We start from the raw sequence: 922,746 nt of genomic DNA on the forward strand, positions 1-922,746 counted from the left end.
GCTTCAAATGCTTCAAATGCTTCAAATGCTTCAAATGCTTCAAATGCTTCAAATGCTTCAAATGCTTCAAATGCTTCAAATGCTTCAAATGCTTCAAATGCTTCAAATGCTTCAAATGCTTCAAATGCTTCAAATGAAGTTATGTCTTCTACAGGATTTAGCCAAGTTGATGGAGTTGATTATGTCAATAATGAGTATTTGGAAAATCAAGAGTTTAATTTAGATGGAAAAAAACGTTTTTATACCATGCCAGATGGTACTGGACGTATGGAAACCATAGAAAGAAAAAAAGGGGTGAGTCGCTCAATATTAGATAAACTATTGAACCGTTCTCAACAAGCAACTGCACCCATTGCATTGTCTGGAACTTATGTGCGTTTATCGAGTGAGGACCTAAAATCTGCATTTGAAGATGATCGTTGTTTTTTAGAAGGTTATAAAAAATCGATCAAGACCTTGACACTGAAAAAAGATGTCGGACTATGGCCACGAAAACCATTGAAAGAAAAGTTTGAATATGAGGTCGTAAAACTGGATCCTGCAATTGAATATATGCAGATAGACTCTTATGCTTCAAACAATGAAAAACCTGTTTATTATTGGCCTCTTGTTGTATTCCTCAATGAAAAAGGTTGTATCGAAGAAGGCGTGAGTGGCTTTAAAAATAGTCAAGTCGCTGCGACAATGTTGCAACATTCTGCGCTTCAGGGTGTGATAAAAGTACCGAAAGACGCGCATTATATCATGATGACTCCTTTAGCATCGGCAGTGGATGTTTCTGAGCAAGAGCTCTCTAATCAAGGACAGATTAAAATTTCTGTTTTACAGTAAGTACGGATAGGATGAACCAATGATGAATAAAAAAATATTATTGCCATTTGCTCTTTCAACATTGGCTGTTTTTTTACATGGATGTGGTGGCGAAAGTAGTAAAATTAATGAAGACCCAAACAAGGGTGTAAGTGGAGTGACGACGAGTACAAGCTGTAATCCAACAGCAAGTAATTGTGTTGAGTTCATTTTAGACTACCCGATTGCGGGACTAAATTTTGATTGTAGTAGCGATACTGTAAATCACTTTGCAACAAAGGAGGACGGCGGTGCTGCTTCTGGCGCATGTAAGGTGAGCGATACAGTAAGTTTTTATTTTCAAGGTAAGGAATCTCGTAAAATCAGTCTTGGTGCTGTGAAGCTAGATGATATTATTAAGGTAAAAGATCCAGAAAATAGGTTAGCCCCGCCTGTAATCCGTGTGATTGATATGGCTAGAGCTTTAACAGGCCAAGCTTTGCCTCAATCTATTGAGCCAAGTAATGATACTATTCGTGTGGCATTGGCAATAATAAAAATATTCAATGGCATTAGTTTAGAGCAAGATGATAATGTCAAGGGTGATATTCAGCCTATTGAGCTCACAGCAGAAAAGAAAGATTTATTGTCTGTATTAAATCAGGATATTGGCGTTACTGAATTAAAAGATGGGTCTTATGTCAACATATTAAAACCTTGGGTGGATGTAAGCTCGATTTCGGATAATGATGCGTTGCTTATGCTCAATCAATTGCTTAATCTGAGCAACGCTGGGGTATGGCAAATTGAACGTCCAGTATTTAAAACCAGTAGTAATTTGACGACTGCTCTTCCAGATGGATTTTTTGGTTGTAATCAAGAAGACTATGCAAAGTGTATGGATCCGAAGTTAGGAACGGGCCTCATTCATTCTATGGGGCGTGCATTTTTGTTAACAGATCGTCAAGGCTATGCGATCGGGTCTGGAAGTCAATGGAAAGGTCCAGCCACGATTGTCAAAGATGCGAATGGGACAGATATTGTTTCAGCACCCTATATGTCGTTATCGACCAAAGTTAAACCAACAAGATTGCAAGTGAATGCACAAAACGCATGGTTTAATTCGATTACACAGGAAGTTAATTCTACTTCTCCTCTACAAATGAGTGTATCTGACAATGTTGCTGATAATTTGAAAATAACTGGAGGGAAACTGTTTAATGGTCATACCATTCCCGGTATTGACTCCATTTACAGAAAATTACTCAATTTAAAGGCGACAGATCCTGTAAATACCAATAATTTAGGACGTTGGACACAGACGATTGATGCAAGAAACTATTCGGGACGAGTTGAGTTCTATAAAGTGAATCCAATTCTCTCTCTTTCGAAGAATATTTTTAAAGTAGAAAGTAATGTGAAGGTGGGGGAGAAATACTATTTCCCACTCTATGCAACATTAACCTTTAGGTTTTCAGAGCCCAACCTGACTCCAATCGATTTAGGGATTGTGATTGATGAACATGGGGATATTCGAACCGATATTAAAGCAGGTTCAACTGATACCGATATGAGTGGTGTGTGTGGTACGGTTCAATCATTAAAGGATGATGGAACGATTTTAGACAGCAACAACCAAGTACAGTATCGTGTTGGAACAGCCACAGCAACTTCATTTACTGCTACTGATAAGTCCTTTCCAGTACGGATGATGTTTGCAAATTCTAAATTTGGTTTTATTAATGGAACGTATTTAGGATTGAATTTATCGGATGCTTCAGGCGCAAAAATCAATGTGAATAATTTAATTTCGGGACAATCTTCAAATATTAATCTCACGAGTTTTTCTGGCGGTGCGGCTACTTGGGATAATGGTTATGCTCGCGATATGTTCACTTACGTAAAACTCTATGATGCTTTAGAGAGTAAAAATAACTATGTACCGCCTAGCATTGAAGATCGTGAGTTTGCAAAACGCTACTTTGGTACAGTGACGTTACGTATCGCAGATCAAACTCTTCCTGCATGTAAAGCAATTAAGATCAAGTCTTAATAACAGAATAAAAAAAGACCGCTGAGGCGGTCTTTTTTTATTTAACCCGTATGATCGAGCCGTGTTCCCAGTGTTTCTAGGTGGGGAGGGAACTGTCCGGTTTTACGGTCAGCAAAATAATGTCGGAGGGTTTGTTCTACACTCGGAAAAGCTAGTTCAGTCCAAGGAATTTCATGTTCTTCAAATAGGCGACATTCAAGACTTTCCTCACCAGCACCGAATAAACCTTGTTTTAAATGCGCTTTAAATAGCACGTAGATTTGGCCAATACGTGGAATATTGTACATACAATACAGTTGTTCGATTTCTACTTCGGCCTCGGCTTCTTCACGGGTTTCACGTGCAGCGCCTTGCTCCATGGTCTCAAATAATTCCATATAACCAGCAGGTAAGGTCCATAGACCATAGCGAGGCTCAATTGCGCGGCGACATAACAGCACTTTATCATCCCAAAGGGCCAATGCACCACAAATCACTTTGGGGTTTTCGTAGTGAATGTTGCCACAATGAGTGCAGACAAGTCGTGTTTTATGATCACCTAGTGGAATTTTTGCTTCAGTTTGATGTCCACATGCAACGCAAAAGCTCATAATTATCATCGGCCGTAGAGATAGCTCAGCATAACTGAATTTTGATGACTTCGCATCATGATCTATGATTGCAGTTAAAATTTCGGCTATGATGCTGGATAAGGAAAAACAGAAAAAAGAGATGAGTCATATGGAAGAACCATCGTTAACACAGCTTTTACAACAACGGTTGCGTTTTTCCAAACGAATCCAGCAGGCAGATGCCGCTGTTTTGATTGCAATTACCCAAGAGCCGCAACCCAAAGTTTTACTGACCCGCCGTTCAATGCAACTGTCTCAACATGCGGGGGAGGTATCTTTCCCTGGTGGCAAACGGGATCCAAGTGATACCAGTAATATTGTGGTTGCTTTACGTGAGGCACAGGAAGAAACAGCCTTAAATCCTTTTGATGTGAAGCTGCTGGGAGATTTACCAATTCAGCGTGCACGAAGTGGTCTCTCGGTTAAACCGATTGTGGGATTAATCCCTGCTCAAGTTGAATTAATTGCTCAGCCGACAGAAATTGATCGAATCTTTTTTGTCCCTTTACAGGAACTGATTGATGCACCGCCGTTACCTTATGAGGTGCGTTTAGCTCGACAGTCGCTTTATTTTCCTAGTATGCAGGTTGAGAGCGAAATAGTTTGGGGACTGACGGCTCGGATGCTGATTTCCTTGTTTCAGTACGGATTGGGTTATCAAAAAAATTGGCCGTTTTTGGTGAACCCACCTCACTTTGGTATTGCAAAGTTCTAATTTTTAAAAGAGTTTTTTATCATGATGTATACCTATCAGGGATTGAGTCCAAAAGCTTTACATGAACCTTGGGATGGTTGGGTTGCACCCACGGCGACTGTAATTGGTCAGGCTGAATTAGGGCGACAGGTCAGCATTTGGTTTGGTGCTGTGGTTCGTGCCGATAATTGTGTGATTCGGATTGGCAACTTTTCCAATATTCAGGAAAATGCCGTGTTACATACTGACGCGGGCATTGAATTAAACGTGGGTGAATATGTCACGATTGGGCATAAGGTGATGCTGCACGGTTGTACGATTGGTGATAATTCCTTAATTGGTATGAATGCTGTGATTTTGAATCATGCGGTGATTGGCAAGAATTGTATTATTGGAGCCAATGCACTGATTCCAGAAGGGAAAGTGATTCCAGACAATTCAGTGGTGATGGGATCACCAGGTAAAGTGGTGAAAACCTTAGATGAGCAGGGGGCTGCCCGATTGCGTTTAAGTGCATTGCATTATGCAGAACATTATAAAAATTTCTTAGATTTAGAGCCGTTCCAGTTCTAATCATTCCAGTCAAAGAAGCCAAGTTGATACTTGGCTTTTTTATGGTGATAAAAACACAATAACTCGCCTATCGTGTTTGAGTGGAGTATGATACTCGACGTTTTTTATCTCTTTTTCTCTAAGGTTTTTGCATGAAGTTGCTTGCATTGGAAACTGCAAATGAGCAGTGTTCTGTTTCATTAATTGATGATACTCAAGAACTCTATTTTCAATTGGATGAGCGAACCAAGGCACAAACTCAAACTATTTTACCTTTAACTGAACAAGCCCTGTTGCAAACCAATACGCAATTGGCTGACTTAAGCGCGATTGCTTTTAGTCGTGGCCCAGGTTCATTCAGTGGTGTGCGGATCAATGCGGCGGTAGCACAGGCCTTAGCATGGTCACAAGATTTACCTGTTATTCCTGTTTCAAGTTTACAGGCTTTGGCACAGGCGGCTTATCGTCTTAATGGTCTAAAACAAGTGACGGCTGTTCTTGATGCACGTATGCAAGAAGTCTACATTGCCAATTTTAGTCTGGATGAGCAGGGCATCATGCAGGCCATTGATGATGAGAAATTGTTAAGTTATGAACAGGCCACAGCATATTGTCAATTTACAGCGATTGGTTCGGGTTCAGAATTAATTAAGCCAACTGCGATAGACTCGGAAGCGGCTTCCAGTCAGCACACGTCAAATGTCAACATCAAGGCAACGGCGCAGGATATTGCGAGCATTGCTCGAGTCTATGCGGCGCAGCAAAAATGGGTGGATGCTGAACACGCATTGCCTGTGTATTTACGTGATGATGCTTGGAAAAAAATTCCCGAACAAGGCAAAGCGAACTAAGGTTAATTATGGATCTTTTATTGCTATTTAAAGCAGCGATCATGGGGTTGGTAGAAGGGATTACTGAATTTCTACCAATTTCAAGTACAGGACATTTGATTTTAACTGGTCAACTGTTGGATTTCTGGACGGTTGAAAAACGAGATATGTTTGCGGTGGCTGTACAGATTGGTGCAATTGCAGCCGTGATCTATGAATATTGGGGTAAGTTGTGGGGTGCACTGATTGGCGCACTCACAGGACAAGAGCAAGGTCGCCGCCTAAGCCTGAATCTGATTATTGCCTCGATTCCAATTGTGATTATTGGTTTGACCTTCGGTGATGTGGTCAAAGCCTATTTGTTTAATGCCATTACTGTTGCGATTGCCTTGATTGTCGGTGGTTTTATTATTTTATGGGCGGAACGTCGTCCACATCAGATCGTGACTCAAGAAGTTGATGATTTGAGTTTTAAGCAAGCGACTTTAATTGGTTTGATTCAGTGTTTGGCTTTGATTCCAGGAACGTCTCGTTCAGGCTCGACCATTATTGGCTCATTATTCTTAGGCGTATCACGTAAAGCTGCGGCAGAGTTTTCCTTCTTTTTAGGGATTCCAGTGCTGATGGGTGCAGGCTTACTGGATATGTACAAGATGCGTCATGAGTTGCATAGCAATGATATGGCCGTGTTAGGCGTAGGAATCATTGTTGCCTTTGTTTCTGCTTTGGTGGTGATTCGCGCTTTGATTCGTTATGTATCCAAGCATGACTTCACTGCATTTGCTTATTATCGCATTATCTTTGGTTTGTTTATTCTTGCAACATGGTGGACAGGTTGGGTGCATTGGTAATGCAAATCGGGTGTTGGTATCAAACGGAATATGAACAGTCGTTTCAACAACTGCACACGCATTTGGCTGAACTGAATGTGCAGCTCAACGGGCAGGCGGTTGAAAAGGTGAATGCACGTTTTTTACGTTTGAATCCTGACATGGCATTGGTTTTGGATGAGGATGGACTTAGTCTTGCTGCCAATGGCATGAAAATGCAGCCGGATTGGCGTGCAGAAATTCCTCGCCTAAAAAGAGCCAGCCTGAAATCTGAAATGATTGCCAGAGCCTGTCAGTTAGGTGAAAAGCCAACCTTAATTGATGCCACTGCGGGGTTAGGTCATGACAGTTTACTCATGGCCTACCTTGGTGCGAATGTTCGTTTGATTGAACGTCATCCGATTCTGTTTGTGTTATTGGAATACAGCAAAGCCAAAGCCGAACAAGATCCATTTTTGCAAAGCTTTATGCAACGGATCGAGCTGATTTATGCAGATTCCAATACCTATTTACAGCAATTGGGGCAGCAAGGTGAACAGGTGGATGTGGTGTATTTAGATCCAATGTTCCCGCAGCGTGATCAGAATCAGCAAGCCGTAAAAAAACAGGCGCAAGTCAAAAAACAAATGCAATTGTTGCATATGTTGTTGCCTGAGGATGGCGAGATGGATTTAGGCGATCAACTGCTGGATCTGGCGCAAAAAATTGCCAAACGTGTCATTGTGAAGCGCCCACGCCATGCAGTTTATCTGGCAGATCAAACGCCTGATCATCAATGGCTTGGTGATGCTTGCCGTTTTGATGCATATTTTCCAAAAGGTCAAATTTGAATCAGAATTGAATGATTGTTTGGCTTGCGTCAATGCTCGGTAAAGATTTGTGATATAGTGCAAAAGCATGATTGCTAAAAAATTCTTGTCGAGCTTACACTACAGTCACGCATCGCGTCTTTTAGGAAAAGTACTGCGCATTCAATCATTAGAATGGCATATTTTCAGTTTAGGCTTGAAAAGAGAAACTCCCGAAGAATTTTATGATCGACCTCAAACCCTCTATTAATATCTGGCATGATTTTAAAAGTAACCAAATTGCTGGAATGTGGTTGTTCCTCGGGTCACGTCGTTCCTTGCAGGTCGTTCATCCCTCGATTACCCAGCTGATTATTTGGGGTATTTTAGGGGGCTGTACCAACTCTTTATATAGCTGGTTGGTGGCTGGACAAGTCGGAGAGTTTAATGCTCAAGGTCTGATTGGTTATGCACTTTGGCCGTTTATTGCGCTCATTGTTGGTATTTTCCTGTCACAACGCATGAACCAGCCGCGTCTGATGTTGGTGCCTGCCTTGTTATGGCTCGTATTGGATACCAATATTCTATTGTTGCAATGCGCCATTCAGTATTTGGGCTCAAACGGCTATCTTAACTTTATCCCTGACAGTATTTATAACGGATTCTTACCACCTTTATTTGTTGGCCTCTTTGTTTGGCAAAGTTTGGCAGTGATCTGGGTTTTTTCACGTGCCTTGAATTGGCCGTGGTGGGAACGTGCCTTGGTGTTTGTGGCAACCATTGCCACCATGGTGGTTTGGCAACTTTCAGTGAAAGATCAGCCGATTTGGAAAGTCGAGGCAACACCACCAAGTTTTGCAGAAGATGCTTTTTATACGCAAAGTCATTTATTAGATAAAGCGCTGGATCAGATTCAATATGGAGATATCGCCAAAAGCCATTGGTATTTTATGGGGGTGGCAGGTGATAGCTATGTGGATGTATTTAAATCTGAAATTGAGCGCATAAGAGAACAATTTGACACCCGTTTTGGCACTTTTGGGCGCTCGATTATGCTGATTAACAATCCAGCAACACGCTTGGACGTCCCAATTGCCTCTAAAACCAGTATGGAATTGGCTTTACGCCGTATTGGCCAGCAAATGAATCGTGATAGCGATGTGCTGTTTCTTTATATGACTTCACACGGCGAACGCAATCATTTTGAAATTGAAAATGCGCCTTTGAATTTAGATCAGGTTGATCCAAAATGGTTAAGAGAGACATTGGATAAATCGGGCATTCGCTGGCGTGTCATTGTGATTTCTGCTTGTTACTCAGGTAGCTTTATTCCAGCACTACAGTCACCTGATACTTTAATTATTACCGCATCTGCTGCAGATAAAACCTCGTTTGGTTGCAACAATGAAGCGGATTATACTTATTTTGGTCGAGCATTCTTTGATTTGGCGATGCGCGAACAATACTCAATGAAAACTGCATTTGAGCAAGCCAAGCAAACTGTGACCAAATGGGAAATAGCACAGGGTGTAGAGCCTTCTGAGCCACAGTGGGCGATTGGCCGCAATATGGAACTCATGCTGCCGCAGCTTGAGCCTTATTTATTTCCAACGCAAAATATCGCTTCAACAGATATAACCAAAACACAGGATGATGAACATGCAGCTACTGCAAAAAAACCGTTGTTTTGAGGGTGAGCAACGTATTTATCAGCTGGAGTCGCAACATTTAAAGGGAAGTAGCAAGGTGGGCGTTTATTTACCTCCTGCAGCTTTAGCGGGTAAGCCTTGTTCCGCTTTGTTTTATCTTGCGGGACTGACTTGTACCGAAGAAACCTTTGCCATCAAAGCACATGCACAACGAATGGCTGCTCGATTAAGTCTGATTTTGATTACGCCCGATACGTCTCCGCGTGGAGATAATGTGGCTCAAGGCGATCACTGGGATATCGGTCAGGGTGCTGGTTTTTATCTCAATGCCACACAACAGCCTTGGGCAGCACATTATCAAATGGAGTCTTATCTAGTTGATGAGTTGTATGCGCATGTCTTGCAAGAATTCCCCGTGATTGAAAACCAAATTGGTATTTTCGGACACTCAATGGGTGGGCATGGTGCTTTAACTTTGGCTTTTAAATACCCAGAGCAATTCAAGTCGGTTTCGGCTTTTGCACCGATTTGTGCGCCGAGTATTTGTCCTTGGGGGGAAAAGGCATTCACCCAATATTTAGGTGCAGACCAACAGCAATGGCTCGCGCATGATGCGACAGCTTTGGTACAGCAAAAGGGCAGTGTGTTTGATGAAATTTTAATTGACCAAGGTTTGGATGATCAGTTCTATGCGCAATTGAATCCTGAAAAGTTCAAGCAAGCTTGTCTGGATGCAGGGCAGCACCTGACGTTACGCCAGCACAAAGGCTATGATCACGGCTATTATTTCATTCAAAGTTTTATCGATGATCATTTACAGTTTCATGCGATTCAATTAGAAAAAAATTAACAACCAAAAGGTTGTTTTTAGGGGGCTGTTGTTTGAACCTATAACATAAGGCATAGCTGAAATGCCAACAGCCCCTAATTTGTTAGACGATTATAATTTTACTAATTCGACTCTTCTATTTTTTGCTTTACCTTCTTCACTCTCATTACTTGAAACCGGTTTGCTATCACCAAAGCCTTGCGCCTTTAAACGGGATGAGTCAATCCCTGCATCAGTCAATGCTTTGACGACGGCTTGTGCTCTTGCCTGAGAGAGTTTTAAGTTATGTGCTGACTCACCTGAGTTATCGGTATAGCCATTAATTTCAAGCTTGAGAGCACCATCATTTTTTAATAAATTCAGTATTTGGTTAATTTGTTCATCTGAATTTGCTAGCAGTGTTGCTTTATCTGTTTCAAAGTTAATTTGTATATCCACTTTATTATTTTGATCTAAAGCTGCTTTTAACTGGTTTGCCGATAGGGCTTGTGCGGTGATTGCTATAGGTCGGGTTTCTAAGACCAATAAACCCGCTGATAGTCCACTTTGAGTGATTTGAAACCAGATATTTCGATGATTTTGATGAATTACATAGCTTTGAGTTGGATTGTTATAAATATCACCTAATCCATCGACATAAGCGACGCCATATTTTTCTGAAAGTTGGCTAGCGAGCGCTGTCGGGATTTTACTGTCTGTAATTTTTTTCCCGCCTAAGCTGCTAATCACAGCATCTAAATTACGCTGTAACTCCAAGAAAGAGGCCGCTTTGTTATTCTCTTCCGCATCAATTCGTCCATTAAAAAGCTGACCTTCAACTTTCTCTAATCGATCTCCGACCCAAAATTCCATTTGAGCGAAGTTTTCAGTGGATTGATGAGCAAAATGATAGCCTTTAGGCAGTTGAATAAATGGAAAATCTCCAAGTTCAACATTCGAAATCGGAATTTGATTGATACTGAAGCTAGCTGTTTTTGACGGGGTTTCTGCTGATTGATGTTCTGTTGTCGCGGCACTTGTTTCGGCTGCCTCATGCTTTTCTTGTTTTTTGCTACAACCGACGGTTGCTAGGCTGATGATTGCCGTCATTAATATGACCGATGAAAGTTTCTTATTCATATGCTTTCCCTATTTAAGGCATACATGATATCCAAAACAAAATACTATTTTTAATTCATCTGATTTAAGCTGACAGATTGAATTGAAAGACTGATCTGCCAGCTGATTGAACACTTTCTTCAGTTTTTTAACTATGTCGCCATTCCGCTACAAATTCCTGTTGTGCCATACGATTTAAATGATCAATGACGACTTGTTCCAGACGAGCCACATCTTCTTGTTGATTTTCAATCAGTACAGTCAAATATTGTTCCTGTGGTGTGAGTGTTACAGTGGCAGTTGGCATGAAAATTTTTGAATGGGTTTCGGTTTCTAGGACTTCAAATTTATGTTTCCAATGATTCAGTAAACGCTTACTGATTCGTTTCCCTTCAGTGGTTGTGATTTGAGTCGTACTGTTCATGTTTAAGACATCCTCTTATTTCACTTGATACCATAGCAAAGCTGAGAAAAGATAAAAATAGTGCAGATGCAACGTGGTGTTGCAAGTTTGCAATGCCCTAATAATGACTTTGTAACAGACTTAAGTCCGCTAAATTTGCTATAATCGATGCATCATTTTCTTAGAGTTTGCCAGGTCATCCATGTCCAAGCCTTATTTGATTGCGCCTTCGATTTTATCTGCTGATTTTGCCCGTTTAGGTGAAGATGTAGAAAAAGTTCTAGCGGCAGGCGCAGACGTTGTACATTTTGATGTGATGGATAACCACTACGTACCCAACCTGACTTTTGGAGCAGGTATCTGTAAGGCATTAAAAAGTTATGGTATCAAAGCACCGATTGATGTGCATCTAATGGTTTCACCTGTTGATCGTATGATCGGTGATTTCTTAGAAGCTGGTGCAGACATTATTACCTTTCATCCAGAAGCAACCGATCATATTGACCGTTCGTTACAGTTGATTAAAGCTGGTGGTGCCAAAGCAGGCTTGGTGTTCAATCCTGCAACACCGTTGCACTATCTCGATTATGTATTGGATAAAGTCGATCAAATTTTATTGATGAGCGTCAACCCTGGTTTTGGTGGACAAAAATTCATTCCGATGACGTTGGAAAAGTTACGCCAAGCGCGTCAAATTATTGATGCCAGTGGCCGTGATATCCGTTTAGAAGTGGATGGCGGAGTAGGGCCAGCCAATATTCGTGAAATCGCAGAAGCAGGTGCGGATATGTTTGTCGCAGGCTCAGCGATTTTTGGTCAACCAGATTATAAAACGGTGATTGATCAAATGCGTGCAGAGTTGGCACAGGTTGGTGCAAAAGAAGTTTAGTATTTTCATTCTATTCTTCATATAAACTTGTGGATAACTTTGTTTATAACTCGGTGGATAACCGTGTTGATAACCAGGTGGATAAGATGTTGTTAAAATAAACAAAATGATTTCAGTTGCTTATATTGACAACAAAATGATGAAAAAAGGACAGTTTTCTGTCCTTTTTTTGTGCATTAACTTATTCATTTTGCTTTATTTTTGCTCATGGCTCTTGAGGTGCCGTTTAGCTTGATAAAACAGCATTTTGGCGCGATGTATGGATGGAATTATCGAAATTCAAACATAAAGATGGTTGTGTATAACTGCAAAAGAAATTATCCTACCCCTATCGAATTATTTTTTGATGATTGGAATAAGGAACATAAGTGCAACTTCTTAAGCGATACAAACGCCTGTGGTTTGTATTCCTGATGATATTTTTCATCGGGGGAAGTGGTGTGGCTGTTGCTGCTGTTCAAGCGATTCAATCTGAGCAAAATACTTCAACTTCTATTCCCACTACGGCATGCCATGATCAGCAAATGATGGATCAACATCATCATATGCCAAGTTCAAAAAGTGCCCCATTGAGTTTAGCACAGTGCCATGATGGGAAAATGCACAGTGATCAACATTGTCTGGACTGCAATAGTACCTCACATTGTCAAAGTATTAATCTAGGCTTAGATCAACATAGCCCAAGTTTAACATCATCGCCATTTTTAGAGTTGAGTACCCGTACCAATACGGCTTATCAAGCTCGACACCTTGCTGGTTATTGGCAAGAGATTTTACGCCCTCCTAAAGCCTAATCTGTCTTTATAGGCTCTTTCTGTCTATGAAAAGAGCAATTTGAAAAGTTAACAGATTAGGAAATTATCATGTCTTCAAAACTATATGCTGGTGTTGTTGCTAGCTTAAGTCTATTGTTTGCCCCTTATACGCTGGCTGCAATTAAAGAATATCATCTGAACATTAATGAAGGGACGGTGAATGTCACCGGCAAACCCGTCAAACGCATTACTGTAAACGGTAAATTTATCGCCCCGCTATTAGAGTTTGAAGAGGGTGATGAAGCCGTGATTCATGTGCATAACCAACTCAAAAATCAAGATACCTCTTTGCATTGGCATGGATTGTTATTGCCTGGGTTGATGGATGGCGTGCCTGGTTTTAATGGTTTCCAAGGGATTAAGCCAAATGGCAGTTTTGAATATCGTTTTAAAGTACGTCAAAACGGCACTTATTGGTATCACGCACATAGCAAGGGACAGGAACAAGACGGTTTGTATGGCGCGTTGGTGATTTATCCAAAAGGCAAGCAACCTGTTGCTGCACATGAGAAAGCTGAACGTGATTATGTAGTGATGTTGTCGGATTTCCATGAAACGGAAAGTGACAAGATCATGGCAAATTTGAAAAAGTCTGCTGAATACTATCAAAACCATCGTGAAACACTGGGTGATGTTTGGAAACAAGTTAAAACGCAGGGTATAAAAGCCACGTGGCAAGATCGTTCCGCATGGAATCAGATGCGTATGGCCAAAACCGACATGGGTGATGTAGACGGCTATACCTTCTTGGTCAATGGTCAGACCCCACAACAAAACTGGACTGGTGCTTTTAAAGCAGGTGAAAAGGTACGTTTACGTTTTATTAACGCATCGGCAATGTCTTTCTTTGATGTGCGTATTCCCAACTTAAAAATGACTGTGGTCAGTGCCGATGGTCAGCCAGTCAAGCCTGTTCCTGTGGATGAGTTCCGTATTGGTACAGCTGAAACCTATGACGTGTTGGTTGAACCAAAACAGGCCCATTATCAAATCGAAGCGGAATCGATTGATCGTACGGGCTTTGCTATTGCTTCATTGCACAATGACATGACACCCAATACCCAAGCAGTTCAAATTCCTAAAGCGCGACCACGTGCCTTGTTGACCATGGAAGATATGGGCATGGATCATGGTTCACATGGTCAGATGGATATGGGCAAGATGGATCATAGCCAGCACCAGATGCCACAAGACCAAGCGAAAACTGCAACAACCTCACAGCCAGCCATGGATCATAGTGCACATGGCCAAATGAATATGGCGAATATGGATCATAGTCAGCATCAGATGCCACAGGACAAGGTGAAAACTGCAACAGCCGCGCAACCTGCTATGGATCACAGTGCACATGCTCAAATGGATATGAGTAATATGGACCATAGCCAGCATCAATCAGCTGCAACTGCTGAAGCATCAAACGCGGATACTGTACAAGGTTGGGCCAATGCGGCAACGCCTGCGGGGCATAAGGCGTTAAGTTATGCAGATTTACAATCCTTAAACCCACAGCCTGAGAACTATAGTCGTCCAGCAGAACGTGAAGTGGTGATTCGTTTGGGCGGTACTATGGAGCGCTATATTTGGACCATTGATGGCAAGAAATTTAGCGATCCTGACTTTAAACCTTTAACCGTGCGTTATGGCGAGCGTATCCGACTCAAATTTGTCAATGAAAGTATGATGGCGCATCCGATGCATTTGCATGGCATGTTTATGCAGCTGGAAAATGGTCAAGCACCACAGGATATGCCAAATAAACATACCTTGGTTGTGCCACCAGGCAAGACGGTTACGGCTTTACTGACTGCGGATGAAATTGGAGAGTGGGCGATCCATTGCCACCTGTTGTATCACATGAGTGCGGGCATGATGAGTAAGTTGATTGTCGCTAATGTAGACGGAAGTACAGCTGCACCAGCAACCCCTGTTCAATCTTCTCAAGGAGCAAGCCATGCACATCACTAAGCGATCTTCTAAGATGAAACGTTATACGCAATTATTGGCGATGGGTGGATTGGTCTCTTCTTTAAGTACATTCACTTTTGCACATGAAGGACATGATCATTCAATGCAAATGGATATGTCAGCACAGCAGAATATGCCCATGAGCGCTTCTGCTGCGATGGATCATTCGCAACATCAAAACTCAACTATTCCTCCACAGACGAAAAATAAAGATGAACATGCGGGCCATTATAAGGAGCATGGTGGGCAGATCTATCAGGCGACACAGTTAGATACGCAATGGATGTTGGATGAAGATGGGCAGGGCACACTCAAATCCAAGTTAAAAACTTGGGTGGGAACCGATGAAAATAAATTATTCATTATTGCCGATTATGCCAAGGCCGAGTCAGAAAAATCGGAGCAAAGTCTGGCTGCGCTATATAGTCGGAATATTGCAGACTTCTGGGATGTACAAGCTGGGGTGAATTACCGCTATAACCCTGATCGTGAGATGGATAAGGAACAATTTGAGGGTGTCGTCGGCTTGCACGGTATGGCTCAGTATTTCTTTGAAACCGATGCACATCTGTATGTCGGACAAGACCAACAATGGCGCTTTGTGTTGGAAACAGAACGAGATCTATTGCTGACGCAAAAGTTGATTCTGCAACCATATCTAGAAATGGAGTGGGTACTGCGGGATGAATCCAAGTATGCGGCTAAAACTGGTCTTGCCGATGCGGAAGTGGGGATCAAAACCCGCTATGAAATCGTCAAAAACCGTGTCATGCCTTTTATTGATGTCGGCTATGGTTATAGCAAAGGGCGTAAAGAAACCAATTGGCAAACCGCCAGTGATTCTAAAACGGGTTGGGTTTATGGCGCAGGTCTTTCGCTAAAGTTCTGATATTTTGTTTAAAATGTCATTTTTTCGAGATACTGTTGGTTTATACTAACAGTATCTTTTTTGAGTCATTCATGGTGCATAAATGGCTTTAGAACAACAACACAATCCAATAATAGATAAAGCAAACTCGTCGACCAATTTACGAGAAAAAGCTGCACGTGTGTCGGCCTCTCAGCTTGAATTGATTCCTACCGATGGCAGTATGAATGTCAGTTTTTACTATATTCCCCATATGAGCAGTGCCGTAGAAGTGCTGCGCGTTAGAAAAGCATTACTCTCTTTTTCAGATCAATTGATTGAACACGGTATTGATTTAGAAGCGCGTCATTTAGCCCTCTATCATCAAGATGCCATTCCTGAGGTAACAGCAGCATTACAGCGTTTAAATCTCGGTGCAGAATTACAGCAGACCCTGCCACATTATGAACCATTGGAACTGTCCACGGCTCAACACGAATCAACTCAGAATAAATCTATGCCACCGAGTGAAAGTGTCTTGAGTCTGATGCAACAGTTTTTCTCTGCTGTTTTTGAGAAAGTGAGGTTATGGATAAAAGCGGTGAGAAATAAACAGGATCAATAAGATGCCAATATAACTGGCGTTGCAAGAGCTCACTATCTCGACAGAATACAGGCATTGGCGCATGTGAGTTGATGCGTGTCGATCAAATTATCTAGCAGTAACTCATCTCAATAGAAGGTTCATATTTTCAATATCTTAGTCATTTTAGATACATAACAAATCACATAATTTTCATGTTTTACAGTACACTGCTGCACCTAGGAGGACGACCTCCCTCGAAAGAATCACGTTGGGACGACCTGACAATCGATAAAGTTGAGCGTAATAAAATGGCATGGGCAATTTTAATTTTGGCAGGTATTTTTGAAGTCATTTGGGCATATTCCATGAAGATGTCTGAAGGATTTACCAAGTTAACGCCAAGTATCGTGACCATTGTTTTCATGATTTTAAGTGTGGTATTACTTTCCATGTCGATGCGGACTCTTCCACTTGGAACGGCCTATACGATTTGGACGGGAATTGGAGCAATTGGATCATTTGTTGTTGGTATTTTGATCTTGAATGAACCAATGACGGCTATGCGTATGATCGCAGCGGTATTAATCGTTTCAGGTCTTGTGTTGATGAAATTGTCATCAAATTAATGTTTTAGGAGAGTGTGATGCAACTGGTGTATATGTACATGGATTCTCCTGTCGGTGCATTAAAACTGGTTGCACATGATCAGGCGCTGGTCGCCGTGATGTGGGACAATGAAGATCATAAACGGGTACGGCTTTCTGAATTGATAGAAGATCGTCAGCATCCAATGCTGCATAAGGTTAAACAACAATTAGAACAGTATTTTGCAGGACAGCGTCAGCAATTTGATTTGCCTTTGGACTTTCAAGGCACCGCATTTCAGCAACAGGTTTGGCAGGCTTTATTGACTATTCCTTATGGCGAAACACGGAGTTATAAAGAGATCGCCGTTCAGTTGGGCAATGAAAAAGCCGTGCGTGCAGTTGGGGCAGCCAATGGTAAGAATCCGATTTCGATTATTGCGCCGTGTCATCGGGTGATTGGGTCGAGTGGCGCATTAGTTGGTTTTGCAGGTGGTTTGGATAAGAAGCAGATTTTACTGAGTTTGGAACAAAGTAAATCTACTTAGTTCATGGATAAAAACTCGATTTTTCTGATTATTTAGCATAAGCTTTTAAGGCAAGGTTTGGTATATAAACCTTAGTAGATTTTTGATACGCGGAAACGTCACCCGCAACCTGCCCGATTTAAAGAAGATGCAAATATTGTATTGATGATTGAAATTAGATAGATGCAAGAAATGAACAGGTTTTGCGGGTGACAAATGGTTTTGCCTACTTTTCCCGAAAGAAAAGTAGGTCGAGCCGAAGGCTTACCCAGAAATGGGATGAAAGTTCAATAAGACTCCGATGAAATAAATCTCTTAATTAAATATCAAACTAATATCTTTAAAGCTCAATTAATGGAAGTTTAAAAATGGCTGTTGGTGACGTAACAATGCCACTTATGCATGTGGTGCAGGGTGTAAAAATTGGCTCAACTGAGGCGTATGTACGTTATCCAAATCGACGAGATCTAGTCATTTTTGAATTTGCTGAAGGCTCGAACGTTGCGGGAGTATTTACCCAAAGCGCTTTTGCAGCTGCGCCTGTTCAATTAAGTAAAAAGCATTTGGCAGAAAACACACCACGTTATCTGATTATCAATACAGGCAATGCTAATGCTGCAACAGGCACAGTCGGTTATCAAAATGCAGAAGCCACTTGTGCCAAGTTAGCTGAATTAACGGGTGTTCAAGCCAATCAGATTTTACCCTTTTCAACTGGTGTGATTGGAGAGCAACTCCCCATTGAACGCTTAGTGCAAGGCATTCAACCTGCATTAAATGATTTAAATGCGGATCGTTGGGCAGATGCTGCATCAGGCATCATGACCACAGATACCACACCAAAAGGTGCATCTGAACAGTTTGAGCTGGATGGTGTGAGCTATACCATGACAGGAATCAGCAAAGGTGCAGGCATGATTCGTCCGAATATGGCGACTATGTTGAGCTTCGTTGCAACCGATGCGCCGATTCGTGTTGAATTGGTACAGCGTTTATTGCAAACCACGGTTGAGCATTCTTTTAACCGCATTACCATTGATGGTGATACCTCGACCAATGACTCTTGTATCTTTGTGGCAACAGGTCTAGCTGGCGGTGCTGAAATTCAAAGCCAAGACGATGCACGTTATCAACAAGTGCTCGATGTGCTTGCACGTATCATGAATCGTTTGGCGCAATTGATTGTACGTGATGGTGAAGGGGCGACCAAGTTCATTACCGTTCAGGTGGAAGGCGGAGCCAATACCCAAGAATGTTGTGATGTTGCTTATAGTGTTGCTGAGTCGCCACTTATTAAAACAGCTTTATTTGCCTCAGATCCAAACTGGGGTCGTATTGTGATGGCGATTGGTAAGGCGGGTGTACCAAACCTAGATAGCAGTAAAGTTCAAGTCTGGCTGGGTGATGTCCAGATTTGCCTAGATGGTGGGGCAAACCCAGACTATACCGAAGAAGCGGGCGCAGCCGTCATGGCTGAGAAAGAAATTAGCATTCGTATTGACCTCGGTCGTGGTACAGCAAAAGACACGGTTTATACCTGTGACTTTTCTTACGACTATGTCAAAATTAATGCCGATTATCGCTCATAAATTTGCGTTATAATAAAGCCTCCACAGTGGGGCTTTTTTTATAAGCTAGTTTGTGGATGAGGTGATTTTTCCCAAATGATCACGCCATTACCCACGTTAAAAGTTTGCAGTAATGCAAGCACGCAGGATAGAGAAGACGTTTTATGAATGATGCGAATTTAATTGCGAACGAAGCCAAAAATATTGTGCAGGCGCATTTAGATCGTTTGGGCGAGCCAAAGGACAATAGCCTTAGCCCAGAAGTGAAACAAGAAAAGTTTGCCCAAATTGCAGCCGAGTTGAAAAAGCGCAATGCAGTGCTAGTGGCTCACTATTACTGTGATCCGGAAGTGCAAGAGCTTGCCGAACTGACTGGTGGCTGTGTTTCTGATTCATTGGAAATGGCACGTTTTGGTCGTGATCATCCTGCAACAACCCTTGTGGTGGCAGGCGTAAAGTTTATGGGCGAAACCTCTAAAATCTTATCACCTGAAAAAACCGTGTTGATGCCAACTTTAGAAGCAACCTGTTCACTTGATTTGGGTTGCCCTGTGGATGAGTTCACAGCATTCTGCGATCAGCATCCTGATCATACTGTGGTGGTGTATGCCAATACCTCAGCGGCTGTGAAAGCGCGTGCCGATTGGGTGGTGACATCAAGTTGTGCGGTTGAGATTATTGAGCATTTAGATAGTTTGGGTGAAAAAATTATTTGGGCACCAGATCAGCATTTAGGGCGCTATATTCAAAAGAAAACCGGCGCTGAAATGTTGTTGTGGGATGGTGCATGTATCGTGCATGAAGAATTCCGTGCGCGTGGTATTGCGCAGATGAAAGCGCTCTATCCAGATGCTGCGGTACTGGTCCATCCTGAATCACCTGAATCGGTGGTGGATATTGCAGATGCAGTGGGGAGTACTTCACAGCTGATCAAAGCTGCACAGACTTTGCCGCATAAACAAATGATCGTGGCAACAGATCGGGGCATTTTCTACAAAATGCAGCAAGCAGCGCCAGATAAAGAATTATTTGAAGCACCAACTGCAGGTGAGGGGGCAACTTGTCGTTCATGTGCACATTGCCCGTGGATGGCAATGAATGAACTTGATGGCATTTTGCATGTATTACAGCATGCTGATCAAGAAATACACGTTGATCCAGCCCTAGCTGAACGTGCGAAATTACCCTTAGATCGAATGTTGAACTTTAGTGCTTCTTTGAAACGCTAAAATGTCTGAAAATGCTTGTTAAATATACATTTGATAAGGATTTATTAGTTTTTTAGAAAATAGGTGTTGACGTTCTAAGGCGTCGCGCCTAGAATGCACACCGTACCGCACGATGTGCGATACAATAAAAGCTGAAAAGAAATCGGAGCATAGCACAGCCTGGTAGTGCACCTGGTTTGGGACCAGGGGGTCGTAGGTTCGAATCCTACTGCTCCGACCATTTAAAATATGTTGAAAAACATAGTTTTAAATATCGGCGAAGTATCGTGATAGTATTATCATCGTTATGCGCCTGTAGCTCAGTTGGATAGAGCATCCGCCTTCTAAGCGGATGGTCACAGGTTCGAATCCTGTCAGGCGCGCCATTTGGCAGCTTGGTATATAGAATCAAAGTTTTGATGGTGGATGTAGCTCAGTTGGTAGAGCCCTGGATTGTGATTCCAGTTGTCGCGGGTTCGAATCCCGTCATTCACCCCAATTTCGGAGCATAGCACAGCCTGGTAGTGCACCTGGTTTGGGACCAGGGGGTCGTAGGTTCGAATCCTACTGCTCCGACCATTTCATTGATTATCAATGATTTAATTAAATATTCCCTCCTTACTGTAATAAATACCACATTGTATTTACGGATCTTTTATTCGATCACTAGAGCCAATAAAAGCATTCCCAGATTCCCATTTCATTCCCAAAAAATTGATTGATAAAGACTCAAATATCAGCAAATAGGGGGAAATTGATAATCCCATTAGAATTTTGATGTTAGTCAATTTTAGAAGTAATAAAGTAATATCTAATAAATAACTTATAAATTTCAACAAACTAAGATATGCACTTGATGTAATTTATTAGAAATATTTAAGTAATTACTTACTGTTAAAAAAGGTCATTTCACATATTTTATATATATATTAAAATCAATTGGTTATGAAAAATTACCTATCGTATTACAAAAAATTACTTAATTGTGTAATCAATAATAATATTTAAAAACAATTGTTTATATGTGTTTCTTACTTTATTACTTCAATCAAAAGGCGAAAGGTAGTACATGACGGATATCTGTGCTTTTTTTAAATTTAGGATCTGAATTTTGTGCTGATCATTTTTTGATGTAAGCATAACTTTTGCTTTAGAATATTTGATTTAGTCCCACACATGCACTTCGAATCTAGATTGTTCACCTAAATTCACTAAGCTTAATTTTCAGCTCAGTGAATCTAGATTGTTCAACCGATTTTAACGAGCTGAATTTTCAGCGCGTTAAATACTCAAGGGTTTAGTTATGAATTTCCAGTCTGTTCAAAAAGCGTTTGACGAATATATTTTGCGATTTGATTCATTTCCTGATCTGATTCTTATGGGTAGAGGTTTTCAAATAAATTTCTTAAATGAAAATCCAGCGCCTAACTGGAAAGTATTATTAGAATCAAAATCTGAAATTACCGAAGTAATGGGGTGTAAAGTAATTCTTGTTCCGTATCATGATTATGAATATAAATTTGGTTTTTATGAGTTTGATGATTTAGAGCAATATAAAAATCATGTAATTGATGATGCTTATAGAAAGTCTACAGATTCATTTCACATTTATAAAAATATGCCATCTAGTTCAGATATTAAGCCTTGGGAATCATTACCAACAAGAGGGGCTATCTGGGACCCTTATTTAAAAATTCCATTTTCAGTCCAAGAAACATTTAAAAATGCAAATATTTCAAAGATAGAAATTGAGAAAAGAAAACAGGATTACAGTATTAGAAAGGGCATCTATGAGCCAGAACCGAGGTTTTAGTATTTTGCAGTGAAATGCAGTATAAGAAAATTAGCCTAAGCAGTAGAACATCCTAATCGCAACGAGCCTATCAATCCATTTATCCAGTGACCCACCTTGCAGTAAATCAGCCCTATTTGTAAACCGCAGGTGGGGTGGGCAACTGCGCGGGGACGTCCAAGGCCTAGGGAGGGTTTAGATGATAGGCATTATCATTTATGTATTTTTACATAAAAAACAATGATTTACTTGGTTAAACTTGAGAGGGAAGCGAAAATACCTCTTATGAAGTTAGTTAAGTTGCTGTTTTTAGGGGAAATTGTAATGAATGAAGAAGTAATGAAAGTTCAACTAAACTTGTAGAGTTGAATGAATTGTTAATGCTTATTAAATCAGCTGAATTAGATCATTCTTATTTTATTGGTGATATTCAAAAGCTAAATTATGATATTGATATGATATTAGAAAGATTTAGACCATAAAAAAAAGCCCTCAAATATGAGGGCTTTTTTTTAAACTCCTTTATTTTATTTCAAGTTCTTTAAATCTAATAATTTCATCGCCAGCTAATTCATTAAATCTAAGCATACGTGTTTTTAAAGGTTCTATCTCATTTTGATAAAATGCATCCGTTGCCGATTTAATGTCACCAAAGCCACCAGCATTACTTGGGACGATGCCCATTAACTGTGGTGGAATTCTAAGTGAAGCTAAAACATCATCACGGGTTATAGATTTAATATGGGTGAAGTCATCCTTAGCAGCTATTTCTGAAGTTGGAATTACTTGGATGCCATCTTTTTTGCCATTCGGACTGTAAAAGAAAAGATTACGGAAGTTGCCTGGTCCTTTACTTTCTTTTAGTGCTTGTCTGAGTGCTGTAATGTCATTCGGATCTGAAGCTGGATCGTTCACATATAAAATGAAACCAGCATGTGAACCATTGTTGTAGTATTTGCGTCGAAACAAAGTAGCAGACTCATTTAACCAAGCACTCTGCAAAGCAGATATATATTCTGGTGTACCATAGATTTCTTGATCGATGTCAGTTTCACGGATTTGTAAAATTCGATCTGCAGGGAATTCAAATTCTTCATATCCCTTTTTGCCATGATTTAAATAGAAATACTGTCCATGTTCCCCGCCAGCTCGTGTGTATTTTGCCAAAGCTGGTTTGTATTCAATAGTATTTTTGAGTCGTGACTTTACGTCTTCCATATAAGCATTTCCGCACCATACATAGTCCAATGCCAATTGCTCAAAAGACATTTGACTTAAACGAGGGTGGGGGATGAATAATTTCGCTAAAAAGTTTCTTTTAAGGCAAATTCCACTACTTAGATATGGAGTTGATTTCCAACTCTTAGATAATCCCACCAAACTGACCTGTGGTTCATACCAACGGCCATTAAACCAACATTCCATATAATTTGATAAATCATTACCGTCCATGATTGGTACTGCATCACCGAATGAAAATGCTTCTACTTGTTGCTTTGCCCCCGATGATTGAGTGCTTTGCGGTAAATGATTGAGCGCAGTGGTTACCAAACCTTTTGCTATTGAAAAAGGGTTCATGAATAAATCTCCAACATAGATGTATTTGTTTCTGTAATTCCAGCCAAGGGCTCGTTATAGATGGCGTGCATGAGTGCCCATGCGAGATCCGCATGACCGATCTCTTCAGATCGTCCAGCCGAGAAAGTGATTTGTTTTTGACTTGAGGTTAAAGTCTTTTTAATACTCATTAATGATTGAGCGAGATCCTTGTCGCCAGCATCAAATTCAAGTCGGCCGTTACGGATGACATCCAGTGTCTTATAGACAAGTTGGGATTTCACTTCAGGCGAATAATTGAAAGTAGTGAGAGCAGGGAAGAATGCGCGGACTAATTCAGCAACCCCATACCCCATGCCAGTGGTATCGATACCAATATAAGTAACGTTGTACCTTAATGTGATGGCTCGGATATGTTCTGCTTGTTGTGAAAAATCATCACCTTTAAATTGATGACGTTCAAGGACGCGAAATTTACCACCAGGTACAGCTGGAGGAGCAACAACAACAAGACCCGCATTGTCTCCAGTCAAAGCTGGATCGTATCCAATCCAAACAGGTTTATTTGCGAAAGGCCTGTTATGCCAGACTTTGAAATCATTCCAGATTTCAAGTGTATCAACCATGCAGATCTGCAGCATGCTAAGTGGGAACATGGACTGGCCATCATCCACAAATTCACACATCAATAAGTTTGCATAATCTTCTGGCGAATATTCAAATTTGAGTTGTTTAATATCAAATAAGTCACAGCCACCCGCTACCGCATCCTCGACCGTAACAATTTGCCTCCAAATTCTGTCAGCACATTTTTTACCTTTGGCCAAGGTTTTATGCGTGATATCAATTTTTAAGTGGTCGGCTTTCGGTTTACCTTTATTGAATCGAGATCCTGTCCAATGTGCATAGGCTTCGTGGGTGATCGTAGAGGGTGTTGAAAAGTATGTTTTGCGCCATTTTTTATGCATGGCCATACCAGATGCAACTTTCTCTAATTCATTGAATCCATAGGTCCAGAAAATTTCATCAAAATATAAATTACCGTGATGTCCTTGGGCAGTCCTGTAGTTCGTACCTAAAAATAACAGTTCGGCACCATTAGATAAGACAATCGGGTCACCAGTGAGTTCTACACCACATACCTCAGAAGCAAAGGCTTTGATATAAAATTTAAAAATATGAGCTTGGGCTTTAGATGCAGACAAGAAGATTTGATTTCGTCCAGTTCTCAATGCATCGATGAGGGCTTCACGGGCAAAATAGTAAGTCGCACCAATCTGACGACTTTTTAGAATCATGCGTGAACGTTCGTCCATTGCCCGATACCAAGTCCATTGGTAATCGAATAGATTTTCTTCAAATGCGAGGATGAGCTCTTCGATTTGCTCTTCAGTAAAGTGATTGGGAATGCTTTTACGTTCTGTATGACGCTTACGAATATTGGGATTTAAATCCGCTTCAGATCCACCATTTCGATACTTTTCAACACGGGCAAATTCTTTATATGCTCGCATTAACATATCGATTTCTTTGATATCACCAGAAGTTTTTTTATTTTTTAAAATCAATGTCATTAAACGGACAGTTAATGCATTTTCAACTCTGTTTTCTGGTTTTTCCTTTTCCCAATCCTCGCGTGTTTTCCAAGCCTGAACAGTTCGTTCATTCTCGTTGAGTACTTCTGCAATATCGACAATTTTCCATCCAAGCCAGTAAAGGAATTTAGCCTTCAGCTTGTTGTCCATAATCAGATGCAAATTGGCAATGGGGGATAGATCATTCATTTAAAAATGTTTGCTGGATTAATCATCCGCAAACATTCGCAATTTCTTAACTACTATTCAGTCTGTACCAGTTGTATATCGGACTTTTACAACTTCAAGTGTTTGCAGCAGATATGCATGATTGCCCATTCTGCACCTATTCGAAAACGTGAATTTTTCCATAATTTCATTGATAGGTTTGCAAATGAGCAAAGAAGAAAAGAAATACAAATCGAAGTGGTTTCGTATTGCTGTAGCAGGGGATACCACTGACGGTCGTGAAATCCAATCTGATTGGATCATTCAAATGGCTCAAAGCTATGATCCAAATACCTACGGTGCTCGTATCAACATTGAGCATTTACGAAGTGTTTATCCTGGTGGAACTTTTGGTGCTTATGGCGATGTACTGGCTTTAAAAACAGAAAAAGTAACCATCAATGGTGAAGAAAAAGATGCTTTGTTCGCCCAAATCGAACCAACCGATAATTTAATTTCTCTGAATCAGCAAAAGCAAAAAGTCTATACATCGATTGAAGTTGATGAAAACTTTGCCAAAACAGGAAAAGCATATCTGATTGGTTTGGCCGTGACAGATTCACCAGCATCTCTTGGTACTGAAATGTTGGCATTTGCTGCTGGAGCTAAAGTAAATCCACTCAATGAACGTAAACAGCGCCCAGAGAATTTATTCACCGCTGCTGTGGAAACTCAAATTGAATTTGAAGAGGTCAAAGAACCTCAATCCTATTCCGCTGGCTTACTCGACAAAGTAAAAAAACTATTTTCTAAACAAGAAAAAAACGAGCAAAAGTCAGCGGAATCATTCTCTGAACAAGAAAACGCGATTATCGAAATTGCGACAGAAACAGCAGAGCAGGGCAAAGCCGTTTCTAAATTAGAGAATGATTTCAGCACTTTAAATACTGCACATGAGCAGCTTAAAAATGAATTTAACGATCTGAAGCAAAAGCTCAATGGTGAACCTGATTCTGAACCACGCCCAACCTCGGGTAACTCCCAATTCACCGAAGTTGTCGATTGTTAATCCCACGATAAAAATATAAAGAGTACATTCAATGCGTATCGAGACACGTTTAAAATTCAATGCTGCGATGCAGCAACTAGCCAAGTTGAATGGCATTCCAAAGGTTACACAAAAATTTACTGTAGCCCCGACCATTCAGCAAAAACTCGAAGACAAGATCCAGTTGTCCTCGGCATTTCTGCAGAAAATTAATATCCATCTGGTATTGGAACAATCGGGTTCGGCTGTAGGTCTTGGAATTTCACGTCCAATCGCTTCACGTACCAATACTGATACTACAGATCGTCAAGCCAAAGACCCAACGTCTATGGATGAACGTTTTTATATGTGCCGTAAAACTGACTTCGATACTGCGATTAAGTATCAAAAGTTAGATCAATGGGCGAAGTTCAAAGATTTCTATGCTCGCTTCAGTGGCCAGATTCATAAACGTCAGGCACTGGATCGTATCATGATTGGTTTCAATGGTACTTCGATTGCAGCAACGACTGATATAGTGGCCAATCCTAAGCTTCAGGATGTGAACAAAGGCTGGTTGCAAAAAATGCGTGAAGAAAACGCTGCCCGCGTTATGTCTTCAGGTGCAACGGTTGGAAAAATCAAAATTGGTGCTACAGGTGACTATCACAACGTCGATGCTTTAGTGATGGATCTTGTCAATGAAATGATTGATGAAGTACACCAGGACAATCCAGACTTAGTGGTACTTTGTAACCGTAAAACCGTTGCAGATAAATACTTCCCACTGGTGAATAAAGAACAAGAAAACAGCGAGAAATTAGCTGCGGATATTATTATCAGCCAAAAGCGCATGGGTAATTTACCAGTCTATGCGGTGCCATTCTTCCCTGAAAATGCAATTCTGGTGACGACTTTTGACAACCTTTCAATTTATGTTCAAGAAGGATCTCGTCGTCGTACTGTGATCGATAATGCCAAACGCGACCAAATCGAAAATTATGAATCTTCAAACGAGGATTACTACATTGAAGATTTAGGTCTTGCTGCTATGGCTGAAAATATTGAACTGGTGTAAACCATGACCTTAGCACGCAATCATTTCCAGAAGCATAGTGCCAAAGCAGCAGCCGAATCGGCTGCTGAGTTTGGCAATATGCAAGAGCAGACATTCTATGAGCTGCAACTTTCACAGTTGAATAATGATATTAATCGTTTGAAGAACATCCAATCGATTGAAGCCAAAATTCAACTTAAACAAGCTTTAGTTCCAACTTACTTGCCATATGTTGACGGCATTATCGAAGCAAATAAACCAGTTCAAGACAATGTTTTCATGACTGTTTTGGTTTGGTGTATCGATACTGGTTTTTATGAAAAAGCAGTTGAAATGGCTGAGTTTGCTTTACGTCATAGCATGATCATGCCTGATCGCTTTGAACGAAAAACTGCAACATTGGTGGTTGAAGAAATTTCAAATGCATTTTTGAAAAAGTTGAAAACCAATGCCGAGATTGATTTACCAATTCTTTGGGCATTAGAAACTTTGCTCGAGAGTGAAGATATTCCAAAAGAATCACTGGATATGCCAGACCAGGTACGAGCAAAACTGTTAGTCGCTTTGGCCAAAGGTGAAATTAAAGAAATCAATGCTGCGATTACCTCTAATTCTGGCGAGATTGATGACCAACTACCTGAATGGGTTTGGCACCATGCCAATCATGCAAAAGAGCGTTTAGAACGAGCGATTGAGTTGGATGATCGTTGCAATGGCAAGCAAGATTTAAAATCGTTGACGACTTTACTGAAGAAATTTCCAGAACCTAAAGCCACTGAAAATGCTTCAGAAGTCGAAACTCAACCAACCGAACAAGGTGAACCATTGCTAAACACCAATGGGTCGCAAGTCGTAGATGACCAAGGCAACTTGGCTTTTAAAACGACATAACCAAGTGCCCTCGCACCGCATGGGCGAACGATTGCGATGTCATTACATTGTGATACTCATTAAACAATCGTTCCCACCCGTGCACTAATAATTACAGCAGGGGAGATCTCATGGGATTCGTTGCAAATGGCAATATCACACCAAGTCAGATCATCATCAAGAATGACCCGTTTTTTCCGCAAATTGCTTTGGATGATATTCGGGAAAAAATCCGAATCGATGGCTCAGTCACAAACGAAAGATTAAAACAAAACATCATTGAAGAAGTGATCGATGTAAACCGTTTATTAAAGGCACTCAAATCCAAAGCATTACAATTATCAGATTTGTCTGAAGGCGAAGTCGATGATTTACCTGAAACGGATTATCTCTACTTCTCAGCGGTGTCGAATGGTGTAGCAGCAAAGGTAAATGAGAAATATCGGTCTTATGACAGTTCAAATGCTGGTTTAAAAAATCTCGAAGATTCAGGCCTTACGATTGATGAATATCGTCGGAATAAACAATGGGCAATTCAGCAGTTGCTAGGCGAAAACCATACGGTGGTTGAATTGATATGAGTAAAACAGTAACAGCTATCCAAAATGACACCGTTGATTCAATTTGCTGGCGTTACTACGGAAGAAGTTCTGGTGTAGTGGAAATAGTCTTAGAGGCCAATCCTCATTTATCAGAACTTGGCGTGATTCTTCCATTGGGTACTTCACTGATATTGCCCGACATTGATACACCGCAACAAACAAAACAAACCATTCAGTTATGGGATTAGAAAAATATGGCAGAACCAGCAACAACCACAACAATGACAGCTTTGACTATCAGTGCTGCTTCATTACTGCCATTTATTAATGGTAATGCTTTACTCGGGGCGGTCTTTGGAGCTGCACTATTTGCTACGACAAAGAAAGATTTAAGACCCTTACAACGTTTAACCACGATGATTCTAGCGACTGGATTTGGCTATTTACTGGTACCTGAAGTTATTGCCCGAACATTTATTACAAATGATGCAACGGCAGGAATGGCAGCAGCGATTTTTTCATTGCCAATCATTTTAAAGCTCATGGTTTGGGTGGATCAAACCAGTCTATCTGACATTTGGAATAAATTTCGTGGTGGAGGAACATCATGATGGAAATCCTATTTCAATTTATTGCTTTGCTGGCCTATATATTTTGTGGGCTACGCATCATCTGTTTTGACCCAGCTGGGTTACGCCATCGAAGATTTTATTCATGCATGGCAACGATCCTAATCGCTTCATTTATGGGTCAAAGTGTACATATTCTTTTATTTAAAGACCCCGTTACTTTATGGGATGCCATTTTTTCAATCCTATTAGCAGTCATCATTTATCGAGCAAAAGGTAATGTGGCCAAGGTAATCTGGAGTACATCATGATTTTAAAATTTGGTTCAAAAGGCGATGCAGTTGCTACCCTTCAAAAACAGTTAGCTGCATTAGGTTATAAAAATATTGGCGGAAAGCCACTTAATGTGGATGGCAATTTCGGACCAAGTACTGAAGCAGCCGTTATTCAATTTCAACGCAAACATGGATTGGTCGATGATGGAAAAGTGGGAGATAAAACTCGCAAAGCATTGATGGGGGGCAATACTGATAAGTTTTTAAAAGGTTCAGACTATAAAAATGCTGCAGTACGTTTGAAAGTACCTGAATTGGTCATTCGAGTGTTAGGGGCGGTTGAGAGTCAAGGTGTTGGATTTTTGGATAATGGTAAAGCCAAAATTTTATATGAACGCCACCGCATGTATTTTTATCTTGGCCAAGCCAAAGGTAAAGCTTTTGCTAATGATCAAATGAAGAAAGTACCAAATTTAGTTAATTCGGTATCAGGTGGTTATCGTGGCAATGAGGCTGAATACACCCGTTTAAATTTAGCCATGAATATCCATAAAGAGTCAGCGTTGATGTCGACGAGTTGGGGACAATTCCAGATTATGGGTGAAAACTGGAAGGACTTGGGCTATGCATCGGTACAGGAATTTGTAGACCAGCAACAAATCAGCGAAACCCACCAAATGGAAGCTTTCTTACGTTTTATCGAGTGGAAGCCTGGTCTTTTAACCGCATTACAAAAGCAAGACTGGCATACGGTTTTTACCCTCTATAACGGGAAAAATTATAAAAAATTAGGCTATCAAGCTAAATTCCAAAAAGAGTGGGATCACCTTGAGCCAATTTATGGCGAGGTTAAAGTCGCATGAAAAAACCAGAAAGCTTGCGTACTCACATGCTCGATGCTGTAAAAGAATTACAGCGAGATCCAGATCGATTGCTAATTCATACCGACAATGGAAAAATCCGAAGTCTTATGTCTAACGGGCTTTCGTTTGAGTATGAATATGAATTAGAAATCATATTGACTGAGTACGCTGGCGAACTGGATGCCGTGATGATTCCTCTTTTAGATTGGGTACGCATAAACCAATCAGATTTATTGGTAAATTTAGATAAGAACAAAAATGCGTTTAAGTTTGAAACCGTTCTTTTAGACAATAGTAAGGTGGATCTAGCACTCAATTTCCCAATTACTGAACGTGTCATCGTGAAGCGGTTGCCTGATGGCCAATTAGATATTTCGTTCCCGGGCGAACCACAATACGAAACTGCAGCTGAGCCAACACCATTTAAAATGATCGATCATAAAACAGGGGAAGTACTTGCGGAGTGGATGTCAGCAGATCCTGAAAATTTATTTTTTGGTAATTAATTATGGCGGAGTTACAGGCTCTTAGTGATCATTTAGGCGCAATGTTGATTAAGCTTTCGGATGTAGAGCGAAGAAAGCTTGAAATGTCGATAGGCCGTAAACTTCGTGGATCTCAAAAGAAACGTATAACTAAACAACAAAACCCCGATGGCAGTAAGTATGTGCCACGGAAAAATAAGCTACGCGACAAAAAGAACAAGATAAAAAACAAAATGTTCAATGCAATTAAAAATGCCAAGTGGATGAAAGTCCAAAGAACAACAGAAGGTGTGGCCGTTGGCTTTGCTGGCCGTGTTGCATTTATCGCCCGTGTTCATCAATTTGGTTTACGCGATAAAGTGGATCGTGATGGTCCAACAGTCAAATATAACAGTCGTGAATTATTAGGATTTACACCTGAAGAAATCGCCATGATTGAAAATGATGTTTTGGCCTATGTTTCAGGCTAGTTGTAAAACTTAGATATACAACTTCAATTCAGTGCAAATTTAAAAGCATTGCAACACGATTGCAGCATGAATGCTGATATCAATCGTCGTCTTGAAAACATTATCCGTTTAGGAAAAATCAAGACCTTTACACCGTCTCTACCGTTTCCAACAGTCACCGTCGATTTAGGCGAGATTACGACTGCGGAGATTCGTCTTTTAAATTTGAGGGCAGGCAACGACAAAACTTGGGACCCGATTAGTCCTGGTGAAGAAGTAATTGTTTTAAGTCCTTGTGGGGTGCTTGAGTTAGGTATTGCGATTGCTGGCCTAAATAATGAAGAAAATCCAGCCTTGTCTAATGATCCAAATAAGAATATCCGACTTTTTTCTGATGGTTGCTTGATTAGTTATGACACCAGTTCACATGTTTTAGAAGTGATTTTACCAGAGGACGGCACTGCCACTATTACTGCGAATGGTGGTGTCACAGTAAATGCTAATGGAGGCGTAACGGTAAACGCGAATGACGGACTTACCATAAATGCAGTATCTGGAGGTACTACTCACAATGGAAACCTTTTCATAAACGGAAGCAGTGTCACTACTGGAAATAATACCGTTGGCGGTAGTCAACTTGTGCAAGGCAGTAGCCATGCAACTGGTGACTTCAGTACAGAAGCTGATGTCAAAGCTGGCGATATCAGTCTCAAATTTCATAAAACTACTGAAGTTCAAAGTGGTAGTGATATTTCTGGAGTACCAACTTCATGATAAATAAAAATAATGGTCAATCTTTGAAATCTGAAATTCAATCACTTCAGCAGTCAATTCAGGACATTATTTCTACTCCCATTGGTTCCCGTGTAATGCGTAGAGAATATGGATCATTATTATTTGAACTACTTGATCAACCAATCAATGACAGTCTAATTCTGAAGTGTTACAGCACGATATATACTGCAATTACCCGTTGGGAGGATAGGATTCAGATTAACAAAATTTATTTATCCCCCTCTAAAGGTAGTCAGTTAGTTTTTGAGATAGATGGAAACCTAAGAATTTCTGGCCAACACATGAATCTGCGAATTCCTTTAAAAATGGGAGCTAGTTCATGAGTGTTGATTTTAATCTATTACCTAAACCTAATTTTGTTGATGAAGTTGATTATGAGCAGATATTAATAGAACGAAAGGAATATCTAATCTCGTTATTTCCTGAAAATGCGCAAATGGACATCCGTATTCAATTGAATCGTGAATCTGATCCTTTACATAAATATCTTCAAGAAAATGCTTATAGAGAAATGATTCTTCGCAACAAAATTAATCAGAAAGCCCTTGCTACGCTTTTGGCATTCGCAACGGAAGAAGATCTCGATGTTTGGGGCGCAAATTTTGATGTCATACGTTTAATCATTACACCTGCAGATCACTCTTTTGTTCCACCGATTCCAGCTCTCTATGAATCAGACGATGACTTTAGATATCGTATTCAAAAGAAGCTTGATGCTCTTAGTACAGCTGGCCCAGAATCATCCTATGAATACCATACTTTAAGTGCAGATGGGCGAGTTGCTGATGTGAAGTGTAGTTCCCCTTCGCCAGCGCATGCACTACTCACAATTCTTCAGCGGGATACTGAAAATAATGCTTCTACTGATGAGTTGAATTCAATCGTTTATAACTATGTATCTGGAGAAAAGAGACGTCCTACGGGAGACCGAGTATTAGTTCAGTCAGCTGAAATTGTTAATTATGAAATTGAAGCAATATTAGTGACAAAAAATGTCCCTGAAACTGAGCCTGTATTATCTGCAGCAGAAAATAATATTTTGGCATTCACAAAAGCTGCGAAACGATTAGGTAAAGGGGTTTATTTCTCTGATATTTATTCTGCTTTAAAAGTTTCGGGAGTTGAACGGGTTGAATTGCTTAAACCTTTTGATGAAGTATCAGTTTCACAATTTCAGGCAGCTTTTTGTACAAGTTTGAAATTATCAGTGAGGAGTGAATAATGGGTTTGCTTCCTCCAAATGCTACTGATTTTGAAAATAAACTGGTTGAAACAGCGTCAAAAAATACTGATTTAGATGCTGATTTATCTAGGTTGATTCGAATTGATGATGCACCAGCTGATTTCCTATCAATTCTAGCTTGGCAGTTTTCAGTAGATCGTTGGCAAGAGGATTGGCCTGAAGAAATCAAAAGAGCGCAAATTAAAAACTCTGTAAAAGTTCATACCTATAAAGGGACTAATTATGCTCTTCGATCAATTGTAGAAAGCTTTGGTTATTCATTAACGATCCATGAATGGTGGCAAGAAACACCAATGAATGTTCCAGGCACTTTTCAAATCACAATTGATACAAATGGTCGTGCCCTCACAGAGAAAACATCAAAAACATTAGTTGAGCTACTTCATGATGCAAAACCGTTAACACGAGAACTGAAAGCAATCGAAATTAACGTCATCAATGTTCAGGGTGAAACAAATGTTGCTTGTGGTTGTTATGGCGGTGATGACGTAACCATCTATCCCAAAGTAGATGATCCTAACTCTTTAATCTATCCAGTTTTTGCTTTTTATGAGCATGAAACAACTAGTATCTATCCTAAATAGAGAATAAAAATATGGCTGCACTTTATCACTCGCTATTTACTGAAATGGGTTTAGAGCTCTTACGAGAATCAATCCAAAACGGAACTAAGCTTGGTATCACTCATATGTCTTTTGGTGACGGTGGCGGGAGCTTACCAATACCAGATGCCACTTTTACCCAATTAATTAATGAAGTATATCGAGTTCAATTAAATCGTCTTTCCCCTTCAAAAGAAAACCCAAACTGGCTGGAAGCTGACGGTGTAATTCCAAGTGCAGTTGGTGGCTTCAATATTCGTGAGGTTGGTTTATGGGCTGGTAATGTGATGGTAGCTTATGCCAACTATCCACCGACTTACAAACCGAGCGGTGATCAGGGTACAGCCCAAATCAAAACTATTCGTATTGTTCTACAAATTGATAATACTGCAAATTTTGAGTTAAAAATTGATGCCAGTGTTGTAATGGCAACAATTCAATCAGTTCAAGAGGCAAAACTTGAGGCCATAAACTATGCAAATGATCTAGCTAAAACACAATTAGAAAATGTTGAAACAGTTAATGATTTGGCTAATGTGCAAAAGGAAAATGGTAAATCAGTTTTTGTTAAAGGGTTTGAGATTGGGAGTTCTGTAGGTAACGGAATATTTACTTATTATGAAGACCAAAAAGACATAAATGATGGGGGAGTAATCATTAATGGATGGTGCCGAAATATAGGAGAATTTATTTATGCATCTTACTTTAATGATGACATTATTAAAGCAGCAAACTATGCTGCAAAATCAGGTTTAAAACTTGTCTCATTAGAAAAAGAATATCCTGTAAATGAAGAATTTGTATTACCAGAAAATTTAGTCTGGTTATCAAATAATTCAACGATTAAACAAACTGGAGCTGCATCAAATAGTGCTACAGCTTCAGGAGTCGCGCCTCAATCAAATGTGACGATACAGGGACATCTTACGATTGACATGGGAGCTCCAACCGCAGGTTGGGGGGAGAAGTGTCATCTGCGTTTAGATAGTTTTAACAATGTCACACCTAAAGTTCGTGGTTTTTATTTTGATACCATTAAATTAAAAAATGGTCATTTTAATTGTAATGGCTTTGTCATGGCTGGAGGGGCATCATTAGTGCGTGGTAAACGCATTGAATGTGACGATACAAGCGTGATAGGACGTGTTTTTATGGCGCATTGGGGGAATTTCACCCAGCATTATAATGACAATGGAACATATCGACATGTTGAGAATTGGCAACCAACTACACACCCTCATGACTGTATTATTGATGAAATTGTTGCTGGGAATTTAACATGTAATACAACTGATTATTCTGGTATTGCGTTAGTCTCAGCTGGATATGACATTCATATCGGGAGCATTCGTGGCAATCTCTTAGATTCAACAATTTCAGGTAAAGGGCTTCTCTTTTTAACGCCTGGTGATCTTGCATTTGCTTATGCTACGAATGAAGAAAAGTCCCGTGGTATGAAGAATATAACGGTCGGAAATATCACTGGACAAACGTATGCCCTTGGCATTGGTCTTATCGAAAGTGCGTTATATGCAACTGTAGATGATTATTCTAATGTTCCTAATCCACCTAGTTCAAATGATTATCTGGCGAAAATCTCAGCAGTCATTGATTTTATGGATTGCAAAGGTAAGGTAGAAGTTGGAAATACATCAAATATTTTAATTAACGGTGGTAATGGCTTAGGTTCGTTATATGTAAAAAAAGCCATTGGCCAGTATTTCTATTCTGCACTTTATTTACGGAACCTTAGCGATAACGTTGTAATTGATGAATTAATTGTAAAAGATTCGAAAACTAATCCAGTTTGTATTGTAGGTACTGGAACTAACTCAACTAAATTACCGAAGAATACACATATTAAACGTCTTGTTTGTGAGAGATATGGCATTACTTCATCGAATACAACATACAGATCGGCAATTAGAAATGAAATGTCGATTAATACTCAAGTTGATGAGATTGTGGTCACTGAACATGGCAATGCATTCTGTGTTGCATCAACGAACAATACGATGGGTTATGGTTTTAAAGTGGGTTCGATCATTCAGAATGACCTAACCTATACGAGTACTTTTTTAGTCAATAACTTAAATACAGTAAATGATCCGATTCAACTTGATAATTTTATTGATAAATCAGGAAAGGTTACATCAGCAATCAGCGGTGGTGTTACAACACGTCAATATGGCCATATAAAAGAGTATATTTCAGCAGTATTCCCGACAGGTCTTGCTGTGAATTTTGGAGATACAATTACGATTCGTAATCCGCCTGCTGGAGGAGTCTACAAATACTTTGTAGTAACTGGTGGACTAGTGGGGACAACAGCCGAATTGCAAAAAACTGAAGCAAGGAAAACTTTTTTAACTCAAGCAGACAGTATTACGATTGCAGCCAATACATCGATGTTAATTCGTACTGATGGTGCGATTTCAGGACTGGTCATGGGTGATTTATTAAGGTTTACATATACTAAGAAATTATCTGGTTGTGTCTTATATGGCGATATTTATGAAGATGGCAAATTTCATGTCTATTTATATAACCCCACGAATGTTTCAGTAACGATTGATCCAGGTTTTATCTACATTAAACAATGTTAATTATATGTAAGTTGTAAAAGCAGCATATACAACTCTCGCCACATGAAATTATGAGAGTGATTTGTCAGCCTGTGATCTGAAAACAAAACAACAGATCACAGGCTTTTTTATGGCTACAGATTCATATTTTCATGGTGTACGAGTCATTGAGATCAATGGCGGTACACGTCCCATTCGGACAGTATCAACTGCAGTGATTGGGCTTTTAGCCACTGCAGAAGATGCAGATCCATTGGTCTTTCCTCTTGATACTGCAGTATTGATTACAGACATCCAGCGTTCAATTGAAAAAGCTGGAGTAAAAGGGACTTTGGCGCGTTCACTACAAGCCATTGTTGACCAAACCAATGCACTTGTAATTGTAGTGCGAGTTGAGCAAAAAACCACTGAAGCAGAGCAAACCACTGCAGTCATTGGTGGGCAAGTCAATGGCCGTTACACAGGCATGAAAGCCTTACTCACTGCAGAACAGAACCTTAAAGTCAAACCACGTATTTTGGGTGCACCAGGACTCGATACAGCTCCAGTGACTGCAGCACTAGGTGGTATTGCAGAAAAGTTACGTGCATTTAACTATGTGGGAGCCAATGGTTGTGACACCAAAGAAGAAGCCGCTGCGTATCGAGATGCAATTGGTTCACGCGAGACCATGATCATCTGGCCAGACTTCTTGGGATGGGACACAGTAACATCTTCAACCACAACATTTGAAGCAACTGCACGTGCGCTTGGTCTACGCGCCAAAATCGACAACGACACTGGCTGGCATAAAACTCTTTCAAACGTTCCAGTGAATGGGGTGACTGGAATCTCTAAGGATGTTTTCTGGCAACTGCAGTCTATGGAGACTGATGCGGGTTATCTCAATTCCAATGAAATTACCACGCTTATTCAGCGTGACGGCTTCCGTTTTTGGGGATCTAGGACTTGTGCAACAGATCCGCTATTTGCATTCGAAAACTACACCCGGACAGCACAAATCTTATCGGACACGATGGCCGAAGGTCATATGTGGGCAGTCGATAAACCTTTGCATCCATCTTTGGCCAAGGACATTGTTGAAGGCATCAATGCCAAATTCCGTGATCTGCGTACGCAAGGGTACATCATCGATGGCCTGTGTTGGTTCGATCCAGCATTCAACAGCAAAGAGTCTCTAAAAGCAGGTCGATTATTACTTGATTATGACTTTACCCCAGTGCCTCCACTTGAAGATCTCACATTGCAGCAACGCATTACAGACCGCTATCTCGCTGATTTCGCGTCACGTATGACTGCCTAAATAAACAGGAACGAACATGGCTTTACCAAAAAAACTCAAATTAATGGACCTGTTTAACGAAGGTAATTCATACCTTGGCGAGACAGGTGAAGTCACACTGCCAAAGCTTGGACGTAAGTTTGAAGATTGGCGTGGTGGTGGCATGAACGGCAACATCAAATGGGATGCTGGTCTCTCAGATGACATGATCGAGATGTCTTGGAAGCTTGGTGGTATTGATCCTTTGGTGATCCGCCAATTTGGTGCTGCATCTGTTAGTGCTATCGGTTTGCGCTTTGCTGGGTCATATCAGCGTGACGATACAGGTGAAACATCTGCAGTCGAAGTTGTTATCCGAGGTCGTCATGAGGAAATCGATTTCGGCAACGCCAAAGCGGGTGACGATACAGAAAAATCAATTAAAACCATCTGGTCGTATTACAAATTGACCATCGATGGCAAGGTTGAAATCGAGATCGATATCCCTGGTCTAATCGAAAATGTTAACGGGGTGGATTTGCTTGCACCACACCGCGCGAACATTGGCCACTAATTTTTCCTCCCTTCAGTAGCTATGCGCTGCTGAAGGTTTTTTATTTCATTTTTATATTTAAGGAATTTGCCATGCAAACTCAAGAACAACGCAACAACTTACAAACCATTCAAAATCCAGATGTCGAAGTCGTAATCCTTGATACCCCTTATAAATTAGGTGATATGACTATTACGCAAGTGGAAGTCCGTAAACCTTCTGTGCCTGCACTAAAAAAGGTCCGTATTGCAGATATCCTGAATGGTGATGTAAATGCCATTTGTACTTTATTGCCGTTATGCACAAATCCAACCATTACGGCTAGTCAGTTAAACAATAACGTAATTGATCCAGTCGACATCATTCAAATGGGTGGAGCGATCATTACTTTTTTGCAACCGAAATCAGTGCGTGCGGAAATTGCACTCCAACAGTAGAAGACGCAATCGCCAATATCGCTGTGGTGTTCAACTGGACACCGCAGACTTACGACACTATGTCACTAAGTGAATTAATGGAGTGGCATCAGAAAGCAATAGAAAGAAATGGGGCAGATGCTGAATGAAGCAATTAAGATTGGAAGTACTTTTTGGAGGGAAAAACAAGTTAAGTCCAGCCCTTAAAGCGATTTTAGGCAGCAGTAATGCTGCCAGTCGTGCATTAAAAAAGACTAGAGATGAGATTCGTTCCCTCAACGAACAACAGAAAAAAATAGACGGGTATCAAAAACAAAAAAAGGCCGTTCAAGACCAGGCTAAAGCCCTTCAGGATCTACAAAATCATATTAAAAACTTGCGTCAGCAAATGAAGACCAATCCCTCTGCAGATCTCACCCGTGATTTTGATAAGTCTGTGGCCAAAGCACGCAAACTAAAACAAGAATATGAACGAAACCGCATCGAGCTGCAGCGCATGCGGACAGATATGAATAATGCGGGATTATCTACAAATAGATTGGCAGATCATCAACAGCGACTCAGAACACAATTGCGCCAAGCCAATCAATCCATGCGTGAACAAGAACAACGTTTACAGCGTATGACGCAAATGCAGCGAAATTATGAACGGCAGTCGGGACATCTACGTTCTGCAGCTGGCTATGGCATGGGTGCTGCAATGGCGGGTGCTGGTGCAATGTACATGATGAGCAAGCCGATTAACGAATCTAAACGGTACGATGTCGAAGCCAATCGTATTCATGCACTAGGCCTAGGCGATCAAGTCAGTAAACAGGCGATTAAATTTGCTGAAAGTATGGATACTTTCGGGACATCCATCTATGACAATGCCGTATTAGTCCGTGACGGTATGACAATTTTCTCAGATTTGCATCATGCTGAAATGGTCGCACCGACCTTGGCCAAGATGAAATTTTCCAATCAAGCCATGTTTGGCCATGAGAAAGGGGAGGAAAACGAACGCGCATTTATGGACATGCTTAAGGTCATCGAGTTACGTGGTGGTTTAAAAAGTGAGAAGGCATTCCAAGACCAGGCGAATAAGATTCAACAAGTCATCACAGCCACAGGTGGACGAGTACAAGGGAATGAATGGCTGAATGCGATTAAGACTGGTGGTATTGCGGTCAAAGGATTAACGGACGAAGCACTTTATTACAAAATGGAGTCAATCGTTCAGGAATGGGGTGGCTTTCGCTATGGTACCGCAGCCATGTCTGCATATCAGAATATTTATCAAGGCCGTACCACTAAACGAGCAGCCAACAATATGGAGCGTTTAGGCTTAATCGAAGATGCAAGCAAATTAAAGCACGACAAAGCTGGCCAGGTAGCTTTCTTGGATGTGGGTGCGATCAAAGGTGCAGATCTGTTTAAGAAAGATCAATTTGCATGGATGGAACAGGTACTACTGCCACAATTGGCATCAAAAGGCATCACCGAGAAAGGACAAATTCTCGATGCAATTGGTAGTATTTTCACTAACCGTACTGCATCCAACCTTTTTGGTGATATGTACCTTCAGCGTGACATCATCAATAAAAGTGCCAAGATGAATGCCGGTGCAGACAATATTGACCAACTTTATGGTAAAGCAAAAAACACCGCTGCGGGTGAAGAACTAGAAACCAAAGCCAAGCTAAATGATGCATATCTACGCTTTGGCCAAGTCATCATGCCGATCTATACAAAGGCACTTCAGGTCGCTACAGGTGCACTCGAAAGCTTTACTGGCTGGATGGAACGTAACCCAACTTTGGCCAAAGCCTTAGGTCTCGGATTACTAGGTATTGCAGCAAGTATGATTGTGATCGGCGGTGCACTAGTCGTGTTCTCACCGCTTATCCTAAGTATGCTAAGCCTGCGCTTGCTCATGGCATCTACAGCTACAAGTGGAACCCTATTAGGACGTGTATTCGGCAAGGTCCCTGCAATTTTTAGCTTCGTTAAATCAGCGTTATTTGGCTTAGGCCGTGTATTTTTGTGGGTAGGGCGTTTATTTCTTACAAACCCTATCTTGTTGGCCATAGCTGCGATTGCGACTGCAGTCTATCTCATTTATAGAAATTGGGACTCTATTGGTCCTTGGTTTGCAGAAAAGTGGAACATGGTAAAAACAAGTGCTTCATCGGCTTGGGAGTCTGTTAAAACGGGATCTAGTAATGCTTGGTCAACTTTAACAACTACATTTGCCCCAGTGGGAAATTGGTTTGCAGCAAGATGGACTGAAATTAAATCAGCATTTAATGGAGGCATCCTTGGAGTATCTGCATTAATTGTGAATTGGTCACCATTGGGCTTGTTCTACTCAGCCTTTGCCAGTGTATTAAGATGGTTTGGTATCGACTTACCATCAAAATTTACAGGTTTCGGTACCATGATTATTGACGGGCTTGTAAGTGGTATTAAGTCAGGTTTCCAAAAATTAAAAAGTACGTGGACCGACATCAATAACTACATGCCCGACTTTATGAAAAAGCGGATGGATATCCATAGTCCATCCCGTGTCATGGCTGGCTTAGGTGGCCACATCATGACGGGTATTACGATGGGATTGGATCAAAACTTTCCAGCCCTGAAGGAAAAGTTCCAGCATGCATTGACCATTTTTAACCCACGGGCCAGCGAAGCAATTTCGAAAATTGATATCGCTCCAGCTTTAAATAAAGTAAGACCGGTGCAAGCAATTTCTCCATCTCGTAGTGAGGGGCAGTTCGTCATTCAAGGTGATCAAATCACGATCCAGATCACTCAAGCACCAGGACAAAACTTACAACAGCTTCAGGCCATGATTGAAAACGTATTAGATCGTCGTGATCGTCAAAAGTTAGCGCGTATTCGTAGCAGCTTCAAAGACCAGGAACATTAATATGATGATGATTCTCGGCATGTTCGTATTCTCAATACCAACGGCCACGTACCAAAGCCTTCAACGTTCAACCACATGGAATCATGTCAGCAATTCTCGTGTCGGTAGCATGCCTGCATATCAGTTTACGGGCAAAGGTGAAGACACGATGACCTTAGATGGATCTATTGTTCCCCAGTTTGGCTCTCAAATGTCGATTACCGCTTTACGTGTAATGGGTGATACAGGGAAATCATTTCCATTGATCGCGGGTAACGGCAAAATTTTCGGCCTTTGGGTAATTGATAGTGTTGATGAAACCCAAAGCTATTTTTTTAAAGATGGTACACCACGTAAAATCGAGTTTTCTATAAAGCTAAAGAAAACGCAAACTGTGGGAGTTTTAATGGGGAACGTTCTTGGCAATGTTTTAGGTAATATCTTATGAATATTGCTTCGACCGTTACCAATATCGCCACGGATGTAGATCGCGGTTTCAGTGATAGCTATCCCAATGCAATTTACCGCTTGATGGTCAATGGTACCGACATTGGTACCATGATTCAGGATCGGCTGATGCGTATGACCATTACTGATAATCGTGGCATCGAAACTGATTCAATTGAGATCGAACTAAGTGATCATGATGGTTTATTAGATATCCCGCCCAAAGGTGCGGAGATTGAAGCATGGATCGGCTGGAGCAATAGCGGTCTAGTTTATAAGGGAAAATACCTGGTCAAAGAACGTGGCCACCAAGGAGCACCCGACATCCTCACGCTACGTGCTGAAGCAGCAGATCTTAAAACAGCGTTTAAGAAAAAAAAGGAACGCAGTTTCGATCAAAAAACCATTGGTGATATTGTTCAAACCATTGCAAGCGAACATGGATTGATACCACGGATAAATGAAGAATTAGCAATTATTTTATTACCCCACCTCGATCAAAACGAATCTGATGCTAATTTGATCACCCGTATAGCCGATGAGCATGATGCAATTGCAACAGTCAAAAATGGCAATTTATTATTTATGCCTAAGGGTGAAGGCAAAACCATTAATGGCAATCCATTACCTGAGGTCGTGATCACAAGAGCCGAGGGAGATTCACACCAATATTCTGATACTGACGGGGCAGATGATGTATCTGGGGTAACGGTCTATTACTATGACAATACCCATGCCAAACGACAGAAAGTCACCGTAGGTATGTCAGATGAAAACACCAGGGAAATACGCAATATTCAACGGGACAAACAGACTGCAGAACATGTGGCCAAAGCTGAATTCAATAAAATAAAAAGTAGGTCTGCGACTTTTAGTTTTACATTAGCCTATGGTAGGCCTGAACTCATTCCTGAATCACCATTATCCTTTATTGGCTTTAAAACTTTGATCGATGACATCGTATGGCTTGGAACGCGAGTAATTCATGAGTATAACGAAAGTGGGGGATATACAACTAAATGCGAAGCTGAAGTCTATTTGCCCGATGCCGACAGTTTATCAGAGCTGATTGATAATAACGGTGGAACATACACGGGCATTTTGGCTTACTACAAAGACGGAAAAAATACGGGGACCATAACAAAAGGGGATCAATCAACACCAAAGCGATTAACCTATCTGTATAAAAATCGCCAAACTGCAACGGCAGCCGTGGATCGTGAATATAAAGCCTTACAAGATGAGAAGGATTAAAACTTCCATTGTTGGCCACGCCAAACAACAAAGCGCGCACCGGTGTTAAATTTTAGTTCCGTCCCTTCATAGTCATATACTTTGACGAGATTGCCTTTTCGGTCTTTTAAGCAAGGTAAATCAGCATTTTGACTATCAGTTAAACGGACCCGAATCCAACTTTGTTCTAATTTTTCTTCAGCCATAAAAAATCCCTCCTAAGAGGGATTAGTTTACGTTAAAAATTGGTGATAATTAACTCATTGCCATTATGTTCTTCATGAGCAGCTTTATTATTGACTGACCAGCGAATCTTTTTATGCTGGACCTTGTAGTCTTTAAATAACTCACGCACTTCAGGTGCATCATTCAAACTTAAAATAAATTTGCCTTGGATGCCGTCTAGCTGCTCCTTCAGCAAATAAAAATCTTGTTTTGACCAGATCCCTTTACCATAGACATTCTCACAATCCCAATACGGTGGATCGATATAGAACAATGTCTCTGGACCATCAAGACGCTTCAGCACGTAATCATAGTTAGAATTCTCAATAGTCACCTTTTGCAGACGCTCATGGATTCCCTTCAGATGTGCGCGTAATTCATCACCCAGTTTTAAACGCGCAGCGCGATCTTTGGAGTAGCTAAATGAACCATCTAACTGGCAACCAAAAGCTGCTCGAAGCATATAATAGAAGCGGGATGCACGCTGTAGATCTGTTAATCCCTGTGCCTCCGATTGCTTGAAATCATTAAACACAGTTCGGGACATGAGTAGAAATTCAAACTCATCCAAAAACGCTTCAAAATGGTATTTAAGTACTCGGTACAGATTGATTAAATCGTCATTAATATCGTTGATGACTTCGACAGGGGAAGGAGTCTTTTTAAACAGTACCCAACCCGCACCACCAAAAACTTCCACATAAGTTGTGTGCGAAGGCATGGTTTCTATGATTGTTCGTGCGAGTTGAGATTTTCCGCCAAGCCAGCCACTGAAGCTGTGGCCTTTAGGATTGTATTGTGGTGTTACAGAAGTGATTTGATTCATCTATCTTACCTGGTGTGATGAGACGCTCTGGGCATTCAGGTAAGGCACTCGGGGTGCTCTGGAAGTTATTTAATGTTTTACAACGAGGGCACTTTATTTCTAATTGATCAAAGTATCCCGTTTTCGCCAGCAGTTTTAAACAGCACTGGCATTTAAGGTTTTTCATAACTTTGGCTACTTCCAACAAAGTACGCTAATACTATTAAAAATTACTGGAAGGTACAAATATTTGTTCATATTTACTATAATGAACAAAATTACAACCATTGGGCAAAGCATGGCTTCAAAACGTCAATTCAAGTGTCCACATTGTGTTTCTGCTTTAGCGATACGGTCCAGTAGAGAAGAACATGCCATTTTGAAAACACTTTGGTTTCAATGTAGCAATGTGAACTGTGGTTTTACCTGTGGTGGGCATATTGAAATAACGCACACTATTTCTCCGAGTGCTATGCCAAATCCATCCATACACCTTCCCACCTTAAAAGAATTAATGGAGCTAAAAGCTGCCAATGATGAGGGGAGCGAAAATGCCAACTAAGACACTTAATGTTCAACTTTTCATAAATGATAGAAACGTCCTATCCAATTTTCCCGTGGATGAAATTGAAATCAATGTAAATGGTGGATACACGCACTGGAACAAATGGAAAGATCAAGCACAGGGCAATGGTTCATTTTTTATAGGTGTAGACCTATCAAGATTTGCAACATTGGCAAGAGATCAAGCAATTAATAGATCTATATTACCTGGTACGTTTATTTCTTCTTTTTGAGGACAGCATTTTGGATGATCCCCTTAAATTATTTGACCTCTTTTATCAGGATATTACTCCAGAAATGAATCCACCAGGCTTCCCTAAATATCGAAGTGAGATGATGCACTATTGGTGGCGGGAACGATTTTTGAATGCATTTCATGGGGGTCAAGAGCCAAACGGATTAAGAAGTTGGACTGAGGCTCCTCAAATGTGGCTAGCAGGGTATAAGCAAAGGACAGAATAAAAGCCGTTAAGCGGCTTTTTTTATTCAGAATATAATAAGCTGAATACTGATCTTCCATCACGATCATTCTTAATGAATGAATCAAAAATTTTGTGTTTAATCACTTTGTCCAAGAGTACATCATCTTCAATAGTTAAAAGGGAAATGATGTAAAGTTCTCTTGTACTAAAATCAGATATAAAAATAGATAATGCTAAATCTCTATCTTTATCATCAATACCTTCGAAGTTTTCAATAAAATTAATAATATATGAGAAATATTCATTATATTTTGAGCCTTTCAAATAACTATAAGAAAGAAGATATTGTGAACCATGAATCATTTCTTTTAATATTCTTACGATTTCATCTTTTTGATGAAAATCACTTCCGTAAGTTTTCTCAAAATTCTCATATGTTCTTATCGCTCCCAAATGTAATGCTTTAAAAGTACTTTCACTCTTAATATTCTCAAGTTGTGACGATGGACCAAAAACAGGCAATTTATCAGCTTCTTCGTAGTAAGTTTTTTTTCTATTAAATAGTGGAAAAAGTACATTAAAGAAATTCTGAACTTGAGCCTCTCGAATCTGTTTTTCTAAAAGTGTTGCTTGTTGTTCTGTTATCAAAGCTTGTTGTTCGGCTATATCATTACTTTTTTGAATTTCTAAATGTTGGTCCTGAACAGCTTTTCTTTGTAATTGTAATTCTTTCCTTTGAAGAATTAATGTGATGATAAGTGTTGCAAACGCTAGACCGCTAAATAAAGTATTCAGTGCTCCAAATGTATCACCAAAAGTACCAAAGTTGGGATCATCAGAGGCTTGTATGTTCCACTCTAACCATTTTGCTAAATGTGATAAAGCCCAAGGAAATAATAACCATATAATTACAATTCCAATGATAAATAATGCTATTTGCCATTTCTCTTTTTTATCTTGCTGAATTTGGTTGTTTTTATTCATCTTTTATCTAGCCACCTGATAACGACACATCGACTGGCCACAACGTGCATTTTTAATCACGGTACCATCTTCCAGATGCAGTTCATCTACCTTGCCACCTTTGGCAATATTTTCATAAAGCGCAATACCCGCTTGACCGCCTAACAATGCTCTGGTGATCCGTTGGCCATCTTCAAATACAGCAGTTGCTTTAATGGGATTTTTACTATCGTATTTCCAAGCAACATCGATATATTCTCGGCTCAAATCCAACTGCAAATAATTGGCTAGATCTTTACTGAAGTAATAACTTTGCATTTGCTCGCCATTTTGGTTTGTAGCGTCTTCCTGATCAGCGATTGTTTTGCCTACGGCTTTTAAAATGGCTTTATCGTCATGTAAACTCACCTTGGCCACAGCTTTTGTATAGTCAACCTTTGGCCATTCAAACTGTGGTCGATCTTCATCAGCCAATTTTTCATAATGTGCTTGAGCATTGGTTGCATTTTGCTTAGGGTCATCGGTCAGTTCAAACGGTGGCTTATTGTCTTCAGTTTTCTGGTCAATTTCAGCCTTAGGTGCATTAGTATTTTCTAATGATTCTTGAACACTTTTTTTGGTACCTTGTTCAACGGGGGGAGCAAATACACCAATCATAGCAAATGAAAAAAGACTGACAGCAACTCCATAAAGACTGATTTTGCCTCGACTTAATGGAGACTTTCCACGTACAGCAGTTAATGATGGATTGATCAATAAAACGATTGTTCCAATAGTTGAAGCCAAAAGCAGTAAAAAGAATAGAAGCGCCAAAAAATTCCCTCATTATTATAAAATAGTGAATCATTATATTGTCATAATGATTCACTATAAGAAAGTAGAATTAGACTTTAACCAGTTGTGCTTTCTGTTTTCGTGGAATTTACCTCTTCTTTCTTAGATGGAATTCTTTCAATCAGATTATTGACGATAGTTGTTATATTCGAAGATAAATCCACCTCATCGCCCTTACTTGCATACTTTCCATCATTTGCTTGGTTAAAATAGCTAGGAATAAGCCCTTTACGGATCTCTTTTTGTTCTTCTGGAGTCATACGCGCCATAAATGGTTCTAAAGCAGCTAGTTGTAAAAACGTTCTATGGTTCTCTTGATAACATTCATAATGTTTAGAGGCTTGTTTAGATAGGTATAATGCGAGAACAAAGAACATTAATGAAATTGATAGACGTGACACTAATAATAAATAGTTTGTTTCTACAACTTTTCCAACAGGTATCTGAGATTGTTCCCAAAATGCAAAAACAAAAACTGCAATTGTTGAAACGATTGCTGCGATAATTGACCAAGATGTATACTTTCTATAGTTCTTATACTCAATTTTTTCTTCATTAGCTTTTTCTTTATAATTTTTTGTCAACTCATAAATTCCAGCTTTTTCAACAAGTCCTAGAAGATCTGAGTGAGTGGTTTTTATCGCATTAATTTGATCATTAACTTCGTTAAATAATGTGTTGATATCTTCAGCTATATTTCCTTTAGCTACTTGAATCTCATTTTTAATCTTGTCATTTTCTGTTTTAATTATTTTTGAATATTCTAACTCAATGTTTTGAGTCCTTTCATTCAAATCAGCTAAGTTTTTTAATGCTGCATCAACTCCAGTAGTGAGCAAATCATGGCTTTTACCTAGTTTGTTACTATCTAATTTAATACTCTTATACTGATTTTCAAATTTTTTCGCTAAGTTTGCTACATCATTCTCAAACTTTTTTATAATCAAAGCAGTATCTTCTTTAAATCTAGTCTGATAACTACTATCAAAAATTTCTTTTTCTGTCCTTAATTCCTGCAACATTAGGCTTTTAATATTACTTAATACACGTAAAGATTCATCTAAAATTTGAGCTATTTCTTGGTTAATAGACTTCAAATTTTCAATAGTTTTTATAAGGAATGATTCAAGAGGTTTTAATACAAGGTTTTGTCCATCTTCACCTTTTAATTCTGGAGAAATTGTTAAACACAATTTTTTGAAATCTTCTACATGCGCTTCAGCTTTTTTAGCTAGATTGTAACAATAATTTGCATCCGTATTGTATTTTTCAAAATCAATATTTATAGAAGTTAATGAGTTATATTCAATGAACAAATTTTCAATACTATAAGTTAAGCCTCTAATCTTATTAGTAGTGTTGTTTATAAGCATTTTTTGATCTACTAAAATTTGTTTTGAATTTTTATTTTCTGTATTAATATCAAGATGCTCAGTTATTTGTTCTTCTAATTCATTATAAAAAAAAGTATAAGTTTTTTTATTGCTTAAATTAATATTTCTAATTTCTCCTAAATTTTGAATAAATTCATTTTTAATCGATTCGATCATTGCTAAAATCCTTTCCCCATAAAGTTTATTAAAAAAATAGTGAATCATTATATTGACATAGTGATTCACTATCGGCAACATGTAAAGACGCAGCAAAATCTGCGTACAGGCGTGGAAACCTGTCCAAACAACACGAAGAGCAGAAATCATCCGCTCAATAGCGGCTTTTTTTTGCCTAAAATGTCTGATCTGTTAGACTTCTATGGTAGATCGGGCAGGGCAGTCGAAAGGCTGGCCGTTTCTTCGTGTACGGTATTTCCACCCCTGTTCGGTCTACCTCCATTCCGTGGAAAGGATGGCGGTAGGTTTGCAAAGACTTACACGAAGGAATAAGTCATGAAAAAATCAATTCAAGCCATCGAGCACACACCGATCAATAACTGGCACGATTATCAACAACGCCAGAAGCAAAGAAAATTCGCCAAAATCCGTAAAAACTTTATTGATGGTTTTGCAGCCTTATGTACGGTTGTATTTACAGTTTCATTATTCTTTTTTGGAGGGCACTAATCCATGAATACAGAATTAATCCCATACGTGCCCATTGCCCCTCGCGTTCAATCAAAACATCGGAAGCTTGTCGGAATCTGCGTTTTGTTCTTTGAAATTGTAGACAGATCTGTATATTTATCTGTTAAAATCAACCACGTACATGACAAAGGATGCCTCGCAATTTGTCCAGATCAAATCAATGATCTAGCAGACGAGTTACAACTCAAACCAATCAATCTCCAAGAGTTAAAGAATGCTCTTGAGAATCTGATTTATCCCAAATTTTCTGGTGAAAAAATTATTCACAGCCCTATCTGGAACAATAAGGAGGTCACCGTATGGGAATTCCAATTAAATCAGATTGATAGGGTAGAGGAAATGAAAACGACTTATACAGATGCGTCACTTAATATTGATAGTTCACTTGGTGCTCTACGTGTTTGGAGAAAGTCGCTAGAAGCTTCCACTGGTGATAAAGATGTCATTTATAATAATAACGATTTAATCTTTCTGCTTCAGGATCTAGAACATAAACTGGAGAAGGTCCAGCAATATGTTGAAGATACCGAGTAAATAAAAAAAGCCTCCAAATTGGAGGCTTTTTTTATTCTATTTTCATGGCATTACGAAGGTCTATGCCTGTAAACACTGATTTATTAACGTCTACTGGTATGGCTTCCTTTCCTGTTATTGGAAAATTTATACTATTTTCAGCTTTAGATTGCCTAATAGGATCTGGAATATCCTCAACAAATGGAACGAGAGCTACTCCAACACGAGATCTATTTTTAGACATTTGTTGAGTTGAGTAAAATGACCCACCTACTTTCCAACCAGGTCCTGATACATCTAAATCAGATTTAACTCCTTGCATGACAGCATAAGAAGTATTGAGGATAGCAGCCGTCGAAATTACTTGTATTGATTTTAATTTCAATTCTTTTTGAAGGGCAAAGTTTTTTCTTACTTGTTTAGCTAAACTTTGAAATTTTTGCATATCAATATCACTGAGGCTAATATGACTTAAAGCACCCTGATAGAAACGATATTCAACTTTATAGTTACCTTGAAGTTGTGATTCTGCGAGTGGAATCCCAATACTTGCAGCAGATTTTGTATCGAGCAAATATGAATCATAATTATATTGGGATGGTTTTATAGCGGGTAATTTAGCTGTATCCTTTTTTATATAATTTCCATAAGGAAACAACAACGTATTGCCTTTATCATCTTCAGCAATAGCAACAAGTCTACCAGGTATATCGACTAACTGTTCGTCTTGAAAAATACTTTCTTCCAATAATATAAACCCTTTAAATGGATCAGCTAAATCACTTGGAATTAATTCACCTTGTTGATCTTTTTTAGGATTCGATGCTGAGTATCCAAACCAACCAGCATGCGCAGAAATGCTTCCAAATAGAAAGGTTAGTATGATGAGTTTTTTTAACTTCATTGTGTCTCACCTCGAGGTAATTGAATTTATTATTTGGGTGCGTAAGAGCCAAAATATATTGTAGTAATTTCTATCGTTGCACCTCAAATATAAACTAACTTTATAATAGAAAAAAATCAAATAGATATCGACAAAATAAAATAAAAAAAGCCTCCATTTTGGAGGCTTTTCTCATCCTTAATCATGTTTTTTCTATGTCCTTGGCATAGGCTTTGCTCAAACCTAAAAGGGCAAGCTGGCCGTCAGGAGACAGTTGTCTATACGCCTTTAATAACAAGCTTTCTTCACTGGTGAGACCAGCATAATCAGGATCAATGCCTAAGAGCACGTAGCGTATGTCCACACCATTCTTATGCAAATTATGTAAATACATCCATTGGTCAGGCACGTTTCCACGTACATACGCCCCTAAAGTATTGTCACTAGCACCGATTTCTCTTGATAGAGGTTTTGCTTTCAAATTCTTTTTTTCAAGCTCCTCTTTAAAACGTATCGCTATCTCCGCTTGAATAGTCGGGTCGATATCAGGCATAAAAATATTTCCTTTTTATGTTTAAAGGTAAAAATTCTGTGCTATAGTGATTCATAGCAAATCACTATGTTCTTAGGATAACGTATGAGCACAGAAAAAACACCTCCGTACCTTACCCGTGCCCCCAAGCTGGAAGAGCCTCGTAAGAGCGTCATTATCTATTTGCCCCTCAGTGAATATGACGAAATCACAGATTTAGCCAAAGCCACCAATCGCAGTAAATCAAGTATTGCTGGCGAACGCTACAACGCAGGCAAAGCACAAGAGGGTTAAACAGATGCACCATTTCAAACAAAAACGCGAACACCGATACAACGTCAACTTAAACGATGACGAGGCAAAGTTATTCGATTTACTGAACAAAATGACTGGCGAGCATACGGGGGTAATCATAAGAAACCTCGCGTTAAAGCAAGCACTTGCCTTATTAACCTCAGATGATTCGGTTGATTTTAGTCTAGATAACATCCTAAACAAAGGCACGCTTGAGCACCTCCAAGGGAGCTGAATATGCCGACAAATAAAACTGTAGCTCTCACAGAAAGAGAGAGGGTCATCATTGAAGAGGCCAGAGTTCAACTAGGACTCGAATCAATGGAAGAAACAATCGAATTTCTTTATCGCCAACGACTGAAAAACAAACTTTTTAGCCTCGCTGGACGTGAAATCGTCAAAAAGAAACGTAGCTTGTAGAAAAATTATGTATCCAGAAACGCAAACCTTAATTGTAGATCGGTTGTATAACGACTACGGTTTTAAAGTCAAAAACGGTAAATTACGTGGCGGTCGCTGCCCTGAATGCAATCACAAAGAGCGTTCGGCTTGGGCACATGCTGAAGCACCATGGGTCGTGTTCTGCCCACGTAAAGTTGAGTGCGGGAAAGAGATCTCTATACGAGATCTTTATCCCGACATTTTCGAAAAGTGGGAGAAACGTTTTAAACCCACTCAAGATGATCCCAACAAAACCGTGAATGCCTATCTAGTTGAAGGGCGTGGTTTTCCTCTGGAGAAACTTTCTGAGCTCACCTATTCACAGGAATACTATAGAAGCCCTGACCATGACCTTGGCTCTGTCACTTTACGTTTCCCAATTACCGATCAAGAGGGTAACGAGGGTTGGTGGCAACGTATTTTGGATGATCATGGAGTCCTTCAAAAAACCACAAACAAATATAAATGGGAATCTAAAACTCATGCTTGGATGACACCAAATACCAATTATATTGATTCAAAAGAGATTTGGATTACTGAAGGCATATTCGACACGATTGCACTCTGGCTTTCAGACATTACCAGTTTTTCTGCTTTAACAAGCAATAACTACCCCTCTATATTTCTTAATTTATTAGCCAGCAAATGTGATGGTTTAGGCAAACCTCGACCAAAACTGGTATGGGCGTTTGATAATGATCAAGCTGGCCATGATGGTATTTTTAAAAATTTAGCACTGGCTGCAGCAGATGGATGGGAGTGCGAAGTTGCATTACCACCTGGTGGACGTAAAAAGACAGATTGGAACGATCTCTATAAACAAAACCGCCTCACATTTGGCTATTTAGAAACCTATAAATATTACGGATCTTTGCTTGTAGCAGAGAAAGCTGTGGATAAAGGCATACTTATCTACAAGCACAAGGGGACTAAGTCCTTTCCTTTTGATTTCAATAATCAGGTTTATTGGTTCAAATTGGACATGGATAAATATGATGACTACATGAAGGGCATCAATTTTGAAGATAAAGACAATCAGGACTGGGCACAGGAAGAAAAAGACAAGGCAATAGAAGAACGTCGAGCAGCTGCCATACTTCATGCAGCTGAAGCGAAGTTAATCATGGATTGTCGACCACGTGGTTTGTATTACCAGTACATGGCTGAAATTGACGAAGCCGACTATTACTTCCAGATAGATTTCCCTCGCGGTGCAAAGACCATTAAAAATACCTTCAGCGCAGGGCACATCTCTTCAGCTTCAGAGTTTAAGAAACGTCTTTTACACATTGCACCAGGTAAATTTTACAAAGGGAATAGCAATCAACTTGATGCCTTTTTAGAGCGTGAGCTCACCGACATCAAGCGCGTTCAATTAATCAATTACATTGGCTACCATGCCGACCAGAAAGCCTATGTTTTAGGTGAATTAGCCTACCAATCAAGTAAGCAGTTCAAATTAAACAAAGAGGATTATTTTGAACTCCCAAACAAAACCAACTTAAAGTGTAAAGCTCCTTTTGCTTTAGAAATCAATCCGAAATTTACAGATTATAAAAATCAATGGATCACAGATTTTATCGATGCGTACAGCGTTAGGGGACTCATCACATTAACGGCATTTTTTGGCAGCCTATACGCCCAACAGATCCGCAAAATGCACAAATCCTTTCCATTCTTTGAAGTTGTCGGTGAACCGGGTACGGGTAAATCGACTCTACTTTTATTCTTATGGAAATTGTTTGGCCGTATCAAATACGAAGGTGTTGATCCCGTTAAATCGACCAAATCTGGCTTGATTCGTACCTTCAGACAAGTTTCTAATTTGCCAGTCGTACTGATCGAGTCAGAGCGTGAAAATGAGAAAGGGACAATCAAGCAGTTCGATTGGGATTCGCTAAAAACATTATTCGATGGTGGGTCGCTAGGCGCCCAAGGGATGAAAACGGGTGGTAATGAGACCTATGAACCGCCATTCATGGGCACAATCATTATCAGCCAGAATGCCGAGGTTGTTTCTACCACACCCATTATGGAACGTATTGTTCACACCAAGTTTTGGAAAAGCCAACTTACTAAAAACAGTTTATATGCATCACGCAGACTTGATAAATATGAGCCAGAGGATGTCAGCCAATTCATTCTGCAATGTTTATCAAAGGAAGCAGCAATATTAGAAGCCTACAAACTTGGCTTTGAAAAATACGATGCGATTTTGCACCAGGAACAAAACAACATTCGCAGTTCACGCGTGGTTCAAAACCACGCCCAATTTATGTCGTTATTCGATGCCCTTTGTAAGCATGTTTGTGAGGTTCCAATTGATATCCAAAAGCAAGTCCATGCCGAATTTATCTCAATGGCTCAGACACGGGACAAGGTGATCAAGTCCGATTCGATCATCGTTCAGAACTTCTGGAACACCATCGAAGAAATGGAAGATTCGATTAGAAAGGTTGAACACCATGACAGCGTGGTAAATCACTCAGCCAAAACTGACATTTTCGCAATCAATTTTGCCCATTTATACAAAGTCGCAGCGGATTATCGGTATTCACTGCCTGAAGTAAACGAATTGCAGACTGCGTTACGCCACAGTCTTCATTACCGCTTTGTCGAGGCCAACAAAGCCATTCAAAGCAAAATCACAAGTACTACCAAACGATGCTGGATCTTTGAAAAGCCAGTGTCATCACGGGACTAATCCCATTTTTAAGGAAAATCTCTATGTATAAGTTAAATATTTCAACTTCAGCATGTATGCAAGCTTCGTTGCCCATCTCAGCAGATGTTGGCCAGTTTCTAATAAGTCGATTGAATCAATTGGACAGGAAGACTATTCACCGCGATGACTTGTTAGAAAAAATTGGTTATCCAGTTGGCGTTGGCTCTAATTCAGGCTCTTTCTTACAGAGCGTTTATAACTTTGCTGATGCGATTCTGAAAGAATCAAATGCTCATCATTTCAAAGTTGAAATCGAAGCGATTCCAGCACATCCAAAAGTTGATTCAATTTTCTCAGAGGTATCGAATCTACCTGAACATGGTCGTTCAATCGTTGTGATCTTTAAAGATAAACAAGTTATGTCAGATGTTGAGTACTGCAATAAATGCAAAGAATGGCATACACCTAAAGGCAATTTAAAAGAAAGACATATTCATCAATGGGCATATACAGAGGATTTCTACAATTTATTAAATTTACCTGAATTCCCTAAAGCAAAATCTAACAACGGTGATAAAGCTGAAGACCTAGCAGATTCTTTGGCTCAGCTATTTTTACTTAAAGCTCTACTAGGTGCAGCGAAGTCTGGATCTGGAAGTTCACGTTCATTTTTCTAATTTTACAGGCACACATACAAAAGCGGCCACTTTTGTATGTGTCACACAATCACCGGAGAGCAATTATGCAAAACGATTCTACAGTACAAACCGAACAAGCGGAAATTCCTACACATTTACAGTGTGAACCACGTACATACGAAGTCATCTATGACAGGTTGAACCATTGCTCCCATATCGCAGTTTATTTTGCATCCATTTGTGAGGTGCTCAATGTCTAAATATCAATGTAAATGTGGTGGTCTTATCCTTCCAAACTTTGATTTATACAAGGTGGATGATGAAGTTAATTTCATGATCCAAAAAAGAAAGCGTATTGGTAATGGTGAAATCCTTGTCAACCAAACAGCCCACCAAGGAAGAATTACCAAAATTGATGGCGATGACATCACAGTTAAAGCTGCAGTACGTATTTATGTGCTGTCACGTTATGAAATAACTCCAAAAGATGCACCAGGACCAATCGAATATTTCCGCCTAGGTAAATGCCGATGTGAACTGGATCTTCAAGGAGAATCCGCATGAATATGGCAGTCTTAAATTTTATAAAGCAAGGTAGACCATCCAAAATAAAAAGCACCCATGGTACCTGGTGGGATTCAGAATTAATTGTTTTGGAAACGATGCTCGAGGAGCATAAATCAATTACTGAAATTGCAGATGTATTGGATTGTACAGTTAAACGAGTTCGCCAAAAGGTTGATTGGCTTAGAGTCAAGGGATTACCACCAACCAAAGGTGGTCGACCAAGACATGCATTTCGTCGTACTCGAGGCACTTGGTGGGACTGTGAAGTTGCTGTTTTAAAAGCCATGCTGCAGGAGAAATTCAAGGTTCCCTACATTTCTGAAGTACTGGATCGAGACACAAATTGTGTGCACACAAAAATCAAATATTTACAGATAAAGGGGGAGCTATGAGAGGCGTAAACAAAGTAATTTTGGTCGGCTCACTTGGAGCAAACCCACAGTCTAAAAACTTTCCGAATGGTGGCTCTTATACCCAATTCTCGATAGCAACTTCGGAACGCTGGCAAGACCAGCGTTCAGGGGAATGGCGTGAAAATACAGAGTGGCATCGTATCGTGGCTTATGGCCGTTTAGGTGAGATCGCAGTCCAATATCTTGCAAAAGGCGCAAAGGTATATATCGAAGGATCTCTTCATACACGCAAGTACACCGATGAAAAGCGAATAGAACGCTATGTGACTGAAGTAAAAGTAAGTCAGATGCAAATGCTCGATACTCAGCCGATCGCTAACCCAGTTTAAGGATAATAATGATGGATTTTCAAAATATAGTGATCGCACGTCAGGCGATCACGGACAAGCATGGTACCAATAAACCCCAATTAATCATCCAGAGTGAAATGGATTGTCCTGTGTGTACAACGGGCAAAATGCGTTATCAAATTAGTGCACACAATGGTCATATCGCTGCCGAATGTTCTACCAGTGACTGTGTAAGATGGATGGAATGATTATGAACTCAACTCAAGGTTTAATTTTCGACACTGAAACTCATAAACTACATGGCGACATCATTGAAGCTGCAGCTATGGAGGTTGGTTTTACTCCGTATTCAGATTTTCCAATCGTTCCTAAAATGTTTGAGTTTTCTAAGCGATACAAGCCAAGTGAACCTATTTCAATATCGGCAATGGCCATACATCACATTGTTGATGAAGATCTTATCAAATGTCCATCATTTACTAAGTTCCGTTTGCCCAAAGATGATATTGAATATCTGATTGGCCACAATGTTGATTATGATATTGATGCTGTAAATCGAGCTGGATGTGACACAACGAACATCAAACGTATTTGCACACTGGCTATGGCTAGATATCTTTGGCCACATTTTGAATCTCATAGTTTAACTGCTTTATCTTACCAGTTAAGTAGTGATCGTAAGGCCACAAGACGAGGTTTGAGAGGGGCACATTCAGCAATGAATGATTGCAAAACAACATATTCTCTCTTATTGCATATTGTTAGGCAAAAGCAGATAAAATCAATGGAGGAGCTTTATCAATTTTCTGAAATTGCCAGAACTCCAACCCATATTTTTTATGGCAAATATAAGGGTTATGCAATTTCCGATTTACCTGATCAAGCCCTCGATGACCTCATAGAAACATCAGATGGCTTCCTATTAAGTTCATTGCGTACCGAATCTTTCAGACGGAGTGAGCTCCCTTTCTAAACCTATAAAACACCTCAAATGCGCCTCCGAATGAGGCGCATTTTTTTTAAAATAAGTTTATGTAATTTTTAGGAAATATTATGGCAGCGGGTATCGAGTGTCGTGGTAATAGTTTACGAATGTGGATTCTCAATAAAGGTGAAAAAATTAATGAACCTTTAGAATGGCCAGCGACTCCAGAACACAAAGAACGAGCCAAGCAATGGGCTGAATTGATCACCCTAGAGATGAAAATGGGAAAGTTTGAGCTATCAAGGCATTTCCCTAATTCAAAAAATTTAAAGGAAAACCAGATCTCCTACTATGCAAAAATTTACTTAGATGACATTAAAAAGGAAGTGGCTCCAAGTACTTATGCATCGTATGAAGGGCATGTAAAAAACCACATAAACCCCAAATGGGGCAAATTACATCCCGAAGAAATTGAGACTAAACAGGTAAAAAAGTGGATTAAGCAGCTGAAGGAAACGCACAGCAGTAAAACGATCCGTGAAATTATCACGAGATTCTCTCAAGTCCATGCTGTATGGCGTGATGAGAATAAAGTGGCATTTGATCCATTCCAAAATATCACCATTCACCAGGCGGATACTCCAGAGCCAGATCCATTCACGAAAGCTGAAATAAATCGATTGCTTCAGACAGAAACAGATCTCGATATCGAAAACCTCTTACCATGCCTTTTCTGGACTGGCCTTTCCATGTCGGAACAGATCCCAATCGCATGGGAGGATATCAATTTGGAGAAAGGTACAATTCAAATAAACCGGTCTTATGTTCGTGGTGTATATCGAGTCACTAAAAATCGTCGACGTAAACGTGAAATTAAGCTGTTAGAGCCAGCTTTAGATGCATTGAAGGAGCAATATCACTTTTCAGGAAATGCACGAACACAGGTGATTGAAGTACTTCAGCGTGATAACCATAGCTATAAAGAGGAACGTTTAAGATTTGTCTGGCTCAATCGTGAACGGTCGACACATTTTGAGTATCACGAATTACGCTATCGATGGGGCAAACACCTCAAAAAAGCAAAAGTACGAAAAAGGGGAATCAACCAAGGTCGGCATACATTTGCGAGCCAATTATTATCTAGTGGCCAAGTTCCCCCGGAGTGGATTGCGGAGCAGCTAGGGCATGCAGATACATCTATGATCTATAAGCATTATGGCAAATTGATTGCTGAAGATATGCCAGACTATTTATCCAAAATTAACCAATATATTCAGCAGTAATAACCAATATAGTGATTCACTAAATAATTACTCTGAAAAGTAAACAATAAGTACCTGAATTGTTTAGGTACTTTTTTTTTATTACTCCATTACTCGGCTAAACATAGCATTCCATACAGCCACAATAACCCTTCAATTTTTTGCGATCGTTGTCCTGGTGCAATGGACATACCAAGGCTTACATATTCCCATATTTGCCCATTTTAAGACCTCTTAATTCCTAATTTATTGTTATATATTGAATTAATTTTAATTTGTGTGGGGTTCGAATCCCGTCATTCACCCCAATTTCGGAGCATAGCACAGCCTGGTAGTGCACCTGGTTTGGGACCAGGGGGTCGTAGGTTCGAATCCTACTGCTCCGACCATCATCTTAAAAGATGAGATAAAATACCGCTAAGTTAGCGGTTTTTTTACGTCTGGATTTTTTTGTTGAATTAGATTTATGGGACATTGAAAGATTTATGTTTTCTAAATAATTTTTTATATAAATCATCGATATTTAAATATAATAATATTATTAAAAATTAATAATTTTTTAAATTAATTATAATTTTTATTGTTTTTTATTTTAATTTTTTGATAATTATTTCGCATTTTTTTGCTTTATTTTCCTATTTTGTTTGTTTGGAAATATTTTGAGATTCTTTATTTTTATCGATTTTAAATAAATATGATAATTATTTGTATGATTCTTATTTTTGCCTAAAGTAATATTAATGGGGATTGTTATGGAATATGTAGATTTAAAATCATTTGCTGTAAAAGTAGCTACTAATGAATGTTTGTTACATTGGGAACTGAATAGTGAGAGTTATACATATCTTCAGTTCAGTTTATTAGTGAATAATTTAAGACATTGGTTGGCACCCACAGCTCATAGATTAGATATTGGATGTAAGATATTGAAAGGAGTTAAGAAAGAAAAAGGAAGTTATATAAATATAAAACAGATTATTGAGGCTTTTGAGCAAAATATTGCTGAAGAAAAAGGTCTTGATACTGGGCAATCACATGCTTTTTTATTTATTAAGTCAGTAGAAGCGTATAGTCAAACAATATTCAAGAAAAGGCCTATATATGAAAAGGGGTTGCCAGCAACTGTGAGGTTGAAAGCTAAATCTGAGCTATTATTTGGTGAAAATTTATATGTTATGCTAGGGGCAGCACTAGCTCAAGAAATACATGCTTTACCTCAATTAGAATTATTGATAAGTGGTGCAGAAAAGAATAGATCTAAATTTACAGATGAGCGCTGGAATGATGTGGCATATTTTTATGATATCCATTTGGATGGAACAGAAGAGAGGCATGCTGAAGATTTAAATAGAACAATTTGGAGTATTATTGATACTGATAAGAAACGAGAAGAGTTTTTGAAAGGTTTTTATGAGTTTTTAGATTTGCTAGAGCAATTCTGGGATGAGTTATATAGAGAGGTTCGCAATGCAAAACCTTAGTTATGTCTTTATTAGCATATTGGGAGGTGTGATCGTTCCACTACAGCTCGCAATGGTAAATACTTTTCGAAATACAAGTGGTGCTTCTCAAATCCAATCAACTTTTGTGCTTTATGTTGGTGGAGCAATTGCATCACTAATCATTGCATTAATCGTTGATGGTACGATTAAACCTCCGTTATACCAACAAGCCTCATGGTGGATGTGGTTTCCTGGTTTTCTTGGTTCTATTTATATTCTTTGTATGTTTCTTGCAGCTCCTCAAATAGGAGCAACAAATACATTGTTATGGGTTTTCTTAGGACAAATGCTCTTTGCAACGATTATTGATAGTACTGGACTTCTAGGAATGCAAATTAGAAAAATAGATGGATTAAAGCTGTTAGGTCTGTTTTTTATCCTTATGGGCGGTTTGATTCTAATTTATAATGAATATAAAAATATAAATAATTAAGTGAATGTTGATAAAATATATTCTAAAATTTTAGATCTTATTTTTTTGTTCTTAATAAATTAAATTTAAAATTACTGGGGAAGGAATATGCTTTTATACTTTATATTTTTCATTATTATTCTTTCTATTATCACTTATTTGAAATCACCATATTTTAAGGGAAGAATCGGAGAGCTGATGGTTAAGGCTCACGTAGAAAAGGGGTTAGGAGAGGAGTACATGTTATTAAACAACGTGACGATCCCTGATGGCGAGCAAGGTACAACTCAAATTGATCATATTTTAATAAGTCCTTATGGGGTTTTTATTATAGAAACGAAGAACTATACGGGGTGGATTTTTGGTAGTGTTCGACAGAAGCAATGGACGCAAAAAATCTATAAGAAAAGCTATAAATTTCAAAATCCTTTACATCAAAACTATAAACATAGCAAAGTGCTAGAGATAGTGCTAAATGACGTGTTAGATCCACAATATTTGCACTCGGTTATTGTTTTTACGCCTCGTAGTGAGTTTAAAACAGAAATGCCTGAAAATGTGTTTCGAGGTAAGACTTGGTTGAAATATGTGAAAAGTTTCAATGAGGAGGTGATCAGCCCCATGAAACAGAAAAGAATTCGCTCTCGTATTGAGAAAGAAGTATTGGAACCATCGTGGAAAACAGATCGTCAACATGTTGAGTATCTGAAACAGAAAAAATTAGAGAAAGAATCCATCCAGTAGTTTTGCAATTGGCTCTCTTTTTACAGCAACGTGACTGCTTGATTTGACTATTGCGCTTTTATTGCGTTGCAGTTAAGTTACTTTTATTGATATGAATTGGTTAGACAACAACAGTATTTAAATGCCAAGTTCGGCATAATGCGTCCACTTTTTAAAAAGAAAAAACAGAGTATAGCGATGACAGAAACAGCTTTTGATTTTGTAATTATAGGTGGTGGTTCAGCAGGTTCGGTACTGGCTGGTCGATTATCTGAAAATCCAAATATTTCGGTATGTTTATTAGAAGCTGGTGGTGATGGCAACAGTTGGTTGGTGAATACACCTTCAGCAGCAGTGATCAGTATTCCAACCAAGATTAATAACTGGGCTTTAGAAACCATTCCACAAAAAGGGCTGAATGGACGTAGAGGCTATCAACCTCGTGGAAAATGCTTAGGTGGCAGTTCTGCCATCAATGCAATGGTGTATATCCGTGGGCATCGTAGTGACTATGACCATTGGGCTGCTTTAGGCAATACGGGATGGTCTTATGACGATGTTTTGCCATATTTTATAAAATCAGAGCATAACGAGCGTATTCGTAATGAATATCATGGTCAACACGGACCATTAAATGTCAGTGAATTGCGTTCGGACAATCCGTATCAGAAAACCTTTGTTGAAGCTGCGAAGCAGGTCAATTATCCACTCAATGATGACTTCAATGGTGCAGAACAAGAAGGACTCGGTGTTTATCAGGTTACACAAAAAAATGGTGAACGCTGGAGCGCAGCGCGTGGTTATCTGTTTCCTTATTTAGGTAAACGCCCGAATCTACATGTGATTACCAAAGCTTTGGTGTCAAAAATTGTGATTGAAAATGGTCGTGCTGTTGGGGTCGAATATAAACACAATGGACAAAGCACGATTGTTCGTGCCAATAAAGAAGTGCTCTTATCTGCGGGTGCATTCCAATCTCCACAAGTCTTGATGTTGTCGGGGATTGGTCCACGCCAAGAACTAGAAAAACACGGTATCCCTGTAATTAAAGATTTGGCGGGTGTGGGTGAAAACCTGCATGATCATCCTGACTTTATTTTTGCTTATAAGACCAAGCAAATGGAAGGAACTTTTGGGGTGTCGGTTGGGGGAAGTGTTGATTTAGTCAAACAGATTGGGCGTTATCGTAAAGAGCGTCGTGGTTTAATCACCACCAATTATGCTGAATGTGGTGGTTTCTTAAAAAGTCGTCCTGAATTGGATAAGCCGAATCTACAGTTGCATTTTGTGATTGCGGTGGTGGATAACCATGCTCGAACCATGCATATGGGACATGGAATTTCATGCCATGTTTGCTTGTTGAATCCGCGTGCGCGGGGTTCAGTCAAACTCAGTGGTAAAAATGTCGATGATCCATTATTAATTGACTTTAAATTCCTTGAGGATGAGCAAGATCTGCAAGATATGGTTGATGGTTTTAAAGTCACGCAAAAGTTAATGAATGCACCCGCTTTAAGTGAAAAAATTAAAGAAGATATGTTTACAGCCAATGTGCAGTCTGATGATGAAATTCGTGAGATTTTACGGCACCGTGTCGACACGGTGTATCACCCTGTTGGTAGTTGTAAAATGGGTGTGGATGAGATGGCGGTGGTCGATCCTGAGCTAAAAGTGTATGGCATTGCAGGATTACGCGTGGTGGATGCGTCGATTATGCCAACCGTGGTCAATGGCAATACCAATGCACCTGCAATTATGATTGCTGAAAAAGCGGTGGATTTGATTCGTCAAACTTGGAAGTAAGTTCTAAGTTATTGAAGAGCTAAGCTATTTGCCTTAGCTCTTTTCATTTTCAGTGCTGTTGCGTGGCGTTTCCAGCATACGCGGAAAAGTAAAATGATAATCTTGCAGTGCATAGCGGAACAATTGAGCAGGGCGCTTGCCGACAATTTTTTGCTGTCCCGTTTCTTCAACGGCACCTGCTTCTTGCATACGCCGTCTAAATGATTTTTTTTCTAATCTATGACCTAAAATAACTTCATAAATCGTCTGTAATTCAGTTAGGGTAAATAACTCAGGCATCAGGCTGGCGGGTAAGGCGGTATAGCGGGTTTTATTGCCAAGACGTTCAAATGCCAGTTGTAGTAGCTGTTGGTGATCAAAGGCTAAATCTAGTTGTAATGCTTGATCGATCGGAAGCCATTGACGATGTTCGGTGGTGCTGCTTGTTTGAATTTCAAATTGGTCAAAATCAATCAGGGCAAAATATAAAGCGGTAATGGACCAACCACGTGGATCACGATGTTGATTGCCAATGGTTTCGACTTGTTCTAGATAAGGGGAGTGAATCCCTGTTTTTTCAAGCAGTTTACGGTGTGCTGTTGCCATTAAATCGGGATCGGTTTTTAAATCGACAAAACCACCCGGTAGCGCCCATTTGCCTTTTTCGGGAAAGTTGGAGCGTTGAATCATTAAGACTTGTAATTGACCTTTTGCTACAGAAAAAATTGCCATATCGACCGTAAACAGAGGCGTGTCATAGTCTGTTTTTTGATAGTGGGCAAGGTATTCCTGTTCGGAGGTATAGGTCATTTGGCGTTGTCTCATGGATGAGTGAATCAAGTATAAAGGTTTTTTATAGATTTGAATGAGCTGATGGTACATCCTGAGCGAAGTTCAAAGTCATACTTTGAACTTCGTGCAAGACAGTTAAAGAGGCAGCATCCATGCCGTCTATCAATGTAGCGTAGATGAATTTCAAATTTGAAATGAGTGATCTAGATATCGCTTTAGACCAATCTCTCCCGAATTTGATCAAGTGAGCATTCTCTTAACAATTGACCATTTTCAAATACCGTTTGCAGTGCGCCCATTTTCTCCTGTTCAAAGCTTTGTTGATCAAAGAGCTCAAAACCATGTTCAGTTTGTTCAACCCGTAACAAGCCTTTGGCTGACTTTTTAACACCTGAATCCGTTACAGGGTCTTTAAACAGTTCACGACCGACACCGTTAACCTGACCCCAAGTGGCTTTGACTGCAAAACCAAAGCTATCACGAGTCAAATAGTTATAAGTATAGCTGCCGATTCCAAAGACCAGATTATTTGAAGCAAAGCCTTTGGCCTCCAAACCTTTTAAGATATTTTGGGCACGTTCTAGGGTAATCGAGTCACCATAAATCAAGCCAACTCGTTCATTCAATACCTTATAGCCTTGAGCGGTTTCTGTGCCGCCGAAAATTTCCCATAAACATTGCACTGCACCTTTATAAGCGGGACTATCTCGCTCTGCATCAGGATCGCCACAGATAATTTTCACAGGATCACCTGAGTCAGGGCGAAACACCACTTTGGCGAGTCCGAGGGCATTCGGTTGGCGTTTTAAAATCTCTGCTTTTAATTCCACGCTAAACTCGGTAATCACACGCCAGAAATCCCAAGTATCTGAAACGATACTGACTACACCGGCAGGATAAAGCTCACAGATCAGACGTCTAAAGGTCTCGATTTCACTTTCTTCACTGCCCATACACATCACACTGTGTTCTGTTGCAGGTACTGAAACGCCTACGACACCTGTTGCGTTGTAATATTCTTCTGCATAATCAATAGAAGCAACTGAATCTGTCCCAATAAAACTGGTTAAGTGACCCACACCCGATTGGGCAGCATCATAGATCCCACTCATCCCTCGGCTACTAAAATCATGGCCTTGAACAGCAACAAAGTCTAAAGCTGCACCTGTTTTTTCTGCATATTGGGTCAACAAGCGTTTATATTCATAGGCAATGCTGGCTGTAGTACAGCTTTTCCATAGCTCGGCACTGAGCACGGTTTCGATGTAGTTGGTTAGCCAAAAGAAATTCGGGTCAGTATTGATAATAGTCAATACAGGTACTTTGATATTGACGCGGCTACCTTCTGGCAAGGCTTTAATTTTTAATGGTAAATAGCCGAGATCGTGTAAAGCTTCGATGTGCTCGACAGGCACTGCACCTTCACCTAAAGAATTGTCCATACGGCGTTTATAGGCTGCGACTACTTTGGCTTTAGGTTGATTGAAGAAGCCTTCATTCCAGGTTTCAATCAAAAAGTGTTTGATAAAGCCTTGTAGGCCAAAGAACACTATCTTGTCATCAAAATCCGGCAGCATTTTGGCTAAACGTGATGAACGCGGGGTAAAGTTGGCATAGACGTATTCAGTTCCCACTGGATACTGGCGACGGTGGTCGGCTTTATAGAAATCAATTGCATTGAGTGGGTTAATTTTAATACTCATTTTTATTGGCCTCGTGCTTTAAATCTTAGTTTTGAAAATTGATAATGTTGAGTTTGCTTGCTTCTGTTTGTGGCAGGCTATTGCTGGTAAAGACCTGATCGACCAAGCCATCAAATACCGCGATACCTTTGCTAAAAATGCCATGCGTGACATATAAAATAATGTTTTGGCAGTTTAGGCTGCGTAATTGTTTGGCAATACCAATAAAGGTTGCACCACCGTCACAAATATCATCGGTGATCACGGCTGTTTTTCCTGTCAAATCAGGGCTATCCACCGCCGTTGTTCTAATTTTTCCAGTGCTTGGATCACGTTTCTTTTCACAGTGAATCACTTCAATGGCCTGTTGGCGTTGCGGATTAATACCGTTTGCAATCGCTTGGGTGCGCTGTATTGCGCCTGCATCAGGACAGATCAATACGCTATTGTCGGCGCTTAAAATCTGCATCAATGCTGGGCTTTGCTGGATAATCTCAATCGGCTCAATATTGATCACTTGTTGGAAGCGGGTATTTTTACGTAGCAGCTCAAGGGTCACTGGGCTATGACAATCCCACACCACAATTTTCTGGCGTTGCCCTGCAAACTTTTCGCTATTGCTATTTAATAACTTGGTCATTAAATCCAATGAGAAGGCCTGACCTTGTGCACAGATACGGTCTTGACGTGCATAGGGAAAATAAGGGATTTCTACCGAAAGGTGAGTGTCTTGTTGCAACAACACATTTTCTAATAGCAGATAATCCATCACATCTGCACTGTTCTGTAGTGAGGCTTTGATCTGAGTGTCAGCTGTTAATTGGTTTAATAATTCAGGTTGCAGTTGAATATGACGCTCACCACCTGAAAACTGCAAAAACTCGATGGGAACATTCGCTTGAGCTGTCATAAGTTGAATCGTCATTTTTAATTTCTCTTTTATAGTGGCTTAAAGCCAGTAAATATATATTGGCATAATGACACTATTAAATGCAAGGTTTAAATTTGATCGTTTTAATAAAAATCGGGCAACAATTGAGAAAAATAGACTCATCTATTTGAAGTTAAAAGAGAATAATTTTTAATCTTTTTTCAATCAATCGAGCTATCCTAAAATACATCATTTGCTGACTTTATTGCTTCGATATATTGATATTTCGGTCATAGTTTTTGACAATTATCCTTGTCAGGATTGAGTCATGTGTTGTTTGCTTGGCACAGCAACGGGTTAAAGTGCTGAAGGTGAACAATGGGAATAAAACAAAAAAGGAAAGCATTCTATGAAATCTCTGGTTTGTCATAACGCTGAGCTGAAACTGGAAGACAGTGTTCAATTGGTCCCTGCTAAAGGACAAGTCCTGCTTGAAGTGGTGCGTTGCGGTATCTGTGGTTCGGATTTACATATGCAACATCACTGTGATCATATGCATGATTTGGCAGCACGCGTCGGCTTTAATGGGGTGGCAAAATCCTCAGATAAATTGGTTTTCGGGCATGAGTTCTGTGGCAAAGTCTTGGATTATGGTCCAAAAACACGACGTAAATTAAAAGCAGATACGTTGGTTTGCGCCATGCCCTTGTTAAATGTTGATCCGCAAGGCTATGTTCCTACAGGCTTGTCACCGAGTGCTTCCGGTGGTTATGCAGAGCAAGTCTTGGTGCAATCCAGTCTGATGTTTGAAGTGCCGAATGGTCTAGATGCGGACAGTGCAGCATTGACTGAGCCAATGGCTGTTGCACTGCATGCAGTACGTCGTAGTCGAATCAAGAAAAATGAGCCAGCGATTGTAATTGGTTGTGGCCCTGTCGGTTTGGGCGTGATTATTATGCTCAAGGCCGCAGGCGTTAAAACCGTGGTTGCCAGTGATTTTTCACCGAACCGCCGTCGCTTGGCTGAGCAATGTGGTGCAGATATCTTGATTGACCCTAAACAACAGTCTCCATTTAGCAGTTGGAAAGAACTGGGTTTATTGGGCAATGTCTCTGAAGCGATTAATATGGGGATGGGGCTTTTTGACAAGGTTCAAACTTACTCATTACCGTGGGTCAATGCCATGCGCGTGGGGGATAAACTTGGAATATTGCCAAAGCGTCCAGTGATTTTTGAGTGCGTCGGTGTGGCTGGAATTATGCAGCAGATTTTGGAAGGTGCACCACTGTTCTCACGTATTGTGGGGGTGGGCGTGTGTATGCAAAGTGATAAAATCGAACCTGCCTTGGCGATTAATAAGGAATTGGAAATCCAATATGTATTGGGTTATACGCCGCTTGAATTCCGTGACACGCTGCATATGATTGCAGAAGGTAAAGTCGATTGTTCACCATTGATCACAGGTGTGGTCGGTTTGGAAGGGGTGGGCAATGCCTTTGAGGCGCTGCGCGATCCAGAGCAACATGCCAAGATTCTGATTGATCCAAAACGTGCAGGTACAACGATTGAACTGATCAAGCCTTAATATCCAAGATTTTAAAAGCCGCTTTCAATGAAGCGGCTTTTTTTATGCCAGAAGACTTGATTCAGCTTGGATTAGAAGCTTTTGGTCAGTGACAAAGTTACGGTTGAATCAATTGGATTGGAGACTTTGGCGTTGGGATTGCCATTGCTGTATTGCTGATAAAAACCGTCTTTATCCCATGCTTTGCTATAGGTCAAACTGCTGGAAAGGTTATAGGGTAGCTCTTTGTTGACGGCAAAACTGGCATCTTGGAAGCTGGCAGCAGAAAAGTTTTTAATGCGTTGGTTGCCATAATGGGCATCGACTGACCAACCTTGTGTAATCGGTTGATGCCAATTGACATCCAAATACCCCGAGCCACGTGAATGCTTATTGTTGCCGACGCCTAAGGTATCCGAATTATTGCCGAAATAATCTTGGGTATAGGTAATCGCATATTTCACGCTGAGCGGGCCGTAACTGATTTCAGGAATAATTTCCCCATAATCAAAACGGGTATTGCCTGTATCCGCAGTGGTTTTTGCCCCAGGATAATAGTAATAGGCGACTTTAGTGCCGACGGTTAAATCACCAAAACTGCGGCTATAGCCAGTATATACATCCCATTCGACTGAAGCATCGCGAATAAAATGATCGCTTACGGTCGATGCCCATGTACCCGCATAAAAACCGCTGGCATGATTGTAGTCCAGTCCCCCTTGCAAGGCAGGTTTGCCCCAAGTTTGTTGAAAACCGCGTGAAACGTATTGGCTGGCCGCAGTAATATTGGCTGAGTAGGGGGAAGTGGTTTCAGTGGCGTGGGTGCTTTGAAAATAAAAAGCCAAAGGTGCAATTAAGAATAAAGTTTTTTTCATCATTTCTCCCTGAATGAAGTGGAACCCGAAGCTGAGCTTCGGGTATCCCCTGAGGAATATCTTCCTTATAGTATTGGACGTAACGGCGCTTGACGTACAGGTGCTGTACCCGCTTTGTAATAAGCCGCTTCAGAACGAGGGAGTTTTTTGCCACGGATTTGATCGGCAATTTTTTCTGCGATCATAATGGTGGTGGCATTTAAGTTGCCGGTAATGATTAGTGGCATGATGGAAGCATCGACCACACGTAAGCCTTGTACGCCATGCACTCGACCTTGGCCATCGACCACCGCCATGTCATCTTCGCCCATCTTACAGCTACATGATGGGTGGAACGCCGTTTCTGCATGGCTACGTACGAACTCATCCAGTTCTGCATCGGTCTGGATATGTTTACCTGGACTGATTTCTTCACCACGATACGGATCAAGCGCAGGCTGTGCCATGATTTCACGGGTGATACGGATTGCATCACGGAATTCACGCCAGTCCTGTTCTGTTGACATGTAGTTGAACAGAATACTTGGATGTTCAAACGGATCTTTGGATTTGAGCTTGATCCGACCACGCGAAGGCGAGCGCATTGAACCGACATGGGCTTGGAAGCCATGCTCTTTTACTGCATTACTGCCGTTGTAGTTAATCGCAACAGGTAAGAAATGATACTGGATATTCGGCCAGTCGAACTCTTCCGAACTGCGGATAAAGCCACCCGCTTCGAACTGATTGCTTGCGCCCACACCTGTGCCATTGAATAACCATTCAGCGCCAATGGCAGGCTGGTTATACCATTGCAGTGCAGGGTAGAGTGATACAGGTTGCGTGCATTGATATTGCAAATACATTTCCAAGTGGTCTTGCAGGTTCTCACCGACACCCGGCAGGTCATGTACCACATCAATATCCATCGATTTCAGGAAGGTACTTTCACCTACACCTGAGCGTTGCAAGATTTGTGGTGAGGCAATTGCTCCTGCACAGAGCAATACTTCACGTTTGGCTTGTGCCTGTTTCATATTGGCTTGGTCAGCACCAATAATATATTCCACACCGACTGCCTGTTTTTGATTAAACAAGATTTTATTGGTGGTGGCATGCGTGACGATGGTTAAATTCGGACGACCTTTGGCCATATCCAAATAACCACGCGCGGTACTTGAACGACGACCTTTTGGGGTCACGGTACGATCCATTGGGCCGAAACCTTCTTGTTGATAACCATTTAAGTCATCGGTACGTGGATAACCTGCCTGTACGCCTGCTTCAACCATGGCATGGAACAGCACATTATTGCCATTTTTAGGGGTTGCCACGGATACAGGACCTTTGTCGCCATGATAGTCATTGCCGCCAATATCACGGGTTTCGGCTTTTTTATAGTAAGGTAAGCAGTCGGCGTAGCTCCAGTCTTCCAAACCTTTCATGCTTGCCCACTGATCCAAATCCATGGCATTACCACGGATATAGCACATGCCGTTAATCAGTGAAGAACCACCGAGGCCCTTACCACGACCACATTCCATACGGCGATTGTTCATGTGGGGTTCAGGATCGGTTTCATAGGCCCAGTTATAGCGACGACCTTGTAAAGGAAAGGCCAAAGCGGCTGGCATTTGAGTACGGAAATCTAAACGGTAGTCTGGACCACCAGCTTCCAAAAGTAAAACAGTCACGTCTTTATCTTCAGTCAGACGTGTTGCGAGCACATTTCCGGCAGATCCTGCGCCAATGATAATGTAGTCATATGCTTGAGTATTCATCGTTATCCCTTTTTCTATTCTTGAGGATGCCGAGGCAATCATGGGATTGCTCGGCATTGAGGATTAATTTTGAGGGTGAAAGCTGAGGGCATTAGAAAATGCTGTGATACTCACCCAACTCAACTTGAACGGATTTGATACGGGTGTAATGCCCCAAAGTGGTTAAGCCATTTTCACGGCCAACACCAGATTGCTTGTAGCCGCCCACTGGCATTTCCGCAGGTGATTCACCCCAGGTATTGATCCAGCAGATACCAGCTTCAAGTTGATGAATCATACGATGCGCTTTAGTGATGTCTTGGGTCACCACACCTGCAGCTAAGCCAAAGGTGGTGTCATTGGCACGACGAATCACTTCTTCCTCAGTTTCATAGCTGAGAATGCTCATCACAGGACCGAAGATTTCTTCTTGCACAATCGCCATATCATCTTGGCAGTTGCTGAATACCGTCGGGAGCACATAAGCACCTTTGGCGAGATCACCTTCTGTGGCACGACCACCACCAATCAATAGTTTTGCACCTTGCTGTTTGCCTGACTCAATGAAAGACAACACTTTTTCCATATGCGGGAAGCTGGTGAGTGGACCGAAATTGGTTTGCTCAGCCATCGGATCGCCAATACGAATGCGTTTTACCCGTTCTACAACGGCGGCTTCAAAAGCCGCAAGCAGGGCTTTCGGTACAAACACGCGAGTACCATTGGTACAGACTTGGCCTGAGCTAAAGAAGTTTGCCATGACGGCGATATCCGCAGCACGGTCGAGGTTGGCATCATCACAAATAATCAGCGGTGATTTACCACCCAACTCCATGGTGACTTCTTTCAAGGTTGAACCCGCAGCGCTGGCCATCACTTTCTTGCCAGTTTCGACACCACCCGTGAACGAAATTTTTTCAATCACAGGATGTTCAGTCAGCCATTGACCGATATCACGACCCGCACCTTGAACCACGTTGAAGACGCCGTCTGGAACGCCCGCTTCCGTATAGATTTCAGCAAGTTTGAATGCGGTTAGCGGCGTAGTTTCGCTTGGTTTGAAAATCATGGCATTACCCGCAGCAAGGGCAGGGGCAGATTTCCACATTGCGATTTGAATTGGGTAGTTCCAAGCCCCGATCCCAGCCACTACACCAAGGGGTTCACGACGGGTATAGAAGAAGCTTGATTCACGAAGTGGCACTTGCTCGCCTTGAATGGCAGTTGCAAGACCTGCGTAGTATTCGATGACATCGGCACCTGTCACAATATCCACAGTCGATGTTTCGCTGTAGGCCTTACCAGTATCGAGGGTTTCGAGCTGGGCAAGTTCATCATTACGTTCACGTAGGATATTAACTGCACGGCGTAGGATGCGAGAACGCTCCATCGCAGTCATGGCTGCCCAGACTTTCTGGCCTTGTTGTGCGCTTTGAACAGCCGCTTCAATGTCTTGTTGTGAGGCTTGTTGAAGTGTTGCGATCACTTCACCGTTGGCAGGGTTAATGCTGTTAAATGTTTGACCACTGGTTGCTGCGACATAACGTCCGTGGATATATAACTGGTGAACTTGTGCATCACTCATTCTGTTTCTCCTGCAAAGGTTTGTTCGCAAATTGCAATTGCGTTTTTACATAATCGTAAGCAATGGAACGTGCCAACTGGCTGTCAAACTCATCATGACTGCTCAAACTGCCACGTAACCATAATCCGTCAATCAAAGCCGCCAATCCGCGAGCGGCAATGCTGGCCTGTTGTTTATCCTCTACCAACATCAAAAAATAATGCTTCAGGTTGGAGTACAGGCGTTGATCATTAATTCGTTGTAAACGTCCAAGCTCGGGCAAGTGCATACTGGCTGACCAGAAGTCTAACCAGACCCGCATGGCTTGTTTGTTGACCTGACTGATATCGAAGTTGGAATCAATAATGGCCTTGATCTGGCTTTCTGGATGCGCATCTGCTTCAGCTTTGTATTGGTCAGTCTTTTGACGCAAAACGTTGAGCATTTCCTGCATACAGGTATTGATTAGACCCTGTTTGTCACCAAAATAGTGACTCACGATACCGGTCGATAGTTCGGCCTTTTTTGCAATCTGTGCAATGGTGGTATTGGATAACCCCACTTCAGAAATTACATAAAATGCGGCGTTAATAATTTCTTCACGTCGCACATGCTCTGGTTTAACTCTACGCTTTGTCATGCTTATCCATTTCAAGCCCGGCCAAGGTGCTTTTTATTCAACATTTCTCGATGTAGAGCATCATAACATTTTTTTATCATACTTTTTATTGATTGAACGTTCAATCAATAAAAAGTATAATCTGTAAAAATCAATGAATTTTTGATTGGCAAGAATAGAAGTAGCGTAATAAATCAAAGATTCTTATGGATAAGGCGATAAGCAGAATTGAACACTTATCACATTATTTTTTAAGAAAAAAACACCAATTGCAAGGAGCAAGAACATGGTGTCAGAAAGTAATGAAGGGTCCCCATCTGAACCTATACGTTTAAATTTGTTTGTTTTTTGGAGCTCCGCAATCAGTATCGGCATTTTTGGCCTATTGTTTGTGTTGTTTCCACAGCGCAGCCAGTTCTGGTTGACCTATATACAAGGGCAGGCCAATCAATTGTTTGGTTGGTACTACATGCTGGTGATCGTGTTTTGTTTAGGTTTTGTTGCTTGGCTGGCTTTTTCACGGGTTGGGCAGATTCCTTTAGGCAAAGATGACGATAAACCTGAGTTTGGTTATCTGGCTTGGGTCTCAATGCTGTTTTCGGCAGGGATCGGGATTGCACTGTTGTATTACGGTGTAGCTGAGCCTGTTGATCATTTCCTGCGACCGCCTGAAGGTCAGGGTGGCACCATACAAGCTGCGCGTGATGCCATGATGTATAGCTTTCTGCATTGGGGCATTCATGGTTGGGTGCTGTATGCCTTGCTGGGTGTCACTTTGGGTTATTTTGCCTTCCGTCGAGATTTGCCGTTGGCCTTACGTTCTGCGCTGTATCCGATCTTTGGTGAGCGGATTCATGGTCTGATCGGTGACTTTGTCGATGGTTTCGGGATTTTAGCCACGGTGATTTCTCTGGTGACTAACTTGGGCATCGGGGCTTTGGTACTGGTCTCGGGTCTACATTATCTTCTCCCAGAAATTCCCAATAGCCAAACCACACTGATTGCGGTGGTGTTGTTGATGATGTCAGTGGCGACCATCACTACCGTGGTCGGAATTGAAAAAGGTCTGGCGTGGTTATCTCGTATTAATCTACGATTACTCTATGCCTTATTGCTATTCGTGTTCCTGACAGGCCCAACCAATCATTTGCTCAATGGTTTGGTGCAGAACATGGGCGATTACCTCGATCATTTTCTGGCAAAAAGCTTTGATATGTATCTTTATAACAGCAAGGCGGGTGAGTGGTTAGGTTCGTGGACCGTATTCTATTGGGCATGGTGGATCGCATGGGCACCATTCGTGGGTATGTTTATTGCGCGAATTTCCAAAGGCCGTACCATTCGCGAAGTGGTGTTGGGTGTCTGCCTGATTCCACTCGGTTTTACCTTGGCTTGGATCTCGATTTTTGGCAATACTGCAATCTATTTTATTCTAGAACAGAAGCAAAAAATCCTCGGTGACTTGGTGTTGACTGACCCTGCTTTGTCCTTATTTAAGCTTCTCGAATTTTTACCGTTCAATCCTTATATTGCTGGGATTGTTGTTGTGATTTGTTTCGTATTGTTTTTGACCCCTGTGGGTTCTGGTACACTCATGATCGCAAATCTGTCCTCGAAAGGGGGTAGCAATGAAAGTGATTCGCCGATTTGGTTGAGAATTTTCTGGTCTGTGGTGATTACCATTGTCAGTATCGGGCTGCTGTTGGCAGGGAGTTTTCACTCCATGCAAAGTGCCGTGGTGCTGTGTGGTTTACCATTTTCCGTTATTATTTTGCTGTATATGTTTGGCCTGGCCAAAGCACTAAAACAGGATCAGTTTCGTCCTACACCGCCGCAAGTGATAACGCAGGTAACTCAGTCATCACAAGCTATAACTGAAAAATCAGAAACATTGTAATTCGGGTAAATGACTTTTATTTTTCATTTTTTATTCAGACATGTCTTTTCATTGATGCAAAGGTGGAAAGACGTAGATGAATATTTTCTTTTTGTTCTCTAACTCCCTGAGGATTGTATGGCAACAGATAATCCAAGAGCGGTTGATGATTCTACATTAGCGAATAAAGACCATTTAAATCGTGTGGTCTTTTATGTTTCAGCTCTACTTATTTTAACATTTGCACTGGTTACGATTTTTTTTAATGACTTTGCCAACCACTTACTTAATGTGGTGCTGGCTTGGGTCAGTGATAAATTCAGCTGGTATTACTTGCTGGCAGCAACGCTATATCTGATCTTCGTGATCTTTATTGCCTGCTCGCGTTATGGTGATATTAAGCTCGGTCCGAAGCACTCCAAACCTGAGTTTAGCTTGCTGAGTTGGTCGGCCATGCTGTTCGCAGCGGGCATCGGCACAGACTTGATGTTCTTCTCGGTGGCTGAGCCGCTGTCTCATTATATGAATCCTCCAGTGGGCGAGGGACAGACCTATGAAGCTGCGCGTCAGGGCATGGTCTGGACGCTGTTCCACTATGGTTTAACGGGTTGGGGCATGTATGCACTGGTCGGGATGGCCTTGGGCTATTTCAGTTATCGTTATAACTTGCCGCTGACCATTCGTTCTGCCTTATACCCAATCTTTGGGAATAAAATTGACGGGCCGATTGGGCATACCGTCGATACAGCCGCAGTCATTGGTACGATCTTTGGTATCGCCACCACCTGTGGTATTGCGGTGGTGCAGATCAATTATGGTTTGCATGTACTGTTTGACGTACCTGAAAATCTATGGATTCAGATCGCCCTGATTGGTCTTGCTGTGATTGTCACGATTATTTCGGTGACGGCAGGGGTCAATAAAGGCATTAAGGTTTTATCCGAAATCAATATCTATGCCGCGATTGGTCTGATGTTGTTCGTCCTGTTCCTCGGCAATACCGAATTCCTGCTCAATGCCTTGGTACAAAACTTTGGTGACTATATCAGTCGTTTCCCAAGTTTGGCCTTGGAAAGCTTTGCCTTTGACCGACCAAAAGACTGGATGAACAGTTGGACCTTGTTCTTCTGGGCATGGTGGGTCGCATGGTCGCCATTTGTGGGACTGTTCTTGGCACGTATTTCACGTGGTCGTACCATTCGTGAATTTGTCTGTGGTACCTTGATCATTCCTTTATTGTTCACGATTACGTGGTTGTCTATTTTCGGGAATAGCGCTTTATATAACGTAATTTTTGAAGGCAATACGGCACTGGCACAAACTGTACTGACTGATCCTGCACATGGTTTTTATGACCTGTTGGCGCAATATCCAGGCTTTGCCTTTATTGCGGGGATCGCCACCATTACGGGTCTATTGTTCTATGTGACGTCTGCCGATTCAGGGGCTTTGGTACTCGGTAACTTTACTACCAAGTTCTCCAATGTCGATAATGATGCACCACGTTGGCTGAGAATCTTCTGGGCAACTGCCATTGGTTTGCTTACCGTGGCGATGTTGATGGCCAACGGGATTACTGCACTGCAAAGTGCCACCGTCATTATGGGCTTGCCGTTTAGTTTTGTGATGCTATTGGTGATGGCGGGCTTATATAAATCCTTGCGCTTAGAAGATTATCGTAAAGCCAGCCGTAGCCTGAATGCTGCACCTGTGGTCGGAAACGTGGATATTTTGAACTGGAAACAGCGTTTGTCCCGTGTCATGCATCATCCAGGCAGTAGCGAGACGCAACGTATGCTCGATAGCGTGTGTAAACCTGCGGTACAAACCGTGGCGGATGAGTTGGTGAAGCGTGGCATGAATGTCGAAGTGACGCAGGGTGAAGTCGAAGAAAGCGAAAGCCTGTATCATCTTGATCTCACCATTTACATCGAAGAAGAACATAACTTCGTGTACCAGATCTGGCCAGTCCGTTATATCGCGCCGACCTTTAGTGAGCGTGGTAAACGCGGCAAACAGTTCTATTACCGCTTGGAAACTTTCTTATATGAAGGTTCTCAAGACAATGACTTGGTTGGATACACCAAAGAACAGGTGATTAATGACATCTTGGATAAGTACGAGCGGCATATGACCTTCTTGCATATCAATCGTATTAGTCCCGGTAATCGTCCTTTGTACCCTGATTCGCAAGATTAATCGAGTCAATAAAAAAACCTCACGTCATGTGAGGTTTTTTTATGGGTGGACTTATAAAGCACCATATTTTTGCCATGTTTCACCAGTTTCATAGGGAGCATAATGGCTTTTCAGTTCATGCAGAGATTGGCTTTGGTAAATTGCAAAGATGATCATAATCAAAAACAGGCTGATCAACTTAATGGCGCGTTTATGTTTATATTCGCCCGCATATAAATAGAAAATACAGTAAAAAGCGATGATCAAATAGGTGCAAAATAAAGAGTGAAAGGCCAGATAGAGCAACAGTAGTGCTGTAATTGCCAGAGCAATTCGGTTTTTTAAGATGTTGGGGCGCAAGCTGAGTAGGTTCAGAATCAACAGACCCAAAGAAGTCCAGAACAGATAGGCTTGCCCCCCGATAATGACAATATAGGTCGACTGTAGCCACAATAGTACTAGCCATACAAAGACGGAAAAAATAATAAATTTAGAGAGGCCTGAAGATGCGGGCAAAGTGTGTTTCATATGATATTGGTTTTTTAAATAGCTGTTTGTTTGGGGGATTAAAAACGAAACTTCAATAAATCTTTGGTTTTGATCTTGGTCAGTAGCACACAGAACAAAGACAGTGAACCGCCAATCAACATGGCTGGCACCACGCTAAAAAAGCGTGTCATCACACTGGACTGCAATGCACCCAGCTCATTGCTGGACGTGACAAAGATGCCATTAATGGCAGCGACACGACCAAGCATGTCTTTGGGTGGAATCAATTGCAGTATGGTTTGACGAATAATTATGTTGATGCTGTCACATGCCCCCATGATAATGAGAACTGCGATGGAAAAATAGAGGTGTCTGGTAACAGCAAATAACAAAGTACACAGACCAAAGCCAGTGACCGCAATGAGCATCATCTGCCACGGTCTGGATTTAGGTGGATAACGTACCAAAATCAGCAGCATGATCAAGCCACCAAATGCAGGTGCGGCGCGTAATAGACCAAAACCATCGGCACCAACATGCAAAATATCTTGGGCAAAAATGGGTAGCAGCGCGATGATGCCACCAAAGAAAACCGAGCCGAGATCGAGAAACATCGCCCAAAAAATAATTTTGGTTTTAAAAATAAATTGTAGTGCGTCTTTTAGACTTTGAGCCACCGACTCCGTTTGGATTTGAGGAAACGCGCGCTTCTGTAAGCACCATAGAGCCATACTGCCCGTAAGAAAAAGCGCCACAATCACGGCAAAGGTAATATCCAAATCCAGATGCGCCAACAGAAAACCGCCAACCACGGGTGCAAGTATACCGCAAGCTTGCCAGCACATACTGGTCCATGTCGCTGCATTGGTATACAGATGCTCAGGTACGACAAAAGGACGTAAGGAGTTAAAGCAGGGGCTATAAATACCGCGAATACAGCCAAATAAAAACAGGATACTGAAAGTCGCAATCAGTAGGACATTGGCACTGAACGTCTGGGTGTTATACAGATCGAAGCAGATCCATAAGCCAACCGATAGGGGAATGGCAAGGCTAAAACTGATTTGTAAAATACGCTGCCGATTAAAACGGTCAGCAATATAACCGCCCCATAAAGACAGAGCGAGAAAAGGTAAGAAATCCATGATCCCAACTAGGCCGAGAATGAGCGGATTTTTGGTGATTTGATAGAGATGAAAAGCCACCAGCACTTCTTGAATGAGCACCGCAAACGTTAGGCAGCATTGATTGAGGGTCAATAACCTAAAGTCACGACTGGCAAATGCAGCAAAAGCAGAGTGGGGTGCAGCAGCGGGCATAAGGTGTTATGTATAAAAAAGAGATAAAGAAAAAGGGAGGAGCGAAAACTCCTCCCATTTTCAATGGGCTTGGCGTTGCTTATTGCGCAACAGCTTCCGCTTTTTCGACTTTCTTGGCAGGAACCAAGTTTGCAGGAGTCGTATAGTTCAAGCCTAAAGTTGAACTTGAGTACTGACGGATTTGATCTAACAACGCTGGATCAGTTGAAAGGTCTTTACCATAAGAACGCACGATTTCATGTAACTTGCCATTCCATTCACCTTTAGTTTGCTCAGGGAAGGCTTTTTCAAGCAAGTTGAGCATGATGTAAGGTGAAGTTGAAGCACCCGGAGAAGCACCTAACAATGCGGTTACAGACTTGTCTTTAGACGCAAAGATTTCTGTACCAAATTGCAATTTAGCAGGTTTACCCGGCTCTTTTTTGATGATCTGAACACGTTGACCACCTTGTTGTAAATGCCAGTCTTTTGGATCAGCTTCAGGGTAGTATTTTTTCAACTCGTTGAAACGATCAGCATCAGACATTAACACTTGGCTTACCAGATACTTAACGAGATCGGCATTTTGTAGACCAATTGCAGTCATAGGCAAGACGTTGTTTTTGTTGGTCGATGCAAGCAAATCAAATTGTGAACCATTTTTCAGGAACTTGTTTGAATAGGTTGCGAATGGGCCAAACAACACATATTTTTTACCATCAATATAACGGGTATCAATATGTGGAACAGACATCGGAGGCGCACCAAGATCAGCACGGCCATAGACTTTGGCTGTATGTTTTGCAGTGATTGCTGGGTTGTCAGTTACTAGGAACTCACCACCTACAGGGAAGCCCGCATATTGTTGTGCTTCTGGTAAGCCAGTCATTTGCAATAATTTAATTGCAGCACCGCCCGCACCAATAAATACGAAACGTGTTTTGACATGATCAACTTTGCCCGATTTCAAATCTTTGAAAGCAACAGACCACGTGTTGTCATCATTTTTGCTGATGCCCGTCACTTCAGTTGAAGTGCTGAGTTTAAAGTTAGGACTCTTTTCGAGGTTGTTGATCAACTGGGTCGTGATAGCACCGTAGTTCACGTCAGAACCAACGTCCATACGGGTTGCAGCCACTTTTTGTTGAGGATCACGACCGTCCATCACCAATGGTGCCCATTGTTGAATTTCAGCTTTGTCTTCACTTAATTTCATGCCCGCGAATAACGGATTTTGAACCATGGCAGCATAACGCTTTTCCATGAAGTTCACGTTATCGCCCCACACAAATGCAATGTGTGGTACAGGGTTAATGAAAGTGTTTGGTGTTTCGAGTACACCTTGTTTGACTTGGTATGCCCAGAATTGCTTGGCAATTTCAAACTGACCCGCCACATTCACAGCTTTAGAAATGTCCATTTTACCGTCTTTTTCTTCGGTATAGTTCATTTCCATAAAGCCTGAGTGACCTGTGCCCGCATTGTTAAAACCGTTTGAACTTTCTTGTGCAACAGCATCAAGACGTTCATACATGCGGATGTTCCAGTCAGGTTGTAACTCGTTGAGATAAGTACCCAACGTGGCACTCATAATCCCGCCACCGATGAGTACGACATCGACAGTAGGTTCGTTGTTGGTGGTTTTAATTGCCTTAGACGCAACTGGTCTAAAAAGAAAGGCAATTGCAATAATAATTAGTACCACGAGCAGTACTAATAAATATTTCCAAAATTTTTTCATTCAATTTACCTTAAAAATTAAATGACGCTCTATATGACAAACCATATAGAGAGAAAGAATTTAAATGATGATACAGGCGCAATAAAGGCACATCAGCAGGGCAAGGGATTGCCTTAACACTGATGTTGAAGAAGTTAGTTCATGAATTTTACTTTAATTTAGACGGTGTTTTAGTTGTACTAGTGTTTCAAAATGTATCAATCAAGTTGATTATGATTATATTTAAGATGGTTTATTGTTAATAATTCTAGTAATGTTCACCTTTATTGGGTAGGGCGAGAGTTTTCTCATCCTTGATACATGTTGTTTCTGACATTTAAATGATTAAGTAAATGAATAAACTAAATTTAATATTGAAAAGTGGGGTGGTTTTCGCCATTTGTTTGTTACTCCAGGCATGTGCTACAACGCCGCAATCAAGAGAAATGAATGCAGTGGCAAAAGATGTGTTCGCACCTGAGCAACAAGAAGAGAAATTATATCCTGTGGTCTTAAGTATCGGTTTTAATAATGGGATGAATTTTCCGTTTTTACTCGTAGAAAGTCTTACAGAAAAAACCATGATCCGGAAAAATAATAAGACCTATAAAATTGATGTTATTAATTCAGGAGTTTCACGTTCTACACTGATTTATAGTGGGAAATTACCTGCGGGGGAATATCGTGTTGTTGAGCTGAACAGCTTTATGCCGAGTGCAAATCCGATGCTGGCAGGGGCAACAAAATTTATCAATTTGGTGGATAATGAGCAAGCCAGTCAAGCCCGTACATTTAAAGTGGTTGAGAATACAACCACTGATCTTGGACGTATATTTTTGACGCATGCCAATGGTGCATATTTTTTTTCAAGATCTGAAAACTATCCATCCAATAAAAATCTAATCAATAAATTTGGAGATAAGTATCTGCAAGCGATTTATAAAGACAAGGTTTTAACAGGCTGGACTCAACCCATTACTGAGATAGAAAAACATTTTGGTAATGAAAATAAATTATTACCTTTTGGAATGCAGTGTTTTAAGGAAACACCAGACAATAGGGTGGTTGCAGCAAGTAAAATTGGTTCTATTTTTTCTTTTTCCTTAAACGATGATATCCAAGATAAAAAAGAAAAAGCCAAAATATTTCAAAGCCAAGAAGCTCTGTCTTTTGACTGCGTAACTGTAAAAGAAAATCGTCACTTTGATTTTTTAGCTTATGGTGAGATGAATAATTTCTATAAGCATCAAAAAGATAGTGATACGCTAAGTCCTGTTGATACGGGTAATTTGCCTATAGGAATCATTGCCTATGTTGTGGGTAACGATCAACAAGGTTGGTATTTAGCACATATTGTGGGAACTGATCTGACTATTTATCGTAGTGATCGTTTAGAAAAGGGGGATTGGAAACCAATTTCAACAAAAAAAATATTCAATGCTTGGTTAGGGCTGAATGGTTTCTGGATGTGGGAGGATGAGCGCGGTTTTGATTATGCTGATATGTATGGAAATATTAATCGCTATGAGTATGCAAGCAAAGCATGGAGCCAAAATAAGGTACCCGATAACGCCAATATCACGCAGCTGTTTGTTAACCCAGACCAGTCCTTTAGTTTGATTACTTCTAAAGGTGGTTTTGCAGGTGTTTTTGCTAAGCAATTTAATTCAAAAGATCATGGTGCGACATGGCAAAAAATTGATAGCCCATTTAAAGTCAATATTTGGCCAGCGCAATTTTCAAAGCAAGGCGATATTTATATTGCTTCTGGACCATTTAGCTGGGGTGAGTTAGCGGTTAAAGAAGAAGCAACACCCACATGGGAAAAACGTAAAATAATCCCGCAGAGCTATATCACAGTGCTTGACTCAGGGGCTCTTTTAAATACTTATTTTTCACCTTACTATGCCCTTGTTAATTTTTCTAAAGACAAAGGCAAGACGTGGAATCCCGTCTATTCAACCTATAGCAAAAAATTACATGAGCTACAGCAGAAACAAGATGCTTCAGCTCAAAAATAATGAATGAGCTTGAGAAAGAAACCGTCATTTATGACGGTTTCTCATTGATTCGAATTTACCATTTATGGCTATAAGACACTTTCAGCGTAATGCCATTTGCGAGTAAATGACTGGTATTGTTGCTGTTTCTCATCAGTTGGCTATACAGCGGGTAATATTGCTTGTTAAACATATTTTCGATACCGATGGTCATCGTATCTTTCTTGTTCAGTGCAAAGCTACTGAGTAAATCAGCGGTGGTATAAGATTTGACATCATAACGTCCAAAGCTATTTACGCCATTCAAACGATAATCCTCTGCGCCAAAATAAGTGGCTTGAATGCGGTTGGTCCAAGTATCAGTTGGACTATAAGAAATATAGCCTGTGACTTTTAACGGTGGGATACGGTAACCAGTCATATCTTGCTCAGTATGGGTATTTTGAGGGGTTTCGCGTCCTTTCATCCACGTCACACTCCCACCAGCCCCCCAGACTTTGGCATCTTCAAGATAATCAAGGGTCGCTTCTACACCAGTCACTTTTTCTTTGGTTCGCGCAAGCACCAGTCCATTATTAAAGGATTGCACACCCCCCAGATCAGAAGTGGAGTGGAATACCGCTAAACTAGAACTAAAATGATTAAAATGACCATTCCAGCCAAGCTCATAATTATCCACTTTGACAGGTTCTAAGAAAGAAGAACCTAAGTCGAAACCTACCCCTGCATTACGGATGATGACACCAACATCGGGGAGTTGGAAACCCTGATTAAAAGAGGCATAAATCGAGTGTGCATCGGTAGGTGCAAAGCTGACATTGGCATTGTAAAGCCATGCGTCTGCTTTGACTTTACCGCCTTGAACCGTATAAGGATTGGCTTTGCCGAGTTGAGACAAGGGAATAAAGCTGTCAATTTTGGCATAACTGTCTTCATAACGTGTGCCGATTTCTGCTGACCATTGCTCATTGAAACGGTGCTTCAATTGCGCAAATCCACCGATACTTTGCGTGGTGAGCTCAGGTAAATAAATCAGTTTGCCATTTTTGACAAATTCCAGACCACCTGACTGGTCATAAATTTGCGGGTCGAAGGTATCTAAAGGCATTTCACTTTTTTCACGGCTAAAATCGCCGCCCCAAACCAGCGAAGTGTCGCCTAAAAACGCAAGCGGTGTATTCACGGTTAAACGGCTGCCCAGCACATTATTTTCTTGATAGACCTGATCGACTTGTCCGCCACGGGTCGCAACTTTACGCGCATCAAAGGGTGCAAAGCGGGTAAAAAAGTCACGATAATACAGTTGCGCATCGACTTTATTGCCGAAGAAATCTTGATGACTATAGGTCAAATTGTAGATCTGATTTTCATTTTTATTCTGGTCTTTTAATTTCAGACCCTTGATTGCCTTCGCAGGCACAGTCCCCGCTGGCAGTTGAGCCACACTTGGATCAGAGGCATAGTTCGAGTCTTGTTCCGCATTATAATAATTTGCAGCAAATTGAAGATACTGATTGTCGTCCAGATGATAGCCAAGTTTGCTACCGATGCTATAGGCATCTGCATCAAACAGGTCACCTTGACTGGGTTCAGGTGCAACCCGTCTGCCACGTGCATCGTATGGACTGCCAATACGTTGGTAGCCAAAATCGAGCGCATAATCGAAGTTATTTAAGCTGCCAGAGAAATATTGATGGATGTCACCACTTAAGGCATCGGAACGAAAATTGGTTAAGCCCGTCTGCAGACCAATCACAGTTTTCGCGCTCGGTTCGCCACCAGCCGCTTTGGTTGTAATCGAAATGGTCCCCCCAGCTGCACCACTGCCATAAATCGCATTACTGCCTCGAATCACTTCGATACTGCTAATACTTTCAGGATCAATCGCAGAAAGCCCCCTTGAGGTATCACGGGTGAGATTCATCGGAACACCATCGACCAAGATCAGCGCATTACGGCCACGTAGGGTTTGTCCATAATCGGTAATGGTGCGACTGGAATCGGATAATCCCGGAACGACTTTTGCTAATACGGTGGCGATGTTGCCTGATGAGGCATTTTTTAACAGCTCGATTTGTTTTTCATCGAGCTTGGTGACTTGTTTGGCCGAAGAGGACAATTCATCTGCACGCGATGCCGTAATGCTAATGGTCGGCAGCACTTCGGAGGGCTGATCTTGATTGGCAACTTCAGCAGGCGTTGCTGCAAAAGATGAGTTTGAAAATAAGATAAATCCACCGATAGAGAGAAGGGGAATAAGAGGTCTGGCTTGTTTTTTTCGATTAAATACACGATCTTTTTTCATCTTCTGTCCTTTGATCTCAGCCTGAGATTGCTTTTTAATTGGTCTGAATTATAGTTGAGAATGAGAGCTATTCACAGTTTGATCAATTAATACAGCTTGCTTGTTATGTCCAGTCGATTGATTCAGCCCTTATGTAATTTTTATTGGTATCGTATTGATTTTTAATTAATTGAACTGGAGTTTTTGTCCTATGGTTTGTCTATATCCGCCCGAAATTCCCTGAGCGATATTCATCTGCAAAATTACCATCAATCGAGGATACTGAGCCATTTTCATCTCAGCAAATTTCTTAACGTGAATTTCATTCATTTTTGACTTAGATTAAATCATTTTTATTCAGCTAATGATTACGGTATAAATCACTCTATACAGAAATTCAGATTTATCTCAGAAATTAGGGTGGCGGATTAAAATGAGTAGCGCATTTAATTTTACGATCAAGAGTATTCGTTTTGATGAGAACTATTACCCATCAGAAAATACCCGTATTACAACCAACTTTGCCAATTTGGCTCGTGGTCAAAGCCGCCAAGAGAATCTGCGTAATACCCTAAAAATGATCGACAATCGTTTCAATACCTTGGCGCATTGGGATAATCCAGAAGGCGATCGTTATGCGGTCGAGCTTGAGATTATTTCTGTTGAGATGAAGGTTGAAGCGGGCAGCGATAGCAATGCATTGCCTTTGATTGAAATTTTAAAAACCAATATTGTCGATCAAAAAACCAATGAGCGTATTGAAGGTATTGTGGGTAACAACTTCTCTTCTTATGTGCGTGATTATGATTTCAGTGTGCTATTGCTTGAGCATAATAAAAATCAGTCTGGATTTAGCACACCAGAGAACTTCGGTGACTTACATGGCAACTTGTTTAAGAGCTTTATTGAGTCAGAGACTTACAAGGCAAACTTTAAAAAACCGCCTGTGATCTGCCTCAGTGTTTCCAGCAGCAAGGTCTATCAACGTACTGAAAATCAACATCCAGTATTGGGTACGGAATATCTGCAAGATGAATATTCATTAACGGATGAGTATTTCCAGAAAATGGGCTTAAAAGTGCGTTATTTCATGCCGCCAAATAGTGTTGCGCCGTTGGCCTTCTATTTCTCTGGGGATTTATTGGCGGACTACAGCAATCTGGAATTGATCAGCACCATCAGCACCATGGAAAGCTTCCAGAAGATTTACCGTCCTGAAATTTATAATGCCAATTCAGCGGCTGGTAAATCCTATCAACCAAGTTTGAGCAACCAAGATTATTCACTGACGCGCATTGTATATGACCGCGAAGAGCGTAGTCGTTTGGCAATTGAGCAAGGCAAATTTGTTGAAGAACAATTTATCAAACCTTATCAAAACATTCTGGAACAGTGGTCTGCCAGTTATGCAGCACAAAGCAACTCGCAAAAAAGTTACGCGCACTAATTTATTGAAAATATAAGGTTATTGATGATGAAAAGATTATTACCAACGTCGACTGCGGGTAGCTTACCGAAACCGTCTTGGTTGGCAGAGCCTGAAAAGCTTTGGTCACCATGGAAATTGCAAGAGCAGGGTCTGATTGAAGGTAAACAGGATGCTTTACGTTTGTCTTTGCATGAGCAGCAAGTGGCAGGGATTGATATTGTTAGTGATGGCGAGCAAACCCGTCAGCATTTTGTGACGACATTTATTGAGCATCTTACAGGTGTTGATTTTGAGAAACGTGAAACGGTGCGTATCCGTAATCGTTATGATGCCAGTGTGCCAACTGTAGTCGGTGCGGTATCGCGTCAAAAGCCTGTTTTTGTTGAAGATGCCAAGTTTTTACGTCAGCAAACCAATCAACCAATCAAATGGGCGTTGCCAGGCCCAATGACCATGATTGATACGTTGTATGATGCACATTATAAAAGTCGTGAAAAATTGGCGTGGGAATTTGCCAAAATCCTGAATGAAGAAGCCAAAGAGTTAGAAGCGGCGGGCGTGGATATTATCCAGTTCGATGAACCTGCTTTTAATGTATTCTTTGATGAAGTAAATGACTGGGGTGTGGCGACTTTAGAGCGTGCGCTTGAAGGGTTGAAGTGTGAAACTGCGGTACATATTTGCTATGGTTACGGCATTAAAGCCAATACCGACTGGAAAAAGACCCTCGGTTCTGAATGGCGTCAATATGAAGAGGCTTTTCCAAAGCTACAACAATCAAAACTTGATATCATCTCACTGGAATGTCACAACTCGCGTGTGCCGATGGATCTGATTGAATTGATTCGTGGTAAGAAAGTGATGGTGGGTGCGATTGACGTGGCGAGTAACACGGTTGAAACGCCAGAAGAAGTTGCCGATACCTTACGTAAAGCACTTCAGTTTGTCGATGCAGATAAGCTCTATCCATCAACCAACTGTGGTATGGCACCTTTGGCGCGTGATGTTGCACGTGGCAAGCTGAATGCATTAAGTGCAGGTGCAGAAATTATTCGTCAAGAACTGCAAGGCTAAAATGCACTGATGTTGTGAGGTTGAAAGGGCGAGTATGTGCGCCCTTGATACCAATGCAAAGCTCGGGTTTAATTGAGGAATAAAGTGATGGTTGAAGCAACAGATTTTAGAGATGCAATGTCTTTACTCACTAGTGCGGTCAGTGTGATTACCACCACAGGCATGTCTGGTCGTTATGGCTTTACTGCATCTGCTGTATGTAGCGTCACTGATACGCCTCCGACTTTATTGGTATGCATGAATAGAGCTTCGAGTTCGCATGTGCATTTTGTCGACAATAAAATCCTGAGCGTGAATGTGTTAAGCGCAGATCATCAGCATATTTCGAAAGCCTTTTCCTCTAAATTGAGTCCAGAAGAACGTTTTAAACATGGAGCTTGGTCAGCATTGGAAACAGGTGCGCCAGTTTTGGATGATGCCTTGGTGAATTTCGATTGCGAGATTGATCAGATTCAGGACGTGGGAACGCATACGATTTTTATTTGTCGTATTGTGGCGGTTCAACAAAGTGGACATGATCAAAGCTTGGTGTATTTTAACCGTGCTTATCACCAAGTTGGGCAGACCGAAGTCGCTTAAAGCAGTGCGCTTTAAGCCGACTGGTTGATTATTAAAATACATTTATATGATAATTTAAAAATAATAAATAATTTAATTGATTGAAAAATAATAAGAAAATCACTTTGGCCCAAAGTGTAGCATTGACACCCTTAGACCCACTGATTATTCTTTAAGCGCTGGCCTACATCGCCAGCCGGTTTTGACAGACCGTTTCCTAAGTGCATTGAAAAACCTAGTTTTTTTGGTGTAGACTTGTTCGTCCCTCTTTTGTAGCGGTAGGGCGAAAGGGGGACGCCTTCGGGCGTGCTGATTCTTAGGTTCAGTCTGTCAACCCTCTTTCTCCCTGCCACCATAATCTTTATGTCTTGGCAGCGTTCCGAATTTTGTAGGAGTTGGCCATGCACTGTATTTTTATTTTTCTCAATTAGTCTTTGACGCCGTTTGATTGCCTTTAGGCTTTTCAAGCGCTGCTTTGTCACGACTAAAAAATCATATCAACAATAAAACTTGAGATGCGCTCAGGCCGTCTTATCGGGTCTTTGCACGCCTTTTTTTCGCTTATTGCAGCATAAATGGCCGCTTGATCTGGTTGAGCAACAACAAAAAATTATTCAATCATGGAAATGCTATGCCACCTTTTGCTTTGACTTATCGTGCTTTAAAAGTCTTGGATACCTCGCAAACGCTGTTTAACCAAGATGGTTTTCATCATGTTGGGGTCGACCTGATTATTGATGAGTCTAAAATTGCCAAAGGCACCTTTTATAAATATTTTCACTCCAAAGAGCATTTGGTTGAAATGACGTTGAGCTTGCAGAGAACGGCACTCAAGAAAGAAGTCCGTTCAATTCTCTATGCCAATAAACATCTATCAGGGCGTGAAAAGCTAAAACGGATTTTCTTTCTGCATGCCGATGTAGAAGGGATGTACCATTTATTGTTTCGGGCAGTTTTTGAAATTAAAACCCGTTATCCAAAGGCGTATGAGATGGTGGTGGAGTACCGAAACTGGTTGATTCGTGAAATTTATATGTTGTTGGCAAGGACGGATATCAATGCTGCAAAAGCAGATGCACAGATGTTCTTGTTTGTGGTGGATGGGGCAATGGTACAGTTGTTAAGTGGGAATAAGGTGGATAAAGGGAAGTTGTTGGAGGGGTGGTTGGTGGGGATAGATTGAGTTTGCATGTAATTTAGGAAGATTATTGTTGGAATTTTAGAAATAGATGTTTATGTGTAATTAAATTAATTGATAGCTATGAATAAAAATCTAGACTTTTTATCGGTCAGGCTAATAATACTATGTTAACTGTAAACTAACAATGATTTACTGTTGTAAGCGTTTGAAATATAAATTATATTCTATGATAACTATTTCTAATATATTTTAAAAGTATGACCATACCAAGTAGTTTAATATCAAAAGCTAAGAATGATAAGTTAGTGATTTTTGTAGGTGCTGGCCTATCAATGAACTGTGGTTTACCAAATTGGAATAAGCTGACAATAGAAATTTTAGAAGGTTTAAGAGAATATGACGAAAAATGTGATAAATATATTGATGCAATAAATGATGATATTATGACACCTGTAGATGTCCTACAAAAGATCGATACGTTAAAAGTTAACGCAATTGAAATTTTAGAAAAAGTCATAAGATCTCATGATGATAAACTACCATCAGTTGCGCACCAAACTCTAGGTTCAATCTCTACAAAGATAATAACTACAAATTATGATAACCTGCTAGAGAAACAATACCAAAATTTTGAAATGGTTTCATATAGTAATAAATACAAGGTTTCTAAAATTTCTGGGTATGATAAATATATTTTTAAAATACATGGTGATATCAATGAGCCAGATAAATGTATTTACTTTCCTTCACAATATGAAGAGCTATATAGTACTGATGAACAGGTTTCTATTTTTGAACTAAAAAAAATTATAGCTGATAAGTCTATATTGTTTGTAGGTTTTAGCCTTTCAGATCCTTATATAAAACATGTGATGAACTTTATGGGTGAATTATATAATGGCTATACACAAGAACATTTCATTATTTCAACACAAGAAATTAAAAGTGAGAATGTTCGTTTAACTTCTATATTAATAGATTCATATGAAGACTTAGAAAATAAATTAATTCAAATAAAAGATAGTATTTATCCATTGCTAGGAAATCAATTAGAATCGGAGGGTGAATGTGAGATTGCAACAGAAATAGAAAAATCTAAGAATATAGATGAATATGATATTGAGATACCTCCAGCTAGTAAATTTTGGGTTGGTCGGAAAAAAGAAATTCAAAATTTATCAGTTGATTTTTTTAAGGTGGTGTTTATTACAGGGATTGGTGGTCAGGGGAAATCCGCCTTGGCTTCATATATTTTAAAAGATGCAATGCAAAAAGATATATATGAATTTGTGGATTGGCGAGATTTTAAAGAGGAAACTAATAGATTTCAAACTAAGTTAATTTCTTTAATACAGCGTCTAACAAATGGTGTTTTTAATATAAAAGAATATAATTCTATTTCAACAAATGAGTTGATTGATATATTTTTTAGAAATTTGTTTAATAGAAGAATATTATTTGTTTTTGATAATATTGATAGCCATATTGATCTAGAGTATTTTACCCCATCAGGAAGTATGAAGTATTTTTTTGACCAAGCACAAAAAACTGTGCATAACTCTAAATTTATTTTTACTTGCCGGCCATTTATTAGAGAAGCTGGTTCAGAGTTTTATCAGATTAAACTTGATGGGTTGTCAGAAAATGAATGTCTAGAAATTTTTGAATTATATAGAATTTCGGTTAATCGGAATCAACTAATAGAATTATCAAATAAGTCATATCAGCTAACAAAAGGTCATCCTTTGTGGATAAATCTAATTGCAGCTCAAGCTTCTAGAGGGATAGAAACAGTTAATAAATTCATAAAAAGTATTGAAGATAAAACTAAATTTAATGAAGAGGCATTTTCATCAATTTTATCTGAAAAAATTTTGAATGAAGTGTGGTACTCTTTGAATGATAAGCAAAGGAATCTTTTAAGAGGGATTGCTGAGTCTGTTAAACCAGAAACTACTCTTAATTTAAAAAAGATTATGGAGTCTGAATTAAATAGTAATCAGTTTGACAAAGCATTCAAAGTTTTGAAAAATTTAAATTTAATAGAAATTAAGTCATCTAGTGATAATGCTGATTTAGTGGAACTACATCCACTTGTAAAAGAATTTATAATATCAAAGTTTCCCGCTAATGAGAGGTCAAAATATATTACCTTGTTGGTTCAGTATTATGATAAATTTATTTATGTTTTAAAGTCACGGCTCAATGATGATTTAACTTTTTCAGATTTTCAAAACTGGATGTCTAAAGTTGAACTAAATATTAACAATGAGGATTATGTTTCTGCTTTAAGTGTTCTTGAAGAGGTTTACTCTCCAATTTTAATTGCAGGCTATACTGAAGAATACCTAAGGGTTTCTGAAAAATTATTTGGTTCAATAAATTTTAAAATAGCAGTTGATAATGAATATCCATATTTTCATAGTCTATTTTTTAGCCTAACTACTACATTGACCCAATTCGGAATTTTCGAAAAAAGTGAATGTTTATTAGAAGAATATGCCAAATTTATACCTGGAAAAGGTAATCATTTTTTATCTTATTGTAGTGAAAAATGTTACTCTTTCTGGTTTCAAGGGAAATATGTAGAGGCTATTGAAATAGGGGAGTATGGGGTACATTTATTAGATGAGTCAGGGGTTTCGGATGTATCTGTATTGCGTCATAATTTAGCCTTAGCTTATCGTGATTCAGGTAAAGTTGAGAATGTTAAATTGGCACTTAATCATTTTCTGAAAAGTGAGGACTTAGAAAATATTTTAAATAATATTAAAATTGAACTCGGAGGGGAGTTTTATGGAAATGTAGGTAAGTGTTTAGAATTTCTTGGAGATAAAGAAAACTCATTAACTTGTTATTTTATTTCATTTGATATTATAGCTAATGGACGAAATAGGAATTCAAAGTTGAACATCGGTTATGCTGCATCTTGGATATTTAATTTATTAAAGAGCACTAAAGAAAAGAAGAGTTCCTTATATTTTTATAATATGGCCTTAAGTAATTGGGAAAAAACTGCACCTCCGCAAGCTAATAGATTAAAAGATTCTATGGACTTAGTTTCAATTGATAGTCAAATTAAATCACAAATTGAAAATTTACCTCAGTGGAAAATTGATAGATATTGTAAAGATTTTGCAAAAAATGGGATGCGAAGAGGCTTTTTTCATTCTCAAGTTTTTGATAATACTTAAAATATAATTAAGTTTGACTTAATATCTTATATTATAAAGTATAGGGGATTTTGAAGGTTATATAAGTTTTACTTAATATGTCTAAATAAAAACTGTATAAAAAAACCGCCATCTCGGCGGTTTTTTATTAGCTGTTAATTCAACTTACCAGCTTAACGCACCACCAGTTTGGTAATCCGTTACACGCGTTTCAAAGAAATTCTTCTCTTTACGCAAGTCCATCATCTCAGACATCCAGCCAAACGGGTTGGTTACACCAGCAAACTGCTCAGGTAAACCAAGTTGCGCTAAACGACGGTTACAGATGAACTTCAAGTATTCTTCCATCATGCTTGCATTCATACCCAATACACCACGTGGCATGGTGTCACGCGCATATTCGATTTCAAGCATGGTGCCTTCAAGAATCATTTGAATCACTTCTTCTTGGAACTCAGCCGTCCACAAATGTGGGTTCTCGATCTTGATCTGGTTGATCATGTCGATACCGAAGTTCAAGTGCATCGACTCATCACGCAAGATGTACTGGAACTGCTCAGCAACACCGTTCATCTTGTTACGACGACCCATACTCAAGATTTGAGTAAAGCCACAGTAGAAGAAGATCCCTTCAAGAACACAATAGAACGCGATCAAGTTACGCAATAAACGTTGGTCGTTTTCAGGCGTCCCCGTGTTGAAAGTCGGATCACTTAAAGATTGAGTGTACTTCAAGCCCCACGATGCTTTACGCGCAACACTTGGAATCTCGCGGTACATGTTGAAGACTTCGCCTTCATCCATACCCAAAGATTCGATACAGTATTGATAAGCATGGGTGTGAATCGCTTCTTCAAATGCTTGACGCAAGATGTACTGACGGCATTCAGGGTTGGTAATGTGACGGTAAATCGCCAAGACCAAGTTGTTTGCAACCAATGAGTCCGCAGTCGAGAAGAAACCTAAAGAACGCATGATGATGGTACGCTCATCTTCAGTTAAGCCATTTTCAGACTTCCAAAGCGCGATATCGTGGTTCATGTTGACTTCTTGCGGCATCCAGTGGTTTGCACACCCGTCAAGATATTTCTGCCAAGCCCACTCGTATTTAAACGGAACAAGCTGGTTTAAGTCTGCGCGACAGTTGATCATCGCTTTATCATCAACCTGTACACGCTGTGCACCCATCTCAAGCTCTTCCAAGCCCGGTGCAGCATCTAAGTGTTCTAAGGCAGCAGATGCTCGTGCCAACGAATCGGTTGGATTTGTTGATCGCACGGAATTGGTTCCAGCGGGTTGTGCAGCTGCCACGCGCGGCGATGATTGCTCTGAATCAGATACCACTTGCGTATTAACCGTTTTTTGCGTGTCGATGGGCGCAGACTTGTGTTCAGGTGCAGTCGGTTTTTGCGAATCATCTTCAAAATCGTCCCAACTAAGGATAGACATATCAATTCTCTCTTCGTTGCTTTATATCTTTTATTTAGACATCTCAAGCAAGGAGATGCCCTACTATACGCTCAATTTGTGTAAGCAAAATTAAGTTTTATTGATTGAGTTTTTAAAAGTGACCAATGGACACTGACAATCCCTAAGACTTATTTTGATTACGCTGTTGTCTACGTATTTTAAAAAACGCGTAAACGAGGGGGATATAAAACACTAGAAAGGCACAAATCAGAACAATCACACCAAATTGATAATTATGACTGAGATGGAACATGATCGATGCCTCTATAGGAACCTCTCTCGCGGCGCTTTAGTCGCTCTTCACCTCTCCTAAAAGGAGAGGGAGTTTATGGAGAGAGGAATAAAATTACTGACAAGCTTCGCAGTCTGGGTTGTCAATTGAACACGCCAATGGCACTGGTGCTGCTGTCGTGAAACCATCTTCTTCAACCGCAGTTTCAGGTTTCTTCTCAGCCACAACTGCCGCTGGTGCTGCCGCAACCACAGGCGCTTCAACCGATGCTGGTTTAACTGCATTCAGTGCGCCAGTATTGATGGTTGATTTCTCAGCCGATGTTGCACCTAAAGCTCGGAGGTAATAGGTGGTTTTAAGACCACGTAACCATGCCATCTTATAGGTGATGTCAAGTTTCTTACCGTTCGCGCCAGCGATGTAAAGGTTCAATGACTGTGCTTGGTCGATCCATTTTTGACGACGTGACGCAGCATCTACGATCCAGCGAGTATCCACTTCAAATGCAGTCGCGAAGATTGCTTTTAATTCTTCAGGAATACGCGCAATTTTTTGTACTGAACCTTCGAAGTGTTTCAGATCATTCACCATGACGGTATCCCAAAGACCACGTTCTTTTAATGCACGAACAAGGTAAGGGTTGATCACGGTGAACTCACCAGAAAGGTTCGATTTCACATACAAGTTCTGGAAAGTTGGCTCAATTGATTGAGACACGCCACAAATGTTAGAGATGGTTGCAGTCGGTGCAATCGCCATCACATTTGAGTTACGCATACCGTCTTTTTGAACTTTAGTACGTAAAGTATCCCAGTCTAAACGTTGCGTGCGATCCACTTCGAACATACGCTCTGGACGAGATTTTGCAACGATTTCTAAAGAGTCGATTGGCAAGATCCCTTGATCCCACAATGAGCCTTTGAATGTTGAGTAAGCACCACGTTCAAGCGCAAGGTTGCTTGAGGTTTCGATGGCGTAGTAGCTGATCACTTCCATTGATTCATCAGCGAAATCAACCGCTGCATCTGAACCATAAGCAAGATTCATTTCATACAATGCATCTTGGAAGCCCATGATTCCCATACCCACAGGGCGGTGCTTCAAGTTTGAATTCTTCGCTTGTGGCACGGCATAGTAGTTAATGTCGATCACGTTATCGAGCATACGCACCGCAGTTTTCACTGTACGCGCAAGTTTCTCACGATCTAATACACCACCTTGAACGTGTTGTACAAGGTTGATCGAACCTAAGTTACATACCGCGATTTCATCTTGGTTGGTGTTTAAAGTGATTTCTGTACACAAGTTCGAAGAGTGAACCACGCCCACATGTTGTTGTGGTGAACGTAAGTTACATACGTCTTTGAATGTGATCCACGGGTGACCCGTTTCGAACAACATCGAAAGCATTTTGCGCCATAAGTCTTTGGCACGGACTTTCTTATGCAGCATGTTTTCTTGTTTTGCGACTGCTTCGTAGTGCGCATAACGCTCAGCGAATTCAGCACCCGTTAAATCATGCAGGTCTGGTGTTTCAGACGGGGTGAACAATGTCCACTCAGCATCTTCAAATACACGTTGCATGAACAAGTCAGGCACCCAGTTCGCTGTGTTCATGTCGTGAGTACGACGACGGTCATCACCAGTATTCTTACGCAGCTCTAGGAATTCTTCAACATCCAAGTGCCAAGTTTCGAGGTATGCACAGACTGCACCTTTACGCTTACCACCTTGGTTGACAGCAACGGCTGTATCGTTGGCAACTTTAAGGAAAGGAACCACACCTTGAGATTTACCGTTAGTGCCTTTGATATATGAGTTCAAGGCACGAACTGGTGTCCAGTCATTACCTAAACCGCCAGCCCATTTAGACAACATTGCGTTATCACGCATTGCGCCATAAATGTCGTATAGGTCATCACCGATGGTGGTCAAGTAACAGCTTGATAATTGCGGACGCAAAGTACCTGAGTTAAATAGCGTTGGTGTAGATGCCATGTAGTCGAAGCTAGACAATAAGTCATAGAATTCGATTGCACGGTCTTCTTTATTTTCTTCGTTAAGTGCCAGACCCATCGACACACGCATAAAGAATAATTGTGGTAATTCAAAACGCACGCCATTTGAATGGATGAAGTAACGGTCAAATAAAGTTTGTAGACCTAAGTAAGTAAATTGGTTTGAACGTTCTGGTTTGATCGCAGCAGCCAATTTAGCAAGGTCAAAGTTCAACAAGTCTTCAGAAAGCAGGTCAAGCTCGATCCCTTTCTTCAAGAAAGTTTCTAAAGCGTCGCCTTCCAAGGTTTCTGCTGGCAGACCTAAGAACTCGAGACCCGTGCTGACCAATTCGCTACTGAGTAAACGTGCAGTCACATAAGTATAGTTCGGCTCTTGTTCGATACGGGTACGCGTTGCCATCATCATGGTGGTCGCGATATCGCTTTCTTTTACGCCGTTGTATAAGTTCTTTACGGTTTCATCAAGGATGGCTTGAACATCAATCCCTTCTAGACCTTCACTTGCAGTTTGGATGGTTGCGGTAAGCGCATCCAAATCCAACGGTTGGAGCTGACCATTGGCATCTGTAATTTGTAGGGTAGGGTGATGGTTCGCACCAGTTTGCTGACGAGCACTTGCGCGTTGGTCACGATAAATCACATAGGCGCGGGCAACTTTTTGCTCGCCTGTGCGCATCAATGCCAATTCAACTTGGTCTTGAATCTCTTCGATATGAATCGTGCCACCAGACGGTAGGCGACGATTGAAGGTGTTCATAACCATTTCTGTCAGTTGCGTGATACGGTCATGGATACGACTTGAATCCGTACCTTGTTGACCTTCAACAGCTAAAAATGCTTTCCCAATCGCAACAGAAATTTTCTCGGCATTAAATGTCGCAATCTCACCGGTGCGCTTAATGACCTGAAGTTGGCCAGGAGTAGAAGTGATGATGCTCATGTCAGCATAGCTCCATTATCATCTATTTTTATGTTCATTGACCGTTTGAATCGAGCAAAAAGTATGCCACGATGTTTGAGGGATAAACACAATACTTAGTGGTTAAAGTTTATTTTCAACACAAGATACGGGATTTTTTGGAGTAGATCAATCCTTGACATTTTAGTAATTTTTTTTTCATGTCTTAACTGCTGAAATCACAGTCACATAGCATATCAAAGCCGTTAAAAAAGGCTTATAGATAACTCTGTGGATAACTCAAAAAACAGACACTTAAATTGTTTTGGGCGAATAAAGAAACAAATTGTTTAACATTGGCACAAAATCTATACTAAATATTCATCCTGTCGGAAAATGCATATATTTCTGAAAAATATATTAAAATTCATAATTTTAATAAAAAGATAACAAAACAGGGTAAGCGTGTATCAGTTTGGTGAACGGCTACTTGTTTACAATGTAAACGTGTGTATATTGCAAAACATAAACCAATGTATCTATCAGATTTTTATAGATGGATTCACTCAGATTTTAGGGGCAACAAATGAGCCAAGAAGAAAAGTTACCGAAGATTTTAATCGTAGAAGATGATGAGCGCTTAGCACGTTTAACACAAGAGTATTTGATTCGTAACGGTTTAGAAGTTGGAGTCGAAACTGATGGTAATCGTGCAATCCGTCGCATTATCAGCGAGCAACCAGATTTAGTGGTTCTTGATGTGATGTTACCGGGTGCAGATGGTCTGACCGTTTGTCGTGAAGTGCGTCCACATTATCATCAACCGATTCTAATGTTGACTGCACGTACAGAAGATATGGATCAGGTACTTGGTTTGGAAATGGGTGCAGACGATTACGTTGCAAAACCAGTTCAACCACGTGTGTTATTAGCGCGTATTCGTGCTTTATTACGTCGCACTGACAAAACAGTAGAAGACGAAGTGGCACAACGTATCGAATTTGATGATCTGGTGATTGATAACGGTGGTCGTTCAGTGACTTTAAATGGTGAGTTGGTTGACTTCACTAGCGCTGAATATGACTTGTTATGGTTATTGGCGTCGAATGCAGGTCGTATCCTGTCTCGTGAAGATATTTTCGAGCGTTTACGCGGTATCGAGTACGATGGCCAAGACCGTTCGATTGATGTGCGTATTTCACGTATCCGTCCAAAAATCGGTGATGACCCAGAAAATCCAAAACGTATTAAAACTGTACGTAGTAAGGGTTATTTATTCGTTAAAGAAACCAACGGAATCTAAACACGCTAAGCCTCCTGATCTCAGGGGGCTTTTCCCTTAATAGCAAGCTCTGTGCAGCGTGGTTGTTTAGGGAGAGGTGTTCACTAGCTTGGAATTATTTACCCAATGGTAAGTCGAGTACTAAAAAACAGCATATTCTTGCGTATTTATGCTGGTTTGGTGGTTTTGGTTGTTGTGGTTGCCGCATTTTGTTATTTGCTGGTGCAGATCATTAACTATCAACGTGCGCAAGAATATCGTGAATCTCTTACTGATGGTATTTCCTATGTCATTAGTGAAGGGGTGTCTCGTCAGCCAGAAAAGCAACAAAAGTTAGATTGGATTTCCGATGCTTCTGATTTGCTGGAATTGCCGATCTACTATGTGGATGCGGAACGGGTAGAACTGTCTCGTACTGAGAAAAAACGTATTGCTGAACAAAAGTCAGTGGTTCGGTATGATGCCAATAATGGCATCGGCTATATTATTATCGGTCTAAAAGACGATCCTAAACATTTCCTCTATATCAAAGTCGACAAAATTGGCGAACGCCAAATGAAGGCGCTGCCGATCTTTGTACTGGATTATTTGATTTTTTATCCAGGGCAGGAGCGGGAATATTTAGACAAAATCAAAAAACATTTCTATTACCCAATTGAAATTGCCGATATTAAAGATATCAATCTGGATTCAGAGCAGATTGGTCGTTTGCGTCAAGATCAAAGTGTGTTGTTGTATAAAGACAGTGCAACAGTACGCGGCACCACCATTTCCATTGTTTCGCCAATGCCGAATCATTCTGCACAAGTACTGATTTTAGGCCCTGTGCCGATGTTCAATTGGATGCCATTCCAGCTTTCTGCAGGCATTACCTTGTTTAGCTTGTTCTTGTTGAGCTTAGGGGTTTACGGTCTGATCTTGCCATTAGAACGTAAAATTCGTCAGGTTCGTTATGCTTTGAATAAGATGAAGTCTGGTGATTTGTCCTTACGTGTCCCGATTGAGGGCAGCGATGAAATGGCAAACTTGGCCTCCAGTTATAACAACATGTCCGACCATATTCAGCGTTTGATTGAAGCACAGCGCGAGTTGATGCGTGCGGTATCGCATGAGCTCAGAACGCCTGTGGCGCGGATTCGTTTTGGTATGGAAATGCTGGCGGAAGAAGACGACTATAATTATCGTATTCAGCAGGTCGACATGATCGATAAGGATATTGAAGCGCTCAATACCTTGATTGATGAGATCATGACCTATGCCAAGTTGGAGCAGGGTACGCCATCTTTAGATTTTGAGGACATTGTCTTGGTTGAAGTGCTTGACCAAGTCGCAATGGAAACCGAAGCGCTGAAGACGCAAAAAGAAATTGAATTGATTGCGCCACCATTGGCCTTGAAGGTGGATGCAGAGCGCCGTTATCTACACCGAGTGGTGCAGAATCTGGTCGGTAATGCGGTCCGTTATTGTGATCATAAGGTGCGCATCAGTGGTGGGATTCGTGCCGATGGTAATGCCTATGTCTGCGTTGAAGATGACGGGCCAGGAATTCCAGAGCAAGAGCGCAGTCGTATTTTTGAAGCTTTTGCTCGCTTGGATGATAGTCGTACCCGTGCTTCGGGCGGTTATGGTCTAGGTTTGTCGATTGTCAGCCGAATTGCTTACTGGTTCGGTGGTACCATTCAAGTCGATCAAAGTCCAAACTTGGGTGGCGCGCGCTTTGTTATGACCTGGCCTGCCAAGCGTTATAAACAAGTGATTAAGAAATAACTACCATGTAAAAAGGAATGATGCAGATCATTCCTTTTTTATATGCAGCAATAAAAAAGCCAAAGCGCAATGCTTTGGCTAAATCAGGTTTTTAAATGACCTTGTTTTATCGCTGCTTACTCATGAACAGAGGGGTCAGGTTCAATCAGGGGTTTGCCTGAGCGCAGACCTTGCAATGCATCCGCATTAAAATCAATCAGTAGGGCATTATTTTTAATATCAATTTTATAGCCTTTGATGAGTGCTTGATCTCCATTTAAGGTTTCGACTTTATAGCTGTCTGCAATATTCAAAATACTTTCTAGATTGGTTGTGGTTGCCGCAAAATCCTCTCTAAATACTTCGTAGATGTCTCTTAAATCAAAAATCGCATTATCAGCATCTGGATGTTTTCGAACATAACTTTCTATATGACGCATCAGCAGTTGTGAAAAAAAGAAATAATCCGAGTCGTGTGTGTATTCTAGATGCATGTTTTTCTCCTTTTGTGCTCATTCTAGAATACTCATCTATTCGCGCTGCTGTGTATAAAGATAATTAAAGTATTTAGCTGAATTGCAACATATTATGTCGAAATGACAACTTGGTTGCGACCCAGTCGCTTGGCTTGATACAGCGCATCATCGGCCTGTTTAAATAGTTGCTCTATTGAATGCTGATTTTCAGGTTCACAAATGCAAACACCGATACTGATTTGAATCGAAAAGGTCTGTTGCGCTGCATATTCAATCGGGGTTTGACTGATTTGCAGGCGAATTTTTTCCGCACACAGATAAGCCGTGTCGGCATCTGTATCGGTCATAAAGATGGCGAACTCTTCGCCGCCTAAACGGCCCAGTAGATCTTGTGGTCTAAGCAGGCTTTGAATGGTGTGTACACAGCTTTGCAAGGCACGATCACCCATCTGGTGTCCATAACTGTCATTCACCTGTTTAAAGTGGTCAATGTCGAGCATCAGAAAAGCAGTTGTTTGACCGGTGTGGGTTGCTTGTTGCTGAAACAGTTGCACCGATTGCAAAAATTGGCGTCGGGTCAGGCTGGAAGTCAGTTCATCATGGGCGATGGTGTGCTGCAGCTCTTGAATCAGCTTGGATCGTACCATATTGATACTGGAAACCGTGAGCGGGGCAATGGTCATCATAATCAGCCCAAGGCGGATTGAGATAGCATTGTTTAAAAACTGTTCGGGGTAAAGCAGCAGATAGTTTTGTGAGACATGATAAATCACAAAGGCGCAGCTGATTGAGGTAATTACTGCCACTGAAAAATGACGATAGCTCAAAGCGCACCAAATTAGGGCGGCAATCGGGTACAGCAGTGAACCGGGGCCTGCATCGTAGTAGCCAATCGCAATCGAAAAAATGACCGCAAATAAGGGCAAGCTTTCTTGCACGGTCTGGGTTTTAAATTCTTTCAGTTGTTGTTTAAACTCGGCGAAATGTGGTGCACTGATCATCGCAGGGAGCAGTAACAAGGCATTTTGGATTTCAGCAGTAAACCAATAACCAAAATCGGTCCAGAATGAGCCGAGCGCGAATTTGGTGTTGAGTAAAGGCAGGGTCAGCGCTGCAAATGACGAGCTGGCCAAAGCGCCGATACAACAGAAACTGAATAGAAAGAGATAAAAATAACCGTGATGCAGTGAGCGGATAAAGGCATTAAATTTGATATACAGGGTCAGTGTGGTGATGACATAGAGCAAATTGGCAGAGTTCAAGCAGATATTGAGCAAGAGAGGAGTGCCTTGCAAGGCATCAGCAAGTAGATAGCCGACAATTGCCCCGATAAAGCTGATCGGGTGCCGAGTTTGTGGAAAGCGAATCAGTAAACCCAGTAACACCGAGTTTGCAGGCCAAAAAGAGGCCAGAAAAGTCAGGTGTCTGGTGGCGATGCCAAGTAGGCAGCACAGCAGAATCACCCCCGCAAAGAGTAGAAATAGTTGTAAAAGCGAGCGTGGTTTTAATGCTGCATGAGCTTGGGGCATTCGGACATGGTTCTGTAGGGGAGAGAAGGTCGCGCTATTATATAAATTCTGCTTAAATTTTCATCATAAATTTGTATCAATGCAATGATTTAGTTCGTGCTGCAATAAATTGGGGCAGTGGATCAAAACACGAATGTTTTTTAAGGCCTAAATAAAGAAAAAAATGATCAACATGCTATTCTTGATTAGATAATTCGATTTTTAGGGGTGAATTAACCATGATCTTGGATATATCTGTAAATTTAAGGACAAAATCATCCGAAAGACTAAAGCGCTTCAACTAGCATGAGAAATTAGAAATCAGGTACAATTGGCGGGATTAATTTTGTGTTTGGTGTATTTGAAGGCCAATACATACATTCTTTGTTAAAAATAGGCCTGCCAGGAGTTATCCCCGCATGAGTGCCATTACTCCATACGAATGGGCAATAATTGCCTTCGTGATCGGCGTTACATTTCTTTGCGTTTTTATGCTGACAGTTCCCTTACTCCTCGGGGGTAAAGCATGGGGACGTGCAAAGCAAGAGCAGTTTGAATCAGGTGTAGTTGGTGCGGGCGGTGCTCGTATCCGCTTGTCAGCCAAGTTCTATTTAGTTGCAATTTTCTTTGTGGTTTTCGATCTAGAAGCCCTCTATCTCTACGCTTGGGCAACTTCAGTTCGTGAAGTTGGTTGGGTGGGTTTTGCAACGGCTGCCGTCTTTATTTTGGTTTTATTGATTGGTTTGATTTATGAGCTTTCTACGGGCGCACTTAACTGGGCACCTTCAGATCGTCGTAAAGCAGCTGGCGTGAAGACCAAAATCGGTTCGCCAAATATGAACATTGCAGACATTACGCGATTCAATAACATTGAAGAGTTAGTTGTCGATCCTACTGGTCATATTCCAGCACAGTCTTCTGGTCGTGTTAAATCTAAAACACCGACTACATCATTACTTGAAAAGGAGTAAGTCGGGATGAAATATACTTTAACCCGTGCGAATCCGGATGCCGATCAATATCCATTACAAGATCGTCAAATCGTCACTGATCCACTTGAGGAAGAAGTGAATAAAAGTGTGATGATGACACGTCTTGAAGATGTGTTGCATACAGCAGTGAACTGGGGGCGTAAAAACTCTTTGTGGCCATTTAACTTTGGTACATCATGCTGCTATGTCGAATATGCAACCACATTAACAGGTGTGCATGACTTGTCACGTTTTGGTGCCGAGGTAATTCGTGCTTCACCACGTCAAGCAGACTTGATGATTGTTGCAGGCACATGCTTTGTCAAAATGGCGCCTGTCATTCAACGTTTGTATGAACAAATGCTTGAGCCTAAATGGGTCATTTCAATGGGTGCTTGTGCTAACTCAGGTGGTATGTACGACATCTATTCAGTGGTTCAAGGTGTAGACAAAATTATTCCTGTTGATGTGTACATCCCAGGCTGTCCGCCGCGTCCAGAAGCATTAATCCAAGCATTGATGTTATTGCAAGACCAAATTCAACTTGAGCGCCGTCCACTTTCAGCGGTTATTGGTGATGATCTTCAGCCTGTGTATAAGCCAAAGATGATGCCAGAACGTGACCGTAAAAATGCGGAACGTATTGCGGTGAAAAACCTACGCTCTATGGATGAAATTAAATAATTTTAACGATGAATTTTTGACATATTTCATGATGAATATGGTCGTCGGGAAAATTGACAAAATTTGTATTAAATAGGAAGCCAAGCCAATGGCTGAAACTGACATTGCTATGCCAGAATCAACTCCAGTTGATTCACGCCCAGCATTTGCAATCGTAGAAGAGCTCAAAACCAAGTTTGGTGAGAACTTCTATGTGCAGGCGACTTTTGAAGAGTTTCCAACAGTCTGGGTTGAGCGCGCACGCGTGCAAGAAGTCCTTATGTTCCTCCGTAAAGTGGAACGTCCTTATGTGATGTTGTTTGACTTGTCAGCGGTCGATGAGCGTTTACGTGTTCACCGTGACGGTTTGCCAGCATCTGACTTTACTGTGTTCTATCACTTGTTATCGCTTGAGCGTAATAGTGATATTCGTATTAAAGTTGCATTGAATGAAAATGATTTAAGCATCCCAACCGCAACCAATATTTGGCCTAATGCCAACTGGTACGAGCGTGAAGCTTACGATATGTTTGGTATCGATTTCGCTGGGCATCCAATGCTCCGTCGTATTTTGTTGCCAACCTATTGGGAAGGTCATCCGTTACGTAAAGAATATTCTGCCCGTGCGACAGAATATACCCCGTATATGCAAGACCAAGCGAAGCAAGATTTCGAACAAGAACACTTACGCTTTGTCCCAGAAGACTGGGGTCTAAAACGCGGTAATGATGACGAAGACTTCATGTTCCTGAACTTGGGTCCGAACCATCCATCTGCGCACGGTGCGTTCCGTGTGGTGTTACAGTTGGACGGTGAAGAAGTTAAAGATTGTGTGCCTGATATCGGTTATCACCACCGCGGTGTGGAAAAGATGGCTGAACGTCAAACTTGGCATTCATTCATTCCGTATACCGATCGTGTTGACTACCTCGGTGGTTGTGCGCAAAACATGCCATATGTGATGGCTGTTGAGCAGCTTGCTGGTATTAAAGTTCCAGAGCGAGCACAAGTGATTCGTGTGATGTTGAACGAGTTATTCCGTATCAATAACCACTTATTATTCTGTGGTACAGCGATTCAGGATGCGGGCGGTATGACCCCAGTATTCTATATGTTCGCAGACCGTCAAAAAGTCTATGACATCGTTGAAGCGATTACGGGTTACCGTATGCACCCAGCATGGTTCCGTATCGGCGGTACCGCGCATGACCTTCCAAACAACTGGCAAAAGCTAGTGAAAGAGTTGTTGGAATGGATGCCGAAACGTTTGAACGAGTACTACACTGCGGCACTTAAAAACTCAGTCTTTATCGGTCGTACTCGCAATGTTGCGCAATACGATGCGAAATCTGCGTTGGCTTGGGGTGTGACAGGTACAGGTTTACGTGCAACGGGTATTGATTTTGACGTTCGTAAATATCGTCCATACAGTGGTTATGAAAACTTCGACTTTGATATTCCAGTGGAATATGAAGGCGATGCATACGCACGTGTCTTGGTTCACTTCCGTGAAATCACTGAATCATTAAAAATCATTCAGCAGTGCTTGGACAACATGCCGTCTGGTCCATATAAAGCGGATCATCCATTGGCAGTTCCACCACCGAAAGATAAGACATTACAAGATATTGAAACCTTGATTACGCACTTCTTAAGCGTCTCTTGGGGTCCTGTAATGCCAGCGGGCGAGTCTTCATTTATGACGGAAGTGGTGAAGGGTGCGAGTACCTATTACCTCACTTCTGATAAGTCAACCATGAGCTATCGTACCCGTATTCGTACACCAACGTTCACGCATTTACAGCAAATGCCTTCAGTGATTAACGGCAGTTTGGTTTCTGACTTGATCATTTATTTGGCAACCATTGACGTGGTTATGGCTGACGTGGATCGCTAGGGGTAAACGATTATGATGATTTTGACTGATAAAAAACCACGTGTGAATGTTGAAGGAATTTTGACTGCGGACGAAATTCATGACATTGAACATCACATTGATCATTACCCATACCCACGTGCGGCTTCTTTGGATGCTTTGAAGTGTGTACAGCGCCGTAATGGTTGGGTTGATGATGCACAAATGAATGCGATTGCACAGTTGTTGAGTATGAGTGTGGCGGATCTGGAAGGTGTTGCAACTTTCTATAACCGTATCTACCGTCAACCTGTGGGTCGCCATGTGATTTTATTGTGTGACTCAATTGCATGCTTCTTGATGGGTGCAGAAACTTTGGCAGAAGCGTTCCAGCGCGAGTTGGGTATCCAGTATGGACAAACCACAGCAGATGGTCGTTTTACCTTGCTCCCAATTTGCTGTTTAGGCAACTGTGATAAAGGTCCAACTTTAATGATTGATGAAGATACGCACGGCCTCGTGGACGTGTCATCAGTTAAACAGTTATTGGAGAAGTATGTATGAATACTGAACCAAAACCAATTTATGGCGACGGTAACCCAGAAACGCATCCATTGACTTGGCGTTTGAGCAAACAAGAGTTTGTTCGTGCTGCCGATGAATACGAAGCACTAGAAGGTTATGCTGGCTTTAAAAAAGCCTTGAGCATGCCACCAAAAGATGTGCTTGAAGTCATTAAAGCTGCGACAGTCAAAGGTCGTGGTGGTGCAGGTTTCCCAGCGGGAATTAAATGGTCATTGATGGCGCCCAATGATGGTGGCCCACGCTATTTGATCTGTAATGCCGATGAAATGGAACCAGGTACCTTTAAAGACCGTTTGTTGATGGAAAAACTTCCTCATCAATTGATCGAAGGCATGCTGATTGCAGGTTATACCTTAGAAGCAACTCAAGGTTATATCTTCATTCGTGGTGAATATGTCGAAGCAGCTCAATACTTAAATGAAGCATTAGAGCAAATCCGTGCCAAAGGTTACTTGGGTGACAATATCCTTGGAACAGGCTGGAACTTTGATATGCATGTTCACACCGGCGCAGGTCGTTATATCTGTGGTGAAGAAACTGCATTGATCAACTCACTTGAAGGTCGCCGCGCCAATCCGCGTACCAAACCGCCATTCCCGCAAGTTGCAGGGGCATGGGGTCGTCCGACGATTGTCAACAACGTTGAGACCTACAATAACTTGCCAGCGATCATGTTGCGTGGCCCAGAGTGGTATATCAACTTGTCTGCGGGTAAGTCGAAAGATCCGGGCACCAAGATTTATGGTGCATCAGGCAAAGTTAAATTCCCAGGTCTTTGGGAACTACCATTTGGTACAACTGCGCGTGAAGTGATTGAAGAACATGCGGGTGGTATGCGCGACGGTTTAACCTTGAAAGCATGGTTACCGGGTGGTGCATCAACGGATTTCTTGGCTGCTGAACACATTGATTTGCCAATGGATTCAGAGACGATCATGAAAGCAGGTTCTCGTTTAGGAACTTGCCTACTCATGGTGGTGGATGAAAGCCAATGTATGGTTTCTGCAACACGTAATTTAGAAGAATTCTTTGCGCGTGAATCATGTGGTTTCTGTACACCATGTCGTGACGGTTTACCTTGGGCAGTGAAAGCGCTTAAAGCACTGGAAACAGGCGAAGGTAAGAAAGAAGATATCGATCATTTACAAGAACTGACGCGTAAATTATGGATCGGTAAAACTTTCTGTGCTCACGCACCGGGTGCGATGGAGCCGCTTATGGGCGCACTTAAATATTTCCGTAACGAGTTTGAAGCTAAGGTTAAAACCCATGCTCCTGCTCTAGACGTAGAACAAGCTTAAGGAATTCGACTATGGCTACAATTCATGTCGATGGAAAATCGTATGAAGTCAACGGCTCAGAAAACTTGCTACAAGCATGTCTTAGCCTTGGCATCGACATCCCGTATTTTTGTTGGCACCCATCCTTAGGTTCTGTTGGTTCTTGTCGTCAATGTGCGGTGACTCAGTATGCGAATCCTGAGGACACACGTGGACGTCTGGTGATGTCATGTATGACACCTGCGACCGACAATACCTATATTTCGATTGAAGACAAAGAAGCAACGGATTTCCGTGCGTCGATTGTTGAATTCTTGATGACGAACCACCCACACGACTGTCCAGTCTGTGAAGAAGGTGGTCACTGTCATTTACAAGATATGACCGTCATGACGCAACACGATCGTCGTCGTTATCGCTTTACCAAACGGACTCACTATAACCAAGAGTTGGGTTCGTTTATTGCGCATGAGATGAACCGTTGTATCGCCTGCTACCGTTGTGTGCGTTATTACAAAGACTATGCGGGTGGGACGGACTTTGGTGTCTATGCCAATGCGTCACGTGTCTATTTCGGTCGTCCAGAATCAGGTACTTTAGAATCTGAATTCTCGGGTAACTTGACTGAAGTGTGTCCAACAGGTGTATTTACCGACAAGACTCATTCAGCACGTTATAACCGTAAATGGGACATGCAATATGCGCCAAGCGTATGTTTCGGCTGTTCTTCAGGTTGTAACATCTCTCCGGGTGAGCGTTATGGCGAAATCCGTCGTGTTGAAAACCGTTTCAATGGTTCTGTGAACCAATACTTCCTTTGCGATAAAGGTCGTTTCGGTACAGGCTATGTGAACCGTGAAGACCGTCCACGTCAACCACAGTTCCGTAATGGTGAAACTGTTGCAACCGTAACTGTTGATCAAGCGCTTGATCAAGTGATTACTCAGCTGAAAGGCAAGAAAGTGTTAGGTATTGGTTCTCCACGCGCAAGCTTGGAATCAAACTATGCACTGCGTGAGTTGGTTGGACAAGACAACTACTCAACAGGGATGTCTCAAAAAGAGCAGAACTTGGTTGAGTTAGCAGCATCAATCATGCAAACACAGGGGATTTATAACCCGAACATGCGTGAAATTGAAAGCTATGATGCGGTGTTGATCTTGGGTGAAGACTTAACTCAAACTGCACCACGTATGGCCTTGTCTGTGCGTCAAGCTGCGAAAAACAAAGCCAAAGAAATGGCTGCTGCAACACGTACACCAGACTGGTTGGCTGAACCGGTACAACGTATCGGTCAAGATGCAAAATCCCCTATCTATATCCTTGCGGCAACGCAAACGCGTTTAGCGGATGTGGCGACAGGTGAAGTGGTTGCATCGCCTAATGACATCGCACGTTTAGGTTTTGCGGTTGCTGCTGCGGTGAAAGGTGAAGCATTGACTGGTTTGGCAGATGATGCCAAAGCTTTTGCGCAAACCATTGCGGATACTTTGAAAGCGGCGAAAAAGCCATTGATTATCTCGGGGACTAGTTTACAAGATCCTGCAATCATGGAAGCTGCTGCTCAAGTTGCGCAAAACTTAGGTGGAAATGCGGGCTTGTCATTGACTGTTCCTGAAGTGAACTCAATGGGCTTGGCATTGTTTGGCGGTTTAAGCCTAGAACAAGCATTTGCACAAGATTTTGATGCCGTGGTTGTGGTTGAAAATGACTTAACCCGTCGTTTACCTGTAGCACAAGTCAAAGCTGCATTAGATAAAGCTGAAACTGTGATCGTCTTGGATCATAGTGAAACTGAAACCTTGAAACTTGCGGATATCGTACTTTCGGCAGCAAGCTTCGCTGAAGGTGATGGTACTGTGGTGAGCCAAGAAGGCCGTGCACAACGTTTCTATCAAGTGTATGACCCAAGCTACTACAAGCCAGAATATGCGATCAAAGAATCATGGCGCTGGTTACATGCCGTTGAGACAGGTCTTAAAGGCAAAGCAGTTGATTGGACATTGTTGGATGATGTGATTGAAGACATCGTCAAGAATGTACCCGTACTTGCTGCAATTGAAGAGGTTGCGCCAGATGCGGGTTACCGTATCCACGGCTTGAAGATCGCACGTGAACCACGTCGTTACTCGGGTCGTACTGCAATTCGTGCGCCGTTATCGATTCATGAACCGAAACAGCCGACTGATCCAGATTCAGCATTGACGTTCTCGATGGAAGGTTATGTCGGAACTCAGACGGCATCTTCATTGGTACCTTTCGCATGGTCTGCGGGCTGGAACTCACCACAAGCTTGGAACAAATACCAAGATGAAGTGGGTGGTCACTTAAAAGGTGGTGATTCAGGTATCCGTCTATTCGATCGTTTAGCTAAACGTCCTGCACGTAGCTATGTTGCACCAACAGCTGTGGTGGTGAACCCTGAAAGTTTCCGTCTTGTGCCAATGCACCATATCTTTGGTTCTGGTGAATTCACTATCAAAACACCTGCAATGGAATCTCGCATTCCTGAAGCGATGTTTGCGGTGGGTGAACAAGATGCAACACGCTTAAATGTTCAAGATGGTCAACGTATTACAGTACAAGCGGGTGAGACTAGCATTAGCTTGCCAGTACAAGTCATCGAATATTTACCAACAGGTTATATCGGTTACCCAATTGGTTTAGCACCAACAGTTTCATTGGCAGAGCCTGTGTCTGTGGCGGTAGGAGTGTAATTCATGAATCAAGAAATTATACGTCAAACGCCACTTTGGGCTGAGAACTGGCCAATCGCTTATTCAGTGATTCAGGCGATTGTGATCTTGCTGGTAGTGGTTTTGGTTGCTGCTTTAATGTCATTTATTGAGCGTCGTCTCTTGGCATTATGGCAAGACCGTTATGGTCCAAACCGTGTTGGTCCTGGCGGTATGTTCCAGATTGTTGCCGACATGCTCAAGATCATGTTCAAAGAAGACTGGACACCGAAGTTTGCTGATAAGCTGACTTTCCGTTTAGCACCAGCCGTTGCGATGGCAACTGCGGTACTTTCGTTTATGGTGATCCCAGTAAGTCCTACACTGGGCGTTGCAGATATGAGTATCGGTCTATTGTTCTTTATGGCAATGGCGGGTATCGCAGTCTATGCAGTGTTATTTGGTGGTTGGGCATCGAACAACAAATACTCATTACTTGGTGGTCTTCGTTCTGCGGCTCAAACCATTTCTTATGAAGTGTTCTTGGGTATCTCGTTGATGGGTGTGGTTGCGATTGCTGGCTCATTCAACATGCGTGAAATCGTTGAAGCACAACGTGATATGTGGTTCATCATTCCTCAATTCTTAGGTTTCTTGATCTTTGTGGTTGCGGGTGTTGCAGTTACGCATCGTCACCCATTTGACCAACCTGAAGCTGAGCAAGAATTGGCGGAAGGTTACCATGTTGAATACGGTGGTATGAAGTGGGGGATGTTCTTCGTTGCGGAATACGTCAACGTCGTTTTGATCTCGGCATTGATCGTGACTTTATTCTTCGGCGGATGGCTTGCACCATTTAACTTAGAAATTCCATTTGTTCCACCATTATTCTGGTTCGTGATTAAAACAGCATTCTTCGTAATGATGTTTGTCTTGGCGCGTGGTTCGTTAATGCGTCCTCGTTATGACCAAGTGATGAACTTTGGTTGGAAAGTTTGTTTGCCATTGGCGTTGGTCAACTTGTTAGTGACTGGTGCTGTGATTCTGATGAATCAGGCCTAGGACAGCAGGGAGTACAAAATGTATAAAATTCTAGCTGGATTCGGATCGATTGTACGTTCGTTGTGGATGGTGTTTAGCCATGTTACACGTAAACGTGACACGATTTTATATCCAGAAGTACCGGCTGAACAAATTGTGCCACCACGCTACCGTGGTCGTATTGTATTGACGCGTGATCCAGACGGTGAAGAGCGTTGTGTGGCATGTAACCTATGTGCGGTTGCTTGCCCAGTTGGCTGTATTTCATTACAAAAAGCGGAAAAAGAAGATGGACGTTGGTATCCAGAATTTTTCCGTATTAACTTCTCACGCTGCATTTTCTGCGGTATGTGCGAAGAAGCATGTCCAACGACTGCCATTCAGCTGACCCCAGATTTCGAATTGGGTGAATATGTACGTCAAGACTTGGTTTATGAAAAAGAGAATTTACTCATTTCTGGACCGGGTAAATATCCTGACTACAACTTCTACCGTGTCACTGGTATGGCTGTAAGCGGCAAAGAAAAAGGTCAAGCACAGAAAGAAAGTGCACCAGTTGATGTACGGAGCTTATTACCATGATGTGGCCATTTTATTTGATGGCACTTGTGGCCATCGTTTCAACGGTTCGTGTTGTAACTAACACGAATCCAGTGCATGCACTGTTAAGTTTGATCGTTTCTCTTCTAGCGGTTGCTGGTATTTTCATGATCGTGGGTGCGCCGTTCGCGGCTGCCCTTGAGATCATCGTATATGCCGGTGCCATCATGGTCTTGTTCGTCTTCGTTGTGATGATGCTGAATCTTGGACAAGAAACCATTGAACAAGAAAGTAAATGGTTGAGTTCAGAGGCTTGGGCTTTTCCTGCACTGATGAGCTTTTTATTGGGCTTGCTTTTGGTGTGGATGCTCGGTGGCGAATACACCACAATTTCTGCGCCGATGGGAGCAGAAGTTGTAGGTCCGAAAGCTGTCGGTCAAGCACTATTTACTCACTATCTATTATTGGTAGAAGTTGCCGCGATGTTATTGCTAGCAGCACTGGTTGCAGCATTCCACTTAGGCAAACGTGAACCAGGTGCAGAAGAGGATAAAGAATAATGGGACACATCCCTTTAGAACATGGTTTGATCGTTGCAACCATCCTTTTTGCACTGGGTTTTTACGGTGTAATGGTGCGACGCAACCTTTTATTTATGCTAATGAGCCTTGAAGTAATGATGAATGCCGCGGCTTTGGCATTCGTTTTAGCGGGTAGCGTATGGGCGCAGCCAGATGGACAGATCATGTTCATCCTGATTCTGACGCTTGCTGCAGCAGAGGCATGTATCGGTCTTGCGATCGTCCTTCAGTTTTATCATCGCTTCCATCATCTGGATGTGGATGCTGCTAGTGAGATGCGCGGATGAGTACATTATATTTAACCGTTTTATTTCCGCTCATTGGTTTTATCCTGTTAGCGGCAGGGCGTAACAAACTGTCTGAAAATGTCGCTGCCATTATTGGTGTCGGTTCAGTTGGTTTATCTGCGTTATTTGCTTTAATTGCTGGCCTTGCATTTACCAGCAGTGGCCAAACCGTTTTTGTTCAACACTTATGGACATGGTTCAGTGTTGGCGGTTTTGAGCCAGGCATTAGCTTGCACCTTGATGGTTTGTCATTATTGATGACAGGCATGATCACGGGTGTTGGTTTCTTGATTCACATCTTCGCATCTTGGTATATGCGTGGTGAAGAAGATTACGCACGTTTCTTCTCTTATTTCAACCTGTTCGTTGCCAGCATGTTGTTGTTGGTACTTGGCGATAACTTGGCGTTATTGTTCTTGGGTTGGGAAGGCGTAGGTCTGTGTTCATATCTATTGATTGGTTTCTACTACTCAAACCCTGCAAATGGTTGGGCAGCAATCAAGGCATTCACCGTAACACGTGTGGGTGACGTATTTTTACTCATCGCATTGTTCTTGCTCTATCAACAGTTTGGTACGTTGAATACACAGTACATTGTTGAAAATGCAGCGACTGTGATGACGCAAAGCTCATCATTGTCGATCTGGACAGCATTGATGTTGTTCTTGGGTGCAGCAGGTAAATCAGCGCAAATTCCATTACAAACTTGGTTAGCCGATGCGATGGCTGGTCCTACACCAGTTTCTGCATTGATCCACGCCGCAACAATGGTGACAGCAGGTGTTTACCTATGCTGCCGTATGTTCTCAGTGATGGAAATGGCGCCAGAAGTGATGCAATTCATTTCGATTACGGGTGCAGTGACCTTGCTGGTGGCTGGCTTTGCCGCATTGGTGCAAACTGATATCAAACGTATCTTGGCGTACTCAACCATGAGTCAGCTCGGTTATATGTTTATGGCGGTGGGTGCTGAAGCATATCAAGCTGGTTTATTCCACATGTTGGCTCATGCATTCTTCAAAGCGTTATTGTTCCTTTCTTCAGGTGCCGTAATTCTTGCATGTCACCACGAACAGAATATTTTCAAAATGGGTGGATTACGTAAAAAGATTCCATTCGTATTCTGGTGTTTCGTCATTGGTGGTGGCGCCTTAGCCGCACTTCCAATCGTGACCGTTGGCTTCTTCTCTAAAGATGCGATCTTGGGTGCAGTCTATGCACAGTCGACTATTGCAAATCTTCCGCTTTACCATACCTTGTACTGGGTAGGTGTTGCTGGTGCATTCTTAACGTCTATCTATACTTTCCGTTTAATCTGGGTGGTGTTCTTCGGCGAAGAGAAAACTCATGCGCATGCGATTCATGGCGTGACTTACTGGGCACCGCTTGCAATTCTTGCTGCGTTATCGACCGGTATTGGTTACTTCCTGCAAGCGCCAGTCGCAAAATTATTGACTGCGGCAAGCATTCCAAGTTTTGTGATTCCTGAAAGCTTAGAAGCGGCTGTTGCACATGCTGAACATTTAGCAAGTGGTGTGGCCCTTGTTGGTTTGGCTGTTGGTATCTTCTTGTTTGCCTTTGCGTATGGCGCAGTAAAATCGTTTGCTCAGACTTCTTTGGGTTCAGGCTTAGCGCATATCTGCCGTACAGCATTCGGTTTCGATGCCTTGTATGACATCGTATTTGTAAAACCTTATTTATTGATTGCGAAAATTTTAGGTCGTGATCCAGTTGACGGTTTATGGTTAGTATTGCCTGCCATTGTGAAGGGCGGGAATAGCTTTACCAGTTCGCGTCAAACCGGTTCATTACGTGAATACGCATCAAGCATGTCACTCGGTGTAGTGGTGTTATTGATGATCTTGATCGTGATTCAGGTTGTGGGGAAATAAAATGGAAAACAATTTAATTTTACCCGCACTGATTTTAGTTCCTTTCATTGCTGGTTTTATTTGTTGGCTGGTTGATAAATACGACCAACATTTACCGCGTTGGATTGCCTTGATTGGTATGCTCATTACCTTTGGTTTGGGCATTGCACTTTGGCAAAGTGGTACATATAGCTATGCTGTAGGTAGCCCAGCTCCCCAATGGGCTGCTGAATTCTACCTACCTTGGATTCAGAGTTTAGGTATTAGCATTCACTTAGCGGTGGATGGTTTATCTCTGCTTATGGTGCTGTTGACTGCCTTACTGGGTGTACTTGCAGTAGGCTGTTCATGGGGTGAGATCCAAAAGAACGTAGGTTTCTTCCACTTAAACCTCCTGTGGAGTTTAGGTGGGGTTATCGGTGTATTCTTGGCGATTGACTTATTCTTGTTCTTCTTCTTCTGGGAGATGATGCTTGTACCAATCTATTTCTTGATTGCGTTATGGGGTCATAAAGGCTCGAATGGTCGTTCACGTGTTTACGCTGCAACCAAGTTCTTCCTCTATACACAAGTTGCTGGTTTGATCATGTTGATCGGTATCTTGGGGCTGGTTGCTTATGGATACATGCATACACAAGAGATTAGTTTTAATTACTATTATCTCATGAGTATGGCGAATCACTTGGATAAAGAAGTACCAGCATTGGCATATGGCTTTATGGTGTGTATGTTCATCGGTTTTGCGGTGAAACTACCTGTCTTCCCATTACACGGCTGGTTGCCTGATGCGCATGCGCAAGCACCAACAGCGGGTTCTGTGGATTTAGCTGGTATTTTGATTAAAACAGCAGCGTACGGTTTACTTCGTTTCGTAATTCCATTCTTCCCAGCAGCGTCAGCACAGTTTGCTGATATTGCGATCATTTTGGGCTTGATTGGTATTTTCTACGGTGCATTCCTTGCGTACCAACAAACTGACATGAAACGTTTACTTGCGTACACGTCAATTTCACACATGGGTTTCATCTTACTTGCAATTTATGCAGGTAATATTCTGACTTTCCAAGGCCTAATGATCATGATGTTGGCGCATGGCTTATCATCTGCTGCATTGTTCATTATGTCGGGTCAAGTCTATGAGCGTGTACATACACGTGATTTACGCTTAATGGGCGGTCTTCGTGGTCAACTGCAATATTTGCCATTCTTCTTAATGTTCTTTGTTGCAGCGCTCGTAGGTGTACCAGGTCTAGGTAACTTTATTGGTGAATTCCTGATCCTTATGGGTTCATTCAAAGCCTATCCGACTTTCACGATTATTGCCGCAGTGAGTTTGGTGTTTGCGGGTCTTTATGGTCTGATTCTGATTCACAAAGCTTTATTTGGTGAACCGAATCCAGAACAAAAGCAGCACTACAAAACACCGTTAAAAGATCTATCTGCACGTGAAGTCAGCATTCTGATGATCTGTGTAATTGGTTTAGTTTGGTTAGGTATTTACCCACAAACTTTCTTGGATATGTCTCATTCAAGCATGCAGTGGTTGGTAAATAGTTATATGCCAGTACAAGAAGTTGTTGAAACTGTTCAACAGGCTGCAACTCAACTTGAACATGTGGAGATGCAATAAATCATGAACTTCACACTTTCTTTTTCTGAGCTTATGCCACTTGCTCCAGTGATGATTGTTGCTTTGACTGCAATCGTCGTGATGTTGTTGACAGCGATTAAACGTAATCACAACCTGATTGCGACAACTTCGGTTGTCGGTCTGAATTTAGCTGCGATTTTGATTATCTATACGATATTTAGTGGGAGTTTCATTCCATCAAATATCATGGGCATGTTTATGGTTGATCCATTTACCATGCTCTATCAATTTCTGATTCTAATTGCAGCCTTGGCTTGTTGTACTTTGTCTCATGCTTATATTGAGACCTATAAGGAAAACCGCGAAGAGCTTTATATCTTGTTACTGTGTTCAGTGACAGGGGCGATGTTATTAGTTGCGAGTACGAACTATGCATCATTCTTTATTAGCTTGGAATTAATGTCGATTCCTGTGTATGGCATGTTGGCTTATACCTATCAACGTAGTCAGTCTTTGGAAGCTGGGATTAAATATCTTGTGCTTTCGGCAACGGCTTCTGCAATGTTGCTTATGGGGATGGCCTACGTTTATGCTTATACAGGTAGCTTATCTTTTGCAGCCGAACCAAGCCGAATGTTTAATAGCTTTAGTCAGCCTGCTGTTGTGCTTGGACTTGGTCTTATACTTTTTGCAGTTGGGTTTAAGCTATCATTAGCACCTTTCCATAAGTGGACACCTGATGTGTATGCTGGTGCACCTGCACCAATGGCTACATTCTTAGCAACAGTCTCTAAAGTTGCCATGATTGGCTTATTTGCTAGATATGTTTTATCTTCAGGATTTATTCTTGCCGATAGTCTAAAATTAATGGTTACCATTCTGGCTGTCGTTTCGATCGTCGTTGGTAACTTATTGGCTGTTCGTCAAGTCAATCTCAAGCGTATCCTTGCTTATTCATCGATTGCTCATTTCGGTTATCTATTGGTCGCTTTGGTTAGCGCACAAAATATTGAATTTATTCAAATTCGTGGTTTCATGACCTTTGAAACAGTCAATGTTTATATTATTACTTATGTGTTGACCACTGTTGGTGCTTTTGGTGTCGTGACATTAATGTCGAGTCCTTATAACAATAAGGATGAAGCTGGTAGTTTAGCTGAGTATCGTGGTTTGTTCTGGCGTCGTCCGATCTTGACTGCGACTTTAACCGTAATGATGTTATCGTTAGCTGGTATTCCATTAACCGCGGGCTTCATTGGTAAGTTCATGGTTGTGAAAACAGCCGTAATGGGCGCACATTGGTTCCTTGCAGCAATGGTAATTGTTGGTAGTGGTATCGGTTTATATTATTACCTGCGTGTGATGGTTGTTATGTACATGACTCCACCAGATGTGCCTCGTATTGATGCTGATGAGCATTGGGGTACACAAGTTGGTGGTATTATGGTACTCGGAGCTGCTTTATTAGTCTTTGTATTAGGTATTTATCCTGACCCAATGATTTATTTAGCTAAGTATGCAGTTTTTGCAGTTTCACCAGAGTTACAAGAGTTTATTCTTACTTTGGTGCAAAAAGGCATTTATTAAACGTGTATAACTGATAAAAAAAAGCCCTAAAGTTAGGGCTTTTTTTTATTGACGAGTAAAAAACGTTTTATAATAGAACAAGATTAACATTACCTAGGTACTCACTCGTGTCGATTCAAGAAATTCGTCATCCGCTTATTCGCCATAAACTTGGCTTGCTACGTCGTTCTGACATTAGTACCAAGAACTTTCGTGAATTAGCGCAAGAAGTCACGATGTTACTGACTTATGAAGCAACAAAGGATCTTCCTGTTGTTGATCATGAAATTGATGGGTGGGCAGGGAAAGTCTCAACTCAACGTATCGCAGGGAAGAAAATCACCATTGTACCGATTCTGCGTGCTGGTATCGGGATGCTTGAAGGCGTTCTTAGCCTGATTCCAAGTGCTAAAGTCAGCGTCTTGGGGCTGGAACGTGATGAAGCGACCTTAGAAGTACGCACTTACTACAAAAAGTTAGTGCCAGATGTTGCCAATCGTTTAGCCATGATCATTGACCCAATGCTGGCAACAGGGAACTCTTTAATTGCGGCCATTGATGTATTGAAAGCAAGTGGCTGTAAAGATATTCGTGTCATGATTTTGGTTGCTGCACCAGAAGGCATTGCCAAAGTTGAAGCTGCACATCCAGATGTCCGTATTTATACCGCATCGGTTGACCAAGGTCTGAATGCAGAAGGCTATATTGTTCCTGGTCTGGGTGATGCAGGTGACAAGATTTTTGGTAGCGTGCAAAAAGACTAATTTTACCAGACCGATAAAAAGAGACTTGATCCATCCGTAGAACCTTTCAGGGTGGATTGAAAGTCTCTTTTTTATTTCGATATACTGTAATGATTACATTGAGAACATAGGATAAATGTCATGGCACAAGAGTTCTATCAAGGAAAAATTAAGCAATATAATCCTGATAAAGGATTTGGTTTTATTGCGACATCTGAAGGCGATATCTTTTTTCATATTTCAGATTTTCCTGCGGCAGAAGGCGAGCCGAAAAGAAATGAAAAAGTGAAATTTGTGGCGCTTGAAAATGGTGGGAAGTTTAAAGCAACGCAAATTGAGCGTGTTGATGCAAATCCTGCTAAAACCAAGAAGACCAAAATTGCCAATCACAATAAGTCGATTACAACCGAGTTGTTGTCGAACTTTCGACGTTAATTGCTTAAGTTGATATCTTTCAATATTCGCACTTAGTTTAGGTACATGATAAAAGAGGCTTTTTAGCCTCTTTTTGATTAGAATAGGGGCAATATAATAAGCGTGTGTTGATGATGTTGGTTGAGGGTAAAATTAAAAAATATAATGCTGAACGGGGCTTTGGTTTTATTGAAGTCGAGGGGAAGCAAAGCGATATTTTCTTTCATATTCGTGATTTTCCTCGAGCTGGAGGGGAACCTAAGCTTGGTGAAAAACTAAAATTTTCCATGGTGCACGATACCGATAAAGGGAAATTTAAAGCTGTTCAAATTGAACGTTTGGATCTAATGCCTACGCCTATTCGCAAAAGCACTATTGTAGCGCCTCAATCAAGTACTTCTTCTAAGCAGGGAGCAATCGTTACGGTCATTGGTGTCGTAATGATTGTGATTTTGGCAGTTTTGGTTTTCCAGAAATATCAGTCTTATCTGCAATCAGAACAATTAAAAACAGCTCAATTGATAGAGCAACAAAAGCGAATTGTTGAAGAACAGCGAAAAAAGATTGGGGATTTACCTGTAGTAAAGTTGTCTGAAAAAACAGAAAGGGCGTTGCAATATGATCCAGAACGGCCTATACAAGCAGCACGCTCAACAACTGCTGTAGGTGCCCAATTTAGCTGTGATGGGCGTGAGCATTGTTCTCAAATGCATTCTTATGAGGAAGCTGTCTTCTTTTTAAGAAATTGTCCGAATACCAAGATGGATGGTGATCATGATGGCATTCCATGCGAGCGGCAATTTGGCCGATAAAGGCAAGATATACTATCCAATAACGAGGTGAGAGCTTATTTATTTGGATTCTCATCATAAGACTTTCAGATTGACTAAATGAATGGTAATTATTTTGTTAATGATTTTTATTATCATTTGTTAATTTATCTTATATACTGTGGTCAAATTTTTATCGGGGTTTGATCACGTGAAAAAGAATATCTTATTTTTATCTCTTATTGCTTTGCCAATGTTCGCGCTTGCTGATGACAGCACAGTTTTACCGACCATTACCGTAAAAGCAGATTCACAAGAAACGGATGCGACAGGCAAACTTAAAAAAGATGCCAGTTTAGGGATACTCGGTGAGAAAGCGGTATTGGATACACCCTTTAGTATCCAGTCTTATACCGAGCAGGCGATTAAAGATAAACAAGCTGACTCGATTGCGGGCATTCTTAAAAATGACCCAAGTATTCGTACCACCACCAACAGTGGCCATTTAAACGAAAACTTTATGATCCGTGGTTTTCCAGTAACATGGGAAGATGCCAATATCAATGGTTCTTATGGCATGTCACCAAGTGGTCGTACCCCGACTGATATTTTAAGCTCAGCCAGCGTACTCAAAGGTCCAAATGCATTGATTGCAGGGATGGCCCCAGGCGGTAGTGTTGGTGGTGTGGTGATGGCAACCACCAAACGTGCCGATCGAGATTTGACCCAAGTTTCAGCCATGTATGAAGATGGCGGCTATTACAAATCAGGTTTTGATGTGGCACGTCGTTTTGGTGAAAACAAGGAGTTCGGAGCACGCGTCAGTGCGACTTATGGACAAGGTGAACACATTGTTGATGGCTTAGAAGATAAAAATAGCGCAGCGGTATTGGCTCTCGACTACACCACGGATCAAGCCAAAATTAATTTTGATGCCTATACCACACGTGATAGTCGTGAGGGTGGTTCACCGGCTATGATCTCTTTTTCAACGTTGAAACGTGTTTTAGCTGCGCCAGATGGCAAATTGAATTATTTTCCACATTTAGAAGGCATGCAAAGTGCCAATTACGTGGGACTATCTGGGGAATATAAGCTTTTACCGAATTTAAAAGCCTTTGCAGGTGCAGGTTTTAATGAACGTGAGTATCGTGGACATTTATTTGGGACACGTATGGTTGTACGTGACCTGCCAGCCAACTCAATGGGAATGAATAATCCTGCTTTGATTGGGGCGAATGGTGATGCACTGGCACAATATTATCGAGTTGGTTCAAAGGAACATAACACGACTTTTAATGCGGGTTTAGAAGGTCAAATTTTCACGGGTGATATTTCTCATACGTTGGCATTCCGTGCGGATTATCTCAAACGTAAATACAGCCAACATAAAGGGCGGGGGGCAACAGAGGTTTATTTCCCAACCAATATTTACAATCCAAGCAATGAAGGGCATATGCCGAATACATGGCCAGAGATTGTTCCTACTGCGGATGATGTATATGTCAGCTATAGTCTGAGTGACCAGATTTCCATGCTGGATGATAAGCTACAGTTTATTTTAGGTGTACGTTATCAAGACATGGATTTAAAAGCACTGACGACCAATATTAAATTAAAGGATGATAAAGTATCTCCAAGTGCAGCCATTGTTGTGAAACCTTTTGGTGAGGAAACCTCGTTCTATGCCAGCTATGTTGAAGGTCTGGTGAGAGGGGCAACCGTGAATGTGGCTACGGATGTAAATAATAATAAAACCTTTGCGCCCTTTGAAAGCAAACAATATGAAGTCGGTGCCAAATATCAAGGAGATCGTTGGTTACATACTCTAGCACTGTATCAAATTAAAAAGCCAAGTACGATGACAATGCAGTTGGCAAAAGATGATCCACGATATGTAGATGGTAAAACAACACAAATCACAACTGATGGTGCGAAGACCGAATCCAAAGGGGTTGAATATGGTTTTTCAGGTAAAGTCACTGAGGACCTGATTGTTTACGGTAATCTGGCTTATATCGATACCGAATATAAAAAAGCGATTTCAAGTGGTGTGAATCTTTCAGGGAAAACGATTGAAGGTACGCCTGAGTTCACAGCAGGTGTGGGTGTAGATTATCAAATCCCATTTGTTGAAGGATTAAGCGTGAATGCCTTTGCGACTTATGTTGATGAGCAATATTTAACGGCGGATAACACACTCAAGTTACCTGATTATACGCTGGTTGATTTGGGTGCGAAGTATGCGACCAAACTTGGTGGGGTCAATACAACTTTCCGTGCCAATGTTGATAATGTTGCAGATAAAAAATATTGGGATGGCGTGTTTACCAGTGGCTTTACCACAGTAGGCGCAGGCCGTACCTATAAATTGGGGGTCAGCTTCGACTTCTAATCATACATGCAATAAAAAACGCTTCTGACTAGAAGCGTTTTTTATTTTCAAAACAATTAAACTTTATTTTCACAGAACTGCAAAAAGGCTTTTAAACCTGGTCCTTGATACTTTTGACGGTGCACTAACATATAGAGCGGGCGGGTTAATTGCCAGAATGGAGTATCCAAGATTACCAGTTGGCCTTTCTCTTGAAGCGGTTCAATCGCGAGTCGTGACACGCAGGACATGCCTAAACCACCTGCGACAATTTTTAAGATCGCTTCATTATGCCCCAAAGTTAAACGGATATTGGCATCGGGCAGATCTTGCAAAATTGCATTATCAAACACTTCACGTGTACCTGAACCTTCCTCACGTAAAATCCATTCCACATCTAGAAAATCGGTTGGGCTGATTGGGCGATTCAGTTGTGCTAAGGGATGATCAGGCGCACAACATACAGCGAGCTCATCATCACGCCAATGGATACATTGCAGTTGAGGTAAATGACAAGAACCTTCAATCAAGGCAAGATCCAATTGGAACTGATTGACTGCTTCAATCATTTGACGGGTATTGCCCACTTGCAGTTGCAAATGTGCTTGTGGATGACGTTGTAAAAAGTCAGCCATCAAATCTGGCATTAAATAGTCACTAATCGTAAGAGTGGCACCTAAACGTAAGTCAATGCTTTGAAGTTCACCTTTAGCAGCTTGTTCAAAAGATTCACAGCGACCTAAAATTTCTAAGGCTTGTGGGAGTAAAAAACGTCCCAAATCATTGAGTTGTAATCGTTTACCTAAACGGTCAAACAGCGGTGCACCCAGACCATCTTCTAAATCAGCTAAGGCCATACTTGCCGCACTTTGTGTGAGTCGGACAGCATCGCTCGCTTTGGTAACCGTTCCTTCCTGAGCGACCGCCACAAAAACAGCCAACTGGCGTAATGTCATGCGCATGTTAAATAGCCTTAATGTTTTGAGTATCCATCAATTATTCGATCATGCTAACATGAGCGCACTGTTTCGTGCCACGTTCTCATCATGTCAATTGAAAAATTTAGCGTAGAAAAGGTTTTATCTGTACACCGTTGGACTCATAATCTTTTTAGCTTCACCATGACCCGTCCAGCACATTTCAAATTTACCGCAGGGCAATTTGCCCGTATTGGTTTAATGGTTGAGGGAGAATTGGTGGTACGTGCCTATTCTGTGGTTTCTTCACCTTTTGATGAAACTTTAGAATTCTTTTCAATCGTTGTGCCTGATGGTGCTTTTACCTCGAATCTGCAACACCTCAAAGTTGGGGATGAGTTGTATCTGGAAAAAATTTCCTATGGCTATCTAACGCTGGCACGTTATCAGCAACCTTTACCACAGGATTTATGGTTATTGGGAACAGGGACAGGACTGGCACCGTTTTTGTCGATGTTACAAGACTTTGAAACGTGGAATAAATACCAGCAGATCAATCTGGTGTACAGCGTCCGTACGGAATCTGAGTTGGCTTATGTCGAGCGTATTCAAGAGATTGCCGACTTATTTGGCGAAGGGCATACCGGCTTTAAGTTTATTCCAATTATTACCCGTGATCCGAATGCCGCTCTGCATGATCGTTTGCCTGTTTTAATTGGCAATGGTGAATTAGAAAAAGCAGCAGGACTGTCTTTTAACCGAGACAGTAGTCATGTGATGTTATGTGGTAATCCACAAATGGTGGAAGATACCAAAGAAGCGCTGAAGCAACGTGGTCTCATTATGAATCGTCGTGGTGAAGGCAATATTGCAGTCGAGAATTATTGGTAAAGCAAATACATCATCACTTTTAGTTGTTTTATAAGAAAAAGAAAAAGGAAAAAGAATAGGATGGAGGAGCAAGTCGGAAAAAAGGCAATTGGCAAAGTTCCTTATATCGCTTTTTTTGTAGGAATGCTCATCATGAGCATTTTACTCATCTACAGTTATACGACGACCTCCGTTGGTGGGTGGGGCGATTTAGGTCGAAATATCATGGTCGGGCTGACCTTATTGGTTGTTGCGGCATATAGTTTATGGTTTTTTCTTTGTGCACTGTATCTTTGGGTGATTTATCATAAACAGCCCAATGTGGATGTGTCTCCGGCAAATTGGGCTATGGGTTTACATGCTTCCACCGTGATATTTATCTTGTTATTGTTTTTTTCGGGTAGTTAAACGCAATAAAATACGATGTTGTGTTTGATCGTCTTAATGTACAAACATATCCATAAATTCACGAATTTCTTGAATGGCCGTGTCGACATCGGTGGTTAACCACGTCGGTTCGAACAAGCCGATATAGTGTTCCAAGCGATCCTGTGGGACGACCAGACGTACTGGACAATCTTCTTCTAGTAGACGCCATGGCAGAATAGGCACCTCATTATCCAGAAACGGTTGTACATTGCGAATATCGACAATCATGGCATTGATACAGTCGGGCAAAGGCATCACCGAAAATTCTTCGGTACGACGACGGAAGTACTCTAAATCGCCCCATTTTAAGATATAGCTCGGCTTATTGAACTCAATAATTCCAATCAAATGTTCATCGCGTGTGTGATGTAAAAAACATTGATGGGTGACATCAGTGTCTAATTCGAGGGAGATGCTTTGTTGGCTATAGGACATAAAGCAGAACGGTTGAGAAATGAGGCGCGTATTATAGCTTATTTTAACCCATTCTAAAACCGCCTATATTTTAAACAAAAAGAAGACCAATGAAAAGTAGAGTTCTGCAACCAGTGCAACGATAGTCCGAAGCTTTTTCACACAATGCAACAGTCGGTGTTGCTAATATAAAACTTGAAAAGTAAAAGGATGAGGGCTGCTATCATGCATGATTTTAGTAAGCCACAGCCTCATGTGGCCAGCAAAGAAGAAATTACCAAAAAGAGAAGATTGCCCGTTTATATTTTGATTATGGTGGGAATCTTCCTGATTGCATTACTTGTTTATATGGTTGCTGATCATTCAGCCAATCCAACTGCTCAAGTGACAATGGCACATATGCAGTCGGCTATTCTGAATGTTTAAGCAAGCATATCTTTAGACCAAAACCTATTCATCATAAAGCTCATTGATGTGAATCAATGGGCTTTTTTGCAAAATTATGAGACCTTTTTGTTGTATTAGTGATGCCATTGATTGATTGGAAAATAGACAAAAACTAAGGTGGAAGCATCCATAAATCATGTTCTTTATTGCAGAACGTTCTTGGGTGGATGTGTATCAAGATTTAAAACACAATATAAGGATAACAACATGAATGAATTTTTTAATGACCCCTCCAATCGAGGAGGATTTGATGCAATGTATTATTGGGATCAGTTTCATCCTATTTTTGCTGCAGTTGTCATCCTATTGGTGGGATGGATTGTTGCTTTAGTGATTGCAGCAGGTGTGAAAAAATTACTGCAAAAACTTGATACCAATCATAAATTGTCTTCTGCCACAGGCCGTACCCCAAATATCGAAAATCTGGTCTCCAAACTGGTGTTCTGGTTTGTGATGATTCTTGCTGTCGTTGGCGCACTGAATGTTTTAAATATCAGTGGGGTCAGTGATCCATTCAGCAATATGGTGGGTCGTGTGTTGGCCTACATTCCGAACTTGCTGGCAGCAGTCGTGGTGGGTTTTATTGGTTGGATCGTAGCACGTTTGGTTCGTGCGGGGTTGACCAATGTGCTTGCCAGAACGGAACTGGATGAAAAGCTCAGTAATGAAGTCGGTGTCAGTTCACTCAGTACCAATATCGGTGAGATTTTTTATTGGTTGGTATTATTACTGTTCTTACCAATTGTTTTATCTATTCTTGGTCTAACGGGCTTATTGATCCCTGTCCAGAATATGGTGAATGAAGCGATTGCTTATCTACCGAATCTGTTCATCACCGCTGTCATTATTTTCGTGGGATATATTCTGGCGAAAATTGTTCGTGGGATTGTCGAGGGACTCAGTAATAGTCTTGGTCTACAAGCACAAGCAGAAAAAGTTGGCTTATTTAAAAACTCCAATGTGGCCAAATTCTTAGGTTCATTCGTCTTTGCCATTATTATTATCACCACCTTAATTGTGGCCTTTGAAGCACTGGGTATCCAAGCGATTTCTCAACCTGCAACCGCCATGCTGAATCAAATCATGTATGCAATACCACAAATTATTGCAGCAGGTTTGATCTTGATTGTGGCCTATATCGTGTCGCGTTTTGTGGGACGTTTAGTAGCTGAATTGATTTCTGGGGCCGGGGTGGATGAAATCCCGATGAAGCTGGATTTACAACGCTTCTTGGGACAAACCCGTGTGTCTGATGTGGTTGGTTATCTCATTGTTTTCTTTACCATGTTATTTGCAGTTTCAGAAGCAGCAAACCGACTTGGCTTAGAGCAGGTCAGTGTACTGATTGCGATGTTTATCCAGTTCGGTGCCAGTATCTTGCTTGGTGCTGTGATTCTGGTGATCGGCTTCTGGTTGGCCAATGTGGTTGCCAATATTGTTCAACGTGGTGAATACAACAGCTCACGCTGGTTGGCAAATCTGGTCCGTATTCTCATTATGGGCTTAGTGATTGCAATGGGCTTAAAAGCCATGGGTATTGCGGATTCGATTGTGAATTTGGCTTTCGGTTTAACACTTGGCTCAGTTGCTGTGGCGTTTGCCTTGGCCTTTGGTTTAGGTGGACGACAACCTGCGGAACGTTTACTCAGCGATTTGCTGGATAAAGCCAAAGCTGAAGCAAAACAACCGAATCCTTTACATAAGGAAGAAGTTACGCCAACAAATCCTGTGAGTCCAACGGCACCAACATCTACCAATACAGTCAATCCGACGCCACCAACACCGCCATATTCGGATGAATAGAAAAAATAATCTTTGATTTTTTTGATCAATTCGACCACTCTAAGCAGGGTGGTCGTTTTGTTTGTATCAGCGCTATTGAGTGTTATTTGGGATTGTAATCGGGTGTTTTAAGCGGGTTCAAAGGCTTTAATGAAAAAATTTGACCTCAAAAGCAATTCATTTATCGCTCAAGTATCAATAGTCTCTAAATAAAAAGTCGATAGGAGAATGAAATGAAGAGGCCAAATCGAGTATTCGCACCGATTATTATTGCAGGGATTACGGTTGGATTCTTGGCGAGTGCTTATAAGTTTGTGGTTGCTAAATCAAACTCTTCGAAAGAGAAAAGTATTGAAAGTACGCAGCACATCACAACTTCAGAAGCGGCAAATTCTTCCGAGCAACGTAACTGAAGCGGGCTATACCGAATTAAGCCCGCAGTATGAGATTGCATTAAACGAATTGAGCTGCGGCTTGGGCAGAAGACCATGCCCACTGAAAGTTATAGCCGCCTAAGTGTCCCGTTACATCGAGTACTTCACCGATAAAATAGAGGCCTTTCTGTTTTTTACTTTCCATGGTTTTGGAAGAGACTTCGCTGGTGTCTACCCCACCGAGCGTGACTTCGGCAGTACGATAGCCTTCCGTGCCTGATGGTTTTACCGTAAAGGCATGCAATTGCGCCGCAATATGTTCGAGCTGTACATCACTGAGGTTGCCAATTGGCGTTTCACTTTGTTCTGCCCAAATCAGTTGTTGTAATTCAAGTACGATACTTTTGGCGGTAAATTCACTGATTAAGGTGCGTAGTAGAACTTTAGGCTGTGACTTTTTCTTATCTTTAAAAAATTGTGCAAAGTCTTGGCTTGGGAAGAAATCAATTTTAAAGCTTTCCCCAACATGCCAGTAGTTCGAAAGTTGCAGTGAGCTTGGACCACTGAGACCACGATGGGTAAACAGCAAAGCTTCGGTAAATTGATGACGATCGTTGACCAAAGTGGCATCTAAGGCATTGCCACTCAAGCGGGTGGTGACTTCTTTAAACTGGTCTGAGAAGGTGAAGGGAACCAGACCTGCACGAGTTGGGAAGACATGGTGTCCGAACTGTTGTGCCAGTTCATAACCAAAACCTGAGCCACCAAGTGTGGGAATGGATAAACCGCCAGTTGCCACCACCAAAGACTCACAGTGATAAGTCCCTTGACTGGTTTCAATGATAAAACTTGAATCCGCCTGAGCCTTCACTTGTTGTACTTCACAGTGGGTTTGAATCTGAACCCGTTTGGCTTTGTCACATTCTGCAAGTAAAAGTTCCAGAATTTCTTTTGAGCCTTTGAGGGTGAATAATTGCCCGTGTTTGCGTTCTTCATACTCAATGCCGTATTCACAGACCAAACCGATAAAGTCCCAGTTGGTATAACGGGTTAAGGCTGAGATGACGAAATGCGGGTTTTCAGACAGATAATTGGCAGCTTCGACCTCCAGATTGGTAAAGTTACATTTACCACCACCTGACATCAAAATCTTTTTGCCGACTTTATTGGCTTTTTCCAATACCACAACCGAGCGCCCACGTTTGCCTGCTTCTGCAGCCAACATCAAGCCCGATGCACCAGCACCTAAAACAACAACATCAACTTGATGAACCATGGGGAAATACTCAAGGGAGGAAAAGCGGGCAATTATAAAAGATTTAAAGCCTTTTGAGTATGCTGATTGTTTGATTAAAAAATATACTTTTAAAATCAAAGCATGTTATAAAATTGGTCTCAATAAAGGGGATAACAATAATGAATGATAAGACTTTTTTAGAAGACACACCGCCGAATCAGCAAGATTCACTCAGACAATATACCTTAATTATATATGGGCTTTATGCGGCCAGTATTTTTGTGGGATTGACCAGTATTGCTGCGATTATTATGAATTATATGAAACGCGATGAAGTTAAAGGAACATGGTTGGCTAGTCATTTTGAATGGCAAATCAAAACCTTTTGGATCACGCTCATTGCTGCAATTATTGGATTTATCTTGTCTTTTGTACTCATTGGCATTCCGATTCTATTCGCAGCATCAATCTGGTTTATTTATCGTATTGTCAAAGGTTTAGTGGTGTTTATGGACAATAAGCCGATTGGTGATGGCTGGTTTTAAGCACTTGATTCGATCAGGTGAAAAGTCACTTTCGGGTGACTTTTATTTTAAGCGACCTTGTAAACCACCAGTATGGATTGCCAGAATACGGCTATTTTCAGGAAAATATTGTTGTTGGATTAAATCGAATAGCCCCATCATCATCTTTGCGGTATAGACCTGTTCCAAAGAAATTGCATATTGTTGTTCAAAGTGCTGCATAAATTGCAGCAACTCAACGGTGGTTTTGGCATAACCTCCACAACAATAAGCATCGGTTAAAGACCAATTACTTTTATTGGTCCACTGTTGAATATCTCGTTTTAGGAAATCGCCCTTCAATGCAGAAAAGCCTAAAATCTGTTGTTGTTCTGAACTGCTTTCAATTAAGCCTGCAATAGTGCCACCTGTTCCAACTGCACAACAAATCACATCATAATTCTTTCGGTCATCTTCGCTCAAAATTTCCTGTGTTCCTTGCAGTGCAAGTGCATTGCTGCCACCTTCTGGAACAATAAAGGCTTGAGGATATTGCAGTTGTAGTTGTTGTATATACTCAGCCTCATGACGCAGACGATACTCGGCTCGGCTGACAAAATGTAGTTGCATGCCAAAATCTTGTGCTGTCTGTAGGGTAGGGTTTAAGTCACGGGTCGCAAGTTCTTCACCTCGGATCATGCCAATACTTTCAAAGCCAAAGTGCTGCGCGGCATAGGCAGTTGCGGCAATATGATTGGAGAATGCCCCCCCAAATGTGAGGACTTGGGTCAAACCTTGTTGTTGAGCTGCGAGCAGGTTGTATTTTAGCTTATAAAATTTATTGCCTGAAATCTGTGGATGAATCAGATCTAAACGCTTAATCGTCAGTTGAACCGAACTGGGAAACGCTAATGTTTGATAGGGGGTAGGAAAAGCAATGTGATCAAACATTTTCGAACAAGAGAAATGGATTTGATCACATTGTAAATGGATTTGATTGAGAATGTCAGTCTTGCATTAGGAGTCGGTGTCCACAGAGCTAATTACCGACATCCCAGGACGTAAGTTTTCGATACCTTTTTGATTTGGATCAATGGCGATACGGACTGAAATCCGTTGCACCACCTTGGTGAAGTTACCTGTGGCATTGTCAGGTTTCAGCACGCTGAATTCTGAACCTGCCGCAGGGGAAATTTGCTCGACATGTCCGGTAAATTTCTGATGATTCATCGCATCGACGGTGAAAGAGGCTTTTTGCCCAATTTTCATATTGGCAATTTGAGTTTCCTTAAAGTTGGCAATCACCCAAGTCTGTGTTGGAATCAGATAAAGCAGTTGTGTTCCCGCCGCCACATATTGACCAACGCGTGGATTGACCTCACCCAATTGTCCATCCAATGGGGCAACAATGGTGCTGTAGTCCTTGGTGGTATTGGCTTGGTCGAGTTGTGCCTGTGCACTATTGACTTGTGCTTTTAAACCTGTCTGCGCCACTTGTGCCGTTTTTAAGGCTTCTTGTGCCACCAAGATATTGGCTTCGGCCTGTTTCAGTAAGGCGTGATTATTTTGGGCATCTGCCGCGGCTTTGTCTTGTTCAGATTTAGATGCAGCACCGCTATCTCCCAATTGCTGGTAGCGTTTCAGCTGTGCCACAGATAAATCATATTGTGCTTTGACCTGATCCAGTTTGGCCTGTGCCGCGACAACATCGGCCTGACGTTGTGCAATGGCTTGGGTTTGATTGGCAAGACTGTTTTCGGCTTGCTCAACGCCAGATGCTGCCTGTGTGACCTTTTGATCATAGGTGGTGGCATCAATATGCATTAACACCTGACCTTGTTTGACTTGGTCAAAGTCTTTGACCAGCACATCTTTGATATAGCCATTGATCTGCGAAGACAGGATGGTGGTTTTGCCTTTCACATAGCTATTGTCGGTTTGTTCAACCGCTGTATGGAATGGACCAATGCGCCACGCCCATAAGATAATGGTGATACCCACCAATAATACCAATAGCATCCACCACAGGGTCGAGCGTTTGGTCTTGATTAGCTTACTGGTCGGCGGAGGAGGCGGTGGTGGCATTTGTGCCACAGTTTCAGGCGCCCTTGCTACTGGCGTTGTTTCATTTTGCTCCGTGGTTCGAGCATTATTCTCTTCGGGTTTATCTTGTTCTGACATCATCTTTTCTCAATCAAAAAGGATTAACTGGCTGCTTGCAAATTTTTGCGGGTTTTGTATTTATTGCGTGCGTATTTAAATAAGCCCCATAGCAGTAACACCACTGCAAAAATACCGTTCAATACGATCACATCGTTATAGGCACGGACTTGCGCTTCACGGGTGACCACTTTATTCAGGTTCTGCAAGGCTTGGTTGTTTTGCAGCACAGGATCATTGGTATTGATCATGGCACTATGCTGATAGGCTTGTAAACGCTGTGCAACAATCGGATCGGTGGGATCCAGATTGCTATTGATTTCCACTTTATAATCATAGGTATGGCGTTGCTGATAGGTGTTGAAGAAGGATGAGCCGACCAAACCACCAAAGTTCTGTGTCGCTGAAAACAGCACAATAAAGGTCACCACATATTGTGGACCACGTTGTAAGGTGCGCATAAAACCCATCAGCAACAGCGGGCCGATAAAGACCCCACCTGCAAAGCTGACTAAGAATTGACTGCGATAGAAGTTAGCAGGGCGCACATCACTGGTCAGGTGATAATCCAAGGCACAGGCAATTAAAATCAGGATTTCAGCAAGGAATAAATTTAAAATTAAACGTTCGCGATGGAAGGTCAGCGCGCTGAATACTGAACCTGCAATGGTGCCACAAAAGATCACCATATAAAGCGGTACAAATTGATCAGGGCCCATGCCCATGGTCTTGAGGAAATTAACTGCGGCATAACTTTGCTCTGACATGAGCAAACGTAAGGCAAAGGCACTGACTACAAAACTGAGTAAATCACCTGCCGCTAACCAACGGGTCATAATCAGTGGGTTGCTGCGGTAATGTTCGTAAGTAAGCCCTAATACAATCAAGCAAAAACCGACAATTAAGGTATAAGCCAGCCAAGGGCTATTGAACCACCATAAAATAGGCCCTTGGGTCAGTACGATACACAAACAAGCAAAACCAGGGGCGAGCAAGGCAAAGGTAAAAAAGTCCTGCTTCTCAAACACCTCTAAGCGTAAGCTGCGAGGCAGTTTTAATGCCACCACCATGGCAAAACAGCAAATTGCCAAACCCAATTCAAAGGTATAAATCACATCCCACTGATTGGCGCTAAGTAGAAAAGGCGAGATGATCCAAGCCAAAGGTAGACCAAGTTGCTGAAAGCCGAAAGCCAAATAAATCCCTTTGGCCATATCCGCCTTACCAAAAGCTTGCATGGTGTAATACATTCCCAGCGAACTCAGTGGTGCAGCAGCCAGACCTGCAATGAAACGTACAAATAAGGCCATTTCATAGGTTTTGACAAAGATATGCAGAATCAGTACACCAATAAAAACCAGCAAACCGATTTCAGAAAACAGGCGTAAGCCATATTGTTGCCGTGCTTTGAATAAGATGAGGTTGGAACTGACATTGGCCATCACATAGGCTGCAGGTAGCCATGCTGCCTGTGATGGGGTCAGGCCATACTCACCTTGGAAAATCGGCAAATTCGCAACGATAAAACCATTACTTAAACTGGCTGCAATACATATAAACAGACCAATAACGAAGTAAGCAAGACGTTTTGGTCTGGCATGGGCAATTGCAGCAGGCGAGCCGGGTAAGGTTGGGCGCTCATCAGCAGACCAATCTGGAGGTGTCTCAAGATAGCGAGGGCTTTTATCCATGTTATTTCCCGAACTAAACTTTAATGCCGTTTAATAATAATTCTATTGCTCGTTTGGCTAAGCGCACTTGATCTGATGTATTATGCCCTTGAAATGAAGACCCCAAGATCGCTGTGATCATTCCGAAATCTTGTGGAGTAAGATCAGGACGACAAAGCTGATGTTGTATGGCTTGATCAATCAGTGGCTGTAACGCTTTATCGCGTCTTTGATAAATGTTTAGCATGATTGGGTCTTGCCGATCAATAATACGCCAGTAATCAATCAGTACAACTAAATGCGGCAGTTGTTCGATATGACCTTCAATCAAACGAATAAAACCATCATTAAATGCCAGTAAAGCCTGCGACCGTTGTTCTAAACGTGTAATCGCTCGTTCCAACAAGGCAGCCACCAGCGCTTTACGATCTGCAAAATTACGATAAAACGTTGCACGTCCCACGCCCGCATGATCAATGATGGCTTGTAATGGCACATGAACCCCTTGCCTGCGGAAGATTTCTTCGGCGGCATTGAGGAGTTCATCACGATTATGCGCTGCCAATTGCTGACGTTTTGCCATGACCTAAATTTCTTGGGAGATATAGGGTGAATTAAACGGACATTTTTGTCCGAAGTAAATATGTCGAGAAACTTTATTTTGTTTAATTTCGGTAAAATCGCAGTTCTGAGTGATTTTTCTAAGGCAATACAGTGTTAAAAAATAAGGGTAAATTACTCATGCATAAAAAATACAAATAGGTGAAACATGCAAGGATTCATCCATCGTTTAGTGAAAGGAATCAAGTATCGACCATATTTGTCTGCGACTTTTTCTTTGGGATTGTTGATTTACGGGGCTTTGCATCTGTTCACGCAATGGCATTGGGCAACCTGCTTGCAGCTCGGTTGGAATATTGCGATTTGGCTGTATTTATTTCTGACCTTGAAAATGATGTGGCACTTGGACGCCACCCATATTTTACAACGTGCCAAACAGCAGGATGAAGGCAAGTGGATGATCTTGACTGTGGTGCTGATCGCTATTGTGATTTGTTTTATTTCGATTGTGGTGCAGTTGGGACATGTCCCTAAAGATCAACCTATTTTAAAAACAGTACTCATTTTACTGACCATCGGCACGATTTTCTCGACATGGTTATTACTGCATACTTTATTTGCCATTCATTATGCACATGATTACTACCTTGCCAAAAGTCGTCATCAAGATGCAGGTCTAGATTTTCCGAAAACCGATCAACCGGATTATCTGGATTTTATCTATTTCAGTTATATCATCGGTACTTCTGCACAAACCGCTGATGTCTCGATTACCAGCTCAGAGCTTCGACATCTGAATATTTTTCATTGTGTGTTGGCCTTTATTTTCAATACCGTAATTTTGGCGGTGGCGATCAACGTGGCGGCCAGTTTGATTGGTCTTTAATTGATAACTTATTTTTATTAATTTGTATAAAATTGATCATTTTTATTTTTGGTTGTTGTTGGTTATTTTGAATTTAGACCGACAACGCAAGGATAAGAACATGAGTACCCAGCATCAAGTCAATCAACAGCAATATCAAGATAAATCTCAAGCCTATTTAAACAGTAGTGTTCACGCACAAGGGATTGAGTTTGCAAAAATGCAGCACTTGATCCAGTCACAGCAATTGAAGACAGTGTTGGATTTAGGTTGTGGTGGCGGCCATGTCAGCTATCAAATTGCACCCTTTACCGATCAAGTGACGGCTTATGATTTAACGCCGTCAATGGTTGAATTGGTGGCTCAGCAGGCCAAGCAAAAGGGCTTTGATCATGTCAAGGCTGTACAAGGTGCAGCGGAGAGTTTAGCTTTTGCCGATCAAAGCTTTGATTGTGTGATTACGCGCTATTCAGCGCATCATTGGCAAAATGTGGCACAGGCGATGGCGGAAATTCGCCGTGTATTGGTGCCGCAAGGCAAGGTGATTATTGTCGATATTTTAGGGCACTCAAATCCCGTGATGGATACCTTCTTTCAGACCATTGAAACGATTCGAGATCCAAGCCATGTACGCAATTATAGTTTACAGGAGTGGATGCGCTTTGCTGAATATGCAGGTTTTAGGGTTGAGACTGTTGAAAAGCAATATTTAGATCTAGAGTTCAAGAGTTGGACGGAGCGAATGCAAACCCCTGAATATGCAGTCCAGACCATACGGGATTTACAGCAAAAGGCAGCAGATCAAGTTCAACAATATTATCGTATTCAAGCAGATGGTTCGTTTAGCAGTGAAGTGTTGTATTTGGTACTTTCAGCCTCATGTGAATGAGGCGAGCAATAAAACATTGAATTCCCAATTTATTCTAAGCAGAATAAGCTGTCTATTTTGTGGCACTTAGACCACGGCTTAAATCAATTGGGTATATTATAAAATGACAAGTAGATTAATTTTAGCAATCAGTGTGCTCTGTTGCAGTAGCACGCTATGGGCTAAAGCAGAAGTTTTGGCCCAAGCGGGTGAGGTCAAAATTATTAAACGAAACTGTAATGTAAAAACCGATGCCTGTGACTATATCAAAGTCTATAAAGGTCAAGAAAAGGTCTTAATATCGCAATGGAATAAGACGGCAAGAGCCTATCAATTCACCCCAAAACGGATTGGTTTTCAGTTGGGTGCAACTGGCAATCCGCATATCCTCACGGTGTATGATCAAGATAACAAGCAGCAGGAATTCTTTGAATTATTAAAAATGTCACCCGATCAAAAGTGCTTTGTGACCAAACAGCAATTGGACAAAGAACATGACAAAGTGGTGTTTTACCGGCTACCTGAACTCAAGCCTTATCTCAGCATCAGTAAAAAGGATCCAAAGTTTAGCGAGATGGGACAGATTGGCTATTCCACCTTCTTTGATGAGAGCGATGCTTCGTTTAATTTTGGCTATGATGCAGAAGAAGACGGAGAGAAATACTTTCAGGAGATCAAGGTCGAAAATCCATGTAGTTTAAAACCAAAAATCATTAAACAAGGTGATGAGTAAAATCAAAATGATGAAGCAAAATAAGATGTTGAAATGGGTACTGGCTGCCACGGTATTGGTTGCTACACAGACTGCTTTTGCTGCGGAAGATGTCAAGAAAACACGTTATGGGCAAGTTCAAATTAAAGTCAGCCCTGAGACTGGACAAGAAACGCTATATTTTAATCATAAAATGGTGTTGCCAAAAATTGAGGGCAATAACGGTCTGTCAATTGAAGGCATTTATAAACTACACATGGATGATGTGGTTTTGGTGCAAGACATTGGCGGCAGTGGTTGTCCGATCCAACTGAATTTTGTGAAAATCAGTCCGAATCAGAAAGTGACGGTTTCGCCTGTTTTTGGTTCATGTTCGGATCTCATCAAGGTTTCAGCGAAGCCGAATCAAATTATCGTGAGCATGCCTGACTTTATGGGGGCACCAGAAAGTGAGGAGCAAGAGCGAAAAGTTGCTCAGAAGAAAATGATTTATAGCTATGATGGAAAATTACTGAAAGAAAATGGCAAGCTGCTGCTGCAAGAATGAGCGCACTATTCAGCAAATTTGACTGAATTTTTGCTCATAGATCTAAGAGCTGATCAGGAGGATGAAGTAGATCATCAAGATCTACTTCATTTTTAGCCTTTCAAAATGATTTAGTGAAACACTGTTTCTAAGGCTTTTAAACCGACTTTGGGATCGAGCAAGCCGTTATAGATTTCTGGAACTTCACGATCTACACCTAAAAGCTGATAAATGGCGAGCATGGCGCCACGAATTGAATATTCCACGGTAAACACCACATCATCCTCGAGTTCCACAAATTGGCCCAAGAAGGCAAAATTAACGGCATTTTCTGGAATCAGTAAGGGACGATCGCCCGCTTTACGACAGGCAAACAGGGCAGAGGCATAGGGCATCATCACCGTGGTTATATCACTATGCGCCAGTACATGATCCAAGATATCATCGAATCCGAGTTGCTGAATTAACTCGATTACAATCTCTTGCCCAGTGGCTTCACTCATTGGTTTTTTGATGTAGTCACCGATGTGGTCAATTTCAAAACCATAGCCCCATAGGGTAAATTTTCCTTCAGGTAAATCGGCAAAATGTGGCTGTGCAGGCACCACGATGGATAAATGCCAGCCTGATTCAAACCATGTCATTAGTGCGCCTGTTCCTGGTTCATTGCCTGTGTATTCGATGATACGTTTCAGCAAGACATCATCATGCAGCGTCAGGGTAAAGGACTTCCATTTATGTTCGTCGATATTGCCATTAAAGGTCATTGGGCGACCAAAATCAGGTGCTTTTTGTGCAAGGGTTTCCCATAAGCGCCAGCCATGATCCTGTCGATCACGAATTAGGGCAGGCACATCATTTTGACTGCCATAACGTGAATCTGCTGTAATCGAACCTAAAGTGAAAAGTGCCAAATCATGTTCACCCAATACAATCTGTTCCGTGCCTTCTGGCAGGTTGAGATACAGTTTGCTTGCCTTACGCTCTTTACTCTGCTCATCTTCAACAAAATCAGCGTCAGTGACATAAGTACCAAAGCGGACATCCACGCCTTGTTCGACCAGCCAACGTTGTAAAGGATAAATCATCGAATCATATTGATTGTATTTGGTGCGTTTAACCCCAGCCAAGGTATGGATACGGGGTAATTCTTGAATAAAGCGTAAGAAATAACGACGTAATTCTGCTGCACTATGCCATTTCTGAAAGGCAAAGGTGGTGCGCCACATTCGCCAAAAATTGCTTTGGAAAAATGCATCATCAAAAAATTCATCAATACAACGACTGCCAATCCGTTCTTCTTTGAGTGCCAGCAGGCGTAGCATCTGTGCACGATTCAAGGTGGATAAACCAAGCTTTTCGGCTTCCGCAATCACATGATTCGCATCAATTAAACGGGCTTGGGCATGGGTTTTAATTTTTTCATTAAAATCGCGACATTCCTCACGGACAGAAATATTGGGATCTTCCAGTGAGGGGATGCTAGAGAATAGATCCCATGTGCAGAGATAGGTTTCATCGGTCAGCATTCGTCCGCCTCGCGTCACCCAAGCGTGATTGGGATTGAGTGGGTTATGTCCACCATCCATTGAACCACCTGAAACCTCAAGCTCTTCTAAAATATGAATGTTTTGGGCAGGTACTTTGGCGTCACGAATGGCAAAGGCTGCTGCCGCCATGCCGGCAATACCGCCGCCAATGATCCAGAGATGTGATTGTGAAGGGTCTAAAGTTTTCAGTTTTTTAGTTTGCATCTAATGTGCCTCGGTTATCGTTATTGATGAAAATGAATTTAATCCATAATTTTATTATGGGATTTGAGTTGCTAAAAATAAATGAAAGTTACACTAAAATGGATGACAAATTTTGATCATAAAATTAGTTTTATAGAAAAATCGGATACTTGATTTATGGCGGAGATGAATATGCTATTTTTAAGTGTTTGATATTCATTATAAATTGAGTCTTTGCTCTACTTTGTTGCTTTCTAATCAGATGACATCGCTTGGAGCTCTCAAAAATTGCTGAGATTAGTCAAAATTTTTATATCTTCTCGCTCTACTTTTTCAGTAAAATTAATATTTGAAAATTATTCTAATCTAGAGGTTTCACTTGGAATCGTTATTGATTTTAGGTTCAATTGCTTTGGCGTTAATGTTGGGTGCAATCAGCCCAGGCCCTACCTTTATTTATGTGGCTAAAAACTCAATTGCGATTTCTCGTAAGCATGGACTGTTTACCGCCTTGGGAACAGGGACGGGTGCAGCTTTATTTGGTTTGCTTGCGGTCATGGGCTTGCAAGCGATTCTATTGGCGGTGCCTTCTGCTTATATCGCACTAAAAATATTTGGTGGTTTGTACTTACTTTGGCTGGCCTATAAAATTATTAAACATGCCAAAGAACCGATGGAAGCAGTCAATGGCACTGTGAATCGCATGAGCTATGCACAAGCCTTTCGTTTAGGGCTGATTACTCAGCTCAGTAATCCAAAGATTGCGATTATTCTGGCCAGTATTTTTACTGCTTTATTACCGAAAGACATTCCAAGTTATTACTATGTGGTGTTGCCAATGCTGTGTTTCTTTATTGATGCCGGTTGGTACTCGCTGGTTGCAGTGGCGCTGTCAGCCGAAGGCCCGCGTAAAGTTTATTTAAAATCAAAATCGATATTTGATCGCATCGCGGGTGGTGTGATGACCTTGCTGGGATTAAAGCTGATCTTTGGTATGAAATAATAGAGCAGAAAAAGCGACCGAGAAGGTCGCTTTTTTATTGCCTAGAATTAGCTTGTTCAGCTTAATCTTTAAAGTGTACAGGAATCCATTGATAGCTCTTTCCATCAGCAGAATAAATATGCCCAATCCCCGGAAAAGGTAAATGCGGAGCTGCAATGGTTTGTCCATTCTTGGCAAAGTCAGCAAATTGTTTTAAGCGTGTAGCAACCGCTTTTTTCGGATCAATATCATATTCAATCGCAGTTTCAGGTTGATCAAATTGCACAGTATGTGAATGCACGATATCTCCAATAAATACTACGCTTTCGCCCTTAGTTTTTAATTCATAGCTAAAGTGACCGGGCGTATGTCCCGCCGTGTTAATGACTTTAAAGCCTTGAATCTCATCACCGAGTTTATAGGTCTTAAAGCGTTGTTGGGCTTGGTAAGGCGCAATCGCTTGCTTAATGTGCTTAACCGTTCCTTCATAACCCGCTTGTTGGTCTTTTGGAAGCTTGGTTGCCTGTTTTGGATCTAACCAATAATTAGCTTCATCACTGGAAACGTACACAGTTGCATTGGGGAAGTTGGCAACCCCATCTTTACTGATGCCACAGACGTGGTCGGGGTGTAAATGGGTGAGTAAAATGGTATCGACCTGTTCAGGTTTATAACCTGAAGCCTCGAGGTTTTTTAGAATCGAGCCTAAATGTGCACCAAAACAACTGGCTGCACCGCTATCGACGAGTACCAATGATTTTCCTGTATTGACGAGGAAAGCATTGATTGAAGTCTGTACGCCTTTGTCTTGATCAGCGTAATACTTTTTCAGGATTTGTTGGACTTGTTGTGGGGAAATATCTTTAAACAAGCTTGGGGACATAAAGTTGGTGCCATCGAGCAGGGCGGTAATTTGTACGTCACCGACTTGATGTTGATAGTAGCCTGCAACCTGTTTTTGTTGTTCATTGATCGGCAAAGTTTTGCTGGTTTCTGCGTGGCTGAGTAAAGGGAAGCTGCTCAAGAATGAGACAGAAAGGAGGAGGGCAGTTTTTTTCATAGAATCATTAAATTTATTAGAGAAAAACTTTTTTACCATGAATTCAAATAAAATTGGGTGTTTGAGCGCAGAAAAAAATCCGCTTTTGTAAGCGGATTTTATCGGATGTTCTCGTCTTAGCGTATGGCCTTACTGCTGGGTTAGCTTGGAAAAATCCACCATTTCAAACTCTTCAAGATCACAATTTGCCAGTGCACATTTCTGCTCAGTATAGGCCGCCTCACCTAAATTTTGTTTGGCCTTATTTGCCCAAAACTCAGCTTTTTTGGCATTTTGCTGCTCAACTGGTAGTCGAAATCCATATTCATCTGCAAGTGTCATTTGTGCAGCAACAGAACCTTGTTGTCCTGCTTTTTCGAGCAAGGGGATGTATTGTTCAGTACTTGAATAGTATTGCGCCAGCAAATAACTTGCATAAGCATCCTTTTGATTGGAAAGCTTTTGAATTGGCTTAATATCGATTTGTTCTTTTAATGCTGAATCCTGTGAAAATAAAGCAAATTCTAAAAGTGCAACGGATGCACTTAGGTCTCCTTGTTTGATGTAGCGATTCATCTGCTCTAAAAATAAGTTTTGTTGCTGATCGATATATTGTTTTGCCTTTTCCTCATTGTTTTGTGAAAGTAGCTGTTTTAATGTGGGATCAACTTTTATATTGGGGTTTTCATCATCCGATTGGAATAACGTATTGAATGTCAGTTGAATTTGATCTTTGGCTTGCTGCACTTGAGGACTAAATTGAGATTGGGTTTCCTGAGCTAAGGCGATTTGAAAAGAAAAAATGCTGAAAAAGAAGACGGTGATTATTCTCTGGAACATGTTTTACCTAATGTATTTATCGTTCATTTAATATTTTGGTTGAATTATAGAAATAAAAAAAGGGCTTCCGAAGAAACCCTTACATAAGTTTTATATATTAAGACACTTTATCGCCTGGTTTCGCGCCAGATTCAGGTGAAATCACCCAAACCCCTTCGCCATTACCTGCTGCAAGTACCATACCGTTAGAAATACCAAAACGCATTTTACGTGGCGCAAGGTTGGCGACCATCACCACCAATTTGTCTTTTAGATCTTCTGGCTGATAAAACTCACGAATACCACTAAACACATTACGCGGTTCAGCTTCACCCACATCCAAAGTCAATTGCAGCAATTTATCAGAACCTTCAACAGTCGCGGCTTCTAATACTTTTGCCACACGAAGATCGACTTTCATAAAGTCTTCAATGCCGATAATTTCAGCTTCACCTACTTTTGGCTCAGGCTTTTTCTCGGCTTTCTTTTCTTTTTTCTTCTCAGCTTTTGGCGCTTCTGCCGCCGCAGCTAAAGAATCTTTAGATGCATCTACCATTGCTGCAACCGCTTTGGCATCAACACGTTGCATTAAAGGCTGGAATTGCGCAATTTCATGTGCAAGCAAAATTTGCTGACGTGATGCAAAGTCGAAGCTTTCAAGTTGTAAGAAGGCTTGAACCTGTGCAGCAAGCGTTGGCAATACAGGCGCCAAGTAAATCGCAAGTTGACGGAATAAGTTAATACCCACTGAGCATACATCATGAACTTGTTGTTCCTGACCTTCTTGCTTGGCAAGTGCCCACGGTTTTTTCTCATCAATATACTGATTGGCACGGTCAGCCAATGCCATGATTTCACGGATTGCAGCTGAGAATTCACGTGCTTCATAAGCCTGTGCGATTGAATCACCTGCATCAATAAAGCTTTGAACCAGTTCAGACTCTGCACATGTATCTGACAACGTATTATTGAAGTTGGTGTTAATGAATTTTGCACAACGGCTAGCAATATTCACCACTTTACCGACAAGGTCAGAATTTACTTTTTGAACGAAGTCATCCAAGTTTAAATCTGAATCTTCAACTTTGTCAGACAGCTTAGAGGCAAAGTAGTAGCGTAAATATTCAGGATTTAAATGTTCTAAATAGGTTTCAGCTTTAATGAAGGTACCGCGAGACTTCGACATCTTCTGACCATTCACGGTCAAGAAACCATTCACAAATAAACCTGATGGGGTACGGTAGTTAGCACCTTCAAGCATTGCAGGCCAGAACAGCGCATGGAAGTAAACGATATCTTTACCGATGAAGTGATAAACTTCTTTGTCGCTGTCTTTTTTCCAAAAATCATCAAAGCTTAGATCTGGGCGTTTAGTTTTGATGTAGTTTTCAAAACTCGACATATAACCAATCGGTGCATCGACCCAAACGTAGAAATATTTGTTTGGCGCATCTGGAATTTCAAAACCAAAATAAGGTGCGTCACGCGAAATATCCCAGTCCGACAAACCCGCCTCAAACCATTCGTCTAGTTTGTTGGCAATCGAAACAGGTAAACGACCTTGGTCACGGGTCCATTTCTGTAAGTATTCTGAGAAATTCGGCAATTTAAAGAAATAATGATCTGATGATTTCTCAACAGGGGTCGCACCGCTCAAGGTTGAGCGTGGATTTTCTAATTCGGTGGCGTTATACGTTGTACCACATACTTCACAAGCATCGCCGTATTGATCTTCCGCTTTACATTTCGGACATGTGCCTTTAATGAAACGGTCAGACAGGAACATGCCTTTTTCAGGGTCGAACAGCTGGCTAACAGGACGAATGGCAATATTGCCTGCTTCACGGTTTTTAATATAGATTTCTTCTGAACGTGCTTTGTTCTCATCACTATTGGTTGAATCATAGTGATCGAAATGTACGCCAAAACCATCAAAGTCACGGATATGTTCTTTCTGAACATTGGCAATTTGTTGTTCTGGGCTGATGCCATTGGCCTCAGCGCGTAGCATGATTGCTGTACCGTGAGCATCATCCGCACATACATAAGTCACATCATGGCCCATTGCACGCATCGCACGAACCCAAATATCTGCTTGGATATAACCGAGTAAGTGACCCATATGGATAGGACCATTGGCATAAGGTAGGGCATTGGTGACTAAAATTTTACGCACGGATATTGTTCTCTCATTCGTATTTGCAAGGCAGATGATTTTACATGACTTGGCCCCGACTTGCACAAGGGATTCAGTGAAATCTTTTCAAGCCTCGTTTTTAATTATTCTAGAACTTCATTAAAGCTTCACTTGCACTTCAATCAAAACACATTTCCTTTACTGATAATGGCTGTATGGTCAATAAATAAAGGAGATAACAATGAGATCTTGGCATTTGCTTTGTGCATCTTTCTGCGCAAGTGTGACATCAGTTGTTAGTTTTGTGATTCCGTATTGTTTGTTCTTAAACTTTCAACAAAACCATTTATTGCATGTGGTCAGCAATGCAATGCAAGTGATGCTGTATCTCACCCCATTTCTCGTCGTGCTTGCTTTTATCTTCTACGTCATTGTTCTATCAGTATTGAAATTACCCAGCAAAATTTTTGATTTGGTGCAGTTCTTTAAAGTCAGTCTGGTCTTTTTTACGGGATGGATGTGCTTAGTATTGATAATTTTATTTGAAGATCAGGTCAAGGGCTTTGATTTTGAAACATTGGCCATGAGTCTTTTCATTTTTATTGCAGTTTTGCCCGTACTTGCAGTGGGTTGTATCAGTGCCAATTGTTGTTATGTGTTGATGTGCAAGAAACAGTATAAAAGTGTTTTTAGTTAAGTACTTTTAATTAACTGAAGCTTTTTTGTTTCGTGGTAGAAATAAATGCCGTAGCTTTTGAGTTTAGTTTGATGTCCATTCATGGTGAAATAACCTGAACAGGGTACTTGCCATTGCTTCTCTGTATTCTCAGTAAAGCCGATCCAAGCTTGGCCACTAAATATAAATGTACGATCATCTTTCATTGTAAATTCATCAAAATAGATTGCATCGCACCAGAATGTATTTTGACTAAAATCTATTTTAGAAAATTTCCAGCAACTTAAAAAAGCAATAAAGCTTTCTAAGTCTTCGCGTTGTTTATATGTTTTGAATTGAAGAATAGTATGGGCAATCTCACGCTCTATAGCCAAGACTCTACGTTGAATTCTTCTTTTACTGGAATAAACATAGTTTGACCACTTTGCATACCTTTCATCTTCTCGTTTTTGCAGTATAAGTTCTTCATTCATATTCGATGTTGAGTGGTTTTATCTATGAGTTTTTGATCATTGAGTTTTGAAAAAAGTATGCATCCCGAAGGATTACATACTCTGCATTTGTTTGACGGTCACACTATGCTTTGAATTTTTTCTTAAAGAGATAATCTTTCCTTTAGATAGGAAATGAATGTGATAGCTCTTTAAGCCACCCGTTTTCGGATCAAGGGTAATTTCAGCAAACATTGGTGTCTGCCAAAGTTCATCACTGCCCAAAGTTCCTAACCAAGCCTGTGCTTTTAGTGCCGCCGTAAATTCATCTTTGCACTCAAGCTCAGTAATACTGAGTTCACTGCACCAATGTTCGGTTTTAGGAAATTCAGCTTTAGAAAATTTCCAGCAAATGGTCAGCGCCAGACTACTTTCAACAGGTGCTTTATCGTCACTTTGCTGATCAATAACTGGAATTAACTGTTCAGCCAGATCCTTTTCAAACGAAAGAATCATGTTCTGGATTCTTCTTTTACTTGAAAGAATGTAGTTCAAGCGTTTTTCTTGGGCTTGAAGTTCCTGCTGAATTTCTAAAAGTTCATTTTCATTCATATTAGGTAATTCTGACAACGAGGTCTATGATTGAGATATTGCGGAAGTATATCCGAACTATCTCCTTATATTGTTAATAGTTTTTAATACAAATTTATTGGTTGTAAAAATGATCGAAACAGCCCGACTACGTTTAAGACAGTGGCAAGCAAAGGACTATGCTTCCTTTGCCGCAATGGGTACTCATCCACAGGTGATGGAATATTTTCCTAAACTCCTGACTCGAGCAGAAAGTGATGCGATGATTGATAAAATGAAATCAATTATCGACACGCAAGGCTGGGGTTTTTGGGCGGTTGAATTAAAACATAACCAGCAATTTATTGGTTTTACTGGTTTACATGATCAACCGACACAATTTTCATTTTCACCGTGTGTGGAAATTAGATGGCGACTCGATCAGGCTTATTGGGGACAAGGTTATGCACCAGAAGCGGCTCAAGCGGCACTTGCATTTGCTTTTGATCAATTGAAACTGGAGAAAGTGGTTGCCTTTACCACTTTGGAAAATGCTAAATCACAAGCTGTGATGCGAAAATTAAAGATGCAAAAAGTGTCTGAGTTTCAACATCCCGCTTTAGCGATGGAGCATCCTTTAAGTTGGCATGTACTGTATGAAATTTTAAGACATGATTTTATTGAATAAATAGGATGTTATTCATTTATATGATTTTTATATCTGAAAATGAATAGCTTTAACAATCCGCAATTAATTGAATCTTCCTGTATCCCATTTGTTTCAATTTGCAGCAATGGGCAAAAAAAAACTCCAAACACGGTATAACTAAGGTTGATCCAAACAATATGTTTTTTACCTATAGAGTGAGGAAATACCATGACAAACGAAAAACTTGATGAATTAAAAGACCAAGCAGCAGAATTGGGTAATGACTTAAAATACAAAGCAAAAGAAGCTCAGTTACAAGGTGAAAAAGCAGTTGATGACTTAAAGCATTCCGCAGAGGAATTAAAGTTAAAAGGCGAAAAAGCCCTTGATGATCTCAAGAAAGATGTTTCTGAGCAAAATGCTGAAGGTAAAGAGGCGGTTTCAAATAAAGTGGATGATCTTAAGGCCAAACTTGAAGATACCCAACACGCAGTTCAAGACAAGTTTGATCACTTTAAAGAAGAAGCTGGTCATAAATTAGATGATGCCAAAGCCAAAGCTGCTGAATTGAAAGATGAAGCGGCTGCCAAATTTGATGATCTAAAAGCTCAAGCCAGTCATAAGCTGGATGATTTAAAGAAAGCTGCAACGGATACTATCAATAAATTCAAAGGTTAAGCTTGCTAACCGAAGGATTGACTAAAGATATTCCTCAAACATATGTAAGGTATGTTTGAGGATTTTTATTTGAATCTTTTATAATTGTTGTCTATCAGGCCGTGCAAATGAATCGAACGGGTTGATTGATGGACATATCGGTATATTGTTGGCGTTCTAGATCGAAAATTTTATAAAAGGGCTGAGTGCGTTTTTGATCAGGAAAAAGCTGATTCATTAATGATTTTTCTAAGACTGGCTGAGTCTGTTGGTGATGTATTTTGCCTTCTTTATCGATGTAGAGTTTTACATTCAATCTGAAAGATTCACCTTCTAATGGAACACTTTTTTGTAAAAGCAAACAGGCCATTTCAGTTAAGGAAGACGGTGAGGCAACCCGTCGAATACGTTGTGTAACAGCTTGATCTTGCATGGAAATAAAAGAATAAACTTGCTCATAGTTTGAGAACAGGTGTCTGTTCGTGTGATCACGCTGTTCTGCCGAGGTCTCCTGAGTAGGTAAATCCTCTGGCTTTATCTGTTGCGCAAGCGCTAAGACATGGCGATTAAGTATGTCTGAATTGCTTGCTTTGAATAGTTGAATCTTTAATCCGTTTTTTTCTGGGCTAATTCGAATCGAGACCTTAATTTCCGATGACGCAGCTTGATCTTTGTGCTTATTTACCACAATTTCTGTTTGTGGCGGCAATTGATAAACAGCACGATGAATCGATTCTTGGGCAAATAGCGGGAAGCAAGCAAATAAACTACATATCACTAAATAATATCGTGTCATTAAACCCTCCCAAGTTAAGCATAAGCATCATGTGGCACAGCATATGATAAAAGAACAATCTGGTATTTTTTTATCATCGGCATGATTAGCTTAACAATATAACCCGATCCTGTGACAAGTATCAGTTGCTGCAGATTGAAATTTAAAGCAGAAAAGTTGCTATAAAAAATGAGCAATTATCTGTTTTGATATGAGCGTCCATTCTTCAATACTGCTAAACTAGCCAAACTCAGTGAAATGTTGATCTGTTTTTGGAGTAAACAAAATGTCGTGGCTTTCTTCCTTAAAATCTGTTTTTTCACCAGCACAAGAAGTGAAGGAAGACGAGATTCAAACAGTTCTACAAAGTTATGTACTGCCACATTCAGACAATGCGCTGAAAGATCGTATCAGCCAAGTCAATGTACAAGGTCGTATTTTACAACTTACCGTGAATACCTTTCCTGAAGAAAAAGATCATTTACAGCAAATCCATGATGAACTGGCCGAAGCTTTGGAAAAGTGTGGTATCCAAGAATTAAACTTACATATTATTCAACAAAAACATGCGGCACATGGTGAGGCTGGCCATAGTTGCTCATCTAAGCCAAAAGCAGGAAATAGCAATTTACCCCCTGTGATGGATGCTTCTCCTCAAGCAGAAGCTGATCCGAACAATCCACCGATTCAAAAAGCGGCACCACAACAACGCGATGTAGCAGCACATCCACGTATTCAAAATGTGATTGTGGTTTCATCTGGTAAAGGTGGAGTAGGTAAATCAACCACCACGGTGAATCTGGCACTTGCATTGCAACAACTCGGTTTGAAAGTCGGTGTGTTGGATGCCGATATTTATGGTCCAAGCATTCCAACCATGTTGGGTAATGCCGGTAGAACGCCGCAGATTGAAAATGAACATTTTGTGCCTTTAGATGCGTATGGCATGGCGGTACTGTCGATTGGGCATTTAATTGGTGCGCACAATACACCTGTGGCATGGCGTGGCCCGAAAGCAACAGGCGCATTGATGCAGTTATTCAATCAGACTTTATGGCCTGATCTAGATGTATTGGTGATTGATATGCCACCCGGTACAGGCGATATCCAACTGACTCTGGCACAACGTATTCCAGTGACGGGTGCAGTGATTGTGACCACACCACAAAATGTGGCGTTAATGGATGCAACCAAGGGTATTGAATTATTCAATAAAGTGAATATTCCAGTACTTGGTGTGATTGAAAATATGTCCACGCATATCTGTTCAAATTGCGGTCATGAAGAGCAGATTTTTGGGACAGGCGGTGGTGATCTGTTATCTGAGCAATATCAAATTCCTTTACTTGGTCATCTACCTTTAGATGCCAAAATTCGTGAACATGCAGATAAAGGCACACCAAGTGTGATCGCAAAAGATGCAGCCGCAGACAGCTATCTCAATATTGCACAAGCCGTGTTGCAGCAAATGGAGAAGTTACCAAAACGTCAGAAAGACGATAAACGTATTTTCTAAGTACACAGAAAACCCAACATGCTGATGTTGGGTTTTTGCTTTCTAAAGTAAATCACTTTTTATTTAGTCCATTTCAAAACTCACCTTAACAGCAAAGTAGGTACGTTACTTGCTTTGTATAGGGTTTCTTTTTTAAGACAGGTTAATGATGCAAGTTAAATATTTTATCGGTATCGCCAGTGTATGTACGGCTCTATTTTTAGGGGCATGTAATGGTGATGGCAATTCAAATTCGACTCAACCTCAAGAACAAGCGAAATTACAGCCGATTGTGATCCAAGGTGCATTACCAGTTGAATCAGAGCGAATGGCATCAAAACTAGACAATGTGACTGTAGAAACTATCGGCGGCTGGAAATTCTGGAAAGGCACTTATAAAGGCTATCCAATGGTGGTGTCTAAAACCCGTATGGGCATGAGCAACTCAGCCGCAGCAACAGCCATTGCAATTCAGCATTATCAACCGATTGCGATTATCAATCAGGGTACTTCGGGTGGTCATGATCCAGACTTAAAGGTATTTGATATTGTACTGGGCAAATACACCACCAATATTGGTGCATTTAAAACCCCAAATAAGCCAATTGGCGGTGGTTCTAACTCACTGGAGTGGAATGAAGCCTTTGATGTCTTACCAGAAGATGAGTCTGATCCAGAACCGATTGCTATTCGTAAATTCGAAGGGGATAAGGAGTTACTGGTCGCTGCCTATAAAGCTAAAGTGCATTACAGCAAAGGACAAGTCGTTGAAGGCACTATCGGTTCAGCAGATACCTGGAATAATGAATTGGATCGTATCAACTTTTTCCATACCAAATACGGAACTTCTGTAGAGGAAATGGAAGCAGCATCGGTGGCGCAGATCGCGCAACAGTTCAAAGTACCATTCCTTGGGGTGCGTATCTTATCGAATAATATTACCAATAATGGTGCCTATGACCCTGCAACAGGCGAAGCGTGTCAGGACTATGCGCTTGAGGTGGCTGAGCAATATATGAAGGCGAAAGCAGACGCTAAATAATGAATGTGATCGAGAAGAAATCATTTAAATGGTTTCTTCTCGCTGCTGTTTTTCACGTTTGCGCCAGCTGCGAATCACGATCCAGCGCCACAGCAGGTGAGTCGCTAAATAAAATAAAATGGCAAATAAAACAGCTTCAATCATTAGGCCAGAAACTAAGATCTTGGTCAAACTAAAATCAATATGACCATGCCCAAAGTTCTTAATCCAGTTTAAAATCTGATGTAACACTCCAAGCAACATCTCTTTATTGATCATATTGACGTGATAAATTTTGCTCCCAAACCAAAAGCCCAAATAAAGAATTGGCACCACGGTAAACGGATTGGTGAGCCATGCCATACAGAGGCCAATCGGCAAGTTCACTTCAAAAAATAACACCGTTAAAATGATGAATAAGCTATGAAATGGAACAGGCAAAATTCCCCAAAAGGTGCCTATAAACATGGCTTTTGCAATTGAGCGACGATTCACATACCAAAGCAATGGATTCAAGGCGCGGTCACCAAAAATTTTCATCAGCTTTAAGCTCGCGACTTTCTCTGATGAAGGCAGCCACTTGTGAAAGAATTGCTTAGGCATAAACGCGGAAATAAACCCAATTGAACAGATAAACAGGAAATTGTATAGAAAATAACACGATTTACTTAGTGAAAACTTAAAATACTGACAGACATTATTGCACTAATCATAGGCCTCCGATGAATAGCTTACATTTCTTGTATTTTAAATAGACGGTTTTTATGCTGTGACTGTTGAGTAGAGTCAACTTGTAATTTATAAAACATAGTTAAAACAGTTGTTTATATTGTTTTTGGTCATAACTGTTTACAGTTATTTTTTTGCTATGGTTTGTGAATTGGATTAATCTGAAAAATATCTTCTAGTGAGGTCATTCAATGATTTCATGGTTCTTTATTGGTTTAGTCATTACCATTTTGCTGACTCCTGGCCCTACCAACACCTTATTGGCATCTTCTGGTATTCAGGTGGGCTTGCGTCGATCTTTATTATTGATTCCTGCGGAAGCGGTTGGCTATATCATTGCAATTAGTGCATGGGGAATGTTGATTGGTAAAGTGTCTGCCACCTTACCAGCTTTACCGATTTTTCTGAAATTATTAAGTGCGGGTTATATCGTCTTTCTTGCGATTAAATTATGGCGCACTGCCAACCAAGAAGTGGCTTTAAATCAACCGACCATTCGACCTAGAGAGTTGTTATGTGCAACCTTGCTTAATCCAAAAGCATTGTTATTTGCTTCAGCGATATTTCCCGTTGCTGCATGGAAAAGCCAAGAGATTTACATGGCACATATGAGTACTTTTGTCGGCTTGATTTTGCCCATTGCATTATTTTGGATTTCTGTCGGTGCAATGTTAGCAACCAATAAAGTTGCATGGTTATCTCAATCAAAATTACAGCGCACTGCGTCTGTCGTTCTGATGGCTTTTGCCATTCCGATTAGCTATTCAGCATTAATCAATTTATAACTTTGGCAGCGTTATCCCCATAACAGGATAGTGCTGTTGTTTTCATTGATACCATTTTACGTTAAAGTACTCGCCAATTATTAACTTCGTCTATGGATAAAAAGTCATGGCAATAAAATCTGATCGTTGGATTCGTGAAATGAGCGAAAAACACGGCATGATTGAACCTTATGCAGAGAATCAAGTTCGTTTTGATGAAAACGGAGAAAAGTTGATTTCTTATGGGGTATCGAGCTATGGCTACGATGTCCGTTGTGCACGTGAATTTAAAGTGTTCACTAACGTTCATTCAGCAATTGTTGACCCGAAAAATTTCGATGACAAAAGCTTTATCGATATCGAATCTGATGTATGTATCATTCCGCCGAACTCATTTGCTTTGGCGCGTACGATTGAGTACTTCCGTATTCCACGTAATGTTTTAACTGTTTGCTTAGGTAAGTCGACTTATGCGCGTTGCGGGATTATCGTGAACGTAACGCCGTTAGAGCCTGAGTGGGAAGGTCACGTTACCCTAGAGTTCTCAAATACAACCAATTTGCCAGCGCGTATTTATGCGGGTGAAGGTGTTGCACAGATGTTGTTCTTTGAAAGCGACGAAGTGTGTGAAACCTCATATAAAGATCGTGGCGGTAAATATCAAGGTCAAACAGGTGTGACTTTACCGAAAACTTAATAACGATACATAAAAAAAGCTCACTCTGTGAAAATAGGGTGAGCTTTTTTTATGTGATCTGTTTAAACAAATACGATATTTATGGCCTAATTTGTTAAGTTAAATTAAACTTGTATTTAATAATAATTAAAATATAATTAAAAAACGATTTGTTTTTATACCAGCTCACAGCGTGTAAATAGATTAGAACCCTGTCTGTGGTTGATATAAGACATTATAAAAATAAACAAATATGGATGTTTTAAACACGGAGGTCGGTCATGCGACAGTTTAAATCTCTTCATCTAGCAATGCTTTTGTTCAGCAGTTCATGCTTAAATTTTGCATATGCCACGACGAGTACATTGAAAAGTATGACGGATAGTGAGCTGTCTGAAGCAGCGGGACAGGCATTACTGAGTATGTCTTATATTTCACCCACTGATTTAGCCAATAAAGAAGCACAACGCATCGGTGGAGATAATAGCATTGGTTTCTATAAGCTCGGTTTGGAAGCCGAAATGGAACTTAATGTAAATATCAAAAGCCTTCAATTGGGATGTGGTGGTGTCAATGGAGCAGGTGGCTGTGATATTGATATTGATTATATTAGTCTGAGTGGTTTAGGTAATTCGGCGACTTCAAATACAGATAGCGCCGCTGATCGTGCTGCCCGTGTAGGTTCATCCGCCGTGTTAAGCAATCCATTTATCGAGTTTGCAATTAAAAATCCAGATAAAGCCTCTACTCGACAGGTTGTAGGCTTAAACTTAAGTGCTGAAAAGGCATTGGGTTTAATTACGTTTGGGCTGGAAAATGGCCCTGAAAAGAGTGGAATTAATTCACTCAGTGGCTATATGGAAATTGCTGCAACCACTGGTGTTGCCAATGTTAATGGTTTCGGTAACAGTCAAGTGGCGGGAGAGGCGGATAGAGGCACCTTGAATCAGTCAGATGGTTATAACCCAATTTCAGGTAAAATATGTTCTACACCTTTACTCTGTATACCAACGATTGATTTTGAAACCACATCTTATGCACTCAATCTTCGAGATAAAGCCACAGGTAGTAATATTTTAAAAGGTGATTTAGTTATAGGGCAACAAGCGATTACAGGCAAACGTATTAACACTGCAAATTTGGCGGCGACTGCGAAAGTACGGGATGTTGATCTGAGCGGTAATATTGTAGCACGAGCCATTGGATTGAACCTAGATAAACAGGTGACGGGTACGATTCAGAACTTGCTGGTTGATGCAGCGATTAGTGAAAATTTAGGTTTTTTCCATAAAGTGAACTTAAATGGTACAGCTGCTTCACTTTCTTTACAGTCCCAAAATATTCAATGGACGAATAACAAATCCGTGTCTCAAAATGGTTGGTGGTTAGAGTTTAGTAATCCAATCGATATTGGTTTCATTGAACCTGTGTTTAATGTGGATATCCCCAAAGCCACGTTAAATGAAGCTTTTGCGCAAGTGTCTCAGTATTTGAATGATCACCCGATTGATTGTGGGGCATTGGGGGCGTTGAATTGTCTTTTGGGTGATACCGTTCCAGTCGGTACCGTGAATTTAATCAATGCAACTCGGCCACAAATGGGCTTAACCGATTTGCAATTGGCGACTCAAAACTTTACGCCAAACTGTTATGGCACTTTAAAATTCTGTTAGCGTGATTTAAATAAAATGAAAGCAGCTTAGGCTGCTTTTTACTTATATATTTTAATATGTTAACTCTAGGTTATAAATTTTATCAAAAATATAATTGCTTAGAGTGGTCTGCTCATTGGGGGATATAAGACTTTAAGCTTGATTGTTAATTTTCAGCGCTATTCTGCATCATTCATCATTTTTTCCCAAATATCCTATTGGATATTTTCAAAACAGGCCCACAAAGCTTTGTGCATGCGTGCATTTAGATGAAGTCTTTTATAAATCGTCTTGATTATTGTTTGATCTAAGTGTTGATGAATTACACTGCAATTATTTGCCGCAAATTCTTTCATTTTTTATTTTTCTTTAGGCTTAATGATCTATTTGATATTTATTACTATTATTTTTTCTGTGACAAATTTTTACCTTTATGGGCTATTTCTGTCATGAATTGTATATTATTTAACACTTTTCGGGTTTATAGTGAAAGTGGATATAGGGTTGATTATTAGTTTACTAATTTTTTGTCTACCCAGTTAGTGCGATGCAAAAAATTGTTTGGAACTAATATCTAGAATTAAAAAAAGGATTTTTTAAATGAAAAATAAAGGTTTATCCATAATTTTTTTAGGGATGGTCGGAGTTTTTGTTAATCCTGCATATGCGACGACGAGCACCTTGAAAAGTATGACGGATAGTGAGCTGTCTGCAACAACTGGGCAGGCCTTAATGAGCTTGTCTTATATATCACCCACAGATTTAGCCAATAAAGAGGCGCAACGTGCAGGTGGTGATAAAACCATCGGCTTCTATAAATTAGGATTAGAAGCTGAAATGGAACTCAATGTGAATATTAAAAAGCTTCAATTGGGCTGTGGTGGCGTCAATGGGACGGGTGGTTGTGATATTGACATTGATTATCTGAGTTTGAGTGGTTTGGGTAATTCTGCGACATCCAATACAGATAGCGATGCAGACAGAGCAGCGCGTGCGGGTTCATCAGCGGTGTTAACCAATCCATTTATTGAATTTGCAATTAAAAATCCAGATAAAGCTTCGACTCGCCAAGTGGTCGGTCTTAATCTAAGTGCAGAAAAAGCATTGGGTTTAATTACCTTTGGTTTGGAAAATGGGGCTACCAAAACGGGTATTAATTCACTCAGTGGCTATATGGAAATTGCTGCAACTACAGGGCTTGCCAATGTCAATGGTTTTGGTGACAGCTTAGTGGCAGGAGAGGCTGGAAAAAGTACTTTGAATCAATCAGACGGTTATGATCCAATTACAGGTAAGGTATGTAGTTTGCCTTTACTTTGTGTACCTACGATTAATTTTACAACCGATTCTTATGCACTTAATCTTCGGGATAAAGCCACAGGAAGTAATATCTTAAAAGGTGACTTAACTTTAGGGCAGCAGGCAATTACAGGAAAACGTATTAGTACTGCTAATTTAACAGCGACTGCAAAAGTACGTGATATTGATTTAAGTGGCAATATTGTGGCAAATGCAATCGGGTTAAAATTGGATAGACAGGTTACAGGTACGATTCAGAATTTGTTGGTTGATGTGGCGATTAGTGAAAATCTCGGTTATTTCCATAAAGCAGATTTGAACGGTACCGCTGCGTCATTATCGTTACAGTCTCAAAATATTCAATGGACGAATAACAAATCGGTGTCTCAAAATGGTTGGTGGTTAGAGTTTAGTAATCCTATTGATATCGGATTTATTCAACCAACTTTAAATGTCGATATTCCTAAAGCAACACTTAATGAAGCTTTTGCGCAAGTCTCTAAGTATTTGAATGATAACCCAATTAACTGTGGTACCTTTGGGGTGTTAAACTGTCTTTTTGGTGATACCATTCCAACAGGTACAGTCAATTTAGTTAATGCAACACGACCACAAATGGGCTTAACAGATTTACAGTTAGCGACTCAGAACTTTACGCCAAACTGTTATGGCACATTAAAGTTCTGTTAGTGTAATTTAAATAAAATGAAAGCAGCTTAGGCTGCTTTTTTATTTTTTTAAGGAAAATAATATGATGATTTGACCTTTATTAAATTGAAATTAATTTACCTTTATAGGTCATTTTATCGGATTTTGTTTATTATTTAACAATATTTTAGTTTATATTGTGATGACTTTAAGATCATAAAATGAAACTGAAGCATTTTAATAAGCGAATCTTTTAGGGGTAAGCATCTTATTTAAATGCTAAGGATTTAAATGGATTTCTATAATGAAAAATAAACATTTATCTATATTTTTTTTGGGAACTATTGGTCTGTGCTTAAATTCAGCATATGCCGCGTCTAATACAATGCAAAGTATGACCGATAGTGAGCTGTCTGCAACAACAGGGCAGGCATTAATGAGTTTGTCGTATATTTCCCCGAATGATCTTGCAAATCAAGAAACACATCGTCTTGGTGGGGATAAAAGCATAGGGTTCTATAAACTCGGTTTAGAAGCTGAAATGGAACTCAATGTAAATATTAAAAAACTTCAATTGGGCTGTGGTGGTGTCAATGGGCCAGGTGGTTGTGACATCGATATTGATTATCTTAGCCTCAGCGGTTTAGGTAATTCAGCGACCTCAAACTCGGATAGCGCGGCAGATCGTGCGGCTCGTGCAGGTTCATCTGCGGTATTAACCAATCCATTTATTGAATTTGCAATTAAGAATCCAGATAAAGCATCTACACGTCAGGTGGTCGGGCTGAATTTAAGTGCTGAAAAAGCATTGGGATTGATTACATTTGGTCTAGAGAATGGTGCTCAAAAGAGTGGCATTAACTCACTCAGCGGCTATATGCAAATCGCAGCAACTACGGGTATTGCCAATGTAAATGGCTTCGGTACAAGTCTTGTTTCAGGAGAGGCTGGTAAAGGAACATTAAAGCAGTCGGATGGATATGATGCCATTTCTGGTGAAGTCTGTTGTACCTTGGTTGGTCTAGGTAATATTCCATTTACCACAACCAACTACAACTTAAATTTACGAGATAAAGCCAGCGGCAGTAATACTTTAAAAGGTGATTTGATTTTAGGGCAGCAACCGATTGAAGGTAAGCGAATTACCAATGCACCATTAAAAGCGACAGCGTATGTTCGCGATATTTCCTTGACTGGAACAATTGATGCGACTGCTAGAGCTCTTGGTTTTATTAATGTGCCGCTAACTGGAAAAAATGTTACTGGTACAATTGAAAACTTAACAGTTGATGTGGCGATCAATGAGAATTTGGGTTATTTCCATAAAGCAAGCTTGAATGGGACTGCCGCATCTTTATCACTCCAGTCTCAAAATATCCAATGGACCAATAATAACTCTATTTCTCAAAGTGGTTGGTGGTTGGAATTTACTAATCCAATTGATATTGGATTTATTGAACCCGCTCTCTCTGTGGATATTCCTAAAGCAACATTGAATGAGGCCTTTAGGCAGGTCAGTGCATTTTTAAAAACGAAAGAAGGGCGAATTCAGTGTGGAGATAATTTAGCAAGCGAATGTCTATTTGGCAGTGATATTCCAGTTGGGACTGTCGATCTTCAGTATGCGACACGTCCGCAAATGGGGTTAACCGATTTAGAGTTAGCCACCCAGAAATTTACACCTAACTGTTATGGTACATTGAAGTTTTGCTAAAGTTTTTGATGAATTCGCAAGGCAGCTTCGGCTGCTTTTTTATTTTCCTATTAGAAAAGTCCTGTCCTTGTTTATCATCTACTGCATTGAAATCAATTTACCTTTATGGGTCATTTTTATCGGATTGTGTTTATGGTTTAACAAAAATTTAGTTTATATTAAGCTGAGTTATTGAATGGCATCGGATGAAGCCATTACGTTTTTATAAGTCATCTTATGGGGATAAGAGTCTTATTTAAACTTTCAGGATTTAAAAGGATTTTGAGAATGAAAAGTAGAGGTTTAGCTATATTCCTTATGGGAACTATCGGCTTGTGCTTAAATTCAGCCTATGCCGCTTCCAATACAATGCAAAGTATGACGGATAGTGAGTTGTCTGCAACAACTGGGCAGGCTTTAATGAGTTTGTCTTATGTTTCACCAACAGATTTGGCAAATAAAGAATCACATCGTTTGGGTGGAGATAAAAGCATAGGGTTCTATAAGCTCGGTTTAGAAGCTGAGATGGAGCTCAATGTAAATATTAAAAAGCTTCAGTTGGGTTGTGGCGGTGTTAATGGGCCAGGTGGTTGTGACATCGATATTGATTATCTGAGTCTGAGTGGTTTAGGTAATTCTGCGACATCAAATTCAGATAGTGCGGCAGATCGTGCGGCTCGTGCGGGTTCATCTGCGGTATTAACCAACCCATTTATTGAGTTTGCAATTAAGAATCCAGATAAAGCATCGACTCGTCAGGTGGTTGGGCTGAATTTAAGTGCTGAAAAAGCATTGGGATTGATTACTTTTGGCTTAGAGAATGGCTCACAAAAGAGTGGTATTAATTCACTCAGCGGTTATATGCAGATTGCACCGACTACAGGCATAGCCAATGTGAATGGTTTTGGCAATAGTCTAGTCTCCGGAGAAGCTGGTAAAGGGACATTAAAACAAACAGATGGCTATGATCCAATTTCAGGAGAGGTATGTTGTACATTGTTTGGTTCAGGTAATATCCCATTTACAACAACCAACTATAACTTAAATTTGCGAGATAAAGTCAGCGGTAGTAATACCCTAAAAGGAGATTTAATTTTAGGACAGCAAGAGATTACAGGAAAACGTATTACCAATGCGCCACTAACAGCGACAGCCAAGGTTCGAGATATTGCTTTGACTGGAACCATTGATGCAAATGCGACCGCGCTTGGTTTTATTAATGTTCCTTTAACTGGAAAAAACGTTACAGGGACCATTCAAAACTTAATGGTTGATGTGGCGATCAATGAGGATTTGGGTTATTTCCATAAAGCAAACCTGAATGGGACTGCGGCATCTTTATCGCTCCAATCTCAAAATATCCAATGGACCAGTAATAATTCTATTTCCCAGAATGGTTGGTGGTTGGAATTTACCAACCCAATTGATATTGGATTTATTGAGCCCGCTCTCTCTGTGGATATTCCGAAAGCAACATTGAATGAGGCCTTTAGGCAGGTCAGTGCATTTTTGAAAACGGACCAAGGTCGAATTTTCTGTGGAAATAATTTAGCGAGTGATTGTTTATTTGGTAGTGATATCCCTGTGGGTACAGTCAATTTAATCAATGCGACACGCCCACAAATGGGGTTAACCGATTTAGAGTTAGCCACCCAGAAATTTACGCCTAACTGTTATGGTTCACTGAAGTTTTGCTAAGCTTTATGCTTGCGATATAAAGCAGCTTAGGCTGCTCTATATTTATGCGCTTATCGGAAAAATGTAACATTTAGCCAGTTTGTTTTGCATTTGTGTAATTATTCGGCATAATAAATTCTGTGATGAGATAGACATGATTCGTCTATATTTTGAGTGATGCTAGGAAGCAGCGTTTAAAAATCACTCAGAGGGATGAAAGAAAAAATATAATGTAGGTGCGGAGCACTAGGTAATTAGGAAGGTCAAGATGGCTATACTCCAGATGGATTCATTTCAAAAGACGGTTTTAGCGAGCCTGATAGGACTATGTGTCAGTCAGTCTGCTTTTGCATTGCAAGAAATCTCAGATGAAGGTCTAAGCCAAACGATCGGTGAGGGCATTGCCTTACTTCCTCAGAATACTTATATGATTTTTCAGGGTGAAAAAGCGACGACGACGAGTGCGGACTTACTCAATCGACAATTAGATACGGGTTATATTAATTATGTACCTGTAGGACCACTCTCACTGACCGCAACGGATACCAATAAGAGTGGAGGCGTGGATGCTGGAGATCGAGCTGTCGGTAAGGCCGACTTATTTTTATATGGTTTAGCGGTTTCTGCTTCGAATTCAGCACGTACAACCAATAATAATGAACGCGTCGGTTTAAATACTACTGGAAATGCAATTAATGCGATTAGTAGTTGGGGAACCGCAAGTAATCCATGGCTGTTAAAAGTTCAATCTGAAGCGAATATCCCAACGTTTACACCAGACGTTATTACGTCGAATGGAACTACGCTCAATACAGATACGGGTGTAGTGACCTATATGGCTTTGGAAGCACCACTCTATGAATATTATAATGACAATACGAGTGGTACAGGTGCGCCTACTGTAATTAAGACAGGAGCCGATCCTGTTGGTGCCAGTGCTTATAACTTAAAGTTAGGTTTATGGGCCGATGCCTTTGTGCGTAATCCTAATAAAACTGATGGCGCATCGGATCAGTTTCAATATGGCAATAGTGTGGGGCAAGTTGGTACAGATATTGATGCCAATCGCGCTAACCGTCTGCGTTTGCAGGGAATCTGGAATGGTTTTAGTTTAAATGGTAGTAACTTAAAGGTTTTTCAAACTTTAAATGGTGCTGGAAATACAGGAGGATTGAGTCCGTTTTATAACAATACATTGGGCTTGTCAGGTGTATTTCGTTTTAACAGCGGTGATGGTTCGAATTTAAAAGCGGGTATGACGATGAATGCCCCAACATCAACAAAAACAGATACGTTGCCAACACTTCCCGCAGGTCAAACCTGTACTGCTTGTGGCTCTGGGTCTGATATCTGGACAGCACGTTATAGCCCTGATCAAACGAGTAATCCGGGTTCGACAGGCGTCGTTCAATATCGTATTCGTAGTCAAACGACAAAAATTACTTCAACAGGTAACTGGACCGCACCAACGGGTCTAAATGATCGCGTACTACGTTTGAGTACGAGAGAAACAACAGATACGAATAATTTGGCGACACCTGCGATTCAAGGCGGTAGTGCACCTACTTTCGATGCAAATGAAGGCATTTTCATTTATAACTTAAATACCAACCTGGTTTTGGGGAACTTATACCAACCTGTCATTTTGGGTTCAGATGGTAAGAACTTTAGTTTGGAAGTTGCTCGAATTCCAAATAAAGAAAGTATTTATAAGAAAATTTATACCGATTATTCAGGTTTAGATCAAAGCTATAAAGGTTCAACCTGTAATGTATACCAGTGTGGTAGCAATATTAGCTTAGGTGGGAAAACCTATCAGGGTTCTAATGCAACTCACAGTAGTATTAGTATCGGAACGGTATATAGTGATGATGCAGGGAAAACACTTCAGGCATTTAAAGGAAATAGTACACAAGACGCCGTTGGTATTTCTTTTGGCTCTTTGAGTACTGGGGCGGTATCGAAAGACCAGTATTTCTATCAATTGCAAAATCAACAACGCACAAGTGTGAGCTGTAGCGGTTTATTTTGTAGTGGCTACCGTTGGCAATATCGAACCAGTAGTGGATCAACAACAGGAAGTAATGGGGATTATGGTTTACGCTTTGACTCAACCAATGGGGTAAATTGGGTCGATATTGATAGTACCTCTCTCTATAATCCGACCACAGCCAATACGGGCTATACTCGACAAGATAATGGCAATACCAATTCAAAATTTGTTGTTCCAACAACTACCGGAGCATTACCGAATGCTCGTTTTGAAGATGGGAAGTGGTATACAACAAAACCAAATGCAGACATTAATACGTATAAGCTAAATACAGCTTCGCCAATGAACAATATGGGTTCAGCTGTGATTGATGGTGTATTGATTCAGCACCTTAAAATTACGACTACTGGGCTATAAAGGGAGTAATACGATGAAAAAAATCTCAACTTTACTTCTTTTATTAATGGCGACATGGACTCATGCTGAGTTAGAAGTTTTGGATAATGATGCTCTTCAAGCTGTTGAAGGACAGGCAGGGGCAGATCTATCCTTGAAGCTGTCTTTGAACCAAGTTTATAACACGACAACTGGAAAGTATGAGTTTGATAATGGTTTGGGTGGCGTTTGTGCAAATTTAGCCTTTTGCCATCTTGGACTTTCTGTAAATAAGCGTTTTGTTAGAAATGGCAATCAACCTGTCAGTGATCCAACGCAAGCGAATCCCGCCAATAAAGTTTGGTTAGTATTTAAAGGAATACAAGGGACCATCGATTTGCAAAAATTAGGTTTGGATGGCTTCGATTTAATTTACAATGATGACGGTGGTGCGGCAAAAACTAAACCAGCAATGCAATTAAGCATGGATGCGACAAAACCTATTTTAATCCGAAACTTTGGTTTCAATGCGCTTGCCATCGAGCAAGATGATTTTACCAGTTATTATGACAGTAATGGAAAACTAGTCGAAGGCTCTAATCCGACCACGCCACCAACAAGTGGATATGGTTATTTAAAAGCACCAACATATGCTGCTGATCATCCTTCTGTTTATGATCGTAATAAAGAAACAGGGTTTATGGGACTGAAAATGAATGGCAATTTAGCAATACAAGGAAATGTCATGATGTTTTCTTGTGATGCAAGTCATCCACGGTGCTAACCAAGTCTACTTTTCAAAGGATTGAAGTGATGAAAAATAAAAAATTAAATCATCGGACCATAAGTTTTGCTCTTAATGCTTTGGCTGCAAGTATTTTTTTCATTAGTCATTCTGCTTATGCATTACAAGCATTGGATGACAGTGCAATGCGCAGTGTAAATGGGCAAGACGGTGTCCATATTGAAACAACCTACGACAATATTAATGTCGATCAATTCTTTTGGCAGGACAATGCGGGTCGTGGAAGCGCAGATGCTGCTGGTACAACATTAAAAGCCGTTGCGAATAATTTTAAAATACAAAAAAATGCTTTAGGCGATCAGCTCGGTACAAATTATAAACTCAATACAGGCAGCAATGGCAATAAAACAGGTCTGGATATAGAGTTATCATCTAATCCCTCATTAATTACAATTGATTCATTCCAGATTTGTGATACCAACCGTTGCAGTAGTGATATTGGTAATTTAGCAATTCAAACAACCTCACCTTTAGATTTAAAGTTTAAGACCACAGATGGTTTATTTAGTAAAAATAGCCAAACATCTTTGGAGCTTGGCTTAAAAAATGCAACCGTCTATTTAGGACAGACTTCAAACAGTCAGCTCAATCAATTAATTTTGAAGAACTTTAACTTTAATTTTTTGGGTAAAGGTGTGATGTTTGTCGATGCCGTGGAAGGTATTAAGTTACAAACAAATAATGCATTGTTGAGTGGCGGCGCTGCAAATGCTTCATTAACTCAAACACCAAATAACGATTATGGCTATGTAGACTTTACCCGTGTTAAAGATACAGGTGCTGTGACTGCAGGTACATATTCTGATGCAGGGGTAGCAACAAACTCAGGCTTAAACCTAGAGATTATGTTGAATAAAAATGTAAACCCTAGCTCTCCTTACACACTTGATTCAACCAATACGCCATTGAATCAACAGGCTGCACCCAATAACAAAGCTCAAGGACTCATTCGAGTTGGCGCAAATGGACGTATGGTCAATGGTTCTTTACAGGTACGTGGTTTAAATGCAAATAATGCAGCGAATCCGACTTATGGGACCAGTTATGGTAATCCAAATAATACCAATATTTTAGGTAAGACGACCGATAATAAAGCAATCATGGGAGACACGGGTATCGCTTTCCGTATGAAAGCTGAATTCACCAAAGATGGTGACTCCATGTTGGGAAGTGATGGTAAAGCCACGACTTTAGAAATTGGTGGGGCTGGATTAAATACCTATGGTTTTGAATTCGGTAACTTAACTGGTTTACAGCTCGGTACACGAGGTTCTTTTGATACAGGCAATGTTTATATCAATTTAGTTGATGCTAAATCTGTATTTTTACCAGCGAATTATGTGTTTCAAACATCTAAATTTGGTAATGGGAGTTTCTTGACCCAAGATGCTGATTATATTCAGAATATCCATAAGGAGACAGGGGCAAACAATCCATTTAGTTTATTAATGGCAATCCGTGGTGCCGAGTTCCAAGCGATTTCAAGACGAGGGCGTTTTACCAATAGTGCTACAAGTAATCCTCAAAGTGGTTATGCGCCAATTAATGAACATACAGATAATAATTGGGGGTTGGCTTTACCTTTTTATAATCTCAATGCCAACATGGCGATGTATGGTACGCGAATTAATGCAAATGAAGCCTTTTATTTTGATAAAAATGGGGTGAAAAAGGCTGTTGCAGACAGTGGGACTACACCACGGTTAGGTTTTTCATTGGGGATGAGCACTACTGGGGTCGATCGTGATGCCAGTTATAAAGCATTAGGAAATAAAACCACTTCAATTTTAGTGATTGATGGTGCGAAGAATTATTATATGGGACTGCGTAACATTGACATGTTATTGAAAGGAACTGGCAGTATTGGTCTTGAAAATGGCAGTTTTAACGCAACACTTAAGGATATGTTGATTGTTATGGCGGCGGAAGTCGCTGCTGGATATTTACCTGGCGCAAGTTATAGTGGTGGTGTTGCTCCGAGTAATAATTTTGCTTTAAGTAGTGATGTATTATTTGGTTTAAAACTTCGTGTCGGTGGCGATATGAATCTTTCTCTTATTCCGAATAACGAATATAAAACTGATGGTACAGGCAACGCACTAAATATTGTGGGTGATCTAAAACTTAATGCAGCAAGCAATAATACGATTCAAATTAGTGATCCTGTGGATGGTTCAACCTTAGGTTTAGACAATATACAAGGTGATATTGCTTTTAATAATGCAATTCAAATTAATCGAAATAGCGCTGGCGAAGGTGTGGCAAGTTTTAATGCAGGACTGACATTTAACCCGAATCGGACCACTGATGGTGTGTTTAGAACCAGAGATATTAACCTTTATTCTCCATCGGGCAGTGCTCAACGGTTAGGTGAAATGGCAATTACAGGTGGACGTTTGACCAGTCAATTTTCTATTATGCCTCGAAATTAGGCGCTAGCAGTTGATAAAAGCATTCAGTTCCACTTGTCTATTTGCTAAGAAAGTGATTGTGCTTGAAAAAGGTTATGCTAAGCTATAGTACATATTTTAAACATTTGTCTACGGATGAGGACAATGAATAAAAACAAAAAATTTGGATGTTTGTCATTATTACTGTTGAGTCCTTTATCAATGGCAATGCAGCCTATGGATGATCAAAGTCTTTCGGCTATGACAGGGCAGGATGGTTTAACGATTGGTGTCCAAGCAAATATTCAATTCGATCAAATGGCCATTATCGATAATGATGGCTTATCCTACGGCGGTTATACCGCACCGTCTTATACCAATCGTGCAGGTTTGGTGATTGCTGGTGTTGCAGGACAATCGACAGCAGCTCCTGTCAAAGTGACAGGTTTGAATGGTAGCGCTGAGACTACTTTAGGTCTTAGAGCTGCGATTGATACGGACGCTGGTACTGCTTCCCGAGGTGGTGCATTTGCCAATATTGCATTGGCTTTTAATAACAACGTAACAGGGCTTCGAATTTCTCCTTTATCGATTTATACCGCTGGTTCTTCATCCCTCTCTAATTTGAATGGCAGCACTTATACGCGCAATACGATTTTTAATTCAGGCACATTACTTAAAAGTGATGTAAAAGAGTTACTCCGTGTGGGTGGAATTGATATTGTTTTTGCTTCGAATAAGCCAACCATGAATATTCAGATGGGTGCATCTCCACAAGGACATATGGTGATGTTTGATGGAGCCATTGAGTCGATCTGTGGCACGGGTACGGGCTGTAATATTATGTTGGTGTCGGATTATGCAACATCTGGTGACTCGACGACTGCACCTGTTGGCGCAAGCTTTAATTTCAAATTGACCGGAAATAATGGTAATCCCTTTGGTTTAAAAGGCTTCTATGCTGGAATTTATGGTCCTACTGGGACGACGGATAAAGGTGGCGTAATTTTCGGAAATACCGGAACAAGTAATAAATTTGACTTACAGCTCAACAATGTTTTGTTAGGTACGAATAATGCTCAACAAGCAGGGACATTTAATAACCTGCCTAATGCTTCGATTGGAAATATTGGCATGACAGGTGCATCTATAACCAATTTAAAAATGAAAGTCAGTGGAATGTAGCGACTACATTCATTAAAAAAGCGGCCGAGGCCGCTTTTTTAATGAAGAGGTATGAATAACAATCAGCTTTGTTTTAAATACTGAATGATTTCATCAAGCTGTTTGATTTTTTTCACTTGTCCCCATAAGGCTTGTGCTTCTGGATAAGCTTTGGTCATCATCCCTAGCCATTGTTTATAACGTCCCACCATACCAATTTCAGTCTTGTATTGGCCGCTTAAGAAACGTAGTTGTAACTCCACTAAATCCTGCCAAGACAAAAGCGCCTGATCCATATTTTGGCGGATACACAGGGTTAAATCAGGGGTGGTGACTGCTCCACGTCCAATCATCAAATCTTGGCAATGTGATTGTGCTAAACAGGCTTTAGCATCGGCATTGTTCCAGATCTCGCCGTTGGCGATCACATTGATGTTTAAGGCTTCTGTAATGGGCTGAATTTTTTCCCAATAGGCAGGTGGGGTATAACCATCAGCTTTGGTCCGCGCATGTACAGTGAGCCAGCTTGCACCTGCGTCTTCAATCGCATGGGCATTATCTAGCGTATGATTTTCATCAAGGTAGCCCAAACGCATTTTGGCTGAAACAGGAATATGCGCAGGCACAGCATCGCGTATCGCTTTTACCAGCAGATGTACGGTTTCAGGCTCATCCAATAAAACAGAACCACCGCGATGGCGATTGACTGTTTTGGCTGGACAACCGAAATTTAGATCAATAGCTGGTGCGCCCAGTTCTACGACTTTGGCAGCATTGGCAGCGAGCATATCGGGGTTATTGCCAAGAAACTGTACATGTACAGGTGTACCTGCTGCAGTTTTACCCCCATTTTTCAGTTCTGGACAAAAGCTATCGTAGATATGATCTGGTAGGATGCTATCGGTAATCCGGATAAACTCAGTCACGCACCAATCAAAACTGCCAACATGAGTGAGCACATCACGCATGATCGGATCAGTCAGACCTTCCATTGGGGCGAGTACAAGTTTCACGATTTATTACCTAGCGAAGCGAAAACAGCGTTATACGCATTTTAAGATAGGCTGTCTAGTTTTTATTAAAATGTAAAAACTAGCGCCCTAAAATCATTTCTAATACAAATTTACTGCCCATAAAACCAATGGCAAGCAGGACAAAACCAGTAATGGTAAAACGAATGGCTTTGCGTCCACGCCAGCCGAATTTGTAATGTCCTATGAGCAAGGCGCCATATAAGAACCATGAAATAATACTAAAGGCGGTTTTATGTGCCAGATGCTGGGCAAAGAAGTTATCAATGGTAAAGAAACCAAACAACAAGGCTGCTGTCAGCAGACCAAAACCTGTGATAATCAAGTCAAATAGCAGGGATTCCATCACTTGGAAGGGCGGCAATAAGTTGACCCAGATCCGTCGTTTTTGTTTCTTTTTTAGTTCTCGATCTTGGAACCATAACAATACCGCATGAATGGTAGCCATCAGTAGCACTGCATAAGCAGATAGCGAAAGAATGATGTGTAAATCTAAGCCCAAGCTATGCTGTTCAATAATTTGATTGGGTTGGCTAAAGGCAAAGCCCAAGATTAGGCCAAAGGCAGCAACAGGTGTACCGATCAGGTTCAATGGCAGAATTGGGCGGATCAGGCTCAAAATCAAACTCAGCGCTAACATCAGCCCTGAAGTAAATGACATCAGGTTAAAGACATCATAGTTCACCCCAATCGGCGTCATCATGTCTTGGTAGAGCACAGTACTATGCAGTACCAAGCCTAATCCAACCATCAGACCATAACACCAAAGATTTGGACTACGTTTTGACATCAATCGAATAAATAAATACCAAAATGAACTGGTATAGGCGATGAGTGCCAAAATTGTGTAAACCAAGGGGAGACTGATCATGTCAAACCTTTTTTAGGAGGATGAATAATATTCACCATATAAGATATAAATTCGCTTCGAACTACAGTATCCTATAGCATCTTACGCATAAATTTTCTATTTTAAGAAAGATTTTTTTGCAACTAGCCATTTTAAGCGGATTTCGCAATGTTTGATACCTTAACAGAACGACTCACACAGAGTTTAAGAAATGTTACTGGCTCAGGGCAGCTGACCGAAGACAATATTAAAGATACCCTACGTGAAGTACGTATGGCACTTCTTGAAGCCGATGTGGCGTTACCTGTAACTCGTGAATTTATCGCGAAGGTGAAGGAAGAAGCGCTCGGTCAAGAGGTTATGACTCAGCTTTCTCCTGGTCAGGCATTTGTAAAGATTGTCTATGATGAACTCACCAAGATGATGGGTGAGGCAAATGAGACACTAGATTTAAGCGCAAAGCCACCTGTTGTTGTCCTACTTGCGGGTTTGCAGGGTGCGGGTAAAACCACAACAGCTGCAAAATTAGCGCGTTTCTTAAAAGAACGTCAAAAGAAAAAAGTCATGACTGTTTCTGCTGACGTATATCGTCCAGCAGCGATCAAGCAGTTAGAAACCGTATCCAATGAAGTGGGTGTTGGTTTTATTGCTTCAGAAGCAACTGAAAAGCCAATTGATATTGTCAATCGTGCCATTGAGCAGGCAAAAATCCAATTTGCTGATGTCTTGATTGTCGATACTGCGGGTCGTCTGCATGTCGATGAAGACATGATGGATGAGATCAAAGAATTACATGCTGCGGTGAAGCCGACTGAGACGCTATTCGTCGTTGATGCGATGACAGGTCAGGATGCTGCCAATACAGCAAAAGCATTTAACGATGCTTTAGCTTTAACGGGCGTGATTCTGACCAAAACGGATGGTGATGCGCGCGGTGGTGCAGCACTTTCTGTTCGTGCCATCACGGGCAAACCAATCAAGTTCTTGGGGATTGGTGAAAAGCTAGATGCACTTGAGCCATTCCATCCAGATCGTGTTGCACAACGTATCTTGGGTATGGGTGACGTCCTTTCTTTGGTCGAAGAAGTTGAACGCAAAATCGACAAAGAAAAAGCCGAAAAAATGGCGAAGAAATTGCAGAAAGGCGGAACCTTCAACTTTGAAGATATGCTGATGCAATTTGAGCAAATGAGCAAAATGGGCGGCATGATGGGCTTCTTGGACAAGTTGCCGGGGATGAGCAATGCGGGCATTCAGGATGCAATTGAAAAAGCCAACCCTGAAAAGCAAGTGAAGCGTATGGAAGCCATCATTCAGTCGATGACGATCAAAGAGCGTCGTAATCCTGATTTGATGAATCCGAGCCGTAAAAAACGTATCGCAGCAGGTTGTGGTATGGATGTAGCTGAGGTCAATAAGTTGATCAAGCAACAAGCACAAATGGCGAAGATGATGAAGAAATTCGCCAATCCATCAGGTATGAGCAAAATGTTGAAATCATTAGGCAATATGCAAAAGCAATTTGGTGGCGGTGGAAATATGGGCCCTTTATTTGGCAGCAATGACCAGAAAAAGTAAGTTCTAAACTTCCTAAAAAGGCGCGTGATGCGCCTTTTTTAATGCGGGTGTGTTGTATAAATTTAATACAAAATATCAACATTCAAGGTGCTTTAAAAAGAAGAAAATTAAAAATAAGTCTATGTTTTACATTGAAAAGTAGTGTTAAATATGTCACATAATTCAAAAAATAGCGTATTTATTCTGCATTGTGAAAATGCTGACCCAGAACAGCATTGGTATGCATGGTTAGAACAACAACTGAAAAGTGAGGATGTTTTCGTTGAACGGGTTTTTCTTGCGGATGCCAATCATCCTGAAGCAGAGATTTGGCAAACTTGCTTGGATGCACAGCTCAAGGGGTTAAATGAACAGAGTATTGTGGTGGCACATGGCTTATCTTGTGTGGCTGTGGCTCGATTTCTCGCCAAACGACTCAAGCAGCATGCCGTAAAAGCAGGCATTTTTATTGCCGGTTTTCATGATCCTATTTCAAAACATCCTGAGTTCAACAGTTTTCTTGAACACTCCCATTTTGAAAGTGGTTTATTGCGTGTCAATATTCAAAGACGTCTGGTGTTTTTTTCCAGTAATGATCCAGTGGTTCCTGTGCCACTCACCTTTAAATTTTCCAATTTACTCAATGCCCAACTGATTGAGGTGGCTCAAGCTGGGCATTTTCGTACAGAAGATGGGTTTAGTGAGTTCCCTCAATTATTGCAAGTTGTTCAAACTTTGCTGAAAGCTGAGTTTAGTTGAACATAATGGCGTAAGCCTTTGAGTAATAAATCAGATTCAACTTGCGGTTGATAGTGGCTAAGGAATTTTGCAAATAAGCTCGCATCGCCACCAGTCAAAATCAGCTTCTTCGGCGATTGTTGCATAATTTGATCAATGCTGCTGATCAAGCCGAGCAAGATGCCGTGATGTACTGCATCCACTGTGTTATGACCAGGTTTTAAATTATCAAAAGCAGAGTCTGGAATTTTAATGCCTTTGGTATTTTGAATCAGCGAATCTCGTTGTAGATATAAATTTGGCAGAATATAGCCGCCCAGATGTTGCAATCCTTCGACCAGATCAATGGTGAGGGCAGTGCCACAGCCAATCACACAAAAGTTTTCATTGGGTTTTGCCATGGCGAGGACTTGCAACCAACGGTCAATCCCGAGTTGGCTTGGCACATCATAGCCGCAGTGCAGTCCCGCATATTCAGCATGCACTTTGGCAAAAATAATTGGAATATCCAAAATGTCGAGAATCATGTGAATACGTTGATTATTTTCCGAATCCAAAACCGAAGAAATGCCGACACGACTTAAATTCTGATGACGAAAGTGCTGAATCAAACCGAGCAATAAATCGGCAGGTGACTGTAGGTGTAACTCGGCAGCATGTTCAATGACTTGATCATGTGCGGTGATCCAGTATTTTAAGCGGGTATTACCAATATCCAGCCATAAACTTTTCATTGCATCATCACTCTTTTAAATCGAGGCAAGACGTAAACGGCCTTGATAGAATTGTTGAAGCTGATCGGTTTTGATCAGTACCGCGCCGTCATTGGAAATCCCTTGAAATAGCCCCTGAACTTTACCGAGGGTATGTTCAAATTCGACCTGTTGATTCAACCAAATTGCATGATGGTTAAAACGTTCAGCTAAATTATAACTGCCATGTTCGAACCATTGTGCTGCTTGTTGAATTGCGGTGTAAAGTTCCGCAATCAGGGTTAAACGATCTACATGGGCTAAACCGAGCATGGCTAAAGAGGTGATCGGTTGGTCTGCATTTTCAACAGGGGGAGTACTTAGATTCATCCCTACACCGACAATGGCTTGATTGGGTGAAAGTGGTTCTACCAAGATTCCGCCCCATTTCCCCTGAGGGCTGTATAAATCATTGGGCCATTTGACCTGTAAGTTCAAGCCATGCAAGCTAGGCATCTGTAAGATATTTAACGCAACTTCAAGTGCTAAGCGACCATCCAGTGCTGTATTGGTTTGGATCAGTGTGCTTAAATAAATGTTGCCCTCAGGAGAGGCCCATTGTCGCTGGTGCTGACCACGACCTTGGGTTTGCTGTGCACTACAGACCAATCCTGTGGTCATCCCTTTCTGCGCAATTTCACGCATATCATCATTGGTCGATGTTGTGGTTGTTTTAAGCAGCACCACTTCTGGAAATTGATTTTTTGCGTTCAATAATTGCTGAAGCTGGCGGGTTGCGAAATCATCCATCATTTTTACAAGTAGAGTGGTCATGTGTTTATGGAGTTAATCATATATTTGCTGATTGGCGCAATTGCTGGATTTGCTGCGGGGCTATTTGGTGTGGGCGGTGGTCTAATTATTGTGCCAATTTTATATATTGTGTTCACTCAAATGAATTATGACCCCAATGTCATTATGCATATTGCAGTTGGAACATCCTTAGCAACCATTATTGTGACCTCGATTAGTTCGGTGATGGCACATCATAAAAAAGGGGCAGTGTTGTGGCCCGTATTTCGTAATTTGGCACCGGGCTTGGTGTTGGGTTCATTCCTCGGTGCTGGGGTGGCTGATTTGATGTCAGGGCAGCATTTACAGTTGGTGATAGGTGTCTTCGCCGTCTGGATGGCCTATAAGATGTTTAGAGGGGCAAATGCAGTGGTTGATCCAAATCGTCATCTTCCTTCAGCAGCGTTACAACTTGCTACGGGTGGCGGCTTTGGTGTGGCATCCGCGATTTTTGGTATTGGGGGGGGCAGCCTTACCGTACCTTATCTCAATCGACATGGCGTAGTGATGCAAAAGGCAGTGGCAACTTCGGCTGCCTGTGGTTTACCCATTGCAGTGGCGGGGGCATTAGGCTTTATGTGGTTTGGTGCTAAAGAGCAGATTGAAGTGCCGAATACGATTGGTTATGTGCATATCTATGCTTTCTTGGGCATCAGTGTGATGAGCTTTATCACCGCAAAATTTGGTGCCAAAGTGGCACATCGTCTGTCACCAGCCATGCTAAAAAAATGTTTTGCAGGCCTATTGGTGGTGGTTGGCAGTTACTTTATTTATAAAGGTTTGCTCTAAACCGTTTTAGTGAGTGAGACCATAATGTACTTCAATGGTGGCAATCAACGTTTCGACCAGAACAAGTACATCATCTTGCTGACGTGCATCAATAAAGAATAGTGGGTAATTCAGTTCTTTGGCGGCCAGCCAGTCACGATACATGGATAAGGTGCGTTCTGGCATACGATCAATATGGGTAATTGCAATCACAATATTATGACCAAAGGGCTGAAAGGCCTGAAGATATTGCTCTAAATCTAATAAAGGGTTTTCGGCAGCGTGATCAATCATGACAATAGTGCCGATTGCACCTTTACAAATCACTGCCCAAATAAAATCGAAGCGATCTTGCCCGGGTGTGCCATATAAACCGACCTTGAGCCCGTCCTCCAAAGTCAGTTCGCCATAATCAATCCCAACAGTGGTCAGTAACTTGTCATGTGATTCGGTATCGGTGTTCAGTGCTTCGGTACTGAGGACTTCAATTTCAGATAATGCTTTGATTGCCGAGGATTTACCTGAACCCATGGTGCCACCGAAGACAATTTTATATTGATGTAAAATCATAAGGATGACCTTAATTAAAAGCCTAAACGATGGCGTAAGCGACCAAATAGTTTTTTCATAAAATGTTGTTCTGTTTCGCTTTGCTGAGTTTGCGGGCGATATTTTGCCTGTTGATCTTTAATTAGTGTTCCACACTGTGCGCCCAAGCATGCTGCAACAAAGTGCCTGACTTTCTGTTCGGGGAGGTTAAGTTGTTGGGCAACAAGGCTGATCTGTGCGCCTTGGGCAAAACAAGCAGACATCCGTAAGATATCTTGGCGGTCAAGCTTGTTTCTGGGTTGTGGCCAGAACTGCAGATAAAAACTCGAGGCAGAGGCGGGACATAATCCTTCAAAGTCCATGGAGGTCCAGAGTAAATGCCAGAGCCATTGTTTTAAGTCTTGCTGCGGTGCATCTAAAGTCCAATGCAGATCATTTTGCGTGGCATAGGTGTAGTTCAGGCTTGGGTCGGTTTGAAAAGAATCAAATTCAGGATGTTGCCATAGCCATTGATTGCGTGGATCGGCAATGGCGAGTAGTCCTTGGTTATCAAACAGCTGAATCTTGCCATTTTTCGGATTCTGGATTTCTTGTAATACTTCTTTAATTTGTTTGCGCTGAAAGGTCGGGGTACCTTCAGTTTCGATATTTTCTGAGCTTTGATTTAAGCGTTCATTTAGATGAAGGCTGAGCCAGTGATGCAATGAATGGAGATGGTTCAAGGGCAGAAATAAGGTGTCATCTTCAATGGCGCTATTTTTATCAAGGTCATTGGCAATTTTCAGCACATTGATTTTATTGTTTTGCAGCAAGCTTTTAATATTGGGGGAATCAAAAAATAGCTGATTGATCATGAGGATATCCAGCTGCGGCTCGGCAATATTGCTCCAATTGATTTGGACATGATGTGGCACAGCCGTTTCAACCTGTTGTTTTAACTCATTTAAGGTTCTGAGACTGAGCCCAAAAATAGCAATATTGACCGCTTGATGAACACCCATGTTATGACTCATCTATATGTGTACTGAGTAATTCAGTAGGAGAATTAAAAGTGCGATATTTTTAATGAAAATATTATTTTTTGTGACTTGTATCAATTAAAAAGCGATGAAAGAAAATCTTTTCAGATGTGTGGTTAAGTTTCACTTGAGTACATAAATATTTGATATTCAAAATAGAAAAACTAACTTTTTAGTACATATTGAGAATCATATTGCGATTTTTTCGCGTAATTGGCTTAAAAAGCAATAAAATTGTCAGACAATGATATAGAATTTATAGGGCGAGATCAGTTAAAACAAAAAAGCGCAAACAGCATTGTATCAATGCGTATAACAAAGATAGCGAGGGACTCATGAATCTCGAAGAGGCTGATAGTCTTTCTGAACAGATTGCAAAGTATATTAGTGAACAAATTATTAGTGGTGAGCTGGTTGAAGGTGAACGCATTCAAGAGTTGCGCATTGCCAAAGAATTAGATGTCAGTCGTGGCTCGGTTCGTGAGGCACTGTTGTTACTGGAACGGACTTATTTAATTGAAATTTTTCCGCGTCGTGGCGCGATTGTCTCTGAAATGTCAGCACAACAAGTCAAAGCCTTATTCGACACCAATGTGATGGTGCTTGGGCATATTGTGCAGCGGATTAGTGAAACGTGGCGAGTCAATGAAGCAGAACAACTACAAACTTTATTGGATCAACTGGTCGAATTTGTTCGCGCAGGCGATATCGAAAAATTTTACGATGCCATTTTTAAATATCTGGCAGAACAGCATGACATGGTGGCGAATCCTTATTTGATGCAATTTTATAAAGAACTGTTGCCGTCGTTACGCCGTAGTTATTTTTTGACCTTGAATACTTCGCGTCGAGAGCTACAAGAATCATTTACCCTATTCAAGTTGGTGATTGATGCTATTTTGATCCGAAAATCACAACAAGCTGCTTTATTTATGGAAGATTTTTGTCGACACTTGCGCAACCTTGTGTTGGAATCTCTGACACGTATGAAACAGATTGAATTGGCTTGGGCTAGACGCTCACGCCGCTAGTTAGGGCAGTATGCGTTTAAGCAGTTTAAAACTTTCAGGCTTTAAATCTTTCGCCGATAGTACAACATTACATTTTAAGGCCAACCGTACTGCGGTGGTTGGGCCGAACGGTTGTGGTAAATCAAATGTCATTGATGCGATTCGCTGGGTGATGGGCGAGTCCAACGCACGCCAGTTGCGTGGCGGCAGTATGCAGGATGTTATTTTTACCGGGACCGCCAAACGCAAACCCGTTGGGGTTGCCAGTGTCGAACTGCGTTTTGATAATACTTATGGCAAACTCGGTGGCGCTTATAATGCCTATAGCGAGCTGGCCGTCCGCCGCCAAGTCACCCGTGAAGGTAAATCTGAATATTTCCTGAATGGCACCCGTTGCCGTCGCCGTGATATTACCGATATTTTCTTGGGCACTGGTTTAGGGCCACGTTCTTATGCGGTGATCGAACAGGGCATGATTAACCGTCTGGTTGATGCCAAGCCAGAAGAAATGCGTGTGTTTATTGAAGAAGCGGCAGGAGTGTCCCGTTATCAGGCACGCCGTCGTGAAACCTTACAGCATTTAGAACATACTGAACAGAATCTGGCACGTTTAGACGATATTGCGGCTGAACTAAAATCTCAACTCCGCAGCTTGAAGCGCCAGTCTGAAGCTGCAATTCAATATAAGACCTTAGAAGGGCAGATTCGCACTTTAAAAATTGAAATCCTTTCGTTCCAAGCCAATCAAAGTCAGAAATTACAGCAAGAATATACCGTTGAAATGACGGCACTGGGCGAAAACTTTAAACTGGTTCGTTCTGAGTCACAGACCATTGAGCACGATCTTGAAGCCACCAGTGCTTTATTTCAGCGTTTAATTCAACAGTCTTCACCGTTGCAGCATGAGTGGCAACAGGCTGAGAAAAAGCTGTCTGAATTAAAAATGACTTTGGAACAAAAACAGAGTTTATTTCAACAAAACAGTACCAGCTTGCTGCAACTTGAACAGCAGAAAGTACAAACCAAAGAGCGTCTGCAACTCTCTGAATTACAGGTTGAAACCTTAAGCACTCAATTTGATGAGCAAAATGAAAGCTTACTTGCCTTAGAGCAGCAGACACAAACGGCTGAGCAAAATTTTACTGATGTTCAGGCACAGCACAAGCAAGCACAACAGCAATTTGATCAACTGAAAACTCAAGTCGATCAGCAACAACAAAAAAAGTTGCAGATGGCGGCGCAAATTGAACAGCTCGGTAAGAATGTGCTGCGGATTGAGCAGCAAAAGCAGACCTTGCAAACGCAAACCACTCAGATTCGTGCTCAGGTTCAGGATGATGAACAAGCGCAGTTACAACAATTGCAGCAACAACTGCAACAGGAAATCATTGCGTTAGAAACGGCAATTGAGCAATTACAGCAGGATGTTCAAACACAGCAAGATCAACAACAGTCGAACAAAACGGATCTGCAAAGCCTGAAAACAGAAATTCAGGTTTTATTGGCTGAACAAAAGAACTTAAATCAGCTCGTCGCAAAACAAAGTCCGAAGCATGATCAAAATGCAGTTCGATTGATGCAAAGCCTACGTTTAAGCGCTCAAGCTAAAGCGCATGCAAGCATTATTGAGAAGTTCTTAGCCAAATGGTTACAAGCGCAGTTGATTGAGAATGGGCAAGCCTTCCAAGAGGGCATCTCACGACAGTTAAAATCATCACCACAGCAGCCTATTCAAGTTGCAGAGCTGACCTGTTTGAGTGAATGGATCGAGGCACCACAATCTTCTTTATGGGCCAATGTCGCCGTTGCAGAAGATTTAACCACAGCTTTGCGATCTCAAGTGGATCTCCAGCACGCACAATCCATTTTAACGCTGGATGGTTATCATGTCGGCTCAGACTGGGTGATTGCTTTGCATTACGATGAAGACAGCCAAACTGCGCAGGGTATGCTTAGTCATCAAGTCCGTTTAGAAGAAATTGAACAGCAACTGGCACAGCAACAACCACAGCTGGATAACTTGGAACATCAGTTTTCTCAACAGCAGGAAATGTTGCAACAGCAGCAACAGCATTTGCAGCAACAACAGCAAAGTTTGAAGCAAAAGCAAAAAGAGCTGCAGCAACTGGATGTGCAAATTGCCAAACTACAAAGTACCGCACAGGCCTTTGTGTTGCAGCAACAACAATTGGCCGATCAGTTGAAACAGCTTGATCTACAGCTTGAAGAAGATGCCATGCAGCGTGATGATCTGGAGATTGATCTGCATGCGCTGGCATTGAAATTAGAATCGGTGTTGCCAAATTATAAGACTTTGCAATTTCAGGTGGAAAACTTGAATGAGCAGTTGGATGAGCAGCAACAACAGTTGACTCAACAACAGCAGCAACGTGAAGCTTTGCGTCGCCAGACTTCGCAAGCCAATCAGCAAATTGAGTTGTTAGAGAAAGATATCTCGTTCCTAAAAACACAATACCGTCAAATCATTGAACAAATCGAACAGGCCAAGAAGTTTGTTGATCCGATTCAGCTTGAACTACCCAACTTGGAGTCACAATTCCAACAGCAATTCCAGCAAACCGAAAAGCTGCAAAAAACCTGGAATGAATGGCAGCTGGAACTGAATCAAGTACAAGAGAAGCAGCAGCAACTGACGGAACAACGCCATCAAGCACAGCAAAAAGATGAGCAGGTGCGTGAGCAGTTAGAGCAAAAGCGCTTGGCTTGGCAGGCGGCGAAATCAGATCGTGAACATTATTTAGAGCAACTGAAAGAACTGAATACAGACGCTTTATCTGATGTGTCGATTGAAATTAAAGATCATCAGCAGAAACTGGAAAAAGCCCAGCAGCAATTTGAGAAAATCGGTGCCGTGAATTTAGCGGCTTCACAAGAATACGAAGAAGTGTCACAGCGTTTTGATGAACTGAGTCACCAGATGCAGGATCTACAAAATACCGTTGATCAGCTCAAAGACGCGATGAAAAGTATTGATCAGGAAACGCGTAAGTTATTTATGACCACCTTTGATCAGGTCAATCAAGAACTGCAACTGTTGTTTCCAAAGGTATTTGGTGGTGGTGAAGCGACTTTAAGCCTTGAAGATGATTGGCAGTCTGGGGTGAAACTGATGGCGCGTCCACCTGGCAAGCGTAACAGCTCTTTGGCCTTGCTTTCAGGCGGTGAAAAGACCTTAACGGCTTTGGCTTTGGTGTTTGCCATCTTTAGATTGAACCCTGCACCGTTCTGCGTACTGGACGAAGTTGATGCGCCACTTGATGATGCCAATGTACAACGGTATTGTAATTTGGTAAAAGAGCTTTCTGAACAAGTGCAATTCATTTACATTACACATAATAAATTGGCGATGACAATGGCAACTGATTTACTTGGAGTCACCATGCCAGAGCCAGGTACATCAAAATTAGTGACTGTCGATTTAGAACAGGCAAAAGAATACGGGTTAGTTGCGGAGTCTTAGTATGGAAATGAATACAATAATAGGCATTGTTGCCGCCGTTGCGATTATGCTCGTTGGTTTAATCATGATTTTAAGAAAACCAAAACCAGTTGAGCCATCATTAGAAGCAGATTTACATATTAATCCTGAAAGTCAGCAACCTGTGATTCCACGTCATGTACGTGACCAGCTTTTACAAAAAGAAGTGGTGACCACAACTGAGCGTGTTGAACCAAGTTTAAATACTGAAGCAATTGTAGTGGAGCCTGTGGCAGAGCAAGCCATTGATGCGACTAGTGTTGAAACAAAAACGACGGAAATCGAACAAACTGCTAAAGCAGATGAGGCTGTTGAAACTGTAGTAGAACTGGAAGCGGCTCAAAAAGATCAGACAGCAACGACTGAGCCAGAAACAACAGTGGCCTCTGAAAATGTAGAAGCTACAGAGGAAAGCAAAGCGGAAACTGAGCTCAGCTTAAATCCAAATATTGAAACGGTTGCGATTGAAGAGTTTGATGGCGAAAGTAATATTCTGGATGTGCATTTACATGAACAGCAGCGCTATGATGATGAAAGTGCTTTAGCAACTGCAGAACAAATTATTGCCTTGAATGTTTATCCGAACCCACGCCGTGCCTTATCAGGTGATAAAGCACTTAAAGTATTATTGAAATACGGTCTACGTTTCGGTGAAATGTCATGTTTCCATCGTTATGAAAACACTGATGAGCCAAGTGCCTTGATGTTCTCTGTGCTGCGTATGACGGATAATGGACCAGCAGGTTTTGATTTAGAAACCTTATCTGGCGAACAAGTACAAGGTCTAGCATTTTTCCTTGCATTGCCAAATAGTAAAGCAGTCACGGGTTATGACATGATGACCAGTATTGCGGGATTAATTGCGCGTGAAGTCGATGGTAAAGTCTATGATGAAAACAATTTAGAGTTTACGCCGCAGTTGAAAGAACATTGGCGTCATCATGTGATCGATTATCGTCCAAATCAGGCGACGGTTTAATTAGTTGCTTTTTCATAAACTGATTAACATGTTTTTAAATTTGAAAAATAAAGAACTTAACGGAGTCATGTTCGGTTCTCATCCTATTTTAGGTTAAACCTTCGGTTCGACTTACTTTTGTTTCGACAAAAGTAAGCAAAACCATTGTCATCTGCAAAACCTGTTCACTACTTTCATTAAAGTGATTTTATTGCAAAAACATTATCTTGTTTAAATCACGCAGATTGCAGATGACATTTCTGAGTATCATATTTCATGTCTAACTCAGGTTCGATATACTAAATTTAGTAAAAATTATAGGGCGGTTTTTCCGCCCTTTTATATGGTGAAGTTTAAATGGAACACAACTCAGTTATTGAGCAAATGCGTCAGTTGATTCAACTAATTGCAAAACACAATCATGCTTATTATGTGATGGATCAACCTTCCATTTCTGACAGTGAATATGACCATTTATTTCATCAGTTGAAAGCACTAGAACAACAATATCCAAACTGTATTCAGGCCGATACCCCGACCAATAAAGTGGGTGGTCAAGCGCTATCAAAATTTGAAAGTGTGACTCATGCAGTGCCAATGCTGTCATTGGGCAATGTCTTTAATCAGGAAGACCTGTTTGCTTTCGCCCGCCGTATTGATGAGCGGTTACCGAATCAAAAAGTCCAGTATGACGTTGAACTGAAACTCGATGGCTTAGCGATTTCACTGTGGTATGAACATGGCGTCTTGGTTCGTGGCGTGACACGTGGTGATGGTGAGACAGGTGAAGACATTACTCAGAATGTTAAAACCATTCGAAATTTGCCGAAAGTATTATCCAGTCAGTATCAAGCGATTCCAGCGTTTCTTGAAGTTCGTGGTGAAGTATTGATGCCAAAGCAAGGCTTTGAAAAGCTTAATGCCGATCAAGAAGCCAAAGGTGACAAGACCTTTGCTAATCCACGTAATGCAGCAGCAGGAAGCCTTCGTCAGTTAGACCCAAATATCGCCGCTTCACGTCCATTGGCGTTCTATGCCTATGGGATTGCCCAGTGTCAGCCCAATCATGGCCTTGAGACCATGCATGATAGTTTGCATTGGCTCACCAAGTTCGGTTTTGAAATTGCTGAACGTCAATTCCTGTGTGCTTCGATTGAAGAAGTACAACAACGCTATGAACAGATTCAACAAGAGCGTCCAGATCTTAAAGTTGAAATTGATGGCATGGTGATTAAGGTGGATAGCCTTAAACAGCAACAACAATTAGGTTTCTTGAGTCGTGAACCACGTTGGGCAACGGCTTATAAATTCCCTGCACAGGCAGCACTCACCAAAGTTGAGAATATTGACTGGCAAGTGGGGCGTACAGGAACACTGACACCTGTCGCACGTTTAGCCCCTGTCTTTGTTGGTGGGGTGACAGTATCCAATGTGACCTTACATAACATTGGTGAAATCCATCGTTTAGATGTGCGTGTTGGCGATACCGTTAGTGTTTACCGTACCGGTGATGTGATTCCAAAAGTTGAGAAGGTTTGGGCTGAGTTCCGACCTGCCGATGCAGAGATGGTGCATCTCCCGACCAATTGTCCTGTGTGTGAATCACCTGTGGTGATGCCAGAAGGTGAGGCCTTGGCACGTTGTTCGGGTGGTTTGTATTGTGCTGCGCAACGGATTGAAGCCATTCGTCACTTTGTTTCACGTAAAGCTTTGGATATTGAAGGCTTAGGCGACCGTTGGGTGGAGTCACTTTTACATCTCGAACTACTTAAAGATGTGGCTGATATTTATCATTTACATGAGCATCGCGACACTTTATTGACCATCGAAAAAATGGGTGAGAAATCGGTTCAGAACCTGATTGATGCGATTGAAGCAAGCAAGAAAACCACTTTGGCACGTTTTATTTATGCCTTGGGAATTCGTGGTGTCGGTGAGACCACCGCACGTATGCTCGCCAATACTTTCCAGACGCTTGAAGCATTGAAAGCGGCCGATATTGAAGCACTCAAGAAAACCCCTGATGTGGGTGATATTACTGCTGAGTGGATTGCGGATTTCTTTCAAGCACCGCATAACATCGAAGTGTTAGATCGTTTAATGGCGGCAGGTATCCATTGGGATGCACCGACAGCTCCAACACGTCAACCATTGAATGGTGAGAGTTGGGTGGTGACAGGAACATTGGAAACCATGGGCCGTGATGAAGCAACCCAGAAGCTTCAAGCCTTAGGTGCGCGTGTCAGTGGCAGTGTGTCCAGTAAAACCAAATGTGTGGTTGCAGGTGAGAAAGCGGGTAGTAAGCTGGATAAAGCGCAGAAGCTAGACATTCGAGTCTTGAATGAGCAAGAGTTTTTAGCGTTTTTAAAGCAGTATGAAGCTTGATGATGTAGATAAAGAAAGTGCTAAGTTAATCATCATGTATTGCTTAGCACTCATTCTTCCTTTTTTTGTGATGCTTGCTTATTATCGTTATGATAATGCAGTTAAATGCAATCAAACGAAAGTGCTAGGTAGTGTACAAGAAGATGTCAATACCCAGCTTTTAAATGCTGTATTGGAAAAAATTGAATTAAGGCAACGCTTGTTTTTCGATTTATTAAAAGCGCAAGAAATACAAAAAAGGTCGGCTTGTCTACAGAAAAGTCATGAGGATGCAGAGAGATGCTGGAGAGAATTTCAGTTAGACGTCCAAAGCGAAATCAAGATGTTTGATCATGCGGTTGAGCAGTTCGCTCACGTGAAACCGCATCATCTGATTGCTTCTGATTCTATTTATGATCAAGGGTTGTTAAAGTCAAATGTGTATCAGCCTAATCATATGGTGGAGTTCGCTTATCAGCAAATAAAACGATATTTAGTCGATCAAATAGATCAAGGGGATGCTTCACTATCTCAACTTGATTTTGAGTTACGTTGGCAATTAAGACAGAAACTCTATCAATATGCTGATTTAAGGTTGGGTCAGGTGAAAAGCGTTGAGTCTGAAAATAATTCACAAAAAATCTGTCATGTGAACGTTGAGTTTCAAAAAGGTAAGACTGCTAAACTTTTCTATCAACCTTATGAAAAGCTTGAATCCGCTGGTCGACATGGGGCAAGAAAAGAATATGTCGCGTTGCTCTATTTAGAAGACCACCATGGTCATCATTATAAGGATATTGGTGAATACATCTTAGAAGCATTTAAGATGAAATAACGGTGAGCGAGGCACCTCTCAATGATGAAATTGAGAGGTGCTTTTTGATTAAATATATTTTTTCACAATGCCATCATCCAGCAATTGCTGGAAATGTTCGCAGACACTTTCACGCACATCGCGATATTCAATCCCGAGTTCATTGACACTACGTTGTGCATTAAAATAAATTGGATATCCCATATTCAATTTTACAAATTCACGTGAATGGCCGAGGATTGGTGCGACAAATGAAAAGGCAGTTTTTGGCACAGTAAAATGCGGGAATGGAAACTTATAGCCAAATTTCTGAGTAAGTGCCTTACCCATATCCAATAAGCTGAGTGTGCCACCACAAATGATATAACGGCCTTGTGCTTTAGGATTTAGGGCTGCTGCGACATGCGCATCGGCAACATCACGGACATCGACAATCCCATTCCACATTGGCGGTACACCAAACAAGGTGGTGCCATTACCAAACTGTTGTAACACTTCAATACTGCCTGACTGACTCGCATCGGTGAGGGAAGGCCCCATCACTAAGGCGGGATTAATACAGACTAAATCCCAACGATTTTGTTGTTCAGCCATGTCCCATGCTTTGCGTTCTGCCGCGACTTTTGAATAAGGGTAGGGCTGATGTGTTTCGCTGCTGGTATTGTTCCAATGGCTTTCATCAAACTCGTTGTTGGCAGTATTTTGAATCTCAATCGCATCACCATAGGTCGAGGCAATACTTGAGGTCAGCACCACACGTTTGACCGACTCGGTGCGATTAACACTGTCTAATACATTTTCTGTGCCTTTCACCGCAGGCTCAATAATGTCTTTGACTGCATCTTTATAATTGGTCACCACAAAAGGAGATGCGGTATGAATCACGATTTCACAATCTTTCATTGCATCATCAAATGAACGTGGTTCAAGCAAATCGGCTTTAAAAAATTCAATCTTGCCAGAAGATTGCTCTGCCAGATCGTACAAATGCTGAATCTTATTTTTCTTCGATGGATCACGCACCGTTGCATGAACCGTATAGCCTTGATTCAACAGACGTTCAATAATCCAGCCTGCAATATAACCCGTCGCACCAGTGACCAAAATTGGTTTACTTTTATCCATTGTGGTTTCCACATTATGTTTTTGTGATTGCTGTTATTTACCGAATTTTGCTCAAACAAACAACAGCTGAACAGTCATTTTTCATGATTTTTTGATCAAAACATCAGCGGAATAAGAAGCATTGCTAATGGTTACAAAAAATCAAACAAATGATTTTCAATAGGATTATCCCTTTTTAAAGCTATAAATGATATGCAAAGGCTTATTTTATTTAGATAAATTCAGCCAATTCGAATTGTAAATGCGTATGTTTCTCATTTTAATTTTATAAAAATCATAAACTTACACACATTTGTTTTTGCAATTCTAGTGTAACTTGGCCATAATATTGTCATTCGATAGGAGTAAGTATTATGCGTGGCAATCCAGAAGTCATCGACTATTTAAATATGCTCATTGGCGGTGAATTGGCTGCTCGTGATCAATATTTAATTCATTCAAGAATGTACGAAGATTGGGGCTTGAGCAAAATCTACGAGCGTATTGACCATGAAATGCAAGAAGAAGCATCTCATGCCGATTCAATCATTCGTCGTGTGCTGTTCTTAGGTGCTCAACCGAATATGCATCGTGAAGACATCAATGTGGGTCACGATGTGGTGAGCTGTCTCAAAGCAGATTTAGCCCTTGAATATCATGTGCGTGAAAAATTGGCAGTGGGTATTAAACTGTGTGAAGAAAAAGGCGACTATATTAGCCGTGATATGTTGCGTCAGCAGCTTTCTGATACAGAAGAAGATCATACCTACTGGTTAGAAAAGCAATTGCGTTTAATTGAATTGATTGGTTTGCAGAATTATATTCAATCACAAATTTAAGTGATCCATCCGACTGAATTCGTAATGAAAAAAGAGAACTTCAAATGAAGTTCTCTTTTTATTTGAGCGGAAGAAACTGTTTACTCAACCATCAGGCTAAGACTTAGAATTTTTTACTGTAGTTGACAAATAAGCGGTCTTCACCAAAGTCATTGCCATGTTTCACATCATAGTCAATGCGGATGTATTGTAGGGCAAAGCCTTTGAGATAAGGCTGCTGAAAAGCATAGTTCAGAATAATATTGGACTCAGTTTCATGGTTTTGATCGCCATTGGCGGCCTTAAAATCATGACCATAGACATATTTCACCATCGCATTTAGCCCTGGTACATAGTCCTTAAAATCATAGCCATACATCAAGTGATAAGACTTTTCATTCTTCTTGAAGAAGCCTGTGGCATTCCAGTTGATAAAATAAGTTTCAGGTAGGAAACCATCAGGCAATGGATAGGCCGACTCACCGATAATCTGTTGATAGCCCAAACCAAAAGACTGATTATTCACTTTCAGCATTTCCAGTATTCCAATATTTTGCGCATCAATATCAAAGTTGTTGCCATCATTTTTAGCATTGAAATATTTAAACTTGGAATTCAATGAGAAGTTCGGTTGTTTCCATGTATGCTCTAGCCCAACATAGTGTTTGTTGTAGAGGTCTTCTAAATTGCCGAAGTAGTATTCGGCCTTCAATGAGGGCGTCAGTTGATAACGCAGATCCAGATAATTCAAACCATCCGAGTAAACGGTTTTGCCATTCGCAGTAAAAGAAAATTTCTTAAAATCTTCTTCATTACGCGGTGACACTTTGGTCACTCGGCCTATTTCGGCATAGAGCTGATCAGAAAGTTGTGACTTTAAGTTGGTGCCCCAATACGATGCCAACAACTGGCGACTGGCATCTACCGCCGTCACAGGAAGATCCAGCCAGAGTTCACCGACACTGAGCAGTGTTTTGTCATAGCCCAGTTTTAAGGTCGCACCATATTTTAAATAGTCAGAGGCTTGCGATTGTGTTTGGGTGTCGAATGGCAACACAGTATCCGCCACATGCTTATCTTGACTCAAACGTACCGCATATTGCACTGAAGCATCCGCACCAATGGTGATCGGTTTATCTGCGATTTGTAGTGGGGTATCCCGCATATTTGATTTGTAAAATAAAGATGCCGCTTGAGACCAGCTGCCTGTATTTTTAAGGCTCGGGTTGTCATAGTCGCGGTTGATATAGGCATTTTTGAGGGTAAATTTCCATTCATCTTGAGCTGGCTGGGCTGTTTCAGCAGCGAAAACAACCGGGCTAGACAAGCCACTCATTGCCAATAGGCTTGCAACTGTTAAACGCGTAGGGCAAAAGCGCTGTAATAATTTCATAATCCATATCCGAAGTCAGTGCGCCAATCCTCGGCGCACTTATTGTTATTGCTGAGTGAGCGAAGTTTGTGGGTTAAAGTTTGGAGCTGTTTGGGCTGCAACTGAAACTTTTAAATTGACCATAAAGATGGCAAGCGCCGCGATAATGCCAGGGATGGCAATTGCGAGAAAATTCATTTGGTGAGGCAGTTCAAAGGTGAGCAAAGCACCTGTTAGGACAGGGCCGATGATAGCGCCAATTCGCCCAATACCCGAAGCCCATCCCATCCCAGTTGAACGTACTGCGGTTGGATAGAATTGCGCCACAAAGGTATAGAGCAGAATCTGTGAGCCAATGGTTGCTGCCCCTGCGATGGCAATCAGGCTATATAAAATGAATTGGGGGCTATTAAAACCCAGCAGAATCAGGGCGGCTGCACCAATCACAAACATGCTGGTAATCACGGGTTTTAAGTGGAATTTATCAGCCAGTGCACCACCGCCAATTGCGCCGACCATGCCTCCAATATTCAGTGCAAATAGGAACAACATACTGGCACCTAAAGAGTAACCTGCTTGTAGCATGAGTTTAGGTAACCAACTGCCTAGCGCATAGACCATCAATAAGCACATAAAGAAGGCAATCCAGAACATGAAGGTACTAAAACTACGACCTTGCTGAAACAGTGCACGCACAGGCGCTTCGGTGCTGGTACTTTCATTTAGAATCAGTTGAGTATTGCTGGTTAATTCAGTTTCAGGTGCGATTTTAGTGACAATCATCTGGGCTTGATCGTGATGATTCGATTTCACTAAAAATGCCAGAGATTCAGGTAGAAATTTCCAGATCAGTGGAAGAAGTAATAATGGAATGCCTGCAATTAAAAACATGATTTGCCAGCCCATGTCTTTGACCAACCATGCACCCAGTAAGGCAGAGCTCATTCCGCCTATGGCATAGCCACTAAACATCAATGCAACCAAAGTGCTGCGGATTTTCTTCGGGGCATATTCGGTCATGAGTGCAACCACATTTGGCATCACCCCACCAATGCCAAGTCCCGCGATAAAACGTAAAATTGCAAATTCAGTTGGACTTTTCGCAAATGCCCCTAAGAAGGTAAAGCCACTGAATAAGGTGACACAGATCAGAATGGTTTTTTTACGACCCAGTTTGTCTGAAAGTGTGCCAAAAATCATGGCGCCAAACATCATCCCGAATAAGGCTGCGCTGGCAAGCAATCCAGCTTGCACGGCAGTCAGTGACCATTGCTGCATCAATAAGGGCAGTGCCACACCATAAATTACTAGATCGTATCCATCAAAAATAATAATGATTAAACACCAGATTAAAACTTTCCAATGAAAAGCGGTAAAACGCGCTTTATCAATTATGTCATTAATATTGACCTTGTTTGTATCCATTGCTTCACCTCCAATTTGTGAAGTACCGAGTTATTTTTTATTAAGCTATTTTGTTATTGGATCAGAGTCAAAAACCTAATTGATATATCTTTATGTCTTTAAAGTATTGTGATTTTATTTGGTTAATCTATTGAAATTTATATTTTTATTTTATTATTTAATTCGGTTTGTAGAATTTGCATTAAATATTAAATGGTGAGAATTTTGCTGATTTTATGCTGCGTAAATGTGTTTTTTTTAAACGATAAAATCATTTTTAAATAGGAGGGATGTTTTTAATTTGGATGTATTTTTTTATTTTACCAATTGGTTTAATTGATGTTGGATTGATTTTAAGTATCTAACTGGACCTCATAATTTTATATTTTAAAGTGAGGTTTAAAAATTGCCTTGCTGACTTTTTAAAAACACAACTTGATGTGACTAAAGTCGGCTTTGATATGACAGCAAGGCGGAGAGTCGGAGGAGTTGTTTTCTTTTTCTTAAGCCGATTGTGTTGCAGCGCGTTGGGTGAGAATGAGATGGGCAATCACCCCAATACAAATTCCCCAAAATACCGAACTTAATCCAAGAAAATGCATCCCTGAAGCTGTCGCCAGAAAGGTAATCAGTGCGGCATCACGGTGTTGAGGACTCTGCATGGCAGCAGTAATATTGGTTGCAATTGCGCCGAGCAAGGCTAAACCTGCTAACGCGGCAACCAGCTCTTTGGGCAATAAGCTAAACAGCATCACAATACTGCCAGCAAATAGTCCGCCAAGAATATAAAAAATCCCATTGGCAATCCCTGCGATATAGCGTTTTTCTTTCAGTTCATGTGCATCTTTGCCCATACATAGCGCCGCCGTAATAGATGCGAGCACGATGGTAATACCGCCGACACAGGCCACCGCTAAAGAGGCAATACTGGTTGCAGTAATAATCGGTTTGGCAGGGGTGTCATAACCACTCAACTTCATGATCGCCATCCCCGGTAAAAACTGACCCGACAGACTGACCAGAATCAAGGGCAGTGCCAGATTTAAGGTGGAGTTCCAAGTCCATTCCGGGCTGATCCATTGTGGAATCGCTAGATGAAAACTGACTTCTACAGGATTCATTTTTCCCAAGAATAAACTGAGTGAAATACCAGCTGCCAATACCCAGATCATGGTGTAGCGCGGCATCAGCCGTTTGGCAATCAAAAACACAATCAGCATGCTGAATACAATTAAAGGCATGCTGTCCGAGGCGGTAAACAGGTTGATTCCAAACTGGAATAGGATACCTGCCATCATGCCAGCAGCAACATCTTGAGGAATCCATTTGAGGAGTTTGTCAAAACAACCCGTAATTCCAATCAGAAAAATCACAATCGCAGAGGTGATATAGGCCGCGATGGCTTCATTCAGAGAAATGTCAGGAAATAGTGTCACCAATAAAGCGGTCCCTGGCGCAGACCATGCGGTAATAACAGGGGTTTTGTATTTGATCGAGAGATAAATCCCCGCAACAGCTGCACCGATGGAAATGCCCCAAATCCATGACACCATCATCTCTGTCGAGACATGGGCACGTTGTGCTGCCTGAAAGAAAATAATTAGTGGCCCTGAATAGGAAATCAGCACCGCCAGAAAACCAGCAACCGTGGCTGAAATAGACCAATCTTGTTTTAATGTTTTGAATAGTGTTGTCATTGGGTGATGGCCTCCATGCACATCCTATACTTTATCTGAAATGCAAAAGATCAGGGCTAACCCTGATCTCCACCTCCCACAGGAATGACACTACCCGTGATATAGGAGGCATCATCGGATGCAACAAAGACAATGGCTTTGACCTGTTCCTCAATACTGCCATAACGGCCCATAAATGTGCGGTCGATGGTTTGATCGACGACCTGCTGCATCCAGTCTTTTTCATTTTGACTGAGAGGATTGTGATTGCGTGGTACTTTGCGTGGTGGGGCTTCGGTTCCACCTGTGGCAATGGCATTGACGCGAATTCCATCTTTGGCATGTTCAAAGGCCAGTGATGCCGTCAGTGCATTGACGCCACCTTTGGCTGCAGAGTAGGGAATACGGTTAATGCCACGAGTGGCAATCGAAGAAACATTGACGATCACGCCTGCCTGTTGTTGAATCATTGTAGGCAAGACTGCTCGGCAACACCATAAAGTTGGAAAAAGTGAGCGATTCACTTCCTTGATAATTTCTTCTTCAGAAAATTCCTGAAAAGGTTTCATCCAGATCGCACCGCCGACATTATTGATTAGAATATCGACTCGACCGAACTGTTCAATCGCTTTGGCAACGACACTTTGTGCACCCGCAAAGCTTTCCAAATCGGCTTGGATGGTGATGGCATCAGCACCCAAGGCTTTTACTTCAGCCAGCACATCCTGCACATAATCAGAACGATCTGCTAAGACCAGTTGTGCACCTTCGGTCGCCAGTTGTAGCGCCACGCCACGGCCAATGCCTTGAGCACTGCCAGTGACAATCACTACTTTATGCTTAAATCTTTGTGCTTGAGACATAGGTTAATTCTCCAGTAACCATCAATTCGCAGAGAACTTTTCGAATAGGAAGTGAGCAGGTTTGATCTGTTCTGCCTCTAACCAACCACGGACGGCTTCGACCATTGGTACAGGCCCACAGAGATAAATATCAACATCGCCACTGTTTAGCCATTCCGATTCGATATGGCTTGTGACATAGCCTTTACGCGCATGTTGACTGTCTGGATGGGCAACCACAGTCCGATATTCAAACCAAGGGAATTTCGCTTGTAATTCTGCCAACTTTTCCAAAGCCACCAGATCAAAATCGTTGGTCACGCCAAACACTAAGCGCACAGGTTGGTTAGAACCTTTTTCTTCCAGTACTTGTAGCATCGACATGAAAGGGGCAATGCCTGTACCACCCGCCAGCATCAGTACAGGACGCGTGACATTACGGAGATAGAAACTTCCGAATGGTCCTGTAAAAGTCATCTTGTCACCCGCTTGAGCGGTTTTACTCAAAAAGTCGCTCATTTTGCCATTTGGGACATTACGAACCACAAAGCCTGTTAAACGGTTACCGGGCTTGGAACTAAATGAATATGAACGGGTTTCGCCTGTTGCTGGAATAGCAACATTGACATATTGCCCTGCAAGGAAATGGATATCGGGTTGCCCATCATCCAGTTGAATATCAAAAGTAATGGTGGAATCAGACAGGTTTTCAACGCGGGCCAAAGTCCCTTGGAAAGAATGAATTTCAGTTTTACAGACATCAGATGATGCTTGAATCTGGAATACAGCATCTGAGCTTGGGCGGCATTGGCACGCCAGAATATAACCTTGCTCTGCTTCTTCAGGCGTCAAGGCATCTTCGATATACGTTTCTTCTGGCATATCATAACTGCCAGATTCACAGAAGGCACGGCAGGTACCACAGGCACCGTCACGGCAGTCCAAAGGAATATTAATTTTTTGGCGATAGGCTGCATCGGACAGGGTTTCGCCTTGAGCGACACTAATAAAACGTGTCACACCATCTTCAAATTGAAGTGCTACATTGTGGTTTGACATGAGATGTATCCTACAAAATAATTTAAATTTGGGACCCCAGCCAACAGTCCGTTTGACTGAGGAGACCTATTTTTTAGAGGTGGTAAATATCAATCACTTGATTGATATAGTCATTTTTTAGTACCACATATTTGCTTAAGATTTTGGGTTGATTGTCAGAGCAATCAATCACATAGCGTGACATACCAAAGTAGCTATAGGTGGTTTTGTAGCGAAAGCTCAAGGTATTCCAGTTAAAGCGAACCGTAAGCTTATCTCCGTCGCGCGCAACGATTTCAATGTTGGCAATATTGTGACAAGTGCGGGTATCGGGCATGGTGGCAGAAGAACGTTCGGTCTTGATACGGAACACACGGTCTTCCAAGCCTTGGCGATCAGGGTAATAAATCAGTGAAATTTCAGCTTGTGGATCTTCAGTGAGTTGATCATTGTCATCCCACGCAGGCATCCAGAAACTGGCTTCAGGGGCATAACAATTGAGCCAATCGTCCCATTGTTCATCATCTAAAAAGCGTGCTTCACGGTAAAGAAACTGGGCAATATTTTCCAAGCTGCTTTTGTCTTGAATACTCATGCGTTTTCTCCTTGAGCCGCGATTTGCTTCTCAGCGACAATGGCGTGTTTCATGGTCTGCAGCCAGTATTGATGTTGCGCCAGATAAAGGCCTTCATCTTCGGTTTTAATTCCGCTTAACATCGGTTTAAGGCCAATTTCATTGGCTGCATCATCAGGGCCATAAATCCAGTGTTTTGAACCGCGGCACATATCATTCCATTCCAGTGCAATACCTGCATAACCAGCCTGACAGGCACGGAATTCTTCCAGATCATCGGGTGTGGCCATACCAGAAGCATTAAAGAAATCTTCATATTGACGTATACGACGCGCACGTGCTTCAGGGGCTTCACCTTTCGGCGCAATACAATAAATCGTCACTTCAGTACGATCGACCGAAATCGGACGTAACACCCGAATTTGAGAGCCGAACTGATCCATCAAATAGACGTTTGGATAGAGGCAGAGATTACGCGAGCGTTCGATCATCCATTTCGACATGGCTGCGCCGTATTTCTCGGTATATTCGTCTGCCTTCGGAAAATTCGGACGATCTTCTGGATTGGCCCATTGCGTCCACAGCAGCATATGACCATTTTCAAAACCATAAGAACCACCGCCTTGCTTGCCCCAAGAACCTGCGCTCATGGCACGAATATTATCGGCAGCTTGAGTCTCTTTGCGGTGTTGGGTGGTTGCGGCATAGTTCCAATGCACTGCTGAAACGTGATAACCATCGGCACCATTTTCAGCGGTGAGTTTCCAATTCCCTTCATAGGTATAGGATGATGTGCCGCGTAGAACTTCTAAACCATGCTCGGATTGATCGACAATCATGTCGATGATTTTGCTGGTTTCACCCAAGAATTCTTCAAGCGAAGGCACATCTGGATTGAGGCTGCCGAACAAGAAACCTTTGTAGTTTTCAAAACGTGCGACTTTTTTCAGGTCATGTGAACCTTCTTGGTTAAAGCAATCTGAATAACCTGCTTCACTTGGGTCTTTAACTTTGAGGAGTTTGCCTGAGTTGTTAAAGGTCCAACCGTGGAAAGGGCAGGTATAGGTAGCTTTATTACCGCGTTTATGGCGGCAGAGTTGGGCACCGCGATGGGAACAGGCATTGATCATGGCATTCAATTCGCCATTACGATTGCGGGCGATGATGATGGGTTGACGTCCGATATGGGTGGTATAGAAATCATTATTATTGGGAATTTGACTTTCGTGGGCCAAATAAACCCAATTGCCTTCGAAAATATATTTCATTTCGAGGTCGAATAAAGCTTGATCGGTAAACACTGAGCGATGAAGTTTAAATTCACCCGTGTCGATATTATCGACCAGTAATTCATCAATGCGGTCAAGATGGCTGGTATTGATTACAGGAATACGTGGCATGTCCGTTCTCCGACTTTCCAAATCTGTGGAAGTCATCGAGTTACGCTTAAAGCGTCTCGATATCCTAATATGTTGTGTGGTGGCTTGAACCGATAAGGATGAATATGGGCAGCTGGAATCTAGCGGAAGCGATTCATAACTTCATCGGTTTATCTCTTGTCTATACCTTAAAAGAATGAGTAAACTGTGTCTAAGACTGAATTTATATTTTTATATATCTTAAAGGTATGGAAACCTCATGGAATTACGTCATTTACGGTATTTTGTTGCGGTTGTTGAAGAACAGAGCTTTACCAAGGCCGCAGAAAAACTATTTATTGCTCAACCCCCTTTGAGTCGGCAGATTCAAAATTTGGAAGGCGAGCTAGGAATTCAATTGTTTGAGCGAGGCAGCCGACCGTTACAAACCACACCCGCAGGGCATTTCTTTTATCAGCACGCGATTAAACTTTTGTCTAATGCAGAAGAAATTAAGAGTATGGCGAAACGGATTGGACTGATCGAACGCAGTGTCACCATTGGCTTTGTCGGGTCGCTGTTATATGGTTTATTACCCCGAATCATCTATTTGTTTAGGCAGCAGCAGCCACATCTCAATATTCAGTTAGTTGAAATGAGCACCACAGAACAACTGCAAGCCTTAAAAGAAGGTCGCATTGATGTGGGCTTTGGGCGCTTGCGGATTAGTGATCCTGCGGTTAGGCGAATTTTATTGCGCAAGGAACGATTGGTAGTGGCGGCGCATACCAGCCATCCGATTGCACAGCGGACGGAAGGGGTCTATCTGGCTGATCTGATTGATGAAAAGATGTTTATGTATCCCACTTCGCCGAAACCGAATTTTTCGACTCAACTGCTGAATATTTTTGCCGAGCATAGTTTAGTGCCGAAAAATATGCATGAAGTGCGGGAAATTCAATTGGCCTTGGGTCTGGTGGCCGCAGGTGAAGGTTTATGTGTGATTCCTGCCAGTGCCGATACTATTCGTTTTCCACATCTCAATTACATTCCGATTCTGGACAATGGCGCGGTTAGCCCAATTTTTCTGACTGCACGGGCAATGGATCGCAGTGAAGACCTACAGCTGTTATTTGATTGTGTTTATCAGGTCTATGATCTGGAAGGCATTCCGTATCAGCGGACTGTGTTTACACTGGATCAGAATCCGATTGATGATTCCAATGGCATTGATTTTTAAAAGCGTATAAAAATGCCTAGACTTCAAATAGCTAGGCATAAAAGCAATCAATAAGCTGATTCAAAATCTTCAAAGCGATTATTTACTTTGTAAGGTTTTTAAATCTTTCAACACTTGATCCGCATGGGTTTGTGTATTGACACTGGTATAGTGATACATCACTGCGCCTTGTGGATTGATTAAAAAGCTCTCTCGCTTGGCAATTTTAGCAATACCCAAATTTCGGACAATGCCAAATTTACTGGCCAGTTCACCTTGATCATCAGCAAGAATCGGGAAGGGTAGGCCAAGTTTTTCTGAGAATTTTTGATGTGATGCGACATCATCTAGACTGACACCCAGCACCACCGCATTGGATTTAGTAAATTGAGGATACAGTGATTTAAATTGATTAGCTTCTTGAGTACAGCCCGCCGTGTTGTCTTTAGGGTAGAAATATAGCACCACCCATTTGCCTTTATATTGATTTAAAGTATGCCATTTTCCACTTTGATCTTGCAGTTTAAAATCTGGTGCAGACTGTCCAACCCATTCTTTTTGTGCGGTATCTTGCTTTGAAAATAAGGTACTTTGTGCGCTACTGAGCGTCGGTGAGCCGAGTAAAAAAAGTGAACTACATAAAACGAGAACTTTGGACTTTATCGTATTCATCATGTTGATCTCAAAGTGTAATAGCAGCTACTTTAGCAAATTTAGACATTAGATGTGTTAGAAAATTCTTTACAGGGTTTTGCTCTGCTTTATATATTTCAATTGAATAGCGATTTAGAAAAAGAAAAGGAAAATCAATGGATGTTGGTGCAGTTCTGATTAGATTAAAAGCCAATACACAGGCGAAAGTCGAGGCTTGGCAGCAAGAAATTCAACGACGTAAAGCAGAAGCCATTCAAACACTGCAAGCTGAAGGTGTAACCGTTGAATCTTGGTTTCAACTTGAATTGAATGGGGAGCACTATTTACTTGCGTATATGCGTGCTAAAGATCTTGCTTATGCACAGCAGGTGGCGAGAAAGAGTTGCTTTGATATTGATCAGGTGCATCAACAGTTCAAGCAACATTGGGAGCAAGTGATCCCAGCACAGCTTTTGGTAGATTTGGAAAATAATGAGCAGTGTTAATCAGGGTATACTGCGTTGAAGTTTTTGGAAATGAGCAAGCACGTGATCTATAAGATTCTACTCATCACGGGGTGGGGCGGTGGTGCCGAATTATTAAAACCTTTACATGAGGCTTTAGAACAAAAGGGACATAGCGTTGAACGGCTTAATATCTTTAATGCGCTAAATGATGACATTTTGCAACAGCAAGTTGAACTCGCAGTGAAATTTGATGTGATTGTGGGATGGTCGCTTGGTGGACAATTGGCAACATTACTGGTCGATCAAATCCAACATCAATATGCTGAACAGAAAGTTTTAATCACTTTAGTGTCGAATCCCTGTTTTGTCGCCCAAGCAGATTGGGCGACTGCGATGCCTGTTGAAACCTTTATGCAGTTTAAACAGTCCTTTGAACAGGACGCGATTAGTACTTTAAAGCGTTTTGGTTTGTTGGTCTGTCAAGGTGCAAGTTCGGCAAAGAAAGATTTCGTAGCCATGCAAAAATTGATTCGTCCACAACCGATTGCATTGCTTCGGGACGGATTGCAGTTGCTGGAGCAATTAAATCTGGTTGAGTTGTATGAAAACTATCAGGGTAAACAGTTGCATGTCTTTGCAGAGCATGATGCTTTAGTTCCTTACCAAGTTGTGCAAAAAACAAAGGATTTAGCTGCAAAAAATCTATCTGTTGTATCGGTCGATGGAGCTTCGCATGGTTTTCCATGTTTTATGGTGGAGCAGACTGTGCAAATAATTGAAGATTTTATTCAATAGAGGGTTTAATCTTGCTTGAATTGAAAGTTCTCGCAATATATTTTAGCTTTTGACAAGTTTAAGATAAAGTTTATTTTATAGGCCTAACGGAATCGTGCCGAGTTCTCATCCATTTTAGGGTATGCCTTCGGCGACCTACTTTTCTTTCGGGAAAAGTAGGCAAAACCATTTGTCATCTGCAAAACCTGTTCACTTCTTTCATTTTTTTGTTTTGATCTAGTGTACTAAGCCTTGTATCTTGTTTATACCACGCAGGTTGCAGATGACATTTCCGAGTATCTAAAAGCGTGATTAGGCTGATGGAAAATTTTGAAATAGCAGCAAATGAGGTAGAGGATGACCGATTTATTTGATTTAGAACATATATGGCATCCATATACTTCGATGTTAAATCCACTGCCAACTTTTAAAGTCAAATGTGCCTATGGTGCGACCATCGAATTAGAAGATGGGCGAACTTTGGTTGATGGCATGTCTTCATGGTGGTGTGCGATTCATGGCTATAACCATCCTGAACTGAACCAAGCAGTTACAGATCAATTGCAAAACATGGCGCATATCATGTTTGGCGGTCTGACCCATGAACCTGCGATTGAATTAGGCAAACTATTATTAAAAATCACGCCGCCGAGTTTAGATAAGATTTTCTATGCCGATTCAGGTTCTGTTGCTGTAGAAGTGGCCTTGAAAATGGCAGTGCAGTATTGGGCTGCGTTGAATCAACCCGCGAAAACCAATTTTATTACCACCCGTTCTGGCTATCATGGCGATACATGGAATGCGATGTCGGTGTGTGACCCAGTCACAGGCATGCATCAGATTTTTGGGACAAGTTTACCCAATCGAATTTTTGTTCCCGCGCCACAAAGTCGTTTTGATGGTCAATGGAATCCGCAAGATATTCAAGAACTCACGCAGCAGGTTGAACAGCATCATCACAGTATTGCTGCTCTGATTATTGAGCCAATTGTGCAGGGCGCAGGCGGCATGCGTTTTTATCATCCTGAATATTTGCGCCAAGCCAAGGCCTTATGTGAGCAGTATAATTTGCTGTTGATCTTTGATGAGATTGCTACAGGTTTTGGACGTACAGGTAAAATGTTTGCTTGGGAACATGCCCAAGTTGAACCTGACATTATGTGTATTGGTAAGGGCTTAACAGGCGGTTATATGACGCTGTCTGCGACCTTAACCACCAAGCAGGTGGCTGAAACCATTAGTCGTGGTGAAGCGGGTGTGTTTATGCATGGCCCGACTTTTATGGCGAATCCACTGGCTTGTGCGGTTGCTTTAAGAAGTACCCAACTATTGGTTGAACAAGATTGGCAAACCAATATTCAACGAATTGAAAAGATACTTACTCAACAATTAATAGATTTAGCCCAGCTTGACCATGTTGCGGATGTACGGATTTTAGGTGCGATCGGGGTGGTGGAGTTAACCACAAATGTCGATATGAAAACCTTGCAGCAACAGTTCGTTGAACGGGGTATTTGGGTACGGCCATTTGGAAAATTGGTCTACGTAATGCCGCCGTATGTGATCACAGATGACGAACTTCATTATTTATTAGCACAGATGAGCGAAGTGGTGAAAAATATGCAAGGAGCAAATGCCAATGTCCTTGCTTGATCATTATGCCGAGCAGCTTGACCAGTTCAAACAGCAAGGTAATTTCCGCCAATTTACTTCAAATCAACAGCAGGGACGATGGATCACGATTCAAGATCGAAGCATGTTGAATCTGGCATCGAATGATTATTTAGGCTTGGCCGCTGATTTAAGTTTAAGAGAAGAATTTCTGGATACGCTGAAAATTGAACGAGCGCTCTTTAGTTCATCTTCGTCACGCTTGCTGACTGGTAATTTTGCAGAATATGAACAATTTGAAAATAGCCTAAGTGAAGCCTTTGGTCGTGCTGCCTTACTTTTTAATAGTGGCTACCATATGAATATCGGTATTTTACCAGCCTTATGTGATAGCAAAACCGTGATTCTGGCCGATAAACTGGTACATGCCAGTATGATTGATGGCATTCGACTTTCGACTGCTCAATATGTTCGTTATCGTCATAATGATTTGCAGCATCTGGAACAGTTATTACAAAAGTATCATCAAGATGAGCAAATTGAACGCATTATTGTGGTGACTGAAAGTATTTTTAGTATGGATGGCGACGAGACAGATTTAGCTGCATTGGTGCAGTTAAAGCAACGCTTTGCCAAAACCATGTTGTATGTCGATGAAGCTCATGCGATTGGGGTCAGGGGGGAGCAAGGTCTGGGTTGTGCTGAACAATATGGTGTATTGGATCAGATTGATTTCTTGGTGGGAACCTTTGGTAAAGCAATTGCCTCGGTGGGCGGCTATATCATTTGTGATTCAATCATCCGTGATTATCTGATCAATAAAATGCGCCCTTTGATTTTTAGTACCGCTTTGCCTCCAATCTCGATGGCATGGTCAGATTTTATTTTTAATAAAGTGCTGAGCATGCAGCAACAGCGTCAGCACTTGGCAGAGATCAGTCAGTATTTACAACAGGCGGTGATTGCAAAAGGTTTCTCCAGTCCATCCAGCAGTCATATCATTCCAGTTATCGTAGGTGAAAGCCAAGCGGCCATTGAAAAAGCACGCTATGTACAACAACAAGGTTTTTATGCCATGCCAGTACGCCCACCAACAGTGCCACAGAATAGTTCACGCTTGCGTATTTCCTTAACCTCTTTGGTGCAAAAAGCTGAATTGGAACAATTGGTGGAGTGTTTGTGAGCATCAATAAAGCATTGGTTGCACGACGTTTTGCCAAAGCAGGGCAAAGCTATGTTGAGCATGCTGTGGTACAAAAGCAAATTAGTGCGCAGTTATTTGAATACCTTAAAGTGTATTGTCCGCAGAACTTAGCCTCTGTACTTGAGATTGGTTGTGGATCTGGCAATCTCACCCACTTACTTCAATCTCATTTTCAAGTTGAGCAACTGTTTTTAAATGATTTATATGCAGATGTGGGTCAGCATTTTCTCAATTTTAAACATGTAAATTGGTTGATCGGAGACATTGAACAACTGAATTTACCGCAGTCCTTAGATGCAGTGCTTTCCAGTTCAGCATTGCAATGGATGGTTGATCTGCCTGCATTATTACGGCGGATTCACAAAGCCTTAAAACCCAATGCATATTTCGGTTTTTCTACTTTTGGGCCAGATAATCTAACTGAAATTAAGCAGTTGACAGGACAGGGCTTAAATTATGTTGGCTTAGAATCTTTAAAGCGACAGCTTGAACAGCAAGGCTTTGAAATACTACTCATCGAGCAAGAACTGAAGCAGGTATATTTTGATCATCCAAAAGCGGTATTACAGCATTTAAAAGCGACAGGCGTGACTGCAACAGCAAAATCACATCGCTGGACCAAGCGATCCCTGCAGCAGTTTTATTCGGATTATCAACAGTTTTATGATGAACAGGGTTTTAGCCTAACTTATCATCCGATTTATGTGATTGCACGGAGAGCAAAATCCTTATCTTTAGGTGATGAATAGAGTCATGTCTGACCGGTTAACACCCAGAAATAATGTAGTGCATGGTTATTTTTCACTAAGCATAAGTTTAATTTTTCTGATGTTTTCTGCTTTTCCGTGGGCATTAATTTGCTTGATTTTGGGTGTTTTACTAATTGGCTTGGGATATGTACGGGTTTGGAAAAAAGACCAAATCCCCAATCCTGTTGTAGAAGGAGCGGTTTTGCTGATGATTCTGTTCTCTTTTTGGTCAACGAGTTGGATAACAGATTATATTAACCAAAATGCACCAAGAAAGACGATCTGTGGTTGGGCTAAAAACATTGAAAAACCAGGCAGAAGTAGTGGTCAGTTTTTATTGGTGAATGACGAAACGAGTCAATCTTTTTCCTATACTCACCAGATGCAAATACAAGCAATCAGTGAAATCTGTATCGAATACTCTTTAGATCAACGTTTGAATGATTATCCTTATATTCATGAAATTTACCCTAAAATTTCAACAATTCAGAACAAGGAATTTAAGTAGATGAGTCGAATTTATTTTGTCAGTGGTATTGATACTGAAATTGGTAAAACGTATGCCACAGGCTATCTCGCCAAACTTTGGACCGAACAGGGACAGCGTGTTATTACCCAGAAGTTGGTACAAACGGGGAATGTCGATATCTCTGAAGATATCGAAAAGCATCGTGAAATTATGGGTAGTGGCTGGTTTCAGGAAGATCACGAGAAGCTGACCATGCCTGAAATTTTTACTTATCCTGCCTCGCCGCATTTAGCCACACGTTTGGATGGACGTGATCTGGATTTTGCCAAGATCGAAGCAGCGACCAAGGAATTGGCTCAGCGATTTGAGGTGGTATTGTTAGAAGGGGCCGGTGGTTTGATGGTGCCTTTAACCACAGCGTTGTTGACCATTGATTATATTGCTCAGCATCAATTTTCTGTGATTTTGGTGACTTCAGGACGTTTGGGCAGTATTAATCATACTTTATTGAGTTTAGAGGCATTAAAGCAGCGTGGTTTGAGTTTGCATGCTTTGGTGTATAACTTAAAGGATGAGTCGAAAGATCCACTTATTTCGAAAGATACCGCAGATTATTTAAAAGCTTATTTGGCAAAGCATTTTCCAGAAGCAGAATGGATTGAATTGGAAAAGTTTAACTAACTTTAGGTATTTATTGTCTAGTAAATATCTACGATCGTGGAGGGCGGCAAGGATGCCGCCAAGTTAGACTGCCTTGCGCTGCTTTCAAAGCCTTGCTTTGAAATTGCTCAGGACGTACCGTCAGTCTAACAAAAGATTTTTGTTACTTTTCATCTTTGAAAAGTAAGATGATATTCCTGTGATTAGATGAGAGATCGAGAAGACTCCGCTAAGATTACTTTCAGGTTTAATCTCTAAAGGAAAATCATAATGAATAAAAAGAAATTTATTTTTATAACACTCTGTCTATCAAGTCTAATCTCGGCAACTCATGCTGCCGTGCCAACAGATAAAACCATCATCAGTTGGATTACTAATTTACAAGATTCAAATGCCAGTCCACCTCAAGCCATTCAGATTGATTCAACCGAAGCCGTAAAACTGATCTCGGGTGAAGAAGCCTATTTATCTGGCGTAAGTTTTGAAAATGCAGGACGCAATTTTTGGGCTGGCTATGTGTTAACCCGTCCAAAATTAAAACAGGCTCGAATCTTAAAAGAGTTTGGTGGTCAATCGAATAGCTTTAAAGTGCATTCCACTGTTTATAAAGCTAAACCGATTCAACTGATCGAAATTGAAAGTGCGGGCTCAGGACAGGGCACAGTCGAGTCGAGTAAAAGCTTAGTTTATTTCACTCAGTGGACCAGCAAACTAATTACAGAGGTAGAAGAGTCTTCTTATAACGGGCGCTATAATGAAAAACTGGGTGCGGAAGATTGTCGTACTGGCCGAGACAATTCAGGCTATTTAAATGTGATGCCTTATTCACCTTATGTGATTCGAACCACAGTGACAGGAGATGCCTGTAATAACAAACCGCAAGGCTATAAAGTGAGTAGTAAACTGATTCCGATCATAATCAGTGAGATCAGATAAAAAAGCTAACAAGCGAACTTGTTAGCGCTGGAGTAATGTTTAATTATCTGATTAATTTTTTGTTTTTATTCTTTAGTTATTACTGACGATGCCGATTTTAGTGACATTGCTCTGTTGAGCCAGCGCCATCACCATCGCAATATTTTTATATTCAGCCTGTGCATCAGGTTTAAATTTGATTTGATCCTGATCGGCTTTTTGTGCAACTGAGTCAAATAAAACCTTGAGTGCCTGGCGATCAGCTACGGCTTGATCATTCCAAAAAATATGTCCTTGCGCATCAACCCGTAGATTGATGGTCTCAGGTGGTTTTTGCTCAGTTGGTGGTGGGGGGCTACCATTTGGCAAATTAATGTTAATGGCATTATTTGGAATCGGAATCGTGATGATGAACATAATCAGCAGCACCAGCATGACATCAATCAATGGTGTCATGTTAACGTCGAGCATTACATCATCTTCATCATTTTTTGAACCCACATTCATACCCATGTGTGATTCTCCTGTTATGGTGTAGAAGCAGGGGGAGTGGTAACAAAAGCGATTTTACCAATCCCTGCTTGCTGAGTTGTACTGATCACCTGATCTATTGCTGCATAGTGAGTCTGTTGATCGCCTCGAATATGAACCTCAGGCTGCGGTCGTTTTTGCGCTTCAGCTTGTAAACGGGCAAGTAAGGTTTCTTTATTTGCAACGTATTGTTCATTCCAGAAAATATCCCCGGTTTTATTGATGGAAAGCTGAATATTTTGTGGGGTGGTGGCATAAGGGGTATTTTTTTCTTCAGGTAGTTTTACCGGAACAGTGTGCGTGACCACTGGCACTGTAATTAAAAAGATAATCAGCAGCACCAGCATGATGTCGACCAGCGGGGTCGTGTTAATCGTCCCGATGACATCATCGTCACTTTGATCTGAATTCATCATCATGCCCATAATGCTGTTCCTTATTTAGAATCACGGTTTGGGTGATTACTGTTTAAGTCACCGCTGAGGAGTACCGCATGTAGGTCTGAACCAAATGAACGGACATTGTCCATGACTGCTTTATTGCGACGGGTTAACCAGTTGTAGCCCAATACAGCTGGAACAGCGACAGCCAGACCAATTGCGGTCATAATCAGTGCTTCACCCACAGGACCAGCCACTTTATCAATTGATGCTTGGCCTGAAATACCGATCGCAGTAAGCGCGTGATAAATCCCCCAAACGGTTCCAAATAAGCCTACGAATGGTGCGGTTGAACCGACCGTTGCAAGGAAGGCCAAGCCATTGCTTAAGTGACTTTGTACTTTTTCGATGGCGCGTTGAATTGAAATCGTCACCCATGTGTTGAAATCAATACGCTCTAATAAGGTGCCATCGTGATGTTTGGTCGAACGAATGCCTTTTTCAGCAATATAACGGTAGCTACTATTGCTATTTAAACTTTCTGCAGCGCTATTTAAAGACTCTGCTTCCCAGAAATGACGTTCAGCTTCTGTGCCATGGCGTTTGATTTTACTTTGTTGGAACACTTTCGACAGAATGATGTACCACGTGCCAATCGACATCAGTACTAAGATAAATAGCGTTGATTTTGCAACTAAATCACCTTCGCGCCAGAGCGCTTCTAAACCATAAGGGTTATGTACTTTTTCAGCGGTTGCTGGTAATGGCGGTGGTGTTGGTGCAGCTTGGGTTGTAGCATCTGTACTCACACTTGTGACTGCGGTGGTTTGCGTGGTTTCATCCGCCCATACGGTTGCAACAGGCAGTAATGTACTGCCTGCGATGAGGCCTATTGCTGCGATTTGAGAAATACGTTTTACTGTGTTTGTCATGTTTAAATTCTCCAAAAAATTTGTTTGTTCAATGCATTTAATTAGGAAATCGTGAATGGATATTCGATCTCGTACCATTCTTGTTGTGGTACACCGTCTTTCATTGCAGGTTTAAAAGTGCACAGGCTATAGGCTTTCACAGCTGCTTTATCTAGGCTTTTACTTCCACTCGATTTTTTAACTTTTGAGTCGATCACTTTGCCTGAACCATCAACCAGTACACGAATACGCACCGTACCTTCTTCTTCATTCATCAAGGCTTCACGTGGATATTCAGGTTTTTGACATCCTGCCTCACCCTCAGAAACACCGCGCGAAATTCCTGCGGGTTTTGCTGGCGCCACAGGTGCAGCGGGTGCTGTTGGAGCAGCAACAGGACTCGGGCTGGCTGCAGCAGGCGTGGGTGTTGGTGTAGCAACAGCCGTTTTAGTCGGTTGAGTCGGTGCTGGTTTTTGTACAGGGGTGACTTTCTCCACCTGTTTAGGTGGGTCAGGCATCTTGGCCACTTTTTCAACCATCTTTGGTGGCTCAGGTGGCTTTTCTTTGGGTTTCGGTTCCTCAGGCTTTGGAGGAGGTGGTGGTTTGATGTCCTGAATAATCTGTAGTTCTACAGGTTTATCAACAGGCTTGCTAAAGTCAGTCGCTAAACTTGTCATCAGAATATAGGCGATAATGAGATGTAGAAATAACACCAGGCCAATACCAACAAGGCGTTTGGCAGGTTGATTTTCATTCTCAGAAAAGGGGATGCCCATAATTACTCCTGAAATTGTAATCAGTAATTCATATCCATTCGATACGGCTGATATCGATTTAGACTGATAAAAACCGCTTGGAATGTGATGAAACAGAGGATTACGGTGAATCACTACGACAGAACAACATTCATGTCGTAGTGATGAAACGCATTAAAATTTATAGGTGCCGCGGACAAAATAGGTGCGTCCTGTAGGATCGCTATAACGTGGGTCATAGCCATACTGAAATAGTGCCAGTGAGTTTGAGGCAGCAGGTTCCTCATCAAAGATGTTTTTAATACCAAAACTCAACTCAGTGTTTTTGAGGCCACGATACGTCCCAGAGATGTTATAGACGCTGTAATCACTTACACGATGGTTTCTAAAACCTTCTTTGATATTGGCGGAGTTCTGATCCTTATAGCCTTGAGTAAACTGTTGCTGAAAGTTCAGCGCCCAGTTTTCATAGCTCCAGTTTAGGTTAGCAACATGTTTCCAACGAATGGTTGGACCCCCCGCTGCCCCACCAACAACAGGAGGACTGTTATCTTTAAAGGCACCTAAATTACTAAACCACTCCCCATTTTTTTCAGTTTGATAATCAAACTTTGTGACGTAGGTTCCGTCGATCCCGAAACCAAAGCGACCCGTTGAAGTTTGTGGTGTGAGATAGTTCAGTCCAATATCAAAACCTTGTGTTTTGATATTGCCCATGTTTTGATTTGTGGCAATCACATAATCAATTGAACCATTTGCTTTACGAACGAATTTATCCGCATATTTGCTTGGGTCTGCAAAGATACTGTCGGGACTGAGTGCAGAGATCTGGTTTTTCACTTCGATATTGTAATAATCAACAGAGAAAACGAGATTCTTGATTGGTTCAAGTACAAAACCTGCTGTGATTGAGGTTGATTTTTCTGGTTCTAGATTCTTATTTCCGCCATTTTGTTGATAAAATTGTTGTCCGCAATCTCGTGTTGCATCACCTTTGTCTGGAAGTGGCTTTCCGCCAGGGCATAAGATTGGATCATCATTAATGGGTGAGTTGGTTAAGGCATTGCCTGTATTTAACTCAGCAAGCGTTGGTGCCCGAAAACCGGTGCTATATGAGCTGCGGAGCATTAACTGTTTAATTGGTTCCCAGCGTAAAGCAAATTTAGGGTTAAATGTGCTGCCCACATCACTATAGTTATCGTAGCGGGCTGCCAATTGAGCCTCTAGCGTTTTATGTAATGGAATATTGAGTTCAGTGAAGACTGAGCTAATATTACGGTCACCACTATCATTCGGCTTTTCTGCATCAACACCCGTACTTGGCGCTTGTGCTGCAATATTACGGTCTACTTTATATTTCCAATTATCATAGCGATAGCTCCCTCCAAAAGCGAAACCAACATCACCAGCAGGTAGGCTATAAATCGTGCGGCTTAAAGTGAAGTCAAAGATCGTTGAGTCAAGCGTTGCATCTAGATATTTGCCTTTCACATTAAGCGTATTCCAGATGTTGGGATCATCGCCTGCTGCTTGTGGTCCGAAGGGGTTGAGAATTCCTTTGTCTAATACAGTTTGTAATTGGTCCTTGTTAATAAAACCACTTTGCAAACTTTCATTGCTATTACTACGGGCATATGTAACCCCAGTATTTAAATCCCATCCAGCAACTTCACCTTCAATCCCTGTAAACAAACGGTGGGATTCGTATTGAGATTTTTTCTCACGATTCCCTGCTTGTGAGCGAATTCTAAGTTCTAAGGGTTGACCACTTAATCCGTCTACAGCAGGTACAATACCATTACCAGGGAAGTATTTACTTTGATCATTGATGGTTACGGTATCGACAAAAACATCGGGTGCAACAGAAGTATTGACTTGATTACGTGAATAAATATATTCACCGATTGCATTCAAATTATCACTGAGCTTGAAGGTGATATGCCCGAGTGCAGAAATATCCTCCGTCTTTGGTGTAATACCAATCGAGGATTGGGTATTGAGTCGGCAATTATTACCTACAGCGGTTGTATTTGCATAACCAAGGCAGCCTGTCTTCGCATATGGATTACCGCTTGCATCTTTATTACCTGGATCAACAAAGTTCGCTGGAAATGCGCCAATACTGCGAGATTCAAGACCTAGTTCTGGAATGACTCCTCCACGTTTACTGACTTTACGGTCCTTTGCCCAAATTTCACTACCACGACGATAATCAATAACACCAAAAATATTAAAGCGATCTTCATCTAAATCACCATAGCCACCAAAGACACTAATATTTTGTGTATCTCCGCCACTTTCTTCTGGTTGAGTTAATCCCGCACTGAGGTTTAATCCTGTAAATTGTTTTTTGGTGATAAAGTTAATAACCCCACCAATTGCATCAGTCCCATAAATTGCAGAAGCGCCATCGCGGACAATCTCAATACGCTCAAGCATGGCAAGGGGGATAATATTTAAATTGGTCACACCACTATCAAAGGCATTTGCAGCCAAACGACGACCATTGAGTAAAATGAGCGTTTTATTTGCTCCAATCCCTCTTAAGTTGGCAGTTGCCCCAGCAGTTCCTGAAAAACCAATACTTTGGGATGTGTTTAAACCTGACTGATTCGCTGTAATTTTAGAAAGCGCTTCCTCTGTAGTCGTTACCCCTTGTTTCAGAATTTCGTCTACTTTGACGATGGTAATGGGGGATGCACTCTGGGCTGCAACGCCTTTGATGGATGAACCCGTGACTGCAACTTTTACAACTTTGGCTGCTTTTTCCTCGGATGGTGATTCTGCCTCAGCAGCATGAGCCATGGTTAAACACAGCATACTTAAACTAAGCGTACTAAGTTTGAGTATGGTTTTGCTCGTTTTTGACGTAGCGTTTGGTGGAGCGAAATTGGCATTTTTCATTGTTTGTTTAACCCCTAAATGGTTTGCCACTCTAAAATTCGATCAATCCGTTTTAGCAAGACCTGTGCCAAGCCCTATTTTTAGATTTCGCTTAATGTAGAATAAATTATGTAAAAGTGTTTTAGTTTTTATATATAAGCTTTTCATATTTTTACTAAATATTAAAAATATTGAAATAATTAAAAATCTAGGTTTGTTGTCATAAAGTTCCAAATAATGCATATTCATGTAATGTGTTAAAATGAATCATAAAGTTTTATTTTTGCTTTTTTCTGGTGCAAATATCATTTTGTTGCTATAAAACATGTAGTTTATTGTTTTTATTTCATTGAAATGGAAAATAATATATAAAAATATGATTTGGCATAAAGTTACTTTTATTTAAGATGCGTGAAAATCGGATCTGCTATGAATACGGCTTGATTAAAAAGTAATCGCGATTTTTTTATTTGAAAAGTGGCATGAAATTGGCTAGGTAATTTTCAATCTTGAAGGGGTTTTTCTTTGGATTTGATTTTTCCAATTGGTAAGAAACATTAAATAAATGATTTTTTAATAAAAAATTGGAATAAGAATCGTTGGAAGGAAAACGGTTGTAGTGTTGAATGCTATGCGAAAGTCTAGTATTTATTAAAAAACGATGATGTGAGCACTGATTTGAAGTCAACTTTTTTTACGGTCACTGTGTTATCAACTGTTATTGCATTTATGCCGATGGGCTATGCGAAAACACCCGCTCAGGCAGATAAAGTACTCCGTGTTGCTTTTGAAGCGCCAGATGATGGTTTTGATATGGTTAAAACTTTCAATTTTTATAGTGGTAGTGTTGCCGATGTGATTTTTGAAAGGTTGCTTCAATATGATTATCTCGCGAGCCCAGTTAAGTTAATACCTGCAACGGCAGAGAGCTTACCTGTTGTTGAAAAAAATGGTCAGATTTATATATTCAAAATAAAGCCAGGTATTTATTTTACTGATGATCCTGCATTTAAAGGCAAGCGCCGAGAACTGGTGGCTGAAGATTATGTCTATTCAATTAAGCGGATATTAGACCCCAAAAATCATGCCTCAGCATTTTCTTTTATTGATAATAAAATTGTGGGTGCCAATGCGTTGGTTGAACAAGCCAAGAAAACGGGTAAATTTAATTACGATGCAAAAATTGAAGGTATCAAGGCACTGGATAAATATACAATTCAATTTACGCTGACACAACCTGATTATAATTTTCCTTATATTCTGGCCTATAGCACCTTTGGTGCGACTGCCCGTGAAGTCGTTGAATATTATAAAGATCGTTTAGCCATGCATCCTGTAGGAACAGGGCCTTATATGCTGAGCAAATATGTACCGCGCAGCAAAATTGAACTGGTTGCCAATCCAGATTATCGAGGGTTTGTCTGGAATTTTAAATCGACAGGCACGGCCTGGGATAACCAACTGGTTAAAGAAATGAGTGGCAAGCAAATGCCGCAAATTGGCAAAGTCAATATCAGCATTATCGAAGAAGAACAATCACGTTGGCTCGCTTTTCAGTCCAAGCAACTCGATTTTGATAAAGTCACTGAAAATGCAATCCCAAAAGTACTGGATCAAAATAACCAGTTAAAAGCAGCCATACAAAAACAGGGTATACGCCTTTATGCGAATAAAGAAGCAGAGATCACCTTTTCAATGCTGAATATGCGTGATCCTGTGGTGGGTGGAAATAGTTTAGAGAAAGTGGCGTTAAGACGTGCAATTGCAATGTCTTTTAATGTGCATGAATATATTCGGATTTTAAGAAAAGGGCAGGCGGTAAAGGCAGAAATGCTCGTGCCAGCAGGGATCAGTGGTCATAATCCGAATTATCGCAGTAGCATCGGCTACAATCCGGTACTCGCCAATAAGTTACTGGATCATTTTGGCTATAAGAAAGGGCCAGATGGCTATCGTCATCTTCCCAACGGTAAGCCTTTTACCTTAAAAATAAATACAGAAACGGGATCAGCCAAGGTGATTGCCTCTGAGCTTTGGAAAAAAAGTTTGGATGCAATAGGCGTTCGTTCTGAGTTTAAAGTGAGTAATTTTGCCGATAATTTGAAAGCTTCAACCCAGTGTCAATACATGATGTGGAGTGGGGCATGGCATGCGGATTATCCAGAGGGTGAAAACTTCACACAATTGCTTTATGGCCCGAATGTTGGACGTGGTAACCAATCCTGTTATCAGTCAAATGCTTATGACAATTTGTATAAACAGGCAATGCAGCAACCCCCTGAAAAACGCATGCCATTCTATGAAAAAATGAGTCGCCAAATTGAAGCTGACAATGCATGGATTTTACAAGACACACGAATTCGGAACTGGTTGATTCAACCAGAAGTACAGGGGTTTAAAGCTCATCCGATCATGAATACCAATTGGCAATACTTAGATATTGTTTCACCAAATCAAAAATAAGTGATGCGTTTATGATGAAGCAAAATTTAAAACTTTCGATGCAACGGAGCTGTCTGGCACTGCTACTGGGGACAACACTGAGTTTTGGGGGCTCGCTTGCAGAAGCGAAAAACCCAGCCGATCCTAAAAAAGTCTTACGCTATGCCTTTCCAGTGGCAGAAACAGGATTTGATCCCGTAGCGACACAAGATCTATATTCAGCACATATCTTGTATTCTATTTTTGAAACGCTCTATACCTATGATTATTTAGCTTCGCCCGCCAAGTTGGTACCGAAAACGGCAGTGGCCTTACCTGAAGTGAGTGCGGATGGGTTGACCTATACCATTCGGATTCAGAAAGGGATTTATTTCACCCCTGATCCTGCATTTAAAGGCAAGCCACGTGAGCTCACCGCTGCGGATTATGCGTATTCATTCAAACGTTTACTTGATCCGAATTTGCATTCTCCAAACAGCTGGTTGTTCGAAGATAAAATTGTGGGAATAGAACCTTTTATTCAACAAGCCAGTAAAACAGGAAAATTTAATTACGATCAGCCGATGGCTGGGATACAAACACCAGATCGTTATACTTTGGTCATTCGTTTAAAAGAACCGAATCATAATTTTCCGATGCTGTTGGCACATCAACCCACGGGTGCAGTGGCACGAGAGGTGATTGAAAAATATCGGGATAAGGCGGGCTATGTGATGGGACGGCCTGTGGGAACAGGTCCTTATATACTGTCACATTGGACACCAGGTTCACGGATTATATTGAAGGCAAATCCAGACTATCGTGGTTTTACATGGGACTTTAAGGCCAGCAGTCCAGAGGATCAAAAAATCGTACAACAGATGCAAGGCAAAAAAATGCCACAAATCGGTGTGGTCGATATTCAGGTGATTGAAGAATCACAATCGGGTTGGCTGTCATTCCAAAAAGATGGTTTGGATTTATTTACACTTGATGGTGAATTACCTGCACAGGCTTTGCAATCTGATGGTTCATTAAAACCTCAACTTGCCAAGAAGGGCATCCAACTGTCTCGTATCTCAGATCCTTCGATTGATTATTTGTATTGGAACATCCAAAACCCCGTAGTAGGTGGTTTTAGTAAAGATAAGATTGCATTGCGTCGCGCGATGTCCATGGCAGTTTCTAAAGAAAAATTTATCACCGTCTTGGCCAAGGGGAATGCCAAAAAATTAGAATCACCGATTCCATATGGTGTCGCAGGGCATGATCCAAATTATAAAAGCAGCATCCCTTATTCGGTGAAGGCGGCCAATTTATTACTCGATCGCTATAATTATAAAGTGGGTCAAGATGGCTGGCGGACCTTACCTGATGGCAAACCTTTAGTGATTGAGTTTATGCCATCGACCAGCAGTGCACGAAGTATGCAAATGGCCGAGTTACTCAAGAAAGATTTAACCAATATTAAAATTAATATGGTGTCGAAGCCTGTTCCTTTCGCGGAAGGTTTAAAAGCGGAGAAACAATGTAAAACCATGTTTAAGGCTTCGGCTTGGATTGCAGATTATCCTGACGCAGATAATTTTGTGCAGTTGTTTTATGGCAAAAATATTCATGCAACCAATCATACCTGCTTCAAATTACCTGAATATGACCGTCTCTATGAGCAATCATTGAGACTTGAGGATGGCCCTGAACGCGATATGCTGTATCGCAAGATGTCACGGTTGTTAGAGTTTTATTCACCCGTGCAATTTATGTCGACCCGTTACCGTACCGTGGTCGCGCAGCCGCGTGTGATGGGTTATAAAAAACACCCTGTTCTGCCAGCAGAATGGATGTACATCGATATTCAAGATAAGAAATAACAAACAGATTAAATTGGAGAAAGCGCATGGCGAAACAAATATTGAAGTTGTCGACACTGGGACTGTTATCAATGGCGGTTGCGGGAGTGAGCCAAGCGATTTGGGCTGAAAATACAAGAACCACGTTACCGATCTTAAAAACCAGTGAAAGTGCTCAATGGTGTGATGCCAACTTGCAGACATTTAAACAGCGGATTGCTCAACTGGAAAAGCAAACAGTAAAACCCCAATCTGATGCTACACCTGTATTGGCAGAGTGGGATCAGTTGATGGCAAGTTTTGAAGATTTTGCAGGGCCGATTAGTTTATATAGCAATGTTGATCCCGATGCCAAATTACGTCAAGCTGCTGAAGATTGTGAAGTTAAGCTGAATCAATTACAAACTGAAATTTATCAGAATCCAAAACTGTATCAACGTTTTAAAAACACCAAAGCCAACGATGCAATCGATACTAAGTACCGCCAAGATATTCTGGATGCCTTTGAAGATACAGGGGTACAACTTCCTCCTGCAAAAAGAGCACGGGTCAAAACAATTTTTGATGAGTTGACCAAACTTTCACAAGAATTCTCCCGCAATATTCGGGATAACCCAGAAAAATTAGAATTTACGCCTGCCGAGCTGAAAGGCTTACCAGACAATTATATTTCAGGCCTAAAGAAAAATGATAAAGGCAATTATTTATTAGGCTTTGAATATCCAGAATACCAACCTTTTATGGAGTTGGCCGACAGTGATGATGCACGCAAACGTTATCAAACTGCATTTACACGTCGCGGTACAGAAAAGAACTTAGTCTTGCTTAAACAGATTATCGACTTACGTTATGAACTGGCACAGCTGTTTGGCCAGCCAAGCTATGCCGATTGGGCTTTGAAGAAACGTATGGCGAAAACGCCAAAAACAGTGAATACCTTCTTGGCAGATGTACACAAAGTGGTTGCACCACTTGAGCAAAAAGAAGTGGAGGAGTTACGTGCATTCAAAGCCAAGACCTTGAACACAACTGTAGAAAAAGCTGAAATTAACCGTTGGAATGTCAATTATTGGAGTGAAAAACTCCGTAAAGAAAAATACCAAATTGACCAAGAAAAACTGCGTGATTATTTCCCAACCTTAGCAGCACAAAAGTGGCTATTTGCGATTTCATCTGATCTTTATGGCATTGAATTTAAGCCAGCCAAAGTCGATGCATGGCAAAATGAAGTGGAATATTATGACGTCACTGACAAAAAAACAGGTGAAGTCCTTGGTGGCCTATACATGGATAAATTCCCACGTGAAGGCAAGTACGGGCATGCTGCGGTCTGGGGTGTATATGGCGGCAGTACGCTGAGCAAACGTAAACCCATTTCAGTGTTGGTCACCAACTTTAACCGCAAAGGTTTAAATAGTGACGAACTAGAAACCTTTGTGCATGAGTTTGGTCATGCCCTGCATGGCATTTTATCGAAAACTCGCTATTCAGCTCAGTCAGGCACCTCGGTAGAGCGCGACTTTGTTGAAGCGCCATCACAAATGTATGAAGAGTGGGCACGTCGTAAAGAAACCTTGTCTAAAGTAGCCGATTATTGTGACCCCGCTTGTCCACGCGTAGATGATGCGCTGATTGAGCGTCTTAAATCAGTACATAACTATGGACGTGGTCTACGTTATGCGCGTCAAACCCTATATGCACAATATGACATGGCTTTGCATGGTGCAGATGCACTCAAAGTACAGCCGATGGATGTCTGGAAAAAAATGGAATCGGCAACCGCATTGGGCTATGTACCGAACACTGAGTTCCCTGGTCAGTTTGGCCATTTGATGGGTTATCAAGCGGGCTATTATGGCTATATGTGGTCTGAAGTATTGGCCTTGGATATGTTGTCGGCTTTTGGCGATAACTTAAATAATCCAGAAGTAGGACAGCGCTACCGTCAGGCGATTTTGTCACAAGGCAGTCAAAAGAATGCAGCGCAACTGGTCAAAGACTTCTTAGGCAGAGAGCCAGATAACAAAGCCTTCTTTAATGAAATTACAGGTCAACGGGTCAAATAAGGATTTGCCATTATGCTTGCTTATGTCGTGCGTAGACTATGGCAAATGATCCCGACCATGTTGGGTGTCATTTTGCTGATTTTCTTCTTGTTTAACTGGGTGGGGGGCGATCCTGCATATATTTTGGCAGGAAAAATGTCCAACCCTGAGCAAATTGAAAACATCCGTAAACAGTTGGGGGTCGATCAACCTTATTATGTACAGCTGTGGATTTTTATTAAACAGATTCTGACTTTCGATTATGGTGCTAGTTGGAGTACAGGCGAATCTGTCTCACAGATTATTCTGACCCGATTAGGCCCATCATTGACCTTATTGATTCCATTGACCATTTTACAAACCGTGATTTCAATCATCTTGGCATTGGCGGTTGCATCAGTGCGTGGTTCATTGACCGATCGCATGGTGATGATGCTGTGTACCATTGGCATGTCGATCAGTATCTTGGTGTATATCATTATCTTCCAATATGTGTTGGCCTATCAACTCAGTTGGTTCCCTGTTCAGGGCTGGAGCGATAGTTTTAGTCAAAACTTATTCCATTATGCCTTGTTGCCGATCTTGATCATGTTGGTGGTGAGTATTGCTCCAACGCTACGTTTATATCGCAGTTTCGTCCTCGATGAAATTAACCAAGATTATGTGCGGACTGCGCGCGCTAAAGGTGTAGGCGAGTCTCGGGTCCTCGGTGTACATGTATTGCGGAATGCCTCGATTCCCATTGTCACTGAAGTGATGGCCAGTCTGCCAGCCTTATTGATTGGTGCTTTCCTGATTGAACGTTTCTTTGGTATTCCAGGCATTGGTCGAGAAATTATTATTGCGGTTGAGCGTAGTGACTTTCCTGTGATTAAAGCCATCACCGTATATATCGCTGCGATCACCATGATTTTTAACTTGATCGCTGATCTGATTTATAAGCTTCTCGATCCTCGTGTACAGTTGAAATAGGAGGATAACGATGCTCAGTACAATTTTTAAAGGCAAAGCCTCCCCAAATGAATCTTCTGCATCAACAGGACTCTGGCATTTGGCCTTGAATCGATTGAAGTCAGATCGAATTGCCGTGGTGTCTTTTTTGGTGGTGTTATTTTATTTCATCTTGCTCGCTTTATCGATGACAGGGGTAATTGCCTCAAACTGGAATAAAGAAGTTGCAGTCAGTTATGCACCACCGACATTTTTAGGCGCAGATTCAGAGTCAGATCAAATTAAATCCAATAGTGAAACCACAGCCGCTTTGCCTGAAAATCCAGTCGATCCCTTGAAAGATGTGATTCAGCAGCTTAATGCCGAAATTCAGGCTGAACAGCAAGGTGGTTCAGTCATTGATAATTATGGCATGGTTGATCCTTTGGCTGAGGATATGCAGCAGATTGATCAGCAACTCGGTGGGCATTTACTCGATCAAAAACAAGAACTCAAAACCACTTTGCCTTTTGGGGCGGATAAGTGGGGGCAAGATATCTTGTTAAAAACCATCAAAGGCGCTGAAACTTCAATTCTGGTCGGTTTATTGTCGGCATTATTGGCGGTGGTGATTGGTACTTTTTTGGGTGCAATTGCAGGTTATTTTGGCGGTTGGGTCGATGATGTTCTGAACTGGTTCTATAACATTTTTACTTCGATTCCTTATCTGTTATTGGTATTGGCCATTGCGGCAGTCCTACAACAAAAAGGCATTCTGTCGATTGTGTTGATCTTGGGTTTAACGGGATGGACGGGAGTATTTCGTCTGATTCGTGCCGAATATATGAAACATAAATCGCGTGAATATGTGTTGGCAGCCAAAGCCATCGGTGTCAGTCATCTGCGCCGTATGTTCGTGCATATTTTTCCGAATGTGAGTCATATTGCTTTGGTGCAGATTTCGATTTTGGTGGTGTCATTCATTAAATCAGAAGTGATTCTGAGCTTCCTTGGTTTTGGTGTACCTGTTGGCGTGGTGTCTTGGGGCAGTATGTTGAATGAAGCACAAAGTGAGCTGATCTTGGGTAAATGGTGGCAATTGGCTGCTGCATCCATCGCAATGGCTGTGTTAGTCACTGCATTTTCGATGTTTACCGATGCCTTACGTGATGCTTTAGATCCTAAGTTGAAATAGCGGAGAGACAAATATGCAATATCAGAATGAAACAACGCTATTACGTGTCGATGATCTCCGTGTCAGCTTTAAGGGTGAAAATAAGCAGTGGATCGAAACAGTCAAAGGCATTTCATTTTCAATTCCTAAAAATAAAACCGTAGCACTGGTTGGGGAGTCGGGCAGTGGTAAATCGGTCACTTCCTTAGCCGTGATGGGGCTGTTGCCAAAAGGGCAAAGCCAAATTGCTGAACACAGTCAAATTTGTTTTGAAGGTAAAGACTTACTTAACTTATCGGCCAAAGAGATTCGCAAAATTTGTGGTAAGGATATTGCCATGATTTTTCAGGAGCCGATGTCCTCGTTGAATCCTGTCTTTACCGTGGGAGATCAAATTGCTGAAGTGTTGTGTATCCACTTAGGCATGGGGCGCAAGCAGGCCAGAGTACGGGTACTTGAATTGCTGAAAGAAGTGGGTATTCCTGCACCGGAAACCAAGATTGATGCTTATCCGAGCCAGCTTTCAGGTGGTCAGCAGCAACGGGTGATGATTGCCATGGCGATTGCCTGTGAACCGAAGTTATTGATTGCCGATGAGCCGACCACAGCCTTAGATGTCACCATCCAAAAGCAGATCATTGATTTATTAGAATCTTTACGACAACGTCATGAAATGTCGATGCTGTTTATTACCCATGATTTAGCCTTGGTGGGTGAAATCGCAGATGAAGTGATTGTGATGCGTCATGGTGAAATTCGTGAAAGTGGCCCTGTTGAACAGGTGCTGGAACAACCACAAGACGTGTATACCCGTGCTTTGCTGCATTGTCGTCCACAGTTGGCCACTCGCCCATACCGTTTGCCTGTGACCAGTGATTTTATGAAGCAGGACGAAAATGGACAACTGATCGAAGCCACCAATCTATCTGATTTAAATCTGAGACAACGTGCTCGTGGTCTGACTGGTGATGAACCCATTGTTTTAGAGGTCAAAGACCTGAAAAAGTCGTTTTATAGTCGTAAGGGCTTGTGGGGACGCGAAGAATTTCAAGCGGTGAAAGGTGTCTCTTTTCAACTGGCGAAAGGTAAAACCTTGGGACTCGTTGGAGAGTCGGGTTCAGGTAAAACCACCATCGGTTTACTGTTGATGCGTTTGCATGAGGCAACGGGTGGGCAGGCTTTGATTGGTGGCAAAGATATTCTGGCGATGACTGAGAAAGAGTTTTGTCAGTACCAACGCAAAATTCAAATCATTTTTCAGAACCCTTATGCTTCACTCAATCCACGCTTTACCATCGGGCAGATTTTATTGGAACCGATGCGGATTCATGGTGTAGGACAGAATGATGCTGAGCGTAAAAAGATGGCATTGGAACTGTTAGAGCGCGTCAGTTTGCCTGTGCAAGCCTATGATCGTTATCCACACGAGTTTTCAGGTGGACAGCGACAACGGATTGCGATTGCACGTTGCTTGACCTTGAAACCAGAGATTTTGATTTGTGATGAGTCTGTTTCTGCACTGGATGTGTCGGTACAGGCGCAGGTGTTGAATTTGTTGCAGGACCTACAAGACGAGTTTGGCCTGAGCTATATCTTTATTTCGCATGACTTATCTGTTGTGAAATACATTTCTGATCAAGTGATGGTGATGAATCATGGCGAATTAGTTGAAATTGCCAATTCTGATCAACTGTATTTACATCCTCAACATGAATATACCAAGAAGTTGTTAGCCGCAATTCCGCAAGGAGGTTATTTAAACTAGAAGTAATGAAAAGTTAATAAGTATAGGTTTATGCATGAGAGATAGAGGCTATTTTCTCTATCTCTATATTTATTTAAAAATCAATTTCTGAAAATGGTTTGAGCTTTTCAGCTTTCTCTTGAGCTATTTTATCTTGTTGGTTTTTTTGATATTGCTCTGTAACTTCTTGAGAATAAGCTGTAATTCGTTCTACCCATTTTCCAAAACGGAAGTCAGTAACATAGAGTTTCTCATTTATTGTTTGACTACGAAAGATAATAGTTCCATCAGCCATTGTAATACTTGCTGTTGGATAGTTACCACTATGATGTTTGAAGTTCTCATATTTATTAAAACTTAAAGTACAATTTTCCCATTCCGTTGTCCTTGCTTGTCCTCCTTGTAATGTAAGATTTGCACCTCCGCAGGTAATATTACGAATAATTTCATAAATTTTTAGTTGTTCCGCATGTGTTTGCTTTTTTCTTATTTCTGGATCATTAAAAACTTTTAAACTATTTTCAACTGAATATACTGCTGCAACCGATGATACTGACGACCAAATATTCACTTTTAACTTCCTTATAAATTTAAATTTTTAATTTTAACAAAGCAATTAGACAGGTGGTGTCTCAGTATCTAAATATTTTATTATTCAAAAAAAATGCAAGGTTATTAACCTTGCATTTTTATCTTCAATTAAAACTTCTTAAAGCCTTTATTGAAGCCAATGGTTTTACGACCATTGTTATTGTTGGTATTGCCGCTTGGACGTTGTTGCTGTGATTGATCTTGTTCATCATCACGACGTTGCTGACGCAAGTAACCGCCACGACGTGCCGCCATTGGCTTTTCAGACATACGTTCAGTACGGCGTTTTGCCATACCGAATAAACCTGTACCTTGGCGTGGTTTCAATTCCACTGATTTCGCCAAGTTGTCGATATCGCTTTTATCCAATTCCATCCAACGACCTGTACGTAATTCACGTGGCAAAATGACGGTGCCGTAACGAGTACGTAATAAACGGCTGACTTTTAAGCTTTGTGATTCAAAGATACGACGGACTTCGCGGTTACGACCTTCTTTAACCACCACTTGATACCAACGGTTGATACCATCACCACCGATTTCAGAGAATGATTCAAACTTGGCTGGACCATCTTCAAGCTCAACACCTTTCAGCATGTTATTGCGAATTTGTGGGGTAACTTCGCCCATCACGCGAACAGCATATTCACGCTCAACTTCGTTTGAAGGATGCATTAAACGGTTGGCAAGCTCACCATCATTGGTGAATAACAATAAGCCAGTACTGTTAATATCCAGACGACCCACCATCACCCAACGGTCGTTGGCGATTTGAGGTAAATGATCAAATACGGTTGGGCGTTTTTCAGGGTCATTGCGTGAGCAAATTTCACCTTCCGGCTTATAGTAAATTAATACGCGACGACGAATTTCATCTTCAATTTGGAATTGTACTTTACGACCATCGATACGGAGTTCATCACCTGGTTCGATACGTTCACCGACTTGGGCAATACGGCCATTAATGCTGACACGACCAGCAGCAATGACTTCCTCCATATAGCGACGCGAGCCTAACCCGACTCTCGCTAAAACCTTTTGTAATTTTTCACTCATGACAGCACAACCTTAGACATAATGATCAACAGTTCACCTTTCTCAGGACTTCGGCGCATGTGCGTCGAGTGTCATGAATGCTTCCTTGGCGTTCTGCAGGGGAGGCAATTGACCTAGCGAAGCTAGACCAAAAGCATTTAAAAATTGGGGCGTTGTAATCAACAACGCAGGTCTTCCAGGTAAATCTCTGAAACCAGCTTCTTTAATCCAGTTCCAGTCAAAAAGCGTTCTTAAATTTTGGCTATTATTGGATACACCACGAATCTGCTCAATATCGGCACGTGTGACGGGTTGATGGTAAGCAATCACTGCGACAGTTTCGAGTAATGAGGGTGACAACTTGGTTGGGCGCTCTGGCCAAACCTGCGCAATAACATTTCGATATTTAGCACGTACTTGAAAGCGAAAACCTTGTGCCGTTTCAATCAACTCGATTGAACGACCATGTTGTAACATTGCCAGTTGCTGTAAAAACGTGCGTAATTGTTGCTTATTATATTGGTTTTGAAATGCTTCTTTTAGACGTGCAAGCGAAACTGGTGAGTCACTGGCAAATAAAATCGCTTCAATCTGCAATAAAACTTCATGATGAATGTCTTCAAACGACATGCCTTCATTTTGCTCAAACTGATCTAAACTCATGCGCTCACTCCTTGAATGGTTAAAGGAGCTTCAATGCCTGTATGGATAATCTGAATTCTTTGCTGACGTGTCAGCTCAAGTACTGCCATAAATGTAACGACCATACCCATCCGACCTTGCATGGGGTTTAATAATTCAATAAAACTCAATGCCTCACCTGATGCGAGTTGGCTTTCAATAAAGGCAATACGTTCTTCTAATAGCACGGGCTCTTGCGCTACCACATGGGTGATCGGTTCAGGCCGGTTGAAGACACAAAATAAAGCATCGTGTAAGGCAGCAACATCATAGCCTTCATAAATCGGAGCGATGTGTCCAATACTGACATTGGTACTAAAAGTATCGCGCTCGAAGATCGGCATTTGCCCCAATCGTTCAGCAGCTTGTTTAATACGTAAATAAGTTTCCAAACGATCAATCAATTCTTGTTTTGGATCTTTTTCGAATTGATCGACAGCAGCTGGTTTAGGTAGCAGTAAGCGTGATTTTAAATCTGCAAGCAATGCAGCCATCACCATATAGTCAGCAGTCAGCTCGATATTCAGCGATTTCATACTATCCATATAAGATAGATATTGAGTAGCAATCGGGGAAATATCGACTTGTAATAAATCAAAGCCATTTTTTTGAATCAGATAAATCAAAAAGTCCAATGGACCTTCAAACTGTTCCAGCAAAATTTCAAACGCGGCAGGCGGGATATACAAATCTTCAGGTATGACTTCTTGCCACTCGTCAAGCACGCGAATGGAAGGAGTGGACTCCAAAGTTTGGGGGAGAATTTGGTTCATTACCGTTATAAGCCACGCGAATTTTCAAAAGCATGAAAGATATAATTTTTTGTGCAAAGAGAGGCACATGCTACCAAGAGCAGGCCTATTGTAATCGAAATTGCCAATTTAATAAATTGCTGACTTACAAAAACCTTAAATTTCTCAGGGTATTTTATTTATTTATGTGCAGTCGGCTAGGTCATATAAAAAACTTATGCTTAAATTAACAACGAAAACCGTTCTTTCTTTCAATTATAAATCATCATGAAACATTATTTAAAAACACAACAGAATCAGTTTGGGCAAACGGTTGGCTTTGCTCTAGAGCATCAATTTTGTCAGCCAATTCAACATCATCTAGATGGGCAATATGTCAAATTGATTTACATCGTAAATGAAATCTCTGATCAGGCTGCAAGTCAAATTTGGGATGCAGTTGCAACCGAAGAAAATGCTGCTTGTTGGACGTATTTGCCATATGCTGCACCGCAAAACCACGCTGTGTTAAAACAGGATTTACAAAATCTATTTGGTTTTAAAGCTTCCTCGCATTTTTTAATTGAAATTGATGGTGCGATTCAAGGTTGGATTGCGTTGTTAAACCCAAGGTTAGAGCAGGGTGCCATTGAAATCGGTAATGTCTATTTTTCTCATCGAATGAAGAAATCCAAAGCCTCAACGGAAGTGATATTCCTATTATTACAACAATGCTTTGCTCATGGTTTTAGGCGTGTAGAGTGGAAGTGTGATGACTGTAATGCACCGTCTAAAGCCGCAGCCTTACGTTTTGGTTTTCAGTATGAAGGCTTATTCCGTCAAGATCGAATCACTAAAGGGCATAATCGGAATACGGCATGGTTTTCAATTATTGATGAAGAATGGCCTGATTTAGAAAAAGTCTATCAACAATGGCTGAGTCCAGATAATTTTGATGCGCAAGGTTTTCAGAAGCAGCGATTGTCTGACTTTTTGATGGATTAAAGATCAGTGCTTACTCAAAAGCACTGACATCACCGACACCACGACGTACGATTTCAGGATTTTCTCCAGATAAGTCCACGATACTGGTGGTGGATAAGGTACCGAAGCCGCTGTCGATAAATACATCTATGCGTTTGCCTAACTGGTTTTCAATATCATAAGGATCATCCAGCGGATCTTTTTGGTCAGGTAAAATCAGGGTACTGGTTAACAGCGGCTCACCGAGTTCTTGTAATAAAGCTTGCGCAACAGGATTGCTTGGAATACGTAACCCAATGGTTTTTTTCTTTGGATGCATTAAACGCTTTGGCACTTCGCTAGTCGCGGGCAAAATAAAAGTCGTAACCGCTGGTGTATTATTTTTCAATAAGCGATACATGGCATTATCAACTTTGGCATAGGTTGCAATGTCAGATAAGTCACAACACATAATGGCATATTGATGCTTAGGGCCTAGGCCACGAATTTGTGCAATCCGTTCCATCGCACTTTTATTCCCGATTTGGCAACCAATGGCATAGGCTGCATCGGTGGGATAAACCACAACATCACCCGCACGAATACGCTCAACGGCTTGGGTGATTAAGCGAGCCTGTGGATTCTCAGGATGGATATGTAAATGCAACATCTTTGAACTCCCTGATCTATATGGCTAAATTTAGTATGAAACGTGTTGAGGTCAAGTTGCAAGCATTAGATGTGACAATTTTGTCTTTTAATCAAGGTCTTCGCGTTTAAATTCATTCAGTTGTAATGGTGTGCTATTTCGGGTGCAATGACAGATGTAATCAATGAAATGCGCTGCGTCTCGAGGCAATTTAGCTTTACCAGAAAAATAAGCTTGTACTTGCGCAAAGACATGATCTTTAAATTGCTGACCGTTGCCGCCATCGCCGGTTAAATTATCCAAAGAGACACGAAATTTCCGACCAAATGCAGTCGCAAATAACCATTCAATTGCTTGCGGCTTGATTTCCACTTGCTCAAATAAGGCTTGCTGTTCGGCGGTTCGCCCATCTGGAGCATACCAATAGCCTAGATCTGGCAATAGGCGGCGTTGTGCGCCAGAGATGCTCCAATGGCTGATTTCATGCAGGGCACTATTAAAGAAACCATGGGCAAATTGGATTCTTGCAGCGTGCTCATTGGTCGCTGGGAAATATTCTGGTTCAAAATCACCTTTAACTAGTGTGACATTATGGTGGGAAAACCAGTGATTAAAGTGTAAAATAAGCCAATCGACCTGTTCTGGTTCTGATGTTAACTTTTGCCAAGATGAGCGTTGCACTTGATCTGGCGTTAATGCAGGAGCAGAGGTTGAATGGGTGCTTACAAGTAATGAAGTTGTTACTTCAAGTTGCGGCTGCAACAGGTGCATTGCTTAATTTACCCCGAGTTCTGTCTAAAGAAGTGCAAAATTGTATCTTAATCTTTGACAGAGTACCGATGAATTTGTAGAATTGCCGCCTTAATTATGTCAGCAAATACCTTTCCGGCACAGATTGAGCCGTTTAAATGGGCTGAACAGGGCTTTACATGGTCAGGCACACTGCCATTGTCTCGCTTTGCTCGTATCGCTCGTGAAGCTGTTGGATCAATTAATGATCGATTGATCAACGTAGACTGTAAGCTATCAATGGATGCATATCATCGCATTGTATGGCTAGATGGACATATTGAAGCGAAAGTTCCAATGGAATGCCAACGTTGTTTGGATACTGTTGAAACTGAACTTACTTCAAGTTTTCATTTGGCTTTGATCGATGATGAGTCACTGATAGAGCGCTTGGATGAGGATGCTGATTTCATCGTTTTAGGTGAAAGCGAGTCTTCGAAAAAAGGTGATTTTGATACACCTGCTTCGATTGATTTGCTCGCACTACTAGAAGATGAACTGTTATTGTTGATGCCTTTATCTCCCAAGCATGATGTTTGTGAGCATAAGCATCGACCTACCATTCAGGACGTTGTCGAAGAAAAGCGGGATAACCCGTTTGATGTTTTGGCAAGTTTGAAGGGTAAACTTAACTCATAATTTGTGATATAATGTTGAGTTAAGACAACTGAATTTGTTTCTGATCCATTTTTTCGATCTTTGTAAGGAGCCATCATGGCCGTTCAGCAAAACCGTAAAAGTCGCTCTCGCCGTGACATGCGCCGTTCACATGACGCTTTAACCGAGAATGCATTATCTGTAGACCAAACTACTGGTGAAACTCATCGTCGTCACCACGTGACTAAAGACGGTATTTACCGTGGTCGTCAATTATTCGCTAAAGCAGCTGATGCTGAATAATTGAACCATATGCATTAAGCGTTAGCTTAAAGTATAGAAAAAATGGGAGCGAAAGCTCCCTTTTTTGTTGTTTTTCGCAATTAAAAAACGATTTAATCAATGGTAAATTGCCGCATCGGGAAAGAGTCTATTGTCATTCTCATGTAAAATCATGCGTGTTGATGAAATTGGCGATAGACCATTTTAAGGATTTTTATATGTCGACTAAACGACTTGAGCAGGCTGCTCAAGCAACAAAAACAGCATTTGTTTTTCCAGGTCAGGGCTCACAAAAAGCGGGCATGCTGGCTGAACTTGCAGAGCAGTTTAGTGTCGTTAAAGATACATTTGCAGAAGCATCAGAAGCGCTAGGTTTTGATCTTTGGCAGATTGCCCAAAGCGGTGAGGGTTTAGACCAAACTGAAAATACCCAACCTGTGTTACTGACTGCAAGTATTGCCTTATGGCGTGTTTGGTTGGAACTGGGTGGTATTGCACCGAAATACTTGGCTGGCCACTCTTTAGGAGAGTACAGCGCATTGGTTGCAGCAGAGGCAATGACTTTGGCTGATGCAGTGAAATTGGTGCATTTACGTGGCAAATTGATGCAAAGTGCCGTTCCACAAGGGACAGGCGCAATGGCTGCAATTCTTGGCTTAACAGATGAAAAAGTGATTGAGCTTTGTCAAAAAGCCAACGCTTCTGCTGCAGGGCAAGGTTCGGTTGAAGCGGCAAATTATAATGCACAAGGTCAAGTTGTGATTGCGGGTAGCACTGCTTTAGTTCAGCAAGTGATGGCAGATGCAAAAGAACAATCAGGAAAGGCCATTGCGTTGCCTGTTTCTGTACCATCACATTGTAGCTTGATGAAACCTGCTGCAGAAAAGTTTGCTGAAGCTTTGGAACAAACTGCCATTGAGCTACCACGCCTTCCTGTAATACAAAATGTCAACGCGGAAATCGCGACAGATGTTGCTCAGTTAGGTCAGGCATTAACCGCTCAATTGTACCAATCGGTACAATGGACACGGACCATGCAATATCTGCAAGATCAGGGTATTCAGTACGTGGTCGAATGTGGACCAGGTACGGTACTGAGTAATCTTGCCAAGCGATTACCGAACATAGAAAAAGCATTTGCGATTGATAGCAAAGCACGTATGGAAGATGCCCTAAACGCAGTGTTAGTGGCAGAAGGAAAAATTGCATGACACAACAACGAAAAGTTGCGTTAGTGACAGGAGCAAGCCGTGGTATTGGCGCAGCGATTGCACAGCAACTCATTCAAGACGGTTTTTTTGTAGTAGGTACCGCGACTTCTGAAGCAGGCGCGCAAAAACTCACAGAAAGCTTTGCTGAGCATGGAGCAGGCGCTGTACTCGATGTTCGTGAAGGTGAAGCCATTGATGCACTGGTATCAGACATTGAGCAAAAATACGGTTCAGTGCTGGTATTGGTCAACAATGCAGGCATTACCAAAGATAACTTGTTGCTTCGGATGTCTGAAGATGATTGGGACGATATTCTCAATATCCATCTGAAAGCTGTTTACCGCTTATCTAAGCGCGTATTGAAAGGCATGACCAAAGCACGTTTTGGTCGCATTATTAATATCAGTTCAGTGGTTGCACACTTTGCCAACCCTGGACAAGCGAACTACTCCGCAGCAAAAGCAGGGATTGAAGCGTTCAGTCGTAGCTTAGCCAAAGAGATGGGGAGCCGTCAGATTACAGTGAACAGTGTTGCACCTGGTTTCATTGCCACTGAAATGACTGATCAGTTAAGCGAAGATATTCGTAAAAAAATGACTGATCAAGTAGCTTTAAATCGTCTAGGTGAACCTCAAGATATTGCTGATGCAGTGAGTTTCCTTGCCAGCGATAAGGCTAGTTACATTACTGGTACAGTTTTACACGTAAATGGTGGTCTATACATGGCCTAACTGGCGATGTATAAACTTTTAAAAAATCTTATATTCAATTAAACTAGTGGCAAATTAAAACGCCACAAGCAATGAGGAGAATTCCTGTGAGCGATATCGAACAACGCATCAAACAAGCGGTAGCTGAACAATTAGGTATGCGTGCTGAAGAGATTAAAAACGAAGCATCTTTCATGGATGACTTAGGTGCTGACTCTTTAGATTTGGTTGAACTTGTAATGTCTTTCGAAAACGATTTTGACATCACGATTCCAGATGAAGATTCAAATGAAATCACAACTGTTCAATCTGCAATCGATTACGTAACTAAGAAACTTGGTTAATCATCTTGCATGATCAAAAGCCACCGTCAGGTGGCTTTTTTGTGTCTATAAATTTTACAACAGTGTGTTTTTCATTAAGTTCTAATGCATATACATATATTTACAAGACCGCGTTAAATTGAAACTCGAGTGTTTTATTTTTTCTGTATAACTAGATATAAGTCTATTTTGACGATGAATGCGGTTAATAATTACAGAGGAAATAACAATGGGTCTTTTTGATTTTGTTAAAGGTATTGGTAAGAAAAATACAGCGCCTGCAGAGCCTCAAGCTGCGCCAGCAACACCAGCTGAACCCTCAGCTCAAGAGATTGCAAATAAATTATTAGGTTTGATCAAAAGTTTAGGTCTTGGGGTAGATGGCTTATCGGTGACGTATAACGGTAATACTGATACGGCAACCATTAAGGGGCAAGTGAAGAGTCAGGCCGATAAAGAGAAGATTGTACTTGCGGTCGGAAATATTGATCATGTTGCACAAGTGGATGATCAAATGACAGTCGAAACACCTGAGCCAGAAAGTAAATTCTATACGGTGAAATCAGGAGACAATCTGTCGAAGATTTCGAAAGAATATTATGGTGATCCAAACCAATACAATAAAATTTTTGAAGCCAATCGACCATTACTTAAAAATGCAGATGACATTTTCCCTGGTCAAGTACTGCGTATTCCACAATAATCTGTGGAGACTAAAAAGGCGCGAGATGCGCCTTTTTTATTGAACTTAGATTCGAAAGTTCATTGTTCATGACACAGGTTAAAAGCGTTTTGGTATCTTTTGCCCATTCGGTACTGGGGTTTCTGCATGTTTTAACACACCAAATAACCAGGTTTCAGCATGTTGAACTGCAATTTTTAACGAATCACCCAGCGCCAAACGTCCTGCAATAAAACTTGCCAGTGAACAACCAGAACCGTGATATTGACCTTCTAAGCGTGGACAGCTGCTTTCTGCAAGCATTTTACCATCGGCATAAAGCACATTACGGATATGATCAGGGGTATCTTCATGGCCACCTTTGACCAATACCGCTTTTGCACCCATTTCAAACAGTTTTTGGGTCGCTTGTTCAATATCATCCAGACCCGTTAAGGCCCTTAGTTCAACCGTATTTGGCGTGATGACTGTTGCCAGAGGTATCAACTCTACAAAAGCCTGAACTAAGGTTGCTTGGTCACCGAGCGAACCTCCACTATTTGCGACCAATACTGGATCAAGCACATAGAGATAATCGGGATGTTCACGCAAAAACTCAGCCAGTGCCGCAATATTATCTGTTGTGCCGAGCATACCTGACTTCACGCATTTAATCGGCAGGTCACCGACTACAGCATTGGCTTGCGCCAAGAGTAATTCTTTTGAAGTGGCTTCAAAACCAAACACTTGTTGCGAGTTTTGAATGGTTAAAGCGGTACAGGCAATGGCTGCATGTGCACCACTTTGTCCAATTGCTTCAATATCGGCCTGTAGGCCAGCTCCACCCGATGGATCTAAACCTGAAAAACAAAGTACGGTTGGACGCACTGCAATTTCCTTTTATTCTTCAATCTACGGTAGTATAGGGAAGTTTCGAGAAACTCTCGACTCTGTTGTGTAAGACTGCAAGAGATTGAACGAATGACGATCAAAAATATTCTCATCGATTTGGATGGAACCTTAACCGATCCTAAAACTGGGATTCATGGTTCAATTCGTTTTGCGCTAGAAAAATTAGGCCAACCTGTCGCTGATGATGTAGATCTGGATTGGACCATTGGGCCACCCCTCAAAGCATCTTTGGCAAAATTACTCAATACTCAGGATGATGACTTTGCTGAGCAAGCGTTACTTGCCTATCGAGAGCGTTTTTCGGTGACAGGTTTATTTGAAAATGAAGTATATCCAACCGTGGTGGATACTTTGCAACAGTTGCAGGCGCAGGGCTATGCTTTGTTCTTGGCAACGGCTAAACCAATTATCTACGCCAAGAAAATTTTAGCTCATTTCCAGTTGGATCAATATTTTACCGAGATGTATGGCAGTGAGTTGACTGGTGAGAGAACTAACAAGGCGGATTTAATCGCTTATATTCTTGAACAACAGCAATTGGATGCTCAGCACTGTATTATGGTGGGGGATCGCCAATATGACATTATTGGTGCGCGTGCCAATGGCATTGAAACCATTGCGGTCAATTATGGCTATGGTCGAGCAGAAGAGTTGGCACAGGCGCAGCCAGTGACGCAAATTTCACAGTTTAGTCAGCTCATTGAAACAGTGGCTGAACTGAACGCAGAACGAAAAGTTTCATAAAACGAATTGTAAAAAGCCTCGATAATTCGAGGCTTTTTTATATCTAATCAGACATTATGTTTTAAGCGGTATTGCACCAATTCTTCGATGCTAATCACAGTTAAGTTATGTGTTTGTGCATAAGCAAGCACTTGAATCCCTGAAGCCATTGAGCCATCAGGATTGGTCAATTCACACAGTACCCCAGATGGTTTTAAACCTGCCAGACGTGCTAAATCAACAGTCCCTTCAGTATGACCGCGGCGACTTAGCACACCGCCTTCACGTGCACGTAAAGGGAATACATGACCTGGACGACTGAGATCACTCGCCACAGCACCTTCTTGGGTGGCTGCCAAAACAGTGGTGACACGGTCTTTAGCAGACACGCCTGTGGTCACGCCTTGTGCCGCTTCAATGGTTACGGTAAATGCGGTTTTAAACTGACTAGAATTATCGACCACCATGGGTGGAAGTTCTAAATGGTCAGCCAAGGCTTCGGTTAGGCATAAACAGACAATACCCGAGCCATCTCGAATCATTTGTGCCATCGTTTCAACAGTCAGTGTTTCGGCAGCAATAATAAGATCTGCTTCATTCTCACGGTCGAAGTCATCCATCACCAATACAGGTTTGCCTTGGCGGATATCTTCTAAAGCTTGTTGAATACGTTGTTCAGCAGGGGAAAGGGCTGAAAAGAACAGTTCGGGTTGGATTAAACTAGACATAATGAAACGCTCTCGTAAATAGGATACGGTTGAACATTTCAGGACTGATGTAAAAAATAAGCGTACACCAAAACAACGCAAAAAGCGTATTTCGGTGGTTTCGTCTTCTTTCATCCGGACTATACCGTCGGCTTTGGTTTCTCACCAAATCTGCGAGTATATATAAATATATATACAGGCTCGTGGGCTGATTAGGTCATTGCAATGTGATGCCTAACTTACCACCGGTGGGGAATTACACCCCGCCCTGAAGCGATGTGTCTTGATTATAGCCAGATTTTTATGAGAAAAGGCAAGTTTTTATAGAATGAATCGTTCTATAAAAATGAAAAAATAAGCTGAGAACTTGTTCATGTTTTTCTATTTATTGGTGAAACTGGTAATCGATTTAAATTGAGCATACACTCGAAAGATAAAACAACAATAATGCGGAGGGTTTAAGGATGGAGAAATCCGAGTTGGAACAATTAGCACAACAATTACATCGGCCTGTGATGAGTCTTAAAGCATTTTCTCAGCTCCCCCAACAGGATTTGGCTTGGCTTAATCAACAATTACAACATACCTTAGCGAATGAAGACCAGAAAATGAATCAGAGCTTGTATCAAACGCCTTTTTTTCTACGTTGGCTGTTCCGAGATAAAGCATAGGGAGTGCAGCCATGACTCGACTTGCGGTACAGGCAGAGATTATTAAATTGGCGCGTATTTTGAAGGTTACCGAAGCTGAATTGGCTTTTATGCAGCCCTTGGCACCAGAAAGTTTAAGACAATTACGTTTTGCCATATTAGAGCGATTACAAAATCAGCAAAAAAAGCGTTTCCGTTATTTGGCTGCATGGGTGAATTGGTTACCGCGCTGGATTAGTGTGTTTATGGTGAAGCATTTTTTAGAACCCTTTATCGTGGCTCAAATTGCGGTGTATTTATCGACAGAAAGTTCTTATCGCATCGTAAAGCATCTGCCTGCTAAAACGGTTGCAGCAATTTCAGTGTATTTAGACCCACGCTTGGCAAGAGAGTTATTGGGCTATCTCACCACCCATCAGATTACCGACATCACCAAAGTTCTACTGGAACAACGTGATTTTGTCACGATAGGTCGCTTTGTCAGTATGTTGTCTGATGTAGTTCTACAAGATGTGGCGCAAGTCGTTGAGAGTGAAAGTGATCTGTTAGAGATTGCTTTTTTTATCGAGTCACGTGAGCAAATCGACCATTTGGTACATGTATTGCCCAAACAGCGGATTGAGAAAGCCTTATTGATTATTGGTGATCCAGCACAGCGCTTAGTTTGGCCCAAAGTTTTGGCCTTGATGAGTTATATCAGTTATGGGCTGAAGCAGGAGTTGGGCGATTTAGCAGTTTTGCAAGGCGAGCCTGTGGTCAATGCCATTATTCAAGCCACACAGGAAGATCAGTTGTGGGAAGATATGTTACCTGTGGTTGCTTGCCTGTCGGCACAAGCACAGCGTTTCGTAGCCAATTTGCCTGCATTGAGACAGGTAGAGATTATTCAGAGTATCGTCGAGGCAGCTGATCGTTGCGATTTATGGACCGATATGTTGGTGATTGTGAATTATATGCAAGATGAGGCTAGAGATGTCGTTGCAACCGCGATTGCACAAATTGATGAGCAAGTCCTGCATCATATTGCTTATGCTTCATTATTGCGCTCACAATGGGAGGTGACTTTTGACATCATGCGTCGCATGCCTGTTGCAAAGCAGCAACAATGCCACCGAATTCTAGATGGTTATATGCAGCAATTAGATCCGGAAACCTATCACTATTTAGATATTTTACTAGATCGTTATCAGATTCGATCTGTACAGTTGTCATAGTTCAATCTAGTGGCTTTATGCATTAGGCAATGTTTCGCGAATGGGTAACAACATCTCAATGGCGTGGTTATAGCCAAGCTCAACCAATTCATCCAGTTTATGCCAATCAAACATCCCGATGCCTTCGATCGGCATGCGAACATGTAAATTTGCCCGCTCAATTGCAGCTGTTTGGATCATGGTATCACTGGCAAGAGTCGCGGTACGCATCAAGATTTCTGCCAGTCGTGGTGCGTGCAACAGTTTATCTTTAATAATTTTATTCCAGTTAAGCAGGGCGCTCTGATCTGGTTCTTCCAAGCCAATTCCAGGAACTCGAATGTCATCGTGCAGGCTGACATTACTGGCAATTATGGTCCCTCTTTCTAGGTTTTGCATGACATCTGTGGGGAGGTTGTTAATCACGCCGCCATCGCAGAGCAGATTTTCATGCCAAGCGACGGGTGGTGCAACACCCGGCACACTCATACTGGTACCGACCCAAGTCGCCAGTTCACCTTGATCATGAATCACGGCTTGACCTGTAGTAAGGTTGGTTGAAATACAGTAATAGGTCTGTCTGAGCTCTTCAATTCTGCGACTTCCAAAGATGGCATGCAGACGACTGTGGAAACGTTGTCCCCGAATGAGGGAAACCCGTGGCATGGTGTAATCATTGAGATAATTACGCGCCACAAAAGTCTCATAGGCAATATGCGTCATTTCGACACTGTCAAAACCACAGGCCACTAGCGCCGCGACAAAAGCTCCCATACTGGTACCACCGACAATATCAATCGGGATATGCAGTTGTTCCAAGGCACGGATCAAGCCGATATGGGCGAAGCCGCGTGCACCACCGCCGCCAAGCACCAAACCCACCCCTTGACTGGAAATCTGTCGTGCTACCGCACAAATATCATTCTGTGCCCAAGGATGGACAAAGTAATGGGCACGAGCATGATAGAGTTGTTTCCAGATCAGGGTGTGCGGTGAAGGATCACCTTCGGAACGCAGTAAGACCAATTCAATTGGGCTTTGCCAGTCATGTTGGCTGAGGACATGCGAGAGTGGGGTTTGGGTCGGGGTTTGATTGGCTTCGGCCAGAATCAGAATCCGATCTGCCTGATGTAAACAGCGTTTTGACCATTCATCTTCACTGTTATCGGCAGCATAAAGGACATAGCAATGCTTTTCTTCTAAGCTGGCAAGCCATTGTCTCAGTTGTAAATCCTCAGGGCTATAGTCCAGTGGGGTTTGGCTGAAACCTGTCCCAAACAGGGCATCAATATGTGCTGCAGTCACCAAACGCACATGCGGCCAGCGCTGTAAATGTTCAGTTAGTTTTTCTGCCAAATGGGTGGCGGGAATATGAGCGGAGACAGGAATGACTGAAAGTGTGCGACTGCTTCCCATCACATGGCAATGCTGTTGATCGGGCTGGGAGCGGTTGATGATCAGCCGAGATAAAGCGAATAGGACTTTGGGGTGTAGGTGAATAAAATCCAAAAATTGCTGCTGTGGAATTCCAATAAGCGCTGTATCCCGAACAGCATTGACTGTGCAATGATGAGGCTGATTGGAAATCACGCCAGTTTCACCGACAAGTTCATGACGACCATAATAGGTCAGTAATCCTGTTGTGCTGGTGAGTTTGACACGCCCATAGGCAACAATATAGACATGATCGGCAATGTCATGGGCGCAATATAGTTGTTGTCCCGTTTGCAGATGACGTATATGGCAAAACGGAAGCAATGTTTCAAGCATTGCATGATCTAGATCAGCAAAGAGGCTAACTTTACTTAAAATATTAATAATATCCATATTGTTCAAATTATCTTTATTGTCTTTTTATTGAACAAATTCTGGTGCAATTTTACAAGTTTGCTTGCGTAAAACTTGGCCTTATTTTTCAGTGTTTTTGTATTTTTGTTCAAGTGCATGAGCGGGTTGTATTCATGCAATAAAAAAGCCATGAGCTGTGGCTCATGGCTTTTTAGGAATCTTTTATGGCTTATGCAATTTGTACAGGAATACAGTTTGCAGTGTGGTTCACTGTATTGTCTGGGTTTGCATAAACTAAACGTGGTTTGTGAAGATTGGCTTCGACTTCGGTAAAATCGCCGAAAGTTGCAATAATCACTAAATCACCAACATCAGCTTGGTGTGCTGCGCCACCATTGACTGAAATAATACCTGAGTCATCTTCACCACGGATTGCATACGTGGTGAAACGTTTGCCGTTAGTGACGTTCCATACGTGGATTTCTTCGTATTCACGAATCCCTGCTAAGTCCATTAATACGCCATCAATTGCACAAGAACCTTCATAATGAAGCTCTGCATGAGTCACAACTGCACGGTGAATTTTACATTTTAATAAACGAGATAGCATGGCTAGCGTCTCCTGAGTAAGACCTAAGATGATTATCTTATGGTTGACTTGTCACGTTTTCCGCGGGCTATAGGCGGTTTGATGCGCATTTTGCGCTTAAAAATGCAATATGGCAAGCGGGATTGATCAACAATTCAGTTTAAGCGGGTTTGTAAGCGTTAATTTGATTCATTGCCTGAGACACTTGTCCACCAACAAGCATTTTCACCTGAGATAGGGCATGGTCAATGGCTGCATCCATTAAGCCTTGTTCACTGCTAGGCGCTTTACCAAGCACATGACCAGAAACGCGTTCTTTGGCACCCGGATGTCCAATTCCAATACGTAGACGATGGAAATTAGCACCGATATGCGGGACGATATCGCGGAGACCATTGTGTCCACCGTGTCCGCCACCTGTTTTCAAACGAATAATGCCAGGATTCATATCCAGTTCATCATGCGCGATCAGGATTGCTTCAGGTGCAACTTGATAAAATTTTGCGAAAGGGACAACACTTTGACCAGAACGGTTCATAAAAGTGGTAGGGAGTAATAAACGGACATCATGACCTTCGATTTGGCCACGACCACTGTATCCATGAAACTTAGGATCAGCTTTTAAAGAGATGCCATAACGATCTGCAAGCTGTTCAACGAACCAGAAACCTGCATTATGGCGGGTTTGGGCATATTCCTTTCCAGGATTGCCCAAACCAACAATTAGCGAAATATTTGACACTAATTTACGCCTTTAACACTTATGCGCGTTTGAAGTCAGCGTGCATAGGCGTGTTTTTAGCTGGGTGACGTTGTAACGCTTGGATTTTAACGTTTTCAACTTTGTCACCGATTTTGATTTCGATTACTTCTTCGAAGAAAGCGTTGTTTTCTAAAGCTTTAACGATTTCACGAAGCTCTAAAGTAATGGTTACAGGCTCAGCGCTACCACCGTAGATGATTGCTGGAATTTGTGCTGCATGACGAAGGCGGCGGCTCGAACCTTTCCCTTGTTGTGCTACTTCACGTGCTTGAGCGTTTAATACGAAGTTTGCCATGGGCATATCCTCATTGAGTTTAATGAACTAAACTTGCGACCAGTTTAGTGATAGAAAAACCCTAGCGAGCTAGGGTTTAAGAAAAAAAGCTGGGCTATTATAGATAACTATCGAACATTGCGCTAATAGATTCTTCGTTATTGATACGACGAATTGTTTCAGCAACCATGCTCGCAACAGATACTTGGCGAATTTTGCCTAAGCTCAATGCTTCATCTGAGAGTGGAATGGTATCTGTAACAACCAATTCATCAATCACAGAATTACGAAGGTTATCAATCGCTTTGCCTGATAGAACAGGGTGAGTTGCATATGCAACAACACGGCGAGCACCAAATTGTTTCAGTGCATCCGCAGCTTTGCATAGCGTACCTGCTGTATCCACCATGTCATCTACGATGACACAGTCACGATCTTTTACATCACCAATCAAATGCATCACTTGTGATTCATTTGCTTTTTGGCGACGTTTATCGATAATCGCTAAGTCGATATCACCCATTTGTTTTGCAACAGCACGGGCACGAACAACACCGCCAACGTCAGGTGAAACCACCACGAGGTTATGATGTTGTTGTTGACGTAAGTCAGCCAATAGCGCTGGCGTACCGTAAATGTTGTCAACAGGAATATCGAAGAAACCTTGAATTTGGTCTGCATGTAGGTCAATCATTACCACACGGTCAATTCCAACGGTTGTTAGCATATCTGCAACAACTTTCGCTGTAATTGGTACACGAGCAGAACGCGGACGGCGATCTTGACGTGCATAACCGAAATAAGGAATGACAGCAGTGATACGACCAGCACTTGCACGACGCAAAGCATCTGCCATGACCAAGATTTCCATGAGGTTATCATTGGTAGGCGCACAGGTAGACTGAACGATAAAAACGTCTTTACCACGAACATTTTCAGTAATTTCTACTGAAATTTCACCATCAGAGAACTTGCTTACAGAAGCAGCACCTAAAGGAATGTGTAAATGGCTTACGACTTTTTGAGCGAAATGTGGATGAGCACTTCCACTAAAAACGACAAGATTGGGCATGAAGCACCCTTGGCGGTTGGCTTATAATGAATTTGGATGGCAGGGGCGGCTGGATTCGAACCAACGGATGCCGAGATCAAAACCCGGTGCCTTACCACTTGGCGACGCCCCTAATGCGGCAGAACTTTAATAGTTTTACAGGATAATGTCAATATATTTGATCAAATATCAATATAAAACAAGTCTGTCTTAGATATGGCAGGGGCGGCTGGATTCGAACCAACGGATGCCGAGATCAAAACCCGGTGCCTTACCACTTGGCGACGCCCCTAAATTCGATGATATGTAATGGCAGGGGCGGCTGGATTCGAACCAACGGATGCCGAGATCAAAACCCGGTGCCTTACCACTTGGCGACGCCCCTATATATTACATATATCTATCTACAGATGAAAATTGGCAGGGGCGGCTGGATTCGAACCAACGGATGCCGAGATCAAAACCCGGTGCCTTACCACTTGGCGACGCCCCTATCAGGTAACTTTAAAATGTCTAAGAGGTGATTCTGCTAAACTATTGACCAAGTAAGCTTTACAAGGCGCGTTTTGCAAAATTTGCTCTATATCCATTTCATTGGTTACTTCAGTAAAAACACAAGCACCTGTACCTGTAAGCTTTGCTAGACCAAACTGATCTAAATATTGCATTGCTTCTTCTACTTCAGGGTATAACTGTCGAGCCAGAGGTTCAAAGTTATTTCCAAATTTAGAAGGTTCTATCTGATAGGCGCAAAATGTAGTGATCTTAGAATCTCTTGTCAATGTTTTTTGCGAAAAAAGCTGTTGAGTGCTGATAAAACAGTCAGGTTTTAAGATTATGAATTTTTTTTGAGCTAAGTCTATGAATGATAAATGTTCCCCGATGCCTTCAGCCCATGCATTTCGACCTAAAACGAAGATGGGAACATCCGCACCCAGTTGCACAGCATACTCGGCCAATTGTTGCTCATTTAGATCGCATTGCCAGAGTTGATTGAGTACAAGTAGGGTAGTGGCGGCATTGGATGATCCGCCACCGAGACCCGCACCCATAGGAATATTTTTTTCAATGGCAATATTTAGGCCACAGATTTTTTTTGCATGAGGTTTGAGCAGTTGTGCTGCACGATAGATTAAGTTTTGCTCAAGAGTGACTTCGCTTAGACCCTCAATTTGAATGGTTGGCTCTGCAATCGGTTCAAACGTCATCCAATCATATAAATCAATCAGTTGAAAAATAGTCTGTAATTCATGATAACCATTGTCACGACGACCGGTGATATGCAGAAATAAATTCAATTTGGCAGGAGAAGGCACTCTAATCATATACACAATCTAAATTATCGGTTTTGAATAACCATTGTAATACGGTTTTCTTTGTCATCGGCAAGCGCTTGCTTCAACAAAAGTTTATTGGGAAGGGGTTGCGCATCATTATAGCTAAAATCAACCGTCCAGCCATCTTCAACCAATTGCTTTAAACGGTTACTTTCATCTTTACTGGTTTGGGCATTTTGAGTGGCTGGCTTAGCTTGTACCCAGTAGGCAAGATGCATAATCGGAGCTTGCCAACCTGTTGCTTTTTCGAGTAATTCTTCAGGTGTTTCAGCCGTAATCAGGCCTGTTTTGGCGCTGTTTAAGGTCACTTGCCCTGGTTTCCCTTCAATTTGGGTTTTACCCACGCCTAAAATTCCGGTGAGCTCAATATCAAACTGATCTTGTTGTTGTACCCATGTAAAAAAAGCACTGCCAGATTGTTGAGGGGTGCGCACACCAATTTTGCCTTGCAGGCTAAAGTTGTTTTCATCTTGCACTTGAGGGGAAGTCACGACTTTATTTGGCTGGCTGAAATGTTGACAGCCCGTTAATAATAAAACGCTGCTGCTACATACCGCGACGCATAATTTTGAAAACAAGCGCATGGATTTAACTCTTTTTTACGGTGATGGGTAAGATTAAGCTATCAAGTTGTTGTAATTGTGGGGCATTGGCATGTTTTTGTTTCAATTGCTGTAACACCTCGCTAAATTGCGTGAGTGCGCCTTGCATATACAATGCTTTGGCATAACGAATGCCGATATTGACATTTTCACTCAATGAATAGGCTTGGCCTAAGACTTTGGCGGCAGTATCAAAATCATTTTGCAGGAAGGCAATATAGCCCAAAGTGTCGAGAATTGAGGCTTGCTCAGGGGCAAAATCCAGTGCTAATTCGGCATATTTTCGTGCCTCTTTGAGACGACGATTTTGCAGCGCTAAGGTATAGGCATAGGCATTCAGATAGGTTGGGCTGTTTGGCTCAATGGCTAAAAGTTGCTTGAGCGTTTTGTCTAATTTATCACGATCAGTATAAGGATCGAGTAATAACACCTCGGCATAAATCAATTCTGGATCGTCAGGTAGACTCTTAATCGCTTCATCTAGTAAGGCCAAAGCTGCCTTTTTATTATCCATCTTCTTTAAAATATCAGCCTGTGCCTGATACAGAAAGCTGGCATGTTGAGGGTAGTTGACTCGTTCCTGCGTCAAGAAACGTAAGGCATCATTGAGTTGCCCTTGTTTCTCAAAAATCGAAATCATATTGCGTCGAGAAACAATATATAAACTCCCATCCACCAGACGATAATAGGCTTTTGCGGTTTCATAATGCTGTTTACGTTGCGCATTGATCGCAAGGTAGTAATACGCTTCATTCTGATATTTTGCCGATGAACGCAATTCAACCAGATATTGCTCAGCTTTTTCGTATTGCTTTAAGTCAATACTGGTTAAGCCTGCAATGAACAAGGCTTCTTCTGCCTTGGGATGGTCTTTGATAATATCTTCAAGCTTATCGAGGGCTTGTTGCTGTTGATTGATTTGAATGTAATAACGCGCTTCCGCCATCCGAACATCAACATTATTTTTATTTTTACGGCTGGCTTTTTCAAACCATTCTTTCGTTTCTTCATCATTCTGCAAAGCCATTAATAAGTTGGCTTTCATTAGAATAAAACTGGTCGATTTTGAGCGTTTGCGCAATGCACGATTGATGTTGTTGAGAGCTTGTTCATACAAGCCATCTTGTGCTTCTAAACCTGCAATCAAGGCCAGAATCGAAGGATTATTTCGTTCTTCGCTGGCACGTAGGGCATTCAGTAAAATCTCGCGATCCTGAGCTTGTTCAGGCGCAATCCCCGCTAAAATTTCTTCCAGATCGGCGGTGGGGTCAATATTAAGAATCTTATCTAGTGTTTTTGCTGCCAACTCATATTCATGAGTCTTGAGGGCAATATGAGACAAATAAAACAGTGCGGGAACATCTTTCGGTTCTTGTTCAACCCAATGCGTGGCAATGTTTAAAGCTGATTGCAAGTCATTGTATTCTAATGCAATGTCTAGGGCGCGCTGTTTGATTGTGGTTGAATTACTGCGAATCGCAAGTACCGTATAATTGTGTAATGCGGTTGCAATATCATCATAAGCAAGGGAAAATTCAGCCACCATGCTTTGTTGTAGCGCATGCTCAAAACTCTTGTCTGCATACATGTCGTGTATTGCTTGTGCAGAGACATAAGAGCTCATGCTACCTAACAACAAGATTGTGGTAGAATACCGTCTAATCGTCTTGCCGCTAAAAAGGGTACGGCGATATAGCTGACGCAATTTTTATTGATCCAAAGTAATGCTTTTTATGACACCGATGTTGCACAATAACATAAATTTAGCGAAATGATGATCTGATATGTCTTTCTTTGCATTGGGCGTCAACCATCAAACAGCTTCTGTTGAACTTCGCGAACAAATTGCTTTCAATGCAGAGCGATTAGCTGCGCTATTGCTTGAACAAAACCAACATTCATCGCTGAATGATCTGGTGGTGGTGTCAACCTGCAACCGCACCGAAGTCTATGCCATGACAGAAGATGCGGATAGCGTTCTGACTTGGCTGGCCCAAGTGAATAATATTGATGTAAAACAGTTAATTCATCATGTTTATCGTTACGAGAATGCCCAAGCAGTTACACATCTGATGCGTGTTGCCAGTGGTTTAGACTCGCTGATGCTGGGTGAGCCACAAATTTTGGGGCAGGTGAAAAGTGCATTGGCGCTGTCCAAAGATGCAGAAACCGTTTCGCCAGAATTAAACAGCGTATTTGAATATGCTTTTTATGCAGCAAAGCGTGTCCGTTCTGAAACTTCCGTAGGAAGTCATGCTGTTTCAATGGGTTATGCGGTTGCGCAGTTGGCTTCTCAGGTGTTTAGTCATACTGAAAAACTGACGGTGATGGTGGTCGCAGCAGGTGAAATGAATAGTCTGGTTGCCAAACATCTGGCAGAAATGGGGGTGGCGAAGATCTTGATTTGTAACCGTAGTCGAGAGCGTGCTGATCTTTTGGCCCAAGAGATTGCCCATCAAGTTGATGTGGAAATCATTCCTTTTGCAGAACTTGCACAAAACTTGCATAGAGCGGATGTGGTCTCAAGTTGTACAGGTAGTTTGCATCAAGTGATTGAATATTCAGACGTTAAAGTAGCCCTTAAAAAGCGCCGTTATCAACAGATGTTGATGGTCGATTTAGCTGTTCCACGTGATATTGACCCCAAAGTCGAATCATTGGATAACGTCTATTTGTATGGTGTTGATGACTTACAAAGCGTGATTGATGAGAATCTGGCACAACGTCGTCAGGCCGCGGTTGAAGCTGAAATTATGGTGAATCAATTGGCGACCCAATTGATGACCCAGCAAAAAGTCAAAGAAGCCAGTGGTACCATTCAGGCATATCGCCAACATAGTGAAGAAGTCAGCCAAAAAGAGTTGGCGCATGCTTTGGAAGCACTGCAACATGGTCATGCAGCAGAACAGGTGATGCAAGAGTTTGCGCATCGTCTGACGCAAAAGCTGATGCATCCCACTTCGATTTTACTGAGAGAAGCGGCAAAAGCTGAAAATCCAGATTATTTCGAATGGCTACAGCAGCATCTGCAAGATGTGTTTGAACATGAGCGGAAGCCACGTCAGTAATCATCGTTATGACAATAAACGCAAGCTAATCTGTTTGGTCAACTCATTTAGTTGTTGACGCAAATTACGTGACTCAATCAAAGAAATGGGTGATTTGAGCTTTAAACGCAAATATTTCTCTTGTAGACCTAAGGCGTATTCTTTCGCCAGTTTATCTGCTATTTCAGGTGCTTGGGTTAGTGATTGAATATTGGTTCGCTGCATGATATCCGCCAGTTCATGGCTATAACTGCTACATGCACCGAGCACATAATAAGTTGCCAATTCCTGATCATCTGGCAAGTCATCAAACACAATATTCAGTGCTGCCAGAATCTTGGCCAACAGTTCATTTTGATCAATCACTGCCCGTAGCTCTTCAAAATGAATATAAAGAAAAGGGTGGTGCATCAAGATTGCCACTGCAAAATCTTCATCTTTGGTCTGAATATTAAATGACAAAGAAGCATCATGGCTGATTTGTGGCGTAAAGCGTTTACCCAGACCGAGCTTTTCACGAAAAGACTGACTCAGTAGATAACGAAATGAGCCATGTTTAGGCAATAATTCCGTTAATTCACGTAGTTCCCCCATCACCAGACTTTTACCTTCTGGCGTACTGACATCATGCTGTCCTGTTAGATGGGCAAACACAAAGTCAGATAACAGCGGCGCTTGTTGTAAGAGTTTTTGGAAGTTTTCTAAGCCCTCACGACGAATCAATGAGTCAGGATCATGTTCATTCGGAAGCACAAAGAATTTCAATTCACGACCATCATTGAGTAATGGCAGGGCAATTTCTAAGGTGCGTCGAGCCGCTTTTTGACCTGCGGCATCTCCATCAAAGGCAATGGTAATTCGAGAATTTTGTTTAAACAGGGTGGTTAAGTGATCAGCATTACTGGCGGTTCCTAGTGTTGCCACCGCACCATTAATCCCATATTGCTGCAACGCAATCACGTCCATATAACCTTCGACCATCAACCAGTCATTGGCCTTGAGTTTACGGCCTTCGTATAAGCCATAAAGCAATTGGTTCTTATGGAATACTTCCGAATCAGGCGAGTTGATATATTTGGGCTTAATCTCATCGTTTAAGGCACGACCACCAAAACCGACCACACGACCTTTATGATCGCGAATCGGGAAGATGACACGTTCACGCAATAAATCGAAATCTCGACCACTGTCACTGGAACGAATCAGGCCAAGTTGTTTTAAACCTTCAATATCTTGCGGAAAGGCTTTTTCCAAATGCTGCCAGTCTTCAGGGGCATAACCCAAACGCCAGAATTGAATGGTCTGTGGGGATAAGCCACGCTGTTTAAAATAGTTCTGTGCCTTTTGACTATTTGGGAGTTGGCGTTCGTAGAATTGCGCTACATTTTCCAATAAATCGTAAAGATTACCTTCCTGTACCTGTTCATCGATAATATTGAATGAGGGATCGAACTGGGCAAAAGGATCATCCATATAACGATCCATATCGACAAAATGTCCGTCGATAAATTCCTCAGTCGCAGGTGCGGGGACGGCATTCTCGACTACAGGTACAACTGTTGGCTGTGGAGCCGCAACTTGCTGAGGGCTACGTCTATAAGAGAGTTTTTTATTGTCCTGATTGTCTTTGGGGAGTTCGATGCCTGTCTTATTCGACAGTTCTTTCATCACATCGACAAAATTACGACCATCAATATCCATCAAGAAGCGAATGGCATTGCCGTTGGCCTGACAGCCGAAGCAATGAAAATATTGCTTATCACGATAAACATGGAAAGAGGGTGATTTTTCTTGATGGAAAGGACAACAGCCCGAATAAGTACGTCCCGTCTTTTTTAACTTCACACGCTGACCGATCAAATCGACGATGTCGGTTCGATCTAAAATTTGATCAATCGTATGTTGTGGAATTGCCATGTGTGTTTAACCATTTAAGACGGGGGAGTAGAACATTGTTGCATTGCAAAATGTCAGGAATCATTGTTGCATAAAATAAAAAACAGGCAAGGGAGACTTGCCTGTTTGATGTATCAGGTGATTGCAAATTAGTTTGCGGCATCGTCCTCAGATGTATTGTTCGCTTCTGGCTTATCGAGTAAGCCAAAGCTTAAACGGTTTTTCCAACTCGGTTTATTTTCCGTGGTTGCTGCTGGTGCTTCAGGTGCTACCACTGGAACAGGTGTGGCTTGTTCAGCTTCAGGCTTACCTAATAAGCCAAAGCTGAGACGATTGGTGAGGCTACGTTGTTCAGTATCGCCTTTTGCTTCATCTTTAACTTGTACAGTTTTTGATTCACGTCCGAGTAAACCGAGTGTGGCGCGGTTGACCCAACTGCCTTCTTTACGTGCAGCACGTAAATTCACTTCACCATTCGATTTGACCAAGTTTGGATAGTTGAGTTTTAAAATCTCAATATATTGTTGCGCAGTCGCTTGATCGCCCAACTTTTGATAGCTATACGCCAAAGTGGCTAAAGCTTCAGGTGTTTGAGGTGTTTGCGGATAATGTTCAATTACCCATTGTGCACGCTCAGCTGCTGCTAGCCATGCTTTACGCTCAATGTTGAAACGTGCAGCATTCATTTCGCTTTCAGCCAATTCTTGACCGATAAATTTCATGCGCTGTGCTGCATCGACAGAATACTGACTACTTGGGAAGCGACGGATTAACTCGACAAAGTTTTGATAAGCCAGTTTGACATAGCTCACATCACGGTGTGATTGCTGTAAAGAAGTATAACGAATCAAGCTATCGTAGTTCATTTCCATGTTGGCTACACCACGAACATAGTAGGCATAATCGACATTGGGATGTTGTGGATTTAAACGAATGAAACGATCTGCAAGTGCAATCGTACCTTCATAATCTTTTTGTTTAAATTTCGCATAAAGCAGCTCAAGTTGAGCTTGTTGCGTATATTGCCCCGTTGGATAATAGGTATCTAAAGCTTCAAGTGACTTGACTGCATCGGTATATTGGTTGCGTTCAAGTGATTTTATCGCTTTTTCAAAATAAACTTGTTCACTCGATTGTGGTCCTTTATCAACCACTTCTTTCTTACTTGGATTGCTGCTACAGCCCACAAATGCAGACGCTACACCTAAAGATAGTGCAAGCACCGTAATTTTATAACGTGGTAGCGACATAAAAACTCCTCTGTTATTCTGGGCAATGAGCTACAATGGTGCTATTAAACCATTTTTGTACCGATCATCAAATGACTTCAGCACAATCTTCCAATTCAAACTTCTCTGAAACAGATTTCTTACTCGAAGATTCTGTCGATGCAGATAATCATAATTCCGACTCAACTGCAACACGTTTATCGTTGCAAATTCAACTTGATGAAAACTATTTAGGTCAACGCATTGATCAGGTTGCCGCAATGGTTTGGAGCGAATTTTCTCGTGAAAAACTCAAGCAATGGATGAAAGATGGTCATCTGTTGGTAAATGGTAACATTGTTAAGCCCAAGTACCGCTGTGAAGGGAATGAACTGCTCACGCTTGAAGTCGAACTTGAAGCGCAAACCTCGAGCCAGCCAGAAAATATCCCCTTAAATATTGTCTATGAAGATGACGATATTATTGTCATCAATAAAGAAGTCGGCATGGTGGTTCATCCAGGCGCTGGTAATCCAACTGGAACTTTAGTCAATGCCTTACTTTATCATGCCCCAAAATTAGCTGAGCTTTCTCGCGCAGGTTTGGTGCATCGTATTGATAAGGACACCAGTGGCTTATTGGTGGTTGCGAAAAATCTAGAAGCACAATTCTCACTCAGCAAGCAATTGGCTAAGAAAACGGTTTACCGTGTTTATGATTTGATTGCCTATGGCAACATCATTGCGGGTGGCACCATTGATGAACCGATCAAACGCCATCCTGTCGATCGCATCAAAATGGCGATTTTACCAGGCGGACGTGATGCAGTAACGCATTACAACGTGAAAGAACGCTTCCGTGACTTTACGCGCGTTCAGGCGCAGCTGGAAACAGGTCGTACCCATCAGATCCGCGTGCATTTTAGCTATCTAGGTCATGGTTTGGTGGGTGATCCAGTGTATGTCAATCGTGTGCGTTTCCCCGCAGGTGCTTCAGAAAAACTGACGGATATGTTGCGTAGTTTCAAACGACAAGCCTTGCATGCTGCAAAGTTGGGGCTGGTACATCCTCGTACGGGTGAAGAAATGATGTTTGAAGCACCGTGGCCAGAAGACTTTACCCAATTGCTTGAAGTCCTGCGTAGTGAAAATGAAGCGTATTAAGTAAAGCGCTACCGCCCTCTAAATCTACCTCCTTAAAAAAAGAGGTGGATTTCCGTGAATTCAATGTTTTAGAGTGCTTTAAATTCCCTCTCTTTTTAGGAGGGGGGCGGGAGAGGTTGACGGTAGACAATATAGCTCAGGAGATATTTATGGAATTTGTACAAGGTCTGCCGAAAGGGGTCTATGTGGCTCAAACACGGATTGAACATCCTCAGAGCATTGCAACATCCAATCAAAATCTATCCGGATTTAATTTGGCTTTGCATGTCAATGATGATGCGCAACGTGTTCAGCAGCATCGCATGTTATTACTGAATCAGTTATCTGCATTTGGTGTGGATAAAATTACATGGATGACGCAAACACATAGCACCATTTGTCATACCATCAATGAACAGATTCCATTTGTAGCTCTTGAAGGCGATGCTTTGGTCACCCAAAAAGCAGGTCATGCCTTAATGATGATGACGGCTGATTGCTTGCCTGTGGTTTTGGGTAATGCCGAAGGGACAGAAGTTGCCAATTTACATGCTGGTTGGCGTGGCTTGGCTAATGGCATTGTCGAAAATACAGTGGCTGAAATGCAGTCTCAACCCACTTGGGCGTGGTTAGGTGCTGCCATTAGCCAACCTTGCTTTGAAGTTGGTGCTGAAGTAAAAGCAGCTTTCTGTGACAAATACCCTGAATTGGCTTCGGCATTTATTGCGGGTCAAGTTGAAGGGAAATACCAAGCTGATTTATATGCGATTGCTGGCTTTATTCTTAATCGCTTAGGTGTCAAGACTGTTTTGGGTGGAGATCAGTGTTCTTATCAACAGGCCCAAGACTATTTTTCTTATCGCCGTGATGCAAAAACGGGACGGATGGCAACGCTGGTATTTATGCAGTAAAAGACATTCTTGGCATGCTTGATTCGCCTTGTAGCCTTTAAAAATGTTAAACTTGATCTAATTCATTGGTTTTTAAATTTTCCATGTCTGTGATTGAACAAGTTAGTTCCCAAGTTAAAGTTTGTGTGGTCTATCATAGTCCTTATGGACATACGGCCAAAGTTGCGCAATACATTGCTCAGGGTGCGGAGCAGGCAGGTGCGGAAGTACATCTACTTTCTGTGGCTGCACCCCAATGGGATTTACTCGACCAAGCCGATGTGATTGTGATGGGCTGTCCGACCTATATGGGAAGTCTCACCTCTGCGCTGAAGCAGTTTATGGAGGATTCTTCTAAACGTTGGTTGGCGCGTACTTGGCAGGGAAAATTGGCCGCTGGTTTTACCAATGGTGGTGGTCTCAGTGGCGATAAGCTGGCTGTGCTACAGCAAATTAATTTATTTGCGATGCAGCATGGCATGTTGTGGGCTGGTTTACCGTTTATGCCAACAGGACGAAGCCCTTCAGATATTAACCGTATGTCGAGCTTTTTAGGATTGATGACCCAGTCTGACAATGCCAGTGTAGAAGTCACTCCACCTGAAGGGGATCTGGAAACTGCGCGCAAGTTTGGGAAATACTTGGCGGAGTTACGGTTAAAACATATTCCTATTTAATTAAGAATGATAAAAAAACCTCCAATTGGAGGTTTTTTTATTACTTATGCAGCAGACGAGATTTATCACGTTGCCAGTCACGGTCTTTTTCAGTGGCACGCTTGTCATGTAATTGCTTACCTTTCACCAGTGCAATTTCAAGTTTGACCAAATGGCCTTTCCAATAACATGCCAAAGGTACACATGAATAGCCTTTTTGATTCACTGCACCCAAAAGCTTTTCTAGCTCACGACGAGAGAGCAGTAATTTACGCGTACGTGTTGCTTCTGGAACCACATGCGTTGAGGCAGACAACAAGGGCTGAATTTGTGAGCCCAATAAAAAAGCTTCACCATTCTTAAAAATGACATAACTTTCAGTCAAGCTCATGCGCCCAGCGCGCAGGGATTTTACTTCCCAACCTTGTAGGGACATGCCTGCTTCAAATTTTTCTTCGATAAAGTAATCGTGGCGCGCTCTTTTATTTTGAGCAATCGTGCCACCATTATGTTTTTTTACAACTGTTGCTTGCGCCATAATTTAAACTTCCACAATTGGCTCTATTGTGCCGTAAAACGCAACCTTTTTCCAATGTTTAGGAATTTCGCATTTAGAGCCAGCATTTGTTAAAATACACGCCTTATCTCATTAACTAGAGTACAACGCATGTCTAAAACACGTGTGATTTATCCGGGGACTTTCGATCCAATAACCAATGGGCATGTTGATTTGGTTGCAAGAGCATCAAAAATGTTTGATGAAGTTGTGGTTGCAATTGCGATTGGTCATCATAAAAATCCAGTGTTTAGTTTAGAAGAGCGTGTTGAATTAGCAAAAGCATCATTGAGTCATTTAAACAATGTTGAGTTTGTTGGTTTTGATGGCCTATTGGTCAACTTTTTCCGTGAACAGCATGCAACAGCTGTACTCCGAGGTTTAAGAGCAATCTCAGATTTTGAATATGAATTTCAATTGGCGAATATGAACCGTCAGCTTGATCCACATTTTGAATCGGTATTTTTAACTCCATCTGAGCAATATTCATTTATCTCATCGACATTGGTAAGAGAAATTGCTCGCTTAAAAGGTGATGTGACCAAATTTGTGCCTGCCGTTGTGGTTGAGGCCTTTGAACGTAAACATCAACAAGGTTGGTAGCGTGTCCTTATATATTACAGATGAATGCATTAACTGTGATGTCTGTGAACCTGTTTGTCCCAATGAAGCCATTTATATGGGTGAGCTGATTTATGAGATTGATCCTGCACTCTGTACAGAGTGCATCGGTCACCATGATCAGCCACAGTGTCAGTTGTTTTGCCCTGTTGATTGTATTCCGCTCGATCCCCAACATGTCGAATCGCATGATGACTTGATGGCGAAATACAAAAAGTTGACTGCGCAAAAAAATACGAGCAATTAACGGCGAACTTTGATAAGATGCGCCACGAAGTGGGCTGGACGGTCGCTGCTGTGGAGGTCTCCGTGACTGAAACAGGGGAGGAAAGTCCGGGCTTCATAGGGCAAGGTGCCAGGTAACGCCTGGGCGGCGAAAGCCGACGGCAAGTGCAGCAGAGAGTAGACCGCCTCATTCGTGAGGTAAGGGTGAAAGGGTGCGGTAAGAGCGCACCGCGTGTCTGGTAACAGTTCACGGCAAGGTAAACCCCACCAGAAGCAAGACCAAATAGGAATCCTGAGGCACGGCCCGTGCTGGATTCGGGTAGGTCGCTTGAGCGTATGAGTGATTGTACGCCTAGAGGAATGATCGTCCTCGACAGAACCCGGCTTATAGGCCCACTTCTTAAATTTTTTAAAATTGTGCTTGACGTGTGTATTGAAAGTTAAGATAATGCGCCCACAGTTTTCGGCTATGTAGCTCAGTTGGTTAGAGCACCGCACTCATAATGCGGGGGTCACAAGTTCAAGTCTCGTCATAGCCACCATTTTATAGACCACGCTCCTGCGTGGTCTCTTTTTGTCTGCAGTTTTTGTAGACTTTAAAACAATCTTTATGATGTGAAGTTTTCGATTATGTTTATTTGAATAGCAGCTCAGTCACGATTCAATTTCGTGGTTGAGGCATAGATGTGTTGAAATTTGATCAATTAAAGATTAAAAGCCTAAAAACTGTTCATATATTCTATATTTTCAAGGCGATAGACTTGACCCATTATGCGGAACACTAGATAATGCGCACACAGTTTACGGCTATGTAGCTCAGTTGGTTAGAGCACCGCACTCATAATGCGGGGGTCACAAGTTCAAGTCTCGTCATAGCCACCATTTTAAAAACCACGCTCCTGCGTGGTTTCTTTTTATCTAGATTTTGCTTGAAAAAATAATACACCAGACATGCAAAAGCCTGTAAATGAGTTATTCATTTACAGGCTTTATTTTTTATAGATGCTTTTCGATGGTGGCTAGGGTTTGTGGGCTTTCATAGAACGGTTTTAGGATCAACGTAATGATCGGTTCTAATACGCCGTGCTCATCTAATGCTTTCACAACTTTTGGATAGAATCGTACAGCCTCATTCAGCAGATCGGTTTCTTCCAAGCCAATTGCTGTGAAGACATCTGCTAGACTTTCATCTTTATAGAAGTCATAAAATACTTTAACACCGTATAAAATCAAATCTTGTATGAAGGCGGACTGGCGTAATTCTTTCCAGTACTCATAAATCATGACAAAGAATTCTTCGACGTCGAGTGGTGTTACTTGTTTGGTATATTCGGAGAGGGGCTGAGCTTTGTTGTCATCCCAGATATTGCGCGCAAGACTCTCAAGGTCGTCATTTGAAAGTAGGCTGAGATCGACCAGTTGTTCTTGAATGAATCGGCCAATGCTTTCTTCAATTTTTTGTTCAATACGTTGTTGTTGGCGATGTGAAAAGCTTTTGAGTTTTTGTTGCCATTCATATTTGCTTGCAGAAATCCGATCTTCATCCGATTGAGCAAACAGTTTCGGTAATTTGTTTTGTAGTGTTGTGGTGGCAATGTATTGGCACAGTTGCTGAATCGAAGGGCTTTCTTTTAAAAACTGATTTAAATAATGGCGAATATTTTCCAGCTCTAAAAACTTGGACAGCCACATTTCAAACTGGTGGTCTGAGAATACATCTTGTAATTGTGCCGAGGATTGCAGTGAAAACACATGCAGTCTTTGAGCAATTTCCCCAATAAATTCTAATAAGCCTGCACCGAGCTGCATTTCAAAGGCATAGCGTTTTACTACAGCCTGAATTTGGGCGAGTTCAACCACTTCCTTAAGTTGAATATTGGGTGCATGTTGGAGAAAGAGTTGAATAAACTGCTGGAAGAAATCAGCAGAAAGTTGGGTAGTGAGTTGGTTTTTATAAAATGCAACTTGCTCAAGCATTAAAGCTTGAGCAAGTAATTGTGACTTTTCAGAAACAATTTTTTCAGTCATTCGCGGTCCATCCGTTGACGATAGGATAGCGTCGTTCGCGACTGAAGGCACGTGAACTAATACGAGGCCCGATCGCGCCCTGACGACGCTTGTATTCATTACGATCAACCAAACGAATCACTTTCTCGACCACCTCGGTTGGGTAACCTTTGGCGATAATGTCTGCTTGGCTGAGATCTTCCTCAATATAAGCATATAAGATGGCATCAAGTACATCATAAGCAGGTAAAGAGTCCTGATCTTTTTGATCTGGGCGCAGTTCTGCCGATGGTGGACGTGTAATGACACGTTCTGGAATCACAGGTGTTTCTTCTAGTGTGTTACGGTATTTTGCCAGTTCAAAGACAATGGTTTTGTACACATCTTTGAGCACAGAGAAACCACCAACCATGTCGCCATACAGGGTGCAGTAGCCCACTGATATTTCAGACTTGTTGCCTGTAGAGAGCACCAGATTACCAAACTTATTTGATAAGCCCATCAATAGCGTGCCACGAGTACGTGCTTGTAAGTTTTCTTCAGTCGCGTCAGCAGGTGAGTTGCCAAAGAATGGGAACAAGGTTTGCATAAAACTATTCACGATTGGGTGAATTTCTGCAATACCAAAAGTCACACCCATGCGACGAGCTTGTTCAGTCGCATCTTCGACACTCATTTGTGAGGTGTAGGTATATGGCATCATCACCGCTTGGACTTTCTCTGCACCAATCGCATCGACTGCAATGGCCAAAGTTAGGGCTGAGTCAATTCCACCTGATAAGCCTAGAATCACACCAGGGAAGCCTGAACGTTGTACATAATCACGGGTTGCCATGACCAGTGCTTGATAAATCTCGGCAAAGGTTTCTAAGGCTGGAATCGCTTCGCTTATTTTATATTGCTTTTGTTCAGCATTGTATTCAGCATAAGCCAATGCTTCTTGGAAGCTTGCAATTTGTAATGCCAATTGACCATTATTATTGCTCACAAAACTTGAGCCATCAAAAATCAAATCATCTTGTCCACCCACTTGGTTGACATAGATCAAATTGAGATTTAACTGTTTTGCCAGTTCATTTAAGGTCTGAATACGGTGTTGTGGTTTACCCACTTCATAAGGTGAAGCATTTAACACCAGCACAGTTTCAACATTCAGCTGGCTGAGTTGTTTGACGGTATTGAGTGACCAAACATCTTCACAGATCAACACACCGAACTTGTGACCTAAATATTCGAACACAAGGTGTTGGTGACCTTCTTGGAAATAACGTTTTTCATCAAACACGCCATAATTTGGCAGGTTTTGTTTGTTATAAACCCCTAATACTTGCCCATCTTTCATGACAGCAGCAGAGTTATAGCGATGACCATCCTCAGTTTGGTGCACAAAACCGAACACCATCAAGATATCTTTTACTTCGCTGAGCTGGGCAAACGCTTTTTGAGTGCGTTTTTGTAGATTGGGGCGGAGTAATAGATCTTCAGCAGGGTAACCTAGCGTAGAAAGCTCAGGGAAGATGATCAAATCAGCCTGTTGTTGTTTCGCTAAATTTGCTTGCTCAACCATCTTTTGAGTATTTGCATCAATATTGCCAATGTGCGGAGAGAATTGAGCAAGGGCAACTTTAAAATTTTTCATTCAAACCTAATCCTGAGTTTTAACAAGTTCTGATATACAAGTTTTTGATTTATATGGGTATAGTTATTAAAAACAAGTGTATATCATGGCGCCAAACATTTTATATCTTAAAGAAAAATGACAAGTTTACTAATATATACTAAATGCACATTTTTCTGCGTAAAAATAACAAGTTTTTCTGTATAAAACAGCAACATTTCTCAATGTTTGCGTGATTATGGTGCATGATTGTGAATAAATTGAATAGAGCAATATAAAGTTTTTTTCATGCTATTTTTGCATCTGGGTGTGACACATCAATTACAGAGTCGATAAATATAAAAAATCTGAGAAAAAATAATTACTTTCACGTCTTTATTTGCTTTATAAGAATATTGAGTACATGTGTACTTTTTAAAAAAATCAATTAATTCATTGCATTATCTATTTGTTGTGCGTTTTTTATACCGTTTATCGGGAATATCTTTGCGACACTTGAGTGTACATTTGTGCACTGCTATTATCCTAATTAATGTGAACAGGCGTACACTTTGATGCTAATCCAGTGTACTCAAACACGAAAATGAAGAGGTAACAACAATGTCCGTTTTATTATTTCCTGTGATTGCTTTTGGATTGGCTGTTGTGGTTGGTCGTGTAGGCACCGTAATGTTCCAAGAAAAAGATCAGCAAGTTTAATTGATCGCTCAATTTTGATTGATTCATACATGAGGTAAAGACAATGTCGGTTTTATTATTTCCTGTGGTTGCATTTGGTTTAGCAGTGGTTGTTGGTCGTATTGGGACAGTGATGTTCCGTGAGCAAGATCAACAATCTTAATTTATTGATTTTAATAAGAGGTAACCCATTATGGTTTCAACAATTTTATTGCCTGTCATTGCCTTTGGTTTGGCCATTGGTGTAGGGCGTGTAGGTACCATTGTTAAGGATGCAATGCGCGTAGATTTTTCGACTGATATGGATGATAGTCATGAACACCCAATTGAGACTGGTAAAGGCACTGCAGCATAAGTTCAAGTGCGAATTACTCACTTAAAAAGCCCTGTAAATGCAAATTACAGGGCTTTTTCATTTTTGAGAATAATATTGGGAATTCTGTTCAAAAAGATATCGCGTGCAATATCACCTTGCTGTTCAATATTGTAACTAGAAAAAGCTTTACCTTGGATCAAGTGATATTGATAAGGGTTATAGTGTTTAAAGCTGAGATAATAGCCCGCCTGAAGGATTGCACCTTTGACAATCACATTGGTGTGCTGTTGAAACTGTAAAATATGTGCCAATTCGTGAATAAAAATTCCCTGCAAGGAGATGGAGCAAGTTGAGTAGTCTTCGTGGAAATATTTTTGATGGACGAATAGGTTGCCATTGGGTGCCATAAAAATATTGACAGGTTGCCAAGGTAAATAGGGGATATTAAAAATTTTGACTTTTGTATAATCAATTAACTGCCCAAAGATGGGACGCGCCATTTCGATTTCGCCAGAAGTCAAACCACGATATTGAAATTGATTCATTTTGAGATAAAAGATTAAGCTGGAAATGAATCGAGCTTTTAATCCTTGTATCGTGTGCTGAATTGGTTTGTTCATCTGAACTGGGCATCTGAAAAACGTGAAATCTGGTTTATTCTAAAATAAAAGTGAACTGAGCAGGGTGAATTTTGGTATGCGAAGCATTAAATTAATGGTTCTTTCACTCTGCTGGGTGAGCAGCGCAGCTTATGCGGATTTAGGGATACAGCACTATAAAAATTGTACGGGATCATCATTGAAAGCCTTACAAGCTGATAGCACGCTTTTTTTCTTAACCATTGATGCTTATAAAAATAACCAATACAACTACGCTGCAATCTTGGATGCATCTGAAACTGAAATGACGCAGTGTCTTATTGTGGATCAAAACCGAAACGTGATTTTAGATACGATACCCAGCATGATTTCTAACAGTTGCAGTGGACAATGGGATAAACAAAGTCGTACACCTGTGTGGATGGCAGATATTGGGGGTGGGAAAGATGGGGTTAACTATTTTCCTTATTTAGCCTCGGAGCAATTAAAGCAAGTCAATAAAAGTGATGTATCGGGGATCAAGCAAATTATTAAAAGCATTGATTGCCAATTATCGACCTATAAAAAACAGGATGCAGCCGAGCTAAATGATGCTGCATTTTTTCTCTATCAATTGGGTTATTATGATACTTCATTAAGATTGTTAAACTATGTCATAAAGTTAGATCCGAATAGAGCTGTGGCTTACTTAAATCGAGCGGATGCTTATTTAGCTTTAAAAAATATAGATCAAGCCAGAAAAAATTATAGGATGTATGCTGATCAAATGAAAAAGTTGGGCTTATCCAACAAAGTCCCGTTAAGAATAAAGAAATATTTATAATCTGAAGATAAGAGCAGAAATATAGAGCAGTCATTGCTAGCAAGAGATGAAATGAATGATGAAACAAACTTTATGGTTGTGCCTATTTTTATCTGTGTGCGTACAGGCCGATGCAAGTAATGAATATTACTGTTTTGCGGATGGCAAAAAATCAATTTTATTGGTTTCACCAGAATATCAAAAGATACAGTCGATTAAGTATTATCCTTATCTCAAAAATATCAAGCTTTCTGAGCCAGTCCATATTGAAGCGGTTGAGATGGGTGAAGTCGCTCAGCCAGAAGTGTATAAAACCATGAATGAGCTGATTGATGGCAAAGTGACAGGACAATATACCTTTGTGTCGCAAGGCTATATTCTTTATGACGTCAGCTATCGAAATTTGAAAACAAAAAAAGAGACCCACTTTGAGCAAGTGTCTTTAAACTTGAATGGGATAAGCTGTTTGTAGTTTGGATTGGGGTTAATGCTGTAGTCTAAGCTACAGCATTAGAAAAAGAACAGTGCTGTTGAGTTAAAACTGAGGTTTTACCACGACTAAAATGACTACCGCAAACAAGATTAGGGTTGGCATTTCATTAAAAAAGCGCCAGAACTTGTGCGACTTATAGTGAGCGTTGCCAATCAGTTTTTTACGGTAATAACCACAGACAAAATGGTAAATCACCAATAAACCGACCAGACCGACTTTGAGGTAAAACCATAAAGCTTCATGATAATGTCGGCTTGCATCGCCCCAGTCGACCAGAAAGTGGGCGGTAATGAGTGTGGCAATCATAGACGGCCACATAATACCGCGATACAACTTACGTTCCATGACTTCAAAGCGTTGATGACTGACGGCATCTTCGCTCATGGCATGGTAAACAAAAAGACGTGGTAAGTAGAACAATGCAGCGAACCAGCACACCACAGCAATAATATGTAATGCTTTTACCCACAAGAAAGCATCAGAAGGTGCATCCATCGATAATCCTCAGTGGGGGCGTGGGTGTGTTGATATTTCGACTATGCTTGCGTTATAGACTAAAACGACTTAAACAAGGCATGGAACGTAGGCAATGGTGACTCCATTGCCAAGTTTCATAACGAAGTTTAGGGAAGTTTTAGTCATAACCCTTCGGGACAGGGATATTTTTTTGCTGCTACTACGTTATGTTTCACAGCATTAGTCGCTGTTTATCACTTAGAATGACTAAGTTTCATAAGTCATGCCTTGTATTAGCTAAAAAATATCCTCTGTCGCAAGCATCTGTGAAATGTCAACGGACCCTCTACGCATCCCACTTCTTGAAAATGAGGCAAGCGTTTACGCCGCCAAAGCCAAAACTGTTACTCATGACAGTATTCAGTTTTGCATCACGCTTTTCAAGTACAATATCGAAACCTTGTGCGCCTTCATCCAGCTCAGTCACGTTGATGTTTGGCGCAATAAAGTCATTTTGCATCATTAATACTGAGTAAATCGCTTCCTGTACACCCGCTGCACCTAAGCTATGACCTGTCATCGATTTGGTTGAGCTGAGTGGAGGAACTTGTCCTTCACCAAATGCACGCTCCATGGCTTTAAGCTCAGTCACGTCGCCCGCTGGTGTTGAAGTACCATGTGTGTTGACATAGTCAATTTGCTCTACACCATGCTGTTTTGCTTCATCCAATGCCATGATGATACAACGTGTCGCACCTTCACCACTTGGCGCAACCATGTCAGCACCATCACTGTTTGCCGCATAGCCAATCACTTCTGCTAAAATATTCGCACCACGTGCTTGCGCATGTTCAAGCGATTCCAGCACCACGAAACCACCGCCACCTGCGATCACGAAACCATCACGGTCTTTTGAATATGGACGTGAAGCCGTTTCTGGTGTGTCATTATATTTTGAACATAAGGCGCCCATCGCATCAAACAACAAGCTTTGTGACCAATGATCTTCTTCACCACCACCCGCAAGCATTAAATCTTGTTTGCCCAATTGGATCAGGTTGTAGGCATAACCAATGGCATCAGCAGACGTTGCGCATGCACTGGTAATTGAGTGCGCAACACCTTGCAGTTTAAAAGCAACCCCAACGTTCGCAGTAATGGTATTACTCATATTACGAGGTACAAAGAAAGGACCGATTTTACGCGCGCCTTTTTCTTCTAATAGTTTGATCATTTCTGCAACAGATGCAGTTGAGTTGCCGCCAGAGCCGCCAGCAATACCGTAACGTGGATTGTTTGCCAAATCTTCTTGTTTCAGTCCGGCATGTTCAACAGCTGCGACAGCTGCGTTATACGCATACATCGCACAGACGCCCATAAAGCGTTTGAGTTTACGATCAATGCCATCAAAATCTTGTTCAGCGGCTGCACTGACATGGCTCTTGAAATTCAGTTCTGCATAAGTTGGGTTTAAACGTGTGCCTGAGATTCCATTTTTTAAAGAATGAGTGACCTCTTCTAAAGAGTTACCGATACATGAGTTAATGCCCATACCAGTGATTACAACACGTTTCATTTACAGATCCCTTTTATGGTAATACTAAGCCTGTGCATCTCGCTATGAATACAAGTCAGGAGAAAAATAACGATTAAAATGGCTTATGAGTGAATGACACCATGATAGCAGAAAGGTTTTTTATTTCTTATGGCAAATTTTATGCCTATTTTCAGTTGTGTAAATATTCGTAAATATTCGCGATGTTGTGACGAAACGAAATGAAAGTACACAGATAAAAGTTGAGATAAATCTGCATTCAACCTAGTATTTACCTAGACATGCACAGATTACACGACAGAGGTACTTGATGACAAAATCTAAAAACAAGCAATCTTCAGGTTTATTTGCACAAGCCTTTGGAGTGGCTAAAAAGCTCAGTTCTGAATTACAGAAACTTCAAGTTGCCCCAACCACTTCTGGTGCAGAACTTGCAAATTCAACTCAGATTGTTGAAGGCAAAGCACGTTTCAAAAGTCCATTTGAAATAGAAAAATATGAGAGTCCACAGCAAATGCTACGTCAGCAGTTTCCAAAACTATCTCATCAGCTGTTAGGTCGTCATTATGCTAGAGTGAATAATGTGGCGTCATTTGTCTCGCCTGATTTGGGAGAAAAGGTTTCTGATTATTTATTCCAATGGTTGAATGAGTTTAGTTCGAATAGTTCTCTGACTGAAAAAATCCTGGAAGAAGCAGGGGTCAAGGATATTATTGAGCTAACCCAAGATACGGGGCGTTCGCAACGTTTAAGTCAAGCCCTGATTGAGCAGAATAAATTGCTCGCAGCAGCTCAAGGTGCTATTACGGGTGCGACAGGCGTATGGGGTGCGGCGATTGATATTCCTGCTTCGATTGTATTGGCGCTCAGAACGATTTATCAAACGGGTCGTTCACATGGTTTTGATTTAGCTGAAGATGCAGATCAAGACATTGTTGCCTTTATCTTTAAAGAAATAGATTTAAGTCTGGTGGCGGAAAAACAAACTTTATTGCTTGCCTTAAAAGCTTTGAAATCAATGCTTGAAACCCATGATTTGCAGCAGTTTCAACAATTGTTAGGCTCGAATAATGATATCGAGTTAGTGAAAAAGTGGCTGGTGGATGAAAGCGGTCAGTTTAAATGGAATTGGTTAAACCGTATTCCTCAGGCATCGGTGATTGGTAAGTTGACCCCAGTCGCAGGTGCCGCACTCGGTGGTTTCTATAGTTGGAGACTTTTAGAAGACGTTGGACATAAATCTCAATCTGTTTTTGGTGCGGCGCGTTTCTATATGAATGAACATCCGCAGGAAAAGCTTTCACCTTTAGAGGCTTATTTTAAAGCCGAAGCGATGTCGAAAAAGAGTCCACGTTTATTAAGTGCGACCAGCGTTGAAACCAATAAAGCCCCATCTGATGAACAGAATGCCGTGATTACCAAGGTCACCGTTCAAGTCAAAGAACATACAGCGGTTACGGTTTCTGTAGATGATAAGGTTGAAGAGGGAATTCAGCAATTAGCTGAGCAGCATGTGGTTGAGCACCCGCATACTGAACAGCAGCCTGCGCTAAAGCAGCAAGAGCACCTGCCGGTAGAAGAGAGTAATGAAATGGGTACAGAAACGAAGGCACTTGATATCGAACCTGCATCAACAAAACCTAGTTAAGCGTTGTATGCAATTTTAGATATCAAAACACAACAAAGCCAAGAAATGGTCAGCACTAACAATGTTGACCATTTTTACTTCTTAGCTTACAATTATGTGCCCTTAAAAAGAGGTTATTTTCTTTTTTTAAGGTTGTTTAATAACGGGAGAATTGCCAAATGGCAACAACAAATCAGTTGATCCGTAAGGGTCGTACGACTTTGATTGAAAAATCAAAAGTTCCTGCGTTGAAGGCTTGTCCACAACGTCGTGGTGTATGTACACGTGTTTATACTACTACACCTAAAAAACCTAACTCAGCAATGCGTAAGGTTTGCCGTGTTCGCTTAACTTCAGGTTTTGAAGTATCTAGCTATATCGGTGGTGAAGGTCATAACTTACAAGAGCACAGTGTTGTTCTTATCCGTGGTGGTCGTGTTAAAGACTTACCAGGTGTACGTTACCATACCGTTCGTGGTTCTTTAGACTGTGCTGGCGTTAAAGATCGTAACCAGTCACGTTCTAAATACGGTGCTAAGCGTCCTAAGAAGTAATTCTAGGAAACTAGCCCAAACAACCCTTTAGCGTTTCGCTTGTTTGAATTCTTCATAGATTTGTAATTCAAGCGACGTATAGTAAGGCCAGCGTCGTGTACATGACACTTGTACAAACTGCTGGATTATCCTGAAGTGTCATATTATTAGGTGTATTAAAATGCCAAGACGTCGCGTAGTCGCTGCTCGTGAGATCCTTCCAGATCCAAAATTTAGCAGCCAAACAATCGCTAAATTCATGAACCACGTAATGCAAGATGGTAAAAAATCTATTGCTGAAAGTATCGTTTACGGTGCTTTAGACCGCGTTCAAGAAAAAAACAAAGTAGACCCAGTTGAATTTTTCGAGACTACTCTTGAAAAAGTTCGTCCTATGGTTGAAGTAAAAGCACGCCGTGTTGGTGGTGCTACTTATCAAGTACCTATGGAAGTACGCCCATCCCGTCGTACTGCTCTAGCTATGCGTTGGTTAGTAGATGCTGCTGCTAAGCGTTCTGAAAAAACGATGGCTTTACGTCTTGCTGGTGAGTTGCTTGATGCAGCTGAAGGTAAAGGTGCAGCGATCAAAAAACGTGAAGACGTGCATCGTATGGCTGAAGCCAACAAAGCCTTCTCTCACTACCGTTTCTAAGCGGATAAAACAGTCCCTAATCAGGAGAATATTCATGCGTACCGCAGCTCGATTCAACATCGCTCTTTACCAAAGTGGGGGCTTTGCGGGTATTTAAGTTGCCTGCTTGGATATTCGTGCGCATCAATTTAATTGGTGCGTCCTGTTTTAAATATAACATTTAGGAATGTAGACATCATGGCTCGCCAAACCCCAATTAGTAATTACCGTAACATCGGTATTTCTGCGCACATTGACGCAGGTAAAACAACTACAACTGAACGTATTTTGTTCTACACAGGTGTATCTCACAAAATTGGTGAAGTACACGATGGTGCAGCAACAATGGACTGGATGGAACAAGAGCAAGAGCGTGGTATTACAATTACCTCTGCTGCTACAACTTGTTTCTGGTCTGGTATGGCTAACCAATTCCAACAACACCGTATCAACGTAATCGATACACCGGGACACGTAGACTTCACAATCGAAGTTGAACGTTCTATGCGTGTTCTTGACGGTGCGTGCATGGTTTACTGTGCAGTTGGTGGTGTACAGCCTCAGTCTGAAACTGTATGGCGTCAAGCGAACAAATATAAAGTGCCTCGTTTAGCATTCGTGAACAAGATGGACCGTACTGGTGCAAACTTCTTCCGTGCTGTTGAGCAAGTTAAAACTCGTTTAGGTGGTAATCCTGTACCTATCGTTGTGCCAATCGGTGCAGAAGATACGTTCACAGGTGTTGTTGACCTTATCGAAATGAAAGCGATTATCTGGGATGAAGCATCTCAAGGTATGAAGTTCGAATACGGTGATATTCCTGCTGACCTCGTTGAGACTTCTCAAGAATGGCGTACTAAGATGGTTGAAGCTGCGGCTGAAGCATCTGAAGAGTTAATGGACAAATACTTAGAAGAAGGTGATCTTTCTAAAGAAGAAATCATCGCTGGTCTTCGTACACGTACATTGGCATCTGAAATCCAAGTTATGCTTTGTGGTTCAGCGTTCAAGAACAAAGGTGTTCAACGTATGTTGGATGCTGTAATTCAATTCTTGCCTTCTCCAACAGAAGTTAAAGCAATTGAAGGTATTCTTGACGACAAAGATGAAACTAAAGCATCTCGTGAAGCATCTGACGAAGCACCGTTCTCTGCACTTGCGTTCAAAATCATGAACGATAAGTTCGTAGGTAACTTGACCTTCGTACGTGTTTATTCTGGTGTTCTTAAACAAGGTGATCCGGTTTATAACCCAGTTAAATCTAAGCGTGAACGTATCGGTCGTATCGTGCAAATGCATGCGAACGAACGTCAAGATCTTGATGAAATCCGTGCAGGTGATATCGCAGCGTGTGTAGGTCTTAAAGACGTTACAACGGGTGATACATTGTGTGATGAGAAAAACATCATTACCCTTGAGCGTATGGAATTCCCAGAGCCAGTAATTTCATTGGCTGTTGAACCAAAAACTAAAGCTGACCAAGAAAAAATGTCTATCGCTTTAGGTCGTTTGGCTAAAGAAGATCCATCGTTCCGCGTTCGTACAGACGAAGAATCTGGTCAAACCATTATTGCTGGTATGGGTGAGCTTCACCTTGACATCATCGTTGACCGTATGAAGCGTGAATTCGGTGTTGAAGCGAACATTGGTAAACCAATGGTTGCTTACCGTGAAACGATCAAAAAGTCTGTTGAACAAGAAGGTAAGTTTGTTCGTCAAACAGGTGGTAAAGGTAAATTCGGTCATGTATATGTTCGTTTAGAACCTATGGATGTTGAAGAAGCTGGTAAAGAATACGAATTCGCTGAAGAAGTTGTCGGCGGTACTGTACCTAAAGAATTCTTTGGTGCGGTTGATAAAGGTATTCAAGAACGTATGAAGAATGGTGTATTGGCTGGTTACCCTGTTGTGGGTATCAAAGCGACATTATTCGATGGTTCTTACCATGATGTCGATTCTGATGAATTGTCGTTCAAAATGGCTGGTTCATATGCTTTCCGTGACGGTTTCATGAAAGCAGATCCTATCCTTCTTGAACCAATCATGAAAGTTGAAGTTGAAACTCCAGAAGACTACATGGGCGATATCATGGGTGACTTAAACCGTCGTCGTGGTATGGTTCAAGGTATGGACGATCTTCCTGGTGGAACAAAAGCAATTAAAGCAGAAGTTCCATTGGCTGAGATGTTTGGTTACGCGACTCAAATGCGTTCTATGTCTCAAGGTCGTGCGACGTATTCTATGGAATTCGCTAAATACGCTGAAACTCCACGTAACGTGGCGGAAGGCATCATCGCTAAGTTCCAAGCTGGCGGTAAAAAAGGTGACGACGAGTAATCTTTCGATTACTATATTACCCAACTAAAATTTAGTTAAAAAACCAAGTGCTCATGGGCGACCCTCATGAGCAGTTTATAAAGGAAGATCATCATGGCTAAAGCCAAGTTTGAACGTAATAAACCACACGTAAACGTGGGTACAATTGGTCACGTTGACCATGGTAAAACAACTTTAACTGCTGCGATTGCAACTATCTGTGCAAAAACTTACGGCGGTGAAGCGAAAGATTACTCACAAATCGACTCAGCTCCTGAAGAAAAAGCACGTGGTATTACAATTAATACATCACACGTAGAATACGATTCTCCAATCCGTCACTACGCTCACGTAGACTGCCCGGGCCACGCCGATTATGTTAAAAACATGATTACTGGTGCTGCTCAGATGGACGGCGCGATCCTTGTATGTGCTGCGACTGATGGTCCAATGCCACAAACTCGTGAACACATCCTTCTTTCACGTCAGGTTGGTGTACCTTACATCATCGTATTCTTGAACAAGTGTGACCTTGTTGATGATGAAGAATTACTTGAATTGGTAGAAATGGAAGTTCGTGAACTTCTATCTACTTATGACTTCCCAGGTGATGACACTCCAGTTATCCGTGGTTCAGCACTTGCAGCACTTAATGGTGATGCTGGTCAATATGGCGAATCATCAGTTCTTGCTCTTGTTGAAGCGCTTGACTCTTACATCCCAGAACCAGAACGTGCTATCGATAAAGCATTCTTGATGCCAATCGAAGATGTATTCTCAATCTCAGGCCGTGGTACAGTAGTAACTGGTCGTGTAGAAGCGGGTATCGTAAAAGTTGGTGAAGAAGTTGAAATTGTAGGTATCAAAGATACGGTTAAGACAACTGTAACTGGCGTTGAGATGTTCCGTAAACTTCTTGACGAAGGCCGTGCTGGTGAGAACTGTGGTATCTTACTTCGTGGTACTAAGCGTGAAGACGTACAACGTGGTCAAGTACTTGCTAAACCAGGTACAATCAAGCCGCACACTAAATTCGATGCAGAAGTATACGTACTTTCTAAAGAAGAAGGTGGTCGTCACACTCCATTCCTTAACGGTTACCGTCCACAGTTCTACTTCCGTACAACTGACGTAACTGGCGCGATCAAATTACAAGATGGCGTTGAAATGGTTATGCCTGGTGACAACGTAGAAATGTCAGTAGAGTTAATCCACCCGATCGCAATGGACCCAGGTCTACGTTTTGCGATCCGTGAAGGTGGTCGTACTGTAGGCGCTGGTGTTGTTGCTAAAGTAACTGCATAATCGCTTAGAGTGATAAAAAAACACCCCTTTGGGGTGTTTTTTTTATTGGAAAAAATATGAATACATTAAAATCTATACCCAATAAGAAAATAACCTATTGTTTACGTGTAGTTTATTTCGTTTTATTTACATGTGCTATTAATATAATGATCATGTTGCCCATCACTTTTTGTAAATCATATCAATGGCTTGAAACATACTTTTTATTTTTCATCATATTGTCTTTTGGATTAAGTACTTTGATTTGGTGGTATGTCTTTAAAGTTGTAAGCGCAAGAATCCTCTTTAAGAACCAAATTTGCAGCTACTCAATTGATGATTTTGGATTTCATTATCATTTATTCAGTGGAAGGAAAAGATCAATTTTATTCAGTCAACTAAGTCATGATTCAAATAGATCACATCCTGATATTTATCTTGTTAATTATTCCAACTTACCAATTTCGCTTTATGTTTATCTCAATACTGCAAATACAAATAAAGTTATCGTCGAACAATTATATTTTCAATTAGGTGGGTTTCTTGGCGAATATATAATTAAAAACTCACATGAACTTGCTTGTGAGTTCTTTAAGCGCGTGCGTCAACAGCGACCTGATATTACCGTCTCTCCTGAGATTTACTATCAACTTAATATACATCCCGAGCATTTCAATTTTGATCACGATGTTGAACATCTGAAAAAGAGGAATAGAAGGTGGGTATTTGGAATAGTGACTATATTTTTGATTGGTGTTTGTTTATTTATATACCATAAGGATCGTTTTATACAAGGAGGTTAGATTGTCTGATAATTTTCGCTAAAAGCTGTCCTAAACTGATAGCACGCTGTCCCAAACTGCACTTAATTGATTCGCATAAAAACGTAATATAAAACTCAAGAAAACGAACAAAAGTGCTCAGTGGAGATATTCCACTGAAAAGGAGTAGGCAGCATGAATGCTAAAGTAAATGTTTCGAATCGTGCAGGTGCAAGTTTCCCAGTACGTCGTATGAATTTTGATTTTAATGAAGTTCCTGAATATTGGGTCAGTGGTTCTGCCGGTTTAACTCACTTTATGACAGGCTTATCTGCATTGTTTCCAGATGGTGAAAAACTATTTATCGACTCAGTGCGTGCTGTACGTTATCACCCAGCGATTAAAGACAATGAAAAACTGCAAAAAGAAATCAGTGCTTTTATTGGTCAAGAGGCGATGCACACGCAAGAGCATGTGAACTTTAATGTTTCCGCTCAGAAATATGGGCATGACGTTGAAACATTGGAAAGAAGAACAGGCGTTGTGATTCAAACGGGTCGTAAACTATTTGCTAAATTGGTCAAGCCCTTTGGTATGACACAAGAAATGGTGGATTTGACGGCAACGACAGCACTTGAACACTTTACTGCGACCATTGCTTCAGAATTATTGCGTAACCCGCATATTCAAGCATTGATGCAAGACAAGACCATGGAATATATGTGGTTATGGCATGCGGTAGAAGAAAATGAGCATAAAGCAGTTGCTTATGATGTATATGAGGAAATTTTTGGTCGTGGCGTAAAAGCATACGCATTACGTAATACTGCACTGGTTGTTTCGATGGTTGCAATTTTCCTCACTCAATCTTCATTTGTCTTAAAGCTCTTGAAAGATGATGGAAAATTAAACCTGAAAGAATTGGGTATGATTTATCAATATGCCTATAGTCCATCAAAAGGAATTATCTCTGGAATGGCGGGTGAAATGTTGGCGTACTTTAAGCCTGATTTCCATCCAAATGATTTAGATACCGTACAGTTGTTGCAAGATTGGAAGGCAAAATTGGGTCTGTAAACGTTCTTTATTCTGACCTGGTTACTCCTAAAAAGGGACAATAAATATTGTCCCTTTTTTATTTTAATCGTTCATTTCATACATGATTTTCAACGTGATGACATGTCCTAAGATGATGCTTTTCTGACCTTATTTGCACTTATTCGATGCACTGAAAAGGGCGTATAAAAGAAGTATCAACGATGGTTTATGCAGAATATTCACGGATAGGAGAACAAGGTATGAATGCTAAAGTCAATATTTCAAACCGAGCTGGCGCCAGTTTCCCTGTACGCCGAATGGATTTTGAATTTGGTGAGGTGCCACGTTATTGGGCCAATGGTGATGCTGCTTTAACTCATTTTATGACTGCGCTTTCAGCACTGTTTCCAGAAGGTGAGCAATTCTTTGTGAACAGTACTCGTGCAGTACGAAATGATCCCAAACTTGCAGATGAGCGACTTCAGAAAGAGATCAGTGCATTTATTGGTCAAGAAGCCATGCATTCCAAAGAACATCTTGCATTTAATGCTTCAGCACAGGCCTATGGTTATGCTGTGCGTGAAATGGAAGGGCAAACAGGTCGTTTAATCAATCGTACCGTTGGTGTTGCTTCAAAAATCCTTAAACCTTTTGGTTTTAGTAAAGAGATGATCGGATTAACGGGAACTTGTGCGTTGGAGCATTTTACTTCAACCATTGCAGAAGAGTTGTTAAGCAATCCAGACATTCAAGCGATGTTTATGGATCAAACCATGTACCATTTATGGATGTGGCATGCTGTAGAAGAAAATGAACATAAGGCGGTCGCTTTTGATGTGTATGAAGCCATGTATGGTCAAGGTTCTAAAGCCTATTTTATGCGTTCACTGGCTCTGGTCATTGCAATGGGTCTCATCTTTATTACCCAATCTTATTTCACCGCAAAACTTCTACAAACTGATGGCAAGCTGACATGGCGTGATACCAAATACATGATCAAATTTATGTATGGTTATAAAGGATTTATGACCTGTCAAATCCCGACCTTATTAGATTTTTTAAGGCCGAAGTTTCATCCAAATGATCAGGATACGACTGAGTTGCTGAATAAATGGCGTGCTGAATTAGGTTTTAATTTGAGTTAACTTCAACGGGCAGTCAAAACTGCCCATTTTTTTATTCAAATTTTGCTTTAAATTGCGGATAATCTGCAGCAGTATTTTATAGAGTGATAGATCGTGATTCGATTGATGCAGGAAAGCGATTTGGATAGTGTTGCTGCAATTGAGCGCTTGGTGCAAACCCATCCTTGGAGTAAACAACAGTTTCAGGAATCTTTAGCCTCGTATCAATGCACGGTTTATGAACAAGCTAATCAGGTCGTAGGATTTTGTATTCTGCAGCCGGTCTTGGATGAAGCAAATTTATTATTAATGGCGATTCACCCGAGTCAACAAGGGCGGGGACTCGGTTATATGTTATTGGATGACTCCATTCAGCAATTAAAAAATAATCCGATCCAGATTTTTTTAGAAGTGCGTGAAAGTAATACTGCTGCCATTGGTTTGTATGAAAAAACAGGTTTTCATCAAATTGACTTACGTAAGAATTATTATCCAAACCCTGATGGCTCGAGAGAGCATGCCGTGATTATGGTCAAGACATGCACGGATGATTTTGCAGCGTTATTTAATAATTAAATTGTTCCACTCGGAAGGCAGTGTACTCATCAATGAATTGCCGAGCTGATGGATTTCATGGTCTGAAAGTGGGCGATTGAGGCGACGCCATTGTCCATCGAGCAATAATTCCAGTGGCGTATATTGCGATTTATAATTCATTTTGGATGAATGTGGTACCCAATAACCAAGGTAAAGATAGTCTAGATTGAGTGTACGTACATATTCGATTTGTTTGAGGATGGCAAAAACGCCGAGTGAGCGACGTTGTTCATCTGGATCAAAGAAGGTATAGACTGCTGAAAGTCCATCATCCATTAAGTCGCAGGTTGAAACAGCAATCAGTTTTTGATCTTTCCATAATTCGATAAAGAAGCTTTCTGTGCAGCTATGCACCAGAAATTTTTCAAACTGGTCTAGGCTGGCTGGGTACATATCGCCATCTGCATGACGTTCATTGATATAACGTTCGTACAGATCATAATGCTGCTGAGTCGCTTGCGATGTTGGCAAAATACTCATTTGCAAATCTTGATTGCGTTTCCATGCCTTTTTTTGGCTGCTGTTCATTTTAAATTCTTGAACAGGAACACGACAGGATAAACACTGGCGACACAGATGACATTCAGGGCGGTAGACAAAATCGCCACTACGACGAAACCCGACACGAGAAAGTTCTGACAAGGTCACCACATCGATACGGTGAATTGGATCTAAAAACACCATCCGCGCCGATTTGTTATCAAGATAACTGCAGTCGTGCGGTGGAGTAATATAGTACTGTAAGTCATTTAAAAGGGACTTGGGTTGATATGATTTCATTAATCTGTCCCTCCAAGGTGCTAATCCGTTAACCGTCTAATTTTGCAAAAACTGCAATTGTTTTACTTGAAAATACACGTTCTTGATAACTTTTCCAATTGATAGAGGGGGCAATAATTACATCTTGTAACGATTTAAGATAGTCTTGGCGAGAAAGTGTACGTGCACCAAGGCTTAAAAGATGATCATTGACCAATTGACAGTCAATCCATGGCAACTGATTTTCCTGTCCAATCAGCATTAGGGTATAAAAAGCCATCTTGGAAACATCGGTTTCGGTACTAAACATCGACTCCCCAAAGCAGCCTTTACCAATACTGACACCATAGAGTCCGCCAACCAATTTATCCTGCTGCCAGACTTCAACACTGTACGCATATCCTGCTTGGAATAATGCACAATAGCCTTCGATGATATCTTCACTGATCCATGTTTCATTGGCATAGCTTCGAGGCAATGAACAAGAACGAATCACATCTTCAAAGGCATGGTTAATGGTAATTCGATAATCATGTTTCTTCATATTCCGAAGCAAGGATTTACTCGGTTTGTAGGTATGAGGTTCGATAATGCAACGGGGTTCAGGACTCCACCAACAAATCGGTTCATCTTCATTGAACCATGGAAATAATCCATGTGTATAGGCTTCGAATAAGGTAGAAGGGTGAAGGTCGGCGCCAATACAGATAAATCCTTGTCCTTCAGGATCGGCTTCGATTGGATTGGGAAAAATATAGTGTGAGGGTGGGAGTTGTTGCATAGTGGAAGAAATCAATCAGACTCATTCTAAGCTAACTGAAGTTATCGGGAATGGCAATCTTTGTCGTTGCCATTCCCAAAACAGCTTTAACTAAATAAGCGCAGCTGTTTCGCAATCTGTAGTTTTTTGCTGTCCAAGAAAATTTGTGCTTTACCTTGAATAATTTCAAGACTTTTTTCTTGGTCAGAGACGGTTTTGCCATCTTTATCTAAGACCAACCAATTGAGTTGGCTGATTGCATCTTGTACATATTGTGCAAATTCACTTGCTGACTCTAAACCATCAATAAAATGTGCGCGATAGAACAATTGATGGAAATGTTCCGTCGGGATGCCAATACCAGTAATTGGGCTGATCAGCACATTATAGTTCTGGTGAAAACTGGCTTGTTTGAGTAAATAATGGTTCAGGCGCTGACATTGCTCTAGTGTCTGTTGTTTGGGTTCCAAGCTTTGGCAAGGTTGTGCCAAGCCTAAATGCGATAAAATCACCAGGGCATTGAGGATTTTTGCATAGCTTAATGTCGGTAAGCTTTGTTCTAGTTCCGCAATCGTTAGGGCTTGATAGTTTTCCTGTGCGAACTTATCACCAATCGGTTGGTAGATTTCCTCAATTAAATTGAAGGTGCCTAACAGCCCACTGATATTGGTGGGGAGTTGCTCTTTGGCAGTGAGCAATACAAAAGCAGTTTTACGTAGCCGTTCTTGTACTTGTAGAGGGGTAAGGGTGTTTTTACCTCGAATAAACAAATCACGTCTAAATTGAGTGTTGGCAAAATAGTCGCGACATTGTTCTTTAAAAATAGGGTGTTCAATTTCATTCAAAAAAGCTTGATGCTGTTCTGAAAAATTAATGTTATCGAGATGAGTACTTAAATCGGTAGAACCCGCATAGGATAACTTGATTTCATCCAGAATACGGACAATTTGCTGGAAAGAAAAACATTGCCAATCTTGATTCAGATATTCGTGAATCAAATAATTCGGATTTTGCTGTTTTAAATCAGCGACTTTTTGTACGGCATTGGGATTACGTTGCGCAAAAATTGGATTCTGTTTAAGTAGATCTTCACTGAAGGTGAGGGCCTCATTGACCTTTTGCAGTGGATTGGTACTTTTACTGTTGAATTTAAAGTGGCTATGGAACAACTCGCGAATTGGCATATTAGCTGCCCAACCAGTAACGCAGTTATAGCTGATATAGACAATCCCGTTGGGTTTTAGGAATTTTCGGATAAATTTGAGAATAATGTACTGATTTTCATAACTAATCCAGCTCCAGATACCATGCAGACTGATGGAGTCAAACATGGGGAGGTCAGAACGATTCAACAACTCTTCAAAACTGTCATCATAGAAATAATGTTCGGTCTGGCTCTGTTCTGCCAGTTGATTGGCATGTGCGGCATGGGCTGGGTTAAAGTCCGTCCCGTAAAATGCCGCTTCATTACAGGTCGCATGAATATTGACACTCACACCTTGTCCAAAACCAAGTTCGCAATGATGGTGATTTTCCTGAAAGTCGGGACTATCGATACCATTTAACAGCAAGCAAAACTTTTGGAAATTCGGGCTGAGGTCACGATAATAACCGTAGGTATAATTTACTTCTGTTTGGTAGCCATTCGTCCAGGTCGTTGTCATTGAAATATCCTATAGACTGATCGTTGATGTGTTTAAAAAGTCGTCATTTTTTTGATTGTATGGATACTGGCAAAAAAAAACCACCAAAGATTGGTGGTTTCTTAATATTGGCCTAATTAGTTTAAATTATCGAGATATTTCTCTGCATCTAAGGCTGCCATACAACCTGAACCTGCTGAAGTAATGGCTTGGCGGTAGATACTATCTGCGACATCACCTGCAGCAAATACACCTTCTACAGAGGCAGCAGTGGCGTTGCCCGCAGTGCCACTATGCACTTGGATATAGCCATCACGTAGATTCAATTGACCATCAAACATGCCTGTATTTGGCTTATGTCCGATTGCAACAAACAAGCCTTGAACTTGAATGTCTTGAGTGCTTGCATCTTGGGTTGATTGGATACGAACTGCAGTTACACCAGTTTTATCACCCAAGACTTCATCCACTTGATGGTTCCAGATAATACTGATTTTGCCTTCTTTTTCTTTGGCAAAAAGATGATCTTGCAAAATCTTTTCAGAACGTAAGCTGTCACGACGGTGAACAAGGGTCACATGCGCTGCAATATTAGAAAGATAAAGTGCTTCTTCAACTGCAGTGTTACCACCACCCACCACCATGACATTTTGGTTCTTATAGAAGAAACCATCACAGGTTGCACATGCGCTCACGCCTTGGCCCATAAACGCAGCTTCAGATTCAAGACCTAGGTATTGTGCAGTTGCACCTGTTGCAATAATCAACGCATCACACGTGTACTCTTCCATATCGCCTTTGAGTACGAATGGACGAGTTTTAAGATCTACTTCATTGATATGATCGTAGACGATTTCTGTACCGAAACGTTCTGCATGAGCTTGCATACGTTCCATAAGTACAGGACCAGTTAATCCTTCTGGGTCGCCTGGCCAGTTGTCAACTTCAGTGGTCGTTGTTAATTGACCACCGAGTTGCAAACCCGCAATCAGTGTTGGCTTGAGGTTAGCACGTGCAGCATAGACTGCTGCGCTATAGCCTGCAGGACCAGAACCCAAAATAATTAACCGTGAGTGACGAGCGCTCATTAAAGAACATCCTTTTTATATCAAAACTGCTAAAATTATACGTGAATCCAGAGCGGAGTGGTTTAAATCCATCGGGATAATATTGATTAACTCAATCGAATTGAGCTATATCCGAGCAGGATGTTAACAACAACAGTAAACAATCGTGCATCTTTTTTGTAAGAACGAGTGCATAATATAAAACTTATTGATTAAGGTAATTTAGACCTTAAAAGATACCAACAAATAACGAATCGGGTTACAGGACTGTATATGACTGCGGTGTCAAGTGTTTATGCACAACGCTTTTTAATGACATTATTTTTGATTTCTTTTGGCATTTATTTATTTCTTGCCACAGTAACCTATACACCGTTTGATCCGGGTTGGATGCACATTTCCAGTGATACCCAGCAGGTTTCAAACGCCAGCGGTGTAGCAGGCGCTTGGATCGCAGATTTACTGTTCGGTTTCTTGGGATGGGCAAGCTTGCTGATTCCTTTATTTTTGTTTATTGAAGCCATTCAAGTCTGGTGGCCAAGAAGCTTTCTTAACCGTCCATTTCGTTATGCTGCCCAGTTTTTCTTGATCCTGTCCATTTCCAGCCTCTTGTATCTGCACTGGAATACACCAGCAGATACCTTGGACAATGCGGCTGGAGGAATCATTGGTTATGAATTGGGACAGAGCTTATCGCAATTACTGACCATTTATGGCGCAACCTTGTTCCTACTTGCATTCAGTATCTTATTACTGACCTTAGCTTTTGGGATTCAGTGGAACAAGACCTGGGCTACATTGAAAAATACGCCTGCTTATTTACAAGATTTATTTTATAAAAATGTACCTCAGCATGAGTCTGCGTATGACCTGACTGAGCAATTGGCAGCCGCTGATACACCAGCAATTAAGAATAAAACCCAAAAAGCGTCTGAACCAACGTCTGAAACCGAAGAAGCTAAAGCCAATCAGGTTCAGGCAAAACTGATTAAAATTGATGATTCACATCATCAGTTGATGGCAGAAAAACTGTTCGCTGATGTGGTTGCAAAAGAACAGCAACAAAGTACTCAACCCGCACCAGCGGAACAACTTGAAGATTTTGAGCAAACCTTACAGCGCGCGCATCAATTTGAAAATGAAAGCCAGCGTTTAGTACAAACTGGTGAAGTGTGGCGTGCATTGCAACGCGATGATGCAAGTCATAAGCAAGAGATTGATGCCTTATTAAGAGCGGCGGATGATTCTGCCAATGCGGCTCATCCCTATGCAGCGCCTACTGCACATGTTGCAACGCAGACGACCAGCCACAGTAATTTAGATTGGAATGATGATCAAATCTTTGATGAGTTATTGGCTGCTGTTCCAAATAGTAAGACGGCGACAGACTTACACACCCCATTTACCCAAGAGCCTCAGGCACATTCTGCCCCTCAGGTTACTGAGGTCGAATTTGAAGCAGATATCGAAGCATTGATTAATGAATCTGCAAGACCAGCAGCTGTACAGCCTGAGACTGCACCGATTCAAAATGTAATACATCCTATCCAAGAGGATGTTCATCGCATCACTGGGCAGCAAGCAGACGATTTTAGCGATCTTATGGTTGAAGAAGAGCCTAAACAAGTGCCTGCTCGAAGCACAAGTTATGCGCAATCCTCTGCTTTTGTAAAAGCACCGATTGAGGTTTCAGCGGCGCCGAAAGAAACCCTGTCTAAAGAAGCCTTTCTCGAAGCATGGCAAGAAACGGCAGGTAAAGCTGATCCAGATGTGGATTTAGATATTGAAGATGATTTTGATCTGGATGCGCCGTTAACAGATGCATTTGGTCGTCCGATGTCACGTGCCATGCAAGTTGCGCAAAAACGCCGTGATCTACCGACTTTACCAGGTCTGGAATTGCTGGATGAAGTTGATCCAAACAAAAAGGTCAATTTTACCGCTGAGCAACTCGCACGTCTTTCTGAGCTTTTAGAGATTAAACTACAAGAGTTTAATGTGAAGGCTCAGGTGGTCGAAGCCCAGCCAGGACCCGTCGTAACACGCTTTGAACTGGATCTTGCACCAGGTGTAAAAGCCTCTAAAGTGACCAACATTTCACGCGATCTAGCACGTTCAATGTCGATGGCATCTGTCCGTGTGGTTGAAGTGATTGCAGGAAAACCATATATCGGAATTGAAGTGCCGAATAGTAGCCGTGAAATGGTACGCTTGATTGAGTTATTGAAAACGCCAGCTTTTGAAGACCCTGCGGGTTTGCTTTCTATGGCGATGGGTAAAGATATCTCAGGTAATCCTGTCATTACTGACCTCGGTAAAGCGCCACATATGCTGGTTGCGGGGACCACAGGTTCTGGTAAGTCGGTTGCAGTCAACTCGATGATCCTTTCGATGTTATTGAAGTACACACCTGATCAGTTACGTTTGATTCTGATCGATCCGAAACAGCTCGAATTGGCTAACTATAATGATATTCCACACTTATTAACGCCTGTGGTCACTGACATGAAAGATGCGGTCAGTGCTTTAAACTGGTGTGTCAATGAGATGGAACGCCGTTATAAATTGATGTCCTTCTTGAAAATTCGTAAGTTGAGCGACTATAACCGTAAGGTCGAAGAAGCGATTGCCAATGGTGAAGACCTTATTGATCCAACATGGAAAGCCAGTGATTCGGTTGTCGGTGAGCGTGCACCGCGTTTGACGCCGTTACCGTCGATTGTGATTGTTGCGGATGAGTTTGCTGACATGATCATGCAGGTCGGTAAAAAAGCGGAAGAAATGATTACCCGTTTGGCACAGAAATCGCGTGCCGCAGGGATTCACTTACTGCTTGCAACACAACGTCCTTCGGTTGACGTGATTACAGGTTTGATTAAAGCCAATATTCCAACCCGTGTTGCATTGCGCGTAAACAGTAAAATTGACTCACGTACAATCCTTGATGCAGGTGGCGCAGAAGACTTGCTCGGTCATGGTGATATGTTGTTCTTAGGGCCTGGTAAAATCGAGCCTGAGCGTGTGCATGGTGCCTTTATTAGCGATGATGAAGTGAACCGTATTTGTGATGCTTGGCGTGAACGTGGTGAGCCGGATTATGTTGATGAAATCCTGACGCCATTTGATGAAGAGCCAAGCTCACGTGGTTTTGAAGATGGTGATGGTGATCCAAGTCGTGATGCGCTGTACGATCAATGTGTATCGTTCGTTTTAGAGACACGTAAAGCATCGACCTCATCGCTACAACGTAAATTTAGCTTAGGTTATAACCGTGCGGCGCGCATTATCGACCAAATGGAAGAGAATGGCATTGTCAGCTCAATGGGTGCCAATGGTAAGCGGGATATTCTGGTTTAGAAATTATCTGCTAAAAAAAGCCTCTATTGATAGAGGCTTTTTTATTGATTAATCTTTAGGTTAGGGCAAACGATATTACTTTATGCTGATCCCATCAATAGGCCCGCGAGTACTAATAGCCACAATAGTGAGCCAATAATAATGACAACCACATGTGCAGTACTAAACTTTTCTTGGATTAGGCTATTAACTTCATCAGACTGTGTTTTGGCATAGTTAAATGCAACAAAAGCAGGAATCATGAAAATAAAATTGAATAGGCTAATCAACCAATAAGGATCAGGCAGATTACAGGCAAATGTTATGAGTAGATAGCCAACAAACATCCATGCTGCTGAGAATGATCGCGTATAGCCATTTTCTTGGGCATAGCTTTGAATCTTATTAAACAGCGAATATAAGAAGAAGATTGAAAAAATGGCACGCACGGCAGGCATAATTTTTAAATTATCTTTGATTGCAAAAAATCGCCATGCTTTAAACATCCACCAAATTTGATATAAACCAAAAGAAATGATGGATAAGACGATAAACTTCTTCATGCTGATAATTTTCAGATCAGCAAGGTGGTGTTTTATTGGTGGGGCTTCAATTAAATCAGTGTCTGAGTTTGTCATTGTCTTTCTTGGAAAATAGGTTGCTGAAAATAGAATTGTTTTGGTCTTATTTTAATAAATTGAAAAATAGTTAGATGGCAGTCTTTAGATGATGCCACATAATTGAAAGTCTGAGTATAAGTAGTACAGATACATTATGTGGCTTTATTCGAGAAGTACTTAAGCAAACTTTGCCAAAACTTCCAAGAAACCATCTTTTTGGCGTGGGAACTGCGCAATCACATCATGAATGCGTTGTCCTTCAGGATTGGTTGCATTGAGATCACGACCATCTGCCAAAAACTGGGTAATCAAGCGCTCATAGTCATTTGGACGCATATGTTTGAATGCATGATAAAGCACATGAAAGTCAGCATTTACGCCAGTTGGAGGAAGTTGGTTAAGGTAGGCAAACACACGCTCATCTGACCATTCTTCATTGAAAGTTGCTGGCTGTGATAATGCCATGACAATCTCCTCAGTCTTATAAAATAATAAAGGCAAAATACTTGGAGTGGGGGGAAGTTCTACTTTCCAAATCCACCCGCGTATTCTGCCTTTATTTGCGAAAAATCGCTAATGAAAAAACTTCTATCGATCTTCAGGTAAATTGATATTCATTTCTAACATTTCGATATTTGCTTCTGAACGAACTTGCATTTGAATATGCTGTTCATCCACACCACGAACATAACGACTCACCACCTGCATGATTTCTTTTTTCATTTGGTCGATTTTGTCTTGGCCTAGGCGACGACCTAAACCTTGTTCAGAGGCAACAATCACCTTTAAACGATCTTTGGCAGTTTGTGCACTTGATGGTTTTTCATCACTGCTAAAAAGTTTACTCCAGAATCCTGCCATAATTACGCTCCAAATAGTCTAGCTAACCAACCTTTTGGCTGTACTGCAATGTGTCGATAAGGACGGTCTTCACCAAGGAAGCGAGCCACTAAGTCATCATAGGCTTGACCCGCTTTTTCTTCTGCATACAGAATCACTGGCTTACCTTCGTTTGATGCTTGAAGCACGCTTGGACACTCAGGAATGACGCCCAATGTCGGCACTCGTAAAATATCTTTAGAAATATCGTCAATCGTAAGCATTTCTTGACGATCAGCACGTTCAGGGTTGAAACGCGTGATACATAGATGCTTACGAATACGACCTTCGTTTTGTTCAACTTTCTTGGTCTTGCTATCGAGCATGCCAATAATACGGTCTGAGTCACGAACCGATGAGATTTCAGGGTTGGTAACAATGATGGCTTCATCAGCATGATACATTGCTAAAATCGCACCGCGCTCAATACCGGCTGGTGAGTCACAGATGATGTAATCGAACTCTTGAGAAAGTTCATCAATCACACGTGCAACACCTTCATCGCTCAAGGCATCTTTATCACGGGTTTGTGATGCAGGGAGAATGTACAAGTTTTCAATATCTTTATCACGGATCAGCGCTTGTTGTAAGCGTGCTTCATTATTAATGACATTGACGAAATCATAAACAACGCGGCGTTCGCAGCCCATGATCAAATCTAGATTACGTAAACCTACATCGAAATCAATCACAACAGTTTTATGACCACGTAGGGCTAAACCTGTTGCAAAAGATGCGCTTGTTGTAGTTTTACCTACACCACCTTTGCCTGACGTTACGACAACAATTTTGGCCACCGAATCCACTCCTATTTATGGTCATACGCCCCTAAAAGGGCTTATTTGGTGCTTTAAAACTCAATTCAATAAATTAAAACTGCAAGGCTTCAAATTCAAGTTCTTGCTTGTTATTTAAATAAATATGTACAGGCTTTTTGATCATATCTTTGGGAATATCATCTGCTACACAATAGGTTCCTGCAATCGAGATTAATTCTGCTTCTAAAGAGTGACAGAAAATACGTGCTGCAGCTTGCCCACCTGCACCTGCAATGACTCTACCACGAGCATTGCCATAAATGTGAATATTTCCAGATGCAATCACTTCTGATCCACTATTCATGCCCGCATTTAGGATAATATCGCCTTGATCTTGGACCAAACATTGGCCTGTCCGCAAAATCTCATCATGATAAGAGGTGATATATGCATTCGATGTGTTTTTTTGTGGTGTTTGTATTGCAGCATTATCCGCTGTTTTTACAGGAGCATGATCAACCACTTGTTCTTTAGATGCCTTGATGCGCTGTAAGGGCTGATCGGCAGGTAGAACAGGGAATTGGATCGCCCGAGCTTCATCACCCAAAATGCCATCAATGACGGCCATCGGTTGTAAACCTAAATCAATTAAAAGCTGAATTAACGCAATCAGCTCTTGTTCTACGGTACTGTCAATAATGACGAGTGTACCAACATAAGAACCTTCATTCAGTGTACTACTCAGTTGCTGTCGGATTGCATTATGGTCATTAGTGTCAAAAGTCAGACGACTAAAATTCACCATTCTGCCCGTAATCCGTATATCAGCCATAATTTATCCTTCAGGGCTTTTTAAGCGCTCTATTGTGTTGAAGCGTGTTGTAAATAAAAGCAAATGCTAGAACAAATTACACGAATTCTCTAGCTTGATTGGTAATTTTTCTTGTAATCATTCTGCTTTTTTATCCAATTGATCAGATTCTTGCAAAGTTTGCTGCCATTGTTTGACTTTGACCTGTTTCCGAATCGCTTCAAGGCTTTCAAATACGACGGATTCGACCAATTCTTCTAGGTAGTGATTGTCAATATTTAGCTCACTGACCTGTTGTGCAATATATTGATAATTTTCGTTCGGTCTTTGTGCTGAACCAGAAGTAAATGGTTCAATTAAACCTGCACTGATGTTTTCACCTAAGCGTTGCCCGATACTTTGTATTTGTTGTTCGATACGTCCACCCACAATCGGGATCAGACGCAACAATTGGGTGAGCTCAGGGGTATCTTCAATGGCTTGATTGACAATAATACCGACTTTTTGAGTGATCACGGGTTGCTGTTGTTGTAATGCGGTCGCCAAGGACTCTTGTAACATTGAGCTCAGTGTCACGGTAAAGAGTTGTCGATGATGATCGACCAGATCATGAATAATTTTTTTATGGCTAGAGCTGGTTTGTAATTCGTGTCGAATGCCATCAATCACCGTAATCACAACACGATCAGACAGCTCTTCCATCACCACACGATAATAGAAAATCGCTTTGACCCGAATGCCATCGGGGACAACCTTATAACCGAGTTCATGGAGTCGATAAGCGATGATTCCAGCACGGAATAAACGTAAAAAACGTAAATGTGGAATAATGGCTAAGATTTCATACCAGTGAATAAAGGGGAAAAACCACCAACGGGCATGATGCTTTTGTGCAATCGAAATAATCCAACGCACAACCAGTTCAACAATCAAAAAGATAATGAACCATGCTTCAGTGGTAATCACCCAAGGGTGTAAATGGGTGCGATAAAAATCCAGCACACTGGAGAGATGGATAAAGTTGAAAAACCACGCCCCGATATTACTCATCAGGAAAAAGTTCATACCTAAGCAGAACAAGTTAAAAACAATAATAAACACCATGAAAATGTCATAGACGAGAAACAGCTTGAAAAACACACTGTTCGGATTGACATAGTTATATTTAGAGTTTTGTCCTGAGTCCTGTTGGGTCATGTCTTTACTCAATTCCTGATGAGAATATTAATTATATTTTGCTTTCATTTGTGAAATCAGCTGGTCTTTTTCAGTCCAGATTTGATCAACCCATTTTTGGAAACGTTCACGGTAAACAGGATCATCTTCATAATTGCCACCGAGGACCCAGTCTGGAATTTCTATTTTACGTAAATCGACGGCAATACGAGAGACATCGCCCAACCAAAACTCACCATAACCGGGTGCACCATCAGGATAGACGATGGTCATATCCACCAAGGCATCAATTTGATCCCCCAGAATATTGAGTGCTAAAGCGAGGCCACCCGCTTTGGGTTTGAGGAGATTTTGAAATGGGGATTGCTGTGCAGCATGTTTTTCAGCAGTAAAGCGGGTGCCTTCTAAATAATTTAATAAGGTAAACGGTTGACTCAGCAACTGTTCACAGGCCTTACGCGCTTCCAGCATGTCTCGTGATTTCAGCTCTGGATTTTTGGCAATTTGTTCTTTGCTATGCCGTTTCATCATTGGGAAGCCCAAAATTTTAAAGGCTTGCCCCACAAAAGGAATAAAAATAAGTTCCCACTTGGTAAAGAAACGGGTGAGGGGCATACGAGTTAAACCAAAATACTGATTCACCGTCGTATCGACCCAACTTTGATGATTACACATCATCAGGTATCGCCCCTGCAAATTCAGATCAAGTTGTTCATCAATACTAATGTCCCATTGTAAATTTGGCAGGACATTGTCAATTAACCAGTTGTTTACCCCTAACCAACTGTTGGTAATTTGAATATTGGTTTCATCCACTTTGGCTGATTTTTTAAATAATTTAGTGAGACCGAGTGCCAGTACGGGAGGACCATGAAAAAAGGTGCTGCCTGTAATCACTGAACTAACGGTTAATCCTTTACTGACTTTTTGCAATAGGGATGCTTTTTTATTAGCGGTAGCCATAAATCGAACCTTGAGTGCATATGTTTGAAAAAAGAGATGTTCCAACTATAAACAACAGATGTTGAAATACAACTGTATATTTTCAGATATTGACATTTTTTATAGATTCAAATGCGTAGATTGGTTTTTATTGGTAAGAGATAGAGACTATATTGTCAAGTTTGCTTGTAAATTGCGCGCTTTTATTTTGTGATGTGAGTCTCATTATGGTTTTATTCTGAGAGAAGTGTAACAATGAAGAAATTATGTTGGTGTGATCAAGTAAAATGCATCAAAATATTACAAAACTACTAATAAAGTGTTTATTATTAACAAAAAATCAATGGTCTAGCGCCATTTTCTCATTCATCATTTGTCCAGACAACAAAATACATAGACAGGAGCAACGCAATGCGTGCATTAGTAATTTCAACACTCGTAGGGGCTGGATTGGTACTTTCTGGTTGCCAAACGACTGGTAATAACATCGGTGGCGTTGAATACGATAAATCTGCTTTAGGTGCGTTAATTGGTGCAGCAGCAGGTTACGGTGTATCTAAGGGTAACGCAAATACAAGTAAGCAAAACAACCGTGCTGCAGCAATTGGTGCGGTACTTGGTGCAGCTGGTGGTTTATATCTCGATAACAAAGAGAAAAAATTACGTGAACAAATGGCGGGTACTGGTGTAGAAGTTGGTCGTAACCCAGATGGTTCGGTTCAATTAATCATGCCAGGTAGCATTACGTTTGATACTAACAAATCAAACATCAAACCTAACTTCTACGGTACTTTAAACAAAGTAGCGCAAACTTTAGGTGAAGATAACAAGAGTGCGATCTTAGTAACAGGTTATACAGATAACACAGGTAATGATTCAATCAATATCCCATTATCTCAAGCACGTGCTCAATCAGTGAAGAACTACTTAGCTGGTCAAGGTATTTCTGGTAGCCGTATCGATGCACAAGGTTTAGGTTCAGCGAACCCAATCGCTTCAAACGCGACTGCTGCTGGTAAAGAGCAAAACCGCCGTGTAGAAATCAGCATTTATGCTAAACAGTAATTTTTACTGATTTCAAAAAAGCCACCTTCGGGTGGTTTTTTTATTGCAAATCAAAATAGGCGACAGGCTACGGCGTGTTATTTGGATAAGGCATCATAATTTATACATATCCCTAGATTTACTATTGGGATTCTAAAACAGAGATGTCTATAATTGTGCTCGAAAAATCAGGCTCGGAAACGAGAGAGGTATAACCATGTCATCTGCCAGTCAACTTAATGACAAGCAACTTGAGGCCATGAAATATGTTCAGGGGCCATTGTTGGTACTTGCAGGTGCAGGTTCAGGCAAAACCTCTGTAATTACCCGAAAAGTTGCCTTTTTAGTACAGCAATGTGGTATTCCTGCCTATCGTATTACCGCAATGACCTTTACCAATAAAGCCGCCCGTGAAATGAAAGAGCGTGTCGGAAAATTGTTGTCACGTGAAGAAGCCAAAGGGCTTTCGGTCTCGACTTTCCATACGTTCGGTTTAAATTTACTCCGTCTTGAATTAAAACATTTACCGCTTAAAAACAATTTTTCGATTTTAGATGCCGATGACTGTAAACGAATCTTGATGGATTTGATGCAGCGTGACAATTTATCGGGTGCTGAGAGCAAAGAACTTCTTGCCAAGGCGATGAAGAAAATTTCAGACTGGAAAAATGATCTGATTGTCCCCGAACAAGCACACTCAACTTGTGAAACGGTTGAAGATGTCCAGTTTGCACATCTATATCAGCTCTACGAGCGCAATTTGCGTGCCTATAACGCCGTTGACTTTGATGACTTGATCGTGATGCCAACACGTTTGCTTCAGGAAAATGCAGAAGTGCGTGACAAATGGCAGAACCGTGTTCGTTATTTATTGGTGGATGAATATCAAGATACCAACACAGCACAATATACCTTGGTGAAGTTGTTGGTTGGGGTGATGGGGCAGTTTACTGCGGTAGGTGATGATGACCAATCCATCTATGCTTGGCGTGGTGCAAAGCCTGAAAATATGGCTTTGTTAAAAGACGATTTTCATAATCTCAAAGTGATTAAGCTGGAACAGAACTATCGCTCGACCAGTCGTATCCTAAAAGCAGCCAATGCGGTGATTGAAAATAATCCGCATATTTTCGATAAGAAATTGTGGAGTGATAAAGGTCACGGTGAAACCATTCGTGTCATTACCTGTTTGAATGATGATGATGAAGCGGAACGTGTGGTGAAAGACCTGATCACGCATAAGCTGATGAATGGTAAAAACTGGAAAGATTATGCGGTGTTGTACCGTGGTAATTTCCAAGCGCGTGTGATTGAAACCCAACTGCGTCAGATGCAAATTCCGTATAAGTTGTCAGGTGGTCAATCCTTCTTCGCACGTGCTGAAATTAAGGATGTGATGAGCTATTTACGTCTCATCATTAACCCAGAAGATGACAGTGCTTTCTTACGTATTATCAATACGCCTAAGCGTGCCATTGGCCCAGTCACGTTAGAGAAACTCGGTTTATTTGCCCAAGAAAACACCTTGTCTTTATTGACGGCATCGTCAGACCAACGTTTAAGTATGGTGTTACCGAAAAAAGCAGCAACACAATTACATGAGTTCGCTGATTTTATCGCGACCTTCACCCGTGAATTGCTTGATGATGATGAGCCGATGCCGAAAGTGCGTCAGATGATCAACGAAGCTGGTTATATCGACTATATCCGTGAGCAGGCAGCGACTCCTGCGCAAGAGAAAACCAAGCTCGACAGTGTCGAAAGTTTATATAGCAGTATTCAAAATTTATTGAATCGTACCGATGATGTCGATGAGAAAAATATTGAAAGCGTGATTCGTAAACTAGTGCTGTTGGATATGCTTGAGCAGCAACAGGAAGAAGAAGACACCGATAAAGTGAACTTACTAACCTTGCATGCCGCCAAAGGTTTGGAGTTTCCTTATGTGTATATGATTGGCCTAGAAGAAGAGTTGTTGCCACATAAGAATTCGATTGCATCGGAAACCATCGAAGAAGAACGCCGTTTGATGTATGTAGGCATTACTCGTGCGCGTCAAGGTTTGACCCTGACTTTGGCAGAGCAACGTAAGAATGGTGGGCAAATGCGTCAAATGACACCAAGCCGTTTCTTGGATGAAATGCCGCAAGATGATTTGGAGTGGCATGGTCGTAAAAAGAAACTGGCGCCGAATGTCGATCCAAAAGAACAAGCTCAGCAATACCTTGCCAATTTAAAAGCATTATTGAAACGTTAAGAAATTGTAAGTAGGAAATTTTAATGAAAGTTCAAGTTAAAGTATTAGATGCCCGTTTAGGTCAAGAGTGGGCTTTGCCTTCTTATGCAACCACAGGTTCTGCAGGTTTAGATTTACGTGCCTGTTTAGATGAAGCAATTGAGATTGCTGCGGGTGAAACCGTTTTAGTGAAAACTGGCTTGGCGATTTATATCGAAGATCCAAACTTTGCGGGTTTGATTTTACCGCGTTCAGGTCTCGGTCATAAACATGGGATTGTGTTAGGTAACTTGGTGGGTTTGATTGATTCTGATTATCAGGGAGAGCTCATGGTGTCAGTTTGGAACCGTGGACAAAATAGCTTCCGTTTAGAACCAGGTGAGCGTTTAGCGCAATATGTCTTGGTTCCAGTGGTACAGGCAGAGTTCGAACAAGTGAGCGAATTTGTTGCGACTGAGCGTGGTGCGGGTGGCTTTGGACACACTGGAAAACAATAAACTTTTCAGTAATTATCACTTTAAATGCAATGTTTTGCTGAAAAACGTTGCATTTTTCATATTGATTGTTGCCTCGATATATATTACAAAGCAGCTGATTCATTATTTTAATTTTGCTGAATAAGGGTTAATTAATTTCTTAATAGTTTCTGCTTTTTTTATGGATCATAAGATTATAAAAATAGGGGCTTACAGTGAATATACAACATACATTTCCGCTGAGTATTTTCCGTGCTTATGATATTCGCGGAAAGCTCAGTAATTTAACACCAAATATTATTAGCTCGATTGCCTATGCTTTAGCTGCACAATATAAAAATGCTGAACAGACAGATGTGGTGATTGGTTATGACGCACGTTTAACCAGCCCAGCTTATGCTCATATCATTCAACAAATCTTTGAACAGCAAGGATTAAAGGTCATTAATATTGGCTGTTGTTCATCGCCAATGATGTATTACATTGCTCGTGATTTTGGTGGCAATGGGATTATGGTGACCGCAAGCCATAATCCAAAGTCTGATAATGGAATTAAATGGATTCTAAAAGGAGAACCACCTACACCTGAAGTTATTCAGCAAGTTGGGCAATTTGCACAGATTTCGTTAATACATCGAAATGATTCACTGCTTTCAGAAAATTTGACACATCAGATTATTTCTAAATACTGTTTGCAATATCAGCAATCATTATTGACCGATATTCAGTTAGCACGTCCTTTAAAAGTGGTTCTAGATGGATTAAATGGTTCGGCAGGGCGGTGTGCCAAATTGGTTTTAGAAAAATTAGGTTGTACGGTGATTGCTTTGCGCTGTGACGCCAATGGCCATTTTCCCGACCATGCCCCAGACCCCTCCCATGCTGAACATTTAAGCAAGTTACAAGTCGCGATTGTGACTGAAAAAGCCGATCTTGGGATTGCTTTAGATGGTGATGGTGATCGTGTGGTTTTACTGGACGAGAATGCGCACATCATTAGTCCTGATCGCTTATTGTCATTATTTGCCCAGATTTGTTTGCAACAGCATCCGCACAAAGAAATTGTATTTGATGTGAAATGCTCAAGTATGGTGGCAGATACGGTGCAGCGATTAGCTGGGCAAGCCAAAATGATTCGTACAGGCAGTAGTTTCTTACGTGCTTATCTGTCTCAATCTCAAGGGACAGCGGTCTTTGGTGGGGAGTATGCTGGCCATTATGTGTTTAATGATGGTCGTGGCTTTGGCTATGACGATGGGCTATATGCCGCATTGAGAGTGATGGAGTACCTGACCCAATCTAGCGCAGCCAACCTATCTGAATTATTGGAGGCTTACCCAGAACGCTACTGTACTGAAGACACCTATATCAGTACCCATGATGTCAATCCACAACAGGTTTTAAATGATATTGAAATTTTAAGTCACCGTTTGGGCGCACGTTTAAGTAAAATTGATGGTGTAAGACTTGATTTTGACGATGGATTTGGCATTATTCGAGCATCAAATACTGGCGAATATTTTACCGTGCGGTTTGATGCAGATAATCAAACCCGATTAATTGAAATTCGTCAGACCTTTGTTTCTATGTTGCAAACGCAATATCCGCAGATTGCACAAGAACTCGCACTGGCTTAATAAGGAGAGACGCATGCCACATGAGCATATCGGCATTGATAAAGCAAAAATTTTGATCGAAGCTTTGCCGTATATCCAACGTTTTGCAGGAAAAACGCTGGTTGTAAAATATGGTGGTAATGCGATGACAGATCCAGAGTTGGAAAGTTCATTTGCCCGTGACATCGTGTTGTTAAAAACCGTGGGTTTAAACCCGATTGTGGTGCATGGTGGTGGTCCACAAGTGGATTCACTGTTGAAACGCCTTGGACAAGAATCTGATCGTATTGATGGGATGCGCGTGACTGATCAAGCCACCATGGAGGTGGTTGAGATGGTGTTGGGCGGTAGCGTCAATAAATCGATCGTGAATCTAATCAATAAGCATGGTGGCCGCGCCATTGGTTTAACGGGCAAAGATGGCAATTTACTGCGTGCACGCAAATTGCTGATGGAAAAACAGGAAGTAGACGGTTCGATTTCACAAATTGATTTGGGTATGGTCGGTGAAGTCACTGGCGTAAAAACTGATGTGCTGGAAATGTTTACCCAAAGCGATTTTATCCCCGTGATTGCACCATTGGGTGTGGATGAAGAAGGCAATACTTATAACATCAATGCGGATCTTGTGGCGGGTAAAGTTGCAGAAGCATTAGGTGCAGAGAAGTTGATTTTGCTGACCAATATCACAGGGGTATTGGACGAAAATAAAAATCTATTGACTGGTCTAAGCACACAAGAAGTTGATCGCCTGATCGAAACGGGTGTGATTTATGGCGGTATGATTCCTAAAGTGGGTTGTGCATTAGATGCCGTTAAAGGTGGTGTAGTGAGTGCGCATATTGTAGATGGCCGTGTACCACATGCAAGTCTATTAGAGATTTTTACCGATCATGGTGTCGGTACATTGATTACCAACCGCGCCAAACATTAATTCACTCTATTGATTTTAAAAGAGACCTTGAGAGGTCTCTTTTTTCGTCATGAGTTGTTCATGTTTTAGTCATTGCAATGTCATTTAAGCGCTTTAAGGTAGGTCTAGTCATAAGGAGCTTTCATTATGCTAGAAAAATTAAATCAATATCGCCAGACATTGACTTTACCTTTACGCCACAAACCAGCTCAAAATCAATTCCGTTTTGAATGGGTGGATAATTTAAAAGAATTACAAGAAGTACAACGCTTTAGAGCGACACAATTCAGCCATCAATTTGGGATGCGCTTTGAAGACGGTTTAGACCAAGACTTATATGATTTCGGTTGCGAGCACGCGGTATTACGTGAAAAATGGACAGGCGAAATTGTGGCCTATACACGGCTTAAATTGTTCCAAGGTCATGAAATCGGGCAGAGCTATAGTGCTCAAGAATTTGAAATCGTTCCACAATTCTCTCATTTACCCAGTATTCTCGAAATTGGACGAACTTGTGTTCATCCAAAGTTCCGTTCGGGTAAAGCGCTCTCTATGCTATGGTTGAATCTGACGCCTAAAGTACTGTGGTCGATGCGAGCCAAGTACTTAATGGGCTGTGTCAGTATTCATTTAGAAGATAATTTGGCGCGTGCCTATTATACCCATCGCCAGATTCAGCAGTTGGGTGAGCATCAGACGATTGATATCCGCTCAAAACGTAGCTTTGAACCCGAGCGTCCTGACTATAGTTTTCCACAAGATGAACGCATGCCAAAGCTTTTCCAAACTTATTTGGGTATGCAATCGAGATTGTCAAAACAAGCATTTTATGATGAAGATTTTAAATGCTTGGATTATTTTGTTTTCCTTGAAGTGAATAAGATTGCCACTTCTTTTGTGATGAACAAAATGGTGCAACGTTAGTACCTTATCATTCTTAATCTAATAGTGAGCACATATTGAGATTTACAAGGTATCTCTCCCTCATGCACAATAGGCATAGATGTTAGATAGTTAAAAGATATGTGCCAGCTATTAGGAATGAATTGCGCCACCCCGACAGATATTACATTTTCTTTTCGTGGGTTTTCACAACGCGCAGGGGTGACCTCTGACCACTGTGATGGTTTTGGGATCGCTTTTTTTGAAGATAAAGCCTGCCGATTATTTGTGGATAATCAATCTGCAGTCGAATCTCCTATTGCTGATTTAATTCGTAATTATCCAATCAAGTCTCGTAATGTGATTGCGCATATTCGTAAAGCTACGCAAGGTAAAATCAATTTAGAAAACTCACATCCTTTTTTACGTGAGTTATGGGGCAGACATTGGATTTTTGCCCATAATGGCGATTTACATGATTTTAAACCTGAGTTAAGTGGCCGTTTCGAGCCAGTAGGTAATACTGATAGTGAACTGGCATTTTGTTATTTACTGGATCAATTTGTTGAAGCCTTTGGCTACACCGAACCCAGCCTAGAAGAAATCTTTGCACTATTACAGCGGATTGCTCCGCAGATTGCAGAGCACGGCACATTTAATTTCTGTTTATCAAATGGCAAGGCGCTATTTAGTTATGCCACAACCAAACTGCATTGGTTAGTCCGCGAATATCCATTTCAACCTGCCCATTTAATTGATCTCGATGTTGAAGTCGACTTTAGTCAAGTAACCACGCCTGAGGATCGGGTTGCCGTGATTACAACGGAGCCTTTAACGCATAATGAAGCATGGACAGCATACCAAGCCGGGGAAATGATTTTATTTCAGCACGGTAAGCCGATTCTGCATGCCTTGACTCGAGTGGAGCGTTTAATCCGCGAGGCAGAAAACCCAGCCTTAAAACGAGTAACTAAAGCAGACCAGTATTAATATTTAAAAAGGTATTAATAATATATATATTAGATATACCTTTTATGGGTAAAACCTTCTTATTTTTTAGTTATTCTAATAAAATTAGATAGATATTTTTTCTAACTGGTTAAAAAATACTTGAGCGTTTTGATTGGTTAAAATATTAAAATAAATATAAAACAAGGGTTTAATTTATTTTTCTTATAAATAGTTAAAATCTGACAAAAATGCTGTGTTTTTATTTAATTGCTTTGTCGATATTATATTCTTATTCAATAAATCAAATATGGTTTGGGGTTCGATCTGGGTATGAAATGGTCTGTCGAATATAATACAGGAATCGAGGTGATTGATGATCAGCATCGTCGTATTCTCGATTATATTAATGAAATTGATGAATTAAATGAGGGCGATGATCGGGCAAAATTAAAAGGTATTTTGGATAATATCATTGATTATACCCAGTCTCATTTTACTTTTGAAGAAAGCTTACAAGAAGAAGCAAACTATAAATATCGCGTACCACATAAGCGTGTACATGACTTATTTATCAAAAAGATAGAGACTTATCGTCAACGTTTTGAGTTGGGACAAGAAATTGATAGTGAGCTGCATGAAGCACTATCAAAATGGTTAATCAACCATATCCGCCATGATGATGCAGATTATGTGGGCGCTGTAAAGGAAAATATGATTGGAATCATTAAGGAAAATGAAAAGAAAAAAGGGAAAAACTGGTTTTCTCGATTCTTCTCATAATAATAAGACAATAATAAAAGACCCCTTATGATAAATAATAATAAGGAGTGGTATGAGTGAACATAAGGGGTTTACTTAATAATATAATAATTCGTGCGCAGCAAATCATCGTAAGGTGATTTGCTTCTTTCTTTCGATATCTTTTGTTTTGATTTTCAGGCGTGAGAAAGGCAAAATAGATTGAATATTTCATTGCAAACTCCATAAAGCGCAATGAGCTCAAAGATTTTTCAAGGAATGCATTATGCAGGACACAACTCTGTCACGCTGGCTTGCACCAGTGATGGCGTTTTGCCTATCTTTTGTCATGATTACCACATTGGCGCCTACTGTTGGAATCCAGATCGATCGTCAATTCGATTTCTGGCTACTGTGGTTAGGCACCATGATTTTATTGGCATTACCTATCGGTTATCTTGAAATTGCTTTAGCTAAACGTTCGCAAACGACTGCATTACAGGCACTTTCTAGCTTAACACGTGATGCAGATGCGTCACCAAAATGGCGTATTGTGGGATGGTTGGCGGTTGTTTTTGTCCCATTTTTTGCTGGCAGTATGCTGATGACAGCAACACAGGTGACCAGCCAACAACTTGGATTAGATCTCTCAAGCCAAGTGGTTTTTGCGATTTTTGCGGTTGTGGCATTGGCACTGTCTTTTATTCCTCGTCAGTTTTTAATCGTTTTAACCCTGCTCGGGGTACTCGCTGCACTCGTACTTGCCAATGTGATGGGAACCCATTTACAAGCATGGCATTGGACGGGTGTCGAGTTTAAGGAGTGGGGCAATGCGACAGTACTTGCTTTGGTCGCAAGTGGTTTAGGCCTCGGTTTATATTGGCAGAGTAGTTTAGCAGCAGTGAAGCAGCAAGATGCCGCTACAACTGCGGTATTGCCGATTTGGGTGGCACAACTGCTTGCGGTGATTGCATTTGGCTTTTTCTCAGTTCAAACACAGCTTCCAGCGTTAGTATGGGTTTTTGCGGCAACACTGTCTGCTGCCTTATTAATTCAATTTGCCAAAGAGCAATTGGCGCAGCGTCAACTTGCGATTGTGATGCAATGGCTCATTTTACTAGCGGCAATTGCTATTTGGGCTGTGCCACAAGTCGAGCAAATTTTTAATACCTTGTTAATGTTATGGGGACTAGTGATTTGCCTAGTTTATGCATTGTTTGCTGGCTGGATTATGAAGATTAGCCATTTGCGCAAAGCGATGGGCTTTAGCAATGAGCTGTTTTATAACCTCTGGCGTATTGCCATCCGTATCGTGTTACCACTTTCAATTGTGGTGGCAATGATTGCAGTGATTGGGCAAGTGCTGTAATGGAGCAGGTTCAACAGGTTTGGGTGGCTTATGCATCACCTGAGCAGCAATTTCATCTCGCAGTTCGTTTTCATGAAGGTATGACGGCGCAACACGCGATTGATGCCAGTGGCTTAGCTGAGCAGGTAAGCTTGCCAGAGCTTTTGCATTTGGGAATATTTGGTAGCAAGATTGAAGCAGATACCGTGTTGCATGCGGGTGATCGTGTTGAGATCTATCGCGCGCTTACCATTAACCCGAAAGATATTCGGCGTAAGCGGGCGGCGAAGAATCCAGTTGGGCGATTTATTAAAGGTAATCGTTTTAGACCATCAAGCTCATAAAGAAAACCCCTCACGATTGATTCGATGAGGGGTTTCTTTTTACGGGAAAGCCGTTATAGTGGTGGCGCAGTCAAAATCGCTTCTTTTGATGCCGGTAAACCAGGTTGTGACTCTGGAATCGTATCTAAACCTTCCAGGCGTTCGACATTACCATTCGCATCAAAATAAACTTTTAGATGTTGACCGTGAGCCGCAGGTATTTTTGCTTTTTTCGCATAAGTACCTGGGATATAGTTGTAGATGTAGTCCCAACGTTGTGGATTCAGTGGATCTGTCACTGTTGGACTACCAAGCAAGAAACGGACTTGCTGAAAGCTCATGCCCACTTGTACTTGAGAAGCTTGTGCTTTGGTTAATGGTGTTCCCTGTGGAATATCAACTTTATAAACACCAAAGACTGAACAACCGCTAAGTACTGAAGTGACGAACAACGCCAGCATGATTTTTTGCATTTTGCTACACTATCCTGATAAATGATGATGCATTTGGTTCAAGGATAGATCATACTGCATCTAAACTCTATTGCCTATTCCAACTTAAGATTTGTTGAGAGACCTTTTTTTATGCCGATTTCCAATCAAGACTTACGCAAAGCTGGACTTAAAGTTACCCTTCCTCGTATTAAGATTTTGGAATTATTAGAAAATTCAAAACAACATCATTTAAGTGCTGAAGATATTTATAAAACCTTGCTTGAACAAGGTGAAGATGTTGGCTTAGCGACGGTTTACCGTGTGTTAACACAATTCGAAGCTGCAGGTATTATTCAGCGTCACCATTTTGAAAACAATCACTCTGTTTTTGAAATCATGCAGGAAGATCATCATGATCACCTTGTTTGCTTAAATTGTAATAAAGTTATTGAATTTACAAATGATATTATCGAGAAAGAGCAACATTCAGTTGCAGACCAACATGGTTTTGCTCTAACTGGACACTCTTTAAACCTATATGGTTACTGTAGTGATGCAGAATGCCAAGAGGCTTATCGTAAAAAATAAGCGCGATTGCGTTAAAATTTAAAAGTTCACGAAAATTGAACAAATAAAAAAGGGAAGGTTACAAAAACCTTCCCTTTTTTAATGGCTTAATTTGAATTATTGACCATCAAAGGTGATATTGCGGCTAGCACTCAATAACTGGTCTGCGCCTTCTTCTGACAGTTTGATGGTCAGGCGTAGGTCGTTTGGTGAATCCGCATGCTTTAAGGCATCTTTGTAGGTAATTTGCCCAGCTTTATAAAGATCAAATAAGGCTTGGTCAAAGGTTTGCATACCCAATTCGCGTGAACGTTTCATCAGATCTTTAATCTCATGAATTTCACCTTTACGGATATAGTCAGCCAAAAGCGGCGTATTAATCAAAATCTCAATTGCAGCGCGACGTGAATTCCCATCTGGTGTAGGAATCAATTGCTGTGCGACGAGTGCTTTTAAGTTCAGCGACAAGTCCATATATAATTGACTATGACGATCGGCTTCAAAGAAGTGAATGATACGATCGAGAGCTTGGTTGGCGTTGTTGGCATGTAGGGTGGCAAGTACCAAGTGACCTGTTTCGGCAAAAGCGATGGCATAGTCCATGGTTTCTCGTGAACGAATCTCACCAATCAAGATCACATCAGGTGCCTGACGTAGCGTATTTTTCAGTGCAATTTCAAATGAGTCAGTATCAATCCCAACTTCACGCTGTGTCACGATACAGCCTGCATGTTGATGTACAAATTCGATCGGGTCTTCAATGGTGATGATATGACCTTTCGAGTTTTGGTTACGGAAACCAATCATGGAAGCCAAGGAGGTAGATTTACCTGTTCCTGTTGCACCAACGAAGATGATGATGCCACGTTTGGTCATCGCCAATTCTTTGAGGACTTCAGGTAGCTTCAAATCGTCCATGCTTGGAATATGCGTTTCGATTTTACGCAGTACCATGCCTGGCATATCACGTTGCTGAAAAGCACTGACACGAAAACGGGCTGTCTTTTCACGGTTCATGATCGCGAAGTTACATTCACGCGTCTCTGCAAACTCTTTACGCTGCTTGTCGGTCATGATGGATTGAACCAGTTGACCTACAATTTCCCCTGAAAGTTTCGATTTAGAGACAGGCACGATCTGCCCGTTAATTTTCATTGAAGGTTCAACATCCGCAGTGACAAATAAGTCCGATGCATTTTGTTGAATCATCAAATTGAGTAAATCATTAAAGTCCATGATATTTCTCTAATCCATTTATTTTTATAGGAATGATTCAGGTTGTTTGGCGACAGTACGTGCAGTTTGTGGGCTAATTAAACCTTTAGATACCAATGTTTTGAGGCTTTGGTCCAGTGTGGTCATCCCGTAGTTAGCACCCGTCTGAATGGCAGAATACATTTGTGCAACTTTGTTTTCACGCACAAGGTTACGAATCGCTGGAATACCGATCATGATTTCATGTGCAGCAACACGACCACCACCATTCTTTTTCAATAGTGTTTGAGAAATGACGGCCTGTAGAGATTCAGACAGCATGGCACGTACCATGTCTTTTTCTTCTGCAGGGAATACGTCGATAACACGGTCAATGGTTTTTGCTGCAGAAGTGGTATGCAGTGTACCAAACACCAAGTGACCCGTTTCCGCAGCGGTCAACGCCAAGCGGATGGTTTCTAAGTCACGCATCTCACCGACCAGAATAATATCAGGGTCTTCACGCAGTGCTGAGCGTAGTGCTGCATTAAATCCGTGTGTATCACGATGCACTTCACGTTGGTTGATCAAACACTTTTTCGATTGATGGACAAATTCGATTGGATCTTCGACAGTTAAAATATGGTCATAACGGTTTTCGTTAATATAGTCGATCATCGCTGCAAGGGTCGTCGATTTACCCGAACCCGTTGGGCCTGTGACGAGTACAATTCCACGAGGATAATCACAAATTTCTTTGAAAATTGAGCCTAAACCCAAATCTTCCATGGTTAACACTTTAGATGGAATGGTACGGAACACCGCACCGGCACCACGGTTTTGGTTAAATGCGTTAACACGGAAACGGGCAATATTCGGTACTTCAAATGAGAAGTCAGTTTCTAGATCTTCTTCAAAATCACGGCGTTGTTTATCATTCATAATGTCGTACACCAAGCGATGTACATCTTTATGTTCAAGTGCTGGTAAGTTAATACGACGAACTTCACCATCCACACGAATCATAGGAGGCATACCCGCTGAAAGGTGTAAATCGGAAGCACCGTTTTTAACTGAAAAGGCGAGTAATTCTGTAATATCCATAATTTCCCCGAAACAAACTAAAATGTCTCATTATTTTGTAGAATAATATAAGGCTTTCATTCGGGCTTACCAACACCTTAAAGAATGGAAAGCAAAAAAAGATTTCGTAAATGAGAACTGTGTCAATGAATCAATCGTTACAATCCCGCCAATCTGTTTTAAATCAAATAGAAAAAGCTTGTCAGCGTGTACAACGCGATCCTGCAACGGTGCAATTGTTGGCTGTTTCCAAGACACATCCTAGTGCTAGCCTTCGCGCAATGTATGCAGTCGGGCAACGTGGTTTTGGTGAAAATTATTTGCAAGAAGCGCTAGAAAAAATTGAACAACTACAAGACTTAGAAATTGAATGGCATTTTATTGGTCATGTACAACGTAATAAAACCAAACATCTGGCGGAAAAATTTGATTGGGTGCATGGGGTTGATCGTTTGATTATCGCTGAGCGTTTATCTAGTCAACGTTTAGATGCTCTACCACCGTTGAATATTTGTCTGCAAGTGAATATAGATGGTCAAGATTCTAAAGATGGTTGCCAACCTGCTGAGGTGGTTGAGTTGGTTCAGCACATCAGCCAGCTTGCAAATATCCGTTTACGTGGTTTGATGGTGATTCCTACACCTGAAAATCATGCTGCATTTACTGATGCTAGAGTGCTATTTGAGCAAGTGAAAGCTCAACATGCGCAACCGCAAGACTGGGATACCTTGAGTATGGGCATGTCCGCTGATCTGGACGTTGCAATTGCGGCGGGTTCAACTATGGTTCGGGTGGGAACTGCATTATTCGGAGCAAGGGATTATTCAAATTCATCTAAAGTGAATTGAATAATAAGGTGTAGAAATAAAGAACAAATTACAATTATATAAAATATCTATGCTGCTGAAAAAAATGGCATAAATTAGAATGACATGGTGATTCATTTATATTGAAGCTCAATATAAATGAATCACCATTATTTTTACAAAGATAAAAATTGTATTTAGGATCACGTTTAAAATGAAAAAACTCTATTTTTTAATCTCTTTTATTTTATGTTTATTTTTAGCAGCGTGCAGTAAAAAACAGAGTGATGTGGCTGCAGAGGCTGCCGATAGTAATGCTCAAGTGGCTGTAGATGAGAAACTGGGTACCAAATGGGGCGATGAGATTAGCTCTCATGTGACCGAGGTGAATTTAAGCCGTTTAACCGAGCAACCGATTGCTGAATCACAAGTCCGTTATGCCAATAAACAATACCAAGGCAAGACCGTAAACAGTATTTCTTTGGCAGCAGGGAAAATTAGTTTTTCTATTGTTGATGATCTTGATCAAGCATTTGCTTTATCTCGGGATGGTGAAAACTATTATCTCTCGGCAAAAGATGGTCAAAGCTATCAATTAAAATATGAAAACCATACCGACAATACCTATGAAATCGTCGCAAGTGTTGATGGAATTGATGTTTTAAATGGTAGGGCAGCTTCCCGAAATAATGCTGGTTATGTGCTCTATCCACATCGTAAGCTTACAATAGATGGTTTCCGTAAGAGTGACTCTGCTGTTGCTTCTTTTACTTTTAGTAAGCCTGAGGATGCTTATGCGGCAAATTCGGATCATGGCTCAATTCAGAATACGGGTATTATTGGAACAGCGATTTATCAAGTTGAATCATTGAAATCCGCTGATGCAGCCGCAGAAGAAAAGCCGTCTAAATATGCTCCTTCACCAAAGGCTTTTCCAGCTGATAAGAATGAATAATGGATGAAAACATCCCTTTCAGATTCATTATCTTGAAGGGGTGTTCCTACTTAAAGAAATAAGAATTTCTATAAGACGTTTAAAATCATATAGATTTTGATCAGCCAATAATCAATGAATAGAAGGCAATCTAGTCTCTGCTATTTAAAATGTAGGTATATAAATGAATATCGCAAAATGCATATTGACTGTTTTAATTGTCGTTATATGTGCTTCTAGTAAAGCAACCCCAACCCCTGAAATTGAAAAAGCGGTTATTTCAGAGCATAAAACATATCAAGATTTTAAAGAAACCTTTATGTTTTTAATTGCAAAATTAGCTGAAGAGGGAGGTGCTAGCTCGCAAGAAGATGAAGTCATGGAAGTACATTGGGCCTGTGTACATCAGAACCAAATTGTTAAGATGTTTAATAATAATCAAAAATATAGAAAACAGTTTGATCAGGAGTTTGCCAAAGAATATACAACATTTGATGATACTTTAAAGGGCTTTCAAAAGTCTGTGCTCGAAACCCAATCTGTTTGTGCTGAGATGAAAGCAGCCTACGACAAAATTTAAATTTCGAATTGGGATGGGTTAACTTCTAATTCATCTCTTAAATCACTTCGAACTTGCTCAAATGGTGATACCTGAAGTTTTAAAAGGCTTGGTGCATATTGTATTTTTAAAGTCATTCATTTTATGGCAACCATTTATTCTATGTATTTTAATGTGTCGATGAAGTTTTTAAAATCATGAAGATTTTGATCGGCTATTGCTGAGGAAATTGTTGGATTGGGGTGAAAGAAAATGCTTTTCATCCCAACAGCTTTCGCACCTTGTATGTCTGCCAGTTCATTATCTCCGACAAAGATACAATCTTGTGGGCAAACACCAAGCTGCTGACAAGATAATAGAAAAATTGCGGGATCTGGTTTTCTCAGTCCGACTGCCTCGGAAATAATGATGCTCGAAAAGAATTCAGTCAAACCTAACGCATAAAAATTATGTTCTTGAAAGGGTGTTCTGCCATTAGAGATTAATCCAATTAAATAGCCTTGTTGTTTTAATTGGATGATGGCGTTTTCTACATGTTCAAAGCAGCATGAAAATTTATTAAAATCATTGATATAACTGGTTAAAAGAATTTCTTTAGAATGATGTTGAATTGAAAATTCCTGAATCAGATTCCCATAAACACGATCTTTCCAAACTTTGCCATTATCATCTAATTCAAGAAAGCGTTGGATAAATCGCTCTCTATCATTGGCAGCAAGCAATTGAAAGAAATTAATCTGCCACGTGAGGAATTTGATTAATGATGCCGTCCGATCAAGTAAGGTTTGATCGAGGTCGAAAATAACCGCTTTTTTCTGATTCATGTGAGTTAAGAATAGTGATTATTTAATCATCATAATGCTTTAACCGACAATTTCAATCCGACTCGAACCTGACCCAATCGGTTGTACTTGAATTTGTACAGGAATACGCTCATGCATTTCCTGAATGTGTGAAATTAACACCACTTTACGACCCTGACTTTGCAGCTGATCTAAGGCATTCATCACCATATGTAAAGAAGAGGCATCCAGCGTCCCAAAGCCTTCATCAATAAACAGTGATTCGATTTTCATAGAACCTGAAGCCATATTGGCAATTGCCAAGGAAATCGCAAGGGCAGTCAGGAAAGACTCACCACCAGACAGTGAAGCCACTGAACGGGTTTCTCCATCCATATCATGGTCAATAATGGCAAGACTGAGGGAGTTCTCTAAACGCTTTAAGGTATAACGCTGTGACAACATACTGAGTTGTTGATTGGCATATTCAAGCAGAATATCCAAATTATATTGCTGGGCCAAATCACGGAAATCTTTACCTTTAGAATCACCAATCAAACTGGAAATTTTATTCCAGCGATGTTCCTGTTGCTGAATCTGCTGGATTTGATCTGCAAATTGTTTTTGCTTGGCAACATTTTGTTGATGGAGTTCCAATTTTAGTTTGAACTGATCGCGTTGTTCAGCTTGCTGCTGTAAGTTCTCATGATTGAGATGGATGTGTTCAAGCAGCTGAGTCTGTTCAATTGGCGGCTGTTGTTGCTGATGAGCATCTAATTGCTGTTGCAGTGTTTTGAGTGCGGAGGCTGCTTCATTGAGTGAGCGCTCTGCATTGTGTAGTGATGTTCGAATCTGCTGTTCTTGCTCAGCACGAATGGCAAGTAAATCTGCGAATAGATGTTCTTCAAACTCAGGATGCTGGCTGAGCCATGCTCGAGTTTCGGTTTTGGATTGGGCAAGGCTAGCTTGCTGCTGCTGTTGTTGAGCCTTGAGCTGTTGCAGTTCATTTTTTTGCTGTTCAAAGCTTTGACGAGCCTGTTCAAAAGCTTGCTTGATCTGCTGATATTGATTTTGGAGTTGCTGACGCTGTTGATCATGCTGATTTAACCATTCATTGGCTTTAAGTTCGGTTAAACCTGTCATCGCCACAATCAATTGATGTGCTGACTCGGTATTGTGTTTGCCTTTAATCTCGATGTCTTTGAGTTGTTGGTTAAACTCGGTATGTTGAGTCAGTAAACCAACTAAATTGGACTTTAATAAATTCAGTTGCTGTTCGAGTTGGTCTTGTTGTTTGTTGAGTGTTTCAGCTTGTTCAAGGCGTTGGGCACGTTGTTGTAAACGCTGCGCGAGCTGTTGTGCGTAGGCTAAGGTTTGTTGCTGCCATAGGTTTTGTTCATCGCTACTCAGGCAATCTATAATATGCTGAATCTGTTGTTGTGACTGCTGTACGCTTTCCAGTTGATAGCGGATATTTTGAATGGTTTGGTTCAGGTGATAGTGGTCTTTATTGGCCTGATGCAATTGCTGTAACTCAAGTTCGATCTGCTGTTTGAACTGGGTTGTCTCATTGATGCATTGCTGTTGAGCTTTAGCCATTTCCACATGCGGCTGAGTTAAATCTAAGGGGACGTCGAACTGTGCTGCATGTTTGACTAACTCCTGATGTTGCATTTTGAATTTATCATCCGCTTGTTGCATGGCAGATTGCAATTGCGTCAGTTCGGTACGAATCTGGGTAAATTGCTGCTGTGTGTTTTGCCAAAGTTGAAAGCAGTGTTGCTCTTGTTGAATGGCCTGTTGCTCTTGCTGTTGTTGAAGTTCATACAAGGCTTTAGAGAGCTGACTGGCATCATCACGGTAGGGGTGTTCGGTGCTGCCACAGACCAGACATGCTTCGCCGTGTTTGAGTTCAGCACGTAGATGTTCAATATTTTCAGCATGTAATAAGCGCTGTTGTTGCAACATTTGCTGCAATTTTTCCCGTTCAGTTTTGGCAGACTGGAATTCACCTTGGCTGGTTTGTAGTTGTTGTTCAAGCTGCTGGTGTTGTAGCTGTGTGCTACTGAGCTGAGGACTTAGTTCATCACGTTCTTTTTTAAGTTCAAAATAATGCTGCAATTTTTGTTGAATGATATCCAGTTGATTTAGTTGAGCCTGTTGTTGCTCTCTGAGTTTTTGTTTCTGCTCAATTTGGTTTTCAATCTGTTGTGGTGTGCCAAATTTTTGAATGAGCTCATTCAACACGATCTGATCTTGTTCAAGCTTGGACTGAGCCTGTTGAATCGAACCTAAATTCTGTTCGACTTTTTGGTATTGCTGAATAAATTGCTTGAGTTGCTGCAGATGTGCATTCAAGCCTTTATCTAAAGCGGAGAATTGTGCGCTCTGTTGCAGCTGTTCAGAGCAACTTTGTTGTTGTATAGATAGGCTGTGGCGACTTTGTTCAAATTGCTGCTGTTGCTCAAGCAATGGTTGCTGTTGCGCTTCGTTTTGGTTTAAGCGGACTTTGGTTTTCTTATATTCATCAGCAATATATTCACGTTCCTGTACATATTTACGCACTTGAGTGAGTTCATGCTGATGGTTTTGTTCAAAGCTTTGAAATTGCTGTAAGGCTGTTTCAGCTTGGGTATAAGCCGTTTTTTCTTGCTCAAATTGGGTGCTTACAGCGCTAAAGTGCTGCTGCTTGTATTGAATCTGCGGTTCAAGCTGTTGCAGTGCTTTTTCCAGTTGTTGCTGTTGGAACACAACAGGACGAATGCCTGAAAAGGTTTCGAGTTGGCTGAGTCGACTGCGATCTGCTGCTAAAGCCTGATGTGCTTGAATTTGAATGTCATGCTGTTGTTGTTTCAGTGTGATTTCAGTTTGAAGTTTCTGTCGCTGCTCAAACCATTGTTGCTGTTGATTGAGCTGAACTTTGTCGGCTTCCAACTGCTGAACCTGTTGCTGTACCTGCTGGAATTGAGCCTGTAATTCGGCAATTTCTTCATCTGAACGAATTTCAATATGACCGAGCACATTTTCGAGTTGCTTGCGCTGGTTACTGATTTCACGGGTCTTTTCAAAAGCCAGTTGTCCAATTTTGGCAAAAATACTGGAGTTGGTCAGATATTCGAGTAATTCACCACGTTCATTATCGCGTGCCTTTAAAAATGCGGTCACTTCGGACTGCGCCAACAGTACCGCACGAGTAAATTGCTCAAAACTCAGTTGGGTAATTTGTTGAATATGCGCTTCAACCGCTTTGGTTTTATCTGCAATCACCACGCCATCGGTCAGACATTTGAGTGAACGTTGTACACTTTGTAGTTTGCCACTGGCATTTTCACGGGCACGTTTAATTTCCCAACGTGCGAGGTAATGTTTCTGGTCTTGCGCCACAAAACACAGCTCGGCAAAACCATGGCCTGTGCCGCGACGTAAAACCGTTAAGGGGGAGTTGGTCAGCAGTTCTGAACCATCGACATCTAACAGCTTACCGTCACTTTCTTTGAGGCGTGGAATTTTATTAAATAAGGCCAGACACATGGCATCTAAAATGGTGGATTTACCTGCGCCGGTTTTTCCGACAATGGCAATCAGTCCCGCACTGGCCAAAGGCTCAGTTTCAAAATCAATAAAATGCTCATCTGCCAGAGATGCCAAATTTTTCAGTCGAATTGATAAAATTTTCATGGCAGGTCCTTAAACAGTCTGATCATCTTCAAGTTGCTTTTGTGCTTCTGCGACCAAACTCATAAAGTCTTGAGTGACTTCATCATCGGCGTGATAGCCTTTTTTCTCCCAAATTTGCTGAAATAGTTTTTCGGGTGTCGGTGGTTCTAAACTAATACTTTGCTTGCGCTCTGCATTGCTTTCATTGGAGAGATATTGTCTGGAAATGCGCACCAGTCGATAACGATCTTTGGGCAGGGCATCTTCAAATTGTTGTCGTAAATTGGGTTGTGGGGGCGTCGTGGTGTGATATTCGATATCGACATATTCACGGTGCTCCAGATTTTCGATCGGTTCATTTGGTAGATTGCGCAGACGTTGCATGACTACACTGAGTTCATCTTTAATTTTATGCAGTTGAATACTTCGGGGTATTGGCAACGTTTCAAAGCTAAACGCATCTTCATTTTTTTTAGGATCAATGCTGACTTCAACCACTTGATGTTTATAGTTGATTTCACTAAATGACAGTGGAATTGGTGAACCGCTATAACGAATATGTGGATGCTGTACCTTTTGTGGTTTATGTAAATGACCCAGCGCCACATAATCAATGCTGTCATCGAACAGGGCTGTAGACAGTGCCTCTTCATTGCCAATGATAATCGGCCGCTCTGAATCGGAAGTTTCACCACCTTGCATATGTGCATGTGACATTAGAATTAAGGCTTGATCATCAGTTTTACGGCGTTTGGCTTCTTCGATTAACTGTTGGTGTAAATAAGCAATCGCATTTTGACTGTTGGTGGTGTGTTCATTAAAGCCTGTAATTTCGGCTGATCGTAAGAATGGCAGGGCAATACACCACGCCACAATCTGTTTTTGTTGATCATAAATCGGCAAAATTAAACGTTCTAAATCGAGGCTTTTATCTTGATTCCAACGAATCACACCAACGGTTTTGGCATTGTATTTTTCTAATAATGGCTCTACTTGTTCAATCCGATAACCTGAGTCGTGATTGCCTGCAATCATCAAGGTTTGCATCTGTGGGGCAAGCTCATGTGCATCGGCAAGGAATTGATACAGTTGTTTTTGTGCCTGTGAGCTGGGGTTGATCACATCAAAAATATCGCCTGCAATCAATAAGGCATGCGGTTGTTTTGCTTTGATTTGCTCAAGTAACCATGCCAGAAATTGTTCATGTTCGTAGTGGCGGGAATGATTATAAAAAAACTGCCCCAAATGCCAGTCAGACGTATGAAAAAAACGCACAGTCATAAATGAATCTAAAAATAAAAATAAACCAGAATAAGGTAGCACGTATTCAGAGGGAAGGGAGAGTCTTACTCAGCAGAAAAGCACTACAAGATGCCGCTTGATCATTTTTAAGCGATGCTCTAGTTTGATCTCAATGCCATTATTTTAACAATGAGGAATATAAAATGAGCTTAGGTCAAGTAAGCCGCGAAATTATTGATCACATCATGTTGATTGGCTTGGATCGAGTCGCAAAGCGTAATGCCTTTGATAGTCATATGATTCAGGATTTATCCCTTGCTTTAACCGAATATGAAAACAATGCTGAATTACGCTGTGCTGTGATATTTGCGCATGGTGATCATTTTACTGCGGGTTTAGATTTGGTTGAATTACAGTCTAAAATTTCACAAGGCATTTTTAATTTTGCAGCGGATCAAGTGAATCCGTGGGGAACAGGCGGTCGACATCGGACTAAACCGGTGGTGGTGGCTGTACAAGGGATCTGCTATACCGCTGGGGTAGAGTTAATGCTGAATGCCGATGTGGTGATTGCCAGCGAAAATACAGTATTTGGTCAGTTGGAAGTATTACGCGGCATCATGCCATTTGGTGGTGCAACAGTGCGCTTTGTACAAGCTGCTGGTTGGCAAAAAGCCATGCCTTATTTATTGACGGGGAAGACTTTTAATAGCAAAACGGCATATGAGCTGAATCTCGTCTCGGAGGTGGTGGCGTCAGGGCAGCAACTTGAACGTGCCTTGGAAATTGCCAAAGAGATTTGTAGTGCCGCACCGTTGGCAGTGCAAGCTTTATTGGCATCTGCAACTGATGCAGTCGTGGAAGGGCAAACAGTTGCATTTGAAAAAATGAACAATTATTTAATGCCGCTGTTTGTATCTGAAGATGCTCAAGAAGGCGTTCGAGCCATGGTGGAAAAACGTCCACCGCAGTTTAAGGGGCGGTAATCATTTAAATTTAACTTGAATTTAGCAAGTTACTGCGCCTGTTCATCGATTTCACAAATCCCAAAGGTATTATGATCGAGGTCGATGAAATAGCCTTGCCAGCAGCGGTTCGGTATCGCAAATTTTTCCATGGCGATAATCCCACCTAAACTTAAAATTTTAGCTGCCGTTTCATCGAAATTTGCCACCTCTATACTACAGGTAAAGGCATTGGTTCCACATCCTGTTGCTGGGGTTGCTACAGGACGCTGTAATAAACCGCCATGAATTCCAGTGGTTGCGATACGATGATATTCAATCGGTAGGCCTTCTACTTTTTCAAATTGCCAGCCAAATACGGATTGATAAAAGTGAATGTCACGTTGTGGATCTGATGACTGAATTTCAAAATAAATAATGTTGTTCATTCAATCTGCCCTTAATTTTTATAGTCTTAGGATTATTCTAAAGAGATATGGAATTGGAAGATGAGAGATTTATGTAAGCAGGTGCGCATTTTGCGGTTTGATCATAAAATCGCATTGAATACATTTGAGTAAAGTATAAGAGGTTAATCCTGCATTGATGAAGATTATTAAATTAGCGAATCATCCTGAATTGCGAGAACAGGCTGCAATCTGGTTTTCAGATAAATGGGAGATTCCTGTTGAGGCCTATCGAGACAGTATACAAAGCTCGATTGAACAGCCAGAAGGAATTCCGCAATGGTATGTGATTCTGAATGAACAACAGCACATTATTGCTGGCACTGGGGTGATCGATAATGACTTCCATGAGCGCAAAGATCTCAGTCCAAACCTATGTGCCTTATTTGTAGACGAGGCTTACCGAAAGCGAAATATCGCCAAACAGCTGCTGGATTTTGCCCGAGTAGAAATGAAAACATTAGGCTTTGAAAAGCTTTATCTGGTGACTGACCTAGATGATTTTTACGAAAAGTGTGGCTGGACATTTTTAACCACGGTGACAGAAGATGAGGGTGGACTGATGAAAATGTATGTAGCCAATACCTGATCAACCCCAAATTGCAGGCAAATAAAAACCGACGATTCGAGTGATGATAAATCGTCGGTCAAAATCTTTTTCAATGGTTCTGGCTGCTAACACAACCATTGTTAAAGATGGAGAGTCATAATGAAAGGTCACCGAAAACATCGCGGATGCCGTGCAATGTCCAATCGGTTGCTGCGACCTTATACCTTATATAACGACACTGGTTGAGGATTGGTTGACATAAAAATGAAAAAAAAGTGAAAAAAATTTATAATTATTTTCTAAAGCCAGTCTAATTAGGTTTATCTTTATGATTTCATTGCGTTTGTACTATCTCTGGTTTTTTATAATTTGTTTTACTGCAACATTGTTGGCAGGTGTACTGGCCGCTATTTTACCCAATAGTATTGGTGGCGTGTTGACTGCGGTTCCTTATTTAATTGCGATCATTGTTATTTTATTCAAATTTCTCAAGCAACAACGCCGTGCACCGACGCCACAGGAAAGGAAACATTTAAGCATTGGATTTAGTCTGATCTTTTGGGGATACAATGTCTGTGGCTTATTGTTAGGGCTGTTTATTTTTGCACGTAAAGATCCCGAAGTTTGGCAAAACTTCTTGTTATATCTAAAACAACCTGCATTTCTGCTTAGTATTTTAGCAATGTGGTTTGTGATCGCCGTGCCGCTCTTCTTAATTACCTATTGGTTCTATGGGCCGCAAGCACAAAGAATGGCCAATAAAATGTTTAGCTAGTCGAATAAAGTTCACTTGTAATCTACTTTTATTCTGCTAAGACTGAGATATGGAGCTGGATCAATATCAAGCGGGATGAGAGTGGGATGCAAAAACAGACAGTTTTAATCACAGGCGCAAGTGGCTTTATTGGTTCTCATTTGTTGCCTTTTTTATTGGAACGACAATTTCAAATCATTGCACTGACCCGACAGCCGAATTTAGTTTCTCAGCATTCAGACCTACGTTGGGTGAATGATCTTGATCAAATTGAAACGCAACAGATTGATTATGTGATTAATCTGGCGGGTGAAAATATTGGTGCAAAACGCTGGACGGAACAACGTAAACAGCAATTAATACATAGCCGTGTTGAGGTGACAGAGCAACTGTATCAATGGTTGGAACAACGGAAAATTTTTCCGAAATGTATTATTTCTGGTTCTGCGATTGGTTATTACGGTATTGATCCACAAGAACAATGGAAGCTTGTTTGTGATGAAAATACAGCACCGCAAGCGATTTTTATGTCTGAACTTTGCCAGAAGTGGGAGCAAACCGCTTTAAAATTTAGCCAACAAAATACCAAAATCATTCGTTTGGGTGTGGTTTTTGGGCAGGGCGGGATTTTGCCACAAATGCTGTTACCGATTCGATTGAATGCGGTTGCAAAAATTGGTTCGGGACAACAACCTGTGGTGTGGATTCATATCCAAGATGTACTAAATGCTATGGTTTTTCTATTGCAATCCAATCACAGTCAAAAGGTGTATAACCTTGTCGCACCTGAACAAATCAATCAACAACAATTTGCTCAAACGGCTGCCCACATTTTAAAGCGCAAACCTTTTATGCGAATGCCTAAGTGTGTATTTATATCGATGCTTGGCGAGCAAGCGCAGCTTATTTTAAATGGCCAATATGTGGCGCCCAAGGCCTTGCTGGAACAGGGTTTTCAATTTCAATATCCAGATTTAAATGTGGCATTAACTGCAATTTTAGCAAGAAATTAAATCCTGTCGCTTTAAGCGCAGCGGTGAATAAGCATTCGGATCAACCAGTGTCTCTTGCCCTAATATCAGCTGACGCAGCAGACGTGCTGAACCAGCGCCCATGCATAGACCATTGCGGAAATGTCCAAAATTGGTCCAAAGATTTTCCAGTTCAGGCATTGCGCCGATATAGGGAATGCCCTGTGGAGAACTTGGACGTAAACCTGCCCAGCGTTTTACAATTGGAAATTGCGCTAATTCAGGCACCATCTCTAAACAGGCAGTGAGAATATCCTGTTGAGTATGTTCATCTACGGCAGTGCTAAAACCAGTCTCTGCCATACTGGAACCACAGACGATGTGACCATCTTGACGTGGAATTAGATACATTACCTGATTCATACACATGGTCGGTAGCCAGTTTTTAGGGGTCTTAAATAACAGCATTTGTCCTTGTACAGGATGCACGGGGATATTACGTTGGATTTGTTGCTGCCATTGCTGGCTCCATGCCCCAGATGTAATCACGACATAATCTGCGCTAAATTTCTGACCATCTTCGGTTTCAATCCCTAGAACTTTTTTATTTTGAATCATTAATTTTTCAACAGGGCAGTGTTCAAAAAAACGTACTGCAGGGTGTTGTTTTAAGTAGCAAATTAATGATTGTAATAAACGTGGATTACGAACATTCGAGAGTTGTGGGAAATAGATGGCTTGTTGGAATTTCTGGGAAATATAGGGATTAATCTTTTCGAGTTTGGGGCGATTGAGCAGTTCGCATTGCTGCATCGGTTCTTGGTAGCGAGTAGCATAATTCAAGCCAACTTCAAAATCGTCCTGATCAAAAATCAGCATGCCCGTATCGTGGATTTGAAAATCAATACCCGTAACAGGCAGCAGTTTTTCATTCCATGTTTGGTAGAGTGCCTTGCCATATTGGGCCAGCTGATTGACTTCGGGCGCATAACGCCAAGGATACATGGGTGAGAGAATACCTCCACCCGCCCATGAGGCAGCTTGACCTGCAAGCTGTTGGTCAAAAATATCGACAGAGCAGCCTTGTTCAGCAAGTTCCAATGCTGACATTAAGCCACTAATACCCGCACCAATGATGGCAATATGCATAATAAAGTTAAGCCAAGTTAAAGATTCCCCTCTTTATCAAAGAGGGGTTAGGGGAGATTTTATTTCATCTCTTTTAATTTACGTGCTGCATCTTCTGCAAAATAGGTCCAGATCCCATCTGCACCTGCACGACGGCAACACATCAATGATTCTAGAATCACGCTATCAGAGAGCCAACCGTTTTGAATCGCACCTGCAAGCATGGCGTATTCACCACTCACTTGATAGATAAAGGTTGGGACACCGAAGGTATCTTTAACTTCACGAACTACATCCAGATAAGGCATACCTGGTTTAACAATCACCATATCCGCACCTTCTTGCAGATCCAGCGCAATTTCATGCAGGGCTTCAGCACGGTTGCCAATATCCATCTGGTAATTGTATTTATTGCCACCTTTCAGGTTACTGGCAGAACCCACCGCATCACGGAAAGGTCCGTAGAAGCTTGAGGCATATTTGGCTGAATAGGCCATGATGTTGGTGTAGATAAAATCGTTTTGCTCTAATGCTTGACGAATCGCACCGATACGACCATCCATCATGTCACTTGGTGCAATTACATCGGCACCAGCGGCAGCATGACTGAGTGCTTGTTTCACTAAGCATTCAACGGTTTCATCATTCAGTACATAACCCGTATCATCAATAATACCGTCTTGACCATGTGTGGTATAAGGGTCCAATGCACCATCGGTAATCAGAACCATTTCTGGCAATTCTTTTTTAAGTAGGCGACAGGTCGTTTGAACCAAGCCATTGTCGTCCCAAGCAGCTTCTGCGGTTAAGCTTTTATCTTGTTGTGGGGTGACAGGGAATAAGGCAAGTTTTGAAACCCCGAGTTCAAGCAAGGTTTCTGCTTTTTTTAGTAATAAATCAGCCGACAAACGTTGCACATTGGGCATGCTTGGAATGTCTTGGGTTTGTTGTTGTCCTGGTAGTACAAACACTGGATAAATCAAGTGATCTGCCGTTAAATGAGTTTCGCTGACCATGGCACGAAGTTGGTCATTTTTACGGATACGGCGCATGCGAGTCGCAGGAAAAGCTGGACGATTGAACGTATAAGTCATAACAATCTCGATGTTCAGTATTACACTATAGGAATAATTGAGGTATTAAGTCACGCTAGGGAGAGCTTAGCGCTGTTGCCCAATTACAGAACCCCGCTATTGTAGCCCCATATTTTTAGATTTGTGCAAAATAATGGAAAGTTATTCTTTCCATTGAGTGTAGGCCGCGTATGAATGATGTAAAGAGAAACTGGACTGGGAATATTCAGCTAGGTGCCAAGGCAGACCACCAAGTGGTGTTGAAACAGCTGTGCAAGGCATTCAATGCCTGTCCATTTTTTAACTACAGTGGCATGGTCATGCGAGTGGTCGATGATCAAATTGAAGCCTATGTTGAGATGCAGCCAGAACTGGTGGGGAATGTGGCATTTCAGATTTTACATGGTGGCGTTGCTGCCACGATTCTGGACAGTATTGGTGGGGTGGTTGCGATGGAGCAGCTTTATCGCCGTGCTACCCCAGAAGATTTACCTGATACTATCAAAAAAGTATCGCGTTTAGCGACGGTGGATATGCGGGTCGATTATCTGGCACCTGGGCGGGGAAAATTCTTTATTGCCCGTGCGGAAACCTTACGTCTAGGTCGTAAAGGATGCACCATGCGTATGACCATGGTCAATGATGAAGAGAAAGCGATTGCAACCGCAATTGCGTCTTATGCCTATTAATTTAGATGGCACAAGCTCAACTGTCTATTAGGCAGCAGCTTCTGTCCTGAACACCGCTTCCTTTTTTCGTGTTGATATCGTATTTCTATCTTGAACGATTTAAGCGTCAGAAAAGGGAGCTTCATTGTGGCAAAGCCAATCCATCATTTCGATTTTCTCAGCCATAATCGTGCAGCTTGGGATCAGCAGGCGAGAGAGCAGCAAGCTTGGTCACGTCCTGTCAGTCATGAACTGATTCGCGCAGCTCGTCATGGTGATTGGGAGCTACATATCACGCCAAGACCATTATCCAAAGCATGGCTCGGTGATATTGTCGGAAAAAACATCCTGTGCTTAGCCTCTGCAGGTGGTCAACAAGCACCTGTGTTGGCGGCTGCGGGCGCGAATGTCACGGTCTTTGATCTTTCTGATCAACAATTGCAGCAAGACCGAATGGTTGCTGAACGGGAAGGACTTCAGCTCAAGACCGTTCAGGGAGATATGTGTGATTTGCAGGCATTTCAGGATGCTGAATTTGATTTGATCATTCAACCGATTTCAAACCTGTATGTTGCCGATGTTGAAGCAGTATGGCGGGAATGCTATCGGGTACTGAAACCGCAAGGGGTTTTGATCGCCAGTTTTTATAATCCTGTGGTTTTTATAGCAGATCGCAATCCTCAATATGCCAAACAGGGGCTGATTCACCCGATTTATAGATTACCTTATTCCGATCTTCAGGATCTGAGTGCAGAGGCACTCAATGCTAAGCTGCAAGCAGGTGAGGCGGTGGTGTTTGGACATAGCCTAACAGATTTAATTCAGGGGCAACTGGCCGCAGGTTTTCTTATTCAAAGCTTTTATGAAGATGATCAACCACAACCACGTTTTTTAGTGGATCAATTCATGCCAACCTTTTTGGCAACACGGGCGATTAAAAATTAGCGGCCTATCTTCCCTAAAGTATGATTCGATGAGTCGGGTTGGGGTGCGAATATTTCTACCTCAATTGGCTGCATCATCTTTCTATAAAACGATCTAAAAATAATTCACACACTGGATAGAGATCTGGAAAAAGTGGATAGAGCTGGGCCATAAATCAGGCTTCAATCATGAAAAGGTTTTTATGGATTGGAGGAGATGAAAATGGCTCCACGTAATATTGCAGAATGGCAAGATTTCATCACAGGATGTTTGGATTTTCGCCCGAACGATGGCGTATTCCGTATTGCACGCGAGATGTTCACAGAGGCTGAGCTTTTCGATTTGGAAATGGAATTGATCTTTGAAAAAGTCTGGATCTACGCCTGTCACGAAAGTGAAATTCGCAACAATCATGATTTTTTAACGGTTCAGATTGGACGCCAACCGCTGATTATTAGCCGTGATGGTCAAGGTCAATTACATGCCATGGTCAATGCCTGTGAACATCGTGGTGCGACCTTAACCCGTGTGGCCAAAGGCAATCAATCTACCTTTACCTGTCCGTTCCATGCGTGGTGCTATAAATCAGATGGTCGTCTGGTCAAGGTCAAAGCGCCTGCGGAATATTGTGAAGATTTTGATAAATCCAGTCGTGGTCTCAAACAAGGACGCATTGCCAGTTATCGTGGCTTTGTTTTTGTCAGTCTGGACACACAAGCAACAGACACCCTTGAAGACTTTTTGGGGGATGCCAAAGTATTCCTCGATTTAATGGTGGAACAGTCGCCAACTGGTGAGTTGGAAGTCCTGCAAGGCAAGTCTGCTTATACCTTTGCAGGAAACTGGAAGCTGCAAAATGAAAATGGTCTGGATGGCTATCACGTCAGTACCGTGCACTATAACTATGTCTCAACCGTACAACATCGCCAACAGGTTAATGCAGCCAAAGGCGATGATCTGGATACCTTGGATTACAGTAAATTAGGTGCAGGTGATAACCAAACCGATGATGGCTGGTTCAGTTTTAAAAACGGTCACAGTGTTCTATTCAGTGAGATGCCAAATCCCGCGGTGCGTCCTGGCTATGACACGGTGATGCCTTATCTGCTGGAAAAATATGGTGCTAAGCGTGCTGAATGGGCGATGCATCGCCTCAGAAACCTAAACCTCTATCCAAGCTTGTTCTTTATGGATCAGATCAGTTCTCAACTGCGTATTGTCCGTCCTGTGGCGTGGAATAAAACTGAAGTGATTAGCCAATGTCTGGCAGTAAAAGGCGAGTCGACCGAGGCACGTCGTAACCGCATTCGCCAGTTTGAAGACTTTTTCAATGTCTCTGGCTTAGGTACGCCTGATGATTTGGTGGAGTTCCGTGAACAGCAAAAAGGCTTCCAAGCACGTTTGGAGCGGTGGAGTGATATTTCCCGCGGACAGCATAAATGGTGTTATGAGCTGACGCAAAATGCACAGGATTTGGGGATTCAACCTGTGATCACGGGCTGTGAACTGACGCATGAAGGCCTCTATGTCAATCAGCATGGTCAATGGCAACGTTTAATGTTGGATGGCTTAAATCGGAAAGCCTTAAAAATGCAGGATATCACCTACCAGTTAGATACTGTGACAGAGGAGGTCTAAGCCATGACTGCTGAATTACATTTTGCTGTTTCACAATTCCTTTATCAGAAATCAGAGCTATGCGACCGTTATGATTGGGATGCCTATCTGGAATTGTATGATGAAGATAGTGAATATCACATTCCGCAATGGATTGATGACCATCGTTATGTCGAAGATCCGAATCAGGGCCTGTCTTATGTCTATTATGCTGATCGCTCAGGTCTGGAAGATCGTGTGTTTCGTATCCGTACCGGCAAAGCGGCATCAGCCACGCCCTTACCCCGCACGCAGCACAGCATTCAAAATGTACAGGTCAAAACCCTGCCAGAGGGTTTGATTGAAGCCAAAGTCGGTTGGAGCACTTTATATAACCGTCAAGGTCTGGAAGGTTGTTTCTATGGACATGCCACTTATCTGTTAAGACCTACTGCAGAAGGATTCCGTATTCGCCGTCAGCACACGATTTTGCTGAATGACAAAATTGATTCGGTCTTAGATTTTTATCATGTTTAAGGGAGCATCATGATGGGACATTCAGTTGCACTTAATTTTGCCGATGGGAAAACCTTTTTTATTTCAGTTCAAGAGGATGAGTTACTGTTGAATGCAGCAATTCGTCAAGGCATCAATTTACCCTTGGATTGTCGTGAGGGCGTGTGCGGAACCTGTCAGGGCCAATGCGAAACTGGTATTTATGAACAGGAATATGTCGATGAAGATGCGTTGAGTGAGCGTGATTTGGCTGAGCGTAAAATGCTGGCTTGCCAAACGCGGGTCAAATCCAATGCGGCCTTTTATTTTGATCATAGTTCTGAAATCTGCAACGCTGGTGAGACACTGAAAATTGCCAGCAAAGTGACCAAGCTTGAACTGGTGTCAGAGAGCACCGCCATCCTGCATGTCGATGCCAGTTCATCTGCCAAGCAACTTGAGTTTCTACCCGGTCAATATGCCCGTTTGCAAATCCCTGAGACAGAAGATTGGCGTTCTTATTCCTTTGCCAATCGACCCAATCCAGACAATCAACTGCAATTTTTAATTCGCTTATTGCCTGATGGGATCATGAGTAATTATTTACGTGAACGTTGCCAAGTGGGGCAAACCATCATGATGGAAGCACCTTTGGGCAGTTTCTATTTACGTGAAGTAGAGCGACCGCTAGTGTTTATTGCAGGCGGCACAGGTCTATCTGCTTTTTTAGGTATGCTGGACAATATTGCCGAGCAAGTCGATGCACCCGCAATTCAGTTGTATTACGGGGTCAATCAGGCAGCCGACTTATGCGAGCAATCGCGGTTACAGGCCTATGCAGAACGGATGCCGCATTTTAACTATCAACCTATCGTCACCCAATCTTCAGAGACGTGGACAGGCAAAACAGGTTATATCCATCAGCACTTAAATCGGGAGCAACTCGCGGAACAAGCTTTTGATATGTATTTATGCGGGCCACCGCCGATGATCGAAGCGGTCAAATGCTGGCTGGATGAGCAAGCATTAAGTAATTACCGTCTCTATAGCGAGAAGTTTTTACAAAGCAACAGTGCACGTATTGCACTCGATGCTTAATCGAAAAGGGGTGGAACATCGTAATGACCATCCCTTTTTTCATTCATCAAAAACATCATCCTCAACATTAGAAATATCGGATGTATGCAATCAGACGACTCTGAAGGAGAGATTGACTGCACATATTTAATTGATCCAACCAACAGAAGTTTTAACAGAATTTGCTTTTAAGGGAATAAAGATGAAGACAGTTGATGTTAATACCGTAATCAATCGTGACCGCTTATCGCCACTACAATGGCTGGTCTTTGCACTAGGTTTCTTGGTGTTTTTTTGTGATGGTTTAGATACTGGAATTATTGGTTTTATCGCACCTGCCTTACTGGATGATTGGGGCATCAGTAAACCTGAATTGGCACCCGTACTCAGTGCAGCGCTGGTGGGGATGTCGATCGGTGCAATTATTTCAGGACCATTGGCAGATCGGTTTGGGCGTAAAGGGGTGATCGTGTTCACCACTTTATTATTTTCCATATTTACCATCTTATGTGGTTTTGCTTCTTCCACGCAGGACTTGATGATTTACCGCTTTATTACCGGCGTGGGTTTGGGTGCGGCGATGCCAAATATCAGTACGATTGTTTCAGAATTTATGCCTGCGAAACGTAAAGCCTTTCTGACTGGTTTGGCGGGTTGTGGATTTATGTTGGGGATTTCCTGTGGCGGTCTGTTGTCTGCTTATTTACTGGAAAATCTGGGTTGGGCCAAAGTGGTGATTTTAGGTGGCATTATTCCGTTGTTCCTCGTGGTGGCTTTATTACTGAAATTACCTGAATCAGTGCCTTATCTGATCAAACGAGAGCAGCAAGCCAAAGCGCAACAGATTCTGGCAAAGATTCAAGGTCATGCTTTTGCTGATACAGTCAAAATTGAGCTAGCGCATATCGATGTGGATCGTAGTGAAAGTCCCGTCAAAACAGTTTTGGGCAAATATCTATGGGGTTCAGTGATGTTATGGCTGTGCTGTTTTATGAGCCTGTTGGTGTTCTATTTGCTAACCAGCTGGATGCCGACTATTTTAAAAACCGCAGGCTTTAGCACACAACAGTTTAGTTTAATTGCTGCAATATTCCCTTTTGGTGGGGTGATCGGGGCCATTATCATGGGCTGGTATATGGATAAACTGAATCCAACTCTGGTGATTAAATATGCTTACCTGACTGCATTTATCATGTTTATCGTTGCGGGCTTCGTTAGTTCCAGTATCTTATTGCTTGGCATCAGTATTTTCCTGATCGGGGCATTGCTGACAGGGGCGCAATCGTCTCTATTGCCTTTGGCCGCTTTATTTTATCCATCGCAGTGTCGTGCGGTAGGCGTGTCATGGATGCATGGTATTGGTCGCGTCGGCGCCATCTTTGGGGCATTCTTCGGTTCTTATATTTTTACTTATGAGATCAGTCTTGGCGGAATTTTCTATCTGTTGGCTTTGCCGACCTTGATTGCTTTTATTGCTTTGAGTTTAAAAGCCATGCGTCAGAACAATAAAGCCAATCCAGTGTTAAGCACCAGTTAATGGAAAAAGCCCAGTATGTTGACTGGGCTTTTTTATATTTAAGAGTGTTCACTCATGTTTATTTCGGGTTTCACTTGGTTTTTCCCCAAATTCATCCTTATATTCCTGAGCAAAACGGCTGAGGTGGTTAAAGCCCCAATCATAAGCCAGTTTAGAGATGGAAATTTTTTGATGCTTAGCGGCATTGCTCAATATTTTATAGATTTGCTGTAGGCGATATTTACGTAGATAGGCCATTGGACTCAGGCCATAATGCTGCTGAAATTCTTCATAGAGTTTGGATTTAGACACACCTGCCAACGTGTGTAAGCTTTCAGCATTGAGGGCTTCATGGGCATGCTGAATGATAAAGTTTTTTACTTTACGCAGATAGGCAGGCTCAGCTCGGTTGCAGCGTTCATGTAGCGCCGCAGAATAATTATTCTCCTGAGACAGTAGCAGGGCTTTTATCACAAAATTTTCATAGTCCTCGGAAAACATGGGTAGGCCTGAGAAGTCAGCATAATGCGATTTTAACTGCAAGAAATTTTCAATATTGTGCCACCATGCTTGCATCAAGCCAGTCATCGACAAGGAAATTTCAGGGTTAAATACGATGGCTTCTTCAATTGGTTGATTGAGAAGTTCGGACAGCACCAGTTGCAAGCTATTTTCAGGAATGACCACCTGAAATTTTTGACAGTCCTGATTGATGACCAAATCCTGTAAGTCCTGATTGGAGACAATCAAACCAGTTTGTGCATCGGATTGGTATTTTGCGCCACGGATACTGAGCGTTTGTTTGCCGTGAAAGGGCAGGCTGATGCTATAGGCTTTTAGGTTGGCAATATTGATGGCGACATTGGCTCCATAGCTGATGGTCCCGATTGCCATTTTTTTATGCGGTAAACGAATCCCGTCATAATGAAAATCGAGTGTTTCTCGACATAGGGTATCCAAGCGGTGTTCACCACAGATCATTGACATCAGATCTTGAGCAAAGTCGGCCTGATGGGAATGATGGATAAGATCCATATTTTGGCTGAGTGATGTCATCGTCCTTTCACCTAGCGAAGTGTTTGTTGTTTTAGCAGCAAGAAAAATGCCATTCTGATCCATAAATGACCGCGTTTTTCTCGCGTGGAAAAATGAATTGATGTGCAAAAATCAATATTCCACCTGAGTTCATTAGAACAAATCCAGCCAAATACACAAGCCTATTCCACATATATCTTCATGCTTTATAGGTATGTTAAGCATTGTGGTGTCTGAGGAGACGACGAAGATCACATGCTTAGAACCCAAACTTTAAGTTTCTTATTATCATTAAAATATCAATTTATAAGAATTGAACGCATCAGTTATTTTTTTTAATCTCGTCATATGATTTTTTATCGTTAAAATGCGAAATGGTTTTTGTTCTTATTTTTCATTTTGGGTTTTTTTAACATTCAGTTAAGTTTTCAAAATTAAACTGATCGGCTGATTAAACCAAAAGTTAAAAATCTCTTTAATTTTCAGGAATAACTTATGACTGACGCTCAAGCCAACCAGCAGGATGCTGCTTCAGATTCGGCATCAGATGATGCAATGAAAGCAAAACGTAAAAAATTCCTTGGATTTTTCGCACTCATTCTCATTCTCGCTGCAATTCTGTATGGCATTTGGGCGTTATTCTTTAATCATTCGGTTAGTACAGACAATGCTTATGTGGGTGCAGAAACTGCACAAATCACCTCAATGGTCAGTGGGCAGGTGGCTGAGGTATTGGTTAAAGAGACCCAACAGGTCAAACAAGGCGATGTGTTGGTGCGTATTGATGAACGTGATGCCAAGATTCAATTGGCACAGGCGCAGGCAGAACTTGCTAAAGCACAACGCCAATATAAACAAAGCCAAGCCAATAGCAGCTCATTAAACTCACAAGTGGTGGTGCGTAATGATGAAATCACCAGTGCGCAGGCGCAAGTGACCAAGGCACAAGCCGATTATGATCGTGCTGCACTGGAGTTGAATCGTCGTAATGAACTGGCTGCATCGGGTGCAATTTCTAAAGAAGAATTAAGCAAGGCACAAAGTGCGGTTTCAACGGCAAAAGCCAGTCTGGATTTGGCTCAAGCAGGCTTGGCACAAGCGACCTCAAGTCGTAAAGCGGCTGAAAGTACTTATGCTGCCAATGAAGCTTTAATTCAAGGTTTCAATGAAGCCTCTACACCTGATGTTTTAGTTGCAAAAGCGCATGTGGAGCAAGCGGCATTGGATTTAGAACGGACGGTGATTCGTGCACCTGTTGATGGTGTCATCGCACGCCGTAATATCCAGATTGGACAACGGGTTGCGCCGGGTACAGTAATGATGTCGGTGGTACCTGTCTCTGCACTGTATGTCGATGCCAACTACAAAGAAAGTCAATTGGCGAAAGTCAAAGCCGGACAGCAAGTGACTTTACGCTCTGATTTGTATGGCGATGACGTGGTGTATCACGGCGTTGTACAAGGTTTTTCTGGCGGTACAGGAGCGGCATTTGCCTTGATTCCTGCACAAAATGCCACAGGTAACTGGATTAAAGTGGTCCAGCGTTTACCTGTACGTATCAGCCTTGATCCAAAAGAACTTGCAGAGCATCCATTGCGCGTTGGTTTGTCGATGCAAGCAGATATTGATCTTGCATCGAAGTAATCAGCCATGAAAACGCAAAATCCATTTGCAGAACTCAGTGGCGGGCGCTTACTGCTAGCAGCATTTGTTATCGCCCTATCAAATTTTATGGTGGTCCTAGATACCACCATTGCCAATGTCTCAGTCCCACATATTACTGGAAATCTTGCAGTTTCCAGTTCCCAAGGCACATGGGTGATTACCTCCTATGCTGTTGCAGAAGCGATTTGTGTACCGTTAACGGGTTGGCTCGCAGGGCGCTTTGGTACGGTTCGTGTATTTGTGTTCGGGTTGATTGGCTTTACCATTTTTTCATTCCTGTGTGGTTTGGCGACTTCATTGGAAATGCTGGTGTTTTTCCGTATCGGACAAGGTCTCTGTGGTGGTCCACTCATGCCACTCAGCCAAACCTTATTGATGCGGATTTTCCCACCTGAAAAACATGCACAGGCGATGGGTCTCTGGGCGATGACTACAGTCATTGGGCCAATTTTAGGGCCAATCCTTGGTGGCTTAATCAGTGACAATCTCTCTTGGCATTGGATTTTCTTTATCAATATTCCTGTCGGGATCTTCTGTGTTTTAGCCGCGATACGTTTATTGTCTGTGGCTGAAACCAAGACTGAAAAACTGCGAATTGATGCGATTGGTCTAGGCCTGCTAGTACTCTGGATTGGCGCTCTGCAATTGATGCTCGATCTCGGGCATGAACGTGATTGGTTTAATAGCAGCAGTATTATCATGCTGGCTTTGATCGCAGTGGTTGGCTTTATCGTGTTTATGATTTGGGAGCTGACCGAGAAGCATCCCGTGGTCAATCTGTATGTGTTCCGACATCGGGGCTTCGCCGTGTCTGTATTGGCATTGGCCTTTGGCTTTGGTTCCTTTTTTGGCAGTATCGTGCTAATCCCACAGTGGCTGCAGATCAATTTGGGTTATACCGCTACTTGGGCTGGCTATCTCACCGCCACCATGGGCTTTGGCAGTCTGACCATGTCGCCAATTGTGGCCAAGTTGTCAACCAAATATGACCCGCGTGCCTTGGCGAGTTTTGGTTTAGCCTTGCTCGGTGTTGTAACTTTGATGCGAGCTTTTTGGGTGACTGATGCCGACTTTATGTCTTTGGCATGGCCACAAATCTTGCAGGGCTTTGCAGTGCCATTCTTCTTCATCCCACTGTCAAATATTGCAATGGGCTCAGTCTTGCCTCAGGAAATGGCATCGGCTGCTGGTTTGATGAACTTCTTGAGAACCATGGCAGGGGCGATTGGGGCTTCAATTGCTGTGACGATCTGGGATGATCATGCCAAAGTGGCGCGCAGTGAAATGGTGAATAACTTACATCCGCAAGAAGTACAAAATACCTTATTGCAGAATGGATTCTCCTCTGATGCGACACTCGCCACGATTGCCAATTTGGTGGACAAAGAGGCGATTACCATGTCTGCCAATCATGTATTTATGCTGTTGGCGATTGTATTTGTGTTTGCCAGTGCTTTGATCTGGATGAGTCCAAAGCCGAAAGGCAATACGGGTGGTATGCCAACGCACTAGATATTTTGAAGAAAAAAAGCATCTCTTAGGAGATGCTTTTTTTATGTATAAAAATACTGTTTAAACTGAAATTGATAGATTTTGCCTATTTTTTTCTAAAGAAAGTATGCCAGAATCCAGTTGAAAGTGATAAGGATTATATTGTAATGACAAGGAAGGATATTACTGGGCATATCAGATAAAGACTAGAATCATTGAATATTATTAAAAGTTTATTTTTATCAAAGATTAAAACCTCTATACCTGAAAACAAATAAACTAGCATGAAAATTGCATGGATAGGCAGGTATATATAATGGAGTTATCACGTGAATCATAGATATTCATTTTTTTTCAGCAGCTTATTGGCTGTTGGTATATTACAGGGATGCGGAAATGACACCTCATCAGATCAAGCAAGCAAAGATTCAAATACAGATCAGCCTTCAAATTCCAATCTGATCATTGATCAAGACCCTAGCAGTTGCAGCAAATTGGCACAGGATGGCTCTAGTGTGGTGGTAGGTTCCAATCAGAATGGTGATCCAGCAGCACCCGAAGGTGCATCTGGTTATCGATTAAATAATACGGTGAAATATGCTGATAAATATATGGTGGTCGCGAATACGCCGTTGGCAGTAAAGGCAGGCTGCGAAATTTTAAAAGCAGGTGGAAGTGCGGTGGATGCTGCAGTTGCTGTTCAAGCAGTTTTGGGTTTAGTAGAACCGCAGTCCAGTACCATCGCAGGTAGCGGCTTTATGATGTATTACGATGCGAAAAGTAAAACTGTCACTGCCTATGATGGGCGAGAGACTGCACCTGCTGCGGCCAATGAATACTATCTGATCCGACAGGACATACATGATCCAGCATCTCCTGCACCAGTGCCAAGTACTCGCCGTAGTGGACGTTCGATTGGAGTACCTGGGGTAATGCGTTTATTGGAACAGGCACAACAGGAACATGGCAAACTGAAATGGGATCAGCTTTTTAATCAAGCCATTGATCTGGCCGATCATGGTTTTCGCATTCCGGGGCGTCTGGCCGATGCTATTGCAAGTAATGCCGACCATTTGGCACTGGATGCCAATGCGGTAGCGACTTATTTCTACCCAGATGGTACGCCTCGTAAAGTCGGTGAAACCATGACCAATAAAGCCTATGCCAAAACGCTGGAAGCACTGGCAAGTCAAGGTGCGAAAGCCATGTACAGTGGGGCGATGGCAGAGAATATCGTGGCAAAGGCTGGACAAACAATCGGAGATGATGCCGCCCGTACACCGATTACCCCAAGCTTGATGACTTTACAGGACTTATCTAATTATCAAGTTAAAAAGCGAACGCCAATCTGTAGCACTTACCGTGATCGTTACTATGTCTGTACCATGCCACCACCATCATCAGGTGGAATTGCAGTTGCACAAACGCTGGGCATTTTAGAAAATTTTGATATGAGTAAATATCCACCCCAAAATCCAGAAAATGAGGGTGGGATCCCTGATGTTATGGGCGTGCATTTGGTTTCTGAAACGGAACGCTTGGCCTATGCAGACCGTGACAAATATGTTGCAGATACTGATTTTGTGCCATTACCAGCAAAAGGTATTACTAGTCTGATTGATAAAAACTATTTAAAACAACGTGCTGCACTGATTAATCCGAACCAAAGTATGGGCGTTGCGCAAGCAGGTCAATTCGACTCAAATTCAGGTGTTGATACGACAGTAGAGCATGGCACCACTCAGTTTACTATCGTCGATGCCTATGGGAATGTGGTTTCGATGACATCGACGGTTGAATCCAGTATGGGGTCATTCCATATGGTGGATGGCTTCTTGTTATCCAATCAGCTAACCGACTTCAGTGCCAACCCTGTCGATCAAACAGGTGCTTTGTTGGCGAATCGGGTCGAAGGTGGTAAACGTCCACGCAGTACTATGGCGCCCACTTTAGTATTTAAAGGCACCACAGCTGATGAGTTTTATATGGCTACAGGTTCACCGGGTGGCGGAACCATTATTCAATATGTGGTCAAAACCTTGGTTGGGGCATTGGACTGGAACCTGAATGCACAGCAGGCGACATCGTTGGTGAACTTCGGCGCAACCAATAGCCCAAACACCAATATTGATAGCTCAAATGACCAATTATCCTTGCTTGAATTGATTGATGGCTTAAAAGCCAAAGGCCATGGCATTTCCAATACAGCACAAACCAGTGGTATTGCCACGATTATGAAAGTCAAAATTGATAAGCAAAGCAAATATGCTGGTGGAGTCGACCCACGCCGTGAGGGCATTGTGTTAGGTAATGGTGCATTATAAGCTCAAATTTAGAAGCTGTCCTAGTGGCAGCTCTTTCTAAAAAGAGTCCTTGAAAACGCAAGTTTCGCAACAATATAGGTTTATAAGTGCATATTTTGCTCGATGCTTAGAAATTAGCATTTAAATTCTAGTCATCTATGCTATGATTGCGCTGTACTTTGGGGATGTTTCTGGCTTCGACGCTGGTAATGAAACTCATAGATGCATGCCGAGAGCGCATTTCCTCTCGTAAATCAAATTTGCATTTTTTAGTCGCAAACGACGAATCATACGCTCTAGCTGCCTAAGGGCAGCTTGTCCGCTTCACTGAATACTTGTGGTCAGTGAACCCGACTGAAGCGCACGCACACAAGTCCGTATAAAGCCAAGCCTCGGGGCTTTGTACTAAATTTAGAGGATCGCGATTTGTACCCTGTTCGTCGGGTCACAAAGAGTTAAAATAGTAGACGATATCTAAGCATGTAGTATTCTCGAGCGTAGTGCTGGCGGACGCGGGTTCAACTCCCGCCATCTCCACCAAAATATTATTCGAGATTGTTCGATCCGATATAGAAAAGCCTTTAAGTTCAATGCTTAAAGGCTTTTTTATTTGCCTGTTTGTCCGATATCATCCGACTTGATTTGACCTTATTTTTGCCTTCTCTGGGTAATTATTGGGAAAATTTACTCACAAGATTCAAAATGATTGAGGCAGGAAAAAAGGCACTAACTGATGTGGAGTGCAAAAAGGCATTACCTAAAGAAAAGCAATATCGATTATCAGATTCTAATGGGTTGTCACTCATCATTGATCCCAAAGGGGGTAAATATTGGGCGCTTCGACTTACAGTTGATGGGCAAAGAAAATCTAAAGCATTAGGGCAGTATCCTGATCTAGATTTGAAAAAGCCCGTGAAATTGCTTTAGATATAAAATATAAGTTTTCTCGTGTAGAGGCTGTTGATGAGTTAAAACCACTTTTTAAAGAGGTGGTTGAAGACTGGTTTGAGAATTAAAAAGAGACATGATCATTCAAACATATCAGTAATGTGCGAGCATCTTTAGATGAGCTGTATATTGCTCTGGCCAATAAACGAATTAATCAAATTCAAGCACCAGAGGTATTGCAGATAATCAAAAAAATCGAATCTAGGGGCTCATTAGAGGTGGCCAAACGCACCTTGTCACGTTGTAGTATGGTCATGAAATATGCCATAGCTCATGGCAATAGATATGATAATCCAGCAAGTGATTTGGTCTACGCACTTAAAAATAAAAAAGTGAAGAACTTAGCTTCATTATCAGAAAGCGAAATGCCTGAATTCCTTAGACGGATCAAAACCTATCCAGCAGATGAAACCCATCATGCAATTATTCTGATTATGCTTACTGGCGTTCGAGTAAGTGAATTACTGCAAGCGTGTTGGGATGAATTTGATCTAGATGAGCGTAGGATATCCCTGCTGAGCGTATGAAGAACGGTTTACCCCATAGTGTACCCTTTTAACAGGCATTATGATCGATGAACTTCAGGCATTGCGTCTGACACATAATCAGGATCTGTTATTTCCACACCGACTAAATAACAAGCAAGCTATGCTTATTGAGTCAATTTTGGCTGGGAAAGCCTTATGGGCGGCTTTACATCAATCTAGATAAGACAAATGAGTTGGATTTGTGCATTTTTAGAACCATAACCTTGAACATTCCATACCTTGGTAGCAAGGCTACATTATTACAGTGCTGTATCAGGTAATCTACTTTCATGTTTACTATTAAAACTGACCTTACGAGGTAAGAGTACTGCCTAGAGTTACCATACTCCGATCTAATAAATGGACTTAACTTTAAGTAATGGAGTAAATCTTAATGATCCCATTACTTCAGCTAAGCAAATTAACGAACAAAGTAAAGAAGCAGGATTTTATCAAGAGGAAGTAGCTCATAAGCACAAACTGCAAATCAGTTTGGGAGGATTATATTTTTGAATTTGAAAATAATAATGCTTAAAGGGGTAGTATAAAAAATTAATTTTTAAATTATTGGTATGAGACTTATTTTGTTCTAATTTGAGACATATTTAAAATATAGGTTGTTAATTATTTAATTGTGTTGGTAATATTAAGTCTCTGAATTATTCTTAGCATTAATCAGTGAGAGTGAGTGAAGTCTCGGTGCCAAATGAGACAATGAATCTTGTTCTGAAAGGCCTGCCTTAGGCAGGCCTTTTTATTATCTATATAAGTTGGATAGCTGTAATGTATGATAAATTAATTTCGGGCTTTGATGCAGCTGGGTTGTATGCAAAAGGTGTTGAAATTGAGTATGTCCATCGGGGGGTATGGTATATTATGACAAAAAAGCAAGAATATTTATTCTTATCTGATTTGTATATTTTTAGGGAAAAAATAAATTAATTCAGTACAGTGTAGTTGTGTCCTAAATTGAAAATTTAAAAATAAATAATAAAGATATATAAGATAAAAAAGTCTAATTAATTTTTATGTATGAAATTCTTTGAAATGGTATTTACACAATCATGTGGGAACTGCTTAAGAGTTTTTTTTAGGCATAATAATGTTTTTACACGTGAAAAATTTATTAAATTCATCCGATCTGAGTTACTTGCTGAAATTGAAGTGGCTTATTTCCTCTGTACATCAAATAAAGATCAAGGATTACTTACTATTTATACTGAGATTTATCTGGATAAATGTTTTTATTTGGATCTATTAGCAAAAGATTTTATAGAGTGTGGGTTTGCAGAACGTGACTTAACTTCAATAAAAGTCATAGTAAGGGCGTTTAAGGATAATATTTGAACAATTTTTTATGCTAGTAATTCTGTATAGGTTTTACCAGTACTACTTGTATGTCCCAAAATAAAAAATGATATGACCCAAATGAGAAATAGGTGGTTAATTTCAGCGTGATAACCTTACAACTCCTGTTAACCAATTAACATTTTATGGTGTTTGTTATGAGAAATATCACAAAAACTGCTTTAGCTGTTTTATTAGTTTCAGGGTTTGTTGCTCAAACTCAAGCTGCTGTAACTGGTCAAGTTGATGTTAAATTAAATGTTTCAACTGGCTGTTCTGTAGGCGGTTCAACTACGGAAGGAAGCATGAACAAATTTGGTACTCTAGATTTTGGTAAAACAAGTGGTACTTGGACTAACGTTTTAACTGCCGAAGTTGCTTCTTCTGCTACAGGTGGTGAACTTGAAGTGACTTGTGATGGTACTGATCCTGTGGACTTTACAGTTTCTATCGATGGTGGTGAGCGTAGTGACCGTTCTTTGAAAAATACTGTAGCAGATGACCTTGTTTCTTATAATGTTTATCGCGATGCTGCACGTTCTAATCTTTATGCTGTAAATCAACCGCAAGCATTTACTGCGGTAGGTGGTCAAGCAACTCCAGTTCCTATTTTTGGTGCTATTGCTCCAAATGCGGGTACAGCAAAAGCGCAAGGTGATTACAAGGATACTTTATTAGTAACTGTAAACTTCTAACTTGTTGTTAGCTAGATGGGTTTGTTCCGTAGGGAGGCAAACCCATTTAAGGAGGGGAAATGCATTTTATTCGCGCTTTGTTTATAACGCTTTTAGGTTATTCGGTTGATACGGTTTATGCGGGTGATTTAGGCGCAAAATTAAATACACAGATAGAATTATTACCTTCATGTTTTATTAATAATAAGCCTATAGCTGATGGAACTACAAATATTAACTTGGGTGAAATAGATTTTGGTGAAACAAATGCTTCATTTAATGAGGTCATCGAATCAAGTTTGATCGGGGAAAATGGTGCAGGTATTCAAATTCAATGCTCTGGAATATCTCAAGTCAAATTAACTTTTGGTTCGGGTCAAAATGATGTAAATGTACCATCTGGTTTTTCTGGAAATTATTATCATGCCCTAACCAATGGGAAAGATTTTGTTGCTTATAATTTGTTGTATGGTGAAAATAAATTGATAATAAAGCCGAATGATTTTTTTGTTTTAAGTAATGTCAATCAACCTCAAAATGTAATTGTGTTTGGTCGAGCCATAAATAATGGTACTCGTATTTCTATGGGAAGCTATAGTGATATAGTTCCAATCGTTATTGAGTTCTAAAATGAAGAGAATAATATTTATTGTATTGCTTCTAGGTTCTGGCCAACCTATTTACGCAGCAGCACCGCAAACTAAATCCTCATTTATAGTTCAAGCAACTATTGAAAAAGGTTGTAGCCTAGTAAATAGTGAGCAGAACATGGATTTTGGGCAGCATTCAGCTTTGTCACAAGAGAAAATAACTTCAAGTATTATAAATACAAATACAACCTGGAGTATAAAATGTACTGAAAGAATGCCTGTTAGTGTTATGTTGGATGCTGGGGAGTATTTTGATGTGAATCATAATCGCCGTATGAAAAATAGCAGTTCATCAGAATATATAAATTACAAACTATATACATCTAGTAGTTTAAATACGGAGTATATGGCTGGGAATATTTATCCATTGAGCCCTACAACTGCTGCAAATTCTATCCTTGATTTTTCAGTTTATGGTGTGGCTGATCTTGATAATAATAATCAGTTTAGATCGGCGGGAATTTATAAAGATACAGTCTCAATTTTGATTTCATGGTGATTATATGGCTTATTTTCTTTCAAAAATAAAATTATTGTCGATTTCTTTCGCTTTAATTTTAACAACCTGTCTTGTATCTAGTTTTTCAATGGCGCAAGCAACATTTTTGATTTGGCCTATTTATCCAAAAATAGAAGCAAATGAAAAAGCTGTCGCTATTTGGCTTCAAAATACGGGGAAAACAGATGCAATGGTTCAGGTCCGTGTTTTTAAGTGGAATCAAAATAATTTTAAAGATGACTATAGTGAGCAAAATGAAGTCATTCCTAGTCCACCGGTGGCAAAAATAAAAGCTGGTGAGAAGCATATGTTGCGTCTTACTCAGGCAGGATTAGTTCCAGAAGGTAAGGAAATTGCTTACCGTGTCATTGTTGATGAATTACCCGTAAATTTACAAACTGAGGGTGAAAGTAAAGCATCTAAAGTTAGTTTCCAAATGCGTTACTCTATTCCATTATTTGTGTATGGTAAGGGTGTTGGAAGTGGCTTAACAGAAGAAAGTCAAAAAATAAATGCCAAGAATCCTTTAGCGAAACCAATGTTGTCATGGTATACACAAAAAAATGTACAAGGTAAGACCGAATTATTTTTGAAAAATGATGGGCAAAAATTTGCAAGACTGTCTGCAATTAAAACGACACAAACTGGTAAAGAAGTTGCTTTAGGCAAAGCTGCATTTGGTTATATTTTACCAAATTCAACAATGAAATTTGAGGTTGAACCTGGTATATCACGTGAATTACTCAATTCCATTAGCATTTATGGTTTGGATAGTTCTGGTGTAAAACAAGAGTTAATTGAAATAAAAAAGGGGGGTGGTTAAATGACTCTCCAATATAATTATTTATATAAGAGTATTCTTTGTATTCTAGTCACGGGCGGGGCTTGGATTTATCCTAAGGCATTAATTGCTGGGGAATTGCCTCCTGCTCCAAAGGGGATTGAAGAAGTTAATCAGTTATTCAAACTGTATTTGGATTTGAACGTAAATCAATATCCCACACGTCAGGTTGTACCGATTCTTGTCAAGAATAATGATTATTTTATTCAGAAATCCAAGGTCATAAATGATTTAAGTATCAGTATTCCAGAAGATGTAATGTACTCAAGTGCTTCTTCTTTGACTGATCAGGATGTCTTGACCCTTGGTTTTTCTGGTGACTCTTCTGACTGGTTAGCATTAAATACAATTCCAGAATTAAAGTATGAATATAATTCCGCTAGACAGTATTTTAATTTAGATGTGCCTGCTAGTTGGATGCCGACTCAAATGGTAGGAAAAGATTCTTGGTATAAACCTGAGCATGCACAGTCAGGGATAGGTTTATTGAATAATTACGATTTTTATACTTATAAGCCAAAGTTTGGTAATACTACAAGCAGTTTATATACTGAACAGCGCTTCTTTTCGCCTTATGGGGTATTTAAAAATTCAGGAGTGTACGTCAAAACCCATCATGAAAATTCTGGGGAAAATTCTAACTCGAGAAATAATGATGGCTATAAACGCTACGATACAACTTGGCAATACGATAATCAAAATAATGCAACCTCCTTATTGCTAGGGGACATTATTACAAGTAATAAAACGACTTGGGGGAGTTCGGTTCGTTTAGGTGGCCTTCAACTGCAACGAAATTATGCTACTCGACCTGATTTAATAACTTATCCTCTACCTCAGTTTGAAGGACAGGCTGCATTACCAAGCACTGTTGATTTAATTATCAATGGACAAAAGGCAAACTCTACAGAAGTACAGTCTGGCCCCTTTATTTTAAATAACATTCCTTTTATTAATGGTAAAGGTGAGGCTGTTGTTGTGACGACTGATGCTGTTGGTCGTCAGGTTGCAACGACTGTTCCCTTTTATATTTCTAATGCTTTATTAAAACCAGGTCTCTTTGATTATTCTCTTTCACTGGGACAAATTCGTGAAGACTATGGAATAGAGAATTTTTCTTATGGTAAGTTCGCCAGTGCTCTTGATGCACGATATGGTGTAAATAACTGGCTTACAGCTGAAGGACGATCTGAATTTTCAAGTGATTTACAGTTAGTTGGTGTGGGGTCGATTCTTAAACTTGGCAATTGGGGGGTATTAAATGGCTCTGTAACCAAAAGCTGGGCGGACAAATCTCTTTCAGAAAAGAAAAACGATAATTTAAGTGGGGAACAATATACAATCGGTTATAGCTATAATCGGAACCGTTTTGGCTTTAACATTAGCCATACAGATCGTAATGATGAATACTTTGATTTATCAAGATTACAATATTCAGATCTAATCTCAGCAAACAGTAATCGAAGCACGACTGCAAATACCTATTTTGCTACGAAAAAGTCTGGAACATTTGGGATTGGGTATATTGAGACTGAATCTAATAAATTTGAAAACAAACTATTAAATTTGTCTTGGGCTCCAGTGCTTCCTTCTTATATGAAAGGAGCAACAATCTCTCTTAGTGCCAATCATGATTTTATTGAGAATGAATGGAATGCTGCTTTCCAGATATCAATTCCATTGTTCCAGAGAGCTTCTACTGTAAATGCTGGCTATTCCTTTGATCCTTCAGGAGATTATGGCTACGTTAATTATAATCACATGACTCCATCTGAAGGTGGGTTTGGTTATGATCTAACCAGAAGGTTTAATGAAAATGCAGAAGATTTAAACCAGGCGCAAGTCAATTATCGTAATAAATATATTAATTCGAACTTTGGTCTTTCTGGAAATCATGACTACAACTATTGGTTCGGTGCTTCTGGCTCTTTCGTTTACATGGAGAATGGCCTTTATGCTGCAAATCGCCTAGGCGAATCATTTGCATTAATTGATACCAATGATGTTCCAGACGTGAAAGTCCGTTATGAGAATAATTTAATTGGTACGAGCAATAAAAGAGGCCGTATTTTTGTGCCTTCTGTAACCCCTTATTATGCGGGTAAATATAGTGTGGACCCAATTGATTTACCATCGAATTATACCATTACCAAAGTTGAGAACAGAATCGCTGCCAGACGCGGTTCAGGCGTAGTGATTAAGTTCCCAGTTAATAATTCATATTCAGCAAATGTGTATTTGGTTCAGGAAAATAATCAGCTAGTACCAGCAGGTTCAACAGTGCATAGAGCAGATTATGAATCCAGCTATGTGGGTATGGATGGTATTGCTTATATGGAAAACCTTACAGCTGAAAATTCAATAACAGTACAACTCCCGGATCAAACGATTTGTAAAGCAGATTTTTCAGTGGATCTCGCACAAGCAAAAAACCAGATTGTTGTAATTAAGCCAGTGATGTGCCGTGAGGTATCTAAACCATGAAATTCAATTCGAAAAAGATAATGAATGTTAGTCTTTTGGCTTTTAGTTCAGTTTTATTCATAAGTCATACGCATGCAAGTTGTTCAGTTTCGAGTACAAATAGAACTATTACTATAACTGTACCTTCAATATCACTTTTTGAAAATGGAGAAGCGTCAAGTCAATTTGAATCAGGTATGTCATGTGAAGGTTTTAGTGCAGCTTTCGCAAATATGACGTATTTAAAATATAGAGTTGAGCAAATGTCGAATACTTTTAAAAATTCACAGACTGGTGAACAACTTTACGCTAATTTATACGATACGGATAATGGAGCAATTTCTTCTGGTTTAGAAAAAGACATGAGTCGTTTTTCTCTACTAAACTTCTTTTCTGGGCCTAATGGCAGCTTACCGTTTTATTACCAGCTTCCTGCGGGACAAAACGTTTCACCAGGTATATATGATACAGATGTGCCATTTAGAATACGATGGTATTATTCAGTTCCAGCGTTTGCAGCTGCGGGGCTCGGATTTTTCTTTGAAAGTCCAAAATTTAAGCGCGGAGCATTGGGGATTGGTTTTAGATGGGGGGATGGAGTTGAGTCAGTCCAAACATTAAGAATTAGAGTACTACCTGATTGTCGAATTCTTGCGCAGAATGTCAATTTTGGGACAGCAGCATTCGCAGGACAATTTGAACCCATACAAACCTCAATGGGAATTCGCTGTTCAATTAACACGCCTTATATTGTTAGTCTAAATAATGGTCTTTATCCGCAAGATGGTAATCAACGTTCAATGAAATCCCAATCAAGTAATGATTTCATGAAATATGAAATCTATAAAAATGCTACATCTGAACGTTGGGGAAGTGGTAGTGAAAGCTGGTCTAGCTTAAATGCAACAACAAATCCAGGTATCCATGATGCAATAACACAACAGGGGTATGTATTTACCACTAAAGTTCTCGATAGTAATTCGGATAACTTACCAGCAGGTATTTACCAAGATACAGTGACAGTTGAGGTTTCATTTTGATAATATTTCTTAATTAAAATTTAGATATTCAATTTTTAAATATTAGTATTGTGCAGATTTACAGCTGTATTCTATTAGTTTGCTAGGATGTTTTAACTGCAAGGATGCAGGGGAATGTTGTAGGGATAAATGTGGAAAGTAAGCAACAAAGTAAAGTTCGTTTTGAAGTTATTAAGTATATTTTGAATAATTGTGAGAAGCTAAATATCCAACGTTCAGATCTAATAGAAAAATCTGGATTGGACGAAAATTTATTAGAAATAGATCCTTTATATGTCCCATTAAGTTATTTTGAAAAAATTGTTATATACTTAGATGAAAATCTAAAAGACCCTCTGTTTTTTTTGAAAGTTTTGTTAATTAATAATGGCCCATCAATCGCTGTTTTAGGATTGCTGATGACAGTCAGTAATAACCTGGACGAAGCTATTGTTACAGCCTGTAAATATAGAGAGATAAATGGAAATATAGGGGATGAAATGGTTGTTGGTGAAGATGAAAGTCAATTGTATTTAAAACTTATAAGCTGTTCTGATAACTTGACTTATATTAGGAGGGTTGTAGAGTTTAGGTTTTTGTGGTGGGTAGATTTTATTAAAAAGACTTGTGATAATGGTGGTGATTTTATTAAGTGTATCTATTTTGAACATAGATTAGTTAATGTTGGGGAAGAAAAGTTATATAGTGAATTTTATGGATGCCCAGTATATTTTAATATGGGTGTGTCAATGTTGGTGGTTTCGAAAGATGCTTTGAAGATACCATTTAGGTCGGCAAACAGAGAGCTATATTTAAGTATTGAAAAATATGTTTCAAGCTTATTAGATGTATATGTAAATGATGGATTTATTTTAAACAAGATAAAATCACTTATATCATTTCAATTGCAGAACGGAGTGGTTTCTCGTGAGATAGTCGCCGAAAGGTTAGGACTTAATATTCGTACTTTAACTAGAAAACTAAGTGCAGAAGGAACTACATACAGTAATTTATTAGAAGAAGTTAGGCTGGAATCAGCTAAGGAATACTTGAGTGATTCAAATATGAATATTGTAACTATTTCAAAGAAATTAGGTTTTTTTACTAGCAATGCTTTCATTACATGGTTTAAGATTTTAACTGGCAAAACACCTAAAAAATATAGAGATTATCAGAAAACGAATAAATAATATTTGTAATTTGTTTTTATTAATTATTTTTGAAAAATGCCTAGGCTGATTTTCTATTTATGATTTAGATTTCTCTAACAAGATGTTTTATAAATATAATTTTTTCTTAAAATCCATCTATTTTATTTTGGAGGGGTTGATTTCATCAGAGGCTAATTTTTTATATTATTTTTTGAATGATTTTGATGTTGTTGAAATAGCGCTTAATTAAATTTTGGATTAGGTTTTTGTTGAATAGTATTTGGAAATTATGTATTTTTTAAAGAAATGTAGGTTTTTTATTATTTTTTAAATTTGAATATTGTGAGGTGAATATGGACGGAAAAAGATCTCTGAGAGTTCGTTTTTCAGCTTTTAAATATTTTGTTGAACATTATGATTTTAAAGACCTTGATAGAGTTGAAATTTTAAAAGTTGTTGGTGTTGATGAAGAGTTCTATAAAAAAGAAAAGCAGTATGTATCACTGGAAATTTTTGAACGTTTAATAATATATTTAGATAATAACTCTGATGACCCTTTATGGTTCGTACATTTTTTGTTGAAAGATGGAGCGCCGCTTATTGGTGTGTTAGGAATGCTATTAAGTGTATGTAGTAACTTAGGTGAAGCACTAAATGTCGCATGTAAGTATAGGGAGATAAATGGTGATGTTGGAGAGAAAATGGTTGTGTCAGAAGATGATTATTATATTTTTTTAGAATTTATTAATGTTTCTAACAGTTCTTTTCTTATACAAAAATCTATAGAGTTTAGATATGCCTTATGGATAGATTTTATTAAATCTAAACTAGGAGGTAATTCTCAATATGTTAAATATATTCACTTTAAGCATAATGTAAAAAATTCTGAAGTGAAGAAAGTGTTTGATAGCTATTTTAATATTCCTGTTTCATTTGGTATGAATCGAAACCTACTAGCTATATCAAAAGATGCTTTAAAAAAAACATTTAAGTCTGCAGATCAAGAGCTTTATTTTAATTTGGAGAAGTATGTAGTAAATGTTATTGGACAGAATAAGCCTGAAGATGAAATTTCAAATAGAGTTAAATTTATTATATCATTTCAGTTGCAAAAGGGTGTGATATCACGAGAAATTGCTGCAGAGAAATTAGGGCTTAATATTCGTACATTAACTCGGAGATTAAATGATGAAGGAACTACATATACTAAGTTGTTAGAAGAGGTTCGTCTAGAAACTGCTAAAGAGTATTTAAGTAATTCAAATGCATCGGTAATAATTATCTCAAAGAACTTAGGTTTCTTTACAAGCAATGCTTTTATTACTTGGTTTAAGTCCTTAACGGGCGTTACTCCTAAAAATTACCGAGAATTGCTTGCTAAGTGATGATAACTTATGGGTGTAAATATCCTTACAGCCTTCACGAGAATAATCTATCTGATAGGTTAACCAGTCATGGAGGGGGGAACTATGTTAATGGTCATTTGATTTTGTTTAAGATAGTCTGAGCAGCGAAATTATTAGTGAGCATTTTAAAGTTTAAATTATGGGCAACTTACCATCGTTATGTGTAATCCCGAATAAGTGCTGTTACAACATGTATAAATTGCTCGATTCCCTCATAAGTTTGTTTCAGTATAAATCCAGACAGTCGAATTTCAGGAATTCATCATGGTAGTCAGGCATAGTATCTTTTTTAAATATCTTTCTATTTTAGGTTTTGCGACAAGTTCTGCTATCACAAGTGTGATGTGACTTTCGCAAGTCCGGAACAGGCATGGAAAAATCATGAGCAGGATATCAAATCGGCTCCTGAAAAAGCCAGTCAGCTTAAAAATGCTAAGGCAGTGAGTAATGTTATGTTGTTTGAAGACCGTGTAGGATACTCTGCACTCTTGATTCAGGGACAATATCCACGAGCACATATGAAGAATAAAATTGGACAAGAGCTCTGTTTGTGGAACAAAACTAGCAAGAAAGCTTATTTAACTGAGGCAAACATGAAAGTGCATTAAAAAGTACATATGCTACTTTTAATCTTATGCAGTAAGCATTTTTAATCCATCAAAAAATGTACCAAAATTTAATGGGTCAAAATTGGGTGAGTTTGAGTTATATTAAAATAAAATTTAAATAAAACAGTGTTTTATTGTTTTGGTTCAACTGACGTCATCTTCACCAAAATTCGGAAAAGCCCTGAAATGAAAGTTTCAGGGCTTTTTATACTAAAATTTAAGTATATAAAATCTAGATAAAATATTATTTATTTCAACTGGTTAGATCTTAAAAATAATAGCCAATATTAACGTTGACTTGATTTTCCCATTGATTGCTTCCACCTGCAGCAAGACTCTGTCCATAACTACTACCACCGATATAAGGATTATTTTTTCCAAATAACCATTCAGCGGCAATATACACATTTTTCTTGTAGGTAAAGGCGGAACCTAATACCAGCTGCTCTGAGTCTAGAAATGCTTTTTTTGCTTTATCGTATCGACTGTAATGCAGATACACATTGAAATCATTGATCTCCTTTACATTAAATTCTGGAATCTTATAGTTGAGATCTAAGCTGTAGAGCACACCTTTGTTGGCGACATTAAAAGTTCCATCATAAGAGCCGAAAGTCGTCTGATCATAGGGAGTATCAATCTGATTAAATATGCTGATAAATTTAAGCCCTAGACGATCTTTATTTAGCCCATAATGCAGTGCGTAGACGCCACGATGACCTTCTTTATCCTCTTTTAGTTTTGACTTTAACTGAGCATAGTATGCAGAGATCCCATAGTTTGCTGACCAACTGTCATTGTTTTGAGTATAGTTGTATTGTAAGGCAACGGCATCTTGCTCTTTAGAGTGCGTGCCATTCTCGAGATTTTCATCGGCAGGAATAAGCTGATTAGAATAATATGCCCCTTGGCTTGTTCCTTTGCCTTTCCACGGATTGGCGGCATAGTAAGCCGCATAGATTTCATGATTGTCTTTTTTATAATTATATTTTGCACCTAAGCGATATAAGTCTTCAATTCCTGCGATATAAGCCATCGACTCAATGACTGTACTGGTGTAATAGGGCTGAAAACCAATTGGAACCTGATTTAAACCGACTTGAATTGATTGCTGGGGATTTACTGCATACTCAAGATAGGCTTTTTTAGTGAAGTTAACATCACCAATATGATCAGTATAATCATAAGGATATGCACCACCCAAAACACGATGCTCGATGTGACCTGAGAGTTGGTCATAATAAAAATCGAGATTCACGATTGCTGTATCAAAACTTAACTTGCGGATATCTCGGTCAGGATCGTAATCCAAGCGCATACGAACAGCTCCGCCAAGGTCTACACGATTTTGGGAGACTTGCTTGGCATTCATTGTTTCATCGGCAGAACTTGCAGCACTGAAAAGTATGCCTAAATTGAACAAAATAATGGCTGAAATGGTCTGTGATTGAAATGTTTGAGTCGATACAGTACGTCGCATCAGGGATGAGCTATTTGAAAAATGTTGCATATTTTGTCCTTAAATTAGTTTGATCTGCCTTCCAACGGCAAGACTTATTCCCTCGAGAAATCGAGTGTTTTAAATTAGTTTTTGAAGATAAAGAGAGTTGTCCCGATCAAATCCTGTTTAATCGGGAGGAAATAACAACTTACTCGACAGGTTTGTCGTAGAAAAAGGTTTTAATAATTGAGAGCAGTTGCAGCATAAAAATAAACAGGACACAGAAGCCGCCACAAACGGCTAAATATTTAATTCCATCAATCCCTTGTCCACCGCCACCAAAGGCACTCATGATGATGGCAATAGAACCAATTAAAACACCCCAGATAATACGTTGGTACGATGGCGCTTCTTCACCAATCGGGACATTTTTGCTACACATACCTGCGATTGTAGTCGTAATGCTGTTTGCAGCAACGGCGGAAGAAAACAGAGTTAAAACCAGAATCAGCGGTACGATGACGATACCTAATTTAAATGGAAGGTGCTGTAAGAACGCCCATAGGCCAGACACTGCACCGTTATCCTTAATAATTTGGACTAAATCCAATACACCGCTTTGCTGTAAATAAAGCGATGTGCCTCCCCAAACTGAAAACCAGACGAGGGCAAAGCAAGAAGGCATAATCCAGTTCACGATAATGAACTCTTTTAAGGTACGACCGTATGCGATCAGCGCCAAGAACATTCCCATCAATGGTGCATAAGCCACCCAAACCGCCCAGTCAAACAGCGTCCACCATTGGGTTAAGGCTGGACCACCAATATCAATTGGATCTAGACCCCAAAGGAAGAAATTATCCAGCCAAATTGCCATACCCGCAGTAGATGATCTCAGGATGTAAAAGGTTGGGCCAGTAAGGAATAATAAAATCAGCAAGAAATATAAAACTTTCGATTTAATACTCGCTAGAATTTTAAAGCCTTTGTCTAAACCTAAATAAGATGAGAAGGTGAATAAGAAGGTGGTTAATGCACCTAACAGTACCCATAAAATCGTAGTGGCGTGATAACCATAAGCGACTTTTAGACCTGTGACCACGACAGTCAAACCCGTACCTAGGCCCGATGCTAAGCTGAGGACGATTGCCATGGTTGCAAGCACATCAATGATATCTGCAATAATCCGATTCTGAGCGTATTTTCCGAGTAGAGGTTCCAAAGTTGCAGCAACAGATAAGCCTTTTTTCTTGTTGTAATACATATAAGCGGCGATTAAACCAGAGAGGGTATACATGGAGTAAGGGATAAAGCCCCAATTGTAAAAGACACGGCCCAGACTCCAAATCGCAGCACTATGTGTCAATGGTTCTACCCCGACTTGGTTCAGCTCTCCATACACATTACCAAAATAGATAATCGGTTCGTTCACCCCATAGGTGATTAAACCAGTTGCAACGCCACTGCTGAGTGCCATGGCAAACCATCGACCAAAGCTGGTGCTGGCTTTGGCATCTTTTCCCCCGATACGGATATGCCCATAGCGAGATACCAATATGATTCCGACCAAGATGAGCGAAATCATGGAGACCCATTGATATAACCAACCAAAGTTTTGTAGTGACCAGTTAAAAAAATCTTTGGTCAGGTTAATTAACGCTTCGCTATGCGAAATGCCTAAAACAACAGCGGAAGACATTAATAAAAATAAGGGAACGAAGACACCCCAGCGTACGGTTTTTACCTGTTTTGAAACACCTTCCATATACTCATCCTTATGTATTCGGTGGGAGTAGGCTTATGACTTGCCACGGAGATATCCATGTGGCGATTGTTTTTTGCACAAGATAAACATTACATGCTTTATCATGTATATACAACTAAAGTTTGAATTTTAACCCTATGTTTTTTAATGGGATTAAATAATTTAAGCGAACAAGATTCTATCCAAGTGAATTGAATAAATGGATGTTGATCAATGAGGCTTTGATCTTAAAACTCAGTTTGAAAATAGAATAAAAAAAGACTTTTAAGTTTATAGAGCTTAAAAGTCCTGTTGATTTAATCTAATTTTTCAATTTTATCTTCAATGATGTTTAAAAGCGTACCATCGTGAATCATTCCTTTGATTTCATTGATAAAACTGTAGAGATAAGTATCTTGGTCTGAGATTTTGATACGTTGCTCTAATGCGTCGATCATTGCCTGCATCGCAGGACTTCGTTTTTTATCTTTTGACAGAAATTGATGAGCGTAATATCCCGATAACAGCTCAATGGCCAGAATGTATTCTAGCTTGTCGGCAATGGAGATTGCTTTTTTTGCGGCATTATAACCCATTGCCACATAGTCTTCTTGATTGCCACAAGTCGGGGTATTATCAATGGTTGCAGGGTGGGATAACATGCGCATGTCATTCAAAAGCGCGGCTTGCGTATATTGTGGAATCATCAATCCTGAATTTAATCCAGGTTGTTGAATCAGGAAATATGGAAATCCAGACAAACTACCATCAATCAAACGGTTATTTCTGCGTTCAGACATTTTGGCTAAATTTGTAGCCGCAATTGCTGCCGTGTCCATTGCCATGCCCACATAAGATGAGTCTGGATTACAGGCCGAAATGATTTCTTGCTGATTTTGATCATGCCAAACGATAGGATTATCGCAACATGCATTCATTTCAATTTCAATTGTGATTAGCGCATCATTTAAAACTTTCTTGGCAGCACCATGCAGTTGTGGGATACATCTGAGTGAGAGTGCATCTTGTAATTTGGTTGGATGTTTAAGTAGGGCCAGTTCTGAATCTTTTAGTAAACGTCGAATATTTGATGCCGTTTGTGCCTGCTCAGGATGAGGGCGAACCTTCATCACGCGTTCATCAAAGGCAATCAGGATTCCTTCCAATGATTCGAGACTAAGAGCCGCAATAATATCCGCAGACTTGGCCGCATTTTGCAGGTCATATAAAGCTAAACTGGCAAGGGCGGTAGTCGAGGTAGTACCTGAGATTAAGGCTAAGCCTTCTTTTGCTTGCAACTGTAGTGGTGGGATATTTTCCGCTGCTAATACCTCTTGGGTTGCACGTAACTGTCCATGGTAGTAAAGCTGACCACGTCCCGTGAGCGTCAGTGCTAAATGTGCCTCAGGCGCCAAGTAGCCAACCGAGCCTTCTTTGGGCATCCAAGGAATTAAATTCAGGTTTAAAAATTGGCGAATCCTCTCGAGTACTTCAAAACGTACACCGCTATAACCTTGACCTAGGTTTTGTAGAATCATCAGCATACAGGCGCGTGCTTGCTCTTCGTTGAATGGTTCACCAACGGAAACGGCATGAGATAAAATTAAATTTTCTTGTAATTCTGCGGTTTGTTGTTGAGAGATTTTTTCTGAACACAGTGCACCAAAGCCAGTGCTAATCCCGTACATCGGTTCATCACGAGACATCATATCTTCTAGAACGGCTCGTGATTTTTTGACACGTACAACGTAGTCTTCGGAGAATTCAAGTGGGGCTTTAAAGCGGGCAATTTGAATAAAGGTCTCTATATCAATTTTGTCGCCTAATTGAATGGTCATCGTTTCGTCCTGATACGTTGCTTTCATGTTTGCAAACAGATGCATTTCTTTTTGATATTGCCTAAGAAAAGCATTTCCCTTGCTCTTCACTATAGGAAGGTTTTATTTCCTACGCTTGTGCATAAAACACAGTTTCTTTATATACCTACTTTGATCTCGGCATTGTAGGTCTACAGCACATACACTTTTTCCATAAAAACTCAGAAAAGAATGATGATGAAAGATTTGGATGTGTTTACTTGTATATACATATGTATACTAGATTGGGTTTAAATTGAAAACAAATTTTTAAAATTATTTAATATCATTTTGATTTTATAGATTAAATTTTTATGATTGAGCTTTGTTTATAGTTCTTCGTAAAGTGAAAGTCATTATTTAGGAGGATTGTTTATATGTTGCTGTGCTTAGAACGCAAGAAGGGGTATTGAAAGAAAGGAACTCGATTTGAATTTTTAAATTAGCTCGTTTTAGGAAATATCTAACAAAGGGCTTTGCAGGAAATTTACATGATGTCCGAGTGTCGTACTGGTGGGTGTGGGGTCAACTATCGCTAAAATTTAAGATTATGGAAAGCCTCTAGGAATAAATAAATTGGCTAAACCCAAACTGACTATGGCCAATAGCAAAAAAATTACACATAAAGCAAATCTATTTTTTGCGATTTTAGAAAACTTTTCAGGTGCAATGGGTGCATAAACAGCCAATATAAAAAATAGGGGGACTAGACATCCAAAAAAATAAACAAGAGCATCGGTAAAAAAGTTTGAATGATCAATCATAGTTTTCTCTTACTTCGACAACTTCTCTTCATCAATTAAAGCTTTCTAGTTGTATCCAAAAATAATTCGTTCATTCTTGTATGCTACACGTTGCTGCCACATATGATTGCTCTGATGTAGTGGTCTTAGATCCATTCATCAAAGGGCTGGCATTCGTTGTATGTCCTATAGCGAATGATTGTGATTTAAAATCCAAAAGCCTTAGCCTGTTGGAAAAGAATAATGATAATTCCAAGCATGTACATGATTGGGAATAGGAACAATATAAGTAAGATAAATGCTCCTTCGAAACGAAATTTTATTATATCTACACGCTTTAACCCTTTAAAAGTTTTTAAAATATCGCTTGTTTTATTATCTTCTTTTTCAGGATGTTTCATCAATCGGATACGGTCAAAATTTTCACTTTGACGCCATAAATAGTCGCGATAATCATTATATAAAATAGAGGCATTGCTTAAGGCTAAATATATAGACCATAGCAATAGCAAGAAACCGACAATATATAAATTGAAAAATTCATACCAAATTAAATCAGGTTTAGTATCTGCTCGATATAAAAAAAGTAAACCTGTTCCTCCACTGAGAATTTGAAATGCGATATTTCGTGAAAATGATTGCAACTCTTTATTCATTGTATTGTCAAAAAGCATAGTGTACCTATATTTCTAATTGTCTTAGCTAAAGTAACTTACTCATTTGGAAAAACAAGTTGAGCATATAAGTAGAACGTCAAATAAAGTCGCAATGATGATTGTTTGATAAAATATGACTTAAAAAAAAATGATAAATATGCCAAAGTATCCACATTCTAAAATGATGATTTTGGTTACTTTTTAACATGACTCAAGTACAGCTCCAAGAACTGCAAAAACAACTATGGAATATTGCCAATACTTTGCGCGGCAAAATGGGCGCAGATGAATTTCGTGACTATATTTTAGGTTTTATCTTCTTTAAGTATTTGTCTGAGAAAGCCGTTAATTTTGCCAATGAATTGCTTGATGGTGAAGACATCGGCTTTTTAGAGCTTGATGAAAAGAATGCTGAGCATGTGCCATACATCAAAGAAATTAAAAAAAATGCCATCGAAGAAGTAGGTTATGCGCTGACACCAAAACAACTGTTTCATACGCTTGCAGAACGTGGCCGTAAAGGTGATTTCATATTAGATGATTTGGCTGCAACGCTAAAAGCGATTGAACAAAGTACGCTGGGTTCTGACTCTGCCGATGACTTTGCCAATTTGTTTGAAGACCTCGACCTAAACTCGACCAAGCTGGGTAATACGGCAAGTGACCGTAATGAGTTGGTGGCGAAGGTGCTGAGCCATTTAGATAATATTGATTTTGATATTTCCAATAGTGAATCTGATATTTTAGGTGATGCTTATGAATATCTGATTGGTGAGTTTGCTTCAGGTGCAGGTAAAAAGGCAGGGGAATTCTATACGCCTCAAACGGTATCAACCTTACTGGCGAAGATCGTAACCCAAGGTAAAACTCGTTTACGTTCAGTCTATGATCCAACTTGTGGTTCTGGTTCGTTGTTGCTCCGTGTAAAGCGTGAAGTGCAAGATGTGGATATGATTTACGGTCAGGAGATGAACCGTACCACCTACAACTTGGCACGTATGAACATGATTTTGCATGATGTGCATTTTGCCAAGTTCGATATTAAGCAAGAAGATACCTTGATTCGCCCGCAGCATTTGGACAAACGTTTTGATGCGGTGGTTGCCAATCCGCCCTTTTCGGCAAAATGGTCTGCTGATCCGTTATTTTTACAAGATGAGCGTTTTGCCACTTATGGCAAGCTTGCGCCAAGTTCTAAAGCGGATATGGCATTTGTTCAGCACATGCTGCATCAACTGGATGAGCATGGCACGATGGCAGTTGTGCTGCCGCACGGTGTTTTATTCCGTGGTTCGAGTGAGGGTGTAATTCGTCAGTACTTGATTGAACAGCTCAATGTGATTGATACCATTATTGGTTTACCTGCCAATATTTTCTATGGGACGTCGATTCCGACCTGTATTTTGGTGTTGAAGAAAAACCGTGGGCATAAAGACAATATTTTGTTTATTGATGCCAGCAACGAGTTTGAGAAGCAGAAGAATCAAAACAAGTTATTGCCTGAGCATTTGGACAATATTATTGGCGCATTTGAAAACCGTCAGAATATTGAAAAGTATGCGCATGTAGCGACTTTAAAAGAAGTGAAAGAAAACGACTTTAACCTGAATATTCCGCGTTATGTCGATACTTTTGAAGCTGAGGATGAGATTGACCTCAATGCAATTGCGCAAGCCTTGCAGGCTTTAGAAGTTGAAAGCCAAAAAACCGATACTGTTATAACTAAGTTTTGCAAAGAGCTAGGAATTGCTTCACCATTTGAGGAGGTGAAGTAATGTCTGTTCCGAAGTTACGTTTTAAAGAGTTTGATGGTGAATATAAGCTACAAAATATTAAGTCGATTGCTAAAATTTTTGTGGGGCGGGATCTTATTGAAGATGCTTTTTCTCCTGTAAAGACTGAAACACATGTTTATCCTATCTATTCAAATAGTGTTGATAATCAAGGCTTATACGGGTACTACAATCTTGAAGAGTTTAATTTTAGTGATGATGCCTTAACGGTTGTAGGCAGAGGGGCGGGGTTAGGTACAGCTTTTTATCGTCAGGGAGGGTTTGGTACTATAGGTCGTCTTTTATGCTTAACTCCTGAGAATAAAAAATTTCATCCTAAATATTTGGCTGATTATATTAATGATAAATTGGTTATTCATAATGAATCAGGTGGTATCCCTCAATTACCAAGATCATCGTTAGAAGGTTATGAAGTTACCCTTCCTAACCATGAGGAACAAACTAAAATCGCCACTTTCCTTTCCGCAGTCGATGAAAAAATTAGTCAACTCACTCAAAAACATGAGCTGCTTAGCCAATATAAACAAGGCATGATGCAGAAGTTGTTTAGCCAGCAGATTCGTTTTAAAGCAGATGATGGGAGTGAGTTTGGGGAGTGGGAGGAAATAAAATTTAAAGAAGTCATTAAAATTAAATATGGTAAAGATCACAAGAAATTAGATGATGGTGGCATTCCTGTTTTAGGTACTGGCGGCATTATACGCTATGTTGACTCATACCTTTATGACGGGGAAAGTATTCTGATTGGTCGCAAAGGTACAATTGATAAACCTCAATTTATATCAGGTAAATTTTGGACTGTAGATACATTGTTTTATACGGAAATAGGTGAAAAAATACTACCTAAATTTGCCTTTCAACAATTACTTTTAGTGAATTGGTTAAATCTGAACGAAGCTACAGGTGTGCCTAGTCTTAATACGACTTCCATTGGAAATATTGAGTTAAAAGTTCCATCTCTAAAGGAACAAACCAAAATCGCTAATTTCTTATCTGCGATTGACCAAAAAATTGAAGTCGTGGCACAGCAAATTGAACAAGCCAAAATGTGGAAAAAGGGCTTGTTACAGCAGATGTTTGTTTAATATTTTTATATCAGCAAAGTGAGAAAATTCACTTTGCTTTTTAATTTTTTATAAAACTTAAAATAGGATCAAGATGAAAAAACTTATACTCGTTGCTTTTATGACATTGCCAATCTTGGCACAAGCTCAAAGCTTTAAATATCAGAAAGATATTTCTGGTTTTAAGCACTATAAAGGAAGTGTGACCTTAACAGGAACGTACTCACGTACTTTAGACCCTGAATATTTAGATTATATGGGTGATGCGATTTGCTTTGAACCAAACAAGACATCATCGGCAATTATCCCTCGTCCAAAAGGTGATGAGCGAACTGCATGGTTCTGCTTTAGCAATTTTGAACAAGCAAAGAAAACATTTAAATTGCCAGATAGCATTAAAAAAGACTTTTGCAAGTATGAAGGTAAGGCAACCATCACCATTAAAGACTACAACTTATTCGTGGAAGAAACAGAAGGTTTTGATTTAACCCAACTTGTTTCAGCAAAAAATATTACACCTGCGAAAGCAGTTAAATGTGAAACCAATAATTAAATTTCATTGTCTATATTGGCGATGGGAAAACTAAATTTTAGGGGAGTATTTTGAGCTGATACTAAAATGATCAGTTCAAAATATATAAAAATCTGTGAGAGCAGATAGGGACGTAGAGCAAAAAAATGCAGGAAATAGAAGACCAACTGATTCAAAAATATGAGAATTTATTGCTTAAAGCCCAGCAATATAAAAAACCTGAACGGGAAATGACGATTTTTGATACAGCATTGAACAATCACCATGAAAATCCAATCACTGAACTATTGGCTTTCTTTCTCAATCCAAATGAGAAACATCAACTAGGGGATTGTTTTTATCAAGGTTTTATGGCCGCTCTAAAACAGTATGAGCAATATCAAGACTTTGAGTTTGGAGAGTTTAAGCAACTCTCTACACAACAGGTGACAGATCAAGGCAAATTTATTGATTTATGGGTGGAGACCGATAACGCTTTAATCATTGTAGAAGTGAAAGTGTATCATCATCAAAATAACCCTTTTAAAGAATACGAAGCTTGGGCAAATAAGAAAATTGAGTATCAAAATCGACAAGATCAGGAAAAACGTCTCATCAGCATTGTGTTATGCCCGAATGGTAAATGTACGGTAGCAAATTGGTTAGGTTTGTCCTATACCCAACTGACGACATCGATTAAACCGCATGTATCACAATATGCATTTAATCAAAATTTAAACAAATGGGCTGTTTTTGCCCGCGATTTTTTATTACACCTAGATAGCTTTAATTATTTATTGGACATAGATATGAGTCGTTTAAATTTTGTTGTCGATAATATGTATAAAATTCAAGAATTAATTGATTTAAAGCAAAGCGTTTTTCAAGATATTATTAGGCATATTAATACACAACTACAGATCGCATTAGGTGAAAATTATCAACCAGAAGTTAAGGAAAGAACTTGGCCAAATGGTCCAGCTTTCTATTTTAGAGGGCAAAGTTGGAAAGCTGCTTCGAGTTCAATCTTATATTTGCGCTTAAATAATAAGCCAATGAGTTGTTCTGTTCGTATGTACGTTCACAAACCTACGAGCGAATTACGAGAGCAGATTAAAATATTATTAGATGACTCTAAATACATGCTTTCAGGTGAATGGGATGAACAAAATAGTAAATGGTGGTGTCTGAAGTGGGATTTTTCAGAATTTGATTTAGATACAGTCACAGATCATATTATCTTTACGCATAAAATTTTAAATCGTGTTGAGCTTGAGTGGAAAAAATAGATTCTCTAAAATAATATTTGACTAGATAATATTATATTTGAGAATGCTTAATGCAGCAGAAAATAAAGCACTGTTTCTTATTTCAATTAAGTAACATTTAAGAGGGGGAAGTATGGCGCATGGGAAAAGTATAAAAATGTTTTTGGCAGATGGGTCTCCGAATGGGATTCTTACAGCCGAAATCATTAACTGGACGGGTCATGTACTTTCCGCACCGCGTACAAAGCTATCAGAACTTATTCAACGTGAAGAATGTTCACGGACAGGTGTATATTTCCTAGTGAGTTATGATCCTGAGAATCCACTTTATCCGAAAGTGTATATTGGTGAATCAGATGATGTTGCAAATCGTTTAAAGCAGCATAATCGTACTGAAGAAGCAGGTGGTAAAGATTTTTGGGAAAAAGTTTGTTTGGTTACAGGTAAAGATCAAAATATTACTAAGACGCATATAAAGTATTTGGAGAGTCGTTTAATTGAGATTGCACGAAGGAATGGTCAATGTCAGTTAATGAACGGAACATCTCATGATTACAGTAAATTACCTGAATCTGATACAGCAGATATGGAATATTTTCTTGAACAAATTCAAGTGATATTACCAGTTTTAGGCTATGAGTTTTTGAAAGAAATTAAACGTTCAAGTTTTAACTCCTTAGTTCCGAATGTAATGACTGGCGATGTTGGAGCTGATTTTTATCTAGCCATCAAAGATGTAAATGCAAAAGCAAAAATAGTTGATGGAGAGTTTTATGTTCTTCAAGGGTCTCAAGTGCGTCGAGAAGTAAGTCAACCTACCCACAACTATATGAAAAATCTAAGACCCCGACTTTTTGAAAATAATATAATTTCTTCAGATACCTACACATTTAATCAAGATCATTTGTTTTCAAGTCCTTCAGCGGCAGCAGCAGTGATACTTGGCCGCTCAAGTAATGGACGAAGACGCTGGAAGCAGTTAGGGACAGATTTAACTTATGAGGAATGGCAGCAGAAACAAGTAGATGACATTCAAATTTAACTATTAATCATCACCATAATATCAAGGGGAACTTTATGAAAATTGAACTGAATTGGATGGAGCCAATCGAATTAGGTAGCTCTAGTACCTTACGAGAAAACATTAAAAATTTAGACCTAAAATCTATTCCAGATATTGCTGGAGTTTATATTTTTTATCGAGAATATGGTGGAAAACAATACGCGCTGTATGTAGGTAAGTCTGAGAATATCCGTACTAGAATGAAATCTCATTTTAACAGCTTAAGTTTGATTGAGGGTTTAGAAAATACACCTCAAGGCGCAAAAAAGTTAATTTTTGCTGAAGTCAAAACACGTTCTGATTTAGGGCGAGCGTTGAACCAAGCTGAAAAGGGTTTAATTCAATATTACATTGATAAAGGTCATCCTTTACTTAATAAAAAACTGATGGCAGATCATTTCGATGAAATTATGCCTAAAGGAGAGGTGATTGATTTGGTTAATGAAGAGATTTGGGTTTATTCAACTCAAAGTACACGCTAATAATAGATTTTGGTATAGAGGTAAAAATGACAGTACAAAGCGAATATCAACTTGAAAATGAGCTGATTGCACAACTACAAGGGTTGGGTTATGCAACCGTCGTGATTAAAGATGAAAGCCAATTACTGTCTAATCTAAAAACACAAATTGAACGTGCTAATGGGCTTACAGCATTGTCAGAAACTGAGTGGAAGCAGGTCATTAGCTTTCTCAATACAGGCACAGTATTTGAACGCGCTAAAAACCTACGTGACCAGTTTCCTGTCAAATTTGATGATGGTTCAAGCAAGCACATTTTCTTTTTATCAGATGACCCAAGCAAAAACGTATATCAAGTCACCAATCAAATCACGGTAGATCATCGTGATTTTAATGGTCGAACCAGCCGTTTCGATGTCACGCTCTTGGTCAATGGTCTACCCTTGGTGCAAATTGAGCTGAAAAAGCGCGGCATGGAAATTGCCGAAGCCTTCAATCAGACGCAACGCTATATTCGTGAAGCGTATTGGGCAGGGCAAGGGCTGTTTGGTTTTATTCAGCTTTTTGTCATCAGTAACGGTGCAAATACTCGCTATTATTCAAACGGTACGACTGGAATTGAGTTTGCCTTTCCTTGGGCAGATGTTGCCAATAAACATATCAATGAAATTGTCGATTTTGCGGATGCATTTTTAAATCACACACATCTTACAGATATGCTGACCCAATACATGGTGATGTTGGAAACCAGTAAAAGTTTGATGGTGCTGCGTCCTTACCAAATTTATGCTGTGCAGAAGATCATTACTCATGTACAAACTTCACAGCAAAACGGCTATATCTGGCATACCACAGGCTCAGGTAAAACGCTGACATCATTTAAAGCCAGTCAGCTCATCATGAACATGCCCGATGTGGAAAAGGTATTGTTTGTGGTGGATCGTAATGACCTTGATACTCAGACGTCACGAGAATTTAATGCTTTTAAAGCCGAGAGTGTGGATAGCACAGACAGCACGCACACTTTGGTTAAACAACTCGATCAACGCCATGACAAGCTGATCGTGACCACCATTCAAAAGCTGAATCGTGCGATTAGCACGGACCGATATTTAGAACACATCAATTATCTAAAAGATAAAAAAGTGGTGTTCATTTTTGATGAATGTCACCGTAGCCAATTTGGTGATACCCATCAAAACATTAAAAAATTCTTTAGCAATGCACAAATGTTTGGATTTACGGGCACACCGATCTTTGAGGAAAATAGCCAATCTAAAGCAGGTTTGAAGCTCACTACAGAATACTTATTCAATCAGTGTTTGCATCAATATGTGATTGTGGATGCGATTCGAGACCGCAATGTATTGCAGTTCCAAATTGATTATCGTGGCAAATATACCGCCAAGGGGATGCAAAATAATCTCGATAATGGGGATGAGGTTGAGGGGATAGATACCCAAGAGCTTTATGACAATCCACAGCGATTGGAAATGATTGCCCGTTATATTGTTGAGACGCATGACACCAAAACCAAGAACCGTGAATTTACGGCAATGTTTTGTGTCAATTCAGTGGATACCTTGACGCAGTATTATGAGTTATTTGAAAAAGTACAAGCCGAGAAGCAGCAGCAAGATGAAGAGCTAGGTCGATTATTTAAACCACTCAGTATTGCGACTATTTTCTCTTATGCTGCAAATGAAGCGGTTGAAAATCTTGATCAAAATGGATTGATTCAAGAAGAATCAACTGCTACACCGAGTCAAATAAATCAGTCTAGTCGTGACAAACTGGATCGGTATATTGCCAATTACAATGCTCAGTTCGGTACGAATTATAATTCGGGCGATGGATTCTATGCTTATTACCGTGATATTGCAGAGCGAGTAAAGAAAAGGCAGATTGATATTTTACTGGTTGTAAATATGTTCCTTACTGGCTTTGACTCAAAGCCTTTAAATACCTTATATGTGGATAAAAACCTTAAATATCATGGTTTGATTCAGGCTTTTTCACGTACTAACCGTGTCTACAATGATAAAAAACCATTTGGGAATATCATCAGCTTCCGTAATTTAAAACGTGCTACAGATGAAGCATTGGCATTGTTTTCAAATAAAGAGACTCGAAAGACTGTCCTTGTCCCAAGTTTTGATGAAATAAAACAAGACTATGAGTTAGCAGTTGAAAAGTTATTGAGTATCACGCCTGATTATCTGGCTGTTGATGCTTTGATAACAGAAGAGCAGCAATTGGATTTCATCAAGGCATTTCGAGAAGTCATGCGCTATAACGCTCAGCTACAAACTTTTGTTGAATATGACCAAGATCAAACGGGATTAGATAAACAGCACTTTGCAAATTTTGCGTCTAAATATGCAGATCTATGTCGAGCGATTCGTAAAACCACCAAGAAAGAAAAAGTCTCAGTACTCGATGATGTCGATTTCCAATTGGATTTACTGCACAGTGATCGTATCAATGTGGGTTATATCCTGACACTGCTACAGATGGCAGTGAATGCTGAAACAGAGGAACAGCGTAAGAAGTATGAAGCTCAAGTACATGACCTGATTGGTGGTGATATTAGTTTGCATGACAAGCAGGACTTGATACAAAAGTTTATTGAAGAAAATATGCCAAAAATGATCAATGGGCAAAGTGTTCAAGTGGCTTTTGCTCAGTTCTGGGATATAGAAAAAGAGCAAGCCTATCAGCATTTTTGTGAACAAGAAAATCTAAAACCTGAAGCAATGAAACAAGTTTTAGATAATTATGAATTCAGTAAACGCTTACCAAGAAAAGAAGAAATGAAAGAGTTGCCAAACTACAAGGTCAAGCTATTTGAGCGAGACAGTGTATTAACCAATTTGTTGGTGAAAACACGTCAATTGATTGAGAAGTTTTATGTGGGGCTGTAACTTATTCATCAGATTCGGGTTTTAGGATTTTCAAAAAACCAGACCTATAAACTATAGAATAAGGGAGTTACAAACTCCCTTATTTATTGGCTAATTAAGAAGAAGTAGCTTCCTCTCCATCCTCACCCGAAACATAAACAGGTGACATCTGTCTGGCATCAAGAGGCTGCTTGCAACAATCACAAGTTAGACTTGGACTGGTCACATGCCCACAGCTTTTATGCAGATAACGTAACTCAGGAAATTGCTTATTTTCATTTTGCCAAATATTGCCCCAGGTACTCATGGTGACAATAATCGGATACAGGGCTAAACCCTTTTCAGTCAGCTTATATTCATAACGTTTTGGTGCTTCATGGTACAGCACCTTTTCAAAAATCTTGTGTTCCACCAAACGGTTAATACGCTCGGTCAACAAATGACGGGTGATACCCAACTGCTTTTGAAAATCATCAAAACGACGGGTTTTCATAAAGGCATTACGAATAATCAGCAGGGTCCAACGGTCGCCAAAAATTGACAAAGTCCGTGCAATAGGACAATTCATTTCACCGAGTTCATGCCATTTCATCGCAATACCATTTATATGTCTTTACAGGAAGCAGGCTGTCATTTTAGGACAACTTGAATGATTAAGATATCCACTTTATTGACAACTTATCATAGCAGCTATATTTTTCAATTAAGTTCTTTTTTGGAACTTAATATTTTGAGATCTATTCTTGAGGTGAGTTATGTCTGCGTCAGCGTTAAAAGAAAAATCAAAGCAAAAGATACCTGCATCATTTCCAGTCCGCCGTATGGATTATGAATTTCAGGACATGCCTAAATACTGGTGTAATAATGAACCAACCTTTACCCATTATTTCACAGGCCTTTCCACCCTATTTCCAGAAGGAGAGTCTTACTTTGTCCGTTCGGTCAGGGCTTTACGTGATCAAGTCAAAAGCAACCCGCAGTTGGATCGTGATATTGGGGCTTTTATTGGTCAGGAAGCGATGCATTCCAAAGAGCATCATGCCTTTCATGTCAGTGCACAACAATATGGCCTAGACCCTGAATCACTGGAAAAAGTCACAGGCATCATCCTTAAAGCCATTGAACGTACCTTTCCGAAAAAGTGGAATCTCTTGGTCACAGTTGGGTTGGAGCATTACACCGCAGTATTGGTGGTGGAGATGATGAAAAACGTCAATGAATTAATGACTGATACCACGATCCGTAATTTATGGCTGTGGCACAGTGTCGAAGAAACCGAACACAAGGCAGTTGCCTATGACATGTATGAATATCTCTATGGTAAAGGTTTGGATGCTTATATCCCACGGGTTGCGATTTTTAGCTTGAGTTTGGTCCTCATCACAACTTTTTCAAATGTTTACCAAGTGGTGTTGATGTCCAGAGATAAGCAATTACTCAATTTGAAATCGTGGGCTAAATTTGCAGGCTTTACCGTGCAGGCCTACCGAAAACTGGTGCCACAATTTTTCTCTTATTATCGTCGTGACTTCCATCCCAATGATACCGATGAGTCAGATATTGTGGCAAAAACCAAAATCAAAATTGGTTTATCGCCTGAACAATCGACTTTTATTCATTAATCAGCGCGAAAAAAATCACCCGCGCTTACACATCACCAAAGGGATAAATATCTGTAAGATAAGTTGAGCTCGCTTTGCGTTGCTGGCTTATCATCCAGATCAATTCAATAAAAGATGGAAATATAACAATGAGTACAGTGGTCTTACATCAATGGGAAATTTCACCGTTCTGCAAGAAAGTTGCGCGGATGTTGCAGTTTAAAGGCATTGCATTTGAAACTGTAAATTATAACGGCGTATTGGGGGCTAAAGTCCCAGGACTCAGCAAAGTCGGCAAAGTCCCTGTGCTGGATATCAACGGACAACGCATTCAGGACAGTACTAAAATTGCCCGTTTTCTAGATGATGCTTATCCAGAGTTGCCCCGTTTATATCCTACGGATCCGCTGCAAAAAGCCTATGTGGAATTGTGGGAAGACTGGTCGGACGAATTGTTATATTTCTATGAAGTATATTTTCGGGTCAGTGATGCCGATGCCTTGAATCATGCGGTGGCGATTAGTGCGGAAGGTCGTCCTAAGCATGAGATTGTATTAATGAAACCTTTGCTTAAAGCCGCGTTGAATCTGCAAGTGAAGATGCAAGGTACAGGACGAATGGCGAAGGCGGATATCGAGGCAGAATTTACTCGGCATTTAGAACGCATCGAGTTGGTATTGGGTCAAACGGGCTGGCTCGTCGGTGAGAGCAAAACCATTGCCGATATTGCAGTGGGTTCACAACTGTTAGAGGTAGTACGTACCAGTAAAATCTGGGGACCTAAAATTAACAGTTATCCGCATATTCAGCATTGGATACAACAATTATGAATCGGTCGAAGCAAGAGATAACGCAGCCAACTGCGATTGTTGCGGTGGTTGGTGTGGGTGCTGAGCAAGGCATTGGTGCAGCAGTCTGTCGTCGTTTTGCTCAGGAAAAATTCAAAGTCTATGTGGTGGGGCGAAGCTTAAATAAGGTCGAAAAGGTGGCGGCGGCGATTCATCGCCAAGGTGGGCAGGCGGTGGCTTATGCACTGGATGCTGAAAATGAGCAGCAGCTGCAGGCCTTGTTTGATCATTTAAACGATCAGCCAGAAGCATTGGCAGCGGTGATTCATAATGTGGGCGGTAATATTCCTTCGATCTTTTTACAAAGCAGTCTGAAGTTTTTTAGCCAAATGTGGCGTTCCACCTTTTTATCCGCAGTGTTGGTGGCGCAGCGTAGTTTAAGCATTTTTCAAAAACAGCAGCAGGGCACATTGATTTTTACCGGTGCCAGTGCTTCTTTGCGAGGTAAACCTTTTTTTGCAGCATTTACGATGGGTAAGTCTGCGCTCAGAAGCTATGCCTTAAATTTGGCTGAGCTCTACCGCCCGCAAAATATCCATGTGGCGCATGTGGTGGTGGATGGCATGGTCGATGGTGATCGTGTTAATAAAGCCTTATGGGGCTTGGGACGGCTAGCGCGGTTAACCCGTGGTACGGGTGGTTTAAATATTGAGGCAATTGCTGAAAATTACTGGATGCTCTATCAGCAAAATGTTGATTTATGGACGCATGAACTGGATTTACGTCCTTATCAGGAGAAATTCTAAGATGAGTAAGTTGCTGCCACACTGGTTGAAAGCCCAACAAAAAATGCAGGGCTGTGCGGTGATCGTGGGTAATGATGTGCAGGCGTTAAGCCCGCTTTTTAGCCCTGAGATACCTGTTTATCAACTTCAGCATGATGTAACCCAAACACAGCCACAGCTTGAGGTTCAAGCACAGAGGTGGATCCGTGTACGACTGAATTTACTGGATGCGAGTGCGCTAAAAAAATGCATGCAACAGATTCAAACAGCAGGGCATTTTGTCGATTTATGCATCTTTCAACCTGACTTTGTGCTGCCTGAAAATAGCCATACATTGTCCGCTGAACAGCTTGAGTCCTATTGGCAAAACACAGGCTTAACCGCAGTGAGTATTGCTCAAGCTGTGATTCGACAAATGCTCTCCAAACAACATGGGACTTTGATTTTTTTAGGGCAACAGCAGCCTATTCAATCTGAGCGAGATTTATTCAGTCAAAGCCTGTCTGCCAGTATTCGAGCTTTAGCACAGTCATTGGCGCGAGAGTTTCAACCGAAGGGAATTCATGTGGTCTATTGTATGCTGTCACATTGGCAAAGTGCTAACCATGCGTTGATGCAATCGCTGCAACAGACCTGTTGGCATCTGTATCAACAACCCAAATCGACGTGGAGTCAGGAGTTACGCTTAGGATTATAAAATCACGCGTATTCAATCTTTGGACTGAAATGCAGTATAGAGCAGGCTAATGATGTTTGAAATTTCAGTTTCATTGATGGCGGCATAGCCAAAACGGATATGAAAATGCTGATTTGAGGCTTGGCTTTCAGCCGCAAAATGCGCTTCAGCATCAATATGCAACTGATTCAGAAGCTCGTTATATTCAGCACGATAGGGAAATTTGAACTTGACCCATAGCGCCATGCCTCCCAACGGAGGGTTAATGTCTACCCGATCGTTAAATACCACTTGGAAGCGATTCACTGCAAAATCACGTCGTTGTTGATAAATTTTGCGCATCTTACGGATATGGCGCTTAATTTCACCTTGTTGCATCAGTTCCGCCATCGCCAATTCAGTGATGATATTGCCTTGTTTATCAATCAACAGAATCTCCTGATTCATGGCCTGGATGATGTCTCGATTGGCGACCACATAGCCAATCCTTAAACTTGGGGCAAAGACTTTAGACAGTGATCCAATATGAATAACTTTTTCTGCATGCGGCAAGCTAATGAGCGGTGGAATCGGGCGGCTGTCATAATGAAACTCATGATCGTAGTCATCTTCAATAATATAAAAATCAAAGCTTTTGGAGAGTTCCAATAATTTTAAGCGCCGATCCATTGCCATGGTCACGGTGGTTGGATATTGATGATGCGGGGTGGTATAGATTGCAGCCACATCATATTTTTTTAGTAGTTCTTCAAGATGCTCAATATCAAGACCGTACTGATCCAGCCCAACTCGAACGATGTGATAATGATGCGATAAAAAAGTTTCAATCGCAGGTGGATAAGACCATTGCTCCACCACAATCACCTTGCGTTGAGCAGACTGCCCAGCCAGTACACGAGCCGCTAAAAAAATCCCCATTTGGCTGCCACGAACCACACCAATATTGTCGATTGTGGTTTTAATAAAGCGTTCCATCGACAGCATTTGCAGCAATGCCTGACGTAACTCAATACTGCCTTGTGGGTCGCCATAGCCCATGATTTGAGAACGGGTCACTTGAATTAAGGCATGTCGATAGGCTCGTGAAAATAATTCATAGGGAATTAGACGCGTATCTGGAATGCCGTCATTTTTAACTGCTGTTGGACTTGCTGTACTCGGTGACGGATTGAGCTCTAGCGCAGCATTGCTCTTTTTATGTTTTAACTCAGGTAGGTTCTCTGCCACAAAGGTGCCTTGTCTTGGCTTGGAGATCAACCAGCCTTGTGCTTCTAAATCTTCATAAACCGACTGTACGGTTTTACGATTAATCTTTAATTCTTCCGCAAGCGAGCGGGAGCCAGACAGACGTGAACCTGAGCTGAGCCGTCCAGACAGAATCTCTTCAATAATCTGATTGGCCAACTTGAGAAAGATGGTTTTTTCTTCTCGCTCTTCAAGATGAAGACGAATCTTCCACGGTTGCTGCATGCTGATCTGGACCATATAAGTTTTATAAACTGGATATTTTAACTCATCCACTGACTTCGTATTCTGCATCTGTCCCATCCACAAATCAACCGTAGCGAGGTGGTCTTATGCAAACCGCATTACTCAGCAAACAGCAATTGATGCAAACTGCACAGCAGAATATGAATTTGATCCAAGAGGTCAGTTATACGGATCGACAGAAGTTAGCTTTAACTTGTCGTATTTTATTTGATCATGGCCATGATGCAGGCTTGGCGGGGCAAATTACCTGTCGTGCCGAACAAGAAAATACCTTTATCACACAGCGTTTTGGTTTGGGTTTTGACGAAATTACCGCAGCCAATTTATTGGTGGTTGATCAAGACCTCAAACCTTTAGATCAGCAAGGCATGGCCAACCCAGCCAACCGTTTTCATACTTGGATTTATCAGCAACACCCTGAAGTGAATTGCATTATCCATACCCATCCCACTCATATTGCAGCCTTGTCGATGCTACGTGTGCCACTGGCCATTTCGCAAATGGATACCTGTGCCTTGTATGAAGATTGCTCTTTTGTCGGTGAATGGCCGGGGGTGCCAGTCGGCAATGAAGAAGGCATTTTTATTTCTGAAGCTTTAGGAAAAAATCGGGCGGTGTTGTTGTCTCATCACGGTCAACTGGTTGCAGGCAAGAGCATTGAAGAAGCTTGTAATTTAGCGTTGTTGATTGAACGTGCTGCACGTTTGCAATTGTTGGCGATGTCAGCAGGGCAAATCCAGCCGATTCCACATGAACTGGCAAAAGAAGCCCATGACTGGTTGTCTACTGATAAGCGCAACAAAGTTAATTTTGCCTACTACGCACGTAAGGCGTTGAAAAACCATCAAGATTGTATTGAGGAATAAATCACATGAAAATTGAAGGCATTATTGCTTATCCCGTCACGCCATTTAAAGCGGGCGGGCAACAACTTGATCTTGAGGCCCTAACGATCAGTCTCAATGCATTGCTTGAATCACAGTGTGATGCGATTGCACCTTTAGGCAGTGCAGGGGAAAGTGCTTATTTAACTTGGCAAGAATGGCAGCAGGTGGCACAAACCACCATTGAGGTGGTGAATCAACGTGTTCCTGTGATTGTTGGAATTTCTGAACTGACCACTGCGATGGCGATTCAAAAAGCCAAGAAAGCAGAAGAATTAGGCGCAGATGTGATTATGGTGATTCCAGTGTCGTATTGGAAACTCACCGATCAGGAAATTTATGATTATTATCAACAGATTGCCGCATCGGTAAAATTGCCAATTATGGTCTATAACAATCCTGCCACCAGTGGAATTGATATGTCACCTGAATTGATCGTGAAAATGTTTAATGAGATCGACAATATTTGCATGGTCAAAGACAGCACCGGTGATATTCAGCGTATGCATAAATTTCATGCTTTAACGCAGGGGCAGTTGCCATTTTATAATGGTTCTAATCCATTGGCGCTAGAAGCCTTTTGTGCTGGGGCGGCAGGTTGGTGTACGGCAGCACCCAATTTGCTCGGTGACTTGCCAAAGCAATTATATCAAGCGATTCAACAAGGCGATCTGTCAAAAGCGCAGGCGATATTTTATCAGCAACTCCCTGTGCTGAGTTTCATTGTCAAAGGGGGTTTACCGAAAACAGTGAAATCGGGGCTCAATCTATTGGGCTTTTCGGTCGGGGTGCCAAGACCACCTTTGCAAGGTGCGACAGGGGCTGAAATTGAGCAGTTAAAAGGCTTGATACAAGCGGCTGTAAAATAAGCATGTTCAAGTCAGGTCGAGATTGATCGACCTGACGTCACTTGTTTGTGCTCTAAATTGGGTTTTGACGAAATTGGCTCGGTGTTACACCACTCCATTTTTTAAAGGCACGGGCAAAGTTGGCAGGCTGTAGATAGCCTAAGTACAGTGCAATATCCTGTATTTCGATATGATTGTTATGCAGAAGTTTTTGTGCTTCTTGATATCTGATTTCATCTAATAGACCCAGATAGGAATAACCGGCTTCATCCAGATGTCGTCGTAAGGTGCGACTCGACATATGCAGACGTTCCGCAACTTGATCTAGACTTGGATAACCTTTTTGCGGCGTGAGAACTAATTCTGTTTTAACACGTAAGCCAATATCTTGAATGGTTTCAGAAAAACGAATTTGTTCAGCTTCACATTGCGCTAAAGCCTGTTGAAAAGCAGTGGGATCTGCCATTTTGGTGACATGGTTGAGGATGGATGCTGGGTAGCAAATTTGGTTTTGGGCTTGATCAAAATGGATCTGAGGAAGTTGAGCTTGAAACTGTTGATGGTAAGGTGGTTCAGACCAATCTACCTGAAGTTGGACCTCAGCAAAATCACGCTCGGTTAATGAGCGTCCCGTTTGTACAATGCCAATCATCAGGCATTCATAGAAAAAACGTCTTAAAATTTCCGCCTGTTCAGCATGCTGACTGACGACGGGGTGAGTCTGCTTGATTTCAATGGTGGAGTGTTGTTGGTGTTCAAAAAAATCAATTCGGTAATCTTTGAGCCGCATATTAAAAAATTGCGTTGCAAGTTCAATCGACTGTCGCAAAGAAGGGCTACTCATTAGCGCATAGCCCATTGGACCATGGGCGGTGAGACGCAGTTTTAGCCCATATTCGTAGCCTAAACCAGTATCTTTGGCCAAACTTAAACAGATCCAAGCCAATTTTGACCATTGTTTGGGACTGATACGCGCATCTAATTGATGCAGCAATGCCGAAGCTATTTTACTTTGCTGCAGAATCTCGGAAGCAGAGAAGCCTTTTTCAACCATAATTTCCAAGAGTAAATGCACATAAGAAATCGGAATACTGGCTTTGGATAAGCCATAGGGATCTTTCATTTCTTGTTTTAATTTGGCCGAAAATGATTAGCAGTATGGCTGAATTACCGCTCACGCTCAAGTTTTAGCTCTTAGATACTAGGATTATTCTATTGATCTGAGTATGGATGATGAGTTTAGCACCCCCTTTAAAAGATTCCCCAGTTGTGATTACCGGTGCTTCTTCGGGTATTGGAGAAGCATTGGCACAACAATTTGCAGCACGAGGCTATTCACTTATTTTGGTTGCACGACGTGTCGATAAACTAGAAGCACTTGCCAGTCATCTACGTGAAAAATACCAAGTCGAGGTGACTTTACGTCCATGTGATCTTGCGGATCGCCAAGATAGAACCACTTTCCGCAAAGAGTTAGAGCAGATCAATGTCGCTGTGTTATGCAATAACGCAGGCTTTGCCACTTTCGGACGTTTGCATGAGTTGGATGCGGATCGGGAGCGTGAACAGACCGAAGTGAATACGGTGGCAGTGCAGGATCTGACTTTAGCGGTATTGCCGAAAATGATTCAGCGTCGAACAGGTGCGATTCTGATTGTGGGTTCGACCTCGGGTCATCAACCGACACCAGCCAACGCAACCTATGCTGCAAGCAAAGCCTTTGCCAATTCTTTTGCCGAATCACTCCATAGTGAGCTGAACGGCACAGGCGTGAGTTGTACCTTATTGGCACCGGGCCCAACCAAAACAGGGTTCAATGAAGTGGCAGGCATCAGCAAAATTGACGGCATTGGAGGCAATCTGGTCTGGGTGTCGGCAGAACGTGTTGCCAAAGAAGCCATTCAAGGCATGGCTTGCAATCGTCGGATTGTGATTCCTGGATGGCTTGCCCAAGCCCAGACTCTTGGAGGACGCTATACCCCACGCATCATCCTATTACCGATATTAAAGCAGGTCTTTTCGAGGTTAAAAGCATGAGACAGTTGATAAATGACCTACGCACACCTATTGGTCTCGCCAATTTAGGCAATAAGCTCTATCACAATGCCCAATATTTAACTGCGGTGGTCGAGGTGAATGAAAAGGCGATGGCCCGTTGGTTACCTGCTGGCATGAAGTTGGCCAAACCTGCCAGAGCGGATTTGTTTTGTGCCTATTTCCCCGAAAATGTCTATACGGGGGCGTATCACGAGGCAGGCTTATTTGTACATATTCAGGTCGGTAATAAAACTGGCATCTTTTGCCCGTGGATGATCTTGGATGATGACCGTGCCATGATTATTGGGCGGGAATTGCTGGGCTATCCGAAAAAAATCGGGGAAATCAGTTGGGACAATGATGGTTCACGGATTATCAGTCAGGCATCGCGCCGTGGAACGGTCTTGATTGAAATGGAAGCCAAACTGGGTGAGCTAATAAAGGACGCACCCCCCATTTTAGGTTTGCCGCATCGCAATATTACAGGCGGTTTAGGCTTAGGTTTACCCCGAGAAGTGCGATTCACGCCGAAAGAACATCCTGTTGAAGTACGTCGTGTTGAAATGAAATTATGCTTTAGGGGGACGGTGAATGATCCTTTGCATGAAATGGGCTTAGGCAAAGTGGTGGATGCACGTTTGCATCGGGTGGACTTATCAGGTGGTCTTATTCCACCGATTCAGATTCCACGGTTACGCACCCCATTATTTTTACTGCGCCAATTTAATCCGCGTGTTTTATAGCTGAGGGCCACCTGATGAATCTTGTTGCTGTTTCTTCAAAGCCGACGGTTGCTGACTATCGTCAAGTTTCTGCTTCGATTGATATCCAAGTACGTAACATGGATTTTGCTTTTCCAGATGACATTCCAGAATTTTGGTTTCACCAGAATCCTTTACTGAGCATGTTGCTGACCGCCTTATCCAGTGCATTTCCTGAGGGAGAGCGGCAGTTTATTCATAGCGTGCGCCTTTATCAATCACAGATCAAAGATCCTGTCTTACTGAAACAAGTGCGTGCCTTTATTGGTCAAGAAGCACATCACGGTAAAGAACATGATGGATTGAATACCATGATGTTGAAAAAAGGTTATCCAGTCGATCGAATTTATAAGCGATTTAAAAAGATGAATCGATTGATGCAGACACAATTTTCTCCTGCGCATCAGTTGGCGTGTACGGTATGCATGGAGCATCTAACAGCAATTCTTGCAGATTATTTTATCGCGACTGCACCTGAGGATTTGGCTTTATTTCATGCGCAGGTGAGAAAAATCTGGGCATGGCATGCCATTGAAGAAACCGAACACAAAGCGGTGGCCTTTGATGTGTATCAAAGTTTGGTTAATCGACCTTATTTCCTAAGGTTGGTGATGTTGGAAACAACACTTTCTTTTGTGATGATCACCACTCGCGGAACCATCGAGCTTTTACAGCACTCAGGCCAACAAGGCGATTTAAAAGGGGTATACCAAGGGCTTCATTATCTATTTGGACGTAAAGGTTTAATCAGAAGGATAAGCAGACCCTATCTCGACTTTTTCTCAGCAGATTTTCATCCTTGGCAGCATGACAACCGTGATCAAGTGAATCGGCTTAAACAGCAATATTTAGCATGAGCTTCTGGCAGCGCATTGGCTCAGATCAGCATCGCGCTGCTTAGCTATAGATTAATATTTTAGGAACAATGAAAATGACAGCATCACTATCCTCAAATTCTGCTTTACAACAACCACTGCAGTTGGCATGTGGCATCAGCATCCCAAACCGAATTGCAAAGTCAGCCATGAGTGAACAATTGGCAGATCGACATGGCTCGCCTACCACGGATTTACAGCAGCTTTATGCCGCATGGGCCAGAGGTGGAACAGGTCTGTTAATCACCGGCAATGTGATGATTGATCATCGTGCCTTTGTTGAGCCAAGGAATGTGGTGTTGGAAGACCAGCAATTCTTGCAAGCGCATAAACTTTGGGCCCAAGCAGCACAGGCCAATGGCAGCAAGATTATTATGCAAATCAACCACCCCGGTCGTGTTGCGGTTTTACCCTTATTAAAAAAGCCGATTGCACCCTCAGCGGTGGGGTTGGATTTGCCTGCAATGAATCTGATTCGCGTGCCACGTGCGATGTCTGAAACAGAAATACTGGAACAAATTCAGCGTTTTGCAAAGACGGCAGCACTTGCTGTGAAAGCAGGTTTTGATGGGGTACAAGTCCATGCCGCCCATGGCTATTTGTTGTCGCAATTCTTATCCCCTTTGGCCAATACCCGTAGCGATCAATGGGGTGGAAGCCCAGAAAATCGTCGCCGTATTTTGATTGAAACGGTTCGGACTGTGCGTCAAGCCATTGGTAAAAATAAAATTCTCAGTGTCAAACTGAATTCAGCCGATTTTCAAAAAGGGGGCTTGAGTCAGGAAGAATCGGTGCAGATTGCTTTGGCCTTGGAAGCTGAAGGGATTGATTTACTGGAAGTGTCAGGTGGAAATTATGAGTCACCCGCGCAACTGGGATATGCGCCTGAGCGTCAGGCTCTGCGCGATGCCTATTTTCTGGATTATGCCAGTGCTTTGCGCCAACACGGCAGATTACCGTTGATGCTCACGGGTGGGCTACGCAATGTCGAGCTGATGAATCGTATTGTGGCTGATGGTACTGTAGATTTGGTGGGACTTGCTCGACCATTTGCAATGCAACCTGATCTAGCCAAACAGCTCTTGGCTGGTAAATCCGTTGTTGCTGATGCAAAAATTCCAGCACTTGGCTATAAGCCCGTCGATGCCTATCTGCAACTGGCTTGGCATGCCGCTCAATTCCGCCGTATCAGCAGTGGCCAGAAACCAAAGGCGATTAAGGGTCTCGTCCGTACTTTGCTGGCATTTGGACCACGGATGGGTTTTAACATTTTGACGCAGGAATAGTCGTCACGGTTATTTAGATAAGGAGTTGTCTTATGCGTGGATTAATGAAAGAAACCCATTCAATTATTCCTCGACGCCCCATATTTGATTTTGCAGCAACACCGAGCCACTGGATCTATGATGATCCAATGGCATCGCAGATGCTCAATGTGATTAATCCGATTACACCTGCACCAGAACGCTGGTTTTGTCAGACTTTTCGAGATGCGCTGCCTTTCGTTCAAGATCAACAATTAAAAGCAGCTGTGATGGCTTTCATTAAACAGGAAGGTGCGCATAGCTATGGACATACTTTAGGGACGCGGCATATCGAAGCCTTAGGGATTGATTTAATTCACTATAGTAAAATGATGAACTGGATATTTAACGACCTACTTGGCCCAAAACCATTGGGTTATACATTAAAGCATGCTCGGTTAAAATCCATGTGGTTAAACACACGCCTTGCCATGGTCGCAGCGGCAGAGCACTTAACGGGGGTGCTGGGACATTGGGTACTCAATGCTGAGGGACTACAGCAAGCACCTGTTGATCAACAAATGCTGCGTTTATTGCTATGGCATGGTGCAGAAGAAGTAGAGCATCGTGAAGTGGCGGATGCGATGTTTCGGCATTTGAGCAATAATCTTGTATTAAGAACAGGCGCGGCAGTTTTTACGTTTCCTTTATTTATTGTCTTGGCCTATATAGCTGTGGAAACTCTCGTCGCAAAAGATCCTCAATTACCACATCGTTTCCGCTATAAAGATTATTTTCGTGCAGCGAGACAGGATCGCGTGCCGCGAGCAAGCTATATTGCACGTGCCTGTTTACGCTACTTCCATCCCAAGCATAGTCCCTTAAATGAAGGCTCAACAGCACAAGCCTTGGCTTATTTAAACAATATGCCTGAGTTTAAGCCAACTTAGATAGGAACGCTTCTTTCACTTTAGGCGATGCCTGCCATCATCATTTGAATAGCAGCATCGCTATATTTTTTGAGCACATCAGAGTCAGCAGGCGCGGATAAAAACTTAAATGCACCCGCAATAATCATCCCGACAATAGCATGTCCGGTCATTTCGGTATCCAGATCCGCTTTTAAATAGCCGCACTTAACGCCATTTTTTAAATAGTCTGCGGTAAGTAAGCCACCGAGGTGTAACAGGTTATGCACCTGTGCTGTCATTTCTTTATCAATTGAAGTGGCTTCGAGCAGAATTAAGCGCACAGCGCGTGGATTATCTTTGGCAAATTCCTGAAATTTACTGGAAATCCTTTCACATTGTGTTCGATAAGCGTCTAAGGTCGATACTGCATCTGGCGCATTTTCATCGGCCAATAAGGCGGTAATTTTAAACATGGTATCGACAATGACTTTATCCAGAATGTCTCGCTTATTCTCAAAATGACGATAGAAAGTGCCATGACCAATCCCCAGTCTTTTGGCAATGTCAGAGATCGCAGTTTGATGATAACCGCGTTCAGAAAATTCCAAAAAAGCAGCTTCAATAATTTCTGCTTGTAATTGAATACGTTGGCGTTCAGCACGCGAGAGAGTTGTTTGATCATTCATGCTAAAAATTTTATCAGAACTTTATCGGAAATACGATAAAACAAAATTTAAGAAAATTGACACATCATTCCGTAAATGACATTATGTTCCGAATTGGTGATTTTTTGACTAATAAAAGGAACTGCACATGGGAAAAAAATACAGTTTTTTAAACAAAGTAGTGCTGATTACAGGTGGAGGGCGAGGGATTGGTTTAGCCACCGCCGTTGCCTTTAGAAAACTCGGTGCCAAAGTGGCAATTGGCGATATTGATCTAGAACTGGCTCAGCAGGCCGCCACTAAAGTGCAAGGTTTTGGTGGCTATTTGGATGTACGTTCACAGAACTCATTTCATGACTTGATTGTGCAGATTGAAAAAGCACTTGGGCCAGTAGATATCTTGGTCAACAACGCAGGCATTATGCCAATGGGGGCGATGGTCGAGGAAAGCCAAGCCATCACCGATGCGCAAATTGATATTAATTTACGTGGGGTGATTCATGGCATGAAAGCAGTACTGCCCAAAATGCTGGCGCGACAAACAGGTCATATCGTCAATGTCGCTTCTCTGGCAGGTAAATATCCGATTCCGGGTGCCAGTATTTATTGTGCAACGAAATTTGCAGTGGTTGGGCTGACCGCTTCTATGCAACAGGAACTTAGAGATACGCCGATTGGTGTATCCGCAGTGTTACCTTCTAAGGTCTTAACCGAATTGTCCTCTGGAACAGGAGACAGTTTGCCGATTCCGACCGTAGAACCGCAAGATGTAGCGAATGCGATTATTAAAGCAGTAGCGCATAATCTGGCTGAAATTGCGGTGCCGAATTATTTAACCCATAGCCCGAAAGCGTATGGATTGGTACCGCACTGGTTGAATACAGGGTTTCGTAAATTCATCGGGGATGATCGCATTTTAAAAGGTCTCGATCAGAATGATCGTAAAGCATATAGCCAACGTTTAAGCCAACTGGCACAGACAAAATAAGGATTACAACTCATGGCGAAGATCGAAAAATTTCATGTGGTGATTATTGGGGCTGGCTTTGCAGGGATTGGCGCAGCGATTAAATTACAGCAAGCGGGTTTTACAGATATCGTAATCTTGGAAAAAGCTGATGAAATTGGTGGTGTCTGGCGTGCCAACACCTACCCAGGTTGTGCTTGCGATGTCCCATCAGCGTTGTATTCCTATTCTTTTGCACCGAATCCACAATGGAGTCGGGTGTTTGCACAGCAGCAAGAAATTAAGACCTATATACAACATGTTGCGCAGCAGTTCGATGTGCAAAAGTATGTGCGCTTTGGCTATGAAATGCTGGAAAGTGCTTGGGATGATCAGGCCAAGCATTGGGTAGTGAAAACCAATCAAGGTTTCATCCATGCCCGTTTTGCGATTATGGCAGGTGGACCAATGCATCAGCCTGTATTGCCGAAAATTAAAGGTTTGCAGACCTTTAATGGGGCCCAGTTCCACTCGGCAGAATGGAACCATGACTTTGACTTAAACGGTAAAAAGGTTGCAGTTGTTGGGGCAGGTGCTTCGGCAATTCAATTTGTACCTGAGATTCAAGCTCAAGTGGAGAAACTCACTTTGCTACAGCGTACCCCACAATGGGTATTGCCAAAAATGGATCAGAGTCTACCCAAGCTTGCACAGGTACTGTTTAAAGTGCTTCCAGTCACACAACGTTTAACCCGTTATGGTGTTTATGGCGTATTTGAATCGTTAAATTCCAGTATGCACCATCCAAAATTGGTCGGCCAGATTGAACGCTTAGCCAAATTGAATATTCATTTAGGGGTGAAAGATCCAGCATTAAGAGCAAAACTTCTGCCTGATTTTACCATTGGCTGCAAACGGGTGTTACAGTCTAATCAATGGTATCCCGCATTGGCAAAGCCGAATGTCGAGGTGTTGCGCTGTGGGGTAGAAGAAGTGCGTGGCAATACGCTAATCGCCAGTGATGGATCGCAACATGAGGTCGATGCGATTATTTTTGGTACAGGTTTTGAAGTGAGTAATCCGCCGATTGCCAAACAGATTCGCAATAAACATGGCAAAAGCATGGACGAAGTCTGGCAGGGTAGTGCTAAAGGTTATCTCGGTACCGTGGTTGAAGGTTGTCCGAATGCCTTTGTGATGTTTGGTCCTAATATTGCCGTGAGTTCATCCGCACTGATCATCATTGAGGCGCAATTGGCGTATATCTTGGATATGTTGAAGAAGGTACAGGCACAACAGATTGAAACTATTGAAATTCGTGCTGAGGTATTGGAACAGTACAATGATGAAATCCAAGCTGCATTAAAAAATACGGTCTGGAATACCGGCGGATGCAGCAGCTATTTTATCGATCGGAATGGACGTAATAGTACCTTATGGCCGTGGACGACTTTTGAAATGCGATCTCGCTTAGCACATTGTGATCTTAACGATTATGTACTTGGTTTTACTGAGTCTGAAACTGATAAAAAAGCCAGTTAAATGATGACTCGGTGATGTCATGAATAGGAGCACATGATGCAGCAAAAAATAATGGAAACAGGTCTGAAAATAGGTTTGCGACTGAGTTTTAAACTGGCCAGTGGTCTGGCTTTACCTTTTCCAGTGTTGCGTACTGCTATGGAAGTCGGCTCAACTATTTTTAAACCTAGAGCCGATGTTTGGGTCAAACAGATTAAATTAAGAGACGCACTGGATCAGCGTATTGTGTTCGCCGAAGTGGCAACCCCTGAAAATGAAGCGCAAGGGGTACTCTTACACTGTCATGGTGGGGCATTCTTTGCAGGTTCGTCTCGGACGCATCGTGCTTTATCGACCGAGTTCGCTGCACGGGGCAAGCTCATCGTATATATGCTGGATTATCGACGTGCGCCTGAACATCCTTACCCAGCGGCATTGAATGATGTGAAGTCGGTCTATCAACATTTATTGAATGATGGTTGGAAGCCTGAACAGATTATTTTGGGGGGAGATTCCGGTGGTTGTGCTTTGGCCTTAGCTTTAGCCGTTGAACTGAGATCGGCAGGAGATGCTTTACCTGCTGGAATGGTGATGATCTCGCCTAATGTCGATATCAGCTTAAGTTCGGCTTCTGTTTATAACAATGCCAAACGAGATCCAATGATTCGCGCCTATGCCTTAAAACGTGGTGGCGATGGATATCGTGGGCAACTCCAATCCAATGATCCACGCATTTCACCTATTTTTGCTGATTTAACTGATCTTCCACCGATGTTGGTTCAAGCAGGCAGCGAGGAAATTTTGGTCGATGATGCGATCCATTTAGCTGAACGTGCCCAGCAATCGGGTGTGCAGGTTCATCTGCATGTTTATGAAAATATGTGGCATAACTTTCAGATGTTTAATCGCTTTATTCACAAGTCTGAACAGGCCCTAGATGAAATTGGGAGCTTTATGCAGAAGGTCTTAATCAAGGAGAAATAATGGTTTCGCTTTTAACTTAAATTTTTAACAACGGTTCATTTTAATTTTAAAGTCTATATTTTTGATTGAGATTAAAGCCATTATCATTTTAAAAATAAAAACAAGTATGTCACTCGAACAGATTTAAAACGCATCACTTTGCTGCACCTTTCTATTCAGGCCAACGCTTAAACATGTTGCTTATTTGAGAACATATATAGTGCTTCAAGAATAGCCTAAGCTATCCTTGAAACATCCTATCGTTATTGTTGTGCGAGACCTCCACCCAAGACTTTATAGAGTTCAATCTGATTATTCAGTCGTGCCTGTTCTAGCACTAGTAAACTTTGCTCAGCAGCATAATGAGCGCGTTGTGCATCCAAGACACTTAAATAGCTATCAATCCCTGCACGAAAACGGGTGTTTGAGAGCCGATAGGTGGTTTGTGTCGCATTGACCAAACGCCGTTGTGCTGAAATTCGTTCGTCCATATAGGCACGCGTAGCAAGGCTGTCGTTGACTTCTCTAAAGGCTGATTGAATGGATTTTTCATAATTCGACAGCGCAATTTGCTGCTCGATTTTTGAAATTTTGAGATTGGCCTGACGGGTGCCCCAGTCAAAGATTGGCAGATCCAGACTCGGGCCAACCGACCAGACCGCATGACCTGATTTAAACAAATCACTAAGTTGCGTCGATGCATAACCTGCTGTGCCCGTTAAACGAATACTGGGAAATAAGGCTGCTTTGGCAACCGCAATATTGGCACCCGCTTCGTGCAATTGATACTCAGTCAGTTTGAGGTCTGGACGATTATTCAGTAAATCACTGCTTAAACCGGTGCTTAATACTGTGGTGCTGCTGATGTTTTGAACCGGTTGTTGTGGCAAGAGATGCACTGGAAGCGGCTGACCGACCAATAGGTTAAGTAAATTCTGCGCCTGTGCCAGCTGAGTTTGATAGTTGGCCGCATCATGACGTGCAGTTTCGACCGAGATCTGTGCCTGACGCAAGGGAATTTCACTGTCAGTGCCAGCATTGAAACGCTTTTGATTGAGCTGATAAGCATTCAATTGTGCCGCCAGTGTTTGTTGAGCAAGTTTGAGCTGCGCATTGCTAAAGGCATAATCTAACCATGCTTGGCTGACTTGACTGACCAAACTGATTTGCATGGCATCACGCGCACTTTGGGTCGCCAGATAACGATCCAATGCTGCTTCTTTCAGATTGCGAACCCGTCCCCAAAAATCTAGCTCATAAGCGGTAAGGCCTAAGCCGACTTGCAAGCTTGAACTTGGATTGTGGGGATCAAGTGTCGGGGAGACTTGGCGAAGCAGATCGGCACGACCAGCAATCATTGGAAACTGATCATTTTTGCTGATCTGATAATATTGCTGTGCGCGCTGAATATTCAGACTTGCGCTGCGTAAATCACGATTATGACTGAGGGCTAGTTCAATCACTTGCACTAAACGTGGATCGGCAAGAAACTGTTGATAGCCTTGACTAGCAATGGAGTTGCCTTGAATCGAATGATCATAACTGTTCGGAATATCGGCACTGACAATAGGTGGTTGTGGTTGAAGGTTTTGGCAGCCACTGAGTGACAAGGCCAAAGCGGTCATCATCAGCCCAACACTGACAATTTGCCTGTATGCACGATGTTGAGAGGTTGTGGTGAAGGCGTGGGTGTTATTCATGCTTCGTACTCCATCGCATCAATTTTCTGTAGTTCCTGTACACGAGCCGAACTTTGGTTATGTTGACGTGCCAGCAGACTATAAATGGTGGGCAATACAAACAGGGTAAAGAAGGTACCAATCAACATGCCGCACACGATCACGACACCAAGACCAAAACGGCTATGTGCACCTGCTCCAGTGGAAAACAGCAGTGGAATAAGACCAAATACCATTGCTGCCGTGGTCATCAGAATCGGGCGTAAGCGAATTTGTGCTGCTTTGAGAATGGCGGCCCGTTTATCCAACCCTTCATGCAGTTGCAATTCATTGGCAAATTCAACCATGAGAATGCCATGTTTACTAATCAGACCAATCAGGGTGACCAGTCCAATTTGGGTGTAGATATTGACAGTGGCATAACCTAAAGCCAAAGGAATCAAAGCACCACAAATCGACAGGGGCACGGTAATTAAGATAATGAACGGGTCGACCAGACTTTCATATTGCGCGGCCAAGACCAGATAAATCACCACCAAGGCAGCCAAAAATGCAAATAACAAGGTATTGCCTTCCTGCATATATTGGCGGGCATCGGCTTGCCAGTCATGGCTAAACCCTGTGGGCAACTCAGCAGTGACTTGTTCAAGGAAGGCCAAGGCTTGACCAAGTGAAACCTCAGGTGCAGGAATGGCTTGGAAGGTTGCTGCATTTTGTTGGTTGAACTGGGTCAGCTTATTCGGTTCAACGGTTTCGTTTAAATGCACAACAGTAGACAGGGGAATCAGTGTTCCTTGATCGGTGCGTACAAATTGTTGGGTCAATGCTTGCGCAGTCAGACGCTGGTTTTTGATGCTTTGCGGAATGACATCATAAGCACGGCCCAACATACTGAAACGGTTGACATAGTTTTCACCCACGAGCGTGGCGAGCGCCTCGCCAATATCCTGCATTCGAATGCCCAAGCTATTGGCCTTGGCACGATCGACTTCAATTTTCAGCATCGGATTATTGAAATCAAGATCACTGTCTACCACCACAAACAGACCACTTTCACGGGCTTTTTGTTTGATATTTTCCATGGTTTGATAAATGGTGGCATAGTCTTGCGCACTACGCAGCACCATCTGAATAGGCAGTCCACCTGTTGAACCAGGCAAGGCTGGATTTTGGAAGACAAAAATACTGCTTCCTTCTACAGCGCCCACTTTGCTTTGTAGTTCCTGTTGAATCTCATCTGCAGAACGGTTACGTTCAGCCCAAGTGGATAAGGTGGTACCGCCAAAACTGGCTGCTGGGCCATCGGTTCCATTAATAATCCAAGTGGTACTGGTTTCAGGTAGCATCCAGAACACTTTATCCAATTCCGCGTTGAAGTGTTCGGCATAGTTTAAATTGGCATGCTGAGGTGCTTTAATTGCAGTGAGGACACTGGCTTGATCTTCTAGTGGTGCTAATTCCTTTTGTGGGAGTTGATAGAGCAGAGGCAGGCTGGCAAAAACAGCAACTGCAAAGACCACAGTGATCCAACGATGCTGCAATGAAAATTGCAATACCTGATGGTAAATGTGGGTCAAGCGTTCAAAAAACCATTCTGCAGCTTTGGCCATGCGGCCTTCGTCCTGCTTGGATTGCAGCAGATAGGAACTCATTACCGGGGAGAGCGTCAGGGCAATAAGTCCAGAAACCAGAACAGCACCTGCGAGTGTTAAGGCAAACTCCTTAAATAATGAACCCGTTAGTCCGCCCATCAGACCAATTGGCGCATAGACGGCAGCAAGGGTGATGGTCATGGCGATCACGGGACCTGCCACTTCTCGCGCACCCACCAGTGCGGCAGCAATAGGCGACAAGCCTTCTTCAATATGACGGTGTACATTCTCCACCACCACAATCGCATCATCCACCACCAGTCCAATTGCCAGTACCATCGCCAATAAGGTCAGTAAGTTAATACTAAAGCCAAAAATCAGCATCAAGCCTAAAGCACCCAGCATTGACAGTGGAATTGTCACCACAGGAATCAAGACACTACGCAGCGAACCAAGACAGAGATAGATCACAGCAATGACAATAATCAGGGCTTCGATAAAGGTATGCAGCACTTCATCAATCGAAGCATCAATAAAACGTGCCGTTTCATAAGCCAGATTGGCTTTGACACTGGGTGGTAAGGTTTTCTGGATCTCAGGTAATTTATCTTTGATGCCTTGTACAATCACCAGTGGATTGCCTGTTGGGGTGGCTTGCAGACCAATGAAAATTGCAGCCTGACCATCCATCGAGGCACTGGTTTCGGTGGATGCTGCACCAAGTTCAACCGTAGCGACATCCTGCAAACGAATCAGGTTCTGCCCATCATTACGAATCACCAGATTTTTGAAGTCTTGAATACTGGTTAGCTCGGTTGACACATTGACATTGGAAACCACCAATTCACCTTTGATTTGGCCCGGCGCGGCTTGGTAGTTATTTTGACGAATGGCATTGGCGACATCGGCGGCGGTGACACCCCGACTGGCCAAGCGGTCTGCATCCAGCCAGATCCGCATTGCCAGACGCTGGCTGCCGTAGGTTTGTACTTTTGCCACACCTTCAATGGTGGATAGCATCGGTTCAACCACTCGGGACAGATAGTCGGTTAGCTCAGGCATAGAAAGTTGTTCACTGGAAAAGCCGATATAGGCCACATCGGTTGATTCACCAGAGGAGCGTTCAATCACGGGGTCGAATGCCTGTTCGGGCAATTTGTAGCGAACTTGATTGACCTTGGCCATGACTTCGGTCAGGGCCTGGGTGGAATCTCGGTTGAGTTGCATACGCAGGGTAATTACACTGCGACCTTGCACCGAGGATGAACTGAGGTAATCAATGCCTTCAACTGAAGAGACTGCTTGGGCAATCGGTTGTGTGACGAAACCTTGCATTAGCTCAGCCGAAGCGCCCGGATATTCGGTGCTGATGCTGATGGTTGAACTTTCTAATAAGGGATATTGGCGAATCGGCAGTTTATTTAGGGAGAATAGACCCGCCAATAAAATCAGGGTACTGACCACCAGAGCCAATACAGGGCGTTTTACAAAAAGATCGGTAAATTTCATCTGTACGTCCCCTTACACTTTGGCTTTGCTTGGGGAGGAGGGCGACTGCTGCAAGGTATTTTCTGTGGGTTCAACTTGCATACCATCACTGAGTCGGACTTGTCCTGAAACCACCACTTGGTCACCAGCTTTGACACCAGATTGCACTTCGACCCAACCTTGATGACGTTCGCCGAGTTCGACCGCAACACGTTGAACTGTCAAAGTGTTGTGGTCTTTTTTGACCAGAAACACGGTATTGCCATAGGCGGTATAGGTAATCGCTGTTTCAGGGATCACCAGACTCGGCAGATTGGCTTCCTGTATTTCCAGTTTTGCGTACATGCCTGGTTTTAACTGTTGATGCTGATTATTGAGCAGTGCCTGTCCCATCATGGTTCTGGATTTACTCACCATCGGATCAATCGCACTCACCACCGCAGAAAAACTTTGTTCAGGAAAGGCATCTATTTTCAGTTGAACGGCTTGGCCGGTTTTTAAGCGTGCAGCCAGTTGTTCATCCAGTGTGAAATTGGCAAGCAGTTGCTGTGTATCGACCAGATTGGCAATACTGCTGCCTGCTTCCAGATATTGCCCTTGATGCACTTGGCGAATCCCGATTACACCAGAGAAGGGCGCACGGATGGATTTCTGTTCAATCAGGGCTTGTAGTTGCTGGATTTCAGCACGGGTCATATCTCGATCCGCCAATGCCGTATCCATTTCAGCGCGTGAAATAGCATTGCTATCAATCAGTTGTTTGGTGCGGTGATAGGCCATTTCGGCCTGTTTGAGTTTGGCTTGTAGCCGCCCTAAATTGCCTTGCTCGACATTGGTTTTTAGTTGAACCAGTAATTGTCCCTTTTTGACGTATTGTCCTGATTGAAAATAAATCTGTTCAATCACGCCTGTGGTTTCCGCAGACACTTGCACTTGACGTACTGCTTCTAACTCACCAATACTGGACAGAATACGGGGCGTGACTTGTTGCTTGACGGTGGTCAGCGCGACCTTGACCGGTGGATAACGATAGCTGGAAACATGCTCGGCTGTGCGGGATTTAAAATAAAAATAAGCAGCTACAGCAATGATGATTAACATGCTGATGATCAGCACAATACGCAGTTTGGTTCTCATGCGATCACTCCAACATCTTGAAGCTGTTGACGAAAATGGCTGGCAATCGCAATGCCGATTAAACCTCCAATCACTGAAATATGTTCAAGTGCAAAATACAGCGAGATTTGTGCTTGTACCCCTGACATATTCCAAAAGCGATGTACCAGTACAATCGTAATCACTAGAAAAACAGACAGCAGTGCAGCACCTAACCAGAGGTAGCGATCAAATAAAACACTGTAACTGCCCACCAGTAAAATCAGTGCCGAGGCATAATTAAACAGCCAAGCGGGTTCTAAACCTGCCGCTTGCATTTCTTGAAAGCCTGCATCGACATCCAGCACTTTGCTGAGACCTGAGCTAAAAAATAACAGTGCCAGACAACACCGGCTAATGATCCATAACCATTGACTTTCTAAACTTGATTTAATGAAGTACGGCATAGGCGTATTTCCTGAGTAGATTCAGACTGACTGCTGAAAAACATTAAAAATGAATTGCTTAATTGCATTTGATAATGCAGTGCCAAGCAGTCTAAAACCTCAAGTTATATTGAGGTCAATGGGGTGAGCTCGAAAATTAAAGTCTGGAAAAAGGCATTTTTAGCAGGAGTGTCAGCACAATTTGTGTCGATGCTTCTGCATTTTTTATGGAGCTGAGCTTAAGCAAATGGCTTGTTTTTGACTCATGATGGGAGGCTTTAAATTGACAAACTACTTTGCCATAAACTATAAAACCTAAAGTAATCTTGAGATATTGAACCATGACACCCGAACGAAAAATTGATATCAATCGGATGCTGACGGTTGGGGAAGTGGCTAAACGAAGTGGTGTCGCGGTTTCAACCTTGCATTTTTATGAGTCCAAAGGATTGATTAAAAGTATTCGAACCAATGGCAATCAACGTCGTTATCCTTTGGCTGTGCTGCGCTATATCGGAATTATTAAGGTTGCGCAAAAAGTGGGCATTTCATTGGAGGAGATTAAAAAAGCGTTGAGTGTTTACCCGATAGGCAGCAAGTTAACGGCGGAGCAGTGGGCAGAATTATCCACTTGTTGGCGTAAAGATTTGGATGAGCGAATCCAGAAGCTGACTCGTTTAAGAGATGAAATGGATTGGTGTATTGGCTGTGGTTGTTTATCTTTGGAACAATGCCGTTTGCGTAATCCAGAAGATATCCTGGCAGAGCAGGGCTCAGGTCCGCGTATTTTAGAGCGCGAGGATGATTCAATCATAGAACTTTAATTTATTGAAAAATAATAATTATAAATAGCATTTAAGCTTAGCTCTAGGAGACTTTAATAGCATCACCAAAATTGTCTATTGGGGTGAGCCACGTAATCTGACGTTATCGCTACGTGCAAGATTCTAAGCCATAAAATAATAGGAATTTGTTGAAATAAAAATCAGGGCATATCGCTCAGGATATGCTTTGATTAAAAATAATAAAAATGAATTGAGTAGAATTCTCGTCTTTGTACAGGTGACATTAACTTGATCGGGAATTCATCGTTAAATTAAAACAAGCGCTATTATTTTTTTGTTTCAAGCAACGCTAATGTCCCAATAATTAAAGCCTGCATACTGTCCATAAATTCGACCTCCATTTCAGCCTCTTCACTGGCACGGTCTGGTGCTTGAGTGGGTGCTTTCCCTGCCACCGTATAGATCGTATCCGCCACAGCAATACAGTGAAAGGCGATGGTGGAATTGAGCCAACGGGCTTGATCAAGCGACAACGAGTAGGCTTGAGCAACGACTTGGTGATGCGTACTAATTTTAGCCACCATCGATGGGGTGGAAGCCATTCTACGAATTAAGTAAGGCGTCAGTCCTGGGTTTGACTTTACCAGTTCACGAATAGAGTGCATGAATTCAAGCAGATAATCTTTGAGTGGCACAGCACGGGTTGCAGATGGTAACGGTATTTGCCATCGGGTGAAAATCTCTTCAGCAATCATGTACTTGAGTTCTTCAAGGCTGGAAATGTGTTTGTACAAAGCCATATGGCTGATCCCCAAAGCCGCAGCAACGCCGACAAAGGTGATGTTGAGTAAACCGATCTCAATACCTGCATTCATGATGCGCTCATGTGTAATTGTCCTTGGGCGTCCGCGTGCGGGAGATTTGCTGAGAGAGGTCATCTGTATTCCATAAAATTCAATTTTTTCATGTTGCCATGACAATGTTAGAGGGTCAAATCGTTTACTTTATTTAATTAGTTTACTACAATGCAACTAAATCTATTGATATTAATTCTCATTTGTATTTATGGGAGGTTGCTGCTTGTTGGTATGAAGGATGAGTGGCAAAACTTGAATGAAAAAATGAGCAAACACAGGATTGATGCTGCTATGTGTGCAAGTCGTGTAGAACAAGTTCGGCCCCAAGATTCCAATCCTTTAAATTTCATATTGAAGCCAATACGTGGGTATTTAGTTTTAGCCTCATTGACTGCGGCACTGGGGGCGATGTTAAGTTTGGTTCCTGTGATCGGTGTTGTTTATCTGGTCAAAGCACTTTCAGTCGATATCAGCATTCTAGAGACCGGACAAATCACTGCCGATACCGTCACATGGATTGTGCTGGGAATATGCTGTTTGCTGATTGGTATGCTTTTGATCACGTTCAGTGAGTTCATTGCTCATTTGGCTGACCATAAAATTACTGGTTTATTGACCCAGAAAATTACCCAACGTTTGACTCAAGTTCCGTTGGGTTGGTTTACCAGTCGAAACTCTGGCGAAGTGAAACAGCTGATGCAGGATGATATTGGTTTACTGCATAGTTTAACGGCACATTTTTTTCCAGCATTTGGTCGAGCCATTGGCACGATTTCAATCGCTGCCATTTTTCTATTCATGATGGATTGGCGTATGGCAATTTTAGCCTTATTGCCATTTGTGGGCTTTTTCTTTTTCTTAGGCAAAGCTTTACATGCTAGTGAAAGCAATATTCAGGAGTTTGCAACGCAGCTTGGTCATATTAATAGTGCTGCGGTTGAGTTTATTCATGCAATTCCAATTGTAAAAACTTTTGGTCAGATGGGACAGGCCTCTGCTTCTTATCAACAAGCTGTGTATTCATTTGCTCAGGCCTTTAAATCCTTTACTCGTCCACTAATAAAGTCTATGGCACATGCGCACGCGCTCATTTCACCGATTACTATTTTGGGTGTCGTGTTGATCTGTGCTGCTTTATTTACTTATTTAGGTTGGTTACATCCGCTTGATGTACTGCCTTTTGTGCTGGTTGCGCCAGCGATTTCTGCGCCTGTGCTACTGCTGCATACCTTGTTGCACGATGTGCATGCCAGTCAGGGGGCGGCACAGAGGGTATTAGCACTATTAAAAACACCCATATTAGATGTTGTTTCACCGCAGCAATCCTCGCCAATTCAGGACAGCCAGATTTGTTTTAATCAGGTGAGTTATGCCTATGATGCAAAGCATCCTGTGGTTTCTCAGCTGAATTTTTCGCTTGAGCCTAACACTGTTACTGCAATTGTTGGACCTTCTGGGGCTGGAAAGTCAACCATTGCCCAATTGTTATTACGATTTTTTGATCCAACTGAAGGGCATATCACATTGGGTGGTGTTGATCTTCGGGAAATTGCGCCATCTGTGCTGTATCAGCATATTGGCTTTGTGTTACAGGACACACGACTGATTCATGCCAGTATTGCGGAGAATATTGCACTCGGGCGTTCGGCTGCGACTCAGGCAGAAATTGAGCAGGCTGCAAAAGCTGCAAATATACATCAACGTATTATGGCCGAAGCCAAACAATATGCTGCGATTGTGGGTGACGATATTCAGCTATCGGGTGGTGAACGGCAAAGAATCGCGATTGCCCGTGCAATTTTGTTGAATTCACCAGTACTGGTTTTAGATGAAGCAACAGCAGCAGCAGATGTCGAAAATGAAATTGCCATTCAAGAGGCACTTGCAGTTCTGGCACAAGGGCGAACGGTTTTAGTGATTGCACATCGTTTGAATACGATTATGCATGTAGATCAGATCATTGTGCTTGATCAAGGCAAGGTGATTGAACAAGGGACACATACCACACTGTTAAACAACCGAGCCTTGTATGCCCAATTATGGACGCATACAGAAAAACATGCCTCACGCTTACAGGGAGTGGAGACATGCTAAAAACTTTTTCTCGATTACTGGGCGATGACATAGCTATTTTTTATCGTTACATCGGCATCACTGTATTCTATGGCGTGATTTGTGGTGTGAGCATTCTGCTATTGGCCTCTATCTTGTCACAATTATTGCTCGGACAGTTTGATCAAATTATGCTGTGGCTGAGTGTATTGGTGATCATTGTTATTCTCTGTTGGTTGCTCCGACGGATTGTAGAGCAGATGGGCATACAGGTGGGGATTGCCGTTTTAGAGCGTGCGCGTTTGGGTCTTGGCAACCATGTCGCTGGCTTAGCGGTGGGCTGGTTTAATCCGCAAAATACGGCAAGTTTTAATCATCTGGTGACGCAGGGCATGATGTCTGTGGCGCAACTGCCTGCACACGTTTTTACCCCCTTAATTACAGGCATAGTTACGCCACTGATTATTGTCATTGCTTTATTGGTGACCCATAGCCTGCTTGGATTGATCGCACTCATTGCAATTCCTGTTATGGTCGTGGTGTTCTGGTTAAGTTCAAAAATTGCGCATCATAGCGATCAGGTTTATCAACAAAGATTTGCTGAAACAAGTCAACGGATGGTGGAATTTGCACAGGCTCAATCGGTTTTTCGTGCCTTTAATGGAGAATGCGATAGCCAGCGATTTTTAGACGATGCAATCAAGCAGCAACGTCGCTCAAGTCTCAAACTCATCATATTGTCATCTTGTGCAGCCGTTTTAAATATCTGGGTGATTCAAGCTGTTTTCATCTTGATGTTGATGACGGTAGTGTTCTGGTTGCCGTTTCAAGCCGTTGATACCACCACCGTGGCTGCATTTGCCAGTCTGGGTATTTCTTTATTATTGATTTGCCGATTTGTTGATGCCTTGCTTGAGCTTGCTGGTTACAGCGAGATTTTACGTCATGCCAAGAGCCAACTTGAGGCAATACAAGCTATTTTAAATGAACAACCCTTGCACGAATCCCATGCTGTTCAATCCTTGTGTGATCACTCGATTGAATTTAAGGATGTCTATTTCCGCTATCAAGATGATCAGCCTTATGTATTACAAGGCGTAGATCTACAAGTTGCCTCTGGCGGTATGACCGCACTGATCGGGGCATCAGGTTCAGGTAAAACCAGCTTAACTAAACTGGTTGCCCGTTTCTTTGATGCAAACCGAGGGCAGGTTCTGATCGGCGGTGTCGATGTAAAGCAATTGCCTTATACGCAACTGATGGGGCAGATCAGTCAGATCTTCCAAGAAAATTATCTGTTTGCAGGCAGTATCGGAGAGAACATTCGGATGGGTAACCCGAGTGCAACAGATGATCAAGTCATGCAGGTGGTTCAGCAGGCGGGAATCGCAGAAATGCTGGCCCGTTTGCCTGAGGGGCTCAACACGCTGGTTGGTGAAGCAGGTGTGCGCTTATCTGGCGGTGAAAGACAACGGATCGCAATCGCCCGTGCTTTGATTAAAGATGCGCCGATTCTTTTGGTCGACGAAGCAACAGCGGCTTTAGATGCCGAAAATCAGGCCATCATCTGTGAATTGTTGAATCAGCTACGCGGTCAAAAAACTATTTTGGTGATTGCACATCAGTTGGCCACGGTCGCTGCTGCAGATCAGATTATTGTGTTGGATCAGGGGCAGGTCGTTGAGCAGGGAACCCCTCAACAATTACGTTTGACGCATGGGCATTATTCACGTTATTTGCAGCAGAGCCAGATGATTAAAGGGTGGCAGATTGGACAAAGCCCTCAAGTTGCGGGACAACAGCAATGCCCTTGATTTTGGTAATCAGCTTTTGTCTGCTGTGTATCCTTTCACTGTTGATTGGTGCTCAGCAGCTAGAGTGGTCTGCATTGTTTAGCCAGTCCAGTGATGCTTGGCTGACCTTGACGGCGAGTCGAATCCCTCGCTTGCTTGCCATTATTTTGACTGGGGTTGGTCTATCGATCTGCGGTGTAATTTTGCAGCATGTTGTGCGAAATCGCTTTGTTGAACCTGGTACAACAGGAGGGTTAGATGCAGCAAAGCTTGGCATTCTGATCTCCTTAACACTAATTCCGACAGCAACGGTCATTATGAAAATGATTTTTGCAATGTTGTTTTGCTTGTTAGCCAGTGTGCTTTTTATTGCAATCATCCGTGGTATTCGATTTCGAAACACCGTATTGATTCCAGTTATTGGCTTGATCTATGGCAGTGTTCTGAGTGCATTGGCTGAATTCTATGCCTATCAAAATAACATTCTACAAAGTATGCAAGCTTGGCTACTCGGTGATTTTTCCCGTGTAGTACAAGGCCATTATGAAATCATTTTCATTATTTTTCCGGTGGTCGTATTGACCTATGTCTTTGCACATCGTTTGACAGTGCTTGGTATGGGCGAGGACATGGCAACGAGTCTTGGTCTTGGCTATGCAAGCACGGTGACCATCGGTTTGTTTTTGGTGGCAATTACCATTTCAGTCACGGTCATTACCGTCGGTGCCATTCCTTTTGTTGGCTTGGTGATTCCAAATTTGGTGGCATTAAAATATGGAGAGAATCTCGCCAAAACATTGCCGATCGTGGCACTGAGTGGCGCTTGCTTACTGCTCTTTTGCGACATTATTGGACGCAGCATGCTCTATCCCTTTGAAGTCCCGATTGGACTGACCGCTGGTGGTGTCGGTGGTCTGGTCTTTCTCATGCTGATTTTGAAAGGGCTTCGTACATGAACAACAATAAAAAGTTGAGTTTGATTATTGTCATGGCGACTGGGTTGGCGATTGCATTTGTGTTTATGGATTCAGGCTTTGATTTTGACCATGTTATTCCTAAACGTCTGTTGCGGCTGGCTACGATCATATTAGGCGGCATCTGCGTGGCATTTTCCTCGATTATATTTCAGACCCTAGTCGGCAACCGTATTTTAACGCCCTCCATTATGGGCTATGAAGCGGTTTACTTGCTGTGGCAGGTCATGCTGCTGTTTCTGATGGGAACGCAAACATTGTCTTGGTTTGGAGTAGAGGGGCATTTTTTTGTCTCGATCTTGGTCATGCTGCTTTATTCATGGCTGATACATCGGTGTTTACTGACACATGAGCAGATGGATGTGTTTCAACTGTTGCTGATTGGTTTGGTATTGACCATGGTGATAGGCACTGCAACACAGTTTGTTCAGCTCAAAATCAGCCCCGGAGAATTTTCTGTTTTTCAAGCTTTGAGTTATGCCTCATTTAATCGTGTACAACCCACAACACTGATTTATGCCACCCTGATTGTATTGGTGATCTTTTTATTATTACGCAAAAGGTTAGCCACTTTAGATGTCTTGGTTTTAGGGCGTGAACAAGCGATTTCTTTAGGGATTGATCATCATCAAGCCATGCAATTTTATCTGGCATTGATTGCGTTATTGGTTGCAATTTCGACCAGTTTAATTGGTCCTACCGCATTTATGGGTGTATTTATTGCCAACACAGCCTATGCGCTTGTGGGCACGTTAAAGCATAAATTTAGCTTGATGGCGGGAAGTGTCATCGCAATTAGCATCTTTCTTGTTGCTCAGATCTTGGTTGAGCATGTTTTTAATTACAAAACCACGGTCAGTATTTTGGTCAATCTGGTCTGTGGTATTTATTTCCTAACACTGATGCTTCGTGCCAGAGGTCTGACATGATTAAAATTCACAACCTGCATAAATCGTATGGCAATAAGCCTGTCATTACCAAGCTCAATCTTGAATTCCCAGCACAACAAATCACCTCGCTGATCGGTCCGAATGGTGCAGGTAAATCAACCTTACTGATGATGATGGCTCGGTTATCTAGACCTAATCATGGTGAGATCCTGTTTAAGCAGAAAAACATTACTGAGATCAAGATTGCAGAATATGCCAAGCACGTTGCCACGCTGCGCCAATCACCTGATTTTAAGCTACGAATGACGGTTGAAGAATTAGTGGCATATGGCCGATTTCCATATAGCCACGGCAAGCTGACAGCAACAGATCAAGATCAGATTGATGAGGCGCTTCAATTTTTAAACTTGGAAACACTACGCAGATCTTATCTGGATGAATTGAGCGGTGGGCAGCGACAAATGGCTTTTTTAGCCATGACCATCGCACAGCAAACCGATGTACTGCTCTTGGATGAACCTTTAAACAATTTAGATATGAAGCATGCGGTTCAGATCATGCAAGCCTTGCGGCGTTTGTGTGACGAGCAGGGGCGTACGATTATTTTAGTCATACATGATATCAATTTCGCAGCCAATTATTCAGATCATATTGTCGCATTAAAGCACGGCAATCTTCGTTTTAGCGGTTCAACTCAACAAGTGATGACAGAACAGCGCTTAAGCGATCTGTATGAACTTGATTTTGAAATTAGCAACAGCACACGCGGCTATATGTGCAATTACTTCAACTCAGCTGGAGTTTGAAAATATGAAAAGAAATATCAAATTATGGGGGCTGGCAGGTGCAGTGAGTGCTGCAATTTTACTGTCAGCATGTCATCCACCACCGACGGCATCGACGCAGACTGAACAAAAAAGGGAAGCTCCGCTTATTGTCAAACACCAATTGGGCACAACACGGATTGAGTATTATCCGCAGCGTGTTGCGGTGCTGGATATGAACGAAGCGGATTTTCTCGATCAACTTGCTGTTCCGATCGCAGGCATGCCTAAAGATTTTATCCCGCACTTCCTGCAAAAGTATCGGGATCAACACAATGTGCAAGACTTAGGGTCAATTGTACAACCTAATATGGAGCGGATTTATACGCTTAAACCCGACCTTATACTGATGACGCCATTGCAAGCAGATAAGTATAAACAACTAAGTGAAATTGCACCGACACTGCACTATGACATTAATTTTAATAATAGTCAGCAACATCATATTGAAATGATTAAAGCTCATTTACAGACGTTGGGGCAGATTTTTAATAAACAGAAATTAGCGGCTGAAAAAGTTGCTGAATTAGATGCCAAAGTTGCACAAGTACGCACAATAACCGCGGATCGCCCTGAAAAAGCCTTGGTGGTTTTACATAACAATGGCGCATTTAGTCATTTTGGGGTGCAGTCACGTTATGGCTTTGTCTTTAATGCTTTGGGGGTAAAGCCTGCCAGTACAGTGGCTGATACCAGTTTGCATGGACAGCCGATTTCCAGTGAGTTTATTCAACAGGCTGATCCCGACATTCTATTTATTGTAGACCGAACTGCGGTGATGGAACATCGAGCCTCGATCAATGCTGACAATGTTAGTAACCCCTTATTACGTCAAACCAAAGCATGGAAAACTGGAAAAGTCATTTTTGTAGATGCCGATGCTTGGTACACCACAGCCGCGAGTCCGACCGCGATGCATATCTTGATCGATGATGTGATCAAAGGATATCAACCATGAGGCAATAATTTAACGCATCCCGTTGTGAGGCTTGCTTCAGTCTAAAGCCTAAACCACCGATTGAAATCTTCTTGATGAACATACTTTTTTAATCAAAAAAAGTGTGTGGTCTAAAGTCATGCTCAAAAAAAGCCAAAGGAGCTTAAAACCATGAAAAATTCAATGCCTGACCCAAGTATCCGTATATCTAAACAATGTGGAAATGATCATCCTCAATTTAAATTAAAACATTTGGTTGTCAGTCAAATCATGCTGGGTTTGGGGTTATTTCCGCTGACTCCATTGCATGCTGAGGATTTAGAAAAAACCGCACAGACAGATCAAAACATCGCGACCTTAGCCACCATTCAGGTTCAGGCCGATAAAGAAAACCAGAACGATTTAGGCGGGCAAATTGCATCGCAAGGCCAGATTGGTTTTTTAGGCGATAAAAGCTTGCGGGACACTCCGTTTAGTGTCATCAGCTACACCGAGAAATATATTGCTGATCGGCAAGCACGGGATATTACTGATGTGATTGTTGCGACTGATCCCTCTGTCTATTCAACGGGTGCTTTTGGGGTCATCGCGGAAAGCTATACCATCCGAGGTTTTAACTCCAGCAGTACGCCCGCAGGTAAAGATACTGCTTTTGGAGGTCTATATGGTATTGCTCCGCTTTACCGTGCATCGCCTGAAATGTTTGAACGGATTGATGTATTAAAAGGACCTTCGGCGATGTTAAATGGTATGCCACCTGGCGGGACATTGGGGGGCAATGTCAATCTTGTGCCTAAGCGGGCAACGGATACACCAATCAATCGATTGACCACAAGCTATATGTCTAATGCTCAATTTGGTGGGCATCTGGATATCGGTAGACGCTTTGGCCAAGATCAGGCCTTTGGTGTTCGATTCAATGGTGTTTATCGGGATGGTGAAGGTGCAATAGATGATCAAGATAAAAAGACGCAATTAATGTCTTTGGGACTGGATTGGCGAGGTGAGCAAGCGCGAATTTCAGCAGATCTATATACCAGTCAAGATCAGAATGACGGGATCAATCGTGGGGTCACACTGAAAACTGGGGTGAAGGTTCCCAAGCCACCCAATCCTAAAACCTTATTAAATCCAACCTGGACTTTTTTTGACACCAAAGATAAGGGAATCATGTTACGAGGGGAATATGATTTCAACCCTGAATGGATGGGATATGCCGCCGCAGGCATGAGTAAGACCGAATACAGTACTTTGGGTGCAGCAAAAGGCGAAATCCAGAATGAAGCTGGAGATATCCTGTTTAACATTGCGCACTTAGGTTTTGAATACGAACGCAAGTCAGCAGAAGTGGGGCTACGTGGGAAGTTCAATACAGGTAATATTGGGCATGCTCTATCCCTCAATGCAACACACTATCGAGAGCTTGATGATGAGTTCGGGATTCGTCAAGGCTTTAAAACCGACCGCTTAACCAATATCTATCACCCCAATTGGGGTGCAAAGCCAGATCGAGCTGCCATTGCTCCGATCTTTAGCAACAAAGAACGTTTAACCAGTTATGGTCTAGCCGATACCCTATCTTTTGCCCAAGACCAGCTCCAGCTGACGTTAGGTATACGTCATCAAAATATCGTTACGGAAAGTTTGAACGCAAATGGCATACGGAACCTAAATGGTCTATATGATAAAAGTGCATGGACACCCGCTGCAGCGATATTGATCAAAGCCAATCCTCACCTTTCCTTTTATGCCAACTATATTGAAGGTCTAAGTTCAGGTGGCGTTGCATCTTCAAATTTTGAAAATTATGGTGAAATTTTTTCACCCTATAAAACCAAACAAAAAGAAGTCGGGCTTAAATTTGATGTCGAAAGCTTTAGCAGTAGCTTGAGTGTGTATGAAATTACAACACCGAGTGGTTATTCGACTCCAAATCAGGACAGCAGTAAAAAGCCGATTTACTCTATTGATGGTGAGCAGAGAAATCGTGGGATTGAATGGGGATTTTGGGGAGCACCTTTACAAGGACTACGTGTGATGGGGGGCGTAACTTATATCCAGCCTAAACTGACCAAAACACAAAACCCAGATGAGCTTGGTAATATGGCAACAGGTGTACCTAAGCTACAAGCAAAATTAGGTTTAGAAGGGGATATTGACTATGTACCAGGTCTGACTTTAACCGCAAATGCAACTGCTGCCTCTAAACAATATATCAATCGTATCAATACGATTTCAGTTCCTGGCCGAGAGGTGTATAGCATTGGGGCACGGTATTCAACTCAGATTGCTCAGTTTCCTGTGACATTTCGTGGAAGTGTAGAAAACCTGACCAATCAGGCCTATTGGTCGATGCCTCAATTTACCAGTTTAATGCTAGGCGCACCTCGCACATACTTATTCTCGGCATCTTTTGACTTTTAGTTATTGAAAGCTCAAAGACAACATAATTGAGCGATGTATATGATGTATATATTGTCGGTTGATACTGATTTTCATTGAGTTCGACTTAATCAGCTGTTTAACTTGTTTTAGAGAGCTGATTAATTATTTAAAACAATGAATCAATCAAATTCTGATTCTGACTATTCATATTGCAAGGTTCGAAGTTTTAAAATAAAACAAACAAAAAAGTGACGCAAATTGTCATAAATAGACGGTTCTGTATGGACATTAAAACGATATTTTGAGTAAAATGCGCTAAATTTAAGTAGATAATCTATAAAAAAAGATGGCGAATAATATCTTTCAAGCTTTAGAAAGCTTGGGCCTGACAGCACAAAAACGTGCGATTCACGCCCAATTTTCCAACACATCTTTAAATAATCAAGTTTTCTTACAACGTATAGATGGTCTGCATCAGCTCAATCATGGCATTGATCTACAATTACTCTGTCTTTCAACCAATGCGGTTATTCCTTTAAAAAGTTTTATTGGCAGTCAAGTGGCCATTGATATCGTGACCGATAAAGCGGAACTGACACGTATCTCAGGCATTATTACCCAAGCTGATATTGGGGCCAGTGATGGTTCGCTGACCATTTATCGTTTAGGTGTACAAGACCCGACCGCCTTGTGGAAGCATCGTCGTAACAGCCGTGTTTTTATGGCGAAATCTGTCGTGGATGTTGTGCAGACCATTTTTTCTGAATGGCAGCAACGCAGTCCCTTATTTGCTTCCAGCCTGACTCTCGATAAAAGCGGACTCACTCAGGACTACGATGTCAGGCCGTTCATCATGCAACATAATGAACGAGATTTTGACTTTATTCAAAGGCTTTTGGCTTCGGAAGGCATTAGTACTTTAATTGATGAAGCACAGCTGAAAGTATCTAGTTCAAGTGAACAGATTCAGCCGCAGAAACTCAGACTCATTGATGACAATAATCAATATAAGGCCCTAGAGCGCCGTAATATTCGTTTTCATCGTAGTAGTGCGACTGAAATACAAGATAGCATCACTGCATTTGTGGCACAGCGTTCCCTGCAACCAAGTGCGGTACATGTACAGCGTTGGCAAGCGGATGCCTTAGAACAAGAAGAAGGAGCAGGCAGTGTTCAGAGTAAACATTATCAGAGCGATCAACATGATAACCAACAGCTTGCGTTAGAACAGGCATGGCATTTTTCACCTGCTTGGATTCAGGATTTAAAAGGTGAGGATGGCGCGACCAAAGCGGGTAATGCTCAAATTGAAAAACTGAATCAGAACTTAAGTCAGTATTATGACTCACAGGCCAAGCAGTTTGTTGCGACATCAACCGTTCGCGATACTCCAGTGGGCTATTGGTTTGAACTCAATGAACATCCTGAAATTGATCAGCATCGGGGTTCAGATAAAGAGTTTTTAATATTTTCTAAAACTTTTTATAACCAAAATAACCTGCCTAAAGATTTAACGGATCAAGTCGCAGCTTTGCTTCAACAAAGCAATTGGCAAAGCAGCCCTTTTCAGCATGCGGTTTCGGATGAACGCCAAGCCAATCAATTGATATTACAACGACGTAATATTGGTCTGGTTCCTGAGTATAATCCGTTACAACATCGGCCTGCGACCCATCCACAACGTGCCAAAGTGGTAGGGCCAAGCGGTGACGAAATTTATGTGGATGAATGGGGGCGGATTAAAGTTCGCTTCCTGTTCACCCGAGCAGATGACCACAGTCATGATAGCGGTGCCGGTGCCAATGACAACGATACTGACTCTGCATGGGTGGATGTATTAACGCCGTGGGCAGGTGAAGGCTACGGTGCACGATTCTTGCCTAGGATTGGTGAAATCGTAGTGATTGATTTCTTTGATGGCGATATTGATCGGCCCTTTGTGGTTGGGCGGATTCATGAAGCACAGCGTAGCCCGACCAAGTTTGACCATGCCGGTAAACTACCTGATACCAAAAAACTGGCAGGGATCAAATCCAAAGAGTATCAAGGTGAAGGCTTTAACCAGTTACGCTTTGATGACACCACAGGACAAATCAGTGCGCAACTGCAAAGCAGCCATGCCACCAGCCAACTGAATCTGGGTAAACTCAGCCATCCAAAAGATAAGGCTGAAAGTGAAGATCGGGGTGAGGGTTTTGAGCTACGGACCGATCAATGGGGGGCAGTGCGTGCAGGCAATGGTTTACTGCTCAGTACCCAAAAGCAGGATCAGGCGCAAGGAGAGCATCTCGATGCCGAACCCGCCAAGCAACAGCTAGAAGGCAATCAGAACAATGCCAAGGCTTTAAGTGAAGTCGCCAAAAATCAGCAAACCGATGAAATTGAGTCTTTAGAACAGTTAAAAGAATTTGCAGAACAGATTGAAGCAAAGATTGCCAAATTTAATAAAGCATTGTTGTTGCTTCATTCGCCAGCAGGTATTGGTTTAAGCAGCAATGAAGATATTCATGTGTCTGCAGATGGGCAAATCAATCAGATTGCAGGCGATAGTATTAACCTGAGTACGCAGAAGAATCTGATTGGCCATGCTCAAAATCGAATTAGCCTGTTTGCTGCTCAGAATGGGATTAAGCAGGTGGCTGCCAAAGGCAAGTTTGAGGTTCAGGCTCAGTCAGATGGACTAGATTTGCTCGCCAAACAAGGCATTCAGATCATTTCCACTGAAAGTCAGATTCAGATTAGCAGTCCGAAAGAAATTGTGATTACCGCAGGCGGTTCTCAAATCAAGCTGAATGGCTCAGGTATTTTTCCTGTGACGGGTGGCAAGTTTGAGGTGAAGGCGGGGCAGCATTTGTTTATGAGTGGCTCAAGCGTCAGCGCTCAATCCAGTTTGCCACCACCACCAAAACGCGGGCAAGGTGTTTTGGAACTTATCCATGATTATGCACATGGCGAATTTGTAAAAGGTGCAGGCTACACCGTGACAGATACTTTAGGGAAAGTCGTTAAAGGTAATTTGGATGATAAAGGCTTTGCTCGAGTTTCAGGCTTGGCAACAGGTGCAGTAAAAGTTGTATTTGAAGATGATCAACGTGATCCTTGGGATAAGTCGAGTGATTTTAAACGTGAAGTTGAATGGCCTAATAAAAATGATGAAGATTTAGAACAATCTGAATCACTTTTAGCCAGTGTGAGTAAAAAAGCTCAAACTGCATTAGGTGGTTTTACCAAGCAACTTACTGACCCCAAAACCTTAATGAAGAATATTCAATTAGCACAAAAAATTAAATCTGATGGTGCTAAAACTTTGCTACCAATGCTCAATAATCAATTACAGGGTGTGGTATCAGAGAAAATTTCAAGTTTATTACCGAATACAAAATCAAATGGTAGCCTAGCTAGTTTAGGTGGGGGATTTGTTGCTTCGCAAAAAAGTGAAGTTAATCCTTCAAATATCAGCGGTATAACAACAAATGTTTTACCGCAATATTTAAAAAGCCCATTTGATAAGAACTAATAGAGAAAAAATACAATGGCTCAACCAAAAACAGAAGTTGTAAAACCCCTCAATGAAGTATCTATTAAAGATATCAATAATTCAAAGCAAAAAATTGATAAGTGGTTACTAGACCATACTCACCAACTCGTTGGTTTGAACTTAGTTAGCAATGTATTAGGGACTGTACCGATTATTGGGAATGTTATGGCTGCAATTGATGTAGTTACAGACATTTTCCAAATTTATGAAAAAGGTTATCAGAATGCTGATGTTTTTGATTGGACAACTGTAGGTATTGATTTAATAGGTGTTGCTCCTGTACCAGGTACAACAGCAATTCGTACCTCAGCTCGACCTGCATTGTTTTTAGTACGCCAGGAAGTAAAGAGGGTTGGAAAAGCTGCGTTAGCTGAAGCGGTAATTACTGTTATTGGTAAACATTTAAATGATCAAGTTGCAGGGAATATTGAAAAATTTTGTGCATCGGGTTTGACGCAACTCAACTCTATTTTAGGATCATGTGGAAATACCATTCAAGGAGCAACTACTGAAATTAATGGAGGAATTGTTCGTGTGGTGACACAGGGTAAAGTGTTTACCAATGCTGGTGCAAATGCGACACGGGCACAACAACAAGCTGCAGGAGTTGCTAAAGGATTAAAAAGTGGAGATCTTGTCCGAGCAGGTAAAAACTTAGTTTATATGACTGAAAACTGGGGTAAGGCACTGTTTAAAACTAATGTAAATAACAATGCTAAAGTCGTTTCAATGCTTGTTCCGCCACATTTAAAACAGCCCGTTTTAAATGTGGGTGCAACAATCAGTAAAGTAGGTGTGACTGCCAATGCCAAAATCAGAAAACTCGGAAATAAAGCTGAACCGCAAACAATAGGATGGTTATTTGAGATATTGAGATTAGGCGCTTCTCGATTCAGAAAGACGAAGTCAACTCAAGTGAAAAACACACAGACAACGCAGGCAAAAAATGCAAAGAACAATAATAAATTAGAAAAATCTAGGGATGAACATCCTGCAACTAACAATGCCAATAAATGTAAAAACTGTAAGGGTGGAACAGGCGGTTCTATCTCATTTGCAATGGGAACTGAGTTTTTAACGCATGATGATGCACTGATTCATCCATTAGTGGTTGAGCCACTGGCTCGTTCTTATATTTCGAACCTATATCAGTATGACCAATCCATATTTGGCGCACGTTGGACCACGCCATTTAGCAGTAAAATTGTACAATGTAGTCAATATAATGAAAAAGAACCAAAACAAAATATTGAACTGAAAGGTTGGGAGTATATTGGAATAGATGGTCGTCCTATCAAGCTACGTGAATTAAAGGTTGGGCAAAGCTTTTACGATGAAATTGAAACTTTTACCTATACAGTAGTTTCTGATGATATTCGTGCAATTACATTTGGTTCAAATGAATCTCGTTATTACCAAAAATATAAAAATGAATTTAGACTAGTTTCTATAGAGCGCCAAAATGGATTTAGCGTAGGTTTACGTTATGATCATCGCATTGATGATGAAAGCTATTTATCCGATATTATATTTAAACAAGAGCAAAATATCTTAGCGCACCTTGCTTTAAAGCTGAATCAAAACAAATTGGTTGATGAAATATGGTTGGTGAAGGATGGGCAATTAGAACGTCAGTTATCTGCATATCTATACAATGATCAAGCTGATCTGATCCAAGCAACCAATGAATTTGGTGCTTCTTACCAATATACCTACCAACACCATCTTCTTACTCGTTATACAGACTTGACAAAACGTGGTATGAATTTGAAATGGGATGGAAAATTACCAAGTTCAAAGGCTATTGAAGAGTGGGCGGATGATTATAGTTCGGCAAGAAAACTTGAGTGGGATGAGAATGTACGTGTTACTACCGTAACTGATATAGATGGTAATGTGACCGAACATTACTACGGCATTACAGGCTATACCTATCGTATTATTTATCCAGATAATTTACAGGAATGGTTTTTTAGGGACGATGCAAAAAATATTACCTCACATGTGGCTACAGATGGCACAGAAACAGTTTATAGCTATGATGAACGAGGTAATGTCCTTACGACAACGCAAGCAGATGGTGCAACAACTTACTTTGAATATGATGACAAAGATAATTTGATTGGGATGGTCGATGCAGAGCAAGGTCGCTGGTTTAAACAATACGACGGTTCGGGTAATTTAATCAAAGAAATTGATCCACTAAAACATGAAACAGCCTATGCCTATAACGCAATGGGGTTAGTGACCAATATCACTGATGCTAAAGGCGGACGTAAAGCTTTAGAATATGATGATCAAGGCAATTTACTGAGTTATACCGATTGTTCAGGCAAAGTAACCCAATGGCAATATGATGAGCGAGGACGAGTTAAGTCTGTTGAAAATGCATTAAAACAAAAAGTTGAATATTTCTACACTGAATTGACTACAGAAAAACGTGAACCTTTGATCAACGGTTTAGCCTTAAATGCCTTTGGGCAATTAGAAAAAATTAAGCATGCTGATGGTTCTATAGAACATTTTGTGCATGATGCTGAAGGACGATTGCTTGCTCATATAGATCCGAAGCAACACATCACGAAATATGAATATGATGCAGCTGGATTAATTAGCAAACGCACAGATGCTTTAAATCATACTTTAAAATATCAATGGGATCGTTTAAGCCGTTTAAAGCGATTAACTAATGAAAATGGTGCAAACTACGAATTCATTTATGATGCAGGCGGGCGCTTAGTTAAAGAAATCGATTTTGATGCTAAAGAAACTCTTTATCAATACGATGAATTGAATGGTCGTTTGACTACAAGTATTGAAGTTGCATCTGCCTATGGGCAAGATCTGAAAGATCGTGCAGCACCCAAAGATCGAATTCAACAATTCATTTTTGACAGTATGGGACGTTTGGAACAACGAACAGCAGGCTATGGTCACGATGGTTTAGAGCTTGAAGCAAAACAAACCGAAGAATTTGCTTATGATTATTTAGGTAATCTCATACAAGCAAAAAATGCCGAGAGTAATTTACAGTGGTTCTACGATGCTGCTGGCAATGTAATCAAAGAACACCAACAGGATTATAAAACGCATAAGACAGCGGTATGGAAGCATAGTTATGATGAAATCAATGATCGAATCAAAACCATACGCCCTGATGGACAAAATATAGATTGGCTGACCTATGGTACAGGTCATGTACAAAGCCTGATTGTGAATGGACAGGATTTAGTGAGTTTTGAGCGAGATGACCTACATCGTGAAGTTGTTCGCCACTATGCAAATGGGGTTAGCCAAGAGCAACAGTTTGACTTAGCAGGGCGATTACACAGCCAAATCATGCTCAATGAGCATGACAATGGTTACCAAAACCAATACAAAGTCCCAAACCAAGAAAAGAACAATGCACTACAACAAACTAGCCAATTGGTACAACGACTATATCAATACGATAAAACAGGTGAGCTGACAGCGATCAAAGATACACGTCGTGGCAACATTGCATATAAATATGACCCTGTTGGACGCTTACTTGAAGCCAGTAGTAAACTCGGTAAAGAAACCTTTAGTTTTGACCCTGCCAGCAATATTATTAATCGTTACAACGATGATAAAGCCAAAAGCCATCAACATATAGCGGAACAAAAAGGCTATGGTTATAACCGACTCGTCAACAATGTTGTAAAGGAATACTTAGACCAACAATACCAGTATGATGCATATGGGCAATTGATTCGACAAAAATCCAGTCAGGGTGATTTAAACCTTGAATGGGATGTTTACGGACGAATGATCAAGAGTCGAAACAACCAATTTACTGCAGAGTATCGCTACGATGCGTTAGGTCGTCGTATCCAAAAACGTAGTAAGCAGCATCATACAGGGGATGAACATAACATCATCTATGGTTGGGATGGCGATACACTTGCCTATGAATCGACAGAGCAAGCAACTAAACACTACATTTACGAAAAAGACAGCTTTGTGCCGATGTTACAAGCGGTGTATTCAAGTCCGATAGAATTGCATCAAACCCCAGATTGGACAGATCAGCAGTATAGTGTCTACAAAGATCCCTTGTGGAAAACGATGAAACAAAGCCGAGACTTTGATGCTATCTGGTTCTACCATTGTGATCATTTAGGTACACCACAAGAAATGAGTGATGACTCTGGTGCTGTCATTTGGAAGGCGGAGTATAAGGCGTGGGGTGAGTGTAAGACTGAGAAGGCTAAATCCAATTTCTTTGAAAACTCAGAAATCATCAGTAATAACATTCGTTTTCAAGGGCAGTATTTTGATGAAGAAACTGGGCTGCATTACAATAGGCATCGTTATTATTCACCTTATGTGGGGCGGTTTGTTAGTAAAGATCCCATAGGGTTGCTTGGTGGTATAAATATTTATGCATATACTGCTAACCCAGTACAGTGGATAGATCCATATGGATTGGCACCTTGTAACTTAGTGAGATATAAGCCTGATAAAGTCACTCCAATGGCTGGAAGTAGACAGGATGCAATTGATAGGGCATGGGCCTTAGAAAAGCAGTTGATCCAAACAACAGGTAGTGGAACAAGAGATTGGAGTGCAACTGAATTAAGTGCAATATTACGTACACCTAGTGGAAGTGGAAAAGGAAAGTTGTCTTCGGTAATGTCAAATTTAGGTTATACAGGACATCATATCAATAGTGTAAAAAATAATGGAGCATTAGGAGAAAATTGGAAAGGTGACCCAAGAAATATTGTATTCTTAGAAAACCCAAAGCATCCAAATAGTAGCCCTATGCCAAATGCATATAATGAGCATTTTCATTCAAATCAAGGTCATAGAGGAAGTACCACAAATGTATCGCGTGGAAGACTAATTGATCGCGAAACGATGATTAATCAGTTTAACAAAGGCTGTAAAATTTAATTTTTAGGAATAGATATGAATCTTATCAATTTATTGGAAAAAATTAGTATAAATAATCAAAAGATATATGGTGAATCATCATTTTTGATTAAGAAAAGTGAGCCAGATAATGATCAATTTTTAATTTATAAAAATTCTATTCCTGAATGTGATTTCAATATTGATATTGGAGGAAATATTAATGATTTTCTAGGAAGTGATTCTATTCAAGAAATTCAGTATATGTTTAGTGATATATTCGATAGAGATAGTACAGTGTTTTTAACACAGCATGATACTAATATTGTTTATATTGAGAATGAATCTGGAAAAGTTGGAGCATGCATTGCAGGTGACACACTTCATATTATTTCAAAAAATATATATGGTTTCTTAGAGGCAATTAATTTAATTCAAGAGCTAATTATTAATAAATATAATTTAAATCCTAGAAAAGATAGTGGTGGGTATGTTGAAGGATTTATTAAAGAAGTTAGGGCGAATTTGGAAATACAAGCGGCCGTTGAAGATATAGAATATTTTATAGAGTTTTTTTATGAATAAGATGATCACAGGTGTAAGTCTATTTACTTTCGTTTAGCTATTTATAAATACAATAAACTCAACAATGCTTCTGTCTAAACAGGTGGAAGCATAAATTTTATGCTATATATTTTAAAAATCAGCTCAATTCACCATTAATGCTTTACGTTATCTCAAAATAAGCTCCACGTAGGTAAGCAGCCTTTACTAAAATGGAAAGATTTTAGTAAAAATGCTAAAAGTTCAAATAATTGTGGTAAGGGACATATTTTCTTTGATAGTAAAGGTGCAGTACCTCCGTTAAGGAAAGGTGAATAAAATGAATAAAGAAGAATTGTATAACCTATCTAAAGAAAGATTGTATATAATATATCAGGATCTAAAATCATCAAATGTTGATAAACATATTTTGAATTCTATTCAATTTTTTGATGTTATACCTAGCGAGTCAATTTGGGAGAATTATATTTCTAAAAATGAAAATAAAGTAATTCATTTTGATAATGATTTGATTTTAAGTGAAAAATATAGGAATTACACTGATTTTGAAAAAGCATTAGATGATTTAAAGTGGTTTTCTGATGATAATAAATTGTTTTTTTTATTTTATAATAAGAAAAACGCTATTTTATTTGATGTTGTTTTTTTAGATTTAATTATAAAAAATCAAATTTTTTAGATAATGAGGATTATTTGTTATATTGTTTTGATACGAAAAAAATTATTACAGGTGGGTGGCAAGGTTTTGCAATTTGGGAAAGGGTTGCTGATTAATTTGAATATTTTGGTTCAATGTTTTATGTCTGTAAAATTTAAAGTATCACCTCTTGAAGAGGAAGTGATCGCATATTACAATAAAAATTGATTTTATATAAATAAAAAAACCAGTTAAAATACTGGTTTTTTTTATTGCTAGTTCTAATTCAAGGTCAATGTTTCGACTAAGAAATAGGATTACATCACAATTTCTATCGTTATTATTAGCCGTATATGGGATGATTCGTTAGTCGTGATTCTATTGGGTTAGATGGTGGCATTGATTCCTATCAATATGCTCCAAGTTCTACACAATGGATCGATGTATTAGGTTTGAATAAGTGTTTTATTGGGAGTATAAAGCAGATGCCCAATAAAGCATTTGAGCTGAAACGATTAACTCCACATTCTAAAGAGTGGATGGAAGCAATTGTTGTCGTGAAAAAGCAATAGCTCTATTAATAGTGCAATTAAAAATGCAGCAAGAGGAGCTTAAAATGACTAAGCAATTAGAAGAAAATGTTAATTCATTAATTATAAATTTTTTAGAAAATGGTGGTTTTTTGGAAAATCCATTAAATGAATCAAAATTAAACTTCGAATACCTCAAGATTAATGATCCGATATTAGCGGATAACATTTTTAATTTTCGAATAGAAAGCTATGGGCAAGTAGAGCTTCAAGAGTGGGATGTGGTTAGATCAGATGAAATTGTAAATATGGATGAGTTGTATATGGAGAAAAATAATGATATTGATGGTTTAACAACTAAAATTTTTAACTTCGTAGGAAAAAAAATGAATGAAAGAGTTATTCATGATCCGAAGTTAAATGAAGCTATCCCATACTTAATTGATAGCATTTATGATGATTTTACAAAGATTATTTTTAATGACTATACAAAACTAAATAATAATTTTTTTAATGAAGTACTTGCAGTCTACTTAGCAGGAGGCTGGCCATGTGGATGGGAGGGGAAATACCCCGAAGGCCGTTTAATAGTATTTTCAAATGAATAAACTGAAAGACTGAACCCATATGTTTTAAATTATACAAAGCTCAGTGATAAGTCATTGAGCTTCTTTATATTGGATAATTTATTGTGGAAAGCCACAAAAAAAGCCGAGGCTTTGAGGCCATCTGATTCTACCATTATGATCATTTAGGCACGTCACAGGAAATGAGTGATCAGTCTAGTACGATCATTTGGAAGGCGGAGTATAAGGCGTGGGGTGAGTGTAAGGCTGAGAAGGCTAAATCAAATTTCTTTGAAAATTCAGAAATCATCAGTAATAACATTCGTTTTCAAGGTGCATGAGTAAAGACAGAGCATTGCTCTGTCGGAAGCGCAATGATCAAAAAACAGGCTTGTTGCATTACAATGGTTATTACTCGTTTTATGATAAGTAAAGGCCGATTGAGCTGTTAGGGGGAAATAATACGTATATGTTTGTTAAAAATCCAATTACAGGCACATCATATTATTCCTGAGGAAATTTGGGCTAAACCTAAGGGCTTCCTAGATGATATTGGTATTGGTGGGAATAGAGTTAAAGCTGAAAATGGGGTATTAATGCTAGATAGTGAAGCTAAAGCGAAACAGATGAAACGTAAATTATATCATTGCGGATCGCATCCACTATATTCAGCAGCAATTAATCAAAAGCTAACACAGATTGAAAGAGAGTTTGGAGATAAAAAATAACTGCTTCACAAGCTAGGTATCAAGTTGCGAAATTACAAAAAAGTATGAGACTTGCTTTATCAGTACTAGGGTCTAAACCAATTAGATTAAGTTAGGTTTAATAATATGAATTATTATGTTTTAAGTGCTACACAGAGTGACATCTGTCCAATTTCACTTTCTGAGGAAGCTGTTCTATATAATCATAAAGAGCAGATTGATTCTGAATTTGAGTATGGTTCTCTTCCATGGTATAGCTATAAAACTAGCAAAAACTGTGAACTACCAAGACATGGTGTTTTAGTATTAAAAAATAAAAATACTAAAATTTCTTTTAGAAATATCAATGCTGATATTTATGTTGTAGATAGTTTTTTTAAAGAAATTTTGCAAAATTATATTAATGTTGATTTCTTTGAAGTTGAACTGGTTTCCAGTCAGTTGGATAAAATTGATAATAATGATTATTATATTTTTAGGTTTAACGAATTTTTAAATTATAGTGATGTTTTTGATTTAAATAAATCTGTGTATAGGTTGGATGGAGATTTCTTGGTTTTGGAAGAACCTCATTTGTTGGAAGAAGTAAGTGTAAATATATTTAAGATAAATAAAATTGACTCAGCACAAGATACTTTTTTTATAAATGAAACTGTTAAAAGTGAAATTGATAGAATTAATTACAAAGGTATAAGAGTTGAAGATGTTACTACTGCAAAATGGAGAGATTCTGGTGATTTTAGTTTTATGCTCTTAGAGGAAAGTGAGGTAAATGAATTTATATGGCCCATCTGATAGACTAAATTCATAAGCCTGACGCTTTACTGTTACTAAAGATACGTGTGTGGCTAAAGGTAGAACAGCTGCTAATCCTCATTTAGGTGCAGGAGGCGGAACGCAATACTTTATCGAAAACTCAGATAAAATGAACTTAGTTTCTACTGGGAGAATTATTGGGTGTGAGAGGTAATGAATTGAATTTAGATGTTTTAATTGACCAAAGGGTTTTAAGGGTTGGGAATTTTTTTCTTGATTTTGATGTTGAAAATGACCGAGGAACAATTAGGTCTAATTTAGTAAATAAAGATGATTTAGATAGCCTTATCTATTTGAGTGATAATGTATGTGTGGAAATTCTTAGTGAACAAGGAAGAACTATTTATATTTTATTTAATACGCCTGAGTTCTTTGATGCTAATTTACTTCACTCAAAAATTTTAAAAAGATTTAAGAAGAAGTATAAATTTAATGATGAAGATTTTATTGTTATTCATCCTGCGAGAGTTGCTTTGAAGCAAGATAAAACGAAATGGAATAAAGTTGAATTAACTTATGATCCCAAGCAGGGAGATATATCTTTAATACTTGAATATTAAATGTTATCTGTGAATGGAGTGTAAATTTGTTCAGTACGATGCTTATGATTAATTGGTACGTCAAAAGTCATCTAAAGGGGACTTGTACCTTGAGTTGGGTGTTTTTGGACGATTGATCGAATGCCGTAATGCAGAATACACCGCAGAGTATCGTTATGATGCTTTAGGACGACGTATTCAGAAACGTAGTAAGCAGCATCATACAGGTGAAGAGCAGAATGTGATTTATGGCTGGGATGGCAATACTTTGGCCTTTGAATCCAATGATCAGATCACCAAGCATTATGTGTATGAGAAGGATAGTTTTGTCCCTCTATTGCAAGCAATCTATCGTGAACCGATTGAGCTTGTACAAACACCTGATTGGACAGATCAGCCTTATCATATTGCCAAAGATCCTTTATGGCGTAAGACCGCCCCAGCAAAATCTTTAAATGATATTTGTTTTTATCATTGTGATCATTTGGGCACGCCTCAGGAGATGAGTGATGCTCAAGGTCAAATGGTCTGGAAAGCTGAATATAAGGCATGGGGTGAGCGCGTATCGGCAAAGTCCGCATCTAACTTTTTTGAAAATTCAGAAATCGTCACCAATAATATCCGTTTCCAAGGTCAGTATTTTGATGAAGAAACAGGTTTACATTACAACCGTTATCGATATTATTCGCCATATGTAGGACGTTTTATCTCTAAAGATCCGATTGGGTTGTTGGGTGGTAACAACGTTTATGCTTACGCGCCAAACCCTGTAAGTTGGATTGATCCTTTAGGGTTAACGGATGAACAGTATAATGGAAATGTATACCGTGGTATGAAGGTAGATGCAGAAGGTAAGCCAATAGTTTATTCTGGGCCAACAACAAATACACAAAATGCTGCAAACTCATTAGGAGTAAGGCCTGGAGAGGGGGGGATGTCTGGTGCTACCACTATTGATAGCCTACCTCCTCATAGAAAACCTGTACAAGATGGTGGTACGATGAAAGGAGCTAAGACCTTTTCTATTGAATCGAATGATTTAGATAAACATGGTCTTAAAGCAGTTAATGATCATCAAAATCATATTAGTATTGAAAGAAAAAATACTAATATGAGTCAAGAAGATTATGAAAAAGCTTTAGCTAATACAAAAGATCAGTGGGTGCCTTGTGGAAATTCTTAATGTAAAAGATAAAGTTGGAAAATATCTAGGAAAACTAGATAATTATGATGACTTAAAAAAATTTTTTAATTTCTTAATTAAAGTAAAGAATGTTAATTCTATTAGAAAAGATGATTTATATAAGGCTCTTCTGTTGCTAACTGAGGATTTAGATCAGGATTCAATACAGTATGCAATATTAACAGATACTATGGATTATTTTGTTGGCCATTATTCTGTTTTAAAAGAAAATAGTGATGAGTATTTTTTTGTAAAAAGTCTGAATTCTTGAAAGTTGTTAATATTTTTTAATTTTTAGCTTTTCTTTTAAATAAGTTGATTAAGAAGTTTTTAAGTTAAAGAGAATATTTGAATAATGTGGAAAGTCTGCTTAATTGAGATTTAGTAGAAGATAGCTTGCAATTTTCTAAAGATCTTATAGGGAATAAAATGCTTATGCCCCGAATCCAGTGGAATGGGAAGCTCCGAGAGGATTAATGAAAAGAAAAAGCGATAAAACCACGGGAAGTGGAAGTACTTCTAAGAAAACTTCTCCATGTCCTAAAAAACAGATCCTTGTAATGGTAAAGATCTTTTAACCTATGATAGCGAATGCTAGGTCTACAAATAAATATGGTGGAGATGATCATAGATGTTAAGGTTTTATTTTGATACTGTTCCAGATTTTATCGATATACCCGATAATTTTAGAAATAACTCTGGAGTTATTATTATTGGTGAAAAGGGTGATTTGTTTAATTTTTTTGATTTAGAAATTAATAAATATTTTTTGAAAGAAAATTTTTTAGTTAATTATTCTGTAAGAATTAGTGATTTTGATTTTTTGGAAAAAATTTTGGATTTTAAAGGTGCTTTTGGTCAAAATAAATATTTGAATTACAATAAAAGTAAATTTTACAGTGAAAAGTTTTATATTGGTAAGAGTCTTTATTATTATGATGTTTCAAAGTATAAGGATTTTTTTGATGAAAACCTAAATTTATTCAGAAGTGGTTTTTCTGGTTTTTGTTTTTTTTCAGATAAACTGGTTGGTGATAAGGTTAAATATGTGTTTCCTTTGGATTTTGTAAATAATTATTACGGAAATCTATATCTTAATTTCCCTGAGAATTTCTTGGATAATTGTAACCTAGTTAACAGGGTTGATGAGTTTCTAATTAAAAAGGAATATTTGAATGGAACAGGAAAGGTGCTAGGGATTGATTTTTATGCAAAGTATTTGATGGTCGATCGGAATGAGGTGATGGTGGTTAAAAGTTTAAGTTGATTTTTTACTGTTTTTAATTTCTTTTTAGACAATTTTTTATAAATACGGCTATTTAATTATTGGTTAATTAAAAAATAAATTCTTTGTTATTTTGAGGAGGATTGTAGTGGAGGTCGACGAGAAGGGAATTCTGCATTTAATTGATAAAAATATATGTGAATACAGTGAGCTTCAATATGCAATTTTAAATGGTGATGGTAATGTTATTTCTGAAGGTTATTCTATGTTTTCGCACAGAATTGGAAAGTATTATGAAAATTCGAAAATATTAGCGAATAGATTAACTTATGATAATTATCTTTCTTTTTAAACAATGAAAGTAAAGACGTAAGATGTTCTATTTTGACTCTTATTAGGGATAGTTTTACACTGCATGATTCTAATATAAGTTTGATGGAGTGTATTTTAAATATTTCTATTGATGGTAGTGATGAGGAAAGAGTGATAGTTAATACAATACTAAATGAAGAAATAGTAAATTTTTATAAGAATGAAGTTGATCGTATTTTAGTTGGCTTTGTTGAAAACTCTGGAAGTAAATATTTTTATGATTACTATACATTTAATTATTTGTATGAGTTGTTGGTTAGATTTGAGAGTAAGGATTTAATAGATAGGCTGCTCATGATAGGGAAGAGTAGTAATATAAGTGAAATCAAAGAAGCATACGAAGAAATAATTGAGGATTTAATAATAAAAAATATATGAAGATGATATTTTTCTAAATTTTTTAAAGATTTTATTTATGATTAAGTTTTCTTGAAATGAATATTAACAATCTGAAGTTAGTAGTGTTTACAAGCTTTTTAGGTGCTATTGCAAATAATGTAAGAGCAGTAGCATTCGACTTTAATGATGAAACTATATTTGTTTATGTGTATTTAGATGTTGAACCCAAAGATGAAGATTATGAAATAATTGATATTGCTGTTACAGAAATAATGGCAGCTTATCCACAGTTTTTAAAACAAAAAAATTCTTTAGAAAAGTCAGAAAAGCCAATAGGCAAGTTGCTTTCATATAAAGGTTGGGTTTTTTGTCGATATGAAGAGTAAAGCTAGTCTAGTTATGGTTAAGTTTTTTTATGAAGCTGGAACAAATTGAAACTGCAGATATGGATATAAAAAGTATAAAGATTTATGGTGATAAGTTTTATATTTTATTTTCAGCAGTTTATGATATATGTTTAAAACAATATGTGGAAAATGTAGAGTTGATTTTTTTAATTGGACTTCATTCAATGTTGAAATGTATGATAGTAGTATTGAAGAATACAAACAACTTGATTTACTTGAAATAAATAAAGGTAAAGATTTATTTACTTTAATTCAGGTTGTAAATATCTCTGATGATAAGGTTGAGTTAGAGGGCTTTAATGACGATGGTGCGTGGAATAAGGTTGTCTTTTTCAATACTTCTTATAGTTTGAATGTTATTGATATTGCTTGATTAGAAGTAAATATGAGTGTATTAAATTTTAAAAATAAAATAGTTCAGCTGTTAGAAAATAATGGTAGTGATGAGGATGTTGATAATGTATTAACTGACTACATTAATGAAGGGGGACGAGAAATGAAGTTTATAAATCTTTAAATGAATTTTTTTTGATGGAAGAAAGTATGATTCAAAAAAATATAAAATTACAAGATCAATTCGATTATTTGGGTGAGTTACAAACAACAATCATAGGATATTGTTCACCTAATTCTATTGTAAAATTTAAAAATGAACCTACCACTAATATGGATGATTTTTTAAGTTATGTTCGAGGTGAGAAATGGAAGGTTTAAAATGGTATATGAATGATAGATAAAAATATTGAATTGAATATCTATAAAACTGTAGATTTTTTTCTGAAATGCATTAATGAAAAAAATAAGGATAGTTTGTTATCTGATTTTGAGGTTACCTTAACAATGTATCAAGAGTTAGAGGATACTCTTAACAATTATTTTGATGGTGATTATAAGCTATCATTGATTCCTTTTGATGAAATTCATTTAAAGGAAGTAGAAAATATGCCTATATTTGAATTGAATGAAATGGACGATGGTGAATATGTTTTAGAGTGTGTAGTGTATAACTATGAAAAAGATACTTCATTGATACTTCAAGGGAATGTTGATTTAACTAATGGTAATGTACATTTTTTTGATCCTTTGTTTAAGTCATGAGGTGATGTTTTTAATAAGGAAGCAAGGACTAAGTTCTAGTTTAGAAGAGCTTTCGATAAGAACGTGACAAGTAAATGGTAAAGTTGATACATCAACTTTACCGACAAGGCTTAGTTATGAAAATGATCATTTAAGTATGTTTTAATATATCCTGCAAAAGATATAACATTTGGTGAATACCAGTCTAAATTCAATTCCATAGCAGTGAAGATAAAAATGATAAGTTTTAAAATGGTTAATTATTTAAAGCAAAAAAATGCTTGGTTTGAAGATGTAAATATCGATTGTGAAAGATATAGGGAGATTCTGAAAGAGTTGAATTTGGATACTAGCTCTGATTTTGGCATTTTCTATACACATGCAGAGGAAAATCCAGGAGGTTTTTATTCAAAAAAATTTGAATTATGGCAAATATGTTGGATGTATGAAAATAGTGATTACAGAGTCATTAATAATAGTTTAAGAAGAAGTTTGAGTTTAAATGATAATTATTATGTAATTTCAGAGTTTGAGGGAGAAAGAGCATATTTTTATAATAAAGAGGAAAATAGTGTCGAAATAATTGGTTACTCTGAAAATGGAGTGGATGTTATTGAAAAGTGGGAATCATTTAATGATTTCTTAGAATGGTATTTTGGGGTTTAATTTAGCTTTATAAGAGTCAATTGATCTAGAAACTGAATATAAGGCGTGAGATGAACTCGTTTCTGCAAAGTAACGCTTTGCACAAGTGCAAGACCTTGCGTCATATGATTCATATGCTCAAAGCAGCAAAGTCAGCATCTAACTTTTTTGAAAATTCAGAAATCGTCACCAATAATATCCGCTTTTAAGGTGCATGAGCAAAGACAGAGCATTACTCTGTCGGAAGCGCAAGGATCAAGAAACAGGTTTATATTACAACCGTTATCGTTATTACTCGCCTTATGTGGGGCGCTTTGTAAGTAAAGATCCGATTGGGCTGTTGGGTGGATTTAATGTCTATGCTTACGCGCCGAATCCTGTAGATTGGTTGGATCCATTGGGTTTGAAAAAGCATTGTGGTACAGTTTATAGAGCATTAACGGAAAATCAGACTAAAGAAGCTTTGGCAAAATTACCTCTTACACCTAAGACTACAAACAACCCTCATACAGTCCAAGAACATGTTGAAAATGGGAAAAATAGGACTCAATTTATATCAACTACAAAGTCAATAGTAACAGCTCAATTTTACGCAAAAAGACATGCTGCAAAAATTGTCGCTATTAATTTATGTAAAATAGATGATTCTAAAGTAATTGATATATCCGATGGGGCAGGGTTGACAAATAAAGGAAAACAAAGAGCAAGAAATTGGGCAATTAAAGATCAAGAGGTATTGATTAGAGGCCCGATTCCATCTAACGCATACCGAATTATAAACTAAGGTAATTAATCATGAAATTTGAAGAGTTTAGTCAACTTATAGATAGCCTTTCAGAACAGGAAGAGTATGAAAAAGTTGATACAATTTTAGATGAAAAAATAAATGAAATTGTAAATTTAGAACCTGATGAAGTTAAAAAATATTTAGCACTTTATGCATCGTTAGCTGGAGATACAGAATCTTTAGATCGGTTTGACCGATTGTTTAATAAAGCAGTCCTTTTGGGGAGGGTTCAAAAAACTGAATTAAATAAATATGAAGCTTTATCCCCTTGTAATAGATGGTTGTAATGAATAAACATGAGACAAAAAAGATAATATATAATCAGAGACAAAATTGGAGATTATTTTTTAATAAAAATGATCTCCAAATTAATGATGAGCTTTTGATTTTTATCCAGAAACTTCAATAATTTTACAAAATATTGAACTAAAAGAAACTCTTAAGATAGAAAGTGGAAGAGAGGTTGAAAGGATTTTTTTTGAAAACTATCTAGATAATTTTAATGATGATGAACAACTATATTTGGTTTTTCCTGATGTTACATTAGGATCTAACTTTTATAATACTAATCTTCCTATTTTGAAGGATGTGAAAAATAATTTAAAAAAAATATTAAAAATATTCAATTGATAGAAATTGATTATTTGGCAATAACTAATTTGAATTTTTATAATTTTGTTAAAGTGGAAGGGTATGCAGATTATCCAAATGAAAGTAATGGTTTTTATGATGGAATTATATATGATTACTTCATTCAATCCAATTAAATGCAAAATACCTTGTCAGTTTTTATAAATTCTATTCTTTAAACTGAGACTTTCTGTGGAAAACGATGAAACAAAGTCGAGACTTTGATGATATCTGGTTCTACCATTGTGAACATTTAGGCACACCACAAGAAATGAGTGATGACTCTGGTGTTGTCATTTGGAAGGTGGAGTATAAGGCATGGGGGAGCTCGTTTTTGCAAAGCAACGCTTGAGTGTAAGACCTTACGTTATATGACTCATATGCTCGAAGTGGAAAAGCTGAAAAGGAAAATACGACATAAATAATGATAACATTTCTTGAGCTGATCAGAGAATAACTATGGCCGCAAGATTAAAGAATCGTTGCCATAAGTCATATTTAGGAACACCAAGCGGGAAATTTAAAGTTAACAGTCCAAAAGGCGATTATGAGTTATGAGTAATAAAGAGTGGCGCGAACTTTTTAATAGAAATGAGTATCACGAAATCACGGGATCTTATCTTTTAGTTATTGAGGATGCTAAGCGAAAATTTGAGGAAATTTCCAAAGGGGAATGGGATCTGAAGAAATATGTAGTGTGGTTACAAATTTCAAATAATCAAAAATATGCATCAATAGGTTTTATTCCAAACGTTGAAAATTTTATTGATGGAATACCATTTGAAATTCCTAATCAAGGAATGTATCAAAACGGACGGGGTGTACAGTTTTATTACGAAATTTATAATGTAGAACTTAAAGAAACTGTCTTTATGAGGTGATTAATATATAAGAGTGAACGATCTAAAAGTAAGCCAGCCATATGAAAAATCATTTTGTGGTTGGTTTTTTATAAAATTTATTTCTAAGATTTTTTTAATTTTTATTTTCATGATGTGTGATTTTTAGTTAAAGCTTAGAAGTAAATGTGAATTGGTTTTTTTGATATTTTTATATTTATATTTATATTTTAGTTTATAATGATTTGATTAAGTTGCTGATACGAATTTTATGCGAAAAAGATCCTGAAAATTATTCTTGTTTTGATGTCATGTAAGGAAGTTGTGATAAATCGCATGTTGTAAAACTTCATAGTAATGAAAAAAATTTATAACTCTTTTGAAGAGGAACGCGTAGTGATTATTCCTTCATTTATTGATAAATTTTTATTAAATAAAGTTGAATTGAGTACTATTGATTTGGAACAAAGAATTATTAGTTTAGGGTTGATGGTGGAAAGCTATGGTGTTATTAACAGTGAAACAAATAAATTGTTTTTAAAAGTTGAAGATGATAGAGAAACTATTATTAATATTATATCTGATTTTTTAACCACAAAAAAATCTGATGAAATTGTTCAGGTGTTTTGGTCGAATTTTAATAAATATTCTATTGTGTGTGATATAGAATTTGTTATTGAAAATATAAGTAATATTTTTGATGAGGATTGGGATTTTTGGATAATACAAAGAGATAATCAGTGGGTGGTTGAGAATTATCATGAGGAGATATTGTCTATCTATGTGATAATTTGATTTTTAGTTGACCTATTTAAAAAATAGAGTTTGAAATTTTATATGAATTTAGAGTTTTGATTTTCTTGGTGTATTGAAAAATACCCAACAAATACGTGTATAATTTTTCAGAAAATTGACTAAGATGATTAAGAGAATTTCTACAGTAGATTTGAAGTTAACTGATATTCCAGTAAGTTATAGTTGGGGGTATTGCTGTGGAAGAGGAAAAGTTAAATACCCTACTTGATTACTGGTTTGTTTTTGAAAATAAAAACATAGGAGTTAATGATGATTTGAGAGATTTTTTAAAGAATAATGATTTTAGTGATATTGTTAGAAATTCAGAATTTTTTTATGAGATTGTTGTTTTGGGTAGGTTGGGAAATAATAAAATATATAACAATTCATACATATCAAAAAAAATATTAAAATATTTTGGCATCTTTGAGGATGTGGGGGAGATGAAAAAATAATTTATATAAGTGCCCATGCTGTGATTTTTTTCTTTGAAGAAATTATCTGAATATGAAGTTTGTCGTGTTTGTAAGTGGGAGGATGATGGAAGTGAAGAGTTAGCGTATTCCTTTTCAAAATGAGTACTTAGTATGAGTATAGAAGAAAATTTTTTAAAATAATGAAAATTCTTTATTGGAGCAAAGATTTATTAAGTAGTCTTTTATGGGGTGTATTAGTTTTATTAAAAATAATATTTATTTAAAGGCGCATGAGAAAAATAGAGTAGTGCACATGGCGGTAGAATTTTTGAGACAGGTAAAGCTTTTGATGATGGACGAGTAAGTGATTTTGACATAGCAGTAATTCAACCCGAATTATTTGAAAAAGCAAAAAAAATGGGCTTAGCAAAAGGTAATCGTACATTACCTATAGAAGCAAAATCAGTAGAAGCAAATAAACTTGGTATTAATAGTGTGCTTTAAAAGATGTCAAAATTAGCAGGTGGAAGGGATGTAAACATTATGATATTTGATAGTCCAGAAAGTGCAAAAGCAAAAGCAGAAGGCACAAGAATTCCCGCTAATTGTATGTAAGGTACGAAATGAAAAAAACTTTTATTTAACATATACTTCAAAGATAAAAATAGTTGAAATATCAAATTTTTTTGAAAAAAAATTTGATATTTCATTTGTTGAACATAGTAGTGATTACTTAGAAGATTATTACTCGTATGAGGGGTTGTTCTGCGATGATCTTAAATTATTAAATAATAAATTGCCTGATGATGATTTTCAGATAACCGATAGTGAAGTCATAACTATTTTAAAATTAGGATTTTTTAATGGGAAAAACAAAGAAAAGCAAAGTAGGTGTGAATTTATGAAGGGACAATTGGAGAATGTAGATGAGTTAAGTCTATATTCATTTGATATTTTTGAAGAATGATTTTTTAGGTGTATATTTTTTTAATAATATTTATTTTGTGGTGTCAAATTTTTTAGTTAAAGCGTATAAATAAATATGAATTGGTTTTTTTGATATTATTGTATTTATGTTGAAATGTTGTTTTTCGTTGAAGGGAAAACCACCCAATATATGAGAATAGAAGTCTCATCAACGAATGAATTTCATTGGCATCCCATTTCGAAGCAACGTTATGATAGTTATATGAAAAAGGTAGTGAAATGAACGCAAATAACTTGGAGTTTTTTTTAAATAGCCAGCAATTAGTACCTTTGAAAATTTTATCTAATTGGGTGGTTGTTAAAAATTATCTTTATAATATTAATCTTGATTGGTTAAATAATTTGAATGAAGATGATAAATTTCAAATGTCAGAAATTTATTTGTACAAAAATATTTTTTATGCAAAATTTGATAGAAAAATAAATAACTTAGCTTATAGTTTTCTTGTTGATATTTCGATTTACCCTGAAGTTGATGGTGAGACTTACAAAAGTTTTGAATATGAACTAGGTTTAGGTTTGTATGAAGTCTCAAAAAAAATAGATTGGTTGTTATGAAGACTTATACATTGAATAATATTTTAGATGTAGCATTTTTTTTAAATCTTATCTTTCTGGATGTTTATCATAAGTTAGATGACTATGTTGCTGATGGAAATAACGATTTATTTGTTAATATAGAGAATTTTATAAGAAATAAGACTTCTTAGTATAGTAGTTTCTATTTTTTAAAATATATGCATAAACCACTATGTAGGGAATGAACATGAAACTTTCTATGGTTGGAATGGAAATGCATTTGTAAATACAATATATACGGGGAATAGAACTTTGTGCAAATATTATAAATGGTGTCTTCAAGTTCGATAGAATTGTATAAAACACTAGATTGAAAAATTAGTAATAATAGTGTATTTGTAAATTTTCATCAACGAAAGTTCCATCAAATGGGAAGTCTAAATGAGGTTTTTAAATGAAAAAATTGAAATATCAACGTTAAAGGAATGGTTGAGTGATGAGTTCTTTGAAGTTTGGGTTCACCCTAAGTTAGTTGCAGGTTTTGAAAAAAAAGATATAGATACTGCTGAGTTAAAATATATTGAAAATCACTATAACTCTTCTGAAGAGATTAGTGATGATTACGAAGTTGTGATAACTGATTATTTGTCTGGCTGTTTAACACACGATAGTTTTAATTTGGTTAATGGAATATACATTAAAGACTTTATATCAGCAGTATTGTACTTAATAACTAAGTTATATTTTTCTTATGCGGCATATCCACTTGCTTGGAATGGTGTTTATTTGGTTAATAGAGATAATCTGGATTTTGTTTTTTATGAAATATATGAGGAATTTTACTCATTAGATAATAAACATTTAAGAAATATGTTAAGAGTTTTTTGTATCGAGTTGTTAGGGAGTTATGTTGGTGGGTTAAATGATGAAAACCAAAATAAGTATAAAGAGATAGAGAACTATAGAACCGATAATACTTATATGTATTAGCAATTTTTTTTAAATTCTGATTTTAGTAAATTTTAAGAGTTAGATTAAATCATGAAGGAATTTGGTGGTTTTGTTAAGAGGCTTTATGATTGAATTTAAATCACTGATCAAAATTAATGAAGGTTATATTGATATAAATGAAATTACATCATATCAACAAGTTTCGGGTGTTGGTTGGGACTATGTTGAAGGTAAAATTAAAATTATTTTTTATGGGCATGAGATTTTTGGATCTAATGTTGTAGATGATATTAATTGGTTTTGGGGGGGTGTTGCTGATGGATTTGAAGATTTTTTTGAAAAAGGAATTTATGATGTTGGTTTTCCTTCACAAGCCATAAATTTTACTTTGATTAAAATTAAAGATGATATGGTTGATCTTGAAATATCGTCAAAAGATACTGTTTATTTACGTAAAAAATTTATTTGTTTTGAGTTCTTTAAGTCATTTTTTGAAAGTGCCATTAGTTATTTTCTTTTTGAAAAGAAGTTTAAAGAAAATGAAGCTAATGAAGTGGAGAGAAAAATTTGCTTGATAGAATCATTTAATAAAAAAATAGACTAATATCATTTTTCTTTATAAATATTAGATTAAGCTATGTTGGTAATGAAATTTTTACACATAGCTTGACTAAAAAATTAAAAAAACGGTATTCATAAAATTAATTGATAAAATAATAAAAAAGTTAGAATGTTGATATTTTTATTACTAGTATCCTTGCTTAACCACAAGAAATGAGTGATGACTCTGGTGCTGTCATTTGAAAGGCTGAGTATAAGGCGTGGGGTGAGTGTAAGACTGAGAAGGCTAAATCAAATTTCTTTGAGAACTCAGAAATCATCAGTAATAACATTCGTTTTCAAGGGCAGTATTTTGATGAAGAAACAGGGCTACATTACAACCGTTATCGATATTATTTGCCTTATGTAGGATGTTTTATCTCTAAAGATCCGATTGGGTTGTTGGGCGGTAATAACGTTTATGCTTACGCGCCAAATCCTGTAAGTTGGATTGATCCCTTGGGGCTGAATAAAAATTGTCCTCCAACTACATTATCAAATGATATTCCAGATGAATTTAAAAAGCCAAATGGAGGTTCAGATAAGGCAGATTTTATTACACCTCACTCAGAAAAGCATTTGTATGATGATTCTAAGACCTCAACAAAAAATAAATCTCAATTTGGTCAGGATATCAATGTTAAAGCATTGAGAGAAGATACAATGCTGACAGGAACAAGTGTATATAATGCTGAGCACAATGTTACAAAATATTCAAAGTCATATGACTTTAATATTAGTACAAAAGACACTCCGACTGGTGAAATGAGAGTTTTTATCAGCCATGATAAACCTACAAGGTCTACACAATTTCCATATGTCGATAGAGGTAATAAATGAATCAATTAGAATTAAGATTAGATATTTTGGGTTCAGATCAAAAGATTTATATTGATAATATTGAATTTTCTAATTGTGCTTTAATTAAGCTTAAAATAGATTCTAGACCAATCGAATTTACAGAAGAGGCAATGATTGTATTTAGTGAATTACTTAAATCAATAAACTCTGATGGTAAGTTTTTAATTTTTACTGATGCTTCTGGTATTGCTGATGATGGTGGCTGGGAAGGGGTAGTGGTTAAGCATTACGGGGAAAAAGTTGTATGGAATTTTGAGTATGAAGATGAAAATTTTCATATAGAATTTTCTACTGAAAACTATGAAGATCAAATATTAAATCTAAAAAGTCATATAGATAAGTTACCTAGCCATATTATTTTAGAACCCCAAATTGTTTTTTTCCCTGAACAATGGTGAGCAAACAATATTTTGACGTCGGACTTGTAAAAAGATGATTTACATCTTGAGTGGGATGCTTGTGGGCGGTTAATCAAGAGTCGTAATACAGAATACACTGCGGAGTATCGTTATTTAGATCGTCGTATTCAGAAACGCAGTAAACACCATCATACAGGTGAAGAGCAGAATGTGATTTATGGCTGGGATGGCAATACTTTGGCCTTTGAATCCAATGAACAGATCACCAAGCATTATGTGTATGAGAAGGATAGTTTTTCCCTCTACTGCAAGCAATCTATCGTGAACCGATTGAGCTTGTACAAACCCCTGATTGGACAGATCAGCCTTATCATATTGCCAAAGATCCTTTATGGCGTAAGATTGCCCCAGCAAAATCTTTAGATGATATTTGTTTCTATCATTGTGATCATTTGGGTACGCCTCAGGAGATGAGTGATGCTCAAGGTCAAATGGTCTGGAAAGCTGAATATAAGGCATGGGGTGAGCGCGTATCGGCAAAGTCAGCATCTAACTTTTTTGAAAATTCAGAAATCGTCACCAATAATATCCGTTTCCAAGGTGCATGAGCAAAGACAGAGCATTGCTATGTCGGAAGCGCAAGGATCAAGAAACAGGTTTACATTACAACCGTTATCGATATTATTCGCCCTATGTAGGGCGTTTTATCTCTAAAGATCCAATTGGGTTGTTGGGTGGTAATAACGTTTATGCTTACGCGCCGAATCCAGTGGGTTGGATTGATCCATTAGGTTTAGATAAAGAACAAAAAGAAGTAATAACTCCATCTGGGTCGAAAGAAATATATACAAGAAGAAATGCGACAGGTAATGATAAAACATTAACAACTTCAAGGGCAGCTAGAAGAGAAGCAATGCGTTCACAGAATATACCAACGTCACAAACATATCAAAGTCAAATACATAAAGATTCGACCCAATCGGCTTTATCTTTAAAGCAGTCGGGGCGCTTACATGTTGAAGAAATATATAGAGATGGTCAAAAGGTTGGTACAATTGGGGTTCATAAAGATGGACATGAGTTTCATGATGATAAGACATTTGAAAAACCACATTATCATGGTAAAAATGGGGAGCATTTTTCATACGAGAATGGAAACCCTAGAAATACTAATAAATACGTAGGTGGTTGCCCAACATGATTATATCTAAGATAGAAAAATCAAGTTTATTTAAAATCATTTCTGGTGAGGAAATTCAGTCAAAATATTTCTTTTATATAAAGTCTGATAGTGAAAAATATGAAGATTGTTTTTTGTTGTTGCAAGAAATTATTGAAAAATATGGGGCTTTAAGTGTTGTAGGTTTTGGCTTTGAAAATAATGTTTATAATAGAAGTAAACTTATTATGAATAAGATTGGTTACTTCGGGCAAAATGATTTTAAAGGTTTTTCCTTGAAAAACAGTTTAAATCTGAGAAGTGATATAGGTGGCAGAAATGTTTATCTGTCTCATTATGTAGGTCCTTTTAGTGATTTGGAAACTTTTTATAAGGTAATTCATAATAAGGATAGAAGAATTTATCTGGAAATTATTGATTTTAAATGTGATAGTGAAAGTAAGCTATTACTAAAAGGAAGTTATGTTGGGGTTGATTCTTATTCATGTATAAGATTGTTATTCGGTTTTGATATAAAAGAAAATCTGTATTTATTTTTTTTAGGTGATAAGGTGTTTTTAGATTTGCTAGTTGAAGATTTAAATTTTTGTGTTGAAAATTCCTTTGAAAAAGTTGTTGTAGACCGTATTACTTTTTTGGAAAAAAATAAAAATGAAATGTTAGAGATATTAAATGTTTTTAAGGATGAACTGAATGTTTGATTTTTATTTAATTTTAATTCGTGAGTTTTAAATATAAATACCTTTAAAGGCCGAGTGTAAGGTGGACAACTCCCGAAGAGATACAAAAAAGAAGAAAATTTACGTAAGTTTTCAACAACAGACGCAGGTAAATCTATATGTCCGAATCAACATTCTTACCCATACAAACAAAATTTGGAATTTTATGTTCAAGAACAGATTTTTGGTTAAATAATTTTGTTTTTGATGTGAATGGGAATAGTCTAGAGATTAATATTAACTTTAGTATGGTTAAAAAAAATGAAGATGGGAGTGATTTTAGAATATCTGAACCTTTTTTAATAAGGTTTAATAATGTAAAGAGTTTTAATTTGATTCAATATGATGATTTTGAAGGAAAATTTTCAAATGTTTCTGGTTCTAATTTTGATCAGTCTAATAGTGATAGTAGTGGATTAAATATATATCTTTTGTGGACATATGATCATTGTTTTGAAGTGCATGCAAAGGGATATTCATTTAAATAGTTTATTTTTTATGGCAAGTAGAAATTCAATAATTTTTGATGAAAACCTATATCCAATAGCATGGCATTTTAACTCTGATGATTGCTCTTTATTAGATAAGGAAAAGAAAGAAATTTTTTCTTACGACAAAACATTCTTTTGTGGAGGTGTTCTTAATGAGTGATAATTGGTTAGTGTTGATTAATTGATGTATTTTAGTTTTGTATCGAAGTTGAAAAAATGAACCTTATTAAAAGTAATGGTATTTTAGGGGGTGAGGTGAAGTTTAATATTCTTAATAAGTTAAATAGGCTTGTGGGAGATTCTTTAAGTACAGATTCTTTATTTGAGGAGCTAGGTGAAATTTCAGATCTGTTTTCTCCTTATTTGAATGAGAAAATATTTGAAAATGATGTTTTAATTAAATTGTGGGATGTTTTAGTATATGTATATATTAATAATCCACAGAAGGAAAATAGATCGGATGCTTTATCTGTTATTTATGATGTTTATATTTATGCTGTGAATATAGGTTTTTCTATAGATAAGAAAAAACTGATTAAACATTATCTGGAGTTGAGTGGTAACGATAAATTAGATCAAGAATCTAAAGAAATTTTAGAAGAAATTTTATTTGATATTTAATAATTTTAAAAGTTTGCTTAATTGAGGTTTAGTGATAAATAGCCTGTAATCGAAGAGGGGGCTGTGGTGGATGCCTATTTATTGGATAGATTATCAAAGTTCTATAAAGATAACCCAGAAATGAAAGGGGTTCCATTAACTTTGGATGATATTAATAATGTGGAAAATATCTTGAGAATAAAGCTTCCAGAGGACTATAAGCTATTTGTTAGTACATATGGTGGTTCATACGCAGGTTTAGCTATATATGGTTTGAAAAATGCTGAGATGATGGGGGGTGAAACTGTTATTGAATTAACTAATAGAGCAAGAAAACTTTTAGATGATTTGAAAGTTGATAACTATATTTCAAAATCAGTAGTAGTTTCGGATGATGGTGCAGGGAACCCTATTTTTATAAATATAAATGGAGAAGTATATATTTATTATGTAGATAATGGCGAGTATAATAAGTTGGGGGATTCTTTGGGTGATGTAATAGAAGAAAATTTCCATGAGTGGTAACTATTGAAGAGAAACTATATATGTGAAAGATTATGGGATGCAGGTTGTGTTAAATATTGAAAAATGAGTATAAATGAGAAAAAATTGTTAGATGTATATCAGTTGATAAATCAGTTCTTAGATTATTTAAATCAAAAGGATCAGCATCAACTTGAAGAAAAGTTTGAGTTGTCATCAGCAATGTATGAAGAAATTATTGAGGAATTAGAACTGAACTTTGATAATAATTCGTATGTTTTATCTTTGATACCTTTTAGCGAGATAGAAAGTGTAAAAGTAAAATCTCCTAATAGACCTATTTTTGAAATAGAGGATACCGATGAGGATGGCGAGTTTATTGTTGAGTGTAATATATACAACAAATCAAAAATAACTGATTTAATTTTTCAAGGTTATCTTGAATACGAGGATGGAATATTGAAATTTACATTGCCATTATTTAGGTCTTGATCTTAAAAAGCAAAAACTCATAATAAGTTACTGGGTTTTTGTTTAATACAACATAGATATCGTTTATGATCTTGTAGAGTAAATTACTCTTAAATATTACAATGAAGTATCGGGTAGTGAGATATTTATACTTGTCAAAGAAATTATAGGCTATAACACTGATCAAAAAGTAGAAATTAACTGTATAACTTAATGACAACGGAAATTAATTTTTAGAGTGCCAGAGATCAGAAGGCGGTCAATTAAGTCATACTCAAACATATCGATCAGACATTGGTTTAAACTATTAATATATCAATATGGGACGATTTGGTATAGGAGAGCTATAAATGTCTTTTAAAACAAAGTTACATCTTTGGTTGGGTTTAACAGAGATATCTGAACAAGAGTATTGGGATTATTTTGATGATTCACATGGATTACCAAAATTTTGCAAAGAGGTTGGTCTAGATTGGTTAGACCAAGACTTTATGGGATATCATTTTGATGAGCAGGCTAATGATGTAAGATCTATTATAGATGAGACACCTGAACCTGATCATCATGAAAAAATGTTAAAAGACTCTTTGGATAAAGGAATAAAAAATGCTAATGCTATGTTTTATTACTGGGGTGATGATCCAATAAAAGTTGATAAAGATAAGCGGTATAATACTCTAACTTATATTGGTTGTTATGAATGGGATTAAATTCCTATATTTTACATAAAATTTTATACAAGCCAAATTTTCATAAATTTGATTTTTGGCTTTTTTATTAAATATAGTGAAATTCTTTTATGAAGAAACACTTAAAGCAAGTCAATATTTGACAGGTAATGGAGTAGATGTTGTTGAAAAGAGGGAATCATTTAATGATTTCTTAGAATGGTATTTTGAGGTTTAATTTAGCTTTATAAGAGCCAACTAATCTAGAAAACTGAATATAAGGCGTGAGGTGAGCTCGTATCAGCAAAGCAACCCTTTGCACGAGTGCAAGACCTTGTGCCATATGATTCATATGCTCAAAGCAGCAAAGTCCGCATCTAACTTTTTTGAAAATTCAGAAATCGTCACCAATAATATTCGCTTTCAAGGTGCATGAGCAAAGACAGAGCATTGCTATGTCGGAAGCGCAAGGATCAAGAAACGGGTTTACATTACAACCGTTATCGATATTATTCGCCCTATGTAGGACGTTTTATCTCTAAAGATCCGATTGGATTGTTGGGTGGTAACAACGTTTATGCTTACGCGCCAAATCCTGTAAGTTGGATTGATCCTTTAGGATTAATGGGAATCAGAAAAGAAAACTATCCAACTCGAGTCAGAAAGCCTAAGATGAAACAGTTAGTTGAAAATGCGACGGACTCAAATGGTATAACTAGGTGTCAAAAATGTTCTTGTGATTTAACTGGTCAAACAAAAACTGTACAACATGAGCCACCTCTTGTTGAGACAGACAATACTTTAGGCTATGACACAGATCAAAAAACTAGGAATGATCTGTATAACTCAACAGCAACAGAAATCCATTGTTTAGAATGCCAGAGATCAGAAGGCGGTCAATTAAGTCATACTCAAACATATCGAACAGACACTGGTTCAAACTATGAGGCAAGAAAGCCAAGAGGGAAAAAATGAAGTTTGATAGCAAAGAAAGCTTGATATTAGATATATATCGTTCTCAAATTTTATCTTTGTATATTAGAGAGTGGGGGCAGCCGGAGAATAGATGGATTTTTAAAAAAGAAAATGATATTCCATTAGAAATATATTTTTTCCCTAGGAAAGATAATGATTCTATATCTCGTATAGTAACAATTGGTATAGGGCTTATTAGTCAATTCAAGAAGCAAAAATTTAATTTTGAGTATCTTTTTGCCTTACCATATGATTTTGTAGAGAAAAATGAAGAGATGATTGTGAAATACTTATTAGATATAGCGCTGCATCTTTCTAAGTCAGAGGCAGAAAGTGATATTAGAGTTATTTCAGAGATTAATGTTGCACCGAATTGTTTTTTGCAAAAATCAATTCTTGTTGATGAGGCAAGAGGCGAAGCAGAAGAACTTGCTGATATCTTTATAGCAGAAAAATTTAATAACGTTGCTTTGCGATGGGTAATCCCAGTCTATAAGGATGAAGCAGATTTTATATTGAAAAATGGAATAGAGGAATTTGATTGTTTAGAATCGAGTAGTAATCTTAGTCTAGTTGATATTAATAGAAATTCATTTTTAGATACTCTTATAAATTGAAAATTACTGAAATATTTTATTATTTTTATTGTGTGCTTGGAAGTGTTTGATAAATGGATCGTAGTTTAAGCGTATTAAATATTTATGCAGGAAAAACTAGCTCTGGTAATACTAAAGCAGAGGAAGTCCTTGTAGAAGATATAGATGTAAACACTTATAAGCTACTATCTGCCCCAGGCTTAGCTCTAAATTTAGCAAAAGGTGATATTTTTAAATTTTTTAATAGCGAAGAACCCGTAAAGGTTATACATCGAGGTGGGAATTTTAATATACATATTTATGAGGCGAATTTAACTCTTGAGGATTATGAAGATTTTAAGAATGAACTTTTAGACTATTTAGAAGGAACTATAGATGGTTTGAGTGGGAATAATATGGCTATTACAGTTTCCTCAACTCAAGGTATCCAAAGAGTAAATAGTTTTTTTATAAACTTCAGTGAAATATCAGGTAATAACTGGGCTTTTACTAATATTTATAAGAATTATGAAGATTTTGATGATGAAACATTACTGGATTGGTGGGATAAAAAGTGTTAGTTATAAATTTTTAATCAGTAAATTTTTTGAATAATTAGGTTTTTGTAATTTAATGGTAAGTGATGAGCAGCTGTAACTTAAGTTTTATAAACTGGCTTGGAGTATTTTTAAAAAATAAATAACTTTATAGTGTTGGATTGATTTTTGAGATGAATGTGGATGCTAAAGTTTTATTTTGATACTGTTCCAGATTTTATCGATATACCCGATAATTTTAGAAATAACTCTGGAGTTATTATTATTGGTGAGAAGGATGATTTGTTTAATTTTTTTGATTTAGAAATTAATGAATATTTTTTGAAAGAAAATTTTTTAGTTAATTATTCTGTAGAAATTAGTGATTTTGATTTTTTGGAAAAAATTTTGGATTTTAAAGGTGCTTTTGGTCAAAATAAATATTTGAATTATAATAAAAGTAAATTTTACAGTGAAAAGTTTTATATTGATAAGAGTCTTTATTATTGTGATGTTTCAAAGTATAAGGATTTTTTTGATGAAAACCTAAATTTATTCAGAAGTGGTTTTCTGGTTTTTGTTTTTTTCCAGACAAACTGGTTGGTGATAAGGTTAAATATGTTTTTCCTTTGGATTTTGTAAATAATTATTACGGAAATATATATCTTAATTTTCCTGAGAATTTCTTGGATAATTGTAACCTAATTAAAAGGGTTGATGAGTTTCTAATTAAAAAGGAATATTTGAATGGAACAGGAACGGTGCTAGGGATTGATTTTTATGCAAAGTATTTGATGATTGATCGGAATGAGGTGATGGTGGTTAAAAGTTTAAGTTGATTTTTATACAATTTTTTATAAATACGGCTATTTAATTTTTGGTTAATTAAAAAATAAATTCTTTTTTATTTTAAGGAGGATTGTGGTGGAGGTCGACGAGAAGGGGATTCTGTATTTAATTGATAAAAATATATGTGAATATAGTGAGCTTCAATATGCAATTTTAAATGGTGATGGTAATGTTCTTTCTGAAGGTTATTCTATATTTTCACACAGAATTGGAAAATATTATGAAAATTCTAAAATATTAGCGAATAGATTAACTTATGATAATTATATTTCTTTTTTAAATGATAAAAGTAAAGACGTAAGGTGTTCTGTTTTGACTCTTATTAGGGATAGTTTTACATTGTATAATTCTAATGTAAGTTTGATGGAGTGTATTTTAAATATTTCTGTTGATGGTAGTGATGAGGAAAGAGTGATAGTTAATACGATACTAACTAAAGAAGTAGCGAATTTTTATAAAAAAGAAGTTGATCGTATTTTGGTTGGTTTTGTTGAAAAATTTGGAGGTAAAGGTTTTTTTGACTACTACACATTTAATTATTTGTATGAGTTGTTGGTTAGATTTGAGAGTAAGGATTTAATAGATAGACTGCTCATGGTAGGGAAGGATAGTAATATAAGTGATATCAAAGAAGCATACGAAGAAATAATTAAGGGTTTAATAATAAAAAATATATGAAGATGATGTATTTTTTAATTTTAAAGGTTTTTTATATATGATTGATTTTTTTGAAATGAATGCTAATAACCTGAAGTTGGTCGTGTTTAAAAGCTTTTTAGGTGCTATTGCAAATAATGTAAGAGCAGTAGCATTCGACTTTAATGATGAAACTATATTTATTTATGGGTATTTAGATGTAGAGCCCAAAGATGAAGATTATGAAATAATTGATATTGCTGTTACAGAAATAATGGCAGCTTATCCACAGTTTTTAAAACAAAAAATTTATTTAGAAAAGTCAGAAAAGCCAATAGGCAAGTTGCTTTCATATAAAGGTTGGGTTTTTTGTCGATATGAAGAGTAGAGCTAGTCTAGGTATGGTTAAGTTTTTTATGAAGCTAGAACAAACTGAAACAGCAGATATGGATATAAAAAGTACAAAGATTTTTATCAAGTTTCAGGTCGTAATCACGGAGATTAAATGATGTCAGCTGAGTTATATATACAATTCAATGATAAAGAGTGGTTTGAGGGAAATAAGTTAAAAGTGATTGATAAAATTAAAGAATTTAAAAGTTTTTCTGTGTTTGATCTGGAAAAGAAAGTAGTTTATTTGAAAGATGAAAGTGGAGATAATGGTTGGGTTTATGATGTTAGATTCTTCTTTCATGAGAATTATATTTTTTTTGAAGTATCCTCACATGGAGAAACTGTAACTTCAGATTTAATTAGATTTTTTGGCTGGTTACGTAATAATACAACTATTTCTATACAAGATGAGGATGGAGAACTTTCAAGTTGGTGAAATAGGGTGGATCGTGAGTAGCTATCCATTTAAGTAGCTTTTTTTAGTATATTTTTATGGTGAATAGAATCCGATGATTGTTGAAATAGAAATTCCCTTTTGGCAAGATTCCCAATGTCATGTTTTTACCCAACATTATCGGGATGATTTAATTACCTATTTTACATGTTGGGATGACAATGCTGAGTTGATAAAAAACAAACTCGGAGAGATTTTTTTTAATGATGTTTTAAGTTTCAAAATTGAAACTAAAATTAGAAGTTACCTAATAGATGAGCCCGAGTATAGGTCATCTATATATGAGATTTTAGATTCTAAAGTGATAAGAAAATACTTAAAGAAAAGAGAGAAATGGGAGTATACTAAAGTTAACATTAAAGATTATAGGTGTTTTGTTGTTAATAGTCATGATTATCAGATTGTAATTATAGCAAAAAAATATACATTTAAACTAATTTCAGTTGATCCGCATACAGAGGTGATATATAAAAAAATTTTAGAGTTAATTTAGCAATAAGCTAGTAAAATTTAACTTGCCCAATATAACCGAGAAAATCTACATCCTTGTATATTTTCCCAATTTAAGCCTTATTGCCGTACCAACTCCACTTGCCCTGTATACCATCCACCACCTAAGGCCCGAATAAGATCTACACTGGCAATCATTCGACTACCATGAAGCTGAGTAGCCAATTGCTCTTGCTGCAAGATACTCCGATCCGAATCAATCACATCCAGATAACTAATGCTGCCTTCACGATAACGCAAATGTGAAAGCTGATTGGCATGTCGGGATGACGCAAGTGCTTGACCCTGAGCCTGTATTTGCTGATCCAGAATACGCTGATCAGACAAACCATTTTCAACCTCACGGAAAGCATTCAGCACGGTCTGCCGATAATTGGCGACACTCTGCTCATAGCCTGCACGTGCCTGAGCAACGCCCGCCTTACGTTGTCCACCATCAAATAAAGGTAAAGATAAAATTGTGCCCGCTACAGGGCCGAGTAAAAAAGTTCGACTCGACCATTTCCCCAAATCGCCTAAACTTGATGATTCATAACCCAGCGCACCAGTGAGATCAAGTTTTGGGAAAAAGGCAGCACGGGCAATACCAATCCGTGCATTATCGGCGGCCATAGCCCGTTCAGCAGCAGCGATATCGGGACGACGTTCAAGCAAGCTCGAAGGCAAACCCGCAGGGAGACGAAGCGCAGTAGCGGACAAGGGTTGAATCGCTAAGCTAAATTCGGCAGGTGGTTTGCCGAGTAATACCGCCAGAGCATGTTCGGTATTGGCGCGATTCCGTGTAATGCTGAGTGCAGTGCTTTGGGCGGTAGAGAGTTCCGTTTGCGCACGAGAAACATCCAGATCACTGGCAAGACCATTGCGATAACGTGCTTGAATCAAATTTTGATTCTCTGTCAGTAACTTGATGTTTTGCGTATAGATGGCTTGTTCAGCATCGAATTGACGAATTAGAAAGTAAGCCTGTGCCACATCTGCTTGCAGTGCTAACAGTGCAGAATGATACAAGGCTTCCTGTTGTTGTACATCTGCGGTCGCTGCATTGATACTGCTGGCAACCCGTCCAAATAGATCCAGTTCATAGGAGACATTGGCTTGCGCCCGTCATAAGGTACGTGCAGATGTGGATGCATCCGAATCAAGTCCTAAAGATGCAGGTGATGGCTTTTGACGGGTGGGCCCAAAACCTGCGCCAATGCTGGGTAAACGTTCAGCTTGTGCAGCAGACCTTAAAGCGCGTGAGGCCTGAATATTGGCTGCGGCGGCCTTTAAATTCTGGTTACCTGCAATGGCCTGCTGTTCCAGATCATTCAGTTGCGGATCATTAAAAATCCGCCACCATTCACCGCGAGACTGTGCATCGGCAGGTTGCGCGATGGTCCAGTTGGGATCATTCAATTGAGCATCCGCTTCCTTGAATTGCAACGGAATAACCACCTTGGCTGGCTGATATTCTGGTGCCAATGAGCAGCCTGCAAGCAGCAGGCTTCCCATGAGTGAGGAGAGTATCCAGTGTGGTTTGAATCCTATCATGGCCTGCTCCTTAGTGATCGTGTGAACTGTGCAGAGGTGCTTCATGCACCGCAGCTGAATGCAGTTTATGTTTGCTGTTCAGGGTACGAATCAATACATAGAAGGCAGGGGTTAGGAACAAACCAAAGAAGGTCACCCCGATCATACCAAAGAACACCGCAACGCCCATGGCATGACGCATTTCAGCACCCGCACCTGTTGATGTGACCAGTGGAACCACACCCATAATGAAGGCGATTGAAGTCATCAAGATCGGACGCAAACGTAATCGACTGGCTTCAACTGCAGCATTGAATGCGGTCGCGCCTTGCATTTCCAGTTCTCGGGCAAATTCCACGATCAAGATGGCATTCTTACAGGCCAGCCCGACCAGTACCATCAAGCCGATTTGGGTAAAGATGTTGTTATCACCGCCTGTGAGCCAAACTCCTGTTAGTGCCGCCAAGATACCCATTGGCACAATCAGAATCACGGCTAATGGCAAGGTCAGGCTTTCATATTGCGCTGCCAAAACCAAGAATACTAACAATACACTGATCGGGAACACCCACAATCCGGCATTACCGGCCAAGATTTTTTGATAGGTCAGATCGGTCCATTCAAATTTCACCCCACGTGGCAAGGTTTCAGCGGCAATTCGTTCAACTGCTGCTTCGGCTTGACTGGATGAATAACCCGGAGCAGGACCACCGTTAATATCCGCTGCGGTATAGCCGTTATAGCGCACCACCATTTCTGGGCCATAGGTTTGAGTGACATTGACCAGAGAAGACAGCGGCACCATTTGCCCTGCATTGTTACGGGTTTTAAGCTGTAAAATATCTTCAGGATTGGCACGGAACGGCGCATCGGCTTGGGCACGGACCTGATAGACACGACCAAAGCGGTTAAAGTCATTCACATATTGTGAACCCAGATAAATCTGCATGGTATTAAATACATCGGTCACGGCAACGCCTTGCTGCTTGGCTTTGACCCGATCCAGATCAACATTTAGTTGCGGTACATTGATTTGATAACTCGAGAACATTGGCCCCAATTCAGGTGCAGATTGTGCCGCCTTCATAAAGGATTGTGCTGCGTTGTTTAACTCGGCATAGCCTAAAGCACCGCGATCTTCGAGCTGCAGTTTAAAGCCGCCCATGGTGCCGAGACCCATCACTGGTGGTGGCGGGAATACCGCAATATAAGCATCTTGAATCGCGGCGTATTTCTGATTCAAAGCACCTGCAATGGCATTGGCAGAAAGATCAGCTGCTTTACGTTCCGCAAATGGTTTTAAGGTCACAAACACAATCCCTGCGCTGGAACTGTTAGTAAAGCCATTAATGGATAAGCCAGGGAAGGCCACCGCACTTTCTACACCGGGTTGTTTCAGCGCGGCATCGCTCATTTTACGAATCACGGTTTCGGTTCGATCCAGTGAGGCACCATTGGGTAATTGGGCAAAGCTGATCAGGTATTGCTTATCTTGTGCGGGCACAAAGCCACCCGGAACGATATACGAAATTCCAATGGTCAGACCGAGTAAAGCTGCATACACCCCCATCGCTGAAGCTTTATGCGAAATCACCCGACTAACGCCACGACCATATTGATCCGATGCACGTGAGAATACGCGGTTAAACAAGGCAAAGAAGCGTCCGAAGACACGGTTCATCACACGAGTCAGGAAGTCAGGTTTGGCATCATGACCTTTCAGCAACATGGCGGCCAACGCAGGTGACAGAGTGAGGGAGTTGAATGCCGAAATCACAGTGGAGATGGCAATGGTCATGGCGAATTGTTTATAAAATTGCCCTGTTAACCCTGTCATAAAAGCCAGCGGGACGAACACGGCAACCAAGGTCAAGGCGATGGCAATAATTGGTCCACTGACTTCACGCATGGCACGGTAGGTGGCATCTCTTGGACTGAGTCCTGCTTCAATATTCCGCTCGACATTCTCCACCACCACGATGGCGTCATCGACCACGATCCCGATGGCGAGCACCATCCCGAACAGTGACAGGGCATTGATGGAATAACCAAAGGCCAGCATCAAGGCGAAAGTACCAATGATGGAAACAGGTACTGCCAGTAACGGAATGATTGAGGCACGCCATGTTTGTAAGAACAGAATCACTACCACAACTACCAGTGCAATCGCTTCAAGCAGGGTATGAATCACCGCTTTGATACTTGAGCGTACGAATTGGGTCGGGTCGTAAACGATGTCGTATTTAATTGAAGATGGAAAATCTTTAGACAGTTCCGCCATGGTGCTACGTACTTGGTCAGAGACCTGTAAGGCATTGGCACCCGGAGCTTGGAAAATTGGAATCGCCACCGCCTGTTTATTGTCCAGTAATGAACGCAAGCCATATTGTGAAGCGGCCAGTTCAACACGCGCGACATCACCCAAACGCGTTACTGCACCATCCGTAGCCGTTTTTAAAACAATATCGGCAAATTCCTGTTCGGTACTTAAACGACCTTGTGCATTCACCGAGAGCTGTAAGGGTGAATTATTGGGTGCAGCACCAATGGTTCCTGCAGCCACCTGAATATTCTGTTCACGAATCGCATTGACGATTTCAGTGGCGGTGAGATTGCGTTGTGCCACTTTTTGTGGATCTAACCATACGCGCATGGCATAGTCACCCGAACCAAACAGACCCACTTCACCGACACCTTGTAGGCGTGCCAGACGGTCTTTGACATTGAGTACGGCATAGTTACGCAAGTAGGTCATGTCATAGCGATTATCAGGTGAGGTCAGATGCACCACCATGGTCAAGGTTGGTGAGCTTTTTAGCGTGGTCACACCGAGACGTTGTACATCTTCGGGCAAACGCGGCAAAGCTTGAGAAACTCGGTTTTGAACCAGTTGCTGTGCTTTGTCGGGATCAATGCCGAGCTTGAAATTGACGGTAATGGTCAGGTTGCCATCGCTATTGGCCTGAGACTGCATATACAGCATGTTCTCTACACCATTGATGGATTCTTCCAAAGGAGAAGCAACCGTTTCAGCAATGACTTTCGGGTTGGCACCCGGATATTGGGCACGTACCACGACAGAGGGGGGCACCACTTCTGGATACTCAGAAATGGGTAGTTGGAAAAGGGAGAGTAAGCCCGCCAGTAGAATCAGGACGGACAGCACCCCAGCAAAGATCGGGCGATCAATAAAAAATTTAGAAATATTCATGCGGATTAACCTTTTGCCGAAGTTGAGGTTTTATCTGTAGGCTGAGGTTGTTGTACTGTGTTATCGGCAATAATTTGAGGATTCGGCATAGGGACCAGATGTGGACTGACAGGATCACCCGGACGGATACGTTGCAAACCATTGACCACGATTCGGTCACCCACTTGCAGGCCGCTATTGATGATTTGCAAGCCATCTTGTTGCGCACCCAATTTAACTTCACGATATGCGGTTTGGTTTTTGGCATCGACCACCACCACAAAACGTTTGTCTTGATCGACACCAATCGCCGTTGGGCTAATCAGAATCGCTGCACGAGGTTGCCCACCGCCCAGACGAATACGGGCATACAGCCCAGGAAGCATCACCCCTTTGGGATTATCAAAGGTGGCGCGGACACGGATGGTGCCTGAGGTGGTATTTAAATTATTGTCGATCGAACTGATATAACCTTCACGGCTAAAACCAGACTCATTGGCGAGACCTAAATAGACAGGCACTTGGGCTGAATTGCGTTGATTGCTGATGTATTTTAGATAAGTTTGTTCATCAACATCGAAAGACGCATACAGACGTGACACCGAAACCAAACTGGTGAGGACTTGGGCGCCATTGCCTGCGGAAACCACATTACCCACAGTGACTTCGGCACGGGAAATACGTCCACTGACAGGGGCGGTAATACGAGTATATTCCAGATTTAAACGGGCAGTTTCGACAGCGGCTTTAGCGGCTTGCAAGTTGGCATTGGCTGAACGTGCTTCATTTTCCGCTTGATCAAGCTCTTGATGGGCAATCGCGTTACTTTGAATTAAGCGCTGGTTACGGCCCAAATTTGCTGAAGAGTAAGTGACTTGTGCTTCCGCAGAAGCCAGTTGCGCTTTGGCGCGATTCAGCTCTGCTTCAAAAGGACGTGGGTCAATGGTGAATAATAAATCTCCTTTGTTGACCAAGCTACCATCTTTGAAGTGAACGGCAATCAGTTTACCGGAAACTTGGGGTCGAACATCAACCTGATCAATGGCTTCAAGCCGCCCTGAATATTCTTGCCAGTCGGTGATGGTCTGACTGACCACACTGGCGACATCAACGGTTGCAGCAGGCGGTGCACCTGCTGTTGGAGTGGCTTTCGCATCTGCATTTTCTTGGAAGAGAATAAAACTGCCACCCGTTGCAAAAATAGCAAGAATGACGGCAGACAGCGTCAGCTGTTTGCGAGAAAGTGACATGGGATGCTCCTGGTTATTTGAATCCCTGTTTTCAGACTTTTTGTTTTGGTCTGTATGGGAGAAACAGGTTTATGGAATGAAAGGAGCATAAAAGTTTGTCAATTACGAATAAATATACTAAATTTGATAACACTATTCGTATTTTTATAATAATTGTTGTGTGAAACAGAAAAATGCAACAATGAGGAGTGGGCGTGTGGATCTATTTCATGCAATGAGAGTCTTTAATAAAGTGGTTGAAACCAACAGCTTTAGTTTGGCTGCCGATAGTCTGGGACTACCGCGTGCTTCGGTGACCACCACCATTCAGGCTTTAGAAAAACATTTACAAGTTCGCTTACTGAATCGAACCACGCGTAAGCTCAGTTTAACCCCCGATGGCGCAGTCTATTATGACCGTAGTCTGAGAATTCTGGCGGATGTTGAAGATATTGAGGCGTCCTTTCATGATGAGGAGCGAGGCCCAAGAGGGCGCCTAAGGATTGATGTGCCTGTCTCGATTGGTCGTTTGATTTTAATTCCAAGATTGCGAGAGTTTCATAACCGCTATCCCGATATTGATCTGGTTATAGGCATGAATGATCGTCCTGTAGACTTGGTTGGTGAGGCGGTGGATTGTGCGATTCGGGTGGGAGAATTACAGGACTCGAGCTTGATTGCCCGCCGTATTGGTACGTTCCAATGTGCAACAGCAGCATCGGCATGTTATTTAGAAAAATATGGTGAACCGAAGACACTTGAAGATTTACAAAAAAATCATCAAGCCATTCATTTCTTTTCCAGTCGTACAGGGCGCAACTTTGACTGGGATTTTGTGGTCGATGACCTGATTCAAAGTGTCAGTGTCAATGGACAAGTGTCTGTTAATGATGGCGATGCTTATATCGATTTGGCCTTGCAAGGCTTTGGTCTGATTCAAGGTCCACGTTACATGCTGACCAATCATTTTGAGGCAGGAACGTTAAAAGAAGTATTGCCAAAATGGACGCCTGCACCGATGCCGATTTCAGTGGTGTATTTACAGAGCCGCCATTTATCTCACAAAGTCAGAGTCTTTGTTGACTGGGTGGCGGAACTGTTTGCAGGCTGTCCATTGCTTGGTGGCAGTGCTTTGCCACTGGATCAGAAATGTGAATTTGCCTGTGATCAGAAAACCAATCATGAATATACCATTCGGACTTTGGTGGAGCAGCATAATATTGCTGAGGCACGTGCCTTAAAGACTTAAAAATCATGAAAGCTGAGATAGATTCTTTTGGGGTTTGATCTATCTCATATATCGAATACCATGTTCATACATAGACGAGATCCTCTTACTTGTATTACAACAATAAAAAAGGAGATTAATCATGTTGCCTCAATTGAAATGCGCCCTATTGGGAAGCAGTATTGTTCTCGTGCTTTCAGGTTGTAGCGCCGCATCTAAATATCCGATTTCAGCAAGTTATGGCCAGCAACCGGTATTGCCCAAACCGCAGTCGAGTTTAATCCCGACCGTCAATATTGCCCCAGCTAAGGGTTGGCCTAAAGGGGTAATGCCGACGCCTGCAGAAGGTTTAAAAGTTCAGGCATACGCCCAAGGGCTAGATCATCCAAGATGGTTGTATGTATTACCAAATGGTGATGTGTTGGTAGCTGAAACCGATGCACCACCTAAGCCTGATGATACGAAGGGGATTCGTGGAAAAATTGCGAAAATGGTGATGCAACGTGCTGGAGCATCTTTTCCTAGTGCCAATCGTATCCGTTTATTGCGTGATCTCAATGGTGATGGGATTGCCGATAAAAATACGGTTTTTCTGGAAAATTTAAATTCTCCTTTTGGTATGGCTTTGGTCGGCAATATGCTCTATGTCGCCAATACCGATGCCTTGATGCGTTTTCCTTATCAGGATGGCGCGACAAAAATTACGGCGCAGGGAACGAAAGTTTTGGATCTACCCGCAGGAAAACTCAATCACCATTGGACCAAGAATGTGATTGCAAACCCAGCAGGGACAAAACTATATATCTCTGTTGGCTCCAATAGTAATGCGGCTGAAAATGGCTTGGATCAAGAAGTTGGTCGAGCACAGATTGTGGAGTTTGACATTGCCACTGGCAAAGCAAGGCCTTTTGCGACAGGACTCAGAAACCCGAATGGCATGGGCTGGCAGCCTCAAGGTGGTCAGCTCTGGACGGTAGTAAATGAGCGTGATGAGTTAGGCAGTGATTTAGTGCCTGACTATATGACCTCGGTGAAAGATGGCGCATTTTATGGTTGGCCCTATAGTTATTTTGGTCAGCATCTCGACACGCGAGTAAAACCACAAAATCCAGATATGGTCGCTCGTGCGCTTAAACCTGATTATGCGCTGGGAAATCATACCGCATCTTTAGGCTTGGCATTCTATGCCACTGAGTTAATGCCACAATATCGCGGTGGCGCATTTATTGGTCAGCATGGTTCATGGAATCGTAAACCGCATAGTGGCTATAAGGTGATTTTTGTACCGTTTAGAAGTGGCCAACCTGCTGGGGAACCACAAGATGTATTGACGGGTTTTTTAAGTGATAAAGGCCAAGCCTATGGACGCCCAGTCGGTGTGGCCATAGATTTTTCAGGTGCACTGTTGGTGGCTGATGATGTCGGGGATGTGATTTGGCGAGTGTCACCGATTGCTCAAACCACTTATGAAAGTCCTATGCAGGAACGAAAAACGAGTGTTTTGAAATGAGAATAACGATTCAGCCCCTATTCTAAAGTCTGTTTTTGCTCGGAGCATTTAAAGTGCTGGGTAGACAGTTATGTATTGTTTGTGTGACTTAATATGTATTTTGATACTTAAGATGTGATATAAATTACATTATTAGCGATAGTTAATATCGTAGTCCCATTCTCTTCCCCAAGAGTCTGGGATTTTTTTTATCTGAGAAATCATTGCTGCCTATTTTGGACGTTTTGATTGGGAGTCAATCTGCTTTAGATGGTTTTTGGTGGCAGATCTGAAAAAATATTTTCCAGACCTGATTTTGAAAAGGGCTGCGTTTATTTCTTTAGTTTAAAACGATATTTGCATTTCAGACAGCGATAGTCCTGAAAAATATTTTTGTCGACCATGATACCTGCTTTTTTCCCAAATATATTTCCAACCACACCACCTGTGATTCCTGCACTGATTGCACCAACAAAAGTGCCTACCGTACCACCGACAATCACACCTAAGGGCCCAGCAACCGTACCAATTGCCGCACCGATGGAGGCACCACCTGCAGCACCACCGACTGTACCCGCAGTTGTACCTGCGGCCGTCAGTAATACACCGCCCGTAGTTCTCAATAATTTGTCATGATTACGTGTTTCAATTTCTGTTGAACCACATTTAGGGCATTCGATAGGTTTTTCCATAAAACGATTTATCCTGTCTTTCTTTATTGAGTCACCCAGTTGACTGTGCTCGCGCAGAACTGTGAGCCAAGATCATACTTTGGAAGAAGATATGTTTCTGATGAGAAAAATCAGCGACATCACTTTTTCAGCTTTGATTTTAGCGGAACAATGCCATAAGTATTTATAGTTCATGTAAATCATCTGAGCGTTTATCTGCCCGTATTTTCTAGAAGTGAAATAGCTTAGGGAGGTGGTGTGATACAGCGATAGATTCAGTAGAAAAGAGATCGTTACTGAATGGGATGGCTCAAATAAACAATAAAGCTCCTGTTGTGACAAGAGCTTTGTTGCTTGCTCAATTTTTAGGGTAAAAATGTTTCTTGCAAATAACTCCAGACCATTTTTCCGTTAATTTCTTCAATCAATGCGCATGAGCGTCGAATCAGAACACCAGACGCTTTGGTATGCTTTTCGGTATAGGTCAAAACAATCGCATCGGGCTTTTGCATCAAAACTTGTTCGTCATAGATTTCAATCTGGATATCAGGCATTTTACCTTGATTATTGGCAAATAGACCTTTCACTTGTTCGAGTGAAAACTGTTTTCCAGCCGCACCGACCATTTCAAAATGATCCGCAAAATAATCAATCAGCAGGGCAAGGTCTTGTTCTGCATGTTTGCCACTAAAAATGTTTTCAATCAAGACATGCATGCTATGAATGCTTTCGATTGCTTGTTCTTTAATGAGTGCCATATCCTTTTCCATTGAAACTAATGATCTCAGTTTATTTTAAATCAAAATTAAATGTAAAATTCAATATAATTTTAAATTAATTTAAACCTGAATTTTTTATAATTGTTCATTTTTATCATAAAAACATGCATTTTATCATTTGTTTATATTGAATTTAGGGATATTTTATGCAGCACAGGTTTTCCATCATGGCAAAAAAGGTATAACTTTATACCTGAAATATTATGGAAAATTCCATGTAAAAATAATAATTATATAAAAGGATTATTTTCCTTATTGAAGACAGAACAGGAAATGGATTCTGGTCGTGTGGTCTCCAATAAGAAGACGCATTAGAAAAAAGACATGGACAAGGAAGCAAAATGGATACGCAATCTACTGAGCCGAAACCAGCTCAATCAAATCTCTATGCATGGTATGTGGTACTACTGTGCATGTTGGCTTATATCTTTTCATTTATTGATCGACAAATCCTCGCGCTGATGATCGAGCCGATTAAAGCGGATCTCGGGCTTTCGGACACGCAATTTAGTTTATTACACGGTTTAGCATTTTCCCTGTTTTATGCCTTTATGGGCCTACCCTTGGCATATCTGGCAGATCGTTTCTCCCGTCCAAAAATTATTGCCATCGGGGTGGTCTTTTGGAGTATTGCAACGGCATTTTGTGGTCTGAGTAAAAACTTTCTGCAACTATTTTTGAGTCGCATGGGCGTCGGAGTAGGTGAAGCCGCGTTGTCTCCAGCCGCCTATTCAATGTTCAGCGATATGTTTAGCAAGGATAAGCTTGGACGCGCTGTTGCGGTTTATTCGATTGGCTCTTTTGTCGGCGGCGGGATCGCTTTTCTGGTCGGCGGCTATGTGATTGGTTTGCTCAAAAATATGGATAGCATCATGGTTCCAGTTTTTGGTGCGCTTAAAGCATGGCAAGCGGCCTTTATTATTGTGGGTCTGCCGGGTGTCTTTATTGGTTTATTGGTTTTACTCACAGTGAGAGAACCACAACGTAAAGGTCAGCGTCTCAATGCACAGGGGCAAGTCGAAAAAACCAGTATGAAGGATGCATTCAAGTTTATTAAAAAGCATGGTCGCACCTTCAAATGTCACTACTTAGGTTTTACTTTTTACGCGATGGCCTTGTATTGCCTGATCAGTTGGTCGCCTGCATTTTATATGCGCAAGTTTGGTCTCACGCCAACTGAAGCGGGCTATATGCTCGGGAGTGTGTTACTGGTGGCCAATATTCTAGGCGTATTTTGTGCGGGTTGGCTGAATGACTGGTTTATTCAAAAAGGCCGTAAAGATGCGCCGATGATTACTGGCGTGATTGGGATTGCGGGCTTAATTATTCCGATGATGATTTTTACTCAGGTGAATGAGTTATGGTTATCGGTAGTGTTTTTAGTGCCTGCGATGTTCTTTGCTTCATTCCCAATGCCGATTTCAACCACGGCTATGCAAATGTTGGCGCCGAACCAGTTACGCGCACAAATCTCAGCGGTATTCCTATTGATCAGTAATTTGGTTGCCGTTGGAATTGGCACCACATTGGTGGCCTTGATTACCGATAAGGTGTTTGAAAATCCACTCATGGTTGGTATGTCACTGTCGATTGTGGGTACGATTTCTTGTGTGCTGGCTTTTATCCTATTGAAAAAAGGCTGTCAGGCATTTAGTGACAGTATGCAGCAGGAACATGCATCTTGATTTGATGCTGCACTGAGTAGATCACAGGCCCATTCATTGTAATGGGCTTTGTGCTTGCTTTGATTGATTCATCACAAGGGAGTGAAATGATGCAAACAACTTTGAAATTGGATCATCTGCATTATCTGGATGAGTTGTTATTATTTAAATCTAATGATTATCAAACCATTAAAGATCGAATCAGTCACTACCTCTGCCCACATCGCTTTGATGTCGAGACACATGAGCCATTGAATACTCGATTAAACGGTTTTAGTTTTGGTCGTGGTGCTTTGTATGATCTGAAATATAGTGCGCCCGTCATGATCAACATTGAGGATAGCGCCGACTTTTATTTATTTCGAATCACACTGGAAGGACAATGCCAGATTGGATTTGATCAGCACAAAATCATGCAATCGGTTGGGGTGATGTCAGTGACTCATCCGCATACGCGACAGCAGATCATTACCAATCAGCATTGCCGTAATATTATTTTAAAATTGGCACAGCAGGATATCGAGACTCAGCTGTTTAACATGTTGGGGCATTGTAGCCAAGACCCCCTGCGTTTTGATCCATCTTTGTCATGTAGCGCGGAAGGGATGGATGCGATCATTGAAACGCTGAATTATCTGTGTCATGCCTATTATCATATTCAGAACTGGAGCTTTATTTCAGCCAGTTTTAGCCAGTATTTGATTGAACTTATTTTGTTGAAAATTCCGAATAATTATACCGAACGCTTGAATGCTCAACGACAACAGCTGCTACCAAGTTATATGAAAAGAGCACAGCAATATATTCGAGAACATGTACAACAGGCCATTTCATTGTCTGATCTAGGTCAGTATTGCGAGGTGTCGATAAGAACCTTGCAAAAAGGCTTTAGCCAGTATCTACAGCAAAGCCCAGTGGAGTATATTCGTGAGCAACGCTTGGAGCGGGTGCATTGGGCTTTGCAGCATGCACAGGCAGATGAAACTGTCACCGATATTTTACTGGATCATGGCATCCAAAGTTTTGGGCATTTCTCCAGCCTATATAAGAAACGCTATGGTTGTCTGCCATCGTACACCCTCAAAAAAGATGCTGCGCCAGTCAGTCAAATGCGTGCGTAAATGGAATATTCACTGCGCATTTGGATAAGCCATCAGGCTGTGATCGTTCTATGCTGAATGACAAATCAATCAGCAGGAGCGCACATGAAAATTACAGTACTCGGTGGTGGACACGGATGTTATGCCGCAGCGGTGGAAATGGCAGAAAAAGGCCACGAGGTGGTGTTATGGCGTCGTGATAGAGAAGCTTTGCAGCAGCTTGCCGCAACGGGCGAGCTTAAGATCAAAGATTATCAGGGTGAGCGCTCAGTGAGTGTTGGCTTTGAGAACAGCCAGATTAATCTCTCGGATCATTTAGAAAAAGCCATTCAGCATGCGGAGCTGGTCATTATTCCTTTGCCTGCCACCACGCATCAGGATTTGGCCAAGCAGGCGGCGCCGTTTTTTCAAGCAGGACAAGTGGTGTATTTACCACCTGCGACCTTTGGCAGCTTTATCTTTGCCAAGGCCATGCGCGAGGCCGCTAACAATGCCCAAGTGGCTTTTGCCGAAACTGGGACCTTACCGTATTTGGTACGTAAGCATGGGGTCAATCAGATTGTGGTCAGTGGTTATGCGACCCGTTTACCGACTGGGGTTTTTCCAAATGTCTTGTCTGAACATGCATTTCAAGTTATCAAACAGGCTTATCCAAGTGTAGAACCGATTGAAGACAGCCTCAGCGGTGCTTTGATGAATGCAGGGCCAATTATTCATCCACCATTGATTTTGATGAATGCTGGACCGCTGGAACATTTTGAAGCTTGGGATATTCATCATGAGGGTACACAGCCCTCAATCCGCCGTGTCACCAATCAGTTGGATGCAGAACGTATGCAAGTTCGGGAAGCACTCGGCTATGCTGCACCGCATTTCCCTTTAGCCGATCACTACAACAAAGAGGGTGAAGGTAAGGAGTGGATGTATGGACGCGGTGCACATGGCAAATTAACCGATAGTGGTGACTGGCGTGAAGACATCGACCTGCAGTCACATCGCTATATGCTGGAAGATACGCGTCTGGGATTATCCTTTCTGGTTTCGGTCGGGCGTTGGGTGGGGGTGGCTACCCCTGTAGCAGAAGGATTATTAAATATTGCTGCTGCGGTGACTGGCAAAGACCTATATCAGCAGGGTCGGACTTTTGAGAGCCTAGGATTGGCAGAGAAAAGCAAAGCCGAGTTGCACGTGATTTTGCAGCAAGGGGTCTAGGATGAACACAATTCAACAGGTTGCGGTATTGGGTGCTGGGCGAATGGGCAAAGCGATTGCGATAGCCTTTGCCTATGCAGGACTGAAAGTTGATTTGATTGATGCCAGAGAGCGTAGTGAAGTTGAGTTCGGGCAATATCAGAGCCAGATTCAAGCTGATTTGCAGCAGGAGTTAGGGTTACTTGAACAGATTCAATTTATTCAGCCTGAACAACAGCTTTTTATTTTGGATCAGATTACGATTCTGAGTCGAGCTGGCTCTGTACAGCGCTTAGCAGGCTGTGAGCTTGTAATGGAAGCCGTGCCAGAAGTGAAACAGGTCAAACAGGAAATTTTTGCTTGGTTAGATCAATTTATTTCACCCCACTGCATTGTGGCATCGACTACCTCTACTTTTCTGGTCACTGATATTGCAGAGATGATTTCACATCCAGAACGGGTGTTGAATGCACACTGGCTGAATCCTGCCTATCTCATTCCACTGGTGGAATTAAGTCGTTCAGAGCAAACTTCTGAGCGCGTGGTTGCGCAACTGAAAAGCTTTTTACAGTTGATTGGGAAAGTTCCTGTGGTGTGTCATGCCAAAGCAGGCTATATCGTGCCACGGATTCAGGCCTTGGCAATGAATGAAGCGGCGCGGATGGTGGAAGAAGGTGTAGCCTCGGCGGAGGATATTGATATCGCGATTCGGACAGGTTTTGGTTTACGCTTTTCGGTATTGGGCTTACTGGAATTTATTGATTGGGGTGGTGGCGATATCCTGTACTATGCCTCGCAATATTTACAAAAAGAGTTAGGTGATCGTTATCGAACACCTGAAATTATTGCCGAAAATATGCGACAGCAACGCAATGGCCTACGCGAGCAGCAGGGCTTTTATGACTATCAGCAGGTCGATATTCCTGCCTATAAGCAACAGGTTTTGCATACTTTTTCAGATCGGATTGCCGCAAATCAGCTTAAGCCGCCGTTTAATATTTTAAATCAGTAATTAGCTTGGTCCGCACTTTTGCCCATCTCTGCAAAGACATGGGCTTTTGTTGTTGCCTTAACTTGAGGGCATTAAATCAAACAGCTTTTTCAATTGACCATTAAGCTGATGCAGTTCAGCATCATCAAAGGCATTGAGAATCCCAGATAAAGTGACCTGACTAATTTGGTTAATTTGCTCAACCATTTCTTTCCCCTTGTCAGTGAGTTTCACCATTGAAATACGTTCATCTGATTCAGATGAGAATACTTGCACAATATCATCTTCGACCAGACGGTAAATGGCTTTGGTTGCTGTGGTCAGCTTGAGGGTAGAAAGGTTGGCAATCTCGGTGATACTGGCTTGTTCGAGCGCATTGGTACTTAAAATAATTTTACGACGTGTATTGTCGATACCTAATTTTTTAATTGATTTTTCAATAAGTTGTGTGTATTTACCATTCACTTGCGAGATCCAGAAAAAAGGATAGCTCTGTAAGCTGCTCGGTTCATTGTTGGGTAGAAATTGTTCTAAATGAGTAAGCATAGCCAAGTCATTACTTTTATAAAAATGGACACCCAGCATTATACAAAAATTAGAAACATTTTCTTGATTCTTCGTATCTAAAAATACTTGACAATTACATTACTTTTTCCGATATTTGTATTAAGTATAAAAATACATGGAAAAGTGAATGAATATTATTGTACAAGAGGTACAAAAAGGTACAGGTGCTTTGAAAGTCATGGTCAAGGATTCCATCGATATTCAAGGCATACAAACCATGGCAGGTAGCAAAGCCTTAATGCACAGCCAACCTGCAAGCATAAACGCGGACGTGGTGGATCGTATTCTCGCTGCTGATTGTCAAATTACTGCAAAGACCAATCTGCACGAACTGGCTTTTGGCATCACAGGCATTAATCATGTGTTTGGTACGGCCACGAATCCAAAATATCCAGAACTGATTCCAGGTGGTTCTTCAAGTGGTTCAGCAGCGGCAGTTGCAGCAGGTCTGGCTGATTTCACCTTAGGCACAGATACAGGTGGTTCCATTCGTATGCCTGCGGCATGTTGTGGTGTTTTTGGTTTAAAACCAAGCTTTGGCCGTGTCAGCCGTGCAGGCGTACATCCAGCAACCAGTTCATTGGATTGCGTTGGCCCCTTTGCAAATTCAATCGACATGATTGAAACCGCAATGCAGATTATTGATCCAACTTTTCAGCAACATGCCGCATTGACTCAGGCACCGAAACTGGCTTGGCTGGATGTACAAGCGGATTCTACTGTGGCTGAGTGCATCCAACACTATCTTGCTCAGGCTGATTTACAACCCATCCATGTGACGGTGAAAGGTTTTGACGCTGCGTTTGATGCAGGCATGCAGATCATCAATTACGAAAACTGGCAGGCCTATGGCGAGTTAACGGAAACAGGCTTACTTGGCACAGATGTCAATGCTCGTTTACTCAAGGCTGCTGCTACCACTTTGGCGCAAGTCGAGCAGGCTGAGCAGGTAAAAGCAAGTTTCACTGCTGAGATTGATGCCTTGCTCGATCAATACGACGCTTTGATTTTACCGACTTTACCGCAGTTACCGCCTAAGGTCGCAGAGGCTGAAAATACGGTGGCTTTTTTAAATCTAACGGGTTTGGTTCGGCCTTTTAACCTGTCTGGACACCCTGCAATTTCAATCCCGCTGCAAACTGAACAGGGTCAACCTGTGGGTTTACAAATCGTGGCAAAACACAATGCCGATGAATATCTGTGTGCTGTTGCGACATATATCGTGAGTGCAGCGCAATAACCGAAAAGGAATGAGGGAATGAATAACTTATCGATAAAGGAATGTGTAATGGACACAACCACAACGGAATTAGAGCGCTTGTGTCAGGAAATTCGTGAACGTGCCTGTAAGGGAGAGTTCGATAACCAAGCTTATGTTAGTCAAGACATGATTGAAAAGCTGAAACAGGTTGGTGTCTATCGAGCTTTAGTACCTAAACGTTTTGGTGGCAATGAATGGTCACCCAAACAGTTCTGTGAATTGATCGAGCAACTGTCCAAAGCTGATGGTTCCGTGGGTTGGGTCGCAAGTTTTGGTATGAGTCCAGCCTATTTGGGCAGTTTGCCAGAAGCAACACTTGAGCAATTGTATAAAGACAGTCCAGACATCGTATTTGCAGGCGGAATTTTCCCGCCACAACCTGCCGAAATTACCGATGATGGCGTGGTGGTGAGTGGGCGCTGGAAATTTTCCAGTGGCTGTATGGGTGCAGATATTGTCGGTGTTGGGATTTCACCACAAAAGGACAATGAAGCCCAAGGTTTACCACGTATGGCGGTCATGCCAGCCAATAAAGCCCAGATTGATATGACTTGGGATACGGTTGGTTTGAAGGGTACAGGCAGTCATGATCTGGTGGTGAAAGAGGTGCTGGTAGCGAAGGAATGGACTTTTGTTCGTGGTGAACCTTCAAAACTGCCTGAACCATTTTTTAAATATCCATCTTTATCTTTAGCCACTCAGGTCTTAACCGTGGTGGGGATTGGTGTCGCAGCCGCAGCGATTGAAGAATTTCAAAAATTGGCACCGGGCAAGTCTTCAATTACGGGTGGTGCTGAAATTGCCAGTCGTCCAGTGACGCAATATGAATTTGCACAAGTCGAAGCAGAGTTTAAGGCGGCACGCGTCTGGTTCTACGACACCATGCAGATTGTTTGGAATGAAGTACTGGCAGGACGTACCCCAAGCGCGGAACAGATCAGTGATATGCGTTTGTCTTGTACCCATGTGGCACGGGTTTGTGCACGTGTGACCCGCAAAATCCAGATGTTGGCAGGGATGACCGCGATTTATACCCATAACCCGTTTAGCCGTTTTGTGAATGATACCAATGTAGTGACCCAGCATGCCTTTATGGGGGACGCCACTTTGCAAAATGCTGGACTGGTCAGCTTCGGTATGAAGCCAGCACCCGGTTATTTATAAGCCAGATTTTATCAACTCGTGCGGCAACAAGGATGAATGACATGAATGCGCAAATGGATATAACGGAACTGTTACAACGCTTGCAACAGCTTGAAGCTCAAAATGCGATCCGTAATTGCATTAACCGTTATATGGAAATTTGTGATGCCTTGAATGCTGATACCGACCTGAATGAATTGATGGATTTATTTGATCAAGACAGCATTTGGGAAGGCATTGGCGAGAAATATGCCCAGTCTTTTGGCTGTTATGCGTCTTGGCAAGCCATTTATGACATGTTCAAAAGTTATACCCAACAGCAATCACATTTTGTCATGAATGCGCATTTTGTTAGTTCCGAACAAATGTATATCGAAGCCGATCAAGCCAATGCCAGTTGGATGATGTTGCAGACCTCAACTTTCCGTGATGGTCGTAGCCATTTAAATGCCGCCAAACTCACGGTGCAGTTTAAACAGCAACAGGATGGACGTTGGAAGATCAAACATTTTCAGACTGAAAATATTTTTAGTCGCCCTGTATCTCACTGGGACAGCACAGCCGTATTGCCAGTGCCGTCTCAGCAATAACCAATGGATAGACCGAAAAGGATCGTGGATATGAACAGCAGTATTATTCCAATGCAGAATATTGAGATGGATTACAGTAGCTTAGTGCAAAGTGATCGTGCGCATACCTCATTGTATAAGGACGAAAAAATCTTTGAAGATGAGATGGAAAAGATTTATTACAGCACATGGGTCTGGGTGGCGCATGCCAGTGAAATCCCAGATGCAGGCAGCTATAAAACCATCAATATTGGTAAACAACCTGTGGTGGTGGTACGTGATCGCAAGAAGAAAGTGCATGTCTTGCTGAATCGTTGCCGCCATCGTGCTGCAACAGTGTGTGAACATAAAAAAGGTAAAACCAACAGTTTTGTCTGTCCCTATCATGGCTGGAGCTATGCATTAGATGGTTCATTACGTGGTGTGCCTTCACCTGAAAGCTATGGTGAATGTCTGGATAAATCAGAGTTTCCATTGATCAGCTTACGTGTTGAAGAATACAACGGCATGATTTTCGCCACCTTTAAGCAGGATATTGAACCTTTAGATGATTTCTTGGGTGCTGCGAAAAAATGGATTGACTTGTTTATGAAACAAGGTGCGGGTTATCCAATCAAGGTCTTGGGTGAACATCGTTTCCGTTTTCCGGGTAACTGGAAAATCCAGTTGGAAAATACCACCGATGCCTATCATTTCCCACTGGTACACAAGTCATTCTTAAGTTCAGTCGATGAAAAAACTGAAGAACTGTTTAACTTTGAAAATCAGCCAGGTTATGTCGAAGACCTCGGTAATGGTCACAGTGTCATGGTGATGATTCCTGAACTGGTCGATCTGGATGAAGAATTAATGGAGCGTCCGATTCAGGAACGCTTTGAAGACTTGGCGCAAGCCTTACGTGATGAAGGGCATGAAGAGCTGGAAGTGCGTCGTATTGTCCGTGCAGTCGGTGGTTCTGGTTTCAACTTGAATTTGTTCCCGAACATTGCCTGTTCAATGGCGTTCTTCCGCGTGATGCAGCCGATTTCCGTCAACGAAACTGAGATTCACCATTCAGTCATTACCATGGATGGCGGTCCACAAATTGCCAATCAATATCGCTTGCGTCTGCATGAACATTTCCAAGGCCCATTTGGTTTTGGTACCCCAGATGATTCGGAAGCATGGGAGCGTGTGCAACACGGTGCCAATGCGGGCAATGACCTGTGGATCATGCTCAATCGTGGCCTGCCTGGTGAAGTCAAAACTGAAGATGGCTTAAAGAGCGATGTCAGTGCCGAAACGGGGATGCGCGCTGCCTATCAGCAGTGGAAAAAGATGATGACGGCTTAAGGAGAGCGCCATGAAAATCGATTTAAATTTACTGAATGAAGTGACCGCTTTTATCTGGGCAGAAGCCGATATGCTGGATCATTCTGAGCATGATACTTGGCTGGATCTGTGGAATGAAAAAGGTGTCTATATCATTCCGATTGATCCAAAACTGACCGATTATGAAAATAATTTGAACTATGCCTATGACGATCATCATATGCGGAAGTTACGGGTACAGCGTTTGGAAAATGGTGAGGCGATTTCAACTGCGCCCAAAGCCAATACCGTGCGCAGTGTTTCGCGTATCCGCATCGTAAAAGATCAAGATGGTGAAATCATTCTACGTTGTGCACAGAACTTGCGTGAATTCCGTAAAGAAAACCTCAAACACTATACCGCTGATGTAACTTTCCATTTGGTTCGTGATGCGGAACAAGGCTTCAAGATCAATCGTAAAATTATCAATTTAGTCAACTCAACCGATACCTTGGCGGGTATTAGCTACATTCTTTAGGAGCAAAAAATGAAACAGGTTGTATTAGTCACAGGTGCTGCTTCGGGTTTAGGGAATGTCATTGCTGAGTATTTTGCAGCACAGGGACATCAGGTGATTGTCTCTGCCAGCACTTTAGAAAAGGCTGAGCAGGCCAAAGCACGTAGTCCACATGCACAGAATATGTCTGCCTTAAAACTAGATATCTCGGTTGAGGCGGATTTTCATGCCGCCGTACAGTGGATTCAGCAGAAATTTTCGAAACTGGATGTATTGATTAACAATGCCACCATGACCAAGGCAACCCCGGTTTTAGAGATTAGTGCAGCGGATTTTGACATGATCACGCAAGTGAATCAGCGTGGCACATTTCAGTCTTGCCAGATCATTGGCAAATATATGGCCGATCAAGGCTATGGCCGTATTGTCAACATGGCGTCTTTGGCAGGACAAAATGGCGGTACTGCCACTGGTGCACATTATGCCTCTACTAAAGGTGCAATCATTACCCTAACCAAGATCTTTGCCAAAGAGTTTGCCGCCAAAGGGGTGACAGTGAATGCGATTGCCCCAGGACCGATGGAATCACCGATTGTGCATAGCGTGGTCTCTGACGAGAAAATGGCGCAATTTATTCAAAATATCCCCGTCAAAGCTTTGGGAAGCATGGAATTTATTGCGGAAACCTGTGCGCTATTGGCCAGCCCAAGTGCAGCTTTTGTAACTGGGGCAACATGGGATATTAACGGTGGATTATTTATGCGTTAAGCCTTCGGCGAGATGCATATCAGGGAGAGAAATCATGACGATACTTTATAACGTGGTGGTGAAAAACCGTCATGTCGAAGGTGGAAATGTTGCAGTCATGGAGTTTGAATCTGCAAATTCGACCGTTTTACCCAAAATTGAAGCAGGTGCACATATCGATGTGCATCTGCCCAATGGCATGGTGCGTCAGTACTCATTATGTCAGAACCCAAATGATGTCGGGACGTTCCGACTTGGAATTTTACGTGATCCAGAATCACGCGGTGGTTCAGTGTCGGCATTTGATGATTTAAAAGATGGTATGCAGATTCAGGTCAGCGAACCGAAAAATCTATTTCCACTGGTCAAATCCAAACATGCGGTATTAGTGGGTGGGGGGATTGGGATTACCCCACTGATTAGCATGGCCTATCAATTGGCACAGGAAGGGGCTTCTTTTGAACTGCATTACTGCGGCGCAAGCCCAGAACGTTGTGCTTTTGTCGATGAAATTAAACATGGCATCTTAGCGCCTTTCACCACTTTCCATTTTAAATCGGAAGGGGCGAGTCACCGCGAGTTTTTCCAATCCGCCATTCAGGACATTGATCCAAACAGCCATATTTATACCTGTGGCCCCAATGGTTTTATGGATTGGGTGATTAATCTAGCCCTCACTCAACATTTCCCTGAACAGCAGATTCATAAGGAATATTTTCAGGTTGAGGTGGAAACTGGCGGTGATGCTTTTGAGGTGGTGGCGCAGCAAAGTGGCAAGATCATTCTGGTTGATGCTGAAGAAACCATTTTACAGGCCTTGGCACGTGAAGGCATTGAGATTGAAATGTCATGTGAACAAGGCGTTTGCGGTACCTGTATGTGCGATGTGATCGAAGGCGAACCTGACCATCGCGATGTCTATTTTACCGATGAAGAAAAGGCCAGTAATGAGCAGATATTGGTGTGCTGTTCACGTTCCAAATCGGCCCGATTGGTACTGGATATTTAAGGGATTTAGGTACAGCGAACGGCCCAAGTAGGACAAAAGATTCAGGAGAGAAGAATGAATTCACTAAAATCAATGGATGAAATCACAATAGATCCAATGCAGTTCAGACGTGCTTTGGGCAATTTTGCCACAGGCGTCACCATTGTGACTGCGCAAAATGAACAGGGTGAAAAGGTCGGGGTGACCGCCAATAGTTTTAATTCAGTGTCTCTAGATCCACCGTTGATCTTATGGAGTATTGATAAGAACTCGTCCAGTTTCCCTGTGTTTGAGCAAGCGACGCATTTTGCAGTCAACATCTTATCAGGCTCACAAATTGAGCTGTCCAATAAATTTTCACGCCGCAATATTGATAAATATGAAGGTACCAGTTATCAAATCGGTTCAGGTCAAGCCCCGATTTTAGATCACTGTTCTGCGGTATTTGAATGTGAACGCCATGAGGTGATTGAAGGCGGGGATCACTGGATCATTATTGGTAAAGTGGTGCGTTTTTGTGATGAAGGGCGTAGTCCGCTGGTGTATCACCAAGGGGCTTATTCGGGGGTAATTCCACATCCGTTATTGCAGTTAAAAGACACCGTTGAAGCTGAAGATATTGGTGAAATGCATCAAGGGCATTTATATAGCAATGTCTGCTATTTGATGAGCCGTGCATTTAAGTTCTATCAAACTGATTATATTCCCAAGCAGTTAGTGACAGGGTTCCGTACTAGTGAGGCGCGTTTATTGCTGGTACTGGGCAGCGGTACTGCATCCAATAAAGCAGATTTGCCACGTGATATTGCCATGCCGATGCGAGAAGTGGAGCAGGCAGCATCGATCCTAAAAAAAGATGGTTTGCTGATCGAAACAGATGGCTTTTTTAAACTCACTGAAAAGGGCAAGAAAACTGCACATTATCTATTTGATATTGCCGATAGCCATCAAAATGAGGTGTTTGAAAAATATCCTGACCAAGAGAAGGAGATTTTCATTAAAATTTTGAAGGATATTGCAGGGATTGTTTAAGCTTTAAGTTGCCGACAAATTTTTATATGAATTTGTCGGTCATTTGTGGGAAGGACACCCTATATTTTAACTGAATGAAAAGTGAGATCAGTGTAATTTACCTATATGATTAAATCGATCTATCCGAGGGAAATGGATATGAATCAAGATCAAAAAAATGAAATGGTGCAGTGGACTGAATGCATTCAAAAAGTTTGCGGTGATTTTGAGACAGCTTTTGATAAACACCGTAGTTTATTTATTGGTGAGGTGAAGTCTTTTTTATTGGGTGAGACCGAGGTTGCATTTATCAAAAGTAATGCCAGTCATATTTCTCGGAAAAGTGGTATGCCTGATCGAGTCAAAGATCGATTCTGTTTCTTGGTGATTCAATATACAGGCAAGATGCGTATTGCATATAAAGATCAAAGTATTCAGTTAAATGAAGGAGATATTGCATTACTTGATCCAGATGAAACGATTGATATGTATCCACAAGGTCTGTTTAGTCATGTGTCAGTTCATTTGTCACGGGAGAAATTGTTCAGGCTAGGTATTACGGTCGACCATTTTGGCAAACTGATTACTTCCAATATGAGTGGGCATTTATTGAAGTGCATGCTGCAAAATCTGTCACCTGAAAAGATTGAACTCTGGTATGCAAAAGAGGATGAAAATGCTTTTGAAGATGCCTTGATTGCACTGATTAAGCCAACCATTAATTATAAAAATGTTGAAATTGTTGATCATCTCAAAATAAAAGCAGAACGATTTATTTTCGAACACCTAGGCCAACAGGGTTTAAATGCACAAATGATTGCAGATCATTTAGGGATTTCGCTTCGGCATTTACATCGAATATTTGAACATCAGCAGCAATCTGTGCATAAATTTATTCAAATGCATCGCATTAAAAAAATTCAGTATGAATTAAAAGATAGCAAAAATAAAAGTTTGTCGATCACCGAAATTGCTTTGAAATGGGGCTTTGGTGACAGTGCACATTTTTCCAAATTGTTTCGTAAGATGATTGGACTGACGCCAAAAGAGTATCGCCTGAAAATTTAAATACGATATTTATTTTAAATACCATGCACATGTCACAATTGTGCATCATGTTTGTCACGTTTAAACAAGAACAAGATGAGTAAGTAATGATCAAATCTTAGTCATGGAGTTTAATGCGTAGGGAAGCATGATGAACACAGAATATGACTATATCATTATTGGAGCTGGTTCAGCGGGCTGTGTGGTTGCAGCACGTTTATTACAAGCCAATGCAGGACGAGTACTGGTGCTAGAAGCAGGGACGAAAGACAGCAGTCTGTTCCATACCATTCCTGCGACAGTGATCAAGGTCTTTCAACAGAAATCGTGGCCGTACATGACGGTTCCACAACAACACTGTAATCACCGTGAAATGATCCTTGCACAAGGCAAAGTCTTGGGTGGTGGCAGTTCAGTCAATGGTATGGTGTACTGCCGTGGACAGCGTCAGGACTATGATTTATGGGCATCGGAATGGGGATGCAGCAATTGGTCCTATCAAGATGTGCTGCCATTCTTTAAAAAAGCAGAAAAAAATGAAAGTCTTGCCGATGAATATCATGGTCAAAATGGCATCTTAGCTGTCAGTGAAAACCGTTACCGACATCCTTTAACCCTTGCTTGTATTCAGGCAGGTCAGCAAATGGGCATGCACTATGTCAACGATTTCAATGGTTGGGATCAGGCTGGTGTTGGGTTTTATCAGACCACCACACAAAAGGGTGAAAGAGCCAGTACCTCAAAAACCTATTTAAAATCAGTTGAGCATCACCCAGATCTCACTGTCATTACCGATGCACTGGTGCATAAAATTGAAACTCAAGGCAATCAAGCAACAGGCGTGACATTCAGCATCGCTGGCAAACCAACGGTGACTGTAAATGCAGCTCAAGAAGTGATTGTCAGTGCAGGGGCGATTGGCAGTCCTAAGGTGTTATTACTGTCAGGGATTGGTCCAAAACAACATTTAGATGAATTGGGTATCCAATGTATTCAAGACCTACCAGTCGGCGAAAATTTCCATGACCATTTGCATATGTCGGTCAATGCAACAGTAACGACTCAAAATAGTTTGCTTGGGGAAGATCAGGGCTTAAAAGCAGTGCGGCATTTTTTACAATGGCGTTTTACCCGCTCAGGTTTATTGACCTCAAATATTTTAGAGGGGGGTGGGTTTATTGATACCAATCACAATGGTCGACCAGATGTACAGTTTCATTTTTTACCCGTACTGGATAATTTTGATAACACCCCTGGGGAAAAAGCGGCAGCCCAAGAACATGGGCTTACCATTAAAGTTGGTCATGTACAACCAAAAGCACGCGGATACTTACGTTTAAGCAGCAAAGATCCAAATGCATTACCAATCATTGATCCAAACTACTTAGGTCATCAAGAGGATATTGATGCCAATATTCGGGCGGTGCAGGCTGGACTGCGTTTATTACAGCAACCCGCCTTAAAAGCGATTGTAAAAGAGGTCATTGAACCTGCAAATCTCGATCCTGACAATATTGAAGCCATTGATACATGGATGCGGCAAAACATTAAAACGGTTTATCACCCAGCGGGCAGTTGCAAAATGGGCAATGCACCAAGAGATTCAGTGACTGACCAAAGCCTCAAAGTTCATGGTTTCCAGAATTTACGTGTGATTGATTGTTCCATTTGCCCACAAGTTCCAAGCGGAAATACCAACGCCATTGCGATCATGATTGGTGAACGTGGTGCCGACTTTATTCTTAATCACTGAACTGAATATGGATTGGGTAAGGGCCTAAATCAGTGATCTTTCCAAATAGAACCGAGGACAATAAAATGAGTGAAGTAAAAATTTTAGCGAGCGTTGAAACTTTTTTACAGCGCCAACATGGTCACTTTATTCATGGCCAACATGTAGAGGTAGACCGTCGTCGAATCGAGTTGATTAATCCTGCAACGGAACAGGTTGTTTCAAGTATTGCAGTTGGTAATCAACAGGATGTGGATGCAGCAGTTCATAGTGCCCATGATGCTTTTCTAAATGCGTGGGCCAATACATCACCCTACGAACGTGGGCAAAAGCTGAATAAATTAGCCGATTTAGTGGAATTACATGCAGAAGAGTTGGCTCAACTTGAAACACTCACCACGGGTAAATTGATTCATCTGGCTCGACATCTGGAAGTCGCCCAAACTGCTGTATTTTTAAGATACTTTGCAGGATGGACCACTAAAATCCATGGTCAAACCATGCAGCCCTCTCTTCCATCCATGAATGGCGAAAAATATACTGCCTATAGCATACGTCAACCTGTTGGCGTGGTGGCTGGGATTGTGCCATGGAATTTTTCTCTGATGATTGGATGCTGGAAAATTGGTTCAGCATTAACCACGGGTTGTACTATTGTATTAAAACCAAGTGAATTTACCACCTTGTCATTATTGCGTTTGGCTGAACTTGCAATTGAAGCGGGGATTCCAGCAGGTGTAATTAATGTGGTAACGGGAACAGGGGAAACAGGTCAATATTTAATAAATGCCAATCATATTAAAAAAGTCTCGTTTACTGGCTCTGTACCGACAGGCATTGCAATTGGCAAGCAAGCGATGAGTAATGATTTAACCCGTGTTAGTTTAGAACTGGGGGGAAAAAATGCCGCAGCCATTTTAGCGGATGCCAATCTGGAGGAAATCTTACCAACCTTGTTACAGGCAACTTTTGTACATCAGGGGCAGGTCTGTGCAGCACCAGAGCGTTTCTTTGTGCATCAGTCCAAATATGATGAATTTGTAGAAAAGCTGACAGGAGCAATTCAACAGATAAAAATTGGTTCGCCGCTGGATGAATCCAGCATGTTTGGACCACTTTCCAATAAGCCACACTTTGACAAGGTCAAACATTATCTCGATCTTGCCAATCAAAATGATCAAGTGATTTGTGGTGGTAAGGCTTTGCAAGGAACCGGTTATTTTGTTGAGCCGACTTTATTAAAGGTCCAAGGTGTGGATGATCCTTTATTTATTGAAGAAACTTTTGGTCCTGTGGTGGATGTTATTCCATTTGAAAGTGATGAAGAACTCATTCGTATGATGAATCACTCTCGTTTTGGTTTGACGGCTAGTATTTGGACCAATGATTTGGCTAAAGCATTGCGGCTGATCCCGCAAATTGAAGCAGGCTCAGTTTGGGTCAATATGCATACCTTTCTTGATCCTGCTGTTCCTTTTGGTGGCGTGAAGGCATCAGGACTAGGTCGTGAATTTTCTGATGCATTTATCGAAGATTATACTGAGCTTAAATCAGTGATGATTCGATACTAACTTTATACCAGATCTAAAAAATGGCCTGAAATGGCCATTTTTAATGCTTCAATTTATCAGCTAGCCAGTCAGAAAGTCTTTTAAAATATGATTGAAGCTTTCTGCCTGCTCAATATTTGAAATATGTGAGGCATTGATTTCGACCAGTTTCGATTGTGGTATCTGCTGTTGCATCAATTGCCCATCTGCCACTGTGGTGACAGGGTCTTGCATCCCTGCAATCACCAAAACTGGAATGTGGATGTCTTTGAGTTGATCACGGACATCCGCCTTAGCCAAAGCCTCACAACAATTAGCATAACCATTTGCGCTGCCAGCACTTAAGTCGTTACACAGATTATTGACAACTGAAGGATGACTTTGGATAAAGGGATCTGTAAACCAGCGTGAAGCGGCTGTGGTAGCGATTGGAACTAAACCTTGCTTTCGAACCAGTTGAGCACGATCCAGCCATGCTTGTTCCTGTCCAATTTTTGCAGCGGTATTACTCACAACCATACGCTGAAAACGTTCTGGGTAATGGATCGCCAGCCATTGACCTGTTATTCCGCCCATGGAAATACCGCAGAAATTGGCTTTTTCAATCTTTAAATGATCGAGTAGGCGAATCACATCTTCCCCCAGTTGTTGCAGGGTATATGGGCCTGTTGGCGTTGAAGATGAACCATGACCGCGTGTGTCATAACAAATCACATAAAATCGTTCTTTAAAATAATTGAACTGCTTTTGCCACATGCCGTAGTTGGTGCCCAAAGAGTTGGAAAACACCAGTGCAGGGGAGCTGGGATCGCCAAAGGTTTGATAGTTGATCTGTGCATCCGCAGATTGAAAAACTGACATTCACTATTCCTTAATTCTGTTCGATACGTTCAATAATCAATGCAATACCTTGACCAACGCCGATACACATCGAACACAGGGCGTACTGACCTTTGATCTGTTCAAGTTGATTCAAGGCCGTTGTCACCAAACGCGCACCTGAGGCACCTAAAGGATGCCCCAAAGCAATCGCACCACCATTCGGGTTGATTCGTGCATCATCATCACTTAAGCCTAAATCACGGGTCACCGCTAAAGCTTGTGCCGCAAAAGCTTCGTTTAGTTCAATCACATCCATCTGTTCTAGAGTGAGATTGGCCTGTTTCAGTAATTTCTTGATGGCAGGTGCAGGTGCAAAACCCATAATGCGTGGTTCAACACCAACTGTAGTCGCAGCAATGATTTTGGCACGGGGTTTTAATTGATATTTTTCCACCGCTTGATCCGAAGCAATGAGCAAGGCAGCAGCGCCATCGTTAATTCCAGACGCATTGCCTGCTGTCACTGCGCCTTCTACTTTGATCACACCTTTGAGTTTGGTTAGTGCTTCTAAAGTCGTTGATGCACGTGGATGCTCATCACGTTCTACCACAACTGCATCACCCTTACGCTGTGGAATCGTCACAGGCACGATTTCATTGGCGAAGAAGCCCTTGGCTTGTGCAGTTGCAGTACGTTGCTGGCTGTTTAAAGCAAACTGATCTTGATCGGCACGATTAATGTTGAATTGTTCCGCCACGTTTTCCGCGGTTTGCGGCATGCTGTCGACACCATACAGCTCTTTCAGTTTTGGATTGATAAAACGCCAGCCCATGGTGGTATCTTCAATCTTTTGACTACGGCCAAAGGCGCTGTCAGCTTTGCCCATCACATAGGGCGCACGGCTCATACTTTCCACACCACCCGCAATAATCAGGTCTGCTTCATTGGCTTTAATCGCACGGGCAGCCATGGCAATGGCATCCAGTGACGAACCACACAAACGGTTCACTGTGGTGGCGGGCACTTGATAAGGTAAGCCTGCCAATAGTGCCGACATACGTCCCACATTACGGTTGTCTTCACCTGCCTGATTGGCACAGCCATAGATCACATCATCGACTTGCTGCCAATCGACACTTGGGTTGCGTTGCATCAAAGCCTGAATTGGAATCGCTCCCAAGTCATCAGCACGTACTGGAGCTAATCCGCCCGCATAACGACCGAATGGGGTACGGATAGCATCGATGATATAAGCGTTTTTCATGTGTTCTTCCCTTTAATCCTCCCTTAATCCCTCCTTTAAAAAGGAGGGAGACTTCACTCTATTGTTTAGAGGAAGTCCCCCTTAACAAAGGGGGATTTAGGGGGATTTCAATCCTTAAGCTAGTGTCGCATCAATCAGTTTTGCACCCGTCAAAGCTTGCAATTCCTCAAAGCTCAGACCGTCTACTTTCTCAATCACTTTTAAACCGTCAGCAGTCACATCAATCACACACAGGTCGGTGTAAATTCGATCAACACATTTCAAACCTGTTGCTGGATATGAAAGCGCTTCAACAATCTTCGGTTCACCTTGCTTGGTGTTGTGATCGGTGGTGATAAACACTTTCTTGGCACCCACTGCTAAATCCATGGCACCACCGACTGCAGGAATCGCATCTGCTGCACCAGTATGCCAGTTGGCGAGATCACCATTGGCTGCCACTTGGAAAGCACCAAGCACTGCAATATCTAAATGCCCACCACGCATCATGGCAAAGGAATCACCATGATGAAAAAAGCTGCCACCAGTGAGCATAGTGACGTATTCTTTACCTGCATTAATCAATTCAGGATCTTCTTCACCTTTGGCAGGCGGTGGCCCAAATGCCAGCAAGCCATTCTCCGAATGCAGGAATACATCTTTATCCGCAGGAAGATAATTGGAAATCTTGGTTGGTAGGCCGATGCCTAAATTGACATAAGCGCCATCGGGAATATCTTGTGCGACACGTTCAGCAATCTGGTCACGGCTTAGTTTTTGATAGCTCATGTTTATGCTCCTGTGCCAATCGTCGCATCGACAGCGACCACATGCTGGACAAAAATCCCTGGGGTAATGATATGTTCAGGATCTAGCTGACCGAGTTCGACCAGTTCAGACACTTGCGCAATGGTGACATCCGCAGCCATCGCCATGATCGGGCCGAAGTTACGTGCAGATTTGTTGTAGACCAGATTGCCCCAGCGGTCGCCCTGATGAGCTTTGATTAAGGCAAAATCGGCTTTGATCGGATACTCAAGTACATAGTCTTTGCCCTCGATATGACGGGTTTCTTTGCCTTCTGCCAATAAAGTACCGAAGCCTGTTGGGGTAAACACAGCACCGAGTCCCATACCTGCCGCTTGAATACGACACGCCAGATTGCCTTGTGGCACCAGTTCCAGTTCAATCTTGCCCGCACGGTACAGTTCATCGAAGACCCATGAATCCGACTGACGTGGGAAAGAACAGATAATTTTACGTACCGCACCTGTTTTAAGCAGTTTGGCCAAACCATAATCGCCATTACCAGCATTATTATTGACGATGATTAAGTCTTTAATACCAAGTTCGATTAGTCCATCAATCAGTTCAGCGGGTTGTCCTGCGGTGCCAAAGCCACCAATCATGATGGTTGCACCATCCTTGATCTGTGACAATGCCTCAGTCAATGAGAGCTTACTTTTATCAATCATAAGGCCAACCTTTTATCCATGTTTTCAAATTTCTATACATACAGATTGCTGTATAAACGGGTATGCATAGAAATTTAAAAACTGTGAGCTAAGGTCTAGCTCACAGTGATTCTGGGAAGTTAAGCACCGACACGACGACGGTCAACTTCAGTGCTTGGTGCACCTGTTTTTTCTGCCACCAATTCAACATTAAACGTAATGTGTTTGAATGGCTTATTCACACCACGACGAGCAAGTTCAGCTTCATCCGTCACATCAACAGCAGTCGCGACCAAGCCTTCACGTGTTGCAAATGCAAAGTCATCCCATAGATATTGATCACCTTCGATATTGAACTGTGTGGTTAATTTGCGATAGCCCGGTGCAGACACAAAATAATGCACATGAGAAGGGCGGTTACCATGACGGCCGAGCAAGTTCAGCACGGCTTGAGTAGTCCCTTCAGGCGGGCAGCCATAACCGACAGGCATAGTAGTCTGTGCCACATAGTGACCATCGGCATCCGATAAAATGGTACGGCGTAAGTTAAAGTCAGATTGGGACTTATCAAAGAATGAATAGTTACCGAGGCTGTTGGCATGCCAAACTTCGACTTTAGCACCTTCGATAATATTACCTTCAGGATCAGTCACTGTACCTTCGATGAATAAGGTATCGACTTTGTCCGATTCAGAACCGTCATCCATACGGGCAAAACCGACAGATTCTGGCGCACCAGCCACGTAGAGTGGACCTTCAATGGTACGAGGTGTTCCACCCGTAATGCCTGCTTTGGCATCAGCTTCATCCGCACGTAAATCTAGATAATGCTCAAGGCCTAAGCCTGCTGCCAATAAACCGAGTTCATTGGCTTGACCTGCATCGGTAAAGTATTCCAGACCTTTCCATAGTTCGCTTTGCGAGATGTCTAAATCTTCAATCGCTTGAAAAAGATCACCAAGCAGACGAACTACGATTTGTTGTACACGTGGATTGACTTCACCTGTCGCGGTATCCACATTCATTTTTTTAACCAGTGCATCGATTTCTTGACGGTTCATACATAATCTCCTGAAGTATGATAATTTTTGGTGGCTCGCGGACTTGCTGTTTTGCTGCTTGCTTGGCTTGCCACATTCCTTGTTTAAATTCTGTTCTGATCTTCTTTAGCTATCGTCTTCACGGATGGCTGATGGATGACGATTCATCGCCATCACTTCAATATTCATGTAGGGATACAACGGTAATCCCTGTAAAATATTGTGCAGTTCTTCATTGCTATCCACATCAAAGATACTGATGTTTGAATATTGTCCGGTGATGCGCCAGATATGACGCCATTTACCTTGACGCTGTAAATCTTGTGAATAGGCCTTTTCAACAGCTTTAATTTGATTGGCCTGTTCAACTGGCATATCGAGCGGGATATTTACATCCATTCGTACATGAAAAAGCATGGCAACTCCTTGAATTATTGACGACGCAGGTTGTCGATTTTGTCTTCATCCAGTTCAATACCGAGACCAGGGCCAGTTGGAATTTTGAGTTCAAAATTGCCATATTGAAGCGGTGTTTTTAAAATTTCTTCCGTAAGCAACAGTGGACCAAACAGTTCCGTACCAGCGGCTAAATTGCTAAAGGTAGAGAAGGCATGTGCGGAAGCGATGGTGCCAACTGGACCTTCTAACATGGTGCCACCGTAAAGATCGATCCCTGCCAGATTGGCGATTTTTCCGACTTCACAGGCTTCAATCAGACCGCCTGATTGGGCAATTTTTACTGCAAACACTGAGGCTGCATTGCTTTTTGCCAGTTGATACGCACTTTGCGGACCGGTTAAAGATTCATCCGCCATAATGGCAATATCGAACTTGCGCGTCAGACGTTGCATGGCATCAATATTGTGAATTGCGCAAGGTTGCTCAATCAGATCGACCCCACCATCCTGAAGCATTTGAATCCCTTTAATCGCATTCAACTCAGACCATGCACGGTTGACATCAACACGAATCGAAACTTCTGCACCCAAGGCTTGTTTAATTGCCAGTACATGTTCAACATCTTGCTCAACTGGTCGAGAGCCGATTTTGAGCTTGAACACATTGTGGCGTTTTAACGCAACCATTTTTTCTGCTTCAGCAATGTCCTTTTCAGTATTGCCTGAGGCCAAAACCCAAAGTACAGGAACGCTATCACGTAGGCGCCCACCTAACACTTCACTGAGCGGTAGACCTAAACGTTGTGCCTGAATATCCAGTAGCGCCGTTTGAATTGCACATTTAGCAAAACGATTCCCATTGATGCTGTGTTGAATGGCCTGAAGTGTCTGAGCCACATTAAAACTGTCCAAAGTTTTTAACAATGGCGAAAAGTAATGCTCGATATTGGTTTTGACACTTTCAGGACTTTCATCTCCATAACCCAAGCCACCAATGGTCGTTGCTTCACCCCAACCAATCAAACCATCCTCTGTTGTCACTTTGATGAGGACTAAGGTTTGGGTTTGCATGGTTGCAACCGCCATCTTGTGTGGGCGGATAGTTGGGATCTCGACAAGTAGGGTTTCTATGGATTTATACATCTTGGGTATTTCTTTCGTCCTGAGCTATTTACATACCCTAAATTAATGTAATATCTATAACTAGGCTGAATTTGGTATTTTTAGATACTTAAAAGGTATATTAAATGGAATTAAGACATCTTCGTTATTTCGTGACAGTGGTCGAGGAACAGAGCATTACCAAAGCCGCAGAAAAGTTATGCATTGCACAACCACCATTAAGCCGGCAGATCCAAAAGCTAGAAGAGGAACTGGGTATCCTGTTATTTGAACGTGGTTCGCGACCTGTGAAAACCACAGAAGCGGGGCAGTTCTTTTATCAGCATGCGGTGCAGATTTTGACCCATACCGCCCAAGCGGCTTCCATGGCAAAACGCATTAGCACGGTGAATAAGATTGTGCGTATTGGCTACGTCAGTTCACTACTTTATGCACTGTTACCGCAAGTGATTTATTTATTCCGTCAAAATCATCCTGATATTCAGGTGGAGTTGATTGAACATGGTACCAAGGATCAGATCGAAGCGTTAAAGCTGGGTAAAATCGATTTAGGCTTTGGACGTTTAAGAATTAGTGATCCTGCGATTAAACGGATTTTATTGCGCAAAGAAAAACTCAAATTAGCCATTCATAAAAACCATCATTTAACCCGCTTTATCGATCAGGGGATTTATCTGTCCCAGATTATTGATGAACCTATCTTTTCTTATCCTGCCACGCAAAAGCCAAACTTTTCCACCTTGATTCAGTCGATTTTTACCGACTTGGGTCTGGTGCCTAAAGACATGGTCGAGGTACGTGAAATTCATATGGCGCTTGGTTTGGTGTCATCAGGTGAGGGGATTTGCCTGATTCCAGAAAGTGCCAGTGATATCGGCATGAAAAATCTGGTGTATATCCCCATTCTGGATTTGGAAGCCTATACCCCAATTTCATTGGCGGTGCGCAATATGGATCAGAGTCCATACTTACCGCAGATTTTAGAATGCATTAAGCAGGTATTTGAAGAGGAAGGTATTCCGATCCAACTAGAGGGTGATTAAGCCATTCTAGGCACCAAGTTTATTTATCAGCGGTCATCATGATCGCTTTTTTAATTGGGGTGAAAATGACCTAAAACTAGACTTAAAAGGTATAACTATATACTTCATTATCTATGGAAAATTACATTAATAATTCAAATAATAAGGTGTGACTAATATTTGCTCAAATATATCTTTCTGAATTTATGTCAGTTTTAAAGGTCGTGGAAAGCATAGTCTCAGTTGTGAGAATGGTCTTAACGCTCAGCGTGAATGAATAAGAATTTCAAATACTCAGGAAAGGATTTCCCATGTTAAAACCAGATACGCTGTATAAAGCACAGCGCGTAGCACTGTACACATTGTTTGGCTGTTTAAATATCAATGTGGCTTATGCCGATTTTTTTGAAGACAGTGAAAAATGCATTTATCTACGTAATTTCTACTTAGAGCGGGATTTTGAAAATACCAATAAAGATCTGGGCAGTTGGTCTCAGGCGATGACAGGACGCTTTGAATCTGGCTATACCGATACACCACTTCAAGTCGGTTTGGATCTGGGGTTTCAATATGCACTGCGTTTAACGGATCGCTACGATGAACGTCTGGATACCGTATTTAAATATGATCAGCACGAAGGTCGGCAGGAGCGTGATTATTTAAAATTAGGCGCGACTTTAAAATTTAAATATCACAATACCGAACTGAAAGTCGGTGAGCTTTTCCCAAAGACACCAGTACTGTTTATTGATGATTCTCGGCAATTGGTCACCACTTATGCAGGTGCAATGCTAGAAAGCAAAGACATCAAAAATTTAAAGGTGTCAGCAGGGCGGTTTACCCATGTGAATGCTCGAGATGATGATGAATATCGAAAATTTACCTTAGGCAACTCGACAGACCCAAACAAAAGAAGTGATGGGCTGAATTTTCTGGGTCTCGATTATAATTTTACCCCTCAGTTGACGGGTTCTTATTGGTTTGGGCAGCTTGAAGATATTTATCAACAACAATATTTGAGTGCGGCTTATACGGAAATGGTCAACAAAAGCAAGCTTAAAGTGGATGCTCGCTACTTTAACTATAAAGAAGATGGCGATGCTTATTTTGGCGATATAGATGTCCAGTCAATCGGTCTGCAAGCCAGTGTGCAAAATGGACCACATACCATTTTGACAGGTTTGCAAAAGCATATGGGTGAGGACAATATTCCCTTGTTGAATGGTTATGTACCACAAGCTTATTTACAGAGTTGGTCTGCAATTGCTTTCTACAAAGCCAAAGAGTTCACTTGGCATGTTTTATATAGTTATGACTTTAAAGAGCAAGGTATCCCCGGGTTAAAATTGACATTACGCTATTTAAATGGCAGTGAAATCTATCGGGAAGGTTTTAAGGATAATAAAGAAACCGAGAAGAATGTGATCGTTAACTACACCGTACCTGAAGGTAAACTGAAAGGTTTGGGCTTTGAATGGCGACATATCCGAGCAGATATTAAATATGGTGCGGGCAATAATCCAGGCACAGATTTTGTCGAAAATCGAATTATGACGACGTATACACATAAGTTTTAATTGTCGATTCAATACAAGAATTGAACAGCCCATCTTATTCAAATTCGCGAATAAGATGGGCTTATTTTTTTTAATCATAATCACTAAAACCTACAAAAAGCTAGCTCTGCATCTTTCTAAAGTTGAGCACTTTATCCGCTGTTAAGACGGATTGATCACCTTACCCCATCATATAAGCTGTTGTTGTTATTGATGACTTTAAAACATGGAGAGATATGGGATGCTAATGTTATTATTGATAATAATTATCATTATTATTGTCATTTTTGTTTGTTTTGTGTATTATTCACGAAATTTTTAATAATGAATTAAGGTTCTTACGTGTTAGAACAAAATAGCTCTCTCAAATCATCTCAATTTATTAGAACAACACTCTGCATTTCTGTTCTATTGGTGTTGTCATCTCCACAGGTATTTGCACAAGATAGTGCAGATAAAGCCTCGACGCTGCCGACCATTGCAGTGACGGCAAGTAAGGCCGATGTTGCCTATAAATCAGGCAATATGGATATTCCACGTAGCGAAGATGATGTCCAAGCCTACACCATGATCGAGCGGGAAGAGATTGAGCGCTCAGGTACCACCACAGTCACCGAGTTATTGTCTAAAGTATTGCCGATGGCGACCTCAACCAATAATTCCAGCTATTTCTCAGGTACATCGAGTCAAATTAATTTACGTGGACTTGGTGCCAGTCAAACTTTGGTGTTGATTAATGGCCGCCGTAGTGCGGGAACAGGCAGTCGTGGTACTTCTGAATCTACCGATCAACCCAATTTAAATAATATTCCTTTGGCTGCAATTGAACGGATTGAAGTATTACCGACATCCGCTGCTGCGATTTATGGCAGTGGTGCGATTGGTGGTGTCATCAATGTAATTTTGCGTAAAGACTATGTCGGCACCGAAGTGAATCTGCGCTATAGCGATACTGTGGATAATCAACAACCCGCCAAATCTTTTAATTTGGTTTCAGGTTTTTCTCTGGAAGATGGCCGTACCCATGTGATGTTGACTGCTTCCAAAAAAGATCAAGATAGTTTGCTAGCGAGTGAACGTGACTGGAAAAATAAATCTCGCCAAAATATTTTAAAAAATAATCCAAATAGTCTTATTGGGGACAAGGTCAACCCGCCTGCAGGCAATTTAACCAATATTCGTAGTAAAGATGGTTCTGAATTAGTGCCAGGATGGGGCTCATCTATGGCACATCTTCCAAAAGGTTGGAATGGTGATCTGAGCAAACTGGGCCAAGGCTATGCATTAGGTTTGTCAGATGGAGTGAGTGGCTGGTCGGGGAAAGAGGGATTACTTTACGATACCAAGACTGAGGCGTTTGGGCTTTCTTTAAATCGTGATTTTACTGATCGTCTGAATGTGTTTCTTGAGGCGGGCTATGAAAAAGAAGAGGGTTGGTCATTTAATACCTCACCGCACGGTTATAACGTGGTAACAGTGAGCAAAGATAGTCCGCATAATCCTTTTGGTAAGGATATTCTGGTGAATTATCCAATGCGTTTGGATAGCCTAGGTGGCTTTGCCAAGGACACCTTTGAAACCACCCAGAAGAAAATAGCAACAGGCTTTAGCTTTGACCTGACACCAGAATGGATACTCTCGGCAGATTATGCATGGAGTAAATCGGATATTCGTCAACGTTATACGCGTCAAGGCAGCAGAAATCCGAAAGCCAGTGCATGGAACAAAGATACCGCTAATAATGCAATTGATTTTCTGCAAGATTTCACCACCACACCAACGGACTTAATTTCAAAATACTGGAACTATCCAAAAAATAATACGCAGCAGACTTTAAATGATTTCTCGATTCGAGCCACAGGTCCGATCGCAAAATGGTATGCAGGTGATATTCGATTGGCAACGGGGATTGAGCATCGCCGTTATGAAAGTGAAGGCTTTGCGGAACATCAACATGTAGACAATCCTTGGGTGAAGCCGACTGAACGTAAGAGCAATGCATCCAGTGTTTACACGGAATTTAATATTCCTCTGATTTCACCTGAGCTGAATTTACCTTTCGCCAAATTACTCGATGTGCAACTGGCTGCACGTTATGAGGATTTCAATGTCCAAGCCAAGATACCGCAATATGACAGTAAAATTGATCCTGCTACGGGCTATCGTTCCAAGTTCTTAAATTATAGTGATTCTGGTAAATCAAAATTTGATGCGATCACGCCAACAGTAGGTTTTCGCTTCGCGCCGAATGACCAATTGATGTTCCGTGCGTCTTATAGCGAAGGTTTTGTTACACCATCAGTCTCTCAGATTTCTCAAGCCACGTCGACCCAAGTGACGGGAGCGACATTAACTGATCCAGCAACAGGTAAAATCATTAGCACGTATGAAAGCATTTCTGGGGGTAATCCTGATCTGACGCCAGAAAGTTCAAAGAGTATTAATGCTGGGATTGTGTTAACCCCAGAGGCGATTCCAGATTTGCGCTTATCCATTGATTATTACAACATCAAAAAAACCAATAATATCAGTTCGATCAGTGCGCAATATATTTTAGACAATCAAAGCAAATATGGTAGCCGCATTCAACGCAATCAAGCTGGCGATGTGGTTTCAATTGATATCACGCCATTCAATGCTTTAAACCTTAAAACCAGTGGGATCGATACCAATTTAAATTATCGTTTTGATAGCGTGATTGGAGAAACCACCTTTAATTTGGGCTATACCCATGTCAATGAATATCGCCAACAACATAATTTGATTGACCCAGAGAAGAATTTTGTCAGTGTGGTGGGTGGTGCGGTATCCGATGCACCGCTAAAACATCGCGCCAATGCCTCTATTTATCTACAAGCCAATGACAATTGGGGCTTTGGTTGGGCAAGCCAATATTATGGTTCTTATGACATGGTTAATGCGACTGCGATTTTGAATCAAACGGGTCGTGCCGATCAAAAATTGAAAATCGAAGATCAAATCTACCATGACATTTTTGCCAAAGTGAAATTGCCGAGCAGTAAGTTGCTAAAACACAGCGCTAGCGAATTGAGTTTCGGTATTCAAAATCTATTTAACGATTACACGGTCGACATGTCTGGAACTCAGTCTTACCTCAGTAAATACAGTGATGTCCGTGGTCGCCAATATTATCTAAACCTTAAGTTTTCTTTCTAATCTTCCTGAAATGTTGGTGGCGATTATTTTGCATCATCGTCACCAGACTAGGTATCTTTTATGAATATTGAAGCGTCTGTGCCCTTGGCCTCCGCCAAGAGGATCACAAAAAAGAAGGTGGAACAATCATCATTGATTAAATATCGATTGATGATTTTTTCACGTTTTGTCTTGGCCATTTTTGGTGGTTATTACTTTGCTGCGATTGCTGCAATGTTGATGGGTTTCCTGTTTGCAGCTGAACCTTCCAAAGCCAATGCCGTGTTTGGGGCAACCATGTTGGCTTTTGTGATCCATTGTGCCGTGTTCATTTGGGTATTTTTGGTCAACTCAACCTCGAAAGTCTGGTTAGGCGTTATTGTTCCCAGTGTATTGATGACGTTGATTTATTGGTTTTTAAAAGGGTAAAGTCATGCGTGTTGATGGTAAAAATGAAGGCCCTCGCCAGTCGATGTCATGGTTACATACATGGACAAGCCTGCTCTTGGGATGGTTGCTTTATGCAGTTTTTCTGACGGGTACGCTCAGTTTTTTCCAAAATGAAATTACGGTGTGGATGAAACCTGAATTGCATCAGTCTGTGAATAATACTTCACAGCAGCAACAATTGGGTTATGCACTACAGTATTTGCAGCAAAACGGGCAGCCTGCCGAAAGTTGGAATATCCGTTTTGCCAATGAACGCCAACCTGCCATTATGCTGAATATCCGTAAGCCGGGTGAAGGCCGCCGTCGGGGTGGTGAAATCTATTTAGATGCACAAACGGGACAAGAGATTAAAGCGCGAGAAACGCGGGGTGGTGGTTTCTTGTATCGCTTCCACTTTGAACTTTATGGTATGCCACGTATATGGGGACGTTGGATTGTTGGTATCGCAACCTTATTTATGTTTGTGGCGATTATCAGCGGTATTATCACCCATAAAAAGATTTTCAAAGATTTCTTTACTTTCCGTCCAGCCAAAGGACAGCGTTCGTGGCTCGATGCTCATAATGCAACGGCTGTGTTTGCTTTACCTTTTCATATCATGATCACCTTTAGTGGTTTGCTGCTGTTGATGTTCATGTTTATGCCTTGGGCGATGAACAGCCATTATGGAAGTGGGCAGAATTTTTATCAAATGCTGAATGAACCTGTTGCTAAAACACCTGAGCAAGCACGTTTATTGGCAGAGCAAAAACAAAAACAAGCAGCCGAAGAAGGGCGCGGCAATCGCGGTGGTGGCCGTCGTGGTGAGGCCGAACAAGCAGCACCTGTACTTGCAGCAGCACCGATGGTGAATTTAGTCGCATTGAGTCATTACGTTCAACAAGGTTGGGAAGATAATCCGATTGCTTCAATTCGAGTGAATAAACCGAATACCGTAGAAGCAGACGTTCAGTTCAATGCAACCCGTACCACCACATTGCTTGATCGAGAAAGCATTCCTTCAATGAAGTTTAATGCGGTGACAGGACAACTGATTGATGAAGCCAAGCCTGTAAATTCCACGTCGAAAGCTATTTATACCTTAGTGACTTGGTTACATATGGCACATGGTGTGGATTCAGTCCTACGTTGGTTATTATTTTTATCGGGTATCTTGGGTACCATGATGGTGGCTTCAGGCCTGATTTTGTGGGTGGTGAAACGTATTCCAGACGTGCAGAAACTGGGATATAAGCCGTTTGGTCATCGCGTAGTTGAGGTTCTGAATATTGCTGCAATCACAGGTCTACCAATTGCCTGTGCGGCTTATTTTATTGCCAATCGTTTTATCCCAGCTCAGTTGGCAGAACGTTCTCCGTTAGAGATTAATGTGTTCTTTATCGTATGGCTGCTGTGTTTAATTCATGCGGCTATTCGAGCGCATCGTCCCGCATGGTTGGAACAACTGGCTTTAGCAGCCGTACTGTTCCTGTTTATGCCTATCCTGAATTTCCTTACAGGCGGGCAGGCGTTGTGGATGAGTATCTATCATGGACAATGGATGATCGCCAGTTTTGATCTGGTGTGTATTATTTTAGGTCTGATTTTTATCTATTCGTATTACAAGTTAAAGCGTTACCAAGGCCTGCCACTGAAGCAGAAAAAACAGCCTAAGGTTCAAGCGGTACAGGAGCAAGCATAATGGCAGCAATGATGTTGTGGTGTGTTGCTGTGGTGGCCTTATCGGCGCTTGCGTGCGGGATGAGTAAGCATCAGCGTGATATTTTTAGTTCTCAGATTTCAGCTCAAACGAGCCGATGTTTTGAAATTGCTGGTTGGGTAATTCTTCTTATATCTGCGTTGGTCATGATTTATTTAAAAGGGGTTTCTGTCGGCTTATCTGAGTGGTTGGGGTGTATCACCTTTGCTGCTTTGGCGGTGGGCTTATTACTAACGTATCAGCCTAAAAAACTCTTGCAGGCCAATGTGATTATGACTGTTTTATTTGGGCTAATGCTGATTGTGACCTTGATTTAAGCTTTGGCTGCATCGTTGTTAAATAAAAAAGAGGAAACCAAAGTTTCCTCTTTTTTATGACTGGATGGAAAGCTAGGGCTAGCTTGGCTTACCAGTCATATTTCAAACCCACGCGGAAATTGGTTGGCGCACCATAATAACTATTGGTGGTCGCCAAATGATATTTTTCATTAAACAGGTTATTTAGGTTGAAATTTACCAACAGATTTTCGTTGATTTTATAACGTGCCATTAAGTCGACTAAAGCATAGCTGTCTTGAGTGAAGCGAACGCCATTTGGTCCACCATCTTGATAAATTTCACTTTGCCAACGAACGCCACCACCAATTGTTAGTGCTTCATCGAGATAAGGCAGAGTATAAGTGGTAAATAGTTTAGCCGTGTTGTTTGGAATGCTGGTATTTAAGTTTTTGCCATTTTTGTCCTGAGATAGATTTCGAGAAAAACTAGCAGAGAGCTGCCAAGTATCCGTGAGTTTACCTGTGGTTTCTAACTCAAAGCCGCGGCTTTTTGTACCAGATTCGGTACGGTATGCTTGAGAGCCATTTGGTGTCGTTGCTCCTTCTATCGCAATGTCTTTATTATCTTCTTGAGTTTGGTATATTGCAGCACCAAAGTTTAGTTGGTTATCAAAGAATTCACCTTTAATCCCCAGTTCTGTGCTATTTCCGATCAGTGGATCGATATAGCTACCTGTGGTGGTTTGCTTATCTTGTGGTAAGAAAATATTGGTATAGCTTGCATAACCTGTCCATTGCTCTGTTAATTCATAGGTAATGCCAACATAAGGAATGAATTTATTTTTTTCTTCACGTTTTGAAGGAACGAGTTCTTGATTAGAGTTAGTGTAGTCCTTATCTATGCGTTGCCAATTTTCTAAACGTGTTCCTAAAATCACTGCCAGTGGATCTGCAAGTTTTAGACGTATCGCACCAAATACAGATTGGCTCTTTTCATCATTGCTGTACCAGCCACCAATTGGCATTTCAGGACGCGTAGGTGTATTTCCATCCCATTCGAAAATATTATCTAAAGTGTTCACACTCCAACCCGAATAGGTTGGGCGTTTATTTTTACTTTTGGTGTAGGTGGTACCTAAAACCAGATCATGACTTTGGTTAAATAAGTCAAATGAACCATTTAAGGTTAAGTTAAATAAGTCCTGAGTTGGTTCGTAGTCCCAATGAGATCCATAAAGTAAAGTACCAGCCCCAGTTTCTTTATTAATTCCTGAACGCGAGTAACCATAACCGACAATTTCATCAGAGGCTGTGATCGTACGAGATATGATACCTTTGAGTTTCCAGCGTTCGTTAAACTGGTGTTCCACATCTGCAAAATAAGCTGTTGTTGTTCGATCAGACTTACTCCAACTTGCAGCGTTTGAGTCCGAACGTGACCAATTAATTAAAGTACCATCGGTATAAAATGAAGGTAAACCGCCGCGGGCAATACCTGAAATATCCATCTGTTGATAGCTGATTCCTAAACTGGCTTTGGTTCTTTCTGTAAGGTCTGCCTCAACGACACCGTAGGCAATTTTACGTTTTTCACTATAGCGGTCGATATAAGAGTCACCTGTTTGATAGGCTAAAACGGTACGTCCGCGGATTGTTCCAGCTTGGTTTAATGGGGCTGAAACATCGACATCGGTACGATATGTGTCCCATGAACCTGCACTAGTGCTGACAGAAGCTTTAAAATCTTGTAGAGGTTTCTTTCGTACCATATTAATACTGGCACTGGCAGAGCCTGCACCAGTCATTAAACCATTGGCACCACGTACGACTTCAACACGGTCAAATAAAGCGGTGTCCTGACTTTGGAAAATACTACTATATGAACTCATCAGCTTTACGCCATCGAGCAAATAGTTATCAACCGTTTGACCACGTGCATAAATAGGTGAATTATCACTGCCAATGTTACCGCTTTGGTTAATGCTTAATCCTGCGGCCTGTGAAACAACATCGGTCAGTTGCGTCAGGTTTTGATCTTCCATTTGTTGGCGGGTAATGACACTCACCAATTGTGGCGTTTCTTTGAGTGAAAGAGCCAACCCTGTCGATGCTGTTGTTGCTTTGGCTGTATAGGAACCAGATCCTTCTGTGGTGAGGTTTTTACTTTTGTCCGCACTTAAATGTATTGTCGCTAATTGTGCGACGCCAGTTTCGCTATTTTGATTTAATTCAGTTGTATTTGCCTTGGTGTGAATCGCTTCTAATTGAACCACTTTAGGTTCAACTGTAGTCACAGTTGCTTTGGCTTGAATGCTATATCCAGCATTGGCAACTTTGACTGCTTCAAATGCATGTGGTTTGAGCAAAGTCTCTAAAGCAGTTTCTACTGAATAATTCCCTTTCAGTGAAACGCTTTTTATTTTTGCAAGCGCAGTCGAGTCATAACTGATGGTCGTTCCAGTTTGAATGGCGAGTTGCTTCAATGCTTGGTCGAGTGTAGTTGAGCTAATTGAAATCTGATAAACATTAGCAGCATAAGCAGACGTTGTTGCGATGCTGACAATGCTGAGTGGCATGCCCCATAAAATGGCGCGTACAGCCAGCGCTAAGGTCGTTTTCGCCTGATAATCCTTCATGTGGTCTTCTCAACTGGGAGTGTATTTCTCTATAAGTCGGATCAGATTGAAAAAAGGATCATCTTTTTATCTTTTTTTTATTTTTAATACATATGGAGTGTAGTAGCTCAGCTCAAGTTGATGTGTATAGGCCAGTGTCTCTAAGCTTTGTTGAGGATTCTTTAATGAAAAAACGCCTGAAACGCGAAGGTCTTTTAACGCTGGTTCGATGAAATAAGTGCCTTTTTTATAACGATATAACTCATCGAGTACTTTTTGAAGCGGCCATTGTTCTACCACCAGTAATTGTTGAGTCCAGTAGGGTTGCTCGTTATTCAATGGCAACGGTTTAGAGATCTGTTGACTGTCGAAATATGCACGTTGACCTTGCTGTAAAATCTGCCGTTGCCCAGAATCCTGCGGCTGTAAAGCAACAGCATGTTGATAGACTTTGACCCGAGTTTGATCATCTTGTTCTTGGCGTACTGTAAATTGAGTGCCTAAGGCCTCGATTGCACCATCTTTGGTGTTGACCATAAAGGGGCGGTGTTGTGGATCTTTGGCGGTTTGGATATAAATTTCGCCTTCGATCAGTTGAATTTTTCGTATCTGCTTGGAGAAATCCACCTTGATATAACTATCACTGGCCAAGATCAAGGTTGAACCATCTTGCAATACAATGGTTTTAATTTCACCCACCTCTGTATGATCATCAGACTGCCATTTTGCCCAAGGCAATAGATATATGCCGCAACCGATAACCAGCAATCCTGACAGGCTGAGCAGCATATTTCGTTTCCTGCTCAGATTAAATTTTTGCTTGGACTGGACTAAGGATTCTGAGGGAAAATGATTGGATAAACCTGATAAGCCGTGTGTAAATCTATTGATGTGCTGAATGGCGAAGGCATGTTCTTGTTTTTCTGCCTGCCATTGTTCAAATTGTTGTTGCTGTAACTCAGTCATTTCACCTGAATGTAAAAGCACCAGCCAATCGGCGGCTTGATCCAATACATGATCAGGGATTTTCGGGGTTTGAGACATAGCAACAAAGAAAACTCAGCAATTAATCAGTCTGATTATAAAGACTTATGCAGGCCAAGAAAGCCTGTTTCATCTCTCTTTTGACTGTTGCTTCAGAAATATCCAGTTTTTCACTAATGGTACGATAAGTTAGTCCATCCAGTTGCGATAATAAAAATACCTGTGCGGTACGCCGAGGTAGCTTTTCCAGCATCAAATGCACTTGATAAAGCGTTTCACGAATACAGACTTCGTATTCAGCTGAGGGATAGTATTCTTCTGGCAGTTGTGCAAGTGCATCTAAATATAAATGTTCAATATGTTGGCGACGCCAATGGTCAATGATCACATGTTTGGCGATGCCCATCAGCCAAGCTTGGGGTTCTTTAATCTTTTCAAAGCAATAATCACTTTTTAAGGCACGGTAGAACACCTCCTGACTCAAATCTTCAGATTGGTGATGATGTTGCAGTTTATGCTTAAACCATGACAACAGCGTGCTTTGCTGGGCTTGATAAACTTGGCTAAACCATAACTGTTTTTCTACATTTAGGTTCATGACGGGGAGTCCAGATATTGGCGGGGAGAAGCCAATCACAAGAGGATGAAAAAATATTTTCAAATAGTAATGATAATTGTTATTAATATCAATAAAATTGTATACATACTTTTACAGAAAAAATTGAGCTGATTTTGATTTTCGTTCGACTAAACCAATGTAAGGGAACTTTTATTGTTCTCTACCTCTCCCATCTTTTTAATGCCTTTCGTTTGATTAAGTAGAGTATGTCATGAGTGAACAACAGATTGATTTAAAACCACAACAGCATTCTCGATCTAATAAAATCAAATGGTTGATTACATTATTGGTGCTTCTATTGCTGATTGCATGGGGATGGAATTATTGGAAGACGTCGCAAGCAAATAAACAAGAGTCATTTAGCCAATGGAGCAAACCCGTGCCTGTGCGTGTGGTCGGGGTACAACGGGGCGACTTGCAATTACAAATTAAGGCGATTGGTACGGTCGTGCCAGCCAATACCGTGAATGTGCAAAGTCAGGTATCAGGTGTACTACAAAAGCTGTATTTCGAAGAGGGACAATATATCAAGAAAGGGCAGTTGCTGGCACAAATTGACCCGACCCCATTTCAGGTGGCATTGGCGCAGGCACAAGGCACACAGCAACAAAATTTAGCGCAGTTGCAAAATGCACAAACCGAATTGAATCGTTATCAATTGCTGTATAAGCAAGACTCGATTGCCAAACAGCAGGTCGATCAACAGCAAGCCTTGGTTAATCAACTCAAGGGACAGATGCAAGCCAACCAAGCACAGGTCGATACGGCAAAGTTACAACTGTCTTATACCAAAATATATGCACCGATTGAGGGGCGTGTTGGTTTTCGTCTCAAGGATGCAGGCAATCTAATCCAAGCCAATGAAGCAACAGGTTTACTGAGCATTACCCAAATCCATCCTGTGTATATTCAGTTTGCGATTGCAGAAAATTATTTAGACACAGTGCGCCAAGCCACAAAAAATAAGCAAAGCATTCAAGTCAGTGCTTGGGATCGTGCAGAACAAAAACAATTGGCCACAGGTTCAGTTCAAGCACTGGATAACCAGATTGATCTGAATACCGGCACACTCAAGGTTAAAGCTGTGTTTGCCAATTTGGATGATGCTTTATTTCCGAATCAATTTGTTAATGTTCGTTTAAATGCCAAGACTTTGCAAAACGCGGTGCATTTACCGAGTGATGCCATTCAACATGGCGCAAAAGGTACCTATGTTTATATTGTGAATAAAGAAGATAAAGCCGAAGTACGGATGTTAAAACTAGGGGCGGTTTCACAAGGACAGACCGAGATTGTTGAGGGTTTACAAGGCAATGAACGGGTGGTGTTAGAGGGGATTGATCGGCTTTCCGAAGGGCAAGAAGTACAAGTCATTCAAGATGATGTTTCTAAGCCAATACCCGCAAAAACTGTAGCTGGGTAAGCGCATGAATATTTCCAGATTCTTTATTGTACGACCCGTCGCCACTACTTTGTTGATGTTGGCGCTATTTTTTAGCGGCCTGTTGGTGTGGCGTTTATTACCTGTATCGGCATTACCGCAGGTCGATTATCCGATTATTCAGATTTATACCTTTCAGCCGGGTGCAAATCCAGATACGGTGCAGCGAACCATCAGTTCACCTTTAGAACGGGAGATGGGCAAGATTGCAGGTTTGAAGCAAATGTCTTCGAATAGTTCGGTCGGTGCTTCGGTGATCACCCTGCAATTTGAATTATCTGCCGAATTGGGCATTGTGGAGCAAGAAGTACAGTCGGCATTAAGTACCGCCAGCAGTAAATTGCCGAATGATTTACCTACTCCACCCATCTATCGCAAAGTGAATCCTGCCGATGTGCCCGTGATTACTCTTGCGATTAGTTCTGAAAGTTTGCCATTGACCACGGTCTACGACATGGTCGATACGCGTGTGGCACAAAAACTTTCACAGCTTTCTGGTGTTGGAATGGTGAGTCTGGCAGGCGGACAACGTCCCGCCATTCGTGTGCAGATGAACCCAGCTGCCTTGGCAGCGTTTAAGCTCAGTGCTGAAGATGTGCGTGCTGCGATTGCTGCTGCCAATGCCAATCAACCGAAAGGGAGTTTTGATGGGCCTTTTCGATCGACCATGTTGGATGCCAATGATCAGATGCGTTCTATCGCCGATTATGAAAACCTGATTTTACGTTGGAATAATGGCGCACCGATTCGTCTAAAAGATGTCGCACAAGTGCTGGAGGGCAGTGAAGATCGCTATATGGCAGCGTGGGCGGACAGCCAATCGGCTATTTTGGTAAATATCCAGCGACAACCCAATGCTAATGTGATTGAAGTGGCCGATCAAATCAAAAAAATCCTACCCGAGTTACAACAAAATCTACCTGAAAATGTTCACATTCGCGTACTCACTGATCGAACCGAAAGTATTCGAAGTTCGATTAAAGATGTACAAAAAGAACTGGTTTTCGCCGTGTGTCTGGTGGTGTTGGTCACCTTTCTGTTTCTACGTAATTTTGCTGCGACCCTGATTCCAAGTATTGCCGTACCGCTGTCGATTATTGGTACGTTTGTACTGATGTATTTCCTTGGTTTCTCGGTCAATAACCTAACTTTAATGGCATTAACCATTGCCACAGGCTTTGTGGTGGATGATGCCATCGTGATGCTTGAAAATATTGCACGACACCGCGAGTCAGGTGAAAGCATGTTGCAGGCAGCCCTGAAAGGATCAAAAGAAATTGGCTTTACCTTAATTTCTTTGACGATTTCTCTGATTGCTGTTTTGATTCCTTTGCTCTTTATGGGCGATGTCGTTGGGCGGCTGTTCCATGAGTTTGCCGTGACACTGGCAGCCGCGATTGCACTGTCTTTGCTAGTGTCTCTGACCTTAACCCCAATGATGTGTGCCTATTTACTCAAAGATGCACCGAAGCATGCACAGCAACCGAGTCGATGGAGTCTGGATCGCGTCATTCAGCACTATGCGAAGTTGTTGCAATGGGTACTTCGACACCAAGTACTGACCTTGATGGTGATGTTGGCAACAGTGCTATTAGCAGGACTGCTGTACTGGTCGATTCCGAAAGGCTTTTTCCCAGTACAGGATAATGGTGTGATTCAAGTGGTCACTGAAGCGCCTGATCAGATCTCGTTTCAAGCCATGAGTGAACGTCAACAGGCCTTGGCAGCAGTGATTGTAAAAGATCCTGCAGTTGCTAGCTTATCTTCCTTTATTGGTGTGGATGCCAATAATCCAAAGTTAAGCAATGGACGTATTCTGGTGAATTTAAAACCGCATGCTGAACGTGAACCCGCAACGGATGTGATGGCGCGGCTGAGTGAAAACTTTGCACAGGTACATGGGATTAAAGGTTGGATGCAACCCGTACAAGAACTCAGTATTGAAGACAAAATTAGCCGTACCCAATATCAACTGAGTGTAACTGCACCGAAAAATCAAGTGGTTGAGGAGTGGACACCCAAATTGGTTCAGGCCTTGCGCCAGCAGCCTGCATTTGCGGCAGTGAGCAGTGAAGATGCAGGGCAGGGTTTACAAGCCTATATTGAGGTTAATCGTGATGCGGCTGCACGTTTAGGATTGACCCTAGAAGACATTAGTTTGGCGCTGCAAAATCTATTTGCGCAGCGGCAAATTGCAACTCTGTATACGCAGTCTAATCAGTACCGCATCGTTTTAGAATTAGACCCAAAACTCACCCAAGGCATTGAGGCTTTAAAGCAAACCTATATTCATAATAATCAGGGACAGCCGATTTTATTAAGCTCTGTCGCCACGATTGTCGAAAAACATGCGCCGATTTTTTTACAGCAACAGTCGCAATTTCCTGCGGTTGGGATTTCCTTTAATTTAGCCAAAGGGGTGTCTTTAGGTGAGGCGATTGCTGCAATTGAGCAGGTTAAGCAGAGCCTCGATTTACCGCCAGAGCTACAGGTACAACTGCAAGGGGCTGCGGCCGCTTTTGAAAATTCACAGCAGCATACCTTTTGGTTGGTGATTGCAGCGATTGTGACCATGTATATAGTGCTGGGCATGCTGTATGAGAGCTTTATTCATCCTGTGACTATTCTTTCAACCTTACCGTCTGCCGCAATTGGGGCTTTATTGGCCTTGTTTATGGTGGGGAGGCCGTTGGACATGATTGCGCTGATTGGGATTATCTTATTGATCGGTTTGGTCAAGAAAAACGGCATCATGATGGTCGATTTTGCGCTAGAAGCGCAACGTCATCAGGGCTTATCGGCTGAGCAAGCCATTTATCAAGCTGCTTTATTACGTTTTCGCCCGATTCTGATGACCACGCTGGCCGCGGTCGTCGGTGCAATTCCGCTGATGCTGGCCTCTGGTTCAGGGGCTGAATTGCGACAGCCTTTAGGTTTGGTGATGGTGGGTGGATTGTTGGTGAGTCAGGTGCTGACCTTGTTTACCACACCCGTGGTGTATCTGTTTTTTGATCGCCTGCAAGCAACCCGAACTGATGCAAGTCAGTTTTCAGAGCAGACAGGAGCCTCGCAATGACGCTGCTGTCGGTATTTGTGCAACGTCCAGTGGCCAGTGTGCTGTTGGGGATTGCGATTGTTTTGCTGGGTATATTGGCTTATTTACGTTTGCCTGTTGCGGCATTACCACAAGCGGATATTCCGACCATTGTGGTGCGTGCCAATCTACCCGGTGCCAGTCCAGAAAGTATGTCTGCAACGGTGGCAACACCTTTAGAACGCGCCATGATGGGGGTGTCTGGGGTTAAAGCGATTAACTCATCCAGTAATCAAAGTTCGACGCAGGTGGTTTTGCACTTTGATTTAAATACCGATATCAATGAAGCGGCACGTGAGGTTCAGGCTGCTATCAATGCGGCGATGTCGCAGTTACCCGCAGGGATGCCGAGCCCACCCGAATATTTCAAAATCAACCCAAGCCAAAGTCCAATTTTCTATTTGGCACTGAGCTCTAAACAGCTTTCTGCTGCAAAACTATACGAAATTGCATCCAATCAATTACAACCCAATTTGGCCCAGATCAGTGGAGTCGGTGAAGTGTCGATTGATGGGGCTTCTATGCCAGCTGTACGTATCACCATCAATCCAAGTGCTTTGGTTTCAACGGGGATGTCACTAGAGCAAGTTCGGCAGGTGGTCGCGAAAAGTAATGTGGTTCAGGCATTGGGTGTGGTGGAACAACAGCAATTACGTTGGCAAGTGGCACTTTCTACAGAATTAAAGACCGCCCAAGATTTTGCCGACCTGATCATCCGACACACCGATGAAGGGGTGATTCGCTTAAAAGATGTTGCCGAAGTGCGTGATTCGGTTGAAAACCGCTATGTCAGTGGTTTTCACAATGGACAGCCTGCGGTGATATTAAAAATTAGCCGACAGCCCAATGCCAATACCGTGGCGACGATTGATCTGATCAAAGCCAAATTGCCTGCTTTACGTGAATTGATGCCACGCGATGCACAGTTAACGGTGGTAATGGATGGTTCAAATATCGTCCGTAATAGTCTTGAAGAAGCAAGAGATACCTTGTTTCTATCCATGCTGTTGGTCGTGATCGTTGTTGTACTGATGCTAGGGCGATTGCAGAGTGCAGTGATTCCCACAATGGCATTACTGGTCACTTTAATTGGGGTTTGTAGTCTGATTTATTTGGCTGGTTTTTCGCTGAATAACCTGTCGATTATGGCGATCATCGTGGCGATTGGTTTGGTGGTGGATGATGCCATTGTGGTACTCGAAAATATTGAACGCTATATTGAGCAAGGTGATTCTCCTGCACAAGCGGCGGTAAAAGGCATTCAAGAAGTTGGCTTTACCTTGATTGCCATGAATCTGGCATTGATGGTGATTTTCCTCTCAGTCTTGTTTATGGGCGGTGTGATAGAACGCTTATTCAGAGAGTTTTCGCTCACGTTGGTTTTTGTGGTGCTGTTATCGGTCTTTGTTTCCTTGATTTTAACCCCCAGCTTATCAGCACGCTGTTTAAAACCTCTATCTCTTAATCATCCTCCACGACTGTATCGTTATAGCCATGATCTGATTCAGGGATTGACCCAATCTTATATTCGCTCTCTGCATTGGGTGCTGAAACATGCTTATCTGATTGTGGTGTTGTGGCTGGCCGCAATCATGGCGTCAGTTTATATCTATAATTTATTACCAAAACGGGTATTACCTGAACAAGACACGGGGCGAGTCGGCGCTTTTATTCGTGGCGATGATGGTTTTTCTTTTCAAATCATGCAACCAAAGATTGCTGCATTTAACCAAGCCTTACTCAAAGATCCTGCAGTACAAGATGTAGTCGGTACTTCCGGTGGCGGTGGTGGGATGACCAACTCATTTTTGATGGTCAGTCTCAAGCCAAAAGCTGAACGCGACGGATTAACCTCCAAACAAGTAGTCGAGCGTTTAAAGAAAAATGCACCTTGGCAAGCAGGGGCAGTGTTCTCTGCGGATGTCGAACAAGATTTGGAATTGGACGATCCTTTTTCCAGTGGCAATGCTCAAGAATATTTATTGTTATTGCAATCTGACAATGTGAGCTTATTACGTGAATGGGCACCTAAAGTAGCCGAGGCCATGCGCAAATTGCCTGAGTTTGAAGAGGTCGAAACACAAGGAGATGAAGGCGCTCAACACGTCACTTTAGATATTGACCGTGAAGCCGCAAAACGATTTGGCATTGATATTGAAAATATTTCCAGCGTTTTAAATAACTCCTTTTCACAACGGCAGATTTCTACAATTTATGACCGTAATGACCAGTTTTATGTGGTGATGGAAGTAGACCAACGTTTTACTGAACATCCTGAAGCCTTGGCGGATATCAAGGTGCCGAATCAACAAGGGGCCTATGTGCCTTTAAGCAATTTTGCCACGTGGACCTATGGCATTAGCAATGATCGGGTCTATCGCCGTAATCAATATGCAGCGATGGGTGTGGGTTATGTGGTGAAGAAAGGCTATAGCTATGAACAGGCCGATGCTGCAATTCGCAAGGTTTTGCCTGAGATTATGCTGCCCAAAGAAATCTTTGTCATGACCGATCGTGATGTCGAAGCTGAAAGTCTACAGGCTGGAATAAGCACACCTGCTTTGATCGCGGCGGTGATCGTGCTGATTTTTATTGTCTTGGGGATCACGTATGAAAGTATTGTGCATCCTTTTACCATTTTATCGACCATTCCGACAGCGGCTTTGGGTGCTTTGCTCAGTTTATGGCTATTTCAGATTCCATTTAGTTTGATTGCCTTGTTGGGCATCTTTTTGCTGATCGGGATTGTGGTGAAAAATGCGATCTTGCTGATTGATTTTACTTTGCAGCAACGGCGTCAAGGTCACAGCGATTTAGACAGCATTATCGCTGCGGCAACATTGCGTTTTAGACCGATTTTAATGACCAATACTGCTGCTTTATTAGGTGCGATTCCTTTGGCACTGGGTTGGGGAGAAGGCTCGGAAATGCGTCAGCCTTTGGGGTTTGCCATTGTCGGTGGATTGGCACTAGGGCAATTATTAACCCTCTATACCACCCCTGTGATGTATCTCATATTTGAAAAATTCGCTCAATTCCTGAATCGCTTCAAACTGCGATTGAATATCTTGCGTTGGAGTAAATAGGAAGTCGCTATGAAAAAAACAGTTTTTACATTTTCTATAGGGATTGTCTCAGCCATGCTACTTACGGCATGTCAGTCGAATACATTTAAGCCCGCAGCCTATCAGCAGCCCGTTATTCCGAGTGCAGCACAGTATAAATATGCTGAGCTGCAATGGATTGATGTTTCTCAGGTAGAAGCAAGTTCTTCGCAATGGTGGGAGATATATCAAGATCCGATTTTATCCAAACTGTTACAACAATTGGATCAGGACAACCTGAGCATCCAACAGGCACAAGCCAAGTATCGTCATGCCATGGCATTGTTAGATGGGCAACGTGTCAATTATGCACCCACCTTAAACATAGGAGGAGGTGCTCATCATAACGAGACAAAAAATCTAGCATCAAGCCGTCAATTTAGTACCAATTTAACTGCCAGCTGGATTCCTGATTTATGGGGTCGAGTGGCTAAAGCAGTGGAAGGTCAACAGGCCAATCTACAAGCATCTGCGGCCGATTTAGCTGCTATTCAGCTGAGTCAGCAACTGCTTGCCGCAGAGGCCTATTGGAGCATTCGTTTGTTCGACGCCAAACTGGATGTGTTAAATCAGACCCAGCAAAGTTATCAACGATCTGTACGAATTTTACAGCAGCAATACCAAGCAGGCATGATTGCACGGGCTGATGTGATTCAGGCTGAGACCCAACTTAAACAGGTCGGGCTGCAATTGTTAGAGCTACAACGCAGTCGAGATTTGCAAGAAAATGTTTTGGCTGTTTTAGTTGGACAGCATGTTGCTGCCTTTAATTTAAACAAAAGTCCTTATCGATTTAGTACACCAATGATCCCGAACCAAATTCCAAGCCGGCTTTTAGCACAACGTCCCGATGTGATTCGCACTGAGCGAGAGCTGGCGATGACGCATGCGCAATTAGGCTTAGCACAAACGGCATGGTTACCTGACTTGACCATCAGTTTGGAGAGCAGTGCCAATAGTCAGGTGTTTCATACGCTGTTGCAATCACCTAATACCGCATGGACAGTTGGGGCAAAAGTCCTAGGTACAGTGTTTGATGGTGGAAAGCGGCGCGCTGATATTCAACAGGCACAGGCCAGTTATGATGAAAAACTTGCCGCCTATAAGCATTCAGTTTTGACGGGTTGGAAAGAAGTGGAAGATGGTTTATTGCAAGCGTCACTGTTTCAAAAACAGATGATAGAGCAACAACAACTTCTTAAGTTATCTACTGAAAATGAACGGGTTGCCACACAGCGTTATCAAGCCGGATTGGTGAGCTATCTTGAGGTTGCCACAGCGCAAAATCTACGTTTGAGTGCAGAAGAACGTTTATTGGAGTTGCAGCAATTGCATCTTAAAAACTCGGCACAGTTGGTGGCTGCATTGGGTGGTGGGATGATGTCTTTATCTTAAATTAAGTGACTATTCATAATGACAGCGTTCCATGTTCAATCTGAATAGTGCTTGGATCGCTGTTATCAATAGTTGGTTTGAATGCTTTTTTTGCTCTATGGCTGAAAAAGGAACAGTGATTGATGATTTTATTTTTGGATCGTTGAGGGGAAGGATTCCAGTTTGTTAGCGCGGTATTCTATCCAGATCACAATTTTCATTTTTCAGTGTCATCTGAATGCCTTTGTGTAAATTTTAGTAGTTAATCAAGCAAATAGCACTTCGATATGTAGAATAAAAAATAGCCATTTTGTTTGTCGAAGAATGACTTTAAATCATAAATTAATTTAGATCTTTCTCATTTCATCTTCATCCCAATCTGAGATAAAGGAGCAAATATGATTGTATTATTGATATTGCTTGGCCTATTGATTCAGTTAGTTGTGGTATGGGCTGTTTTTTATTTTGAAGCCAATCGAATAGTTGGCTGTCTTATTTCCATTGTCGCCGCCATTCTGTGTAGTGTGTTGATCACACCATGGAGTTTGTTACTGGGTGTGCCGATCATTCTCGCCAGTATTATTCTTCTAATCACACCGCTACGCGATGCATTGATTAGTCGCCCTGCATTTAAGTTGCTTTCCAATGCGATGCCAAGCATGAGTATCACTGAAAGAGAAGCTTTAGAAGCGGGCACCAGTTGGTGGGAAAAAGAACTGTTTATGGGGGCGCCTGATTGGGAAAAGTTTGATCAATATCCTTATCCAACTTTATCGACAGAAGAACAAGCGTTTTTAGACAATGAAGTCCAAAAACTCTGTTCCATGTTAGATGAATGGCAGATTCATCATCAGGAAAAAGACCTACCACCTGAGGTTTGGCAATTTATTAAAGATAACGGCTTTCTCGGTTTGATCATTCCTAAATCATTCGGCGGTAAGCAATTTACGCCGTTTGCACAAAGTCGAATTATGAGCAAAATTGCTTCTCGTTCATTGACTGCTGCCGTCAGTTGTATGGTCCCGAATTCGCTTGGGCCAGGTGAGTTGCTATTGCACTATGGTACAGAAGAACAAAAACAACGTTATTTACCTGGCCTTGCAAATGGTACAGAAGTCCCTTGTTTTGGTTTGACCAGTCCTGAAGCAGGTTCGGATGCTGGTGCAATTCCTGATACGGGTGTGGTCTGTTATGGACAGTATCAAGGTCAAGAAGTCTTAGGCTTGAAAATGAATTTCTCCAAGCGCTGGATTACGTTGGCACCGATTGCCACCGTGATTGGTTTGGCTTTTAAGTTATACGATCCAGAAGGTTTGCTTGGTGATAAAAATAAAGTGGAATATGGCATTACCTGTGCCTTGATTCCTGCTGAACATGAAGGTATTCAGATTGGTCCACGACATAATCCGGGTGCGCCGTTTATGAATGGTACGGTTGAGGGCAGCGATGTCTTTATTCCGCTAGACTGGATTATTGGCGGACAGCAAAATGCAGGTAAAGGCTGGCGTATGTTGATGGAATGTCTCGGTGTGGGACGGGGTATTTCGTTGCCTGCTTTAGCAACCGCGGCAGGGGAAATGAGTTATCTACTGGTCGGTGCATTTGCCAGTGTGCGTCAACAATTCAAAATCTCCGTGGGACATTTTGAAGGTGTACAAGAAGCCACCAGTGATATTGCCAGTGATGCCTATATGTTGGAGTCATTCCGTTATTTAGTGACTTGTGGTTTAAACCAAGGTGGAACACCTGCAGTGATGACTGCGATGGCCAAATACTACGCCACGGAAACCATGCGCAAAGTGGTGAATCATGGTATGGATGTCGTGGGAGGGCGCGCAATTCAGTTGGGCCCAAGAAACTTCCTTGCACTGACGTATCAATCGATTCCTGTGGCAATTACGGTAGAAGGCGCCAATATTCTAACCCGTTCTTTGATGATTTTTGGTCAAGGTTCAATGCGTTGCCATCCTTATTTGTTTGAAGAATTGCAGCTGTTGCAATCGGAAGATAAAGCTGCTGCTTTTAAGGCGTTTGCGCCATTATTATTTAAACATCTGGCTTATACCTTTAATCGTGCAGCCAAAGCGCTTGCATATTCGATTAGCGGTGGTTCTGATGATGGTTCCAAACACGCCGATGATTTTTCTAAAGCGTATTACAGTAAGATCAATCGTTTCAGCGCCGATTTTGCCTTGACTGCAGATATGGCACTTGGGATTTTAGCTGGTGATTTAAAACGTAAAGAAATGCTGTCTGGACGTTTGGCCGATATCCATGCGAATTTATTTATTGCCACGGCAATCTTGAAATACTATGAACAAGGTCAAAGAACTGAGGCTGAACAGAAACATGCAGCATTAGCCCTCAATAAAGCCTTATATCAAGTGCAAGAAGCGTTCTTTGGCTTCTATGATAATTTCCCAATGAAGCTTGCCGCCTGCATGGTCAAATTACTGTGCTTCCCATTTGGTCGTCCAATTGCAGCACCATCGGATCAGTTGAAACAAGAGGTGGCGCAATTGATCATGCAAGAACATGCGTTCCGAGATCAGTTGAAACAACATGTCTATTACAGCACAGATAGCAACGATGTGATGGGGCGAATGGAGTCCACTTTCCAGAGTCTATTAAAGCTGCAACCGTTGTGGAATAAATTTAAAAAAGCAGAGTCGAAAGATCAGTTTAGTGGTTTGACCTTTGAGGCGCATATTGCCAATGCGATTGAAATTGGATTTATTACGGCAGCAGAGGCTGAATCCCTTTTACATTACAATGAGCAGCGCTATGACAGTATGCTGACAGATATTTTTGATGCGCATTTAGAGCATGATTTACCGCTTGAAAATCCACATCTTAAAACGTGATGTTTTTTAATCAATTAAGATTGTAATGGTACTTTCCTGAGGCGATTGGCGCATGGTGATATCCATGCGCCAATTATATTTGGGACTGTTTTTCATAACAGTTGTGGTTTGTATCGATAGATCTGTTATATTTTTTTTAGAAAACTCTGTGTCTTTTTTTATTCTGTATCTTATTGCACTATAACTACATGAATTGAGCAAAGCCAAAGGTGCCGATATGAGTTTTTTGAAAAAAAAGAATAATGCCAGTTTTGTATTCTTCATTATTACTTTGTATGCATTCCTCGGATTCGGTCTAGGCTACATTATCTGGGAATACTTACTATAAACTGGGTTTTCTTGGTTTTGTCGAAGTTGAGTGGAATGAAAAGAGGATATAGGGAATCAAATTATTCCCTATATCACAGTCTGTTTTACTTACTCAGAAATGTCACAGCTTCAGTAATTAAGGCAGTCACTTCTTTTGGCTGTGAAGCCAATGAAGCATGGCTGGCATTTAAGGAGATCACTTTTTTGGCATTTAAACGATCAGACATCACCGCTTGGTTTTCTGGGCTGATCATGCGGTCTTGGGTTGAGATTTGATACCAAGAGGGTTTGGTTTTCCACGCTGGGTTGCTAATGTTATCGCCAAAAGTACTGGCTAAAGGTGCTTTTTGAGTGACACCCATGGCAAAACCTTCATCTTGAGTGAGATCCTGACAGAAACTTTCGTGAAATTTATCGACTTTAAGCCAAAGATAACCATCACTATCTGGTTCTAGATTCGGCGCAGCAACAGGTAAGTGTTGTTGGGTAATTGCCCCAGGGCTTTCATTGCTGTCTGGTGCAAAGGCGGCAATATAAACCAAACCCACAACATTCGGATGGTTGCCTGCTTCGGTAATGACTGCTCCGCCGTAAGAATGACCCACTAAAAGCACATCACCATCAACTTGGGCAATCATTTTTTGAGTTCGTTCAACGTCATCTGCGAGAGAGGTTAATGGCAGTTCCACTGCACGTAAGGCTTTATAACCTTGATGGGACAATTCAGTAATCACTTTGGTCCAATGGGCGGCACCGCCCCAAAAACCGTGTACCAGAATAATGGTTGGTTGAGTACTCATATTTATCTCCTAGCTATATGCTATGATATTGAATTTATGATGTTTAATAATGAAATCTGTACGGTATAAAGATCTGAGTGAAGGCGGGTGTTTTTTATACTAACGAAATCTTCTGAGAAAGATTATTGGTGATTTGTTCGGTCGCTACAATAACTGAAACGCCAATGTTTTTGCAGAAACACTTTTAAGGACAAAAGCACACAATGATTGATGAGCATGATAATCAGGCTTTAACCGATATTTTCTTTGATATTTATCGTTTCGCTAATATTTCAGGTGAAATCTATGGCGTAGAACATCTCTCAGCACAAAAAAAGCTGTCTTTTCCTGCCCAATCTGCCTATATCCATATTATTCAGCAGGCCAGCTGTCGCTTGAGCATCAAACGGATGCAGATTGATTTGATTTTGCAGCCAGGCGATATTCTGGTATTGCCTAGCAAGCTGGAACATTCGATCGAAGCGTGTAAGGAACAAAATTCAGTTGCGACTGTGATGAGTTGCATTTTTCAGTTGAATGGTATTTATGCTGAGGCGATGGCAGAAGGATTGCCGAGTTACATTCATGTACCCTCATATCATGATGCCAAAAAAGTCGCAGAATGGGTGCCGATGACGGTGGCGGCCATTCAGCTCGAACTTGAATATCCAACATTGGGTAGCCGAGTCATGTTGTCTCGGATTATTGATTTACTGCTGGTTTGGTCGATACGCTTTTGGTTGGCTAATGACAAGATTGAGCATAAAGGCTGGATTTCTGCATTACGTGATCCGAGGATGAGTAAGGCATTGTCGTTGATGCATGCACAACCTGCCTATGAATGGGATGTGAATTCGCTTGCCCAACTGACTAAACAATCTCGCTCCAGTTTTTCCAAAAAATTTGTTGAAATGGTTGGCGTACCACCGATGTTGTATTTAAAAAATTGGCGGATGAAATTAGCCAGCCAATTGCTCAAAGAAACAGATAAAAATATTGGTCAAGTCGCTGAATTAGTTGGCTATGCCTCTCAAGCCGCTTTTAGCCGCGCTTTTGTGCAGCACTTTGGTTGTGCACCTAAAAATTTTAGGATTATGATCACACAACATAGGTCTTAGCGCATTGGAGCCTCGGTATTGTTAGGAGTTTAAACGGATGTATTTTGAAATACAGCTGTTCATTGAAATTTAAGTTTGGCTTTTATTTGCTTAGTGACCATTGAATCGCGGCATCAAACAGTTTTAGACCGTCTTCAGACAGATTCGCAAAGGTCTCATTATTGAGAAAAAACATCAGTCGTTTTGCAGGGGCGAGTGATTCATAATCCATCGTTGCTCCTTTTTCATAACCCCAGATTGCGACTTTTTCAGGTTGTCCATAAATGGTCGCAATGATGGTTGCCCCAAGTCCTGGTTTGCCCCAACTCATGGGTGCCTGTGCTTGATAGACGTTGCGTGTCCCCGCAGAAAGATGCGCCGATAGGGGATGCGGTGCATTGACCAACCACAAGTAACGTTCTTTCTCCACTTCACCAAAGTCAGTATCGATCCGTTTGCCAGTCATGGCTAGATCATCCAGATAATCATTTTCCCATGTCATCAGCGAGATCGGCAGTTGTCGCCAACCTGATTGCAGATTTTTGGATGCCACCGTTGAAGAGATAATCACTAGATCGGTGTTTGTTAAACTGTTGGGGGAAACAGATTGATCGAGTAGCTCAACCTGATAGCCCTTGCGTTGTAAGTAATTTTGAATCGCAACATCGCTGGCAAAGGAAGACCCTTTGAGCTGTGAAATCAGCGCAATTTTTGTCTGTGCATAAACAGTAGATGTTAACGCAAACAGAAGTGCGATCAGCGTGATAGAAATAAGCCTTTTCATTTTGATCCCAAAAAAGGGCAGTAAATAATTCACTGCCTCGATTCAATAATTAGAATTTAAAGGTGGCACGTAATACCGCTTGGCGAGAATCCCCTTGAGACACAGCTAAATTATTGACACTCGCCGTGTAATAGGTCTTATCAAAAATATTATTTAAATTAAATTGGAAGTTCACCGCTTGTTTAGCAATGCTGGTGTCATAACTGACAAAGGCATTGGCCAGTGCATACTCAGGTAGGTCAAAGCTATTTTCTGAATCACCTGCGCGCTTGCCAACATAATTGCCACTCAGACCTAAACGTAATTTGCCATGATAAAGTTCGCCATAGTTGTAGGCTAAGGCTAATGAGGCTGTATCACGTGCCACATTATTCAAGCGGTTGCCTTGTAGACCAAGCTCATCTTCAGTGACTTTGGCATCGGTATAGGCATAGGTCAATGTCGCATCAAGCTGATCGGTCAGACGGCCTGTCAGGTCGAGTTCAGCGCCTTTGGAACGAACTGCGCCTGTGGTATGCAATTCAACTTCATTGTTCGATGGATTGGTCACTTTGGCTAAAACATTACGTTTCTTAATATCATAGAGTGCAAAGTTTGCCTTGATACGATCATTGAATTCGTATTTTGCACCGACCTCATAAGATTTGGCTTGCTCCGGTTTGACATCGGCATCAATGACTGCATTGCCGCCTAATGGGGCGATTGAAGATGAGGGTTTGAGGGATTCGGTATAGCTGCCATAAAGTGAAAGTTGGTCATTCCATTGATAGACTAAGCCAGCATGTGGGAGCCAAGCATCATCGTTACTATTGGTATTTTCTTTAAATGGTCGTCCACGTCCAGCAGTCTGTTGATAATTCAGATAACGACCACCCAGTACCGCAATCCATTTTTCATTTAAATGAATTGCATCTTGCAGATAAAAACCATAGGTATGCAACTTATCGGTTTGGTCGCTATCGGATGCAACGATATTCTGAGACGCTTCAACGGTTCCAAACTTGGGATTTAAATAATCTAAAGTTGAGCTATCACCACGAACCATATCTGGACGGAAATATTTACGGTATTCGATATCTGAACCGATTTGAATATCATGCTTTAAGCCCAGTAAATTGACCGAACCATTGAGATAGGCTTGGGCATTACTGTCTATGCTTTCTGCATTTAAGGTGGCATCGGTACGGCGTGTCACCGTATGGTTGGCTGTATTTAGCTTGGTCACGCGGAGTTGATTAGCATCATAGCTTTCATAGTTATAGCTATAGCCCAAGTGAGCTGACCAGTTATCATTAAGCTGATGATCAACTAATAGTTGTGCCAAATGAGCTTCACCTTTCATTTGGTTAAAGGCTTCATCCAAGCGTTGATATTTCGAGATCGGTAAGGCTTGTTTCGTTTTAGGATCAAAAATGGTTGAACGATCAAAAGGCATGTCAAAGTCACGATATTGGTAACTTAAATTGACTTTGGTTTGACCATTATCCCAAGCTAAGGATGGTGCAATTAAAGTCTGTTTGAGATTGCCAAAATTACGCCAGTAATCTGCATCGGAATGATCGGCAATAAAACGATAGGCAAAATTACTGTCGCTGATTGAACCCGTGGTATCCAGACTCGCACCTAAACCATTTTTACCCGCAGCAAAACTTGATCCATAAACTGAAAATTCAGTTTTTTGTGTTGTTTCAGGTTTTTTTGTAATGACATTGATCACACCACCTGGGTCCATGATGCCATAAAGTAAAGAAGCTGGGCCTTTTAACACTTCAACTTGTTCAACCGCAGCATTCATGGTGCGACCTTGTACAATCGGCATACCATTGACGGTAATTGAACCATCACGATTATCGCCGAATCCGCGTTTCATCACGGTATCTTGAGTGCCCCCTAATGTATTGCCTTGGGTAATACCACTCACTTGAGTCAGTGCATTGTCTAAGTTTGCAGGCATATAATCCTTCACATACTGCTTAGACACCACATTGACTGTTTGTGGGCTTTCTAGATTGTTTTGATTACCACGTAAGATTGATGCTGTTTGTGCGGCGATATAACTGGCGGACTGTTCAGCTTGAACATTAATGGTTGCGAGTTGAGTGGGTTGTATTGAGGTCGTTTCTGCCCACGACAGCACGGGTATTAAAGATAAAAGGAATAGGCTGCTTTGTTTTAAAATTTCAACAGTAATGAGGTTTTTGCGTGGGGAGAAAGCAGACATAGAGATACCTGAGCGATACAAAAAATCGGGTTAATGCAGGAGCGTCATCAACGTATTGGGCTGAAAGGGAGGTTGAGCATGCAATAAGCGGCTTAAGTATAGTTAAATAGGAATCATTTACAATAATGGTAGGGTTTATAAAAATTAAAGTATTGATAATGCATTTATTATTTTTTCTAATGAATTCTATTCATAGTTAAATATTTAAATAAATCATTTTATTCATAGTGCTTTGTTCAGTAGGCTAAAGTCTCTAACAGTAGATTGAGAACAATAGACAGATGTCATGGATGCACATCATTTCAGATTTTATATGCTGAGCTTATATCGAGTACAACAATGACAAGATTAGATTTTGCAATCATTGATCCGCATATTCATCAGTGGGATCCTTATCACACACCACATTCAGCAGCCTTGTTGGTCAAAGCTTTGGGGAAATATCCGAGGATGATGGATCGAGTGGTGCGCTGGGTTAAACCCAAACCGCTATTGGATACTTTAGGCTTAACAGAATATGCCTTGTGTCCTTATTTACCTGAGCATTATCAGGCAGACACTTCGCCATTCTCAGTCGAGAGTGTGGTTCATGTCGAAGCCAACTGGCATCACCACAAAGGTTTTGGGGTAGTGGAAGAAACCCAGTGGATTCAGCAATTAGACTTTAAAGCACAAGGCTTAAAACTCGGTGCTATTGTTGCAACAGCTGACCCAAGAGATCGAAAATTTAAGGATATTCTTAAAGCCCATCAGCAGGCGAGTCCACGCTTTCGCGGTATCCGTAAAATGGCGGCTTGGCATCAAGACAAGGGGGTTTACCGTTGGTGTGATCGGCCACATTTATATCAGAACAAGAAATTCCTTACAGGTTTTGAACAACTGGCAAAACTGGATTTATCTTTTGATGCATGGGCCTATTCCACACAGTTAGCAGAAATCACCAGCTTGGCGAAACAATTTCCTGAAACACGTATTGTGCTTGACCATCTGGCGACACCTGTTGGTCTGTTTGGTGCAGTGGGCAAGAAAACGGGAATTACACAATCGCAGCGTGATGCCATTTTTAAACAATGGCAACAGGATTTGGCACGACTAGCGGAGCAGAAAAATGTCCATGCCAAAATCTCAGGTTTGATGATGCCCGTATTAGGACACCGTTTTTATCAGCAAGATCGAACGGCCAGTGTAAGTGAGATGGTGAATTTACTCACGCCGATGATTCAACATGCAATCACGGTATTTGGCACCGAGCGGATCATGTTTGCATCCAATTTTCCCATGGATAAGCCGAACACGCGTTTAAATGACTTAATCCATGCCTATATTCAAATGCTCAGTCCTTATGGTGAGCAGGCTTTGCATGCCATGTTTAGACAAAACGCTGCCAATTTTTATCAACTTTAAATAGAGTCGTGATATGAAAAATTTTAATCAAAAAGTCGCTGCCATTACAGGTGCGGGATCTGGTATTGGACAACAACTGGCAATTTTATTGGCACAGCAAGGTGCGCATTTGGCGCTGAGTGATATCAATGAAAAAGGCTTGGTAGAAACACAGGCATTGCTACAACAGTATCCAGTCAAAGTCACTTTGACGAAACTGGATGTATCTGATCAACAAGCCGTTCGTGATTGGGCAGAGGATAGTTTCAAAGTACATGGCAAAATCAATCTGATTTTTAATAATGCAGGTGTTGCGCTCGCCAGTACCGTTGAAGGTATGAGCTATGAAGAGTTGGACTGGATTTTCAAGATTAATTTTTGGGGCGTGGTCTACGGTACCAAAGAGTTTTTACCTTATCTCAAGCAAAGTGGAGAAGGGCATATTATTAATATTTCCAGTCTGTTTGGCTTAACCGCACAGCCAACTCAAAGTGCTTACAATGCCACTAAATTTGCAGTTCGTGGTTTTACTGAAGCTTTACGACAAGAGCTCAAACTTCAAAATGATGGCGTGAGTTCAACCTGCGTACATCCAGGAGGAATCCGCACCAATATCGCCAACAGTGCGCGCATGAGTGACAGTATTCGCAGTTTAGGCATGAATCCTGTCAAGGCGAGTCAGGCATTTAATAAGGTTTTAAAAACACCACCAGAGCAGGCGGCTAAAGTTATTTTAGATGCGGTGAAAGCGGATAAAGCACGGATCTTGATTGGTAATGATGCCAAAGTACTGGATCTGATTCAGCGCATTACCCCAACGCATTATTCACATGCGCTAAGCTTTTTCACTAAGAAGTCTAAGAAAAAGAAAGCTTAAAAATGCGGAATGGTAGCGAAATATTTGAGTTCACAATTCGTTTGAATCATGCGGCTTTATTATTTAGATAGGTGAAGGCATTGCTCATTGTCAAACAAGGAGCGTTATAGGGTGAGCAATGCTTTCACTTAGATCATATAAAACTGGCGATCATTTGCAAGAGATAGGGCTAAATTGTCCCATCTTGTTCGTTTTAAAGGGTGTAATGGTGGTGTAGAGCGCGATAGAAGAGAAAGAGTTGAATAACTAAAGTCAGATGATGCATGTCATATGATTTTAAAACAGCAAAGATTGACTACTTCGAACCAAGACAATATCTGATCGCCAAGCACAATGTCCGAGAGGAATGCCTATTAAAAAGCAGCTAGAACGATATCACTACAATTCTAAAGTCTCCTGAATGCAAAAATAATTCAAAATGTTGCATGAAAGCTTAAAAAACGATCCAAAATAGGGACTACTATTTATTTACTAAATATTGAATCGGTTTACATACAGTTAGATTATTCGGTTTCGAGCTCTGATTAGTGTAAATTATTGCCCATGCCAAAGCGCTTTTTTAAAGTACTTCAGCGAATCCATTTTTTGTACATTCGAGAGAGAGTCTAAAGAGTAAAGTATGTCTGTGAGCCTTAGTAAAATCAAAAAACCTTTATATATTCACTATGCTGGAAACGCTCTTTTAGAACTACCTCTGTTAAATAAAGGCTCTGCTTTTTCTGAAGAAGAACGAGAGAATTTTAACTTACATGGGCTAGTTCCATACAATATCGAGAATATTGAAGAGCAGACGCAACGTTCATATCAGCAGTACCTTTCATTTGATAGTGACTTGAATAAGCATATTTATTTGCGAAATATTCAAGATACCAATGAAACCTTGTTCTATAACTTGTTGAGTCAGCATTTAGATGAAATGCTACCGATCATTTATACTCCAACAGTTGGGGAAGCCTGTCAGCGCTTCTCAGACATCTATCGTCGCCATCGCGGTATTTTTATTTCCTATCCAGAGCGTCAGTACATTGATCAAATTATCCATAACGTGAATAAGAAAAACGTTAAGGTGATTGTGATTACCGATGGTGAACGCATTTTGGGTCTCGGCGATCAGGGAATTGGTGGTATGGGGATTCCAATTGGTAAGTTGTCGCTGTATACCGCATGTGGTGGGATTAGTCCTGCTTATACCTTGCCGATTACCATTGATGTCGGCACCAATAACCAAGAATTGCTGGATGACCCAATTTATATGGGTTGGAAACAGCCACGTATTCGTGGTGAGCAATATTATGAATTTGTTGAGCAGATTATTAAGGCAGTGCGCCAACGCTGGCCAGATGTGTTGATTCAGTTTGAAGATTTTGCGCAAACCAATGCCATGCCGTTATTGACTCAGTACCGCGATAAGATCTGTTGTTTTAATGATGATATTCAAGGCACGGCAGCAGTGACAGTTGCGACTTTGATTGCAGCCTCACGCGCACAAGGAAAACAACTGAAAGACCAAACCGTTACCTTTGTCGGCGCAGGCTCAGCAGGATGTGGTATTGCTGAACAGATCGTTAGACAGATGATGGACGAAGGTCTGAGTGACCATGAAGCGCGTTCACGCATCTTTATGGTGGATCGTTTCGGCTTGATGACCGATCAACAACCTAACTTACTCGATTTTCAGCAAAAACTTGCCACACCAGTCAATGCAATCAGTACTTGGGAATATACAGGTGAGAATGTCGCTTTGTTGGATGTGGTCAAGAATGCTAAACCGAGTATCTTGATCGGGGTGTCAGGGCAGGCTGGCTTATTTAGTGAAGAAGTGATTAAAACCTTAGCTAAATATTATAAGCATCCGATTGTATTGCCATTGTCGAACCCGACGTCACAAGTGGAAGCGCAGCCGAAAGATATTATTGAGTGGACGCAAGGCGCTGCAATTGTGGCAACAGGTAGTCCATTTGCACCCGTCTATTATCAAGGTAAGGTCTATAGCATTGCGCAGTGTAATAACTCCTATATTTTCCCTGGGATTGGTTTGGGCGTGATTGCATGTGGTGCAACCCATATCAGTGACTCGATGTTGATGGCTGCAAGTACCGCCTTAGCAGATTGTTCACCACGTTTGAAAAATGCCGCAGCGGATTTATTACCGAATATTAATGATATTCAACAGGTGTCTAAATTTATTGCCTTCAAAGTGGCAAAAGCCGCGATGGCTGACGGCTTAGCCGTACCATTAAGTAATGATGTGTTGAAACAAGCGATTGAAGATAATTTCTGGACGCCAGAATATCGTAATTACCGCCGTGTTAGTTACTAATCCTTCTGTGGATAAAAAGGACTCTTAATAGAGTCCTTTTTTTAGGTCTTATAGGTGGAGAGCAAGATACTGGTTTCACTATTGTAAATTCCTGAAATATTTCGGATTCGCTCCAAGGCTTTATCAAAATTTTCCAGACTATCAGATTGCAACTCAACCAGAATATCCCATTTACCGTTGGTGGTATGCAGACGTTCAACGGCTGATTCTAGGCGTAGCTCTCGAATCACGGCCTGCGCTCGGGTACCTTCCACCATGATATTCATCCATGCCCGAATGATGTTTTTTTCAGCATTGGGACGGAAACGCACGGTATAACCTGTGATAATCCCCGTTGATTCCATATATTCAATTCGTTTCTGTACTGTGGCACGGGACACACGTGTTTTCGCTGCTAAGTCGGTAATGGACATCCGCGCATTGTCTTTGAGTAAGCCTAATATAATATGATCGATATTGTTCATTTTGATTCTTTCTATTAGCAAATTGATAAAAAATAATTCATTTTAATCATTATAACGAATTTTGTGAATCAATTTGATTCTTAATAATAATAACAATACAACACCCCAAGCATTTTCACTTCGGCACGAAAGAAGCTGAATGCACATCAGGGAGGATGGGGGTAGGACGCCCTTAAACAAAGGGAATCTGTGAATAACAGGGACAATTGATTAATTAAGGAATAGATGATGTCTTTATCATATGCGGCTCAAAATGGCAGTGCTTGGCAAACTTTTCTCACTCAAGTCGATCGAGTGGCACCTTATTTGGATGCTGACCTCAGTAACTTTGTCAACACACTGAAAACCCCAAAGCGTACGCTTATCGTTGATGTTCCAATCGTGATGGACGATGGTTCAATTCGCCATTTTGAAGGTTACCGTGTACAGCACAATTTATCACGTGGTCCAGGTAAAGGCGGTATCCGCTATCACCAAGATGTTGAATTGAATGAAGTGATGGCATTGTCTGCATGGATGACCATTAAAACCGCAGTATTGAATCTGCCATTCGGTGGTGCCAAAGGTGGTATTCGTGTCAATCCAAAAGAATTGTCACCACGTGAATTAGAGCGTTTAACCCGCCGTTTTACCAGTGAAATCAGTCCAATCATTGGTCCTCAAATTGATATTCCTGCGCCAGATGTCGGTACCAATGCCAATATTATGGGCTGGATGATGGATACCTATTCAAGTATCAAAGGTCATACCGTAACAGGTGTGGTAACAGGTAAGCCTGTTCATTTAGGCGGTTCACTTGGTCGTGTTCGTGCCACAGGTCGTGGCGTATTCGTAACGGGTATGCAGGTTGCAGAACGCATTAAATTACCAGTCGAAGGCAGCAAAGTTGCGGTACAAGGCTTCGGTAACGTCGGGAATGAAGCCGCTTATTTGTTTAGCCATGCAGGCGCAAAAATCGTTGCTGTACAAGATCATACCGGTACCATTTTCAATGCAGAAGGCTTGGATGTCAAAGCATTGCAAAAGCATGTCGTTGAAACTGGTGGCGTGATGGGCTTTGTTGATTCAACTGTGATCTCAGACGAAGAATTCTGGACGGTTGATATGGACATTCTCATCCCAGCGGCATTGGAAGGTCAGATTACGGTTGAACGTGCACAAAAACTGAAAGCGAAAATCGTACTTGAAGGCGCCAACGGTCCAACCTATCCAGAAGCAGATGATGTATTTGTCAGTCGCGATATTACCGTTGTGCCTGACGTGATCTGTAACGCCGGTGGTGTAACCGTCAGTTATTTTGAATGGGTTCAAGATATGGCGAGTTACTTTTGGACCGAGGATGAAATCAATGAACGTCTTGATAAGTTGATGATCCAAGCGATTGCTGATGTTTGGAACACGGCAGCACAGAAGGAATGTAGCTTACGTACAGCCGCTTATATTTTGGCCTGTGAACGTATTCTGAAAGCGCGTAAAGAACGCGGTATTTTCCCAGGTTAAGTCATTTATAAAATTAAAGTGAAAGGGCTTGTTGAGCATTCAACAAGCCTGAAGATTAAACAGGAAGTGAGTAAATAGAATGAGCGAAGTCGCAATTACACGTAGCAATTTTAATGATTGGATGGTTCCCGTTTTTGCCCCAGCAAACTTCATTTTAGTGCGTGGCGAAGGATCACGTTTGTGGGATCAAAACGATAAAGAATATATTGATTTTGCAGGTGGGATCGCGGTAAATGCCTTGGGTCATGCACATCCTGTTGCAGTAAAAGCCTTAACTGAACAAGCGCAAAAGCTATGGCACATTGGTAATGGTTATACCAATGAGCCTGTATTACGTCTTGCAAAACAATTGGTAGATAGTACTTTTGCTGACAAAGTCTTTTTCTGTAACTCGGGCGCAGAAGCCAACGAGGCTGCATTAAAACTGGCACGTAAAGTCGGTTTGCTGAGTGGCAATGCAAATAAGAACCAGATTGTTGCATTTAAGAATGCCTTCCACGGTCGTACTTTGTTTACCGTAACAGCAGGTGGTCAGCCAAAATATTCTCAAGACTTTGCACCTTTACCGGGTGGGATTGAACACACTGCGTTTAATGACCTTGAAGCAGCAAAAGCAGCGATCAATGAAAATACTTGTGCCGTGATTGTCGAACCGATTCAAGGTGAAGGTGGCGTTCTACCAGCAGATATCGAATTCTTAAAAGGCTTACGCGCATTGTGTGATGAAAAAGGTGCCGTGCTGATTTTTGATGAAGTACAAACAGGTGTGGGTCGTACAGGTTCATTGTATGCCTATATGAATACAGGGGTAACACCTGACATTTTGACGACTGCAAAAGCATTGGGTGGTGGTTTCCCGATTGGTGCAATGATCACTACAGATCATTATGCCAATATGTATGCAGTTGGCGATCACGGTACCACTTATGGTGGTAACCCATTGGCTTGTGCGGTTGCTGGCGCGGTATTTGAATTTATTAATACACCTGAAGTTCTGGACGGCGTTAAACAACGTCATCAATATTTCATCGATGCCTTAAACAAAATCAATGCTGAGTATGGATTGTTCAAAGAAATCCGTGGTCAAGGTTTGTTAATTGGCTGTGTGTTGAAAGATGAACACGCAGGCAAAGCGAAGAATATTGTGACCTTAGCGGGTGAAGAAGGACTATTGGCACTGGTCGCAGGTGCTGATGTCGTACGCTTTACCCCTTCATTGATCATTCCTCAACACGATATTGATGAAGGTCTAAGCCGTTTTGTTCGTGCACTAGCACGCCTCTAAGTCTGCTGTGAGCATCTAACCATGATGATTGTTCGACATGCAGCGCATCGGGACTTAGATGATATTTATCGTTTAGCGCAACGAGCTGGGGAGTCGGGCATTGGCCTGACCTCCTTACCCCAAAATAAAGACATCTTGGCAGAGCGTATTACACGTACCACTCGCACTTTAGAGGGTTTAACCGAAAAGTGCGAGGCAAGTTATCTGTTTGTATTGGAAGACACCAGCATTCACAAAATTGTGGGTGTGAGTGCGATTGAAGTTGCGGTCGGATTGAATGAACCGTTTTACAACTTCCGTGTGGCCAAACAGGTACATGCTTCTAAAGCTTTGAATGTCTATAAAACTTTAGACACTTTGTTTTTAAGTAATGACCATACGGGTTGTAGTGAACTCTGTACCTTGTTCCTTGATCCTGAATATCGCAAAAACCAAAACGGCAAGTTTTTATCCAAAGTCCGTTTTCTGTTTATCGCAGCTTTTCGTTCTTTCTTTGAAGAGCGACTGATTGCAGAAATGCGTGGTTTTTCAGACCAAAACGGACGATCACCTTTTTGGGATTCACTGGGTTATCTATTTTTTAATATGGATTTTGCCGCAGCGGATTATCTCAGTGGTGTTGGGCAAAAAGCCTTTATCGCAGAATTGATGCCGAGATTTCCGGTTTATGTTGACTTGTTGACCTCCGAGGCGCGTGAAGTGATTGCAGAAGTGCATCCACATACATTGCCAGCGGCCAAAGTGCTGATGTCAGAAGGTCTTAAGTATCAAGGTCATGTTGATATCTTTGATGCTGGACCGACACTGGAAGCCAATACTGCTGAGTTACGGGCGGTGAAAGAAAGCCGCTTGCTTAAAGTCAAACTCACTGAGCAAGTCGAAAGTACGGAGACACACTTTTTGGTTGCCAATGACCAATACCAAGATTACGCCGTGTTGCTGATCAATAACAAAGTTGATGAAAGTGAGAATCTGCATATGACCGCAGCACAAGCACAGGCACTGAATATTGCTGAACACGATCAAGTCCGTGTTTTAGCATTAGAAAAAATGGAGAACAACTAATGTCACAAGGTGCATTATTAATTGATGGTGCTTGGGTTCAAGGACAAGGCACTACCTTCAATAAAACTAATCCAGTGAGCAATCAGCACATTTGGGCGGGGCATGAGGCAAGCCCAGTCGATGTTGAACAGGCGTGCCATGCAGCGCGTCAGGCTTTTCCAGCATGGGCACGTTTGCCATTGGAAGAGCGTATTGCAATCATTGAGCGCTTTGCGGGCTTACTTGAACAGCATAAAACTCAATTGGCTGAAGTGATTAGCCAAGAAACCAGTAAACCACTTTGGGAAACCCTAACTGAAGTGCAGTCGATGATCGGTAAAGTGGCAATTTCGATTCGTGCTTATCATCAACGCACTGGTTTTAGCGAAACTGAAATGCCAGATGGTGTGGCTTCATTACGTCACCGTCCACATGGTGTTCTCGCCGTATTTGGGCCTTATAACTTCCCAGGTCATTTGCCAAATGGTCATATTGTTCCTGCATTGATTGCGGGCAATACTGTGGTGTTTAAACCAAGTGAACTCACCCCTTGGACGGCGGAAGAAACTGCAAAATTGTGGCAGCAAGCAGGTCTACCAAAAGGTGTGCTGAATATCGTACAAGGTGGACGCAGCACGGGTGAAGCACTTGCAGCAGCAGGACAAATTGATGGTTTGCTGTTTACGGGCAGTGCCAATACAGGCTATCACCTACATAAACAAATGGCAGGCGCACCTGAAAAAATCCTTGCTTTGGAAATGGGCGGCAATAATGCCCTGATCATTGATGAAGCAACCGATATTGATGCCGTGGTGAATTTAGCCATTCAATCTGCTTTCGTTTCTGCGGGGCAACGTTGTACCTGTGCACGTCGTATTATTGTCAAGCAGGGTGCCAATGGTGATGCCTTCATTCAACGTTTTGTTGAAGTGGCGAAGAGTTTGGTCGTAGGTCACTGGAATGCTGAACCTCAACCGTTTATGGGGGGAGTAATTTCTGCGCATGCAGCGGAACAGATGTTGGCAGCCCAAAACAAACTGATTGCCTTGGGCGCAAAACCATTGTTAGAAATGACCCGTCCACAAGCGGATAGCTCATTGCTTACCGCGGGTATTTTAGATGTTACTGAGGTGACCGATATTCCAGATGACGAATACTTTGGTCCACTCACTACGATCTATCGCTACAACAGTTTCGATCAAGCTTTGAACATTGCCAATAACACCCGTTTTGGTTTGGCTGTTGGTCTGGTTTCACCTGACCGTGATTTATTTGATCGTGTACTGATTGAAGCACGTGCAGGCATTGTGAACTGGAATAAGCCATTAACAGGCGCTTCAAGTGCTGCACCATTTGGTGGGGTTGGAGCGTCTGGGAACCATCGTGCTAGTGCTTTTTACGCCGCAGACTATAGTGCATGGCCAATGGCATCGCTGGAAAGTGACAGCGTTACTTTACCTTCAAAACTATCACCGGGCATTGTGCTCTAAGACGGATCGCATCGGGACACAGGGAGAAAAAAATGTCAGGTTATGAAATCAATTTTGATGGTTTAGTGGGGCCGACGCATCATTATGCGGGCTTATCTTTTGGTAATGTTGCTTCAACCAAAAACCGTAATAATGCGTCAAATCCTAAGCTCGCAGCAAAGCAAGGCTTGAAGAAAATGAAAGCCCTTGCAGATTTAGGATTAAAGCAAGGTGTGTTCGCACCGCAAGAGCGTCCGCATGTGCCAACGTTGCGCCGTTTGGGCTTTACTGGCAGTGATATTGACGTGATTACTCAGGCGATGCGTACTGCACCAGCCTTATTATCATCGTTGAGTTCAGCTTCTTCGATGTGGACAGCCAACTCTTGTACAGTGTCGCCATCGGCAGATAGTGCTGACAAACGCATGCATTTTACAGCGGCAAACCTGAATAATAAGTTCCATCGATCAATTGAGCATCATACGACTACCCGTATTCTTCAAGCCATGTTCAATAATGATGTATATTTCGCGCACCATGAAGCACTGCCTGAAGCCGCTTTATTTGGTGACGAAGGGGCAGCCAATCATAACCGTCTTGGTGGTGGGTATGATCAAGCGGGTGTACAGGTGTTTGTGTATGGTCAGCAACAGCTTGGTGGAACGGTAGCACCGCAGAAATTCCCTGCGCGTCAAACCCGCGAGGCAAGTGAAGCGATTGCACGTTTGCATCGTCTGGATGCGAAACGCACGGTGTTTATTCAGCAAAATCCAGCTGTGATTGATCAAGGTGTATTTCATAACGATGTCATCGCCGTAAGTAATCAACAAGTGTTGTTCCATCATCAACAGGCGTTTTTAAATCAGGCTGATGCCTTAGATGAAATCCGTAAAAAGATGGCGGGGATCGAGCAAGAGTTTATTTCAATTGAAGTTCCCGAAAATCGAGTCAGTGTTGACGATGCAGTCTCAACTTATTTGTTCAACAGCCAGATTTTAACCCGTGCAGATGGTGGCATGAGCATTGTGGTACCAGAGGAATCACGTCACAACAAGGCAGTATGGAGCTACTTGAATGACATGATTCAAATGGGTACGCCAATTGATGACATAAAGGTATTTGATTTGCGTGAAAGTATGCGTAATGGCGGTGGACCTGCATGTTTGAGATTGCGTGTTGCAGTGAATGAGGCTGAACTGAACGCGGTGAATCCAAACTTATTTATGAATGATGCATTATTCAAAACGCTGAATCAGTGGGTGGATCAGCATTATCGTGATGAGTTAACACAAGATGATTTGGCCGATCCAAGTTTATTGATCGAGAGCCGTACTGCACTCGATGAACTGACCAAGATTTTAGCTTTAGGTTCGGTTTATCACTTCCAAAGATAAACACAAATAACGGCTTTTAAGGATGAAAGTACATGGTTGATTTACTAACGTTGACTTTAGAACAACAAGTCCCAGTGCAAATGCAAGGGGAAAGCGCTGGATTTACATGGCAATGGCTAGGTGAAGGGCTATTGCAATGTACACCCAAGACAAGCTATGTAAAAACCATGGTACTTTCAGCAGGCATTCATGGCAATGAAACGGCACCGATCGAATTATTGTCACAGATCATTCATGATTTATTTACTGATCGGTTGGTACTGGCGGTACGTGTACTGTTTGTATTGGGCAACCCTGAAGCCATTCGTCATGGTGCACGTTATCTTGAAAATGATATGAACCGCATGTTCTGTGGTGCTTACCAAAATTTAATTCAAGATCAAGAGACTGAACGGGCGGCGCATTTAGAGCAAGTGACAACACAGTTTTTTGAACAGAGTCAGCCACAGGCACAGCGTTATCATTATGATTTACATACCGCAATTCGTGCTTCATTACTGCCAGTTTTTGCCTTATTCCCATATCAAACACATGCCTATGATGAATTCCTGATTCAAAGTTTAAAGGCGGCTGATCTGGATGCTTTGGTCTATCACAATGCCGCAGGCAAAACCTTTACTCACTTTACGGCTGAAAAATTTCAGGCAGCCAGTAGTACTTTGGAGCTAGGCAAGGCTAAGCCTTTTGGGGCCAATGATTTAGCTGAGTTTGCCAGTACTGACCAGATGTTACGTGCAGTTCTTGCAGATCAAGCATTGCCTGCACGACTAAAAGGACCGATTCGCCAATTTAAGGTAGTGGATTCAGTATTAAAACAAAGTGACGATTTTCAGCTGAATTTAAGTGCCGATGCTCCTAATTTTTCTACTTTTCAGAAAGGTGAGTTGATTGCGACTCAGCAAGCAGGGAATTATGTCGCGCATGATCAGCAAGTCTGGATTTTATTCCCGAATCCTAATGTGAAAACAGGGCTTCGGGCTGGACTGATATTAAAGGAAATTAAGAAAGCGGTCGCCGATTTAACAGCTTAATTATCGGCAAGAAACGGATGAAATGGAGTTTGAATATGGATGTTCAATAGAACAAAACGTGTCAAAGAATATCGTTTAGATATTCGTTTTTATGAGTGCAATACAGCAAGGACAGGTTGTCATAAGAATACAGTTGGAGTGACCGTGTATGAGTAACAATAACGAAAAGACATTCCCATCAGGTGAAGGCTTGGGTGGGCAATATGTGCCACAGCAGGATGTTGCCAGTCTATCAGGAGTTTCTAGCTCTGAGATTGAAATCGGTAAACCATTGAAACGTGCCATGACCAAGCGTCATCTGGTGATGATTTCATTGGGTGGTGCAATTGGAACAGGGCTGTTTTTAGGTTCTGGTGATGTCATTTCTCAGGCTGGCCCAGTCGGAGCGATTCTCGCTTACCTATTGGGTGGTGTGATTGCCTACATGGTGATGTTGTGCTTGGGTGAATTGGCAGTACAGATGCCGGTTTCAGGTTCTTTTGGTGAATATGCCAGAACCTATATTGGACCAGGCACAGGTTATATGATCACTTGGTTGTATTGGCTGACATGGACTGCAACGCTAGGCACTGAATTTACTGCCGCTGCATTACTCATGCAAGAATGGTTTCCTTCTATTTCCATGTGGACCTGGACTTTATTATTTGCAGGTTTGGTCTTTAGTCTGAATGTCAGTTCGACACGGTTATTTGCCGAGTCTGAATTTTGGTTATCGTTGGTCAAAGTGTTGACCATTATCTGTTTTATTGGATTGGGCCTAGCGGCCATTTTTGGCATGATTTCTTATCATGGGCATGAGTCGGCACCTTTGTTTAGCAAGCTGACGGAACATGGTTGGTTTCCAAATGGTATTTTCCCAATTTTTGCGACCATGCTCATCGTGAATTTTGCATTTTCGGGTACAGAGTTGATTGGTGTGGCAGCAGGTGAAGCAGAAGAGCCTGCGAAAACGGTACCTAAAGCAATCAATGCTGCGATCTGGCGTTTATTGATTTTCTTTGTCGGTACCATTGTAGTGATTTGTGCATTACTGCCTTATGAAATGGCGGGTCTAAATGCTAACAGTGTCAGCAATAGCCCATTCGTGACCGTATTTAATTACATTGGTATTCCATACGCAGAAGACATTATTCGTTTTGTAATTATCACCGCACTTTTATCTGCTGCAAACTCAGGGTTGTTTGCTGCATCACGCATGATGTGGTCATTGTCTGAGAAGAAGCAATTACCGAAAGTATTTTCAAAATTAACCCGTTCAGGTACACCGATTATTGCGATTATTGTGACCATGTTTGGCGCAATTCCAGGATTATTATCTGAACATTTTGCCCCTGAAACGATTTTCAAAAATCTACTCGGTGTTGCTGCATTTACCATGGTGGTAGTGTGGATTTCGATTTGTGTCTCCCAATTCAACTTCCGCAGACAATGGATTAAATCAGGTAAAACAGTCAAAGATCTTAAATTTGCAGCACCTTTATTTCCACTGACCCCGATTTTAGGTGGGGTATTCTGTGTGATTACCTGTATTAGTATGGTGACCGATCCATCGATGCAAGTCGGTTTTATCTGCTGTGTATTATTTATTATTGCTTGTTATGTGAGTTATAACCTTTTCTATAAAGATAAGGCGATTTAAAACTTCAAAGAACAATAAACAGGGTGGATCAGTTATAGAGATGTACTGTAACTGATCCACTTTTTTATGGGAAATGCTTAAACCTAATTTGTGTAGATAAAAGAAGCCGCTTTTCTATAGAAATAGGCCTGATTTTTGCTAAAGATTCTGACACAATTCCATGAATCAGGCTTTTAAACCCTGATTTGTTTATATATTGTGTAAGATTGGCAGTGATGCGTTGTGCTTATCAAAAATAACGGTATAACAGAAGCTAAGTCGATTATGTAAACGAAACAGAATTTTGATCATAGGCATGACTATATGGCGAATAAAAATAATCAGCCTTTAGCAATTGGTCAGCAAGTCAAGCTAAGCGAATTGGCAGGTTGTGAAGAATGTGACGCGATTTACCGTAAGGTCGAGTTGGTGTCGGGCGAACGCGCTTATTGTACCTGTTGTGGTGCTGAACTCTATCGTCGCAGCCGTTCGTTTTCATCCTTATTGGCGTTGGTTATTACTGCATTGATTATCTTCGTGATTGCCAATAGTTTTCCCATTGTGATTGTTGAGCTTCAAGGTAACACCTCGCAAACCACCTTGATTGGTGCGGCATGGACCATGTTTCATATTGATCGTGCCTTGGTCGGGGTGCTGATTCTGATCACAACTTTTATCGTACCCTTGATTGAATTGTTATTACTCAGCTATGTACTTATATGTATCAGTCTCTGGAAACGTAGACCTCCATATTTAATCCCTGCACTGCGGGCATTGTTTCTGTTTCGGACATGGGGAATGGTGGAAGTATTTTTAATTGGTGTACTGGTGACATTGGTTAAACTGGTTGGCATGGTCACCGTGATTCCAGGTGTTGCATTGTGGGCCTTTACCTTGCTTAGTGTCCTTTTGGTATATATTGCTTCACTCAAAATCAAAGATCTTTGGAATGAAGTGGATAGGAGTCTGGGATGAAGCAGGCTAAAGTTCAGAACGCCGAAACTTCTTCAATTATAGAACAGCTTTCTGATGTTGATTTACAGATTAAAAATTACGTCAGGGCAAAAGATGTCGGGTTAATTCAATGCCATTGTTGCGGATTACTCAACCAAGTTGGTGCTCAGGCTGATCAACATGGGCATGCACATTGCTCTCGATGTAAAAGCGCATTGCATTCGCGCAAGCCAGAAAGTTTAAATCGTACGCTAGCCTTGGTGGTTGCTGCTGCAATTTTATATATTCCTGCCAATGTCCTTCCGATGACCATTACCGATTCTTTATTGGGCCGTCAGCAAGACACCATTATTAGTGGCGTGATCTATTTTTGGCAAAATGGTGATTATCTGGTCTCTGTCGTGATTTTTATGGCCAGTATCTTTATCCCGATTTTAAAATTATTGATTCTGATTTTTTTATTGGTTTCAGTCTATATGCAGTCATCTTCCAAATGGCATTTTAGTCCTGAACAATGTGCGCTGATGTATCGTATTGTTGAGTTTATTGGACGGTGGTCCATGATTGATGTTTTTGTGGTTGCATTGCTCACTGCATTGATTCAGATTCAATCATTGGCAACCATATTGGCAGGGCCGGGAGCTGTGGCTTTTGGTGCCGTTGTGGTGTTGACCATGTTTGCTTCCTTGAGTTTTGATCCAAGGATTATTTGGGACAATTATTTCAAGGCACATCAAGCGGATGAGCAGCAATCAAATCATATGAAAGGAACGGCGATTCATCAATTAAAAAGTTAAGATTGAAGATTCGTCTTATTTTTGACCTATAAAAGAAAGATCACTATGTCAGAAAATACCCCGACTAACCAAGATTCTGCAGAGAACTCAACCGAGTTAACGCAGAATGATGCAATCCTCGCTGAACCTGAAAAGAAGAAAGGGCGTTGGCGACCTGCATTGATTTGGCTGGTACCATTCGTTGCGCTGCTGATTGGAATTTCACTGGCAGCCAAAGCGGTTCTTGATACAGGCCCAAGTATTGAAGTGTCTTTTCGTACTGCAGAAGGCTTAGTCGCAGGTAAGACTACAGTCCGTTATAAACAGGTGGATATTGGTTTGGTGCGTCAAATTGATCTGTCAGATGATCGTTCACACATTATTGCCAAAATCGAGCTACGTAAAGATGCCAGTAATTTTGCAGCCAAAGATTCACGCTTTTGGGTGGTGAGACCGAGAGTGGGAACAGGAGGAATCTCGGGGATCGATACCTTACTCTCTGGGGCTTATATTGAAGTCGATGGTGGTAAGGCGGAGCAAAAGCAGGAAACCTTTACGGGGCTTGAAGTGCCGCCTGTGGTCTCTTCAGATATTCCCGGTAAAGTCTTTTTCCTCAAAGCACAAGATTTAGGTTCATTGGATATTGGTGTGCCGATTTACTATCGCAGAATTAATGTTGGGCAGATTACTGCCTATAAATTAGCCGCTGATGGAAAAAGTGTAGAACTTCAAACCTTTATTCAATCACCTTACGATAAATTCGTGACCACTGATGCCCGTTTCTGGCAAGCCAGTGGTGTGGACGTGACCTTAAATGCATCTGGTTTTAATTTAGATACCCAATCGCTTGCCAGTATTGTGGCAGGCGGGATTGCCTTTGGTTATCCTGAAAATTCGGCTGGTGCTATTGCGCCTGACAATAGTTATTTTACTTTGTCTGATTCCCGCAAAGAAGCAATGAAAGAGCCTGATGGTAAACCACGTCCAATTATTATGTATTTTGATCATTCGCTTCGTGGTTTAACTGCGGGTGCTCCGATTGACTTTATGGGGATTGAGATCGGTAATGTTAAATCAATCAATGTCGAATTTGATCAGTCTTATACCCATTTAAGAATGCGTGTGGATGCAGTGATTTATCCATCGCGATTGGCGCATGGCAAAGAGCTTGATCCTGATGGCGAAATTTTTAAATACTTTATTGAGAAGGGCTGGCGTGCGCAGATGCGGACAGGTAATTTATTAACAGGTCAGAACTACATTGCCTTTGATAAGTTTCCAAAAGCCAAAGCGGCTTCTTTGATCACTAGACCAGATGGACGTGTTGAAGTACCGACCACTGCAACAGAGCTGAGTGGCTTACAGGCGCAAGTGTCACAAATTGCCGATAAAGTCAGTAAGTTCCCACTCGAAGAAATTGGAAAAGACGTTCGTAAAACACTGAATAATATGAATACCACCATTGAGTCGACAGATAAGTTGGTGAAACAGTTGGATGGCAAAGTGGCACCAGGTTTGCAAGCGACATTGAATGATGTGCGTAAAACCATGCAATCTAGTGAGTCGATTCTATCCAGTGATGCGCCGATGCAGCAAGATGTGCGTAAAGCTTTACAACAAATGACCCGAGCAGCCGCGTCCTTGCAATTAATGGCGGACTATATTGAACAACATCCCGAATCATTGATTCGTGGTAAAAAAACAGAGGCAGACAAGAAATGATTAGCAGCACAGCCAAACCGCTATTAGCGGTTTCATTGAAACTCAGTCTCTTGTCCATGGTCTTATTGTTAGGGGCTTGTTCAAGTACACCTACGCCAAACTATTATACCTTGGCAAGTAAAGCCACACCTTTGGCAAGCTCGAAAGTGCGTGTGATCGAGGTTCTTCCTGTGGGTTTGCCTGATCGTATCAATCGTGCGCCAATTGTGGTGCAGGATGCCGCAGGTAAATCGCGAATTTTAGAGAACGAACGCTGGACCTCAACACTGGGTGCGGAGTTAAGAGACAATCTGTCGGCAGGTTTGCAGCAAAAGCTTGGCGCGGTTGATCGTTATAATAGTGGTATGGCGGGAGGTAAGGTGTCTTACCGAGTTGCGACTGATTTTTCTCACTTCGATGTGGTTACTGCTGATGCTGCCAAGAAAAATGTAGAGGTTTCTGTGGCTTGGATTATCAAGCGGAATGATCCCACTATCACATTGGACCAAAATTCAAACCAAAATCAGCAGTTGGCATGTCGGATGAGCTTTAGCCAACCGATACAAGAGCATAATGATTCAATCCAAAATGTCGTGAGTGCCGCCAGTGGCTCATTGAGCCGAGTTGTTGATGCCATTGCACTGTCGATTGTGGCCTCAGACTCGAAAACTCAAATCAACATTAATGGGGTGGTTTGTTCTTAATCTCGATGAAATTGGGGTGTACTGATCATATTTGTTTAATTCAGGTTTTATTATTTATGTGAACATCAGGCTTTAATGTTGTTTTAAGTTGCTCTCTTTAATTTACCAACCAATACGAATACCTCATTTCGTCTTTGGCTAAATCAAAACATTAAAGAGAGCATAAAAATGAATCAATGTGTGATGAGCGCAAAAAATATTATTCGTGGTAAGTACCACCCAGAATTTTTACAGCATGAAGTTCTTGCTGATATCTTTATTGAAACGGCACAAAAATTTCCTGAAAAAGTAGCCCTGATTGAAGCTGAACGAACGTTGAGCTATGGCGAGTTATATCAACAAGCTTTATTGATGGCACAGCATTTGACCCTGAAAGGAGTCAAAGCGGGTGACATTGTTGGTTTATGGCTGCCGCGCGGCATCGAACTATTAAAATCTCAGTTGGCGATTTGTTTAAGTGGTGCGGCTTGGCTACCGTTTGATATGGATACTCCAGCAGATCGAATCGCTGTTTGTCTGGAGGATGCGGCTGCAGTCGGGATGATTAGCAGTGATGAATGGTATGAACACCTGCATGAAGTTCCGCAAACAAAATGGACCAATACTGAATTACAGCGACCGCTACATGAAACGGTGGTATTGGCCAAAACCTCGCCTGAACAACCTGCCTATATTATTTATACTTCAGGTTCAACGGGTAAGCCGAAAGGGATTGTGATCACGCAGAAGAATATCTGTCATTTCCTGCGCAGTGAAAACAGTATTTTAGGTATTCAAGAACAGGATAAGGTCTATCAAGGGTTCTCGGTGGCTTTTGATATGTCCTTTGAGGAAATCTGGTTGTCTTATCTGGTGGGTGCAAGCTTGTGGATTGCACCAAAATCTTTAGTCAGTGATCCAGAGCGGCTTTGTCAAACACTGAAACAGCAACAGATTACGGTATTACATGCTGTGCCGACTTTACTGGCCTTATTTCCTGAAGATGTTCCAAATCTACGCATCATCAACTTGGGTGGTGAGATGTGTCCAGACTCGTTGGTGGAACGTTGGGCATTGCCGCACCATCAGATGTTTAATACCTATGGTCCGACTGAAACCACGGTATCTGCCAGTTTAGAGTTATTACAACAAGGTAAGCCTGTCACCATTGGTAAGCCCTTACCCAACTATGGCATGTTGGTGATCAATGCAGAAAGAGAATTATTGGCTCAAGGCGAAACAGGGGAGCTGTGTATTTTTGGGCCGAGCGTAGCGCAAGGTTATTTAGGGCGGCCTGATTTAACCGCTGATAAATTTATTGAGAATCCTTGGGCAAATAATGAGGATGAAATCAGTTTGTATCGCACAGGAGACCTCGCCAAAATTGATGAATTTGGTCAGGTGCATTGTTTGGGCCGTGCTGATGATCAGGTCAAAATCCGTGGTTTTCGGGTTGAACTGGGTGAAATTGAAGCAGCACTGTGTGATCTTGATGGGATTGGAACCGCGGCGGTGATGCTACGCACTGAAGATGGCATTGATCAGTTGGTTGCTTTTATTGCCCCTGAAATTGATGCCAAGCAAGCGATTGAAATCAAACAGCTACGGCATCATCTGAGTCAGCGCTTGCCGCCTTATATGGTACCCAATCGCTTTGAAATTATTGAGGAAGTACCACGTTTATTGTCAGGTAAAATTGACCGTAAGGCATTAAAGGCTCGTCCATTAACCAGCGTGATTGATCGGAGTGAATTAGACCAACCACAGAATACAGCCGAAGAGATTTTATTTGAGATTCTAGCTCGTTTATTTCCCAATATTCCGATTAAGTTAGACTCAGATTTCTTTGATGATTTGGGCGGTCATTCACTCTTGGCTGCTGTTTTAGTCTCAAATCTGCGTGAACACCCTGCATATAGCCATCTCACCATTCAAAGTTTATATCAGGCCAGAAAAGTAGGGGCGATTGCGGCCTTGATGCTTGAGCAACCCGAACCTTCAAGCTTTGACCGCCAAATCGGACAAGATAATCCACGTAATCAAGCTTATAAATGGCTTTGTGGGATTGCACAGGCGGTCACCATTCCTGTTTTGATCTCGGTGAATATCTTGCAATGGTTAGCACCATTCTTTACCTATCATTATTTTACAGGTGGAACACGAGATAGTATTCCTTATGCAATTTTGCTGTCTTTATTGGTATATATCAGTGTCATCATTGCTAGTTTTGCGGTTTCAATGAGTGTTAAACGCATCCTGATGTTGGGAATTGGTGCTGGTCGTTACCCGTTATGGGGCATGACCTATTTCCGTTGGTGGTTGGCAGATCGTATTAGTAGTATTTCACCTGTATATTTACTTTCTGGTTCAACCTTACTGAATTTATACCTCAAAGCACTTGGAGCGAAGATTGGGCATGATGTCACCATTAGCTCGGTGCATATTCGGATGCCGTCACTGTTAACGATTGAAGATGGCGTCAGTATTGGTTCAAATGTAAATCTGGAAAATGCCAAAGTCGAACATGGTCACTTGGTGTTGGGGTCAATTCAGCTCAAACAGGACAGTTATGTGGGATCTTATGCGGTATTGGAAGAAAATACCGTGTTAGAAGTAAAAGCCCATGTCAATGCTTTAACCTCGATTGAATATGAGACTACGGTACCTGCAGGTGAAATTTGGGATGGAACACCCGCTAAAAAAATCGGCGATGTTGATCAACTCGCGCCATTAGCGATACGTCCAAAATTATCTTTAGTGCGCAAATTTGCTGAATATGGTTATTACAGTGTTAGTGCCTTAATCATTGCTTGCTTGTTCTTTATTCCGATTTTCCCAAGCTTCTTGTTAGTGGATTGGTTGGATGTCAATGTCTTTAATATCGATCCGAATAACCATATTCAAACAGCGCTGTATTATTTCATCCTTGCGATTCCTGCCAGTGCCATGATGATGGTGATTACCGCATTGATTTCATCGGCTATTCGTAAAGTGGTGTTGCCACATTTAGAGACGGGCACTTATGCGGTACATGGTGGGGTCTATTATCGTAAATGGTTTGCTGCTCAAATTTTGGAAACCAGTTTGCAAACCTTACATGGCTTGTTCGCCACAATCTATGCTCCAACATGGTTCCGTATGTTGGGTGCCAAGGTGGGTAAAAATACAGAGATTTCGACCGCCACAGGTGTGATTCCTGAAATGTTGACCCTAGGTGAAGAAAGCTTTATTGCGGATGCAGTAATGTTAGGTGATGAAGAAATCAAAGGTGGTTGGATGTCGTTGAAATCCACTCAAATTGGTCATCGTAGCTTTGTTGGGAATAGTGCTTATATCGCGGATGGTACGGTATTACCTGACAATGTTTTGATTGGGGTGCAGTCCAAAACACCAGATAACCGAGAAATGTATTCAGGTCAAACTTGGTTTGGTTCTCCAGCATTGTTGTTACCTGCACGTGAAGCTGCGGAACAGTATCCCGATCATCTTACCTTTAAACCAAGTATCAAGCGCCGTTTCATGCGTGGTTTGATTGAGGGTTTACGCATTGTATTACCGACAGCGCTCGCCATTGGAGTTGGTTATATGATCGTTCTCGAAGTGATTGACGTGATCAACGATTATAGTATTGCGACGGGCTTGCTGGCTTTAACCTTGGCGGGCTTATTGTACGGTATTGGTTGCTTTGTCATCGTGACACTCTTGAAATGGGCTTTAATTGGACGTTACCAACCACGTTCGGCACCGATGTGGACCATGTTCGTTTGGCTCAGTGAGGGGATTACCAGTCTGTATGAATCGGTTGCGATTCCGAACTTTTTAAACTATTTAAGAGGGACGCCGATGTTGCCATTCTTTTTACGCCTGTTAGGAGTAAACATTGGTAAAGATGTCTATCTGGATACTGCCGATATTACCGAGTTTGACTGCGTGAAGATTGGTGATCGTGCTGAGTTTAATAGTTTTTCTGGACCGCAAACCCATTTGTTTGAAGACCGGATTATGAAAATTGGTCAAGTGAATGTGGGTAGTGATGTGGTCGTGAATGCTCGCAGTATTATTTTATACAATGCCAATGTGAATAATCACGCAGTATTAGGGCCACTGACCTTGGTGATGAAAGGAGAGAATATTCCTGCAAAATCAGCATGGATTGGTTCACCTGCAGTACCTTGGAAGCATGCTTAAGTTTTGATAATTGATCAAGCAAGAAAAGGGATAAGAACATGATGTTTCTTATCCCTTTTCTATATGTGTAGTGAAGAGAATTGAAGAAAATACAACGCCTATTTATCAAGAATATATATAATTTAATTTTTATTTAAGATTGTTTTTATAATATTTTTTTATATAAAGTCATCATGGAATGATTGGCAATGTCAATTGAAACGATAGATGTTAGTTTGTTTAATTGGATTAACTCAGCGGCAACGCAAAATCCGATTTTAGACAAAGCTGCTTTATTCGCATCACATAATTTAATTGCAGTGTTATTTATATTTTTAATTGCTTCATTGTTTTTTAAGGATAAAAAATACCGAGTGCAGTTTATCAAGATGCTTATCACGATCGTCGTTTCTTTATTGGTCACTCAGTTCATTCATGCTGTCTATTACCATCCACGTCCTTTTGACCTTGGAATCGGACACATCCTGACGGGACATGGTTCATCTTCTTCATTTCCAAGCCAACATACCTTGACGGTGGCAACCATTGCTTTTTCATATCTACTTTCGGGATATCGAAAAATAGGTAGCGCAGCTTTGTTATTGGGTTTAATTGTTGGATGGTCCAGAATTTATATTGGTGTTCATTTTCCTTTTGATGTACTTGGATCATTTGTGATTGCTTTAATACTTGTATTTGGGATGAATATCATCTTTAAAGAATTTATATTTAAAACTAAAAAAACAGTTGCTATATCCGTTATTGATTAAGGTTATTTTAATTTTAGGATGATTTGTGTTTAATTAATATCTTTTAATCCGATGCTAAAATAAAACCTCCCTATATCGAGAGGTTTTATTTTATTTAACTAAGTTTTAGATGTATTTAAGATTCGTCTGTTCTTGCGGTTAACTGTCCTTCAGCAGTGAGTTGTTCTGCCATTTCCTTGGTTTTTCTTAGACCAGGCATACGGTATTCGGTATGGCCATAATCTTGAATAGATTTCCAACGACCACCCCAAGTTAAACCAACGGATTCAGCAACTTGTCCATAGAGTTGATAACCACGCATTGCCCAAGGGTCACGTTCTGAGATAACGACTTTACCGTTGCGTTTAAAAGCAACATCGGCAGCTAAACCAAATTGGTGATAGCTTTGATAACCTTTGGCACGGGTTGTATTTGGATTCCCTGCAAGCATATTTTGACGGCTTGGACTGCGGTAACCTTCAAGTAAGACCAGTTCATAACCATGTTGTTCTTTCATGATTTTGAATACCATCAGTAGGCGTTGCTTATAGCGAGGATTAATTTTGTCCCATTTACGATCGACCATGGATACATCAAAACTACCATGTGAATGTGTAAGTGGAATCTCAATTTGAGAGGCATTAATACTTGGATCGGTTGGATGCTGAGCTTGATAGGCTTGTTCAAGTCGAGTCGCTTCGACAATCGCATCTTCAATCAAGTTGGCATCGACTTCTGGTGGTGGACTTAGCATTTCACCATTCAGTAGCGTATAAATTTGAGGATCGGTCTCTTTTAAATATTCGGCCTCAATGCGTGTGGAATTGATGGGACGGGTGAATGCAAAAATCAGGATACTGGCAAATAAAAAGAAACCAGCGATTAAAATCCACCATTGTTGTAGGTGCCAATGCGATTGTAATTTTTCAGGTGAAGCAGCCTGATGCATATTCTCTGCAAACTGCATCGCATTGGCGATTTTCTTTTTGCTACTTGGAAGTAATGATTGCAACAACTGTTTGCATTTATAACGCAGCTCATAAGACATAAGCAGCGTTAATCCGATCGCGACAGCGACAAAGCAAAAGAAGATGATAAAAATCATTGTTTACTTGAGTTCATTCACTGCAAAGGGTTTTTGTGTCACTTTGATCTGTACCGTTGCCTCAGGTGCTTCTACTTCCGCCTCTGCAGTTTTTGCTGGTGCTGGCTTGGTCGCAGGAGGAACCGGTTTAGCCACTACTTTATTCGTTGGTGGAGCAATGGTTTCATTTTTGCTATGCGGCACTTTTACTGATGTTACTGTTGTTGGTTTCGTATTTGGCTCATTGGCAAATGGAGAAACATGCTGGCCATTCGGAGCGGGTGCAGCAGGCGGCGGTGTGCGTTGGAAAAATTTGTTTAAATCATTGCTCCCAGGTTGAGCAAAATTATTGTCTTCCACCGATTCAGTTGTTTCATGATGATTTGGAGTATTCACTTCCACTTCATTATTTTGTACGGTTGCTTTGGTGGCAGTTTGAACTGTTTCAGTTTCTTCAATCGTTTGTGGGACACTCGGCGCTGTGTTATTGACGTCACTTGCAAAGATGAAAAAAAACAATGCAGCAACGATGATTCCTGAAAGAAATCCGATCAGTAAATAAATTACAGGAGATAAGGTTTTTTTCTTATTGGTCTGTAATATGCGTAAAGAAGTTGTTCTTTCCTGAGTCATACGTTATCAACTAAGGCAAATGGATGGTGATATGTGCTTCTTCGGCAGGCGCTGAAATCACATTCTGATAAGGAGCTAATGCACTCTGATTTTGTTTGGAGAGCATGAACTTTAAACCTGCAAAAGTGAGCGCAGCAAACATCAGTAAGAAGATCAAAATCCAGAAAAAAGGTAATTCGTGATGAATAATGTGTTTAATGTGGTCTGGAATGGCAGCAAAAGGAGAAAATGCTGCTTTTTTCCCTTTGAGATAATCAATCTCATCTCCAACACGAGCCACGAGGTGATTTAAGCTTTCTACTGATTCTAGACGGTATTTACCTTGAAAACCGAGTAAGAGGCAGTAATGAAAAACCTCAAGCGATGCTAGGCGTTCTTTGCCACGACTGCGCAGTTGTTCTAAGATTTCAAAAAAACGATAACCAGCCAGTTGAGAGCCAAACAGGCTTAATTGCAATGGGCTGATCAGCCATGAATTCTGTAAATTAAAATAGGCTGCATCCTGTTGCGTTGCAATCGTTTCATCAATCAAGGCACAAAATGCGTATTTGGCATCGTGAATATCATCAGCAGAAAACTGCAAACGTTTAGCTTGCTGTTCGAAGCGGTTCAATAAATCGACGATTTTCTCACGAAAATCAGTGGGATTTGCAGGTATATAGCGGTTGCGAAGTAAAAAAACCAAATAAAACCCATCATGTAATAGGTCAATTAAGTTGGTCGCTTGCGCTTTATTTTGTGGTTGATCAGACGCAGGTAAACCTGAACCAATTTTTCCATCATCAAATAAAGAGGGGATGCCTGTTGGTTGAGTCATTGTGATTCTCTTAACTATTCATTACAGCAATGAGTTCAATACTAATATCTTGGAAACCAGCGGGAACATAGACACAAATGGTTTCTGACTCAAGCATACGTTGATAGAGTTCATGATGTGGTTCAATTTCAAAATAGCTGACCCCAGAGCGCACTGGAATCGCTGTAGGAACTTGCATTAAATGATGGAGTGGAACAGCAGGAAGTGCTGCAATCACACGCTGTTCTACATCAATGGTACTGCCCACTTTGAAGCGCAAAGGTACGATTTGAATCAGCTCATGGGTTTGCATCATGCTGCTTGAAACAGCAATATAAAGACGTGTATCACGGGTAATTTTGTCTGACTCTAGACTACCCACCCAATAAGATGGTCGTGTTTCTTTCAAGGCAATACTGAAATAACGGCTCGAAATGATGGTATCCAGTAAATCTCTTAAAATCAGGTCTAGCTGCTGAAAACTGTCTTGTAATTGATGATGTTTATAGTGTGGTAAATGGTCAACATCATAAGCCGTAGAGAAGGTCAGTAATGAACCTGTTAAACGCAATAATTCTGAGAATAAACGTTCTGGGTGAATTAAAGGATATTGGAGTAAGTGATTTAATCCGGCATAGGCTGTATTTAAAGCATTAATTAACCAGAAGGAAACAATGTCTCCTGAGCGGAATTCGATCAACTTTTGTTCGTTTTCGCGGTTATTACTTTGAATGGTTTTAATTTTTGCCTTAATGACGTTGAGTGTACGCTTTAGATTGTTAATCAGCGATTCAGAGGCCGCAATATGTAAAATCGGTGGAATGAACTTATTGTCTAACTCAAAGTGACCCGAGCTTTGACGCTTAATTTTAGCGACAGGAATATATAAGAAACCATCTAAATTTTGGCTCGGCTGAATATGTTGCTCTAACAACTTAAATTCTGCACGGCGACGCAATAGATTCAGTTCAGCAGGACTCGCATCGGTAAACAGATCATGGGTTTCTGTCAAATAGTTATGGTAGCGACTAGAAACTGAGCGTGTTTCATCTGCGATATTCTTCTTATTGGCTTGTAAGATTGGCAGTGCCAAATAAACTGTCATTTCACCTTGTAGATTAAGATCATCCAGCAATAACGGCTCAGGTAATAAATCTTGTGCAGGAGCCTGATAAATCTCGCCATCTTGCCAAATGATTTCTACTTCTTGAAGTGCCAGAATATGAGTAGAAAGCTGAACTTCGTCAAACTTCAACTTTTGTACACCATAGGCATGTGGAATCATTGCCCGAATCGTATGATTCAAACGTTGTTCATGGTAGGTATCTTGGATCTGAAAATGCTGAGGACGTAAAAATAAGCCTTCACCCCAAAGAATCTTTTCTGCTTTAAACATATGTATTTACCAACAATTATTCATATTCATTCTTTGGCTGAACACCAAGAGTATCCTGGAGCATTTGTAAAGGATGTTCATCCTTAATCACTTGAGTTAACCACTCATGCAGTGGCATTTGGCTCCACTTGATGGTTTTCTGCAACATATAGCTCACTGGGCTATGCGGTTCATTTTTCTGAAAATAAGTGGCAATTTCTTGCAGCACACGCATTGCCTGTTCGCGGTTTTCAACATGCGATTGAACTTGCGGCTGAAAAGACAGCTGATTTTGAGGTGCAGCAGATTGTGTCGTCACGTGTTGTACCATCGGTGTTGTCGATGTTTCAGTTTCTGTCATGACTGTTTGAGTCGTTTGCTCAAATAGATCAGTCTTGTATATCTTTTTCAGTGTGATATGAATGGTATCTAAGCTAGAGTCAATTGCCGCAAAACTTGGAGAGTCCAAACCAAGCAAGCCATCCAACACATTTTTCAGCGTTGTCCATTGTTGCAAGATGTCATTGAAACGTTGGTAATTTTGACGTTGAAAGTTTTTATCGGTATTGGATAGGGCTTGTTCGAACTGTTCTAGTTCAGTTGAACCACTGGAATCTTCATAATCATCGCTTTGTTTACGACGGATATTTTCGTGATAAAGAAAGTTGTCGTAGTCGAGCAAATGATAATAAGGCGCATGGTTAATTAAAGAAACCTTTTTGATCAGTAAAGGGAGTTGATTAATTAAACCCTGTAATAAACCAATACGTTGGTCTAAATCATCATCTTCAACTTCTGGATGTAGGGTTAACCAATACTGTTCTAATAGGCGATGACTGAGTTCCAGACTTTTGCTAATGCCCTCAAAGCCATACAGATTTGCCCAAGCCTCAGACAGCCATGTGAGCAAACGAATATCTTTACTTTTTGATTGTAGTAAATCTATAGACGTACTGGCGACAAAGTCCCAATCTGCCTGTTTGGGCTCAGTCACCCAATCCCCTTGATCAAGTAATACATCATCTTGGGTTTTTGCTTTTTTAATGGCGTGGAACTCATTTGAAAATGAATAATCCTCACCGCACGGTGACTGCTCATTAATTGGCGTTAGTAAAGATAAAATATCCATATGCATCACAAATTTAGCTCAATCTTTAAATTTTAAACTTCAGCTTTGACTTTTTTAGTTGAACGTTTCTTGGTTGCTTTTTCGACCGGATCTAATTGATAGGTAATTTCATCATCTTTGGTATCGATGACGATCAACTTTGGCAATTTATGATCAGCTAAAGCGACTAAAATTTCAGTTGCTAAAGCAGGCAAGACGGTAGAGTTAAGGATATTGTCCACATTTCGCGCGCCACTATCGACTTCAGTACAACGGTTTAAGAGTAATTCGATTAAGTCATCAGAGTACTGAACCTTGGTGGCATATTGTTTTTCAATACGGTCAACAATTTTCCCAAGTTTGTGCTTAATAATGCGAATAAGTAGCTCATCATGCAGTGGGAAGTAAGGCACGATCCGCATACGCCCAATAAATGCAGGCTTAAATTGTTTATATAAACTTGGTTTCAAATGCTCGATCAAATCCTCGGCATGTGGCCAGTCTTCGACAGGCTGATTTAAACAGGCCTGCATGATGGCACTTGACCCGGTATTCGATGTCAGCAAAATGGTGGTGTTTTTAAAGTCGATGACACGACCTTCACCATCTTCAAGCATCCCTTTATCGAAGACTTGATAGAATAATTCTTGTACATCACTATGGGCTTTTTCAACCTCGTCTAACAATACAACACTATACGGGTTGCGACGAACGGCTTCGGTGAGAACACCCCCTTGACCATATCCAACATAACCAGGAGGCGCACCTTTTAATGAGGAAACTGTATGTGCTTCCTGATATTCAGACATATTGATGGTGATGAGATGATTTTCGCCGCCATATAGCTCGTTGGCAAGCGCAAGGGCAGTTTCTGTTTTACCCACCCCACTTGGACCAACCAATAGAAATACACCTTGTGGTTTATTTGGATCTTCTAATTTGGCTTTAGAGGTTTTAATGCCTTGAACCAGTTGGGTGAGGGCATAGTCTTGGCCCATTACACGTTCACCCAGTTTATCTTCAAGGCTTAGGATTTGTTTGATTTCATCGTTGACCATCTTGCCAACTGGGATACCAGTCCAATCAGAAATAATTTCATTGATGATCTGTGCATTGACACGTTCAAATACTAACGGTGTTTGGCCTTGCAATTGGGCTAAATCTGCTCTCAATGTCGCAATTTGTGCTTTATGGTCTTGCTCTGTTTGTGCATTCAGCGTTTGAATCTGTTTAACCAAAGCAAGTTCTTGTTGCCATTTGCTTTCAGTTGCTTGAATCTCATTTTCCAAGCTTGTCAGTTGTTGATTAAGCTCATCTAAACGTTGGTGATGCACAGGGAACTGCTGATGTTCGTTGTTGATAATTTGATGTTCTAACTGAAGGTTGTGCTGTTGTGCTTTGAGTTGATCCAGAACCACGGGTTGTGCATTGTGTGTCAAAGCAACACGTGCCGAAGCAGTATCGAGTACACTCACTGCTTTATCTGGAAGTTGACGACCACTGATATAGCGATGCGATGCTTGAACGGCAGTGATAATGGCCTGATCATCAATTTGTAAGTTAAAGTGACTTTGCATGACGGGGATCATGGCACGCAACATATCAATCGCCACTTCTTCGGTTGGTTCTTCAACTTTAACCACCTGAAAACGGCGGCTGAGCGCCGCATCTTTTTCAAAGTACTGTTTGTATTCAGCCCAAGTCGTTGCCGCAATGGTTCTTAATTCACCACGCGCTAATGCGGGTTTGAGTAAGTTTGCAGCATCGTTTTGTCCAGCCTGACCACCAGCACCAATCATTGTATGTGCTTCATCAATAAACAGAATAATTGGGTGAGCTGAAGCCTGAACTTCTTGAATCACTTGTTTCAAACGATTTTCAAATTCACCTTTGACGCTGGCACCTGCTTGTAACAAGCCCATGTCTAAGACATGCAGATGAACATTTTTGAGTGCTTCAGGGACTAAGCCTTGAGCAATTTTTAAGGCCAAACCTTCAACAACAGCGGTTTTACCAACACCTGGTTCGCCAGTTAAAATCGGATTGTTTTGACGACGGCGCATCAAGATATCAAGCATGAGGCGAATTTCAAATTCGCGACCAATCACAGGATCAATGCCACCTTGTTTAGCTTTTTCAGTCAGATTAATCGTGTATTGATCTAAGGCAGGCGTTTTTGCGGTTGTTACTGTCGATTCAGGATCTGTGGTTTGTTCAGTTGTTGTCGAGGTATTTTCTACTTGCGGTTGTTCGCTGCTTTTTCCACAAATATCGAGAAACTTATGTTTCATGGTATCGATCGGGAAGCGTTCGAATAAACTAGATGCTCTAAAAGCGATTTGTTGTAAGTCGGGCGCAGTTAACAAAGCAATCAGTAAATGGCTACTACGGATTAAAGGGGTTTGTTCCGCAGAAGCCAGTAACCATGCTTGTTCAAATAACCGAACGATTGATTTTGCAAATATAGGGGTACGGGTATTACCTTTAGGCAAAGAGGCAATGGTTTCTTTTAAATCAATAATTAAGGCATCTGGAGAGATATTATTTTTTTTCAATAAAATATGTAAATCATTGACTATATTTTGATTTAGTAATTCAACAAAGAGGTGTTCAATCTCAATTTCATAATTCAATTGGTTAATACAGTAATTTGCAGACTTTTCTAATGCAGTACGAGTAGGAGGTGATAGTTTAGTAATTAAAACCTTTAAGTTACTCATTTATTACTCACAATAATTTTTAAATACCAAGTTCTATTGACTGAGTTCTAACTTGATATGGTTGTTTTTGCTAGAAATATTTTTTGAATAAAATCAAAAACTTAGTTAAACTCTGTACGAGTATACAGATTATTCTACAACAAAAAATGTCACTTTTAAACAAAAAATGCACCTGATTAAAGTTTTTTTTTACATGAATGTCTGTCATGAAAATTTAATAATGTTAATAAACGTAACTAGTATTGACTTTGTATGTGTTTTTTTTGTTAAATTCGCGGAAATGATGTAAATGTACAAAAATTGACGAGTAAGAGGGTTTTTTAACAATAATTGTCAGCTCTTCAATTATAAGTTAAATAATACGAGGCATATTTTGAAAAAAGGTATTGTAATATCAATTCTTTGTATAACAGCTGGTTTAATAGGTAATTCAGCTTATGCTGATGATAAAGAAATAAAACCAATTAAATTAAAAAGTAAATGTCTAAAACAGAATCCGTTGGCAGTAAACCAAACAGATCGTGCTTTATTAGATATTTATCAACAAGTTTGTGACAAAGATAATGCTTCGCGTGTAAACGATTTGTTGGCTCAGGCCGCGATGCGTATGTATGAATTAAAGCAACCGATGAATGCTTTAAAATTGGCGACGCAGCTACAAGAGCAAAATGTACGCGGTACAACTTTGACAGATGTCACTTTTTTAGCCAGTGTTCAGATTGCCAATGAAGCATTGCAGCATATGCGCTCAAATGAAATGCGCTATTTGAGTAATGAACTCACTTATCCACCAGCAAAACAGTTGAGTGACAGCATTCGTATTGCCTTACCTGCTCCTGATACATCCACGAGCAAGGCGATTACAGATGAGTCGCTAAAAAAAGAGATACGAAATACGTCGACTAATAACACAACGCGACGGACAACGAACAGAAAAGTACGTACAACTCAACCAACACGTAGTAATGTAACTCAATCTGTTGCGCCGGTAAAACGTCAAACGGCTGTAACACCAACAGTTACCAAACAACCTACTGTTCAAAAAACAGGTTCGAATCCATTCGATTCGTTGAAATAATAATCAAGGGTGAAAAGTTATGGCAAAGAGAGAAAGCGTACAGAAGAAACTGCAACGCATACGTCCCCCTCGTGTACAGCTGACATATGATGTCGAAGTTGGTGATGGTAAAGAGTCAAAAGAACTCCCTTTTGTTGTGGGTGTGATGGGGGATTTCTCCGCTGCATCAGAGCTAGAAAAGACTAAGTTAAAAGACAAAAAATTTATCAATGTCGATTTAGATAATATTGATGAAGTGATGGAATCTTTAGCGCCACGTGCAGCTTTCCAAGTTGAAAATACTTTGACTGAAGAAGGCGGTCGCATGTCAGTGGACCTCACTTTTAACTCAATGGAAGACTTCCGTCCAGAACAAGTGGTTCAACAGGTTGATCCATTACGTAAGCTGGTTGCAGCGCGTGAACGTTTAACTGATTTACGCAATAAGATTTCAAACAGCGAACGTTTAGAAGACTTGCTAGATGAAGTACTGAAAAATACCGATCAAGTTCGTCAACTCAGTGCGGAGGCTGAAAATGAGTAATTTACAAGCAGCCACTGCAGCAAATGTAGAAACTGAATCGGTTCATTTGCTAGATTCAATTGTTGAGCAGAGCCGTATTGCACGTAATGATGATGAACATGTTCGTGCCAAGAGCTTAATTGGTGAGTTGGCCAAAGAAGTCATGGCAGGGACGATTACTGTTTCTGAGAACATGACCTTGTCGATTGACAAGCGTATTGCAGAAATTGATGCACTGATCTCAAATCAATTGAGCGAAATTATGCATCATGAGCAGTTCCAGAAAATCGAATCAACATGGCGTGGACTCTATTATTTCTGCCAAGAAACACCGTCTAACTCGATGATTAAAATTCGTATGTTAAATACGACCAAAAAAGAGTTAGTGAAAGACTTTCAAGGTGCAACAGACTTTGATCAAAGTACCTTGTTTAAAAAGATTTATGAAGAAGAATACGGTTCATTTGGTGGTGCGCCTTATGCAGCACTGATTGGTGATTTCGAGTTTGATCGTACACCATCAGATATGTATTTATTGGAACAAATTTCTCATGTTGCAGCAGCAGCACATGCGCCATTTGTTTCAGCAGCTAGCCCAAGCATTCTTGGTCTTGAGTCGTTCACCGATATTGATCGTCCTCGTGATGTTTCAAAAATCTTTGAAACAGCTGAATACGTACAATGGCGTTCTTTCCGTGACAGCGAAGATTCTCGTTATGTCGCATTGACCATGCCACACGTGTTAGGTCGTTTGCCATACCATCCGAAAGAAGGCACTGCAACTGAAGGCTTTAACTTCGTTGAAGATGTTTCTGGTGAAAACCATGATGATTATTTGTGGATGAATGCCGCTTATGCGTTCGGTACACGTTTAACCAATGCCTTTGATATGCATGGTTGGTGTGCGGCGATTCGTGGGGTTGAAGGCGGTGGCTTGGTTGAAGGCTTACCAGTTCATACTTTCAAAACTTCAGATGGTGAAGTGGTATTTAAATGTCCAACTGAAATCGCCATTACTGACCGTCGTGAAAAAGAACTTAGCGATCTTGGTTTTATTCCATTGGTTCACTGCAAGAACACTGATTATGCGGCTTTCTTTGGTGCACAGTCTGCTCAAAAACCAAAGAAATATGACAGCGATACGGCGAATGCAAACTCTGCACTTTCTAGCCAAATCCAATACATCATGGCGGTATCGCGCATTGCACATTACTTAAAAGCAATGATGCGTGACAAAGTGGGAAGTTTTGCATCTGCAGGCAACGTCGAAGCATTTTTAAATGAATGGCTCTCGCAATATGTCTTGCTAGATGATGGTGCATCTCAAGAAGCAAAAGCACAATATCCGCTTCGCGAGGCATCTGTAAAAGTTGTAGAAGATCCAGCTCAACCGGGTCACTACAAGTCTGTGGTTTTCTTAAGACCGCATTTCCAGCTGGACGAGTTATCTGTTTCTTTACGACTCGTGACTGAACTACCTCAGTCCTCAAATTAACAATGAGATCAGCTAGATAATAACTTTAAATAAAATAGAGGTAATTTTTAAATGAAAGATATATATGTTGAGTTTCGTGGTAAGTACAAGGTAGACGGAGAATCTCGCGATTCTGAACACAAAGGTTGGCTAGAAGTTAACTCTTGGTCTCATAACATTCGTCAACCTAAATCTGCGACTTCTAGTAGCGTAGGTGGCCATACAGCTGAACGTGTTGAACACTCAGACATGATCTTCGTTAAAGATTTGGATGCAACTAGTCCTAAACTTTGGGAAGCGTGTTCTGCAGGTTATACATTTGATGAAGTACAGATCGATTACTACCGTGCAAATGGTGATAAACGCATCAAATACTTACAAATCAAATTGAAACACGTTCTTGTTTCTAGCGTAACACCGACTGTAAACGAAGAAGGTGTTCCAACAGAAACATTTGGTTTGAAATACGCTGCTGTTGAGTGGACTTATAACCAGCAAGACATTAACGGTACTGCGAAAGGTGCTGTTACTAAGAAATGGTCACTTTCTAATAACACAGCTTCATACGCTGCGTAATTAGTATCGTGATTTTCTAATAGAGGTTAATAGGTGCCTATTAGCCTCTATTTTTCCAAGATGTTGTTCTTATAAAAATGAATTTAGATCATCTATATCCTTATGGATTCAGATCAACATTATTTGATCGTTTAGTACCAGAGCAAGAAGATTATTTAAGAGGAATGTCGATTCAGCAGTTGCGAGAGTCGGTTGCTCGTGATTTGGAAGACTTGTTGAATAGTCGGATCGCACAATTTGATCGAGATATGGATGAATTCCCACTGGCAAAAAAATCAATTTTGCAGTTTGGAATTATTGATTTCGTTGGCTTGTCGACGGCGAATCCCTTGGATCGAGATAAAATTTGTCAATCGATTGAGCAGTCTATTGCAGCACATGAGCCGAGATTGCGGCAGATCAAAGTTGAGATGCTATTAGATGGACATAATATGGGATCGCTGTGTTTAAGTATTCAGGCCTACTTAAATATTCACCCCTTATATGAACCTGTTTTTTTCGATGCTTTACTCAAACCAACAACACAACAATATGTTATTTCTGCCAGAACTTAGTGTGAGCGAACAGTGATAGAGCAACTTTTACCGTATTATGAAAAACAACTACAAGAATTCGGTCAACAATCTCGAGAGTTCGCGCAGAAATATCCGAAGATTGCGCAACGTCTATCGCTTAACCAAGAACAAATTGATGACCCGCATATTGAGCGCTTAATTCAGGCCTTTTCATTGATTGCAGCGCGTATTGATAAAAAGTTAGCTGATAGCTATGAGCTATTTACCCATTCTTTATTTGAGGTGATGTTTCCTCAATATTTACGCCATTTTCCTGCTTGCACTGTGGTTAGTTTTGAAGATAGCAATAAACTTAAACAATTAACTGCAGCACATTTGATTCCGCAAAAAACAGCCTTGAAGTCACGTAGTTTTAAAGGTGTGCAATGTGAGTTTAATACCAGCAATGAGGTTCGATTATTACCAATTGAATTGACGCATTTGGAGTTTCAAACCTCACCGAGCACACATATGCATTTGAATCAAAATGCGACCTTAAGTTTGAAATTTGAAATCTTTAATGATGCCCAACAATGGATCTTGGACGAAAAATTACCGATCTATTTAGATGCAATTTCAAATTTTCCATTGCAAGTTTTGGATAGTATTTTTCGTAAAGATACAGGTTTTGCAATTCGGGTTGGGCAGCGCGTCATCGAGGTGAGTAATCCTTTTGAGGTGATGGGTTTTAGCGAGCAAGAAAGTTTATTGCCGATTGATCAGCATACCCACCACGCTTATCGCTTATTGATGGAGTATTTTTGCTTCCCTGAAAAGTTTAATTATCTGAATCTTGATTTAAGTGTGCTCAAGGGATTATTACAGCAGCACAATAGCTTTGAAATTTTGATCCATCTCAAACTCAATTTGAATGATCAGGCAGTGGTTCGTAATTATTCAGAACTTAATATCGCCAATTTTAAATTATTTACCACACCGGCAATTAATTTGTTTGAAAAGCAGGCTGAACCGCAAAAAATTTCACATACGCAACTACAATATCCATTGGTCACGGATGCGCATCATCCTGAGTTGTATCAAGTCTATTCTATCCTTGAGATGAATATGGTACGTGAAAAGACCAATCAGGAACAAACCCATCTCCCTGTATTGCCATTTTTTGCAATGAGTCATTATCACAATGATAAGGTTCAATTTTTCTATTCTTTAAATTATCTGCCTTCGCAGACCAAAATCATGCAAATGGGTTATTCGATTGTTTCCAAACATTTGAAACCTTATGAAATCAAATCAGATTTTATTAGTACACGTTTACTCTGCTCCAATGGTGATTTGCCGCATGAAGCATTAAGCCAGAGCAATAATATTCTGAATTTAAATGACAGTAGTCTGGCAAGACGTGCCTTGATTTTAAAGCGTCCGACATCGCCTTATCATTTTGATAAAAATAGCAACGAGCAATGGCGCATTATTTCTCATCTTTCGTTGAATACCTTGGCCTTAATGAAAGGGGATGCACTGAGTCATGTGAAGGAGCTTTTGGCTTTATATAACTTACCGCATTCTAAAGAAAATATTTTATTGATTGATGCTCTGAAACAGCTCAACTTCACAACCACCAATAAATTGATGAATGCAAAACCTTTTCCGATGTTCATTCGTGGGGTTAAGGCTGAGCTTTCAGTGAATAAGAGTGTTTTCCGTGGACATAGTCTCTATATTTTCAGCCAGTTATTAAGCCACATTTTTAATTTAAAAGTTCAAATTAATAGTTTTGTTGATGTGGTCGTCAAAGACAGTCTTAACCAGCAGGAGATATACCAATGCGTGCAGAACGTTGGTGGCAAGACTCTTCTGTAGTCGACCAAGTTTTTAAAAAGTCAGGTTCCTTTGAGTTTATTCAATCTACACGCTTGTTACGCCATCATCCACAGGCATCACAAGTAAAGCGTTGGTCTGAGGATTTTAAATTTGGCACCTCATTTAGTTTAAGCTTCCCTGCGACTGAGATTGAAGAACTCAGTTATCAAGATCAGCGTATTCATTTAACCAATCTGGTGGTCGGACTTACAGGGACACAAGGGGCACTGCCTTATACCTATACCAATAAATTAAAACAAAGTAGCCGACAGCAGCGACTCGAGATTAAAGAGTTTTTAGGTCTATTCAATCATAAGTTGACAGCCAAATATATCGATGCCAGCTTGGCGTATAATTTGGCAGTGCGTTATGAGATTGAACAAGACAATCATTATCTGGATATTTTGCATGCTTTAAATGGTTATATTCGCGCCCAGCATGAACAACAAGATCTAGATGAGTATTTTGCAGAATTTTCTGGTTTGATGCAGGGGCAAAACAATACCGCACATGCTTTAAAAACAGTGCTGTCATGTGTGTTTAATCAACAGGTTCAGATTCAAGAATTTGTTAAAGAAACCTTTCATCTGGCTGATGAGCAGAAGACCAGTTTAGGTGGTAGTAACCCAAGTCTACTGGGTGTAAATACCTTTTGTGGCGATACGGTTCAGCAAATTGACGGCAAAATCGAGATTCAAATTGGGCCATTACCGCGAGAACAGTATTTAGCTTTTCTGCCTGATCAGCCTTTAAATAAAAAGTTAAAACACCTGATTCAAACTTGGTGCAGTCCAACACTGTTTATTGATGTACGTTTGATTTTGGATAAATGTGACATCAATCCAATCTGTTTAAATTCTGAGCATCAGGTAGGTCTGGGCCAAGGGGCATTTTTAATGCCATCCGAACAATTACAACATAACACGGAAACACGTTATGCACTTTTAGGAGCCGCATAATGGTGAAGAAAATTTTAGCGACACTCATCAGTTGCTTTATCCTGGTCGGCTTGGTGGTGGTTTATTACTGGCGTGATATTCAATATCAGCCCGAATCTGCCGATTTAATTAATTATTTCCTGATCCTACCAGTCGTGATTACTTTGGTGTTACTGTCACCTTGGTTGATCTATAAAGCTTATCAACATTATAAAGAAAAAAAGCAACAAGCATTGCAAGCCCAACAAAATTCAGAGCAGAGTGCCACTGAGGCACAGCCAGTTGAGTTGGAGAGTAAATGGTTAAAGCTAAATCTCTATGCGGCAGGTGCATATAGTGCACTGGGTGAAAATGATGCGATTCTGGATGGAATCAAGCAGTTTACCAGTCCTCAGTTAGATCAGGATCTGGTGAATTTTCATGGTATTCCCATTCTTTCTTATCGCATTACAGACTTAGACCAACAAGTCCAAAGTGAGGATGATGAGGAGTTGCAGTTCTTGTCGGTTCGACAGCAACGTATCATGGCGCTAATCCACCATCAAATTGAACAGCACACAGAACTTTTAGCTTCGATTTCAGACCACTTAAAGCGGTCTAGTCTGTTTTATGAAAGCCAAAATTTGCATGAATACCGTATGCACCCTGCATGGATTGATCCAAGCTTTTCCGACGATGAAGCGCATGAATCCATTCAGGTCGAGCAGGTCTATCGTTTGGATAAACTAAATCTGCACATTTTATTGTCTGAAGACGTGGTGCATACCTGGAATGATTTGAGTAGCAATGAAAGTATTCAGGCCATTTTTTATGACCTTGGTATCATTCCACAAAAGTTCCATATTGAATATCACTATCTTAGCGCGGCATCGACTGAGCAACATCTGCTTGAGTTGCTTGAGCGGATTCAAAACCAAGCCCATGAAATTTCATTGATCATTGCGGCAGATTCAGAAATTGAACAAGAAATTATTGATGAAAAGTCTTGGGGAGCAAGCGCGTATATCCCTGCAGAATTTGTGAGCAGTAGTTGTTTGGCCAATCCTGCGGTTCAGCTAGAACAGTGGCAACCTGAAAAGACCTTTAAGTTGGTCAGCAACCAAAATAATATCGATCAAATTTTCAAAGAGCTGGGGATTGATGATTTACCGCAGTATCAGGCTGAAGAACCTTTTGTATTGGTAGTTGAGGATGGTGCTGATGTCAAGGTGGCCAAGAAATTGGAACAGTTTTTTAAGCAAAGTCCAGTCGAGGCGCACCATTATTTGTACTGCAAACCTATTTTTGGACACACCCAAAACGTGGCAAAACTGTTTGGATTAATGTTGGGGGCACATTTTTCTGAGTCACAGGTTGCCTTTGTTTATGGATCAAATTTACAAGCATTTATCCAAGCTGTTCCTGAGATCACACAAGATCAGGAAAGTGTAGCAATTGCTGATTAATTAACTTTATTAAGAATTCGAGAACTCAATGTATATCATTTTAGGTTATCTGTGGCAGTACATCACGAATCCTAAAGCTATTATTGCTTTATCCTTATTCGTGGCACTGATTTCTTCATACTCGTCTATTCCTCGGCATATCTTTTGGGCATTGGCAGCGACCTATGCATTGGGTTTAATCGTCTATGGTATCTATTGGCTGATTCAAAGAAAACGCCACGCTGAACAAGGTGAAGAACTGGCCAATGCGATTGAGAAAGACAGCCAAGCTGAATATGGTCAACACAAAGACAAAGCCGAGCTACAGTTAATTCAGCAGCAGATGAAAGAATCAATTCAATTGATTCGTAAATCTAAATTGGGTGATAAAAAGGGTAATGCCGCATTATATGAATTGCCTTGGTATATGGTGATTGGTAATCCTGCTGCGGGTAAAAGTTCTGCGATCTATAATTCTGGTTTGAAGTTTCCCTTTGAAGAAACCCATCAGAAAATGGTTTCAGCGGGTTTAAGTGGAACACGGAACTGTGACTGGTTCTTTTCTACCGAAGGCATTTTGCTGGATACCGCAGGGCGGTATTCAGTTTATTCCGAAGATCATTCTGAATGGTTGGGCTTTTTAAATATTTTAAAGAAAAACCGTTCTAAAGCCCCTGTCAATGGTTTGGTATTGATTGTTAGTATTGCCGAATTGATCAGCCAGAGTCCTGAGAACTCAATAAAATTAGCCAAAAATCTACGCGCTCGAATTCAAGATCTAACTGAAAAACTTGAGGTCGTGGTTCCTGTTTATTTGGTCTTTTCTAAAATGGACTTGATTGCAGGTTTTACGGAGTTTTTTGATTGCTATGAGTCGCAAGAATATAATCAGGCGTGGGGTGCAACTTTACCTTATGAGCAGAACTCGTCTCAGAATGCGGTAGAATTATTCGAAAAACATTACAGCATTCTTTATGACGGTTTAAAGAGTGTCAGTACCACGCATTTAAGTCGTCGCCATTCGCAAAATATTTCGCCGAGTGTCATGACTTTTCCATTGGAATTCAAAACGCTCAAACCCGCGTTAAAAAGTTTTGTCGGCACATTATTTGAAGATAATCCATACCAGTTCCAACCGATTTTCCGTGGTTTCTATTTTACCAGTGCCTTACAAGAAGGCACGATTGAAAGCCCAATGACGGAAAACATTGCTCAAGAGTTTCAACTGCAGCAAGTTCAGGGCAATGGTCAAGATGGTGTAAATGCTTCGCTTGCGCCAAATCATGGTTATTTTTTACAGGGTCTATTCTCTAATGTGATTTTACGAGATAAAGATCTGGTGAAACAGCACATCAATCCTGCAAAAAAACGCCAGCGTTATATCGGATTTATTGCTGCATTGGTTGGGGTTTCTTTAGTATTGGGTGTCTGGGTCTGGTCATATCGCAATAATCAGCAACTGATTGCGGATGTACAGGCTGACTTAGATAAAGTGGTGCACTTGGAAAAAACGTCTGGGCAGCAATTATCGACTCAACTTGAAGCCTTATTGATTCTGCAAGAACGCTTGCAACAGCTGGACGAGTTTGATGATCATCGTCCGCTTAAATTCAGTTTTGGTCTTTACCAAGGTAATCAATTGCGTGAGAGCTTAAAAGCGGAGTATTTGAAAGGGATCAAGCAAATTGTTTTAACCCCAACACAGCAAAATATTGCGCAATATTTACAGCGTGTTAAAAATAACGAGGCGACTTTAAAAGCCAATCATGTCAATGTCGAAATCAAACAAGTTGCAAAAACACAGCAGTATTTAGAGCCTTCGGATAGCAATCCACAAGATGCTTATAATGCATTAAAAGCCTATTTGATGATGAGTAACCATGAATATATGGATACCAGTCATTTAAGTGACCAAGTATCTCGCTTCTGGCGCTCTTGGCTGGATGCCAATCGTGGACAAATGCCGCGTGGTGAAATGATTCAGGATGCAGAGAAGATCCTCTCTTACGCCATGACTTTGGCTAATCAAGACGGCTTCCCAGTACTTGAAACAGATGCACAAGTGGTCGATCAAACCCGTCAAGTTTTATTGTCAGTGATTCGTGGGATGCCAGCACGTGACCGTGTCTATAACGAAATTAAGATGCGTGCAGCGGTACGCTTCCCAGCAATCACGGTTGGGCAAATTGTGGGTGAACAAAACCGTGCCATTGTCCTGGGTAGCTATGCATTACCAGGTGTGTTTACGCAAAAGGCATGGGATGAGTATGTTGAAAAGGCAATTGATGAAGCTGCGAATAAGCCAACAGACAGCAAAGATTGGGTGTTAAATAGCCGTCAATCGGATGATTTAACCTTCTCTGGTAGTCCAGAACAAATCCGCAAACAATTGGTCGCGCTGTATAAGCAAGAATACGTAATGGAATGGAAAAAATTCCTGAACGGTATTTATTATGCCAAAGCAGATCAGTTTGCTCAGCAAGTAAAGAGTATCGATGTTTTAGGTGAGCCACAGAATTCACCCATTCGTACATTGTTACAACGTATTGCAATTGAAACCAACTGGGATAATCCAATTGTACAGGCTGAACTTGCCGTTCCTGAAAAAGGTTTTGTTGCTTGGTTTAAGCGCAAAGTCTTGAACAATTCAGATGATAGAGCAGCGGCTCAAGCGATGGACCGTGCACAAGGTGCAATTTCGCAAGAATATCAAATGTTCTATCAATTGGTACGTAAGCGTGATGATTTACAAGATAAGTCATTATTCGATGAGTACATGAACAATCTTGCGCAAGTACGTAGTAAGTTCAATGATCTGAAAACAGCAGGTGAAATTGGTCCAAGTGCAATGGCATTGGTGAAACAGACCATCAATGATCAAACTTCAGTCTTTAATACCACACAGAAATATGTGGATGAGAAGATGATGGTGGGGCTGAAAGACACCGATCAACAGTTATTACAAAAATTGCTGATGACGCCACTAACGCAATCATTTGCCAGCTTGATTGTGCCGACCCAAGATGAGTTGAATAAATTGTGGGGTATTCAAGCGTACCAGCCATTTAAAACCAATTTAAGTCAGAAATATCCATTTAATTCGGGCGTGACTTTACAAGCCACCAGTAATGAAATTGGTCAAATCTTTGGTGAGACGGGTAGTATTGCACGTTTTGTCAAAGAAGCATTAGATCCATTTGTGATCCGCCGTGGTTATGTCTTGACCTCGAAAACATGGAAAGACTTAGGCATTAGCCTAAATCCACAATTTGTGGTGGCGTTCCAGCAATATGTGGCGCCGATCAATGGCATGGCGACAGGTAGTCTAGATCAACCTGCAGCTGCACCTGTATCGAATCAATCAAACTTCCAGTTCTATCCATTACCAAATCCGCAATACTTATCGTATACCATTGATATTGATGGTCAGCGAATGGTGTTTGAAAATGGAATTCAACAATGGGTGAACTTTGTTTGGCCAAATCAGGGAGCAGTCCCTGGTGCCCGAATCACTGCAGTTGATTTGGAAGGTAAAACCCATACGATTTTTGAAGAACCTGGTGAATATGGGATTAACCGTTTGATCGATGCGGCGCAGCGTAAAGAGCAAAATGGTAGTTTTGAAATGACATGGACCAGCAAAACTGAACCATCTTTAACGCTGAAAGTAAACTTCCGACTCATTAGCGGTAATAGCTCGGGCAGTATTGGCTCTAGCCGTGGTTATGCAGGCTTACAACTGGTGGATAAAGTAGTGACAGAGAAAGCTGTACGTGTGGTCTCTGCGCAAGCAACCCCTGCCGGGGCTGCCACAGCTGTCGCACCAAAGCCGCAAACCACAGCACCTGCCCAGTCAGGAGTAACGCCGTAATGTTAGGGATGATCAGGGAACAGCCGGAGGTGCTTGGATGCAACAAGTAAAAACGACAGCTTTGTACTACGGAAAGACACCCGCTCGTGGTGACTTTCTGAAATCCAAAGGACAATACGCATTAATCCAAGTGCTGGATCAGTGGATTACTGAAGCACTTGAACATGCCATGCGCGTCCCTGAGTTTAAGCAGCGTTACGAGTCTTTGCCTTCTTTGGATTTTTTTATTGCTAATCCTGCCGAGTCGATGTTTTTAGCTGCAAACTTGATTACTAGTCAAGACAGCTCGGGTCGTGCATTTCCGATGGTACTGAGTCAATTGCTTGAAGTTGAGCAGCCTTATCAAAATTTATTATTGGCGCCGTTTTACTACAAGTCAGTTTTGGTCGATTTATTCCAGCGCAATCGCGTATTACGCAGTATTCGTGATACCAATATTATGCTGGAGAAGCTCAATAACCTACCGAATGTGGTTCAGATTTTCACTGCTGAAGAATGCAATGGTTTTTATGAAAATCACACTATGCATTCCTTTGCCCAATTAATGAAAATCAATGTCTATGAATTGGCACAGAGCATGATCGGATTAGGACTTTTACTGCAACCGATCTTAAAAAATGGTACCAGTCGTTTAAATAAGGTGCTGATCTTACCGATCAATAACGCGATGTACTGCTATGAAATCGCAGCGTTTTGGGTTGGGATGATTGGACGCTTCTTAGGTATCAATAATACCGAAATCCTGATTGGCATCTTGCATCGTGAGGAGCCAATTTTATTCATTGGTTTCCAAGGTGCCGATATCATGGCGCTCAGCGATATTTTTACCCAAAACATGCAGAGCGAGCATTGGGTGTCCTTAATCCAAGCACAATGGATTGATGCCTATCTAGAGCAGAATGCAGGCCTTGCCACACTCGAACAATCACTTTGTCAGCGTCAGTTGAGCCTTAACCAAGGTTTGAAGCTGTTCAGACAAACTTTTTTAGATGAATGAATATGAGAAATAATCCGAAATCTATCTGTGCAAGTTTACTGTTTGGCTTATGTATTTTAGGTCAAAGCCATTTGCTTCATGCTGCACCGATTGTAGTGGAGGGTGTGGTTCCTAATGAGGAGAGTAAGCAGGCGATCTTGGTCAAGATGCAGTCTGTTTATGGTGCAGATCAAGTCGTGGACAAAATTCAGGTACGTCCAGTGTCTGCGCCGAGTGGTTGGAGTGATTCAGTGACTCGTGTCATCACTCCTGATCTAAAAAAGATTTCACAAGGTCAGTTACGAGTTAGAGGAACTCAGGTTGATTTAACTGGTAAAATGACCGACCCAAATCAAATTCAACCGACCACCAACAGTTTTCAGGCTTTGGTCCAACAACCATATCGATTTAATGCACAACTTTCAGTGAATCAGGCCGAGCAAAAAGTCATTGATGATGCTTTGAAGAACCGAATCATTGAATTTGAATCGGGGAGTGCAATCTTGACTGCGGCAGGACAACAGATTCTGGATGAAATGGCAGTGGCGTTAAATAAGGTTGGCGGCAAGAAAGTCAAAATTATTGGCCATACCGATAGCTCTGGTGATGCCAACAAGAATACGGTGTTAAGTCAGCAACGTGCTGCAGCGGTACAAAGTTATCTGGTAGGTAAAAGTATTGCGGCGGACCGTTTAAGCACTGAAGGTAAGGGTTCTAGTCAGCCAGTTGCTGATAATGCAACAGCAGATGGTCGTAAGAAAAATCGTCGTATTGAATTTGAAGTACTTTAATTATTCATAAATCCAAATGTGAGGGATGGGATTATGGCAACACCCTATATCGTTGTTGGTTGCCCAACCACAGGTGGTGGGCAGGTCATCAGTGGAAATAGCAGCTTTCTCATAGAAGGCATTCCGATTGCTTGTGTTGGGGATAAGGCAACTTGCCCAAAACATAAAACGGTGGCGACGATTGTCGCTGGTGATCCGAATATGCAGGTCATGGGTAAAGCGGCTGCTAGAGTGAATGACCCACTTTCTTGCGGATGTAAATTATTGCCGAAACAGAATTTAGCCGTTAGAGGTTAAAGAATGTTAAAGTCCTTTGATTCAGCAAAGGGCTTCATTTTTTTCTGATCACTGATTTCGAAAATTGGTTGAAGGAACAGATTTTTGATCAAATAATAGATAGAGCATGAATAGATCGAAGGATGTTCCGCATTTCATTTTGGGATGAGATTTTGGTGGTGTTAAAACAAATTTCTATGCTCTTAGTACTTGTTTTTCTTTTAGGTTGTAAAGAGAAGCAGGTTGAAGATTTTAAGTATGAGGTTTCAGGTCATCAGCTTTGTGCTGTCAAAACAAATGACATTAACACCGCGAGTGAGTTTGGCTTATTTGATAGCTCATTTCACTCTCAAGGAAATTCATTTGATGAACAAATGTCTGTTGAAATCTATCACGAAAGTTTAGATAACTTATCCAATAAAGAAAGTCGGCATATTTTCTGTTTTGACACTTCAAAATTAAAAGATGGAGCTTTAGAGACACAAATTAGATTAGAAATTAAAAAAGGGAAATATCTTCGACAGTATGAATTTATCAATTATTCATGTCTATCAAGCTTTGGTTCAGAGCTAAACCTATCAAAAGATCAAGTTGTTCAAGTGTGTAGTTCAAAAGGAACAGTATTCACAAATAATAGAGGTTAATTTGCTTTAGTTATGAAGTGTTTTACAGGATTTTTAGGGTATATGCTTTATTTGCAAAGATTTTGTTTGGCTTAGATAGAGAGTGAAGTCGTCTCATCGGCAGCGTCGCTAGTTCAGAGATGTATTTATGTAATTATTACGCACTAAAGGGATTTAAAAAATGGAAAAAAGCATTTTATTTTTTTCTCTCGTTGTTATCGTGCTAGTTACGCCAGCCTGTACAAAGCATACCCTATATTTGACCCCTGAAGTTGTAGGTTATATCTATGATCGTAAGACTAAGCAACCATTGGTCAAACAAGGTGGTGAAATGGGCTTTAATGGACAAACGAGTGACAAAGATGCACAAATAGAATTAAAAGCTGATGGCCATTTTACAATTCCTTCTGTTAGAAAAACATATTTTTTTATTAAACCGAATACGCGGAAATATAGTCATCTCCCTGCTGAAATTTTTATAAGTTTTAAAGGTTATGATTCTAAAATTATTGATTATTCAAATGTATACGCAGAACAAGTTCCAGAATTGAAATCTAATTTTAGTTATTCCAAAAAGATTGATTTGGGTATTATCTATCTGGATCCGGAAATGATCTCAATGAAATAAGTTTGCTCAGACATTTACAACTGTCTATATAAAGATAACAAGACTAGCGAATTGTTATTTTTAGTGTATCTTTATTAAGCGATATATTTTTAAAAACATATCGAAATTTGAGGACAAAACAATGCCAACAACGATGAAAAGAACTTATCTCTGTGCTGCCGCTTTCGGGGCGAGTTTATTGATTCAGACCCATGCAGTAGCCGCAGATGCGATTACTGTTTACGCCGCTGCAAGCTTAACCAATGCAGTGAATGAACTCGATACAATCTATGAGCAGAAAAATAAAACAGAGGTTAAAACTTCCTATGCAGGGTCTTCAACCTTAGCCAAGCAAATTGAGGCAGGTGCACCTGCTGATGTGTTTATCTCGGCTGATGTACAATGGATGGACTATTTACAGAATAAACAGCTGGTTGCAGCAGCAGATCGGATTAATTTATTGGGCAACCGCTTGGTTGTGATTACCCCCAAAGATCGCCCACTTAAATTAAAAATGGATAAAAGTTTTGATCCAAGTAAAGTCATCCAAGGCAAGCTATGTACAGGGGATACCAAAAGTGTGCCAGTCGGGAAATATGCTAAACAGGCGTTGACCTCACTAGGGTGGTGGGACAAAGTTCAACCACGATTGGTTGAAACAGAAGATGTTCGTGCCGCCTTAAACTTTGTAGCGCGTGGCGAATGTCAGGTCGGTATTGTCTATGCGACGGATGCTGCCATTAGCAAAGATGTAGTTGTGGCGGGTATCTTCCCAGAAAATACGTATCCACCAATTATTTATCCTGTAGGTTTAACCAAGAAGAATGCGGAATCGGTTAAATTCTATAATTTTTTACAAAGCGGACAGGCAAAAACGATATTTAAAAAATTTGGGTTTAGCGTGTTGCAGTAACTAAATGATGATCTTAAGCCCTGAAGAAATTGAAGTTCTCAAGCTGTCCTGCAAAGTGGCAGCAGCGTGTCTGGTGTTTAGCCTAATTCCTGCAACTTTGGTGGCTTGGGTATTGGCCCGCAAAGAGTTTTGGGGAAAATCGCTGTTTGAGACTTTGGTATTTTTACCTTTGGTTTTACCACCTGTGGTGCCTGGTTACTTACTGCTGCAGTTGTTTGGTAATCGGGGGCTATTGGGGCAATATCTTGCACCGCTCGGTTTAGAGTTTGCTTTTAACTGGAAAGGCGCGGTATTGGCGTCTGCGGTGATGGGCTTTCCTTTATTGGTACAATCGATTCGGCTGGCGATTGAACTGGTCGATCAACGCTTGGAGCTAGCAGCGAAAACCTTGGGTGCATCTTCCTTTGGGGCGTTTATGCAGGTGACATTACCGCTTGCCAGTAGTGGTATTTTGGTCGGTGCTATTTTATGTTTTTGCCGAAGTTTAGGTGAGTTTGGAGCAACGATTACCTTTGTGGGCAATATTGCTGGCGAAACCCGCACTTTACCGTTGGCAATGTATAGTTTGATGCAGCAACCCGATACCGAAGCCGCGGTATGGCGATTGATTATCCTGTCTTTATCGGTGGCGTTCTTTGCTTTGTGGTTTGCACAGTGGTTCAACCGTTATCAGAAAAATAAGCGTGGATATTCAACATGATTGATTGTCATATACAGTTACAACAAGGGCAATTTTATCTGGATCAACGCTTTCAATCTGATCAGTCGGTGATTGGTTTATTTGGGGCTTCGGGTTCAGGAAAAACTACGATTTTACATAGTATTGCGGGCTTAATTCGACCACAATCGGGATGGATTAAAATCCAGAACCAGACCTGGTTCGATCAAGGTCAGAAGATTTATCTTAGTACGCAACAGCGTCGTGTCGGTTTGGTGTTTCAGGACGCTCAACTGTTCCCCCATAAAAACGTCAAACAGAATTTAATGTTTGGTTTTAAGCATATTGCTCCACAACAACGTCAGTTTGAAGTGGACTATATTGTTGAATTGCTTAAATTGGGACATTTACTGGAACGTATGCCGATTAAGCTCTCTGGGGGAGAAAAACAACGGGTCGCCTTAGGACGAGCTTTGTTGTACTCGCCACAATTGTTACTTCTCGATGAGCCACTGTCTGCATTGGATATGGCGCATAAAGCTGAGATCATTCCTTTTTTTCAACGCGTTAAACAGGAGATCAAAATTCCGATTTTATACGTGAGTCATGATCATTCCGAGATTGAACAACTCACGGACGAAATCTGGTATTTATAGATAGCGTTGTAATAAGGTGAAAAACTTTTCTACTTCTTCTTCGTCCACATGATCAGCACCTTTTAATACATGTTCTTTTAGGTGTTGTTCGATCAATTGATTCATTAAACCATTTACCGCACCTTTGACTGCCGCAACCTGCTGTAGAACTTCTATGCAAGAACTTTCAGGATTTGTGAGCGATTTCTCGACTGCTGCGAACTGCCCTTGAATCCGTTTAAGACGATTTAAAATTTTCTTATCTTGATGGAGGTGAGACATACTTTTTTCCTAAAAAAATATATACTAGGGGGAGTATATTGGAAGATTAAAATAAATGCAGCATAGTAACCTAGAACGACGCCATTCTCACCAGTTTGATCAAGGAAATCCTTTGGCTCAAAAAAGAATTTTAATTGCCACCATTTTGACCGCTATGATGATGGTCTTGGAAATTCTAGGCGGCTGGTTTTTTAATTCGATGGCTTTGCTTGCTGATGGCTGGCACATGAGTTCGCATATGCTGGCCTTGGGACTGGCTTATTTTGCCTATCGTATGGCAAGACATTATGCGCAGGATCAACGCTTTAGCTTTGGTACATGGAAAATTGAAATCTTGGCGGGATACAGCAGTGCGATTTTACTGGTGGTGGTGGCACTGTTGATGGGGATTCAGTCACTCGAGCGTTTATTCAATCCTGTCACCATTCATTTTAATGAAGCGATTCCCATTGCGATTGTGGGGCTGATCGTCAATCTGATTTGTGCATGGTTGTTACATGATGGGGGACATGAGCATCATCACCATCATTCGCATCATCACCCTCATGATGATGCAGATCATCACGGCCATGACCATCATCATGATTTGAATCAAAAAGCAGCTTTTTTACATGTGGTTGCTGATGCTGTCACTTCGGTGCTCGCGATTATAGCCTTATTTGCGGCCAAATATTTTGGCTGGAATTTTCTGGATGCTTTGCTGGGGATTATCGGCGCATTGCTGGTTGCAAAATGGTCTTGGGGATTGATGCAGGAAACAGGAAAAACTTTATTGGATGCCGAAATGGGGCATCCTGTGGTTGAAGAAATACGTGAGGTGATTGCCCAGTTTTCACAGGTTGAAATTACCGATCTGCATGTATGGAAGGTCGGGAAAGGCAAGTTCTCTTGTATTTTAGGATTGGAAACCACCATGACTGATCTCAATCCTGATCAGGTTAAAGCGGAATTGGCGGTTCATGACGAAATTGTGCATGCTTCTGTGGAAATTCATCATATTTAATACTGAGGGACATCGAGTAGAGAGATGTTCTACTCGATGAATTGAATTAAGCACCGATATATAAGATGAGGCCGCAAAAGGCCGATGCAAAAATCACATACAATACGTTGAGCTGAAATTTGAATAAAGCAATCAGTGCGGCAATGGTAATAAAAGCCGCTTCATAATTAAAAGCATGATCAAAGCCCTTTGGCCAGAGCACATGATAACTAAAGAACAACGCCAGATTTAAAATCACCCCGACGACGGCGGCTGTAATGGCAGTGAGTGGCGCCGTAAATTTTAGTTCATTGTGCGTAGATTCAATAATTGGTGCGCCGGCTAAAATAAATACAAAGGAAAATAAAAAAGTAAACCACGTGACAATCACTGCACCCATTGCACCTGCTAAAAATAGCTGATCAGCCCCCAATAACGCATGGTTATAAGCCCCCAGAAAACCCACGAAAGCCACCACCATGATCAATGGGCCAGGAGTACTTTCACCGAGTGCTAATCCATCAATCATTTGTGTTGGACTCAGCCATGCATAATGATTAACTGCACCTTGATACACATAGGGCAGAACTGCATAAGCACCGCCAAAGGTGAGTAAGGCGGCTTTGCTAAAGAACCATGCCATTTGGGTATAGTCATTTTGCCAACCGAGGCTTAGGGTTAACAGTGTGATTGGAATCAACCAGAGTAAGGCTGCAATGACCACGATTTTAATAAGAGTTGACCAATGGAAAATTGCATGGGCAGGTGTTGGCGTATCATCATCAATTAGGGCGGTCCCATAACTTTTATGGCTGTTTTGATGGGTATTCTGAACCGTAAATAAATCTGATTTTTTCTTACTCAGTACATAGCCTAAAATAGCAGCTGCTAAAACAATGAAAGGAAAAGGGACGTTAAATACGAAGATGGCAATAAATGCAGTAGCAGCAATTCCCCATAGAAACGAATTCTTTAATGAGCGACTGCCAATCCGATAAGTCGCATGAAAGACAATCGCCGTGACCGCAGGTTTAATCCCATAAAACAGTCCAGCAATAATCGGCACATCCCCGAATTGCACGTAAATCCATGATAGCGCGATCAGGATAAACAGTGAGGGGAGAACAAACAGAATACCTGCCACAAGCCCGCCCATCGTTCGGTGCATGAGCCAACCAATATAGGTGGCGAGTTGTTGTGCCTCAGGACCGGGGAGTAGCATGCAGTAATTCAACGCATGTAAGAATCTTTTTTCAGAAATCCAACGTTTATTTTCTACCAGTTCTTGATGCATCACTGCAATTTGACCAGCAGGTCCGCCAAAGCTGATAAATCCCAATTTCAGCCAGAACAAAAAGGCTTGCCTGAACGGAATTGTTGGCGTTGGATTTGTAGGATCTGCTGATTGCATGATGTATTCCAAAGAGTTTTCTTTTTATTTCTAGATGATAAATAAAATTGAGTATTGAGTTTATAAATTTTAGTGAGTTAATAATTCAAAATGATGAAATTATTGAATTTAGATGAGTTAATCATTATTTTTTATTGGTGAGCTCTGTTGAACTAAAATCGGTTCTGCGGCTAATTTTTCTGCTAAATATTGAATGAATACACTCAATTTCGGTGGCACATGACGGGTAGGTGGATAGAGCAACCATGCGCCACCGCTATAGTGGGTTTTAAAATGCCAATCAGGTAAGACCTGAACAAGTGTGCCTTGCTCCAAAGCATGGCGTGCTACGAAGTACGGCAAACTGGCAATGCCTAAATGTTGTAAAGCGGCACTGAGGCGCACCCCAGTATGATTGGCAGCATAACGACCACGGACAGGCACCGTAATTGATTTCTGTTCTTGCTGGAATTTCCATTTCGAGTCATTCGGTTGTTCACCCAAATAGATACACTGATGCTGCTTTAAGTCGTGTGGATGCTGTGGTGTGCCATTCTTGTGTAAATATTCAGGTGTGGCACAGATCAAATGATCAATATCAATCAGTTTTCGCCCCATCAATCCACCTGGAGGTTGTTCGGTAATGCGAATCGCCAAATCGACACCATCATCAATCAAGTCAATATAGCGGTCTTCCAACAGCAGTTGGATATCAATTTTTGGATATAGGGCCAAGAATTCGGGCAGATGGGGATGCAGCATAAAATGCCCAACGGCTTTGGGCACGCTGATCCGAATAATGCCCTGTGGCTCAATATGAAACTGTCCTGAACTTTCCATCACCGCTTGTGCAGCATTGACCATGTCGACACAGCGTTCGTACACCTGTTGACCACTTTCACTTAAGCGCAATTTACGGGTGGTGCGATGCAATAAGCGTGTACCTAAAGCCCGTTCTAAACGGGCAATGGCGCGGCTCACGGCAGACGGGGTTGAACCGAGCTGCCGTGCTGTTTCAGAAAAGCTTTCCGTTTCGACAACTTTGACAAAGGTTGCCATTTCATTTAATAGAACCAGACTTTGATTTGTGCTCATCAAGCAAAAGTTATTTGGAATTTGATTGGATTATCGCGCTTTAAAAAGCGCAATACAATCTTTTTCCTGTAGTCATGATGGAGATAAATCAAATGTGGCAGTTGTATGGACATGAGTTTCTGGCCTTGGCATTGATCCATTTTATGGCCGTTGTTTTACCGGGTCCTGATTTTATTATTACAGTACGACAGAGTGTTCGATATGGTTATCTAATTGGCTGTATCACTGCAATTGGTATTGGTGTCGGCATTTCGGTGCATGTGTTTTACACCTTGGTCGGGGTGGGCGTATTGATCCAGCAAAGCGTTTGGTTAATGTCGGTATTACGCGTAGCAGGGGCGGCTTATTTGATTTATTTGGGCTGGCAATGTTTACGTAGTCAACCGAATGCCAATCTGGATATTTTGGCTGGCGAGGTGATGGGTAAACCGAGCTTAATTCAAGCCTTTAATATGGGTTTTCTAACCAATGCTTTGAATCCGAAAGCAACGATTTTCTTTCTGGCGATTTTTACCACCATTGTCAGTCCGACTACACCGTTAAAGGTTCAAATTGGTTATGGCATTTGGATGTGTCTAGTCAATGCATTATGGTTTATTTTAGTCAGCATCATGTTTGCACAACCGATTGTGCGGAAACGCTTTTTGGAGTTCGGGGTGTATTTTGAACGGGTGATGGGGATTATCTTGAGTGCAGTTGCAATACGATTGATCTGGAGCGTTGCCTTTACTTGAACATAAAAAAGACTGCACTGAGGCAGTCTTTTTTATTGGAGAGGGGTTAGGTACTGCGCTTGTTTCTGGTCAGTTGATGCAAGACCGACACCAGTAAATCAATTTCTTCAGTGGTGTTATAAAAGGCCAAAGAAGGGCGCACAGTTTGCTCTACTCCAAAACGACGCAAGATCGGTTGAGCACAATGATGCCCAGAACGCACTGCAATCCCATGTTGATTCAGTGCCTTACCCACTTGCTCTGTCGAATAACCTTCAAGAGTAAAGGACATTACACTGGCTTTATTTCTCGCCGTACCAATTGGTCTTAACCCCGTGACACTGCTTAACGCATGCTGGCCATATTCCAGCAAGTCATGTTCATAACGCGCAATATTATGAATGCCAAGGCGTTCAACATATTCCAATGCAGCGCCTAAACCCACCGCATCAGCAATATTGCCTGTGCCTGCTTCAAACTTATTGGGGGCAGGTTGGTAAACCACTTGTTCAAAGCTCACATCCTGAATCATATTGCCGCCGCCTTCCCAGACGGGCATGGTCTCTAGGATTTCAGGTTTGGCATAAACTGCACCAATACCTGTTGGCCCAAACACTTTATGTCCTGAGAATACAAAGAAGTCGGCATCAATCGCTTGGACATCAGTTGGCATATGCGAAACAGATTGGGCACCATCGACCAGAACCCGCACACCTTTGGCATGCGCGATTTTGATCACCTCCGCGACAGGTGTTACCGTACCTAAGGCGTTGGATACTTGGGTAATCGAGATCAGTTTGGTCCGTTCATTGATCAGTTTTGGCAGTTCTTCCAAAATGATTTGACCAGTATCATCCACAGGAATGACACGCAGTTTGGCGCCGACTTTTTTGGTGAGCTGGAACCACGGTACGATATTGGCGTGATGTTCAAGATGCGAAACAATAATCTCATCACCTTCAGCAATATTCTGCTCACCCCAGGTCTTGGCAATCAGGTTAATACCTTCGGTGGTGCCACGAACAAAAATGATCTCTTTGGATGATTTTGCCCCAATAAAACGGGCCACTACATTACGCGCATGTTCATAGGCATCGGTTGCACGTGCTGCCAGCTCATGTGCAGCACGATGAATATTGGAATTTTCGTGCTGATAAAAATAGGCAATACGATCAATCACACTTTGTGGCTTCTGCGTGGTCGCTGCATTGTCAAACCAAACTAAGGACCGTCCATTAACGCGTTCTTGCAGAATGGGGAAGTCACGACGGATCGCTTGAATATCCAAGGGCTGAGCAGCATTGGCAACAAACTGTGGCTGAGAAGCTTGATAATTGCCATAACCTGCATTGTGTTGCGGCAGATCTAAGAAATAAAAGCCTGAAGACGCATTATTTTTTGCTTGAGTAGAAGCTTGAGTATCTTGCTGCAACAGACTTTTTAATGCATCACCATGAGGCAATTGAAATGATTGTGCCGTGGCAAAATTGGCAGCATCAAATTCAGAACTGGATGAACTCGGTGCTGTAAAATCATTCAAAAAATAAAAGGGTGACGCATCACTTGTTGAAGGACGAGAGGGTTCAACTAAAGGAACGTTTGGTGCACTATGAACCGCTTGAGGAAAATTAGGTTCAATCGGTGGACGTGGTAAATTGGCACCACCCACGACCGGCGCCGAGGCGATCGCACGACGTTCAGGATAGTCAGGATAGTTTGGAATATGCTCAGGATATTCAGGGTTTAAACTTTTTTCATAAGCAATATTGGGCGCACGACCACTGAGCGCAGCTAAAGGTTCAGCGGGCTGTGGTTGATGTGGGGGCGTACCAACATGAGGTAAGTCCAAATTCAAACCAGAGGAATGACCACTGCCAGAATTTGGCAGGGCAGCAAAAAATTCAGAGGCAAGCCGTGAAAGTGTTGCTTCATCTGGGAAGTTGGACGGTGGGCTAACACCGACCACTTCAGAACCCGTTGGACTACCGTGTAAATTACTTGTAGTTAACTGGGTAGTCATGATACTTGTCCACCTCCACATCTTCGAGCACAGCCAATGCATCCTCAGTCAATACCGCCAATGAGCAGTACAGTGAGATCAGATAAGACGCAATCGCGTTGCGGTTGATGCCCATGAAACGTACAGAAAGGCCTGGAGATTGTTCGCCGGCCAAGCCCGGTTGGAATAATCCCACCACACCTTGGCGTTTTTCACCCACACGCAGTAACAAGATTTTGGTTTTACCATCTTCTACAGGAATCTTATTTGATGGAATCAGTGGAACACCGCGCCATGTGATGAACTGTGAACCGAATAAGCTCACAGTTGGTGGTGGAACACCACGTCGGGTACATTCACGACCGAAAGCAGCAATTGCATCTGGATGGGCAAGGAAGAAACCAGGTTCTTTCCAGACTTTACGCAGTAAATCGTCAAAGTCATCGGGTGTTGGGGGGCCATTCAAAGTAGAGATACGTTGGTCTTCTGCGACACTGGCCAATAAACCATATTCAGGGTTATTGATTAGCTCACTTTCCTGACGTTCTTTAATGGTTTCAATGGTTAAACGTAATTGTTCTTTAATCTGATCATGCGGGCTGCTGTAAAGATCAGCAACACGGGTATGGATATCTAAAACAGTCGAAACACCATTTAAGAAATATTCACGTGGTTGTGCATCATAATCCACAAAAGTTTGTGGCAAAGTGGCCTCATCACGTTGGGTGCACGCGACTTGGATATCATCAGTATTACTGACACGGTTAACGCGATAAATACCTGCTTCAACAGGAATCCATTGCAATAAATGCGTGAGCCAACGCGGGGTAATGGTCGATAGCTGTGGAACGGTCTTGGTGGCATTTGCAAGCTGTCTGGCTGCGTGATCACCAAGTGCAAGTTGGACTTTATCTGTGGTTTTTGCCATGAATCAATTTTCCTGTTGTTTTTGGCTTTGTTAATAAAATTGGTTTATTGCAATAATGTTGAATGATTTATTTAGTTAGACTAGAGACTATTTAGTATTTTTAAAAATATTATTATGAGATAAATAATCGTGAATTATTTACTTATTACTCATAAGAATATATTTATATGAAATAAATATAAGTATTGAATATACGTTTATTTATTCTAAGAACTATTTAAATAATTCATTCATTTAAACTTTACTATTGTGGAGTGACTCGCTGGGTGACTGTAAAATCTGACTGCCTGCAGTAACGCTATGGGTGAGCCAGACATTACCGCCAATAATTGAGCCTTTACCAATGGTGATACAACCCAAAATCGTTGCACCTGCATAAATCACCACATGATCTTCAACAATCGGATGACGGGCGTAATCTTTTTTCAAGGCACCATCTTCATTCAGTTCGAAGCGTTTTGCGCCAAGCGTCACGGCCTGATAAATACGTACATATTCACCAATCACTGAGGTTTCACCAATTACCACCCCTGTACCATGATCGATAAAGAAACCTTTCCCAATTTGTGCACCTGGGTGGATATCAATCCCTGTGGCTGAATGGGCCAATTCAGAAATAATTCGTGAAAGTAGCGGAACGCTGTGATAGAGCTGATGTGCCACACGATGATGGATGATTGCCAAAATACCTGGGTAGCAGAGCAGGACTTCATCGACGCTATGCGCAGCAGGATCACCTTCATATGCGGCACAGACATCTGCATCTAATACGCGACGGATATCAGGCAAGGTATTGGCAAAGTCCTGTACGATGGTCTGTGCCAAAGCGATTTGCTGTTCATAAAGCAGACGTTCATTGCTTGAAACAGGGATCGGTTTGACGCGACTTTTGGTTTCGTAATTTAAGGCCAGTTTTACCTGTGAAAATAATTCATTGAGTACGCGGTCTAGGGTATAGGCAATATAGTAATCCTCAGTTTCTTGACGCAGATCACTGGGGCCAAGTCGCATTGGAAACAGAATTCCACACAGATCATCTAAAATTGACTTCAGCGCATCCTTAGATGGGAGTTCGCGTCCACCAAATTCTTTGATGCGATGTTGACGCTCTCTCCATTCGTGTCTCGCTTGTTGCAAACCTTCAACGACAGGCTGTATTTTCCATTGGCTCACGAGAATTCCTTGCAAATCAAAGTCATGAATAAATCGTTAATTTTTTGCTTAAGAAAGCAGCATTAATCTTGTAACCAAGGTAATTGGTGGGTACGCCAGCCATTACTTTGATTGCGCTGCTGCTGTTCGTTTAAATCACCCTCAAAACCTTCCAGTACGTTATAGACTTGTGCAAAACCTGCACTAAAAGCTGCTGTTGCAGCTAAAGCAGAACGTTTACCGCTACGACACAGCAATAAAATTGTTTTGTCTTTGCCGACTTTGCTATCCAGTTCTTTTAAAAAACGAGGATTGCGGTTAAAAGATGTACCTGTTGCCCATGCGACGTGGATACTTTCAGGCACATAGCCGACAAATTTACGTTCTTCATTGGTTCTTACATCAACCAAGACAGCATGGCCTTGTTGAACCAAATACCAAGCTTCGCTAGGAGGGATGCTGCCCGTGAAATCAAGTTCATTTTCTTCAGCATATTGCTGAGCACGTTGTAGGATATCTTGTGGATCGTTGAAAGAACCGTGGGAAGTAATGTTGGATTCCACAGCTTGAGCAGAATCAAATTGAGCATTCATTTTTACAACCTTTATATACATCAGCGGGATGATGTTTTTATCTTAGGACGGTTTTTATATTCAGGAAAATAAGCAAAATTTATTTATATATCTATTTTTGATAAATAATGAGTATTTATCGGCTTATTCGGAATATGGTTTAAAACCTAGCTTTAAATTGAATGATCTTATTTAATTTAAAGATGAAATTATCGAGATTAAATATTTTACTTTTCAATTAAGTTGGATGATAAATATTTAAAAGCATGATTTGGAAAATTAAATGCAAACACATTAAAAATATCGCACTTGATGATAAAAGCAGCATAAATTGTCTAAGACTTATTCTTATCTTATAAAGGAATAAGCAAGTCACTTTTTCTTATTTTTAATCATAAAGCATGCCGCATACCATAAGCCTATATTGTTGAAAGATCATCTAATTATGGGCATCAAGAACACCAAGCCGTTAATCGTAACAGCGATCGTCCTTGTGGCGATTGTTGCTTTTATTGTCTATCAAAATCAAAAAGATGTTGCACCTGTTCAGTCTAAAAACAACAAAGCGGTGGTGATTGCCTATCAAACTGGTGTAGATCCAACCAAGGTTGCACAAGCCAATGGTGATTATGAACGTGATAGCCAACAGGCAATCCAATGGCGTAAGTTTGATGCAGGATCAGATGTGGTCAATGCATTGGCTTCAGGTGATGTGGTGATTGGTAACATTGGTTCTAGCCCATTGGCAGCCGCAGCAAGTCGTGATTTACCGATTGAAGTCTTTCTGGTGACGGCTAAATTAGGTGGTTCTGAAGCGTTGGTGGTCAGCAATAAATCTGGCATTCAAACACCACAAGATTTGATTGGTAAAACCATTGCCGTACCCTTCGTTTCAACCACGCATTACAGCTTATTGTCAGCTTTAAAGCATTGGAACATTGCGGATAACCAAGTCAAGATTATTAACTTACGTCCACCTGAAATCACTGCCGCTTGGGAGCGTGGTGATATTGATGCGACTTATGTTTGGGAACCTGCGTTAAGCAAAGTCAAAGCCAGCGGCCATGTCTTAACAGACTCAAAACAAGTCGGCGAGTGGGGCGCACCAACTTATGATTTATGGGTGGTTCGTAAGGACTTTGCTGAAAAAAATCCAGAGTTTTTAAAGTCCTTTGTGCAAACCAGCTTGAAACAAGTTGAGGCATATCAGCAAGATCCAAAAGCATTTGAGCAGAATGCAGACCATATCCAGAAAATCGCGCAACTGACGGGTTCTGATGTAAAAGATATTCCATTGTTGCTTTCAGGAAATATTTATTTAGATCGTCAGCAGCAACAAGCGACTTTATCAGGTGAGTTTGCCAAAAATATTTTTGACACCGCAACTTTCTTAAAGAGCCAAGGCAAGGTCGATCAAGTGAAGCCTGATTATCAAGATAATGTGACCACCAATTTCTTACAGCCATAGGAGATCGAAATGAGCGTATTAGCTGCGGAGCATCTTCATTTAACTTTTCCAAAGCAGACCGTACCTGTCTTGCAAGATATCAATCTGAAGATTGAAGAAGGTACGTTGACTGTGATTTTGGGCGAGTCGGGTTGTGGGAAAACAACATTGCTGAATATTCTGGCGGGTTTTCAAAAGCCAAGTTCAGGTCAAATTACACTGGACCATGAAGTGGTGACTGCACCTGATGCGCGCCGTTCGGTGGTGTTTCAGGATCATGCTTTACTACCTTGGTTAAATGTCTCTGAAAATATTGGTTTTGCTTTACAGCTTAAGGGTTTAAAAGCGCAAGAGATTCAGCAGCAAGTCGATGCAATCTTAAAAATCGTGGGTTTAAGCCATGTCGCTCAAGCCAATATTTGGGAATTGTCGGGTGGTATGAAGCAACGGGTGGGGATTGCACGTGCATTGGTGAGTCATGCAGCGTTTATTTTGTTGGATGAACCTTTTGCTGCGCTGGATGCTTTTACCCGTGAAACCATGCAGCAGTTGGTGCTGGATTTGTGGATTGAACAAAATAAGTCTTTCTTCTTGATCACGCATGATATTGAAGAAGCTTTGCTACTGAGCAATCAATTGGTATTGATGACTGCTCGTCCTGGCAAAATTGTCGAAACTTTAAAACTAGATTTCGCTGATCGTTATAAGCAGGGTGAATCCATCCGTGCGATTAAATCGGATCCTAAATTTATTCAATTACGTGAGCAATTATTTGAACGCCTGCGTGTGCAGAAACAAGCAAGACATGAGGCGGCTGTATGACAGGGCAAGCAAAGAATACAGCCTATGAGGTGAGTAAGGTCGAGGAACTACAATCGACAAACCAAGCACAGTCGGGTTCGTTTTTTAGTCCAATTGGTGCTTTTTTTACACGCCATCGTAGTTTAGCGCTGAGCCTTTCCAGTGTCTTGAGCGTATTGGTGATCTGGTATTTGATCACGGCATTAAAAATTGTCCCGAGTCTATTTTTGCCGAGCCCACAAGCAGTATGGCAAAAATTTCTAGAAGTCAGCCAACAAGGTTTTATGAAAGCCACTTTATGGCAGCATTTGGCCGCGAGTATTTCTCGTGTTTTGTTGGCTTTAGTGGCTGCGATTGCGATTGGTGTACCGCTTGGCTTATGGATGGGATTGAACAAATGGGTGCGTGCGGTGCTTGATCCATTGGTTGAGTTATTGCGCCCGATTCCACCTTTGGCTTATTTACCTTTATTGGTGATCTGGTTCGGCATTGGTGAAACCACCAAAGTACTTTTGATCTTCTTTTCGATCCTTGCACCTGTGATTATCAGCAGTACCCATGGTGTGCTGAGCCATCAGCTCAATCGTGAACGTGCCGCCTTATCGTTAGGGGCAAGCCAATCACAAGTGTTTTGGCATGTGATTTTACCAACCGCTTTACCGCACATCTTGACGGGTATTCGTATTGGTTTAGGCGTGGGTTGGTCAACTTTGGTGGCTTCGGAATTGGTCGCAGCTGATCGCGGTATTGGTTTTATGGTGCAGTCAGCGGCACAATTCCTGATCACGGATACCGTAGTTCTTGGCATTATTGTAATTGCGATTGTCGCTGTTAGTTTTGAATTGTTTTTGCGTTGGTTACAGAAACAATTATCTCCTTGGTATGGCCAACAGTTATAAGTGTGAGTAGTAGAAGATGACCTTAAATATTGAAGTTATTAAACCAACAATCGGTGCAATTATTCACGATGTTGACTTAAACACGGCTGATGAACATACCGCGCAACAAATTCAACAGGCTTTGCTGGATCATCATGTGATCTTCTTCCGCAATCAGCAACTTGCACCTCAGGCGCAAGCGGAGTTGGCACGTAGTTTTGGTTCTTTGCATATTCATCCTATTTATCCATCCGTAGCAAATGTGCCTGAAATCATTGTATTGGATAGTTGGAAACAAGACTTACGTGACAATGAACTTTGGCATACCGATGTGACTTTTAGCCAGAAACCGCCATTGGGCTGTGTCTTACAAGCCATCAAGATTCCACCTGTTGGTGGTGATACCCTTTGGTCGAGTGGGGCAGCGGCATTTGCTGCCTTGGATCAAGGTTTGCAGCAAAAGTTAAAAGGCTTAACTGCAACACATGACATTCGTCAGTCTTTCCCGATTGAGCGTTTTGCGCATAATGATGTAGAGCGTCAAAAGCTGGAAGACACATTTAAGCGTAATCCACCCGTTGTTCACCCTGTGGTGAGAACACATCCTGTAACGGGTCAGCCAATTTTGTTTGTGAGCGAAGGGTTCACCACGCGTATTAATGAGCTGGATGAGACTGAAAGTGCTGAATTGCTACAATATTTATTTGCCCATGCCACCAATGAGCAGTTCCATTTGCGTTGGCAGTGGCAGGCAGGAGATGTGGCGATTTGGGATAATCGTTGCACGCAGCATAAGGCTTTATTTGATTATGGTGAGGCGCATCGGATTATGCATCGTGCCACGATTAATGGTGATGTACCGTTTTATCAAGCAGCAAGTTAAAATTTAGTTTTAATTTTTGGCTTCGGTGGAATCTTACAGAGATCTCATCTTATTTTGGATAAGCATCCGTTTTCTCTCTTACTTTTCAGGGATGAAAAGTAACAAAAATCCTTTGTTTGGCTGATGATACTTCCTTGTATCACAGCCAAACTGGCGGCATCCATGCCGCCGAGCGCGGTAGTGAATATTTGGGAGAATTTAAAATTACAAGAAAAAGCATTTACGGTTCAGTTTTATCTGCATCTGCGCTTGGAAATTTCTAGACCGTTTTATTCTTAGGCATTATGTAAAATGCTCTCTTGTTTATAAACCGAAGGCGCTTGCCCAGTCCAGCGTTTAAAGGCACGTCGGAATTCACGTAATTCGCTAAAGCCTAGTTGCAGGCTAATCTCACTCATGGACAGATTCTGTTCCAGTAATTGTTTAGCTTTCCGCTCCAACACATTTTGCCGAATTTGTTGAAAACTCAAACCTTCTGCCAATAATTGTCGTCTTAAATGGCGCTCGCTGAGGTGTAATTGTTCGGCAGCTTGTTGCATCTCAAAACGTTCAGGTAAATGCTGTTCAATCAAATGATCAAGTAAATGGACGTAGCCGACTTGATTGAGCTGGTCTATTTCTTTTAAGACCTGTTCACAAATGTGTAGTGCAGTTGCATAGTTGGCGGGGCTGTAATTTTTTAAGTTACGCTGCAATAGGTGACTACTAAAACGCATGATATTTTTATCACGGTTAAATTGGACGGGGCAGCCAAAGAGATCACTATATTGTTGTTGATATTCGCTTGGAAAATAGCTGAGTTCAAGACTGATCACATCATCATGATCACCTAGCATTGCATTTAAACAGGTGATGATGCTGCTAAATAATTCATCATAGAAAAAAGCTTTGAGTTCATTGCAGGGAGAGGTTTCAGTGACTTCTAATTCACAGAGATCAGCGTGGATGGAAAAGTTGATATTTAAGACGCTGCCTGAAATACGATGATAACGCAGCGCAATGTCTAAGGCATCTGCAACAGTCTTGCAGGATTGCATGGCGAAACCGAGAATCCCCATTGAAATCAGACCTTCACTACTGCCAAGCTTTAAACCGAGGTCGGGTTGTTGGTAGGCTGTCATGGCCTGACGTATCACATCACACAATTGAGAGAAGCGAACCACGCCTTGGGTTTGCTGTATTTGTGCAATGTCTAAACCTGAATGCTGAAACCATGCAGCATAATTCCACTGTTGCTGCTCTGCATAATGGATCAGGCTGGCCAGAATGGTGGGTGGAATATATTGCTGTGTTTCAGCGCTATTGATGAATTGTTTAGGCATAAGTCCGTTTTGCCCCCCAAAGAAAAGTGTCTTTAACCCTGTTGGGTATCGCATAATTTTGATTAACTTTCAACAGGCTTTAACACAGTTAGAAAAAGAACTGAGAAAGGGACGCGCCAATGTATCAAGTGGGCTGGGATAAACAACAAATCAAAGTTACACCGAAAGGCTATGCCATGTTTGGTTATGGGCAATGGTCACATCGGGCCTATGAACAGCGCACAGCTTTATTTGCACGTAGCGTGAGTATTGTCGATTCATCCGATCATCGACTGCTGCTTTGTTGTCTTGATTTAGGTTGTATTACCCATTCCATGCGCAGCCAAACGGTAGCGCGACTCACGCAAATCATAGGTACGCCATTTGATGAAAATCAACTGGTGTTAATGGCAACCCATACCCACTCTGGGCCTGGTGGTTGCGGTTATGAAGCTTTATATAATATGCCAACACCCGGTTTTGTGCCTGAGCATCTCAGTGCAATTGTCGATGCGATTGTACTGAGTATTCAAAATGCGATTGCGTCTGAACAAGACACCGAGATTCTCTTGGGCACGCAACATTTTCCAGAACATACCGCTGTGGCGTGGAATCGTTCGATCAAAGCCTATAATCGTAATCCAGAGGTTTTGCCACGCACTGATGCCGAAACGCATTTGGCTTTGAATCGTGAAATGCAATTGCTTGGTTTTTATCGTGAACAAAAATTGCAGTCCTTTATTTCATTATTTGGGGTACATGCGACTTGTTTGGGAAATTCCTTAAACGCCTATGATGGCGATAACAAGGGTTATGCAGCTGCATTTTCTGAGCAGGCTTTAATTGAGCAAGGAGTTGATAATCCAGTCACGATTTTTGCCCAAGCAACCGCTGGGGATGTATCACCGCATTTCCATGGTAAAGATCAGCTCAAGATTCGCAATCAAATTAAAGGTGAGCAGGAGTATCAATATGCGCAACAAAATGGGCGTTATCAGAGTGAATTGGCTTTAACTAGCTTACAGGGGAATATTGCTAAAAATTTGCAAAAAGTTGAAGGCAAGATCGATGCTGTTTTGTCCTATGTGGATCTGAGCAATATTGAGATTCCCGATGCATTTGCAGATGGTCAAAAGCATGCAAAGACCAGCCAGCCTTGTCATGGCACCGCATTTTTTGCAGGTACGCCTGTCGATGGTCTAGGTGCGCCTAAACCCTTAATGATGGGGATGCAATTTTTAGCCGATCAATTTCGCAAACAAAAAATCAAACATTCCAAAGCAGCAGACTTTGTAGCATATCAGCAGCTGTATGCATCTCAAGGGCCGAAACGGATTTTACTGGAAGCAGGCACCAAAAAGATTCTAGGTCAACCGATTGGTTTTCCGCCAAGTATTCTTGATCCGCTGATTGCAGAAATGAACCGACAAGTGAAAGCAGGGGCGATTCAACACAGTCCTTTAGTCCCAAGTGTGGTTCCCTTACAGATTGTACGATTAGGATCGTTAGCGTTGGTCTGTTGTCCTGGTGAATTTACAACTATTGCTGGGCAGCGTGTGGTTGATACGGTTAAACAGAAACTTGCCGCACAGGCTTCGATTGAAAGAGTTTGGTTAGCATCATACTGCAATGATTATATGGGTTATGTCACCACCTATGAAGAATACCAAGTGCAGGCGTATGAAGGTGGGCATACCTTATTTGGTCAATGGACATTGGCAGCCTGTCAGAGCAAGTTCCGAGGCTTAGCAGAACAATTATTGTTAGAAAAAGATAAACGTCATTACGATGAAATGACACGACCACCGCATATTCCAACGCAGGAACTCGCAAAACGCACTAATCATGGCAATTTAAAAACTGCCGTTAGCCAAGGAGAGGCAGTATGAGTGATTTAACACAAGGCATTTGGTCAAACTGGTCTGGTTTTCAAAAATCTATGCCGCAACAGATTTTGCAACCTGCCAATATTCAAGAACTACAGTCGATTGTTCAGGCGCAGAAAAAAATACGGGTAGTCGGTGCTGGGCATTCTTTTACGCCGTTGGTGTGTACCGATGCAACCTTATTGTCTTTGGATCATATTGCAGGAATTGCATCGACTGATCTTGACCGATGTCAGAGCAGTATTTATGCAGGCACACGCTTATATGACCTAGACCAACATTTACAGCAACAATCCATCAATCAGGCTTTAATGAATCAAGGAGATATTGATCAGCAAAGTCTGGCGGGTGCAGTCTCTACAGGCACACATGGCACAGGTGCAGATTTACATTGTATTTCAGCCTATGTTGAAGCTTTTGAGCTATTGACGACTTCGGGTGAAATCCTAAAATGCAGTCGCACAGAGCATCCTGAAATCTTTGCCGCAGGGCGAGTCTCTTTGGGTAGCTTAGGCATCTTGACCCAAATCACTATGCAAAATCGTCCGCGCTATAAACTCAAAGAACATATTGAACTTTGTCCTGTTGAAGACATGATGCAACACATTCAGCAATGGAAGCATCAGCATCGGCATGTCGAATGCTTTGTGTTTTCCCATGAAAAGCAGTTGATGCTGAAAACTTTGAATGAGACCGATGAAGCGGTTTTGCCTCGTAAGGAAAATTTTCCATCGGATGATACCTTACTGACCTTTTGTTCAGAGCTGACCAAAAATTTTCCTTCGTTGAATCCTTATTTACAGAAGCTACTCGGCATTTTTGTTAAACCAACCACCTATGTCGATTGGTCGAGCAAGATATTTCCAACACCGCGTAATACCAAGTTCAATGAAATGGAGTATCAGATTCCTGTTGATCGCGGAATAGAGTGTTTGGATGAAGTGTTGCATGCCTTAAGAACGTATAAAGTGGCCACTTTTTTTCCGCTCGAATTTCGCTTTGTCAAAGGGGATGATATTTGGCTCAGTCCGTTTTATCAGCAGGATTCCATTTCGATCTCGGTGCATCAATATCATAAGCAAGACCCGCGTTTGATTTTTGATGTGGTTGAGCCAATCTTGCAAAAATATCAAGGGCGTCCGCATTGGGGTAAAATGCATCAAATGAACAAAACACAGCTTCGGACTTTATATCCCAAGTGGGATGATTTTATGGCTTTGCGTCAGCAGCTTGACCCAGAAGCTAAGTTTTTAAATCCCTATCTGGAAAAGCTGTTTTTAGGTTAAATCGAATTTTTATGAGTTGAAAGTACTTAACGGAATCATATCGAATTCCCATCCAATTAAGGGTGAAGCTTTCAGCTAGATTTACTTTGGTTTCATCCTAAGAAGCATAAGATGTATTTAAACTCTTGCGTTTTGCCAAAGCTTTAGTCGCTTTGGCTTGCTCAGGTTGTAGATGACATTCCCTCGTATAAGATGGTTTTTTTAGGATCACGATTAAATAAAAAAGGTATAGCCATGTTGGATCATTATTTTAAACAACTCAATCTCGATCTAAAAAAACAGGGGATTGCGACTCCGCAACTCATTATTGATGCAGCGGCTTTAAAACAAAATATCCAGCATGTTCAGATTCGTCTTGCTCATGCCAAACATTTACAAGCGCGCTTGGTGGTGAAGTCATTAGCGAGCCTAGACTTACTCAAATTGTTATCTGAGCAGATCAATACTCAACGTTTTATGGTATTCCATCAACCACATATTATTTCAATCTTAGAAAATTTTGCTGAAGCCGATATCTTATTGGGTAAGCCGATGCCCGCTCAAGCAGTCCATCAATTTTTTGATCAGCATGCGGAATGGTCAAATGCCAACATTCAGTGGCTGATTGATAGCAAGCAACGCTTGCAACAATATATCGAGATTGCCCAGACCTATTCGCTCCGTCTAAAGGTGAACATTGAAATTGATGTGGGTTTACACCGTGGTGGCGTGCAATCGGCAGCTCAAATGGTCGAAATATTAAAGTTGATTCAACAGTATCCGCAGTATTTAAAGCTTTCTGGTTTGATGGGCTATGATGCACATGTCACTAAAATTCCAGCCATCATCAAAAAGCCTGAATTGGCTTATCAAAGCTCGCAGCAGACCTATGCCGATTACCAAAAGCTAATTAAACAGCAGTTCCCAACGCTGTGGAGGGATGAGCTTTGTTTTAATGGGGGCGGCAGTCCAACCTTTAGCTTACATACCACTGAAAGTGTCTGCAATGACTTGTCTTTTGGTTCAATGCTATTAAAACCAAGTGATTTTGACAGTGATTTTTTAAGGGCATTACAGCCAGCATTCTGGATTGCTGCACCTGTATTAAAAATATTGCCATTTACCCAGCTTCCTTCAATGTCTTTATTGGATAAATTGCCACATAAATGTAAGGCGTTGTTTATTTATGGTGGCTATTGGCTGGCTAATTATGTCTATCCTGATCAAGCGCATACCCACGCATTGTACGGGCGCAGCAGTAATCAGGAGTTGGTCAATGTACCTAAGGATTGTGATATTCAGGTCGATGATTTTGTATTTTTAAGACCTACACAAAGTGAAGCGATTATCCCTCAGTTCTCTGAGTTAAAGCTGTATCGCAAACATGCTTTTGAGACATGGCAAACCTTTAGTGAATAACAGTATTGCGATTACCAATATTCGAGCTAAAAGTCTGCTGCGTATTTTGAGCCTTAAAATAAATCACTCAAATGGCAGCTTTTTGCTTCAGTCAGATTGTCAATGGAATCAACCAAGAGGATGTTAATATCTTTTTCATTTTTATATGCTGCAATTACTTCTGCATAAATCGGCTGTTTGAGTATCGTGGCTTTGGAGAGAAAACTTGATACCGCCTTTTCATTCGACCAGTCTGCATCTTTCAACACATATTCATTCTGTGCAATATCGCATCGTGTCAAAATGGCTTTGTTATCCTTTATCGTTAAGGTGCCCATAAAAATATCCATACTTTCTTTGGGATCAGTCGGATTGGCATAAGTGGTAAAAGGAAAAACGAAGCTAGATATAAATATTGAAAAGACAAGAGCGATTTTTTTCATTGGATTTTTCCGAGAGATGACATTCATTATTAAAATAATGCTTTGAGATTCTAATCTAATCCATGTATTTGGTACTAGGAGATAGCCATGTGGGAACAGTGTATGTTCTTACATGGCTGAATATTTGATTGAAGCTATGCTTTAAAAACGATAGCCCATTTTAAAACCATAAGCGATGGCACTGTTATCTTTAAAATCGGCCTGTTCAGCAATGGGTTTAATCCCTGGCACAGGAATGTAATAGGTACCATCTTCGGCAACTGCATCACCTAACCAGAAGTATTTAACCCCAGCGGCAATAAAGTAGTTTGGGGCAGGATTAAACTGAGCGCCTAGACCAATACCCCAAGACCCTTTGGTTGGATTCAATGTGGATGCAGGGTCGCCTGTACCAGAGTCCCAACTGACTTCAGTCGATGCACTCCATTTTTCAGTAAACTGATGGCCCAGTCCGACATTGACCGTCCATTGATCATTTTGATAGCTGTCTAAATCAAAACCACCCGTATAGCTTCCTTCGCTGATCAAACCTGTTAGATACTCCGTAACTGCGCCAAACTGAGTAGGGCGGATATGGAAATCTTTCCAGTTGACCCAACGTAGATTGGTATAGAGCAGGGTGTCTTTATATACCCCTGTTTGAAAATCAATATTCACTGATTGTGGTGTCGAAATTCTGGTTTTACTTGGCGTAGTGACTTGCAAAGGCTGACCGAACATGGTCTCAGTCACCTGCATATCGTGGTCAATCTTGGAGCGGTAGGTGACCGCGGCTTTTAAGGCAATATCTGGGATTTGATAGCTCAGGCCAGCCAACCAACCGACCGCATGATCCTGTTTAAATTTGGCATCATAGCCATTAAAGGCTTCACTATATGAATTACCACGTAGCGCAACATCACCTTTCACCGATTGATAGACAGCACCGCCATAGAGTTGAAAATTGCTAACAGGACTGACACCCAAAATCATGCTAATACTTTCGGTATCAACATTGACCGATGTGCCTTGTTGAGTAAATTCATTATCCGAAAAGGTATTATTCGATTGCATTGGATAAGTAATATCGGCACCAAAAGGCTGGTCATAGAGCAGACCAAAGCTGATTCGATCAGTCAGTTGGAGTTTGAGTGCGGCACTATAATATTGAAAGCTATTGCCCATATTGCCTGAGTTAAGATTTTGCGGATCATTGACCAGTTCTGGACGATTACGAATTTTTCCTGAAATATCAGCATCAACAGCTGTGGCATTGACCTCGACATAATTGCCATTTTCTAGAAAAGGGAGAATGGATTGTCCCGATTGATCCAGTGCCGCAGCGTGGTTTAATGTACTGATGCACATCCCACAGAGGGCAATCACCATTGGATTGAGTTTCATATTGATCATCCTTGTAAAACTGTGTCTTATTCTTAAACATGCTGTTTTTATTGACGGTCATCTTCTCGCTTTCATTGGAAAGTGAATACAATGCCTAGGTTTGAGTGAAACATCTTTTACAGGGCTGGAATAGGGTTGAAAATGATCAATATGGGGGGCGGAGCGGTCAAATCCCTAACTTTGAGACAATAAAAAACCTTGTGCCGAGACACAAGGTTTTTTCACTTCAAGCAAAGCGTTATTGCTTCACAATCAGTACGGGAATGTGTGATTCGGTTAAAACGGCACGGGCCACGCTACCCAGCAATAAACGTTTTACCCCTGTGCGGCCATGTGAACCCATAATAATCAGATCAGCTCCGATTTCATCGGCAACAAAGATAATGCCTTCACTGGCTGTGCCATGATGAATTTTGGTATTCACCTGAATGCCATCACGGACAAAGGATTGAGAAATGTCTTGTAGTTGTGTTTTGGCTTGTGCCTCGGCTTGCATAAAATAATCGGTCACTGCAGGGGCAACCTGATAAAAATCCACACCGACAAATGGGTCAACAGCAACCACACTCAGGATAGTGACTTTTGCCCCAGAGAGTTTTGCTAAAGAAAGCGCATGTTCGACTGCGGCATAGGAAATTGGAGAGTCATCAACAGGAACTAAAATATTTTGGTAAGACATATTTACTCCTTATCGTTTATCGTTGTAAAAATAGAAAACATAACAAGGTGATAACATATTGAGCCTGCACTAGCAAATCAGAACGGCTTAAAAATATATGATAAAACTGAAAATAATGTAGAAAAACAGCATATTCCGCAGCAAAATAGCAGCATAAGAAAATCACTGTATTTTTGTAATTCAGTGGAAGATAAAGCTGAGAGTTAACCATGCAATTCAAGCACGATTTAAATCAGAAGGAAGCTTTGTGTTATTGAGTTTAGAGGCGTTTAAACAACAAAAATTTGACCAGATGGCAGCCAAAATTATGGCTGATCCAGCGTTTTATTTGGATTTTGATTCGGTTTCAGATTTCTACAAAGCGGCATGGTTAGATGAGTTTCCGCAAGGCACCACGTGGTCAGCCACAGGTTTGGATGATGGTGCAGAGCAGTTTTATGCGGTGATTGAATATGGGGATCATTATCTATATATCAGCCGTATGGAACGGGTCACGGTCAAATTAGGCATACGGCATCATTACAATAAAAATAACTAATCCAAGCAGTCATCCTTTTTTATCTGATCAGATTTTGTGATCTAAATGAGAATGCTATACTTTTGCACAATGATGAAATCCTAATAAAACGAAATGGACATTTAAAAATGGCACATCAATTTACGGTTAATGAAACAATTCATGGTGTTTCAATTGAGGACTTTTCAAGACTGGTGGCGGATACTTCATTGCATGAAGCAGTATGTAAACGTATTCCGGGTGAGAACTTGGAAATTATCGAATCGAATATTAATGGTGATATTTATACGCTACGCCGTGAATATAATCTGGATGTCAATATTCCAGAAGTGGCGAAAAAATTATTAAAAAATGCGTTCCGCTTAAAACGTGCTGATATTACCCATTTGAAAAACTTAACCTCGACAGTTGAATTGGGTGCAAACCTGCCTTTGGAAGCAAAGGGCGAGCGCAGTGTTACGGGTGATAGTGAGAAGGTGAATATCTCTTTAACATGGACAGTGAAAGTTAAAGTACCTTTGATTGGCGGTATGCTAGAGAAGCATGCAGAAGGTGAAATCCGTAAATTCAGCACGCTTGAAATCGAGATCGTGGCCGATGAATTAAAGAAACACCTTTAATTTTTGCAGGAAAGAAAGCTCTCCAGTTGGGGAGTTTTTTTATTTAGAAGCGCAGGAAATAGGGAACAATCGAAAGCGCCACGCCAATGATACTGATCATGGTGGTGCTATCAATAAAGTAGGTGAAGAGCATCAAGACCAAACCACAGACCATAGGCACGGTCATTTTTTGCTTTTTGCCATACATAAAATAGCCTAAGCCAATTGAGCTAAAGATGACACCTAGAAATAGTTGGGTTGCATTCATGTGCTTTGCCATGCGTTATTTTTATCGCGAATATATTATGACAAGATTCTTAAATGAAAATTATGGTAACGCGATAAAATATCCAATACGATAATATTCACTATTTGGTCAAAACAATTATAAGGGCGTGGGATGAGTGTAATTCTACCAGTAGCACAACGTGGTGAAGAAGTTTTAAAAATTAAAGCGGCTGCTGTCGCGAACGGGGAATTTAACAGTGAGTGGTTATTGCAACTGGCATCTGCGATGCATGCGACTATGCTGGAGCGGAATGGGGTTGGGATTGCGGCACCACAAGTTTATATTTCTAAGCGATTAATTATTGTGGCATCTCGTCCCAATCCGCGTTATCCCGATGCACCTGAAATGGATGCGGTGGTGATGGTTAATCCTGAGATTTTGGCGTTTTCTCAAGAATCTTGTTTGGGTGAGGAAGGTTGTTTAAGTGTGCCAGATGAACGTGGGCAGGTGGAACGAGCGCAAGCAATCAAAGTACGTTATTACACTTTACAGGGTGAAGTGGTTGAAACAGCTTTTGAGGGATTTCCTGCGCGAATTGTTCAGCATGAGGTGGATCATTTGGATGGAATATTATTTGTAGAACGTTTGAGCTAGTTGTGTATGTAAGCACATAAAATCATTACAAAAGCTATAATTTTAATATGATCAGTCCTCTGTACTATAAGAGTGAATCTAAATTAAAACTTGAAACATTTAAAGGCTAGATGACCATGAAAACTCCACTTCCTGATTATTTGGCGCATGTGATTGATGCCTGCGATATCGATAACAGTGGGCATCTCGCAGATTATATTCCTGAGTTAGCCAATGCCAACCCCGATCGTTTGGCGCTGGCTTTATCGACCGTCGACGGTGAAATCTATTCCGTTGGGGATGATGAGATTGAATTCACCATTCAATCCATGTCTAAACCATTCACGTATGCTTATGTGCTGCAACAGCTTGGCATTGATGCTGTATTAGAGAAAGTTGGGGTTGAACCTTCGGGCGAGGCCTTTAATGAAATTTCACTGGGTAAAGATCGCCGTCCTAAAAATCCGATGATTAACTCAGGTGCAATTACTACACATTCATTAATACCTGCCAAAGAAGGTGTATCAGGCGCAGAAATTTTACGTCGATTTATGAGTGAACTGGCAGGACGTGAGCTGCAATTTGATCATGCGGTATATGAATCTGAGGTAAAAACGGCTTATCGTAATCTCTCGATTGGTTATATGTTAAGAACCGTGGGGATTTTGGAATCCGATCCTGAAGAGATTGTGAATGGCTATATTCGCCAGTGCGCGATCTTGGTGACGGTCAAAGATCTGGTGCGGATGGGCAGTGTTTTTGCCAATGGCGGGGTTGATCCTAAAACTGGAAAACGCTTATTGAATCGTGCCGTGGTACGCCAAGTCCTGAGTGTGATGATGAGTTGTGGTATGTATGATGCTGCGGGGGATTGGCTCACAACGGTGGGTATTCCTGCCAAAAGTGGTGTCGCAGGTGGAATCTTGGGCGTGCTGCCAGGTCAGGTCAGTATTGCGGCCTTTTCTCCTCGGCTTGATGAACATGGTAATAGTGTACGCGGCATAGATATCTTGGAGCGACTCTCTCGTGACATGGGCTTACATTTGATGGAAGGCACGCCGTCTGCGCAAACGATTGTGCAGAGCCATTATCGCACTGGTAAAGATGCTTCTTTAAGTGTGTATGTGCTTCGCGGTGTATTGAAATTTACTGAAGCGGAAATGTTATTACGGATCTTGCAATGTGAGCCTGTCGATAAAAGTTCTATTGTGATTGATTTAACTCAGATTTCCTTGATTCATGAGGTCGGGAAACGGATGTTTCTGGAAGGGATTGATCGCTTGATTGATGATGGCCATAGTTTGCTGTTAGTTGATCCTGAGCAGCGTTTGGATCATGCACGAACGCATAAAGATCGGGTGTTGCATGTTTATCAGAATCTTGAGGATTTGATTGAAAAGCATAAAGAGTTATAGGCGTAGAGAGCCTATATTGAAATGATATAGGTTCTAAATTAGTGCGATGTTTTTCCGATGTAAGGTTTAAACATCGTATTAAATAATATTGTTGGTTGAATTGTCGCTTGTGGGGCGTATTCACTTCAAATTTTATTTATACTGAGCCGATTAGTTTTTGCAGAATATCTAAAATGAAAAATAAAATATTGGGTTTAGCATTGATGAGTATGGTTTCACAGCCACTCTTTGCAGCTCCATTTGTTCAACCTGTGATTCAGGGTAAAACGTACAATAATTGGGAGGTGCCTATACGTTCATTGGGTAAACCGAAAAGTGTTGTTAAAGGAAAACCAGATGAATGTAACGGTGGCTATTTCCCTGATGAATATGATTATGGCAGTTTTAAACTGTTAGACACGGGTGTCATTAAAGAGGTTTATTTTAGTCAGAACAATGCGCTAGTGTTTCATGGACAAAAGATTCGTAGTGGGATAGATCAAAAGAGTTTTATGCAACAATTTAAAAAATATGAATTGTGGATGGACGCTGAAAATAAGAATGTTGTTTATAGTGGGCTGGCTGAAAGTGGAAATGATTCAATAGAATTTGTTTTTAAAAATGGAAAACTTCTAAAATATAAGTTGTTCTTTGATGATTGTTAATTTTGGAAGATTAAGTATACAAGATTGGTAAGCTAAAGATTTAGCTGTCTTTTATTTCTTAATTTTACTCTAACGTTGAATTGATTAGATGAAGCCTTATAATAAAAATCTAAAGCAAGCATCTCGAAATTTAAGAAGCAATATGACAGATGCTGAGCAACTGCTATGGCAAAGAATAAGACGTAAACAGATACTAGGATTACAGTTTTATCGATAAAAACCGATTCTAAACTTTATTGTGGATTTCTATTGTCCCGCAGTAAGTTTAGTAATTGAATGTGATGGTGGGCAGCATTACACCGAAATAGGGTTGTGAGCTGACCAAAATCGTGATCATGCTTTAAGTGAATTAGGGCTGATCATTTTAAGATTTAGTAATCATCAGATTTAGACTGAGATTGATGCGGTTATAGAGCATATTTATTGTACTGCCAAACAGAGATTGGATTCCCTCTCTTACGAAACGTAATTTTTTACCTTTGGTAAGGGGGGACTTGTCATGAATTTGACGGTGTTTTTTGCTTCACGAAGCTTCTCACTTTTCGAAAGGGAGGATGGGAGGAGTTATTCATAAAAATAGATTAGTATAATTTTTTGTAATATATTGAATTTACTTTATGAGGGAAATTAAAGGAGTTGCCTAAATGCTGCTTTGTAAAATGTGTATTGAAAAGAAATTACCATCTTATACATATAATAATGAAAATTTTGGAAGACAATTTTGTGAAGAGTGTCGGAGTGAAACTCAGCATTTAGATTATGAAGTTTTCAAAAATAAATTATTCGATGTGATATCTAATAATTATAAACTTTTAAGTAATCTGCCTTATAGAGCAGGTTGGTTTTATGAGGGTCATGATGATGATGGGGTGGTGGATGATTTCTATGCTCTTATAGAGCCATTGAATTTAGAAGAAGAGTTAGCAGAAAAATTAGCAGACGATTGGGAAAAGAAGTATGGTAATGATTGTTTAGTACTTTATGATGATTCTTTAGAAGAGTATGAAGGTTGTAATAAAGAATTTGAATGGGAGCATATTCAAAAGGGCTTTAAACATGAGTTTAGATTCTTTAATTCAACTCTGATGGATTTCTTAAATCATACATTTGAATATTTACTTGATGATAATATTATTAATCAATCACTTTTAACCATCATAAAGCCAAACACTATTTTATATCGTGGCAGAAGTTTTGATAGTTTTCAGCTATTGATGAAAGAAATTAATAAAGATGACATCAGGATTGAGTATGAACAAGAAAATGAAGATAGTGCAAAAAATATTCGAGATAAATTTGGGTTAGTACCTTCATCTTTAGCTAGTGATCAACGAATGACACCTCTTGGAATATCCGCTCTTTATTTGTCTACAGAAAAAATGGCTTGTGTAGCAGAAATTAGAGCTTTAGTTGGGCAATATGTAGGTATTGCGCAATTCTCTAACAGAGTAGAGCTAAAATTGTTAAATCTAAATAAATTAGCAGAGGGCTTACGCCCTAATGACTTAGATGAAAAATATTTGGAAAAATTGGATGTTTATGTATTTTTCAAAAAACTTATAGCAAGTGTGTCAAAACCCAAACTTGAAAGTGGAAAATTTGATTATTTGATAAGCCAATACTTTTTCGAGTTCTTGCGTGTGAAGTTTGAGAATCAGATACAAGGGGTTTTATTGAAATCAGTTCAATTACCTACTGCTGATAATATTATTTTATTTCCTGAGGTTACAGATGATGGAATAGATAGCTCTTTTTCAGAAGGAAATAACGATATGTATTTTTCTTGGGATAAAGATACAATGTATGGATTAAGTATTTCACAGGTTAAATCAATTGTTATTACAACGGAGATTGAATATATATCCCATCCAAGAATGACAGAATCAACGGATTGGATTTAATCCCTCTCAACCTCCCTTTGAAAAGGGAGGAGCTGTCACGTAATTTACTAGATACGTGTAAGTCCCCCTTTGCCAAAGGGGGACTTAGGGGGATTCAATTAACCAATCGAATCGTCTAAATTCGGTGCTAACCAACGCTTCGCTTCGTCCAGTGTCCAGCCTTTACGTTTCGCATAATCCTCAAGCTGATCTTGAGAAATCTTGCCCACGTTAAAGTATTCACTTTCAGGATGTGAATAATAGAAACCACTCACAGAAGAAGGTGGCATCATCGCAAAGTGCTCAGTCAACTTGGTACCGATCTTCGCTTCTGAACCTAACCAGTCAAATAACACTGCTTTTTCAGAATGCTCTGGGCAAGCAGGATAACCTGGTGCAGGACGAATACCAACATACTTCTCTTTGATCAATTCTTCATTGCCCAAAGTCTCATCGGCTTTATAGCCCCAGAATTCTTTACGAATACGCTCATGCAAATGCTCGGCAAATGCTTCGGCAAAACGATCAGCCAAAGACTGAACCAAGATTGCTGAATAATCATCACCTTTGGCTTTATATTCATTTGCCAATTCTTCAGCACCAAAGATCGATACAGTGAAACCACCCAAATAATCAGTATTCTCTTTAGAAGTGCTAATAAAGTCCGCGAGAGATAAATTCGGTTTGCCTGTGACTTTGTCAGATTGCTGACGAATATGCTCAAAGGTATGCGTAACATTCTGACCAGATTCATCAAACACGCTGACGGTATCCGAAGCTGTACGTTGTGCAGGGTATAGACCAAACACCGCACGCGCATCAAAACGATGATTCTCGATGATGTCTTTCAGCATCTCTTGTGCTTGGTTATATAAATCAGTTGCCGCTTCGCCCACGACTTCATCTGTCAGGATTTTCGGGAATTTACCCGCCAAGCTCCAAGAGATAAAGAATGGTGTCCAGTCAAAATATTCAACTAAGGTCGCCAATGGGTAATTGGTAATCACTTGCGTACCTAAACGATTTGGAATCGGTGGCACATAGTTATCATCCACCTTGAAACCATTTTCAATTGATTCGGCATAGCTGAGTTTGGCTGCTTTCGGTTGCTTATTGGCTAGGCGTTCACGAATCTTGGCATATTCAGCACGATGTTCTGCTATAAAATTGCCACGCATTTCTTTCGAGAGCAGAGTAGTTGCCACACCCACTGCACGAGAAGCATCGGCCACATAAATCACAGCATCATTTTGATACTGTGGATCAATCTTCACTGCGGTATGTGCTTTCGATGTGGTTGCACCACCAATCAACAGTGGAATGTCAAAGCCTTTACGTTGCATTTCTTTGGCAACAAACACCATTTCATCCAAAGATGGGGTGATTAAACCAGACAAACCGATGATGTCGCATTTCTCATCAATCGCAGTTTGCAGGATTTTTTCCGCAGGAACCATCACGCCAAGGTCAACGATGTCATAACCATTACAACCCAAGACCACGCCCACGATATTTTTACCAATATCATGTACATCACCTTTTACCGTTGCCATCAACACTTTACCTTTCGACTGACTACCCGTTTTTTCAGCTTCGATGTACGGGTTCAGCCATGCCACGGCTTGTTTCATCACACGTGCAGATTTCACGACTTGTGGCAGGAACATTTTACCTGAACCAAACAGGTCACCAACCACGTTCATACCATCCATCAATGCGCCTTCAATCACATCGAGTGGGCGTTTGGCTTTTAAACGGGCTTCTTCGGTATCTTCATCAATATACGTGGTGATGCCTTTAACTAAGGCATATTCAAGACGTTTTTCAACCGATTCATTACGCCATTCAAGGTTTTCAGCTTCGCGTTGTGCACCAGTATGACCACGGAATTTTTCTGCCACTTCAAGCAGTTTCTCTGTGGCGTTTTGACCAGACTCACCTTGGTTCTGATTCAGAACCACATCTTCAACCGCATCTTTTAGTTCTTTTGGAATATCGTCGTAAATCGCCATTTGACCCGCGTTCACGATCCCCATGGTCATGCCTTGTTTAATGGCATGGTAAAGGAATACCGAGTGAATCGCTTCACGTACAGGTTCATTACCACGGAAAGAGAACGAAACGTTAGAGACACCGCCTGAGATCATGGCATGCGGCAAGTTCTGCTTAATCCAACCTGTGGCTTCAATAAAATCGACGCCATAGTTGTTATGTTCTTCAATCCCTGTTGCCACTGCAAATACGTTCGGGTCAAAAATAATATCTTCAGCAGGGAAGCCGACATCATTGACCAAAACATCATAAGAGCGTTTACAGATTTCACGCTTCCGTGCAGCGGTATCGGCCTGACCTGTTTCATCAAAGGCCATCACAATAATTGCAGCACCGTACTGACGGCATAGGCGTGCTTTTTCGACAAACTCGTCATAACCTTCTTTCAAGGAAATCGAATTCACAACAGGTTTACCTTGTACACATTTCAAGCCTGCTTCAATGATTTCCCATTTCGATGAGTCAATCATGATCGGCACACGTGAGATATCAGGTTCAGATGCGACAAGGTTGAGGAAGTGCACCATCGCATTTTGCGAATCGAGCATGCCTTCATCCATGTTGATGTCGATAATCTGTGCACCAGCTTCAACTTGTTGTTGAGCTACTTCTAAAGCTTCGGCAAAGTTCTCTTCACGGATTAAACGTAAGAATTTTTTTGAACCCGTCACGTTGGTACGTTCACCAACATTCACGAATAATGAATTTTCATCAATGTTAAATGGCTCTAAACCACTTAAACGGCAAGCAGGAACAGTTTCAGGCACTTGGCGTGGCTGAATGTCTTTGACTGCATTGTAAATGGCACGAATATGGTCGGGTGTAGTACCACAGCAACCGCCCGTGATATTGATCAAACCACTTTCAGCAAACTCTTTGATGAATGCTGCCGTTTGTTCAGGCGTTTCATCATATTCGCCGAAGGCATTCGGTAAACCTGCGTTTGGATGGGCAGAGACAAAAGTATCTGCAACATCAGAAATCGTTTTCACATGTGGACGCATGGCATCTGCACCCAAGGCACAGTTAAAACCAATTGAGAGTAAATCACCATGACGCACCGAGTTCCAGAACGCTTCTGCGGTTTGACCTGTTAAGGTACGGCCAGATGCATCGGTAATGGTGCCTGAAATCATCAACGGCAGTTCATGGCCAAGTTGCTTGAAGACTTCCTTCACCGCAAAAATTGCAGCCTTACAGTTCAAAGTATCGAATACGGTTTCGATCAACAGAATGTCAGCACCGCCTTCAATCAAGGCATGAGCGGCTTCAATGTAGTTTTCTTTGAGTTCATCAAAAGTAATATTACGAAAGGCTGGATCATTGACATTCGGCGAGATCGAACAAGTACGTGAAGTGGGGCCGAGTACGCCTGCAACAAAACGAGGTTTCTCTGGGGTCGAGTATTTGTCACAGGCTGCACGCGCTAAACGTGCCGCTTCACGGTTGATCTCTGGAACAAGATCTTCCATGTGGTAATCCGACATTGAAACACGGGTGCCGTTAAAGCTGTTGGTTTCAATAATGTCCGCGCCTGCATCTAGGTAGGCTTCATGGATACCTTGAATAATCTGAGGTTGGGTTAAAACCAATAAGTCGTTATTGCCTTTCAGGTCTGATGCCCAATCTGCAAAACGTTCACCACGATAATCTTCTTCTTCTAATTTATGGCGTTGAATCATGGTTCCCATCGCACCATCAATAATCAGGATACGTTGGGCAAGAAGTGATTGTAGGGTGGTAAGCGTGGACATTCAGAAACCCCAGTCGATGATGAAGATAAAAAAGCAGGGGCATTGTAACAGAAGCGAGGCAAAAGCGCGTATTTTCAGCAGTCAGCAGTGATGATTCATTGGTTCATTTTAAAATGTCATAAAAGCTTCATTTAATTGTCACAATTGAGATAGATAATGCCTAAAAAGCAAACAGTTTGTTCGAAATATGACAGTTTGATTTCATATTTCTTTGCATTTGTTGCAAAATCAGACAAACAGTTCTATCGCTGTTTTTGAATTTATAATGCATTGTTTTTTATTAATTAAAATAAAGAGTAGGGCGGGTTTATCGCAAGAAAATACAAAAAAATGTGATGAAAACATGAAATTTTGGCTTTATGTGACAGTCCTTTGTCATATAATTGTCATAATTTAATTAAACAATACAGGGGATTTTATTATCCTCTAACCGTCTACATGAATTCTAATCTTCCTCCTGTTTCGGATTCACCGCTTGCCAGCTCTCAGGCAAAATCGACGAATGTACATGTACCAACACCGAAATTCTTTATGCCGGTGTTCTTAACTGTTATTGTTGCAACACTGATTTATATTGGTTTTCAGCTTAGTGCTGACTTGGCACATGTACCGCCTTTAAGTTTATATTCAGTTATTCTTTTATCGACGGCACTTTTCATTGCTTTAGGCTTTGAATTTGTAAATGGTTTTCACGATACGGCGAACGCTGTAGCGACGGTTATCTATACCAATGCATTACCTGCTCCAGCGGCAGTAATGTGGGCTGGTTTCTGTAACTTCCTTGGGGTTATGGTGGCGAGTGGTGCAGTAGCGTACGGTATTATTGCATTACTCCCAGTAGAAATGATCATGAATGTCGGCAGTGGTGCTGGCTTTGCGATGGTTTTTGCACTGTTAATCGCGGCAATCCTATGGAATTTAGGAACGTGGTTTTTGGGGATTCCTGCATCAAGTTCACATACCTTAATCGGTTCGATTTTGGGTGTGGGCATCATGAACCATATTTTAAATGCGTCTGCTGGTGCGACCAGTAGTGGTATTGATATGGATCAGGTGATTAAAGTAGGTAAGGCTTTATTGTTCTCGCCATTGATTGGTTTCGCCTTTGCAGCAATCCTATTCTTATTGGTGAAGAAAGTCTTTAAACGCCAAATGGAGCTGTTTCAGCCACCAGAAGGTAATAAGCCACCACCACCACTGATTCGTGCTATCTTGATTTTTACCTGTACAGGTGTAAGTTTTGCGCACGGTTCAAACGATGGTCAAAAAGGCATGGGCTTGATCATGTTGATCTTGATCGGTTTGGTTCCATTGGCTTATTCATTGAATAAAAACTTGGATGCTCAGCATTTACAGTCTTTCGAACAACTTTCTTCACAAACTGCGACGGTTTTAAATGTTAATCAAAACGAGCTGACAGATGAAAAAGCGCGTGATGTATTAACCAAGTATATTCAAACCAAAGAGCAGACTGCTGAAGTTGTACCTGCACTTGCAAGTATGACGGCTCATTTAGGTACACGTGTTGCAGGTTATGGCGATCTTAAAGCGATTCCTGAAGCTGCTGTCAGTGAAATCCGCAATGACATGTATTTAAGTACGACAACGTTCAAACGTTTAGACAAAGCGGAAGCTTTACCAGAAATGGATAAAGACCAAGCGAAAGTGGTTAAAGAATATCGTAGTAGCTTGGATTCATTCCTCCAATATATTCCGAACTGGGTGAAAGTTGCGGTAGCACTGGCACTTGGTCTAGGTACAATGGTGGGTTGGAAGCGTATTGTAGTGACTGTTGGTGAGCGTATTGGTAAGAACCATATGACTTATGGTCAGGGGATGTCGGCTGAATTGGTCGCAATGAGCACCATTGCTGCGGCGGATGGCTTAGGTATGCCTGTATCAACCACACACGTGTTAAACAGTGCGGTTGCAGGTACTATGGTTGCGAATCGATCAGGTCTGAATTTCGCAACGGTGAAAACCATTCTTTCAGCGTGGATCTTTACCTTACCCGCGACGATTGCATTGTCAGGTGGCTTATACTGGTTGTTCTTACAATTCGTTTCTTAATCTTGAATTTCTAAGTTTAAAACAGAATTTAAAAGCTTTGCTTCGGCAAAGCTTTTTTTATTTCTGTGACTTTCATTTTTCTTCAAGGTTGTCTGATTTTAGCTATGAGTTGTCTTTTTAAAGTGGGTGAGCATACTTTTGTCAATTTATGATGCCCTGAATGGCTGAATGGCTGAATGGCTGAATGGCTGAATGGCTGAATGGCTGAATGGCTGAATGGCTGAATGGCTGAATGGCTGAATGGCTGAATGGCTGAATGGCTAGATAAGGTGCTCGCTTAGGATAAATGATCTTAATAAAATTGGGTTTATTCCCCAAAAGAGGAATGGTTTTTCTATAATTATATCCGTTAGTATCAATAGACTGATCGTGCTAGGTTGTGTTTTCACGGTAATAATAAGCATAAAACGTTGTTCTATTTACACTCCGCCATTCTCCGATATAGAGAGTGGCTTTTTTTAGCTTTGATTTCTTGTGTCTATCATATTCAGCTAATAAAAAAAGAGCTGTCGAAACAGCTCTTTTGACATCAATAAAAACAGATTAAGCTTGTTGAATACCAGCAACAACCCAGTCTTGCTGTGAGCCAGCTGGCTTCACAAAATGCCAGATTTCAGCAAAGGGTTGCGGTAAGCTATTTAAGTCTTCACTGACAGTACCTGTAAAGCGTACGCTCACGATGTATTGACCATTTTCAGTCGAACTTTCCACAACCATTGCATTGAGGTTGCTAAATTCAGCAACGTCTTGGTCTTGGTTCGACATAATGTCGCTGTACATTGAGCTATAGAGCTCAGGTGTTAAGTAACGGCGAATTTCTTCGATATTGCTTGCGCTGTTCACTGACTGGATGTGGTTAAAGCGTTGACGCGCGATACGTAAGAATGCAGCAGGTTCAGTGCCATCTGGTAACTGGTTGCCACTACTCATTGACGCGCCACCAAACGGTGCTTGTGTTGGTGCACCACCACCAACTGACTGACCAAAAATATTGGTGTTGTCGCCAGTCTGGCGAGCAGTCGGTTGAGGTGGGGTTTGACGACCAAAATTATTTTGGCCGCCATTGTTTGGAGCGTATGGGTTATTGGCTGCTAATTTTTTTTTTGCGCCTAATTTGCGGAACACAAAGAAGGCGATCGCAGCAGCAAGAAGTACCCAAAGCCAGCTAGGGATGCCACCTTTTTCTTCCTGTTGTTGCGCTTGTTGAGTTGCTTGTTGCTCAGTTGCAGTTGGGTTCTGTTGTTTATCATCTGCCAACGCATTCGCTGCAACAGCACCTACTGCAGCACCTGCGACACCCGCAGCAACCATTGTACCAACACCTGGGCCAGATTTTTGTGGCGCAGTTTGTTGTTGAGGTGCTGGAGTTGCTTGGCGTGATGGTTGGTAAGATTGGCTAGATGAACTAGATCTGCTCATGCCGTGGCTTTTACCGCCACCTGCACGCTTTGCTTCCGCAAGTGGTGCAGCAACCAAAGTTGCCATTAAAAGAGCTGCCATCAAGCCACGCTGGTGTACTTGCATCGAAAATTCCTATTTAAATCCAATTTGTAAATGTATTTATGCATGTATTTCGATGGAATTTCAATAACAAAAGTATGTTTTTTTATGTCAAGCCATTAGCCTAACTCATCACTCAACTGCATAGCTTCGGTCAGGGCTTCATGTAAGCGTGCCACGGCAATGATTTGTACGCCATCAATTGACTTCTGTGGTGCATTGCCTCGAGGTAAGATCACATACTTAAAGCCATGTTTTGCTGCTTCTTTCAGTCGTTCTTGACCATTCGGTACAGGGCGAATTTCGCCAGAGAGTCCGACTTCACCAAACACAGCCAATTGCTGTGGCAGGGCTTTGCCCCTTAAACTAGAAGCACATGCCAGTAGTACCGCTAGGTCAGAACCTGTTTCGGTAATTTTTAACCCGCCAACCACATTGACATAGACATCTTGTCCTGAGGTTTGTACGCCACCATGTCTATGCATCACTGCTAATAACATATTCAAACGGTTTTGTTCCAAACCAAGTGCCACACGACGGGGTTGTCCATGTGCATCATCAACCAATGCCTGTACTTCAACAAGTAGTGGGCGTGTCCCTTCACGGCTAATCATTACAATAGAACCCGGAATCGCTTCATCATAACGACTCAGAAAAATCGCCGATGGATTGGCAACCTCACGCAAACCTTTATCGGTCATGCCAAACACACCGAGTTCATTGACTGCACCAAAACGGTTCTTTACTGCACGAATCATGCGATAACGTGAATCTGATTGGCCTTCAAAATACAGTACACAATCGACCATATGTTCTAGAACACGAGGACCAGCAAGTGAACCTTCTTTGGTCACATGGCCGACAATGAATAAAGCAGTACCGCTATTTTTGGCGAAACGGGTTAGCAAAGCTGCGGATTCACGGATCTGTGAAACACCCCCAGGGGCAGATTGTAATGTTTCGGTATAGAGGGTTTGAATCGAGTCGAGGATTGCGACGACAGGACGCTCTTGTGCCAGTACTTCACAGATACGCTCGACGCAGGTTTCAGCCATCACCTTGAGCGAGTCTGTCGGTAGATCCAAACGCTGGGCACGTAAAGCCACTTGCGAAAGTGATTCTTCACCTGTGACATAAAGGGCCGTACTTTTTTTACTGGCCATATGGGTGGCGGTTTGCAACAGAATGGTAGATTTACCAATCCCGGGATCACCGCCAATCAGCACCACCGAACCAATGACTAGACCGCCACCGAGCACGCGATCAAATTCGCTAATTCCTGTCGGAACGCGGGTTTCATTGGAGACTGTGACTTGATTGAGCGTAGTAATACTGGCTGCTTGCCCCGCATAGCCGCCTATTTTAGCTTGGCCGCGATGTGTTACTGCTGGCTCAATTCGAACCTCAAGCAGGCTATTCCATTCGCCACATTCAGTACATTGACCTGTCCATTTGGGATGATCTGCACCACATTGTTCACATCGGTAAACAGTTTTAATTTTTGCCATAAGATAAAATTGAAAAGTTTCTTAAAATTAGATAAAAAAGAATCAGGACGAAAATTTCTAACAATGCTGATCGTTCTTTAAGGAATAACAAAACGAAGACGGCATGATTTCGTCGCAGATTGGTTAAAGGGAAGTGCTCAGAAAAATAACATGATATACAACTTTTACAAGGTGTAGACAGTGTGTTTTTAGCAATCGCTTTTTTTGTTCAATTCACTTTTTCCATGGATGGTGTTGGTGTGTTCGCTTATTTGTTGTCATGAGGTTTTGATCGAATGGCATAGATATTGCTCATGCTCAGACGAATGGAAATTTAGCAGTGGCTATTTTTTCAAAATATATAATAAAGGTTGATGTCTATGAGTGCAGCAGAAATTGTAAATTGGGTAAATGGAATTATCTGGAGTCCAGCGCTGATCTATTTATGCCTAGGCGCTGGTTTATTTTTTTCTATTTTAACTCGGTTTGTGCAGGTTCGCCAAATTAAGGAAATGGCAAAGCTGTTAATTAATGGTTCATCCTCCGCGCAAGGGATTTCCTCATTCCAAGCGCTGTCAGTGTCCTTATCTGGACGTGTCGGGGTCGGTAATATTGCGGGAGTGGCGGCGGCAATTGGGTTTGGTGGTCCAGGCGCTGTATTTTGGATGTGGTTGGTTGCATTTTTGGGTGCAAGTACCGCGTATGTCGAATCCACTCTCGGCCAAATTTATAAGGTCGAATACCAAGGTGAATATCGTGGTGGGCCTGCATTTTATTTTGATCGTGGTTTAGGCCAGCGCTGGTTAGGGATTCTCTTTGCAATTGCTGCAATTGTCTCCTGTGGTTTATTCCTGCCTGGCATTCAAGCGAATGCGGTGGGTAATGCGTTTACCCAAATTACTGGTCAGGGCGCCATCGTGTTTGGCAATGTTGGGACGTATAAACTATTAGCGTTGATTGTGATTGTCTCTTTATTGGCAATCATTATTTTTGGTGGAATTAAACGTATTGCCCGCTTCGCAGAGCTAGTTGTTCCATTTATGGCCTTGGGTTATATCTTGATGGCTGTCATTATTGTTGCGATGAATATCCAAGAATTACCTGGCGTGATCAAACTCATCTTTGAAGATGCATTTTCGCCAATGGCAGGGATTGGCGCTGCAATTGGTTGGGGGGTAAAACGTGGTGTTTACTCCAATGAAGCAGGACAAGGTACTGGACCGCATGCCGCTGCAGCCGCAGAAGTTCAGCATCCAGCACAGCAAGGTTTTGTGCAAGCTTTCTCCATTTATGTCGATACGCTATTTGTATGTTCTGCAACAGCCTTTATGATTTTGATTACGGGCATGTATAACGTACAGGGGACTTTAGAAGCTGGGCAATTTATCGTGCAAAATGTAGCAGCTACCACTGAAATTGGTTCACCTGCATTTACACAAATGGCGGTTAGCACCGTGTTCGGTGGTTTTGGTCAGATCTTTGTTGCCTTGGCAGTATTCTTCTTTGCCTTTACCACCATTGTGGCCTATTACTATATTGCTGAAACAAACATCACTTATCTGAGCTATATCACCAAAACACCATCTCTTTTATTTATCACCAAATGCTTCATTATGATTTCTGTGGCTTATGGCGTACTCAGCGCAACAGGTTATATTTGGGGGATCGGTGATATTGGGGTGGGTCTGATGGCATGGATTAATATCATTGGTATTATCGTGACCTATTTTGTATGGAAACCGACCATTAAAGCACTTCGAGATTATGAAGAGCAGCAAAAGGCGGGTGTTAAGGAGTTTATATTTGATCCAGTTAAACTGGGTATCCGCAATGCAACTTTTTGGGAGGAGCGTCTCAAAAATAAACAGAAGCAAACTTCTAATGATTGAATTATAAATCAATATTTTCTCGAGTAGAAAAAGAGTGGCTTAAATCGCCACTCTTTAATTTTGAAGTACCTTTTTATGACTGATGAGTTGCCCTCATAAGTTCATTGTATTGTTTTGGCCTTATGCGTATGATCGAATTCAATTGTATTTAACTTGAAAAATACAGGTAAAAAATTGCTTAGCTGGAGTCAGCCAACCTAGAGATAACGAGAAAAGATACCGAAAACAGTACGAATTGTTATTGAGAGCGGACTTTGGCTAATGAACTAAAAACACTGGAGAGTTTTTGTAAAATGTCGAATCAAAATCTGAGTGAGGCTGCTGAGCAAAGCGGACTTCACCGTAGTCTATCTAATCGACATCTACAGTTGATTGCGATCGGCGGTGCAATCGGAACAGGGCTGTTCATGGGGTCTGGTAAAACCATTAGTTTGGCTGGACCATCTATTCTGTTTATTTATATGACCATTGGTTTGATGGTGTTCTTCGTAATGCGTGCATTAGGGGAACTGTTACTATCTAACCTTAACTACAAATCTTTTATCGACTTATCGACGGATTTAATTGGTCCTTGGGCTGGTTATTTTGTTGGTTGGACCTACTGGCTCTGTTGGGTCACCATTGGTATCGCAGATTTATCAGCCATTATTTACTATCTGGAATTCTTTAATGGTGGCGAGTCATTTACACCATTGGGTGGTTTACTGATCAGTACAGTGGCAATCCTGTTTGTATTGGGCTTGAACTTGGTTACCGTCAAACTATTCGGTGAAATGGAGTTCTGGTTTGCGATGGTGAAGATCACCGCGATTATTGTCCTGATTGCTGTTGGTTTATGGATGATCTTTACTGGATTTACCAATGCTTCTGGTACGGTTGCAAGTGTTTCCAACCTTTGGACACATGGTGGCATGTTCCCGAAAGGTCTTGATGGCTTCTTGGCAGGCTTCCAGATTGCGATTTTCGCCTTTGTCGGGGTGGAGTTGGTTGGGACCACGGCTGCTGAAACGCAAGATCCGAAGCGCAACTTACCGAAAGCGATTAACTCGATTCCAATTCGTATCATCATTTTCTATGTATTGGCATTATTCGTGGTGATGTGTGTAACACCGTGGGATCAGATCAATCCTAAAGTCAGCCCATTCGTTAACATCTTCTCACAAGCAGGTATTGCTTCTGCGGCAATTATCATGAACTTAGTAGTGTTATCGTCAGTGATGTCATCGATGAATAGTGGTGTATTCTCAACTAGCCGTATGTTATTTGGCTTATCAACCGATCAACAAGCACCGAAGCTATTTGGTAAATTATCGAAGTCTGCAGTTCCTGCAAAAGCATTGATTTTCTCATCAATCTGTATCTTTATTGGTGCCTTTGTTCAGTTTGTTTATAAATTACAAACGGGCACCAATGATGAAGTGACGGCGTTTACCTTAGCAACAACGCTCTCTACGATTCTGTTCATCTGTGTATGGATGATCATTATGTGGAGTTATATCAACTACCGCAAAAATCGTCCTGAACTGCATGCGCAATCAACATTTAAATTGCCTGGCGGCGTGTTTACTTGTTGGGTGGTGATTATTTTCTTCCTTGCAACGATCTACTTCCTTGCCTTGGATGAAACGACGTTGGAATCACTCAAAGTTAGCCCGCTTTGGTTCGTTATTTTGGCAATTGGTTATTTCTTCTATAAGAAGAAAAAGTAATTATTTGGCCGATTTAATCCAAAACGCCGACTTCAAAGTCGGCGTTTTTTTATGGTTATTGTTTGATTCATTCAAGTTTAGACTTTAGCCGATCTAATGATCACGCTATACTGCTCCGAATTGTAAAAGTTAGGTGCACAGATGCTTAAAGTCATTTGTTCTATCAGTGTGTTGCTGAGCAGCGTTATTTTAACTGCATGTGGTCAGTCAGGTGCATTGCAATTACCGTCTGATCAAAATCAGGATAAGCGCGCTAAATATCTGCTTTATAAAAATGAAGCACCTCAGGCTAAGGCTTCATCTGACGCAAAAGCAGATCAAGCAGAGGTAGAACGCCAAGCAACATCGTCAACGACTCAATCACAGACCATCTCACCTTAAGTTTGTAAATAAGGACATCTTCATGAGTTTCACTCGCATTAATGGAGTATTGCACGCTGAGCAATGTTCACTGGATCAGCTCGCACAGCAATATGGCACGCCTTTATATGTGTATTCAAAAGCAACTTTTGAAAAGCATTATTTGGATATGCACCGTGCTTTTGATTTTATTGATCATCAAATCTGTTTTGCGGTGAAGTCAAACTCAAATTTGGCTGTTCTGAGTGTGTTGGCAAAAGTCGGTGCAGGTTTTGATATCGTGACCGGTGGGGAACTGGCACGTGTTCTGGCGGCAGGTGGTGAACCGTCGAAAATCGTGTTTTCTGGTTTAGGTAAATCTGAAGCAGATATCGAAAAAGCCTTAAATGTTGGGATTGCTTGTTTTAATGTGGAATCACATGCCGAGCTAGATCGCATTCAGAAAGTTGCAGCAAAACTTGGTAAAAAAGCACCGATTTCTTTACGTGTAAATCCAGATGTAGATGCCAAAACACATCCTTATATCTCAACAGGGTTGAAAGAAAACAAGTTTGGTATTCCAAGCGATACCGTTGATGAAACTTATCAATATGCAGCTTCATTGCCAAATCTTGAGATTGTCGGGATTGATTGTCATATCGGTTCACAGTTGACCGAGACCAAGCCTTTTGTCGATGCACTTGATCGTGTCATTTTAATGATTGAGCAATTGAAAAGCTTGGGGATCAACCTCAAACATATTGATATCGGTGGTGGTTTGGGGGTTCGTTATAAAGATGAAACCCCGCCAAGCGTTGAGGAATATGCCAATGCGATGCGTCCAGCTTTAGAAAAGTTGGGACTCAAAGTCTATATGGAACCTGGGCGTAGTATTTCTGCCAATGCAGGCGCATTATTAACAAGAGTTGATTTATTGAAACCAACAAACCATCGTAACTTTGCCATTATTGATGCGGCGATGAATGATTTAATTCGTCCTGCTTTATATGAAGCTTGGATGGATATTCAGTCGGTCAATCCAAATCCTGATGTTGCAGTTAAAACTTGGGATTTGGTCGGTGCAATTTGTGAAACAGGCGATTTCTTAGGGAAAGAGCGTGATTTAGCACTTCAGGAAAATGATGTGTTGGCGGTATTAGGTGCGGGTGCATACGGTTTTGTGATGAGCTCGAACTACAATACCCGTGGTCGTGCTGCTGAAGTTATGGTCAGTGGTGGTCAAGCCTATTTAATTCGTGAACGCGAAACCATAGAATCACTCTGGGAAAAAGAGCGTTTGTTGCCTGAGGAGTAAATTAAGATGTATTTAGAATTTACCAAAATGCATGGGTTGGGCAATGATTTTATGGTCGTTGACCTTGTGACCCAGCGTGCTTATTTAGATACAGTCACGATTCAACGTTTGGCTGATCGTCATTTCGGTGTGGGTTTTGATCAACTACTGATTGTTGAGCCACCTGATTTACCAGATGTCGATTTTAAATATCGAATCTTTAATGCCGATGGTTCTGAAGTCGAGCAATGTGGTAATGGTGTGCGCTGTTTCGCTCGCTTCGTACATGAGCGTCAACTCACGACCAAAACCAAAATTCGTGTGCAAACCAAAGCAGGTATCGTTGAGCCTGAGTTGGGTGCCAATGGCTGGGTTCGTGTGAATATGGGACCACCAAAATTTCTGCCAGAAGAAATTCCATTTGTGACCCAAGAGCATGAAGATATTGAAGGTTTATACGCATTAGAGCTTGCAGATAATCAGAGCATTAATATTGATGTGGTGAACATGGGTAATCCGCATGCGGTCACCATTGTTCCTGATGTATTGACTGCGGATGTTGAGCGTATTGGTCCACAAGTGGAATCACATGCACGTTTTCCTGCACGTGTGAATGCTGGATTTATGCAAATTCTGGATGAAAAGCATATCCGTTTACGTGTATTTGAGCGTGGTGTCGGTGAGACTTTAGCCTGTGGTACAGGGGCTTGTGCCGCAGCGGTCAGTGGTATGCGCCGTGGTTTGCTGGCCAATGAAGTTGAAGTGCAGCTTGCTGGTGGTAAGTTACATATCGCTTGGCGTGAAGGTGATGTGGTGTGGATGACTGGTCCAACCACGCATGTTTATGATGCCCGTTTGGATTTAAGATATTTCCAAGGCTAAATTAGACTGATTTTAGGTAAAAAGTCTGAGGTTAGGCTTTTTACCTTTTGTTTTTACAATAATAAAATGTGAGAAAAATGAAAAATAAGATTCGTGGTGCTATTTATGGTTTATTAATCGGTGATGCGGTTGGTGTGCCTTATGAATTTAACTTACCTGAACAACTCCCTCATATTGTTGATATCGATATGATTCCGCCTAAAAATTTTAGTCGAACCTATCCTGATATTCCAATTGGCACCTGGTCCGATGATGGTGCACAAGCTTTGTGTTTATTGGCATCTTTACTTCATTGTCAAAAGTTAGATCCAGTTGATTTAATGAATCGCATTGCGAATTGGTATCAGTTTGGATATATGGCTCCTGATTATCATGTATTTGATGTGGGTGTGCAGACAGCAACAGCCATTCGACAATATTTACAAGGCACGCCAATTATGCAAGTCGCGATTGATGATGAACATGCTAATGGCAATGGGGCATTGATGAGAGTTCTACCATTAGCGTTGTGGCATCAAGGGACAGACGAGGCATTAATTTTAGCTGCCTATTTACAATCTCATATTACCCATGCGCATCTACGCTCAAAAGTATGTTGTGCTTTATATTGTTTATGGGCGAGATATATTTTAAAAGGGATGACGATTAATGCCGCGTGGTCACATGCTGTGACTATCTTAAGAGGGTATTATGGAAATCGACCAGATGAATTGGAGCAATTAGAATTTTTCATCCGCCCTGATGATTTAGAGGGAGGAACGGGAAGCGGTTATGTTGTGGATTGCCTCAAATCAGCTTATTTAGCCTTACAAGAGTCCAGCTACCAAGCCGTGATAAAAAAAGCAATTTCTTTGGGGCGTGATACGGATACAACAGCATGCGTGGCTGGTGGATTGGCAGGACTTGCTTTTGGGTATGAGGATATTCCTGCTGTATGGTTACAGCAGTTAAGAGCCAAGGAAATGGTTGAGCCTTTGCTTGCACAATTGATAGATGGCTTATGAGATGAACTTAGTCTTTCTTGCGGGCGCATCAGGCAATACACAATTTTGGAATCCGCTGATTGCACAGATTCCTCATCATTATACAAAGCAAGTGATTGCGTACCCTGGTTTTCATGGGGTGGCAACAGATCCAGACATTAACAGTTTTGATGATCTGAGTCATTATGTGCTTGCACAGATTCAACAGCCTTCTATTCTGATTGCCCAATCCATGGGTGGAATCTTTGCGATTGCAGCAGCATTACAGAAATCAGATTTGGTGAAAGGTTTAGTGTTGATTGCAACTTCGGGTGGAATTAATTTAGACCGATTTCAAGTTCAAGACTGGCGGCAGTTTTATCAGCAGGAATATATTGAATATCCTGATTGGTTTGTGACCACGAAAGTCGACTATGAGCAACATTTACCAGATATCGAGGTGGGTACTTTATTGATCTGGGGTAATCAAGATCCGATTAGTCCGATTGAGGTTGGACAATATTTAAATCAGATCTTGCAAAAAGCCAAACTCTATATCGTTGATGATGGTGATCATCAACTTGCAGAGAAATGTGCAGATGAAGTCGTCATACAAATTAATGATTATTTAAAAAATTTAGAGCAGGAATGAAATGGATATTGAGCGTGCCGTGAACAGCACGCTTTTTATTGTTTATCGTTTGCTGAAAGCCAGTTTCAATGCAAACAAAATAAAAATACTGCCTGTGATGCGATCCATGTAGCGAATAAATTTAGGTTGTTTTAAATAAGCAGAAATGGACTGCATTGCAGCGATCAGAAAAATTGACCAGATCAAGCCGATCACGACATGAATCATCACCAGCCCCATAGTCCATATAATTGGAGACGAAGACTGTGGAATAAACTGTGGCAAAAAGGAAATATAGAAAATACCGACTTTGGGATTGAGTAAATTGCCCCAAAAACCTTTAATAAACCAGTTTTGTGTTGTCACTGTTGAATCGTTTACATTCGCAAGTTGGCTACGGGGTTTTAAAAGGAGATTGAGTCCTAACCATGTCAGGTAAATTGCACCCATCCATTTCAAGGCATTGAAGGCCAGATCCGAAGTCATCAGCAACGCACCTAAACCACAGGCCACAATAATTCCCCATACAATACAGCCAAGATTAATCCCCAAAGCCGCCTGAAAGGCTTTTGCTTTGCCCTCCAAGGTGGCAGTACGAATAATCAGCGTGGTATCTAAACCCGGAGTAAGCGTGAGCAAAGTAATTGCAATGAGATAAGGAATAAGCATGGCTGTCATTGGTCAAGCACCATTTAAAACTTGGAAATGATTGTAGTACAGAGCAATAGATTCTTCGATATTTGTTTAATGATAAAGAGAAGTAAAATTTGCTAGACTGTAGCCGTAGTTATAGGCATAACACTGGAGAGCAACTTGGAAAGCCCTGAAAAACTGCTGTCCATGTGGTTAAAAGAACGGATCATTCAAAATCAGTCTGAACATACCATTGCAGCCTATCAGCGTGATTTAACCGATTTCTTTAAGTTTTGTGAATATAAACAACTGCAACTGCAAGATGTTGAAGCTTCTGATTTGCGGGAATATCTGGCGGCAAGGGTTGAGCGAGATCAACTGAGTAGCAGTAGCTTACAGCGTCATTTAACGTCAATTCGCCAATTTATGAAATGGGCAGAACAAGGTCAGTATTTAGAACAGAATCCATCTGAAGATTTTCGATTAAAACGCCAACCGCGACCTTTACCAGGGATGATTGATATTGAAACCGTTCACCAAATTTTAGACCAAGCAGCACCAGAGAAACCGATCGAACAACAATTATGGTTACGTGATAAAGCCATGCTCGAATTGCTTTATTCCAGTGGTCTTCGTTTGGCAGAATTACAAGGATTGACGATTAAAGATGTCGACTTTAATCGGCAACTGTTACGGATTACAGGGAAGGGCAATAAAACACGTATTGTTCCTTTTGGTTTAAAGGCCAAAGACAGTTTGGTTGAATGGTTGAAAATCTATCGAATTTGGCTAGGTGGCTTTAATGCGGATTCATCGGTTTTTATCTCACAACGTGGTAATGCCTTAACACCACGTCAAATTGAAAATCGGGTCAAGTTACAAGCACAACGTGCAGGTGTGAATGTCGATTTACATCCTCATTTATTACGCCATTGTTTTGCCAGTCATATGCTGTCTGCCAGTGGGGATTTACGTTCTGTACAAGAGATGTTGGGGCACAGTAATTTGTCGACTACCCAGATTTATACCCATGTTGACTTCGAACAACTGGCTAAAGTGTATGATCAAACCCATCCGCGTGCGCAAAAAAGCTAATTCTTGATATATTATGTTGCAAAATTGAGCGTTTAATAGTCGACTACTTTTCCTGTTTATTTCTGGTATTCGTTTAATTGCTGTTCTTACTTAATTGCCACGTTTTTGCAAAATCCAAAACACTTGTAATTTTGCTAGAAACGATCAGTTACAGATCATCCTTAGTTAAATTAAAATACCTGTTTTAGATCGTTGAATTTTATAAAATATTAAAAAAATCAAAGTTTAATATTCATCATATTTATAAGCTAAATTTGTAGCACCGATAATTATTTTCAATATGTGAACTGAGCGTTTCATCTTTTTTATTGCCATAGCGGAAATTGTGACTTGACCGAAATGCCAAATACATTGCAAGATAGGGCACCTAAAAAGTTTCAATCGAAGAGTTAGAATGCTCTTCATTACATTTACTTGCTTAGAACAGCCGAGGATTACATGAAGGCTCTTGTCGCTGTAAAACGTGTGGTTGATGCCAACGTAAAAGTTCGTGTTAAGCCGGACAATAGTGGGGTTGACCTTACCAACGTTAAGATGTCAATCAACCCATTCTGTGAAATCGCAGTGGAAGAAGCGGTTCGCTTAAAAGAAAAAGGAACAGTTTCTGAAATCGTTGTTGTTTCAGTGGGTTCTAAAGACGCTCAAGAACAAATTCGTTCTGCAATGGCTTTAGGTGCTGACCGCGGTATTTTAGTTGAAACTGCTGATGAAATTGGTGCTCTAGAAGTTGCTAAAATCTTGAAAGGCGTTGTTGATGCTGAAAAACCAGAACTTATTCTTCTTGGTAAACAAGCAATTGATGACGACTCTAACCAAGTAGGTCAAATGCTTGGTGCTTTACTTGGTGCAGGTCAAGGTACTTTCGCATCTGAAGTTAAAGTTGACGGTGGTAAAGTTCAAGTAACTCGTGAAGTTGACGGTGGTTTACAAACTGTTGAGCTTGCACTTCCTGCAATCATCACCACTGACTTGCGTTTGAATGAGCCACGTTATGCTGCTCTTCCAAACATCATGAAAGCGCGTAAAAAACCGCTTGATACTAAGTCACCTGCTGATTATGGCGTTGCAACAGGCACTAAGCTTAAAACAATTAAAGTTGAAGCTCCTGCTGAACGTAAAGCTGGCGTACAAGTGAAGTCTGTAGACGAGCTTGTTGAAAAATTGAAAAACGAAGCGAAAGTGATCTAATACAGAAGGATAAAATCATGAGTATTTTAGTTATCGCTGATCACAACAACCAGACACTTAACGGTGCAACTTTAAACGTTGTTGCGGCAGCTCAAAAAATCGGTGGTGATATTACTGTATTAGTTGCTGGTTCTGGCGCTCAAGCAGTTGCTGACGCTGCTGCTAAAGTTGCTGGCGTGAGCAAAGTATTACTTGCTGACAATGCAGCTTATGCAAACCAATTGGCTGAAAACGTTGCTGGCTTAGTTGCTGACATCGCGAAAGGCGGTTACAAATACGTATTAGCTGCTTCTACAACAACAGGTAAGAACGTTCTTCCTCGCGTTGCTGCGCTTCTTGACGTAAGCATGATCTCAGACATTATCGCTGTTGAATCTGCAAACACGTTCAAGCGTCCAATCTACGCAGGTAATGCAATCGCAACTGTTCAATCTGACGAAGCAATTATCGTGGGTACAGTTCGTGGTACAGCGTTTGATGCTGTTGCTGCTGAAGGCGGTTCTGCAACAGTTGAAACGGTTGCTGAAGCGAAAGATGCGGGTATTTCTAAGTTTGTAAGCGAAGAAATCGTGAAACTAGATCGTCCAGAGTTAACTGCTGCACGTATCGTTGTTTCTGGTGGTCGTGGTGTCGGTTCTGGTGAAAACTATCACAAAGTACTTGATCCATTGGCTGACAAGCTTGGTGCTGCTCAAGGTGCTTCACGTGCTGCGGTAGATGCTGGCTTTGTACCAAACGACTTCCAAGTAGGTCAAACAGGTAAAATCGTTGCGCCAGATCTTTACATGGCGATTGGTATCTCTGGTGCGATTCAGCACTTGGCAGGTATGAAAGATTCTAAAGTTATTGTTGCAATCAACAAAGACGAAGAAGCGCCAATCAACAGTGTTGCTGACTACTGGTTAGTGGGTGATTTGAACACTGTAGTACCTGAATTGGTATCTAAACTTTAATTCGCTCTGAATGAAGTTGAAGAACGCTCCGTAAGGGGCGTTTTTTTTGTGTGATAAAAAAGTTGAAGAATGAAAAGAATAGAAAGTGTTGCTTTTTAATCAGTATTAATCATTAATATTATTTATAAGTGTACTTGCTGGTACACTTTTGTTAAGATTGTTATTTATCCATTTTCTTGGATAGGTTATCTCCCCATGAAATTTAATATGCGCTTTAATGCTGGAGCGTTTGGCTTGTCCATTATGTTATTTGTTATCTGGTTCTTAGCCTTAGCTAAGGGGAGCTGGTTAACGATGTGGAATGTGCATTTAATCGAAGATATTCAAGCATTGATACTATTAGCGGGGGTACCTTTCACTTGGTTGTATATGAAGCCAAAAACGCTTACAGATCAAAAGAAATGGTTTTGGATGTGGGCGATCGCTTGGTGGTTCATGTTTTTTGGTCGAAGTATTAGTTGGGGCCGGGATTTTTTCCCTGATATTCCACGCCTTTATTTTAGAGTTATTTCTATTTTTGTAATCGCACCCGTTGTATTGATGCTGTTCTCTTCAAAATTACGAGCTGAAATCCAATACATACTGTGGCATGTCAAGTTCCCATTTTGGTATTTGTTGGTTGCAATCACATCATTGTTTTTTGCTGATTGTGTTGAACATCATCGCTTTATTTATACATGGCTATTCAGCGATATGTTAAATCAAGACATCGTAGAAGAGCTTTATGAAACACCTTTTATTCTAGCTTTGTTTTGCATGGCTTTTTATTTTATGCAACAGGATAAGATCAGTGAGTCTGATCAGCAATCGTTGCAAATACAAAAGAGAATATCTTGATAAATTTAGGGTTTGGCATTTAAGCAAGCATAAGCTTGAGTAAATGCCGAGTCTTTTTGATTTCATTTAAATATGCTGTTTTGATCAATAATTTGCCGATCTTTTGTACAAAAAATATAACAATCAATTTTTCTTAATTAGGTCTGTATTTGATAATTTTAAGTTGTTCATTTATATAATTTTTTTATTGTAAAAAAATGCTATTTTTAGATACTTAAACTCACAGTTGGTTTGTGCTTTGTGCTATAATTTTTCGCTGTATTTTTTATTTTTAGTTCAAGCCCTTGAGCTAAAATTTTGCAAGATTGAAGACATAAAAACAGGTACAACTCTCTACCTGTAAACAAGGAGTATGCATGAGCGTATCGGAAATCAGACCGATTGCCATTGAGGACGAACTCAAGCATTCATATCTAGATTACGCGATGAGCGTAATTGTATCTCGTGCATTGCCAGATGTTAGAGACGGTCTAAAACCTGTTCATCGTCGCGTATTATATGCGATGCACGAATTGGGCAATGATTATAACAAAGCGTACAAAAAGTCTGCTCGTGTAGTTGGGGATGTGATCGGTAAATATCACCCTCATGGTGACAGTGCAGTATACGAAACAATTGTTCGTATGGCGCAGGACTTCAGCTTGCGTTACATGTTGGTTGATGGTCAGGGTAACTTCGGTTCAGTCGATGGGGATAGCGCAGCAGCAATGCGTTATACCGAAGTTCGTATGCAAAAACTCACCCATGAAATCTTAGCTGATCTAGAAAAAGATACGGTTGATTGGGAAGATAACTACGACGGTTCTGAGCGTATTCCTCAAGTAATGCCAACGCGTATTCCAAATCTTTTGATTAATGGTACGACAGGTATTGCGGTAGGTATGGCGACCAATATGGCGCCACACAACATGACCGAAGTGGTCAATGCATGTTTGGCCTATGCCAATAACCCGAATATCTCTGTAGAAGGTTTGATGGAGCACATTACTGGCCCAGATTTCCCTACAGGCGGTATTATTTACGGTAAATCAGGCATCGTAGATGCTTACCGTACCGGTAAAGGCCGTTTGCATATTCGTGGTAAATATCATTTCGAAGAAGACCAGAAAACAGGTCGTACCACGATCGTCTTTACTGAAATTCCTTATCAGGTCAACAAGGCAAAAACCATTGAGCGTATTGCCGAGTTAGTCAAAGAAAAGAAACTTGAAGGGATTTCTGAACTTCGAGACGAGTCTGATAAAGACGGTATGCGTATTGCCATCGACTTGAAGCGTGGTGAAAACGCTGAAGTTGCGGTGAATAATTTATTCTTGCATACACAATTACAAAACTCGTTCAGCATCAACATGGTCTGTCTCGATAATGGTCAGCCAAAGTTGATGAATCTGAGAGAGATTATTGCGGCATTTATTCGTCACCGCCAAGAAGTCGTGACACGTCGTACCATGTACGAATTGCGTAAAGCACGCGAGCGTGGTCATATCTTGGAAGGTTTGACGGTTGCCTTAGCCAATATTGATGCCATTATTGAAACCATCAAAACTTCGGCTAACCCAGCTGAAGCGCGCGAGCGTTTACAAGCAGGTGAGTGGGCCGGTGGTGGTGTGGTTGCATTGCTTGAAAAAGCAGGCGCTATCTCTGTTCGCCCAGATGAGATTGAAGGCGAAGACCCAACACGTCCATTTGGCTTGTCGGGTGATATCTATCGTTTGTCACCGACTCAAGTTGGCGCGATCTTAGAGTTGCGTTTACACCGCTTAACGGGCTTGGAACAAGACAAGTTACACGCAGAATATACTGAAATCTTAGGTCAAATTGCCGAATTAACTGCAATTCTGAATGATTTTAACCTACTGATGAATGTGATTCGTGAAGAGCTTGCGTTGATCTTGCAACAATATGGTGATGGTCGTCGTACTGAGATTGTCGAGTCTGGTGTTGATTTCTGCCGTGAAGACTTGATTCCTGAAGAGCAAGTTGTATTGACTGTATCTCAAACAGGTTATGCGAAAACTCAGCCACTGTCTGATTATCAAGCGCAACGTCGTGGTGGTCGTGGTAAGTCTGCAACAGCAATGAAAGATGATGACATCATCCAACATTTAATTGTGGCGTCAAACCATGCAACGGTACTGTGCTTTACCAATGTGGGTAAAGTTTACCGCTTACGCGTATTTGAAGTTCCGCAGGCTTCGCGTGGCGCAAAAGGTCGTCCAATTATTAATTTGCTTCCACTGGATGCGAATGAGACTGTGACTGCGATCTTGCCATTGACGGAATTCCCTGAAAATCACTATGTGTTTATGGCAACTGCGTCAGGTACGGTCAAACGTGTTGAACTTGCACAATTTAGTAATGTTCGTTCAAACGGTTTACGTGCAATTGAGCTGAATGAAGAAGATACCTTGATTGGTGTTGCGATTACCGATGGTAACCAGCAGATCATGTTGTTCTCGAATGAAGGTAAGGCAATTCGTTTTGCTGAAACTGATGTTCGTGCCATGGGGCGTACTGCCAAAGGTGTACGTGGTATGCGTGTCAGCTTCGCTAGCAATACCATTGAAGCTGAAGATGCGGATGTTGAAAATGATGACAGCGATGACAATGATGATTCATCAGATTCAAACTTAGTCAGCCGCATTGTTTCACTCGTCGTTGTGCCTGAAACGGGTGAGGTGTTGTGTGCATGTGCCAATGGTTATGGTAAGCGTACCCCAGTTGATGACTTCCCAACCAAGAAGCGTGGCGGTAAGGGTGTAATCGCGATTAAGACCAGTGAGCGTAATGGTGAGCTTGTCGGCGCAGTATCAATTGATGAAAGCAAAGAACTCATGTTGATTTCTGATGGTGGTACTTTGGTACGTACACGTGCTGCGGAAGTTGCAACCACAGGCCGTAATGCACAAGGTGTTCGTTTGATCCGTTTAAGTGATGCTGAAACCTTAGTTGGTGTGGTATCTATTGAAGCAGTGGAAGATGACGAAGAGTTAGATGCGATTGACGAAGTAGAAAATAGCGAAGCTGAAGCAATCACTTCTGAACAAGTGGCGGCTGAGCCGAAAGATGACACACCTGAAGCCTAAGGCTTTTAGGAAAGAAAAAAGGAAGCTCATGGGCTTCCTTTTTTCTTTAGGGGATCTGGTTGAACAAAAACACATCATAGTTACGGTAGTGTAGAACCTTTATACTGTGATCTTTGGGGGTATAGCCACCAGGATTGCTAATAAGGAGTACGGGTTGTTTCTGATTTAGTCTGTCTTGGAGTTGCTGCTTATTCCATAAATAGTGTTGACGCTCAGGCTCAAATAACAGGCCATCTTTAAGTTCAAGTGACGAGTTATCTGTTTTGACACTTTCCCAATCATTGACAATATAGACTGGTTTTTTTAAGTCTAATAAAAAGGGAAGGTCGTAAAAGTAGTTATAATAAAAGACCACCTCCGATTTGGGATTCATCGATTTTGCAAAGTCGACTTGGTCAGCATTGTTCTTGGTGTCGAGAACGCGGGCAGCTGCGGAAATAGAGGTACAAAACAGGATCAAACTTAAAAAAATTGCAGTTAAATAATCTATTTTCTTGTGTTTACATAACAGCATTAAGCTGAAAGGAATAATACAGAGCATCGCACCAAGGCTATAGATCTGAATCGTATGTGCTTGATAGAAAGCATGCGCATTCTTGATCAAATGCGGTGCTAAAGTAATTGCTAGTCCTAATACAAAAATAAAAACAGCTGTTCCCCAGATTTGCAGTTTATTTTTATCAGGATTCTCCAATGCAGATCGTACAGCAACAGCGAGTAAGATTGCGATTGGGGCGACAGCTGGTAAGATATAACCTGCTAATTTTGAGGGAGGAATTGAGAAAAAAATACTTACCGAGATAAACCACCATAAGCATAGTGCCAATAAAGATGGAGAAAGTGATGCTTGAAAAATACGTTTTGGAAATTGAAACCGACTGACAAAGAACCATGGCAAAAAACTCACAAACAGAATCAGATAATAGAAAAACCACGGTTGCTTATTGTTAAAGCCATTGGAACTGAAGCGATTAAATTGTTGATCAATGAAGAAATAGTGTAAAAATTGTGGGTATTTTAATTGAACCAAATAGATCCATGGCGCAGTGAAAGCAAGGAAAAACAGAATTGCGAACGGGTTGAGTAAGGCGGGGATTTTTCGCCATTGCTGTGTGTAAAGCAACCATGGTAGTAAAACCATGCCAGGGATTAACACGCCAATCAACCCCTTACTCAAGAAGCCCGCCGCTGCTGCAAAGTAAGCTAAAAATAAAACTGACTTTTTCCCTGAGAGAGTAAAGTCAGCAAAACTTAAAATACAAACCGTCATCCATGAGGCCACTAACAAGTCATGGTTGATATATTCGCTGCTACCGTAAAATAATAAACTGGTTGCCAGAATTATAATGCTGAGTTGGGCAATCTGTTCCGAGACATGTTTTTTTAAAAAAACAAAAAGGCTGATTAACATCATGCTGCCCGCTAAGGTTGGAACCAGTCGCAGTACCCATGTATGAACCCCGAATACCTCCATCAAAGCTGTTGAAAGCCAATGCAACAAAGGGGGCTTGTGCATAAACGGTAAGCCATTTAGGCGTGGAATTAACCAGTCTCCAGATTCCAACATGTAACGGCTGATATCGCCATATCTTCCTTCATCTGGTACGGATAGCGGGCGAATCCATGATGTCATCAATAGCCAAACGGGTAAAAAGAGAAGTAGAAATTTGGATGATCGTAGCCATTGTTGCATATAATGAATCCCTATTATTGAAATGCAAAATAACGGTTGAGTAAAAACGTAAAAATTGAGGTGATGCCAATACTACAAATAACCAGCATCGAAATTGGGAGATCAAAGTAATGCTGACTGACTAATAAAACGGATTCATTCAACATGAATCCTAGCCCAGCTACGACGATAAACTTCTTCAGGGTTTCTCTGTGCTGTAGATGTGTGGCTTGAAAAGTCAAAATACGATGACCAAAGTAGCTGACCCAGAAAGCGATGAAAAAGGCGAAGAGGTTTGCATATTTTAATGAGACCTGGTATTGGGGGCGAATCAGCAGTATCACAAGAAGGTAGTGTGAAAGTGCCGCAATCAAACCAACAATACCAAAACGACACAGCTGTAGAACATGAGTTTGCATTAGAGTGAAACTACATTATTTTGCTTATCATGCGCGAATGGTTTAGCTGGTGTATGTGAATATTCAGCAGAAACAATATATTTGGGACGGTTTTTGACTTCCGCATAAATACGACCAATATATTCACCTAAAATCCCAATACAGAGTAGTTGGATACCACCTAAAAGTGTCATTCCAGCGGCTAAGGTGGCCCAACCAGGGACACGGATACCTTCAATCATCGTTTCAACAATGATCCAAACGCCGTAACTCATTGCAAAGAATGCAAGTAGTGCACCGAGATAAACACATAAGCGTAAAGGGAGGTCTGAAAATCCAGTTAATCCTGACATTGCGAGTTGAAGCAAGGCCTTAAAATTAAAGCTAGAATGACCATATTGACGCTGCTGTTCAGTAAAGTGGATACCAATACTCTTGAAACCGACCCATGCATATAGCCCTTTCATATAACGGTTTTTTTCAGGAAGCTTTCTTACTGCTTCAACGACTTTTGCATCGAGCAGACGAAAATCACCCGCATTTTCAGGAATATCGACAGAAGAACTTAAATTCAAAACGTGATAATAGCCTTGGGTAAAAAGCTTTTTCAACCAAGATTCGGTACTCCGATCCCGAATGCCATACACCATGTCATAGCCATCTTTCCAGAGTTGCAGCATGGTTGGAATTGCATCGAGCGGATGCTGAAAATCGGCATCGATCAGCAACGCAGCATCACCTGTAACGTAGTCCAGACCTGCACTTAAGGCTGCTTCTTTGCCAAAATTACGAGAGAAAGTGACTATACGTAGCGGATAGTCATCTAGCATTTGCTGTAAAATAGCGATGCTATCGTCTTGACTACCGTCATCAATAATAATGATCTCGTAGTGTAAATTTTGTTGTTCTAATTGCAGGGCCAAAGCTGGGATAAACTTTTTAAGGTTTTCTGCTTCGTTGTAGGCAGGAACAACGCAAGATAAAAATGGACTGTTTATCATAATAATATATCCATTGGGCTCAGTGTAATGTGATAGCGCTGACAGTCAGAGTGAAATTGGGCTGAATTTAAATAATAGAATTCTTGAACACGTGCAGTTGAAATTGGATCTTGTTGATCAGTTGCTTGTGTAGCAGGGTGGCACATGATCAATAAATTATCCTGAGCATGTTCAAGCCATTGTTGATTTAAATGGGCATAGTTGTTGGATTCAAAGTTATAGATCCCCGCGAAATACCGATTTTGTCGAATTTTTTGTTGCTGGCATATTGCGGCTAGTTTAGATGCACCAAGTGTTGAGAGTAGGTGTGTTTTGATCTTGTGATGAGAGGCTGGGATGGGGTGCTGTAGATTTCTAATCCAACCTTGAAAATTTTGTTGCTTCAGGAAACTAACCAAGACCTCCCGAATCATGGGAAATTGGTGGATGTGTTGATGGCCGTCAATAAAATCAGGCTGCTTCCCCATAGCTGCAACAAACGCATTCCACTGTTGCTCAATACTTTGCTGAATCAGTTTGCTGTCCAGCTGTCGCCCCCATGCTTTGAGCATCAGTATTGGTAATGGAAAGGTAGTGATTACTGAGCTAAATGCATGAGTGAAATTCAGGTGTAAACCGACTTGGATATTATTGGAGATTGTCTTGAGCTGTTGTGCTGCAGCTGGCCAATACTCTGCTTGGGTCATGCAAGAAGTTGCATGTAAAGCGCCTGTTTTGATCAGCAATAGTATCGCATTTGAAATTTCAGGATTCATTGCGAAGTCATCAGCGCAATAGCATACTTTAGCCATATCCATGCCTCAATTTATGTGGATTAAAAGGTATGCTAGATTTAGCCTTACCTTTTAATGCCTACGATTGAAGCAATATGCCAAGAGATCCTTAATCTCAACTTAAAGCGAAAAACACTATTTTTTAACCAGACGATAATAAGAAATCGCCAATAATATTGCAGCAACAGTTGCAAGATAAATCAGTTTTGGTACCACAATGGCAGTTGGTACGCCCATCTGATTGAGCTGAACAAACATTTGTACACCATGGGTTGAAGGTAGTGTCCATGCAAAGTATTGCATCCAATGTGGCATGGCTTCATGTGGCCACGCCGTGCCTGTCAGCAAAAATAGGGGGACGGACGTCACCACAATCAAATGACCCACTCGTTCTGGCATATCGACCAGTGAACCGACCAGCATCCCTAATCCAATCACGCAGCTGACATAAATCGGTACGGCAAGCAGCATGCCCCAGAAATTGCCGCCATGTGGATACTCATATAACCAGAAGGTAAAGCCAAATAAATACATGCAGCCTAAACAACCCGTGGTAAAGATTGCTGCAAAAGTGGCCCAGAACTCGACAGGTTTTGCCACCCAGCCTTGTTCACGATAACTGGCAATCAGCATGGCAAGGCCAAGCAAAATAGTCTGATGAATAATCAAACTGGCCACAGCAGGGAAGATATAACTGCCATAACCCGACAGGGTATTAAACAAAGGAATTTGATGAATTGAAAGTTCTGGTTCAAAAGCAGAAGCATTGCCAAATTTTTCCAAATGCTCTTTTAAGGTATATTCAATTGAGCTTGCTAAGCCTACACCTACTTCTTTGGTTCGAATGAAATAAGCGGTACTGAGATATAGGCCAATCCCTCCCATCTCGCCACGTTTTAAGCTATTGGTGAGATTTTCAGGAAGTAGCAAAATACCTTCAGCTTGCTGGTTTTTCACCATCCGTTGTGCTTCGAGAAAGCTATCTGTCACGGTGGTGATCTTAATATGCGGGCTATTCGATGCTTGGCTAATGATTTTTGAAGTTAAAATGCTTTGTTCTTCATCCACAATCACAATCGGGATATCTTCTGCAGATTGTGCTTTATAGGCAGTAGGATAGAAAAAACTATAGAGCAAGATTGCCGCAATGAGGGTGGTAAATACCGAGCTATTGGAAAAGATATTTTTAAAGGTCTGTAGGTAATAGCCGAAAAATGATTTCATGAGCATAGCTCCTGAGTATTTTTCTTTAATAGACGGACACTTAGCACAAAAAATAAGCCTGCAAAGATCAGTAGTATCCCTAATGGAAGCAGTGAAACATACAGATCACTGCCAATTATCCATTGCTCAGTTTGTAATTTGGCATAAGGGGTGTAGGGAATAATCATTGACCAGAATTGAGTAAATGCAGGGGCATTATTCAAGGGTAGGGTAATGCCTGAGAAACTCGGTGAAGATCCGCCATAAAGTGCGATAAAACCAAAGGTTTTGGGTAAATTCTGAGTAGCTAATACCACTGTACTGCTAATCACGGCATAGGCAAAATACAGCAAAAACTGTGCAACCAGAATGAGCGTCAGTGAACCCGCGATAAAGTAACCACGTATATGTGTGAGCCAGAACATCCAGCACCAAGTCCAAGCACAGAAAATAAAGACATAGAGCAGGATTTTACCCAGTAGGCTGGAGACAATTTGTTTTGAGTTCACCCATTCGCCAACGGTCTTGCGCTTAAATTCCTGACCAATGGCAAAAGCCACACAGCAACATAGGAGTAAATGTAAGACTGCTGGTACCATAAACGGTTCCAGAAATAGTTCATAACTCATACTTGGATTATAAAGCGTTGAGATTTTAATATGTGGTGTGGGCATGTCTAAATAGGGAATAGTATTGGCTAAATAACTTTGCCCCATATAATCAGCCAGACCATTTAAGGTACTGATCAGCATGGCAGAGGAAATGGTATTCCCGATACTAAAAAAAGACTGGTTATAGGCAATGCTGATCTGCGCATCTTGGGCTTTGACCAGACGTTGCTCAGCCCCTTCAGGGATCATCACGAATCCCCACGCTTCGGTTTTATTGATGAGTCGTTCGGCTTCATCTTGGCTAGCCGTAATGGTTTTAACCTTTAAGGTGTGATTAATGCTGAGCGCATGAATCACCTTACGACTCATTTCACTTTGATCTTGATCAATCACCACAATGGGTAAATGTTCAGCTTTACCCGCTGAAAACATGCTGCCAAACAACAGAATCACCAGTAACGGGGCAATAACCGCCATAAAAAAATCAACTTTATGGCGTTTTAAATAGTGCAATTCCCGCAGCATCACTGCAAACATCGCTTATTTTGCCTCTTCAATTTTAAACAAGACACTCATACCAACTTTTAAGTCTGGAATGCTTTGCTCTGGAACCAAGTGGAACTTAAAACTGCGAATATCATAGCCGCCTGTCTGACGTGTAGTTTTGATGGTTGCAAAGTCACCTTCAGCATCAATATTTTTGACTTTAAAGGTTGCTTTCTGGTTCAGCGCAGGAATAAAGCCTTCTAAAGTTTTAGTTTTATAAACTGAACTATACATGTCTTCGCGAACATTCAAGCTGATCCACAAATCATGATCTTCGATAATGCTGACTACAGGAACACCCGTTGCGACAAGTTCGGTGGGCTTACCGTAAGTTTTAGATACGGTTCCGTCTGTTGGTGAATACAGTTTGGTTTCTTCAGTCAGGGCATTGGCTTCTTTTACTGCGGCTTGAGCCATCGCAACTTGTGCATCGGCAGTTGATTTTTGTTGTTCAGTACTTCCACGTTTGGCACGGGCATATTGTTGATAAGATGCTTCGGCAGTTTCACGGGCAGAGGTTTGTGCTGCCAGCATTTCATCACGGCGTTGACGCGAGATTACACCTTGTTGAAATAAAGTTTCACCACGCTTATAAGTTGTCGCTGCTAATTCTGCTTGGGTTTTCATCGCTTGCCAATTGGCATATAGGGTATCGATATTCTCTTGTTGAGCACCACGATATACCGTTGAATGAAAAGCGGTCGCACTTTGTAATGCCGCTTGTGCTTGTTCTTTTTTCGCTTCTAATTCAGGGCTGACAAAACGAACCAATGCTTGGCCTTTTTTAACAGTTTGACCTTCAGACACATAGAACTCTTCTATACGGCTTGGAACTTTGGTGCTGATATGCACTGTTTCTGATTCAACTCGACCTTGTAACTCAATCGCTTGGGGTTGATAGGCTTTCCATAAACCAAATGCAATCAGACCCAAAAGCAGGATTAAAATAATGAAGCCGATAATTTTTGCCTTGCCTTTTTTCGGTGGCTCAGCAGGTGGTTGTTGCTGATTTGAGGTGGTGGTATCAGGTTTGAGTGGATCCACTTTTTCTACAGGTGCAATTTGTTCAGTCCGGGTGTTGGTGTCTTGAGTTTCAGCGGCGTTACCCACTTGATCTGTATCGCGTTCTGAATTGGATGATGATTGATCTTGGCTCATAAATTTCTCCAATTAGCGGATATAGTCAGTACGTGGTTGATTAACATAAAGCTTGAACTCATCAATCGAACCATAGCTTTGTAATAAAGTCGCTAAAGATAAGATGTATTTATATGAATTTATCGCCATCTCACTTCTTAATGCGCTGAAAGCATTTTGTGCATCAATCACTTGAGTTGCCGTACCCATACCTTCTTTAAATGAAAGCTGTTGGATACGTAAGTTCTCTTGTGCGGCTTTGGTGTTTTGGGTTAACAGTTGATGGCTGGTTTGAGATGCATTTAATTCGCTATAAGATTTGTACAGCACATTTTCGACTTCTTGCTTGGTGCGCTCTGTCATTAATTCAGCAGCATATTTTTTCAGTTCGGCAGCACGGATATTTTTATTGTTATCAATGCCAGAGAATAAATTGTATTTGGCCATCACACCGACAATCCAGTTCTCTTTATTGTCCAGCCCATATTCACCAAAGGCAAACAAACTTGGTTTTTTCGCAGATTGTTGTACTTTGATATTTTCGTTGGCAAGTTGGGTATCCATTTGCAGCTTTTTAATCAAACTTGAATTTTGATCATAATTTGCAAGCAGTTTGTCCAGTGAATGATTTTGGCTGGTATTTACAAACAGGGGAGTAGTGAGGTTTAGGGCTTCTTTACTCTGTAATAGGTTTTTGAGACTAAACTGGCTCGCTTGTAGATTTGACTGGGCATTTTGATAGGTACGTTCTGCATTATTCCGCGCCACTTCAAATTGCATACGCTGGCCTTTATTAATAAAGCCTTGTTTCTCTAATTTGAGCGCGTTGTTATAGTGTTCTTGCATTGCATTTAAATTAAACAGGCTGGCATTGAGTAACTGTTGTTGCAATTGCACATTAAAATAGGATTGGATCATTTCAAAACGTTGTGAATCTTGTTGTTGCTTTTCACTGATGTTTGAGCGTTGCGCTTGAATCGTTGCAATTTGCTTCGCACTGCTAATTTTACCGCCAGTATAGAGCGGCATGACCATTGAGATGGAGGTGCGGACATCATGATCTTTGACCGTAACATCTAAATTATTGGGAACCTGGTTTAACCCTTCATTAACCGTCTGATCAAAACCTTGACTGACTTGATCAATTACTTCTGGCGGAAGCACGTTGCCCCATTGTGATAATTTATCATCAAACCCACGAGTGAGTGAGTTTTCCAGTCGACGTTTACTCGATTCTAGGGGTACGCTGGTTTCACTATGAAATGAATAGGCACGGGCATTTAAATCAATGCGGGGTAAGCCGAGATGTTTTACAGCTTCCATTTCAAGTTGGGAGGCCTGTTGCAAGGCTTGTTGGGCTTGTGTCGAATAGGCATTTTCCACAACATATTGTTCAGCTTCGCTATAACTCAATGTTTGTGCAAATACAGCCGTAGAAAATAGGGCACAGCTGATTAAGCCTATACTCAAGCTTAACATTTTAGGAAAGTGCTGGACCTTAAAACTCGGTCGATCATGTCGTTTCAACATTTGGTTATGTCGCAATTTAATAATATCCTGACTAAGTCTAAATTCTTTTTGTAAAATTAAAATAATATGTTTTTAATTAAATAGTTATATCTCCACTTTTGGTGTAGTGAAATTGTAAAAAGTAGAGTTTTTAATCTAAATAAATCTTTGAAAAAAAGATGAAAATGAGCTGTTTTAATCGACTATTGAACCTTGGCCTAAAATATCATTTATACATCCAATAGGATTGAAAAATTAATATCATTTTCTTGGTTAAATTGAAATATTTACGCGATAAGCTGCTGCAAGCTTCGCCAATCTATGGTTAAATTCCCATTCCAATTTGTTCCACTTTAACAAGGGAAAAACTCATGCGTGCTTATAATTTCTGCGCTGGTCCTGCTGCATTACCTACTGCCGTTTTAGAAAAAGCTCAACAAGAATTGTTGAATTGGCAGGGCAAAGGTCTATCGATCATGGAAATGAGTCATCGTAGCAATGACTATGTTGCTGTGGCAGAGAAGGCTGAAGCTGATTTACGTAAGCTCATGAATATTCCTGAAAACTATAAAGTCTTGTTTTTACAAGGTGGCGCATCCCTACAATTTTCAGCAATTCCATTAAATCTGCTTGGCAAGAATAATAAGGCAGATTATATCCATACGGGTATTTGGTCTGAGAAAGCACTCAAAGAAGCGAAACGTTACGGCGATATCAATATCGTTGAAGCAGGTACGCTCATTGATGGTAAACATGCGATTACTGAGCAAAGTGCATGGAACCTTTCAAACGATGCTGCTTATGTGCATTATGCGGATAACGAGACCATTGGTGGTTTGCAATTTGCTGCGATTCCAGAGGTGAATGCGCCGTTGGTTTGTGATTATTCATCTAGTATTTTGTCTGCGCCATTGGACGTCAGCAAATTTGGATTGATTTATGCGGGTGCGCAAAAGAATATTGGCCCAGCGGGTTTAACGATTGTCATTATTCGTGATGATTTATTAGATCAAGCGAAACCTGAAATTCCAAGTATCTTAAAATATGCGGATCAAGCTAAAAATGGTTCAATGGTGAATACACCTGCAACCTACGCATGGTATTTATCTGGTCTTGTGTTTGAATGGTTGCTTGAGCAGGGTGGGGTAGATGCGATCTATAAAGTGAACCAAGAGAAAGCCAAACTACTGTATGGTTATATTGATTCTAGCGATTTCTATAATAACCCAATTGCCATTCCAAACCGTTCAATGATGAATGTACCTTTTACATTAGCGGATGAGGCACTTGAAAAGACCTTCTTACAAGAAGCTGAACAACATCACTTATTGAACTTGGCAGGCCACCGTTCAGTGGGCGGAATGCGTGCGAGTATTTATAATGCTGTACCGTTGGAAGGTGTGCAAGCATTGGTGAACTTCATGGATGAGTTTGCGAAGCGTCATGGTTAAGCCATAAGGTGTCGATAAAATAAAAGCCCTCAACATTGAGGGCTTTTATATGCGAATAGGGTAGTGGTCAAAAAGTTAAAAAAAGCCAATTCGATGAAACATGAGTGCTGCTAAAAACATACCAAGTAAAAAAAAGCAAAAAGCACCAACATCAAGTTTAAGACCTTGATCACTCGAATGAATCAGACTGGTGGTCGTTTGTTCTGGTATAATTTTCATTAGAACGCCTAAAAATGCCATTTATGTGATTTTTTGTCACTTAACTGCAGTTTTAGCATAAATATTGGCCTGAATCCATAGGTTGCCACGAATATATTGGCCAATGTTAAAGTTTTTATACAATTCATTTTTGGTGGCAATACGAATTAAGATTGCAGGTAAATCATCTTCTAATACCAGCGTGACGTCATAAAGGGTATATTCATCCTGCATAAACTGCATTGATGTTTTACCGACGATATTACCTTGGAACCAAGCTTCATCTTCTTGACCAAGCGTTTCACCGAATAAATAAGCCACCATTTTAGAAAAGTCGACAGTGACAGGTTCTTGATCTTCTGGCGTTTTTGGTTGCCAGTCATTAATTAGTTCCTGTAAGTTCTCTGGCGCAATTCCATTATGTTCTGCCAAAATTGCATTTAATGCACGGTGATGTTTAATTGAAGCAGGGTCGTCAACAATGATTTTCTCATCGTCAGATACTGTTTCCAATTCATATGCCCAAGCATTAAATTGAACTTGATAGGTTTGATTCTTGTCATATTGACAGCTATTTACGCTGAATAAATTATCAAAGGCATAAATAATGGTATTTTTATTTAAGTTTAAACGTAATACCGCCTGAGTCGAAGAGTTACAGGTAATAATTCGTTCGATTTGCGCATCATATTTATAAGGACTTTCAAAACTTGGAAATGCTGTTTTTAATGCACGTGGTTTTTGGTCTTCAACGGCAATAATCTGGTTGATCGAAACGGCTTGACCACTTGGGCCTTGAATCAACCAAAATGATTGATCCATCTCATGTTCATCTTGGCATAGTCCCATTGGCATTACGGGTGCATCAAGTGCCAATCCTAACCATTTGGGAACATCTGTTTCGGGCGTATCGGTCAATAAGTTCCAATGCTCGACATGATTACCGAAATTTTGATCTTGAATTTTAATGGTTTCTGGACTGTTTTGATTTTTCATAAAGCGTAATGCTAAAAAGATTGAACTTACTCTATTAAATCGAGGGTAACTGTCATATTTCAAGTCTGAATCTGTAATTCAGTACAAATTAATTTATTTTTTAGCGTGAAATATCAATATGCTGTTCAAGCACGAGACATAGCAACAATCAGCCTAATCACATGCATGATCTTCACTCTACTTTTACCGTAATCTGTTACACTGTGTTTTTTATTCTCAAGAGCTTTTGCCAACGTGCTGCCATTTAAATTGTGGGTAGATGCTGATGCTTTGCCTAAAATTTTGCGTGAAGTGATTCTGAGAGCATCTGATCGTTATCAACTCGAAGTTACTTTTGTTGCCAATCAGAATGTTGGTATTACCCCATCACTACGGATTAAATCCATTCAAGTGATGAGTGGGGCGGACCAGGCTGATCAGGAAATCGTAGATCGCATGCAAGAGAATGACATTGTCATTACGCAGGATATTCCGCTTGCAGCACAAGTGATTGAGAAAGGTGGTATTGCCATTCATCCACGTGGTGAAATTTATACGACTGCCAATGTGAAAGCACGTCTGCATTTGCGTGATTTTATGGATACCTTACGCGGTGCAGGGGTCCAAACGGGTGGCCCGCCACCAATTTCAGAACGAGATAAGCGAGAGTTTTCCAGTTCACTGGATCAGACCATTTTAAAACAAAAACGTAAAACAGCTTCTTGAGTTTGCCATGCCATCACGTATCAATTTAATGCTGACTTATGGTCTGTTGGTCTTCATTTGGGCAACTACACCTTTGGCGATTGTATGGAGTGTTTCTGATATCCATCCGATGTGGGCATTGGTTATACGTTTTTTTATTGCCTTACCATTGTCGGTTAGTGTGTTATGGCTGTTAAAGGTGAAATTTCCGACCCATAAAGTTGCGTTATTGAGTTATGCTGCCGGTTCTTTAAGTCTGATTGGCTCACAAATTTTTACCTATGCTGCGACTGCTTATTTGAGTTCTGGTCTAATCGCTTTAATGTTTGGCTTAGCGCCAATTATGGCGGGATTGATTGGGCGTTTTGGCTTTCAACAGAAACTGGCAGGATTACAGTGGTTGGGTATGGCAACATCGATTGTTGGACTTGCATTGATTTGCTTAAGTGGCAGTCAGCAACATGTACAGCCAATTGGTATTATTTTAATGCTGGTGAGTGTTTTTTCTTATTCCTTATCCATTTTTTTAGTGAAAAAGATTAACGCAGAGTTACCTGTTATGGCGCAGGCAACGGGTTCAATTCTAGTTTCAACACTATTGGCGATGTTATTGTTGCCTTGGATTTGGCAATATGCACCTACGCATTTTCCTTCTGTTAAATCGTTATTGGCGCTGATATATACTGTCGTTATGGCTTCGCTGATTGCGATGTTTTGTTACTTCAAATTAGTGCAGAACTTGAAAGCCACCACCTTGTCTCTGACCACGGTGATGACACCGATGCTGGCGATTTTGATCGGAGCATACTTGAACCATGAACAATTATCTGCTCAGGTTTTTATTGGGGCGAGCATTATTTTAATCGGGTTAGTCCTTTATTTCTTTAGAGACCTACGCGCATATCGCCGTTTAAAAATATAACTGATCCTTAGTTTTTAACTGGCTTCTGCGGGTTGCGTTTGTCGAATACTGGCAGCCAATTTAGCGCGATCCTGTGGATTAAGAGTAATGAAATAGGCGCCAATTCGGAATTTACCTTGTTCTTCCGCAGTACTGTGTGCTACTTGCGCTGTTGCCGCAATATGGAAAAAGTTTTCAGGATGACTGAGGGTGATATGGATATAAGTACCTTCGTTAATATCTTGAGAACTAAAGAAACTTAAACCATTCTCAGAAAAATTGACTTGCTCGGGTACGGGCAGTAATGATTGCACGATATTGTCGTAAAAAGAGCCTGTAATCAGATTCAATTTTTGGTTAAAAAGGGATAAGATGCGAGCAATTTGTTGATCTTTTTCATTTAATTGTTCTAATTCGTAGCGAAACGCATGATCAAATTGATCTAATTCTGCAAGTAGTAGAAAATAGCGCGGTAATACGAAATGGGAATCATATGGGTCATTCAGCGCAACATCATCTGGAATGATTTGATAGTTGATTCTCAACACGGCATCAATACGAGACATCACTCGACGTTCAGTGTTGTCGTCAACAAGATGATGTTGTGAATTTTCCATAATAAATCACCTCGGACTAGATGGTATGTTTAAGCCAATTTCGCTGTATATAGGGTTGAGATACACTCGTGCTCAGCGGAGTAATCATTTTATTTCTTTTGTCGCTTTGGTTTCCATGATCGGCTTGACGCTTGGTGTCGCTGTGCTCATTACAGTATTATCTGTCATGAATGGTTTCGATCGCGAATTAAAAAATCGTGTCCTTGGAATGGTTCCACAAGCCACTGTTTCTTCTACTCAAATTCTAACAGATTGGCCTGAGCTTGTAAAAAGAGTTGAGAATCACCCACATGTGACTGGGGCTGCACCTTTTACTCAACTACAAGGCATGCTAAGTGGGCAGGGTCAAGTGGCTGGCATTATGGTGACGGGGATTGAGCCTGAATATGAAAAGAAGGTTTCGATTATCCAGAACCACATGGTCTCAGGTGATTTAAATGCATTGAAGAAAGGTGAGTTTGGGATTGTCTTGGGCAAGGACATGACCGATGCACTGGGCCTTGGCTTGAATGATAGTGTTACCTTAGTGCTGCCCGAAGCCACACCATCACCTGCAGGTGTCGTGCCACGTTTTAAACGTTTTAAAATCGTTGGTATTTTTAGTGTGGGTGCAGAAGTGGATTCAATGGTCGGTTATATCGCCTTGAATGATGCTTCTACCTTATTGCGTTTACCAGATGGTGCACAGGGTGTACGTCTTAAAGTGGACGATATTTTTGCTGCTCCCGATGTGGTTAATCAGATTGTTAAGCAATTACCTGATAATTTTTATGCCACAAGCTGGAAGGAAACGCATGGGAGTTTATTCAGTGCAGTGAAAATGGAAAAGAATCTTGTTGGTTTGCTCCTGTTTCTGATTATTGTAGTGGCCGCATTTAATATCGTATCGTCATTGGTCATGGTGGTCACCGATAAAAAGGCTGATATTGCGATTCTACGTACTTTGGGGGCTTCACCCGCATTTATCACCTCCGTTTTTATTGTACAAGGCACAATTATTGGTGTCGTGGGTACAGTGATCGGCGTTATTTTAGGGAGTGGTTTTGCATTAACGATAAGTGATTTGGTCGGCTGGTTAAATCATACTTTCGGACTGAATTTATTCAGTGGTTATGTTATTGGCTATTTACCCTCTTATTTACGTTGGCAAGATGTCCTCATTGTTGTGACCGCATCTTTGTCTATCAGTTTTTTAGCAACAATTTACCCCGCTATTCGTGCAGCGAAAACGCAACCAGCTGAGGCATTACGTTATGAGTAAGATCGTTCTAGAATCAAAAAATATCTTTAAGCATTTCGATGATGGCAAAAGTAAAGTTGAAGTGATCAAAGGCTTATCCCTTCAAGTCAACGCGGGCGAGTTCGTTTCAATTGTGGGTTCAAGTGGTTCAGGTAAGAGTACCTTATTGCATGTGTTAGGTGGCTTGGAGCAACCTTCACAAGGACAGGTGTTTTTACAAGGCCAACGCTTTGATAATTTAGGTGAAGCAGAGCGTGGCTACAAACGTAATCAATACCTTGGTTTCGTTTATCAATTCCATCATTTACTCCCTGAATTTTCTGCCTTGGAAAATGTGGCGATGCCGTTAATGTTGCGTAGAGAAAGCAACTTTAAGGATGTGAAGAAGCAAGCCGAATATTTGTTGGATCGCGTTGGGCTATCTCACCGTATGGATCATAAACCAGGTGAATTATCGGGTGGTGAGCGCCAACGTGTAGCTTTGGCACGTGCTTTGGTCACGAAACCTGCGGTGGTGTTGGCAGACGAACCGACTGGAAATTTGGACCGTAAAACAGCGCTCAGTATTTTTGAATTGCTTACTGATTTGAAAAAAGAACTCAACATGGCGATGTTAATCGTGACACATGATGAGCAATTGGCGCAGTCAGCTGATTCAATTTTGCATATGCAGGATGGTATCTGGGTGGGTGAGCATGTTTAAACCCATTTCATTTTTTATTGGGCTAAAATATACACAAGCCAGAAAAAAAAGCCGTTTGGTGTCATTCATTTCCTTGATGACCATGATTGGTTTGACTTTAGGTGTGGCGGTACTGATTACGGTGTTATCCGTGATCAATGGTTTTGATCGGGAATTGAAAAACCGTATTTTAGGCATTGTGCCACAAGCGACCATAGCATCCAGTCAAATTATGACCAATTGGGAAGGTTTGGCGACAGATATTGCTAAACAACCCCATGTGCTTGCTGTTGCACCTTATACCCAGTTGCAAGGGATGTTAACGGCACATGGTCAAGTAACAGGGATTATGATTTCTGGGATTGAGCCAGAATATGAAAAGAAAGTCTCTATTGTTCATAATTACATGAAAGAAGGGCATTTAGAGTCATTACAAAAAGGGAAATATGGAATTGTTTTAGGTCAAGATCTAGCAGACAGCTTAGGACTGAAATTGAATGATCCTGTAACGCTAGTCTTGCCAGAAGCGAGCAATTCATCAGCAGGTGTTGTACCTCGCTTTAAACGTTTTGAAGTGGTCGGTATATTTAAAATAGGGACTCAAGTCGATTCGATGGTTGCTTATATTGCCTTGAATGATGCAGCTACCTTATTGCGCTTACCAGATGGTGCACAAGGCATTCGCTTAAAGCTTGATGATATTTTTGCTGCACCTGAAATTTCTGAAAGCATTATCAAACAATTACCAAGTAATTTTTATGCTTCTAATTGGACTTATACCCAAGGCAATTTATTCAGTGCCATTCAAATGGCAAAAAATATGGTGGGGTTATTACTTCTACTCATTATTATCGTGGCAACTTTTAATATTATTTCATCCCTGATGATGCTGGTGACTGATAAAAAATCAGATATCGCAATATTACGTACCTTAGGGGCATCACCGTTATTGATTACTCAAATTTTTATGGTACAGGGTACGATTATTGGGGTGATTGGAACGGGTTTAGGGACTGTTTTAGGCATTATTCTCTCTTTAAGTATTGGTGACATTGTCTCTTGGATCAATAACACGTTTGGCTTAAATTTATTAGATGCTTATTTTGTCCATTACCTGCCGTCATATTTACGTTGGCAAGATGTATTGCTGGTAGTGAGTGTCTCATTATTGTTGAGCTTGCTTGCAACAATCTATCCAGCATTGAGGGCTGCAAAAGTTCAACCTGCTGAAGCATTACGCTATGAGTAAGTGATAAATATTTTAATTTAATCTCTTGTTAAAGCCCTGAAAAAGGGCTTTAATTTTATCTTTAGAATAATTAAAACTTAATTTTAGAAAATGTTGAAAATTGTGTTAATCAGCTGGATTGCTGGTATTGCCCTGATGGGGCACGATGTTAGCTTTGCTGCACAGACTGGGTGGATTTGGCTAGCGTTAGCGAGCGTGATATTCGGTTTTGGTTTATATAAAAGAACGTTATATTCTGAATCCGCTGCCTATACGTTTTTACTTTTGATTAGTACGAGTTGGGCCGTATTCTGTATGGGCTTTAATTATGCAGATTCAGCTTTAGAAAAACGATTAAAATTAAAAGAGCTGGAAGTACAAGCCTTTGAAGCCATTGTTTATATCAAGAAAATAAATCAGCTTTCGGCAGAGGGGCAGAAACAAATTGCAGAAGTATTGAATCGACATGCTCACCCCGTCGATTGGTTACTTTATCTGAATACAGCAAAACAACCCGCGATTCCGGACCAGACTTTGGCACTAGGCCATTATTATCGGATCTATGGAAATATCAAACCTGCACATAGTTATGCTGTTGCAGGTGCTTTTGATCAGGAAAAATGGTTTTTACAGCAAAATGTTATGTCGGCATTTTCGGTGACACAGATTCAGCCATTAAGCCGTGATGAAATCTATCGTCTCGGTTATCAACCGCATCTTAAGCAGCAGCAAACACTACAAGAAAATTTTTTGCTCAATGTTGAGATGCTGCGGTTGTCATTCCGTAAAATGCTGCAAGCGAGTAGGCTAGAGCACAACGGTTTGTTATTGGCTTTGCTGACAGGTGATGAAAGCTTGTTATCAAATCGTTTAAAGCAACAATTCCAACAATTGGGAATTTCCCATTTATTGGCAATATCGGGTCCACATGTCTTGGTTTTTGCACTGATGCTGACATGGGTGTTGACGTGCATGGTACAGCGTTATGTACCAAAATTATATTTATGGCAACCACGACAGGTTTTAGTACTGTTGCCTTTTGGATTCAGTGTACTGTTATATGTGGCCTTTGTCGGTTTTGAAATTCCTGCGCTGAGAACTTTATTAACCGTGATTATTGCCAGTGTTTTTCTATGGTTTAGGCAGTCGATTCAGCCATTCGCACTATTGGTTTATAGCGCAAGCTTATTACTGATTTTTGATCCATTCAGTATTTTGTCTACTGCATTCTGGTTGTCCTATGGAGCGTGCTTTATTCTGATACGCATCTATCAAACCATTAGAGATACACCTCAAGAACAAGTCATCACAACGACTCAAAAACTACTTCTAGCTGCAAAACTTCTGATTGAGTCACAATGGAAAATATTTATTGCATTACTGCCTTTGGTGCTTATTTTCTTTCAGCAAATTTCATGGCTTGCACCAGTCAGTAATCTGATTGCCATTCCATTGCTTAGTGGCGTAGTGGTGCCTTTAGGGATTATCGCAGCATGTATTTGGTTATTGATTCCTGCACTAGGACAACTGCTCTTTCAACTGAGTGATGGATTACTGGCTATTTTGTTATGGCTACTCAATGGTCTACAGAAAATTTCACCTGAGTTATATGGCGTCAGTTATACACCTTGGATGCTGCTGAGTTTTATTGTTGCTATCGTGATTCTATTTCTGCCGAGAGGTATCGTCCCTAAGCTATGGTCGTTGGTATGTTTTTTACCAATTTTTCTCGGGATTAAAGTCCAGTCAACTGTATTGACTATTCTTGATGTGGGGCAAGGACAGTCCGTATTTTTACAGCATCCAGAACTGAGCTTAATGATTGATACGGGTGGGTCATATGATGAAACTAAGTTTAGCTTGGGGGAGCGCGTCATCATTCCTTTTTTAAGGCAGCAAGGGATACGGGCATTGGATCATGTGATTTTGTCTCATCTGGATCAAGATCATAGTGGCGCATTTGCAGCAATCCAAAATGCTTTTGCAATCACTCAAGTACAGTCCAATCAGCATAATGAAAAAATGCCATTTAAAAATAATTTCTCATTGTGCCAACAAGGTCAAACTTGGTCATATTCAAATCTAAAAATAGAGATTCTATCACCCGATCCGGAGGGCTTAGCTGTTGCAACACATCAGCAAAATGAACAGTCTTGTGTGGTCTATCTGCAATTCTTAAATGCTCAACCGTATCAAAATTTTCTGATTATGGGAGATGCAGGTTGGGAAACTGAATATAAACTATTGCGGCAATATCCTGATTTAAAAGTAGATGTTCTAGTTTTAGGGCATCATGGCAGTAAACATAGCTCTGCCTATGATTTTTTAGCGACATTAACCCCTAAATTAACGATTACCTCTGCGGGTTTTGATAATCGATATGGTCACCCAAGTCAGGAGCTACAAAGCCGTCTGCATGCTTTAGATATCCCTTTACTCAATACTGCACAGGCAGGGAGTCTCAGTTTTGTATTTAATAATGGTGTTGTTGAGTTAAAACAGCAACGTCTGCAACGAAAATGGTTACAACGAGAATAGCCTAAGTAATTTCTCTTTATTGTGTTTGTTGACGCACTTCAGCCACTTTCATCAACGCTTCATTTTCATCAATATCGTAGATTTTCTTTAAAGCGGGATTGGCGCGAAAACGTTTGTAGCTCCAGTGATAATGTTCTGGGTAACGTCGAATCAGTTGTTCTAAAGTTTGATGAATAATTAAAGTGCCATCTTCGGCATTACCTTCATAGATTTGAGGATTGATCGGTTCGACATACATATCAAAGCCATCTTGATCATTTCTTTTTGTATAGATGAGGAGGGCCTTTGCCTTGGTTTTTTGAATCAGTTTGGCACTGAGGCTACTGGAGGCAAGCGGAATACCAAAATAGTTGATCATGTCCCCACCGTGATCAGGGGTGTGGTCAGGTAAAATCGCTGTAGTTCCACCTTGTTTCAAGGCCTTAAAAATCTGTCGAACCCCACTTTCATCTGTAGGAACTAAATGGGCTTGTTCGCGACTACGTGCATCACGGACAAACTGGTCAGCATCTGGATTTTTAACTGGTTTATAGAGGATTGTCATTTGAGTGTATTTTGATAACCATGAGTTCATGACTTCCCATGTACCAAAATGAGGGATGACTAAAACTAAGCCTTTCTTTTCTGCTAAAGCTTCATGGAAATAATGTTCGCCATGGATGTTGTGGATTCTTTGAATATTTTTTTCATTTGTTGAGCCCCAAATACTTAAAAACTCAAAATAAGAAGTCAGTTCGTTTTGTATTGCCTGCTTAGTGAGTTTTTGTCTTTGTTGCTGTTCCATGTCTGGAAAAGCAATTTGTATATTCAAGCTGATAATTTTTGAAAGCTTAGAAAGCGAAAATGTATTGACTAAGGCCGCAACCAAGCGTGCAAAGAACCGCCCTAATCGGAGTGGCTGACGACTAACAAGTCTGATAAGACGATAACTTGAACTGTTTGATTTGGGCTGAGTCATGTATTTAAAATTAGAAAAATTACAAAGGGAAGTATAAAGCAAAAAATAATTATAAGTTAAAACAAGTTATTTAAACAGTTTTGCGTAAATCCGCGTATATAATAAAGTCACTTTTTAAAATCTATTGGATTGGAATCTTATGTCCGATTGGCCACCAAAACCACAAAATGAATCTACAAATAGTAATAATGTGACAGGCAAAGAATGGCAAATTTTAGAAAAAGCTGTTCTTGCTTCTGTGGAAGAGCAACGTCGTAGCCGCCGTTGGAGCATCTTTTTTAAATGTTTAGGTTTTGCCTATTTGCTGATTGTACTGTTGGCAATGACCAAGAGCTGTACCTCGTCATCAGATAAAGCAACTACCAGTATTAGTAGTAATCACTTGGCTGTTGTTGATATTGTGGGAACCATCGATTCATCTGCAGGTCAGTCTACAGTGAATAGTGAAGATACCAACAAAGCTTTAAAACGTGCATTTGAAGCCAGCGGCAGTAAAGCGGTTGCGTTGAATATCAATTCACCAGGCGGTTCACCAGTACAGTCTGATGAAATCTGGCAAGAAATTCGTTATCTGAAAAAACAGCACCCAGATAAAAAAGTCTATGCTGTCATTGGGGATATGGGTGCATCGGGTGCATATTATATTGCCTCAGCAGCAGATGAAATCATTGTCAATCCATCTAGCTTAGTGGGTTCGATCGGTGTAATTATGCCGAACTATGGTTTAAGTGGCTTGGCGCAGAAGTTAGGCATTGAAGACCGTACTCTGACTGCGGGTAGTAATAAAGATATTTTAAGTATGACCAAGCCACTTGATCCAGCACAGAAACAACATGTGCAGTCGGTGCTTGATAATGTGCATACTCACTTTATCAATGCAGTGAAAGAAGGGCGTGGTAAACGTTTGAAGTCAAATGACCCTGCTATTTTCTCTGGATTGTTCTGGACAGGTGAACAGGCTGTTGCTTTAGGTGTTGCTGACCGTAGTGGTAGTTTGACGACATTGATGCGTGATCTGAAGATTGAGCAAAAAGTAGATTATACCGTTCAACGTAATCCGTTAGAATCAATTCTAGGACGTATGGGGGCGCAGCTCGGTGCAGGTATTAGTAGTTCGCTTGCTGCACAGCTAGAAACTCAGCAGAACGCGAAAATACAATAATAGATAGGCTTTGATCAAAGCACTATGTTGATTTTAAGGAGGCTGTGTATATCGCAGCCTTTTTTATGCTAAAAATAACTGGACAGTTATCCTTTTAATTTGCAATACATCTGTAGAGCAGGATAATTGACCAATCAGTGAAAATAAAAGACAAGCTTATGAAACCTTTGATTCATTTTGCCCATGCCAATGGAGTTCCATCTAAAGTTTATCAAAAGCTGTTTGATCAATTAAAAGATCAATACGACATTATCTATGTTGCTGAGATTGGAAATGACAAACGTTATCCAATTACCCATGGCTGGACGCATTTGGTTGACCAAATTATTGATAGCATTGTACAGCAAGCACAAGGGCGTACAGTGATTGGTGTAGGGCACTCATTAGGCTCGGTCTTGACACTGATGGCGGCTTATCGCCGCCCAGAGCTATTTTCACAAGTCATTATGCTTGATCCACCTTTAATTATTGGTAAGTCGTCTTTTATTTTTCATCTTGCCAAAATCTTTAAACCTAAATTAGTGGATAAAATCACCCCAGCAGGTTTGTCGGTACGTCGTCGTGATCATTGGGATTCGCGGGAGCAAGCTGCGGAGTTGTTAGGTTCGAGAGGTTTTTATCAGCACTTTGATCCAGATTGCTTCCAAGCCTATATTGCACATGCTTTGACGGATGATCATCAAAATGGCGGTGTAACACTCACCATTCCTAAGGATGATGAAGTGGCCATGTTTAGAACTACGCCATCCATGTGGTGGTTACCAATGCCGAAACCTTCTGTACCTGTACATTTGGTTGTGGGACAAGACAGTGTTTTCTTAAAAGAAAAGTTCCCGCAAGTGGCGAAAAAGAAATTAGGTATTCCTTTTTCTGTCGTGGATGGTGGACATATGTTCCCCTTGGAACATCCAGTGGAAACGGTTGAGAAAATCAAAAGCTTGGTGGTTTGAGCTAATAAAAAACACATCCGAAGATGTGTTTTTTATTTTTAAAACTGAGCAAATTGAATCGGTCGTTCTAAGGGCTTCTGGTTGAAATAAGCTTGACCATTCCGCCAAGTCAGTTGGCCATTACATAGCCATTCTGCAACTTGAGGATAGATGAAATGCTCAAGTTCATGCACACGTTGTGCTAGGCTTTCTACGGTATCGTGTAAACCGACTTGAATTGCTGATTGTGCAATACTTTGTCCTGCATCGAGCTCCGCCGTGACAAAATGAACTGTACAGCCATGCAAGCGCTCTCCAGTATTTAATACACGTTGATGTGTATTCACACCTTTATAAAAAGGCAGCAGAGAAGGGTGGATATTTAACATTTTACCTTGCCATTGACTGACAAAGTTCGGGGTTAAAATCCGCATAAAACCAGCAAGGATTACCAGATCAACTTGCCATGCCAATAATTGTTGATGCATGGCTGCATCGAAGCTTTCGCGATTTGGATAATCTTTATGTGAAATAACAGCGGTCGCAATATTGGCGTTCTCAGCACGCTGCAATGCATATGCATCAACTTTATTTGAGAGGACACCAATGATTTGCCCTGACAGATTTGCATCTATCAGGGCCTGTAAGTTGCTACCGTTGCCTGAGACAAGGACAGCAATTCTCATTATGCAAAGATCACGCGAATTTTTTCGTCAGCGCCTTCAACTGATTCAGCATTTTCTTGGATATAACCAATTTTCCACGCTTTTTCGCCTTGCGCATTTAATACAGCAATAGCTTTGTCAGCTTCGCTTGCATCGACTGCAATCACCATACCTACGCCACAGTTAAAGGTACGATACATTTCAAAGCGTTCTACGTTACCTTCACGTTGTAACAACTGGAATAATTCAGACCATTCCCAGCTTGACTCGTCAATGACAGCTTGTGCGCCATTTGGAAGAACACGCGGTAAGTTACCCGGTAAGCCACCACCAGTAATGTGTGCCATTGCATGCACATCAACTTGTTTGCAAAGTTCGAGTACTGGTTTTACGTAGATACGTGTTGGTTCCATTGCCACATCGGCAAGTGGGCGACCATCAACGATTTGAGTTAAGTCTACATTCTTAACATCTAAAATTTTACGTAGTAATGAGTAACCATTAGAGTGTGCGCCACTTGATGCGACACCAAGAAGTACGTCACCAGACTTCACTTTAGTGCCATCAATAATTTTGCTGTGTTCTACAACACCCACTGCAAAACCAGCAAGATCGTAATCTTCACCTTCATACATGCCCGGCATTTCAGCAGTTTCACCACCGACCAATGCACAACCAGCAAGTTCACAACCTTTACCAATTCCTGTTACGACATCAGCAGCAACATCAACATTTAAATGACCTGTTGCATAGTAGTCGAGGAAGAATAATGGCTCAGCACCACAAACAAGTAAGTCGTTTACACACATTGCAACGAGATCTTGACCAATCGTGTCATGACGGTTGAGGTTGAGTGCTAAACGTAATTTAGTCCCTACACCATCTGTTCCTGATACCAATACAGGCTCTTCATAACCTTTTGGAATTTTGCATAAAGCACCGAAGCCGCCAAGACCGCCCATTACTTCAGGACGAGTGGTACGTTTAGCGACAGATTTGATACGATCGACCAATGCGTCTCCCGCTTCAATGTCGACGCCAGCATCTTTATAGCTTAAACCAGTATTTGGGGTAGAAGTTGAGTTGCTCATAGTGAAGTCTCCGCAGTGGCGGCAGATTATAACCTGAATATACGAAACTCTTATGTTATTTATGCTCGAAAATGCTATCTTTAATTAAATTTTTTTTCCATTTATAACGATTACACGAAAAAAGGCTAGATTTTATGCAAGATCAGGTACTACGTCGTATCTTTATCCTCGCTGGGCTCGCATTATTGCTTTGGGTGCTTTATCTACTGAAGCCCATTGTGATTCCTTTTGTCGGTGCTTTTTTCATTGCCTATTTATTTAGCCCGCTGGTTGATGTTCTTGTAAAAATTAAATTGCCGCGCTGGTTAGCGATCAGTATCGTATTTATCGGGATTGGCGTAACTTTAACCATGGTTTTGTGGTTCTTAGTGCCTTTGATTTGGAAACAGTTAATGTATGCGCGGGATAGTATTCCTGCAGGAATTCACTGGATTAATGCAACCTTCTTACCATGGGTGTCGCATACTTTTAATGTCGTGCCAATGGAAATTGACACGGAGCAGATCACTAAAGCTTTAATGGATTATATTCAGACCAATTACAGTGCAGATAGTATTCAAACCATGGCATTAAGAGTTGCTCAATCTGGTTTGAATTTTATCCAAATTGGCGGGGTTGTGATCCTGATTCCAATTATCTCTTTCTACTTTTTACTCGATTGGGAGCGAATGCTGCAAAGCTTTAGACGTTTAATTCCGCGTCCTTATGAAGCTTCAACTTTAACCATCGTTCGTGAATGCCATAGTGTATTAGGTGCTTTTGTAAAAGGCCAATTCCTCGTTATGCTTTTATTGGGTATCGTTTATGCTGTGGGCTTACAACTGATTGGTCTTGAAGTTGGCTTGATTATTGGAATGATTGCTGGTTTGGCCAGTATTATTCCTTATTTGGGTTTTGGTGTCGGCATTATTGCGGCGGTGATTGCAACATTGTTTCAATTTGGATTGGACTGGACGCAGATCCTTCTGGTTGGTGTTGTATTTATGATTGGGCAAATGGTCGAAGGCTATATTCTTCAACCATTCTTATTGGGCGATAAAATTGGTTTATCGCCAGTTGCGGTGGTTTTTGCTGTACTCGCTGGGGCACAACTCGGTGGATTTTTGGGGATGCTAATTGCTTTGCCTGTCGCAGCAGTCATTGTGGTACTGTTAAAACATGCACGTGATAATTATGAAAAAAGTCGACTCTATGGTTTACCAACAGAAGTTGTGTTGGTCGAAGGCGAAACTCAGCATATAAATGTTGAAACAGGTCATGTAGAACTTGATATTCATATTAAAAACTCTCAAGATACAGAGACTTCAAACTCGAATGACTTAAAGTAATTGAGGAACACATTAAACATATGCGTCAACTCCAACTGGATATAGAACCTCAACTCGATGCCCGAATCAGTGATTTTTCGGGGCCGGGTTGGGGACCTGTGGTTGATGCGGTAAGACAATTACATGCAGGCTTAGTAAGTCGATTCTATGTTTATGGTGGGGCGGGCACGGGTAAGAGCCATTTACTGTCTGCAATCTGTGACTCTTATTTGGAATTAGGTCGGCCAGCAATTAAAGTCTCATTATTAGAATTATTAGATGCTCCGATTGAAGCGATTACCTCCTTGGAGTTTTATGATCTAGTCGCGTTAGATGATATTGATGCAATTAGTGGTGTTCCGCACTGGCAAAAAGCCGTTTTTCATTTAATCAATAATCATGAAGGGCAGTTGGTTTTTTCCTCTCGTGTTGCACCTATTGAATTAAAGCTGGAACTACCAGATTTACAATCAAGACTGACTCAAGCCGTTAGTGTCAAAGTGCCAAATGGTAGTTCCTATATTGATCGACAAGCGCTACTACAGTCGGTCATGACCCGACGAGGGATTCATTTTGATCAACAGATTGTTGATTATTTATTAATGAATGGGCCGCATCAGGCATCCATTTTATTGCAAACATTAGCTCAACTTGAAAAAATGTTGAAAGGCGAAAAAACCAAGCTTTCAAATACAACGCTTAAGCAAATTTACGCATTGATTGATGAATATCGCCAATAGCATAAAATTTCTTGAGTAATTTCGAGAGCTATGACAAAGTACGCACAAAGGAATGTGCTTGCAAACTCCTAGTTTGTAAGACGAAGAAAAATGAAAAAAGAAGGAGATCGGTATGCTCAAACGGACGCTTGCCTGCGCTTTATTTGCGATTACAGGACATGCATATTCTGCGGATATTCAAGTGACAACGCTGCTTGATGATGAGAATTATACCGGTTGCTCGTTACGAAATGCTGTAGGGTTTATAAATAACAGAAGTCAAAAAGAATTCGAAAATGGTTATCGTGGATGCGGTAATAAAGATATAAGCAGTATTATTATTTTACAGAGAGATCAGACCTACCAACTGAATAAAGCATTGGAAATTAAGGCATCAATGTCAATTCGCACCGCAAGTAGTGATGGCTTTAATGACAATAAAAAAGGTTTAAATAATGCGACACTCAAAATGGTGGGTTCGGATCGTCTTTTTGTAATTGACGATAATAATGTGGAAAGTCCTTTACTTGAAGTTAAGTTAATTGAATTAAATTTACAAGGCGCCTCTCATAAAGTAAATAATGGTGGCTTGATTCTTAATCGTGAAAGTTTATCAATTGATTATTCAAGACTAACAGGTGGGTCAGCAAATCGAGGTGGGGCGATTTATAACGTTGGTATTCCATCTGGAGATAAAAAAACAGTTGGATATATTAATGCCAGTTATAGTCTTTTTCAGAACAATAAAGCTGATCAAGGCGCAATTATTTTTAGTGAAATGCCAAGTTATTTAATTACTAGATCTGTACTACGTGATAATGAAGGTGTGGCGGGCCCAGATGGCGCTTCACTGTATGTTTTGAATGGCTTTAATAATGACACCGTCGGCGGTGCATTAGCTGATGGAATCTATGGAATTCGAAGCAGTACCATTTTTCATAACAAAGGTGGCTATGTTGCAAATATCCGTGAAGGCATGATTCTCAATAACAATACCATCATCAAAAATGCTGCTGGTTTGTATTTACAATCTTTAAATCGGAAAGTAACAACTAAAGAAAATGGTGAAACCAAAGTTGAGGAATTCCCAAGTGCTTATGTGTCCAACAGTATTCTGATTGCCAATGGCAATAGCAACTGTGGCAGTATTTCGACCGATACGACCATTGTACAAAGTAATTTGACGACAATGGACTGTAACCGAAATCCTGGTGACCGCTTGCCAAACTTTATGTGGAATGCAAATGATCCTGAGCAAGCAGTAATTGCTGGGGGCACAAGCGATGAAGGTGTTTGCGCAGCGCCACCAGCAAAAGGTTTACTTTGCCCATATACGATTCCCAAAGACCAAATGTTAGGTTTCTTTAAGCCGCGTTTATTAACATCATATAAACAACTCACGGATTCCCTGATTGTCAACAAAGGGCGAATTTATAGTGATGGGACCAGTTTTAGTCTGGGGAATTGTGAGGAGAAAGATCAACGTGATCAAGGTCGTACAGGTTTTGATGAGCTCTGTGATCTTGGTTCCATAGAATTAGTTGTGAATCGTAACAATGTCTCAGTTGAAGGAATGGATATTCGATTCAAGGAGATTGCCAAATTTAATATTTCTAGCAATTTATTAGATGGAGAGTTGTTAGATCCAAATACTTGTGAGCAGCTTTTAGGAAAACGCTCGGATGGGCAAGCTTGGCAATATGGTTGCTTGGACATCGTACAAAATCAAACACCATCTAAGGGTAAGACCACCATTGATCAAGATGGTAATGTGACCTATGTTCCTTATAGTGATTGGCATGGAGCCGATATATTTAAACTGCGTATCATGACGACGATTACACGCTTTAATAATGTAACGAACTATTATATTGAGATTCCTACAAATATTGTGCAAGACCCACCAGATACATTTAAAAGTAAAACCGTAAATGTGGGGAGTTTTGGGTTTGGTGCTATTCTTGCTTTATTCGGCTTAATAGGATTACGTCGTTTTAAATCATAATCAGGGATGTGATGAGATGAAACATTATAAGAAAACAATTTTAGCGACGATGATGTTGGCAACCATGCCATTGTTGGCTGCAACAAATAATGCACCCATCAAAGTCACAACTTTTGCGGATGAGGATGGTGAAAATTCCAGTGCTTGTTCATTGCGTGAAGCATTAAAAGCCGCTGAAATGCGTGTTGCTTACGGTGGTTGTGCGGTAACAAATATTTTATCTAGCACGCAGAAGCTTATTCAGCTTGAAAAAGGTGTCTATACGCTAAAAAAAGAACTTGATCCAAATGTTAACGTATCAATTCTTGGCGCTAGTCCCGTGGATTGGGAAGGGAAGAATGTTCTTGTAAATGATGTTGTAAATCAATATCCAGCGCAAATTGAGTTGAAAACTACGATTAAAGCGGAAAACTCACGTATTTTTAATACGACACGAGGGGCCAAAAACTTAAGTTTAACCAATCTAATCTTAACTGGAGGTCGAGCTACGGATTTTGGTGGTGCCATCTATGCGGGTGCGGATGTTGTACTGCAAAGCAGCCAAATTTTAGATTCACAAGCCATCAAGGAAGGAGGGGCAATATTTATGGCAGGCCCTTCTTCGACACTGACGATGACCAAGAGTTTGATACAGGGCAATAAAGCTGAAAAAGGCAGTGTATTGTCTATGGGCTGTATGACAGACGCTCGATATATTCAAAATAACTCAGTTTTGACCGCGAATAGTTTTGTCGGAAATGGGTCGCAAAATTCAAGTAGTATGTTTGAGTTCTGTGGTGAGGTTGCTGCAAATATCAGTACCAATACAATTGCAAAAAATATTGTAAATAGCTCTACTGGTAATTTAATCAAATTTACTGGAGATACCAAAGTTGGCACTGATCCCAATAATCGTCCAAGCATTTTAAGTGATAAAAGCAAATTAGAATTAAAAAGCAATACTATTGTCGAAAATACGGCGTTCACTACGCTGCTCTACGATAAGTTGGGTCTTAAAAATTTGCTCTTTAATGTGATCGCCTATAATGGTGATAGTAATAGTTATGCTTGTCGATATTTGTTTGGCAATGTGGCTGATCAGGAAAAAGTTAATTTTGGCCTTAGCTATAATGCGGTGGTACTCAAAGAGACTGATTCAACCATACCTGTTAATAATGTATGTGATGTACCAAAAGCGTCGTTAAAAGATAATAAGACCAATTTGAATGTAAGTAATATTAGTATTACAACACTGTTAAGTCCAATGCAAACGCCTTCTGCTTACACGGCTTTTATGCCGATGTATTATCCAAAGCCGAATGTAACAGAGGTTAAAGTTGATGATAAGACTACCAAGAAAGTAGGTTTATTGGATATTGACGGTATTGGCTGTAGTGATGTTGACCAACGTGGCTTGGCTCGTATTACAGATGGCACATTACATTTTGATCCAACTTCTCGTAATCGTTGTGATATTGGTTCAGTTGAATTAATGCAATTCAAAGCTGGTGATTTACAAGATTTAAGAAATATTTCAATTAGTAATTCCGTACAGGCTTACCAAGATCAATCTGACTTTTTTGATAATTTGGTGAAAAATCCCAATGACCCAGATTTCTTGACGTATTATAAATACAGACTAGCTGATTACCAAAGACTATTAAAGTCTACAAAAGACAATTTGCATTATCGTGCCATTTATATTGACCTCAAAAATTATCAATTGCCTTTACCGCAAGATATAGAAGAGGGCGGTAAGTATAAACTACAATTTTTTGATCCTAATTTATTTGATGTTAAAGCTGAGCCTTTAGGTAAGGGCTTGATTGATGGTGATATCGTTCAGATTGATGAAGATGATAAAAAGAATTTAGTGTGTACTTGGAATAATGATCTGCAGCAAATTATTTTTTATCGACTAGATGATGAAACTACTGCAGATGTAGATAAGGTTTTCTGTAAATATACCATTACTTCTAAATCATCAACACCTGGCCCTGCAGTTAGCTCTTCAGGGTTGCTTAAAGCGTCTTTTACGAATATTGCACCTGTCGCAACGGATACTTCTTTAACTTTTAAATATCAGGCAAAGCAAAAGTTAAGTTTGAATTTACTGAATTTCGCAAATGATGATGGTGATACGGGCAAAGGTGGACCAGGGCCAGAACAGATTCCAAATAAACCTAAGTTCTGGAAGAATAAAGATGGTATAGAACTACCAATTCGATTGAGCGAAATTCCGACTAAAGATCTTACTATTACAGCAGACCGCCAAGGGCCTTGTCCTGAACCAGATCAAAAAGAAACTTGTTATGGTGGGAATATTTATGTACAGGAAGTTAACGCATTTAACCCATTTAACTTTGATTTTAAATATCAGGTTTATGATGCAGATGGCATGAAATCAAATGAAGCGATAGTGAGAACGATTAATACGGCAACAACGACAGATGATACTCGTACGGCAAATGGAGGCGGAGGCGGTGGTAGCTTTAGTTTCTACTCTGTATTTGGATTATTTGGATTATTGGCTTATCGTCGCTTTAGGAAATAAGTTAAACCAATAAAAATAGCGCCTTTAAGGCGCTATTTTTTATTCTAATCATTTAAAAATTAGTGTTCAGCGTATTTGGTGAGATACTCTTCTCTGATATTGATACGTTCTTCGGTACTGGCATTTTGCATACGTTTACGTAATGTATTCCGTTCTTGCATACTCATTTTTTGCCATACATCACGCATTTTTTGCTTTTCTTCTTCAGGTAATTGCGTGAACCACTCCATCCGCTGTTGCAATTGCGAACTCTGATTGGTCGGAATTTCCTTCAGGGTTTGATAACGTTGAATTAAAACGCGTTGCTCTTCAGGGGACAAGTCATCCCAAGCTTCTTCCGTTGTCGGTTTATTTGGTTTAGAGAATACCCAAAAGCGCTCTGAACCTGCAAAACTGGTTTGTAATAAGCCGAGTGTACACACAACAAGTGCTAATTTTTTAGCTGCCATGTGGAACTTTATCCTCACCTAAGACCAATAACATTTCCATATCTTCAACCATTTGTGGTGAAAGTTTTGGATTTACGACAACCTGATTTTGAGGTTGATCTGCTAATTGTAACGAGCTAGGCAGAACCACAATCCCCATAAGGGCGGCAGCAAACGCAAAACCAGTCATTTTCCAAACACTGTAATAAGAGGTTGGTTTCTTTTGCACAGTATCAAGAACATGATTCATCACCATCATTTTGTTGTGATGTTGTTCTTTCGCAAGTTGGTCGAGTCTGGATGTCACATGTTTAGTGAACTCATCTTTTTTCATTTGATGATCCTCCCGTATGCGGGTTTAAATGCTCTAAAGCAATTCTGAGTCCCTGAATTGCGCGGTGGTAATGTGTTTTCACACTGCCTTCACTGCAATCCATAATCTGTGCTGTGGTCATTGTATCGAAACCTTCCCACGCTCTAAGCATAAATGCTTGTTGTTGACGGATGGGTAATTGATTGATCGCCGCTTGAATTTCCTCCATCGTGACTTCTTGATCAAGAAACTCGAATGGGTTAGGGGTTGATTCATCGACAACATCAATAATTTCTTCGTCATCATCTAAACTAATTTTTTTAAATAATGAGAATGGACTGGCGCGGCGAGCTTCTTTGCGTCGCCAGTCTTGAAGTTTATTATTTAATATGGTGTAGAACAGGGGATACCATTCTTCAGTACTTTTATCTGCATATGATTTGTGCAATGAAATGAAAGCTTCTTGCACTAAATCCATCGCAATACCTTGTTGTCCCTGCGTTGCGCTTTCCATCATAACCAAGGCACGACCTGTAACGTCTTGCATAAAAAAACGCAGACGTTGTTCAACGGTACTGCGATCAGTACTGTTTTCGGTTCGAGCCTGTTTCGGTGCTAAATCCATAGAGATGGAAAATCCTGTCATGGATACCCACCATTAATTCCAATTCATTAATCATATAACGTTGAAAATGGTGGGCGCGTTGACAACTTAAGCAATTATTTTTAGTAGTGTAATTGATTTTCTCAGTAAAAAAATCGTAATTAAAATAATTTAACGTTTTTACTGACGTTGACGAACCATTTCAAAAAAGCATACTGAGCCTGCAATTGCGACATTAAGTGACTCTTGTCCACCAGGTTGAGGGATCGCCACTGCTTGAGCATGCTCAAGTGCATAGTCACTCGCACCTTGACCTTCGTTGCCTAAAATCCAGACGCATGCTTGAGTTAAATCTTGGCTATATAAGCTGGTTGAGCGGTGTGAACTGGTCACAAAAACTGGAATTTGAAATTTTGGAAGAATATCCGTGAGCTGGAAGTTTTCAAAACATTGAAGACTAAAATGAGCACCCATCCCTGCTCGAAGCACACGTGGAGACCACAGTGCAGCTGAACCTTGTGTACAAATCACCTGTTTGATGTTTGCAGCGGCAGCAGAGCGGAGGAGTGTACCTACATTTCCAGGATCTTGAACATTTTCTAGAATTAAAGTGTCGGCCTTAAAATCAATGGTAGCAGCAGTTTTGGGCAGGTCGACAATCGCTAGACATGGAAGGGTTGTGCCCAATGTGCTTAAATCTTTATACAGGACTTCACTAATAACGAAGATGTGAGCTTGATGGAGTTCAATCACCTCTTGTAAATCTGGATGTTCTAAGGCTTGTTCGGTGGTAAAAAGAGAAAATATTTTTTTCTGCTGTTGCAACCAAGCCAAGCACAGATGTGTACCTTCTAAAACGGTTTGCTGATGTTTTTTTCGAGCACTGTTGAGCTCGATCAGACCACGCAAATGTTTGATTTTTGCATTGTCTTTGGATTCTAGGAAAATAACCGCCATAAGATAAACATCCAAAAGGGCATCATAACTTTATAATGCCCTGATTATAAAAAGTAATTAGTGGTAGCTTGTTACGCGTTCTACTTCGTTTTTAGAGCCAATAATAACAGGAACACGTTGGTGTAGTTCTGTTGGTTGGATATCCATAATACGAACACGACCTGTTGTAGATGCGCCACCTGCTTGTTCAATCAGCATGCTCATTGGGTTTGCTTCATACATCAAACGTAAGCGGCCTGCTTTCTTCGGATCTTTTAAATCGTAAGGGTAAAGGAAAATACCACCACGGCATAGAATACGGTGAATATCACCGACCATACATGCAACCCAACGCATATTAAAATCTTTTTCACGGACTGATGTTTTACCCGCTAAAAGCTCATCAATATAACGTTTCACAGGGTTTTCCCAGTGACGTTGATTTGATGAGTTAATTGCAAACTCTTGTGTATCCGCCGCAACTTGTACTTGTTCAGTGGTTAATAAGAAACTTTGAGTGGTTGGATCGAAAGTAAAGAACACCACACCTGCGCCCACAGTAAGCGCTAACATGGTCGAAGGACCATAAAGCACATAACCCGCAGCAACTTGTTCAGTACCTGCTTGCATAAAGTCGGCAGATTGAGTCACAGCATTCTTTGCAGGAAGGATAGAGAAAATCGTACCCACACACATATTAATGTCGATGTTGCTTGAACCATCGAGTGGATCGAATAAAACGAGATATTTACCATTTTCCTGAGCAGGGGTGAAATCATCTAACTCTTCTGAAGCTAGACCGCCGACTTGAGGATGCGCTTTTAATGCATCAATCAGGTAATCATTTGAAATAACATCGAGTTTCTTTTGTGTTTCACCTTGCACATTTTCATTGCCTGCACTACCCAAAATACCTGCTAAAGCACCTTTTTGTAATGCTTGATCAATGGTTTGGCATGTAGCAGCAATGGTTTCGATCACTTGTGCCAACTCTGGAGTCAAATTCCCATTTTGTTGTTCTAGGTATTGGGTCAAATTAAGGTTTGACATATTGAATAGCTCCGATTTAGCCGCGTCAAAAATTGATAAAAAAGAATGAGGGTATTCTAGATGAGATCGTGCAAAAATAAAAATTATCTTACTTTATTTATGTTGCTTTTATGATTACAAGCACGTTATTACATGCTATGTTGCATAGATACTAAACAGGATGTTTGGAGGTTAAATATGACAACCAAGAATTTTGAGGCAACGCCCACGCCGAGCGAACCGATTAGCTTAGATACGATTTCCAAAGAAAATGTGCAGGATGCATGGAAACAGTATGAGGCGAAGCCAGAATACAAAGAGTTTAACAAGCATGATTTGATTGAGTCGATGCAAAACAAGTCTGACTCTCAATCTTCGTCTTGATGAATGATATAAAAATGCTCACATGAAGTGAGCATTTTTATTTAAAGCGGAACCACGGTTATTTTAATAGTGGTGGAACAGCTTCGTAGTTGATTTCTACACGGCGGTTTTCTTTCCATGCAGCTTCATCATGACCTGCGTTCACTGGTGATTCTTTACCATAGCTAACTGCTTCAAGTTGCTGTGGGTTTACACCGTTGGTAATCAAAAAGCTTTCAACCGCTTTTGCACGGCGTTCGCCAAGTGCCATATTGTATTCACGTGTACCACGCTCATCGGTGTGACCTGTAAGGGCAACACGAGAGTTAGCATTGGCAACTAAGAATTGAGCATGTGCTTGAAGGGTTTGATAGTCTTCATTCGATAAGTCACTGCTGTCATAGTTGAAGTGAACAACGCGCTTAGCCAAGAAGGCTTTATTTGCAGCAGTGACGCCTTTTGAAGATGCGCCCGCTAAGTTTTGCGCGTTTAATGCTGCATCTTCACTTAAACCATCTGTACTGACTGTGGTTGAGCCATTTGGATTGGTACCAGTGGTAATATCAGCAGCAGGTTTACGACTTGCACAACCTGTGAATACAAGCGTAGCAGCAATCAGTGGAAGCGTAAGATATTTAATGTTCATATGATTCTCCAATCGATTAAACTTATTTTGGTGCCCAAGCTGGTTCACGAACTTCACCTTGTTCGCTTGGTAAATTCATGCGGAAACGGCCGTCAGTAGACATAACCGATAATAAACCACGGCTGCCTTCACGCGTTGCATAAACCACCATCTGTCCATTTGGTGAGAAGCTTGGTGATTCGTCTAAACTGGTCGGTGTGAGAATATTGGTGATACCGGTATTGATATCTTGGATTGCAACTTTGTAGTTACTGCCACTTGGGCGATGGACTAACGCAATCTTTTTACCATCAGCACTTAAGGTTCCACGTGCATTGAATGCACCTTTGAAGGTCAAGCGTTTGACCGAACTGTCATCAAAACTATAGCGATAAATTTGTGGTGAACCGCCACGGTCCGAGGTAAAGATAAATGATTTACCATCGGGTGCATAACGTGCTTCAGTATCAATCGCAGTATCATTGGTCATGCGTTGTACTTGGCGGGTACTTAAGTCCATCTGATAAACTTCAGGGTTGCCATGCATTGATGCCGTGAACAACATTGATTTACCATCTGGAGAGAAGCTTGGTGCGCCATTCAATCCACGGAAGCTGGCTAAAACTTCACGCTGGCCTGTTGCTAAATCTTGTAGATAAATCGCGGGACGTTTAGTCTCAAAGGACACATACGCAATTTTCTTTGCATCAGGTGTCCAAGCAGGGGAAAGAATAGGGTCACGTGAGGTCAGGACAGTTTTAGGCTGTTCGCCGTCTGTATCTGCAATCTGTAAGGTATAGCGTTGAGCAGGCGTGGCCTGATTACGCAATACATAGGCGATACGACCACTAAAGTCACCCGCAATACCGGTCAACGCTTGATAAATCGTGTCACTGATCATATGACCGGCTTGGCGAATACGTGAGCTAGGTACAGTCAGCACTTCATTGAGTAAATATTGTTGTTTTTGTACATCATAAAGTTGGTAATGAATTTCAAATGTGTTGGCATCAACGGCTTTCATTTGCCCAACGACAACATAAGGTACGCCTGCATTTTGCCAGTCACCTGCTTGAACCTGATTAAGGCTTGCGGTTGCTGGTAAATTTTGAGATGCGCTGGTAAAGCGGCCTGAACGATTTAAATCACGCTCGACAATCGGATAGATTGCGCTGTCATTAGCAAACGGTACAATTGCGATTTTCGGCGCTTGTTCAGGTGCTTTGGCAATTTCAAAATATAGTTGAGCATAAGTGCTTGAAGGGATTACTGCACTCATTGCCGTGAAAACTGCCAAAGAGAGGAGGTATTTACGAGTCTTGTCCATAGTTACAATTACTTGCGTCGTATTTTTGTGGCTGTAGATTATTTAACATAGTTACAGGCTTTGTGCTATTAAAAGCCTGTAACGTTAACTATTCATTACTATTTTGCAATAAAAGTTGGAGTTGCTGTTCGTGCTTCACGGCGTGCATCAGGATCTTCTGGCATAGGATAAGGTGCCGCAGCATCAATAGCTGCCAGAATACTTGCATCAAGCGCATCGTCACCACTTGATTTTGTGATAACTTTTGAGAGAACTGCGCCTGAATCAGACAGAGTAAATCTCACAGTAACCCTTTTTCCAGATGTGCCAAGTGGAACATGCCAAGCTCGATCAATTTTTCTCCGGAAATCTTGTATAGCCGTTGAAGCCACACGTTTCGCATCGGCCTTTTTCTGAGCCGCTTCTTGTTCAGCTTTTTTGGCAGCTGCGGCTTTGGCATCTGCCTCAGCTTCGGCTTTACGTTTTGCATCTGCCTCAGCTTTTGCCTTAGCGTCAGCTTCGGCTTTGCGTTTGGCGTCTGCATCGGCTTTTGCCTTCGCATCTGCATTTGCTTTACGTTTCGCATCTGCCTCAGCTTTTGCCTTCGCATCAGATTCCGCTTTACGTTTAGCGTCTGCCTCAGCTTTTGCTTTGGCATCTGCATTCGCTTTGCGTTTCGCATCTGCCTCAGCTTTAGCCTTGGCATCAGCTTCGGCTTTACGCTTCGCATCTGCGTTGGCTTTTGCTCTCGCATCGGCCTCAGCTTTACGTTTTGCATCAGCTTCGGCTTTACGCTTCGCATCTGCGTTGGCTTTTGCTCTCGCGTCGGTCTCAGCTTTACGTTTTGCCTCAGCTTCAGCACGCGCCTTGGCATCTGCCTCAGCTTTGCGTTTAGCATCCTGTTGCGCTTGAAGTTTTGCGTTTTCGGCAGCTTTTTGCTGTCTTAATTTCGCATCTTGCTCCGCTTTTTGGCGCGCCTTAGCTTCAGCCTCTGCTTTGGCATTTTGTTCAGCTCTACGCTTCGTATCTGCTTCAGTCCTCGCTTTTGCCTCTGCTTGGCGTTTCGCTTCAGCGTCCGCACGTTGCTTTTGTGCTTGAGCTTCTGCAAGTTTACGTTGTTCTTCAACTTGCTGTGCACGAGCAGCTTCATCTGCTTTGCGTTTTTGCTCAGCAAGTTTGGCTTGCTGTGCCTGTTCAGTTTTTTGCTTTTCAGCCGCAAGTTGTTGTGCAGTTGGTGGTGGAGGTGTTACAGGAATATTTTCAGGAAGTGTTGTATCCACGACAGGGCTTTGCACTTCTTCTGCCTGATGTTCAGCAGAGACTTGTTGCTCAGGTTGCTGTAAAGACTGGGGTAAATCTTCTGGCTTCACCAAAATAGTGGTCAGTTTTTTAGGTTCTTCAGGGGGTTTACTCAAGCCTAAAAACAGTAAGCCAACAATTGCGATTGCATGGACACCGAGTGTGAAACCCAGTGCAATCGCATTTTGTTTAAAAGGTGGCTCTTGAAATTTTTTCATAGCTTATTTTAACGGCTCTGTCAGTAAGCCAACTTGAGTAAGGCCTGCTTCTTGTAGACTCGCCATCAGTGAAACAACTTCACCATAAGGACGAGATTTATCACCATTGACTAATACAGTCAGTTGTTTATTGTCCTGTTCAGCTTGCGTCTGGGCTTCACTTAAAACAGTTTCAAGTTGTTCAAGCGAAAGGGGATCACTGCCTTTGTACTCTTGATATTGCAAAAAGATATTGCCATCTTTACCAATGGTCACCATGGCTGGCATATCTTTGGATTCAATTGGATGATTGTTTGCTTGAGGTAAATCGACCTTAATACCACTAGTGATCATGGGTGCTGTCACCATGAAAATGACCAACAGCACCAACATGACATCGATATAAGGAACGACGTTCATGTCGCTTTTCAGTGGTTTTTTAATCCGTTCAAAACGTCCAGATCGTTGAATCGCCATTATGCATCTTCCTGTGTCGTTCCAATCGCTTGACGCTGTAAAAGGGCAACCATTTCTTCTGCAAATAATGCACGATCTGAATAAGTTGCTTCACCTTTAGCGGTAAAGTGGTTAAACGCAAGTACAGCAGGAATTGCTGCAAATAAACCAATCGCTGTTGCAATCAGGGCTTCTGCAATACCAGGTGCAACAGTTGCCAAAGTCACTTGGTCAACAGCAGCAAGACCGATAAAGGCATTCATGATGCCCCAAACTGTACCGAACAAGCCGATATAAGGCGCAACTGAACCAATACTGGCAAGCGCACCTAAACCGACTTCCAAGCCGCCTTGATCACGGCTTAAGCCTACACGCAGGATACGTTCAGTTCCCTCGATGGTTTGAGTGGTATCTGCTTTACGTTTTTGTAGCTTAAAAAACTCACCGAGGCCTTGATAGAAAATATCTTCTAGGCCACGGCGTTTAGAGTTCAGTTGAGCATTATTGTAAAGCGTATTTAATTCGGCACCTGACCAGAACATTTTTTGAAAATGCTCATCCTCTTGTTCTGCTTTTTTAAAGCCCATATATAATTTGGCAATTAAATACCAGCTATAAATTGAAGAGAGTAGCAGGATCAGCATGACCAGTTGTACAACAGGACTTGCTTGTAAAATTAGGTCAGAAATATGCAGGGAAGATTCTAAGTTAGTTGCCATAAGTTGCTGTGCCGAAAGTTTATTTTAGTCCTGTGCTAATTCTTTTTGAATCAGATCACGAATTTCATCAGGAAGTCTACGTGGCATTAACTCTTTGTTTAAACATGCCAACACAACCTCACCTGAAGCCAGCAAGATTTCACCACGATAAATATTTTGTTGCAACACAAAAGATGCGGCTTTACACGAAATAACACGTGCTGTAACGGTAATTAAATCATCCATTAATATTGGGCGTACATATTTAACAGCAATTTGATGTACTACGAAGTTGTAATCTTTTTGATGCCAATAATGGTCAACACCTGCCGCACGTAGCCATTCGGTACGAGCACGCTCCATAAAACGGATATGATTGGCATGGTAAACGATACCGCCTGCATCTGTATCTTCGATATAAACGCGAATGTTGAACTCAAAATGATTTGCCATGATAAAAATCCATTCTTGATACGAGGTGTTGAATAGTGTCGCAGTTTAGCATATTGATTTTTGGGGCAAATGGCACAACAGATCAAGCAAGCTATTCGTTTGAGTTTTTATCTAAGATTAAAGTCTGCGTTGCATACTCTTCTAAATGTTCAGCAAAATAGCCTGCAACAATCAAGGTTTTTAGAGGATCATCTTTTACTTTATTGTATTGAATGTAATCTTTTACATGGTCGTATAGCATACATAAACCTAAAAAACCAACTGCAAAAATGATAAATACCAACCATTCTGGGGCTTGGTTAAATAAGTAAAGTGAAATGCCGAGCATACAGCAACTGATCAATAGAATTGCCAAGTTTTTAAAAGTCAGTATAGGTTTGCGCGGTGGGCGATGTTCCTCGACCATCTGCTTTAGATCGTCTTGAAAGCATAATGAAATAAAGATTGTAGCGTGTGTATGGTCAAAGGCAAGGCTTGTGAGTGACCAGTCCAAATGTGAGGTAGTGTTGAATTGTTCAAGCTGCTCACTAGAAAGGGAAACAGCTTGTTGTTTTGAATCGACAAGTTGACAAGAGAGTGACAATGCAGAATGAGCTTTGAGAAGTCCATCTAAAAATTGTCTTTGTTCTTGGCGATATTCCGAAAACATCACATATCGAGGCAACTCTTCGATAGGCGGTAAATCAGAAATAACGTCTTGATACGATACTTTAATTCTTTCTATAAGTTGTTGTTCATCTAGGGTTTGAGTCATGATTTATCTATATTTATGATTCAGGTGGTGTCATACCAAATTGTAAATATGCCATATTGGTTGCAATACGGCCACGTGCGGTACGCATCACATAACCTTGTTGAATCAAATAGGGCTCAATTACGTCTTCAAGCGTTCCGCTATCTTCCGCCATGGCTGCGGCTAAGGCTTCAACACCAGTTGGTCGACCCTCAAAGCGTTCCAGTAACATACTGAGATAACGCCGATCGAGCGTATCTAAACCTGCTTTATCGACATTGAGCATGTCCAAAGCCCGTTGCGCCATATCCTGAGTCACTTCACCAGTGCCTTTGACTTGGGCATAGTCACGGACACGACGTAATAATCGATTGGCAATACGGGGCGTCCCGCGTGCACGACGGGCGATTTCTGTTGAACCTTCATGAGTAATCGGCACATCCATTAGGTTCGCTGAACGGGTCACGATATGGGTCAGGTCTTCAACTGAATAGAACTCTAAACGCTGTACAATCCCAAAACGGTCACGTAACGGGGAGGTGAGCAAACCTGCACGTGTTGTGGCTGCGACTAAAGTGAAGGCTGGCAGATCGAGCTTGATTGAACGAGCCGCAGGGCCTTCACCAATCATAATATCCAGTTGGTAATCTTCCATGGCTGGATAGAGAATCTCTTCAATCACGGGTGAAAGACGATGAATCTCGTCAATAAACAGCACATCACCTTCTTCTAGATTGGTGAGCATTGCGGCTAAGTCACCAGCACGTTCCAATACTGGGCCAGAAGTTGATTTTAAATTACCGCCCATTTCTCTTGCGATAATATTCGCCAAGGTGGTTTTACCTAAACCTGGTGGACCAAAGATCAAGGTATGATCCAGTGCTTCACCACGACCACGCGCTGCACCAATGAAGATTTCCATTTGCTCACGAACCACGGGCTGACCAATATAGTCAGCCAATGAGGTAGGGCGAATGGCACGATCAAAATGATCTTCAGGCTTTTCTGTTCCGCTAATAAGACGATCTTGCATATATCTATTACTTCATCATGGATTTAAGCGCAGCACGGATAATGTCAGCCGATTCAGTATAGTCTGCTTTCACCGCTGCCACTGCTTTTTGTGCTTCTGCTGGTTTATAACCCAGCGATTGTAAAGCGGCTTCAGCTTCGGCAACTGGTGAATTTGCCATAAATTGAATTTGAGCAACTGTTGCATTCGTGGTACCGCCGGTTGAATGCGCTAATGCTTTGAAACGATCACGTAATTCAATCATTAAGCGTTCTGCAGTTTTCTTGCCCACGCCAGGGACTTTAATCAGCGTATTAATATCATCATGTTCAATCGTGTGAATCAGTAGCTCAACACTTAATGTCGATAAGATGCCCAAAGCCATTTTAGGACCAACGCCATTCACTTTGAGTAGTGTACGGAAAATGGTTTTTTCTTGTGCATCACTAAAACCATAAAGTTGCTGAGCATCTTCACGAACCACTAAGTGCGTCCATAAAGTGACTTTCTGTCCTTTTTGTAATTGGCAAAATGTCGAAAGTGGTGTGTCAATTTCATAGCCAACGCCGTTTACGTTGAGTAATACGGTTGGGGCTTCTAGGGCAAACACTTCGCCAATTAAACATCCGATCATTGAGTCTTTTCACTTATTTGTTAATGGTTGAATAGTAGATGCCATTTGTTCTAAACGCAAAATGGCTTTGAGAATTTCTTTACGATTTCGCGCGGATTTTATCCAAGCAGGTAAGCGGCTTAAGTAAGCTTTATTTTTATTGGTACAGGTTTTCTGTCTTAGCTCTGCAGAGATATAAGCTTTCAAATCGTTTAACTGTTCTGTGTTATACACGAAAATGAGACCATGCCTTGTTTCTGTGGTGAGATATAGACGATAGCCAAAGAAGGGGTCTTTATTGATTTCAAACCCTGATTTTCTCGGAATTTTATAGGTGAATAACGGATAAGGGGAAGTATACACTTGCTCTTTTTGGCAGAAAGTACAATTCAGCTTTATAAAAGGCGGAAGAACACTCGGCTGAGCATAAGATTGAGAAAAGTAATATTTTCCACACTTACAAGAGCAGGTTTGATTAATTTCTACGTTGATCTCATCAAAATAGCCTAAGTTGTTTTGTTGCTGCTGGTCTTGATCAAAAGTTTTACAGCAGGATAAACAGCTAAAAACAATGCTTTTTTTAGGCTGATTAGGTAATTCTTGCTGAAAGACCTGAGCGTTGCTCTGACAAAATGGGCATACCACTAAAACAGGAGCATGTGTAAAACTATCCCAGGTCTTACCTTCATCAATAAATCGCTTCATTAAAAAAAGCCTATTTTATTGCCTTGCAACTCTTGCGCCAGACTATAAGCCTGATGGTCAGAGAACTTACTAATAATATCGAGAACTTGCATAATATTATTATAGTGGTTGTTTTGCAGATTTACCCCTGAATGTTGCAAAATAGACATTAAGCGTTGCTCTTTAAAGCTTAAGGTTTTATGTGGCATGGTCAGTGGGATAAAGGCATCCAGAATGGTTTGTAGACTTTGATGGGCAATAATCTCCAAACCTGATTTTTGAGGATGCTCAAAAATACGGTCTTTGGCCAGATTCTTTGCAGTTTGAATTCCTGCTTCAATATCGGGTGAGCAATATTGTAATAGGCTACCTTTAAGTTGGCCGGTTAAAATTTCATAATGATGTTTGGCGAAAGCGGTGGTGACTTCATCGACGAGACGCTTCATGACACGACCGCGTAAAGCTGCAATCTTTTGCTGCCAAGTGGTATGCGGTAAATGTAATTCTTCTGGATAACCATAATCAGCAATCAGATTCAGAAAAATCGGCTCAACTTCAGCATAGTTCAACATATTGAGAATGATGCCATCTTCTAAATCAATCAGCGCATAACAAATATCATCAGCCGCTTCTAATAAATAGGTCAGCGGATGACGACAATAATGGTATTCACCAAGTTGAATGAGACCGAGCTGTTCTGCCAACTGTCTTAAAATTTCTTTTTCAGATTGATAACAGCCAAATTTTGCCCGTTGATGTGAAGGCGTATCGCCTTGTTCTTCAATTGTTTTTGAGAGCCATGGATATTTTAAATAAGCACCCAATGTGGCACAGGTTAAACGCATGCCACCATCATCAGGGTGGTAATCAATACGACTTAAAAGGCGAAGTCCTTGAGCATTGCCTTCGAATTGGCGTACATCGGCTGCCTCTTCTGGAGTGAGCCTAGCCAGAAAGTCGCGATGTGAAGCATCATCAAACCATTCCCGAATGGCATATTCACCTGCATGGCCAAAAGGAGGGTTTCCAATATCATGTGCTAAGCAGGCTGCTTGAATAATCGCACCAACATCCGCAGGTGAAATCCACATCGGTAATTCATCTTTGATTTTTTCTGCGGCGAGCATGCCGAGTGAACGACCGATACAAGAAACTTCAAGCGAGTGTGTTAGACGGGTGTGAATCCCATCATGTTGAGTCAGTGGGTGAACCTGTGTTTTTCTATTTAGCTGGCGAAAACTTTGGGAAAATATAATTCTATCGTAATCTTTATGGAAAGGGCTTCGAGCCAATTCAGTACTACTTTTTTTGCTACCTAAACGAATTGCAGAAAGCAACTCTACCCAACGCATTTGTTCCATTCATCTTTATTCACTATGAGTTCAGGCTCATCATGCCAAAAAAAAGATTAAAGCACTAGAGTAGGGCGACATAAGTTGTCTTAATCAGGTAAATAGTGGAGTTTAAAGGTTTTGACTTATCTCTTCTGACAATTACAGCTGGATATGCAGCAATATAGCTATTCAGATCGATGTGTTAACTTGTGTTTTACTGTATATATTTAGACCTAAGATGAAAAATTCAATTGATTACCTTAGCCATAAATTAAAAAAGCATACGAAAGTTCAATCAAATACTGTATTGATTGCCTATCAGGTATTACGGAAAATCCCAGGTGGTTTAACTGTACTTTCGAAAACTATTAGTCGAGTTGCGCCTTACTTTCGTACAGTTAACCCCGTAATTACAAAGCTAGAAGTCGGTTTTTGTGAAGCCTCGATGTCTAAAAGTCGCGGTGTAGAAAATCATATTGGAACGGTGCATGTGATTGCGATTTGTAATGGTTTGGAGTTTGTGATGGGTGTTGCCATGGAGGCATCTATTCCCTCGCATCTCAGGTGGTTACCAAAAGGAATGCAGGTGGATTATGTGGCTAAAGCCAATTCGGATATTCAATTGACAGCAAAGATTAATGACGATTGGAGAGTAGGTGATATGCAAGTGGAGGTAGTCGCTAAAAGGGAGGATGGGCAGCCCGTTGTACAAGGTTATATAACAATTTGGGTTACTGAAAAGAAATCGTAAAACAGAAGCGAAAAAGCCCTCAAATTTGAAATACAGCTTATTTAGATCAAGTAAATGAATTGTTACGAATAAAGTAAAATGGATAAAGCTACAAGAAATTAAGCCGTTTGCAGTAGAAAACTCTGATTTTTAAGATGGATATAGCTAGCTGAAATGAGCCTTTCACAGTAGAATATGCGCTCTTTCATAAGTCACATTGTGGTAGGTTCGTTAGACCCACCCGTGGAGCCAAAGTCAACATGTTTATCGTGGCCGGTGCATCAGCACATTCTTCTTTCAAGAAAGCTCAACTCTTAAACCGATTAACGTCAATGAGTTCTGTTCAATCTTTTGACAGCCAGTGGGTTTATTTGTTTGATCAAGCGCTCAACGAGCAGCAACATCAATCGGCATTACAACTTTTAAACGATGGTCAATCTTTCGAACTTCGCCAAGCTGCAAGTGATGAAATCCAGATTTTAGTCACACCGCGTGTAGGGACAATCTCGCCGTGGTCATCTAAAGCAACCGATATTTTCCAAAACTGTAATACCCCAATTCACCGTTTAGAGCGTGGTCTGCTGTTTACACTGAAAGGTGTGAAAGAGATCTCAAATGAAGTGAAATTGGCTTTACATGACCGTATGACAGAGAGTGTTTTTGCTCAAATTGATGATGCAAAAGCTTTATTCTCAGAAACTGCGCCGAAGCCATTGAACTCAATTGATATCTTGAGTCAAGGAAAAGAAGCGTTAGTTAAAGCCAACAATGAGTTTGGCTTTGCTTTATCTGAGCAAGAAATTGATTACCTCACCGAAGCATTTACCAAGTTGGGTCGTAATCCAAACGACATCGAGTTGATGATGTTTGCACAAGCAAACTCAGAACATTGTCGTCATAAAATCTTTGGTTCTGAATGGACAATTGATGGTGAAAAACAACCATTATCATTGTTCCAAATGATTAAAAATACCTATAAAGAATCTCCGACCGATGTGTTATCGGCATATAAAGATAACGCATCTGTGATCGTTGGTTATGACACCATGCGTTTTTATCCGAAAGCGGATGAAAATGGTCACTTCGTTTATAAATATAAGAGCCAAGCTGCTCATATTTTAATGAAGGTTGAAACACACAACCATCCAACTGCCATTGCTCCATTTGCTGGGGCTGCAACAGGTTCGGGCGGCGAAATCCGTGATGAAGGTGCAACGGGTCGTGGTGGTAAACCAAAAGCGGGTTTAACAGGCTTTACTGTTTCGAACTTAAATATTCCTGGTTTTGAACAGCCTTGGGAAGATAACTACGGTAAACCTTCACGTATGGCTTCGCCATTACAAATCATGATTGAAGGTCCATTGGGTGGCGCTGCGTTTAACAACGAATTCGGTCGTCCAGCATTGAATGGTTATTTCCGTACTTTTGAACAGAATGTCAATGGTGAAGTGAAAGGCTTCCATAAGCCAATTATGATCGCTGGTGGTTACGGCAACATTCGTCCTGACCATGTTGAAAAAGATGCAATTCAACCGGGTGACTTGCTCATTGTGTTGGGTGGTCCTGCAATGTTGATCGGTCTTGGTGGTGGCGCAGCGTCTTCTGTAGACAGCGGTACCATGGGTGAGAGCTTAGATTTTGCTTCGGTACAACGTGAAAACCCAGAAATGGAACGCCGTTGTCAAGAAGTGATTGATACCTGCTGGCGCTTAGAAGACTTTAACCCAATCGTGTCTGTACATGATGTGGGTGCAGGTGGTGTATCTAATGCTATGCCAGAACTTGTGAATGATCATGAGTTGGGTGCAGTGCTGAACCTGCGTAAAATTCCATCATTAGAGCCAGGCATGAGCCCGATGGAAATCTGGTCAAACGAAGCGCAAGAACGTTATGTACTTGCCATTCGCCCAGAGTCTTTAGAACAATTTGAAGAAATTTGTGCACGTGAGCGTTGTCCGTTTGCGGTATTGGGTGAAGCAACTGAAGCGCGTCACTTAACGGTTGAAGATCCGTTGTTTGAGAACAAGCCTGTTGATATCCCAATGCAGGTGATCTTAGGCGGTACACCGCGTATGCAACGTTCATATGAAACGATTGAGCGTACAGGCAATGACTTTGACGCTGCAAAAGTTGATTTAAAAGATGCGATTTTCCGCGTATTGAAGAATCCTACAGTCGCATCTAAATCATTCTTGATCACCATTGGTGACCGTTCGATTACGGGTATGGTTGCACGTGATCAGATGGTGGGTCGTTGGCAGGTGCCTGTTGCAGATGCAGCAGTAACCACCACTAGCTTGCAAGGCTTCACAGGTGAAGCTATGGCAATGGGTGAACGCCCACCAGTAGCATTATTGAACCCTGCTGCATCTGCACGTTTAGCCGTTGCTGAAGCGATTAGCAATATTGCCTGTGCCAACATTGAACAAATCAGTGACATCAAGCTTTCTGCAAACTGGATGGCAGCGGCAGGTCAAAAAGGTGAAGACCAAGCCTTGTTTGAAGGCGTGAAAGCGATTGGTATGGAAATGTGTCCTGCATTAGGCATTGCAATTCCAGTTGGTAAAGATTCACTTTCAATGCGTACCACGTGGAACGATGGTGAAGACAAAGCGGTGACTTCGCCAATGACCGGTGTGATCACAGCATTCGCACCAGTGTTAGACGTTCGTAAAACATTAACGCCTGAATTGAAAAATTTAGCTGATTCAGTATTGGTTCGTATTGATCTATCTAAAGGTCAATTCCGCCTAGGCGGCTCGATCCTTGCGCAGGTGTATAAAGCCATTGGTTCAGTGACTCCTGATGTCGATAGTTTTGATGACTTCAAAGCATTCTTTGCCTTGATTCAAGACTGGAACAATCGTGGTGTGATTAAGGCTTACCATGATATCGGTGATGGCGGCCTATTGGCGACTGTTGCGGAAATGATGTTTGCTTCACGCTTAGGTGTGGCATTAGAAAATCAAAGCACTGAAAGTTTATTCGCTGAAGAAATTGGTGCTGTGCTGCAAATCACAGCAGCGGATTGGGCTCAGTTAGAAGTTGAAGTTGCAGCATCAAGCCTGAAAGATGCAATTGCAGTTGTGGGTCGTGTCAATACAACCGATCAATTGGCTGTCAATGGTTTGACTTTAGAACGTGCTGAATTACAACAAGCATGGGCAGAAGTATCACACCAAATTCAACGCTTACGTGACAACGTAGAAACTGCGGATCAAGAGTTTGCTTTAATTGCAGATCAAAACCACAAAGGTTTAATTGCACAAGCAACTTATGATTTGAATGAGCCTGTTGAAGCGCCATTTATCAATACACGTCGTCCTAATATGGCGATCTTGCGTGAGCAGGGTGTTAACGGTCATGTTGAAATGGCGGCTGCTTTTGACAAAGTCGGCTTTAATACCATCGATGTCCACATGAGTGACCTCCTTGCAGGTCGTGTCAGCTTGAGCGACTTCGAAGGTTTAGTGGCGTGTGGTGGTTTCTCATACGGTGACGTGATGGGTGCTGGTGGTGGCTGGGCGAAATCAGTCTTGTTCAATGCCAAATTACGTGACCAGTTTGAGCAGTTCTTCCATCGTCAAAATACATTCAGCTTAGGCGTATGTAATGGCTGTCAAATGATGTCGCAACTTGCACCACTGATTCCAGGTGCAGAGCATTGGGGGCGTTTCCACCGCAATACTTCAGAAGTATTTGAAGCACGTGCTGTGAACGTCCGTGTAGAAAAATCAGTTTCTGTCTTGCTTGAAGATATGCAAGGTTCGATTTTACCAATCGCTGTAGCGCATGGTGAAGGTCGTCTGGTTGCGACTGAACAGCAAATTGCGGCTTTAAATGCTGAGAACCAAGTGATCTTGCGTTATGTAGATAGTTTGGGTCATCCAACTCAACACTATCCGTTGAACCCGAATGGGTCACCTGACGCGATTACAGGTCAAACTTCTAAAGATGGTCGTGCAACCGTGATGATGCCACATCCAGAGCGTAACTTCCGTGCTTTACAGCATTCTTGGAAGCCAGAAGACTGGGCTGAAGATGGTGCTTGGTTACGTATGTTCCGTAACGCACGTAAATTTATTGGTTAATTAAACCCATGCAATAAGCCACCGTCAGGTGGCTTATTTAATTCCGTATAAAATAATCATCAATGGACAAGAAAAATGAAATCAAAAATCCATTTCCGCGAGTTTGCATTACTGATGGCATTACTCATGTCTATCGTCTCTTTCTCGATTGATGCTGTTTTACCTGCACTCGGTGAAATTGGTCGTGTTTTTACTTTGCAAAATAGTAATCAGGCGCAATGGGTCATCATCAGTATTTTCTCTGGCATGACCATTGGACAGTTGATTGCAGGACCCTTATCCGATGCGATTGGACGGAAACGGATTTTATTCACTGGCATCGTGATCTACTTTATAGGCAGTTTATTGTGCTATTCCACCCAAAGTTTTGAATGGTTCTTGCTGGGTCGTTTTATTCAGGGTGTTGGTGTTTCAGGGCCTTATGTGGCTTCGATTTCCATCGTTCGGGATAAATACAGTGGTGCCCAAATGGCGCGGATCATGTCACTGATCATGATGGTGTTTATGGTCGCACCTGCGGTTGCACCGAGCTTGGGACAGTTGATCATCCATTTCTTTGGCTGGCGCGATATTTTTGTGTTGTATATGGTTTATGCGGTAGCTGTTGGAGCTTGGGTGGCTTTGCGCTTGGAAGAGACCTTGGTACCTGAAAATCGTCTGCCAATGCGGGTACAAGCCTTTAAGGATGGTTTTAAGGAAGTGGTGAGCAATAAAACCACTATGAGCTATTTGTTATGCGCAGGCTTTTGTTTTGGTGGATTTATTGGCTATCTCGGAACTTCACAACAAATTTTTATGCAGCAATTTGGCAAAACAGGGCAGGAGTTTAGTGCTTATTTTGCATTATTAGCAGGTGTGATGGGGATTGCGTCTTTTACCAATTCTAGAATTGTCATGAAGTTTGGTATGCGTCCCATCTGTATATATGGCTTTTTAGGTTTAAGTCTAATCTCATTGCTGTTCCTCATCATTCAGCTGTCTGGCGTATCCATCTCATTCTGGATGTTTATGCTGTATGCCTGCATTCTGTTTTTATTGTTTGGAACGCTATTTGGCAATCTCAATGCGATTGCAATGGAACCGATGGGGCATGTGGCCGGTATGGCTTCTGCAATTATTGGTGCATCGTCTTCGGTATTATCGCTTATTCTCGCCTCTATTATTGGTCAGTTATATAACGGAACTTTAATTCCAATGACCTGTGGTTTTGTGATTCTATGTGGTTTGGCATTTGCGCTGACCTTATATGAAAAAAGGCAGTTAACTAAATTAGAAAGTTAAATCTTATAGTTCTATTTTTGCACTGAAATCTGTTTAAAAGCCATCATCAGATGGCTTTTTATATTTAGCTTTTGATGCAACTCATTAAGGCATCACGCGCTCTGAATCCACCGCTAATGGAGGATGCGTAAATTGTTTTGCCCTGCAATAGAATTTCCATTGCGCCAACATCATCCAGCTGGGGAGCCGTCTGTACCATAGTTACAGGAACGAACAGCATACCTTTGTTTTGGCTAGGAAGTAGAGTCGCCTCAGTTGGCATAACGGAATGATCTGTTCGTATGACAATATCGAGTTGTTGATTGCTGGTGGTGATTGGTATATGAGGACCAGTAAAAAGTAACGCTCCTGTATTTTTTTCTGTCGGGCCAAAGAGAGTGAGCTGATTTAATCCTGAATTATAAGAGACAGCACATCCTCCTTTCCTGCCTCTGTATTTGGAGAGAAACCAGATTCCATGTTCACCTTGATAAATTTGTTTCATGTTTTTAGAGGGTGTTGATGAGTAGTGTGAATTTGCATCAGTTTGAATGGACTCATTTGCATAGAGAAAGGTTGATTCTGTTAAAGCAGTAAAAGTGAAAATTAGGGTCATTAGAGGTTTATGGGGCATATAAATACTCTTGCTTTGCATTCTAGTTTTAAAAATTCTATTTACTCGCTTTAAAATCTAATTGAGCGAATCATGGGATATTTGACTGTGCGTTATATATCCTGATTGGTCTTTTATATATTTTTTTAACATAGGTTAAAAGATCATAAGATGATCAATAGCTAAAATTGTCCTATGATGTTTATTATTAAAGAATAAGGTGTTTGATAATATGACCTTTCATTTTCTAAATGGGTACTTTTTTAAATAATAATATATAAAGATCTGATTACAGTTTATTTATAAAGATTTAACTTATTGGGACAATTTCTCTGTTTGACTTTCAATGTTGTTTTCATCTTCTCAGAATTTAGTAATCTTGAAGATAATTCACTTTTTAACAAAGAGAGATAAGAGATGAAAGCAAATTATGGTTTATTTATTGGATTGGTTTTTGCTGGCTTAACTCCGTTCTCTGTAGCACAGGTTCCGATTGCCCCTGGTGTTTATGCTTGCGATGGTGCAGCACAAGCAGGGCCATGTAATGGTGGGAATGCGAGTGGTGGTTCATCAAGTTCACCTTATGGTGTCGTAGGGTATGCTCATGCTGCACCAAAATGGGCAGATCGATGGGGAGCGTTCGCAGGAGATGGGTCTATTGCAGGGATAGTAACTGGTTTGTCTTCTAAAGCTCAAGCAAGAGATAAGGCAATTCTACAGTGTAAAGAGAGAGGTGGTGGCAATTGTAAAATTATAACAATCTTCCATAATCAATGTTTAGCCATTGCCACAGGACAAACAGGGTCTAATTTTAATAAAGCACCGAGCGAAGTTTTGGCCGTGAAAGATGTAATTAGCTCTTGTGAGAAGAATGGTGGAAGTTGTAATGTCTACTATTCAGGCTGTAGTCTTCCTGAACAGATTCAGTAAAAGGCTTTTGTAAATAGAGTATCTGGAAATCAGCAATATAAAAGTGTATATGAACTCATTAATTTAAAAGCGCATACTAGATGATCCTTTATATAATGATCAGCATAATTAAGGCATTAGAGATTCTTATACATGGTTGATTTTATTTCTGAGTTGATAAGCTGTCGACATGAAGATACGCATTTGCCTTTTTATCCAGAACATATTCAAGGCTATACAGAGCAAGAACTTGACCAGATTGCTGAAATTTATAATCTAGAGATACATGGGCAGTTCCGAGAGTTTTTATTGCAAATGGGAAGATGCTCAGGTGGTTTATTGTGGGGCTCTGTATCTATGTTCAGATATTCATGGAATAAAGAGGCTTATACAGACTATCAAAAAGTTTTAGATGATGAAGATGAAATAAATAAACCTAATGGGTGGATTAGTGCAGTTGAAAATAAACTCTTCCCATTAACAAATGAAAATGAAGGCAATCAGTTTGCATATTTGGCGACTGCTTTAAAAAATGATTATGTTTGGTTATGGGATGATGGACAACCAGAATCTGAATTTAGTTGTACTGGATCTACACTTTTAGAATATTTAAAATGGTTAGTGGCGGATGAGACTAAACAAGCGCGGTTTTGTGACAAATCGGTCAACTTTGAACAGGATAAAGAATATATTACGGGAAGATTATTATACTAAATCATTGGTTTGAAATTAAAAGTTTTATTTATATAACTTCGAGCGACTAAAAGTGCAGTGCTATGAAAAAAGTTGTCCCTGTAATTTTAAGACATTCAAATCAAGGCCGAGAAATATTGGCTTTTCATCATCCGCTTGCTGGGACTCAATTGGTCAAGGGTACTATTGAACATGATGAGCAATATGAACAGGCTGCGATCCGTGAGTTATTTGAAGAATCAGGCTTGATTGCTCAGCCTAATCCCAAGTTTATCGGTGATCTCATACTGAATGTTAATCAGCAAAACTGGTATTTCTATTTATGTGAAGTGACTTGCGAATTGGCTGAAACGTGGTGCCATCATTGTCAGGATGGCGGTGGGTTAGATTTCAAATTCTTTTGGTATCCTTTAGATCAACAACCAGATGATCATTGGCATGAAATCTTTAGAGAAGCCTTAGGTTTTTTAAGAAACTCCTTATTGTTGTCATAATCCATCTGCTCTGGGTGAAAGCCAATCTTGATATTTATTTCTTAAATCATTTCTTTTCACTTCATCAAAGATAATAAAATCAATACCACCATCATAAGGTGCAACAATTATATTTTGCTCGAAAGAAATCATAAAAGCCCTCAGCTCATCATCAGCAATCTTTTTCAATAAATCATTGTGTTGATTTTCTTGCCAAGTCACTTCTACAGTACATGGCCTAAAAAAAGAATCTTCTTCGTCATCATCATAATCTTCAGGATTGAGTAGCTTTAAGTTTATTTCTTGCTCTAAATGAAATTTGTAGGGGAGTATAAAGGCTGGATCATAGGCTTTATTGTTACGGGAATGGCTAAAATAGTGACCTGAGACAATGAATATAGAAGCATCATCCCCAAAGCAGTCTGTAATAATTTTATTATGTCGATTTAATAACAATTCATATTCGGCAGTCGTATCTGCATATCTTTTTGATTCCGGTAGGCTATGAATCCTAAACCAAAATTGAGGAAAATCTTGGATTAAATAGTGAGAAATCGGAAGTTTGTTGGGATAAAAACGATCCCATTGAGTTTGAAATGAATGAGTCATATTAATTTATAAATATTCTATAGAAATTTATTTTATATTAATTAGATAAAAAGATAAATTGGGCTCATTTGTTCTAATCATTTATATAAAAATTGCTTTGCGGAGTTGGATCAATTCTTGCTTCTTATATTTCAACAATGAACAAAATACGAGAAGTCTGATGATGAAAAATACAAACTATTTAAGAACAATATATACCAAAGACAAAGGTTGGTTTTGGTTTGGTCTAACGGTGCTGATTCAAGTGCTATTTATTGTCGTGAGTTACCTAGCGATCAATATTTCACTTTGATTCTTCAGCTTTTATCGCGTTATGATGAGAGTCTCATCTATTTGATTTGAGCTGTTTAAGTGATGCTAAAACTAATTTATTACGTGCCAGAATCTCATTTGGAATCGACTAAACAAGCGATTTTTGCTGCTGGGGCGGGTGGTATTGGCAATTACGAACATTGTGCGTGGCAAGTCAAAGGAACTGGGCAGTTTAAGCCCGTAAAAGGTGCGAATCCCTTTTTAGGGCAATTAGATGAATTAGAGCAGCTCGAAGAATGGCGCGTTGAAACCATTGTCTCTGAAGAAAAGGCAAGTGCTGTGGCAAAAGCTTTAAAGGCAAGCCATCCCTATGAAGAACCTGCTTTTGAGTTTATTCAGATTTTAGAGATTCAATAAACTTTATTCTTTTCTAAGCATACTGCTTTGAATCAACCGAGCGATATCTGTTGTCCGTGCATGAATCAGCTCTGCCGCATTTTGACAGGCTTCTTCTAGACTGGTTGGGCCTGAGGTTAAAGAGAAGGCAGCAGTAACACCATGTGGGTAAAGTGCTTGGTAATTCTCTCCAAGTGTTCCTGCAATCACAATGACAGGGATATTGGCGGCTTGTGCTATTTTGGCGACACCGAATGGAGTTTTACCATTCAAGGTCTGCTCATCAAACTTGCCTTCACCTGTAATCACCCAATCTGCACTTTGGATTTTGGCAGTGAGCTGATTTAATTCCGCAATGACTTCGACTCCAGATCGAAACTCGGTTTTTAAGAATGTTCTAGCAGCAAAACCAAGTCCACCAGCAGCTCCTGCACCAGCTTCATGACGTTGATCGACGCCAAGCAATTGTGTGGTGACATCGGCAAAATGGGAGAGGGCTTGATCTAACTCTAACACTTGTTGAGGTGAAGCCCCTTTTTGTGGCCCAAAAATATGAGAAGCGCCATTGGTTCCACATAAAGGATTGGTCACATCGGCGGCTAATCGAAATTGGGTTTGTTGAATGCGTGGATCAAGCTGATCTAAATTGATTTTAGCTAAGTTTTGCAGTGCAATGCCGCCAGCGGCTAGGGGATTATGCTTTGCATCTAGAAATGTTGCCCCTAATGCCGTCAATAAGCCTGTACCTGCATCATTGGTTGCGCTGCCGCCGACAGTCAGTACAATTTCCTTTGCACCCGCATCCAAAGCAGCGAGGATCAGTTCACCTGTACCAAAAGTACTGCTGATACATGCATCTCGATCAGCAGGTTGCACCAGCTGTATACCACTGGCTTGTGCCATTTCAATAATGGCAATTTTTTCTGTGGCTAACCAGCCCCATTTAGCCAGTACAGGTTCACCAAGAGGGCCTTGTACCATTTGCTCACGCCATTCCCCTGAACAAACTTCTAAGACAGCCTCGATAGAGCCTTCGCCACCATCCGCCATGGGGCATTGAATGATTTCTGCATCAGGAAAGACCTGTTGCCAACCTGAAGCAATTGCTTGAGCAATCTCCTGTGCAGATAGGCTGTCTTTAAAGGAATCTGGGGCAATCACAACTTTCATAATTGTTTGTAACTTTATCTTGTTCTGACCTGAGCTTAGTCTGTCTGGTGTGAAATAGCTAGATGAGTGCCAAAAAGAAAAAAGCCACTGAATTGTATCAACTCAGTGGCTTGGTTTAATCAACGATTATTGCATCAATTAAACTGAGAAAAATCAGGTTTACGTTTTTGCATAAAGGCTTGCACTGCTTCCATCATTTCAGGAGAACGTACACGTTGCATAAAGATTTCAGCTTCATCATCAACACATGCGATGATTTCAGCCAAGTCTTGTTTCATCAGAGCTTTAGTTTGTTTGATCGAAGCCAATGGTAACGCTGCTAAATGTTGCGCTGTTTGTTGCGCAGTGGCGTAGACATCTTCAACCACATCATTGACTAGATTGGCTTTAACCGCAGTTGCTGCATCAAATTTTTTCGCTGTGAAGAGCAATTCAGCGGCTTTTTGATAGCCTGCCTGCTTCACCAATAAACGACTTGCTGCGCCTTCTGGAGATAGGCCGAGGCTAACAAATGGAATCTGGAACAGGGCAGTATTGTCTGCAAATACCATGTCTGCATGTAATAAAATCGTCACGCCGATACCGATGGCGACGCCTTTGACTGCAATAATGAGTGGCTTAGAAAAATGCGCAGCAGCTTTTAACAATACAAAAGGAGGCTGATCACCCGCTTTGCCTTCATGTGGTTTTTGAATAAAACCCATAAAGTCTTTCATGTCATTACCCGCAGTAAAGTCTTGTTCTGCACCACGGAAAATGACCACACGAACGTCTTTGTTTGCATCGGCTTCATCTAGAGCTTTTGCGATCCAAAGGTAAAGTTCGCCATAGAGTGCATTTTTTGCTTCTGAACGGTTAATGGCTAAGGTGAGTACGCCATCTTCTAAATTTGCTTGCAAATGTTGATGAGGTTGTTGAATACAGCTAAGTGTCATCGTACTATCCTTGCTTTAATCCAGATTGATTTTTAAGTGCCCTCATTATGTCGCATATTTATCTGAATGACACAACTGATGAGTTCACAAAAAGTGAAATTAAGCCTATGTACACATTTGACTATCTTGTTTTTATTGGACGTTTTCAGCCTTTTCATTTGGCACATATGCAAACCATTGAAATTGCATTAGAAAAAAGTAAAAACGTGATCTTGGCTTTGGGCTCGGCTCAATCTGAACGGAATATCAAAAATCCATTTTTAGCTTCTGAACGTGAACAGATGATTTTGTCGAACTTTTCTGAACAAGATCAACAGCGAATTCATTTTGTGCATGTCGTCGATGTCTATAACGATGAAAAATGGGTTAAACAAGTCAAAGATTTGGTCAATGGCGTCATTCAGCCAAATGCAAAAGTTGGTTTAATCGGTCATTTCAAGGATGAGTCTTCGTATTATTTGCGCTTATTTCCTGAGTGGCAGATGGTGGAACTGGATAGTTTGAAAGATTCAATTTCAGCAACGCCAATGCGTGAGGCTTATTATCGTGGAGAGATTCAAACTGAATTTTTTCCTGAGGGGACAATCCAGTTTTTGAGTGAATTTCAAAAATCAGCGATGTATCTGAAACTACAACAAAAATTTAAGGACAATGATCGCACCAATATTGATGAGTCTTGATACTGAGGGAAGGTTAAGCATCTTCCCAAAAGATAATTCGATTGGAAAATGGATCTGTGATACTGAGTTCTAAAGTTTCCCAATCGGTTTTCTCTACTTGAGGTTTGGCAAATTTATAGTCTTTTGTATCAATCTCAGCCTGTAGCAGTGTCAGATTTTCCCAGTAAATTCGAATGGCACTATGCGGACTGGCATCACCGAAATGCTCGGATAGATGGATAATACAATCGCCTTTGGAAATCTGTAGATAAACAGGGAAGTTATCCCCAAAAGTATGTTGCCAGTCCAATTGGAAGCCCAAATACTCAATATAAAATGCTTGAGCCAGTTCGACATCAAAAATACGAAAAATAGGGGTAATTGATCCAGATTGCATGCTTCTTCCTCTTAGAGAACACCAAACTGTTGAGTCCAATAACTCTTTTGTTTGGTTGAAGCATCGACTGTACATGCTAGCGCGTAGTCTGTAAATTTGGGATGCATTAAATTATGACAATGCACAGGACTGGCAAGCCATGTGGCCGTCACATCATTTAAATTTTTTTGTCCACGCGCTACGTTTTCACCGCCGCCTCGACCTTTAAAAGGTGTTTGTTTTAGACGGGTTCTAAAATCTTGACCTGTGCTACTGACATGTCCGAGCACACTGTACTGCGCCATATCTTCGGCATGAGCTAAGGCACTTTGATATAAATGATTGTTCCATCTGAGTGGTGCAACTGCGGGAAAATACTGTCCACCACATTGACGTGGATGTTGCCGAATTTCATTAATTGCATCAAGCAGCACTTGTTGATAAGCCGGGTTTTGTAGGTCTTGGCAGCGTATTTCGGTCGCTGATTTTTGAATTTGGGCGACTAAGGGAGCAGAATCCTGAGAAGTCGTAGGTGCATTGGAGTTACATGCTGCCAGAAAGAATAATAAGGCTAGTGGAAAAAAAGCATTGAGATGAGCCATTTTAAATGTCTTTAATTTAATTCTTTTAATCTATTTATCATACGCCAAGCGGAATTTGCTTCAATAAAAAAAGCGAGTCTTTAACCCGCTTTTTTGTTACTCAACATGATTATGCGGTTTGTAATGCTTTGAGGTCTTCAAGCACTTGTTCTGCATGTCCTGCCGCTTTGACTTTGCGATAGCTTTTGACCAATTGCTGGTTATGGAAAATAAAAGTTGAGCGTTCGATGCCCATCACTTGTTTGCCATACATATTCTTTTCTTTGATCACATCGAAATGTTTGCATAACACTTCTTCTTTATCGCTGATTAAATCAATCGTCAGTGCTTGTTTTTCAGTGAAGTTCTGGTGTGCTTTGACTGAGTCGCGTGAGACGCCAATAATTTGGCAGTTTAGAGCATCAAATTGGTCTTTTAAGCAAGAAAAGCCAACTGCCTGAGTGGTACAGCCAGGGGTTGAATCCTTTGGATAAAAATAAAGTACCAACCATTCACTGTTGAGTTCAGCGAGATTGATTTCCCCTTGTGTGGTTGGGAAAACATGATTCGGTAATTGAATATTCTCAGACATTGTTCATCCTTCGATAAAATTAATGTTGTTCAAGCTCAAGTGGCAAAAAAGCATATTCCTCATGATAAACAATATCGCCTTGGCGTACAGGAATAGCTTTGTTAAAAATTGGCCCATCAATGACTGTGGTATGAAATTCACCACCTTCACCACATGGATCAACACCACGATTTTCTAATTCTTGGATGTAGTCTAGGGTAAGGATTCTACCTAAATCTTCAATTTTCATACCAAGTTTGAGATTGACAGTGACGATCACACTGCGAAAACCAAGATTGATAAACTCTTCTACCACTTCTTTATGTGGGCGCAACCACAGCGGCATGCCCAATTTTAATCCCACTTGTTGAGTCACCTGATCATGCCAACAGCCATGCTCAGGCATATCCAGATCACCTGTTACCAGTACTTCAGCACCGTGTTGTTTGGCTTGATTGAGTAGCGCGATAAACTTTGCTTCATAATCAGCCCAACTCGATGATGTCATATACACAGGTAAACCAATCGCATCTGCTTGGGCGCGGATAATATCCAGTGGCATCGCGTGTGACCGAGAACGTTGTCCTTGTTCTTCCAGCATCATAATCAAGCCGATCACAGTACCAGTTTGCATGGCATGGTATAAGGCGAGGGAACTGTCTTTGCCACCACTAAAAGAGACAACTGATTGCCTTTGATTAGCATTGGTTTTCCATTGGTCTTGCATGGTGTGATTCAACCGATTCTAGATAAAAGAGATTTTAGCAAAACCCAATAAAAAAGCCCGCATGAATGCAGGCTTTGTTTTGAGCAATTCAAGCTTATTTTTTTGGCGCTTGTTGCTGCTGTTGCTGAGCAGCTTTCATTGCTTCTTCAGTGAGTTTTTCTAACTTGCTCACAAGTGGTGCGCCAAGACAAGATTGTAGGTCTTTATTTTGCTGTTGTACAAAAGCTAAAGAACTTGGGCTTTTCTTCGCATTGATTGCGCTTTGGATTTCCCATTTCTGAGCTTCGGTTACTTTACCTTGTGCATCAATTTGACATCCACAGAATTTGCTCACTTCTGCTGCTGTTAATTTACCGCCTTTTGCAGTTTGGTCTTTACATACATTGACCAATGCTGCTTTTACATTGGTACTTTTATACGCAGTTTGTAATGGATTATCAGCTGCGTGAGTTGCCGTTGCAAATAATGCAGCAGCTGACATCATTGTAGAAAGAATAAGATTTGATTTAGAAAACTTCATATAATGTACCTAATTTTTACCCTAATATCGGTTATTCAGCGTAGCGCGTAGGATCCGCAATACCTGCTTCGATAAAACCTTGTTGACGTAAACGACAACTGTCGCATTTGCCACATGCACGTCCTTGAGCATCTGCCTGATAGCAGGATACCGTTTGACTATAGTCTACGCCATGTTCGATGCCTAAGCGTATAATATTCGCTTTGGATAAATGTAACAAAGGTGTTTCAATTTTAAGGGGTTTTCCTTCAACACCTGCTTTTGTTGCCAGACGAGCCAAATTGGCAAAAGCGTCAATAAATTCAGGGCGACAGTCTGGATACCCTGAATAATCAACAGCATTGATTCCAATCACGATGGCAGCGGCGTCAAAAACTTCGGCTGCTGCGAGGGCATAAGACAAGAAAATTGTGTTACGTGCTGGAACATAAGTTACAGGAATGCCTTCTTGTAATTGTTCTGGAACTTCAATGTTATGATCTGTAAGTGCAGAACCACCTAAGTTACCCAAATCAATATTAATGATGCGGTGTTCTACGCCTGCACGTTGTGCAAGTGCCTTGGCCGCATCAAGTTCAGTTGTTGAACGTTGACCGTACATAAAACTTAAAGCAATACATTCATAGTTTGCTTGTGCCCAGGCAAGACACGTTGTTGAGTCTAAGCCACCAGACAATAATACGATGGCACGAGAACGCATATTATTTTCCATGATTCAACCTAAAATAAATTTGAAAAGCTATTTGATGTTGCAGAACGGTCTTTGTGAGCTTTTTAACGACCAGATTCATCATTCCATAACAGTTTATGTAACTGTAGCTGGAAGCGAACAGGGAGGTGGTCATCCAAAATCCACTGCGCTAAATCGCGCGCTAATGCTGGCAAGCCAACAGCACCTTTTTCAACTGCAAAAGCAGGTGAGAACCATACGGTACTCACTTTATTTTGCAACTGAAATTGTTCGAGTTGTTGTCTTGACCACTCATAATCCTCACGATTACAGATCACAAATTTAATCTGATCATGCGGTGTTAAATAGTCAAGATTACTATATAGATTTCGGTGATCTTCTTTAGAAGTCGGTGTTTTTAAATCTAGTACTTTAGAAACACGTGGGTCGACTTTAGAAACATCCAAGGCACCACTCGTTTCCAAGGAAACTTCAAACCCGAGATCACACAGGCGCTGTAGTAAAATCAGGCAGTTGGGCTGAGCAAGCGGCTCGCCGCCAGTGACACAAATATAGGGGGTTTTATGTTGGCTTGCAGTTTCAATAATGTGTTCAAGTGATAAACGCTCACCGCCTTCAAAAGAGTAGGTGGTATCACAATAACTACAACGTAAAGGGCAACCTGTTAAACGAATAAAAACCGTTGGTAGACCAAAGGTATTCGCTTCGCCTTGCAAAGAGTAAAAAATCTCCGTGATGCGTAAACCAGCCGCAGGATCAGAGACAGGAATTGCAGAAGAACGTAAGGAAGCCATAAAAAGTTACCACAAACAGGTGCTACACAAGCAGCATGCTACATAAAAAACAAAATCTCTACGACCATGACTGATCGTAGAGATGGGGAACGATCAAGTTCCACAATAAATATTACAAATTAGTCAGCGCGTAATAAATCATTCAAGCTGGTTTTAGCACGAGTTTTCGCATCTACTTTTTTCACGATGATTGCAGCATAAAGGCTGTAAGTACCGCACTTAGATGGAAGGCTACCCGCTACAACCACAGAACCTGCCGGTACGCGACCGTAGTGAACTTCACCAGTCTCACGATCAAAGATCTTGGTTGATTGACCAATGAACACGCCCATTGAAATGACAGAACCTTCTTCAACAATCACGCCTTCAACGATTTCAGAACGTGCACCGATAAAGCAGTTGTCTTCAATAATGGTTGGGTTGGCTTGTAATGGCTCTAAAACACCACCGATACCCACACCACCAGACAAGTGAACATTTTTACCGATTTGAGCACATGAACCGACAGTAGCCCATGTATCAACCATTGTGCCTTCATCGACATAAGCGCCGATATTGACATAAGAAGGCATCAACACCACATTTTTAGCTTGGAAACTACCACGGCGAGCAACAGCAGGCGGTACGACACGTACACCTGCAGCCTTGAACTGTTCTTCAGTCCAACCTGAGTATTTAGTTGCTACTTTGTCATAGAAACGAAGATCACACGCTTCAATTGGTGTGTTGTCATTAAGTTTAAATGAAAGTAAAACCGCTTTTTTTAACCACTGGTGAACAACCCACTCACCATCAATTTTTTCAGCAACACGGAGGGTACCGTTATCTAAACCTGTCAAGGCTTCTTCTACTGCTTGACGGATTTCTGTTGGGCAATCCGCTGCACTATAGTTGGCACGGTCTTCAAATGCTTGCTCAATGATCGTAGAAAGCTGAGACATGATCTTCCTTCTTCCAAAAAAATTTTGAAGATTTTACACTAATTTTGTAGGGTCTGTTGCCATTTTATAAATAGGTTGCGTTATAAGTCTAAATTTCACAAGCCATGCCTTGTATCGTCTAAAAAATCTCCATTATCGCAACCCTAGAGAAAGTGGCAGCAGTCCCTCAGAATCTTTGAAAAATGAAGTTACAATATATTGTTTTAAAATTAAGCAATAAAAATGTCATAAAAACGGAGATTGTTGTTTTTTATCTATAATTTTAAAATACATAATTCCTTTGAATTTGTATCAAAAAATAACAAAAAGTAATCAGTTTCTGTATAAAAAGTTAGCGATCATTCTTTTATGCTTATTTCACAAGCAACAATTATATATTTATTTAAATAAAAGCGTTTTGTGAGGAGACTTCAATGAAAGCTTTGCGTGTTATGTTAGCTGCAGGTGCATTAACAGCGATTGCAGGTACTGCATTTGCAGCAGATGAGCAAGTGGTGAAGGAATCAGTTTATGCATTCCCTTCATACTTAGATCCAGTTTCAGTTCGTGCTGAAGTCGGTACGACAGGCTACGGTGGTGCAATTTCATATAAAGTCAATCCATACGTGAGCTTAAGCCTTGGTTACAATGGTGGTGATATTTCTTGGTCAGATGATTTAAAAATTGATGGCACGAAATACGATATGGATATGGATAATAAAACAGCATATTTAAATGCTGAAATTTATCCATGGGGTACTAACCAAAATACATTTGTTCGTTCTCTTTATGTAGCAGCAGGTGTTGGTTATCTTGACAATAGCTACGATTTGAAAAAACGTGTCGGTGGCAACAGTTTGGTTAAGGTTAATGGTGAGCGCTTTACAACAACCAATGCTCAGAGTGCACAAATTGATGGTACGATGAATTATGATAATGATATCGCACCTTACGTAGGTTTTGGTTTAAATGCCCCTGTGTATAAAAATATCGGTTTATTTGGTGAAGTTGGTGCTTATTATACAGGTAACCCAACTGTTAACTTAAAAACTTCTGGCGATGACCAAATCATCGGTAGTAATGGTAATACTTTAGAAAGCGCTGTTGATAAAGAACAACGCAATATTGAAAACAAAAGCAGATATGAGTGGATGCCAGTTGCAAAAGTGGGTGTGAGCTTCAAGTTCTAATCCATGCATTCAGCATAAAAAAACGAGCGCCATGCTCGTTTTTTTATGCCTGCGAATAGACAAAATAAAAGGCTCATTTAGAGCCTTTTATTTTTCTTGGTGTTTACTCTTCTGGATAAGCCACTTTTTTGAGTGCTTTAATATCTGTTTCTGGTGAGCAGAGCGAAATAAATTCATAACCATAACCTCGGAGTAGATGGCCTTTGCGGACCGCGATCCAAGTGGTATTTACGCCAAATATATCGGTTTTGATCTGTTGTAGACGATAATCACGTTCAGCATCATAAGCGACATCGTTGACAATTCCGACGCCCATGTTCAGTTCAACATAGGTTTTAATTACGTCGGCATCGAGTGCTGACATGACGATATCAGCATGTAATTGCGCGTCTTCAAAAGCCTTGTCAATTTTTGAACGTCCAGTGAAACCACCATGATAGGTAATCAGAGGATATTCTGCCAAGACATCTAGGCTGATTTTATCGAGCTTTGCCAATGGGTGATCTTTCGGCGTAATAATACTGTGATGCCATTCATAATAAGGCACGCTGGCCAAGTTTTCTTCTGTGGTTAAAGATTCCGTTGCAATCCCAATATCTGCTTCGCCTTGTAACAACATTTCTGCAATTTCTACAGGGCTGGCTTGTTGTAATACCAAATGTACTTTTGGAAATAGTTTTTTAAATTGATTCACAATCGGTGGCAGAACATAACGTGCCTGAGTATGCGTGGTTGCAATGGTCAATGTACCTTCATCCACTTTATTGAAATCATCGGCTAGACGTTTAATATTGTCTGCATCAACCAACATCCGTTCTACAATGCTAAGTAGAGATTGACCTGGTTCAGTCAAACCCAATAAGCGTTTTCCTTTGCGTACAAAGAGCTGTACACCTAATTCATCTTCTAAATCTTTAATATGCTTACTTACACCAGATTGGGAGGTATAAAGAGCCGCAGATGCTTCAGTTAAATTAAAGTTTTGGCGAACAGTTTCCCGAATAATTCTGAGTTGTTGGAAGTTCATAAAAGTTTTTCCTCATAAGAGGATGGGGCGTGTTTTACCCCATCAATATTATTTTAAGCAACTTGCGTTGTTTGATCTGCGAATAAATGAAGTTGAGCCGCACTGATCCAAACGGTTTGATTTGGTTTGAATTGATGTAAGTTCGCCTCTTCTACACTTAATAAAATTTCGATAGTACGTCCACTACGATCTTGTAACTCCGCCACAACTCGACCTGCAATCCATACTTCACGTAAGAAGGTTGCCTCAATGGTGTTGGCTTGAGGTTGGGTATGAATATGTAATTCATTTGGTCGTGCAAATGCAATCACTTTCCCTTGCGGGGCATCTAATAACGTTGGTAGCTGAATACGATCATCGCCGATACGGATAATACCGCCAGTATGCTCGCCTTCAAAACGATTTGCTTGACCAAGGAAATCAAAAACAAACGGTGTTGCAGGTTTTTCGTACACTTCTCGTGGTGAGCCAATTTGTTCAACATCACCTTTGTTCATCACGATAATCTGGTCAGCAACTTCTAGCGCTTCTTCTTGATCATGGGTGACAAAGATCGAGGTGATATGTAACTCATCATGTAAGGTACGTAACCAGCGGCGTAATTCCTTACGAACTTTGGCATCAAGTGCACCAAATGGTTCATCTAAGAGTAAAACACGTGGTTCTACTGCGAGTGCACGGGCCAATGCGATACGTTGGCGCTGACCACCGGAGAGTTGGGCAGGGTAACGGTCAGCCAAAAAGCCGAGTTGTACCAAATCGAGCAAGCGAGTCACACGCTTTTTGATTTCAGCTTCTGAAGGACGTGTTGCACGTGGGCGAACGCGTAAACCAAAGGCAATATTGTCAAAAACAGTCATGTGGCGGAATAGGGCATAATGTTGGAAAACAAAACCAACCTGACGCTCACGTACATGGATGTCCGTTGCATCTTCGCCTTCAAGTAAAACCTGACCACCATCTGCAGATTCTAAGCCTGCAATAATACGTAATAAGGTTGTTTTTCCACAGCCTGAAGGACCGAGTAGGGCAACCAATTCACCTTCAGGAAAGTCTAAAGAGATATTTTTGAGCGCATGGAATGCACCAAAGTGTTTTTCAATATTTTTAACTTGAATACTCATCTGTTCATTCCTTAGTGATTCGGTTGATGTTCATTTGCTTGATCTTGGCGGATTTCCAGCCATGTTTTCAAAATCAAAGTGATGATCGCTAAAAATGCCAGTAATGAGGACACAGCAAATGCAGCACTAAAGGTATATTCGTTATAGAGAATCTCTACATGTAACGGTAAGGTATTGGTTTGGCCACGGATATGTCCCGACACCACTGAAACGGCACCAAACTCACCCATCGCACGGGCATTACACAGAATCACACCGTAAATCAGACCCCATTTGATATTGGGTAGTGTCACTTTCCAGAAGGTTTGCCAACCTGAGGCACCCAATACAATCGCTGCTTCTTCTTCCTCTGTGCCTTGGGCTTCCATTAACGGAATGAGTTCACGAGCAACGAATGGAACAGTAATGAAAATGGTGGCTAAAACAATTGCAGGGATGGCATATAAGATTTTGATGTCATGGTCCATTAACCAACTGCCCATCCAGCCTTGTGTACCAAAAATTAGCACCAACATTAAACCCGCAATGACAGGTGATACCGAGAAAGGCATATCAATAATGGTGGTTAAGATGGCTTTTCCACGGAACTGGAATTTTGCAACCGCCCATGCTGCAGCAACACCAAACACGACATTAATGGGTACAGCAATGGCTGCTGTGAGTAAGGTTAGTTTGACTGCTGATAAGGTATCTGAATCAGTTAAAGCGTTAATATAAACGGTCAGACCTTGTTTAAATGCTTCAACAAAAACCAAAATCAGTGGGAGAATTAAGCAACTCAGGAAAAAGATCAGTGCAATACCAATCAAGGTATAGCGTACCCAAGTTGGTTCACGGGTTGCATCTCTGGTTTGTAGTTTGAGTGCTAAAGCATTGCCATTGGTATTTAAACTCATTGTGCAACCCTCCCTGTGCGACGGCTCGCCCACGCTTGTACTAAGTTAATTAAAAATAAGATACCGAAAGAGAGGACGAGCATGACCACTGCGATGGTGGTTGCACCAGCATAATCATATTCTTCTAAACGCGAAATGATCATCAGTGGCGCGATTTCAGTTTTATAAGGCTGGTTGCCTGCAATAAAAATGACTGAACCATATTCACCAACACCTCGGGCAAAAGCCAAAGCAAACCCAGTCAGTAATGCAGGGAATAAAATTGGTAAAATAATTTTGGTAATGGTCTGCCAGCGATTGGCTCCCAAGGCAGAAGCAGCTTCTTCCAATTCGGTTTCAATATCACTGAGTACAGGCTGTACGGTACGAACCACGAAGGGTAGACCAATAAAGATTAAAGCAAGTGTGATCCCAATTGGGGTATAAGCAACTTCGATCCCAAGCGGGGAAAGGTATTGTCCAATCCAGCCTGTTGGGGCATATAACGACGTTAATGCAATACCTGCAACAGCCGTTGGTAGGGCAAATGGCAAGTCAACTAAAGCATCGACAATACGTTTGCCTGGGAAGTTATAACGGACAAGACACCAAGCCAGTAACAAACCAAAAATAACGTTCACTAAAGCTGCAATCAATGCTGCACTGAAGCTAAGCTGTAAGGACTTTAAAATACGTTCGGAGGTTAAGATTTCCCATAAGCCATCCCATCCAATCCCAAAAGATTTGATAAAGACAGCAGATAAAGGAATAAGCACAATCAAAGACACGTAAGCGAGGGTGAAGCCTAATGAGAGACCAAACCCAGGCAGCACTCGGGAACGCTGCGACATGATATTTCCTCAAAGAGAAATGTTTGCTAAAGCAAGCAAATAAATAATGCGAATACTAAGAATATGGGGAGCTGGGGTTAGGCAAATTTCAAATTAAAATTTGCCTGACTCATTCGGACGATAGGCTGCATCTTTTTTTCAGGGAGCAAATAGGTCAGGATCTCAGGGAAGGGACCAAATCCAGATGCGACATTGATATGGCCAACAGCACCTAAATTAATCGGTGTTAATTTCCATGCTTGAGCCAATTGCAAGGCATCGACATAACCTAACCAAGGGTCATTTTCACTAATTAATAATGTGGTCGGTACTTCGATTTTGAGCTGCTGAAAATACTGTTTATAGTCAGTTAGGCTATGGCGCGCAAAGCCTGCTTCACCAAAACGTGCAGGGTTGGCAGGTGCAACCAAAACCAGATTTTTAACTTTTGCTCTGAGTTCTGGGTGTTCAGCCAGTGCTGCTACACTGGTTAAGCAGCCAAAACTATGTGCCACGATTTGAACAGGTGCTGGAGAGGCTGCTACAGTTTTAACAAATTGAGCAACCCATTCACTGAGCACAGGACGATCCCAATGTTGCTGTTGAACGCGAGAGCTAGACACGAGTTGCTGTTGTAACCAAGATTGCCAATGCTGCGCTTCGCTACCACCTACACCTGGAACAATTACGGTATGAATCATGTCCGCTCTCCCTATTTACCCGTTGAGTAAATTATTTCGCTGAGTTGTTGAGCTTGACGATTTGGTCAAACACACCGCCATTATCAAAGTGAGTTTTTTGTACTTTGGTCCAGCCACCAAATTCTTGGTCAATTGTCACCAATTTCAGTGGTTTAAACACATTGCTGTATTTCTTTAATACTGCGGCATTACGCGGGCGGTAGAAGTTGCGTGCAGCAATCTCTTGGCCTGCTGGTGAATACAAGTAGTTCAAGTAACCACGAGCGATTTGTAAATTGCCTTTTTTCTCAGCATTCTTTTCTACGACAGCCACTGGTGGTTCTGCGAGAATTGATAGAGAAGGGGTGACGATTTCGAATTTGCCTGGTTGCTCGCGTACGGCAAGATAAGCTTCATTTTCCCAAGCCAGCAATACATCACCGATACCGCGTTCAGCAAAGGTTGTGGTTGCACCACGTGCGCCTGAATCCAGTACTTTGGTTTGTTTATAAATTTGACGCACAAACTCTTGAGCTTTGGTGTCGTTACCCCCTTTTTGATGTTTCGCCCATGCCCAAGCACCTAAGTAGTTCCAACGTGCACCACCCGATGTTTTTGGATTTGGTGTAATGATTTCTACACCTGGCTTAACCAGATCACCCCAATCTTTAATTTGTTTTGGGTTGCCTTTACGAACAAGAAATACAATTGTTGAGGTATATGGCGTAGAGTTGTTCGGTAATTTTTTTTGCCAGTCCGCTGGCAGTAATTTGGCATTTTCAGCAATCTCATCAATATCTGCTGCAAGTGCAAGTGTAACGACATCTGCATTTAAGCCATCAATTACGGCACGGGCTTGTTTACCTGAGCCACCGTGTGATTGTTTAAAGTCGATGTCCTGACCAGTACGTTGTTTCCAGAACGCACCAAATTGTTTATTGAAATCTGTATACAGTTCACGCGTTGGGTCATAAGAAACATTTAAAAATTCTTGTGCCGCAAATGAAGAAACTGAGAGTAATGCGGCAATGACGCCGACTTTAACTTGAGAAAAACGCATGGAAAACCCCTTAAAAACTAAATCACTGTTTGGAATATGTAGGCAGCATAACGCCAGTTTTTTTGCAAAAAAAATAATTAAAATCGAATTTGTTATGAAAAAAATAGAAATAGATAAAATAGATAAGCTTTGCTGAATTGTTGATATACAAGTGATTTTAAATTTTGGACTGTAATTGCTATAATTGTTTTAAATCAATCGCTTATTGTTTTAGTGCTGATTTATAAAGTGGAAGGTATTTGAATGATGCAGTGTTATAAAAATGGACAATTAATTGATTCCATCCCTTTATTAGATCGAGCGTTCCATTATGGTGATGGTTGCTTTACCACAGCACGTATTTTTCACGGAATTTTTGAATTAAAAGAACTGCACTTTGCACGTTTAAAACTGGCTTGCCAGTCCTTGCAACTGGATGCTGATCTATCTTTTATTGAAAAGTCGCTTGTGCATTTACAGCAGCAATATTCCAGTCTTAATGGCACTTTAAAAGTGGTGATTAGCCGTGGTGAAGGAGATCGGGGCTATAGTCTGCCTTTACATGCGGCTGATGTGTACCTGTGGTATTACCCAAGAGTGACACAGGCTTTTCAGCCTGAATGGATTGAAAGTGGCATGTTAAATCATGCTTTGGGTTTGAATATGCCTCATTTAGTAGGCTTAAAAACCCTAAATAGATTAGAACAGGTCTTGTTGAAACAAGAAGCTGATCAGCGTGGTTGGCTAGAAGCACTCGTTAGTGATGTACAAGGCTATATTGTTGAAGGCGTGAGCAGTAATTGTTTTATTCGTATAAATGATCGGTGGATTACGCCTGAACTTCGCTATAATGGCGTCCACGGTGTGATGAGAGCCAAAATCTTGTCGAGAATGCAGCAATATCAGATTGAATGTGAGCAGCGATGTATCGATATGAATGAGATTGGCCATATCCAGAGTTTATTTTTTTGCAATGCGTTACATCCAATGAAAGCGGTTGTTCGATTTAATGATCAGGTCTTAGAGCAGCAACCCTATCTTGATTTATTTGAAACTTTAAAACTTAGCCAGATTGATTAATATGCCAAAGCCGCCTAGTTCCAGCAAAAGTAAGAAAAAGCCAAAAGCTAAACCGAAATCCAGATTTTCTTTTTTTAAAGCCTTTTTGATCGCCATTGTTATTTTTGTTTTGGTGATCTTTGGCATTGTATGGTCGAGTTTATTTAAAAATTATCCGGTAGACAGTAAAAAACAGCTTTTAGTAATTTCTTCTGGCGATACCTATTCAAGATTTATTGACCGTTTAGCCAAAGAAAATAAAGTGAATTTTCCAATAGTTTTAAAGTTGTATCAGAAGTTCATGATTCATGACACCATGAAAGCGGGTGTCTATGAAATCACAGAAGGCATGAGTATTCGTCAGGTGATGGATATGTTGTCAGATGCAGATAATGCGCAGATGAACCGTATTCTGGTGATTGAAGGAACAACTTTTTCACAGTTGATTCAGAGTCTAAGAAAAGATCCGAATGTCACCAATACTTTGCTTGATCTTCCCCACAGTGAATTATTAAAGCAATTAAATATTTCATATACGCACCCAGAAGGTCTATTTGCGCCAGATACTTATTTCTTTGCCAAAGGCGAAACGGATAAAAAAATCTTAACGGATTTGTACCGCCGTCAAATGAAATCGTTGGATGATGCTTGGGCCAAGAAAGCACCGAATTTACCTTACAAAGATAAGTATGAAGCCTTGATCATGGCTTCGATTATTGAAAAAGAAACCAGTTTAGATAGTGAGTTAGAACAGGTTTCAGGTGTCTTCGTCCGTCGTTTGAAAATGGGGATGCGCTTACAAACGGATCCAACCGTGATTTATGGTATGGGGGAGAATTACAAAGGTAATATCACCCGTAATGACCTGCGCACGCCAACGGCCTATAACACCTATACCATCAATGGTTTACCGCCAACACCAATTGCTTTACCAAGTAAAAAAGCGATTGAGGCAGCGATGCATCCAGATGATGCTAAAAATATCTATTTTGTTGCCACGGGCAATGGTGGGCATAAATTTACCGCGTCTTTAGAAGACCATAATCGTGCAGTGCAAGAATATCTAACTGTGCTACGTTCAAAGAAAAAGCAGGGCGAATAATGTTTATTAGTTTTGAAGGTACGGAAGGTGTTGGTAAGACTACGCTGATTCGTAAAATTCATCAGTACTTTGAACAGCAGGGTAAAGAAGTCGTGTTGACCCGTGAACCGGGTGGAACACCATTGGCTGAGCAGATTCGCTCACTGTTGTTGGCGGTGAATCATGAGGAGCAAATGAGTCATGATACCGAGCTGTTATTGATTTATGCAGCACGTGCACAGCATTTACAGCAAGTGATTTTACCCGCATTAGCGGCTGGGAAAATTGTACTGAGCGATCGTTTTACCGATGCCAGCTTTGCATATCAATGTTCTGGACGCGGTTTAAGTCAGGAAAAGTTGCAACTGTTAAATCAAACTTTTGTCGCGAAAATGCCGAATATTACTTTTTGGTTGGATGCACCAATTGAGTTGGGCATGACCCGTGCGCGAGAGCGTGGTGCCTTGGATCGTTTTGAGCAAGAGAAATTAAGTTTCTTTGCTAAAGTTCGTGCTGGTTATGAGACTTTATGGCAAGCAGAGCCTGAACGGATGAAGCGATTGGATGCGACACAGAATGCGGATGTTGTGTTTGAAGATGCTTTGCAATATTTAAAATAGGCCAGTCCTTATGAATAAAGATCATGATAGCTATCATTTAGATAAGGCAATTGATGCGATATCGAGTCATATTGAACTCGCGATTTTTATTCAAAAATTACGTCAGAATCTTATAGATGATCCCAATGGTTGGGAGAATATCAATCTGGCTGATTTTCTTGATGCTTTAGCTTCATGGACTGAAGATATGGACGGATATTATAAAAATACAGATCAGGTTGACCGTTTAGCTCAACCTGATTGGAAAACCTTTGCAGAAATGCTTATGGCTGCTCGAATTTATGAATAATTTTGGAGGCTAAAGATATAGAAGGAAGAATCTTTAGCCTTAATTTCATCACTCATTCACCAAAGGCTGTTCTACTTTAAAGTTTGGTGGAGTTAAAACCGTCTTGCGAATCTCATTTGAGAGTTCTGGATAATCCAGCGTGTAATGCAAACCACGTGATTCCTTACGTTCCATTGCGCAACGTACAATCATTTCCGAAACCAGAACTAGGTTACGTAATTCAATCAAGTTTTTGCTGACACGATAATCTTGATAATACTCAGTAATTTCACGTTTCAGCATTTCAATACGGTGTAAGGCACGTTGCAAACGTTTGGTGGTACGTACAATACCGACATAGTTCCACATGGTAGAACGTAGCTCATCCCAGTTTTGTAAGATGACGACATCTTCATCGGCATCGGTGACTTGTGTTTCATCCCATGTTGGAACATCTGGGAATTGAAACTCAGCATCAAATTTCTGTTCGATATCTTCTGCTGCACTCATGCCATAAACGAAACATTCAAGTAATGAATTACTCGCCATACGGTTAGCGCCGTGTAGGCCTGTATAAGAGGTCTCACCAATGGCATATAAACCATCTAAATCGGTTTGGCTATGTTCATCCACCACCACACCGCCACAGGTGTAATGCGCTGCAGGTACAACTGGGATCATATCTTTGGTGATATCAATGCCAAGCTCAAGCAAACGTGCATATAGGGTCGGGAAGTGTTCGGTAATAAATTCAGGTGACTTATGGGTGATGTCTAACCAGACATGACGAATTCCTAAACGTTTGATTTCATGGTCGATGGTACGTGCCACAATGTCACGTGGTGCAAGTTCAGCACGTTCATCAAAACGCAGCATAAAACGTTCGCCATCCGGTAAACGTAAATAAGCACCTTCACCACGCATTGCTTCAGTAATTAAGAAAGAACGCGCTTTTGGATGATATAAACAAGTTGGATGGAATTGGTTAAATTCCATATTGGCGACACGACAACCTGCCCGATAGGCCATGGCAATTCCATCACCTGTCGCAATATCAGGATTAGATGTGTAGAGATAAGCTTTCATTGCACCACCGCAGGCAAGTGCAGTGAAAGGTGCTAAAAAGGTATGAACCTGCTCGTTGGTTTCATCTAAAGCATAAAGACCGATTGATCGATTGGCTTGGTCTTGATGTCCAAGCTTGTGTAAGGTGATCAGATCTATCGCAATATAATTTTCAAAAATCGTAATATTTTGTCGTTCTTTCGCACGTTCAACCAAGGTGGTTGAAATGGCTTTGCCTGTTGCATCGGCAGAGTGAATGATACGACGTTGTGAGTGACCACCTTCACGGGTCAGGTGTAGTTGCTCATCATCATCTAGCGTAAATTGCACGCCTTGCTTGAGTAGGAAGTCAACTGAAGGTTTGCCACCTTCGACAGTATGTTTAACAGCATCTAATTCACAAAGATGACCGCCTGCAATCATAGTGTCATTAATATGTTGTTGAATAGAATCTGTTTCGTCTAATACTGCAGCAACACCGCCTTGCGCATAGAAGGTACTGGCTTCTGTCAGCGCTGCCTTGGCTAAAATTGCAATGTTGTAATGACTTGGTAAAGAGAGTGCAAGACTTAAACCTGCACCGCCACTGCCCACAATAATCACATCAAAATGGTGAATTGTTTTTAAATCAGGCATGTCAATCTGCTTCAGTTTTAAACGTTCGCTAATGACACCGCTTTTTTATCAAAAAGGCAAGGGCTAATCTGCCTAGAATTGAGTGAATTTTTAGCGAATGCGAATTATTTGCCGATTATTTTTTGCCTAATCTGTATGAATGAGAAAATGATTACGTTTCAGTACATTGTTTTAATCTATCGTTAAGCTCTCCAAGATAAAACCATTTCTATCGGATGGATTATGCTGAATCTCTCCATAATTTATTCATATTTCATCATTCTAGATCGTTGTATGCATTGAAAATATAAACATATTTTTACGAAAAGAATGGTGGGGTTATGCTAAAAACATAGACCAGAATTTTATTTTAATCATCAGTATGTAGGTTCTTGCTTCATGAAAAGTCGCTATTTACAACAAGGAATGTATGCTGCGGTATTTACGATAGCAGCATCTCAAGTCAATGCTGCATCGCCAGTAGATTTTTCAAATCTGGTTGAGCAGGTCAGCCCTGCTGTTGTGAGTGTCAATGTTGTCAAGAAAATGACTCAGGAAGAGTTATTACAACAACAAGTCCCTGAAATTTTACGTCGTTTTTTTGGTAATCAGGTGATCATCCCTCAACAGCAGGGGCCACAGGAAAAAACTGGCTATGGTAGTGCCTTCTTTATCGGGAAAGATGGCTACTTGCTCACGAACCGTCATGTGGTTGAAAATGCTTCTCGTATCAGTATTATCCTGAATGATCGTCGAGAACTGGATGCCACGCTCGTTGGAAGTGATGAGCGTACCGATATTGCCTTGCTGAAAGTGAATGGCAATAATTTCCCAGAGTTAAAAGTGGGTAATGTCGATCAACTTCGAGTGGGTGAGCCTGTCTTGGCGATTGGTTCACCATTTGGTTTTGACTATTCAGCGTCGGCAGGGATTGTCAGTGCGAAATCACGGAATATGAGTGGCGAGACGTCTGTTCCGTTTATTCAAACAGATGCGGCTTTAAACCCAGGTAACTCAGGTGGTCCATTGTTTAACCAGCGTGGTGAGGTGGTCGGGGTGAACTCACGTATATTCAGTGGTACTGGGGGGTATATGGGCTTATCATTCTCGATCCCAATTGATGTGGCGATGGATGTCGTACAACAATTGAAGACCACGGGTAAAGTAACGCGTTCTTATCTTGGTATTATGATGCAAGATATTGATCGTAACTTGGCAGAAGCTTATAAGTTGCCGAAACCAGAAGGTTCGTTGATTACTCAAGTCGCACCGAAGTCTCCAGCTGAAAAAGCAGGCTTAAAATCAGGTGATGTGATTTTGAAGGCCAATGGTGCATCAATTTCACGTACCAGCGATCTGCTTTATTCACTAAATCGTATCGCGCCGAATCAAACCGTTCAGCTGGAAATTCTACGTGATGATAAAACACGTACAATTTCTGCAACATTGGGTACCGCACCAGATGACACCGCTGCTGATGCAGAGAAAAATAACCCAACCAGTGGTTTAGGCATGAGTATCCGTGATCTAACGGCACCTGAGCAAGCGCGTTTAGATGTGCGTGGTGGTATCTTGATTCAAGATGTGAAGCGTGGCGGTACTGCGTCTTTATCAAATCTGGTTGCGGGTGATGTGATTGTACAAGTGAATGGCACAGCGATTACCAATAGCCAACAATTTGCAAAAACAGTGTCTGCCTTGCCAAAAAATAGTGTTGCGCGTGTAACGATTATTCGTCAAGGTCAGCGTGCAATTCTTGGATTACGTTTGCCTTAAGATTTAAATTTTTTAAATCCTGCTTAAATAAAAACCACTCTAGAATTAGGGTGGTTTTTATTTTGAAATCCAGTTGTGTTTAGACTAGGGTAGCGAGTGAAATGTTAGTCGTGATGAAATACGCAAAATTATGAGTACGATTTTTGATTTAAAAATACAAGTTGAGCCTAAGCATATAGATGTATTGGGTCATGTGAATAACGTCATGTACATCCAGTGGATGCAAGATGTTGCTTCAGCGCATATCGAGGCATTGGGCTTAGGTCTGGCTCAATATCTAGAACTGAAACATGCCATGGTGGCTGTTGAACATCATGTGCAATACCGTAAGGCGGCACTGGAAGGTGAGGACGTCATTTTACGGACATGGTTGGATGATATTAATGCACTCTATTCATTCCGCCAGTATGCTTTTTATCGCCCTAAAGATCAGAGCATTTTATTTGTTGGCAATACCAAATGGGCATGTATTGAAATTGAGACTGGTCGTCCAAAACGGATGTCACCAAGCTTTACTCAAGCTTATCAACCGATTGCTGTAGACTTAGATCCAATGGATTTCAATGTGACCTATTTTGAATAGATAAGATTAAGTTTAGGCGAGATGAAGAGTGGATGTGATGCAGCCCTTAAAGAGACTAGAAACCGAGCGTTTGATTTTAAATAGTCTAGATTTAGAAGATGCTGCATTCGTTCTCGAGATATTTTCAAATGCTCAGGTGCTCGAATTTTATGATTTAGATGCTTTTTCTGAGATTGAACAGGCGGAAGCACTGATTCATCGAATGCATCATCGTTATCATTCAGCCTCTGGTTTTCGTTATGCGATACGTTTAAAGACAGGTCAAATGATAGGTGGTTGCGGTGTTAATCGTATTCTTGAGGAGGAGGGTGATCATCGTGCGATTATCGGTTATGACCTGCATCCGGATTATTGGGGGAATGGTTATATGCTTGAGGCGATTACAGCGATGCTAAATTTGATTCGAACCGAGTTGTTGTTTGACCAGAAAATTCGCTATGTAGATGCACAAGTCATGCAGCAAAACCTTAAATCACAGCGACTTTTACAGAAATTAGAATTTCATCAAATTCAACCTGTAGTGGAAATGGGGCAGATCTTCTTACAGTTTAGATTGTCGTTATTTTGATATTGCGCTATTGGGGCCTAATGCTATGCAATATAAACATCTATACGGTTGCCTATATCCGCTTCAGATGGTTCGCTATTTGATGACTTGAATGAGGCGGATGAGTTTCTTTTGATTGAGAGTGCAGCTATTTGCATACCTCGGGGGAGAGTAACCTGGATTCATTTTTGGACTCGTCTGAAGATAAGACAAATTTGGAAAACCCTAAACAAGTCTATAACCGATCAAGAAATTGGCAAGAATCAATCAGACAAGCTTTATGAGGAATTATTACTCTAAATCAGATGGTTGTGCGGCTTGTACTGCCGCGCCGCGTATATTAGATAAATATTGGACACCCAGAGAGGGCTACTCAGGGCTATGAAAAATTTAACATTAAAACATTACTTGGCGCTTGTTCTCGTTTTTTCAGGCATTTTTGCTATTTGTTTTGAATCGCTTACAAAAGGTTTTGTCACCTATGTGCCGTATGGTGGTGAATTTGTTTACTTGAGGGAGATGGAAGGTTCCAATGAGGATGAAAGTGTACTCTTGTGGTTCTTCGGCATCATAAGCATTATGCTTGGCGCCATAATGTACTTTGTGAAGAATGTTATATATGTTCTGAGAATTGGTTTTTTTACTTATGTATTTTTGTTTCTCTGTGCACTCATGACCGATAGCAACCCTTTAAACCAACTCATTATGAATACAGTTAAGTTTGATCATAATATTTATCTCATCTTGTGGTGCCTTTCGTTTGCTATCTACACAGGTATCTTCTTCAAACTATGTATTCAACAAGATGCGTTAAGCGATTAAGAAATGTCGGCTCATATAAATTTAATAGTTGAGCGCGGCTTCTGGCTATTGGTTTATAGTTAGCACACATGTTGTTCTCCCTAGCAATACACTAAAGACTACACATGCTATTAGCACTATATTTTTAATATTGTTGTGCTTATACTGTGCCGAACTTTTCGTACATTTTTTTCCACAGCAATAAGCAATTTTTTAATTGAGTACATTGTTGTGTACATATTATTAAGGTAACCCATGGCGCAAGCTAAAAAATCCGTAGATATCAAAAATATACGCAATTTCTCGATTATTGCTCATATTGACCATGGTAAGTCGACTTTGGCTGACCGTTTCATTCAAATGTGTGGCGGTTTACAAGATCGTGAGATGCAAGCTCAAGTATTAGACTCTATGGAGCTTGAGCGTGAGCGTGGGATTACCATTAAAGCTGCATCGGTAACGTTGTATTACACGCATCCAAATGGTCAAGAATATCAATTAAACTTCATTGACACCCCAGGACACGTGGACTTCTCTTATGAGGTTTCTCGTTCTTTGGCGGCGTGTGAAGGTGCATTGTTGGTGGTTGATGCTGCACAAGGTGTAGAAGCACAGTCAGTAGCTAACTGTTATACCGCCATTGAGCAAGGCTTAGAAGTTCTGCCAATCTTAAACAAGATTGATTTACCTCAAGCTGAGCCTGAGCGCGTGATTCACGAAATTGAAGAAATTATCGGGATTGAAGCGACAGATGCACCGACCTGTTCAGCGAAAACCGGTTTAGGGGTTGAAGGGGTTTTAGAGCGTTTGGTGGACGTCATTCCTGCGCCTGAAGGTGACCGTGATGCACCTTTGCAAGCACTGATTATCGACTCGTGGTTCGATAACTATCTTGGTGTTGTATCGCTTGTTCGTATTAAACAAGGTCGTATCCGCAAGGGCGACAAGATGCTGGTGAAATCAACAGGCCAAACCCATCCAGTGACTTCAGTGGGGGTGTTTAATCCGAAGCATACCGAAACTGACATCCTTGAAGCGGGTGAAGTTGGTTTTGTGATTGCCGGAATTAAAGATATTTTTGGTGCGCCAGTCGGGGATACCATTACACTGTCTAACACACCAGATGTTGCGACTTTACCGGGTTTTAAAAAGGTTAAACCACAGGTTTATGCGGGTCTGTTCCCGATTGATTCAAGTGACTTTGAACCCTTCCGTGAAGCATTACAAAAATTGCAGATCAATGACTCTGCTTTATTCTTTGAACCTGAAAGTTCGGATGCACTAGGTTTTGGTTTCCGTTGTGGCTTCTTGGGTATGCTACACATGGAAATCGTTCAAGAGCGTTTAGAACGTGAATACGATCTTGATCTGATCAGCTCTGCACCGACGGTAATTTATGAGGCGCTAACCAAGAAAGGCGACATCATTTATATCGACAGCCCGTCGAAAATGCCAGATGGTTCGACCGTTGAAGATCTACGCGAACCGATTGCAGAATGTCATATTCTTGTGCCACAAGAATACTTGGGTAATGTGATGACCTTGTGTATCGAGCGTCGCGGTATTCAAAAAGACATGAAGTTTTTAGGTAACCAAGTCTCAATTACTTTTGAAATTCCTATGGCTGAAGTGGTCATGGATTTCTTTGATAAATTAAAATCATGTTCACGTGGTTTTGCTTCACTGGATTACAACTTCGTCCGTTTCGAGAGTTCAGCTCTGGTTAAGGTTGATGTTTTAATTAATAGCGAAAAGGTTGATGCCTTGGCAATGATCTGTCACCGTCAAGATGCTCGCCATCGTGGTATTGCATTGGTTGAAAAAATGAAAGATCTGATTCCACGTCAAATGTATGATGTTGCGATTCAGGCGGCGATTGGTGCGCAAATCATTGCCCGTTCTACTGTAAAAGCAATGCGTAAGAATGTATTGGCTAAATGTTATGGTGGTGACGTTTCGCGTAAGAAGAAACTTCTTTCGAAACAAAAAGAAGGTAAGAAACGTATGAAGCAAGTGGGAAGTGTCGAGATTCCGCAAGAAGCGTTCTTAGCTGTATTAAAAGTTGATCGATAAAGAAAGATGAGGCTGGGGAAACGTTTGTTTTACCCAGTCGAACGACGAGCAGTAACACTGCAAGAGAGGGTTTGTGGATTTTGATTTTAACTTGATTCTGGTACCAGCAACACTGATTTTCTTTTTGGTGTGGTTACTGGATAAGTTGGTATTGAAACAGCGTGCAACACGTGGGCGTAATCAAGAGAACTTTGTCATTACATGGGCCTATGATTTCTGGCCAGTGTTAGCGGTTGTACTTGTACTGCGTTCTTTCTTGTATGAGCCATTTAATATTCCGTCAGATTCTATGGTCCCGACCTTAGAAACGGGTGATTTTATTCTGGTGAATAAGTTTGATTATGGTGTGCGTTTACCAATCGTAAATTCTAAAATCATTGATGTGGGTGAGCCAAAACGTGGTGAAGTGATTGTGTTTCGTTATCCACCACAACCTACGATTAGCTATATTAAACGTGTAGTGGGTATACCTGGCGACCACATTCAGTTTAAAGCGGGTCAATTGATTATCAATGGAAAGCAGATTGCAAAGGTAGCAACACAATTCTCACGTGAGAAAGACCAGCAAGATACGCCGACAGCACTTTATTTTAAAGAAACTTTGGGTGAACATCAGCATTTGATTCGTTACTTAGAAGGACGTAATCCTTTGGCTGAACAATTCCAATTTGCGCAATTGCGGGGTGCTGAAGCGTTAGTCCCATTTGTTGCCAAAGAGAATGACGTATTTATCCAAAGCAATGGTCAAGATTGGGAAGTGACTGTACCAAAAGGACAATACTTCGCCATGGGCGATAACCGTGATCAAAGTGCAGACAGTCGTTTTTGGGGCTTTGTACCTGAAGCGAATTTAACTGGGCGAGCTTTTTATGTATGGATGCATAAAGAACCTGGTTTAAATCTTCCAAGTTTTAACCGAAATGGTAAGATTGACTAATAAAAATAGATAGGAAATAGACAGATGCGTAAATCTCAACAAGGGACTTCGTATATTGCAATTTTATTTGGGGTGGTTTTATTTGCAGTTGCTGTGAAAGCAGCAGTTGCGATTTGGCCAGCATACTGGGATGACAAACTGATTAATACTCAGATTGAGGGCTTGCTTAAAGATAGCCCTGAAAATATTACGCCGAGTAAGTTTAACACTCAGATGGATCAACGTTTTGATATGAACGGGATTCGTGATTTACATTTTAAAGATATCGCGCAAGTGACTTATAAAGATGATCTTGTCGTGATAAAGAAGTATGAAATACGTAAGCCTTTCATGCTGAATATCAGTTTAGTTATGACCTTTGAGAAGACTTTTGACCAAAAATCTGCAAAACAAGCTCAATGATACACGGCTGCAAGGGCGTATAGGTCACCAGTTTAAACAGTTTGACTTGTTAAAACTGGCTTTGACCCATCGCTCGGTCAGCCATAAACACAATTATGAACGCCTAGAATTTCTAGGCGATTCATTATTAGGGATGATCATCGCTAATTATTTGTACAATGCTTATCCACTGGAAAATGAAGGCCGTTTAACGCGAATGCGTGCGACTTTAGTTCGACAGGAAGCGTTGGGAAAAATCGCAAACGATTTACAGCTGAGTCGGTCATTAATTTTAAGCACAGGCGAGTTAAAATCTGGTGGCCATCACCGAGAGTCTATTCTTGCAGATACCGTTGAAGCCATTATTGGTGCTATTTATTTAGACAGTAATGATCTCAACTTGCTGGAACGCATTGTGCTAAAATGGTATGAACCATATCTTGATCATATCGAACCGACAGATCAACTGAAAGACCCGAAATCACGTTTGCAAGAGTATTTACAAGCACGTAAAAAACCTCTCCCAGTTTACGAGGTTGTAGATATTCAAGGTGATGCCCCGAATCAACATTTCAAAGTGGAATGTGATGTGGCGGGATTGCCAAAAATTATAGGCGAGGGCTCAAGTCGTCGTTTTGCCGAACAAACGGCAGCGGCAGAGATTTTAAAATTATTGGAGCAATAACCTGATGTCTCATTCAGAAGAAAATAAGCCAGAAGCAACTGAACAGCAAGATGGCAATAATGTAGTTGATCAATTTTTTAGTTCTCAAGGAAGTACAATTCCTTCAGATTTCAAAAGCGGTTTTGTTGCTATTGTTGGCCGTCCAAATGTGGGCAAGTCAACTTTGATGAACCATATCTTGGGTCAGAAACTATCCATTACCTCACGTAAACCACAAACTACACGTCACAAGATCGTGGGGATCGATTCGCGTGAGAAATCACAGGCGGTATTCGTAGATACCCCTGGGATGCATAAAAAAGAAGTTCGCGCCATCAATAAGATGATGAACCGTGCTGCGCACTCAGCATTGCGTGATGTGAACTTGGTTTTATTTGTGGTTGATGCACAAAAGTGGACTCAAAACGATGAATTGGTTTTGGAAAAACTTAAAAATGCAGATATGCCTGTGATCCTTGTGATCAATAAGCTAGATACATTTGAAAATAAAAATGAAGCTTTACCGCTGATTCGAGAGCGTGCGAAGCTGATGAATTTTGCTGAAATTGTTCCAGTTTCAGCATTGCGTGGTGCAAATCTCGATCATTTACGCGATACCATTGAGAAGTATCTGCCATATCAACCACCTTTGTATTCATTAGATCAGATTACCGATCGTTCTGAACGTTTCCTTGCGAGTGAAATCATTCGTGAGAAAATTATGCGTCAGTTGGGTGAAGAGCTTCCATATGATTTGACCGTACAAATTGAATCGTTTAAAACTGAAGAAGCGACCGTAAATGAAAAAACAGGTCGTTTAAAGCCACCTTGTACGTATATTGATGCAACGATTTTCGTAGAGCGTCAAGGTCAAAAAGCCATTGTGATTGGTGATAAAGGTGCGAAGCTAAAAAGCATTGGCATGGATGCACGTGCAGACATGGAAAAAATGTTTGAACAGAAAATCATGCTGACACTTTGGGTGAAAGTCAAAGGTGGTTGGTCTGATGATGAGCGTGCGTTAAAAAGCTTGGGTTATAGCGATATTTAACAGGTTTTAAGACAATGGAAACAGGTATGAAAATAACAATCCGTGTACTCGCAATCGTAACATGCATCTTCATGTTGCAAGGCTGTGTTCATAAGCTTGTGACCGTACCTGTTAAAGTTGCTTATAAGACCACCAAAGGTGTTGTTAAGGGGACTGCTGCTGTAGTTGGTGCAGTTATTCCTGATGGCGATGATGAAGATAAGGATGAGAAAAAGAAGGACTAGTCTCGCTTTATGATGCGTAATGAAGTCCTGCATGGCTATTTGATTCATCATCGTAAATATCGTGAAAAAAGCCATATTGTGCATTTATATACACAAGAATATGGTCGGGTGGATGGGATTTTAAGACAAACCCCACCACCTCAATATCAGCCAATTCGTTTACAAGCCACAGGCAAATCAGAACTCAAAAATTTCACCAAACTGGAAATTTTAAATCAACCTGTGTTTTTTCACGGGGATGCTTTTTTTGCGGGTTTTTATTTAAATGAAATTTTGCTGCGTTTATGTCCTTTAGAAGAGGCTATGCCGCAAACCTTTGAACAATATCAATTGATATTATTACAATTACAACAACTCGCTTCACATGAGCAAGCAGCATTATTTTTGCGACAGATTTTACGACAATTTGAACATGCTTTACTGCAAGAGCTTGGTTACGCAATTGACTTTTCAGTTGATGCAAATCAACAAGAGGTGCATGCTGCCCAGCATTATCTTTTTCAATTGAATGATGGTTTCTTACCAGTTGCACAAGCCTCACGTTCTACGCTCTCAGGCATGTTGATTGGCTCAATGCAATGTTATGAAGAGGGACAGGATTTTTCTCCCGAACAGTTGCAATTATTGGGTAAACTATATCGGCAAATGATTAGCTCTTTGTTGGGCGATCGACCGCTGAAAAGCCGTCAACTTTGGATTCAAAGTACACAAACTTGATCTTCTTGATGTATTGATGATGCAAAAAGAAGGATAAACGATAGGATATTTTTATGGCTGCAATCTTAGGTGTAAACATTGATCATGTTGCGACATTAAGACAAGCACGTGGTACAACTTACCCTGATCCAGTTCAGGCTGCTTTGGTTTGTGAAGAAGCGGGTGCTGAAGGGATTACTTTACATTTGCGTGAAGATCGCCGCCATATACAAGATGATGATGTGCGTCGTATGCGCCCATTGTTAAAAACACGTATGAATCTTGAGTTGGCTGTAACGGATGAAATGGTTGAGTTTGCCAAAGAGATTCAACCCCAACACGTGTGTTTTGTCCCTGAACGTCGTCAAGAAGTCACCACAGAAGGTGGCTTGGATGTGGTGGGTCACTTTGAAAAGGTCAAAGCTGCAACTGAAGCACTGAAAGCCATAGGCAGTGATGTATCTTTATTTATTGATGCTGATTTGGCACAAATTGATGCAGCGGTGGCATGTGGTGCACCAACCATTGAAATCCATACTGGTGCTTACGCAGATGCAGAAACGGATGAACAACAGCAAGCTGAGTTGGCCCGTATTATCAAAGGTGCCGAATATGCAGCAGCAAAAGGTTTGGTGGTGAATGCAGGGCATGGGTTGAATTTAGACAATGTCGCTGCAATTGCTGCGATTCCACACATTCATGAACTCAATATTGGTCATTCAATCATTGCAGATAGTGTATTTGTTGGTTTGGCTCAAGCAGTAAAAGAGATGAAAGCAGCGATTCAGGCTGCTGCGAGATAATTGAATGAGTAGTATAAAGTATGATGAGTTGATGCAACCCGTCATTGATTTTTTAGGTTGCAGCACTCCTCGAGCTTGGCTGGATGAAGCGCTGAATAATCTAGACACTTTAATGCAAGACCATGCCAATTGTGAAAAGAAAGCAGCTGGAACGGCCATGAATCTCATGTTCCGCTATAGCTTCTTTACTGACTTGCAAGTGAAATTGGCACAATTGGTACGTGAAGAAATGCTGCATTATGAGCAGGTTTTAGAATTCATGACCAAACGTGGACAAGAGTGGAAGGGTTTGAGTGCCGGACGTTATGCAGGTGAATTGCGTAAAGAAATTCGCACTTATGAGCCTGAGGCGTTAATTGATGTCATGATTATTGGTGCATTTGTAGAAGCACGCTCTTGTGAGCGTTTCTATGCGCTGGCACCGATTGTGGACGATGAGCTGGGGCGGTACTACCGCTATTTGCTTAAGTCGGAATCTCGCCATTTTGAGGACTATCTAGCCTTGGCATTGGATGTTGCAAAAACAGCGAAACTCAAAGATCCCGAAGAAGATATTCAACAGCGAATCGAGCGTATCCGTGAAGTGGAAAAGAATCTGATTTTAAGCCCAGATGATACCTTCCGTTTTCATAGTGGTGTACCTGCAAAAGTCGCTGCTTGATTTAGACTATATTTTCAATATAAAGACTTCTACTTTTTAGAGGTCTTTTTTATTAAATGCGGTTTTAGCAACAATAAAAAAGGCCCTGATCAATGATCAGGGCCTTTTTAGAATCTTGGCTCTCCCACCTGGGCTCGAACCAGGGACCTGCGGATTAACAGTCCGTCGCTCTACCGACTGAGCTATGGGAGAATAGTAGATTGGCTCTCCAACCTGGGCTCGAACCAGGGACCTGCGGATTAACAGTCCGTCGCTCTACCGACTGAGCTATTGGAGAATCTGATGCGCATTTTAGGCATGAAAAGCGGATGCGTCAACAACAATAGTAAATAAAATTAATCGTTTGCTTGATTAATAATCTTTTTAGTCTTCGAATAAGGAAATTTGTACAAAAAAGATTTAATTTACTTAAAAATTAATCAGTTATTGAATGTTTCCTTAAACTTTGCCAAGGCCTCAATTCGATACTGAATCAGCATTTCACCAATCTCAGGACCCGTAATATGTTCAGGTAAATCTTGTGCACGTATATTACGTACGATTTCCATTGCATCTAAAACATATTGCGCTTGTGGATAGGGGCGATGTTCCAAACCTAGGCGACCTTTGGCATCACATTCACAGGCTTGTACAAAGGCAATGACTTTCTCAGGACGACGTAGCACATCTAAACGTTGTAATAACCGCCATAGTGTCCCTGGTTTCAGGTTCATGATCTGATGGCACTTTAAATGCTCTTTGCAGACGATCAGTGCCAAATTTTTTAAATGTGTCGGTACTTTTAAACGATCACAAATGTCGGTTACAGGCTGTATGCCACGTTCTTCATGCATGATATGGCGGGGTAGTTCGTCTACAGGGGTGAGCGCTTTACCAAGATCATGAACCAATACCGCAAAACGGACGTCCAATGCATATCCTGCTAAACAGGCTTGTTTAAGTGCCATTAGCGTATGAATACCGCAATCGATTTCTGGATGGTATTCTGGACGTTGAGGTACCCCAAAAAGTGCATCGATTTCTGGAAATAGAATCTTTAAGGCGTTGCAGTCTCTTAAGGTTTGGAAATAGACATCCGCGTGATCTTCTAGTAAAGCACGGGAGGTTTCTTTCCAGACCCGTTCTGGTGTTAATGCATTTAATTCACCTGATTGGGCAATATCCTGCATTAATTGCAGCGTTTCATCTGCAATTTTAAAGCCATAGGCGGCATAACGGGCAGCAAAACGCGCCACACGAAGAACACGCAATGGATCTTCGGTAAATGCATCAGACACATGACGCAGGATTCTCTGCTCTAAATCGCGTTGACCGCCATAAGGATCATATACTGTGCCCGCTTCATTCATGGCCATGGCATTAATAGTGAGATCACGACGAATCAGATCTTCTTCTAATTTAACGGTTGTGTCTGTGAAAAACTGGAAACCATGATAGCCAACGCCTGATTTACGTTCTGTACGCGCAAGAGCATATTCTTCTTTTGTTATTGGATGCAGAAATACCGGGAAATCTTTTCCCACGGGTTGATAGCCTTTGGCGAGTAATTGCTCGGGCGTTGCTCCAACCACCACATAATCTTTTTCGTGATAGGGATGGCCGAGTAAATGATCTCGGACAGCACCGCCTACTAAATAAACTTGCATGAAAAAACCTCTATTCTTCACACAATCATGCTACAGAATAGAGGTTTTCTCAAGGGTTAAGCGAAGCTTTTCAAGAAAAGCGAGGCTTAAGTGAACTTAGTTTTGGCTTTGCTGAATTTCGGCAACCGTTAACGCTGTCATATTCACCAAACGACGAGTCGTTGCTGTAGGTGTAAGAATATGAACAGGTTTTGCAGCACCCAATAAAATAGGACCAATGGTCACATTATTACCAGAAGTTGCTTTTAACAAGTTGAATGAAATATTGGCTGAATCTAGGTTCGGCATAATTAACAAGTTTGCTGAACCTTTGAAACGTGAATTTGGGAATGCAAAATGACGAATATTTTCATCTAATGCTGCATCACCATGCATTTCACCTTCAACTTCTAACTCAGGTGCCTGTTCTGAAAGCAGACGATAGACTTCACGCATTTTTTGTGCGCTTGGGTCATTCTGGTCGCTACCAAAGCTTGAGTGAGAAAGTAGTGCGACACGTGGTGTAATACCGAAACGACGAACTTCTTCAGCAGCCAAAATGGTCATTTCTGCAAGTTGTGCAGCCGTTGGGTTGGTATTTACATAGGTGTCGGCAATAAATAAATTGCGATCTTCAAGCATTAAGGCATTCAAAGTAAAGAATGTGCTGCGACCTTCTTTAAGGCCAATCACATTTTTCACGAAATCTAAATGAATATCGTAGCTTGAATAAGTACCACACAACATACCATCGGCTTTACCAAATTTAACCAGCATCGCTGCGATTAAAGTAGAACGACGACGTGCTTCGCGTTGCGCATATTCAACCGTTACACCCTTACGTTGCATGATTTGATGATATTCTTTAGAGAAATCTTCGTATTGAGGATTTTTTTCCTGATCGACGATTTCAATATTCACGCCATGCTGTAAACGTAAACCCAACTTTTTGATGTTGTCTTCAATAACCGAAGTGCGACCAACAAGAATTGGTTTTGCCAAACCTTCATCAACAACAATTTGAACGGCACGTAATACGCGTTGATCTTCACCTTCAGCATAAGCAATACGCTTTGGATCAGTTTTCGCTTGAGAGAAGATTGGCTTCATCAAGAATGCTGAGTTATAAACAAATTCAGAAAGACGTTGACGATATGCAGAGAAATCTTCAATTGGGCGTGTAGCAACACCAGAGTCCATTGCTGCTTTCGCAACAGCAGGTGCAATTTCTAAAATCAAACGTTGATCAAGTGGGCGAGGGATTAAATAATCACGACCAAATGAAGCTGATTTTTCACCATAGGTGGCAGCATCTGCTTCCACATGTGCCATACGTGCAATTGCATGTACGCAAGCAATTTTCATTTCTTCATTAATGGTTGTTGCACCTACATCCAATGCGCCACGGAAGATATAAGGGAAGCAAAGCGCGTTATTCACTTGGTTTGGATAGTCTGAACGACCTGTTGCCATAATCGCATCTGGACGTACTTCATGCGCATGTTCAGGCAAAATTTCTGGGTCAGGGTTGGCAAGGGCAAAAATAATTGGATTTTCAGCCATTTCTTTCACCATTTCTTTGGTGAGGATACCTGCTGCTGAAAGACCGAGGAACATGTCTGCGCCAGCCATAACTTCATGCAATTGTGTTGCTTGAATGTCTTGTACATAACGTTTTTTCGATTCATCTAGGCCTTCACGTGATGTCGTGAGAAGGCCGCGAGAGTCGGCAACAACGATGTTGGCTTTATTCACGCCTAATGCGCAAAGCAAGTCTAAGCACGAAAGTGCAGCTGCACCAGCGCCAGACGCTACAATTTTAATTTCATCAATTTTTTTATTGACCAGTTGTAAGGCATTGAGCAATGCTGAACCGACAATAATACTGGTTCCATGTTGGTCATCATGGAATACAGGAATTTTCATGCGTTCGCGAAGTTTCTTCTCGATGTAGAAACATTCTGGTGCCTTGATATCTTCTAAGTTGATACCACCAAACGTCGGCTCTAATGCAGCAACGATATCTACAATCTTGTCTGGATCATTTTCATCAATTTCGATATCAAAGACATCAACACCAGCGAACTTTTTGAACAGAACGCCTTTACCTTCCATTACAGGTTTAGACGCGAGCGGGCCAATATTTCCCAAACCAAGCACGGCTGTACCATTACTCACGACGGCAACCAGATTACCACGCGCTGTATATTTGGCAGCGGTAGAAGGGTCACGTTCGATTTCCAAACATGGCGCAGCAACACCAGGTGAGTAGGCAAGCGCTAAATCTCGTTGGTTAACGAGCTGCTTGCTAGGTGTCACACTGATTTTTCCTGGGGTTGGAAATTCATGGTAATACAAAGCGGCTTGTTTTAAAGATTGATCGTCCATCTGAGTCTCGTTTGTTCCGATAATAATCAGACATCTAGCTGTCTAATTACGATATTAAGATAAGTGCACAAGAATATAGCACTAGTTCATGCTTTCGCACAGTCAAAAAAGCTTATTTTCACTGAACTGCATACGTATTGACAGCTGCTATTCAGTGAAAAATACAGCGTAAAAAAGGTTAAAATTCACGTTTAAATGGAATATCTTGCGGTTGACTGCTGCTTTTGTTTTTGCAGATATTCTGTCGCATGAGCGGCAGTGAGAGGTTGTGAAAACAAGTAACCCTGTAATATGTCGCAATTTTGTCGTTTTAAATACTCATATTGCTGCTCGGTTTCAACACCTTCAGCCACAACTTTTAGGCCAATGGTCTTGCCCATGGCGATCATGGCATTAACGATCGCATCCTGTTTGGCATTGCCAATTTTTGAGATAAAGGCACGATCAATTTTCAAAATGTCAATTGGATATTCGGTGAGGTAGGCTAGTGATGAATAACCCGTACCGAAGTCATCCAATGCAATTGAAATCTGGCGTTCTTTAATGGCATGTAATACCGTTTTGACGCTGTCGGTGTTTTCAATAAAGGCAGATTCAGTAATTTCCAATTCAAGATTTTTACCCGAAATTGCATAGCTATTTAATACCGCATCAATATCATGCAGCAACTGACCACGTAAAATTTGCTGTGCCACTATATTGACTGCAATATTGATATTGCTATAACCAAGTTGTTGCCATGTTTGTAGCTGTTTGGCGGCTTCATGTAAAACAAATTGTCCAATATCCGAAATCAGACTGGTGCTTTCTGCCAAAGGAATGAAAATGCTTGGCATGATCAGGCCCTTGGTTGGATGTTTCCAACGGATCAATGCTTCAAAGCCATTAATTTGATGGTTATGCGCATTGATTTTAGGCTGGTAATACACCACCAATTCGTTATTCTGAATAGCTTTTCTTAGGTCGAGTTCTAGATCTGTATATTTGGCTACAAAATTGGCTCTTTCATTGGAGTAGTAGCGAATGGTATTACCACCTAAACGTTTGGCTTCGGTCAATGCCTGTTCTGCATGGGTGTTTAAATTATCGACTTGACGGCCATGTTCTGGATAAATGGCAACTCCGATTGAAATACTGACAAAGTATTCTTGATCGGCAAGGTAAAAAGGTTTGCTAAAAGCTTCAACAATATTATTACAGAGCTGATGAAGTGGCGGATGTACGGGCGAAATTTCATAAATAATCGCAAAGTCATCTGCACTTAAATGGGCGACAAGTAATGCATCAATATTACTGATGCGTAAGCGTTGTGCGACCTGTTTGAGGAGTTCGTTGCCAGCTTTATTGCTAATGATCTCATTCAAGGCACGGAAGCGGTCGATATTTAAACGGATGACAGCCAGATGCTGAATCGAAGCTTCATTGACCAGATATTGATGTAATTGTTGTTGGTAATAAAAACGGTTCGGTAGATCGGTGAGCGTATCGTAATTGGTTAAATAGGATAAACGTTGCTCTTGGTGCTTACGTTCAGTTTGATCTGAAACAATCCCAATATAATTGATAACACGCTCTTGTTCATCTTTCACAGCATTGATATGAATCCACAAAAAACAAGATTTTTCAGAAATATAGGTTTCTTGAAATTCACCTTCATATTCCTGTTCTTCACGTAATGTATCAAGAATCGATAAATGAAAATTATGATGATGCTGCTTATTTTGCTTAGTAATTTCAAATAACTGCTTATCGATAATAGCCTGTTTATCCATTCCAGTTAGCTGTTCGTATTTAGGATTCACTTCAACATAGTTAAAGTTTTCATCTAAAATGAAAATACCTTCTGAAGCTTGCTCAAATACGCTGGCAGCAAGCTTTAAACGTTCCTGATCTTTCTTTTCTTGATTAATATCGCGGTGAATACCCACCATTCGCAAAGGGGTGTCGTCTTTGGGATCCCGTAAAATCACCTGACCAACATCATGAATCCAAGTCCATTCACCATTATGACGTTTAATTCGGAAGGTTTCTTCATAGCGCTTAGTTTGGCCACATAAATGATTATATAAGGTGTTTTTTACCCGCTCGATATCATCAGGATGAATGATTTTATGCAGTAGGGTGTAATGGTTTTCAGAATTGCGCGTGACTGCTTGACTATGTGCATTGGTGACTCCAACGGTATGGCTTTCAAGATTCCAGTCCCAAGGGCGAATGCCTGCAGTTTCATGGGCAAAGCTTAAGTTCTGACGATGTTCTTCTAAGCTTTCATTCATTTGCGTCAAGTCGAATGTACGCTCACGAACTTTTTGTTCCAGCAGGTGATTATTGAATTGCAGTTGCGCTTCAATATCTTTGGACTTATTCACTTCACGCTGTAATTGTTGGCACAGCTCTTCGGTCCATTGGTTATGCTGCTCGGCCACATCAATCAGTTGTTTATTTTTATCCAGCACCAAGGCCAAGCGTTTATGAATTTTATAGGTGACTTGAGCGCAGAGTACCGTGGCAAAAAAGGAGGAATAATAGGCCAGATAGAACAGGGTGTGATCATGATCTCGATGCAAAAACTGTGAGATGATTAATGGCACAATACTTGGGATAAAAAATAAGAAGAAATAGCGAATATGTTGAGTTAAAAAAGTCAGTGCGATGATATGAGAGGCTGTGAGCAATAAAGCTGTTAAGGTTAAAACATGTGACCCAACCAAATGCGGGATATCGACCGCCAAGTAATGATTGATGACAATGGTGTTGACCCCAATCAGTAAGCCTGTAAAAAAACAGATCAGTTGAAAAATGAGATTGGTTTGATTGCTATAGCGAACCGAAGAATAGCGTTTGAGTAAGAAATGACAAACACAGCTAAAGCTAAACAAAAGAATGAGGGTGATGCTCATCCAGGTTGTGAAAATGTTGGATTCAAAAGAGTAAAAAATCCCAAATAGGGCATAATCTAACAGACAAATACAAAACACGCTTAAAACGAATAAACGTACGTGATTTGGATAATCAATTTGGTCCGTATAGATAAACTGTGGCAAATTTTTGTCCTGAACCCCTAACATACAAAGAATAATCCTTTTAATTTTTTATCTATATTCACAGTCTTTGTCTTTTTGTAAACATATGGAGCTTATTTTAAATTAGCGCTAAAGACCACAGAAAGCAATGCCAAGTACTTAGCTCAATGAGAAGTGATAATTTAAAATCGACAAGGCAACGATAGGAGCGGTTTCAGTTCTTAACACTCGATCACCAATGCACCAGTTTTTAAATTGATGTTGATTAGCCAAGTGAATCTCGGCTTCACTTAAACCACCTTCTGGACCAATCAATAAGGCGAGATCGGGGCTGCTGTTGAGCAATACATTGGTTTGGTCTTTATTGGGTGCAAGTACAAAACGTGATGCCGGCAACTCACTGCTGAGCCAGTCAGCCAAAGCAATCGGGGCTAAAACTTGAGGAACTCGGTTCATGCCACATTGTTCACAAGCGGCGATTGCTACAGATTGCCAGTGGTCTATTTTTTTCTGATCACGATCGTACTTTAAACGCATTTCGCAACGTTCACTGGTGAGTAATTGAATACTGGTTACGCCCAATTCAGTTGCTTTCTGAATCGCATAATCCATGCGATCACCTTTACTCATCACCTGACCCAATACCACACTGAATGGTGCGGTACGATCAGTTGGATCAAACTGATCAACCGAAACAAAGGCATTTTTTTTGTTGATTTCAGTCAGGGTGACAACATATTCACCACCTTTTCCATTGAAAAAGATGGCTTGTTCTTGCTCTTTCGCACGCAGTACACGGACCCAATGGTGAAATACCGATTCGGTTAATTCAATGGTATTGCCAGTGTTTAATTCGGTTTCGATATAAAAACGATTCATGCTTGGGTCGTGCTCGTACAAATTAGTTTAAACCAAGATCGACAACCAGTTGTCGAGTCGGTTCTGTTTGGTTCATTGAGTAAAAATGTAGCGTTGGTGCGCCACCGGCAATCAAGCGTTCACAAAGTTTTACAATCACTTCATGACCGAATGCTTTGATGCTTGCACTGTCATCACCATATGCAGCCAGTTGCTTGCGAATCCAACGTGGAATTTCCGCACCGGTACCATCCGCAAAGCGGATCAGGTTGCTTGCATTGGTAATCGGCATAATACCTGGCGCAACCGGAATATTCACGCCAGCTTTGGCAATACGCTCGATAAAATAGAAATAAGCATCTGGATTGAAGAAAAACTGAGTAATACCAGCATTGGCACCCGCATTAACTTTTTCGACAAAACGTTGAATATCACCATCAAAGGTGTCAGCTTGAGGGTGCATTTCAGGATAGGCTGCCACTTCAATGTGGAAATGATCGCCTGAATGCTCGCGGATAAAGCGAACTAAGTCTTGGGCATAAGGGAGTTCACCCAAGCCGACCTGACCAGATGGTAAGTCACCACGTAAAGCGACAATACGATCAATCCCTTGAGATTTATATAAATCTAAAAGTTCGGCAATACGGACTTTGTCATCACCGATACAAGACAGGTGAGGCGCAACAGGCGTACCTTTGCCATTAAAGTCATGAATCGCAGCTAATGTACGTTCGCGGGTTGAACCACCTGCACCGTAGGTAATTGAGAAAAACTCTGGATTTAACAGCTGTAATTCTTGATGAACACCTTTTAATTTTTCTGCACCAGCATCTGTTTTAGGTGGAAAAAATTCAAAAGAAATAGGAACACGTTTCGTCATTTCAAATCCTTTTTAAAATCGCTTGGAAATTTTAGAAAAAAGGGCAGTCCGTAAAACGTCTGCCCTGAATTTCTTAGTATTTATAAGCGTCAGATTTGAACGGCCCTTCAACAGGAACGCCTAAGTAATCTGCTTGTACTTGAGTCAATTGTGTTAACACACCACCAAAGCCAAGCACCATTGCAGCAGCAACTTCTTCATCTAATTTCTTAGGAAGGACTTCTACGCGAATCGCAGCTTGTTTTTGCTCAGCAGGTAAGTCAGCAAATTTTTCAGCGAATAAATGCATTTGACCTAGGACTTGGTTGGCGAAAGAACCGTCCATCACGCGTGATGGGTGGCCTGTTGCATTACCAAGATTCACTAAACGACCTTCAGAAAGAAGGATCAAGTAGTTGTTTTCGTCTTCTGAACGATACACTTGGTGTACTTGTGGCTTCACTTCAACCCACTTGTAGCCACGTAAGTATGCCGTATCGATCTCTGTATCGAAGTGACCAATGTTACATACTACAGCACCCGCTTTTAAGCTATCTAACATTGCAGAATCACATACATGGTAGTTACCAGTTGTGGTCACAACAAGGTCAGTATTGCCCAATAAGTCTTGGTTAATGTCTTCTTTTTTGCCAGTTTGTACGCCATTTTTATATGGAGATACAACTTCGTATCCATCCATGCAGGCTTGCATTGCACAGATTGGATCAACTTCAGTTACACGTACGATCATGCCTTCTTGACGTAAAGATTGCGCAGAACCTTTACCTACGTCACCGTAACCGATCACAAGTGCACGACGACCAGAAAGTAACATGTCAGTCGCACGTTTGATCGCATCGTTTAATGAATGGCGGCAACCGTATTTGTTGTCATTTTTCGATTTAGTGATCGAATCGTTGACATTGATTGCAGGAACTTTAAGGGAACCGTCTTTCCACATTTCCAACAGACGTTGTACGCCTGTTGTGGTTTCTTCGGTAATGCCGTGGATACGCTCTAAAAGTGCAGGGTATTTGTCATGAACAAGTGCAGTTAAGTCACCACCATCGTCCAAGATCATGTTGGCATCCCAAGGTTGGCCATTCACATTGATCTGTTGTTCTAAACACCAAACATATTCTTCTTCAGTTTCGCCTTTCCAAGCGAAAACTGGGACACCACTTGCAGCAATGGCAGCAGCAGCATGGTCTTGAGTAGAGAAGATATTGCAAGAGGTCCAACGCACTTCTGCGCCAAGCTCAACCAATGTTTCAATAAGAACAGCTGTTTGGATTGTCATGTGAATACAACCCAAAATTTTTGCGCCAGCAAGTGGTTTAGCTGCTGCATAACGCTTACGTAAGCCGATCAAAGCTGGCATTTCTGCTTCAGCAAGTTTGATCTCTTTACGACCGTAGTCAGCAAGGGAAATATCAGCAACTTTATAATCTGTAAATGAAGCATTCACCGCGTTCATCAGGATCTCCTAGAAAAAATAGTATGGATCATTCTGTTCGCGGATGCCGTTGTTGGTTAAAACGAATGTCTAACCGATCGTCGAGCCTGGCAAATTGATCTTTAGTGCCGATCAATTGTCGCAGCATCCCTCGACTGGGCATAATGATACTTGGAAATTGCGTTGGTTCCAATAAAATTTTGTATGAAATGGTTAGAAAATGAGGGATTAAATAGAGGGAGAAATATTTAAATTTGTTGATTCTTAGAATCAGGATTCCAAATCCCTTTGAAACCCTGAACGATCAGAAAATTTGTCATTATGCTTTTAAATGATCTTCGAATTCTTCGCCAAGCTGCATTGCTAAAGCATTACCAGATAAGTCACAGGTGACTAGACCATATTCTTTTTTAAAGCTGAATGTAAAACCACGGTTATCTGTCAGATTTTTAACTGAATAGCCTAATTTTTCTAACCAAATACGGAAAGCCAATACGTTTTTTGCTTTAACAACTCTGTTTTTCATGACAGATCTCCTTGTGAACATGTAAATATTAATAAGGGTCGGTTAAATTTTTTTAAAGGGGGATTGCATAGATTTATTTTTCCACGTGTAACTAATGTAAATTTAGCGTAATTTTTATAGAGAGAAACTTATCTGGTGTTTGTTTATCATTTTGATTTTTATTGATTATTTAATTTTATTTTTTAATAAACTACACTCGATTTTTTTTTAAATTGAGCATGATAAATGTAAAAAATAATTTCATTTTCCACTTTTAACGAAAAATGGAAAATGAATCGTTTAAATTTAATGCATTTATTTAGAACTGATCTTTCAAACTACGGATACGTGCAAAATCATCAGCACTTTCGGTACGTAAAAAGGGATTGGTTTCAAGCTCTAATTCAATGGTGCTTGGGAGTGTGATTTGATCTGCTGCTCTTAGGGCTTTGACCTGTTCCATCCGCTGTTGTAATGCCACATTGTTAGGTTCAACGGTGAGAGCAAATTCTGCATTGGCTAGGGTGTATTCATGCGTACAGTAGACCTTAGTTTGAATGGGTAGGGCTGCCAGTCGATTTAATGAGTGATACATTTGTTCGGCAGTACCTTCAAATAGGCGGCCACAGCCCATTGCAAACAAGGTATCACCACTAAACAATGTCTCTATTTTTTCAATAAAATAGGTAATATGACCAAGGGTATGCCCGGGAGTCGCAATGATTTCAACTTTTAGGTCGTTAAAATGAAAATGATCGTCATTTTGTAAAGGGTTGGAGATCAGTGAAATCTTACTGAGTTCATCACGTGGACCATAGACCATAATATTTTGATCGGCGAGTAAGCCTTCAACCCCACCGGTATGGTCTTTGTGCCAGTGCGTCAACCAAATTTGCTTCAGTTGAAGTTGATGTTGTTGGCAAAAATCAATCACTAAACCCGCTTCAGTTGGGTCGATCGCCACAACGTCCTGTGTATGTGTATCTTCCAATAACCAAATATAGTTTTTTAAGGCATTTTTTACGTCAATGGCATGAATCTTATAATGCATAGCCGAATCCTAAAGCTTTGTTTGATGTGGTTATTGCGAGTTGGGTACTCAGTTGAGTGCCTATTTCTAGTGTAAATGTAAATGTGCTCCAGTGCAAAATCGATGTTGATTAGATGGGGAGGTGAATGACTTTTTAGGGCATATTTTGACAGCTAAGTTCAGGCGATATCTTTATCGTTGACAAGTGCTGTATTTTCAATGAAGATGAGATAAAAGGTTTATAAGTTAATGATTTATATTCATCTTTAGTCGTATAAAAATACTTAATTAAAGCTAAATTAATAAATGCGAATGATTAGATTAAATAAGCAGTATAAGTGATTTGCGATAGATGGAAGTTGATAAATCAAAATAACAAGAGAGGGAATCATGTCTGAGATGGTCGACCATGAAGTGGTCGTTATTTTTAAAAAATATTTATCCCCGCTCTCTGCCAAACTTACAGAAATGTTGAATGAACATTTTAGCCATCAAACAGAGCGACGAGGTTGTGGTTATACCCAAGCGACACGTGTGATTGCTGAATTTGTTTCGCAAACACGCGATCCTATCGGCTTACAGGATTTTCGAATTTTTGAAGATTACGATACTAAAGCATTGAGGAATATTCTCAATCAAGCTTCCTCCTATGGACTGATGTTGGAGACATGGCGCAATCTGGATGTTAATACTGGGGTTCAACAGTGTTTGCAGCGCTTAAACCCAGAAGAGAGCTTTGCACAGAGCTTGCAACAAGAAGTCAATTTTCAAGCCAAACTCAGACATATTTATCAAAAGGTCCAACTCGAAGAAAGCAAACTAATTTGCCAGTTGCTGAGTGATATTCTTTTACCACAGGATGCACAAGTGCTGGGCATGATTGATTGCCAGTCCTTAGAAGAAAAACCTAAAGTTGGTTCATGTCCGATGGCAGAGAAATTCTTCTTACGTATTGCGCATCATCGTTTATTACGGCAGGGGGAAATCAATATTTTTGTCGATGCACAGCAGCAACCGATCATGATGGAAAAACTGAATATGGGGGATAATCATTCCTGTATCAGTCTGGTGCCTTTAATGATGAATGGGGTGCGCTTACCTGCGGGTAGTTTGTTTTCAGCCAGTTATGACATCGAACAGCTGCCTAAGCATAAAAATAAGCAATATAAGGGCTATGTAATTCCAATTACAGCAATGAATGGTTTTTGGTTTTTACGCTTAACCACCTTGGCCGTGTCACCCGATAATCGTGCACGTGCCTTTGGCTATCATTTTAAACAGCAGGTGGAGAATGGACTGTTCCGACCTGATAGCACCGAATTAAGTCAACTCATGGAGATTGCCCAAGATCAAATTTATGTAGGACATCCATGCTAAAAGCCTGTTATTCGCCTCGCTATTATGCACAAACGCATACCAATAGTATGGAAAAACTCACTGCTGTCGCTGAGGTATTACGGACTCAGCAGATGGTTGAACTGGTTGATCCTGGTAGCATTGATGTTGAACTGTTAAAGAAATTGCACAATCCACAGTATGTTGAAGCTTTTTTATCGGGACAGTCTGCGTTTGCGACCATACAAGGGTTTAAGCCTTGGAATGAACAGCTTCGCGATGCAATTCTGGCAGTACAGGCGGGGCAATTGGTGGGTGCGGAGATTGCATTTAAAGAGGGTATTGCTGCCAATATTGCCCAAGGCTTTCATCATGCCAGTTATGAATCTGGTGCGGCCTATTGCACGTTCAATGGCTTGGCCTTAGTGGCAAAGCAATATCCAGAAAAACGTATCTTTGTTTTGGATTGTGATCAGCATGGCGGTGATGGGACTGCGATTTTCACCAATCGCATGACTAATTTGCTGAACTTTGGGATTTTTGGCATTCGTTTCGGTTGTAAGGCTGGTGATCGCAGTCTGACCCGTTATATTCATCCCAAACAAGGCAATTTTGATTTATATCGTGAAGCGATTTTTGAGGCTTTTCAATATGCCTCCCGTTGGGAGACGGATTTGATTATTTATCAGGCGGGGATGGACTGCCATCAACATGATAAATACGGCTCTAAATGGTTTACGACGGAGTTATTATTCGAACGTGATCGAATTGTCTTTGAGATGGCCAAGAAAATGAAAATTCCAATGCTGTTCGTTTTGGCGGGGGGGTATCAGGCACTGGATGATTTAGTGCCATTGCATGTAAATACCTTTAAGGCAGCGAATGAAGTTTACTTTGCATAAGCTGATTTAGTGTTGGCCCAAAACCAGAAATAGGCCCAAAGAAATAAAGATTAAACCACCCAATATGGACATAACTTTTTGGATACTTTGGGATTTATTCATTTTTCTCATGACGAATTCAGCCAGAAAAACGCATACAAGATCTGCAGAAATAAAAATCGTATTAACGATTAAACCTAAAAGGATAAATTGTAGCCAGACCGGTGATTCTGAAGCGCTATTGATAAATTGAGGTAAAAATGCGAGATAAAAAATCGCAGTTTTAGGATTTAATACTTCGACCAAGATACTTTCTTTGAGTGTTTTTCCTGCAATTTCCTCTTGAGCAGTGTTTAGCGTGTTGGATGTTGGAGTGTCTTTGATGAGTTTAATACCTAACCAGATCAACCAACATGCACCAAGGACTTTAATGACGGTATATAGAACTGGAAATAGATGAAACAGTGTCGTGAGCCCAACTGCGGCGGCTATGATATGGGCACATCCTCCTATAAAAAGTCCTAAAGTTGCCATGAAACCAGATTTTTGCCCTTTTGCTAAAGTTTGTGCGGCGGTATATAGCATTGCTGGGCCAGGAATATAAGCAAAAATAAACGTTGTAATTAAAAAAGTGGTGAGTATTTCAAGCGATGCCATATTGTGCTCTTGCTGGATTTTTTACTATTATTTTAATAGAGCATTATTTTATATCATTTGGTCAGTTTTTGAGAAAAATAAAAGGAATATATTGAGTTTTCAATATATTCCTTAATCAAGTATAGAATGAAAATTAGCGTAATTTAGCCAACCAATCTCCAAGCATTTGTACCATTTGAACCAATAGCAATAAAACAATTACGGTTAAAATAACCACGCTGGTATCGAAACGTTGGTAACCATAAGAAATCGCCAAGTCACCAATACCACCAGCACCAACAGCACCTGCCATCGCTGTTGCACCAATGAGCGAGATCGTACCTGTGGTTAAATTCAGAATCAAAGAGCTACGTGCTTCAGGAATAATAAACTTAAAAATAATTTGCCAAGGCGAAGCACCCATTGCCTGAGCGGATTCAACAATGCCTTCATTCACTTCAAGTAATGAAGTCTCAATTAAGCGACCTAGATATGGGCCGACATAAATGGTTAAAGGTACAATCGCTGCCCATGTCCCAATTGATGTTCCAACTAACATTTTGGTCAGTGGAATCACCGCAATCAGTAAGATAATGAAGGGTAGGGAGCGTAAGGCATTGACAATTGGATTGAGAAAATAATAAATCGCACGATTTTGTAAGATGCCACCCGTGCGGGTCACCACTAAGGTAATACCTTGGATTAAGCCCCAAATGCAGCCAAACAGCAAAGAGAAGAACACCATTTGAAAGGTTTCTTGTAGCGCTGTAACAAACTGGTCAATTGAAAGCGAGCTATGCCAAAACGGAGCAGTGACTTGAGTCAGCCATTGTACAATTAAATCTCTCATTGGCTAACCACTCCAGACTGTTCAACTTTCACACCTTGAAGCTCAAGGAACTTTACCGTTTCTTGGATCATAAGCGGGTCGCCCAGCAGTTGGATAAACATTTGGCCAATCACCGTGCCATTAATTTCGGTCATGTTGGCAAATAGGATATTCAAACTGATATCAAACTGCTTAATCGCGGCCTGAATCACAGTTTCTTGTGCCGATGTACCCAAAAACTGCAGGCTATAAATACTATTATGGTGTTTGTGCTCAAGATTATTCAGAATATTGATCGGCAACTGCTGTTGCAATACGGTTTGAATAAAGGTTTTAGTGGTAGGGTGTTGAGGCTGACTAAAAATATCTAAAGTCGGACCCGTTTCAATCACATGACCGGCTTCCATCACTGCGACATAATCACATACGGATTCAATCACATCCATTTCATGCGTTACCATCACAATGGTGATCTTTTGTTCTTTGTTAATCTTTTTTAATAAAGCCAAAACCGATTTGGTGGTTTGTGGATCAAGTGCTGAGGTGGCTTCATCGCAAAGTAAGATCTTGGGATGATTTGCCAATGCACGTGCAATTCCGACGCGTTGTTTTTGCCCACCAGAAAGTTCATCAGGGTAGGCATCTTTTTTGTGTTTAAGATCAATAAAATCTAAGAGTTCAACCAGACGCTTTTCACGTTCAGCTTTGCTATGACCTAATAGCTTAAGTGGCATTTCAATATTTTCAGACACTGTTTTGGTTTGAAGTAAATTGAAGTGCTGAAAGATCATGCCGATATTTGCACGTTCTTGACGAAGTGTCCGTGCATCCATTGCGGTAAAGTCTTTTTGATGAATGATCACTTGTCCCTGAGTCGGACGCTCAAGCAAATTAATCAAACGGATAAGCGTACTTTTACCTGCACCACTATAGCCGATAATGCCAAAGATACTACCGTCTGGGATCTCTAGATTGATCTGATCCAACGCATTGATCGTTTGACCTTTCAACTGATAGTGTTTCGAAATGTTTTTAAATTGGATCATGTTCGTCAGTACTATGGCAGAAAAGAAAAAACAGGCAAAATCACTTTGCCTGTTTTATTTGAGGGTATTATATTACGAATTTGCTTCGGTGAGATAGCTTGTTGGTTTGTTTACGTCAACTTTAGTACCCGCAAAGTGTTCTTGAACATATTTCTTCACAGCTTCAGTATGGTAAAGCGCGCCAACTTTTTGCAACACAGGATCATCTTTACGAGATTCAGCAGTTGCCAATACGTTTACGTTTAATTTGGTGCTTTGATCAACTGGCTCATAGAAAATCGCATCTTTGAGCACGTTTAAACCGCCTTCCATCGCAAGCGTATTACCTAATAAAATCGCATCAACTTCGTCTTTAACACGAACTGCTGTTGCCATTTGAATCGGCTTGATTACGATTTTCTTGCTGTTTTCGATAATGTCAGCAGGTGTACCTTTCACTGGATCGAAGTCAGCTTTTAACTTGATCAAGCCAGCACTTTGTAAAAGTAATAATGCACGAGATTCGTTTGCACCATCATTTGGAATGGCAATGGTTGCACCTTCAGCAAACTCTTCAACCTTTTTCACTTTACTTGAGTAGATCCCCATTGGCTCTAAATAAGTCGTTGAAACAGGCGCAATCTTGTCTTTGTTTGCAGCATTAAAGGCAACAAGATAAGCATAAGATTGGAATGCATTTAAATCGACTTCTTTGTTTGCAGCAGCAGTATTCATTGCCACATAATCTGTGAAGTTTTTAATGTCGAGTTTAAGACCAGCAGCTTTAGTTTCAGGTAAAGTTGCGATATAACGCCAGATGTCAGCGTCTGAACCCGTAGAAGCGATTACAACAGTTTGTAATGCAGCAGCATCACCTTTTTGTTCGGTCGATGCGGTATCTGGTTGTTTACTGCATGCGGCAAGTAATAACACCGATACACTTAAAAAAAGACTAATCAGCTTTTTCATGTATAAATCCTAATCGGAATAATGTCGAGAAAATCAGCATTTCTCTAGCATTAATGATTGCAATAGGTTTGTATGTTGTAAATTGGCATCGGCCTCAAACAATCATGTCAATTATTCTTGAAGTTTGAACTAGAGTCCTTTCCACAACACTAGAAAAATGAATGAATATTCATGTGCCCATTCTGTATCTCAGAAATGAAAAAAATGAATAACACACCCTATTTTCTAATCAAATTTGGATTTAGCTGCAATTTGTTTTGTTAGGTTAAATATTCTAATCATTTGAAAATCATGAAAAAGAATATGGAGTTAACATAAAAACAACATCTAAAATTGGGGCAATCATATCAATAATTGAGTATGGGTTATAGAGGGGAGAATTGTACCATTGCGTATAAGAGACTGATTATTTGAAGAAAATTATGTGCTAAGTAAATATAAATGGATGATAGTTTTATAAATTTTCTAAAATACTTAAAAAGATGGATCAATTAAATAACAAATATATATTTTTCTGAAGTTTATATTTAAATAATGAATATAGAAGTTGATTTTATGCTGTTTCAGGAATAAAAAAGCCTTCCGAAGAAGGCTTTTTGGCTTGAAGTGGCTTATTCAGCTTTTTCACGTGCAATGGCACGGTAACCGATGTCACTACGGTATTGCATACCTGTAAAGGTGACTTGACCACATACTTCTAATGCATTGATTTGTGCTTCAAGTACGGTATCACCCAGTGCTGTTACACACAGTACACGACCACCAGCAGTAATCACATGACCATCTGCGCTCATTGCAGTACCTGCATGGAAAATCTTGGTGTCTTCTGGAGATTGACCAAGACCTGAAATCACATCGCCTTTGCGAACCGTTTCAGGATAACCGCCAGCGGCAAGTACGATACCAATTGATTTACGCTCATCCCATTCAGCTTCGCTTGGTAAATGACCTGCAATACCAGCTTCAACTAATTCAACCAAAGACGATTTTAAACGCATCATAATCGGTTGGGTTTCTGGGTCACCAAAACGACAGTTGAATTCGATCACACGCGGTTGACCTTGTTCATCAATCATTAAGCCAGCGTATAAGAAGCCAGTATAAACATGACCATCTGCTGCCATACCATCAACGGTAGGGCGCATCACTTCATTCATGACCCGTTCAAAGACTTCTGCGGTTACGACTGGAGCAGGAGAGTAAGCCCCCATACCGCCAGTATTGGGACCTTCATCGCCTTCAAAAATACGTTTGTGATCTTGTGAGGTGGCCATCGGCAAGATGTTGTTGCCATCAATCATGCAAATAAAGCTGGCTTCTTCACCCGCAAGAAACTGCTCAATCACAACACGTGAGCCTGCTTCACCAAACTTATTACCTGCAAGCATATCGTCAATCGCAGCAAAAGCTTCTTCGTTGGTCATTGCCACGATCACGCCTTTACCAGCAGCTAGGCCATCAGCCTTAATTACGATCGGTGCACCATTTTGTTCAACGTAGGCTTTAGCCGCATCAACTTCAGTAAATACGTCATAAAAAGCGGTAGGAATGTTATGACGTTTTAAGAAGTGCTTGGCAAATGCCTTTGAGCCTTCAAGCTGTGCAGCGTACTGGGTTGGTCCCCAGATTTTTAAGCCAGCTTCACGTGCTGCATCCACCACACCATTCACTAATGGTGCTTCTGGACCAACAATCACCAAAGCAACATCATTTGCCTTCGCAAATTCAATAATCGCTGGATTGTTTAAAATATCGAGTTCAACATTGATACATTTGTCTTCAGTTGCAGTGCCGGCATTACCTGGCGCAACAAATACTTGAGTGACTTTTGCATCTTGTGCGATTTTCCATGCAAGTGCATGTTCACGGCCACCGCTACCCAAAACTAAAATATTCATTATTAAGTTATTTCCCTTTTTCAGTATCTAAGAATATACCTGTTCAGAATAAAAAAGTCCCTCTGAATCTCCCCCAAACCCCTCTTTGAGAAAGAGGGGAGCAAGCTTATTCGAGTGAAAAAGTAAGTCCCCCTTTTTTAAAGGGGGATTTAGGGGGATTGCGTTGAGACTCAGATCATTTAGTGACGGAAATGACGCATACCTGTGAACACCATGGCAATGCCAGCTTCATCCGCAGCTGCAATGGTTTCTTCGTCGCGCATTGAACCGCCTGGTTGGATAATACATTTAATGCCAGCTTTAGCTGCATTATCAATACCATCACGGAACGGGAAGAATGCATCAGATGCCATGACAGCACCTTCAACCACGAGGCCTGCATGTTCCGCTTTAATCGCAGCAATACGTGCGGAGTTAACGCGACTCATTTGACCAGCGCCTACACCAATGGTTTGACGGTTTTTGGCATAAACAATCGCATTCGATTTCACATATTTCGCTACTTTCCAAGCAAAGATTAGGTCATCAATTTCTTGTTCAGTTGGTGCACGCTTGGTCACAACTTTAAGATCATCTTTGGTGATCATGCCCAAGTCTTGGTCTTGAACCAATAAACCGCCATTTACACGTTTATAGTCAAGTTGTGCTGTACGTGCATCAATCGCAGGAAGTTCTCCACACACCAGCACACGGACATTCTTTTTCGCGCCAGTAATTTCAAGTACGCCATCCGCAATGCTTGGAGCGATAATCACTTCAACAAATTGACGATCTACAATCGCTTGTGCAGTTGCAGCATCTAATTCGCGGTTAAATGCAATGATGCCACCGAATGCTGATTCAGGGTCGGTTGCATAAGCAAGATCATAGGCTGCCTTGATACCATCTAATGAAACCGCAACACCGCAAGGGTTTGCATGTTTAACGATCACACAAGCAGGTTTTGCAAATGATTTCACACATTCAAGTGCGGCATCAGTATCTGCAATATTGTTATAAGAAAGCTCTTTACCTTGTAATTGCTTCGCAGTTGAAACCGATGCTTCTTTGGCATTGGCTTCTACATAGAAAGCTGCGTTTTGATGCGGGTTTTCACCATAACGTAAATCTTGTGCTTTATTTAGCTGTGTATTGAAGGTACGCGGGAACACATCTGCTTCGCCTTCTGCTTTACCTACACGTGCGCCTAGGTAAGAGGCGATCATGCCATCGTATTGTGCTGTATGCTCAAACGCTTTTACCGCCAAGTCAAAACGTGTTTCATAAGACAAGCCACCATTGGCTTTTAATTCAGCAATAACTGAATCATAGTCAGAAGCATTTACGATAATACCGACTGAAGCATGATTTTTTGCTGCGGCACGAACCATGGTCGGGCCACCGATGTCGATATTCTCAATCGCATCTGCAAGAGAACAGTTTGGTTTTGCGACAGTTGCTGCAAATGGATACAGGTTCACAATCACTAGATCTATCGGATCGATGTTGTGTTCTTGCATCACCGCTTCGTCCAGACCACGACGCGCTAAGATGCCTCCATGAATTTTAGGATGCAGTGTTTTTACACGACCATCCATCATTTCAGGAAAACCTGTATGTTCAGAAACTTCTACTACGGCGATATTGTTGTCTTTAAGCAACTTATATGTACCGCCCGTAGATAAAATTTCTACCCCTAGAGCTGCAAGATTTTGAGCAAATTCAACGATTCCAGTTTTATCGGAAACAGAGATTAAAGCACGTTTGATAGTCATGATTTTAGTCAACAGTTTGAAGTCTACAGATTGAAAATAAAAGGCAAAAAAAATGCCCACGAGAACGTGAGCATTTTATCAATTATTCACTCATTAAACCGTGAGCTTTTAACTTTTTGCGTAAAGTTCCGCGGTTAAGGCCTAAAATCTCAGCGGCACGTGTTTGATTGCCGCGAGTATATTCTAAGACCACAGATAAAAGAGGTTTCTCCATTTCTGCTAAAACCATGTCATAAACTTGAGATGGTTGCTCACCTTGCAATTGTGCAAAATAATGACGAACTGCGCGATCTACATGGATGCGAAGAGCGACATCAGATTGAGCCGTAAAAATAGGAGATTTGCTATTCATGCGTTTTAATCCGAAAAATCAAAATATCACTTGGGTAAAGTAATATAAATGTGGTCTAAATTACTGAGCCCTGTTTTAGATCCTAAAACAGTGACTCTAAAACAAAAGGACTATTAGCTTGCCACAAATCCTCGAATTGTGTAAAAAATAAGCGTAACAATAGTTAAATATTTGTTACCGCCTACTTTTAAAAACAAAAAAACCAACAATGCGCTTATGGGATAGAAGCACAGTTCGTTTAACGATTTTATTGTCTGTAAATTACGAGGAGTAAGTAGGTCAAAGCATTCGTGGCGCGTATCATACCACTGTCAGCGAAAAAGTGAGCAAATTAACTGCACTTTTTTTTGTTTTTTTGTCACTTTTTTGATCTTTTAGGGCTGTACAAATTCTAAACTATAGTCATTGAAGCTATTTTTGCTTTTCGGAAGGCTAAATTCAAAGCGAAATGGACTGTTTGATGGAATGCGTTGAATCGTTTTTAAACTGTCAACCAAATAGTCTTGTGGTTTGAGTAGTACATTAAAAACAGCTTCATCATTTTGTTTGAGCACGACTTTAATAGAAGGGAGTACTACACTATTCTCGTGATGATTTAAAAGTACGCCCGAAAAAACAGTTGCGTCTTTTTCTCCACGCTTAATTTTTACTTTTTCAAAGCTGAGATATTTGTATTGCTCATTGCTGGTTTGGCACGAGAAAATACCACAGGCATAATTAAACATCTGGTTTAGGGCAGGGCTTTCGTGCATGAGTTTTGGGTTGAACCACAAAATCTGAAAAGCAAAAACTAAAATCAAAGCAATATTGCCAACACCCCATAAGGTGTAATACATCCACCCATGCTGCTTCTCATTATTCTCATGGTCAATCAGTAAAGTATCTTCTGAAAGATTTAAATTGGGGAGGGCGGTAACAGGCTCGGTATTGAAATAATTGAGGTTGTTGAGGTAGGTCAATAAATCAATATTTGAGTTTTCAATTTTCTGATCAAAGATGCTCAAAATCTGCATTTGCTTTTCTGCAAAGGAGCTGTCAGGTTGAATTGAAGAAAAAAGTGAGCGATTGACAGGTGTCGGAATCGCTTCACTGTCTATTTCTAATAAGTTGGTTAATGCATTAAAGTTAATGACGCATTTTGGACAACAAACCATACCCTGTGCAACACTGAGTTGTGAAAGGGTCACTTTGTACACAGTTGAACATTTAGGGCAGCGGGTTTGTTTTTCACTCATAAGTAACAATGTTCTCAAATTGTTGTTTTACGTTTTCCTGAAATGCGACACCAGTTCTCTTCACGCTTTTCGATCTCTAATATATCAAAAAACTGTGAGTAAACACTAGAAACATCAGCAACTTGCTCTTCGATTACACCAGCAAGTGCGAACTCGCCCTCATTTTTTATTAAAGTTGAGAATTCAGGCGCAAGTGCCATTAAAGGCGCCGCTAAAATATTGGCGACAAGGACATCTGCTTGTTGTGGTTTAAATTCTTGATCAAACTCTTCGGGTAATCCTACAGAAAGACGATCCAGTACACCATTTAATTCTGCATTTTGTTTAGTCGCAAGTACCGCTTGTGGGTCAATATCAGTCGCATAGACTTTTTTAGCACCCAATAGTAAAGCCGCAACACCTAAGATGCCTGAACCACAACCATAATCGATGACAACTTTGTCTTTTACATCGGTTTTACCTAACCACTGCAGGCACAAGAAAGTGCTGGCATGGTTGCCAGTACCGAAAGCCAGACCTGGATCTAGCTTGATATTGGTTGCATCAGCTTCAGGGGGTTCTAACCATTCTGGTACGATCCAGTATTTTTCACCAATTTGAATTGGTTCGTAATAATCCATCCACGCGCGTTCCCAAACTTGGTTTTCTAGATATTCATGGCGCATAGGTACATCAGGAAGTTGGCCTTTTAAGAAAGCTTCTAAAGTATCGACATCAATTGGGTCATCTTCTTCTTGTTGGTAAATCCCCGTGACGATAACTTTATTCCAAAGCGGGGTTTCTCCAGGTAATGGCTCAAGCAAAGCTTGGTCTTCAGCATCATCTAAAGTCACGCTCACCGCGCCTAATGACAGGAGTAATGTTTCGGTCAGTTCGACTTGGTTTTGATCAACAGTAATATGAATTTGTAGCCAGTTCACAGGAAAACCTAAATAAATGTATTTGTGCTTATTGTAATAGATTCATGCTTGTTAAAGGGATTATAAAGTAGACAGATTACAATTTTAAGATGAAATATTTTGTCCTAATGCAATCTATTATATTGTTTTTATATAAAAGAAGACCAAATTTGGCCTTCTTTTATATCATTTGTTTATTCTGCATTAAGGTGTAGTTTGTTCGACATCAGGCGCTACTGGCGGTGTAGGAGCCATAGGAGGCGCTTCCATAGGCGCAGTACTATTGTCTACAGGTGCACTACTGACTGGACGAGGAGCAGACTGGGTTTCAGAAAGGCGACTTTGGGTCTCGACGGTCGCATTAGATGCTGGTGTTGGCGGTTGGAATGCTAACTTACCCGCTTCATTTGGCTCACATGAACCATTGAAAACAACGCCTTTAAATGCAAATGAAACTGGATCACCTTGTTTTTTGCCTTTACAGACCTGTTGATATTTTTTGGCCTGTTGGTCTTGGCTAGCTTTGGTATCTGCATGCGCAGCTACGCTAAAACATAGGCTACAAATAAGAGATGAAAATAAAAGCTTTGAGTTCATATCATTGTCCTAAAGTATTTTTTATACACTTTTTAGAATAAGAAACTGGGCAGATAAAACAGTGGTGTTCAAGTTAATAGTGATGAATCGCTGTGTGCCGTCTAAGAGAAAAATGCAACATAAGGTTTCTTTTTGTATGTTCTGTAGCCAGAACAGGGAGTTGCAATCCTCAACTATCTTGACGGTTTTTGGCAATTTAATGCAAAACTCCTGTATAATGCTCTGTCTTTTTTTGAATACACATTTACCACTATGCACTATCCTAAAGTTTACGACGTTATCGTAATTGGCGGCGGTCACGCTGGTACGGAAGCAGCGCTTGCTGCGGCACGTATGGGAAGACAAACATTATTGTTAACGCATAACATTGAAACTTTGGGGCAGATGAGCTGTAACCCAGCAATTGGTGGTATTGGTAAATCACATCTTGTTCGCGAGATCGATGCACTTGGTGGTGCAATGGCACTTGCTGCGGATAAAGGTGGTATTCAATTCCGTATTTTAAACTCTCGTAAAGGTGCGGCTGTGCGTGCAACACGTGCGCAAGCGGACCGTGTACGTTATAAAGCAGCGATTCGCGATACTTTAGAAAATCAGGCGAATCTGGATATTTTCCAGCAAGCTGCAGACGACTTAATTGTTGAAGGCGATACTGTTAAAGGTGTTGTGACGCAAATGGGTATCCGTTTTGATACCAAAACAGTGGTATTGACGACAGGGACTTTCTTGGGAGGCGTGATCCACGTTGGTCTACAGAACTCAAGTGGTGGCCGTGCGGGTGATCCTCCATCAATTGCTTTAGCGCATCGTTTGCGTGAGCTGAAATTACCTGTTGGGCGTTTAAAGACGGGAACTCCACCACGTATTGATGCCCGCACCGTCGATTTTTCTGTCATGACACCACAGCCGGGTGATTTCCCATCTCCAGTGATGTCATTTATGGGGGATGCTTCTATGCATCCTGAACAAGTGAATTGCTATATCACGCATACCAGCGAAAAAACCCATGAGATTATTCGTGGTGGTCTAGATCGTTCACCAATGTATACCGGTGTGATTGAGGGGGTTGGTCCACGTTATTGCCCATCAATTGAAGATAAAATTCATCGTTTTGCTGATAAAGATTCACATCAAGTGTTCTTGGAACCAGAAGGCTTAGATACCCATGAGCTTTATCCAAACGGAATTTCAACTTCTCTACCATTTGACGTGCAGTTCAATTTGGTTCGTTCAATCCGTGGTATGGAAAATGCACATATTCTACGTCCGGGCTATGCAATTGAATATGACTACTTCAATCCGCAAGCATTAAAATTCACACTTGAAACCAAAGCGATTCAAAATCTGTACTTTGCTGGTCAAATCAACGGGACTACCGGTTATGAGGAAGCGGGTGCACAAGGTTTGCTTGCGGGTTTAAACGCTGCACGCCGTGCCTGGGAACAAGAAGAATGGACACCAAAACGTGATCAAGCTTATATGGGTGTATTGGTTGACGATTTGATTACATTGGGTACCAAAGAGCCGTACCGTATGTTCACTTCGCGTGCGGAATATCGTTTGATGTTGCGTGAAGACAATGCCGATCAACGTTTAACCTCTATTGGCCGTGAACTTGGTTTGGTAGATGATGAGCGTTGGGCTGCATATAGTGAAAAAATGGAAGCAGTTGAGCGTGAAACCTCTCGTTTACAGCATTTATGGGCGGCACCGAATAACCCAATGGGTAAAAAATTCGTCGAAATGACCGGTGCTGATCTGAGTAAAGAATGTAGTGCGATTGATTTGCTGAAACGTCCGAATATCAATTTTACTCAAATTGCTGAATTAACCGGTTCAGAAGTATCTGAGCAAGTGGGCGAGCAAATTGAAATTGCGGTAAAATACCAAGGTTATATTAATCGTCAACATGAAGATGTTGCTCAATTAAAACGTCTCGAAGAAACTAGAATCCCTACAGATTTTGAATATGAGGGTATTTCAGGTTTATCACGTGAGATCACATTAAAGTTAAACACTGTTCGCCCTGAAACCTTAGCGCAAGCAAGTCGTATCCCAGGGGTAACACCAGCTGCGGTACAGTTATTGATGATCACGATCCGTAAAAATAATATGGCGAAAAAGTCGGCATAATTGCCGCCTTCGTCTGTAGCCGTTAATGTTAAAAACACCCTTTATAAAAGGGTGTTTTTTTCTGCTATACAAATTCTGTTAGGTTGTGTTTGATTGAGGGAGGTGAGTAAATGAACAACTGGATTATTTTATTCATTGCCATTGCTGCAGAAGTGATTGCGACATCAGCCTTAAAAAGTAGTGAGGGTTTTACCAAACCTGTTGCGTCTATCGTGGTTGTGGTGGGCTATGTCATTGCATTTTATTGCTTGTCTTTGACCTTGAAAACTATTCCTGTTGGAATTGCGTATGCGATTTGGTCTGGTGTTGGAATCGTGTTGATTACCACAGTCGCCTGGTTTGTTTTTGATCAAAAACTGGATATTTGGGGAATCATTGGGATTGTCTTGATTATGAGTGGTGTGTTGATTCTTAATTTGCTGTCTAAAACCAGCTCGCATTAATATTGCAATAATAAAAAACCGAACGCAAGTCTCGTTCGGTTTTAAGCATACGTTGGTTCTATTCTTAAAGTGCCACTTCAATCCCTTGTTTTAAATTTTGCTGATCAAATTGCGTATTGGCATCAATTTGAGCATACGCTTTTGGCAACAAGCGACGTGCTACATGATTTACTTTTTTTTCTAACCACTTTGGCATGTTGATTGCCAATGGATTGGTTTCAGTCTCAGATACATTGGTCATCACTCGCGTTCCCATGATGTAATCAAACCAAGGCTTGGTCACACACCAGTTCGCATTCTGATTGCTGGTCATGTGGTGATCATAATGCCAAGGAATCCGTTTTTTAGCGAACTCTGGATCTAGGTGTGATTTGGCATGCACCTTCCAATAATTCCAAATGCCATAGTAAAGCCCTGCAGTAAAGAAGGGTGCAATCGGTAGAAAAATGGTGGATGCAGCCGCTAGGCCGATGAGTGCCGATTTTTCATTGTACATTTCAGAATTTTTAAACATCGACTCAGCATAACCTTCATCATGAAAGCCATTTAAGCGAGCGCGTTTATGGTGAGCAATATGGGTAAAGAAAGGACTGTTTCTATTCTTGCTTGGAAATTCATGTAACCAGACTTTGTGAAAGTACCATTCCATACCATTAGCAACAAAAACACCTACTGGAAAACCGATCATGTTGGATTACCTCGTCTAACATAGATCGGATTTTAGAAAGGAAAGGCTTAAAACTTTTGACTTATCTGGCAGCTTTTATCAGCCTATTAAATCAATTTAAACTTGTTTACGTTGACGATATGCCGTTGGTGTTTCCCCAGTCCATCGTTTAAATGCTCTTGAAAAAGCGGAGGGTTCAGAAAAACCAGTAAGATAAACAATCTGGTCAATACTTTCTTCAGTTTGGGAAAGCAGTCGCCGTGCCAGACGTTCACGATAATGAGCAATGATTTTTTCATAGCTGGTATTTAACAGTTGTAAATCAGCTCTTAAGCTACGCGCACTACGTCCTAAATGCTCAGCAATGATGTTCTGATCAAATTCGCCAGATTCTAATAAACCACTGGCCAAGATTTTTTCGATTTCGTTTATAAGCTGGTGTTTGTTCAATAGCTCAAGCTGTGAGGCAGCATGATGTTCATGTACTTTTAACAGTTCAGGTTCGTGTGCAGCAGAGGGTATTGCTAATTGTGTCTCATCAAAGCAAATGTAGCCATTACTTTGACCGAGTCTAACTGGACATCCCCATATTTTTTGATATTTTTCTTGAGGCGCGCCATTTAGATAAGGCAGACCAATTTCAGTTGGTGTAAAAGTTCCATCACTGATGTATTTAAAGAAATTGAGTAAAATCCCAATCGCACATTCCAGATAATGCCGTATTGGATGATTGAGACCTGAAATCATCACCATATTTTCATTAAGTGTTTCGAGTCTAAAGGACATTGCATCAGTCAGTAAGGCTTGATAGCGAATGGTCCTTTTTAGACCTTCACCGAAGGTTGGACTGCTGAGAAAAAGATATTCAATCACTTGTCCGCGAAATGGTGGCACATTCGCACCAATATGTAAGCCAATATCAGCATCTTGGCTGATTTCTTCAGCAGCTTGCCAAAAGCGCTGCTGAGTTGCGTTATCACGGCGTACAAATTTATCAGGTGGTTGATCGGGCAGATGAACACTGGCAAAGATAGCGGCAGCATCGAGATCCATCTTTTGCATGGTTTGGTAAACCATCCATAGAAAGATGCCTGCATCAGAGGTTTTTCTTGAAGTCATAAAACAGGGCAAAGAGGTGTTTTAAAACAATATACGCTGTTCTTTTTAAGATAGGAATGGATTGAGTTAAGTCTAAGGGGTGAAGGTACTTATGCTGTGATAAGTACCTTATTGAATCTGTTTATTCGGTGACTTCAACCGTTACGCTATAGGTATAAGATTGTGCAATAGGCTGTTTGCTGCTGTCACTATTGGCTTCAGGATAGCTCGTGGTGATCAGATAAATCCCTGCTTCACTGAATTTTACTTCAACCTCACCTTTGGCATTGGTTTTTACATGGGGCTGATCACGCTTCGCATTCGGTTGATAGCTGCTGGCACCTTTAAAGACATCAACTTCTAGATTTGGAACAGGCTTACCATCCATGAGCACTTGTGCTTTAAAAGATTCACCTGCAAACAACTCATTTGGATGAGTGAGGAACTTAAATTCAAAGCCTTTGTTGCTCACGGTAGGTACAGCGCTTGGTTTGCCTTTGGTGACAAAACTTTCAGCAATATAGGTGTTGATGGTTTGAGCAGTTTTTGCATTAGCAGGAATTTGGTCTTCAGCAATAAAACGGGGTGGTTGATTTGCTGGTGCTTGAGGTGCTTTTTGCTCTGCATTATTGCCTTGTGGCGGCATTGGATTGGCATTGGCAGGGCGTTGTGGGCGAACACGTAACCAACGACCATCAATCAATGCATATTTGGTTGGGTTGCCGGTCGCATTTTGCGTGCGAAGTCGATAAGTGCCATCTGTACTTAAATTAGCTTCAGCAATATTGAATTTCTTTAATTCGGCTGCTGCTTTGATGGTTTCCGTTTTACCTTCGGGAGTGGTGAGTTGATAATCTGTTTTAAAGTTACGACTTGCGACAAAAAATTTTTCAATGGTGATTCCGCTTTGGAAGCTCACGTTATCCGCTTTACTGTCGAATACTTCTGGCAATAAAAAAGGGCTTGCTGTATGGGCAAAGCTGAGGGTTGGTAGCGCAGAAAATAGAGCAATAGTGAGCAGATGACGCATGAAGAATTCCTTAAAAGAGAAATAAACAAAAATGCAAAAGAATTGCTACAATCTACTTGATAACGAGTATCAGTTGCAATATTATTTCGATAAATTTTTAATCGTTTTTATGCCATTAGACATATATAGATGAACACGTTATTTTTCTCCCTAATGTGTATCTCAAGTGAATAGAATGTTTTTGATTTTATTGAAAATAAAATGATTTCACTTTCATGTTATTTTGGTTGTAATTTATGCGTGAGACCAAGCCATTTGCTTTTCATAAAGCTTATGTATTGGCTTAGGTAAATCTTAGAAAATGGAAGCTTAACGATGTCATCAACGCAACAAATTTTTCGCCCAATTCACATCATTTTTCGTTTATCTCCGTTGATGGCAGCCATCGCTGTATTCATGTCTCCAGTGACTATAGTTCAGGCCAATGAAACTACTGTAAAAGACCCTCAGACACTACAAGCACCTGTTCAAACGCCAAGTTATAGCTTTCATCAAGATCATATTTTAGGAACTTCTTTGGATGTGGTTGTGACCACTCCACATCAAAAAGATGCGGAAAAGGCATTACAGGCAATTCAGAACGAAGTGGCACGTTTGGATCAGATTTTATCGGTATGGCGTGATGACAGTGAAATTACTCAACTCAATCGTGAACAACAGATCGAAGCTTCCTCTGAACTGTATGAAGTAATTGCAGCATGTGAACAATGGCGTAGTGCGACCTGTGGTGGTTTTGATGCACGTTTAGGTCAATTGATTCAATTGTGGGAGCAAACTCATCAGGTACAAAACCTAGATGACCAAACCCAAGAAGCGCTTTTAAGTCAATTAAAAAACCAAAGTATTGAGCTAAACCCAGAAACCAAACAGATTAAACTCGATTCAGCTGTCAAAATTGCACCAGATGCTTATGCCAAGGGTTATGTGATTGATCGTGCCTTGATTGCAGCAAAACAAGCGGTACCACATTTACAAGGAATTTTGATTGATATTGGCGGTGATATGCGGGTGTGGGGCCAATCACCCCAACAAGCAGGCTGGAAAATTGGCATTCAAAATCCAAATGAACGCTTTGATAATGCCGCACCAGCTCAGGTTTTGAATATTAAAGATCAAGCAGTGGCATTGAGTGGTCAGGGTTATCGTTCATTGGCAGGTCAATCGCATTTACTCAACCCACAAACGGGTATGCCGATTCAAACCATTGAACAATGTGTGGTGGTTGGACAGTGTGCTGCGGATGCAGATGCTTTGGCAACCGCTTTAACGGCCATGTCACCTCAGGAAGGGATGCAACTGATTGAGCAATTAGTTGGATTTGAAGCACAATTGGTTGCGGCTGATGGTAGTCTTTACCAAAGTTCAGGCTGGTCTACACTATTAGATGCCAATCAAGCTGCAATCATGCGTCATGTCGCAGGCAATGGCGCAGCAACGGCTTGGCCTAAAGGTTATCAGGCACAAGTTGAGGTCAATATTCCTAAGCTTGCCGTTGATAATTATCGTGCGCCTTATGTTTCAGTGTGGGTCACGGATAGTGATAAAAAATTGGTGCGTACCCTTGCGGTTTGGGGTAAAGATGAGAAATGGATCAATTCAAATTATGTGTGGTGGCGTCGCTATGGTCGTCAAATGCCAAATCTAGATGCAGTGGCTAAGCCATCGCGTCAGCCTGGACAATATCGCTTGGCTTGGGATGGTAAAGATGAGACAGGCAAGATGGTTGATGCGGGTAAATATTTAATCCATATTGAAACCTCGCGTGAGCATGGTGATCATTCCTATCAAAGCTTTGAATTAGAAGTGGGTCCTAAAGCACAGAACAAAACACTTCCAGCGCAGGCTGAAATTGGTACACTGAAATTAAACTTTCAACGTGGTGCTTAATTAAAAGCTCACTCATTCCATGAGGCTTGTCTCTTGTATCAACGCCGTGATTTTTACCGCCATGCACGTTATGTGCATGGTTGGCTATCTGCCTTTGCTTTCATTGTGCTGATTTTTTTTGCAGCAACTGGATTGTTGTTGAATAATCCCGATTGGTTTAAATCATCTAACGATGAACAAATTGTAAAACTCACTTTACCCGCTGCTTTTGTCAGTGCGATCCAAAAACAAGAAAATCCAACTCAGGCGATTCTAGATTTTGTTCGAGACAAGCAGCCGCTGATTGGGCGTTATAAAAGCAGTGAAGTGATGGATGGGGAAGTGATGATTCGTTTGGAGAGCCCTGCGGGTTCAACAGACCTATGGGTGTTGATGGATGAAGGTCAAGTGGAAATCACGCAGAAGCCCGCAAGCACGGTTTCACTGCTCAATGATCTACATCGCGGTAAAAATGTCGGTGCAACATGGCACTGGTTGATTGATATCAGTGCGATCATCATTATTTTACTGTCCTTGGCGGGCTATATCTTATTTTTGACCATTAAAACGCGTTTAATTACCCATTTGCTTTTAACTGCGGCAAGTTTATTGACGATTATTTTACTCATTTGGTTTGCCATTTAAGGTGAAGTCATGACTCAAGCCGTACTGATCGTTATTGCAATTTTAGCAATATTATTGGGTCTACATCTTTTTGTGATTGCGTGGTTGTACGGTCAGCAAAGACAGTCAAAAACTTCTCTACAACAGCATCCAGCTTATTTGGTGGTCTATGCCAGTCAGTCGGGACATGCAGAAGTTTGGGCGAAACATACCGCGGAACAATTACGTTTGCTGGGTGATCAAGTCTTAGTCAAAAATATTCAGGAACTGAGCCACGATGATCTAATTCAACAGCAACGAATTTTATGGGTGGTGAGTACCTATGGTGAGGGGGATGCACCCGATAGTGCACAATCCTTTATGAATAAGTGCTTTAGCGAAAACTTAGATTTATCCCATTTATCCTTTGCAGTGCTGGCTTTGGGAGATCGGCGCTATGCTAATTTCTGTCAATTTGGACAGCGATTGGAACAATGGTTGCTTCAACAGCAGGCACAGCCTTTATTTGATACAGTTTTAGTGGATCAAATGAAGAGCCGTGATTTAGAACACTGGTTAAATAGATTAGAACAGCTGACTTCAATACAGTTCAGTGATTTAACCCATTCAGAACGGGTGCTGCAATTCAAGTTTGCACATCGGCAGTGTTTAAATAAAGGCAGTATTGGTGAGCCGATTTATAAAGTTCAATTGATTGGGGATGAGGACTTGGTTTGGTCATCAGGTGATATTTTAGAGATCCAATGCGAAAACAATCTGGATGATATTGAGGCGTTTTTGCAATCACAGCATCAACCAATAAATGCTAAGTTGATCGCTCAATTAAGCACCTTGAATTTAAGAAAATTACCAACCCAAGTAGAGCAGTCTTTTCAGCAATGGTTAACCCAATTTGAGCGCTTACCCAAGCGTGAGTATTCGATTGCCAGTTTGCCTGAAAATGGCTTTATTGAGCTGGTCGTTAGGCAACAATATACGGAAACAGGTCTGGGTCTAGGCTCTGGCTGGCTGACACAAGGCTTGCAGCGAGACCAAATTTTACAAGCTCATATTCGTCATAACCCAAGCTTTCATTTACCGCATGATGCTAGACCTTTGATTTTGATTGGTAATGGTACAGGGATTGCGGGTTTGCTGGCACATTTACGCCAAAGAGAACATTGGGGTTATCAGCAAAACTGGCTGATTTTTGGTGAACGACAGCAGCAATTCGATCATCTTTATCAGACGGAAATTCATTACTGGCAACAGCATGGTTTTCTCGATCAAGTTGACTATGCATTTTCCCGTGATCAAGCCGAAAAAATCTATGTACAAGACTGTTTAAAAGAGCGATCGGCGCGATTACAGACTTGGGTTGCGCAAGGCGCAGCAATTTATGTCTGTGGTAGCCTTAAGGGAATGGCTGGTGGCGTTGATCAGGTCTTAAAAGAGGTTTTGGGTGTTGATTTGCTGGAGCAACTTAAACAACAACAGCGCTATCAGCGCGATGTCTATTAATCGGATTCAGCTAAAACCAGTGCTTTAATCTTGCTGGCTTTTTCAAAATGATCCAGTCGATGCGCTATGATCCACCAATGGGCAGCCTCCATGAGAAGTTCAGGATCATCATTTTTATTGGCAAAGAAAGCATAAAAAGAAAGCCCGACGTTTTCGCCTTTTTTGGCAATTTTTTCATTGCAGACATGAATAATTTTGGCTCTTAATTCGGCTCTCATTGTGTTCTAAATTCTGGAGGATAAGTTTGATTGTATCATAGCATTAAAATTATAAATGATTGTAATCGTTTGGTTTAATCCTTATTTTTAAACAACTCAAGTCAGCTATGCCTGTACTGATTGAGTTGTTTCAATGATTTTAAAGCCAAGGAAAATTAGAACTTTTTCTCCAATGAAAATTGGAAGGAAGGGATGCTTTCATTGGTTCTTGCTTGATAGAGACTCCCATCGGCTTGGTTGGTTAAGCGTTCCTTATAATGGGTACTCAAGACGTTGTTGAGATTAAGACTCGCTGCCCAGCCATGGCTAAAGCGTTTGGTTGCACTGAGATCTAAGCTGAAACGTTCATTGGTGGTGCGATCATAGGGTTGACTATCTAAGGCACGGGTAAATTCAGGCGTGTAACTCACATTCACGCTGGTCGAGAGTTGCCATGGTTTATAGCTATACGATAAACCCGCACTGGTATTATAAGGTGCAACATCACTGGCTAAACGTTCACGGTGTTGTTCATCTTCAATTTTGGCGCGAATCGTTGAGACTTGTCCATTGAGCATAAATGAATGCCCAGCTTCAGTTTGTTTGAGTGCATAGCGTCCAGACAATTCAACACCATAGGTGGTCGCTTGATCTTGGTTTTGTGGGCGCTCCACATAACGTGTACCTTCAAGTGAGATGACTTTCTCGATGTAATCTTTAATTTCACGATGATAGGCCGTTAAACTCAGACCACCACTGGCAGAGTCATAGGCGAGGGTGGATTCAGCCGCACGAATTTTTTCTGGTTTTAGATTGGGATTGCCGCCACGATCGGGATTATTCAAGCTACCTGCATCAGTATCTGTAGAGACAGTCACATTCGGAATCAGTCGATCGGTATTCGGACTTTTAAACGCTTGGCTTAAATTGGTTTGAATCGACCATTGCTCGGTTAGGTCAAAACGATATGCCAAAACAGGACTTAAATGTTGATCTTGGTAATCAACCAAGCCCGAACGATTTAACCATTCTTGGCGTGCACCTACAGTGATGGTTTGGCGGTCGGTAAAACGCCAGCTACCCTCACCATAAACAGCATAGCGTTGTTCATCAAGGCTTTTGCTCACATTACTATCGAGTTCGTTGCTACGTGTATCAAAACCAAATTTAATTTGACGGTCTTTATCTAATTTACGAACCCCATCATAAGCAAGACCATACTCATTTACCGTTTCATCAGTATAAATTGTATTTTGTGGCGAGCGCGTGAGCTGGGTTTCCGTCTGACGTTCAACAGACAAGCGGATTTTATCACTCAGGTCTTTGTCTTTACGTTCATAACGGGTGTTTAAGCGAATACTATCATTTTTGTCATCTTGAGTTTGATTGGCCGAATAGCCATCCATTTTGATATTGCGATAGAACAATTCAGCAATCAATTTTTGTTGATCATCCAGATCATATTGTAAGCGAGGGGAAAACATCTGCATGGTACGGTTAGTGGTACGAAGTTGTTCTCGCGTTCCTGTTGCTGTTTCTGTTTTAGTCATTGAGGTATTGTCTATCCACATTTGATTGGCAGAGACACTATACGACCACTGATTTTCACGACCGTCTGCTTGAATGTTGATTTGTTTGCGCTCTGATTGTTGTTCACCATTATCACGTAAGCCGTAGCCTAATTTTACTGTTCCATTTAAGCGGGTATCTAATGGCTCTTTTAAAATAATATTTATGACAGCGGAGGATGCAACTGAGGCTTGGGCAACACTCGGTTGTTTGATCACTTCAATACGTTCAATCATTTCTGGCGTAATGGTATCAATGACGGACATCCCACCACGAGGACCTCCTTGCACTGGTTCACCGTTGACTAAAAAGGTGGGTGCTCCGCCACCACGAAAACGCATGCCTGAAGCACCACTACCACCGCGTGGTCCTTGGCCAAAAGCCGGGATCTGAAATCCAGCAGCGCGTCTTAAAGCATCCATCACAGATTGGTCGCCGTATTGCAGCATTTCTTCACGGCTAATGATAGTTTTCGGTACCGCACTAATATCATCATCTTTGGCTTTTTGGGGTTCTGCAGAAGCTTTGAATGAAAGGGTTGGTAAAAGCTGTGTGCTTGATTCTGTCGACGTTGAAGTGGGTGGCTTAGTCTGGGGTTCGGTCGCGTAAATGGATGCACTTATACTGAGTAAGGCTGAGCTGAGTACACTCAACTTTCCATAAGAAATAGTATTCTTCATTATCAACCCCCAAAAAATGATCAAATTATTTTCCGTGTAGCCTAATGTAAAATTGTGTAGAAAAATGGAATTTACTCCTAAGAACTCAAAGATTTAAAAATTATTTTCAAGCTTGGGTTTGAAGATGAAAATGAAGCATAAATTTTAAATGCATAAGAAATGGCCTATTAAGTTAAAAATTAATGCAAAAAATGATGAAAATGAGAATGATTTTTATTAAAATTGTGGCGTTTTTATTATTTTTAATATTTTTTTAATTTTTGTCTGAGTTTTTTGAGAAGTTTTATGCGTTCTTTACCTTTAAATATGCATCACAAGCCTATTTTTAAATTTAGCTTGTTAAGCATGATGCTATTGCAAGCACAGTATGCGTTTGCCAATGAGACTGCTGCACCAGCTGCAGTGATGCCGACCATTAAAATTGAGGCGATGAGTGAGCTTGATCCAGTCAAAAGTTATATTGATTATGATCAGGCCAGTGTGACTCGTAATGGTCTTAAGAAAAAAGATATTCCACAAACCATCGATACCATTGATGTGCAAAAATATAAAATTTATGGGGCTAATGACCTTAGCGTCATGCTACAAGGGACGCCAGGTGTATCAACCAGTTATGACATGCGTGGTGATGGGATTAATTTAAGGGGATTCAATGCAGATACGGGCGATATTTATCGTGATGGTATTCGTGAAAGCGGTCAGGTTCGTCGTAGCACAGCAAATATTGAACGCATTGAAATCTTAAAAGGACCTGCATCCGTACTATATGGCCGTAGTTCGGGTGGGGGTGTAATCAATATGGTGAGTAAATTCGCTAACTTTGATTCAAAAAGCTCGGTGGGTATCTATGGTGGTTCATATGATAACTATGGAACAACAATGGATTTCAACCAAGTGCTCACAGATAACGTTGCTGTACGTTTAACTGGAGAATATGGAGAGTCTGATAGTTTCCGTTCAGGCATTGAAAATAAAATTGAAATGCTTTCACCAAGTTTTACCTATAAAAATGATGAGGGTTTAACTTGGACCATGCAATATACCTACGATAAATTGCATCGTGTGCCAGATCGTGGACCATCTTATACAGCGCTTCCAAAGGGAACCTCGATCAAAACAGGTTTTGCCCAAGAGGGAGACTATGTTAATGATGTTTTACAAGTTGCTCGTTCTGACCTGAATTATGAGTTTGCGCCAAACTGGAATTTTCATTGGGCACTAAGTTATCGCCAAGCAGAGCAAAATTTTGATCACTTCTATGCAGGCGGGTTATGTACGACAGAAAAAACTACAATAGCGAATGCCGGTACATGTAAAGGTCATGTCGGAGATATCTCACAAATTTATTATTGGCAAAGAACTGATAATAAAACCACCAGCAATACTTTTGATATCCGTGGTGAGTTTGATACAGGTCGTATTAAACATAATTTATTGGTCGGTGCCGACTGGACTTATGAACAACGTGAGCCACTTTTAGCAAATAAGAATAATGACGAGACGGGTATTTATGGTTATGTCAATCCATTAACTGGGGAGCGTAGTAGTTCTAGAGGTTCGGGCAACTTAAAACTTAATGCACACAACTATAACCAAGGCGAAGGTTATGGCGTATTTATTCAAGACCTCATCAGTTTTAATGATTATTTTAAAGTGATGTTGGGCGGGCGTTATGATTATTTCCAATCACAAACGACCAATCGTTTGCTCAAAAGTAATGATGATAATTATAAACGTCGTATTGATGGTGAAAGCTTTAGCCCAAATATCGGCTTTATCTGGCAACCTGTAGAAAGTCAGAGTTTTTATGCCTCTTATAGTAAGAGTTTTGCACCATTTGGTGGAAGAGTTGGAGTGAGTGTGGTATCTGCGGATACAAAAGTAAATGCGTTTGATGCAGAACCTCAATATAACGAACAATATGAAATTGGTGTAAAAAGTGATTGGCTAGATAATCGCTTAAATACACAACTTTCTGTTTATGATATCCGTAAAAATAATATTCGTTATAAACCAAATCCAGAAAGTGAGCCAGAAAAATGGGCTGTAGGTGGGCAGCATCAGTCTAAAGGTATTGAGTTTAGTTTTATTGGCCGAGCTTTGGATAATTTATTTGTTCGTGGTGGTTATAGCTATATGGACACAGAGGTCTCTAAAGATCCTAAGCCACAAAATGTTGGGAAAGAATTAAACAATACACCTCGCCATACAGGTAATCTCTTTGTTCGTTATCTGCCAACCGATAAGATTTATGGTGAAGTAGGGGCAACTTATGTTGGTGATGCTAAAATTTATCCAAACGGGAACTTAGATAGAGAACCAACTGACTTTGCTGGTTTTACTCGATTAGATGCTGCGATTGGTTATAGTGCTGATCCTTGGAATATTACTTTCGCTGTCAATAATGTGACCAATAAAGAATACTGGCGTTCAGAATCAATGCCAGGTACGCCACGCAACTTCTTGGTGCGTTTGAACTACCAGTTCTAATCTAAATACGTTATTGTGACTTTAAGCACTTTTGTCTAGACAAAAGTGCTTTCTTATTTTTTAGCTGCTGAAAATGAACAGTTTTTTCTATTAAAAAGATATAGTTTATATCTATCTTATTGAATTATATAAAAAGTCATTGCAAAAAAAACTGGAATATTCTAATATTTGATTGAGTAAAAATTAAGCAAATAAATTATGAAAATAACTATATAATTGTGATGTAGTTATCATTTGTGATTTTAATATGCGTTTTTGTTCTCGTTTCTCTTCTTTTTTGTTAGCATTAAAGAAAACTTTATAATAGAGATAATAATAATGAAGATTAAAATTACGATCATCTTGACCTTTTTTGTGCTCATTTTGGGTTATGTCGCTTATGTGGATGCTCAAACAAAAAAACGCCAAGAACTACTTAAAATTGTTCAAGATGCTGAAAGCAGCTTGAACACAATACAACATAGTCCTCATACGCATTTATCCTCATATCAGCGTACGCATTAGTTTTAGTGAGGAATATGAGAGCATTGTTAGCTCAATGATCCGAGATTGGGCATGAAATGCGCTTTTTTTGTATTGTGATACTCAAGTTTTGAGTAGAATCTGTTAAAATATTTACCATTAAATAAAAAGCTGCATTTTGAGATGCGGCTTTTTACGTTTTGATATCGGAATCGAATCTATACATATCCTCTGCGTAGCAAGTGCAAAACTGGCATATAGATTGCTTTGAGCCTTGTATACCTTTTTGTGTACATTCAAAAAAGATTGCAAACACAAACGTATAGATTTCACATTCTACGATCTTAGATTTCAACAGGTGCTATGTTATGACAACGCCTAATGCTTCGGCTGGTTTGCTAGAACGCTTATTTAAATTGAGCGATAACAAAACCAACTTTAGAACAGAAGTTCTAGCAGGTGTAACTACATTCTTGACGATGTGTTACATCATCATTGTAAACCCACTCATTCTTTCAGAAACTGGTATGGATCACGGTGCTGTGTTTGTTGCGACCTGTTTGGCTGCAGCAATTGGGTGTTTGGTCATGGGGATTATTGCGAACTACCCAATCGCACTTGCACCTGGGATGGGCTTAAATGCTTATTTTACCTATTCAGTCTGTTTAGGCATGGGCGTGCCTTGGCAAACTGCACTTGCTGCAGTTTTTGTCTCAGGTTTGGTTTTCCTTGCAATCAGCTTCTTTAAAATCCGTGAAGCGATTGTCAATGCAATTCCAATGTCTCTGAAATTTGCAATTGGTGGTGGTATTGGTTTATTCCTTGCCTTAATTGCTCTGAAAAATGCAGGCATTATTGTTGATAATCCAGCGACTTTAGTGGGGCTTGGGGATATTAAGCAACCAACAGTCTTATTGGCCTTATTTGGCTTCTTGATGATTGTGGTTTTACATCAGTTTAAAGTCCGTGGCGCCATCATCCTCAGTATTTTGGTGGTGACTGCAATTGCAACTGCAATGGGCTTGAATGAGTTTAAAGGTGTTGTTGGTCAAGTTCCTTCTCTAGCACCGACATTCATGCAAATGGACTTTGAAGGTCTATTTACTGCCAGTATGGTTGGGGTGATTTTTGTGTTCTTTATTGTCGATTTATTTGACAGTACTGGAACCTTGGTGGGTGTATCACATCGTGCAGGCTTACTGCAAGATGGTAAATTGCCACGCTTGAAGAAAGCCTTATTTGCTGACTCAACTGCAATTGTTGCCGGTGCTGCTTTAGGTACTTCTTCAACAACGCCTTATATTGAATCTGCTTCGGGTGTTGCAGCTGGCGGACGTACGGGTTTAACCGCAGTCGTTGTTGCATTCCTATTCATTGGTTGCTTGTTCTTGGCACCATTGGCTCAATCTGTTCCAGGTTTTGCAACTGCACCTGCATTATTATTTATTGGTGTGTTGATGATCCAAGGGATTACACATATTGATTGGGATGATATTACTGAAGCAGTTCCTGCATTTTTAACCATCGTATTTATGCCATTTACCTATTCAATTGCGGATGGTATTGCGATGGGCTTTATCAGCTATGCGTTGGTTAAATTACTGACAGGAAAAGCAAAGACAGTTCCTTATATGGTCTGGATTATTGCGGCGCTGTGGGTGTTTAAATTTGTTGCATTTGGTGGCTAAGCAAAACATCGCTATTCTTTTATCATTCTCTTTTTGAGCTGTTGTTGTAATGGCTCATTTTCAAGAGAGCTTAAAGGGCGTTATTTCGATAACACCCTTTTTTCTTTAGACGTGGAGTTAATATGAATCAAATCGAGCTGATTCGTGCTTTACCCAAAGCCGAATTGCATGTGCATATTGAAGGGACATTTGAACCAGAACTGATGTTTGCTATTGCACAGCGTAATCAGATTCAGATTCCTTATCAATCGGTTGAAGAAGTGAAGCAAGCCTATAACTTCCATAATCTTCAATCATTCCTTGATATCTATTATGCAGGCGCGAACGTGCTGGTGCATGAACAAGATTTTTATGATCTGGCTTGGGCATATTTTGAAAAATGTGCTGAAGACCGTGTCGTACATACCGAAATGTTCTTTGACCCACAAACGCATACTGAGCGTGGGGTTGAGTTTGCAACCGTGTTGGCTGGTTTAAAACGTGCCTGTACAGATGCAAAACAAAAGTTAGGGATCAGTTCTCAGTTGATCATGTGTTTTTTGCGCCATTTAAGCGAAGAAAAAGCATTTGAAACGCTGGAACAGGCATTGCCATTTAAAGATGATATTATCGCGATTGGTTTAGACTCAAGTGAAGTTGGGCATCCTCCAGCGAAATTTGAACGTGTTTTTGCCAAAGCACGTGAAGCAGGTTTCTTGATTGTGGCGCATGCAGGTGAAGAAGGTCCACCAGCATATATCTGGGAAGCGCTGGACTTGCTGAAAGTGAATCGTATTGACCATGGTGTGCGCTCAGAAGAAGACGAAGTTCTGATGACACGTTTAATCGCTGAGAAAATGCCATTAACCGTTTGTCCTTTGAGTAATTTAAAACTCTGTGTCGTCAACGATATGGCTGATCACAATATCCGTCGTTTATTACAGAAGGGCGTGCATGTTACTGTGAACTCGGATGATCCTTCATATTTCGGTGGTTATATGAATGACAACTTTGTTGCGATTCAGCAGGCTTTGGATTTAAACAATGATGAGTTAAAACAGTTGGCAATTAATTCTTTCGAAGCTTCATTTATTTCAGATGAAGAAAAACAGAAGTGGATTGCTGAAGTAAAACAAATTTAAATAAAAAAACCGCGTAAAGCGGTTTTTTTTATGCATGGAAATTTATTTGGGTTGGCGCAACATACTGAGTAGGACATTATCTTTATCAATCAAGTGATGTTTGATTGCCGCTAAAGCATGTCCTGCAACCAATAAACCCGCAAACCATGAGAGATAAATGTGAATTGGTTTAACAATTGCAAGTAAGTCTGGATTGTCTTGTACTAGGCGTGGAATTTCGAATAAATATAAAACAGGTGCAGGGTGTCCAGCGCTCCAGCTAAATAAACAGCCTGTAATTGGCAGTGCGAGTAGCATTAAATACAGCAGGAAATGTCCAACATGTGCCAAAGTTTTCATCAGCGGAGACATGGTGTCTGGTAGTTGAGGTGCAGGGTGGGTATAACGCCAAAAAATGCGAATCACAACCAAGAAAATGATGGTGGTCGCGATATTCTTATGTAGCGTAATCACATTGCCTTTAAAGCTTCCGTCAACATCATAGCTGAGGAAGTTGCCACTGTAGAAGCCAATCAACCAGGCGGCAATGAAAATAACAGCCATGAGCCAGTGAATAACTTGTGCCGTACGCGTGTAATATTGTGCTGAGGTTGACATTGCAACATCCTGGCTTTGTTATAGGTAATTATTTTTAATAATAGATAGCGCTTTTTCATTCTCCTACAGTGTAAATGTAACGGAGCGTTTTATGAGTAGAACGGTGTAAAGCTTATAAATGGCGTGTGATTGTTATATTATGTAAAGATCGCGCTGAGTCATATCATAAAACGTATCATTTAGGCACAATACGCCTGCCAAAATTTAGATACAGGTTAGAAATCATGAAAAAGTTGGTGCTTATTGTTGCCCCTGTTGTTTTAGCTTTAACAGGATGTGTTACGCCAGATGGAAGTAATTCGGCTGGAGCAACTTCTCAGCAGTTAGGTATGGCGGCATTGAAAGTTGCAGTAAATGCAAAATGTATTAATGAAATCAATGCACTTCCAGCTTGGAAAACAGCGACCCGTTTGATGACAGCGGAACAGCGCGACAATATTCAAACTGAAGTGTGTGGCTGTGTCAGCGAAAAGGCACCAAACAGCGTGACTGCGGTTGAATTAGCGACGGCTGCTATTGACCCAACTGCGCGTGCGACCATTGTGACTCAAGTTGTTTCGCAAACTGTGAATGCTTGTGTAGCAGAAACTTTACAAAAAGCTAGTTAAGCAGAATAGGCTGAGTCATCAGCCTTTAGAGATTTTTTATGAGAGTTGCAGGTGTAGATGAGGCGGGGCGTGGACCTTTAGTAGGTTCTGTTGTTGCTGCCGCAGTCATTTTAGATCCAAATAATCCGATTGAAGGCTTAAATGACTCTAAAAAGCTAACCGAAAAAAAACGGGAAAAGCTTTTTGTTGAAATTCAGGAAAAGGCATTAGCTTGGTCAATTGCTGAAGCAAGTCATACTGAAATTGATGAGCTGAATATTTTACAAGCCACGTTTCTTGCCATGCGTCGTGCAGTGGAAGGCTTGGCAACTCAACCTGTCAAAGTGATCGTGGATGGAAATCAGATTCCAAAAGGAATTAGCATTCCTTGTGAAGCGATTGTTGGTGGAGATGCGAGTCATGCCGAAATCAGTGCAGCGAGTATTCTGGCTAAAGTGACGCGTGATCGTCAAATGCAGGAACTTGACCAACAATTTCCTGATTATGGTTTTGCCAAGCACAAAGGCTATCCAACTAAAGCACACTTTGAAGCCATTGCGGCCCATGGTGTAATTGATGAACATCGCCGCAGTTATGGGCCAGTCAAGAAAGTTTTGGGTCTATAAAACAATTAAAGCGACTAAGAATAGTCGCTTTAATCATTCGAGAAGCATTCTGCGCATTAACGATTGAAGTTGTTATGACGAGGGAACTCATTATTCTCTTCTTCATAAGAATGTTGATAATCTTGATCAAGATGTTGCAGATGCTCATGCATGGCACGCTCATGCTGGATACGTTGGTAAATTTCCTCACGATGCACAGAAACTTCTTTTGGAGCATTTACACCAATACGCACCTGATTGCCTTTTACGCCAAGCACAGTAACACTGACTTGATCCCCAATCATTAATGTTTCTCCGACACGACGGGTCAGAATCAGCATGTTTATCTCCTTGCTAAACGCTTAAACTTGCGACAGGGAATTCATTGTTTGAAAGCACAGCCTAATATACAGAAAATTCTAACAGAAATATGTAAAAAACATTTTTTTTAGTAAGTTCTGTGAGAAGCTTCTTAAAAACCTCAAGGCTAATATAACAGAGCCACTATTAAAAAAACTATAGTGGCTCTGTTTTTTTTCTTATTTACTTGCGAGTAAATATGTTTAAGCAGCTATTAATTAAGCACGAGCACTGCTTTCGCCGTGTTCACGGTCTAGACCAAAAGCTGTATGTAAACAACGAACTGCCAATTCCAAGTAGTTTTCTTCGATGATGACAGAAACTTTGATTTCTGATGTAGAAATCATGAGAATATTAATGCTTTCTTCTGCCAATGCAGTGAACATTTTGCTCGCTACACCCGCATGTGAACGCATACCGACACCTACGATTGACACTTTTACGATGTCATCACGTGTTACAACTTCACAACCTTCGATGCTGTTTGCAGTTTGTTCTAAAATTGCTTTTGCTTTTGCCAAGTCGTTACGATTCACGGTAAAAGTAAAATCAGTTGTGCCATCTTCTTCAACGTTTTGGATAATCATATCCACTTCGATGTTGGCATTGCTAATCGGTGACAAGATTTTAGAGGCAATACCTGGCTCATCAGGAACACCCAAAATCGTTAGTTTTGCTTCGTCACGGTTAAATGCAATACCTGCAATGATTGGTTGTTCCATATCGTCTTCTGCCTCAGTGGTAATTAGTGTGCCTACGTTTTGTTTGAAATCATCATCAAATGCGCCATCATTTTCGTTATCAAAGCTTGATAATACGCGTAATGGAACTTGATATTTGCCTGCGAATTCAACAGAGCGGATTTGTAACACTTTTGAACCTAAAGATGCCATTTCCAGCATTTCTTCAAAAGAGATACGGTCAACTTTTTTCGCTTTTGGTGCTACACGTGGGTCGGTTGTATAAACACCGTCCACATCGGTATAGATTTGGCATTCATCTGCTTTCAAGGCCGCAGCAAGTGCAACGCCTGAAGTGTCAGAGCCACCACGACCCAAAGTGGTGATATTGCCATTGGCATCATAACCTTGGAAACCAGCAACGACGATGACACGACCAGCATCTAAATCTGCAGTCATGACATCGGTGTCAATCGATTCAATACGTGCTTTAGTAAATGCGCTGTCGGTTTTAATCCCAACTTGACGACCTGTATATGACTTCGCTTCTACACCAATTGAATTCAGTGCCATTGCTAACATGGAAATCGTTACTTGTTCACCCGTTGACACCATTTGATCTAATTCACGTGGGTCAGGGGTGCTGGTAATGGCCTTGGCAAGCGCAAGTAAGCGGTTAGTTTCACCACTCATTGCTGATACAACCACGACCACTTTGTGACCATGATCATGCCAACGCTTGACACGATGAGCAACATTTAAAATGCGCTCAGGAGTACCCATAGAGGTACCGCCATATTTTTGAACGATTAAAGCCATAGTTGTTCCATATAAGCCATGACCCTGAGAGGCATCAGGGTCAGTTACACAAAAGTGAAGTCTTTATTATTGCGCAAGCCATGCAGGTAAAGCTGCAATGACTTGATCAAACTTCTCGTTAAGTGGCGCGCCACCTTGTGCTAAGTCAGGTTTACCACCACCTTTACCACCCAGCTCTTGAGCCAAGTGTTTGATGATGTCACCTGCTTTTAGAGTTGCAGTGTATTGTTTAGCGACAGAGGCGATTAAACTCACTTTATCACCTTCAACACCAGCTAAAATAATGACTGCATCTTCTAATTTTGATTTTACGCTGTCATGAAGATTGCGTAATGATTTGGCATCTAAACCTTGTACCGTGGTAATCAAGGTTTGACGACCCGCAATGTCTTTGACTTGATCCAAAAGTTCAGCTGCTTGGAAGCTGGCTAACTTTTGATTCAATTGTTCAATTTGCTTTTGTAGGCTAGAAGCAGTTTCAACAATCGCTTCAACTTTCTCTACGGTTTGCTCTTTTTGTGCTTTCAATAAAGCATTGATGGTTTGGATATCAGTTTCAGCTTTTTGAACTACGTCAAGTGCTTTAGTACCCGTCACCGCTTCAATACGACGAACACCAGCAGCGACACCACCTTCAGAGGTGATTTTGAACAGGCCAATATCACCTGTGCGTTTTACGTGAATACCACCACACAGTTCGATCGAGAAGTTTTTCTCATCAATCACTGAACCCATAGACAGCACGCGAACTTCTTCACCATACTTTTCACCGAACAGCATCATCGCACCTTTGGCTTTTGCTGTTTCGATATCAAGCAGTTCAGTGCTTACCGCTGTATTGGCAATCACTTCAGCATTGACTAAACGTTCAATCTGCTGCAATTGTTCAAATGAAACGGGTTGGTCATTGGCAAAGTCGAAACGTAAAATATCGCTGGCAACCAAAGAACCCTTCTGTTGAACATGCTCACCAAGAATCTGACGTAAAGCTGCATGTAAAAGGTGAGTTGCAGAGTGATTGCGTGCTGTTGCTGCACGAATATCTGCTTTAACCGTTGCTTCAACAGGTTGAGTTGCTTTGAGGCTACCCATGGTCACGATACCTTGGTGTACAAAAGCGCCACCAGATTTTTTGGTATCTTGTACTTCGAAGATACCGGTATCGTTTTTGAAAATACCTGTATCGCCAATCTGACCACCGCTTTCTGCATAGAAAGGGGTTTGGTTCAATACGATCAGTGCTTCGTCACCTTCGTTGATTTCATCAACTTGAACGCCATCTTTATAGATCGCAACAATTTGACCTTGGCCTTGAGTCGCATCATAGCCATCAAATTGAGTTTCGCCTTCAACTTTGACAATGCTGTTGTAGTCAACTGCGAATTTACCCGCATCACGTGCGCGTTGGCGTTGTGCAGCCATCTCAACTTCGAAGCCAGCTTCGTCAATCGTCAGATCACGCTCACGTGCAATATCAGCCGTTAAGTCAGTCGGGAAGCCGTAAGTGTCATACAGTTTAAATACAGTTTCACCAGCAATCACATTGCCTTTCAGTTGAGCTAATTCACCTTCGAGCAATTTCAAGCCTTGCTCAAGTGTTTTCGCGAATTGCTCTTCTTCTTTAAGAAGCTGTGCTTCGATGCGTGCTTGCTGTGCAGCAAGTTCTGGATAAGCATCGCCCATCACGTCAATCAGCGGTTGCAACATCTTATAGAAGAATGAACCTGTTGCACCTAACTTGTTACCATGACGTACGGCACGACGAATAATACGACGCAATACATAACCACGACCTTCATTTGAAGGATTAACACCGTCAGCAATCAAGAATGAACATGAACGTGCATGGTCTGCAATCACTTTTAACGATGCTGGATATTCAACGGGTTTATTTTGTGCTTTCGCTTCAGCTTCAATGGCAGTGGTATCTAAACCAATGATGTCAGCAGCAGCTTTTAATAAGTGTTGGAACAGGTCAATTTCATAGTTTGAATTGACATGTTGCAGTACAGCCGAAATACGCTCCAAGCCCATACCTGTATCCACAGAAGGTGCCGGAAGAGGGTGCATGACACCATCCGCAGTACGGTTGAACTGCATGAAAACGTTGTTCCAGATTTCGATGAAACGATCACCATCTTCTTCTGGTGTGCCTGGTAAGCCACCCCAAATATGGTCACCATGATCATAGAAAATTTCAGAACATGGACCACAAGGACCTGTGTCACCCATTGCCCAGAAGTTATCTGATGCGTATTGGCCACCTTTGTTATCGCCAATACGGATAATACGTTCAGCATCGATCCCGATTTCTTTGTTCCAGATATCAAATGCTTCATCATCGGTATGATAAACCGTGACATATAAACGATCTTTCGGTAAGCCTAACCACTGTTCGCTGGTCAAAAATTCCCAAGCAAATTTCAATGCATTTTGTTTGAAATAATCACCAAAAGAGAAATTACCTAACATTTCAAAGAAAGTATGGTGACGTGCTGTATAACCGACGTTGTCAAGGTCATTGTGCTTACCGCCAGCACGTACACATTTTTGTGATGAAACAGCACGGACATAGTCGCGCTTTTCTAAACCTAAGAAACAATCTTTAAACTGGTTCATACCAGCATTGGTAAACAGCAAAGTTGGGTCGTTGGCGGGAACGAGAGAACTCGAAGCGACACGTGTATGCCCTTGCGATTCGAAATAACGCAAAAATGCTTCACGGATTTCAGCTGATGTCATAAAGCGAGTACTCACAACCAAGACACTCCATAATTTTGAATTTGGCTATATGCAACAAGGTACGTTGTGTCTAATGTTCTACAATCGAACCCAGTGCGTGGCATAGATTTTAAAAGTGCTAAATTATAACGGAAAATACCTGCCTCACCAACGATTTTACAAGCAATATCATATAAAACTGTGTTTAAGCTAAAAATCTATATTCAACAATGCGCTTGATGTTTTACCATATAGCATAGAAAAGATGATGTTTTGATGAATAAGGACGCTACATGCAACGTATCGCTATCAATGGATTTGGTCGAATTGGTCGGAATGTATTACGTGCGTGGTTTGAGAGTCCTAAGCAATTTCAGTTTGATATTGTTGCCATTAATGATATTGCTGATGTGCAGACTTTGGTGCATTTGTTTAAATACGACACCACGCATGGTCGTTTTGCTGGTCAAGTTGAAATTCAAATTGAAAATCAACATATTTTTTTGAATATTCAGTCCAATCAACGTCAGTTAAAACTACAGGTTTTTAAGCAGGCTCAGCCAGAATTATTGCCTTGGGCCGACTTAGATATTGATGTGGTGCTTGAATGTACCGGTCTATTCCGTTCACGTGCTGATGCGACTCGTCATGTTGAGGCAGGGGCCAAGCGTGTGATTATCGGCGCTGCGCCTTTTGATTCTGTCGATGCTGCGATTGTCTATGGTGTTAATCACAATGATGTGAAAGCCACAGATCAAATCATCTCCAGTGTGTCGTGTACTACGCAGGCCTTAGTGCCGTTGGTCAAAATTATTGATGATGCCTTTGGTATTGATACCGCATTAATGACAGAAATCCATGCGGTCACAGCCGATCAATCGGTTTTGGATCATGCGCACCGAGATTTACGTCGTGCACGCGCATCAGGGCAAAATATTATTCCAACCACATCGAGTGCTTTAGGTGCGTTAAAACAAGTCATGCCAAAAATGGAAGATCGGATTAATGGTTATTCTATTCGCGTGCCGACCATTAATGTGGCTGCTATTGATCTGACTTTTGTTTCACATTCACCGATTACCGTGCACAAAGTCAATGAAGTTTTGAGCAAAGCGGCGCAATTTGATTATGCTCAGATTATGCAAGTGACGGATGAGGATTTGGTTTCAAGTGATTTTAATCATTCACCATATTCTTTGATTGTAGATTTAACTCAAACCATGGTGGTGGGGCATCAAGCAAAAGTTTTTGCGTGGTATGATAATGAATGGGGTTATGCAAATCGCTTGTTAGATTTGTGTGAAACTTTTTGTGATTAATATTTTAAATAAGATATAAAAAATAATCTGGGGTGTCGCATGACATTGATGTTGATTTGGGGATTTATTGCTGTTTTATTGGTGGCGGTGGCTTTTTTATTCTGGTTTCAGCTTAAAAGCGTAGACGTACCAAACTCAGATAGTCAGGTGCAACAACTTGAAGAAAAGGTGATACACCTAGAGTTGCATCTGAAAAAGAGTCTGGAAATCATGCAGGATCTTGCCAAGAAGATGCATGTCCAACAAGAAGTTTTAGACCGTACTGTGGCAAATATTACTGCATTGGAAAAACAGAATGTTGAGCTAGTGAATGTTTTGGAAATTATGGTTAAAAGTGGGAATAAAAGTATTTAAAAATTATTAATTTTTCTTTGTATTATATAATGCTAATTATATATCATAGGCTTGTTCATAATAAATAAGATTTAACTAAAAAGTGATGGTATGGAACTTAATTTAAAAAATAAAGGTATCGTGATTATCTCAACAAGCCTTATTCTAACGGCATGTGGAGGTGGGTCTGATCAAAGTAATGAATCTAGGGTTGAAGGGAAACCAACTCAAGACGATGTGCTTTATCAAGTTTATTATCAGGCACCAAGGATTTCTGACAATATTATTGAAGACTATTTTGAGATCACAAACTATTCGGTTAAAAATAATCAGATTAATTTCACCAAATCTCATAATATTCCTTTAGATCGACCAATATTGACTGAAACTAAAATATTGGAGAAAGGTACGCCACAAACAAACATCGTTAAGCGAATATCTTCTACGCAATGGTTGTATGAGCGTACACCGGAACTTAAGCAGAATTTAAACTTTCAATTGGTAAAATTAGAAGGTGAAAATATCTTTGATCGAGTAATGCCGGGTTATAGAGATCATGTTGATTTAACAGTAAACCCAGAACGACTTGACCAGAATTTAATTAAATTTTATTCGACCTATAAAAATGCTGTATTTCCTAAAAATAGTTATTGTTATCGTTTAAAAGAGACCCAGTGGAATCAAGCATATCTAGAGTCAGATTTTTCATTTTCTGATTTTTCATCTTTTGATGAGCAGAAGCGACAAATTGTCGATCTATATAATAATCTGGATGAAGATAAAAAATATTTTAGACTTTTAGATACAAAGTGGCATGGCTATAACCTCATTGCATTAGAAAATTTAGAGACGGTAGAAGCATACAGTAGATTGGGGAATAGCGAAAATCAAAGTACCAATAGCCAATTCACTTCAGGTCAGTTATGGGATGCTGACAAGCATTTAGCCTATGAGAAAAGTCATCCTTATCAAGGTGGAGATACCCCAATTGATTTATCGATGAAGCAAAATCAACGTTTAAATAATGCCAAATTAGAGAACGGCTGTTTTGCATTCAATACTCAGGCTGCTGATGCAATCAAAAAATTAAATCTGATTAATTGGAAGCAGGGGGATCGTTCAGATGTTAGGCAGTTCTTTGGATTAAGAACGTGGACGTATACGAGCAAGGAGTAGTTTCAATCTATTGAATATACTCGTTAATTTTTTCAAGATGATTGATTGCTCTATGAATTGAAGTATAAAGAATTATTCAAATTCAAAGGTGCATCACATAAATCTTCGTGCTACACTACGCTGAATCGGGCATTCACCCGATTTTTTTATGTGGTTGCTTTTTGTGTGGATGCTTCCACATTGAACAGATTTTAGGTTTGGAACATGGCCATTTCAGAGACATGGTTGCTCCCTGACGGGGTAGCAGATGTATTGCCAGAACAAGCGCAAGTGGTTGAAACCTTGCGTCGAGAAGCGTTAGATTTCCTCGCAGTTCGAGGTTATCAATTGGTGTATACGCCATTTATTGAATACATCGAATCGCTCTCGCTACTTTCAGAATCTAATCAAGATTTAGATTTAGTCACTTTCAAAGTTATTGATCAGCTTTCAGGTCGTCTACTTGGCGTTCGTGCAGATATGACACCGCAAGTTGCGCGTATTGATGCCCATGTTCGACCAATTGAAGGTGTGGCACGTTATTGCTATGCAGGCTCAGTATTGCATACCAAACCACAGAATTTTAATGCAACACGTGCACCCTTACAGTTAGGTGCAGAGTTGTATGGTCATGACAGCATTGAAGCCGATGTTGAAATGATCAATGTTATGCTCGCATTAATTGAGCATACCCATACTTTAGAAGGGGCTCACTTAGATCTAGGTCATGTGGGTTTATTCCGTAGCTTGGTTAAGCGTGCTGGTTTAAATAAAAATACAGAAAGTGAACTTTCTGATTTATATCAGCGTAAAGCATTGCCAGAATTGGAAGCGTTCACTCAAGATTTAAGTATGGGTGCGGATTTTTATGCATTAGGTCGTTATGCAAGTGATCTGGATGCATTACAAACGCATTTAAGCCAAGATATTTTAAATGATGTTGATTTTAAAACCGCATTAGATGCTTTGAAATCGACATTGGCACAAATCCAATTGCGTTGGTCTGACCTCAATGTTGGCATCGACGTGGTGGAGTTGCGTAGTTATCACTACCATACAGGTTTAATGTATGCCATTTATGCACCAAATCGTGCAGCACCACTGGCTCAAGGTGGTCGTTATGATGGTATCGGTGAACACTTTGGACGTGCACGTCCAGCAACCGGATTTAGTTGTGATTTATATGCCTTAGGCGCGACACAGTTTGTTGAAATTGAAACTGTGGTGGCACCGAAGGGCAATGATCAAGATTTATTAAATGCAATTGCAGAGGCGCGTGGCAATGGTTCACGTGTGGTGCAGTTGTTGGGTAATGATGATTTAAGCTCAGTACCATATGCGACCCATCAGTTGGTGGCTCAAAATGGACAATGGGTAATTGAAAAAATTTAATTGCCAAGTGATTTAAAACTTGGTTTCCAATTTTAACAGCATGATGTAATGAGGCTATTATGGGCAAAAATGTTGTGGTACTTGGTACCCAATGGGGCGACGAAGGAAAAGGTAAAATCGTCGACCTGCTCACAGATCAAGCGGCTGCGGTAGTACGCTATCAAGGCGGACACAACGCAGGTCATACGCTTGTCGTAGGTGGTAAGAAGACTGTATTACACCTCATTCCATCAGGTATTTTACGTGAAAACGTATTGTGCTTAATCGGGAATGGTGTCGTTCTTTCTCCTGAAGCCCTAATTAAAGAAATGGCGATTTTGGAACAAGAAGGCGTACCTGTTAAAGAACGTTTACGTATTTCTCCAAACTGCCCATTAATCTTGCCAAACCATATCGCACTTGACCAAGCACGTGAGAAAAAACGTGGGAATGCCAAGATTGGTACGACAGGTCGTGGTATTGGTCCAGCTTACGAAGACAAAGTTGCACGTCGTGCTGTACGCGTTGCAGACTTGATTCGTGGTGGTGCTTTGCTTGAAGAAAAACTTCAGGAAATGCTTGAGCTGCATAACTTCCAACTTACTCAATTCTATGGCGTTGAGGAAGTTAAGTTTGAAGACGTACTTGCATTGTGCAACGAATGGCGTGAAGTGCTTGCACCATTAGTGATTGATGTAACGACTGTACTGCATAATTACCGCAAAGAAGGTAAGGCAATCATGTTTGAAGGTGCGCAAGGTTCATTGCTTGACATCGACCATGGTACTTATCCATTTGTAACCAGTTCAAACACCACTGCAGGTGGCGTAAGCTCTGGCTCAGGTATGGGTCCATTGCATTTAGATTATGTATTGGGTATTACCAAAGCATATACAACACGCGTAGGTGCGGGTCCATTCCCAACCGAGTTGCATTATGATGCAGCAACAGATACAGGTGATGCGATTGGTCGTCACTTAGGTACAGTTGGTCATGAGTTTGGTGCATCTACTGGTCGTCAACGTCGTTGTGGTTGGTTCGATGCTGAGATTTTACGTCGTTCGGTTGACGTGAACTCATTATCTGGTATTTGCTTAACGAAGCTTGATGTATTAGACGGTTTAGAAGAAGTAAAAATCTGTGTAGGCTATGAAGATGTAGATTCAGGCTGTGCAGGTTCTTCTGATGCGATTTCATTCGAAAGCTTGAAACCAATTTATGAAACCATGCCAGGTTGGAGCGAATCAACCGTAGGTCTGACTCAAATTGATCAACTTCCTGCAAATGCATTGGCATATGTACGTCGTATTGAAACTTTAATTGGTTGCCCAATTGATATCGTTTCAACTGGTCCTGACCGTGCAGAAACAATTGTATTGCGTCATCCGTTTTCAGCATAAGCTGAATAGATGATAAAAAAAGCTCTCATGAATTTGAGAGCTTTTTTTATGGGAAATATTTAGGCAGAGCGAGATGGCGTTAAAACTGATTGCTGAAGACTATATCCAGCCAGATAAAATTGATGAAGTGTTAGCGCTTTATCAAGAATTGGTAGAGAAAACGAGAACTGAAGCAGGCTGTATTGCCTATGATCTGTATCATGATCATAAGCAAACAGGACATTTTGTTTTTATTGAAGAATGGATAGATCGTGAGGCATTGGATTTACATGTACAATCGGAACATTTTCAGCGCTTAGTCCCACAAATTGATCAATATCAAATACAGGCTGGGCGTTTTACCCATTTGCATCGCTTCGAAGTTTTGTTGTCTGATAAAGAAGATAGATAGGTTCATCTTGACTCAAAAATCAGTAATAGCAAAAAATTAGATTTTGATTCCAATCTTTGTTATTTCACAGCCCAAATAATCCTCGTTATAGTGATTCTACGTTCAAACAAAGAGGGTTGAAGCATGACCAAAAAGAGAATCCGCTACAATGGCTATGAATTAGCGTGCCGATGTTAATTTAAATCAAAGCGCTTAAAAAGGTACAAACCAATTTTGATCAAGGCGGGGAGAGAGGTTGGTTTGAACATTTAAACAATAAAAATAATACTGAGTGTTTGATAATAAAATTTATAAAAAAACGAAGAGAACCGTGAGGTTCTCTTTTTTATTGGGATTGATCTTCGATTTCTTTGACTGCATTGTAGACCGCTGCAGGCTCGATATTGAGGATTTTTTTACCAAAGCTTCTAAGCCACCAGACCAGTTGTGAAGTAAATGGAACCGTTGCAGAAACTTCAACGATATTCTCTTCTAAGTGTTGGATGATTTGATCCTTACTTAGTTGGCTTTCATAGAAACTTTTGGCTGTACTTTCGGTCATCGTTAGCTTTAACTGAATTTGTTCAGTTGGCTTGTTATAGTCAACGCGGAATCCGAGTGCGCCAGATTCAATATAATTATCAATTTCAAAGTTCACAGGATGTAAGGCACGGCTTTCCAATACCGTTGCTGCCTTAAAGCGGTGCAATGCAAAAGTCTGTACGTCAGTTTTATCATTGCGGGTACAGATTAAATAAATCACTGCACCTTTTTGAACCAAGGCTAATGGATTGAGGATATAGCTCTTATCTTCACCTTGATGAGTTCGGGCACGATAAATACATTCGATCTGTTTGTCTTGTAATAAACCTTCGTAAATCGCCTGTTGCGCGTGTTTATCGACTACTGGTGGAATCAGTGGTTGAGTTGCCGGCACAATACGCACACGGTTGATCCATTGTCTGACATTGTTCTGGGTCGATAAACTACGTTTGGCGAGGTCAAACCAAGGTGTCATTTCTTCTAATAAACTCGGTGGAAGCAAGTGACGTAAATGTTCTTCGACCATCATAAACGTAACGGCTTGTGAGCTGGTCATATGTGGCAAGCTCTGAATCGGTGCATCCGAGCGCCAACGCCAACCTTGAGGCACGGTTTTATTGCTTTCAATCGGGAAGCGTTGGGCAATCTGGTTTAAATCACGCTGGATTGTACGCAAACTGATATCAATACCTTCTCGTTCTAATATTTCTTGTAATTCACGAGTACCCATCCATTTCCCAGTTGAAAGGCGGGATAAAATTTGCCATTGGCGATAAAGGCTATTGGATGTTTCTTTTTCTTGTACGGATGACATAAGCGTAATACGTAATTCAATGGTCTAAAGCAGACACAATAAAAAAACTATACTTAATTATCAAGTCCATCTGATCCAGATTACGTATTTACGACTGAAATGGGGGCATTTTTGCTTAAATATTCTAGTTCTGATTGAAAATTGATCATTTATATAAGTGGCATTGAAATTGCTTTGTTTAAATATAAATAAATGATGAGACGAGGTTTCTATGTCAGAACAAGAGAACAGCCTACATATCAGTACAGATTATTTTACAGCAGAACCAAATATAGCAGTTCCCGTTGATACGTCTACATTTATTCCTCAGCTCAATGTCAGCACAAATCTATTTGAGCAACTGAAATCGCAATTTTTTAATGAAATGTTAGATGATAAAAGTTTTAACGGTGAAGCATCGAAAAAAATTGAACAATGGTTAAGTATTCGTAGCCTGGAGGATTTAAAGAGTTTAGAAGCACAAGCGAAGCAGCATTTTCTCTATCAAGGGATTACCTTTAATGTCTATGGTGATCAGGAGGGCGCAGAACGAACCATTCCGTATGACCTTATTCCACGTGTGATTGAAAAGAAACAATGGGAAAAAATTGCAACAGGCTGTGCACAACGGGTAAAAGCCCTGAATTTATTTTTAGACGATATCTATCATGGTCAGCATATTTTAAAAGAAGGCTTAATTCCTGCGGAACAAGTGATTGCCCATGAGGCTTTTCAGCCACACATGTTAAAGCATCAGTTGAAAGGGAAGGTTTATTCGCAAATCAGTGGGATTGACATCATTCGTGATGGTCAAGGCGATTTCTTTGTATTGGAAGATAATTTACGTACACCATCGGGTGTGTCTTATATGCTGGAAAGCCGCAAAATCAGTCAGAAACTGATGCCTGATTTATGTAGTAGCAATAATTTACAAGGGATTGAGCAATATCCAAGTCTGTTAAGAGCAATTTTGGAAGAAAATGCCTATGTTGATCGGCCTTTGATTGTGGTGCTTACGCCTGGACGTTTTAACAGCGCCTATTATGAGCATTCATTTCTAGCACGGGAAATGGATGTACCACTGGTGACCAGTCGGGATTTATTTGTTGAAGATGAGAAAGTTTATGTCAAAACTATTCGTGGTCGTCAGCAGGTAGATGTGATTTATCGCCGTGTTGATGATGATTTTCTTGATCCACTTAGCTTTAGGCCTGATAGCAGCTTAGGTGTGGCTGGCTTAATGTCTGCTTATCTACAACATAATGTTGTGATCGCCAATGCGCCCGGAACTGGGGTTGCAGATGACAAATCGATTTATCCTTATGTCGATCAAATGATTCAATTTTATTTAGGCGAAGCACCGATTTTAAATAATGTGCCCACTTATCAATGCCGAGAGGCTGAGCAACTTGATTATGTGCTGAGCAATTTAGAAAAACTGGTGGTTAAAGAAGCACAAGGTTCTGGTGGTTATGGCATGTTGATTGGTCCGCAAGCAGATCAACAACAAATCGATTGTTTTAGACAGAAATTGATTGAAACACCGCATTTATATATTGCCCAACCGACATTGGCACTTTCCGTTGCACCAACACTGACCATGGAAGGCGTGGCCGAACGCCATATTGATTTACGTCCTTTTGTACTCAGCTCACCTTATCGTACTGAAATTGTGCCAGGTGGATTAACACGCGTTGCTATGCAGGCGGGTTCTTTGGTGGTTAATTCTTCTCAAGGTGGAGGAATTAAAGATACTTGGGTGGTTGAAAGCTTGCGTTCCTAAGCGGTATATCCACAGCTTGGATGTAAGCTGGGCTGTGGCATTTATATAAAGAAAAGGGAGGAAATTTATGCTTTTACTTAGTTCAAGTGCTCAACATATTTACTGGTTAGGACGTTATTTATTCCGCATTGCCTATGTGGCAGAACAGCTACCTTTTGTAGATGATCAGCAGGCTTCAAAATTTGCACAAGCACTTTGTTTGCATATTGAAGATGCAGAGAACTTGAACCAATTCATGTTAGACCGACAGCAGCCTTATTCCTTGTTAAGCCAACTTGAGATTGCACGTGACAATATTCAGGAATTAAGAGGTTTATTGACGGCACAAGCCTATGCGGAACTGAATTATTTGATTAAAAGTACGGCTGCGGATGGATTCGCGATTCAAACTGTGGTGCAAAATTGTTGTGAGATCCTAAAAGCAGAACAAGAAGATATTTTTCTATTCTTTCATATTGGGCAATGTATTGAGCAAATCGATACCTATTTTAGATTTCAACATAATCTTCATACGGTATTTGATACCATAGATCCGACGCTTGAACAGTTATTCCAGTTGGGATGGCAAGATTTACAACCCTGTTGGGAGGTTTTAAAACAACAGCCATACTTGAGTCAGTTTTATGCATTTACCTATAAATTGGAAAATCAATTTGAGGCATCCTCATGAAACTTATGGTCAATCACCAGACGCATTATCGCTATAGCGAAGTTGCACGGAATAGTGTCCAGTCAATCAAAATGATGCCACAGAGTTCTCGGCATCAAAGCATTGAAAATTGGCATATCAGTGTGCCTGGACAATATTCATGTCAGCGTGATGCGTTTAACAATTTGTGGATTACTGCAACACAACGCCATGATTATCGATATCTGACCATCATGGCGCAAGGTGTGGTCGATTTGCATGCGACGGAGTTGGGTTATGTCGAGACCGATATTTCACCGATGATTTTTTTACAGCGAACTGCGATGACTTGCTGTGACCTGACCATGTCGGATTTCGCACATTCGATTGTGACGACAAAAGATCGGCAGCACTTGATTGTTTTATCTGAAAAAATTCTAGAACAAGTACCTTATCAACCAGAAAGTACTTCAGTCACGACCTCTGCAATTGATGCATTTTATGCAGGTCAGGGGGTTTGCCAAGATCATGCACATATATTAATTGCCATGTGTCGTGCGCTACAATTACCAGCGCGTTATGTATCAGGCTATATCTACGATGAAAATCAACCGCACCTTGCCAGTCATGCATGGGCCGAGATTTTTGTGGATAATGAGTGGTATTGTTTCGATGTAAGTAACCAGATATTTACACCCCAAAATCATATTTATGTCGCGGTCGGGCGCGACTACTTAGATGTGGCACCAGTGCGTGGCATACGTGAGCAAGGTGGGGTGGAAAGCATGATGTCTGTGGTACAGGTTTTGGCATGTTAAGTATAAAGAGTGAAAGATGACCTATTGTTGTGCATTAAGATTAGAGCAGGGTTTGGTATTGATTAGTGATACTCGAACCAATGCTGGGGTCGATCATATTTCTGTATTTCGCAAATTGCATACCTTTGGAGTGGAAGGCGAGCGTTTTATTGCGCTACAAACATCGGGTAATCTAGCAACGACTCAGGCTGTGATAGGACATTTGCAAAATGCTTTGGCGCTGCACCAAGAACCCAACTTATATAGTGCCAATACCATGTTTGAAGTGGCTGAGCTGGTGGGTAAAACCTTACGTAAAGTGCTTGAAGATATTACCAGCGATACGCAAGAACAGATGAATTATTCTTGTAGCATATTGGTCGGCGGGCAGATTCAAGGCGAAGAAATGCAGCTGTATAATGTGTATCCGCAGGGCAACTTTATTTGTGCAACCATTGATACGCCTTATTTTCAGATTGGTGAAAGTAAGTATGGAAAACCGATTTTAGATCGTGCCTTGTACTATGATATGCCCTTAGATGATGCTCTACGTTGTTCACTCATATCTTTTGATTCAACTTTGCGATCTAACGTTTCAGTCGGCCTACCTTTAGATGCCTTGGTTTACCATAAAGACAGTTTTATAATTCCAGAAGGTAAGCGTATTGGTGAAGATGATCCTTACTTTACCCAAATCAGTAAACAATGGTCAGAGACTTTGCGCCGTGGTTTGCAAGAATTGCCAAAACCAACTGCTGACTACGGTTTATAACTTCCGTTAAGTCTCTCTCAAAAGAATGCATAGAGCCTTTTGAGAGGGAATTATCCTAAGAGGTTGGTCTGTTTTTGCTTAGGATGCGATCCAGCGACAAGATGCTTGGTCGAGATGTAATCAGTATCGCAAGAATAAACATATACAACAGGTCATGGATGTAGAAGAACCAACTAAGCCAACTTATCGTGTCTAATCCATTGGGGATGGTATGGATCCCAACCGTGTATAAAGCGGTTAGACAGATTATAAATAACAAGATACTACTGATTTGAGTTAACAAACCGATAATCAAGAATAAACCTGCGAACATCTCCGTGGCTGACACAAAGCTGCTCATGATTTCTGGAAATGGAATGCCTGCTTCGGTCATCGTTTCCAGCATAATCAGTTTGTTTTTTTCAACGAAAAGCTTGTTGAAACCTGTAGTAAAGAAAAAAATGCCGATCGAAATTCGGATCATAAACAGAACCAATTGCTGGATCGGCATTTTATAAAGCGGATTATCGTAAATTAGTTTGAACATGCTGAATCGGATGGGTTAAAACCCTTATTAGAGGTAAAACCCAAAAATTGATCAAGTCATGTTTAGTTATCTAATTGACGTATTGGGCGTTGGGTGAGGCGGCAAAGTAGCTCGTAGCCGATGGTTCCGTTGGCTGCTGCTACATCATCAACCAAGCGAGATTGGCCCCAAAGCTCAACTTTTGTGCCAATTTCTGCTTTAACAGTGCTGATATCAATCGCGATCATGTCCATACTGACACGACCAACAACGGGGACCAGTTGTTGGTCGATGGCAACAAAGTTTTGTTTGATATACGCACGTGGATAGCCGTCACCATAGCCAATCGAAACAATCGCGATCTCTGTCGGACATGTGGCTGAATAGGTTGAACCATAACCGACTAACTCACCTTGTTGAATCTGATTCAGTGCAATGATTTCGGCACTAAAGGTCATGACAGGCTTTAGATCGAGTTCATGTACGTTTTTATCGGCAAAAGGTGATGCGCCGTAAAGCATGATACCGGGACGAACAAAATCAAAATGCAGTTCAGGATATTTATAAATTGCAGCAGAATTACAGCAAGACACCAAGATTGGTTCACAGGCTTGTTTGACCTGTAAGAACTGCTGTTTCTGCTGTTCATTTAAAGGATGCTCTACATCAGCATTGGCAAAATGCATGGCAAGTACACAGGTAAAACCTTCAGTTTTTAAACGTTGAATGACTTTAATGATTTCATCGACTTTGAAACCTAAGCGGTTCATGCCGCTATTTAATTTGACCCAAACTTTTAAGCCTAATGTGTTGTAAGCGGTTTTATGTTGAATCAACCATTCAACTTGTTGTGCGTGATGGACAATACATTCAAGTTTCTGTTCAATAACTTGTGTCATTTCATCTTCAGCAAATACACCTTCAATCAGGGTAATGGGTTGAGTATATCCCAGTTGCCTGATCTCCAAAGCTTCTTCTAAACAGGCGACACCAAAAGCGTCCGTGGCCTCTAAGGCGGCTAAACAGTTCTTAACTCCATGTCCATAGGCATTGGCTTTGACCATACTGACGATTTTTGAATGTGGAGCAAGTTGTTTAACACGGTTTAAATTATATTGCAGTGCTGCACTGTCAATATAAACTGTTGCTTGGCGCACCCTGATTTCTCCTTTGGGTCGGCTAGGAAATGAGATAATGCAATTTGAATCGCGAAGGGCTTATTCCTCATCCTCATATTGAGCATAGAACTCAGGCGAGAGGTTACTAAAACGGGTATATTGGCCTTCGAAGGCAAGACGAACGCTACCAATTGGACCGTTACGCTGTTTACCGATGATAATCTCGGCAGTGCCTGCTTCTTTAGATTCTTTGTTATAGACTTCATCACGGTAAATGAACATGATCAAGTCGGCATCCTGCTCGATCGCACCCGATTCACGCAAGTCTGACATGACTGGGCGTTTGTTTGGTCGGTTCTCCAAACTACGGTTCAGCTGCGATAGTGCAATCACAGGACATTGCATTTCTTTGGCTAAGGCTTTTAAGCTTCGTGAAATTTCCGAGATCTCGCCGACACGGTTATCGCCCATACCAGGTACTTTCATCAGCTGTAAGTAGTCGACCATGATACAGCCGATTTTCCCATCATGCATTTTGGCCACACGACGCGCACGGGCACGAAGTTCGGTGGGTGGTAGGGCAGACGAGTCATCGATATAGAGATGCATTTCTTGCAATTGCAGAATGGTGCCTGTCACTTTGGTCCATTCGTCTGCATCGAGATTACCTGAACGTAAATGCCCTTGATGGACTTTACCCATGGCTGAAATCAAACGCATGGCAATCGAGTCTGCTGGCATCTCCATCGAGAATACCAGAGCAGGTAGGCGGTTGTATTGCAGTACACTTTCAACCAAGTTCATGGCGAATGTGGTTTTACCCATTGATGGACGTGCCGCAACAATAATTAAATCCCCAGCCTGCATTCCCGAGGTTTTGTTATCGAGTTCCAAGAAGCCCGTGGTTAAACCGGTAATGTTGCCATCAAGTTTAGACAATTCATCTAATTTAGTAATGACATCTGCGGTTACAGAGCTGATGGATTTAGGCCCAGAATCTTTTTTATTGTTATTGTGCTGTTCGGCCAAAGAGAAAATACTGGTTTCTGCTAAATCAAGAATCTCACTGACAGGGCGACCTTTGGTGTCATAGGCATTTTGTAAAATATCACTGCTGATTTTGATCATGTTACGCAGAGTTGAAAATTCCTTGATTTTATTTGCATAAATTTCAAGGTTATAGAAACTTGATGGAGAGTCTGCCATCAATTGCATCAAGTATTCTTCACCACCGATGGCATCTAACAAGTTTTGTTTGAGCAACCAATCATTGACCAAAACAGCATCATAAGGCGAGTTTTCTTGTGCCAGTTTCTCAATGGCACGATAGATATATTTGTGACGTGTTGCATAAAAATCATTTTCTTTAAGTAAGTCACTAACTTGCTCAAAAGATTCTGCAACCGTCATTAAGGCTGCTAAGACCGCTTGCTCGATGGCTAGGTTATGCGGTGGGGTACGGAATTCTTTTAGCTGACCTGAGTCACTCACTTTACTCTCTGTGTTTGGAGAATTTTTTGTAAAATTGGCATTCGCCTGTGACATAACAAGACCTAATAAAAAGATGAAACAATACCGAGTGACTATCTTAATCCAAATGGAGCGTATCGGCACAATTTAATTCAGTGAAAATTGTGTAAGTGGCGAAAAAGTGTGGTTCAGCAGTTAGAGCCGATTGGATGCACCCCATTGGCACATCATGTCTAATAATGGAATTAAGGACAGCCCGCGTTCAGATAAGCTGTATTCGACTTTGGGTGGAATTTGTGGATATTCCTTACGAATAATCAATTGGTCTCTTTCCATTTCTTTCAAGGTCAGACTCAAAGTTTTAAAAGAAATATTCCCGATGGAGCGTTTTAGCTCATTGAATCGCATGATGGATTTATGCTGATAAAGCCAATACATGATGATCATTTTGTATTTGCCATTGATCAAGGAAAGTGTATATCCAAAATCTGTTTGCTCTAAGTCAATTTGGGGTGGGGCGCAAGTTTCCATTATTCTCTGCTGACACTAACTTTTAGTCTAGTATATAACCATCATGACCGTACTTAAATTATCTCTAGTATGCTTTTATAATCGACTCATCACTATAACTGTACGGTCAATGGAGTCTATTGAAATGAAAAAAACGCTTGTGATTGTTGCTCATCCTGACATCAATAATTCCATAATAAATAAATGTTGGATTGAAAAATTACATCAATATCCTGAGCAGTTCACTGTACATGAGCTTTACCAAAGTTATCCAAATGGTCAGATTGATGTGTTAAAAGAGCAAGCTTTGGTAGAAACGCACCAGAATCTAGTATTTCAGTTCCCTGTGTATTGGTTTAACTGCCCACCATTATTAAAGCAATGGTTAGATGATGTCCTGACTTATGGTTGGGCTTATGGTTCAGTAGGAAATCAGTTAAAAAATAAGAAAATAACCCTTGCAGTATCGACTGGAAGTAAAGCACATGACTATTCAGTGGATGGGCGACATCAAGTGAGTTTAGAAACTTTGTGTGCTCCTTTTGAATTGACTGCACGTTATGTCAAAGCCGATTATCAGCCTGTTTATGCTTTTTATGGAATGGAAACCCAGCCAGAGGAGGGTGAGGTTTTACCTACAATCAATGATGTTGAGCAAAGTGCAGAGGATTATGTGAAATATTTATTAGCGATGCATTAATGATGTTTTATACCAGATTTATTCCTAAAACAGGATCATTAGACATAAAAAAAGAGCATGTAAAACATGCTCTTTTCTTTGCAGAAATTACTCAGATACGATAGTAACGAGAACTTCAGCAACAACATCATGATGCAATTGGATTGCGATGTTGAATTCACCAGTGTGACGAAGCGCACCGTTTGGTAAACGAACTTCTGCACGGTCAACAACAAGACCAGCATTCGTTAAAGCATCAGCGATGTCACGAGTACCGATAGAACCGAACAATTTACCTTCGTCACCAGCTTTCGCAGTGATCACGATGTTAACTTCGTTCAATTGTTCAGCACGTGCATTCGCAGCAGCTAATACTTCAGCTTCTTGCTTCTCAAGTTCAGCGCGACGAGCTTCAAAAGCAGCAGTGTTTGCTTCAGTTGCAGCTACAGCTTTACCTTGAGGGATCAAGAAGTTACGACCGTAACCAGCTTTAACTGATACTTTGTCGCCTAATTTACCAAGGTTCTTAATGCGTTGTAATAAGATAACGTCCACAGCTCACCTCACTTACTTATGGTTGTCAGTGTACGGAATCAAAGACAAATAGCGAGCTTGTTTAATAGCTAACGCTAATTGACGTTGATAACGAGCTTTAGTACCTGTAATACGGCTAGGAACAATCTTGCCGTTTTCAGTGATGTACTGTTTTAAAGTGTCGATATCTTTGTAGTCGATGTACGCAACATTCTCAGCTGTAAAGCGGCAGAACTTGCGACGACGGTAAAAACGTGCCATTGAGGTTCTCCTTATTCAGCTTCTTGAATTGCTTGTTGTGCTTCTTCACGTTGAGCTTTACGCGCACGTTTTTCTTCAGCACTCTTAGCAAGTAAAGATTCTTCAGTAATTGCGTGTTCACGACGGATGATGATGTTACGAATGATTGCGTCGTTATAACGGAATAATTCTTCTAATTCATCAAGAGTCGTTTGACCACATTCAACATTCATAAGAATGTAGTGTGCTTTGTGAATTTTGTTAATCGGGTAAGCCAATTGGCGGCGGCCCCAATCTTCTAAACGGTGAATTTGACCTTCAGCTTCTTTGATCTGAGAGATATAGCGTTCAACCATACCTACAACTTGATCGCTTTGGTCTGGATGTACCAATAGTACGATTTCGTAGTGACGCATTGTCAGCTCCTTACGGTTTAAGCAGCCCCTAAATATAAAAAATTAGAAGCAAGGAGTCATAACTTAAAAGTTATGTCGCAAATTGCGAAGCGGGGATTATATTCAAATTGACGCTATAAAGCAAATTTGCCATAGTCTTTACATGATATTTTTTAAATAAAATAGGCAATAAGCATGGAACAACGCTTTTTAAAAACAGTTGCATTGATCGAGTCAATTTTACAGTCAGGCACTGAGGAGGCATACTTTGAAGTGTTTGAGCAATATGAAGGGAGTATTTATCAAGTTTTAATGATTGTTGATTGGCGAGAAGAAGATGAAGTAATTGTTGAATATTGCGAAAAAATATTGCAAACAGGGAATTTAAGCGTAGAGACAGAAAGTGCTGATAATACCCAAGGTTTTATCATTCGTCTTCATTACAAAGATCAAGCACTGATCATTCCTTATCAGGGCGAGGGTGCTGATCGAGATACCACTTTAAAAGCACTTAATCAAATTTTACAGCCAGATTATGAAATCCGTTTTTGTGAGCCTTCTGATGGTTCCGATACCTTGGAGTTCATCCCATTACCAAAAGCATTATGGCAAAAATTAGATCAAAAATATTCACATCAGATTGATCAATTGTTTAGACGATTTGAGCCAGAGAGTGTGTTCTTTGGCTAAATGATGTAGCAGCGTAATTTTTACGATTGTAAAAATAGGTGCAGAGTATAAACAATACATAGTTTTCATTTAGGCAATAAAGAACTCAATGTTTTTATTGCACGAAATGATAAAAATTGGGAGAGCATAAAAAGATAGAGTGTTCTCTATCTTTTTAAAAAATAGGGAAGAGTGGTGCAGGGCTTTTAAAAGTAAAGCTAAAGCTTAAACTGATGACAGTAACGAGAATTACTGAGAAAAGGAAAAAGCGTTTTGCCCAAAGCTGATCATCTTCGGCTTTGAATCCTAAAATAGCAAGGTAGAGCCAGTAAATGCAAAGTACATTACAGATAACCAAGAAAACCATATTGGTATATCCATAAACATAGAGTGCATTCATCGCTAGAGTAAATAAAACCACATAAATCAGTGATTCGATTTTTGTTCTAAGGATGGAACGGGCTACAGGTAAAATAGGAACTCCTGCGTTTTTGTAGTCGTCAAAACGATAAATTGCGATTGCCCATGAATGTGGCATTTGCCATAAAGCATATGCAACAAAGATCAGTAGCGCCGCCATATCGAACTGATGACTTACAGCCGTATAACCAATAACAGGGGGACTCGCTCCGGAAATACTACCGATGACGGTTTGATGGATAGTGGTACGTTTTGTCCACAAACTATAAAAACCGACATAGACTACAAAACCAATCACAGCGAATAAAAATGCATAAGCATTGACATAGAACCAGAGCATGCTAAAGCCAATTACACCTAGAACCAATGCATAACACAGGGCAACAGTAGGGGAAATGGTTTTTGTCACAAGTGCGCGATTCATGGTGCGCTGCATTTTTTGATCGATGTCTTGATCAATAACATTATTGACCACACAACCAGACGCAACCACAAAAGTTGTTCCGAGCAGGGTAAGCAATAATAAGAGGTAGTCTATAGAGCCTTGGGCGGCTAAGAAGAAGCCGCCCAAGGTGGTAATAAAATTACCGAAGAGAATTCCTGGTTTAGTCAGGAATAAGTACTTTTTCCACATGACAATCAGTTTAGATCATCATGTTGTAGTGTAGGTAATTCATAATCCACACAGAGCCGACTAAAAGTACAGCGATACATAAGATTGTGTAGATAAATGCAATAAGGTTCCAACGTTGTTCAGATGATGTATTCATGTGTAGGAAGTACACAAGTTGTACAAGTACCTGAGCAACCGCAGTAATTGCAATTACTGTAACTAAAACGCCACGACTGAAACCACCAGCCATCACCATCCCGAATGGGATGATGGTGAGGATAACAGAAAGGATAAATCCAACAGTGTATTGTTTAAAGTTACCGTGTGACGCACCTGCAGCATTATGGTCATGACTACTCATTAGAGAACTCCCAGTAAGTAAACGACGCTGAATACACAGATCCAAACGATGTCAAGGAAGTGCCAGAACAAGCTTAAGCAAGCAAGACGACGTGTATTCGGTAAGGTCAAACCATTCTTTTTGATTTGATACATCAACACTAACATCCACACCAAACCAGAAGTTACGTGGATACCGTGTGTACCAACCAAGGTAAAGAATGCAGATAAGAATGCACTGTGAGTTGGGCCATGACCTTCGTGTACGAGGTGATGGAACTCATAGATTTCCATACCAATGAACGATGCACCGAAAAGGAATGTAATGAATAACCAAGTGATCACTTGATTTACATTCTTTTTATAAGATGCAAGTACAGCAAAACCAAATGTTACCGATGAGATCAATAAGGCAAATGTTTCAGTTAACACGAAGCCTAATGAATCATGGAACAGGTCATATGCACTTGGAGTTCCTGGTGGAATATGACTGCTTAATACAGCGAACGCAATGAAGAGTGATCCGAAAAGAATCAAGTCACTCATCAAGTATGTCCAGAAACCAAAGACCGTTAAGTCTGTATCATCATGTTCATGATGACCATCGTGGCCGTGGTTGTCGTGATGAAGTACTTCAGCCATTTCCTTAGTCCTTCTTCAAGTGTTTTTCAAGTAAAGCATAGCGTTCGTTTTCAATACGCTCAACTTCAGCAGCAGGAACGTAGTAGTCAACATTCTTAGTGAATGAGCTTACGATCAAGCTAACAATTGCTGAAACGAATGAAACAACAACGAGCCACCAAATATGCCAAATCAGTGCAAAGCCAAGAATCGTAATGAACATTGCAATGACAAAACCAGCAGCACGATCAGTCGGCATGTGGATGTCTTCATATTTAGTGTTACGTGCGTATGCTACACCATTTTCTTTGTCAGTCCAGAAACGGTCAACGCCGCTTGCGTCTGGTTCATGCGCAAAGTTATAGAACGGAGCAGGAGATGACGTTGCCCACTCAAGGGTACGGCTATCCCATGGATCGCCTGTGTGGTCCATGTTGTCCTTACGTTGTAAGAAACCAACGATGATTTGCATTAAGAAACATGCAATACCGATCGCGATAAGAACAGCACCAAACAATGCAATCGCCAAGTACGGATCCCATTCAGGGTTGTCATATGTATTCAAACGACGTGTCATACCCATGAAACCAAGGATATAAAGTGGCATGAATGCAAAATAGAAACCGATGAACCAGAACCAGAACGCAGCTTTACCCCATGCTTCGTTGAGCTTCCAACCAAACATTTTTGGCCAGTAGAAGATGATGCCGGCAAACATACCAAACACCACACCACCGATAATTACGTTATGGAAGTGAGCGATCAAGAATAATGAGTTGTGTACAAGGAAGTCCGCAGGTGGAACCGCCATAAGTACACCAGTTAAACCACCGATACCGAATGTTACAAGGAAGCCAAGCGTCCATAACATAGGTGTTGTATAGGTGATGCGACCTTTATACATGGTGAATAACCAAGAGAAGATTTTCACACCTGTAGGAATCGCAATAACCATGGTCATGATACCGAAGAACGCATTCACGTTCGCACCAGCACCCATGGTAAAGAAGTGGTGAAGCCATACAACGAACGCAAGTACAGTAATTGCAATCGTCGCATACACCATAGACTTATAACCGAACAACGCTTTACGAGAGAAGGTTGCAACGATTTCTGAGTATAGACCAAATGCTGGCAATACCAAGATATATACTTCAGGGTGACCCCATGTCCAGATCAAGTTCACGTAAAGCATTGGGCTACCGCCAAGCTCATTGGTGAAGAAATGGAAGCCGAAGTAACGGTCAAGCGTCAGCATTGCAAGCGTACCTGTTAATACAGGGAATGATGCAATGATGAGTACAGCCGTACAAAGTGAAGTCCACGTGAAAATCGGCATGTCCATCAATTTCATGCCAGGTGCACGCATCTTGATGATGGTAACAAAGAAGTTAACACCAGATAAAAGCGTACCTAGACCAGAAACCTGAAGTGCCCAGATATAGTAGTCAACACCCACACCAGGAGAATATTGAATGCCAGATAGAGGAGGGTAAGCCATCCAACCAGTCGCAGCAAATTCACCCAATACAAGTGAAAGCATCATCAAACCAGCAGCGCCTGCGAATAACCAGAAGCTTAAAGAGTTTAATAATGGGAAAGCAACGTCACGAGCACCAATCTGTAAAGGTACAGAGATGTTCATCATACCTACAACGAGACCCATTGCTACGAAGAAGATCATGATCACACCGTGTGCTGTGAAGATCTGGTCATAGTGGTCAGGATGTAAGTAACCTTCGCCGCCGCCTTTCGCGAGGAAAAGTTGTAGACGCATCATGATCGCATCGGCGAAACCACGCAACAGCATGACAACAGATACGATGATATACATGATACCAATCTTTTTATGGTCTACAGTGATAAACCACTCATTCCACAAATATCCCCATTTCTTGAAATAGGTGATACCGCCCAAAACAGCAATTGCACCAAGTGCCATAAAGACCATGGTGACAAGTACAAGGGGTTCAGTCGGGATAGAATCCCACCCTAATTTACCAAAAATCATATCCATGTCTTATTCCCCTTGAGCAGCGTGTTCTGCTGCAGCATGAGTTTCTGCTGTTGCATCATGTCCAGCAGAATGGTCAGCACCGTGATAGTTACTCATGTAGTGGTTGATGATTGTTTCAAACAATTTTGGTTCAACTGATGAGTAATAAGTCACTGGGTGTGGCTTAGTCGGGAACGGTTTCATCGCTTCAGCTTTAGCAAGTGCTTCTTCATCACCAGCAGCTTTAGCACGATTCACTAAATGCTCGATCTGATGCTTAGAACGATCGCCATCTTTAAGCGTTGCTAACTCAGCTTGGTCAAGTGTACCTTTTTGAATTGCTTCAGGGTTAATACTTGTACCATTACCAGCTTTAACTGCTTCTACCCATTGTGCAAATTCTGGCTCAGTCACGCTATGTGCTTTAAAGCGCATTTGTGAGAAACCGTAACCTGAATAGTTTGCTGAGAAACCACGGAAGATACCTGGTTCATCGGCTAATAGGTGAAGGTGAGTTTGCATACCAGCCATTGCGTAAATCTGACCGCCTAACTGTGGGATGAAGAACGAGTTCATCGTAAAGTTAGAAGTGATTTTAAAGCTTACTGGTGTTTGTTCTGGGAAGCGTACTTCGTTTACCGTTGCAATGTTTTGCTCAGGATAGATAAAAATCCATTTGAACTGTTCAGCGACAGCTTGAATAGTCAATGGTGCTTTATCTGATTCTAACGGACGGTAAGGGTCGTACTTGTGGGAACCCCACCAAGTTAACCAAGCTAAAATACCAATAATAATGACAGGTACACCCCATACAACGATCTCAATTGTCGTAGAGTGTGCCCAAGTAGGTTTATAGTCTGCATCTTTATTCGACGCGCGATATTTCCAACCAAACCACAATGCCATAACGATTGATGGGATTACCACCAACAGCATTAAATAGATCGCAGTCATCATCAAGTTACTTTGACCTTGACCAACTGGACCTTTATTGTTTAGAAGTACCATATCACCGCCACACCCAGTTAAGAGCGCAGCCATCGTTGATAAAGACAATACAGCTAAAATCGTTTGTCTCATTTTACAACCTCGGTGAAGAGTCCCATTCCCTAATTAAAATTATGGGATAGCGATTAAAGTGTCGCGTGATTGATAAGAATTGTTTAAAAAGTGCTTAGCAATCACGCGACACCGCAACGTTGTTGGGCATTATGCCTCATATTGAAAAACTAAGCTACTGATAAAGTGGCCTGAACTGCTTGTTTTAAAACCCGATTTATTTTGTAGGGATTAAGGTTGAGTTAAGTTCTTTTTGTATAGATATCAATTTAATATATAAAAAAAGAGGAATAAATCCTCTTTTGTTTATTGATTTGTGATCACTGTTTAATGACTTTGGTTTTTGCCAATTTATCGTGCAAAGTTTGACGCTTTTGAGTAAAAGCGAATAAAGCATAATCAATCACAGTGATGATTGGAACGAGAAGAAGATTCAAAATAATGAATAATACGCTTCTCAACCAAAAGGCACGAATTGTACTCACTTGAGTGGAGGTCTCGGCGTCTACAATTTTAATCTTGGCGATTTTTTTACCAATACTTTGACCAGATTTTGCAATAAAGAATGCTTGAATCATGAGCATGATAATCAGATAAGCAAAGATCATCATCCATGCTTCATTCGGAATTAATTGCATCAATTGATGTTGTAATTCCACTGCTTTATCAGATGCCATTTGGGTGGCTTGCATCTGTTTTTGGATTTCAAATAATTCTTGGTATTGGCTTTCATTAAAAAAGAAAGATGGGATAGAGGCCATCGGTAGCCAAAGGATGAGATCAAAAACTTTGGCAAGAGCGCGAGAATGAAAAGGTGCGAGTTCTGGCGCTTTTTGTTCGACCTTGATTTTGTAAGTTGGTTCGTTCGTTTCAGTTTTAATTTGAGCACTAAAAGGAGAGTAACTTACAGGTTCGTAGACAAGTTTACCTTGTGTGAGTTCACCAAGTGTTTTCCATTCAGTCATACCTTCATGCCAAGCCAAATCTGTTAGTAAAACTTGTTGACTGGCAAGCATTTGGTTCACTTGTTCTAAACTGTAAGGTCCTGCTTGTTGATTGTTACGAGCCAAGTAAATTTGCATAATTTTAAAATCTCAATTACAAGGGTGTGTTGACATTTCAGACATGTCTGGCGTTATAGGCTAAAACAACCCAAACAAGGCATGAAACGTAGACAATGGCAGTTCCCTTGTCAAGCTTCATAACGAAGTTTGGGGTGGTTTTAGCCATAACCCTACGGGACAAGGACATTTTTGCCACTACTGCGTTATCTTGCGCAGCTATAATCATTGCTCATTATTTAGAATGGCTAAATTGCGTAAGCCATGCCTTGTATTGTCTAAAAATGTCCGTTGTCGCAAGTATCTCTGAAATCTCAACAGACCCTACGATGAAAAAAGACCCTACGAAAGAGGGCCTTTTTCTAAAAAAGACTAGGCTTTCTTGATTTGTTCTTCAGCAAGGAAGAACCAAGTATCAAGTACTGAGTCAGGGTTAAGTGACACAGATTCAATACCTTGTTCCATAAGCCATTTAGCAAGGTCAGGGTGATCCGAAGGACCTTGACCACAAATACCAACGTATTTTCCTGCTTTGCGGCAAGCATGAATTGCCATAGAAAGGAGAGCCTTAACTGCTGGATCACGCTCATCAAATAAGTGAGATACGATACCAGAGTCACGGTCAAGACCGAGTGTTAATTGTGTTAAGTCGTTTGAACCGATAGAGAAACCATCGAAGTGCTCAAGGAATTGCTCAGCCAATAATGCATTGGTAGGTAATTCGCACATCATAATGATTTTTAAACCATTCTCACCACGTTTCAAACCATTTTGAGCAAGGAGTTCAATTACACGTTTTGCTTCAGAAACAGTACGAACGAATGGAATCATGATTTGGATATTGGTTAAACCCATTTCATCACGTGCTTTTTTCAAGGCACGGCATTCAAGTTCAAAACAGTCGCGGAAGTTATCAGATACATAACGACTTGCACCACGGAAACCCAACATTGGGTTTTCTTCTTCAGGCTCGTAGAGCTTACCGCCGATCAAGTTTGCATATTCATTCGATTTAAAATCAGACATACGTACGATGACTGGTTTTTCTGCAAATGCAGCAGCAAGTGTCGAGATCCCTTCAACCAATTTTTCGACATAGAATTCGATTGGAGAAGAATAGCCCGCAGTACGTGCCATGACAGCAGCACGAGTCTCACGTGGGAGGCTTTCAATATTTAACAATGCTTTTGGATGCACACCGATCATACGGTTAATGATGAATTCAAGACGTGCAAGGCCGATCCCTTCATTCGGGATTTGAGCAAAGTCAAATGCACGGTCAGGGTTACCAACGTTCATCATGATTTTGAACGGCAGTGATGGCATTGAGTGAATCGAGTTACGTTGAACTTCGAAATCTAATGCACCTTCATAGATGAAGCCAGTGTCGCCTTCAGCACAAGATACAGTCACTTCTTGACCATCAGAAAGGACTTCAGTGGCATTACCACAACCAACAATTGCTGGAACACCTAGCTCACGTGCAATAATAGCGGCGTGACAAGTACGACCACCACGGTTGGTAACGATCGCAGCAGCACGCTTCATTACTGGTTCCCAGTCTGGGTCAGTCATGTCAGAGACAAGTACGTCACCGTCCTGAACCTTATCCATCTCTTTAATTGAAGTAACAACGCGAACTTTACCTGAACCAATACGTTGACCGATTGAGCGACCTTCACAAATCACAGTACCGCGTTGTTTTAACAGGTAGCGTTCCATTGTGCCGACGTTTTGACGACTTTTTACCGTTTCTGGACGTGCTTGAACGATATAGATCTGACCGTCATCACCATCTTTCGCCCATTCGATGTCCATTGGCGAACCGTAGTGCTGTTCAATGATCAGCGCTTGTTTAGCCAACTCATGTAACTCATGGTCATTTAAGGCAAATTGTTGGCGTTCTTGTTTTTCAACATCAACCACCACCACTGATTTACCCGCTGCACCTTCTTCACCATAAATCATTTTTTGGTGTTTAGAGCCAAGGTTACGGCGTAACACTGAGTGTTTACCCGCATTTAGAAGTGGTTTAGATAAATAGAATTCATCAGGGTTCACCGCGCCTTGCACAACCATTTCACCCAAACCGTATGATGCAGTAATAAAGACCACATCACGGAAACCAGATTCTGTATCTAGGGTGAACATAACACCTGCAGCACCTGTCTCTGAACGAACCATACGTTGTACGCCAGCAGAAAGGGCAACAACACTATGTTCAAAACCTTGGTGTACACGGTAAGCAATCGCGCGGTCATTATAAAGAGAAGCAAAAACTTCTTTGATCGCGATTAAGATATTATCAATCCCGCGAATGTTGAGGAAGGTTTCTTGTTGGCCTGCGAAAGACGCATCAGGTAAGTCTTCAGCAGTAGCAGAAGAACGTACAGCAACAGCAATGTCTGGGTTGCCGTTTGAAAGTGCAGCAAAAGCTTCACGAATTTCTTGTTCTAATGTCGCAGTAAGCGGAGTTTCAACAATCCAGTTACGGATTTTTGCACCAGTTTCAGCAAGTGCATTTACATCTTCTACATTTAGCTGAGCAAGTTCAGCCTGAATACGAGCGTTTAAGCCGCTTTGATCCAAGAACTCACGATAGGCAGCTGCAGTTGTTGCAAAACCACCAGGTACCGATACACCAGCATTGGATAAATGGCTGATCATTTCACCCAAAGATGAGTTTTTCCCACCTACGAGTTCGACATCGTGTTTTCCTAATTTTTCCAGACCGATTACGCGCGCTTCCAAAGTATTTACTCCACTTTTTTTGCAGTATGAATGACCATCATTGGTATGAAATTATACAAAAGTGCTTAGATTTAGTGTTTTACTAAGCGACAGTCATGTTAGATGAGTTTACTATAAAGATTATAGAGCACTAAGACAAATGTTTAAGGAGAATTTTGATGCCCGTAAGTAAAGAAATTAAACGGAGCGTTTTTTTTATTTCAGATGGTACCGCAATTACCGCAGAAACCCTTGGACATTCACTACTTGCGCAATTTCCAAACGTCGATTTTGACATTCATATTATGCCGTATATTGCCACTGAAGAAGCAGCAATGGTGGCCGTGGCCGAGATCAATGCCTGCCAATCTCGAGATGGTTCTTTACCGTTGGTTTTTGACACTTTGGTCGATCCACATGTCCGTGAAATTATCAATACTGCCAAGGCGGTCAATCTCGACGTTTTTGAAGGTCTGATTAGCAAATTAGAACAAGAGTTGGGTACACCGCCGACGACCTTGGTTGGACAAACCCATGCTGTCACCGATTCAGAATATTATAAGGCACGTATTGATGCGGTACATTTCGCACTAGACAATGATGATGGGGCCAGAACACGTCATTATGATAAAGCCGATATTATCTTAATTGGCGTATCTCGTTCTGGTAAAACGCCGACCTCAATTTATTTGTCATTACAATTTGGTATTCGTGTTGCAAACTATCCTTTAACTGAGGAAGACCTTGATGACAATCGTTTGCCAAAAGTGCTACGTGAACATAAAAATAAGTTGTTTGGTTTGATGATTGATGCGGAACGTTTAGTTGCAATTCGCAGTGAACGTAAAGCCAATAGCCGTTATTCAAGTTTTAGTCAGTGTCAAATGGAACTGCGTGCCATTGAGGGAATTTATATCTCGGAAGGGATTAAATATCTGAATGTGACAGAGATGTCGATTGAAGAAATCTCAACACGTGTTTTACAAATGACGGGATTGAAACGTCGTATTGGTTAGTGAGATCGGGCTACCTAAGCCTTCTGGATGGGGTAGTCCGTAATTTTTTGATCGATTTTATAAGAAAAAGTTTGATAAATATCGTTAATTTTAAATAAATAATTGATATTGAATAACAAAGTAAACTTAACTTATCAGTGCAGTAATTGCTGATAATTTTATTGCATTTCTGCTACAATATTGTGACTCAAATCTCACTTTTGTTGTTGGTGGTCTATGGCTTTTATTGCAACTGAATATCTTGATTCTAAGAGTTCCGTTTGGAACAGAAGTCTGTGAACTTGGCTATCTCTTTTCATGCTAATCGACAAATGAGTGAAGCTCAGAAAAACGTTTTTAATCGTATTCCAAGTTTAGTTTGGCTACTCTCAGAGCAGGGTGACACTTATTTTTTTAATAGTGTAAGCCAAGAGTATATCGGTTTCAATGACTTAGAACATTTTGTGAAAGATTGGACTGACTTAATCCATGGCGAAGAAAAGCCACTCTTTCAAAGTGAGTGGCAGCAAGCGTTTGCCAATAAAACGCCATTTCAAATGGAATGCCGGTTAAAGCATCAATCAGGTGCGTATCGCTGGTTTTTATTGTCGGCTAGATTTATAGAAGCGAATTCAGAAGAAAAGGCACATTGGTTTATCAACAGTGTCGACATTCATGAAACCAAGCAGTATCAGCAAAACTTAGTCCAATGTATCAACGCTCAAACCAACATGCTGGATAATAGTATTGATTGCATCAAATTACTGGAAGCGGATGGTTCTTTACTGCATGTAAATAAAACAGGATGCATTGCGCTTAACATTTCTCAAAGTCAGCAAAGTTTTGGAATGAAGTGGGCTGAACTGTTACCTGCGGAAATACGTTCCAAGGCGGCTTATGCCTTGAAAACAGCTCTCAAAGGCAAAACTGCACGTTTTCGGGGGATGAGTGGTGAAGGTACAGCAAGACAATATTGGGATAATTTGCTCACTCCGATATTAAATGATCACGGGCAGACCATTCAGGTTCTGTGTCTGTCTCGAGATGTGACGACACAAAGACAGACTGAAATACAATTACAACTTTCGAGTGAACTGGACGATTTAACGGGATTGTACAATCGTCGTTTCTTTAAATTACAACTTAAACGCTCATTACATCGACATAAAAAAAGTGAAAAGCTACTTGGTTTGATGTTATTGGATTTAGATTATTTTAAACATGTGAATGATACGCTTGGTCATGCAGCTGGAGATCATTTACTCCGTGTTTTGTCTAAGCGAATTGAACAGATTTTACCTGAAAATACTTTTGTTGCTCGTTTAGGTGGTGACGAGTTTGCGATTGTCGTGAACGGAATTGAGACACAAGCTGCGCTTGAGAAAATTGCAATCGATGTGAGTCGACAGTTAGAAGCTCCGATTACTTATGCTGGGAATTTGATTAACGGCAGTATGAGTATTGGCTGCACGATTTATCCACGAGATGCCAAAGATTCAGCCAATTTAATGAAGTGTGCTGATACGGCACTGAATGATTTGAAAGCGACAGGGCGAGGTGGATTTCGAATGTTTAACCCACAGATGCAGATTGCCGCTCAAAACATTGCAATTCAATTAAATGACGCACGGCATATTATCCGTGATGACCTAATCGTTCCATTTTATCAACCCAAGGTACGTTTGACGGATGCCAAGGTTGTAGGCTTCGAAGCATTGTTACGTTGGCAAACGGACGATCAGCATATTCATTCACCTCGTAAGATTGAACAAGCATTTCACGACTATATTCTAGCGACTAAAATTAGTGATGCGATGCAAAATAAAGTTTTTAAAAATATCGCAGCTTGGATCGCACAAGGGTTAGAGGTTGTTCCTGTCTCAATCAATGCAGCGCCTGTCGAGTTTCTGAAGGATAATTATGCTGAACGTTTATTACATCGTTTAAATCTGTATAAAATTCCTCATCATTTAGTGGAAATTGAAATTACTGAACAGATATTGGATGATCGCGGTTCTGATTATGTAGTTCGAGCATTAAATTTATTAAAACAACAAGGCGTTAAAATTTCACTGGATGATTTTGGAACAGGGCACTCGTCTTTAACCCGCTTGCGTGATTATCCTGTGGATTGTTTGAAAATTGATTGTGAATTTATCCGCCAAATGAATGAAGATGATGCGATTTTAGCCATCGTTCAAGCCATTATTGCCTTAGGACCAAAGCTTTCCTTGGACATTGTTGCTGAGGGCATTGAGAACATTGCACAACTCGAATTGCTCAAATCATCTGGATGTTCTATTGGTCAGGGGTATTTATTTAGCCCTGCGGTCAATGTACAACAAGCCACAAAAATGCTTCAAGCTGGAATTCAGATGGACGAATACAGATGCTAAGTCGACAGGGTTGATTGAGAGAATAAACCTTGTCGACTCTAGCTAAAATCTTAATTGTTCTTTATGTCCATCAATCGGCTAAAGTTTTGCAAGCGTTTTTCGGTATCGTAAATATCACAGGTAAAGATAAATTCATCGACATCATATTGCGCCGCGATTTTATTTAAACCCGATTTAACGGTTTCTTGAGAACCGATTTGTGCCATGGCATAAAAATTCTGAATTGCCAGTTGTTCAGCACTTGTTGCAAGGCCTTGGGTCGAGTCAATCGGTGGTTTGAGTTTTAAGCTGTGACCACGGATCAGATTTAAAATACGTTGATAAGAACTGGTCGCTAAATATTGAGCTTCCTCATCCGTTGCAGCAACTACGGTTGGGACCCCCATAGAAACATAAGGTTTGTCCAGATATTCAGAAGCTTGAAAATTATCACGATAAAGTTCGATGGCTTGACCTAACATTCTTGGGGCAAAGTGTGAGGCAAAAGAATAAGGAAGGCCGAGCTTGGCTGCCAGTTGGGCGCTGAATAAACTTGAACCGAGTAACCAGACTGGTACATGGGTATTTTGGCCTGGTGTAGCGATAATTCTTTGATTCGGCTCAGGTGCTTTAAAATATTGTAAAATTTCCATCACATCTTGAGGAAATTGGTCTTCAGTTTCCTGACGGCCACGACGCAGGGCACGCATTGTCATTTGATCCGTACCAGGAGCACGACCTAGACCGAGTTCAAAACGATTTGGATATAATGTCGCTAGCGTCCCAAATTGTTCCGCAACCACCAATGGTGCATGGTTTGGCAGCATAATACCGCCTGAGCCTAGACGAATATGTTGGGTATTTGCAGCAATAAAGCCTAATAAGACTGCTGTCGCTGAGCTGGCAATTCCATCCATATTATGATGTTCAGCTAGCCAAAAACGTTCATAACCTAGTTTTTCTGCGTGCTGTGCTAACTCAAGTGCATGACGCAGTGAAAACTCGATACTTTTATCATCCCGAACAGGTGCAAGTTCCAGAATAGAGAACTTTATATCTTGTAGTGATTTCATCATTAATTCTCAAAACTATATATCGAAATAATACGATATAAGTTGGGCTTTGTATATCGTTTTTGATCGATATATTTTATTGTCTGAAATAAAAAAAGCGCCCGAGGGCGCTAAAAGGGTTAAACGTTTTGATCTGATTAACGGTGTTTGTACCAACCACGATGGCGACCATTGTCATGGCGGTAGCTTTCACGCGAATTATAATAACGGCGATCATCATAAGAACGGCGGTTGTCATAACGGCGGTCGTAACGACGATCATCATATCTGCGATCCGCATCGCGGTCTTGACCTACCTTTTGACCTAAGGCAGCACCACCAGCAGCACCGAGTGCAGCACCAATATAGCCACCATTGCTTCCACCCATATTACGGCCAACGGTATAACCGCCCACGCCACCTAAACCACCACCAATAGCAGCTTCAGTGCGATCACGTCGATTACTTGAAGCAGCTGCGCCACCCGCACCGCCAATGGCTGACCCAATCATGGCACCAGTATCACCACCGAGTTGTTTACCTAGGGCAGTACCCACTACACTACCTAGGGCTGAGGTTGCTGCAACACGTGTAGTATTGTCAGCATGTGCAACAGTCATCATTGAAGACGCTGCTAAGATAACGCTACATAACCACATATTCGATTTCATGGTGAAACTCCTTATCCATTCTTTTGGACAATATTCTTTTTGCTTGCGACAAATGTAACAAGACTTTTAAGCGAAAATATGGAGTGCAATATCTGGATTGAGAGAGTTTGACGATGGTTTTGTATGGGTTGTATTACAAGTGAAGAGATTGTGAATAAATTATAAAAATAAAGAATGAATGCGTAGTAGCCAACGATGAACGTGGGAATCGGGTACAATAGCCGTAGTTTAGAATTAGGGCGTATGTATGCTGCTGGAAAAAATTTTGCAATCACAAGGCTTTGGTTCACGTAAGTATTGCCAGCAGTTAATAAAAAATGGTTCTGTTCAGATCGATAATCAGGTCTGCGACAATCCCAAGCAGAATATTGCCACGGATCAACTTCGCTTTCAGGTATTCGGCGAAGAATATCAATATCGAGAGCATGTCTACATTGTTTTAAATAAACCTCAGGGTTATGAATGTTCGCATCAGGCCACGCATCATAAGAGTGTCTTTAGCCTTTTCCCTGAAATTTTGCTTCATCGTGGTATTCAATGTGTCGGTCGTCTGGATCAGGACACGACGGGTTTATTGTTACTGACTGACGATGGTCAATATCTACAAGCATTGACTCATCCACGTAAACATGTGCCGAAAGTCTATCATGTCACCACTGCTGATCCTGTCACAGCTGAGCAGAAGATTGGATTAGAGCAGGGCGTTGAACTTCGAAATGAAAAAGGGGTGTATGCTGCAACAGATGTCCAGCTTTTCTCAAACCATCAATTGGCGATGACCATTCATCAGGGGGTCTATCACCAAGTCAAAAGAATGTTGGCTGCGGTAGGTAATAAGGTTGAAACTTTACACCGTCATCAAGTGGGTTTACTTGAGTTGCCTGAATTAAAACAAGGTGAATGGATGTATCTTACGCCTTCGCAAAAACAGTTAAGCCAAAATATTGCGCTTGAGCAGCCGTCACTTTAAAAAACAATGAAAGGTTTTGAACTCACTGTCTTGAATAAAGCCCATTTGTTCATAAAGACGGTGAGATTGATAATTGTTCTTTTGCGTTTCAAGACTGATGCGTTGTGCATTTTCATGGCGTGCAAACAAAATAGCTGTATCAATCAATTGTTTTGCGGAGCCTTGTTTGCGGTAAGATGGCGTGACATAGACATCATCGAGGATGTAATAAGTTTCACAAGCCACTGAAGAAAAAGCCAGATAGAGCAAGACAAAGCCTGTAAATACGTCATCTTTAACATGAATAAAAATAACACTGTCTTTGTTGTCAAAGCGATGTTTTAAAAATTGATACGATTGTTCAATATTTGATGATGCACCGTAGAACTGACGGTATTCGTCAAACAAGACAGCAAGTTGATGAAGATCTTCCTTTGTTGCTCGCTTAACAATCATTCCTGTCCATCCTTACACTTATAATTTTATTAGGACTGTCAGGATAGCGAAAAAAATTCAGCTTAAAAAATAAAAACTTGTTTATAAATGCAACATTGTTAAGTTTTGTCACTCTCACCAAGCAGTGCATTCAACTCTTCAAATAAATCTTCATGATCATCTTCAATCTCGGTTAGAGATGGATTTTCAGCATTGGCTGCGGCTTTCGATTTACGCAGTTTAAGCAACTGTTCCATGTTGATGTTCTGGTTTTCAATCGCAAAAGGAATTGACTTGGTCAGCACCACTTGTTTGAAGAAAAGGCGAACGGCTTGAGCAGGGGAGATCCCTAGCTGTTTAAATACAGCAAAAGCTTGCTTCTTTTCCTGTGAATCGAGGCGAACCTGATAAACTTCTGTTTTTCGCATGAAGAAAGTAACCACATATTTTAGTTATCGTCATGTATTTTAAACCATTGCAATGTAATTTCAATATTTTTGAAGTGAAAAAATAGAATTTTTGTCATTACGTTGTGGTGGCAATGCAAGTTCAAAGTGAGAGCTAAAGCGCATTTCCTGTTTTAAAATTGGGTCAAAAAATTGAATTTCTTTGGCTAGTAATTGTAAAGGATGGCTAAAATCATCATCTGCTTTATGTTGAATATTTGGGTAAAAAGAATCATTAAGTATTGGAATATTCAGATAATTTAAATGAACACGCAATTGATGTTGTTTGCCTGTTTTAGGGCTGAGTTTATATTTGGCATAGCATTGATCATGCATCAATAATTCAAGCAAAGTTTCAGTATTAGCTGGTTTTTTTGGATCAATTTGCATGGTGTAAAAAGGCTGACTTTTTTCTAAATGGAGCTGCAAAATTTGCGGAAAATGCAGTTCAGAGCGATAAGCTGCGATTGCATGGTAGGTTTTTTGCACTTTTCTGTCGGCAAAAAGTTGTTGATAGATGCCTCTTGAGTTTGCCTTTTTACAGAATAGAACCACACCTGCAGTTTCACGATCAAGTCGATGAATGGGGGTAAGGTCGACGTAGCCTGTTTGTTTTTTTAGTCTGACCAAAAGGGTTTCTTGCACATATTGACCTGTCGGACTCATGGTTAAAAAGTGCGGTTTGTCGACGACAAGTAGATCATCATTTTCAAATAAAATTTCATGCTGAAATGGCACATGGATTTCGTGAGCAAGGAAACGATAGTAGAAAATATGCGTATTGGGGGTATAGGGGCTGTCAAATTTGAGTTTGGTCCCATCTGCTGCATAAATTAGCTCATCTGCAAAACGCTGTTGCCATTCGCTCGCCAGAATATGGGGGAAGTGTTGGCAGAGATAATCAAAAATGGTATGTACCGAAACATCATGAGGTAAAAAGACTTTACTGGCGCTGACACCATTGATGAGAGGTGGGGTAAAATCTTGGTTTGAGAATTTATTCATAAAGATAAATGATGCCCCTAAAAAATTAAGGTTTGGTATTTTAAGGACAAATGAGACGAAGTATCTCGTTGATGTTTTTGCTTAGATTCACATAATCTGAGTTGATAAATTGCTTGTGCCCATCAATTCCTCTATGAATGATTACATGAGTGGTTGGGTGAAGCTCTTTATCACTAGCAACTTCAATAAGATGTTCTACAAAATCTTGTGCTTGTTGCGGCGCATATTTAAATTCTGTAGTAAAAATAAAAATTGCAAGCTGATGAATGTCTAAAGCGGGAAGTTGTTTTAAAAAACATTGGGCATGAATTGCACCAAAACTAAAACTTGCAAGAATTTGCCGTTCTAGCTCAGTTGTTGTCTCAAAAGATTTGTCGATTGATAAAAAAAGCTGATGCGTAAATTTCGAAATGAGTTTTCGATGTTCGTCCACAACAGTTTCCTCAGAAAATAATTTAGGTGTTGTTTTAAAAAATAGCAACTTCTTGCTATGGATTAGGCTTTAAAGCAGGGCAATGTTATCATAGCTGCCATCCCAATTTTGTTTTATTTGCCATGTCATCTTCAGTGAAATTTACTCTAAATCATGAACAAGACACTCAACATTTTGCACAAATACTGTCTCAGCATGTGCACTCAGGCATTATTTATTTAATTGGTGATTTGGGTGCAGGAAAAACCACATTTACCCGTTATTTTCTACAAAAGTTAGGGCATCAGGGGGCGGTCAAAAGTCCAACTTATACCTTGGTTGAACCTTATACCATTCAAGGTAAAGAGATCTTTCATTTTGACCTGTATCGTTTGAATGATCCCTATGAGTTAGAGTTAATGGGTATCCGTGATTATTTAGATACACCTGATGCTTTATTTTTATTTGAATGGCCATCGAAAGGTGGTGATGAAATTCCAAAACCAGATATTGTGATTGATATTCAAAAATCGGAAGATGAACTGACTCGATTCGTGACTTTGACCACGGCGTCTGATGCTTTATCTCAAACTTTGCAGGAACAATTGAATGGCGCATGATTCAACTCGTCGTATTCATACCCTAGATGCTGCCTTAGCCAACCAGATTGCTGCGGGTGAGGTGATTGAACGTCCCTCATCAGTAGTCAAAGAATTATTAGAAAACTCGATTGATGCTGGTGCAACTGAACTAATTATTCGAGTGGCACAAGGCGGCTCGACCCTGATTGAAATCATTGATAATGGTAATGGTATTCACGCTGAGGATTTACCTTTGGCTGTGATGCGTCATGCCACCAGTAAAATTCAAACTGCAGATGATTTACATGCCATTGTTAGTTTAGGATTCCGTGGTGAGGCATTGGCATCAATTGCAGCTGTATCACGTTTAACTTTGACCAGTAGCCAAGATGAGCAGGGTGTGGGATATCAGGTTGAAGTGAATGGTACGGCATTCGATCATCAACAGATCCAAGCAGTGGCTGCACAAAAAGGCACGCATATTCGTGTCCAAGATCTATTTTTTAATGTGCCAGCGCGTCGTAAATTCTTAAAAAAACCAAGCACTGAATTTAATCATATTGAAGAAATTGTGCGCCGTTTGGCGTTGACGCATTTTGATATTCGCTTTGTACTGGAACATAACGATAATATTCGTTTAAATCTGCCTGTGGCGGATAGCGGTGAGTTACGTTATCAACGTGTTCAGCAATTATTGGGTCAACAGTTTATTCAAAATGCCTACTGGATTGATGCTGAAAGTATCAATATGCGTTTATCGGGCTGGTTGGGACACCCTTCTGATGCACGTGCGCAGGCTGACATGCAATATGTCTATGTGAATGGTCGTATTGTCAAAGATAAAACCATTTCACACGCTTTACGTATGGCCTATGAAGGGATTTTGCATGGTCATCAACATTCATCTTATTTATTGTTTTTAGAAGTTGATCCTGAAAATATTGATGTGAATGTACATCCGACCAAGCATGAAATTCGTTTTTTAAATCAGCGTGAAGTACATGAATTTGTACGTCACTATGCCAAAGCAACTTTGTCTCAATTTCAGACCGCCAGTGCAGATTTAGCACAGGCAATGAAAACAGATGAGGGTGCAACAGAACACTTTAATTATCAGCCTCAACCTAAATACCAAGAACAATTTAATTTGCATCGAGCAGTCGCTGAGCCTGAGCGACAAGCCAATCAGCAGGTTGCTGTTTCGACAGATTTATTGACTGAGTTTAATCAAAGCCGTCCACAAGCAGTGCAGTATAATTCAACACCACAAGAACCACGTTATAACGGCTCTGCACAGTTAAATAATGCACTCAAAAGCTATTTAGCGCCTTTACGTGAAGAAACAGAAGATGGAAATGATCAAGGGCCATCACGTGTGGATGAGTTTCCTTTAGGAATCGCAATCGCACAACTGCATGGCATCTATATTTTGGCGCAAAATACTGAAGGCCTGATTATTGTGGACATGCATGCAGCACATGAACGTATTTTGTTGCAGCAGATGAAGTCGGCATGGGATAAACCTGAATTCTGGACCTCACAGCAACTATTGATTCCTAAAGTTGTTTCGATTACGCGAATGCAAGCGACTCGCGTTGAAGATTTACAACCACAATTGCAGCGCTTAGGTCTGGAAATTGATCAGTATGGCGATGAGCAGGTGATTGTGCGTGGTGTACCTGCGATTTTGCATAAAGCTGATTTCGGAAATTTAGTTCCTGAATTGTTAAATGATCTTGATCCGAATGATGAGGCGCGAGGTTTATTGCAAAAACGTGATGAGCTACTTGCGGGTATGGCGTGTCATGGCGCTGTACGTGCACATCGCCAGTTAAGCCTATCGGAAATGAATGCTTTATTGCGTCAAATGGAACAAACCGAATTTGCCAGTCAATGTAATCATGGTCGTCCGACTTGGCGCGCATTTCCACTTCATCAATTAGATAAATTATTTGCTCGAGGAGAGTAGTTTTACATGTCAAATCAATTGCCCGTCATCAATTTAATGGGGCCTACCGCAAGTGGTAAAACTGCATTGGCATGTGAACTCTATGAGCGTGGTAATTTCGAGCTGATTTCGGTAGATTCGGCTTTAGTGTATAAAGATATGGATATTGGCACAGCAAAGCCAACCAAAGAAGAGCAACAACAATATCCGCATCATTTGATTGATATTATTACGCCTTTAGAGGTTTATTCAGCAGCACAATTTGTTGAAGATGTCTGCCCATTGGTCGATGATATGCATGCACGCGGTAAAACCCCGATTTTAGTCGGTGGCACAATGCTATATTTTAAAGCACTGTTAGAAGGGCTAGCGAATAATTTGCCAAATGCTGACCAAGCAATCCGTGATGCAATTGTTGCTAAGGCTGATCATGAAGGCTGGCAAGCGGTTTATGATGAGTTAGTAGCTGTTGATCCTGTTGCAGGGCAAAAATTTAAAGTCTCAGATAAACAACGGATTATTCGAGCATTGGAAGTCTATCGAATTACAGGCGAGCCGATAACAAAACTACAAGCTGAACAGCCCAAAAATCAACCATATCGTTACATATTTCATAACTACGCATTGATGCCAGATCGTTTAGAATTACATCAACGCATTGAGCAAAGATTAAGCAAAATGTGGAACATTGGTTTTTTAAATGAAGTAGAGGAATTGATTAAAAAATACGATTTAAATGATAATTTACCGTCCATGCGGTCCGTCGGTTATCGTCAAGCTTTGGATTTTTTACTAAAAAGTGACCTAAGTCTCAAAAATAAAGTAGAAATGGAGAACAAAGCCCTTTTTGCGACGAGGCAATTAGCCAAACGTCAATACACTTGGTTACGTTCTTTGCAAGAATTACACGATTTTAAAACTTACGTGACGATAAAGCAGGCGAAAGAAGACTTGCGAAACTTCTTTGGATAAAGCAAAATTCGCAGGCTGTCTTTTTATAATTTTTAGTTGAAAAATAAAGATAGTTTTTTTGCGCTGATTTAAAAATTTTTTGGAGTTAAAAATGTCTAAAGGTCAAACTTTACAAGATCCGTTCTTAAATTCTCTCCGTAAAGAACGTATTCCAGTTTCTATTTTCCTTGTAAACGGTATCAAATTGCAGGGTCATATTGAGTCATTTGACCAATATGTTGTTTTGTTGAAAAACACTGTAAGTCAAATGGTTTATAAACACGCGATTTCTACAGTTGTTCCTGCGCGTAACCCACGTCCAGCTGGTGCTCAAGGTACTGCTGGTGGCTTCCCTGCACAAGGTGCGACTGGTGGCTTCGGTGGTCAAGGCGCTGCTGGTGGCTTCGGTGGTCAAGGTGGCGGCTTCGGTGGTCAAGGCGGCTTCGGCGGTCAAGGCGGCGGCTTCGGTGGTCAAGGGGGCTTCGGTGGTCAAGGTGGCTTCGGTGGTCAAGGCGGCGGCTTCGGTGGTCAAGGTGGCTTCGGTGGTCAAGGTGGCTTCGGTCATCAAGGTGGCTTCGACGGCGAAACTAAATTTGAAGATGGTCAAGAAGACGAAAACAATCGTTAATTGATCGATGATCTTTAATAAAATGCCAGTCTTAGAATAGACTGGCATTTTTTTGTCTATGAGAAAGCTAGAATAAATACTATGGAAATGATTGTAGCCGCGGCATGTTGTAGTGTATTGGTTTCGATTTTACTGAAATACCTAAAAGCAAAGGGATTCGATGTTTTTCAAATGATTGCGTGGAATTATTTAAGCGCAAGTCTCTTATGTTTTTATTGGTTTAAAACTGATATTACACATATCTCTTTAAATAATACCCCATGGTGGTTAATTCTCACTTTAGCCGTGTTATTGCCCAGTATATTTTTATGCTTAGCAAAGTCTTTGCAATTTGCTGGGATTCTGAAAACGGAGATTGCTCAGCGCCTTGCTGTCATCCTTTCTTTATTAGCAGCCTATTTTATTTTTGGCGAGCAGTTTAGCCAATTAAAATTAATTGGTGTCGTGCTGGGCATCATTGCAATTTTAGCGATTATTATTGGACAAGCCACAGAGCAGGCAAGTAAAGGCATGAATTTAAAATCAGCCTTGTTTTTGTTTAGTGTTTGGGCGGGTTATGCTGCTGTCGATATATTACTTAAATATAGTAGTAGTTTAGGTTTGCAGTTTGCAGTCACACTGAATTTAACGTTTATTGCAGCCTTTATTTTATCCATTGCTTATATCGCAATTACTCAGCCGAACTGGCAGCCTAAAAATATTTTTACAGGTTTATTTTTAGGTGTATTAAATTTTGCCAATATTGCCTTATATGTCAAAGCCCATATGATGTTCAAAGAAACGCCAGCCATTGTTTTTGCAGGTATGAATATTCTTGTCGTGGTATTGGGGGTACTCAGTGGCGTGGTACTATTTAAAGAACGGTTAAAGGCCTATACCTGGATTGGATTGATCAGTGGGGTGGTCGCAGTTCTGTGTTTGGCCAAAGCAATGATGAAATAAAATAAGGGAGTAAGCCGCGTTACTCCCTGAGAATAAATCATTAGAGACGGGTAAAAACAACCTCATCTGGGAGTCGTGATTTAGGTAGTTTGGCATTGAAGTCCGTTTCGCTGCGATAACCTAAAGCAACAACTACAGAGGCTTTTAGCCCTTTTTCGGTTAATCCAAACTCTTGATCAATCAGTGTTCGGTCAAATCCTTCCATTGGGGTGGCATCAATGCCTTCTAAACCTGCTGCAAACAACAGTTGTCCGAGTGCAAGGTAAGTCTGGTTTTCCATCCATGCAGGAAGATTTTTAAGTTCATTACGATAAAACTCAACATAACCAGAACGGGTATCTCGCTGGCCTTGTTTTGCTGCTTCATCTTTAAAGCGACCACTGAGATCATCTTGCTGTAAGAGTTGCTCTAGATATTCGGCTGAAATATCTGTACGGGTACAAAATACGAGTGTATGTGAAGAATTGAGAACTTTGGCTGCGTTATAGATGTAATTGCCTGTCAATGCTGATGCGATACGCTGCTTTGCCTCGTCAGATTCTGCAACCAAGAAGTGCCACGGTTGAATATTGACTGAGGAAGGGCTGAAACGTAATACTTCTAACAGCTTCTCAAACTGCGCTTGAGGAATTTTTTTCTCTGCATCATAAGCTTTTGTGGCGTAACGTGTTTTTGCTGTAGCTAAAGTATCCATCCGTCATTTACTCGATTTTAAAAATTTAATTTATTTTACTTGATCTAAATTTCACGAAAAGTAGCTAAATGTGATTTCTATATAGATTTAAGTCGTATATGAGCTTGATCAGAGCGACTAATGTTCTGATTAAGTGCAAGGAGATAACTGATTGAACAAGGAGATAACTGATTGAAGATTTAGCGAAGCGCAAAAAATTTAAAAATTAGCCAAAGCTCTAATCAAATACAAGAAGTTAATGGATTAAGAAGGGTGTAAGGCATAAAAATATTAAAAGAGGGCACTAAAGCAGCTAAAGAACGCTTAATTAATAAAACCACTGTTTAAAATCTAATTGATAATTTTCTTGTGGATTGAGTTCTAAAATCCAAGCTGAATCTGCTCGCCAGTCCCCCAAAACAATACGTTGTTTATTCAGGACATGGTGAATCTCTGGACGATGGGTATGACCGTGAATTAAATAATCAACGTGTTCAATCACGGATTCGACTGCTTGAGCATTGACATCCATAATGTCATAGCTTTTTAGCTGTTTGGTTTCGCTACTTTTTTTCCGGAAACCATTGGCAAGTTTTTGTCTAAAGCTGAGTGGCAAGCTTTTCAGAAAGCCGAGTAGTAGAGGGTTTCGAATCACTTTACGAAAACGTTGATAAGCAACATCATCGGTACAGAGCGCATCACCATGTTCCAGTCGGAACGTATGTTGCTGAATATTTAAGGTATAAACGTCAGGCAGTAAAATGCCATCGAATTGTTTTAAGAATTTTTGACCTAAGGCAAAATCACGATTACCCACTTGGAAATAAACTTGGTTATTCGCTGCGGTGAATTTTTGCAAAGCGCTGACAATTTCATCTAACCATGGGGCGGTGTAATCATCCCCAATCCAAGCGTTAAACCAATCACCCAAAATATAGAGCTGCGTGTTATTATCCTGATATTGTTTCAATAAAGCTAAAAACCCTCGAACGAGTCGAGGGTGATCAGGTGACAAGTGTAGATCTGAAATAAACAGATAAGTCACAAAGAATCCTGTTGGATAAAATTATTCAGAGATAATTTTAGCAGATTCAATAACAACGTTCTCTAAAGGAACATCTGCGTGATAACCACGGTTACCTGTACGTACGCCTTTGATCGCTTCTACGATATCAAGACCTTCAACAACTTTACCAAATACGGCATAACCCCAGCCTTGTGCTGTTTTACCAGTGTGGTTTAAGAAAGAGTTGTTTTTAACATTGATAAAGAATTGAGCAGATGCAGAGTGCGGAGCTTGAGTACGCGCCATTGCAATTGTGCCTTCATCGTTGCTTAAGCCGTTGTCAGCTTCGTTTTCGATTGAATCACGGGTTGCTTTTTCTTTGAAGTTTTCGTCCATGCCACCGCCTTGGATCATAAAACCATCAATCACGCGGTGGAAAATTACGCCGTCATAGAAACCGTCACGTACATATTCTAAGAAATTTGCAACCGTTTTTGGTGCTTTTTCAGCGTTAAGCTCAAGAACAATACGACCTTTGTTGGTGTTTAATTCGACTTGAGGAAAACTCATTACATTAATCTCCTAAACATGGGCAAATTGACCATGGGTTTTTGGTTGAGAGAAGCATAAGCAAACTGTAAACTACAAGGCAAGTAAAAAACGTTAAAATCTTTCATAAATAGCAAAGATTGCGTTTTTATTTCCCCTTTTTAACTGTAAGAAGTGATTTACACCCTATGAAGCCAAATGATGTTGTTTCTGAACTGCCAAAGACCCCGACGCCGAATACCCATGCCTCTGTCGATGCCGCGCAGCAAGAACAACAGGCAGGCTTAGACTTTGTTCGTCAAGTGATTACCGATGATCTTAAAGAAGGGCGTACCCAAAAAGTAGTGACACGTTTCCCGCCTGAGCCAAATGGTTATCTACATATTGGTCATGTCAAAGCGATTTGTTTGAACTTTGGTATCGCTGAAGAGTTCGAAGGTTTATGTAATTTACGCTTCGATGACACGAATCCAGATGCCGAAGAGCAAGAATACGTTGATGGTATTGCCAATGATGTGAAATGGTTGGGCTTTAACTGGAATGGTGAGCCTCGTTATGCATCAGGTTATTTTGATCAACTTTATACATGGGCTGTTCAATTGATTGAACAAGGGGATGCTTATGTTGATTTGCAAACTCCAGAAGAAATCAAGCTGAACCGTGGTAATTTCGTCGAGCCAGGTAAAAACTCACCGTATCGCGATGCAACCGTTGCAGAGAACCTTGCGCGTTTTGAACAAATGCGTAATGGTGAAATTCAAGAGGGTGGTGCTGTCCTCCGTGCCAAAATTGATATGGCTAGCCCGAACGTGCATATGCGTGATCCGATTCTTTATCGTGTATTGCATTCAGAGCATCACCAAACCGGTGATAAATGGAAAATGTACCCAATGTATGACTATGCTCATCCATTGTCGGATGCGATTGAAGGTATTACTCACTCATTGTGTACTTTAGAATTCCAAGACCATCGTCCATTCTATGACTGGATTGTAGAGAAAGTGCATTCGCAAGCCGTACCACGTCAGTATGAATCTTCACGTTTAAATATTGACTATACGATTACCTCTAAACGTAAATTGCGTAAATTGGTTGAAGGCAATTATGTACAGGGCTGGGATGATCCACGTATGCCAACGGTTGTGGGAATGCGTCGTCGTGGTTTTACCGCTGAAGGTCTGCGTGATTTCTGTAAGCGTGTTGGTGTTTCTAAAACGGATGGTATTGTCGATGTGGCAATGCTTGAGTTCTGTATTCGTCAGTCTTTGGAAAATACCGCCGCACGTGGCATGGCCGTACTCAATCCGCTGAAAGTGACGTTGACCAATTTACCTGAAGAATTGGATCTCACTCATGCACGTCATCCAAACGTAGATATGGGCGAACGTATCATTCCTTTAACGCGTGAGCTTTATATTGATCGTAAAGATTTTGAAGAAGTACCGCCGAAAGGATTTAAGCGTTTGATTCCTGATGGCGAAGTGCGTTTACGCCATGCTTATGTGATCAAGTGTGATGAAGTGATTAAAGATGCCAATGGTGAAGTGGTTGAGTTGAAGTGTTCAATCGACCCTGAAACTTTAGGTAAAAACCCTGAAGGGCGTAAAGTGAAAGGTGTGGTTCATTGGGTCTCTGCGAGCAAAGGTGTACCTGCGGAAGTTCGTATTTACGATCGTTTGTTTAACGAAGCAGCACCAGATGCAGATGATGATTTCTTGGTACATTTAAATCCAGAATCGCTGCAAGTGGTACAAGCGGTGATTGAGCCTGCTTTAGCACAAGCAAAACCTGAAGATCGTTTCCAGTTTGAACGTGAAGGCTATTTTGTTGCAGACCAGTATGATCACCAAACGGATAAGCCAGTGTTTAACCGTATTCTGGATCTGAAAGATAGCTTTAAAGCAGATAAGAAATAATCATAAAAAGGCCTAATTTATATTAGGCCTTTTTTTCAAATAAAAATGTAACCTAAATAGTCGCAGGAACAATCTGTTCATGATTGATGTTTCTTATTTTAAAATTAAGTAGGATTGATTTGGTAGAAATAAATCAAAAGAGCAATTAAGAAAAAAACAGATACGACTAAGTAAGTATTAATCGTATTAAAACTTTTGATAAATTTTAAAAATACCATTTTTGCAATCACTAAAATATTAAGAATATAGAGTGATGACCCTATGTTTTGATCAATCTTATTGTGACTGAGATGCTATTTCAATATTTTGAGCTTAAGCTTTTAAAATTGTCCTATAACGTTATGAATAACGATATAAAGTGTTTATTTACATGCAGGTATAGGACTTAATAAAAAAAGATTTTTTATATTTTTTGATAGTAGAGCAACCCGCTGCATCGGTTTCGTCGTAGCGGGTAGATCATTGAGAGTAATATCAAGAAACGTTTGAGTTCAAACCTAAACGGTCGAGGAAATGCTGGATTACTTTTACGGTTTGATTTTCAAGTTGCATTGCATAAGCTTGATTATCTTGACGCAATTGAGGAATGGGTAAGCCTGCATGGCGTATTTCACAGGTATGCCCGATCAGCCATTTCTCAAAACTTTGCCCAACCACCTCAAGATGAAATTGCAGTGCCAAAATATTGTTGCCAATAGAAAAAGCTTGGTTTGGATAAATTGCAGAACTTGCTAATAAAGTTGCATTTGGAGGCAAATCAAAGGTATCGCCATGCCAATGCAGGACTTCGACATTTTCCAGTGCAGTTAAAGGATTATGTTCAACTGCTTTAATGTCCAACTGACTCCAACCGATTTCTTTTTGGTGTCCTGCATAGACTTTTGCACCCAATGCATGCGCAATCAGTTGTGCGCCTAAGCAAATCCCAATCGTTGGTTTATTGGCTTTTAAACGTTGTTTTAAACCTGCAATTTCATCTACTAAAAATGGATAGTCCTCGGTTTCATAGACGCCGATTGGACCGCCAAGAATTACGGTTAAGCCTTCATAATTAAGTGCAGGACTCAGATCATCGACACCCGCTTCGAAATAACGGACACGGAAACCGAATTGATAAAAAATATCTTCTAATGAGCCTAGGTCTTCAAAAGCTAGATGTTGAATGGCATAAACAGTTTTGAGATGAGCGGCGAGGGTCATAACCGAGTACCAATTGGATAAAAATTATGTTGTATCTTAAATCATTTTTAAGACAGATGTCTTGATGTTGTACGCTGTGGGCGGCGCTTAAAAATAGTATTGCCCACATCGCCATTTTAAAAAAGCAGTTTAGGTTGATGATTGTCTTCTAGAGTTGGAATAACATGTTCATCCTTCAAGTCAACGCCAGAAAGCCCCAGTCGTTTGGAATTATGCATTAAAGCCAGTAAACGTTGAGTAGCAATCGGAATACTTAATCCTGCTGGACGAATATTTGAAATACAGTTGCGTTGTGAATCCAGACAGCCACTGAATGCATCCAAGGTGTAATAGAGTCCCATGCTATCAGGCGAACTGAGACCCGGACGCTCACCAATCAGCATAATCAGCATACGCGCCTGAAAAATTTCAGCGACTTCATCACCTAAAGCAACACGACTGCCTGTGGCAATCACAACGGGTGCTAAAGACCATTGTTGTTCTGCAAAAGGCTGGATTAGTGCCTGTATAAAAGGCAGTGCATTTTCTTCAATGGCGCGGGCAGATAAACCATCACCAATCACGATGCAGACATCATAACTCTGCTGAAGTTGTTGCATCTGCTGAAGTTGTTGCATCGAATCGGTTGAAAGTAAACGTCCTAAATCAGGTCGTTTTAAATACAGCTCTTTATGTTCTGCCTGACTTTGCACATGGATGGGATTGAGCCCCAATTGCTGTAATTGCTCAGTCAGCAATTCAACATTTAAGCACTGAAAAACCGCATCTTTGGCCTGAGCATGGCTGAGTTGGAAATCCAGTAAAGCGCGGGTTGGGATACTGCAACCTGCACGTCCAATGGCAATACGGGCATCGGTAAACTGTTTTAGGGTTTCCCACGGGTCTTGATGCGCCTGTGCAGGAAATTGAATGTCTTTGGAAAGTTTCATTTGATTCTCCTCAATTCAATGCATCAATAACTTGGAGAATTGAGCAGGCATCTGTTCTGCCCAATGAATATGCTGTTGTTGCTGTTTTAAAATACCTTGTTGTTCTAACCAAGATGCAAACTCAGGTGCAGGCTGTAGCCCAAGCAGTTGTCTGAGGTATAGTGCATCATGAAAAGAGGTGGTTTGATAATTCAGCATCACATCGTCTGAGCCAGGAATGCCCATAATAAAATTAATTCCCGCCGTACCAAATAGGGTCAGCAGCACATCCATATCGTTTTGGTCGGCATCAGCATGATTGGTATAGCAAATATCACAGCCCATCGGCAGACCGAGCAGTTTGCCGCAGAAATGATCTTCCAGACCCGCACGGATAATTTGTTTGCCGTCATACAGATATTCAGGGCCAATAAAACCAACTACGGTATTGACCAATAAAGGATTGTATTTACGCGCCACGGCATAGGCACGCGCTTCAATGGTTTGTTGATCTACGCCGTGGTGTGCATTGCTGGACAGGGCACTGCCTTGGCCTGTTTCAAAGTACATCACATTGTTGCCGAGCGTACCGCGGTTTAAAGCCAGCGTCGCTTCATAACCTTCTTGTAGCATGGCAAGAGAAATACCAAAACCTTCATTGGCTTTCTGTGTACCTGCGATGGATTGAAACATCAGGTCAATTGGAACATTTTTTTCTGCCAGTTGAATGCCTGAACTGATATGGGTCAGAACACAAGACTGGGTCGGAATTTGATATTCCTGAATGACGTGATCGATCAGTTTTAACAGTTCAGATAAATTATGCAGATTATCGGTTGCAGGATTAATCCCGATCACCGCATCACCATTGCCATACATTAAACCATCCAAAATACTGGCGGAAATGCCCAGTACATCATCGGTCGGATGGTTGGGTTGCAGTCGGGTGGATAAATGTCCCTTCAAGCCAATAGTATTACGGAACTTGGTCACCACTTCACATTTGCTTGCAACATAAATCAAGTCTTGATTGCGCATAATTTTACTGACAGCTGCAACCATTTCAGGTGTGAGACCTGCTGCAAGTTGTTGCAGTTTGTCTGTAGTTGCATCTTCACTCAGTAACCAGTTGCGGAAATCACCAACCGTAAAATGTGCAATCGGTGCAAACAGATCAGCACGATGTTCATCAATAATCAGACGGGTAATTTCATCGTTTTCGTAGTCCACCACGGTTTCATTTAAAAAGTTTTTTAAAGGTACATCTGCCAGCGTGATTTGTGCTGCAACTCGTTCAGTTGCATCCTGTGCCGCAACGCCTGCCAGTTGATCGCCAGAACGTAAAGGGGTGGCTTTTGCCATCAAGGTTTTAAGATCAGCAAACTGATAGTGTTGTTGGGCCACGATTTGACGGTAACGCATGCGCTTCTCCTTAATCTTACTGATTATTGCTTTTCATCTGCGGTGATCTGGGCAAACTCTTCTTCTGGCGTTCCTTGAATGAGTTGATGGCGGCTATAAAAGATAAAATAGGCAATAAAGACCATATAAATGCCTGCTGCAATACACCACACTTTAGGATTGACCAGAAAACCTGCGACAACTGCGATGGCAGCTAAAATTAAGGCAATGCTCGAGGTTACGATACCACCAGGTGTTTTATAGGGGCGGTGCATTAAGGGCCGAGATACGCGGAGCTTAATATGTGACAGCATCATCAAGACATAAGAAATGGTCGCACCGAAGACTGCAATTAAAATCAGTAAATCTCCTTCTTTAGTTAAGGACAACAAGAATCCAATGATGCCAGGAATAATGATGGCTAAATAAGGGGCATGATTTTTATTGGTCAATGACAGCGATGTAGGTAAATAGCCGGCACGGGAGAGGGCGAAAATTTGGCGTGAATAAGCATAGATAATCGAAAAGAAACTGGCGATGAGTCCAGCAAGGCCGACAAAATTGACAAAGTTTGCCAACCATGTGCCTTGACCATAGACTTTGACGAGCGCATCGACTAATGGTGCACTGGAGTGTTGCAAGGTACTGGCACCGGCTGCACCTGCGCCCAAAAATAAAATCAGTAGGGCAAAAGCGGTTAAAATTAACATCGCACCAATCAGTCCGCGTGGCAGTGATTTGGCCGGATCTTTAGCTTCTTCTGCGGCTAAGGGCACACCTTCAACAGCCAAGAAAAACCAAATTGCATAGGGAACAGCTGCCCAAATGCCTAAATAGCCATAGGGTAAAAAGCTGCTTGCGCCAAATTGTTGCCCCGCAGGAATATCAAACAAATTCTGCGAATTAAAATGAGGCAGCATCGCAGCAATAAAAATAGCCAGTGCGATTGCCGCAACCAATGTGATGGCAAACATAATTTTGAGGGCTTCACCAGCACCTTTGAGATGAATACCCATAAAAATGAGATAACAGGCTAAATAAACTTGCCAGCCGCCAATGCCAAATAACGATTCACAATAGGCACCAATAAAGACCGCAATCGCTGCGGGTGCAATCGCGTATTCAATCAGAATTGCGGTACCTGTTAAATAACCACCGAGTGGGCCAAATGCGATACGCGCAAAACTATAACCGCCACCCGCTGTTGGCAGCATGGTCGCCATTTCAGACATGGCAAGGCATAGGCACAGATACATCACGGCAACAACTGCGGTGGCAACAAACATGCCACCCCAACCGCCTTGTGCAATACCAAAATTCCAGCCAGCGAAATCACCTGAAATGACATAGGCGACCCCTAAACCGATCAGTAATAACCAGCCCACGGCACCTTGCTTGAGTTTTCTTTGGGCAAAATAGTCTTCGGAAGATGTTGTTGATGCTGAAAGTGCAGAAATAGGGTCTTGATTGTTCATACAAAGCTCCGTGTATGGGTCTCATCAGCAAGATGCAAAAGCAATGCCGATGTTGCACACCTTGTGCCAAAATTTAATTTTTATTCGCTTGGATCATCCAGTTTTGTGGGGGGGAGAGCGTGTTTATTGAGCAATGAACATCAGGTTGTCGAAGACCGTATAAGCTCTTTTCGCAAGACTTATACGGTATTTTTATCGTTCGACAAACTTAGAAAAAGCCCATCGCTTTGGTTGAATAACTCACCAACAAGTTTTTGGTTTGTTGATAATGATCGAGCATCATTTTATGATTTTCACGGCCTACACCTGACTTTTTATAGCCTCCAAATGCGGCATGAGCTGGGTAGATGTGATAACAATTGGTCCAAACTCGACCCGCTTCAATGGCTCGACCAGCACGATAGGCGGTATGGGTTGAACGTGACCAGACCCCAGCACCTAAACCATACATGGTGTCATTGGCGATCTGGATGGCTTCATCAAAATCCTTAAATGTAGTGACAGACAGCACCGGACCAAAGATTTCCTCCTGAAACACTTGCATCTGGTTATGACCTTTGAAGATGGTTGGTTCGATGTAATAACCATTACCAACTTCGTTACGACCATGTCCACCTAAGAGTATTTCAGCACCTTCTTGTCGGCCTGTATCAATACAACGTAGAATTTTTTCTTGTTGTTCTAAGGATGCTTGTGCGCCAACCATGGTGTCGGTATCGAGTGGATGTCCAAGCTTAATTCGCTTGACCCGTTCGATGGCTTTTTCCATAAACTGATCGGCGATACTTTCTTGAATCAAAGCACGAGATGGGCAGGTGCAGACTTCACCCTGATTCAGCGCAAACATCGCGAAACCTTCAAGGGTTTTATCAAGAAAATCATCATCATGATCCATCACATCGGCAAAGAATACATTCGGTGATTTTCCGCCGAGCTCCAAAGTCACAGGAATAATGTTTTCCGTGGCATATTGCATAATCAATTGCCCAACTTGGGTTGAGCCAGTAAACGCAATTTTGGCAATGCGTGGGCTGGTGGCCAGTGGGCGACCAACTTCAGCACCATAACCATTGACGATATTGAGGACACCTGCTGGTAATAGATCCTGTATCAGTTCCGCCACCAATAAAATACCGACTGGGGTTTGTTCGGCAGGTTTGATTACTACACAGTTACCTGCTGCCAATGCGGGGGCCAGTTTCCATGCCGCCATCAAAATCGGGAAGTTCCAAGGGATGATTTGCCCCACCACACCGAGTGGCTCATGAAAATGGTAGGCGATGGTATCTTCATCAATTTCGGAGATACCACCTTCCTGAGCACGGATACAGCCTGCAAAATAACGGAAATGGTCAATGGCTAATGGGATATCTGCTGCCAGTGTTTCGCGGACTGGCTTACCGTTATCCCAGGTTTCAGCAACCGCCAACATTTCCAAATTGGCTTCCATGCGGTCTGCAATTTTTAGTAGCAAATTAGAGCGTGTGGTCGGAGAGGATTTGTTCCATTCTTTTTTGGCTTTATGGGCAGCATCCAGTGCCAGTTCAATGTCTTCGGCACTGGAGCGAGGAATACGGGTAAAACTTTTGCCATCGACAGGGGAAATATTGTCAAAGTAAACTCCTTTGACTGGTGCAACCCATTGCCCACCGATAAAGTTTTCATACTGGTCTTTAAAATGGATTTTTGAACCAGATTGATTGGGATCAACATAGCGCATCTACATACTCCTTTATGTGTTGTGATATTTTTAAATAAAGTACCAAGTACGTTATTAACACTGAACATATCGCGGCAAAGGTTGGAAAAAGGTTGGAATTGCATGTCAAGGACGTAGGGAATTACAAATGCATACAAAAAAGGAATTATTGCAACAGCGCAAGCAGGTTGAACAACTGAGAACGCAAAGTAGCCTCAACCCGCAGCATGCTGAAAAAATGGAACAGAGTATTGTCAGTTCATGGGAGCGTTCGAGTTTGGCTGAAATTCCTAAAGAACGTCTGGCTGCACCTTTATCTAATCAATTGACTGAACCAAGAAGTTCACTCAGCTTGGCCTTGCAAGCTTGTCGGGAAGATCTAAAACATATTGCAGAACAGTCTTCAATGGTGCTTGCTGTCGGTGATATGGGCAGTACCATAATCTGGACAGCATCTTGCACACAGATGCGCAATGCTGCTGAACAAGTTCACTTTGTTGCAGGGGGGCAGTGGCAGGAAGAGTTGGTTGGTACCAATGCTTTGGCACTTTCACTCAAAACCCGTAAATCGAGTTGTGTATTTTCCAATGAACACTATATGGCATCGGTGCATGATTGGGTTTGTTATGCTGCACCGATTATTGACCCTTATTCCAAGCAGGTTTTAGGTGTGGTGGATTTATCGACCACATGGGAAAATCACAATAGTTTAGGGCTATTGGCCGTCGAGCGTTGTGCCGCAATTTTGCAAATGGCGGTGCAGGAGTTACAGCAGCAGCATCTGTATTTTCGGACTTTAAATACGGCACAGGTCTTGCTGAACGGACGGAATTTAACTTTAACTCCAAGACAAATTGAAATTCTGGTGATTTTGGCCTTGTGCCCGCAGGGGTTGAATTTAGAGAATTTACATCAGGCTCTCTATGGTGAGCGTAAAGTTAGTATTGGGACCTTAAAGGCAGAAATGTCGCATTTAAGGGATCGTTTGGGTGATGCACTTGGTTCACGACCTTATCGTCTCAACGTTGCCATTGAGGCAGATTTCTTGCAACTTGAGCAAGCCTTGGATGCCGGTTATATCAGTACTGCACTGCAATGTTATACGGGCATCTTTTTGGCCAAAACTGAAAGCCCATTTTTATGTGCATGGCGAGATGGCTTGGAATCCCGTTTGAGTCATGCGATTTTTCAGACACAGGGCAGTGACGCTTTATTGAAGCATCTGGCCTATTCACCTGAAGCGGTGGATGCTGCTGAACGTTTACTGGAATTACTGCCAGCTTCGCATCCTGCTAAAAATATGCTCAGCAAGTACCATGACCACTGAGCATCCTGATATTGAAAAGGGTCGTCAGTATTACTGGATTTTTTCTGCTAACCAAGCAAACAGATCTTTATAAACCTGTGCACGCACAGGTGGTGCAGATAACACCAAATCATGCAGACCATTTTGAATGGACAGGGTTTGTACATCACCTTTCATTTTCTTGGCATTCTGGGTCATGTCTTTGACATCGAGAATCACATCGCTTTGTTGAGCGTCGATTCCCCATTTTCTTGGATTATTGGATTGATGTGAATGCATGATCAAAGTCGGTACATTTAAAGTCACACCTTGATGAATTTCTTTTTGCGCTTCGTGAATCGCCGTCACAAAAGACAAGTGCACAAAAGGCATGGTTTTTGGTTTCCAATCCAGATTGAAATCCCACTCACCATAAAAATCTTTATGTAAGCTTGGGGTATACCATTGGTTTAGACCACTTGGAAATTTGCCATTCGGTAGGCGTTTGCCTACTTCGCTCAAGAGTGGAATTCCCACTTTTTTCTCAAGCACACTTTTATAGAAATCATAGAATGGACTGTTGTTCCAGACTGCTTTGATTAAGCGATGGTCTGGATAATGTGCAGCATATAAGGTGGCGATTAGACCGCCAGTTGAATGGCCTGCCAGTAGCACTTGATTGTGATTTTCTTGACCGATAATTTCCAGTGCTTTGCTGATCTCAGCATCGTATTCACGTAAATCAAGCACATAGTAAAATTTTTGGTGAGGGAGGCGAGAGCGACCATATTTTCTCAGGTCAAGAGCGTAAAAATCGTAGCCATGCTGATTAAATTGTTCAGCCATTTCTTTTTGGAAAAAATAGTCTGCAAAACCATGAATATATAAAACCGCTTTTTTGGTCGCTTCAGCAGCCTTCTTGCGAACCAAAGTAGCAACAACTTTTCCATCATAATCATCAGCAAAATTTAAGGTCAGTTGCTGGTAATTTTCACCAAGTATATCTGGTTGATATGCATAGAGATTTGAAGTAGTCATTTTTATAGATCAAGTCTGAATTCATTAACAACCACATTAAATGAAATCATCTGTATGTCAATGCAATTATGCGACACCAAGCGTTCAACAACGTTAGAGGTTTGATGAGGAAATGCGGCTAGATTTCGTATTGCATTTTTATTTTGGGCAAAAAATCGTTAAGCTATGCGCTGTTGATTTTGACTGAAGAAATTATGAAACAAGAGACTGCACTCAAGTTACTTAAAGCTGGCGAAAATGTTTTTTTAACGGGCTCAGCAGGTGCAGGTAAAACCTATACGCTTAATCAATACATCCATTATCTCAAAGCACGTAAAGTACCTGTGGCAATTACCGCTTCGACAGGGATTGCGGCAACCCATATGAATGGTATGACTATTCACACTTGGGCAGGGATTGGAATTAAAGATCGTTTGAGTGATGATGACCTCAAGCGAATGAAAGAGCGTAAATATTTAAAAGAGCATTTAGAAAATGCCCAAGTTCTGATTATTGATGAAATTTCCATGTTGCACGCCAAGCAACTGAATCTGGTCAATCAAGTCCTGAAATACTTTAAAGAAAGTGACGAAGCCTTTGGTGGGATTCAGGTGATTGTGGCAGGTGATTTCTTTCAGTTACCGCCCGTTGGTAAAAAGGATGAAAGCAATCGCGATAAATTCTGCTTTATGTCTGATGCATGGGTCGAAGCCAAATTCCGTGTCTGTTATCTAACAGAACAGCATCGTCAGGATGATGAAATTCTCAATCAGATTTTAAATGCGATTCGTGCCCAGAATATTCAAAGCAACCATATTAGTGCTTTGCAGCAATCGCGCCAGCACGATATTGGCGAGACCTTTACTCGTTTATATACGCACAATATGGATGTCGATAATATTAATTATCAGCATCTCAATGAAATCGACAATGAAAGCCATCAGTTCAATGCGGTTATCGATGGCAATGAAAAGTTGATGGAAACCTTAAAATCATCGGTGCGTGCGCCTGAAGAACTGACCTTAAAGAAAAATGCCAAAGTGATGTTTGTTAAAAACAACTTTGATATGGGTTATATCAACGGCAGCTTGGGTGAAGTGATTGGTTTTGAAGAGGATGATAAACAGGGAATCTTGCCTAAAGTGAAATTGACTGATGGTACAACCTTCTTGGTTGAACCTGAAACATGGTCGATTGAAAATGAAGCAGGGAAGGCGATTGCCAGTTTCCAACAAATTCCTTTGCGTTTGGCTTGGGCGATTACGATCCATAAAAGTCAGGGAATGACTTTGGAAGCCGCAGAGATTAATCTGACTCATACCTTTGAAAAAGGTCAGGGCTATGTGGCGCTATCACGTTTAAAATCACTGACGGGGCTGAAACTACTTGGCTTTAATGAACAGGCACTTGAACTGGATAGCTTGGCGATTAAAGCAGATCGCCGTTTTCAGGAATTATCGACTGAAGCAGAAACCAACTTTGAAAATATTGATTTAACCACCCAGCATAATGCTTTTATTCGACATTGTGGTGGCACATTGAATGCCACTGAAATTGCCCGTAATGAAAAGAAAATTGCCAAGGGTGCCAAACAGAACTATGCCGCAGCGACCTTGGATGAAACCCGTACTTTATTTGAAGAGGGTTATGAAATTGAAGATATTGCACATGAGCGTGGTTTAACCCCTGCAACGATTATCAATCATCTGGCACGTCTGCATAAAGAGCAGGGTTTGGATATTTCAGTTGCCAGTCCAGGCGATGAAGTGATTGAAGAAGTGCGCAAGATTTATAAGCGTCTGCATAAACGTAAAAATCCTGAACATTTTACTGATGATGGTGCAATTAAATTACGTCCCATTGTTGAAGCCACTAGTCCACGAATGGCGTATGACCAAGTCCGTTTAGCCTTATTATTTATTGAATAGGAATGATAAAAAAATGCCGCATTTGATTGCCAACTATTCAGCCAATTTAACTGAATTAAATCCGCATCAATTATTAAAAGATGCGAATATTGCATTGGTTGAAACGGAATTGTTTATCGCAAATGATATTAAATCCCGTGCATTTAAAGATGACGTATTTTTAATTGGCTTGAATGAAACAGAAGAGGCCTATATTCATTTAAAGCTGTATATATTGAGTGGACGAACGCAGGCGCAGAAGCAAGCAGCGGGTGCGGCATTGTTGCGTCAATTGGAGCAAAAAAACTATATGCAATCTGAGGTCAGCTATCCCGTTCAGCTCTGTGTTGAAGTGATTGATATGCCCAAAGAAGATTATTTTAAAGCGACAGTTTAGTTTTGAAAACATCGCTGTTTTATCAAATAGGGAGAATTGGCCTTATTTGATAAAACATATTGATTGATGTGTGTCTTTATTTAATGATCTTTAAAAAAAATGCTAATTATTCTAACTGTTTATATTAAAATAAAGGGCTTATTTCGATATTCGTTGCAGAACATAACATTAAAAATATAGACAGATTTGTATGCTGTTTATAAAATGACGTAAATTTTAGTTAATATTTTTAAAATAATGTTGAGTAATATATTTCAGGCCTTGGACAGTTTGGGCCTTACAGCACAAAAACGTGCAATCCATATTCAGTTTTCCAATCAAGATTTAAATACTCAAGTCTTCCTACAGCGTATTGATGGGCAGCATCAACTGAATGCGGGCTTTAAAGCAGAATTAATTTGCTTATCGACCAACGCGACCATTCCACTTAAACAATTTATTGGTAGCCAAGCCGCAATTGATACGGTGACCGATAATGGACAATTGACCCGTGTCACAGGGATTATTACTCAAGCCTTACAAGGGCAATCGGATGGTAGCCTAACTGTCTATAAGCTGACTTTAGAAGATCCCACCGCACTGTGGAAACAGCGCCGTAACAGCCGCGTGTTTATGAACAAGAGCGTGCCTGATGTCGTGCAACTTATCTTTAAAGAGTGGCAACAAAAGAGTTCTTTATTTGCGTCAAGCTTAACTTTGGACTTAAGCGGACTGAGCCAGAACTATGATATCCGTCCTTTTATTATGCAATATAATCAATCAGATGAAGCATTTTTAACATCTTTGATGCGTAGCGAAGGGATTAGCTGGTTAATTGATGAAGCCGAGCGAATCGTTCCGCAAAGCAGTGCCGCGATTCAGCCGCAAAAACTACGCTTGATTGATGACAATAGCCAATACCAAGCGCTAGACAGAAGAACGATTCGTTACCACCGCAGCAGTGCGACAGAGCAATATGACAGCATGACCAGTTTGGTCGGGCAACGCAGCTTACAACCGAGCAGCGTGCATGTACAACGTTGGCAAGCCGATGTACTGGAACAAGAAGATGGCGCAGGCAGTGTGCAGAGCACACATAAACACAGTGCTCAATACGACAATGCCAGTTTAGGGCTGGAACAGGCATGGCATTTCTCACCGGCATGGATGCAAGACCTGAATGGTGAAGATGGGGCAACCCCATCGGGCAATGCACAAATTGAAAAACTGAATCAAAATCTCGGTCAATATTACGACTTACAATCCAAGCAATTTACAGCCCATACCACCGTCCGCGACACGCATGTGGGTTACTGGTTTGAATTGGCTGAACATCCTGAAATTGATCAACATGCTGGCAGCGATAAAGAATTCCTGATTATAGGCAAAAACTTCTATAACCAAAACAATTTGCCCAAAGATCTACATCAACAGATCAATCAATTATTAGCACAAAGTAATTGGCAACCCACTCAATCTAATAACACAGAAGAACGCCAAGCCAATCAACTGACGCTACAACGCCGCAGCATTAAAACCGTACCCGAATTTAACCCATTGCAACACCGTCCAACAGCCTCACCGCAACGTGCCAAAGTGGTTGGGCCAAGCGGCGAAGAAATTCATGTGGATGAATGGGGGCGGATTAAAGTCCGTTTCCTATTCACCCGTAACGATGACCACAGTCATGATGGTGGTGCGGGTGCCAATGACAATGACACCGATTCAGCTTGGGTTGATGTACTGACGCCTTGGGCAGGTGAAGGCTATGGTGCACGTTTCTTACCACGTATTGGAGAAATCGTGGTGATTGACTTCTTTGATGGCAATATTGACCGTCCATTTGTGGTGGGAAGAATTCATGAAGGCCTGCGTAGCCCAACCAAGTTTGATCATGTAGGTAAGCTGCCAGACACCAAGAAACTGGCAGGGATCAAATCGAAAGAATATCAGGGCGAAGGCTTTAACCAACTGCGCTTTGATGACACCACAGGACAGATCAGCGCCCAGTTGCAAAGCAGTCATGCCGCCAGCCAACTGAATCTGGGTAAACTCAGTCATCCCAAAGACAAGGCTGAAAGTGAAGACCGCGGCGAAGGTTTCGAGTTACGCACCGACCAATGGGGTGCAGTGCGGGCAGGTGAAGGTCTTCTCGTTTCCACGCATAAACAGGATCAAGCCCAAGGTGAACATCTGGACGCACAAGTTGCTAAACAGCAGCTTGAGGGCAATCAAAACAATGCCAAAGCCTTAAGTGAAGTTGCCAAGAACCAACAGACCGATGAAATAGAATCGCTGGATCAACTTAAAGAGTTTGCGGAGCAGATCCAAGAGAAAATCGCACAATTTAAAAAATCATTATTATTGCTGAACTCACCTGCGGGTATTGGTTTAAGTAGCAATGAAGATATTTATCTCTCTGCGGATGGACAGATCAACCAGTTTGCAGGCGATAGTATCAATCTAAGTACGCAGAAAAATCTGATTACGCATGCGCAAAATAGAATCAGTGTGTTTGCTGCGCAGAATGGCATTAAACAGGTGGCTGCCAAAGGTAAGTTTGAAGTCCAAGCGCAGTCGGATGGCATGGATTTACTTGCCAAGCAAGGCATCCAGATTATTTCGACTGAAGACCGTATTGAGATCAGTAGTCCGAAAGAGATTGTGATTACTGCGGGTGGCTCTCAGATCAAACTGAATGGTTCAGGTATTTTCCCTGTGACCAGTGGGAAGTTTGAAGCAAAAGCAGGGCAGCATCTGTTTATGGGTGGGGCGAAAATTAATACGTCTTTACCAATATTAAAAGAACCAGTTTTTGCTGAGGTTAAAAAATTTAGCCATCGTCTTGATTTTTCTAATCTTGGGCTTTATTCCGATTATTTAAAAACTTCTTATCGTGTTCGTAAAAAAGATGGAATTTATTTAGAAGGCGTATTGGATGAAAGAGGTCGGACTAGTAGGATTTATTCAGAAGTTACAGAGCCTTTAGAAGTATTTATTGATACAGATGAGCCAGTTATTGGCTATATTGAAAATGAAACAGATAGCAAAGAATAGTTGGTATAAATCATGTCAAATATTGCATTTAAATTACGCTTTACATATAAGAATGTAGACGAAGAAATTCCGAACCTAGATTATAAAGTAACTTTTCAAAGTTTAGTGTTTCCTACTACAACGAGAGTTTTAGATAAAGATCAAACTACAAAAGAAGGAAAGGTAATAAAAACTTTATATACTCATTCCGAAAAAGGAATTTTAAGAGTTTTTGTAAAAGGTGGTCCAACAAAATATAAGAGCTTTACACAAATTTATCAGGAGAATATTGAGAAAGATTATTTCCTTAATGGAGCAATATTAACACTACCATTAAGTTTAATGAAGATTTTGGTTACAACAGAAGTAAAAGGGTCGTCTAAAACTTATGAAAGTGACTATCATCAGGTGAAGTCTGGTGAAAATTTAGCAAGTATAGCTAAAAAATATAACAAAGAAATTTCTCTACTTATGAGAAATAATAATATTTCTGATGCAAATGAAATTAGAATAGGTCAGAAAATATTTATTGGAAGTGCTAATGCATCAAGTAAAATGATGCTTCAAGTTGCAGCTCCTAAAGAAGGCTATTTTATTGAAATAGATTACATTGTAAATGTTGGCGATACTTTATTAAGTATCGCAAGAAAATTTAATTTAAATGTAGAAAGAATTAAAAAAGATAATGGGATAACTGATGCATATAGTCTTTATGCAGGTCAAAGGCTAAAATTAATAAATCATTCTGCAAAATTTTTAGGCCTAAGTAATCACAAGCTGATATTGAGTAAATTATATACTGAAGGTTTATTCCCAGTTACTAAAGTTAGTGGAGATTATACCCGACAAATTTCTGTAACTATTGCAGCACAGTTGTGGGAGATATTAGGTGCTTCTTTAGAAATAGGAGTAGCCTACGATGCTCGCGGTAACTGGATGCTATATTATGCTGTTGAAGACTCTATAAGTATTGATAAGAGTGCAATAAATTTACATGGTGGAAATGCAAAAAAAATAAGTGATGATATTGGATTTTCTCTTGCAGGAAGTAATATTAAGACTAATGCAAAACATGTTTCGGAATTAACTGGAGCAGGATATAGTCTAACAAATAGTGTTAACTTGGGAGCTTATAATGTGGGATTTGTAAATGTAAAATCTACGACCCAAGATTATGAAACTGGGGAAAGAAAAAAAGTGAGTGGCATTGGTGGTGTGGGGCAGATAAATATAGGTAAAAAAAGTGTAGAGGCCCCAAGTATTAATCATCAAGCTGGGGCTTCAATTGTAATTCCTTTATTTATTTATAATAAAAAGGTTAAGGAGTGATTTAATCACTCTTATTAGGATTTTTCTTATACTGGTCTAACCAGTATATAGATTTTCCTAGTTCATTTTTATCTTTGTAGTAAAGAGAGATATTGTATTGTGCAAGATCATAACCCTGTTCTGCATATGGTTTTATCAATTCAATAGCTTTGTTTATATTCTTATCAGTACCTTTACCCTCATCATATAAACTTGCTAGTTGAATAGCTGCTGTTGCATAATTTTGCTTAGATGACTTTGTGTACCATTCAAATGCTTGTTTGTAATCTTGCTTAACTCCCCTACCATAATAGTATGCTTGTCCTACATTAAACTGACCAGCAGCACTACCATGATCTGCAGAAAATAGAAACTTTTCTAAAGCTTTTGTTGAATCTTGTGGAAAGATAATCCCATTTTCATAATATATACCAATATAATTAACAGCTTCATAAGAACCAAGCTTAGCTGCTTTTTCAAAAAGGGTTAATGCTTTTTGATAGTCATGCTCATTTTTTGAATTGTTAAATGCAATCAAGGCTAAGTTATGTATTGATGGGGCATGGTTTTGTTTAGCTGCTAATGTATACCAATGAATAGCTTTTTCTTCATCAGTTTCACCATTAAATCCATATTGATAACTTGCACCAATATCATTTTGAGCGGTTGGATTCCCTTGTTTAGCTAACTCGAATAAAATTGGAAAAGCTTTATCATATCTGTCATCATTGATGAAATCTTCTGCTTGTTTTAGCTTTTTATTTGTTTCTTGATCGTAGATATATACTTTTTCTGAATTTGAATTTTTGATATTCGTATTATGATCTTGTTTTGTACTACCGCATGAAATCAAGAAGATAAGTGATGTAAGAACTAAAAATTTTTTCATATAAATTTTAAACTTTAGCGCAACATAGACGAAGATAAATTTTAATTTATATTTTTATACAAAACAATTAATTAGATGGCTTGTTGTTTGTTTTTTTGTAACAGTAAGCTTTGAGGTTATACAAAATTATTCAGTTTTTTTCTCTTATCAATATATATTAAAGATTGAAGTTAAAGGTTGTCATTATTTGGTTTTATTTAGATTTTAATAAATTTGATTTTTTTCTTTATATACTAAAGCCATTGAAGAATGGGCGGATGATGGCAGTTTCCATACCAAGCTAAAATGGCATCCACGTTTACGCCAAGTTGCGGTTTACGATGCTTATGATGTACCAACCTATTATTATTTTGATTTGGATGGTTTTACCTATCGGACTCGTTTAGCTGATGGTCGAGAGTCTTGGTATTCTCGTGATGGTGAAAAACGTATTACCCGACAAATTGACTTTGAAGGTCGAGAAACGCAGCAAGAATATAATGATCAGGGACAACTGGCGAAAATTGTACAGCCGAATGGTGGTGTGATTCGCTTTGCTTATGATGAGCAAGGCAATTTAACCGAGACCAAAGATCCAGAAGGCAATATCTGGAAACGGGAATATGATGCACAAGGCAATGTCAGCAAAGAGATTAATCCTTTAGGTCATGTCACTCAATATAAATACAACAGCAATAATCAAGTGGTGAAAGTGGTTGATGCCAAAGGAGGTATCAAGAAAATCCAATACAACGATCAAGGGCAAATGCTGTCTTATACCGATTGTTCAGGCAAAAGCAGTACATGGGAATATGATGAAAACGGTGACTTAAGTGCCCAACAAGAGGCGAATGAGCAGAAAGTTCAATATCTGTATAGTATGCAAGGCAAAGATAAAGGTCAGCTTCAAGCCATCGTATACCCAGATGGATTAAAAGAGCTGTTTGAGCATGATCAAGAAGGTCGTCTGCTTAATCACACCGACACCAACGGCTTAACCACTCAATATCAATACAATACTGTCGGCCTGTTAGAACAACGTATTGATGCCAATCAGCATCGTGTGGGCTATCAATGGGATAAGCAGGGTCGTATCCAGAAGCTTATTAACCAGAATCAGGCTGAATACCAGTTTAGCTATAATAAGTTTGGTCAATTAGTTCGTGAACAAGCATTTGATGGTGAAGAAAAGCACTATAGTTATAGTGAAAATGGTCTATTGTTCCAGATTCGACAACCCAATATTCTGACCGAATTTAGCTATTATGATGATGGACAGATTGCGTCTAAAACATATACGCATCTGCATACTCATCAAAGCCAGACAGAGCAATTTGAATATAATTTAAATCAACAATTAAGCTCAGCCAGTAATGCAGAAAGTCAGGTTCAACTGTATCGTAATCAGCTTGGACAATTGGTGCGTGAACACCAGCATTATAAGATGTTGAATCTAACGGCTGTACTGCGTTATGAATATGATGAACTGGGTCATCTGGTTAAAACCATTCGTCCAGATGGACAGCAACAGACCAATCTGAGTTATGGTTCAGGACATATCTACGGAATTGCGTTTAACCAACAGGATGTTGTTTCTTTCCAACGTGATGATTTGCATCGTGAAACGGTACGTTTCTTGGCAAATGGTTTGGTACAAACCAAGCATTATAATGATGTCGGACTACTGATTTCTCAACAGATTGAGCCTGAGCAAGAAAGCTCAGATCGACTCCGTTATCAAGCACATAGACATTATCAATATGATAAAAACTATTTGCTCACCCAAGTTGAAGACAGTCGTTTAGGACAGCTTAATTATCAATATGATCCGATTGGACGTTTGATTTCAACGCAAAGTAAGCATAAAAACGAAAGTTTTAAGTTCGATCCAGCGGGGAATCTGGTTGATCCAATCAACCAGACAACACATGCCAAAAACAATTTAATCAAGCAGTATCAAGGCAAGCATTATCAATATGATGTACAAGGCAATGTGATTGAAACCACGCAAAATGGCAAGGTCTTAAAGCTGACTTGGGACAATCATAACCGTTTGATGCAAAGTAACTTGAATGGGCAAGTGACTCAGTATGGTTATGATGTCTTTGGACGTCGTTTATATAAGAAATCATCAAATCAAGACTTTACCTTATTTGGTTGGGATGGTGATTTGATGATTTGGGAATCTAGCCAAAATTCGAACCATCCTGAGAATAGCTATACCAAACATTATGTTTATGAGCCTGATAGCTTTGTACCGTTAATGCAGGCAGGTTATCAGGGTTTTATTCAACTGATAGAAACACCTGATTATAGTGAATATCTCAACAAGCCTTATTCGGTTTATAAAGATCCGATCTGGAGCAGTGATACACGTAAAAACCGTGTGGATTTAGAACAAACTGTTTTTTATCATTGTGATCAAGTCGGAACACCGCAAACGCTGAGTAATGCCGCAGGTGAATGTGTTTGGGAAATTACTCAGGATACGTGGGGAACTGCACTCGAGATTCAAATGCTAAATAAAGACAATCCATTTGAGCAGAGTAATCTTAGGTTCCAAGGTCAATATTACGATAGTGAAACAGGACTGCATTATAACCGTTATCGTTATTATGAACCGTATAGTGCAAGGTATATGAGTAAAGATCCGATTGGGTTATTTGGTGGATTAAATAGTGCAAAATATGTCAATAATCCTATACAACTAGTAGATATGTTAGGCCTAATTGAATGGAAGGGTACCGAAAAAAGTTATACAGTATTTGCTGTAACAGGGTTATCTTACGATTTAACTTCACAATGTATTAATGGTGTCCAAAATAGTGTTAAATTTAAAGTAATAGGTGCTGGGATTGCTGGAAAAGGGTTTCCTTACACTATTAATAATGTTTCAGAAGTGACAATGGTCGATAATTATAAAACTTTAAATCCTAAAGCTTTTAATGGTGCTTGGGGAGATATGAGTGCTGGAGCTACTTGGCGTGGTGGAAAAGGAGTTGGAATGACGGCTGTTGGAGAGGCTACAAGTGATGGGTGGTCTAATGATTATAGTAATGGACATTCTTTAGGTGCGGGAATTTCAATGGGTAAGGTAGTTGGCTTTGATTATAGAACTAGCTCATGTCAGATTAGTGAAGTACCCAAATGTGGGCCAGGTGGATGCTTTAAAAAAGATATTCCTACTATGAAATATGATATTAATCAGGCTAAAAAATATAAACCAGTTACCCAGCCACCTGTTATTTTACCACCAATTAGTAATGCTTTTCCTTCAAATTAACTTGAGACTATTATGATTAAATATTTAAATATTTTTGTGATCTTATTTTTAGTTGGCTGTAATAGTCCTGATAGTGCAGCAAATCCTGAATTTGAAAGTTTAAAAAGTGCAGCAGAGCAAGGGGATATTCGCGCTCAATCACAGATGGGAGACGTATATTTATTTGGTGAGTATAATTTTGATGTTGATTATAAAAAAGCCTTTGAGTGGTATCAAAAAGCAGCTGAACAAAATGATGCAAAATCGCAATATAACTTAGCAATAATGTATTTAAATGGATATGGTGTAAAAAAAGATTTGCCAAAGTCCGTCGAATATTATAGAAAATCAGCTTTGCAAGGAGATGCTGATAGTCAACTACAATTGGGAATCAGGTATCTCAATGGTGAAGGTGTAGAAAAAAATCTTGAAACTGCAAAAGAATGGTTTCAGAAGGCAAAAAATTCAGGAAATGAAGAGGCTATTTCTTATTTAAGAAAAATTGATAATTAATAGCTTTGTATTAAATATGAAGAGATCTTTTTTTTAAAATCTATTTATTTTAATGTGGTTTTAGATATTAAGTAGGTTGTCGTTTTATATTGTAATAGGTTTTATGGTTAATATTTTTAAATTTTTACAATTATTTGGTTTGAGTATACTTTTTTGTGCTTGTGTAAATAGTGCTCCATACGAAAATGCTTATGAATTTAAATTAGCAGAAATTGGTAATGTTGATGCACAATATAATGTTGCAATGAATTTTTTAAATGGTGATGAAGGTTACCCAAAGTGTTGGGTGGTGGGGAGCTAGGTTTGGAGTAACAACTCCTGCTGGATCCTTTTTTGATCGAAATGGCCCCGTAGGTGTGGAAGTCGGTATTGGTACGCCTGGAGTTGATATTAGCGTAAGTGATAGTAAACCGACTTTAGTTCGTACACAAGATTAAAGGTTATAGAATGAAAAAATCATTATATTATATATTTCTCTCTTGTCTTATTATAAGCTGTAATTCTGTAAGTGAGAATAATGTACCTGAGAAAATCGACTTAAAAGAACTTTCTAATGAAATATTTAAGGGATATGAATATGAATATGATACTGATAGGGAAAAGAGCTCGACTCAACTTTTAGTATTGAAAATAAAAAAACAAGATTTTTCTAGCAAAGATTATGAGGGCGTAAAAAATGATCTGTTAAAGAGAAAGTGGGATTTGATAGACTCTTATAAAAGTTATTATAATTTTTGTAAAACTAATTATTATTCGGTAGATATATTGAATCCGATTTATGATAAGCATTATACACGAGACGGTGAAGAAGTTAATTTTAAAAGCAAAGATTATTGGTACTTTGCACTTTATTATAATAAACTAGGTGTTAATAATTGTATGGATTATTATAGTAAGTAATTATTTTGTATGTTTTTTAATTTGGTTCGTGTGAAAAAAATCATTTTAATCAGCTCATTTTTGTTAGCCGGATGTGATAATGAAACAGTAAAAAAGCCTTATTTAGATCAGGTTAATCAAAGATTTGTTGATGAGGCCGAAGTTCTATTTAATGGTACTGTTGAAGACTTAAGTGCTTATTCTTCATATACTGATAACACTGTGGCATATAAAATTAAAGCAGATAAATTTGATATTAATGTTTTTATGAAAGAAGAGAGTAAAGATTTAAAAAAAATGGGCTGGTTTTTCTTTAAGAAGTATAATGAAAGTTATATTTTTTGTGATGGGAAAAGACAATTAGAGATAATATCACCTAGAATTGTTTCTAAAAATGAAGTTTTAGTTAAAGGTTCTGCTGGTATGCAGTTAGATGACTTTTGGCATGTTATATTTATGTCGCCAAATAATACTAACCGCTATGTTTGTTATGATTACAAGAAATAATTTTTATATTTTAAATTTTATTTTTTTATCAAGGTGTGTGTTTTTATATAATGAAAAATATATATAAATCTTTTTTAATTCTCGTATTATTAACTTCCTGTTCACAAGATGAAAATGTTGAGATCGGAAGAAGTAGTCATCCAATTAACATGGAGTTGAAAAGACAGGCTAAAGATATTTTTGGAGATAAGCTAGAAAGTGAGAGAAGTTATCAATCATTTTCTTCAAATGATGTTGTTTATAAAATTAATGTTGAAAATTTGAGTATGGAAGAGTTTGAAAATTATAAAGATCAGATATTGCCTAAAAAAAAATGGATTTTTAGATCAAAAGTTAATGAGGGCTATATTTTTTGCCAAGGTTCTCGCCAATTAGAAATAATTCCTCCACAAGTTCTTGTCGGTAACAATGAACTAGGCCGGGGAGATATTGGTAAACAGCTTGAAAAGAATTGGAATGTTTTTTTTAGACATACTGCTAATGGTACTTTAAATGAATGTTTTTTGAGAATTAGAAATAAGATGTTGTGAAAAGTGAGTGTAGAGTAATTTTAATTTTTTCAATTAGATATAATGTTGAAGCACAGGGTCGTACAATTACCAGAACTATCAAGGACTAAATATGTGTGTAAGTAAATTCGGTCTAAGTATTACTATTATATTACTATTAATAGGTTGTAGTCATAGTGTTTATGAGCAACCTTCTGATAAATATCCATTTAAAAGCCAAATGGTAAAACTTTTGGGAAGTAATATTGAAATTATAGATTCAATAAATAAGCATGAAGCACAAATTTCTTATTTCGAATTTATTAAGGATCCTAATAAAATAGATAAAATAGTAGAGCATTTAGAGAAGAATGGGTGGATTTTTAAAGGAAAAGGTCAAGGAGTTGTTACTTATTGTCTAGGCTCGAATAATAAAGTTAATATAGTTAGTCCAACCTTTGGAGAAATTTTAGACTATAAAGGTGGGAAATTGAAAATAACTAATTATAATGTTGATACGGTCTTATTTCGTTATTATAAATGGGGGGATGATCTGTGCGAATGATTTTATGAAAATTCTACTTAAATCCATAGTCTTATTTTCTTTATTTTTACAAGTCGGTTGTTCTGATAAGATTGATGAGCGACTCTAGGATAAATACTCTTTGAAAAAAATTAACAAATGCTTTCTTAATAGTTATATTGCTTTTGAGGGGGTAAGATAAATGTCGGATGGGTTTGTTTTATTTTTATTTTTGTTCTCATTAATTTTATATGTTGTTTTGTTTTGCGTAGTTAGATTTTATTTGTTTAAATATTTTGTTAATAAAAGCATTGTAAATGATTATTTAGGTTTTAACTTGAAAAGTTATAAACATACTAAATATCTTTATAGGATAGTATTTAAAAATTTTGACAATCGTGATTTTTATGCAAAGAGAATAAGGTTTTTCTATTTTATACAGATTGCTTTTTTGCTTTTATTCGTTTTTTCATTTTTTTTAATGTTGAGCTGATTTGTGAAATTTAATGTAGCTTTTTTTTAATTTGGTCTAATTTCTTAAATGCTCAATGTGTTAAGGTTGATGGTTTGAAATAAAAAGGTGAAAATGTGAAAGATAGCTATTGTGTGGGTTGTTATTGTGTGGGTTCATATTTGATTGCAAAATAGACTCAGAAATTGTGACCTTGCAAATTTTTATTTAAATAGGGCTGCTAATTATTTTTATCCAACTTATTAGTCACTAGGTCATTTATACTATTTGCAAGAAGATCTAATGAATTCTAAAAAATGTTTGTTTCGGCTAGATTTTTAAGAGGTTTTTATAAGGTGCTGAAAAATAAATTATTGTTGAGTCTAACGGTAAGCATTTTCATTACTGCATGTAATGCTTCAAATACATCATCTGATTTAAATATGACATTTGAACAAGCAGAAGAATTAAGGTCACAAGCAGAAGCAGCTCCATCAAATTCAGATGAAAAGAAAAAATATTATAAAAGACTCGAAACTATTTATGGAAATTTAGCAAAAGAAGGGAATAGTGATGCTCAACTCATATTGGCTGATATTTATTTTAAAGCGCTGAGTGGAACTTATGATGCTGAAAAATCATTTGAGTGGACAAAAAAATCGGCAGATAATGGAAATATTTCTGCTATGTATAATACGGGTTTTAAATACTATACTGGGGTTGGAGTGCAAAAAAATATAGAAAATTCAAAAAAATATTATCTTAAAGCTGCTAAATTGAATGATGTTGATGCAATGGGCTCTATAGGTTCTATTTATATTGAAGAAGGAAATACTGAAGAAGGGTTGATTTATTTAAAGAGGGCTGCTGAAAAGAATGATGCACTTTCCCTGTTTGAGTTAGGGTTGATATATTGCGATGGTGTGGTTGTAAAAAAAGACTATAAACTTTGTAATGATTATTGGGAAAAATCTGCATTATTAAATAATGCTGAAGCTGCTCTAAATTTAGGTATTAACGTAATGAATGGTAAGGGTGTCCCTAAAGATGTGGATAGGGCTATTAAGTATTTTGAAATAGCTAGTGAATTGAGTAAAGGACAAGCATCTTACAACTTAGGGGTTATATATTCATCTCCAAATTACAATAAGTTAAATGAAAGCTTATCTCAGTTTTACTTTAATAAAGCATATGAGCAAGGCATATCAAATGCTAAAGAAAAGATAAAACAGTAAGTATTCATATGATAAATATTGTTGTACAAGAGACAATGTGGGAATAATCATAGGAGAAAATACGGTCCATAATTATGCTCCTATTAAATTAATTAATACTGGGAGCGAAAATAATGAGTGAAAATGTTAATGAGGGACTAAGAAGTGTAGCCAAAAAAGTTGTTGCTTACCAGTTTTTTTCTATAATAATACTTGCATTTTTTACAGTAGTTGGTAGTGAGTATGATCTCAATATTTTAGTGTTTCTAGGTTTTTTTATTGTGGGTATATATAGTATGTATATATTAAAAATATTAATTTTTGATGAAAATATTTGCCCAAATTGTAATAAAAATTTTTTTAAAAAAGAAGGCAGTTTATCTAATCTTGGGTTTAGTATTTATACTAAAAATTGTACGAATTGTGGGTATAAGCTTCAAAAATAATTTGAGGTTTTTAAAAATTTAATCAGAGAGAAATGTTGTTTTGCATTGTTTTAACTAATTTTTATACAATATTTTTTGTAACTGACTGGAGTAAGGGGTGAGTAATAATTTATGAAAAAAATGGTTTCAATGCTATTAGTAGTTTTAACAGGTTGTAGTTCATGTGTATATAAACCTATTGATGAAAGATCTTTGGATTTTGAGAAGCTTTCTAATGAGTTTTTTTCAAAATATGATTTTGATTTTGAAAGCCGTTTAAATAAAAGTAATATTGTGACAAGTAATGTTTTTATTAGAGGTGATAAATTTTTAAATGCTGATTTTGAAAAGGTTAAGCTGAAAATAGATAAGACTTGGAGGTTGGTTTATTCATCACAAGATCAGTATGTTTACTGTTATAATAGATACAATGAAATGGCAATAGTAAATCCAAAGCATTTGAATTATTACAATAAATTTTCAGAGAAATTATATCTTACTAGGGAGGATGTTGGAAATTGGGTGATTCTATTTACATATGATGAGGATGGAACAGATTATTGTAAAGATGAAGAATTTAATTAACTCTATAGGTTTTAGTGGTTTTTATGTTTGATTTTCTTAAATGTAGTCAGTTGTTTGGTTTAAGTCTACTTTTTTGTGCTTGCACAAATAGTGCACCATACGAAAATAGTCATGAATTTAAATTAGCAGAAACTGGTAATGTTGATGCGCAATATAATGTTGCAATGAATTTTTTAAATGGTGATGAAGGTTACCCAAAAGATTATGATCAAGCTAAGCGATGGCTTGAAATGGCTTCTGAACAAGGTGATGCTTCTGCGCAAAATGCTTTAGGTATTATTTATTTAAGGGGACTAGGCGGTGATAAAAATCTAAGTAAATCAGAATATTATTACAGATTAGCGGCAAGTAAAAATCATGAAAGTGCACAATTGCAATTAGCTCTCATTCTATTAAATAATAAAAAAGATGGGGGAGTAAAGGAAGCTAAAGAATGGTTAGAAAAGGCTAGCTTACAAGGGAATACTGAGGCAAAGGATAAGCTGAAGGAGTTAGACGGTAAGTAGTTTATTTTTAATAATGCTTCAGGAATGGTTGTATTTTCGAATGAGAAAATAATGGGACAAGCAGCTTCCTGAGCAGTAAAAGCTGTAGCAGAAGATAAAGAAAGTCCGAGTAAAAAAAATAGGACAGTTTAATGTTTACACTTCTAGTTGAAGTAATGATGAGTGTTTTTATCGCTAATTTTAAAGCAAATGAACATCCTGTTATTATTGAGATGGTAAGTGTTTTTTTAATTTCTGTAGTAATGTTTTTGTTGATAGTTTTTTTAGATATTTCAAGTGGTAAGGAAAGTTCAATTGGGCTGGCGTTGGCGATAAGTGTTTTATGTGGGGTAATAATAAGCATTGGTATTTTAATGGTTGAATTTTTTTAAATTATATAGATAGAAAGTGATGGATTTGTTAAAAGGTGGTGAAGCTTGTGCAGGAGCAAAATATTTGCAATGTGAGGCTAGACGTGATCATACCATAAAGCAAATGGTTTAATTTAAAATCACCTAAAGATGTATAAATTGGCTTAAGTAGAGACAAAGCTGATATTAATGCTGGTGCTTCGATTAGTATTCCACTTCTACAAACACCGATCAAATATTAAGAGAACATTTATGAAATTTTTAATGGTATGTTTTTTTATAATTTTCATTGTTGCATGTTCTAGTGCAGAAAGGTCAAAAAATATTCCAGATAGGTTTAAGGACTTTATGAATCAATATTTTTATGGTTATAAATATGACTATGAAGATATTAGCTCTCGTGGTAATAAAAATTATGGTCAACAATATGCATTGTTTAAAATAAAAAAAAGTGACTTAAATCTCAATGAATTGAATATTATTTATGAAAAACTGGCTAAAGGAGGGTGGCGTCTAGTTGAAATTAGTAATAACAAAAACTATGCTAGTTTTTGTTATGGAGAGGATTTTTCTCTTGATATTTTATATCCTTTGGAAAAGTATGAAAAAACACCTTCAGGTATTTCACTTAATTATAATGATATAAATTACATTTATATATCTCCTTATAAAAGTACGACTAAAATAACAGAATGCAATCAGAATCCTAATGATTTTATAGATTTTACCAAGCTTTAAGTTATGAAGTTTATATTAATATTTCCTCTAGTTCTTCTTATGATGGCTTGTTCACGTGCTGATAAATCAGAGGTCAAAAGTCTTAATAATAAGACAATAATTAAAAAATTTGAAAGTGATGCTAACTATATTTTTGGTGATCGCATCTTTGATAAACATTCATTCTCATCCTATAATGCAGATAGATTAATATTTCAAATTCAGAGTGATGGTGGTATTGGCGAAAGGGATTTTTTAAACAATATTGAACCTAGTCTTAAAGAAAAAGGATGGTTGTATAAAGAAAAATATAAAGAAGCTTATATTTACTGTGATAAAAACACTAATCAACTAGAACTAGTACCTCCTGTTAAATTAGATGCTTATAGTTCTACTGGTGAAGGACAGTCATTAAACCAGTTGGTTGGGCATTGGAATGTAGGTTTTATTCACTCTAGACATAAACGGTATGTGTGTAATATTGATAGTTAGTATTATTTTAATACTGCGTTATGAATATGATGAACTGGGTCATCTGGTTAAAACCATTCGCCCTGATGGACAGCAGCAGACCAATCTGAGCTATGGTTCAGGACATATTTACGGAATTGCGTTTAACCAACAGGATGTTGTTTCTTTCCAACGTGATGATTTGCATCGTGAAACGGTACGTTTTCTGGCAAATGGTTTGGTACAAACCAAGCATTATAATGATGTCGGACTACTGATTTCTCAACAGATTGAGCCTGAGCAAGAAAGCTCAGATCGACTCCGTTACCAAGCGCATAGACATTATCAATATGATAAAAACTATTTGCTCACCCAAGTTGAAGACAGTCGTTTAGGACAGCTTAATTATCAATATGATCCGATTGGACGTTTGATTTCAACGCAAAGTCAGCATAAAAACGAAAGTTTTAAGTTCGATCCAGCGGGGAATCTGGTTGATCCAATCAACCAGACAACACATGCCAAAAACAATTTAATCAAGCAGTATCAAGGCAAGCATTATCAATATGATGTACAAGGCAATGTGATTGAAACCACGCAAAATGGCAAGGTCTTAAAGCTGACTTGGGACAATCATAACCGTTTGATTCAAAGTAACTTGAATGGGAAAGTGACTCAGTATGGTTATGATGTCTTTGGACGTCGTTTATATAAGAAATCATCAAACCAAGATCTCACTTTATTTGGTTGGGATGGTGATTTGATGATTTGGGAATCAGGCCAAAATTTGGACAAGCCTGAGAATAGCTATACCAAACATTATGTTTATGAGCCTGACAGCTTTGTACCGTTAATGCAGGCAGGTTATCAGGGTTTTATTCAACTGATAGAAACACCTGATTATAGTGAATATCTCAACAAGCCTTATTCGGTTTATAAAGATCCGATCTGGAGCAGTGATACACGTAAAAACCGTGTGGATTTAGAACAAACTGTTTTTTATCATTGTGATCAAGTCGGAACACCGCAAACGCTGAGTAATGCCGCAGGTGAATGTGTTTGGGAAATTACTCAGGATACGTGGGGAACTGCACTCGAGATTCAAATGCTAAATAAGGACAATCCATTTGAGCAGAGTAATCTCAGATTCCAAGGTCAGTATTACGATAATGAAACAGGACTGCATTATAACCGTTATCGCTATTATGAGCCGTATAGCGCTAGGTATATGAGTAAAGATCCGATTGGACTCGAAGGTGGGCTTAATCTTCGTGATTATGTCAAAAATCCAAGTCAGTGGGTTGATCCATTAGGCTTAGCCTCTGAACGAGCTGGAACAAATATAGCTTTAGAAACCTATAATCTAAGTGCTCCACATTTACCTGATAATAGTATTCCAGTAGATAAGATATTGACATCCCAAATTGAAAAATATGCGACAGGGAAATCGGCAGGAGGCTCAGTTACAGTGGGGTGGGGGTAGGCGTTGGTATTTACGCAAAATATAAAGGAAATGGAGAAAGTACCTTAACAATGGAACGAAAAGTGGGAGTGGGATATGACTATGGTGTATTTGAGGAAGATAAAAAATGGAAATTCAAAACCGGACAAAACAGGTTAATAGAGAATATGTTGAAGCATGTGCTGCTAAAGGTAAATCAAAATATTGTGCAGGTTCACATACAGATAAATGGGATCCTTATCTAAGAAAAGACAAAACTAAATTGGGAACAGCAAAGGGTATTACTATTAGCCAAGGTAAAGAAATGGTGGGTAATCCAAATGGCCCATCTATTATTCATGGGCCTGGGCATACTTGGGATTTAGGCGCGCATGGTTTCCCTTCTACCTATTAAAGGGAAACCAAATTATCTCAACAATTATTTTTCTATATGAGATAATTCTTGAGAGGCTAGAGGATTTCCTGCCTCAGCTGATTTTTTAAACCACATATGGGCTAAAGAAGGATCCTTTTTAACGCCCAATCCCTCTTTATAAATGCGACCAAGATGATATTGTGCGCCATTTTCGCCTTGCTCTGCTGCCGCTAAGAACCATTTTTGTGCTTGTTGATAATTTTGAGTTACTCCATCACCCAATAAATACACGAGGCCTAGGTTATATTGAGCATCAATTTCCCCTTGTTTAGCTGCTTCTGTTAGCCATTTTAAGCCTTCAATTGGGTTTTTTTTAGTCCCTTGTCCATCAAAATACATATTACTTAAATTGTACTGGGCTATAGGATATCCTGCTTGCGCAGATTTTAAGAAATATGAAAGAGCTTTTTGATTGTCTGCTGTAATACCCAATCCATCCTTATATATAGTTCCTAGATTATTTAATGAAGCTATATCACCTTGTGTAGCTGCTTTCTTAAACCAAAGTATAGCTGTTGTATAATCAGGTTTAAGATGTTCACCCTCTATATATAAAAGACCTAAATTATATTGGGCATTAACATTTCCTTGATCTGCTGCTAAAGTGTACCATTTAATAGCTTCTACAATATCTGGCTGAATTTCTTTATAACCATCGGCATATATGACACCCATATTGTATTGTGATTCAGGATCACCTTTTTCAGCTTTAGAGCGTATGTCTTTGATATCAAGATTATTTATGTTACTGTTATTAGAGTGTTGTTTTTCACTAGTCTCATGTGCAGGCGTAGTTGTTTTTGCACATCCTGAATTCAAGACATTTAATAGACAAATAGCCAAAAAAATTCTTTTTAATAACATCTTCTTATCTCAGATAACATAGCTTGAGCTAATTTACTATATATGAGCATTATTTTCTCTATTTACAACATAAAAATAAGATAAACAAAGATTCAATTAATTATTCTTAAACTTAATAAAGTTAAAGCTGACTTGGGACAATCATAACCGTTTGATTCAAAGTAACTTGAATGGAAAAGTGACTCAGTATGGTTATGATGTCTTTAGACGTCGTTTATATAAGAAATCATCAAATCAAGACTTTACCTTATTTGGTTGGGATGGTGATTTGATGATTTGGGAATCAAGTCAAAATTCAGACAAGCCTGAGAGCAGTTACACCAAACATTATGTTTATGAGCCTGACAGCTTTGTACCGTTAATGCAGGCAGGGTATCAGGGTTTTATTCAACTGATAGAAACCCCTGATTATAGTGAATATCTCAACAAGCCTTATTCGGTTTATAAAGATCCGATCTGGAGCAGCGATACACGTAAGAACCGCGCGGCTTTAGAGCAAACTGTTTTTTATCATTGCGATCAGGTGGGAACACCGCAAACACTGAGTAATGCCGTAGGTGAATGTGTTTGGGAAATTACTCAGGATACGTGGGGAACTGCACTCAAGATTCAGATGCTCAATAAGGACAATCCATTTGAGCAGAGTAATCTGAGATTTCAAGGTCAATATTACGATAATGAAACAGGACTGCATTATAACCGTTATCGCTATTATGAGCCGTATAGCGCTAGGTATATGAGTAAAGATCCGATTGGGTTATTTGGTGGCATAAATACTTCTGCTTATGTAAGTGATCCAATTCAATGGGTCGATCCGATGGGGTTGATGGCAGATAAGAAAAATATGAGTGATTATGAAAAGTTCAAACTTTGGAATGATGACTTTAAGGCTAGAAGTGCTAGTATTTCAAATACAAAAAAAGAGACCCATTTAAAGTTACAGAGGGGGTTTCTCCATATATTTTGTATGAAAATAAAAATATACAGAATGACCGAGAATATCGAAGAGATGGTTTTAGAAAGGTAGCTAGTCGAGATGAAGCTAGTAGAAAGCAAAGAGAAAGTGAAGCGCAACAGAGCGCAAAAGTTAAACCTATTACTGAAAAATATTCACGTACTAATGGTTATGGTGTCACTGCCTCCGTTAAAGCAGGGGCTGGTGTAGATATTACAGCTGGAATCGTTGACTCTAAAACAGATGCAGGTACTGTTAAAAAATGTGGATTGGTAAGTTTTTGTCCAGCAGCAGGTCCTATTGTTCAGGCAACAGGTGGGATTCATAAAATATTTAGTGCGGGTGAGTTTAACTCTGGAGTTAGTGCATCTGCCTGTTCAACAGGAACAATTGCTGCTGGGGTAGATGGTGCTGTAAGTAATTGCACCACTTTTTATGATTCAAGTACTATGAGTAAGACGAATCTTGGTTTTAAAAATGGAAATGAGTTATTTGACTCTAGTAACCAAACAACTACTATTGGTGGTGTTTTCGGTGCATCAGCAGGTGTAAATGCAGCACTTTGTCCGCAGATCACAATATGCAGTGCACTTAAGTAATTTTTGAAAACAGGAGTTAGGGGTATGTTCAGAAAAATCGGAATTATTTGTGTTGTTTTGAGTGCAACAGCATGTGCTAATCCTAATAGGGAAAGTAGTAAAGGAATATTAATACCTTGTGAAGTTCAAAATGAATATGGTGCTATCGGTTGTGGAACAGTCCCATTGAGTTTAAAAGAGGATATTAGTCAGAAGTTTACAGAAACTTGTCCTTTAGAGTTTGATGCTAATCCCGATAGGACATTGGCCTGTTTAAACGGAAAAAAGGATAATCCAGTAGAGGCACATAGATTAGGAAATTTAGAGTTCTACGGGAAATATGTAGAACAAGATATTCAAAGTGGTTTAAATCTTATTCAATTTTCGGCTAATCATAAATATCCAGAAGCTATGCTATGGCTTGCAAAGTTTTATGATGCTCAAAAAGAATATAATAAAAGTTTTGCTTTAATTAAAGATGCTGCAGACTTAGGTAATCCTTTGGCAATGTATAGTTTAGGTTTTCGCTATAGTAAAGGAATTGGTGTGCCAGCTAATCAAGAATTAGCATTTAAATGGTTGAATATGTCAAAGGATTATGTCCCTGCATCTTATACAGAAATGGCAACATTATTTTTAAATAATGGTGATGTAAGTAAGTTTATAGAATACAATAAAGAGGCGAGAAGTAAAAAATATTGGTTTGCTGATGTGGAGTTAGCAGTTTTAACTTTAGGGGAAATTGAAGGCTATGAGAGCTACCAAAATTTAAATGAAGCTGAAGATTATGCACAAGAGTTAATAGATAAAAATGTCGCTGTAGGTTATTTTATAAAATCAAAAATTCTAAGTATAAAAGCTAAGGATGAGCCTAATAAAGAAATATGTGAGTTATATAGAAAAGCATTTGAAGGTGGTTATTCATCAGCAGGAATTAACTTAGGGGTAGAGTATTTAAATGGAAACAATTGTGCTGAAGATTTTTCAAAAGCATTTAGTATTTTTAATAACATATATGAAAATACTAATGGAGAGGTAAAGATTTTAGCTGCAGTAAACTTAGGAACTATATATTTGAATGGTTTGGGAGTAAAATCTGATGAACGAAAAGCAAGACAATACTTAGAATATGCTGCTAATCTCGGATATCAACCAGCTAAAGATATGCTAAATAGTTTTTAATCGGCTATTTATGCCAAATTATTAAAGATTCTTCGGAGACTACATGCCAATATTACGATAGCGAGATAGGGTTGTATTATAACTTTTATCGTTATTATGGGTAGTATAGTGCAAGGTATATACGTAAAAAGAGTCGCTAGGGTTAAATGTGGTTTTAGTATATTTAAATGTGTTAGAAATTCTAACCAATTAGTAGATCCTTTAGGGGGAGTTGAATGGAGTGGTTCTTCTTATCAAGTAGTTATCGTGCTTCTGTGGGTTATGTTTTAGGAATGTCAAAAGTAACTTCACAACAATTTGAAGACTGTAGAGTTGAGGCTAAATGTGAAGGTGAGTGGAAGAAAAAAAGGGATGAGGAAATGAAGTGAATGCAACAAATGGGTAAGCGCTACCAAAAAAAACCATATACATTTAAATGTATCTCCGAGTATTCAATGGTTTCCATCAACTTTCTAATTTTTGAATTTAGCAAATGAAATATTCTTATTCTATCTTTTTCATCTTATTAATAGTAAGCGGCTGTGGTAAAGCTACATCACCGAATACGCTTTCTGATTCAGAAAAAATTGTTTCAATGGAGCAAGATTCATATCCAAAAGTTGAGAAATATTCTGAAACTAGTGATAAAGAAAATTATTTAAAACTTTTAGAAACTTCTGCCGAAAGTGGCGATGTAATTGCTCAGAATGAATTGGCTGGATTATATGCATTTGGAGAGGGAGTACCAAAAAATGGAGAAAAATTTATTTATTGGTCTGAGTTAGCTGCATCTAAAGGGTATTCGCTTGCTCAACTTAATTTAGGCACAGCTTATTTTTTAGGAACTAATGGTGTAACTCAAGATTTGGTAAAAGCGGAAAAATGGCTAACACTTGCAGCAAGTAATAATGAGGAAATTGCTAAAAATAATTTGCAGAAAATAAAGAATAAGGAAGTACCAGATGTATCCATACCCGATGATATAAAAAATTTTATGGAGAATGATAAGTAATTTTCGACTTGCTAAAACTGAATTTATCTTTATGGTGGAAATTCTATTTTAACATCCTTATGTATGTAATATTGATAGTTAGTATTGTTTTAATATGGTTTTAATTTGATGATAAAATTTATAAAACTGATGTCTATCTTTGCTTTTAGCATCGGTTTATTTGGATGCAATGATAGTGAAGTACTGGATTTGAAGAGGTTCTCCAATGAGTTATTTGGTAAATATGAGTACGAATATGATATTGATAGAAAAAAGAGCTCGACTCAACTTTTAGTAGTGAAAATAAAAAAACAAGATTTTTCTAGCAAAGATTATGAGGGTGTAAAAAATGATCTAATAAAGAGGAGGTGGGATTTGGTAGACTCTTATAATAGTTATTATAATTTTTGTAAAAATAATTATTATTCGGTAGATATATTGAATCCGATTTATGATAAGCATTATACACGAGGCGGTGAAGAAGTTAATTTTAAAAACAAAGGTTATTGGTATTTTGCACTTTATTATAATAAACTAGGCGTTAATAATTGTATGGAGTATTATAGTAAGTGATTGTTCTTTACTTTGATTCGGCTTGTATGAAAAAAATTGTTATAATCCTCTCGTTTTTGTTAGTCGGGTGTGATAAGGATGTAGAACAAAAAGCCTATATAGATAAAGTAAATCAAGACTTTGTAAATGAGGCTAGTGTCCTTTTTGATGGTAAAGCTGGCGATCTAAAAGGTTACTCATCTTATAGCTCGAATACGGTTTCATATAAAATTAAAGCAGATGAATTTAAGATCAATATATTTTTAAACAAGAAAGATAAGCAACTAAAAGAAATGGGATGGAAGTATCATCAAAAATATAATGAAAGTTATATATTTTGTAGAGATAAAAGACAACTTGAAATTATTGCACCACGAGTTGTTGTGGGTAATAAGGAACTGGTCGAAGGTTCTGTTGCAATGCAATTAAATGATGATTGGCATGTAATATTTTATAAAGCTAAAAATAGAACCTCATATATATGTCATAATTATAAATAGAAGTAGGTATGTCGAATATTTTATTTTTAGGTTGTTTTATAAATAAAAAAGCATTAAGGAAAGCTATTTTTTTAGTTTTTATAGTATATCTTTGTTCTTGCACTAGCGTTGACGAAAATCAACAAGGTAAGTATTTTACACATGTAATTAATCAATACTTTGGGGAATATCAACCAAATGAAAAAATTTGGGTTGATAAGCCAGAAAGTAAATATTCAATTACTAAAATAAAGAAATCAAATCTTTCTTTAAATGATTTTTCTAATATTCGTAAGAAGTTGGAAGTTGATGGTTGGAAACTTATTTCTGATCAAGATAGTTATTATGAGTATTGTTTGGGTAAAAAAATACATATAGGTATACTTTATCCAGTACGACCACATCATTACAACTCTGAAGGGCTTGAAGTTAAATATACAGATATTAATGACTGGTTAGTAGGGTTATCTTATGGAGAAAGTGGAGTGAATCAATGTAGAAAAGATGAGATACCCGTAATTAAATTAGATTAATTTAAAAAGATAGTTTGAACAAGTTTTGAAATTCTGTCTTTAGACATATTCTAATATTTTCTTAGAGATAATGTCAGCATCTATAAAACTATAGAAATAGATTTTTGCTGAGATATAGATACTGGTGCTTCGATTAGTATTTCATTTTTAACTATAGGTTAAATGTTAAGAGTAAATTTATGAGAGTTATTTCAATATTGTTTTTATCTTTTTTGCTGACTACATGTTCAAGTGCTGAGGAAAACAGCAAGATCAATATTTTAATAAAGTAATTGATAACTACTTTGGGGAGTATAGCCCGAAAGAGAAAATTTGGATTAATAAGCCTGTAAATAAGTATGCAACAGCAGAGGTAGAAAAATCAAAAATGTCATTTGGTGATTTTGAAAGTATTCAAAAAAAATTGCAAGATGATGGTTGGGTGCTAATATCAAGTCATGATAGTTTTTTTGAATATTGTTTTGATAAAAAAATATACATGGGTGTGTTGTATCCAATAAATCCAAAACACTATGGTTATGATGGTGAGGAAATAAAATATGAAAATATAGATGAGTGGTCAGTTGGATTGTCATATAGCGAAGCAGGGATTAAGCATTGTATTAAAGATGAAATTCCAGTAATTAAGTTGGACTAAATGTGTTTTAATATTCTAAATGTATGTTTTGTTTTTTAGTATAATGGTTACTTGAGTGAAGAAATTTATTAAAATAAATCTTTTATTGGTTCTTGTTTTGTTTGCTTTATCTTGTACAAGCGAACGCGATAACTCTAAAATTGTGGATTTTGAAGATATCATATCTAAATATTTTAAATCTTATGATCCTGCTTTTGAAGTATCTATTAGGCGCTCTGGAAATCATGCTGGAACAATTTTAATTGATAAGAAAAAACTATCAAAGATAGAAATGAATGATATAAAAAATAAAATAAAATCAGATGGGTGGGGTGAAATAGAGAATTCGGAGAACTATTCGCTGTATTGTCTCGGTCATTATCAGCTTATTGGGATTTTGTATCCTAATGATTTGATTGAGAGAAACAAGAAAGGTGAGGAAATTACTTATGAGGATATAAACTCTTGGAATATAGGGTTGTACTATAACAAAAATGGTGTGAATAGTTGTGAGAGATAGGTTGGATAGCTTTACTTAAGCTAACTAATTTTTTATTTTTTAATCTTATTTTACACCATTACCATAATTATAAGCTTGACCTAAAATAAATTGTCCAGAAAAATTAGCAAACCTAATTAAGAAATTTTGTATGTAGAAATTACTTTTGTCATTGAGAATTTATCATTGGCTAAAATTACCTAACTAGGAATGTAGCTACGAAACCAGTGGTAGAATGTAAGAATTCAATCTATAAATATCCTTCGATCAGGAATCAAAGAGTTGTATCTGAGTATTATGAGATGAAAAAAAGATCTATTACTTTTACTACAGGGTGTGCAATTAGTGCCAATAATTTCTGTTTATCGGCAAATATTGATGAATTAGATACATGGGATTACTTTAGTAAAATAATTATTTATAAAAATTTAGAACAACAAAAATGGTCATGTTTGGACTTGGAGGGGTGGAAAGTTATTTCAGTTGCTTATCAGGACAGAGATGGTCATCCTTCCATTATATCACTTGATCAAGTGAGTGATGTTGGCATATTTCAAAAGAATAATAATGAACATCAAGAGATTAGACATAAAATAGAAGATAAAATTTATGGACAATTTAATCGTATACGTATAATTAACGGTGATTTATATGCTTGTGGTGATGGCAGCCAAGTGTATAAAAATAATCAGAATCAATGGAAGCCTATTGGGTTAGAGTTTATAGAAGCTCCACTTGAAGTAAAAAAAATAGATAGATCATTCTTAGAAGATAAATATGATCTATCATTCGATAGATGTATATATGATATCAATGGATTTGATAATAATAGTATATACATATGTGGAGTGAAGAGTGATGAAGGATTTATTGCATTTTTTAATGGACATGAATGGGTAGAGGCTCAAACACTTACTACATCATTCTTATATGGAATAACATTGTGTCCAGACGAGACCAATGTTTTAATTTCAGGACAATTCGGTACGCTTCTGAAAGGAAATATGTATGAGGGATTCAAGAACTTAAAGGATATACATATAAATTCGACTTTTTATGGTACAGCATTTTATCAAGAAATTATATACATAGCCTCAGAGCAGGGGCTATATAAATACGAAAATTCAGAGTACTCAATTGTTCCTGAATTAAGTGACCTACAAGGAATTATTGCTGTGGAGGAAAAAGAAGGAGCACTTTGGATTCTTAGTCATAAGTATTTGGTTCGGTTTAATGGAAAAACATGGGATAGAATCAATCATCCAGATAATAATGCAATATGATGAATAGTAAAGCCTCGGTTGAAGTGTTGCATGCTTAACTAAAATTACTATGGAATTAGAGAGATATACATAATGTTATCTGATGAGATGCTCAAGTTAATTAATGATCATCTAGTTTTTTTTAATATACGCTTTAGTAATATTAAAGTAGCTAGAAAACCAACCACTGAATTTATAGCTCAATATCAACAAACTTATCCTAACTATTTATTTTATATTTGGGATAATCTAGGTTTTGCTTGTTTTGAAGATGGTGGTTTCTGGTTGGTCAATCCAGCTGACTATATTGACATTTTGAATTTGTGTTTGAAACATACTGATTTTACTAATCATGATGACTTTTATGTGTTTGGTAGGTCAGCATATGGAAATTTGTACGTTATGAATAAAAAAACGAGTTCAAAATTGACAATAGATATCGTAAATTTGAGAATTTATCCAAATATTGATGTACATAGTTCATTCGATGAAATGGATCATGTTAAGACTTTCCTTGCAACGATCGTTACTAGAGCGAAAAATGAAGATATTGATATTTATGATAATAACGAAAATTTTCTTTTTGAACGTTGCTTAGCGAATTTAGGTGAGCTAAAAGACCATGAAATCTATGCGTTCGAACCACCTGCAGTATTAGGTGGGCAGAAAATGCTTGAGAATATGAAAAAAGCAAATCTATTCGAATATATTCCATTTGTAGCTAATTTAGATAATTTTCAAGTGATGTTAGATATTTGCAAAGAATTAGATCGTTTAGAGATTAAACCAATTAATTAAAGTATTACAATGAATTGTGAATAAAATAAAAGTATGAAATCACGACTTTTATTGTCGTAAATTATATTTTATATACTTTAATTCTTCTGATGATAAAATTTATTCTGTTTTATCTGGATTTCTATCGTACTTGTTTTTCCAGAGTAAAAACTCCTTTTCATTTTTTTGTTCTTTATAGGCTATAGCTAAATTATACTGAGCAGTGGCATTACCATCTTCAGCTATTGGTTTGAGTAAGCCAATCGCTTTGTTCAAATCTTTTGATGTGCCTTTAGCATTTGCGTATAAATTTGCTAACTGTATTGATGCTGTTTCATAGTTTTGATCTGAAGACTTTGTGTACCATTCAAAGGCTTTTTTATAATCTTTTTTTACACCATGGCCATAATAATAAGCTTGACCTAAATTAAATTGTCCAGAGGCATTGCCATGGTCCGCTGCTATCCTAAATTTTCGTACTGCTTTGACTGAATCTTGTGGAAAAAGAATACCATTAGCATAATATATGCCAATAAAATTAACAGCCTCATAAGAATCAAATTTTGCTGCCTTTTCGAAAAAATTAAATGCTTTTCGATAATCTTCCTCATTTTTTGCTTTATTAAATTCTATTAATCCTAAGTTATGTATAGATGCAGCATGATTTTGCTTAGCAGCTAAAGTGTACCAAGAGATCGCTTTTTCTTCATTGGTTTCACCATTAAATCCATATTGATAGCTTGCGCCAATATCATTTTGTGCAGTGGGATTTCCTTGATTGGCAAGCTTCAAGAGTATTGGAAAGGCCTTATCATATTGATCATTATCAATAAAGTATTCTGCTTGTTTTAGTTTTTTATTGGTTTCTTCGTCATAGATATATACTTTTTCTGTATTTGAACTAGGGTCTTTGGTGGTATTGCCACAAGAAGCTAAAAAGATAAGAAAAGAAAGAGCGAAAATATTTTTCATCAAAATTGAAAGTATTGCTATAACATATGGTATCTTATTTTATTGTTAATTTATATAATTAACAATAATTAAAAGATATAATAATTGTTCGCTAATGTTTTTCATAAAATATGTCTTGGGCTATAGGACTAAGAATGAAATTTTTGTTTTCTGTATTTGTATTAATGTTAAGTTTGACAGGGTGTGATGTAAAGGCTGGTCAAGCTCATGATAAAAAAATAAGTATAGATTTATCTAAAATAAATGAGGTAATGAAGCGTAATGATGAAAAGGAAAAGAAACAATTCTTTAGCGGATTAGTCATTACAGCTGGAAAAGACGATGCTATCGCTCAAAACTTGATGGGCGTGATATATGAGAATGGATATTTAGATCAAAAAAAAGATATGAACAAAGCAATTTACTGGTATACGCAAGCAGTTAAAAATAATAATGGTTTTGCCGAAAATAATTTAGGGAGTTTATATGCACATGGTATCGGTGTGGAGCAAGATTATAGAAAAGCATATGAATACTATAAAAATGCTATGGAGAAAAATATACCTGAAGCAATAAACTCGATTGGTTTTATGTATTTCAATGGATTCTATCTCAAACAGGATTTAAAGAAAGCATGTGAATATTATCAAAAAGCTGCAGATCTAGGGCATCTACTTGCTCAGGCAAATGTAGCGAACTGCTACTACAATGGTTCAGGTGGAACAAAAAGCCTCAATAAGTATTTTGAATATTCTCTAAAAGCAGCAGAGCAGGGATATGCCCCATCACAATTTAATGTTGCAGCGATGTACAAGAAGGGGGAAGTTATTGATAAGTCAATTGAGAAATCTGTGTATTGGTATAAAAAAGCAATAGAAAACAGTGAACCTCGTGCTGCTTATAATTTGGCATCATTATATGAAAAAGGTGATGGGGTAAAGCAAGATTTTGATCTTGCATATGCTTATTATACTTTAGCAAAAGAGTTTGGATTGGGTGCAGCTCAAAAAAAATTACTGGAACTAGATAGTAAAGTTTTAAATGGGAATATTAGAATTTTAAGAACTGATGAGGGTATTAAAATTGCTGTAGATGACTCTAATCATAAAAGAGGGATTGTGGAAGTTAATGATTTTTTGAATTTAAATAATTAATTTTATTATCTTTTTTAAAATTTTTTAATTTTTTTATAAGTTGTCTTGAGTGCGACCTTTTAATTAGACTTTTATAAATATTTTGGATAGTTGATGCTATGCTCATTAAAAAATTATTAATGATTTATTTAATAATATCTATTGTACTATGGGCTATATTCCATCAATTAGCATCGAGATATGTGAATAAAAATGAAGATTTAAAAAGTATTTTTTATGGTGACTTGTATAAAAACAAAAAAATTAATGTTGCTAATATTGAAACGATAATTTTAGCTATTATTTTTGTTAATACTATTTTCTGGTTTTCATATAAAAATTTAAAAATTTTTTTTGAAGAAAGGAGGTTATTCTATGGCTTAGATTTTAAATCCGCAATGGTGGTGATAGAGCAACATAAAAAATTATGGTCTTATGTTAAGTTATCAATGTTTTTTGGCTTTGTGATAGTTGTAAGCTCATTCATGATGTTTTTTCTTTAAATTTTATACGGTTAAACTTATGAAATATCAATTTTGTTTTATTTTAATTATTGTTGTAGCTGGTGCTTGTAGCTCGAACAATGAGAGAAGTATTTCTAAAGTAGAAGAAAATAAACTCATTTCAAAATATGAAAAAGAAATGAGTCAATCAAATTATAAAGAAGCATATAATACGCTTAACAATTTGATTTATTATAAAAGTGATTTTGCAAAAAATGAAATGGGCTATTTTTATGAAAATGGTCTACATGTCAACAAGGATATGAAGAAAGCAATTAGCTTATATGCTGAAGCGGGCAATAATGATTACACTCCTGCTGTATATAATATAGGTAGATTAAGACTCGAAAGTAATCATGGGGCTGAAGCTTTTTCAATCTTAAAAAAAGCAGCATCTAACGATTATGCCCCAGCAATCAATCTTATAGGTGTTATGTATAACAATGGAGAATATGTTGCGAAAGATTTAAATAAAGCACTTTCTTACTATAGTAAAGCTGCTAGTTTAGGAAATCCAGATGCTCAATTCAATTTGGGGCAAATGTACTTTTATGGTGAGGGAGTGAAGCAGAATTATAAAACATCTTTTTACTGGTACGATGCTTCTGCAAAACAAGATTATGATTTTGCTAAAATTCAGTTAGCTACCTTATATTACAAAGGCTATGGTGTTAAAAGAGATGTTGGGAAAGCTATAGATATTATTCAGGAAATGGCAGAAAATGGCGACACCAATGCAATCTACAATATTAGACTCTATTACAAAGCGGCCGATGATCTTACTGGCTATGAATATTGGGATAAAAAATGCCAGAGTAATATAGCCTGTACAAAAGTTGATTAAGAAAGCTATCCTATAATTATAAATATTTAAGGATTGATTGTTTTGAATTTTCTTTTAATTTTTCTAGAATTTTCTTTATCTACTATTTTATTAAATAGAGATAAAATTGAAGTGTTAGCAGAAGCTAAAGCTTAGTTATGTAAAGCTCATCTTCTTGGAAATATTGAAGCAAAAACTAAGTTTGATGAGCTAAATGATGAAAATTAATTTTATAAGTTGTTGTATTTTATGTTTAATTTTCTGTTAGAGAAAGAAATACCAAAGCACATGAAGATATTACTCATTGTTCTAATGTTTGTTCCTCTGTCAAGTTGTTCTTTATTAGAGGAAAAATCATGCATCCATAATTTTAATAAGCGAGTGGTGGAACTCAGCCATGATATAAAAGTACAGCAAGCAATCCGTCGTATTGATCAGAATATTTTTTGTGGAAACCTAACTTATACTGAGTTCTATAATCACGTAGATGTGTTACTAGAGGATTTGAGTGATACTCAAAAACAAGATTTTTATACAGTTTTATTTTTTGCTGAATTCCATCGCAATGAAAATGGCGGTGAGTATGTTGAATTTTTGAATAAAAATAATATTAATATATATAAACAGTATAAACGAAAAATCAGTGATCAAAATTTATTGGCTAAAATGAAATATACAGATGAAGAGTGGTTGAATATAAAAGCCTTGGGTGAGATGCTTCATTAATGTATTTTATTCGGATTTATTATATAATCTTGAAATTTTAGTTTGATAGCTAAAGTTATAAATTTTTAATTAAATATAAAGGGTATGTTTTGTCTTCTGTAAAATTTTCTTATATTGCTGGTTTTTGGCGTCGATCATTCGCTTTTCTTATTGATTTATTACTGGTAGGAGGTTTCTGCTGGAGTACGATTCGACTTTTATCTAATTTTTTGCATCAATTCCCAGTTATATCTATTTTTATTGGATATTTCTTTGTTGTTTTATATTTTGGTTTGTTAAACAGTCATTTACACTCTGGACAAACTTTTGGCAAACAGCTTTTAAAAATCAGAGTGGCTGACACACATGGGAAAGATCTTGCGGTAATCCCATCATTGCTTCGTTCAGCCATCTTGTTTGCACCATCATGCCTTATATCATTAAGTGGTTATTTTCCGATTTTACTATTATCTGAATTATTCAATCTGTTGTTGGCCTGCTTACAAATTTTGCTTATTTATTTTTATATTTTTAACCGACAAAACCGCCGTTCCATTCATAACTTCGTTGCGGGTTCAATGGTGATTAATTTAAAAAAAGATGATCAAGAACAGCAAGTTCCTGAGATGTGGCCTAAGCATAAGATTTTTGCAGCATTGATTACGTTGGTGGGTTTAGGTATTGGAATTTCGTCTTTCAATTTGTTTGACCGTAATAATACTGTTGAAATTAAAAAGCTTAAGAACAGTCAACCAGAAATTATCCATGTAAAACGGATTTCAGAAACGGAAGAAGAATCAGAGGCTCAACTCATTTTATTCGATGTGCAGATCAATGATCTAACAAAGCTTAATAATTCATTTTTCGCACAAGAGTTCGCAGATCATCTACAGATACTCGAGCCACAGTTAATAAATGACAGCAGTAACATTTCAATTCTTTTGAGCACGCGGCTTCAATTTGGCTTAGCCTCATCAATGGATTTGAATATGTACTCGGTTAAAAAAACGCAGCAAGGATTAAAGGTTGTAGAAGAGATTTCTACTGTAAATTTCTAAACCATAAAAAAGAGCTAAAGCTATCTATTGCATGAATTAAACCTTTAAATTTACGTGTAGATAGCTTCAGCATTTCTAATCCTGTTTCATTAAACACACTCCGTAAAGACCAACTTTATAGTTTAAGCGTTGTTTGTCTGCATGAATTTCTTCATTTTCTTATGAGGTTAAACAAGGACGTACAACAATGAAAAAAACACTGCTTCTCTTGGGTTCGATGGGTATTTTGGCAAATACACCAGTCTGGGCCTCCGATTTCAGTATCGGTGATCCGAAAACACAAGCGGGTGAACTGAAACTGACAGGCGCAATCCGTACCCGCTATATCCATAAAGACTATATAGTCGAAGCCAATGAAGGCTCTAAAAATGATGACTGGCGACTGGCAGATATAAAAGCGGTACTCAGTTATGAAAATCCGAATTGGATTGCTTCAATGGATGTGCGTTGCTACCAATATGACCGCTTATGTGATGCACTCTTTTTAAAAGATGCTTGGGCAGGTTACAAATTTTCGGATCAGCAACGACTGACAGTCGGTTTTCAATCGGTTGATTTCGGCTTCGGACGACTCTGGGGCAATAGCTATTATGAAACTTTACTCAATACCGTTGGACTGGAAGATATTCAAAACCTTGGAGTGAAGTATCAGTTTAAGGACAATCTGTATAACTTCATTCTCGGTTTTTACCCGACTGATGGTGGTAATTACAAAGGCACCTCCAAAGATTCAAGTCGCTATAGCGGTAACTTTGTGCGGGCAGATGATCTGACTCAAGGCACCGATATTGATGAAAAGAATATGTGGGTGACGCGTTTATCCCGAAAGTTTGAGCTAGATCAATCCCAGAATTTCTCCACGGAAATTGGTGGCTCTTACTGGTATTCAGAATTGGAAAATAATCGCACCAATAGAGACGGGCATCGTAGTACATGGAGCATTTTTAGCACCACCAATTATCAGGCATGGCAATGGTTGTTCTTGGCAGGAGAGCAGGACATTAAAAATGCAGATGACCTTTTACCAAAAAGTTCGACCATTGGTGCATTTGATTATCCCTATCAGGTGGCGAACAAAGGCAAATATATGGCTAATGAAATTAATTACACCTTTGCCAAGCCATTCCATCAGTTAGAAAATATTAAACCTTATGTCTCGTATAGCCGTTTTTATAAAGATGAGTCAGGCTATCAAGATTCGGATCGTTTAATTGCAGGTCTATATTTTAACTATAAAAAAGTCGGCATACAGGGCGAATATATCTGGAGTCGTAATGACCCAATGACGGGCAGTGGTGCGGATGGCCTTGCTCAAGGTGACAGCAATCAATGGAATAAATTGTTCTATTTATCGTTGGGTTATTACTTCTAAACTCAGCGTTGAAAATGAGTCAGTCTGTTTGCGATAGACTGACTTTTTTCGTTTAGGCGGTTCTTAAGATTAAAGCACCAACTAAAATGAGACATGAGGAGATAATCCGTACCGCATTGATGCGTTCTTTTAGAATAAAGATTGAGATCAGTGTGGCAAATAAAATCGAGGTTTCTCTTAGTGCGGCAACAATCGCAACAGGTGCAAGCGTCATTGCCCATAGCGCCAAACCATAAGAGAAAAATGAACCGATGCCACCAATTAAGCCCAAATGCCAATTATGTCGAAAATACTCACCCATCTGACGATATCGCATTTTTAGGGCAAAGATAAAAAAGATCAGTCCTGAAAGTACGAAACTCCATAGGATATAGGCAATGGCTGATCCTGCAAGGCGAACGCCATGACCATCCAGCAAGGTATAACCTGCAATCAAGACAGCGTTCAGTAGGGCTAAACCAATGCCTTTACGTCCCGTTTTGGGCGCAGCCAGAATCATCGATAAAATGCCGATGGAAATGGTGATGATGCCAAGCCATGCATTGAACTGTAGTTTTTCATGCAGCAAAAATGTACCTAGAATTGCCACAATCAGCGGCGCTGTGCCACGCATTAAGGGGTAGGTCAGCCCCATATCGGCAACGCGATAGATTTTAGCCACCATGCCAAAATACAGAATTTGTATTGCCGTTGAAGCCAGAATATAAGGCCAGCTATCGTGATGCGGCATTGGGAAGAAGGGCAAGAGCAGTGCTGCTAAAACTGCTGCTGAGGCAGTGACCAATACCGTGGTTAAAAACTTATTTGTCCCTGCTTTTACAATGGCATTCCATGTGGCATGGCATACCGCTGCGATTAAAATGAGGACAAATATTGCCGTGCTCATAGGCTGCCTGCTGATTCATGATCTCGCTAATGTGCATGATGTTGGTGAAAAAAGAAAGCAGGCAGCTTATCGCGATTATAAAAAGACTTTTTCCGTATTCGGATTGATTGGCTCAATCGGCTGGATCAACTGACCTCGAGTCAGATTCTGAACATGTTGTAAGCGGTTGATCAATTCATTCTGAATAAACAAGATACAGGTCTGTAGTTTAGACGAGCTTTTTAAGCGCGAAGGATACACTGCCCAAACATCGGCATCTTGCCAGTATTCAGGCAAGATATGCTGCAATTCACCGCTAATTAGTTCATCGGCGACATCCCAGATTGAACGTAAGATAATGCCATGTCCTTCAATGGCCAGTTGATGAATAATCTCGCCATTATTGGAGATAAAGCGCGGCGTGACATGTACCGACCGATCTTCCGAAGGATGACGTAATTTCCATAATACTGAGGATTGGTCACGCTCACTGATGGTCAGGCAATCGTGGTTACGTAAATCTTCCAGACTTTCAGGCATGCCGTGTTTGAGCAAATAACTGGGCGCTGCGCAAAATATCCGAAAATTAGACATCAGTTTTTTCGCAATCATATTCGGGGCAATGTCATTACCAATCCGAATATCCAGATCAATGCTGTGCTGAATCAGGTCTTTGGTGTTATCGATGGTATCGAATTGAATTTCCAGTTTGGGGTACATGGTCATCAATTTAGACAAGATGGGCGCAACATGTTTACGGCCAAAACCAAAGCTGCTGACAATATCGAGATGACCTGTGGGCGTGCTTAAGGGGTTATTCACCAGCTCACTGATTTCATCAAACTCATCCAGAATATTGGAGACTCGATCCAGAATCAGTTTGCCATCTTCGGTCAAACTGACATGGCGGGTGCTGCGATGGAACAGTTTGCAGTTTAGGTTGGTTTCTAAAATGTTGATGCGTTTACTGATAAATGCAGGTGAAGCACCCAGCTCCTCAGCTGAATCGACAAAACTCTTGCGTTTGGCGACTGTGCAAAAAACCTTTAAATCCGATAGGTTAGGTAGATTATTCACGATCCGTGTCCATTGGGGTGATAGTTTTCTTATTGATCATTGTTGCTGAAAACAGCATGTTTACAGCTAAGGATATTAACCAAAGGTGTAAGGGAGCGTTATGGCAAAAAAGTATAAAGTTGCCACGATTGCGGGTGATGGGATTGGTTTAGAAGTTCTACCAGAAGGCATCAAGGTTGTAAAGGCAGCAGCAGACAAATATGGCATTCAAGTTCAAATGGATAGCTTCGATTGGGCTAGCTGTGACTACTACCTTGAACACGGCAAAATGATGCCGGATAACTGGTTTGAGATCCTGCAGGAATATGATGCAATTTTCTTTGGTGCGGTGGGTTGGCCTGAAAAGGTGCCTGATCACATTTCACTATGGGGATCATTGCTGCAGTTCCGTCGTCGTTTTGATCAGTATGTGAATTTACGCCCTGTTCGGTTAATGCCTGGGGTGAAATGCCCACTTGCTGGCAAACAACCCGGCGATATCGATTTTTATGTGGTACGTGAAAACAGTGAAGGTGAATACTCTGCCATCGGTGGTAAAGCCTTTGAAGGTACTGATCGTGAGTTTGTGTTGCAGGAAGCGGTATTTACCCGTCATGGGGTCGATCGTATTTTAAAATATGCGTTTGAATTTGCGGATCAGCGTGAGGCTAAAAAAATCACAGCTGCAACCAAATCCAATGGCATTGCCGTCAGCATGCCGTATTGGGATGAACGTGTCGATGCAATGGCAAAAAATTATCCGCAGATCAAGGCAGATAAGCAACATGTTGATATTTTAGCGGCACGTTTTGTCTTACAGCCTGAGCGTTTTGATGTGGTGGTGGCGTCGAATTTATTCGGGGATATCTTGTCGGATTTAGGCCCTGCATGCACGGGTACCATTGGTTTGGCGGCTTCAGCCAACCTCAACCCTGAACGTAAGTTTCCTTCGCTATTTGAACCTGTACATGGTTCAGCACCTGATATTTACGGACAACAGATTGCCAATCCGATTGCTGCGATCTGGTCGGGTGCCATGATGCTGGATTTCTTGGCAGATGGAGATGAGCAGGTGATTCAGGCAGGACAGGAAATCATGCAGGCGATTGAGCATGTGTTGGTGCATGGCCCGAAAACGCCTGATGTCGGTGGAACTGCCAAGACCTATGAAGTGGGTGATGCGATTGCATCCTGTGTGACTCAGCAAAAAATGGATTTATTCGCGATGGAGTAAGTACCCCTGAGGGAATAGTCACTATCCGAGATGGATTGAATAGATATGGATAATCAAATTACAAAGTCTTATACAGATAAGACGCTTGCGATCACCAGTCTTGCCGTTGTATTTACTTCGGTGGCTGGGCTGGCAATCTACTCCTCTGAATCAATACAACTGGCTGCAAAATGGATGCAGTGGACCACGTCAGTGTTTACCACGCCAGTCCTATTATTTGCTTTTTTATCAATTATTTTTACCTTTGGTTTGGCCTTTAGCAAATACGGCAAAATCAAGCTTGGTGAGGGGAAGCCCCAATACAGCACCATGTCATGGATTTTCATGTTCATTTTGTCGGGGATTGGATCATCCACCTTGTACTGGGGCTTTTTAGACTGGGCCTATTATTATCAAACTCCGGGTTTGAATTTGGCCCCTGAGTCGGCGGAAGCCCTGAAATATAGTGTGGCTTATTCCTTCTTTCACTCTGGTCTAAGTGCATGGTCGATTTATGCCTTGGCATCGATTTCACTGTGCTATAGCTACCATGTCAGAAAGAATAAAGGGCTGAGCTTAGCATCAATGGTCGAAGCAGTAACGGGTTTTAAAGCGACAGGCCCCGTTGGACGTGTGGTCGATCTAATGTTCTTGCTGTGTATGTTTGGTGCCTTGACCATTTCACTGGTACTGACTGCGGTGACCTTTACCAACATTCTGTCGCAGCTGACAGGTATTCCGAATACCTTCATGACCAAAGTCATCATCATTTTAGCGGTGTCAGTGTTATTCGCACTTAGCTCTTATGTCGGTATGGATAAAGGGATGCAGCGTTTAAGCCATATGGTGTGTTTGGGTGTGGTGCTGTTTGCGATCTATGTGCTGTGCTTTGGGCCAACCCAATTCATTATGAATAATTCATTGATGAGTTTTGGTCTGATGGCGACCAACTTTGTCGATATGAGCTTGTTTACCGACCCGATGGGCGATGGAAAATTTACCCGTGAATGGACTGTGTTCTATTGGTTATGGTGGATTTCTTATGCACCTGGTGTGGCCTTATTTGTGACTCGTGTATCCAAAGGACGCACCATTAAAGAAGTGATTCTTGCCATGGTCATCGGCGGTAGCGTTGGTTTATGGTTCATCTTTGGGGTATTTGAAAATTACAGCGTTCACAGCTTTATTCACGGCATGGTCAATGTGCCGCAAATCTTGAGTCAGCAAGGCGGTGAAGTGGCGATTGGTCAACTGTTGGGCTTATTGCCAGCAGGCAAGCTGATGATGTGGTTGTTCCTTGGCATTATGGTGATTTTCCTTGCAGCACATATGGATGCGGTGGGCTATGCGGTTTCTGCAACCTGTACCCGTGGCCTAAGTGAAGGGCAAGATCCATCTCCGAATGCGCGTTTGTTTTGGTGTCTGATGTTAACTCTAGTGCCGATTGCGATGATTTTCTCTAAGGCACCTTTAGACACCATGAAAACTGCCACCATTGTGACCGCCTTACCGTTTATTGTGATTATTCTGGTACAGACCTATGGTTTAGTGAAATGGTTGATTGAGGATTATTCCAAAGTGCCATCGCATTTGATTGAACAGAGTAGCTTTAATGACTTGGAAGCGCTTGAGCATACTGACCCAAATCAACAGATGCAGATTGATATTGCGGCAACCGCACTGGCACATAAAAGCAGTCAAAAGGAATTGTCATGACAGCACAACCGAACACACGCGATGCGTTAAGTGAAGAAATGCAAAGTCTGGTGTATTGGAGCAGCATTTATTCAGCAGCGGATAACGATATTGATTCAATACGTGCGGCCTATGATGCCATGTGCCTGCACTACACCTTGCCACGCGATGGTACGGTGAAGATTGAAGATAAAACCGTTGCGCATGCCACCCATCCCGTCAATGTTCGGTTGTATTCACCCTTGGGTGAGGCACCTGTCGCTGGTTGGCCTTGCGTGCTGTTTATTCACGGTGGTGGCTGGATGCTGGGAAATCTGGATTCACATGAATTTATCACCCGCTATTTATGTCGTGATCTGAATGTTGCAGTACTGAGTGTGGATTATCGTTTGGTGCCAGAACATCATTTTCCAGCCGCTTATGAAGACTGTGAAACGGTCTATCACTGGCTACGTGAGTATGGGGCAGAGTGGAACATTAACCCAACGCAGATTGCCTTAGCAGGCGATAGTGCAGGCGGAAATTTAGCCGCGGCACTAGCCGTTCAGTTGCAACATACCAGTGCGCAGGCCTGTGGTTTGGCCTTGATTTATCCATGTTTGGGCAGCAGTTTTGATACCGCGTCTTGTGAGCAGCATGCACAGGCGCCGTTATTGACACTCGAGGAAATGCATTATTACCTGAAGGAATATGCACCGAATACAAGCGATTGGCAGGACCCACGTTTAGCACCACTGTTGGCAGAAGAGTTCAGTGATATGCCACGTAGCTTTGTTGCGGTGGCTGAATACGATCCACTGTGTGATGACGGACGTATTTTCGTCGACAAGTTAAAGCAGGCCAATATTGCCGCCGAGTTCTATCTCGGCAAAGGATTACTACATGGCAGTTTACGTTTAGTACGGGACTGTCCTGTAGTGCAGGATTTATATCAGCACATGCTGAGTTCGTTAAAGCAAATGTTCAAGTGATTTGAACACCAGCCAATTTTGATAAAACGGTCGTTAGGACAAAAGAGTTTAATGGAGTAAAACCATGAATGCAGTTGAAAAATTACCAGAAGATTTCTGTTCAAACCCAGATGTGGCATGGACATTTCCAAAGGTGTTCTATACCTCATCTCAGGTGTTTGAGCGCGAAAAAGAAGAAATTTTTGCGAAAAGCTGGATTTGCGTGGCACATGGCAGTGAAGTTGCCCAAGCGAATGACTATATTACCCGCAAGGTGATTGGGGAAAATATCATCGTGATTCGCGGTAAAGACAGCGTATTACGTGCATTTTATAATGTTTGCCCGCATCGTGGTCATGAGTTGTTGAGTGGCAGTGGCAAAGCGAAAAACGTGATTACCTGTCCGTATCATGCATGGACGTTTAAGTTAGATGGTAGCTTGGCATTGGCGCGTAACTGTGATCATGTTGAGTCTTTCGACAAGCAAAACTCCAGTATGGTGCCGTTAAAAGTTGAAGAATATGGCGGTTTTGTCTTTATTAATATGGATGAAAATGCCACCTGTGTTGAAGATCAGTTGCCTGAATTTGCACAAAAACTGAATGAAGCTTGTGCAGTCATCAAAGACTTGAAACTGGCTGCACGTTTTGTCACGGAAACACCTGCCAACTGGAAAGTAATCGTGGATAACTATTTAGAATGTTATCACTGTGGTCCAGCACATCCCGGTTTTGCTGACTCGGTACAGGTGGATAAATACTGGCACACCACCCATCAAAACTGGACGCTGCAATATGGTTATGCACGTTCTTCAGAAAAATCATTCAAGCTTGATCCATCGGTCAAAGACCCGACCTTTAGTGGTTTCTGGACTTGGCCGTGCACCATGTTTAACGTACCACCGGGTGCAAACTTCATGACCGTGATCTATGAGTTCCCGATGGATGCGGAAACTACTTTGCAGCACTATGACATTTTCTTTACCAATGAAGAGTTGACCCAAGATCAGAAAGATTTGATTGAATGGTATCGCAATGTCTTCCGCCCTGAAGATCTTGAACTGGTTGAAAGTGTACAACGTGGTTTAAAATCACGGGGTTATCGTGGTCAGGGGCGTATCATGACCGACAAGCAACGTTCGGGAATCAGTGAACATGGTATTGCTTATTTCCAGAATCTGGTTGCGCAACATCACAAGTAATTCTGTCTCAGGCATCAGATAATTTAAGGTGCGGTGATCAGGCCGTACCTTGCTTTCAATCGATAGGAATATGACATGTCAAGTTTGCAAGCAAGTCCGTTATTTCAACAACGCGGACTGATCAATGGTCAATGGGTGAGTGCACAATCCGATGCCACCATTGCTGTGACCAACCCTGCAACAGGTGAAGAAATTGGCGTTATTCCCAATATGGGTGCAGCAGAAGCCACCGAAGCAGTCGAAGTGGCGTATCAGGCTTTAGCTGCATGGAAAGGCTTGACTGCACAAAAACGTGCAGACCTGTTATTGGCTTGGTATCAATTGGTTTTGTCACATGCCGATGAACTGGCGCGAATGATGACCATTGAACAAGGTAAACCCTTAGCGGAAGCTTTGGGTGAAGTGAAATATGCGGCTTCATTTATTCAATGGTTTGCCGAAGAAGGCAAGCGTGTTTATGGCGATGTGATTCCAACCACCAATAGCCAACAGCGTTTTATTATCACCAAAGAACCTGTCGGTGTGGTGGCTGCGATTACGCCGTGGAATTTCCCGATTGCGATGATTACCCGTAAAGCAGCACCTGCGTTAGCTGCGGGCTGTACCATCGTAATTAAGCCTGCCAATGAAACGCCGTATTGCGCACTTGCGCTTGCCAAACTGGCGAAAATGGCGGGTATCCCAGCGGGTGTCATTAATGTTGTTACAGGCAAATCACAAGACATTGGTTCGGTCTTTAGCAGCCATGAAAAAGTCAAAAAATTGACCTTTACCGGTTCTACACCAGTGGGGCGTTTATTGATGCAGCAATGCTCTGGCACCATTAAAAAGTTGGCGCTGGAACTGGGTGGCAATGCACCACTAATTGTCTTTGATGATGCGGATCTGGATAAAGCGGTACAAGGTGCGATCTTTGCCAAGTTCCGTAATGCAGGACAAACCTGTGTCTGTGCTAATCGAATCTATGTCCATGACAAGGTTTATCAGGCCTTTACTGAGAAATTTGTACAAGAGGTACAGAAATTCAAAATCGGCAATGGTTTGGAACCGAATGTGCAGATCGGGCCGTTAATCAATGACAAGGCGGTGTTGAAAGCAAAACAGTTGATTGATGATGCCTGTGGCAAAGGTGCTCAAGTGGCGTGTGGTGGTCAACAGCATTCTTTGGGTCAGACCTTCTTTGAACCGACAGTTTTAACTGATGTGTCTCGTGAGATGGAGATTGTTCAGGAAGAGATTTTTGGGCCAGTCGCGCCGTTAATCCGCTTTACTGAGGAAGCTGATGTTATTGCACAAGCCAACGATACCATTTTTGGTTTGGCCGCTTATGTGTATAGCGAAAACATTTCACGGATTTGGCGTGTCGCTGAACAGCTGGAATATGGCATGGTCGGGATGAACTCAACCGCGATTTCCAATGAAGTGGTGCCATTTGGTGGGGTGAAACAATCAGGTGTGGGCCGGGAAGGTTCTAAATATGGTTTGGAAGAGTTCATGACCATTAAATATATGTGTTTAGGGTTATAGCAACAATGCCTGTGAGGACTCTCTTCACCGAGGGTCAACAGGCAATATGCGCTTAAAATTAGAAAATGCTTAGATGAGCAGCATGCGGTAAAGAGGATTTAGACATGGCTAGTCATTATGAAATGTTTGCATCGGTGGTCACACGGGTAGAGCAACTGACTCCACTGATCAAACGATTTACATTTAAACGTCAGGACGGACAAAATTTCCCTCAATTCGATGGTGGTAGTCATATCATTGTGAAAATGAATGATCAGCTATCCAATGCCTATTCACTGATGAGCTGTGCTCAAGATCTATCAACTTATCAAGTCTGTGTCCGTAAAGATATTGAAGGTAAAGGTGGTTCAGTCTATATGCATGATCAGTGCAATGAAGGCTGTGAAATTCTGATTTCTGAACCGAAGAATTTGTTTCCATTGGCGGCAGATGGTGAGAAACATATTCTGATTGCGGGTGGTATAGGGATTACCCCGTTTGTACCACAAATGGATGAGTTGGCTGCGCGTGGTGTCGACTATGAATTGCATTATGCCTACCGTTCACCAGAGCATGCGGCACTGTTGGAAGAACTCAAACAAAAACATAGTGAACATATTATTAGCTATGTTGACTCAGAAGGAAAATGTCTGGATCTGGACCAACTGATTGGGTCTCAACCGAAAGGTACGCATGTCTATGTATGTGGGCCGAAGCCAATGATTGATGCGGTGATCGATCGTTGTAATTATCATCGTTACCGCGATGAATATATCCATTGGGAACAGTTTGCATCTACGGTGCCTGAAGAGGGTGAAGCATTTACAGTGGTGCTGGCAAAATCCAATCAGCAAGTCGAAGTGCAAGGCAATCAAACCATTTTACAAGCGATTGAATTGCTCAATATTGATGTGGAATGTTTATGCCGTGAAGGAGTCTGTGGCACGTGTGAAACGACGATTCTGGAAGGTGAAGCTGAGCATTTTGACCAATATCTGAGCGATGATGAAAAAGCCTCACAGCAATCGATGATGATCTGTGTATCGCGGGCTAAAGGTAAAAAGCTGGTACTTGATCTTTAATTTAAAATTTTGATTCTGAAAGTATAAAAAAAGCAGCTGAAGCTGCTTTTTTTATTGATCATGAACATTGATTCGGATTTATTTTTTGCCTTTCTTGGTTTTTAAGTACTCTTGATAGGCTTCTTCGGCAAAACGTCTTAACGAGTCTCCAATTGCGGCATATTGGTATTCATTCAGATTGGCCAATGACGCACGGGCAGAAGGATGCTGTACCCCAAAGCCAGAACCAGGTAAGAGCACCACACCTGTTTCATCAGCAACGCGGAATAATAATTCGGTCGGATTCTTATTTTTCATCACCCAATCTGCAAACTCATCGCCATAGAGGGTTCGAGAGGTATTTTCTAAATTCACCAAAGTATAGTAATCGACTGAGTTTGGATCAGATGGGACTGCAACCCCCAATTGACGATATAGAGCTGCATCACGTTCACGCACCACGGATTTGACTGCTTTTTTATAGTTCTGTTGCGAATCCATCATATTGAACAGGGCAAACAGTACCATTTGTACTTGCTGTGGTGTAGAAAGACCCGCCGTGTGGTTGAGTGCCACATTGCGGCTATCCGCGACCAGACGATCAATAAATTTGATCTTGGCTGGATCGGTAGTTAAAGATGAATAGCGTTCTTCCAGTGCTTTCTTGTCTTTTTTCGACAGTGCCGCTAGCTTTTGATCCAGAATATTATTGTTTGAGAGCGCAATCACGCCCAATCTCCAACCGGTTGCCCCAAAATATTTCGAGAATGAATAGACCAAAATGGTATTGTCTGGGCAGATCGCAAACAGTGATTTGAAATTGTCTGCAAAAGTACCGTACACATCATCCGTTAAAATAATCAGGTCAGGTCGTTTTTTCACGATATCAGCCAAGATTGCCAAGCCTTCATCACTCAGCTTTACTGAAGGAGGGTTACTTGGATTGACAAGGAAGAAGGCTTTAATCGATGGGTCTTCCAGTTTTCGTAGTTCAGATTCAGGATATTGCCAACCAAGGTTTGGATCGGCTTCAATGAGGACTTCTTCTAGCTGATAGTCGTTCAGTTTTGGAATTTCTAGATAGGGCGTGAAAATGGGGCTGCCAATTGCAATCCGATCGCCATTGGCAATAATTTTATTCTCTTTTAAAGAGTTAAAAATATAGGCCATTGCCGCCGTTCCACCTTCGACAGCAAACAAGTCCAAACTCTCTTTAGGCATCCCTTGGACGCCCATTTCACGCAATATATATTCTTTGATAATTGATTCGCTGATGCGCAGCATGCGGTCTGGAACAGGGTAGTTACAACCTAAAATTCCCTCGACCATTTCCAGTAGAAAAGCATCTGGGTCTAAGCCAAGCTGATCTCGGACATAGGAAATGGCTTTGCCGAGAAAGACCACACCTGGTTTATCCCGATTGTGCATAATGAAATTATCGAAGCGAGATTGCAGACCAACAGGGCGAGGGAATCCGCCCAAACCTTCTGGCATATAGGAGAACGAAAACTCTGACTCGGTGGTGGAAAATAGCCCCAATTGAAAGAAGGCTCGACGTGGAATGGTGGCTAAAAAGTTCGGATTGCCGCGTCCTGCATTCAGCATCATTCTGTCTGTTTTGCTTTGGGCAAGTTCGATTAAATTATCTTTGAGTTCGAATGGACTGAGTTTTGAGTATTTTGAATAATCAACGTTCCCCATGGGAAGTCTCCTTAATTATAGTTGACGCAATAAGTGATTGAATACAAATTATCTTTAGGCAAGGCCGACGATGAGGGGGCCAAGCAAGGTCAAGAATACGTTTGCCAGTGCATAAGTAATGGCGAATGGAACTGTGGGAATGGAATTTCCTGCTTTATCTAAAATCGCACCAAAGGCTGGGTTGGCACTGCGTGAACCTGATAAGGCACCTGCCATAACCGCAACATTTTGATAACGCAATACATAACGTGCGAAAAGCATGGAAAGAATTAGTGGAACTAAGGTAACCACGACGCCAATCATAAATAGGGACAGACCACTATCTTTAATGGTTTGAATGGCTTGTAGACCAGATTGCAAGCCAACCGCAGCCACGAATCCTGCCAGACCCAAATCTTTAAGCAGTTGTGATGCGGCTAAAGGCATGTTGCCATGAACCTGATTGCGACTGCGTAACCAACCAAATAGAAGGCCTGAGAGTAGCGCACCGCCACCTGCACCCAGTGTTAGAGGGACATCGCCAATACGGATTACAAACAGACCGATCAGTAAGCCGACAACCAGACCTGCACCATGGAAAATCCAGTCGGTTTTTAAGCTTTCTGGCAGTGCTGTACCTGCTTCTTTGACTAAACGATCAAGGTCACTTTTAGTCCCATAAACGGTAATGACATCGCCTTGCTGTAGCACGGTATCATCACTCAAGCTTTGGGTTTCATCGTTACGTTTAATCGCCAGTACGTAAATCCCATGCTTTAAATAGGCAGGAGTATTGGCTTTGATATCACCCAAACTACGATTGATATATTTGGAATTTCGCAGGATCACATCGGTGGTGTCCATAATCATTTCCATGCCTTGTGAGGACTGTAACTCAGGACCAATTTGGTCTGAAACAGCCACCACACTGGCACGACGTCCGACCAATAACAGTACATCATCGGTTTGCAAAATAACTTCGGGTGCAACATCCACAAACTGATCTTTACGTTTTAGTCTTTCTATGGTGATGCTGCTTTGTTGAGCTTCAAGCTCTGCCACTGTTTGCCCATTGGCTTGTTTGACTTTATAGATGCGACCAACAATTTCAGGCATTGCAAGTTCTTGACCAGGCGCTAATTCAAAAGCACCCTTGAGACGTTCAGACTGTGCTTTTAAAGCATCATCGTGAATTTCTTTGCCCATAAATTTAGGCAGGATATTCACACAGACAATAATGGCACCCAGTGAACCAAAAATATAAGTCACGGCATAGCCGATGGCGACATTGGCTTGCAGCTTTTGAATCTCAGCTAAAGGGAGATCGAGACGGGAAATCGCATCACCCGCAGTACCGATAATTGCAGATTGGGTCATGCCACCTGCGGCCAGCCCAGCTGCTAAGCCTTTATCAAGGTGGAACAGCTTTGCCATCACCAATACCGTAATTAAGCCACTGACTGCCATAAAGACAGCTAACAGAATTTCTTTAATTGATTGGGGACCGAGAGATTTAAAAAACTGGGGACCGCTTTCAAAACCAACTGCATAAATGAATAATGCAAATAGAATGGCCTTAACCCCATTATCAACAGGGACACCGATTAGACTTAACACGACTGCAACAAGTAGGGAACCTGCTACACCACCGAACTGAAATTTTCCGAATTGAAATTGACCAATCCAGAAACCGATTGCCAAAGATAAGAACAATAAAATCTCTGGACTATGTTTTAATTCGCCTTGTAACCATTCAATCATTTTTCGATCTCACTTTTATTATTCGATCTATCTTTCTTTAGGTTTGAATTTATTTATTTTTCATGTTTTTTTAAAATACTATGCTTCTCTAGCGAATACAAATGGATAGGTTTTCAAGGTATTGTTTTTATTAAATTATTTATATATCAATGAGTTGTTTTTTTATAAGAGGATATGCGTGATGCATAAACTTCAAATTTAATGTGTTTGTTACATGATGTTGTTTTTTTATACAAAAAATAACATTTAAGGCCAAGCTTTATATTTTGTGAAATACATATCAAATAAGATGAATAGTGTTAAATATTGGTTGGATCTAAACCTTTTTTCTAAAAATTATTTAGTTTAAAACGTGTGTCGCTTCATTTCTGAATTTAATATTTTGCTGACATAAGCTTGTACTGAAAAATTGAAATATCGATGTACTAGTAAAAAATATAATGAATGTTCACTAAATTAATGTTCATTTAAGCAAAGGTGATTAATTTAAAGATACGGACATAAGCCGTAGCAGCAATACACCTTTCGCCACATTTCCAGATGTGGCTTTTTTTTTGTCTGATTAAATCACTTGACGTAAGTCACGAGCTGTTTCTTGTAGTAAAGGTAAAATATGAGCAATTAAATAATCTTTGGTGGTGCGCATAGTGGGGGATACGATATTTAAGGCAGCAACAACGGCTGCATTGGAATCATAAATCGGTACGGCCACAGCATGCACGCCCAATTCGTGTTCTTCACAGGAATAGCACCAGTCTTGCTCTTTGATTTCATGCAGTAATTCTAAAAATAGATCAGTTTCGGTATGGGTATATTTGGTGAGACGTTTTAACGGGTATTTTTCTAACCATCGCTTTTGTGCTTCAGGGGTTAAATGAGCCAGTAAAATCTTTCCGGCAGAGGTTGCATGGGCAGGAAGGCGATTGCCTAAGTGTAAACCGTACGGATTGACCCGATCGGTTTGTTGATGAGCAGCACTACGGGCAATGGTAATCGCTTCATAACCATCTAAAACCATCACCGAATAAATCAGCGAAGTTTGATTGGTTAAAAGGTTTAATAAAGGCTGACAGATTTTAGGAAGTGGGGAGCCATCTAAATAAGCCCCAGAGAATTTAAGGATCTTGGGCGATAAATAATAATAATGTCCGTCGAAATCCAAATAGCCTAAGTATTCTAACGTCAATAAATGCCGTCGAGCAGCGGCACGCGTCATGCCTGTTTTTTCTGCTGCGGTACTCATGTTGAGACGATGACGGTCAGGCCCAAAGCATTCCAAAATTGCCAAGCCTTTCGCGATTCCTGCAATAAAGTCTTCATGCCGGATCATTTTTTTGTTTTCGGTGTGATGAATCAAACGTGGACTTTGGTTGTGATCATTTTCCATAATTTAGACATCCTTGCTAAAGCGGTTTTTCTATCAAAAACATTCTAAGCGAAAGATGACTAATTTACTTGGATAATGTTCGATCATCGAACATAAAAATTAATCATCGAACAAAATGCACTTTTAAACCTAGAACTCAGCGCAGAATTTATCAAGAATAAATAGAAGAAATCCGAACAAAGCACTCGACTTAATTTCATCGGTTTTCAGGATGAAAATACGAGTGATGCATCGTACAGGAAGTAGGTAGATGATTGATAAAAGTACGCTCACATTGACTGAGGCATTGTCACAGATCAAGGATGGCGCCACCATCATGATTGGTGGCTTTGGCACCGCAGGACAACCCGCTGAATTGATTGATGGACTAATCGAACTTGGTATTAAAGACTTAATCATCGTCAATAATAATGCTGGTAATGGCGATTATGGCTTGGCCAAACTACTTAAAACAGGTGCGGTACGTAAAATTATCTGTTCCTTCCCACGTCAGTCGGATTCATGGGTCTTCGATGAACTGTATCGTGCTGGCAAGATTGAACTGGAACTGGTGCCACAAGGCAATCTGGCGTGTCGTATTCAAGCGGCAGGTATGGGACTCGGTGCTGTGTTTACCCCAACAGGCTTCGGTACTTTATTGGCAGAAGGCAAAGAAACCCGTCATATCGAGGGCAAAGACTATGTGCTTGAATATCCGATCAAAGCTGATTTTGCCTTAATCAAAGCTCATCAGGGCGACCGCTGGGGCAATCTGGTCTACAACAAATCTGCACGTAACTTTGGCCCAATCATGGCCATGGCGGCGGATGTCACTATTGCTCAAGTGTCTGAACTGGTCGAATTCGGTCAACTTGATCCTGAACATATCATTACCCCAGGGATCTTTGTCCAGCATGTGGTCGCTGTCGAAGCAACCAATGGCGCAGGAGCATAAACATGAGCTATCAAAAACTAAGCCGTGACCAAATTGCTGAACGTGTCGCACAAGATATTCCCGATGGTGCTTATGTCAATTTAGGCATCGGTCTTCCAACCAAGATTTCCAATTATCTTCCTGCCGATAAAGATGTATTCCTGCATTCGGAAAATGGCTTGCTGGCATTTGGGCCACCGCCTGCCAAAGGTGAAGAAGATCCTGAGCTGATCAATGCAGGTAAAGAATACGTCACTATGCTCACTGGTGGCAGTTTTTTCCATCATGGCGACTCCTTTGCCATGATGCGTGGTGGTCATTTGGATATCGCGGTATTGGGTGCTTTCCAAGTGGCAGCCAATGGTGATCTGGCCAACTGGCATACCGGTGCAGCAGATGCGATTCCTGCAGTCGGTGGTGCCATGGATTTAGCAGTGGGTGCTAAGAAAGTGTTTATCACCACCGACCACACCACCAAGCAAGGTGAACCGAAGATTGTTGAAGCGCTTTCATATCCAGCAACAGGTTTGAAATGTGTTGATCGAATTTACACCGACCTGTGTGTGATTGATGTGACTGCTGACGGTTTAAAAGTGATTGAGAAAGTAGACGGTCTGAGCTTTGAGGAATTGCAAGCTTTGACGGGTGCAAAACTGATTGATGCAATTGATCCATAAAACCAGCACTGCCACAAATTATGGTCATGCTCAAAAGCTTTTTGTATAGGCGAGATCTTACTTTTCAAAGATGAAAAGTAACAAAAATCTTTGTTGGACTGATGGTATATCCATATACCACAGTCCAACAGGCGACATCCATGTCGCCGCCGCGAAACACTTAGAGCGAAATTGAGTCTAAATGAGCCAGACATGGATTAAAGGGAAAAACACATGAAAAACGCTTATATCATCGATGCCATCCGTACCCCATTAGGTCGTTATGCTGGCGGTCTTGCACCTGTACGTGCTGATGACTTGGGAGCGATTCCAATTCAGGCTTTGATGCAACGTAACCCAAGTGTCGATTGGCAACACGTCGATGATGTGATCTATGGCTGTGCCAACCAAGCGGGTGAAGACAACCGTAATGTGGGACGTATGTCGGCACTATTGGCAGGCTTGCCTTATCAAGTGCCCGCCACCACAGTGAACCGTTTGTGTGGTTCGTCACTGGATGCGATTGCGATGGCTGCCCGTGCCATTAAAGCCAATGAGGCTGATCTGATTATTGCGGGTGGTGTGGAAAGTATGAGCCGTGCACCCTATGTGATGGGTAAAGCTGACAGCGCCTTTGGCCGTAGTCAAAAGATTGAAGATACCACCATGGGTTGGCGTTTTATCAATCCAAAACTCAAAGAAATGTATGGCGTGGACAGCATGCCACAAACCGCGGAAAACGTGGCGGAACAATTCAACATTAATCGTGCCGATCAAGACCAATTTGCGCTCAACAGCCAACAACGTACTGCAACCGCACAAGCCAAAGGCTTCTTCGCCAATGAAATCGTGCCTGTGACGATTCCACAGCGTAAGGGTGATGCAGTTGTGGTAGAACGTGATGAGCATCCACGTGCATCAACGACTTTGGAAGCCCTAACCAAACTTAAAGGTGTGGTTAAAGCCGAAGGTACCGTCACGGCGGGCAATGCCTCTGGAATTAATGATGGTGCTGCTGCCTTGCTCATTGCTTCGGATCAAGCGGTGGAAAAATATCAATTAAAACCCCGTGCCAAAATCATTGCAGCCACCACTGTCGGTGTTGAACCACGGATTATGGGTTTTGCACCTGCGCCTGCCATCAAGAAATTACTAAAACAGGCCAATCTCACGCTAGAACAAATGGATGTGATTGAACTAAACGAAGCTTTTGCAGCACAAGCTTTAGCCGTCACTCGTGATTTAGGTTTGGCGGATGATGATGCACGAATTAATCCGAATGGCGGTGCAATTGCGTTAGGTCATCCTTTAGGTGCCTCTGGTGCGCGTCTAGTCACCACAGCCTTGAATCAGCTTGAACAAATCAAAGGTCAGTACGCCCTGTGTTCGATGTGTATTGGTGTTGGTCAGGGTATTGCCTTGATTATTCAACGTGTTGAGTGAGGTCTGTCATGAGCCAGTTATACGCCAGCTTATTTTATCAGCCTGAAGTCACTGCCATTTTTAGTGATCAAGCTTTATTGAGTTATATGATTCAAGCCGAAGTGGCTTTAGCCAAAGCTCAGGCACAGGTCAATGTGATTCCTGCTTCAGCGGCAACGATGATTGAACAGGTCGGACACAATGCTGTAGCACAAATCGATATAGATGCGTTGGCTACAGCAGCAGGATTGGCTGGTAATGTTGCGATTCCATTGGTCAAGCAATTCACCGCTTTGGTGAAACAGCAGGATGAAGATGCTGCTCGCTATGTGCATTGGGGTGCGACCAGTCAAGACATCATTGATACGGCAACGATTTTGCAGAGTCGTGATGCTTTGGCATTGATCGAACAGCAACTGCAACAGGCCTATCGAACGTCCTTAAAGCAAGCCCAGCAATACCGCCATCAGGTCATGATTGGACGGACTTGGTTACAGCAAGCTTTGCCGATTACTTTGGGACATAAATTTGCGCGTTGGGCAGCAGCTTTGAAACGTGATCTTGATCGTCTACAGACAATGAAAAGTCGTGTATTCACTGTGCAGCTCGGTGGTGCAGTAGGCTCACTGGCATCTTTACAAGATCAAGGTTCAGCGGTAGTTGAAGCTTTTGCTGCGCAACTTCATTTAACCGTACCAGAATGTACTTGGCATGGTGAACGCGACCGTATGGTTGAACTTGCCAGTATGCTTGCTTTGATCGTTGGAAATGTTGGCAAGATAGCGAAAGACTGGTCATTGCTGATGCAAACTGAAATCGCAGAAGTTTTTGAACCTGCAGCAAAAGGGCGTGGTGGTTCATCAACCATGCCGCATAAGCGTAATCCTGTTGCCGCAGCCTCAATTCTTGCCGCAGCCAATCGTGTGCCTGCCTTAATGGCGAGTGTCTATCAAAGCATGCTGCAAGAGCATGAGCGTGCTTTGGGTGCATGGCATGCAGAATGGCTGGCAATCCCAGAAATTTTCCAGTTATGTGCGGGTGCTTTAGAACGTAGCTGCGATGTGCTTGAGCATCTGCAAGTCAATGCAGAGGCAATGCAACGCAATCTTGAATGTACACAAGGTTTGATCATGGCCGAAGCGGTGATGATGGCGCTGGCACCAAAGCTTGGGCGTATGAATGCGCATCATCTGGTTGAGCAGGCCTGTCAGCAGGCGGTTGCTCAACAGCAGCATCTAAAAACCATTTTGTCAGCGATGGATGAAGTCAACACACATTTTAATGATCAGGCCTTGGATGAGCTGTTCCAGCCAGCAACTTATCTGGGAAATATTCAGGCGCAAATTGATGCCGTGCTAGACGCAGCAAAAGGAGAGTAAGCACATGATCACGCATATCAATAATCGCCAAGGACATCCGCTTGCCGTTCAAGTGCAAGGTTCGAAAGATGCACCTGTGATTATGTTCTCTAATTCTTTGGGAACTGATCATGGTATGTGGCAGGCGCAAGTGACAGCTTTGGCTGAGCATTATCAGGTCATCACCTATGACACACGTGGACATGGTGCAAGCGCAGTCATTGCCGATACGACCTTGCAAAACCTAGCAGAAGATGTGATCGATATTTTAGATGCCTTAGCCATTGAAAAAGTTCATTTCTGTGGCATTTCAATGGGCGGGATTACTGCATTGGCTTTAGCGATCTATCATGCAGAACGTTTTCACAGTATTAGCGTGGCAAATTCAGCTGCAAAAATTGGTACTGCCGAAGCGTGGAATAGCCGTGCAGAGAGTGTTGAACAAAACGGCTTGGCCGAAATTGTAAAGACCACGCATACACGTTGGTTTAGTGAACATTTTGATTATGCGCATGATGTTTTAGCGCAAAAGACCATTCAAAGTCTTGCGCTGACACCTGCACAGGGTTATGTCAATGCATGTCGTGCTTTAGCGCATGCTGATGTTCGAGATCAACTGCTTCAAATTCAGATTCCCACTTTAATTATTGCAGGGCAGTACGATCCTGTCACAACGGTTCAAGATGCAGAGTTTACGCATCAACTCATTGCAACCAGTCAGCTTGAAATCTTGGCGGCGTCGCATTTATCCAATATTGAACAACCGCAAGTGTTCAATCAGACATTGTCCAAGTTTATTCAAAACATATAACCAGAAGGGTTAGAAAGGAATTCGCCTACAAGGAGGCAACTATGGCACAGGAATTTGCTGCCCAAAAAAACAGTATGGATGCACAGGCACTGATTAATGAGGCACCTGTGAGCAAGTATCAATGGATGATCGCAATTATTTGTTTTCTCATTGTATTTGTCGATGGAATCGATACTGCCGCAATGGGTTTTATTGCACCCGCGTTGGCTCAGGATTGGGGCATTGATCGCTCTCAACTTGGGCCAGTCATGAGTGCTGCACTCGGTGGCATGATCATTGGAGCACTGGTTTCAGGACCAACAGCGGATCGATTTGGACGAAAAATCGTTTTAACCATCTCTATGTTGATTTTTGGTGGTTTTACCTTGGCTTCGGCTTATGCGCCAGACTTAAATAGTTTGGTGGTATTGCGCTTTTTAACAGGTATTGGTTTAGGCGCGGCGATGCCGAATGCGACCACTTTATTTTCAGAATATTGCCCGCAACGGAGTCGCTCTTTACTGGTGACCTGTATGTTCTGTGGCTATAACTTAGGTATGGCAACAGGCGGTTTTATCAGCAGTTGGCTGATTCCGACTTATGGTTGGCATAGTCTGTTTTTATTGGGTGGATGGACGCCATTAATTCTGATGGTCTTGGTGATTTTCTTATTACCTGAGTCCTATCGTTTCCTCATCGTGAAAGGTCAAGACCCTGCAAAAGTCCGCAAAATTTTAAGTCATATTGCTCCTGAAAAAGTTCAAACAGTCGAACATTTCCATATTCCAGAAGAACAGTCTGCTGTTGCAGAAAAGAAAAATGTATTTGGCATGCTGTTCTCCAAACAATATGCCAAAGGCACGGTTTTATTGTGGTCGACCTATTTTATGGGCTTGGTGGTGATTTATTTGCTGACCAGTTGGTTACCAACTTTAATGCGTGAAACAGGTGCAACCATGGAGCGCGCTGCGTTTATCGGCGGATTGTTCCAATTCGGTGGCGTACTCAGTGCCTTGTTCATTGGTTGGGCAATGGATCGTTTTAATCCAAATCGCATTATTTCGGGCTTCTATTTTATTGCAGGTTTATTTGCCGTTGCTGTTGGGCAAAGCCTGAGCAATCCAACTTTATTGGCTGTGTTGGTGCTCTGTGCAGGCATTGCCATTAATGGTGCGCAATCGTCTATGCCTGCCTTAAGTGCACGTTTCTATCCAACCCAATGTCGTGCAACGGGTATTGCGTGGATGACTGGGATTGGCCGTTTCGGTGCCGTGTTTGGTGCATGGATTGGTGCAGTGTTATTGGGCAATGACTGGTCGTTTACCGCCATTCTTAGTTTATTGATGATTCCTGCTACGGCAGCGGCCATCGCAATTTTTGTTAAATCTCTCGTTGCTCATACCGATGCAACTTAAGGCTCATATTTTCAAAATGAGGAGCAACCTTCATGAATGATGAACAACGTTATCAACAAGGACTGAAAGTCCGTACTGAAGTACTGGGTGAAACACATGTCGGCCGCTCTTTAGCGAACCTCAATGATTTCAATCAGGATTTCCAGAATTTTATTAGTCGTTTTGCGTGGGGCGAAGTCTGGTCACGTGAAGGCTTGCCACGTCATACCCGTAGTTTGGTCACGATTGCCATCTTATTGGCTTTGGGTCGTGAAGACGAACTCAGAATGCATTTACGTGCCTGCTTCAATAACGGTGTGACTAAAGATGAATTAAAGGAACTGATTTTACATAGTGCTTTATATGCTGGTTTGCCCGCAGCCAATGCGGCGATGCATATGGCCGAAGAAGTCTTTAAAGAACTTGGCATCGACGTGCAACCCGTTGCAGCACAACCACAGGATTAAGGAGACAGGCATGTTAAAGCATACATTAGGGGCATACCCACAACGTAATACCGATGATCATCCGCCAGCATATACACCTGGTTATAAGACCAGTGTATTACGCTCGCCCAAGAATGCCTTGATCTCAATTAATGAGACCTTGACTGAAGTCACATCACCGCATTTTTCACCGAGTATTTTTGGCCCTAAAGATAATGACCTGATCTTGAATTACGCCAAAGAAGGTCTACCTGTTGGTGAACGGATTATTGTGCATGGATATGTGCGTGATCAGTTTGGTCGTCCTGTGAAAAATGCCTTATTAGAAGTGTGGCAGGCCAATGCATCAGGTCGGTATCGTCATCCAAATGATAAATTTATTGGTGCGATGGACCCTAACTTTGGGGGCTGTGGTCGTACTTTAACTGATGAAAATGGCTTCTATATCTTCCGCACCATTAAACCCGGCCCTTATCCTTGGCGTAACCGGATTAATGAGTGGCGCCCAGCACATATTCATTTCTCCCTGATTGCAGATGGTTGGGCTCAGCGTTTGATTTCGCAGTTCTATTTTGAAGGCGATACCTTGATTGATACTTGCCCGATTTTAAAAACCATTCCATCTGAAGACCAACGTCGTGCCTTGATTGCATTGGAAGATAAAAACAATTTTATTGAAGCAGATAGCCGTTGTTACCGCTTTGATATTCATCTTCGTGGTCGTCGTGCGACTTATTTTGAAAATGATTTGACTTAAGGGAAACATACGATGAATGCATGGAATTTTCAGGAATTGAAGGAAACCCCATCACAAACGGGTGGTCCTTATGTACATATCGGTTTACTACCGCAACAAGCCAATATCGAAGTATTTGAGCATAATTTCAATCACCAGTTAGTCAATGAGCAAACACAAGGGCAACGGATTCGTCTGGAAGGTCAAGTGTTTGACGGGCTGGGTTTGCCATTACGAGATGTATTGCTGGAAATCTGGCAGGCGGATGCCAATGGGGTTTATCCAAGTCAGGCAGACACCCAAGGCAAAACTGCCGATCCGCATTTTCTAGGTTGGGGCCGTACAGGGGCTAATTTTGAAACAGGCTTCTGGAGTTTTAATACGGTAAAACCAGGCGCTGTTGCAGGCCGTAAAGGCTCAATTCAAGCACCGCATATTGCTGTCGCAGTTTTTGCCCGTGGTATCAATATTGGTTTGCATACCCGTATTTATTTTGAAGATGAAGTGGATGCCAATGCCAATGATCCAATTCTAAACAGCATTGAATGGGCAGTACGTCGCCAGACTTTAATCGCCAAACGCAGTGAAGTGGATGGGGAAGTGGTTTATCGCTTTGATATTCGTATTCAGGGTGATGATGAAACCGTGTTTTTTGATATTTGAGGGTTATGGCTAATAGCGGAGTCTTATTGAGTTCTCATCTTATCTTAGGATAAGCCGTCGGCTCGACCTGAGACGCGTTTAAAGCTTCGTAAGTATTTCGGGATGAGGAGCGAAGCTACGCAAGGGCAACCATCTTGCGCAGCTAAATCGCTGCTCACCGCAAAACTCGTTCCAGACCAGCACGTCTCGATGCGATCGCAGAAAGTGCATTTTATTGGTTTGGTCCTGACTCAGACAGTTGCGGATGACGTCTCCGAGTATCAGATATCACACAAGTGTTTATGTGGAAAACCTATTAAAGAGTTTGAAACACCATACTCTTTGGTTTCCATATCTATATAGGGACATATTAAAAAAGGAAAATCTTCATGGATAGGAAAAAAATTGCAGCATTCATCTTTGCATTGAGCCCCTTATTGATGGTTCAAAGCGTACAAGCGCAAGATCATCAACAAAAGCAGGTTGAGTTAGCTGAACTGGCAAAGCTGCCTGTCAAAACTATTGTACCCATCACAGCCAAAACCAAAGAGCAGGCAATTGCTCAGGCAAAAGTGATTGCCGCGAATCCTGATGCTAATCTCGCGGAGTTTCGGATTGATTTACTGAACTTTGCCAATGATAGCAAGCAAGTGATTGCCTTGGGCCAAGAGCTAAAACAGATTCTGGGTGCTAAGCCGATGATTGCCACGATTCGTACTCATAACGAAGGGGGACAGCTAACCATTAGCGATGCAGATTATGGCAAGACCTATCAAGCGTATTTACAGCAGCCATTTATGGACATGCTTGATGTAGAAATGTTCCGTGATCAGCAAATTGTGAAGAATACGGTCAAATTGGCGCATGCGAAAAAAGTGCTGATTGTGATGTCCAATCATGATTTTCAAAAAACACCACCTGAGGCCGAAATCATCCAGCGCCTACTCAAGCAGGATGAGTTAGGCGCAGATATTCTTAAAATTGCAGTGATGCCGCAAAGCAAACAAGACGTATTTACCCTGATGAATGCGACTTTAAACGTCAGTCAACAATCTAAAAAGCCATTGCTCACTATGTCGATGGGTAAACTCGGGACAATTTCTCGGATTGCCACTGCAAATATGGGTGGCAGTTTCAGTTTTGGCATGATTGGCGAAGCTTCGGCACCGGGGCAGATTGACGTCACGCAACTGAAACAGTTTTTAAAAACGGTTCAACCGACACAATAATTTAAAAAGGATTTTTTAGACATGAAAGCAATTTATGTACGTTTAAGTACTTTAGCCATCGCTATGGCCGTTTCGGGTTGGGCAGCAGCAGAAACTTATATTGTTGATCGTTATCAAGATGACAATGATAAAGGTTCTTTACGTTGGGCAATTGAACAAGCCAATCGCAAACCGACAGAAGCCAGTGAGATTCTGATTCAAGCGGTAGGGAAAGCACCCTATGCAATCAAGGTCAACAGTCCATTACCTGAGATCAAAGCGCCTGTAAAATTGATCGGTACACAATGGGCAAAAACGGGTGAATTTATCGCGGTCGATGGATCAAATTATATTAAAGGCACAGGGGTAGAAGCTTGCCCAGGTGCAGTCGAAGGACAATTCGGCACCAATGTCCGTACAACCACTTTGCCGGGCATCGTATTACGCGACATCAATGGTGTCACCATCCAAGGCTTAGAAATCCGTCATTTCTGTATTGGGATTTTGATGAACCGTGCCAGCAATAACCTGATTCAAAACAACCGTATCATGCACAACTATGGCGGTGCAGGGGTGATGCTGACTGGAGATGATGGCAAGGGCAATCCAACGGCGACCACCACCAATAACAACAAAGTATTGAACAACTATTTTCAGGACAATGGTGACGGACTTGAACTGACTCGTGGCGCAGCATTTAACTTGGTCGCCAATAACCATTTTATTTCTACAGCAGCAAATCCTGAACCATCACAAGGGATTGAGATTCTGTGGGGCAATGACAATGCCGTGATTGGCAATAAATTTGAAAATTACTCAGATGGTTTACAGATCAACTGGGGTAAGCGCAACTACATTGCCTATAACGAACTGACCAATAACTCCAATGGTTTTAACCTGACTGGTGATGGCAATATTTTTGACGGTAATAAAGTACATGGCAATCGGGTGGGAATCGCGATCCGCTCTGAAAAAGATGCCAATGCCCACATTACTCTGACCAAAAACTTAATCTGGAATAATGGCAAAGACATTAAACGTTGTGAGGCGGGTGGAAGTTGTGTACCGAATCAACGCGTCGGCGCGATTATCTTCGATATTCCGGGTTTAGAGCATGCACATTTCGTCGGTTCACGTGGTCATGGGGTCAAGATTGATCCTGCCAATTTGCAAAAAACCTGCAACACACCCGATGAGCAAGGCTGTAATGCTCAACCCAACCAGAATATTCAGGCACCGAAATTAAGCTTGTCCAAAGGACAAATTTCAGTCGAGGTCAAAGGCCAGCCGAACAAGCGTTATCAGGTCGAGTTTTTTGGCAACACATCAGTAAATTCAAATGAAGCAGAGCTTTATTTAGGTTCAGCAGTTGCTGCAACCAATGCACAAGGAACCGCAATGCTGACTTGGAAACCAACAATCCAAGTGGCTTCAGTGACAGCAACGATCACTGACCGTGTAGGTGCAACATCTGAACTCAGTTCAGCCGTAAAACTGAAATAAACGGCAAGGAGGCCGAATATGAAGTCGAATGCATTATTGCTCAAACTGAGCTGTCTAGCAGTTGCTATATGTGCTGCTCAATCTAGTTTTGCTGATCAACCATGGTCACAGGATCGTCAATGGTTACTGGGTGATTGGAATGGTCAGCGTCAGCAATTGGAAAAAGAAGGCTATAAATTTACTGCCTCGATCATGAGTCAAAGTGCCACCAACTTGGATGGAGGCTATAACGATGACAATGCCTTTAAAAATGCTGCGCAACTGTCGTTAGGTGCCAATTTCGATTTAGAGAAAATTGCGGGCTGGAAAGATACCAGTGCCAGCCTTTTAATCACCAAACGTGATGGTAATGCCTTAACCTTGGATCGAATTAAAGATCCGCGTTCTAGCGCACTAGGCAATTCACAGGAAATCTATGGTCGCGGCAAAATCTGGCGTTTGAGTCAGGCATGGGTGAAAAAGGGCTTTGTGGATAATACGGTGCAGTTCAAGATTGGCCGTATGGGCATGTCAGAAGATTTTAATGGCTCGCAATGCGAATTTCAGAACCTGTTACTGTGTGGTGGTCAGCTTGGGAAGTCGATTGGTTCAATTTGGTACAACTTACCTGTTGGATTATGGGGTGCCAATGTTAAATATCAATTTGCACCTGAATGGACGTTAGGTGTCGGTGTCTACGAAGTTAATCCAGATAATATTAAAACTGATCGCAATCGTGATGGTTTTAATCTGGATATGGACCATGTCAAAGGTGCGACTATTCCTGTCGAACTGGCATGGCGACCAAAACTTGCAGCCTTTAATGGCTTATCAGGCGAATATAAAATCGGTGCATTGTATTCAACAGCCCAAGCCAATGATATTGCGACCGTGGGCAAGGTACATGATGGTAAACATAGTTTCTGGATAAATGCACAACAACAACTGAGTCAAACAGGCAATGATCCAAAGCGTGGTTTGTACGTCAGTTTCAATGCCGTAATTAATGATAAAGCCACCACAGCAGTTCAAAGTACGCAGCAATTAGCTCTCTGGTACAAAGGACCTTTTGATGGTCGTCCAAATGACTCAATTGGTTTTGGTATTGCCAATTATCTCGTTAATGATCGTTATAAAGATCGTCAAATTGCACTCAATGAAACTCGCGGTTATCAGCAATACGATGCGCTTGCTGCAGATTATGTACCCGTTCAGCGTGATGAGCTCAATGTTGAACTGAATTACACCTATCAGTGGTCACCTGCGGTGATGTTGAGACCGAACTTGCAATATATCCATCAACCTGCGGGTGTTAAAGAGGTCGATGATGCATGGGTTGCAGGCCTGAGCATGCGCGTGAATTTCTAATATAGGAGAATGAGCGATGACTGAAACTTCAAGCTCACAGACCATACTCAAAATATGGTGCTTTATTTTGGCCTTAGTTTTGTTACTCACAGGCTTGTTTTTTACAGTCGGTGGGTTTCAACTCGCGACGTTGGGTGGATCATGGTATTTCGTGATCTCGGGTGTATTCACGCTGATCTCTGCTGTTTTTATTTTTAAGAAAAAAGCGCTGGGTGTCTGGTTATTCAGTCTAGTTTTTGCAGGAACGATCATCTGGTCATTGATTGATGCAGGTTGGGAATTCTGGCCTTTATTTTCAAGACTGATGTTCCCAGCAGGCTTATTTGCCGCGCTGATGTTTACTTTACCTGCCATTCGCCGTTATCAATTTCAGCCGAGTGCAGATCTACCTGCTTATGGTTTGGGAATATTGACGGTTATCGGCATGGTGATTGGTTTTTATCAGATGTTCCAGCCACATCCAACGGTTGCTGTCTCTGGTCAGGCCTTGCCTTTGGTTCCTGTGAAAACTGATATGAAACAGACCAACTGGCAGCATTATGGTCAAGATTCAGGGGGGAGCCGTTTTGCTGCATTGGATCAGATCACACGAGATAATGTACATCAATTAAAAGAGGTCTGGCGTTTCCGAACGGGTGATTTCACCACAGGTTCGGGAAATGGTGCAGAAGACCAAATGACACCATTACAAGTGGGTAATAAGATTTTCTTATGTACGCCGCATAACAATATTTTTGCCTTGGAAGCGGACTCTGGTAAACAACTTTGGAAAGCAGAAGTCAATTCCAAGTCGGATGCATGGGAACGTTGCCGTGGTGTTGCTTATTTTGATTCTACCCAAGCCTTGGTTCAGCCGACTCTGGCTGGAGCGACACAGGTAAAAGCGGTGGCAAATAATACTTCATGCTTACGTCGAGTCTATACCAATACACCAGATGGTCGCTTAATCGCTGTTAATGCAGATACAGGTGAGCGTTGTAAAGATTTTGGTGTAGAGGGAACAGTAGATCTTCTGAAAGGTCTAGGTGAGGGCACTACTGCACCACGTTTTGAGGTGACATCTGCACCAACCATTGCGGGGACAGTGATTGTGGTGGGGAGTCGAATTGCCGATAACTTTGCCGCCGATATGCCGGGTGGGGTGATTCGTGCATACGATGTCATTACAGGTGAATTACGTTGGGCCTTTGATCCACGTAATCCTGATCCAAACCATGTGTTAAAAGAAGGCGAAACCTATAAACGTAGTTCAGCAAACTCTTGGGCAGCCATGTCTTATGATCCGCAGATGAACACGGTATTCTTGCCAATGGGTAGCTCATCTGTGGATGTGTGGGGCGGTAATCGTCAACCTTTAGACCATAAATATAATTCTTCTGTTCTGGCTTTAGATGCGACCACAGGCAAGGAAAAGTGGGTCTACCAGACTGTTCATAATGACTTGTGGGATTTTGATTTGCCAATGCAACCCAGCTTGGTGGATTTCCCAATGCAGGATGGCAGCAATAAACCCGCCGTAGTGATTGGCACCAAATCAGGTCAGTTCTTTGTCTTGGATCGTGTCACGGGCCAACCACTCACCAAAGTGATTGAGCAGCCAGTGAAACCTGCCGATATCAAAGGTGAGCAATACAGCCCGACTCAACCACGTTCGGTGGAAATGCCACAGATTGGCAATCAAACCTTAACCGAATCGGATATGTGGGGTGCAACGCCATTTGACCAACTAATGTGTCGAATTAACTTTAAATCGATGCGTTATGAAGGTTTATTTACCGCACCAGGTACAGATAAATCCTTGAGCTTCCCTGGTTCTTTAGGTGGCATGAACTGGGGCAGTATAGCCTTTGATCCAAGCCATCAATATATGTTCGTCAATGACATGCGCTTAGGCTTATGGATTCAGTTGATTGAACAAACCCCAGAAGACTTGGCTGTTCAGGCCAATGGTGGTGAAAAAGTCAATACGGGTATGGGTGCGGTGCCAATGAAAGGAACACCGTACAAAGTCAATAAAGATCGTTTCTGGTCGAAATTGATGATTCCATGTCAAAAACCACCATATGGCACCATGACGGCAGTGGATATGAAAACCCGTCAAATTGCATGGCAAGTGCCAATGGGAACCGTACAGGATACTGGGCCGATGGGAATCAAAATGGGCTTGCCTGTTCCAATTGGCATGCCAACTATTGGGGGGCCAATGGCAACTCAAGGTGGTTTAGTCTTCTTTGCTGCAACTCAAGACTATTACTTGCGCGCACTGGATTCATCATCGGGCAAAGAGCTTTGGAAATCACGTTTACCTGTGGGAAGTCAAGGTACGCCAATCAGCTATGTGTCTCCGAAAAACGGCAAACAGTATGTGCTGATTACTGCGGGCGGTGCACGTCAGTCGCCTGATCATGGTGATTATGTGATTGCATATAGTTTGAATTAAGTTCTTTTAAATTTTTAAGATAAAAGCAGTGACCCTAGTGGTTGCCGTTTTTTTTATTTCAATCTGAACCTTATAGCTTATTGATGATGTTTGTGGTCTAAGCACAAAAATTGGCATATTCATTGCTTCATTTACGATATCTGGTCAGACCAGTCAGACAATGCGTTAAATTGGAGCAGCGATGCAACTCGAAACTTTCAATCAGCTAGATTCAGATGCGGCCAAACGGGTTTTGCAAGGCTGTGTGCACATTCCCACTTGGATTTCTGAACTGCTACAGCAACGTCCATACAGCTCTAAAGAACAGCTTTATCAAACTGCGCTTGCACAAGCGCAAACGTGGCAATGGCCTGAAATTTCTGCGGCCTTGGCGCAACATCCACGTATTGGTGAGAAAAAAGCGGCAGCGGTGTTGTCTGAAAAAGAACAGCAGTTTTCTCAGCAAGAACAAGGGCAGATCCAAACCGATGCAGTGCTGCAACTGGCACTTTATCAGGGCAATTTAGATTATGAGCACAAATTTGGCCATATCTATCTGATTCGTGCAGCAGGTCGTTCAGGGCAACAGATACTGTCCGAACTGCAACGCAGACTCAAAAATACAGTAGAACAAGAGCAGGCCGAAGTGAAGCAGCAATTGGGGGAAATTGCACTGCTTCGTTTAAATCAGGAGATTCAATAATGGCGGGTATCAGCACACATATTTTAAATGCATCACTGGGCCAGCCTGCGCCAAAGGTACTGGTGAAGTTACTGCAGCAAGTGGATCAGAATTATATCTTATTGGATCAACAAGTTACCGATGCCGATGGTCGTATTAAAACATTCAACCTCGAGGTATTTGTGCAGAGCAATTACCAATTAATTTTTGAAGTTGCCGATTATTTTCAAGCTTTAAATACCGAAAGTTTTTATCCACGCGTATGTATTGATTTTAAGGTCATGGATATTCAACAGCACTATCACGTGCCGTTATTAATCAGCCCGTTTTCATATTCAACCTATCGTGGCAGCTAAACCAATTCAAGCAATGTGGACATTATGAATTTAATTTGAGGAATTAACCCATGCAGCAAGACAACCTAGACCGTGAGGCTCACGGATCAGCAGAACATCAATATTTAGGCATGAACAAAAACCTGATTTATGGTTTGCAACATGTCTTGACCATGTATGGCGGCATCATTGCACCGCCGCTCATTATTGGTGCTGCGGCGGGCTTGCAAGCATCTGAAATTGGACTATTGGTGGCGGCTGCATTATTTGTTGGGGGAATTGCCACCGTTTTACAAACCGTTGGTTTCAAGCATTTTGGGGCGAAATTGCCGATTGTTCAGGGCGTCTCTTTCGCAGGTGTCGCCACGATTCTCGCCATCGTAACCACAGGTGGTGGTTTGGCCTCGGCGTTTGGTGCTGTGATTGTGGCGTCGATTATTGGCCTGTTACTTACGCCATTTTTCGCAAAAATTATCCGGTTCTTTCCACCGGTGGTGACGGGTTGTGTAATTACCATGATCGGTATTTCGCTGACGCCTGTGGCAATCCGCTGGATTATGGGCGGCAATCCAAAAGCTGAAAACTGGGGGGATCCAGCCAATGTCGGTTTGGCATTAATGACCTTAGTGATTGTGATTATTTTTAGTATGTTACGCAGTCAAATCTTACGTCGGCTTGCGATTTTGATTGCCATTGTGTTGGGAACCGTGCTGGCTTATTTTGCAGGATTCACTGATTTTTCCAATGTCGGTTCAGGCTCTATCTTTGCTTTGCCGAGCTTTTTCCACTTTGGTTCTCCTGTCTTTGAGTTTTCTGCCATTCTTTCCATGGTGATTGTGACCTTGGTGGTGATGACGGAAACCACCGCAGATATTATTGCGATTGGTGAAATCGTGGGCAGCAAAGTCGATTCCAAACGTATTGGGGATGGTTTACGTGCCGATATGCTATCGAGTGCAATCTCACCGATCTTTGGTTCATTTATGCAAACGGCATTTGCACAGAATGTGGGACTGGTGGCGATTACTGGAATTAAAAGCCGATTTGTGGTGGCAACTGCAGGCGGAATTCTGATGGTTTTAGGTTTGCTGCCGATTGTGGGGCGTTTAGTCGCATCCATTCCGATGCCCGTATTAGGCGGAGCGGGGATTGTCCTGTTTGGAACAGTCGCAGCCAGTGGAATTCGCACTTTAGCGAAAGTGGATTATAACGAGCATAAGAACCTGATTATTGTCGCGACCTCATTGGCGATCGGCATGATTCCGATTGTAAACCATGAGTTTTATGCACAATTTCCTGTTTCTGTGCAGATGTTATTACACTCTGGGATCAGTTCGACCTGTATCACTGCAATTCTACTCAACATCATTTTCAATCATCTTCCATTCACTAAAAAATCAGTGGAAGTGGCAAGCTTGCCCTTAAACTCAGGGCATTAATCATCACGGATTCAGGCTTGAATGTTCAAACTGAATCCTGCTTTTTACCTGCACATCGTTAAAAGTCGCTTATTTAATTTTGAATAGGTCTGGGGGCGTTTTTGGCTTTAAAAAAGTGCAAAGCAAGATTTTTAAAGCATCAGCAGGTCGGTTTTAAAGGTTTTAAATCAATTTTTAGATCAAAGATCTAGGGGATATCTATGCAAAAAATTCGCTTAACATCGGTTGCTTTCGCAGTCGCAATGGGGACAACGCTACCTGCATGGGCTGCTGATACCAGCTTAAATGCTTTATTTAATCTGCAACAAGATTGTCAGCCTCAGGACAATTCAATTGAATCGATCTCTGCTGTAGTGGCCTGTGGCAGTGTGCATGGCGTGGTCAAGTCTACGTATTATTCACTCAATAATGGTTATTTTGTGAATAATTTAAATCAAGATACCACGGTGATTGGCGGCTATATCAAATATGAAACAGCGCCTTTTTATGGGGTACAGGCAGGGGTTGGCTATGATATTCAGCGTCGCTTGGATGAAAAAAACAAGAATGATGAAGTCTCTGAATTAAAAGAAGATCGTGATGGTTTAGCAGAAGCCTATCTGACGTGGAAAAATGATTTGGCGCGGGTGACCGTCGGTAATCAGCGTCTCAATTTGCCTTTTATGGGCGATTATGCGGACCGCCGTGTCTTGATGTTCTTATATCAAGCTGCGGATGTACAGATCGGGAATAACAATGATTTCCTGCGCCTGACCAAAGTGAATAAATATAAAAGTTATGCAGAAGATGAGTTTACCAAAAGCTCACGTCAAAACCCAAACTTGCAAACTGATGGGGTCTGGTCGATTGGTGCAGGGAAACGTTTTGCATTAGCGGATGATAAGACCCTAAAAACCCAACTGTGGTATCAGGATTATGATGATTATCTGCGTTTGATCTATACCCAAGCGGATCTGGCATTTCCAAAATTGAATTATGCTCCTGAATTGTCACTGCAATATATGTCTGGCAAGGATCAGGGCAAGGCACTTGCAGGCGAGATCAATAGTCAGGTTTGGGGTGTTCAAGCTGCGTTGAAAGTTTTACCGGCTGCCAGTTTGAAGCTGGCCTATAACTATATTAAGCCCGATCAAAAGAGCTATTTAAATGGTGCGCTGCTTATGCCTTATGCTAGTCAGACATCGTCTGGTGAAATTTTTGCACAACCTTTTTTTACCAGTACCCAAGATTTAGGTGCGGGCAATGCCTTGATGGTGTCTTTGGAGGGCAAACTGACAGATCAAGTGATTGCAGGAGCACGTTATTCATTTATGGATTTAAAAGAGGCTGAAAATATCGCCAGTCGAAACCAATCTGAATACATGCTGCTTGGCATTTATAACTTCACGGGTGCTTTGAAAGGTTTTAGTGTCAGTAATTTTGCAGGGATTCAGACTTCTCCGCGCTATGACAAGAATTTCTTACAAAACCGTTTTGCACTGAGCTACAAATTTTAAAGGACGAGGTAATGACAATGATGGCCAGCTTAAATAGCCGTTCAAGAATCTGGATTAAACAACCACTCGCAATTTATACCGCGAATCAACTCGATGCGAGTAATGGCTTGGTGATTGAAAATAATAAAATCATTGAGGTTTTGGCAAAGGATCAGCAACCCAGTCTGCCTTGTGATGAGATATTCGATGCCAAAGATGTGGTGGTGATTCCTGGCTTGGTAAATAGCCACCATCATTTTTATCAAACCTTGACTCGAGCTTGGGCACCTGTGGTTAATCTCCCTTTATTTCCATGGTTGGTTAATCTGTACCCAGTATGGGCACGTCTAAATCCAGAGCAGTTACATGTCGCGACTCAAGTGGCTTTGGCCGAGTTGTTGTTATCGGGTTGTACCTTTGCTGCGGATCATCATTATTTATTCCCGCAACAATTGACCGATGCGATTGATATTCAAGTTAATGCCGCACAGCAATTGGGAATGCGGGTGATGTTAACCCGAGGTTCGATGAGTCTTGGACAAGAACAGGGTGGTTTACCGCCACAGCATACTGTGCAAAGTATGGAAGTCATTTTAAAGGACAGTGAGCGCTTGGTGCAGACCTATCATCAACGCGGGGATAATGGCATGGTCAATATTGCTTTGGCTCCATGCTCACCCTTTTCGGTGACACAGGAGATTATGCGAGAAAGCGCGCAACTCGCTCAGACACTGGATGTTCGATTGCATACACACCTCGCAGAAACCTTGGATGAGGAAAGCTTCTGTCTGGAAAAGTTTGGCATGCGCACGGTGGATTATTTAGAACACGTGGGTTGGCTAAATGAACGGACTTGGTTAGCACATGGTATTCATTTTAATGCAGATGAAATTCAGCGTTTAGGGCAGGCAGGTGTGGGAATCTGTCATTGTCCACATTCCAATATGCGCCTCGCCTCAGGGATTTGCCCAACCCTCGATTTAATGCAGGCAGGTGCCAATGTGGGGCTGGGCGTTGATGGTTCCGCCTCTGGAGATGCTTCAAATTTAATTCTGGAAGTTCGTCAGGCCATGTATTTACAACGTTTAAAATACGGTGCTGAAAGGATTACTCCTGAGTTGGCCTTGCATTGGGGAACCCTCGGTTCCGCACAGCTATTAGGGCGTGGACAGCATTTAGGACAATTTGCGCCTGAGTATCAGGCCGATTTAGCCTGTTATAAGCTCGATGAATTGAAATTCTCAGGTAGTCATGACCCAATTGCAGCCTTGCTCTTGTGTGGTGCGGATAAAGCGGAACATGTGATGGTCGCAGGCCAGTGGCGAGTCAAACATGGCGAGATTCAAGGACTTGATTTAGAAGAACTGAAAGCAAAACATCGTGCTGCAGCGAAAGCCTTATTGGCGGCTTAAGAAATCGTGATTGATTTAAAGGAGGGGGGCTGATAAGCGCCCCTTTTTTAATTTAATCGAGTGGATTGCCAATAATATTACTGATAATCCCTTGCATGATATGTGAGCCTTGCTCTTGGTACAGCGATTGATACCATTCTTCAGTCACTTGAGGATCTTTCATATGGGTGACATCGCAACGCTTACGGGCTCGGAGCACCATTTCTTTGGTACGATCATTGCGTTTGTTTTGATAACGTGCCAATGCATCCTCTAAACCAAAGGTGTTGATTTGCAAGGCGCGGGCGAGGTAAATTGCATCTTCCATGGCTTGACAGCCGCCTTGTCCGATATCAGGGGTGGTGCTATGCGCTGCATCACCGAGTAGCACCACACGTCCTCTATAAAAATCCATAAACGGTTCAATGTCATGAATTTCGACACGATTGGTTTTTTGCACATCTAAACGTTCAATCAGTTTTTGTACAGGTTCACACCAACCGCTGAAATGGGATTTCAGGTCTTGCTTATACTGTTCACGCTGATTTTCCAAACCAGCCGCTAGCGGCACATCAAAGAAAAAATAGAAACGATTTTGGGCAACGGGCATCAGTGAAACACGCTTACCTTCACCGATATACGTCGTCCATTGCATGGCAGGTGCAATCGCTTCATCAATATCAACTAAACCATTCCAATTCACATAACCTGCATAGCGACGTTCAACTTGGTAACCGAGGACAAATTTTCGGGTGAGCGAATGTGTGCCATCTGCACCAATCAGTAAATCGGCTGTAATTTGTGAGCCATCCTGAAAATGAAGGGTGACATCATCTTGATGGCTTTCAATCTCGGTCATTTTCATGCCCAGTTTGATATCTGCCAGACCAAATTGTTGCATTAATAATTGTTGTAGATCAGCTCGGGCGACAGGATAGGCACGTTGTCCGACTTCTTTATATAATGGTGATAAGCTAAATTGAGTCATGGTTTGTTGGCTCAGTCCATCCACATAGGCCAAAGATTCCATTTGTCCACCAAGCGCCTGAATTTGATCGGTTAAGCCCAGATAGTTGAGGCACTTCACCCCATTTGACCACAGTGAAATAGCGGCGCCGACGGGTAAGATTTCGGCAGCTTGTTCATAGATCGTGACCTGATGACCAAATTTTTTTAAAGCGATACCAGCAGTCAAACCGCCCATACCTGCACCTACAATCGCAATATTCATTGTTCAGACCCTAAAATATAAATAAGTTTCTAAACAGTTCTAAGCGAGAAGTGTGCCAATTTTAGCAACTGGTTTTACTGGTCATACCAGACAATTTGCTTTATTAAAAAGCAAAAATAGAAAGGTTGCATGGATATGGTTCAAAGTATGGGGCAAAGTGGTGCAGATTTAATTTTCGTGCTTAGATTGAGCTGTTATGCCGAGAAAAGTACACACCCGCCCGTTGTGCAGCACCAATAATATGCGCTTGCATGGCTTTTTCAGCCGCAGCTGCATCCTGATGAAATAAGGCTTGCAGAATTAACTCATGTTCTTGAATAGTTTTAAATGCCAGATTAGGTTGAACAAAAGGTAGGATCTGACTTTTTTTAATCCATTCAGTATGCATTTTAAGTGTTTGAATAATTGATTGATTATGGCTAAGTTCAATAATGTGCTGATGAAAAGCATAATCAAATTCAGAGGCTGCCTGCCAGTTTTGTTCTTTGATTGCACCGGCAAGGGACTGGTAGTGTTGCTGCAGGGTCGACTTATCCTGTTCGGTTAAATATTCACATGCAAGCAGGGCACAGAAACCTTCCAGTACATAACGTAATTGATAGAAATCTTTAAGCGAAACACGGTGTTCGCCATCCCATTGTTCTGCGGCTTGGCTATGCTGTGAAATCACATAAACCCCTTTACCCGCCTTGATTTCCAATAAGCCTAAAGCGGCAAGACGGGTTAATGCCTCACGTAAAGAAGCACGACTGATTCCCAACTGGAGGGCAAGATCACGTTGCGAGGGTAAGGCAGAACCGACTGCATACGTATTTTGTTGAATGCGTTGATGAATCACTTCCACCGCTTGCTCAGTCACCTGAGATGATTTTCCATTGAGCATCGCCTGTGGACTCATCAGCAACACACCTTAAATATAAAAATAAACAGTTTGATTCTACACAAAATTTATCTTTTTGTTGGCGCTGTTGATTAAAAATAGCTATATTTTTAACAACAGGTCAGACCAGTTGGACTGGATCTTGCATAATAGAATAGAAATGAAACCTTCAGGAATGATCAATGACAGTGCATGTTGCTAAAACCGTAGCTTTACCGACCCATTTGCAGGCGTTCACCAATCTTGCTGATGCCAGAATTGGTGCAAGTATCGTCAGTTGTTCTGATGAGTTTTTTGCAGAAGCGGCAAGAATGTTGCAAAGCACACCCGCTCAATTCATTGAAGGAAAATATGATGACAATGGTAAATGGATGGATGGGTGGGAAACGCGACGTAAACGTGAGTCTGGTTATGATTGGTGTATTGTTCGTTTAGGCGCAACAGGGACCGTATCTGGATTTGATATTGATACCTCATTCTTTACAGGTAATTATCCAGCCTCTGCTTCTATTGAGGGCTGCTATGCACCAGATAATCAATTAGAAGGTATCACTTGGACGACGTTATTAGAAAATTCGGTTTTATCTCCAGATCAGCATCATTTTTTCGACTGCGCTGCTCAGAAAATTACCCATATTCGTATTAATATTTTCCCTGATGGCGGTATTGCCCGTTTAAGAGTCTATGGCCGTGTGCTGCTCGAAAATGTCGATACAACCCAGCAGATGGATTTGATTGGTTTAAAAAATGGCGGGCGTATTGTGGCCTTTAGCGATGCGCATTTTGGCCATCCGAATAATTTACTCAGCCCTGATCGTGGTTTAAATATGGGCGATGGTTGGGAGACCAAACGTCGCCGTGCTCCTGGTTTTGACTGGTGCATTATTGCCTTGGGACAAACAGGGCAGATTGAAAAAATTGACGTCGATACCGCGTATTTTAAAGGGAATTTTCCCGCTTTTTGTTCGATTCAAGCCGCTTATGTTGAAGATGCGACTGATGCGCAACTTATTCCGCAGAGTATGTTCTGGCCTTTTGTATTGGAACAGCAGCCTTTGACCATGGACAATATTCATGAATATGTTGCAGAAGTGCTTCAACATCAAAAAGTGAATTATATTCGCGTCAATATGATTCCTGATGGTGGGATTAGTCGGATTCGTTTATGGGGGAAAGCGGCACTGGTTGCAAAATGATTTTTCAGGGGTTTAAGGGGCGAAGCCCCTTAGCACACCCTCAAAAACCAATGGCGCAGCCATTGGTTTTTGAGCTTTTGATTTTAATTTGATTGCATAATCTGTAGTTATTTTTAAGCAAAATAAAGCAACAGCGCAAAAGTTGTCTTGCGCGACAGTGTTGCTCACGCGATGCAACTGATCTAAAGAGAATCAACCTATGCATGAAAAGAATATTGAAATTCGGCCTTTAACTCAAGACAGTTTTGCTGCTTTTGGGGATGTGATTGAAAAGAGCAACAAAGACTTTATTCCAATTAATCAGGGGCTCACTGAACGCTATCACGCCTTATCTCTGGCACAGGTCTCAGGGGATCAAGTCGCCGTAGGAATGAGCATTTTTCATAATCTGTTTGCAACTTCGATTCCATTTCAGATTGAGATGTTAGAACGACATCCTTATGGTTCACAGTCTTTTATTCCATTACAGCAACAGAAGTTTATTGTTGTTGTGGCGTTGCCTTTTGATCAAGCGCGACCTGATGAGCAACGGATTCAAGCTTTTATCAGCAATGGGCAGCAGGGTGTTACCTATCATCAAGGGGTATGGCATCATCCTTTAATTACTTTGGAAGCAGATAGTGATTTTCTGGTCGTAGATCGTATTGGGGGTGGCAGTAATTGTGATGTCCATCATTTATCTCACATCTGTTGGATTACTGAAGCTTTAGTACAGTCAGAGATCGTGAATCTCTGACTGTATAAATTTTATAAAAAGAAGATATGTACATTTAAAATGTTGGAAGGTCGTTCATTTTAATTTAAAATTCTCGATCCTATGAATATTCGCGTATCTTTATTATTTTCTAATTAAGATTTTTATATAAAACATAAATATTGATTTTCTATGTCAACAAAACGTTATGTAGCAAGAGAATTGCTTGAGCAGTACACAAAGCAAAAGAAGCAAGAAAAATTAGAACAAAGGCGCTTAGCGCTTGAACAACGAGCTAAAGAAAAAAGACAGGCGAAAATACATATTAGCCTTTTGATTATTGTATTCATTTTACCGTTATTTTTATTTCCAGCATATCCACGCAATGAGTGGCAGTATGAGATTTATCGTCATATTACAGAGCAGATGTTGATTACGGTGGGAACCAAAGGTCCTCTGCCATTTTTTACTATTCTTTCAAGTATTTATTATACGATTATAACATCTGTTTTCGGCGGTTATTTGTGTTTTCTATTTATTAAGAGAGTGGGTTTGGGCAAGGTGTTTCAGGAAAAAATTTATAGTAAATTTTTTCAGGCCGAGTTTGATGCATCGAAGAAATATCCATGGCTGGAGAAACCATTAATTAAAAAAACGATTGTTTCAGGGATGTTTTTCTTTTGTTTTTTAATGGGTATGATCCATTTTCTTTTGGATGATATTTCCTTTCAGGATGGTAGCCGTAGAGGTGCGCTTATCCAGTTAAGTTATAATTATCGGATTGGTGTGCTTTTATGGGAAAGTGCTTTTAGTGTCTTTACGATATTCCCATTTTTCTATTTCGGTTTTTTATTCATTTATCTTGTTAACTATTTTTTCCGAGGATTAGGTACTGGAAAAATTATTATGCCCCCAAAAAAGACACCTAAAAAAACCAAGAATAGATCTAGAAAAAGATCAGAAACGAGAAAAATAATTCGATAATTGTCTAATAGCAGACAGAGACAATTTGCCTCTGTCTACAATGAATCAACGATTAGTATTTCCCTTTAAAATTTGCACTAATTCTTTGTTTTAAATATTCCTTCGCTGTAATTGCTGGATATTTCTGTTGTGGGCTTTCAATCAGCACATCTTCATTGGCTTGGCAGAAGAAGGCGAGGCTATAACGTGCGCCTTGATATTCATCTGCTTCTGGATTTTTGACACGGTGGAAATTAGATGGCAATTGATCATCACTCCAACGCATCAACATATCGCCGATATTACAGGTGATGACATCATCCCGTGGTTCGATACTGGTCCATTGCTGTTGTTCCATATCTTTACCTGGACAGACTTGCAGACCACCTTGACCATTCCGTTGGAATAATAAGGTTAAACAATCAAAATCGGTATGTGCGCCTGCACGCCATAGACCTAATTGATCTTTTAAAGCTGGATCAATGGCATAGTAATGCAGCATTCTTAAAGTGCTTTGATAACTGTCTTGTTCAGGATCATGGGCAAGGCTAAAGAAATTATCGGCAAAACCCAGTTTATAAGCAAAACAGGAGAGTATTTTCATACCCACATGCCAACACGCCTGTTCAAATTCAAGCATGGTATTTTTAAAGTCAGGTAGCTCTTGCTCTGTTGGATAAAGCCCATCCATACGTGGACGAGTAATTTGGTAGGATTCTTTTTGGTCTGGGGTACTGGTCGATGGACGGACTTGGGCCTTACTTTCCCAACCTGCATTTCGATGGAGTGGGTAGCGTGCTTTGACTGGTTCAGGCAAAGCAAAAAACTGTTGTGTCATGTCAAATGCAGTTTGAATCTGCTCAAGCGGAATACCATGATGCGAGACCTGAAAGAAACCAATATCAGTGGCAGCCGCCCAGAGTTGTTCCGCAATTTCATATTTACGTTGTTCAAAGTCAGATAAATCAATTACTCGAACTTCGCGTTCAAAAGTTTCTTGACCCAAAGCCCCCATACGCGCTTCTTTTTGCAGTTCTTCTAAGCTGTAGTCATGTTCAGCGATTGGAGTCATATTGGCGCTATTCATATTTCAACCTCATCTTTTGGATAAACCGTGACCCAATCAAATAGATTGAAAGAGACGGGGTCACATTCAAAAAAGAGCCGCACTTTTTCCATAAGAGAAAGCTTTATAAAAAAGTGAGCTGATTTCTGAGCAATGACCCACATAGCAGTCGATGTAACTGACTATGCTGAACGCTTCTACTCTGACAGAAAGAATGAAGCACTTTTTGTGCCAGTTTATAAAGTGAAATAGATTGATGCTAAGATTGGTCTGAATTTTGAGTTATGTTGAATGGTTTAGTTCGGGGTGTGTTTCATTTAAATATAAGGCGTCAATCGGGCGTAGAATAAAACCAAGAGCTAGGCTATCTGCAATACAGGACAGTAATGAGTGTATTTAATCGGCATACAATAAATTGCCCACCATTTGGATTATTGAAATATGGCAGTGCACATTGGCTGAGAGAGGTTGAACTTGATGCATTCGAAGGGATGCTTCGGGTTATTGTTCGAGCAAAACGTGATGGTCCAACAGATGCGCAGATTGCAGCAATGACGCGTTTGCTTTCTGATGTTGCGACCATCAAGACATTGGCAAGTAAGGCAATGGTTGATGTTTTTGTGGATTGTGAACTTCTTCCAAGCGACTTTGGTTCTGATGTGCATCATATCTGGCAGTATCTTTCCCCTTGTGAAATAGAGGTCTCCGATGAAAATTATTTTGGCAGTGGCGATAATCGGATCAATATAATGATTCTTTTTGAGTCACCACAACATTTGGATTTTTTACCCGCTATAGTGACGATTGATGGGTACTTTGAGGAATGTATTTCGGGAACTTGATGGCGACTTATTTTTTTAAATCTAATTTCAGAATGATTGTCGACATGTAACCTCGTTATTTAAAAGATCAATTTATTCGGTCGCATAGTTCATTTAGAGTGCATCTGTACTTACTTAACGCACCATTAAACTGCATACAAAACCAAAGACTCAATGTAGTTGATTCACCTAAAAACAACTAATAATAAATCCAACCTAGAGAATTGCTATAAAAAACAAGATCAAATCAATCTTGGCACAGAGCTTGCTAAATCATGATTGAGTATAAGCGGTCAGTATGTTGCAAACATACGGGACATTGCTCTACAGCGTTTGCTGTTCCTCTTTTGGGGACAAAGCCAATTGATTTTTTGGTTTTGAGAGAAATGTGTAGCTTATACATTGATTGACCCCCTAAAAAGAATAGCAAGATGAATCCATACAGATTTAGGGGTCTTAATATGAATATTCAGCACTATGTGGGCAAAGGGCGACGTACTGTTATCGCGGGCGCGTTATTGGGGCTAGGTACAGTGCTCAGCTCAACCAGTTTTGCAGCCGATAAACTGGTTTTACAAACCACTTGGTTTGCACAAGCCGAGCAAGGGGGATATTACCAAGCATTGGCACAAGGAATTTATAAAAAATACGGGCTTGATGTCGATATTAAAATTGGTGGCCCACAGGTCAATAACATGACCTTATTATTGTCAAAACGTGCCGACATTATTATTAATTATGATCTACAGGTCTTAAAAGGCATCGAAAGTAACTTTCCCATCAAAGCGGTGGCAGCACCATTTCAATTTGATCCACAAGGTGTGTTAACTCACAGCGATGTAAAGTCTTTGGCCGATCTCAAAAGCAAAACCATTCTAGTCTCGACCAGCGGACAAGCAAGCTGGTGGCCTTGGTTAAAAGGCAAATATAAATTAGATGCCGCGCAGGCACGCCCTTATACCTTCAATATGCAGCCATTTTTAGCAGGAAAAAATGTAGTACAGCAGGCCTATGCCACCTCGGAAGTCTTTCAGGCGAAAAAAGTAGAACCATCAAGTAATTTCTTTTTATTTGCTGATGCGGGGTATCCAGCCTATGGCGGCATTTTAGTGACTCGCAATGATGTCATTCAAAATAAAGCTGATGTACTGCGCCGTTTTGTTCAGGCATCGATGGAAGGATGGAAAAACTATTTAGCTGATCCACGTTTGGGCAATAGCATCATTAAAAAAGAAAACCCGAATATGAATGATGAACTGCTGACTTTTGCAGTAGGACAAATGCGCAAATTAAAACTGATTGATGGCGGCGATGCCAAGACCCAAGGCATTGGGATCATGACAGACGCACGTTGGAAAGCAACCCGAGATTTTATGGTGAACGCAGGTTTACTCAAAACCCAAACCAATTGGAAAGCCGCTTATACCACGCAGTTTGTTAAAGCTGCCAAATAATCTTAGATACTTGCCTGAAAAGTAAGTCAGGGTGAAAGGGTGAACAAAATAGGGCACTCGCACGAAGGGGAAACCACATGAATTCTGCTTTACCAATTGATACACCAATACATGAATCTTCAACCTTTATCATGCCGATGATTATGGCGAGAGGGGTTGAAAAAACTTATCCCAATGGCACCAATGCCTTACAGCGATTAGATTTAAATATTGCCCGCGGTGAAATTGTTTCATTACTTGGACCATCAGGCTGCGGTAAAAGTACCTTGCTAAAAATGTTTGCCGATCTGGAACAGCCTTCAGCAGGTTTGGTGCGCTGGAATGGCAAGGCTGAAATGCAATCTCAATGTAAAATGGCCATGGTGTTTCAGGAAGCAACACTGATGCCGTGGGCCAATATTGAAGACAATGTGCGTTTACCTTTGGATTTACAGCATATTGCCAAATCAACCAGTACACCCAAAGTCCAAGCTGCTTTAAAAGCCGTTGGTTTAGAAAAATTCGGCAAAGTTTATCCGCGTGAACTTTCGGGTGGAATGCAAATGCGTGCCTCTTTGGCCAGAGCTTTGGTGACTGAACCTGATCTATTACAGATGGATGAACCTTTTGGCGCATTGGATGAGTTTACACGCCATAAATTGGATAGTGATATCCGTCAATTATGGTCAGAACGAGATCTCACGGTGGTATTTGTCACGCATAGTATTTACGAAGCGGTGTATCTGTCTTCAAGGGTCATTGTGATGGGTGCACGACCAGGACGTGTAGTGGCGGATTTAAATATTAATGGGCCTTATCAACGCGATGAGTCTTTCCGAAGCTCAGACATTTTTATTCAACAATGTTCGCATCTATCGCAATTATTGGCTGAGGCAAGCGGAGGGCATGCTCATGATTAAACCATTGCTACAACATCCAACCGTACAACGTATTGCCGCTCCACTTGGGCTTGGTCTGATTTTTCTCATGTTTTGGCAACTGAGTTTTCAACAACTGGAAGTGCCTGTTTATGTCGTACCTAAACCTAGTGATATTGTGATGGCGCTGATTAATCAGTCTAGTGTGCTATTCAGTAGTTTATGGGTAACTTTAAAAATCACTTTATTGGCTTTTGTCTGCGCTGTGATCATTGGCACATTGATCGCTTTTGTATTTGTACAAAGTCGTGTGCTCGAAGCCTGTTTTATGCCGTATGCCATTTTATTTCAGGTCACACCGATTGTTGCAATCGCACCTCTGGTCATCATCTGGATTCAAAATACCACTTTGGCTTTGGTGGTGTGTGCCATGTTAGTCGCGGTTTTTCCAATACTGACCAATACCACCTTGGGTCTGCGTAGTGTCAATAAAGGTTTGCTCAATCTTTTTCAAATCAATAAAGCCAGTCGCTGGCAAATTCTAATGCGTTTACGTGTGCCGAATGCTTTGCCTTATTTCTTTGGTGGCTTACGGATTTCCTGTGGCTTGGCGTTAATCGGTGCTGTAGTTTCCGAGTTTGTTGCAGGTGCGGGTGGCACCAGTGCAGGCTTGGCTTATCAAATCTTACAAGCAGGATTTCAGTTGGATTTACCCTTGATGTTTGCTGCATTATTCCTGATTACCTGTACGGGTCTGGGCTTATTTGTCGTCATGTCTTTATTAAGCCAGTTGTTTTTAAGCAAATGGCATGAGAGTGAGCAAGTATGAGTTCAGTGACTTTAAATAATAGCTATTTAATTCAAAATGCCCATGCCATTTTGACAGGATTATCTGGAGATGCAGCACGCTGCTCATCTACTGATATCCGCATCCAATCAGGACAAATTACGGAAATAGGGCGGTTGAGCGCTCAGCCGAATGAGCAGATTGTCGATGCCAAAGATTGTGTGATTTACCCAGCATGGGTGAATACCCATCATCATTTATTTCAGTCTTTACTCAAGGGTGAACTACAAGGACTGAATCAAAGCCTGACCTCATGGCTTGCCAGTACGCCGTATCGATTTCGTGGTGCATTTGATGAGGCGACTTTTCGGATTGCAGTGCGTATTGGCTTAATTGAATTATTACGTTCAGGTTGTGCAACGGTAGCAGACCATCATTATTTATATTGGCCACAAATGCCGTTTGATGGTGCTGCAATTTTATTTGATGAAGCCGAAAAATTGGGTATGCGCTTTGTGTTGTGTCGCGGTGGTGCAACCTTAACGCGTGGTTTGGAAAGTGAGTTACCTCAAGCCTTACGTCCAGAGAAATTTGAAGACTATATAGCGGATATTGAGCGTTTGGTGCAGCACTATCATCAGCCAGATTCAAATGCTTTCCGAAAAATCGTGATGGCACCCACTTCAACTTTGCATTCGACCACAGCACAGCAGTTGCGTGAAAGTGCCAAAATCGCCAGACAATTGGGGATTCGGATGCATAGTCATTTATCCGAAACAGTGGATTATCTGGATGCAGCTAGAGCCAAGTTTGCTATGACCCCAGTCCAATTCTGTGCTGAACAGGACTGGATTGGCAGTGATGTGTGGTTTGCCCATTTGGTAAAATTATTGCCAGAAGAAATTCAGTTGTTGGGCCAAACTCAAACAGGAATCGCACACTGTCCGCAGAGTAATGCTCGTTTGGGTAGCGGTATTGCTGATCTGGTTGCTCTGGAACAGGCAGGCATGACCATTTCGATTGGGGTGGATGGTGCGGGTTCCAATGAAGCCGCAGATATGTTGTCAGAAACCCATGCCGCTTGGTTATTACAGCGGGCCAGAAAAGGGATGTTGGCGACACCACAATATGAGGGAGGAGAATTTGAAGGTGGTGCAGATGCTGCTAGTATTGAGGATGTGATCCGTTGGGGAACGGTGGGTGGTGCGAAAATCTTGGGACTCGATCAAATCGGTACAATTGAGGTGGGGCAACAGGCTGACTTGGTCATTTATCAGTTAGATGATCCTCGTTATTTTGGCTTGCATGATATGGCGATTGGACCTGTGGCAAGTGGCGGACGTGCGCATATTAAGGCGATGTTTGTAGCAGGGAAAATGGTGATGGAAAATGATCAGATTCCTGATCTGGATATGATGGAGTTGGCTTGGCAAGCTAAGCAAGCGGTGAAGCTGTTACAACAGCGAAGTATGGAAATGGCGAAAATAGCCTAAGCTAAAGATGAGATATTGTAGCAGGGGAAACTCATCGCATTTGCGGGTATCTTTAAGTATTCATTCAACTAAGTCCAGCGAGTAATAAAAAAACCTAGGCATATCATCAGTTGCCAGATTGGAATCTATTATAGACAAGATACAAGGTTTTATCGTTCATCAAATGCGCATTGCAATACTGAGCTATTGCAATACGCTTACGAGCATAAAACGTGACCATTGTTGGCCCGCTAGCATCATCAAGTACGCACGAAGATTTCCACCCGCCTGTTCAACTGTCGGCCAGCAGCGTTGTCTTGACCGCTGACCTCGTTGGGCGCTACTGGCTGCGACTCGCCGTAACCACGCGTGCTGGCATCGGTTGCAGCACCACGCTGGCGCAAGGCCATGCCCACGGATTTGGCACGGTGCTCGGACAAATCCAGATTATAGGCATCACTGCCCTTGGCATCAGTATGACCACGAATTTCGATTGCCTTGGCTGGCACTTTCTGCAAGGCCATGGCCAAGGTGTCCAGCACCTTGGCTGCGTCAGGACGGATATCTGACTTGTCGAAATCAAACAACACTTGATCACTGAGAGTGATGATGAACCCGCATGGCGCGCCTGATGGGGCGAATTTTTTTAACGGTGGAAACTTGCCAGCTGGAGCGACCTTGGGAATTGGTGCCATTTTCACTTGACGTGCTGGTGTGCCAATGCTGCCATTGCCTTTACCGTCGTTGCTCACCAACCCGTGTGGACCGTTCCATGTACCGCTGCCGTCGGCGTTGATGGTGACGATGCCTTGTGGGCCATTCCAACTGCCTGAACCATCACCTTGGTTGCGAATCACCCCGTGGCCGCCGTTCCAAGTACCACCGCCTTTGCCGTCCAGCACGATGATGCCGTACTTGCCGTTATATGTGCCCGAACCGTCTGCCTCGACCGAGATGATCCCATCGTCAGCGCCAACGTCGCCATTGCCGTTGATTGTGCCACTGCCATCGGCGTTGATGACGATGACACCGCCTTCGTAGTTGGCGGTACCACTGCCGTCTGCGTCGATATGGAAGATGCCTTCATCACCGTTGCGCGACAGATTGCCTTGCGCATCCATGCTGGTAATGCCCGCATCGTTGACTAATGCGCCGTCGGTAGTACAGTTGGCGGGCTTGACACTGATGCCAGCCACTGGGTCAATAATATCTTGCATCGATGTTTCCAGCGCTCGCTGGGCTGGGCCGATACCGACGATCTCTGGCACGACGATCTGCGGAATTACTGGGAAGTCGACATCCCCAGCGGACTTGGCTGCGACTTTGGCTGTATTCGCAGTCGCATCATTGACCTTTTCCTCGTCAGCCGAGGGTGACTTCGTGCAGGAGCACGCGAGCAATGCTATTCCTAGCACCATGAATCTGTTCATTGAAAACATGTCTAATCACTCTACTTATATGTTGGCCGTATTTTGTTTTAATTAAGTCGATTTAAGTCCTTCGAATGCTTATCTTTGGCTACAATACTTATGTATACACCTGTATAACAATATGGCGATGTAGTTCTTTAATGAAGATATTTGATTAGCTATTGAGTGAAAGATAGGCAAATACCAGCACCGCTAGTCCGAACAGGAGTCGCGCGATCCAGGGCGTGACCAACCAAGCGCCGAGTGCCATGATGGCGCGGCTTAACACCTGCGGTGATTGCAATGTTCTTGGCTCGGGTGTGTTATGTTGCGTCTGCAGAGGATAACCGCAATGCGGGCAGGAGTTGGCTTGGGTCGAAACCTGACGGCTGCATTCGGGGCATGAAATAAGCGCCATAAGCATTCTTCCTTTTTAATTTTTCCTTTTTGGGTATTAAGAAATGTCGTATAAACGCATCTCATCGATTTGCAATCAGGTCATAAAATTGTATCAGTTCAATGATTGGAAAATTATTCCGAATAACCCATTTTATTCAACAAAGTTGGCTATTTAGATTGAGTTTTAGTGTTCCTCGATGACCTTAGTGCAATTTACTCGGTAGGTAAAACAGGCTGTTTAGAAGGTTCAAAATCCTGCCCATTAAATCGCTGTACTACGCTCAACGGTATAATGTAATTCAACCATACCTTCACCCATTTGATGAACAGAGTTTAGTTTAAGTGTTGGAGCAAGTGTTCTGCGGGGGAAAAGAGCTTTTCCTTTTGCAAGGGTAACTGAGCCAATTTGTATAATAAGCTCATCAAGCAAATTTGCATCATAGAACTGACCTGCCAATTCGCCACCGCCTACAATCCAGATATTCTTATCATCAATAATGGATTTTATTTCAGAATAAACAGGGCTAACTTCTCCTTGTACAAAATGGATATCTGCACCTTCAATCAAGGGTAGTTTACGACTGGAAAATACCCAAGTTGGCTGAGTATAAGGCCAAGCTGAACCTGTTTCGGCAGCAACTTGCTCTGCGTTATTCAATATCCATTCATAAGTTGCTGAGCCCATGACCAAAGCGCCAACATTTGCAATAAACGTGGGATAACTTGAGTTATCCAGTTCGCCTAATGCAAATAACCATTCTAAAGAATCATCTTCCGTTGCGATAAATCCATCTAGTGTACTCGCTGCAAAATATTGTACTTTCATCCTGATCATCTCCTTATTTTAAAGGAGTATCTTAAAACTTATTTTCTTTGGAAAAATTGTTTAAATCGGATATACGACACATGATGACGTTTTAAAAAGCCTAAGCTTGAAAAGGATGATGTCTATACCAATGCTCAGCAATCTGCTGACGGGTACAAATCCAGACCCGATCATGATTTTGTACATAATCCAAGAAGCGTTGCAGTGCCTTAAAGCGGGCAGGGCGTCCTAAAATTCGACAATGCATACCAATAGACAACATTTTCGGATGAGTTGCTCCCTCAGCATAGAGAACATCAAAAGCATCTTTTAAATATTCAAAAAAATCCTTACTACGATTAAAACCCGTAGGAGACGCAAACTTCATGTCATTGGTATCAAGTGTATAGGGAATAATTAAATGCGGGCGGGTTGCACCCGCTGCATTGCGGAGTGTTGTCCAAAAAGGTAAGTCATCGCCGTAATAATCACTGTCATATTGCACCTGATCATATTCCGCCAATAACTGACGGGTATTGGGGCTATCGCGGCCTGTATACCAACCCGTTGGCATTTCACCAAACAAATCTTTGAGGATGTGCATGGCTTCCGTCATATGTTGTTTCTCAGTTTCAATATCCATATTTTGATAATGAATCCAGCGCAAGCCATGCGATACCACATCATAGTGATGTTGTTTGATCGCTTCGACCACCAATGGATTCCGTTGCAAAGCCATTGCCACAGCAAAAATGGTCATGGGTAATTGGCGTTTGGCAAATTCCTGTTGAATGCGCCAGAAACCGACCCGTGAGCCATATTCATAAATCGAGTCCATCGAAAGATGCCGCGCAGGATAACTTTCTGCACCACTGATTTCAGACAAAAACTGCTCTGATCCTTCATCGCCATGCAGAATATGTTTTTCACCACCTTCTTCATAATTCAACACAAACTGCACCGCAATTTTCGCTTGATTGGGCCATTGGGCATGGGGTGGTTGATCGGCATAACCGACCATATCACGTGGATAATCTGCTGTTAAATGAGTGTCTGTATTGGGCCAAACCATAGCAATGCCTAAATCGTAAAAAGGTGAATCTTCACATCAACTTACCCGATTAAATCTTTGGGTGTCAAATACTATATTGATTTAAATCAATGGCTTGCGTGTTTTATTTTGGTGCAAAAATACCATGTTATTGATGAATATTCTTTAACATGCGCGATTTTAGTGCCTCCATCTCGATAATGATTTGATTCATCATGATTTGCGCAATCCGAGAAAGTTGCCGTTTTGGTGCAACACAAAGTGCAACGGTAATTGGATGTAGGCCATGGTCATTGATTGCTCTAAATTCAAACTCACCATTTTCAATATAAGGGGCAGCATCCAGATAACTCATAATGCTGATGCCTAAGTTCTGTCTGAGCAATGAAATCATCATATGGATATCATTGCACTCGATGGTATGACGTGGGTGAAAGTCCTGCTTTTTATATAAGGCCGTAACATGGTCATGAATAACCAAAGGCTCGGCAGGAACAATATGATTGAATTCCAGCGTATCGGAGAAGTAGATTTTTTCTTTATGGGCTAAAGGATGCTGTTTGGGAATCACGAAACCCAAGGGCATTTCAATAAAGGCGCTGATTTGTAATTGGTGCTGATGTTTAGGGTTCAGAATCAAACCAAAGTCGAGTTCAGCATTGATCACCAGATCCGCGATACGATCACTGTCCAAGACACGAACCTTAAAATTAATCCACGGATATTGCTCAACAATGGACTGCATCACCGCACTGACAAAGCTTTCACTCAGTGCTGCAATCATCCCAAAATCAATTGAACCGCGTTGTATACCTTGGATTTCATTCAAACGTTTCTGGGTGATTTGAAACTCTTTTTGCCAGCTGCGTAGATCGGCATAGAGTAATTCGCCAGCCAAAGTCAGCTTGAGTCCACTGGGTAATCGTTCAAATAAAGCCACGCCGAGTTCTTCTTCTGCCAGCACGATCTGCCGATGCACGGCGGAGACAGAAATAAACAGTTGATCGGCCGCTTTTCTTAAACTGCCTGTTTTGGCAACGGCAATAAAATAATCGGCAAAACGTGAAAATGGCAGCGCCATTGTAAACTCACTTGAGATAAAGCAGGTTTCAATACAAAAGCAATTTTAGTGCCTAGACTGTTCTAATTTTTAGAATGAGTCATGTAAATCATTCTAATAGACGAAAATAATGATCTATTCCACACTGCAAACAACAGCGGAAAGACGAAATCACGAGCACAGGATATGAACGCAATTCCATTCATCAATCTTCCAAATAAGCCATGCCATAGCCAATTTGATGATCAGGATTGGCAGATTCTTGCACAACATTGGTATCCCGTGGCACGTATTGAAGATGTGAGCAGCAAACCACAGCAAGTGACCTTATTGGATATGAATCTGGCTTTGTATAAGACCGAAACAGGGCAGATTCACTTGGCTCGGGATATTTGCCCACATCGTGGTGTGCCTTTGAGCAAAGGTTGGGTTGAAGGGGATACTTTGATCTGTCCTTATCATGGACTACATTTTAATGAGGATGGCAAATGCAGCAAAATTCCAGCGCAACCTGATTTAACTAAAATCTCGGAGCGTTTTTCCCTGACCAAGTTTCCTGTTGTTTTAAAATATGGATTGGTCTGGACCAGTATTCTCGGCAGAGATGAAAGTTTGGCGAATCTTCCTGTGTTAGAGACATGGGAGAGTGAGACACATCAAGCCATCTTGCCGCCGTCAGTCGATATTGCAGGTTCAAGTGGTCGTCAATTGGAAGGCTTTATTGATGTGGCACATTTTGCTTGGGTGCATCATCAGGCTTTTGCCGATCGAGATAATCCCGTCGTACCTAAATATTCGACTGAACGCACCGATTATGGCTTGCATACAAACTACACCAGCAATGTCAGCAACTATCCGCATGGTATGCAGCATTTAGCACCTGAGGATTTTTTATGGGAACGGATCTTTGATGTTTATCCGCCATTTTCAGCCGTGCTGACCATTCATTTTCCGAATGACGGGGTACTCAAGATTTTAAATGCCTGTTGTCCGATCTCGCATAATAAGACCCGTTTATTTGTACCGTTAACCCGTAATTTTGATACCACAGGTGATTTACAGGCAGTGTATGATTTTAATGCGCAGATTTTTGCTGAAGATCAAGAGATGGTAGAGGCGCAAAAGCCAGAAGAGTTACCTTTAGATATTAGTATGGAAGCACATTTTGAAGCAGATCGTTCTTCGACCATGTATCGCCGTATCTTGGCTGAATGGGGGTTAAGCAAACGCTATACGGTATAGACTTCAATCCCATTTTAGCTAGAAACGGATAATATACTTAGAAAAGTAAGGGTTGAAATGGGAGAAAGATAAGAATACATAATTTATGTGTTAGCACTCTATTTTTAAATCTTAGATATGAAAACTATTACGAGTTAGAAATATATTTTCAACATGAAATATTAAAATGCTAAACACATTATGACAATCTTATATGAATAGACAGAATTGTATAGACGATAAAATTGCATTCTGATTAATATGCATTAAATTTAATCAAATATTCTATGTACAGATGCTGAATAATATCTATCAAGCTTTAGAGAGTCTCGGCCTTACAGCACAAAAACGTGCAATCCATATTCAATTTTCCAATCAAGATTTAAATACTCAAGTCTTCCTACAGCGTATTGATGGTCAGCATCAACTGAATGATGGATTTAAGGCAGAACTGATCTGTCTGTCGACCAATGCGACCATTCCACTTAAACAATTTATTGGTAGCCAAGCGGCAATTGATACGGTGACCGATAATGGACAATTGACCCGTGTCACAGGGATTATTACTCAAGCCTTACAAGGGCAATCGGATGGTAGCCTAACTGTCTATAAGCTGACTTTAGAAGATCCCACCGCACTGTGGAAACAACGTCGTAACAGCCGCGTGTTTATGAACAAGAGCGTGCCTGATGTCGTGCAACTTATCTTCAAGGAGTGGCAGCAAAAGAGTTCCTTATTTGCATCAAGCTTAACTTTGGACTTAAGCGGACTGAGCCAGAACTATGATATCCGTCCTTTTATTATGCAATATAATCAATCAGATGAAGCATTTTTAACATCTTTGATGCGTAGCGAAGGGATTAGCTGGTTAATTGATGAAGCCGAGCGAATCGTTCCGCAAAGCAGTGCCGCGATTCAGCCGCAAAAACTACGCTTGATTGATGACAATAGCCAATACCAAGCGCTAGACAGAAGAACGATTCGTTACCACCGTAGCAGTGCCACCGAACAATACGACAGCATGACCAGTTTGGTTGGGCAACGCAGCTTACAACCGAGCAGCGTGCATGTACAACGTTGGCAAGCCGATGTACTGGAACAAGAAGATGGCGCAGGCAGTGTGCAGAGCACACATAAACACAGTGCTCAATATGACAATGCCAGTTTAGGTCTAGAACAGGCATGGCATTTCTCACCGGCATGGATGCAAGACCTGAATGGTGAAGATGGTGCAACCGCATCGGGCAATGCGCAGATCGAAAAACTGAATCAAAATCTCGGTCAATATTACGACTTACAATCCAAGCAATTTACAGCCCATACCACCGTCCGCGACACGCATGTGGGTTACTGGTTTGAATTGGCTGAACATCCTGAAATTGATCAACATGCTGGCAGCGATAAAGAATTCCTGATTACAGGCAAAAACTTCTATAACCAAAACAATTTGCCCAAAGATCTACATCAACAGATCAATCAATTATTAGCACAAAGTAATTGGCAGCCAACTCAATCTAATAACACAGAAGAACGCCAAGCCAATCAACTGACACTACAACGCCGCAGCATTAAAACCGTACCCGAATTTAATCCCTTGCAACACCGTCCAACAGCCTCACCGCAACGTGCCAAAGTGGTTGGGCCAAGCGGCGAAGAAATTCATGTGGATGAATGGGGGCGGATTAAAGTCCGTTTTCTCTTCACTCGGAATGACGACCATAGCCACGATGGTGGTGCGGGTGCCAATGACAATGACACGGACTCTGCTTGGGTTGATGTACTGACCCCTTGGGCAGGTGAAGGCTATGGTGCACGTTTCTTACCACGTATTGGAGAAATCGTGGTGATTGACTTCTTTGATGGCAATATTGACCGTCCATTTGTGGTGGGAAGAATTCATGAAGGCCAGCGTAGCCCGACCAAGTTTGATCAAGTAGGTAAGCTGCCAGACACCAAGAAACTGGCAGGAATTAAGTCTAAAGAGTATCAGGGCGAAGGTTTTAACCAACTGCGCTTTGATGACACCACGGGACAGATCAGCGCCCAGTTGCAAAGCAGTCATGCCGCCAGCCAACTGAATCTGGGTAAACTCAGTCATCCTAAAGACAAGGCTGAAAGTGAAGACCGAGGCGAAGGTTTTGAGCTACGCACCGACCAATGGGGTGCAGTACGGGCAGGCGATGGTTTATTGCTTTCCACCTATAAACAGGATCAAGCCCAAGGTGAGCATTTAGATACCGAAGAAACTCAGATACAACTAACAAGTAGTTTGAATAATGCTCAAGCTCTAAGTGAAGTTGCTAAGAACCAACAGACTGATGAAATTGAATCAGTTGAACAGTTAAAGGCATTCGCTGAGTACTTAGAAAAAAATGTAGCAAGTTTTAAAAAATCATTGCTATTACTGAACTCACCAGCAGGCATTGGCCTAAGCAGTAATGAGGACATTCATGTCTCTGCTGATGGGCAAATCAATCAATTCGCAGGTAACAGTATCAACCTGAGCACACAAAAAAACTTCATTGGTCATGCCTTGAACAAAGTCAGTTTATTTGCAATTCAGGGAAATTTTAATCTTGTGGCTGCACAGGGAAAGTTTAGTATTCAGGCCCAATCCAGCGCATTGGATGTATTGGCAAAACTTGGAGTTAGGATTGCGTCAACTGAAGATCGGATTGAAATTAGCAGCCCTAAAGAGGTGTTAATTACAGGAGCATCCTCACAAATTGCTTTAAATGGTTCGGGTATTTTTCCGAAAACTGGGGGGAAGTTTGAGAGCAAGGCAGGGCAGCATGTGTTTATGGCGGGTGAGAGTGCAAATCAAATGGCCCAACTCCCACAGGCAAAACCATTAAAAGGTGCACTTGAACTTTTGAAAAGTTATGGTGGCCAAGACTTCTTTCAAGATACGAGCTTTAAAGTTTTGGATTCACTCGGTAAACAGGTGTTAGGAAGACTGGATAAAAATGGATATGCAGTTGTAACTGGTATTGCACCCGGCCCTGCAAAAGTTGAGTTTGAACGAGATCTGCGAAGTGCTTGGGAAGAGAAAAGTCATTTTAGTGAGCGTGATTATACATGGTCAGATGAAATCATTAGTGGAATAACGGCTCATGTACAGAATGCACTTGATGGCATAGGACAAAATATGATGTCACAACTAAAAACTCAATTATTCTCAGGCCAGATCAGTAATCTCAAAGAAATGGGTAAACATGCATTACAGGATTTAGGTCAGCAGACCATCGCGCAATTTAAAGATCAGACGAGTCATTATGTTCTGAGTGCCATTTCATCTCAGCTTAATGCCAATTTATCCCTTGATCAGATCATGATGATGAAACAGATCGGAATAAACCCCAAAAGTTCCGTACAAGATGGATAAAAAACGAATTATCAAATTAAAAAAGCTCTATGACAAAGATGCGTCCGCATAAATAAAAGGTTTTAGTTTTATGACGACAAAAAATATTGAACAGATCAAAGAACAAAGACAATCTGTAGTTCAACTGGCTATTTTTAACTTAGAAAGTATTACAGATGTGGCGGATTTGCAAATGACTGCAAATCAAATCCAGCATTATTTAAATGTTTATGGAAATACCAGTCTTCAACAATTAAAAAGTGGTGCAAATATCCCAACAGTGGCAAATATTTTTGCTTTGACTGAGAGTATTTTAGGCTTATTGCACTATACAAGAGAAACAGAGAGTGGAGATGTAGGTGTTCAGCAAGTTGCAATACTTGGCGCAAACTTAATCGGTTTATTTGTGGAGCCTTATCATCAAGCGCATGTGCGTATGGCCTTACGTCCGATGCTTGGATTAATGGCGGATAGTTTATATTCTGAGAATGGCAAAATTACATCAGCACAAATTAAACGTTTGAGTTTGCACTTGAATGCCATGATTGCGGGGGATTTAGAAAAATTCTTGCATGAAACACAAATGAAGCTTCCTGAGTTGTTAGAGCAAGCCAGTGTTTTAGCCACCACAATTTTACAAAGTTTTGTCACAGCCCCATCGGGAACGTCATTTGAAAAAAAGATTATAGCGACTGGCGTAAGTGCGGAAAAAAGAGACCCTAAGCTTAAATTTACGAATTGGGCAGTCCCTTTAATCCATTTATTAGAGGCCCCAACTCAAACGGACATAAGTACAAAAATCGAAACTCAAAAGGGTAGCTCGCTCATTCAGGGCGTAACACAAGCACTTACGACTTTAGATCGTGCTTTGCAACAACAAGCGAATGTAGATCAAAAATATACCTTGGCTTGGTTAATACAAGAATGTTTAAACACAATCCAAACTCAAAACAAAAAAACAAATGCGAGTGTACCTGCCAACCAAACTGGAGAACATGAACAACATACCAATGGGGATATTTTAGAGTTTTTAAGTTTACAGATAGATGCAATCAATGCACCTCCATGTTCAGGTACGGATTCGCAATCTGAAAATAGTATTCGTTACTCGATTGGAACGGAACAAATCCAAGATATTGATTTCTATTTAACTAAAATCGATTTTACTTTTAGTCGTCAATATAATTCACAACGAGATGGCTTAGATCTCGAGATGATAGGAGCACGATGGATAACCCCCTTTTCTTATGTGATTACACAAAATACGCAAGGTTATTTGTTTATTGATGCAATGGGGCGTAAACACCAACTCCCATCTTCAATTATAACGAGTCGCTATAGCATGCCTTTTGAGCGCTTTAGCATAGAGCCGTTGGAAGATGGAGACTTAATTTTAAACGTTGGTACAGACTGGGATTTTTATTTTCATAGTTTTAATCAAGGTAAAAGCTATCAATTGATTCAACAGTTGAATCAAAAAACAGAAGAACGTATTCAGTTCAATTATCTGTTGATTAATCAACTTGCATATTTACAGGCTGTAGATTTTCAATTTAAAAGAGCCAAGCAAACACTCAAGTTTGCTTTTAATGATCAAGTCAAAATTATAGCTATATTTGTAGATGAACAACCTGAACCTTTAGCTCGTTATGAATATGATATAAAAGGTAATTTACTCAAGGCTTATGATCAAAATGGCTATTTCCGTCAGTATGAATATAATCATGCTCATCAACTAACACGTTATACGGATCGTACTGGACGTGGGCACAATATTCGTTATGACTCAACCGCTGCAACTGCAAGAGCCATTGAAGAGTGGGCAGATGATGGCAGTTTTCATACCACACTGAAATGGCATCCCCGTTTAAGGCAAGTCACTGTTTTTGATGCTTATGATACACCGACGTATTATTATTTTGACCTTCATGGTTTTACCTATCGTATCCGCTTAGCTGATGGGCGGGAATCGTGGTATTCCCGAGATAAGCAAAAACGGATTACCCGACAGATCGATTTTGAAGGACGTGAAACTCAGCAGGAATATAATGATCTTGGTCAACTGGCAAAGATTATACAGCCAAATGGTGGTGTGATTCGTTTTGCTTACGATGTGCAAGGGCATCTAAGCGAAATTAAAGACCCCGAAGGAAATATTTGGAAGCGTGAATATGATACGCAAGGTAATTTGAGCAAAGAAATTAATCCACAAGGGCTGGTGACTCAATATAAATACAATAACGATAACCAACTGATAGAACTAACCGATGCCATAGGTGGAACAAAAAAATTTAAATATAACGATTTAGGACAAATATTGTCTTATACAGACTGCTCAGGGAAAAGTAGTCATTGGGACTATGATGAAACAAGTCAGCTCAAATCACAACTGTCAGCTGAAGAGCAACGTATTGAATATCAATATAGTACACAGGGTAAAGATAAGGGGCAGTTGCAAACGATCGTTTACCCTGATGGGTTGAACGAGCATTTTGAACATGATGAAGAAGGTCGCCCACTTAAACATACTGATACCAAGGGATTAATCACACGATATCAATATAATACTGTGGGGCTGCTTGAACGTCGGGTTGATGCTAATCATCATCAGATACGTTACCAATGGGATAAAAAAGGGCGTATTCACAGGCTTTTCAATCAAAATCAAGCGGTGTACCAGTTTGACTATAATCATTATGGTCAGCTTATTCGTGAACAAGCGTTTGATGGTGAAGAAAAACATTTTATCTATAATGAAAATGGACAACTTTTCCAGATTCAGCAATCGAATATTCAGACGCAGTTTTATTATCATGCAGATGGACACATTGCATCTAAAGATTATATTGATTTGGAAACAAGGCAACCTTATACAGAGACTTTTGAATACAATTTAAATCAGCAGTTGAGTAAAGTAAGTAATGGTCTCAGCCAAATTGATCTTTATTATGATGCTTTAGGGCAATTGGTCAGAGAACATCAACATTATAAAATACCAGATCATCCAGCATTAACAGCAGTCTTGCGTTATGAATATGATGAATTGGGACATTTAATCAAAACGATTCGACCCGATGGACAAATTCAAACCCATTTAAATTATGGGGCTGGGCATGTTTATGGGATCGCCTTTAATAAACAGGAAATGGTGGCTTTTCAGCGAGATGGTCTTCATCGAGAACGTGTGCGTTTACTCGCCAATGGGTTAATTCAAACCAAGCAATATAATCAGGTTGGATTACTTTGTTCACAACGTATTGATACTGAGCAAGACTCAGATTCTTTCAATCCACTTTCTACAGCCAAATATCACGCTGAGCGCCATTATCAATATGATAAAAATTATCTAATTACAGAAATAGATGATAGCCGATTGGGAAAATTTAACTATCAGTATGATCCTGTTGGTCGTTTAATAACGAGTTTAAGTCCTTTTAATAGTGAGCGCTTTAATTTTGACCCAGCAGGAAATTTGATCGAGTCTGGTCAAACCCAAGTCAATAATAATCTGATCAGACAATACCAAGGGAGATATTATCAATATGACGCCAGAGGAAATTTGATCGAACTACAACAAAAAGGGAAGTCACTCAAATTGACATGGGATCACTTGAATCGATTAATCCAGAGTGACCATAATGGGAAAATTACTGAATATGGCTATGATGTCTTTGGTCGTCGTCTATTTAAGAAAAACCAAAACAGCCTGACTTTATTTGGTTGGGAGGGCGATGTGATGACTTGGGAGGCAGAGCAGAATTTCGAAACAGGGAAAAGCTATACCAAACATTATGTCTATGAACCCAATAGTTTTACGCCCTTATTTCAAACTGGTTACTCAAATTTTATCCGTTTGGTTGAAACACCTGATTACAAGCGTTATCAGACCGAGGCTTATTCCATTGCAAAAGATCCACTCTGGAAAAATGATACGAGAATCAATAAAGCCGAACTGGAGCGAGTTGCTTTTTATCATTGTGATCAGGTTGGCACACCGCAATGTTTAACAAATGAGCGTGGAGAGGCTGTTTGGGAAATTACCCTGAATACTTGGGGCAAGACACTCAATGTAAAAGCGTTTCATCCAGATAATCCATTTGAACATACTCATCTGAGATTCCAAGGTCAGTATTTTGATCAGGAAACAGGCTTACATTACAACCGGCATCGCTATTATGAGCCATTCAGTGCTCGTTATATTAGTAAAGACCCGTTGGGTTTAGAGGGTGGAATCCATACCTCAGCTTATGTCCGTGATCCAAATCAATGGGTTGACCCAATGGGGTTGATGGCAGAGAAAAATAAGAATGCGAATCAGTCAAAATATGAGCGTTACTCTCAAGATTTTAACCGTAGGAATGCACCGATTGTAGAGCGCCAGCGCAATACCAATGAGCAAGCCAAAGTTGCACGCGGTATGGGGCGCAATGATTTCCCTGTCATGAATAATAAACCGACGCCAAGTCCTGGTTTATTGGGGAATCTATTTCCGAATACCATGAGTGCTTTTGCGAAAGACCCTGCATTACGCAGAGATTTAAGAAATCAGGGTGCGATTAATAATACTGTTTTAGGTGCTGCTGTCGTTGCGGGATATGGGCCTTATGTTGTGGCTGGGGCGGCAACAGGCGGAGGGGCGGTTGCTGCACCGATTGCGCGGAAAGCCGCACCTTATCTTGGTAATGGTGCCACGTTGCCTAGTGCGGGTTTGTCAGCAGAGACGATTGCTAAAGCCGCAGGAGCCAGTGCAGCTGCAGGGGGGGTAGTTGATGTGGTAGCTCAAAGTTTTACCTGTCTATGTGTAACTGATATCAATCTAGTTCGTACGGGCGGTGTGGCTGCAACCAGTGCGGTTACAGGGGCATGGGGGGCGAGTACATCAGCTGCAGCCGGTTTTGGTCAAGTGGGTTGGAGTAGCATTGCATTAAACGCACCTAAAGCTGGTAGTTTTATTAAAAACAATGCATCTGGTTTTCTTATATTTGCCAATGAACAGGTAATAGGTCAAGCAAGTTCACGTGCGGTGAAAGCAGCAACTGCCCCTAAAGACGAACAAAGTAAGAAATAAGGTGAAATGATGTTAACGATTTTAGTTGAAATAATGATGAGTGTGTTTATAGCCAATTTTAAAGCCTCTGAGCATCCAGTTATAAACGTTGTTGCTCGTGGTTTTGTACTCATGTTTGTTTGTTTTTTTGTTGGAGCTTTAGCATGTATGATAGAAGGAAATACAATCCCTTTTATTTGGGGGCTTAAGATTAGTTTTGTGGGGGGGGTAGTAGGAACTATACTTATATTTTTAATAGAGGTTGCTTGCAACTTAATATGGGGTAGAAAGGATAAATAGTTTGTGTTAACGGATATTGCAGAGTTTATTGTTAAATTTTTTTGTAGGTTTATTTTCTATTAGTTCTTCTGATTCTAGTGAGTATCCTAAGGTTGTAGAGTTTACAAAGGGTATAATTATAGGTCTAAGTGCTGCTGTTTTATCCACTATTAAATATCTGCTTAATGGTGGAATAAAGCAAGATATGTACTCAAGTATTTTCTTTGGATACTTATTTTGTTTAGGGATTGGAGTTATTTTAGGTGTATTTTTTATTGTTGTTAATTACCCTTATAAAAAGAAGTAAATAATGGTTTTTAGTGAGGAAGTTAATTTTAAAATATAAAATTAATTTTCAGTAGTATTAAGGTTTTTGGCCTAATTGCAATAATCTGTTGAAGCTATAAATTCTTGATTTGAACTAAACAAGTGGCAGCAACCAGTGCGGTTACAGGGGCTTGGGGGGTGAGTACATCAGCGGCAGCAGGTTTTGGTCAAGTGGGTTGGAGTAGCATTGCATTAAACGCTCCTAAAGCAGGAAGTTTTATTAAAAACAATGCATCTGGATTTCTTATATTTGCCAATGAACAGGTAATAGGTCAAGCGAGTTCACGTGCAGTGAAAGCAGCAACTGCTCCTAAAGACGAACAAAGTAAAAAATAAGGTGAGATAATGTTAACGATTTTAGTTGAAATAATGATGAGTGTATTTATAGCCAATTTTAAGGCTTCTGAACACCCTATAATAAATATAGTGGTAAGAGGAATTTTAATTATGATAACAATTTTTTTTCTGGGATTGTTTTCTTCCCTTGTAAATGGGCGAGAAATTTCAGTCGGATTCACATTGATGGTTAGTTTTGTAGGAGGGCTGGTTATTAGTATTTTAGTGTTTTTAATTGAATTTATCTGTGATTCTATATGGGGGAAGGAGAAATAAATTATGTTAACAATTCTTGCAGAGGTAATTGTTGCATTTTTTGTTTCTAATTATAAGTCAGAAGAATATCCATATTTAACTAGTTTTGTTAAAGGAATGGTTATTGGCTTTTTTGCATTTGTCATTGGAAATATTTTAGATTTAATCAAAGGTAATCTAATGAGTTTTCCTCAGCAAGTTTTATTTTTTTTACTTTCATTTGGATTAGGTTTAATAATGTTTCTATTTTTTTCACTTTTCAGATGGTTAGAGAGAACAGATTTTGGTAAAAAATAAAGAATTATAATTTTTAATAAATAAGTTTTATAGAAATAATTAAATTATAACCGATATCAATCTGGTTCGCACAGGAGGTGTAGCGGCAACCAGTGCGGTTACGGGAGCTTTGGGAGCAAGTACATCAGCGGCGGCAGGTTTTGGTCAAGTGGGTTGGAGTAGTATTGCATTAAACGCTCCTAAAGCAGGAAGTTTTATTAAAAACAATGCATCTGGTTTTTTTATATTTGCCAATGAACAGGTAATAGGTCAAGCAAGTTCACGTGCAGTGAAAGCAGCAACTGCCCCTAAAGACGAACAAAGTAAAAAATAAGGTGAAATGATGTTAACGATTTTAGTTGAAATAATAATGAGTGTATTTATAGCTAATTTTAAGGCTTCAGAACATCCAATTATTAGCGCGGTTGCGCGTGGCATTTTAATTATGATTTCTATTTTTTTTGTAGGTTCTTTCTCTTTTGTAATAAAAGGAGAAAGTGTTCCAGTTTTTTGGGGTTTAATTATTAGCTTTTTTTGTGGGATAGCTTGTAGTTTTACACTTTTGTTAATAGAGGTTTTTGGTAATTATATAGATAGAGAAAAATAAAATGTTAACGATTTTAGCTGAAATGATGATGAGTGTATTTATAGCCAATTTTAAAGCTTCATAACCCCGTTGTGAGCATAGCTGGATGGCTATACCAGTTTTTTAGTTTCTAAACGTATTCTTTTTCCATGATTTAGATTTTTGGAAAAATTAGGTAGAGTGTTTTTAGAAAAAATCTATGAGAAAATTTGATTAGGTAACTTTGATATGGACGATGTTTCATCTAGTAAGAAAAAATTAAAATTTAAAGTGTATGTGATGTGTGGTTGGCCGCTTATCTTGGTCCTCATTGGTGGAGCCGTTGGAGGTGGCTTAGGAGGAATCGCTTATCTACTTAACTTAAAACTATATAACTCTAATTTATCAAATATCGTTAAAATAATTTTGAATATATTAGTTGGGTCCACAGCTACTTTTTTGTGGTCTGTTATAAGAGCATATATTCAATCAAATTTTTGAAATTAGATAATTATTTTGAAAGATTTTTTATGTATATAGTAGGAGGACTGAAGAATGTTCTTTATCTCAAGTTATACAAAAATTTGCCTATTTTCAGACATAAGCTGAATAAAGATAAGACTTTTCTTGAGGTCATTAATATTGTTCATGATGCAAGCAACATCATTAAATATCATCCCGATAAGTTAATACATTGCCGATGCTGATCAGACTCACATCATAAAATCATATAAGCTAAAACAGATTGTATGTTTTTAAGGACAAAAACGGAATGCTTTGTATGTTATTTGGCCTAAATTGTTTATTTGTATAGGCTTGTATATACAATTATTCTAAATTCAATATACTATGACTTATAGTATTTAGTATGAGTTTTAGCCAATGTCAAGAGCGGCAAAGCAAAACGATTTAGATTTGTCCTTAGAAGAAGATAGTCCTGTTCCTTTGTATTTACGTGTGAAACAAATGATTTCGCAAAAAATCTATGAAGGAACATGGACGGTCAATAAAAAGATTCCTTCAGAAAGTGAATTGGTCAATTTACTCGGCTGTAGCCGCATGACGGTGAATCGTGCTTTGCGCGAGCTGACTAGTGAAGGTTTATTGGTACGTATCCAAGGTGTTGGTTCTTTTGTTGCCGAAGGGCAAGGGCGTACCGCTTTATTTCATGTCAATAATATTGCCGAAGAAATCATTGCCCGAAATCATAAGCACCATGCCGAAGTCTTGGTACTGGAACAGATTCAGGCCAATGCGGAACAAAGCATGTTGATGCAGATTAGAGAAGGACAAAAGCTCTTTCACTCGATCATTGTGCATTATGAAAATGATGTGCCCGTACAGATTGAAGATCGATTGGTCGATCCGATGTTGATTCCAGATTACTTGGCACAAGATTTTAAAAGTATTACACCCAATGCATATTTAATGTCAAAAGCACCTGTGACCGAAGGCGAACATGTGGTGACAGCAATTTTGGCTTCCGCACAAGAATGCAAATGGCTGAAAATCAATAAGACCGAACCATGTCTATTGATTCGTCGTCGCACTTGGTCGAATAAACAACTTATTTCTAGTGCGCGATTGATCTATCCCGGTAGTCGTTATTATCTGGAAGGTAAATTTACTCAATGATTCAACACTTAGGCGCAGCTGATTATCAGCAGATGCTGTGGAAGAATGGCGCAGGTTATACCATTGAGCTTGCCCGAAGTGACGGTGATAGTCTGGATACGTTTGATTGGCGTATTTCCATGGCGGATGTCAAAACTTCGGGTGATTTTTCCAAGTTTAATGGCATGCAGCGTATCCTCACGGTATTGGAAGGTGCTGGCATCATACTGAATATTGACGATGATACTGAACATCTGAAAACCTTACAGTCCGCACAATTTAGCGGGGATAGCACGACCAGTTGTGAACTCAGCAATGGGCCGATTCGGGACTTTAATCTGATTTATAACCCTGAAAAATGGAATTCTCGCTATCAATGGATGTGTGAGACGACTATTACTGAAATTTTCAGTACAGCCGATCTGATTTTTATTTTTAATCACAGTCAAGAATCATTAGAAATTGAAGTAGAGCAACAGATTTTCTGTTTAGCCCAGCATGAAAGTCTTCAAATTCAGCAGCCAAAATCATTGAAAAAACTGGTTTTAAAATCACAACGTTTACAGCAAGCTTGTCTAATCGAACTTACAAAAAATTAAGTTTTTCACATTTTCTTAAAACACATACAGCCTCAGGTTGTATGTGTTTTTTATTGCTAATATAAAAATAAATCTATTTATTTCATAAACTTGTAAATTATTTTCATAAAAGAATTGAAAAGCATCTTTTCAAGATAAAAGTTTTGTGTAGTATATAGATGTATATACAAGTTAATACATTGCTATACAGTAAAGCAGGTTAATTTGCTGATTCAAACTCAATGGAAGGAGTCCGATTGTGACAACAACGACAACAAAATTTCGTGATGTAGAAATTCGCGCACCACGTGGTACAAAGCTCAATGCAAAAAGCTGGTTAACAGAAGCGCCTTTACGCATGCTGATGAACAATCTTGACCCTGATGTTGCAGAAAATCCAAAAGAGCTTGTTGTTTACGGTGGTATCGGTCGTGCTGCACGTAACTGGGAATGTTTTGACAAGATCATTGAAACACTTAAAAATTTAGAAACAGATGAAACCTTGTTGGTTCAATCAGGTAAGCCTGTTGGCGTATTCAAAACGCATAAAGATGCACCGCGTGTTTTGATTGCGAACTCGAATCTTGTACCACATTGGGGAACTTGGGAGCATTTCAATGAATTGGATGCCAAAGGTCTTGCAATGTATGGTCAGATGACAGCGGGTTCTTGGATTTATATTGGTAGCCAAGGCATTGTACAAGGCACATATGAAACTTTTGTAGAAGCAGGTCGTCAACACTATAACGGTGATTTAACAGGTCGTTGGGTGTTGACTGCTGGTTTAGGTGGTATGGGTGGTGCACAACCTTTAGCTGCAACACTTGCAGGTGCATGTTCACTTAATATCGAATGCCAACAGACCAGTATTGATTTCCGTTTACGTACTCGTTATGTCGATGAGCAAGCAACTGATTTAGATGATGCTTTGGCGCGAATTGAAAAATACACTAAAGAAGGCAAGGCAGTTTCGATTGCACTGCATGGCAATGCCGCTGAAATTTTACCTGAGTTAGTTCGTCGCGGTGTACACCCAGATATGGTGACTGACCAAACCAGCGCACATGATCCGTTAAATGGTTATTTACCAATTGGCTGGACATGGGAAGAGTACCGTCAGCGCGCTAAAACTGAGCCAGAAGCGGTGGTCAAAGCGGCTAAACAATCAATGGCGCAGCACGTTCAAGCGATGTTGGATTTCCAGAAAATGGGTGTTCCGACCTTTGATTATGGCAACAACATCCGTCAAATGGCACAAGATGAAGGCGTAAAAAATGCCTTTGATTTCCCAGGCTTCGTTCCTGCTTATATCCGTCCATTGTTCTGTCGCGGTATTGGTCCATTCCGTTGGGCGGCACTTTCAGGTGATCCAGAAGATATCTATAAGACAGATGCTAAAGTAAAAGAACTCATTCCAGATGATGAACATTTACATCGCTGGTTAGATATGGCGCGTGAACGTATCAGCTTCCAAGGTTTACCAGCACGTATTTGCTGGGTGGGCTTAGGCTTACGTGCAAAATTGGGCTTGGCATTCAATGAAATGGTGCGTAGCGGTGAACTTTCAGCACCGATCGTGATTGGTCGTGACCATTTGGATTCAGGTTCAGTATCGAGTCCAAACCGTGAAACAGAATCAATGAAAGATGGTTCTGATGCTGTATCTGACTGGCCGTTATTAAATGCCTTGCTCAATACTGCTGGTGGTGCGACTTGGGTATCACTACATCACGGCGGTGGTGTAGGTATGGGCTTCTCGCAACATTCAGGCGTGGTCATCGTGTGTGATGGTACCGATGAAGCAGCAGCACGTATTGCACGTGTACTGACCAATGACCCTGCAACAGGGGTGATGCGTCATGCCGATGCAGGTTATGACATTGCGATTGATTGTGCCAAAGAGCAAGGCTTGAACTTGCCAATGATCACACAATAAACAGACAAGGACATTACGATGCTTTTTGCAATTGTGCATCCAGCATCGTAAGCGAACAATAGAGTGCAAAACAGGACGCCAATAATGGAACTTTTAATTCAAGCCGGCAAACTCACCTTAGCAGACCTCCGTAAAGCCTATTTCAATCCAATTAAAGTCAAGTTGGACGACAGTGCTTCAGCAGGAATTGATGCCAGCGTTGCTTGTGTGGAACAAATCGTCAATGAAGGTCGTACCGCATATGGTATCAATACCGGTTTTGGCTTACTCGCTTCGACTAAAATTGCACCAGAAGACTTAGAACAATTACAACGTTCTTTAGTACTTTCACATGCAGCTGGTGTAGGCGAGCCATTGGATGATGCCATGGTGCGTTTGATCATGTTGCTAAAAGCAAATAGCTTGGCACGTGGCTTTTCGGGGATTCGCCGCAAAGTGATTGATGCATTGTTGGCTTTGATCAATGCAGAAGTGTATCCACATATTCCATTGAAAGGCTCTGTTGGTGCTTCGGGTGACTTGGCGCCGCTTGCACACATGTCTTTGGTGTTAATTGGTGAAAGCAAAGCACGCTATAAGGGTGAATGGTTACCTGCGGTTGAAGCACTCAAAATTGCAGGTTTAGAGCCGATTTCTTTGGCGGCAAAAGAAGGCTTGGCACTGCTGAATGGCACACAGGCATCCACTGCTTATGCATTACGTGGTTTATTCGAAGCTGAAGATTTATTTGCCGCAGCAACTGTCTGTGGTGGTTTAAGCGTTGAAGCGATGTTGGGGTCTCGTGCACCATTCGATGCACGTATCCATGAAGTGCGCGGTCAACGTGGTCAAATTGATGTGGCAGCTGCCTATCGTGACTTATTGACTGAATCGAGTGAAATTTCTCATTCACATGAAGATTGCAGTAAGGTTCAAGACCCGTACTCACTTCGTTGCCAGCCGCAGGTCATGGGTGCTTGCTTGACTCAAATCCGTCAAGCTGCAGAAGTATTGGAAATTGAATCAAATGCGGTATCTGATAACCCATTGGTCTTTGCTGCTGAAGGTGATGTGATCTCAGGCGGTAATTTCCATGCAGAGCCTGTGGCAATGGCTGCCGATAACCTTGCATTGGCAATTGCAGAAATTGGTTCACTGTCTGAACGTCGTATTTCGATGATGATGGACCGTCATATGTCACAATTGCCGCCATTCTTGGTTGCCAATGGTGGAGTCAACTCTGGCTTCATGATTGCTCAAGTAACAGCCGCTGCGTTAGCAAGTGACAATAAAGCACTTGCACATCCTGCCAGTGTTGATAGTTTACCGACTTCTGCAAATCAGGAAGACCATGTTTCCATGGCACCGAATGCAGGCAAACGTTTATGGTATATGGCTGATAACGTTCGCGGCATTCTTGCAGTTGAGTGGTTAGGTGCATGTCAGGGGCTTGATTTCCGTGAAGGATTGAAGAGTTCTCCAAAACTTGAGCGTGCGCGTAAAGTGTTACGTGATCAAGTGCCTTATTACAGTGAAGATCGTTTCTTTGCACCCGATATCGAGCAGGCGAGTGAATTGCTTGCAAGTGGTTGTTTGAACGAACTACTCATTCCAAAGCTATTACCAAGTTTGTCAGAAGTGTGATCAATAAATCGGTCACATGGAGTGGCCGAATCTAACTAAATTTCCTCAAGGATTGGAGATTATAATGTCACAACACTCCACATTACAGCGGGGCTTAAACACCCGCCATATTCGTTTTTTGGCATTGGGTTCAGCCATTGGGACAGGACTCTTTTACGGTTCAGCAACAGCCATCAAAATGGCTGGTCCATCCGTATTACTTGCTTATATCGTTGCAGGGATTGCAGTCTATATCGTCATGCGTGCATTGGGTGAAATGGCTGTACGCAATCCAGTTTCGGGTTCATTCAGCCATTATGCCTCTCAATATATTGGCCCACTCGCGGGTTTTACCACGGGATGGACCTACGTTTTTGAAATGATTATCGTAGCCTTGGCTGATGTCACTGCCTTCGGGATCTATATGGGCTTCTGGTATCCCGATGTCCCTCGTTGGATCTGGATTCTGTCACTGATCATGTTTCTCGGGGCAATTAACCTGATTCATGTCAAAGTCTTTGGTGAACTTGAATTCTGGCTTTCGATTGTCAAAGTCACTGCCATTGTTGCCATGATTATCGGCGGCTTAGGTTTGATGTTCTATGGTTTTAACGCTGATCATACTGGCTTTACCACAGGTGTTCAAAATTTATGGATTCATGACGGCTTTATGCCAAACGGGATTGCTGGATTAATTGCAAGTTTAGCCGTTGTTGTGTTTGCCTTTGGTGGAATTGAGATCATTGGCATCACGGCAGGTGAGTCAAAAGACCCGAAAACGTCGATTCCTAAAGCGATTAATGCAGTACCTGTACGTATCTTGTTGTTCTATGTTTTGACGATTTTCGTATTGATGTCGATTTTCCCGTGGAACCAAATTGGTAGCCAAGGTAGTCCATTTGTACAAATTTTTGAAAATCTCGGGATTGGATCAGCTGCAACAATTCTGAATATCGTCGTAATTACCGCCGCAGTGTCTGCCATCAACAGTGATGTATTTGGTGCAGGACGGATGTTGTATGGTATGTCGAATCGTAAACAAGCACCACAGATATTCCAAAAGGTCTCTAAAAACGGGGTGCCTTGGATGACGGTTGTAGTGATGGCTGGTGTATTGCTGGTTGGCGTACTACTGAACTATCTGATTCCAGAAAATGTCTTCATCATCATTGCTTCAATCGCAACTTTTGCAACAGTTTGGGTATGGCTCATGATTTTACTTGCTCAAGTAGCAATGCGTCGTAAGATGACGAAAGCAGAAATCAAAGCCTTAGATTTCCCTGTGTTTGGCTGGCCGTACGCACCTGCATTCGCAATTGCATTTTTAGTCTTTATTTTGGGGATGATGGCATATTTCCCAAATACCAGACCTGCAATTTATGTCGGGGCAGGCTGGTTAGTTTTACTTTGGATTGCTTATAACATCTGGGTGAAACCTAAGCAAGACACGATAAAAGACAACTCAAGTTTGCATCAAAACATCGAAATGGAAAGTTAAATATCAAGCTGCTCAGGTGTCATCTCGCCTGAGCAGTGAGAGGAACTGTGAATGAAAAAGCTTTGGAAAAACTGTCATATCGCTACCATGCAAAATGGGCAATATTCCAGTATTGAACATGCTGCACTAGTCACTTCAGGGCAGCATATCCACTGGATTGGAACATTTGAAGATCTTCCTGCCGATGCTTATTCCGAAACCATCGATTTGAATGGCGCATGGGTCACACCCGGTTTGATTGATTGTCATACGCATAGTGTATTTGGTGGCAACCGTAGTGTTGAGTTTGAAAAACGCCTGCAAGGTGTCAGCTATGCTGAGATTGCAGCCAGCGGTGGCGGGATCGCCAGTACGGTTCGTGCAACCCGTGAAGCCAGTGAACAAGAGTTGCTTGCATCAGCTTTGAAACGAATTCGCTGCCTGCTTAAGGATGGTGTCACTACCATTGAGATTAAGTCGGGTTACGGTCTGGACTATGCCAATGAGCGGAAAATGCTGCGTGTGATTCGTCAGGTTGCAGAAACTTTACCGATGACGGTTCGCAGTACTTGTTTGGCAGCGCACGCTTTGCCACCTGAGTATAAAGATCAAAGTGATGCCTATATTGAGCATATCTGTAATGAGATGCTGCCTAAACTCCATCAAGAAGGGCTCGTCGATGCAGTCGATGCATTCTGTGAATATTTGGCCTTTTCTCCTGCACAAGTTGAACGCCTATTTAAAACGGCTCAGTCTTTAAATTTACCGATCAAACTGCATGCGGAGCAGCTTTCTTCACTCGGTGGCTCTAGCTTGGCCGCACGGTATCAGGCTTTATCGGCAGATCATTTAGAGTTTATGACTGAGGATGATGTGAAGGCAATGGCTGCGGCTGAAACGGTAGCAGTGTTATTACCTGGCGCATTCTATTTCTTGAGAGAAACCAAATATCCACCTTTAGAAAGCTTGCATCAACATGGGGTACGGATTGCCTTATCGAGTGATTTAAATCCAGGCACCTCACCAGCCTTATCTTTACGCTTAATGATGAATATGGGCAGTACCTTGTTCCGTTTAACCCCAGAGCAAACTCTAGCGGGCGTAACCACGCATGCGGCATATGCATTGGGTTTACAAGAGACGCACGGCACTTTAGAGACTGGTAAAGTTGCAGACTTTATTGCGTGGGATATTGAGCATCCATCCGAGATCGTTTACTGGTTGGGGGGAGATTTACCAAAGCGGATTATTCAGCATGGCAATGAAATCTCAATCTAGTTTTAGGCTTATTTTAAAAGAGTTTACAGGATGAATCATTCATTTACATGGCAAGGACGTAAAGATGGTGAGGGTGCTGAACACTTAAGGATTCACCAACTCGTCAATACCACGCCAAGAGCTGATTATGCCTTGATTGGCTTTAGCTCGGATGAGGGCGTTAAACGCAACAAAGGGCGGTTGGGTGCAGCAGATGCACCTGATAGTATTCGTGCGCAGTTAGCCAATTTACCTGTACATCAAGCTGTCACGATTGCAGATATTGGAACCGTAGTATGTGACGGTTCAAAACTGGAACAAGCACAGGCTGAATTGGCAGAGCAGGTTGAAAGAAGTTTAAAGCAGGGTATGAAGCCGATTGTGTTAGGCGGTGGTCATGAAGTGGCTTTTGGCAGCTTCTCTGGCTTGTTTCAATATCTGCAGAACAATGAACCAAATAAAAAAATTGGCATCATCAATTTTGATGCACATTTTGACCTGCGTGAAGCGGAACAGGTGACCTCTGGTACACCATTTCTGAATGCAGCCAAATTGTCTGAACAGCATCAGCAAGAATTTCATTATTTGTGTATTGGCGTGGCGAAACATTCAAATACCAAGGTTTTATTTGAAACCGCAGATCGTTTGAATTGTACTTATATTTACGATCATGAGTTACAGCAACAAAATGTTGAAACTTTAATCGAAAAGTTGGCAGCTTTTATCGGAAAAGTTGACTATTTGTATATTACAGTTGATCTTGATGTATTTAGTGCTAGCATTGCGCCAGGTGTAAGCGCACCTGCGGTTAAAGGGATTGATTTATCCGTCTTTGACCCATTACTAGAGGCCATTAAGGAAACCGGAAAGATTAAAGTTTTTGATGTGGCGGAATGTAATCCACGGTTTGATTTGGATAGTAGAACTGCCAAATTAGCCGCTTATATAATTTTTAACTACATATTTGATTGATGGATCATGTGAATTCATCAAAAGGTTAAAACATGTCTAATTTATCTTATGTCTCTCAAAATGACGGTCCATGGGCAACTTATCTTGAACAGATCGAGCGTGTTGCTCCATATCTAGATGGTTTAGAAGACTATGTGGACACATTGAAGCGCCCAAAACGTGCTTTGATTGTCGACGTGCCAATTGTTATGGACGATGGCACAATTCGTCATTTTGAAGGTTATCGTGTACAACACAACTTGTCACGTGGTCCGGGTAAAGGCGGTATTCGCTATCACCCAGATGTAGATTTAAATGAAGTAATGGCACTTTCAGCATGGATGACAATTAAAACTGCGGTGGTGAATCTACCATTTGGCGGTGCAAAAGGTGGCATCCGTGTTGACCCGCGTCAACTTTCACCACGTGAATTAGAACGTTTAACACGTCGTTATACCAGTGAAATCAGCCATATTATTGGCCCACAAAAAGATATCCCTGCTCCAGACGTGGGTACTAATCCAAACGTCATGGGTTGGATCATGGATACCTATTCTTCTGGTCAAGGTCATACAGTGACGGGTGTGGTAACGGGTAAACCGGTACACCTCGGTGGTTCTCTTGGTCGTATTAAAGCAACAGGCCGTGGCGTATTTATCACAGGTCAACAAGTAGCTGAAAAAATCAAATTACCTTTAGACGGTGCGAAAATCGCGGTTCAAGGTTTTGGTAACGTAGGTAGCGAAGCTGCATATTTGTTTGCAGATTCAAAATCGATCATCGTAACGATTCAAGATCACACAGGTACGATTTTCAACCCTGAAGGTATCGATCTTGCTGCATTAAAAACGCACATGGAAACTCACCAAGGTGTGGGCGGCTTTGCTGGTGCACAAGTGATCAGTGATGAAGAGTTCTGGAATGTAGAGATGGATATTTTGATCCCTGCTGCATTGGAAAGCCAAATCACAGTTGAACGTGCTCAAAAATTAACTGCGAAGTTAGTGCTTGAAGGTGCGAACGGCCCAACATTCCCAGAAGCGGACGATGTTTTGGTTCAACGTGGTATTACAGTTGTGCCTGACGTAATCTGTAATGCTGGTGGTGTAACCGTATCTTACTTTGAATGGGTTCAAGATATGTCGAGCTACTTCTGGTCTGAAGAAGAAATTAATGAAAGACTGGACAAGTTGATGGTTCAAGCCATTAATGATGTATGGCATAAATCAAGCGAAAAAGAATGTACCTTACGTACCGCTGCCTTCATTTTAGGCTGTGAACGTATCTTAAAAGCGCGTAAAGAGCGTGGTATTTTCCCAGGTTAATCCTGCGAATCAATACCCAAACGACCTTAAGACGCATGTTTTAAGGTCGTTTTTTATTGTTCAGTGCACTCTTGGTTTTGGATCATTCCCCATGTCCCGATATTGTACGGGTACTACTAATATACTCATGGCAATAATCATCTTTTGTCTGAAAGAAGATATCAAAACTCGCACTCATCGTCTGATCTATTTGAACTTGTTTTTTAAATATTATATTTAACTGTTCGAGATAATAATTTACCCATTCATTTTTATTATTGAAATAGTAACAGGGTTTTAGATTGGCATATAATGTTTTTAATTCAGTCCTAATATGTGAAATATCGGGATTGAATAACCATAATATAATTTCATTGATTTTGAATTTTTCTAAGCGATATTCATCATTTTTGTTTGGCTGTATGGTGTAAAGCTGAGCTCCTGATAGTGTGCTCTTGGAATACATTATTTTTGTCGTTGTTATATGGAAGTTTTTTGCTTCTAATTCTCTCATAAGTATTGAAATTTTAAGACATTTTGGTAGGTCTTTAATATTCGATTTTGATAACTTTATAAAGAACTCAACTGCACGAGATATAACAGTCATTTCACCTGAACCTACGATAATCCCATTTTTCCATGCATATAGTTTAGGTGTTTGATCTGAATGAATTTTATAATCAATGGTTGCACTTCTATTATCAGCAGCAACAATAATACTGTCTTGTAATTGAATGGCTATAATAAAAGTCATACGATAAATTTTAAGGGTGGTAGATATTATTATTGTATTATTTTGGAGGGTTGTGTCAAATAAAGGGATGTTTATGGCTGGTGGGTCTCAAATAATTATTAATACAGATGGAATTACTTTTATTACTCCTGCAAAATTTGAAGCAAAAGCAGGGCAACATAAGTTCGTTACTGGGCAGAAGGTTTCTGTTCAACTTCCCAGATTAGCTGTGGCGGATCAACCCTAAATTCTTCAATATTTGGTGAAGAATAAAGACAACATTCCATTGGCAAATAAGCCGTATCTCATGATTGACCAAGCGGGAAATTTGCAAAAAGGTATCACAAGCGCCGAGGGTTTAATGAAACTCACGACAACGCCATCAGCTCAAAATTTGATTACGCATGTGATGGTGAGTGATGTGGAAGAAGCACAAGAAGCAGGAGAAGAATAGTATGGCAACACATTATTCCCGATTGCAATTTAAGCTCAAGCCGCCCTTACAATTTAAAGATTTCAGCTTTCAGTTCTTGGTTGTGAACCGAGAGCTTGGCAAGACTGTTTTTAAAGATGAGGGAAATTTTGACGATCATGGTTTTGGCAAATGGTTTCATATCTATCAACCCAATCGAGTGTTGATGTATAAAATTAAATATCGTGGTGAGGTCATCAAAACTGTTACAGCCAAAGCATATCCTGAGCCCAATAAGTGGAGTCTATTTGAGTTTAAAACAACTGTTGAAGCAACAGCAAAAGCTAAGGAAAATATAAAAGAAATCCAGATTCATGATGGTGAAGTTGCATGGTATCTCATTAAAAAGGCTGAACCCGTGATGACATAGTCACAGCGTATTTTTAAAAAACCATTGAGTGCAAAAGACTGGGAAATTTTAAAGGCAAATAACCCGCATTTATCTAACCTCGTTTCCATGGGGGTTTTACAGCCTGGGCAAGTGGTCATTATTGCGAATTCAACCACGGCGAAGGAATTATCTGAATATAAAAAACAGGCACAACAAGCCCAACAAAATCTGGAGCAAATGAAAAGGGATAAAGATTTTGATGCCGAATTTTTTGCTCAGAATTATGAGTTTTTCTACGATGCACTATTACGCGAAAATACAAAAATTGTTGGAAAAAAAGTATTAAATGACAATGAGCATCCTTTAACCATCTTATTCAACCAAGATGAAAAGAAGGGCAGTTTTTTTGAGCAGAAAATGGCGGCTGATGCGGCTTTAGTAATGGTGGAAGGGCAAGCAACTCGCATATATCGAATTCATGGTGAACTTGCACAAAAATTTGCGGAAGAAAGGGCAAGCGGCTCTGGCCTTGCAAATCCGAAAAATTTTGCCAGATTCAAACAAAAATACGCCAGCTTATATAATCAGCTAGATCAGGAATCGGTAAAAAGGTTTTTAAGATGGGATCAATCGATTCGAACCAATAATATGCGTCGGATGCTGAGCCAATCTGCATTTGTAAGAGACAGTAGCTATCAAGGCGGGATTAAAGATTATGTGAAAAAAATGGGTGAAATTGGCAAATTTGCCAGTCAGTTGAAAATTGCAGGTTATATGTCGATTGCGGCGGATGTGGTGAGTTCTGGTGTTGCTGTTTATGAAGCTGCACCAGAGGATAAAGCAAGAACAACAGTAGTTGAGACTGCGAAAGTTAGTGCAGGGGTCGGTTTTGGAGCATTTGCAAGTGTATTAATTATTGGTTTAGCGTCAGGCGGAACGGGATTGGTGGTTATTGGTATTGTCGCTGTCTCAGCAGCGTTAGCAGGGAAAGCTACAACAGAACTTGCAGGATGGAGTGTAGGTGAAGCCTATGATTATATTGAAGATATTAGGAGTAGATAATGTTAGAAATTTTATTATCTATGTCTGAAGATAGACCTGGTTTATTCATTGCTCTTATTGGCATGTTTTTTATGGCTTTACTATGGATATTTTTAATAAGTCTTTATATTTATATAAATATTTATTTAAAAGGGATTTGCAAGATTGTATATAAAGATGAGAAGCGGTTTACAAAATTGATGGAACCATTTGATTTTTTTTATCTGAGTATTCTGCCCAGTGCATATTGGAAAGAGATATTAAATGTAAAGTTTAACACTTCATTTAAGGCTTTCTATGGGAATAATGTATATTACAAAATAGGTGATTCTCAGTTAAAAGAGTTGTTGAAAAATTATCCAATGTTCTTTTTTCTTCATTATTTTTTCATGTTGTCGGGGCTTTTTAGTATGTTCTTATTATTCCTTGGCTATTCTATAGAGCACTTTTTTAAATAGGATTTATTTAAAATTTGAGGTGTGCTCTGATTTTGAATTTGTTGTTTAAATAGCAGCAGGATATCTTGCAATTGTTACGGATGCTGTGAATTCAAGTATAGCTGTTTATGAAGCTGCACCAGAGGATAAGGCGAGAACAACCGTGGTTGAGACTGCGAAAGTTGGGGGTGGAATAGGTTTTGGGATTGGAACGAGTGCTTTAATTATTAGTTTGGCTATAAGTGGTGCTAGGTTAGTAGTTATTGGGATAGTTGCTATTGCAGCACCAATAATAGGAAAGGTTTTTGGTGAGAAATTGGGATGGGGCGCAGGAAAAATATATGACATTGTTGAAGAAATAAGAGTAGGTAATAATGGATGTTATTTTTATAATTTTTAGTAAAGTTCCTATGATAGCAACTAGTTTTTTACTCTTTGCAATTTCTTCAATTCTTTATTTTATTCTTTATGTATATATAAATGTCAATTATAAAGGTATATTCAAAATTATGTTTCCAGAGAAGAAAATATATAAAAGGCCATTGGAACCTTTTAACTTTTTCTTTGTGAGTATGTTGCCAACAACTTTTTGGCGTGAAATACTAAATATAAAATATAATAAATCTTTTAAAAAAATATATGGTAAAGAGTTTTATTATCCTATTAATAAGGAGCAGTTGATTAATTTGCTTAGAAAATATCCTTTGTTTTTTTTAATTCAATATTTAGGCTTCTTTGCAGGCCTAACTTCCATGTTACTCATAATATATGCTTATATTTCAGATCGGTATTTCTAATGGTCTATATCGGGTTGCCTAAATGAATAACCTAAAATTATAAAATCAGACCTTTTCTTTTTTAAATCACAGGTTATGTCAATTGCTACAAATGTGGTGATTGTAGGTGTTACTAGCTAATTTTAACTGTGCTTTTGAAACGACCATAAGATGCATGTCTTAAGGTCGTTTTTTATTGTTGAATTAATCAAGAAAGAAATCTTTTTGTAGCTGGGTGTTGCCGCTGACACAGGCATATTGGGAAAAATCAGTTATACCAATACGCGCCAACGTTTGTTCATCAGTGAGGCTTTGTCCCGTAAGTTCACCTTTTGCCGTACTGTAAATTGCGAAAGCCGCATCAGCCATGATCTCAGGTTTACGGCTGAGTTGCTGTGTATTTTCCTCACCTAAATTTTTCGAAACTGCTGCTGTGGCGATATAGGTTTCAGGCCACAGGGTATTACAAGAAATACCATAGTGTCGAAATTCTTCTGCCATCCCCAAAGTCAAAATGGTCATACCATATTTAGACAATGCATAAGGTGAGAGCATACCTAACCATTTCGGTGACATATTCACAGGTGGTGATAGACTCAAAATATGCGGATGCTCTGCTTGTTTGAGATAAGGTAAAGCGGCCTGCGCACAAATAAAAGTGGCACGGTGATTAATGCTTTGGATTAGGTCATATTGTTTTAATGAAGTGGCTTCGACACCGGTGAGTGCAATTGCACCTGCATTATTTATTAATACATCAATACCACCAAAGTTTTTGGCTGCTTGTTGCATGGCAGCATGAATTTGCTGTTCATCGCGCACATCTAAAAGCAATGGCAATGCATGGCCACCCGCAGCCTCAATCTCTTCAGCGACGCTATAAATTGTGCCTGTTAATTTGGCTGTTTCCACTTCAGTTTTTGCTGCAATTACCACATTTGCACCTGCCTGTGCAGCTTTCAGTGCAATGGCTCGGCCAATTCCTCGGCTACCGCCCGTAATAAAAATGGTTTTTCCTTGCATATTTTTCATGGTGAAGTCCTGTCTTTAATTTTTATTGGGGTTGAATTAAATCATAAATGGGTGAGCGAATTTTTCAGGCTGATAAAGCTGACGTTGCTTGGCAATCTCGACAATCCGATGACGTAATTGGCGTTTGATTACGGCATAGGTCAGGCGATGCTTTTGTGACATTTCTTCCGCAAACTTAAATACTTCCAGATTTAATGATTCGGCAGGGTGAATCTGATGCACCACTTGCGCGTCTAAACACTCGGCACCTGTCATGGTTTTTCCAGTTAAAGACATTTCCCAGATCGCATGCTGATTGGGAAGGAGTTGCACAATTTCTGCAATACAGTCGGTAAAGGGAATGGTCAGTTTGACTTCGGGAAAACAAAAGCGTCCTTTGTCTGCTCGCATCAAGCGGAAGTCACAGGCTGATGCCAAAATTGCACCACCTGCATAAGCATTGCCATTAATTTCAGCAATCACAGGGAGGTTAAGCAAGGCCAAACGCAGCAGCATATTTTCCAGTTGTAAGGTGAAGGCTTTTTTATCTTGCATAGACTGTTGCATTAGCCAAGCGAGGTCTAGACCATTACAAAAGGTCTTGGGGTGATCACTTTGAATCACCAGACAGGCGTTATGCGAATCACGCTCAATTTCATCAAAGATCTCGATATATTCATTCAGCACATCTTGGTTTAAGACATTGTCCTGATCGCCATTGGTTAAGGTGAGAACATAAATGGACTGTTGCTGATCAAGCGTCATGGTGGTCATTGAAGCGCTTCCTGATAGTGCGTTAGTTTTTTTGATTGCAGTCATTATTCCCAATAAAACACTCGCACAATAGGTGGGACTATGCCATATTGATGATCATTTTAGGACAGTGGATGTTCGATGCGAGATCCGTTTGGATTGTTTCAGGAAACCATTTCCGTTTCTTATGCACATCTGTTATTGGAAATTGTGCATGATTATGCCATTGATACTGAAACAGTTCTGTCTGGTACGGGATTAAGGCTCGCAGAAATGAAACAAGCCGATGCCAAAATGAGTGCGCACCAGTGGTCAAAACTGGTGGTGAATGCTTTAAAGCTGACGGGCAATCCACGTCTAGGCATTGAATATGGCTTTAAATTACGCCCGACGTCGCATGGGGCGCTAGGTTTTGCATTTCTCAGCTGTACCGATGTCGAAACTGCTTTAAGCCTTTGCCAGCAATATTTCTGTACCCGCATTCAGAATTTCACCCCTGAATGGCACATCGAGAACGACTTTGTCTATGTGCATTTGGATGATGTACATCCTGTAAAATTGGGTGGGGCAGAACAATCTGATCAATTAAGGTCCTTTTTAATTGAAAGCTTACTATTTGGTGCCATTCATTTTCTCAGTTTATTTTCTAAAAAAATTGCAGAAAATTGTGAGGTCTTTGTCGACTGGGCAGATGCACAGAATTATAAAAGTGTCGATCTTGCTCAAATCAGCATTCATTTTAATCAGCAACGTAATGGTCTGCGTTTTCCCAAGCACTATCTACAGTGTAAAAATCCAAATGCAGATCAAATGGCCTTTCAACAAGCACTGCTGTATTGCGAAAATGACAAACTGAAATTACTCAAAGAAGCGACCCGTGACCTACAGAAAAGCATTCGTTCCGAGTTGCTCTATAAAGCAGGCAATGCCTATCCAACCTTGCCCATGATTGCACAGCGTTTGAATATGTCTGAGCGCACCATCAAGCGGCATTTGCAAGCACAAGGAACGACCTTTTTACAGATTTTAGCGGAGGTTCGTTTTAATCAAGCCAAGAAATTATTGCAACAGCCACAATACAGTATTCAGGATGTTGCTGGTCTTGTGGGCTATGAAGAAGCCACTAATTTTATCCGTGCTTTTAAAAAGATGTTTGGGGAAACGCCGAGTCAGTATCGGAAAAGCTATTTGTCCAAGGCTGATTCATCTAACATCACATTTTGAATGGTTTGAATAAAGCATTCCAGTGCATGTTGAATCTGTTCGGTCCATTCAAAGGAACAATTCATGCGAATAAAATGTTGATGTGAGGGCAGTACATTAAATAACGGACTTGGCGCAACACCCACCTGTTGCTGAATCAGTTGTTCATACACCTGCATGCTACTGACTTTTTCTGGCAGTTGGATCCAGAGAAAATAGCCACTTGGATAGTTATACACTTTACAGTCTTTAGGCAGATGTTGTTTCAGATATTGAAAGAACTGCTTTTTATTCTTTTCCAAAGCCCGTCTAAGCATTCTTAAATGCTTTTCATAATGATGATGGGAGAGAAACTCCACCAGTGCATTTTGAATCAAGGCATTGGCAGAAATGGTACTCATCAATTGCAGATGCTGAATATGCTCGGAAAATTTACCTGCATAGACCCAACCCATACGAAAACCTGAACCCAAGGTTTTGGAAAAAGAAGAGCAGTGCAACACCAGATTCTGCTGATCAAAATACTTCATGGGTAGTGGTTTTTGATTACCATAAAATAATTCTTCATAGACATCATCTTCGATCAAATGAATTTGGTGTTCATGCAAAAGCTTGGCAATTTTATATTTAATTTCATCGCTGACGGTAAAGCCAATCGGATTGTGTGCATTCAGCATAAACCAGCAGACTTTGATCGGATAGCTTTTAATGACCTGTTCAAAGGCTTCGATATCAAAGCCATGCTGTGGATGTTCTGGCAGCGTAATCACCTTGAGTCCCAAACGTTCAGCCGCCTGCCATGCACCATAGAAAATGGTTTGCTGTAACAAGATATAATCGCCCGGTTGGGTAATCGCTTGCAGGGAAAGATTGAGGGCTTCCAACCCTCCAGAGGTGATGACAATGTCATCGGCATCGGTAGGAATCCCCTGCATACAATAGCGTTGCGCAATCAGTTTTCTGAGGGCTAAATTCCCGGGTGGGAGGTTGGTGGTCTGATCATAACTATGTCGATTACGGGAAAGCTGTCCCATGATCTGGATCAGCTTGGGCGGATACAGCAACTGACTGTCTGGGAAAGCCGAACCTAGGGGACTGACCTGTTTAGACTGAATCGATTTAAGATACTTAAACACCAAGGAGTTGATTTCAATTTTGGGATTTAAAGACACCACTGAATAGGCTTGTGGAATCTGAATATTATTTTGCTCAGCCACAAAATAACCTGACTTTTCTTTGGAATAAATCAGCCCTTGTGCTTCCAGTTCTTGGTAAGCATTCATCACCGTAATTAAGCTAAAGCCTGAGCGCTGTACTTGTTCACGCAAAGAGGGTAGTTTGGTGTGCGGTTTCCATGACCCATTCTCAATGAGAAGTTTGAGCTGGTGTGCTAACTGTTCTGATTTATACATAAACTCAAGTGAATCCGTAGAGATGGAACAGCTTTTATGCTAGCTGTTCCATCTCTTTTTTAATAAGCAAACATCAATAACAGTCTAAATAAACCTGCAATGATGGCAAGTGCAAAAAAACCAACTAACCATAAGATTATAAACCATTGCGTTTGGCTTAAATGCAGAGATTTTATTTTCATGCAAAGCTGCTCCTTAGTGATAACCTGTATCTCCAACCCGTACTTTATCCCTAAACACCCAGTAAGAGAGGATGGTGTAGGCAATAATGATTGGGATTAAAATGACAGCCCCAACCAAGGCAAACTTTTGACTGGAATGCGGTGCAGCTGCTTCCCAAATGGTAACCGATGGTGGAATAATATTCGGCCAGAGGCTGATCACAAATCCAGTAAAGGCCAAGAATACCAAGGCCAAGGTATAGATAAATGGCTTGAAATCCTGACGCTGTTTACATGCTTTTAAAATCAGGAAGGTAAACAACAACACCAAGATCGGTACTGGGCTAAAGTACAGCAGATTTGGCAAGGCAAACCAACGTGCTGCAATTTCAGGATGCGTGAGTGGGGTATATAGACTCACCCCTGCAAATACCACAAACAGTAAGATGATCAGTTTAGGCATCAATCCATACATTTGATCTTGTAATTCATGATCGGTTTTCATAATCAGCCAGCCACAACCAAGCGCGGCGTACATCGCAACTACACCCAGCCCTGTAAATAGAGCGAATGGGGTCAGCCAATCCAAGCCTGAACCTGAGAAAATACCATTGGTGGTTTGGATGCCTTGAATATAAGCCCCTAAAATCACACCTTGCAGGAAGCTGGATAGAATTGAACCCCAGATAAATGCTTGATCCCATAAATATTTGGTGCGATTGGCTTTAAAACGAAACTCAAAAGCAACACCACGGAAAATCAGTGCAATCACCATGAGGGTAATTGGCATATACAAAGCTGAAAGCACCGTTGAATAGACCAATGGGAAGGCAGCAAATAAGCCAGCACCACCAAGTACCATCCACGTTTCATTGCCATCCCAGACAGGTGCGACGGTATTCATCATCACATCACGTTCTTCGCTGCTTTTGATAAAGGGGAACAGAATGCCAATGCCGAGATCAAAACCATCCAGAATGACATAGATCAGAACACCGAGACCGATAATGCCAACCCAAATCAGAGATAAATCAATCATGGTGCTTCTCCTTGTTTGGGTCTTGCTGATCAATGCTTTCATCAACTGCACTTAATGGACGCATTGGGGTTTTGAAGTGACCATGGCCAGCTGGCTCAAGATCAATCGCTTCAATAAATTCAGGACCTTTTTTCAGTAACTTCAGCATGTAATAAATACCGCTACCAAACACGATGGTATAGACCACCACAAAGATAATCAGACTGATACCGACTTGATCCGCAGTGACTGTATGCGATAAACCATCTTTGGTACGCATCACCCCATACACCACCCAAGGTTGACGGCCTACTTCAGTGGTGACCCAGCCTGCAAGTAGCGCAATATAGCCTGTTGGTCCCATGACAAAAGCGAATTTATGAAACCACGAGGAACCATACAATTTGCCTTTTTTACGTAACCACAAAGCAATGAAAGAGAGCAGTACCATTAACATGCCAAGCCCAACCATGACACGGAAACTCCAGAACACAATGGTCGAATTTGGTCGGTCTTCTGGGGCAAATTCTTTTAAGCCTTTCACTGTGCCATCCATGGAGTGGGTCAGGATCAGACTACCTAAATTGGGAATGGCAACGGCGTATTTAGTCCGTTCTTCTTGCATATCTGGAATACCAAACAGATAGAGCGGCATACCTTCATCATAATTGGTCTCCCAATGCCCCTCCATTGCGGCAAGTTTGGCAGGTTGATGTTTCAATGTATTCAAACCATGATTATCACCAATGACCACTTGCAAACACGAGGTGACGAGTACCATCCATAGCCCCATGGAAAAGGATTTTTTCACTAACTCATCGCGTCGGCCTTTAATCAGATGCCATGCAGCAGTACCCACCACCAGTAAGGAGGACACTAAAAATGCAGCGGCTGCCATATGGGCAAAGCGATAAGGGAAAGAGGGGTTAAACACAATAGCCCACCAGTCGGTTGGCACAATAATCCCGTTTTCAATGGCAAAACCTTGAGGTGTTTGCATCCAACTGTTGGAGGACAAAATCCAGAACATGGAAATACAAGTGCCGATCGCAACCATCAGGGTGGCAAAGAAATGGGCTTTGGGGCTGACGCGTCCCCAACCAAAGAGCATGATGCCCAAGAAGCCTGCTTCCAAGAAGAAGGCACTCAGGACTTCATAGGTGAGTAATGGGCCTGTAACACTCCCTGCAACACGGGAAAATTCGCTCCAGTTCGTCCCAAACTGGTAGCTCATCACTACGCCAGAGACGACTCCCATCCCAAAGGCAACCGCAAAGATTTTAATCCAGTATTTGAATAGATCTTTATAAATCGGGTTTTGGGTGCGTAGCCATTTCCATTCCAGCATGGTAAGAAAACAGGCGAGACCAATCGAGGTGGCGGGAAAGATAATGTGAAATGAAACAGTAAATGCAAACTGTATTCGGGCTAATTCTAAAGCAGTGAGACCGAGATCCATATATCCTCTCCTATAACAGACTTAAACGAGTCGCTAGGAAAATGTGAAAGAACGGACTTAAACCCTTAAAAATAAGCAGAACCTAAAAACGGTATTGGAATATTTCAAAGTAATTTAAGTTTTATTCATCATCCAATCTTCTGTTGTATATGAGTAGATACAATTTCTTTTTGTTTTTTTATAACAGATGAGCATTTCAACCATGATCTGTTATATTTTTTTAAGCAAACTCTGTAGCTATTCAGCAATTCAGACCTGATTCAAAATAGCATAAGCAACGATGCAGTGTGTTTGAATATTGATCAATCATTGTAAGTTGTCTAAGCAAAACTTCTGACTGAATGGCGTATGACTATGTTTGTAACCGAAGAACTCAATGCGATGATTCGACTGTTTAAAGACAGTTTACCTTCGCAATCAGTACAAGAACAGCTACGTCTTGAATATGTAAATCTTGAAGCAACACTATTGAGAGGCAAAGTGCTGAGAGATTTTTCTAAAGAGCAGGTCGCTTATATTGCTCAAGCTGAAATTGTGAAGAATGACAATAATCTAGCCTACTTATTCGCACCATTGATTATTGCCAATTTAAATCAGCCTGTGATTTACACAACACCGATCTCTTCACCTGTACTTCAGATTTTGAATCAATATTATCAGGCGGAGAAAAGCGTCACGCTCAAAATCGAAGATGTGATTCAGAGTCTCAAACTCTATATTGATCTGGTGAATCATGCCAAAACTGAAGAAGATTTTCTGTTTCGCTGTCTGGTCAAGGCGCTGTGTCGAACGGATATCTTTCATATCTTCTTGATCACACATTTGCCGATTGATCATCAACAGATAAGGGTCTTAGAAGATTATTTTGATGTGAAAATTGATGTCATTCGTGCGGATAAGACTGAAAGCATGCTGAATGATGAATTGATCAATACCCGAAAGTTATTATTTAAAAACAAAGATGAATGGCACAAAAAAGTCTGCACTTTGTTTGCACAGTTAAATGCTCAACTGATCGCACAAATTGGTCAATTTAGTCCAGCTCAAGCAGCGCATTTAATTGAAGATATGTTTTATTCAGAACATATTTTTGAAAAATTATCGGTGTATGCAGAATACATGCAAACTCGTATTCAAAATGGTGCCAGCTTTAAAACCTTGTCCACAATGTGATTGTATCGAATTGAATTTTAATATTTGAATAGGAGCAGAGCGATGTCTCAAGAGCAATCGAAGTTTCCCTACCTTGCGGTTGGAATCAGTATTTTATTGGGTTGTTTATTTTTGGTCTTTTTCTTTCTTGCAGTCAGTAATCAGCCAGATTATATGCCATCACAGCAGAAGCAAAATGCGTCCCAAGTACAGTCAGCTACACCTAGTAACAAGTAAATAATGCATGCTGATAAAAAATAACCTCTCACTTTTTCTCTCTTACTGGTGATCCGAGCACTTGCCAGTAAGTTTTTTTATTGATTGCTGAAGTACCGAATCATTCTAGCTCGCATGATAAAGTGAGTAACGCCGTGGCGAAGTACCTGTCCAGCGTTTGAAAGCCCGTGAGAAGTTTTTAGTATTGCTATAGCCGAGATGGTCTGCAATATTTTCGAGGGATAAATGGGGATTTTTCAGCAGTTGAATAGCTTTTTCACATCTGACTTTTTCGACCAGTTCTCTAAAACTGGTGCCTTCACTTTCTAGTTTTCTCTGCAAAGCACGTTCAGTCATATGCAACTTTTTTAAAACTTCCGTTAAGGGACTAATGCCCATTGCTTCGTCATAGATTAAATCTTGTATGGTGCGGTTAAAACTATTCTGTTCCAATAGTTTACGCAACTGTGATTTACATTCCTCACGGGCTAAACGTTCCGCAATGGCATCTGAGTGAAGTAAGGGAAGATCTAAGATTTCTTTTTGAAACTCCAAACGAGTTGCAGGTTGATCAAATCTCACTTCACCTGGAATTAAGGGCAGTAATTTATCAAAATAATCGGGTTTGCTGAATTGCACATCGGCATAACCTGTTAATGTTTGCCCTGAAATAGTTTTCCCCATCTGTGCAAAGCCAAGAATGAGTGCAATTTGAATCACTTCATCCAGATAGTAGGCCTCGGTTTGTTCAAATAAGATCAGCGCACGTTCATCGACGACATCAAGCTGAATGGTGTGAATGCTGGATTGGAGTGAAATAAATTCTTGTGCAATATTGAGTGCTTGCTTTACATCTTTGGCGAGCATCGCTGCCATGCCCATCAAACCATGACAGGTAATGGTCATTTGCATGCCCAGATAAAAACCGAACTCTAAAGCAGGCACTCGTGTCAGTTCCAATGCACGTCGTAGGATCGACATCACGATTTTGGCATCAGCTCGCCATAACGGTTGCACCAATTGTTGTTGAGAGATACCAGAGCCATTCAATAATTCAACTGCTGAAATATCCCAACGCGAAACCACATCGACCATCAGTGCGATATAAGTGCCTGGAACTGTTTTTTCTAAATCTTTGCTGACCATAATAATGATGTCGGAAAATGATACCAAAATGGCGTACTAGGAACTATTACAGCATTTTTTTTTATTTAAAAATAGCCGCATCAACACTGTAGTAGACCGCTTATATTTGAGTGCTGCTGCTTTAGAGTGTCCAGATGAGTTAAAAATAACACTAGGATGGGGAATGAAAAAAGGAATTTTGATTACCGCCTTTATCTCGGTATTTTCAACGGCTACACAAGCGAAAGTTGATATTTGTGTCTTTGATTTACTTGGCAAGGCAGGTGAGTCCTACAAAATTGTAGAAGAATGGGCATTAGCTGCTAAAACGTGGAATGCGGAGCTTAATCTTATTGCCTATCAAGATGAAGCCAAAGCACAAAGTGATTTTGAAGCTGGAAAATGTGATGGGGTATCGATGACCTCCATGCGCGCACGTAAATACAATAAATTTGCAGGTTCGATTGATGCTTTAGGCGCGATTACAAGTCCTTCGATTGCACAAAAAGCCATTCGCTATGTGTTAGACCCACGTAATAGACACCGTTTAGTCTCCAATATCGGGACTGAGCAATATGAGGTTGCTGCAATTGCTCAAATTGGTTTGGCCTATGTCTTTGTCAGAGATAAAACCATTAACACCATTGAGAAGGGCAAAGGCAAGAAGTTTGCTTATTTACATTATGACCAAGCCCAAAAAATGATTGTTGATCGACTTGAGTTGGTGGGAGTCCCTTCAGAAATTTCCGACTTTGCGAAGAAATTTAATAACAAACAGGTCGATGTGATTGCTGCACCTGCCTATGCATATCGTCCCCTAGAAATTGCTAAGGGTTTGGGGAGTAATGGTGCCATGTTTGATTTTCCAGTGATTAATTTAACGGGTGACATCATTATTCGTCCAGAAAAATTTCCAGCAGGCTTTGGTATGAAATCGCGGGCTTGGGCGACCAAACAATTACCGAAAAATTTTGCCACGATTGCCCGTTTAGAAGCTGAAATCCCGGCGAAGTATAAACAAAGCTTATCTAATGAAGATAAGCGTCGTTACCAACAAATGTTACGTGATGGGCGAATGGAGCTGACCAAACTCGGAGTGTATGACCCCGTCATGATGGGGGTGCTAAAACGTGCACGCTGCACAGTTGAACGCACCAATTTTGAATGTTCATTGAGTGGTGAATAGCTCAAACGTTGCTTTAAATATTGAAAATGCTACAAAGAAAAGCTGAGGTTAATATGAATGCGCACACGCAGCATCACAAACTGGTTGCACGATCTGTAAAGTTTGATTTTTCCAATTCACCTGTGCAATGGATTCCAAATGATCCAATCTGTTCGCATTTGATTAATGGGATTAATTTAATCTTACCCGCAGGTGAGTTTTGGTTTTGTCGTGTCTATAACAAGGCCTTGGTTTATGTGAAAGATCCTGTTCTAACTGATGATGTAAAAGGCTTTATTCGTCAAGAAGCCACTCATGCACGTGCGCATCAAAGTGCTCAGGCGTTCTTGAAACAGCATGATTATGATTTGGAACCTGCGCTTAAAAAAATTAATTGGATTTTTGGTGTGTTACTCGGAGAAAGTCCTTTAGGAATCAAAGCATTGGAGATTCAATCTTTAGCGCATTTTTGGTTGATGACCCGAGTAGGGGTAGTTGCCGCCATTGAGCATTTTACGGGTGTGCTGGGGCAATGGTGTATGGATAATACATCATGGGACAAGGCTGACCCAGTGATTGCGGATATGTTCCGATGGCATTTGGCTGAAGAAGTCGAGCATCGCTGTGTTGCATTTGATTTATTTAAACAACTGCTGCCAAATCCGGTATTTTTTTATCTCTATCGTCAGTTTTTAATGCTGCTGGTTTTTCCTATCTTCATTTATTTGTTGGCAGATATTGCACGTGACTTAGGTAAACAAGATCCAGATATTAGCATTCGAAAAATTTTTAATCGAAATTTTTGGCGATTATTGCCGATTTATCAAAAACAGGCGAAAGCAACTGACAATGGCCCCACATTGACGTTTTTAACTCAAGCAACCATTCGCTGGATTTCCCCTCGTTTTCATCCAGAAACAGAAGGCAATACACAACAGGCTTTAGATTATTTAGCACGTTCAGCCGCCGTTCAGGCACTGAAATAATCATATGGGTGTGGCAAAAATAATGACTTTATTGGACATTTTATAAGAAAACAGACGTAGTGTTTGTTAAAGGAAGGAAATATGAAAAAAATTGCACTTGCGATCACCACAGCTTCAATTTTGAGTGTCTCGACCTCAAGCCAAGCGGCAATTGATGTCTGTGTTTTTGATATCTTAGGGAAATCAGGTGAAGCGTATAAAATGATGCAAGATTGGGCATTGGCTGCCAAAGGCTGGGGCGCTGATGTTAACCTGCTTGCTATCACGGACGAACAGGTGGCAGACAATAACTTTAAAGCAGGGAAATGTGCGGGTGTGGCAATGACGTCGATGCGTGCTCGTCCTTATAATAAATTTGTAGGTTCGATTGACTCTCTCGGTGGTGTACCCAGTGATGAGATCGCGAAACGAGCCATTACCTTTGTTTCTGATCCACGTAATGCAGCGAAAATGACCACCAATCTTGGGGGCAATAAATATGAAGTGGTCGGCATTTCGCCCCTAGGTTCTGCTTATATTTTTGTCCGTGATAAAAGTATTAACTCAATTGAAAAAGCCGCAGGTAAAAAGTTTGCGGTATTGGGCTATGACGATGCGCAAAAACTTATTGTTCAGCGGGTGGGTGCACAAGCAGTACTCTCCGATATTTCCAATTTTGCCGCCAAATTTAACAATGGTCAGGTGGATATGATCGGTGCGCCTGCTTATGCTTATAAACCATTAGAGTTGAGTAAAGGCTTAGGCAGCAATGGGGTTATGTATAATTTTCCTGTTTTACAGGTAACGGCAAATCTGGTGATTCGTCCTGAAAAATTCCCAGCAGGTTTTGGTCAAAAATCACGGGATTGGTCGGTTAAGCAATTACCGAAAACCTTTGCAACCATTAAGCGCTTGGAAGCAGAGATCCCCGCCAAATATAAAATGAATTTAACGGCTGAAGATAAATTGAAGTATCAGAAAATGATGCGGGATGGCCGGATTGAATTAACTCAGCGTGGTATTTACGATGCGGGCATGATGTCCGTCTTGAAAAAAGCGCGTTGCTCAGTTGATAAAGCCAATTTTGAGTGTGCTTTGGCAGGAGAGTAATCGAGTATTTTTTATCAAATGATCAATAAAGCTTAGATCCTTCTAGGCTTTATTTTTGCGTTCTAAATACAGGGATAAGACAAATCAGGAATAGAAAATAAGCACAATTCATGTTAATCCTATCTGTAGCAAATGTTAAAAAATAGCTCAGATGAGGGCAACATGATGGATAACTCAGAACAAACCATACATAAACAAGAGAACACCAGTTTTGCACGAATTGAACCCTATACCCAACCTGCGGGAGGATGGGGAGCATTACTCAGTGTTGCTCGCAATCTGAAAAGGCAAGATATCTTAAAAAAAGGTTCAATTACCTTACTGAATATTAATCAACCCACCGGCTTTGATTGCCCAGGTTGTGCATGGCCTGAGAAAAAAGATGCACATGCTTTTAACTTCTGTGAAAACGGCGCCAAAGCCGTGGCTTTTGAAGCAACCAGTAAAACGGTAACGCCTGAATTCTTTGCGCAACATACCGTCAGTTGGCTGGCTGAGCAAAATGATTTCTATCTTGAGGATCTTGGGCGATTAACGGATCCAATGCGATATGACCCTGTTTCTGATAAGTATGTCCCAATTTCTTGGGATGAAGCCTTTCAGTTGATTGCTCAGCATTTGCAAGCACTTGATCATCCTGACCAAGCGGCTTTTTATACCTCTGGTCGTGCCAGTAATGAAGCGGCATTTCTGTATCAACTTTTTGTTCGCAGCTTTGGTACCAACAATTTCCCTGACTGTTCCAATATGTGTCATGAAACCACCAGTGTCGGTTTAAAAGATGCGATTGGTTTGGGTAAAGGAACTGTTATTTTGGATGATTTTGATCAGGCCGATGCGATTTTTAGTTTTGGGCATAATCCAGGCACCAATCATCCACGTATGTTGGCAACCTTGAGAGAAGTCTCTCGAAGAGGCGGTAATATTGTTGCTATTAACCCAATCAAAGAACGCGGGCTGGAACGTTTCCAAGATCCGCAAGCGCCATTGGAAATGATGACCAATGGCAGTACCCCAATCAGCCGCTATTACTTCCAACCTAAAATTGGGGGTGACTATGCACTGATGTTTGGGGTGATGAAGCATTTGTTGGAATGGGATAAAAAGGCACTGGCTAAAGGAAAAGCAAGTGTTTTTGATCGTAGCTTCATTGAATTGAATACCATTGGTTTTGATGAAATGCTGGCTGAGATTGATGGCACAGCATGGGCAGAAATTCATAAACATACGGGACTGTCACCTGAACATTTAGAATCAATTGCCAAAATGTATCTAGATGCGAAAACCGCTATTTTCTGTTGGGGGATGGGGATTACCCAACACCGTCACGGGACAGCCAATATTCATATGCTGGCAAACCTGATGCTGGCAAGAGGGCATATCGGTCGTCCGGGTGCAGGTCTCTGTCCAGTACGCGGTCATAGTAATGTGCAGGGTGACCGAACTATGGGTATCAATGAAAATCCAAGTGATGCACTTCTGGATAGTATTGATCGGGTCTTTGGGATCAAGTCGCCGCGTAAACATGGTTTTGGGGTGGTCGATACCATCAAGGCGATGTATGAAGGCGAGGTCAAAGTCTTTATCGGTTTAGGCGGAAACTTTGCGGTTGCCACTCCTGATACGCCCTATACTCAAGAGGCGTTACGCCGTTGTGATTTAACTGTCAACATTACCACCAAGTTGAATCGTAGCCATTTGGTCTGTGGCAAGACGGCCTTGATGTTACCGTGTTTGGGGCGGACAGAAGTGGATATGCAGCTTCATGGTGCTCAGGCCATTTCAGTCGAAGATTCGATGAGTAATGTGCATCTTTCTGCAGGTCGCAATCCGCCGATTTCAGAAAATATCTTATCCGAGCCTGATATTGTTGCGCGTATGGCGGAAGCAGCTCTGCCTGACAGTACCGTGAAATGGCGTTGGTATATTGAGAGCTATGATCGTATTCGCGATTCCATTGCTGATGTTTTTGATGAATTTCATGATTTCAACCAACGGGTTTATCAACCGAGCGGTTTTCATTTAGAGCATCCAGCCAATCAGCATGTTTGGCATACGCCTAGCGGCAAAGCCCAGTTTTTGATTACACCTTTGACAGAAGTCTACGAAGACAAAGAAAATCAATATGCTGCGGCTTATACTGAGCAGCAAGTTTATACCTTGATGACCACACGTTCACATGACCAGTACAACACCACTTTATATGGTTTGGATGATCGCTACCGCGGTGTATTCGGACAGCGCCGTGTTTTGTTTATGAATCAGGCGGATATTGATGCCGCAGGTTTTGAAGCAGATCAATGGGTTGATATCGAAAGTGTGTTCTCGGATGGGGTAAAACGAATCGTGCATAGTTTCCGTATTGTGCCGTATAACATTCCGCAAGGTAGTCTGGCGGCCTATTATCCCGAAACCAATCCATTGGTGGCTTTGGGCAGCCATGATAAATATGCCAAAATCCCAGCATCAAAAAGCATTCCTGTGATTCTACATGCGGGGAATGCACCAGCGCATTTCAATCTGAATGTGGAAGTTGATCCTGAGCATGCTAATGAACGCGTCAGTAACGCATAGTGTATGACTGCAATCGTATAAAGAGGTTGGGTGTGGACACCAAAACACATGGCTATGAAACGGTGCAAGTGCATCGTTTTCAGCATGATCGTTGTGAAAATGAAATCGACTATATCGTGCAGGAATATCCTGTTGCCTTGGTCTATAACGGGATCTCTCATGCGGTGATGATGGCGACGCCGTCAGATCTTGAAGTCTTTGCCAAAGGCTTTAGCCTGTCTGAAGGGATTCTGCATAGCTTAAGTGAGCTATATTCACTGGATATTCGTCAAAATGAACTGGGGGTTGAAGTGGATATGACCATTTCGACCCGTGCTTTTGTCGCGTTAAAAGAGCATCGTCGTATGATGGTGGGACGCACAGGCTGCGGTCTATGCGGGATTGAAAGTTTAAAACAACTTTATGCTGATTTACCTGTGGTCAGTACCCAGGTGCCATCAACATGGTTAAATCAGATCCCCAATGCGATTACCCAACTGAAAGTCAGACAAAAAATCACAGCGCTCACGGGAGGGGCGCATGCGGCAGCTTGGGTCGTGAAAGGGCAAATCGTAGCGTTATTTGAAGATGTTGGACGGCACAACGCTTTAGATAAGTTATTGGGTTATCTGGCGGAGCAAAAGTTCAATGTGGGTGATGGTTTTGTGGTGATGACCAGTCGTGCCAGTTATGAACTGATTCGTAAGTGCGCACAATCCAATATTGCTTTACTGGCAACCATTTCTGCACCGACCAGTATGGCCATCGCAATGGCAAAGCAATCGAATCTGACTTTAGCAAGTTTTTGTCGGGGAGATAGCTTTGTTTTATATACTGAATAATAGTAAAAATTTGTGATTATGTTGCTGACTCATGCTTTGATTTGTGTAGGATATGAGCACTAAGTTCTTCTATTCCTAAAAATTATGAATCTACCTTTAAGACCACAGCCAGTCATCAATAATCTTTCGGGTGAGAATGCCTTATTTATTGTGCTTGGAATCAATACCCAACCGGATCATTCTGGGATTATTGATTTTCTTGCTAATTTTTCAGCATTGGTGCGTAGTCTGACCAATCGCTTTCCCAACGGTAATTTTAGTGCTTCTGTGGGAATTGGTTCTAATGCTTGGGATTTACTCTTTCCTGAATTAAATAAACCAAAACAGCTTGCGCCATTTCAGGAAATCAAAGGGCCAAGACATACCGCAGTCGCAACAGCAGGTGATTTGTTCTTCCATATCCGTGCCAATCAAATGGCCATTTGCTATGAATTGGCCGCAATTCTGCATGAGCAACTCAAAGACGATACCTATTCGATTAGTGAAACCAAAGGTTTCCGTTACTTCGATGGTCGCGCCATTATTGGTTTTGTGGACGGGACAGAGAATCCTGAACATGAAATTGCCAAAGAGATTGCCTATGTCGGTGAAGAAGATGCTGAGTTCCTTGGCGGTAGTTATGTGTTTATTCAAAAATATTTGCATAACATGGAAATGTGGAAAGGCCTCAGCACAGAAGAGCAGGAAAAAGTCATTGGTCGTAAGAAATATGATGACGTGGAACTTGGTGATGATGTAAAACCGCAAAGTGCGCATAATGTGGCCAGTAAGGCACATGATGCTGACGGCAATGAACTCAAAATTTTAAGAGCCAATATGCCATTTTCCAATCCAACTGAAGGAGAGTATGGTACCTTCTTTATTGGCTACTCTCGTTCTTTTAATATTACCAAAACCATGCTTGAAAATATGTTCTTGGGTAAGGAAACAGGACATGTTGATCGCTTATTGGATTTTAGTACACCCGTTTCAGGCAGTTTATTCTTTGTGCCCACCTTTGACTTTCTCGAAGACTTGGGTGAATAAATTGAATCAGCTGAAATGGAAGATTTCATTTCAGCTGAACATCATTATGCTGCAATCAGATATTGCTGTAACAAGGTGCGGAACTGATCTGGAATACGCCCCGATTTCTGTGTGCTGAAATCAAAATAAACCTGAACAGCCTTTCCGCGTGCTACGCAGTGCTCATTTTGCCAAGCTTCATGCGCAACAATGAATGAAGAATTGCCGATATGCTCAATCCACGTTTTGATTTCAATATCCGCGCCATAATAAATCTGCGCCACAAAATCGACCTCGACACGAGCCAGAATCAAAGGTAGATTTTTGATCTCCATGCTTGGGTTAAAGAGACGAAAAACTGGTTCGCGTGCGGTTTCAAACCAGCCTGTAATCACGGTATTGTTAATATGTCCAAAGGCATCAGTTTCATAGAATCTTGGTGTAATCGAAAGTGTAAACATAGTTAAGCAATTATTTTCTGATTTAAACTCACCTACTATAAAGGCTGACGCTTACATACGTCAGCCCTGATAATAGACTTAGGCGACTACTTTAAGCACTTTACTTTCGATACGGTAATCCTTCAGATTGACATGGTGCAGTTTGCGCTTTATCACAAAGCCAAACTCTGGCCAGATAATATGATTACGACCTGCGTCATCTAAATAATAGCTCTTACAGATATCAGGCCGAACGGGCATTTTCGCCAAACGTTTATCAATGCGGGCATTAAATTGTTTTTGCACGGCTTCTTTCACTTCAATGTAGTCGATACGCCGTTGTTGCATGAGTTTAATGGCTTTGGAAATATAGACGGCCTGTTGTTCTGCCGTCCACATGACCGAACCAACCGTATTTTGTGAGTTTGGGCCTAGCATCATAAACATGTTGGGAAAACCATAAATCGACATGCCCATATAGGCCCGTGGTTGGCGTTGCCATATGTCACTTAAACTGCGACCATCGGCTCCTTTAATCATTTTATAAATGGCTGGTTCGGCGACGGCATAGCCCGTACCAAAAATAATAGTATCCACTGCAATTTCTTTACCATCTTCACCCACCACACCATGTTCAGTGATATGCGATAGACCTTGAAACAGCACCGATACATTGGGTTTAACCAAAGCAGCATACCAGTTGTTGGAGAACATCGGACGTTTACAGCCCAGCGTATGTGTCGGTGTAACGGCCCGACGCATTTCAGGATCTTTAATACTGAGGTTAATATTCAGTTTGCCCAGCGCATGCAGCTTTTCCATGATCTTGATGTTCATGAAGACGGGGAGTGAGGGCTCTAGACTCCATAAAGCACTTTCACGAACAACTTTTTCAAGCAGAGGCGCCTTGTTAAAGATTTTTTTTACGATATTGGGAACGGCAAAATCAGGTTTAGGCAGTACCCAAGATGGGGTGCGTTGGAAACTGTATAAATGCCCAACTTTTGGCTGAATTGCAGGTAAAAATTGAATTGCTGAAGCACCGCTGCCGATCACGGCAACACGTTTAGCCGTTAAATCGTATTCGTGGTTCCATTTTCCTGAATGGAACATGGTGCCTTTGAATTGTTCTTGTCCAGGAAAGCTGGGCATTTTGGCTTCGCCAATGAAGCCTGTTGCAGGAACAAAAAATTTTGCACTGTAACTTTGACCATCCGCTGTACTGATCATCCAGCGATTCAGTCCTTTGTCCCATCGTGCTTCGGTCACTTCTGTGCCAAGCTGAATCTGGGGAACAATATTAAACTGATGCGCCACATCTTCTAAATATTGACGAATTTCAGCCTGAGGGGCGTAAGTTCGAGACCAATTGGGATTGGGTGCAAAGCCCAGAGAATACATTTCACTTGGAACATCACAAAACAGGCCTGGATAATCATTCAGTGCCCATGTACCCCCAATACGGCTGGCCATATCCAGAATCACGACATTGTTAATACCTTGTTGCTTTAATTTGATACAGGTACTTAGTCCAGATGGACCTGCACCAATGATCAAGACATCAACTCGTTGAGTGGGTTTGGATGATTTAACTGCTTTATTCATAGAAAAATCCTAAAATGAAATATGGAGATAACTCAACAAAAGGGGCGAGTCAGTGTTTAGACGGTAGTCTGTTGAAAATGTTCAAGCAGCAATTCGGCAACACGCTGCGGTTGCTCTGCCTGCAAGAAATGCCCACAGTTGGGTAAATAAATGCGATTCAAGCCTTTAGGGAAATATTTGGATTGAGCCAACGCTCGATGTAATTGAATACTCATGCAGCCATCATCCAGTCCAGCCAAAGCTAATGTTGGAAGCTGGATTGGATGGAGTAAATCTCGGTTAGCTTTCAAGTTGATAAGATGATGAATTGCAAATAAGCTACGGTAGTAGCGTGTAGCTGCCCATGCGATTTGCGGATGGCTAAATAGCTCACGCGTGGCTGCAAAATCTGCTTGTGTAAATGGCCATGTGGGTGACCATTTTTTCCAGATTTTCGCAACAAATTCAGCTTGATTTTGCGATAGTAATGTTTTGGCAAAATGCGATTGCATCAGCAACATATAAGAAGATAAATAGAGTTGTTTCGGAAAGTATTTTAAATTGGTCAAAATATTCTGCATGGCAGGAATCGGAGGAACAGCCAGTAAACTCACACTACAGAGCGACGCCGGATATTGACTGGCATAGCTCATGGCAATGGCTGCCCCCCAATCGTGTCCAACCAAATGAAATTTTTGAGCACCGTGCATTTCTAACCAAGCTTTCAAGTCAGCAGTTGCAGATGCCAAACCATAATGAGCATTGCTGCTTACTGAATCGAGTGTATAACCCCGTAACCAAGGCACCAGAACTTGATAGCCTGCATCGACAAGCACAGGGTAAACCTTGTCCCAGCAATGTGGTGTATCTGGAAAGCCATGTAGCAACACCACTAAAGGATGATCAGGGTGACCATACAGATTGGCATGTAAGTTTAATCCGTCACGTTGCAGGATGAGTTGAGCACTTTTCATAATGGCCTCAGCGATTCATTTTGGCTGCAAGCGCTTGAGCATAGGCTTCAGCAACTTGTTGGGCAGCAGGAGAATTCGCGATATAAGCCAGTGCCTTTTTCACATCACCATCATGTTCTGGATGATAGTTAAATTTGCTCCAGCCTTTCAGTGCGGTCAGAATCATCACTAGATCGGGGAGACTTTTTTTCTGCTTTGCGGTTTGCTGAAATTCCCAAATCAAAGCCAATGGATTCTTGCGGGAAATTCGTTTTGCTTCTGTTGTATTGTCCAACTTACATAAATAGACAGATGCACCTAACCAGAACCCGACCATTGCAATAAAGGCCACACTCATACTGAGCTGGCGGCCTAAATAGCCTTTGAGATGATCGCCGGCCAGCGCACGATAAGCATCATACCCAACAGTACGATGTTCAACTTCTTCTGCACCATGCCAACGTACAATATCCAGCATCGCAGGATCAGCGTGTTCCAGACCTTCAGCATCTAGCACCCAAGTGCCGAAGAAGCAGAAATAATGTTCTAAACCCGCTATGATGCCCATACGAAAGGCAAGCCACTGTTTTGAATATCGTTTAAAAGGTCCATAAATTCCAAAGGGGGTATCGCCCATAAAACCATCTTTAAACATCCACTCTAAAAATTGTTTAAAAGGCGTTGGGTCTATACCATGGGTTTGGAAATAGATTTCAGCGCCCTTGTGTGCATTGGCATGGGCGGCTTCCTGAGCAATAAATCCGCGAATATCGGCTTTTAGATTTTTGTCATCGACATAAGGCAAGGTTTTATTGGCAAGACGGCAGAACCAGTGCTCAACAGCAGGCAACAACACATGCATGCTGTTGAGTACATGAGTTGCCAATACATCATTGGGAACCCAATGACGAGGTGTTTGGGAAAAATCAAAATGTACTTTACGGGCAATAATCTGATGATCAATAAACTTATTCATCGTTCGACTCCTGTCTGTTTGGTTCAGATTGAAATCGCTTCAATTTTCTTGATCAAGCTGCGGGACTGGATATAACCGTTGGCAGCAAACCATAGCAGTGAATCTCGAATGGCAATCTCGACTGGTGTTTGTGGTAAACCCAATTGCTGTACCGCTTTGGCACAATTAAAAGAGGTACCTAATTGCCCAATTTTTGCGGCTGATGGAGTAACCAGAGGTGCTTTATGGGTAATATGCTGGGTCACCCATAACGCGGCATGTCCTGCTAGTTGGGAGGAAACACCTTCAATCAGGTTTGGAATGGTGATCACAGGTCGCCAAATACCCAATAAATGATGAACAGTTTTCGCCATGCTTACACCATCCAGATCTTTATTTCCCAGAATATAGGTTTCACCTGCTATGCCTTTTTCTGCAGCCAGTACATGACCTTTGGCAACATCTCTGACATCAATCATATTGTTGATCGCATCTGGCACAGCCAACGCTGGCATCTGGGCAATTGTTAACAGTAATTTTCCTGTTGGAGTTGGCGCGATATCTTGGGGTCCAATTGGGCCTGTTGGACAAACGATCACCACATCTAGACCACCTGCTGCAAACTGTAAGGCAATTTGGTGTGCTTCAAATTTGGTCAGCACATAAGCGTCGCCTGTTGCACCTAAAGCAAAAGGACTCTGTTCTGTGGCCTGAATGCCTTTAGCTTGTCCCGCAAAACATGCACCTGTGCTGGTGTAAACCACCCGTTTAATGCCAGCTTTTTTCGCAGCATTCAGAACAATACGTGTACCTTCTACATTGACCTTGCGCATCAGTTCAGGTTTTGGCAGCCATAAGGCATAGATAGCAGCGGTATGAAAGACTAAATCACAGCCTTCAACAGCTTCATCCATTTTGATCGAGTCGGTAATATCGCCTGCAATCAGTTCAACATCTAGACCTTCAAGATTGGTGAGTTTTTCCTGAGGCAAATGTAAGACCCGAACTTCATAATTTTCATTTAGTAACGTGCGTACGATATGTGAACCAATAAAACCAGCACCACCTGTAACTAGAGCTTTCATCATTTACCAACCTTAATGAGATTTTTATCCAAAGGAGAGGTGGATAAAAATGCGACAATTTTGTTGTTGGTACTATGCCGAATCACTGCAATGTGTCATAGTTCTTGAAATGACAGTTTTGACCATTTTACGACATTTTATATAAAGCATTGATGAGATAACGACAGTGAATCCGTCTTTACCTGGAACTTATGTCAGTCTGATGGCTGATGTGGTACAAAAATTAAATATTCCTGCAGAGACATTACTGGAAGGAAGTGGTGTTGAGGTTGAACAACTTTCACAGCCATTTTGGTATTTAGATTTTGATATCTTTAATCAATTACTGAATCGGGCGGTTGAACTGACCAACGAACCTGCATTGGGCGTCTATCTTGGTTTACAAATGACGGTGTCATGCCATGGTTCAGTCGGCCTAGCTGCGATGGTTTCACACAATCTGGGTGAAGCACTAAATGTCATGGAACAATTTATAGGCCTGCGTTGTCCAGCATTAAAACCACGTTTAGAAATTGAAAATGGATTTGCCTCACTTTATTTAGATCAACCCATGATCAACTTTAAGATGGGGATTGTGGGCATGACATTTCTGATGGTGGGTTTTGCCCAAATGTCCAATGCCATCACAGGCAACAAATTAGAAATTAAGGCTGAACTGAATTATTTCGAACCTGCATTTTTAGCACAAGTCCAAGAATTATTACCCTGTGAAATCAGTTTTAATCAGCAGAATAATCGCCTTATTTTTCCTGAAAGTTATTTAGCACTTCCACTGATTATGGCTGATCCTCTCGCGGCCAGATTGGCTAGAGAACAATGCAAACACGATTTGAACAAGCTGGTGGCAAAACGAGGAGAGAAACGCCCGCTAACAGCTTTGGTCCGTGAATTGCTTTTTGATGAGGTTGAAGGTTTTTTCAAAATGAACGAGGTTGCAGATAAGTTGCATTTGACAGAGCGGACATTACAGCGTCAATTGGCAAAAGAGGGAACCACTTTTCAGCTTCTCCTGGATCAAGTCCGAGAGCGATATGCCAAAAAATTACTGAATCATCATGAATATAGTATTTCCTCTATTTCAGAAAAATTAGGCTACTCCGATGTGACCCATTTTACCCGTGCATTCAAGCGCTGGGCCAATCAGACCCCGAAGCAATATCGCAATTTACGAGAGTCGGTCTCTAGTTAACATCAGGCTGTTTATTTAAGACAGAGAAAGGCGAGATAGCTTAACTAGAGATCGAGTGCAAAAAAGTTGAAATCTACACTGCTGGTTGAGATAAACCACCACCGAGCGCTTTATATAATTCGATCTGATTATTTAACTTAGTTTGCTCTAGCATCAGTAAACCTTGCTGTGCCGCATAAGCAGAACGTTGAGCATCCAAAACCGTTAAGTAACTATCAATCCCCGCTCTAAACCGAGCCGTCGATAATTTATAGGTGGTATCGGTTGCAGAAACCAAACGACGTTGAGCACTCAAACGATCCTCAATGTGGGCACGGGCAGCAAGAGCATCATTGACTTCACGAAAAGCGGATTGGATGGCTTTTTCATAATCTGCAACAGCAATTTTTTGCTCTGTTTCAGAAATTTTAACGTTGGCTTTACGTGTTCCCCAGTCAAAAATTGGAACATCAATACTTGGTCCAACGGACCAAGAGAAGCCTCCTGATTTAAATAAATCTTTGAGATCAGTCGATGCATATCCCGCTGAACCTGTCAGACTAATGGTCGGGAACATGTGTGCTTTCGCTGCGCCAATATTTGCTCCAGCAGCAAGTAGCTGATATTCAGCAGCTTTTAGGTCTGGACGATGATTGAGTAAATCACTGCTTAAGCCTGTTGCAAAAGTACTTTCAGCACTAATACTTTTCACGGCATGATTCGGTAGGAGATTTTGAGGAACAGCTTGGCCAGCCAATAGATCCAGTAGGTTTTGTGCTTGTGACACTTGGGTCTTATAGGTCGCCACATCATTTCGGGCTGTTTCAACCGAAATCTGAGCCTGACGTAATGGAACTTCACTATCAATCCCGACATCAAAGCGTTTTTTGTTGAGGTTATAGGAATCAAGTTGTGCTTTTAAGGTTTGCTCAGCCAGATTTAAATTGGCCTTTGCATAGGCATAATTCAACCATGCTTGGCTGACCTGACTCACCAGACTAATTTGAGTGGCATCTCTGGCACTTTGGGTGGCAAGGTAATTGTTTAGCGCAGCATCTTTTAAACTTTGTACACGACCCCAAAAGTCTAACTCATAAGCAGTTATACCAAGGCCGACCTGAAAGGTGGAATAAGGATTATTTGGATTCACCGTAGGGTTGACTTGTCGTACAGCACTGCCAGTTGCTCCGATACTAGGTAACTGGTCGTTCTTGCTGATTTGATATTGTTGTTGTGCACGTTGGATATTCAGTGTTGCAGTACGTAAATCACGATTGTGATTTAAACTGATGTCGATCACTTTTAATAAACGTGAGTCTGAAAAAAATTGTTGATAACCCTGATTGGCAATTGAAGTTCCAGCCGTGGTTTGAGAAAAGTTTTGTGGAATATCGGATTGAATCACAGGTTTTGGTGCCTGCATATTCATACACGCCGTCAAGGCCATTGAAAGCGTAGAGACAAGTAGGCCACGAGATAAGACAGTCACATTAGACATGGTCTTCTCCAAATAATATAAGGATAAATACAGAGGAGGAGTCAGAGGAAATCCATTGATTCCCTCTGCTCAATGTCATTTAAGATGGATTTTTTTGCTTCGAAGAAAACAGCTTTTCAACTGCACCCAGAATAAAAATGAAGAAGACTGGGACAAAGAAGATCGCTAGAATTGTCGCTGAAATCATGCCACCAAATACACCTGTACCTAAGGCATGCTGTGTTTCCGAACTGGCACCTGAAGCGATGACCAATGGAATCACACCACAGGTAAAGGCGAGTGAAGTCATCAGAATCGGACGTAAACGAAGTTTGGCTGCAGCAACAGTGGCCTCAACTAAACTCATGCCTTCTTCTTTCAGCATCTTGGCAAATTCGACAATCAGAATCGCGTTCTTGGCCGATAAACCAATAATGGTAATCAGACCGATTTTAAAGAACACATCATTCATTAAACCACGTGACATAATCGCAACCACCGCACCAAAGATACCCAAAGGCACCACCAGCATGACTGAAAGTGGAATGGCCCAACTTTCATAAAGCGCAGCCAGAACCAGAAACACGACCAGCATAGACAAGGCAAGTAAGAATGCCATCTGCGATTCAGATTGCTTTTCTTGCAAAGAAATACCTGTCCATTCATAGCCAATCCCTTTCGGTAGTTTGGCAATCAGGTTTTCCATTTCACGCATGGCATCGCCTGACGATGTATCAAAGTTCGGAATACCTGCAATACTCAACGATGGACGTCCGTTATAGCGGTTATATTGCTGTGGTGCTTTATTCCATTGCGGTGTGACCACTTCAGATAAAGAGACTAATTGCCCATTTGAACCCATGACTTTCAGATTCAGAATATCTTTTAATTGCATCCGCGATTTGGCGTCGACCTGTACAATCACTTGTTGCATACGTCCCTGATTCGGGAAGTCATTGATGTACATTGAACCCATTGAAGTAGAAATGATGTCCGAAACATCTGCGAACTTCACACCAAGAACATTCAATTTTGCACGGTCAATTTTTAAAGAAATATTGTCACCTTGTGGTAAGCCTTCATTCCATACCATATAGAACTTTTTGTTTTTGGCTGCCATTTCCATTAACTGGTCTTGTGCAGCTAAAAGTGCAGGCATCCCTAGGTTGGCACGGTCTTGTAAGCGCAAGCTGAAACCTGAAAAAGTCCCAAGTTCATCAATGGCGGGTGGAAGCACCGCCATGGTTGCGCCTTCTTGACTATGTGCCATCGTTTCATTGACAGCATTGGTCATTTCGCTTGCACTGGAAGTACGCTCTTTAAAATCTTTGAGCGTGGTAAAGGCAATCCCCACGTTTTGACCTGCACCACTGAAGCCCCAGCCCATAATCGTGGTGTTACTTTTTACATTCGGATTGTCTTTTAAGCTACTTTCAAATTCATTTACCACATTGCGTGTTCTTTCAGCAGTGGCGTCAGAAGGCAACTGGAATGAAGTCAGGAACCAACCTTGATCTTCTTCAGGCATAAATGCCGTTGGCCAATACTTCATACCTGCGAAGGTAAGACCTGTAATCACCACAAAGATCGCCATCATTGGAATGCTATGTTTGATCACTTTCAGCAGGATCAATTCATACTTTTTGGTGACTTTATCGAAGCTACGGTCAAACCATGCAAAGAAACCTTTCTTTTGATGATGTCCATCAATCGGTTTGAGGATGGTGGCACATAGTGCAGGAGTCAAAATCAACGCCAATAATGCCGAGAACAGAATTGACACTGACATAGTTAAGGTGAATTGTTGATAGATAATACCAACCGAACCACTGGCAAAGGCCATCGGTAAGAACACCGCTGCTAGGACTAAGGTAATCCCAATAATTGGGCTAGTGATTTCCTTCATCGCTTTGGAGGTGGCTTCTTTCGGTGGCAGACCTTCAGTTGCCATAATCCGTTCGACGTTTTCCACCACCACAATCGCATCATCGACGATAATCCCGATCGCGAGCACCATACCAAACATGGTCAGTACGTTAATCGAGAAGCCTGCAAGCAACATCACCGCAAAAGTACCCAACAGTGCAATCGGTGCAACAATGGCTGGAATTAAGGTATAGCGAACATTATGCAAGAATAAATACATTACAATGAACACCAGAACCATGGCTTCAAGTAAGGTATGAATTACTTTTTCGATTGAAATTTTAACGAAAGGTGCAGTGTCATAAGGGATACTAAATTGCATGCCTTCAGGTAAATTGAGTTTTAATTCTTCAATTTTGGCTCTGACACCTTCAGCCGTTTTCACTGCATTGGCACCCGGGCTGAGCTGAATTGCAGCAGCCGTTGCTGGTTTACCATCTTCTAAAATCGCAAAGTTATAAGCCTGTGAACCCATTTCTACATGGGCAACATCAGATAGTTTAATGACACTACCACTGGTCTTACTTTTGAGACTGATATTTTTAAATTGTTCAACATCACCCAACTGACCTTCAGCAGATAGGGGGATCGTGATTAATTGACCTTTGACTGCAGGTAGATCACCGAGTCGACCAGGTGCAATCTCGACGTTATTTTCACGGATCGCATTATTGACATCACTAATCGACAGACCGTAAGACACCAGTTTGTTTGGGTCGACCCAAATCCGCATGGCTTTTTCTGCACCGAAGGATTGAACTTTACCTACGCCTTCAACACGTTTCAGTTCTTCGACTACGTTACGGACCAGGTAATCACTCAAGTCAACTTCAGAATATTGTCCATTCGGTGAGTTGATTCCAACCAGCATCAGGAAGCCTGATGAAGAGGCTTCAACCTGCAAACCTTGCTGGCGAACCACTTGAGGTAGACGTGCTTCAACAGCCTTGATCTTGTTTTGTACATCAACCTGCGCCATTTCAACATCTGTACCTGGTTTAAAGGTCGCAGAAATTTCAGCAGTACCCGAGGTGTCTGTGGTCGCGCTATAGTAAAGCAGGTTTTTGACACCTGATAGTTCTCGTTCGATCAAAGTCACAACGCTGTCATTGATCGTCTTTGGCGTCGCACCCGGATATACCGCGCTAATGTTGACCTGAGGCGGCGCCACACTTGGAAAGCGGGCAATCGGTAATTTGGGAATACTCAGGACCCCAAATAAAATAATGAAAATCGCAATCACCCAGGCGAACACAGGGCGGCGAATGAAGAATTGTGACATCATCATTGAGCTCCTTGTATTGCAGGGACTTTCCAGTTGCTGATTTCAAGTTTTTGATTCGGCTGAATACGGTCAACGCCTTCTACAACGACTTTATCACCCGTTTTTAGGCCTTTATTGGCGATATAGAACTGATCATATTGTTGTCCCAACTCAATTGGGCGAATATCTGCTGCACCTTTGCTATTGATTACATACACTTGTGGCTCGCCATTGATGTTGCGTTGTACCGCTTGTGCTGGAATTAATAGTGCTTGTGGAACAGAAGCACGATCAATATTGACACGCACGTACATACCTGGAAGTAACTTTCTTTCAGGGTTTTGAACTTCGATACGAATGGTGACATCGCCAGTTTCTGGATCGACATTAATGTCTTCAAATAGCATTTTGGCGGTGACGTTATACGCCTGACCATGGCTATTTGAAATACGCACGGTTTTTTCATTATTGGCGGATAGCTCACCACTTTGTAGCGCAGCCTGTAAACGTTCGTATTCACTAATCGACTGTTTTACATCGACATAGACTTTATCAATTTGTTGTACGGTTGCCATGGTATTGGCATCACCTTGGCTGACCAATGCACCTTCAGTGACAAACGATTGCCCGATCCGACCCGAAATCGGGGCACGGACAGTGGCGTATTGCAGATTTAGGTTTTGACGTGTAAGTAAGGCTTTCATCTGGGCAACATCAGCTAAGGCCTGACGATATTCAGCTTGGGCATTACTGACTTCTTGCTTACTGATCGCATTGCTTGGCAATAATTGTTCATAGCGTTCTAACTGAACTTTTAAACGTACTACTTCTGCTTCAGCCTTATTCAGTGAGGCACGATTACTGTTCACATCTGCTTGGAAGGTTTCAGCGTTAATTTTATACAGTGCTTGTCCTGCTTTAACTTCACTGCCTTGTCGGAATAACACTTTTTCAATAATACCGCCGACTTGAGGGCGAATCTCAGCAGTTCTGAAAGCCTGTACACGCGCTGGCAAGTTTTCGCTAAAGTTGACCGCTTGCGGTTGAAGATTTAAAACACTCACTTTTGCAGGGGGCGTTTCAGCTGGCTTTGCCTCATCAGAACCACAGCCTTGTAATACAAGTCCGATGGATAAAAATAATGGAAGTAATAGATGCTTTTGCATTCTGTCCAAACCTTGGGAGTTTTTGATGCTGACATTATTTTCCTGCTTTGTGTAACCAACATCGGGGAAGTGTGGAAAAAGTGTGGAGATTGACAGATAAATCATCGTATGATGAATAGATTGTATTATTTGCCTAGATGGTTATGTTTGAGCATTCTTTTTCTTTCGATTGTCATGACAAACTTATTCTCGTCGTAGAAGATGAATATGAGATTGGTGATATTATTGAGCACTATCTCAAACGTGAAGGCATGCGTGTCATTCGTGCCATGAATGGTAAGCAAGCGATTGAAATGCATACTGCACAACCGATTGATTTAATTCTGCTGGATATTAAATTGCCTGAACTGAATGGTTGGGATGTGCTAAATAAAATTCGTCAAAAGGCGCAGACCCCCGTCATTATGTTGACTGCACTTGACCAAGATATTGATAAGGTGATGGCATTAAGAATTGGTGCGGATGACTTTGTGGTTAAGCCTTTTAATCCCAATGAGGTGGTCGCACGGGTGCAGGCTGTGCTACGACGGGCTCAGCAAAACAGCCAAACAGTCAACAAGAATCTCATCTATAAAAACATCGAAATTAATACCGATATACATAGTGTCTATGTTCATCAACAAGACAAAAAAGTCATGCTGAATCTTACCCTGACCGAATATAAAATATTGCTGCAAATGATTGATCATCCTTACAAAGTTTTTACGCGAGGTGAGCTTTTAAATCACTGTCTGCCAGATAGCGATGCTTTAGAACGCACAGTCGACAGCCATGTCAGTAAGTTGAGAAAGAAACTGGAAGAACATGGTTTACAACAGATGCTGATCAATGTGCGTGGTGTCGGGTATCGCTTGGATCATCCGCAAGATATATAAGCTTGAATGAATCAACACGGAAAAGAACTGATCTGGAAATTGAAATGAAAAATAAGTCAGGCATTAGTAAACAGCTCTTTATTGCATTAAGTATCGTGAACTTGAGCGTGACACTTTTTTCAGTTTTTCTGGGCTATTTTATTTATAACTATGCCATTGATGTAGGGTGGATTACCTTAAGCTCTTTGCAGGAAGATTGGACTGAATTCCATTTTGTCGATTGGATTTGGCTTTCTACAGTGGTTTTTTGTGGTGCTGTTATTTCTTTAATTATTGGGATGTTTCTGGCACAACGCTTTATTAAGCCGATTAATTTTTTGGCTGAAGCTGCAAAAAAAATCAGTCAAGGCGACCTTTCTGCAAGGGCAGATGATAGCCAGATTAATTCCACTGAAATTGCTGAGTTGATGCATCATTTTAATGACATGGCACAGCAGTTGGAAAGCTCGGTCGAAAATGCTCAAGTCTGGAATGCCGCGATTGCCCACGAACTCAGAACACCCATCACTATTTTGCAAGGGCGCTTACAAGGTATTTTAGATGGCGTGTTTAAACCCGACGAAGCTTTATTTAAAAGCCTGCTTAATCAGGTTGAGGGTTTATCACATTTGGTCGAAGATCTACGTACTTTGAGTTTAGTTGAAAATCAGCAACTCAGATTAAATTATGAAGAGATTGATTTTAAATTGCATGCGGAAAAAGTTTTAAAACTGTTTGAAGATCGCTTGGTAAAAGCTCAAATTATCCCAGTACTGGATGTCAGGGCCGCATTGATTAGCTGTGATCGTCGTCGTCTTGAACAAGTACTGATTGCCCTGATCGAAAATGCAATTCGCTATGCAAATGCAGGAACACTTAAAATTTCTACGCAGTGGGTGGCAGGTGATTGGGTACTGAAGATTGAGGACCAGGGGCCAGGTATTGCGCCTGAGTATCAACAAGATCTATTTGATCCTTTTTTCAGATTGGAACAGTCTAGAAATAAAGAATTTGGCGGAACGGGTTTAGGTCTCGCCGTTGTTCACGCCATCGTCGTTGCGCACAAAGGTTCAATTGAATATAGCAATCCGAATCACAATAGTGTGTTTACTATCAAACTACCTATAACTAACTTCTCTGAATAAATCTGAATCACGGATGATACATGATTCACTTGAATGAAGTTGCATAGACAAGAATTGTTGAATTTCCAGCACCCCCTCAACAGAATCATGCTGTTGTTGAAGCATGGATAAAATGAATATTTTTTAATTTATTGATATTTATAAATAAAAAACTGGCATCCAATTTGTATTAAAGCATAGTGAAAGATGAATTATGTTGAATAACAAATGTGGAGCAGAACATGAGTAGAAAAATTCGATTAGGTGCGTTTATCCCAGCGACTGGACAACATGTTGCCGCATGGCGACATCCTGAGTCTCAACCGAATAAAGCAGTAGATTTTGATTTTATTAAAGAACAGGTACAGTTAGCTGAAAAAGGCTTATTTGATGCTTATTTCCTAGCTGATGGTTTAGCGGTGAATTTCGGACAGGCAGAAAAAACTGGCTATAGTGATAAAGTGGCGGGCTTTGAACCTGTCACCTTGTTTGCCGCTTTATCGACAGTAACCAAACATATTGGTTTTATTGCCACGGCCTCGACTACGTATGAAGAACCGTATCTATTGGCACGGAAGTTTGCTTCTTTAGATCACCTCAGTCACGGTCGAGCGGGCTGGAATGTGGTGACTTCCGCTTCGGAAGCGGCCGCTGCCAATTTTGGCTATGAGCAACAGATTCCGCATGCAGAACGTTATGAGCGTGCCCAAGAATATGTTGAGTTGATTAAAAAACTGTGGGATAGCTGGGAAGATGATGCTTTTATTCACGATAAGGCATCAGGTGTGTTTTATGATCCTGAAAAAGTACATAACCCGAACCACAAAGGCAAATACTATGCGGTGAAAGGTGCGTTGAATGTACCTCGTACACCACAAGGCTATCCTGTGATTGTGCAGGCGGGGCAGTCAGGGCCAGGGCGTGATCTCGCAGCCCGTTATGCTGAAGTGATTTTCACTGCTAATCAAAAATTGGAAGATGCACAAGAGTTCTATCGTGATGTAAAAAGCCGTTTAGCGAAATATGGACGTGCAACTGACGAACTTTTAATTTTACCAGGCGTTTCTGCCTTTGTGGGTCGTACCGAAGAAGAAGCACGCGCTAAATACCAGCAACTCACAGATTTGATTCATCCAGAAGCCGGACTTGCTTTACTCAGTGGTCTAAGTGGCGGCTTTGATTTCTCGGGCTATGATCTGGATGGCCCATTCCCAGAGTTGAGCGAGGGGCAGGGTATGGTGAGTCGTCCTGCACTCATTGCTGATATTGCTAAGAAAAACAATTTCAGTATTCGTCAGCTCTATGAATGGGTGGCGGGGGCTCGTGGTCATTGGCAATTGATTGGTACCCCTGAACAGATTGTCGATCAATTACAGCAATGGTTTGAGAATGAGGCAGCTGATGGCTTTAATATTTTGCCTCCAAGTACACCTGCTGGCTTAAATGATTTTGTTGAGTTGATTGTGCCAGAGCTACAGCGTCGAGGCCTATTCCGTACTGAATATGAAGGCACAACCTTACGTGAAAACTTAGGTCTGGTACGTCCAGAAAATCAATATGTATTGGCGTGCCAAGCTGAAAAAAACAAAGCCAGTTAAATTCATGTTAAAACTGAAGCATAAATTAAACAAACAAGGGTGATCTTTAACAGCCGCTCTTGTGTCATCACAATTGAATTGAGTGAAAAATGCAATATAGAAAATTAGGTCAAACTGATATTGATGTCAGTGTGATTGCCTTAGGCACCATGACATGGGGCGAACAGAATTCTGAATCTGAAGCACATTCACAATTGGATTATGCGGTTGAACGCGGGATTAATCTGATTGATACCGCTGAAATGTATCCTGTTCCGCCTAAGCCTGAAACGCAGGGGCTAACTGAAAAATATATTGGTACATGGTTAAAGCAGTCACAGAAACGAGATCAAGTCCTGATTGCAAGTAAAGTGGTCGGCCGTTCAGGGAAATTAACTCAAGCCTCGCATTTTCGTTCAGGTCAAACCAAGTTAGATCGCGTTAATATTGAATCTGCGTTGCATGATAGTTTGCAGCGTTTGCAGACGGACTATATTGATCTCTATCAACTGCATTGGCCAGACCGAAGTACCAATCATTTTGGTGAATTGGGCTATAACCATGTTGAAGATGAAGAGACCGTTCCAATTTTGGAAACGCTGACAGTTTTGGCAGATTTAATTCGGGCAGGCAAAATTCGTCATATTGGTCTATCCAATGAAACACCGTGGGGTGTGAGCCAGTTTTTAAAATATTCCGAAAGCTTAGGCTTGCCACGGGTCGTGTCTATTCAAAATCCGTATAACTTATTGAACCGTAGTTTTGAAATTGGCAATGCAGAAATTGCAATCCGAGAACAGGTGGGCTTACTGGCGTATTCACCTTTAGCTTTTGGTGCATTGACTGGAAAATACCTAGATGGCGCACAACCAGCAGGCGCACGCTTAACGCGGTGGGAACGTTTTGCTCGCTATAAAGGACAAGCCTCTGAAGATGCAATCCGTCGTTATGTGGCACTGGCTAAACAATATGATTTAGATCCTGCTCAATTGGCATTGGCCTATGTGAACAGTCGCCGTTTTGTGACCAGTAATATTATTGGGGCAACCAATTTAACCCAACTGAAAACCAATATCGAGAGTATTGATCTACAACTCTCAGATGAAGTGATTCAGGGGATTGAGCAAATTCATCAAGCGCATCCTAATCCTGCACCTTAAAGGCTAGAGCATATTCTTTAATTTAATGTCTTCTTTTATTCAAGACAGCTGAGTTAATCCAGCTGTCTTTTTTATTTTGAGAGAAGCATATCGCTGCATTATTCCTATATCTAAAAATAAGAAATAAACACCTGAAAATAAGCTGTTTTGGTATAAGCAGGGTGTTGGAAAATCAACAGTGCTTCAACAGGGGGAATGGAAGTGTTTTTTGAAATAACAATAAAAAACAACTGCTTAATAGTTGGCATGCTGCTTGCAAATATCTCGGTAGATGAATCAAAGATTGGTTTTATGCAGGCTGAGGAGCACAGGATGAAGATGTTGCGTTGTTGTATGGCAAGTTAATTTCTCTCTTATTTTTTAATTTATTTGGTTGGGATTTTTTTGAAGTGTGATTGCAGATTCAGTCGCACACAGGATTTTTTGACTCAAATTTTAGTATTTTCGTTTTAGGGGTTTTATTGGTGAAAAAGCATCATCTCTCTTTATCGGTTGCATTAAGCATGGCAACGCTTTTGGGAAGCGGCACAGTTCAGGCAGCAGAAGATATAGATACTACATTAGTGCAGTTACAGGCGCAGCTGACGGCTTTGCAACAGCAAGTCAATGCATTAAAGCAAAAGAAACAAGCTTCAACTGAGATTGTTGAAACAGAAGCACTGAATGCCCAACAGGAAACAGCAGCAGGCATTCAGGAGGAAGAAAATACCGAACATAGCTTTGCCACCCAAAGTGAATTGGCAGGTTTCCGTAGTGATCTGGAAAACTACAAATATGATCAGTCTCGTCAGTATGAGCGGACGTCAGTGAAGTCGACACGAGATGCCACCTTATATGGAACCGTTCAAGTTCGGGCACAGGGGCAGAGCCGAGACACAGCATCTGGAAATCCAGCACCGGTTACACCACGTCGTAATACTTTTGATGTTCCAACCGCTTTATTTGGTGTGCGAGGAAATTTATATCGAGATTATAAAGAAGGCAAAAACCTAGATTATCAACTTTCTTTTAGTTATGGCAAACGTGTTGGCACAGCAGGTAGCGCCAGTGACCTGAATCTGGCAGATGCCTTCTTGCGCTATAACTTCACCTCGACCAATGGTGGGCCAGAAGTTCCTCGTTTGAATGTGACCTTTGGTCAGCAACTGATTCCATTTGGTTTAGATCCACAATCACCTGAGGATTTACGACCGACCATCAATGTTGCCACAGGTCTTGCTCAATTGGGCTTATTCAACCGTCAAACTGGTTTGATTGTACGAGGTGACGTCAAACCATTTGTCGATTATTCATCGAATTACCGTGCGCCCTTATTTGAATATGCGCTGGGTGTAGTCAATGGCAATGGCACCAATAAAGTCGATGACAATGACAAGAAAGACTATATCGGACGGGTGGCTTTCACTTTACCTGTTGATTATGCCAGTTGGTTCCGTGAGCTGAAATTTGGAGCCTCGTATCTCAAAGGCAGCAAGAACGTCATTGCGGGGACGAATGTCCTGGATGGTAATGGTCGTAATGATCGTGTGGGACTGGATATCTACTATAACCATGCACCGTTTGGCGTGACTTATGAATACGTCAAAGGACTCAGTGATTATGCCACGGCCACAGGTTCAACCGCAGAGGTCAAGGCCGAAGGGCATACCGCAACCCTGTTTTATACCTTTGGTGATCAATTTTATAACAGTGTGAAATCTGTAGCCAAGTTTGATGATTTTTGGCCGAAATCGATTCAGACCTTCTATCGCTATGACAGCTATAACCCAAATAAAGGTGTAGATGTGATCGGTATTGCAGGGCATGGGCTTGGCAAAGTCGATATTCATACCTTGGGCCTCAATTTATTCTTTGCACAAACCACCAAATTCCAATTAGGGCTGAATCGTTGGAGTTATGACCACGAGACAGCAGCGCAAAAAGACTTCTCGGAAGTACAAGCGCAATTCCAATACACCTTTTAATTTTCCAATATGAGTAATGACGCAATGAAATTTTTAACGAAACATTTATTTATTGGTGCAGCGGCTGGTTTGCTAATTGCCTCCAGCTTCTCGGTTTTTGCTGAAAGCAATCCCACAGAAATTCGACTGGGTGTACCTGGTGCTGGTGTAGGTGGAAAACCCAAGGTTGGTGGCAGTGCGTATGCAAGTGCGAACTTACGCGGCATTTTGGAAAAAGAGTTTGCCAAAGACGGCATCAAGGTGAAATGGAGCTTTTTCCCGGGCGCAGGCCCCGCATTAAATGAGGCATTAGCCAATAAAAAAGTTGATTTTGGTATCGGGCATGGTGATTTACCGTCAATTGTCGGACGTTCAACGGGTTTGAAATCCAAACTGTTATTTGTGACTGGACGTTTTGGACCAGTCTACTTTGCAGTGCCATCGGATTCAGGCGCGAAAAGTCTGGCGGATTTAAAAGGCAAAACCATTTCTGTATTTAAAGGCACTAACCAACAGCTGATTTTAGGGCGTTTATTGCGTAAATACGGATTCACTGAAAAAGATTTCCGTGTGATTAGTCAGGACTTTTATTCAGCTCAAACCTCACTCTCAACAGGGGATATTGATGGCCTGATTACCAGTCCGTGGACATTGGAAGCACGTGGTGTGGCAAAGCGTATTTTAGAAGTGCGTAAAGATCCAAACCTGAATGGTCCATTGGTGGCCTGGGTCAGCGAAGACTTCGAGAAGAAATATCCACAAATTGTACAACGTGTAGTGACCACATTTATTAAGGATAACGTGTGGAGCTCGGATGAAAAGAACCGTGATACGCAGTACAAGTTATGGGCGCAAAGTGGTGTGCCTTATCTTGACTATAAAAAAGACTGGGATGATTACTCGCTGAAAGATCGTAACTCACCATACTTTGATGATTATGCAGTCAACTCTTTAAAGAAATCAGTTCAGCAGTCGATTGATTACAAACTGATTCGCCGTCCAGTAGATGTGGATTCTTGGATTGAACCGAAGTATCTCAATACCGCGATTCAAGAACTGAAACTGGAAAATTTCTGGCCAAAATTTGATGTGAATGGCAACCGTAAAAAGTAATTGTGATCTGGGTCAAGCCAAGGGCATGTATGCCTTTGGCCAGTCCGTTTATTTGTTCAGCATTATAGGAATGACCTATGCGTCAGGAATCGGTTGCTCAGGCTGAATTGGGTCAGTGGCGCTTTGTATTGGGCTTTATCGGCTTGGCATTGTGTGCCGGCTTGGGCATTGGTATTGCGAAAATCGTGACCTCGTTATATGCGGTGCAGTTAGCTGCAAATGAGTTTGAAATGGGAGTGATTGCTGCAGTACAGAGTCTCGGTATTTTATTGATCGGATTGCCAATTGGTTTGTTAGTACAGCGACACGGGCCTAAGACAATGTTTGTGTTAGGAAGTTTTCTCGCAGCAGTGGTGTATGTCACGGTGCCGTTTTATCCAGCGGTTTGGTACCTGATCTTATGTACTTTCCTTGTTGGACTATGTATGCCAATGCGGTTTGTTTCGCTCAATACAGTGTATATGCAGCATTTAAAAAGTATAGGTGCTGCTCGGGCGGGATGGTTTAGAGGTACGCATATGATGGGCTTCTTTCTGGTTGGTCCGCTATTGGCCGTGAGCTTAGTGAGTGGAGCGGGATTCTCAGGTGCATTTTGGTGGATTGCGGGACTTTTTCTGCTACCGATAGTTTTTGCACCCTTGGCCTTTGGATCTAATTCAATACAGATCAGGCAAGTGCAGCAGAACGAAGTCTTTAGCCTAGCTGTAATTGCCAAGCAATTGGTTTTATTAAAACAAGATCAGGCTTTACGGCGTACCAGTCTGATTGAAATGGCAAGCAACGCCGTAATGGCGTACTACGGGTTTTTCATTATTGTGATTGCGATTAAAGACTTTGGCTTGAGTGAAACCATTGCTGCCAGTTTGGTGACACTACAGGGCGCTGTCTTTGTTGCAGCTTTGTTTAGTACAGGGACGTTGCTGGCTCGTTGGGGGATAAAACGCTTTTATCAAATGGGCTTTGCATCGGTTGCAGTGGCATCTGTGGCCTTGGGTATTCCCAAAGTTCCAGCGCTGTTGTGGGTGGGTGCTGTGATTTTGGGTTTGGGGCTTGCGATGTTGCATATCGTCAATTTCACCATGTTTGCCAATGTCGGTGAACGACTCGGAATGGCAAAGGTTTCTGGGTTGAGCGCGCTGGCAGGTCCTGCGGGGGCATTGTTGGGCAGTATTGTTGGGGGCTGGTTAGGTCATTACTGGGGCTTACAGTCGATATTCCTAATCGCCGCAGTTTTATTTGCTGGGCTGATCGGTTTTGCTCAACATCTCACCCATATATTTATCGCGCCGCCTGTAGAAATTGAAATGTATTCAGAAATAGAGGGTCAATAAAATGAGTAGCATCGAAACGCAATTAGAAAATGAACAGACATGGCAGCGGATCAATTTAGGCCCTTATTTAAAACAGTTTGGGTTCTGGATTGCCCGTATTGTATTGGCATTGATTGTACCTGCGATTGGATTAGCAGCTTGGCAGTATACGGTACAAAAACAATGGTTACCTGAACAGATTTTGCCAAGTCCAGCCTTGGTTTGGCAAACCACCTTGGAACTGATCGATACGCATGAGTTACAGGATAATTTATGGATTAGTTTAAAACGGGTGGCTTGGAGTGTCTTGGTCGGGGGCAGTATTGGGTTGTTATTGGGTTTTCTCATCGGATTATCGCGTATTGCGCATCGATTTATTTATCCAACTTTTAATTTAATTGCTCAATTTCCCGTGATTGGCTGGATTCCATTACTGATGATTTTCTTAGGCATCGATGAAAGCCTAAAAATTGCAGCAATTTCACTTGCGGTTTTTGTACCTGTGCTTGTTGCGACCTATCGCAGTGTTTTGAATGTGCCTCCGCATTTATTAGAAGTTTCGCAGGTGTATCGCTTTAATGCGTGGCAGCGATTTCGTCGTGTCATTTTGCCTTCTGCTTTGCCCAATATTGTCAGTGGTTTACGTCAAGGGATTGTGCAGGCGTGGTTATCCCTAGTTTTTGTCGAACTATTAGCCAGTAGTGAAGGAATTGGTTACCTGATTGTGTGGGGACGGCAATTGATCCAACCTGACATTATCTTTATGGCTGTCATTGTGATTGGGATCGTGGGTTTTGTCCTAGATCATATTTTGGGCTGGGTTGAACGTGGGTTTAGCCATTGGCAACGCAGTGCATTTTAAGGGGGATTGAATATGTCTATTACTTCTACATCCAAAACAAAATTTAATTTCAATTATTTAAACGTTTATGGTTTGGTCCTCCCAATTGTTTTCATTGTGTTGTGGGCGATCGCATCTAAGTTGAATTGGGTCAATCCTAAACTCATTCCAGCACCTATTGAAGTGCTCAAAATTGCAATTTATCAGTTTCAGCAACAAGAGTTTTGGACTGGTTTAGGTGCGAGTTTATTTCGTGATCTGGCTGGTTTTGTGATTGGAAGCCTCTTGGCCATCATTTTTGGCATTGTGATTGGTATCTCACGCTGGGCCAATTATTTATTTTTGCCCAGTTTTAATGTGCTGCGTCAGATTTCCTTATTTGCATGGCTTCCTCTGATCACGACCTTCTTGGATTATGGCAATAGTGCAAAAATCTTATTTATTGTGCTTTCGGTCTTTTATCCCGTGGCCTTACACACTATTGACGGGGTCAGACAAATCCCGCTGCAGCAATACGAAGTCGCCAAGGTCTATCAATTCAATGCTTGGCAGACCTTGAGTAAGCTAATTTTACCCGCAGCTGCAACTCAAATCTTTTTAGGTTTACAACTCGGATTGATCTTCGCTTGGGTTGCCACTATTGGGGCAGAATTTCTGCTTGCCAATTATGGGGTTGGGCTAGGCAATATCGTAATCCGTGGGCGGGCTGCCTTAGATGTCGGCTTGATTGTATTTGGCTTGATCATCATTGGCTTTATTGGGGTGGCGTGGAATTACTTCGCCAATTGGGCAGAGCGCCGTATTTTGGTTTGGCGACGCTAGGAGAGGAATAAAATGAAACAACAACGTTTTCAGCAGTATTTCAAACGTCGCTTTAAATGGCTGCGTCAGCTCAGCATCTTCAGTTTAACTGTGTTGGCTTTGGTCGCTTGTAGTAAAAACTCAGATGCACCTGCTAATCAAGTACATGAACTCCGTTACCAATCTTTAACCAGTGTGGTTTCATTACCTGAACTGGCGGAGGACTTGGGTTATTTAGGTGATTTAAAGCTGAAATATGTAGGCAGTGTGCAAGGTGGTCCACAAGATTTACAGGCCTTAACCACAGGCGATGTGGATGTTGCCACTGCTTTCGATGGCGCAATCATTAAATTAGCCGCTGCGGGAATTAAGATCAAAGCCGTGGTTGCTTCTTATGGCAGTGATGACAAAAGCTGGGTGGGGTATTACGTTCCCAATAATAGTCCAATTCAGTCAGCGCGTGATTTGATTGGAAAAAAAGTAGCCGTAAATACATTGGGTGCACATTATGAGTTTGTTTTAAAAGACTATTTGGCACGTCAAGGTTTAACTAATGATGAAATCAATCAGGTTGAGTTTGTTGTTTTACCGCCGACCAATACTGAACAAGCTCTACGTGCAGGACAAGTTGATGCTGCCGCACTGGTGTCTATTTTTCAAGATAAGGCCTTGGAACGTGGCGGTTTAAGAAAACTGGTCTCAGATACGGATCTGTATGGCAGTTTTACCGCGGGCAGTTATGTCTTTACTGAAAAGTTCATCCAGCAACATCCAGAAGTCGTGAAGCAGTATGTAACGGGTGTAGCGAAAGCCGTGGAATGGACTAAGCAAACGCCGCGTGAACAAGTGCTCGCCCGTTTTAACAGCATTATTGAAAAAAGAAAGCGCAATGAAAGCGATGTGCTGATGCAGTACTGGCGCAGCTATGGTGTGGTGAGTCAAGGTGGCTTGTTAAACGCAGCACAATATCAACGTTGGATTGACCTATTTGAAAAACGCGGTGAGCTCAAACCGAATCAGGTCAAGGCAGATGCTTTATTTAGCAATCAATTTAATCCCTACGCAAGTGAAAACAAAAATGTAGCTGACGATCAGCGCAGTAAGGAGCATACCCAATGACAGTTAAATTAAAAATTGAAAATGTTTATAAGTCATTTGCCGCCAAGAAAGTCAAAGGTGCAAAAGACCAAGCTGAAGATTTTGTGGCAGTCGAAAATCTATCTTTGGATGTTAAGGCAGGTGAGTTTGTTGCCATTGTAGGGCCAAGTGGATGTGGTAAATCAACGCTCTTGGATTTGCTCGCGGGTTTGACGACTCCGACCACAGGTCAAATTCTGATTGATGGGCAAGCTATAAAAAAGCCAGGGTTGGATCGCGGTATCGTCTTCCAACAATATGCACTGTTTCCATGGTTGACCGCGCTACAAAATATTGAGTTTGGTCTAGATGCCAAGGGTGTCAGCAAAGAACAGCGTTATCAAACTGCAAAGTATTTTTTAAATTTGGTCGGGCTGGCTGAATTTGAACATCATTATCCAAATGAGCTTTCAGGAGGAATGAAGCAACGTGTGGCAATTGCTAGAAGTTTGGCTTATGACCCTGACATTTTATTGATGGATGAACCTTTTGCCGCACTGGATGCACAGACCCGTGAAACCTTGCAGGCTGAATTGGTGAAAATCTGGCAACAGACTCAGAAGACCATCATTTTTATTACCCATAGCATTGATGAAGCAATCTATTTAGGGCAACGCATTGCCATTATGACCTCTCGACCAGGGCGTATTAAACAGGTGATTGAGGTGCCAGCTGCATTGCGAAGTGATCAGGAGGATGTTCGTTCCAGTCCTGAGTTCAACCAGTTGCGTCATCAAATCTGGAGCTTATTACGAGAAGAGGTCTTGAAAGCACAAGCGCAAGAAAAACAAAAGCAACTGGTGGCTTAAGCTAACCATTCAATGATTAAAAAATTAGAGGTGATTATGTCGAGCTCAAAAGATACCTTAACCTTTCCAAAGACAATTCAGCAGCGATCGATTCGCTCAACTCAAAAGCCCCATTCTTTATGGGCGGAATTAAATTTGGTTTGGCTGTCTAAATTGTTTAAGCGTTCAGCCGCGATTTTATTATTTTTAGCTGTTTGGGAAATTGTGCCAAGAGTTGGTTTGGTCGATTCAGCATTTTTACCGACTTTTTCTACAGTTTTGGTGAGTGGTTGGGGATTGATTCAGAATGGTCAGCTACTCACGCATGTACAAGCCAGTCTGATTCGCTCGCTCAGCGGATTTATTTTCGCGATCCTGATTGCGATTCCGCTTGGTTTAGCCATCGGTTGGTACACACGCTTTTCCGAATTTCTGAATCCATTGCTTGAAGTGTTCCGTAATACGGCGGCTTTGGCCTTATTGCCCGTATTTATCTTGTTTCTAGGTATCGGTGAAAGCTCAAAAATTGCTTTAGTCACCTATGCCTGCACATGGCCAATTCTATTGAATACCATTAGTGGTGTTCGTAATGTTGATCCACTGTTAATTAAGTCAGCACGGACCATGGGACTGAGTCCAGTACAGCTATTCCGTAAAGTGATTTTACCCGCTGCGATTCCAACGATTTTTGTGGGTGTACGCTTGGCTGGCTCATTCTCGGTGCTGATGCTGATTGCTGCTGAAATGGTCGGGGCGAAAGCTGGTCTAGGCTATCTGATTAACTATGCACAATATAACTTCCAGATTCCTGAAATGTTCTTTGGCATTATCAGTATTACCAGCATTGGCTTGCTGTTCAACTACAGTCTGCTTGCGATCGAAAAGCGTTTAACTGCTTGGAAAACGGAACGATAGTCAGGAGAAGCTGATGCAGCAAGACTGGAAAAAATATCTAGGCAGAATGAGTTCTGTGATTGCGATATCGGTGCTGTTGTGGGGATGTAGCAAACCAGAGTCGAAAGTGGTACGCAGTGATGGACTCGAATCTCTAGAATTTAAATATTTAGGTTCACCAGGTGTGGTGACACCTTTGGAACTGGCTGAAGACTTGGGCTATCTTACACCAATCAAATTGAGCTATCAGGGTGTTTCTACAGGTGGTCCGCAAGGTATTCAATCTGCTTTGTCGGGAGATAGTGATATCAGCAGTCCAAGTTTTGCAGGTTCGGCCGTCAAAATGGTGGCCAGTGGTGTACCGGGAACCGTAGTGATTGCTGCATACGGCACTTTTGATGATCCTTTTGCGGGGTATTATGTACTTGAACATAGTCCGATCCATTCTGCTAAAGATTTAATTGGCAAAAAGGTCGGCACCAATATTCTGGGTGCACAAGTGGAATACATGCTCAAAAGCTATTTAAAAAAAGGAGGACTCAGCCCTGAGCAAATTAATCAGGTCACGCTTGTGGTTTTGCCGCCTGGTTCCGCCGAGCAAGCCTTGCGAAGTGGTCATGTTGATTTGGCACCATTGGCAGGCCCTGCGATAGAACGTGGTGGTGTACGCCGTCTTTATCGGGACTATGATTTGGTTGGTGATCTGACCACGGGCAGCTATGTCATGGCGAATCGTTATATTGCAGAACATCCCAATACCACCCGTAAAGTGGTTACAGGGATTGCCCAAGCGATTGAATGGTCTAGACAACAACCTAGAGATCAGGTCATTGCACGCTTCGAGCAGATTTTGCAAAAACGCAAACGGCCTGAAAACGGTGCGATGTTGAAATATTGGACCCAGTGGGGTATACCAAGCAGCGCTGGTAAATTTCAAGATAATGATTTTAAAATATGGGTGGGTGATCTGATTGAAGAAGGTCAATTAAAAAGCAACCAGATTGATTATAAAAAGATATATAGCAATCAATATAATGAATATGGCCGAAATTAAATATGATTTTTAGTTGAATTAATAATGGTTTGTTTCTATTTTAATAAATAGAAATAACAAAGGTGAATTATTTATTTCTATTTAAACCAATAGTCATGCAAGATAACTTCTCTTTTCGAACAATAGGGAAGTAAATGCATGTCATTCATTACTTATCCACAAAATCAGACTTTAACGCGGACTGAGCGTGCGACAGCCATGGTTTTTGAAGATCAAAAATCAAGAGATTTGCTGGATCGTATTGAACAGATTGCACCGAGCGAGGCCAGTGTCCTGATCATTGGAAATACAGGAACGGGTAAGGAGTTGGTTGCAAGGCAAGTGCACATGATGAGCCAGCGCAGTCGTGGTCCTTTTGTGGCAGTAAATTGTGGTGCATTTACCGAATCACTGGCTGAAAGTGAGTTATTTGGACACGAAAAAGGCGCATTTACTGGGGCAATCAATAGCAAGGCGGGGTGGTTTGAAGCAGCCAATCACGGTACCTTGTTCTTGGATGAGGTGGGTGATTTGTCTCCTGCGATGCAGGTCAAATTATTAAGGGTATTGCAAGAACGCGAGATTGTTCGGGTAGGGTCACTTAAGCCGATTAAGCTCAACGTTCGTGTGATTGCCGCAACCAATGTGCATCTGGATGAAGCGGTACAGGCCGGAAAATTTAGAGAAGATTTGTTCTATCGTTTGAACGTGGCATTGCTGAAAGTATCACCCTTGGCAGAACGTCCAGGTGATATTCTACCCCTAGCAAACTTCTTTATTGCACAGTATTGCAAACGTTTGGGTTATCCAGTTGCGAGCCTAAGTCCAAGTGCGGTACAGAAATTGTTGAGTTATAACTATCCGGGCAATATTCGTGAATTGGAAAATGCGATTCATCATGCTTTACTGGTTTGCAAGAACCATCAGATTCAGCCCACCGATTTTTGCTTTGCGTCCTTATCCAGTAGTTTGAATTTAAGACAAATTTCCGACTTGGAAAAAAGTACCCAAACTATTCCACGGACAGATTTGCTGCCTAAGCAAATATTGCAGCATGCGTTGTTGAATCTTTTTGAATCCTCACATGCATTGAAAAATGAAAATCTGGATCGTCTGATTGAAGAGGCGAGCATTCGTATTGCCTATGAATATTGTCACCGTAATCAGGTGCAAACGGCAAAGTTATTGGGGATTAGCCGTAATATTGTGCGTGCAAGACTGGTCAAATATGGATTGGTGGGAAACGATAAAGTGGTGAATATCATGTTAGAGGAATTATTAAGTTAATCAGAATCGATAATCAGGTGGCAGGTGTTCACCTTTTTATTGCTTAAAAATTGCTTTGCGGAAAAAATAATAATCAATGATGTAAAATAAATATAACTTTTTAATCAAAAAATATTAAAAAATAATAGTTCTAAATATCGATGCTTTGCCTAATATAACAAACACAATTTATTGAAATCGTTATTAAGTGGTGAAAAATGAGTATTCCTCAAATTAATGTGCGTAATCAGTTTCGTGGTGTAGTAAAAGAAATCATTGAAGGAAGTGTTGTTTCTGAGGTAGATGTGGAAACACCAGCTGGAGTATTTACTTCAGTGATTACCACACGTTCTGTTAAAAATCTAAACTTAGAACTGGGTAGTGAAGTGATTGTATTAATTAAGTCGACAGAAGTTGCTTTGGCAAAATTGTAGGAAATGATGGATAAATATAATAAATCTGATTTTTATTATATTTTAATTCCTAGATTTTAGGGGGCTTAAAATGGCATCACTCAATGTCGGATCTGTAAAAATTAATCATCTCAATAAATCCTATGGTCAATATCAAGACCATGAACTCAAGGTTTTGGACGATGTTTCTTTAGATATTCAAGCAGGAGAGTTCGTCAGTATCGTTGGCAGT

The 922,746-nt window shown here is 40.9% G+C and carries 855 protein-coding genes, 13 tRNA genes, 2 other RNA genes, 19 pseudogenes and 1 riboswitch (1 of these 890 only partly in view); of the genes and pseudogenes, 579 read left to right on the forward strand and 310 right to left on the reverse strand.

Going from position 1 to position 922,746, the window contains the following annotated elements; all coding sequences use genetic code 11:
- Positions 1-831, forward strand: an 831-nt coding sequence (filE, locus tag V6E90_RS00005; protein WP_332604137.1) for a putative pilus assembly protein FilE, incomplete at its 5' end; no start/stop codon positions are given.
- Positions 832-850: 19 nt separating this feature from the next.
- A complete protein-coding gene (gene filF, locus V6E90_RS00010; RefSeq protein WP_332604138.1) occupies positions 851-2,842 on the forward strand; it encodes a putative pilus system protein FilF in 1,992 nt (663 codons plus the stop codon).
- Positions 2,843-2,883: 41 nt separating this feature from the next.
- Here the strand turns inward: filF and V6E90_RS00015 are convergent, their stop codons facing one another.
- Positions 2,884-3,432 (reverse strand): NUDIX hydrolase, encoded by a 549-nt coding sequence (locus V6E90_RS00015; RefSeq protein ID WP_016541544.1) that lies wholly within the window; start codon positions 3,430-3,432, stop codon positions 2,884-2,886.
- Between the two features lie 121 nt (positions 3,433-3,553).
- Between V6E90_RS00015 and V6E90_RS00020 the strand changes: the two genes are divergently transcribed.
- The 7 genes from V6E90_RS00020 (at position 3,554) to fghA (ending at position 9,646) form a co-directional block, all read left to right on the forward strand.
- Complete coding sequence (locus V6E90_RS00020; RefSeq protein ID WP_167539962.1) at positions 3,554-4,168, forward strand: CoA pyrophosphatase; 615 nt, start codon at positions 3,554-3,556, stop codon at positions 4,166-4,168.
- A gap of 24 nt (positions 4,169-4,192) precedes the next feature.
- On the forward strand, positions 4,193-4,720 hold the full coding sequence (locus V6E90_RS00025; protein ID WP_167539961.1) for a gamma carbonic anhydrase family protein: 528 nt from the start codon (positions 4,193-4,195) through the stop codon (positions 4,718-4,720).
- 131 nt (positions 4,721-4,851) lie between these two features.
- A complete protein-coding gene (gene tsaB, locus V6E90_RS00030; RefSeq protein ID WP_023270758.1) occupies positions 4,852-5,550 on the forward strand; it encodes a tRNA (adenosine(37)-N6)-threonylcarbamoyltransferase complex dimerization subunit type 1 TsaB in 699 nt (232 codons plus the stop codon).
- 8 nt (positions 5,551-5,558) lie between these two features.
- Positions 5,559-6,380 (forward strand): undecaprenyl-diphosphate phosphatase, encoded by an 822-nt coding sequence (locus V6E90_RS00035; protein WP_004655558.1) that lies wholly within the window; start codon positions 5,559-5,561, stop codon positions 6,378-6,380.
- The gene (locus V6E90_RS00040; RefSeq protein WP_023270757.1) at positions 6,380-7,189 is read left to right on the forward strand and encodes a class I SAM-dependent methyltransferase; all 810 of its coding nucleotides are present in this window, start codon (positions 6,380-6,382) and stop codon (positions 7,187-7,189) included. Before V6E90_RS00035 ends, V6E90_RS00040 begins: the two co-directional genes overlap by 1 nt.
- Before the next feature lie 203 nt (positions 7,190-7,392).
- The gene (locus V6E90_RS00045; protein WP_332604139.1) at positions 7,393-8,838 is read left to right on the forward strand and encodes a C13 family peptidase; all 1,446 of its coding nucleotides are present in this window, start codon (positions 7,393-7,395) and stop codon (positions 8,836-8,838) included.
- Entirely contained in the window at positions 8,807-9,646 is an 840-nt protein-coding gene (gene fghA / locus V6E90_RS00050; protein WP_332604140.1) for an S-formylglutathione hydrolase, read from the forward strand. The genes V6E90_RS00045 and fghA overlap by 32 nt, the downstream gene beginning before the upstream one ends.
- A gap of 90 nt (positions 9,647-9,736) precedes the next feature.
- Here the strand turns inward: fghA and V6E90_RS00055 are convergent, their stop codons facing one another.
- The gene (locus V6E90_RS00055) at positions 9,737-10,744 is read right to left on the reverse strand and encodes an OmpA family protein (protein WP_332604141.1); all 1,008 of its coding nucleotides are present in this window, start codon (positions 10,742-10,744) and stop codon (positions 9,737-9,739) included.
- A 127-nt stretch (positions 10,745-10,871) separates the two neighbouring features.
- The gene (locus V6E90_RS00060) at positions 10,872-11,147 is read right to left on the reverse strand and encodes a DUF2218 domain-containing protein (RefSeq protein ID WP_023270754.1); all 276 of its coding nucleotides are present in this window, start codon (positions 11,145-11,147) and stop codon (positions 10,872-10,874) included.
- A gap of 181 nt (positions 11,148-11,328) precedes the next feature.
- On the opposite strand from V6E90_RS00060, the gene rpe reads away from it, so the two are divergent.
- From rpe to V6E90_RS00130, 14 genes are all read left to right on the forward strand, one after another.
- Positions 11,329-12,015, forward strand: coding sequence for a ribulose-phosphate 3-epimerase (rpe, locus tag V6E90_RS00065; RefSeq protein WP_016541555.1), 687 nt, complete (start codon positions 11,329-11,331; stop codon positions 12,013-12,015).
- A 368-nt stretch (positions 12,016-12,383) separates the two neighbouring features.
- Positions 12,384-12,809 (forward strand): hypothetical protein, encoded by a 426-nt coding sequence (locus tag V6E90_RS00070; RefSeq protein WP_065343594.1) that lies wholly within the window; start codon positions 12,384-12,386, stop codon positions 12,807-12,809.
- Between the two features lie 69 nt (positions 12,810-12,878).
- Positions 12,879-14,795, forward strand: a complete 1,917-nt coding sequence (locus V6E90_RS00075) for a copper resistance system multicopper oxidase (RefSeq protein WP_332604142.1) — start codon at positions 12,879-12,881, stop codon at positions 14,793-14,795.
- On the forward strand, positions 14,782-15,684 hold the full coding sequence (locus V6E90_RS00080; RefSeq protein WP_332604143.1) for a copper resistance protein B: 903 nt from the start codon (positions 14,782-14,784) through the stop codon (positions 15,682-15,684). The genes V6E90_RS00075 and V6E90_RS00080 overlap by 14 nt, the downstream gene beginning before the upstream one ends.
- An 82-nt stretch (positions 15,685-15,766) precedes the next feature.
- On the forward strand, positions 15,767-16,267 hold the full coding sequence (locus V6E90_RS00085) for a hypothetical protein (RefSeq protein WP_016541559.1): 501 nt from the start codon (positions 15,767-15,769) through the stop codon (positions 16,265-16,267).
- A 269-nt stretch (positions 16,268-16,536) separates the two neighbouring features.
- Positions 16,537-16,854 carry a DMT family transporter gene (locus V6E90_RS00090; protein WP_004655532.1) on the forward strand — a complete coding sequence of 106 codons (318 nt, stop codon included), beginning with the start codon at positions 16,537-16,539 and terminating at the stop codon, positions 16,852-16,854.
- Positions 16,855-16,871: 17 nt separating this feature from the next.
- On the forward strand, positions 16,872-17,360 hold the full coding sequence (locus V6E90_RS00095; RefSeq protein WP_023270750.1) for a methylated-DNA--[protein]-cysteine S-methyltransferase: 489 nt from the start codon (positions 16,872-16,874) through the stop codon (positions 17,358-17,360).
- Positions 17,361-17,707: 347 nt separating this feature from the next.
- Entirely contained in the window at positions 17,708-18,928 is a 1,221-nt protein-coding gene (gene argJ / locus V6E90_RS00100) for a bifunctional glutamate N-acetyltransferase/amino-acid acetyltransferase ArgJ (RefSeq protein WP_332604144.1), read from the forward strand.
- A 143-nt stretch (positions 18,929-19,071) separates the two neighbouring features.
- Positions 19,072-20,136: a quinolinate synthase NadA gene (gene nadA, locus V6E90_RS00105; protein ID WP_004655525.1), complete on the forward strand. Its 1,065-nt coding sequence runs from the start codon at positions 19,072-19,074 to the stop codon at positions 20,134-20,136.
- Positions 20,137-20,279: 143 nt separating this feature from the next.
- A tRNA-Pro gene (locus tag V6E90_RS00110) sits at positions 20,280-20,356 on the forward strand.
- A 68-nt stretch (positions 20,357-20,424) separates the two neighbouring features.
- A tRNA-Arg gene (locus V6E90_RS00115) sits at positions 20,425-20,501 on the forward strand.
- Positions 20,502-20,537: 36 nt separating this feature from the next.
- Positions 20,538-20,613 (forward strand) — tRNA-His (locus tag V6E90_RS00120).
- 4 nt (positions 20,614-20,617) lie between these two features.
- Positions 20,618-20,694, forward strand: a tRNA-Pro gene (locus V6E90_RS00125).
- A gap of 724 nt (positions 20,695-21,418) precedes the next feature.
- Positions 21,419-21,928, forward strand: a complete 510-nt coding sequence (locus V6E90_RS00130) for a hypothetical protein (protein ID WP_332604145.1) — start codon at positions 21,419-21,421, stop codon at positions 21,926-21,928.
- A gap of 501 nt (positions 21,929-22,429) precedes the next feature.
- Here the strand turns inward: V6E90_RS00130 and V6E90_RS00135 are convergent.
- Complete coding sequence (locus V6E90_RS00135; RefSeq protein WP_332604146.1) at positions 22,430-23,485, reverse strand: phage portal protein; 1,056 nt, start codon at positions 23,483-23,485, stop codon at positions 22,430-22,432.
- Positions 23,482-25,248 carry a terminase large subunit domain-containing protein gene (locus tag V6E90_RS00140; protein ID WP_332604147.1) on the reverse strand — a complete coding sequence of 589 codons (1,767 nt, stop codon included), beginning with the start codon at positions 25,246-25,248 and terminating at the stop codon, positions 23,482-23,484. The genes V6E90_RS00135 and V6E90_RS00140 overlap by 4 nt, the downstream gene beginning before the upstream one ends.
- 184 nt (positions 25,249-25,432) lie before the next feature.
- Between V6E90_RS00140 and V6E90_RS00145 the strand changes: the two genes are divergently transcribed.
- From V6E90_RS00145 to V6E90_RS00250, 22 genes are all read left to right on the forward strand, one after another.
- Complete coding sequence (locus tag V6E90_RS00145) at positions 25,433-26,275, forward strand: GPO family capsid scaffolding protein (RefSeq protein WP_332604148.1); 843 nt, start codon at positions 25,433-25,435, stop codon at positions 26,273-26,275.
- Positions 26,276-26,306: 31 nt separating this feature from the next.
- On the forward strand, positions 26,307-27,311 hold the full coding sequence (locus V6E90_RS00150) for a phage major capsid protein, P2 family (RefSeq protein WP_016541568.1): 1,005 nt from the start codon (positions 26,307-26,309) through the stop codon (positions 27,309-27,311).
- A 3-nt stretch (positions 27,312-27,314) separates the two neighbouring features.
- On the forward strand, positions 27,315-28,181 hold the full coding sequence (gpM, locus tag V6E90_RS00155) for a phage terminase small subunit (RefSeq protein ID WP_332604149.1): 867 nt from the start codon (positions 27,315-27,317) through the stop codon (positions 28,179-28,181).
- A gap of 110 nt (positions 28,182-28,291) precedes the next feature.
- A complete protein-coding gene (locus V6E90_RS00160) occupies positions 28,292-28,741 on the forward strand; it encodes a head completion/stabilization protein (RefSeq protein WP_332604150.1) in 450 nt (149 codons plus the stop codon).
- Positions 28,738-28,950, forward strand: a complete 213-nt coding sequence (locus tag V6E90_RS00165; RefSeq protein ID WP_332604151.1) for a tail protein X — start codon at positions 28,738-28,740, stop codon at positions 28,948-28,950. Before V6E90_RS00160 ends, V6E90_RS00165 begins: the two co-directional genes overlap by 4 nt.
- Positions 28,951-28,956: 6 nt before the next feature.
- Complete coding sequence (locus V6E90_RS00170) at positions 28,957-29,313, forward strand: putative holin (protein ID WP_332604152.1); 357 nt, start codon at positions 28,957-28,959, stop codon at positions 29,311-29,313.
- The gene (locus V6E90_RS00175) at positions 29,310-29,582 is read left to right on the forward strand and encodes a phage holin family protein (RefSeq protein ID WP_332604153.1); all 273 of its coding nucleotides are present in this window, start codon (positions 29,310-29,312) and stop codon (positions 29,580-29,582) included. The genes V6E90_RS00170 and V6E90_RS00175 overlap by 4 nt, the downstream gene beginning before the upstream one ends.
- On the forward strand, positions 29,579-30,409 hold the full coding sequence (locus V6E90_RS00180) for an N-acetylmuramidase family protein (protein ID WP_332604154.1): 831 nt from the start codon (positions 29,579-29,581) through the stop codon (positions 30,407-30,409). The genes V6E90_RS00175 and V6E90_RS00180 overlap by 4 nt, the downstream gene beginning before the upstream one ends.
- The gene (locus tag V6E90_RS00185; protein WP_332604155.1) at positions 30,406-30,915 is read left to right on the forward strand and encodes a phage tail protein; all 510 of its coding nucleotides are present in this window, start codon (positions 30,406-30,408) and stop codon (positions 30,913-30,915) included. Before V6E90_RS00180 ends, V6E90_RS00185 begins: the two co-directional genes overlap by 4 nt.
- A gap of 2 nt (positions 30,916-30,917) precedes the next feature.
- Positions 30,918-31,364, forward strand: coding sequence for a phage virion morphogenesis protein (locus tag V6E90_RS00190; RefSeq protein ID WP_332604156.1), 447 nt, complete (start codon positions 30,918-30,920; stop codon positions 31,362-31,364).
- A 66-nt stretch (positions 31,365-31,430) separates the two neighbouring features.
- Positions 31,431-32,117: a phage baseplate assembly protein V gene (locus tag V6E90_RS00195; protein WP_332604157.1), complete on the forward strand. Its 687-nt coding sequence runs from the start codon at positions 31,431-31,433 to the stop codon at positions 32,115-32,117.
- The gene (locus V6E90_RS00200; protein ID WP_332604158.1) at positions 32,114-32,461 is read left to right on the forward strand and encodes a GPW/gp25 family protein; all 348 of its coding nucleotides are present in this window, start codon (positions 32,114-32,116) and stop codon (positions 32,459-32,461) included. Before V6E90_RS00195 ends, V6E90_RS00200 begins: the two co-directional genes overlap by 4 nt.
- The gene (locus V6E90_RS00205; RefSeq protein ID WP_332604159.1) at positions 32,458-33,360 is read left to right on the forward strand and encodes a baseplate J/gp47 family protein; all 903 of its coding nucleotides are present in this window, start codon (positions 32,458-32,460) and stop codon (positions 33,358-33,360) included. Before V6E90_RS00200 ends, V6E90_RS00205 begins: the two co-directional genes overlap by 4 nt.
- A complete protein-coding gene (locus V6E90_RS00210) occupies positions 33,360-33,965 on the forward strand; it encodes a phage tail protein I (protein WP_332604160.1) in 606 nt (201 codons plus the stop codon). The genes V6E90_RS00205 and V6E90_RS00210 overlap by 1 nt, the downstream gene beginning before the upstream one ends.
- An 11-nt stretch (positions 33,966-33,976) precedes the next feature.
- On the forward strand, positions 33,977-36,589 hold the full coding sequence (locus tag V6E90_RS00215) for a phage tail protein (RefSeq protein WP_332604161.1): 2,613 nt from the start codon (positions 33,977-33,979) through the stop codon (positions 36,587-36,589).
- 109 nt (positions 36,590-36,698) lie between these two features.
- A complete protein-coding gene (locus V6E90_RS00220) occupies positions 36,699-37,871 on the forward strand; it encodes a phage tail sheath protein (protein ID WP_332604162.1) in 1,173 nt (390 codons plus the stop codon).
- 16 nt (positions 37,872-37,887) lie between these two features.
- Positions 37,888-38,403 carry a phage major tail tube protein gene (locus V6E90_RS00225; RefSeq protein WP_332604163.1) on the forward strand — a complete coding sequence of 172 codons (516 nt, stop codon included), beginning with the start codon at positions 37,888-37,890 and terminating at the stop codon, positions 38,401-38,403.
- A 71-nt stretch (positions 38,404-38,474) separates the two neighbouring features.
- Complete coding sequence (locus V6E90_RS00230) at positions 38,475-38,819, forward strand: phage tail assembly protein (protein WP_332604164.1); 345 nt, start codon at positions 38,475-38,477, stop codon at positions 38,817-38,819.
- A 17-nt stretch (positions 38,820-38,836) separates the two neighbouring features.
- Positions 38,837-38,947: a GpE family phage tail protein gene (locus V6E90_RS00235; RefSeq protein ID WP_265596673.1), complete on the forward strand. Its 111-nt coding sequence runs from the start codon at positions 38,837-38,839 to the stop codon at positions 38,945-38,947.
- The gene (locus V6E90_RS00240) at positions 38,944-41,709 is read left to right on the forward strand and encodes a phage tail tape measure protein (RefSeq protein ID WP_332604165.1); all 2,766 of its coding nucleotides are present in this window, start codon (positions 38,944-38,946) and stop codon (positions 41,707-41,709) included. The genes V6E90_RS00235 and V6E90_RS00240 overlap by 4 nt, the downstream gene beginning before the upstream one ends.
- A 1-nt stretch (position 41,710) precedes the next feature.
- On the forward strand, positions 41,711-42,136 hold the full coding sequence (locus V6E90_RS00245; RefSeq protein ID WP_332604166.1) for a phage tail protein: 426 nt from the start codon (positions 41,711-41,713) through the stop codon (positions 42,134-42,136).
- A complete protein-coding gene (locus tag V6E90_RS00250; protein ID WP_332604167.1) occupies positions 42,133-43,389 on the forward strand; it encodes a contractile injection system protein, VgrG/Pvc8 family in 1,257 nt (418 codons plus the stop codon). The genes V6E90_RS00245 and V6E90_RS00250 overlap by 4 nt, the downstream gene beginning before the upstream one ends.
- On the opposite strand, the gene V6E90_RS00255 is transcribed toward V6E90_RS00250, so the two are convergent.
- From V6E90_RS00255 to V6E90_RS21815, 3 genes are read right to left on the reverse strand one after another with little or no spacing between them, the layout of a single operon-like run.
- Positions 43,386-43,574: a hypothetical protein gene (locus tag V6E90_RS00255; RefSeq protein ID WP_332604168.1), complete on the reverse strand. Its 189-nt coding sequence runs from the start codon at positions 43,572-43,574 to the stop codon at positions 43,386-43,388. The two genes, V6E90_RS00250 and V6E90_RS00255, sit on opposite strands and share 4 nt — an antisense overlap.
- A 32-nt stretch (positions 43,575-43,606) precedes the next feature.
- A complete protein-coding gene (locus tag V6E90_RS00260; protein ID WP_332604169.1) occupies positions 43,607-44,419 on the reverse strand; it encodes a DNA adenine methylase in 813 nt (270 codons plus the stop codon).
- Entirely contained in the window at positions 44,379-44,585 is a 207-nt protein-coding gene (locus tag V6E90_RS21815) for a Com family DNA-binding transcriptional regulator (protein ID WP_442881240.1), read from the reverse strand. The genes V6E90_RS00260 and V6E90_RS21815 overlap by 41 nt, the downstream gene beginning before the upstream one ends.
- A gap of 111 nt (positions 44,586-44,696) precedes the next feature.
- On the opposite strand from V6E90_RS21815, the gene V6E90_RS00265 reads away from it, so the two are divergent.
- Both V6E90_RS00265 and V6E90_RS00270 read left to right on the forward strand, forming a co-directional pair.
- A complete protein-coding gene (locus tag V6E90_RS00265; protein WP_332604170.1) occupies positions 44,697-44,960 on the forward strand; it encodes an ogr/Delta-like zinc finger family protein in 264 nt (87 codons plus the stop codon).
- Positions 44,950-45,195: a hypothetical protein gene (locus V6E90_RS00270; protein ID WP_332604171.1), complete on the forward strand. Its 246-nt coding sequence runs from the start codon at positions 44,950-44,952 to the stop codon at positions 45,193-45,195. Before V6E90_RS00265 ends, V6E90_RS00270 begins: the two co-directional genes overlap by 11 nt.
- Positions 45,196-45,444: 249 nt before the next feature.
- Here the strand turns inward: V6E90_RS00270 and V6E90_RS00275 are convergent, their stop codons facing one another.
- The 3 genes from V6E90_RS00275 to V6E90_RS00285 all read right to left on the reverse strand — a co-directional run bounded on the left by V6E90_RS00275 (position 45,445) and on the right by V6E90_RS00285 (position 48,731).
- A complete protein-coding gene (locus V6E90_RS00275) occupies positions 45,445-46,368 on the reverse strand; it encodes a hypothetical protein (RefSeq protein WP_332604172.1) in 924 nt (307 codons plus the stop codon).
- Between the two features lie 3 nt (positions 46,369-46,371).
- Positions 46,372-47,160, reverse strand: a complete 789-nt coding sequence (locus tag V6E90_RS00280; RefSeq protein WP_332604173.1) for a hypothetical protein — start codon at positions 47,158-47,160, stop codon at positions 46,372-46,374.
- A 77-nt stretch (positions 47,161-47,237) separates the two neighbouring features.
- Positions 47,238-48,731 carry a hypothetical protein gene (locus tag V6E90_RS00285; protein ID WP_332604174.1) on the reverse strand — a complete coding sequence of 498 codons (1,494 nt, stop codon included), beginning with the start codon at positions 48,729-48,731 and terminating at the stop codon, positions 47,238-47,240.
- A gap of 336 nt (positions 48,732-49,067) precedes the next feature.
- Here V6E90_RS00285 and V6E90_RS00290 point away from each other — a divergent pair, with 336 nt between their 5' ends.
- Positions 49,068-49,241, forward strand: a complete 174-nt coding sequence (locus V6E90_RS00290) for a hypothetical protein (RefSeq protein ID WP_332604175.1) — start codon at positions 49,068-49,070, stop codon at positions 49,239-49,241.
- A gap of 3 nt (positions 49,242-49,244) precedes the next feature.
- The gene (locus V6E90_RS00295; protein ID WP_332604176.1) at positions 49,245-49,796 is read left to right on the forward strand and encodes a hypothetical protein; all 552 of its coding nucleotides are present in this window, start codon (positions 49,245-49,247) and stop codon (positions 49,794-49,796) included.
- A gap of 31 nt (positions 49,797-49,827) precedes the next feature.
- Here V6E90_RS00295 and V6E90_RS00300 read toward each other — a convergent pair whose 3' ends face one another.
- Positions 49,828-50,679, reverse strand: coding sequence for a hypothetical protein (locus V6E90_RS00300; RefSeq protein ID WP_332604177.1), 852 nt, complete (start codon positions 50,677-50,679; stop codon positions 49,828-49,830).
- Positions 50,680-50,860: 181 nt separating this feature from the next.
- Positions 50,861-51,211 carry a hypothetical protein gene (locus tag V6E90_RS00305; RefSeq protein ID WP_332604178.1) on the reverse strand — a complete coding sequence of 117 codons (351 nt, stop codon included), beginning with the start codon at positions 51,209-51,211 and terminating at the stop codon, positions 50,861-50,863.
- Between the two features lie 84 nt (positions 51,212-51,295).
- Between V6E90_RS00305 and V6E90_RS00310 the strand changes: the two genes are divergently transcribed.
- The 17 genes from V6E90_RS00310 (at position 51,296) to V6E90_RS00390 (ending at position 63,125) form a co-directional block, all read left to right on the forward strand.
- The gene (locus V6E90_RS00310; protein WP_332604179.1) at positions 51,296-51,484 is read left to right on the forward strand and encodes a hypothetical protein; all 189 of its coding nucleotides are present in this window, start codon (positions 51,296-51,298) and stop codon (positions 51,482-51,484) included.
- Positions 51,485-51,488: 4 nt separating this feature from the next.
- Positions 51,489-51,719 carry a hypothetical protein gene (locus V6E90_RS00315; RefSeq protein ID WP_004804672.1) on the forward strand — a complete coding sequence of 77 codons (231 nt, stop codon included), beginning with the start codon at positions 51,489-51,491 and terminating at the stop codon, positions 51,717-51,719.
- Positions 51,720-51,721: 2 nt separating this feature from the next.
- Complete coding sequence (locus V6E90_RS00320; protein ID WP_016660456.1) at positions 51,722-51,904, forward strand: hypothetical protein; 183 nt, start codon at positions 51,722-51,724, stop codon at positions 51,902-51,904.
- A gap of 7 nt (positions 51,905-51,911) precedes the next feature.
- Complete coding sequence (locus V6E90_RS00325; RefSeq protein ID WP_332604180.1) at positions 51,912-54,629, forward strand: toprim domain-containing protein; 2,718 nt, start codon at positions 51,912-51,914, stop codon at positions 54,627-54,629.
- Positions 54,630-54,652: 23 nt separating this feature from the next.
- Positions 54,653-55,267: a hypothetical protein gene (locus tag V6E90_RS00330; protein WP_332604181.1), complete on the forward strand. Its 615-nt coding sequence runs from the start codon at positions 54,653-54,655 to the stop codon at positions 55,265-55,267.
- Between the two features lie 65 nt (positions 55,268-55,332).
- A complete protein-coding gene (locus V6E90_RS00335; protein WP_332604182.1) occupies positions 55,333-55,488 on the forward strand; it encodes a hypothetical protein in 156 nt (51 codons plus the stop codon).
- Positions 55,481-55,792, forward strand: a complete 312-nt coding sequence (locus V6E90_RS00340; protein WP_332604183.1) for a hypothetical protein — start codon at positions 55,481-55,483, stop codon at positions 55,790-55,792. Before V6E90_RS00335 ends, V6E90_RS00340 begins: the two co-directional genes overlap by 8 nt.
- A complete protein-coding gene (locus V6E90_RS00345) occupies positions 55,789-56,187 on the forward strand; it encodes a hypothetical protein (RefSeq protein ID WP_332604184.1) in 399 nt (132 codons plus the stop codon). Before V6E90_RS00340 ends, V6E90_RS00345 begins: the two co-directional genes overlap by 4 nt.
- On the forward strand, positions 56,184-56,537 hold the full coding sequence (locus V6E90_RS00350) for a single-stranded DNA-binding protein (RefSeq protein WP_332604185.1): 354 nt from the start codon (positions 56,184-56,186) through the stop codon (positions 56,535-56,537). The genes V6E90_RS00345 and V6E90_RS00350 overlap by 4 nt, the downstream gene beginning before the upstream one ends.
- Positions 56,538-56,566: 29 nt before the next feature.
- On the forward strand, positions 56,567-56,746 hold the full coding sequence (locus V6E90_RS00355; RefSeq protein WP_332604186.1) for a hypothetical protein: 180 nt from the start codon (positions 56,567-56,569) through the stop codon (positions 56,744-56,746).
- A gap of 2 nt (positions 56,747-56,748) precedes the next feature.
- On the forward strand, positions 56,749-57,471 hold the full coding sequence (locus V6E90_RS00360) for a 3'-5' exonuclease (protein ID WP_332604187.1): 723 nt from the start codon (positions 56,749-56,751) through the stop codon (positions 57,469-57,471).
- Positions 57,472-57,551: 80 nt separating this feature from the next.
- Complete coding sequence (locus V6E90_RS00365; protein ID WP_332604188.1) at positions 57,552-58,706, forward strand: tyrosine-type recombinase/integrase; 1,155 nt, start codon at positions 57,552-57,554, stop codon at positions 58,704-58,706.
- A 291-nt stretch (positions 58,707-58,997) separates the two neighbouring features.
- Positions 58,998-59,074 (forward strand) — tRNA-Pro (locus V6E90_RS00370).
- A 363-nt stretch (positions 59,075-59,437) separates the two neighbouring features.
- Positions 59,438-60,166 (forward strand): DUF3865 domain-containing protein, encoded by a 729-nt coding sequence (locus V6E90_RS00375; protein WP_332604189.1) that lies wholly within the window; start codon positions 59,438-59,440, stop codon positions 60,164-60,166.
- The gene (locus tag V6E90_RS00380; protein ID WP_332604190.1) at positions 60,153-60,620 is read left to right on the forward strand and encodes a DMT family transporter; all 468 of its coding nucleotides are present in this window, start codon (positions 60,153-60,155) and stop codon (positions 60,618-60,620) included. Before V6E90_RS00375 ends, V6E90_RS00380 begins: the two co-directional genes overlap by 14 nt.
- A gap of 87 nt (positions 60,621-60,707) precedes the next feature.
- Complete coding sequence (locus V6E90_RS00385; RefSeq protein ID WP_065343583.1) at positions 60,708-61,343, forward strand: nuclease-related domain-containing protein; 636 nt, start codon at positions 60,708-60,710, stop codon at positions 61,341-61,343.
- Positions 61,344-61,520: 177 nt separating this feature from the next.
- The gene (locus tag V6E90_RS00390) at positions 61,521-63,125 is read left to right on the forward strand and encodes a GMC family oxidoreductase (RefSeq protein WP_332604191.1); all 1,605 of its coding nucleotides are present in this window, start codon (positions 61,521-61,523) and stop codon (positions 63,123-63,125) included.
- Positions 63,126-63,158: 33 nt separating this feature from the next.
- On the opposite strand, the gene ntrR is transcribed toward V6E90_RS00390, so the two are convergent.
- From ntrR to V6E90_RS00405, 3 genes are all read right to left on the reverse strand, one after another.
- Positions 63,159-63,914, reverse strand: coding sequence for an ADPR responsive transcriptional repressor NtrR (gene ntrR / locus V6E90_RS00395; protein WP_332605053.1), 756 nt, complete (start codon positions 63,912-63,914; stop codon positions 63,159-63,161).
- 197 nt (positions 63,915-64,111) lie between these two features.
- Complete coding sequence (locus tag V6E90_RS00400; RefSeq protein ID WP_332604192.1) at positions 64,112-65,599, reverse strand: nicotinate phosphoribosyltransferase; 1,488 nt, start codon at positions 65,597-65,599, stop codon at positions 64,112-64,114.
- 25 nt (positions 65,600-65,624) lie between these two features.
- Positions 65,625-66,503, reverse strand: a complete 879-nt coding sequence (locus tag V6E90_RS00405) for a phosphoribosyltransferase family protein (protein ID WP_332604193.1) — start codon at positions 66,501-66,503, stop codon at positions 65,625-65,627.
- A 355-nt stretch (positions 66,504-66,858) separates the two neighbouring features.
- Here V6E90_RS00405 and V6E90_RS00410 point away from each other — a divergent pair, with 355 nt between their 5' ends.
- On the forward strand, positions 66,859-68,034 hold the full coding sequence (locus V6E90_RS00410) for a zinc-binding dehydrogenase (RefSeq protein WP_332604194.1): 1,176 nt from the start codon (positions 66,859-66,861) through the stop codon (positions 68,032-68,034).
- A 71-nt stretch (positions 68,035-68,105) separates the two neighbouring features.
- Here V6E90_RS00410 and V6E90_RS00415 read toward each other — a convergent pair whose 3' ends face one another.
- The 4 genes from V6E90_RS00415 to betI form a co-directional block, all read right to left on the reverse strand.
- Complete coding sequence (locus V6E90_RS00415) at positions 68,106-68,888, reverse strand: TorF family putative porin (RefSeq protein ID WP_004655495.1); 783 nt, start codon at positions 68,886-68,888, stop codon at positions 68,106-68,108.
- Between the two features lie 65 nt (positions 68,889-68,953).
- Positions 68,954-70,648, reverse strand: coding sequence for a choline dehydrogenase (gene betA, locus V6E90_RS00420; protein WP_016541615.1), 1,695 nt, complete (start codon positions 70,646-70,648; stop codon positions 68,954-68,956).
- A gap of 91 nt (positions 70,649-70,739) precedes the next feature.
- Entirely contained in the window at positions 70,740-72,212 is a 1,473-nt protein-coding gene (gene betB / locus V6E90_RS00425; protein ID WP_332604195.1) for a betaine-aldehyde dehydrogenase, read from the reverse strand.
- Positions 72,205-72,831 (reverse strand): transcriptional regulator BetI, encoded by a 627-nt coding sequence (betI, locus tag V6E90_RS00430; protein WP_005239515.1) that lies wholly within the window; start codon positions 72,829-72,831, stop codon positions 72,205-72,207. The genes betB and betI overlap by 8 nt, the downstream gene beginning before the upstream one ends.
- A gap of 265 nt (positions 72,832-73,096) precedes the next feature.
- Between betI and V6E90_RS00435 the strand changes: the two genes are divergently transcribed.
- A complete protein-coding gene (locus V6E90_RS00435; protein ID WP_332604196.1) occupies positions 73,097-74,707 on the forward strand; it encodes a BCCT family transporter in 1,611 nt (536 codons plus the stop codon).
- A gap of 117 nt (positions 74,708-74,824) precedes the next feature.
- Complete coding sequence (locus tag V6E90_RS00440) at positions 74,825-76,885, forward strand: choline transporter (RefSeq protein WP_004655484.1); 2,061 nt, start codon at positions 74,825-74,827, stop codon at positions 76,883-76,885.
- A 51-nt stretch (positions 76,886-76,936) separates the two neighbouring features.
- On the opposite strand, the gene V6E90_RS00445 is transcribed toward V6E90_RS00440, so the two are convergent.
- The 3 genes from V6E90_RS00445 to mqo form a co-directional block, all read right to left on the reverse strand.
- Positions 76,937-77,392 carry a hypothetical protein gene (locus V6E90_RS00445; RefSeq protein WP_016660445.1) on the reverse strand — a complete coding sequence of 152 codons (456 nt, stop codon included), beginning with the start codon at positions 77,390-77,392 and terminating at the stop codon, positions 76,937-76,939.
- A 38-nt stretch (positions 77,393-77,430) separates the two neighbouring features.
- Positions 77,431-78,672 carry an MFS transporter gene (locus tag V6E90_RS00450; protein WP_332604197.1) on the reverse strand — a complete coding sequence of 414 codons (1,242 nt, stop codon included), beginning with the start codon at positions 78,670-78,672 and terminating at the stop codon, positions 77,431-77,433.
- 79 nt (positions 78,673-78,751) lie between these two features.
- On the reverse strand, positions 78,752-80,392 hold the full coding sequence (mqo, locus tag V6E90_RS00455) for a malate dehydrogenase (quinone) (protein WP_065343574.1): 1,641 nt from the start codon (positions 80,390-80,392) through the stop codon (positions 78,752-78,754).
- 332 nt (positions 80,393-80,724) lie between these two features.
- On the opposite strand from mqo, the gene V6E90_RS00460 reads away from it, so the two are divergent.
- Positions 80,725-82,392 carry an exo-alpha-sialidase gene (locus tag V6E90_RS00460; RefSeq protein ID WP_332604198.1) on the forward strand — a complete coding sequence of 556 codons (1,668 nt, stop codon included), beginning with the start codon at positions 80,725-80,727 and terminating at the stop codon, positions 82,390-82,392.
- A 55-nt stretch (positions 82,393-82,447) separates the two neighbouring features.
- On the opposite strand, the gene V6E90_RS00465 is transcribed toward V6E90_RS00460, so the two are convergent.
- Positions 82,448-84,676, reverse strand: coding sequence for a TonB-dependent receptor (locus V6E90_RS00465; RefSeq protein ID WP_332604199.1), 2,229 nt, complete (start codon positions 84,674-84,676; stop codon positions 82,448-82,450).
- A 412-nt stretch (positions 84,677-85,088) separates the two neighbouring features.
- On the opposite strand from V6E90_RS00465, the gene V6E90_RS00470 reads away from it, so the two are divergent.
- The 5 genes from V6E90_RS00470 to V6E90_RS00490 all read left to right on the forward strand — a co-directional run bounded on the left by V6E90_RS00470 (position 85,089) and on the right by V6E90_RS00490 (position 92,051).
- A complete protein-coding gene (locus V6E90_RS00470; RefSeq protein ID WP_332604200.1) occupies positions 85,089-86,102 on the forward strand; it encodes a DUF1852 domain-containing protein in 1,014 nt (337 codons plus the stop codon).
- Positions 86,103-86,129: 27 nt separating this feature from the next.
- Positions 86,130-87,158 carry a methionine synthase gene (locus tag V6E90_RS00475; RefSeq protein WP_032812745.1) on the forward strand — a complete coding sequence of 343 codons (1,029 nt, stop codon included), beginning with the start codon at positions 86,130-86,132 and terminating at the stop codon, positions 87,156-87,158.
- 87 nt (positions 87,159-87,245) lie between these two features.
- Positions 87,246-87,737 carry a flavin reductase gene (locus V6E90_RS00480; protein WP_016541624.1) on the forward strand — a complete coding sequence of 164 codons (492 nt, stop codon included), beginning with the start codon at positions 87,246-87,248 and terminating at the stop codon, positions 87,735-87,737.
- A gap of 610 nt (positions 87,738-88,347) precedes the next feature.
- Positions 88,348-88,899 (forward strand): TetR/AcrR family transcriptional regulator, encoded by a 552-nt coding sequence (locus tag V6E90_RS00485; protein WP_332604201.1) that lies wholly within the window; start codon positions 88,348-88,350, stop codon positions 88,897-88,899.
- Between the two features lie 215 nt (positions 88,900-89,114).
- Entirely contained in the window at positions 89,115-92,051 is a 2,937-nt protein-coding gene (locus tag V6E90_RS00490; protein ID WP_332604202.1) for an SIR2 family protein, read from the forward strand.
- A 144-nt stretch (positions 92,052-92,195) separates the two neighbouring features.
- On the opposite strand, the gene V6E90_RS00495 is transcribed toward V6E90_RS00490, so the two are convergent.
- The 3 genes from V6E90_RS00495 to V6E90_RS00505 all read right to left on the reverse strand — a co-directional run bounded on the left by V6E90_RS00495 (position 92,196) and on the right by V6E90_RS00505 (position 96,690).
- Positions 92,196-93,479, reverse strand: a complete 1,284-nt coding sequence (locus V6E90_RS00495) for a ribonucleotide-diphosphate reductase subunit beta (RefSeq protein ID WP_004655461.1) — start codon at positions 93,477-93,479, stop codon at positions 92,196-92,198.
- Positions 93,480-93,621: 142 nt separating this feature from the next.
- Positions 93,622-93,753, reverse strand: coding sequence for a hypothetical protein (locus V6E90_RS00500; protein WP_004655460.1), 132 nt, complete (start codon positions 93,751-93,753; stop codon positions 93,622-93,624).
- 93 nt (positions 93,754-93,846) lie between these two features.
- Positions 93,847-96,690 (reverse strand): ribonucleoside-diphosphate reductase subunit alpha, encoded by a 2,844-nt coding sequence (locus V6E90_RS00505; RefSeq protein WP_016541632.1) that lies wholly within the window; start codon positions 96,688-96,690, stop codon positions 93,847-93,849.
- A gap of 544 nt (positions 96,691-97,234) precedes the next feature.
- Between V6E90_RS00505 and bfmR the strand changes: the two genes are divergently transcribed.
- Positions 97,235-97,951, forward strand: coding sequence for a response regulator transcription factor BfmR (gene bfmR, locus V6E90_RS00515; protein WP_004655457.1), 717 nt, complete (start codon positions 97,235-97,237; stop codon positions 97,949-97,951).
- Between the two features lie 105 nt (positions 97,952-98,056).
- Positions 98,057-99,697, forward strand: coding sequence for a sensor histidine kinase BfmS (gene bfmS / locus V6E90_RS00520; RefSeq protein ID WP_332604203.1), 1,641 nt, complete (start codon positions 98,057-98,059; stop codon positions 99,695-99,697).
- A 116-nt stretch (positions 99,698-99,813) separates the two neighbouring features.
- On the opposite strand, the gene V6E90_RS00525 is transcribed toward bfmS, so the two are convergent.
- Positions 99,814-100,170: a hypothetical protein gene (locus tag V6E90_RS00525; protein ID WP_004655454.1), complete on the reverse strand. Its 357-nt coding sequence runs from the start codon at positions 100,168-100,170 to the stop codon at positions 99,814-99,816.
- 92 nt (positions 100,171-100,262) lie between these two features.
- Positions 100,263-101,681 (reverse strand): GGDEF domain-containing protein, encoded by a 1,419-nt coding sequence (locus V6E90_RS00530; RefSeq protein ID WP_016541634.1) that lies wholly within the window; start codon positions 101,679-101,681, stop codon positions 100,263-100,265.
- Positions 101,682-102,079: 398 nt separating this feature from the next.
- Between V6E90_RS00530 and ndhC the strand changes: the two genes are divergently transcribed.
- From ndhC to V6E90_RS00615, 17 genes are all read left to right on the forward strand, one after another.
- Positions 102,080-102,631 (forward strand): NADH-quinone oxidoreductase subunit A, encoded by a 552-nt coding sequence (gene ndhC / locus V6E90_RS00535; protein WP_016541635.1) that lies wholly within the window; start codon positions 102,080-102,082, stop codon positions 102,629-102,631.
- Positions 102,632-102,637: 6 nt separating this feature from the next.
- Complete coding sequence (locus tag V6E90_RS00540) at positions 102,638-103,315, forward strand: NuoB/complex I 20 kDa subunit family protein (RefSeq protein WP_004638049.1); 678 nt, start codon at positions 102,638-102,640, stop codon at positions 103,313-103,315.
- Between the two features lie 88 nt (positions 103,316-103,403).
- On the forward strand, positions 103,404-105,191 hold the full coding sequence (gene nuoC / locus V6E90_RS00545) for an NADH-quinone oxidoreductase subunit C/D (RefSeq protein WP_004655448.1): 1,788 nt from the start codon (positions 103,404-103,406) through the stop codon (positions 105,189-105,191).
- A gap of 12 nt (positions 105,192-105,203) precedes the next feature.
- Positions 105,204-105,713 (forward strand): NADH-quinone oxidoreductase subunit NuoE, encoded by a 510-nt coding sequence (nuoE, locus tag V6E90_RS00550; protein WP_016541636.1) that lies wholly within the window; start codon positions 105,204-105,206, stop codon positions 105,711-105,713.
- Complete coding sequence (gene nuoF, locus V6E90_RS00555; RefSeq protein WP_016541637.1) at positions 105,710-107,035, forward strand: NADH-quinone oxidoreductase subunit NuoF; 1,326 nt, start codon at positions 105,710-105,712, stop codon at positions 107,033-107,035. Before nuoE ends, nuoF begins: the two co-directional genes overlap by 4 nt.
- 11 nt (positions 107,036-107,046) lie before the next feature.
- Entirely contained in the window at positions 107,047-109,731 is a 2,685-nt protein-coding gene (nuoG, locus tag V6E90_RS00560) for an NADH-quinone oxidoreductase subunit NuoG (RefSeq protein ID WP_016541638.1), read from the forward strand.
- Between the two features lie 3 nt (positions 109,732-109,734).
- Positions 109,735-110,751 (forward strand): NADH-quinone oxidoreductase subunit NuoH, encoded by a 1,017-nt coding sequence (gene nuoH, locus V6E90_RS00565; RefSeq protein ID WP_004655440.1) that lies wholly within the window; start codon positions 109,735-109,737, stop codon positions 110,749-110,751.
- 18 nt (positions 110,752-110,769) lie between these two features.
- On the forward strand, positions 110,770-111,312 hold the full coding sequence (nuoI, locus tag V6E90_RS00570) for an NADH-quinone oxidoreductase subunit NuoI (protein ID WP_016541639.1): 543 nt from the start codon (positions 110,770-110,772) through the stop codon (positions 111,310-111,312).
- A complete protein-coding gene (gene nuoJ, locus V6E90_RS00575) occupies positions 111,312-111,830 on the forward strand; it encodes an NADH-quinone oxidoreductase subunit J (RefSeq protein WP_171068305.1) in 519 nt (172 codons plus the stop codon). The genes nuoI and nuoJ overlap by 1 nt, the downstream gene beginning before the upstream one ends.
- Entirely contained in the window at positions 111,830-112,138 is a 309-nt protein-coding gene (gene nuoK / locus V6E90_RS00580; RefSeq protein ID WP_004655436.1) for an NADH-quinone oxidoreductase subunit NuoK, read from the forward strand. Before nuoJ ends, nuoK begins: the two co-directional genes overlap by 1 nt.
- Positions 112,135-114,030, forward strand: coding sequence for an NADH-quinone oxidoreductase subunit L (nuoL, locus tag V6E90_RS00585; protein WP_016541641.1), 1,896 nt, complete (start codon positions 112,135-112,137; stop codon positions 114,028-114,030). Before nuoK ends, nuoL begins: the two co-directional genes overlap by 4 nt.
- A gap of 1 nt (position 114,031) precedes the next feature.
- The gene (gene nuoM, locus V6E90_RS00590; RefSeq protein ID WP_016541642.1) at positions 114,032-115,639 is read left to right on the forward strand and encodes an NADH-quinone oxidoreductase subunit M; all 1,608 of its coding nucleotides are present in this window, start codon (positions 114,032-114,034) and stop codon (positions 115,637-115,639) included.
- A gap of 3 nt (positions 115,640-115,642) precedes the next feature.
- Positions 115,643-117,187: an NADH-quinone oxidoreductase subunit NuoN gene (gene nuoN / locus V6E90_RS00595; RefSeq protein WP_016541643.1), complete on the forward strand. Its 1,545-nt coding sequence runs from the start codon at positions 115,643-115,645 to the stop codon at positions 117,185-117,187.
- Between the two features lie 107 nt (positions 117,188-117,294).
- Positions 117,295-117,930, forward strand: a complete 636-nt coding sequence (upp, locus tag V6E90_RS00600) for a uracil phosphoribosyltransferase (RefSeq protein WP_004655430.1) — start codon at positions 117,295-117,297, stop codon at positions 117,928-117,930.
- Positions 117,931-118,050: 120 nt separating this feature from the next.
- A complete protein-coding gene (locus tag V6E90_RS00605; protein ID WP_016541644.1) occupies positions 118,051-118,344 on the forward strand; it encodes a cold shock domain-containing protein in 294 nt (97 codons plus the stop codon).
- A gap of 113 nt (positions 118,345-118,457) precedes the next feature.
- Positions 118,458-119,135 carry a cold shock domain-containing protein gene (locus tag V6E90_RS00610; protein WP_332605054.1) on the forward strand — a complete coding sequence of 226 codons (678 nt, stop codon included), beginning with the start codon at positions 118,458-118,460 and terminating at the stop codon, positions 119,133-119,135.
- A gap of 211 nt (positions 119,136-119,346) precedes the next feature.
- A complete protein-coding gene (locus V6E90_RS00615) occupies positions 119,347-121,488 on the forward strand; it encodes a TonB-dependent receptor (RefSeq protein WP_332605055.1) in 2,142 nt (713 codons plus the stop codon).
- A 56-nt stretch (positions 121,489-121,544) separates the two neighbouring features.
- On the opposite strand, the gene gigC is transcribed toward V6E90_RS00615, so the two are convergent.
- Positions 121,545-122,429: a LysR family transcriptional regulator GigC gene (gene gigC / locus V6E90_RS00620; RefSeq protein ID WP_016541647.1), complete on the reverse strand. Its 885-nt coding sequence runs from the start codon at positions 122,427-122,429 to the stop codon at positions 121,545-121,547.
- An 84-nt stretch (positions 122,430-122,513) separates the two neighbouring features.
- Here gigC and V6E90_RS00625 point away from each other — a divergent pair, with 84 nt between their 5' ends.
- Both V6E90_RS00625 and V6E90_RS00630 read left to right on the forward strand, forming a co-directional pair.
- Complete coding sequence (locus V6E90_RS00625) at positions 122,514-123,275, forward strand: ferredoxin--NADP reductase (RefSeq protein ID WP_023270726.1); 762 nt, start codon at positions 122,514-122,516, stop codon at positions 123,273-123,275.
- Between the two features lie 132 nt (positions 123,276-123,407).
- Positions 123,408-123,662, forward strand: coding sequence for a hypothetical protein (locus tag V6E90_RS00630; RefSeq protein ID WP_228704186.1), 255 nt, complete (start codon positions 123,408-123,410; stop codon positions 123,660-123,662).
- Positions 123,663-123,695: 33 nt separating this feature from the next.
- Here V6E90_RS00630 and V6E90_RS00635 read toward each other — a convergent pair whose 3' ends face one another.
- Complete coding sequence (locus tag V6E90_RS00635; protein ID WP_004655415.1) at positions 123,696-124,118, reverse strand: hypothetical protein; 423 nt, start codon at positions 124,116-124,118, stop codon at positions 123,696-123,698.
- A gap of 204 nt (positions 124,119-124,322) precedes the next feature.
- Here V6E90_RS00635 and V6E90_RS00640 point away from each other — a divergent pair, with 204 nt between their 5' ends.
- The 3 genes from V6E90_RS00640 (at position 124,323) to V6E90_RS00650 (ending at position 126,739) form a co-directional block, all read left to right on the forward strand.
- The gene (locus V6E90_RS00640; protein ID WP_016541650.1) at positions 124,323-124,523 is read left to right on the forward strand and encodes a hypothetical protein; all 201 of its coding nucleotides are present in this window, start codon (positions 124,323-124,325) and stop codon (positions 124,521-124,523) included.
- Between the two features lie 228 nt (positions 124,524-124,751).
- Positions 124,752-126,347 (forward strand): mechanosensitive ion channel, encoded by a 1,596-nt coding sequence (locus V6E90_RS00645; RefSeq protein WP_016541651.1) that lies wholly within the window; start codon positions 124,752-124,754, stop codon positions 126,345-126,347.
- Between the two features lie 212 nt (positions 126,348-126,559).
- Positions 126,560-126,739, forward strand: coding sequence for a hypothetical protein (locus tag V6E90_RS00650; RefSeq protein WP_016541652.1), 180 nt, complete (start codon positions 126,560-126,562; stop codon positions 126,737-126,739).
- A gap of 40 nt (positions 126,740-126,779) precedes the next feature.
- Here the strand turns inward: V6E90_RS00650 and V6E90_RS00655 are convergent, their stop codons facing one another.
- On the reverse strand, positions 126,780-127,976 hold the full coding sequence (locus V6E90_RS00655; protein ID WP_332604205.1) for an NAD(P)/FAD-dependent oxidoreductase: 1,197 nt from the start codon (positions 127,974-127,976) through the stop codon (positions 126,780-126,782).
- Positions 127,977-128,116: 140 nt separating this feature from the next.
- Between V6E90_RS00655 and V6E90_RS00660 the strand changes: the two genes are divergently transcribed.
- A complete protein-coding gene (locus V6E90_RS00660) occupies positions 128,117-128,482 on the forward strand; it encodes a DUF4870 family protein (protein ID WP_016541654.1) in 366 nt (121 codons plus the stop codon).
- A gap of 42 nt (positions 128,483-128,524) precedes the next feature.
- Here V6E90_RS00660 and V6E90_RS00665 read toward each other — a convergent pair whose 3' ends face one another.
- The 4 genes from V6E90_RS00665 to V6E90_RS00680 all read right to left on the reverse strand — a co-directional run bounded on the left by V6E90_RS00665 (position 128,525) and on the right by V6E90_RS00680 (position 132,853).
- Positions 128,525-129,391, reverse strand: coding sequence for a 1-aminocyclopropane-1-carboxylate deaminase/D-cysteine desulfhydrase (locus tag V6E90_RS00665; protein ID WP_332604206.1), 867 nt, complete (start codon positions 129,389-129,391; stop codon positions 128,525-128,527).
- A gap of 66 nt (positions 129,392-129,457) precedes the next feature.
- Positions 129,458-130,624, reverse strand: a complete 1,167-nt coding sequence (locus V6E90_RS00670) for an HlyD family secretion protein (protein WP_442881241.1) — start codon at positions 130,622-130,624, stop codon at positions 129,458-129,460.
- Positions 130,625-130,644: 20 nt separating this feature from the next.
- Positions 130,645-132,291 (reverse strand): MFS transporter, encoded by a 1,647-nt coding sequence (locus tag V6E90_RS00675; protein ID WP_332604207.1) that lies wholly within the window; start codon positions 132,289-132,291, stop codon positions 130,645-130,647.
- Between the two features lie 13 nt (positions 132,292-132,304).
- The gene (locus V6E90_RS00680) at positions 132,305-132,853 is read right to left on the reverse strand and encodes a TetR/AcrR family transcriptional regulator (protein WP_171551773.1); all 549 of its coding nucleotides are present in this window, start codon (positions 132,851-132,853) and stop codon (positions 132,305-132,307) included.
- Positions 132,854-133,039: 186 nt separating this feature from the next.
- Between V6E90_RS00680 and V6E90_RS00685 the strand changes: the two genes are divergently transcribed.
- The 4 genes from V6E90_RS00685 (at position 133,040) to V6E90_RS00700 (ending at position 135,823) form a co-directional block, all read left to right on the forward strand.
- The gene (locus tag V6E90_RS00685; protein ID WP_065343557.1) at positions 133,040-133,717 is read left to right on the forward strand and encodes a DUF1345 domain-containing protein; all 678 of its coding nucleotides are present in this window, start codon (positions 133,040-133,042) and stop codon (positions 133,715-133,717) included.
- Between the two features lie 100 nt (positions 133,718-133,817).
- The gene (locus V6E90_RS00690) at positions 133,818-134,585 is read left to right on the forward strand and encodes a class I SAM-dependent methyltransferase (RefSeq protein ID WP_262757244.1); all 768 of its coding nucleotides are present in this window, start codon (positions 133,818-133,820) and stop codon (positions 134,583-134,585) included.
- A 103-nt stretch (positions 134,586-134,688) separates the two neighbouring features.
- Positions 134,689-135,297 carry a hypothetical protein gene (locus tag V6E90_RS00695; RefSeq protein WP_016541661.1) on the forward strand — a complete coding sequence of 203 codons (609 nt, stop codon included), beginning with the start codon at positions 134,689-134,691 and terminating at the stop codon, positions 135,295-135,297.
- A 7-nt stretch (positions 135,298-135,304) separates the two neighbouring features.
- Positions 135,305-135,823: a hypothetical protein gene (locus V6E90_RS00700; protein WP_023270722.1), complete on the forward strand. Its 519-nt coding sequence runs from the start codon at positions 135,305-135,307 to the stop codon at positions 135,821-135,823.
- Between the two features lie 110 nt (positions 135,824-135,933).
- On the opposite strand, the gene V6E90_RS00705 is transcribed toward V6E90_RS00700, so the two are convergent.
- Entirely contained in the window at positions 135,934-137,556 is a 1,623-nt protein-coding gene (locus V6E90_RS00705; RefSeq protein ID WP_332604209.1) for an oleate hydratase, read from the reverse strand.
- 358 nt (positions 137,557-137,914) lie between these two features.
- Here V6E90_RS00705 and V6E90_RS00710 point away from each other — a divergent pair, with 358 nt between their 5' ends.
- Positions 137,915-138,538, forward strand: a complete 624-nt coding sequence (locus tag V6E90_RS00710; RefSeq protein WP_023270720.1) for a LysE family translocator — start codon at positions 137,915-137,917, stop codon at positions 138,536-138,538.
- A 61-nt stretch (positions 138,539-138,599) separates the two neighbouring features.
- Here the strand turns inward: V6E90_RS00710 and V6E90_RS00715 are convergent, their stop codons facing one another.
- From V6E90_RS00715 to metG, 3 genes are all read right to left on the reverse strand, one after another.
- Entirely contained in the window at positions 138,600-139,577 is a 978-nt protein-coding gene (locus V6E90_RS00715; RefSeq protein ID WP_332604210.1) for an MBL fold metallo-hydrolase, read from the reverse strand.
- Positions 139,578-139,706: 129 nt separating this feature from the next.
- Positions 139,707-140,396, reverse strand: a complete 690-nt coding sequence (locus V6E90_RS00720; RefSeq protein WP_332604211.1) for a sel1 repeat family protein — start codon at positions 140,394-140,396, stop codon at positions 139,707-139,709.
- A 97-nt stretch (positions 140,397-140,493) separates the two neighbouring features.
- Positions 140,494-142,551 (reverse strand): methionine--tRNA ligase, encoded by a 2,058-nt coding sequence (gene metG, locus V6E90_RS00725; protein ID WP_332604212.1) that lies wholly within the window; start codon positions 142,549-142,551, stop codon positions 140,494-140,496.
- 202 nt (positions 142,552-142,753) lie between these two features.
- Here metG and V6E90_RS00730 point away from each other — a divergent pair, with 202 nt between their 5' ends.
- Positions 142,754-143,209 carry a hypothetical protein gene (locus V6E90_RS00730; protein WP_332604213.1) on the forward strand — a complete coding sequence of 152 codons (456 nt, stop codon included), beginning with the start codon at positions 142,754-142,756 and terminating at the stop codon, positions 143,207-143,209.
- On the opposite strand, the gene V6E90_RS00735 is transcribed toward V6E90_RS00730, so the two are convergent.
- Both V6E90_RS00735 and V6E90_RS00740 read right to left on the reverse strand, forming a co-directional pair.
- Positions 143,206-143,661 carry a hypothetical protein gene (locus V6E90_RS00735; RefSeq protein ID WP_332604214.1) on the reverse strand — a complete coding sequence of 152 codons (456 nt, stop codon included), beginning with the start codon at positions 143,659-143,661 and terminating at the stop codon, positions 143,206-143,208. The two genes, V6E90_RS00730 and V6E90_RS00735, sit on opposite strands and share 4 nt — an antisense overlap.
- 72 nt (positions 143,662-143,733) lie before the next feature.
- Positions 143,734-144,231, reverse strand: coding sequence for a hypothetical protein (locus V6E90_RS00740; protein ID WP_332604215.1), 498 nt, complete (start codon positions 144,229-144,231; stop codon positions 143,734-143,736).
- A gap of 109 nt (positions 144,232-144,340) precedes the next feature.
- Here V6E90_RS00740 and V6E90_RS00745 point away from each other — a divergent pair, with 109 nt between their 5' ends.
- Together V6E90_RS00745 and V6E90_RS00750 are read left to right on the forward strand one after the other, a co-directional pair.
- The gene (locus tag V6E90_RS00745) at positions 144,341-144,877 is read left to right on the forward strand and encodes a GNAT family N-acetyltransferase (protein ID WP_332604216.1); all 537 of its coding nucleotides are present in this window, start codon (positions 144,341-144,343) and stop codon (positions 144,875-144,877) included.
- 189 nt (positions 144,878-145,066) lie between these two features.
- Positions 145,067-145,516, forward strand: a complete 450-nt coding sequence (locus V6E90_RS00750) for a hypothetical protein (RefSeq protein ID WP_016541670.1) — start codon at positions 145,067-145,069, stop codon at positions 145,514-145,516.
- A 94-nt stretch (positions 145,517-145,610) separates the two neighbouring features.
- On the opposite strand, the gene V6E90_RS00755 is transcribed toward V6E90_RS00750, so the two are convergent.
- Positions 145,611-146,291, reverse strand: a complete 681-nt coding sequence (locus V6E90_RS00755) for a hypothetical protein (RefSeq protein ID WP_332604217.1) — start codon at positions 146,289-146,291, stop codon at positions 145,611-145,613.
- Between the two features lie 265 nt (positions 146,292-146,556).
- Between V6E90_RS00755 and apbC the strand changes: the two genes are divergently transcribed.
- Together apbC and V6E90_RS00765 are read left to right on the forward strand one after the other, a co-directional pair.
- Positions 146,557-147,786: an iron-sulfur cluster carrier protein ApbC gene (apbC, locus tag V6E90_RS00760; RefSeq protein ID WP_332604218.1), complete on the forward strand. Its 1,230-nt coding sequence runs from the start codon at positions 146,557-146,559 to the stop codon at positions 147,784-147,786.
- Between the two features lie 145 nt (positions 147,787-147,931).
- Positions 147,932-148,807: a 5'-methylthioadenosine/S-adenosylhomocysteine nucleosidase gene (locus V6E90_RS00765; RefSeq protein ID WP_171257978.1), complete on the forward strand. Its 876-nt coding sequence runs from the start codon at positions 147,932-147,934 to the stop codon at positions 148,805-148,807.
- A 24-nt stretch (positions 148,808-148,831) separates the two neighbouring features.
- Here the strand turns inward: V6E90_RS00765 and V6E90_RS00770 are convergent, their stop codons facing one another.
- Entirely contained in the window at positions 148,832-149,389 is a 558-nt protein-coding gene (locus V6E90_RS00770) for a DUF2062 domain-containing protein (RefSeq protein ID WP_332604219.1), read from the reverse strand.
- Positions 149,390-149,706: 317 nt separating this feature from the next.
- Here V6E90_RS00770 and V6E90_RS00775 point away from each other — a divergent pair, with 317 nt between their 5' ends.
- The 10 genes from V6E90_RS00775 to V6E90_RS00820 all read left to right on the forward strand — a co-directional run bounded on the left by V6E90_RS00775 (position 149,707) and on the right by V6E90_RS00820 (position 164,672).
- On the forward strand, positions 149,707-150,300 hold the full coding sequence (locus V6E90_RS00775; protein WP_016541675.1) for a LysE family translocator: 594 nt from the start codon (positions 149,707-149,709) through the stop codon (positions 150,298-150,300).
- 106 nt (positions 150,301-150,406) lie between these two features.
- A complete protein-coding gene (gene dcd / locus V6E90_RS00780; protein ID WP_003653416.1) occupies positions 150,407-150,976 on the forward strand; it encodes a dCTP deaminase in 570 nt (189 codons plus the stop codon).
- A 260-nt stretch (positions 150,977-151,236) separates the two neighbouring features.
- Positions 151,237-152,628 (forward strand): hypothetical protein, encoded by a 1,392-nt coding sequence (locus tag V6E90_RS00785; protein ID WP_332604221.1) that lies wholly within the window; start codon positions 151,237-151,239, stop codon positions 152,626-152,628.
- 579 nt (positions 152,629-153,207) lie between these two features.
- Entirely contained in the window at positions 153,208-154,596 is a 1,389-nt protein-coding gene (locus V6E90_RS00790) for a hypothetical protein (protein WP_332604222.1), read from the forward strand.
- Between the two features lie 262 nt (positions 154,597-154,858).
- Positions 154,859-156,268: a hypothetical protein gene (locus V6E90_RS00795; RefSeq protein ID WP_016541678.1), complete on the forward strand. Its 1,410-nt coding sequence runs from the start codon at positions 154,859-154,861 to the stop codon at positions 156,266-156,268.
- Positions 156,269-156,535: 267 nt separating this feature from the next.
- On the forward strand, positions 156,536-157,945 hold the full coding sequence (locus tag V6E90_RS00800; protein WP_016660431.1) for a hypothetical protein: 1,410 nt from the start codon (positions 156,536-156,538) through the stop codon (positions 157,943-157,945).
- A 247-nt stretch (positions 157,946-158,192) separates the two neighbouring features.
- Positions 158,193-160,334 carry a hypothetical protein gene (locus tag V6E90_RS00805; protein ID WP_262757272.1) on the forward strand — a complete coding sequence of 714 codons (2,142 nt, stop codon included), beginning with the start codon at positions 158,193-158,195 and terminating at the stop codon, positions 160,332-160,334.
- A gap of 13 nt (positions 160,335-160,347) precedes the next feature.
- Positions 160,348-161,076: a DUF6160 family protein gene (locus V6E90_RS00810; protein ID WP_016541681.1), complete on the forward strand. Its 729-nt coding sequence runs from the start codon at positions 160,348-160,350 to the stop codon at positions 161,074-161,076.
- A gap of 29 nt (positions 161,077-161,105) precedes the next feature.
- Entirely contained in the window at positions 161,106-163,529 is a 2,424-nt protein-coding gene (locus V6E90_RS00815) for a DUF6160 family protein (protein WP_332604223.1), read from the forward strand.
- Positions 163,530-163,652: 123 nt separating this feature from the next.
- Positions 163,653-164,672: a DUF6160 family protein gene (locus tag V6E90_RS00820; RefSeq protein WP_016541683.1), complete on the forward strand. Its 1,020-nt coding sequence runs from the start codon at positions 163,653-163,655 to the stop codon at positions 164,670-164,672.
- Between the two features lie 62 nt (positions 164,673-164,734).
- On the opposite strand, the gene V6E90_RS00825 is transcribed toward V6E90_RS00820, so the two are convergent.
- Positions 164,735-165,664, reverse strand: coding sequence for a tRNA dihydrouridine synthase (locus V6E90_RS00825; RefSeq protein ID WP_332604224.1), 930 nt, complete (start codon positions 165,662-165,664; stop codon positions 164,735-164,737).
- Positions 165,665-165,743: 79 nt separating this feature from the next.
- A complete protein-coding gene (locus V6E90_RS00830) occupies positions 165,744-166,553 on the reverse strand; it encodes a cytochrome C assembly family protein (RefSeq protein ID WP_005205568.1) in 810 nt (269 codons plus the stop codon).
- A 147-nt stretch (positions 166,554-166,700) separates the two neighbouring features.
- Between V6E90_RS00830 and ffh the strand changes: the two genes are divergently transcribed.
- Together ffh and V6E90_RS00840 are read left to right on the forward strand one after the other, a co-directional pair.
- Positions 166,701-168,110 carry a signal recognition particle protein gene (ffh, locus tag V6E90_RS00835; protein WP_004655358.1) on the forward strand — a complete coding sequence of 470 codons (1,410 nt, stop codon included), beginning with the start codon at positions 166,701-166,703 and terminating at the stop codon, positions 168,108-168,110.
- A 150-nt stretch (positions 168,111-168,260) separates the two neighbouring features.
- Positions 168,261-168,848 (forward strand): RBBP9/YdeN family alpha/beta hydrolase, encoded by a 588-nt coding sequence (locus V6E90_RS00840; RefSeq protein ID WP_023270704.1) that lies wholly within the window; start codon positions 168,261-168,263, stop codon positions 168,846-168,848.
- Here V6E90_RS00840 and V6E90_RS00845 read toward each other — a convergent pair.
- Both V6E90_RS00845 and V6E90_RS00850 read right to left on the reverse strand, forming a co-directional pair.
- Positions 168,818-169,561, reverse strand: coding sequence for a pantothenate kinase (locus tag V6E90_RS00845; RefSeq protein ID WP_016541686.1), 744 nt, complete (start codon positions 169,559-169,561; stop codon positions 168,818-168,820). The genes V6E90_RS00840 and V6E90_RS00845 overlap by 31 nt on opposite strands.
- Positions 169,562-169,576: 15 nt before the next feature.
- A complete protein-coding gene (locus tag V6E90_RS00850; RefSeq protein ID WP_016660429.1) occupies positions 169,577-170,353 on the reverse strand; it encodes a biotin--[acetyl-CoA-carboxylase] ligase in 777 nt (258 codons plus the stop codon).
- A gap of 6 nt (positions 170,354-170,359) precedes the next feature.
- Here V6E90_RS00850 and V6E90_RS00855 point away from each other — a divergent pair, with 6 nt between their 5' ends.
- The gene (locus tag V6E90_RS00855) at positions 170,360-171,160 is read left to right on the forward strand and encodes a sulfite exporter TauE/SafE family protein (protein WP_332604225.1); all 801 of its coding nucleotides are present in this window, start codon (positions 170,360-170,362) and stop codon (positions 171,158-171,160) included.
- A gap of 6 nt (positions 171,161-171,166) precedes the next feature.
- Here V6E90_RS00855 and V6E90_RS00860 read toward each other — a convergent pair whose 3' ends face one another.
- Both V6E90_RS00860 and V6E90_RS00865 read right to left on the reverse strand, forming a co-directional pair.
- Positions 171,167-171,709, reverse strand: coding sequence for a GTP-binding protein (locus V6E90_RS00860; protein WP_332604226.1), 543 nt, complete (start codon positions 171,707-171,709; stop codon positions 171,167-171,169).
- A 14-nt stretch (positions 171,710-171,723) separates the two neighbouring features.
- Positions 171,724-172,689, reverse strand: coding sequence for a hypothetical protein (locus V6E90_RS00865; protein WP_332604227.1), 966 nt, complete (start codon positions 172,687-172,689; stop codon positions 171,724-171,726).
- Between the two features lie 353 nt (positions 172,690-173,042).
- Between V6E90_RS00865 and V6E90_RS00870 the strand changes: the two genes are divergently transcribed.
- The 5 genes from V6E90_RS00870 (at position 173,043) to V6E90_RS00890 (ending at position 181,373) form a co-directional block, all read left to right on the forward strand.
- Positions 173,043-173,738, forward strand: a complete 696-nt coding sequence (locus V6E90_RS00870; protein ID WP_016541691.1) for a GntR family transcriptional regulator — start codon at positions 173,043-173,045, stop codon at positions 173,736-173,738.
- 10 nt (positions 173,739-173,748) lie between these two features.
- On the forward strand, positions 173,749-177,198 hold the full coding sequence (gene smc, locus V6E90_RS00875; RefSeq protein WP_332604228.1) for a chromosome segregation protein SMC: 3,450 nt from the start codon (positions 173,749-173,751) through the stop codon (positions 177,196-177,198).
- Between the two features lies 1 nt (position 177,199).
- Positions 177,200-178,195, forward strand: coding sequence for a cell division protein ZipA C-terminal FtsZ-binding domain-containing protein (locus V6E90_RS00880; RefSeq protein WP_016541693.1), 996 nt, complete (start codon positions 177,200-177,202; stop codon positions 178,193-178,195).
- A 336-nt stretch (positions 178,196-178,531) separates the two neighbouring features.
- Positions 178,532-180,559 (forward strand): NAD-dependent DNA ligase LigA, encoded by a 2,028-nt coding sequence (ligA, locus tag V6E90_RS00885; protein WP_332604229.1) that lies wholly within the window; start codon positions 178,532-178,534, stop codon positions 180,557-180,559.
- The gene (locus V6E90_RS00890; protein WP_332604230.1) at positions 180,549-181,373 is read left to right on the forward strand and encodes a hypothetical protein; all 825 of its coding nucleotides are present in this window, start codon (positions 180,549-180,551) and stop codon (positions 181,371-181,373) included. Before ligA ends, V6E90_RS00890 begins: the two co-directional genes overlap by 11 nt.
- 48 nt (positions 181,374-181,421) lie before the next feature.
- On the opposite strand, the gene V6E90_RS00895 is transcribed toward V6E90_RS00890, so the two are convergent.
- The gene (locus V6E90_RS00895) at positions 181,422-182,477 is read right to left on the reverse strand and encodes an SDR family oxidoreductase (RefSeq protein WP_016541696.1); all 1,056 of its coding nucleotides are present in this window, start codon (positions 182,475-182,477) and stop codon (positions 181,422-181,424) included.
- Positions 182,478-182,830: 353 nt separating this feature from the next.
- Between V6E90_RS00895 and ftn the strand changes: the two genes are divergently transcribed.
- A complete protein-coding gene (ftn, locus tag V6E90_RS00900; protein ID WP_016541697.1) occupies positions 182,831-183,295 on the forward strand; it encodes a heteropolymeric bacterioferritin subunit Ftn in 465 nt (154 codons plus the stop codon).
- A 103-nt stretch (positions 183,296-183,398) separates the two neighbouring features.
- On the opposite strand, the gene V6E90_RS00905 is transcribed toward ftn, so the two are convergent.
- The 7 genes from V6E90_RS00905 to benA all read right to left on the reverse strand — a co-directional run bounded on the left by V6E90_RS00905 (position 183,399) and on the right by benA (position 191,580).
- Positions 183,399-184,667: an OprD family outer membrane porin gene (locus tag V6E90_RS00905; protein ID WP_332604231.1), complete on the reverse strand. Its 1,269-nt coding sequence runs from the start codon at positions 184,665-184,667 to the stop codon at positions 183,399-183,401.
- Between the two features lie 45 nt (positions 184,668-184,712).
- Positions 184,713-186,071, reverse strand: a complete 1,359-nt coding sequence (locus tag V6E90_RS00910; RefSeq protein ID WP_332604232.1) for an aromatic acid/H+ symport family MFS transporter — start codon at positions 186,069-186,071, stop codon at positions 184,713-184,715.
- A 482-nt stretch (positions 186,072-186,553) separates the two neighbouring features.
- The gene (benE, locus tag V6E90_RS00915) at positions 186,554-187,747 is read right to left on the reverse strand and encodes a benzoate/H(+) symporter BenE (protein WP_332604233.1); all 1,194 of its coding nucleotides are present in this window, start codon (positions 187,745-187,747) and stop codon (positions 186,554-186,556) included.
- 56 nt (positions 187,748-187,803) lie between these two features.
- A complete protein-coding gene (gene benD, locus V6E90_RS00920; RefSeq protein ID WP_332604234.1) occupies positions 187,804-188,589 on the reverse strand; it encodes a benzoate diol dehydrogenase BenD in 786 nt (261 codons plus the stop codon).
- Between the two features lie 21 nt (positions 188,590-188,610).
- A complete protein-coding gene (gene benC / locus V6E90_RS00925) occupies positions 188,611-189,627 on the reverse strand; it encodes a benzoate 1,2-dioxygenase electron transfer component BenC (protein WP_332604235.1) in 1,017 nt (338 codons plus the stop codon).
- A 73-nt stretch (positions 189,628-189,700) separates the two neighbouring features.
- Positions 189,701-190,201 (reverse strand): benzoate 1,2-dioxygenase small subunit, encoded by a 501-nt coding sequence (gene benB / locus V6E90_RS00930; RefSeq protein WP_332604236.1) that lies wholly within the window; start codon positions 190,199-190,201, stop codon positions 189,701-189,703.
- The gene (gene benA, locus V6E90_RS00935; RefSeq protein ID WP_332604237.1) at positions 190,198-191,580 is read right to left on the reverse strand and encodes a benzoate 1,2-dioxygenase large subunit; all 1,383 of its coding nucleotides are present in this window, start codon (positions 191,578-191,580) and stop codon (positions 190,198-190,200) included. The genes benB and benA overlap by 4 nt, the downstream gene beginning before the upstream one ends.
- A 238-nt stretch (positions 191,581-191,818) precedes the next feature.
- Here benA and V6E90_RS00940 point away from each other — a divergent pair, with 238 nt between their 5' ends.
- The gene (locus V6E90_RS00940) at positions 191,819-192,778 is read left to right on the forward strand and encodes a LysR family transcriptional regulator (protein WP_262757296.1); all 960 of its coding nucleotides are present in this window, start codon (positions 191,819-191,821) and stop codon (positions 192,776-192,778) included.
- A 78-nt stretch (positions 192,779-192,856) separates the two neighbouring features.
- Here the strand turns inward: V6E90_RS00940 and V6E90_RS00945 are convergent, their stop codons facing one another.
- Entirely contained in the window at positions 192,857-193,432 is a 576-nt protein-coding gene (locus V6E90_RS00945) for a peroxiredoxin (RefSeq protein WP_262757297.1), read from the reverse strand.
- Between the two features lie 134 nt (positions 193,433-193,566).
- Here V6E90_RS00945 and V6E90_RS00950 point away from each other — a divergent pair, with 134 nt between their 5' ends.
- From V6E90_RS00950 to V6E90_RS00985, 8 genes are all read left to right on the forward strand, one after another.
- Positions 193,567-193,896 (forward strand): DUF6176 family protein, encoded by a 330-nt coding sequence (locus V6E90_RS00950; protein ID WP_332604238.1) that lies wholly within the window; start codon positions 193,567-193,569, stop codon positions 193,894-193,896.
- Positions 193,897-193,938: 42 nt separating this feature from the next.
- On the forward strand, positions 193,939-194,652 hold the full coding sequence (locus V6E90_RS00955; RefSeq protein ID WP_332604239.1) for an alpha/beta fold hydrolase: 714 nt from the start codon (positions 193,939-193,941) through the stop codon (positions 194,650-194,652).
- Between the two features lie 336 nt (positions 194,653-194,988).
- Positions 194,989-196,284 carry an adenosylmethionine--8-amino-7-oxononanoate transaminase gene (gene bioA / locus V6E90_RS00960; RefSeq protein WP_332604240.1) on the forward strand — a complete coding sequence of 432 codons (1,296 nt, stop codon included), beginning with the start codon at positions 194,989-194,991 and terminating at the stop codon, positions 196,282-196,284.
- Positions 196,271-197,425 (forward strand): 8-amino-7-oxononanoate synthase, encoded by a 1,155-nt coding sequence (locus V6E90_RS00965; protein ID WP_332604241.1) that lies wholly within the window; start codon positions 196,271-196,273, stop codon positions 197,423-197,425. The genes bioA and V6E90_RS00965 overlap by 14 nt, the downstream gene beginning before the upstream one ends.
- Complete coding sequence (gene bioC, locus V6E90_RS00970) at positions 197,422-198,195, forward strand: malonyl-ACP O-methyltransferase BioC (RefSeq protein WP_332604242.1); 774 nt, start codon at positions 197,422-197,424, stop codon at positions 198,193-198,195. Before V6E90_RS00965 ends, bioC begins: the two co-directional genes overlap by 4 nt.
- 4 nt (positions 198,196-198,199) lie before the next feature.
- Entirely contained in the window at positions 198,200-198,703 is a 504-nt protein-coding gene (locus tag V6E90_RS00975) for a hypothetical protein (RefSeq protein WP_016660427.1), read from the forward strand.
- A complete protein-coding gene (gene bioD, locus V6E90_RS00980) occupies positions 198,704-199,345 on the forward strand; it encodes a dethiobiotin synthase (protein ID WP_332604243.1) in 642 nt (213 codons plus the stop codon).
- A 249-nt stretch (positions 199,346-199,594) separates the two neighbouring features.
- Complete coding sequence (locus V6E90_RS00985; protein ID WP_332604244.1) at positions 199,595-200,260, forward strand: hypothetical protein; 666 nt, start codon at positions 199,595-199,597, stop codon at positions 200,258-200,260.
- 72 nt (positions 200,261-200,332) lie between these two features.
- Here V6E90_RS00985 and V6E90_RS00990 read toward each other — a convergent pair whose 3' ends face one another.
- The 5 genes from V6E90_RS00990 to V6E90_RS01010 form a co-directional block, all read right to left on the reverse strand.
- Positions 200,333-200,752: an ExbD/TolR family protein gene (locus V6E90_RS00990; protein ID WP_065343516.1), complete on the reverse strand. Its 420-nt coding sequence runs from the start codon at positions 200,750-200,752 to the stop codon at positions 200,333-200,335.
- A 14-nt stretch (positions 200,753-200,766) separates the two neighbouring features.
- Positions 200,767-201,195 carry an ExbD/TolR family protein gene (locus V6E90_RS00995; RefSeq protein WP_332604245.1) on the reverse strand — a complete coding sequence of 143 codons (429 nt, stop codon included), beginning with the start codon at positions 201,193-201,195 and terminating at the stop codon, positions 200,767-200,769.
- Between the two features lie 11 nt (positions 201,196-201,206).
- A complete protein-coding gene (locus V6E90_RS01000; protein ID WP_332604246.1) occupies positions 201,207-202,082 on the reverse strand; it encodes a MotA/TolQ/ExbB proton channel family protein in 876 nt (291 codons plus the stop codon).
- 41 nt (positions 202,083-202,123) lie between these two features.
- Positions 202,124-202,837: a TonB family protein gene (locus tag V6E90_RS01005; RefSeq protein ID WP_332604247.1), complete on the reverse strand. Its 714-nt coding sequence runs from the start codon at positions 202,835-202,837 to the stop codon at positions 202,124-202,126.
- Positions 202,838-202,990: 153 nt separating this feature from the next.
- Complete coding sequence (locus tag V6E90_RS01010; RefSeq protein WP_332604248.1) at positions 202,991-205,720, reverse strand: TonB-dependent receptor; 2,730 nt, start codon at positions 205,718-205,720, stop codon at positions 202,991-202,993.
- Positions 205,721-206,377: 657 nt separating this feature from the next.
- On the opposite strand from V6E90_RS01010, the gene V6E90_RS01015 reads away from it, so the two are divergent.
- Genes V6E90_RS01015 through V6E90_RS01040 form a run of 6 tightly spaced genes read left to right on the forward strand, consistent with a single transcriptional unit; the run spans position 206,378 to position 215,884 of the window.
- Positions 206,378-208,162 (forward strand): ABC transporter substrate-binding protein, encoded by a 1,785-nt coding sequence (locus tag V6E90_RS01015; RefSeq protein WP_332604249.1) that lies wholly within the window; start codon positions 206,378-206,380, stop codon positions 208,160-208,162.
- 14 nt (positions 208,163-208,176) lie between these two features.
- A complete protein-coding gene (locus V6E90_RS01020) occupies positions 208,177-209,991 on the forward strand; it encodes an ABC transporter substrate-binding protein (RefSeq protein ID WP_332605056.1) in 1,815 nt (604 codons plus the stop codon).
- Between the two features lie 26 nt (positions 209,992-210,017).
- On the forward strand, positions 210,018-212,036 hold the full coding sequence (locus V6E90_RS01025) for a M3 family metallopeptidase (protein ID WP_332604250.1): 2,019 nt from the start codon (positions 210,018-210,020) through the stop codon (positions 212,034-212,036).
- Between the two features lie 12 nt (positions 212,037-212,048).
- Positions 212,049-212,987 (forward strand): ABC transporter permease, encoded by a 939-nt coding sequence (locus tag V6E90_RS01030; protein WP_332604251.1) that lies wholly within the window; start codon positions 212,049-212,051, stop codon positions 212,985-212,987.
- A gap of 10 nt (positions 212,988-212,997) precedes the next feature.
- On the forward strand, positions 212,998-214,140 hold the full coding sequence (locus tag V6E90_RS01035; protein WP_332604252.1) for an ABC transporter permease: 1,143 nt from the start codon (positions 212,998-213,000) through the stop codon (positions 214,138-214,140).
- Between the two features lie 13 nt (positions 214,141-214,153).
- Positions 214,154-215,884: an ABC transporter ATP-binding protein gene (locus V6E90_RS01040; protein ID WP_332604253.1), complete on the forward strand. Its 1,731-nt coding sequence runs from the start codon at positions 214,154-214,156 to the stop codon at positions 215,882-215,884.
- Positions 215,885-215,957: 73 nt separating this feature from the next.
- On the opposite strand, the gene V6E90_RS01045 is transcribed toward V6E90_RS01040, so the two are convergent.
- The 4 genes from V6E90_RS01045 to V6E90_RS01060 all read right to left on the reverse strand — a co-directional run bounded on the left by V6E90_RS01045 (position 215,958) and on the right by V6E90_RS01060 (position 218,943).
- Entirely contained in the window at positions 215,958-216,434 is a 477-nt protein-coding gene (locus V6E90_RS01045) for a hypothetical protein (RefSeq protein ID WP_262757320.1), read from the reverse strand.
- A gap of 128 nt (positions 216,435-216,562) precedes the next feature.
- On the reverse strand, positions 216,563-217,510 hold the full coding sequence (rluB, locus tag V6E90_RS01050) for a 23S rRNA pseudouridine(2605) synthase RluB (RefSeq protein WP_065343505.1): 948 nt from the start codon (positions 217,508-217,510) through the stop codon (positions 216,563-216,565).
- 42 nt (positions 217,511-217,552) lie between these two features.
- A complete protein-coding gene (scpB, locus tag V6E90_RS01055; RefSeq protein WP_004655286.1) occupies positions 217,553-218,152 on the reverse strand; it encodes an SMC-Scp complex subunit ScpB in 600 nt (199 codons plus the stop codon).
- Positions 218,149-218,943, reverse strand: coding sequence for a segregation and condensation protein A (locus V6E90_RS01060; RefSeq protein ID WP_016541723.1), 795 nt, complete (start codon positions 218,941-218,943; stop codon positions 218,149-218,151). The genes scpB and V6E90_RS01060 overlap by 4 nt, the downstream gene beginning before the upstream one ends.
- Before the next feature lie 246 nt (positions 218,944-219,189).
- On the opposite strand from V6E90_RS01060, the gene V6E90_RS01065 reads away from it, so the two are divergent.
- Positions 219,190-219,906: a GNAT family N-acetyltransferase gene (locus tag V6E90_RS01065; protein ID WP_332604254.1), complete on the forward strand. Its 717-nt coding sequence runs from the start codon at positions 219,190-219,192 to the stop codon at positions 219,904-219,906.
- 10 nt (positions 219,907-219,916) lie between these two features.
- On the opposite strand, the gene V6E90_RS01070 is transcribed toward V6E90_RS01065, so the two are convergent.
- Together V6E90_RS01070 and V6E90_RS01075 are read right to left on the reverse strand one after the other, a co-directional pair.
- A complete protein-coding gene (locus V6E90_RS01070) occupies positions 219,917-220,534 on the reverse strand; it encodes an L-threonylcarbamoyladenylate synthase (RefSeq protein WP_004655282.1) in 618 nt (205 codons plus the stop codon).
- Between the two features lie 87 nt (positions 220,535-220,621).
- Positions 220,622-221,284 carry an elongation factor P hydroxylase gene (locus V6E90_RS01075; protein WP_065343503.1) on the reverse strand — a complete coding sequence of 221 codons (663 nt, stop codon included), beginning with the start codon at positions 221,282-221,284 and terminating at the stop codon, positions 220,622-220,624.
- 96 nt (positions 221,285-221,380) lie between these two features.
- Between V6E90_RS01075 and V6E90_RS01080 the strand changes: the two genes are divergently transcribed.
- From V6E90_RS01080 to lysM, 6 genes are all read left to right on the forward strand, one after another.
- On the forward strand, positions 221,381-221,941 hold the full coding sequence (locus tag V6E90_RS01080) for a YceD family protein (protein WP_016541727.1): 561 nt from the start codon (positions 221,381-221,383) through the stop codon (positions 221,939-221,941).
- Between the two features lie 75 nt (positions 221,942-222,016).
- The gene (gene rpmF, locus V6E90_RS01085; RefSeq protein WP_004638135.1) at positions 222,017-222,202 is read left to right on the forward strand and encodes a 50S ribosomal protein L32; all 186 of its coding nucleotides are present in this window, start codon (positions 222,017-222,019) and stop codon (positions 222,200-222,202) included.
- Between the two features lie 197 nt (positions 222,203-222,399).
- Positions 222,400-223,392 (forward strand): ACP S-malonyltransferase, encoded by a 993-nt coding sequence (gene fabD, locus V6E90_RS01090; protein ID WP_332604256.1) that lies wholly within the window; start codon positions 222,400-222,402, stop codon positions 223,390-223,392.
- Positions 223,389-224,123, forward strand: a complete 735-nt coding sequence (gene fabG / locus V6E90_RS01095; RefSeq protein ID WP_016541729.1) for a 3-oxoacyl-ACP reductase FabG — start codon at positions 223,389-223,391, stop codon at positions 224,121-224,123. The genes fabD and fabG overlap by 4 nt, the downstream gene beginning before the upstream one ends.
- 86 nt (positions 224,124-224,209) lie before the next feature.
- Positions 224,210-224,446 (forward strand): acyl carrier protein, encoded by a 237-nt coding sequence (acpP, locus tag V6E90_RS01100; RefSeq protein WP_004655272.1) that lies wholly within the window; start codon positions 224,210-224,212, stop codon positions 224,444-224,446.
- 208 nt (positions 224,447-224,654) lie between these two features.
- The gene (lysM, locus tag V6E90_RS01105; RefSeq protein ID WP_016541730.1) at positions 224,655-225,128 is read left to right on the forward strand and encodes a peptidoglycan-binding protein LysM; all 474 of its coding nucleotides are present in this window, start codon (positions 224,655-224,657) and stop codon (positions 225,126-225,128) included.
- A gap of 78 nt (positions 225,129-225,206) precedes the next feature.
- On the opposite strand, the gene V6E90_RS01110 is transcribed toward lysM, so the two are convergent.
- On the reverse strand, positions 225,207-225,974 hold the full coding sequence (locus tag V6E90_RS01110; RefSeq protein ID WP_065343502.1) for a hydroxymethylpyrimidine/phosphomethylpyrimidine kinase: 768 nt from the start codon (positions 225,972-225,974) through the stop codon (positions 225,207-225,209).
- 93 nt (positions 225,975-226,067) lie between these two features.
- Here V6E90_RS01110 and V6E90_RS01115 point away from each other — a divergent pair, with 93 nt between their 5' ends.
- The gene (locus V6E90_RS01115; protein WP_016541732.1) at positions 226,068-226,742 is read left to right on the forward strand and encodes an HAD-IA family hydrolase; all 675 of its coding nucleotides are present in this window, start codon (positions 226,068-226,070) and stop codon (positions 226,740-226,742) included.
- Between the two features lie 47 nt (positions 226,743-226,789).
- On the opposite strand, the gene ribB is transcribed toward V6E90_RS01115, so the two are convergent.
- Positions 226,790-227,449: a 3,4-dihydroxy-2-butanone-4-phosphate synthase gene (gene ribB / locus V6E90_RS01120; RefSeq protein WP_065343607.1), complete on the reverse strand. Its 660-nt coding sequence runs from the start codon at positions 227,447-227,449 to the stop codon at positions 226,790-226,792.
- Between the two features lie 98 nt (positions 227,450-227,547).
- Positions 227,548-227,707, reverse strand: a riboswitch (FMN riboswitch).
- Positions 227,708-227,892: 185 nt separating this feature from the next.
- Here ribB and V6E90_RS01125 point away from each other — a divergent pair.
- Both V6E90_RS01125 and V6E90_RS01130 read left to right on the forward strand, forming a co-directional pair.
- Complete coding sequence (locus V6E90_RS01125; protein ID WP_065343501.1) at positions 227,893-228,099, forward strand: hypothetical protein; 207 nt, start codon at positions 227,893-227,895, stop codon at positions 228,097-228,099.
- Positions 228,100-228,110: 11 nt separating this feature from the next.
- Positions 228,111-229,292, forward strand: a complete 1,182-nt coding sequence (locus V6E90_RS01130; protein WP_332604257.1) for a hypothetical protein — start codon at positions 228,111-228,113, stop codon at positions 229,290-229,292.
- Between the two features lie 15 nt (positions 229,293-229,307).
- On the opposite strand, the gene V6E90_RS01135 is transcribed toward V6E90_RS01130, so the two are convergent.
- From V6E90_RS01135 to V6E90_RS01190, 12 genes are all read right to left on the reverse strand, one after another.
- A complete protein-coding gene (locus tag V6E90_RS01135) occupies positions 229,308-231,098 on the reverse strand; it encodes a patatin-like phospholipase family protein (protein ID WP_278494212.1) in 1,791 nt (596 codons plus the stop codon).
- A 190-nt stretch (positions 231,099-231,288) separates the two neighbouring features.
- Positions 231,289-231,669: an aspartate 1-decarboxylase gene (panD, locus tag V6E90_RS01140; RefSeq protein ID WP_004655255.1), complete on the reverse strand. Its 381-nt coding sequence runs from the start codon at positions 231,667-231,669 to the stop codon at positions 231,289-231,291.
- 139 nt (positions 231,670-231,808) lie between these two features.
- Complete coding sequence (gene pth / locus V6E90_RS01145) at positions 231,809-232,390, reverse strand: aminoacyl-tRNA hydrolase (RefSeq protein WP_016541737.1); 582 nt, start codon at positions 232,388-232,390, stop codon at positions 231,809-231,811.
- A gap of 19 nt (positions 232,391-232,409) precedes the next feature.
- Positions 232,410-232,706 (reverse strand): 50S ribosomal protein L25, encoded by a 297-nt coding sequence (rplY, locus tag V6E90_RS01150; RefSeq protein WP_004655250.1) that lies wholly within the window; start codon positions 232,704-232,706, stop codon positions 232,410-232,412.
- A gap of 97 nt (positions 232,707-232,803) precedes the next feature.
- Complete coding sequence (locus V6E90_RS01155; RefSeq protein WP_005273299.1) at positions 232,804-233,757, reverse strand: ribose-phosphate pyrophosphokinase; 954 nt, start codon at positions 233,755-233,757, stop codon at positions 232,804-232,806.
- Between the two features lie 37 nt (positions 233,758-233,794).
- Positions 233,795-233,869, reverse strand: a tRNA-Gln gene (locus tag V6E90_RS01160).
- 84 nt (positions 233,870-233,953) lie between these two features.
- Positions 233,954-234,028: transfer RNA gene (locus tag V6E90_RS01165), tRNA-Gln, on the reverse strand.
- Positions 234,029-234,046: 18 nt separating this feature from the next.
- A tRNA-Gln gene (locus tag V6E90_RS01170) sits at positions 234,047-234,121 on the reverse strand.
- 33 nt (positions 234,122-234,154) lie between these two features.
- A tRNA-Gln gene (locus V6E90_RS01175) sits at positions 234,155-234,229 on the reverse strand.
- Between the two features lies 1 nt (position 234,230).
- On the reverse strand, positions 234,231-235,061 hold the full coding sequence (gene ispE, locus V6E90_RS01180) for a 4-(cytidine 5'-diphospho)-2-C-methyl-D-erythritol kinase (RefSeq protein WP_332604258.1): 831 nt from the start codon (positions 235,059-235,061) through the stop codon (positions 234,231-234,233).
- A 14-nt stretch (positions 235,062-235,075) separates the two neighbouring features.
- Entirely contained in the window at positions 235,076-235,657 is a 582-nt protein-coding gene (lolB, locus tag V6E90_RS01185) for a lipoprotein insertase outer membrane protein LolB (RefSeq protein ID WP_016543198.1), read from the reverse strand.
- Positions 235,658-235,661: 4 nt separating this feature from the next.
- On the reverse strand, positions 235,662-237,380 hold the full coding sequence (locus V6E90_RS01190) for a tetratricopeptide repeat protein (RefSeq protein ID WP_016660589.1): 1,719 nt from the start codon (positions 237,378-237,380) through the stop codon (positions 235,662-235,664).
- Between the two features lie 79 nt (positions 237,381-237,459).
- On the opposite strand from V6E90_RS01190, the gene hemA reads away from it, so the two are divergent.
- Positions 237,460-238,743, forward strand: a complete 1,284-nt coding sequence (gene hemA / locus V6E90_RS01195) for a glutamyl-tRNA reductase (RefSeq protein ID WP_016543196.1) — start codon at positions 237,460-237,462, stop codon at positions 238,741-238,743.
- 6 nt (positions 238,744-238,749) lie between these two features.
- On the opposite strand, the gene V6E90_RS01200 is transcribed toward hemA, so the two are convergent.
- Both V6E90_RS01200 and V6E90_RS01205 read right to left on the reverse strand, forming a co-directional pair.
- Entirely contained in the window at positions 238,750-240,639 is a 1,890-nt protein-coding gene (locus tag V6E90_RS01200) for a DNA primase (RefSeq protein WP_332604259.1), read from the reverse strand.
- A gap of 128 nt (positions 240,640-240,767) precedes the next feature.
- Positions 240,768-241,868, reverse strand: coding sequence for an outer membrane protein assembly factor BamD (locus tag V6E90_RS01205; protein ID WP_065343496.1), 1,101 nt, complete (start codon positions 241,866-241,868; stop codon positions 240,768-240,770).
- Positions 241,869-241,939: 71 nt separating this feature from the next.
- Between V6E90_RS01205 and rluD the strand changes: the two genes are divergently transcribed.
- The 3 genes from rluD to V6E90_RS01220 all read left to right on the forward strand — a co-directional run bounded on the left by rluD (position 241,940) and on the right by V6E90_RS01220 (position 244,535).
- Positions 241,940-242,989: a 23S rRNA pseudouridine(1911/1915/1917) synthase RluD gene (gene rluD, locus V6E90_RS01210; protein ID WP_032861272.1), complete on the forward strand. Its 1,050-nt coding sequence runs from the start codon at positions 241,940-241,942 to the stop codon at positions 242,987-242,989.
- A 149-nt stretch (positions 242,990-243,138) separates the two neighbouring features.
- Positions 243,139-243,879 carry a peptidoglycan editing factor PgeF gene (gene pgeF / locus V6E90_RS01215; protein ID WP_016543192.1) on the forward strand — a complete coding sequence of 247 codons (741 nt, stop codon included), beginning with the start codon at positions 243,139-243,141 and terminating at the stop codon, positions 243,877-243,879.
- Between the two features lie 83 nt (positions 243,880-243,962).
- Positions 243,963-244,535 carry a flavodoxin family protein gene (locus V6E90_RS01220; RefSeq protein ID WP_065343494.1) on the forward strand — a complete coding sequence of 191 codons (573 nt, stop codon included), beginning with the start codon at positions 243,963-243,965 and terminating at the stop codon, positions 244,533-244,535.
- Positions 244,536-244,575: 40 nt separating this feature from the next.
- On the opposite strand, the gene smpB is transcribed toward V6E90_RS01220, so the two are convergent.
- Positions 244,576-245,052, reverse strand: a complete 477-nt coding sequence (smpB, locus tag V6E90_RS01225) for an SsrA-binding protein SmpB (RefSeq protein ID WP_016543190.1) — start codon at positions 245,050-245,052, stop codon at positions 244,576-244,578.
- A 129-nt stretch (positions 245,053-245,181) separates the two neighbouring features.
- Between smpB and coaD the strand changes: the two genes are divergently transcribed.
- The 5 genes from coaD (at position 245,182) to V6E90_RS01250 (ending at position 246,798) form a co-directional block, all read left to right on the forward strand.
- On the forward strand, positions 245,182-245,673 hold the full coding sequence (gene coaD, locus V6E90_RS01230) for a pantetheine-phosphate adenylyltransferase (protein ID WP_005273330.1): 492 nt from the start codon (positions 245,182-245,184) through the stop codon (positions 245,671-245,673).
- A gap of 1 nt (position 245,674) precedes the next feature.
- Positions 245,675-245,938, forward strand: coding sequence for a YfhL family 4Fe-4S dicluster ferredoxin (locus V6E90_RS01235; RefSeq protein WP_004655229.1), 264 nt, complete (start codon positions 245,675-245,677; stop codon positions 245,936-245,938).
- 26 nt (positions 245,939-245,964) lie between these two features.
- Positions 245,965-246,320, forward strand: an RNA gene (rnpB, locus tag V6E90_RS01240) — RNase P RNA component class A.
- Positions 246,321-246,381: 61 nt separating this feature from the next.
- Positions 246,382-246,458: transfer RNA gene (locus V6E90_RS01245), tRNA-Met, on the forward strand.
- A gap of 263 nt (positions 246,459-246,721) precedes the next feature.
- Positions 246,722-246,798 (forward strand) — tRNA-Met (locus V6E90_RS01250).
- A gap of 114 nt (positions 246,799-246,912) precedes the next feature.
- On the opposite strand, the gene V6E90_RS01255 is transcribed toward V6E90_RS01250, so the two are convergent.
- Positions 246,913-247,944 carry a hypothetical protein gene (locus V6E90_RS01255; RefSeq protein WP_262758691.1) on the reverse strand — a complete coding sequence of 344 codons (1,032 nt, stop codon included), beginning with the start codon at positions 247,942-247,944 and terminating at the stop codon, positions 246,913-246,915.
- A complete protein-coding gene (locus tag V6E90_RS01260; RefSeq protein ID WP_332604260.1) occupies positions 247,937-249,562 on the reverse strand; it encodes an NAD+ synthase in 1,626 nt (541 codons plus the stop codon). The genes V6E90_RS01255 and V6E90_RS01260 overlap by 8 nt, the downstream gene beginning before the upstream one ends.
- Before the next feature lie 850 nt (positions 249,563-250,412).
- Between V6E90_RS01260 and V6E90_RS01265 the strand changes: the two genes are divergently transcribed.
- Complete coding sequence (locus V6E90_RS01265) at positions 250,413-250,574, forward strand: hypothetical protein (RefSeq protein ID WP_332604261.1); 162 nt, start codon at positions 250,413-250,415, stop codon at positions 250,572-250,574.
- A 44-nt stretch (positions 250,575-250,618) separates the two neighbouring features.
- On the opposite strand, the gene V6E90_RS01270 is transcribed toward V6E90_RS01265, so the two are convergent.
- The gene (locus tag V6E90_RS01270; RefSeq protein WP_332604262.1) at positions 250,619-251,155 is read right to left on the reverse strand and encodes a hypothetical protein; all 537 of its coding nucleotides are present in this window, start codon (positions 251,153-251,155) and stop codon (positions 250,619-250,621) included.
- A gap of 76 nt (positions 251,156-251,231) precedes the next feature.
- On the opposite strand from V6E90_RS01270, the gene V6E90_RS01275 reads away from it, so the two are divergent.
- Together V6E90_RS01275 and V6E90_RS01280 are read left to right on the forward strand one after the other, a co-directional pair.
- Complete coding sequence (locus V6E90_RS01275; RefSeq protein ID WP_332604263.1) at positions 251,232-251,957, forward strand: tetratricopeptide repeat protein; 726 nt, start codon at positions 251,232-251,234, stop codon at positions 251,955-251,957.
- A 55-nt stretch (positions 251,958-252,012) separates the two neighbouring features.
- Positions 252,013-252,408, forward strand: a complete 396-nt coding sequence (locus V6E90_RS01280; RefSeq protein WP_332604264.1) for a hypothetical protein — start codon at positions 252,013-252,015, stop codon at positions 252,406-252,408.
- Between the two features lie 63 nt (positions 252,409-252,471).
- Here V6E90_RS01280 and hemJ read toward each other — a convergent pair whose 3' ends face one another.
- A complete protein-coding gene (gene hemJ / locus V6E90_RS01285) occupies positions 252,472-252,924 on the reverse strand; it encodes a protoporphyrinogen oxidase HemJ (protein WP_016543182.1) in 453 nt (150 codons plus the stop codon).
- Positions 252,925-253,231: 307 nt separating this feature from the next.
- Positions 253,232-254,461, reverse strand: coding sequence for a beta-ketoacyl-ACP synthase II (locus V6E90_RS01290; protein ID WP_004805136.1), 1,230 nt, complete (start codon positions 254,459-254,461; stop codon positions 253,232-253,234).
- A 289-nt stretch (positions 254,462-254,750) separates the two neighbouring features.
- Here V6E90_RS01290 and V6E90_RS01295 point away from each other — a divergent pair, with 289 nt between their 5' ends.
- The 9 genes from V6E90_RS01295 (at position 254,751) to rimI (ending at position 264,330) form a co-directional block, all read left to right on the forward strand.
- Positions 254,751-256,088 carry an EcsC family protein gene (locus tag V6E90_RS01295; RefSeq protein WP_332604265.1) on the forward strand — a complete coding sequence of 446 codons (1,338 nt, stop codon included), beginning with the start codon at positions 254,751-254,753 and terminating at the stop codon, positions 256,086-256,088.
- Between the two features lie 158 nt (positions 256,089-256,246).
- Complete coding sequence (gene rpsL, locus V6E90_RS01300; protein WP_004638184.1) at positions 256,247-256,621, forward strand: 30S ribosomal protein S12; 375 nt, start codon at positions 256,247-256,249, stop codon at positions 256,619-256,621.
- 160 nt (positions 256,622-256,781) lie between these two features.
- On the forward strand, positions 256,782-257,252 hold the full coding sequence (gene rpsG, locus V6E90_RS01305; protein ID WP_004655203.1) for a 30S ribosomal protein S7: 471 nt from the start codon (positions 256,782-256,784) through the stop codon (positions 257,250-257,252).
- A 177-nt stretch (positions 257,253-257,429) separates the two neighbouring features.
- Positions 257,430-259,568, forward strand: coding sequence for an elongation factor G (gene fusA / locus V6E90_RS01310; RefSeq protein WP_332604267.1), 2,139 nt, complete (start codon positions 257,430-257,432; stop codon positions 259,566-259,568).
- A gap of 93 nt (positions 259,569-259,661) precedes the next feature.
- On the forward strand, positions 259,662-260,852 hold the full coding sequence (gene tuf / locus V6E90_RS01315; protein WP_004655200.1) for an elongation factor Tu: 1,191 nt from the start codon (positions 259,662-259,664) through the stop codon (positions 260,850-260,852).
- 56 nt (positions 260,853-260,908) lie between these two features.
- Entirely contained in the window at positions 260,909-261,634 is a 726-nt protein-coding gene (locus tag V6E90_RS01320; RefSeq protein ID WP_332604268.1) for a hypothetical protein, read from the forward strand.
- 153 nt (positions 261,635-261,787) lie between these two features.
- Positions 261,788-262,669, forward strand: coding sequence for a metal-dependent hydrolase (locus tag V6E90_RS01325; RefSeq protein ID WP_332604269.1), 882 nt, complete (start codon positions 261,788-261,790; stop codon positions 262,667-262,669).
- A 221-nt stretch (positions 262,670-262,890) separates the two neighbouring features.
- Positions 262,891-263,775 carry a metal-dependent hydrolase gene (locus tag V6E90_RS01330; protein ID WP_332604270.1) on the forward strand — a complete coding sequence of 295 codons (885 nt, stop codon included), beginning with the start codon at positions 262,891-262,893 and terminating at the stop codon, positions 263,773-263,775.
- A 93-nt stretch (positions 263,776-263,868) separates the two neighbouring features.
- Positions 263,869-264,330 carry a ribosomal protein S18-alanine N-acetyltransferase gene (gene rimI, locus V6E90_RS01335; protein WP_332604271.1) on the forward strand — a complete coding sequence of 154 codons (462 nt, stop codon included), beginning with the start codon at positions 263,869-263,871 and terminating at the stop codon, positions 264,328-264,330.
- Here the strand turns inward: rimI and V6E90_RS01340 are convergent.
- The 4 genes from V6E90_RS01340 to trxB form a co-directional block, all read right to left on the reverse strand.
- Positions 264,316-265,131 (reverse strand): arginyltransferase, encoded by an 816-nt coding sequence (locus V6E90_RS01340; protein WP_016541968.1) that lies wholly within the window; start codon positions 265,129-265,131, stop codon positions 264,316-264,318. The genes rimI and V6E90_RS01340 overlap by 15 nt on opposite strands.
- A 28-nt stretch (positions 265,132-265,159) precedes the next feature.
- The gene (gene aat, locus V6E90_RS01345) at positions 265,160-265,891 is read right to left on the reverse strand and encodes a leucyl/phenylalanyl-tRNA--protein transferase (protein WP_332605057.1); all 732 of its coding nucleotides are present in this window, start codon (positions 265,889-265,891) and stop codon (positions 265,160-265,162) included.
- Positions 265,892-265,977: 86 nt separating this feature from the next.
- Positions 265,978-267,534 carry a class I SAM-dependent methyltransferase gene (locus tag V6E90_RS01350; protein WP_332604272.1) on the reverse strand — a complete coding sequence of 519 codons (1,557 nt, stop codon included), beginning with the start codon at positions 267,532-267,534 and terminating at the stop codon, positions 265,978-265,980.
- A gap of 116 nt (positions 267,535-267,650) precedes the next feature.
- Positions 267,651-268,601, reverse strand: a complete 951-nt coding sequence (gene trxB / locus V6E90_RS01355; RefSeq protein ID WP_016541965.1) for a thioredoxin-disulfide reductase — start codon at positions 268,599-268,601, stop codon at positions 267,651-267,653.
- Positions 268,602-268,853: 252 nt separating this feature from the next.
- Between trxB and V6E90_RS01360 the strand changes: the two genes are divergently transcribed.
- Positions 268,854-271,937 carry a DNA translocase FtsK gene (locus V6E90_RS01360; RefSeq protein ID WP_332604274.1) on the forward strand — a complete coding sequence of 1,028 codons (3,084 nt, stop codon included), beginning with the start codon at positions 268,854-268,856 and terminating at the stop codon, positions 271,935-271,937.
- Positions 271,938-272,017: 80 nt separating this feature from the next.
- Here V6E90_RS01360 and V6E90_RS01365 read toward each other — a convergent pair whose 3' ends face one another.
- From V6E90_RS01365 to V6E90_RS01395, 7 genes are all read right to left on the reverse strand, one after another.
- Entirely contained in the window at positions 272,018-272,554 is a 537-nt protein-coding gene (locus V6E90_RS01365) for a DUF4234 domain-containing protein (RefSeq protein ID WP_065342673.1), read from the reverse strand.
- A 159-nt stretch (positions 272,555-272,713) separates the two neighbouring features.
- Positions 272,714-273,001 carry a PA4642 family protein gene (locus V6E90_RS01370; RefSeq protein ID WP_005150979.1) on the reverse strand — a complete coding sequence of 96 codons (288 nt, stop codon included), beginning with the start codon at positions 272,999-273,001 and terminating at the stop codon, positions 272,714-272,716.
- Positions 273,002-273,124: 123 nt separating this feature from the next.
- Positions 273,125-273,397, reverse strand: coding sequence for a cell division topological specificity factor MinE (gene minE, locus V6E90_RS01375; RefSeq protein WP_004655180.1), 273 nt, complete (start codon positions 273,395-273,397; stop codon positions 273,125-273,127).
- A 2-nt stretch (positions 273,398-273,399) separates the two neighbouring features.
- Positions 273,400-274,212 carry a septum site-determining protein MinD gene (gene minD / locus V6E90_RS01380; protein ID WP_016541963.1) on the reverse strand — a complete coding sequence of 271 codons (813 nt, stop codon included), beginning with the start codon at positions 274,210-274,212 and terminating at the stop codon, positions 273,400-273,402.
- 73 nt (positions 274,213-274,285) lie between these two features.
- Positions 274,286-275,005 carry a septum site-determining protein MinC gene (minC, locus tag V6E90_RS01385; RefSeq protein ID WP_004655177.1) on the reverse strand — a complete coding sequence of 240 codons (720 nt, stop codon included), beginning with the start codon at positions 275,003-275,005 and terminating at the stop codon, positions 274,286-274,288.
- A 117-nt stretch (positions 275,006-275,122) separates the two neighbouring features.
- Positions 275,123-276,181: a preprotein translocase subunit SecA gene (locus V6E90_RS01390; RefSeq protein ID WP_278493224.1), complete on the reverse strand. Its 1,059-nt coding sequence runs from the start codon at positions 276,179-276,181 to the stop codon at positions 275,123-275,125.
- A 27-nt stretch (positions 276,182-276,208) separates the two neighbouring features.
- Positions 276,209-277,123, reverse strand: a complete 915-nt coding sequence (locus tag V6E90_RS01395; protein WP_332604280.1) for an acyltransferase — start codon at positions 277,121-277,123, stop codon at positions 276,209-276,211.
- Positions 277,124-277,513: 390 nt separating this feature from the next.
- Between V6E90_RS01395 and V6E90_RS01400 the strand changes: the two genes are divergently transcribed.
- The 10 genes from V6E90_RS01400 (at position 277,514) to V6E90_RS01445 (ending at position 287,650) form a co-directional block, all read left to right on the forward strand.
- Positions 277,514-278,167, forward strand: a complete 654-nt coding sequence (locus V6E90_RS01400; protein ID WP_016541960.1) for an OmpA family protein — start codon at positions 277,514-277,516, stop codon at positions 278,165-278,167.
- Positions 278,168-278,363: 196 nt separating this feature from the next.
- On the forward strand, positions 278,364-280,403 hold the full coding sequence (gene rep / locus V6E90_RS01405) for a DNA helicase Rep (protein WP_016541959.1): 2,040 nt from the start codon (positions 278,364-278,366) through the stop codon (positions 280,401-280,403).
- 23 nt (positions 280,404-280,426) lie between these two features.
- On the forward strand, positions 280,427-280,879 hold the full coding sequence (gene dut / locus V6E90_RS01410; protein WP_005205429.1) for a dUTP diphosphatase: 453 nt from the start codon (positions 280,427-280,429) through the stop codon (positions 280,877-280,879).
- A gap of 194 nt (positions 280,880-281,073) precedes the next feature.
- Positions 281,074-282,495, forward strand: a complete 1,422-nt coding sequence (locus V6E90_RS01415) for a phosphomannomutase/phosphoglucomutase (protein WP_278493232.1) — start codon at positions 281,074-281,076, stop codon at positions 282,493-282,495.
- 13 nt (positions 282,496-282,508) lie between these two features.
- On the forward strand, positions 282,509-283,408 hold the full coding sequence (argB, locus tag V6E90_RS01420; RefSeq protein WP_332604283.1) for an acetylglutamate kinase: 900 nt from the start codon (positions 282,509-282,511) through the stop codon (positions 283,406-283,408).
- Between the two features lie 126 nt (positions 283,409-283,534).
- The gene (locus V6E90_RS01425) at positions 283,535-284,311 is read left to right on the forward strand and encodes a GNAT family N-acetyltransferase (protein ID WP_159413645.1); all 777 of its coding nucleotides are present in this window, start codon (positions 283,535-283,537) and stop codon (positions 284,309-284,311) included.
- A gap of 99 nt (positions 284,312-284,410) precedes the next feature.
- Positions 284,411-285,259, forward strand: a complete 849-nt coding sequence (locus tag V6E90_RS01430; protein ID WP_032865781.1) for a class II glutamine amidotransferase — start codon at positions 284,411-284,413, stop codon at positions 285,257-285,259.
- A gap of 285 nt (positions 285,260-285,544) precedes the next feature.
- Positions 285,545-286,000 carry a bacteriohemerythrin gene (locus V6E90_RS01435; protein ID WP_004655155.1) on the forward strand — a complete coding sequence of 152 codons (456 nt, stop codon included), beginning with the start codon at positions 285,545-285,547 and terminating at the stop codon, positions 285,998-286,000.
- 244 nt (positions 286,001-286,244) lie between these two features.
- Positions 286,245-287,327 (forward strand): hypothetical protein, encoded by a 1,083-nt coding sequence (locus V6E90_RS01440; RefSeq protein ID WP_332604284.1) that lies wholly within the window; start codon positions 286,245-286,247, stop codon positions 287,325-287,327.
- A complete protein-coding gene (locus V6E90_RS01445) occupies positions 287,327-287,650 on the forward strand; it encodes an RnfH family protein (protein WP_016541953.1) in 324 nt (107 codons plus the stop codon). Before V6E90_RS01440 ends, V6E90_RS01445 begins: the two co-directional genes overlap by 1 nt.
- 53 nt (positions 287,651-287,703) lie before the next feature.
- On the opposite strand, the gene V6E90_RS01450 is transcribed toward V6E90_RS01445, so the two are convergent.
- The gene (locus tag V6E90_RS01450) at positions 287,704-288,102 is read right to left on the reverse strand and encodes an outer membrane protein assembly factor BamE (RefSeq protein WP_004655148.1); all 399 of its coding nucleotides are present in this window, start codon (positions 288,100-288,102) and stop codon (positions 287,704-287,706) included.
- A gap of 111 nt (positions 288,103-288,213) precedes the next feature.
- Between V6E90_RS01450 and fur the strand changes: the two genes are divergently transcribed.
- Positions 288,214-288,651 (forward strand): ferric iron uptake transcriptional regulator, encoded by a 438-nt coding sequence (gene fur, locus V6E90_RS01455; RefSeq protein WP_004655147.1) that lies wholly within the window; start codon positions 288,214-288,216, stop codon positions 288,649-288,651.
- Between the two features lie 96 nt (positions 288,652-288,747).
- Here fur and V6E90_RS01460 read toward each other — a convergent pair whose 3' ends face one another.
- Both V6E90_RS01460 and V6E90_RS01465 read right to left on the reverse strand, forming a co-directional pair.
- The gene (locus tag V6E90_RS01460; RefSeq protein ID WP_004805191.1) at positions 288,748-289,866 is read right to left on the reverse strand and encodes a PilT/PilU family type 4a pilus ATPase; all 1,119 of its coding nucleotides are present in this window, start codon (positions 289,864-289,866) and stop codon (positions 288,748-288,750) included.
- A gap of 24 nt (positions 289,867-289,890) precedes the next feature.
- Positions 289,891-290,928 carry a type IV pilus twitching motility protein PilT gene (locus V6E90_RS01465; protein ID WP_004655144.1) on the reverse strand — a complete coding sequence of 346 codons (1,038 nt, stop codon included), beginning with the start codon at positions 290,926-290,928 and terminating at the stop codon, positions 289,891-289,893.
- A 125-nt stretch (positions 290,929-291,053) separates the two neighbouring features.
- Between V6E90_RS01465 and V6E90_RS01470 the strand changes: the two genes are divergently transcribed.
- From V6E90_RS01470 to V6E90_RS01480, 3 genes are all read left to right on the forward strand, one after another.
- On the forward strand, positions 291,054-291,755 hold the full coding sequence (locus V6E90_RS01470; protein ID WP_332604285.1) for a YggS family pyridoxal phosphate-dependent enzyme: 702 nt from the start codon (positions 291,054-291,056) through the stop codon (positions 291,753-291,755).
- Positions 291,756-291,927: 172 nt separating this feature from the next.
- A complete protein-coding gene (locus tag V6E90_RS01475; RefSeq protein WP_332604286.1) occupies positions 291,928-292,668 on the forward strand; it encodes a hypothetical protein in 741 nt (246 codons plus the stop codon).
- 163 nt (positions 292,669-292,831) lie between these two features.
- Entirely contained in the window at positions 292,832-293,227 is a 396-nt protein-coding gene (locus V6E90_RS01480) for a hypothetical protein (RefSeq protein ID WP_332604287.1), read from the forward strand.
- A 134-nt stretch (positions 293,228-293,361) separates the two neighbouring features.
- Here the strand turns inward: V6E90_RS01480 and V6E90_RS01485 are convergent, their stop codons facing one another.
- From V6E90_RS01485 to V6E90_RS01495, 3 genes are read right to left on the reverse strand one after another with little or no spacing between them, the layout of a single operon-like run.
- The gene (locus tag V6E90_RS01485; RefSeq protein ID WP_332604288.1) at positions 293,362-294,030 is read right to left on the reverse strand and encodes an HAD family hydrolase; all 669 of its coding nucleotides are present in this window, start codon (positions 294,028-294,030) and stop codon (positions 293,362-293,364) included.
- A gap of 39 nt (positions 294,031-294,069) precedes the next feature.
- Positions 294,070-297,666: an AAA family ATPase gene (locus V6E90_RS01490; RefSeq protein WP_332604289.1), complete on the reverse strand. Its 3,597-nt coding sequence runs from the start codon at positions 297,664-297,666 to the stop codon at positions 294,070-294,072.
- 9 nt (positions 297,667-297,675) lie between these two features.
- On the reverse strand, positions 297,676-298,926 hold the full coding sequence (locus V6E90_RS01495; protein ID WP_332604290.1) for an exonuclease SbcCD subunit D: 1,251 nt from the start codon (positions 298,924-298,926) through the stop codon (positions 297,676-297,678).
- A gap of 164 nt (positions 298,927-299,090) precedes the next feature.
- On the opposite strand from V6E90_RS01495, the gene V6E90_RS01500 reads away from it, so the two are divergent.
- A complete protein-coding gene (locus tag V6E90_RS01500) occupies positions 299,091-299,873 on the forward strand; it encodes a crotonase/enoyl-CoA hydratase family protein (RefSeq protein WP_332604291.1) in 783 nt (260 codons plus the stop codon).
- Positions 299,874-299,902: 29 nt separating this feature from the next.
- Here V6E90_RS01500 and V6E90_RS01505 read toward each other — a convergent pair whose 3' ends face one another.
- Positions 299,903-300,280 carry a VOC family protein gene (locus V6E90_RS01505; protein WP_332604292.1) on the reverse strand — a complete coding sequence of 126 codons (378 nt, stop codon included), beginning with the start codon at positions 300,278-300,280 and terminating at the stop codon, positions 299,903-299,905.
- 157 nt (positions 300,281-300,437) lie between these two features.
- On the opposite strand from V6E90_RS01505, the gene V6E90_RS01510 reads away from it, so the two are divergent.
- The 3 genes from V6E90_RS01510 to V6E90_RS01520 all read left to right on the forward strand — a co-directional run bounded on the left by V6E90_RS01510 (position 300,438) and on the right by V6E90_RS01520 (position 302,615).
- Positions 300,438-300,887, forward strand: a complete 450-nt coding sequence (locus tag V6E90_RS01510) for a GNAT family N-acetyltransferase (protein ID WP_332604293.1) — start codon at positions 300,438-300,440, stop codon at positions 300,885-300,887.
- A 289-nt stretch (positions 300,888-301,176) separates the two neighbouring features.
- Entirely contained in the window at positions 301,177-301,623 is a 447-nt protein-coding gene (locus V6E90_RS01515; RefSeq protein ID WP_332604294.1) for an ABZJ_00895 family protein, read from the forward strand.
- Between the two features lie 86 nt (positions 301,624-301,709).
- Positions 301,710-302,615, forward strand: coding sequence for a TIGR01777 family oxidoreductase (locus tag V6E90_RS01520; protein ID WP_332604295.1), 906 nt, complete (start codon positions 301,710-301,712; stop codon positions 302,613-302,615).
- On the opposite strand, the gene thiO is transcribed toward V6E90_RS01520, so the two are convergent.
- Together thiO and hemB are read right to left on the reverse strand one after the other, a co-directional pair.
- A complete protein-coding gene (thiO, locus tag V6E90_RS01525) occupies positions 302,601-303,722 on the reverse strand; it encodes a glycine oxidase ThiO (protein ID WP_332604296.1) in 1,122 nt (373 codons plus the stop codon). The genes V6E90_RS01520 and thiO overlap by 15 nt on opposite strands.
- 59 nt (positions 303,723-303,781) lie before the next feature.
- Positions 303,782-304,795, reverse strand: coding sequence for a porphobilinogen synthase (gene hemB / locus V6E90_RS01530; RefSeq protein WP_332604297.1), 1,014 nt, complete (start codon positions 304,793-304,795; stop codon positions 303,782-303,784).
- 170 nt (positions 304,796-304,965) lie between these two features.
- Between hemB and V6E90_RS01535 the strand changes: the two genes are divergently transcribed.
- From V6E90_RS01535 to V6E90_RS01560, 6 genes are all read left to right on the forward strand, one after another.
- Positions 304,966-305,463, forward strand: a complete 498-nt coding sequence (locus tag V6E90_RS01535; RefSeq protein ID WP_016541939.1) for a thioesterase family protein — start codon at positions 304,966-304,968, stop codon at positions 305,461-305,463.
- 126 nt (positions 305,464-305,589) lie between these two features.
- Complete coding sequence (locus V6E90_RS01540) at positions 305,590-306,387, forward strand: class I SAM-dependent methyltransferase (protein ID WP_332604298.1); 798 nt, start codon at positions 305,590-305,592, stop codon at positions 306,385-306,387.
- Positions 306,388-306,588: 201 nt separating this feature from the next.
- Positions 306,589-308,004 carry an anthranilate 1,2-dioxygenase large subunit gene (antA, locus tag V6E90_RS01545; RefSeq protein ID WP_332604299.1) on the forward strand — a complete coding sequence of 472 codons (1,416 nt, stop codon included), beginning with the start codon at positions 306,589-306,591 and terminating at the stop codon, positions 308,002-308,004.
- A 3-nt stretch (positions 308,005-308,007) separates the two neighbouring features.
- Positions 308,008-308,499: an anthranilate 1,2-dioxygenase small subunit gene (gene antB / locus V6E90_RS01550; RefSeq protein ID WP_332604300.1), complete on the forward strand. Its 492-nt coding sequence runs from the start codon at positions 308,008-308,010 to the stop codon at positions 308,497-308,499.
- Positions 308,500-308,505: 6 nt separating this feature from the next.
- On the forward strand, positions 308,506-309,555 hold the full coding sequence (antC, locus tag V6E90_RS01555; RefSeq protein WP_332605058.1) for an anthranilate 1,2-dioxygenase electron transfer component AntC: 1,050 nt from the start codon (positions 308,506-308,508) through the stop codon (positions 309,553-309,555).
- A 181-nt stretch (positions 309,556-309,736) separates the two neighbouring features.
- Positions 309,737-311,071, forward strand: a complete 1,335-nt coding sequence (locus V6E90_RS01560) for an MFS transporter (RefSeq protein WP_332604301.1) — start codon at positions 309,737-309,739, stop codon at positions 311,069-311,071.
- Positions 311,072-311,119: 48 nt separating this feature from the next.
- Here the strand turns inward: V6E90_RS01560 and V6E90_RS01565 are convergent, their stop codons facing one another.
- Positions 311,120-312,106 (reverse strand): AraC family transcriptional regulator, encoded by a 987-nt coding sequence (locus V6E90_RS01565; protein WP_016541933.1) that lies wholly within the window; start codon positions 312,104-312,106, stop codon positions 311,120-311,122.
- A gap of 474 nt (positions 312,107-312,580) precedes the next feature.
- Between V6E90_RS01565 and V6E90_RS01570 the strand changes: the two genes are divergently transcribed.
- The 16 genes and pseudogenes from V6E90_RS01570 (at position 312,581) to V6E90_RS01645 (ending at position 329,677) form a co-directional block, all read left to right on the forward strand.
- Positions 312,581-313,729 carry an HlyD family efflux transporter periplasmic adaptor subunit gene (locus V6E90_RS01570; protein ID WP_262757466.1) on the forward strand — a complete coding sequence of 383 codons (1,149 nt, stop codon included), beginning with the start codon at positions 312,581-312,583 and terminating at the stop codon, positions 313,727-313,729.
- A 6-nt stretch (positions 313,730-313,735) separates the two neighbouring features.
- Positions 313,736-315,262 carry a DHA2 family efflux MFS transporter permease subunit gene (locus tag V6E90_RS01575; RefSeq protein ID WP_023270597.1) on the forward strand — a complete coding sequence of 509 codons (1,527 nt, stop codon included), beginning with the start codon at positions 313,736-313,738 and terminating at the stop codon, positions 315,260-315,262.
- Between the two features lie 308 nt (positions 315,263-315,570).
- Positions 315,571-317,565, forward strand: coding sequence for a gamma-glutamyltransferase (gene ggt, locus V6E90_RS01580; RefSeq protein WP_016541930.1), 1,995 nt, complete (start codon positions 315,571-315,573; stop codon positions 317,563-317,565).
- A 160-nt stretch (positions 317,566-317,725) separates the two neighbouring features.
- Positions 317,726-318,084: a transfer-messenger RNA gene (ssrA, locus tag V6E90_RS01585) on the forward strand.
- Between the two features lie 162 nt (positions 318,085-318,246).
- Positions 318,247-319,164, forward strand: a pseudogene (locus tag V6E90_RS01590) (tyrosine-type recombinase/integrase); the annotation flags it as partial.
- Positions 319,139-319,490, forward strand: a pseudogene (locus V6E90_RS01595) (recombination directionality factor); the annotation flags it as partial. The pseudogenes V6E90_RS01590 and V6E90_RS01595, both read left to right, overlap by 26 nt.
- A gap of 312 nt (positions 319,491-319,802) precedes the next feature.
- The gene (locus V6E90_RS01600; protein WP_332604302.1) at positions 319,803-319,961 is read left to right on the forward strand and encodes a hypothetical protein; all 159 of its coding nucleotides are present in this window, start codon (positions 319,803-319,805) and stop codon (positions 319,959-319,961) included.
- A gap of 563 nt (positions 319,962-320,524) precedes the next feature.
- A complete protein-coding gene (locus tag V6E90_RS01605; protein ID WP_332604303.1) occupies positions 320,525-321,061 on the forward strand; it encodes a Csu type fimbrial protein in 537 nt (178 codons plus the stop codon).
- A 59-nt stretch (positions 321,062-321,120) separates the two neighbouring features.
- Positions 321,121-321,669 carry a spore coat protein U domain-containing protein gene (locus V6E90_RS01610; protein WP_332604304.1) on the forward strand — a complete coding sequence of 183 codons (549 nt, stop codon included), beginning with the start codon at positions 321,121-321,123 and terminating at the stop codon, positions 321,667-321,669.
- Between the two features lies 1 nt (position 321,670).
- The gene (locus tag V6E90_RS01615; protein ID WP_332604305.1) at positions 321,671-322,189 is read left to right on the forward strand and encodes a Csu type fimbrial protein; all 519 of its coding nucleotides are present in this window, start codon (positions 321,671-321,673) and stop codon (positions 322,187-322,189) included.
- 4 nt (positions 322,190-322,193) lie between these two features.
- The gene (locus V6E90_RS01620) at positions 322,194-323,012 is read left to right on the forward strand and encodes a fimbrial biogenesis chaperone (protein ID WP_332604306.1); all 819 of its coding nucleotides are present in this window, start codon (positions 322,194-322,196) and stop codon (positions 323,010-323,012) included.
- On the forward strand, positions 323,013-325,514 hold the full coding sequence (locus tag V6E90_RS01625; RefSeq protein ID WP_332604307.1) for a fimbria/pilus outer membrane usher protein: 2,502 nt from the start codon (positions 323,013-323,015) through the stop codon (positions 325,512-325,514).
- On the forward strand, positions 325,511-326,533 hold the full coding sequence (locus V6E90_RS01630; protein WP_332604308.1) for a Csu type fimbrial protein: 1,023 nt from the start codon (positions 325,511-325,513) through the stop codon (positions 326,531-326,533). The genes V6E90_RS01625 and V6E90_RS01630 overlap by 4 nt, the downstream gene beginning before the upstream one ends.
- A 131-nt stretch (positions 326,534-326,664) precedes the next feature.
- A complete protein-coding gene (locus V6E90_RS01635; RefSeq protein WP_332604309.1) occupies positions 326,665-327,702 on the forward strand; it encodes an AraC family transcriptional regulator in 1,038 nt (345 codons plus the stop codon).
- Positions 327,703-328,016: 314 nt separating this feature from the next.
- Positions 328,017-329,048 carry an AraC family transcriptional regulator gene (locus V6E90_RS01640; RefSeq protein WP_332604310.1) on the forward strand — a complete coding sequence of 344 codons (1,032 nt, stop codon included), beginning with the start codon at positions 328,017-328,019 and terminating at the stop codon, positions 329,046-329,048.
- A 285-nt stretch (positions 329,049-329,333) separates the two neighbouring features.
- Positions 329,334-329,677, forward strand: a pseudogene (locus V6E90_RS01645) (hypothetical protein).
- Positions 329,678-329,945: 268 nt separating this feature from the next.
- Here V6E90_RS01645 and V6E90_RS01650 read toward each other — a convergent pair.
- The 5 genes from V6E90_RS01650 to V6E90_RS01670 form a co-directional block, all read right to left on the reverse strand.
- Positions 329,946-331,187, reverse strand: coding sequence for a hypothetical protein (locus tag V6E90_RS01650; RefSeq protein WP_332604311.1), 1,242 nt, complete (start codon positions 331,185-331,187; stop codon positions 329,946-329,948).
- A 139-nt stretch (positions 331,188-331,326) separates the two neighbouring features.
- The gene (locus V6E90_RS01655) at positions 331,327-332,883 is read right to left on the reverse strand and encodes a BCCT family transporter (protein WP_332604312.1); all 1,557 of its coding nucleotides are present in this window, start codon (positions 332,881-332,883) and stop codon (positions 331,327-331,329) included.
- 296 nt (positions 332,884-333,179) lie between these two features.
- A complete protein-coding gene (locus V6E90_RS01660) occupies positions 333,180-334,700 on the reverse strand; it encodes an HAL/PAL/TAL family ammonia-lyase (RefSeq protein WP_332604313.1) in 1,521 nt (506 codons plus the stop codon).
- Positions 334,701-335,266: 566 nt separating this feature from the next.
- Entirely contained in the window at positions 335,267-335,482 is a 216-nt protein-coding gene (locus tag V6E90_RS01665; protein ID WP_332604314.1) for a hypothetical protein, read from the reverse strand.
- Positions 335,483-335,667: 185 nt separating this feature from the next.
- On the reverse strand, positions 335,668-336,117 hold the full coding sequence (locus V6E90_RS01670; RefSeq protein ID WP_332604315.1) for a hypothetical protein: 450 nt from the start codon (positions 336,115-336,117) through the stop codon (positions 335,668-335,670).
- Positions 336,118-336,323: 206 nt separating this feature from the next.
- On the opposite strand from V6E90_RS01670, the gene V6E90_RS01675 reads away from it, so the two are divergent.
- The 7 genes from V6E90_RS01675 (at position 336,324) to V6E90_RS01705 (ending at position 345,201) form a co-directional block, all read left to right on the forward strand.
- Positions 336,324-337,892: a type I restriction-modification system subunit M gene (locus tag V6E90_RS01675; protein ID WP_332604316.1), complete on the forward strand. Its 1,569-nt coding sequence runs from the start codon at positions 336,324-336,326 to the stop codon at positions 337,890-337,892.
- Positions 337,892-338,995 (forward strand): restriction endonuclease subunit S, encoded by a 1,104-nt coding sequence (locus V6E90_RS01680; protein ID WP_332604317.1) that lies wholly within the window; start codon positions 337,892-337,894, stop codon positions 338,993-338,995. The genes V6E90_RS01675 and V6E90_RS01680 overlap by 1 nt, the downstream gene beginning before the upstream one ends.
- Positions 338,996-339,068: 73 nt before the next feature.
- Positions 339,069-339,527: a hypothetical protein gene (locus V6E90_RS01685; protein WP_332604318.1), complete on the forward strand. Its 459-nt coding sequence runs from the start codon at positions 339,069-339,071 to the stop codon at positions 339,525-339,527.
- A gap of 125 nt (positions 339,528-339,652) precedes the next feature.
- Positions 339,653-340,774, forward strand: coding sequence for a PD-(D/E)XK nuclease family protein (locus V6E90_RS01690; RefSeq protein ID WP_332604319.1), 1,122 nt, complete (start codon positions 339,653-339,655; stop codon positions 340,772-340,774).
- Positions 340,775-340,886: 112 nt separating this feature from the next.
- Entirely contained in the window at positions 340,887-341,795 is a 909-nt protein-coding gene (locus V6E90_RS01695) for a GIY-YIG nuclease family protein (protein WP_065342619.1), read from the forward strand.
- 35 nt (positions 341,796-341,830) lie between these two features.
- Positions 341,831-342,298, forward strand: coding sequence for a GIY-YIG nuclease family protein (locus V6E90_RS01700; RefSeq protein WP_332604320.1), 468 nt, complete (start codon positions 341,831-341,833; stop codon positions 342,296-342,298).
- Positions 342,299-342,324: 26 nt separating this feature from the next.
- Positions 342,325-345,201, forward strand: a complete 2,877-nt coding sequence (locus V6E90_RS01705) for a type I restriction endonuclease subunit R (RefSeq protein ID WP_332604321.1) — start codon at positions 342,325-342,327, stop codon at positions 345,199-345,201.
- Between the two features lie 94 nt (positions 345,202-345,295).
- Here V6E90_RS01705 and V6E90_RS01710 read toward each other — a convergent pair whose 3' ends face one another.
- Entirely contained in the window at positions 345,296-345,772 is a 477-nt protein-coding gene (locus V6E90_RS01710; RefSeq protein WP_332604322.1) for a winged helix-turn-helix transcriptional regulator, read from the reverse strand.
- Positions 345,773-345,935: 163 nt separating this feature from the next.
- Between V6E90_RS01710 and V6E90_RS01715 the strand changes: the two genes are divergently transcribed.
- From V6E90_RS01715 to V6E90_RS01730, 4 genes are all read left to right on the forward strand, one after another.
- The gene (locus V6E90_RS01715) at positions 345,936-346,802 is read left to right on the forward strand and encodes a metal-dependent hydrolase (protein WP_016541895.1); all 867 of its coding nucleotides are present in this window, start codon (positions 345,936-345,938) and stop codon (positions 346,800-346,802) included.
- 128 nt (positions 346,803-346,930) lie between these two features.
- A complete protein-coding gene (locus tag V6E90_RS01720; RefSeq protein ID WP_065342614.1) occupies positions 346,931-347,611 on the forward strand; it encodes a glutathione S-transferase family protein in 681 nt (226 codons plus the stop codon).
- Positions 347,608-348,375: an SDR family NAD(P)-dependent oxidoreductase gene (locus V6E90_RS01725; RefSeq protein ID WP_332604323.1), complete on the forward strand. Its 768-nt coding sequence runs from the start codon at positions 347,608-347,610 to the stop codon at positions 348,373-348,375. The genes V6E90_RS01720 and V6E90_RS01725 overlap by 4 nt, the downstream gene beginning before the upstream one ends.
- Before the next feature lies 1 nt (position 348,376).
- Positions 348,377-349,051, forward strand: coding sequence for an oxidoreductase (locus V6E90_RS01730; protein WP_332604324.1), 675 nt, complete (start codon positions 348,377-348,379; stop codon positions 349,049-349,051).
- A gap of 12 nt (positions 349,052-349,063) precedes the next feature.
- On the opposite strand, the gene pdxR is transcribed toward V6E90_RS01730, so the two are convergent.
- On the reverse strand, positions 349,064-350,569 hold the full coding sequence (pdxR, locus tag V6E90_RS01735; protein ID WP_332604325.1) for a MocR-like pyridoxine biosynthesis transcription factor PdxR: 1,506 nt from the start codon (positions 350,567-350,569) through the stop codon (positions 349,064-349,066).
- A 38-nt stretch (positions 350,570-350,607) separates the two neighbouring features.
- Between pdxR and V6E90_RS01740 the strand changes: the two genes are divergently transcribed.
- Positions 350,608-351,387 carry an aldolase gene (locus tag V6E90_RS01740; protein WP_005273522.1) on the forward strand — a complete coding sequence of 260 codons (780 nt, stop codon included), beginning with the start codon at positions 350,608-350,610 and terminating at the stop codon, positions 351,385-351,387.
- Positions 351,388-351,392: 5 nt separating this feature from the next.
- Positions 351,393-352,274 (forward strand): dihydrodipicolinate synthase family protein, encoded by an 882-nt coding sequence (locus V6E90_RS01745; protein WP_332604326.1) that lies wholly within the window; start codon positions 351,393-351,395, stop codon positions 352,272-352,274.
- A gap of 52 nt (positions 352,275-352,326) precedes the next feature.
- Here V6E90_RS01745 and V6E90_RS01750 read toward each other — a convergent pair whose 3' ends face one another.
- Complete coding sequence (locus V6E90_RS01750) at positions 352,327-353,376, reverse strand: helix-turn-helix transcriptional regulator (protein WP_332604327.1); 1,050 nt, start codon at positions 353,374-353,376, stop codon at positions 352,327-352,329.
- Positions 353,377-353,486: 110 nt separating this feature from the next.
- Between V6E90_RS01750 and V6E90_RS01755 the strand changes: the two genes are divergently transcribed.
- The 5 genes from V6E90_RS01755 (at position 353,487) to V6E90_RS01775 (ending at position 358,120) form a co-directional block, all read left to right on the forward strand.
- Positions 353,487-354,290, forward strand: coding sequence for an SDR family NAD(P)-dependent oxidoreductase (locus tag V6E90_RS01755; protein ID WP_065342608.1), 804 nt, complete (start codon positions 353,487-353,489; stop codon positions 354,288-354,290).
- Positions 354,287-355,033 carry an acetoacetate decarboxylase family protein gene (locus V6E90_RS01760; protein ID WP_065342607.1) on the forward strand — a complete coding sequence of 249 codons (747 nt, stop codon included), beginning with the start codon at positions 354,287-354,289 and terminating at the stop codon, positions 355,031-355,033. Before V6E90_RS01755 ends, V6E90_RS01760 begins: the two co-directional genes overlap by 4 nt.
- Positions 355,034-355,047: 14 nt before the next feature.
- The gene (locus V6E90_RS01765; protein WP_332604329.1) at positions 355,048-355,908 is read left to right on the forward strand and encodes a metal-dependent hydrolase; all 861 of its coding nucleotides are present in this window, start codon (positions 355,048-355,050) and stop codon (positions 355,906-355,908) included.
- Positions 355,909-355,982: 74 nt separating this feature from the next.
- Positions 355,983-357,212: an NADH:flavin oxidoreductase/NADH oxidase family protein gene (locus V6E90_RS01770; protein WP_332604330.1), complete on the forward strand. Its 1,230-nt coding sequence runs from the start codon at positions 355,983-355,985 to the stop codon at positions 357,210-357,212.
- Between the two features lie 32 nt (positions 357,213-357,244).
- A complete protein-coding gene (locus V6E90_RS01775) occupies positions 357,245-358,120 on the forward strand; it encodes a metal-dependent hydrolase (RefSeq protein ID WP_332604331.1) in 876 nt (291 codons plus the stop codon).
- 20 nt (positions 358,121-358,140) lie between these two features.
- On the opposite strand, the gene V6E90_RS01780 is transcribed toward V6E90_RS01775, so the two are convergent.
- Positions 358,141-358,767 carry a TetR/AcrR family transcriptional regulator gene (locus tag V6E90_RS01780; RefSeq protein ID WP_016652807.1) on the reverse strand — a complete coding sequence of 209 codons (627 nt, stop codon included), beginning with the start codon at positions 358,765-358,767 and terminating at the stop codon, positions 358,141-358,143.
- Between the two features lie 127 nt (positions 358,768-358,894).
- Here V6E90_RS01780 and V6E90_RS01785 point away from each other — a divergent pair, with 127 nt between their 5' ends.
- Genes V6E90_RS01785 through V6E90_RS01795 form a run of 3 tightly spaced genes read left to right on the forward strand, consistent with a single transcriptional unit; the run spans position 358,895 to position 362,197 of the window.
- Complete coding sequence (locus tag V6E90_RS01785) at positions 358,895-359,734, forward strand: SDR family oxidoreductase (RefSeq protein WP_332604332.1); 840 nt, start codon at positions 358,895-358,897, stop codon at positions 359,732-359,734.
- Positions 359,735-359,746: 12 nt separating this feature from the next.
- The gene (locus V6E90_RS01790; protein WP_332604333.1) at positions 359,747-361,234 is read left to right on the forward strand and encodes a flavin-containing monooxygenase; all 1,488 of its coding nucleotides are present in this window, start codon (positions 359,747-359,749) and stop codon (positions 361,232-361,234) included.
- A gap of 36 nt (positions 361,235-361,270) precedes the next feature.
- Positions 361,271-362,197, forward strand: a complete 927-nt coding sequence (locus tag V6E90_RS01795) for an alpha/beta hydrolase (protein ID WP_332604334.1) — start codon at positions 361,271-361,273, stop codon at positions 362,195-362,197.
- Between the two features lie 242 nt (positions 362,198-362,439).
- Here V6E90_RS01795 and adeC (V6E90_RS01800) read toward each other — a convergent pair whose 3' ends face one another.
- Genes adeC (V6E90_RS01800) through V6E90_RS01815 form a run of 4 tightly spaced genes read right to left on the reverse strand, consistent with a single transcriptional unit; the run spans position 362,440 to position 368,497 of the window.
- The gene (gene adeC / locus V6E90_RS01800; RefSeq protein WP_332604335.1) at positions 362,440-363,876 is read right to left on the reverse strand and encodes an AdeC/AdeK/OprM family multidrug efflux complex outer membrane factor; all 1,437 of its coding nucleotides are present in this window, start codon (positions 363,874-363,876) and stop codon (positions 362,440-362,442) included.
- Positions 363,873-366,956, reverse strand: a complete 3,084-nt coding sequence (locus tag V6E90_RS01805; protein WP_332604336.1) for a MexW/MexI family multidrug efflux RND transporter permease subunit — start codon at positions 366,954-366,956, stop codon at positions 363,873-363,875. Before V6E90_RS01805 ends, adeC (V6E90_RS01800) begins: the two co-directional genes overlap by 4 nt.
- A gap of 12 nt (positions 366,957-366,968) precedes the next feature.
- Positions 366,969-368,072: an efflux RND transporter periplasmic adaptor subunit gene (locus V6E90_RS01810; protein WP_332604337.1), complete on the reverse strand. Its 1,104-nt coding sequence runs from the start codon at positions 368,070-368,072 to the stop codon at positions 366,969-366,971.
- A complete protein-coding gene (locus V6E90_RS01815; RefSeq protein ID WP_262757368.1) occupies positions 368,069-368,497 on the reverse strand; it encodes a DoxX family protein in 429 nt (142 codons plus the stop codon). The genes V6E90_RS01810 and V6E90_RS01815 overlap by 4 nt, the downstream gene beginning before the upstream one ends.
- A gap of 320 nt (positions 368,498-368,817) precedes the next feature.
- Between V6E90_RS01815 and soxR the strand changes: the two genes are divergently transcribed.
- The gene (gene soxR, locus V6E90_RS01820; RefSeq protein ID WP_332604338.1) at positions 368,818-369,300 is read left to right on the forward strand and encodes a redox-sensitive transcriptional activator SoxR; all 483 of its coding nucleotides are present in this window, start codon (positions 368,818-368,820) and stop codon (positions 369,298-369,300) included.
- A 287-nt stretch (positions 369,301-369,587) separates the two neighbouring features.
- Here the strand turns inward: soxR and V6E90_RS01825 are convergent, their stop codons facing one another.
- Complete coding sequence (locus V6E90_RS01825) at positions 369,588-370,199, reverse strand: TetR/AcrR family transcriptional regulator (protein ID WP_332604339.1); 612 nt, start codon at positions 370,197-370,199, stop codon at positions 369,588-369,590.
- Between the two features lie 210 nt (positions 370,200-370,409).
- On the opposite strand from V6E90_RS01825, the gene V6E90_RS01830 reads away from it, so the two are divergent.
- From V6E90_RS01830 to V6E90_RS02085, 53 genes and pseudogenes are all read left to right on the forward strand, one after another.
- The gene (locus V6E90_RS01830) at positions 370,410-372,212 is read left to right on the forward strand and encodes an ABC transporter ATP-binding protein (protein WP_442881252.1); all 1,803 of its coding nucleotides are present in this window, start codon (positions 370,410-370,412) and stop codon (positions 372,210-372,212) included.
- A complete protein-coding gene (locus tag V6E90_RS01835) occupies positions 372,206-373,984 on the forward strand; it encodes an ABC transporter ATP-binding protein (protein WP_332604341.1) in 1,779 nt (592 codons plus the stop codon). Before V6E90_RS01830 ends, V6E90_RS01835 begins: the two co-directional genes overlap by 7 nt.
- Complete coding sequence (locus V6E90_RS01840; protein WP_332604342.1) at positions 373,975-374,919, forward strand: ABC transporter permease; 945 nt, start codon at positions 373,975-373,977, stop codon at positions 374,917-374,919. The genes V6E90_RS01835 and V6E90_RS01840 overlap by 10 nt, the downstream gene beginning before the upstream one ends.
- Positions 374,916-375,866 (forward strand): iron chelate uptake ABC transporter family permease subunit, encoded by a 951-nt coding sequence (locus V6E90_RS01845; RefSeq protein ID WP_332604343.1) that lies wholly within the window; start codon positions 374,916-374,918, stop codon positions 375,864-375,866. The genes V6E90_RS01840 and V6E90_RS01845 overlap by 4 nt, the downstream gene beginning before the upstream one ends.
- On the forward strand, positions 375,863-376,633 hold the full coding sequence (locus V6E90_RS01850) for an iron ABC transporter ATP-binding protein (protein WP_332604344.1): 771 nt from the start codon (positions 375,863-375,865) through the stop codon (positions 376,631-376,633). Before V6E90_RS01845 ends, V6E90_RS01850 begins: the two co-directional genes overlap by 4 nt.
- A gap of 4 nt (positions 376,634-376,637) precedes the next feature.
- Complete coding sequence (locus V6E90_RS01855; protein ID WP_332604345.1) at positions 376,638-377,609, forward strand: siderophore ABC transporter substrate-binding protein; 972 nt, start codon at positions 376,638-376,640, stop codon at positions 377,607-377,609.
- Positions 377,610-377,759: 150 nt separating this feature from the next.
- Entirely contained in the window at positions 377,760-380,012 is a 2,253-nt protein-coding gene (locus V6E90_RS01860) for a TonB-dependent receptor (RefSeq protein ID WP_332604346.1), read from the forward strand.
- A gap of 307 nt (positions 380,013-380,319) precedes the next feature.
- A complete protein-coding gene (locus V6E90_RS01865) occupies positions 380,320-383,490 on the forward strand; it encodes a type VI secretion system Vgr family protein (protein WP_332604347.1) in 3,171 nt (1,056 codons plus the stop codon).
- A gap of 15 nt (positions 383,491-383,505) precedes the next feature.
- Positions 383,506-388,431 carry an RHS repeat-associated core domain-containing protein gene (locus tag V6E90_RS01870; protein ID WP_332604348.1) on the forward strand — a complete coding sequence of 1,642 codons (4,926 nt, stop codon included), beginning with the start codon at positions 383,506-383,508 and terminating at the stop codon, positions 388,429-388,431.
- 15 nt (positions 388,432-388,446) lie between these two features.
- On the forward strand, positions 388,447-388,974 hold the full coding sequence (locus V6E90_RS01875) for a hypothetical protein (RefSeq protein WP_016660702.1): 528 nt from the start codon (positions 388,447-388,449) through the stop codon (positions 388,972-388,974).
- Positions 388,975-389,272: 298 nt separating this feature from the next.
- The gene (locus tag V6E90_RS01880) at positions 389,273-389,632 is read left to right on the forward strand and encodes a hypothetical protein (RefSeq protein WP_332604349.1); all 360 of its coding nucleotides are present in this window, start codon (positions 389,273-389,275) and stop codon (positions 389,630-389,632) included.
- 574 nt (positions 389,633-390,206) lie between these two features.
- Positions 390,207-390,728: a hypothetical protein gene (locus V6E90_RS01885; protein WP_332604350.1), complete on the forward strand. Its 522-nt coding sequence runs from the start codon at positions 390,207-390,209 to the stop codon at positions 390,726-390,728.
- A 125-nt stretch (positions 390,729-390,853) separates the two neighbouring features.
- A pseudogene (locus V6E90_RS01890) lies at positions 390,854-391,509 on the forward strand (AHH domain-containing protein); the annotation flags it as partial.
- Between the two features lie 10 nt (positions 391,510-391,519).
- The gene (locus V6E90_RS01895; RefSeq protein WP_332604351.1) at positions 391,520-392,188 is read left to right on the forward strand and encodes a hypothetical protein; all 669 of its coding nucleotides are present in this window, start codon (positions 391,520-391,522) and stop codon (positions 392,186-392,188) included.
- Positions 392,189-392,352: 164 nt separating this feature from the next.
- Positions 392,353-392,769, forward strand: a complete 417-nt coding sequence (locus tag V6E90_RS01900; RefSeq protein ID WP_332604352.1) for a hypothetical protein — start codon at positions 392,353-392,355, stop codon at positions 392,767-392,769.
- 31 nt (positions 392,770-392,800) lie between these two features.
- Positions 392,801-393,553: pseudogene (locus tag V6E90_RS01905) on the forward strand (RHS repeat domain-containing protein); the annotation flags it as partial.
- Positions 393,554-393,917: 364 nt separating this feature from the next.
- On the forward strand, positions 393,918-394,202 hold the full coding sequence (locus tag V6E90_RS01910) for a hypothetical protein (protein ID WP_332604353.1): 285 nt from the start codon (positions 393,918-393,920) through the stop codon (positions 394,200-394,202).
- 360 nt (positions 394,203-394,562) lie between these two features.
- Entirely contained in the window at positions 394,563-395,198 is a 636-nt protein-coding gene (locus V6E90_RS01915; RefSeq protein WP_332604354.1) for a hypothetical protein, read from the forward strand.
- Positions 395,199-395,540: 342 nt separating this feature from the next.
- Positions 395,541-395,906 (forward strand): hypothetical protein, encoded by a 366-nt coding sequence (locus V6E90_RS01920; protein ID WP_332604355.1) that lies wholly within the window; start codon positions 395,541-395,543, stop codon positions 395,904-395,906.
- A gap of 56 nt (positions 395,907-395,962) precedes the next feature.
- The gene (locus V6E90_RS01925; protein ID WP_332604356.1) at positions 395,963-396,253 is read left to right on the forward strand and encodes a hypothetical protein; all 291 of its coding nucleotides are present in this window, start codon (positions 395,963-395,965) and stop codon (positions 396,251-396,253) included.
- 127 nt (positions 396,254-396,380) lie between these two features.
- Positions 396,381-396,647, forward strand: coding sequence for a hypothetical protein (locus V6E90_RS01930; RefSeq protein WP_228704156.1), 267 nt, complete (start codon positions 396,381-396,383; stop codon positions 396,645-396,647).
- Positions 396,648-396,659: 12 nt separating this feature from the next.
- The gene (locus V6E90_RS01935) at positions 396,660-396,791 is read left to right on the forward strand and encodes a hypothetical protein (protein ID WP_332604357.1); all 132 of its coding nucleotides are present in this window, start codon (positions 396,660-396,662) and stop codon (positions 396,789-396,791) included.
- A gap of 14 nt (positions 396,792-396,805) precedes the next feature.
- Positions 396,806-396,988, forward strand: coding sequence for a hypothetical protein (locus V6E90_RS01940; protein ID WP_065342581.1), 183 nt, complete (start codon positions 396,806-396,808; stop codon positions 396,986-396,988).
- A gap of 12 nt (positions 396,989-397,000) precedes the next feature.
- Positions 397,001-397,372: a hypothetical protein gene (locus tag V6E90_RS01945; protein WP_332604358.1), complete on the forward strand. Its 372-nt coding sequence runs from the start codon at positions 397,001-397,003 to the stop codon at positions 397,370-397,372.
- A gap of 231 nt (positions 397,373-397,603) precedes the next feature.
- Positions 397,604-398,017, forward strand: coding sequence for a hypothetical protein (locus V6E90_RS01950; RefSeq protein WP_332604359.1), 414 nt, complete (start codon positions 397,604-397,606; stop codon positions 398,015-398,017).
- A 119-nt stretch (positions 398,018-398,136) separates the two neighbouring features.
- Positions 398,137-398,402, forward strand: a pseudogene (locus V6E90_RS21820) (RHS repeat-associated core domain-containing protein); the annotation flags it as partial.
- A 389-nt stretch (positions 398,403-398,791) separates the two neighbouring features.
- Positions 398,792-399,070 (forward strand): hypothetical protein, encoded by a 279-nt coding sequence (locus tag V6E90_RS01960; protein WP_332604361.1) that lies wholly within the window; start codon positions 398,792-398,794, stop codon positions 399,068-399,070.
- A 527-nt stretch (positions 399,071-399,597) separates the two neighbouring features.
- Positions 399,598-399,753: pseudogene (locus tag V6E90_RS01965) on the forward strand (RHS domain-containing protein); the annotation flags it as partial.
- Positions 399,754-399,967: 214 nt separating this feature from the next.
- A complete protein-coding gene (locus V6E90_RS01970) occupies positions 399,968-400,294 on the forward strand; it encodes a hypothetical protein (protein ID WP_016660699.1) in 327 nt (108 codons plus the stop codon).
- Positions 400,295-400,648: 354 nt separating this feature from the next.
- Positions 400,649-401,047: a hypothetical protein gene (locus V6E90_RS01975; RefSeq protein WP_332604363.1), complete on the forward strand. Its 399-nt coding sequence runs from the start codon at positions 400,649-400,651 to the stop codon at positions 401,045-401,047.
- A gap of 197 nt (positions 401,048-401,244) precedes the next feature.
- On the forward strand, positions 401,245-401,502 hold the full coding sequence (locus tag V6E90_RS01980; protein ID WP_332604364.1) for a hypothetical protein: 258 nt from the start codon (positions 401,245-401,247) through the stop codon (positions 401,500-401,502).
- A 33-nt stretch (positions 401,503-401,535) separates the two neighbouring features.
- Entirely contained in the window at positions 401,536-401,625 is a 90-nt protein-coding gene (locus V6E90_RS21825; RefSeq protein ID WP_442881242.1) for a hypothetical protein, read from the forward strand.
- Between the two features lie 403 nt (positions 401,626-402,028).
- The gene (locus V6E90_RS01985) at positions 402,029-402,430 is read left to right on the forward strand and encodes a hypothetical protein (protein WP_332604365.1); all 402 of its coding nucleotides are present in this window, start codon (positions 402,029-402,031) and stop codon (positions 402,428-402,430) included.
- Between the two features lie 239 nt (positions 402,431-402,669).
- Positions 402,670-403,008, forward strand: a complete 339-nt coding sequence (locus V6E90_RS01990) for a hypothetical protein (RefSeq protein ID WP_332604366.1) — start codon at positions 402,670-402,672, stop codon at positions 403,006-403,008.
- Positions 403,009-403,410: 402 nt separating this feature from the next.
- A complete protein-coding gene (locus V6E90_RS01995; protein WP_065342564.1) occupies positions 403,411-403,959 on the forward strand; it encodes a hypothetical protein in 549 nt (182 codons plus the stop codon).
- A gap of 85 nt (positions 403,960-404,044) precedes the next feature.
- Positions 404,045-404,524 carry a hypothetical protein gene (locus tag V6E90_RS02000; RefSeq protein ID WP_332604367.1) on the forward strand — a complete coding sequence of 160 codons (480 nt, stop codon included), beginning with the start codon at positions 404,045-404,047 and terminating at the stop codon, positions 404,522-404,524.
- A gap of 161 nt (positions 404,525-404,685) precedes the next feature.
- Positions 404,686-404,988: pseudogene (locus V6E90_RS02005) on the forward strand (RHS repeat-associated core domain-containing protein); the annotation flags it as partial.
- Positions 404,989-405,356: 368 nt separating this feature from the next.
- Positions 405,357-405,779 (forward strand): hypothetical protein, encoded by a 423-nt coding sequence (locus V6E90_RS02010; RefSeq protein WP_332604368.1) that lies wholly within the window; start codon positions 405,357-405,359, stop codon positions 405,777-405,779.
- Between the two features lie 36 nt (positions 405,780-405,815).
- Positions 405,816-406,536: pseudogene (locus V6E90_RS02015) on the forward strand (RHS repeat domain-containing protein); the annotation flags it as partial.
- 401 nt (positions 406,537-406,937) lie between these two features.
- Positions 406,938-407,621 carry a hypothetical protein gene (locus V6E90_RS02020; RefSeq protein ID WP_332604369.1) on the forward strand — a complete coding sequence of 228 codons (684 nt, stop codon included), beginning with the start codon at positions 406,938-406,940 and terminating at the stop codon, positions 407,619-407,621.
- Between the two features lie 137 nt (positions 407,622-407,758).
- A complete protein-coding gene (locus tag V6E90_RS02025; protein ID WP_332604370.1) occupies positions 407,759-408,127 on the forward strand; it encodes a hypothetical protein in 369 nt (122 codons plus the stop codon).
- A 219-nt stretch (positions 408,128-408,346) separates the two neighbouring features.
- Positions 408,347-408,751: a hypothetical protein gene (locus V6E90_RS02030; RefSeq protein WP_332604371.1), complete on the forward strand. Its 405-nt coding sequence runs from the start codon at positions 408,347-408,349 to the stop codon at positions 408,749-408,751.
- 66 nt (positions 408,752-408,817) lie between these two features.
- Entirely contained in the window at positions 408,818-409,255 is a 438-nt protein-coding gene (locus V6E90_RS02035) for an SMI1/KNR4 family protein (protein WP_332604372.1), read from the forward strand.
- Between the two features lie 84 nt (positions 409,256-409,339).
- A complete protein-coding gene (locus V6E90_RS02040) occupies positions 409,340-409,705 on the forward strand; it encodes a hypothetical protein (RefSeq protein WP_332604373.1) in 366 nt (121 codons plus the stop codon).
- A gap of 329 nt (positions 409,706-410,034) precedes the next feature.
- The gene (locus V6E90_RS02045) at positions 410,035-410,394 is read left to right on the forward strand and encodes an immunity 22 family protein (RefSeq protein WP_332604374.1); all 360 of its coding nucleotides are present in this window, start codon (positions 410,035-410,037) and stop codon (positions 410,392-410,394) included.
- Between the two features lie 316 nt (positions 410,395-410,710).
- A pseudogene (locus tag V6E90_RS02050) lies at positions 410,711-411,009 on the forward strand (RHS repeat-associated core domain-containing protein); the annotation flags it as partial.
- A gap of 314 nt (positions 411,010-411,323) precedes the next feature.
- Positions 411,324-411,944: a suppressor of fused domain protein gene (locus V6E90_RS02055; RefSeq protein ID WP_005321661.1), complete on the forward strand. Its 621-nt coding sequence runs from the start codon at positions 411,324-411,326 to the stop codon at positions 411,942-411,944.
- 53 nt (positions 411,945-411,997) lie between these two features.
- Entirely contained in the window at positions 411,998-412,483 is a 486-nt protein-coding gene (locus tag V6E90_RS02060) for a DUF4265 domain-containing protein (protein WP_332604376.1), read from the forward strand.
- 159 nt (positions 412,484-412,642) lie between these two features.
- Entirely contained in the window at positions 412,643-413,080 is a 438-nt protein-coding gene (locus V6E90_RS02065) for a hypothetical protein (protein WP_332604377.1), read from the forward strand.
- A gap of 282 nt (positions 413,081-413,362) precedes the next feature.
- Complete coding sequence (locus V6E90_RS02070; protein WP_332604378.1) at positions 413,363-413,965, forward strand: hypothetical protein; 603 nt, start codon at positions 413,363-413,365, stop codon at positions 413,963-413,965.
- Positions 413,966-414,002: 37 nt separating this feature from the next.
- Positions 414,003-414,311, forward strand: coding sequence for a hypothetical protein (locus V6E90_RS02075; protein WP_332604379.1), 309 nt, complete (start codon positions 414,003-414,005; stop codon positions 414,309-414,311).
- A gap of 120 nt (positions 414,312-414,431) precedes the next feature.
- Positions 414,432-414,752, forward strand: coding sequence for a hypothetical protein (locus V6E90_RS02080; protein WP_332604380.1), 321 nt, complete (start codon positions 414,432-414,434; stop codon positions 414,750-414,752).
- A gap of 73 nt (positions 414,753-414,825) precedes the next feature.
- On the forward strand, positions 414,826-415,263 hold the full coding sequence (locus V6E90_RS02085) for a hypothetical protein (RefSeq protein ID WP_332604381.1): 438 nt from the start codon (positions 414,826-414,828) through the stop codon (positions 415,261-415,263).
- A gap of 77 nt (positions 415,264-415,340) precedes the next feature.
- On the opposite strand, the pseudogene V6E90_RS02090 reads toward V6E90_RS02085, so the two are convergent.
- The 3 genes and pseudogenes from V6E90_RS02090 to V6E90_RS02100 form a co-directional block, all read right to left on the reverse strand.
- Positions 415,341-416,813 (reverse strand): annotated as a pseudogene (locus V6E90_RS02090) (efflux transporter outer membrane subunit).
- 10 nt (positions 416,814-416,823) lie between these two features.
- Positions 416,824-420,003: a multidrug efflux RND transporter permease subunit AdeG gene (gene adeG, locus V6E90_RS02095; protein ID WP_332604382.1), complete on the reverse strand. Its 3,180-nt coding sequence runs from the start codon at positions 420,001-420,003 to the stop codon at positions 416,824-416,826.
- Between the two features lie 5 nt (positions 420,004-420,008).
- Positions 420,009-421,232, reverse strand: coding sequence for an efflux RND transporter periplasmic adaptor subunit (locus V6E90_RS02100; protein WP_332604383.1), 1,224 nt, complete (start codon positions 421,230-421,232; stop codon positions 420,009-420,011).
- Positions 421,233-421,428: 196 nt separating this feature from the next.
- Here V6E90_RS02100 and V6E90_RS02105 point away from each other — a divergent pair, with 196 nt between their 5' ends.
- Entirely contained in the window at positions 421,429-422,460 is a 1,032-nt protein-coding gene (locus V6E90_RS02105) for a LysR family transcriptional regulator (protein ID WP_016541851.1), read from the forward strand.
- 121 nt (positions 422,461-422,581) lie between these two features.
- Positions 422,582-423,949: a PQQ-dependent sugar dehydrogenase gene (locus V6E90_RS02110; RefSeq protein ID WP_065342559.1), complete on the forward strand. Its 1,368-nt coding sequence runs from the start codon at positions 422,582-422,584 to the stop codon at positions 423,947-423,949.
- A 311-nt stretch (positions 423,950-424,260) separates the two neighbouring features.
- Here the strand turns inward: V6E90_RS02110 and V6E90_RS02115 are convergent, their stop codons facing one another.
- Entirely contained in the window at positions 424,261-424,620 is a 360-nt protein-coding gene (locus V6E90_RS02115) for a hypothetical protein (RefSeq protein WP_332604384.1), read from the reverse strand.
- A gap of 344 nt (positions 424,621-424,964) precedes the next feature.
- Positions 424,965-425,357, reverse strand: coding sequence for a hypothetical protein (locus V6E90_RS02120; protein ID WP_016660691.1), 393 nt, complete (start codon positions 425,355-425,357; stop codon positions 424,965-424,967).
- A 362-nt stretch (positions 425,358-425,719) separates the two neighbouring features.
- Between V6E90_RS02120 and V6E90_RS02125 the strand changes: the two genes are divergently transcribed.
- The 4 genes from V6E90_RS02125 to V6E90_RS02140 all read left to right on the forward strand — a co-directional run bounded on the left by V6E90_RS02125 (position 425,720) and on the right by V6E90_RS02140 (position 430,345).
- Positions 425,720-427,063: a spinster family MFS transporter gene (locus V6E90_RS02125; protein WP_332604385.1), complete on the forward strand. Its 1,344-nt coding sequence runs from the start codon at positions 425,720-425,722 to the stop codon at positions 427,061-427,063.
- A gap of 89 nt (positions 427,064-427,152) precedes the next feature.
- Entirely contained in the window at positions 427,153-428,163 is a 1,011-nt protein-coding gene (locus V6E90_RS02130) for an AraC family transcriptional regulator (RefSeq protein WP_332604386.1), read from the forward strand.
- An 84-nt stretch (positions 428,164-428,247) separates the two neighbouring features.
- A complete protein-coding gene (locus tag V6E90_RS02135) occupies positions 428,248-429,354 on the forward strand; it encodes an NAD/NADP-dependent octopine/nopaline dehydrogenase family protein (protein WP_332604387.1) in 1,107 nt (368 codons plus the stop codon).
- A gap of 1 nt (position 429,355) precedes the next feature.
- Positions 429,356-430,345 carry a 3-hydroxybutyryl-CoA dehydrogenase gene (locus tag V6E90_RS02140; RefSeq protein WP_332604388.1) on the forward strand — a complete coding sequence of 330 codons (990 nt, stop codon included), beginning with the start codon at positions 429,356-429,358 and terminating at the stop codon, positions 430,343-430,345.
- Positions 430,346-430,402: 57 nt separating this feature from the next.
- Here V6E90_RS02140 and V6E90_RS02145 read toward each other — a convergent pair whose 3' ends face one another.
- Positions 430,403-430,870, reverse strand: coding sequence for a MarR family winged helix-turn-helix transcriptional regulator (locus V6E90_RS02145; RefSeq protein ID WP_032860853.1), 468 nt, complete (start codon positions 430,868-430,870; stop codon positions 430,403-430,405).
- A 148-nt stretch (positions 430,871-431,018) separates the two neighbouring features.
- Between V6E90_RS02145 and V6E90_RS02150 the strand changes: the two genes are divergently transcribed.
- The 11 genes from V6E90_RS02150 (at position 431,019) to V6E90_RS02200 (ending at position 442,767) form a co-directional block, all read left to right on the forward strand.
- Entirely contained in the window at positions 431,019-432,131 is a 1,113-nt protein-coding gene (locus tag V6E90_RS02150; protein WP_332604389.1) for an amidase, read from the forward strand.
- A gap of 18 nt (positions 432,132-432,149) precedes the next feature.
- Complete coding sequence (locus V6E90_RS02155; RefSeq protein WP_332604390.1) at positions 432,150-433,316, forward strand: acyl-CoA dehydrogenase family protein; 1,167 nt, start codon at positions 432,150-432,152, stop codon at positions 433,314-433,316.
- Between the two features lie 41 nt (positions 433,317-433,357).
- Positions 433,358-433,885: a nuclear transport factor 2 family protein gene (locus V6E90_RS02160; protein ID WP_332604391.1), complete on the forward strand. Its 528-nt coding sequence runs from the start codon at positions 433,358-433,360 to the stop codon at positions 433,883-433,885.
- 30 nt (positions 433,886-433,915) lie between these two features.
- A complete protein-coding gene (locus tag V6E90_RS02165) occupies positions 433,916-435,196 on the forward strand; it encodes an aromatic ring-hydroxylating oxygenase subunit alpha (protein WP_016652772.1) in 1,281 nt (426 codons plus the stop codon).
- Positions 435,197-435,206: 10 nt separating this feature from the next.
- Positions 435,207-435,692 carry an aromatic-ring-hydroxylating dioxygenase subunit beta gene (locus V6E90_RS02170; RefSeq protein WP_005238964.1) on the forward strand — a complete coding sequence of 162 codons (486 nt, stop codon included), beginning with the start codon at positions 435,207-435,209 and terminating at the stop codon, positions 435,690-435,692.
- A 9-nt stretch (positions 435,693-435,701) separates the two neighbouring features.
- Positions 435,702-436,439 carry an SDR family NAD(P)-dependent oxidoreductase gene (locus tag V6E90_RS02175; RefSeq protein ID WP_065342549.1) on the forward strand — a complete coding sequence of 246 codons (738 nt, stop codon included), beginning with the start codon at positions 435,702-435,704 and terminating at the stop codon, positions 436,437-436,439.
- Between the two features lie 34 nt (positions 436,440-436,473).
- Positions 436,474-437,427, forward strand: a complete 954-nt coding sequence (locus tag V6E90_RS02180) for a PDR/VanB family oxidoreductase (RefSeq protein WP_332604392.1) — start codon at positions 436,474-436,476, stop codon at positions 437,425-437,427.
- 54 nt (positions 437,428-437,481) lie between these two features.
- Positions 437,482-438,438, forward strand: coding sequence for a p-hydroxyphenylacetate 3-hydroxylase reductase component (locus tag V6E90_RS02185; RefSeq protein WP_332604393.1), 957 nt, complete (start codon positions 437,482-437,484; stop codon positions 438,436-438,438).
- Between the two features lie 138 nt (positions 438,439-438,576).
- Positions 438,577-439,485, forward strand: a complete 909-nt coding sequence (gene feaR / locus V6E90_RS02190; protein WP_016541835.1) for a transcriptional regulator FeaR — start codon at positions 438,577-438,579, stop codon at positions 439,483-439,485.
- Between the two features lie 130 nt (positions 439,486-439,615).
- On the forward strand, positions 439,616-441,217 hold the full coding sequence (locus V6E90_RS02195; RefSeq protein WP_332604394.1) for a GMC family oxidoreductase: 1,602 nt from the start codon (positions 439,616-439,618) through the stop codon (positions 441,215-441,217).
- A gap of 65 nt (positions 441,218-441,282) precedes the next feature.
- Positions 441,283-442,767: an aldehyde dehydrogenase family protein gene (locus V6E90_RS02200; RefSeq protein ID WP_332604395.1), complete on the forward strand. Its 1,485-nt coding sequence runs from the start codon at positions 441,283-441,285 to the stop codon at positions 442,765-442,767.
- A 60-nt stretch (positions 442,768-442,827) separates the two neighbouring features.
- On the opposite strand, the gene pcaD (V6E90_RS02205) is transcribed toward V6E90_RS02200, so the two are convergent.
- The 7 genes from pcaD (V6E90_RS02205) to V6E90_RS02235 all read right to left on the reverse strand — a co-directional run bounded on the left by pcaD (V6E90_RS02205) (position 442,828) and on the right by V6E90_RS02235 (position 448,846).
- Positions 442,828-443,607, reverse strand: coding sequence for a 3-oxoadipate enol-lactonase (gene pcaD, locus V6E90_RS02205; RefSeq protein ID WP_332604396.1), 780 nt, complete (start codon positions 443,605-443,607; stop codon positions 442,828-442,830).
- A 10-nt stretch (positions 443,608-443,617) separates the two neighbouring features.
- Positions 443,618-444,832: a 3-oxoadipyl-CoA thiolase gene (gene pcaF / locus V6E90_RS02210; protein ID WP_332604397.1), complete on the reverse strand. Its 1,215-nt coding sequence runs from the start codon at positions 444,830-444,832 to the stop codon at positions 443,618-443,620.
- Between the two features lie 114 nt (positions 444,833-444,946).
- The gene (locus V6E90_RS02215; RefSeq protein ID WP_332604398.1) at positions 444,947-445,600 is read right to left on the reverse strand and encodes a 3-oxoacid CoA-transferase subunit B; all 654 of its coding nucleotides are present in this window, start codon (positions 445,598-445,600) and stop codon (positions 444,947-444,949) included.
- Positions 445,601-445,602: 2 nt separating this feature from the next.
- Complete coding sequence (locus V6E90_RS02220) at positions 445,603-446,286, reverse strand: 3-oxoacid CoA-transferase subunit A (RefSeq protein WP_332604399.1); 684 nt, start codon at positions 446,284-446,286, stop codon at positions 445,603-445,605.
- 119 nt (positions 446,287-446,405) lie between these two features.
- A complete protein-coding gene (gene catA, locus V6E90_RS02225) occupies positions 446,406-447,326 on the reverse strand; it encodes a catechol 1,2-dioxygenase (protein WP_016541824.1) in 921 nt (306 codons plus the stop codon).
- A 105-nt stretch (positions 447,327-447,431) separates the two neighbouring features.
- Positions 447,432-447,722 (reverse strand): muconolactone Delta-isomerase, encoded by a 291-nt coding sequence (gene catC / locus V6E90_RS02230; RefSeq protein WP_004654828.1) that lies wholly within the window; start codon positions 447,720-447,722, stop codon positions 447,432-447,434.
- 14 nt (positions 447,723-447,736) lie between these two features.
- Entirely contained in the window at positions 447,737-448,846 is a 1,110-nt protein-coding gene (locus V6E90_RS02235) for a muconate/chloromuconate family cycloisomerase (protein WP_332604400.1), read from the reverse strand.
- Between the two features lie 104 nt (positions 448,847-448,950).
- Between V6E90_RS02235 and catM the strand changes: the two genes are divergently transcribed.
- The 6 genes from catM (at position 448,951) to V6E90_RS02265 (ending at position 457,025) form a co-directional block, all read left to right on the forward strand.
- Entirely contained in the window at positions 448,951-449,868 is a 918-nt protein-coding gene (gene catM / locus V6E90_RS02240) for a cis,cis-muconate-binding transcription regulator CatM (RefSeq protein ID WP_004654826.1), read from the forward strand.
- Between the two features lie 290 nt (positions 449,869-450,158).
- The gene (locus tag V6E90_RS02245; RefSeq protein ID WP_332604401.1) at positions 450,159-451,424 is read left to right on the forward strand and encodes an OprD family outer membrane porin; all 1,266 of its coding nucleotides are present in this window, start codon (positions 450,159-450,161) and stop codon (positions 451,422-451,424) included.
- Positions 451,425-451,745: 321 nt separating this feature from the next.
- On the forward strand, positions 451,746-454,580 hold the full coding sequence (locus V6E90_RS02250) for a TonB-dependent receptor domain-containing protein (RefSeq protein ID WP_332604402.1): 2,835 nt from the start codon (positions 451,746-451,748) through the stop codon (positions 454,578-454,580).
- Between the two features lie 60 nt (positions 454,581-454,640).
- Positions 454,641-454,988: a DUF3649 domain-containing protein gene (locus V6E90_RS02255; RefSeq protein WP_332604403.1), complete on the forward strand. Its 348-nt coding sequence runs from the start codon at positions 454,641-454,643 to the stop codon at positions 454,986-454,988.
- Positions 454,989-454,992: 4 nt separating this feature from the next.
- Entirely contained in the window at positions 454,993-456,690 is a 1,698-nt protein-coding gene (locus V6E90_RS02260) for a PepSY-associated TM helix domain-containing protein (protein WP_332604404.1), read from the forward strand.
- The gene (locus V6E90_RS02265) at positions 456,690-457,025 is read left to right on the forward strand and encodes a DUF3325 domain-containing protein (RefSeq protein WP_332604405.1); all 336 of its coding nucleotides are present in this window, start codon (positions 456,690-456,692) and stop codon (positions 457,023-457,025) included. Before V6E90_RS02260 ends, V6E90_RS02265 begins: the two co-directional genes overlap by 1 nt.
- 88 nt (positions 457,026-457,113) lie before the next feature.
- Here V6E90_RS02265 and V6E90_RS02270 read toward each other — a convergent pair whose 3' ends face one another.
- The 3 genes from V6E90_RS02270 to V6E90_RS02280 form a co-directional block, all read right to left on the reverse strand.
- Positions 457,114-459,621, reverse strand: coding sequence for a TonB-dependent siderophore receptor (locus V6E90_RS02270; RefSeq protein ID WP_332604406.1), 2,508 nt, complete (start codon positions 459,619-459,621; stop codon positions 457,114-457,116).
- A 66-nt stretch (positions 459,622-459,687) separates the two neighbouring features.
- Positions 459,688-460,644 (reverse strand): FecR family protein, encoded by a 957-nt coding sequence (locus V6E90_RS02275; protein ID WP_332604407.1) that lies wholly within the window; start codon positions 460,642-460,644, stop codon positions 459,688-459,690.
- Between the two features lie 22 nt (positions 460,645-460,666).
- Positions 460,667-461,182 (reverse strand): sigma-70 family RNA polymerase sigma factor, encoded by a 516-nt coding sequence (locus V6E90_RS02280; protein ID WP_016541815.1) that lies wholly within the window; start codon positions 461,180-461,182, stop codon positions 460,667-460,669.
- Between the two features lie 232 nt (positions 461,183-461,414).
- Between V6E90_RS02280 and V6E90_RS02285 the strand changes: the two genes are divergently transcribed.
- From V6E90_RS02285 to V6E90_RS02310, 6 genes are all read left to right on the forward strand, one after another.
- On the forward strand, positions 461,415-462,626 hold the full coding sequence (locus V6E90_RS02285) for an efflux RND transporter periplasmic adaptor subunit (RefSeq protein WP_332604408.1): 1,212 nt from the start codon (positions 461,415-461,417) through the stop codon (positions 462,624-462,626).
- A gap of 4 nt (positions 462,627-462,630) precedes the next feature.
- Complete coding sequence (locus V6E90_RS02290; RefSeq protein WP_332604409.1) at positions 462,631-465,720, forward strand: multidrug efflux RND transporter permease subunit; 3,090 nt, start codon at positions 462,631-462,633, stop codon at positions 465,718-465,720.
- A complete protein-coding gene (locus tag V6E90_RS02295; protein ID WP_332604410.1) occupies positions 465,717-468,824 on the forward strand; it encodes an efflux RND transporter permease subunit in 3,108 nt (1,035 codons plus the stop codon). Before V6E90_RS02290 ends, V6E90_RS02295 begins: the two co-directional genes overlap by 4 nt.
- A 9-nt stretch (positions 468,825-468,833) precedes the next feature.
- Positions 468,834-470,237: an efflux transporter outer membrane subunit gene (locus V6E90_RS02300; protein ID WP_332604411.1), complete on the forward strand. Its 1,404-nt coding sequence runs from the start codon at positions 468,834-468,836 to the stop codon at positions 470,235-470,237.
- Between the two features lie 377 nt (positions 470,238-470,614).
- Complete coding sequence (locus tag V6E90_RS02305) at positions 470,615-473,080, forward strand: acyl-CoA dehydrogenase (RefSeq protein ID WP_332604412.1); 2,466 nt, start codon at positions 470,615-470,617, stop codon at positions 473,078-473,080.
- A gap of 217 nt (positions 473,081-473,297) precedes the next feature.
- Positions 473,298-473,408 carry a hypothetical protein gene (locus V6E90_RS02310; RefSeq protein ID WP_005151495.1) on the forward strand — a complete coding sequence of 37 codons (111 nt, stop codon included), beginning with the start codon at positions 473,298-473,300 and terminating at the stop codon, positions 473,406-473,408.
- A gap of 85 nt (positions 473,409-473,493) precedes the next feature.
- Here the strand turns inward: V6E90_RS02310 and V6E90_RS02315 are convergent, their stop codons facing one another.
- Complete coding sequence (locus V6E90_RS02315; RefSeq protein WP_016541808.1) at positions 473,494-474,189, reverse strand: alpha/beta hydrolase; 696 nt, start codon at positions 474,187-474,189, stop codon at positions 473,494-473,496.
- 203 nt (positions 474,190-474,392) lie between these two features.
- Here V6E90_RS02315 and V6E90_RS02320 point away from each other — a divergent pair, with 203 nt between their 5' ends.
- Positions 474,393-475,286 (forward strand): AraC family transcriptional regulator, encoded by an 894-nt coding sequence (locus V6E90_RS02320; RefSeq protein ID WP_332604413.1) that lies wholly within the window; start codon positions 474,393-474,395, stop codon positions 475,284-475,286.
- Between the two features lie 82 nt (positions 475,287-475,368).
- On the opposite strand, the gene V6E90_RS02325 is transcribed toward V6E90_RS02320, so the two are convergent.
- Both V6E90_RS02325 and V6E90_RS02330 read right to left on the reverse strand, forming a co-directional pair.
- Positions 475,369-476,049: a hypothetical protein gene (locus V6E90_RS02325; RefSeq protein WP_332604414.1), complete on the reverse strand. Its 681-nt coding sequence runs from the start codon at positions 476,047-476,049 to the stop codon at positions 475,369-475,371.
- A 49-nt stretch (positions 476,050-476,098) separates the two neighbouring features.
- Entirely contained in the window at positions 476,099-478,270 is a 2,172-nt protein-coding gene (locus V6E90_RS02330) for a TonB-dependent siderophore receptor (RefSeq protein WP_332604415.1), read from the reverse strand.
- A 339-nt stretch (positions 478,271-478,609) separates the two neighbouring features.
- Between V6E90_RS02330 and V6E90_RS02335 the strand changes: the two genes are divergently transcribed.
- From V6E90_RS02335 to V6E90_RS02345, 3 genes are all read left to right on the forward strand, one after another.
- Positions 478,610-479,674 carry an amidohydrolase family protein gene (locus tag V6E90_RS02335; RefSeq protein WP_332604416.1) on the forward strand — a complete coding sequence of 355 codons (1,065 nt, stop codon included), beginning with the start codon at positions 478,610-478,612 and terminating at the stop codon, positions 479,672-479,674.
- Positions 479,675-479,687: 13 nt separating this feature from the next.
- Positions 479,688-480,530: an SDR family NAD(P)-dependent oxidoreductase gene (locus V6E90_RS02340; protein ID WP_332604417.1), complete on the forward strand. Its 843-nt coding sequence runs from the start codon at positions 479,688-479,690 to the stop codon at positions 480,528-480,530.
- 619 nt (positions 480,531-481,149) lie between these two features.
- A complete protein-coding gene (locus V6E90_RS02345; protein ID WP_016541800.1) occupies positions 481,150-482,850 on the forward strand; it encodes an NAD-dependent malic enzyme in 1,701 nt (566 codons plus the stop codon).
- A 41-nt stretch (positions 482,851-482,891) separates the two neighbouring features.
- Here V6E90_RS02345 and V6E90_RS02350 read toward each other — a convergent pair whose 3' ends face one another.
- Positions 482,892-483,314 carry an Lrp/AsnC family transcriptional regulator gene (locus V6E90_RS02350; RefSeq protein WP_004654809.1) on the reverse strand — a complete coding sequence of 141 codons (423 nt, stop codon included), beginning with the start codon at positions 483,312-483,314 and terminating at the stop codon, positions 482,892-482,894.
- Positions 483,315-483,539: 225 nt separating this feature from the next.
- Between V6E90_RS02350 and V6E90_RS02355 the strand changes: the two genes are divergently transcribed.
- The 13 genes from V6E90_RS02355 (at position 483,540) to V6E90_RS02415 (ending at position 501,706) form a co-directional block, all read left to right on the forward strand.
- Entirely contained in the window at positions 483,540-484,814 is a 1,275-nt protein-coding gene (locus V6E90_RS02355) for a Glu/Leu/Phe/Val family dehydrogenase (RefSeq protein WP_171066439.1), read from the forward strand.
- A 79-nt stretch (positions 484,815-484,893) separates the two neighbouring features.
- Positions 484,894-486,099, forward strand: coding sequence for an aspartate aminotransferase family protein (locus tag V6E90_RS02360; protein ID WP_332604418.1), 1,206 nt, complete (start codon positions 484,894-484,896; stop codon positions 486,097-486,099).
- Positions 486,100-486,120: 21 nt separating this feature from the next.
- Positions 486,121-487,164 carry an arginine N-succinyltransferase gene (gene astA, locus V6E90_RS02365; RefSeq protein ID WP_065342518.1) on the forward strand — a complete coding sequence of 348 codons (1,044 nt, stop codon included), beginning with the start codon at positions 486,121-486,123 and terminating at the stop codon, positions 487,162-487,164.
- Positions 487,164-488,633, forward strand: a complete 1,470-nt coding sequence (gene astD / locus V6E90_RS02370; RefSeq protein WP_332604419.1) for a succinylglutamate-semialdehyde dehydrogenase — start codon at positions 487,164-487,166, stop codon at positions 488,631-488,633. Before astA ends, astD begins: the two co-directional genes overlap by 1 nt.
- 32 nt (positions 488,634-488,665) lie before the next feature.
- Entirely contained in the window at positions 488,666-490,006 is a 1,341-nt protein-coding gene (gene astB, locus V6E90_RS02375) for an N-succinylarginine dihydrolase (RefSeq protein ID WP_332604420.1), read from the forward strand.
- Between the two features lie 32 nt (positions 490,007-490,038).
- Entirely contained in the window at positions 490,039-491,037 is a 999-nt protein-coding gene (gene astE, locus V6E90_RS02380) for a succinylglutamate desuccinylase (RefSeq protein WP_332604421.1), read from the forward strand.
- Positions 491,038-491,185: 148 nt separating this feature from the next.
- Positions 491,186-492,676: an amino acid permease gene (locus V6E90_RS02385; RefSeq protein ID WP_016541792.1), complete on the forward strand. Its 1,491-nt coding sequence runs from the start codon at positions 491,186-491,188 to the stop codon at positions 492,674-492,676.
- Between the two features lie 303 nt (positions 492,677-492,979).
- Entirely contained in the window at positions 492,980-493,630 is a 651-nt protein-coding gene (locus tag V6E90_RS02390) for a paraquat-inducible protein A (protein WP_332604422.1), read from the forward strand.
- Positions 493,627-494,406: a paraquat-inducible protein A gene (locus tag V6E90_RS02395; RefSeq protein WP_065342514.1), complete on the forward strand. Its 780-nt coding sequence runs from the start codon at positions 493,627-493,629 to the stop codon at positions 494,404-494,406. The genes V6E90_RS02390 and V6E90_RS02395 overlap by 4 nt, the downstream gene beginning before the upstream one ends.
- Before the next feature lie 39 nt (positions 494,407-494,445).
- Positions 494,446-496,107, forward strand: a complete 1,662-nt coding sequence (locus V6E90_RS02400; RefSeq protein WP_332605059.1) for a PqiB family protein — start codon at positions 494,446-494,448, stop codon at positions 496,105-496,107.
- Entirely contained in the window at positions 496,104-496,790 is a 687-nt protein-coding gene (locus V6E90_RS02405; protein ID WP_332604423.1) for a PqiC family protein, read from the forward strand. Before V6E90_RS02400 ends, V6E90_RS02405 begins: the two co-directional genes overlap by 4 nt.
- Positions 496,791-496,958: 168 nt before the next feature.
- On the forward strand, positions 496,959-500,957 hold the full coding sequence (gene posA / locus V6E90_RS02410; RefSeq protein ID WP_332604424.1) for a delta-poly-L-ornithine synthetase PosA: 3,999 nt from the start codon (positions 496,959-496,961) through the stop codon (positions 500,955-500,957).
- 188 nt (positions 500,958-501,145) lie between these two features.
- Entirely contained in the window at positions 501,146-501,706 is a 561-nt protein-coding gene (locus V6E90_RS02415; protein WP_332604425.1) for an undecaprenyl-diphosphatase, read from the forward strand.
- 115 nt (positions 501,707-501,821) lie between these two features.
- Here the strand turns inward: V6E90_RS02415 and V6E90_RS02420 are convergent, their stop codons facing one another.
- The 6 genes from V6E90_RS02420 to tssH are packed head-to-tail and all read right to left on the reverse strand — an operon-like array spanning position 501,822 to position 509,401.
- Positions 501,822-502,790, reverse strand: a complete 969-nt coding sequence (locus V6E90_RS02420; RefSeq protein WP_171257919.1) for a M15 family metallopeptidase — start codon at positions 502,788-502,790, stop codon at positions 501,822-501,824.
- 3 nt (positions 502,791-502,793) lie between these two features.
- On the reverse strand, positions 502,794-503,402 hold the full coding sequence (locus tag V6E90_RS02425) for a hypothetical protein (protein WP_332604426.1): 609 nt from the start codon (positions 503,400-503,402) through the stop codon (positions 502,794-502,796).
- A gap of 10 nt (positions 503,403-503,412) precedes the next feature.
- Positions 503,413-504,219: a type IVB secretion system protein IcmH/DotU gene (gene icmH / locus V6E90_RS02430; RefSeq protein ID WP_016541782.1), complete on the reverse strand. Its 807-nt coding sequence runs from the start codon at positions 504,217-504,219 to the stop codon at positions 503,413-503,415.
- 10 nt (positions 504,220-504,229) lie between these two features.
- Entirely contained in the window at positions 504,230-505,594 is a 1,365-nt protein-coding gene (gene tssK, locus V6E90_RS02435; protein WP_016541781.1) for a type VI secretion system baseplate subunit TssK, read from the reverse strand.
- A 16-nt stretch (positions 505,595-505,610) separates the two neighbouring features.
- The gene (gene tssA / locus V6E90_RS02440) at positions 505,611-506,708 is read right to left on the reverse strand and encodes a type VI secretion system protein TssA (protein ID WP_016541780.1); all 1,098 of its coding nucleotides are present in this window, start codon (positions 506,706-506,708) and stop codon (positions 505,611-505,613) included.
- Positions 506,709-506,734: 26 nt separating this feature from the next.
- Entirely contained in the window at positions 506,735-509,401 is a 2,667-nt protein-coding gene (tssH, locus tag V6E90_RS02445; RefSeq protein WP_332604427.1) for a type VI secretion system ATPase TssH, read from the reverse strand.
- Positions 509,402-509,774: 373 nt separating this feature from the next.
- Between tssH and V6E90_RS02450 the strand changes: the two genes are divergently transcribed.
- From V6E90_RS02450 to V6E90_RS02530, 17 genes are all read left to right on the forward strand, one after another.
- Positions 509,775-510,479, forward strand: coding sequence for a hypothetical protein (locus V6E90_RS02450; RefSeq protein WP_016541778.1), 705 nt, complete (start codon positions 509,775-509,777; stop codon positions 510,477-510,479).
- Positions 510,480-510,498: 19 nt separating this feature from the next.
- A complete protein-coding gene (gene tssB, locus V6E90_RS02455) occupies positions 510,499-511,002 on the forward strand; it encodes a type VI secretion system contractile sheath small subunit (RefSeq protein WP_004805522.1) in 504 nt (167 codons plus the stop codon).
- A complete protein-coding gene (gene tssC, locus V6E90_RS02460; RefSeq protein ID WP_016541777.1) occupies positions 510,995-512,476 on the forward strand; it encodes a type VI secretion system contractile sheath large subunit in 1,482 nt (493 codons plus the stop codon). Before tssB ends, tssC begins: the two co-directional genes overlap by 8 nt.
- Positions 512,477-512,527: 51 nt before the next feature.
- Positions 512,528-513,031 carry an Hcp family type VI secretion system effector gene (locus V6E90_RS02465; protein WP_004654761.1) on the forward strand — a complete coding sequence of 168 codons (504 nt, stop codon included), beginning with the start codon at positions 512,528-512,530 and terminating at the stop codon, positions 513,029-513,031.
- A gap of 77 nt (positions 513,032-513,108) precedes the next feature.
- Positions 513,109-513,585, forward strand: a complete 477-nt coding sequence (gene tssE / locus V6E90_RS02470) for a type VI secretion system baseplate subunit TssE (protein WP_004654759.1) — start codon at positions 513,109-513,111, stop codon at positions 513,583-513,585.
- A gap of 12 nt (positions 513,586-513,597) precedes the next feature.
- The gene (gene tssF / locus V6E90_RS02475) at positions 513,598-515,406 is read left to right on the forward strand and encodes a type VI secretion system baseplate subunit TssF (RefSeq protein ID WP_016541776.1); all 1,809 of its coding nucleotides are present in this window, start codon (positions 513,598-513,600) and stop codon (positions 515,404-515,406) included.
- The gene (tssG, locus tag V6E90_RS02480) at positions 515,370-516,365 is read left to right on the forward strand and encodes a type VI secretion system baseplate subunit TssG (RefSeq protein WP_332604429.1); all 996 of its coding nucleotides are present in this window, start codon (positions 515,370-515,372) and stop codon (positions 516,363-516,365) included. The genes tssF and tssG overlap by 37 nt, the downstream gene beginning before the upstream one ends.
- A complete protein-coding gene (locus tag V6E90_RS02485; protein WP_016541774.1) occupies positions 516,365-517,789 on the forward strand; it encodes a hypothetical protein in 1,425 nt (474 codons plus the stop codon). Before tssG ends, V6E90_RS02485 begins: the two co-directional genes overlap by 1 nt.
- 28 nt (positions 517,790-517,817) lie before the next feature.
- The gene (gene tssM / locus V6E90_RS02490; RefSeq protein WP_332604430.1) at positions 517,818-521,639 is read left to right on the forward strand and encodes a type VI secretion system membrane subunit TssM; all 3,822 of its coding nucleotides are present in this window, start codon (positions 517,818-517,820) and stop codon (positions 521,637-521,639) included.
- A gap of 37 nt (positions 521,640-521,676) precedes the next feature.
- The gene (gene tagF, locus V6E90_RS02495) at positions 521,677-522,636 is read left to right on the forward strand and encodes a type VI secretion system-associated protein TagF (RefSeq protein WP_016541772.1); all 960 of its coding nucleotides are present in this window, start codon (positions 521,677-521,679) and stop codon (positions 522,634-522,636) included.
- A complete protein-coding gene (locus V6E90_RS02500) occupies positions 522,633-523,406 on the forward strand; it encodes an OmpA family protein (RefSeq protein WP_332604431.1) in 774 nt (257 codons plus the stop codon). Before tagF ends, V6E90_RS02500 begins: the two co-directional genes overlap by 4 nt.
- Positions 523,407-523,439: 33 nt before the next feature.
- The gene (locus V6E90_RS02505; protein ID WP_004654745.1) at positions 523,440-523,703 is read left to right on the forward strand and encodes a PAAR domain-containing protein; all 264 of its coding nucleotides are present in this window, start codon (positions 523,440-523,442) and stop codon (positions 523,701-523,703) included.
- 122 nt (positions 523,704-523,825) lie between these two features.
- Complete coding sequence (locus tag V6E90_RS02510; protein WP_065342502.1) at positions 523,826-524,326, forward strand: hypothetical protein; 501 nt, start codon at positions 523,826-523,828, stop codon at positions 524,324-524,326.
- Positions 524,327-524,486: 160 nt separating this feature from the next.
- Positions 524,487-524,933 carry a hypothetical protein gene (locus tag V6E90_RS02515; RefSeq protein ID WP_023270367.1) on the forward strand — a complete coding sequence of 149 codons (447 nt, stop codon included), beginning with the start codon at positions 524,487-524,489 and terminating at the stop codon, positions 524,931-524,933.
- 121 nt (positions 524,934-525,054) lie between these two features.
- Positions 525,055-525,825 (forward strand): molybdate ABC transporter substrate-binding protein, encoded by a 771-nt coding sequence (gene modA / locus V6E90_RS02520; RefSeq protein ID WP_332604432.1) that lies wholly within the window; start codon positions 525,055-525,057, stop codon positions 525,823-525,825.
- Positions 525,826-525,829: 4 nt separating this feature from the next.
- A complete protein-coding gene (modB, locus tag V6E90_RS02525; protein ID WP_004654738.1) occupies positions 525,830-526,525 on the forward strand; it encodes a molybdate ABC transporter permease subunit in 696 nt (231 codons plus the stop codon).
- Positions 526,522-527,139: an ATP-binding cassette domain-containing protein gene (locus V6E90_RS02530; RefSeq protein WP_332604433.1), complete on the forward strand. Its 618-nt coding sequence runs from the start codon at positions 526,522-526,524 to the stop codon at positions 527,137-527,139. The genes modB and V6E90_RS02530 overlap by 4 nt, the downstream gene beginning before the upstream one ends.
- On the opposite strand, the gene V6E90_RS02535 is transcribed toward V6E90_RS02530, so the two are convergent.
- The gene (locus V6E90_RS02535; RefSeq protein WP_016651958.1) at positions 527,134-527,400 is read right to left on the reverse strand and encodes a metal/formaldehyde-sensitive transcriptional repressor; all 267 of its coding nucleotides are present in this window, start codon (positions 527,398-527,400) and stop codon (positions 527,134-527,136) included. The two genes, V6E90_RS02530 and V6E90_RS02535, sit on opposite strands and share 6 nt — an antisense overlap.
- A gap of 55 nt (positions 527,401-527,455) precedes the next feature.
- Here V6E90_RS02535 and dmeF point away from each other — a divergent pair, with 55 nt between their 5' ends.
- On the forward strand, positions 527,456-528,403 hold the full coding sequence (dmeF, locus tag V6E90_RS02540) for a CDF family Co(II)/Ni(II) efflux transporter DmeF (RefSeq protein WP_332604434.1): 948 nt from the start codon (positions 527,456-527,458) through the stop codon (positions 528,401-528,403).
- A gap of 46 nt (positions 528,404-528,449) precedes the next feature.
- On the opposite strand, the gene chrA is transcribed toward dmeF, so the two are convergent.
- Together chrA and V6E90_RS02550 are read right to left on the reverse strand one after the other, a co-directional pair.
- Complete coding sequence (gene chrA / locus V6E90_RS02545; protein WP_332604435.1) at positions 528,450-529,793, reverse strand: chromate efflux transporter; 1,344 nt, start codon at positions 529,791-529,793, stop codon at positions 528,450-528,452.
- Positions 529,794-529,910: 117 nt separating this feature from the next.
- The gene (locus tag V6E90_RS02550) at positions 529,911-530,867 is read right to left on the reverse strand and encodes a LysR family transcriptional regulator (protein WP_332604436.1); all 957 of its coding nucleotides are present in this window, start codon (positions 530,865-530,867) and stop codon (positions 529,911-529,913) included.
- Between the two features lie 92 nt (positions 530,868-530,959).
- On the opposite strand from V6E90_RS02550, the gene V6E90_RS02555 reads away from it, so the two are divergent.
- Positions 530,960-531,601, forward strand: a complete 642-nt coding sequence (locus V6E90_RS02555) for a LysE family translocator (RefSeq protein WP_065342495.1) — start codon at positions 530,960-530,962, stop codon at positions 531,599-531,601.
- Positions 531,602-531,647: 46 nt separating this feature from the next.
- Here V6E90_RS02555 and V6E90_RS02560 read toward each other — a convergent pair whose 3' ends face one another.
- From V6E90_RS02560 to V6E90_RS02575, 4 genes are all read right to left on the reverse strand, one after another.
- On the reverse strand, positions 531,648-533,600 hold the full coding sequence (locus V6E90_RS02560) for a family 2A encapsulin nanocompartment cargo protein cysteine desulfurase (RefSeq protein WP_332604437.1): 1,953 nt from the start codon (positions 533,598-533,600) through the stop codon (positions 531,648-531,650).
- On the reverse strand, positions 533,575-534,507 hold the full coding sequence (locus V6E90_RS02565) for a family 2A encapsulin nanocompartment shell protein (protein ID WP_016541761.1): 933 nt from the start codon (positions 534,505-534,507) through the stop codon (positions 533,575-533,577). The genes V6E90_RS02560 and V6E90_RS02565 overlap by 26 nt, the downstream gene beginning before the upstream one ends.
- Positions 534,508-534,741: 234 nt before the next feature.
- On the reverse strand, positions 534,742-535,680 hold the full coding sequence (gene epsC / locus V6E90_RS02570) for a serine O-acetyltransferase EpsC (RefSeq protein ID WP_023270361.1): 939 nt from the start codon (positions 535,678-535,680) through the stop codon (positions 534,742-534,744).
- Between the two features lie 62 nt (positions 535,681-535,742).
- Positions 535,743-536,252 carry a rhodanese-like domain-containing protein gene (locus tag V6E90_RS02575; protein ID WP_065342492.1) on the reverse strand — a complete coding sequence of 170 codons (510 nt, stop codon included), beginning with the start codon at positions 536,250-536,252 and terminating at the stop codon, positions 535,743-535,745.
- A 406-nt stretch (positions 536,253-536,658) separates the two neighbouring features.
- On the opposite strand from V6E90_RS02575, the gene tauA reads away from it, so the two are divergent.
- The 4 genes from tauA to tauD are packed head-to-tail and all read left to right on the forward strand — an operon-like array spanning position 536,659 to position 540,240.
- Entirely contained in the window at positions 536,659-537,699 is a 1,041-nt protein-coding gene (gene tauA, locus V6E90_RS02580) for a taurine ABC transporter substrate-binding protein (protein WP_332604438.1), read from the forward strand.
- A 9-nt stretch (positions 537,700-537,708) separates the two neighbouring features.
- Positions 537,709-538,500 carry a taurine ABC transporter ATP-binding protein gene (locus tag V6E90_RS02585; protein WP_332604439.1) on the forward strand — a complete coding sequence of 264 codons (792 nt, stop codon included), beginning with the start codon at positions 537,709-537,711 and terminating at the stop codon, positions 538,498-538,500.
- Positions 538,497-539,378: a taurine ABC transporter permease TauC gene (gene tauC / locus V6E90_RS02590; protein ID WP_046738882.1), complete on the forward strand. Its 882-nt coding sequence runs from the start codon at positions 538,497-538,499 to the stop codon at positions 539,376-539,378. The genes V6E90_RS02585 and tauC overlap by 4 nt, the downstream gene beginning before the upstream one ends.
- Positions 539,379-539,394: 16 nt before the next feature.
- On the forward strand, positions 539,395-540,240 hold the full coding sequence (gene tauD, locus V6E90_RS02595; RefSeq protein WP_332604440.1) for a taurine dioxygenase: 846 nt from the start codon (positions 539,395-539,397) through the stop codon (positions 540,238-540,240).
- Positions 540,241-540,515: 275 nt separating this feature from the next.
- Here the strand turns inward: tauD and V6E90_RS02600 are convergent, their stop codons facing one another.
- A complete protein-coding gene (locus V6E90_RS02600) occupies positions 540,516-541,616 on the reverse strand; it encodes an AraC family transcriptional regulator (RefSeq protein ID WP_332604441.1) in 1,101 nt (366 codons plus the stop codon).
- A gap of 65 nt (positions 541,617-541,681) precedes the next feature.
- Here V6E90_RS02600 and V6E90_RS02605 point away from each other — a divergent pair, with 65 nt between their 5' ends.
- The 3 genes from V6E90_RS02605 to V6E90_RS02615 all read left to right on the forward strand — a co-directional run bounded on the left by V6E90_RS02605 (position 541,682) and on the right by V6E90_RS02615 (position 546,111).
- Entirely contained in the window at positions 541,682-543,430 is a 1,749-nt protein-coding gene (locus V6E90_RS02605; RefSeq protein WP_332604442.1) for a neutral/alkaline non-lysosomal ceramidase N-terminal domain-containing protein, read from the forward strand.
- The gene (locus V6E90_RS02610; protein WP_332604443.1) at positions 543,427-544,713 is read left to right on the forward strand and encodes a D-arabinono-1,4-lactone oxidase; all 1,287 of its coding nucleotides are present in this window, start codon (positions 543,427-543,429) and stop codon (positions 544,711-544,713) included. The genes V6E90_RS02605 and V6E90_RS02610 overlap by 4 nt, the downstream gene beginning before the upstream one ends.
- Before the next feature lie 234 nt (positions 544,714-544,947).
- Positions 544,948-546,111 carry an alanine racemase gene (locus V6E90_RS02615; protein ID WP_332604444.1) on the forward strand — a complete coding sequence of 388 codons (1,164 nt, stop codon included), beginning with the start codon at positions 544,948-544,950 and terminating at the stop codon, positions 546,109-546,111.
- Between the two features lie 53 nt (positions 546,112-546,164).
- On the opposite strand, the gene V6E90_RS02620 is transcribed toward V6E90_RS02615, so the two are convergent.
- The 3 genes from V6E90_RS02620 to V6E90_RS02630 form a co-directional block, all read right to left on the reverse strand.
- A complete protein-coding gene (locus V6E90_RS02620) occupies positions 546,165-546,533 on the reverse strand; it encodes a hypothetical protein (protein ID WP_016660415.1) in 369 nt (122 codons plus the stop codon).
- Positions 546,534-546,674: 141 nt separating this feature from the next.
- Positions 546,675-547,916 carry an OmpP1/FadL family transporter gene (locus V6E90_RS02625; protein WP_332604445.1) on the reverse strand — a complete coding sequence of 414 codons (1,242 nt, stop codon included), beginning with the start codon at positions 547,914-547,916 and terminating at the stop codon, positions 546,675-546,677.
- Positions 547,917-548,154: 238 nt separating this feature from the next.
- Positions 548,155-548,595: a universal stress protein gene (locus V6E90_RS02630; RefSeq protein WP_016541747.1), complete on the reverse strand. Its 441-nt coding sequence runs from the start codon at positions 548,593-548,595 to the stop codon at positions 548,155-548,157.
- Positions 548,596-548,842: 247 nt separating this feature from the next.
- Between V6E90_RS02630 and V6E90_RS02635 the strand changes: the two genes are divergently transcribed.
- Together V6E90_RS02635 and V6E90_RS02640 are read left to right on the forward strand one after the other, a co-directional pair.
- Complete coding sequence (locus V6E90_RS02635) at positions 548,843-549,133, forward strand: hypothetical protein (RefSeq protein WP_070074657.1); 291 nt, start codon at positions 548,843-548,845, stop codon at positions 549,131-549,133.
- Between the two features lie 107 nt (positions 549,134-549,240).
- Entirely contained in the window at positions 549,241-549,732 is a 492-nt protein-coding gene (locus tag V6E90_RS02640) for a DUF2505 family protein (protein WP_016541745.1), read from the forward strand.
- A 43-nt stretch (positions 549,733-549,775) separates the two neighbouring features.
- Here the strand turns inward: V6E90_RS02640 and V6E90_RS02645 are convergent, their stop codons facing one another.
- Positions 549,776-549,979 carry an amino acid transport protein gene (locus tag V6E90_RS02645; protein WP_070074658.1) on the reverse strand — a complete coding sequence of 68 codons (204 nt, stop codon included), beginning with the start codon at positions 549,977-549,979 and terminating at the stop codon, positions 549,776-549,778.
- Between the two features lie 132 nt (positions 549,980-550,111).
- Between V6E90_RS02645 and def the strand changes: the two genes are divergently transcribed.
- The 5 genes and pseudogenes from def (at position 550,112) to V6E90_RS02670 (ending at position 554,533) form a co-directional block, all read left to right on the forward strand.
- On the forward strand, positions 550,112-550,594 hold the full coding sequence (gene def, locus V6E90_RS02650; protein ID WP_070074659.1) for a peptide deformylase: 483 nt from the start codon (positions 550,112-550,114) through the stop codon (positions 550,592-550,594).
- Between the two features lie 116 nt (positions 550,595-550,710).
- Entirely contained in the window at positions 550,711-551,988 is a 1,278-nt protein-coding gene (locus V6E90_RS02655; protein WP_332604446.1) for a glutaminase, read from the forward strand.
- A 173-nt stretch (positions 551,989-552,161) separates the two neighbouring features.
- Positions 552,162-552,632, forward strand: a complete 471-nt coding sequence (locus tag V6E90_RS02660) for a hypothetical protein (protein WP_065342478.1) — start codon at positions 552,162-552,164, stop codon at positions 552,630-552,632.
- Positions 552,633-552,720: 88 nt separating this feature from the next.
- Positions 552,721-553,101 (forward strand): annotated as a pseudogene (locus V6E90_RS02665) (endonuclease domain-containing protein).
- Positions 553,102-553,276: 175 nt separating this feature from the next.
- On the forward strand, positions 553,277-554,533 hold the full coding sequence (locus tag V6E90_RS02670; protein ID WP_332604447.1) for an RES domain-containing protein: 1,257 nt from the start codon (positions 553,277-553,279) through the stop codon (positions 554,531-554,533).
- 98 nt (positions 554,534-554,631) lie between these two features.
- Here V6E90_RS02670 and metH read toward each other — a convergent pair whose 3' ends face one another.
- Positions 554,632-558,318 (reverse strand): methionine synthase, encoded by a 3,687-nt coding sequence (gene metH / locus V6E90_RS02675; RefSeq protein WP_332604448.1) that lies wholly within the window; start codon positions 558,316-558,318, stop codon positions 554,632-554,634.
- 438 nt (positions 558,319-558,756) lie between these two features.
- Here metH and V6E90_RS02680 point away from each other — a divergent pair, with 438 nt between their 5' ends.
- The gene (locus tag V6E90_RS02680; protein ID WP_065342475.1) at positions 558,757-560,388 is read left to right on the forward strand and encodes an inorganic phosphate transporter; all 1,632 of its coding nucleotides are present in this window, start codon (positions 558,757-558,759) and stop codon (positions 560,386-560,388) included.
- Positions 560,389-560,931: 543 nt separating this feature from the next.
- Here V6E90_RS02680 and V6E90_RS02685 read toward each other — a convergent pair.
- Positions 560,932-561,912 carry a Tim44 domain-containing protein gene (locus V6E90_RS02685; protein WP_016540839.1) on the reverse strand — a complete coding sequence of 327 codons (981 nt, stop codon included), beginning with the start codon at positions 561,910-561,912 and terminating at the stop codon, positions 560,932-560,934.
- Between the two features lie 95 nt (positions 561,913-562,007).
- Positions 562,008-563,396, reverse strand: a complete 1,389-nt coding sequence (radA, locus tag V6E90_RS02690; protein WP_004654686.1) for a DNA repair protein RadA — start codon at positions 563,394-563,396, stop codon at positions 562,008-562,010.
- Between the two features lie 359 nt (positions 563,397-563,755).
- Here radA and V6E90_RS02695 point away from each other — a divergent pair, with 359 nt between their 5' ends.
- From V6E90_RS02695 to V6E90_RS02725, 7 genes are all read left to right on the forward strand, one after another.
- The gene (locus V6E90_RS02695) at positions 563,756-565,264 is read left to right on the forward strand and encodes an alanine/glycine:cation symporter family protein (RefSeq protein WP_332604449.1); all 1,509 of its coding nucleotides are present in this window, start codon (positions 563,756-563,758) and stop codon (positions 565,262-565,264) included.
- A gap of 293 nt (positions 565,265-565,557) precedes the next feature.
- Complete coding sequence (locus tag V6E90_RS02700) at positions 565,558-566,973, forward strand: amino acid permease (protein WP_065342472.1); 1,416 nt, start codon at positions 565,558-565,560, stop codon at positions 566,971-566,973.
- A 141-nt stretch (positions 566,974-567,114) separates the two neighbouring features.
- The gene (gene lptM / locus V6E90_RS02705; RefSeq protein WP_004654681.1) at positions 567,115-567,354 is read left to right on the forward strand and encodes an LPS translocon maturation chaperone LptM; all 240 of its coding nucleotides are present in this window, start codon (positions 567,115-567,117) and stop codon (positions 567,352-567,354) included.
- Positions 567,355-567,376: 22 nt separating this feature from the next.
- Positions 567,377-568,627: a diaminopimelate decarboxylase gene (gene lysA, locus V6E90_RS02710; protein WP_332604450.1), complete on the forward strand. Its 1,251-nt coding sequence runs from the start codon at positions 567,377-567,379 to the stop codon at positions 568,625-568,627.
- A 6-nt stretch (positions 568,628-568,633) separates the two neighbouring features.
- On the forward strand, positions 568,634-569,488 hold the full coding sequence (gene dapF / locus V6E90_RS02715; protein ID WP_004805579.1) for a diaminopimelate epimerase: 855 nt from the start codon (positions 568,634-568,636) through the stop codon (positions 569,486-569,488).
- 77 nt (positions 569,489-569,565) lie between these two features.
- Positions 569,566-570,492 (forward strand): ADP-ribosylglycohydrolase family protein, encoded by a 927-nt coding sequence (locus V6E90_RS02720; RefSeq protein ID WP_065342470.1) that lies wholly within the window; start codon positions 569,566-569,568, stop codon positions 570,490-570,492.
- Position 570,493: 1 nt separating this feature from the next.
- A complete protein-coding gene (locus tag V6E90_RS02725; protein WP_065342710.1) occupies positions 570,494-571,102 on the forward strand; it encodes an alpha/beta fold hydrolase in 609 nt (202 codons plus the stop codon).
- 42 nt (positions 571,103-571,144) lie between these two features.
- Here the strand turns inward: V6E90_RS02725 and V6E90_RS02730 are convergent, their stop codons facing one another.
- On the reverse strand, positions 571,145-571,759 hold the full coding sequence (locus V6E90_RS02730; protein WP_023270348.1) for a LysE family translocator: 615 nt from the start codon (positions 571,757-571,759) through the stop codon (positions 571,145-571,147).
- A 162-nt stretch (positions 571,760-571,921) separates the two neighbouring features.
- Between V6E90_RS02730 and xerA the strand changes: the two genes are divergently transcribed.
- The 5 genes from xerA (at position 571,922) to gyrA (ending at position 578,873) form a co-directional block, all read left to right on the forward strand.
- The gene (gene xerA, locus V6E90_RS02735) at positions 571,922-572,809 is read left to right on the forward strand and encodes a site-specific tyrosine recombinase/integron integrase (protein ID WP_167539947.1); all 888 of its coding nucleotides are present in this window, start codon (positions 571,922-571,924) and stop codon (positions 572,807-572,809) included.
- A gap of 438 nt (positions 572,810-573,247) precedes the next feature.
- Positions 573,248-573,997: an electron transfer flavoprotein subunit beta/FixA family protein gene (locus V6E90_RS02740; protein WP_332604451.1), complete on the forward strand. Its 750-nt coding sequence runs from the start codon at positions 573,248-573,250 to the stop codon at positions 573,995-573,997.
- Positions 573,998-574,014: 17 nt separating this feature from the next.
- A complete protein-coding gene (locus V6E90_RS02745; protein ID WP_332604452.1) occupies positions 574,015-574,950 on the forward strand; it encodes an FAD-binding protein in 936 nt (311 codons plus the stop codon).
- A gap of 195 nt (positions 574,951-575,145) precedes the next feature.
- The gene (locus V6E90_RS02750) at positions 575,146-575,787 is read left to right on the forward strand and encodes a hypothetical protein (RefSeq protein ID WP_262758715.1); all 642 of its coding nucleotides are present in this window, start codon (positions 575,146-575,148) and stop codon (positions 575,785-575,787) included.
- 356 nt (positions 575,788-576,143) lie between these two features.
- Complete coding sequence (gene gyrA, locus V6E90_RS02755) at positions 576,144-578,873, forward strand: DNA gyrase subunit A (RefSeq protein WP_332604453.1); 2,730 nt, start codon at positions 576,144-576,146, stop codon at positions 578,871-578,873.
- A gap of 46 nt (positions 578,874-578,919) precedes the next feature.
- Here gyrA and V6E90_RS02760 read toward each other — a convergent pair whose 3' ends face one another.
- The 8 genes from V6E90_RS02760 to V6E90_RS02795 form a co-directional block, all read right to left on the reverse strand.
- On the reverse strand, positions 578,920-580,566 hold the full coding sequence (locus V6E90_RS02760; RefSeq protein ID WP_332604454.1) for an ArnT family glycosyltransferase: 1,647 nt from the start codon (positions 580,564-580,566) through the stop codon (positions 578,920-578,922).
- A 14-nt stretch (positions 580,567-580,580) separates the two neighbouring features.
- Entirely contained in the window at positions 580,581-580,964 is a 384-nt protein-coding gene (locus V6E90_RS02765; protein WP_023270344.1) for a GtrA family protein, read from the reverse strand.
- The gene (locus V6E90_RS02770) at positions 580,964-581,944 is read right to left on the reverse strand and encodes a glycosyltransferase family 2 protein (RefSeq protein WP_262758712.1); all 981 of its coding nucleotides are present in this window, start codon (positions 581,942-581,944) and stop codon (positions 580,964-580,966) included. The genes V6E90_RS02765 and V6E90_RS02770 overlap by 1 nt, the downstream gene beginning before the upstream one ends.
- Entirely contained in the window at positions 581,941-582,735 is a 795-nt protein-coding gene (locus tag V6E90_RS02775; RefSeq protein WP_332604455.1) for a ChbG/HpnK family deacetylase, read from the reverse strand. The genes V6E90_RS02770 and V6E90_RS02775 overlap by 4 nt, the downstream gene beginning before the upstream one ends.
- A 117-nt stretch (positions 582,736-582,852) precedes the next feature.
- Positions 582,853-583,941 carry an ABC transporter permease gene (locus V6E90_RS02780; protein WP_332604456.1) on the reverse strand — a complete coding sequence of 363 codons (1,089 nt, stop codon included), beginning with the start codon at positions 583,939-583,941 and terminating at the stop codon, positions 582,853-582,855.
- Positions 583,938-585,068, reverse strand: a complete 1,131-nt coding sequence (locus V6E90_RS02785; protein ID WP_332604457.1) for an ABC transporter permease — start codon at positions 585,066-585,068, stop codon at positions 583,938-583,940. Before V6E90_RS02785 ends, V6E90_RS02780 begins: the two co-directional genes overlap by 4 nt.
- A gap of 3 nt (positions 585,069-585,071) precedes the next feature.
- Positions 585,072-586,235, reverse strand: coding sequence for an HlyD family secretion protein (locus V6E90_RS02790; RefSeq protein ID WP_332604458.1), 1,164 nt, complete (start codon positions 586,233-586,235; stop codon positions 585,072-585,074).
- A gap of 12 nt (positions 586,236-586,247) precedes the next feature.
- Positions 586,248-587,744: a TolC family protein gene (locus V6E90_RS02795; protein WP_332604459.1), complete on the reverse strand. Its 1,497-nt coding sequence runs from the start codon at positions 587,742-587,744 to the stop codon at positions 586,248-586,250.
- Positions 587,745-588,094: 350 nt separating this feature from the next.
- On the opposite strand from V6E90_RS02795, the gene serC reads away from it, so the two are divergent.
- Entirely contained in the window at positions 588,095-589,174 is a 1,080-nt protein-coding gene (gene serC, locus V6E90_RS02800) for a 3-phosphoserine/phosphohydroxythreonine transaminase (protein ID WP_016540855.1), read from the forward strand.
- Between the two features lie 75 nt (positions 589,175-589,249).
- Here serC and V6E90_RS02805 read toward each other — a convergent pair whose 3' ends face one another.
- Both V6E90_RS02805 and V6E90_RS02810 read right to left on the reverse strand, forming a co-directional pair.
- Positions 589,250-589,393, reverse strand: a complete 144-nt coding sequence (locus V6E90_RS02805; protein WP_004654651.1) for a hypothetical protein — start codon at positions 589,391-589,393, stop codon at positions 589,250-589,252.
- A 36-nt stretch (positions 589,394-589,429) separates the two neighbouring features.
- A complete protein-coding gene (locus V6E90_RS02810; protein ID WP_101236279.1) occupies positions 589,430-590,368 on the reverse strand; it encodes a hypothetical protein in 939 nt (312 codons plus the stop codon).
- 234 nt (positions 590,369-590,602) lie between these two features.
- Between V6E90_RS02810 and V6E90_RS02815 the strand changes: the two genes are divergently transcribed.
- Both V6E90_RS02815 and V6E90_RS02820 read left to right on the forward strand, forming a co-directional pair.
- Positions 590,603-591,073: a YaiI/YqxD family protein gene (locus V6E90_RS02815; RefSeq protein WP_016540857.1), complete on the forward strand. Its 471-nt coding sequence runs from the start codon at positions 590,603-590,605 to the stop codon at positions 591,071-591,073.
- Between the two features lie 7 nt (positions 591,074-591,080).
- Complete coding sequence (locus tag V6E90_RS02820; RefSeq protein WP_332604460.1) at positions 591,081-591,974, forward strand: DMT family transporter; 894 nt, start codon at positions 591,081-591,083, stop codon at positions 591,972-591,974.
- A gap of 14 nt (positions 591,975-591,988) precedes the next feature.
- On the opposite strand, the gene V6E90_RS02825 is transcribed toward V6E90_RS02820, so the two are convergent.
- The gene (locus tag V6E90_RS02825) at positions 591,989-592,570 is read right to left on the reverse strand and encodes a PilZ domain-containing protein (protein ID WP_016540859.1); all 582 of its coding nucleotides are present in this window, start codon (positions 592,568-592,570) and stop codon (positions 591,989-591,991) included.
- Positions 592,571-592,595: 25 nt separating this feature from the next.
- Here V6E90_RS02825 and V6E90_RS02830 point away from each other — a divergent pair, with 25 nt between their 5' ends.
- From V6E90_RS02830 to V6E90_RS02845, 4 genes are all read left to right on the forward strand, one after another.
- Complete coding sequence (locus V6E90_RS02830; protein ID WP_016660275.1) at positions 592,596-593,831, forward strand: lipoprotein-releasing ABC transporter permease subunit; 1,236 nt, start codon at positions 592,596-592,598, stop codon at positions 593,829-593,831.
- The gene (gene lolD, locus V6E90_RS02835) at positions 593,824-594,513 is read left to right on the forward strand and encodes a lipoprotein-releasing ABC transporter ATP-binding protein LolD (protein ID WP_016540861.1); all 690 of its coding nucleotides are present in this window, start codon (positions 593,824-593,826) and stop codon (positions 594,511-594,513) included. Before V6E90_RS02830 ends, lolD begins: the two co-directional genes overlap by 8 nt.
- Positions 594,506-595,741, forward strand: a complete 1,236-nt coding sequence (locus V6E90_RS02840) for a lipoprotein-releasing ABC transporter permease subunit (protein WP_016540862.1) — start codon at positions 594,506-594,508, stop codon at positions 595,739-595,741. Before lolD ends, V6E90_RS02840 begins: the two co-directional genes overlap by 8 nt.
- 90 nt (positions 595,742-595,831) lie before the next feature.
- Positions 595,832-598,258, forward strand: a complete 2,427-nt coding sequence (locus V6E90_RS02845; RefSeq protein ID WP_332604461.1) for a DNA internalization-related competence protein ComEC/Rec2 — start codon at positions 595,832-595,834, stop codon at positions 598,256-598,258.
- 16 nt (positions 598,259-598,274) lie between these two features.
- On the opposite strand, the gene V6E90_RS02850 is transcribed toward V6E90_RS02845, so the two are convergent.
- Positions 598,275-599,216 (reverse strand): lysophospholipid acyltransferase family protein, encoded by a 942-nt coding sequence (locus V6E90_RS02850; protein ID WP_332604462.1) that lies wholly within the window; start codon positions 599,214-599,216, stop codon positions 598,275-598,277.
- 139 nt (positions 599,217-599,355) lie between these two features.
- On the opposite strand from V6E90_RS02850, the gene sppA reads away from it, so the two are divergent.
- Together sppA and V6E90_RS02860 are read left to right on the forward strand one after the other, a co-directional pair.
- Positions 599,356-600,378, forward strand: a complete 1,023-nt coding sequence (sppA, locus tag V6E90_RS02855; protein WP_033134568.1) for a signal peptide peptidase SppA — start codon at positions 599,356-599,358, stop codon at positions 600,376-600,378.
- 158 nt (positions 600,379-600,536) lie between these two features.
- Positions 600,537-601,328, forward strand: coding sequence for an alpha/beta fold hydrolase (locus V6E90_RS02860; RefSeq protein ID WP_016660277.1), 792 nt, complete (start codon positions 600,537-600,539; stop codon positions 601,326-601,328).
- Positions 601,329-601,366: 38 nt separating this feature from the next.
- Here the strand turns inward: V6E90_RS02860 and purN are convergent, their stop codons facing one another.
- Both purN and purM read right to left on the reverse strand, forming a co-directional pair.
- Complete coding sequence (purN, locus tag V6E90_RS02865; RefSeq protein WP_332605060.1) at positions 601,367-601,996, reverse strand: phosphoribosylglycinamide formyltransferase; 630 nt, start codon at positions 601,994-601,996, stop codon at positions 601,367-601,369.
- The gene (purM, locus tag V6E90_RS02870) at positions 601,993-603,063 is read right to left on the reverse strand and encodes a phosphoribosylformylglycinamidine cyclo-ligase (protein WP_016540868.1); all 1,071 of its coding nucleotides are present in this window, start codon (positions 603,061-603,063) and stop codon (positions 601,993-601,995) included. The genes purN and purM overlap by 4 nt, the downstream gene beginning before the upstream one ends.
- Before the next feature lie 134 nt (positions 603,064-603,197).
- On the opposite strand from purM, the gene cxpE reads away from it, so the two are divergent.
- From cxpE to V6E90_RS02890, 4 genes are all read left to right on the forward strand, one after another.
- On the forward strand, positions 603,198-604,391 hold the full coding sequence (cxpE, locus tag V6E90_RS02875; RefSeq protein ID WP_016540869.1) for a chloramphenicol efflux transporter CxpE: 1,194 nt from the start codon (positions 603,198-603,200) through the stop codon (positions 604,389-604,391).
- A gap of 20 nt (positions 604,392-604,411) precedes the next feature.
- Entirely contained in the window at positions 604,412-605,110 is a 699-nt protein-coding gene (locus V6E90_RS02880) for a DnaA regulatory inactivator Hda (RefSeq protein ID WP_016540870.1), read from the forward strand.
- 112 nt (positions 605,111-605,222) lie between these two features.
- Entirely contained in the window at positions 605,223-607,094 is a 1,872-nt protein-coding gene (rbtA, locus tag V6E90_RS02885; protein ID WP_332604463.1) for a rhombotarget A, read from the forward strand.
- Positions 607,095-607,110: 16 nt separating this feature from the next.
- A complete protein-coding gene (locus V6E90_RS02890) occupies positions 607,111-609,627 on the forward strand; it encodes a CSLREA domain-containing protein (protein WP_332604464.1) in 2,517 nt (838 codons plus the stop codon).
- A 59-nt stretch (positions 609,628-609,686) separates the two neighbouring features.
- On the opposite strand, the gene V6E90_RS02895 is transcribed toward V6E90_RS02890, so the two are convergent.
- From V6E90_RS02895 to V6E90_RS02915, 5 genes are all read right to left on the reverse strand, one after another.
- A complete protein-coding gene (locus tag V6E90_RS02895) occupies positions 609,687-610,076 on the reverse strand; it encodes a DUF3106 domain-containing protein (protein WP_016540873.1) in 390 nt (129 codons plus the stop codon).
- Entirely contained in the window at positions 610,066-610,389 is a 324-nt protein-coding gene (locus V6E90_RS02900; protein WP_004654617.1) for a hypothetical protein, read from the reverse strand. The genes V6E90_RS02895 and V6E90_RS02900 overlap by 11 nt, the downstream gene beginning before the upstream one ends.
- Positions 610,376-610,993 carry an RNA polymerase sigma factor gene (locus tag V6E90_RS02905; protein ID WP_332605061.1) on the reverse strand — a complete coding sequence of 206 codons (618 nt, stop codon included), beginning with the start codon at positions 610,991-610,993 and terminating at the stop codon, positions 610,376-610,378. The genes V6E90_RS02900 and V6E90_RS02905 overlap by 14 nt, the downstream gene beginning before the upstream one ends.
- 159 nt (positions 610,994-611,152) lie before the next feature.
- A complete protein-coding gene (locus tag V6E90_RS02910) occupies positions 611,153-611,929 on the reverse strand; it encodes a TrmH family RNA methyltransferase (RefSeq protein WP_004805656.1) in 777 nt (258 codons plus the stop codon).
- A gap of 57 nt (positions 611,930-611,986) precedes the next feature.
- Positions 611,987-612,958: a class 1 fructose-bisphosphatase gene (locus V6E90_RS02915; protein WP_065342402.1), complete on the reverse strand. Its 972-nt coding sequence runs from the start codon at positions 612,956-612,958 to the stop codon at positions 611,987-611,989.
- Between the two features lie 177 nt (positions 612,959-613,135).
- On the opposite strand from V6E90_RS02915, the gene V6E90_RS02920 reads away from it, so the two are divergent.
- Positions 613,136-613,321: an NF038105 family protein gene (locus V6E90_RS02920; protein WP_332604465.1), complete on the forward strand. Its 186-nt coding sequence runs from the start codon at positions 613,136-613,138 to the stop codon at positions 613,319-613,321.
- A gap of 58 nt (positions 613,322-613,379) precedes the next feature.
- On the opposite strand, the gene pal is transcribed toward V6E90_RS02920, so the two are convergent.
- The 11 genes from pal to V6E90_RS02975 form a co-directional block, all read right to left on the reverse strand.
- Positions 613,380-613,946 carry a peptidoglycan-associated lipoprotein Pal gene (gene pal / locus V6E90_RS02925; RefSeq protein WP_016540877.1) on the reverse strand — a complete coding sequence of 189 codons (567 nt, stop codon included), beginning with the start codon at positions 613,944-613,946 and terminating at the stop codon, positions 613,380-613,382.
- A 22-nt stretch (positions 613,947-613,968) separates the two neighbouring features.
- Complete coding sequence (gene tolB, locus V6E90_RS02930) at positions 613,969-615,252, reverse strand: Tol-Pal system beta propeller repeat protein TolB (protein WP_332604466.1); 1,284 nt, start codon at positions 615,250-615,252, stop codon at positions 613,969-613,971.
- A gap of 98 nt (positions 615,253-615,350) precedes the next feature.
- A complete protein-coding gene (gene tolA, locus V6E90_RS02935; RefSeq protein ID WP_332604467.1) occupies positions 615,351-616,748 on the reverse strand; it encodes a cell envelope integrity protein TolA in 1,398 nt (465 codons plus the stop codon).
- Between the two features lie 3 nt (positions 616,749-616,751).
- The gene (tolR, locus tag V6E90_RS02940) at positions 616,752-617,204 is read right to left on the reverse strand and encodes a protein TolR (protein WP_016540880.1); all 453 of its coding nucleotides are present in this window, start codon (positions 617,202-617,204) and stop codon (positions 616,752-616,754) included.
- Positions 617,204-617,902, reverse strand: coding sequence for a protein TolQ (gene tolQ, locus V6E90_RS02945; RefSeq protein WP_016540881.1), 699 nt, complete (start codon positions 617,900-617,902; stop codon positions 617,204-617,206). Before tolQ ends, tolR begins: the two co-directional genes overlap by 1 nt.
- A 24-nt stretch (positions 617,903-617,926) precedes the next feature.
- Positions 617,927-618,334 (reverse strand): tol-pal system-associated acyl-CoA thioesterase, encoded by a 408-nt coding sequence (gene ybgC, locus V6E90_RS02950; protein WP_004654599.1) that lies wholly within the window; start codon positions 618,332-618,334, stop codon positions 617,927-617,929.
- 91 nt (positions 618,335-618,425) lie between these two features.
- Positions 618,426-619,088: a hypothetical protein gene (locus tag V6E90_RS02955; RefSeq protein ID WP_332604468.1), complete on the reverse strand. Its 663-nt coding sequence runs from the start codon at positions 619,086-619,088 to the stop codon at positions 618,426-618,428.
- Positions 619,089-619,101: 13 nt separating this feature from the next.
- Complete coding sequence (gene ruvB / locus V6E90_RS02960) at positions 619,102-620,100, reverse strand: Holliday junction branch migration DNA helicase RuvB (protein ID WP_008941766.1); 999 nt, start codon at positions 620,098-620,100, stop codon at positions 619,102-619,104.
- Positions 620,101-620,107: 7 nt separating this feature from the next.
- Positions 620,108-620,713 carry a Holliday junction branch migration protein RuvA gene (gene ruvA, locus V6E90_RS02965; RefSeq protein WP_332604469.1) on the reverse strand — a complete coding sequence of 202 codons (606 nt, stop codon included), beginning with the start codon at positions 620,711-620,713 and terminating at the stop codon, positions 620,108-620,110.
- Positions 620,714-620,722: 9 nt separating this feature from the next.
- Positions 620,723-621,397 carry a hypothetical protein gene (locus tag V6E90_RS02970; protein WP_332604470.1) on the reverse strand — a complete coding sequence of 225 codons (675 nt, stop codon included), beginning with the start codon at positions 621,395-621,397 and terminating at the stop codon, positions 620,723-620,725.
- The gene (locus V6E90_RS02975; protein WP_332604471.1) at positions 621,397-622,737 is read right to left on the reverse strand and encodes a deoxyguanosinetriphosphate triphosphohydrolase; all 1,341 of its coding nucleotides are present in this window, start codon (positions 622,735-622,737) and stop codon (positions 621,397-621,399) included. The genes V6E90_RS02970 and V6E90_RS02975 overlap by 1 nt, the downstream gene beginning before the upstream one ends.
- Positions 622,738-622,948: 211 nt before the next feature.
- Here V6E90_RS02975 and V6E90_RS02980 point away from each other — a divergent pair, with 211 nt between their 5' ends.
- The 3 genes from V6E90_RS02980 to V6E90_RS02990 all read left to right on the forward strand — a co-directional run bounded on the left by V6E90_RS02980 (position 622,949) and on the right by V6E90_RS02990 (position 628,812).
- Positions 622,949-623,461: a hotdog fold domain-containing protein gene (locus V6E90_RS02980; RefSeq protein WP_332604472.1), complete on the forward strand. Its 513-nt coding sequence runs from the start codon at positions 622,949-622,951 to the stop codon at positions 623,459-623,461.
- Between the two features lie 239 nt (positions 623,462-623,700).
- A complete protein-coding gene (gene purL / locus V6E90_RS02985; protein WP_332604473.1) occupies positions 623,701-627,531 on the forward strand; it encodes a phosphoribosylformylglycinamidine synthase in 3,831 nt (1,276 codons plus the stop codon).
- Between the two features lie 75 nt (positions 627,532-627,606).
- Positions 627,607-628,812 (forward strand): multidrug effflux MFS transporter, encoded by a 1,206-nt coding sequence (locus tag V6E90_RS02990; RefSeq protein WP_332604475.1) that lies wholly within the window; start codon positions 627,607-627,609, stop codon positions 628,810-628,812.
- A 64-nt stretch (positions 628,813-628,876) separates the two neighbouring features.
- On the opposite strand, the gene V6E90_RS02995 is transcribed toward V6E90_RS02990, so the two are convergent.
- Positions 628,877-629,425, reverse strand: coding sequence for a hypothetical protein (locus V6E90_RS02995; RefSeq protein ID WP_016540888.1), 549 nt, complete (start codon positions 629,423-629,425; stop codon positions 628,877-628,879).
- A gap of 396 nt (positions 629,426-629,821) precedes the next feature.
- Here V6E90_RS02995 and V6E90_RS03000 point away from each other — a divergent pair, with 396 nt between their 5' ends.
- The 3 genes from V6E90_RS03000 (at position 629,822) to V6E90_RS03010 (ending at position 631,500) form a co-directional block, all read left to right on the forward strand.
- Complete coding sequence (locus V6E90_RS03000) at positions 629,822-630,334, forward strand: DUF4189 domain-containing protein (RefSeq protein ID WP_171553552.1); 513 nt, start codon at positions 629,822-629,824, stop codon at positions 630,332-630,334.
- 132 nt (positions 630,335-630,466) lie between these two features.
- Complete coding sequence (locus tag V6E90_RS03005; protein ID WP_332604476.1) at positions 630,467-631,027, forward strand: SMI1/KNR4 family protein; 561 nt, start codon at positions 630,467-630,469, stop codon at positions 631,025-631,027.
- Positions 631,028-631,089: 62 nt separating this feature from the next.
- Positions 631,090-631,500 carry an NUDIX hydrolase gene (locus V6E90_RS03010; RefSeq protein WP_332604477.1) on the forward strand — a complete coding sequence of 137 codons (411 nt, stop codon included), beginning with the start codon at positions 631,090-631,092 and terminating at the stop codon, positions 631,498-631,500.
- Here the strand turns inward: V6E90_RS03010 and V6E90_RS03015 are convergent.
- Entirely contained in the window at positions 631,495-632,088 is a 594-nt protein-coding gene (locus tag V6E90_RS03015; protein ID WP_332604478.1) for a DUF3885 domain-containing protein, read from the reverse strand. The two genes, V6E90_RS03010 and V6E90_RS03015, sit on opposite strands and share 6 nt — an antisense overlap.
- Positions 632,089-632,248: 160 nt before the next feature.
- Here V6E90_RS03015 and V6E90_RS03020 point away from each other — a divergent pair, with 160 nt between their 5' ends.
- Together V6E90_RS03020 and V6E90_RS03025 are read left to right on the forward strand one after the other, a co-directional pair.
- Positions 632,249-632,380: a KGW motif small protein gene (locus V6E90_RS03020; protein WP_332604479.1), complete on the forward strand. Its 132-nt coding sequence runs from the start codon at positions 632,249-632,251 to the stop codon at positions 632,378-632,380.
- A 62-nt stretch (positions 632,381-632,442) separates the two neighbouring features.
- The gene (locus V6E90_RS03025) at positions 632,443-632,757 is read left to right on the forward strand and encodes a hypothetical protein (RefSeq protein WP_023270309.1); all 315 of its coding nucleotides are present in this window, start codon (positions 632,443-632,445) and stop codon (positions 632,755-632,757) included.
- Between the two features lie 3 nt (positions 632,758-632,760).
- On the opposite strand, the gene V6E90_RS03030 is transcribed toward V6E90_RS03025, so the two are convergent.
- A complete protein-coding gene (locus V6E90_RS03030) occupies positions 632,761-633,906 on the reverse strand; it encodes a glycerate kinase (RefSeq protein WP_332604480.1) in 1,146 nt (381 codons plus the stop codon).
- 134 nt (positions 633,907-634,040) lie between these two features.
- Positions 634,041-634,841: an enoyl-CoA hydratase-related protein gene (locus V6E90_RS03035; RefSeq protein ID WP_332604481.1), complete on the reverse strand. Its 801-nt coding sequence runs from the start codon at positions 634,839-634,841 to the stop codon at positions 634,041-634,043.
- A 107-nt stretch (positions 634,842-634,948) separates the two neighbouring features.
- Here V6E90_RS03035 and V6E90_RS03040 point away from each other — a divergent pair, with 107 nt between their 5' ends.
- A complete protein-coding gene (locus V6E90_RS03040) occupies positions 634,949-635,521 on the forward strand; it encodes a nicotinate-nicotinamide nucleotide adenylyltransferase (protein ID WP_332605062.1) in 573 nt (190 codons plus the stop codon).
- A gap of 13 nt (positions 635,522-635,534) precedes the next feature.
- Here the strand turns inward: V6E90_RS03040 and V6E90_RS03045 are convergent, their stop codons facing one another.
- The 8 genes from V6E90_RS03045 to dapD form a co-directional block, all read right to left on the reverse strand.
- A complete protein-coding gene (locus V6E90_RS03045; RefSeq protein ID WP_065342388.1) occupies positions 635,535-635,897 on the reverse strand; it encodes a glyoxalase superfamily protein in 363 nt (120 codons plus the stop codon).
- An 11-nt stretch (positions 635,898-635,908) separates the two neighbouring features.
- A complete protein-coding gene (locus tag V6E90_RS03050) occupies positions 635,909-636,478 on the reverse strand; it encodes a CAP domain-containing protein (RefSeq protein ID WP_332604482.1) in 570 nt (189 codons plus the stop codon).
- Between the two features lie 109 nt (positions 636,479-636,587).
- A complete protein-coding gene (locus V6E90_RS03055; RefSeq protein ID WP_016540900.1) occupies positions 636,588-637,049 on the reverse strand; it encodes a peroxiredoxin in 462 nt (153 codons plus the stop codon).
- A gap of 19 nt (positions 637,050-637,068) precedes the next feature.
- Positions 637,069-637,755: a diphthine--ammonia ligase gene (locus V6E90_RS03060; protein WP_065342386.1), complete on the reverse strand. Its 687-nt coding sequence runs from the start codon at positions 637,753-637,755 to the stop codon at positions 637,069-637,071.
- A gap of 94 nt (positions 637,756-637,849) precedes the next feature.
- A complete protein-coding gene (locus V6E90_RS03065) occupies positions 637,850-638,275 on the reverse strand; it encodes a hypothetical protein (RefSeq protein ID WP_016540902.1) in 426 nt (141 codons plus the stop codon).
- Between the two features lie 31 nt (positions 638,276-638,306).
- Positions 638,307-638,975 carry a 7-cyano-7-deazaguanine synthase QueC gene (queC, locus tag V6E90_RS03070; RefSeq protein ID WP_212749791.1) on the reverse strand — a complete coding sequence of 223 codons (669 nt, stop codon included), beginning with the start codon at positions 638,973-638,975 and terminating at the stop codon, positions 638,307-638,309.
- Between the two features lie 74 nt (positions 638,976-639,049).
- Positions 639,050-639,760, reverse strand: a complete 711-nt coding sequence (queE, locus tag V6E90_RS03075; protein ID WP_332604484.1) for a 7-carboxy-7-deazaguanine synthase QueE — start codon at positions 639,758-639,760, stop codon at positions 639,050-639,052.
- Positions 639,761-639,879: 119 nt separating this feature from the next.
- Positions 639,880-640,701: a 2,3,4,5-tetrahydropyridine-2,6-dicarboxylate N-succinyltransferase gene (dapD, locus tag V6E90_RS03080; RefSeq protein WP_005195842.1), complete on the reverse strand. Its 822-nt coding sequence runs from the start codon at positions 640,699-640,701 to the stop codon at positions 639,880-639,882.
- A 413-nt stretch (positions 640,702-641,114) separates the two neighbouring features.
- Here dapD and carO point away from each other — a divergent pair, with 413 nt between their 5' ends.
- The gene (carO, locus tag V6E90_RS03085) at positions 641,115-641,870 is read left to right on the forward strand and encodes an ornithine uptake porin CarO type 5 (protein WP_332604486.1); all 756 of its coding nucleotides are present in this window, start codon (positions 641,115-641,117) and stop codon (positions 641,868-641,870) included.
- A 103-nt stretch (positions 641,871-641,973) separates the two neighbouring features.
- Here carO and V6E90_RS03090 read toward each other — a convergent pair whose 3' ends face one another.
- The 6 genes from V6E90_RS03090 to V6E90_RS03115 all read right to left on the reverse strand — a co-directional run bounded on the left by V6E90_RS03090 (position 641,974) and on the right by V6E90_RS03115 (position 647,466).
- On the reverse strand, positions 641,974-642,897 hold the full coding sequence (locus tag V6E90_RS03090; protein ID WP_016540905.1) for a CysB family HTH-type transcriptional regulator: 924 nt from the start codon (positions 642,895-642,897) through the stop codon (positions 641,974-641,976).
- A 53-nt stretch (positions 642,898-642,950) separates the two neighbouring features.
- Complete coding sequence (locus V6E90_RS03095) at positions 642,951-644,021, reverse strand: sulfate/molybdate ABC transporter ATP-binding protein (protein ID WP_005189934.1); 1,071 nt, start codon at positions 644,019-644,021, stop codon at positions 642,951-642,953.
- A gap of 11 nt (positions 644,022-644,032) precedes the next feature.
- Complete coding sequence (gene cysW / locus V6E90_RS03100) at positions 644,033-644,917, reverse strand: sulfate ABC transporter permease subunit CysW (protein ID WP_016540907.1); 885 nt, start codon at positions 644,915-644,917, stop codon at positions 644,033-644,035.
- On the reverse strand, positions 644,914-645,747 hold the full coding sequence (gene cysT, locus V6E90_RS03105; RefSeq protein ID WP_005274145.1) for a sulfate ABC transporter permease subunit CysT: 834 nt from the start codon (positions 645,745-645,747) through the stop codon (positions 644,914-644,916). Before cysT ends, cysW begins: the two co-directional genes overlap by 4 nt.
- A gap of 77 nt (positions 645,748-645,824) precedes the next feature.
- On the reverse strand, positions 645,825-646,427 hold the full coding sequence (locus V6E90_RS03110; protein WP_332604487.1) for an RBBP9/YdeN family alpha/beta hydrolase: 603 nt from the start codon (positions 646,425-646,427) through the stop codon (positions 645,825-645,827).
- Between the two features lie 31 nt (positions 646,428-646,458).
- The gene (locus V6E90_RS03115) at positions 646,459-647,466 is read right to left on the reverse strand and encodes a sulfate ABC transporter substrate-binding protein (protein WP_016540910.1); all 1,008 of its coding nucleotides are present in this window, start codon (positions 647,464-647,466) and stop codon (positions 646,459-646,461) included.
- Between the two features lie 246 nt (positions 647,467-647,712).
- Here V6E90_RS03115 and pabC point away from each other — a divergent pair, with 246 nt between their 5' ends.
- The 4 genes from pabC to V6E90_RS03135 are packed head-to-tail and all read left to right on the forward strand — an operon-like array spanning position 647,713 to position 650,494.
- Positions 647,713-648,525 carry an aminodeoxychorismate lyase gene (gene pabC / locus V6E90_RS03120; protein WP_065342704.1) on the forward strand — a complete coding sequence of 271 codons (813 nt, stop codon included), beginning with the start codon at positions 647,713-647,715 and terminating at the stop codon, positions 648,523-648,525.
- 1 nt (position 648,526) lies between these two features.
- Positions 648,527-649,606: an endolytic transglycosylase MltG gene (gene mltG / locus V6E90_RS03125; RefSeq protein ID WP_332604488.1), complete on the forward strand. Its 1,080-nt coding sequence runs from the start codon at positions 648,527-648,529 to the stop codon at positions 649,604-649,606.
- Positions 649,606-650,205: a dTMP kinase gene (tmk, locus tag V6E90_RS03130; protein WP_023270298.1), complete on the forward strand. Its 600-nt coding sequence runs from the start codon at positions 649,606-649,608 to the stop codon at positions 650,203-650,205. The genes mltG and tmk overlap by 1 nt, the downstream gene beginning before the upstream one ends.
- Before the next feature lie 10 nt (positions 650,206-650,215).
- Positions 650,216-650,494, forward strand: coding sequence for a DUF7660 family protein (locus V6E90_RS03135; RefSeq protein ID WP_004878522.1), 279 nt, complete (start codon positions 650,216-650,218; stop codon positions 650,492-650,494).
- Between the two features lie 48 nt (positions 650,495-650,542).
- Here the strand turns inward: V6E90_RS03135 and nadB are convergent, their stop codons facing one another.
- Entirely contained in the window at positions 650,543-652,180 is a 1,638-nt protein-coding gene (gene nadB / locus V6E90_RS03140) for an L-aspartate oxidase (RefSeq protein WP_171068278.1), read from the reverse strand.
- A gap of 372 nt (positions 652,181-652,552) precedes the next feature.
- Here nadB and V6E90_RS03145 point away from each other — a divergent pair, with 372 nt between their 5' ends.
- The 4 genes from V6E90_RS03145 to V6E90_RS03160 all read left to right on the forward strand — a co-directional run bounded on the left by V6E90_RS03145 (position 652,553) and on the right by V6E90_RS03160 (position 655,881).
- Positions 652,553-653,929 carry a Do family serine endopeptidase gene (locus V6E90_RS03145; protein WP_016540915.1) on the forward strand — a complete coding sequence of 459 codons (1,377 nt, stop codon included), beginning with the start codon at positions 652,553-652,555 and terminating at the stop codon, positions 653,927-653,929.
- Between the two features lie 130 nt (positions 653,930-654,059).
- Positions 654,060-654,512 (forward strand): acyl-CoA thioesterase, encoded by a 453-nt coding sequence (locus V6E90_RS03150; protein ID WP_016540916.1) that lies wholly within the window; start codon positions 654,060-654,062, stop codon positions 654,510-654,512.
- A 37-nt stretch (positions 654,513-654,549) separates the two neighbouring features.
- Positions 654,550-655,080: a GNAT family N-acetyltransferase gene (locus tag V6E90_RS03155; RefSeq protein WP_016660281.1), complete on the forward strand. Its 531-nt coding sequence runs from the start codon at positions 654,550-654,552 to the stop codon at positions 655,078-655,080.
- 360 nt (positions 655,081-655,440) lie between these two features.
- Positions 655,441-655,881, forward strand: a complete 441-nt coding sequence (locus V6E90_RS03160; RefSeq protein ID WP_332604489.1) for a hypothetical protein — start codon at positions 655,441-655,443, stop codon at positions 655,879-655,881.
- A 1-nt stretch (position 655,882) separates the two neighbouring features.
- On the opposite strand, the pseudogene V6E90_RS03165 reads toward V6E90_RS03160, so the two are convergent.
- A pseudogene (locus V6E90_RS03165) lies at positions 655,883-655,951 on the reverse strand (SOS response-associated peptidase); the annotation flags it as partial.
- 164 nt (positions 655,952-656,115) lie between these two features.
- On the opposite strand from V6E90_RS03165, the gene lepA reads away from it, so the two are divergent.
- The 9 genes from lepA to V6E90_RS03210 all read left to right on the forward strand — a co-directional run bounded on the left by lepA (position 656,116) and on the right by V6E90_RS03210 (position 663,350).
- Positions 656,116-657,933, forward strand: a complete 1,818-nt coding sequence (lepA, locus tag V6E90_RS03170; protein ID WP_005189899.1) for a translation elongation factor 4 — start codon at positions 656,116-656,118, stop codon at positions 657,931-657,933.
- Positions 657,934-658,006: 73 nt separating this feature from the next.
- Positions 658,007-658,870 carry a signal peptidase I gene (gene lepB / locus V6E90_RS03175; protein WP_023270294.1) on the forward strand — a complete coding sequence of 288 codons (864 nt, stop codon included), beginning with the start codon at positions 658,007-658,009 and terminating at the stop codon, positions 658,868-658,870.
- Positions 658,871-658,894: 24 nt separating this feature from the next.
- Positions 658,895-659,272 (forward strand): DUF4845 domain-containing protein, encoded by a 378-nt coding sequence (locus V6E90_RS03180; protein ID WP_016540920.1) that lies wholly within the window; start codon positions 658,895-658,897, stop codon positions 659,270-659,272.
- Positions 659,241-659,936: a ribonuclease III gene (gene rnc, locus V6E90_RS03185; protein ID WP_016540921.1), complete on the forward strand. Its 696-nt coding sequence runs from the start codon at positions 659,241-659,243 to the stop codon at positions 659,934-659,936. The genes V6E90_RS03180 and rnc overlap by 32 nt, the downstream gene beginning before the upstream one ends.
- Before the next feature lie 4 nt (positions 659,937-659,940).
- Positions 659,941-660,966, forward strand: coding sequence for a GTPase Era (gene era, locus V6E90_RS03190; protein WP_016540922.1), 1,026 nt, complete (start codon positions 659,941-659,943; stop codon positions 660,964-660,966).
- 26 nt (positions 660,967-660,992) lie between these two features.
- Positions 660,993-661,190, forward strand: coding sequence for an NF038104 family lipoprotein (locus tag V6E90_RS03195; RefSeq protein WP_332604490.1), 198 nt, complete (start codon positions 660,993-660,995; stop codon positions 661,188-661,190).
- A 9-nt stretch (positions 661,191-661,199) separates the two neighbouring features.
- Positions 661,200-661,907, forward strand: coding sequence for a DNA repair protein RecO (gene recO / locus V6E90_RS03200; RefSeq protein WP_016540924.1), 708 nt, complete (start codon positions 661,200-661,202; stop codon positions 661,905-661,907).
- A 53-nt stretch (positions 661,908-661,960) separates the two neighbouring features.
- Positions 661,961-662,689 (forward strand): pyridoxine 5'-phosphate synthase, encoded by a 729-nt coding sequence (gene pdxJ, locus V6E90_RS03205; protein WP_016540925.1) that lies wholly within the window; start codon positions 661,961-661,963, stop codon positions 662,687-662,689.
- 4 nt (positions 662,690-662,693) lie between these two features.
- The gene (locus V6E90_RS03210; RefSeq protein ID WP_065342377.1) at positions 662,694-663,350 is read left to right on the forward strand and encodes a tRNA-(ms[2]io[6]A)-hydroxylase; all 657 of its coding nucleotides are present in this window, start codon (positions 662,694-662,696) and stop codon (positions 663,348-663,350) included.
- A gap of 116 nt (positions 663,351-663,466) precedes the next feature.
- On the opposite strand, the gene V6E90_RS03215 is transcribed toward V6E90_RS03210, so the two are convergent.
- The 10 genes from V6E90_RS03215 to gloB form a co-directional block, all read right to left on the reverse strand.
- Positions 663,467-663,542: transfer RNA gene (locus V6E90_RS03215), tRNA-Asn, on the reverse strand.
- 9 nt (positions 663,543-663,551) lie between these two features.
- Positions 663,552-663,627 (reverse strand) — tRNA-Asn (locus tag V6E90_RS03220).
- 142 nt (positions 663,628-663,769) lie between these two features.
- Positions 663,770-664,996 (reverse strand): multifunctional CCA addition/repair protein, encoded by a 1,227-nt coding sequence (locus tag V6E90_RS03225; RefSeq protein ID WP_332604491.1) that lies wholly within the window; start codon positions 664,994-664,996, stop codon positions 663,770-663,772.
- Positions 664,997-665,092: 96 nt separating this feature from the next.
- Positions 665,093-667,363: an NADP-dependent malic enzyme gene (locus V6E90_RS03230; protein ID WP_016540928.1), complete on the reverse strand. Its 2,271-nt coding sequence runs from the start codon at positions 667,361-667,363 to the stop codon at positions 665,093-665,095.
- Between the two features lie 191 nt (positions 667,364-667,554).
- The gene (locus tag V6E90_RS03235) at positions 667,555-670,431 is read right to left on the reverse strand and encodes a bifunctional diguanylate cyclase/phosphodiesterase (protein ID WP_016540929.1); all 2,877 of its coding nucleotides are present in this window, start codon (positions 670,429-670,431) and stop codon (positions 667,555-667,557) included.
- Positions 670,432-670,545: 114 nt separating this feature from the next.
- Positions 670,546-671,265, reverse strand: coding sequence for a 16S rRNA (uracil(1498)-N(3))-methyltransferase (locus V6E90_RS03240; RefSeq protein ID WP_016540930.1), 720 nt, complete (start codon positions 671,263-671,265; stop codon positions 670,546-670,548).
- Positions 671,266-671,287: 22 nt separating this feature from the next.
- On the reverse strand, positions 671,288-672,124 hold the full coding sequence (gene metF, locus V6E90_RS03245) for a methylenetetrahydrofolate reductase [NAD(P)H] (protein ID WP_016540931.1): 837 nt from the start codon (positions 672,122-672,124) through the stop codon (positions 671,288-671,290).
- Between the two features lie 73 nt (positions 672,125-672,197).
- The gene (gene ahcY / locus V6E90_RS03250; protein ID WP_016540932.1) at positions 672,198-673,580 is read right to left on the reverse strand and encodes an adenosylhomocysteinase; all 1,383 of its coding nucleotides are present in this window, start codon (positions 673,578-673,580) and stop codon (positions 672,198-672,200) included.
- 298 nt (positions 673,581-673,878) lie between these two features.
- On the reverse strand, positions 673,879-674,085 hold the full coding sequence (locus V6E90_RS03255) for a hypothetical protein (protein WP_004654498.1): 207 nt from the start codon (positions 674,083-674,085) through the stop codon (positions 673,879-673,881).
- A gap of 298 nt (positions 674,086-674,383) precedes the next feature.
- Positions 674,384-675,115: a hydroxyacylglutathione hydrolase gene (gloB, locus tag V6E90_RS03260; protein WP_016540933.1), complete on the reverse strand. Its 732-nt coding sequence runs from the start codon at positions 675,113-675,115 to the stop codon at positions 674,384-674,386.
- A gap of 369 nt (positions 675,116-675,484) precedes the next feature.
- Here gloB and V6E90_RS03265 point away from each other — a divergent pair, with 369 nt between their 5' ends.
- Together V6E90_RS03265 and V6E90_RS03270 are read left to right on the forward strand one after the other, a co-directional pair.
- Positions 675,485-676,471: a hypothetical protein gene (locus V6E90_RS03265; RefSeq protein WP_262757804.1), complete on the forward strand. Its 987-nt coding sequence runs from the start codon at positions 675,485-675,487 to the stop codon at positions 676,469-676,471.
- Entirely contained in the window at positions 676,465-677,331 is an 867-nt protein-coding gene (locus V6E90_RS03270) for a histone deacetylase (protein WP_332604492.1), read from the forward strand. The genes V6E90_RS03265 and V6E90_RS03270 overlap by 7 nt, the downstream gene beginning before the upstream one ends.
- 6 nt (positions 677,332-677,337) lie before the next feature.
- Here the strand turns inward: V6E90_RS03270 and V6E90_RS03275 are convergent, their stop codons facing one another.
- From V6E90_RS03275 to V6E90_RS03320, 10 genes are all read right to left on the reverse strand, one after another.
- Positions 677,338-677,967, reverse strand: coding sequence for a LysE family translocator (locus V6E90_RS03275; protein ID WP_332604493.1), 630 nt, complete (start codon positions 677,965-677,967; stop codon positions 677,338-677,340).
- 133 nt (positions 677,968-678,100) lie between these two features.
- Complete coding sequence (locus tag V6E90_RS03280; protein WP_004654491.1) at positions 678,101-678,796, reverse strand: methionine ABC transporter permease; 696 nt, start codon at positions 678,794-678,796, stop codon at positions 678,101-678,103.
- The gene (locus tag V6E90_RS03285) at positions 678,793-679,821 is read right to left on the reverse strand and encodes a methionine ABC transporter ATP-binding protein (protein WP_332604494.1); all 1,029 of its coding nucleotides are present in this window, start codon (positions 679,819-679,821) and stop codon (positions 678,793-678,795) included. Before V6E90_RS03285 ends, V6E90_RS03280 begins: the two co-directional genes overlap by 4 nt.
- 72 nt (positions 679,822-679,893) lie before the next feature.
- Positions 679,894-680,769: a MetQ/NlpA family ABC transporter substrate-binding protein gene (locus tag V6E90_RS03290; protein ID WP_016540938.1), complete on the reverse strand. Its 876-nt coding sequence runs from the start codon at positions 680,767-680,769 to the stop codon at positions 679,894-679,896.
- Positions 680,770-681,380: 611 nt separating this feature from the next.
- Entirely contained in the window at positions 681,381-682,667 is a 1,287-nt protein-coding gene (gene purD, locus V6E90_RS03295) for a phosphoribosylamine--glycine ligase (RefSeq protein WP_016540939.1), read from the reverse strand.
- Between the two features lie 179 nt (positions 682,668-682,846).
- A complete protein-coding gene (gene purH, locus V6E90_RS03300; protein WP_016540940.1) occupies positions 682,847-684,421 on the reverse strand; it encodes a bifunctional phosphoribosylaminoimidazolecarboxamide formyltransferase/IMP cyclohydrolase in 1,575 nt (524 codons plus the stop codon).
- A gap of 82 nt (positions 684,422-684,503) precedes the next feature.
- A complete protein-coding gene (gene fis / locus V6E90_RS03305) occupies positions 684,504-684,773 on the reverse strand; it encodes a DNA-binding transcriptional regulator Fis (protein ID WP_001086304.1) in 270 nt (89 codons plus the stop codon).
- A 374-nt stretch (positions 684,774-685,147) separates the two neighbouring features.
- Entirely contained in the window at positions 685,148-686,008 is an 861-nt protein-coding gene (locus tag V6E90_RS03310; protein WP_023270286.1) for a DUF3426 domain-containing protein, read from the reverse strand.
- Positions 686,009-686,022: 14 nt separating this feature from the next.
- Positions 686,023-686,928 (reverse strand): 50S ribosomal protein L11 methyltransferase, encoded by a 906-nt coding sequence (gene prmA / locus V6E90_RS03315; RefSeq protein WP_016540942.1) that lies wholly within the window; start codon positions 686,926-686,928, stop codon positions 686,023-686,025.
- A 183-nt stretch (positions 686,929-687,111) separates the two neighbouring features.
- A complete protein-coding gene (locus tag V6E90_RS03320; RefSeq protein WP_332604495.1) occupies positions 687,112-687,504 on the reverse strand; it encodes a hypothetical protein in 393 nt (130 codons plus the stop codon).
- Between the two features lie 252 nt (positions 687,505-687,756).
- Between V6E90_RS03320 and mnmG the strand changes: the two genes are divergently transcribed.
- Entirely contained in the window at positions 687,757-689,637 is a 1,881-nt protein-coding gene (gene mnmG, locus V6E90_RS03325; RefSeq protein WP_332604496.1) for a tRNA uridine-5-carboxymethylaminomethyl(34) synthesis enzyme MnmG, read from the forward strand.
- A 110-nt stretch (positions 689,638-689,747) separates the two neighbouring features.
- Positions 689,748-690,080 carry a DMT family transporter gene (locus tag V6E90_RS03330; protein WP_159724952.1) on the forward strand — a complete coding sequence of 111 codons (333 nt, stop codon included), beginning with the start codon at positions 689,748-689,750 and terminating at the stop codon, positions 690,078-690,080.
- A gap of 64 nt (positions 690,081-690,144) precedes the next feature.
- Here V6E90_RS03330 and V6E90_RS03335 read toward each other — a convergent pair whose 3' ends face one another.
- The 3 genes from V6E90_RS03335 to V6E90_RS03345 form a co-directional block, all read right to left on the reverse strand.
- Entirely contained in the window at positions 690,145-690,768 is a 624-nt protein-coding gene (locus tag V6E90_RS03335; protein WP_332604497.1) for a sterol desaturase family protein, read from the reverse strand.
- Positions 690,769-690,864: 96 nt separating this feature from the next.
- The gene (locus V6E90_RS03340) at positions 690,865-691,866 is read right to left on the reverse strand and encodes an AraC family transcriptional regulator (RefSeq protein ID WP_332604498.1); all 1,002 of its coding nucleotides are present in this window, start codon (positions 691,864-691,866) and stop codon (positions 690,865-690,867) included.
- Between the two features lie 121 nt (positions 691,867-691,987).
- Positions 691,988-692,875: a DUF4198 domain-containing protein gene (locus V6E90_RS03345; RefSeq protein ID WP_332604499.1), complete on the reverse strand. Its 888-nt coding sequence runs from the start codon at positions 692,873-692,875 to the stop codon at positions 691,988-691,990.
- Positions 692,876-693,190: 315 nt separating this feature from the next.
- Between V6E90_RS03345 and V6E90_RS03350 the strand changes: the two genes are divergently transcribed.
- Genes V6E90_RS03350 through V6E90_RS03360 form a run of 3 tightly spaced genes read left to right on the forward strand, consistent with a single transcriptional unit; the run spans position 693,191 to position 696,865 of the window.
- A complete protein-coding gene (locus V6E90_RS03350) occupies positions 693,191-694,762 on the forward strand; it encodes a DUF2271 domain-containing protein (RefSeq protein ID WP_332604500.1) in 1,572 nt (523 codons plus the stop codon).
- Between the two features lie 33 nt (positions 694,763-694,795).
- Complete coding sequence (locus V6E90_RS03355; protein ID WP_262757797.1) at positions 694,796-695,386, forward strand: PepSY-associated TM helix domain-containing protein; 591 nt, start codon at positions 694,796-694,798, stop codon at positions 695,384-695,386.
- A 9-nt stretch (positions 695,387-695,395) separates the two neighbouring features.
- Positions 695,396-696,865, forward strand: coding sequence for a sulfite reductase subunit alpha (locus V6E90_RS03360; RefSeq protein ID WP_332604501.1), 1,470 nt, complete (start codon positions 695,396-695,398; stop codon positions 696,863-696,865).
- On the opposite strand, the gene V6E90_RS03365 is transcribed toward V6E90_RS03360, so the two are convergent.
- Positions 696,862-697,083: a DUF6500 family protein gene (locus V6E90_RS03365; RefSeq protein WP_332604502.1), complete on the reverse strand. Its 222-nt coding sequence runs from the start codon at positions 697,081-697,083 to the stop codon at positions 696,862-696,864. The genes V6E90_RS03360 and V6E90_RS03365 overlap by 4 nt on opposite strands.
- Before the next feature lie 155 nt (positions 697,084-697,238).
- The gene (locus V6E90_RS03370; RefSeq protein WP_262757795.1) at positions 697,239-699,311 is read right to left on the reverse strand and encodes a TonB-dependent receptor plug domain-containing protein; all 2,073 of its coding nucleotides are present in this window, start codon (positions 699,309-699,311) and stop codon (positions 697,239-697,241) included.
- Positions 699,312-699,596: 285 nt separating this feature from the next.
- Here V6E90_RS03370 and V6E90_RS03375 point away from each other — a divergent pair, with 285 nt between their 5' ends.
- From V6E90_RS03375 to V6E90_RS03390, 4 genes are all read left to right on the forward strand, one after another.
- Positions 699,597-701,801, forward strand: a complete 2,205-nt coding sequence (locus tag V6E90_RS03375) for a TonB-dependent receptor (protein WP_332604503.1) — start codon at positions 699,597-699,599, stop codon at positions 701,799-701,801.
- 318 nt (positions 701,802-702,119) lie between these two features.
- On the forward strand, positions 702,120-702,305 hold the full coding sequence (locus tag V6E90_RS03380) for a hypothetical protein (RefSeq protein ID WP_262758412.1): 186 nt from the start codon (positions 702,120-702,122) through the stop codon (positions 702,303-702,305).
- Between the two features lie 326 nt (positions 702,306-702,631).
- Positions 702,632-703,951: an NCS2 family permease gene (locus V6E90_RS03385; RefSeq protein WP_262758411.1), complete on the forward strand. Its 1,320-nt coding sequence runs from the start codon at positions 702,632-702,634 to the stop codon at positions 703,949-703,951.
- 122 nt (positions 703,952-704,073) lie between these two features.
- Positions 704,074-705,072 (forward strand): adenosine deaminase, encoded by a 999-nt coding sequence (locus V6E90_RS03390; RefSeq protein WP_332604504.1) that lies wholly within the window; start codon positions 704,074-704,076, stop codon positions 705,070-705,072.
- Between the two features lie 42 nt (positions 705,073-705,114).
- Here V6E90_RS03390 and V6E90_RS03395 read toward each other — a convergent pair whose 3' ends face one another.
- Complete coding sequence (locus V6E90_RS03395) at positions 705,115-705,669, reverse strand: cytochrome b (protein ID WP_065342359.1); 555 nt, start codon at positions 705,667-705,669, stop codon at positions 705,115-705,117.
- A gap of 224 nt (positions 705,670-705,893) precedes the next feature.
- Here V6E90_RS03395 and V6E90_RS03400 point away from each other — a divergent pair, with 224 nt between their 5' ends.
- Positions 705,894-706,277, forward strand: coding sequence for a hypothetical protein (locus tag V6E90_RS03400; protein WP_016540955.1), 384 nt, complete (start codon positions 705,894-705,896; stop codon positions 706,275-706,277).
- A gap of 38 nt (positions 706,278-706,315) precedes the next feature.
- The gene (rnhB, locus tag V6E90_RS03405) at positions 706,316-706,882 is read left to right on the forward strand and encodes a ribonuclease HII (RefSeq protein ID WP_262758407.1); all 567 of its coding nucleotides are present in this window, start codon (positions 706,316-706,318) and stop codon (positions 706,880-706,882) included.
- Between the two features lie 56 nt (positions 706,883-706,938).
- Here rnhB and csrA read toward each other — a convergent pair whose 3' ends face one another.
- The 3 genes from csrA to alaS all read right to left on the reverse strand — a co-directional run bounded on the left by csrA (position 706,939) and on the right by alaS (position 711,477).
- Positions 706,939-707,202 carry a carbon storage regulator CsrA gene (gene csrA / locus V6E90_RS03410; RefSeq protein ID WP_004654447.1) on the reverse strand — a complete coding sequence of 88 codons (264 nt, stop codon included), beginning with the start codon at positions 707,200-707,202 and terminating at the stop codon, positions 706,939-706,941.
- A 237-nt stretch (positions 707,203-707,439) separates the two neighbouring features.
- Positions 707,440-708,720 carry an aspartate kinase gene (locus V6E90_RS03415; protein WP_016540957.1) on the reverse strand — a complete coding sequence of 427 codons (1,281 nt, stop codon included), beginning with the start codon at positions 708,718-708,720 and terminating at the stop codon, positions 707,440-707,442.
- Between the two features lie 66 nt (positions 708,721-708,786).
- Positions 708,787-711,477 carry an alanine--tRNA ligase gene (gene alaS / locus V6E90_RS03420; RefSeq protein ID WP_332604505.1) on the reverse strand — a complete coding sequence of 897 codons (2,691 nt, stop codon included), beginning with the start codon at positions 711,475-711,477 and terminating at the stop codon, positions 708,787-708,789.
- Between the two features lie 257 nt (positions 711,478-711,734).
- Between alaS and V6E90_RS03425 the strand changes: the two genes are divergently transcribed.
- The 6 genes from V6E90_RS03425 (at position 711,735) to V6E90_RS03450 (ending at position 717,410) form a co-directional block, all read left to right on the forward strand.
- A complete protein-coding gene (locus V6E90_RS03425; protein WP_332604506.1) occupies positions 711,735-712,760 on the forward strand; it encodes a type I glyceraldehyde-3-phosphate dehydrogenase in 1,026 nt (341 codons plus the stop codon).
- A gap of 39 nt (positions 712,761-712,799) precedes the next feature.
- The gene (locus tag V6E90_RS03430; RefSeq protein WP_065342354.1) at positions 712,800-713,114 is read left to right on the forward strand and encodes a hypothetical protein; all 315 of its coding nucleotides are present in this window, start codon (positions 712,800-712,802) and stop codon (positions 713,112-713,114) included.
- Positions 713,115-713,204: 90 nt separating this feature from the next.
- Entirely contained in the window at positions 713,205-714,269 is a 1,065-nt protein-coding gene (locus V6E90_RS03435) for a hypothetical protein (protein WP_332604507.1), read from the forward strand.
- Between the two features lie 204 nt (positions 714,270-714,473).
- Positions 714,474-715,640, forward strand: coding sequence for an ATP phosphoribosyltransferase regulatory subunit (locus tag V6E90_RS03440; protein ID WP_332604508.1), 1,167 nt, complete (start codon positions 714,474-714,476; stop codon positions 715,638-715,640).
- 59 nt (positions 715,641-715,699) lie between these two features.
- Entirely contained in the window at positions 715,700-717,019 is a 1,320-nt protein-coding gene (locus V6E90_RS03445) for an adenylosuccinate synthase (protein WP_016540963.1), read from the forward strand.
- Positions 717,020-717,092: 73 nt separating this feature from the next.
- Positions 717,093-717,410 (forward strand): putative quinol monooxygenase, encoded by a 318-nt coding sequence (locus tag V6E90_RS03450; protein ID WP_332604509.1) that lies wholly within the window; start codon positions 717,093-717,095, stop codon positions 717,408-717,410.
- A 325-nt stretch (positions 717,411-717,735) separates the two neighbouring features.
- Here the strand turns inward: V6E90_RS03450 and V6E90_RS03455 are convergent, their stop codons facing one another.
- A complete protein-coding gene (locus V6E90_RS03455; protein WP_016540965.1) occupies positions 717,736-718,746 on the reverse strand; it encodes a helix-turn-helix transcriptional regulator in 1,011 nt (336 codons plus the stop codon).
- Between the two features lie 211 nt (positions 718,747-718,957).
- Between V6E90_RS03455 and V6E90_RS03460 the strand changes: the two genes are divergently transcribed.
- From V6E90_RS03460 to V6E90_RS03475, 4 genes are all read left to right on the forward strand, one after another.
- On the forward strand, positions 718,958-720,508 hold the full coding sequence (locus V6E90_RS03460) for a circularly permuted type 2 ATP-grasp protein (protein ID WP_332604510.1): 1,551 nt from the start codon (positions 718,958-718,960) through the stop codon (positions 720,506-720,508).
- Positions 720,509-720,575: 67 nt separating this feature from the next.
- Positions 720,576-721,178: an alpha-E domain-containing protein gene (locus V6E90_RS03465; protein ID WP_016540967.1), complete on the forward strand. Its 603-nt coding sequence runs from the start codon at positions 720,576-720,578 to the stop codon at positions 721,176-721,178.
- A complete protein-coding gene (locus V6E90_RS03470) occupies positions 721,175-721,954 on the forward strand; it encodes a transglutaminase family protein (RefSeq protein ID WP_023270265.1) in 780 nt (259 codons plus the stop codon). The genes V6E90_RS03465 and V6E90_RS03470 overlap by 4 nt, the downstream gene beginning before the upstream one ends.
- A 16-nt stretch (positions 721,955-721,970) precedes the next feature.
- Positions 721,971-722,705, forward strand: a complete 735-nt coding sequence (locus V6E90_RS03475) for a proteasome-type protease (RefSeq protein ID WP_005293001.1) — start codon at positions 721,971-721,973, stop codon at positions 722,703-722,705.
- A gap of 55 nt (positions 722,706-722,760) precedes the next feature.
- Here the strand turns inward: V6E90_RS03475 and V6E90_RS03480 are convergent, their stop codons facing one another.
- From V6E90_RS03480 to V6E90_RS03495, 4 genes are all read right to left on the reverse strand, one after another.
- Entirely contained in the window at positions 722,761-723,231 is a 471-nt protein-coding gene (locus tag V6E90_RS03480) for a DoxX family protein (protein ID WP_262758395.1), read from the reverse strand.
- A 62-nt stretch (positions 723,232-723,293) separates the two neighbouring features.
- Complete coding sequence (gene alr, locus V6E90_RS03485; RefSeq protein ID WP_332604511.1) at positions 723,294-724,367, reverse strand: alanine racemase; 1,074 nt, start codon at positions 724,365-724,367, stop codon at positions 723,294-723,296.
- Positions 724,368-724,427: 60 nt separating this feature from the next.
- On the reverse strand, positions 724,428-725,873 hold the full coding sequence (dnaB, locus tag V6E90_RS03490; protein WP_005204716.1) for a replicative DNA helicase: 1,446 nt from the start codon (positions 725,871-725,873) through the stop codon (positions 724,428-724,430).
- A gap of 120 nt (positions 725,874-725,993) precedes the next feature.
- The gene (locus V6E90_RS03495) at positions 725,994-726,329 is read right to left on the reverse strand and encodes a winged helix-turn-helix transcriptional regulator (RefSeq protein ID WP_004654415.1); all 336 of its coding nucleotides are present in this window, start codon (positions 726,327-726,329) and stop codon (positions 725,994-725,996) included.
- Between the two features lie 124 nt (positions 726,330-726,453).
- Between V6E90_RS03495 and V6E90_RS03500 the strand changes: the two genes are divergently transcribed.
- Entirely contained in the window at positions 726,454-727,008 is a 555-nt protein-coding gene (locus V6E90_RS03500) for an NAD(P)H-dependent oxidoreductase (protein ID WP_332604512.1), read from the forward strand.
- An 87-nt stretch (positions 727,009-727,095) separates the two neighbouring features.
- Here the strand turns inward: V6E90_RS03500 and rplI are convergent, their stop codons facing one another.
- From rplI to rpsF, 3 genes are read right to left on the reverse strand one after another with little or no spacing between them, the layout of a single operon-like run.
- Positions 727,096-727,542 (reverse strand): 50S ribosomal protein L9, encoded by a 447-nt coding sequence (rplI, locus tag V6E90_RS03505; protein ID WP_004654410.1) that lies wholly within the window; start codon positions 727,540-727,542, stop codon positions 727,096-727,098.
- A gap of 12 nt (positions 727,543-727,554) precedes the next feature.
- Positions 727,555-727,782 carry a 30S ribosomal protein S18 gene (rpsR, locus tag V6E90_RS03510; protein WP_000090661.1) on the reverse strand — a complete coding sequence of 76 codons (228 nt, stop codon included), beginning with the start codon at positions 727,780-727,782 and terminating at the stop codon, positions 727,555-727,557.
- A gap of 11 nt (positions 727,783-727,793) precedes the next feature.
- Positions 727,794-728,177 carry a 30S ribosomal protein S6 gene (gene rpsF / locus V6E90_RS03515; RefSeq protein WP_004654408.1) on the reverse strand — a complete coding sequence of 128 codons (384 nt, stop codon included), beginning with the start codon at positions 728,175-728,177 and terminating at the stop codon, positions 727,794-727,796.
- Positions 728,178-728,351: 174 nt separating this feature from the next.
- On the opposite strand from rpsF, the gene V6E90_RS03520 reads away from it, so the two are divergent.
- The gene (locus V6E90_RS03520) at positions 728,352-728,846 is read left to right on the forward strand and encodes a hypothetical protein (RefSeq protein ID WP_016540971.1); all 495 of its coding nucleotides are present in this window, start codon (positions 728,352-728,354) and stop codon (positions 728,844-728,846) included.
- A gap of 154 nt (positions 728,847-729,000) precedes the next feature.
- On the opposite strand, the gene cyoE is transcribed toward V6E90_RS03520, so the two are convergent.
- From cyoE to ppsA, 7 genes are all read right to left on the reverse strand, one after another.
- Complete coding sequence (gene cyoE, locus V6E90_RS03525; protein WP_016540972.1) at positions 729,001-729,879, reverse strand: heme o synthase; 879 nt, start codon at positions 729,877-729,879, stop codon at positions 729,001-729,003.
- Between the two features lie 10 nt (positions 729,880-729,889).
- On the reverse strand, positions 729,890-730,219 hold the full coding sequence (locus tag V6E90_RS03530) for a cytochrome o ubiquinol oxidase subunit IV (protein ID WP_004654404.1): 330 nt from the start codon (positions 730,217-730,219) through the stop codon (positions 729,890-729,892).
- The gene (gene cyoC / locus V6E90_RS03535) at positions 730,219-730,839 is read right to left on the reverse strand and encodes a cytochrome o ubiquinol oxidase subunit III (RefSeq protein ID WP_005274296.1); all 621 of its coding nucleotides are present in this window, start codon (positions 730,837-730,839) and stop codon (positions 730,219-730,221) included. The genes V6E90_RS03530 and cyoC overlap by 1 nt, the downstream gene beginning before the upstream one ends.
- Before the next feature lie 4 nt (positions 730,840-730,843).
- Entirely contained in the window at positions 730,844-732,835 is a 1,992-nt protein-coding gene (cyoB, locus tag V6E90_RS03540) for a cytochrome o ubiquinol oxidase subunit I (protein WP_332604513.1), read from the reverse strand.
- Between the two features lie 3 nt (positions 732,836-732,838).
- Positions 732,839-733,894, reverse strand: a complete 1,056-nt coding sequence (cyoA, locus tag V6E90_RS03545) for a ubiquinol oxidase subunit II (RefSeq protein ID WP_016540973.1) — start codon at positions 733,892-733,894, stop codon at positions 732,839-732,841.
- A gap of 299 nt (positions 733,895-734,193) precedes the next feature.
- Positions 734,194-734,955: an RDD family protein gene (locus tag V6E90_RS03550; RefSeq protein ID WP_332604514.1), complete on the reverse strand. Its 762-nt coding sequence runs from the start codon at positions 734,953-734,955 to the stop codon at positions 734,194-734,196.
- A 351-nt stretch (positions 734,956-735,306) separates the two neighbouring features.
- The gene (ppsA, locus tag V6E90_RS03555) at positions 735,307-737,685 is read right to left on the reverse strand and encodes a phosphoenolpyruvate synthase (RefSeq protein WP_016540975.1); all 2,379 of its coding nucleotides are present in this window, start codon (positions 737,683-737,685) and stop codon (positions 735,307-735,309) included.
- A gap of 158 nt (positions 737,686-737,843) precedes the next feature.
- On the opposite strand from ppsA, the gene ppsR reads away from it, so the two are divergent.
- Positions 737,844-738,680: a posphoenolpyruvate synthetase regulatory kinase/phosphorylase PpsR gene (ppsR, locus tag V6E90_RS03560; protein WP_004654391.1), complete on the forward strand. Its 837-nt coding sequence runs from the start codon at positions 737,844-737,846 to the stop codon at positions 738,678-738,680.
- Positions 738,681-738,955: 275 nt separating this feature from the next.
- Positions 738,956-741,055 (forward strand): sensor domain-containing protein, encoded by a 2,100-nt coding sequence (locus V6E90_RS03565; protein WP_016660289.1) that lies wholly within the window; start codon positions 738,956-738,958, stop codon positions 741,053-741,055.
- Between the two features lie 50 nt (positions 741,056-741,105).
- On the opposite strand, the gene V6E90_RS03570 is transcribed toward V6E90_RS03565, so the two are convergent.
- Both V6E90_RS03570 and V6E90_RS03575 read right to left on the reverse strand, forming a co-directional pair.
- Positions 741,106-742,107 (reverse strand): LLM class flavin-dependent oxidoreductase, encoded by a 1,002-nt coding sequence (locus tag V6E90_RS03570; protein ID WP_023270255.1) that lies wholly within the window; start codon positions 742,105-742,107, stop codon positions 741,106-741,108.
- A 137-nt stretch (positions 742,108-742,244) separates the two neighbouring features.
- Complete coding sequence (locus V6E90_RS03575) at positions 742,245-742,757, reverse strand: glycine zipper 2TM domain-containing protein (RefSeq protein ID WP_005204696.1); 513 nt, start codon at positions 742,755-742,757, stop codon at positions 742,245-742,247.
- A gap of 247 nt (positions 742,758-743,004) precedes the next feature.
- On the opposite strand from V6E90_RS03575, the gene V6E90_RS03580 reads away from it, so the two are divergent.
- A complete protein-coding gene (locus V6E90_RS03580; RefSeq protein ID WP_332604515.1) occupies positions 743,005-743,727 on the forward strand; it encodes a pseudouridine synthase in 723 nt (240 codons plus the stop codon).
- Here the strand turns inward: V6E90_RS03580 and V6E90_RS03585 are convergent.
- The 4 genes from V6E90_RS03585 to imm48 all read right to left on the reverse strand — a co-directional run bounded on the left by V6E90_RS03585 (position 743,719) and on the right by imm48 (position 746,025).
- The gene (locus V6E90_RS03585; RefSeq protein ID WP_004654380.1) at positions 743,719-744,162 is read right to left on the reverse strand and encodes a GNAT family N-acetyltransferase; all 444 of its coding nucleotides are present in this window, start codon (positions 744,160-744,162) and stop codon (positions 743,719-743,721) included. The genes V6E90_RS03580 and V6E90_RS03585 overlap by 9 nt on opposite strands.
- 98 nt (positions 744,163-744,260) lie before the next feature.
- Positions 744,261-744,569, reverse strand: coding sequence for a type II toxin-antitoxin system RelB/DinJ family antitoxin (locus tag V6E90_RS03590; protein WP_016540979.1), 309 nt, complete (start codon positions 744,567-744,569; stop codon positions 744,261-744,263).
- 60 nt (positions 744,570-744,629) lie between these two features.
- Positions 744,630-745,592 (reverse strand): pseudouridine synthase, encoded by a 963-nt coding sequence (locus V6E90_RS03595; RefSeq protein WP_332604516.1) that lies wholly within the window; start codon positions 745,590-745,592, stop codon positions 744,630-744,632.
- Positions 745,593-745,632: 40 nt separating this feature from the next.
- A complete protein-coding gene (imm48, locus tag V6E90_RS03600) occupies positions 745,633-746,025 on the reverse strand; it encodes an Imm48 family immunity protein (RefSeq protein WP_262758382.1) in 393 nt (130 codons plus the stop codon).
- A gap of 122 nt (positions 746,026-746,147) precedes the next feature.
- On the opposite strand from imm48, the gene tsaE reads away from it, so the two are divergent.
- From tsaE to V6E90_RS03625, 5 genes are all read left to right on the forward strand, one after another.
- Positions 746,148-746,624, forward strand: coding sequence for a tRNA (adenosine(37)-N6)-threonylcarbamoyltransferase complex ATPase subunit type 1 TsaE (gene tsaE, locus V6E90_RS03605; RefSeq protein ID WP_016540981.1), 477 nt, complete (start codon positions 746,148-746,150; stop codon positions 746,622-746,624).
- Positions 746,614-748,554: a DNA mismatch repair endonuclease MutL gene (mutL, locus tag V6E90_RS03610; protein ID WP_332604517.1), complete on the forward strand. Its 1,941-nt coding sequence runs from the start codon at positions 746,614-746,616 to the stop codon at positions 748,552-748,554. Before tsaE ends, mutL begins: the two co-directional genes overlap by 11 nt.
- Before the next feature lie 6 nt (positions 748,555-748,560).
- Positions 748,561-749,505 (forward strand): tRNA (adenosine(37)-N6)-dimethylallyltransferase MiaA, encoded by a 945-nt coding sequence (gene miaA, locus V6E90_RS03615; protein ID WP_016540983.1) that lies wholly within the window; start codon positions 748,561-748,563, stop codon positions 749,503-749,505.
- A gap of 91 nt (positions 749,506-749,596) precedes the next feature.
- Positions 749,597-750,112 carry an RNA chaperone Hfq gene (hfq, locus tag V6E90_RS03620; RefSeq protein ID WP_016540984.1) on the forward strand — a complete coding sequence of 172 codons (516 nt, stop codon included), beginning with the start codon at positions 749,597-749,599 and terminating at the stop codon, positions 750,110-750,112.
- Positions 750,113-750,193: 81 nt separating this feature from the next.
- Entirely contained in the window at positions 750,194-751,054 is an 861-nt protein-coding gene (locus V6E90_RS03625; RefSeq protein WP_332604518.1) for an EamA family transporter, read from the forward strand.
- 40 nt (positions 751,055-751,094) lie between these two features.
- Here V6E90_RS03625 and V6E90_RS03630 read toward each other — a convergent pair whose 3' ends face one another.
- From V6E90_RS03630 to V6E90_RS03640, 3 genes are all read right to left on the reverse strand, one after another.
- A complete protein-coding gene (locus V6E90_RS03630; protein WP_016540986.1) occupies positions 751,095-751,748 on the reverse strand; it encodes an oxygen-insensitive NAD(P)H-dependent nitroreductase NfsB in 654 nt (217 codons plus the stop codon).
- 307 nt (positions 751,749-752,055) lie between these two features.
- Positions 752,056-752,772: a UDP-2,3-diacylglucosamine diphosphatase gene (locus tag V6E90_RS03635; RefSeq protein WP_332604519.1), complete on the reverse strand. Its 717-nt coding sequence runs from the start codon at positions 752,770-752,772 to the stop codon at positions 752,056-752,058.
- A 21-nt stretch (positions 752,773-752,793) separates the two neighbouring features.
- Positions 752,794-753,303, reverse strand: coding sequence for a peptidylprolyl isomerase (locus V6E90_RS03640; protein ID WP_004661403.1), 510 nt, complete (start codon positions 753,301-753,303; stop codon positions 752,794-752,796).
- A 167-nt stretch (positions 753,304-753,470) separates the two neighbouring features.
- Here V6E90_RS03640 and V6E90_RS03645 point away from each other — a divergent pair, with 167 nt between their 5' ends.
- Positions 753,471-755,198, forward strand: coding sequence for a glutamine--tRNA ligase/YqeY domain fusion protein (locus V6E90_RS03645; protein ID WP_332604520.1), 1,728 nt, complete (start codon positions 753,471-753,473; stop codon positions 755,196-755,198).
- Positions 755,199-755,672: 474 nt separating this feature from the next.
- On the opposite strand, the gene V6E90_RS03655 is transcribed toward V6E90_RS03645, so the two are convergent.
- The 5 genes from V6E90_RS03655 to exaC form a co-directional block, all read right to left on the reverse strand.
- Complete coding sequence (locus tag V6E90_RS03655) at positions 755,673-756,398, reverse strand: glutamine amidotransferase (RefSeq protein WP_332604521.1); 726 nt, start codon at positions 756,396-756,398, stop codon at positions 755,673-755,675.
- Between the two features lie 116 nt (positions 756,399-756,514).
- Positions 756,515-757,327 (reverse strand): ethanolamine ammonia-lyase subunit EutC, encoded by an 813-nt coding sequence (eutC, locus tag V6E90_RS03660; protein ID WP_332604522.1) that lies wholly within the window; start codon positions 757,325-757,327, stop codon positions 756,515-756,517.
- 15 nt (positions 757,328-757,342) lie between these two features.
- The gene (locus V6E90_RS03665; protein ID WP_332604523.1) at positions 757,343-758,728 is read right to left on the reverse strand and encodes an ethanolamine ammonia-lyase subunit EutB; all 1,386 of its coding nucleotides are present in this window, start codon (positions 758,726-758,728) and stop codon (positions 757,343-757,345) included.
- A gap of 23 nt (positions 758,729-758,751) precedes the next feature.
- Positions 758,752-760,182, reverse strand: a complete 1,431-nt coding sequence (eat, locus tag V6E90_RS03670; RefSeq protein WP_332604524.1) for an ethanolamine permease — start codon at positions 760,180-760,182, stop codon at positions 758,752-758,754.
- A gap of 208 nt (positions 760,183-760,390) precedes the next feature.
- Positions 760,391-761,902: an acetaldehyde dehydrogenase ExaC gene (gene exaC, locus V6E90_RS03675; RefSeq protein WP_332604525.1), complete on the reverse strand. Its 1,512-nt coding sequence runs from the start codon at positions 761,900-761,902 to the stop codon at positions 760,391-760,393.
- 127 nt (positions 761,903-762,029) lie between these two features.
- Between exaC and V6E90_RS03680 the strand changes: the two genes are divergently transcribed.
- The gene (locus V6E90_RS03680) at positions 762,030-763,208 is read left to right on the forward strand and encodes a transcriptional regulator (RefSeq protein ID WP_332604526.1); all 1,179 of its coding nucleotides are present in this window, start codon (positions 762,030-762,032) and stop codon (positions 763,206-763,208) included.
- Positions 763,209-763,238: 30 nt separating this feature from the next.
- Here the strand turns inward: V6E90_RS03680 and V6E90_RS03685 are convergent, their stop codons facing one another.
- Positions 763,239-764,204 (reverse strand): alpha/beta hydrolase, encoded by a 966-nt coding sequence (locus V6E90_RS03685; protein ID WP_016540999.1) that lies wholly within the window; start codon positions 764,202-764,204, stop codon positions 763,239-763,241.
- 194 nt (positions 764,205-764,398) lie between these two features.
- Between V6E90_RS03685 and V6E90_RS03690 the strand changes: the two genes are divergently transcribed.
- From V6E90_RS03690 to V6E90_RS03705, 4 genes are all read left to right on the forward strand, one after another.
- Positions 764,399-766,111, forward strand: coding sequence for an AAA family ATPase (locus tag V6E90_RS03690; protein WP_016660291.1), 1,713 nt, complete (start codon positions 764,399-764,401; stop codon positions 766,109-766,111).
- A 13-nt stretch (positions 766,112-766,124) separates the two neighbouring features.
- Positions 766,125-766,487 (forward strand): 5-carboxymethyl-2-hydroxymuconate Delta-isomerase, encoded by a 363-nt coding sequence (locus V6E90_RS03695; RefSeq protein WP_332604527.1) that lies wholly within the window; start codon positions 766,125-766,127, stop codon positions 766,485-766,487.
- A 237-nt stretch (positions 766,488-766,724) separates the two neighbouring features.
- Positions 766,725-769,523 carry a type VI secretion system Vgr family protein gene (locus V6E90_RS03700; protein WP_332604528.1) on the forward strand — a complete coding sequence of 933 codons (2,799 nt, stop codon included), beginning with the start codon at positions 766,725-766,727 and terminating at the stop codon, positions 769,521-769,523.
- Between the two features lie 12 nt (positions 769,524-769,535).
- Positions 769,536-770,831: a LysM peptidoglycan-binding domain-containing protein gene (locus V6E90_RS03705; protein WP_332604529.1), complete on the forward strand. Its 1,296-nt coding sequence runs from the start codon at positions 769,536-769,538 to the stop codon at positions 770,829-770,831.
- A gap of 1 nt (position 770,832) precedes the next feature.
- Here the strand turns inward: V6E90_RS03705 and V6E90_RS03710 are convergent, their stop codons facing one another.
- Positions 770,833-771,699, reverse strand: coding sequence for a tetratricopeptide repeat protein (locus tag V6E90_RS03710; protein WP_332604530.1), 867 nt, complete (start codon positions 771,697-771,699; stop codon positions 770,833-770,835).
- 235 nt (positions 771,700-771,934) lie between these two features.
- Between V6E90_RS03710 and V6E90_RS03715 the strand changes: the two are divergent.
- From V6E90_RS03715 to V6E90_RS03790, 16 genes and pseudogenes are all read left to right on the forward strand, one after another.
- Positions 771,935-774,961, forward strand: a pseudogene (locus V6E90_RS03715) (RHS repeat-associated core domain-containing protein); the annotation flags it as partial.
- A 12-nt stretch (positions 774,962-774,973) separates the two neighbouring features.
- Positions 774,974-775,453: a tetratricopeptide repeat protein gene (locus V6E90_RS03720; RefSeq protein ID WP_016542870.1), complete on the forward strand. Its 480-nt coding sequence runs from the start codon at positions 774,974-774,976 to the stop codon at positions 775,451-775,453.
- A gap of 103 nt (positions 775,454-775,556) precedes the next feature.
- Complete coding sequence (locus V6E90_RS03725; RefSeq protein WP_332604531.1) at positions 775,557-775,754, forward strand: sugar ABC transporter permease; 198 nt, start codon at positions 775,557-775,559, stop codon at positions 775,752-775,754.
- A gap of 146 nt (positions 775,755-775,900) precedes the next feature.
- The gene (locus V6E90_RS03730; protein ID WP_016660631.1) at positions 775,901-776,353 is read left to right on the forward strand and encodes a hypothetical protein; all 453 of its coding nucleotides are present in this window, start codon (positions 775,901-775,903) and stop codon (positions 776,351-776,353) included.
- 9 nt (positions 776,354-776,362) lie between these two features.
- Entirely contained in the window at positions 776,363-776,839 is a 477-nt protein-coding gene (locus V6E90_RS03735; RefSeq protein ID WP_332604532.1) for a hypothetical protein, read from the forward strand.
- A gap of 50 nt (positions 776,840-776,889) precedes the next feature.
- Positions 776,890-777,369, forward strand: coding sequence for a hypothetical protein (locus V6E90_RS03740; RefSeq protein ID WP_332604533.1), 480 nt, complete (start codon positions 776,890-776,892; stop codon positions 777,367-777,369).
- A gap of 91 nt (positions 777,370-777,460) precedes the next feature.
- Positions 777,461-777,892, forward strand: a complete 432-nt coding sequence (locus V6E90_RS03745) for a hypothetical protein (RefSeq protein ID WP_332604534.1) — start codon at positions 777,461-777,463, stop codon at positions 777,890-777,892.
- 726 nt (positions 777,893-778,618) lie between these two features.
- Positions 778,619-779,536, forward strand: a complete 918-nt coding sequence (locus tag V6E90_RS03750; protein ID WP_332604535.1) for a tetratricopeptide repeat protein — start codon at positions 778,619-778,621, stop codon at positions 779,534-779,536.
- Between the two features lie 113 nt (positions 779,537-779,649).
- A complete protein-coding gene (locus tag V6E90_RS03755) occupies positions 779,650-779,961 on the forward strand; it encodes a hypothetical protein (protein ID WP_332604536.1) in 312 nt (103 codons plus the stop codon).
- A gap of 111 nt (positions 779,962-780,072) precedes the next feature.
- Positions 780,073-780,525: a hypothetical protein gene (locus V6E90_RS03760; RefSeq protein WP_332604537.1), complete on the forward strand. Its 453-nt coding sequence runs from the start codon at positions 780,073-780,075 to the stop codon at positions 780,523-780,525.
- 23 nt (positions 780,526-780,548) lie between these two features.
- Positions 780,549-781,031: a tetratricopeptide repeat protein gene (locus V6E90_RS03765; protein WP_332604538.1), complete on the forward strand. Its 483-nt coding sequence runs from the start codon at positions 780,549-780,551 to the stop codon at positions 781,029-781,031.
- Between the two features lie 131 nt (positions 781,032-781,162).
- Positions 781,163-781,402, forward strand: a complete 240-nt coding sequence (locus tag V6E90_RS03770) for a hypothetical protein (protein WP_070075249.1) — start codon at positions 781,163-781,165, stop codon at positions 781,400-781,402.
- 231 nt (positions 781,403-781,633) lie between these two features.
- Positions 781,634-782,119: a hypothetical protein gene (locus V6E90_RS03775; RefSeq protein ID WP_332604539.1), complete on the forward strand. Its 486-nt coding sequence runs from the start codon at positions 781,634-781,636 to the stop codon at positions 782,117-782,119.
- 3 nt (positions 782,120-782,122) lie between these two features.
- Positions 782,123-782,590 (forward strand): hypothetical protein, encoded by a 468-nt coding sequence (locus V6E90_RS03780; protein WP_332604540.1) that lies wholly within the window; start codon positions 782,123-782,125, stop codon positions 782,588-782,590.
- Positions 782,580-783,878 (forward strand): annotated as a pseudogene (locus V6E90_RS03785) (RHS repeat-associated core domain-containing protein); the annotation flags it as partial. The gene V6E90_RS03780 and the pseudogene V6E90_RS03785, both read left to right, overlap by 11 nt.
- A gap of 259 nt (positions 783,879-784,137) precedes the next feature.
- Entirely contained in the window at positions 784,138-784,404 is a 267-nt protein-coding gene (locus V6E90_RS03790; protein WP_332604542.1) for a hypothetical protein, read from the forward strand.
- Positions 784,405-784,428: 24 nt separating this feature from the next.
- On the opposite strand, the gene V6E90_RS03795 is transcribed toward V6E90_RS03790, so the two are convergent.
- The gene (locus V6E90_RS03795; RefSeq protein WP_332604543.1) at positions 784,429-785,289 is read right to left on the reverse strand and encodes a tetratricopeptide repeat protein; all 861 of its coding nucleotides are present in this window, start codon (positions 785,287-785,289) and stop codon (positions 784,429-784,431) included.
- 121 nt (positions 785,290-785,410) lie between these two features.
- Between V6E90_RS03795 and V6E90_RS03800 the strand changes: the two are divergent.
- The 12 genes and pseudogenes from V6E90_RS03800 to V6E90_RS03855 all read left to right on the forward strand — a co-directional run.
- Positions 785,411-786,122 (forward strand): annotated as a pseudogene (locus tag V6E90_RS03800) (RHS repeat-associated core domain-containing protein); the annotation flags it as partial.
- A gap of 130 nt (positions 786,123-786,252) precedes the next feature.
- Positions 786,253-786,843, forward strand: coding sequence for a hypothetical protein (locus tag V6E90_RS03805; RefSeq protein WP_332604544.1), 591 nt, complete (start codon positions 786,253-786,255; stop codon positions 786,841-786,843).
- 24 nt (positions 786,844-786,867) lie between these two features.
- Positions 786,868-788,004 (forward strand): tetratricopeptide repeat protein, encoded by a 1,137-nt coding sequence (locus V6E90_RS03810; protein ID WP_332604545.1) that lies wholly within the window; start codon positions 786,868-786,870, stop codon positions 788,002-788,004.
- A 215-nt stretch (positions 788,005-788,219) separates the two neighbouring features.
- Positions 788,220-788,372 (forward strand): hypothetical protein, encoded by a 153-nt coding sequence (locus tag V6E90_RS03815; RefSeq protein WP_332604546.1) that lies wholly within the window; start codon positions 788,220-788,222, stop codon positions 788,370-788,372.
- A gap of 104 nt (positions 788,373-788,476) precedes the next feature.
- Entirely contained in the window at positions 788,477-788,995 is a 519-nt protein-coding gene (locus V6E90_RS03820) for a tetratricopeptide repeat protein (protein ID WP_332604547.1), read from the forward strand.
- A gap of 108 nt (positions 788,996-789,103) precedes the next feature.
- Entirely contained in the window at positions 789,104-789,547 is a 444-nt protein-coding gene (locus V6E90_RS03825; protein ID WP_442881243.1) for a hypothetical protein, read from the forward strand.
- Positions 789,548-789,573: 26 nt separating this feature from the next.
- Positions 789,574-790,026, forward strand: coding sequence for a hypothetical protein (locus tag V6E90_RS03830; protein ID WP_332604548.1), 453 nt, complete (start codon positions 789,574-789,576; stop codon positions 790,024-790,026).
- Positions 790,027-790,034: 8 nt separating this feature from the next.
- Entirely contained in the window at positions 790,035-790,538 is a 504-nt protein-coding gene (locus V6E90_RS03835) for a hypothetical protein (protein ID WP_332604549.1), read from the forward strand.
- A 179-nt stretch (positions 790,539-790,717) separates the two neighbouring features.
- Positions 790,718-791,175, forward strand: a pseudogene (locus tag V6E90_RS03840) (hypothetical protein).
- Positions 791,176-791,230: 55 nt separating this feature from the next.
- Positions 791,231-791,674, forward strand: coding sequence for a hypothetical protein (locus V6E90_RS03845; protein ID WP_332604550.1), 444 nt, complete (start codon positions 791,231-791,233; stop codon positions 791,672-791,674).
- Between the two features lie 281 nt (positions 791,675-791,955).
- Positions 791,956-792,936: a hypothetical protein gene (locus V6E90_RS03850; protein WP_332604552.1), complete on the forward strand. Its 981-nt coding sequence runs from the start codon at positions 791,956-791,958 to the stop codon at positions 792,934-792,936.
- Positions 792,937-793,008: 72 nt separating this feature from the next.
- On the forward strand, positions 793,009-793,713 hold the full coding sequence (locus V6E90_RS03855; RefSeq protein WP_332604553.1) for a GAD-like domain-containing protein: 705 nt from the start codon (positions 793,009-793,011) through the stop codon (positions 793,711-793,713).
- A 99-nt stretch (positions 793,714-793,812) separates the two neighbouring features.
- On the opposite strand, the gene V6E90_RS03860 is transcribed toward V6E90_RS03855, so the two are convergent.
- Positions 793,813-794,664 (reverse strand): tetratricopeptide repeat protein, encoded by an 852-nt coding sequence (locus V6E90_RS03860; RefSeq protein ID WP_332604554.1) that lies wholly within the window; start codon positions 794,662-794,664, stop codon positions 793,813-793,815.
- 134 nt (positions 794,665-794,798) lie between these two features.
- Between V6E90_RS03860 and V6E90_RS03865 the strand changes: the two genes are divergently transcribed.
- From V6E90_RS03865 to V6E90_RS03890, 6 genes are all read left to right on the forward strand, one after another.
- A complete protein-coding gene (locus V6E90_RS03865; RefSeq protein ID WP_332604555.1) occupies positions 794,799-795,797 on the forward strand; it encodes a tetratricopeptide repeat protein in 999 nt (332 codons plus the stop codon).
- A gap of 98 nt (positions 795,798-795,895) precedes the next feature.
- Entirely contained in the window at positions 795,896-796,279 is a 384-nt protein-coding gene (locus V6E90_RS03870) for a hypothetical protein (RefSeq protein ID WP_332604556.1), read from the forward strand.
- A gap of 19 nt (positions 796,280-796,298) precedes the next feature.
- The gene (locus V6E90_RS03875; RefSeq protein WP_332604557.1) at positions 796,299-797,123 is read left to right on the forward strand and encodes a tetratricopeptide repeat protein; all 825 of its coding nucleotides are present in this window, start codon (positions 796,299-796,301) and stop codon (positions 797,121-797,123) included.
- A gap of 267 nt (positions 797,124-797,390) precedes the next feature.
- Positions 797,391-797,828, forward strand: a complete 438-nt coding sequence (locus V6E90_RS03880; protein ID WP_332604559.1) for a hypothetical protein — start codon at positions 797,391-797,393, stop codon at positions 797,826-797,828.
- Between the two features lie 89 nt (positions 797,829-797,917).
- Positions 797,918-798,865 carry an RDD family protein gene (locus tag V6E90_RS03885; protein WP_332604561.1) on the forward strand — a complete coding sequence of 316 codons (948 nt, stop codon included), beginning with the start codon at positions 797,918-797,920 and terminating at the stop codon, positions 798,863-798,865.
- 187 nt (positions 798,866-799,052) lie between these two features.
- Positions 799,053-800,237 carry a porin gene (locus tag V6E90_RS03890; RefSeq protein ID WP_332604562.1) on the forward strand — a complete coding sequence of 395 codons (1,185 nt, stop codon included), beginning with the start codon at positions 799,053-799,055 and terminating at the stop codon, positions 800,235-800,237.
- 52 nt (positions 800,238-800,289) lie between these two features.
- Here the strand turns inward: V6E90_RS03890 and V6E90_RS03895 are convergent, their stop codons facing one another.
- Positions 800,290-801,123 carry a DMT family transporter gene (locus V6E90_RS03895; RefSeq protein WP_332604563.1) on the reverse strand — a complete coding sequence of 278 codons (834 nt, stop codon included), beginning with the start codon at positions 801,121-801,123 and terminating at the stop codon, positions 800,290-800,292.
- 75 nt (positions 801,124-801,198) lie between these two features.
- The gene (locus V6E90_RS03900; RefSeq protein ID WP_016542891.1) at positions 801,199-802,179 is read right to left on the reverse strand and encodes a LysR family transcriptional regulator; all 981 of its coding nucleotides are present in this window, start codon (positions 802,177-802,179) and stop codon (positions 801,199-801,201) included.
- 100 nt (positions 802,180-802,279) lie between these two features.
- On the opposite strand from V6E90_RS03900, the gene V6E90_RS03905 reads away from it, so the two are divergent.
- The 6 genes from V6E90_RS03905 to cntB all read left to right on the forward strand — a co-directional run bounded on the left by V6E90_RS03905 (position 802,280) and on the right by cntB (position 809,805).
- Positions 802,280-803,392: a tartrate dehydrogenase gene (locus tag V6E90_RS03905; RefSeq protein ID WP_332604564.1), complete on the forward strand. Its 1,113-nt coding sequence runs from the start codon at positions 802,280-802,282 to the stop codon at positions 803,390-803,392.
- A gap of 39 nt (positions 803,393-803,431) precedes the next feature.
- Positions 803,432-805,087: a BCCT family transporter gene (locus V6E90_RS03910; protein WP_332605065.1), complete on the forward strand. Its 1,656-nt coding sequence runs from the start codon at positions 803,432-803,434 to the stop codon at positions 805,085-805,087.
- The gene (locus V6E90_RS03915) at positions 805,084-806,037 is read left to right on the forward strand and encodes an alpha/beta hydrolase (RefSeq protein ID WP_332604565.1); all 954 of its coding nucleotides are present in this window, start codon (positions 805,084-805,086) and stop codon (positions 806,035-806,037) included. The genes V6E90_RS03910 and V6E90_RS03915 overlap by 4 nt, the downstream gene beginning before the upstream one ends.
- Before the next feature lie 64 nt (positions 806,038-806,101).
- Positions 806,102-807,217 (forward strand): carnitine monooxygenase subunit alpha, encoded by a 1,116-nt coding sequence (gene cntA / locus V6E90_RS03920; protein ID WP_005274384.1) that lies wholly within the window; start codon positions 806,102-806,104, stop codon positions 807,215-807,217.
- Between the two features lie 75 nt (positions 807,218-807,292).
- Entirely contained in the window at positions 807,293-808,744 is a 1,452-nt protein-coding gene (locus tag V6E90_RS03925) for an NAD-dependent succinate-semialdehyde dehydrogenase (RefSeq protein WP_332604566.1), read from the forward strand.
- Between the two features lie 104 nt (positions 808,745-808,848).
- Positions 808,849-809,805: a carnitine monooxygenase, reductase subunit CntB gene (gene cntB, locus V6E90_RS03930; RefSeq protein WP_016542896.1), complete on the forward strand. Its 957-nt coding sequence runs from the start codon at positions 808,849-808,851 to the stop codon at positions 809,803-809,805.
- 78 nt (positions 809,806-809,883) lie between these two features.
- Here the strand turns inward: cntB and V6E90_RS03935 are convergent, their stop codons facing one another.
- The 3 genes from V6E90_RS03935 to pcaU all read right to left on the reverse strand — a co-directional run bounded on the left by V6E90_RS03935 (position 809,884) and on the right by pcaU (position 814,612).
- Positions 809,884-811,485, reverse strand: coding sequence for a bifunctional aspartate transaminase/aspartate 4-decarboxylase (locus V6E90_RS03935; protein WP_332604567.1), 1,602 nt, complete (start codon positions 811,483-811,485; stop codon positions 809,884-809,886).
- A 54-nt stretch (positions 811,486-811,539) separates the two neighbouring features.
- Positions 811,540-813,225 (reverse strand): aspartate-alanine antiporter, encoded by a 1,686-nt coding sequence (aspT, locus tag V6E90_RS03940; protein WP_332604568.1) that lies wholly within the window; start codon positions 813,223-813,225, stop codon positions 811,540-811,542.
- A gap of 562 nt (positions 813,226-813,787) precedes the next feature.
- The gene (gene pcaU / locus V6E90_RS03945) at positions 813,788-814,612 is read right to left on the reverse strand and encodes an IclR family transcriptional regulator PcaU (protein ID WP_332604569.1); all 825 of its coding nucleotides are present in this window, start codon (positions 814,610-814,612) and stop codon (positions 813,788-813,790) included.
- 250 nt (positions 814,613-814,862) lie between these two features.
- On the opposite strand from pcaU, the gene V6E90_RS03950 reads away from it, so the two are divergent.
- From V6E90_RS03950 to V6E90_RS04035, 18 genes are all read left to right on the forward strand, one after another.
- Entirely contained in the window at positions 814,863-815,546 is a 684-nt protein-coding gene (locus tag V6E90_RS03950) for a 3-oxoacid CoA-transferase subunit A (protein WP_332604570.1), read from the forward strand.
- A 2-nt stretch (positions 815,547-815,548) separates the two neighbouring features.
- Positions 815,549-816,202, forward strand: a complete 654-nt coding sequence (locus V6E90_RS03955; protein WP_332604571.1) for a 3-oxoacid CoA-transferase subunit B — start codon at positions 815,549-815,551, stop codon at positions 816,200-816,202.
- Between the two features lie 213 nt (positions 816,203-816,415).
- A complete protein-coding gene (pcaF, locus tag V6E90_RS03960; RefSeq protein ID WP_332604572.1) occupies positions 816,416-817,624 on the forward strand; it encodes a 3-oxoadipyl-CoA thiolase in 1,209 nt (402 codons plus the stop codon).
- Between the two features lie 8 nt (positions 817,625-817,632).
- Positions 817,633-818,982 (forward strand): 3-carboxy-cis,cis-muconate cycloisomerase, encoded by a 1,350-nt coding sequence (locus V6E90_RS03965; protein WP_332604573.1) that lies wholly within the window; start codon positions 817,633-817,635, stop codon positions 818,980-818,982.
- 4 nt (positions 818,983-818,986) lie between these two features.
- Complete coding sequence (gene pcaD, locus V6E90_RS03970; protein ID WP_332604574.1) at positions 818,987-819,772, forward strand: 3-oxoadipate enol-lactonase; 786 nt, start codon at positions 818,987-818,989, stop codon at positions 819,770-819,772.
- Positions 819,773-819,813: 41 nt separating this feature from the next.
- Entirely contained in the window at positions 819,814-821,166 is a 1,353-nt protein-coding gene (locus V6E90_RS03975) for an MFS transporter (protein WP_065342297.1), read from the forward strand.
- A gap of 32 nt (positions 821,167-821,198) precedes the next feature.
- Positions 821,199-821,612 carry a 4-carboxymuconolactone decarboxylase gene (gene pcaC / locus V6E90_RS03980; protein ID WP_023270418.1) on the forward strand — a complete coding sequence of 138 codons (414 nt, stop codon included), beginning with the start codon at positions 821,199-821,201 and terminating at the stop codon, positions 821,610-821,612.
- 10 nt (positions 821,613-821,622) lie between these two features.
- Positions 821,623-822,348 carry a protocatechuate 3,4-dioxygenase subunit beta gene (pcaH, locus tag V6E90_RS03985; RefSeq protein ID WP_004806145.1) on the forward strand — a complete coding sequence of 242 codons (726 nt, stop codon included), beginning with the start codon at positions 821,623-821,625 and terminating at the stop codon, positions 822,346-822,348.
- A 12-nt stretch (positions 822,349-822,360) separates the two neighbouring features.
- Positions 822,361-822,990, forward strand: a complete 630-nt coding sequence (gene pcaG / locus V6E90_RS03990; RefSeq protein WP_262758575.1) for a protocatechuate 3,4-dioxygenase subunit alpha — start codon at positions 822,361-822,363, stop codon at positions 822,988-822,990.
- 419 nt (positions 822,991-823,409) lie between these two features.
- Positions 823,410-824,198: a type I 3-dehydroquinate dehydratase gene (gene aroD, locus V6E90_RS03995; protein WP_442881253.1), complete on the forward strand. Its 789-nt coding sequence runs from the start codon at positions 823,410-823,412 to the stop codon at positions 824,196-824,198.
- 21 nt (positions 824,199-824,219) lie between these two features.
- Positions 824,220-825,680, forward strand: a complete 1,461-nt coding sequence (locus V6E90_RS04000; RefSeq protein ID WP_332604576.1) for a right-handed parallel beta-helix repeat-containing protein — start codon at positions 824,220-824,222, stop codon at positions 825,678-825,680.
- A gap of 18 nt (positions 825,681-825,698) precedes the next feature.
- Positions 825,699-827,027, forward strand: coding sequence for a carbohydrate porin (locus V6E90_RS04005; protein WP_332604577.1), 1,329 nt, complete (start codon positions 825,699-825,701; stop codon positions 827,025-827,027).
- 16 nt (positions 827,028-827,043) lie between these two features.
- Entirely contained in the window at positions 827,044-829,467 is a 2,424-nt protein-coding gene (locus tag V6E90_RS04010; RefSeq protein ID WP_332604578.1) for a glucose/quinate/shikimate family membrane-bound PQQ-dependent dehydrogenase, read from the forward strand.
- Between the two features lie 181 nt (positions 829,468-829,648).
- Positions 829,649-830,149, forward strand: coding sequence for a 2-oxo-4-hydroxy-4-carboxy-5-ureidoimidazoline decarboxylase (gene uraD, locus V6E90_RS04015; RefSeq protein WP_332604579.1), 501 nt, complete (start codon positions 829,649-829,651; stop codon positions 830,147-830,149).
- A complete protein-coding gene (gene uraH / locus V6E90_RS04020; RefSeq protein ID WP_332604580.1) occupies positions 830,149-830,484 on the forward strand; it encodes a hydroxyisourate hydrolase in 336 nt (111 codons plus the stop codon). The genes uraD and uraH overlap by 1 nt, the downstream gene beginning before the upstream one ends.
- Positions 830,485-830,534: 50 nt before the next feature.
- Positions 830,535-831,902: a nucleobase:cation symporter-2 family protein gene (locus V6E90_RS04025; protein WP_332604581.1), complete on the forward strand. Its 1,368-nt coding sequence runs from the start codon at positions 830,535-830,537 to the stop codon at positions 831,900-831,902.
- Between the two features lie 200 nt (positions 831,903-832,102).
- On the forward strand, positions 832,103-833,398 hold the full coding sequence (locus V6E90_RS04030) for an OprD family outer membrane porin (RefSeq protein ID WP_332604582.1): 1,296 nt from the start codon (positions 832,103-832,105) through the stop codon (positions 833,396-833,398).
- Between the two features lie 17 nt (positions 833,399-833,415).
- Positions 833,416-834,789 (forward strand): 8-oxoguanine deaminase, encoded by a 1,374-nt coding sequence (locus tag V6E90_RS04035; RefSeq protein ID WP_332605066.1) that lies wholly within the window; start codon positions 833,416-833,418, stop codon positions 834,787-834,789.
- Between the two features lie 52 nt (positions 834,790-834,841).
- On the opposite strand, the gene hpxO is transcribed toward V6E90_RS04035, so the two are convergent.
- Positions 834,842-835,999, reverse strand: coding sequence for an FAD-dependent urate hydroxylase HpxO (gene hpxO / locus V6E90_RS04040; RefSeq protein WP_171552493.1), 1,158 nt, complete (start codon positions 835,997-835,999; stop codon positions 834,842-834,844).
- A 181-nt stretch (positions 836,000-836,180) separates the two neighbouring features.
- Complete coding sequence (locus tag V6E90_RS04045) at positions 836,181-836,897, reverse strand: FadR/GntR family transcriptional regulator (protein ID WP_332604583.1); 717 nt, start codon at positions 836,895-836,897, stop codon at positions 836,181-836,183.
- A 164-nt stretch (positions 836,898-837,061) separates the two neighbouring features.
- Between V6E90_RS04045 and alc the strand changes: the two genes are divergently transcribed.
- The 3 genes from alc to V6E90_RS04060 all read left to right on the forward strand — a co-directional run bounded on the left by alc (position 837,062) and on the right by V6E90_RS04060 (position 839,753).
- Positions 837,062-838,075: an allantoicase gene (gene alc, locus V6E90_RS04050; protein ID WP_332604584.1), complete on the forward strand. Its 1,014-nt coding sequence runs from the start codon at positions 837,062-837,064 to the stop codon at positions 838,073-838,075.
- Between the two features lie 199 nt (positions 838,076-838,274).
- Positions 838,275-838,811 (forward strand): ureidoglycolate lyase, encoded by a 537-nt coding sequence (locus tag V6E90_RS04055; protein ID WP_332604585.1) that lies wholly within the window; start codon positions 838,275-838,277, stop codon positions 838,809-838,811.
- Positions 838,812-838,961: 150 nt separating this feature from the next.
- Positions 838,962-839,753 (forward strand): hypothetical protein, encoded by a 792-nt coding sequence (locus V6E90_RS04060; protein WP_332604586.1) that lies wholly within the window; start codon positions 838,962-838,964, stop codon positions 839,751-839,753.
- A gap of 52 nt (positions 839,754-839,805) precedes the next feature.
- On the opposite strand, the gene V6E90_RS04065 is transcribed toward V6E90_RS04060, so the two are convergent.
- Positions 839,806-840,819: an isopenicillin N synthase family dioxygenase gene (locus V6E90_RS04065; protein WP_065342281.1), complete on the reverse strand. Its 1,014-nt coding sequence runs from the start codon at positions 840,817-840,819 to the stop codon at positions 839,806-839,808.
- 365 nt (positions 840,820-841,184) lie between these two features.
- On the opposite strand from V6E90_RS04065, the gene V6E90_RS04070 reads away from it, so the two are divergent.
- From V6E90_RS04070 to V6E90_RS04090, 5 genes are all read left to right on the forward strand, one after another.
- Complete coding sequence (locus V6E90_RS04070; protein WP_332604587.1) at positions 841,185-841,640, forward strand: hypothetical protein; 456 nt, start codon at positions 841,185-841,187, stop codon at positions 841,638-841,640.
- Positions 841,641-842,080: 440 nt separating this feature from the next.
- Entirely contained in the window at positions 842,081-843,073 is a 993-nt protein-coding gene (locus tag V6E90_RS04075) for an ABC transporter substrate-binding protein (protein ID WP_332604588.1), read from the forward strand.
- A 77-nt stretch (positions 843,074-843,150) separates the two neighbouring features.
- Positions 843,151-843,972, forward strand: coding sequence for an ABC transporter ATP-binding protein (locus V6E90_RS04080; protein ID WP_332604589.1), 822 nt, complete (start codon positions 843,151-843,153; stop codon positions 843,970-843,972).
- Positions 843,965-844,759 carry an ABC transporter permease gene (locus tag V6E90_RS04085; protein ID WP_016542927.1) on the forward strand — a complete coding sequence of 265 codons (795 nt, stop codon included), beginning with the start codon at positions 843,965-843,967 and terminating at the stop codon, positions 844,757-844,759. The genes V6E90_RS04080 and V6E90_RS04085 overlap by 8 nt, the downstream gene beginning before the upstream one ends.
- Positions 844,756-846,210: an amidohydrolase family protein gene (locus V6E90_RS04090; protein WP_332604590.1), complete on the forward strand. Its 1,455-nt coding sequence runs from the start codon at positions 844,756-844,758 to the stop codon at positions 846,208-846,210. Before V6E90_RS04085 ends, V6E90_RS04090 begins: the two co-directional genes overlap by 4 nt.
- 239 nt (positions 846,211-846,449) lie before the next feature.
- On the opposite strand, the gene V6E90_RS04095 is transcribed toward V6E90_RS04090, so the two are convergent.
- From V6E90_RS04095 to V6E90_RS04115, 5 genes are all read right to left on the reverse strand, one after another.
- Entirely contained in the window at positions 846,450-847,628 is a 1,179-nt protein-coding gene (locus V6E90_RS04095) for an OmpA family protein (RefSeq protein WP_332604591.1), read from the reverse strand.
- 145 nt (positions 847,629-847,773) lie between these two features.
- On the reverse strand, positions 847,774-848,016 hold the full coding sequence (locus V6E90_RS04100) for a zinc ribbon domain-containing protein (RefSeq protein WP_016542930.1): 243 nt from the start codon (positions 848,014-848,016) through the stop codon (positions 847,774-847,776).
- Between the two features lie 243 nt (positions 848,017-848,259).
- Positions 848,260-848,823, reverse strand: a complete 564-nt coding sequence (locus V6E90_RS04105; protein WP_442881244.1) for a dihydrofolate reductase family protein — start codon at positions 848,821-848,823, stop codon at positions 848,260-848,262.
- A 100-nt stretch (positions 848,824-848,923) separates the two neighbouring features.
- Positions 848,924-849,874: an allantoinase PuuE gene (gene puuE, locus V6E90_RS04110; protein WP_332604592.1), complete on the reverse strand. Its 951-nt coding sequence runs from the start codon at positions 849,872-849,874 to the stop codon at positions 848,924-848,926.
- 127 nt (positions 849,875-850,001) lie between these two features.
- Positions 850,002-850,934 (reverse strand): LysR family transcriptional regulator, encoded by a 933-nt coding sequence (locus V6E90_RS04115; protein ID WP_332604593.1) that lies wholly within the window; start codon positions 850,932-850,934, stop codon positions 850,002-850,004.
- 165 nt (positions 850,935-851,099) lie between these two features.
- Here V6E90_RS04115 and V6E90_RS04120 point away from each other — a divergent pair, with 165 nt between their 5' ends.
- From V6E90_RS04120 to V6E90_RS04210, 19 genes are all read left to right on the forward strand, one after another.
- Positions 851,100-852,155 (forward strand): aromatic ring-hydroxylating oxygenase subunit alpha, encoded by a 1,056-nt coding sequence (locus V6E90_RS04120; protein ID WP_262758594.1) that lies wholly within the window; start codon positions 851,100-851,102, stop codon positions 852,153-852,155.
- Positions 852,156-852,429: 274 nt separating this feature from the next.
- Entirely contained in the window at positions 852,430-855,519 is a 3,090-nt protein-coding gene (locus V6E90_RS04125) for a type VI secretion system Vgr family protein (RefSeq protein ID WP_332604594.1), read from the forward strand.
- 70 nt (positions 855,520-855,589) lie between these two features.
- Positions 855,590-860,566 carry an RHS repeat-associated core domain-containing protein gene (locus tag V6E90_RS04130; protein WP_332604595.1) on the forward strand — a complete coding sequence of 1,659 codons (4,977 nt, stop codon included), beginning with the start codon at positions 855,590-855,592 and terminating at the stop codon, positions 860,564-860,566.
- Positions 860,567-860,575: 9 nt separating this feature from the next.
- Positions 860,576-860,845 carry a hypothetical protein gene (locus tag V6E90_RS04135; protein ID WP_332604596.1) on the forward strand — a complete coding sequence of 90 codons (270 nt, stop codon included), beginning with the start codon at positions 860,576-860,578 and terminating at the stop codon, positions 860,843-860,845.
- Between the two features lie 28 nt (positions 860,846-860,873).
- Positions 860,874-861,131, forward strand: a complete 258-nt coding sequence (locus V6E90_RS04140; protein ID WP_332604597.1) for a hypothetical protein — start codon at positions 860,874-860,876, stop codon at positions 861,129-861,131.
- 122 nt (positions 861,132-861,253) lie between these two features.
- On the forward strand, positions 861,254-861,487 hold the full coding sequence (locus V6E90_RS04145) for a hypothetical protein (RefSeq protein WP_332604598.1): 234 nt from the start codon (positions 861,254-861,256) through the stop codon (positions 861,485-861,487).
- Between the two features lie 9 nt (positions 861,488-861,496).
- Positions 861,497-861,763 (forward strand): hypothetical protein, encoded by a 267-nt coding sequence (locus V6E90_RS04150; RefSeq protein ID WP_332604599.1) that lies wholly within the window; start codon positions 861,497-861,499, stop codon positions 861,761-861,763.
- Between the two features lie 3 nt (positions 861,764-861,766).
- Entirely contained in the window at positions 861,767-862,039 is a 273-nt protein-coding gene (locus V6E90_RS04155; RefSeq protein WP_016542105.1) for a hypothetical protein, read from the forward strand.
- A 109-nt stretch (positions 862,040-862,148) separates the two neighbouring features.
- Positions 862,149-862,352, forward strand: a complete 204-nt coding sequence (locus V6E90_RS04160) for a hypothetical protein (protein ID WP_332604600.1) — start codon at positions 862,149-862,151, stop codon at positions 862,350-862,352.
- A 9-nt stretch (positions 862,353-862,361) separates the two neighbouring features.
- On the forward strand, positions 862,362-862,625 hold the full coding sequence (locus tag V6E90_RS04165; RefSeq protein ID WP_332604601.1) for a hypothetical protein: 264 nt from the start codon (positions 862,362-862,364) through the stop codon (positions 862,623-862,625).
- A gap of 207 nt (positions 862,626-862,832) precedes the next feature.
- The gene (locus tag V6E90_RS04170) at positions 862,833-863,084 is read left to right on the forward strand and encodes a hypothetical protein (RefSeq protein ID WP_332604602.1); all 252 of its coding nucleotides are present in this window, start codon (positions 862,833-862,835) and stop codon (positions 863,082-863,084) included.
- 381 nt (positions 863,085-863,465) lie between these two features.
- Complete coding sequence (hutC, locus tag V6E90_RS04175) at positions 863,466-864,218, forward strand: histidine utilization repressor (protein WP_016164081.1); 753 nt, start codon at positions 863,466-863,468, stop codon at positions 864,216-864,218.
- Positions 864,215-864,796 (forward strand): HutD/Ves family protein, encoded by a 582-nt coding sequence (locus V6E90_RS04180; RefSeq protein ID WP_023270450.1) that lies wholly within the window; start codon positions 864,215-864,217, stop codon positions 864,794-864,796. Before hutC ends, V6E90_RS04180 begins: the two co-directional genes overlap by 4 nt.
- A gap of 238 nt (positions 864,797-865,034) precedes the next feature.
- Complete coding sequence (hutU, locus tag V6E90_RS04185; RefSeq protein ID WP_332604603.1) at positions 865,035-866,711, forward strand: urocanate hydratase; 1,677 nt, start codon at positions 865,035-865,037, stop codon at positions 866,709-866,711.
- 84 nt (positions 866,712-866,795) lie between these two features.
- On the forward strand, positions 866,796-868,334 hold the full coding sequence (hutH, locus tag V6E90_RS04190) for a histidine ammonia-lyase (protein ID WP_016542109.1): 1,539 nt from the start codon (positions 866,796-866,798) through the stop codon (positions 868,332-868,334).
- Between the two features lie 64 nt (positions 868,335-868,398).
- Entirely contained in the window at positions 868,399-869,811 is a 1,413-nt protein-coding gene (locus V6E90_RS04195; RefSeq protein ID WP_332604604.1) for an amino acid permease, read from the forward strand.
- A 51-nt stretch (positions 869,812-869,862) separates the two neighbouring features.
- Entirely contained in the window at positions 869,863-871,068 is a 1,206-nt protein-coding gene (gene hutI / locus V6E90_RS04200; protein ID WP_332604605.1) for an imidazolonepropionase, read from the forward strand.
- Positions 871,069-871,098: 30 nt separating this feature from the next.
- Positions 871,099-872,019: a formimidoylglutamase gene (hutG, locus tag V6E90_RS04205; protein ID WP_332604606.1), complete on the forward strand. Its 921-nt coding sequence runs from the start codon at positions 871,099-871,101 to the stop codon at positions 872,017-872,019.
- 32 nt (positions 872,020-872,051) lie between these two features.
- Positions 872,052-873,323, forward strand: coding sequence for a Glu/Leu/Phe/Val family dehydrogenase (locus V6E90_RS04210; RefSeq protein WP_332604607.1), 1,272 nt, complete (start codon positions 872,052-872,054; stop codon positions 873,321-873,323).
- A gap of 82 nt (positions 873,324-873,405) precedes the next feature.
- On the opposite strand, the gene V6E90_RS04215 is transcribed toward V6E90_RS04210, so the two are convergent.
- Positions 873,406-874,056, reverse strand: a complete 651-nt coding sequence (locus tag V6E90_RS04215) for a hypothetical protein (protein ID WP_332604608.1) — start codon at positions 874,054-874,056, stop codon at positions 873,406-873,408.
- 73 nt (positions 874,057-874,129) lie between these two features.
- Here V6E90_RS04215 and V6E90_RS04220 point away from each other — a divergent pair.
- The 5 genes and pseudogenes from V6E90_RS04220 to V6E90_RS04245 all read left to right on the forward strand — a co-directional run bounded on the left by V6E90_RS04220 (position 874,130) and on the right by V6E90_RS04245 (position 877,113).
- Positions 874,130-874,489, forward strand: a pseudogene (locus tag V6E90_RS04220) (hypothetical protein).
- A 1-nt stretch (position 874,490) separates the two neighbouring features.
- Positions 874,491-875,900: pseudogene (locus V6E90_RS21830) on the forward strand (hypothetical protein).
- Positions 875,900-876,337 carry a hypothetical protein gene (locus tag V6E90_RS04235; protein WP_332604611.1) on the forward strand — a complete coding sequence of 146 codons (438 nt, stop codon included), beginning with the start codon at positions 875,900-875,902 and terminating at the stop codon, positions 876,335-876,337. Before V6E90_RS21830 ends, V6E90_RS04235 begins: the two are co-directional and overlap by 1 nt.
- 85 nt (positions 876,338-876,422) lie before the next feature.
- Positions 876,423-876,716 (forward strand): hypothetical protein, encoded by a 294-nt coding sequence (locus V6E90_RS04240; protein ID WP_005242137.1) that lies wholly within the window; start codon positions 876,423-876,425, stop codon positions 876,714-876,716.
- Positions 876,691-877,113 carry a hypothetical protein gene (locus tag V6E90_RS04245; protein ID WP_332604612.1) on the forward strand — a complete coding sequence of 141 codons (423 nt, stop codon included), beginning with the start codon at positions 876,691-876,693 and terminating at the stop codon, positions 877,111-877,113. Before V6E90_RS04240 ends, V6E90_RS04245 begins: the two co-directional genes overlap by 26 nt.
- A gap of 183 nt (positions 877,114-877,296) precedes the next feature.
- Here V6E90_RS04245 and V6E90_RS04250 read toward each other — a convergent pair whose 3' ends face one another.
- Together V6E90_RS04250 and V6E90_RS04255 are read right to left on the reverse strand one after the other, a co-directional pair.
- Positions 877,297-878,124: an SDR family oxidoreductase gene (locus V6E90_RS04250; protein WP_332604613.1), complete on the reverse strand. Its 828-nt coding sequence runs from the start codon at positions 878,122-878,124 to the stop codon at positions 877,297-877,299.
- A 36-nt stretch (positions 878,125-878,160) separates the two neighbouring features.
- A complete protein-coding gene (locus V6E90_RS04255; RefSeq protein ID WP_005274523.1) occupies positions 878,161-878,877 on the reverse strand; it encodes an enoyl-CoA hydratase/isomerase family protein in 717 nt (238 codons plus the stop codon).
- 120 nt (positions 878,878-878,997) lie between these two features.
- Between V6E90_RS04255 and V6E90_RS04260 the strand changes: the two genes are divergently transcribed.
- Positions 878,998-880,080, forward strand: a complete 1,083-nt coding sequence (locus V6E90_RS04260; protein WP_332604614.1) for an AraC family transcriptional regulator — start codon at positions 878,998-879,000, stop codon at positions 880,078-880,080.
- Here the strand turns inward: V6E90_RS04260 and V6E90_RS04265 are convergent.
- From V6E90_RS04265 to V6E90_RS04280, 4 genes are read right to left on the reverse strand one after another with little or no spacing between them, the layout of a single operon-like run.
- On the reverse strand, positions 880,041-881,471 hold the full coding sequence (locus tag V6E90_RS04265; protein ID WP_332604615.1) for an aminotransferase-like domain-containing protein: 1,431 nt from the start codon (positions 881,469-881,471) through the stop codon (positions 880,041-880,043). The genes V6E90_RS04260 and V6E90_RS04265 overlap by 40 nt on opposite strands.
- Before the next feature lie 59 nt (positions 881,472-881,530).
- Positions 881,531-881,653, reverse strand: coding sequence for a hypothetical protein (locus V6E90_RS04270; RefSeq protein WP_005154018.1), 123 nt, complete (start codon positions 881,651-881,653; stop codon positions 881,531-881,533).
- A gap of 13 nt (positions 881,654-881,666) precedes the next feature.
- Positions 881,667-882,671, reverse strand: a complete 1,005-nt coding sequence (gene cydB, locus V6E90_RS04275) for a cytochrome d ubiquinol oxidase subunit II (RefSeq protein ID WP_332604616.1) — start codon at positions 882,669-882,671, stop codon at positions 881,667-881,669.
- The gene (locus tag V6E90_RS04280) at positions 882,664-884,109 is read right to left on the reverse strand and encodes a cytochrome ubiquinol oxidase subunit I (RefSeq protein ID WP_332604617.1); all 1,446 of its coding nucleotides are present in this window, start codon (positions 884,107-884,109) and stop codon (positions 882,664-882,666) included. Before V6E90_RS04280 ends, cydB begins: the two co-directional genes overlap by 8 nt.
- A 354-nt stretch (positions 884,110-884,463) precedes the next feature.
- Here V6E90_RS04280 and V6E90_RS04285 point away from each other — a divergent pair, with 354 nt between their 5' ends.
- Positions 884,464-885,282, forward strand: a complete 819-nt coding sequence (locus tag V6E90_RS04285; protein WP_216078084.1) for a hypothetical protein — start codon at positions 884,464-884,466, stop codon at positions 885,280-885,282.
- 42 nt (positions 885,283-885,324) lie between these two features.
- On the forward strand, positions 885,325-885,498 hold the full coding sequence (locus tag V6E90_RS04290) for a cbb3-type cytochrome oxidase assembly protein (RefSeq protein WP_016542121.1): 174 nt from the start codon (positions 885,325-885,327) through the stop codon (positions 885,496-885,498).
- A 105-nt stretch (positions 885,499-885,603) separates the two neighbouring features.
- Here the strand turns inward: V6E90_RS04290 and V6E90_RS04295 are convergent, their stop codons facing one another.
- Complete coding sequence (locus tag V6E90_RS04295; RefSeq protein WP_442881245.1) at positions 885,604-886,623, reverse strand: helix-turn-helix domain-containing protein; 1,020 nt, start codon at positions 886,621-886,623, stop codon at positions 885,604-885,606.
- Positions 886,624-886,786: 163 nt separating this feature from the next.
- On the opposite strand from V6E90_RS04295, the gene V6E90_RS04300 reads away from it, so the two are divergent.
- From V6E90_RS04300 to V6E90_RS04325, 6 genes are all read left to right on the forward strand, one after another.
- Positions 886,787-887,788, forward strand: coding sequence for a putative solute-binding protein (locus V6E90_RS04300; RefSeq protein WP_332604618.1), 1,002 nt, complete (start codon positions 886,787-886,789; stop codon positions 887,786-887,788).
- Between the two features lie 53 nt (positions 887,789-887,841).
- On the forward strand, positions 887,842-888,753 hold the full coding sequence (locus tag V6E90_RS04305; protein ID WP_016542124.1) for a metal-dependent hydrolase: 912 nt from the start codon (positions 887,842-887,844) through the stop codon (positions 888,751-888,753).
- Positions 888,754-888,834: 81 nt separating this feature from the next.
- A complete protein-coding gene (locus V6E90_RS04310) occupies positions 888,835-889,842 on the forward strand; it encodes a putative solute-binding protein (RefSeq protein ID WP_016542125.1) in 1,008 nt (335 codons plus the stop codon).
- A 165-nt stretch (positions 889,843-890,007) separates the two neighbouring features.
- Positions 890,008-892,416 (forward strand): FdhF/YdeP family oxidoreductase, encoded by a 2,409-nt coding sequence (locus tag V6E90_RS04315; RefSeq protein WP_171257931.1) that lies wholly within the window; start codon positions 890,008-890,010, stop codon positions 892,414-892,416.
- Positions 892,417-892,448: 32 nt separating this feature from the next.
- Positions 892,449-893,237 (forward strand): formate dehydrogenase accessory sulfurtransferase FdhD, encoded by a 789-nt coding sequence (gene fdhD, locus V6E90_RS04320; protein WP_016542127.1) that lies wholly within the window; start codon positions 892,449-892,451, stop codon positions 893,235-893,237.
- Positions 893,238-893,321: 84 nt separating this feature from the next.
- Positions 893,322-894,263 (forward strand): Dyp-type peroxidase, encoded by a 942-nt coding sequence (locus V6E90_RS04325; protein WP_016542128.1) that lies wholly within the window; start codon positions 893,322-893,324, stop codon positions 894,261-894,263.
- Positions 894,264-894,307: 44 nt separating this feature from the next.
- Here the strand turns inward: V6E90_RS04325 and V6E90_RS04330 are convergent, their stop codons facing one another.
- From V6E90_RS04330 to V6E90_RS04350, 5 genes are all read right to left on the reverse strand, one after another.
- A complete protein-coding gene (locus tag V6E90_RS04330; RefSeq protein WP_016542129.1) occupies positions 894,308-894,703 on the reverse strand; it encodes an acyl-CoA thioesterase in 396 nt (131 codons plus the stop codon).
- Between the two features lie 78 nt (positions 894,704-894,781).
- Complete coding sequence (locus V6E90_RS04335; RefSeq protein ID WP_332604619.1) at positions 894,782-896,287, reverse strand: flavin-containing monooxygenase; 1,506 nt, start codon at positions 896,285-896,287, stop codon at positions 894,782-894,784.
- A 56-nt stretch (positions 896,288-896,343) separates the two neighbouring features.
- Positions 896,344-897,240 carry an alpha/beta fold hydrolase gene (locus V6E90_RS04340; protein ID WP_332604620.1) on the reverse strand — a complete coding sequence of 299 codons (897 nt, stop codon included), beginning with the start codon at positions 897,238-897,240 and terminating at the stop codon, positions 896,344-896,346.
- Positions 897,241-897,247: 7 nt separating this feature from the next.
- Positions 897,248-898,195 carry a metal-dependent hydrolase gene (locus V6E90_RS04345; RefSeq protein ID WP_065342248.1) on the reverse strand — a complete coding sequence of 316 codons (948 nt, stop codon included), beginning with the start codon at positions 898,193-898,195 and terminating at the stop codon, positions 897,248-897,250.
- 23 nt (positions 898,196-898,218) lie between these two features.
- Positions 898,219-899,259 (reverse strand): NAD-dependent epimerase/dehydratase family protein, encoded by a 1,041-nt coding sequence (locus V6E90_RS04350; protein WP_065342247.1) that lies wholly within the window; start codon positions 899,257-899,259, stop codon positions 898,219-898,221.
- Between the two features lie 166 nt (positions 899,260-899,425).
- Between V6E90_RS04350 and V6E90_RS04355 the strand changes: the two genes are divergently transcribed.
- Entirely contained in the window at positions 899,426-900,448 is a 1,023-nt protein-coding gene (locus V6E90_RS04355; RefSeq protein WP_065342246.1) for an AraC family transcriptional regulator, read from the forward strand.
- 73 nt (positions 900,449-900,521) lie between these two features.
- On the opposite strand, the gene adeC (V6E90_RS04360) is transcribed toward V6E90_RS04355, so the two are convergent.
- The 3 genes from adeC (V6E90_RS04360) to V6E90_RS04370 all read right to left on the reverse strand — a co-directional run bounded on the left by adeC (V6E90_RS04360) (position 900,522) and on the right by V6E90_RS04370 (position 906,260).
- Positions 900,522-901,925 (reverse strand): AdeC/AdeK/OprM family multidrug efflux complex outer membrane factor, encoded by a 1,404-nt coding sequence (gene adeC / locus V6E90_RS04360; RefSeq protein WP_332604621.1) that lies wholly within the window; start codon positions 901,923-901,925, stop codon positions 900,522-900,524.
- 79 nt (positions 901,926-902,004) lie between these two features.
- Positions 902,005-905,115: a multidrug efflux RND transporter permease subunit AdeB gene (gene adeB, locus V6E90_RS04365; protein WP_332604622.1), complete on the reverse strand. Its 3,111-nt coding sequence runs from the start codon at positions 905,113-905,115 to the stop codon at positions 902,005-902,007.
- On the reverse strand, positions 905,115-906,260 hold the full coding sequence (locus tag V6E90_RS04370; protein ID WP_023270473.1) for an efflux RND transporter periplasmic adaptor subunit: 1,146 nt from the start codon (positions 906,258-906,260) through the stop codon (positions 905,115-905,117). The genes adeB and V6E90_RS04370 overlap by 1 nt, the downstream gene beginning before the upstream one ends.
- Positions 906,261-906,403: 143 nt before the next feature.
- Here V6E90_RS04370 and adeR point away from each other — a divergent pair, with 143 nt between their 5' ends.
- The 16 genes from adeR to V6E90_RS04450 form a co-directional block, all read left to right on the forward strand.
- Positions 906,404-907,135 (forward strand): efflux system response regulator transcription factor AdeR, encoded by a 732-nt coding sequence (gene adeR, locus V6E90_RS04375; RefSeq protein WP_332604623.1) that lies wholly within the window; start codon positions 906,404-906,406, stop codon positions 907,133-907,135.
- A 44-nt stretch (positions 907,136-907,179) separates the two neighbouring features.
- Positions 907,180-908,259, forward strand: coding sequence for a two-component sensor histidine kinase AdeS (gene adeS / locus V6E90_RS04380; RefSeq protein ID WP_332604624.1), 1,080 nt, complete (start codon positions 907,180-907,182; stop codon positions 908,257-908,259).
- Positions 908,260-908,480: 221 nt separating this feature from the next.
- Positions 908,481-909,836, forward strand: a complete 1,356-nt coding sequence (locus V6E90_RS04385; RefSeq protein ID WP_332604625.1) for an LLM class flavin-dependent oxidoreductase — start codon at positions 908,481-908,483, stop codon at positions 909,834-909,836.
- 89 nt (positions 909,837-909,925) lie between these two features.
- Positions 909,926-910,975 (forward strand): NADP(H)-dependent aldo-keto reductase, encoded by a 1,050-nt coding sequence (locus V6E90_RS04390; protein WP_332604626.1) that lies wholly within the window; start codon positions 909,926-909,928, stop codon positions 910,973-910,975.
- A 464-nt stretch (positions 910,976-911,439) separates the two neighbouring features.
- Entirely contained in the window at positions 911,440-912,939 is a 1,500-nt protein-coding gene (locus V6E90_RS04395) for a DUF3138 domain-containing protein (protein ID WP_442881246.1), read from the forward strand.
- 24 nt (positions 912,940-912,963) lie between these two features.
- Positions 912,964-914,031 (forward strand): ABC transporter substrate-binding protein, encoded by a 1,068-nt coding sequence (locus V6E90_RS04400; RefSeq protein ID WP_262758437.1) that lies wholly within the window; start codon positions 912,964-912,966, stop codon positions 914,029-914,031.
- Positions 914,032-914,108: 77 nt separating this feature from the next.
- A complete protein-coding gene (locus V6E90_RS04405; RefSeq protein ID WP_332604627.1) occupies positions 914,109-915,362 on the forward strand; it encodes an MFS transporter in 1,254 nt (417 codons plus the stop codon).
- 1 nt (position 915,363) lies between these two features.
- Positions 915,364-916,203 (forward strand): ABC transporter permease, encoded by an 840-nt coding sequence (locus tag V6E90_RS04410; RefSeq protein WP_332604628.1) that lies wholly within the window; start codon positions 915,364-915,366, stop codon positions 916,201-916,203.
- Between the two features lie 12 nt (positions 916,204-916,215).
- Entirely contained in the window at positions 916,216-917,004 is a 789-nt protein-coding gene (locus tag V6E90_RS04415) for an ABC transporter permease (RefSeq protein ID WP_332604629.1), read from the forward strand.
- Positions 917,005-917,016: 12 nt separating this feature from the next.
- Complete coding sequence (locus V6E90_RS04420) at positions 917,017-918,102, forward strand: ABC transporter substrate-binding protein (RefSeq protein WP_332604630.1); 1,086 nt, start codon at positions 917,017-917,019, stop codon at positions 918,100-918,102.
- A complete protein-coding gene (locus V6E90_RS04425; protein ID WP_023270481.1) occupies positions 918,099-918,929 on the forward strand; it encodes an ABC transporter ATP-binding protein in 831 nt (276 codons plus the stop codon). The genes V6E90_RS04420 and V6E90_RS04425 overlap by 4 nt, the downstream gene beginning before the upstream one ends.
- A 36-nt stretch (positions 918,930-918,965) precedes the next feature.
- The gene (locus V6E90_RS04430) at positions 918,966-919,823 is read left to right on the forward strand and encodes an ABC transporter permease (RefSeq protein WP_332604631.1); all 858 of its coding nucleotides are present in this window, start codon (positions 918,966-918,968) and stop codon (positions 919,821-919,823) included.
- A 13-nt stretch (positions 919,824-919,836) separates the two neighbouring features.
- Positions 919,837-920,856 (forward strand): ABC transporter substrate-binding protein, encoded by a 1,020-nt coding sequence (locus V6E90_RS04435; protein ID WP_442881247.1) that lies wholly within the window; start codon positions 919,837-919,839, stop codon positions 920,854-920,856.
- Between the two features lie 138 nt (positions 920,857-920,994).
- On the forward strand, positions 920,995-922,122 hold the full coding sequence (locus V6E90_RS04440) for a sigma-54 interaction domain-containing protein (RefSeq protein WP_023270483.1): 1,128 nt from the start codon (positions 920,995-920,997) through the stop codon (positions 922,120-922,122).
- A gap of 197 nt (positions 922,123-922,319) precedes the next feature.
- Positions 922,320-922,535 carry a TOBE domain-containing protein gene (locus tag V6E90_RS04445; protein ID WP_004654121.1) on the forward strand — a complete coding sequence of 72 codons (216 nt, stop codon included), beginning with the start codon at positions 922,320-922,322 and terminating at the stop codon, positions 922,533-922,535.
- 70 nt (positions 922,536-922,605) lie between these two features.
- Positions 922,606-922,746, forward strand: the beginning of a protein-coding gene (locus tag V6E90_RS04450; RefSeq protein WP_016542159.1) for an ABC transporter ATP-binding protein. Its footprint extends 684 nt past the window's final position; the window shows 141 of its 825 coding nt (coding positions 1-141); its start codon is at positions 922,606-922,608; its stop codon lies off the right edge, out of view.

The sequence above is a fragment of the Acinetobacter sp. ESBL14 genome, from assembly GCF_036668815.1.
GTDB lineage: Bacteria > Pseudomonadota > Gammaproteobacteria > Pseudomonadales > Moraxellaceae > Acinetobacter > Acinetobacter gyllenbergii.

What these genes read in the sequence shown, in the direction of transcription:
- filF (WP_332604138.1), top strand. Translation starts at nt 851, where the DNA reads ATGATGAATAAAAAAATATTATTGCCATTTGCTCTTTCAACATTGGCT.
- V6E90_RS00015 (WP_016541544.1), bottom strand. Translation starts at nt 3,432, where the DNA reads ATGAGCTTTTGCGTTGCATGTGGACATCAAACTGAAGCAAAAATTCCA.
- V6E90_RS00020 (WP_167539962.1), top strand. Translation starts at nt 3,554, where the DNA reads ATGAGTCATATGGAAGAACCATCGTTAACACAGCTTTTACAACAACGG.
- V6E90_RS00025 (WP_167539961.1), top strand. Translation starts at nt 4,193, where the DNA reads ATGTATACCTATCAGGGATTGAGTCCAAAAGCTTTACATGAACCTTGG.
- tsaB (WP_023270758.1), top strand. Translation starts at nt 4,852, where the DNA reads ATGAAGTTGCTTGCATTGGAAACTGCAAATGAGCAGTGTTCTGTTTCA.
- V6E90_RS00035 (WP_004655558.1), top strand. Translation starts at nt 5,559, where the DNA reads ATGGATCTTTTATTGCTATTTAAAGCAGCGATCATGGGGTTGGTAGAA.
- V6E90_RS00040 (WP_023270757.1), top strand. Translation starts at nt 6,380, where the DNA reads ATGCAAATCGGGTGTTGGTATCAAACGGAATATGAACAGTCGTTTCAA.
- V6E90_RS00045 (WP_332604139.1), top strand. Translation starts at nt 7,393, where the DNA reads ATGATCGACCTCAAACCCTCTATTAATATCTGGCATGATTTTAAAAGT.
- fghA (WP_332604140.1), top strand. Translation starts at nt 8,807, where the DNA reads ATGCAGCTACTGCAAAAAAACCGTTGTTTTGAGGGTGAGCAACGTATT.
- V6E90_RS00055 (WP_332604141.1), bottom strand. Translation starts at nt 10,744, where the DNA reads ATGAATAAGAAACTTTCATCGGTCATATTAATGACGGCAATCATCAGC.
- V6E90_RS00060 (WP_023270754.1), bottom strand. Translation starts at nt 11,147, where the DNA reads ATGAACAGTACGACTCAAATCACAACCACTGAAGGGAAACGAATCAGT.
- rpe (WP_016541555.1), top strand. Translation starts at nt 11,329, where the DNA reads ATGTCCAAGCCTTATTTGATTGCGCCTTCGATTTTATCTGCTGATTTT.
- V6E90_RS00075 (WP_332604142.1), top strand. Translation starts at nt 12,879, where the DNA reads ATGTCTTCAAAACTATATGCTGGTGTTGTTGCTAGCTTAAGTCTATTG.
- V6E90_RS00080 (WP_332604143.1), top strand. Translation starts at nt 14,782, where the DNA reads ATGCACATCACTAAGCGATCTTCTAAGATGAAACGTTATACGCAATTA.
- V6E90_RS00085 (WP_016541559.1), top strand. Translation starts at nt 15,767, where the DNA reads ATGGCTTTAGAACAACAACACAATCCAATAATAGATAAAGCAAACTCG.
- V6E90_RS00090 (WP_004655532.1), top strand. Translation starts at nt 16,537, where the DNA reads ATGGCATGGGCAATTTTAATTTTGGCAGGTATTTTTGAAGTCATTTGG.
- V6E90_RS00095 (WP_023270750.1), top strand. Translation starts at nt 16,872, where the DNA reads ATGCAACTGGTGTATATGTACATGGATTCTCCTGTCGGTGCATTAAAA.
- argJ (WP_332604144.1), top strand. Translation starts at nt 17,708, where the DNA reads ATGGCTGTTGGTGACGTAACAATGCCACTTATGCATGTGGTGCAGGGT.
- nadA (WP_004655525.1), top strand. Translation starts at nt 19,072, where the DNA reads ATGAATGATGCGAATTTAATTGCGAACGAAGCCAAAAATATTGTGCAG.
- V6E90_RS00130 (WP_332604145.1), top strand. Translation starts at nt 21,419, where the DNA reads ATGAATTTCCAGTCTGTTCAAAAAGCGTTTGACGAATATATTTTGCGA.
- V6E90_RS00135 (WP_332604146.1), bottom strand. Translation starts at nt 23,485, where the DNA reads ATGAACCCTTTTTCAATAGCAAAAGGTTTGGTAACCACTGCGCTCAAT.
- V6E90_RS00140 (WP_332604147.1), bottom strand. Translation starts at nt 25,248, where the DNA reads ATGAATGATCTATCCCCCATTGCCAATTTGCATCTGATTATGGACAAC.
- V6E90_RS00145 (WP_332604148.1), top strand. Translation starts at nt 25,433, where the DNA reads ATGAGCAAAGAAGAAAAGAAATACAAATCGAAGTGGTTTCGTATTGCT.
- V6E90_RS00150 (WP_016541568.1), top strand. Translation starts at nt 26,307, where the DNA reads ATGCGTATCGAGACACGTTTAAAATTCAATGCTGCGATGCAGCAACTA.
- gpM (WP_332604149.1), top strand. Translation starts at nt 27,315, where the DNA reads ATGACCTTAGCACGCAATCATTTCCAGAAGCATAGTGCCAAAGCAGCA.
- V6E90_RS00160 (WP_332604150.1), top strand. Translation starts at nt 28,292, where the DNA reads ATGGGATTCGTTGCAAATGGCAATATCACACCAAGTCAGATCATCATC.
- V6E90_RS00165 (WP_332604151.1), top strand. Translation starts at nt 28,738, where the DNA reads ATGAGTAAAACAGTAACAGCTATCCAAAATGACACCGTTGATTCAATT.
- V6E90_RS00170 (WP_332604152.1), top strand. Translation starts at nt 28,957, where the DNA reads ATGGCAGAACCAGCAACAACCACAACAATGACAGCTTTGACTATCAGT.
- V6E90_RS00175 (WP_332604153.1), top strand. Translation starts at nt 29,310, where the DNA reads ATGATGGAAATCCTATTTCAATTTATTGCTTTGCTGGCCTATATATTT.
- V6E90_RS00180 (WP_332604154.1), top strand. Translation starts at nt 29,579, where the DNA reads ATGATTTTAAAATTTGGTTCAAAAGGCGATGCAGTTGCTACCCTTCAA.
- V6E90_RS00185 (WP_332604155.1), top strand. Translation starts at nt 30,406, where the DNA reads ATGAAAAAACCAGAAAGCTTGCGTACTCACATGCTCGATGCTGTAAAA.
- V6E90_RS00190 (WP_332604156.1), top strand. Translation starts at nt 30,918, where the DNA reads ATGGCGGAGTTACAGGCTCTTAGTGATCATTTAGGCGCAATGTTGATT.
- V6E90_RS00195 (WP_332604157.1), top strand. Translation starts at nt 31,431, where the DNA reads ATGAATGCTGATATCAATCGTCGTCTTGAAAACATTATCCGTTTAGGA.
- V6E90_RS00200 (WP_332604158.1), top strand. Translation starts at nt 32,114, where the DNA reads ATGATAAATAAAAATAATGGTCAATCTTTGAAATCTGAAATTCAATCA.
- V6E90_RS00205 (WP_332604159.1), top strand. Translation starts at nt 32,458, where the DNA reads ATGAGTGTTGATTTTAATCTATTACCTAAACCTAATTTTGTTGATGAA.
- V6E90_RS00210 (WP_332604160.1), top strand. Translation starts at nt 33,360, where the DNA reads ATGGGTTTGCTTCCTCCAAATGCTACTGATTTTGAAAATAAACTGGTT.
- V6E90_RS00215 (WP_332604161.1), top strand. Translation starts at nt 33,977, where the DNA reads ATGGCTGCACTTTATCACTCGCTATTTACTGAAATGGGTTTAGAGCTC.
- V6E90_RS00220 (WP_332604162.1), top strand. Translation starts at nt 36,699, where the DNA reads ATGGCTACAGATTCATATTTTCATGGTGTACGAGTCATTGAGATCAAT.
- V6E90_RS00225 (WP_332604163.1), top strand. Translation starts at nt 37,888, where the DNA reads ATGGCTTTACCAAAAAAACTCAAATTAATGGACCTGTTTAACGAAGGT.
- V6E90_RS00230 (WP_332604164.1), top strand. Translation starts at nt 38,475, where the DNA reads ATGCAAACTCAAGAACAACGCAACAACTTACAAACCATTCAAAATCCA.
- V6E90_RS00240 (WP_332604165.1), top strand. Translation starts at nt 38,944, where the DNA reads ATGAAGCAATTAAGATTGGAAGTACTTTTTGGAGGGAAAAACAAGTTA.
- V6E90_RS00245 (WP_332604166.1), top strand. Translation starts at nt 41,711, where the DNA reads ATGATGATGATTCTCGGCATGTTCGTATTCTCAATACCAACGGCCACG.
- V6E90_RS00250 (WP_332604167.1), top strand. Translation starts at nt 42,133, where the DNA reads ATGAATATTGCTTCGACCGTTACCAATATCGCCACGGATGTAGATCGC.
- V6E90_RS00255 (WP_332604168.1), bottom strand. Translation starts at nt 43,574, where the DNA reads ATGGCTGAAGAAAAATTAGAACAAAGTTGGATTCGGGTCCGTTTAACT.
- V6E90_RS00260 (WP_332604169.1), bottom strand. Translation starts at nt 44,419, where the DNA reads ATGAATCAAATCACTTCTGTAACACCACAATACAATCCTAAAGGCCAC.
- V6E90_RS21815 (WP_442881240.1), bottom strand. Translation starts at nt 44,585, where the DNA reads ATGAAAAACCTTAAATGCCAGTGCTGTTTAAAACTGCTGGCGAAAACG.
- V6E90_RS00265 (WP_332604170.1), top strand. Translation starts at nt 44,697, where the DNA reads ATGGCTTCAAAACGTCAATTCAAGTGTCCACATTGTGTTTCTGCTTTA.
- V6E90_RS00270 (WP_332604171.1), top strand. Translation starts at nt 44,950, where the DNA reads ATGCCAACTAAGACACTTAATGTTCAACTTTTCATAAATGATAGAAAC.
- V6E90_RS00275 (WP_332604172.1), bottom strand. Translation starts at nt 46,368, where the DNA reads ATGAATAAAAACAACCAAATTCAGCAAGATAAAAAAGAGAAATGGCAA.
- V6E90_RS00285 (WP_332604174.1), bottom strand. Translation starts at nt 48,731, where the DNA reads ATGATCGAATCGATTAAAAATGAATTTATTCAAAATTTAGGAGAAATT.
- V6E90_RS00290 (WP_332604175.1), top strand. Translation starts at nt 49,068, where the DNA reads ATGAAAAAATCAATTCAAGCCATCGAGCACACACCGATCAATAACTGG.
- V6E90_RS00295 (WP_332604176.1), top strand. Translation starts at nt 49,245, where the DNA reads ATGAATACAGAATTAATCCCATACGTGCCCATTGCCCCTCGCGTTCAA.
- V6E90_RS00300 (WP_332604177.1), bottom strand. Translation starts at nt 50,679, where the DNA reads ATGAAGTTAAAAAAACTCATCATACTAACCTTTCTATTTGGAAGCATT.
- V6E90_RS00305 (WP_332604178.1), bottom strand. Translation starts at nt 51,211, where the DNA reads ATGCCTGATATCGACCCGACTATTCAAGCGGAGATAGCGATACGTTTT.
- V6E90_RS00310 (WP_332604179.1), top strand. Translation starts at nt 51,296, where the DNA reads ATGAGCACAGAAAAAACACCTCCGTACCTTACCCGTGCCCCCAAGCTG.
- V6E90_RS00315 (WP_004804672.1), top strand. Translation starts at nt 51,489, where the DNA reads ATGCACCATTTCAAACAAAAACGCGAACACCGATACAACGTCAACTTA.
- V6E90_RS00320 (WP_016660456.1), top strand. Translation starts at nt 51,722, where the DNA reads ATGCCGACAAATAAAACTGTAGCTCTCACAGAAAGAGAGAGGGTCATC.
- V6E90_RS00325 (WP_332604180.1), top strand. Translation starts at nt 51,912, where the DNA reads ATGTATCCAGAAACGCAAACCTTAATTGTAGATCGGTTGTATAACGAC.
- V6E90_RS00330 (WP_332604181.1), top strand. Translation starts at nt 54,653, where the DNA reads ATGTATAAGTTAAATATTTCAACTTCAGCATGTATGCAAGCTTCGTTG.
- V6E90_RS00335 (WP_332604182.1), top strand. Translation starts at nt 55,333, where the DNA reads ATGCAAAACGATTCTACAGTACAAACCGAACAAGCGGAAATTCCTACA.
- V6E90_RS00340 (WP_332604183.1), top strand. Translation starts at nt 55,481, where the DNA reads ATGTCTAAATATCAATGTAAATGTGGTGGTCTTATCCTTCCAAACTTT.
- V6E90_RS00345 (WP_332604184.1), top strand. Translation starts at nt 55,789, where the DNA reads ATGAATATGGCAGTCTTAAATTTTATAAAGCAAGGTAGACCATCCAAA.
- V6E90_RS00350 (WP_332604185.1), top strand. Translation starts at nt 56,184, where the DNA reads ATGAGAGGCGTAAACAAAGTAATTTTGGTCGGCTCACTTGGAGCAAAC.
- V6E90_RS00360 (WP_332604187.1), top strand. Translation starts at nt 56,749, where the DNA reads ATGAACTCAACTCAAGGTTTAATTTTCGACACTGAAACTCATAAACTA.
- V6E90_RS00365 (WP_332604188.1), top strand. Translation starts at nt 57,552, where the DNA reads ATGGCAGCGGGTATCGAGTGTCGTGGTAATAGTTTACGAATGTGGATT.
- V6E90_RS00375 (WP_332604189.1), top strand. Translation starts at nt 59,438, where the DNA reads ATGGAATATGTAGATTTAAAATCATTTGCTGTAAAAGTAGCTACTAAT.
- V6E90_RS00380 (WP_332604190.1), top strand. Translation starts at nt 60,153, where the DNA reads ATGCAAAACCTTAGTTATGTCTTTATTAGCATATTGGGAGGTGTGATC.
- V6E90_RS00385 (WP_065343583.1), top strand. Translation starts at nt 60,708, where the DNA reads ATGCTTTTATACTTTATATTTTTCATTATTATTCTTTCTATTATCACT.
- V6E90_RS00390 (WP_332604191.1), top strand. Translation starts at nt 61,521, where the DNA reads ATGACAGAAACAGCTTTTGATTTTGTAATTATAGGTGGTGGTTCAGCA.
- ntrR (WP_332605053.1), bottom strand. Translation starts at nt 63,914, where the DNA reads ATGACCTATACCTCCGAACAGGAATACCTTGCCCACTATCAAAAAACA.
- V6E90_RS00400 (WP_332604192.1), bottom strand. Translation starts at nt 65,599, where the DNA reads ATGAGTATTAAAATTAACCCACTCAATGCAATTGATTTCTATAAAGCC.
- V6E90_RS00405 (WP_332604193.1), bottom strand. Translation starts at nt 66,503, where the DNA reads ATGACGATTCAACTTATGACAGCTCAAGCGAATGTTCCCATCGAGTTT.
- V6E90_RS00410 (WP_332604194.1), top strand. Translation starts at nt 66,859, where the DNA reads ATGAAATCTCTGGTTTGTCATAACGCTGAGCTGAAACTGGAAGACAGT.
- V6E90_RS00415 (WP_004655495.1), bottom strand. Translation starts at nt 68,888, where the DNA reads ATGAAAAAAACTTTATTCTTAATTGCACCTTTGGCTTTTTATTTTCAA.
- betA (WP_016541615.1), bottom strand. Translation starts at nt 70,648, where the DNA reads ATGAATACTCAAGCATATGACTACATTATCATTGGCGCAGGATCTGCC.
- betB (WP_332604195.1), bottom strand. Translation starts at nt 72,212, where the DNA reads ATGAGTGATGCACAAGTTCACCAGTTATATATCCACGGACGTTATGTC.
- betI (WP_005239515.1), bottom strand. Translation starts at nt 72,831, where the DNA reads ATGACAAAGCGTAGAGTTAAACCAGAGCATGTGCGACGTGAAGAAATT.
- V6E90_RS00435 (WP_332604196.1), top strand. Translation starts at nt 73,097, where the DNA reads ATGGTGTCAGAAAGTAATGAAGGGTCCCCATCTGAACCTATACGTTTA.
- V6E90_RS00440 (WP_004655484.1), top strand. Translation starts at nt 74,825, where the DNA reads ATGGCAACAGATAATCCAAGAGCGGTTGATGATTCTACATTAGCGAAT.
- V6E90_RS00445 (WP_016660445.1), bottom strand. Translation starts at nt 77,392, where the DNA reads ATGAAACACACTTTGCCCGCATCTTCAGGCCTCTCTAAATTTATTATT.
- V6E90_RS00450 (WP_332604197.1), bottom strand. Translation starts at nt 78,672, where the DNA reads ATGCCCGCTGCTGCACCCCACTCTGCTTTTGCTGCATTTGCCAGTCGT.
- mqo (WP_065343574.1), bottom strand. Translation starts at nt 80,392, where the DNA reads ATGAAAAAATTTTGGAAATATTTATTAGTACTGCTCGTGGTACTAATT.
- V6E90_RS00460 (WP_332604198.1), top strand. Translation starts at nt 80,725, where the DNA reads ATGAATAAACTAAATTTAATATTGAAAAGTGGGGTGGTTTTCGCCATT.
- V6E90_RS00465 (WP_332604199.1), bottom strand. Translation starts at nt 84,676, where the DNA reads ATGAAAAAAGATCGTGTATTTAATCGAAAAAAACAAGCCAGACCTCTT.
- V6E90_RS00470 (WP_332604200.1), top strand. Translation starts at nt 85,089, where the DNA reads ATGAGTAGCGCATTTAATTTTACGATCAAGAGTATTCGTTTTGATGAG.
- V6E90_RS00475 (WP_032812745.1), top strand. Translation starts at nt 86,130, where the DNA reads ATGAAAAGATTATTACCAACGTCGACTGCGGGTAGCTTACCGAAACCG.
- V6E90_RS00480 (WP_016541624.1), top strand. Translation starts at nt 87,246, where the DNA reads ATGGTTGAAGCAACAGATTTTAGAGATGCAATGTCTTTACTCACTAGT.
- V6E90_RS00485 (WP_332604201.1), top strand. Translation starts at nt 88,348, where the DNA reads ATGCCACCTTTTGCTTTGACTTATCGTGCTTTAAAAGTCTTGGATACC.
- V6E90_RS00490 (WP_332604202.1), top strand. Translation starts at nt 89,115, where the DNA reads ATGACCATACCAAGTAGTTTAATATCAAAAGCTAAGAATGATAAGTTA.
- V6E90_RS00495 (WP_004655461.1), bottom strand. Translation starts at nt 93,479, where the DNA reads ATGTCTATCCTTAGTTGGGACGATTTTGAAGATGATTCGCAAAAACCG.
- V6E90_RS00500 (WP_004655460.1), bottom strand. Translation starts at nt 93,753, where the DNA reads ATGTTCCATCTCAGTCATAATTATCAATTTGGTGTGATTGTTCTGATT.
- V6E90_RS00505 (WP_016541632.1), bottom strand. Translation starts at nt 96,690, where the DNA reads ATGAGCATCATCACTTCTACTCCTGGCCAACTTCAGGTCATTAAGCGC.
- bfmR (WP_004655457.1), top strand. Translation starts at nt 97,235, where the DNA reads ATGAGCCAAGAAGAAAAGTTACCGAAGATTTTAATCGTAGAAGATGAT.
- bfmS (WP_332604203.1), top strand. Translation starts at nt 98,057, where the DNA reads ATGGTAAGTCGAGTACTAAAAAACAGCATATTCTTGCGTATTTATGCT.
- V6E90_RS00525 (WP_004655454.1), bottom strand. Translation starts at nt 100,170, where the DNA reads ATGCATCTAGAATACACACACGACTCGGATTATTTCTTTTTTTCACAA.
- V6E90_RS00530 (WP_016541634.1), bottom strand. Translation starts at nt 101,681, where the DNA reads ATGCCCCAAGCTCATGCAGCATTAAAACCACGCTCGCTTTTACAACTA.
- ndhC (WP_016541635.1), top strand. Translation starts at nt 102,080, where the DNA reads ATGAGTGCCATTACTCCATACGAATGGGCAATAATTGCCTTCGTGATC.
- V6E90_RS00540 (WP_004638049.1), top strand. Translation starts at nt 102,638, where the DNA reads ATGAAATATACTTTAACCCGTGCGAATCCGGATGCCGATCAATATCCA.
- nuoC (WP_004655448.1), top strand. Translation starts at nt 103,404, where the DNA reads ATGGCTGAAACTGACATTGCTATGCCAGAATCAACTCCAGTTGATTCA.
- nuoE (WP_016541636.1), top strand. Translation starts at nt 105,204, where the DNA reads ATGATGATTTTGACTGATAAAAAACCACGTGTGAATGTTGAAGGAATT.
- nuoF (WP_016541637.1), top strand. Translation starts at nt 105,710, where the DNA reads ATGAATACTGAACCAAAACCAATTTATGGCGACGGTAACCCAGAAACG.
- nuoG (WP_016541638.1), top strand. Translation starts at nt 107,047, where the DNA reads ATGGCTACAATTCATGTCGATGGAAAATCGTATGAAGTCAACGGCTCA.
- nuoH (WP_004655440.1), top strand. Translation starts at nt 109,735, where the DNA reads ATGAATCAAGAAATTATACGTCAAACGCCACTTTGGGCTGAGAACTGG.
- nuoI (WP_016541639.1), top strand. Translation starts at nt 110,770, where the DNA reads ATGTATAAAATTCTAGCTGGATTCGGATCGATTGTACGTTCGTTGTGG.
- nuoJ (WP_171068305.1), top strand. Translation starts at nt 111,312, where the DNA reads ATGTGGCCATTTTATTTGATGGCACTTGTGGCCATCGTTTCAACGGTT.
- nuoK (WP_004655436.1), top strand. Translation starts at nt 111,830, where the DNA reads ATGGGACACATCCCTTTAGAACATGGTTTGATCGTTGCAACCATCCTT.
- nuoL (WP_016541641.1), top strand. Translation starts at nt 112,135, where the DNA reads ATGAGTACATTATATTTAACCGTTTTATTTCCGCTCATTGGTTTTATC.
- nuoM (WP_016541642.1), top strand. Translation starts at nt 114,032, where the DNA reads ATGGAAAACAATTTAATTTTACCCGCACTGATTTTAGTTCCTTTCATT.
- nuoN (WP_016541643.1), top strand. Translation starts at nt 115,643, where the DNA reads ATGAACTTCACACTTTCTTTTTCTGAGCTTATGCCACTTGCTCCAGTG.
- V6E90_RS00605 (WP_016541644.1), top strand. Translation starts at nt 118,051, where the DNA reads ATGGCACAAGAGTTCTATCAAGGAAAAATTAAGCAATATAATCCTGAT.
- V6E90_RS00610 (WP_332605054.1), top strand. Translation starts at nt 118,458, where the DNA reads ATGTTGGTTGAGGGTAAAATTAAAAAATATAATGCTGAACGGGGCTTT.
- V6E90_RS00615 (WP_332605055.1), top strand. Translation starts at nt 119,347, where the DNA reads ATGTTCGCGCTTGCTGATGACAGCACAGTTTTACCGACCATTACCGTA.
- gigC (WP_016541647.1), bottom strand. Translation starts at nt 122,429, where the DNA reads ATGCGCATGACATTACGCCAGTTGGCTGTTTTTGTGGCGGTCGCTCAG.
- V6E90_RS00625 (WP_023270726.1), top strand. Translation starts at nt 122,514, where the DNA reads ATGTCAATTGAAAAATTTAGCGTAGAAAAGGTTTTATCTGTACACCGT.
- V6E90_RS00630 (WP_228704186.1), top strand. Translation starts at nt 123,408, where the DNA reads ATGAGCATTTTACTCATCTACAGTTATACGACGACCTCCGTTGGTGGG.
- V6E90_RS00635 (WP_004655415.1), bottom strand. Translation starts at nt 124,118, where the DNA reads ATGTCCTATAGCCAACAAAGCATCTCCCTCGAATTAGACACTGATGTC.
- V6E90_RS00640 (WP_016541650.1), top strand. Translation starts at nt 124,323, where the DNA reads ATGCATGATTTTAGTAAGCCACAGCCTCATGTGGCCAGCAAAGAAGAA.
- V6E90_RS00645 (WP_016541651.1), top strand. Translation starts at nt 124,752, where the DNA reads ATGAATGAATTTTTTAATGACCCCTCCAATCGAGGAGGATTTGATGCA.
- V6E90_RS00650 (WP_016541652.1), top strand. Translation starts at nt 126,560, where the DNA reads ATGAAGAGGCCAAATCGAGTATTCGCACCGATTATTATTGCAGGGATT.
- V6E90_RS00655 (WP_332604205.1), bottom strand. Translation starts at nt 127,976, where the DNA reads ATGGTTCATCAAGTTGATGTTGTTGTTTTAGGTGCTGGTGCATCGGGC.
- V6E90_RS00660 (WP_016541654.1), top strand. Translation starts at nt 128,117, where the DNA reads ATGAATGATAAGACTTTTTTAGAAGACACACCGCCGAATCAGCAAGAT.
- V6E90_RS00665 (WP_332604206.1), bottom strand. Translation starts at nt 129,391, where the DNA reads ATGTTTGATCACATTGCTTTTCCTACCCCCTATCAAACATTAGCGTTT.
- V6E90_RS00670 (WP_442881241.1), bottom strand. Translation starts at nt 130,624, where the DNA reads ATGATGTCAGAACAAGATAAACCCGAAGAGAATAATGCTCGAACCACG.
- V6E90_RS00675 (WP_332604207.1), bottom strand. Translation starts at nt 132,291, where the DNA reads ATGGATAAAAGCCCTCGCTATCTTGAGACACCTCCAGATTGGTCTGCT.
- V6E90_RS00680 (WP_171551773.1), bottom strand. Translation starts at nt 132,853, where the DNA reads ATGGCAAAACGTCAGCAATTGGCAGCGCATAATCGTGATGAACTCCTC.
- V6E90_RS00685 (WP_065343557.1), top strand. Translation starts at nt 133,040, where the DNA reads ATGCAAGGATTCATCCATCGTTTAGTGAAAGGAATCAAGTATCGACCA.
- V6E90_RS00690 (WP_262757244.1), top strand. Translation starts at nt 133,818, where the DNA reads ATGAGTACCCAGCATCAAGTCAATCAACAGCAATATCAAGATAAATCT.
- V6E90_RS00695 (WP_016541661.1), top strand. Translation starts at nt 134,689, where the DNA reads ATGACAAGTAGATTAATTTTAGCAATCAGTGTGCTCTGTTGCAGTAGC.
- V6E90_RS00700 (WP_023270722.1), top strand. Translation starts at nt 135,305, where the DNA reads ATGATGAAGCAAAATAAGATGTTGAAATGGGTACTGGCTGCCACGGTA.
- V6E90_RS00705 (WP_332604209.1), bottom strand. Translation starts at nt 137,556, where the DNA reads ATGCAAACTAAAAAACTGAAAACTTTAGACCCTTCACAATCACATCTC.
- V6E90_RS00715 (WP_332604210.1), bottom strand. Translation starts at nt 139,577, where the DNA reads ATGAAAAAAACTGCCCTCCTCCTTTCTGTCTCATTCTTGAGCAGCTTC.
- V6E90_RS00720 (WP_332604211.1), bottom strand. Translation starts at nt 140,396, where the DNA reads ATGTTCCAGAGAATAATCACCGTCTTCTTTTTCAGCATTTTTTCTTTT.
- V6E90_RS00730 (WP_332604213.1), top strand. Translation starts at nt 142,754, where the DNA reads ATGAGATCTTGGCATTTGCTTTGTGCATCTTTCTGCGCAAGTGTGACA.
- V6E90_RS00735 (WP_332604214.1), bottom strand. Translation starts at nt 143,661, where the DNA reads ATGAATGAAGAACTTATACTGCAAAAACGAGAAGATGAAAGGTATGCA.
- V6E90_RS00740 (WP_332604215.1), bottom strand. Translation starts at nt 144,231, where the DNA reads ATGAATGAAAATGAACTTTTAGAAATTCAGCAGGAACTTCAAGCCCAA.
- V6E90_RS00745 (WP_332604216.1), top strand. Translation starts at nt 144,341, where the DNA reads ATGATCGAAACAGCCCGACTACGTTTAAGACAGTGGCAAGCAAAGGAC.
- V6E90_RS00750 (WP_016541670.1), top strand. Translation starts at nt 145,067, where the DNA reads ATGACAAACGAAAAACTTGATGAATTAAAAGACCAAGCAGCAGAATTG.
- V6E90_RS00755 (WP_332604217.1), bottom strand. Translation starts at nt 146,291, where the DNA reads ATGACACGATATTATTTAGTGATATGTAGTTTATTTGCTTGCTTCCCG.
- apbC (WP_332604218.1), top strand. Translation starts at nt 146,557, where the DNA reads ATGTCGTGGCTTTCTTCCTTAAAATCTGTTTTTTCACCAGCACAAGAA.
- V6E90_RS00765 (WP_171257978.1), top strand. Translation starts at nt 147,932, where the DNA reads ATGATGCAAGTTAAATATTTTATCGGTATCGCCAGTGTATGTACGGCT.
- V6E90_RS00770 (WP_332604219.1), bottom strand. Translation starts at nt 149,389, where the DNA reads ATGCCTAAGCAATTCTTTCACAAGTGGCTGCCTTCATCAGAGAAAGTC.
- V6E90_RS00775 (WP_016541675.1), top strand. Translation starts at nt 149,707, where the DNA reads ATGATTTCATGGTTCTTTATTGGTTTAGTCATTACCATTTTGCTGACT.
- dcd (WP_003653416.1), top strand. Translation starts at nt 150,407, where the DNA reads ATGGCAATAAAATCTGATCGTTGGATTCGTGAAATGAGCGAAAAACAC.
- V6E90_RS00785 (WP_332604221.1), top strand. Translation starts at nt 151,237, where the DNA reads ATGCGACAGTTTAAATCTCTTCATCTAGCAATGCTTTTGTTCAGCAGT.
- V6E90_RS00790 (WP_332604222.1), top strand. Translation starts at nt 153,208, where the DNA reads ATGAAAAATAAAGGTTTATCCATAATTTTTTTAGGGATGGTCGGAGTT.
- V6E90_RS00795 (WP_016541678.1), top strand. Translation starts at nt 154,859, where the DNA reads ATGAAAAATAAACATTTATCTATATTTTTTTTGGGAACTATTGGTCTG.
- V6E90_RS00800 (WP_016660431.1), top strand. Translation starts at nt 156,536, where the DNA reads ATGAAAAGTAGAGGTTTAGCTATATTCCTTATGGGAACTATCGGCTTG.
- V6E90_RS00805 (WP_262757272.1), top strand. Translation starts at nt 158,193, where the DNA reads ATGGCTATACTCCAGATGGATTCATTTCAAAAGACGGTTTTAGCGAGC.
- V6E90_RS00810 (WP_016541681.1), top strand. Translation starts at nt 160,348, where the DNA reads ATGAAAAAAATCTCAACTTTACTTCTTTTATTAATGGCGACATGGACT.
- V6E90_RS00815 (WP_332604223.1), top strand. Translation starts at nt 161,106, where the DNA reads ATGAAAAATAAAAAATTAAATCATCGGACCATAAGTTTTGCTCTTAAT.
- V6E90_RS00820 (WP_016541683.1), top strand. Translation starts at nt 163,653, where the DNA reads ATGAATAAAAACAAAAAATTTGGATGTTTGTCATTATTACTGTTGAGT.
- V6E90_RS00830 (WP_005205568.1), bottom strand. Translation starts at nt 166,553, where the DNA reads ATGATCAGTCTCCCCTTGGTTTACACAATTTTGGCACTCATCGCCTAT.
- ffh (WP_004655358.1), top strand. Translation starts at nt 166,701, where the DNA reads ATGTTTGATACCTTAACAGAACGACTCACACAGAGTTTAAGAAATGTT.
- V6E90_RS00840 (WP_023270704.1), top strand. Translation starts at nt 168,261, where the DNA reads ATGTCACATAATTCAAAAAATAGCGTATTTATTCTGCATTGTGAAAAT.
- V6E90_RS00845 (WP_016541686.1), bottom strand. Translation starts at nt 169,561, where the DNA reads ATGAAAAGTTTATGGCTGGATATTGGTAATACCCGCTTAAAATACTGG.
- V6E90_RS00850 (WP_016660429.1), bottom strand. Translation starts at nt 170,353, where the DNA reads ATGACCACTCTACTTGTAAAAATGATGGATGATTTCGCAACCCGCCAG.
- V6E90_RS00855 (WP_332604225.1), top strand. Translation starts at nt 170,360, where the DNA reads ATGGAGTTAATCATATATTTGCTGATTGGCGCAATTGCTGGATTTGCT.
- V6E90_RS00860 (WP_332604226.1), bottom strand. Translation starts at nt 171,709, where the DNA reads ATGATTTTACATCAATATAAAATTGTCTTCGGTGGCACCATGGGTTCA.
- V6E90_RS00865 (WP_332604227.1), bottom strand. Translation starts at nt 172,689, where the DNA reads ATGGGTGTTCATCAAGCGGTCAATATTGCTATTTTTGGGCTCAGTCTC.
- V6E90_RS00870 (WP_016541691.1), top strand. Translation starts at nt 173,043, where the DNA reads ATGAATCTCGAAGAGGCTGATAGTCTTTCTGAACAGATTGCAAAGTAT.
- smc (WP_332604228.1), top strand. Translation starts at nt 173,749, where the DNA reads ATGCGTTTAAGCAGTTTAAAACTTTCAGGCTTTAAATCTTTCGCCGAT.
- V6E90_RS00880 (WP_016541693.1), top strand. Translation starts at nt 177,200, where the DNA reads ATGGAAATGAATACAATAATAGGCATTGTTGCCGCCGTTGCGATTATG.
- ligA (WP_332604229.1), top strand. Translation starts at nt 178,532, where the DNA reads ATGGAACACAACTCAGTTATTGAGCAAATGCGTCAGTTGATTCAACTA.
- V6E90_RS00890 (WP_332604230.1), top strand. Translation starts at nt 180,549, where the DNA reads ATGAAGCTTGATGATGTAGATAAAGAAAGTGCTAAGTTAATCATCATG.
- V6E90_RS00895 (WP_016541696.1), bottom strand. Translation starts at nt 182,477, where the DNA reads ATGGATAAAAGTAAACCAATTTTGGTCACTGGTGCGACGGGTTATATT.
- ftn (WP_016541697.1), top strand. Translation starts at nt 182,831, where the DNA reads ATGCGTGGCAATCCAGAAGTCATCGACTATTTAAATATGCTCATTGGC.
- V6E90_RS00905 (WP_332604231.1), bottom strand. Translation starts at nt 184,667, where the DNA reads ATGAAATTATTACAGCGCTTTTGCCCTACGCGTTTAACAGTTGCAAGC.
- V6E90_RS00910 (WP_332604232.1), bottom strand. Translation starts at nt 186,071, where the DNA reads ATGGATACAAACAAGGTCAATATTAATGACATAATTGATAAAGCGCGT.
- benE (WP_332604233.1), bottom strand. Translation starts at nt 187,747, where the DNA reads ATGACAACACTATTCAAAACATTAAAACAAGATTGGTCTATTTCAGCC.
- benD (WP_332604234.1), bottom strand. Translation starts at nt 188,589, where the DNA reads ATGTCTCAAGCACAAAGATTTAAGCATAAAGTAGTGATTGTCACTGGC.
- benC (WP_332604235.1), bottom strand. Translation starts at nt 189,627, where the DNA reads ATGTCAAACCACAATGTAGCACTTCAATTTGAAGATGGTGTGACACGT.
- benB (WP_332604236.1), bottom strand. Translation starts at nt 190,201, where the DNA reads ATGAGTATTCAAGACAAAAGCAGCTTGGAAAATATTGCCCAGTTTCTT.
- benA (WP_332604237.1), bottom strand. Translation starts at nt 191,580, where the DNA reads ATGCCACGTATTCCTGTAATCAATACCAGCCATCTTGACCGCATTGAT.
- V6E90_RS00940 (WP_262757296.1), top strand. Translation starts at nt 191,819, where the DNA reads ATGGAATTACGTCATTTACGGTATTTTGTTGCGGTTGTTGAAGAACAG.
- V6E90_RS00945 (WP_262757297.1), bottom strand. Translation starts at nt 193,432, where the DNA reads ATGATGAATACGATAAAGTCCAAAGTTCTCGTTTTATGTAGTTCACTT.
- V6E90_RS00950 (WP_332604238.1), top strand. Translation starts at nt 193,567, where the DNA reads ATGGATGTTGGTGCAGTTCTGATTAGATTAAAAGCCAATACACAGGCG.
- bioA (WP_332604240.1), top strand. Translation starts at nt 194,989, where the DNA reads ATGACCGATTTATTTGATTTAGAACATATATGGCATCCATATACTTCG.
- V6E90_RS00965 (WP_332604241.1), top strand. Translation starts at nt 196,271, where the DNA reads ATGTCCTTGCTTGATCATTATGCCGAGCAGCTTGACCAGTTCAAACAG.
- V6E90_RS00975 (WP_016660427.1), top strand. Translation starts at nt 198,200, where the DNA reads ATGTCTGACCGGTTAACACCCAGAAATAATGTAGTGCATGGTTATTTT.
- bioD (WP_332604243.1), top strand. Translation starts at nt 198,704, where the DNA reads ATGAGTCGAATTTATTTTGTCAGTGGTATTGATACTGAAATTGGTAAA.
- V6E90_RS00985 (WP_332604244.1), top strand. Translation starts at nt 199,595, where the DNA reads ATGAATAAAAAGAAATTTATTTTTATAACACTCTGTCTATCAAGTCTA.
- V6E90_RS00990 (WP_065343516.1), bottom strand. Translation starts at nt 200,752, where the DNA reads ATGGGTATGAATGTGGGTTCAAAAAATGATGAAGATGATGTAATGCTC.
- V6E90_RS00995 (WP_332604245.1), bottom strand. Translation starts at nt 201,195, where the DNA reads ATGGGCATGATGATGAATTCAGATCAAAGTGACGATGATGTCATCGGG.
- V6E90_RS01000 (WP_332604246.1), bottom strand. Translation starts at nt 202,082, where the DNA reads ATGACAAACACAGTAAAACGTATTTCTCAAATCGCAGCAATAGGCCTC.
- V6E90_RS01005 (WP_332604247.1), bottom strand. Translation starts at nt 202,837, where the DNA reads ATGGGCATCCCCTTTTCTGAGAATGAAAATCAACCTGCCAAACGCCTT.
- V6E90_RS01010 (WP_332604248.1), bottom strand. Translation starts at nt 205,720, where the DNA reads ATGAAAAATGCCAATTTCGCTCCACCAAACGCTACGTCAAAAACGAGC.
- V6E90_RS01020 (WP_332605056.1), top strand. Translation starts at nt 208,177, where the DNA reads ATGAAGCAAAATTTAAAACTTTCGATGCAACGGAGCTGTCTGGCACTG.
- V6E90_RS01025 (WP_332604250.1), top strand. Translation starts at nt 210,018, where the DNA reads ATGGCGAAACAAATATTGAAGTTGTCGACACTGGGACTGTTATCAATG.
- V6E90_RS01030 (WP_332604251.1), top strand. Translation starts at nt 212,049, where the DNA reads ATGCTTGCTTATGTCGTGCGTAGACTATGGCAAATGATCCCGACCATG.
- V6E90_RS01035 (WP_332604252.1), top strand. Translation starts at nt 212,998, where the DNA reads ATGCTCAGTACAATTTTTAAAGGCAAAGCCTCCCCAAATGAATCTTCT.
- V6E90_RS01040 (WP_332604253.1), top strand. Translation starts at nt 214,154, where the DNA reads ATGCAATATCAGAATGAAACAACGCTATTACGTGTCGATGATCTCCGT.
- rluB (WP_065343505.1), bottom strand. Translation starts at nt 217,510, where the DNA reads ATGAGTGAAAAATTACAAAAGGTTTTAGCGAGAGTCGGGTTAGGCTCG.
- scpB (WP_004655286.1), bottom strand. Translation starts at nt 218,152, where the DNA reads ATGAGTTTAGATCAGTTTGAGCAAAATGAAGGCATGTCGTTTGAAGAC.
- V6E90_RS01060 (WP_016541723.1), bottom strand. Translation starts at nt 218,943, where the DNA reads ATGAACCAAATTCTCCCCCAAACTTTGGAGTCCACTCCTTCCATTCGC.
- V6E90_RS01065 (WP_332604254.1), top strand. Translation starts at nt 219,190, where the DNA reads ATGAAACATTATTTAAAAACACAACAGAATCAGTTTGGGCAAACGGTT.
- V6E90_RS01070 (WP_004655282.1), bottom strand. Translation starts at nt 220,534, where the DNA reads ATGTTGCATTTACATATCCATCCTGAGAATCCACAGGCTCGCTTAATC.
- V6E90_RS01075 (WP_065343503.1), bottom strand. Translation starts at nt 221,284, where the DNA reads ATGCACCTGTTGCAGCCGCAACTTGAAGTAACAACTTCATTACTTGTA.
- V6E90_RS01080 (WP_016541727.1), top strand. Translation starts at nt 221,381, where the DNA reads ATGTCAGCAAATACCTTTCCGGCACAGATTGAGCCGTTTAAATGGGCT.
- rpmF (WP_004638135.1), top strand. Translation starts at nt 222,017, where the DNA reads ATGGCCGTTCAGCAAAACCGTAAAAGTCGCTCTCGCCGTGACATGCGC.
- fabD (WP_332604256.1), top strand. Translation starts at nt 222,400, where the DNA reads ATGTCGACTAAACGACTTGAGCAGGCTGCTCAAGCAACAAAAACAGCA.
- fabG (WP_016541729.1), top strand. Translation starts at nt 223,389, where the DNA reads ATGACACAACAACGAAAAGTTGCGTTAGTGACAGGAGCAAGCCGTGGT.
- lysM (WP_016541730.1), top strand. Translation starts at nt 224,655, where the DNA reads ATGGGTCTTTTTGATTTTGTTAAAGGTATTGGTAAGAAAAATACAGCG.
- V6E90_RS01115 (WP_016541732.1), top strand. Translation starts at nt 226,068, where the DNA reads ATGACGATCAAAAATATTCTCATCGATTTGGATGGAACCTTAACCGAT.
- ribB (WP_065343607.1), bottom strand. Translation starts at nt 227,449, where the DNA reads ATGTCTAGTTTAATCCAACCCGAACTGTTCTTTTCAGCCCTTTCCCCT.
- V6E90_RS01125 (WP_065343501.1), top strand. Translation starts at nt 227,893, where the DNA reads ATGGAGAAATCCGAGTTGGAACAATTAGCACAACAATTACATCGGCCT.
- V6E90_RS01130 (WP_332604257.1), top strand. Translation starts at nt 228,111, where the DNA reads ATGACTCGACTTGCGGTACAGGCAGAGATTATTAAATTGGCGCGTATT.
- V6E90_RS01135 (WP_278494212.1), bottom strand. Translation starts at nt 231,098, where the DNA reads ATGGATATTATTAATATTTTAAGTAAAGTTAGCCTCTTTGCTGATCTA.
- panD (WP_004655255.1), bottom strand. Translation starts at nt 231,669, where the DNA reads ATGCTATCTCGTTTATTAAAATGTAAAATTCACCGTGCAGTTGTGACT.
- rplY (WP_004655250.1), bottom strand. Translation starts at nt 232,706, where the DNA reads ATGGCAAACTTCGTATTAAACGCTCAAGCACGTGAAGTAGCACAACAA.
- V6E90_RS01155 (WP_005273299.1), bottom strand. Translation starts at nt 233,757, where the DNA reads ATGCCCAATCTTGTCGTTTTTAGTGGAAGTGCTCATCCACATTTCGCT.
- ispE (WP_332604258.1), bottom strand. Translation starts at nt 235,061, where the DNA reads ATGATTAGAGTGCCTTCTCCTGCCAAATTGAATTTATTTCTGCATATC.
- lolB (WP_016543198.1), bottom strand. Translation starts at nt 235,657, where the DNA reads ATGCGCTTGTTTTCAAAATTATGCGTCGCGGTATGTAGCAGCAGCGTT.
- hemA (WP_016543196.1), top strand. Translation starts at nt 237,460, where the DNA reads ATGTCTTTCTTTGCATTGGGCGTCAACCATCAAACAGCTTCTGTTGAA.
- V6E90_RS01200 (WP_332604259.1), bottom strand. Translation starts at nt 240,639, where the DNA reads ATGGCAATTCCACAACATACGATTGATCAAATTTTAGATCGAACCGAC.
- V6E90_RS01205 (WP_065343496.1), bottom strand. Translation starts at nt 241,868, where the DNA reads ATGTCGCTACCACGTTATAAAATTACGGTGCTTGCACTATCTTTAGGT.
- rluD (WP_032861272.1), top strand. Translation starts at nt 241,940, where the DNA reads ATGACTTCAGCACAATCTTCCAATTCAAACTTCTCTGAAACAGATTTC.
- pgeF (WP_016543192.1), top strand. Translation starts at nt 243,139, where the DNA reads ATGGAATTTGTACAAGGTCTGCCGAAAGGGGTCTATGTGGCTCAAACA.
- V6E90_RS01220 (WP_065343494.1), top strand. Translation starts at nt 243,963, where the DNA reads ATGTCTGTGATTGAACAAGTTAGTTCCCAAGTTAAAGTTTGTGTGGTC.
- smpB (WP_016543190.1), bottom strand. Translation starts at nt 245,052, where the DNA reads ATGGCGCAAGCAACAGTTGTAAAAAAACATAATGGTGGCACGATTGCT.
- coaD (WP_005273330.1), top strand. Translation starts at nt 245,182, where the DNA reads ATGTCTAAAACACGTGTGATTTATCCGGGGACTTTCGATCCAATAACC.
- V6E90_RS01255 (WP_262758691.1), bottom strand. Translation starts at nt 247,944, where the DNA reads ATGACTGAAAAAATTGTTTCTGAAAAGTCACAATTACTTGCTCAAGCT.
- V6E90_RS01260 (WP_332604260.1), bottom strand. Translation starts at nt 249,562, where the DNA reads ATGAAAAATTTTAAAGTTGCCCTTGCTCAATTCTCTCCGCACATTGGC.
- V6E90_RS01265 (WP_332604261.1), top strand. Translation starts at nt 250,413, where the DNA reads ATGGTTTCAACAATTTTATTGCCTGTCATTGCCTTTGGTTTGGCCATT.
- V6E90_RS01270 (WP_332604262.1), bottom strand. Translation starts at nt 251,155, where the DNA reads ATGAACAAACCAATTCAGCACACGATACAAGGATTAAAAGCTCGATTC.
- V6E90_RS01275 (WP_332604263.1), top strand. Translation starts at nt 251,232, where the DNA reads ATGCGAAGCATTAAATTAATGGTTCTTTCACTCTGCTGGGTGAGCAGC.
- V6E90_RS01280 (WP_332604264.1), top strand. Translation starts at nt 252,013, where the DNA reads ATGATGAAACAAACTTTATGGTTGTGCCTATTTTTATCTGTGTGCGTA.
- hemJ (WP_016543182.1), bottom strand. Translation starts at nt 252,924, where the DNA reads ATGGATGCACCTTCTGATGCTTTCTTGTGGGTAAAAGCATTACATATT.
- V6E90_RS01290 (WP_004805136.1), bottom strand. Translation starts at nt 254,461, where the DNA reads ATGAAACGTGTTGTAATCACTGGTATGGGCATTAACTCATGTATCGGT.
- V6E90_RS01295 (WP_332604265.1), top strand. Translation starts at nt 254,751, where the DNA reads ATGACAAAATCTAAAAACAAGCAATCTTCAGGTTTATTTGCACAAGCC.
- rpsL (WP_004638184.1), top strand. Translation starts at nt 256,247, where the DNA reads ATGGCAACAACAAATCAGTTGATCCGTAAGGGTCGTACGACTTTGATT.
- rpsG (WP_004655203.1), top strand. Translation starts at nt 256,782, where the DNA reads ATGCCAAGACGTCGCGTAGTCGCTGCTCGTGAGATCCTTCCAGATCCA.
- fusA (WP_332604267.1), top strand. Translation starts at nt 257,430, where the DNA reads ATGGCTCGCCAAACCCCAATTAGTAATTACCGTAACATCGGTATTTCT.
- tuf (WP_004655200.1), top strand. Translation starts at nt 259,662, where the DNA reads ATGGCTAAAGCCAAGTTTGAACGTAATAAACCACACGTAAACGTGGGT.
- V6E90_RS01320 (WP_332604268.1), top strand. Translation starts at nt 260,909, where the DNA reads ATGAATACATTAAAATCTATACCCAATAAGAAAATAACCTATTGTTTA.
- V6E90_RS01325 (WP_332604269.1), top strand. Translation starts at nt 261,788, where the DNA reads ATGAATGCTAAAGTAAATGTTTCGAATCGTGCAGGTGCAAGTTTCCCA.
- V6E90_RS01330 (WP_332604270.1), top strand. Translation starts at nt 262,891, where the DNA reads ATGAATGCTAAAGTCAATATTTCAAACCGAGCTGGCGCCAGTTTCCCT.
- V6E90_RS01340 (WP_016541968.1), bottom strand. Translation starts at nt 265,131, where the DNA reads ATGAAATCATATCAACCCAAGTCCCTTTTAAATGACTTACAGTACTAT.
- aat (WP_332605057.1), bottom strand. Translation starts at nt 265,891, where the DNA reads ATGCAACAACTCCCACCCTCACACTATATTTTTCCCAATCCAATCGAA.
- V6E90_RS01350 (WP_332604272.1), bottom strand. Translation starts at nt 267,534, where the DNA reads ATGACAACGACCTGGACGAATGGCTACCAAACAGAAGTAAATTATACC.
- trxB (WP_016541965.1), bottom strand. Translation starts at nt 268,601, where the DNA reads ATGAGCGCTCGTCACTCACGGTTAATTATTTTGGGTTCTGGTCCTGCA.
- V6E90_RS01360 (WP_332604274.1), top strand. Translation starts at nt 268,854, where the DNA reads ATGACTGCGGTGTCAAGTGTTTATGCACAACGCTTTTTAATGACATTA.
- V6E90_RS01365 (WP_065342673.1), bottom strand. Translation starts at nt 272,554, where the DNA reads ATGACAAACTCAGACACTGATTTAATTGAAGCCCCACCAATAAAACAC.
- V6E90_RS01370 (WP_005150979.1), bottom strand. Translation starts at nt 273,001, where the DNA reads ATGGCATTATCACAGCCAGCAACTTTCAATGAAGAATGGTCAGATGAG.
- minE (WP_004655180.1), bottom strand. Translation starts at nt 273,397, where the DNA reads ATGGCAGGATTCTGGAGTAAACTTTTTAGCAGTGATGAAAAACCATCA.
- minC (WP_004655177.1), bottom strand. Translation starts at nt 275,005, where the DNA reads ATGGCTGATATACGGATTACGGGCAGAATGGTGAATTTTAGTCGTCTG.
- V6E90_RS01390 (WP_278493224.1), bottom strand. Translation starts at nt 276,181, where the DNA reads ATGACCCAACAGGACTCAGGACAAAACTCTAAATATAACTATGTCAAT.
- V6E90_RS01395 (WP_332604280.1), bottom strand. Translation starts at nt 277,123, where the DNA reads ATGGCTACCGCTAATAAAAAAGCATCCCTATTGCAAAAAGTCAGTAAA.
- V6E90_RS01400 (WP_016541960.1), top strand. Translation starts at nt 277,514, where the DNA reads ATGCGTGCATTAGTAATTTCAACACTCGTAGGGGCTGGATTGGTACTT.
- rep (WP_016541959.1), top strand. Translation starts at nt 278,364, where the DNA reads ATGTCATCTGCCAGTCAACTTAATGACAAGCAACTTGAGGCCATGAAA.
- dut (WP_005205429.1), top strand. Translation starts at nt 280,427, where the DNA reads ATGAAAGTTCAAGTTAAAGTATTAGATGCCCGTTTAGGTCAAGAGTGG.
- argB (WP_332604283.1), top strand. Translation starts at nt 282,509, where the DNA reads ATGCCACATGAGCATATCGGCATTGATAAAGCAAAAATTTTGATCGAA.
- V6E90_RS01425 (WP_159413645.1), top strand. Translation starts at nt 283,535, where the DNA reads ATGCTAGAAAAATTAAATCAATATCGCCAGACATTGACTTTACCTTTA.
- V6E90_RS01430 (WP_032865781.1), top strand. Translation starts at nt 284,411, where the DNA reads ATGTGCCAGCTATTAGGAATGAATTGCGCCACCCCGACAGATATTACA.
- V6E90_RS01440 (WP_332604284.1), top strand. Translation starts at nt 286,245, where the DNA reads ATGCAGGACACAACTCTGTCACGCTGGCTTGCACCAGTGATGGCGTTT.
- V6E90_RS01445 (WP_016541953.1), top strand. Translation starts at nt 287,327, where the DNA reads ATGGAGCAGGTTCAACAGGTTTGGGTGGCTTATGCATCACCTGAGCAG.
- V6E90_RS01450 (WP_004655148.1), bottom strand. Translation starts at nt 288,102, where the DNA reads ATGCAAAAAATCATGCTGGCGTTGTTCGTCACTTCAGTACTTAGCGGT.
- fur (WP_004655147.1), top strand. Translation starts at nt 288,214, where the DNA reads ATGCCGATTTCCAATCAAGACTTACGCAAAGCTGGACTTAAAGTTACC.
- V6E90_RS01460 (WP_004805191.1), bottom strand. Translation starts at nt 289,866, where the DNA reads ATGGACTTTAATGATTTACTCAATTTGATGATTCAACAAAATGCATCG.
- V6E90_RS01465 (WP_004655144.1), bottom strand. Translation starts at nt 290,928, where the DNA reads ATGGATATTACAGAATTACTCGCCTTTTCAGTTAAAAACGGTGCTTCC.
- V6E90_RS01470 (WP_332604285.1), top strand. Translation starts at nt 291,054, where the DNA reads ATGAATCAATCGTTACAATCCCGCCAATCTGTTTTAAATCAAATAGAA.
- V6E90_RS01475 (WP_332604286.1), top strand. Translation starts at nt 291,928, where the DNA reads ATGAAAAAACTCTATTTTTTAATCTCTTTTATTTTATGTTTATTTTTA.
- V6E90_RS01480 (WP_332604287.1), top strand. Translation starts at nt 292,832, where the DNA reads ATGAATATCGCAAAATGCATATTGACTGTTTTAATTGTCGTTATATGT.
- V6E90_RS01485 (WP_332604288.1), bottom strand. Translation starts at nt 294,030, where the DNA reads ATGAATCAGAAAAAAGCGGTTATTTTCGACCTCGATCAAACCTTACTT.
- V6E90_RS01490 (WP_332604289.1), bottom strand. Translation starts at nt 297,666, where the DNA reads ATGAAAATTTTATCAATTCGACTGAAAAATTTGGCATCTCTGGCAGAT.
- V6E90_RS01495 (WP_332604290.1), bottom strand. Translation starts at nt 298,926, where the DNA reads ATGACTGTGCGTTTTTTTCATACGTCTGACTGGCATTTGGGGCAGTTT.
- V6E90_RS01500 (WP_332604291.1), top strand. Translation starts at nt 299,091, where the DNA reads ATGAGCTTAGGTCAAGTAAGCCGCGAAATTATTGATCACATCATGTTG.
- V6E90_RS01505 (WP_332604292.1), bottom strand. Translation starts at nt 300,280, where the DNA reads ATGAACAACATTATTTATTTTGAAATTCAGTCATCAGATCCACAACGT.
- V6E90_RS01510 (WP_332604293.1), top strand. Translation starts at nt 300,438, where the DNA reads ATGAAGATTATTAAATTAGCGAATCATCCTGAATTGCGAGAACAGGCT.
- V6E90_RS01515 (WP_332604294.1), top strand. Translation starts at nt 301,177, where the DNA reads ATGATTTCATTGCGTTTGTACTATCTCTGGTTTTTTATAATTTGTTTT.
- V6E90_RS01520 (WP_332604295.1), top strand. Translation starts at nt 301,710, where the DNA reads ATGCAAAAACAGACAGTTTTAATCACAGGCGCAAGTGGCTTTATTGGT.
- thiO (WP_332604296.1), bottom strand. Translation starts at nt 303,722, where the DNA reads ATGCATATTGCCATCATTGGTGCGGGTATTAGTGGCTTAATGTCAGCA.
- hemB (WP_332604297.1), bottom strand. Translation starts at nt 304,795, where the DNA reads ATGACTTATACGTTCAATCGTCCAGCTTTTCCTGCGACTCGCATGCGC.
- V6E90_RS01535 (WP_016541939.1), top strand. Translation starts at nt 304,966, where the DNA reads ATGAATGATGTAAAGAGAAACTGGACTGGGAATATTCAGCTAGGTGCC.
- antA (WP_332604299.1), top strand. Translation starts at nt 306,589, where the DNA reads ATGGCTCCACGTAATATTGCAGAATGGCAAGATTTCATCACAGGATGT.
- antB (WP_332604300.1), top strand. Translation starts at nt 308,008, where the DNA reads ATGACTGCTGAATTACATTTTGCTGTTTCACAATTCCTTTATCAGAAA.
- V6E90_RS01560 (WP_332604301.1), top strand. Translation starts at nt 309,737, where the DNA reads ATGAAGACAGTTGATGTTAATACCGTAATCAATCGTGACCGCTTATCG.
- V6E90_RS01565 (WP_016541933.1), bottom strand. Translation starts at nt 312,106, where the DNA reads ATGACATCACTCAGCCAAAATATGGATCTTATCCATCATTCCCATCAG.
- V6E90_RS01570 (WP_262757466.1), top strand. Translation starts at nt 312,581, where the DNA reads ATGACTGACGCTCAAGCCAACCAGCAGGATGCTGCTTCAGATTCGGCA.
- V6E90_RS01575 (WP_023270597.1), top strand. Translation starts at nt 313,736, where the DNA reads ATGAAAACGCAAAATCCATTTGCAGAACTCAGTGGCGGGCGCTTACTG.
- V6E90_RS01600 (WP_332604302.1), top strand. Translation starts at nt 319,803, where the DNA reads ATGTATGATAAATTAATTTCGGGCTTTGATGCAGCTGGGTTGTATGCA.
- V6E90_RS01605 (WP_332604303.1), top strand. Translation starts at nt 320,525, where the DNA reads ATGAGAAATATCACAAAAACTGCTTTAGCTGTTTTATTAGTTTCAGGG.
- V6E90_RS01610 (WP_332604304.1), top strand. Translation starts at nt 321,121, where the DNA reads ATGCATTTTATTCGCGCTTTGTTTATAACGCTTTTAGGTTATTCGGTT.
- V6E90_RS01615 (WP_332604305.1), top strand. Translation starts at nt 321,671, where the DNA reads ATGAAGAGAATAATATTTATTGTATTGCTTCTAGGTTCTGGCCAACCT.
- V6E90_RS01620 (WP_332604306.1), top strand. Translation starts at nt 322,194, where the DNA reads ATGGCTTATTTTCTTTCAAAAATAAAATTATTGTCGATTTCTTTCGCT.
- V6E90_RS01625 (WP_332604307.1), top strand. Translation starts at nt 323,013, where the DNA reads ATGACTCTCCAATATAATTATTTATATAAGAGTATTCTTTGTATTCTA.
- V6E90_RS01630 (WP_332604308.1), top strand. Translation starts at nt 325,511, where the DNA reads ATGAAATTCAATTCGAAAAAGATAATGAATGTTAGTCTTTTGGCTTTT.
- V6E90_RS01640 (WP_332604310.1), top strand. Translation starts at nt 328,017, where the DNA reads ATGGACGGAAAAAGATCTCTGAGAGTTCGTTTTTCAGCTTTTAAATAT.
- V6E90_RS01650 (WP_332604311.1), bottom strand. Translation starts at nt 331,187, where the DNA reads ATGCAACATTTTTCAAATAGCTCATCCCTGATGCGACGTACTGTATCG.
- V6E90_RS01655 (WP_332604312.1), bottom strand. Translation starts at nt 332,883, where the DNA reads ATGGAAGGTGTTTCAAAACAGGTAAAAACCGTACGCTGGGGTGTCTTC.
- V6E90_RS01660 (WP_332604313.1), bottom strand. Translation starts at nt 334,700, where the DNA reads ATGACCATTCAATTAGGCGACAAAATTGATATAGAGACCTTTATTCAA.
- V6E90_RS01665 (WP_332604314.1), bottom strand. Translation starts at nt 335,482, where the DNA reads ATGATTGATCATTCAAACTTTTTTACCGATGCTCTTGTTTATTTTTTT.
- V6E90_RS01670 (WP_332604315.1), bottom strand. Translation starts at nt 336,117, where the DNA reads ATGAATAAAGAGTTGCAATCATTTTCACGAAATATCGCATTTCAAATT.
- V6E90_RS01675 (WP_332604316.1), top strand. Translation starts at nt 336,324, where the DNA reads ATGACTCAAGTACAGCTCCAAGAACTGCAAAAACAACTATGGAATATT.
- V6E90_RS01680 (WP_332604317.1), top strand. Translation starts at nt 337,892, where the DNA reads ATGTCTGTTCCGAAGTTACGTTTTAAAGAGTTTGATGGTGAATATAAG.
- V6E90_RS01685 (WP_332604318.1), top strand. Translation starts at nt 339,069, where the DNA reads ATGAAAAAACTTATACTCGTTGCTTTTATGACATTGCCAATCTTGGCA.
- V6E90_RS01690 (WP_332604319.1), top strand. Translation starts at nt 339,653, where the DNA reads ATGCAGGAAATAGAAGACCAACTGATTCAAAAATATGAGAATTTATTG.
- V6E90_RS01695 (WP_065342619.1), top strand. Translation starts at nt 340,887, where the DNA reads ATGGCGCATGGGAAAAGTATAAAAATGTTTTTGGCAGATGGGTCTCCG.
- V6E90_RS01700 (WP_332604320.1), top strand. Translation starts at nt 341,831, where the DNA reads ATGAAAATTGAACTGAATTGGATGGAGCCAATCGAATTAGGTAGCTCT.
- V6E90_RS01705 (WP_332604321.1), top strand. Translation starts at nt 342,325, where the DNA reads ATGACAGTACAAAGCGAATATCAACTTGAAAATGAGCTGATTGCACAA.
- V6E90_RS01710 (WP_332604322.1), bottom strand. Translation starts at nt 345,772, where the DNA reads ATGAAATGGCATGAACTCGGTGAAATGAATTGTCCTATTGCACGGACT.
- V6E90_RS01715 (WP_016541895.1), top strand. Translation starts at nt 345,936, where the DNA reads ATGTCTGCGTCAGCGTTAAAAGAAAAATCAAAGCAAAAGATACCTGCA.
- V6E90_RS01720 (WP_065342614.1), top strand. Translation starts at nt 346,931, where the DNA reads ATGAGTACAGTGGTCTTACATCAATGGGAAATTTCACCGTTCTGCAAG.
- V6E90_RS01725 (WP_332604323.1), top strand. Translation starts at nt 347,608, where the DNA reads ATGAATCGGTCGAAGCAAGAGATAACGCAGCCAACTGCGATTGTTGCG.
- V6E90_RS01730 (WP_332604324.1), top strand. Translation starts at nt 348,377, where the DNA reads ATGAGTAAGTTGCTGCCACACTGGTTGAAAGCCCAACAAAAAATGCAG.
- pdxR (WP_332604325.1), bottom strand. Translation starts at nt 350,569, where the DNA reads ATGCAGAATACGAAGTCAGTGGATGAGTTAAAATATCCAGTTTATAAA.
- V6E90_RS01740 (WP_005273522.1), top strand. Translation starts at nt 350,608, where the DNA reads ATGCAAACCGCATTACTCAGCAAACAGCAATTGATGCAAACTGCACAG.
- V6E90_RS01745 (WP_332604326.1), top strand. Translation starts at nt 351,393, where the DNA reads ATGAAAATTGAAGGCATTATTGCTTATCCCGTCACGCCATTTAAAGCG.
- V6E90_RS01750 (WP_332604327.1), bottom strand. Translation starts at nt 353,376, where the DNA reads ATGAAAGATCCCTATGGCTTATCCAAAGCCAGTATTCCGATTTCTTAT.
- V6E90_RS01755 (WP_065342608.1), top strand. Translation starts at nt 353,487, where the DNA reads ATGAGTTTAGCACCCCCTTTAAAAGATTCCCCAGTTGTGATTACCGGT.
- V6E90_RS01760 (WP_065342607.1), top strand. Translation starts at nt 354,287, where the DNA reads ATGAGACAGTTGATAAATGACCTACGCACACCTATTGGTCTCGCCAAT.
- V6E90_RS01765 (WP_332604329.1), top strand. Translation starts at nt 355,048, where the DNA reads ATGAATCTTGTTGCTGTTTCTTCAAAGCCGACGGTTGCTGACTATCGT.
- V6E90_RS01770 (WP_332604330.1), top strand. Translation starts at nt 355,983, where the DNA reads ATGACAGCATCACTATCCTCAAATTCTGCTTTACAACAACCACTGCAG.
- V6E90_RS01775 (WP_332604331.1), top strand. Translation starts at nt 357,245, where the DNA reads ATGCGTGGATTAATGAAAGAAACCCATTCAATTATTCCTCGACGCCCC.
- V6E90_RS01780 (WP_016652807.1), bottom strand. Translation starts at nt 358,767, where the DNA reads ATGAATGATCAAACAACTCTCTCGCGTGCTGAACGCCAACGTATTCAA.
- V6E90_RS01785 (WP_332604332.1), top strand. Translation starts at nt 358,895, where the DNA reads ATGGGAAAAAAATACAGTTTTTTAAACAAAGTAGTGCTGATTACAGGT.
- V6E90_RS01790 (WP_332604333.1), top strand. Translation starts at nt 359,747, where the DNA reads ATGGCGAAGATCGAAAAATTTCATGTGGTGATTATTGGGGCTGGCTTT.
- V6E90_RS01795 (WP_332604334.1), top strand. Translation starts at nt 361,271, where the DNA reads ATGCAGCAAAAAATAATGGAAACAGGTCTGAAAATAGGTTTGCGACTG.
- adeC (WP_332604335.1), bottom strand. Translation starts at nt 363,876, where the DNA reads ATGAATAACACCCACGCCTTCACCACAACCTCTCAACATCGTGCATAC.
- V6E90_RS01805 (WP_332604336.1), bottom strand. Translation starts at nt 366,956, where the DNA reads ATGAAATTTACCGATCTTTTTGTAAAACGCCCTGTATTGGCTCTGGTG.
- V6E90_RS01810 (WP_332604337.1), bottom strand. Translation starts at nt 368,072, where the DNA reads ATGAGAACCAAACTGCGTATTGTGCTGATCATCAGCATGTTAATCATC.
- V6E90_RS01815 (WP_262757368.1), bottom strand. Translation starts at nt 368,497, where the DNA reads ATGCCGTACTTCATTAAATCAAGTTTAGAAAGTCAATGGTTATGGATC.
- soxR (WP_332604338.1), top strand. Translation starts at nt 368,818, where the DNA reads ATGACACCCGAACGAAAAATTGATATCAATCGGATGCTGACGGTTGGG.
- V6E90_RS01825 (WP_332604339.1), bottom strand. Translation starts at nt 370,199, where the DNA reads ATGACCTCTCTCAGCAAATCTCCCGCACGCGGACGCCCAAGGACAATT.
- V6E90_RS01830 (WP_442881252.1), top strand. Translation starts at nt 370,410, where the DNA reads ATGTGTGCAAGTCGTGTAGAACAAGTTCGGCCCCAAGATTCCAATCCT.
- V6E90_RS01835 (WP_332604341.1), top strand. Translation starts at nt 372,206, where the DNA reads ATGCTAAAAACTTTTTCTCGATTACTGGGCGATGACATAGCTATTTTT.
- V6E90_RS01840 (WP_332604342.1), top strand. Translation starts at nt 373,975, where the DNA reads ATGCCCTTGATTTTGGTAATCAGCTTTTGTCTGCTGTGTATCCTTTCA.
- V6E90_RS01845 (WP_332604343.1), top strand. Translation starts at nt 374,916, where the DNA reads ATGAACAACAATAAAAAGTTGAGTTTGATTATTGTCATGGCGACTGGG.
- V6E90_RS01850 (WP_332604344.1), top strand. Translation starts at nt 375,863, where the DNA reads ATGATTAAAATTCACAACCTGCATAAATCGTATGGCAATAAGCCTGTC.
- V6E90_RS01855 (WP_332604345.1), top strand. Translation starts at nt 376,638, where the DNA reads ATGAAAAGAAATATCAAATTATGGGGGCTGGCAGGTGCAGTGAGTGCT.
- V6E90_RS01860 (WP_332604346.1), top strand. Translation starts at nt 377,760, where the DNA reads ATGAAAAATTCAATGCCTGACCCAAGTATCCGTATATCTAAACAATGT.
- V6E90_RS01865 (WP_332604347.1), top strand. Translation starts at nt 380,320, where the DNA reads ATGGCGAATAATATCTTTCAAGCTTTAGAAAGCTTGGGCCTGACAGCA.
- V6E90_RS01870 (WP_332604348.1), top strand. Translation starts at nt 383,506, where the DNA reads ATGGCTCAACCAAAAACAGAAGTTGTAAAACCCCTCAATGAAGTATCT.
- V6E90_RS01875 (WP_016660702.1), top strand. Translation starts at nt 388,447, where the DNA reads ATGAATCTTATCAATTTATTGGAAAAAATTAGTATAAATAATCAAAAG.
- V6E90_RS01880 (WP_332604349.1), top strand. Translation starts at nt 389,273, where the DNA reads ATGAATAAAGAAGAATTGTATAACCTATCTAAAGAAAGATTGTATATA.
- V6E90_RS01885 (WP_332604350.1), top strand. Translation starts at nt 390,207, where the DNA reads ATGACTAAGCAATTAGAAGAAAATGTTAATTCATTAATTATAAATTTT.
- V6E90_RS01895 (WP_332604351.1), top strand. Translation starts at nt 391,520, where the DNA reads ATGAATTATTATGTTTTAAGTGCTACACAGAGTGACATCTGTCCAATT.
- V6E90_RS01915 (WP_332604354.1), top strand. Translation starts at nt 394,563, where the DNA reads ATGTTAAGGTTTTATTTTGATACTGTTCCAGATTTTATCGATATACCC.
- V6E90_RS01925 (WP_332604356.1), top strand. Translation starts at nt 395,963, where the DNA reads ATGAATATTAACAATCTGAAGTTAGTAGTGTTTACAAGCTTTTTAGGT.
- V6E90_RS01930 (WP_228704156.1), top strand. Translation starts at nt 396,381, where the DNA reads ATGTTTAAAACAATATGTGGAAAATGTAGAGTTGATTTTTTTAATTGG.
- V6E90_RS01935 (WP_332604357.1), top strand. Translation starts at nt 396,660, where the DNA reads ATGAGTGTATTAAATTTTAAAAATAAAATAGTTCAGCTGTTAGAAAAT.
- V6E90_RS01940 (WP_065342581.1), top strand. Translation starts at nt 396,806, where the DNA reads ATGGAAGAAAGTATGATTCAAAAAAATATAAAATTACAAGATCAATTC.
- V6E90_RS01945 (WP_332604358.1), top strand. Translation starts at nt 397,001, where the DNA reads ATGATAGATAAAAATATTGAATTGAATATCTATAAAACTGTAGATTTT.
- V6E90_RS01950 (WP_332604359.1), top strand. Translation starts at nt 397,604, where the DNA reads ATGGTTAATTATTTAAAGCAAAAAAATGCTTGGTTTGAAGATGTAAAT.
- V6E90_RS01960 (WP_332604361.1), top strand. Translation starts at nt 398,792, where the DNA reads ATGAAATTTGAAGAGTTTAGTCAACTTATAGATAGCCTTTCAGAACAG.
- V6E90_RS01970 (WP_016660699.1), top strand. Translation starts at nt 399,968, where the DNA reads ATGAGTAATAAAGAGTGGCGCGAACTTTTTAATAGAAATGAGTATCAC.
- V6E90_RS01990 (WP_332604366.1), top strand. Translation starts at nt 402,670, where the DNA reads ATGAACGCAAATAACTTGGAGTTTTTTTTAAATAGCCAGCAATTAGTA.
- V6E90_RS01995 (WP_065342564.1), top strand. Translation starts at nt 403,411, where the DNA reads ATGAGGTTTTTAAATGAAAAAATTGAAATATCAACGTTAAAGGAATGG.
- V6E90_RS02000 (WP_332604367.1), top strand. Translation starts at nt 404,045, where the DNA reads ATGATTGAATTTAAATCACTGATCAAAATTAATGAAGGTTATATTGAT.
- V6E90_RS02010 (WP_332604368.1), top strand. Translation starts at nt 405,357, where the DNA reads ATGAATCAATTAGAATTAAGATTAGATATTTTGGGTTCAGATCAAAAG.
- V6E90_RS02020 (WP_332604369.1), top strand. Translation starts at nt 406,938, where the DNA reads ATGATTATATCTAAGATAGAAAAATCAAGTTTATTTAAAATCATTTCT.
- V6E90_RS02025 (WP_332604370.1), top strand. Translation starts at nt 407,759, where the DNA reads ATGTCCGAATCAACATTCTTACCCATACAAACAAAATTTGGAATTTTA.
- V6E90_RS02030 (WP_332604371.1), top strand. Translation starts at nt 408,347, where the DNA reads ATGAACCTTATTAAAAGTAATGGTATTTTAGGGGGTGAGGTGAAGTTT.
- V6E90_RS02045 (WP_332604374.1), top strand. Translation starts at nt 410,035, where the DNA reads ATGTCTTTTAAAACAAAGTTACATCTTTGGTTGGGTTTAACAGAGATA.
- V6E90_RS02055 (WP_005321661.1), top strand. Translation starts at nt 411,324, where the DNA reads ATGAAGTTTGATAGCAAAGAAAGCTTGATATTAGATATATATCGTTCT.
- V6E90_RS02060 (WP_332604376.1), top strand. Translation starts at nt 411,998, where the DNA reads ATGGATCGTAGTTTAAGCGTATTAAATATTTATGCAGGAAAAACTAGC.
- V6E90_RS02065 (WP_332604377.1), top strand. Translation starts at nt 412,643, where the DNA reads ATGCTAAAGTTTTATTTTGATACTGTTCCAGATTTTATCGATATACCC.
- V6E90_RS02075 (WP_332604379.1), top strand. Translation starts at nt 414,003, where the DNA reads ATGATTGATTTTTTTGAAATGAATGCTAATAACCTGAAGTTGGTCGTG.
- V6E90_RS02080 (WP_332604380.1), top strand. Translation starts at nt 414,432, where the DNA reads ATGTCAGCTGAGTTATATATACAATTCAATGATAAAGAGTGGTTTGAG.
- V6E90_RS02085 (WP_332604381.1), top strand. Translation starts at nt 414,826, where the DNA reads ATGATTGTTGAAATAGAAATTCCCTTTTGGCAAGATTCCCAATGTCAT.
- adeG (WP_332604382.1), bottom strand. Translation starts at nt 420,003, where the DNA reads ATGAATATTTCTAAATTTTTTATTGATCGCCCGATCTTTGCTGGGGTG.
- V6E90_RS02100 (WP_332604383.1), bottom strand. Translation starts at nt 421,232, where the DNA reads ATGTCACTTTCTCGCAAACAGCTGACGCTGTCTGCCGTCATTCTTGCT.
- V6E90_RS02110 (WP_065342559.1), top strand. Translation starts at nt 422,582, where the DNA reads ATGTTGCCTCAATTGAAATGCGCCCTATTGGGAAGCAGTATTGTTCTC.
- V6E90_RS02115 (WP_332604384.1), bottom strand. Translation starts at nt 424,620, where the DNA reads ATGGAAAAACCTATCGAATGCCCTAAATGTGGTTCAACAGAAATTGAA.
- V6E90_RS02120 (WP_016660691.1), bottom strand. Translation starts at nt 425,357, where the DNA reads ATGGCACTCATTAAAGAACAAGCAATCGAAAGCATTCATAGCATGCAT.
- V6E90_RS02125 (WP_332604385.1), top strand. Translation starts at nt 425,720, where the DNA reads ATGGATACGCAATCTACTGAGCCGAAACCAGCTCAATCAAATCTCTAT.
- V6E90_RS02130 (WP_332604386.1), top strand. Translation starts at nt 427,153, where the DNA reads ATGCAAACAACTTTGAAATTGGATCATCTGCATTATCTGGATGAGTTG.
- V6E90_RS02135 (WP_332604387.1), top strand. Translation starts at nt 428,248, where the DNA reads ATGAAAATTACAGTACTCGGTGGTGGACACGGATGTTATGCCGCAGCG.
- V6E90_RS02140 (WP_332604388.1), top strand. Translation starts at nt 429,356, where the DNA reads ATGAACACAATTCAACAGGTTGCGGTATTGGGTGCTGGGCGAATGGGC.
- V6E90_RS02145 (WP_032860853.1), bottom strand. Translation starts at nt 430,870, where the DNA reads ATGCTTACTCATTTAGAACAATTTCTACCCAACAATGAACCGAGCAGC.
- V6E90_RS02150 (WP_332604389.1), top strand. Translation starts at nt 431,019, where the DNA reads ATGAATATTATTGTACAAGAGGTACAAAAAGGTACAGGTGCTTTGAAA.
- V6E90_RS02155 (WP_332604390.1), top strand. Translation starts at nt 432,150, where the DNA reads ATGAATAACTTATCGATAAAGGAATGTGTAATGGACACAACCACAACG.
- V6E90_RS02160 (WP_332604391.1), top strand. Translation starts at nt 433,358, where the DNA reads ATGAATGCGCAAATGGATATAACGGAACTGTTACAACGCTTGCAACAG.
- V6E90_RS02165 (WP_016652772.1), top strand. Translation starts at nt 433,916, where the DNA reads ATGAACAGCAGTATTATTCCAATGCAGAATATTGAGATGGATTACAGT.
- V6E90_RS02170 (WP_005238964.1), top strand. Translation starts at nt 435,207, where the DNA reads ATGAAAATCGATTTAAATTTACTGAATGAAGTGACCGCTTTTATCTGG.
- V6E90_RS02175 (WP_065342549.1), top strand. Translation starts at nt 435,702, where the DNA reads ATGAAACAGGTTGTATTAGTCACAGGTGCTGCTTCGGGTTTAGGGAAT.
- V6E90_RS02180 (WP_332604392.1), top strand. Translation starts at nt 436,474, where the DNA reads ATGACGATACTTTATAACGTGGTGGTGAAAAACCGTCATGTCGAAGGT.
- V6E90_RS02185 (WP_332604393.1), top strand. Translation starts at nt 437,482, where the DNA reads ATGAATTCACTAAAATCAATGGATGAAATCACAATAGATCCAATGCAG.
- feaR (WP_016541835.1), top strand. Translation starts at nt 438,577, where the DNA reads ATGAATCAAGATCAAAAAAATGAAATGGTGCAGTGGACTGAATGCATT.
- V6E90_RS02195 (WP_332604394.1), top strand. Translation starts at nt 439,616, where the DNA reads ATGAACACAGAATATGACTATATCATTATTGGAGCTGGTTCAGCGGGC.
- V6E90_RS02200 (WP_332604395.1), top strand. Translation starts at nt 441,283, where the DNA reads ATGAGTGAAGTAAAAATTTTAGCGAGCGTTGAAACTTTTTTACAGCGC.
- pcaD (WP_332604396.1), bottom strand. Translation starts at nt 443,607, where the DNA reads ATGTCAGTTTTTCAATCTGCGGATGCACAGATCAACTATCAAACCTTT.
- pcaF (WP_332604397.1), bottom strand. Translation starts at nt 444,832, where the DNA reads ATGAAAAACGCTTATATCATCGATGCTATCCGTACCCCATTCGGTCGT.
- V6E90_RS02215 (WP_332604398.1), bottom strand. Translation starts at nt 445,600, where the DNA reads ATGAGCTATCAAAAACTAAGCCGTGACCAGATTGCTGAACGTGTCGCA.
- V6E90_RS02220 (WP_332604399.1), bottom strand. Translation starts at nt 446,286, where the DNA reads ATGATTGATAAAAGTAAGCTCTCATTGACTGAGGCATTGTCACAGATC.
- catA (WP_016541824.1), bottom strand. Translation starts at nt 447,326, where the DNA reads ATGAACCGTCAAGAAATCGATGCACTGGTTAAAAAAATGAATGTGGAT.
- catC (WP_004654828.1), bottom strand. Translation starts at nt 447,722, where the DNA reads ATGCTTTTTCATGTACGAATGGATGTAAATATCCCGCTCGATATGCCA.
- V6E90_RS02235 (WP_332604400.1), bottom strand. Translation starts at nt 448,846, where the DNA reads ATGTATAAATCCATAGAAACCCTACTTGTCGAGATCCCAACTATCCGC.
- catM (WP_004654826.1), top strand. Translation starts at nt 448,951, where the DNA reads ATGGAATTAAGACATCTTCGTTATTTCGTGACAGTGGTCGAGGAACAG.
- V6E90_RS02245 (WP_332604401.1), top strand. Translation starts at nt 450,159, where the DNA reads ATGTTAAAACCAGATACGCTGTATAAAGCACAGCGCGTAGCACTGTAC.
- V6E90_RS02255 (WP_332604403.1), top strand. Translation starts at nt 454,641, where the DNA reads ATGAATATTGAAGCGTCTGTGCCCTTGGCCTCCGCCAAGAGGATCACA.
- V6E90_RS02260 (WP_332604404.1), top strand. Translation starts at nt 454,993, where the DNA reads ATGCGTGTTGATGGTAAAAATGAAGGCCCTCGCCAGTCGATGTCATGG.
- V6E90_RS02265 (WP_332604405.1), top strand. Translation starts at nt 456,690, where the DNA reads ATGGCAGCAATGATGTTGTGGTGTGTTGCTGTGGTGGCCTTATCGGCG.
- V6E90_RS02270 (WP_332604406.1), bottom strand. Translation starts at nt 459,621, where the DNA reads ATGAAGGATTATCAGGCGAAAACGACCTTAGCGCTGGCTGTACGCGCC.
- V6E90_RS02275 (WP_332604407.1), bottom strand. Translation starts at nt 460,644, where the DNA reads ATGTCTCAAACCCCGAAAATCCCTGATCATGTATTGGATCAAGCCGCC.
- V6E90_RS02280 (WP_016541815.1), bottom strand. Translation starts at nt 461,182, where the DNA reads ATGAACCTAAATGTAGAAAAACAGTTATGGTTTAGCCAAGTTTATCAA.
- V6E90_RS02285 (WP_332604408.1), top strand. Translation starts at nt 461,415, where the DNA reads ATGAGTGAACAACAGATTGATTTAAAACCACAACAGCATTCTCGATCT.
- V6E90_RS02290 (WP_332604409.1), top strand. Translation starts at nt 462,631, where the DNA reads ATGAATATTTCCAGATTCTTTATTGTACGACCCGTCGCCACTACTTTG.
- V6E90_RS02295 (WP_332604410.1), top strand. Translation starts at nt 465,717, where the DNA reads ATGACGCTGCTGTCGGTATTTGTGCAACGTCCAGTGGCCAGTGTGCTG.
- V6E90_RS02300 (WP_332604411.1), top strand. Translation starts at nt 468,834, where the DNA reads ATGAAAAAAACAGTTTTTACATTTTCTATAGGGATTGTCTCAGCCATG.
- V6E90_RS02305 (WP_332604412.1), top strand. Translation starts at nt 470,615, where the DNA reads ATGATTGTATTATTGATATTGCTTGGCCTATTGATTCAGTTAGTTGTG.
- V6E90_RS02310 (WP_005151495.1), top strand. Translation starts at nt 473,298, where the DNA reads ATGAGTTTTTTGAAAAAAAAGAATAATGCCAGTTTTGTATTCTTCATT.
- V6E90_RS02315 (WP_016541808.1), bottom strand. Translation starts at nt 474,189, where the DNA reads ATGAGTACTCAACCAACCATTATTCTGGTACACGGTTTTTGGGGCGGT.
- V6E90_RS02320 (WP_332604413.1), top strand. Translation starts at nt 474,393, where the DNA reads ATGATTGATGAGCATGATAATCAGGCTTTAACCGATATTTTCTTTGAT.
- V6E90_RS02325 (WP_332604414.1), bottom strand. Translation starts at nt 476,049, where the DNA reads ATGAAAAGGCTTATTTCTATCACGCTGATCGCACTTCTGTTTGCGTTA.
- V6E90_RS02330 (WP_332604415.1), bottom strand. Translation starts at nt 478,270, where the DNA reads ATGTCTGCTTTCTCCCCACGCAAAAACCTCATTACTGTTGAAATTTTA.
- V6E90_RS02335 (WP_332604416.1), top strand. Translation starts at nt 478,610, where the DNA reads ATGACAAGATTAGATTTTGCAATCATTGATCCGCATATTCATCAGTGG.
- V6E90_RS02340 (WP_332604417.1), top strand. Translation starts at nt 479,688, where the DNA reads ATGAAAAATTTTAATCAAAAAGTCGCTGCCATTACAGGTGCGGGATCT.
- V6E90_RS02345 (WP_016541800.1), top strand. Translation starts at nt 481,150, where the DNA reads ATGTCTGTGAGCCTTAGTAAAATCAAAAAACCTTTATATATTCACTAT.
- V6E90_RS02350 (WP_004654809.1), bottom strand. Translation starts at nt 483,314, where the DNA reads ATGAACAATATCGATCATATTATATTAGGCTTACTCAAAGACAATGCG.
- V6E90_RS02355 (WP_171066439.1), top strand. Translation starts at nt 483,540, where the DNA reads ATGATGTCTTTATCATATGCGGCTCAAAATGGCAGTGCTTGGCAAACT.
- V6E90_RS02360 (WP_332604418.1), top strand. Translation starts at nt 484,894, where the DNA reads ATGAGCGAAGTCGCAATTACACGTAGCAATTTTAATGATTGGATGGTT.
- astA (WP_065342518.1), top strand. Translation starts at nt 486,121, where the DNA reads ATGATGATTGTTCGACATGCAGCGCATCGGGACTTAGATGATATTTAT.
- astD (WP_332604419.1), top strand. Translation starts at nt 487,164, where the DNA reads ATGTCACAAGGTGCATTATTAATTGATGGTGCTTGGGTTCAAGGACAA.
- astB (WP_332604420.1), top strand. Translation starts at nt 488,666, where the DNA reads ATGTCAGGTTATGAAATCAATTTTGATGGTTTAGTGGGGCCGACGCAT.
- astE (WP_332604421.1), top strand. Translation starts at nt 490,039, where the DNA reads ATGGTTGATTTACTAACGTTGACTTTAGAACAACAAGTCCCAGTGCAA.
- V6E90_RS02385 (WP_016541792.1), top strand. Translation starts at nt 491,186, where the DNA reads ATGAGTAACAATAACGAAAAGACATTCCCATCAGGTGAAGGCTTGGGT.
- V6E90_RS02390 (WP_332604422.1), top strand. Translation starts at nt 492,980, where the DNA reads ATGGCGAATAAAAATAATCAGCCTTTAGCAATTGGTCAGCAAGTCAAG.
- V6E90_RS02395 (WP_065342514.1), top strand. Translation starts at nt 493,627, where the DNA reads ATGAAGCAGGCTAAAGTTCAGAACGCCGAAACTTCTTCAATTATAGAA.
- V6E90_RS02405 (WP_332604423.1), top strand. Translation starts at nt 496,104, where the DNA reads ATGATTAGCAGCACAGCCAAACCGCTATTAGCGGTTTCATTGAAACTC.
- posA (WP_332604424.1), top strand. Translation starts at nt 496,959, where the DNA reads ATGAATCAATGTGTGATGAGCGCAAAAAATATTATTCGTGGTAAGTAC.
- V6E90_RS02415 (WP_332604425.1), top strand. Translation starts at nt 501,146, where the DNA reads ATGTCAATTGAAACGATAGATGTTAGTTTGTTTAATTGGATTAACTCA.
- V6E90_RS02420 (WP_171257919.1), bottom strand. Translation starts at nt 502,790, where the DNA reads ATGATTTTTATCATCTTCTTTTGCTTTGTCGCTGTCGCGATCGGATTA.
- V6E90_RS02425 (WP_332604426.1), bottom strand. Translation starts at nt 503,402, where the DNA reads ATGACTCAGGAAAGAACAACTTCTTTACGCATATTACAGACCAATAAG.
- icmH (WP_016541782.1), bottom strand. Translation starts at nt 504,219, where the DNA reads ATGACTCAACCAACAGGCATCCCCTCTTTATTTGATGATGGAAAAATT.
- tssK (WP_016541781.1), bottom strand. Translation starts at nt 505,594, where the DNA reads ATGTTTAAAGCAGAAAAGATTCTTTGGGGTGAAGGCTTATTTTTACGT.
- tssA (WP_016541780.1), bottom strand. Translation starts at nt 506,708, where the DNA reads ATGCATATGGATATTTTATCTTTACTAACGCCAATTAATGAGCAGTCA.
- tssH (WP_332604427.1), bottom strand. Translation starts at nt 509,401, where the DNA reads ATGAGTAACTTAAAGGTTTTAATTACTAAACTATCACCTCCTACTCGT.
- tssB (WP_004805522.1), top strand. Translation starts at nt 510,499, where the DNA reads ATGGCAAAGAGAGAAAGCGTACAGAAGAAACTGCAACGCATACGTCCC.
- tssC (WP_016541777.1), top strand. Translation starts at nt 510,995, where the DNA reads ATGAGTAATTTACAAGCAGCCACTGCAGCAAATGTAGAAACTGAATCG.
- V6E90_RS02465 (WP_004654761.1), top strand. Translation starts at nt 512,528, where the DNA reads ATGAAAGATATATATGTTGAGTTTCGTGGTAAGTACAAGGTAGACGGA.
- tssE (WP_004654759.1), top strand. Translation starts at nt 513,109, where the DNA reads ATGAATTTAGATCATCTATATCCTTATGGATTCAGATCAACATTATTT.
- tssG (WP_332604429.1), top strand. Translation starts at nt 515,370, where the DNA reads ATGCGTGCAGAACGTTGGTGGCAAGACTCTTCTGTAGTCGACCAAGTT.
- V6E90_RS02485 (WP_016541774.1), top strand. Translation starts at nt 516,365, where the DNA reads ATGGTGAAGAAAATTTTAGCGACACTCATCAGTTGCTTTATCCTGGTC.
- tssM (WP_332604430.1), top strand. Translation starts at nt 517,818, where the DNA reads ATGTATATCATTTTAGGTTATCTGTGGCAGTACATCACGAATCCTAAA.
- tagF (WP_016541772.1), top strand. Translation starts at nt 521,677, where the DNA reads ATGCAACAAGTAAAAACGACAGCTTTGTACTACGGAAAGACACCCGCT.
- V6E90_RS02500 (WP_332604431.1), top strand. Translation starts at nt 522,633, where the DNA reads ATGAATATGAGAAATAATCCGAAATCTATCTGTGCAAGTTTACTGTTT.
- V6E90_RS02505 (WP_004654745.1), top strand. Translation starts at nt 523,440, where the DNA reads ATGGCAACACCCTATATCGTTGTTGGTTGCCCAACCACAGGTGGTGGG.
- V6E90_RS02510 (WP_065342502.1), top strand. Translation starts at nt 523,826, where the DNA reads ATGTTCCGCATTTCATTTTGGGATGAGATTTTGGTGGTGTTAAAACAA.
- V6E90_RS02515 (WP_023270367.1), top strand. Translation starts at nt 524,487, where the DNA reads ATGGAAAAAAGCATTTTATTTTTTTCTCTCGTTGTTATCGTGCTAGTT.
- modA (WP_332604432.1), top strand. Translation starts at nt 525,055, where the DNA reads ATGCCAACAACGATGAAAAGAACTTATCTCTGTGCTGCCGCTTTCGGG.
- modB (WP_004654738.1), top strand. Translation starts at nt 525,830, where the DNA reads ATGATGATCTTAAGCCCTGAAGAAATTGAAGTTCTCAAGCTGTCCTGC.
- V6E90_RS02530 (WP_332604433.1), top strand. Translation starts at nt 526,522, where the DNA reads ATGATTGATTGTCATATACAGTTACAACAAGGGCAATTTTATCTGGAT.
- V6E90_RS02535 (WP_016651958.1), bottom strand. Translation starts at nt 527,400, where the DNA reads ATGTCTCACCTCCATCAAGATAAGAAAATTTTAAATCGTCTTAAACGG.
- dmeF (WP_332604434.1), top strand. Translation starts at nt 527,456, where the DNA reads ATGCAGCATAGTAACCTAGAACGACGCCATTCTCACCAGTTTGATCAA.
- chrA (WP_332604435.1), bottom strand. Translation starts at nt 529,793, where the DNA reads ATGCAATCAGCAGATCCTACAAATCCAACGCCAACAATTCCGTTCAGG.
- V6E90_RS02550 (WP_332604436.1), bottom strand. Translation starts at nt 530,867, where the DNA reads ATGAGCACAAATCAAAGTCTGGTTCTATTAAATGAAATGGCAACCTTT.
- V6E90_RS02555 (WP_065342495.1), top strand. Translation starts at nt 530,960, where the DNA reads ATGTGGCAGTTGTATGGACATGAGTTTCTGGCCTTGGCATTGATCCAT.
- V6E90_RS02560 (WP_332604437.1), bottom strand. Translation starts at nt 533,600, where the DNA reads ATGACTACCCAGTTAACTACAAGTAATTTACACGGTAGTCCAACGGGT.
- V6E90_RS02565 (WP_016541761.1), bottom strand. Translation starts at nt 534,507, where the DNA reads ATGGCAAAAACCACAGATAAAGTCCAACTTGCACTTGGTGATCACGCA.
- V6E90_RS02575 (WP_065342492.1), bottom strand. Translation starts at nt 536,252, where the DNA reads ATGAATGCTCAATTTGATTCTGCTCAAGCTGTGGAATCCAACATTACT.
- V6E90_RS02585 (WP_332604439.1), top strand. Translation starts at nt 537,709, where the DNA reads ATGAGCGTATTAGCTGCGGAGCATCTTCATTTAACTTTTCCAAAGCAG.
- tauC (WP_046738882.1), top strand. Translation starts at nt 538,497, where the DNA reads ATGACAGGGCAAGCAAAGAATACAGCCTATGAGGTGAGTAAGGTCGAG.
- tauD (WP_332604440.1), top strand. Translation starts at nt 539,395, where the DNA reads ATGACCTTAAATATTGAAGTTATTAAACCAACAATCGGTGCAATTATT.
- V6E90_RS02600 (WP_332604441.1), bottom strand. Translation starts at nt 541,616, where the DNA reads ATGCGATACCCAACAGGGTTAAAGACACTTTTCTTTGGGGGGCAAAAC.
- V6E90_RS02605 (WP_332604442.1), top strand. Translation starts at nt 541,682, where the DNA reads ATGTATCAAGTGGGCTGGGATAAACAACAAATCAAAGTTACACCGAAA.
- V6E90_RS02610 (WP_332604443.1), top strand. Translation starts at nt 543,427, where the DNA reads ATGAGTGATTTAACACAAGGCATTTGGTCAAACTGGTCTGGTTTTCAA.
- V6E90_RS02615 (WP_332604444.1), top strand. Translation starts at nt 544,948, where the DNA reads ATGTTGGATCATTATTTTAAACAACTCAATCTCGATCTAAAAAAACAG.
- V6E90_RS02620 (WP_016660415.1), bottom strand. Translation starts at nt 546,533, where the DNA reads ATGAAAAAAATCGCTCTTGTCTTTTCAATATTTATATCTAGCTTCGTT.
- V6E90_RS02625 (WP_332604445.1), bottom strand. Translation starts at nt 547,916, where the DNA reads ATGAAACTCAATCCAATGGTGATTGCCCTCTGTGGGATGTGCATCAGT.
- V6E90_RS02630 (WP_016541747.1), bottom strand. Translation starts at nt 548,595, where the DNA reads ATGTCTTACCAAAATATTTTAGTTCCTGTTGATGACTCTCCAATTTCC.
- V6E90_RS02640 (WP_016541745.1), top strand. Translation starts at nt 549,241, where the DNA reads ATGGCACATCAATTTACGGTTAATGAAACAATTCATGGTGTTTCAATT.
- V6E90_RS02645 (WP_070074658.1), bottom strand. Translation starts at nt 549,979, where the DNA reads ATGAATGCAACCCAACTATTTCTAGGTGTCATCTTTAGCTCAATTGGC.
- def (WP_070074659.1), top strand. Translation starts at nt 550,112, where the DNA reads ATGAGTGTAATTCTACCAGTAGCACAACGTGGTGAAGAAGTTTTAAAA.
- V6E90_RS02655 (WP_332604446.1), top strand. Translation starts at nt 550,711, where the DNA reads ATGAAAACTCCACTTCCTGATTATTTGGCGCATGTGATTGATGCCTGC.
- V6E90_RS02660 (WP_065342478.1), top strand. Translation starts at nt 552,162, where the DNA reads ATGAAAAATAAAATATTGGGTTTAGCATTGATGAGTATGGTTTCACAG.
- V6E90_RS02670 (WP_332604447.1), top strand. Translation starts at nt 553,277, where the DNA reads ATGCTGCTTTGTAAAATGTGTATTGAAAAGAAATTACCATCTTATACA.
- metH (WP_332604448.1), bottom strand. Translation starts at nt 558,318, where the DNA reads ATGTCCACGCTTACCACCCTACAATCACTTCTTGCCCAACGTATCCTG.
- V6E90_RS02680 (WP_065342475.1), top strand. Translation starts at nt 558,757, where the DNA reads ATGAATTCTAATCTTCCTCCTGTTTCGGATTCACCGCTTGCCAGCTCT.
- V6E90_RS02685 (WP_016540839.1), bottom strand. Translation starts at nt 561,912, where the DNA reads ATGCAAGTACACCAGCGTGGCTTGATGGCAGCTCTTTTAATGGCAACT.
- radA (WP_004654686.1), bottom strand. Translation starts at nt 563,396, where the DNA reads ATGGCAAAAATTAAAACTGTTTACCGATGTGAACAATGTGGTGCAGAT.
- V6E90_RS02695 (WP_332604449.1), top strand. Translation starts at nt 563,756, where the DNA reads ATGAGTGCAGCAGAAATTGTAAATTGGGTAAATGGAATTATCTGGAGT.
- V6E90_RS02700 (WP_065342472.1), top strand. Translation starts at nt 565,558, where the DNA reads ATGTCGAATCAAAATCTGAGTGAGGCTGCTGAGCAAAGCGGACTTCAC.
- lptM (WP_004654681.1), top strand. Translation starts at nt 567,115, where the DNA reads ATGCTTAAAGTCATTTGTTCTATCAGTGTGTTGCTGAGCAGCGTTATT.
- lysA (WP_332604450.1), top strand. Translation starts at nt 567,377, where the DNA reads ATGAGTTTCACTCGCATTAATGGAGTATTGCACGCTGAGCAATGTTCA.
- dapF (WP_004805579.1), top strand. Translation starts at nt 568,634, where the DNA reads ATGTATTTAGAATTTACCAAAATGCATGGGTTGGGCAATGATTTTATG.
- V6E90_RS02720 (WP_065342470.1), top strand. Translation starts at nt 569,566, where the DNA reads ATGAAAAATAAGATTCGTGGTGCTATTTATGGTTTATTAATCGGTGAT.
- V6E90_RS02725 (WP_065342710.1), top strand. Translation starts at nt 570,494, where the DNA reads ATGAACTTAGTCTTTCTTGCGGGCGCATCAGGCAATACACAATTTTGG.
- V6E90_RS02730 (WP_023270348.1), bottom strand. Translation starts at nt 571,759, where the DNA reads ATGACAGCCATGCTTATTCCTTATCTCATTGCAATTACTTTGCTCACG.
- xerA (WP_167539947.1), top strand. Translation starts at nt 571,922, where the DNA reads ATGTGGTTAAAAGAACGGATCATTCAAAATCAGTCTGAACATACCATT.
- V6E90_RS02740 (WP_332604451.1), top strand. Translation starts at nt 573,248, where the DNA reads ATGAAGGCTCTTGTCGCTGTAAAACGTGTGGTTGATGCCAACGTAAAA.
- V6E90_RS02745 (WP_332604452.1), top strand. Translation starts at nt 574,015, where the DNA reads ATGAGTATTTTAGTTATCGCTGATCACAACAACCAGACACTTAACGGT.
- V6E90_RS02750 (WP_262758715.1), top strand. Translation starts at nt 575,146, where the DNA reads ATGAAATTTAATATGCGCTTTAATGCTGGAGCGTTTGGCTTGTCCATT.
- gyrA (WP_332604453.1), top strand. Translation starts at nt 576,144, where the DNA reads ATGAGCGTATCGGAAATCAGACCGATTGCCATTGAGGACGAACTCAAG.
- V6E90_RS02760 (WP_332604454.1), bottom strand. Translation starts at nt 580,566, where the DNA reads ATGCAACAATGGCTACGATCATCCAAATTTCTACTTCTCTTTTTACCC.
- V6E90_RS02765 (WP_023270344.1), bottom strand. Translation starts at nt 580,964, where the DNA reads ATGCAAACTCATGTTCTACAGCTGTGTCGTTTTGGTATTGTTGGTTTG.
- V6E90_RS02770 (WP_262758712.1), bottom strand. Translation starts at nt 581,944, where the DNA reads ATGATAAACAGTCCATTTTTATCTTGCGTTGTTCCTGCCTACAACGAA.
- V6E90_RS02775 (WP_332604455.1), bottom strand. Translation starts at nt 582,735, where the DNA reads ATGGCTAAAGTATGCTATTGCGCTGATGACTTCGCAATGAATCCTGAA.
- V6E90_RS02780 (WP_332604456.1), bottom strand. Translation starts at nt 583,941, where the DNA reads ATGAAATCATTTTTCGGCTATTACCTACAGACCTTTAAAAATATCTTT.
- V6E90_RS02785 (WP_332604457.1), bottom strand. Translation starts at nt 585,068, where the DNA reads ATGTTTGCAGTGATGCTGCGGGAATTGCACTATTTAAAACGCCATAAA.
- V6E90_RS02790 (WP_332604458.1), bottom strand. Translation starts at nt 586,235, where the DNA reads ATGAGCCAAGATCAATCATCATCCAATTCAGAACGCGATACAGATCAA.
- V6E90_RS02795 (WP_332604459.1), bottom strand. Translation starts at nt 587,744, where the DNA reads ATGTTGAAACGACATGATCGACCGAGTTTTAAGGTCCAGCACTTTCCT.
- serC (WP_016540855.1), top strand. Translation starts at nt 588,095, where the DNA reads ATGCGTGCTTATAATTTCTGCGCTGGTCCTGCTGCATTACCTACTGCC.
- V6E90_RS02805 (WP_004654651.1), bottom strand. Translation starts at nt 589,393, where the DNA reads ATGAAAATTATACCAGAACAAACGACCACCAGTCTGATTCATTCGAGT.
- V6E90_RS02810 (WP_101236279.1), bottom strand. Translation starts at nt 590,368, where the DNA reads ATGAAAAATCAAAACAGTCCAGAAACCATTAAAATTCAAGATCAAAAT.
- V6E90_RS02820 (WP_332604460.1), top strand. Translation starts at nt 591,081, where the DNA reads ATGCCATCACGTATCAATTTAATGCTGACTTATGGTCTGTTGGTCTTC.
- V6E90_RS02825 (WP_016540859.1), bottom strand. Translation starts at nt 592,570, where the DNA reads ATGGAAAATTCACAACATCATCTTGTTGACGACAACACTGAACGTCGA.
- V6E90_RS02830 (WP_016660275.1), top strand. Translation starts at nt 592,596, where the DNA reads ATGTTTAAGCCAATTTCGCTGTATATAGGGTTGAGATACACTCGTGCT.
- lolD (WP_016540861.1), top strand. Translation starts at nt 593,824, where the DNA reads ATGAGTAAGATCGTTCTAGAATCAAAAAATATCTTTAAGCATTTCGAT.
- V6E90_RS02840 (WP_016540862.1), top strand. Translation starts at nt 594,506, where the DNA reads ATGTTTAAACCCATTTCATTTTTTATTGGGCTAAAATATACACAAGCC.
- V6E90_RS02845 (WP_332604461.1), top strand. Translation starts at nt 595,832, where the DNA reads ATGTTGAAAATTGTGTTAATCAGCTGGATTGCTGGTATTGCCCTGATG.
- V6E90_RS02850 (WP_332604462.1), bottom strand. Translation starts at nt 599,216, where the DNA reads ATGACTCAGCCCAAATCAAACAGTTCAAGTTATCGTCTTATCAGACTT.
- sppA (WP_033134568.1), top strand. Translation starts at nt 599,356, where the DNA reads ATGTCCGATTGGCCACCAAAACCACAAAATGAATCTACAAATAGTAAT.
- V6E90_RS02860 (WP_016660277.1), top strand. Translation starts at nt 600,537, where the DNA reads ATGAAACCTTTGATTCATTTTGCCCATGCCAATGGAGTTCCATCTAAA.
- purM (WP_016540868.1), bottom strand. Translation starts at nt 603,063, where the DNA reads ATGAGCAACTCAACTTCTACCCCAAATACTGGTTTAAGCTATAAAGAT.
- cxpE (WP_016540869.1), top strand. Translation starts at nt 603,198, where the DNA reads ATGCAAGATCAGGTACTACGTCGTATCTTTATCCTCGCTGGGCTCGCA.
- V6E90_RS02880 (WP_016540870.1), top strand. Translation starts at nt 604,412, where the DNA reads ATGCGTCAACTCCAACTGGATATAGAACCTCAACTCGATGCCCGAATC.
- rbtA (WP_332604463.1), top strand. Translation starts at nt 605,223, where the DNA reads ATGCTCAAACGGACGCTTGCCTGCGCTTTATTTGCGATTACAGGACAT.
- V6E90_RS02890 (WP_332604464.1), top strand. Translation starts at nt 607,111, where the DNA reads ATGAAACATTATAAGAAAACAATTTTAGCGACGATGATGTTGGCAACC.
- V6E90_RS02895 (WP_016540873.1), bottom strand. Translation starts at nt 610,076, where the DNA reads ATGGCAGCTAAAAAATTAGCACTTGTTGTGTGTACACTCGGCTTATTA.
- V6E90_RS02900 (WP_004654617.1), bottom strand. Translation starts at nt 610,389, where the DNA reads ATGAAAAAAGATGAGTTCACTAAACATGTGACATCCAGACTCGACCAA.
- V6E90_RS02905 (WP_332605061.1), bottom strand. Translation starts at nt 610,993, where the DNA reads ATGGATTTAGCACCGAAACAGGCTCGAACCGAAAACAGTACTGATCGC.
- V6E90_RS02910 (WP_004805656.1), bottom strand. Translation starts at nt 611,929, where the DNA reads ATGGCGGTTATTTTCCTAGAATCCAAAGACAATGCAAAAATCAAACAT.
- V6E90_RS02915 (WP_065342402.1), bottom strand. Translation starts at nt 612,958, where the DNA reads ATGTCAAACCTTAATTTGACCCAATACCTAGAACAACAAAATGGGAAT.
- V6E90_RS02920 (WP_332604465.1), top strand. Translation starts at nt 613,136, where the DNA reads ATGACAACCAAGAATTTTGAGGCAACGCCCACGCCGAGCGAACCGATT.
- pal (WP_016540877.1), bottom strand. Translation starts at nt 613,946, where the DNA reads ATGAACATTAAATATCTTACGCTTCCACTGATTGCTGCTACGCTTGTA.
- tolB (WP_332604466.1), bottom strand. Translation starts at nt 615,252, where the DNA reads ATGGACAAGACTCGTAAATACCTCCTCTCTTTGGCAGTTTTCACGGCA.
- tolA (WP_332604467.1), bottom strand. Translation starts at nt 616,748, where the DNA reads ATGAAAAAATTTCAAGAGCCACCTTTTAAACAAAATGCGATTGCACTG.
- tolR (WP_016540880.1), bottom strand. Translation starts at nt 617,204, where the DNA reads ATGGCGATTCAACGATCTGGACGTTTTGAACGGATTAAAAAACCACTG.
- tolQ (WP_016540881.1), bottom strand. Translation starts at nt 617,902, where the DNA reads ATGGCAACTAACTTAGAATCTTCCCTGCATATTTCTGACCTAATTTTA.
- ybgC (WP_004654599.1), bottom strand. Translation starts at nt 618,334, where the DNA reads ATGGCAAATCATTTTGAGTTCAACATTCGCGTTTATATCGAAGATACA.
- V6E90_RS02955 (WP_332604468.1), bottom strand. Translation starts at nt 619,088, where the DNA reads ATGACTCAAACCCTAGATGAACAACAACTTATAGAAAGAATTAAAGTA.
- ruvB (WP_008941766.1), bottom strand. Translation starts at nt 620,100, where the DNA reads ATGCAAGATCGTCTTATTAGCGGAACAGAAAAGCCTGAAGATCATTTT.
- ruvA (WP_332604469.1), bottom strand. Translation starts at nt 620,713, where the DNA reads ATGATCGGATGTTTAATTGGCGAAGTGTTTGCCCTAGAAGCCCCAACC.
- V6E90_RS02970 (WP_332604470.1), bottom strand. Translation starts at nt 621,397, where the DNA reads ATGAAGCGATTTATTGATGAAGGTAAGACCTGGGATAGTTTTACACAT.
- V6E90_RS02975 (WP_332604471.1), bottom strand. Translation starts at nt 622,737, where the DNA reads ATGGAACAAATGCGTTGGGTAGAGTTGCTTTCTGCAATTCGTTTAGGT.
- V6E90_RS02980 (WP_332604472.1), top strand. Translation starts at nt 622,949, where the DNA reads ATGAAAAATTCAATTGATTACCTTAGCCATAAATTAAAAAAGCATACG.
- purL (WP_332604473.1), top strand. Translation starts at nt 623,701, where the DNA reads ATGTTTATCGTGGCCGGTGCATCAGCACATTCTTCTTTCAAGAAAGCT.
- V6E90_RS02990 (WP_332604475.1), top strand. Translation starts at nt 627,607, where the DNA reads ATGAAATCAAAAATCCATTTCCGCGAGTTTGCATTACTGATGGCATTA.
- V6E90_RS02995 (WP_016540888.1), bottom strand. Translation starts at nt 629,425, where the DNA reads ATGCCCCATAAACCTCTAATGACCCTAATTTTCACTTTTACTGCTTTA.
- V6E90_RS03000 (WP_171553552.1), top strand. Translation starts at nt 629,822, where the DNA reads ATGAAAGCAAATTATGGTTTATTTATTGGATTGGTTTTTGCTGGCTTA.
- V6E90_RS03005 (WP_332604476.1), top strand. Translation starts at nt 630,467, where the DNA reads ATGGTTGATTTTATTTCTGAGTTGATAAGCTGTCGACATGAAGATACG.
- V6E90_RS03010 (WP_332604477.1), top strand. Translation starts at nt 631,090, where the DNA reads ATGAAAAAAGTTGTCCCTGTAATTTTAAGACATTCAAATCAAGGCCGA.
- V6E90_RS03015 (WP_332604478.1), bottom strand. Translation starts at nt 632,088, where the DNA reads ATGACTCATTCATTTCAAACTCAATGGGATCGTTTTTATCCCAACAAA.
- V6E90_RS03020 (WP_332604479.1), top strand. Translation starts at nt 632,249, where the DNA reads ATGATGAAAAATACAAACTATTTAAGAACAATATATACCAAAGACAAA.
- V6E90_RS03025 (WP_023270309.1), top strand. Translation starts at nt 632,443, where the DNA reads ATGCTAAAACTAATTTATTACGTGCCAGAATCTCATTTGGAATCGACT.
- V6E90_RS03030 (WP_332604480.1), bottom strand. Translation starts at nt 633,906, where the DNA reads ATGAAAGTTGTGATTGCCCCAGATTCCTTTAAAGACAGCCTATCTGCA.
- V6E90_RS03035 (WP_332604481.1), bottom strand. Translation starts at nt 634,841, where the DNA reads ATGACACTTAGCTGTATTCAACAACCTCATCAACATTTGCAAGCAAAT.
- V6E90_RS03040 (WP_332605062.1), top strand. Translation starts at nt 634,949, where the DNA reads ATGTACACATTTGACTATCTTGTTTTTATTGGACGTTTTCAGCCTTTT.
- V6E90_RS03045 (WP_065342388.1), bottom strand. Translation starts at nt 635,897, where the DNA reads ATGCAATCTGGATCAATTACCCCTATTTTTCGTATTTTTGATGTCGAA.
- V6E90_RS03050 (WP_332604482.1), bottom strand. Translation starts at nt 636,478, where the DNA reads ATGGCTCATCTCAATGCTTTTTTTCCACTAGCCTTATTATTCTTTCTG.
- V6E90_RS03055 (WP_016540900.1), bottom strand. Translation starts at nt 637,049, where the DNA reads ATGTCTGAGAATATTCAATTACCGAATCATGTTTTCCCAACCACACAA.
- V6E90_RS03060 (WP_065342386.1), bottom strand. Translation starts at nt 637,755, where the DNA reads ATGCAAGACCAATGGAAAACCAATGCTAATCAAAGGCAATCAGTTGTC.
- V6E90_RS03065 (WP_016540902.1), bottom strand. Translation starts at nt 638,275, where the DNA reads ATGAAGTTTTCTAAATCAAATCTTATTCTTTCTACAATGATGTCAGCT.
- queC (WP_212749791.1), bottom strand. Translation starts at nt 638,975, where the DNA reads ATGCGTTCTCGTGCCATCGTATTATTGTCTGGTGGCTTAGACTCAACA.
- queE (WP_332604484.1), bottom strand. Translation starts at nt 639,760, where the DNA reads ATGGCTTCCTTACGTTCTTCTGCAATTCCTGTCTCTGATCCTGCGGCT.
- dapD (WP_005195842.1), bottom strand. Translation starts at nt 640,701, where the DNA reads ATGTCTCAGCTTTCTACGATCATTGAGCAAGCATTTGAAGACCGTGCC.
- carO (WP_332604486.1), top strand. Translation starts at nt 641,115, where the DNA reads ATGAAAGCTTTGCGTGTTATGTTAGCTGCAGGTGCATTAACAGCGATT.
- V6E90_RS03090 (WP_016540905.1), bottom strand. Translation starts at nt 642,897, where the DNA reads ATGAACTTCCAACAACTCAGAATTATTCGGGAAACTGTTCGCCAAAAC.
- V6E90_RS03095 (WP_005189934.1), bottom strand. Translation starts at nt 644,021, where the DNA reads ATGAGTATTCAAGTTAAAAATATTGAAAAACACTTTGGTGCATTCCAT.
- cysW (WP_016540907.1), bottom strand. Translation starts at nt 644,917, where the DNA reads ATGAGTTTAAATACCAATGGCAATGCTTTAGCACTCAAACTACAAACC.
- cysT (WP_005274145.1), bottom strand. Translation starts at nt 645,747, where the DNA reads ATGTCGCAGCGTTCCCGAGTGCTGCCTGGGTTTGGTCTCTCATTAGGC.
- V6E90_RS03110 (WP_332604487.1), bottom strand. Translation starts at nt 646,427, where the DNA reads ATGATTCATACCGTAATTGTTCCAGGTGTAGGTGGTAGCGAAGCGCAG.
- V6E90_RS03115 (WP_016540910.1), bottom strand. Translation starts at nt 647,466, where the DNA reads ATGCGTTTTTCTCAAGTTAAAGTCGGCGTCATTGCCGCATTACTCTCA.
- pabC (WP_065342704.1), top strand. Translation starts at nt 647,713, where the DNA reads ATGCAGTGTTATAAAAATGGACAATTAATTGATTCCATCCCTTTATTA.
- mltG (WP_332604488.1), top strand. Translation starts at nt 648,527, where the DNA reads ATGCCAAAGCCGCCTAGTTCCAGCAAAAGTAAGAAAAAGCCAAAAGCT.
- tmk (WP_023270298.1), top strand. Translation starts at nt 649,606, where the DNA reads ATGTTTATTAGTTTTGAAGGTACGGAAGGTGTTGGTAAGACTACGCTG.
- V6E90_RS03135 (WP_004878522.1), top strand. Translation starts at nt 650,216, where the DNA reads ATGAATAAAGATCATGATAGCTATCATTTAGATAAGGCAATTGATGCG.
- V6E90_RS03145 (WP_016540915.1), top strand. Translation starts at nt 652,553, where the DNA reads ATGAAAAGTCGCTATTTACAACAAGGAATGTATGCTGCGGTATTTACG.
- V6E90_RS03150 (WP_016540916.1), top strand. Translation starts at nt 654,060, where the DNA reads ATGAGTACGATTTTTGATTTAAAAATACAAGTTGAGCCTAAGCATATA.
- V6E90_RS03155 (WP_016660281.1), top strand. Translation starts at nt 654,550, where the DNA reads ATGCAGCCCTTAAAGAGACTAGAAACCGAGCGTTTGATTTTAAATAGT.
- V6E90_RS03160 (WP_332604489.1), top strand. Translation starts at nt 655,441, where the DNA reads ATGAAAAATTTAACATTAAAACATTACTTGGCGCTTGTTCTCGTTTTT.
- lepA (WP_005189899.1), top strand. Translation starts at nt 656,116, where the DNA reads ATGGCGCAAGCTAAAAAATCCGTAGATATCAAAAATATACGCAATTTC.
- V6E90_RS03180 (WP_016540920.1), top strand. Translation starts at nt 658,895, where the DNA reads ATGCGTAAATCTCAACAAGGGACTTCGTATATTGCAATTTTATTTGGG.
- era (WP_016540922.1), top strand. Translation starts at nt 659,941, where the DNA reads ATGTCTCATTCAGAAGAAAATAAGCCAGAAGCAACTGAACAGCAAGAT.
- V6E90_RS03195 (WP_332604490.1), top strand. Translation starts at nt 660,993, where the DNA reads ATGAAAATAACAATCCGTGTACTCGCAATCGTAACATGCATCTTCATG.
- recO (WP_016540924.1), top strand. Translation starts at nt 661,200, where the DNA reads ATGATGCGTAATGAAGTCCTGCATGGCTATTTGATTCATCATCGTAAA.
- pdxJ (WP_016540925.1), top strand. Translation starts at nt 661,961, where the DNA reads ATGGCTGCAATCTTAGGTGTAAACATTGATCATGTTGCGACATTAAGA.
- V6E90_RS03210 (WP_065342377.1), top strand. Translation starts at nt 662,694, where the DNA reads ATGAGTAGTATAAAGTATGATGAGTTGATGCAACCCGTCATTGATTTT.
- V6E90_RS03225 (WP_332604491.1), bottom strand. Translation starts at nt 664,996, where the DNA reads ATGCAAGTTTATTTAGTAGGCGGTGCTGTCCGAGATCATTTACTCGGC.
- V6E90_RS03230 (WP_016540928.1), bottom strand. Translation starts at nt 667,363, where the DNA reads ATGGACGATCAATCTTTAAAACAAGCCGCTTTGTATTACCATGAATTT.
- V6E90_RS03235 (WP_016540929.1), bottom strand. Translation starts at nt 670,431, where the DNA reads ATGTTAGGGGTTCAGGACAAAAATTTGCCACAGTTTATCTATACGGAC.
- V6E90_RS03240 (WP_016540930.1), bottom strand. Translation starts at nt 671,265, where the DNA reads ATGAATCGTTTTTATATCGAAACCGAATTAAACACTGGCAATACCATT.
- metF (WP_016540931.1), bottom strand. Translation starts at nt 672,124, where the DNA reads ATGACGAAACGTGTTCCTATTTCTTTTGAATTTTTTCCACCTAAAACA.
- ahcY (WP_016540932.1), bottom strand. Translation starts at nt 673,580, where the DNA reads ATGAACGCGGTGAATGCTTCATTTACAGATTATAAAGTTGCTGATATT.
- V6E90_RS03255 (WP_004654498.1), bottom strand. Translation starts at nt 674,085, where the DNA reads ATGAAAAACAGAGTTGTTAAAGCAAAAAACGTATTGGCTTTCCGTATT.
- gloB (WP_016540933.1), bottom strand. Translation starts at nt 675,115, where the DNA reads ATGCATTATAAGATTCATGCCATTGACGTAAAAAATGCCTTAAAAAAC.
- V6E90_RS03265 (WP_262757804.1), top strand. Translation starts at nt 675,485, where the DNA reads ATGTCTGAGATGGTCGACCATGAAGTGGTCGTTATTTTTAAAAAATAT.
- V6E90_RS03270 (WP_332604492.1), top strand. Translation starts at nt 676,465, where the DNA reads ATGCTAAAAGCCTGTTATTCGCCTCGCTATTATGCACAAACGCATACC.
- V6E90_RS03275 (WP_332604493.1), bottom strand. Translation starts at nt 677,967, where the DNA reads ATGGCATCGCTTGAAATACTCACCACTTTTTTAATTACAACGTTTATT.
- V6E90_RS03280 (WP_004654491.1), bottom strand. Translation starts at nt 678,796, where the DNA reads ATGAGAGATTTAATTGTACAATGGCTGACTCAAGTCACTGCTCCGTTT.
- V6E90_RS03285 (WP_332604494.1), bottom strand. Translation starts at nt 679,821, where the DNA reads ATGATCCAATTTAAAAACATTTCGAAACACTATCAGTTGAAAGGTCAA.
- V6E90_RS03290 (WP_016540938.1), bottom strand. Translation starts at nt 680,769, where the DNA reads ATGAAAAAGCTGATTAGTCTTTTTTTAAGTGTATCGGTGTTATTACTT.
- purD (WP_016540939.1), bottom strand. Translation starts at nt 682,667, where the DNA reads ATGAATATTTTAGTTTTGGGTAGCGGTGGCCGTGAACATGCACTTGCA.
- purH (WP_016540940.1), bottom strand. Translation starts at nt 684,421, where the DNA reads ATGACTATCAAACGTGCTTTAATCTCTGTTTCCGATAAAACTGGAATC.
- fis (WP_001086304.1), bottom strand. Translation starts at nt 684,773, where the DNA reads ATGAATAGCAAATCTCCTATTTTTACGGCTCAATCTGATGTCGCTCTT.
- V6E90_RS03310 (WP_023270286.1), bottom strand. Translation starts at nt 686,008, where the DNA reads ATGAGTGAAAAACAAACCCGCTGCCCTAAATGTTCAACTGTGTACAAA.
- V6E90_RS03320 (WP_332604495.1), bottom strand. Translation starts at nt 687,504, where the DNA reads ATGAACTCAAAGCTTTTATTTTCATCTCTTATTTGTAGCCTATGTTTT.
- mnmG (WP_332604496.1), top strand. Translation starts at nt 687,757, where the DNA reads ATGCACTATCCTAAAGTTTACGACGTTATCGTAATTGGCGGCGGTCAC.
- V6E90_RS03330 (WP_159724952.1), top strand. Translation starts at nt 689,748, where the DNA reads ATGAACAACTGGATTATTTTATTCATTGCCATTGCTGCAGAAGTGATT.
- V6E90_RS03335 (WP_332604497.1), bottom strand. Translation starts at nt 690,768, where the DNA reads ATGATCGGTTTTCCAGTAGGTGTTTTTGTTGCTAATGGTATGGAATGG.
- V6E90_RS03340 (WP_332604498.1), bottom strand. Translation starts at nt 691,866, where the DNA reads ATGACTTCAAGAAAAACCTCTGATGCAGGCATCTTTCTATGGATGGTT.
- V6E90_RS03345 (WP_332604499.1), bottom strand. Translation starts at nt 692,875, where the DNA reads ATGCGTCATCTGCTCACTATTGCTCTATTTTCTGCGCTACCAACCCTC.
- V6E90_RS03350 (WP_332604500.1), top strand. Translation starts at nt 693,191, where the DNA reads ATGTCATCAACGCAACAAATTTTTCGCCCAATTCACATCATTTTTCGT.
- V6E90_RS03360 (WP_332604501.1), top strand. Translation starts at nt 695,396, where the DNA reads ATGACTCAAGCCGTACTGATCGTTATTGCAATTTTAGCAATATTATTG.
- V6E90_RS03365 (WP_332604502.1), bottom strand. Translation starts at nt 697,083, where the DNA reads ATGAGAGCCGAATTAAGAGCCAAAATTATTCATGTCTGCAATGAAAAA.
- V6E90_RS03370 (WP_262757795.1), bottom strand. Translation starts at nt 699,311, where the DNA reads ATGAAGAATACTATTTCTTATGGAAAGTTGAGTGTACTCAGCTCAGCC.
- V6E90_RS03375 (WP_332604503.1), top strand. Translation starts at nt 699,597, where the DNA reads ATGCGTTCTTTACCTTTAAATATGCATCACAAGCCTATTTTTAAATTT.
- V6E90_RS03380 (WP_262758412.1), top strand. Translation starts at nt 702,120, where the DNA reads ATGAAGATTAAAATTACGATCATCTTGACCTTTTTTGTGCTCATTTTG.
- V6E90_RS03385 (WP_262758411.1), top strand. Translation starts at nt 702,632, where the DNA reads ATGACAACGCCTAATGCTTCGGCTGGTTTGCTAGAACGCTTATTTAAA.
- V6E90_RS03390 (WP_332604504.1), top strand. Translation starts at nt 704,074, where the DNA reads ATGAATCAAATCGAGCTGATTCGTGCTTTACCCAAAGCCGAATTGCAT.
- V6E90_RS03395 (WP_065342359.1), bottom strand. Translation starts at nt 705,669, where the DNA reads ATGTCAACCTCAGCACAATATTACACGCGTACGGCACAAGTTATTCAC.
- V6E90_RS03400 (WP_016540955.1), top strand. Translation starts at nt 705,894, where the DNA reads ATGAAAAAGTTGGTGCTTATTGTTGCCCCTGTTGTTTTAGCTTTAACA.
- rnhB (WP_262758407.1), top strand. Translation starts at nt 706,316, where the DNA reads ATGAGAGTTGCAGGTGTAGATGAGGCGGGGCGTGGACCTTTAGTAGGT.
- csrA (WP_004654447.1), bottom strand. Translation starts at nt 707,202, where the DNA reads ATGCTGATTCTGACCCGTCGTGTCGGAGAAACATTAATGATTGGGGAT.
- V6E90_RS03415 (WP_016540957.1), bottom strand. Translation starts at nt 708,720, where the DNA reads ATGGCTTTAATCGTTCAAAAATATGGCGGTACCTCTATGGGTACTCCT.
- V6E90_RS03425 (WP_332604506.1), top strand. Translation starts at nt 711,735, where the DNA reads ATGCAACGTATCGCTATCAATGGATTTGGTCGAATTGGTCGGAATGTA.
- V6E90_RS03430 (WP_065342354.1), top strand. Translation starts at nt 712,800, where the DNA reads ATGACATTGATGTTGATTTGGGGATTTATTGCTGTTTTATTGGTGGCG.
- V6E90_RS03435 (WP_332604507.1), top strand. Translation starts at nt 713,205, where the DNA reads ATGGAACTTAATTTAAAAAATAAAGGTATCGTGATTATCTCAACAAGC.
- V6E90_RS03440 (WP_332604508.1), top strand. Translation starts at nt 714,474, where the DNA reads ATGGCCATTTCAGAGACATGGTTGCTCCCTGACGGGGTAGCAGATGTA.
- V6E90_RS03445 (WP_016540963.1), top strand. Translation starts at nt 715,700, where the DNA reads ATGGGCAAAAATGTTGTGGTACTTGGTACCCAATGGGGCGACGAAGGA.
- V6E90_RS03450 (WP_332604509.1), top strand. Translation starts at nt 717,093, where the DNA reads ATGGCGTTAAAACTGATTGCTGAAGACTATATCCAGCCAGATAAAATT.
- V6E90_RS03455 (WP_016540965.1), bottom strand. Translation starts at nt 718,746, where the DNA reads ATGTCATCCGTACAAGAAAAAGAAACATCCAATAGCCTTTATCGCCAA.
- V6E90_RS03460 (WP_332604510.1), top strand. Translation starts at nt 718,958, where the DNA reads ATGTCAGAACAAGAGAACAGCCTACATATCAGTACAGATTATTTTACA.
- V6E90_RS03465 (WP_016540967.1), top strand. Translation starts at nt 720,576, where the DNA reads ATGCTTTTACTTAGTTCAAGTGCTCAACATATTTACTGGTTAGGACGT.
- V6E90_RS03470 (WP_023270265.1), top strand. Translation starts at nt 721,175, where the DNA reads ATGAAACTTATGGTCAATCACCAGACGCATTATCGCTATAGCGAAGTT.
- V6E90_RS03475 (WP_005293001.1), top strand. Translation starts at nt 721,971, where the DNA reads ATGACCTATTGTTGTGCATTAAGATTAGAGCAGGGTTTGGTATTGATT.
- V6E90_RS03480 (WP_262758395.1), bottom strand. Translation starts at nt 723,231, where the DNA reads ATGTTCAAACTAATTTACGATAATCCGCTTTATAAAATGCCGATCCAG.
- dnaB (WP_005204716.1), bottom strand. Translation starts at nt 725,873, where the DNA reads ATGTCACAGGCGAATGCCAATTTTACAAAAAATTCTCCAAACACAGAG.
- V6E90_RS03495 (WP_004654415.1), bottom strand. Translation starts at nt 726,329, where the DNA reads ATGGAAACTTGCGCCCCACCCCAAATTGACTTAGAGCAAACAGATTTT.
- V6E90_RS03500 (WP_332604512.1), top strand. Translation starts at nt 726,454, where the DNA reads ATGAAAAAAACGCTTGTGATTGTTGCTCATCCTGACATCAATAATTCC.
- rpsR (WP_000090661.1), bottom strand. Translation starts at nt 727,782, where the DNA reads ATGGCACGTTTTTACCGTCGTCGCAAGTTCTGCCGCTTTACAGCTGAG.
- rpsF (WP_004654408.1), bottom strand. Translation starts at nt 728,177, where the DNA reads ATGCGTCACTACGAAATCGTACTATTGGTACATCCAGACCAAAGCGAT.
- V6E90_RS03520 (WP_016540971.1), top strand. Translation starts at nt 728,352, where the DNA reads ATGGAACAACGCTTTTTAAAAACAGTTGCATTGATCGAGTCAATTTTA.
- cyoE (WP_016540972.1), bottom strand. Translation starts at nt 729,879, where the DNA reads ATGTGGAAAAAGTACTTATTCCTGACTAAACCAGGAATTCTCTTCGGT.
- V6E90_RS03530 (WP_004654404.1), bottom strand. Translation starts at nt 730,219, where the DNA reads ATGAGTAGTCATGACCATAATGCTGCAGGTGCGTCACACGGTAACTTT.
- cyoC (WP_005274296.1), bottom strand. Translation starts at nt 730,839, where the DNA reads ATGGCTGAAGTACTTCATCACGACAACCACGGCCACGATGGTCATCAT.
- cyoB (WP_332604513.1), bottom strand. Translation starts at nt 732,835, where the DNA reads ATGGATATGATTTTTGGTAAATTAGGGTGGGATTCTATCCCGACTGAA.
- cyoA (WP_016540973.1), bottom strand. Translation starts at nt 733,894, where the DNA reads ATGAGACAAACGATTTTAGCTGTATTGTCTTTATCAACGATGGCTGCG.
- V6E90_RS03550 (WP_332604514.1), bottom strand. Translation starts at nt 734,955, where the DNA reads ATGCAAATTTACTTGGCTCGTAACAATCAACAAGCAGGACCTTACAGT.
- ppsR (WP_004654391.1), top strand. Translation starts at nt 737,844, where the DNA reads ATGCCCGTAAGTAAAGAAATTAAACGGAGCGTTTTTTTTATTTCAGAT.
- V6E90_RS03570 (WP_023270255.1), bottom strand. Translation starts at nt 742,107, where the DNA reads ATGAAATCACTACAAGATATAAAGTTCTCTATTCTGGAACTTGCACCT.
- V6E90_RS03575 (WP_005204696.1), bottom strand. Translation starts at nt 742,757, where the DNA reads ATGAAATCGAATATGTGGTTATGTAGCGTTATCTTAGCAGCGTCTTCA.
- V6E90_RS03580 (WP_332604515.1), top strand. Translation starts at nt 743,005, where the DNA reads ATGCTGCTGGAAAAAATTTTGCAATCACAAGGCTTTGGTTCACGTAAG.
- V6E90_RS03585 (WP_004654380.1), bottom strand. Translation starts at nt 744,162, where the DNA reads ATGATTGTTAAGCGAGCAACAAAGGAAGATCTTCATCAACTTGCTGTC.
- V6E90_RS03590 (WP_016540979.1), bottom strand. Translation starts at nt 744,569, where the DNA reads ATGCGAAAAACAGAAGTTTATCAGGTTCGCCTCGATTCACAGGAAAAG.
- V6E90_RS03595 (WP_332604516.1), bottom strand. Translation starts at nt 745,592, where the DNA reads ATGAATAAATTCTCAAACCAAGATTTTACCCCACCTCTCATCAATGGT.
- tsaE (WP_016540981.1), top strand. Translation starts at nt 746,148, where the DNA reads ATGTCATCTTCAGTGAAATTTACTCTAAATCATGAACAAGACACTCAA.
- mutL (WP_332604517.1), top strand. Translation starts at nt 746,614, where the DNA reads ATGGCGCATGATTCAACTCGTCGTATTCATACCCTAGATGCTGCCTTA.
- miaA (WP_016540983.1), top strand. Translation starts at nt 748,561, where the DNA reads ATGTCAAATCAATTGCCCGTCATCAATTTAATGGGGCCTACCGCAAGT.
- hfq (WP_016540984.1), top strand. Translation starts at nt 749,597, where the DNA reads ATGTCTAAAGGTCAAACTTTACAAGATCCGTTCTTAAATTCTCTCCGT.
- V6E90_RS03625 (WP_332604518.1), top strand. Translation starts at nt 750,194, where the DNA reads ATGGAAATGATTGTAGCCGCGGCATGTTGTAGTGTATTGGTTTCGATT.
- V6E90_RS03630 (WP_016540986.1), bottom strand. Translation starts at nt 751,748, where the DNA reads ATGGATACTTTAGCTACAGCAAAAACACGTTACGCCACAAAAGCTTAT.
- V6E90_RS03640 (WP_004661403.1), bottom strand. Translation starts at nt 753,303, where the DNA reads ATGAGTTTTCCTCAAGTCGAATTAAACACCAACAAAGGTCGTATTGTT.
- V6E90_RS03645 (WP_332604520.1), top strand. Translation starts at nt 753,471, where the DNA reads ATGAAGCCAAATGATGTTGTTTCTGAACTGCCAAAGACCCCGACGCCG.
- V6E90_RS03655 (WP_332604521.1), bottom strand. Translation starts at nt 756,398, where the DNA reads ATGACCCTCGCCGCTCATCTCAAAACTGTTTATGCCATTCAACATCTA.
- eutC (WP_332604522.1), bottom strand. Translation starts at nt 757,327, where the DNA reads ATGAAACTTTCCAAAGACATTCAATTTCCTGCACAGGCGCATCAAGAC.
- V6E90_RS03665 (WP_332604523.1), bottom strand. Translation starts at nt 758,728, where the DNA reads ATGCGTTACCGTCAAATCGTGGCCCAACAACACTATCAGTTTGCTGAT.
- eat (WP_332604524.1), bottom strand. Translation starts at nt 760,182, where the DNA reads ATGAACAATCAAGACCCTATTTCTGCACTTTCAGCATCAACAACATCT.
- exaC (WP_332604525.1), bottom strand. Translation starts at nt 761,902, where the DNA reads ATGCGCTATGTTGATCCCAATCAATCTGGTTCAAAAATCCATTTTAAA.
- V6E90_RS03680 (WP_332604526.1), top strand. Translation starts at nt 762,030, where the DNA reads ATGCATACAAAAAAGGAATTATTGCAACAGCGCAAGCAGGTTGAACAA.
- V6E90_RS03685 (WP_016540999.1), bottom strand. Translation starts at nt 764,204, where the DNA reads ATGACTACTTCAAATCTCTATGCATATCAACCAGATATACTTGGTGAA.
- V6E90_RS03690 (WP_016660291.1), top strand. Translation starts at nt 764,399, where the DNA reads ATGAAACAAGAGACTGCACTCAAGTTACTTAAAGCTGGCGAAAATGTT.
- V6E90_RS03695 (WP_332604527.1), top strand. Translation starts at nt 766,125, where the DNA reads ATGCCGCATTTGATTGCCAACTATTCAGCCAATTTAACTGAATTAAAT.
- V6E90_RS03700 (WP_332604528.1), top strand. Translation starts at nt 766,725, where the DNA reads ATGTTGAGTAATATATTTCAGGCCTTGGACAGTTTGGGCCTTACAGCA.
- V6E90_RS03705 (WP_332604529.1), top strand. Translation starts at nt 769,536, where the DNA reads ATGTCAAATATTGCATTTAAATTACGCTTTACATATAAGAATGTAGAC.
- V6E90_RS03710 (WP_332604530.1), bottom strand. Translation starts at nt 771,699, where the DNA reads ATGAAAAAATTTTTAGTTCTTACATCACTTATCTTCTTGATTTCATGC.
- V6E90_RS03720 (WP_016542870.1), top strand. Translation starts at nt 774,974, where the DNA reads ATGATTAAATATTTAAATATTTTTGTGATCTTATTTTTAGTTGGCTGT.
- V6E90_RS03725 (WP_332604531.1), top strand. Translation starts at nt 775,557, where the DNA reads ATGGTTAATATTTTTAAATTTTTACAATTATTTGGTTTGAGTATACTT.
- V6E90_RS03730 (WP_016660631.1), top strand. Translation starts at nt 775,901, where the DNA reads ATGAAAAAATCATTATATTATATATTTCTCTCTTGTCTTATTATAAGC.
- V6E90_RS03735 (WP_332604532.1), top strand. Translation starts at nt 776,363, where the DNA reads ATGTTTTTTAATTTGGTTCGTGTGAAAAAAATCATTTTAATCAGCTCA.
- V6E90_RS03740 (WP_332604533.1), top strand. Translation starts at nt 776,890, where the DNA reads ATGAAAAATATATATAAATCTTTTTTAATTCTCGTATTATTAACTTCC.
- V6E90_RS03745 (WP_332604534.1), top strand. Translation starts at nt 777,461, where the DNA reads ATGTGTGTAAGTAAATTCGGTCTAAGTATTACTATTATATTACTATTA.
- V6E90_RS03750 (WP_332604535.1), top strand. Translation starts at nt 778,619, where the DNA reads ATGTTTGTTTCGGCTAGATTTTTAAGAGGTTTTTATAAGGTGCTGAAA.
- V6E90_RS03755 (WP_332604536.1), top strand. Translation starts at nt 779,650, where the DNA reads ATGAGTGAAAATGTTAATGAGGGACTAAGAAGTGTAGCCAAAAAAGTT.
- V6E90_RS03760 (WP_332604537.1), top strand. Translation starts at nt 780,073, where the DNA reads ATGAAAAAAATGGTTTCAATGCTATTAGTAGTTTTAACAGGTTGTAGT.
- V6E90_RS03765 (WP_332604538.1), top strand. Translation starts at nt 780,549, where the DNA reads ATGTTTGATTTTCTTAAATGTAGTCAGTTGTTTGGTTTAAGTCTACTT.
- V6E90_RS03770 (WP_070075249.1), top strand. Translation starts at nt 781,163, where the DNA reads ATGTTTACACTTCTAGTTGAAGTAATGATGAGTGTTTTTATCGCTAAT.
- V6E90_RS03775 (WP_332604539.1), top strand. Translation starts at nt 781,634, where the DNA reads ATGAAATTTTTAATGGTATGTTTTTTTATAATTTTCATTGTTGCATGT.
- V6E90_RS03780 (WP_332604540.1), top strand. Translation starts at nt 782,123, where the DNA reads ATGAAGTTTATATTAATATTTCCTCTAGTTCTTCTTATGATGGCTTGT.
- V6E90_RS03790 (WP_332604542.1), top strand. Translation starts at nt 784,138, where the DNA reads ATGGAAATTCAAAACCGGACAAAACAGGTTAATAGAGAATATGTTGAA.
- V6E90_RS03795 (WP_332604543.1), bottom strand. Translation starts at nt 785,289, where the DNA reads ATGTTATTAAAAAGAATTTTTTTGGCTATTTGTCTATTAAATGTCTTG.
- V6E90_RS03810 (WP_332604545.1), top strand. Translation starts at nt 786,868, where the DNA reads ATGTTCAGAAAAATCGGAATTATTTGTGTTGTTTTGAGTGCAACAGCA.
- V6E90_RS03815 (WP_332604546.1), top strand. Translation starts at nt 788,220, where the DNA reads ATGGAGTGGTTCTTCTTATCAAGTAGTTATCGTGCTTCTGTGGGTTAT.
- V6E90_RS03820 (WP_332604547.1), top strand. Translation starts at nt 788,477, where the DNA reads ATGAAATATTCTTATTCTATCTTTTTCATCTTATTAATAGTAAGCGGC.
- V6E90_RS03825 (WP_442881243.1), top strand. Translation starts at nt 789,104, where the DNA reads ATGATAAAATTTATAAAACTGATGTCTATCTTTGCTTTTAGCATCGGT.
- V6E90_RS03830 (WP_332604548.1), top strand. Translation starts at nt 789,574, where the DNA reads ATGAAAAAAATTGTTATAATCCTCTCGTTTTTGTTAGTCGGGTGTGAT.
- V6E90_RS03835 (WP_332604549.1), top strand. Translation starts at nt 790,035, where the DNA reads ATGTCGAATATTTTATTTTTAGGTTGTTTTATAAATAAAAAAGCATTA.
- V6E90_RS03850 (WP_332604552.1), top strand. Translation starts at nt 791,956, where the DNA reads ATGAAAAAAAGATCTATTACTTTTACTACAGGGTGTGCAATTAGTGCC.
- V6E90_RS03855 (WP_332604553.1), top strand. Translation starts at nt 793,009, where the DNA reads ATGTTATCTGATGAGATGCTCAAGTTAATTAATGATCATCTAGTTTTT.
- V6E90_RS03860 (WP_332604554.1), bottom strand. Translation starts at nt 794,664, where the DNA reads ATGAAAAATATTTTCGCTCTTTCTTTTCTTATCTTTTTAGCTTCTTGT.
- V6E90_RS03865 (WP_332604555.1), top strand. Translation starts at nt 794,799, where the DNA reads ATGAAATTTTTGTTTTCTGTATTTGTATTAATGTTAAGTTTGACAGGG.
- V6E90_RS03870 (WP_332604556.1), top strand. Translation starts at nt 795,896, where the DNA reads ATGCTCATTAAAAAATTATTAATGATTTATTTAATAATATCTATTGTA.
- V6E90_RS03875 (WP_332604557.1), top strand. Translation starts at nt 796,299, where the DNA reads ATGAAATATCAATTTTGTTTTATTTTAATTATTGTTGTAGCTGGTGCT.
- V6E90_RS03880 (WP_332604559.1), top strand. Translation starts at nt 797,391, where the DNA reads ATGAAGATATTACTCATTGTTCTAATGTTTGTTCCTCTGTCAAGTTGT.
- V6E90_RS03890 (WP_332604562.1), top strand. Translation starts at nt 799,053, where the DNA reads ATGAAAAAAACACTGCTTCTCTTGGGTTCGATGGGTATTTTGGCAAAT.
- V6E90_RS03895 (WP_332604563.1), bottom strand. Translation starts at nt 801,123, where the DNA reads ATGAGCACGGCAATATTTGTCCTCATTTTAATCGCAGCGGTATGCCAT.
- V6E90_RS03905 (WP_332604564.1), top strand. Translation starts at nt 802,280, where the DNA reads ATGGCAAAAAAGTATAAAGTTGCCACGATTGCGGGTGATGGGATTGGT.
- V6E90_RS03915 (WP_332604565.1), top strand. Translation starts at nt 805,084, where the DNA reads ATGACAGCACAACCGAACACACGCGATGCGTTAAGTGAAGAAATGCAA.
- cntA (WP_005274384.1), top strand. Translation starts at nt 806,102, where the DNA reads ATGAATGCAGTTGAAAAATTACCAGAAGATTTCTGTTCAAACCCAGAT.
- V6E90_RS03925 (WP_332604566.1), top strand. Translation starts at nt 807,293, where the DNA reads ATGTCAAGTTTGCAAGCAAGTCCGTTATTTCAACAACGCGGACTGATC.
- cntB (WP_016542896.1), top strand. Translation starts at nt 808,849, where the DNA reads ATGGCTAGTCATTATGAAATGTTTGCATCGGTGGTCACACGGGTAGAG.
- V6E90_RS03935 (WP_332604567.1), bottom strand. Translation starts at nt 811,485, where the DNA reads ATGGGGAACGTTGATTATTCAAAATACTCAAAACTCAGTCCATTCGAA.
- aspT (WP_332604568.1), bottom strand. Translation starts at nt 813,225, where the DNA reads ATGATTGAATGGTTACAAGGCGAATTAAAACATAGTCCAGAGATTTTA.
- pcaU (WP_332604569.1), bottom strand. Translation starts at nt 814,612, where the DNA reads ATGGAAAATGATCACAACCAAAGTCCACGTTTGATTCATCACACCGAA.
- V6E90_RS03950 (WP_332604570.1), top strand. Translation starts at nt 814,863, where the DNA reads ATGATTGATAAAAGTACGCTCACATTGACTGAGGCATTGTCACAGATC.
- V6E90_RS03955 (WP_332604571.1), top strand. Translation starts at nt 815,549, where the DNA reads ATGAGCTATCAAAAACTAAGCCGTGACCAAATTGCTGAACGTGTCGCA.
- pcaF (WP_332604572.1), top strand. Translation starts at nt 816,416, where the DNA reads ATGAAAAACGCTTATATCATCGATGCCATCCGTACCCCATTAGGTCGT.
- V6E90_RS03965 (WP_332604573.1), top strand. Translation starts at nt 817,633, where the DNA reads ATGAGCCAGTTATACGCCAGCTTATTTTATCAGCCTGAAGTCACTGCC.
- pcaD (WP_332604574.1), top strand. Translation starts at nt 818,987, where the DNA reads ATGATCACGCATATCAATAATCGCCAAGGACATCCGCTTGCCGTTCAA.
- V6E90_RS03975 (WP_065342297.1), top strand. Translation starts at nt 819,814, where the DNA reads ATGGCACAGGAATTTGCTGCCCAAAAAAACAGTATGGATGCACAGGCA.
- pcaC (WP_023270418.1), top strand. Translation starts at nt 821,199, where the DNA reads ATGAATGATGAACAACGTTATCAACAAGGACTGAAAGTCCGTACTGAA.
- pcaH (WP_004806145.1), top strand. Translation starts at nt 821,623, where the DNA reads ATGTTAAAGCATACATTAGGGGCATACCCACAACGTAATACCGATGAT.
- pcaG (WP_262758575.1), top strand. Translation starts at nt 822,361, where the DNA reads ATGAATGCATGGAATTTTCAGGAATTGAAGGAAACCCCATCACAAACG.
- aroD (WP_442881253.1), top strand. Translation starts at nt 823,410, where the DNA reads ATGGTTCAAAGCGTACAAGCGCAAGATCATCAACAAAAGCAGGTTGAG.
- V6E90_RS04000 (WP_332604576.1), top strand. Translation starts at nt 824,220, where the DNA reads ATGAAAGCAATTTATGTACGTTTAAGTACTTTAGCCATCGCTATGGCC.
- V6E90_RS04005 (WP_332604577.1), top strand. Translation starts at nt 825,699, where the DNA reads ATGAAGTCGAATGCATTATTGCTCAAACTGAGCTGTCTAGCAGTTGCT.
- V6E90_RS04010 (WP_332604578.1), top strand. Translation starts at nt 827,044, where the DNA reads ATGACTGAAACTTCAAGCTCACAGACCATACTCAAAATATGGTGCTTT.
- uraD (WP_332604579.1), top strand. Translation starts at nt 829,649, where the DNA reads ATGCAACTCGAAACTTTCAATCAGCTAGATTCAGATGCGGCCAAACGG.
- uraH (WP_332604580.1), top strand. Translation starts at nt 830,149, where the DNA reads ATGGCGGGTATCAGCACACATATTTTAAATGCATCACTGGGCCAGCCT.
- V6E90_RS04025 (WP_332604581.1), top strand. Translation starts at nt 830,535, where the DNA reads ATGCAGCAAGACAACCTAGACCGTGAGGCTCACGGATCAGCAGAACAT.
- V6E90_RS04030 (WP_332604582.1), top strand. Translation starts at nt 832,103, where the DNA reads ATGCAAAAAATTCGCTTAACATCGGTTGCTTTCGCAGTCGCAATGGGG.
- V6E90_RS04035 (WP_332605066.1), top strand. Translation starts at nt 833,416, where the DNA reads ATGATGGCCAGCTTAAATAGCCGTTCAAGAATCTGGATTAAACAACCA.
- hpxO (WP_171552493.1), bottom strand. Translation starts at nt 835,999, where the DNA reads ATGAATATTGCGATTGTAGGTGCAGGTATGGGCGGTTTGACTGCTGGT.
- V6E90_RS04045 (WP_332604583.1), bottom strand. Translation starts at nt 836,897, where the DNA reads ATGAGTCCACAGGCGATGCTCAATGGAAAATCATCTCAGGTGACTGAG.
- alc (WP_332604584.1), top strand. Translation starts at nt 837,062, where the DNA reads ATGACAGTGCATGTTGCTAAAACCGTAGCTTTACCGACCCATTTGCAG.
- V6E90_RS04055 (WP_332604585.1), top strand. Translation starts at nt 838,275, where the DNA reads ATGCATGAAAAGAATATTGAAATTCGGCCTTTAACTCAAGACAGTTTT.
- V6E90_RS04060 (WP_332604586.1), top strand. Translation starts at nt 838,962, where the DNA reads ATGTCAACAAAACGTTATGTAGCAAGAGAATTGCTTGAGCAGTACACA.
- V6E90_RS04065 (WP_065342281.1), bottom strand. Translation starts at nt 840,819, where the DNA reads ATGAATAGCGCCAATATGACTCCAATCGCTGAACATGACTACAGCTTA.
- V6E90_RS04070 (WP_332604587.1), top strand. Translation starts at nt 841,185, where the DNA reads ATGAGTGTATTTAATCGGCATACAATAAATTGCCCACCATTTGGATTA.
- V6E90_RS04075 (WP_332604588.1), top strand. Translation starts at nt 842,081, where the DNA reads ATGAATATTCAGCACTATGTGGGCAAAGGGCGACGTACTGTTATCGCG.
- V6E90_RS04080 (WP_332604589.1), top strand. Translation starts at nt 843,151, where the DNA reads ATGAATTCTGCTTTACCAATTGATACACCAATACATGAATCTTCAACC.
- V6E90_RS04085 (WP_016542927.1), top strand. Translation starts at nt 843,965, where the DNA reads ATGATTAAACCATTGCTACAACATCCAACCGTACAACGTATTGCCGCT.
- V6E90_RS04090 (WP_332604590.1), top strand. Translation starts at nt 844,756, where the DNA reads ATGAGTTCAGTGACTTTAAATAATAGCTATTTAATTCAAAATGCCCAT.
- V6E90_RS04095 (WP_332604591.1), bottom strand. Translation starts at nt 847,628, where the DNA reads ATGTTTTCAATGAACAGATTCATGGTGCTAGGAATAGCATTGCTCGCG.
- V6E90_RS04100 (WP_016542930.1), bottom strand. Translation starts at nt 848,016, where the DNA reads ATGGCGCTTATTTCATGCCCCGAATGCAGCCGTCAGGTTTCGACCCAA.
- V6E90_RS04105 (WP_442881244.1), bottom strand. Translation starts at nt 848,823, where the DNA reads ATGAAAGTACAATATTTTGCAGCGAGTACACTAGATGGATTTATCGCA.
- puuE (WP_332604592.1), bottom strand. Translation starts at nt 849,874, where the DNA reads ATGGTTTGGCCCAATACAGACACTCATTTAACAGCAGATTATCCACGT.
- V6E90_RS04115 (WP_332604593.1), bottom strand. Translation starts at nt 850,934, where the DNA reads ATGGCGCTGCCATTTTCACGTTTTGCCGATTATTTTATTGCCGTTGCC.
- V6E90_RS04120 (WP_262758594.1), top strand. Translation starts at nt 851,100, where the DNA reads ATGAACGCAATTCCATTCATCAATCTTCCAAATAAGCCATGCCATAGC.
- V6E90_RS04125 (WP_332604594.1), top strand. Translation starts at nt 852,430, where the DNA reads ATGCTGAATAATATCTATCAAGCTTTAGAGAGTCTCGGCCTTACAGCA.
- V6E90_RS04130 (WP_332604595.1), top strand. Translation starts at nt 855,590, where the DNA reads ATGACGACAAAAAATATTGAACAGATCAAAGAACAAAGACAATCTGTA.
- V6E90_RS04135 (WP_332604596.1), top strand. Translation starts at nt 860,576, where the DNA reads ATGTTAACGATTTTAGTTGAAATAATGATGAGTGTGTTTATAGCCAAT.
- V6E90_RS04150 (WP_332604599.1), top strand. Translation starts at nt 861,497, where the DNA reads ATGTTAACGATTTTAGTTGAAATAATGATGAGTGTATTTATAGCCAAT.
- V6E90_RS04155 (WP_016542105.1), top strand. Translation starts at nt 861,767, where the DNA reads ATGTTAACAATTCTTGCAGAGGTAATTGTTGCATTTTTTGTTTCTAAT.
- V6E90_RS04165 (WP_332604601.1), top strand. Translation starts at nt 862,362, where the DNA reads ATGTTAACGATTTTAGTTGAAATAATAATGAGTGTATTTATAGCTAAT.
- V6E90_RS04170 (WP_332604602.1), top strand. Translation starts at nt 862,833, where the DNA reads ATGGACGATGTTTCATCTAGTAAGAAAAAATTAAAATTTAAAGTGTAT.
- hutC (WP_016164081.1), top strand. Translation starts at nt 863,466, where the DNA reads ATGTCAAGAGCGGCAAAGCAAAACGATTTAGATTTGTCCTTAGAAGAA.
- V6E90_RS04180 (WP_023270450.1), top strand. Translation starts at nt 864,215, where the DNA reads ATGATTCAACACTTAGGCGCAGCTGATTATCAGCAGATGCTGTGGAAG.
- hutH (WP_016542109.1), top strand. Translation starts at nt 866,796, where the DNA reads ATGGAACTTTTAATTCAAGCCGGCAAACTCACCTTAGCAGACCTCCGT.
- V6E90_RS04195 (WP_332604604.1), top strand. Translation starts at nt 868,399, where the DNA reads ATGTCACAACACTCCACATTACAGCGGGGCTTAAACACCCGCCATATT.
- hutI (WP_332604605.1), top strand. Translation starts at nt 869,863, where the DNA reads ATGAAAAAGCTTTGGAAAAACTGTCATATCGCTACCATGCAAAATGGG.
- hutG (WP_332604606.1), top strand. Translation starts at nt 871,099, where the DNA reads ATGAATCATTCATTTACATGGCAAGGACGTAAAGATGGTGAGGGTGCT.
- V6E90_RS04210 (WP_332604607.1), top strand. Translation starts at nt 872,052, where the DNA reads ATGTCTAATTTATCTTATGTCTCTCAAAATGACGGTCCATGGGCAACT.
- V6E90_RS04215 (WP_332604608.1), bottom strand. Translation starts at nt 874,056, where the DNA reads ATGACTTTTATTATAGCCATTCAATTACAAGACAGTATTATTGTTGCT.
- V6E90_RS04235 (WP_332604611.1), top strand. Translation starts at nt 875,900, where the DNA reads ATGTTAGAAATTTTATTATCTATGTCTGAAGATAGACCTGGTTTATTC.
- V6E90_RS04245 (WP_332604612.1), top strand. Translation starts at nt 876,691, where the DNA reads ATGGATGTTATTTTTATAATTTTTAGTAAAGTTCCTATGATAGCAACT.
- V6E90_RS04250 (WP_332604613.1), bottom strand. Translation starts at nt 878,124, where the DNA reads ATGAAAAATATGCAAGGAAAAACCATTTTTATTACGGGCGGTAGCCGA.
- V6E90_RS04255 (WP_005274523.1), bottom strand. Translation starts at nt 878,877, where the DNA reads ATGACCACCATGACGCTTGATCAGCAACAGTCCATTTATGTTCTCACC.
- V6E90_RS04260 (WP_332604614.1), top strand. Translation starts at nt 878,998, where the DNA reads ATGCGAGATCCGTTTGGATTGTTTCAGGAAACCATTTCCGTTTCTTAT.
- V6E90_RS04265 (WP_332604615.1), bottom strand. Translation starts at nt 881,471, where the DNA reads ATGTATAAATCAGAACAGTTAGCACACCAGCTCAAACTTCTCATTGAG.
- V6E90_RS04270 (WP_005154018.1), bottom strand. Translation starts at nt 881,653, where the DNA reads ATGAAAATAAAATCTCTGCATTTAAGCCAAACGCAATGGTTTATAATC.
- cydB (WP_332604616.1), bottom strand. Translation starts at nt 882,671, where the DNA reads ATGATTGATTTATCTCTGATTTGGGTTGGCATTATCGGTCTCGGTGTT.
- V6E90_RS04280 (WP_332604617.1), bottom strand. Translation starts at nt 884,109, where the DNA reads ATGGATCTCGGTCTCACTGCTTTAGAATTAGCCCGAATACAGTTTGCA.
- V6E90_RS04285 (WP_216078084.1), top strand. Translation starts at nt 884,464, where the DNA reads ATGTTTGTAACCGAAGAACTCAATGCGATGATTCGACTGTTTAAAGAC.
- V6E90_RS04290 (WP_016542121.1), top strand. Translation starts at nt 885,325, where the DNA reads ATGTCTCAAGAGCAATCGAAGTTTCCCTACCTTGCGGTTGGAATCAGT.
- V6E90_RS04295 (WP_442881245.1), bottom strand. Translation starts at nt 886,623, where the DNA reads ATGGTCAGCAAAGATTTAGAAAAAACAGTTCCAGGCACTTATATCGCA.
- V6E90_RS04300 (WP_332604618.1), top strand. Translation starts at nt 886,787, where the DNA reads ATGAAAAAAGGAATTTTGATTACCGCCTTTATCTCGGTATTTTCAACG.
- V6E90_RS04305 (WP_016542124.1), top strand. Translation starts at nt 887,842, where the DNA reads ATGAATGCGCACACGCAGCATCACAAACTGGTTGCACGATCTGTAAAG.
- V6E90_RS04310 (WP_016542125.1), top strand. Translation starts at nt 888,835, where the DNA reads ATGAAAAAAATTGCACTTGCGATCACCACAGCTTCAATTTTGAGTGTC.
- V6E90_RS04315 (WP_171257931.1), top strand. Translation starts at nt 890,008, where the DNA reads ATGGATAACTCAGAACAAACCATACATAAACAAGAGAACACCAGTTTT.
- V6E90_RS04325 (WP_016542128.1), top strand. Translation starts at nt 893,322, where the DNA reads ATGAATCTACCTTTAAGACCACAGCCAGTCATCAATAATCTTTCGGGT.
- V6E90_RS04330 (WP_016542129.1), bottom strand. Translation starts at nt 894,703, where the DNA reads ATGTTTACACTTTCGATTACACCAAGATTCTATGAAACTGATGCCTTT.
- V6E90_RS04335 (WP_332604619.1), bottom strand. Translation starts at nt 896,287, where the DNA reads ATGAATAAAGCAGTTAAATCATCCAAACCCACTCAACGAGTTGATGTC.
- V6E90_RS04340 (WP_332604620.1), bottom strand. Translation starts at nt 897,240, where the DNA reads ATGAAAAGTGCTCAACTCATCCTGCAACGTGACGGATTAAACTTACAT.
- V6E90_RS04345 (WP_065342248.1), bottom strand. Translation starts at nt 898,195, where the DNA reads ATGAATAAGTTTATTGATCATCAGATTATTGCCCGTAAAGTACATTTT.
- V6E90_RS04350 (WP_065342247.1), bottom strand. Translation starts at nt 899,259, where the DNA reads ATGAAAGCTCTAGTTACAGGTGGTGCTGGTTTTATTGGTTCACATATC.
- adeC (WP_332604621.1), bottom strand. Translation starts at nt 901,925, where the DNA reads ATGTCTAATGTGACTGTCTTATCTCGTGGCCTACTTGTCTCTACGCTT.
- adeB (WP_332604622.1), bottom strand. Translation starts at nt 905,115, where the DNA reads ATGATGTCACAATTCTTCATTCGCCGCCCTGTGTTCGCCTGGGTGATT.
- V6E90_RS04370 (WP_023270473.1), bottom strand. Translation starts at nt 906,260, where the DNA reads ATGCAAAAGCATCTATTACTTCCATTATTTTTATCCATCGGACTTGTA.
- adeR (WP_332604623.1), top strand. Translation starts at nt 906,404, where the DNA reads ATGTTTGAGCATTCTTTTTCTTTCGATTGTCATGACAAACTTATTCTC.
- adeS (WP_332604624.1), top strand. Translation starts at nt 907,180, where the DNA reads ATGAAAAATAAGTCAGGCATTAGTAAACAGCTCTTTATTGCATTAAGT.
- V6E90_RS04385 (WP_332604625.1), top strand. Translation starts at nt 908,481, where the DNA reads ATGAGTAGAAAAATTCGATTAGGTGCGTTTATCCCAGCGACTGGACAA.
- V6E90_RS04390 (WP_332604626.1), top strand. Translation starts at nt 909,926, where the DNA reads ATGCAATATAGAAAATTAGGTCAAACTGATATTGATGTCAGTGTGATT.
- V6E90_RS04400 (WP_262758437.1), top strand. Translation starts at nt 912,964, where the DNA reads ATGAAATTTTTAACGAAACATTTATTTATTGGTGCAGCGGCTGGTTTG.
- V6E90_RS04405 (WP_332604627.1), top strand. Translation starts at nt 914,109, where the DNA reads ATGCGTCAGGAATCGGTTGCTCAGGCTGAATTGGGTCAGTGGCGCTTT.
- V6E90_RS04410 (WP_332604628.1), top strand. Translation starts at nt 915,364, where the DNA reads ATGAGTAGCATCGAAACGCAATTAGAAAATGAACAGACATGGCAGCGG.
- V6E90_RS04415 (WP_332604629.1), top strand. Translation starts at nt 916,216, where the DNA reads ATGTCTATTACTTCTACATCCAAAACAAAATTTAATTTCAATTATTTA.
- V6E90_RS04420 (WP_332604630.1), top strand. Translation starts at nt 917,017, where the DNA reads ATGAAACAACAACGTTTTCAGCAGTATTTCAAACGTCGCTTTAAATGG.
- V6E90_RS04425 (WP_023270481.1), top strand. Translation starts at nt 918,099, where the DNA reads ATGACAGTTAAATTAAAAATTGAAAATGTTTATAAGTCATTTGCCGCC.
- V6E90_RS04430 (WP_332604631.1), top strand. Translation starts at nt 918,966, where the DNA reads ATGTCGAGCTCAAAAGATACCTTAACCTTTCCAAAGACAATTCAGCAG.
- V6E90_RS04435 (WP_442881247.1), top strand. Translation starts at nt 919,837, where the DNA reads ATGCAGCAAGACTGGAAAAAATATCTAGGCAGAATGAGTTCTGTGATT.
- V6E90_RS04440 (WP_023270483.1), top strand. Translation starts at nt 920,995, where the DNA reads ATGTCATTCATTACTTATCCACAAAATCAGACTTTAACGCGGACTGAG.
- V6E90_RS04445 (WP_004654121.1), top strand. Translation starts at nt 922,320, where the DNA reads ATGAGTATTCCTCAAATTAATGTGCGTAATCAGTTTCGTGGTGTAGTA.